The following is a 922,746-nucleotide window of genomic DNA, read 5'->3' on the forward strand; positions in this document are numbered from 1 at the left end:
CAGCGCCTCGCCGAGGTCGAGCAGGAGACCGCCGAAGCCGTCCGGGCGGGCTGGCTCGACGACACCGCACCGAACGCGGACCCCGCCCGCGCGGCCCTCGCGGCGAACGACGCGGAACAGTCCGCGGTGGCCGCCTGGGACACCGCGCGTGAGGCCGCCGGGTCGGCGGCGGACCGGTCGCGACAGGCAGCGGCCGCCGAGAGCCGCGCCGAACTCGCCGCGGCGCGAGCCGCCGACGGCGCGCGGGCCGCCGAACAGGCCTACGAGGCCGAGCTCAGGGCCGCCGAGTCGATCGCCGCCGAGCACCGCCTCGCCGACCTCCTCGGCCTGCCCACGGCACAGGGCAGCGGCGTACCCCGGCCACGACAGAGCGCGACCGGACCCGAATCCGCAACGGAGGCCGTCGCCGGGGACCAGGGCCCGCAGCAGGAAGCCCCGGACGTCGAGGGGACTGCCGGCACCGACGGAACCGAACCGTCCGCGCACGGCGCCCACACCGTCACGGCCCGGCAGTCCCGCCCGGCCGGACAAGCCCTCACCGCAGCCGAGTTCGACCGCAACGCCGACGAGCTGCGCGAGCTCCTCGACCAGGGCGTCAGCTCCGCCGAACGTCGCCTCTTCGAGCTGCGCACCGCGGCCGCCGACGACTCCCGCATCCTGGGCGCGCTCGGCGACGGCGGACTGCTGCCGCCCGGCCCCGACGTCCTCGCCACCGTCGAGTACCTCGGCGAGCACGGCATCCCCGCCCTGCCCGGCTGGCGCTACCTCGCCCAGGCCGTCGACCCCGCCGACCACGCGGCCGTGCTCGCGGCCCGGCCGGAACTCGTCGACGGCGTCGTGATCACCGACCCGGACGCGCACGTCCGTGCCCGTGACGTCCTCGGTTCCGCCGCTCTGCTGCCGCGCTCGGCCGTGGCCGTCGGTACCGCCGCCGCGCTGCTCGCCCCCGTCCCGGCCCCGGGTACCGGATCCGCCGCGAGTGGCGGAGCCGATTCCGGGGTGTTCCTCGTCCCGCCGAACCCGGCCATGCACGACGAACACGCCGCCGACGAGGAGCGGCACGCGCTCAGGAGCCGCACCGCCGCTCGCGACGAGGACATCCGCACACTCGCGGCCCGGCTCGCCGCGGACCGCGCGCTCGCCGCCCGGATCGGTTCCTGGCGGGTGGACTGCCCGCCCGGCACGCTCGCCGAACTGGCGGAAGCGGCCGGCACCGCCCGTACGGCCGCCGGGACGGCCGAGGCCGCGCTCGCCGAGGCCCGTACCGTGCGCGCCGAGGCCGACGAGGCCGCCGCGGACACCGCGCGCGTCCGCGACGAGCGCCAGGAGGCCGCCCAGCGCGCCCGCCGGGCCGCCGACGCACTCGCGGGACTCGCCTTCCGCCTCCGCGAACGGGCGGGCTGGCAGGCGAAGCTGCGCGAACTGGTCGACGAGGCGGCGGAGTCCGAGGCCCGCGCCACCGTCTGCCTGGACCGCGCCAGAGCCGCCGACGAGGACCGCAGGGCCGCCCAGCGCGCCGCCGACGACGCCCGCCGCACCGCCCGCGCCCTGCGCGCCGAACGGGCCGAGATCGCCGGCGCACCCGAGCACCTCCCCGAGCCCGCGCCGGACGCCCCGCGCCATGCGCTGCCCGCCCTGCGCGAGGCCTACCGCGCGGCGTCCCAGCTCTACGAGAAGGTGGGCGTCGGCGCCGACCTGCGGGCCGAACAAGCGCGGGCGGAGAGCGACGAGAGCGCCGCCCTGGCCGAGTTGGACCGGCTCACCAACAAGGTCCGCACCCGGGCCGCCCAGCTCCTGGAAGGAACGGACGGCGCCGACGGCCCGTCCCGGCAGGCGGCCGCCGCCCGCGCCGAGTCCCTGGTCCAGCTCCTGGAGACCCGCGCTTCGACCGCCAGCGAGCAGTTGGGCAGGCTGCGCGGCGAGGCCGAGCGGCTGGCCCCCGCCGACGGCGAGACCCGCCACACCGAACTCCCCGACGAACAGGTCCCCGCCGACGCCGAACAGGCCCAGGCCCTCCTGCGCACCGCCACGGGCGAACTCACCTCCGCCACCGCATCCCTGGACACCGCCAGGGCCGCCCATGCCGAGCTGCTGCACGCCCATCGCACCGCCGAGGACTCGGCAGGCGGGTTCGACGAGACCGCGGCCCTCCTGCGCGACCTCCTCAGGGACCACGGCGACGACGAGCCCGAGACCCCTGAGCCGTACCCCGGCAGCCTCGAAGAGGCCCGGCAGTCCGCCGCCGAGGCCCGCCGTTCACTGCGCGGCTGCGCCGCCGACCTGTCCACCGCGGAAGCGGCCGTCCGGGAGGCGAGCGATGTGCTGGTCCGGCACGCCAACTCCACCCGCTACGAACAGGTCCGCACCCCGGCCCGCCAGCAGATCCGTGAACTCCCGGCCGCCGCACTGCCCGAGCACGCGGAGAAGTGGGCCTTCGCCTTCGCCCCCAGGCTGCGGGTCCTCACCGACGAACTGACCCAGCTGGAACGCAACCGGGACTCCATCGTCGACCGGTTGCGGGGCCTCGTGGATTCCGCGCTCACCACGCTCCGCTCCGCCCAGCGGCTCTCCCGGCTCCCCGAGGGCCTGGGGGAGTGGTCCGGTCAGGAGTTCCTCCGGATCCGCTTCGAGGAACCCGACCAGGCCACCCTGACCGAACGGCTCGGCGAGGTCGTCGACGAGGCCACCAAGGCGGCCCTGAAGAAGAACTCCGACCTGCGCCGGGACGGCATGTCCCTGCTGCTGCGAGGCGTGCAGGCGGCACTGGAGCCCAAGGGCATCGCCGTGGAGATCCTCAAGCCGGACGCGGTGCTGCGCGCCGAGCGCGTGCCCGTCGGGCAGATGGGCGACGTCTTCTCCGGCGGCCAGCTGCTGACCGCCGCCATCGCGCTGTACTGCACGATGGCCGCACTGCGCAGCAACGACCGGGGTCGCGACCGGCACCAGCACCAGCACGCGGGCACGCTTTTCCTCGACAACCCCATCGGCCGCGCCAACGCCACCTATCTGCTGGAGCTCCAGCGCGCGGTGTCGGACGCGCTCGGCGTACAACTGCTGTACACCACAGGGCTGTTCGACACGACGGCGCTCGCCGAATTCCCGCTGGTGATCAGGTTGCGCAATGACGCGGACCTGCGGGCCGGGCTGAAGTACATCAGCGTCGAGGAGCATCTGCGCCCCGGACTGCCGCAGCAGGACCCCGGCGTCGAGACGGTGCACGGAGAGATCACCGCCACCCGCATGTTCAAGCGCACCGCACTGACGCCCGACGCGGCCCCGCAGCCAGGCACGGAGCCACGCACCGACTGAGCCACGCACCGACTGAGCCGGGGCATGATCCGGCGGGCGCGATCGAGTGGGTGCGATCCGGTACTCGCCCGGGGCGGCCGCCCCAGCGGGTTCAGGCCCGGGACAGCTTGCGGCTCTCGGAGCGGCGGCGTATCCGCGCACCGTCTCGCTGTTCGGTCCGGGCGGCCCGCCTCGCCCTGCGCCTCTCACGGCGCAGCTGCCGGGCGGAGCTGCTCGGCATCGACACCACGCCGTTGCGCTGATTCCACACCTGCCGGGTGACCCACACATCCAGCACCGACCAGGTCGCGCCCACCGTGCTGGCCACACCGCTCAGCACCATCGGGAAGGCCAGCCAGGACCCTGTCACCGTGGACAGGAAGGCCACCATCGCCTGGATGACCGTCAGCGACAGGATCAGAACGGCCCGTACGGCCGCCTTGCGCACCGGGTCCGGCATCCGCCGCCGCAGCGCCGGTTCCTCGACCCAGAGCGGCTGCCGCGGAATCACCGGCCTGCCGCGCGCCACCGCGGACGCGGGCGCCGCACCCTTCACCGCCCGGACCGGCGCCGACTCCGCAGCGCCATGACGCTCTTCCGTGTCCAAGGACTTTCAACTCCCCACTGCTGTCCGACTTCAGGGTTGCTGCCCGGCATGAGTGGTTTCTACGCGGACGGGCCACCCCATCCTGCCGAACGTGCCCCCGCAGTCCCCCTACCCCCGTACAGACAGACGAGTGCCGGGCTGTGAAGATTCCCCCGAACCGTCACGGAGGGAAGAATTCCAGCCAACTGGCGCGGGGAGGAATGTGTGGCTCTGGCTGGTCTCTTCTGTCGCTTTCACGAATTTCATCTCCTGGAATACCGGGACAACTCATGGTCAACTCCCAGTAAGGAGGCCGAAAATCGTCCGGATGTGCCTTCGAGTTGTCTGTGCGTCGGTAGTAGGCTCGCGCCGTTTGTTGACGGAACACCATCACCGCCCTGCGGGGCCGAGCTGGGGGAGGCCATGCGCTTTCGCGGAAAGTCCATCCGCAGGAAGATCGTGGCGTTGCTTCTGGTGCCGCTCGTCTCCCTCACCGCACTATGGGGCTTCGCCACTTATCTGACCGGCCGCGAGGCCGGCCAGCTGATGAGCGCGAGCACGGTGGTGGAGAAGATCGGCCACCCCCTGGAGGACACCGTCCGGGTCGTCCAGAACGAGCGCCGGCAGACTCTCGTCTTCCTCGCTGACCCGCGTGCCTCCGACGCCCTGCCGGTCCTGCGCCGCCAGCGCGCCGCCACCGACCGGGTCGTGGACCAGGTCAACAGGAGCGCGCGGCACAAGGACATCCGCGACGCGCTGCGTCCCGACGCCGAGGCCCAGCTCAGCTCGATCCTGGGCGCCGTCGAGGGCCTGCAGTCGCTGCGCGACTCCGTCGACAAGCGCACCATCGGCCGGGCCAAGGCGATGGAGTACTACAACGGCCTCATCGACCCCTGCTACCGCTTTCTGACCGGCCTCCACGTCATGGAGAACGTGTCGATGGACAAGCAGGTCCGTGCCCTGGCGGGGATCTCGCGCGCCCGTGAAATGCTCTCCCAGGAAGACGCACTCGTCGTGTCCGGGCTCCTCGCGGGACGGCTGACGGCCCCCGAACTCCGGCAGATCTCCGACCTGATCGCCAAGCGCGGGCTGCTGTACGAGATCAACCTCGAAGCGCTCCCCGCCTCGGAGCGCCGCCGTGGCCAGCAGTACTGGGCGAGCCCGGACAGCGAGCCCCTGCGCTCCGCCGAGGACAAGCTCATGGCGCAGGGGCCCACGCACGACCCCCGCGAGATGGACGCCGCACGCTGGCAGGAGGTGGCCCCGCCGGTCCTGGACCGGCTGGCCAACGATTCGACCGAGATGAACAACCGCTTCCAGGACCGAGGCAGGCCCGCCGGCTACGGCGTTCTGATCAAGGCGGGTGTCGCCGGCGTACTGGGATTCCTGGCCCTGCTCGTCTCGGTCTTCGTCTCCGTGCGCATCGGCCGCGAACTCGTCCGCGACCTCTCGCGTCTGCGCAAGGACGCCCACGAGGTCTCCGGGGTGCGCCTGCCGAGTGTGATGCGCCGTCTCGCCGCGGGCGAACACATCGACGTCGAGACCGAGTCCCCGCATCTCAACTACGAACGTGACGAGATCGGCCAGGTCGGGCAGGCCCTCAACATTCTGCAACGGGCCGCGGTCGAGGCCGCCGTCAGACAGGCCGACATGCGCCGCGGGGTGTCCGAGGTGTTCGTCAACCTCGCCCGCCGCAACCAGGTGCTGCTGCACCGCCAGCTCACGCTCCTGGACACCATGGAGCGCCGCACCGAGAACACCGAGGAACTCGCCGACCTGTTCCGTCTCGACCACCTCACCACCCGTATGCGGCGCCACGCCGAGGGCCTGGTGATCCTCTCGGGAGCCGCACCGTCACGGCAGTGGCGCAAGCCCATCCAGCTGATGGACGTGGTGCGTGCCGCGGTCGCCGAGGTGGAGGACTACGAGCGGATCGAGGTCCGCAGGCTGCCGAGGATCGGTGTGGGCGGCCCGGCCGTCGCCGACCTCACCCACCTGATCGCCGAACTCCTGGAGAACGCCACGGTGTTCTCGCCCCCGCACACCGCGGTCCAGGTGCACGGCGAACGCGTAGCCAACGGGTTCACCCTCGAAATCCACGACCGCGGGCTCGGCATGCCCCCGGAACTCCTCCTGGACGCCAACCTCCGACTCGCCGAGACACCCGAGTTCGAGCTGTCCGACACCGACCGGCTCGGCCTCTTCGTGGTCAGCCGGCTGGCCCAGCGGCAGAACGTCAGGGTGTCGCTGCAGACCTCCCCCTACGGCGGTACCACGGCGGTCGTCTTCATCCCGGCGGCGCTGCTCACCGATGCCCCGGAGGCGCACGGCACCGGATTCCGCCTCGACCGCAGGTCCGAGAAGGCGATCGCCAGCAGCAGGCCGCGCGGCGACGCGGCGGGCAGCGGCAAGGACGGCGGCGAGGCGTTCGACCGCCCCGACGGAGGCCGTCCGCAGGGCAGCAGACCCGCCGGACTCTCACCGGTGCCCACCGGTCTGGCGGACCCGGCGCTGCTGGACGGGCCGGTCGAGCTCGAAGGCCCGGTCGGTCCACTGGACTTCACCCGCGACCCGGTACTCGAAGCCGTCGCCGGATCAGGGCTGGACCCGGTACTCGACGGGGTGTCCGACCTGGAGGACACCGAGAGCGAACGCGGCGGCATCTTCCGGGCCCGTGAGCTCCGGCGCGACGGCGACCGCGATCAGCACCAGCAGGCCGCCGACCAGATCGAGGACCATGACGGTGTCCGCGAACTGCGCCCGGACGGCATCAGGCCGCTGCCCCGCCGCAAGCCGCCGACCCTGGTCACCGACCGGGGCCGCCGGATCGACGAGTCGGGCCGGGCCCATCCCACGGCCACCGACCCGGAGGGCGCCCGACCGGCCCCGGGACCGGTCCGGGCCGCGGACCGCGGCCGGCCCACCGGACCCCGGCAGTCCAACGGCTTCCGGAACCGCACCGAGCACGCCACGTCCCCGGCGGCCACGCCCTCGGTGCCGGCGCCCCGCCCGTCGTCGGCCGCGCGGACCCCGGCGCCCGCTCCCGAGACCGTCGGCGGGCTGCCCCGCAGGATCCGGCAGGCCAGTCTGGCCCCGCAGCTCCGCGAGGGATCCGTCGGCCGTACCGCCGAGCCGGACCCGGTGGAGGGCGTGGAGGACATCGAGCGCGACGCCGACGAGGTACGCAGCCGCATGGCGTCGCTCCAGCGCGGCTGGCAGCGCGGCCGCCTCCAGAACGCCGAGGACGTGACCGGCCCCGGTGACACAGCACAAGGAACCACTCCGGGAGGGGACGGTCCATGACCGCACCGAACGCCGCAGCACTCAACTCAGCACGCCAGGGGTCCGGCGAACTCAACTGGCTCCTCGATGAACTCGTCGAGCGCGTCGCCAGCATCCGCAAGGCGCTGGTGCTCTCCAGCGACGGCCTCCCCACCGGCGCGTCCAAGGACCTGACCAGGGAGGACGGTGAACACCTGGCGGCCGTGGCCTCCGGGTTCCACAGCCTCGCGAAGGGAGTGGGGCGGCATTTCGAGGCCGGCCGGGTCCGCCAGACCGTCGTCGAACTCGACGAGGCGTTCCTGTTCGTCACGGCGGCCGGTGACGGCAGCTGTCTGGCCGTGCTCGCCGACTCAGACTCGGACGTCGGGCAGGTGGCGTACGAGATGACGCTGATGGTCAAACGTGTGGGTGCCCACCTGGCCAGCTCCCCCCGGACGACCGGTCAGACCTCCGGAGGGTGAGTGGATGGCATGAGCGCCGACTCCTCCCGTTCCCCGGCCGCCCCCGGCGGCCCGCAGTCCTCGCGCTGGTACGACGCCGACGCGGGGCCGGTCGTCCGTCCGTACGCGATGACGCGGGGACGTACCAGCAGCGCGTCCCGTCATCGTCTCGACCTGATCGCGATCGTCGTCCCCGAACCCGCGGCCGACGATCCCGGCCGGGACCAGATGCTCTCCCCGGAACACGTGGAGATCGTCGAACTGTGCAGCGGCATGCCCCAGTCGATCGCCGAGCTCGCGGCCGGTCTGGACCTCCCCGTCGGGGTGGTCCGGGTGCTGGTCGGTGATCTCGTCGAGGACGAGCTGGTGCATGTGACCCGTCCCGTTCCGCCGGCCGAGCTGCCGGACGTGAACATTCTTCGCGAGGTGATCAATGGCCTTCGGGCGCTCTAGCCGCAACAGGCGGCCCGTGGAGCCCGTTACCCTGAAAATCCTGGTGGCGGGCGGCTTCGGAGTGGGCAAGACGACCATGGTGGGAGCGGTCAGTGAGATCAGGCCGCTGCGTACGGAGGAGAGGCTGACCGAGGCAGGACGTCCCGTGGACGACCTGGAGGGTGTCGAGGCGAAGACCACCACGACGGTGGCCATGGACTTCGGGCGGATCACGCTCCGCGAGGACCTGGTGCTGTACCTCTTCGGCACTCCGGGGCAGGACCGGTTCTGGTTCCTCTGGGACGAACTCGCCCAGGGCGCACTGGGGGCGGTCGTCCTCGCGGACACCCGGCGTCTGGAGGACTGCTTCGCGGCGGTCGACTACTTCGAACGCCGGTCGATCCCCTTCGCCGTCGCAGTCAACTGCTTCGAGGGCGCCGACCGGTTCCCCACCGCGACGGTGCAGGCGGCGCTGGACCTGGATCCGGAGGTACCGGTGCTCCTGTGCGACGCGCGGGACCGCTCGTCCGTACGGGACGTACTGGTGGCCGTCGTCGAACACGCGCTGGCCCGCGCGGACGCACTGCGCGAACCGGCCACGACGTAGCCCCGGCCCGGAGCCGACGGGCGGCACCGGCAGCGAAACGCGGCACGTACCCCCGCACACAGGGGGTACGTGCCGTGCTTCGTGCGTCCGGCAGCAGCCGCGGGCCCGCCTGTCAGCGGACCGCGACGATTGCCGAGCCGTGGCCGAACAGCCCCTGGTTCGCGGTGATTCCGGTGCGCGCTCCCGGAATCTGGCGTTCCCCCGCCGTGCCGCGCAACTGCCAGGTCAGCTCGCATACCTGGGCGATCGCCTGCGCGGGCACGGCCTCGCCGAAGGACGCCAGCCCGCCGCTCGGGTTCACCGGGATGCGCCCGCCGAGTGCGGTCGCCCCCTGGCGGACGAGCGCCGCGCCCTCGCCCGCCGGGCACAGCCCGATGTCCTCGTACCACTCCAGCTCCAGCGCCGTGGAGAGGTCGTACACCTCGGCCAGGGAGAGGTCCGAGGGCCCGATCCCCGCCTCCTCGTACGCCGCACGGGCGATCGAGGCGCGGAAACTCCCGGCCGCCGGTTCCACGGCGACCGCCGAATCGGTGGCGATGTCCGGCAGATCGAGCACCGCCTTCGGATACGTCGGCGTCACGGTCGACACGGCCCGGATGCGGACCGGGTCCGCGGCCCCGTGACGCCGGGCGAACTCCATGCTCGACAGCACCAGCGCCGCCGCGCCGTCGGAGGTGGCGCAGATGTCGAGCAGCCGCAGCGGATCGGCGACCACCGCGGAGGCCGCGACCTGCTCGGTGCTCACGGGCGCCCGGTAGCGGGCGTTGCGGTTCAACGCGCCGGCCGCCGCGTTCTTCACCTTGACCAGCGCGAAGTCCGCCAGGGTGTCACCGTGCAAGGCCATCCGGCGACGGGCGTAGAGGGCGAAGTACGCGGGGTTCGTCGCGCCGAGCACCCGGAACCGCAGCCAGTCCGGATCGTCGGGCCGGTCGCCGCCCGCAGGGGCGAAGAACCCCTTGGGCGCCGCGTCCGCCCCCACCACGAGCACCACATCCGCCATACCGGCCAGGATCTGCGCCCTGGCGGTGTTCACGGCCTGGGCGCCCGACGCGCAGGCCGCGTACACGCTGGTGACCCGGGCGCCCTGCCAGCCCAGCGCCTGCGCGAACGTCGCCCCGGCCACGTACCCCGGATATCCGCCGCGCACGGTGTCCGCGCCGACCACGGACTGCACGTCCGGCCAGTCGACGCCCGCGTCGGCGAGTGCGTTGCGGGCCGCCACCCTGCCGTACTCCACGAAGCTGCGCCCCCACTTGCCCCAGGGGTGCATCCCGGCCCCGAGGACTGCCACGTCGCCGGCCATCACGCACCGCCCTCGCTTCCGGAGCCGGTGTCCACGGGCCGCCAGTGCCAGGTCGTCCACACCGTGCGCTCGTCCGTGCCGTCGCCGGACTCCGGACCGAGCACCCCCGGCACGACCTCGACCGTCATCCCGACCGCGAGATCCGCGACGCCGACCCCCGGCGCGGCCTGCCCGAGCACCACCATCCGCTCCGCCGCGAGCTCCACGGCCACCAGCGTGTACGGCTCCCAGGGCACATCCGGGTCGGAGGGGTAGGGGGCGGGCGGCCGGTAGCGGCCGTCGGTGTACGACCAGACCGTGCCCCGCCGGGACAGCGGGACCTCGACCGGTTCGCCGCCGGTACAGCCCGGATTGCGGCAGAAGCCGTCCTGGCGGGGGAAGAAGACCGACGAGCAGAGCGGACAGCGGGTGCCCAGCAGCCGGAAGTCCTCCTCGGGGCCGTCCTCGGTGAACCACCCGGCCACCACGGGTATGCGCTTGCGCGGCAAAGTTCCTCCCCAGCACTGAATCTGACGGAACGTCAGAAGTGTGCCACGGTCAGCTGTTGTCGGCGAGCCACTTGGCAGCGGTCTCCGCCAGCTCCCGGTCGCGGCCGGCCAGCATCATCCGGATCATCCGGACATCGCCGCGCAGCGACCAGGCCGGATGGCCGAAGGAGGCCGGGTTGTTCCCCTCGATCAGGAAATGGGCGGGCCAGGCGGTCCCGTACCCGATCAGCGGCAGCGCCGCCGCATACCGCTTGCGGCCGCGCGCCAGGCCGTAGGTGGTGATCGCGAGGCCGGTCAGGGTGCCGGTCAGATGGACCCAGCGGGTCGCGGCCCTGGAGTGCATCGCGACGTAATAGGGCCAGAATTCCTCGTACGAATCGAACGTCTGCTGTGGCATACGGGCACCGTAATGGCTGGAACGGCAACCGGATACGGCCGATCCGCGTCCGAGAGGAAGAACGGGTGGCCGGTACCCACGGGGGTGGTCCCAGTCACCCGTTCCGCTCCCGCGGTGTCAGTGACCGGCGACTGACCCGCGGGCCACCGGGAAGTCGAAATAGGTGTCGGGGAACAGCTCCGGCGTGAAGGTGTAGTGCCACCACTCCTCGGCCAGATTGACGAACCCGGCGTCGGTGAGCGTCTTCTTCAGGAACTGCCGGTTGGTGCGCTGCACTCCCTGGATCCGCGGATCGTCCGTGTGCGACAGCGTGTCGAAGCAGTCGAACCCGGTGCCCATGTCGATCGAGTTGTCCGGAAAGCGCTCGGCCTGCGGCGCGTAGCAGGGCACCAGCTCCTGACCCGGCCGGTACGGCGGGGCCGGCCGGGCCGGCAGCCTCATCAGCGTCAGGTCCACGGTGCTGCCCCGGCTGTGCCCGGACTTCTCCGCGATGTAACCGTCGGCGAACAGCCGGGTCTTGTCGACCCGCGGGTAGAACTCGCCCTTCATGGTCTCGTCGTCGAGATCCTTCGCCCACCGTACGAAGTGGTCGACCGCCCGCTGGGGCCGGTAGCAGTCGTACACCTTCAGTGAGTAGCCCTGACGCAGCAGCCGGAGCTGGGCCCGGTGCAGGGCCTGGGCGGCGGGCCGGGTCAGGATGCAGAGAGACTCGCGGTAACCGTCCACCGGCTCGCCCATGAAGTCGTGCCGGGTGGGATAGCGCATCTCCTGAATGATCGTGGGATCCACCGCACGCAGCGCGACGAACCCGGCGGGAGCCCTGGGCTCGGGCTTCGCCTGCGCCACCGGGGCGGCGGCGGTGACGGCGAGCAGGGCAGCGGCAGCGGCTGCCAGGACACGGAGAGCGGAAGCGAAGCCTGTCATGAGCACATCGTCCATCAGTCCGGCGGTGCCGGGCAGGAGATCGGATACAGTCCGCGCGTGTCCGCGACGACGAGTAGACCGGAGAAGCCCGTGAAGGACTCCCACTGCGGCAGCTGCGGAGCCCCGTACACCGCCCTCGCGTCCCCGGACACCTGGCCCCGCACCTGCACCGTCTGCGGCGCCACCGCTTACCGCAACCCGCTGCCGGTCGCCGTCGCCCTGCTCCCCGTCACCGACCGGGACGGCACCGGACTGGTCGTCATCACCCGCACCATCGAACCCTGCCTCGGCGGACGCGCACTTCCCGGCGGCTTCGTCGACCACGCCGAGGACTGGAAACACGCGGTCGTACGTGAACTCCACGAGGAGACCGGCATCGAGGCCCACCGCGACGACGTGCGGCTCGCCGACGCCCTCAGCTCACCGGACGGCCACCTGCTCCTGTTCGGCCTGCTCCCGACCCGGCCGGCCGCCACCCTCCCGCCGTCCGCGCCCACCCAGGAGACCTCCGGACACGAAGTGCTGCGCGCCCCCGAAGCGCTGGCGTTCCCCCTCCATACGGAGGCCGTCCGCCGCTGGTTCGCCGGCCGCTACCGCTGAGCACGCTCACAGCCCCCGGACCCGCACCGGGCAGTCCACCAGCCCCTCCTCACCGTCCCGCTCCACCACGACCCGCCCGCCCACCAGCCGCGTCGTGTACCGCTCGACCACCGCCGGCTCCCAGCCGTCCCCCGTGTCACGGACCACCCAACCGCCACCGCTGCGCCCCTCCGCCGGAGCCCAGACCTCCAGCTCCAGCCCCCCGTCCGCACCCCGCACCGGAATCACCGACCCGGCCCGCGCCAGCACCGGCACCCGCGACAACGGCGCCTCGACCACCACCTGACCGGGCCCCTCGTGCACCGCGCCGCTCACCGTGTCGTACCAGCGCCCCGCCGGCAGCCGCACCGCCCGCTCACCCACCCCCGGCCCCAGCACCGGTGCCACCAGCAGCGCATCCCCCAGCAGGAACGCGTCCTCGCACTCCCGCAGCGCCCGGTCGCCCGGCGCGCCCCACCACAACGGACGCACATACGGCGCACCCGTCAGCCGGGCCAGCTGCGCCAGCGTCACCCAGTACGGGCGCAGCCGCTCCCGCTCCAGCAGCACCTCCCGCGCCGCGTCGAGCACCCGCGGCCCGAACTCCCACGGCTCCCGGCGCCCCGCGTCGATCGCCGCATGAGTACGGAACAACGGCAGATACGCACCCAGCTGGAACCACCTCAGATACATCTCCGGCGAGGGCGATCCGTCGAACCCGCCCACGTCCGGCCCCGAGTACGGCACCCCGCACAGCCCGAGACCCAGCACCAGCGCCAGCGAGGCCCGCAGTCCGGGCCAGCCGGTCGACACATCACCGGACCAGGTACCCCCGTACCGCTGCATCCCCGCCCAGCCGGAACGCGAGAACAGGAACGGCCGCTCGTCCGGACGCAGCCGGCACAGCCCCTCGTACCCGGCGCGCGCCATGGCGAGGCCGTACACGTTGTGCGCCTCCCGGTGATCACCGCCGCGCCCGTCCAGTGAGTGGCGCGCGGAGCGGGGCAGCGTCGTGTCGCCGAACGCCGCGAACGACACCGGCTCGTTCATGTCGTGCCAGACGCCGGAGAACCCCTGCGCCAGCCGCTCCGCGTACAGCCCGCCCCACCACTCGCGCACCCGCGGATCGGTGAAGTCCGGATACACGCACTCACCCGGCCACACCTCCCCGCGCACGATCCCGCCCCGGGCATCCCGCACGAACGCACCCGAGGCCCCCACCGCCGTACCCGCGTCGAACACCGCGTTGCCCGGCGCCGCGGGCACCGCAGGGTCCACGATCGACACCAGCCGCACCCCTTCCCCGCGCAGTTCCTCGGCCAGCCCCGGCAGATCGGGGAACCGCTCGCGATCGACCGTGAACACCCGGTGCGCGTCGTAGTGGTCCACGTCCAGATGCAGCACGGACAACGGCAGCCCCCGCTCCCGGTAACCCGACACGATCCGCCGCACCTCCCGCCCGCTCCCGAACCCCCAGCGGGCGTGCTGCGGACCCAGCGCCCAGGACGGCGGCAGCGCCGGCGCGCCCGTCAGAGCCGTCCAGCCCTGCAGCACCCGGGCCGGCGTGCCCGCGACCACCCAGCAGCGCAGCGGCCCGCCGTCCATCCGCACCTCGGACATCCCCGGACGGTCATGACCGGAACCGGCGCCCTCCTCTCCCTCGCGCAGCGTCACCCGCCCCGCCCAGGAGTTGTCGTGGAACGCCAGATGCGTCCCCGCGTCCGAGACCACCAGCTGCACCGGCATCGTCAGGTACAGCGGATCGTCACCGGGCCCGAACCGGCCACCGGGATCGGTGTTCCACAGCCCGTAGACGCCGTCTCTGAGCCGCGGACCCGCCGCCCGCCCGCCGAGCCCGAAGAACCGCGCGTCCGCGGGGACCTCGGACCGCTGAACCCAGCGGGCGGACCCGCCCGCCACCGGCTCCCACCACCGGGGCGGCTGCTCACGGCGGAGCACCACGCCGCCCGGAGTGCGCAGCTCCACCGCCCCGTGCCGGGACACCGCGACGGTCAGCCGCTCCGAGACCACCTGCCACCCGCCGTCCTTGTCCGGCTCCAGAACAGCCCGCGGATCGGCGTCGGGAGCCGGACCGGGCAGCGCGTAAGAAGGAAGCGGCTCCGCCCCGTCCCACCCCCAGAAGACCGCACCCCCCACAGCCACCCGGACGCTCAGCTCCGAACGCGCGAACCGCACCACGCCACCGCCCGGCCCCGGCTCCGCACCCACCACCGGCCCCGGCACCCTCGCCCGCTCCGGGCCGCGCGACGGCAGCGCCCGCGCATCGGCCCGCGAGCGCCGCCACGCCGAGCGCACCGTACGGAGCCCCTGCCTCGAACCGACCGACTTCACCGAGCGCACCAGGTCACGACCGTTCATGCGGCTCACCCTGCCATCCGGCGAGGCGGGAGAGGGTTCTGTTCAACTTCCGTTCACCCACGGGCCGGACAGGACCGGACGCGGCCGGACGCGGCCGGACGTGGCCGGACCACATATCCGGACACGCGGTCATGGGCGGGCGGCCCTGGTGCGAAAGACGATCACATGGCATCGTCCGTGAAAGCCGCCTCACGCGCACACCCCAGCACGTGCGCGCGACCCACGCAGACCCGCGTACCCGTACAGCCAGGAGCCGACTCATGACCTCAGCAGCCGACGAAGCCCCCCTCTGGCAGCCCGGCCCGGACCGCATCGCGACCGCCGCCGTCACCCGCTTCCAGAAGTGGGCGGCCGAGCGCCACGGAGCACCGGCCGGGGGCGGATACGCAGCCCTGCACCGCTGGTCGGTCGACGAGCTGGACACCTTCTGGCAGGCCGTCGCCGAATGGTTCGACGTACGGTTCTCCACCCCGTACGAGACCGTCCTCGGCGACCGCACCATGCCCGGCGCCCAGTGGTTCCCGGGCGCCACGCTCAACTACGCCGAACACGCGCTGCGTACCGCCGAGGACCCCCTGCGCGCCGACGCGCCCGCACTGCTCCACGTCGACGAGACCCACACCCAGACCGCCACCTCCTGGTCCGAGCTCCGCCGCCGGGTCGGCTCACTCGCCGCCGAACTCCGCGCCCTCGGCGTCACCCCCGGCGACCGTGTCAGCGGCTACCTCCCCAACATCCCGGAGGCGGTCGTCGCCTTCCTCGCCACCGCCGCCGTCGGAGCCGTCTGGACCTCCTGCGCCCCCGACTTCGGCGCCCGCAGCGTCCTCGACCGCTTCCAGCAGGTGGAACCCGTCGTCCTGTTCACCGTCGACGGCTACCGCTACGGCGGCAAGGAACACCACCGCGCCGACACCGTCGCCGAGCTGCGCCGCGAACTCCCCACCCTGCGCGCCGTCGTCCACATCCCGCTGCTGGGCACCGACGCCCCGGAAGGCGCCCTCGACTGGTCCGCCCTCACGGCGGCGGACACCGAACCCGTCTTCGAGCAGGTCCCCTTCGCTCATCCGCTGTGGGTGCTGTACTCCTCCGGCACCACCGGCCTCCCCAAGGCCATCGTCCAGTCCCAGGGCGGCATCCTGCTCGAACACTTCAAGCAGATCGGCCTCCACTGCGACCTCGGCCCCGAGGACCGCTTCTTCTGGTACACCTCCACCGGCTGGATGATGTGGAACTTCCTCGTCTCCGGCCTCCTCACCGGTACCGCACTCGTGCTGTACGACGGAAGCCCCGGCTACCCCGACGTCAGCGCCCAATGGCGCGTCGCCGAACAGACGGGCGCCACACTGTTCGGCACCTCCGCCGCCTACGTCATGGCCTGCCGCAAGGCCGGCGTCCACCCGGGACGCGACTTCGACCTCTCCCGCGTCCAGTGCGTCGCCACCACCGGCTCCCCGCTCCCGCCCGACGGGTTCCGCTGGCTCCACGACGAAGTCGCCGACGACCTGTGGATCGCGTCCGTCAGCGGCGGCACCGACGTCTGCAGCTGCTTCGCCGGAGCGGTCCCCACCCTCCCCGTGCACATCGGCGAGCTCCAGGCCCCCGCTCTCGGCACGGACCTCCAGTCCTGGGACCAGGCGGGCAACCCGCTGACCGGCGAGGTCGGCGAACTCGTCGTCACCAAGCCCATGCCGTCCATGCCGATCCACTTCTGGAACGACCCCGACGGCAGCCGGTACCACGACAGCTACTTCGACATGTACCCCGGAGTCTGGCGCCACGGGGACTGGATCACGATCACCGACCGCGGCTCCGTCGTCATCCATGGCCGCTCCGACTCCACCCTCAACCGTCAGGGTGTACGCATGGGTTCCGCCGACATCTACGAAGCGGTGGAGCGCCTGCCGCAAATCCGCGAATCGCTCGTCATCGGACTGGAGGAGCCCGACGGCGGCTACTGGATGCCGCTCTTCGTCCACCTCGCCGAGGGCGCCGCGCTCGACGACGAACTGCGCGACAGCATCAAGCGCACCATCCGCGAGAACCTCTCCCCGCGCCACGTCCCGGACGAGGTCATCGAGGTCCCCGGCATTCCGCACACCCTCACCGGCAAGCGCATCGAGGTTCCGGTCAAGCGCCTGCTCCAGGGAACAGCCCTGGCCAAGGCCGTTAACCCCGGCTCGATCGACAACCTGGAACTCCTCCACTTCTACGAGGAGCTGGCGCGCAAGCGCCGCTGACGAACCCGCTGTCAGTCCCCATGATTACTCTGAGTGAGCAATGATCGACAGCGCACTGGGGGAATCATGGCGCAGACCAGGAACAAGCAGACCAGGAACAAGCGGGCCACGATCCACGGCCGGACCGGCACCACCATGCGACGCACGCTGCGCCGCGAAGCACCGACCACCATCGGCCTCCTGACCGATGAACAGGACTTCGCGGCGATGCGGCACTACCGCACCTTCACCTTCGACGACCACTCCGTCTACCTCCAGCAGGTGGAAGGCCTGCTCAAAGCCCTCGCCGCACAGGGCATGCACACAACGGTCGCCCTCTTCGACCCGGAGGAGTACGCGGAGTTCTGCGCCGAGTCGGACATCGCGGCCGATTCCCCGGCCGGCCGTAGCCGCTTCACCGCGGAGATCGCGGCGGCCGGCGCCACCGTCGCCTACACCGGACAGCCACTCGCCACGCTGATCCCGCTCCTCGTCTCCCGGGCGGTCCGCCGGGCCACCTGGGAGTACGCCACGATGCTCCTGGCCGGCCTGGGGGAGTGCGCCGACTGCGGCCAGGACGTCGGCCGCGCGGCATTCGACCGGGCCTCCCACCTCCTGCTGCGCACCCTGGAGACCGCGGGCCCCGGCACCCACCACCTGGTCTGCAGCACCCCCACGGACAACGAGCAACTGCTCGCCGCCCTGCACACCGAACGCGACATGACCGGCCCGGCCCGCCTCGACTCGGCGGAAGGAGCCGAATTCGTGACCGTGCTCGCCGTGGGCATCGCCCTCGAACGCCGCGGGGGAGTCGTCCTGCGGACGAGCGCACCCGGCGCCCCGGACCGGGTGCACGGCTGGCGGCTGACCCGCGGCAGCCTCGCCCCGCTCACCGCGGGTGAGGTCTTCAGCGCCTACTGCACCGATGCCGACACCGGAGAACCGGTCTCCCCGGAGTCCGGAGTGGAGTACTGCGCAGGCTTCGACATCGGCGCCGACGAACCGGAACCCCACCACTGACAAGCCGAAGGGGCTTCCCGCCACCATCGGCGGGAAGCCCCTTCTCCTCATCGTCCGGGCGCTGCGGACCTACTCGCCCGAAAGCACCGCCTGCGCGGCAACCCGCGCCTCCTCGGCGGAGTCCGCCGCACGCGCGGCGGACGCGGCCCGCTCGCACTGCGCGAGCGTGTACTTCGCCAGCGTGGTGCGCACATAGGGAATGGACGCGGCGCCCATCGAAAGCGACGTCACTCCCAAGCCGGTCAGGACACAGGCGAGCAGCGGATCGGCGGCAGCCTCACCACAGACACCACAGCTCTTGCCCTCGGCCCTGGCCGCATCGGCCGACATCGCCACCAGATCCAGCAGCGCGGGCTGCCACGGATCCTGCAACCGGGACACCGCACCCACCTGGCGGTCGGCCGCGAAGGTGTACTGCGCCAGATCGTTGGTGCCCAGCGACAGGAACTCCACCTCCTGAAGCACCGAACGCGCGCGCAGCGCGGCCGACGGAATCTCGACCATCGCACCGAACTTCGCGTTCAGCCCGGCCTCGCGGCACGCGTCGGCGAACGCCTTGGCGTCCGCACGGTCCGCGACCATGGGCGCCATGACCTCGAGATAGACGGGCAGCCCCTCGGCCGCCTTCGACAGAGCGGTCAACTGGGTCCGCAGTACATCGGGGTGATCCAGCAGGCTGCGCAGCCCGCGCACACCCAGCGCCGGGTTCGGCTCGTCCGCCGGCGTCAGGAAGTCCAGCGGCTTGTCCGCCCCGGCATCCAGCACCCGCACCACGACACGTCCCTCGGGGAACGCCTCGAGCACGGCGCGGTACGCCACGATCTGCTTCTCCTGCGACGGTGCCTGCTTGCTGTCGTCAAGGAAGAGGAACTCGGTGCGGAACAGACCCACACCCTCGGCCCCCGCCTCGACGGCCGCCGGCACATCGCCGGGCCCACCGATATTGGCGAGCAGCGGCACCTTGTGGCCGTCGGACGTCGCACCGGGACCGGTCGACGTGGACAACGCGGCCTTCCGGGCGGCCGCGGCGCTCTCCATCTCCGCGCGCTTCTCGGCGCTCGGCTCGACGAAGATCTCGCCGGTGCTGCCGTCCACCGCGATCACGGTGCCCTCGGCGAGCTCGCCGGCGCCGGGGAGCGCCACCACGGCGGGCACACCGAGCGCCCGCGCCAGAATGGCGCTGTGGCTGGTCGGTCCGCCCTCCTCGGTGACGAAGCCGAGCACCAGCGTGGGGTCGAGCAGCGCCGTGTCGGCAGGAGCCAGGTCCCGCGCGATCAGCACATACGGCTCGTCGCTGTCCGGCACACCAGGCATCGGCACACCGAGCAGCCGGGCCACGATCCGGTTGCGCACATCGTCGAGGTCGGCGACACGGCCCGCGAGGTACTCCCCGGCACCGGCCAGCAGCGCCCGGTAGGAAGCGAACGCGTCGTACACGCCGCGCTCGGCGGTGCTGCCGACAGCGATACGCCGGTCGACATCAGCCATGAGCTCGGGGTCCTGGGCCATCATGGCCTGGGCCTCCAGCACGTGCTGGGCCTCGCCACCGGCCAGGTTGCCGCGCGCGATGAGGTCGGCCGCCACAGCCTCCACGGCCTGCCGCGCCCGCCCCTGCTCGCGCTCCGCCTCCTCGGCCGGGATCTGCTTGGCCGGCGGTTCGAGCACTGCCGTGCCCATGTGCCGTACCTCGCCGATCGCCACACCATGGCTCACGCCTACGCCCCGCAGCGTTGTCTCCATTTCACCTGTCTCCGATTGTGCGGTGGGCGATGCCTCCGCGATGGATATCCGGTCCGCTGTCACTGCGCCGAACGTATTACTGCCAGCCGAACAGTGCGTCGCCGATCTTCACGTCGCCGTCCTCGACGACGGCGGAGAGGGAATCGGCGGTTGCCTCCAGCGCCACGACGGGGCAGATCGGGGACTTGCCGGCCGCTTCCACAGCGGCCGGGTCCCAACGCACGATGCTCTGGCCGCGTGTGACGGTGTCACCCTTGTTCACCAGGAGCTCGAAGCCCTCACCATTGAGCTGGACGGTGTCGATACCGAGGTGGGTCAGAACCCCGTGTCCCTCGCCGTCCACGACCACGAAGGCGTGCGGGTGAAGGGAGACGACGATTCCGTCGACCGGCGACACGGCCTCCGACGGCTCGCGTACGGGGTCGATGGCGGTACCGGGACCGACCATCGCACCGGAGAAGACCGGGTCGGGTACCGCAGCGAGCCCGATGGCGCGTCCGGCAAGCGGGGACGTCACAGTGGTCATGGGGAGCCTCCCAGAGTGGAGCTTCATTGGCGCCGCCGCATGTAGGAGGGCGGCGTACTGCTCAGCAGGGTAAGTCATAAGAAGTCCCGGTTCCGCCTGAGTCCTGGCGGTTCGAGGACCTAGGGGTGCACCGGAAACGATTTGCCTCGTCTCCCGGCAGCCTGTACTGTCGTACTCCTGCCTGACCCCAACGCGACATTGAGTCGGGGGTCGGCGGCGACTATTAAGCCCAAACCCTAACCCGACATCGGCACCGGCATGTCTGCTGGGGCTGGTCAATCGGACCGGAAAGGCCTGATAGAGTCGGACTCGCCGAAAGGGAAAAACGCGAAAGCGAAATTCCCCGAAGGTAATCCAGCAAGAATCCCGCTTCGACCGGGAATCGGACACGAAAGAGTCTGATAGAGTCGGAAACGCAAGACCGAAGGGAAGTGCTCGGAGGAAAGCCCCAGAAAATGTTCTGGTGGTGAGTACAAAGGAAGCGTCCGTTCCTTGAGAACTCAACAGCGTGCCAAAAGTCAACGCCAGATACGTTGATACCCCGACCTGCTTCGGCAGGTTCGAGGTTCCTTTGAAAGTCCTGGCAGACCACACTAGTGGTTCTACCAGGCAATGCACATAGCGAGGACATAGTGAACGATCGGTCTTATTCCGACTCGATTGTTCCGCTCTCGTGTGTGTGATCCCGATTACGGGAAAACATTCACGGAGAGTTTGATCCTGGCTCAGGACGAACGCTGGCGGCGTGCTTAACACATGCAAGTCGAACGATGAAGCCCTTCGGGGTGGATTAGTGGCGAACGGGTGAGTAACACGTGGGCAATCTGCCCTTCACTCTGGGACAAGCCCTGGAAACGGGGTCTAATACCGGATAATACTTTCCCTCTCATGGGGGAAGGTTAAAAGCTCCGGCGGTGAAGGATGAGCCCGCGGCCTATCAGCTAGTTGGTGGGGTAATGGCCTACCAAGGCGACGACGGGTAGCCGGCCTGAGAGGGCGACCGGCCACACTGGGACTGAGACACGGCCCAGACTCCTACGGGAGGCAGCAGTGGGGAATATTGCACAATGGGCGAAAGCCTGATGCAGCGACGCCGCGTGAGGGATGACGGCCTTCGGGTTGTAAACCTCTTTCAGCAGGGAAGAAGCGAAAGTGACGGTACCTGCAGAAGAAGCGCCGGCTAACTACGTGCCAGCAGCCGCGGTAATACGTAGGGCGCAAGCGTTGTCCGGAATTATTGGGCGTAAAGAGCTCGTAGGCGGCTTGTTGCGTCGGTTGTGAAAGCCCGGGGCTTAACCCCGGGTCTGCAGTCGATACGGGCAGGCTAGAGTGTGGTAGGGGAGATCGGAATTCCTGGTGTAGCGGTGAAATGCGCAGATATCAGGAGGAACACCGGTGGCGAAGGCGGATCTCTGGGCCATTACTGACGCTGAGGAGCGAAAGCGTGGGGAGCGAACAGGATTAGATACCCTGGTAGTCCACGCCGTAAACGTTGGGAACTAGGTGTTGGCGACATTCCACGTCGTCGGTGCCGCAGCTAACGCATTAAGTTCCCCGCCTGGGGAGTACGGCCGCAAGGCTAAAACTCAAAGGAATTGACGGGGGCCCGCACAAGCAGCGGAGCATGTGGCTTAATTCGACGCAACGCGAAGAACCTTACCAAGGCTTGACATACACCGGAAAGCATCAGAGATGGTGCCCCCCTTGTGGTCGGTGTACAGGTGGTGCATGGCTGTCGTCAGCTCGTGTCGTGAGATGTTGGGTTAAGTCCCGCAACGAGCGCAACCCTTGTTCTGTGTTGCCAGCATGCCCTTCGGGGTGATGGGGACTCACAGGAGACTGCCGGGGTCAACTCGGAGGAAGGTGGGGACGACGTCAAGTCATCATGCCCCTTATGTCTTGGGCTGCACACGTGCTACAATGGCCGGTACAATGAGCTGCGATGCCGCGAGGCGGAGCGAATCTCAAAAAGCCGGTCTCAGTTCGGATTGGGGTCTGCAACTCGACCCCATGAAGTCGGAGTTGCTAGTAATCGCAGATCAGCATTGCTGCGGTGAATACGTTCCCGGGCCTTGTACACACCGCCCGTCACGTCACGAAAGTCGGTAACACCCGAAGCCGGTGGCCCAACCCCTTGTGGGAGGGAGCTGTCGAAGGTGGGACTGGCGATTGGGACGAAGTCGTAACAAGGTAGCCGTACCGGAAGGTGCGGCTGGATCACCTCCTTTCTAAGGAGCATCTAGATTCCGCAAGGAATCCAGAGCCACTACGTCGGCAAATGATCGACGGTGGTTAGCTCATGGGTGGAACGTTGACTATTCGGCACGACAGGTTGTTTTTCACTAGTACTGCTTCGGCGTGGAATGTGGGGAGTGATCGGTCGGGTCGGGCACGCTGTTGGGTATCTGAAGGTACGGCCGTCATGGTCGTCCTTCGGTTGCCGGCCCCAGTGAACTCGCCCGGTAAGGGTGGGGTGGTGGGTGGCTGGTCGTTGTTTGAGAACTGCACAGTGGACGCGAGCATCTGTGGCCAAGTTTTTAAGGGCGCACGGTGGATGCCTTGGCACCAGGAACCGATGAAGGACGTGGGAGGCCACGATAGGCCCCGGGGAGCTGTCAACCAAGCTTTGATCCGGGGGTGTCCGAATGGGGAAACCCGGCAGTCGTCATGGGCTGTCACCCGCTGCTGAACACATAGGCAGTGTGGAGGGAACGAGGGGAAGTGAAACATCTCAGTACCCTCAGGAAGAGAAAACAACCGTGATTCCGGGAGTAGTGGCGAGCGAAACTGGATCAGGCCAAACCGTATGCGTGTGATACCCGGCAGGGGTTGCGCATGTGGGGTTGTGGGATCTCTTTTTCACGGTCTGCCGGCTGTGAGACGAGTCAGAAACCGTTGATGTAGGCGAAGGACATGCGAAAGGTCCGGCGTAGAGGGTAAGACCCCCGTAGCTGAAACATTAACGGCTCGTTTAAGAGACACCCAAGTAGCACGGGGCCCGAGAAATCCCGTGTGAATCTGGCGGGACCACCCGTTAAGCCTAAATATTCCCTGGTGACCGATAGCGGATAGTACCGTGAGGGAATGGTGAAAAGTACCGCGGGAGCGGAGTGAAATAGTACCTGAAACCGTGTGCCTACAAGCCGTGGGAGCGTCGCTGTGTGTGCTTGCACATGCAGTCGTGACTGCGTGCCTTTTGAAGAATGAGCCTGCGAGTTTGCGGTGTGTTGCGAGGTTAACCCGTGTGGGGAAGCCGTAGCGAAAGCGAGTCCGAATAGGGCGATTTAGTAGCGCGCTCAAGACCCGAAGCGGAGTGATCTAGCCATGGGCAGGTTGAAGCGGAGGTAAGACTTCGTGGAGGACCGAACCCACCAGGGTTGAAAACCTGGGGGATGACCTGTGGTTAGGGGTGAAAGGCCAATCAAACTCCGTGATAGCTGGTTCTCCCCGAAATGCATTTAGGTGCAGCGTCGTGTGTTTCTTGCCGGAGGTAGAGCACTGGATAGGCGATGGGCCCTACCGGGTTACTGACCTTAGCCAAACTCCGAATGCCGGTAAGTGAGAGCACGGCAGTGAGACTGTGGGGGATAAGCTCCATGGTCGAGAGGGAAACAGCCCAGAGCATCGACTAAGGCCCCTAAGCGTACGCTAAGTGGGAAAGGATGTGGAGTCGCAGAGACAACCAGGAGGTTGGCTTAGAAGCAGCCACCCTTGAAAGAGTGCGTAATAGCTCACTGGTCAAGTGATTCCGCGCCGACAATGTAGCGGGGCTCAAGCGTACCGCCGAAGTCGTGTCATTCATACACATATCCCCAACGGGAGTATGGATGGGTAGGGGAGCGTCGTGTGCCGGGTGAAGCAGCCGCGGAAGCGAGTTGTGGACGGTTCACGAGTGAGAATGCAGGCATGAGTAGCGATACACACGTGAGAAACGTGTGCGCCGATTGACTAAGGGTTCCTGGGTCAAGCTGATCTGCCCAGGGTAAGTCGGGACCTAAGGCGAGGCCGACAGGCGTAGTCGATGGACAACCGGTTGATATTCCGGTACCCGCTTTGAAACGCCCAATACTGAATCAGGCGATGCTAAGTCCGTGAAGCCGGCCCGATCTCTTCGGAGTTGAGGGTAGTGGTGGAGCCGACGAACCAGACTTGTACTAGGTAAGCGATGGGGTGACGCAGGAAGGTAGTCCAGCCCGGGCGGTGGTAGTCCCGGGGTAAGGGTGTAGGCCGTGTGGTAGGTAAATCCGTCACACATTAAGGCTGAGACCTGATGCCGAGCCGATTGTGGTGAAGTGGATGATCCTATGCTGTCGAGAAAAGCCTCTAGCGAGTTTCATGGCGGCCCGTACCCTAAACCGACTCAGGTAGTCAGGTAGAGAATACCGAGGCGTTCGGGTGAACTATGGTTAAGGAACTCGGCAAAATGCCCCCGTAACTTCGGGAGAAGGGGGGCCATCACTGGTGATTGGATTTACTCCATGAGCTGGGGGTGGCCGCAGAGACCAGCGAGAAGCGACTGTTTACTAAAAACACAGGTCCGTGCGAAGCCGTAAGGCGATGTATACGGACTGACGCCTGCCCGGTGCTGGAACGTTAAGGGGACCGGTTAGCTGACTTTCGGGTCGGCGAAGCTGAGAACTTAAGCGCCAGTAAACGGCGGTGGTAACTATAACCATCCTAAGGTAGCGAAATTCCTTGTCGGGTAAGTTCCGACCTGCACGAATGGCGTAACGACTTCTCGACTGTCTCAACCATAGGCCCGGTGAAATTGCACTACGAGTAAAGATGCTCGTTTCGCGCAGCAGGACGGAAAGACCCCGGGACCTTTACTATAGTTTGATATTGGTGTTCGGTTCGGCTTGTGTAGGATAGGTGGGAGACTTTGAAGCGGCCACGCCAGTGGTTGTGGAGTCGTCGTTGAAATACCACTCTGGTCGTGCTGGATGTCTAACCTGGGTCCGTGATCCGGATCAGGGACAGTGTCTGATGGGTAGTTTAACTGGGGCGGTTGCCTCCTAAAGAGTAACGGAGGCGCCCAAAGGTTCCCTCAGCCTGGTTGGCAATCAGGTGTTGAGTGTAAGTGCACAAGGGAGCTTGACTGTGAGACCGACGGGTCGAGCAGGGACGAAAGTCGGGACTAGTGATCCGGCAGTGGCTTGTGGAAGCGCTGTCGCTCAACGGATAAAAGGTACCCCGGGGATAACAGGCTGATCTTCCCCAAGAGTCCATATCGACGGGATGGTTTGGCACCTCGATGTCGGCTCGTCGCATCCTGGGGCTGGAGTCGGTCCCAAGGGTTGGGCTGTTCGCCCATTAAAGCGGTACGCGAGCTGGGTTTAGAACGTCGTGAGACAGTTCGGTCCCTATCCGCTGTGCGCGTAGGAATATTGAGAAGGGCTGTCCCTAGTACGAGAGGACCGGGACGGACGAACCTCTGGTGTGCCAGTTGTCCTGCCAAGGGCATGGCTGGTTGGCTACGTTCGGAAAGGATAACCGCTGAAAGCATCTAAGCGGGAAGCCTGCTTCGAGATGAGTATTCCCACCCTCTTGAAGGGTTAAGGCTCCCAGTAGACGACTGGGTTGATAGGCCAGATGTGGAAGCCCGGTAACGGGTGGAGCTGACTGGTACTAATAGGCCGAGGGCTTGTCCTCAGTTGCTCGCGTCCACTGTGTTAGTTCTGAAATAACGAACGGCCGTGTTTTGTTCCGGTGTTGGTTAATTTCATAGTGTTTCGGTGGTCATTGCGTTAGGGAAACGCCCGGTTACATTCCGAACCCGGAAGCTAAGCCTTTCAGCGCCGATGGTACTGCAGGGGGGACCCTGTGGGAGAGTAGGACGCCGCCGAACTCCTTTTGATAGTAGTTGAGCCCCGTGCCCTTGTGGCACGGGGCTTTTCTGCGTTCCGGGGCGTTCTCGGTACCCCTGTGCGCCTGCCGGCCACGGCTGAGGGTAGGGTCAGGGGGCATCATTGGCACGTTCTTTCACAGGAGGCCCCCGGGTGGAGGTCCAGGAGACCCGCGTTCAGACGAACCGGGTACTCACCATCCCCAACATCCTCAGCATGGCTCGCCTTGTCGGCGTGCCTGTCTTCCTGTGGCTGATTCTCCGCCCTGAGTTCGGCGGGCCCAAGAGCGATGGCTGGGCGTTGCTGGTACTGATGTTCAGCGGTGTCAGCGACTACCTCGATGGAAAGCTCGCGCGTCGTTGGAACCAGATCAGCAGCCTCGGACGACTGCTCGACCCGGCCGCCGACCGTCTCTACATTCTTTCGACGCTTGTCGGGCTGACCTGGCGGGAGATCCTTCCGCTCTGGCTCACCGCAGCGCTTCTCGCCCGCGAGCTGATGCTTCTCGTGATGGTGGGAATCCTGCGCCGTCATGGCTATCCGCCGCCCCAGGTGAACTTCCTGGGCAAGGCGGCTACGTTCAATCTCATGTACGCGTTCCCCTTGTTGCTGCTCAGTGACGGAGGTGGTTGGCTGGCATCGCTGGCCACTGTTTTCGGATGGGCGTTCGCAGTATGGGGTACAACGCTCTACTGGTGGGCAGGGATCCTCTACGTGGTTCAGGTCCGCCGGCTTGTCAAGGTGGATGCAGTAGCCGATTGAGCCTGTTGATGCGGTGCCGCGCAGCGTGGCCGGCCCGCGGCTGATGACACACATGCCGCTCTGACGGGTGAAGTCGGCTAGACCGTCGTCTCTTCGAGGAGGACGTTTCCGACATGAAGGCCGTCGTGATGGCAGGTGGTGAAGGCACTCGCCTTCGCCCCATGACCTCAAGCATGCCCAAGCCGCTCCTGCCCGTAGCCAATCGGCCGATCATGGAGCATGTGCTTCGGCTGCTCAAGAGGCACGGGCTCAATGAGACGGTGGTGACCGTCCAGTTTCTCGCGTCGCTGGTGAAGAACTACTTCGGGGACGGCGAAGAGCTCGGAATGGAGCTCAGCTATGCCAACGAGGAGAAGCCGCTCGGCACCGCGGGCAGCGTGAAGAATGCCGAAGAGGCATTGAAGGACGACACTTTCCTCGTCATTTCCGGTGACGCGCTCACCGACTTCGATCTCACCGACCTCATCGCCTTCCACAAGGAAAAGGGCGGCCTGGTCACGGTCTGCCTCACTCGTGTACCGAATCCCCTGGAATTCGGGATCACGATTGTGGACGAAGCGGGCCAGGTCGAGCGGTTCCTGGAGAAGCCCACCTGGGGACAGGTCTTCTCGGACACCGTCAACACGGGCATTTACGTGATGGAGCCCGAGGTCTTCAACTACGTCGAGGCCGATGTCTCCGTGGACTGGTCCGGAGACGTCTTCCCGCAGCTCATGAAGGAAGGCAAGCCCATCTACGGCTATGTCGCCGAGGGCTACTGGGAGGACGTGGGTACGCACGAGAGCTACGTCAAGGCCCAGGCCGACGTTCTCGAGCGCAAGGTCGACGTGGAGATCGACGGTTTCGAGATCTCGCCCGGTGTATGGGTGGCCGAAGGCGCGGAGGTACATCCCGACGCGGTACTCCGGGGACCCCTGTACATCGGCGACTACGCCAAGGTCGAGGCCGGGGTCGAGATCCGTGAGCACACGGTCATCGGATCGAACGTCGTCGTGAAGAGCGGGGCGTTCCTGCACAAGACCGTGGTGCACGACAACGTGTACATCGGCGATCACAGTAATCTGCGGGGCTGCGTGATCGGCAAGAACACCGACATCATGCGTGCGGCCCGGATCGAGGACGGCGCCGTCATCGGCGACGAATGCCTCGTCGGCGAGGAATCGATCATTCAGGGCAACGTCCGCGTCTATCCCTTCAAGACGATTGAGGCCGGCGCCTTCGTCAATACCTCGGTGATCTGGGAGTCGCGCGGACAGGCCCACCTCTTCGGGGCGCGCGGTGTCTCCGGGATCCTGAACGTCGAGATCACGCCGGAACTCGCTGTCAGGCTGGCCGGTGCGTATGCCACGACCCTGAAGAAGGGCTCGACGGTCACCACCGCACGTGACCACTCCCGTGGTGCCCGAGCGCTGAAACGTGCGGTGATCTCCGCGCTCCAGGCCAGTGCCATCGATGTCCGCGACCTGGAGAACGTACCGCTGCCCGTGGCGCGCCAGCAGACCGCACGCGGGAGCGCCGGCGGAATCATGATCCGGACATCGCCGGGCGTCCCCGACTCCGTCGACATCATGTTCTTCGACGCAAGCGGTTCGGACCTCTCCCAGGCTCAGCAGCGAAAGCTGGACCGCGTCTACGCCCGGCAGGAATACCGCCGTGCCTTCCCCGGGGAGATCGGGGACCTGCACTTCCCGTCCAGCGTCTTCGACTCGTACACCGGGTCACTGCTGCGCAACGTGGACACCGCCGGAATCGCCGACGCCGGGCTCAAGATCGTCGTCGACGCCTCCAACGGCAGCGCGGGGCTTGTTCTGCCCAGCCTGCTGGGACGGCTCGGTGTGGACGCGCTGACCATCAACCCCGGCCTGGACGAGTCACGTCCGACCGAGTCCGCCGAGACCCGGCGGTCCGGACTGGTGCGACTCGGGGAGATCGTCTCCTCGGCGAGGGCAGCCTTCGGTATCCGGTTCGACCCGGTCGGCGAACGGCTCTCCCTGGTCGACGAGCGGGGGCGGATCATTGAGGACGACCGGGCACTGCTGGTCATGCTCGACCTCGTCGCCGCCGAGCGGCGCAGCGGGCGGGTGGCGCTGCCGGTGACCACTACCCGCGTTGCCGAGCAGGTGGCCGCGTACCACGGCACCCAGGTCGAGTGGACGACGACGTCTCCCGACGATCTGACCCGGGTGGGGCGCGAGGAAGGCACCATCTTCGGTGGAGACGGGCGGGGCGGCTTCATCGTTCCGGAATTCAGCAGCGTCTTCGACGGCTCTGCCGCGTTCGTACGGCTGATCGGGCTGGTGGCCAGGACGCAGCTCACGCTCAGCCAGATCGATGCGCGCATCCCGCGTGCCCACGTCCTGCGCCATGATCTGGCGACACCGTGGGCCGTGAAGGGGCTGGTGATGCGCCGGGTCGTCGAGGCCGCCGGAGACCGTGATGTCGACACGACGGACGGTGTGCGGGTCGTCGAGGCGGACGGTCGCTGGGTGATGGTGCTGCCGGACCGGGCCGAAGCGGTCACCCATCTCTGGGCGGAAGGGCCGGACGACGCCTCGGCGCAGGCCCTCCTGGACGAGTGGTCGGCGATCGTGGACAGCGCAGGTAACTGAGGGGGTCGGGCCACCGCGGCGGCGGACGAACGCCGTCGCGGTGGCCGGACGGTCCGCGGTTCCCGCGGGCGGGCCGCAGCGCGCCGGCCCGAGCTCTCCACGCATCGGTGCGGGGCCATTCGGCGGTAGCACCTGCGACGTGCGACGATGTGCGGCATGTCGCAGCAGCCCCCCGATCGGAGTACGGCCTCGCCGCCCGCGCGCCCCGACGCGTCCATGTCGCTGCTGACCAATGTGATGGACCACAGCCTGGACGACGGATACGCCGAGGCATCGGCTCGTCGCAAGGCCGACGGCCGTGCGGGCATGCCCCGGACCCTCAAGGCGAAGCTGGGATTCGCGGCATGCCTGGTGCTGGCCGCGCTCGTTGTCACGCTGGGAGCCGCGCAGGCGCGGGTGTCGGCACCGGTCCTCGCCAAGGAACGCGAGGAGCTGATCGACCGCATCGACGCGGAGACCGCTGCGGCCGACACTCTTGAGGCACAGGTCGAAAAGGTCCGCGACGATGTCGGCAGGCGTCAGCGCAAGGCGCTGGAGAAGCACGGCGGGGACCAGACGGAACTGGTGGCTCTGCTCTCCGGCGCGACGCCCGTGTACGGTCCCGGCGTGAAGCTGGTCGTCGATGATGCGAAGGACACCGACCAGGGCGGCGGCGGGCCGCGCGAGACCAGCGGCTTCTCCGACACCGGACGGGTCCGGGACCGGGACTTGCAACGGGTCGTGAACGGTCTGTGGCAGTCCGGTGCCGAAGCGATCGCCATCAACGGGCAGCGTCTGACCGCCCTGTCGGCGATCCGCGCCGCGGGCGACGCCATACTGGTCGACAACAAGCCGCTCGTGCCGCCGTACTCGGTGCTCGCGGTGGGGGACGGGAAAGAGCTCAGCGCCGCCTTCCGCGACAGTGCCGACGGCCAGTATCTGCAAGCGCTGAAGGACACCTTCGACATCAGGACCAGCATCTCCGTCCAGGAGAAGGTGAATCTTCCGGCCGCCCCGAGCCTGATCGTACGCACAGCAGAGCCATACAAGGCCGCAGACACCGGCAGTGGTGCGGCAGACACAGGGAAGGGCACATCGTGATCGCCGTACTGGGCCTCGTCGTGGGAGTCGTGGTCGGACTGTTGGTCCGGCCCGAAGTGCCGGCGGTGGTCGAGCCCTATCTCCCGATCGCCGTCGTGGCCGCCCTCGATGCCGTCTTCGGTGGCCTGCGGGCCATGCTCGACGGCATCTTCGTCGACAAGGTGTTCGTGGTCTCGTTCCTCTCGAACGTGGTCGTGGCCGCCCTGATCGTCTTCCTGGGTGACAAGCTGGGCGTCGGCGCCCAGCTCTCCACCGGTGTGGTGGTCGTCCTCGGCATCCGGATCTTCTCCAACGCCGCCGCCATCCGTCGGCACGTCTTCCGGGCCTGAGGCCGATGAGCAACGACGAAGAATTCACCGGCGACCGGGAACAGCCCGGTGAGCGGCCAGTGGACGCTCCCAAGGAGCTCAACGGACGCCGGCGGCTGATCGCCGCACTCTGGCCGCCACGGGTCACCCGCGCCCAACTCATCGTCGCGGTGCTGCTGTTCGTCCTCGGCCTGGGGCTCGCCATTCAGGTGAGGTCCAACAGTGACAACAGCGCTCTGCGCGGCGCGCGCCAGGAGGACCTGGTCCGCATCCTCGACGAGGTGGACGACCGTTCACAGCGGCTGGAGGACGAGAAGCAGCGCCTGGAGGACCAGCGCACGGAGCTGGAGAACAGTTCCGACCAGGCGGAGGAGGCCCGCAAGCAGACGGTCGAGAAGGAGCGTCAACTCGGCATCCTCGCGGGCACCGTGGCGGCGCACGGCCCCGGGATCACCCTCACGATCAGCGACCCGGGTGACGCGGTGGAGGCGGACAAGCTGCTCGACGCGCTCCAGGAGCTTCGGGCAGCCGGCGCGGAGGCGATCGAGGTCAATGGCGTGCGAGTCGTGGCCAATACATACTTCTCCGGCGAAGGCGGTGCCATCAAGGTTGACGGGCGGAAAATCTCGGCTCCGTACGTCTTCAAGGTCATCGGCAAGCCGCAGGATCTGGAACCGGCGCTGAACATCCCGGGCGGCGTGGTGCAGACACTGGAGAAGGAGCAGGCCACCGTGCATGTGTCGCAGGCCGACGACATTGTCGTGGACGCCTTGCGACCGGCCGAGCGGCCTGACTACGCTCGGTCGTCGACCCAGTGAACCCGGGACGCGTGGGCGTCGGGGGACACAGGCAGAAGGTTGCGGGGGGTCGCCGCATCGTAATCGTGGTGCGTGGTGGAAACTGTCGAGTGGATACGGACGTTGTGAAGATGTCCGGGTCGGCAGGTGTGTTCATTCAGGGTTCGTCCTGCCCCACGGGCGGGTCTGTTTCGGTCAAGGGGAATCGCCCGTGAAGTTGTTTGGGAAGTTGTTCGGCAAGAGCGCACGCGATGAGGCTGCCCGCCATCGCGCGCCGCGCCATGGTCAAGCCGACGAGCAGGGCTCCGAGCGCCCGCTCTTCCGCGATCAGGTGACAGGTTCGGGGGGTGACAATTCGGGCGCGTCGTCTGTTGACCCTGCCGGTCCCGGCCGCATAGGTTTCGGAGAACCGTCAACCTCTAGTGCGGGTGGAGGGTTCGCCCCGAGGCAGGAGGGTTCGTCCATGCCGGTCTGTACGAGGTGCGGGCACCGCAATGCCGAAGCCAGTCGGTTCTGCTCCAACTGCGGCGCGCCGCTGAGGGGCGGGGTTCCCGAGCGGGCCTCGGAGACGACGTCGACCATCTCCATCTCGGGCCTTGAGGCCTACGAGGCGGAGGCGACCGGTCAGACGTCCGCGCCGTCGCTCTCGCCCGAGGCCCAGGCCGCTGTGGACGCCCTGCCGCTCGGCTCGGCGCTCCTGGTGGTGCGGCGCGGTCCGAATTCGGGCAGCCGCTTCCTGCTGGACGGCGAGCTGACCACGGCCGGCCGCCACCCGCAGAGCGATATCTTCCTCGACGACGTGACGGTCTCGCGCCGCCACGTGGAGTTCCGCCGGAGTCCCGACGGCAGCTTCACGGTCGGGGACGTGGGCAGCCTCAACGGCACGTACGTCAATCGTGAGCGCATCGACTCCGTCGCGCTGTCCAACGGCGACGAAGTGCAGATCGGCAAGTACCGGCTGGTCTTCTACGCAAGCCAGCGGGCCATCTGACCCGTCAGGGAAGGTCCATGCTGAGAACACCGACGGGCGGTGCCGGAAACGGCACCGCCACCGCCGACGACCGCCCGATGAGCATCGGCACGGTGCTCCTGCAACTGCGGGACCAGTTTCCCGAAGTCACCATCTCCAAGATCCGCTTCCTGGAGGCGGAGGGCCTCGTGGAACCGCAGCGGACGCCCTCCGGCTACCGGAAGTTCCGCCCCGCCGACGTCGAGCGGCTCGCTCAGGTGCTGCGGATGCAGCGGGACCACTATCTTCCGCTGAAGGTCATCCGCGAGCACTTGGACGCCGTCGCCCGGGGCGAGCAGGTGGCCCTGCCGGCTCCGGAAGGCGAGCGCCAACTCACCGACGGCAGCTGGACCGGCGGGCCGGGCCGGGCCACGGCCGCCCGTATCGGCCGGGCCGAGCTTCTCGCTGCCGCGGAGGTCAGCGAGAGCGACCTCGACGCGTGGGAGTCCTACGGCCTGGTCGTTCCGACGGCCGACGGCGGGTACGACGCCGAGACGGTCACCGTCGCCAGGCTTGTGGCGGATCTGGGCCGATTCGGTCTGGAACCGCGGCATCTGCGTGCCATGCGAGCGGCCGCGGACCGGGAGGCCGGACTGATCGAACAGGTCGTCGCACCACTGCGCCGGCACCGGAATCCGCAGACCAGAGCCCATGCCGAGGCTACTGCGAAGGAGCTCGCGGAGCTCTCTGTACGGCTGCACTCGGCCCTCGTGCAGACCGCGCTCCAGATCAGGCTCCACTGATCCCTGTGGGCCCCGACTACCCAAACCTGCCGAGCACGTCCTAGGGTTGCTGTGTGAACGAGCTCGACGTTGTGGGTGTCCGGGTGGAAATGCCCTCCAACCAACCGATCGTGCTCCTGCGTGAAGTGGGAGGCGACCGGTACCTCCCCATTTGGATCGGTCCTGGTGAGGCGACCGCGATCGCCTTCGCTCAGCAGGGCATGGCTCCGGCCAGGCCGCTGACCCATGACCTCTTCAAGGATGTGCTCGAGGCCGTGGGCCAGGAGCTCACCGAGGTCCGGATCACGGACCTCCGAGAAGGGGTCTTCTACGCGGAGCTGGTCTTCGCGAGCGGAGTCGAGGTGAGTGCGCGGCCGTCCGACGCCATAGCACTCGCCCTGCGCACCGGAACGCCGATCTACGGCAGTGACGGCGTGCTCGACGACGCGGGAATCGCGATTCCCGACGAGCAGGAGGACGAGGTGGAGAAGTTCCGCGAATTCCTCGATCAGATCTCGCCGGAGGACTTCGGCACGAACAGCCAGTGACGTCCCGAGGGGGCTCGCCGTCAGCGCATCCGACAAGCCTTTCCCCGCCGAGGGGCACGGGAAACCACCCTCAGGGTGATTATCACTCGGCGTGCCGAGTGTGGCGATCGTTGACGCACCCCGGGTGACTGCCTACCTTCGAGTGGGCAGGTCAAGGACGGAGGTCGGCGTGAGAAGCAGCGGCGACGGTGCGGCAGTGGGTGGGTCGTATCCGCAGCAGGGGAGTACAGCCGACCAGACCATCAGGCAGCCGGCTGTGCCGGCTGCGGTGGCGGGGGACGGCGTGGCATCGGCCAAGGGCATCGGCTATCGCGGGCCGACGGCGTGCGCGGCGGCGGGGATCACCTATCGGCAGCTCGACTACTGGGCTCGCACGGGCCTCGTCGAGCCGAGCGTCCGCCCGGCCTATGGATCGGGCACACAACGGCTCTACAGCTTCCGGGACGTCGTCCTGCTGAAGATCGTGAAGCGCTTCCTCGACACCGGGGTGGCCCTCCAGAACATCCGCACCACGGTCCAGCACCTCCGGGACCGCGGTTTCCAGGACCTGGAACGCATGACGCTGATGAGCGACGGAGCGACCGTCTACGAGTGCTCCTCGCCCGCCGAGGTCGTGGAGCTGCTCCAAGGGGGCCAGGGCGTCTTCGGAATCGCCGTGGGGGTGGTCTGGCGGGACGTCGACGCCGCGCTGTCGCAGCTGCACGGGGAGCGGGTGGACACCGGCGAGACGCTGGTCGGGAACAACCCCGCCGACGAGCTCGCCCGACGGCGCAACCGGGCCGGCTGAGCGGGTGCGAGGCCGGCCGGGCCCGGGGTTCCCCGGGCCCGAGGGCGGTTGCCGCCCGGCGATTGTCAGTGCCGTAGGGCAGCATCGGTTGATGTGAGAGCCGCGCCGACCATCCTGCATCTGGACATGGATGCCTTCTACGCCTCTGCGGAGCAGGCGGCGAAGCCGAGTCTGCGTGGCAAGCCGGTCGTGGTGGGCGGGCTGGGGCCCCGCGGGGTCGTCGCCACCGCCTCGTACGAGGCCCGGCGTTTCGGGGTCCACTCGGCGATGCCGATGGCGCAGGCCCGACGGCTGGCGCCGAACGCCGCCTACCTGGTGCCGCGCTTCTCCCTGTACCGGTCCGTGAGCGACCAGGTCATGGAGCTGCTGGGCCGGCTGTCGCCGCTGGTGGAGCCACTGAGCCTGGACGAGGCCTTCGTCGACCTGGAGGCAGGCGGCACCGCGGACGACACGGCCTCCGCGCTGGCGATCGGTGAGCAGCTGCGCGAGGCGATCGAGGCGGTCACCGGACTCAGCGGCTCCGTCGGCCTCGCGGGCTCCAAGATGCTGGCCAAGATCGCCTCGGAGGAGGCGAAGCCCGACGGGATCCTGCTGATAGCACCGGGCACCGAGCGGGATCTGCTCGCACCCATGCCGGTCCGCACGCTGCCCGGCGTCGGGCCGGCCACCGCGGACCATCTGCGCCGCGCCGGGATGACCACGGTGAACGACCTGGCCGAGGCGGGCGAGGCGGAGCTCGTACGGCTGCTGGGCAAGGCGCACGGCGGCTCACTGCACCGGATGGCGTCCGGCCGGGACGACCGGCCGGTCGTCGCCGAGCGCGACGCGAAATCGGTCTCGGTCGAGGACACCTTCGACACGGACCTGCACGACCGTGTCCGGGTCAGGAGCGAGGTGGAGCGGCTCGCCGACCGGTGCGTCCAGCGGCTGCGGGCGGCGGAGCGCTCGGGCAGGACCGTGGTGCTGAAGGTGCGGCGGTACGACTTCTCGACCCTGACCCGCTCCGAGACGCTGCGCGGGCCCACCGACGACCCCACGGTGGTCCGGGAGGCCGCGGCGCGACTCCTGGAGTCCGTGGACACCACCGGGGGAGTGCGGCTGCTGGGCGTGGGCGTCACCGGGCTCGCGGACTACACCCAGGAGGACCTGTTCGCGCAGGCGGCCGACGAGCGCACCGCGGCCGGGCTCGCCGCCGCCGGGCTGGCCGACCGTGCGGAGGCCGGAGCGGACGCCGGTACGGACGACGGTCGGCCGGAGCCGGGCCCGGAGAGCGCCGAGCAGCTCGCCGCCCGGCGCTGGCCGGCCGGACACGACGTACGGCACGACACCCATGGCCACGGCTGGGTGCAGGGCAGCGGCGTCGGCCGGGTGACAGTGCGCTTCGAGGAGCCGGAATCGGCGCCCGGCCGGGTGCGTACGTTCCGTATCGACGATCCGGCACTCCGGCCGGCCGATCCGCTGCCGCTCGTGCGGGACCCGGTCGACTACTCGTCCTGGCCGGCCAGCCTGCCGAAGTCCCGGTCCGGGCCGGTCTCCTCGGGCGGGGAGTCCAGACCGTAGTGCCGGTAGAGCTGGAGCTCCTGTTCCGGCGAGAGATGCCGGCCGACCCCGAAGTCGGGCGCGTCCTTGATCAGCGCACGGTCGAAGGGGATGCGCAGCGTGTCCTCGACGAATTCGCTGGGTTCCAGCGGGACGAAGGCGTCCCGGCTGAACAGTCCGGTGCGTACGGCCGCCCACTCCGGCACGCCGGTCGCGTCGTCGAGGTACACCTCGTCCACGGTTCCGATCTTGGTACCCTCGCGGTCGAATGCCTTGCGGCCGATCAGGCTGCGCGGATCGATATCGGTCTGCACGGTCCCTCCCACTGGTCGCGGCTACCCCACAGGAACCACAGAAGTGCAGATCCGTGGGGTTGGCCACTCGAGAATTCAGCCGGGAACCCCGCTGGTAGGCTGGGAGACGGCTGCTTACCCCGTGCGGGAGAGTCCTCCGGAGCGAATCCGGAGGCGCCGAAGGAGCAAATCCTCCCCGGAATCTCTCAGGCCCCCGTACCGCACGGACGAGGTCACTCTGGAAAGCAGGGCGGGTTCCGCACGGCCGTGTGCCGAGGTGGATCCCTCCCTCACCGACGGTGAAAGCCGGTGCGCGCAGTGGGCACCGGTGAAGCTCTCAGGTTGAGATGACAGAGGGGGAGGCCGTTCGGGCACCCCGCGCCGTGGTGCCCCTCGTAGGTCGTGACAGACCAGGAGGCCTCCACCATGACCCCCCGTCGCACTTCGCTCTCCCAGCTGGAACAGGGAATCCCGTTCGAGCAGCGTCATATCGGTCCTGACGCCGCGGCGCAGGCGAAGATGCTCGCCCAGGTCGGTTACGGCTCGCTCGACGAGCTCACCGCGGCCGCGGTGCCCGATGTCATCCGGAGCGCCGAGGCGCTCCAGCTGCCGACGGCCCGTACCGAGGCCGAGGTGCTGGCCGAGCTGCGTGCGCTCGCCGACCGCAACCAGGTGCTGGCCCCGATGATCGGGCTCGGCTACTACGGCACGTTCACCCCGCCGGTGATCCTGCGCAACGTGATGGAGAACCCCGCCTGGTACACGGCCTACACGCCGTACCAGCCGGAGATCTCCCAGGGCCGCCTCGAAGCCCTCCTGAACTTCCAGACGATGGTCGCCGACCTGACCGGGCTGCCCACCTCCGGTGCCTCGCTGCTCGACGAGGGCACCGCCGCCGCTGAGGCGATGGCGCTGGCACGGCGCGTCGGCAAGGTCAAGAACGGCGTCTTCCTGGTCGACGAGGACGCCCTCCCGCAGACCGTCGCCGTGATCCGGACCCGCGCCGAACCGACCGGTGTCGAGGTCGTCGTCGCCGACCTCACCGACGGCATCCCGGCCCAGATCGCCGAGCGCGGCGTCTTCGGTGTGCTGCTGCAGTACCCGGGCGCCTCCGGAGCCGTGCGCGACCTCAGGCCCGTCATCGAGCAGGCCCACGAGCTCGGCGCGATCGTCACCGTGGCCGCCGACCTGCTGGCGCTCACCCTGCTCACCTCGCCCGGCGAGCTGGGCGCGGACATCGCGGTGGGCACCACACAGCGCTTCGGTGTGCCGATGGGCTTCGGCGGACCGCACGCCGGCTTCATGGCCGTGCGCGAGAAGTTCGCCCGCAGCCTGCCGGGCCGCCTGGTCGGCGTGTCCGTGGACGCGGACGGCAACAAGGCCTACCGGCTGGCCCTCCAGACCCGCGAGCAGCACATCCGCCGCGAGAAGGCCACCAGCAACATCTGCACCGCTCAGGTGCTGCTCGCCGTGATGGCCGGCATGTACGCCGTCTACCACGGTCCGGACGGGCTGCGGACGATCGCGCGGCGCACCCACCGCTACGCCGCGATCCTCGCCGAGGGCCTGCGCGCCGCCGGCGCCGACGTCGTGACCGGCTCCCACTTCGACACGCTCACCGTCCGGGTCCCCGGCCGGGCCGCGGAGGTCGTCGCCGACGCCCGCGAGCGCGGCGTGAACCTGCGGCTCGTCGACGCCGACCTCGTCTCGCTCGCCTGCGACGAGACCACCACCCGTACGGAGATCGCGTCCGTGTGGGGGGCCTTCGGCGTGAGCGGTGACATCGAGGCACTGGACGCCACGACCGCCGACGCGCTGCCCGAGCAGCTGCTGCGGACGGACGCCGTACTGACCCACCCGGTCTTCCACCAGCACCGTTCCGAGACCGCGATGCTGCGCTACCTGCGCCGGCTCGCCGACCGCGACTACGCGCTGGACCGCGGCATGATCCCGCTCGGCTCCTGCACCATGAAGCTGAACGCGACCGCCGAGATGGAGTCGATCACCTGGCCCGAGTTCGGCGCGCTGCACCCCTTCGCACCGGCCGAGCAGGCCCAGGGCTTCCTGACGCTCATCCGCGAGCTGGAGGAGCGTCTCGCCGAGGTCACCGGCTACGACGCGGTCTCCATCCAGCCGAACGCCGGCTCGCAGGGCGAGTTCGCGGGGCTGCTGGCCGTCCGGGCGTACCACCGTGCCAACGGCGACGAGGGGCGGACCGTCTGCCTGATCCCGTCCTCCGCGCACGGCACCAACGCAGCCAGTGCCGTGATGGCCGGTATGAAGGTCGTCGTGGTGAAGACCGCCGACGACGGTGAGGTCGACATCCAGGACCTCCGCGCCAAGATCGAGCAGTACCGCGACGAGCTCGCCGTGCTCATGATCACCTACCCGTCGACGCACGGTGTCTTCGAGGAGCACGTCGCCGACATCTGCGCCGAGGTGCACGACGCGGGCGGTCAGGTGTACGTCGACGGCGCCAACCTCAACGCGCTGGTCGGTCTCGCCAAGCCGGGCCACTTCGGCGGCGACGTCTCGCACCTGAACCTGCACAAGACCTTCTGCATCCCGCACGGCGGCGGCGGCCCCGGCGTCGGCCCGGTCGGTGTGCGCGCGCACCTGGCGCCGTACCTCCCGAACCACCCGCTGCAGCCCGCCGCCGGTCCGGAGACCGGGGTCGGCCCGATCTCGGCGGCTCCGTGGGGCTCGGCAGGCATCCTGCCGATCTCCTGGGCGTACGTACGCCTGATGGGCGGGGAAGGCCTGAAGCGTGCGACGCAGGTCGCCGTACTCGCAGCCAACTACGTCGCCAAGCGGCTGGAGCCGCACTACCCGATCCTGTACAACGGCCCTGCCGGACTGGTCGCGCACGAGTGCATCGTGGATCTGCGGCCGATCTCCAGGGCGACCGGCGTCAGCATCGACGACGTGGCCAAGCGGCTCATCGACTACGGCTTCCACTCGCCGACCATGTCGTTCCCGGTCGCGGGCACGCTGATGATCGAACCGACCGAGAGCGAGGACCTCGCGGAGCTGGACCGCTTCTGCGACACGATGATCGCCATTCGGGGCGAGATCGAGAAGGTGGCCTCCGGCGAGTGGGGCGCGGACGACAACCCGCTGGGCAACGCCCCGCACACGGCTGCCGCGCTGGGCGGCGACTGGGCACACGGCTACAGCCGTGAGGTGGCGGTCTTCCCGGCCGGAGTCACCGCCGCAGACAAGTACTGGCCGCCGGTGCGCCGGATCGACGGTGCGTTCGGTGACCGCAACCTCGTCTGCTCCTGCCCGCCGCTGGACGAGTACGACAACTGACGACACCGACGACATGGTCGTCGTCGTGTGAGGCGGAACTGCGTCGGGGCCGGTTCGGAGATCTCTCCGGGCCGGCCCCCGTTCGTACCTGCCGCGGTCAGGCGGCGTTCATCACCCGGCCCGTTCCCAGCGGCCGGTGCGGCGCGATGATCTGGCCGTCCGGGAGCAGCTCACCGGTGTCCTCGAAGAGCAGGACGCCGTTGCACAGCAGGCTCCAGCCCTGTTCCGGATGGTGCGCCACCAGGCGGGCGGCTTCCCTGTCGGCTGAGTCGGCTGTGGGGCAGGGTGGCTGGTGCTGACACATGGCTGGGTTCTTTCGCTGCGTTGAGTTGAGTGTCCTGCGGCTTGAAGAGGTGTTCATGGCCGCCCCCCGTATCGATCGGTCCGGTCCCAGTGTTGCCCCACGGGCGTCAATCCGCAGGGATTTCGCGGCAGCGCTTCATCTCCTCTCATGACGCATCACCCAGCCGGACGGTTCAACGCAACTGCCCTGTCAATTCGGGTGGTTCGGGGTGGCCGGATGGGGCTAGTCCGGATGGGGCGCGAATGCGCCCCCGCAGTGCTGTGCCCCGCCACCGGAATCGGCGGCGGGGCACAGTGAAGTGGGGGGCGGCCGGGGCTCAGGCGGGGGAGCCGAGCAGGGGGCCGGGGCCGGGCGTGATGCGGGTGGTGATCACGGGAAGCAGATCGGCGACCCGGTGCGGACGGTGTGCCGCGATGCCCGGTGGGGCGGGAGCCAGCGGTACCAGCAGATCGGCCGGGGCGGGGGACCCGCCGGACGCGTCGGCCTCGGTGTCCTCGTGCAGCCACAGTGCCAGCATGTAGAGCTCGGGGATGGACAGCAGCCTCGGCTGGTAGTGCGTGCTTGCCGCCTCCGCCTGGCGCAGGGCGAGTTCGGTCGAGGCGATGTAGGGGCCCTCGAAGAAGTGCGAGAAGGTCCAGCCGTCAGGGGTGAGCATGGTGTCCGCCGCGGCGACCGCCCGGTCCGCTCCGCGGATCTGGAAGCGCCAGGCGGCGAGCCGGGTGGTGGGCGTGAGCCCGCCCGGTCCGATGCGGTCCAGCAGATGGACGGGGAGCGGGTGCTCGGGGCTCAGCGGTCCCTGGGCAGACCGCAGGGCAGGGGTGCGGGCCTCGCGGACCGCGGTGGGTGAACCGAGCGCCGCGAGTACGCTTCTCAGCGCGGGCGCGGGAGCCGGGGGAACATGCAGCGGCATAGTGGGTCGCCTCTCACTTCGGAGACACGGTGGAGCGTGGGCGGGTGCAGACGGCGCTGTCGGCGTGTGGGGCCAGAGGAGGCCGGTGACTGAGCCGGTGCGTCAACTCTCTGCCTCGTCCGCGGAGTTTATACGACAGGTGTTCACGCGGTGATTCCACTAGCCGCCACGACTATTGCCGGCAAGACGGTATCCGGACTTTATTATGCGGAGATTATGCTGATTCGGTGCGAGCGGCGCAGCCGTCGCCTCGGGTTTTTCCTGTGACGCGGTAGGCCGAAACGTGTCGGTGCATTCCTCGCGTGCCGAAGGTGGAAACTGTGCACTGCTTCATGCCGAGTGAATGTGCCCGGGGCTGCGGTCATCAGATTAGCGGGTGCGCACCGTCCGCGGGGCGTTATGGATCACCTCGTCTGGGCATTATCGATCGTGACGCGAGCGGCCTGGGCCGCGGGCTGCCCACTCGAGGAGGGACACTTCGATGGGGGAGAAGGTCGTGGCGGGCGCCTTTGACCTGTCCGATCGGCAGAGGTACCGGCGGAAGCTCCACCAGTGCCTGGAGGGGCTGGTGAGGCTCCTGGCGGAGCGGAGATTCGACCGGCCGCGCAACCTCATGGGCATGGAGATCGAGCTGAATCTGGCGGGCTCCGACGGCATGCCGAAGATGTTGAATGGACAGGTGCTGGAGCGCATCGCGAGCCGGGATTTCCAGACAGAACTCGGGATGTTCAATCTGGAAGTGAACATTGTTCCCCATCATCTGGAAGGACGCGTTCTCGATCAGCTGGCCGAAGAGCTGCGGACCGGCCTCGGATATGCCGACCGGAAGGCCGGCGAGGTCGATGCCGGGATCATGATGATCGGAATACTGCCCACGGTCGGCAGCGCGGACATGGTCCCCGCGAACCTCTCCGACGTGGACCGCTACGCGCTGCTGAACGACCAAATGGTGGCGGCGCGCGGCGAGGATTTCTCCCTTGATATCGAAGGTGTGGAGCGTTTGGTCTGCACCTCCGGGTCGATCACGCCGGAGGCGGCCTGCACCTCGGTCCAGCTGCATCTGCAGGTGACCCCGGAACGGTTCGCGGATGTGTGGAACGCCGCCCAGGCCGTTGCCGCGGTCCAGGTGGCCCTGGGAGCCAATTCGCCCTTCCTGTTCGGCCGCGAGCTGTGGCGGGAGTCGCGTCCGCCGCTCTTCCAGCAGGCCACGGACACCAGGCCGCCCGAACTGCAGAACCAAGGGGTGCGTCCCAGAACCTGGTTCGGGGAGCGGTGGATCGGTTCGGCGTACGAACTCTTCGAGGAGAACGTGCGCTACTTCCCCCCGCTCCTGCCCATCTGCGACGAGGAGGACCCACTGCGGGTCCTCGACGAGGGCGGGGTGCCCCGGCTCCAGGAACTCGTCCTGCACAACGGCACGGTCTACCGCTGGAACCGGCCGGTGTACGGGTTGTCGGACGGCGTCCCCCACCTCCGGGTGGAGAACCGGGTGCTGCCCGCAGGGCCGACCGTCGCCGACGTGATCGCCAACGCCGCGCTCTACTACGGGCTCGTGCGGGCCCTTGCCGAGGAGTCTCGTCCGGTGTGGACCAGAATGCCGTTCGCCGCCGCGGCCGAGAACTTCGACACCGCCTGCCGCCGGGGCATCGACGCCGAACTGCTCTGGCCCCGGCCCGGCCGCTCCGGCGGGCTGACCAGGGTTCCGGCCGTCAAACTCGTACGGGACGAACTACTGCCGCTGGCCGCCGCCGGGCTCGACGCGTGGAACATCGAGCCCGCCGACCGCGACCGCTACCTCGGGATCATCGAGGAGCGCTGCAAGCGGCGGACGAACGGGGCGTCCTGGCAGGCGGACGCCTATCACCGGGCGCGGGACGCCGGACTGGGGCGGGACGCGGCGCTCGCCGCCATGACCCGCCGGTACGGCGAACTGATGCAGGGAGGCGAGCCCGTGCACAGCTGGCCGGTGGGAGTCCCCGGAACGTGAGCGTCGGCGGGGCCGGGCCCGGTCCGGGATGCCCCCGCCGGCCGCACACGCTCCCACAGGAAGCACAGGCTCACTCATGGCGCGCCCGCTCCGGCGCGCGGCGCGGGCGACAGGGGCTTTCGTTCGGATCAGGCCGGATCGGGGCACGCGAGCCCGGCCTGATCCGGACGAGAGGCCCTACTCCTGGGCGGCGCGGCCGCTCTGTCCGGCGGTCATGACGGCCTGCAGGATCACCGCTTGGATCTCGGCCGGGTCGTTGACCTGGTAGCCGCCGCCACCGGTCACCTTGGCTATCTCGTTCACCTCTTCGCGGTCGGCGTCGGGGCCGACCGCGATGGCGAGCAGCGGAACCGGGCGCTCCGGGTCGGCGATCCGCCTGAGTTCGGCGATCAGGGCGCTGCGCGAGATGGAACGGTCGTCCTCGTTCGAGCCGTCGGTGAGGATCACCACGGCGTTGAACTTGCCCTTCACATAGGTGCGCTGCGCCTCCTTGTAGGCGGCCAGTGCGGTGTCGTACAGACCGGTCGCACCGTCCGGCACGGGCTGCAGGGCCGAGAACGCGGCGGCGAGCTTCTCGCGGTGGGTACCGCCGCCCTTCGCCCGCTCCCCGAGCCGGCTGGTCGCCATCAGCCGCCGGTAGTCCTTGTCGCCGTCGAGCCTGGTGGCGAACTCCCAGAGGCCGATCTCGTCGTTCGGGGTGAACTGGTTGAGAGCCTCGATCAGGGACGCCTTGGTGACGTCCATCCGGGACTGGTTGCGGCCCGGCACGATCGTGGCCATCGAACCCGAGGCATCGACGACCGTGGTGAGCCGCGCGCTCTGCACGGTGATCGTCCACATGCCGAGCGTTTTCTGAAGCGTGTCGTCGGACGGTGCGGTGGCGGGTGAGGTGGCGTACGGCTGAGGCGACTTGCCGCCCGCCGACGCGACGAGCCGCTCGCCCGCCGTGCCGTCGGTGGTCCGGAAGCCGTGCTCCTCCAGCGTGTGCTGGGCGCTCTCCTCGGACAGCAGCGTCATGAACCGCAGCGCCGCCCGGCTCTCGCCGGTACTCAGCTTGTCCTCGTTGACCAGGGTGAACGGGTAGTCGAGCAGCGGGGTGCCGTCCGTGGGGTAGAAGAGGTCCAGCTTTCCGGCCCCGGTCGACTCGGCGTTGTGGGCGAACGCGGCCTGTTCGGAGAGCAGCACCGCCTGGTTGCGGGCAGGACCGTCCTCCTCGGAGCCCGAGCCGTCCCCGGCCAGTGTCCCGAGCACCTGGCCGTCGCCGTCGGACATCCGCTGGGCGAGGAGTTTGGCGGTGGCGGCGACCCTGGTGTCGCTGTCCCCGCCCTGCTTGTCGGAGGACGCGCCGATGCTGGTGAGCGCCAGCAGGCCGGTGGCGCTGCGCGCCGGGTCGGCCGAGCCGAGCCGCACTTTGCCGGCTTCCGTCGCCGAGGCCATCAACTCGGCCCAGGTGTACTTCTTCTTCGGCCAGCCGAGGGTCTTGGCGGCGGAGGGCACCATGGCCAGGGTCACGGGTGAGGAGGCCACCGAGTCGCCCGGTGTGAGCGGCACGGCGTCGCCGGTCCCCTTCGCGCGGCTCAGCCAGAGATCGGAATCCGGCAGCCACATCTGGTAGTCCGGCGTGCGGGTGCCGTCGGCGAGCGCATCGGCGACCTTGTACGAGTCACGGGCCACCACCTCCACGTCGACGCAGCGGCCGTCGGATCTCAGATCGTCCTTGCGCGTCTTGTCGGCGATGGCACGCACGGCGGGAGCGATGTCGGGGGAGGCCACCATGGACAGATGCACCGCGGAGTCCTCGCAGGACTTCGAGAGCGACAGCAAGCCGCCCTGGGCCGCTACCGCGGTTCCCGCCGCCACGGCGAGAACGAGCGTGGTGGCGATGGCTACGGTGCGACGGCGGCTCGATGGACGGTCCCCGCTTCCGTCCGTCGTGTCGTCGTCGGGCAAGCTGTGACGTCCCATGTCGGTGGTGCCCCTCCTTGAGGATGAACAAGGAAAAGGGGGACCACACCATCGGCAATGGTGCTCGTCCCCCGGCCTGTCGCGCATGATCTTCGTACCTGTATTCGAGACCCTAGCGGGGCGGGGAGTGGTACGGGACGTGAATGCACAACTCAGGGCAGGTGTACAGGTGGAGGCGGGGCGCGTGGCTGATTCTTATCCTCAGGAGGCCGTGTCACGACGGATCTTGCGGTCCGAGACGGTGTTGGTGCTGGCTCTCTCGCTGGGGGCCAGCGGGGTGTCTGCCCTGATCAGTTTTGTCGGATCACTGACGAAACCGGGGGGTTTGAAGGAACAGGCGGCGACGCTCAACAGCTCGTACGCGCCGGGGCGTCCCTGGCTGGATCTCGCCTGGCAACTCTTCGGCATCGCGACGGCGCTCGTGCCCGTCGCCCTGGTGGCCCATCTCCTGATCCGGGAGGGTACGGGCCTGCGGGCGATCGGTTTCGACCGGACCAGGCCGGGACCGGACCTGGGGCGCGGCGCGCTGGTGGCGGCGGGCATCGGCAGCGCCGGGCTGGCCTTCTACCTGGTGGTCCGGGCCGTCGGATTCAACCTCACGGTCGTTCCCGAGTCGCTGCCGGACGTGTGGTGGAAGTTCCCGGTCCTGATCCTGTCGGCGATCCAGAACTCCGTGGTGGAGGAAGTGATCGTCGTCGGTTATCTGCTGCGTCGGCTGGGGCAGTTGGGGTGGACCCCGATGGCTGCCCTGGTGGCCAGTTCGGTGCTGCGCGGTTCGTACCACCTGTACCAGGGGATCGGTGGATTCATCGGGAACATGGTGATGGGGGTCGTCTTCGTACTGCTGTACCGCCGCTGGCAGCGGGTGGGGCCGCTGGTCGCGGCCCATGCCCTGCTCGACATCGGGGCGTTCGTCGGATACGCGCTGCTCGCCGGGAAGGTGGGCTGGCTGCCCACCCCGTGAGAGGCCGCGGGGCCGGGATGCCGGGAAGGGGTGTGCGGGGTGATCCGCACACCCCCTCCCGGCGTTCGTGCCCGCCTCCTCACAGAGCGACGAGCAGTTCCCCGTCCAGGACCGTCACCGCGCGCCCGGTCAGCAGGGTCCGGTCGCCCCGCAGTGAGGTGCGGACCAGCCCGGACCGGGCGGACGCCTGCAGGCCGGTCAGATCGTCCCGGCCGAGCCGGGCCGACCAGAACGGCGCCAGGGCCGTGTGTGCGCTCCCCGTCACGGGGTCCTCGTCGATGCCCACGGCGGGGAAGAAGCCGCGGGAGACGAAGTCGTAGCCGCAGCCGGGACCGGTGGCCGCGGCCGTGGCGATGACGCCGCGCCGCGAATGGGCGGTCAGCGCCGCGAAATCCGGGGCCAGCCCTCGTACGGCCGCCTCGTCGGCCAGTTCCACGAGCAGATCGCCGGTGTGCGGGCCCGTGTCGTGCACGGACACGGGCTCCGCGCCCAGCGCGGCGGCCAGCCCCTGCGGCGTGGCCTCGGGGGTCAGCGGCGCGGTGGGGAAGTCGAGGGTGACCGAGCCGTCCGGCTGCGCGGTCGAGGTGAGGATGCCGCACCGCGCGGCGAACCGCACCGTGCCGCTCGCGGTCGCGGTGGTGTGCAGGACGTGGGCGGTGGCGAGGGTGGCGTGGCCGCACATGTCGACCTCGGTGGCCGGGGTGAACCAGCGCAGCGCCCAGTCGGCGGCGCCGCCCGGCGGCAGCGGGTGCGCGAACGCGGTTTCCGACAGGTTCAGCTCCGCCGCGATCTGCTGGAGCCGGCTGTCGTCGGGGAAGCCGTCCGGGCCGAACAGCAGGACGCCTGCGGGATTGCCGGTGAAGGGGCGGTCGGTGAACGCATCGACGATTCGAATCCTCATGCCCCGACCGTAGGCGCGCCGCGAAGCCGCAGACCAAGGCCAATTCAGGATCGGTGGACCGCACATGTGTCCTGTGCCATCGAACCTGGATCGTTTGCCAGTGAAGTTGGACGATCGGCGGTTCGTGACAGCGAAGTTGGACCGGACCGGAATCCGCTGTTCGGGGCTCCGCCTCGATGGCGGGTGGATCGGACTGTTGGGCGACCTCGGTGTTCGCCCGGCCTGGAGGCCCGGAATGATCGGGGTATGGACATCGCGGATCAACTGGTGAGGTCGGCGGGCGACGGCGACGTGATCGGGGTATCCCGGCTGCTGGGGCAGGGTGCCGTGGTGGATGCGCCGAACGGTGACGGGCGTACGGCGCTGGACCGGGCGGTAGAACAGGGGTATGCCGATGTCGTCCGCCGACTTGTCGGAGCGGGGGCCGATCTGGAGCAGCAGGCGGGTGAGTACCAGGAGTCGACACCGCTGTGCCTGGCTGCGAGCCAGGGGCACACGACGATTGTCGGGGTTCTTCTCGATGCCGGTGCCCGTACCGGAGCCCAAGGCCGGCTGGGCTACGTACCACTGGTGCTGGCAGCCACGACCGGCGACGAGGGGTACCCGGAAACGGTAGACCTGCTGCTGGACCGCGGGGCGGACATCAACGCGGTGATGAAGCACAAGACCGCCCTTGACTGGGCGGTCTGGTTCGGGCAGGAAGAGATGGTGCACCGCCTGCTCGGCCGCGGTGCCGTCCCCTCGGCCGAGACCCTGGCCGCCGCGCGTGAACATCTCGGATGTCATCCGGAGCGTCGGCGGAAGACCGAGCGCATCGCCGTCGCCCTCCTTGCTGTGGATGTCGCGCCCGCCACGGACCAGGAGCCCGAGACGGAAGCCGGGAATCTGGCATAGCGATCGTTCAGCATCGCAACGGCGCTCTTCAGGAGGCTTCAGCCCGGTCCAGGGACTATAAAACGTTCGGCTCTGACGAGATTTTCGTAGCCGTTGATCGTCTTCTCAGTTCCGGCCTTGGTGGGTGGCCTGTTGGGGCAGGCTGGTGGCGTGTGATGTCGAGTTGACGGCCCTGCTTCCTCACCTGGCTTCGGTGCTGGTCGAGGGGGTAGAGACAGGCGACGGCCTGGTCAGGATCACGGTGCGGACCGCCGCAGGGGTCTCGGTGGTCTGCCCGGGCTGCGGGCAGGAATCGATGTGGGAGCACAGCCGGTACGTGCGGCATGTCGCCGACGAGGCGATCGGCGGGAGACCGGTGGTGATCGATGTGTCGGTGCGCCGCTTGTACTGCGAGAACCCGGACTGCTCCAAGACCACGTTCGTCGAACAAGTCCCCGGGTTGACGGTGCGCTACCAGCGGCGTACCCCGGCCCTGCAGAAAGTGATCGCGGCGGTCGCGACGGCCCTGGCCGGGAGAGCCGGGGCCCGACTGCTGCTCCATCTGCACCAGACCTTGTCGTGGGCGAGCATGCTGACCTGCTTGTTACGCATCCCCCTGCCCGCAGTGGCGGTGCCCACGGTGCTCGGTGTGGACGACTTCGCACTGCGGCGCGGCCACCGCTACGCCACGATCCTGATCGACGCCGAAACCCGCGAGCGCGTCGAGGTCCTGCCCGACCGCAAGGCCGAGACCCTGACGGCCTGGCTGCGTGGCCGTCCCGGTATCGAGGCGGTCTGCCGGGACGGCGCGGCCGGCTACGCGCAGGCCGTCACCGACGCACTGCCCGAGGTGCCGCAGGTCGCCGACCGCTGGCACCTGTGGCACAACCTCGGCGAGGCCGTCCTCAAGGAGGTCCACGCGCACGCCGGCTGCTGGGCGAAATACGGGCCGCCCTCCCAGGCCCGCGTCCGCGAGGAGACCACCCGCGAGCGCTGGCATCAGGTCCACACCCTGCTCGACCAGGGCGTCGGCCTGCTGGAATGCGCCCGCCGCCTGCAACTGGCGCTGAACACCGTCAAGCGCTATGCCCGCGTCCCCGAGCCCGAGCAGCTGAAGAAGGCCCCGCAGTACCGGCCCACCCTGGTCGACCCCTACCGCGACCACCTGCGACGGCGTCGCGAGGAGGATCCTGCCGTGAGTGTCAGGCAGCTCCTGAAGGAGATCAAGGACCTCGGCTACCGAGGCAGCTCGAACCTCCTCTACCGCTACATCAACCAAGGCCGTGTCGAGTCCGACCGCCCCGCCGTCTCGCCCCGCCGCTTCAAGAGCCTGCTCTGCACCGCCCCCGATCAGCTGAAGGACAAAGACCGCGAGCTCCTCACGGCCCTGACCGGGTCCTGCCCCGAGATGACCGCCCTGACCGGACACATCCGCACCTTCGCGGACCTCCTCAAACCCGCCGCGGACAACGGCCGTCGCCTCCACGAGTGGATCTCCCGTGTCCGCGAGGACGACCTCCCCCACCTGCACGCCTTCACCCGCGGCTTGGAACGCGACCACGACGCCGTCGCCAACGGGCTCACACTCCCGTTCCGCAACGGCGGGGCCGAAGGCGTCAACACCAAGACGAAACTGATCAAGCGCCAGATGTACGGCCGGGCCGGCTTCCGTCTCCTCCGCCACCGCATCCTGCTCAACTGATGCATCCTGGCGAGCGATCAACGGCTACGAAAATCTTGTCAGAGCCGCTCGTTTGACAGACCCGACGTGCTCGCAAAGCTGCAGGCAGAAGGCGTATCGCCACCGTCGGTCAAACTCTGGTGACGGCGGGGGAGTCGACGGCCTTCCGGCTCAGATGGGCAGGCCGGTCAGATGAGGTAGTCCGCGCGCCCCTCGTCATCGAGTTCGAAGGGGCCTTCGGGGATGATGCAGAACTCATTGCCCTCGGGATCCGCCATCACCAGGAACCCGCCGGCGTCGTACTCCTCCAGCCGGCGCCCGCCGAGCGCCTCGACACGCTGCTGCTCTGCGGACGGGTTGGGTGAGGTGACATCGAAGTGCATACGGTTCTTCACAGACTTGGGCTTGTCGCTTCGCTGGAAGCCCAGGCCCAGGCCGTTCTCGCGCTGCAGCCATACATAGGGTCCCATGCGCCCCACGACTGGCCGGCCAAGCAACTCGGACCAGAACGCGGCAAGCCGTTCCGGGTCAGTGCTATCGACGATGAGGGCATTGATCTGCATAGGTGAGTCCGCCATCCCTTGATTCTCTCAGGGCTCACAGGGCCGCTCAGCGCCGGTCGCCACCCGAGCGGTGCGCGGCTGGCGAACCAATCTGATCGGTGACACAGAACAGCGGCGGTCAAACTCCGGTGAGACGAACCTGCCAGTGGTCAATCTTCAGTGAGACCATGTCCCGTCCCATTCGACCTTCTCGCCAGGCACGTCGGTGACCAGGGGATAGACAAATCACGGTGAACACGGCAGCTCACGAAATCCCAGGAGACGTTGTCGTCCAGGTTGACGCGTGTGCAGACGTCCCAGCCTTCGTTGTCGGCGGTTTCCGTTCGTGAGTGTCTGGGAGGGCGGGCACCTTCGATGGAGGTCCAGACGGCCCGGCAAGGGCGAGTCACCGACGGATCAACGAGCTTCGGCCTGGGAAGCCGCCGCAGGCGGCTTCCCAGGCCGTGGTGGGAGCTCAGCCCGACCTCGCAACTATTTCCGGAACGTTGGTGCTGTTCGGAGGATTGAATACGCAGAACTCGTTGCCCTCCGGGTCGGCAACGACGATCCAGCGAAAGCCGTGTTCACTGAGTTCTTCGGAGAGCTGCGCAGCGCCGAGTCGTTCGAGGCGACTGACCTCGGACGCTAAGTCCGCTGTGCCAAAGTCGAGGTCAAGGTGCATGCAGTTCTTGCCCTGTTTGAGTTCTGGCACGTGCTGTAGGAGAAGGGTTGGTGCAGGAGCGGGCGCGACCAGGCTCAGGTAGGGCGGTCCATGGAAGCCGCGCCGGTAGTCCAGTGGGGCGAGCGCGGCGAGCCAGAAGGCCGCTTGCGCTTCGGTGTCGACACAGTCCAGCGTCACAACGATCTGCATGGCGGAACGGTAGGCGGCCTGGTCCGCCCTGACGATCAATTTTCCGGCAGCACCCGAGGTGGCGCTGACGCTGTCCAGGCCCAAGCATCTACGAGTCCCATTGTCCCGTCCGGTTCCAGGTTGTCGATGCGGTGTGTCGTTGACCTGTGAATACGCAAGATGCAGCGAACGGCGTGACCTCGGAGGTCCGGGAAGACGTTGTCGCTCAGGGGGGTTGAGGGCGACTGTCCGGCTCTATGTTGCCGATTGGCTGCGAATTTCTCCTGCGGAGGGAGGAGCGAAGGCCAGCAGATCGAATCCGGGCATGTAGTTGTTCAGCTCCCACATCGGGAGGCAGAGGTGCTCGGCGACATCGTGCGGGGTGAGCCCTTGTGCCTGAAGGGCCTTGAACACATTCGGCAGTAGAGCGCTTGTCTCCGACGTGGCGTGATCGCGACGGCTGAGCGAAGTCTGTTTGACCTGGGCGAGAGCTCGGCGGAAGTTCCACTCTTGTGTCAGGCCCAGCCCATGCAGGCGATGGGCCAGCGCCGTGGCGGGGACACCCCAGAGGCCTTTGGCCGTTGCGATTCTCTCGGGGGTTGCGTTGCGGAGCATGTGGGCCAAGAGCCCCGTGCGGGGCATCAGAAAGGCAGCGGCGAACCTATCGGTCTCTGTCTCAAAGGCGCGCCAGTCGATCTGACCAGTTGAGGGGCGGAGAACAAGGTGTCCAAGCGCGCGTGCGGCATCGAGCCGGTTGTCTGCGTCGGGCTGCTGAGATGTGAGGAAGATGAATGGTGTGCCGCTGTGGACAGCTGAGAATGAGCCGACGTCCGTGAATTCCAGAGGCAGTGAGAAGACGCGGATCCCGTTGGCTTCGAGGAGCGGGACCAGGCCCTGGATGGGGGCGTCCGCGAGGTACCAATGCGTGCGAACAGCCTCTGCGGCCTCCTCAGGGCTGCCCCCTTGAAGGCGGGGGACATTCGGCTGGGGGAGATGGAATCGGCTCTCCAGCCAGGGGTTGAGCGACGCGGCCAGCGTTGCGGAACTGAGTGCGCCGTCGCGCTGGCGGGATGCGAGCTTGGACGGCCTGCGCAGGTTCGCCCAGCCCTGTTGAATGGGGGCGGGCGCTGGGGCAGAGAAGAACGATACGGGGAAGCCGAGCGCAGCAGATAGAGAGGAGATCGAGCCCCGGGAGGGTGGCTGACGCTCGTTCTCGTAGGCGTTGAGCGAGGTGCTCGTGATCTTGCTGAGGCTGGCTACTGAACTTGAATGTGTGATGTCGGCCTGATCGTGTCAGCTGGTCAGGGTCAGGCCGACATCACCAATTCAAGTTCAGTAGTGGCGCGGGTGCGGGCGGCTGCCCGCTCGGAGCGTCGGCTGCGGGGCCGATTGCGAACTGGCGGGGCCTCGTTCTCCTCGACGGGGCCGGTGCCCGCCCGTTCCAGCAGATCCCCCACCGCCTCGGAGATCGCCTCCTCGGTCACTGTGGCGCTCTGCTTTTCGCGCAGGTCTCTGGAGGAGTGGTCCCAGGCCATTTCCCCGAACGGGACCGGCTGGGAAGACAACAGCCGCCAGGGGACCGTGATCCACGTGTCCTCGCGGTGATCGTGAAGCCAGACCACACGGACGTCGTAAGGGTCGTGACGTACTTCCCACCGGTCCTTGTGATCGGTCAGCCCGGACCTCTCCCGCCGCAGCGTGTTGAGCCCGTCGCAGTCGTAGAGCCGGTGCTTGATCTTGATTCCGTAGGAGTTGACCGCCTGCCAGCCTGTCGGCTGCAACTTCAGGTAGTCCTCGGCCGACAGCGCCAGCGGCAGGTAGCCGGCCGTCTCCACGAGCGCAGCGTACTTCTCGTTCGGCGAGAACGTCCGCCCCGGGGCCAGCGGGTCTCGCAAGCCGTCATGCGGCCGGTTCTGCCACTTGGCGGTGATCCACTCCTCCAGCAGTTCCTGTAACTGCGGCAGTGACCATAGCGGCTCGTCTTCGACCCGGCGCCCGCGGTGCTCGGCCGAACGGCCGGTGTGCCCCGAGACGAATTGCGCGAACATAGTGGATACCGACCCCAGCGTGCGTTCGATGTGCGGCTTGTGCGTCGGCGTCCTGGGCGGCGCATGGATCACCTCGGTGCCGAACGCGTCGCAGGCCATGTGGAAGTTCTTCGACAAGAACGCCTTGCCACCGTCCACCACGATTGCCTCGGGAATGATCAGCGGGACTGCCGCCGCGTGCCGCAGCCGCTCGTCCAGTGCGAGCAACCGCTGGTAGGGCAGCACCGACCGCTCCATGCGCAGCGCTTTCGTCCAGCCCGGACGCATCGGCGCCGGCGTCACCGAGCGAGCCAGCAGCAAGGTAGCGTCCACCGACTTCGTCGTCGGCCGCAGCACTGCCGCGGTGACCGTGCGCGTGGCGACATCGACCAGCCCGGTCAACTCGACTCTGCCGACCACGCCCCGGTCCAGGCGTACCAACGCGTCGAACGGGGTGGAGTCGATCTCCATCAACTCGCCCGGTCGGCAGACCGTCACCTGATCGAAGACGCCCTCGGGCTGGTTCGCCAGGGACCGGCGCGTCCGCGCCGACCCGGTGGTGTGACGGCCACGTTCCAGCCGTTGGAACAGCCGGTAGAACGCCGACCGCTTCGGCACCGCCTCCTGGCCGTACTTGTCCTTGACCGTCTTGCTGACACGCTCGAAGTAGTAGCTGACCGTCCGGGTGGAACCGCCCGTGGCCTGGCTCATCAACTGCTGCAACTCGTCCACGACTTCCGGCCTGAGCTTTCCGTGCACCGGCCGACGCGGCGCGTGCCGCCCATCGACCATGCCCGCGATGCCCCGTTCCTGATGGCGGCGTCGCCGCCAGCGCATCGTGTGCGCGCTGACCGGCCGACCCAACTCCACCGACAACTCGGCGGCCTTGGACGCCTCGCGCTCGGCCAACGTCCGCGTGGCCGGGTCGTACTCAGGCCGCGGCAAGGCCCCCTGCGGGGCGTCCGGCAGCAGCCCCGTCCGCAGCTCGACCATGTGCCGGTGCCACCACAAGGCTTCCTCGGCCTGGCCGGGAGGGACGTGGTCCAGCAACCCCGTGGGCATCACCCTCCGGCTGCCGGAGCCGAGCACCTCGAAGCCGGGCGACATCATCAGCGTCGGCAGATGCATCGTGCTCGTCCCGCCCGCCTCGTCCGCGAGACGGACCAACATGCCCGACAGCCCGGCCACCGTCTGCACTGTGCCGTCGAACCGCACCCGGTCGCCAGGCCGGACCACCAACGGATTGCGCATCACCACGGCTCCACCCCCGTCCCTGACCGCCGGACCATGCAGTTGGGCCCCATGACCTGCGACTCCACCTCTGTAACCAGCGCCCCTCGCCAGAGCAGGTGGTAAAGCACCGGCAGCACCGCGACCCGGTCCCCGGCCGCCTCCGCCCCGGCGAACAGCGGTCTCGGCTCGCCGAACGCCTCCAGCAGCCGTCCCGCGGTCTCCTGCCGCCAACACCTGGGATGGCCGTAGCCCCGTAGCCAGCGCACGTTCGCCAGCAGAACCGGGCTGATCATCCCCACCCGCCTAAACGACCAGCCAGCCAATTCACAGACCCGCTCGGTCGCTGCGAACGCCTCGGCGTCGTCCAGCTCAATCCGGTCATCCGGACGGACATCGACCACCGTCCCGGTGCCGTCAGCAAGACGGAAGAAGAAGTCCGGGACGTGCCCCAGGCGCCCTCGGCGCGTAGGCCAAAACAGCCGGAACGGCTGCGACACCAGCCCCGTCACCTGCGGATCGAAGTCCATCAGCATCGCGTGATCACGCTCCAGCCGCGACTCACACGCGAGAGCCCTGCGCATGGTCGTCGACCAGTAATCCCGGGTCACCGACCGCTGCCCGCCGTACGCACGCACCTTCCGCACCGGCGGCAGCGTCTCGAATCTTTCCGTTCACACCGCCGACAGCGGCTCACGACGGCGAACGCGGTCCGCATCGACGTACTCGACCTCGAAAACGCCGTGCCCTACATCGGCGAACGCCTCGACAGTCATCCGGCCCCCTCACCAGAGCGAACGCACAAGCCCTGATCACGAGAAAGCCACACAGCCCGCCAGCCAGCAACGAATCAGCGTCCAAACCGCCCCTGAGAGCGAAAACGAAGCGGGACAGACAGCAGCGAGCGACAAAACATGCCGGGACACCGAGCCCGGGTGCATGCGGCGGGCGGCAACATGCCCCGGGACGGACGGTGAACTGAACAACCTCACCCGGGACAGCGACAAGAAAGCGAGGGACAGGACAGACCAGTCGAACTTCGTTGACACAGGTCACACAGGTCACTCGGGAAGGGGTTTGTCAAGCGACCGGTTCCGATATATCGTTGACGCATCGCGACAGATCAACGATAGAAGGAGTGCAGTGATGCGTTCACACGGACATGAGCACGGACATGGACATGGGCACGGCCCCTGTGGGCCCGGAGAGCACGGACGGGGTGACTTCGAGGGGCGCCGGGCGGCCTTCGGGCAGTTCGGTCCGCCGTTCGGCGGCGGACCCTTCGGCGGTGGCCCCTTCGGAGGCGGACGCGGCCGGGGCGGCGGCCGGGGAAGGGCGCGCCGCGGTGACGTACGTGCCTCGATCCTGGCCCTGCTGAAGGACCGGCCGATGCACGGCTACGAAATGATCCAGGAGATCGGCGAGCGCAGCGGCGGGGCCTGGCGGCCCAGTCCCGGCTCGGTGTACCCGACCCTTCAGCTCCTGGAGGACGAGAGTCTGATCGTCAGCGCCAGCGAGGGCGGCAAGAAGCTGTTCACGCTGACCGACGCCGGCCGCACCGAGGTCGAGTCGGGCCCCGAGGCGCCCTGGGAAGAGGTCGGCCGCGGCGTCGACTGGGAGGGCGTGAATGAGGTCCGGCAGGCCGGTTTCGGTCTGATGGAGGCGTTCGGCCAGGTCTGGAAGACCGGTTCGGCCGACCAGCGAGAGAAGGCGCTCACGGTCATCAACGACGCCCGTAAGAAGCTCTATCTGATTCTCGCCGGCGAGCACTGAGCCGCCCGGTGCGAAGGTTGAGGAGCTGTACGTCGAAGGGCCCCGCGGATGTCCCGCGGGGCCTTTTCGATGCCGGTGCGCGGGCGGCCGGTCCGGGCGGCCGGACCGCCGGCTGTCAGGCGACGATGAGTCCGTCGAGTTTGCGCAGTGACTCGATCAGGGCGGCGGTGGCCGAGTCCTTGAGCTTGCCGGCCATCAGGGAGACCGCCGCTCCCGTGAATTCGCCGTCGATGCGGACCGTGGTGGCGTCCCCGTCCGGTGTCAGGGCGTAGCGCATCTTCAGGTTGACGCCCATCGGGCCCTTCCCGGTGGTCGTGAGCAGGCGGCCGTCCTCCAGTTCGGAGACCGTCCAGGTCACCTCGGCCGGGAACCCCATGAGCTTCATGTTCTCCTCGTAGGTGCCCGCGAGTTCCAGCGTGGCCGGTCCGCCTTTGGGGAAGCTGGTGTGGGTGGCGTTCCACTCCCCGTACGTGCTGAAGTCGGTCAGCTGGGCCCAGACCTTCTCGGCCGGTGCCTCGATGCGCGCCTCTGCACTGACTTCGGCCATGGGGCCACCCCTTCTCGACGGGTTACGGTGTCGCGGAACGTAGCCTCAGTGGCCCGAACATTCAATACTGATGAACTGTCAGATCTGCGGGTCACTTTCCGGTCCGCCAGATCCGCGCCGAGTCGAAGCGGTCGGAGGCGCGCGGGTGCGGCCCGTCGTCGTGGCAGTGGAACGCCGCCCAGAAGAGGTCCGCGGGCAGCGCGTCGCGGGGCGCGTGGACCCGGTAGACGTAATCACGCCCGTCGAGTGCGGGCAGGGCGACCAGCCAGCTCACCTCCGGCGCTCCTTCCGCCGCCGCCACAGCGCTCCGGGCCGTGGGACGTGTACGGGCAGGCTTCCGGTTGCTCCGGGAGCGCATGGCAAGGCGGCGCGCGCCGATTTTCTGGATCGGATTCCAGAACGGCGCGATCTCATCCGTAAGGAGGAGGAGCCGCGCTTCTGTGCCCAACTCGGGTGGGATGCGTCAATGGGCCTCTCCGGGGACGTTCCGGGCCGTCAGGGCTGATGAGGTGGGAGAGTGCAGAACCGGACACCGCGGATTCCCCAGCAACCCGCACTGAACCACCGTGCCGAAACCGATTCCGAGCTCACCGCGGAGCTGGCCGCCGTGGTGACGGGTGCGCGCAGGCGCGCGCTCCGCGACGGCGACCAGCAGATCGACACGGCTCATCTGCTGCACTCCCTGATCGAGTCGGACCCTGAGGTCCGCACCGCCTTCGCCGGCGGACCGCAGCTGGCCAGGGTGCTCGGCTATCTCGTCCAGCGCAGTATCGGCTACGGGCTCCGCTGGCAGGGTGCGATCGAGGACTCCGGAGCGATTCCGGTGGTGTCGGGCGCGCCGGACGCGGGAGTGGAGGGCTGGTCGCCCTGCGCCGCCCTTGCGATGGACGACGCGCACCGGCGCGCCCGGCTCCGGGGCCGGGAACGGGCAGGCGGCCTCGATCTGCTCGCCGCGCTGGCCGCGGACCGCCAGTGCCGGGCCGTCGAGGTGCTGGAGCGGGCGGGCGTGGATGCGGCGCTGCTCGCGGACCGGATCGTGGAGGCCTCCGGCCGGGGATGACCGCCGGGCTCAGTCCGGCGGCTCCGTGAGGGCGGCGATGGCCGGACGCAGCAGGGTGCCGATGCGCTCGGCAGGGGCGTCCCGCAAGACATCGAGCCCGAGCAGCTGACGGCCGATGGTCACACCCAGCATCGTGGTGATGATCAGCGCCGCACGCAGCTCCCCGTCCGCGCCGTCCTCGCTGGCAGGCAGTGCGCCGCCGATGCCGCTGATCTGCCGGCCGAGCGCCTCGCGGGCGTGGTCGGCCGAGGCCGGGTCGGTGAGCAGGGAGCGCAGCATGGCCAGAGTGCCGTCGGGCATGCCGCCGAGCTTGACGCCCAGGGTGGCCGGCAGCTGATCGAGGAGCGCCGCACCGTCCCCCGGCGCCCCCGGCGCGGGGGCCGTCTGCAGGGCCCGGGTGAAGAGTCCGCGCTTGGAGCCGAAGTACTGCATGACCAGCGCCGGGTCCGCATCGGCCCCGGGTGGCCGGGATCAGGGACGTGGTCGTCCATGGGGGCACCGAGCCCGGCACGGTCATCGCCGAGCACGTCGTCGAGATGGAATCGGCCGGGGGCGGGCGTGCCCGCATCCCCGGGCTGCTGATCATCGACGTCAGGGACGGTCTCATCACGCGGGTCCGCGACTGCATGGACGGGCTGGGCGTGGCCCGCGCGGCCGGCAGGTAGGGCTGCTCGGGCCGCGTTCCTACGCCACCGGCTCGTACGTGTCAGGGGTGACAGCGACATCGGAGTGTTACCCGCGTCAGGTGTCTCCGGGATGACGCTCCTGTCGGCAGCTGTCATGATGTGCCGATGCACGCGTCTCACGGGAGAAGCGCCGGCCTGGGACTCGCCCTCGCCTCGGCCTTCGCATTCGGCGGTTCCGGAGTGGCGGCCAAGCCGCTGATCGAGGCGGGGCTCGACCCGCTTCATGTGGTGTGGCTCCGGGTGGCGGGCGCCGCGCTCGTCATGCTGCCCGTGGCCTGGCGCCACCGCGCTCTGGTACGCAGCCGGCCCGTGCTGCTGCTGGGATTCGGCCTGCTCGCCGTCGCGGGCGTCCAGGCCTGCTACTTCGCGGCGATCTCCCGTATCCCGGTCGGTGTCGCGCTGCTGGTCGAATACCTCGCGCCGGCGCTCGTCCTCGGCTGGGTGCGCTTCGTCCAGCGCCGCCCGGTGACCCGGGCGGCCGCCGTCGGCGTGGTCCTGGCCGTGGGCGGTCTGGCGTGTGTGGTCGAGGTGTGGTCCGGGCTGAGCTTCGACGTCGTCGGTCTGCTGCTCGCACTCGGCGCCGCCTGCTGCCAGGTCGGCTACTTCGTCCTCTCCGCCCAGGGCAGCGGCGAGCAGGCGGCGGGCGCCGAACCGCCGCACCCGGTCGGGGTCATCGCCTACGGGCTGCTGATCGGCGCCGTCGTTCTCACCGTGGTGGCCCGGCCGTGGGGCATGGACTGGTCGCTGCTCGGCGCAGACACCGCCATGAACGGCACGGACGTGCCCGCCTGGCTGCTGCTCGTCTGGATCGTGCTGCTCGCCACCGTGATCGCGTACGTCACCGGCGTGATCTCGGTGCGGCTGCTGTCCCCGGCGGTCGCGGGTGTCGTCGCCTGTCTGGAAGCGGTCATCGCGACCGTGCTCGCCTGGGTGCTGCTCGGGGAACATCTGGCCGCCCCGCAGCTCATCGGCGGTTCGCTGGTGCTGTTCGGCGCCTTCATCGCACAGTCCTCGACACCGAAGCCGCCCTCCGGCCCCGTCGCTTCGGGGCCGGGCGGTGAGCCGGTCGCGACCGAGGGGGAGTTGTCCGCCGGCCGCGCCGCCACATAGGGTGACGATCATGCATTCGACCGTACTTCCGCCTCCCGCCGCTTAGCGCGGGCGGCCACATCTGACGAAGACCGGGCTCGGGCAGTCCCCGAGCGGTTCGTCGCTGCCCGCGTGCGGAGCCGAGCGACCACCTTCCCGTCTTCCTTGGAGAAGTACCCGTGTCGAATCCTGCTTCCGGCCTGTCCACCGGGCGGAGCCTCTGCTATCTGATCATCGCCGGAGTGGCCTGGGGTACGGCCGGTGCCGCCGCCTCGCTGATCTTCGAGGCCAGTGATCTCGGCCCCCTCGCGCTGTCGTTCTGGCGCTGCGCGGGCGGCCTCGTACTCCTGCTCGCCGCGCTGGCGCTGCGGCCCGCGAAGGTCGCGGCCGCCGACGGGCCCCGTCGTCGCCGGCTGCTGCGCATCGTCGGTACCGGCGTGGGGCTCACCGTCTTCCAGACCGCGTACTTCGCCGCGGTCCAGGTCACCGGCCTCGCGGTCGGGACCGTCGTCACACTCGGAGCGGGCCCCGTCCTCATCGCCGTCGGCGCGCGACTGACCATGGGCGAGCGGCTGGGCGGCGGCGGGCTCGCCGCGGTGGCGGGCGCGCTGACCGGGCTCGCCGTGCTGGTGCTCGGTGGCGACGCGGGGACGGTGCGGCCCGCCGGTATCGCGCTGGCACTGCTCTCCGCGGCCGGCTACGCCGCGATCACCCTGCTGACCCGTTGGCTCGGCCGTGACGGTGGCGGTACGGACGCGCTCGCCACCAGCGCCTGGGCGTTCGCCATCGCGGCGGTCCTGCTGCTGCCGATGGCGGCCGGCGAGGGCATCGTGCCGCAGACCGCGCACCCGGCGCAGGTGGTGACCCTGCTGGTGTACGTGGCCGCGATCCCGACCGCGCTCGCCTACGCGCTCTACTTCGCGGGAGCCGCGGTGGTGCGCGCCGCCACCGTCTCGGTGATCATGCTCCTCGAACCGGTGAGTGCGGCGGCCATCGCCGTCGTCGTGCTCCGCGAGGAGCTCACCGCGGCCACCGTCGCCGGGACCCTGCTGCTGCTCACCGCGGTGGCCGGGCTGGCGGTGGCCGAGACCCGCGGCGCCGCGAACGCCCGCCGGGAGGCGGCCGCCCACGCCTGACCGACAGGCGGCGGGCCGCTCCTTTTTCGATGAGGGCCCGCCGCCCCGGGGTGGTTCAGAGCGCCTTCAGATAGTCCGGAACCGCGATGGCGGGGTCGAGGTCGGCCGCCGGAACGGGGGCGGCGAAGCCGCGTGTGAGCGGGACGACGCCTGTCCAGTGGGGCAGTTCGAGGTCTTCGGGGTCGTCGTTCGGGCCGCCGGTGCGGACCTTGGCGGACACCTCCCGCAGATCCAGCCGGAGCACGGCGGTTGCCGCCAGCTCCTTCTCGTCGGCCGGCCGCGAGTCCTGCGAGCGCCCCGGAACGACCTGCTCGACGATCGCGTCGAGCGCGGTGCGCCGCTCCTCGGGGTCGGTCACCGCGTGCGCGATGCCGTGGACCACCACGGAGCGGTAGTTGAGCGAGTGGTGGAAGGCGGAGCGGGCCAGTACCAGCCCGTCGACATGCGTCACCGTCAGGCACACGGCGAGGCCGTCGGAGCTCCCGCCCGCCGTCCGCAGCGGGCGGGAGCCGGTGGATCCGTGTACGTAGAGCCGCTCGCCGACCCGGCCGAAGAGCGTCGGCAGGACGACGGGGGCCCCGTCGCGCACGAAGCCGAGATGACACACGTAGGCCTCGTCGAGTATCGAGTGGATCTGTTCGCGGTCGTACGCGGCCCGTTCGCGGGAGCGGGTCGGGACCGTACGCCCGGTCGGTTCGTAAGCGGCTGCGGCGTCCGGGCCCGTGGTCTGCGGCGGTTGGGTGTCCGGCATTGCGTACTCCATTGCACTAGTGCATACTCTTGTTTGTGCTAGGAGAGTATCGGATCACCGGACGGCGCGCATCGGAAATTGCCGCCAATGTGGAGCAGGCGGTCGGCTCGGGGGAGCTGGCCCCCGGCCAAGTGCTGCCACCCATGAGGGAGTTGGCGGCACGGCTGGAGGTGAATCCCAATACGGTGGCGGCCGCCTATCGCACCCTGCGTGAGCGCGGGGTGATCGAGACGGCCGGGCGCAGGGGCAGCCGGATCCGGCCGCGGCCCGCGAGCACCGCACGTGGATCGCTGCGGATCGAGGCACCGCCCGGGGTGCGGGACCTGGGGAAGGGGAACCCGGACCCGGCGCTGCTGCCCGCCCTGGGTGAGGCGTTCGCGGCGGTCACCGAGGCATACGCGCAGGCGCCCGGGATGTATGCGCAGGCACCCGTGGACCCGGAGTTCGCCGCGCTCGCGCGAAGGGGGTTCGACGCCGACGGCGTTCCGGCCGGGCCGGTGATCGCCACCTCGGGGTCGCTCGACGCGATCGAACGGGTGCTGACGGCCCACCTCAGACCCGGCGACGCGGTCGCCGTCGAGGACCCGGGCTGGGGCAGCCTGCTGGATCTCGTGCCCGCACTGGGGATGCGTCCCGTGCCCGTCGCGCTCGACGACGACGGGCCGCTGCCGGACGCTCTCGAAGCGGCGCTGAAGGGCGGCGCCCGTGCGGTCGTCGTCACCGGCCGGGCGCAGAACCCCACCGGGGCCGCGATCGGCGCCGCGCGCGCCGCAGAACTGCGGGCGGTTCTCGCCGGCCACCGGGGCGTGCTGCTGATCGAGGACGACCACGGGCACGCCATCGTCGATCTGCCGCTGCACACGCTGGCGGGTGCCACGGACCGCTGGGCGTTCGTGCGGTCGGTGGCCAAGGCGTACGGACCGGATCTGCGGGTCGCCGTGCTGACGGGCGACGCGGTCACGGCGGACCGGGTGTCGGGGCGGCAGCGGCTGGGCCCCGGCTGGGTCAGCAGGCTGCTGCAACGGGCGATGGTGCACCTGTGGACCTCCGGCGCCGTGGACTCACGGGCGGTGGCCCAGTCGTACGCGCATCGCCGGGACGCCCTTGTGCGGGCGCTGGAGGCCCGAGGTGTCGAGGCGCACGGCCGCAGCGGTATGAACGTATGGGTTCCGGTGAGCGATGAGACCGGCGCCGTGGCGCGGTTGCTGCACGCGGGCTGGGCGGTGGCGCCCGGAGCCCGGTTCCGGATGTCCGCGCCCCAGGGAATCCGGATCACCGTGTCGCCGCTCGACGACGCGGACATCGGGCCCCTGGCGGACGCGGTGGCGGCAGCGGCGGGGCCCGCCAAGCCCCTGAGCTACGGCTGAGCTACCGCCGGGCAGGGGCGGGTTCCGCCAGGGCGGCCGCCCCGGCGGCCCGGGGCCTGGTCTGGGTCAGTGCGGCCCCCGCCAGGACCACGAGGGCGCCGACCGGGGTGTTCCAGCTCAGCTGTTCGCCGAGCACGGTGACTCCGGCGGCGGTGGCGATCACCGGGATGAAATAGGTGACCATCTGTGCGGTCGTCGGGCCGACCTCGGTGACCAGCCTGTACTGGAGGAGTACCGCGAGTCCCGTGCCGAGGGCTCCCAGGGCGATCACGGCCAGGGTGGGCAGCAGCGGGAACCCCGCCGGGGCCGAGGTGAACAGCGGAGTGACCACGGCGAGTTGCACGGTGCCCAGGAAGAGCTGGCTGCCCGTGAGCGCGAGGGTCGACGAGCCGCTGCCCGCCAGCGTCCGGCGGACGTAGATCCAGCCGACCGGATAGCTGAGGGAGGCCAGGAGCGCCATCGCCGTACCGGTGAAGTCCAGGCCGGAGAAGCCCTGCCAGGCACCCAGCACGGTCAGCACCCCGAGGAAGCCGAGCCCGAGGCCGGCGACCCGGCGGCGGGTCGGCCGGTCCTCCGAGAGCGCGACCAGCGACAGCGCCATGCCCCACAGCGGTGAGGTCGCGTTGCAGATGCCGGCCAGCGTCGAGGGGATGGTCAGTTCGGCGTACGCGAAGAGCGAGAACGGCAGCGCGTTGAGGAAGAAGGCGGCGACGGCCAGATGGCCCCAGGTGCGGGCGGTGCGCGGCAGCCGCTCCCGCTTCACCGCCATGGCCACGGCCAGCACCGCCGTGCCCGACAGCAGCCGGCCGAGAGTGACCTGGAACGGTGCGTACCCGTCGGTGCCGACCTTGATCAGGAGAAAGCTGAATCCCCAGATGAGCGAGAGCGCCGCGAAGCGCAGCCGCCAGTCCAGAGCCGGCCGGAGGGCTGCGCCGACGGGGTCGGCAGGGGAGGCGGGTCCGGCGGACGAGGCGGGGTCGGTCAAGGAGGAGGCCGGTGCGTCGGCGGCCCCGGCCGGCGGCTGGGCTGTTGGTACGGGCGGTGCGGGCGGTGCGCTCATGGGCTCCACGATGACCAATTCAATCTCGTAGCACAAGTGAGACTTTGTGTGACAGTCCGCGTAGCATTGCTTACATGTTGAATCTGGAGCGCCTGCGCACCCTGGATGCCCTCGCCCGGCTCGGTTCGGTCAGTGGCGCCGCCGAGGGTCTGCACGTCACGACGTCGGCCGTCTCGCAGCAGATGGCCAAGCTGGAGCGTGAGGTGGGTCAGCAACTGCTCGCCAAGAACGGCCGCGGGGTCCGGCTCACCGATGCGGGACAGCTGCTCGCCGACCACGCGGCCCGGATCCTCTCCCAGGTCGAGCTCGCCCAGTCCGACATCGAGGCGCAGCGGGGCGAGGTGGTGGGCGAGATCCGGCTCGGCGCGTTCCCCACCGCGGCACGCGGTCTCTTCCCGTCCACCCTGCTCGCCCTGCGCGCGGATCACCCCGAACTCCGGGTGCGTACCAGTGAGCTGGAGCCCGAGGCCGGAGTTCGCGCGGTGTTCCGGGGCGACATCGACCTTGCGGTGGTGCTGGACTGGAGCAACAAGCGGCTGCCGGTGCCGGGCGGTCTGGCCACGGCTCAACTGCTCGACGACGTCCCGGACGTCGCGATGCCGACCGGGCATCCGCTCGCGGACCGGGCCGAGGTGGATCTGGAGGACTTCGCCGACGACGACTGGGTGTCCTGGCCCGAGGGCGAGTTCTGTTACGAGTGGCTGATGTTCACCCTCCGCTCCAAGGGCATCGAACCGCGAATCGCCCACCTTGCGGGTGAGCACCACACCCAGCTCGCCCTGATCGCAGCCGGTATGGGGGTGTGTGTGGCGCCCAGGCTCGGTCGCGGACCGGTGCCGGAGGGGGTTCGGCTGGTGCCCGTCCGGCAGAGGATGCGGCGGCATGTCCATGCCGTCTGGCGGGCGGACGCGGACCGGCGGCCGTCGATCAGGGCGGCGGTCGCGGCGCTGCGGGAGGCGGGCCGTGAGCTGGACGAACCGATGGAGGACAGATAGGTCCCGCGGCGGGCGGCGGGGCGGTGTGCCGCCCTGCCGCCGCACCCGGGTGCGGCGGTCCTGGTGGGTTCTCAGACGCCGCTCGGACCGGCGAGTTTGCTGAAGTCCCAGGAGGTGACGGCTTCAGGGGTGAGGCGCAGCCACGCGTGCCGGCCGTCGTGCGGCATCACCTCCATGCCGAAGTACTTCGCCGCGAACAGCTGCTCGGGGACAGTGAGTTCCGGGCAGGGCTCGCCGGTACGCGGTGCCTCGCCGACGAACACCGCGTCGCCCGAGAGCTCGATGCCGCGCAGCTCCCCGTACTCCACTCCGTCGTCGACGACCACGGCGATCTTCGGGTCGTGGCCGAGTTGCGTCCAGCGCAGGCTCCGGGTGATCGAGTAGAGCCACAGCGAGGCGCCGTCCCAGCAGAACCAGAGCGCCCCGACGTGCGGGCGGCCGTCCGGGCCGACGGTGGCGACCCGGCAGGTGCGCTGTTCGGCGAGGTAGGTGTCGCGTTCCTCGTCCGTCATCATGATCCGGCGGCCCCGTCGCTGAATGACGGCCATGGGGAGCCCCCTCCTGTTAGCTGACTGTGTGTCAGGAATCATGGAGCCTCTTCCCTCATCGCGCAATGGAGGTTAGCCTCGCGCGCCCGTTCCGTCGCCGAGAGGGGCAGCCGTGCCGTCCAGGGAACAGCTCGCCGAACAGATCGTTCCGGCCTCCACCGTCCTGCTGACGGTGGAGTGCCAGCAGGGGGTGGTGGGGCCGGGCAGCGCACTGCCCGAACTCGCCAAGGAGGCCAGGTCCTCCGGGGCGCTGCACAACGTGGCCCGGCTGGTCGCCGCCGCTCACGAGAGCGGTGTCCAGGTGCTGCACGCCGTGGCCGAACGCCGTCCCGACGGCCGCGGTGCCAACCACAACGCCCGGCTCTTCCGCGCCGCCGGGCGACTGCCCGTGCAGCAGCACTCGGGCACCACGGCGGTCCGGATCGCCGAGCCGATCGAGGTGGCGGACGAGGACCTCGTCGTCCGCAGACTCCACGGGCTCTCGCCCATCGCGGGCACGGATGTGGACGCGCTGCTCCGCAACCTGGGCTGCCGCACGCTCGTCGTCACCGGGGTGTCGGCCAACGTGGCCATCCCCAACGCGGTGTTCGACGCCGTGAACCTCGGCTACACGGCGGTGGTGCCGTCCGACGCCATCGCGGGGGTGCCTGCCGACTACACCCCCGCGATGATCCGCAACACCCTCGCCCTGGTCGCCACCGTCGCCGCCACGGACGATGTGCTCGGCTGTTGGCTGGGGGGCCGTTCTAGGACGCGAGGCTGATCGAGTCGCCCTGGACCTTGATCGGGGTGGCCGGCAGTGGCTCGGTTGCGGGACCCGTCTTCACGCTGCCCGTCGCCACGTCGAACTTGCTCCCGTGACAGGGGCAGTTGATGGTGCCGTTTGCGACGCTCGACACCGTGCAGCCCGTGTGCGTGCACTTCGACGAGAACGCCTTGAACTCACCGGCCGCGGGCTGCGTCACCACGACCCCCTGTTCCGTGAAGATCTTCCCGCCGCCCTCCGGGATGTCGGTGGTCTTCGCGAGCACGCCGCCCCCGGCGCCGGCCCCGCTCTCACCGGCATGCTCGACGGCGCCGGAACCGGCCGCCTCCTTCGAGCCGCCGCACGCGGTGAGTACGGCGGCCACGGAGACGGCGCCCGCCGCTGTGACGACGGTCCGGCGCCCGGGACGGCCCTCGTGGTCCTGCGATGTGCTCATGCTGGCTTTCCCTTCCACGGTGTACTTGGCTCCGATGCTTCGTCCAGGGGTACGCGCAGCCGGCACCCCGTGTTCAAAGCCCCAGGGACTTCCTCAGGAAATCCCGCTCCAGCAGCAACAGACCGCTCGCCGTCCGCTCCTGGCCGACCAGATGGCCGGCGCCCGACAGCGGCAGCACCGTATGCGGCCGGCCGGCGGCCAGCAGCGCTGCGGAGAACCGCAGCGTGTGAGCCACGGCCACATTGTCATCGGCAAGACCGTGCACCAGCATGAGCGGCCGGATCAGGGCCCCGGCCTCGTCCAGGAGGGAATTGCGGGTGTAGTCCTGCGGAAACACATCCGGGTGGCCCAGGAACCGTTCCTCCCAATGGGTGTCGTAGAGCCGCCGGTCGATCGACGCCGCACCCGCGATCGCGGCATGGAAGACCTCCGGATGACGCAGCACGGCGGCCGCCGCCAGATAGCCGCTGAACGACCAGCCGCGCATCGCCACCCGTGTCAGGTCCAGGTCGGGGTGGAGCGCGGCCGCCGCGTGCAACGCGTCGATCTGGTCCTCCAGCACGGCGGTGAGACGGTCGCCGTGCACCGCCTTCTCCCAGGCCTCGCCGCGCCCCGGCGTACCCCGCCCGTCCGTCACCAGGACCGCGAAGCCCTGCTCGGCGAACCACTGGGCGACCGCGACCCACCAGGTACGCACCTTCAGCACGACCTGCATGCCGTGGCCCGCGTAGGGGCTGAGCAGCACCGGCAGCGGACCGTCGCCCGGCCGGTGCCACGACGGCAGGTAGAGCCTGCTGCGCAGTTCCCGTTCACCGAGGCTCAGGGCCAGCGGCCTCGGGGTGACGAGCGGTTCCTCCGCCAGGACCGCGATCCGGCCCACCGGAACGCCGGTGCGCAGCACCGTCACGGTATGGCCGTCCGGAGTCCTGCTGTCGAGCACCACCGTCGGCCCGCCGACCGACGCCGTATGCACACCGGGTGCGTCGCTGACCCGTACGAAACCCTCCTCGGGTGCGTCGGTCGCGTACGACCAGACATGCGTCTCGGTCGGCTCCTCGCCCGCGGTGAAGTACACCCGCCCGCCCGCCGCGCCGACCACCTCGCGGACCTCCAGACCCGGCGGTGTCGCGGTGCCGCCGATGTCCAGACCCTGGGTGTCGCCGCCCGGCCGGGCGGCGACGGCGAGCGCACCCGAGGCGAGCCGCAGCGGTGTGCCCGGCCGCAGCGCCACCCAGGCGGGATCGTGCGCCCGGCTCACCGTCCGGGTCCCGCCCGACCGCTCGTCCACCGCCAGGACATGGACGGACCGCTGGTCACGCGTCTGCACGGAGACCAGCGGCCCCCGGCCGTCCCAGCCCGCCGACACGACGTATTCGAAGGCCCGGTCCGTCCAGGCGCCTTCGGGGTGGTCCTCGCCGGCGGCCGCGGGCAGCCGGACACCGGTCCGTTCCCCGGACACCCGGAGCAGATGCAGCGACACCTTCGCGTTCGGCGTGCCGGCGGCCGGATACGGCACCACGCGCGGCGGCCGCTCCGGATTCGCCGGATCACTGATGTAGCGGCGCCGGACCCCGGCGGTGTCCACTCGGGCCACCAGCAGCGCATCGCTGTGCGGCGACCACCAGTAACCTCGCGAACGCCCTATCGACTCCTGCGACACGTGGTCGGACAGCCCGTACGTCACCTGCTCGCCCTCCGGTCCGGCGAGCAGGCGCTCAGCCGTCCCGTCGGCCCGCACGGTGTGCAGCGCGCCGCCGGACACGTACGCGATCAGGGAACCGTCGGGAGAGGGGCGCGGGTCCACGACCGGCCCGGCCGTGGCGATCCGGCGAGGCCCCCCGCCGTCCGTGCGCACCACCCAGAGCCTGCCCTGAAGCGCGAAGGCCACCAGCCGCGCGGTCTCGTCCGCGGCGTAGGAGACCACGCCCGAGGAGGTCTCCCGGGCCCGTTCCCGCCGCGCCAGCTCCTCCGGAGGCACCTCGCCCGGCGCCTCGTCCGTGAAGTCGGGCCCGGCGGGACCGGCGAGCATCCGCTCCGCGCCGTTCTCGTACAGCCAGAGCCGGCTCACCGGGTCGGTGCCCGACGTCCCGCGCACGAACAGCACGCGCTCGCCGTCCGGGGAGACGGTGAACTGCCTGGGCACGCCGAGCGAGAAGCGCCGGGTACGGGCGAACTGGAGAGGGAACCGCTCAGCGGCGGTCGCGAGGGCATCGGCCGGTGCGTCGAAGGGGGCAGTCATGGCGACACCATGGCAGGCGGAATCCGCTGGATCCATCGACTTCCGGCCGTCCATGACCGGGAGTTCTCCTCCGGTGTGCGGCTGAAGGATCCGGCCTCAGCCGTGCAGCCGTACCGGCAGCCGCCGCACGCTGTTGCCCACGAAGGACGCGTGTCGCTGCAGTTCGGGCTCGGGGACGGCGAGATCGAGGCCGGGGAAGCGCGTGAAGAGCTGCTCCAGCGCGGCAACGCCTTCCATCCGGGCCAGCGGGGCGCCCATGCAGTAGTGCGCGCCATGGCCCAGTGAGAGGTGCCGGGCCCCGCTGTCGCGGGTGATGTCGAAGCGGCCGGCATCGAGGCCGTGGGCCGATGTGTCGCGGCCCGCCGCGGAGTAGCCGGCGAGCACCGGGGTCCCCGCGGGGATCACGGTGCCGCCGATCTCCAGGTCGCGGGTCGGGTAGCGGAACGGGAAGTAGCTGACCGGGCTGTCCCAGCGCAGCGTCTCCTCGACCACGTCCGCCCAGCTCGCCCCGCCCGACCGCACCAGGGCGAGCTGGTCACGGTGGGTGCACAGGGCCCGGACGGCGTTGGTGATCAGATTGAGCGTCGTCTCGTGGCCGGCGATGATCGTGAGCATCAGGGTGCCGATCAGCTCGTGCGGGCCGAGCCGGTCGCCGTTCTCCTCGCGGGCCGCGATCAGCGCGCTGGTGAGATCGTCCCCCGGACTCTCCGTCCGGGCGGCGGCGACCGCGCTCAGCACCTCCACCATCTCCCGGTTGGCCGCCTTCACCTCTTCCGGGCCGATGTCCGTGGCGACGATCTGGTTGGACAGGTGGTGCAGCCGGTCGTGGTGTGCGGCATCCACGCCCAGCAGTTCGCAGATGACGCCCATCGGCAAGGGCAACGCGAAATGCGTACGCAGATCGGCGACACCGCCGCCGGTGGCGGCCGCCGCTTCGAGGCTGTCCAGGAGCGAGGCTGTCAACGCCTCGATGCGCGCACGCAGTTCCTCGACCCGGCGCCCGGTGAACGCCTTGCTCATCAGGGACCGCAGCCGCCGGTGGTCCGCGCCGTCGGCGGTGGTCATCCCCTGCACCGTGGCGAATGTCCTCAGCGGCCAGCCGTCGGCGATCTCGCCGGCCCGGAGCGCCGCGAAGTGCCGCGCGTTCTTGGCGACATCGGGGTGCGAGAGGAACTCCTTGAGCGCGTCGTGCCCCAGTACCGCCATGCCCTCCACCTCGCCGGGGAGGATCACCGGCGTGACGGCTCCCCGGGCCAGCAGCCGGGCGTTGGCCGCGTGCGGACAGCCGCCCGCCGGGTCCATGCGGTGCGGGCGGTCGGCTGCGGAGCTCACCGGGGACGTGTTCAACAGGGCTCTCCAGACTGAGGGATGCGATGAGCGGAAGTGCGGAGCACACACCGCGCCCGGACCCGTGCCCGCTTCGACCCGGCGACCGTGCGGACCACAGCCCCGGCCACGAACAATGACCCTTCCAGGCACGTCGAACTCCCTTGCGGCACCGGAATCATGCCGATTCGAGGGTCCTTCGTTTGTACCAGGCCGGACCGGGGTGCGTGCCCGATCCCGCGAGCCCGGCATGACCCGGACGAGTGGCGATGGGCCAACAGGGCCGATGTGAAGGGCAACCGGGGAAGGCCGTGCCGGGAACCGCGCCGCCGAAGATGCCGCCGTAACTGCCGATCGCGGCCGGCTGCGGAATCTACCGTCAACTCCTGTAAGTGATAACCGACTTCTTGGAGGACAGGGATGAACAACAGCATGCGCACCGCGGCCGCTGCCGCCGCTCTTGTCGCCGGTCTCGTCACGGTGAGCGGTACCGCCAATGCCGCCGAGCGTCCGGACCGGATCACCAGCCAGGAGCAGCTCGCCAAGAGCATCGCGCAGGCGGTGGCCGTCGAGCAGCAGAACGGCGCCGTCACTGATGGGGTCATCGGCGGCATAGTGATCAACACACTTGCTGCGCGTTCCTGCTGACGAATAGGAGGTGAGCACCGTGGACAGCACCGCGGACCTTGCCCAGGACGGGCAGCAGAGTCCCCTGAGATGGTGTCCGAGTGGCGATGCGAGCCGCCCGGAGTCCGTTGTCCTCGGCGTTCGGTCCGGGGATCGCGGCCAGGTCGTCTATCTGGCCGAACCCGTACCCGCCGCCGATGTGCTCGGCGCCATCCCGGAGGGGATCGCCCCCAACCGGGTGCTCCGGTTCGCCTCGCACTGCGTGTCGGACTGCGCGAACCGGGTCGGCGAGGCCTGCGGGCTGATCGAACGCATCAAGACCGTTCCGGCCGAGACCGGACCGGTCGCCGTGCCACGGTGCCACCTCCGCCCGCACTGCAAGTGGTGGAACCAGGCCGGCGTCGAGGCCTGTCACCGCTGCCCCGCCCTCACGACGCTGGAACCCCGCGACGACGAACTCGCCGTTCTCGTCGCGGACCCGGCGACCACTCGTGAACAATTGGAGGACTGGATCGCCGCCGCACCGTGAGCGGGGATCGTTCGCGGAGCCGGTCACGGACCGGACCGAGTACGAGAGAAGGGATGTCGTGAACAACTGGATACGGTGCTTCCGCCCGGCCCCCGACGCCGGAGCCCAACTGCTGTGCTTCCCGCACGCGGGTGGTTCGGCCAGTGGCTACCATCCGCTGTCGGCCCAGGTCGCGGGGAGGGCGGAGACACTGGTCGTGCAGTACCCCGGGCGCCACGACCGCATCGCCGAACCGTTCGCCGAACGGTTCGGCGATGTCGTGGACGCGGTGCTGGCCTCGCTCCCCGCGAGCGGGGGCCGGCCGCTCATGCTGTTCGGCCACAGCATGGGCGCGCTGCTGGCGTTCGAGACAGCGCGGCGGCTCGCGGCCGAAGGGCGGGCGCCCGCGGCACTGTTCGTCTCGGGAAGCGAGGCCCCGTCGCTGCCGCGACAGGCACGGGTGCCCAACCCGCCCAGCGACGAGGACCTGATCGGGGAGATGCGGCTGCTGTCCGGTACGGACGAGGAACTGCTGGCCGATCCCGAGATCCTGCGGCTCGCGCTGCCGCCGCTGCGCGCCGACTACGCCATGCTCTTCTCCCGTATCCATGTTCCCGGGCCGCCGCTGCGCTGCCCGGTCGTCGCGCTGACCGGTGACAGCGACCCCCGGGTCTCCGTCGAGGGCGTGCAGGCCTGGGAGCAGGAGACCGAGGGTCCCTTCGAGCGGCATGTGCTGCCCGGCGGTCACTTCTTCCTGGGCGACCACCTGGACCGTGTGGCGGAACTCGTCGCCGCGAACGTGCCCGGCCGGGCGGCCCGTGCCACCGGCTGACACCGCACATCGCTCATCGCGCAGGGCTTGGGCCCGACCCGGAGGGGTCGGGCCCAAGCCCTGTGCGATGTGGTCACTCACTCCGCCTCGAACTCCGCGAGCAGGGCGTCGAGGGAGTCGTCACCCTCCCGGACCGCGATGATCTGCCGGGCCATCTCGTGCAGCGTCAGCTGTTCCAGGAACAGCGTGATCGGGACGTCGAGGTCGAAGTCGTCCCGCAGGCAGCCGACCAGGTGGACGGCGGTCAGGGAGTCGCCGCCGGCCGCGAAGTACGTCATCTCCGCGTCGTCGGCGTCCGCCAGGCCCAGCGCCTCGGCGAGCAGCGCGCGGATGTCCTGTTCCAGGTCCGCCGAGCGGCCTTCCGGCTCCCGCTCCGGCTGCTCCCCGGCCGGGGCGACCGGGAAGAGGCGGTAGGCGCCGTGGCTCGGGCCGGAGAAGGGATAGGACGGCAGAGCGGTCCGCCGGCCGCCGCCCTCCGCCGGCACCGGCTCGCCCGCCAGCCAGGCCTCGCCGAGCGGGTCGGGCCCAGCGGGGCTCACCGCGCCGCCCGAGGCCAGTGCGGCGAGCAGGTCCGCCGCGCCCGCACGGTCCGTTGCCCGCACATAGCCGCGCACGGCCATCGGGGCACGGCCCACGCGCAGCGTGTGCGCGGTGTCGGCGAGCGACGGGGCGCCCGGCGCCCGCAGTGCCGCGGCCAGCCGGCCGGCCAGCGCGTCGAGGTCCTCCCGGGTGCGGGCGGACAGCAGCAGCACCTCCGGGCCGTCCGGCGACTCGGCGCCGTCGCGCGGGGGAGCCTGCTCCAGGACCACGTGCACGTTCGTGCCGCCGATGCCGACCGAGCTCACCCCGGCGCGCCGGGGGCCGAGTTCGGGCTCCGGCCAGGAGGCCGCCCGCTCGATCAGGTGGAAGGGCGAGTCGTCGAAGCCCAGTTCGGGGTGCGCGCGGCCGGCGTCGGCGTTCGGCACCAGCGTGGCGTGCTCCAGCATGAGCACCGACTTGATCAGCGCGGCCACGCCCGCCGCCGCGTCCAGGTGGCCGATGTTCGACTTCACCGAGCCGATCCCGATCCGCCCGGTGCCGAGCGCCCCCTTGAACGCGGCGGTCGCCGCCGCCGCCTCGATGCGGTCCCCGAGCGCGGTGGCCGTGCCGTGCGCCTCCAGGTACTGGGCGTCGGCCGGGTCGAGACCGGCGGCCGCCCAGGCCTCCACGATCGCGGCGGTCTGCTGGTCGACGCCGGGCGCGGTGAACCCGACCTTGGTGGCACCGTCGTTGGTGACGGCGCTGCCCCGGATGACCGCCCTGACCGGGTCGTTGTCGGCGAGCGCGTCGGACAGCCGGCGCAGCACGACCACACCCACCCCGTTGCCGGGCACGGTGCCGCCGGCCCGCTCGTCGAAGGGCCGGCAGCGGCCGTCCGGGGAGAAGATGCCGCCCTGGTGGTGGACGTATCCCCGCTTGTGCACCGTGTCCACGGCGACACCGCCGGCCAGCGCGGTGTCGCACTCGCCGAGCAGCAGCGACTGCACCGCGAGGTGCACCGCCGTCAGCGAGGTCGAGCAGGCCGTCTGCACCGTCAGGCTCGGCCCCTCCAGGCCCAGCCGGTAGGAGATCCAGGGGGCGAGGAACTCGCGGTCGGTGAGGATGCGCACCTGGAGCGCCCCGATGGACGCGGCGAGCTTCGGATCGGTCTGCGCCGCCAGCATGTGCTCGGTGGAGCCGCCGCCCACGTACACGCCGGTACGCGCGGAGCCGCCCAGCGGGTTGCGGCCGGCGTCCTCCAGCGCGGACCAGGCCGTCTGCAGGAGCAGCCGGTGCTGGGGGTCCAGGGCCGCCGCCTCGGTGCGGTTGAAGCCGAACACCTCCGCGTCGAAGCGGTCCGCGTCCGCGAGGTGGCCCTTGGCCGGTATGTAGTCGCGGCCCCGGACCTCCTGCGGGTCGGCGCCGTCGGCGATCAGCTCCTCCTCGGTGAAATCGGTCACCGAGCAGAGCCCGCCGAGCAGATTGCGCCAGTAGGTGTCCAGGTCGGGGGCGCCGGGGAAGCGGCCGCTCATTCCGACGACCGCGATCGCGGAGTCGGCTGCGAGGGGCTCGGCGGCGCTTGCGTTCTCGGTCATCGTGTGGAGCCTTTCCGGTAGCTGAGTCGTTGGGCGGCGGCGGTGCGCCGTGCGTGCCGGTCACCGCCGCGCGCGGCGGCCGTTTCGGTGGTGGGGGAGGTGCCGGGGGCCCCGGTGGCGGGCCCGGGGGCCGACCGGTCGAGGTGGGCGGCGAGGGAGGTGACGGTGGGGTGGCGGAACAGGTCGACGAGGCTCAGTTCGCCGTACGTCCCCAGCTCGCGCAGGGCGGACAGGACGCTGAGCAGCCGGATCGAGTTGCCGCCCAGATCGAAGAAGTGGTCGGTGACGGCGACCAGTTCGAGGTTGAGGACGCGGGCCCACAGACCGGCCACCAACTGCTCGGTCGCGGTGCCCGCGACGGTGGCCGAGCCGTCCGGCCGGCACCGCACGGTGACGGGTTCCGGGAGCCGGGCCCGGTCGAGCTTGCCGTTGCCGCTGATCGGCATCTCGTCCAGGCGCACGAACACCTCGGGCACCATCGACCCGGGCAGCCGCTTCGCGAGATGGGCGCGCAGTTCCGCGTCCGGGGGCGCTTCCCCGTCCCGGCCCACCACGTACGCCACGAGCCGCTGCGCGGTGCCCTTGCCGCGCACGGTGGCCGCCGCCAGGGCGACGCCCGGCGCACCGGCCAGCAGGGTCTCGATCTCGCCGAGTTCGATGCGCACGCCGCGCAGCTTGACCTGGAGGTCGGTGCGTCCGAGGTAGTGGATGAGGCCGTGCGCGTCGATCCGGCCGAGGTCGCCGGTGCGGTACATCCGGGTGCCCGGTGCGCCGTGCGGGTCGGCGACGAACCGTTGCGCGGTCAGGCCCGGCCGGCCGATGTAACCCCGTCCCAGCGAGGCGCCGGCCACGTAGATCTCACCGGCGACCCCGGCGGGGACCGGCCGGAGCAGCTCGTCCAGGACGTAGACACGGGCCCCGGGCACGGTGCCGCCGAGCGCCACCGGCTCACCGGGGGTGAGGTCCCCGGTGGTCGCGTAGACGGTCACCTCGCTGGGCCCGTACGCGTTCACGATTCGCCGGCCGGGCGCGCTGAGCCGTCCGACCAGCTCGGCCGGGCACGCCTCGCCGCCGACCGCGACGGTCCGCAGGTCGGGCAGCTGCCCGGTCAGGTCGGGCAGCAGCATCGCGGCGGACGGCGGCAGGAACACGTACGTGATGCGGGAGTCCCGCAGCCGCTCCAGCAGCGCCTCGCCGATCCGCTCGTCCTCCCGCGGGATGTGCAGCTCGGCTCCGGCCACCCAGGGGAAGAACAGGTCGGAGACGGCCACGTCGAAGCCGAACGAGACGAATTGCAGCACCCGGTCGTCGGCGTTCACGGGGAAGGAGTGCCGGACCGCCCGGGTGAGGTTGACCAGCGCCCGGTGCTCGACGGCGACGCCCTTGGGCACCCCGGTGGAGCCCGAGGTGAACAGGACGTAGGCGAGATCCCCGGGCGCCGGTGCGGCTGCGGTCGTGGCGGGCGCCGGCACGATGGGGTCCGTGACGGCCGGGCGGTCGACCCGGATGCACGGCACCTCCAGGCCCGCCCCCTTCTCCGCGGTCTCCCGGGCGGTCAGCAGGAGACCCGTGCCCGAACTCTCCAGCATGTGGCGGAGCCTGGCCTCCGGTTGCGCGTGGTCCAGCGGTACGTAGGCGCCGCCCGCGCGCAGGACGGCGAGGGCCGCGATGCCCTGGTCGGCCGAGCGCGGCAGGAGCAGGCCGACCCGGAAGCCGGGCCGGACCCCGGCGGCGCGCAGCCGGGCGGCCAGCGCGTCCGCCCGGCCGAGCAGTTCGGCGTAGCTCAGCCGGAGGCCGCCGCAGACCAGGGCCGTGGCGTCGGGGCGTTCGGCCGCCCGGTCGGCGATGAGGTCCGGCACCAGACGGTCCAGCGGCGCGGCCTCGGCGAGCCGGTCGGCGCCGTCGATGATCCGGCGGCGCTCGTCGGCCCCCACCAGCTCCACCGTGGACAGCGGCGCGGACGGGTCCGCGAGGAGCCCGGCCAGCAGGGTGCGGAAGTTGTCCGTCCAGCGGCGGACCGTAGCGGCCTCGAACAGGTCGCTGCGGTAGATGAACTGGGCGGCGAGCAGATCGTCCCACCGCTCCACGAACAGGTGGAAGTCGAACTTGGCGGTGTCCAGCGTCAGGGCGAGCCGCTCGGTCGTGGCCCCGGCCAGCCGCAGACCGGGCGCGGCCTCGTCCTCGTAGCTGAGCGCCACCTGCACCACCGGGTCGTGGCTGGTCTCACGGACCGGGGCGAGGGTGTCGACCACCGCCTCGAACGGTGCGTCCTGGTGCGGCCGGGCCGCCAGCAGGGAGGCCCGGACGCGGCGGGTGAGCTCGTCGAGCGACGGGTCGCCGGACACGTCCACGCGCAGCGCCAGGGTGTTGGTCAGCATCCCGACCATCTCCTGGAGTTCGGGCCGCTCGCGCCCCGATGCCGGGTAGCCGACGACCAGGTCCTCGCCGCCCGAGAGACGGGAGAGGAACGCGGTGTACACCGCGAACACCGTCATGAACGGGGTGGCGCCCTGGGCCGCGGCCACTTCGGCCAGGCGTTCCCTGACCTCGGCGCCGAGCAGGAAGCGCTCGGTGCCCCCCGCGGCGGTGCGGACCGGCGGTCGCGGACGGTCCAGCGGCAGCTCCATGGCGGTGGGCGCGCCGCGCAGCCGGTCGACCCAGTGCTCCACGGACGCCTCGAACGCGCCGTCGGCGGTGCGCTCCCGCTGCCAGGCCGCGTAGTCGGGGAACTGGAGCGGGAGTTCGGCCGGCCGGTATGCCGAGCCCCGGGTCTCGTGCCGGTATCCCTCGGACAGCCCGTCCAGCATCAGTCCGAGCGACCAGCCGTCGCAGACCAGGTGATGGGCGACCAGGAGCACCCGGTGGCTGCCGTCGTCCACCGCGTACACGGCGCAGCGCAGCAGCGGCCCCGCGGCGGTGTCGAAGGGGCGGGCGGCCTCGGCGCGGATCAGGGCGTCCGCGCGGTCCACGGGCACGTCCCGGTGGATCACGGGCCGCACCCGCCCGACGGCCGAGACACGCTGCGCCGGGGTGCCGTCCTCGGCGGTCCGGAAGACCGTCCGCAGCGCCTCGTGGCGGGCGACGAGCGCGTCCAGCGCCCGGCCGAACGCGAAGGTGTCGAACGGCCCGTGCACGGCGAAGGCGACCGGCACGTTGTACTGGGCGGAGCCCGGATTCAGCTGGTCCAGGACCAGCAGGCGGCTCTGGGCGTCGGATGCGGGGAACTCGTACTCCTCGTTCCCGCCTCCCTCCCCGGCGTAGAGGTCGATGAGATCGACGGTGTCGACGGTCATGGGATTCAGTCCCCTCGGAGGGCGGATTCGAGGGCCGCGGCGATCTCGGCCGCCGGGCCCGGATTGAGTACGTCGCTGTGACCGCAGTCCAGTTCGTGCACATCGAGCGAGGCGGTCACGCGCCGCCAGGCCCCGGTCTTCTCGGCCGTGGTCGGCCAGGCGTCGCGCGTCGCGGAGAAGAGGGTGAGCCCGCCCCCGTAGTCGGACGGCCGCCATGTGCGTACGAGCGCGCTGTGGTGCGCCCCGATGTCGACCAGGGTGTGCAGACGGGCCTCGGACAGGCCGTCGAAGGCCCCTTCGTGGGTGGTGGAGAACACCGTGGCCCGGTCCAGCGGCCCGTCCGGCACCGGCGCACCGGGGGCGTGGGAGTGGAGCAGGATGCGCAGCATCTCGTCCTCGACGGCGGCGGGGTCCAGCGGGGTGCCGAGGATCTCGTCCGGCATCGGCATGGCGTCCACCACGGCGAGCATCCGCACCTCCTCGCCGGCCCGGCGCAGCCGCACCGCCAGCTCGTGGGCGAGGGGCCCGCCGAAGGACCGGCCGAGGAGCAGATACGGTCCCCGTGGCTGGAGTTCACGGATGCGCGGCAGATACAGGTCCGCCATCTCACCCATGGTCGGCGGGAGCCGGTCCACGCCGGTGAGCAGCGCCGGGCTCTGGAGGGTGTGCACGGGGCGGGCCGGATCGAGGTGCGGCAGCAGGTTCACGTACGACCAGCCGAGACCGAGCCCCGGGTGCACGCAGATGAGGGGGGTGAGGTTTCCGCCGGCCCGCAGGGTGAGTACGGGCGCCAGGCTGTTGTGCTGCGGATCGGCCGTCGCCGTCGCCGTCGCCGTCGCCGTCGCCGTCGCCGTCGCGGGGCGGCTGAGGCCGGGGCGCAGCGCGGTCCGCGGCGCCGGGCCCTTCCCGGACGGCGGTGCGTCGAGCCGGGCGGCGAGAGCGGCCGGCGTCGGTGCGTCGAACAGCGCGGAGAGCGGGATCCGGACGCCGAGCACCGTCTCGATCTTCGACTTCAGGCGCAGCGCGGTCAGTGAATGGCCGCCCGCCAGGAAGAAGTCGGTGTCGGGCCCGACCGCGGGGATGCCGAGCACCGTGCCGAACAGGGCGCACAGCTCGCGCTCGCGCGGGGTGCGCGGAGTCCGGTGCCCCGGTGCCCCGGTGCGCCCGGGGTCGGGGAGTGCGGCCCGGTCGACCTTCCCGTGGCGGGTGAGCGGCACCTCGTCGATACGGGCCCACAGGGACGGCACCAGGTGCGCGGGCAACCGCTCCGCGGCGTGCGCCCGTGCCCGGTCGAGGGTGCGCTGCCACCGCTGCGCCTCGTCCGCGGGGGTGCCGGAAGCGTCCTCCGCGTCCCTGGCCGGCACCAGCCAGGCGGCCAGCAGCTTGCCGCCCGCCGCGTCGAGCCGGGCGCCGGCCACGGCGCGTGCCACGCCGGGGCAGTCCGCCAGCACGGTCTCTACCTCGGCGGGTTCCACCCGGAAACCACGCACCTTGACCTGGTCGTCGGCCCGGCCCGCGAACTCCAGGGCGCCGTCGGACCTCCGCCGGGCCAGGTCACCGGTGCGGTACATACGGCTGCCCGGCGGCCCGTACGGATCGGCGACGAACCGCTCCGAGGTGGGCACCGGCCGCCCGAGGTAGCCCTGGGCGAGCCCGGTGCCGCCGATGTACAGCTCACCGGTGGCGCCCGCCGGGACGGGGCGCAGCCGGTCGTCCAGGACATGGGCCCGGGTGTTGTCCAGGGGCCGCCCGACGGGGATGCCGCCCGGCTGACCCGCCGGCTCCTCGGTGGCGGTGTGCGCGGTGGCGAACACCGTCGTCTCGGTGGGCCCGTACCCGTTGACGACCACCGTCCCCGGGCAGTGCTCGTGGAGACGGCGCACGGTGTCGGGCGCGAGGACGTCGCCGCCGGACCACACCTCGCGGAGTCCGGACAGCGCGTCGGGCGCGATCTCCGCGACGGTGCGCAGCAGTTCGGGTGTGAGCATGAGGGCGGTGACCCGCCGGTCGGGGACCACCCGCTTGAGCAGGTCGGGAGTGATCGCCTCGGCGGGGGCGACGACCACGGTCCCGCCGTTCAGGAGCGGCACCCACACCTCGTAGGTCGACGCGTCGAACGTGTACGGGTTGTGCAGCAGCACCCGGTGGTGGGCACCGCCCGCGAAGCGGCCGTCGGCGGCGAGTTCGGTGATCGCCCGCTGCGGGACCACCACCCCCTTGGGCTCTCCGGTGGAGCCGGAGGTGTAGATCACGCAGGCGGCGGCCCCGGGATGGGCGGGGACCCCGTGGAAGGGCTCGGGACCGGACTCCTCGGTGACGTCCAGCACCGCGGTTCCGGCGGGCAGCCGGATCGCGGTGGAACCTGCCCCCGCCGTGAGGACGAGGGTGGGAGCCGCCGCGGCCAGCAGCCGGGCCAGCCGCTCCGGCGGATGCGCCGGGTCGAGGGGGAGCCAGCAGGCGCCCGCCTTGAGGACGGCGAGCTGGGCGACGACCACGGACGCCGAGCGGGGGAGCAGGAGGCCCACGGTCTGCCCCGGCGCCACGCCGGCCCGGACGAGCCGGCCGGCCAGCCGGTCCGAAGCGGCGTCGAGCCGGGCGTAGCTGAGGGTCTCGCCGTCCGCGTCGAGGGCCGGCGCGTCCGGGGTCCGGGCCACCTGGGCGGCGAACCGCCCGGTCACGGTGGCAGGCGCGGCGGGCGCCCGGGAGGGGCCGTCGGCCAGGGCCAGCAGCTCGTGCCGCTCCGCCACGGGCAGCGCGTCGATGTCGTCCACGGGTGTGTGCGGGGAACGGGCCAACTGCTCCAGTACGTGGGCCAGGCGCCCGGAGACCGCGGTCGCCGAGATGCCCCGGCGACAGCTCACCGAGAGCAGCAGCCGGTCCTCCGCGACCGCCGCGATCGTGACCGGGTAGTGCGTCGCGTCCGTCACCTTCGCCAGCCGCACGGCGCCGGGGGCGTCCTCGCTCCCTTCGGTTCGCGGGAAGTTCTCGAAGGCGATGATGGAATCGAAGAGTTCACCGACCCCGGCGGCACGCTGCACCTCGGCGGCGCGGGCGTGGTGGTGGGCCAGCAGCCGGGACTGCTCGTCCTGGACCCGGCGCAGCAGCTCGTCCACCCGCTCGCCGTCCTGCAGCCGGACTCGTACCGGCAGGGTGTTGATGAACAGGCCCACCATGGACTCGACGCCGGGCAGGTCGTGCGGGCGGCCCGAGACGACCGCGCCGAAGACCAGGTCGCGGGAGCCGGTCAGCCTGGCCAGCACCAGGGCCCAGGAGACCTGCACCAGGGTGTTCAGGGTGACGCCCGCCGCGGCGGCCCGCCGGACCAGCATCCCGGTGAGACCGGTGGTCAGCCACACCTGGGAACGGTCGGGTGCCGTGTCCGGCCCGGTGGGCGCCAGCAGCGCGGGCCGTTCCAGTCCCTCCAGCGCCTCGCACCACGCGGCCTCGGCCTTGTTCCGGTCCTGACCGCCCAGCCACACCAGATAGTCCCGGTAGGGCGCGGCGGGCGGCAGCGGCCGCCCTGCCACCAGGGCCGCGAGATCCCGTTCGACGACCGGCATCGACCAGCCGTCCAGGAGGATGTGGTGGAACGACACGATCAGTTCGCCGCCGGTGTCGTTCCGCAGGAACGTGGCACGCACCAGCGGCGGGCGGGCCAGGTCGAAGCGGAGCGCCGCGTCCTCGCGCAGCGCCTCCTCGGTCCGCACCCGCACCTCGTCCGGGGTGAGACCCGTCAGGTCCACGTCGGCCCACGGCACCGCGACCGCATTCGGTACGACCTGGACCGGCCGGTCCAGGCGCTCGTGCCGGAAGCAGGACCGCAGATTGGGGTGCCGGTCCAGGAGCGCGGTGACCGAGGCCCGTACCGTCTCCTCGGCGGTTTCGGGGCCGGTCAGGAACCGGGCCTGCACCAGATAGGGGTCGGGTCCCGCGGTCTCCCGGGCGGTGTGGAAGAGCAGGCCCTCCTGGAGCGGGGAGAGCGGCAGTACGTCCGCGATGCGCGCGTTCATCGTCGTTCCCCTTCGTCTTCGTTTTCGTCCTCGTGCTCGTCCTCGTGCCGGGCGGGGCCGATGCCGTCGAGGCCGTCGTCCGGATCGTCGAAGTCCATGTCCTGCGCCAGCAGTTCGAGCTGGTCCCCGGTGAGGTCGACGAGCGGGAAGTCGGACGGGGCGTGGACGGCTCCGCCGTCCGGCCCGCAGTGGTCCGCGAGGACTCCGAGCGCCTGTGACCACGCCGCGGCCAGTGCGCCCACCTCGTCCTCGGTGAACACCCCCGACGGGTAGGAGAAGCTCGCCTCCAGCAGGGGCTCGCCGTTCTCCTCGCGGGCCAGCACGTCCACCTCCAGGGTGTGCGCCAGCGGGACGGCGTCCGGCCCGAGGTCGAGCAGCCGCCCGCCCGCCGCGTCGGTCGCGGTGAACCGGCCCAGATAGTTGAAGCGGACATCGGGTGCCGGCAGTGCGGCGAGTGCCGGGCCGGTCTCCGGGTGGAGATAGCGCAGGAGCCCCCAGCCGAGCCCGCCGGAAGGCACCGCCCGCAACTGCTCCTTGACGCACTTCAGGGCCTCGCCCGGGTGGCCGCCGGGCTCCATCGAGGCGGCGCCGATGTCCAGCCGGACCGGGTACTGCGTGGTGAACCAGCCGACGGTGCCCGACACATCGACCTGAGTGGAGACGACCTCGCGCCCATGGCCCTCCAGATGGACGAGCAGAGCGGATCCGGTTCCCCGCCGCTGTACGGCCGCCGCGGTCAGCGCGGTCAGCATCACCGCGTCGGGACGGCAGTTGAAGTCGGCCGGCAGGGTGACGAGCACACTCCGGGTGAGCTCGGGGCCCAGCTCGAAGGTGAGGGTCTCCCGGCGCCCGCCCGCCTCCCGGTCCCCGGTGAGGCGGGCGGCGCTGTCCGCCAGCTGCCTTTCCCACCAGGGGAGTTCATCGATGCGCAGTCCTGCTTCCCGGGACAGCAGCCGGGACCACCGGGTGAACGAGGCGGTCCCCGCGGGCGCCGCTTCGTCCTCGGGGCGGGGGTCGAGCGCCGCGGCCAGTTCCTGGCCGAGCACCCGCCAGGAGAACCCGTCGACGGCCAGGTGGTGCACGGTCAGGACCAGGGCGCCGGGCCGGGCTGGACCGGGGTCCAGCCACACCGCCCGCACCATCTCGCCGTCCTCGGGCCGCAGGGTGGCGGTGCGCGCCAGTTCCGTCGCCCGGGAGTGCAGGTCGGCGTCCGCCGCCACGGCCAGCCGGACGGCTCGCGCCCCGGCCGGCGCGCGCTCGGCGGGCACCTCCAGCTCCCAGCCGGTGTCGCCGTCGCGCACCAGCCGCATCCGCAGCGCGGCGTGCCGCTCGGTCAGGGCGGCGACGGCCTCCTCGATCGCCGCGAGTCCGGTGCCGGGCGCCAGCGGGAACAGCATGGACTGGGTGAACGCCGAGGTGTCCCGGACCTGTTCGCGCCACCAGTGCATCACCGGGGTGAGCGGCAGCCGCCCGGACCCGGTGTCCTCCTCGGCCGGGGCGTCGGTGTCGGGCGTCCGCGCCAGCACGGCGAGCCGGGCGGGGGTGCGTACGGTGAACACGTCGTGAGGCGAGAGCACCAGACCGGCCGCCCGTGCCCGGGCGGCGAGCTGGATCGCCATGATGCTGTCACCGCCGAGACGGAAGAAGTCGTCGTCGGCACCGGCCTGTTCGACATCCAGAAGCTCGGCGAAGAGTCCGCACAGGACCGCCTCGCGCGCCGACCCGGGGAGCCGGACGGTGTCCCCGGTCCGTTCGGCCGGTGCCGGCAGCGCGGCCCGGTCGAGCTTGCCGTGGGACGACAGCGGCAGCGCGTCCAGAGCCACCACGGCCGCCGGGACCATCGCCGCGGGGAGACGCTCGGCGGCGTGCAGGAGCAGCGCGTCCTCGTCGGTCTCCACACCCTGCGCGGGCACCACGTACGCGACGAGCTGCGCGGTACCCCGGTCGTGCCGTACGACGGCCACCGCCCGCTCCACACCGGGGTGTTCCACCAGCGCGGCGGCGATCTCGCCGGGCTCGATCCGCAGCCCGCGCAGCTTCACCTGCTCGTCGCCGCGCCCGAGGTAGTACGTGATGCCGCTGTCGTCCCGGTGGACGAGGTCGCCGGTGCGGTACATGCGGCTGCCGGGCGGACCGTAGGGGTCGGCGACGAACCGTTCGGCGGTGAGCGCGGCACGCCCCAGATAGCCGCGGGCCAGTGCGGCGCCCGCCAGGTAGAGCTCGCCCCCGGTCCCGGCCGGGACCGGCCGCAGCCGCTCGTCGAGGACGTAGGCCGTGGTGCCCCGCACCGCTGTGCCGATGGGCGGCACCGTTCCGTCGGCGTCCAGTGGCCCGGAGACGGTGGCGACGACGGTGGATTCGGTGGGCCCGTAGGCGTTGTGGAAGCGCCGTCCCGCGACGGCCCAGCGGGCCACCAGGTCCGGCGGGCAGGCCTCCGCGCCGACGACGAGCGCGCGCAGTTGCGGGTGCGGTCCGTCCGGCACCGTCGCGAGCACGGACGGCGGGACGAACGCGCAGGTGATCCGCCGCTCCGTCAGCACCGTCCCGAGCTCCGCGCCCACGAGCGGCCCGGGGGGCGGCAGTACCAGGGTTCCGCCCGAGCCGAAGGCCAGGCACAGTTCGCCGACGGAGATGTCGAAGGTGGGCGGTCCGAGCTGGAGCACCCGGCTGTCGGCGTCCAGCGCGACGCAGTCCACCAGGCTCCTGGTGAGCGCGGCCACACCGGCATGGGTGACCAGCACGCCCTTGGGGGTGCCGGTGGAGCCGGAGGTGTGGATGACCTGGGCGACATCGTGGGGCTCCGGGCCACCGGGCGACAGCGGTGCCCCGGCCCAGGCATCCTCGTCGAGGACCAGCGTCGCAACGTCCGTCCCCAGGGGCGCGGCGCCGGGCTCGGTGATCAGGAGCACGGGCGCGGCCTCGTCGAGGACCCGGCGGATGCGCCCGGCCGGGTGGGCGGGGTCGACGGGCAGATACGCGGCACCGGTGCGCTGCACGGCCAGCGCCGCCACCGGCCAGTCGCTGCCGCGGGCGAGGGCGAGCGCCACGATCCGCCCGGGACCGGCACCGAGGCGCACCAGCCGGCCCGCCAGCCGGGCGACCCGGTCGTCCAGCTGGGCATAGGTCAGGGTGCGCCCCGCGGACTCGACGGCCGGTGCGTCCGGTGTGCGGGCCGCGTGCCGGGTCACCAGACCGGGCAGCGACACGGGGCCGGGGGCGGCGGACCCGGCGGAAGCGGCGAGCAGTTCGGCGCGCATGACCGCGGGCACCAGGTCGATGTCCCCGACGAGCGCCGTGGGGTCGGCGGTGATCTGCCGCAGCAGTTCGACGTAGCACTGCGTCCAGCGGGCCACCGTCGCGGGGCTGAAGACGTCGGTGCGCAGACCGAAGCTGCCCTCCATGCCGTCGCCGCTGTCCTTCACCACACCGACGAGGTCGTGCTCGCCCCCGGTGTGGATGCGCTCGGGCTCCGCGAACTCCTTCATCACCGTGACGCTCGGCTGCTGCGTCAGATGCATGAACACCCACTGGTACAGCGGGGCCCGGCCCGCGCTGCGTTCGGGTGCGGCGGCCGACACGATCCGGCCGACGGGCACGTCCGCGTTGGCCATCAGATCCGGGAAGTCGACGGCGAACCCGGCGAGCACATCGGCGAACGACCGGTCGGGGCGCACCTGCCAGCGGGTCGGCACGGCGTTCATGACGTACCCGATGACCTGGTCGAGGCCCTTGGCCGCACGGTTGGCGATCGGGGTGCCGATCACCAGGTCGTCGGCGCCGCTGACCCGGTGCGCCAGGACGGCGAAGGCCGCCATGAGGACGACGTAGACGGAGGAGCCGCGCTCCCGGGCCAGCGCCCGGACAGCGGCGGTGGTCGCCGCGTCGATGTGGAAGGGGACGTTCGCGATGCCGTCGCCCTCGGCGGCGGTGCCGGTGCCGGCGCCCGGCACGGTCAGCGGACCGGGCGGGTCGGCGAGATAGCGGCGCCAGAAGTCGAGCCGGCTCCCGAAGACCCCGGCCTCCACCAGCTCGTCCTGCCAGGACGAGAAGTCGGCGTACTGGACGTCGGGCCGGGTGAGGGGCGGCTCCAGACCATCGCGCAGGGCGCCGTACGCCTGGGCGAACTCGTTCTGCAGCACATCGAACGACCACCAGTCGCTGATGGTGTGGTGCAGGCTCAGCATCAGGGTGGAGCGCTGTCCGCCGACCCGGACGAACCGGGCCCGGATCAGCTTGTCCCGGCTCAGGTCGAAGGGGCGGTTGCGGAAGGCCTCGAAGGCCTCGTCGATCGTCCCGCCGGTGCCCCGCAGATCCTCGTGCTCCAGGCCGAAGGTCCCGTCGTCGGGGAACTCGACGTGCAGCTCGCCCGACGGATCCGTCACGATCCGGGTCCGCAGGATGTCGTGGTGACGCTGGATCAGCGTCAGCGCCGCCTCCAGATGCGCCGGGTCGACGGGCCGCTCGAAGTGGTAGGCGGCGCACAGATTGAGCGCGGGGGTGCCCGGATACAGCGAGTCGTACACCCACAGGTCGTGCTGCGCCGGGCTGAGAGGCACCCGGCGGGCCGGGTCGCGCGGCGGTATGACGGCGGGTATCTCGCGGGCCCGCCCCGCCTCCAGCAGTCGGCGCATCAGCCGGACCCGCTGCTCCCGGCCGAGTGCGCCGAACCGGTCGGCCATGGAGGGGGACGCCGCGCCCGGAACGGGGCGCGAAACGGTGGGGGCGCTCATCACAGGTTCTCTTTCAGTTCGGCCAGCCGGTGCAGCCCGGCCAGTACGTCGTCCCGCCCGATGCCGAAGTCGATGAAGCAGGCGACCTCGTCGACGCCCAGCTCGGCCAGATCGGCGAGCATCTTGGCGCAGTGGCCCGGGGAGCCGAGCAGACTGCCCCAGCTCAGATAGCGCTCGAAGGCGAAGTCGGCGAGCATCGCGGTCTGCTGCTCGGTGAGCTGTGCGGTCGTGGGGTCCGCGGACCGGTTGGCCGCCGTCTGGCGGACGTACGAGGCGAGATAGGTCTTGAGGGGCGCACCCGCCATCCGGCGGACCTCCGCGTCGTCGGCGCCGACGTAGGTGTGGGCCATGAGCGTGACCCGGCCGTGTGCGTCGGTGCCCCGCTGGTCGGGGGCCGCGGCGCAGGCGGCGCGGTAGAGGGCGATCTTCTCGGCCAGTTCCTCCCGGCTCTGCCCGACGGTCGCGCCGAGCACTCCGGCGCGCAGCCCGCCGGCCGCCGCCCAGGTCTCCGGGTTGCCGGACGTGGTGACCCACAGCGGCAGGGTGTCCTGTACGGGCCGGGGCTGGGGTGTCACGGAGACCGGAGTGCCGGTGCCGTCGGGGTACTCGGCGGCCTCGCCCGCCCAGAGCGACCGCAGCCGCGGAATGGTCTCCAGAGCGGTCCGCCGCCGGTCCGCGTACTGCTCGGGGGCCAGCGTGAAGTCCTTGGAGTGCCAGCCGGTGGCGACGGAGAGGCCGACCCGCCCGTGCGAGAGGTTGTCCACGACGGCCCAGTCCTCCGCCACCCGCAGCGGGTGGTGGAGCGGCAGGACGACGCTGCCCGCGCGGATCCCGATCCGCTCGGTGGCGACGGCGAGTGCCGCGCTGAGCACCGGAGGGCTGGGGAAGACCTGCCCCACCTGCTGGAAGTGGCGTTCGGGGGTCCAGACGGCGTGGAACCCGAGCCGGTCGGCCGTACGGGCCACGGCGAGGATGTCCTCGTACGTCTCGGTGTGCCGGGCCTCGCCGGCGGTGGTGCTGTCCGCACCGAAGAACATCACACTGAGGTCCACTGCCGCTCCTCCTGCTTCCTGCTGGGCTGGGTCTGGGTCTGGGTCTGGGTCTCCGGGCGCCGCGGCACCCGGGGGCGGCGCGGGATGGCGGTGGGCGCTACCGGTCCGGGAAGGGCGGCCGCCCGTTCCAGCTCGGCCGCGAAGGCCGCGACCGTGGGCGCGGCGAACAGCTGGGCCACGGTCACCGGCCGGCCGGCGCCGAGCCGGGCCACGACGCGTACCGCGCGCAGGGAGTTGCCGCCGAGGGCGAAGAAGTCGTCGTGCGGACCGGCGCTCGGCACGCCGAGGACCTCGCACCAGACGGCGGCGGTCTCCCGCTCCAGAGCGGTCATCGGGCGTTCGGCCGTGCCGCGGTGCCGGGTCGGTGCGGTGATCCGGTCGCCCTGGCCGGCCCGCCGGGGCGGCGCGGTGAGGCCCAGCCGCGACAGGGGCGTTTCGGGGTCGGCCGCGGATGCCTCCAGGGCCTGGGGGAGGGCCTGGGCGAGCCACTGGACGAAGTCCGCCTCCAGCGCCTCCCCGCGGTACTCGAAGGTCAGGGTCAGTCCGTCCGGCGCACCGTCCGCCGTGCTGGAGTCCGTGACGTCCACCAGGAGTTCGAACCGGGCGGCGCCGGTGCGCACGACCTCGACGCCGTGTTCGGCACCGGGCAGGGTGACCTCGGCCCGTGCGTTGTTCTGGAGCGCGAGGACCACGTCGGTGAACGGCTGACGGCCCGGGGAGCGCGCCGGGTTGAGGGCCCCGACCACGTCCTCGAACGGCACGTCCTGGTGGCTGAACGCGGCCAGGTCCGTCTCCCGCACCCGGGCGAGCAGCTCCGCCGCCGTGGGGTCGCCGGACAGATCGGTGCGCAGCACCAGCATGTTGACGAAGAACCCGACGACGTCCTCGACGCTGCCGTCCCCGGCCCGGCCTGCCACCGGTGCGCCGACCGCCAGGTCCTCGTCCGCGCCGGCCCGCACCAGCACGGTGGCCAGCGCGGCGTGCAGGGCCATGAAGAGCGTGGCGCCCCGGGCGCGGGCCGACTCGACCACCCGGGCGTGGGCCGCCGCGTCCAGCCGGCACACCACGACCTCCGCGGCCGGACCGGGTACGGCGGGCCGCCCGGCGCGACGGGGCAGCAGCGGGCCGCCGTCCGGCAGCCCGTCCAGCTCCTTGCGCCAGTACGTGAGCTGACGGGCGGCGAGCGCGTGCGGATCGGCCGGTGAGCCGAGCCGGCCGAGCTGCTGCCGGGCGTGCTCCCCGTACGGGACGGCGAGCGGCACGAGTACGGCGTCCGCGCCGGCGACCCGTGCCGCGTAGGCGCGGGACAGATCGCGGAAGAGCGGCGGCAGGGACCACCCGTCCCCGGCGATGTGATGGACCAGCACCAGGAACGCGTGTTCGTCCGGCCGTTCCTGGGAGGTGAACAGGGTTGCGCGGAAGGGGAGTTCGGTCCGCAGGTCGAAGCAGTGGCGGGCCTCCCGCTCGATCTCCCGGTCCGTCGAATCCGCGGTGGTGCGCAGGACGCGCAGGGGCGGCCGCGCGGCCGCCCCGCTCAGCACCCGCCGTACGGGGGCGCCGTCGGCCTCCTCGAAGACGGTGCGGAGCACCTCGTGCCGGTCGGCGACCTCGGCCAGCGCGTCACCCAGCGCGGCCGCGTCGACCGCGCCCCGCAGGCGCACCAGCATCGGCAGGTTGTACGCGGCGCCGGACCCGATCCGGTCCAGGAACCACAGCCGGTGCTGCGCGTGCGAGACCGGGAGCGCACCGGAAGCGGTGCCGGGCGCGGGAGCGGCGGGGGGCGCCGGGGGAGCGGTGTCGACGAACGGGGCGAGCAGCGCCGGGGTGGGCGCCTCGAAGAGCCCGCGGATATCGATCTCGGCGCCGAGCGCGGTGCGGATCCGGCCCAGCAGCCGTGCGGCCAGCAGGGAGTGGCCGCCGAGGGAGAAGAAGTCGTCGTCCGGGCCGACCGCCTCCGCGCGGAGCACCTGGGCGAAGAGGTCGCACAGTGCGGCCACGGTCCCGCTCGCCGCCGCCCGTCCGGCCGGGGCCACCCCGGCTCCGGGCTCCGGCAGGGCGGCCCGGTCCAGCTTTCCGCTGGGGGTCAGCGGCAGCGCGTCCAGCGGTACGAAGACCGCCGGCACCAGGTAGTCGGCCAGCACGCTGCGGGCGTACTCGCGCAACTCCGCCTCCCGGAAGCCCTGTCGGGCGCCGCCGCGCGGCACCACGTACGCGGTCAGCTGGCGGTCGCCCGCCGGGTGCTCATGGGCGAGAACCGCCGCCCGGTCGATGCCGGGATGCCTGGCCAGTACGCTCTCGACCTCGCCCGGCTCCACCCGGAAGCCCCGGATCTTCACCTGGCTGTCGGCCCGTCCCAGGTATTCGAGGACTCCGTCCGCGCGCCGCCGTCCGAGGTCACCGGTGCGGTAGACGCGCTCGCCGGACGGGGCCGCGACGAAGCGTTCGGCCGTCAGCGCGGGCCGCCCCCGGTACTCACGGGCCACGCCCGCCCCGGCGGCGTAGATCTCGCCGGTCGCGCCGTCCGGTACCGGGCGCAGCTCCTCGTCGAGGATGAACAGCCGCTTCCCCAGCAGCGGACGGCCGATCGGCACCGGGCCGTCGCCGAGTTCGGCAAGGGCCACCGGGTGGACGGTCAGGAAGACCATGCACTCGACGGGGCCGTAGCCGTTGCTCAGCCGCAGGCCCGGGCTGTGCTCCAGGGCGCGCGCCGCATGCGGCGCGGACAGTGCCTCGCCGCCCACCACGAGTTCCCGCAGCCCCTCCAGTACCTGCGGGTACTCGTCGACGACGACGTTGAAGAGGGAGGCGGAGAGGTACATGGAGGTGATGCCGTGCTCGGCGACGAGCCGTGCCATCAGGAAGGGTTCGGGCCGCCGCCCCGGATGCAGGACGCAGGTCCCCCCGTTCATGAGCGGCCCCCACAGTTCCAGGGCGAACGCGTCCCAGGACAGCGGCGCGCACTGGAGCCAGACGGCGCCGGGGCCGAACGAGGCGAAGTCCTGTCCGGTGAGGGTGGAGGTGAGCGCGTGGTGCGACGCGGCGATGCCCTTCGGCCGCCCGGTCGATCCGGAGGTGAACATCACGCAGGCGATGTCGTCCGGCCGGACCCGGACGGTGCCGCGCGGCAGCGGCCGCGCCCCCGGGGCGTCCTCGATGTGCACCTGCGTCACGCCGAGCCCGTCGGGCGCGGTGCCGCGCGCCGACACGACCACGGCCGTCCGCGCGTCCTCGGCCATCGCGCGCAGCCGTTCGGCGGGGAAGCCGGGGTCGAGCATCACATAGCCGGCTCCGGCCTTGAGGATGCCGAGCACCGTCACGACGAGCGCGGTGGAGCGCTCCAGGTACACCCCGACCGTGTCACCGGCCCGGATGCCCCTCGCAGCCAGCAGACCGGCCAACCGGTCCGCCCGTACGTCGAGTTCGGCGTAGTCGATCCGCTCGTCGGCGTCGATCAGCGCGGTCGCGCCGGGCGCCAGGACCACCTGCTCCTCGAACAGTTCATGCGCGCACCTCATCGCGTTCACCTCCCTGGCGGTCGCTCTGCTCGACCGGCTCCCGCGGGGCGTCGAGATCGGGCAGCAGGATGTCGATGTCCCTGATCGAACGGCTGGCGAGGCCCCAGAGGGCGACAGCGGTCCCGCCGATGCCGGCCAGGAACAACATGGCCGCCATGCCGCTGCCCGGAGAGTCGCCGACGAGGGGCCCGAGCACGGTGAAGACGCCGGAGCCCTGGGCGGCCTGAGGTTCGAAGACGTGGTCGGCGAGCGGTCCGGAGACCGCCATGGCCAGGGGTACGGAGATCTGTGACAGGAACATCACCGCGCCGAAGACCCGGCCCTGCCATTCGTGCGGGACCTTGGTCTGCACGATCGTCTGCATCGAGGCGTTGACCATGGTCATGAGCAGTGCGCCGACCAGGATGGCCAGGCACCAGCCGGTCACACCGCCCACCAGGCCCATCACCACCAGGCCGGAGAGAGACATGCCGACCACGCCGAGCATCATGCCCCGGCCCCGGTTCCTGGGACCGCCCCAGGCCGCCATGAGCAGCGCGCCGGCCACTCCGCCGACACCCACCGAGGTGTTGACCGCGGCAAGCGCTCCGTTCCCGGCCCGGAGCAGCACCATCGGCGAGATGAGGGCGAAGCCGAACACCATGACCAGGTTGACGACACAGAAGTTGATGATCAGGTCACGCAGACTGGGCACCCGGAACAGATAGCGCAGCCCCTCGACGGAGTCGGCGGTGATCCGCTGCCGCGGTGCGTCGGGCTTCTTCGTCACCCGGTCACCGGCGAAGCGCACGATCCGGACACCGATGAGGGCGAACGCGTAGCTCGCCACGTCGACCAGCAGCGTCGGGCCGATCCCGAAGAGCGCGAGCAGGAGACCGCCCAGCGCCGGGCCGCCGATTCCGGCAGCACTCTTCGCGCCCGCCAACAGGCCGTTGGTGCGGTCAAGTTGGTCCTTGCGGACCAGCAGGGGAACGGCCGATGACAGGGCCGGGAACTGGAAGGCGGCACAGACGCCGAGCAGTACCGCGGCCGGATAGACCTGCCAGGACTGGAACGCGCCGAGGTAGTGGAGCAGGGCCAGTGAACCCACGACGAGGAGCCCGCCGGCATCGGCTATCTGAAGCGCGGCGCGCTTGGGTATCCGGTCGACGATTGCGCCCGCAATGGGACTGAATACGGCCTGCGGAAGCATGGCGCACAGCGAGAGAATGGTGACCGCGGTCGCCCTCTCACCGGACGACCACACCTCGACGATGAAGGCGAACCGGACCGCCGCGCTGCCTGCCAGGGATACCGCCTGACCCGACCAGACGAGGAGAAAGGGGCCCATTCCCGAGAAACGACCAGGAATGTCCGGTGATATCCGGGCGCCCATCAGGATTCGGGTCCGTTGCGTACCGGCGTTCGGCCCATCGTGCCGCCGCCGTCGAATGGTCTGGTTACCACGCCTCAATCTCCCGGATGTCGCATCACCTGCGGATCACCACGGATCCCTGTCTGAATCGAACAGGGTCATCATGCGGCCACCGATTACCGCTGCGTTCCCTTAGCGAACGAGGGAACGGGAAGAAAGCGGGAACGGATCGGGAGGGAACCGGGAGCCGGGACGGCAAGGGTCGTTGTGTAGTTGTCTGCAGTAAGGAGTACTCAAGTGAAGGACCCCAGGGATCGCTCCCCCGACGGGACGGAGCTGCGCCAGGCCTTCCAAGACCTGTCCACCGTGGAACGGTGGGCCGAGCATGTCGCGTCCGGTGGTCATTCCCACCCGTACGCCGCACCGGAGTCCTGGGAGGGCCCCCAGCTCAGCGTCGAGACCAGAACCGAGGACGGCATGCACACGGTGGCCGGGATCGCGGCGTGGCCGCCCGGTGGCGACGGTGGGGTGGCCGTCCTGGACGAGGCGGAGCGTGCGGTGCTCCGCTCCCTCGTGAGATCGCTGCTCGACCTGGCCGGCCATGAACACGGAACAGCCCGTACCCGCGTGGTGCTCACGCCCGTCGGCCCCCGCGTCGCCGCCTGCCAGCTCGACGTCGAATAAGACCGTCTCCGGTCCGTTCCCGCGGCAGTTCCCAGCGGCGGTATCAGGGCAGGAACGGACCGGGAACGCCTGTCAGCAACATCAGTGGTGTCGGGAAGCGGAACACCGCAAAAACCCACAAACACTACTTAGGGGCGGGACCATGGGACACAAGCTTGCTGGGCTCTTCGGGATCATCGCGGCGACGCTGGCCTTCGGCATCGGCGTGACGGTCGAGGCGGGGCAGTCGCACAGCCCCCGGAGCACGCAGCAGGTTGTGGCCGACGACAAGGGCCCGACGGTGATCGGTACCCGCATACTCGCCGACGACAAGGGCCCCACGGTCATCGTCGCCACCCCCAACGACGACAAGGGGCCCACGGTCATCGTCGCCACCCCCAACGACGACAAGGGCCCCACCGCCATCACCGACACGACCAACGACGACAAGGGCCCGACATCCCCCCTCGTGTGATCCCGCGCCTCGACAAGCACGCCCCGCACCGGAGTCACGGTGTGGGGCGCGGTGCTGTCCGGGCCGGTGCGGGGAACCCGGCGGGCGGCTGCCGTGCGGTGCTGTTCAGCGGTGCTGCGACGACGTGCCGTGACGGGGTGCTGCGGCGGCCGGCCGTCAGCCGCGACGGTGCCCCTTCAGCACACCCATCTCGCCGAAGAGCTTCTCGGCCTCGGCCCGGTACCGGACGGCGTCCGGTGTGTCACCTAGGGCGTCGGCCATGCCCGCGAGGGCGTAGGCCTCCTCGATGCGATAGCTGAGGGACGAGGAGAGTTCATGGGCGTGGGTGTGCAGCGCGAGAGCCGCCGCCGTGTCGCCCTGGCGCCGGCGCAGTCGGCCCACCATGTTCTCCACCTTGGCGCGGCGCAGGGGAGAGGAGTTGGTCCGCATCAGGTTGAGGGCCAGTTCCGCCTGGTCCGGATCCCGGGGAGGCCGGCCCAGCAGGTTCTCCACATCGGCGGACAGCGCCAGGGTCAGGGCGAGGTTCACCTCGTTGCCGGCGTCCCCGTACAGTCCGCGGGCCTCGGCCAGGCAGCGGTCGGCCTCTTCGTAGGCACCCAGGCCGACATGGGCGAAGGCGAGGTCGGTGATGGCTCCGGGCAGTCCCTCGTGCTGCCCCAGCTGCCGGCTCAGTTCGGCCGACCGCAGGGCCGCGTCCCGCGCCTCCTCGTACCGTCCCCACTGTTCGTAGAGCGTGCTCAGGATGGTCAGGCTCTCGGCCTCCGCGCGCGGCATGTCCAGGTCGCGCTCGTGCGCGATCGCCGTCTCCATGTGGCCCAGGGCCGCGGAGAAGTCGCCGAGCAGGCTGTTGAACTGGCCGAGGATGCTCTCACTGTGGGCCTTGGTGTGCAGGTCGCCGAGACGGATCGCGACGTCCCGGCTCTCCCGGGCGGCTTCGAGCCCCTCGGTGAGACGGCCGAGTTTCCAGCAGGCGACGCCCAGGTTGGAAAGGCTCACGCCCAGCAGCGCCAGATCCTGCAGCCGTCCGGCGGCGGCGACCGCGACCCGGCTCAGCTCGCCGAAGTCCTCCAGGAGGCCGAGGTCGTTGAGCTGGAAGACGAGATTGCGGGACAGGCACACCACATACCGGTCGTGGCCCTTGCGTTCGGCGAGCGTGACGGCCGCGAGGAGCGCCGTCTGCTCGCGCAGGAACCACTTGCGCGCCCGCTCGGCGGTGCCGAGGTCGGGCAGTTCGGCCGTGGAGGGCGGGATACCGGTGCTGCGCCGGCGCCGCCCGGAATAGAGGAGATCGCACGCCTCCTCGGTGGCGGTCAGGTAGTAGCCCAGCAGCCGTTCCACCGCACCGGAGTCCTCGGCGGCCTCGATGAGCAGGCTCTGCGCGAAACTGCGGACCAGGTCGTGGAAGGTGTAGAGGCCGATCTCCGGCTGCTGCACGAGGTGGACGTCCAGCAGCATCTCCAGCAGGTCCTCCGCGTCCCGGGCGCCCGTGCCGAGCAGCGCACCGGCGGCGTGGATGTCCATGTCGCTGCCCGGGTGCAGGGCCAGTGTCGAGAACGCGTTGCGGCACTCCTCGTCCAGGGCCTGGTAGGACAGGCGCAGGGTGGCGGAGACGCTGCGGGCGCCCGAGCTGAGCTCGTCGAGTCTTCGGGTCTCGTCGCGCAACCGTTCGGCCAGGTACTGGAGGGTCCAGCGCGGGCGGTTGCGCAGCCGCGCGGTGGCGATCCGCAGGGCGAGGGGGAGATGGCCGCAGAGCTGGGCGAGCTCGGCAGCCGCCTCGGGCTCGGCGGCGACGCGCTGGGCGCCGAGCGTCTCGGCCACCAGCATCGCGCTGTCCTGGGGCGGCATCACGCCGATGGAGATCCATCGCGCGCCGTCCAGATCGACCAGGCGGGCCCGGCTGGTGACCATGATCAGGCTGCCGGGGGAGGCGGGCAGCAGCGGGCGGATGGCGGCGGCGTCCGCCGCGTTGTCGAAGAGGATCAGCAGCCGCTTGCCGACCAGGGTGGCGCGCCACAGGGCGGTACGCGCCGGCACGTCGTCGGGGATGAGGCTGCCGGGGACGCCGAGGGCCCGCAGCAGACTGTCGAGCGCCATGCCCGCGGTCACCGGCTGGTCGCCGGGCGTGTACCCGCGCAGGTCTATGTGGAGTTGCCCGTCCGGGTACTCCGGTGCGAGCCGGTGGGCCGCCCGCACCGCGAGCGAGGTCTTGCCGCAGCCCCCCATGCCGTCGATGGCCACGATCTGAGGGCCCTGCTCGCAGCCGTCCTTGGCGGCACGCATGATCTCGGCCAGTTCCCGGTCCCGTCCGGTGAAGTCCGCGAGGTCGTAGGGGAGGGTGCTGGGGGGTTCGGCGGGCAGCGCCACGGCCATGACCGGGGCGGGCGCCGGCTCGGGTCCGGCCAGCTCGGGGCTCTCCCGGAGGATTCCCTCGTACAGCTTGGTCAGATTGGGGCCGGGGTCTATGCCGAGCTCCTCGACGAGGAGTTCGCGCACCTTGCCGTACTCCTCAAGGGCCTCGGCCTGCCGCCCGGACCGGTACAGGGCGATCATCAACTGGCCGCGCAGGGACTCGCGCAAGGGGTTCTGCTGGACCAGTTCCCTCAGTTCGACGACGAGTTCGGAGGCCTCGCCGAGTCCCAGGTGGAGTTCGAAGAGCTGTTCCGCCGCGGTCAGCCGGCGCTCCTCGATGGAGGTCGACGCCGCCTCGATGACCGGGCCGCCGCCGCCCGACAGAACAGGCCCCCGCCACAGGGCGAGGGCGCCGCGCAATATCTCGGCGGCTTCGGCCGTACGGCCCTCGGCCGCGGTCAGCTTTGCTTTCCGGATCAGTAGGCCAAATTCAGCCAAGTCGATATCGCATTGTTCATCGGCGACGCGATAGCCGGGCCCATCGGTGAGCAGGACGTGGGCACCCCCCGGTATCCGCCTCCGGAGATCCGCGACCGCCTTACGTACTTGGTGTGGCGCCGTCGGCGGCGGGTCTTCGTCCCAGGCCGCCTCGACCAGCCGGGAAACCGGTAGCACCTTTCCGGGCTCCAGAAGCAGAGTGGCCAGAACTCGCTCCTGGATGACTCCCCCCAGCCGGAGCCGTGTCCCGTTCGACCACCCCTCTATCGGGCCAAGAATGTTGAAGCGCAGCCGAACCTCTTCCGCTGTTGACACGCATCCTCCCCCTATAGCTCTGCCCACCCGCAGCTCTACCCAGGCGCGAGGAGATCGTAGCCCCTGGCACAAGGAAGTCGCGGTACTGCACCGGGAAGACTTCGGGAATGGCTCGATGGAAGCTGTTCATCGATGGCAGGCCTTCGCTGCCACGGAGAGTACGGAGCGTGAGCGGGCCGGAAAGATCCCGGTCCGGGGCGCGCGTTCCGGACAGTCCGGGGAGGCCGGGCAACCGGCTATTGCATTTTCTGAGCATGTGGAGACCGAGGAGACAATGATGAATTCCCAGCCTGCACCCGGGCTTGACGCTCTGCTGCAGAATGCGCGCAGGCGTGCGGGGCTCACTCAGGAACAGCTCGCGGGGCTTTCCACGGTGAGCGTACGGGCCATTCGAGACCTGGAGCTGGGGAGGGTCCAGCACCCACGCAGGGAAACGCTGAAGCTCCTCGCCAATGCCATGAGACTAAGTGACACGCGACGCGTCGAGCTCGAACTCGCCGTCGATGCGAAGGCGGTGGGCCGCGTCTTCCAGGACATCTACGGGGCGGACCTCGCCACACCGCCCCCTCCGCTGCGTCCGCTGGTCGGACGGCGCGCGGAACTGGAGGCGCTCACGGCCCGGTTGAGCACAGATCATGAGCGGCTGCTGACGCTGGTGGGCCTGCCGGGAGTGGGGAAGTCGCGGCTCGCCCAGGAGGCCGCCTCCGTCATCCACGCCCGGGACCGCGTTCCGGTGCTGTGGGTCTGCCTGGACGACACGGCCGAGACCGCGGAAGCGGCCCCCAGCAGCCCGCAGTCGACCGTGGCCGGCTGGGTGCGCGCACTCGTCCGCGACGGTGAGGAATTCGAGGAGCTGGCCACACTCATCGGTTCCAAGGCCACCCTGATCGTACTGGACGGTCACGATGCGTCACCAACTGTCACCCCTCGGCTGCTGAGTCTGCTGCGTGCCTGCGAGCGCCTGAAAATACTCACCACCACCGACCGGCCGGTGCAACTGCCCGGTGGACGGCTGCTGCCACTGGCGCCGCTCGCGGTGCCGTCCGCCGCCGATCTGACCGTCGAGGTGGCCGGCGACACCCTCGTCGCGGACCGGGACGCCGTCGAGCTGACGCTCTCCCATGTCAGTTACATGCGACCCGACTTCCTCCCCACGGACGCCGTCGTCACCACCGTGGCCCACATCTGCCGGGCGCTGGACGGGATGCCGCAGGCGCTGGAGGCCGCGGCCTCGTGGCTGCTGCTGTACTCCCCCCAGCAACTTCTGGACATCGCCCTCACCGCACCGCTGGTCCTGCTCGACGGCGTCACGCCCACCGATCCCGCCGCCGGCCCCACCCTGAGCGAGCGGCTCACCGACGCCGTGACCGGGCTCGCCCCCCAGGCGGCCGCGCTGCTGCGCACCCTGGCCACCCTGGAGGACCCGTGGACGGTGGACGGCGCCGCGCGCGCCTGCGGAACCTCGCTGGCCGGGACGGCCCGTGACGTGCACGCCCTGCTGGTCCGCGGCCTGATCCGCCGCCTGCCCGCCACGTCGGGCGACTCGGTGGGCTTCACGGTGCTCAACCTGGTCCGGGCGGTGCTCGCGGCGGAGCGGGAGACGGCGCCCGCCGCTCTCACCGCGGTGCTGGTCGACTGAGGGCTTCCCGCCCATGAGCGCGGGAAGCCCCTCGCGCTCGCCACCGCTCGCCCGAAGAACCCTCGTGTCCCCTCGCGCTCCACTCTCGTACTGCCAGATCACCTTGCTCCCTTACCTGCCCCCCGAAATGCCGTCCGGACCTGCTTCCGCTCTCGCGTTCGCCCTCTTCCTCTTCCTCGCCCTCGTGAAAGGCACCTCACCCATGCGCAACCTGATCTCGCTCGCCGACCTCACGCCCGCCGAGCTGGACCACCTCGTGCGGCGCGCCGTCTCGTTCGGCCGCGACGGCATCGTGCCGAAGCCGCTGGCCGGACGGCAGATCGGCCTCTACTTCCGCAAGTCCTCGACCCGGACCCGTACGTCCTTCTGGAGCGGGGCGACCCGGCTCGGCGCCGATGCGATCACCTTCGGCCCGAACGAACTCCAGCTCACCACCGGCGAGACGGTGGAGGACACCGCCCGGGTGCTCGGGCAGTACCTCGACGCGCTCGTCGTACGCACCAACGGGGACGTGGAGGAGATCCGCCGGCTCGGCAGCAGCGAGGACCTGGCCGTCGTCAACGCCCTGAGCCTGGACGAGCACCCGACCCAGGCGATCGCCGATCTCGCCACGCTCACCGAGCAGTTCGGCTCGCTCGACGGTCTGCACCTGCTCGCCGTCGGCGAGGGAAACAGCTCGGGCGCTGCCCTCGCGCTCGCCGCCGCTCTCACCCCCGGCCTGCGCCTCACGCTGCTGTGCCCGCAGGGATACGAGGTGCCCAAGGACACCCTGGACCTGGCGGCCGAACTCAGCGACGGCAAGGCCCTGGTGACCCAGATCGTGACGCCCGGCGAGGTCGAGGGCCCGGTGGACGCGGTGTACACCAGCCGCTGGCAGACCATGGGGGTGACGAAGGAGAACCCCGACTGGCTCAGCGACTTCGACGGCTTCCAGATCAACCGCGGCTTCCTGGAGCGCTTCGGCGGCCCGCAGACCGTCTTCCTGCACGACCTGCCCGCGGTCCGGGGCGAGGAGGTCACCGACGAGGTGCTCGACGGCCCGGCGAGCCTGGCCTGGCGCCAGGCCCATCACAAGATGACCGCCGCCGCGGCGGTCCTGGAGTGGTGCGTCGCCGGCGCCCAGGACTGACCGCCCGGCCCGCGTTCCGCGGGCCGGGCCGACGGCGAAGCTCCCGGCAGCCATGGGTGCACCATCGAGACCCCATGGCTGCCGGGAGCTTCCCGCGTAAGCCCGCCCTTCCCGCGCGCACACGCGGGAAGGGCGGGTGCGAGACGCGATACGCGCCGCACCCGCCCTTCCCGGGCGGGAGAAACAGTGGGTTCAGCCACTCATCGCCGCGACGACCGAACGCGGCCGCATATCGGTCCAGTTCGCCTCGATGTATTCGCCGCACTCCTGCTTGCTGCCCTCGTCCTTCACCAGTTCCCAGCCCGCCGGCTGCTGGATCCGGGCCGGCCACAGCGAATACTGGCCCTCTTCGTTGGCCAGCACCACATAGCGGCCCTGAGAGTCCTCGAACGGGTTGGTTGCCATGATTTCCACCTCGGTTGGACGAAGGTATGCATTCGGTCGTCGGGTCTGACTGAGTTCTTTTCGCCTGCATCAAAGGCTAGGAGCCGCGGACCGGTTCGCCGGGCAGAAGCCCAGGCAGATCGGCGGCACCACGGAACGCGGGATCAGGCGAGCACGCGGGCGGTCTGATGCGCGTAGGTGAGGGCGACCCCGGTGGCCACGGTCGCCGCGCGCACCGCGCCGAGGGCCTCGCGCACCAGCTCCGAGCGCTCCGCCGGCATCACGTCGAACCCGGTCTGACCGGCACGGACGATGTTCACCGCGGCTTCGAGCACGGCGATCTGCGCCTCGCCGAGCGCTTCCCTCCGGTCTACCCTCTCCCGCACCTGTGCCAGGACGTCCGCGAGCACGTCCGCCGCACGGACGCTGTGGCCGGTCTCTGCCATGTCATGACTCCTCGGTCGTTCGCCGGCGGTGAGCACAGGGCCGGGCGGTGAATTCTGCGGGCGCAGTCCGGCCAGTCTCACGCCCCGCCGCCCGCCCGGCACAGGGCTGTCGGTCAACTGCTCCTGTCCTGCCGCCCAGTTGCCGCCGGTCACGCCGGAATCGGCTCCGCGGCGAATCTACGGTGGTGGCCGAAAGGAAGTTCAGGTCAAGCCTGGACCTCTTTCTCCCCCTGTCATCCAATGATGTGGACGAAGCGAACAATGAAGCCTGCGGAATGGGCGGCTCGTCATCGATCCGGGCCGCTGGATGTTGTTGTCACCGGACTGCAATCCGATGCGCACACCTGGAATCTCATCTACATCCAATTGCTGCTCGAAGACCTCGGGCACAAGGTCGTCAATCTGGGTTCCTGCGTGCCCGAGGACGAGATCGTCGAGTCCTGCTGCAAGTACCAGCCCGACCTACTGGTCGTCAGCAGCGTCAACGGACACGGCTTCAACGATGCCCAGCCGCTGATCGGAGCCATCCGGTCGCGCTGGGAGCTGTCCGGGCTGCCCGCCGTCATCGGCGGCAAGCTCGGTGTCTCCGGCGGCGGGGAGGAAGAGGCCGATGTCCTCAGGAGCGCCGGGTTCGACGCGGTCTTCCAGGACGGCGTCGATCTCAGCGCCTTCGAGTCCTACGTCGGCTCACTGCCCAGGGAGGTGGAACGATGACCCCGCCGGTCCTCGCGGCAGCCCCGGAGAGCCGCACCACCGTGCACCGGCGCCCGCTCTCCTTCGGCCGCTTCGTCGCCGAGGCCCAGGACCGCGGCACTCTCGTGGTGCAGCCCCGCATGGGCTTCTCCGACCCCGCGCTGATGCGAGCCGGCCTGCTGGCCACCAAGAGTGCCGCCGACGCGGTCGTCGGCACCATGACCATCGACAGCTACACCCGGGTGAGCGACGAGGCGTCCGCGGTACGCGCACTGAACAACGGCGTCCCGCTCAACGGGTTCCCCATCACCTCCTACAGCCCCCACACCTCACACTGGGTCCTGGACGGTGTGCGGGACGCCGGCTTCCCCGTCCAGATCCGGCACGGGTCGGCACGCCCCCAGCGCATCGTCACCGCACTGGCCCGGCTCGGCCTGGACGCGACGGAGGGCGGCCCGGTCTCCTACTGCCTGCCCTACGGGCGCACCCCGCTCCTGGACTCCGTACGCAACTGGCAGGAGAGCTGCGAGTTCCTCGCCGGGCTGCGCGGTACCGGGGCGGAACCGCACCTGGAGACCTTCGGCGGCTGCATGCTCGGCCAGCTCTGCCCGCCCGGACTCCTCGTCGCGATCAGCGCGCTGGAGGCGCTCTTCTTCCACCGGGCCGGGCTGCGCAGCATCTCGCTCAGCTACGCCCAGCAGACCAACGAGGCGCAGGACCGCGACGCGGTGCACGCGCTGCGCAGGCTGGCCGGTGAATTCCTGCCGGACACCGACTGGCACATCGTCCTCTACACCTACATGGGCCTCTACCCGCAGACCCGGCGCGGTTCCCTGGACCTCCTGGAGCGCTCGGCCGAGCTGGCCGTGGACACCGGGGCGGCCCGGCTGATCGTGAAGACGGCGGCCGAGGCACACCGCATCCCGACCGTGACGGAGAACGTCGAGGCCCTGCGGGTCGCCGCGCGGGCCGCGTCCCGGCACCGGGCGGCGACCGGGGACCGGCCCGGGACCGTGCCGGTCCCGCACACCGACCCGTCGGACAACGCGGTCTACGCCGAGGCGCGCGCCCTGGTGGACGCCGTGCTGAACCTCGACGACGACCTGGGCCAGGCCCTGCTGAAGGCCTTCGCCCGCGGATACCTCGACGTCCCCTTCTGCCTGCACCCCGACAACGCGGGCCGCTCCCGGAGTCTCATCGACGGGTCCGGCCGCCTCACCTGGTCCGAGATCGGGGCGATGCCGCTGGGGCCCGTCCGCGACCGCGGCCGGCGGCTCACCGCCGCCGGGCTGTTCGACGCCCTGTCGTTCGTCCAGCGCCGGCACGACCGCACCCTTCCCTCGTCCGTTTCCCGCCCCCCGCTTCCCTCGGCGGCCCGACGCCCGGCAGCCCATCGGCAGCACACCCAGGAGGTAGCACCATGACCAGCACGATCGCCGAGCCCTACGGCCGCATCGCACCCGCGTTCCCGGCCTCTCCCGATCAGCACCTGATGGCCGAGCCGACCCGCGCCACGCTGCGGGTGCAGAGCCGGATGCTCGCGGCCACCCGCTCCTTCCTGACCGCGCAGGGGTTCCAGGAACTGCTGCCGCCCGTCATCGGACCGGTCACCGACCCCGGCATCCGCGGTTCCAAGCAGGTGGACATCGACTTCTACGGCCACAAGTACAAGCTGATGACGAGCGCGATCCTCTACAAGCAGGCCTCGCTGATGGCCTTCGAGAAGATCTTCTACATCGCGCCCAACGTGCGCCTGGAACCGCTGGAGACGGCCGTCACGCACCGCCATCTCGCCGAGTTCCACCAGATAGACGTGGAGATCCGCGACGCCGGCCGCGAGGACGCGATGGAGCTCGCCGAGCGGCTCGTCGCGCACGTCGTCGACGAGGTGGTCCGTGAGATGCCGGGTGACCTGGAGCTCCTGGGCCGGGACCGGGACGCCTTCCGGGAAGTGGTCCAGGGGGCGTTCGCCCGCACCACGCACCGGGAGGCCACCGCGGACCTGGTGGCGCTCGGCCACCCGCAGGACCCGGGCGCCGAGATCGACTGGGAGGGGGAGGAGATCCTCTCCGCGAAGACCAGCCGCCCGTTCTTCGTCGTCGACTACCCCAAGGGATCGCGGGGCTTCTACGACCAGGAGGACTCCGAGCGCCCCGGCATCCTCCGCAACTTCGACCTGATCGCCCCCGAGGGCTACGGTGAGCTGGCCAGCGGCAGCGAGCGCGAGCACGACTACGCGGCCCTGGTCACCCGGATGCGCGAGACCGGCGAGAACCCCGCGAAGTACGGCTGGTACCTCGACCTGGCCCGCCGCGGCATCCCCGCCAGCTCCGGCTTCGGCATCGGCCTGGAGCGATTCACCCGGTACGTCACCGGCCGCACCGCCGCCTGGGAGGCCAGCGCCTACCCGAAGCTCCCCGGAGTGGTGTCGGCATGAGCGTCCTGAGCGCCGAAGGCTTCCCCGAGGAACAGGTACGGCACCGGGCCAGGGCCGGTGCGGCGGCGGCCTTCCCCGCCCTGGAGTCCTACGGCAGCAGCCTGCTGGGTGCGATCCCGGCCGGCCACGACCCGTACGATCTGCTGGAGCGCGCCAGGATCGTGCCCCCGGTGTTCATGCCGGAGCGGCTGAAGAAGCTCATCGACCTGGCCCGGGAACCGCTGTACACCGATGTCGAACTGGGCACGTCGGTCGGCGGGTTCGCCTCCCGGCTGCCGCTGTACGTGTCCGCGTTCGGCTCGACCCAGGTCGCCAGCCACGACCTGGGCGAGGCGGCCGGACGGCAGGCCGGACAGCTCGGCATCCCGATGGTCATCGGGGAGAACGTGGTGCCGGTCAACGGCTACCGCGCCGCCTCGGACTCCGGGTCCTCCCCGCTGCTCGGCCGGATCGCCGCCTACACCGCCGCCGCCGACGACGAGCACGGCGGGGTGGTGGTCCAGCAGTCCACCGAGGACGCGGACGCCGAGGTGTGGAACCAGGTCTACAGCGACCCGGTCTCCGAACCGCTGCTGGCCACCGGCCGGCTCGCCTTCGAACTGAAGGTCGGCCAGGGTGCCAAGCCGGGGCTCGGCGGCCTCACCGTCCTGGGCCGCGAGGCCGGCGGCAGGGTCGCCGAACAGTACGCCATGGACGAGGTGTTCGGCGCGGACAGCGACTCGGTCCTGCGGATCAGCAGCCCCGGCACCTTCACCGAGGAGATCCTGCGCCAGCAGATCCGGCTGATGCGGAACAACTTCCCCCGCGTGAAGGTGTGGGTGAAGCTGCACCCCGGCCGCGACATCGCCCTCGCCGCGGCCACCGCCTGGGCGGCCGGCGCCGACTCCGTCACGGTGGACGGAGCGGAGGGCGGCACCGCCTGGGCGCCGACCGGCTTCCTCGGCCAGGTGGGACTCCCGCTCGGCGAGTGCCTCACCCGCATCGGGCCCACCGACCACTGCCTGCTCGCCAGCGGGCGGATCTGGGAAGGCGGCCGGGCCGCGAAGGCACTGGCGCTCGGCGCCCGCGCCGTCGGCCTCGGCCGGGCCGCGCTCCTCGCCGTGGACGAGGACGCCGACGCCGGCCTGGTCCGGCTGGTCGAGAGCATCGCCCTGGAACTCCGGCTGCTGATCAGCTCCGTCGGCAAGTACCACGCGAACGCCCTGGAAGCGGACGACATCCTGCTGCCGGCTGACCCCGCGACGGCCTCCCGCACCGGCTGACTCCCTTCCGAACAGCACGACTTCGCACCATCCGCACGTCATCCACCGTGGCTCCGTCGGTCTCCCGGCACGCCGCGAGACCACGAGATCCGAGCTACCAAGAAGGTGTCGAGATGTCCCAGCCGCAAGCAGACCCAGCCCTCACCGCCGGCGTCGGCGTTCCCGCGCACGTCGCCACGTACAACGACACGGCAGAGGACCTTCCCGAGGGTGCGCTGCACGCTCTCTTCGCCGCCCAGGCCGCCCGTACCCCGGAGGCCGTCGCGCTCGTCCGCGAGGACCGCAGTCTCACCTACCGGGAGCTGGACGGAGCGGCCAACGCCCTCGCACACCGGCTCGTCACCGAGGGCGTACGGCCCGGCGACGCCGTCGGCCTCCTCTTCGACCGCTCGTTCGCCTACGTCATCACGGTCCTCGCCGTGCTGAAGAGCGGCGGCGTGTACGTACCCCTGGACCCCCGCCAGCCCGAGGAGCGTCTCAGCTGGATCCTCGGCAACACCGAGGCCACCCTGCTGGTGACCGACCGTGCGGCCCGGGAGACGGACTTCGCCGCGGACCTGTCCGTCCTGCGGCTCGACGACCGGAGCGCCACGGCCGGCAGCGCGACCACGGCACCCGGCATCACGGTCCACCCCGACCAGCCGCTGTACATCATGTTCACCTCCGGCTCCAGCGGCACCCCCAAGGGCGTCGTCAACACCCACCGCAACGTCGTCGAACTGGCCCTGGACCCGGGCTTCGGCGCCGCGGCCCACGAGCGGGTGCTCGCCTACTCGCCGCTGCCCTTCGACTCCTCCACCTACGAGCTGTGGGTTCCCCTGCTGCGCGGCGGACTGGCCGTCGTGCTGTCCGCCCCGAAGATCGACATCGGCGAACTGGCCGAGGCCATCACCCGCCACGAGGTGACCGCCGCCTACTTCACGACCGCCCTCTTCGACGCCATGGCCGGCGAGGCGCTCGACGGGCTGGGGCAGCTGCGCGAGATCTGGACCGGCGGCGACGTCCTGTCCGGCGTCGCCCTCCAACGGGCCCTGGACCACTGCCCGGACACCACGTTCGTGCACGTCTACGGTCCCACCGAGGCGACCGTCTTCTGCAGCTACCAGGCCTTCACCCCCGAGGTGCGCACCCTCGACCGGCTCCACCTCGGCATCCCGATGGCGAACACCGCCATGTACGTCCTGGACGCCGAACTGCGCCACACCGCCCCCGGCGAAGCCGGTGAGCTCTACGTCGCTGGACCGCACCTCGCCCAGGGCTACGGCCGGCTGCCGGCCCTGACGGCCGAGCGGTTCACCGCCGACCCGTACGGACCGGCCGGCAGCCGCATGTACCGCACCGGCGACCTGGCCGCCTGGAACGAGCACGGCGAGGTCGTCTTCCTGGGCCGCGCGGACCAGCAGGTCAAGCTCCGCGGCAACCGCATCGAACTCGGCGAGATCGAGACCGTGCTGGTCCGCCACCCCTCCGTCGCCCAGGCCGCGGTCATCGTCCGCGAGGACCGGCCCGGCGACAAGCGCCTGGTGGCCTACGCCGTACCCGCCGAGCCGGGGGTCCTGGACGGAGCCGAACTGCTCCGCCACGTGGGCGAACACCTCGTCGAGTACATGGTGCCCTCCGCGGTCGTCCCACTCGGCACCCTGCCGCTGACCCCGAACGGCAAGCTGGACCGGCGCGCGCTGCCCGCCCCCCGCATCGGCGCGACCCCCAACGGCCGGGCCCCGCGCAACCCCGTCGAGGAGGTCCTCTGCGGGCTGTTCGCCCACTCCCTCGGCCTGCCGTCGATCGGCATCGACGACGACTTCTTCGCCGCCGGCGGCCACTCACTGCTCGCCACCCGGCTGGTGAGCCGGGTGCGCACCGTCCTCGACGTCCAGCTGACACTGCGGCAGTTCTTCGAGTACCCGACCGTGGCCCTGCTCGCGGAGTACGTCGCCACCGGCGGCGGCGAGTCCGCCCGCCCGGCCCTGACGGCCCAGGAGCGGCCCGAACCGCTGCCGCTCTCGGCGGCCCAGCAGCGGCTCTGGTTCCTCGACCAACTGGAGGGCCCGTCGGCGACGTACAACATCCCGCTCGCCGTCCGGGTACGTGGCGAACTCGACGTAGCGGCCCTGGAATCGGCCTTCACCGATGTCGCGGGACGGCACGAGAGCCTGCGCACCGTGTTCGGCCAGGCCGAGGGTCAGAGCTACCAGCGGATCCTGCCGGCCGACAGCGTCCGGGTCGAGCTCCCCCTCACCCCGGCCACCGAGGACACCGTCGCCGCGCTGCTCACCGCCGAGTCCGAGCGCATCTTCGACCTGGCGGCCGATCTGCCCTTCCGCGCACGGCTGTTCAGCCTCGGTGAGCACGAGTACGTCCTCCTGGTGGTCATGCACCACATCGTCTCCGACGGCTGGTCCTACCAGCCGCTCATGCGCGACCTGAGCACCGCGTACGCGACCCGCTCGCGCGGCGAGCGCCCCGCCTGGGAGCCGCTGCCCGCCCAGTACGCGGACTACGCACTCTGGCACCGCGGCGTACTCGGTGACCCCGCGGACCGGGAGAGCGTCGCCGCACGCCAACTCGACTACTGGCAGAAGCAATTGGCCGACCTCCCGGAGGAAGTCACCCTGCCTGCCACCCGGCAGCGGCCGGCCGTCGCCTCCTACCGCGGTGCCACGCACACCGTGCACTGCTCCGAGGCCGTCCACGCCTCGCTCGCGGAGCTGGCGAGCGAGTCGGGCGCCTCGGTGTTCATGGTGGCCCAGGCGGCGGTGTCGACCCTGCTGTCGCGGTCCGGTGCCGGGCACGACATCCCGCTCGGCTCACCGATCGCCGGCCGGACGGATCAGGCGCTCGACGATCTCGTCGGGTTCTTCGTGAACACGCTGGTGCTGCGGACCGACACCAGTGGTGACCCGAGTTTCCGGGAGCTGCTGACCCGGGCCCGGGAGGCCGACCTGGCGGCCTGGAGCCACCAGGACCTGCCCTTCGACCGGCTGGTGGAGGCCCTCAACCCGGACCGCTCGGCAGCCCGGCACCCCCTGTTCCAGGTCATGCTGACGCTGACCGACGCTGCCACACCGACACTCGTCGCCGGGAACCTGGACACCGAGTCGGAGTTCACCTGGCTGCGATTCGCCAAGTTCGACGTGACGTTCTCGTTCGCGGAGCGTCGTGGGGCGGACGGGCGGCCGGGTGGGTTGGACATCACGATCGAGTATGCGACGGATTTGTATGACGCGCGGTCGGTGGAGTTGGCGGGTGAGCGGTTGGTGCGGTTGCTGGGTGCTGCGGCGTCGGCTCCGGATGTGCCGGTGGGTGATTTGGAGCTGTTGTCGGGGGGTGAGCGTGGGTTGTTGTTGGGGGAGTGGTCGGGTGCGGTGACCGGTTCTCCTGTGGGGGGTCTTGGGTCGTTGTTCGCGGCGCAGGTGGCGCGGACGCCGGATGCGGTGGCGGTGGTGGGGGAGGGGTGTGAGCTTTCCTACCGTGAGGTGGATGCGTTGGCGAACCGTGCGGCGCGGGTGCTGATGGGTGAGGGTGTGCGGCCGGGTGGTCGGGTGGCGTTGTTCCTGGAGCGCTCGGTGAGTGCTGTGGTGATGACGTTGGCGGTGGTGAAGGCGGGTGGGGTGTATGTGCCGTTGGATACCCGGTATCCGGCTGAGCGGGTGGAGTTGATTGTTGGTCAGTCGGGTGTGTCGCATGTGGTGACGGATCGGGATGCGGGTTCGTTGGTGGTGCCGGCGGGTGTGCGGGTGCTGGGTCCGGTGGTGGGTGGTGAGGGTGATGCCTCGGATCCTTCGGTTGCGGTGCATGCGGATCAGCCGGTGTATGCGATGTTCACGTCGGGTTCGACGGGCGTGCCGAAGGGTGTCGCGGTCACGCATCGCAATGTCGCCGACTTGGCCGGGCAGACGATGTACGCGAACGGTCATCACGGGCGGGTGCTGTTCCACTCGGCGATGGCGTTCGACGCCTCCACGTACGAGATGTGGGTGCCGTGGCTGAACGGCGGCACACTTGTCATCGCTCCCGCAGGACACCTCGACGCAGTGGCGTACGAGGGGCTGATCGCCGAACACGGGATCACCGCTCTCTGGTTGACGGCCGGGTTGTTCCGGGTGATGGCGGAGGAGGTTCCGGAGGCGTTCGCCGGGGTGCGTGAGGTGTGGGCCGGTGGTGATGTGGTGCCGCCGGAGGCGGTACGCCGTGTGATGGACCGGTGCCCGGAGCTCACGGTGGTCAACGGCTACGGTCCGACGGAGACCACCACCTTCGCCACCACGCACCGTATTCACCGTCCCTTGGACTACGCGGGTGCCATTCCCATCGGGGAGCCCCTGGACAATCACCGGGTCTACGTTCTGGACGAGGGGCTGCGGCTGGTTGCTCCGGGTGTTCCCGGTGAGTTGTACATCGCGGGGGCCGGCCTGGCGCAGGGGTATCTGGACCGCCCCTCGCTGACCGCGGACCGCTTCGTCGCGGACCCGTTCGGTCCCTCCGGGACGCGGATGTATCGCACCGGTGACCTCGTCCGGTGGAACCACGAAGGGTCCCTCGAGTACCTCGGCCGCGCCGACCAGCAGGTCAAACTCCGCGGCTTCCGCATCGAACTCGGCGAGATCGAGACGGCGTTGACCGCCCACGAGAGTGTGGGTCAGGCGACTGTCGTGGTCCGGGAGGACCGGCCCGGCGACAAGCGCCTCGTCGCCTACCTCGTCGCCGCCGACAGCGTCCGGATCGACACCGAGTCCGTGCGCCGCGCCATGGCCGGCACGCTCCCCGACTACATGGTCCCCTCCGCCTTCGTCGTCCTCGACGAGATCCCGCTCACCGTCAACGGCAAGGTCGACCGACGCGCCCTGCCCGCACCGGAGCTGGGTAACGACGCCACCGGGCGCGCACCCCGTGGGCCGGGCGAGGAGGTCCTGTGCGGTCTCTTCGCGGAGGTCCTCGGACTGACCTCGGTCACCATCGACGACCACTTCTTCCACCTCGGCGGGCACTCCCTGCTCGCCACCCGCCTCATCAGCCGCATCCGGCAGACCTTCGGCGTCCAGATCACGGTCAGGGACCTCTTCCAGGGCCCGACAGTGGCCGCACTGGCCGAGTACGTCGAAGCGGGCGGCGAGGAGGCCGTGCAACGCCCGGCTCTGCGGGAGGCAGTGCGGCCGGATCGGGTGCCGCTCTCCTCGGCCCAGCAGCGCCTCTGGTTCCTCCACCACCTGGAGGGGCCGTCGGCGACGTACAACATTCCGCTGTCCCTGCGCCTCACGGGCGCACTCGACACGCAAGCCCTCCAGCTCTCCCTCACCGACCTGGTCGTGCGGCACGAGTCGCTGCGCACCCTCTTCGGGATGGCGGACGACACCGCCTACCAGTGGCAGCTCCCGGGCGCCGAGGTCCGGGTGGAACTGCCCGTCATCGCGGCGGACGAGGACACGCTGGAGGCGGAACTCGGCCGGCACGCCGCGCGAAGCTTCGATCTCGAATCCGAACTGCCCTTCCGGGCCGCCCTCTTCACACTCGGGGCCGAGGAACACGTCCTGCTGGTGGTGATGCACCACATCGCCTCCGACGGCTGGTCCACCACCCCGCTGCTGCGGGACCTCACGGCCGCCTACACGGCGCGCACCCGGGGTGGCGCCCCCGCGTGGGAGCCGCTGCCGGTCCAGTACGCCGACTACACCCTCTGGCAGCAGGAACTGCTCGCGGCGGACGGTGAGCGGCAGGCGGAGTTCTGGCGCACCACGCTGGACGGGCTGCCCGACGAGGCCACCCTGCCGGCCGACCGCCCCCGCCCCGCGGTGGCCACCTACCGCGGCACCACCCACGGCGCCCACGTTCCCGCGGCGTTGCACGACGCGCTGACACGGCTGGCCCGGGAGACCGGCAGCACGCTGTTCATGGTGGCCCAGGCCGCCGTCGCCACCGCGCTGTCCCGCTCCGGCGCCGGGGAGGACATCCCGATCGGCGCCCCGATCGCGGGCCGCTCGGAGCAGTCCCTCGACGACCTGGTCGGCTTCTTCGTCAACACCCTGGTGCTGCGTACGGATCTCACGGGCGACCCGAGCTTCCGTGAACTGCTGACCCGGGTCCGGGAAGCCGATCTCGCGGCCTGGGCCCACCAGGACCTGCCCTTCGACCGGTTGGTGGAGGCCCTCAACCCCGAGCGATCCACCGCCCGGCACCCGCTCTTCCAGGTGGTCCTCACCCTTCAGGAAGCCGTCACCCCCTCCGTCGAACTCGCGGGAATCTCGGCCGAGTCGGGCTTCACGTCGTTGGACATCTCCAAGTTCGACCTGACCTTCTCCTTCCACGAGCACCGCACGGCGGACGGCAGCCCGGACGGGCTGGACATCAGGGTCGAGTACGCCACCGACCTGTACGAAGCCGGCACCGTCGAGGCAGTCACCGACCGGCTGGTCCGGCTGCTGGGCGACGCCGTCGAACGCCCCGAGATCCCGGTCGGTGAGCTGGAGTTCATCGGACCGGACGAGCGACACCAGCTGCTGGAGGGATGGAACGGCGCGGTCACCGGCTCCTGCGACGACGGGCTCGCGGAGCTGTTCACCGCGCAGGCCGCCCGCACCCCGGACGCGATCGCCCTGGTCGACGGCGACCTGGAACTGACCTATGCGGAACTGGACGCGGACGCCAACCGGCTGGCCCGCCACCTGGTGGGCCTCGGCGTCCGGCCGGAGAGCGTCGTCGCCGTCCTGATGGAGCGGTCGGCGGACCTGCTCACCGGGCTCCTCGCGGTCGTCAAGGCCGGAGGTGTCTACGCCCCGCTCAACACCGCGGACCCCGACACCCGCTTGTCGCGGATCCTCGCCGAGACCGGGGCGACGGTCCTGCTCACCGACAAGGCGCTGGCCGATCACCCGGTCGTCGCCCGGACCGCCGCCGAGACCGTCGTGCTCGACGGAACCGCGGACTTCGCCCACCTCCCGTCGACGCCCCCGGCACTGCCGGCCCATCCCGACCAGTGGCTGTACGTGATGTTCACGTCGGGCTCGACGGGCGTCCCGAAGGGCGTCGCGGTCACCCACCGCAATGTCGCGGATCTGGCCGCGCAGACGATGTACGCGAACGGCGGCCACACCCGGGTGCTCTTCCACTCGCCGCACACCTTCGACGCCTCGACGCACGAGATCTGGGTGCCGTGGCTGAACGGGGGCGCGGTCGTGGTCGCACCCCCGGGCTACCTCGACCCCGGGACCCTGGGCGGGCTGCTGACCGAGCGCGGAATCAGCTCACTCTGGTTGACGGCCGGGTTGTTCCGGGTGATGGCGGAGGAGGTTCCGGAGGCGTTCGCCGGGGTGCGTGAGGTGTGGGCCGGTGGTGACGTGGTTCCGCCCGAGGCGGTACGCCGCGTCATGGACCGCTGCCCGGAGCTCACGGTCGTCAACGGCTACGGTCCGACGGAGACCACCACCTTCGCCACCACCCACCGCATCCACCGCCCCCTCGACTACCCGGGCGCCATCCCCATCGGCGAGCCACTCGACAACCACCGGGTCTACGTGGTGGACGAGGGACTGCGGCTCGTGCCCCCGGGTACCCCCGGCGAGCTGTACATCGCCGGTGCCGGCCTCGCCCGTGGCTACCTCGGCCGGCCGGGCATGACGGCGGAGCGCTTCGTCGCGGACCCGTTCGGTGCGCCCGGGACGCGGATGTACCGGACGGGCGACCTCGTCCGCTGGAACAATGAGGGATCAGTCGAGTACCTCGGCCGCGCCGACCAGCAGGTCAAGCTCCGCGGCTTCCGCATCGAACTCGGCGAGGTCGAGACGGCGTTGGCCGCCCACGAGAGTGTGGGGCAGGCGACCGTCGTGGTCCGGGAGGACCGGCCCGGCGACAAGCGCCTGGTCGCCTACCTCGTCGCCACCGAAGGCGCCAGGATCGATGTGGCCGAACTGCGGGGGAACGTCGCGGCAGCCCTGCCCGAGTACATGGTCCCGTCCGCCTTCGTCGTCCTCGACGAAATCCCCCTCACCACCAACGGCAAGGTGGACCGACGCGCCCTGCCCGCGCCCCAGGTCGCCCACGCCACCAACGGGCGCGCGCCGCGCACACCGCAGGAAGAAGTGCTCTGCGGTCTCTTCGCGGCCGTTCTCGGACTGCCGTCGGTCACCATCGACGACCACTTCTTCCACCGGGGCGGCCACTCGGTGCTGGGCACCCGGCTGATCAGCCGCATCCGGCGGGCGTTCGGCGTCCAGCTCGGCGTGAAGGACCTGTTCCGCAACCCGACGGTGCTCGCCCTCTCGGAGTGCGTCACCGCGGGCAGCGGCGAACTGCCCCGGCCGGCCCTGATGCCCGAGGAGCGGCCGGAGATCATTCCGCTCTCCTCGGCCCAGCAGCGGCTGTGGTTCCTCGACCAGATGGAAGGCCCGTCCGCCACCTACAACATCCCCCTCGCCCTGCGCCTCAAGGGCGCCCTCGATCACCGGGCCCTCGAACTGGCCCTCACCGACCTCACCACCCGACACGAAGGCCTGCGCACCGTCTTCCCCACCCACGAGGGCACCCCCCACCAGCACGTCCTGCCCCCGGCCACCACCGATCTCCCGTTGATCGACACCACCGAGGAGACGCTCACCGCGCGACTGGCCGACCTCTCGGCGGCCACCTTCGACCTGGCCGTCCAGCCCCCCATCCGCACCCATCTGCTCTCGCTCGGCGAGCAGGAGCACATCCTGCTGGTGGTCATCCACCACATCGCCTCCGACGGCTGGTCCAACGGACCGCTCTTCCGCGACCTGGCCACCGCCTACGAGGCCCGCACCGAGGGCGCCGCCCCGGCGTGGGAGCCGCTGCCGGTCCAGTACGCCGACTACTCCCTCTGGCAGCAACGGCTCCTGGGCAGTGACAAGGAGCGCCAACTCGACTACTGGCGCACCGTATTGGCCGAACTGCCGGAGGAGGCCACGCTCCCGGCCGACCGGCCCAGGCCGGCCACCGCGTCCAACCGGGGCACCACCCACACCGTGCACTGCCCGGCCGGCCTGCACAGCTCACTCACCTCGCTGGCCCAGGACACCGGCAGCACCCTGTTCATGGTGGCCCAGGCGGCGGTGTCGACCCTGCTGTCGCGGTCCGGTGCCGGGCACGACATCCCGCTCGGCTCACCCGTCGCCGGACGCACCGACCCGGCCCTCGACGACCTCGTCGGGTTCTTCGTGAACACGCTGGTGCTGCGGACCGACACCAGCGGTGACCCGAGCTTCCGGGAGCTGCTGACCCGGGTCCGGGAGGCCGACCTGGCGGCCTGGAGCCACCAGGACCTGCCCTTCGACCGGCTGGTGGAGGCCCTCAACCCCGAGCGCACCACCGCCCGGCACCCCCTCTTCCAGGTCATGCTCACCGTCGGCGACATGTCGGCCGAGGCCCCCGAACTCCCGGGGCTGGAAGCGGCGTACGAGTTCTCCAAGGTGGAGATCGCCAAGTTCGACCTGACCTTCGGCTTCGCGGAGCGTCGTGGGGCGGACGGGCGGCCGGGTGGGTTGGACATCACGATCGAGTATGCGACGGATTTGTATGACGCGCGGTCGGTGGAGTTGGCGGGTGAGCGGTTGGTGCGGTTGCTGGGTGCTGCGGCGTCGGCTCCGGATGTGCCGGTGGGTGATTTGGAGCTGTTGTCGGGGGGTGAGCGTGGGTTGTTGTTGGGGGAGTGGTCGGGTGCGGTGACCGGTTCTCCTGTGGGGGGTCTTGGGTCGTTGTTCGCGGCGCAGGTGGCGCGGACGCCGGATGCGGTGGCGGTGGTGGGGGAGGGGTGTGAGCTTTCCTACCGTGAGGTGGATGCGTTGGCGAACCGTGCGGCGCGGGTGCTGATGGGTGAGGGTGTGCGGCCGGGTGGTCGGGTGGCGTTGTTCCTGGAGCGCTCGGTGAGTGCTGTGGTGATGACGTTGGCGGTGGTGAAGGCGGGTGGGGTGTATGTGCCGTTGGATACCCGGTATCCGGCTGAGCGGGTGGAGTTGATTGTTGGTCAGTCGGGTGTGTCGCATGTGGTGACGGATCGGGATGCGGGTTCGTTGGTGGTGCCGGCGGGTGTGCGGGTGCTGGGTCCGGTGGTGGGTGGTGAGGGTGATGCCTCGGATCCTTCGGTTGCGGTGCATGCGGATCAGCCGGTGTATGCGATGTTCACGTCGGGTTCGACGGGCGTGCCGAAGGGTGTCGCGGTCACGCATCGCAATGTCGCCGACTTGGCCGGGCAGACGATGTACGCGAACGGTCATCACGGGCGGGTGCTGTTCCACTCGGCGATGGCGTTCGACGCCTCCACGTACGAGATGTGGGTGCCGTGGCTGAACGGCGGCACACTTGTCATCGCTCCCGCAGGACACCTCGACGCAGTGGCGTACGAGGGGCTGATCGCCGAACACGGGATCACCGCTCTCTGGTTGACGGCCGGGTTGTTCCGCGTCATGGCGGAGGAGGTTCCGGAGGCGTTCGCCGGGGTGCGTGAGGTGTGGGCCGGTGGTGATGTGGTGCCGCCGGAGGCGGTACGCCGTGTCATGGACCGCTGCCCGGAGCTCACCGTGGTCAACGGCTACGGTCCGACGGAGACCACCACCTTCGCCACCACCCACCGCATCCACCGCCCCCTCGACTACCCGGGTGCCATTCCCATCGGGGAGCCCCTGGACAACCACCGGGTCTACGTTCTGGACGAGGGGCTGCGGCTGGTTGCTCCGGGTGTTCCCGGTGAGTTGTACATCGCGGGGGCCGGCCTGGCGCAGGGGTATCTGGACCGCCCCTCGCTGACCGCGGACCGCTTCGTCGCGGACCCGTTCGGTTCCTCCGGGACGCGGATGTATCGCACCGGTGACCTCGTCCGGTGGAACCACGAAGGGTCCCTCGAGTACCTCGGCCGTGCCGACCAGCAGGTCAAACTCCGCGGCTTCCGCATCGAACCGGGCGAGATCGAGACCGTCCTCGTCGGGCAGCCGGGGGTGGCCCAGGCGACTGTCGTGGTCCGGGAGGACCGGCCCGGCGACAAGCGCCTCGTCGCCTACCTCACCGCGGCGGACGGCGAACGGGTGGAGCCCGGGGACGTACAGCGGCAGGTGTCCGGGCTGCTGCCCGACTACATGGTCCCCTCCGCCTTCGTCGTCCTCGACGAGATCCCGCTCACCGTCAACGGCAAGGTCGACCGACGCGCCCTGCCCGCACCGCAGATCGTCAACGATGCCACCGGGCGCGCACCGCGCACCGCCAAGGAAGAAGTCCTGTGCGGTCTCTTCGCGGAGGTCCTCGGACTGACCTCGGTCACCATTGACGACCACTTCTTCCACCTCGGCGGGCACTCGCTCCTCGCCACCCGGCTCGCGGGCCGGATCCGCACCGTACTCGGGGTCGAGCTCTCCGTGGCGACCCTCTTCGAAAACCCGATCGTGGCCACGCTCGTCGAGAAGCTCGACGGCGCCGCGGCCGCGCGGCCCAAACTTCGGCCGATGCGCCGGATGGGAGTGACCAAGTGATTCCCTTGTCCTTCGCCCAGCAGCGGCTGTGGTTCATCGCCCAGATGGAAGGGCCCTCGACCACCTACAACATCCCGCTCGCCGTGCGGCTGAACGGTGAACTCGACCGCCCGGCGCTCCAGTCGGCGCTCCTGGACCTGGTCGGCAGACACGAGAGCCTGCGCACCCTCTTCCCCGACCAGGACGGCACCCCGTATCAGCGCATCCTCGCCGAGGACGAGGTGGAGCTCGCACTGGAGGTAGTCCCGGCCGACGCCGCGACGTTGCCGGCCGTCCTCGCACAGGAGTCCGCCCAGGTCTTCCACCTCGCGGTCGATCTGCCGGTCCGGGCGCGCCTGATCGCACTCGGCGAGCAGGAGCACGTCCTGCTCATCGTGATGCACCACATCGTGTCGGACGGCGGCTCGACCGCGCCCCTGCTCCAGGACCTCGCCACCGCCTACGAGGCACGGGTCCGGGGCGCTGCCCCCGACTGGGAGCCGCTGCCGGTCCAGTACGCCGACTACACCCTGTGGCAGCAGGAACTGCTCGGCGAGGGCGACGACCCGGAGAGCGCCGGATCACGGCAACTGGACTTCTGGCAGCAGGCGCTGGCGGACCTGCCGGAGGAGGGGACGCTGCCGGCCGACCGTCCGCGCCCGGCCTCGGCCTCGTACGTGGGAGCCACCTGCGACGCCCGCCTGCCCGCCGACGTCCATACCGGGCTGACGCACCTCGCACGGGAGTCCGGCGCCACGCTGTTCATGGCGGTGCAGGCCGCCGTCGCGACCGCCCTCTCGCGCTCCGGCGCCGGCCTCGACATAGCGATCGGCTCCCCGGTGTCGGGGCGCATCGACGAAGCACTCGACGGACTGGTCGGCTTCTTCGTCAACACCCTGGTGCTGCGTACGGACGTCACGGGCGACCCCAGCTTCCGTGAACTGCTGTCCAGGGTCCGCAGAACGGATCTGGCCGCCTGGGACAACCAGGACCTGCCCTTCGACCGGCTGGTCGAGGTGCTGAACCCCGAGCGCTCCGCCTCCCGCCACCCGCTCTTCCAGGTGATGCTCACCATGGGCGAAGCCGGTTCGGACGTCATCGGGTTCCCGGGGCTCGACGCCCGTACCGAGTACAGCGCCCTGCAGATCGCCAAGTTCGACCTGACGTTCGGCTTCGCCGAGCACCGCACCCGCGACGGCCGGCCGGACGGCCTGGACATCACCATCGAGTACGCCACCGATCTCTACGACGCCCGGACGATCGAGGCGCTCATGGCGCGGCTGAACCGGCTGCTGGAGGCCGTGGTCACCTCGCCCGACACCCCGCTGTCCGTCCTCGACCTGCTCGGCGAGCACGAGCGGCGGCTGCTCCTGGAGGAGCGGAGCGGCGCCGCCACCGGCTCGTCCGGGAAGAGCCTGGCGGAGCTGTTCGCCGCGCAGGCCGCCCGCACCCCGGACGCCATAGCCCTGGTGGACGAGGACCACGACCTGACGTTCGCCGAACTCGACGAGGTCACCAACCGGCTGGCCCACCACCTCATCAACCTCGGGATCCGGCAGCACGACGTGGTCGCCGTCCTGATGGAGCGCTCGACCGACCTGCTCACCGCTCTGCTCTCCGTGGTCAAGGCCGGGGCCGTGTACGCCCCGCTGAACACCACCGACCCCGACAGCCGGCTCGTCCAGATCCTCGCCGACACCCGGGCACCGGTCCTGCTCACCGACCAGGCCCTGTCGGACCACCAGGTCGTCCTGGACGCCGACGCGCAGGTCGTCGTCCTGGGCGCCGCCACCGACCTCGGCCACCTTCCCGCCACCGCTCCGGCGTACGCCATCCACCCCGACCAGCCCGTCTACGCGATGTTCACGTCGGGTTCGACGGGGGTACCGAAGGGCGTCGCGGTCACCCACCGCAATGTCGCGGACCTGGCCGCCCAGACCATGTACGCGAACGACAGCCACCGGCGCGTGCTGTTCCACTCACCGGCCGCCTTCGACGCCTCCACGTACGAGATCTGGGTGCCGTGGCTGAACGGCCGCACGGTCGTGGTGGCACCGCGCGGCCATCTCGCCCCGGCCGACTACCAGCGGCTGCTGGCCGAACACCGGATCACCGCGCTCTGGCTGACGGCCGGGCTGTTCCGGGTGATGGCGGAGGAGGCGCCCGAGGCGTTCGCCGGGGTGCGTGAGGTGTGGGCCGGTGGTGATGTGGTGCCGCCGGAGGCGGTACGCCGTGTCATGGACCGCTGCCCGGATCTGACGGTCGTCAACGGCTACGGTCCGACGGAGACCACCACCTTCGCCACCACCCACCGCATCCACCGCCCCCTCGACTACCCGGGTGCCATTCCCATCGGGGAGCCCCTGGACAACCACCGCGTCTACGTCCTCGACGCCGCCCTGCAACTCGCCGCTCCCGGCGCACCCGGCGAGCTGTACATCGCGGGCGCCGGCCTGGCACAGGGATACCTCAACCGCGCCTCGCTGACGGCGGAGCGCTTCGTCGCCGACCCGTTCGGTGCGCCCGGGACGCGGATGTACCGGACGGGCGACCTCGTCCGCTGGAACATCGAGGGATCAGTCGAGTACCTCGGCCGTGCCGACCAGCAGGTCAAGCTCCGCGGCTTCCGCATCGAACTCGGCGAGATCGAGACGGCGTTGGCCGCCCACGAGACGGTGGGGCAGGCGACCGTCGTCGTACGGGAGGACCGGCCCGGCGACAAACGGCTCGCCGCCTACCTCGTCGCCGCCGACGGCGCCCGGATCGACGCCGACGCCGTGCACCGCGAGATCTCCGGCGCGCTCCCGGAGTACATGGTCCCGTCCGCCTTCGTGGTCCTCGACGAGATTCCCCTCACCACCAACGGCAAGGTCGACCGACGCGCCCTGCCCGCACCCCTGTTGAGCGCCGACGCGGGGGGCCGCCCGCCCAGGACGCCCGCCGAGGAAGTCCTGTGCGGTCTCTTCGCGGCCGTTCTCGGACTGCCGTCGGTCACCATCGACGACCACTTCTTCCGGCGCGGCGGGCACTCCCTGCTCGCCACCCGCCTCGTCAGCCGCATCCGCGCCGTGTGGGACACCGAGATCACCATCCGGGACCTGTTCCAGTACGCGACGGTCGCGCAGCTGGCCGAGCGGATCGCGGCCGAGGGCAGCGGGGAGCGGCGGCCGGCGCTGATGCCCCAGGAGCGGCCGGAGCGCGTCCCGCTCTCCTCCGCCCAGCAGCGGCTGTGGTTCCTCGACCAGATGGAAGGCCCGTCCGCCACCTACAACATCCCCCTCGCCCTGCGCCTCAAGGGCCCCCTCGACCACCCGGCACTCCAGCTGGCCCTCACCGACCTCACCACCCGCCACGAAGGCCTGCGCACCGTCTTCCCCACCCACCAGAGCGCCCCGCACCAGCACGTCCTGCCCCCGGCCACCACCGACCTCCCCCTGATCAACACCACCGAGGAGGCACTCCCGGAGCAACTGGCCGCCGAGGCCGGCCGGACCTTCGACCTGGCGGCCGAACTTCCCTACCGGGCGCGGCTGCTGAAGCTCGGGGCCGAGGACCACGTACTCCTGCTCGTGATCCACCACATCGCCTCCGACGGCTGGTCCAACGGACCGCTCTTCCGCGACCTGGCCACCGCCTACGAGGCCCGCACCGAGGGCGCCGTCCCCGGATGGGAGCCGCTGCCGGTCCAGTACGCCGACTACTCCCTCTGGCAGCAACGGCTCCTGGAGCGCGACGAGAACCGTCAGCTCGACCACTGGCGCGGGGTGCTCGCCGACCTGCCGGAGGAGGCCACGCTCCCCACCGACCACGCCCGCCCCGCCGTCGCCTCCAACCGGGGCCGCACCCACGCCGTGCACTGCCCCGCCGAACTGCACACCGCCCTGATGTCGCTGGCCCAGGACACCGGGACCACGTTCTTCATGGTCGCCCAGGCGGCCGTCGCGACACTGCTGGCGCGGTCCGGCGCGGGGCACGACATCCCGCTCGGCTCACCCGTCGCCGGACGCACCGACCAGAAGCTCGACGACCTCGTCGGCTTCTTCGTCAACACCCTCGTACTGCGCACGGACACCAGCGGTGACCCGACCTTCCGGGAGCTGCTGACCCGGGTCAGGGAGACCGACCTCGCCGCGTGGGCCCACCAGGACCTGCCCTTCGACCGGCTCGTCGAAGCACTCAACCCCGAGCGCACCACCGCCCGGCATCCCCTCTTCCAGATCATGCTCACCGTCGGCGACACCAGCAACGAGGCCCCCCGGCTCGCCGGGCTGGAGAGCGAGTTCGCCGCCCCGCCGGTCTCCGTGGCGAAGTTCGACCTCACCTTCGCCTTCGCCGAGAACCGCACCGCGGACGGCCGCCCCGATGGCCTCGACATCCTGATCGAATACACCACCGACCTCTACGAGGCACGCACCATCGAGGCCACGGCGGACCGCCTGGTCCGGCTCCTCACCGGGGCCGTGGCAAGCCCCGATCTGCCGCTCGCGGAGCTGGAGACGGTCTCCGCGGACGAGCGGGCCAGGCTGCGGGAGTGGAGCGGCGCGCAGTCGCCCGCGCCGGGCCTCGGACTCGACGGACTGTTCACCCGACAGGCCGCCCGCACACCGCACTCGGTGGCGCTGGTCCACGAGGAGCAGCAGGTCACGTACCAGGAGCTGGACATCTGGTCCAACCGGCTGGCCCGCCACCTGACCGCGCGCGGGGTCACCCCGGGCAGCATCGTCGCCATCCACCTGGAGCGTTCCCCGCAGCTCATCGCGTCGCTGCTCGCCGCCCTCAAGGCCGGGGCCGGATACACCCTGCTCGACCCGCAGTTCCCGGCCGACCGGCTGAACACCGTGCTCGGGCAGACCGGTCCGGCGGCGCTGGTCACCCAGGCCCACCTGACGGCCCTGTCGACCCCGGCCACCGTCGTCGACCTGACCGCGGAGATCCCCGCGATCAGCGGACTGCCCGGGACACCGGTGGAGACGGGCGGGCACCCCGAGTCCATCGCCTGCGTGATGTTCACCTCCGGGTCGACCGGACTCCCCAAGGGCGTCGCGGCCTCGCACCGGGCACTGGCCGCCACCTTCATCGGCCCCGACTACCTGGACTTCGGACCGGAGCAGACCTATCTGCAGAGCTCGCCGGTGTCCTGGGACGCCTTCGCCCTGGAGGTCTTCGGACCGCTCCTGCACGGCGGCGTCTGCGTCCTGCAGCCCGGCCAGCACACCGACCCGCACCAGATCGCGGAGCTCGTCGAGCGGCACGGGGTCACCACCCTGCAGATGTCGGCGAGCCTGTTCAACCACATGCTCGACGAGCACCCGGTGGTGTTCGCCCGGATCAAGGAGGCGATGACCGCCGGTGAGGCGGCCTCGCCCGCCCACACCGCCAAGGCCTTGGCCGACCACCCCCACCTCCACCTGGTCAACGGCTACGGGCCGGCCGAGAGCATGGGCTTCACCACCGCCCACACCCTCACCCGGCCGGCACCCGCCATCCCGATCGGACGGCCGATCACCGGCAAGCACGCCTACGTGCTGGACGAGAACCTCCGGCTGCTGCCGCCGGGTGTCCCCGGGGAGCTCTACGTCGCCGGACACGGCCTCGCCCACGGCTACATCGGACAGCCCGCACTGAGCGCGGAACGCTTCGTCGCCGACCCGCACGGTGCACCCGGATCGCGGATGTACCGGACCGGCGACCTGGCCCGCTGGAGCCAGGACGGTGCGCTGGAGTATTTCGGCCGGGCCGACCAGCAGATCAAGTTGCGGGGTTTCCGCATCGAGCCGGGTGAGATCGAATCGGCACTGGTGCGGCACCCCTCCCTCGCGCAGGTGGCGGTGCTGATCCGGGAGGACCGGCCCGGTGACAAGCGCCTGGTGGCGTACGTGGTGCCCACCGAGGGCAGTCGGCCCGACGTCGCCGAGCTGCGCCGGCACGCGGTCGCGGCGCTGCCCGAGTACATGGTGCCGGCGACCATCGTGCCGCTGGACGCGCTGCCCCTGACGGTCAACGGCAAGCTCGACCGCCGCGCCCTGCCCGAACCGCCGCAGGCCGACACCGGCGGCGGCCGGGCACCGCGCACCCCCGCGGAGGAAGTCCTGTGCGGCCTCTTCGCGGCCACCCTCGGAGTGCAGTCGGTCACCATCGACGACCACTTCTTCCAACTGGGTGGCCACTCACTGCTCGCCACCCGGCTGATCGGCCGGATCCGCGGTATCTGGGAGACCCGGGTCACCATCCGGGACCTGTTCCAGTACCCGACGCCCGCGCTGCTCGCCGAACACATCGCCTCGAACACGAGCGGCGACCCGATGGAGACGCTGCTGCCGATCCGGGCCGCGTCCCCCGCCGCCCCCGAGGCCCCGCTGTTCTGCGTCCACGCGATCTCCGGGATGAGCTGGTCGTACGCCGGACTGCTCAAGCACATCGGCGGGCGGCGGCCGCTGATCGGCCTGCAGGCGAAGGAGCTGACGAGCCCGACGGACCGGCCGGCCGGTATCGAGGAGATGGCCGACGGCTATGTGACCGAGATCCGCTCGGTCCAGGCCCACGGCCCCTACCACCTGCTCGGCTGGTCGTTCGGTGGTCTCGTGGCACACGCGATCGCGGCCCGGCTGGAGGAACAGGGTGAGGAGGTGGCCCTCCTGGCGCTGCTCGACTCCTACCCGCTGCCCGACGGCTTCCGGCCGCCCGCCATCACCGGCCGCGAGGTGCTGACCGCCCTGCTCGGGGGCCGTGGCGCCGAACTCGACGTGCGGTGCGCCCGGAGCGCCCCGGACACGGAGGAGCTGGCCGCCGTACTGCGCGCCGAGGACGCGATCCTGGGCGCACTGGAGCCGGCCCAGGCCGCCGCGGTCGTCGCCGCCACGGCCGGGAACCTGGAGATGCGCTACCGGTACGTTCCGCAGCGGCGGTTCGGCGGCGACACGGTGTTCTTCAACGCCGCCCGCACACCGGCCGCGGCGACCGGTGCCGACTCCTGGGCACCCCATGTCCTGGGCCGGGTCGAGGAGCACGACATCGACTGCGCGCACTGGGACATGACCACCGCCGAGCCCCTGCGCGAGATCGGAAAGGTGCTGGCCGAGGAGTTGCGCGGAGTGCGTCACTGATCGAGGCCGGCCGTTCGCACGAAAGACCCTGACCACACCACCCCACAGGTGCCCGGGACCGCTACGACGGCGGACCCGGGCACCTGTCCGTGCGCGGCCGTCAGCGGCCCCCAAGTTGCCCGCGGGCTGCCGCTCATGCCGCCGGGCGGCAGGTTCCGGCCTGCATAGCGTGAAGCCATCCGCAGGCCACGGCTCCCGGCAACAGAAAGTCAAGGAAATGGTTGATCATTCCGGCTGGCGTGTCGGGGTAGCTTCAGCCCCCGTCCACCACGGTGAGATCCTGCAAGGCGTGTTCACCGGTGACAGCGGGCTCACCCGAGGTCTCGTCACTCTTCCCTGCACCATTCACGCGACCCGTGCGACGTTCATCCCCGCTCCCGGCGACGAGGTCACCGTCACGCCGGCCTGGAAGGGCAAGGCCCGGCGCGCGGCCGAACTCGCGGTCCGCGCCGTGACACCGCCGGGCGCCGAGCCGGCGGGCGGTCACCTCGACCTCACCGGTGACGTACCGCTGTGCCGGGGCTTCGGCTCGTCCACGAGCGATGTGCTCGCGGCCATCTGGGCGGTCAAGGACGCCTTCGTCAGCCCGCTGCCGCCGCAGGAGGTCGCCAGGATCGCGGTGCGCGCCGAGACCGCGTCCGACTCCCTGATGTTCGAGGAGTCCACCGTCCTGTTCGCCCAGCGCGAGGGCAGGGTGATCGAGGACTTCGGCTACCGGATGCCGGCCCTGCGGATCCTCGGCTTCGGCTCGCGGCCCGAGGGCGGCGGGCGGGGCGTGGACACGCTGGCCTTCTCGCCGGCCCGCTACGGGCAGGACGAGATCGACCTCTTCACCCGGCTGCAGTCGATGCTCCGGGAGGCCATCCAGATGAAGGACGTGGCCCTGCTGGGATCGGTGGCCACAGCCAGCACGGAGATCAACCAGCGCCATCTGCCGATCCCGGAGCTCGACCGCATCCGTGACATCGCGCGGACCACCGGAGCCGTCGGGATACAGGCGGCGCACAGCGGGGACATCGCCGGACTCCTCTTCGACCGGGACGACCCCGAGGTCGAGGCGCGGACCGACACGGCCCAGGACCTCCTGCAAGAGCTCGGAATTCACGAGCAGTGGAACTACACAACGGGTGACTGACATGACGACGACGACTCTGCCCAAGGCTCACTCCTCGATCGTGGAGGCGACGGAGCTGCCACGCATCATCAAGGTGAGCGACAACCTCTACGCGGCCGCCTTCAGCCTGATGAAGCTGCTGCCCGCCCGCTACATACTCGACCGCGCCGAGGCCGCCGGCCTGATCTCCCCCGGCACCCGGATCATCGAGACCTCCTCCGGCACCTTCGCCCTGGGCCTGGCCATGGTCTGCCGTCTGCGCGGCTACCCGCTGACCATCGTCGGCGACTCGGCGATCGACCGCGATCTGCGCACCAGGCTCGAAATGCTCGGTACGACGGTGGAGATCGTCGAGCACACCGGCCAGGCCGGCGGCATCCAGGGCGCACGGCTCGCCCGTGTGGAGGAGCTGCGCCGGCAGGACCCGGAGGCCTTCGTCCCCGGCCAGTACGACAACCCCGACAACCCCGGCGCGTACGGCGTCGTCGCCGACCTGATCGGGGACACCGTCGGCGCCGTGGACTGCCTGGTGGGCCCGGTGGGTTCGGGCGGCTCCACCGGCGGACTCGCCGCCGCGCTGCGCCAGACCGGCCCCGCAATGCACCTGGTCGGCGTGGACACCCAGGGCAGCATCATCTTCGGCAGCCCGGACGGGCCGCGCACGCTGCGCGGACTCGGCAGCAGCATCCACCCGGGCAACGTCAGCCACACCGCCTACGACGAGGTCCACTGGGTGACCGCCCCCGAGGCGTTCCACGCGACCCACGAGCTCTACCGCGCACACGGCCTGTTCATGGGCCCGACCAGCGGCGCTTCCTTCCAGGTGGCGTCCTGGTGGGCCGAGCAGAACCCGGAAAGCACCGTCGTGATGGTGCTCCCGGACGAGGGCTACCGCTACCAGTCCACGGTCTACAACGACACCTGGCTGAGCGAGCAGGGGATCGTCCCCGCCCCCGCCGCCGGCGGCCCCCGCACCGTCGAACACCCGCTGGACGCCACCGCCGCCTGGTCCCGGCTGCTGTGGGCCCGCCGCGGCTTCGACGACGTGGTGATGCCGGTGGTCGGCTCATGAGCGAGCGCCTGCTGCTCCTGGTGGAGAGCAACACCACCGGTACGGGACGGCTGTTCGCGCGGCGCGCGGCCGAGCTGGGTGTGGTGCCGGTGCTGCTCTGCGCCGACCCGGGCCGCTACCCGTACGCCGCCGAGGACCGGCTGCGGACGGTCGTCGTGGACACCTCCGACGAGTCCGCGCTGTGGGCGGCCGTCCGGGCGCTGGAGGCCGAGGCCACCGTCGCGGGCGTCCTGACCAGCTCCGAGTACTACGTACCCACCGCCGCCGCACTGGCGTACCGGCTCGGGCTGCCCGGCCCGTCGGCCGAGGCCGTGCGGGCCTGCCGCGACAAGGCCGAGCAGCGCCGGGCCCTGACCGGCGCGGGCGTCGGCTCGGCGGACTTCGCCGTCGTCTCCGAGGTGGCAGGCGCGATCGACGCGGCCCGCGGCATCGGACTGCCCGTGGTGGTCAAACCGGTGCAGGGGTCGGGGAGTCTGGGCGTACGGCTCTGCGCGGACCTCGACGAGGTCGCCGAGCACGCCGGGACGCTGCTGGCGGCCACCGTCAACGAGCGCGGCATCACCGCACCGGGCCGGATCCTGGTCGAGCAGTACCTGACAGGTCCGGAGTTCTCCGTCGAGGTGTTCGGCACCGAAGCCGTCGTCACCGTCGCCAAACACGTCGGGCCGCTCCCGGTGTTCGTCGAGACCGGCCACGACGTACCGGCCGCGCTCCCCGGCGAGCAGGAGATCGCGCTGCGCGAGACCGCGGTACGCGCGGTGCGGGCGCTCGGCCTCGGCTGGGGCGCCGCCCATGTGGAACTGCGGCTGACCGGGACCCGGACCGCCCAGGTCATCGAGGTCAACCCCCGGCTGGCCGGCGGCATGATCCCCGAACTGGTCCGCAGGGCCTGCGGGATCGACCTCGTACGGGCCCAGGTGCTCGCCGCGCTCGGCGCCGCTCCCGAACTGGAGCGCGGCGGATACGCCCGCGCCTCGATCCGGTTCCTCACCTGCGCACAGGACGGCATCCTGGCGCCGTCCGCCGCACTGGACGACGCCGTGCACCGGGCCCGCACCGTACCGGGCACCGTCGAGGCGCTGCTCTACCGCGTCCCCGGTGAACCGGTCGGCCCCGCCGAGGACTTCCGGGGCCGCGTCGGCCACGTCATCGCCGTCGCCGACCGCTCGGGACGGGCGGCCGAAGCAGCCGACCGGGCCGTGGCCCTGCTCGGTGAGGCCGTGTCCTACGCGGATCTGCACACAGAGGAGGCATACGCATGACCACAGCTCCGGCACTCGGCGTCGACACCGGCCGGCTCAAGGCCGCGCTCGACGCCGAGGCGCACCGCATCGTCTACGACCAGTACCTGCCGGACACCGCCGACGGGCTCGGCGAGGAGCTGCGCTGCATCAGCGAGGTCGACCGCGCCCACCTGATCATGCTCACCGAGCGCGGGATCGTCGACGCCGACCGGGCCGCCGCCCTGCTGCGCGCCATCGAGGAGCTGCGCGGGCAGGACTTCGCACCGGTCCGCTCCCGGCCGATGCCGCGTGGCGTCTATCTGGCGTACGAGGGGCACCTCATCGAGCAGCTGGGCGACCGGACCGGTGGCATCCTGCACACCGGCCGCTCGCGCAACGACCTCAACGCCACCACCACCCGGCTGAAGACCCGCGGCCCCTTCCTGGCGCTGCTCGACGCGGTCGACCGGCTGGCGGGGGTGCTCCTGGCGAAGGCCGAGGAGTACCGGGACGTGGTCATGCCCGCCTACACCCACGGCCAGCCCGCGGTGCCGATCAGCTACGGCCACTACCTCGCCGGCGTCGCCGGCGCCGTACTGCGCGCGTACGAGTCGCTGCTGGACGCCGGACGCCAGATCGACGTCAACCCGCTGGGAGCCGGCGCGATCGGCGGGACCTCCGTCCCCATCGACCCCCGGCGCACCGCCGAGCTCCTCGGCTTCAGCTCCGCCGCGCCCAACTCGGTCGACGCGGTGGCCTCCCGCGACTTCGTCCTGGACCTGCTGTCCGCGTCCGCCGTCCTCGGGGTAGCACTGGCCAGGGCGGGCCGGGACCTGAGCACCTGGACTTCGGAGGAGTTCGGGCTGCTGCGGGTGGGCGACACCCTCGTCGGGTCCAGCTCGATGATGCCGCAGAAGCGCAACCCGTTCCTGCTCGAACACATCCAGGGCCGGTCCAGCGCGAGCCTCGGCGCCTTCGTCGGCGCGGCGACCGCCATGACCACCGGCGGCTACACCAACGCCATCGCGGTCGGCACCGAGGCCGTGCGGCACCTGTGGCCCGGACTGAGCGGCACCACCGACGCGGTGACGCTGCTGAGCCTGGTGGTCGCGGGCACCGAACCGGAGCGCGAACGCATGACGGACCGGGCCGTGGACGGCTTCACCTCGGCCACCTACCTGGCGGAACGGCTCGTGCTGGACGGGATGCCGTTCCGGGCCGCGCACCACCTGGTGGGCGAGACCGTGCTCGGCGCCCTGGACTCCGGCCGGTCGCTGGAGGACGCGGCCCGCTTCACCGCCGTCGACGACGGCGGACTGGCCCCCGACCGGGTGGCCGAGGCGTGCGCCCACGGCGGCGGACCCGGCTCCACGGCCGACGGGATACGCGCTCTGGCGACCGGGCGGGACGTACTGAAGGCCGAGCTGACCGAGCGGCGCACCCGCTGGTCGGACGGGAGCGCGCTGCTGACGCAGGCCGTACTCAAGGCGGTGACGTCATGAGCGCCCGGCTGACCGAACGCGAGGCCGGCACGGACCGGACACCGCCGCCGCGCGGCGGACTGCGCGGCAACCGCGACTTCCGGCTGCTGTGGACAGGCGAGACGACCAACCGCGTCGGCATCAACATCACTGCCGTCGCCATGCCGATGGTCGCCACGGTGACCCTCCACGAGAGCGTCTTCTCGGTGAGTCTGCTGGCCGCCGCCCCCTGGCTGCCCTGGCTGCTGATCGGCCTGCCGGCCGGCGCCTGGGTGGACCGGATGCGACGACGGCCGATCATGCAGATCTGCAACCTGGTCCCGCTCGTGCTCCTGGCGAGCGTCCCGGTCGCGGGCTGGCTCGGGATCCTGACGATGACCCAACTGCTGGCCGTGGCGTTGGTCAACGGGTTCGCCGCGGTCTTCTTCGGGATCTCCTACAAGGTCTACGTGCCCTCCATCGTCGAGCCCGAGGACCTCCAGGAGGCCAACGCCAAGCTTCAGGGCAGTGAGTCGGTCGCCCAGGTCGCGGGGCTGGGCGGGGGCGGCCTGCTCGCCCAGGCCTTCGGCGCCACCTCCGGTCTCCTCGCCAACTCGGCGACGTTCCTCGTCTCGGCGCTCTGCCTGTCCGGCATCCGAAGCAAGGAGCCGGTCCCGGAGAAACCCGCCGAACGGCCGGCCCTGGTGCAGGACATCAAGGAGGGGCTCCGGTTCGCCTTCAAGGACCCCTACCTGCGGGTGCTCACCCTGTACGGCACCGCCACCAACCTGGTGCTCACGGCCGAGGCGGCGGTCCTGCCGTACTTCATCCTCCGCGGACTCGGGATACCCGAAGGCGCCACCGGATGGCTCCTCGCGTCGAGCAGCATCGGCGGCATCCTCGGGGCCACCACCGCGAAACGCGTGATCGCACGGTTCGGCTCGGCCCGCGGACTGCTGGTCGCCACGGTCCTCAGCGCCCCGTTCGCCCTGCTCATCCCGCTGACCAACAAGGACTGGAGACTGTCCGCCCTGGTGGTCGGGAGCGCCGTGCTCTCGCTCGGCGTGGTGCTCGCCAACGTGATCCAGGGAGCGTTCCGCCAGCGCTACTGTCCGCCCCAGCTGCTCGGCCGTGTCTCGGCCAGCATCTCGGTCGCGAACTTCGGCGTCATTCCCATCGGTTCAGTGCTCGGCGGAGGCCTCGGCACCGTCCTCGGTCTGCGGCCCGCCCTGTGGGTCCTCACCGCCGGCCTCGCCCTGACCCCGCTGCTCCTCCTGATCGGGCCGCTGCGCGGAAGGCGGGACCTGCCGGTCGCGCCGGCCGCGCGGTGAGACCCGGCTCGCCTGCCACTCTCGTACGAACAGGAGAGACCCCGTGGAACAAACCCTGCCGTGGGTCGTTCGTGAGCTGCCACCCCCCGGCTCACTGGACCTCTGGCTCCTGAGGGTCTCGGATGTCCCCCTGGGCATCCTGGACGAACGGGTACTCGACGCGACCGAGCGTCAACGTGCCGCCACCCTCATGCACGCCGCGGACCGAACCCGGTTCACGGCCGCGCATGTCGCCCTTCGACGGCTGCTCGGCTCGTACCTGAGCCTGCGCCCCGAGGACGTCCACCTCGGCCGGGACACCTGTCCCTGCTGCGGCGGACCGCACGGCCGGCCCACCGTGCTCGACGCCGACGACCGGCTGTTCTTCTCACTGTCCCACCGCGGCGATCTCGCCGTCGTCGGTACCGCGGCGGCCCCCATAGGGGTCGACGTGGAGCTGGTGGGGGACGAGGACGGCGCCGCCGAACTCGCCTCGATGCTGCACGTGGACGAGCAGGCCGAACTGGCCGCGCTCAGCCCCCCGGAGCGGCCTCGGGCACTGGCCCGGCTGTGGACCCGCAAGGAGGCCTACCTCAAGGGCCTCGGCACGGGCCTGGGCCGCGATCCCGCCCTCGACTACGTCGGCTCGGGCCGCCCCGAGGGCCCGTACCCGCCGTCCGGCTGGACCCTGCTCGACGTCCCGGTGGACCGGGGCTACGCGGCGGCGGTGGCGGTGCGCGGCGAGCTGAGCGTGGACGGGCCGCTCGTCAAGAGGCTCTCCGGCCTCGAAGTCGTACGCCATGCCTGCGACGCCCTGCAGACGGCGGGGGCCCCGCCCTGACCCGTCCCGAGGTCCGCCGGGTGCACCGTTGCGGTGATCACCCGGCGGCGGGCCCGTACCACCCGGCCGCTCCCGCGGCCGCCGATCACCGAAACGTCCTCGACAACACTCCTACGGACTTTTGGAACTGACGATGTCAAACGCTGTGCAGCAGGCCCCCGCGGCCCTCCTCCCGCAAGTGCGGACCCGCACCACCGGGCAGCCGGACACCGGCGCCGAGCAGGTGACGGGCGCCCAGTCCCTCATCCGCTCACTCGAAGAGGCCGGCGCGGACACCGTGTTCGGTATCCCGGGCGGCTGCATCCTTCCGGCGTACGACCCCTTGATGGACTCCACCCGGGTCCGTCATGTGCTGGTCCGCCACGAGCAGGGCGCCGGGCACGCGGCCACCGGATACGCCCAGGCCACCGGCAAGGTGGGGGTGTGCATGGCGACCTCGGGTCCGGGCGCGACCAATCTGGTGACCCCGATCGCGGACGCGCACATGGACTCCGTGCCACTGGTCGCGATCACCGGCCAGGTCCCCTCCAAGTCGATCGGTACGGACGCCTTCCAGGAGGCGGACATCGTCGGCATCACCATGCCGATCACCAAGCACAACTTCCTGGTCACCAACGCCGACGACATCCCGCGGACGATCGCCGAGGCCTTCCACATCGCCTCCACCGGCCGCCCCGGACCGGTGCTCATCGACATCACCAAGGATGCCCTCCAGGCGGCCACCACCTTCCAGTGGCCGCCGGTGCTGGAGCTGTCCGGCTACCGCCCGGTCACCAAGCCGCACGCCAAGCAGATCCGGGAGGCCGCCCGGCTCATCGCCGCGGCCCGCCGGCCGGTCCTGTACGTCGGCGGCGGGGTGCTCAAGGCACGTGCCACCGCCGAGCTGCGCACCTTGGCCGAGCTGACCGGGGCGCCCGTCACCACCACCCTGATGGCGCTCGGCGCCTTCCCCGGCAGCCACCCCCAGCACGTGGGAATGCCCGGTATGCACGGGGACGTCGCGGCGGTCGCCGCGCTGCAGAAGGCCGATCTGATCGTCGCCCTGGGGGCCCGGTTCGACGACCGGGTCACCGGCAGGCTGGACAGCTTCGCCCCGTACGCCAAGATCGTGCACGCCGACATCGACCCGGCGGAGATCTCCAAGAACCGGCTCGCGGACGTCCCCATCGTCGGCGACGCCCGCGAGGTGCTCGTCGCCCTGACCGACGCCGTGCGCGGTGAGCGGGAGGAGGGGCGCGTCGGCGACTACGCCGACTGGTGGCGGGACCTGGACCAATGGCGGGCCACCTACCGGCGCGGCTACGAACTCCCCGCCGACCCGGGGCTGCTCTCCCCGCAGCAGGTCATCGAACGGATCGGTCAACTCGCCCCGGAAGGAACACTGTTCGCATCCGGTGTGGGTCAGCACCAGATGTGGGCGGCGCAGTTCCTCCCGCACGAGGAGCCCGGCACCTGGTTCAACTCGGGCGGTGCCGGGACGATGGGGTACGCGGTGCCGGCCGCGATGGGTGCCAAGGCCGGTATGCCGGACCGCACGGTCTGGGCGATCGACGGTGACGGCTGCTTCCAGATGACCAATCAGGAGCTCACCACCTGCGCGCTCAACAACATCCCGATCAAGGTCGCGATCATCAACAACGGCGCGCTCGGGATGGTCCGCCAGTGGCAGACCCTCTTCTACGGCGCGCGGTTCTCCAACACGGTGCTGCACGACGGCGCCACCAACGCGACCACCGGCTCGACCCGCGGAGTGGGATCCACCACCAACCGCGGCACCCGGGTCCCTGACTTCGTACAGCTCTCCGAGGCGATGGGCTGTGTGGGCCTGCGCTGCGAGAACCCGTACGAGCTCGACGCGATCATCGACAAGGCCAACGCGATCAACGACCGCCCCGTCGTGGTGGACTTCATCGTCCACGAGGACGCGATGGTGTGGCCGATGGTCCCTGCCGGCACCTCCAACGACGACATCATGGCCGCACGCGACGTACGCCCCGACTTCGGCGACTCCGCGGACGACTGAGAGGACCTCCCGACATGTCCCAGCACACGCTCTCCGTCCTGGTCGAGAACACACCCGGCATCCTCGCCCGTGTCGCCGCCCTGTTCTCGCGCCGCGGCTTCAACATCGACTCGCTCGCGGTCGGCACCACCGAACACCCCGATCTCTCCCGCATCACCATCGTCGTCAGGGTCGACCACGAACTCGCCCTGGAGCAGGTGACCAAGCAGCTCAACAAGCTGGTCAACGTCCTGAAGATCGTCGAGCTGGAGGCCGACTCCGCCGTCCAGCGCGAGCTGGTCCTGGTGAAGGTGAGCGCCGACAACGGCTCCCGTGCCCAGATCGTCCAGATCGCCGAGCTGTTCCGGGCCAGAACCGTGGACGTCTCGCCCGATGCCGTCACCCTCGAAGCGACCGGCTCCGGCGACAAACTCGACGCGATGCTCAGGATGCTCGCGGCCTTCGGTATCAAGGAGCTCGTCCAGTCCGGCGCGATCGCGATCGGCCGCGGCTCCCGGGCCCTGGCCGACCGCACCGCGCGAGAGGCCCGGCCGATCCGCCTGACCCCGGCCGGCACCGCCACGGCGGCACGCGCTCAGAGCGCCTAAGAGCTGCTTTCCTTTCCGCTATTCCGCCCGCACACCCTCATGTCCCAGGAACCAAGGAGAACTCCCCATGCCCGCCGAGCTGTTCTACGACGACGATGCCGACCTGTCCATCATCCAGGGCCGCAAGGTCGCGGTCCTCGGTTACGGCAGCCAGGGCCATGCCCATGCGCTGTCGCTGCGTGACTCGGGTGTCGACGTCCGTGTCGGTCTGCACGAGGGTTCCAAGTCCAAGGCGAAGGCCGAGGAGCAGGGCCTGCGTGTGGTGTCCCCGGCCGAGGCGTCCGCCGAGGCCGACGTCATCATGATCCTGGTCCCGGACCCGATCCAGGCGCAGGTCTACGAGGAGTCCGTGAAGGACAACCTCAAGGACGGCGACGCGCTGTTCTTCGGCCACGGTCTGAACATCCGTTTCGACTTCATCAAGCCGCCGGCCAATGTCGATGTCTGCATGGTCGCCCCGAAGGGGCCGGGTCACCTGGTGCGCCGCCAGTACGAGGAGGGCCGCGGTGTTCCGTGCATCGTGGCCGTCGAGCAGGACGCCACGGGCAAGGGCCTGGAGCTGGCGCTGTCGTACGCCAAGGGCATCGGCGGTACCCGGGCGGGCGTCATCAAGACGACGTTCACCGAGGAGACCGAGACCGACCTCTTCGGTGAGCAGGCCGTTCTCTGCGGTGGTACCGCCGCCCTGGTGAAGGCCGGGTTCGAGACGCTGACCGAGGCCGGCTACCAGCCGGAGATCGCGTACTTCGAGTGCCTCCACGAGCTGAAGCTCATCGTGGACCTCATGTACGAGGGCGGTCTGGACAAGATGCGCTGGTCGATCTCGGAGACCGCCGAGTGGGGCGACTACGTCACCGGCCCGCGCATCATCACCGACGCCACCAAGGCCGAGATGAAGAAGGTCCTCGCCGAGATCCAGGACGGCACCTTCGCCAAGGCCTGGATGGCCGAGTACCACAACGGTCTGCCCAAGTACAACGAGTACAAGAAGGCCGACAGCGACCACCTGCTGGAGACCACCGGCCGCGAGCTGCGCAAGCTCATGAGCTGGGTCAACGACGACGACGCGTAACAGCACCCCGGCCGCCGGACGTCCGGCCCCCGGTGCGCGAACGCGCCCGCGGGGACCGGACGCCGCGCTGTCCGGGGCCGGAGTCCGGTCCGGTGCCTCAGGCGATCTCGATGAGCAGGTCGCCCGCCTCGACCTGCTGGACCCTGCCGATCGCGAGGCGTCGCACCACTCCGGCGGTCTGGGCGGTGATCGAGGCCTCCATCTTCATCGCCTCGATGGTGGCGACGGTCTGGCCGGCCGACACCGACGTGCCCTCCTCGACCTGGAGGGTGACGACCCCGGCGAACGGCGCCGCGACATGGCCCTCGTTGCCGCGGTCCGCCTTCTCGGCGGCCTTGACCTCGGTGGCGACGGACCTGTCCCGCACCGACACAGGCCGCAACTGCCCGTTGAGGGTGGCCAGTACGCTGCGGAACCCGCGTTCGTCGGCCTCGGAGATGGCCTCCAGCTCGATCAGCAGGGTGACACCGGGATCGAGCGTGACCGTGTGCTCGGTCTCCGGCTCCAGCCCGTACAGGAAGTCCTGGGTGGGCAGGACGGAGGTGTCCCCGTACGCCTCGCGGTGGGCGTCGAACTCCTTGGTCGGGCCGGGGAACAGCAGCCGGTTCAGTGTCGCGCGCGGCGATTGCTTCAGGCCCTCGCGGTCCTCGTCCGACAACTGCGGCGTCTGCGCCTTCGCCGGGCGGCCCTTGAGCGCGCGGGTCCGGAACGGCTCGGGCCAGCCGCCGGGCGGGTCGCCCAGCTCGCCGCGCAGGAACCCGATCACGGAGTCAGGAACGTCGAACTTGCCGGGGTCGGACTCAAAGTCCGCCGCCTCGACCCCCGCGCCCACCAGATGCAGTGCCAGATCGCCGACCACCTTGGACGACGGCGTCACCTTCACCAGCCGCCCGAGCATCCGGTCGGCCGCGGCGTAGCAGTCCTCGATGAGTTCGAAGCGGTCGCCCAGACCCAGGGCGATGGCCTGCTGGCGCAGGTTGGACAGCTGCCCGCCGGGGATCTCGTGGTGGTAGATCCGGCCGGTCGGCGAGGCCAGCCCGGACTCGAAGGGGGCGTAGACCTTGCGGGTCGCCTCCCAGTAGGGCTCCAGGTCGCCCACGGCCTGGAGGGAGAGGCCCGTCGCGCGCTCGGTGTGATCGGTGGCGGCCACCAGCGCGGACAGCGGGGGCTGGCTGGTCGTACCGGCCATGGAGGCGACCGCCGCGTCCACCGCGTCCACGCCCGCGTCGATGGCGGCGATCAGTGTGCCGAGCTGCCCGCCGGCCGTGTCATGGGTGTGCAGATGGACCGGCAGGTCGAACCGCTCGCGCAGCGCGGTGACGAGGGTGCGGGCGGCCGGCGGGCGCAGCAGCCCGGCCATGTCCTTGATGGCGAGCACATGGGCGCCCGCGTCCACGATCTGTTCGGCCAGACGCAGGTAGTAGTCCAGCGTGTACAGGGTCTCGCCGGGGTCGGAGAGGTCCGCGGTGTAGCAGAGCGCCACTTCGGCGACCGAGGTGCCGGTGGCGCGTACGGCGTCGATCGCCGGGCGCATCTGGGACACGTCGTTGAGGGCGTCGAAGATCCGGAAGATGTCCATTCCGGCGGTCGCCGCCTCGGCGACGAACGCCTCGGTGACCTCGGTGGGGTAGGGCGTGTAGCCGACCGTGTTGCGCCCGCGCAGCAGCATCTGGGTACAGATGTTGGGCACGGCCTCCCGGATCTTCACCAGCCGCTCCCACGGGTCCTCGGCGAGGAAGCGCAGCGCCACGTCGTAGGTGGCGCCTCCCCAGCATTCGAGGCTCAGCAGCTGCGGTGCGGTACGGGCGACGTGCGGGGCGACGGTCAGCAGGTCACGGGTCCGGACCCGGGTGGCCAGCAGCGACTGATGGGCGTCGCGGAACGTGGTGTCGGTGACGGCGACGGCCGACTGGGCGCGCAGCTCGGCGGCGAAGGCCTCCGGACCGAGAGCCGCGAGGCGCTGGCGCGAACCGGCCGGCGGTGTCCCGGCAGGCAGGGCCGGCAGCTTGTCCGCCGGGTCGATGACGGAGGGGCGGGGCCCGTAGGGCCGGTTGACGGTGGTCTCGGCGAGATAGCCGAGCATGCGGCTGCCGCGGTCGGCCGAGGGACGGGCCCGGATCAGCTCCGGGTGTTCCTCGATGAAGCTCGTCGTGACGTGTCCCGCCCGGAAGTCGGGCTGGTCCAGCACGGCGCCCAGGAACGGCAGGTTGGTCGCCACACCCCGGATGCGGAACTCCGCGATGGCCCGGCGCGCCCTGCGGGCCGCGTTGGTGAAGTCGTGCCCGTGGCAGGTGAGTTTGACGAGCATCGAGTCGAAGTGGGCGGACACCTCGGCACCGGTGTGGACGGTGCCGCCGTCCAGCCGCACCCCGGGCCCGCCGGGGGAGCGGTAGGCGGAGATGGTGCCGGTGTCCGGCCGGAAGCCGTTGGCCGGGTCCTCGGTGGTGATGCGGCACTGCATCGCGGTGCCGTTGAGGGTGATGTCGTCCTGGGTGAGGTGCAGTTCGGGCAGCGTCATGCCCGCCGCGATGCGCAGCTGGGCGATCACCAGGTCGCGCCCGGTGACCTGTTCGGTCACGGTGTGCTCGACCTGGATGCGCGGGTTCATCTCGATGAAGACGTGGTTGCCGCGTTCGTCGACGAGGAACTCGACCGTGCCCGCGTTCACGTAGCCGATGTGGTGGGCGAAGGCGACGGCGTCGGCGCAGATCCGGTCGCGCAGCGCCGGGTCGAGGTTCGGGGCGGGCGCGATCTCGACGACCTTCTGGTGGCGGCGCTGGAGCGAGCAGTCCCGCTCGAACAGGTGCACGACGTTGCCCTCGGCGTCGGCGAGGATCTGCACCTCGATGTGGCGGGGATTGATCACCGCCTGCTCCAGGAAGACCGTCGCGTCGCCGAACGAGGAGCGCGCCTCGCGCATGGCCGCGTCGATCGACTCGCGCAGTTCGCCGGCCTCGGCGACCCGGCGCATGCCGCGTCCGCCGCCGCCCGCGACGGCCTTGACGAACACGGGGAAGCCGATCTCGTCGGCGGCGGCGACGAGCGCGTCGACGTCCTCGGACGGTTCGGAGGACTTCAGTACCGGTACGCCGGCCTCCCGGGCGGCGGCGACCGCCCGGGACTTGTTCCCGGTCAGGTTCAGCACCGAGGCCGGCGGTCCGACGAACGTGATGCCGGCCTCGGAGCACGCGGCCGCGAGGTCCGGGTTCTCCGACAGGAAGCCGTAGCCCGGGTAGATCGCGTCGGCGCCCGCCTTCCGGGCGGCCTTGATGACCTCGTCGACCGAGAGGTAGGCGCGCACGGGATGGCCGGGCTCACCGATCCGGTAGGCCTCGTCGGCCTTGGCCCGGTGCAGGGAGTTGCGGTCCTCGTGGGGATACACGGCCACCGTGGAGATCCCGAGCTCGAACGCCGCGCGAAACGCGCGGATCGCGATCTCTCCGCGGTTGGCGACCAATACCTTGTCGAACATCAAACTCCCCAGTCGTGTCACGAGCGCGTGGCGTCAGGACGGGCGATGTCGCACGGATACGCCGGTCGGCGTCCCGTGGTCACTCGGCGGCGGCGAACCGCTTTGTGGTTTGTCAGGTCCGAAGCGTTCGACACCGTACCGGAGACCTACCCAGAGATCGCGGACACAGAGAATGGCCTGCGTCACGTGCGAAGGTCCCGGAGATTTCCCGGAGGGCGCGGAGGGCGGCGGTGCCACGCGCGGCGAAAAGAGGGTGCGCGCATGTCTTCACTGAGCTCGGGGGCGCTGCTGTACGGCCGGGGGGGGCCTTCGGGCTGACGGTCCAGGACAACCTGGGCCGGCACGCGGACGGTCCCGGCCCCGGGAGAGGGCCGGGCCCGCTTCCTGTCGTCCTCAGCCGCTTTGGCCGGCCGTCCTCGCGGCGAGGTAGCGGGCGGGGTACTCGCCGCCGCCGTGCACCGCCAGGTCCGCCCCGTTGATGTATCCGGACAGGTCGCTCGCGAGGAACAGGCAGGCACGGGCGACGTCCTCGGGCACGGCCATCCGGCCCATCGGGATGACGCCCGCCACCGAAGCCCCGCCGTCCGCGCCGTAGACCGACTCCGCGCTCCGCGTGCGGATCAGCCCCGTGGTGATGTGGTTGACCCGGACCGCGGGCGCCCACTCCAGGGCCAGCGCCTTGGTGAGCGCCAGGAGCCCGGCCTTGGCGGCGGTGTACGCGGCGGTGCCGGGCTGCGGGTCATGGGCGGACACACTGCCGATGTTGACGACCGAACCGCCCCCGTCCTGGGCGTGCATGGCGCGGTGGGCCGCCTGCGCCACATAGAACGGTGCGAGCAGATTGAGCGCGACGATCCGCTCCACGAACCGCGGCGAGACGGTGGCCGCGTCGGCGTCCGGGGAGCCGCCCGCGTTGTTGACGAGTACGTCGAGCCGGCCGAAGCGTTCCACGGCGGTGTCCACCAACGCGGCCGCCGCCGCCGGATCACGCACATCGGCCGCCACGAAGACGGCCTCCCGGCCCCCGGCCGCGGGCAGGGTGTCCGGAGTGGTGCGGCCGCAGACCACCACGTCCGCCCCGGCGCCGAGGAACGCCCCGGCGATGGCGGCCCCGATGCCCTTGGTGCCGCCGGTGACCAGCACCACGTGCCCCGTGAAGTCCAACGGGCTGTCGGTGTCCATGATGTGAGGCCTCTCATTCTGGTGGACGGGCCGGGCCGGCCGAACCGCCCCTCGGTGTGCGGTCAGCCGGCCAGTACACGGGCCCGGCACGCGGCCGGGGTGCCCCAGGCGTCGCGCAGCGGACGGGCCTTGCGGATCCACAGGGACAGGTCGAACTCGTCGGTGTAGCCCACGGCCCCGTGCAGTTGGAGGGCCGTGCGCGCCGCTGCGTACGCGGCCTCGCCCGCCGTGACCTTGGCCGCCGCGATGTCGCACCCCGCCCCGTCGTCGCCGGCGGCGAGCGCGAGCGCGGCGCCGTGCACCAGCGGTTCGGCGAACTCCAGGGCCAGCAGGGTGTCCGCCAGCCGGTGCTTGACCGCCTGGAAGGAGCCGATCGCCACTGCGAACTGGGTGCGCTGCGTGACGTAGGCGACGGTACGGGCGAGCAGGGTCCGGCCGGCCCCGAGTGCCTGGGCCGCCGTGGCGAGCGCGGCGACATCGGCCGCGTACCCGGCCGCGGCGCTCACCGCCGGGCCCCGGGCGATCACCGTTCCGCCCGTCGGCTTCGACAGCCGCCGCCCCGGATCGGCCGACGGCTGTACGGGACCCGCACCGGTGGCGACGCGCAGGATGTCGCCGTCCACCACGAACACCGCGTCGGCCACATCGGCGTCCAGGGCGTACGGGCCGAGAGCGGTCAGGCAGAGCGAGACGAGGGACTTGCCCGAGGCGATGCCGGGCAGCCGGGCGGCGGCCATGTGCCGGTCGCCGAGCCGGTCCAGCAGGGCCGCGGCGGCCACCGTCTCGACCAGCGGTCCCGGGACGGCGTGGCGCCCCAGCGCCTCGAAGGCGACGGTCAGTTCGAGGGGCAGCGGGCCGAAACCGTCGTGCTCCTGAGGGACCGCGAGTGCGAACACCCCGGCCTCGGCGAGCCGGGCCCAGACGGCCCGCCCCGGCCCGTGGCCGCCGACGGCCCAGGCCCGGATCGCGGCCGGGGTGTCGCAGGAGGTGAGCAGACCGTCGAGGGAGCGGGCGAACTCCCGCTGCTCGGCGTCGAGGAAGAAGCGCATCACCGGCGTCCCTTCGGCAGGCCGAGCAGCCGCTCGGCGATGATGTCGCGCTGGATCTCGTTGGTGCCCGCGTACACGGGGCCGGCCAGCGAGAAGGTGTAGCCCTCCGCCCAGCCCCCGCCGGCGGGCGCTTCGCCCGCGTGGTCGGCGAGTTCGCCGTACGGGCCGAGCAGGTCGAGCGCCGTCTCGTGCAGGGCGATGTCCAGTTCGGACCAGTAGATCTTGTTGAGGCTGGAGGCGGCCCCGGCGGGCCCGCCCTCGTCGTGCAGTACGTGGGAGGCGCCCCGGTAGGAGAACAGCCGGTAGGCGCGGGCACCGATCACCGCATCGGCCACCCGGTCGCGCAGCGCCGTGTCGGCCGGGTCGCCGTGTTCGCGCCACAGGGCGGTCAGCCGGTCCGCCGCGGCCGTGAACCGGCCCGGACTGCGCAGGGTGAGTCCGCGTTCGTTCCCGGTGGTGCTCATCGCGACCCGCCAGCCCTGTCCGGGCTCGCCGATGACGTCCTCGTCCGGCACGAACACCTCGTCCAGGAAGAGCTCGGCGAAGGCGGGTTTGCCGTCGAGCCGTCCGATGGGCCGCACCGTGACACCCTCGGCGTCCAGCGGGAACATCAGATACGTCAGTCCCCGGTGCGGCCGGTCCGCGTCCGGGTCGCTGCGGAACAGGCCGAAGGCCCGGTCGGCGAAGGCGGCCCGGGAGGACCAGGTCTTCTGGCCGCTGAGCAGCCAGCCGCCCCCGGTCCGTACGGCCGTCGACCTCAGCGAGGCCAGGTCGGAGCCGGACTCCGGCTCCGACCAGGCCTGCGCCCAGATGACCTCACCGCGCGCCATCGCCGGCAGGATCCGGGCGCGCTGCTCGGCGGTGCCGTTCTCGAAGAGGGTGGGGGCCAGCAGATTGATGCCGTTCTGGCTGACCCGGCCGGGCGCCCCGGCGGCGTAGTACTCCTCTTCGAAGACCAGCCAGCGCAGCAGGGAGCCGCCGCGCCCGCCGAACTCCTCGGGCCAGGACACCACCGACCAGCGGTCGGCGGCCAGCGTGGCCTCCCACTCCCGGTGCGCGGCGAATCCCCCGGCGGTCTCCAGGGACGGCAGGGGAGCGGCCGGGACGTGGGCGGCCAGCCAGTCGCGCACCTCGGTACGGAACGCCTCGTCGGCCGCGTCGAAATCGAGGTCCATCAGGCGCCCGCCTCCTTCATCGCCCGGATGTCCATGCCGCCGAGCGCGTCGGGCGCGGTCTCGGCGTTGTGGGCGTGCGCCAGGTGGTGCAGGCCGAACACCGAGTCCATGCCGGTGTGCATTCCCTGCAGGTCCTCGGCCTGGTTGACGGCGCGCTTGGTCAGGGCGAGGCCCAGACGCGGCATCTCGGAGATCCGCAGCGCCAGCTCCCGGGTGCGCTCGGCCAGTTCCTCCCCGGGCACGACCCGGTTGACCATGCCGACCTCGTACGCGCGCTGTGCGCTCATCCGGTCGCCGGTGTAGAGGAACTCCTTGGCGATCCGCGGTGGCATCACCCAGGGGTGCGCGAAGTACTCGACGCCGGGGATGCCCATGCGGACCACCGGATCGGCGAAGAAGGCGTCCTGCGAAGCCACGATCAGGTCGCACACCCAGGCCAGCATCAGTCCGCCCGCCACGCACGCGCCCTGCACGGACGCGATGACCGGTTTGGGCAGCTCCCGCCACCGGCGGCACATGCCCAGATACACCTCGGACTCGCGGGCGAAGCGGCTCTCCGCGCCCTCCTTGTCCGAGTGGTCCCACCAGAGTCCCGCCCGGCGTTCGAACGGCAGATGGGCGTCCCGCTCCGGGGTGCCGATGTCATGGCCCGCGGAGAAGTGCTCGCCCGCTCCGGCCAGTACGACGGTCTTCACCTCGCTGTCGTCGGCCGCGCGGTAGAACGCCCGGTCCAGGGCGTAGGTCATCGCGGAGTTCTGCGCGTTGCGGTAGTCGGGCCGGTTCATGGTCACCGTCGCGACCGGGCCCCGCTTCTCGTAGCGCACCGGTTCGTCGTGGGCAGCGGACATCGGCGCCTCCTTCCCTAACAAGTGTTTGGTAGATTAACGTACCCCCATGAGCAGCGTCGAGGAGTCCCGCACCGAGATCCGCGGCCGGCCACCGGCCGCACCGGATCCTTCGCGGGCCTCCGAGGCTGCGGCGGACCCGGCCGCGAGCACGAGGGCGCGGTCGTCGGGCAACAGGTCGCCTTCCGCGAGGAGTACGTCCTCGCCGACGCCCCCGCACGGGTCAGCCGCATCGGGGAACAGCCGCTCGGCCCGACGCCGGCGGCCTTCGGCGCCCCTGAGCGGCGGGCCCGCTTCCTGCCGCCGATCGTCGCCGTCCAGGTACGAACTCGACGACCGGCAGCGGCTGTTCCTCGTCACCCGCTCCGACACCAGCTACGCCGGATCCGACGAGATCCAGCGCGACATCATCGCCGAGCGCGTCCTCGGCCTGCCCAAGGAGATCCGCCCGTGACCACCCAGCCGCCCTATGTAGCAGGGCACTCCCTCCTGGCCGGACGCACCGCCGTGATCACCGCCGCCGCGGGCGCCGGGATCGGCGGTGCGACGGCCCGCAAATTCCTGGAGGAGGGTGCCCGGATCGTCATCGGCGACGCCCACGAACGCCGGCTGGGGGAGACCGCCGCCGCCCTCGCCGAGGAGTTCGGCGCGGACAGCGTCGCCGCCCTGCCCTGCGACGTCACCGATCAGGAGCAGGTCGACGCCCTGTTCGCATGCGCCGCCGAGCGGCACGGCGGCCTCGACATCGTCGTCAACAACGCGGGCCTCGGCGGCACCGCCGACCTCGTCGAGATGACCGACGACCAGTGGTCGAAGGTCCTCGACGTCACCCTGAACGGCACCTTCCGCTGCACCCGCGCCGCCCTGCGCCACTTCAAGGACCGCGACACCGGCGGCATCGTCGTCAACAACGCCTCCGTCATCGGCTGGCGCGCCCAGCGCGGCCAGGCCCACTACGCCGCAGCCAAGGCCGGCGTCATGGCCCTCACCCGGTGCGCCGCCCTGGAGGCCGCCGACTTCGGGGTACGCGTCAACGCCGTCGCCCCGAGCCTGGCCATGCACCCGCACCTGGTGAAGGTCACCACCCCGGACCTCCTCGCCGAACTCACCGAACGCGAGGCTTTCGGCCGGTACGCCGAGCCCTGGGAGATCGCCAACGTCATCGTCTTCCTGGCCAGCGGCTACTCCTCGTACATGACCGGGGAGACCGTCTCCGTCAGCAGCCAGAGGGCGTGACCGCGATCGCCGGGAACGCCAACGCCGAACGACGCGCCGAACTCCTGGCGACCGCCGCCGAGGTGTTCGCCGCCCTGGGCTACAACGCCACCACCGTCCGCCGCATCGCGGACGAGGCGGGGCTGCTCGCGGGCAGCCTCTATTACCACTTCGACTCCAAGGAGTCGATGCTGGACGAGATCCTCTCGGCCTTCCTGGACGAGCTGTGGGCGGGCTACGGCACCGTCCTGGCCGCCGGACTCGGACCCGGGGCGACCATCGAGGCGCTGGTCACCCAGTCCTTCCGGCAGATCGACCGGCACGGACCCGCGGTCGCCATCTACCAGAAGGAGTCCAGGCACCTCTCCGCCCAGCCGCGCTTCACCTACCTCACCGACTCCCGGGCGAAGTTCGAGGACGCCTGGCTGCGCACCCTGGAACGCGGCGTCGCCGAACAGGCCTTCCGCGGCGACCTGGACGTCCGGCTCGTCTACCGCTTCGTCCGCGACACCGTCTGGGTGGCCGCCTCCTGGTACCGCCCCGGCGGTACCCACAGCCCGGAGGAGATCGCCCGCCAGTACCTGTCCATGGTCCTCGAAGGAATCACCCCGAGGACCTGACCGCCACCCCGCAGACCCAAGGAGCAGTCATGGCCGAGGCCTACATCGTCGAAGCGGTACGCACCCCGGTCGGCCGGCGCAAGGGCGGGCTGTCCGCAGTCCACCCCGCCGACCTCGGGGCCCATGTCCTCAAGGCGCTGGTCGAGCGCAGCGGAGTCGACCCGGGCGCCGTGGACGACGTCGTCTTCGGCTGCCTGGACACCGTCGGTCCGCAGGCCGGGGACATCGCCCGCACCGCGTGGCTCGCCGCGGGCCTTCCCGAGGAGGTGCCCGGCACCACCGTCGACCGGCAGTGCGGCTCCTCCCAGCAGGCACTCCACTTCGCCGCCCAGGGCGTGCTGTCCGGCACCCAGGACCTGGTCGTCGCGGGTGGCACCCAGAACATGTCGATGATCCCCATCGCCTTCGCCAGCCGTCAGGCCGCCGAACCGCTGGGGCTGACCGACGGCCCGTACGCGGGCTCCGTCGGCTGGCGCGCCCGCTACGGCGACGCGCCCGTCAACCAGTTCCACGGCGCCGAACTCATCGCCGAGAAATGGGGGATCAGCCGCCAGGACATGGAGGAGTTCGCCCTGCGCTCGCACCGGCGGGCGCTGCACGCCATCGACGAGGGTCGCTTCGACCGCGAGACCGTCGCCTACGGAGACGTCCGGGTCGACGAGGGCCCGCGCCGCGACACCTCGCTGGAGAAGATGGCCGGCCTCAAGCCGGTCGTCGAGGGCGGCCGGCTGACCGCCGGTGTCTCCTCGCAGGTCTCCGACGGCGCCTCGGCGCTGCTCATCGCCTCCGAGCGGGCCGTCGCCGAGCACGGCCTCACCCCCCGCGCCCGCGTCCACCACCTCTCGGTGCGCGGAGAGGACCCGATCCGGATGCTCTCGGCACCGATCCCGGCGACGGCGTACGCGCTGAAGAAGGCCGGGATGTCCATCGGCGACATCGACCTCGTCGAGATCAACGAGGCGTTCGCCCCGGTCGTCCTGGCGTGGCTGAAGGAGACCGGCGCCGACCCGGACAAGGTCAACGTCAACGGCGGCGCCATCGCGCTCGGCCACCCGCTCGGCGCCACCGGCACCAAGCTGATGACGACGCTGCTGCACGAACTGGAGCGCACCGGCGGCCGCTACGGCCTGCAGACCATGTGCGAGGGCGGCGGCCAGGCCAACGTCACCATCATCGAGCGCCTCTGAGCCGACCGGCAGCCGTCCGGACCGGCTCCGCCCGCTGAGCCGGTCCGGTGGGGCACTAGGTCCTGTTTCTCGGATCATGTACGGAGCCAGATCATGAGTGCAGCGAGTGTGACGGTGCCGAGGTAGATGTAGGCGCGTTTCTCGTAGCGGGTCGCGACGGCGCGGAAGCCTTTGAGGCGGTTGATGGTGCGTTCGACGGTGTTGCGCTTCTTGTAGAGCTCGCCGTCGAACCCGGTAGGCCGACCGCCGCGTGAACCTCGGTTCTTGCGGTGTCTCTGCTGGTCGAGACGTTCGGGGATGGTGTGCCGGATTCCGCGTCGTCGCAGGTAGCGGCGGTTCTTCCGGGACGTGTAGGCCTTGTCCGCCAAGACATGGTCGGGCCGGGTGCGTGGCCGGCCGACTCCGGCTCGCGGCACCAGAACCTGTTCCAGCACCCGCTCGAGCTGGGGTCCGTCTCCGTAGTGTCCGGGTGTCAGGACGAAGGCGAGGGGCCGGCATCGTCCCTCGGCAACGAGGTGGATCTTGGTGGTGAATCCTCCGCGGGAACGTCCCAGACATTCGCCGACCTGACCACCTCCTCCAGGCGGATGGTCAGTCTCCGCAGTACCGGATCGACCTGGTTCGTCCCCCACTTGGCCCCCCTTTGAGGGACGGCGGCCGGGGGCGCTTTCCTCGCACCGGCGGCGTGCTGGTGGGCTCGCACGGCTGTCGAGTCCACCGACACGTCCCAGTCGATGCCGCCCTCGGCGTCCTCGGCTACCTGGATGCGAGACAGCAGCATCTGCCAGGTTCCATCGGCTGACCAGCGACGATGTCGTTTATAGACCGTCTCCCATGGCCCGAATCGCTCCGGCAGATCCCGCCACTGCACGCCGGTCCGCACCCGGTAGAGAACCCCGTTGATCACCCGGCGGTGATCGCTCCACCGACCTCCACGCGCACCACCAGGAGGTAGGAACGACTCCAGCCGATCCCACTCCGCATTCGTCAGATCCCCACGGCCCATGTACCCAGCCTGGCCCCAACACCCCTCGCAGGTCAGGAGATCCGAGAAACAGGACCTAGTACTCCAGCCGGACTTCTTCATTGGCGCTGGTCAACGGCTTGGGCGTGGGGAGTGTAGCGGGCTGGAACGGGAGTGGGGCGGTTCTTTGCCGGGCCGTCCCACGAACGTGTGGCCGCGCCGCTTGTAGTGGCAGTGGCGGGCGCGTGCTTGATGTCGGCGACGCCAGTGGGACCACCTCATCGCGTGGTCGCGGTCCGGAGTACGGCGGCTGGGTTCAACTGCCAGCAGACGTCGAATTTCGGCCGGTGTGAGGTCCACGAGGTCGGGTGTGTCCCGCTCGGTGCCCCCTTTTCTCGTTCCTGGCCGGCCAGGACTGCGAGGAAGGCATGCGCGAGCATCGCGAGTGTGATGTGCCGGTACCAGCCCACGTAGCGGCGGACTTCGTACTGGTCCAGGCCGCATTCGTTCTTCGCGCTCTGGAAGCATTCCTCGACCTTCCAGCGGCAGCCGGCGACGCGTACGAGGTCGGCGACGGTGGCTTCCAGGGGTGCGCTGGCGAGGTAGTAGGCGAGTTCGTCGGGCTTGGCGATGCTGCGGCGGGCCAGCATCCAGCGCTGCCGGGTCGGTTCGTCGCCGTCGAATTCCCACACAGCGGGCAGGCGGGCTGCGGCCCAGTCGTAGAAACGCTCGCCCTTCGCGCCGCTTCCTGCTGACAGCCGCTGCCAGGCTTCGGGCGGGGCGTGGCCGATGAGGTGGTCGATGCGCGGACCGTGGACCTGCTGGGACTTGGGCACGGCCACGACGTAGGAGAGCTGGTGGTCTTCGAGGAAGCGGCGGAAGTGGGAGTCCTGGCCGTAGGCGGAGTCCGCGGTGACCCAGCCGACGGGCAGGGGCGAGGCGAGGGCACGCAGGATGATGGCCCGCGCCAGCTCTCCCTTGGTGGCGAAGACGCGGTCGTCGGGGACACGGGCAGCCCGACAGCGTTCACGGTCCTCGGTCCAGGACTTGGGCAGGTAGAGCTCGCGGTCGACCAGGGTGTGGCCGCGGAAGGTGGCGTAGGCGGCGAAGACCCCGATCTGGCAATTCTCGGTGCGGCCTGCGGTGCCGGAATACTGGCGTTGGACGCCGGCGGAGGTGGTGCCCTTCTTCACGAAGCCGGTGTCGTCGATGATCAGCACGCCGTTGTCCGCACCGAGGTACTCGGCGACGTAGGTGTGCAGGTCATCGCGGACCTCGTCGGCCTCCCAGCGACTCCGGGAAAGCAGGTGCTGCAGCCCGTCGGGGGTGGCGTGGCCAGCGTATTCGGCGAGCTGCCAGCCGTTCTTGCGGCCCACAGGGCCAAGAAGCCCACGAACGTAGTCCCGCATCCGACGCCGGGATTCCACGCGGGAAAAACGTCCTCCGATCCGCAAGAGCAGCTCAGCAAGTCCCTCTTCCCACAGGCCCGTTGGTGAATCACTCATGCGAGCGGGCTGCCCGGAACGTTGCCACTCCAAGCAGCGCGGCCACACGTTCGTGGGACGGCCCGGCAAAGAACCGCCCCACTCCCGTTCCAGCCCGCTACACTCCCCACGCCCAAGCCGTTGACCAGCGCCAATGAAGAAGTCCGGCTGGAGTACTAGGGCCTGTCCCGGGCGGAGGCTCGGGCGGCGACGGTCGGGGTCGGGCCCGGGAAGGTGGCCTCAGTGGTGCTGGTGGGCCTTGTGGCCGGATGCCTTGACCGTCCAGGTCATGCTCTCGGTGGCCTCGGCGCGGACCTTGGGGTCGCGGATCGACCGGGTACGGTCGGCGGACTCGACCGTGACGGTGTGGGTCCTGCCGTCCGCGGCAACGCCCAGCGCGGCGGGGGCGACGGTGGTGAGACCCTGCGCACGCTTGACGCGTTTGCCGTCGACGTACCAGCGCAGCTCGGGCGAGGCCAGGCCGGTGAGCTCGGCCTGGGAGACCTTGATGCTGCTGGTCCTGAGGACCGCGCTGCTCGTGCCGACCTTGCTGCTCAGTGCGTTGGCCTCGCGGTAGAAGCCGGCGATCATGGCCTCACGTCCGGGGAGGTTGAAGTCGCTGATGTCCAGGGCCCGCATGAGGGAGTTGGCGGTCGGGCGGTAGAGCCCGAAGGGGTAGTAGCTGCTGCCCTCGTACGTGCCGACGGTGCCGCCTGTCGGGTCGGTCTCACCGAGCCAGCGGTACCACTTGGTCCGGTTGGCGGCCAGTTGCTCCGCGGTGAAGGAGCTGGAGTTGATGTCGGCGACCTCGCCGCCGGTCCAGGTGCCGTAACTGTCGTACGTGTACTCGTCCGCCAGGAGGCCAACCGAGTGGGCGATCTCGTGGGCGGCGATCATGCTCGACTGCGCGTTGTCCGAGGAGAGGGTCGACACGCCGCCGAACGGGTAGCCCTCCGCCTCCAGCCCCGAGTAGCCGGCGCCGCCGTACTTGGTGGAGTTGGAGACGACGACGACCAGGTCGGCCTCGGGGGCCTTGGCGGCGTAGGAGGCTACCTTGTCGATGTCGGCGCAGATCAGGCGCTCGGTCTCCGAGCACCAGAAGTAGCTGCCGAGCGCGGTGTCCTTGGTGACGTCGGCGGTCGGGTCGCCGGTGATGCCGGATTCGGCGGACACCGCGTCGACGGTCCACACGTTCATCAGGCCCTGATAGCTGGAGTAGGGCTCGATATTGGTGATGTCAGCCCACTTCGTGGCCGCCGCGGTGTGAAACGCGTCCTGCTGGTCGGCGGTGTAGCCGTCGCCGACGATCACCACGTCGAGCCGGTCGGCCGAGGAGCCGGTCACGGACAGTTCTCCCACCTGCCCGTCCGTCGTCCCGGCGCCGGGTGTCGCGCTGCGGGCGGCGGAACGACCGGTCACCGTATCCGTGTTGAGCGGGACATCGGTCCGCCGTCCTTCGCCGCCGGGCTCGGGGAAGTACTCGACGCTGACACGCGGTTCCTGGGAGGGCTTCGGTTCCACGGCAGCCGCGGGCGAGGCGATGACCGCTCCCATGAGGGCCGTGAGTGCGACGCTCACGGATATAGCGGCAGTTCTCTTCGTGTTCATGTCAGTCCTCGTCGTGGTGTTCGTCTCGGCGGGGGAGCGCAGTGATGGTGCCGGGGCTTCCGGGCATCCGTGCCGCTGGCGCGGCCGGCTTTCGTCACGGCGATGTGTTCGCGGAAGAGCCCGGCCGCTCAGGTCGGCGAGGCAGTCGGCGGGGAGCCGGCGAGCCCTTGGTCGCAGGACCGGCCGGTGGCCGGGAGGGCGACGTCCTCCCATGCCTGCGCCATGTTAATTCCCCTGTTGAGTGCGTTTGAGTTGACGTTTAACTTAGGCTGCGGGGAAGACGCGCACAACGGGTGCGAGGACAGGAGTCTTGTTGGTTTCGGGTAACTGAGTTCTCCGTAAGCGGATGAATCCGTGTATCACGCCAGTGTTCGGGCGGTGTCGGAGTACGTGGGAACATGCCGGGACGTCACACCGGCGCGTCGGAGCACCGCACCGGTGACCACTGGCGGACACGGGACGAGGGGACTGCCATGGCCGCAACCAGCAGGGCGACGACGGACGGCGACGAGGCTCCCGGCCGGACGGACCCGGAACGGGAAGAGGCGCAGGGGGCACCGGCCGCGATCGGCCGCCGGGTGAGACGGCTCCGCAAGGAACGCGAGCTGACTCAGCGGCAGCTTGCCGAGCCCGCCTACACCGCCGCCTACGTGTCCACCCTGGAGGCCGGCAAGGTGCGGCCCTCCGAAGCCGCCCTACGGCACATCGCCGAACGGCTCGGTGTCGCCCACGAGGAACTCGCCACGGGCCGGCCCACCCACATCGCCACCGCCCTGCGGATGGAACTGGCCGACGCCCAGCGGACACTGGCCGTCGAGGACGCGGCCGACGCGCGGGCCGCCTATGAGCAGGTCCTCGGCCGGGCCGAGGAGTACGGGCTCACCCAGGAACGGGCGGCAGCGCTCGTAGGGCTCGGGGAGTGCGCGTTGGAGACGGGCGACCTGGCCGAGGCCCTGGCCCGTTTCGAGGCGGCCGAACACGCACTGGCCGACGAGCCGCTCCCCGTCCGTGCTCGGGCGGTCCGGGGCAGGGCGGTCGCCCACTTCCTGGCCGGTGAACTGCGCTACTCCTGCTACCTGTTGGAAAGCGCGATCGATGAACTGAACATGTCGGGGCTGCACGACCCGGGCGCGCTGCTCCAGCTCTACACGGCCTCGATCGCCCCGTACATGGACATGGGCGCCCACGCCCGCGCCGCACAAGCCGCTGAACTCGCCCTGGCCCTGGTCCCACAGGTGTCCGACCCCGCCCTGGTCGCCACGATGCACCGGGCTGTGGCCCGCACACTGCTCGCCGAAGGCCGTGTCGACGCCGCCCAGGCATCGCTGGCGCGGGCCGCCGAGCTCTACCAGCAGCTCCAGATCCGCACCGAACTCGCTCACTGCCACTGGATGCGGGGCTACGTCTGGGCCCAGCACGACGACCTCGTGCGGGCGGAGACGGAACTGCGCACCGCGCACTCGATGCTGGTGTCCAAGCGGGCGGCACTGTACGTCTCACAGGTGGAGGTCGAGCTCGCCGACGTCCTGCGCAGGAGGGGAAAACCGGCGGAGGCCGCAGAGCTGCTGGAAAGCCTGCTGGCCGGACTCCAGCCCGGCCGCGGCGCGGTGCACGCCGGCGGCGCCCACCGGCTCCTCGGACTGATCGCCGAGACGGCCGGGGACGCCGAGGCGGCTGAACTGCACTACGCCACCGCGCTCTCCCTGCTCGAACAGACGGGAGCTGCCGGAGACCTCGCCGACATCTGCCGCCTGCTCGGAGACCTGCTGCGCAGCGAGGGCCGGACGGAAGCGGCGCTGAACGCCTACCGAACCGGCCTCGGCCACCGCGCCGAACCGGGCACCACCACCCTCGGCCCCGCCCCCGCCCGGCCGCCGTTCGGCCCCTGGGCCTGATGCCGCCGGCCGAATACCTCTGAGCGGACACGGACACGGACACGGCCTCGGCCCCGGACCGGGCCGCGAGGCCTACCTGCCTCGCCCGGACGGGCCGGGCGACTGGGGTGCCGGGACGGCGGCCGGCCGTATCAGCCGGTTCAGACCGTGGTCCGCGCACACCAGGGGCGTCAGTCCGCACCCGGCAGCGATTTCAGCGTCAGCCGGGCCTCCTCCATGATCCGCTCGACCAGCTCCGCGCAGGACGGCAGATCGTCGATCAGGCCCGCCACCTGCCCCGAGGCCATCACCCCGATGTCGGTACGCCCCTCGACCAGCGAGGCCTTGAGCAGCATCGGTGTGTTGGCGGCCAGCAGCACCTGGCTCCAGTTCAGCTCCTTGCCGTGCTTCATCGCCAGCCCGTCACGGATCAGCTGGGGCCAGCTCGCACCGGACTCCTTCCGGAAGGCCGAGGCGTGCCGCACCGACCTCAGCAGCGAGGCCGCACGGCCGGAACGCTCCAGGGAGTCGATCATCTCGGTGCGCAGCATGCGGTGCGGCAGGCCGTCGACCCGGTCGGTGACCGTGACGTCCTTGACGGTGGCGGCCAGGTACTTCGCCTTCACGGCCGCCGGGACGGTGCTGTCGGAAGTGAGCAGGAAGCGCGTACCCATCCCGATTCCGGCCGCCCCGTAGGCGAGCGCGGCGACCAGACCGCGGCCGTCGTGGAAGCCGCCCGCCGCGATGACCGGGATGTCGACGGCGTCCACGACCTGGGGGAGCAGCACGCTGGTGGCCACGTTGCCCGTGTGGCCGCCGCCCTCGCCGCCCTGCACCATCACCGCGTCGGCGCCCCACGCGGCGACCTTCTCCGCGTGCCGCCGGGCACCCACGGACGGGATGACGACGATGCCCGCGTCCTTGAGCCGTGCGATCAGCTCCTTCGACGGGGCGAGCGCGAACGACGCCACCCGCACGCCCTCGTCGATCATGATGCCCACCCGCTCGCCCGCGTCGCCCGCGTCCGCGCGCAGGTTGACACCGAACGGCGCGTCCGTACGGGACTTGACCTCGCGGACCGCCGCGCGCAAATGCTCGACGGTCATCGTCGCGGAGGCCAGGATGCCGAGCGCCCCGGCGTTCGCGGAGGCGGACACCAGCCGGGGACCGGCCACCCAGCCCATTCCGGTCTGCACGATCGGGTACCGCACCCCGGTCAGCTCGGTGAGCGGGGTCGGCAGCGGCAGGGGCCCGGTCATGCCGGGACCTCGCGCTCGCGCAGCCCCTTCGGGTCGATGACCTCGCGGATCAGCCGGAGTTCGGCCTCCGACGGGTCCCGGGTGAACGGCACCTCGTCGGGGATCGTGAGGGCGAAGCCGGTAGCCGCGGTGACCTCCTCGACGCCCACCCCGGGGTGCAGGGAGCGCAGCCGCATGGTGCGGTCGGGGGTCTCGAAGTCGAAGACGCCCAGATTGCTGACGACTTCGGGGATGCGGTGGTAGCGGGTCGCGGAAGGGCCGGCCGCCGCCGCCCGGTCGTACCCGACCCCGCTGACCATGTCGACGTGCTCCACGAACACCCGCGCCGAGTGCTTGGGAACCCAGTAACTCGTCGGGTTGTTCAGGGTGTTGACCGGAGCTCCGCGCACCCCGAGCAGCTGCCGGGCGGGCCTGGCCCACTCGCCGATGCAGGAGATGTTCTGGTTGCCGTGCCGGTCGATCTGGCTGGCGCCCATCATCACGTGCCGGCGGCCGGTGGCGGTGAGCGTCAGGTGCTGACGGAACGGCAGCCAGCCCTCGGTGCTCCCCGGCCTCGCCCCCAGCGCGGGAGTGTCGCCCATCAGCAGGGCCTCCCCGTCGGTCAGCAGCAGATCGGGTGAGAAGGTGAGCCTCGCCAGGCGCGCCCCGATGGCCGGGACGGTGCCCATCGGGCTGGCGAGGATCTCGCCCGCGTCCCGCCACGCCTCGGCGCAGGCCACCACGCAGTACTCCGCGCGGCTCGCCGTCGCGATGCCGGTGGTCTCGGTGCCGCTCATGCTTCCTCCTGGTGGAACGCGGTGACCGCGGCCTGGTAGGCGGCTTCGTCACCGGACAGGAACCGTTCGACGAAGGCGGGCCACGCCTCGGGGTCGCGGGCGGCCCGGACGTAGGCGCGCTGGAAGCTCTCGTCCCGGTCGTGGTCGGGCACGCAGGAGGTGAAGTGCGCGCCGTTCGGCGTCTCGACGACCCCGTCCACGAACAGCCGCTTGACCAGCAGCGTCTGCGGTCCGTGCTCCTTGAGCAGGTCCGCCGTCTCCACGATCCGCTCGCAGGAGAGGTAACTGTGGTCGGCGGCCTCGCAGAACAGGTCGTCGAAGTACGGGTCGGGGCCCAGGTACTGGCCGTTGCCCTGAACGTCCGCGCGGTTGAGGTGGACCAGCGCGGCGTCCAGGCGCAGGGCCGGTGCCGCGACCAGCTTCTCCCCGTCCTCGTACGGCGAAGTGACGGTACGCAGAGCCGGGTTGACCTCCATCAGGTCCGAGCCGAGACCGGCCCGCACCGGCATGAACGGCAGCCGTTGCGCGCCTGCCGTCAGCCCCCACATCATCATCGCCTCGTCGAGCTCGACCATCTCGAACGCGCCGCGCTGCCGGGCGGCGGTGAAGTGCGGCTCCAGCGGTATCGAGTCGAGGGTCCCGAACGCCGCCACCAGCTTGCGGATCCGGCCCGCGGCGGCGAGCAGGCCGACGTCCGGGCCGCCGTACGACACCACGGTCAGATCGGTGACGTCCGAGCGCAGCAGCGCCCGGACCAGGGCCATCGGCTTACGGCGCGAACCCCAGCCGCCGATGCCGACCGTCATGCCGCTCTCCAGCCGGCCGACGACGTCGTCGGCCGTCATCGTCTTGTCGTGTGTCACGCCTGCTGCTCCTTGTCCGTGCCGAAGGTGTCGCGCACGCGGCCGGCGACGCCACTGAGATTGGCCTCGAAGGTGAAGCCCTGCTCGAAGCGGTAGCTGCGGCGTACGTCGACCGGGTCGATGCCGTTGATGGCGGCCTTGGCCAGCCGGATCAGATATCCGTCCTTGGCGGCGATCTCCCGGGCCAGTCCCAGGGCGGCCCCGGGCAGTTCGTCACGCGGTACGACGCTCCACACCGAGCCGTGCCGGTGCAGTTCCTGTGCCGTCACGGTGCGCGAGGTGTAGTACAGGGTCCGCATCAGATGCTGCGGTACCAGCCGGGCCAGATGCGTGGCCGCACCGAGCGCGCCCCGGTCCAGCTCCGGCAGTCCGAAGGACGCGTCGTCACTGGCCACGATCGCGTCCGCGTTGCCCACCAGGCCGATGCCGCCGCCCAGGCAGAAGCCGTGCACGGCGGCGACCACCGGGACCTCGCACTCGTAGACCGCTGCGAACGCCTCGAAACAGCCCCGGTTGGCGCCGATCAGTGCCTCGGGCCCGTCCGTGCGCTGCATCTCCTTGATGTCCACGCCCGCGTTGAATCCGCGGCCTTCTGCGGTGAGTACCACACAGCGGACGCCCGGGTCGGCCCCGGCGGTGCGCACCGCGGCGGCGAGGTCGTACCAGCCCTGTACGGGCAGGGCGTTGACCGGGGGGAAGTCCACGGTGACGACGGCGACGCCCTCTTCGGGGGCGGAGGTGGAGACACCCATGAGCAGATCAGCTACCTTTCCACCAAACGTTTGTTAGATTCAACGTAGCAGTGATATGGACGCCGCGGGAGAGCGTCAGGCCACCCAGTGGTCCCGGCGCCCCGTTCGCCGCTCGTCGCCCCTCGAAAGGACACCCGTCATGACCTCATCGACAGCCCTGTGCGCCGGACGCGTCGCCGTCGTCACCGGCGCCGGCCGCGGACTCGGCCGCGCCCACGCCCTGGCCTTCGCCGCCGAGGGCGCGAAAGTCGTCGTCAACGACCTCGGTGTGGGCCTCGACGGATCCGGGACGGCCACCGGGCCCGCCCAGCGGGTCGTCGAGGAGATCCGCGCGGCCGGCGGCGAGGCCGTCGCGCACAACGCGGACATAGCCACCGCCGACGGCGCGGCCTCCCTCGTCGCGACCGCGCTCGACTCCTTCGGCCGCCTCGACACCCTGGTCAACAACGCCGGATTCCTCCGCGACCGGATGCTGGTGAACCTGGACGAGGACGACTGGGACGCGGTGACCCGCGTCCATCTCAGGGGCCACTTCCTGCCGCTCAAGCACGCGGCGGCGCACTGGCGCGCCGAGGCGAAGGCCGGCCGGGCGCCCGGGGCGAGGGTCGTCAACACCGGTTCCGGAGCCGGGCTGCTGGGCAGCGTCGGTCAGGGCAGCTACTCCGCCGCCAAGGCCGGGATCATCGCCCTGACCCTGGTGGCCGCCGCCGAGATGGGGCGCTACGGGGTCCAGGTCAACGCGATCGCCCCGGCCGCCCGCACCCGGATGACCGAGGAGACCTTCGCCGAGACCATGGCGGCGCCCGCCGAGGGGGAGTTCGACGCGATGGCCCCGGAGAACGTCTCGCCGCTCGTCGTATGGCTGGGTTCCGCGGCCTGTGCCGGGGTCAGCGGCCGGGTCTTCGAGGCCGAGGCCGGGCGAATCACGGTGATGGAGGGCTGGCGGCCCGGCCCCACCGCGGACAAGGGCGCCCGCTGGAGCCCGGCCGAGGCCGGGGCGGCCGCGTCCGGACTGCTCGCGGCGGCCGAGACGCCACAGCCGGTGTACGGGGCGCGCTGACTGCGTACCCGCGACAACGTGACCGGGACGCCCGTCATGGCCGTCCCCTTCGGCCGCGACGGCCAAGGGCTGGCGCTCGGCGTCCAGTTGGCCGCGCCCCTCGGCGGCGAGGGGGCGCTGCTCGCCTTGGCGGCGCGGCTGGAGGCGGGGCACCCCGGGGCGCCCCGCCCGCGCCCTGACGGCGGAGGCGCTCGACGGCAGTTCTGTCCTTCACGGCCGCCGTGTCGCGCCTGCCACGGCGGCAACCGCCATCCGTACCGCCCGCTCCGTCACGGCCCGGTCGTCGTCACCCGACTCGATCGCGGTCGTGGCGGCGTTGACGATCCCCTGAAGCAGCAGCGCCGTGCGCCTGGGATCGTCGTCGCCCAGTTCGGTCAGCGCGCCGATCAGCGGCGTGAGCAGTTCCCGGTGGGCGTGTGCCGCGCTCTCCTTCACCACGGCCGCGTCACGGACCCCGGCCAGCGCCTGGGCGATCCGGTGCTCCCCGCTGCGCACCAGATCCAGCTGCGACGACACGTACGCGGCGATCTTCGCCTCCGCCGTGCCGGCCGCGGACATGCCGGCCCGGATGGCGTCCGTCCACCGCGGCATCGCGTCCTCGACGACCGCGGCGAGCAGTTCCGGGCGGCCGGGGAAGTACTTGTACACGCTGTTGCGGGCGAGCCCCGTGGACCTGGCGACCGCGGTGAAGGTCACGGCCCCGGCGTCGCCGCCCTCCAGGAGTGCGCGGGCCGCACGCACCAGGGCGAGCCGCTGCTGGGCGTGGTGCTCGGCGACCGTAGCGGCTCTGATCTTGGGCACGGGCCCAGTCTAGGAGGCGGACCGGCCGGAAGGGGACCCACTTGGCGACGGTGCGTCCCCATCATCTATGTTGGCGACGCACTGTCCCTAACATCGCTTCACCGAAGGGAGCCGTTGTGTTCCTCGCTCTGCTGGAGCTGCGCGCCGCCCGTGGGCGCTTTCTGCTCATGGGGTCCGTCGTGGTGCTCGTCGCGGCACTCGTCGGCATCGTGTCCGGTTTCACCACCGGCCTCGGCGACGACACCATCTCCGCGCTGCGCCGCCTTCCGGCCTCGCACCTTGTCTTCTCCTCCGACGCCAGGTCCGACCAGTTCGCGCGCAGCCTCCTCGACGCGAAGACGGCCTCGGCCTGGCGCGAGGACGCGGACACCGACACCACGCCGCTGGGAATCTCCATCACCCGCGGCACGACGGACCGGGGCACCGAAGTCGATCTCGCCGCCTTCGGAATCGACCCCGCCGCCTTCCTGAACCCCTCCGTCACCAGCGGCAAGGGCCTCACCACCGACGCGGCCGACACCGTCGTGATCTCCGCCAAGCTCGCCGACGAGGGCGTGCGGATCGGCGACACCCTCGTCATCGACCGGCTCGGCATCCGGCTGCGCGTCGTCGGACTGACCGAACGCTCCAGCTACGGCCATGTGCCGGCCGCCTACGTCCCATTGGCGACCTGGCAGCGCATCCGCTTCAGCACCCCCGGCGCCCCGGCCTCCGCCGCCGCCGCCGAGCTCCCCGACCAGTTCAGCGCCCTCGCGCTGCGCACCCCGGCGGGCACTCCGGTCGCCGACCTGGACAAACGGCACTCCACCAGCACCGTCACCAAGGAGAAGGCGTACGAGGCGGCCCCCGGGTACACCGGCGAGCGCCTCACCATGAACTCGATCCAGGTCTTCCTCTACCTGATCGCACCCCTGGTGGTCGGCGCCTTCTTCGCCGTCTGGACCGTGCAGCGGCAGCCCGAACTGGCCCTGCTGCGCGCGCTCGGCGCCTCCCGCCGGCGGCTGCTCGTCCACACCGTGCTCCAGGCCGCCCTGGTCGTCGTCCTCGGCACGGCCGCGGGCGCCGTGCTCGCCGGAGCGGTCGGACTGCTGGTCGGTGAACAGGTGCCGTTCAGCCTGCCCGCCCTCACCCTCACCACCACCATGTGCACCGTCGCAGCCGTCGGTCTGCTGGGCAGCGCCCTGACCCTGCGCCGCGTCACCTCCGTCGACCCGCTGACCATGCTGGGAGCCAACCGATGACCCTCGAACTGATCGGTGTCACCGTCGCGTTCGGCCGGACAGAAGCCCGCACCACGGTTCTGGACGACCTCGACGCCACCTTCGAGCCCGGCCGGATGACCGCCCTCGTCGGCCCGTCGGGCTCCGGCAAGTCCACACTGCTCGCCGTCGCGGGCGCCCTCCTGCGTCCCACCGCCGGGCAGGTCCTGCTGGACGGCGAGGACCTGACGGAAGGCACCGACGCGCAGCGTTCGGCGGTGCGCCGCGAACGCATCGGATACATGTTCCAGAGCGGCAACCTGCTCTCCGGGCTGCCCGCTGTCGAACAGCTCCTGGCCGCCGTGTACATCAACGGAGAGCACCCCCGCTCGCACCGTTCCCGCGCCGAGGCGGCCCTGTCCGAGGTCGGCCTCGGTCATCGCCTGCGCCACCGCCCCGAACAGCTCTCCGGCGGCGAACGCCAGCGCGTCGCCCTCGCCCGCGCGCTGTTCCTCTCCCCGCAGCTCCTCCTGGTCGACGAACCGACCGCGGCCGTCGACCGCTCCCAGGCCGGCGAACTCGCCGAGCTCCTCGCCGCACGCACCCGCAGGGACCAGTGCGTCACCGTCGTCGCGACGCACGACCCGGCCGTGGCGGAGGCCGCGGACCGGGTCGTCGACATGGCGCGGACGCCCCGTCCCACCGGGCCCGGGAGCTCCCGTCGCGGAAGCTGAGGCGCGGGCCGGCCGGCCGTCGCCAGGCCCGGGTCCCAGCCGCGACGCGGTACGGAGTCGAGGAGCAGCCGGGTGTACGGATGCTCCGGGCCGTCCAGTACGCGTGCCACCGGGCCCGCCTCGACGACTCGGCCCGACCTGAGCACCATGACGTCGTCGGCGACGTGCCGGACCACGGAGAGGTCATGGGTGACGAAGAGGTAGCCGATGCCCGACTCGCGCCGGATCGTGGCGAGCAGGTCGAGGATCTGCGCCTGGATGGACACGTCCGGCGCCGCGACCGCCTCGTCGAGGATGAGGACGCGGGGTCCGACCGCCAGGGCCCGGGCGATGGCGACGCGCTGGCGCTGTCCGCCGGAGAGCCGCCGGGGCAGCGCTCCGGCCTCCCGTTCGCCGAGGCCCACCTGGTCCAGGAGCGCGGCGACCCGCGAACCACGGGCGGCCGCGTCGAGCCGGGTGTGGAGGCGCAGTACCTCATCTCGCGGGCGCGCGCGAGCCGTTCGGCCCGGCTCCGGGCGCGGGCGGAGCGGTCCCGGCCGTCCAGGCGGACAGTGCCGCCGTCCGGCCGCGCCAGGCCCACCAGCATCCGGGCCACGGCCATGGCGATCACCGGAGCGGTCATGCCGGGGCCGACCACGGACACCGGGAGGATCGCCAGGAGCAGCCCGGGGATGGCGAACGCCATGTCCATCGACCGGGACAGGATCGTGTCCGCCCAGCTGCCCCGCCAGGCGGCGACCACGCCGAGCAGGATGCCGAGGAGGATGGAGACGCCGACGACGAGCAGCGGTCCGAGCAGACCGGTCCGCGCGCCGTGGATCAGCCGGGACAGGATGTCGCGCCCGGACTGGTCCGTACCGGGCAGATGGTCTCCCGTGGTCCCGGTCAGGCTCGACGAGAGGTCGAGGGACTCGGGGTCGTGCGGGGCGAGGACCGGAGCCAGGAGGGCGATCAGGACGAGCGCGAACATGACCGCGACGGCCGCCGCGAACAGTGGTCCCTGGCCGAGGATCCGGAGGCCGCCCAGACCGGGGCGGCGGCGCAGCACGCCGGGTGCGGCGGCCTGCCCTTTGAGGCACAGGGTGCCCGGCGGCCCGCGCTCGTGCTCCCCGACAGTCCGACACGGTTCTACGCGGGAGTGCTCGCCGCCTACGGCGACTGGTGCGCCGAGCACGGACGGCCCGAGCATGTCGTGTTCGCCCCCGAGGCGGGCAACGGCCCCGTCGTGGAAGCCGTCGAGGTGGCCCTGAGCGGGACCTGCCGGCCCGACGCGCTGTGCGTCGTCCCCGAGGCGAGCCCGCCTCTCGTTCTGGAGGCGGCGCGCCGCCACGGATACGACGTGCCCGGCGACCTGCTCGTGGTGTGCGTCAGCGAGGACGCGACGGCCACCCACACCCGGCCCGCGCTGTCGACCCTGAGCCTGCGGCCCCAGGAGGTCGCGGAGGCCGGGATCGACCTGCTCGTCGCGGCACTGGAGCAGGGAGGTGCCCCGTCTGCCGGGGTGCTGGTGCAGACCCGGCTAGAGGTACGGGCGTCCTCGCTGCGCACGGACACGGGCGCGGGCACGGACTGAGGACGTACGGGTGCCGGGCCGCTCAGCCGGAGTGGACGAGTGAGCCTGCGACATAGGTCCGCAGGACCCGCGCCTCGGAGATCTCCTCCGGCGGCGCGGTGAAGATGTCGCGGTCCAGGACCACCAGGTCGGCCAGGTTTCCGACGAGCAGACTGCCGGCGTCGTCCAGGCCGTTCACATGGGCGCTGCCGGCGGTGTACGCGGCGACGGCCGTCGCCGGGTCCAGGCGCTGCTCGGGGAGGAAGACCGGGCTGTCGGCGGCCCCGGGCTCCCTGCGGTTGACCGCGACGTGGATGCCCTGGATCGGGTCCGGACTGCTGACCGGCCAGTCGCTGCCCGCGGCGAGGGTGGCGCCCGCGCGCAGCAGGTCGCCGAACGGGTACTGCCAGGCGGCGCGTTCGGGCCCGAGGAACGGGATGGTCAGCTCGTCCATCTGGGGTTCGTGGGCCGCCCACAGCGGCTGGATGTTGGCGATGGCGCCGAGGCGGGCGAAGCGCCTGATGTCGTCGGGGTGGACGACCTGGAGGTGGGCCAGGTGGTGGCGGTTTCCGCGCCGGCCGTTGGCCTCGACGGCGGCCTCTACCGCGTCGAGTGCCTCGCGGACGGCCCGGTCGCCGAGTGCGTGGAAGTGGACCTGGAAGTCGAGGGCGTCGAGCCGGGTGACATGGCCGCGCAGGGCGTCCGGGTCGACGAAGCTCAGACCGCTGTTGGTGGTGGCGCAGCCGCAGCCGTCGAGGTACGGGGAGGTCATCGCGGCGGTGAAGTTCTCGGCGATGCCGTCCTGCATGATCTTCACCGAGCCGGCCCGGAACCGTCCGTGGCTCAGCTTCTCGCGGTTCGCGACCAGTTCGTCGATCTGCTCGGCCCCACGCTCGCGGTCCCACCACATCGCGCCGGTGACCCGGGCGGTGAGTGAGCCGTCGCGGGCCGCGGTCAGATAGGCAACCGATGGATCGGTAACGCCGTTGAACCCGCCGAGCAGGGCGTCCTGCCAGCCGGTGATGCCGAGGGAGTGCAGCAGTTCCTGCGCACGCAGCAGACCCGCGAGTCGGTCCGCCGGGGTGGTCGCCGGCACCAGCCGGGAGACCAGCGCCTGGGCGCCTTCCTGGAGCATTCCGCTGGGCGAGCCGCCCGGCTCGCGCTCGATGCGGCCGTCGGCGGGATCGGGGGTGGCGGCGGTGATCCCGGCCAGTTCGAGGGCCCGGGTGTTGGCCCAGGCGCCGTGGTGGTCACGGTTGGCCAGCAGGACCGGGCGGTCGGGGACCACGGAGTCGAGCAACTGCCGGGTGGGCAGTCCGCCGTCGAAGCTCTCCAGCGACCACCCGCCGCCGGTGATCCACGCACGGTCGGGATGAGCATCCGCGTAGGCCCGGATCAGGGTCAGGTACTCCTCGGCGCCGACGGTGCCGCTCAGGTCGCACTCGGCCAGCTCCACCCCGGCGGACACCGGGTGGATGTGGGCGTCCTGGAAGCCGGGGAGCAGCAACTTCCCCGTGAGGTCGACGACTTCGGTGCCTGGGCCGATGAGCTCACGGACCTCGTCGTGCCCGACCGCGGTGATGCGGTCGCCGACGACGGCGAGCGAGGTGGCCCGGGTGCGGGCCGGATCGGCGGTGAAGACGGGGCCGCGTGTGAAGACCAGATCGGCCGTGGTCATACGGTGCTCCAGAACGTGAGAGAACGTGGCGGGGTGTCATGCAAGCGGCTCGGACATCCATGCGTCAATGCCGTTGTCATAAAGTTCGGCGCGGTCGGCCGCGTGGATTCGGCAACCGGATGGCGGCGTCCTTATGTCAACCCCATTGACCTTGTGGCCCCCGGGGCGGTCTCATGGCGGCACTTCGGAGGCCCGTACCTCCGAGATCCGAAGGAGCCCCACCCCATGAACCACCTCGACTCGCTCCGGGACGTCTCGCCGGTCCCGTTCTGGCTCGACGACCCCGACCGGCCGCAGGCCACTCCCGCGCTCGTCGGCGACACCGCCTGCGACCTCCTCGTGGTCGGCGGCGGATACACCGGTCTGTGGACCGCCCTCGTCGCCAAGGAGCGCGATCCGTCCATGGATGTGGTGCTCATCGAGGCGGACGAGGCCGGCGGCGCCGCCTCCGGCCGCAACGGCGGATTCTGCGAGTCCAGCCTCACCCACGGCCTGGCCAACGGACTCCAGCGCTGGCCCGAGGAGATCGGCCTCCTGGAACGCCTCGGCCGCGAGAACCTCCAGGCCATCGAGGACACGATCGAACGGCACGGCATCGACTGCTCCTGGGAGCGCACCGGCTCCCTGGTGGTGGCCACCGAGCCGTACCAGGTCGAGGGACTGAAGGAGGAGGCCGAGACTCTGGCCAGGTTCGGTGCCAACCCGGTTCTGCTCGACGCCGAGGCGGTCCGTGCCGAGATCGACTCCCCGACGTTCCTCGGCGGCGTGTGGAACAAGGACGACGTGGCCATGGTCAACCCGGCCCGGCTCGCCTGGGGGCTCAAGCGCGCCTGCCTCGACCTCGGCGTCCGCGTCCACGAGCGCACACCCGCCACCTCGCTCCGCGAGCAGGGCGACGTGATCGTGGTCCGCACCGCCTACGGGCGGATCACCGCCCGGCGCACCGCCCTCGCCACCAACGCCTATCCCTCCCTGCTGCGCCGCCACCGCCCGTACACCGTCCCCGTGTACGACTACGCGCTCATGACGGAGCCGCTGACCGAGCAGCAGCTCGCCGCGGTCGGCTGGCGGAACCGGCAGGGCTTCGCGGACTGCTCCAACGAGTTCCACTACGTCAGGCTCTCCGCGGACAACCGCATTCTGTGGGGCGGTTACGACGCCGTCTACCACCGCGACGGCGAGGTCAGCGCCGAACACGACCAGCGGCCCGAGACCTTCGCCACGCTCGCCCGGCACTTCTTCACGTCGTTCCCGCAGCTGGAAGGTATCCGGTTCACCCACGCCTGGGGCGGTGCCATCGACACCTCCACCCGTTTCTGCGTGTTCTTCGACACGAGTCATCACGGGAAGGTCGCCTACGCGGCCGGGTTCACCGGCCTCGGCGTCGGCGCCACGCGCTTCGGTGCCGAGGTCATGCTCGACCTCCTGGCGGGCGAACGCACCGAGCGGACCCGGCTGGAGCTCGTCCGCCGCAAACCGCTCCCGTTCCCGCCCGACCCGATCCGTTCGGCCGGCATCGGCATCACCAAGTGGTCGATGAGGCGCGCCGACCGGAACGAGGGACGGCGCAACCTCTGGCTCAGGACGCTCGACCGCTTCGGCCTGGGCTTCGACAGCTGACGACACCTGACGACACCTGACGACGGGTGGCCGGGTGACGAGAACACGTGGGTGACACGACACCCGCCCGGCGCGAAAGCCGGTGGCACTGCCCGTAGGAGGGGTCCTGTCGCCGGAAAGGGCCTCCGACCCGGGTCGGAGGCCCTTTCCGGTCCCGCGCCGGACTGTTGCCTCGGCCGCTGCCCCGGTTCCGGTCGCACGGCGCCCTTGGTGCGGGACGGCGGCACGGTCTCGGCGCGCCCGCGTCCCGCACCGCGGGGCGCAGGCCGGTTCAGAGAGCCGGAACACTGTTCCAGGGGCGGACGGCCTCGATCGCCGCCGCGGCGCGGAACACCGTGGCGTCGTCGTAGGTGCGGCCGACGACCTGCACTCCCGTGGGCACTCCGGTCGAGGCGAAACCGGACGGCACACTCAGCACCGGGCAGCGGCTGGCGATGTTGAACACCGTGGTCATCGCGGACTCCAGATAGAAGTCCAGCTCGACGCCGTTGACCACTACCTTGGTCGAGAGGTAGTCGTCGTCCGCCTTGAGCGCCGGAATGGCGGTCGTCGGGCACAGCAGGACGTCGTAGCGGTCCAACAGTGCGCCGAGCGTCGCCTGTATCGCGGCCTCGATCTCAAGGCCCTGCAGGAGGCTGCCGGGCTCACGCACGGCCTCGGTGCCCCGCCGGGCGAAGTCGAGCGCGTAAGGGGTGAGCAGGTCGCCGTGCTCGGCGGCGACCGACGCGATGTAGGGGCCGAAGATGGAGCCGAAGTGGATCATCGATGCCCGCATCACGTCCGCCCGCATGATGGGGACCTCCACCTCCTCGACGACGGCTCCGGCCGCGCGCAGGGCCTCCGCGACCGCGCGGGTGTTGGCCTCGACCTCGGGATCGACGGGCCAGTCCCCGAGGGTGACCGAGAGCGCCACCCGCAGGCCCTTGACGCCCTCGAACCGCTCGGGCAGCACGAACTTGGGGCGCAGCGAGACCGCGTCCGAGGGGTGGGGCCCGGCAATGACGTTCTGCAGCAGGGCGCAGTCCCCGACGGTGCGCGCCATCGGACCGTCGTGGCAGTACGTGTCGAGGTTGAACGGTGCCATCGCCGGCACGCGCCCGTACGGCGGCTTGTAGCCGACCGTGCCCGTGTACGAAGCGGGGATGCGGATCGATCCGCCGATGTCCGAGCCGGTCGCGAGCGTCGTCTCACCCGCCGCGAGCGCGGCGCCCGCGCCGCCCGAGGAGCCGCCCGGGGTGAACTCCTGGTTCCACGGGTTGCGGGTGATGCCCCACAGCCGTGACTGCGTGTAGCCCGCGCAGCTGAACTCCGGGGTCGTGGTCCGGGCGTGCACGATGCCGCCGGCCTCCTGGACCCGCTCGATCACCGGGTGCGTCTGGTCGGAGATCTCGTCGCGGAAGGCCAGGGAGCCGTCCGTGATGCGGCGGCCCGCGATGGGCTGTTCCTCCTTCGTCGCGACGGCGAGGCCCTCCAGCGCGCGCGGCGCCTCGCCCTTGCCCGCGTACCGCGCCTCGGCCTCGCGGGCGGTGGCGAGCGCCTCGTCGAAGGTCCGCTCGGCAAGGGCGTTGACCTTCGGCTCGACGGCTTCGGCGCGGGCGATGACCGCGGTCATCAGCTCGACCGGTGACAGGGAGCGGTCATGGAAACGGCGCAGGGCCTCGGTCGCGGGCAGATAGGCGATGTCGGTGAGGTCGGTCATGTGATGGTCCTTTGCGATGCGTCGGAGGAGTCGGCCGGGTATGCGGCGGCCTTCGGGGGCGCGGGTCGGATCGCGTCCGTGCCGCGGGCACCGGGTCGGGTACCGCGAGCCCGTCGCCGGCGCGGAGGAGGGCGAAGCCCTCGTCGCGCCGGATGCCGGCGGGTGCGTGGGGAAGCGCATGGGCGGAGCGTTGCTTCGGGGGCGCGCCGATCACGACGGGGAGTGCAGCGGCCCCCGGTCTGCGGAACCCTCCCCTCCGGTAGCCGTGCGCGGGCTGCCGGAGGGGACGCTGTGCGGCGGTCTGTGATTCGGTCCGAGCGGCGGTCTGTGATGCGGTCCGTGGCGCGCGTCAGCAGCGGTGTGCCGGTCAGCCGGTGCCGGTCGGTTCGCCGGCATCTACGGCGCCGGGAGTGCGGGTGCCGGTGAAATAGGGCGACCGGCGGTGCCAGCGGGCCCACGCGGCCGCCACCAGGCCGGAACCGATCATCAGGACCGGGACGAGCAGCGCGAACCAGCCGTTGTCCGCGGAGACTTCGAAATGATCGGCGGAGGTGTAGAAGGTCCAGGCGAGGTAGCCGCCGGTGGCGAGCAGCACCAGCGCGCCCAGCGACGGTCCGACGACAGCGCGCAGTGCCTCCAGCGGCGACGTGCGCAGCAGTTGGCGGAACCGCACCGCGGCGGCCAGGGCGGTGAGCGCGTAGTAGAGGGCGACGACGATGCCGATCGCGTTGACGGCGGCGAAGATCAAGTCGTTGACGGTGGGGATGACCAGCGCCATCGCGGCGAGAACCAGGGCGATCGCGGTGATCAGCAGGGTGCCGACGGCGGGGGTCCCGTGCTTGGGGTGCAGGCGCGTCCAGACGGAGCCGAGGACACCGTCGCGGCCCATCGCGTACATCCCGCGGGCGGTGGGGATGACCGAGGCCTGGAGCGAGGCCACCGCGGAGAACATGAGAGCGATGAGCGGCAGCGCGGCCAGCGGCTGCTCGGCGAGTTTCATGCCGAAGTAGGAGAGCCCCTGCGCGCCGTTGTCGGCCAGTTCGTCCAGCGGCAGGACCCGCTGGAAAGCGGTGCCGGCCAGCAGGAAGAGGAGGAGCATGACGGCCAGGGCGATGAACCCGCCGCGGGAGGCGTCGCGCGGGTCGCTGACCTCTTCACCGACGCTGAAGACGGACTCGAAGCCCCAGTAGCAGAAGACCGCGAGCATCATGCCCTGGGCGAGTGCTTCGGCCGAGGGGATGTCGAAGGGGTTGTACCACGTGAGCGAGAACGGCTGGTCCCCGGCGAACAGGCCGTAGGTGCAGAACGCGATCAGCACGCCGTACTCGAAGATCAGCAGGTATTTCTGCAGACGCGCGGCGAGGTCCAGTCCGCGGACGGCGACCAGCGAGGCGGCGACCAGCACGGCCATGCCGAGGAGCGTGGACTGCAGGGTCGAGTCCGGGTCGAGGGAGAGGCCCGCGACGCTGTGGACGGTGGCCTGCCCCAGGAGCTGGATGATCGCCGAGCCGGTCACCGTGGTGGTGTAGGCCATGAACACGACGGTGCCGACGACGTTGACCCACCCGGTCAGGAAGCCCAGCCAGGGGCTGAAGATCCCGCCGACCCACTTGTAGCTGCTGCCGGCGTTGGGATCGATGCGGTTGAGCCGCCCGTATCCGCCGGCTATGCCGAGCACGGGCAGGAAGGCCAGCAGCATGATCGCCGGCAGGTGCAGGCCGACGATGCCGGCCATCAGACCGAGTCCGATGCCGATACTGCTCGTGGCGGCTGTGCTCGAAGCGGCGAGAACGATGCCGTCGACGACACCTATGGACTTCCGCATCGCGGTCCGGGGCGCCTCGGCGCCACTGCTCGGCCCGGTGTTCACATTTTTCACTGGTACTGCCAACGGATCGTCGCCTTGCTTGGGAAGAGAGCTGGAGAGTCTGGATGGCAGGTCATGAAACCCTCCATCTCCTTCACAGGTCAATGGTGTTGTCGTAAGCTCCGGACATGGGTGAACGTGTGGTTCCGGAGCCGCAGCGGCGGCGCAGACGGCCGACGAAGCAGGGCACCGTGCTGTCCGAACAGGTCATCGTGGAGACGGCCCTGCGCCTGGTCGGCCAGCACGGTGCGGACGCCTTGACGGTCCGGCGGCTGGGCGGGGCACTGGGCGCCGACCCCAGTGCGCTCTACCGGTACTTCCGCAACACCGACGACCTGTTGCTGGCTGTCGCCGACGAGCTCATCGGCCGTGCGCAGCTCGGCTGGAGGCCCACCGGCGAGTGGCGTTTCGACCTGTGCGAGCTGGGTTTGCGCGTCCACGCCTCGTACCAGGCGCATCCGCAGGCCGCGTTGCTGGCCGCGCACCGGACGACCGGGCGGGACAATGAGCTGCGGGCCGTCGAGATGATCCTCGGCGTGCTGCGGTCGGCAGGCTTCGGCGACCGGGAAGCGGTCCGGATCTACCACGCCTTCGTGGACCAGGCGCTCGCCTTCGCGGCCCTGGACGCGGCCGCGCTCGCGCTGCCGGCTCCCGCGCAGGCGGCCGATCTCCAGGTGTGGCAGGACCGCTACGGCCGACTGGATGCGAGCGCCTACCCGCACATCGTGGCCACCGTGCGCCTGCTGGCTCACGAGATGAAGTTCAGCGGCTATCCGTTCGCGCTGGAACTGCTGCTCGACGCCGTCGAGGCCAGGCTGCCGCCGGCGGGTGGGGAGCCCGGCTGAGCCCCGGAGCGGGCGCTCCCGGGGTCGGCCCTGCGCCCACCACTCCGTGCCCCGCGTCTCCTGCGGTCGGGCCGGGCGCGGGCCGGGCCCGCGCCCGAGGTACCCGTCACGGCCTGCTGTCTGCGCTCCCGTCCTCCTGGTCGGAGGGGGAGTCCTCGCAGGTGGCATCGCGGAGCCATCCGACGGCCTGACGGAGTTCGTCGAAGGCCCGCTGTTCCTCCCGGGGAGTGACCCGGGAGGCCGGCAGGATGCTGTCGCGCGTCCCGCGGACCCGGGCATAGGCATCGAAGCAGGCGAGCACCTGCTGGATCACTGGCTCCTGAGGCGCGGAAGGAGGCGGCGAGGAAGGGCGCTGCAGGGACATCTCTGAACTCTCATCCAGTCGGAAGCTACTGGTCAGACCGGAGCGCGGCGTCCATGAGGTGCTGAGGACCCCGGCTCGCGCACCACGCGGGGCGTGGCTCGGTCGATGACAGGACGCCCGCCGGTTCGGCGGGCAGCGGCCGCGGCAGCCGGAAGCGGGGCACCGGCCTCCGGAGCGAGGAAGGCGACCCCGCCGAGATCCGTCCCGGCAACGTCAGGGACGGATGCGACGGCTCGGGAAGCCTTCCTGCGGGCATGGTGCTTTGCCACTGGTCAGCTCACCGCGCAGCCGGACGAGTTCACGGGCACGGGGGGCGGACACGAAGAGCAAGAGGCACGGCAAGCCTTTCCGGGCGCACGACTGTTACGTCGCCGACCAGGCTTCCCGGCACACCACCCGCTCCTCAACAACAACAACGAGGCGGGATGCGGCCATGCTATCCGCCTCGGCATCAGTTCCGTTTCGCAGGGGAGTGCACTCGCCGCCCGGGCGAGGGCCCGCGGCGTGCCTGCGACTGGCCGACGCGGTAGACGAATCAAGGCCCTCACCACCGAGCCCATGCCTCCCGCCTCCAGCCGCAGCTGACCAACTGGAGCTTCGCTCACACGGGTGGAGTCGCTCGGCGGGCGCAGACTGGGGCACTACGGCGACGGGGGGTTCTTGGTGATGGTGGACCCTGAGGGCAATGAGTTCCGCATCATCCCTGAGGGCGCTTTCGAGTTCGACGACGAGGGATGCGCGACCTGCCTCGGCTGAGGGCTTCGCAGTCGTGGATGAACGGCTACGGCAAGATCTGCAGGTGTTTCGAACGCGGCGGCATCGACGGCTTGTTCGGGGAGCGGGCCGCCGGTCAAAACTCCCCAGATTCTCTGTTCGCATTCCTGCCGTGCTCTCAGCTTGGCGTTCAACTTCGCAGCTCACTCGACCTGCAATCGCCACCGCGGGCACACCGTACCGACAGGCTCACCACCCGCCGGCCGCGTCTCCGACCTCACGAGTCAGTACAGCTATGGAGACCGGTGACCCGAGGATCCGTTCGGCCGCGCGGTGCCCTGACTGCAGCGCCCCGTCGACGCAGGCCGGCGCGGCTCCCCAGGTTGCCTCTCCCGCGAAGTGGACAACGCCGTCAACCGGGCCCGCCAGCGCTTCGTGATCCTCGTGGGAGGAGCCGACGGCGATGTAGGAGTACGAGCCGAGGGCGAGCGGGTCCATGCCCCAGCGCGTGATCCAGTGGGCGGCGGGTTCGGGAACGCGGTCGCCGTAGATGTTGCGCAGGGGCCTGAGCACCGACGCGACCACCTCTTCGTCGGTCATCTGCTCGATTTCCCGGCCCCAAGCACCGCCGGCGAAGGTCAGCAGCATCGGCTTGCCGCTCACCGCGGAGATGTCGTACCAGGAGTGCCAGGGGACGCCGGCCTGGCCGTGCTGCCGGATCACGGAGACGCCGTCTTGCCAGAACCGGTCCGGGAACTGCAGGAAGACCTTGTTGAACACGCCCATTCCCAGCCGCTCGATCGGTCCCGCGACGGCCTCGGGCAGGGCGGGCGTGAACCGGATCGCCCCGGCTTTGAGTACGCCCAACGGCACCGTGACGATCACCTGGGCGGCCTGGAAGGACTCCTCGCGCGTGTCGACCCGCACTCCCGCAGCCGACCTGGTGATGGCGGTCACGGCGGTTCCAAAGCGCACGTCGAGCCCTTCGGCCAGCCTCCGGGGGATCTCGTCGTAGCCACCAGGGAAGACCACTTCGTCACCGTCGATGGTGTCCTCGTCGAGTCCGTGAGCGGCGACCTGCTCGACCTCCGCACCGCACTGCTCCTCGGTGCGATGGCGATAGAACGCGCGGACCCGCTCGACTCGCCCGGGTTCCCAGCCGGTCGCGGCAAGGGCCCGCTCGGCCGCGGCGGCGTAACTCTCATCGTGGCCCATCGACGCGGCAGCCAGCTGCAAAAGGCCGTCCGCCGCGTCGACGTCGACGGTCCACTCTCGTGCCGCGTCATCGCCCAGCAGGCACGAAGACTCGTCATAGTTGGCGATCGGCCGACCACCGGCCTGAAAACTCCCCACCGTGAACTCGTAGGTGTCGATCCCGAGCGCGGAAACGAGTTCGGCGAGCGGGTTGTCGGTGACACCGTGAATCCACGAGGCGCCACGATCAACGCAGAACCCCGCCGTCCGGTCCGTCCACATCCGCCCACCAACGCGGTCTCGCGCCTCGAGCACGACGACACGCTGCCCTGCAGCGCGAAGCAGACGTGCCGCCGTGAGGCCGGCGATTCCCGCACCGACGACGATCGTGTCCATCATCTTCGCTGTTCTCCATGGTATCGACGGGGTGTGCAGCGGATTCTCCGCAGTCGTCATGATCCAACCGGCTGGACACCATTAAGGTCAATGTTGTTGGCATAAGCGGTGGATCGACAGCGGATTCGGGATCGGATCAGGTCGGCGAGTTGGTCGATGGTGCGCGGGCGAGGTTGGCGATGCTGCGCTTGTCGTCCCGGCCATACCGAGCCCGCTACAGTCTGGGATCGCCGCGCCCCTTCGCGCGAACGACCAACCCCGCACAACATCGCCCGTCTCAGCGTGGTGAATCGCCCGGGTTTGATGGAGACATCGAAGACCCGGAAGGATCCCGATCATGGCTGCTCCCCGGAAGTATTCCAACGAACTGCGTGAGCGCGCGACGCGCCTGGCGGTGGAGGCCCGCAAGGAAGTTCCCCCAAGGCCGTGATCGTCACGGTGCCCCCGGTGGATCGCGAAAAACACAAGGAGGGCTGCCTGTCCTGCGCTATCCGGTGCCGACGGTGCGCAGAACCGCGAGGACAAGGGCGTGAATCTCAGCGGAGTACTGCGGTGGCCGCAGGTTGTCCTTGGCCGTCGTCCTCCACCTCGGGTAGCTGTCGGGACCACATCCGGGCCGGTGCTGACGAGCGCGACCGTGGTCGTCTGTCGTTCCCGAGCGTCGGGAAAGTGGAGACGCCTTGCCTTCGCGAACCTCCGAAGGTCCAACTGATGCATGGGTGCAGCTGTTCTCAGCGCACGGCGGTGCCCCGCAGCAGCACCACACACCGGTGCGCCGTTATGTGTGGTCCGCCGGCCCGATTCCGGCGGGCCGGCGTACCACGTCACGTCGCGCGGGCGATCCGGTCAGTAGTCGTAGTGGTCGTTCTCGATCACTCGGAAGCTGCCCCCTACTCCGTTGCTGACGAGCACACCCCCTTCGACGCGGTTCGGGAACACGCCTTCAGTGGAACCGTGGGGGCCGACGGTGGCGACGGGGGCGCCGTTGTCGCAGGTCGCCCCGCTGAAGACCTCGACGGTTCGCCGGCTGTCGTTGAAGATGTTGAAGCTGGTGGAGCCCAGGCCGCTGGCCACGCTGACGCAGCCGCCGGGGGAGGCGGAGTACGTGCGCTCGTTGAGGTGAATCCTGCCCTCGTCGTCGTCCCGGCCTCCGTGACCCCGGTCCTGGTCGCCTCCGCGCTCGCCGCCGCCTTCGTCGTTGCCTCGGCCCCGATTGCCGCGGTCCTCGTCGTTGCCGCCTCGGCCTTCGTTGTCGCTCCGGCCTTCGTTGCTCCTTCCGGCGTCACCTCTGTCCTTGGGAGCCCTAGCGGGGGCTGGGGCTGGGGCTGCGGCCTTTTGGACGACCGGGGCGGCTTGGGGCGGCTCGTTCGTGGCGGCCGAGGTGAAGGTGCTGCCGGTGGCGGTCAGGGCCGCGGCGGCGGTGATGGCGGCAGTGAGGACGGTGGAACGTGCGGTCATGTCGTTTCTCCTGTCTCGGAGTGAGGTCGGCTGAGCAGCGGACCCGTGATTGAACGTACGTAGGGACTCCATAGCTGTCATATCGGGGCATAACGAAACGCCGGTGCCGGAGCATCGGCTGGGACGGCAGTCACCCGTATGTCATTCGGGTGCAACGTGGCGCATCTGTCCGGGCTCGCGGAGCACCGGATCGCGCTGTCCTTCTACCTGAGGGTCCACCAGCGGCATCTACGCGAATACGGCGAGGACGCCCTGGCGGCACTCGACGTGGCGGAGAACATCGCCTTCACCCTCCAGGAACTCGGGGACCGCGAGGCGGCGCGCGCTGTCGACGCGGACCTACTGCCGAGGTTCGAGCGCGCGGCGGGCAAGGGCTGCCTGGGGTTCGAAACACACGCGCAAGCGTCTGGTGAAAGCCCTCAGGGCCCTTGGCTGCGATGCCGAAGCGGACGAAATCTGGAGAGAATCCCGAAGTTCTGACGGGGTGCCGGCAGCCGGACACCCGTTCGATGCGGTGTCCGTATCGCGGTGAGGGGCGTGGGCGGCCGTGGGGGTCGGGTGTACGCGGGGTGTGTCGATGGGTTCGGATGTTTGGGCGTGCGGAATAGAAACGGGCAGGATGCCGGCAGATACGAGGACGGCACGGAAGTAGTCCACGGCCATGTCCTGCTGTCCGGCCATGCGGGCATCGAGGGCTTCGTGGGTGAGCTCGCAGGTCCCGGAGGCGAGGTCGGTGACCAGCTGGGAGGCGGACGCCTACTCCCGCAGAGGTCGTAAGCTCACCCGGGCCGAGCGCAAGGCAGTCGAACAGCGCGTGGAGCGCGGCGAGTTCCACGGCGAGTGGAACTACACCATCGCCGCGCACGACCCTGTCCAGGACCCGCCGACCTCACCAGAACAGAAGCTGGCAGCCCCCATCCCACCCGAGGCCACCTTCCTGCCCACTCACCCCGCCTTGACCGGCATGTCCCGCGACCAGTTCGACCAGCTCGAACCCTGCCGCCAGATCCTGACAGATGCCGAGCGGCGGGACGATGACAGTGACGGACGCGGACGCACCACGGCTTCGGGATCCTCGATCACCGCCATCGGGTCCTCGCCGCAAGCCTCAACTGCCGCAACACCGTCACCCTGACGCTGGCAGGCCAACTGATCGGCAGGGACCGCAACGTGCTGAGCTATCACGCCCACAGGACCAGGCCGCTACTGTCGAGCGACTGATGCGCCTGTCCGGCATCGTCGGGGTACACCTGCGCAAGAAGGTCCGCACCACGATTCCCGCACCCGACGCGACGCCGGTGCCGGACCTGCTCCAGCGGGACTTCAACGCCGCCACACCGAATCAGAAGTACGTCGGCGACATCACCTACCTCCCCATCGGCGACGGACAATTCCTATACCTCGCAACGGTGTTGGACCTGCACTCCAAGCGATTGGTGGGCTGGTCCATCGCCGACCACATGCGCACCGGACTCATCGCCGACGCGCTGCGGGCCGCCGTCGGCACGCGGGGCGGGAACCTGCGCGGAGCGATCTTCCACAGCGACAACGGAGCCCAATACGCGTCCAGGCATCAAGGGGATGGTCCCGGGTGCCGCCCGGCGGGCCCGTCAGCCGGCGCCCCCCGCCGCCAGCGGATCGAGTTCCCTGCGCCGCCGGCTGATGGAGTCCGGATCCCAGTCCGGCCGGGGAACGGATGCCAGCAGTAGCTGCGTGTACGGGTGTCCGGGGTCGGAGAGCAGTTCCGCGACAGGGCGGTGTTCCATGGTGCGGCCTCGGAACAGGACGAGCGCCTCGTCGCACACGTACCGCACGACGGCCAGGTCGTGGCTGACGAAGACCAGGCCGATGCCGGTGTCGCGGCGGATGTCCGACAGGAGGTTGAGCACCTGGGCCTGGACCGAGACATCGAGCGCGGACACCGCTTCGTCCAGTACGAGCACCGCAGGTTCGACCGCCAGCGCACGTGCGATGGCGGCGCGTTGCCGCTGACCGCCGGAGAGTTTGCGCGGCAGGGCCGCCGCCTCCCGCTCCCCGAGGCCCACCTGGGCGAGGAGTTCCCGGATCCTGGCGGCCCGGGCGGCGGGGTCGGCGAGACCGTGCAGGCGCAGCGCCCCGTCGATGGTGGCGCCGATGGTGATCCGTGCGTCCAACGAGAGGTACGGGTCCTGAAAGACGATCTGCACCGCCTTGGCACGGGCGAGTCGGGCCGCCCTGCCGCGTACGGTCGGGGCCAGTGGTTCACCCTGGACGAGGATCTCGCCGGCGTCGGGGCGTTCGAGGCCGATCAGCATCCGGGCCGTGGTCGTCTTGCCGGAGCCCGACTCACCCACGATGCCGAGGGCGCCGCCGGCCCGCAGTGAGAACGACAGGCCGTCGACGGCGATGACCTCCGCCTTTCCCGTCCGGTAGGTCTTGCGCAGCCCGCTGACCTGGAGCAGTGTGCGGGCGCTGTTCTCGGCCATCAGCTGCCCTCCCTTGTAGCGGTGTTTTCCATAGAGGTGAGTGACTCTTCCGTGATGTGGCAGGCGACCAACGCCTCGCCGTGGCGCTCCAGCCGCGGCGCTGTCCGGTCGCAGACCCCGGGCTGGGCCAAGCGGCAGCGCGCCGCGAAGGAGCAGCCGGGCGCCGAGTCAAGCAGTCCCATGGGGGAACCCGGGATCGGGGTGAGCCGGGCGGGCGGTCCGTCCGGGGCCTGGAGGGGCGGCGACGAGCCGAGCAGGCCCGTGGTGTAGGGGTGGCGGGGTGTTTCGAAGAGCTGTGCGGTGGGAGCGGTCTCGACGATCCGGCCGGCGTACATCACGTAGATGCGGTCGCAGACCGCGGCCGCGAGTTCGATGTCGTGCGTGATGAGGAGCATGCCCAGGTCGCGTTCGCGCTGCAGCCGCCCGAGGATGGCCATGATCTCGGCCTGGGTGGAGACGTCGAGCGCGGTGGTGGGTTCGTCGCAGAGCAGCAGCCTGGGCCCGGCGGTGAGCGCTCCGGCGATCATGACGCGTTGCAGCATGCCGCCGGAGAGCTCGTACGGGTACTGGCGCAAGTGCCGCTCCGGGTCCGGGAGTCCGACCGCGGCGAGCAGTTCGGCGGCGCGGGCGTTGGCGCGGCCCTTGTCCCAGCCGTTGTTGACACGCAGCGACTCGGTGAGGAAGTCGCCGATGCGGCGGACCGGGTTGATGCCTGCCCGGGGGTCCTGGAATATCATCGACGCCGTGCCGGTACGGATCGACCGTAGGGCTGCCGGGCCGGCGCCCACCACCTCCGTTCCGTCGACGCGCACGTGGCCGTCGATGTCGGCCCCGGTGGGGAACAGCCCGAGGGCCGACCGTGCGGTGACCGACTTCCCGGAGCCGGATTCGCCCACCAGCGCGACGATTTCACCCGCCGACACGGTCAGGTCGATGCCGTCGAGTACCGGCCGGGCCATGCCGGGCAGGGCGATGCTCAGGTTCTCGTACTCCAGCAGCGCCATCAGGTCTTCCTCCCTGCGAGCCGGTCGCCGACGTTCTCCCCGACGATGTTGAAGGCGACGACGACCACCACGACGGCGACGGCGGGCACGACCGCGGACAGCGGCTGGCCGCGCAGAACGGCGGCCTGGGACTGGTTGATCATGGCGCCCCAGTCCGGAGTCGGCGCCTGCACGCCCAGGCCCAGGAAGGACAGGGCGGCGAGGTCGAGCAGCGCGTAGCCGAAGTTGACGGTGGACTGGGCGAGCACGGTCGGGCCGATGTTCGGCAGCAGCCTGCGGACGGCGACGTACAGGGCGGAGTGCCCCTGCACACGGTAGGCCGCGATGTACGGCCTGGCCCGCTCCTGCATCGCGAGGCCGCGCACCAGACGTGCGGTGTACGGCATGTAGGCCACGGACATAGCGATCACCGGCGCCGTCATCCCCTTGCCGAAGACCGCCACCGCGAGAATCGCGACGAGCAGCGCCGGGAAGGCGAAGACGACATCGAGCAGCCGCCCGATCACGGTGTCGGCCCAGCCGCCCCGCCACGCGGAGAACAGCCCGATGGCGATGCCGACGACGGTCGAGACCAGTACCACCAGCAGCGGTCCGACCAGACTCGTACGGCTTCCTTCTACGAGGGCCGAGAAGGTGTCGTGCCCACCCTGGTCGGTGCCCAGCCAGTGGTCGGCGCTCGGGCCCACGAGCCCCGTGCCCAGCTCTCCGTACGTCGGGTCCTGCGGTGACAGCCACGGTGCGAACACCGCGACCAGCACGAACAGGACGAGAAGGCCCAGGCACAGCTTCTCCAGCCGGCTACCCCCCATGGAGCGCAGCTTGGCGACCGGCCTGCGGGTCAGTCCCGCCATCGGGGCGCTCATCGTGCACCCCCCGCTGCCGCCACCCGCGGATCGATCAGCGGATGCACCAGGTCCACCAGGAAGTTGACCACGACGAACGCGGCAACCACGAGCAGCACGATCGCCTGCACCACCTGGAAGTCCATCTGGTTGACCGAGGTCACCAGCAGGGATCCCACGCCCGACATGCCGAACGCGGTCTCCACGATCGAGGTGCTCACCAGCATTCCGGAGATGAGGAGCGCGGAGACGGTGACGATCGGGCCGAGGGCGTTGCGCAGTACGTGCCGCCGGATCACGGTCCACCGCGGGGTGCCGCGGCTGACCGCGACCTCGACGTGCTCACGGCCCAGTTCCTCCAGCATGGACGAGCGGGTCACCCGAGTGACCATCGCCATGAACGTGACGGACAGGGCGATCGCCGGCAGTACGACGTGGTGCAGCCGGTCGAGAACGCCGGTGCCGTTGCCGATGGTCGGGAACCAGCCCAGCTTCACGCCGAACAGCGACCGCAGCAGCAGCGCGGCGACGAAGGCGGGGGCTGCGGCCCCCACCGTCACCAGCAGCATCAGCATCGAGTCGGTGCGGGTGCCGCGGCGCAGCGCGCCGACGATGCCGGCCGCGAGACCGACCACCGCGATCAGCAGGGCGGAGGCGGCGATCAGCAGCAGGGTGGCCGGCAGCCGCGACCAGATGACCGAACTGACGTCCTGGTGGAAGACGTAGGAGCGGCCGAAGTCGCCGTGCAGTACGCCGCCCAGCCAGTCCCAGTACCGGACGAAGAACGGCTCGTCGAAGCCGTACCTGTGGCGGATCCGGGCGAGTTCGTCGGGGCCGGCGCTGCGCCCGCGCACCAGGAAGCTCGCCGGGTCGCCGGGCGCCAGGTACAGCGAGGAGAACACCAGGAAGGAGGTGACCAGCAAGGTCGCCGCCATCCCGGCCAGACGGCTCACGACCCCGAGCGCCCGGGTGGTCGTACGGCTCACTTCTTGGCCCCGATCTCAGCAGCCCACGGGTAGTAGAGGTAGGCGACCGACGGCTGGACGCCGGTGATCCGGTTGCCGAGGAAGACGCTCGTGGGCTGCGTGTACAGAGGCAGCCAGGGCAGTTCCCGCAGGGCGATCTTCTGCGCCCTCGCGCTCGCCCCGGCCCGCGCGGCCGGGTCATAGGTGCCTGCGGCGTCCTCGACCGCCTGGTCGAACTCCTTGTTCGACCAGCCGCCGTAGTTGGTGAACATGCCGGTCTCCAGGGAGCCGTACACATCCAGCGGGTCGGTGATCGACGTGTACCAGAAGGTCAGGAAGAGATCGACTCCCTTGCGGGCGGCGGCGTCGGTGAAGAGCGTCGAGTACTTCTCCGGCGACAGCGTCTCGATCTTGGGGTCGAGGCCGATGGCCTTGGCGGCCTGCTCGACGGCCTGCGCGACGATCGTGGTCTGCGAGTCGAGGGGGCTGGTCGCGATGACGATCCGCTCCCCCTTCACCCCGGCCTTCTCCGCGATCTCCTTGGCCTTCGCCGGGTCGTACGGGTAGTGCGGCACGCCCTCGATGATGGCCCTGCGGTCCGCAGGGGGCGCCTGGCCCCACATGTTGTCGGAGACGAGGGAGTCGGCGACCTCGCCCATCCCGCCGGCGCCGGCCTTGACGATGCCCTTGCGGTCGATGGCCATGAGCAGGGCCTTGCGCACCTCGGTGTCACCGAGCGGGCCCTTGAGGTTGCTGACGATCTCCTCGGCGACGGTGCTGTTGACGCCGTAGTAGAGCTTGCCGGCGCTGGACGAGCCGAGCTGCTCGTAGGCGTCGGCCGGGACCATCCAGCCACCGTCCACCTCACCGCTCTGGAAGGCGTTGACGCGGGTCGTCGCGTCGCTCAGGAACACGAACTTGACCTGGCCCGCCTTGGGCTTCAGCTCGGTGTTCCAATAACCGTCGAACTTCTTCAGGGTGAGCGACTGGCCCGACGCCCAGGACCCGAACGAGAACGGGCCCGTGCAGTTCACCCCGCTCTTGGGACTGCCGTAGTCCTTGCCCGCCTCGGCGAGCGTCGCGGCCGACTCGACGGTTCCCGAGCTGGTGGCCATCTCCTGGTTGAAGACCGCGTCCGGCTTCGTCAGCTTGACGGTGACTTCCAGCGGCCCGGTCATGTCGATCGACTTCACGTTGCGGAACGTGTTCTCCCACGCGCTGCCCACGGCGGGGTCCATGTGGCGGCGCAGGGAGGCGACGACGTCCTTCGCAGTGAGGACCGTCCCGTCGTGGAAGCGCACGCCCGGACGGATCTTGTAGACCCACGTGGTGGGAGTCGGATTGGTGAACGAGGACGCCAGGTTCGGCGACGTCGTCAGATCCGGGTTCCAGCGCAGCAGGCTCTCGCAGACGTTGGCGAGGATCTGGTTCGGCGGGTAGTCGTAGGCGTAGGCGTAGTCGAGCGAGGAGGGCTCGGCGTAGATCGACCAGGTGAAGGAGTCGATGTCGCCCGCAGCGGCGGGCGTCTGCTTGGTCAGCTTGTACGACGTGCCGGCGTCGGCGCCCTTGTCCGGGTTCGCCGTGCCACTGCACGCACTGGTGATGAGAACGGCGCTCGCCGCGAGGAGGGTCCCCGCCACGCGGCGCACCGCCCGCATCCGTGTTGGCCGTCTGGATCCTGCACTCTGCGTCGGCACTGTCTGTCTCCGTCCGGGGTGGGCTCGATGAAGTGCGTGGGGGCTGCGTCAGTCGGTCGACGCGGTGGGCGCGGTCATGTTCGCGTCGAACACGAGGCGGCCTTCGACGTACGTCCGGCGTACCCGGACGTCGCCTATCTCGTCGGCGGGGCGCGTGAACGGGTCACGGTCGAGGGCGACGAGGTCCGCGTACTTGCCCACCTCGACCGTGCCGGTCACGTCGTCGAGGTGGTTCACCCAGGCGGTGCCCGCTGTGTACGCGGTGAGCGCCTCGGCCAGGGTCAGTGCCTGTTCGGGGTAGAACGGCGGATACGTCTCGCCCTCGGGGAGTTCCCGGGCGGGGGCGGCACGGTTGACCGCGACGTGGATGGCCCACAGCGGGTTGGGGCTGCTCACCGACCAGTCGCTGCCGGCGGCGAGGTGGGCGCCGGCACGGCGCAGATCCCCGAAGGGGTACTGCTGGGCGGCGCGTTCGGGCCCGAGGAACGGGATGGTCAGCTCGTCCATCTGGGGTTCGTGGGCGGCCCACAGCGGCTGGATGTTCGCGGCGACGCCGAGTTCCGCGAAACGCGCGATGTCATCGGGGTGGACGACCTGGAGGTGGGCCAGGTGGTGCCGGTGGTCGTTGGCGCCGTTGGCGGCACGGGCCGCGCCGAGCGCGTCGAGTGCCTCGCGCACGGCGCGGTCGCCGAGCGCGTGGAAGTGGACCTGGAAGCCGGAGCGGTCCAGCGCGCACACCGCTTCCCTCAGTAGTCCGGGCTCGACGAAGCTCAGGCCGGAGTTGCCGGTTGAGCAGCCGCAGCTGTCCAGATAGGGCTCCAGCATCCCGGCGGTGAAGTTCTCCGCGACGCCGTCCTGCATGATCTTGATGCTGGTGGCCGCGAAACGGCCCGCCTGCCCGATGCGGCGGCGCTCCTCCAGCTCCGGAAGCTGCTCCATTCCGCGGTTGCGGTCCCACCACAGGGCGCCGACGACCCGGGCGAGCAGCGAACCTTCGCGGGCCGCACGCAGGTAGACGGGCAGGTTGTCCGGGTAGCCGTGGAAGGAACCGATCATGGCGTCCTGCCAGCCGGTCACCCCGAGTGAGAACAGGTACTCCTGCGCGGCGAGCAGCCCGGCGTACGTCTCGTCCTCGGTCGCGACCGGAACGTGCTGGGCCACCAGTTCCACCGCGCCCTCGTGCAGGGTGCCGGCCGGGGTGCCGTCCGCCTCCCGCTCGATACGGCCGTCGGCCGGGTCGGAGGTGTGCCGGTCGACACCGGCGATCTCCAGCGCGCGGGTGTTGACCCAGGCGCCGTGGCCGTCGCAGTTCACAAGCAGCACAGGCCGGTCGGGCACCACCGCGTCGAGCATGGAGCGCGTCGGCGTGCCGCCCGGGAAGCAGTCCATCGACCAGCCGCCGCCACGGATCCAGGCCACGTCCGGGTGGTCCTCGGCGTACCGGGCCACCACGTCGAGACAGCCCTCGGCGGTGGTCTGCTCGCTCTGGTCGCAGCCGAGCATCTGGGTGCCACCCATCACGGGGTGGATGTGCGCGTCCTGGAATCCGGGTACGAGCAGGCCGCCCTCCAGGTCGACGACCTCCGTACCGGCACCGGCCAGCGCGCGCACCGTACCCACGTCGGCGACGGCGATGATCCGGCCGCCCGCGACGGCGACGGCGGCGTCCACCGGGACGGGGCCCGCTCCGGTGAAGACCCGGCCCCCGACGAAGACGGTGTCGGCCCATTCGCTGCTGTGCGCCATCGATTCAACCTCCAGCAGGGCGGAATGACCCGCCCGACGTGTTCGTTGAGGAGGAGTGAACGACAGCGCAACAGTGCTGTCAACAGTGTTGCGCACACTGGATCCCGAACCGATACACTGGCCGCACCATGCCGAAGTCACCCGCCGCCAAGGCCCGCAGCAAGCGCGCCGGCAGTCAGCTCACGCCCGGTGCGATCATCGACGCGAGCCTGCGCATTGCCGCCCGCGGAAGCGAGGACGCCTTCACCGTCCGGCGCCTGGGCGAGGAACTCGGGGCGGATCCGACCGCGATCTACCGGCACTTCCGTGACAAGGACGAGCTGTTGCTGTCGGTCGCCGACCACATGCTCGGGGAGGCGCTCGACGCCATCCCCGACGGCCTCGGCTGGAAGGCCCGCATCCGGGCACTCGCCGACGCCTCTCTCGCGGTCGCCCTCAAGTACCCGGTGGTGGGCTCCGCCATGGCGAGCCGGACCACGCGCCGCTCCAACGAGTTCCGGGTCGTCGAACTCATCCTCGGCGCCGTCCGGGAGGCCGGTCTGGAGGGATCCGAGGCCGCCGTCCACTACCGCATGATCGGGGACACCCTCCTCGCGTACGTGGGCCAGCAGGCCGCCTTCCTGCTGTTCGACGCGGACGCCCGCGCGGCCGACGACTCCGCGTGGAACCGCGAGTACCGGCTGGTCGACGCGCAGCGCTTCCCCTGCATCGCCGGCCTCAGTGGCGAACTCGCCGAGGTGACGGACGAACAGATCTTCGACGCTACGGTCGAGGCCCTGATCTCGACCGTCGAGAAGCGCGCCGCGACTCCTCGGGGCGCGTGACCCGGCTCAGCCCAACGCCAGGCGGTCCGGCTCGGCCGTCCGTCGGTCCGTGGAGCGTGGGCGGAGCCATCCCCGGACGCCGCTCTCCGGGGAGGCCGAGCCCGGGCTGATCCGTGGCACGGGCCTGCCGGAGGGGTTCCGGCAGGCCCGTCGGCCTCCGCTGCACGAGGCCGAGGTCCGTGAGGATCTCGTCGGCCGCGCGATGACCGGACTCAGCTCCGTCCTCCATGTAGCCCTGCGGCCGCCGTCGGTGGCCGTCCGGTGCGGGAGCCGCCCGCCCCGTCTACTGTCGCCTGACCTGTGCATCTACCGCAGCGTCTACCGGCATCTACCCATGATCTTCCGGCCGATCTACCGCCGGTCTAACTCCACCGCCGGGAAGGAACCCCAGCGAGCTGAGCGGCGTTGACCCTCGCACGTCAGGCTCTGCTCGCCGCCCGGGAGGCAGCGAAGAAGCGGAAGCGGCACACCGGCACGTCTTTGCGCCGTGATGGCCGCAAGCCGTTCGGGCTCGGCAGCGCGATTACCGGATGACGTGAAGGACCAGTAGGCCGTCGGTCACGGCGCACACCCTGCAGCCGGTGTCGAACGGCCTGAGAAGTCCCTTCGGGTGTGATGTGCTGGCGAGGCACACCGGGTTGAAAGGGCGATGGACATGGCTTGGCTGGTGAGCAGACAGCAGGGTGCGGCTGAAGTGGAGTTCTTCGGCTTCTGCCTGCAGGAGCGCGACGAGAGTGCCGTGCCGGTGCGTTTCCCGAGAGCTGGGACACCGAGAGCGGCTTCTTGACGGCGCACGCGGGACGGCTCGATGTGTCGAGCGCGGGGCATACGAATACAGCTGATCTCGCGGTGGAGGTCTGGGATGGCCAACCGCCTGTGGACGGCGAGGAGGGGGAGTGCTGGGAGGCGGACGGACAGGCCGTGATCGTCTCCCTTCAGGGGTGCTGGATGTCTGGGGGGTCACCGGGGGAGAGGCTGGCGACCCGGTGGTCCTGAGCCATCCTGGGTCGTGGCGGGTCCGGCTCCGGTCCAAGGGGCGTGTCGGGATGGCTCAGCACGGTGTGCCGGAAGGAGTCGAGAAGTACCTGGCCCAGTTCTGGCCCTCGCCGTGACGAGCAAGTGGGGCCGGCAGCAGGACTGCCGGCCCGTGGATCATTTGATCTTGACGATGAAGCCGTCGTCCTTGCCGTCGATGATCCGGTTCTTCGTCATGAACTGACCCAGCAGAATTCCCGCGTCTCGGTTGTCCGCGGTGACCAGCGGCATGGCCGAGAAGTTGTTCTTCGGGGCTGCCGGTTCGTATTGGGACTGTGCAGCGCCCTGGTAGGTCGTCGCGAACGGGAACTCATCGCACCGATACTTGTTGTTCTGCGAGTACTTCTTGCCCCAGTACTGCTCGCATACCTTGATCGCCTGGGACCGGTTCTTCTTGCGACGGGCGGTGTCCCGGAAGAGCTGGTTGAGCGGTTTCGATGCGCTCTGCCCGGGCAGCTTCTTGGCCGAGTTCGCCGGCTTGGTCGATGCGGGAGTGGAGTACGCCTTCTTTATGTGACCGGCAACGGCTTTCTCCGGAGCGCCGGTCTTGCTGCTGTAGGTGAGGGTGGACAGGTAGCTGAACGCTGCGGCACCGTCGTCGCGGCTGACATAGGTCGCCTTGTCCCAGCGCGGTGCGAGCATGAACAGCTTTCCGCCGGTGCCCTGGAGGGTGTATCCGGGCGGGGGTGTGATGCTGATCATCGGCTCGTACACCGCAAAGACCGTGTCGTCGGGCTCGCTGCCCTGCTTGTATGCGGCCTTCACGGTGTGCTTGAACGTCTTCAGCTTGGCCAGCTGGTCGAAGCTTTTCGAGCCCGGCACATTCCCGCCCTCAGTGACCTTCGCGGCGGCGGGCCATTTCTGAGTGATCTTCGGGGATGTCTTGATGAACAGAGCGGCGGTCTTGACGCTGCCCGTCTTGGCCATATAGGTGAAGTGGTACTCGAAGGAGATCTCACGGCTCTTGGCAGCGATCGTCCCGACCGACAGCACCACGAACTGGGTCTGACCCACGGGGCGTTTGTTCTGCAGCCAGGTCTGGGGAACACCTTCGTGACGCGAATTACTGAGGTTGAACTCGTAATGTTGTGTTGCTGATCAGGCGGGTCGGATGGTCAGGCCGGTCTCGGTGAGGCAGCCGTCGATGAGGTGGCTGCGGTACTGGATGTGCCTCAGGCCGCTCCGGACGGTCTGGACGAGGTGTTCTGGGCTGCTGAAGGCGACGTTGGAGAGCCAGCCGCGCCGGAGGAGGGACCAGATGCCTTCGACGGGGTTGAGGTCGGGTGCATAGGGCGGCAGGTAGTAGATGGTCAGCCAGTCCCGGGCTTCGGCGAACTCCCTCAGTCCGGCGGCCTTGTGGACGTTGAGGTTGTCCCAGACGAGGACGATGGGGCCGCCGAGCTGCTGGTGGGCGGCGATGAGCAGGTCGCGGTAGTCGCGCCAGGAGAAGCTCTTGCGCCCGTCACGGTTGCCGTCGTCGCGGCGGGGCCGGTAGATCAGCCGCGACCGGTGGCCAGGTTTGTAGCAGGTCAGCGCGGCTATGTATATGCGTCTGCGGGAACGTCCGCGGACCCGTACCACCGGGGTCCGGCCGCGTGGCGACCATGTCCTCGCGTGCGGCGGCGTCATGGAGAAGCCGGCTTCGTCCTCGAAGACGAGCCAGGCTCCACGGGCCGCCGCGAGCCTTCCGCGCAGGGCCACACCTCCTTGACCCACCCCGCGACCGCGTCGTCGTCCCGCTCCATCGCTCTACGGGCCGGCACCTGACAGGACCAGCCGTTGCGTACCAACAGCTTCCGCACGCCCTGGATCGTGTACGTCAGGTGGAAGCGTCGGCCCGATCACCGTCCTGACCCGGGCCAGCGTCCAGCGCTGGTCCTCCCAGCCATGCGCGGCCGGCCCCTTGGCCAGCTCCGCCTCCAGCTGAGTGAACTGCTGATCGCTCAGCCTTGGCAGGGACGCCGGCCCCTGCGACCGCAAGCACCGCGGGCCGCCCTCGGCCCACGCGTGACGCCATCGCTGGACCGAGCGGACACTGACCCGCAGATCTCTGGCGATCGCGGTACTGCCCTCGCCCAGGGCGAACCGCTCGGCCGCCTGGAGCCGTAACTCTTCGCGGAACTGCTGCCGTTCGGCGGTCAGCCCGCCCCCTTGTGGATACCGCATGACTCCGGTGATACCGCAGCCAACGGTCAGCCGTCACCCCCTACGACACCACGAGTTCAGCCTCAGTAAGGGCCTGCGGAGAATCAAGTCGTTGCTTCCCGCCTTGAGCCTCGTTGATGTGGTATGGGGAGTTCGGAGGAGATCGAGGAGGCGTTGGCCGCGAAGTTTCAGGCGCTGTTCCCGCACCTGGACGAGCGTCAGCGTCGGCTGGCCATAGGAGCGGAGGCTCGCTCGCTGGGCCATGGCGGGATCCGGCTGGTGGCCCGGGCCGCTGACGTCCGTGAGGGCACCGTGTCGCGTGGGGTGGCTGAACTGGAGTCGGGCGAAGCCCCGTTGGGACGGGTGCGCCGGGAGGGCGGCGGCCGCAAGCGTGCGGTGGACCTAGACCCGGGCCTGCGGCCCGCGCTGCTGGCCCTGGTCGAACCGGACATGCGGGGTGATCCGATGTCGCCGCTGCGCTGGACGACGAAGTCGACCCGTCACCTGGCCGCCGAGCTGACCGGGCAGGGACACCGTGTCTCGGCGGAGACTGTGGCCGACCTGCTGCGGGAGGAGGGCTTCAGTCTGCAGGGCAACGCCAAGACCATCGAGGGCAGGCAACACCCGGACCGAGACGCCCAGTTCCGTTACATCAACGAACGCGCCAAGGACTACCAGGCTGGCGGGGACCCGGTGGTCAGCGTGGACACCAAGAAGAAGGAGCTGGTCGGTAACTACAAGAACGCCGGCCACGAGTGGCAGCGCGAGGGCGAACCGACCCGGGTGCACACTCACGACTTCCCGGACCGCGAGCTGGGCAAGGCGATCCCGTACGGAATCTACGACCTGACCGCAAACACCGGCTGGGTCAGCGTGGGCACCGACCACGACACCGCCGCCTTCGCCGTCGAATCCGTCCGCCGCTGGTGGAACAGCCAAGGACGCGGCGCCTATCCGCACTCCCGGCGGCTTCTGATCACCGCGGACGCGGGCGGCTCGAACGGCTACCGCACCCGCGCCTGGAAGAGCGAACTCGCCGCCCTGGCCGTGGAAACCGGCCTGGAAATCACCGTCTGTCACTTTCCGCCAGGTACTTCAAAATGGAACAGAATCGAGCACCGGCTGTTCTCCCACATCACGATGAACTGGCGCGGCAGGCCGCTGACCAGCCACGAAGTCATCGTGAACAGTATCGCCGCGACCACCACGCGCACCGGGCTTACCGTGCACGCTGAACTCGACACCGGCGCCTACGAGACCGGAGTCCGCATCGGTGACCGGCAGATGGACGCGCTGCCCCTGCACAGCCACGACTGGCACGGCGACTGGAACTACACGCTGCAGCCCCAGGAGCACTGCCGGGACGGGATCCCGCCGCTCCCGCCCCAGAACCAGCCCGGCCACGGCCGGGAGTGGCTCGCTCATCCGGCCCTGACCGGCATCCAGCCGGATCAGTGGGACCAGCTGATCGCCGAACTCGCAGCGGCCCGCGAGACCCAGCGGGAGGAAGTCCTGCAGCAGCGACGCGGCGGCGACCGGCAGAAGGTGCCCGCAGCCGGCCTCTATACCGGCCGGCGCCCCGGCCTCAGCCTCGTCGACCGGCTTCTGGCCACCCTCCTCTACGAACGTCACGGGCTCCCGCAAGTGACGATCGCCCCGCTCTTCGGAGTAGTACCCCAGAGCCTCAACCGGGTCATCAGCCAGACCCGACATCTTCTCCACGAAGTCGACTACACCATCGAACCCACCGAGACACAGCTGGCCACCCTCGACGATCTCACCGACCTCGCCGCACACCTCGACATCCCCACCCCAGAGATCAACACGGCGAGTTATTGATCCGCAGGCCCTAACTACCCGGCCTTGGGTCAAGGCCCATCCACTTTCGAAACAGGTCAATGGCGGCTACTGGCTCAGTTTGGGGTAGTAGGTCAGCTGGTACGGCGACAACTGGGAGACGTCCAACTGACCCCCGCCCCGGCAGATGGGGCAGACTCGTTGCCTGCCGCACTGGCGGCAGTTACTGCGCCCATGGCGCTCGCTGGGCACCCAGCCGCGTCCACCGCAGCCGCGGCAGGCGCCGAGGCCGTCGCACTCGTAGCAGAGCACGTAGCCGGGCGTGAGGGTCTCGGGCGTCCGGACCGGCTCCGGCCACTGGAACTCCTCCGACTCGTGCTGGGCTAGGGCGGGGGTCTGCCCGCTGTAGAGCACGGCCGAGTTGTAGTCGCCTGTGCGGACTTCGATGCGGGTGCCGTCGGGGCGGCGGGCAGTGAGGACGTACGTGCGTTTCGTGCCGTCGATCTCCTCCTGAGGCCCCGCGATGTCCCAGTCGGCCGGGCTGAGCAGGCCGGCCGCCCGAGAGGCGACGTCGGCAGCGCCGACCCCTTCGGGGCGTTCCCCACGGAACACGGCCGAGTAGCTGTAGCGCAGCGGCTCGTGCCAGTCGGCGACGTTCGGCTCGTCGAGGAAGAGGAGGCCGAGGTCGGCGCCGGGGGTCAGGTCGTCGATCAGCTCGACGAGCTGTGCACGCAGGGCACGCCCGAGCCGGTCCAACTCCTCACGCACACCGGGTATTTCTCCCACTGGAGCCCCCTCTCTCTCGCTTGATCGCGGGCATCCTATGCGGGTGAGAACGGTGAGAACACAGGCAGAGGCCCGTACCCAGCTACTACGGCACTTCACGGAGACGCTCCGTGCGCTGCCCCCGGAACTGTCGCTGGCGCTACGGCATCCGGACCTGCCCCACGCGGGCCTGCACCGCGGGGTTGTCCTGTCCGAGGACCTGAACCATCCCGATGACGGCTGGGCGACCTTCGACGTCCGGTACTGGGTGTGGGGAACCGCGCCGGACACCCGCGACCGGTATTTCGACCTGGTGACGGAGGTGTGGCGCGAGTGGGGCTGGGCGACCAGGGACGGAGGGGCTGCCCGTACGCGCACGGGTTGGGCGGACACCCCCGACGGCTACGGCCTCGCCCTCACACGGAGTGTGAACGGCTACCTGAGCATGGCCGGCTCGACACCGCTGTTCCTACGGGACTCGGTGGTGGGGGAGCCGATGCCGACGCGGATCGCTTGGCGGGACGGGGAGGCGGTGTCCTCCTTGTAGTCAGGCTCGCGGAGTGAGTGAGCCTTCGCCAACTTGACTGCGCAGGTCAAAGGGCTGGTGTGACGGCCTTCCGGGGTACTCACGCTGGTCGTGGGCGGGAGCCTACGGAGAAGATTGCGATGTCCTCCAGGACCGAGGCGAGGACGTCCGCCTTGGCGCGCTCTGCGGCCGCGTACGCGCGGGCCGATTCGGCGGCATGCTCATAGAGGGGCTGGCGGGCGGGCGCGGGGGCCTGCTGCTGGCTCATCCGGGACTCCTGGCTGTCATCTGGCGTGTGTCACCACGGTATCGCCGGAACGTGCCGCCGGACCCCGGTACGGACGATCCCCCGTCCGGCGGAGGCCCGTGGCGGGCCATAATCTGAAAGGCTGCGGGTGAGGTTGATGACGGCTTCCGAGCCGACGATCTGCTTCGTGAAGGTGTAGTCCTGGCATCGTTCTCGTCACTGGGCGTGTAGGTGGCGGTCAGGGAGCCGAACAGGACTGGATCGGCTGAGTGTCAAGCCCCGGGTTTCATGGAGAGCGAGTTACTGAGATTGAACTCGTGAAGTCATAGGGGCTGACGGTTGGTGCCTTCCTGCGGTATCGCTGGAGGATGAGGTATCCACAGGGTGGCGGGTTGACCGCTGAACGGCAGTGCAAACGCGAGGAGTTACGGCTTCAGGCGGCTGAGCGGTTCGCTCGTGGCGAGGGCAGTTCAGCGATTGCCAGGGATCTGCGGGTCAGTGTCCGATCGGTGCAGCGGTGGCGTCACGCGTGGGCCGAGGGCGGCCCGCGGTCCTTGCGGTCGCAGGGGCCCGCATCGCTGCCGCGGCTGAGTGAGAAGCAGTTCGCTCAGCTGGAGTCGGAGCTGGCCAGGGGGCCGGCCTCGCACGGCTGGGAGGACCAACGCTGGACTCTGAGCCGTGTGAAGACGGTGATCGGACGGCGCTTCCACCTCACTTACACGATCCAGGGCGTACGCAAGCTGTTGGTGCGTAACGGCTGGTCCTGCCAGGTCCCGGCCCGTCGTGCCCTGGAGCGCGATGACGATGCGGTGGCCGGGTGGGTCAAGGAGGTGTGGCCCCGCGCGGAAGGCTGGCGGCGGCCCGTGGAGCATGGCTGGTCTTCGAGGACGAAGCGGGCTTCTCCATGACGCCGTCGCACACCAGGACCTGGTCCCAGCGAGGCCGGACCCCAGTAGTGCGGGTCCGTGGCCGCTCTCGTAGACGGATATCGATCGCCGCGCTGACCTGCTACAAACCCGGCCACCGATCCCGGCTGATCTGCCGACCGCGACGGGACGACGGCCGGCGCGACGGGCGCAAGAGCTTCTCCTGGCGCGACTACCGGGACCTTCTGATCGCAGCCCACCAACAGCTCGGCGGCCCGATCGTACTCATCTGGGACAACCTCAACGTGCACAAAGCCGCAGGTCTACGGGAGTTCGCCGACTCCCGCGACTGGCTGACCATCCTCTACCTGCCGCCTTACGCCCCCGACCTCAACCCCGTCGAAGGCATCTGGTCCCTGCTGCGGCGCGGCTGGCTCTCCCATGTCGCCTTCTCCACGCCAGAACATCTCATCCGCACTGTCCGGAGCGGCGTACGGCACATCCAGTACCGCAGCAACCTCATCGACGGCTGCCTCACCGAGACCGGCCTGACCATCAGATCCGCATGACGACACCACGAGTTAAATCTCAATAATTGGTTGAACCTGTCGTGTGACCTGGCGCAGGCGGCCCCATGCGCGCTCTCGGACTCGGGCCAGCCGGCAGGGGCGCCCCGGCGCGGTCACCGGGCGGCAGTCGCGCCCTGGGCCTCAACCTCGCGGTCATCATCGTGTCCATGCTGCCGTTCGGCGGCTGGCAGGACATCGTGAGCGTGATGGGAGACATATACCTGATCGTCTACCCTGCCTCGGCGGTGGCCGTGGCGGCTTTCCGGGCGCATGACCGGGAGCGCGGACTGCCTCTCGCCGGACGGCTGCATGCCGGGGGTGCGCTGGATCGCACCGGTCAGTTTCGCCGTGGCGAGCGAGTTCGTCTACTGGTCGGGATGGGAAGACCTGCGGCCTCCCGAAGGACTGCCGATCTGCCTCAAAGCTCATGCCGGTATGGATCTGGATGCGCCAACTCCTTTTTTCAGTGGCTGAGTTGTGACGCGAGCTGAGTGGAATTCGTGAAGAGTCCGAACATGGCTCCTGGAATCCGGTCACGGGAGCGGAAAGCTCGAAGGATTGCTTGGTGCTTCCGAGCAAGTAACGGGAACGTTCAGCGCGTCCTTGACGACGCCGCCACGGAGATACGACCGTTGCAGCAGAAGGGCATCAAGGTCGTCCTCTCCGTCCTGGGGAACCACCAGGGTGCGGGTTTCGCCAACTTGCCTTCCCAGCAGGAGGCTTCGGTGTTCGCGAAGCAACTGTCGGACACAGTGGCCAAGTACGGTCTCGACGGCATCGACTTCGACGACGAGTACGCCGAATACGGCAACAATGGCACTGGCCAGCCCAACGACAGCTCGTTCGTTTACCTGGTGACGGCGCTGCGCCTGAATATGCCGGACAAGATCATCAGCCTCTACCACATCGGCCTGGCCGCGTCGCGCCTCTCCTACGGAGGCGTCGACATCTCGACCACGTTTGACTATGCCTGGAACCCGTACTACGGCTCCTGGCAGGTTCCCGGCATCGCACTGCCCAAGTCGAAGCTGTCGCCGGCGGCCGTCGAAATCGGCCGGACCTCGCAGAGCACGGCCGCCGACTTCGCCCGACGGACCGTCAGTGAAGGCTACGGGGTCTATCTGACGTACGACCTCGACGGTGCCGACCGCAGCGCCGATGTCTCCGCCTTCACTCGAGAGTTGTACGGCAGCGATGCCGATTTCACGCCGTAGGGCGGGCTCGCGCCGCCGTGGCGCGCCGTGCTGCTTGGGGTTCGGCGACAAGGTGTGGGCAGACGCGGATCATTCGACCCCGCTGTCCCTGTCCTCCCAGCGCAGCAGGTCGCCCGGCTGGCACTCCAGCGCCTCGCACAGCGCGGCATGCGTCGTGAAGCGCACCGCCTTGGCGCGGCCGTTCTTGAGCACCGCCAGGTTGGCAGGGGTGATCCCTATGCGGTCCGCGAGTTCGCCCACGGATCTTCCGCCTGGCCGGCATCACGTCGATGTCTACGGCGATCGGCATCAGATCACCTCGTCGAGCTCGCCCTGCGTCTGCGCCGCTTCTGCGTCGCGCGTAACGGCTTGGGCGAGGAGCATCCGCAGCACGAGCACGATGAGCGCGACTCCCAGGATGGCCAGCCGACCCCGCCTGCTGCAAGGCCGGCGCGATGTGACGCAGCGCCCGCCGCCGGCGGGGCACCAGGCGCTCCAGCCGGTGTGGCATGTAACAACCGGCCCTGTTTCTGCCCAGCTGGTCGAACCACGCCGCGCACTCTAATCTCCGCTTCCAGGACCGTCGCGTTGCCGATCTCGAAGCCACATCGAAGCGTTCCCGCCGGTAGAGGTGGAGCTGCCGTGGGGGAAGCCGGAGAGTCTGTCGTGACCTTGGCGCGGTGGCTTGGGCACTCCTCGCCCGCGATCACCCTCGGTTACTATGCTCACTTCATGCAGGAGGCCGGCAGCAGGGGGCGCGGCACCATCGACGGTCTGCTTGGGGAGCGGGGGGACCGGCTCGCCAGCCGAAACTCCCCAGATTCTCCCCAGCGCCGTTGACCGGTGATTCCCGTCTACGCACCGAAGAAGCCGTCCGTGGGTTGTAAGGCTGAAGAGATAGGTGGCCTGGGAAAGTGCTGGAAGAGGTCGTAGCGACCCGCTATGTCACGCCTTTGCGTGAGGGTGGCTCGCTTCCCGGGATCGTCGAGGCCGACGACCTGGGCACGTACGTCATGAAATTCACCGGCGCCGGACAAGGCCGCAAGACGCTGGTCGCGGAGGTGATCTGCGGACAACTCGGCCGACGGCTCGGGCTGCGTGTCCCCGACCTCGTGCAGATGCAGCTGGACCCGGTCATCGGTCTCGCCGAGCCCGACCAGGAGGTGCAGGAGCTCCTGAAGGGGAGCGGTGGCCTCAACCTAGGGATGGACTTCCTCCCCGGTTCCCTCGGCTTCGACGCACTCGCCTATCAGGTGGATCCGCGCGAGGCCGGACGCGTCGTCTGGTTCGACGCGCTGATCAACAACGTCGACCGGTCCTGGCGCAATCCGAACATGCTGATCTGGCACGGCGACCTCTGGCTCATCGACCACGGCGCCACCATGATCTGGCACCACAACTGGCCGGGCGCCCAGGCCTCCGCCGCCAAGCCGTACAACGCCTCGGACCACGCGCTGGCCCCCTTCGCCCCCGATGTCGCCGCGGCCGCCGCGGAACTGGCCCCGCTGGTCACGGAGGAACTGCTCACCGAGGTCGCGGCCGACGTCCCCGACGAGTGGCTGGTGGACGAGCCCGGATTCGACTCGACCGATCAGCTCAGGCGCGCCTATGTCGAGGCGCTGCTGCCGCGAGCGGCCACCATCCACGAGCGGATCAGCCTGGACGCGCCCACCGCCGCCAAGCCGTCCCAGGCCCCGGGCTGGCTCGCCGAGCGCCTCGCCCCGCGGCATGACCACGAGAACAGCGACGAGAGCGGCCGGCCGTGAGTGAACGCGTTGTCTTCGAGTACGCCCTGCTGCGCGTGGTGCCCCGGGTCCAGCGCGGCGAGTTCTTCAACGCCGGCGTGGTGGTCTACTGCCGCGCCAAGGGGTTCGTCGCCGCCCGCACCGAACTCGACGAGGGGAAGCTCAAGGCGCTGGACCCCGCCGCCGACGTGACCGGGGTGCGCGCCGCACTGCGCGCCGTCGAGGGGATCTGCCGCGGCGGTACGGCCGCGGGCCAGGCCGAGGGCGACGACCCGGGCCGGCGCTTCCGCTGGCTGATCGCCCCGCGCTCGACCGTCATCCAGCCGAGCCCCGTGCACAGTGGTCTCACCACCGACCCCGCCGCCGAGCTGGATCGCCTGCTCGACCTGCTGGTGCGCTGATCCCCACCCGTACGGCGCTGCCGCCGCGCTCTGCGGCGGCAGCGCCGTCCGGTGTGACATGCGCCGCTGCGTCCGTGGGCCGTTGACACCGGGTGCCAGGCCTTCTAGCGTCTCGACTGCTGAAGGTACTAAGCGGTTGCTCAGTTATCGGGAAGCATTTCGCAGGGAATGTGCCTGACGTCCGCTGAGCCGCGATCCAAGGGCGAGGAGAACCAAGCATGTCCACCACCGAGCAGCGCGTAGCCATCGTGACGGGAGCGGCACGGGGCATCGGTGCCGCCACCGCGGTACGCCTGGCGGCCGAGGGCCGCGCCGTCGCCGTACTCGACCTGGACGAGGCGGCCTGCAAGGACACCGTCGAGAAGATCACCGCCGCCGGGGGCAGGGCCCTCGCCGTCGGCTGCGACGTGTCGGACAGCGCCCAGGTGGAGGCCGCCGTCGCGCGGGTCGCCGCCGAGCTCGGCGCCCCGACGATTCTCGTCAACAACGCGGGCGTGCTCCGTGACAACCTGCTGTTCAAGATGAGCGAGTCCGACTGGGACACCGTGATGAACGTGCACCTCAAGGGCGCGTTCCTGATGGCCAAGGCCGTCCAGAAGCACATGGTGGAGCAGAAGTTCGGCCGTATCGTGTCGCTGTCCTCCTCCTCCGCCCTGGGCAACCGCGGCCAGGCCAACTACGCCGCGGTCAAGGCCGGTCTGCAGGGCTTCACGAAGACCCTCGCCAAGGAGCTCGGCAAGTTCGGCATCACCGCCAACGCGGTCGCCCCCGGCTTCATCGTCACCGAGATGACCGCGCAGACCGCGGCCCGCGTCGGCATGGGCTTCGAGGAGTTCCAGGCCGCGGCCGCCACCCAGATCCCGGTGCAGCGCGTCGGCTTCCCCGAGGACATCGCCAACGCCATCGCCTTCTTCTCGGGTGATGACGCGGGCTTCGTCTCCGGCCAGGTCATGTACGTCGCCGGCGGACCGCTCAACTGACCCGAAGGGCTGCGGACATCATGACTGTGCAGGACAGCGGCAAGGTCGCGCTGGTCACCGGCGCGAGCCGGGGTATCGGCTACGGAATCGCCCAGGCGCTCGTCGCCCGCGGTGACCGGGTGTGCATCACCGGACGCGGCGAGGACGCGCTGAAGGAGGCCGTCGAGGCGCTCGGCTCCGACCGCGTCATCGGCGTGGCGGGCAAGGCGCACGACGAGGCGCACCAGGCGGTGGCCGTCGAGCGCACCATGGAGGCGTTCGGCCGGGTCGACTTCCTGGTCAACAACGCCGGTACGAACCCGGTCTTCGGCCCGATCGCCGAGCTCGACCTCAACGTCGCCCGCAAGGTCTTCGAGACGAACGTGGTCTCGGCGCTCGGCTTCGCGCAGCAGACCTGGAAGGCCTGGCAGAAGGAGAACGGCGGGGCGATCGTCAACATCGCCTCCGTCGCGGGCGTCTCCGCCTCGCCCTTCATCGGCGCGTACGGCATGAGCAAGGCCGCGATGATCAACCTGACCCTTCAGCTGGCGCACGAGTTCGCGCCGGTCGTGCGGGTCAACGCGATCGCCCCCGCGGTCGTGAAGACCAGGTTCGCCCAGGCGCTGTACGAGGGCCGTGAGGCGGAGGCGGCCGCGTCCTACCCGCTCGGACGGCTCGGTGTTCCCGAGGACATCGGCGGCGCCGCCGCCTTCCTCACGTCGAACCAGTCCGACTGGATCACCGGACAGACCCTGGTGGTCGACGGCGGGATTTTCCTGAATGCGGGCGTGGGCTGAGAACGGCCTGAGCCGGTTTGGCCCTGATTGACTCAAGTGCCCTGTCGGGCCTCTGGATTGACCCGGCGGGGCGCTGCGGTATGGTCTGCCGACCCATGGCTGATCGAGGAGCGTGCGCGTGTTCTACCGGGCCAGTCTGCAGGCTGCTGCAGCCCTTGCTTCCCTGTCTCTGCTGGCCGGCTGCGGTCTGTTGTCCGACAGTGGTTCGGATGTGGAGCAGAAGCTAGCTGTCGGGACGACCAGCGAACCCTCCACCCTCGACCCGGCGGCGGCGTGGGACGGCTCCTGGGAACTGATACGCAACGTGTTCCAGACCCTGGTCAGCTTCCCCACCGGGAGTACGAGCCCCGAGCCCGACGCCGCGGACCACTGCAAGTTCACCGACACCACCAGCACCGCCTACCGCTGCACGCTCCGCGAGGGCCTGAAGTTCTCCAACGGCGACAAGCTCGACGCCGAGGCCGTGAAGTACTCCATCGACCGGATCAGGACGATCGCGGTCAAGGGCGGACCCAACGGAATGCTCGGCTCGCTCGACCGGGTGGAGACCAAGGGCGACTACGAGGTCATCTTCCATCTGACCAAGCCGGACGCCACCTTCCCGTTCATCCTGGCCACGCCCGCCATGTCGCTCGTCGCGCCGAGCGACTACTCGGCACACAAGATCCGCAACGACGGCAAGGTCACCGGGTCCGGACCCTACCTGCTGGACGCGTACAAGCCGGGTGACCGCTCCGAGCTGGTGAAGAACCCCGACTACAAGGGTTTCGCCGACCGCAAGAACGACGCCGTGACCATCCGGTACTTCAAGGAGTCCGGCGCCATGGTGACGGCGCTCAAGAAGAACAAGATCGACGCCACCTACCGCGGGCTGTCCGCCGAGGAGGTCGTCAGCCTGGAGGACAACGAGGACAAGCAGAGCGACCTCCAGCTCGTCGAGACGGTCGGCGCCGACATTCGCTTCCTGGTCTTCAACCCGAAGGACCCGGCCGCCGGGAAACCGGCCGTGCGGCGCGCGATCGCCCAGCTCGTGGACCGGGACGCGCTGGTGGCCAAGGTCTACCGGGGCACCGCCGAGCCGCTCTACTCCATGGTGCCCAAGGGCATCGCGGGGCACACGACCAGCTTCTTCGACACCTTCGGCGACCCGGACCGGAAGAAGGCCAGGAAGATCCTCACGGACGCCGGTATCACCGAGCCCGTCGCGATGACCTTCTGGTTCACCACCGACCGCTACGGCTCCTCGACGGCCCCCGAGTTCGCTGAGATCAAGCGCCAGCTGGAGGCTTCCGGGCTCTTCAAGATCACCCTGAAGAGCCAGCCCTGGAAGAAGTTCCAGGAGGGTTTCACCAAGGGCGAGTACCCCGTCTTCGGCCGAGGCTGGTTCCCGGACTTCCCGGACCCGGACAACTTCATCGCCCCCTTCCTGGGCAAGGACAGCGTCACGGGGATGCCGTACACGAAGGACGAGATCACCAAGCAGCTGCTGCCCCAGACCCGCAAGGAGAGCGACCGGGGCGCGGTCAGCCAGCAGTTCGAGCGGGCCCAGAAGATCCTGGTCGACGACGTCCGGCTGCTGCCGCTGTGGCAGGGCAAGCTGTACGTGGCGGCGGGCGAGGACATCGGCGGCGGCGAGCGCGCCCTGGACCCGCAGACGGTCATGCAGATGTGGGAGCTGTACCGCAAGGCCAGCTGGTAGCCCACCGGGCCGCTCGCGGTCCTTCCCGGGAGCCTCCAGGGAGGCTCCCGGCTCCGTTGTCAGTGGTCGCCGGTAGGTTCTGAGATCAAGAACTGATTGCTTACCGGAGGTTGTTGACGTGACCGACACCGACCAGCTGCCCGAGTCCTGGCGCGGCGTACTCGGCGAAGAGCTGCAGAAGCCGTACTTCAAGGAGCTCACCGAGTTCGTCGAGGAGGAGCGGGCCGCGGGACCGGTCTACCCGCCCCGGGGCCAGGTGTTCGCCGCGCTCGACGCGACCCCGTACGACAAGGTGAAGGTCCTGGTCCTGGGCCAGGACCCCTACCACGGCGAGGGCCAGGGGCACGGTCTGTGCTTCTCCGTGCGGCCCGGCGTGAAGACCCCGCCCTCCCTGCGGAACATCTACAAGGAGATGAAGGAGGAGCTCGGCCTGCCGGTCCCGGACAACGGGTATCTGATGCCGTGGGCCGAACAGGGCGTGCTGCTCCTCAACGCCGTGCTGACGGTGCGCGCGGGCGAGGCCAACTCGCACAAGGGCAAGGGCTGGGAGAAGGTCACGGACGCGGTGATCCGCGCGGTCGCGTCCCGGCCCGACCCGGCGGTCTTCGTGCTCTGGGGCAACTACGCGCAGAAGAAGCTCCCGCTGATCGACGAGGAGCGCCATGTGGTGGTGAAGGGTGCGCACCCCTCGCCGCTCTCGGCCAAGAAGTTCTTCGGGTCCCGCCCGTTCACCCAGATCAACGAGGCAGTCGCGGCGCAGGGGCACCAGCCCATCGACTGGCGCATCCCCGACCTGGGCTGATGGCGCGCCGGAGCCTGAGTGCGATTGCGCGTCGCTGCGGTTAGCGTCGAACCGGCCGGAACCATCCGGAACCGTCCGGAACCACATGGATTCGGCCGGGCGCAGGCGGACGGGTGCGAGGGAGACCGCAGTGACGGAGCAGCAGGAGGCGTCGCGGGACGTCGTCATGACCAGAATCGGCCAGGCGATCATGCTGCTGCACGGCGGTGACCGCGAGGAGGCCCGCAACCGCTTCGGCCTCCTCTGGGCGGAGATCGGTGCGGACGGTGACGCCCTGGACCGGTGCACCCTCGCGCACTACATGGCGGACACCCAGGACGATCCCCGTGACGAGCTGGCGTGGGACCTGCGGGCGCTGGCCGCCGCCCATGCGTTGACCGGCGACCGGGTCGCGGAACACCGTGACGCGCTCGCGGTGCGGGCCTTCTACCCGTCGCTCCACCTCAACCTGGCCGCGGACTACGTGAAGCTCCGGCGTCCGGCGGCGGCCCGGATCCACCTGGACCGGGCCCGGGACGCCTCCCGCGTCCTCGCGGACGACGGCGCCGACGACGGCTACGGGGGCGGGGTCCGGGCGGCCATCGGGCGGCTGGAGCGGCGGCTGCGGGAGCTGTGAGGGGGAGCGGGCCGCCCGTGCCGGCGGGGAGGGGCGGGCAGCCCGGCCGGCCTCCCGCCGGCCGGCCCGGTCAGTGTCCGTAGGTGTGGTCGCAGATCCGCGACTGCGCGCTGCCCGCCGGCCAGTGCCCGTATCCCCGTCCGAGCGCGCAGACATCCTTCCCGGTGACCGGAGCCGGCAGGACCGGTACGGGGACGGCGGGCACGGCCCGGCGCGGCCGCGGGTGAGCCGGGCCGTGGTGGTGTCGTGGCCGCGGGGCACGGGGTACGGCTTGGGGCACGGCAGCGCGCGCGGCCGGAGGGGTGGCGGACGCCGTGCCGGGGGTGGCGGGGGACGGCTCCGGGGCGGGTACGGCTTCCAGGGTGTCGCGGACCGGGGGCCGGCCGATCTGCGGGGCCAGGTCCTGGGCAGGCCGGTCGGCCGCCGGAGTGGGCGGGGCGCTCGGCCGCGGCTGCACGGACACACACCCGGACAGGGCCGTGACCGCCACGGCGACCAGGAGCTTCACGGTGGTTCTGGTTCGATGCACCTGACCAACTCTGCTGGGCGGAAGGTCCATTGAGTGAGCCGGAATCCTCGGATTGGTCCGCACGAGTGACCCCGGTCAGCGCGGCGCCCGCGTGCCGCGGCCTCGCGGCGGCGGTGCCCGAGCGTCAGTGCCCGAGCATCCCGCGCAGCAACTCGCCGAAGCCGGTGCGCAGCTCCGCCTCGGACGGCACGGAACGGGGGGAGGAACCGGCCGCGCACGAGAACATCAGCCCCTCGCACCAGGCCACCAGGGACAGGGCGTGCCGTTCGGGCTCGGGCGATCCGGCCGCCGTCATCAGCGCCACCAGCGGTTCGCGGAACTGCCGGCCCGTCGCGTCGAAGAAGGCCCGCAGCTCGGGGCGGCGCGTGGCCTCCAGGGCGAGTTCGTACCGGCAGATGAGCAGTTCGGGGTGGTGAGTGAGATAGCGGTGCAGTGACAGCGCCAGACCGGCGATCAACGCGTCCTGCCCGGGAGGCCCGGACGGGGCGGGAGGCCCGGACGGGTTGGCGGTGGTGCCGGCGTCGGCCGCGCCGGGGGCGGGCGCCGAGGCGGCCGTGCCGGTCTTGTCGGCTGTCCCGCCCGGCGCCGGGAGCTCTCCGGGTGCCAGCACCCGGGACTCGCGCTCCGCCAGGCGGCGCACCGTCGCCTCCAGCAGGGACTGCCGGGTGCGGGCGTAGTTGGACGTCGACCCCTGGGGGAGGCCGGCCCGTTCGTCCACCGCTCGGTGGGTCAGCCCCCGCATGCCGCGCTCGGCCAGCAGGGCGAGTGCGGCGTCGGTGATCAGTTCGGCCCGGGCGGAACCGGTGGTGCGTGTGGCCATGCGCTCAACCTACCGCTGAAACTACAGCTGTAGTACCGTGATTCCACTACAGGTGTAGTCCTGAAGGCCGGGATCGAGGAGGAGTCATGGACACGCCCCGTGCGGTCATCATCGGCGGAGGAGTCGGCGGTCTCACCGCGGCGGTGGCCCTGCACCGGTCCGGCTGGCAGGTCACCGTGCTGGAGCGGGCCGATTCGATGGAGCCCGTCGGCGCCGGAATCAGCCTCGCTCCCAACGCTCAGCGCGCCCTGGACGTCATCGGGCTCGGCGACGAGATCAGGTCCCTGGCCGCCTGGCAGGGCGAGGGCGGCATGCGCTCACCCGACGGCCGCTGGCTCTCCAGGACGGACAGCGCCGCCGCGGCCGAGCGGTTCGGCGGCCCGCTCGTCCTGCTGCACCGGGCCACCCTCATCGACCGCGTCGCGGCCGGGCTTCCCGCGTCCGCCGTCCGCACCGGCTGCCCGGCCCACCTCGTGGACCCGGGCACCGCGGGCGGACGCCCTGCCGTGATCGGGACTCCGGACGGGCCCGTCGAGGCCGATCTCGTGATCGGCGCCGACGGCATCCACTCGGCCGTACGGGGCGTCCTCTTCCCGGACCACCCCGGTCCGTCGTACGCGGGCTTCACCGCCTGGCGCGTCCTGGTCCCCGCGCCCGCCGAGCCCTTCGCCCCGCACGAGACCTGGGGCCGTGGCGCGCTCTGGGGCAGCCAGCCGTTCAAGGACGGCCGGATCTACGCCTACGCGGCGGCCGTCGCCCCGGCGGGTGCGCGGGCCGACGACGACGAGCGGGCGGAACTGCTGCGCCGGTTCGGTGACTGGCACCAGCCGGTTCCCGGGATCATCGCCGCCGCCGAACCCGGAGGCGTCCTCCGTGACGACGTCCACCAGATGACCGACCCGCTCCCCGCCTTCCACCGGGGCCGCACGGTGCTCGTCGGGGACGCCGCCCACGCCATGGCTCCCACCCTGGGCCAGGGCGGCAACCAGGCCATCGAGGACGCGATCGTGCTCGCCCACCACGTTGCACCGGGCACGGACCTGGGCGCGGGCCTCGCCGCGTACACCGCAGACCGGCTGCCCCGGACCACCGCGGTAGTCCGCAAGGCGGCGCAGGTCTCACGGCTGATGCGGCTGTCCGGGCCCGTCTCCGTCGCGGTGCGCGACTTCGTGATGTCCACGGCCTCCCGGCTCGGACCGGGCCTGGTCCTGCGCACCTTCGACGGCATCGCCGACTGGCGGCCGCCGGGGCCCACGTATGCTGCCGGGACGAACGACGCGCCGGTACGACCGCGGTGGACCATCACGGACGAGAACCGCGACGCACGGCGCTGAACAGCAAGAGGGGGACCCTGTGAAGGTCGGCTGCATCGGGCTCGGCGACATCGCGCAGAAGGCGTATCTGCCAGTACTCACCACCCTGCCGGGGATCGAACTGCATCTGCAGACCCGCACCCCCGCCACCCTGGCGGCGGTCGCCGAGACCCACCGGATTCCGGCCGCGCAGTGCCACACCGACCTCGAATCGCTGCTCGCCCAGGGGCTGGACGCGGCGTTCGTGCACGCCCCGACCGCCGTACATCCGGAGATCGCCGGCCGGCTGATCGAGGCGGGCGTTCCCACCTACGTCGACAAGCCGCTCGCGTACGGACTCGCGGAGTCCGAGCGACTGGTGGAGCTGGCCGAGGCGCGCGGTGTCGGTCTCGCCGTCGGCTTCAACCGCCGCGTGGCGCCCGGCTACGCCCAGTGCGCCGAGCACCCGCGCGAGCTGATCCTCATGCAGAAGAACCGGGTCGGGCTGCCGGAGGCGCCGCGGACCATGGTCCTGGACGACTTCATCCACGTGGTCGACACCCTGCGCTTCCTGGTACCCGGGCCGGTCGAGCACACCGTCGTACGGGCCAGGATCCGCGACGGCCTGATGCACCACGTCGTGCTCCAGCTGTCCGGCGACGGCTTCACCGCCATCGGTGCGATGAACCGGCTGAGCGGCTCGACCGAGGAACGGCTGGAGGTCTCCGGCCAGGACTCCAAGCGTGAGGTCGTCAACCTCGCCGAGGTGATCGACCACAAGGGGCAGCCCAGCGTACGGCGGCGCGGCGACTGGGTGCCGGTGGCCCGCCAGCGCGGCATCGAGCAGAGCGTGCTGTCGTTCCTGGACGCCGTGCGGGCCGGAAAGCCGCTGAGCGCCCGGGACGCCCTGGAGACGCACGAGCTCTGCGAGCGCATCCTGCGTGATCTCGACTGCGCGTAGGGCCTTGCGCAGGGCCGCTCGTGGGGGGCAGCTCGTCCGGGGCGGGGACGGGGCGGCCCCTGCCCCGCCCGCCGTTCCTCCGGATGCGTGCGGACCGGGGCCGATGCAGGCTGAGGAGATGGACCGCCGGCCCGTGGAGGTGACCTCGTGAAGCCCCGCCGCGAGCCCCAGAGCTGGAGTGCGCTCCAGCCCCCGCCCGGCTACTACTCGGCAGACGGACGTCCGCCCGACGCCATGCAGCGCGCCCTGATCCTCGACTGGGCGGTCAGCCAGCGGATCGCGAGCGGCTGGCGCGTGGAGTCCCGCTCCAAGACCCAGGTCGTCATGGTCCGGGGCCGTCCCCTGAACCATGTGCTGCACGCCGTCCTGACGGTTTTCAGCTGCTTCGTGTGGGGCGTGGTGTGGCTGGTGCTGGGCGTGACCAACAAGGTCGAACGGATCGCGCTCACCGTTGACGCCATGGGCGACATCGTCTCCGTGAACGGTCCGGGCCGGAACACGTTCTGAACGCACACCACTCATGAGCCGGACGTGCACGACCCGTGGGTCACTGCGTGGGCTCCGTCCGGGACTCGGACTCCGTCCGGGACTCCGCTGCCGGGCGGGTGGGCTGTACGGATGCCGCCCCGCCGTCCGTGGCGACCACATCCGCCGGAACGGACCGGCTGGGCCTGCCGCGCACGGACCGTATCCCTTCGAAGGCGCAGAACGCGGCCAGGATGCCCAGTGCGCCGTACAACGGCCAGTCACCCAGCCGGACGTACAGCGTGGTGCCGCCGGCCAGGGGTACGCCGAACACCGCGGCCCCGCTCGTGTCCGTACCGAGCGGAGCACCGACCCGCTCACCCTGCGGGCCGTACACCGTGCTGACGCCCGTCAGCGTGGCATGCACCATCGGGCGGCCGTTCTCGGCGGCCCGCAGCGCTCCGAGCGAGGCGTGCTGGGCGGGCGCCCAGCCGTGCTGGAAGGACGAGGTGGAGGACTGGGCGATCAGCAGCTGTGCACCGTCACGGGTCAGCCGCCGGCTCATGTCGGGAAACGCGGACTCGAAACAGACCAGCGGGCCGATGCGCAGCGCGCTCGCGCCGGGCAGCGTCATCGTCACCTGCCGTGTGCCGCGCAGCCGGTCCTCGCCGGCCGCCCTGCCCATCGAGGTGGCCCAGCCGAGTGCCGAACGGGCCGGGACGTACTCGCCGAAGGGAACCAGCCGCATCTTGTCGTAACGGTCCCCGGTCAGTCCCTGCGGACCCACCAGCACCGCGCTCTTGAAGATGCCGGTCCGGCCCGACGCATCGGTCTGTTTGGCGTCCACGTTCACCAGCACATCCGCGCCCACCAGCCGCGACAGCGCCGCGATCCGGGCCGCGACATCGGGCCGCCGGACCGGATCGACCCCGACGCTGCTCTCGCCCCACACGACCAGGTCGAGGTCCCGGCCCGCCAGCGAGCGCGTCAGCTCCTCACTGCGGGCGAAACGGCGCTGCACACTGCCGGGCCCCTCGATGACACCGGGCTGCACGACGGCGATCCGCGCCACCCCCGAACGCTCCGGCTGCGGCGCCCACATCCACACCGTGCCCACCGCCACGGCGCCCGCCACGAGCGAGACGACGGCCGCCGTACGGGCGGCCGAGGCCACCAGCAGCACGGTGAACGCGGTGTTCACCGCCACCACCAGCAGGCTCACCAGCCAGACCCCGCCCACCGAAGCCAGCCGGAGCGCGGGTGTCACCTGCCACTGGCTCGCGCCCAGCAGCCCCCAGGGGCCGCCGAGCGCCTCCCAGGAGCGGGCCAGTTCGATCATCAGCCAGCCGCACGGGACCACGATCACGGCCGCCACCACCGCGGCGGCGGACAGCGGCCCGCGCAGCAGGCGGGAGACCAGCAGACCCCACGGGGCCCACAGCAGACCGAGCAGGGCCGCCAGCACCACGATGAACACATGGAGACTCGGCATCAGCCAGTGGTGCACGGCCAGCATGTAACCGGTACCGCCGAGCCATCCGTCGAGCGCCGCCCGGCGGCCGCTGCCGGCGGACCGGATCAGCAGCAGCAGCGGGACCAGGGCGACGTAGGCGAACCACCACAGCGAAGGAGCGGGGAACGCGAGCGCCGGCAGCGCACCGGCGAGGAGCGCGACGATGCCACGCCACAGGGTGGATCCGAGTATCCGTTCGCCCCACTCGCGCCGCTGCCCGGCCCTGGTCCACATGCCGCGCCTCCTCGTCCTGCCCGCATCGCCGATTCCGTCGGGGGCCCGCTCCGGTGTTCTCCCCCAGTGTGGGGCAGCGGAAGCGGACCGGCGCGGATCAGCCGGCGGCGAGGGCGCCCGACAGGCTCCGCCACTTCTCCTGGACGGTCACACCCCGGATCTGCCAGCCGCTGTCCGTGCGGACCAGGTCGAAGGCGTACCGCCCGCCGGAGACGAAGTTCGGTGCGGTCGCACGGGATTCGTCCCCGCCGTTCCCGGCGGCTTCGGCGTCGTTCCCGAGCCGCATCGGGTTCAGGTAGTCGGCCTGCACCAGGGCGCCGTCGCCCGGGTAGCCCCCGAGATCCTGGAGGTCGAGGCGGCGGTTGACGATCAGATGCTGCCGTACGGGAAAGAGGAGCATGGTCTGCGAGAGCCATTGCGCGACCTCGGATGCGGGCCCTTCGATGCCGCCCGCGGTGCGGTAGTCGGCGCGGCCGTCCGAGGTGAACAGTGCTCGGTAGTCCGCCCATTCGCCGTCGTCCACCGCCACCGCGTAGCCGGTGATCACTGCATCGATGGAGATCCGGTCCATCACGGTCGAGAGATCCACACGCTGCGTCATCGGGTCAGTCTGTGCCCACGGGAGTCAGGGGCCAAGTGCCGTGCACAGAAGGCCGGCCGGGACCCGCCGCGCGGGGGGCGGCGCCGGAGGCGCGGAAGCACGGCGTCACCCGGGCACCACGGCCACCGGGCCCCGCGCGTGCGTGAGCGTGGTCTGCGCCACCGGCGAGAGGCCGAGCCCCAGGGACTCGCCGCCCCTGCGCCGCCCGATCACCGTCAGGGCCGCGGTCGCCGACGCCGCGACGAGCGTGTGTGACGCGGAGCCGTTGACGGGCTCCCGCACGACCTCGACCCCCGGGTACTGCTCCCGCCGCCCCGCGGTCAGCTCGGCGAGGGTGCGCTCGGCCGAGTCGGCCGCCGCGTCCCGGTCGAACACCGGTCCGCCGGACAGCATCGAGGAGAACATCGTCCAGCCGTGCACGATCCGCAACCGTGCACCGGGGCGCGACGCGGCCGCCTCGAAGGCGAACTCCAGCACCGACTCACTGCTCTCGTCGGCGGCCACGCCCGCGACGACGTCCTGGAAGACCTCCGCCGCCTCCTGCGGGTCGTCCTCCCGCTGCCCGCCGTGGACGACGACCACGGGGCACCGGGCCATGGACGCGGTCGCCAGGCTGTTGGAACCCAGCATCAGGGAGCGGAAGCCGCCGAGCCCGCGCGAGCCGACCACCACCATCGACGCGGCGCGGCTGAGCGCGGTCAGTGCCGCCGCCGGGAAGTCGAGCGGCGCGAGGGTCGTGGGATGCAGCCCCGGCGCGATCTCCTTCACCCGGCGGACGGACTCCGTGAGCAGTTCCTCCGCCTCGCGCTGCTGCGCCTCCTGGCCGGCCCGCCGGGTGTGCTGGAGCGCGTGCACGACCACCAGCGCACGTCCCCGGCGGAGCGCCTCGCGGGCCGCCCAGTCCAGTGCCTCGCGGCCGGGCGACGAACCGTCGACCCCGGCGATCACGGGAAGCTCGGTGCTGGTCATGGCTGTCTCCGCTGTCCGATGGCAGGTGTCCCGTCCGGCACGTGCGCGCCGGGGACGTACCTCGTACGCTACGGTCGGCCGCTGCCTGTTGCCGAGGCGAGGACGGCCGGCCGGGTCCGGCACGACGGTGCGCCGAACGCTGTTGTCCTCGTCGGCTGCCGCGCCTGCACCTATGCTCGCGGGATGGAGCAGAGCGAAGTCGTGAAGCGTGTGATCGGCATCCTCACGGAGGCGGGCGAAATGCGCAGGCTCTTGGAGGAGAGCCCGGACCGAGGTGACCCGAGCAACGACTCGACCGTGGTGACCGCCCTCCTGAACGAGACGATGCCGCGGATCGCGATCCCCGAGGACGCCACCATCGAGGACGTGGTGGGGCTGGTCGGCCGCGAGGTCGGTGGAGCGGTGGAGCAGTTGGTCGGCGCGTTCACCCTGGCGTTCGCGATGCTGGCGCAGGTGCACGACTCGGGCCAGACGGATGTGTCGTCCGCCGACGTGCTGCAGGACCTCGCGCTGCGGGCCGAGCAGTTCGGCACCGAGGGCCCGGGGGAAACGGAAGCGTAGGGCCGTCCGGGACGGGCGGCATACTCGTCGGCATGCGCATCGACTTCGACCCCCAGTGCACGGACCGGGGCACGTTCTACCGGCTGCTCACCGCCGTGGTCGTTCCCCGGCCCATCGCCTGGATCTCCACCGTCACCCCGGACGGCGAAACGGCCAACCTCGCACCGCACTCCTTCTTCACGATCGCCTGTGTGAGCCCGCCCGTCATCCAGTTCACCTCGGTCGGGCGCAAGGACTCGCTGCGCAACATCGAGGAGACCGGCTCCTTCGTGGTCAACTTCGCCCCGGAGCACCTCTTCGAGCAGATCAACGCGACCGCGACCGACTTTCCCCGGGGCGTCAGCGAGTTCACGGCCGTGGGCGTCGAGCCGGAACCCAGCCTGAAGGTGAAGCCGCCACGGGTGGCGGGATCGCCGGTCGCCCTCGAATGCGAGCTGCACAGCACGGTCCTGCTCGGCGACTCCACAGTCGTCTTCGGCCGTGTGGTGCACGCCGTGGTCGACGAGGACGTCATGACGGACGGGCATCCGGAAGCCGCCAGACTGCGCCCGCTGACCCGGCTCGGCAAGGACGAGTGGGGCACCTTCGGAGGCGTACGGGAGATCTCCCGTGTCCCGTACGCCCAGTGGCAGGAGGACCGCGGCGCCCGGTGAGGCGGTGCGTGGGCCCGAGAGCCGCGCCGCTGCTCCACGGGGCGCTCCCCGGCTCCGGGAGCCGCAACTACTCCACCCGGCGTACGGTCACTGCCTTCCGGCGTACGACGACGCCGGGGCGCGTGTCGGGGGATCCTGCGCACCATGGAGAACCGGATGACAGCGACAGCCCCGGCCGGCCGGGCGGGCAACCATGCCCCCGGCCTGTCCACGCCCTTGCGCGGCCTGCGGGACGCACGTCCGGTCGAGGGGCTCTGCTACGCGACGGGGGCCGTGCTCATCGCGTCGGGACTGGCGCATCTCGTCGTCCTCCTCGTCGACGGCGGGTCCTGGGACGGCCCGGTGTCCTGGCGCAAGCCCATCACCTTCGGCCTCTCCTTCGGCCTGACGCTCATCGCGATCGCATGGGTCTCCGCGTACCTGCGGATCGGTGTCCGCACCCGGACCGCGCTGCTGGGGCTGTTCGCCGCGGACTGCGTGCTGGAGGTCGCCGGAATCACCGTGCAGGCATGGCGGCACGTGCCGTCCCACTTCAACATGGAGACCCCGTTCGACACAGGGGTGTCCATGACGCTCGCCGTCGGCGGGGCTGCGCTCGTCGTCATCCTCTGCACGCTCTCGGCCGCAGCCTTCCTCCGGCGGCCCGGCGGACCGCCCGGCATGGCGCTCGCGCTGCGTGCGGGCTGCGCGATTCTCGTCATCGGACTGCTGTCGGGTGCGGCCATGATCGCGCGCGGCGTGTATCTCACCCGCACCGGGCATCAGTTGGCCGGGTACGCCTCCACGGCATCGCTCAAGCCTCTGCACGGCGTCAGTCTCCACGCCGTCCTGGTGCTCCCGGTACTGGTACGCCTCCTGGCCATGACATCGTGGAGCCCACACACCCGCGTGTCCGTCGTGCGGGCCGCCGTCGGCTGCTACGCGGCGGCTGTCGCGGCAGCGCTGGTGTGGGCGGTCGTCGCTTACTGATGCGACCGTGAAGGCGAACACGGGGCGCACCGGCGACGGTGCCGACGGCCGGACCGGCGGCAACGGATAGTCTCTGCAAGCCTCGTCGGATACCGGTGCCCTGGTGGGTGTGGGACCGGGACGATGCCATACCCCCGTCGTCGCCGCTGTCCACGGACCGGCCGGCCACGGGGCTCTCACACTAACTGCGATGTACAGGAGACCCGATGGCTGATACCCCGCCCCGCCAGGTTCAGCGGCGCTCGGACGAGAGCGCGGCGGGCTCGGCGGCCGAGGCCCCGGGCCGTGTCGAGGCCGTACCGACACCCCGCTACCAGGGGCTGTTCGTCGAACCCGATCTTCCGCCCTTCGTCGAGACCGAGTGACGGAATCCCGGCCGAGGTCCGGACTGCCCCCGTTCCCGCTCCGGCGGGCACGGGGGCAGTCCGGTACCGGGGCGCCCGCCCTGTGGCCTCCAGCCGCCCCGCGCGGACCTCGGCTGTGCGTGCGCGGCGCATCAGGGAAGCTGTCGGCATGAACATCTCTGGCGACGAGGGCTCACCGCAACGAGCGGGCTACCGGCGATCGGCGGGGTCGCCACGCGGTGAGGCCCGGCGCCGGGAACTGCTCGACCGGGTCACCGAGGACCTCGCGGCCAACGGAATCGTGGACTTCTCGCTGCGGCGCGCCGCACGCGCGGCCGGCGCCACGCACAAGGTGCTCCTCTACCACTTCGACGGAGCCGACGACCTGCTCGTGCAGGCCGTCGTCCAACTGCGCCGACGCCGCATCGCGAAGGCGCTGGCTGCCGCGACCGAGGGAGAGGTCCGCCGGTCACTGGGGGACTGGGTGCGCGCGATCTGGCCCATCCTGGTGGGCGAGGAGGCGGCGGTGCTCGATCAGGCCATCGGCCTGGCGATGTACGACTCCGAACGCTATGCCGCACTCGGCCGCGAGGCCTCCCAGCAGTACCTGCCCACTCTGCTGTCGGTCTGCCCGGAGCACTGGTCCGCGCGGCGCCGGCTGGAGGTCGCCGAGATGGTCCTCGCGACGCTCCGCGGCTTCCTGGTGGACGCCCGGACCAGCGGCGACACCGCCGGGGTCGCCGCCGGGTTCGAGGCCCTGGTGCGCGCGCTGGAGCGCGAGGAGGCCGCCGAGGAGTGACCGCGCTCGCCAGGCGGGCCGCAGGGCGGGGCCGGGCGAGCGATGGACACGATGTGAACCACGTGGTTCACTTTTGGGAGGGATGAATCCCGCCCAGCCGGAGGTCGTCATGCGCACGTCCGCAGAACGCCAGAAGGTCCGATTCGCCGCCGGCGGCACCGAATGCGCGGCCTGGCATCACCCGGGAACGAACGGCGGCTGCGTGATCATGGCCGCCGGCGGCGGGGTGACCAAGGAGCCAGCCACCTCCCGCAACGCGACGCGCCACCAGAGCCCGCTTGCGATGCTGCGGCTCACCGGCACCGTCTTGCGGGACGCGGCAGGCGCTCTCCTGGGCCGCCGCCCCGTGCTGGCGCCGCTCGCGGGCGAGTTGTCCTTCCTGCGCCGGCAGCTGCCCGACACGGCATCCGCGAAACGGCCCGCCGCCGAGGACGCATCATCGGTACGACGGCCATGAAGGAAATCGAACTGTCGGCCGGGACGGTCGCCTACGAGGACACCGGCGGCGACGGCCCGACGGTGGTCCTGCTCCACGGGCTGATGATGGACGCGTCCTTGTGGGACGGGACGGTCGCCGGGCTGTCCGCCGGCCACCGCTGCCTGGCGCCGACGCTGCCCCTGGGCGCGCATCTGCACGCGATGCGCGCGGACGCCGACCTCTCGCTCCTCGGGGCGGCCCGGCTGGTCGCCGAATTCCTCGACCGCCTGGACCTGCGGGACGTCACGCTCGTCGGCAACGACACCGGCGGGGCCCTCGTCCAACTGCTCATCGGCGACGGCGACCGCGCCGCCCGGGTGGGGCGGGTGGTGCTGGTCTCCTGCGAGGCGTTCGACAACTACCCGGCACGGGTGACGGGTACGACTCTCGCGCTCGCCGGCCGGCTGTCGCCGCGTCTCTTCGGGCTGTTCATGCAGCAGATGCGGTTGCGGGCGGTCCGCCGCCTCCCGATCGCGTTCGGGTGGCTGACCAAGCGGGGCGACGCGGCCACCCGGCGGTGGACGCGGCCCGTCATGACCCGGCAGGGCATCCGCCGCGATGCGGTCCGGACGCTGCGAGCGGCGGACGCGGATGCCCGCAGGCTGGCCGAGGCGGCCGGGACGCTGCCGTCCTTCGACCGGCCCGCACTCGTCGTCTGGGCGGCCGGGGACCGCGTGATGCCGCCCGAACACGGCCGACGCCTCGCGGCGCTCCTCCCGCAGGGGCGGCCGGCCGAGATCGCCGACAGTCGCACGCTCGTCCCGCTGGACCAGCCGGAGCGGCTGGCCCTGGCGATCCGGGAGTTCGTGCCCGCGCGCAGCCGGTGACGCACGCGCCGATGACGGTGTCACCCGCCCGTCGCGGGCGGAACGCCTACTCGCAGGCGACCCCGTCCCCGTCGCGGTCGAGATGCCGCCCGTAGCCGGGTTCCCCGGCGTGAATGGGTCCCCCAAGTGATGCGTCGGGCATGACCGTAGCGAGGACGTGAGGGCCGGTGTGAGCCATACATTCCACTGGTGATGAACTTGTGACCAAATGGTGGATGAGAGGTGTGTGCGTCACTGTACGGACGCGACGCCCGCGTGGGACGGCCTCGCGAACTCGACGCCGAACGGGCGTCCGCGGCCTACCCTCAACGGGGCGACAGCGGCCCAGGACCACCAGCGACAACAACCGAACATGAGAGGTGATTGATCACTCCAGCACCGCCCCGGCGCCCGTGCCCCCGCTACAGCGCCGACGGCACTCCCTGCTCCAACACCACCACCCGTGCGGACGGATGGTGCGGCCGGTGCGACGGCTACACGACCGTGACGCCCGCCGTGACCCGCAACGCCACCCGGCCGCGCCGCTCCGAGTGGCGGTGGGGGCCCGACACCTGGACGCCCGGTGCTCTCGGCATGGACTCCGACGAGGCGTACGAGATCGACGTCACCCCCGGTGCCGTCGCGACGTACGGCAGAGTGCACGCGGTCACGCCACAGATCGCCGAGACGCAGATCCGCTCCCTCCTCGAAGACCTCATCTCCGAGCAGGCCGTTACCGAACGAAGCAGCACCGGGACGTGGCGGATCTACTACCGCAAGCACGGGTACGGCCTGGTCATCAGCGCGGACCGCAGTCACGTCCTGCGATATTGCACCCGTCACGCGGAACGCACCTGGGCCCAGTACCGGACGGGTGTCACCTCGCGCATCAGCGGCTCCGGCGGTACGGCGGCGTGGAAGCGTGAAGCCCTGTCCAAGCACATCCCGGTGCCCATCGGCGGGAAGGCCCTCAACCTGTACGCCCGGCACACCCTCGGTCTGAAGGTCACGCGCGACAACATCGACGACATCGCGCAGCGACTCGCGACTCACCTGAGCGACAACGTCCTTCCGCACTGGCACCGCACGGCGGAGGCGGCCATCGAGGACGGCCACGGGAACACGTGGATCCTGCTGCGCAATGAGCGGTTCACCGACGGCATCATCGCCACGGTGCACGCCACCGGCAGCGATCCCCACAGCCGTCACGAGGAGCGGCAGCGATGAGCGCCGGGCAGGAGGCCGGTGGAGCGGCAGGAGGGCCCCACTCGCCGAAACGGTGTCATGCCGGCCGGAGCATGTAGCTGCGGCGAGCTCGTCCGCGGACAATCATGGCTGCCATGGAGCGACCGAGGCCCCTCATCGAGTTCGGAGACGTCGCCCTGCGACGCTGGCGGGGACAGGACGACTTCGCTGCGGCCCACGAGCTGATTGAGGAGTCACTCGACCACCTGCGCCCCTGGGAACCCTGGGTGGCCGGTCACAGCGAGGAACACACCCGGGACTTCCTCGCCAAGTCCGCGTCGACGTGGGCCAACGGTGACGTGTACAACTACGCCATCACCAAGGACGGCACGCTCGTCGGCATGTGCCAGACCTACCGCGGGGCCGAACCGAACGGCCGGCTCATGGGGTATTGGCTGCACCCTGCCGCCACCGGCCAGGGCATCGCGACAAGAGCGACGGCGGCCTTGGCCGCCGAGATGTTCACCCTGCCGGCTGTGCGGTATCTGGAAATCGCGCACGACTCGGCCAACACCTCCAGCGCCGCTGTACCGCGCCGGCTGGGCTTCACCGAAGTCCGGCGCGAACGAGCGACACCGCCCGCGGCCCCCGCAGGCAGCGGGATCGAAGTGGTCTGGCGGCTGAACCGTCCGGTGCCGTCCGCTCACGGCACCCCCCGGCCCTGATCGCCCGGTGGTGTGGCACCGGGCAACCCTTCCCGCAGTCCACGGCCTGCCGACGCCCGGGATCCCCGGTGAACGCCCTCGTCCTCGTCAACTGGGCGAGCGTCACCGCGTGTACGGCGCCGGCGCCCGGGCACCTGGCGGATATTGGATTCTCAGCGGTCCCGCAGTGTGCGCCCGCCCTGATCAGGAGGTATCCGCCGTGACAACCCCCGCCGCATCGGAGGAGCCCGAAGACACGGAGCAGGGTGCGGGTGGAGGCGGGCCGGGTGGCAGCCGGGGCCCGGGGAAAGACCGTGACGGCGAGGTCGCGGCGCCGGGTGATTCTGGGCTTGGCCTCATCACGACGGCCGTACCGGCCCGGCTGGACCGGCTGCCGTGGTCGCGCTGGCACTGGATGATCGTCGTGGGCCTCGGCACGGTGTGGATCCTGGACGGCCTCGAAGTGACGACGGTCGGCAACATCGCGGGCCGTCTGTCGGAGGAGGGTTCAGGGCTGGCCATCACGTCTGCGCAGGTCACGGGCCTTGCCGCAGCCCTCTACGTGGCGGGGGCCTGCTTGGGCGCGCTGTTCTTCGGCTGGCTCACCGACCGGTTCGGCCGCAAGAAGCTGTTCATGGTGACGCTCGCGGTCTACCTCGCCGCGACCGCGATGACGGGTCTGTCCTTCAGCGCGTGGTGGTTCTTCCTCTTCCGCTTCCTCACGGGTTTCGGTATCGGCGGGGAGTACGCGGCCATCAACTCGGCGATCGACGAGCTGATCCCATCGAAGTACCGGGGCCGGGTCGACCTCATCATCAACGGCAGCTACTGGCTGGGCGCCGTCGGCGGGGCGCTGCTGTCGGTCGTCATGCTGAACACGAACTACTTCCCCAAGGACCTCGGCTGGCGGCTCACCTTCGCTCTCGGTGTCGTCCTGGGCCTCGTGATCCTGCTCGTACGGAGGCACGTGCCGGAGAGCCCGCGGTGGCAGTTCATCCACGGCCACGGCGAGGACGCCGACAAGCTCGTCGGCTCCGTCGAGCGGGAGATCGAGAAGGAGAAACACGAGAAGCTGCCGCCCCCGGCCGGTGAGATCACGATCCACGAGCGCAAGAGCATCGGCTTCGGTCTCATCGCGAAGACCGTTTTCCACAGCTATCGCAAGCGCGCGGTGCTCGGACTGTCCCTCTTCATCGGCCAGGCCTTCCTCTACAACGCGATCACCTTCGGCTTCGGCGCGATCCTCACCACCTTCTACGGCGTCAAGAGTGGCCACACCGGCTACTACTTCGCGGTGATCGCGGCCGGCAACTTCATCGGCCCGCTCGCGCTCGGCAAGCTGTTCGACACGATCGGGCGGCGCGTCATGATCGCCGGAACGTACATCGTGCCGGGCATCCTGCTGTTCGTCACCGCCTGGCTCTTCGACCGGGGCTCGCTCACGGCCAACACCCTCACCGCGTGCTGGTGTGTCGTGCTGTTCTTCGCCTCGGCCGGGGCAAGCAGCGCCTATCTGACGGTCTCTGAGGTCTTCCCCATGGAGACCAGGGCCATGGCCATCGCCTTCTTCTACGCGATCGGTACGGCGGTCGGCGGGATCAGCGGCCCGCTCATCTTCGCCCAACTCACCGAATCGGGCGTCCCCGGCGATACGGCCCTCGCCTTCTGCATCGGCGCGGGACTGATGTGCGCGGCAGGCGTCGTCGCTGCCTTTCTCGCGGTCAACGCCGAGCAGCGCTCCTTGGAGGACATCGCCAGGCCCCTCTCCCAGACGGAGAAGAGCGGCGGGGAGCGGCCCGGCAGCGGCGGCGGCCAGACCTCCGTGGGCGGCACGGCGGGTTGAGCGACCGAGGGGCCCTGGCGTGATCACGCTCGGCGAGCCAGGCGACCGTGCCCATGTTCGACGAACCGATCATCGGGCACGGCGTCCGCTCGTTGGACGAGATGCGGCCTGGGTTGCGGTGCGTACACAGCGCCCTGGTGATGTGACTGTGGCTGAGTCGACCACCGCGTTGGCGGCTCTGCGTGTCAGGGGGAAGCTGTGATTGGCATCGGCCGTGGCACGGGCAAGCGCCGGATGCTGCCCGGCCGGCACCCGCGCGGGAGTGCGTGACCTCGGGCGCGCCCGCTCAGCCGGCGTCGCCCGGGCGGTGCGGAGGAATCGAGGCGATGTCGAGGAAGAAGGAATCGATGCTCTGGACGGACTCGATGAATTCGTCCAGGTTGACGGGCTTGGTGACGTAGGCGTTGGCGTGCTGGCGGTAGGCGGCGTCGATGTCGTCCGGCGCGGCGGACGTGGTCAGCACGACGATGGGGATGCTCGACAGCTCGGTGTCGGTCTTGAGGACGTTCAGCAACTCGCGGCCGTTCATGCGGGGCATGTTCAGATCGAGCACGATGAGATCCGGCCGGTCGGTCCGCGGGTCGCGGAGGTACTCCAGCGCCGCGACGCCGTCGTCGGCCCGTTCGATACCGCGCGCCATGCCGCGCTCGGTCAGGGCCTCCTCGATCAGCATGGCGTCGGCCATGTCGTCCTCGACGAGCAGGACGGTGTACGCGCGGGGGGCGAGGCCGTTCATGGTTGAGCTCCGGGTCTGGTGGTCGGGAAGCGGGTGTGATGCGGGGCGGGCGGCGAAAACGAGTCCGGGCCAGCGTTTGCGGGCACCCTGGCGGCTGACGCCCCAGGCTCTGCCCAACTGCGGGTAACCGGCGCCCTCCTGCGCGGCGGCCCGGGCGGCCAGCGCCGCGCACTCCTCCACCGCCCGGCCGAGGTAGGCCAGGGCACGCAATGAGGCCAGCGCGTCGCTCCGGAACACGTTCGGGTCCTGCCCGTCGGCATCCGCCACCGCCGTAGGGAGCGAGAGCTGCCGGGCGGCTTCGGCGACGGCACATCGTGCCCGCTCGGCCAGTTCCTCCTGCTCGGGGCTCAGCCGCGTCTCAACTGCCATGGGTGCACCGTAGACGCCCAGCCACCCCGGGGACAACCATGGTTGTCCTCGCCGGTAGGGTGACGCCGCCCCGGCGCGCCGCGGGGGACCAGGGAGGACGGATCCGACGTGCAGATCGACGCTGTTCAGCAGGACCTGGTAACACCGCCGCGGCGGTCGCCCGGGGGCTGGACCACCCGCGGCTGGCTGGGTGCCGGCTCAGCGGCAGCGCTGGTTGTCCTCCTGGTCCTGACCGGGTGCGGAGTCTGGGTCCTGGCCCACGCCACCGACGTCAACAAGCGGCTCACCGATCGCTGGTCGCCGGCTTTGATCGCCTCCGTCCGGATGGAGAGTGCCCTGATCAATCAGGAGACGGGCATCCGTGGGTACGGCATGACGGGGAAGCGTGAATTCCTCAAGCCGTACCAGGACGGCATCGCCCAGCAGAGAGCCGCGGCCGGGGCACTGGAGGGACTGGCCGAGGGTGACGGGCGGGCAACGGCCGACCTGGCCCGGGTGCGCGAGCGCGCCGAGCGATGGCAGGCCACTACCGGCCGCCCCGTCAGCGAAGCGGCCGACCCCGTCGGCTCCGCCCAGCAGCGGACGGAGTCGGGCAAGGCCGCCTTCGACGCTCTCCGCGCCTCGCTGGCCGAACAGCAGACTCACATCGAGGCCGAGCGGCAGCGGGCACGCCACGACCTGCAGCGCGCCCGCACTCTGCGCAACACGGTCTTCACCGCCATCGCCTGCGTGGTCCTCGCCCTCATCGCGCTCGCCTTCGCCGGGCTGCGCAGGGGTGTCCAAGTGCCGCTGGAACGGTTGCGCGCGGACGTCCGGAGGATCGCGGACGGCCGCTTCGAGCACTCCATCGCCCCCTCCGGCCCCGCAGACCTGAAAGCACTGGCGAGGGACGTGGACGGGATGCGCCGACGCCTTGCCAGGGAGCTGGAGTTCAGCGACCGCGCGCGGGCCCAGCTCGACGAACGGGCGACGGAGTTGCGCCGCTCCAACGAGGAACTCGAACAATTCGCCTATGTGGCCTCCCACGATCTGCAGGAGCCGCTGCGAAAGGTCGCCAGTTTCTGCCAGCTCCTGGAACGCCGCTACGCGGATCAGCTCGATGACCGTGCCAAGCAGTACATCGCCTTCGCGGTCGACGGTGCCAACCGGATGCAGACCCTCATCAACGACCTCCTCACCTTCTCCCGCGTTGGACGCCTGCACGCCGAGGACGCCGACGTCAGCCTCGCGACCGTGCTGCGGCGCACCACCAACTCCCTGGGCATGGCCATCGAGGAGACCGGGGCGATCCTCACTCATGACCCCCTTCCCTCGGTGCACGGAGACCCGACTCAGCTCGGTGTCCTGTTGCAGAACCTGATCTCCAACGCCATCAAGTTCCGCGCCCCGGGCGTCGTGCCCCGGGTCCATATCAGCGCCCGGCGACCCGCGGACGGTGCGGAGGGCGCCGACCGCCGCTGGGAATTCGCGGTGAGCGACAACGGCATCGGCATCGGTCCGGAATACGCCGAGAGGATCTTCGTGATCTTCCAGCGCCTCCACACCCGTGACACGTATCCGGGTAACGGCATCGGCCTCGCGCTCTGTAAGAAGATCGTCGAATACCACGGCGGCACCATCACCCTCGACACCGGCCACACTCCCGGTACCCGCTTCGTCTTCACCCTCCCCCTGGCCCACGCAGACGCGCCCGCCGCCGATCCGGAGGGTTGCTGAGCCCGAAGCCAGGAGCAGGACGCTGTCAGCTGTCTCCCCGGTGCTCAGGACACCCGGATGCCCGTCGGACCACCGTGCCGGAGCGCGGCCGGATCGTGGAGCACGGTTCTCTTGTCACTGAGGCGTTGCTCGTCGGCGACCACACGTCGCTAGTGGGAGACGATCATGACGCACGGATGCACAGCAGTGCTGGAAAGCGCCAGATCCAGACAGCAGTGGAGAGCGGGTCACCCCGCGGATTCGCCAGCATGGGGGCTCAGGGATCCGGCGCCGACCAGGATGAACAGCAGAATGCCCAGGACGATCCGGTAGATCACGAAAGGCATGAAGCTCTTGGTCGTGATGAACTTCATGAACCAGGCGATGACCACGTACCCCACACCGAACGCAATGAACGTGGCGAAGATCGTCGGCCCCCAGGCCACATGTCCCTCGCCCGCGTCCTTCAGCTCGAAGACGCCCGAGGCGAGGACCGCCGGGACCGCAAGCAGGAAGGAGTAACGTGCCGCCGCCTCGCGGGTGTAGCCCATCAGCAGACCGCCGCTGATCGTGGCGCCGGAGCGGGAGACGCCCGGGATCAGGGCCATCGCCTGGCAGAAGCCGAAGATCAGGCCGTCCTTGATGCCCAGTTCCTTGAGGGACTTGCGCTCCCTGATCGCCCGGTGCTTGCCGCCGGTCTCGTCACGGGCGGCCAGGCGGTCGGCGATGCCGAGCACGATGCCCATCACGATCAGCGTGGTGGCGATCAGCCGCAGGTCGCGGAACGGGCCCTCGATCTGGTCCTTGAACGTCACGCCCAGCACACCGATCGGAATGGAGCCGACGATGACCAGCCAGCCCATCTGGGCGTCGTGGTCACTGCGCATCGAGCGGTTCGTCAGCGACTTGAACCATGCGCCGACGATCCGGACGATGTCCTTGCGGAAGTAGATGAGGACTGCGGCTTCCGTGCCGATCTGGGTGATGGCGGTGAACGCCGCTCCCGGATCGTGCCAGCCGGCGAACGCCGCGGTGAGCCGCAGATGCGCGCTGGAGGAGATCGGCAGGAACTCGGTCAGTCCCTGAACGAGGCCGAGGACGAAGGATTCGAACCAGCTCATGGGGCTTGGGCCATCCTGAAGTGATCATGCATCGTCCGACGGGCATCGGAGCCCGTCGGCAGCGTGCGGATTGCGGTCGTGTGAGGGCAGGGCCGCAGGGGCCCGGAGATCGTCTGTCGGACGCGGGAAGCGTATCGCCCCCAGGTGAACAGAAATACGACAACCCCCGGCGCTACCGCCGCGTCACTCGCCACCCAGCCGGTGACGCCTGCGCCAGGCGACGACGGCCGCGCCGATTCCGGTCAGCACGATGAAGCCCATCGCGGCCAGGAACGCGGGCGACGTCGGCGACGAGGCCTCGCTCCCCGCCACGACGTACGCGGCCGTGTTCGGGATCGAGCCCAGCCCGGTCGCCACCAGGAACGGGGGATACCCCATGCGCGACACGGCGGCGCAGTAGTTGGCCGCGGCGAAGGGCACTCCGGGGAAGAGCCGCAGCGCCAGCATGGAGCGGAATCCGTGCCTGCTCAGCTGGCCGTCCGCCGCCCGCATCCAGCGCCCGCGCAGCAGCGTACGGAGCGCGTCCTGCCCCAGTACCCTGCCGAGCCCGAACGAGATGCCCGCGCCGAGCACCGTGCCCGCCAGCGCCGCCGTCAGACCCGCCTGCGTGCCGAACAGCGCCCCGGCTGCGAGATTGAGCAGCGGCCGCGGCACGAAGGCCACCGTGCACACGCCGTACGCGAGGCCGAAGAGCACGACCGCGGCTGCCCCGCCGCTCAGTTGGGCCGGCCAGCCGGAGGCGAGCAGCCGCTGGGGTTCGAGGAGCAGCATCGTCGTCGCGGCGGCCAGCAGCACCGCCACGAGCAGCGAGAGCCGGGACCAGGGCGAGAACAGCACCCTCGTGCAGCGCGCGGCGAGACCGACGGCGGGCCGGGTGGCGGGGACGGGGTCGAGCATTCGGGGAGAGTATCCGACACCAGGCGTGATCGTCGTAATGTGACCGTTATGAGCGACGGAGCCGAAGCCGCCCGCGATACGTCCGAAGCCGCCCCCGGGCTCCCCGGCAGCGCCCTTGCCGACACCGTGCTGGAGCGCCTCACCGCGCTGTATCCCACGGCCGCCGACCCCGCACGCGCCCGGTCCGCTGCCGCGTACATGAAGCACGTCGCGCCGTTCCTGGGCATTCCGACGCCCCGGCGCCGGGCTCTGTCCCGCACCGTCCTGGAAGGCGCCGCACGTCCCGGTGAGGCGGACTGCGCCGCCATCGCGCTGCGCTGCTGGGTGTTGCCCGAGCGCGAGTACCAGTACTTCGCCGCCGACTACCTCCGCCGCCACGTCGCGCGCTGCTCGTCCGGATTCCTGCCGGTCCTGCGCCATCTGGTGTCCACCGTGCCCTGGTGGGACACGGTGGACGTGCTGGCCGCCCATGTCGCGGGTCCGCTGGTCGCCGCCGACCCGGAGCTCCGGAAGGACATGGACGCGTGGATCGAGGACGACGACCTCTGGATCGTCCGCACCGCGCTGTTGCACCAGTTGCGCTTCAAGGAAGCCACCGACACCGGACGGCTCTTCGGATACTGCCTGCGCCGGGCAGGCCACCCGGACTTCTTCATCCGCAAGGCGATCGGCTGGTGCCTGCGCGAGTACGCGAAGACCGACCCGCAGTCCGTACGGGGCTTCGTCGACGGCGCCCGGGGGCAACTGTCGCCGCTGTCCGTCCGAGAGGCCACCAAGCACCTCTGAGGGGCCCGAGGAGCGCCGCTCCCCACTCCCTTGCCGCCCGCCGTAAATCGCTCGACGGGCCCGCGGCTGTCGGACATGATCGGAGCATGTTCCGGTACGCCTTCCCCGCAGCGCAGTCCGCAGTCGCGGACGCGCCGAAGGCTGCCGTGAACGTCGCGGTCACCACGGCAACAGCAGCCGCAGCAGCTTTTACCGCTGCCGCGGCGCCCATCGGCGGCGCCCGAAGCTGACCCTCCCCCGACAGTCCGGCGGACCCCGTAAGGGGAGGGTCGGCCGGGCCCTGGGGTCTTCTCTCTCAGCTTCGGAATCCAAGGAATGAGCCATGCCCAAGACGGCATACGTGCGCACAAAGCCGCACCTCAACATCGGCACCATGGGCCACGTCGACCACGGCAAGACCACCCTGACCGCCGCCATCACCAAGGTCCTCAGTGACCGCGGGACCGGCACGTTCGTCCCGTTCGACCGCATCGACCGGGCGCCGGAGGAGGCGCAGCGCGGCATCACCATCAACATCGCGCACGTCGAGTACGAGACCGGCACCCGGCACTACGCGCACGTCGACATGCCCGGACACGCCGACTACATCAAGAACATGGTGACCGGCGCCGCCCAGCTCGACGGGGCGATCCTCGTCGTGTCCGCGCTCGAAGGGATCATGCCGCAGACCGCCGAGCACGTGCTGCTCGCCCGCCAGGTGGGCGTCGACCACATCGTCGTCGCCCTCAACAAGGCCGACGCCGGCGACCCCGAGCTGACCGACCTGGTCGAGCTGGAGGTGCGTGAGCTGCTGTCCGCGCACGGCTACGGCGGCGACACCGTGCCCGTCGTGCGGGTGTCGGGCCTGCGGGCCCTGGAGGGTGACCCACGCTGGACGGGGGCGGTGGAGGCGTTGCTCGACGCCGTCGACACCTATGTACCGATGCCGGTGCGCTACATCGACGCGCCGTTCCTGCTGCCGGTGGAGAACGTCCTGACCATCACCGGCCGGGGCACGGTCGTCACCGGCGCCGTGGAGCGAGGCACCGTGCGCGTCGGCGACCGGGTGGCGGTGCTCGGAGCCGACACCGAGACGGTCGTCACCGGTCTGGAGACCTTCGGCAAGCCGATGGAGTCCGCCGAGGCCGGCGACAACGTCGCGCTGCTCCTGCGCGGGGTCGAGCGGGACCGGGTACGCCGCGGCCATGTCGTGGCGGCGCCGGGCAGCGTGACACCGAGCCGGCGCTTCACCGCGCAGGTGTACGTCCTGTCGGGGCGGGAGGGGGGCCGGACCACCCCGGTCGCCACCGGCTACCGGCCGCAGTTCTACATCCGCACCGCGGACGTCGTCGGTGACGTCGACCTCGGCGCGGCGGCGGTGGCGCGCCCCGGCACGACGGTCACCATGACCGTCGAACTGGGCCGGGACGTACCGCTGGAGACCGGCCTCGGCTTCGCCATCCGCGAGGGCGGCCGCACGATCGGCGCGGGCACGGTCACCGGGCTGCTCTGAGCCCGGAGCCGCAAGGGCACAGCCGGGTCCGCCTCCCGAACCCCACGGGAGGCGGACCCGGGGCCGTGGCGTGAAGTGCGACTCCGGCACCGCACAATGGGGGAGTGAACGAGTCGATACCGGTCGTCCGCGACGTGGACCGGGGCACCGCCAGACTGCTCCCCGACGTGGACCGGGAGCGGGCCTGGCTGCTGACCGTCGACGGGGCACCCCAGTCGTACGTCGACCTGGACGCGCCGCAGCACCTTGAGTTCGAGTACGCGAGACGGCTCGGCCACGTGGTGGACTGCGCGGCCGAACCGGGCGCACCGCTCGACGTGCTGCACCTCGGCGGCGGCGCCCTGACCCTGCCCCGCTACGTCGCAGCGACGCGCCCCGGATCCCGGCAGGACGTCGCCGAGGCCGACCGGGGGCTGCTCGCGCTCGTCGCCGAACACCTTCCGCTGCCGGACCGCAGTGGGATCGCCGTGCACGGCACGGACGCCCGCGCGCACCTGGAGGCGACCGCACCCGGCTCCGTGGACGTCCTGGTCGCGGATGTCTTCGGCGGCTCGCGGGTGCCCGCCCACCTGACCACCGTGCCCTACGCACGGGCCGCGGCACGGGCGCTGCGCGCCGACGGGGTCTACGCCGCCAACCTCGCGGACGGGGCGCCCTTCGACTTCCTGCGCCCGCAGCTGGCCACCTTCGCGGCCGTCTTCGCGGAGCTCGCGGTGATCGCGGAACCGGCGGTACTGCGCGGCCGGCGCTTCGGCAACGTCATCCTCGTCGCGTCCCACACCCCCTTCGACACGGCCGCGCTGATCCGCCGTTGCGCCGCCGACGCGTTTCCGGCCCGCGTCGAGCACGGCGCCGCCGTGGCCGGGCTCGTCAAGGGCGCCAGGCCGGTCGGTGACGCCGAGGCGGTCGACTCACCCGAGCCGCCCGACGGCGCCTTCGGCATCGGCTGACGCGGGCGCACCCCCGGCCACCACCTCGGTGGGGCTGGTCCGGCGCGTCAGATTGCGAACGTCCGGCACGAACAGCACCGCCCCGGTGACCAGGACGACCAGCGCGGCGCAGCCCCACAGCGCCTGGCTGCGCCCGACCATCGACTCCACCGGACCGGCGAGCGCGGTGGCGAGCGGCACCATGGCCACCGAGCCGAACCAGTCGTACGCCGAGACCCGCGACAGCTTCTCCTCCGGAATCTCCTGATGCAGGGCCGTCATCCAGGACACGCCGAACACCTCGATGGCGGCCCCGCTGACGAACATCACCGCGCAGAGCCCGGCCACCGGCAGCGGCACGGCGAGCCCCGCGGAGGGCAGTGCCAGCGGGAAGACGCAGAGCGTCCCGGCCAGCAGCAGCCGCCGCGGCTTCCACCGCATCATCAGCACCGCCCCGCCCAGGGTGCCGACGCCGAACGCGGCGAGCGCGAGGCCCCAGGGGCGGGCACCGCCGAGCTCGTCCCTGGCGACCAGCGGCCCGTAGACCGCCTCGGCGGCCCCGACCGCGGCGACCACCACGGAGAACTGCGCCACGACCGCCCAGAGCCAGGTGCGGCCGACGAACTCCTGCCAGCCCTCCCGAAGATCGGCGAGCAGGCCGCCACCGGGCGCGCGCGAGGGGATGTGGCTGACGTCGAGGAAGGAGCGCAGCGCTCCGGCCACCGCGAAGGCGGCCGCGTCGATCGCCAGTACCCAGCCCGGGTCCATCGCCGCGATCATGGCCCCGCCGAGCGCCGCTCCGCCGATGGCGGCGCCCTGTATGGACATCCGGAAGAGGGCGAAGGCGCGGCTCGCCTGTTCGCCGCTGACGGTGGACATCAGCATGCCCTCGGCCGCCGGGCTGAAGAAGGCCTGCCCGGTGCCGCAGAGAGCGGTGAGCACCATCATCTGCCACAGCTGGGCGTCACCGGCCAGCACCAGCCAGGCGAAGGCGGCCTGCGAGAGGCAGTTGAGGGTGTTCGCCGCGACCATCACCCGGTGGCGCGGCAGCCGGTCCGCGACCGCCCCGCCGATCAGCAGGAAGAGCACCAGCGGCGCCGTCCTGGCGGCGGCCACCAGCCCGACGTCGCCGGCGTCGCCGCCCGACTCCAGAACCGCGAACGCCGCCGCGATCAGCGCGCCGTTGGTGCCCAGGCCCGTGATGATCGCGGCGGCGGTCAGCAGCCGGTAATTGCGGACCGCCCGGGAGGGGAGGTCCGATGGGGGTGCGAGGTCGGCGGCAGTCACTCAGGGACTATCGCTGGCTTGGCCCCGTGGCGCCAAATGGTTTGCCGCGGACCGTCAGGACTCGGTGATCTTCACCAGCCGTACCGTGCTCAGAATCTTCTGGATCGTCGCGTCCGGCAGCTCGTCCGGGACGGAGGCGGCACCGTACAGAACCCAGGAGGAGAACTCCCCCTTGCTGTTCTTGAAGGTGAAGGCGATGGACTTGCCGTCGGTGTCGCACTTCTTCTTCTTGGTGACATTGGGCGCCTTGGCGGTCACCAGGCTGCCGGTCAGACCCGACTTGGTGGTGTACTGCTTGGCCTTGCTGATCTTGATGGTGCTCTTCGGCATGTGCTGCGCGTAGGCGGCCCACGCCCAGGTGCCCGCCTCGTTCCTGGCGTTCACATCGGCGTCGGTGGCACCTTCCGCGCCGCGGGTGCCGGTGCCGGCCAGGCTGCTGTTCTCCTTGATGCCGTCGTGGTCGGAGTCGTCGACGCACCACTTGCTCTTGAGGTCGGCGGGCGCCGAGAAGCCGATGAGTGGCGTGTCGTCACCCTTCTTGTCGTCCACGAAGTACGAGGAGACGCTGGGACGCGAGACCTCCCAGTCGCCGGGCACGTCGAACTGTGTGCCCCACTTCGGGTTGGTCACCACCTTCCAGCCGGCGATGAGCGGCTTGGCGTCCCCGCCGTCACCGCGCGGGTTGGCGTCCGGCGAGGACGCGGACCCGGAGGGCTTGGCGGGCGCGGACGACTTCTTGTCGTCGGCGACGTTCTTGCCGTCCTTGTCGTCGTCCTTGTTCATCACGACGACGCCGGTGACCACTGCGGCCGCGACGACCGCGACCGCCGCGACGATGGCGACGACGGTCGTCTTCTTCTTGTCGTTGCCGGGTCGAGGCGGTTCGGGCGGGCCGGGAACCGCGTACTGCGGAACGGTCGGCTGCTGGTACGGGTTGGGCTGCTGGTAGCCCTGCTGTCCCTGCTGCGGGTAGCCGTAACCGGGCTGCTGCCCGGGCGTGCCGGGCTGCTGGTGTCCCGGCTGCTGATAGGGATTCGGCTGCTGGTAACCCGGCTGCTGATACGGGTTCTGGTTCTGGTCCTGCGGGTTTTGCTCGCCCCCGGGCGGCTGCTGTCCTGGCCACATGGCGAGTAACGATAGAGGTGCGCCGTCCGGTCGGCTACGGCCGCCCCTGTGAGCGGACGGTGAAGGACGCGACCAGGTGCGGACCGGGTGGTTCCCGGGGCATGGCCAAACCTGCCTACCGGTGAGTAACATCAAGTTCATGAGCGCTGAACAGATGACCGCGGGCGAGCTGGTCGCCGCGACGGTTCCGATGGTCCGGACCCTCAACCTCGAATTCCTGGAGTCCACCGCCGAACGCGCGGTGGTCCGTCTGCCGGACCAGGCGGACTTCCACAACCATGTCGGCGGACCGCACGCCGGCGCGATGTTCACGCTGGCGGAATCGGCGAGCGGCGCCATCGTCATCGCCGCGTTCGGGGACCAGCTGACGCGCGCCGTCCCGCTCGCGGTGAAGGCCGAGATCGGTTACACGAAGCTGGCCATGGGCGATGTCACCGCGACCGCCACGCTCGGCAGGCCGGTGGCCGACGTCGTCGCCGAACTCGACGAGGGAAAGCGCCCCGAGTTCCCTGTGGCCATCCGGATCCAGCGTGCCGACGGCGCGGTGACCGGCGAGATGACGGTCGTCTGGACACTTCGCCCGAACGCCTGATCAACGCCTGATTCCGGACGGCACCGCAAGGGCCGCCGCCCACCCGGCAGGGGTGCGGGGCGGCCCTTCGCGCTGTCCCGGCCGGTGACGCGACCGGTAGGCTTGCCGCTGTGCGCCGAGGAGTTGTCCGGCGGGCCCCAGGACATCACTACGGAGGAACCGGCGTTGCACATCCAGGAGTGGCTGGAGACCGTCCCCGCGATCAGCGTCTACCTCCTGGTGGGCATCGTCATCGGTGTGGAGAGCCTCGGCATCCCGCTGCCGGGAGAGATCGTCCTGATCAGCGCGGCTCTGCTGGCCGCGGGACACGACGGCATCAACCCGTGGATCCTGGGTGCCTGCGCAACGGCCGGGGCGGTGATCGGTGACTCGATCGGCTATGCCATAGGCCGTAAGGGCGGACGTCCGCTGCTCGCCTGGCTCGGCGGGAAATTCCCCCGGCACTTCGGCGAGGGCCAGATCGCCATGGCGGAACGCTCGTTCCACAAGTGGGGCATGTGGGCGGTCTTCTTCGGCCGCTTCGTCGCACTGCTGCGCATCTTCGCGGGACCGCTCGCCGGAGTCCTGCACATGCGGTACTGGAAATTCCTGACCGCCAACCTGCTCGGCGGGATCGCCTGGGCCGGCGGGACCACGGCCGTCATCTACTCGGTGGGTGTCGTCGCCGAGGCCTGGCTCAAGCGGTTCTCGTACCTGGGGCTGGCGATCGCGGTCCTGATCGGACTCGCCTCGATGCTGGTCATCAAGAACCGGGCCAAGAAGGCGGCCGCACGGTCCGAGGCGGACTCCACGCCCGGGCCGGCGACCGTACCGGTGGGCGACTGACCCGTGCGGACTCCGCGCCGGCGGCCGCCGTACCCCGTGCTCAGTCCTCGTACGCCTGACGGTGTGCCTTGGCCAGCTCCGTATAGCCGACCGCGTTGAACTTCACGCCGTCGAGCTCCTCCTCGGTCAGCTGCCGCTTGACCTTGGCGGGCACGCCCGCGACCAGCGAGCCCGGCGGCACCCGCATCCCCTGCGGGACCAGGGCCTGGGCGGCGACGAGCGAGCCGGTTCCGATGTGCGCACCGTTCAGGACGGTGGCCCCCATGCCGATCAGGACGTCGTCCTCGATGGTGCAGCCGTGGAGCACCGCGTTGTGCCCGACCGAGACGCGCTCGCCGACCGTGACGGCGAAGCCCGGATCGACATGGACGCTGCAGTTGTCCTGGATGTTGGAACCGGCACCGATGACGATGGGACCGCAGTCCGCACGCAGCACCGCGTGGTACCAGACACTGGATCCGGCTGCCATGGTGACCTCGCCGATCACGACCGACGTCGGTGCGGTGAAGGCGGACGCATCGATTTCCGGTTCCTTGCCGCCCATCGCGGTGATCAACGCCTGCTCTGCCATCGCGCGTTCCTCCGTGCTCCGGTGCTGTGGGTCGTGGTCGTCCGATCGTGGCCGACCGGTTCCGCGGGGGAAACGTTATGCGACGGGCGCGGGGCCCGGGACCCGGTGGGGTGAAGATCACAGGCCGGTGCGGATACCGGTCCCGGGCGTGCCGACTACCGTGTGCGAGTGCCGAAGAACAGAGACACAGTCTCCGCCCTGACCGCCTGGCGGCGGCGCGCCCTGTCGGGGGCCGTCCACCGCTGCTGGCGCTGGGTGCGGGAGACGGGCGCGGTCACGCCGGCGCACCCCGGCGGGCTGCGGTTCGGCCGGATCGGCGAGGGCACCCGGCTCGCCTTCCCGCAGGGCACGGTCTTCGGGGAGCGGTGGATCGAGCTCGGCGACCACTGCATCATCGGCGAACAGGTCACCCTCACGGCAGGCCTCATGCCCGATCTGGACCTGGGCGCCGAGCCGATCCTGACCCTGGGCGACGGAGTGGTGCTCGGCCGCGGCAGCCATGTGGTCGCCGACACCACGGTGACGATCGGCTCGGACACCTACTGCGGGCCGTACGTCTACATCACCTCGACCAATCACAGCTATGACGATCCGCAGCAGCCGGTCGGCCGGCAGTGGCCGCGGATGGAGCCGGTCGCCATCGGCCCCGGCTGCTGGATCGGCACCGGAGCGGTGATCCTCCCGGGCGCCCGGCTCGGGCGCAACGTCGTGGTGGCGGCGGGTGCGGTGGTACGCGGAGAGGTGCCCGACCACGCGGTGGTGGCAGGCGCCCCCGCCCGGGTCGTCCGCAGCTGGGACCCGGAGGAGGGCTGGCAACCGCCCCTGCGCACACCGGCCCCGGTGCCGATCCCGGAGGGTGTGACCCCCGAGCAGCTGCTGGCCCTGGCGGAACTCGACGAGGGCTGACGGCGGAGCCGGGGCCGTCGGGTCCCGTCACCCGGTCGCGAGCAGGACCGTGCCCACCAGTGCGAGCCCGGCGCCCGCCGCCTGCACGCCGCGCAGCCGTTCCCCCAGGAAGCCGCGTGCGGCCAGGGCCGTGACCACCGGGTAGAGCGAGGCCAGTACGGCGGCGACGGTGACCGGTCCGTGCTGGGCGGCGATCGAGTACGTCCCGTTGGCCGCGACGTCCGCGAGACCCACGAACGCCAGGGCGGGCAGCGCGGCCCGCACCACGACGGCCCCGCCCTCCTCCGGAAGCGCACGGGCCCCACGGCGCACCGAGACGTACAGTGCCGTGCCGCCCACCGCGATGTTGGTGATCCGCTGCACGAAGAGGGCCAGGAAGAGGCCGGTGACCGTGGTCGACGCCTCGGCGATCAGGGACATCACGGCCCCGAAGCCGAACGCCGCCACCAGGGTCAGCAGCACCGCCCGGCGCTGCACGGGGGCGCCCCGCAGCTGTGGGCCGCCGGCCAGCACGATGCCCACCACCGCGACGGCGACCCCGGCGAACTGCAGCAGCCCCGGACGCTCGCCGGCGATCAGCCCGACGCTCACCGGCACGGCGACCCCCAGTGAACCGAGCGGGGACACCACCCCCATCGGGCCGAGTGCCAGGGCCTTGTAGAAGCTCAGCATCGCGACCGGCCCCACCACGCCCGCCGCGACGGCGAACCACAGCTGCCCGCCCGCCTCGCTCCAGGCGCCCGTGACGGTCACGATCACCGCGAGCACGGCCGCCGCGGCGGTCTGCGAGACGACCACGACGGTGAGCGCGGGCATGCGCCGGGTCAGCAGCCCGCCGCCGAAGTCGGCCAGCCCCCACAGCAGGCTGGTGGCGAGGGCGAACAGTGCGGACATGACGGAGCCTCGCAGTACAGTGCGGTGAACGGTTGGGTACACCACACCGTAGTGCAGTATTTTCGACCCTGTCATCCAAAATATTGGACGGAATGTGACTGACCTCGACCAGCTGACCCAGTCCCTCGCGCGCAACCTCAAGCGCTGGCGCGGGGAGCGGGGCTTCACTCTGGACGCTCTCGCCACCCGTGCCGGGGTCAGTCGCGGCATGATCATCCAGATTGAGCAGGCGCGCACCAACCCGAGTGTGGGCACCACGGTCAAGCTCGCCGACGCGCTGGGCGTCAGCATCACCACGCTGCTCGACTACGACCAGGGCTCCCCGGTCCGCCTGGTGCCCGCCAGCCAGGCGGTACGCATGTGGTCCACGGAAGCGGGGAGCTCCACCACCCTGCTGGTCGGTACGGAGGCCCGGGGCCCGCTGGAACTCTGGTCCTGGCGGCTGGTGCCGGGCGACAGCAGCGCGTCCGATCCGCACCCCGAGGGCACCGTCGAACTGCTCCACGTCACCGCGGGCGATCTCACCCTGGTCGTCGACGGCACCCCCTACACCGTGCCCGCCGGTACCTCGGCCACCTTTGAGGCGCACCATCCGCACGCCTACCGGAACGAGGGCTCCCGGCCCGTCGAACTCACCATGGCCGTGTCCATCCCGCCCGTCAGATGAGACGCCCAACCGGGCCGGTGCACGGGGCTGTTAGCGTGGCGCGCATGCGCGCACCCATCGGCTCCTTCGAGGATGCCCGTCCCGCGGCCGAACGCCTCGAACTGCTCACCGCGCCCGTGGCCGCAGCGGTCCGCGAAGGCTGGGGCGGTTTCCCCGCCGAGCAGATCATCCACGTCGACACGGACCCGGAGATCGCCGACACGGCGGCCTTCGTCGAGCACCACGGGGCCGGTCTGCTGAGCCGGTCGGCCAACTGCGTCGTCGTGGCCGGCAAACGCGGGGGAGACGTCACCCTGGCCGCCTGCCTGGTGCTGTCCCACTCCCGCGTCGATGTGAACGGTGCCGTCCGCAAGCACCTCGGCGCCCGCAAGGTGCGGTTCGCCCCGATGGACACGGCGATCGGCGACACGGGCATGGAGTACGGCGGCATCACGCCCGTCGGACTCCCGGAAAGCTGGCCCCTGTTGATCGACCCCGCCGTCGTGGACCAGGACTGGGTCCTGATCGGAAGCGGCAGCCGCCGGGGCAAACTGATCACGCCGGGCAAGGCGCTGGCGGCGCTGCCCGGCGCGGTCGTGGTCGAAGGCCTCGGCATCACGAGCTGACGTCGCCGCCCGCGCCGCCGTGACGGTGCGCGGGCAGCCACCGCGTGGCGAAGCCGACCGCTTCGGGGAAGCGGAACAGCCGGCTCGGGGCCGAGCCGACCGAGGTGGCGGCGACGGCCGGGGGCCGGGCCGACCGCTCGAAGTCCGCGCCCAGGGCCGCGAAGTCGCTGTCGTCCAGGGCCACGTCCTCGTACTCCCACCACCGCCGCCCACCGCCGTCCCGCACCACGCAACGGTAGGTGCGCCGGGGTGCGGACGGGACGCGGTACTCGGCGAGATGGAACGCGGTGCAGGAAGCGAAGCCGGTCCCCAGCAGCAGGATCTGCGCCCGCAGGTCGTACAGCCGGGCCAGCGGGGAGGCCTCGCCGAGGTGGCAGTCGGGGCGGTGTCCGGCCACCACATGGCCGGCCAGCGGTCCCACGGCCGCGAACGAGGTCTGCGGATGTGCGCTGCGTACGGAGCCGGGGGACCGGCGCACCGTTTCGGCCAGGCGGCCCATCGACGGGGCGGCCGTGGTGGCCGGATCGAACGCGGGCATGGCCGCGCGCACCGCGTCCCGGTCCCGCTCGCTGAGACCGCGTACCCGGGCGCGGTAGTGCGGGGAGGTGTCGGAGTTCTCCGGAGTGAAGGCCGGGACGACCAGCGTGCCTTGCGGTCCCAGTACATCCCGCAGGGCGCCCGCCACGGCCCGGACCCCGCCGTCAACCACTCCCACCGCACGCAGCGAGGCATGCACCATCAGGACGCCGCCCCGCTCCACACCGAGCCGGGCCAGATGTCCGGCCAGGCGGGCGCGGTTGTGGGAGGCGCTCAGCACACTGAGGGCAGGAGCAGTACTCACAGCGGGTCATTGTTCCAGTCCGGAGCGGAGTGTGACACCACGCACATCCGGCCGAGAGCCCTCAGCGGTCCAGTGCGGGGATCTCGATGGCGGGGCACCGGTCCATGACCATGTCGAGCCCGGCCGCCCGGGTGCGTTCCCAGGCCTTCTCGTCGATCACCCCGAGCTGGAACCAGACCGCGGAGGCGCCGATCGAGACCGCCTCGTCCGCCACCGCGCCGGCCAGTTCGCTGTTGACGAAGACGTCCACCACATCGACCGGGAACGGGATGTCGGCCAGCGAGGCGTAGCCGTCCTCGCCGTGCACCCGCTCCGCCTTGGGATGCACCGGGACCACTCGCTTTCCGAAGCGCTGAAGGACCTCGGCCACCCCGTAGGCCGCACGGGAGCGGTTGTTGGAGAGCCCCACCACCGCCCAGGTGTCGCCTGTCCCGGTCAGAATCCTGCGGATCGTCTCCGTGTCTGCGTCCATGATCCGCACAACGGACAGCCGCCCCGGACCATTCCCGCGCCTGCGCATAGGCTGGCCGGATGCAGGAGCAGTACCGGACAGTCGCCCGAGCGGGCGTGCACGAGACCGAGATCAACCGATCGCGTTTCATCTGTGCGCTCGCCCCCGCCGCCACCGAACAGGAGGCGCAGGAATTCGTCGCCCGCGTCCGCAGGGAACACCCGGCCGCCGGCCACAACTGCTTCGCGTACGTGATCGGCGCCGACGCCTCCGTACAGAAGGCCAGTGACGACGGAGAGCCGGGAGGCACCGCCGGGGTACCCATGCTCCAGATGCTGACCCGCCGCGAGATGCGGTACGTCGTCGCGGTCGTCACCCGCTACTTCGGCGGAGTGAAGCTCGGTGCGGGCGGGCTCATCAGGGCTTACGGGGGAGTGGTCGGTGAGGCCCTCGACGCGGTCGGCACGCTCACCCGGCAGCGGTTCCGGCTGGCCACCGTGACCGTGGACCATCAGCGGGCGGGCAGGCTGGAGAACGAACTGCGGGCCACCGGACGGACCGTGCGCGAGGTCCGCTACGCGGAGGCGGTGACCATCGAGATCGGGCTGCCGGACGCCGATGTCGCCGAATTCCGGCGCTGGCTGGCCGACGCGACGGCGGGCGAGGCGGGCCTGGAGCTGGGCGGCGAGTCCTACGGGGACGCCTGAGTACTGTGGTGCGCGGGGGCACAGGGGCAGGCCGCGCGGGTGTGACGATCACCGGCCGCCGGGTCCGGGCCGCTCCGGAGCACAGGGGGTGCGGCCCCACGGGTGGAGGAAGCGAAACATGCAGGTCGGAGCCGGGTCTTGAAGATTTTGCACACATCGGACTGGCACCTGGGGCGGTCGTTCCACCGGGTCTCGCTGCTCGATGCCCAGGCCGCCTACCTCGACCACCTGGTGGCGACGGTCCATGACCACGAGGTCGATGTCGTGCTCGTGTCGGGTGATGTGTACGACAGGGCGGTGCCGCCGCTGTCCGCCGTCCAGCTCTTCGACGACGCGCTGCACCGGCTCGCCGCGGCCGGCGTACCCACCGTGATGATCTCCGGGAACCACGACTCGGCCCGCCGGCTCGGCGTCGGCGCCGGACTCATCGGGCGGGCCGGCATCCACCTGCGCACCGATCCCGCGCACTGCGCCACCCCGGTCGTGCTCGGCGACGCGTACGGCGACGTGGCGTTCTACGGGCTCCCGTATCTGGAACCCGCCCTCGTCAAGGACATGTTCAAGGCCGAGCGGGCCGGGCACGAGGCCGTGCTGACCGCCGCCATGGAGCGGGTCCGCGCCGACCTCGCAACGCGGGCGGACACCACCCGCTCCGTCGTCCTCGCCCATGCCTTCGTCGCGGGCGGCGAGCCGAGCGACAGCGAACGCGACATCACCGTCGGCGGCGTGGCAGCGGTCCCCGCCGGGGTCTTCGACGGCGTCGACTACGTGGCGCTGGGACATCTGCACGGCTGCCAGACCGTCACCGAGCGCGTCCGGTACTCCGGGTCCCCGCTCGCCTACTCCTTCTCCGAGGCCGGCCACCGCAAGACGATGTGGCTGATCGACCTGGACGCCACGGGCGCGATCGCCGCCGAACGGATCGACTGCCCGGTGCCCCGCCCGCTCGCCAGGCTCCGCGGCCGGCTCGACACGCTCCTCGACGACCCCGCCCTGTCCCGGCACGAGCCCTCCTGGGTGGAGGCCACCCTCACCGACCCGGTGCGCCCGGCCGAGCCGATGGCCCGCCTCGTCGAGCGGTTCCCGCACACACTCAGCCTCGCCTTCGAACCGGAGCGGGCCCCCGACGACCCGCAGACCTCCTACGCCGAGCGGCTGCGCGGACGCGACGACCAGAGCATCGCGGAGGACTTCGTGGCCCATGTCCGCGGCGGGTACGGCACCGACGAGCCGGAGCGGACCGTGCTGCGCGGCGCCTTCGACCACGTACGCGTCGACGACGGTGTGCGGGAGGTGAACCGATGAGGCTCCACCGACTCGGCATCACCGCCTTCGGACCGTTCGGCGCCACTCAGGAGATCGACTTCGACGCGCTCTGCGCGGCCGGGATCTTCCTGTTGCACGGACCGACCGGCGCCGGCAAGACCTCGGTCCTCGACGCCGTCTGCTACGGACTGTACGGCGCCGTGCCCGGTGCCCGGCAGAGCCCGGGAACCTCACTGCGCAGCGACCACGCCCCGGTCGACCTGCTGACCGAGATCCGGCTCGAACTCACCGTCGGCGGGCGCCGGCTGGAGATCACCCGGAGCCCCGCCCAGCCCCGCCCCAAGAAGAAGGGCGACGGCTACACCACGGAGAAGGCGCAGAGCCGGCTGCGCGAGTACGTCCCCGACGAGGGGTGGCGGGCGCTGAGCCGCTCGAACCAGGAGATCGGCGAGGAGATCACCCAGCTCATCGGGATGAGCCGGGACCAGTTCTGCCAGGTGGTCCTCCTGCCGCAGGGCGATTTCGCCCGCTTCCTGCGCGCCGACGCCGAGGCGCGCGGCAAACTGCTCGGCAGGCTCTTCGACACCCGTCGCTTCGCCGCGGTCGAGGAGCACCTCGCCGAGCTGCGCCGGGCCGCCGGGACACAGGTGAGGTCCGGGGACGAACGGATCCTTGCCCTCGCCCAGCGGATCGCCCAGGCGGCCGGCCCCGCCGCGAGCGAAGGCCCGTTGCCCGGCATCCAGCCGGGCGAGCCGGGGCTCGCGGACGCCGTACTGGAATGGGCCGCCACAGCGCGCAGCTGCGCCCGGGAACGGCTCGACATCGCGGCGTCGGCGCTGACCGAGGCCGAGAGCCGCCAGGCGGTCGCCCGCCTGGCCCTGGACGCCGAACGCGAACTGGCCGGACTCCAGCAGAGGTACGAGGAGACCCGGCGGCGCGCGACCGCGGTGGAAGCCGGCCGGGACGAGCACGATCAGGCGCAGGAGCAGCTGAGGCGCGCCCGCAAGGCGGACCTCGTCGCCCCCGCGCTGGAGCTCCGAGAGGAGGCCGGGCGGGCGCACCGGCGGGCGGGCGCGGCCCGCGACCGCTCCCGGGCAGGACTGCCCGGCGACCTGGCCGACGCGGGTGCCGAACAGCTGACGGCGCTGGAACGCAGACTCCGTGAGGAGCTCGGCACTCTGGACGCCGCACGTCGCGCCGAGCGGCGCAGCGCCGAGATCGACAGCGAACGCACCGCGCTGGAACGGCAGGCCCGGGCGGACGACGAACTCATCCGGGACGCCGAGAGCTGGCTGGCCGGCTGGGAAGCCACCCGGCACCGTCTGCACACCCGCATCGAGGCGGCCCAGGAAGCGGCGACCCGCGCCGAACTGCTGGCCGGCCGGCTGGAACCGGCCCGCCGACGTCTCGACGCGGCCCGGCGCCGGGACGCGCTGGCCGGACAGGTGGCGGACGGCGACGGCCGCCTCGGTGCGGCCCGGGAGCAGGCCCTGGCCACCGGCGAGACCTGGCTCCGCCTGCGCGAACGACGGCTGCGCGATATCGCGGCGGAGCTTGCCCGGGAGCTGGTCGAGGGCGAGGCCTGCGCGGTCTGCGGTTCGGCCGACCACCCGGAGCCCGCCCGTGCCGGGGACGGACACGTGGACCAGGCCACGGAGGAGGCCGCCGAGGCCGCCCACCGGCGCGCGGAGCAGGCGCGCGCCGAGGCGGAGCACTCGCTCGGAGCCGTACGCGAGCGGTATGCGGCGGCTCGGGCGGAGGCCGCGGACACCGGGGAGGGGCAGGACGCGGAGGCGGCCGACAGCGCCGGGAAGGGTGCCCGGGACCGGGCGGCCGAGCCGACGGTCGGAGCGCTCACCGGACTCGTGGACGCACTGACCCGGGAGCACACCGAGGCCTACCGGACCGCCACCGGGACGCACGCGGCGCGCGAAGGACTCGCGGCCGCCGAACGCGAGCAGGAGCAGCGGGCCGAGGGCCGGCGGCAGGCCGAACGCCGGGCCGCCGCCCGCACCTCCAGGCGTGAGGGACTCGACGCCGAGCAGGCAGCCCTGGAAGAGGTGCTGGCACAGGCCCGCGGCGCGTCGGGCAGCGTCACCGAGCACGCCGCCCTGCTTCAGCGCCGGGTCGCCCTGCTCGTCGAGGCGGCCGCGACGCTCCGCGAGGAGGAGAACGCGGCGGCGCGGCTGAAGGAGGCCGATGACCGGCTCGCCGACGCGGCGTTCCGGGCCGGCTTCGACACCCCGCAGGACGCCGCCGCAACGGTGCTCCCCGACGCCCGGCAGCGAGCGCTCCAGCACCGGAACGACGCCTGGCAGGCCGAGGCCGCGGCCGTCGCCGACCGGCTCGCCGAGACGGATGCCCGCGCCGCCGCCGGCCGGCCCCCGGCCGCCCCCGGCGCCGCGCAGTCGGTGTACGACACGGCCGAGCGGCTGCTGCGGGACGTGACGGGCGCCCACGCGGCGGCCCGGGAGCGCTGCACCGAACTCGGCAGGCTGTCCCGGCGCGCGGCGGACGAGGTACGTGGCCTGGGGCCGGTGCGCGAGGAGTACGAGCGGATCGCACGGCTCGCCGGCCTGACCGCCGGCACCTCGGCGGACAACGAACGCAAGATGCGCCTGGAGTCCTACGTCCTTGCGGCCCGCCTGGAACAGGTGGCGGCGGCCGCCACCGCCCGGCTGCGGCGGATGTCGTCCGGCCGTTACACCCTGGTCCACTCCGACGCCCGTACCGGCGGCCGCAGGGCCGGGCTCGGGCTGCATGTCATCGACGCCTGGACCGGCCGTGAACGCGACACGGCCACGCTCTCCGGCGGCGAGACGTTCTTCGCCTCGCTCGCCCTGGCACTCGGCCTCGCCGATGTGGTCACCGACGAGGCCGGCGGCGTACGCCTGGACACCCTCTTCATCGACGAGGGTTTCGGCAGTCTGGACGACCAGACCCTCGACGAGGTGCTCGACGTGCTGGACTCGCTGCGGGAGCGGGACCGCAGCGTCGGCATCGTCAGCCATGTCGCCGATCTGCGCCGACGCATCCCGGCCCAGCTCGAAGTGGTGAAGGAACGCCACGGATCCGCGGTACGCCAGCGGGCCGCGGACGGAGTCAGCGGCTGACCGCCCGCCGCGGCAGCGGCGAGGAGTAGACGACGCTCGTGGTGACGGACCCCAGCGAACCGATCTTTCCGGACACCGCCTCCAGATGGCTCATGGAGCGGGCCGTCACCTTCAGCACGAAGCAGTCGTCGCCGGTGACATGGTGGGCCTCCACGATCTCCGGCGTGGTGTCGAGGAGATCGTGGAACGGCTTGTAGTTGCCGTTCGGGTAGCGCAGCCGGACGAAGGCGAGAATCGGCAGCCCGAGCCGCTCGGGGTCGACCACCGCCGCGTACCCGCTGATGATTCCGGCCTCCTCCAGCCTGCGCACCCGCTCCGTCACGGCGCTCGACGACATCGCCACGGCCCGCGCGAGCTCGGCGAATGGGGCGCGGCCCTCGCCCTGAAGGACATCGAGGATGCGCCAGTCGGTATCATCCGGGGAATAGTCGGTCATGCGCAGAGAAAACAGGGAAATGCCCGGCGGATCAAGTCCTCTGCAGGGGATCTCATCTTCCGGCAGGGCGCAGCCGGCCATAGATTTTCGGCCATGACTTCGCAGCCCGCCCGCACCACCGGCCACCCCGTGCTCCAGGTGCCGCCCGCCGCCCCGGCCGCGGCCGCCGCCCACTTCGGGGCCTCGCTCGCCTTTCACACCGATGTCTCCGACGTCGCCGCCGCGCTGGCGGCAGGCGGTGATCCCGGCTTCGTACTCCTCGACTCCCGCTCCACCGCCGCCTGGGACCAGGGACACATCCCCGGTGCGCTGCACCTGCCGACAGCTCTCATCGCCGGGCAGGCGCACGAACTGCTCGACCCGGCCGTGCCCGTGGTCACCTACTGCTGGGGGCCCGGCTGCAACGGCGCCGCCCGTGCCGCGTTCGCCCTCGCCGGACTCGGCTACCGGGTCAAGGAGATGCTCGGCGGCTTCGAGTACTGGGCGCGCGAAGGCTTCGGGTTCGCGACCCGGCAGGGGGCCGGGCGGCGCGCCCCCGACCCGCTCACCGCACCGGCCGGCTCCGAGGACTGCGGCTGCTGACAGCGGCGGGCCGGGCCCGGGGCGAACCCGGACCCGGCCCGCCGGCCCGGTCAGAGCTTCGACAGCTCGTCGACCAGGTCGTCCAGACCCAGTGGCCCCTGGGACAGGGCGGCCATGTGCCAGGCCTTGAGGTCGAAGGCGTCCCCGTGCGCTGCGCGGGCGTTCTCCCGGCCGAGCAGCCAGGCGCGTTCACCCAGCTTGTAGCCGATGGCCTGCCCCGGCATCGAGAGGTAGCGGGTCAGCTCGCTCTCCACGAAGTCGGCGGGCCGGCCGCTGTGGTTGCCGAAGAACTCCTGGGCCAGCTCGGGCGTCCACCGCTCACCCGGGTGGAACGGGGAGTCGGCCGGGATCTCCAGCTCCAGGTGCATCCCGATGTCCACGATCACCCGGCAGGCGCGCATCATCTGCGCGTCCAGGTATCCCAGGCGGCGCTCGGCGTCGGGCAGGAAGCCCAGCTCGTCCATCAGCCGCTCCGCGTACAGCGCCCAGCCCTCGGCGTTGGCGCTGACGATGCCGATGGACGCCTGGTAGCGAGAGAGGCTCTCGGCGACGTGGGCCCACTGGGCAAGCTGGAGGTGATGACCGGGAACACCCTCGTGGTACCAGGTGGAGACCAGGTCGTACACCGGGAACCGGGTCTCACCCATGGTCGGGAGCCAGGTGCGGCCGGGGCGGGAGAAGTCCTCGGACGGACCCGTGTAGTACGGCGCCGCGGCGCCGCCGGGCGGGGCGATCCGGGACTCCACCTTGCGCACCCGCTCGGCGAGTTCGAAATGCGTTCCGTCCAGGGCCTCGATGGCCTCGTCCATCAGGCCCTGCAGCCACGTCTGGACCTCGTCGACCCCCTCGATGTGCTTGCCGTGCACATCGAGATGGGCCAGCGCCTCCCAGGGGTCGGCCCCGGGCAGCACCTTCTCGGCCTCGGTCCGCATCTCGGCGAGCAGCCGGTGGTACTCGGACCAGCCGTACGCGTAAGCCTCGTCGAGATCGAGGTCGGTGCCGTTGAAGTAGCGCGACCAGCGGGCGTACCGTTCACGGCCCACCACGTCGGGTGCGCCCTCGACGGCGGGTGCGTACACCTCGACCATCCACTGCCGCAGCTCCTTGAGCGCCTGTGTGGCCTGCCGGGCGCCGTCGTCGAGACCGGTGCGAAGAGCGGCCGGGCCCGCGGCGGCGAAGTCCTGGAAGAACCCCGTCGTACCGTTGCCGACCCACTCGTCGAGCTGCCCGATGAAGGTGGCGGTTGCGCGCGGACCGCCGTAGAGCTTGCGCTCCAGGCCGAGCGCGAGCGACTCGCGGTAGCCGGCGAGCGCGGCCGGAACCGCACGGAGCCGGTCGACGACCGCCGCCCAGTCCTCGTCCGACCCGGTGGGCGTCACGGTGAACACCTCACGGACCGAGTGTGCCGGGGAGTGCAGGTTGGAGACGGCGCGCAGCGCCTCATCGGCCTCGTGGACGGTGAGTTCGGCCGTCAGCCGCTCGCGCAGGAGGCGGCCGCAACGGCGCTCGGCGTCATTGGCCGCACCGGGCAGTTGTTCCGCACGGTCGAGCCGGGCGAGTGTGGCGCGGGCCAGCCCGGCCAGCTCTTCCTGGCCGGCGGGGGAGAAGTCGGGAAGACGGCGCGAGCTTTCCGCGACACCCAGAAAGGTGCCGGAAATCGGGTCGAGTTGGACGAACGCGTCGACGTAGGCGTCGGCGACCTGGCGGGGCAGCGCGCTGCTGGGAGAGTCTGACATGTGGACATCCTCATACGGAGAGGGGCTCCCCGTCATTATCAATCGGGCTCTGAGGCCTGACATGTGCCCGGCCCGGCCGTTGTGGCGGAGGGCGGCAGCAGCGGTCCGCACTCCCACTGCTGGAAGATCAGCCTGGTCTCCACCCGGGCCACTTCGCGGCGCGAGGTGAACTCGTCCAGCACCAGCCGCTGCAGGTCGGCGGTATCGGCTACGGCCACATGGACCAGATAGTCGTCGGGACCGGTCAGATGAAAGAGCGCCCGGGACTCCGGCAGCGTCCTGATCCGTTCCACGAACGGGCCGATGAGTTCTCTGCGGTGCGGCCGGACCTGCACGGACAGCAGCGCCTCCAGCCCGCGTCCCATTCTGGCCGGATCCAGTCGCAACTGATGACCGAGGATGACGCCCGTGCGGCGCATCCGGGTGACGCGGTCCAGGCACGTCGAAGGGGCGACCCCGACCTCGGCTGCGAGATCGCGGTAGGTGGTCCGGGCATCGTTCTGCAGCAGGCGCAGAATGTGCAGATCCACCGTGTCCAGGGCGATGGAATCGGTCATTTACCGAACGTAGCACGGGTCCTGGTGTCAATATCCGGACGTGTGTTCAGAGTGGTGACATGGACACCGAAGCCCCGATGGCGCCCTCGACGACAACCCGGTCCAGGGCGCTGGCCACCGAAGCAGTGCACGCCGGACGCGACGACCTCGCGGCTCTCGGCCTGCACGCCCCGCCGATCGACCTGTCCACCACCTACCCCTCGTACGACTCCAGGGGGGAGGCGGAGCGGATCGACTCCTTCGCCACCACCGGCGCCCGGCTCGACGGGCCGCCGGTCTACGCCCGGCTCGACAACCCGACCACCGCCCGGTTCGAGACGGCGCTGGCCCGGCTCGAAGGGACCGCGAGCGCCGTGGCGTTCGCCAGCGGCATGGCGGCGCTCACCGCCGTCCTGCTGGCCCGCGCGAGCATCGGTCTGCGCCATGTGGTCGCCGTCCGCCCGCTGTACGGCTGCAGCGACCATCTGCTCGGCGCCGGGCTGCTGGGCACCGAGGTGACCTGGACCGATCCGGCGGGCATCTCCGACGCGATCCGGCCCGACACGGGTCTGGTGATCGTCGAGACCCCCGCCAATCCGACGCTCGCCGAGGTGGACATCCGGTCGGTCGCGCACTCCTGCGGCTCCGTGCCGCTGCTCGTCGACAACACCTTCGCGACACCGGTGCTCCAGCGGCCCGTCGAGCACGGCGCGCGGATCGTGCTGCACAGTGCGACGAAGTACCTGGGGGGTCACGGGGACGTGATGGGCGGAGTCGTCGCCTGCGACGAGGAGTTCGCCGCCCGGCTGCGCCAGGTGCGCTTCGCCACCGGCGGCGTGCTGCATCCGATGGCCGGATACCTGCTGCTGCGCGGCCTCGCCACGCTGCCGGTACGGGTACGGGCCGCGTCCGCCAGCGCGGCGGAACTCTCCCGAAGGCTCGCCGCGGACCCGCGGATCGCCCGCGTCCACTACCCGGAAGTGGGCGGCGCGATGGTTTCCTTCGAGGTCTTCGGCGACCCGCACCGGGTGATCGCCGCGGTGCGGCTCATCACGCCGGCCGTCAGTCTCGGCAGCGTGGACAGCCTGATCCAGCACCCCGCCTCCATCAGCCACCGCATTGTGGACGAAGGAGACCGGCAGGCATCGGGGGTCGGCGACCGGCTGCTGCGCATGTCGGTCGGCCTGGAGGATGTCGAGGACCTCTGGGCCGATCTCTGTCAGGCGCTGAGCAGCGAGGAGCCCCTGCGGCAGGGCTTCAGTGACTTGCCTGCTCGTACGGGGGCAGGGACCGTGCCGCAGTCGCGGCCGGCCGGGCGGTGATCACCAGCGTGCCTTCCTCGATCTGGTAGTCGAGCGGCAGCGAGAGGGCGCGCATGGCGGCGACCATGCCGGTGTTGGACGCCTGGGTGACGGCGTAGACGCTCTCGCAGCCGGCCTCGACGGCGAGCGCCACCAGGCGGGCGAGGAGCTCGGAGCCGATGCCCCGGCGCTGCCAGTCGTCCTCGACGAGCAGGGCGACCTCGGTCTCGTCGCCGTCCCAGAGCAGGTGGCCCAGGGCGACCAGCCGGCCGGAGGCCGTCTGGACGGCGAGGGTGCGGCCGAAGCGCGGGCCCAGCAGGTGGTCGAGATAGCGGTCGGCGTCGCGGACCGGGCCGTGGTAGCGCAGCCGCAGTGTCTGCTCCGAGCAGCGGTCGTGCATGGCGCGGGCCGCTTCGAGGTCGGCGATGTCCGCCCGGCGCACGGTGATCTCGTTGCCCTCGGGCAGAGTCAGCACGTGTTCGCTGCGCGGGACACGGGGGCCGAGCCGGGCGTCGAGCTCGACCAGGGCGCGCGCCCTGGCGAATTCCGTCGGAGTGAACGGGAGATAGGGCCGCTCCACGGTGATCACACCGCCCGACGGGTCACGCAACCGCATCACCGTCTCCTCCAGCACCCCTTCGACGGGCGCGGTCTCACCGGTGGCGCGTCCGGTGACCGAGACGGCGGGCAGCGAGTGGATGGTGCACCGGCCGAGCAGCTGGCGCAGGGCGAGGGGGAGTTCGGCGGCATCCAGCGCGGTGCGGGTGGCGAGGCCGAGCACCCTGGTCGGAGCGTCCACCAGGTCATGGGCGTCGGCGCGCTCGATCCAGGTGGAGCTGCCGCCCGCGGCGGAGATCGCCCGGGTCAGCTGCGGTGCCGGAAGTGTGGCGGGGGCGCGCAGCAGGAACTCGTCGACCGTGCCGTGTGCCAGTGGGTGCGTCTGCAGGGTGAGAATGTCGATCCGGTGCTGGGCCAGCACGATGCAGAGCGCCGCCAGGCTGCCGGGAGCGTCCCTGACCGTGGTGCGCATCCGCCACAGCGTCGTCTCCCCGTCCCCGTCCCCGGTACCCGGTGCCGGGGAGACGGCCGCCGCGGCTGTCTGCACGCCGGAGCCGTCCGGGCCGGACGCCCCGCCGGCTTCCGGCGGTGGCGCGTGGCTGTGCCGTCGTGCCCACCAGGTGTGGAACGCGGCGGTCGCGGTCAGCGCCAGGGCCGAGGCGATGAGCAGATACGGCCCGTCCGGCTGGTGCCCGATCAGGTTGGCGATCGCGTCGGCAACGGCGACCGCGGTGAACAGGGCGGCGAGTTCGATGAGATCCCGTCGCCAGTGGTGGGGGCGACGGGCACTCTTCGCGGATGTCACATCAGTCATGCCTTCACTGTGACGGAGCGGTGTTGCCTGATCACGAACGCCTTGTGACCGATGGGTTAAGTGTGCATCTAGCCGCCAATCGTCTGTTTTCGGCCGGTTGGCCAGGGTGTTCGAGCCAGGGTCCGGTCAGGTTCACGCGACCGCCTGGCCCCAGGCGGCCTCCAGTCGCGCCGCCTGCCGCACCAGCTGCGTGGACCCGCCGCGCGCGGCGGCTGCGCCGAGGCCGGCTATCGGCCCGGCCTTTTGCGGACCACCGCGCTCCGCGCACTCCGCGGCCACCGCGAGCAGGTCGCTCAGTCCCCGGGGAGCCCGCTCGTGGGACAGCAGCGCGGGCAGCACCGGGACCAGAACGGAGAGCACGGTCCGGTACGCGCCGGTGGCGGCGGCGGTAGCCGCCGAGCTCGCCAGCCGTCCGGGTTTCACCAGGCCCCGGCCGATGAGCACGGTCAGCTCTCTGCCGAGGAGCGCCGCATCCAGCCGGCCCCGGGCGGCGAGGATCAGCAGGGCGTCCACCGCCGACAGCCGGTCCTCCGGATAGCGGGCGCCGAGCCCGTACCCCAGCGCGAGATGTATGGCGCCGGCAGCGGGCCCTTCGGTCTCGACGAGAGCCGGCAGGGGCCACGCACCCCCGCGCTCGTCCTCGACGCACGTGGTGACGGAAGGCAGCAGCCACGCCGCCAGCGTCTCGCTGTCCTCCGGCAGTGCGGCCATCCAATGCGGCGCGCTGTGGCCCCAGTGGTAACAGCGCTGCTGTCCGGGGGCGTGCGGGCGGCCGAGCCAGTGGAAGGCGCGGGGGAACTCCCGCTGGATGACCGGGCGTTCCTCGGTGGCCAGCAGGATACGCCGCGCTCCCGCCGCCGACCGCTGGAACCAGCCCCGGGCCACGGGTACTTCGGCCTCCACATGGTTGCGCAGGACCGGCGCCAACGGTTCGTCCGCCCGGATCCAGGCGGCCAGCCGGTCGCCCTCCACGGTGCCGAGTCCGGCGGCCTGTGCGGCGGCCTCGTGGCCGCCGCCGCGCCGGACGCGCAGCAGGGCCTGCGCGAAGTCGCAGGACTCCGGTTCGAGCCCCAGCTCCTGATAGCGGCGCAGCCGGCCGACCAGCTCCACCGGGTCCAGGGACCCGGTGTGCCAGGTGGGCGTCGCCAGCAGGAAGGGCAGCTTCCCGGTCCGGATCGCGGCAGCGGCCTCCCACAGCCGCGCGTACATCACGCCGTTGACGGCGGCGTGGAAGCAGGCGTCCGTCCGCGTCCGTCCGGCCCGGCCGTCCGCGACGGCCCGCGCCGAGACCCGTCCGAGCAGCGACGCCGCGACGAGTTGCAGACCGTCGTGGTTCCTGGCGAACCGCCGGTCGGTCTCGTCCTGCTCACCGGACCCGGCCCACCACTGCCCGGCGAGCGCCGGACGCAGGGCGTCGGCCAGGGCCGTCCGGCCTGTGTGGGCGCACCGGATCAGTCCGTCCAGAGCCCGCTCGAAGTGGGTGACCTCCCACGACCCGGACCGCACCAGTGCCACCACATCCTCGACGAGCTCGGCCGTGTTCTGCGGGGCCGGGGCGAGACGCCGTGGGACGGGGGCCTGCGGCAGGATCTCCTCGTAGGCGTCGTCGGCCGGCTTCGCGTCGAGCAGATCACCGAACACCACGAGGGCCGCTGAGTAGTGCACCGGCCCCAACTGTGAAGCCATGTCCGCCAGCTCCTGGTGAACGGCGGACGGGGCCGAGGGGAGGTGGCGGGCGGTGAGCTTGAGTGCGCGCTCCTGGATACCGATGTCCGGGTGTCCGAACGCCTCGCCGACCACGGGCAGCAGTTGCCCGGCCGCCGACGGGTCCCGGCGCAGCACCTTTCCCAGCAGCGCCAGTTGGGAACGGACCAGCTTCTTCTCCGTACGGAAGAGCACCGGACCCGAGACGTCGGCCAGCTGAGCGACGGACAGCCTGTCGAGGCCGTCCAGCCGGGCGAGCACCTCCTGCGCGTGTCCGGCCACGGGCGACGGGCCGTCCGCGGCCATGGCGATCCAGTCGGCGACCCGCTCGGCCTCCTCCTGAGCAGTGGGTTCGAGACCACGCAGCAGTTGCAGACAGAAGCGCAGGTCGGCGGGTTTCCCGCCGCGCAGCAGGCGGGTGGTGCAGCGGTCCAGGAGGAGGGCCCGGTCCAGCAGGCCTTCTGCGGCGAGGGCGGTCAGCGCGGACGGCCAGTGGCCGTCCGGGCCCGGATCACCGACCCAGGCCACCGGCCCGGGCAGCGTCGGCATGTCCAGGAGGTGCGGCGCCAGCACGTCGAGGTGCGGTTCGGCGCGCAGGACTTCGGTCAGTGGAGGGTGCGGCCGCTGCTGCCACCGCGCGTTGCTGATCCGCTCGACCCAAGCACGGACGATGCCGTCGGAGGCGGGCAGCGGGCAGTCCGCCATCCGGACCAGTTCGAGGACGAGTCGGTACTCCGCCTCGGACTCGACGGAGCGGGCGGCCAGCCGGCGGGCGAGATCGGCGAGCCAGGCCGGATCGCGGTCGGCCAGCACTTCCAGCACCCACGGGTAGGGTGAACGCTCCCACTCACGCAGTTCCCGGGCGCCGATCCAGGTCGCGCAGCCCGCGGCCCCGGTGTGGCAGCCCGCGCCGGCCACCAGCACGGCCTTGTGGACCCTGGTGCGCTCGCGCCATTCCCGCTCCCGCACCTCCTTGCGTATCGTCTTCAACTCGGCCAGCGCCAGCCTGCGTTCGGCCCGGTCGAGCGGGGCGAGCAGGGCGGGGACGTCTCGATGGCGGCCTTCGCGCACCGCAGTGATCAGGTCCTTCATCGCGCACCTGCGGTGACCGTCGCGCCCTGTCGGGTCATCCGGACCGCCAGCGCGTGTTTGCACGGGCCGCGTCGGCCCCGGTAGTCGGCCCGCCACTGGCAGGTGCAGCTCAGGGCCCCGGCCCTCTCGCGTACCTGGTAGCTGTGATCGCCCGAGGCCACGGCCGCCAGGTCGCCGTCCAGGACGACCGAGCCGCACTCGGCGAGCTGCCGCGCGGCGACCAGCCGCGGGTTGTGCCGTTCGGCCCGGTCCGCGTCGTACGGCAGCTCGCGATGGAAGTAGGCCGCGTCCGCGAGGTCGTAGCCCACGCGTCCCGCCGTTCCCAGCCGGACGAGCGCCGCCCGCACGCGTTCCACCGGCAGGCCCGACTGCTCGGCCAGGTCGGCCGGCTCGATCCGGGGCTCCCAGGCCAGCAGCACGGAGATCAGCTCGGCGTCGGCCGCGGCGTCATCGGTGACGAGCGCCTCCAGCACACCGCCCTCGCCCGAGAAGCCGCGGGAGGCCTCGGGCGACAGCGTCAGGGTGAGCCGCATTCCCGGAAGCACCACCTCCCAGGCACTGGCAGTGTCGGCGCCGTCGGCCACCGGGCCGTACACCCGCAGTGCCGTCGCGTGCCGAAGGACGCGCTGAAGCGAGACCAGCCGCTGCGGCCCCGGCAGACAGACGGCCCCCGCCGTCGGCCTCGTCGTCGGCCGCAGGGTCTTTCCGGCGGGAAGCACCCACTGAGCGCCTCGCGATGCGCTGCCGGAGGAGCGGGGCAGTGACCGCAGGAACCGGACGGCCTCGGCCGCCGGGAGCTCGGCCCGCAGATCGAAGGCGGCGGAGGCCACCTGCGCCTCGGCGAAGCCCCGCAGCCACCGGTCCGGCAGCGGAACCTTCTTCTCCACGACGGGACCGTCCAGCGTGGTCACCGCCATCTCCTGCGGCCCCACCCGAAGATGCAGCGGGTCGTCGCCCGCTATCCGCGAAAGTGCCTCACGCAGCGAATTGTTCACATCGACATTGGTCGTGCCGTGCCCGGTCTCCGCCCCGTCCAGACCCTCCCGCAGTACGTCCAGGCGGGCGTACACACCGCAGCAGCCGGAGAACGACTCGAAGCGCAGCCTGTCGCCGTTTCCCGTCACCACCGGGTCGAGCGAGGACAGCAGCGTCCGCTGGTAGTAGCGCGCGGCCGCCACGTCCGCCACCGCGAGCAGTCCGCGGGCCGCGATCCGGGGCGAGGTGAGAAAGCCTTCGAAGAACCGGGGATGGGGCTCGGCGCCCCGCGGCGTGAGACCGCCCGCCGTCTCCAGGCCGAGCAACTGCCCGGCCTGCGAGGACTTCAGAACGGACGGACGTGAGTAGGCCAGCGCCTGTACGGATCGGGTCATGAAGAAAACGCTAGAACCCACCACTGACAATCGGCCCGGGGAGCGGTCGGCAGTACGGGGGTGCGGAACTCCCGCTCCGCCCCGCCGTCCGCCCCTCCCCGGAGCCGTTCAGACCCTTCCGGTCACTGCCCCACTCGCCCCGGTTGCAGCACCTTGCTGAACAGGACGGAGCCGCCCTGCGCCCGCAGCCGGACGGTCAGTTCGCCGCTGTCCCCGTCGATGTCCACCTCACCGAAGAGGGCAGGCGACTCCATCGGCGACACATTCGCTCGATCAGGCGCCTGGACGAACACTTGATCGGGTCCGAATGTTCCGTCGAGTGGGTTGGCGGGAAACTGGCCAGCGGCCAGTGGGCCCGTGACGAACTCCCAGAACGGTGCGAAATCCTGGAACGCCGCCCGCTCGGGGGCATAGTGCTGGGCCGATGTGTAGTGCACATCGGCCGTCAGCCAGACCGTGCCGGTGATCCGGTGGTGCTTGATGTACCGCAGCAGTTCGGCGATCTGCAGTTCGCGGCCGAGAGGTGTGCCGGGATCGCCCTGCGCCACCGCCTCGAAGTCCGTCGCACCGTCCGCCACGACCAGGCCGAGCGGCATGTCCGCGGCGATCACCTTCCACACGGCCCGGGACCGGGAGAGTTCGCGCTCAAGCCAGGCCAACTGCTCGGAGCCGAGGATTCCGGTGGTGTCGTCGGGCTGCCGGCCGGGGGAGTTGGCGTTGCGGAACGACCGCATGTCCAGGACGAAGACATCGAGCAGTGGACCGTGCCGCACCACCCGGTGCACCCTTTCGGTGCCCGACGGCCGGTGCGCGGTGGACACCGGGAAGTACTCGCGGAAGGCGCGCATCGAGCGGGCGGCGAGCACGTCCACGTTCTTCTCGGTGTACCGGTCGTCGTCGAGGATCTGCCCGGGGTACCAGTTGTTGCGCACCTCGTGGTCGTCCCACTGGATGATGGAGGGCACCTGCGCGTTGAACTCCCGGAGGTTGTCGTCCAGGAGGTTGTAGCGGAAGTTGCCCCGGTACTCGGCCAGGCTCTCGGCGACTTTCGCCTTCTCCTCGGTGGTGATGTTGTGCCAGACACGGCCGTCGGGCAGCGGCACACGGGGCTCGATCACCCCGTCCGCGTAGATGTTGTCGCCGCTGCAGAGGAAGAAGTCCGGGTCGAGGCGGCGCATTTCGTCGTACACCCGGTATCCGCCGATGTCCGGGTTGATGCCCCAGCCCTGTCCCGCGATATCCCCGGACCACAGGAAACGCACACTGTCCCGGCGTCGCGCCGGCGCGGTGCGGAAGGTCCCGTACACCGGCTCACCGGTGCGGCGGGGGTCGTCCGGGGCGGCGAGCGTCACCCGGTAGTGCACCTGCTCGCCCGGCGGCAGACCGTACAGCGGTGTCGTCCCGGTGAAGTCCGTACCGGGACCGAGCAGGGGACCGTGCCACCTGCGTGGACGCCGGAACGACTCTGTCGCCGAAGTCTCCACCACCATCCGGGCCGGACGGTCGGACCGCACCCACACGAGCGCGGAGGATGCCGTGACATCGCCCACCTGCACACCCCAGGCCGCATCCGGCCGGCCCGACCGCGCGAAGGCGGGGGCAGCCGCACCCACCACGGGAAGGGTGAACGCGGCCGAGGCGGCGAGTGAACCGCGCAGCAGAGCACGGCGGTCGGGGGACGGAACACGCGGACGGTACGGCATCGAAGCGCCTCCGGGGCAGCGGGTGGGGCGAACGGTCTGCTGATCGACCGGGCCACCCTCGCGTCCGACGGAGGCGGGCACACCAACGCGAGGTGAATACCCGGTCTCCTGCGCCATCGAAGCCGCTCAGCGAAGGCCCCGCTGGGCCTCGGCCAGCAGACGCACACCACGTGCGATGTCCACCGGCGCCAGTTGCGCGTATCCCAGCACCAGGCTCACACAACGGTCCGCGGGACGCACGGTTCCGCAGTCGCTCAGCAGCCGCAGTGCGATACCGGCACCGGCGGCGCGGGCGGCGAAACCGGTCTCGGGACCGTACCGTTCGGGCAGCCGGGCGATGATGTGAAGTCCTGCGGCGATGCCGCTGACCTCGGTGCCGGGGAAGTGCTCGGCCAGCGCCGCGGTCAGGGTGTCGCGGCGTTCCCGGTAGGCGCGCTGGCAGCGCCGCAGCTGACGGTCATAGCCTCCCCGGGCGATGAAATCGGCGAGTACCGCCTGGTCGACAGCGGGATTGCCGAGATCCATCGTGCGCTTGCGGGCGACGATCTCGTCCGTCATGGACGCCGGCGCCAGCAGCCATCCCAGCCGCAGACCGGGTGCCAGCGACTTGCTCACCGACCCGGTGTACGCGACGTGCTCCGGATCCAGGCCCTGCAGGGCGCCGACGGGCGCCCGGTCGTAGCGGAAGTCACCGTCGTAGTCGTCCTCCACGATCACCCCGTCGACGCTCCTCGCCCAGTCCAGGAGCAGACTGCGGCGAGCGGCGGAGTACGCGATTCCGGTGGGGTACTGATGGGCCGGGGTGGTCATCACGGCACGGACCCCGGAGCGCACGAGCGGCTCGGCGGCCAGGCCTTCGTCATCGAGCGGCAGCCGGGACGTGGCGAGCCCCGTCGAGGCGAAGAGGGAGGCGTGTTCGGGGCTCCCGGGATCCTCGACACCGACCGTGCGCATCCCGCGTCCGTGCAGCACGAAGCCGAGCAGGGTGGTGGCCTGCGCCACGCCCGAACAGACCAGCAGGCGCTCCGGATCGGCCACCACCCCGCGACGCCTCGTCAGCAGGGCCGCGAGGGCGACCCGCAGCTCGGGCAGTCCCCGCGGATCGGGATAGCCCAGCGCGCTGTGCGGCAGCCTGCCGAGCACCGAACGGTGAGTGGCGGCCCAGGCGCTGCGCGGAAAGAGCGAGAGATCCGGAGTACCTGGCCGGAAGTCGACGAGCGTGCCGGGGGCGCGCGGGGCGAGATCGCGCGCCCGGTCCGCCGCTGCCCGCACCGATCCGCTCACCCACGTTCCCGCCCCGCGCCCGCTGTGCAGATAGCTCTCGGCGGTCAGCTGCTCGTACGCCTCGGTGACCAGACCGCGTGAGACACCGAGATCGGTGGCGAGTTCACGACTGGACGGAAGCCGTGTCCCCGGCGTCAGCCGGCCGGAGCGGACCGCTTCGCGCAATGCCGACTGGAGGGCGCGACCGCGCCCGCGGGTTGGAGCGGACGCTGCCGGAAGCAGCAGTTCCCAGGCGGCGGAGACCGATTCCCGGTCGCTGCCACCGCCGGCCGAACCTGGATTGGTCCCCGAAGATGTCATGGAAGTGGACCTTAAACCGGACCGCCGGGCTGCCTAGCGTCGGTGCCATGAACCTGACTTACCTGCGCGGGGCCCTTCTCGCCACCATCGCCTGCATCCTCGTGGGTGCCTCCTTCACCGCCAACAGCGTCCTGGGCGACTACCCCTACGCGGGTGGCCAGGCACTGCGCTACGGCCTGGCCGGCCTGCTGCTCCTGCCGCTTCTGCGGCGGGGCGGAGCGCCCCCGCCCGCCGCCACACTGCGCACGCTCGGCGCCCGGCAGTGGGCGCGGCTCGCGCTGCTCGCGGCTGTCGGAATGGTCGGCTTCAATCTGGCCGTCCTGGTCGCCGAGCGGACTGCGGAACCTGCCGTTCCGGGCGTTTTCGTCGGGTGCGCCCCGATCATCGTCGCGGTGCTTGTGCCGCTGCTGGACGGGCGCCGGCCGGCACGCGCCGTGCTCTACGCCGCCGCGCTGGTCGCCGCGGGTGCCTTCACGGTCCAGGGCTGGGGCCGCACGGACACGGCGGGCATCCTCTGTTCCGTCGGCGCGCTGGCCGGTGAGGTGGGCTTCGCCGTGATCGCCGTACCCGTCCTGCGTCCACTCGGCCCGAAACTGCTGTCCGCCACGGTCTGTGTGATCGCCGCCGCGGAGTCGGCGGCACTGGGGCTGCTGCTGGACGGCGGCGGCTTCCTGCGGGTGCCCTCACCCGCTGAGACGGCGGCGCTGGTGTGGCAGGCCGCCGTGGTCACGGTCGTCGGATTCGTCTGCTGGTACATGGGCATGCAGCGCATCGGCGCCGAGCGCGCCACGCTCTTCTCCGGTCTGATCCCGGTCTCCGCCGCGCTCACCGCCCCACTGGTCGGCGCCGGTTCGTACGGTGTCGCGCAGGCCGCAGGCAGCTGTCTGGTCGCGCTGGGGGTCGCGCTCGGGTCGGGCGTCCTGCACCGGCGCGGGCCCGTGCCCGGGACGGACTCAGCGGCTGGTGTCGAGAATCACCCGCGCCACGAGAGCCGGGTCGTCGTTCATCGGGACATGGCCGCAGCCGGGCAGCCGGACCAGCCGGGCGCCGGGGACGGTGTGCTTGGCCCGGATTCCCTGGCGGCGCAGGAGCAGCCGGTCGCTGCTGCCCCAGGCGATGGTCACCGGTAGTTCCGGCACATCGTCGGTGAACAGGACATCGCGTCCGGCGGCCAGCGTCTGGTGGAATCCGGTCGCCTCGCGCAGGGCGACCGTCTCCAGGACCGCGGCCTGTGGTGAACGGCGCCCGGGCCGGGCATAGATGGTACTGGTCAGGACCGTCCGGCCGGCCCGGGTGCGGGAGAGCCGTTCGACGAGCGGCAGCGGCATCGAACCGGCCGCCAGCCGCATGGCGCGCAGCGTGCCGAACGCGTAGCGCCGCTCGCGCTCGGTCCAGAACCCGGCGGGCGAGAGCGCCGTCACCGAGCGCACGAGCTTCTCGCGCCCCAACTCCAGTGCCAGCAGCCCACCGAGCGAGTTCCCCGCGACATGGGGGCGGTCCAGGCCCAGCGCCTCGCAGAAGGTCCCGAGCAGCGGTGCCACGGTGGCCAGGTCGTACGGGACGCCGTCGGGCAGCGCGGGGGAGGCGCCGAAGCCGGGCAGGTCGACGGCGATGACGTCCCGTTCCACTGCGAGCACGGGGATCACCGGGTCCCAGGCCTGGCGGTGGTGGCCGATGCCGTGGAGCAGCAGCAGCGGCTCGCCGGCCCCCGTCCGCTGGTACGCGACGGACACGGTCCGCGGTCCGCGGGGTGACTCGACGGTGAACGAGACCGTGGCTGCCATGGAATTGCTCCCGGATGTTGCGGCGCGGAGGGCCGTGCCCGCAGGCGACTTAGACAATGCGTCAACAACAATTACCGCCAGGTAGACCGGAGTTCAAGAGGTCCGGGCGATTCGAACTGGACACCGTGCGGCACGTCGGCTGGGATGGGACGGTGACAACCGACACCGTGACCGACGTCTTCGAAGAGCACCGGCCCGTACTCACCGGGGTGGCCTACCGCATGCTCGGCCGGATCGCCGACGCGGAGGACGTGGTCCAGGAGGCGTGGCTCCGGTGGTCGTCCGCGGCGCGGGAAGATGTGCGCGAACCGCGTGCCTTCCTCGTCAGGATCGTCACCCGCCTCGCCATAGACCGGCTGCGTCAGCTCCGGACGCGGCGTGAGGCGTACGTCGGGCCCTGGCTGCCGGAACCCCTCGTCACCGACTTCGGGCCCGCCGTGCCCGACACGGCGGAGCAGGCCCTGCTCGCCGACTCCGTCTCCGTAGCGGTGCTCGTCGTCCTCGAATCGCTGTCCCCACTGGAGCGCGCCGTCTTCGTCCTGCGCGAGGCCTTCGGCTTTCCGTACGGAGAGATCGCCACGGCGCTCGACCGGACCGAGGCCGCCGTCCGCCAGCTCGCCGGGCGCGCCCGGCGTCATGTGGAGGAGCGCAAGCCGCGCTACGACGTCGATCCCGTCCACCGTCGTGACCTCACGGAGCGCTTTCTCGCGGCGGCGGCGGGCGGCGACATCGAGGAGCTGCTCGCGCTCCTCGCGCCGGACGTGCGGCTCGTCGGCGACAGCGGCGGGAAGTCGAAGGCTCCGCTGCGGATCCTGGAGAGCGCGGACAAGGTCAGCCGCTTCCTTCACGCCGTCGCCCACGAGCCGATCCCGGATCTGGAGGTCCGGAGCCTGGAGCTGAACGGCGGGCCGGCGCTGCTCGTCCTCATCGCCGGAAAGCCCGATTCCGTCATGCAGGTCGATGTGCGGGATGGGCTCATCCAGTGTGTATATATCATGCGGAATCCTGACAAACTCACCACTTTCGTCGGCGCGTAGCCGACCGGATCCACTGGCCGCTTCAACCGGTGTGCCACCTTCCGGTTGCCTCCGGCCGGCAGCGCCCACATCGCTCCCGGAGCCCCACGGACCTGCCCGGACGTGGGGCTTTGTGCTGCGCGAGGCGAACCGGTGCACGAACGTCCTGTGAACGCTCTGCGGCAGAGCCCCGTTTCGCAGCGTTACCGGCTAAGGATTGGTCTTGACCAAGGGGATGCGCCGTCCTATGGTCGCAACGTTAAGACAGGAACCTTTAATAAATAACGTCGCGGAAAAGCCGCTGGGCGATTGCGGAGGACAAGGGTGGGGACCACGCAGCTGGAATCGGTACCGGAGCCGAAGTACTGGCACCTCAAGACCGTGCTCAGTGAGGCACTCGACTCGGACTTTGCGGTGGGGGAGATCCTTCCCAACGAGCGGGAGCTCGCCGCCCGGTTCGGCGTCGCCCGGGCCACGCTCCGGCAGGCACTGGAGCAGCTCGAACTCGAAGGCAGGCTGCAGCGCCGCCGGGGTGTCGGGACCACGGTCGCGCCGCCGCGCGTGGGCGTGGCCGTTTCCACCGCTCAGCACGACTGGAGCGGAGGCGGCGCGGGCGAGGCGTGGCAGCCGGTGGACTGCCGGACCGCGGCCGCACCCGCGGCGGTGGCCGGTGCGCTCGACGTGGGGGGCGAGGAGCCCGTCCACATCGTGCGTCGGATCAGGGTCTCCCACGGGCAGGCCGTCGCGGCGGAGCTGCTGTACGTGCCGTCGTCCTCGGTTCCCGAACTCTCCTCCATAGACGCTTCGTCCGGTACTGCCAGGGCCCGCAGCGTCGTACGTGAACTGCACCGGCTCGGGCTCGACGGCCAGGACCGTTCGGTGGAACTCGGTTCGGCCCGCGCGGACGATGCCAAGGAGCTCGACCGGCTTCCCGGGGCTCCTGTCCTCGTCGTCACCACCCGGTACCTCGCCGCAGGCGGCACGGCTGCCGTGTCCGTTGCCACCTACCGGGCCGACACCTGCCGGCTCACCTTCGGTGACTCGGGCGACGTGGAGATCAGCCACCACGACCAGGAGCGCCAGGCGTCCTGACCGCGTGCCTCCCGGTCGCCCGCCGGGACCCGCACCGCACCGTACGGCCCGTCGCGCTCAGCGGCGGGCCGTCACTGTTCCCTCCACCGCGAAGAGCTGCTCCTCGACGTGGTCGAGCGCCAGCCGCAGGGCACCCGTGGCCACAGCGGCCTCGCCGAGCAGCGACAGCGCCACCCGTGGGGGCCGAAGACAGTAGCGGGCCAGCTCACCGCGGAGCGGGTCGAGTACCCCGTCCAGCCCGGCTGCCCAGCCCCCGACGACCACCAGCTCGGGATCGAGCGCCAGCACCAGCGCCGCCACATCGTGGACCAGCCGCTGAATGAACCGCTCGACCGCCGCCTGCGCCTGCTTGTCGCCGTGCCGCGCCTTCGCGAACACGGCGGCCACCGCATGCTCGTCAAGCGGGTCCAGCGGGGTGTCCGTCGTGGACAGCAGCCTCTCCGGTGTGACGTCACGGCCGAGGAGGTGCAGCGCACCGATCTCGCCGGCTGCACCGCCGAAGCCGCGGTGCAGCCGTCCGCCGATCAGAGAACCCGCTCCCGGACTCAGCCCCGCCAGCACGAACACGATGTCGTCGGACTCCGTGGCCGCGCCCTTCCAGTGCTCGGCGACGGCAGCGGCGTTCGCATCGTTCTCCACGAGCACAGGGCAGCGGAAGGAGCGCCGCAGCCGCTCACCTAGGGCCAGGCCGGTCCAGTCCGGCAGCGCGGTGCCCAGCCGGACGGTGCCGTCGGCCTCCACGATGCCCGGGCTGCCGACCCCGACCGCCCGCAGGCTGCTGCGGGCCACGCCGGTCCGCCGCAGGACTTCGGCGACCACGGTCCGCACCTTGTCGAGGCGGTCGTCGGCGCAGGCGGTCTCCGACACGTCACGCGAGCCGGCGCCGATGATCCGGCCGTCCAGGCCCGACAGCAGCGCCGAGACCCGGTGCGGGCCGATCTCGATGCCCAGCAGATGTCCGGCCTCGGCACGGAACCGGAACCTGCGGGCCGGACGGCCCTGCCGTCGTGCCTCGGCACCGTCGGGCGCCGACTCGACGACCAGGCCGGCCTCGAAGAGCCCCTCCACCACGCCCTCGACCGTCGGCCGCGACAGACCGGTGATCCGGGTCAGGTCCGTGAGGGTCGGGGAACCGGCACCCCTGAGAGCGTGCAGCACCACCGCGGAATTGATTCGACGCAGCAGCGACGGGTCCCCACCGGTCAGCCGGCCCACGGTGTGTCCTCCCAGCTCGTGCGCATGTCAGGCGGATCGTACTCGTTGCTCCGGGGCAGGGCGACCGCGGGACGCAACGCCGTCCGGGACGAGCCGGGATCAGCCGGGGGCGACGAATCCGGACTCATAGGCGGCGATGACCGCCTGGGTGCGGTCCCGGGCGCCCAACTTCGCCAGCACGGCGCTGACATGGGTCTTCACCGTCTCTACACCCACTACGAGCCTGGCGGCGATCTCGGCGTTGGACAGGCCCCGGGCCATCAGCCGCAGCACAGCAGCCTCGCGCTCGGTGAGCGAAGCCCGGTCCATGGTCTCCCGCGCCTTGCTCGTGCCGTATTCGGCGGCGAGCTGCCGGACGGCCGCCGGGAACAACAGGGACTCGCCCTCCGCCACCAGCCGCACCGCGTGCACGATCTCGGCCGGCCGGGCCCGCTTGAGGAGGAAACCGTCCGCCCCCGCGCGCAACGCCTCGTAGACGTACTCGTCGTTCTCGAACGTCGTCACCACCAGGATCTTCGGCGGATCGGGCACCGTGCGCAGCACCACCCGAGTCGCCTCGATGCCGTCCATCAGTGGCATACGGACGTCCATCGCCACCACGTCGGGGCGCAGCTGACGCACCAGCGGGATCACCGCGGCTCCGTCCCCCGCCTCACCGACGACCTCGATATCGGGCTGGGCCTCCAGGACCGCACGCAGACCTGCGCGGACCAGGGGTTCGTCATCGACCAGGAGAACGGTAACCGGCATCCGGTCAGCGTATGCGCCCCAGCGGAAGGCTCGCGTGCACCATCCACTCCTCTCCGTACAGGCCGGTCTTGGCATTTCCGCCCAGCAGGGCGGCTCTCTCTCGGATACCGCGCAGCCCGCTTCCATCTCCCGGCGTACCGGTCGAACCCGTGAACGGGTTGGTTACCTCCAGCTCCAGCCGTCCCTCCGCGACGGTGATACGTACCCGCACGGGGACGGCCCCCGAGTGCCGCAGGACATTGGTGAGGGATTCCTGAAGGATGCGGTACCCCTCACGGGACACCGACCCAGGTACCTGCTCCAGCGGACCGGACACCTCGGCATCGACCTTGGCCCCGGCCCCGCGGGCGGAGTCCAGCAATCGGTCCGCTTCGCTCAGCGACGGCCGTTGCCCGGGAGTCGGACCTGACTCGCGCAGCACCCTCAGCACCCGGTCCAGATCTTCGAGCGCGTTACGGCCGGTCTCCTCGATCGCCGCCAGAGCCCGTTCGGTGAACTCCGGGTCGCGCGCCGCCCTTGCGGCACCCGCCTGCACCACGGCCACCGTCAGAGCATGCCCGATCGAGTCGTGCAGCTCTCGCGCGATCCGATTTCGTTCGAGGAGCTGCTCGGTGCGTTCCTCCAGCGCAGTCAGCCGCTGGACCGGCGTCGGGCCCAGCAGCCAACGCGCGGCCGCAGTGATCAGCTCCCCGCAGCCCACGACCACGGAGAGCATGACCAGCAGCGGAACAGGAGCCAGAACCGCAGCCCACCAGTGCGTTCCCAGACCGGCGGCAAGCCATTGGTCGCTCGGTTTCGTGCCGAACGCCGAGCGGACGAGGTCGACCGTTGTGGCCGGCAGCCACACCGTGGCGAGGCCGGCGAGCGTCGCGCACAGCAGCCGCACCTCCAGCCAGAGCGCGGTCCGCCAGCGTTCGGACCAAGAGGTGGACGGTGCCACCGAGATGGTCGCGTCAGGGTCTCCGCGCTCCGCGGGCGTGAGCAGCAGCTGCCCCTGGATCCCCTCGGCGAGCCGCGTGCCGGGTATCAGCCCGACCAGTGCCGCGAGGACGACGGGTACCCACGGCGTATCCATCGAGATGAACAGCCACACGCTCACGACGGCCTGCGGCATGAGCAGATGCAGCCAACGGGTATAGGTGACCGGCGTGATCAGTGGGTGGAGGAAGCGGAGCATGCAGCTCATCGTGCCAGCGTGCTCGGGTGCAGCGGCTCCCCCGAGCGAGGGAGATGATCCACACCTGCGGGGGAGGAGTGTCGTCGGCGGGGCCGCCAGGCTGAGGACATGACCAGCATCGATGTCCACGAGCTCACCAAGGACTACGGCGCGACCCGCGCCGTGGACCACCTCACCTTCAGCGTGCGGCCAGGCCGGGTCACCGGATTCCTCGGGCCCAACGGGGCAGGCAAGTCCACCACCATGCGGCTGGTCCTCGGGCTCGACCGGCCCACGGGGGGCACCGCCGCCATCGGCGGGCAGGCGTACGCGGCTCTGGACGATCCGCTGCGCCACGTCGGGGTGCTCCTCGATCCGCAGGCCGCTCACGGTTCGCGGACGGCCCGCAACCACCTTCTGGCGCTCGCGACGAGCAACGGCATGGGCCGCGGCAGGGTCGAGGAGGTGCTGGAAGAGGCAGGCCTCGCCAAGGTCGGCGGACGCCGGATCAAGACGTTCTCTCTCGGGATGCGCCAGCGGCTGGGCATAGCGGCGGCGCTGCTCGGTGACCCGGAGGTGGTCATGCTGGACGAGCCGTCGAACGGGCTGGATCCGGAGGGCATCGTCTGGATCCGGGAACTGATGAAGCGGCTTGCCCGGGAGGGCCGCACGGTGCTCGTCTCCAGTCACCTTATGAACGAGACGTCGTCGTTCGCCGACCATTTGATCGTGCTCGGTAGAGGGCGGCTCCTCATCGATCTGCCGATGCAGGAATTCCTCGACTCCCGCAGCCGGCCCAGGGTGCGGATGCGCACGACTGAATCCTCCCGGCTCGGTGAGGTTCTGAAACGCAAGGGATACCGGGCCGCGCAGGGCGAGGGCGGCCGTTGGACCGTCGAGGACGTGAAGGCGGAGGAGATCGGAGCGATGGCAGCCAGAGAGGGCATTGCGGTCCTTGAGCTCGTCGACGAGCAGGCCACGCTGGAACAGGCCTACCTGGACCTCACCGCCGATGCCGCGGAATTCGCTTCCGCCGCTGTCCCGCCCACCACCACCCGTCAGGAGGCCTGACCATGTCGACAACCGCAATCCTGCGCTCCGAGTGGATCAAGATCAGATCGGTGCGCTCCATCTCGGGATCCCTGATCGCCGTCTTCCTCGTCACCATGGTCGTCACGGTGCTCACTTTCGCCACCGTCGGTCAGGCCGAGGCGGACAACGCGGACGCCGAACTCGTCTTCGGCGCCTTCTACGCGCTGAACTTCGGTCAGATCGCGGCCATCAGCTTCGGTGCGACGGCGATTTCGTCCGAGTACCTCAATGGCGCGCTGCGCATGTCGCTCGCGGCCGTTCCGCGCCGCATCCACTTCTACACGGTCAAGATGTCACTCGTCGGGGGAGCGGCTCTGGCGGTCGGCCTCGTCACCGCCTTCAGCACGTTTCTGCTGGGGCAACTGTTCATGGGTGAGTACGCCATCGGCCTGGGGGAACCAGGCGCCCTGCGGGCGGCGTTCGGAGGCGGGATATATCTGGCTCTGATGGCACTCCTCGCGGCGGGGCTGACGGTCCTGCTGCGCAGCGCGGTTGCCGTGCTCAGTCTGCTCATCCCCTTCATCCTGATCGTCTCGTTCGTGGTCGGGGACGTCGCGGGCAGTGCGGCCGACTATCTGCCGGACCGGGCCGGACAGTTGGTGCTGCACCAGCACCCGGAGGGCAGCCTGGGGCCCTGGGCAGGGCTGGCCGTCACCGCGGCCTGGGCCGCGGCGGCACTGTTGGCCGGATGGTGGGCGCTGCGACGCCGCGACGCCTAGGTCCTGTTTCTCGGATCATGTACGGAGCCAGATCATGAGTGCTGCGAGTGTGACGGTGCCGAGGTAGATGTAGGCGCGTTTCTCGTAGCGGGTCGCGACGGCGCGGAAGCCTTTGAGGCGGTTGATGGTGCGTTCGACGGTGTTGCGCTTCTTGTAGAGCTCGCTGTCGAAACCGGTAGGCCGACCGCCGCGTGAACCTCGGTTCTTGCGGTGTCTCTGCTGGTCGAGACGTTCGGGGATGGTGTGCCGGATTCCGCGTCGTCGCAGGTAGCGGCGGTTCTTCCGGGACGTGTAGGCCTTGTCCGCCAAGACATGGTCGGGCCGGGTGCGTGGCCGGCCGACTCCGGCTCGCGGCACCAGAACCTGTTCCAGCACCCGCTCGAGCTGGGGTCCGTCTCCGTAGTGTCCGGGTGTCAGGACGAAGGCGAGGGGCCGGCATCGTCCCTCGGCAACGAGGTGGATCTTGGTGGTGAATCCTCCGCGGGAACGTCCCAGACATTCGCCGACCTGACCACCTCCTCCAGGCGGATGGTCAGTCTCCGCAGTACCGGATCGACCTGGTTCGTCCCCCACTTGGCCCCCCTTTGAGGGACGGCGGCCGGGGGCGCTTTCCTCGCACCGGCGGCGTGCTGGTGGGCTCGCACGGCTGTCGAGTCCACCGACACGTCCCAGTCGATGCCGCCCTCGGCGTCCTCGGCTACCTGGATGCGAGACAGCAGCATCTGCCAGGTTCCATCGGCTGACCAGCGACGATGTCGTTTATAGACCGTCTCCCATGGCCCGAATCGCTCCGGCAGATCCCGCCACTGCACGCCGGTCCGCACCCGGTAGAGAACCCCGTTGATCACCCGGCGGTGATCGCTCCACCGACCTCCACGCGTACCACCAGGAGGTAGGAACGACTCCAGCCGATCCCACTCCGCATTCGTCAGATCCCCACGGCCCATGAACCCAGCCTGGCCCCAACACCCCTCGCAGGTCAGGAGATCCGAGAAACAGGACCTAATACTCCAGCCGGACTTCTTCATTGGCGCTGGTCAACGGCTTGGGCGTGGGGAGTGTAGCGGGCTGGAACGGGAGTGGGGCGGTTCTTTGCCGGGCCGTCCCACGAACGTGTGGCCGCGCTGCTTGGAGTGGCAACGTTCCGGGCAGCCCGCTCGCATGAGTGATTCACCAACGGGCCTGTGGGAAGAGGGACTTGCTGAGCTGCTCTTGCGGATCGGAGGACGTTTTTCCCGCGTGGAATCCCGGCGTCGGATGCGGGACTACGTTCGTGGGCTTCTTGGCCCTGTGGGCCGCAAGAACGGCTGGCAGCTCGCCGAATACGCTGGCCACGCCACCCCCGACGGGCTGCAGCACCTGCTTTCCCGGAGTCGCTGGGAGGCCGACGAGGTCCGCGATGACCTGCACACCTACGTCGCCGAGTACCTCGGTGCGGACAACGGCGTGCTGATCATCGACGACACCGGCTTCGTGAAGAAGGGCACCACCTCCGCCGGCGTCCAACGCCAGTATTCCGGCACCGCAGGCCGCACCGAGAATTGCCAGATCGGGGTCTTCGCCGCCTACGCCACCTTCCGCGGCCACACCCTGGTCGACCGCGAGCTCTACCTGCCCAAGTCCTGGACCGAGGACCGTGAACGCTGTCGGGCTGCCCGTGTCCCCGACGACCGCGTCTTCGCCACCAAGGGAGAGCTGGCGCGGGCCATCATCCTGCGTGCCCTCGCCTCGCCCCTGCCCGTCGGCTGGGTCACCGCGGACTCCGCCTACGGCCAGGACTCCCACTTCCGCCGCTTCCTCGAAGACCACCAGCTCTCCTACGTCGTGGCCGTGCCCAAGTCCCAGCAGGTCCACGGTCCGCGCATCGACCACCTCATCGGCCACGCCCCGCCCGAAGCCTGGCAGCGGCTGTCAGCAGGAAGCGGCGCGAAGGGCGAGCGTTTCTACGACTGGGCCGCAGCCCGCCTGCCCGCTGTGTGGGAATTCGACGGCGACGAACCGACCCGGCAGCGCTGGATGCTGGCCCGCCGCAGCATCGCCAAGCCCGACGAACTCGCCTACTACCTCGCCAGCGCACCCCTGGAAGCCACCGTCGCCGACCTCGTACGCGTCGCCGGCTGCCGCTGGAAGGTCGAGGAATGCTTCCAGAGCGCGAAGAACGAATGCGGCCTGGACCAGTACGAAGTCCGCCGCTACGTGGGCTGGTACCGGCACATCACACTCGCGATGCTCGCGCATGCCTTCCTCGCAGTCCTGGCCGGCCAGGAACGAGAAAAGGGGGCACCGAGCGGGACACACCCGACCTCGTGGACCTCACACCGGCCGAAATTCGACGTCTGCTGGCAGTTGAACCCAGCCGCCGTACTCCGGACCGCGACCACGCGATGAGGTGGTCCCACTGGCGTCGCCGACATCAAGCACGCGCCCGCCACTGCCACTACAAGCGGCGCGGCCACACGTTCGTGGGACGGCCCGGCAAAGAACCGCCCCACTCCCGTTCCAGCCCGCTACACTCCCCACGCCCAAGCCGTTGACCAGCGCCAATGAAGAAGTCCGGCTGGAGTACTAAGCCTGTCCGGCTGATCATGCCGGGGTGACGGCGTCTGGCACGGCACCTCGCAGCGTTCCCGAAACGACCGAACCCCTTCGATGTCAGCTCTGGCGCCTTGCGGTGCACCGCGCCGGACGCCGCGCCTTACCCGGCCCTGATCCGTCGGACAGCCGCTGGTGCTGCTCCGCGCAAGTTCGTGGAGGGCTGTCGGCAGGCGCGCTGGACACGTCGGAGGTGTCAGGCGAAGGAGAACTGTGCGGCGGCTTCGGCGGGCGTGGTTGCCTGGCGGCGTCCGGGGACATCGTGGACGGTGGTTGCGCCCTCGGAGCGGAGCTGCTCGGCGCCGGCGTCCCGGATCATGATCGTGGCGTAGGCACGGACGTCTTCGGCGGTGAGGTCCGTGCGGCGTCGCTCCGTGTACTGCTGAACGAGGTCGGTGACGGCCGGGTTGAATCGCAGCATGGTTACCGGGGCGTTGAAGCGCCTGGCGATGGCGATGAGCCGTGCGCGCGCCTGCGGTGTGACGTTCGTTGACTCGGCGACAGCGCTGCGTCCGGTAGCGAGCCTGGCGACGATCCTGCGGTCACGTTCGTCGAAGATCCGTGCGTCCGCCTCGTCGGATTCCGCTTCTGCGGGGGAGGTGCCGAAAAGCTCCGCGCGGATCTCGTCGCTGGATACCACGGCTTCCGCGTCGATCTGCCGGCGCGCGATCAGTGCCCGAACGAAGCTGGTCTTGCCCGAGGCTGGTGGGCCGACGAGGACGACGAGTCCTGCCGGCACCTGGATGGCCGGTGCGAGGGCATTGAGGTAGAGGTCGCCCGCGCAGTCGAGGGCTTCTTTTGGGGAGCCTGTGGGCAGTCCGCTGGGCAGGGTGTTGTCCCGGTAGCTGTGGTTGCTGGCCAGGTAGAGGGCGAAGCCCCAGGTGTGCAGCACGCCGGTGAAGCGCAGGCGGCACAGCGGGACGCTCTTCGCGCTGGGCAATTCGGCTGCGACGTAGGCGAATCCGGCGCGGAAGCGGACTGCGATGGCGTCCACGTACGGCCAGCGCTCGTGGGCGTGGCGGTTCAGGCGCTGGCGCAGATGGTGCTGCATCGATTCCGGGGGGTTCTTCGGCACGTGCCCATCCTGCCGGGTGCGACGGGCCGCCCGCCACGGTCATTGGCCGTGCGTGGTGAGCGAGGGGCGGGGACGGCGGTTGCGGTGTCGATCGACCGGCGAGTCCGCGAGCGGCTGTTGAGGACGGTGGCGTCGGTGAAAGTCAGATGACGAGGACGGTGGCGTTGGCGAAGTCGGAGGTGCGGGTGGTGTTGCGGGCCTGGATCGTGCTCGCGGCGGCGGACGGGCTCGCCAACGGCGCGATTGCCCGGGAACTGGAGATCAGCGTGAATATCGTGCGCAAGTGGGGCGGGCGGTTCGCCGCCCTGGGCCCGGACGGCCTGCGGGATGCCGAACGGTCGGGGCGGCCGAAGTCCTACGGATACGGACCCGACGTGCGCGTGGCGATCGAGGCCTCGATCAGCGCGCCGCCGCATCCGGGGGTGACCTGGTCACACCGGGCCATCGCCCAGCGGGTGGCAGGCACATGCTTCGCGCCACTCTCCGCCTCTCAGGTCGGCCGGATCCTGGCCGGTCTGGATCTGAAGCCGCACAAGGTCCGTGGCTGGCTCACTCGCAGGGACACCCCGATTTCTGGCAGCGAGCTGCTGGGGTGTGCGCTCTCTGTCCCGGTCCGCCCGAGGGGCGGCGTTGCTCTCGATCGACGAGAAGACCGCGATCGCCGCCCGTTTACGTCGCCTTACGTCGCCGTCCCGGCCGTCCAGCGCGCCGAGGTGAACCCGACCGGCAGGAGTTGCAGTACCGGCGCCACGGCACGGCCTCCCTCGTCGCCGCGTGCGACGTCCGCACCGGCGAGGTACTCACGGAGACGATCGTCGGCAACGACGCGGCGACCTGCACCGACTTCCTGGACCGACTCGACCGGGCGATCGCCCTCGGCGGGGAGATCCGTGTCGTGCTCGGCGACGGTTCCTCGCACACCGCCAGGCACACCAGGACATGCCTGGTGACGCATCCAACGAGACCGCCGACCCTTACCGATGGACCCACCGAAGGCACACCGCTCAAGGCCGCCTGGTCCACACCCTCCACGAACTTCCGCGGAGCAGCCCCAGGACGGCGGTGCGACGCACGACGCGCGACACCGAAGTGCTGCTGTCCCGCCGGGTCGCCGGGTCGCCGGGTCGCCGGGTCGCCGGGAACCCGGGACGCCGGGGCACTGCGGTGCGGGGCGAGGTGGCTGAAATCGGCTCAAAGTATGGAGGGAGGCTTCGGTTGTCAGTGCAGGAGGGTTTACTGACGGCATGACGAGCGCACATCAGCTCCGCCTCATCGACGGGATGCGCACCCGGGAGTTTCCAGTGGAGCGCATCCGGTCGGGCACGGGAGTCAGCGGGCCCGGCTACCACACCGCCTTCCTGCACGTGGACGACGATGGCTGGGACGAGGACGCGGCGGCGCGGCTGGAGCACCGGGCGCAGTGTCTCGCGGAGCACGATGCGCTGGTCACCTTGCTCGGTGCGCGCTGGGGGGAGCCGCAGACGATCAGTCTGTGGAGCGCGCAGGAGCGCATGATGTCCGGCGAGGTGATACCCGACCCCTGGGCCGAGACGGTTGCGGGTTGTGAATTCTTCCGGCTCTGGCACATCGAGGAACGCTGGATCGCCCTGGGTCTCTGCCTGGAGGATGACGGGCCCGGGTGCGAGCTGACCGTCGTGGTGACGGAGATAGACCCGCCGTGAGGCGCGTGGATCGCTTCAGGCGTGTGAGCGGAGGGCAGCGTCGTCCCTGCTGACCGAGGGGCACCGGGACAACTGTTTCGGCGGCCGGGCCGGTTCGGGGCGGCCGCCGGGCGCCGTACCGGTAGCAGCGCCTCGGCAGTCAGGCCCCGGCGGTGTCGGTGAGGTGGCCCGTGGCGACGGCCGTGCGGAGCCGTCCGTACTCCTCGGCCATCGTCTGAGCGGTCCAGTGGGCGTTGAGGCCGCTGGGGTTGGGCAGGGCCCAGACGTGCGCTCCGCCGATCGTCCGTTCCTGTGGTCCGATTTGGGCCCGCCGTTCACCGAAGGCCGTCCGGTAGGCCGTGATGCCGACCACCGCCAGCCACTGCGGCCGTAGCCGTTCCACCTTCGCGGTGAGGATCTCTCCCCCCGCGCGGAACTCCTCGGCGGACAGTTCGTCGGCCCGGGCCGTGGCTCTGGCGACCACATTGGTGATGCCGAGCCCGTACTGGAGCAGCTCGGACTGTTCGCAGGGCCTCAACTGCCGTGATGTGAAACCCGACCGATGGAGGACCGGCCAGAAGCGATTGCCGGGGAAGGCGAAATGGTGGCCCGTGGCACCAGTCATCAGGCTCGGATTGATTCCGCAGAACAGCACACGCAGGCCGCCCGCGACCACATCAGGAACAGTGCGGTCACGGGCGGCCTGGAGCTCATCAGGTGTCATCGTCCGTTGGCGCGGGCCATCAGAGGATGGAGCCCGGCGTGTATCCGGCGGCCTCCGGGTGCTGCTTGGTGATCTCCTCGATGCGGGAGACGAGTGCTGTGACCTGGTCGCCCGCGGCGCCCGTGAACAAGAGCTTGTCGGCCATGAGTTCGTCCAGCTGGGCACGGTCCAGCGGAATGCGCTCGTCGGCGGCCAGCTTGTCCAGCAGTTCGTTGCGCTCGGTGCCCTGCTCGCGCATGGCCAGGGCGGAAGCGACCGCGTTCTCCTTGATGGCCTCGTGGGCGACCTCACGCCCGACACCCGCGCGGACGGCACCCATCAGCACCTTCGTCGTGGCGAGGAACGGCAGGTAGCGATCCAGCTCACGGGCGACGACGGCCGGGAAGGCGCCGAACTCGTCGAGCACCGTAAGGAAGGTCTCCACCAGACCGTCGAACGCGAAGAAGGCGTCCGGCAGCGCCACCCGGCGGACCACGGAGCAGGACACATCGCCCTCGTTCCACTGGTCACCCGCCAGCTCGCCGGTCATCGACGCGTATCCGCGCAGGATCACCATCAGGCCGTTGACACGCTCGCAGGAGCGGGTGTTCATCTTGTGCGGCATCGCGGACGAGCCGACCTGGCCGGGCTTGAAGCCCTCGGTCACCAGCTCATGGCCGGCCATCAGCCGGATGGTCTTCGCGACCGAGGACGGCGCGGCGGCCAGTTGCACCAGTGCGGTTACCACGTCGTAGTCGAGCGAGCGCGGATAGACCTGGCCGACCGAGGTGAAGGCCTGCGCGAAGCCGAGGTGGCCGGCGATGCGCTGTTCCAGGTCGGCCAGCTTCCTGGCGTCGCCGCCCAGGAGGTCGAGCATGTCCTGGGCCGTGCCGACGGGCCCCTTGATGCCGCGGAGCGGATAGCGGCCCAGCAGGTCCTCAAGGCGGCCGTAGGCCACCAGCAGCTCGTCAGCCGCCGTCGCAAAGCGCTTGCCGAGCGTCGTGGCCTGCGCAGCGACATTGTGGGAGCGTCCGGCGATGACCAGTTCGCGGTACTCTCCCGCGAGCCTGCCGAGCCGGGCCAGCACGGCCACGGTGCGGTCGCGCATCAGTTCCAGGGAGAGCCGGATCTGGAGCTGTTCGACATTCTCGGTGAGGTCCCGGGACGTCATGCCCTTGTGGACCTGCTCATGGCCGGCGAGAGCGTTGAATTCCTCGATGCGGGCCTTGACGTCATGCCGGGTGACCTTCTCGCGCTCGGCGATCGAGGCCAGGTCGACCTGGTCAAGGACGCGCTCGTAATCAGCGAGAGCGGCGTCGGGTACCTCGATCCCGAGGTCCTTCTGGGCGCGCAGCACCGCCAGCCACAGCTGACGTTCCAGCTTCACCTTCTGCTCGGGGGACCAAAGGACGGCCAGCTCCGTGGAGGCGTAGCGGCCGGCCAGGACATTGGGGATGCGAGGCTTCGCAGACACAGCAGTCACGTGTCGTGATTCTACTGGCGGTTTGTGCAGGTCGGCGCCGCGGCCCGGTTTGTGGGTTGCTACGAGTGTCCGTCCGCGAGTGCCGCCCCTGGCCGCGTGGTGATGGCCGCGTGGTGATGGCCGCGTGGTGATGGCCGCGGTGGGCGCATCGCGACGCCGCGCGACTTCGGTGTCCGTTTGGCTGATCGGGCCGAAGCCCGGCTCCATGCGGTCTAGCCCGTCCGCGAAGGCCGCCATGATCTTCTTGGCCGCGAGACGTACGGCACAGCACCCCCACTGGCGTGCCCCCTCGGACCCCGCCTGGCTCTCCGGCGTCTCGATGGTGTCGCACGGCACCGGACAGCTGCCCGCCGGCGATGCGTCCAGGCAGTTGCGGAGCGGCGCCGCAGCCTCGGCCGAGTCCGCCACGCGCCCGATTACCGAGAGCACCACCACCACCGCCACCGGACGGTCAGGTCCAGCGTCCGGGCGGCCGCGCACCACATCGTCTTCGCGTCCGTCGGGCCAAGTGCACATGGCCCGTAGCCCTGGGAGCAACTCCCTTACGAGGCCAGGAGGCAGAGCCGGACCAGAGCCGGGCTCGGTTGCACGGAGGCAGAGCCGGGCGCAGTGACCCGGCGGGGGGCGGGTGGCTATTCGCCCGCGTGCACCCGTCGCCACGCGGCAACCGGGCCCGGGGCGCCGGCATCGTCAGGTGTCACCCAGAAGGCCCGGCCCTGCTCGGCGCTGAACTGCGCTCCCGTACGTCCGTCCCCCGATGAGCGGCCGGTCAGGCGTCGTCCTATCCAGGGGAACAGGTGCTCACGGGCGAAGCGCAGATCGTCGACGCGCCGGGTGGCCCAGGGCGGTAGGTCAGCCAGGGGCAGCCGCGACTGCCAGTCGTTCTCCGGGGGCAGACCCAGCGTCTGCCACACCGCCTCGGCCACCCTGCGATGTCCCTCGGCGGTCAGATGCAGCCGGTCGACATCCCACATCCGGGGGTCGCTCAGCACCTGTGCGCCGTACAGATCGACGACCTCCGCGCCATGCCGGGCAGCCAGATCGTCAACGAGGAGGAACAACTCCTCCATCCGCGGCCGGAACCGTTCCATCACGGGTCCATTGCGCCCGGGGCTGCGCATGAGCACCAGTTTCTTGCATGACGGTGCGAGGCGCTCCACGGCCTCTTCCAGCCGCTCGCGGACCATACCCATGTCGCACTTGGGGCGCAGGGTGTCGTTGAGCCCGCCGACCAGCGTCACGACATCCGCCCGCAGGCCCGCGGCGACGTCCACCTGTTCGTCGACGATCTGGCCGATGAGCTTCCCGCGCACGGCGAGGTTGGCGTAACGGAATCCGGGAGTCCGGGCTGCGAGCCGGGTGGCGAGCAGGTCGGCCCAGCCCCGGTACGAACCGTCGGGCAGCCGGTCCGACATGCCCTCGGTGAACGAGTCGCCGATCGCGACGAGACTGGTGTAGGTGGCATTCATTTCCATGGCGATGCGATCGTATCGCGGGGCCGCCCGGCCTCTCCCTGACGGCCGGGGCGGAAGGGGCATGGCCCGGGCCCGAACCCGGGTACAGCGGGCCCGACCCTGAACCACGGCCCAGGGCCGGAAGGTCCGGGTCCAGACCGGGACGCAGCCCCAGCCCTGGACCCGGACCCCTCGGGGATCAGCGAGCCTGCGGCCGTCCCACGAGTTCCCGGAGCACGTCCTCCATGGTCACCATTCCGGCCAGCCGGTTTTCCTCGTCGACGACCGCCGCAAGGTGCGTACGGCTGCGCCGCAGCGCGGTCAGTACGTCGTCGAGCGGCGTGGACGCCCGTACTCGAGCGATCGGCCGCATCGCCGTCACCGGGAACGGCACATCGCGGGGCGTGACATCGAGGGCGTCCTTCACATGGAGGTAGCCCAGGATCCGCTGTTCACTGTCCATCACCGGGAAACGCGAGAACCCGGTCTCGGAGGAGAGCCGCTCCAGCTCCTCGGGGGTCGTTCCGACCCTCGTGTACATCACCCGGTCCACCGGCAGCACCACATCGCGCACGGGCCGGCGGCCCAGCTCCAGCGCGTGGTGCAGCCGCTCCGCCGCCCGGTCGTCGACCAGTCCGGCATCCCCCGCGTCCTTGACCAGACGGGCGAGCTCGTCGTCCGAGAAGGTGGCCGAGACCTCGTCCTTGGTCTCCACCCGCAGCAGTTTCAGCAGAGCGTTGGCGAAGGCGTTGATCGCGAAGATCACCGGACGCAGTGCCCGGGCCAGCGTCACCAGCGGCGGACCGAGCAGGAGCGCGGTCCGCACGGGCTCGGCGAGCGCGATGTTCTTCGGCACCATCTCGCCCAGCAGCATGTGCAGATAGGTCGCCACGGACAGCGCGATCACGAACGAGATCGGATGGATCAGCCCGTGCGGCATGCCCACGGCGTTGAAGACCGGCTCCAGCAGATGGGCGATGGCCGGTTCCGCGACGATACCGAGGACCAGGGTGCACAGTGTGATGCCCAGCTGCGCCGCGGCGAGCAGCGCGGAGACGTGTTCCAGTCCCCAGATGACGCTGCGCGCACGCCGGTTCCCGTCCTCCGCCTGCGGCTCGATCTGACTGCGCCGTACGGAGATGAGGGCGAACTCCGCACCGACGAAGAAGGCGTTCACGACCAGAGTCATCAGGCCGATGAAGAGCTGTACGGCGGTCATCGATCGTCCTCCGCGGGCTCGTCGGAGCCGGGCAGCGGCGCGTGCAGCAGTGCCCGTGCGGCGCGGCGCCCGGAGGCGTCCACCACGTCGAGCCGCCAGCCGGCGAACTCGACCGAATCACCCACGGTGGGGATCCGGCCCACCTCCGAGGCAATCAGCCCGGCAAGGGTCTCGTACGGTCCGTCCGGCACTCTCAGTCCGATCCTCTTCAGCTGATCGGTCCGGGCCGCGCCGTCGGCCGACCACAGGGTGCGTCCGTCGGCGTCCTCACCGGCCGGTGCGAGATCCGGCGTCTCGTGCGGGTCGTGCTCGTCCCGCACCTCGCCGACGACTTCCTCGACGATGTCCTCCAGTGTCACGACGCCGGCCGTGCCGCCGTACTCGTCGATGACGACCGCCATGGCGAGCTTGCCGGAGAGCCGGTCCAGCAACCGGTCCACGGTCAGCGTCTCCGGTACGAGCAGCGGCTCGCGCAGCATGTCGGCGATCCGCTTACGGGGTCGCTGTTCGGCGGGGATCGCCAGCACGTCCTTGATGTGGGCGACGCCGACGACGGTGTCGAGGCTGCCCCGGTACACGGGGAACCGGGACAGCCCGGTCGCCCGGGTGGCGTTGGCGACGTCCTCCGCCGTGGCCCGGAGTTCCAGTGCGGTGACCTGGACCCGCGGGGTCATCACGTTTTCCGCGGTGAGCTCCGACAGATTGAGGGTGCGAACGAAGAGTTCGGCGGTGTCCGCCTCCAGAGCGCCGGCCTTGGCGGAGTGCCGGGCCAGGGCCACCAGCTCCTGGGGGCTGCGGGCCGTTGCCAGCTCCTCGGCGGGCTCGAGCCCGAAACGGCGCACTATCCGGTTGGCCGTGTTGTTGAGGTGGCTGATGAAGGGCCGGAAAACGGCGGTGAAGGCCCGCTGCGGGGTCGCCACGGTCTTCGCGACCGCGAGCGGCGAGGAGATCGCCCAGTTCTTCGGGACGAGCTCGCCGACGACCATCAGGAACACGGTGGACAGGGCGGTACCGATGACCAGTGCCACGGACGACGACACGCTGGATGACAGCCCGACGGCCTCGAGCGGTCCCCGGATCAGTTTCGCGATCGAGGATTCGGAGAGCATGCCGACCACAAGGTTGGTGACGGTGATGCCGAGCTGGGCCCCGGAGAGCTGGAAGGTGAGGCTGCGCACCGCCTTCATGGCGCTCGATGCGCCACGTTCACCCTGCTCCACGGCCCGTTCGAGCTGGCCGCGGTCGACCGTGGTCAGGGAGAACTCCGCGGCGACGAAGGCGCCGCAGGCAAGGGAGAGCAGTACCGCCACGAGCAGCAGAAGCACTTCGATCATCGGTTCACCTCCGTCCCATGATCGGACAGGGGCAGGGGGATCGCTCGGTATCGGCGATGTCGGCTACGGCTACTGGGAGGCTCGCCCATGGACGGACGCTCACACCTTTCGTAAGGATCGGCAGGGGAGCACCTATGGTAAAGGATCGGCAAAGTTGCTCGCAGCTCCCCGGCCGGTACCTCGGCTCCCCGTCCATTTCACCAGGTGCGCGCAACCCCGCAGGGCCGGGCAGCGTGCCGGAGCCGGAGCCGGAGCCGGAGCCGGAGCCGGAGCCGGAGCGGTTGCCGTCGCCGACGGCCCACGTACGTCACGCAGGCCTCGCCCCTCACCCCCGCAGTGGCTTCACCCAGCGTCGCCAGTGGTCCTCGCGGTGGTAGCCGGCCGCGTCCCAGGTGTGGTGGGCGGACTCGTTGGCCTCCAGGACCATGGCGTCGACACGTCGTCCGCCGAGCGCGGCGAACCGCTGTTCCGCCGCTTCCATCAGAGCGGTGGCGATGCCTTGCCGGCGGCAGTCCGGGGCAACGGCCAGCCGGTAGGCGGAGCACCGCCACCCGTCGAAACCGGCAATGACGGTTCCGACCAGGACCCCGTCACGCTCCGCGAGGAGCAGGGCTTCGGGGTCTCGTGCGACGAGCCGTCCCACCCCGTCGCGGTCGTCGCTGATGCTCGTTCCCTCTGCCGCCGCGCGCCAGAATCGCAGCACGGAGTCGATGTCCGTGGAGGTGGCGTGACGGATGTGGATATCACTCATCGGGTGAGCCAAGCAGAATGCCACTCCGTACAGCGAGCGAATTCCGACCCGGTCACGCCCCACGGATGTGCACCCGCACCGGCCTCAGCTCAGGTGTACCGGCAGCGACTCGATGCCGTAGACGATCGACAGCTTGCGGAAGGCGAGATCCTGCGGCGGCACAGCGAGCCGCATACCGGGAAACCGCCGGACCAGAGCCGGGTAGGCCGAGCGCAGTTCCATCCGCGCCAGTTCGGCGCCGATGCAGCGGTGGATGCCGTGGCCGAAGGCGAGATGTCCTGCCGGGGTGGTGCGGTCCGGGTCGAAGCGGCCGTCGTCCATGACGTACGACTCGTCCCGGTTGGCGCCGCTCAGGGAGCAGAGCACCATGTCCCCGCGCGGAATGACGGCCCCGGCTATCTCGATGTCCTCACGGGCGAACCGGGGGAAGGCGAGCTGTACGGCGGAGAGGTAGCGCAGCACCTCTTCGACGAACGGCGCGGTCATGGTGTCGTCCGTACGCAGCCGAGTGAGGACGTCCTCGTTCTGCAGCAGTACGAGGGAGCCGAGCGCGATCGTGCTGGCCGTCGTCTCGAACCCGCCGGTGAGCACGCCGTCGGCGAGGCCCGCGAGTTCCTCGTCGTCGACGCTGTCGCCGTGCTCCCGCACGATCATGCCGAGCAGACCGTCACCCGGCTTCGCTCGCTGCGCCCTGACGACCTCCCTGAAGTAGTCCAGTGATGCGGACATGGCGCCGAAGGGCGCGGTGGTTCCGCCGAAGAGGTCGAAGCGGTCCATGGCCAGCTGCTGGAAGTCGTCGCGGTCCTTGTAGGGCACGCCGAGCAGTTCGCAGATGGTGAGGGAGGGTATGGGCAGCGCGAACTCGTGCACCAGGTCGACCGGGCCCCGCACCGCCTCCATCGCGTCGAGGCGCTCCTCGACGATGGCATCGATCCTGGGAGTCAGGCGGCGGAGCCGGCGCATCGTGAACTCAGGGGTGAGGATGCGGCGCAGCCGCGTGTGCACGGGCGGATCGCTGAACCCGAGTCCGCCGGGGCTCTGAGTGGCGGCGATCCCGGCATTCGTGGCGAGATGGGCGAAGTCCGTGCTGAAACCTTCGGCGGAGCCGAGTACGGCCTTCGATTCCTCGTACCCGGTGACCACCCAGGCGTCCATGCCGAACGGCAGCGAGACCTTGGACACCGGAGCGGCCGCTCGGGCGCCGGCCAGTTGCCGGACCGGGTCCAGGCCGTCCCTGCGCAGCAGCATCAGTAGATCCTCGGGCAGCAGCCTGATCGTGGAGGACCCGATTCCGTGCTTCTGAATCCTGGCCAGGTAGCTACGGCCGAACCTGGCGGTGATACGAGAACGGAACGTCGTACTCAATGTGCACTCCATGAGTCGTCGCGGGATCTGGACGGTTGGCACGCACTTCGGCGCCGGGCCTTGCCCAACCGCGCAGACGTCGCCTGCCTGACCTGGAATTATGACTACTTGTTCGGACGAGGGGGTGATCGGGTGGGGTATCCGTCGGTCACCTTCCGACCGTAGGCGTGCGACGGCGCCGACGCCTGTGCCCGGCCGGCCTGCGGGGATGAGCGCGGCGGCCTGCCGAGATGCGCCGGGCGGCCGGGACGCGGCGCGCCGCTGCACGGTCCGACGGCGTGCGATCCGTCGTCGGGCCGCGGTCGTCCGCGCCGGTTCCCCTTGCCGATGCTAGCGATCTCGCGCTAGCTTGATGGGGTGCCCAAGACTCAGCTGAACGTACGAGTGGACGAGGCCACCGCCGAGGCCGCGCGGCAACGCGCGCTCCAGAGGGGGATGAGCGTGAACCGTTACATAGAGGAGCTCGTCAAACAGGATGCGGGCGAGGTGGGACACACCTTCGTCGAAGCAGCCGCCGACTTCATGAAGCAGTACGAATCGGTGTTCGCCGAGGAGTTCGGCCCGGAGCGCGAAGGCACCCGTTGAATCTCCGGATCCATCTTTCCTGGCTGCTCATGGTCGCCGAGCACAAGACCCCCGGCGACCCTCAGGTCACCGATTGGGGCGCACTCGTCGCCGCCGTCGCCCGGCACGAGGCGGAGATCTTCGGCAGCCCCGTCTACAGCGATCCGCACTCCAGGGCGGCGTCACTGCTGCAGTTGCTGCTGCACGTGCCCGCGCTGGAACGGTCCAACGCGATGTTTGCCTCCGCCGTGGCCTATAGCTATCTCGTCGCGTCGGGACTGAAGGTCATCACCTCACCCGAGCAGGTGCGCGACCTGGCGCTGCTGGTCAAGGAGGGCAAGGCGGACGTTCGCGCCATCGCCGACGAGCTACGCCAGTGGAGCCTGTGAGCGGCTGACCGCCCCCGGCGGCAGGGGGCCGGGTCCGCGGAGGCCTGGGGCTCGTGACCCGGTACGGACACGGCGTCCGAGGCCTCGCGCGGTCAGCGGGGCGCGGAACGCCCCTGCTCCTGCGCTGCGGGCCGTCGGGCCACGCCCAGCACGCAGGCGGACGTGGGGAGCCGGACACCGGCCTCGGGAATGCGGATGCCCCGATGGGTCTCCACCACGAATCCGGCCGCCTCGATCGCGGCCAGCGCGTCGCGTGACGTGTGACAGCCACCGGTCAGCAGCGGCCAGACGGTCCGGTCCAGGACCCGCTGGGTGGCGGCCATGGCCCTGTCGTCGGCCCGCACGTGTTCGAAGAAGCGCAGCTCACCGCCCGGCCGCAGGACCCGCCGGAGCTCCGCGAGCGACCGCCGCACGTCCCGTACGGTGCACAGCACCAGCGAGGCGACGGCAGCGTCGAACGTCTCGTCCCGCACCGGCAGCGCCTCCGCCGTACCCGGTACGACATTCACCGGGATTCCGGCGCCGAGCGCGGACCGTACCGCCAACTGCCGCAGTGTGCGCTCCGGTTCGACCGCCACCACCTCGGAGACCGTGGGCGGGTAATGGGCGAAGTTGAGGCCGTTGCCCGCCCCGATCTCGATGACCCGCCCCGAGAGCCCGGACAGCAGCTCCGCCCGCACCCCGGCGATGCCCGCGCTGGTCTCCGCGGCCACGCTCATCCGGGCGTAGCAGCGGGCGAAGACGGGATGGTGCACCGTGTCCTCAGGAGTCTTCGTGCTCCGCAACCGCATGACGGACCTCCTCGGCATGGCAGAACTCCTCGACGGGACGGACTTCCCCGACATGGCCGGCGAGCGGGAACCGGGGCGACTGGTGCGCGCCGGCCCGGTTCGCTCGACCGGTCAGGTTCGCCTGCCCCGATTCTGCCCCGTTTCGATCCGTCCCACTTCGATCCGTCCGGCCGATCCGCCCGCTCTGTCAGTCGTCGGACGGACGGACCCCGCCCAGCTGTGCGGCCAGCCAGCTCCCGGCCCGTGCACGGAACTCCGCGGGCCGCAGCGATCCCGCACCCGCCGGGACCACGCCCAGCAGAGGTGCCCCCGCGGCCACCGGGAGATCCGTCAGATTGCAGCGCTCCGCCAGATCCGGTTCGGCGGGCATGCTGCCGACCACCACTCCGAGGCAGTCGAGTCCCCGGGCGCGCAGTGCCTCCGCGGTCAGGGCCGTGGAGTTGAGTGTGCCGAGCCCGGCCGGCGCCACCACGAGGACCGGCGCCGACAGCAGCCGGGCCGCATCCGCCAGCGTGGCCCCGTCGTCGTCGAACCGTACGAGCAGCCCGCCCGCGCCCTCGACCAGGACGAGATCGTGCTCGGCCGCCAGTTTCTCGGCCGCCTCGGCCACCTCGTACGGGCGCACTGGCGCGAGCCCGGCCCGTCTGGCGGCCGTGGCGGGCGCCAACGGTTCGGGGAAACGGGCCAGTTCGACTGCCGTCACGTGGCCGCCCGCCAGTCGCGCGACCTCGGCGGCGTCGCCCGGCTCACCCGGCGCCAGACCCGTCTGGGCCGGTTTGAGCACGGCCACCCGACGGCCCGCCGAGGCCGCCGCCACGGCCGCGGTCACGATCGTCTTGCCGATCTCCGTGCCGGTTCCCGTCACCACCAGAACGTTCATCTCAGCCCTCCCGCGCCGCAGCGCACACCGCGCGGCAGATCCGTGCCACATCGTCGTCGCCGGTCACATACGGCGGCATGGTGTAGACGAGATCGCGGAACGGCCGCAGCCACACGCCCTCGCGCACCGCCGCCCGGGTAGCGGCAGCCATGTCCACCTCGTGATCGAGCTGTACGACGCCGATGGCACCGAGCACCCGCACGTCCCGGACGCCGGGCAGTCCGGCCGCGGCGGACAGTCCGTCGCGCAGCCCGGCTCCGATCCGCTTGACCTCCTGCTCCCAGTCCTGGCCGAGCAACAGGTCGATGGAGGCGCAGGCCACCGCCGAGGCGAGCGGATTGCCCATGAACGTCGGGCCGTGGGCGAGCACCGGCACCTCACCGCGTGAGATGCCCTCGGCCACCGCTGTCGTGCACAGCGTCGCGGCCATCGTCAGATAGCCGCCGGTCAGGGCCTTGCCCACGCACATCACATCGGGTGAGACCCCGGCGTGTTCCGCGGCGAAGAGCTTCCCCGTACGGCCGAATCCGGTGGCGATCTCGTCGAACACCAGCAGCACACCGTGCGCGTCGCACGCCTCGCGCAGTACGCGCAGATAGGCCGGCGAGTGGAACCGCATCCCGCCGGCCCCTTGCACCACCGGCTCCACGATCACCGCGGCCAGTTCATCGGCGTGGTGCGCGATCAGTTCCCGCAGATGCGTCGCGTACGCGGCATCCGGCTCCGCGTCGAAGCCGGCGGGGGGCTCGTCCGCGAAGACCTGCCTCGGCAGCGCCCCCGACCACAGCTCGTGCATGCCGCCCTCGGGGTCACACACCGACATGGGCTGCCAGGTGTCCCCGTGGTAGCCCCCGCGCCAGGTCAGCAGCCGTTGCTTGGCGGGCCGGCCGGCCGAACGCCAGTACTGCAGGCACATCTTCACGGCGACCTCGACCGAGACCGAGCCGGAGTCGGCGAGGAAGACGTGCCGCAACGGTTCCGGGGTGATCTCGACCAGCCGGGCCGCCAGCCGCACGGCGGGCTCATGGGTGAGCCCGCCGAACATCACATGGCTCATCCGGTCCAGCTGGCCGCGCGCCGCCTCGTTGAGCACCGGATGGTTGTAGCCGTGCACGGCCGACCACCAGGACGACATGCCGTCGACCAACTCGTGCTGCCCGTGGGCCGGTTCGGCGAGCCGGAGCCGTACCCCGGACGCGGACTCCACGACCAGCGGCTCCTGCCGGCCCGGCATCGGGCCGTACGGGTGCCAGACGTGGGCCCGGTCCAGTGCGCGCAGATCGGCGGGGGAGAGCGGCTCAGGCATTGGGTGCGAGATCCGTCCCCGCGCCGCGACGGCGGACCGCCACCAGATCCGTGCGTGCCGCGGAGGCCTGCGCGGGTTCCGCGGGAGCGGCCTCCGCTTCCGGCCCGTCGCCGCAGGGCGCGCACCCGCCGGAGTGCGAACCGCAGCCGCCGCCCGTCTCCGCGCGGTGCCGGGGGAGCGTGGTCGTACCCGCTCCCTCGACCTCGAAACCGGCGTCCGCGATCATGTCGAGGTCGGCCTGCCCGGCCTGGCCCTCGCTCGTCAGATAGTCGCCCAGGAAGATCGAGTTGACCAGGTGCAGGGCGAGCGGCTGCATCGAGCGCAGATGCACCTCGCGCCCGCCCGCGAGCCGTACCTCCACATCCGGGCAGACGAACCGCACCATCGCCAGGATCCGCAGGCAGCGCTGCGGCGTCAGGTTCCACTCCTTGGCGAGCGGGGTCCCCTCGAACGGGATCAGGAAGTTGACCGGCACCGAGTCGGGGTCCAGTTCGCGCAGCGCGAAGACGACATCGACCAGATCGGAGTCGCTCTCACCCATTCCGGCGATCAGCCCCGAGCAGGCGGAGAGACCGGCCGCCTGCGCCTGGTGCACCGTCTCCACCCGGTCCGCGTAGGTGTGGGTGGTCGTGATCTCCCCGTACGTCCCCTCGGACGTGTTGAGGTTGTGGTTGTACGCGTCGGCCCCGGCGGACCGCAGCCGGCCGGCCTGCCCGTCGGAGAGCAGACCGAGGCAGGCGCAGACCTCGACGCCCTCGTTCTGTTCCTTGATCGCCTCGATGGTCTGCGACACCCGGTCGACATCGCGGTCGGTCGGACCCCGGCCGCTGGCCACCAGACAGACGCGCTTGGCGCCGCCCGCCACCCCGGCGGCGGCCGCCTTCGACGCCTCGTCGGGCTTCAGCCAGGTGTACTTGAGGATCTCGGCCTTGGAGCCCAGCCGCTGCGAACAGTACGAGCAGTCCTCGGGGCAGAGCCCCGACTTCAGATTGACCAGATAGTTCAGCTTCACGCGCCGCCCGAACCACTGGCGGCGCACCTTTCCGGCTGCGGCCACCACATCAAGCAGATCGTCGTCCGGGGTGGCCAGTACGGCGAGCGCTTCTTCACGGGTCGGCAGCTCGCGCCGCAGACCCTTGTCCGCCAGCGTGTTCAGGAGGTCCATGGCGACGATCCTGACGCACGGCACGCCTCCGAGCCAAGGAAGAACCTAACAACAGTGAGGCCTGAGGGTGTGTGCATGGCCACACCCTGTCCGGCTTCGCCCCCGGTTAAGGTCTGTGAGTTGCCTACAAATGGGACCGCACATGCCCTTCGCCCCGTTCGACTGGATCGATGACGAGGCCCGCCGTCGCGCGGACACCGGACTCGTCCGGACGCTCCGGCCCCGGCCCGCCGAAACGGAACTGCTGGATCTCGCGAGCAACGACTACCTCGGCCTGACCAGACACCCTGAGGTGACCGCGGCAGCGGCCGACGCGGCGCGCCGCTGGGGTGCGGGGGCCACCGGGTCCCGGCTGGTCACCGGTTCCACCGCACTGCACGCCGAGCTCGAACAGGAACTGGCCGATTTCTGCGGATTCCAGGCGGCCCTCGTGCTGTCCTCCGGCTACGCGGCCAACCTCGCCGCCCTCACCGCCCTCACCGGCCGGGGCTCCCTGATCGTGTCGGACGCGGGCAACCACGCCTCGATCGTCGACGGCTGCCGGCTCTCCCGGGCCGAGACCGCCGTCGTGCCGCACGCCGACCCGGCGGCCGTGCGCAAGACGCTGCACGCGCACGACGGCAGGGCGCTGGCGGTCACCGACTCGGTCTTCTCCGTCGACGGCGACGCCGCGCCACTGGCCGCACTGGCCGAGGTCTGCCGCGACGAGGGCGCCGCGCTGCTCGTCGACGACGCGCACGGCCTGGGGGTGCTCGGGGAAGGCGGGCGCGGCGCGCTCGCGGCCGCCGGCCTCGCGGGCGGCGACGGCGTCGTCGCCACGCTCACCCTCTCCAAGTCCCTGGGCAGCCAGGGCGGCGCGGTCCTCGGCCCCGCCCGGGTCATCGACCACCTGGTCAACACGGCCCGTACGTTCATCTTCGACACCGGGCTCGCCCCGGCCGCCGCCGGCGCCGCACTGGGCAGCCTCCGGCTGCTGCGCCGCGAACCGGAACGAGCGGGCCGGGCCCGTACGGTCGCCACCGCGCTGTACGAGCAGCTGACGGCCGCCGGTCTGACCGCCGTACGGCCGGACGCGGCCGTGGTCTCGGTACGCGCGCCGTCGGCCGACGCCGCGGTCCGCTGGGCGGCCGACTGCCGTACGGCCGGTATGGCGGTCGGGTGCTTCCGGCCGCCCTCGGTACCGGACGGCGTCTCCCGGCTGCGGCTGACGGCGCGCGCGGACCTGACGGACGAGCAGATCACGACCGCGGTCGCGATCGTACGGCGGACCGCTCCGGACGCCTGAGACGGCATGGCCGTCGTCCGGCGCCGTGACCGGTCCGCCGTCGCGTCAGCGGACCGAGCGGAGGCTCAGACCGGAGACGAAGGAGGTCCAGGCCGCGGCCGAGAACTGCAACGGTGGCCTGGACACATCCTTGGAGTCGCGCACGGCCAGCCGCCTGCCGTCGAACGGCGCGGCTTCCACGCAGTTGTTCATTCCCGTGCTGCGGCTGCTGCGCCGCCACCGTAACGCGTGCTGTGCGAGGCAATCCGACATGACGCCCCCCTCGGGCAGTCCGTAGTTACTGACCGGCGCGGTCGATCGCGGCGATCAGGTCCAACGAGTGCTCCGGCGACAGCGCGTGCGCCTGCAGAGTGCGGAATGCCGAGCTGTACGCCTCGAGGTCTTCTTTCCGCTCCAGGTAGAGGCTACTCGTCAAATGGTCAAGAACGACCACATCTAGATCAGAAATGCTCGGAAAGGAGAAGATAACGAAAGGTCCGGTGAGGCCGACATAGCCGCCGACCGAGAAGGGCAGCAACTGAAGATTCACATGCGGTAGTTGGGCCAGCCGGACGAGATGGCGCAACTGCTCCCTCATCACCCGCCGGCCGCCGACCGCGCGCCTCAGCACCGCCTCGTCGAGCACCGCGCTCAGCCGCAGCGGCGGATCGCTCCGGAGCACCCCCTGCCGGGCGAGCCGCACCTCCACCAGCGAGTCCAGCTGGCCGGCCGGCAGCCCGTCGAGCGCGGCCCGGGTCACCGCCCGTGCGTAGTCGGCGGTCTGCAACAGGCCGGGCACCACCGAGGTCTCCAGCGTGCGGGCGGTGCGCGCCTGGGACTCCAGGCTGATGAAGTCGCGGTACTGGGGCGGGATGAGGCCGCGGTAGGCGTGCCACCAGCCCGCGCCGCCACCGCCCGCCGAACCGGCGAGCGCCTTCAGGACCTTCCGCAACTGCGGGTCGTCCACGGCGTACGTGTCCAGCAGCCGGGTGACATCGCCGGCCCGCACCCCACTGACACCCGTCTCGATCCGGCTCACCTTCGACTGGTGCCAGCCGAGCAGCTGCGCGGCGTCCCGGCTGGTGAGTCCTGATGCATGGCGCAGACTCCGCAGCTCCTCCCCGAGCTTGCGGCGCCGCACCGCAGGGCCGTGCTGCATGTGGTGCCTCCCTCCCTCTCCCTGCCGAGCGGACAGTGTGCCGCTCCCGCACGGCATCGGGGGAAGAGTTCACCGCTTTGAGCGACAGATATATGCATATCTTGGTGGATCGTCGTTACAGAGGGCAGCATCAATGGCAATCTGGCGCGAAGCACAGCGGACCGATCGCGGGTCGTTCCGGGTGGGAAAGGGGCGGCCGGCCATGGCGGACCATCAAGAGGCAAGCGTCACTCTGCCGAGCGAGGCGGTCTCGGTCTCCGCGGCCCGGAGGTATGTGGCCCGGGTACTGGCCGAATGGGGACTGTCCGACGGGAGCGAGTCCGCGGACACCATCCGGCTGATCGTCTCGGAGCTCGCGACCAACGCGGTCCAGCACACGTTCGGCCAGTCGCCCACCTTCACCGTGGACCTCCGGCTGGAGCGCGAGGAACAGCTGCACCTCGGGGTGACGGACAGTCACCCCCGCTGGCCCCAGCGGCTGCCCGCCGCCGTCCAGCAGGACAACGGGCGCGGCATGGTGATCATCCGTTCCCTGGCCAAGGAGTACGGTGGCCGGCTGACCGTCACACCCACCGCCGACGGCGGCAAGACCGTCTGGATCGTCCTCCCCTGGAACGTCCCCGTCCAGAGCTGACCGGACCCGCGCATCGCCGCCCGGGTCACTGCGGTGCGGCGGCCCGTCCGAACCCGCTCCGCAACAGGGCCCGCAGAGTCGCCGCCGCGGCGCTCGACCGGTCACCGCGGTGCACCACCGAGATCGTCCGGCGGAACGCGGCGGGATCCAGCCTCCGTACGGACAGCGGCGTCGGCGACATCGCCGCGACCATCTCGGGAACCACCGCGATCCCGATGCCCGCGCTGACCAGGGCGCACACCAGCGCATAACCGGGCGACTCGCAGACCACCGCGGGCAGTGCGCCCGCCTCGGCCAGGGCACTCTCCACGCCGCGCCGCGGCGGATGCGTGGGCGCGCTGCTGATCAGCGGCCGGCCCGCGAGGTCCGTCACCGGAAGCCGCCCGCTGCCGTCGGCCAGGACCTGCCCGACGGCGGTGATCAGCACCAGTTCCTCGACCAGCAGGGGCTCGGCACTGACGCCCGAGGGCAGCGGCGTCGCGGCGGCCGGTTCGTACGCGTGCGTCAGCGCGAGATCGACCTCGCCCGCCGCCACCGCCGCCACCCCGCCCGGCGGCTCGTACTCCGTGACGACCAGCTCCACATCCGGGTGCGCCCGGCGGAAGGCGCTCAGCACGGGAGGCAGCAGATGGATGCCGGCCGTGGTGAAGGTGCCGACTCGCAGGCGTCCTCCGGAGAGTCCGGCGAGACGGGCCAGCTCGTGGCGGGCCTGGTCCATCTCGTCCAGGACCCGCCGAGCCCGGCCGGCGAGCAGCTCGCCCGCGGCGGTGAGACGGGCGCCCCGGTGGTGCCGGACCAGCAGCGCGGCACCGGCCTCCCGCTCCAGCTTGGCGAGCTGCTGGGAGAGCGCGGGGGCCGTGTAGCCCAGGCGGGCGGCGGCCCGGGTGATCGAACCGGCCTCGGCGACCGCCACCAGCGCCGCGAGCCGTGTCGGGTCGTACATTAAGCATTCCTTTTGGCAGACCCATAAGATTGCAAGTACATGCTAAAGGCTGTTCGGGTCCAGGGTGGAGCCATGGACGCCCAACTGACTGCCTTCCTCGGAGTCGCCGCCGCCATGGTCGCGCTGCCCGGAGCGGACTTCGCCGTCGTCGTACGCAACGCTCTCGCCTCGCGGTCGGCGGGGGTGGCCACCGCGCTCGGCGTCGCCGGGGGGCTGCTCGTCCACACCGCGCTCGCCGTCGCCGGGCTGGCCGCCGTGCTGGTGGCGGTGCCGGTGCTGTTCCGCACGGTTCAGTTCCTCGGCGGGGTGTACGTGCTCTACCTGGGCGTCAGCGCGCTGCGCTCGGCCCGGCGCCGCGACGGGCGGGCGCACGCCCCCGAAACCGCGGCGGACCGGCCGGACGGCGGGCAGGCCGCAGTCGGGGCCCGGCGCGCACTGCGCCAGGGCTTCCTGACCAACGCGCTGAACCCCAAGGCGCCGGTGCTCTTCCTCAGCCTGCTGCCGCAGTTCGTCCCTGCCGGGGCCGACCCGCTGCCCAGGACGCTGCTGCTCGCCGTGATCGTCGTGCTGCTCGCACTGATCTGGTTCCCGGCCGTGGCGCTCCTGGTGGACCGCCTGGGCCGGTGGCTGCGCCGGCCGCGTACCGCCCGGGCGATCGAGGGCGGCAGCGGCGCGGCACTCACCGCACTCGGTGCGGTGCTGGTGACCGGCACCCTGCTGCACTGATCCCAGGTGCGGATCATCCGGTGGCGGGGCACAGGCGTCAGCGGACCCGCCCGTAGAAGACGCTCTTCGTCCAGATCCTCTCCAGCCGCACCACGGCGCCGGTCTTCGGCGAGTGCCAGATTCTTCCGCTGCCCGCGTAGATGCCCACGTGGAAGATGCTGCGGCCGGAGTGGAAGAAGACCAGATCGCCACGTTGCCGCTTCGAGGCCGGGATGTGGCGGGTCTTGTTGTACTGCTGCTGCGCCGTACGAGGAAGCTTCTTGCCCACTCTTTTGAACGAGTAGAGCGTCAGCCCCGAACAGTCGAAACGGCTGGGGCCGGTGGCGCCCCACCGGTACGGCGATCCCTTCTTCGACGCGGCGATGTCGAGCGCCTTCAACGAATGAGTCGCGGCCTGGGCGTCGGTCACGGCGCCGGGGACGAACAGCGTGCCGCCGACGGCGGCGAGAGTCATGACCGAGGCCGTTGTGGCCCTGGCAAGCAGATACGGGACATGAACCTGCGCACTCATGCGCAACCCTTCGTCAGCCGCCTGTGAAGGATGACCTGTCGGGTTCGGGCTGGCGAAGTTGCCCGGCCGCACAAGGCGGCTTCACCCCGAGGGACAACCGGAGGTCCGGTCGGCCCGTTGTGCTCGGGTCCTCCACTCCTGCCGATCCACTCCTGTCGACCAGGCATCCGGGCGGCGGCAGGACTCGGCGTCCGCCCGGACCGCCCCGCCGCGGTGGCGGGGGCTTGTCGTCCCAGGGATCTTGACTCACCGACCGCCGGATTTCCGAGGTGAAACGGTGACATGTGAGGCTCATCACGACTGATCTGATCGGGTGGACAGGGGGTTTTACGGGGAGTTGCCGGGCCTCCCCTGCCCGTGCCGTACCAGCGGCGAAACGGGAGATTTCACCCATGGGCCACCTCGAAAGCGCAAGTTGAGCTGTCCCTCCTGCGAGGTGACACCTACGCCGAACGAGCGAGATAATTCGGTCCACCCGTCGGGCGTGTCGGCGCAATGGAGTTGATCAACTCGTCGGGGCCGGCGGCACGGTGACCCGCCCGGCGCGGCGCTCGCCGTCCAGTACCCGTAGCGCCCGCGTCAACGTGGCGGAGTGGATCCGGGCTTCACCCCGCTCGTGCATCAGTGCGAGCGCGTCCCGCAGCGCCGCGGCGTGCGAGGCGAGTGCCTGTGCGGCGCGCAGGGCCCGGTAGGTGTCGTCGGCGCGGGCCGGGTTGATCCGGCCCAACTGGTCGACTACCTCCAGATAGCGGTCGATGAACTCGCCCTCCGCGCGGGTCAGGGCGGGCAGCGGCGGGAACTCCGGTGGCTGCATCGGGGCTTCACCGCGCGACGGGCGGTGGCAGTGCGGGCCCGCGGCTCTGCACGATGTGGTCGATCAGCCCATAGGCCTTGGCGCCCTCGGCGTCGAGGATGAGATCGCGCTCGGTGTCGGCGGTGATCTGCTCGGCGGAGCGTCCGGTGTGGCGGACCAGCATGCCCGTCAGCGTCTCGCGCATCCGGGCCAGTTCCCGGGCCTCGATCTCCAGGTCGGACGGCTGCCCCTGCAACGGTTCGGCGAGTTCCGGCTGTTGCATCACGACCCGTGCGCCGGGCAGCGCGTGCCGTCGGCCGGGGGCTCCCGCGGCCAGCAGTACGGCCGCGCCGGCGCCCGCCTGGCCGAGGCAGAAGGTCTCCACCTCGCAGGTGAGGAACGCCATCGTGTCGTAGACCGCGGTCATGGCTCCGAACGAGCCGCCGGGGGAGTTGATGTAGAGCTGGATGGGCCGGTCGGGTGCGTCGTGCTCCAGGTACATGAACTGCGCGACCAGGTCGTTGGCCGCAGTGTCGTCGACCGGGGTGCCGAGGAAGACGACCCGTTCGGCCAGCAGTTTGGAGTACGGGTCGAGCGTGCGGGTCCCCTGGGACGTGCGCTCGGTGAACTCGGGCAGTACGTAGCGGGCGGCGGGGCGGTGCATGGCGAAGACCTCTCCTCCGGGGCGCGCAGGGGCCCGTGGGGGTGCCTGCGCGCGCTTCTGTGGAAAATGTACAGGACGTACAGAAGATTATGGTGAGGAGCGTGCCCTAGTGATCCAAGGGAAACAACAGATCAGACGCGGTTTCGCTCTTGGCTTGAGAGACGAAATCTGACAATCTCTCACACAGCAGGTCGAGAGGGCCCGTCCTTGAAGCCCAGCAGGGCCTCCAACTGCGCGGACGCCGACCGCATGTCATCGGCCGTCGGATGTACGTACACCCGCTTGGTGAAGCCGACGTTCGTGTGCGCTGCCCACGCCGCCAGAACCGTGTCCGGCACACCGTTCATCGCCAGGAACGTGAGACAGCTGTGGCGGGCTTCGTGCAGGCGTGTCAGCCTTCCGGGCCTTGCGCGGGACGGTGATGTACTCGGCGACGTTCCGGGCCACCACGCGGCGCCTGACGGCCAGCCGGAGGGCTGCGCACAGGCGGCCCAGCCCCGTCGGCCGTCGTCGTGCGCAGGCCGGTGCCGGCCCTTCCTCCGCGGCGCCGCGCCGACACCAGCAGCCAGGCGACCATCGACTTGACGTGCTCTTCCGTGCGCTCCTGCAGGCGCAGGTGGCCCGGGCGCATGCGTGGAGGCGGGGGTCGCCGCTCGGGCCGGCTTGGAACGGCAAGCGCATGCGGCGCTCGGTCTGGCCTGGTACGACATCGAGGAGCGGGCCGCCGGCGACCCGTCGGGCAGCAGCTTCGGGTCGGGGCACCTACGGGGCTTCGAAGGCGTGTGTGAGCTATACGTCGGTGATCCGGGGCGGGCGCACGACCGGTTCGAGGCGTCGGCGTCGGAGCTGGTCGCACCTCGGGAACGGGTGCAACGGGCGATCGTGACGACGGACCAGGCGCCGGCCCGTATCCGGATGGGTGACCCTCGGTCGGCCGCTGATCTCCTGCACGGGTGCGTTCTTGCCGCGAGGGGGCGCGCCCGCAGGACCGTCATCGGCAGTGCTCCGCCCGCGGCAGCAGGAGTCAGGCGAAGGTTCGGCGCAGATGCGCCGTCAGGCGTTCCGGTACGGCCGGGTGGAAGCGTCCGGAGAGGTAGCCGTCCGGGCGGATCAGGAGGGCCTCGCCGTCACGCGGCGCATAGGCGTCGCGGAACTCGCCCGCCGCGTCGCGCACCCGCGGCGGGCGCAGGCCGACCGGGCGGGCGTCCTCCGGCACCTCTGCGGCGGTGATCAGATAGGCGTCGAGCAGGCCGTGGGCAGCGCGATGCGCCGCGGCGGCGCAGGCCTCGAGCTGGGCGGCGCCGTCGCCCGAGGCGTGCTCCGAGTCCGCGAACAGCAGCAGCACGTGCCGCGGGGTGCGCAGCAGGTCGAACAGCCGTCGCGGGTAGGAGGCGAGGTCGCTCAGCAGGCCGCGGCAGTCCGGTGCCCGGTCGCCGGGGGCAGGACCGGCCGCGGGTGTGCCGTCCGCCGCCTGCTGCTGGACCAACGGGCTGTCCGGGTAGGCGACCAGCAGTTGGGCCTGGCGCCGCAGCAGCATCTCGGCGTCGTCCCCGTCGCTGCTGAGGCCGGTGCCGGCATGGCGGACGGTGCGGGCATGGTGGACGGTGCGGCCGACCACCTCCTGCGCGACCGGGTGGCGTTCGGCGTGATAGCTCTCCAGCACGTCGTCCGTGGCCAGACCGCGGACGGTCAGGGCCAGCTTCCAGGCGAGGTTGTAGGCGTCCTGCACGCCGGTGTTCAGACCCTGCCCGCCGATAGGCGGGTGGATGTGCGCGGCGTCCCCGGCGACGAAGAGGCGGCCGTTCCGGTAGCGGTCCACCATGCGGTGGCTGGTCCGGAAGGCGGACGACCAGCGCAGCGTGGAGGCGGTCGTCGGCTCCGGGGCCAGCCGGTCGAGCACGGCCTGGATCTGGCCGAGGTCCGGTCCGTGGCCCCCCAGGCCGAGGCCGATCCCATCCGGCGCGCTCGAGCCGCCTTCGCCCCCCGCTTGGGAGCCGGGGCGCAGCATCGACAGCCAGTACCGCCGAACGCCCGGCATCGGAATGCAGACGAGCATGTCGTCCATCGCACCGTTCGCGTCCCGGTTCACGGCCCGCATGCTGTAGCCGGCGGGCAGTTCCCAGTCGACCTCGACGTCGCCGATCATGTACTGCTCGGGGAAGGCGTCGCCCTCGAAGGTCAGCCCGGCCGCCTTGCGGACCAGGCTGTGCGCGCCGTCGCAGCCCACGACGTAGCGGGCGTGCAGACGCTCGATCCGGCCGTCCGCGTGCGCGAGGACGGCCTCGACCTCGTCCGGGCGCATCTCCACCGAGCGGAGCTCGGTCGCCCGCTCCACCTCCGTGCCGAAGCCGGCAAGATGCTCGGCGAGCAGCCGCTCGGTCGCGGACTGGGGCAGCGTGGCGAAGGGATAGGGGATCTCGGGCGACAGAGTCAGCTCGACCCGGGGGGCCGGCTTGCCGTCGATGAAGACCAGCTGGCCCAGGTGCGGCACCGCGTGGTCCAGCACCCCGCGGACCAGGCCCATGGTGTCCCACACCTCCAGCGTGCGGGGCAGGACGCCGATGGCCTTGGCATAGGGTTTCGGGACGGCCAGCCGATCGACGATGCGGCAGCCCACGCCGTGTCGCCGCAGCTCGGCCGCCGCCGTCAGGCCCACCGGGCCTGCGCCCACCACGAGTACGTCGACATCGGCCATGATCAGGCTCCCTCGTCGTCCGGCTTGCTTTCCGAGCCGTGTGCTGCACCAGGTTGCGCCGACCCGAAAGGGTTGAGGTTCCCCCGCAGTGCGGAACCGGAGAAATCAAAACCCTTTCTTTGCCAATAGCTTACCGAGCCACATGAGACGGCGTCTTGAACCGTGTCCTATGTGGGGTCGGCCCGTTGGCCTGTGTAGAGCGCCGCGGCGATACGGCGCCCCCCGGTCGGGCCGAGCTCCAACGTTCCGTCGTCCGTCTTGATTTCAGGCGGATGTCGCCCGAGTCGAGGGTGGTGACGGTGGTGGTGCCGTTCGCGTTCTTACGCGGCTGAGGGGCCACGATGGGCCGGTCCTGGCTCATGTCTGGTCCTCGACGATCGGCACGAGCAGCTTCCGCACGACACTCGCCCGAGCCGACTGCGGCAGGGACCGCAGCAGCACGATGACGGGGTCCGGGCGCATCTCCCCCGTGCGGTCCAGGACCCCCTGAATGCCGTAAGGGGATCGACTCGACCTCGACCACGGTCGGACCGAACGCCTTCAGTAGCACCGGAACCGGCAGCATCTTCACGTGGACGGTCAGATCGGCTGCGTCCAGGCCGCGCTGCTCCAGGTGGTCGGCCCGCGCCGCGGCCAGCCGCTCGTTCATCTGCCGCAGCGCGTGCAGGTGGGTTTCAGTCCGGCGAATCTCCGCCTCGACGTCCGTGGGCGTGGAGTAGCCCATCGCCTCGCCGTAGTTCGCGTTCGCCCGGTACGCCATGTACGGGACCTACGAGCCGTCCCTGTCGGTGGTGTGGGGCCACTGGCACCAGCTGGGGCACTCCTCAACGAGGACGCCGCCGTCCTTGAGCTGGTAGGTGGTGGTGCGGTCCTCGACCGGCGCGGCAATGAACGCGGGGGTGACGATGCCGCCGCACGGCTTGAACGTGGCGGGGGCGGAAGTGGAAGTACGCACGGTGATCTCCTCGAAGCAGAGCAGGTTTCGTGGGGCCCCGTCCGGCGGGCATGGACACACAGGCCGGGGCCGTCCCGAGACGGCGGGACACCGGGGTGGAGCAGGAGCAGGGAGGTCAGGCGGCTCTACCGTCTTGATCGGGTTGATCGAGCCGTTCGCAGGGTTGGGTAGCCCAGGGGTGCTGGGTGTGGCTATCAGGCGGCTGCCGTCTCGTGGCTCTCCTCGCTTCGCCGCCCGGCGCCCCACGACGACTCGGCCGCCGATTAAGGGCTTGCAGATCATTAACACGGTGTCTTGATCTTGATGCTGGTGTCGCCGGTCAGTGCGAGGACCCTGGCTTGGAGGACTGTGAGGGACGCGGGTGGGGTCTTCGCGGGCGGGATAGTGATGCCCTGGGCCTCGAGCAGTCTTCTGTTCTTGAGGAGAGTGCGGTGCATGGCCGTGCGGCTGCTGGCGAACAGTACGGCGAGTGGTTCCGCGGCCAGGGCGACCCGCAGGTGGAGCACGGTGGCCAGGACCTGTTCAGGGAAGGTAAGTCGGGGTGGGCGACCTCGCTGAGTATCCCCGTCGGGAGCCAACATTGTCGTGAGGTTGTCCAGTTGCTGGCGGGGCATCCCGGTCAGGGAAGGATCGGTCAGTAGGGCCTGGTCCCACTGTGTGTCAGCGGCCTGCGGGGCTCGTGCCGCCGGGATGGCAGGGCGTGTCTGGGGGTGCAGTGCATAGTTCCAGTCGGCGTGGAAGGCATGCCGGGTCAGCGGCAGGGCAGCCATCTCTGCGTCGCCGATCTTCACCCCGATGGGATAGCTGTTGGTGTCAAGCGCGGCTTTCACGCGCAGTCCGGTGCGGGTGGTGGTCGCTGCGATGCTGTTCACGATGACTTCGTGGCTGGTCAGCGGGCGGCCGCGCCAGTTCATGGTGATGTGCGAGAAGAGCCGGTGCTCGATCTTGTTCCACTTTGACGTGCCCGGCGGTAGGTGGCACACGGTGATGGTCAGTCCCGTTTCGGCGGCGAGCCGTGCGAGTTCGAGTTTCCAGGCCCGGGTGCGGTAACCGTTCGAGCCGCCCGCGTCGGCGGTGACGAGCAGTCGCGTCGCTTGCGGGTAGGCGGCCCGACCCTGGCCGCACCACCAGCGGCGGATCGATTCCACTGCGAATGCGGCGGTGTCGTGATCGGTGCCCACGTTGACCCAGCCGGTGTTCGCCGCGAGGTCGTAGATCCCGTACGGGACGGCCTTGCCCAGCCGGGGGTCGGCGAAGTCATGGACGTTCACCGGCGCCGGATCAGCCGCAGGCCGCCACTGGAGACCGTTGTTCTTGAACTCGCCGACGAGTTCCTTCTTCTTGGTGTCCACGCTGATCACCGGCTGGCCAGCGTCCCGGTGATCACGGGCCTGCTCGTTGAGATAGCGGAACTGGGCATCTCGGTCGGGATGTTGGCTTCCCTCGATGGTCTTGGCGTTGGCCTGCAGACTGAAGCCTTCCTCTCGCAGCAGGTCCGCGACGGTGTCCGCACTGACTTTGTGTCCGGTTCGGGCGAGTTCCCGCGCCAGAGTGCGGGTCGACTTCACCGTCCACCGCAGCGGCGACATCGGATCGCCTCGCTCGTCTGGCTCGACAAGCGTCAGGAGAGCCGGCCGCAGCCCCGGATCGAGATCTGCGACCCTCTTGCGGCCTCCGCCCGGCCGCCGCACTCTCCCCAGAGGCTCCTCGCCGGCCTCCAACTCGGACACGCCCTTGCGGACCGTGGTCTCACTCATCGAGGCCGCCCGCGCGACGGCCCGAACGCCACCGTGTCCCAGAGCACGGGCCTCTGCGGCCATCAGCAGCCGTCGTTGCCGCTCATCCAGATGAGGGAACAACACCTCGAACTTCATGGTGAGTTGGGCACAGGCCTCTTCCAGGATGCGCATACCACATCAACGAGCCAAGGGACGGGAAGCAACACCTTGATGATCTGCAAGCCCTAAGGGCTGTCCCGCAATTCCCGGCGGGCGCGCGACGACAGCTACGGCACCTCGCCGCGTTGTCGGAACGTCCACATACATCCAGTATGCGGACGCCCCTCCGCCTTGCGATGCACCGCATCTGACGCCGCGCGCTGATCCGCCAGGAATTGCGGGACAGCCCTTAGGGCGTGCCGGTAAACAACTTGCTGTCGAACACCCTGCTTGAGCAGCGGTGTCAAGGGCTACAACACGCAAGTTAATGCTCTGCACGCCCTTAGGAAGTGCGAACAAGTCGCTGAGTAGAGCAATGCCGGCGAGGTCGTCCGTGGCACGAACAGAACGAACACGCACGTCAGGAGCACGATGAGCCGCATATGGGCGGGGATCGACAGCGGCAAGGGCCACCACCACGGCCTCGCACTGGACCAGATGGCAAGACCCTGTTGTCGCGGCGGGTCGCCAACGACGAGCCGGAGCTGCTGCAGGTCCTGTCCTTGGTGACGGTGAACTGTCTGATGCGGACCCCGCTGCCACGGCGTCCGACCCCTACGGTGGCCGGAATTGACGAGTTCGCCCTGCTCAGAGGCCAGCGCTACGCGACGATCATCATCGATGCCGATACCGGACAGAGCGTTGAGGTCCTGCCCGACCACAAGAGGGCCACGGTCACCACCTGGCTGCGTGAACACCCCGGCATTCGCCTCATGTGCCGGGACGGTTCCGGCGGTTTCGCCCGGGCCACCACCGACGCCAACCCGGGAATCGTCCAGGTCGGCGACCGGTGGCAGTGCGCCATGAGGCGCCTTTTCGTATCCCCGACTCAGTCGGGAAGAATTCGGAAGGAAATTCTTGGGTCTGATGGCTTACCTAATCCGGAAACGGTGAGGGGACCGCAGCATGCCAGGAAAGTGACGGCCGGGCTCAGGCATTGGAGACGGGGCGTCGTGGGACCCGCGTGATATGGCGAAAGCTAGATTGCCTGAATCCCAATCCCCAGAAGATTGAAGGTCGAATCCACTGGAAAATGCCTGAAACCGGTGCCGCGCCCTGCGACGGCTTTGTGCCATGGTCGACGCAACCTCCGGAGCGCGGAGCGATGCCCAGTGAGGGCATTCAAGGGGATGAATGGGGCGCCTACCTCACGCTATTACGTACGACAAGGGCGAACATGGGATCGCCTAAGGGGTGAGATCTTCCTATGGCGACGGAAGTCCCGTAGTAGTCGCCGGAGTCACGACCGGCCAAGGAGGACGGGAAAGCCGTCCGCATCGAGCGAAGGGGGCCAGGTGATCGGACACTCAAGGATCGGGAGGTATGCGTAATGCAGAGCGTCGAAACGGTGCTGGGTGTCCTCCGTGAACGCGGCAGGCGTGGCCTGCCGTGCAGCGAATTGTATCGACAGCTCTTCAATCCGCAGTTGTATCTGCTGGCCTACGGCCGTCTGTACTCCAACAAGGGGTCAATGACACCGGGGGTCAACGGGGAGACCGTGGACGGCATGTCGCTGGGCAAAATCGAGCACGTCATCGACGCGCTGCGTCACGAACGCTACCGGTGGAGCCCAGCCAGAAGGGTCTATATCCCAAAGGGGCGGGGCAGCACGAAGCTGCGCCCGCTCGGCCTGCCGCCCTGGAGTGACAAACTCGTCGGCGAGGTGATCCGTCTGCTGCTTGAGGCGTATTACGAGCCGACGTTCTCCAACTCCTCGCACGGTTTCCGTCCCCGCCGGGGCTGTCACACCGCACTACGTGATGCGGCCAATACCTGGACGGGCACAGTTTGGTTTGTCGAGGGCGGCATCGCCCAGTGCTTCGATCGCCTTGACCATTCGGTCATGCTCCGAATCCTGGGTGAAAGAATCCAAGACAACCGGTTCCTGCGGCTGATGGGCAACCTGCTCAAGGCCGGATACATGGAGGACTGGGTCTGGAACGCTACGCACAGCGGGAGTCCGCAAGGCGGTGCAGTTTCACCGATCCTGTCAAATATCTATCTGCACAAGATGGATGAGTACGTCGAGAATATTCTGATCCCGGAATACACCCGGGGAAGAGTCAGGCAGCCGAACCGTGCCTTTCATCGGGTGTGGGCGGCCATAAGACGCGCAGGCAAGCGCGATGACCGCACCGAGGTGCGGGAGCTGCGCAAGCAACTTCGCAGTGTGCCCAGCATGGATACTCATGATCCTGGCTACCGGCGACTGCGATATACGCGTTACGCCGACGACACCCTCCTCGGGTTCGCCGGACCGAAGGCAGAAGCCGAGGAAATCAAAGAGCGGCTGGCACAATTCATCCGTGACGAACTCAGGTTGGAACTGTCGCCGGAGAAGACCCTCATCACGCACGCCCGCACCCAGGCGGCGAGGTTCCTCGGCTACGAAATCACCGTGCACCACAACGACCGCAAGATCACCGGCGGACGTCGTTCCGTCAATGGGGTCATCAGATTGCGCGTCCCTCGTTCGGTGGTATCTGCCAAGCAAGCCCAGTACATGAAGCGCGGCAAACCCGCGCGTCGGCCGGAACTGCTGAACCAGGACGATCACGTCATCCTCAGCACCTACGGGTCGGAGTACCGCGGCATCGTCCAGTACTACCTGCTGGCCGGCGACGTCTTTTCGACTCGCCCGGCTGCAACGGGTCATGGAGACCTCGATGCTGATGACGCTCGCCAACAAGCACCGCTCGCCGGTGTCGAAGATGGCCCGCAAGTACGCGGCCACCATCGAGACCCCGCACGGACTGCGCAAGTGCTTCGAAGCCCGGGTCGAACGCACCGGCAGGAAGCCACTGGTCGGACGGTTCGGAGGGATCCCGCTGCGACGGGACAAGAAGACGGTGATCAATGACCGTCGGCTGGCCCCGGTCAACACCAAACGCAAGGAGCTGGTCACCCGGCTCCTCGCCGGACGGTGCGAGTCCTGCGGGCAGATCAACGAGGTGGAAGTCCACCACGTCGCCAAGCTCGCAGACCTCGGACGATCAGGAACCCGGCCACCGTGGGCAGATCTCATGGCCGCACGACATCGCAAAGCCCTTGTGGTCTGCGGAAGTCGTCACGCGGACATCCACGGCAAGAAGCCCGCCCCAGCACTCACGGAGTAGTCACTGGAAAGCGACGTGCGGTGAAAGTCGCATGCGTCGTTTGGGCTGGGGGCCGTGGGAAAAGGACCTGCTCAGCAGGCACCTCGCCGACGGCCCACCAGTACCCTCTGGCACGGCCTGGCACGAAGCAGCACTGAAGGAGGTTGGCGGGCACGCCTCATGCTGGAGCAAGTACGGCCCACCACTGCCGCAGGGCAAGCGCGCGGATACCACAATGGAGCGCTGGCGGCAGATCCACGACCTCCTTGATCAGGGCGTCGGTCTGCTCGCCTGCGCCCGACGCCTGGACGTCTCGCTGAACACCGTCAACCGCTACGCACGCGCCGCCGAACCGGACCGCATGGTCCGCGCCCCCGTCTACCGGTCCAGTTGAAGCGGCGGGCGGACTCGGCATAGGCGATGGGGTCGCCGGCGGCCGCCGCGGTGACGACCTCCTCGGCGTCCTGGCGGATTCCCGTGCACCTCCTGTACGTCGTCACGAGTCGCTCAGCAGCGGCTGACGTCGATCCGGATCAGGTTGCGATTGCGGATGGCGTAGAACCTGCCGCGCTCGTCCACGGCGGCTCGCGGGATGCCGTACCAGTCGGCGTCGAGCGCGACCAGGTCGGTACGCGCGAATGTCTTCCGGTCGTAGCGGACGAAGTCTGAGCTGGACGCCCCGTATACATACCCCCGGTCGGCGAGCAGCGTCCCGTAGTTCGGCACCACCGGGCCGTGGTTGGCGGAGTGGATCACCTTTCGGGTGTGCAGGTCGATCACGAAGAAATCGCCCCTGAAGCACATGACGTACAGGTTCTGGCCGAGCACGGTGAGGCCAGTGATCCCGGTGGGCTTGGACTGCGGCGTCATCCGCCACAGCTCTCGCTTCCGGATCGGGTCCCACGCGACCAGGGTGCCGGCGGTGGCGGCGACGTTCTGGCCGCCGAGATAGGCCACGCCGTCGTGCGCCACGACGGCACGGATCATCTGGTCGTCATCGATCGGGTTGACGGCGACCGTGGTGGCGCCGTTTTTCGGGTCGAACGTCATCAGCGATCCGCCCAACTCGTAGTCGGACTGCAGCCCGATCATCATCAGTCGGTGACGATCGTCCCAGACGATCTGGTGCGGGCGGTTCTGCTCCGCCGGCAGATCGGCCAACTTGCGGGCCCATTCGTCGTCGATGTGCGGGTTGTACGCCAGGAGGCCGACCGCGTTGTACTGGGCGAGGTGGGCAGTGCCCCGGTGCAGCAGGATGTCCTTGGCTTCGCTCGTCGCCAGCACCCTGCTCTGTTTCCCGGTGCGCAGATCATGCCGTGCGACCGAGTTCGTCCCGCCGACGTACACGTTGTGCGTGTCGGCGGCTATCGACATCGCCAACTGGGGCCCGATCGGGGCGCCTGCCGCGATCAGGTCCCATGAGGTGTCCGAGCCCGTGCTCGGATCGACCTCGAAGATCAGGCCGAAGGCCGAGACGACGATTACCTTGTCGTCGCGGATCCACAGGCCCCAGATCTCGCCGAATTCCCCGTCCTCGGGCTTGATCTCGCGGAACGTACCGGTGCTCAACGTCAACTCGATCAGCGCGGCACCATTGAAGTACATCGTGTCGCCGAGCTTGCGCGGCAGCCTGAGGAAGTGCTGCTCACTCTGCACGAGTGTGTACTGGGTTGGGTCGTCGGCGTCCATGATGGCGACCGCTGCGCCGTCGTCGGTGGTCGAGCACACGTACAGCGTGCCGTCGTAGAGACCGATGTCGCGAACCTCTACTTGCCCCGTGAACTCCTTCGGCAGGATCGATGTGATCTTCTTCGTGGCGCGGTCCATGACAAAGAGTCCGGCCTTGGTGCTGGTCGGAGTGGCGCCGAGCGACGCGCCGGTGCCGATGTAGATCTTGTCCTGCGTGGCCAGCAGGCAGCGGATCATCGGTACGTTCGGATCGGGGATCGCGATCTCGGTGAGCTCACCGGTGGCCGGGTCGTACTGGCGCAGCTTGGGCTGGGGCTCTCGGCCGCCGAAGAAGATCTTGTTGTCCGGCGACGCACTGATCGCGTACGGATCGAGGCCGGGGATCGAGTGGAGATCCTCCTTGGGTGCGCCGGCCGCGGAGAGATCGAGCCGGATGAAGCCCGGGCCCGGGGCGGAGTCGTACTCCCGGATCGCTGAGTACAGATACCGCCCGTCCGGGTCGACGGCGAGCAGCTGTGTGCTGATCCCGGGCCCCTCGGTGACACTGGTGACCTTCTCGGTGTCGAAGTCGAAGCCGATGATCCGCATCGGATCGATGTTGCGCGAGGCGATGTACGCCTTGTTTCCCACCGGAATGGCAGCCGCGAGAGAGAAGTTGTTCACCCCCGGACCGAGGTCCGTGACCCGCACCCCTGACCTCGGCGTCGCCCTGGCGTCGGTCGCGGGGAGGCCGGCGACGGCCAGTGCACCCGCACCGACGGCCCCCCACTGCATCATCTGACGTCGTGTGATCGGTACGTCCTGCATGGTTGTGTGCTCCTTCGTCGGGTTCTGAGGATGCGCACGGGGAATTCATGGCCTTCCCCGTGGCCGGAGGGATCAGCCCGCAGTCCAGCGCAGGCCGCCCAGAAGGTGGCCGCGGAAGGCCGGGTCGGTGTAGGCGTCAACCGCGTGGCCCAGCGATGTGTAGAACGAGCGGCCGGCGCCTGACTCCTTGCACCACACCAGGGGGTGATCGGCGCCCATGCCGCCTCCCTCGTAGCCGGCTTCGTCGATGGTGGCGAGGACCTGCACGCCGGGGCGCCGCGGATTGCTCCGGAAGTCGTACCACTCGTCGTTCCAGTCCCACCGCGGCGGAAGATGGCGCATCGATGGATGGCTCCGGTCCTCGACCAGCACGGTGCCGGACTGGAAGTCCGGGTGGCCGGCGAAGCGTGCGCCGAGCAACTCCCCGTAGTACGGCCAGTCGTACTCGGTGCACGCAGCGGAATGGATGCCCATGAAACCGCCACCGCCCGAGGTCCAGCGCCGCAGCGCCAGCTGCCCGTCCGGGGTGAGCACCTCGCCCATGACCACACCGCGCGCCATGCCTTCGAGGTGAACCGATGTGAGCAGCACGACGGCGTCGATCGGATTGGCCCGGATCTGCTCCTCGATCTCCATGGCGGCGGTCCTGAGCTCGCCTGCCCCGTCCACACGGGCGGGCGCGGGGGCGTGCAGCGAGACGATGTCGGAGACGGCCAGCAGCTCGTCGGTGCTCGCGGTAGAGCCCGCCGATCTCCAGGACGCGCTTGTTGCGCACGAGGGCGGGGCGGAGTGGATGACATGGGGATCCTCAGGACGATGGCCTAGCGTTGGTGAAGACCGAGGGGTCCTCGGAGGTCTCCACGGTGAAGCCGTGCTCCTCGCCCAGCTCACGCAGAGCCGCCTGCCCGGCGGGGATCGAGTCGTGGCGGTAGGCCGTGGTGCGGGTGAAGACGAGAACGTCCGACAGGCGGTCGGTCTGGGACATCTGGCACTCCGGGTTCTGACGCGCAGGGCGGTCGCGGTGATTGGCACTCTCGTGTGGCGGGGACGGCAGTTGGGCGAGGCCCTTGTAGGCGGCGAGACCGGCTGGAAGACCCCGGGGTGCGTGACTACTGGGGCCACAGCATCGCGAAGCTGGCCGCCAAGTTCCGTGCCACGGACGGGGTCGTGGGCGGCGCCATCTGGGCTGCCATCGACGAGGTGTTCCATCTGCCGGACGGGCCGGTGGGATATGGCGAATGGGGCATCATCGACCTCTGGCGGCGCCGCAAGCCCGAGTTCTGGCTCACCAAGAAGGCCTACTCTCCGGTCCAGATCGCGGACGGGGTACTCACCGGTCTGACCCGCGGAAGGCCGATACGGGTCCCCGTCATGAACTGGCACGACCACAGCAACCTCGGCGAACTGACGGTGAGCTGGCGGGTCGGCAACCGGTCGGGCACCCTCCGCGGGGTCGACATCGCGCCCCGGAAGAGCGGCACGCTGACCGTTCCGGCCGGTGCCTGGTCCCCGGGCGACACCCTGCGGCTCACCTTCCGGCGCGGCACGGCGCTCGTGGACGACTACCGCTTCTCGCTCAACGCCCGGGCGAAGCCGTCGTTCCCGTCCGACCACGGCACAGTGCCCACGGTCGGGGAGAGCGCGGACACGATCACGGTCACGGGTGTCGACGCTCCGTTCACGGTGGTGTTCGACAAGCACACCGCACGGCTCACCGAAGCGACCGCTGACGGAACCGTGGTCCTCACCGGGGGGCCGGAGCTGGTGATCTCCCGTACGGTACCCGGTCAGTGGGTGGGGGAGTCGGCGAGCGTGGCCACCGCCGACGGTCAGGTGACCGTCACCCTGACGGGGAGGTTCGGCACCATCAGCACCACGATCAGGATGGCCGTGAGCCCCCGTGGCCTGCTGACCACGACCTACACGATCGCCAACCCGCCCTCCGGTCAGGTCAGCGACGTCGGCGTACGGTACGTCCTCGCCGACGGCACGGACACCCTCAGCTGGCAGCGGGACGCCCAGTGGACGGTGTACCCCGATGACCACATCGGCCGGGCCTCCGGCACCGCGACCCGCGGCCGGCCCGCCGGTGCCGACGGATACCGCACGAAGCCGGACTGGTCGTGGTCCCAGGACACGCACAGCTACTTCCTGTTCGGCAAGGACGGCGCCGCACACTGGACCAATGACTTCCGCAGCACCAAGGCGCAGGTCAGGGTAGCCAGGGCCACCACGGGGCAGGCAGGCCCGGGAGTGCAGGTCGAGTCGGACGGCGACGACTCGGTCCGGCTCGCACCGATGGAGCCGGCCCTGATCGACGACGCCTCCACGGACATCGTCTACACCGGCGCCTGGACCCATGCGGACGCGAGCGCGGGCTACACCGCCGGAGACCTGTTCGGCACGGAGTCCTTCACCGATGCGGCGGGAGCGACGGCGGAACTGACGTTCACGGGTACCGCGGTCGGCCTCTACTCCGCCCGGGCCGACAACCTCGGCATCGTGAAGATCTCGGTGGACGGTGGGCCCGCGGAGACCGTCGACCTCTACGGACCGGGCAAGGTTCCGGCCCAGCTCGCCTTCCGGAGCGCATCATTGGCGTACGGTCGGCACACCGTCAAGGTGGAGTGCACCGGCACCAAGAACGCCTCGTCGAAGGGGGCCTTCGCGCTCATTGACGCGTTCCAGGTGGTGGAACCGGTCATCGACAACGCTTCGGAGAAGGTCGTCTACAAGGGGTCATGGACCCATGCGGACTCGACCGGGACAGGGTCGGACGGCGACCTCGGCAGCACCGAATCCTTCAGCAGAAGCGCGGGTGACACGGCGACCGTCAGGTTCTGGGGCACGGGCGTCCGCGTCGTCTGTCCCAAGGGACCGAACCAGGGCATCGCGGAGATCTCCGTCGACGGCGGTCCCGCCACCGAGGTGGACCTCTACGCACCGGGCAAGCGGTTCCAGCAACGGGCGTTCGAGCGCACCGGTCTGACCGAGGGCGAGCACATCGTCCGCGTGCGGGTGACCGGCCGCAGGAACGCCGCTGCCACGGATGCCCATGTGGTCCTCGACGCGTTCGAGACGCTGACGAGCGACCTGTTCCCGCACCGGGCTCCCGGAGTCGCCCTGATCGTCAGCGCCCGCATCAACTACCCGGACCTGGCCTGGGGCAACTACATCGATCCCGCGATCACGCTGCCGGCCGGCTGGAGCGGCACGGCACGGGTGCGACTGCTGCCCTGACAGCTGTCCGGGCGGCGCCAACCGTCCCGGACCGCTCACCCGGGTCGCAACCGACCCGGGTGAGCGGTCCGGGACGCCTCACAGTCCGAGGTCGTGACCGGTCTCCGCGAGGTGGGCGGTCATGGCCTCGGCCGCACGGTCCCCCTCGCCGGCGGCGATCGCGTCGGCGATGCGCCGGTGCGCCTCGACCGTGGCCTCCTGCCCCGCGCCCCGGCGCTCCCGGCCGTGGTAGCTCGCCCTGCGGGAGTCGAGCAGGATCCCGTTCATCGCCGTGAGGACGAAGGAGAAGAGGCCGGATGCCGCCAGTTCCGCCACGGCCTGATGGAAGGCGAGGTCCGCGGCGATGAACGCCTCCCGGTCACCGGCCGCGCCACCCATCGCGTCCAGTGCGCGAACTACGTCCGTCATGGAGCCCTCACCCGTGGCGACCCGCACCGCGGCGCGCCGTGCGAGCTCCGCCTCGATCACGCGCCGGGTGTCGAGCAGGTCCACCATGTCCATCGAGTTCTGGCTGAGGCGGAAGTCGATGATCTGCTCCAGGACAGCGGGAGCGGGGACCGCCACACGTGCACGCCTGCCCTGGCTGGAGACGAGGACACCGCGGGCGACCAGGGTGCGGATCGCCTCACGCACGGCAAGACGGTTGACGCTGTGCCGCTCGGCGAGTTCACCCTCGGCCGGGATCTCGTCACCCGCGCGCAGACCGCGCAGCGTGATCTCGCCGATGATCTCCTGCGCCACGTGGTGGCTCAGTGTCGTCCGCCCGATCGTCATGCGCTCACTCTCTCACCTTCCGGAAACACGGTCCGGGCCGTCTTCCGATTCCGAACCCCTGATCTCTTGGCAGCTTAGCTGCTAAATTCGGTCGTGCCCGCATCCGAGCGACACGCCGAACGAGGCCCCGCGGCGCGGAATCGCCCGGCCGCCCTGCGGGCTTCGTGACCCACCTCGACGGCACCCCGCGCCACGCGCGGAACGGAGGACCGACATGACTGATCTGACCGGCGAAGTAGTACTGGTGACCGGTGCTGCCCGAGGCATCGGTGCGGCCGTCGCCACCATGGCGGCGGCGGCCGGCGCACGGGTGGGAGTGCTGGACATCGACGGCGGGGGCGCGCGGGAGACCGCGGCCCTCATCGGTCCGGCAGCGGCCTGGGCGGCATGCGACATCACCTGCGAGGACCAGGTCCATGACGCGGTGACCGCCTTGCGTGAGGAACTCGGCCCGGCTACCGGACTGGTCAACAACGCGGGGCGGAACTCCTACGCCGACGTGGTCACCATGACCACCCAGCAGTGGGACGAGGTGTTCGGGGTCGACCTCAAAGGGGCGTGGCTCATGGCAAGGGCCGTCCTGCCGGCCATGACGGCCCAGGGGCGGGGCGCGATCGTGAACATCGCCTCGATGCACGCCACGATGACCTGTCCCGGCATGTTCCCCTACGCCTCGGCCAAGGCTGGCCTGGTCGGCCTGACCCGCAGCATGGCCCTCGAGGTGGGACCGAAGGGAGTCCGGGTCAACGCGGTCAGCCCCGGCTACATCGAGACCGATCTCCTGGCCGAGTACTTCGACCAGGAGAAGCCCGAGGTGCGCCGGGAGGCGGTGGCCAAACATATCCTCGGCCGGCTCGGCACCCCCGACCAGGTCGCCTCCGTGGTCGCCTTCCTCCTGTCCGACGCCGCAGGCTTCGTCACCGGTGCCGACTGGGCCGTCGACGGAGGCGTGTCCGCCCGGTTCGCCTGAGAAGCGGAAGCCGGATCCCGCCGCGGTGCGGCGGCGCTCAGAGCATGGCGGTGCGGGAGCTACGGGTGTTGGTGACCGTCACGGTCGCGGTGTCCGAGCGGTAGCGATCCTCGGACCATTCGACAGGGGTGCCGCGCTTTCCGAGGACCGGTTCGAAGTCCTTCCGAGCCCGTGCGGTCTCGGCCCGATCGCGTCATGTGAGGCGTCGATCCCCGCTGAGACCCGCCAGGATCCAGGGCGACCAGAAAACTCTTCGTCTCGCCTCGTCTCACACATCTCTCACAAACGAGAGCGCACGGGAGCACGCGAGAGCCTGTGACCTGGATAATCGCTGCCGCTACGGACCAGGGCGAACCAGGTGGACATTACATAGGCTAGGGAGCATGGCCTACGAGATTCCGGTGACGCAAGCCCGAGCTGAGCTCGCCGAACTGATCAACCGTGTCGTTTACGGCGGTGAGCGAGTGGTGGTGACGCGGCACGGCAAGCCGCTCGTGGCGTTCGTATCGGCCGCTGACCTGGAGCGACTTGAGGACGAGGAGGCGGCGGAGCAGGAGCAGGTGATCAGCTCGGTCTCCTCGATCAGCTCCTTGTCGTCCGCTCCGGGTGAACGCCATCGCTTCGGTATCGCCGCGGAGCACCGGGGGCAGCAGAGTCCGGGGGACTGATACGGAAATGCCGTGCACCCCCGCCCGTGGAGGGCGGCGGGGCACGGCTCTTCCGTGCGGTGTGTCAGCCGGCCAGTGCGGGGTGACGCTCGGGTGCGGCGGCGGAGTCCGCCTTCCTGGCCCTGCGCCGGCCGCCGATGACCACCGCGGTCAGTCCCAGCACGGTCCACAGGGTGAGGGTCAGGAGTGCTCGGCCCGCCGCGTTGCCGTCGAAGAACGCGACGGACCGCAGCAGCGATCCGCCCGCACCCGGCGGCAGCCACTGGCCGATCGTGCCGACCGGCCGGGGGAGGAGCTCGGGAGCGCTGGTGACGCCCGAGAAGGGGTTGCCCACCAGCACCATCAGCAGCGACCCCAGCCCGACGCCCGCTGTTCCGATCAGCGCGGCGAGCCCGGCCACCGTCGCGCCGATCGCGAGCACGGTGAGTCCGAACGCGCCCGCCTCACTCCACCAGTCGCCGGTCAGGACCCCGAGCCAGCTGTCCGTGAGCGCGGCGGACACCATCCCCACGAGGGCGGCGACCCCGAGCAGGGCCGCGGCCGCCCGGCCGCCGCGCAGGCCCAGCATGGTCACCGCGGCTCCGGCGGCCACGCCCGCGATAGCCAGGGGCAGGATGCTCGCGCCGAGGACGCTGCCGCGCGGATCCGTGGCCGGCGCCGCCACCGCGTCCGTGACCGGGACCGGGGCGCCGTCCGGGGCCTGGGCGGTGACCGCGTCGTGCAGCAGTTGGGCGACCACCGGGCTCGCCGCGGACGCGGTCAGTAGCGCGGGGCCTTTCGCGGTGACCGCCACCGCCCCGTATACGGACCGGTGCTCGATCGCGGTGCGGGCGGCGGCCTCGGAGTCGTACCGGTGGATCTCGAAGGCGCCGTCACGCTCTTCGAGCCGTCCTTGGAGCTGGTCGGCGGCCGGACCGGAGCCGACGACGCCGACGGGCAGCTCGCGCGGGGCCATCCGGGCGGCGGGCCAGGCGAAGGCCCAGAGGGCGAGGGCCACCACGGCGGGGACCAGGAGGACGACCGCCACCAGGCGGCGGTTGGGGGCAGTGGGCATGGCGGAGGGCTCGATTCAAAGAGAATGATCGTTCGTTTTAAATGAGGGCCTCACTGTCCCGCCATGGCTGGGGCTTGTCAAGAAGGAACGTTCGTTTTAGATTGAGGGCATGGCCCGTGTATCCCAGGAACACCTCGATGCCCGCCGCCGGCAGATCCTCGACGGCGCCGCGCGCTGCTTCGCCCGCGACGGGTTCCACGGCACCTCGATGCAGGACGTGCTGAAGGAGGTCGGGCTGTCGGCAGGTGCGGTGTACCGCTACTTCAGCGGCAAGGAGGATCTGATCGCGGCCATCGCGGGGGAGGCGGTCGCCGGCGTCCGGCAGGCGTTCGAACGGGCCACCCAGGTCAGCCCGCCGCCCACGCCCGATGTTCTGATCGGCCGCGTGGTGCGCACCCTGTTCGCCGAAGGTGTGGACGGGGGGCGCGGGCTGGACCGGCAGGCGTACGCCGGGCTGATCGTGCAGGTGTGGTCCGAGGCCCTGCGCAGCGACCGGCTGGCGGCCACTCTCATCGAGGCGTACGAGGGGCTGCGGGCGTCCTGGTCCGAGCTGGTCAGGGCGTACCGGGAGCAGGGCGTGCTCGCCGCCGATGTGCCGGACGAGCGGGTCGCCCGCACACTGATCGCCGCCGCTCAGGGGTTCATCGTCCAGATGGCCATGTTCGGTGACCCCGGGCCCGAGACCATGGAGGACGGTCTGCGGGGGCTCATGGCCATGGATGTGCAAAAGATCAGTTAACGCGCCGGAAAAACTTCGGCTCTAACGTGCAATACCTCGCCGCGCGGCACCGGTTCGGCATTCAACAGTCTGTTGAGGGCGGCTAGTGTCGCGCTGCGCCCAGGGCCGGTACTGGGCGGACGACTGTGAGGTGGACACGTGCAACTGACCCCGCACGAGCAGGAACGTCTGCTCATTCACGTAGCCGCGGATGTGGCGGAGAAGCGCCGCGCCCGCGGACTGCGGCTCAACCACCCGGAGGCGGTGGCCCTCATCACCTCCCATCTGATGGAGGGTGCCCGCGACGGCCGTACGGTCACGGAGCTGATGGCATCCGGGCGCAAGGTGCTCAGCCGTGACGACGTCATGGACGGCATAGCCGAGATGATCCATGACGTGCAGGTCGAGGCGACCTTCCCGGACGGCACCAAGCTCGTCACCGTCCACGATCCGATCGTCTGACGGGCCGCCGATGATTCCGGGCGAGATCCTGTACGCGGACGGACCGGTGCCGCTCAACGCGGGCCGGACCGTCACCCGCCTCATCGTGCTCAACGCGGCCGACCGGCCTGTCCAGGTCGGCTCGCACTACCACTTCGCCGAGGCCAACCCCGGCCTGGAGTTCGACCGTACGGCAGCCCGCGGGCTGCGGCTGAACATCGCCGCCGGCACGGCCGTCCGCTTCGAGCCCGGCATACCCGTCGACATCGAACTCGTCCCCCTGGCCGGACGGCGGATCGTCCCGGGCCTGCGCGGCGAGACCGGAGGTGCTCTCGATGGCTGAACTCCATCGCGCCGTGTACGCGGACCTGTTCGGTCCCACCACCGGCGACCGGATCCGTCTCGCCGACACCGATCTGCTCGTGGAGATCGAGGAGGACCGCTGCGGCGGCCCCGGACTCGCGGGCGACGAGGCGGTGTTCGGCGGCGGCAAGGTGATCCGCGAGTCCATGGGCCAGGCGCGCACCACCCGCGCCGAAGGCGCCCCCGACACGGTCGTCACCGGCGCCGTCATCATCGACCACTGGGGCATCGTCAAGGCGGACATCGGCATCCGCGACGGCCGGATCACCGGGATCGGCAAGGCAGGCAACCCGGACACCATGGACGGCGTCCATCCGGAGCTGGTCATCGGTCCGGAGACCGAAATCGTCGCGGGCAACGGGAAGTTCATCACCGCGGGCGCCATCGACGCGCATGTGCACTTCATCTCGCCGACCCTCATGGACCAGGCACTCTCGTCCGGCATCACCACGCTCGTCGGCGGCGGTACCGGTCCGGCTGAGGGCACCAAGGCCACCACCATCACCCCGGGCCCCTGGCACCTCGCCCGGATGTTCGCGGCACTGGAGGCGTACCCCGTCAACATCGGTCTGCTCGGCAAGGGCAACACGATGTCCCGCGAGGCCATGCACTCCCAGCTGCGGGCAGGGGCGCTCGGGTTCAAGATCCACGAGGACTGGGGGGCGACACCCGCCGTCATCGACGCCTGCCTCGGCGTCTGCGAGGAGACCGGTGCCCAGCTGGCCATCCACACGGACACGCTCAACGAGGCCGGGTTCGTCGCCGACACCCTGGCCGCCATCGCCGGGCGCTCCATCCACGCGTACCACACCGAAGGGGCGGGAGGCGGGCACGCGCCCGACATCATCAGTGTCGTCTCGGAGCCGTACGTCCTGCCCAGCTCCACCAACCCCACCCGGCCGCACACCGTCAACACCATCGAGGAACACCTCGACATGCTGATGGTCTGTCATCACCTCAACCCCGCCGTGCCGGAGGACCTGGCCTTCGCCGAATCACGGATCCGGCCCTCCACCATCGCGGCGGAGGACATCCTCCACGACCTCGGCGCCATCTCGATCATCTCGTCCGACTCCCAGGCGATGGGCCGCATCGGGGAGGTCGTCCTGCGCACCTGGCAGACCGCGCACGTGATGAAGAGGCGTCGCGGCGCGCTGCCGGGCGACGGGCGTGCGGACAACCGCCGAGTCCGTCGCTATGTCGCCAAATACACCATCAACCCCGCGGTGGCCCAGGGCCTCGACCAGGAGATCGGCTCGGTCGAGATCGGCAAGCTCGCCGATCTGGTGCTGTGGGAACCGGCGTTCTTCGGCGTGAAACCGCAGACCGTCATCAAGGGCGGCCAGATCGCGTACGCGCAGATGGGCGACGCCAACGCCTCCATACCCACCCCGCAGCCCGTCCTGCCCCGGCCCATGTTCGGCGCCGTCGGCCGGGCCCCGGCCGCCAACTCGTTCAACTTCGTGGCAGCGGCGGCGATCGAGGACGGGCTGCCGGAGCGGCTCGCACTCGGGAAGCGGTTCGTCCCGATCACCAGCACCCGGGGGGTCGGCAAGGCCGACATGCGGGAGAACGACGCGCTGCCACGGGTCGACGTCGACCCCGACAGCTTCGCCGTGACCATCGACGGCGAACCGGTCGAACCGGCACCCGCTGCCGAACTCCCCATGGCCCAGCGCTACTTCCTCTTCTGAGAACGGTCCCCTGATGAGCCGTGCAGCCCTGCTCGTCCTGGCCGACGGCCGGTTCCCCGCCGGCGGCCATGCCCATTCCGGTGGCGCGGAACCGGCCGTCGGGGCGGGACGCATCCGCAACGCCGAGGACCTCGCCGACTTCTGCCGGGGCCGCCTCCACACCACCGGGCTCACCGCCGCCGCGCTCGCCGCGGCGGCCGCCCACGGGCACGACCCGCTCGCCCTCGACGAGGCCGCCGACGCCCGCACCCCCTCGCCCGCGCTGCGCGCGGTGGCGCGCAGGCTAGGCCGCCAGCTGATGCGGGCGGCCCGCGCGACCTGGCCCAGCGGCGAACTCGACGCGCTCGCGCAGGCCCGTCCGCGAGGCGTCCACCAGCCCGTCGTGCTGGGTCTCACCGCCCGCGCGGCAGGGCTCGGGCCGGAGGACGCCGCGCACTGCGCCGCGTACGAAGCGGTGAGCGGACCGGCCACGGCGGTGGTCCGGCTGCTCTCCCTCAACCCGTTCGACGCCACCGCCGTCCTCGCCCGGCTCGCCCCCGAACTCGACCACGTCGCCGAACTGGCTGCCGCCGCAGCCTGCGGAAGCATCGACGAACTGCCCGCCGCGTCGGCCCCGTTGCTCGACATCACCGCCGAGGCCCACGCCGGATGGCCGGTCCGGCTGTTCGCCTCGTAACCCCGCCCGCAGAAGAACTCGTTGACCCGAAACAGCACAGGAGCCGCACCATGCACCTCGATCACTCCCATCCCGGCCCGGCCGCTGTCGGCGCCGACGCCGCACGCCCCGACGGCACCCGGCGGGCCCTGCGCATCGGGCTCGGCGGACCGGTCGGCTCCGGCAAGACCGCGACCGTGGCCGCGCTCTGCCGCACCCTGCGCGACCAGCTGTCCCTCGCGGTCGTCACCAACGACATCTACACCCGCGAGGACGCGGCGTTCCTGCTGCGCAACGCGGTACTGCCGCCCGAGCGGATCCAGGCCGTCGAGACCGGCGCCTGCCCGCACACCGCCATCCGCGACGACATATCCGCCAACCTCGAAGCCGTCGAGGACCTGGAGGACGCGGTGGGGCCGCTCGACCTCATCCTCGTCGAGTCCGGCGGCGACAACCTCACGGCCACCTTCTCCAAGGGGCTCGTCGACGCCCAGATCTTCATCATCGACGTGGCGGGGGGCGACGACATCCCGCGCAAGGGCGGGCCCGGTGTCACCACCTCCGACCTGCTCGTGATCAACAAGACCGACCTGGCTCCCTACGTCGGCTCCGACCTCGGCCGGATGGCCCGCGACGCCGCACAACAGCGGGGCGAACTGCCCGTCCTGTTCACCTCGCTCACCTCCGGCGAAGGCGTCGCACCCGTCGCCGACTGGGTGCGGGGGCAGCTCGCCTCCTGGACCGCATGAGCGTCCGGGCCACCGCCCGCATCACCGCCGTACGCGACAGCCGCGGCGCGACCTCGCTCCCCGTCCTGGAGAGCGAGGGGCCGCTCGCCCTGCGTCGGACCAGGGCCGTGTCACCCGGCTCGGCCCGCGTCACCGTGGTCGGCGCGATGAGCGCGCCGCTCGGCGGTGACCGGCTCGCCATCGAGGTGCGCGCCGATCCCGGCGCCCGGCTCGCCGTCGACTCGGCCGCGGCCACACTCGCCCTGCCCGGCCCCGGGCCGGGGACCGGGGCCGCCCGCTACGAGGTGCGGCTGAGCGCGGGGGAGGGGGCCGAGCTCAGCTGGCTGCCGGAACAGCTCATCTCCGCGCACGGCAGCGAACTGATCACGCGGACCACCGCCGAACTCGCGCCCACCGCACGGCTGGTGCTGCGCGAGGAGCAGATCCTCGGCCGCCACGGAGAGAGCCCCGGCACCCTCCTCAGCAGGCTCACCGTCCGCCGTGCCGGGCGCCCGCTCCTCGACCAGCAGGTGGCCTACGGGCCCGGGGCCCCCGGCGGCTGGAACGGCCCGGCCGTGCTCGGCGGCCACCGCGCCGTCGGGCAACTGCTCGTCGTGGAGCCGTCGTTCGACGACCGGAGCCCGGAAGGCAGGCTGCTGGGACCGACCGCCGTGCTCACCCGCCTCGCCGGCCCCGCCGTGCTGGTGACCGCGGTGGCCGCCGACGCGAGGGAGCTGCGGGCCGTGCTGGACCGTGCGCACGACGAGCTGACGGCCGCCGTGGCCGGCTGAACACCGCTGAGCGCGGCCACCCTTCTGGCGCGCCACGACGACGCGACATGACGGGCGGCCCGGCAGCGCTCCACGGACCGTGAGCGCTCACCCCGTACGGTCGTACCGCTCCAGCCAGGCGTCCTCCGCCGCGTAGTCGAAGAGCCCCGCGCCGTACGCCCGCGCCATGGCGGGGTAGGCGTCCGTCCAGTCGCGCCCCGCCAACCGCGCGGTGATCCACTCGACGGACTCCGGGAGCGACTCTGCATAGCCCGTCACCGGCCGGTAGCCGAGCTCTCGTTCGGCGGCCGTCAGGTCGTACACGATGGGGTGCGGGGCGCCCCAGGGCGACAGGCCGACCCCGTCGGGCGCGGCGGCGCCCGGCATCAGCACGGTCTCGGTCTGCCGTCCCAGCACCGCGTCGACCGCTTCGCCGATCTCCGCGACCGTAGGCGCCTGCGGATCGGCGGCGTTGAGCACCCGGGAGCCGGGCCGCAGGGCGGCCAGCCGGATCAGCTCGGCGGCGTTGGCGGCATGGAGCGGATGGAAGCGCGACCTTCCCCCGTAAGCCAGCACGCGCCGGGCGCGGCCGTCCAGAGCGCGTTTCACGAAGTAGAGCTCGCGCGGTGAGCGGCAGTACGGACCATGGACCGCACCCGCCCGCAACAGCGTGACGGGCAGCGCGTCACCGGCCGCGAGGAGATCCTGTTCCAGCCGGATCTTCCGGGTCCCGTACGTGGTCTCGCCCGGTGGGACGGTGGGCTGCGACTCAGGGATCGGCACCGGGTAGCACGGCGACCCGTCGGGTTCGCCCTGCGTATCGAAACTGCGGCCGCGGTCGTCCTCGTACACCGCACCGCTGGAGACGACCACGGCCGACCCGATCCGGTCCGCGAGGTCCGTCAGCTGCCGGGCGTGCTGCCGCCCGTACGCCACCATGTCGACCAGTACGTCGCAGCCGTCGCCGAGCGCCGCCGCGAGCGCGCCCTCCTCGTCGCGGTCCAGTGCCGCCGTGCGTACCCCCTCGTCCCAGCGCTCGTCACGGCCGCCGCCGCGCGAGGCCGCGGTCACCGTCCAGCCGTCCTCGACGAGTGAGCGCACCGCGGCCCGTCCGATCTGGCCCGTCGCTCCCAGCACCCATGCGTGTCCCTTGCTCATGAACCGCACGCTAGGGGGAGTGCGGAGCCCGGACCAGCGGGGTTCACCGACCGCGAATCCGCCGTCAGCGTCGCAGTTTCGGGAACTTTCCCGGGCGTTGTGCCTGCTCGGCGGCCTTCACCTTGGCCGCGTACTCGTCGACGTACTCCTGGCCGGAGAGGCCGAGGATCGCGTACATGATCTCGTCGGTGACCGCCCGGACCGCCGCCTTCTCGTTCTCCAGCCCGGCGTAGCGGGAGAAGTCCAGCGGCTCACCGAAGCGGATGGTGACCTGCTTGATCCGCGGGACGACCTTGCCGGGTGGCTGGATCTCGAACGTGCCGACCATGGCGCACGGCACCACCGGCACCTGTGCCCTGATCGCCATGACCGCGACCCCGACCTTGCCCTTGTAGAGCCGTCCGTCGTGCGAACGGGTGCCCTCCGGGTAGATGCCCAGCAGCTCGCCCCTGCTCAGCACCCCGAGCCCCTCGCGGATCGCCGCCTGCCCCGCCTCCTTTCCGGACCGGTCGACCGGGATCTGGCCGGCGCTCCGGAAGAACGCGGCGGTCAGCCTGCCCTTCACACCGGGGCCGGTGAAGTACTCCGCCTTCGCGAGGAAGGTGATACGCCGTTTGATGATCGCGGGCATCAGGAAGTGGTCGGAGAACGACAGATGATTACCGGCCACGATCGCCGCACCGTCCGCCGGAATGTGCTCCGTGCCCTCGATGACGGGGCGGAAGAACAGCCGCAGCAGCGGCCCCAGGACGACGTACTTGAGCAGGTAATAGAACACGGGGCGGCTCCCAGTTCGGCCGGATCGGCTCCACAGCTGCGTTTTGCCAGGTCAGCGGAGACCTCAGCAGAGGACACCTTATGTGCAGCCGTCGTCCCGTCTACCCGTACTCGGGCGGGTCGATGCCGCAAGTGCCTCGTCCGGCGCGATGGATTCGAGGCGGCGGACACCGCGGGGCGGGGCGCCCACCCGGGGCCGTACCGGCGGTCAGGCGGAGCGGCGCTGTTCGTGGACGGCCTTCATGAGGTCCTCGATGGCGGACCGGGCCTCGACGTCGCGCTCTTCGTCGATCGCTTCGAGCGCGGCGGCCGCGGCCTCGCGGATGTGGTGCGGGAGGTTGTCGGCGGCCGTGAGCCGGTACGCGGCCTGGCGGCGCGCCGTGCGCTCGGCGGGGTGCACCGCGTCGGGGCCGGAGAGAGGGAAGACGGAGACCCCGTAGGCGGATATCCCCAGCACCACCATCTCCCCGATCGCGTCGGCGTACCCGCGCGCGACGGCCTTCCCCCGGTCCTCCTTGATGGTCGTGATCATTCGGCGGCGCGACAGGACCGTGCCGAGCGCTGCGCCGCCTCCCAGCGAGAGGCCGCAGGTGACGGCGAGGAACGGTCCGTCCCAGACGAAGCCGGTGAGTGCTCCCAGTCCCGCGAGGGCGACGGTCCACGCGGCCGCCACCCGATGGCCTGTCGTCTCCGGTGCGGTGTCCATGGGGGGAGTGTGCCATCCGATGACGACAGAACCGGGGCCGGGTGGCCTGCCGTCGCGGCGCGACGCGCGGCCCAGGAAGAGCGCCACACGGCCGAGCGGACCGCGGCGGCCCTCGCGGAGACGAAGGCGGCGGCCGCCGAGGGCATCGATCCGGTGCTGGTGGCGGCGACCCTGCGCACCCTCCTCGCCGTCCTGGACGCCGACCGGGCCCCCGGACCGGTGGCCCTCACCGCCGCCGGGACGAGGCCGTGAGCCGCGCGAAGGAGAACAGCATCGCCACCGTGGCCGTGCGCCGCACCGTCCACACCGGCGCCATCGGCCACTCCGTGTCGAGGATCGCCGGGCAGGGCCTGATCGGCATCGGCTTCGTCTCCGGGATGCCCAACACGGTCTACACCGGGGTCAAGGGTGCCGCCGTGGCCACCAGCCCCCTCGCCATCGCCGTTCCCGCCGGGCACCGGGACCCGCTGCTCCTCGACATGGCCACCGTCACCATCGCCCTCGGCAGGATCCGCCGGGCGAGGGCGAGCGGGACGCCACTGCCCGAGGGGGCCGCGGCCACCGCGGACGGCACCCCCACCACCGACCCGGCCGAAGCCGTCATGCCGCTGCCGCTGGGCGGTGCCAAGGGCTCCGGGATGTCGCTCGCCTTCGAGCTGATCACCAGTGTGCTCGTCGGCGCGCCGATCTTCTCCGCCTTCCACTCGGACGGTCCCCAGGGCCGCAAGCACCGGCAGAACGCGCTGCTGGTCGCGATCGACCCGGCGGCCTTCGGCGACCCGGACACCTTCGTCGCCTCCGTGGACACCACCCTGGACACCCTCAAGCGGCTGCCTCCGGCGGAGGCAGCGGACGGGGTCTTCTACCCGGGCGAACGCAGCGCCGCCACGGCCGTGGCCCGTGGCGCGAGCGGAATCGCGGTGGCGCCCAAGGTCTGGCAGCAGCTGACCGCTGCCGCCGCCGAGGCGGGTGTCACCGTCCCGGACGTGATCTGAACGCGGCTGCGCCCGCCCCGCGGGCATGACACCGCCCCCTGCCGGATGTCCGGCAGGGGGCGGGCCGTTGGGTGACCTCCTCGCCCGGTCGGTTACCCGAGCGGGCGGAAAGGTCAGGGGGCGGTGCCCCAGGAGAGCGCGCCGGTCACGTACACGCCGATCTTCGGCGCGTCGGCGTAGCTCGTGGTCGTCGAACGGCTGTAGTCGTCCGCCTCGTTGAAGTTGGACCAGTCGCTCTTGTTCAGCCGCAGCTGCATCTCGCCCGTGGAGGCGCCCGCGGCGAGCGTGCCGCTGCCGAAACCGACCTCCAGGTAGTGGCTGGCACCGGCCGCCGAGCTGCCGGAGGACTTCACGCCGAGGGACAGGTTTCCACAGCCGATCACCGCGTAGTCGCACGCCGTGCCGAAGGTGGAGGCCCCGGCCTCGGGGGTGAACCAGTAGCGCACCTTCACCGTGGACAGATCCACCGCGGTGCTGCCGGTGTTGACCAGTTGCAGACCCATCCGGATCTGGTTGTCGGTGGGGGAGGAGTCGGTGTTCTTGTACTGGACCTTGAGCGAGCCCGTGCCGGTGCCGCCGCCCGCGGACGTGGTGGCCGATACGGCGGCGGAGGCCGCCGACACATTCCCGGCCGCGTCCTTGGCCTTGACCGTGTAGCTGTAGGCGGTCGAGGCCGTCAGACCGGTGTCCGTGTACGAGGTCGTGGTGGTGGAGCCCACCCGCACGCCGCCGCGGAACACGTCGTAGCCGCTCACCCCGACGTTGTCGGTCGACGCGGTCCAGGACAGCGAGACGCTGCCGCTGGTCTTCGCCGTGACGGTCACACCGGTGGGCGCGGTCGGCGCCTGGGTGTCACTGCCGCCGCCGTTGCCGCCGCCGAGCGCCGGGTAGGCGTTGCGCACGAGCTCCTGGAACTGCGCGGAGAACCAGTGACCCGCGAGCGGGGAGTTCGGCAGGGCGCCGGTCAGGCTGTTGCCGTTGCGGCCGTTACCGGTGTACGTGGGGTCGCACATCCGGTCGAAACCCTTGCCCTCGTCGTTCGCGATGGGGGCGCTGTTGCCGTCCGACTCACCCGGGGGCTTGGCCCAGACGTAAGCGTCGATGCCGGCCGCGGGGGCCGTGGTGGGACGCTCGCCGATACCGGCGCCGCTCTGGTTGCACCAGTTGCCCGCGTGGATGCGCCGGTCGACCCGGCCACCGTCCACATAGGCGTCCACACTGGTCTGCGGACCGGGGCCGGCGGGCCGCTGGGTGCCGCCCCAGCCGTTGCGGGCCGTGTCGATCAGCATGCCGATGTTCGAGGCGAAGCCCTGGTTCACCAGCTCGGTGCGCAGCGCCTGGGCGAACGACAGCTCATCGACGTAGTAGTTCCAGTCGACCCACTTGGACTGACGGACCTGGGTGCCGTTCACCGTGTCGGTGACCTTGAAGTTCGGCTCCTTGAGAGCCGAGTAGTTGGCGGTGTTCACGATGAAGCCGGTGACGTCGGCGACCGTGGCGCCCTCCGACGTGGCGGCCTTCTTGAACTCCTGCGCCGCCGGGACGAAGTTGGAGTCCCAGCCCAGCCAGCCGTGGTGGGCGGCGTCGACGTAGTTGTAGACGTTGGGGATGGCACCGAGAGTGTGCAGGGCGTAGCCGACACCCTTCTCGTAGTTGCCGTTCGCCTTCATGGTCGCGCAGGCGTCGGTGGAGCCGGCCGAACCGCCCGCGTTGGTGACCAGGTTGGGCAGCGAGTCGGGCTCGATGATCGTGACGATGCGCAGGTTCGCGTACGCCGGGTCGGCGAGAATGACGGAGATCGGGTCGATGTACTCGCTCTTGTACCGGCCCAGCTCGGTGGGCCCGAGCTCACCGTTGGACGCCAGCGCGGCGCAGTCGCGTCCCGGCAGGTCGTAGATGACGACCTGGAACAGGTTGGCGCCCTGGCGCAGTGCCGTGTTGAGGTGCTCGCGCAGGCTCATCGCCTGGGCCGAGCCCTGGATGGCCGCGATGCGGTCCATCCAGACGAATCCCGGTTCGTTGGCGATGACACTGCCGCCCGGTTCGGCCGCCGCCTTGGCGGACCAGTCGGGGTTCACGTATGCCTTGGCGCCCACATAGGGGTTGTCGACCCGTGCCGCCGCCGATGCGGTGGTGGGGATGGCGACCGCCAGTGCCGCGCCCATGGCCAGGGCGGAGAGTGCGGCCAGTCTTCGGCGTAGCCCGTGCATGATGGTGCCTCTGGTACTCATTGCGGCTCCATGCTCCTCTCGTACGTCCGCGGAAGCTCCCCGCGGACGGGTTCGTGGGGGTGTTGCCCGGGGGCGGGCCCGGCCGGGTCCGCCCCCGCCAGGCCGCCGTCGGCGGGGACGGCGGTCTGCGGTGCGTCGGTGAGGTTGTTGGGTGGCGCCCCGATGGCGGGTACAGCGGGGCGGATGGGCGACCCGCCATCGGGAGTGCGGTGCGGTGGCCGGCCGCGGTCAGCGGCCGGTCACGGTGCGGTGCCCGAGACCAGGGCGCCGTTGATGTACACGGCGACCTTCGAGGCGTCGGCGAAGACCGTGTTGGCGGCCCTGCTGTAGTCGTCGGACTCGTCGAAGGCGGACCAGTCGGTCTTGTTGAGCCGTAGCTGGATCTCGCCGGTGGAGGCGCCCGCGGCCAGGCTGCCGCCGGTGAAGCCGACCTCCAGGTAGTGGTCCGCGCCCGGCGCGGCGGAGCCGGACGGCTGCACCCGGTGGGTGACGGTGCCGCAGCCGATCACCGCGTAGTCGCACGCGGTGCCGTACGAGGCCGCGCCGGACTCACCGCTGAACCAGTAGCGCAGGGTGACCTTGCTCAGATCGACCGCTGTGGTGCCGGTGTTCACCAGCTGGAGGCCGGGCCTGATCTGGTTGTCGCGGGGTGAGGAGTCGTTGTTCTTGTACTGCGCCTTGAGCGCGCCGGTCGTCCCGCCACCGCCTGCCGCGGTGGTCGCGGTGACCTCTGCCGAGTCCGCCGAGGTGTTCCCGGCCGCGTCCCTGGCACGCACGGTGTAGCGGTGTGTGGACGAGGCGGCGAGTCCGGTGTCGGTGAACGTGGCCGCTGCGGTGGTGCCCGCCTTCACCCCGTCGCGGTAGACGTCGTATCCGCTGACGGCGGTGTTGTCCGTCGCCGGCGTCCAGGACAACGAGACCGAGCTGGCGGTCGTGCCGGTCACCGCCACATTCGTCGGCACCGTCGGTGCCTGGGTGTCGCCCCCGCCGCTGTCCGGATTCGTGCTCGCGGTGAAGGAGAACTTGTTCATCCCGAGGCCCTGACCGCCCTGCCAGATCTCGAATCCGGCCTCCGCGTCGATCAGATAGTGCGCCCGGCTGATCGAGCCGCGGCCGACACCGTCGTCGATCAGGCCCTTCACATTGAAGTCGGTGAGCTCGGTGGCGCCGTTCTGCAGCACGTAGGAGATCACCTTCCAGCCCGAGGCGCCCGGCCCGGTCCAGACGTCCCAGGTCCGGCCGTCGAGCTGGACCGTCGCGGTACGGGACCCGATGGGCTGGACACCGCCGCGATGGTTCATCCAGATCATCAACTCGGTCCCGTCCGGCTGGTCGTCGGTGACCGGCGCCGAGTTGAACCAGATGTCCATCGACACGTTGTACGCGCCGGAGCCGACCTGGGTGGTCGACCAGTCGGTGCGTACGCTGCCCAGCTCGTCCACTCGCAGCGGCAGCCCGCTGTCCGCCGTGCACAGACCCCAGTGGCAGCCCTTGTAGCTGGAGGGGTACGTGGCCGGGGCGCCGTTCGTCGGCAGCGAGAACGAGGACCTGGTGACGCTCCAGGCTCCCGTCTGCGGGTCCACGGTGACGCACTGCTCGGTCTTGGAGTTCCACTCGTTCTGCTGGTACAGGTACTCCCCGCCCCGCAGTTCGGTGGTTCCCCACGGCGTGCAGTCGGTGACCGGGGCGGCCGAGGCGGGGGAGGCGCCGGTGAGCATCGAGGCCGCGGCCAGCACGATGGCTGCCAAAGCCCCTGCCAGGGACGGGAATCGGGGGCCGGTGCGTCGGGCCGCTGTGCTTGTCACGCGGTGGTCGCTCATGGCTCGATCCCCCAGGCGAGCGTGGTGCCCACATACGCCGTGACCTTCGACGTGTCGCTGTACGTGGTGTTGGCGGCGTGGCTGTAGTCGTCGTTCTCGTTGAAGTTGGACCAGTCGCTCTTGTTGAGGCGCAGTTGAAGCTCGCCCGTCGAGGCGCCGCCGGCCAGGGTGCCCGCGCCGCCGGTGAAGCCGACCTGCAGATACCGGTCGGCACCGGTCTTCGGGCCGGCGACGGCGACCACCTTGTGGGTGATGTTCGCCGAGCCGAGCGCGGCGTAGTCGCAGTATGTGCCGAAGGTGCTCGAGCCGCCGTCGGAGGTGAACCAGTACCGGACCGTCACCGTGGACAGGTCGATCGGCGCGCTGCCCGTGTTCAGGAGCTGGAGGCCCAGCCTTATCTGGTTGTCGGTCGCGGAGGAGTCGGCGTTCTTGTACTGGACCTTCACCGCACCGGTGCCGGTCGAGCCGCCGGACTTCGTGGTCGCGGTGACCGCGGCAGACAGCGCCGAGGTGTTGCCGCCCGCGTCCCGTGCCGCGACGGTGTAGCTGTACGCGGTGGCCGCGGCGAGATTCGTGTCGGTGAACGTCCGCGTGGTCGCGTTGCCCGCCAGCACCCCGTTGCGGTACACGTCGTAGCCGGTCACCGCGACGTTGTCGGTGGAGGCCGACCAGGACAGCGACACACTGTTGCTGGTCGTCGCGGTCACGGTGAGCCCTGCCGGTGCCGTCGGTGCCTCGGTGTCCCCGCCGGTTCCGCCGCCCTCCACCAGCAGCTCCGCGTAGATCGCGAAGGCCAGTGCGAGTGCCGCCTGCGCCCAGAAGCGGTGATACGTGAACGTGGGCGCCGCGCCGCCGTCCAGGTAGGCCTGCACCTTCGGCCAGTCCGGGTCGTCCTTGTACCAGCTGCGGATGTCGATGAAGGTCGCACCCGGTTCGACGGTGTCGCCGTTCGGCATCGTGCCCGACCACCCGGCCGGGATGTACACCTCGTCCTTGAACCGGTTGTAGTCCTTTCTGGTCTCCGGCACCGAGATGCCCTTGGTGGTGGTGTTCAGCGCCATCGCGTCCAGCAGCGCCTTGGCCAGCGCCGCGGCGTCCTTGTCGCCCGACTTGGCGGCGTAGTAGGTGAGTGTCTTGACGTATGCGGCGCCCACGCCGACGTCGTTGGCGTAGTCCACGACCGAGACGTGCAGGCCCGCGTTCTTCCCGGGGGACGCCGCGTTCCAGGTGTCGGGCCGGCCCGTCCAGCTCAGGGTGGAGGGGAAACGGAAGGTGCCGTCGGCGCCCACCGTCGTCTCACCGGAGGCCCAGGCGACCCACTTGGACAGCACCGCCTTCGCGGACGCGTTGCCGGTGACGTAGTAGTACGCGGCGACGCGCTCCATGCCCCACGCCTGGAAGCCGAACCAGTTGTTGCTCGGCGGGTCGTGGTAGACCGGCTGCCAGTCGTAGGCCATGCCGTAGAACGTGGGCGTACCGGCCGGCGGCTTGCCGTACGCGCCCTCCCAGCTGTTGGTGCAGCCGCCCGCGAAGGCGCCCTCGCTGGACTGCAGCCAGGTCAGGAACTCCAGCTGCCGGGTCAGGCTCTTGGACCAGTCGCCCCTGGCCGTCGCCGACTTGGGGGTCAGCGCCGGTACGTTGGAAAGCGCCCAGGCCGAGAGCGGGTTCTGGTATCCCTGGTGGGAGGCGCCGTCACCGATGCGCCACGCCCAGCCGCCGCCGCTGCCCGCGGCGGCGCCGCCCCAGGCGTAGTACCAGGACAGCAGGTAGTGCTGGGAGTCCCGGCCCGACGCGGCGGGGCAGGAGCCCGGGTCGGTGCACTGGCCGATCCGCTTGAAGTACTTGTCGAACATGGCGTAGCGGAGGTAGTCGCCCATCTTGGCGGCCTTCGCCACCGAGGCCGCCACCTCGCTCCCCTTGCCCTGGTCCGAGGCCCAGCGGAACGCCCAGTAGGCAGCCTGCACCGCGCGGGCGTCGGCGTCCGGCGCGTTGGTGTACTTCCACTGCTTGGCGTAGCTCGCGTCGCCGACGAAGAGGTCCAGGTATCCGTTGGGGCCGCCGTAGTTGAAGAGGTCGGTGGTGGGCTGCGGGACCGTCTCCCACACCGACTCCTGCGCACCGCGCTGGTAGGTGTTGATGTACGAGGCGCCGGCGCCCGGACCGGACTCGCCGCCGGTGCCCGGCTTGTTGCCGTAGCCGTAGATGTTGTCCAGGTCCATCAGCCAGTGCATGCCGTAGACGTCCATCGTCCCGTAGGACGAGGCGAGTTCGGTGGCGAGCGGGTCGGTGCCGACCGGGACCGTGCCGTCGAGGGCGGAGGGGTAGCCGTTTGGCAGCGGGTGCTCGGGGGCGTAGGTCGCGGGGGCCCCGGGGTTGTACGAGTCACTGGTCGACTGGTCGGCGTGCTGCGGGATGATCGTCTTCTCCGCCACCGCCCAGGCCGCGTTGAACGGGTCCCAGTCACCGGTCACCCGCCCGTACGCCGCCTCCAGCCACATCCAGAAGCTGACGGCCTCCGACGTGGTCTCGTGGCCGTGGTCCGGCGCCTCGACCATCAGGGTCTCGACCGAGTGGTACGGGAGGCCCTCCGGGCTGAAGTAGCCGTTGGCGGCGGCCTTGATCTTCCCGTACTGGGTCAGGAAGGCCTGGGTGTAGGGGTCGTCGGCCGCCGCGGCGCGGGCGCCGCCGGCGGCTGCGGGGGTGGCGGGCTTGGCCACGGCGGTGCCCTGCACCAGACCCATGGCGAGCAGGCTGCCGCCCAGGGCACTGCTGAATGTTCTACGTGATACCGACACAAATCCTCCATTGGCGGGTGTCGTTGAGGAGGGAGCGGGAGGGAGGGGACGGAGAAGGGGAAGGGGGGAACGGGCGGGGAGGGAGCGGGAGGTGACTGCGGTGGGTGCCGGCGCGGCCGGCGGTCAGGGCTCGATGCCCCAGACGGGCGCGTCGCCGACGTAGACGGCGATCTTCGCGGCGTCCGCGTACGAGGTGCCGGTGCCGTGGCTGTAGTCGTCCGACTCGTCGAAGTTCGACCAGTCCGCCTTGTTCAGACGCAGCTGGATCTCGCCCGTGGAGGCGCCCGGGGCCAGAGTGCCGCCGGTGAAGCCCACTTCGAGGTAGTGGTCGGCGCCTGTCACCGGGGTGGCCACGGAGACGACCCGGTGGGTGACGGTGGAGCAGTCGAGCGGGGACCAGTCGCACCAACTGCTGTATGCAGAAGCCCCGTTGTCGCCGGTGAACCAGTACCGGACCGTCACCGGCGCGAGGCTGACCGCCGTACCACCGGTGTTCACGAGTTGGAGGCCCGGCTTGATCTGGTTGTCGGTCGCCGAGCTGTCGCTGTTGCGGTACTGGATCTTCAGGGCGCCCGGGCCGCCGCCCTCCCCGCCGCCGTCGTCCCCGCCCAGTGCGGCCCGTACCGCGTCGTAGGCCGGCTTCGGCGCGAGGTTCTCGTCGTAGAGACTGGCCGCGCCCTCACCGGGGAACGTGCCCGGGACCCAGGAGTACTTGTCCGTGTAGTCCCACACGGTGATGCCGACGCAGCGCCCGACCGCCAGGCAGGCCTCGACGACCTGCTGGTAGGAGGAGGCCTGCGTGGCCGCCTTCGCCGCGTCGGCGGGCAGCCGCATCCGCACGTCGAGCTCGGTCACGGCGACATCGAGACCGAGATCGGCGAACCTCTGCATGTTCTCCCGCATCCCGTACGGGAAGCCGTACTGAACGGCCAGATGCGCCTGCATCCCGACGCCGTCCAGCGGTACGCCCTCGTCGATCAGCTCGCTCGCCAGGGCGTACATGGCGTCGCTCTTCGCGCCGAGCCCCTCGATGTTGTAGTCGTTGAGGTACAGCTTGGCGTCCGGGTCCGCGGCGTGCGCGGCGCGCAGCGCGGTGGCGATGTAGCCGCTGCCCATGGCGGTGTAGAAGGGGCTCGTGCGGAAGGTCCCGTCCTCGTTGAACGGCTCGTTGACCACGTCCCAGGCGGCGACCGCACCGCGGTAGTGCGTGGCCTCCTCGGTGATGTGGCCCGTCATCGCCGCCCCCACCCGCGCCGTCGGCAGCGCGGCGACCCAGCCGGGCAGCTGGCTGTGCCAGACGAGGGTGTGGCCGCGAACGGTCTGGCCGTGCTGCCGGGCGAAGCCGGTGACCACGTCGCCCTTGGCGAAGTCGAACCGGCCCTGGGCCGGCTCGGTGGTGTCCCACTTCATGGAGTTGCCCGGGGTGATCTGCCCGAACTCGGAGCCCAGGGTGGCCGCATAGGCGGCGTCGGGCAGCTCGGGGTTGTCGGTGGCGGAGCCGAAGTACCTGCCCTGGGCGGCGGCGAGGTCATGCAGAGTGCCCTGTCGGGCCGCGGTCGCCGGTCCGCCCGTCAGGGTGGTGGCGAGGGCGAGGGTGCCGACCAGGAGGGTCGGGAGCCCTCTGGCGTGGCCGTGCCTGCAGCGCTTCACCAAGCTCATGACAAACGCCTTCCTCGGCCGGGCAGCACGGAGCGGTACGGGGAGCGCGGCTGCGCCCCGCACCGCCCGTCTCGTCACCCGGCATTGGGGGAGAGGGGAGGGGAGTGGAGTGTGCAAGTCTTGATTGTGGGAGCGCTCCCAAAGTGGCGTGGTGATAGGCACCTGTCAAGACTTAAATCACAACTGCCTTAAGAGCGCGTTAACTCGGCCACACGTCGAACAGGCCCTCCATGACGTCCGGTTACCGGCCCCCGGAGAGTCGCATGCGCGTCCGGGCAGCTTTGCGGAGCCCTCGTCGGCGCGCGGCCCGTGGCGTCCGGAGTGGATACGTTCGGTGACGGAAGGAGTGCCTCGCGGCGGGGCGCTCCGGCGCCGGATTTCCCCGGGGGCGGCCCGGGGTGCCCGCGGGCCGTGCGGTGGCCGTGCCGCTCGGCACGCAGGGTGCGGGTGGAGGAAGTGCCTGGCGGGAGCCGTCGAAACACGGGCGACGGTGTGGTGACTCACGAGCGGCGGGAGTGCCCGTGTCCGGCTGACCGGGTGCATGACACGAACATGCCGCAGGTGTACCGGTCTCGACAGAGAGTGACCTACGGGTGATTCGGTGCGGGCGGGGCGGGTGGGCCGCGACGTGCCGCTGGGCATCCCGTTCCCCGTAGGCGAGGGTGTGCACGGCGGTCGTGGGCGGTGCGGGCGGGAAACCCGGTCACCCGTACTCCGGCCGGACCTGCCCGGCCACCCGGAGGCGGTGCGCCCGGCGCGGCTGCTTGTCACGGCGGTGGCGCCGGGATGATCTGGCCTCCGCAGCCCCGAGCCACCGATCCCCGGAGCCCTCCATGCGCGTGCGCGCCGTCCTTGCCACCGCCGCCCTGCTGCCCCTCGGCGCAGCCGCGCCCGCGGTGGCCGCCCCGCCCCCGGCACCGGACCGGGGAATCCTCCTGACCGTTTCCGGCAGCGAGAACACCTGGATCCGCGGGGTCGTCCTGCACTGCCCCCCACGTCCCGACGGCTGGCACCCCGACGCGGCCGGAGCCTGCGCGGCGCTCGACGAGGCGGAGGGCGATTTCGACGCCCTCGCCGGTGATCCGCATCCGTGCACCTACGCATACGCCCCGGTGACCGTCACCGCCGAGGGTGCCCGACAGGGCGACGCCGTCACCTGGCGGCACACGTTCCCCAACGCCTGCGTGCTGGACGCGGCCACCGGCCCGGTGTTCCGCTTCTGAGCCGGCCCGGCGAGAGAGCCGGTCCCCACCCGGCTCAGGTCTCGCGGGTGGCCACCATACCGATCGTGATCAGCCCCAGCACCACCCAGCCGAACCAGAGCCAGCCGTTGCTCCCCAGCGCCACGGTGTAGCCGGTGACCGCCACCAGCGCCCCTACGGTGAGCACTCCCATGGTCTTCGTGGATCCGGACATGCGCGCACGCTCCTCGTCGGCCGCGCGGCCGTGACTGCCATCGTCACCCCGAAGGCATGTCCACCGCTACTGTCCGCGCGCCTGCAACGAGGCGAGATAGGCGTTGTACGCGTGAAGCTCCTGGTCCCCGTCGCGGTCCGCGGCCCGGTCCGAGCGCTTCGCGGTCCGCTGATCCGAGCGGTACCACTGGAAAACCAGGGCGAGCAGCACCAGCACCGAGGGGATCTCGCTGAACGCCCAGGCGATCCCGCCCGCCGCGTTCTGGTCGGACAGGGCGTCGATGCCGAGGGAGGCCGACGGGTTCTTGTAGACCTCGACCATGGGCTGCGAGGCCATCATCAGCGCGATACCGAAGAACGCGTGGAACGGCATCCCGGCGAACAGCTCCAGCATCCGCAGCAGGTATCCCGGGCGGTGCGGCCCCGGGTCGATGCCCATGATCGGCCAGAAGAAGACCAGGCCGACCCCGAGGAAGTGCAGCATCATCGCGAGGTGCCCGGCCGTCGAGCCCATCAGGTAGTCGAAGAGCGGGGTGAAGTACAGGCCGTACAGGCTGGCGATGAAGAGCGGGATGGTGAACACCGGATGCGTGATGATCTTCATGTACCGGCTGTGCAGCAGCATCAGCAGCAGCTCGCGCGGCCCCTTGCTGCCACGCGCCGCGACCGGCAGCGCACGCAGCGCGAGCGTCACGGGTGCGCCCAGCAGCAGCAGGATCGGTGACAGCATGCTGATCACCATGTGCTGCACCATGTGCACGCTGAACATGACCATGCCGTAGTCGTTGAGCTTGGTACACATCACCAGGGCGATGCTCAGCACGCCGATGACGAAGAAGACGGTCCGGTTGACCGGCCACCCGTCCCCGCGCCTGCGCAGCCGCACCACCGCGTATCCGTACAGGGCCACGGCGAGCACACAGCCGATCAGGAAGATCGGGTCCGCGGAGAACTGCAGCCCGCGTCCCAGCGTGAACGGCGGCAGATCCATGTTCATGCCGTGCCCGCTGTGATCCATCTGTTCACTCCTGATGGGAACGCCGGGACGTCCCCGATTCGTGCCGGTTGTCCCGACCAGAGTAGAACTGCCCCCGGCCGCGGTTGCGGCCGGGGGCAGTCCTCAGGTGGTGGTGTCGCTCAGAGCACGCATTCGGCCTCTGCGTACCGCTCGGCCGGGACCGTCTTCAGGGTCTCCACCGCGTCCGCGAGCGGGACCATGGTGATGTCCGTGCCGCGCAGCGCCGTCATCATGCCGAACTCGCCGCGGTGTGCCGCCTCCACCGCGTGCCAGCCGAAGCGGGTCGCGAGGACCCGGTCGTACGCGGTCGGCGTTCCACCGCGCTGCACATGGCCGAGGATCACCGGGCGGGCCTCCTTGCCGAGGCGCTGCTCCAGCTCGATCGAGAGCTGGGTGGCCACGCCCGCGAAGCGCTCGTGACCGTAGACGTCCTTGACGCCCGACTCGAACTCCATGGAGCCCGCACGCGGCTTCGCGCCCTCGGCCACCACGACGATCGCGAACTTCTTGCCGGCCGAGAAGCGCCGGCCGACCAGCTCGGTCAGCTCGTCGATGTCGAAGGGGCGCTCGGGGACGACGATGGCGTGCGCGCCGGCCGCCATGCCCGAGTGCAGGGCGATCCAGCCGGTGTGACGGCCCATGACCTCGACGATCATGACCCGCTGGTGGGACTCGGCGGTGGTCTTCAGCCGGTCGAGGGCCTCGGTGGCCACGCCCACGGCGGTGTCGAAGCCGAAGGTCACGTCGGTGGAGGCGATGTCGTTGTCGATCGTCTTCGGTACGCCGACGATCGGCAGCCCCGCCTCGGACAGCAGGCTGGCCGCCTTGAGGGTGCCCTCGCCGCCGATCGGGATGATCGCGTCGAGACCGAGGTCGGCCACGTGGCCCCTGGCCTGTTCCACGCCACCGCGCAGGTGCGCGGGCTGGACCCGGGAGGAGCCGAGGATCGTGCCGCCGCGGGCGAGGATGCCGCCGACCGCGTCGAGGTCGAGCTTGCGGTAGTCGCACTCCAGGAGGCCCCGCCACCCGTCGTGGAAGCCGATGACCTCGTCACCGTGGTCGACCACCGCACGGTGGACGACGGAACGGATGACCGCATTGAGGCCGGGGCAGTCGCCGCCGGAGGTGAGCACACCAATTCGCATTGCCCGGGAAACCTTTGCAACGTGGGCCGACGACCGGACCACGTCGTCCGGCTGGAATCCCGCCACCCTACCGGCGCAGGGTGGCGGGACCGAACCGGGCGTCCGCCTGCTGGACTTCGCTCAGCTGAGCGAATTTCCCCTCATCAGACGGGCTGCGTGGCCGACGCGATCCGCTCGGCGCGCAGCGCCTCGTACCAGCGGTCGTCGGTCGGCGGCAACGCGTTCACATCGAGCGCCAGCTTCAGCAGCAGGTCCGCGATCAGCGGGTTGCGCGCCATCACGGGCCCGTGCATGTACGTACCGAAAACGGTGTCGTTGTACGCGCCCTCGGTGCCGTCACCGGTGCCGTTGCCCCGGCCGAACTGCACCCGGGCGAACGGGCGTGCCGTCGGGCCGAGATGGGTGACGCCCTGGTGGTTCTCGAAACCGGTCAGCGGCGGCAGCCCGAGGTGCGGGTCGATGTCCCCGAGCACGTCGCCCACGCACCGGTCGCCCTCGCCGCGGGTGGAGACCACGTCGAGCAGCCCGAGACCCTGCTCGCGCTCACCGAGGTCGTTGACGAACTCGTGCCCGAGGATCTGGTAGCCGGCGCAGACCGAGAAGATGATCGCGCCGTTGGACGCGGCCCGGCTGAGACCGCCGTCGCGGCGCAGCCGCTCCGCGGCGAGCCGCTGCGGACGGTCCTCACCGCCGCCGATCAGATAGATGTCGCCCGACGTGGGAACCGGCTGGTCGCTGCGCACGTCGACGCGCGACACGTCGAGACCGCGCTGACGGGCCCGGCGCTCCACCACCAGCGCGTTGCCCTGGTCGCCGTAGGTGCTCAGCAGGTCCGGGTAGACCCACACCAGCCGCAGGCTGTTGTTGCTCATGCTTCGTCCTCTCCGGAGGGGGCCGGGGCCGGGGTCAGTTGCCGACACGACGGCGCAGATCCTGGAAGGCGGTGTAGTTGGCGATGACCTCGATGCGGCCGGGCGGTGACTGCTGCACGGCCTCGTCGAGGTTCTCGCAGACCCGGAAGTCGAGACCGGCCACTTCGAGCCGGACCGCGAGGTCCAGCTTGCGGTCGCCGAGCACGAAGATCGGGTGACCCGCGAGCTGGGTGTAGTCCACGTCCCACAGCCAGGAGGTGTCCGTGCCGTCGGCGCCACGGGCGTTGACGGAGAGGATCACCGGGGTGGGCGGCGGGTCGATCAGCGAGAAGGTCTCCAGCCAGCCCGCCGGGTTCTTCGCCAGCAGGAGCCGCAGCTCACGGTTGAGGAAGGTGACCACGTCGTAGCGGCCGGCGACGGCCTGCACGTGGTACATCCGCTCCAGGGCGACCTGGGGCGGCACACCGAAGACGGCTGCCACGGCGGCCGAACTGGTGGCGTTGGCCTTGTTGGCGCGGCCGGGCAGCTGGAGGTGGATCGGCCAGGCCGAACCGTGCGGGTCCAGCACGTAGTCACCGTGCAGCACCCAGCTGGGCGGCGGGCGGCGGAAACCGCACTCGCCGCAGAACCAGTCGTCGCCGGGGCGCTGCATCACACCGCCGCAGGACGGGCAGGACCAGGCGTCGTCCTTCCATGCCTGTCCGGCCGCGACCCACACCACGTTGGGGGAGGAGGAAGCGGCCCAGACGATCAGCGGGTCGTCGGCGTTGGCGATGATCACGGCCTTCGAGCCGGACAGCCCCTCGCGCCACTTCTCGGCGAGCATCCGGGTCTCCGCGGCCCGGTCCAGCTGGTCGCGGGAGAGGTTGAGCAGCGCGATCACCTTGGGCGTCGTGTCGCGGGCGACCCCGGCGAGGTACTTCTCGTCCACCTCGATCACGCCGTACTGCGCGTCCGAGCCGCCGGCCAGGGCCGAGGTGATGCCCGCGGGCATGTTGGCGCCGAGCGCGTTCGACACGACCGGGCCCGCGGCCCGCAGTGCCTCGGCGATCAGCCGGGTCGTGGTCGTCTTGCCGTTCGTCGCCGACACCAGGATCACGTCCAGGTGCTGTGCCAGCCGCCCGAGCAGGTCGGGGTCGAGCTTGAGCGCCACCCGGCCGCCGATCACCGATCCGCTGCCCCGCCCGGCTACCCGCGACACCGCCGCAGCGGCCTTGCCCGCCGTCACGGCCAGCTTGGCCCGCGGCGACAACGGCTCCGTGTTGCCTGCCATCGTCCTAGATCCTCCTTGCATCGGTCCGCGCCCAGCCTATCGATGTCCGGCGCGGCGGAGGCACGGCGGCACCGCTCGGGACGTGGAGTTCCGGTGGAATGTGGGGCGGGTGAAGTGCCACCATGCCGAAAATCGCGCGGACACACAGCTCAAGAGGGGAGTGGCCCTTCGCCGCCGGGCCCTCGTTCATGTCCGGTGCCGGCATGATGCCGGACAGTGTCTCAGGCGCCGGGGACCTGACTGCTCGTCATCTCTCACCGCCCGTGCCCGCCCCCTGCCGCGCGGGGTTCGCGCCGGGAGGCCGGTGGGGCTCGTTCGCCGCCAGCGGGGCACCCGGCACGACGGCGTGACCGAGGTCACCCGCTTCCGGCCGTTGTCGATGCGGACAGGCGGCGCCCGTGGCCGTCGTTCGTCGGCTCGCCGGTGGAGCCGGAGGTGAAGAAGACGTGGGCCGGATCGCCGGCGCCGACCGGGACGCCGCTGCCTGAGAGCTCGCACCGGACATCCCCGGTGGGCCGGGCGGTTGCGCCTCGGTGCGATCCGCGTGCGGCGGCTGCGCCTCGCTCGGGAGGCGCTCCAGCGGCCCGGGAGCCAGGAAGGAGCCGCCCGGGCCCATCGCGGCGGCTGTGCGTTCGACGCTTTTGCGGACCGTACGATGGCGGCCATGCGAAACCGCCCGATCCCCGGCAGTTCCGGACGTGTCCGGGCCATGAGCCTGCTCGGCGACCCCGTGCTGCACGGGGCCTGCGACCCGGTCACGGACTTCGGGCCCTCGCTCGCCCGGCTGGTCGAGGACATGTACGCCACGATGTACGCGGCGCAGGGTGTCGGGCTGGCCGCCAACCAGGTCGGCGTGCCGCTGCGGGTGTTCGTCTACGACTGCCCCGACGACGAGGACGTCCGCCACCTGGGACACCTCGTCAACCCCACGCTCGTCGAGGCCGACGGCATCACCGTGCGGGGTCCGGAGGGCTGCCTCTCGCTGCCGGGCATCGAGGCCGGCACGCCCCGCTTCGACCACGCGGTCGTCGAGGGGGTCACGGTCGGGGGCGAGCCGGTGCGGGTCAGCGGAACCGGCTTCTTCGCCCGCTGCCTCCAGCACGAGTGCGACCACCTCGACGGCGCCGTCTACACCGACCGGCTGACCGGGCTGCGCCGGGCACGCGCCCTGCGCGCGGCCCGCCGGGCGCCCTGGGGGCGGCCCGGCTGACCGGGCAGCGGCGTCCGGGGGTTCAGAACCCGGGGCCGCCGGGGCGGTCGCCCGCCTCGGAGAGCCGGCCCCACAGCAGATCCGCCAGGCTGCTCACCAGCTGGGCCCGTGTGCAGGGGCGTTCGCCCAGCCACCAGTCGCCCGCCGCGTGCATCATGCCGACGATGCCGTGGCCCCAGATCCGGGCCATGACCTCACCGTCCGGCCCCAGGTCCACCCGCTCGGCGATGACCGTGGCGAGCTCCTCGCCGAGGCGGCGCAGCAGCGGGGCCGAGTGGCGTCCCACGTCGAAGCCCTGCTCGGGGGAGGGCGTCGCGTCGTCGGACGGGTGCATCAGGAACCGGTAGACCTGTGGGCGGGCCTCGATCGCGGCGAGGTAGGTGTCGAGTGTCGCCTCGACCCGGGCGCGGCGCTCGGCGGGGGCGTCGAGCGCCGCCCGCAGTGCGCTGAGCAGCGCGTCGGTGTGCCGCTTGGCCAGGGCGCGGTAGAGGCCGCCCTTGTCGCCGAAGTGCCGGTAGAGAATGGGCTTGGTGATCCCGGCCTCCGCCGCGATGGCGTTCATCGAGGCCCCGGGGCCGTCCCTGAGCACCACGCGGTCGGCGGCCTCGAGCAGCTCGCGGCGGCGGTGCTCGGCCGCGGTCCGATGCCGCTCGGCCTGTCGTGTGGTCTCCATGCTGTTTCTCCCACCCCTGGCCGTGCTTGTCCGTCCTGCCTGCGCAACGTAACACCCTGCCCAGCGGTGCGCGGATCTGCCGTTGACCGGTTGACAGAGGCTACTTGCCGGTAACAGACTGTTGTTACCGCAAGTAACGAATGGTTTTTTCACGGCAGTACGTGGAGGGGAAAATGGCCGAGTTCACGCTCGAGCTCAACGACGACCAGAAGCAGGTCCGTGACTGGCTTCACGGCTTCGCCGCGGATGTGATCCGTCCGGCCGCTTCGGAGTGGGACGAGCGTGAGGAAACGCCCTGGCCCGTCATTCAGGAGGCGGCCAAGGTCGGCATCTACTCCCTGGACTTCTACGCCCAGCAGTTCTTCGACCCGACCGGCCTCGGCATCCCGGTGGCGATGGAGGAGCTGTTCTGGGGCGACGCGGGCATCGCCCTGTCGATCGTCGGCACGGGCCTGGCGGCCGTCGGCGTCCTCGCCAACGGCACCGAGGAGCAGATCGGCACCTGGATCCCGCAGATGTACGGCGACGCGAACGATGTGAAGGTCGCCGCCTTCTGCTCCTCCGAGCCCGACGCCGGCTCCGACGTCGCCTCGATGCGCACCCGTGCGGTGTACGACCAGGCCAAGGACGAGTGGGTGCTCAACGGCACAAAGACCTGGGCGACCAACGGCGGCATCGCCAACGTCCATGTCGTGGTCGCGGTCGTCGACGCGGAGGTCGGCTCGAAGGGGCACGCCTCCTTCATCGTGCCGCCGGGCACCCCCGGGCTCTCCCAGGGGCAGAAGTTCAAGAAGCACGGCATCCGGGCCTCGCACACCGCCGAGGTCGTCCTGGAGGACGTGCGCGTCCCGGGCCACTGCCTGCTTGGCGGCAAGGAGAAGCTCGACCAGCGCCTCGCGCGGGCCCGCGAGCGTGCCGCCTCCGGCGGTGGCGAGCGGGTGAAGAACGCCGCGATGGCCACGTTCGAGGCGTCCCGCCCGGCCGTCGGTGCGATGGCGGTCGGCACCGCCCGTGCCGCGTACGAGGTCGCGCTCGACTACGCGAGGACCCGGACCCAGTTCGGGCGCCCGATCATCGACAACCAGGGCATCGCCTTCCAGCTCGCCGACATGCGCACGCAGATCGACGCGGCCCGGCTGCTGGTCTGGCGCGCGTCCTGGATGGCGGCCGCCGGCAAGCCGTTCGAGTCCGCCGAGGGCTCCATGTCCAAGCTGTACGCGAGCGAGACCGCCAAGACGGTCACCGCGCAGGCCATCCAGATCCTCGGCGGCAACGGCTTCACCCGTGAGTACCCGGTGGAGCGGATGCACCGGGACGCCGCGATCTACACGATCTTCGAGGGCACGAGCGAGATCCAGCGACTGGTGATCGCCCGCACGCTGTCCGGGATGCCCATCCGCTGACACCCGGCCCGGCCCGCACGGCCCCGGCCCCTGTTCCTGCCGCACCGGCAGGAACAGGGGCCGGCCCGTTGTCCGGGCGGATGGTGTGCACCTGCCATTCCCCTGTAGATTCCCCGTGAAGATCGTGGCCGGTAGATGAAGGGGAACGAGCGATGCTGAAGTTCACCGCGGGGCGCGTCGTTGGCGCTGCCGCCGCCGCGTTCGGGCTCGTCATCGCCGCGCAGGGCACGGCCGCGGCCGCGCCGAAGACGATCGAGGCGACCTTCGGCGGATACGGCGAATGGAACCCTGACCCCTACGACGGCATCCCGGGCGACTCGATCCGCGCCTGCGACACGACCGCGGACGGCTGGGGCATCGAGGTGAAGATCGACATCGGCCGCAACGGAACCTGGGACCGGATCGCGAACACGCGCGGTCACAACTCCCCCTACTGCAGCCCGTGGAAGAGCGGCAACATCAAGGAAGGCACACCGGTGAGCATTCAGGTGGCGAATGTGAACGGCGGAGTCACCTACCCCAAGGGCTCGCTCCTGCTCAGCCACGCCTGAGCGCCGCCGGGTGACCGGCGACGGTCCGTCGCAGACCACCCGGCGGCCCCTGTTCAGGCGGGGAGCTGGGCCTCGATGGCCGCGACGAGCTCCGGGGACTCCGGGTCGGTAGCGGGACGGAGCCGGGCGACCGGCTCGCCCGCCGGGGAGACCAGGAACTTCTCGAAGTTCCACTTGACGTCGCCGGCTTCGCCGTCCGCGTCCGCGAGCCGGGTCAGTTCCGCATAGAGCGGGTGCCGGCCCGCGCCGTTGACGTCCGTCTTCTCCAGCAGCGGGAAACTCACCCCGTACGTCGCGGAGCAGAACGCCTGGATCTCCTCCGAGCTCCCGGGCTCCTGTCCGGCGAACTGGTTGCACGGCACGCCGAGCACGGTGAACCCCCGGTCCCCGTAGGTCTTCTGGAGCCGCTCCAGTCCGGCGTACTGCGGGGTCAGCCCGCACTTGGAGGCAACGTTGACCAGCAGGACGGCCTGGCCCCGGTAGGCGCCCAGCGTGGTCGGCTCGCCGGTCAGGGTGTGGAGCGGGATGTCGTACAGCGTCATGAGGGTCTCCTCGTAAATGGCTTCCACAGCCATTCTTACGCCCACAGGTCCCCACTTATGCCCACAGGTTCATCGGGACGAAGCCGATCGCACGGCCGTCCGGATCCAGCAGCCTGCCCATCAGCTTGACGGCGCGCAGCGCGACCGCCCGGTCGGCGATCCGCAGATGGGGGAGGGACGAGGCGAGTCGTACCTCCAGGTCCTGGGCATCCACCAGCGACGACACCCAGACCGTCGCGATCAGATTCTGCGGACCGGCCAGGCCGAGGCACTGCCGGATCTCCGGCAGCTTCGCCAACTCCCTTGCGGTGGAGTCGAGATGCTCGGGCGAGACAGTGCCGAAGAAGGTCACGGCGACCGGTGAGCCGGACAGTGAGCGGGTCAGGTCGCAGCGCAGCACCAGCCGGCCCGATTCCAGCAGCCGGTTCAGCCGGCGGCTCGCGGTGTTCACCGAGACGCCCAGCGCCTCGGCCAGTTCACTGAGTGACATCCGCCCGTTCTCGCCGATCGCCGTGACCAGCTCGGCGTACTCGGGCAGGTGCTGGGAGCCGCCCAGCGCCGAACGCCGGGACGCCGCCAGCGCCTCCTGCTGGGAACGGTTCAGGCTCGTCAGCCGCCAGACACTGCCCTCCGTGTAACTGCGGGTGACCAGATGGGCCCGGGTCGCCGTGATGCCGGGGATCGTGCCGAGCCGGTCCACGATGTAGCGCGAGAGCGCGCCGAAGCTGGTGGCCATGGCCGTGATCAGCAGGTCGCGGCCGCCCGCCGCGTGCTCCACGGTCACCGCGTGCGGGTCCGCCGACAGCAGCTCGGCCACGGCCCCCGCCTGTCCCGGCGCGCAGTCGATCTCGATCAGGGCACCGGCCCCCGAGCCGCCGAACGGATAGGCGGTCACCCAGGCATGGCCCGCCGTCCGCAGCCGCTCCCAGCGCCGGGCGACGGTCGCGGCGTCGATGTCCAGCGCCTTCGCCAGCTCCGTCCAGGGTGCCCGGGGGTTGATCTGCAAGGCGTTGACCAGGGCCAGGTCGAGCTCACTGAGTGAGGGCAGGTTTTCGGTCATCGGGGATCCGTATCGGTAAGCGCTGTGGGAAAAAACTGCATTGGATCGCGATTTATGACAGGGATAAGCAATTCGGGGCCACGTCTTGATCGGAGATTAGCATCGCCCTACCTCATCAGATCCAGCCAGTTTCCCGCCCCGGAGGCGCCTCGTGCAGCAGCCGTTCGCTACCCTCGCCGAGGCCGCCTCCGCCCTCCGATCGGGCGCCGTCGGCAGTCGGGAGCTCGTCGCCGCCGCGCTCGCCGATGCCGACGTACTCGATCCGCTGCTCGGTGTGTATGTGACCCGCTTCCCGGAACAGGCACTCGCCGCCGCCCGCGCGGCCGACTCCCGCCCGGCCGCCGAACGCGGCCCGCTGCACGGGCTGCCGCTCGCCGTGAAGGACAACCTCGCCACCGTCGAGGGCCCGGCCACCGCGCAGAGCCCCGCCCATGACCCGCACTGGTGGCGCGGGCTCGACGCGCCCGCCGTCGCCCGGCTGCGCCGAGCCGGGGCCGTCGTCCTCGGCAAGACCACCATGGCCGAGTACGCCATGGGCCGCCCCGATCCCGCCCACCCCTTCCCAGTGCCCCGCAACCCCTGGGACCCCGAGCGGTGGACCGGCGGGTCGAGCACCGGCAACGGAGCGGGCATCGCCTCCGGACTCTTCCTCGGCGCCCTCGGCAGCGACACCTCCGGCAGCGTCCGGCTGCCCGCCGCCCTGTGCGGCACCACCGGCCTGAAGACCACCTTCGGACTGCTGCCCACCGACGGCTGCCTGCCGCTCAGCCCCTCGCAGGACGTCCTCGGACCGATGGCCGTCAGCGCCCGGGACTGCGGGCTCCTCCTCGACGCGCTGACCGGGCAGCCGGGCCGGGCGCCCGCTCCCGTCGGTATACGAGGACTGCGCATCGGCGTCCCGTACGGACTCCTCGACACACCGGGCATCACCGGTCCGTGCCGCGCGGCCTTCCAGGAGGCGCTGCGGACCCTGCGCGAACTCGGTTGCGAGATAAGGGAGTTCGAACTCCCGGAGTTCGGTGCGCTGCTGGCCGTCAATGCCGTCACCATGCTCGCCGAGGCCTTCTCCGAGCACGGCGAACGGCTCGCAGCCGACTGGACCGGGCACGGGCGGGGCTTTCGCCGGCTGGCCGCCGCGGGCGGACTGGTTCCCGCGCACCTCTACCTCCGCGCCCAGCGCACCCGCGAACGGCTCACCGCCGCGCTGCTGGAGCGGATGGACGGCCCCGCCGGGGCCGACCTGATCGCCACCCCGACCTGGCCCGCGCCCGCCCGCCCGTACGCCCAGGAAACCGCCCCCGGCGACGAGCTCAACCTCACCGCCGTCTGGAACCCCACCGGCTTCCCGGCCCTCGCGCTGCCCATGGGCGCCGACCCGGCCGGACTGCCGCTCTCCCTCCAACTGGCCGGCCGGCCCCGCAGCGAGCACACCCTGCTCCGTGCGGGCGAGGCCTTCCAGTCCGTCACCACCTGGCATCTGCGCCGGGCCGCGCCCGACCCCCGGCACCGGCCCGCCCCGCTCCGCGACCCGGACCGCGAAGATCCGGCGCCCGCCTCCCCGACACCCTCCACACCCGGCCCCGGCCGTGTCCCGGCCGACGTGGAGGAGGCCCTGGCGGCCGTCGGCATCACCCCGGGCCCGGCCGATCTGGCCGTCGTCCGGGCCGTGGCCCGCGCGCTCCTCGCAGCCGGCCGGCAGCCGGCCGCCTGATCCGCCCCGGACCCAGCCGTACCCGTACCCGCTCTCCGAAGTGCCCTTGCCGCGAACCCTTCCTGCCCCACCACCACCCGCCGCGCCCGTGTGCGCGGCCGTGCCCAAGTGGAGATCCCCATGTCGCGTATCCAGCCCACCGCGGGCGCCGGCGCGCCTGGCCTCGGCGGCGCCCGCGTCGCCGCGGTCGTCGGATTCCTGGTCTTCGTCGAACTGACCAGCGGCATCATCCAGGGGATGATGCCGACCCTGCTGCCCGAACTCGGCGCCGTTCTCCACGTCGGAGCGGGCGACCTCAACTGGGTCAACGCCGCACAGCTCCTCGCCGCCGCCGTCTCCGTACCGCTGTTCGGCCGGCTCGGGGACATGTACGGCCACCGGCGGCTGCTGCGGATCGCGGTCCTGTGCCTGGTCGCCGGATCGGTCCTGGTCGCCTGGTCGCCCTCCTTCGAGGTACTGCTGGTGGGACGTGTCCTCCAGGGGCCGCTCGCCGCGCTGCTGCCCCTGGAGATCGGGCTGGTCCGCGACCGCCTCGACGCCGCGGGTGCCCGTAGCGCCATAGCCCTGCTCGTCGGCGCACTCACCTTCGGCGCCAGCGCCGGAATGGTCATCGCCGGTCTGCTGCGCGAAGTCATCTCCTCCGTGCACGGCGTGCTCTGGATCCCGGCCGGCACGACCGTGCTGTGCGCCGGAGTCGTCTTCTTCCTGGTGCCCGAGTCGAAGAACCGCGCCCCGGGCAGGGTCGACTGGGCCGGAGCCGGACTCCTCAGCGTCGGACTCGCCACGCTGCTGCTCGGCATCTCCCAGGGACCCAAGTGGGGCTGGAGCGACGGCTGGACGCTGACGCTCCTCGCGGTCGCCGCCTGCACGCTCGTCGTCTGGGTCCTGGTCGAACTCCGCGTCGCCGAGCCCATCGTCGACATCCGCCTCACCGTGCGGCGCACCCTGCTCCCCGTGTACGCGGCCAGCTTCCTGCTGGGCACCGCGCTCTTCGGCGCCCAGACCGCCGCCGTCCTCTTCGTCTCCTCGCCCGCCGGCGAACTCGGTTACGGATTCGGCTACGACGCCCTCGGAATCGCGTGGCTGATGCTGCCGTCCGGCGTGATGGCGTTCGCCGCCTCGCTGGTCGCCTCCCGGCTCTTCCGGCTGATCGGCGGACGCGGCGCCCTCGCGCTCAGCGGGCTCCTCATGGCCGCCGGCTATGTGTTCCTGATCGTGGCGCACGACGAGCCCTGGCAGTTCGTCGTGGTCAACGCCGTCGTCGGTTCGGGTGTCGGCCTGGCCCTCAGCGCCATGCCCGTCCTCATCGTCGACGCCAGCCCGCACGAGCGCACCGCGATCGCCACCGGCATCTACAACACCGCCAAGACAGTGGGGGGTTCGGTCGCCGGAGCCGTCTTCGCGGCCATCCTCACCGCGATCACCTTCAAGGGCACGAAGATCCCCACGATCGACGCCTACACCACCGTGTGGTGGTGCTGCGCGGGCGTGTCGGTCCTGGTCGCCGTCGCTGCGGCCGTCGTCGCCCGGCCGCGTACCGCCCTCAACTGACCTGCCACCCACCCGAATCCGCACACTCCAGGGAAGGAACAGCGCCATGCCCGCGCCCACCACCCCCGTACTCCTGCACAACGGCCTGCTCATCGACGGCACCGGCGCCGACCCCGTCCGTGACGGCTCGCTGCTCATCGAGGACGGACGCGTCCGCTGGGCGGGCCCGTCCGCCGACTGTCCGGTACCCGCCGAGGGGACCCGGCGCATCGACGTCCGCGGCGGCACGATCCTGCCGGGCTTCATCGACTGCCACGTCCACATGGCGGCTCCCGGCACCGCACTGAGCCATGCCGAGATCGCCACCATGCCGCGCAGCCTGCTCACCTTCCTGGCCGCACCCCGGATGCGGCAGACACTCGAAGCCGGTGTCACCACGGCCCGGGACCTGGGTGGGGCGGATGCCGGACACCGGCGGGCCGTCGAGTCCGGACTGCTGGTCGGCCCCCGGCTGCTGGTGGCCGTCGCCATGCTCAGCCCGACCGGCGGGCACGGCGACTTCCGGGCCGGGAACGACGACCGCGCCAACGACAACACCATGGGGCGGCTGGCCGACGGCACCTCCGAATGCCGCAGGGCGGTGCGCGGTGTGCTGCGCCAGGGCGCCGACTGCGTCAAGATCGCCGCGACCGGCGGCGTGTGGAGCCCCACCGACCAGCCCGACGACGACGGATTCCTGGAGGACGAGATCCGCACGATCACGAAGATCGCCGCCGGGCACCGGGGCAAGAAGGTCGCCGCCCACGCCCAGGGCAGGGGCGGCATCCTCAACGCCGTACGGGGCGGGGTCGCCAGCGTCGAGCACGGCTACGAGATCGACGACGAGGCCATCGACCTGATGCTGGAGCGCGGCACGTTCCTCGTACCGACGCTCACCACCGCCCACACCGATCCGGACCCGAAGAAGGCGGCGCCCTGGGCGTACGCGAAGAAGAAGCACTGGCAGGAGGTCGCCCGCCGGCACATCCCGCACGCCATCGAGCGCGGGGTGCGGGTCGCCATGGGAACCGACTGCGGCATCGCCGAGCACGGTACCAACCTGCGTGAGCTGGGGCACCTCGTGGACTGCGGCATGACCCCGATGGGCGCGCTGCGCGCCGGAACCGCGGAGGCCGCCGAGCTCCTCGGTATCGCCCACGAGACCGGCACCCTGGAGCCCGGCAAGCGCGCCGATGTCGTCATAGCCCGCGGCAACCCGCTCGACGACATCCACGCCCTCGGCGATCCCGGGAACATCCTGGTGGTGATGAAGGACGGCGTCGTCTACAAGGACGCCGACGGGCTCGCCGCCTGAGCCGGTGCGGGTCCGGCCGGGCCGACCGCCTTGTAGTAGTAGGTGGTCGGCCTGAGGACGCCCGCCGGGTCGGCGGCGTAGTCCGGGACGGACCCGCACTCGGTCCAGCCCGCCGAGCGGTAGAGCCGCTCCGCGGCGCTGCCGCTCTCGGTGTCCAGGACGAGCAGCCTGACGCCGTCCCCGGCCGCCGAGCGCTCGACCGCGTCCAGCAGTGACCGTCCGAGGCCCCGGCCCTGCGCCGACGGACGGACCATCAGCTTGGCGACCTCCGCGCGATGGCGGGCGTTCGGCAGCGGCGCCCGGACCAGAGCGATGGTCCCGGCGATCCGCTCACCGTCCCGGGCGATCCAGATCTGCTGGTGCCCGGCCGCCAGGGACGCGGCGCGCTCCCGCCACCAGCAGGCGGCCGAGCCCCGGTCCAGCGGCGCGAGGAACCCCACGGAGGATCCGCCGTCGACGGTCTCCACCAGGAGCGCGGCCAGCTCATCGGCGTACGTGACCAGTTCGGGTGCGGACACCGGGACGATCTCGGTCATACGACAGGTCCTTTCACGGCAGAACGATCATCAGTGCGTAACGGACCCTTGCCGGGCCCGGACAGTGGAAACGCGAGGGGCCGCGGAGCCGGAAGCGCAGGCAGTCGCCGGTGCGGACGGTGTGCACGGTGTCGTCCACGGTGATCTCGACCGTCCCCTCCAGGACCCAGATGTGCTGCTCCAGGCCGGGGACGGGCGGGTTCTCGTACGCGATCGCGGCGCCCGCGTCGAGCACCCCCTCGACCACCTCCGCGCGCAGTCCGGCATGAGGTGGCGAGACCGACCGGCGCACGAACCCGGACTCCTCGTCCCGCCACACCGGCTGGCGCCCGGCGGGCACCAGCCGCGGTGGCTCCGCCTCCACCTCCAGCAGCAGCCGCGACATGGTCCGCCCGTGGACGGTGCACAGCCGGCCGAGCAGGGCGGCGGTCGGACTCAGCTCGCCGCGCTCCAGCCGCGAGAGCGTCGAGCGGCTCACCCCCGCACGGTGCGCCAGCTCCTCCAGCGACCAGCCGCGCTCGGCGCGGAGTTCGGCCAGCCGCGCCGCGAGCCTGGCATCGACGGTGTCGGGTCCGGCGCTCTCCATCTCTCTCACACAAGAGATCATATCTCCATTTCGAGAAATCCCGGCTCGGGATCCCGTCCGCGGATCCGCCGTGCTGCCGGTCGGGTGCTGTCGTGCCACGCTTGGGTCTGGGGGAGGTCCGGCCGGGCCCGCATGGCCCTGCCGAGTGGCTCTGCTACCCGAGGAGGCCGATATGGCCGGCACCGGCAGCCAACCGCGAGCGGCGCACAGCACCGCTCCGCACTCACGACGTCCCTTCGTGGAGGGATGGACCGTCTTCGCCGCGGTCCTGATGATCTTCGGCGGGATCATGGCGATCTTCCAGGGCATCTCTGCCATCGCCAAGGACGACGTCTTCGTCGCCACCCGCAACTACGTCTTCCAGTTCAACCTGACCAGCTGGGGCTGGATCCACCTCATCCTGGGCATCGTCATCATCCTCGCCGGCCTCGCGCTGTTCACCGGAGCCGCGTGGGCGCGCGCAGTCGGCATCGTCGTGGCGGGACTGGGCGCGCTCGCCAACTTCATGTGGCTGCCCCACTATCCGCTGTGGTCCATCGTGCTCATCGCCATCGACATCTTCATCATCTGGGCGCTCTGCGCAGGACCCTGGACGCGGGCCGACGCCTGACGGCACCGCCGCGCGTCCGTCCGGCAAGAAGCGGGCCGGACGGACGCGGGGTGGCCGGGGAGCAGTGGGCGTTGGGCAACTCTTCCGCAGGGGCGCCCGGTACGGCGGCCCTCAGCCCGTACGGACTCCGCCTGGCGGGCTCAGCAGGACGAGGGTGTCGCCGCGGGCCGGTGCGGGTGTGCGGGTGCCGGTCACCGGGGTGAGCCGGCCGTCGGGGCGCACCACGAACAGCAGTTCGTGCCCGGCCGGGACCACGCCGTCGGAGAGCCGGGTCACCACCCGCGCCCCGGCCTCGTATCTGCGGGTCAGTTCGGGGCCGGTGAGCCCGGGACCGAACAGCGACTCACCACCCGTGTACGGGGCCACCACCCCGTGGCTCCCCGACGGGGGCCGGAGACGGTGGACCTGGCCCTCGACGCTCTCCCGGAGCGTCATCGACGCGAGCGCGTTGAAGTCGTCCTCGCCGGTCAGCAGCAGTACTCCGGTGATCCCTTCGAGCTCCGCTCCGGCGCCGGTGGCCGATGCGAGCAGCTCACCGGGTACCAGCTTCAGCCCCGCCTCCTCGATCCGCTCCCGCTCCCGGTCGGCGCCCGCCCACATCAGGACGTCCGGCCCCGCCGAGCGCAGTGCGCACGCCAGGTTGACCGTCCAGGGAGCGCCGCCCACCAGCAACGGCCTGGACCTCGCCGGGCGCAGCACCCCCAGCCTCCGGGCCACCGGGAACGCCGTCAGCCCGTACAGCATGACCGTGGCGACGATCACCACGAAGGTGGCCGGGAGAATACGCTCGGCGCCGCCGATGCCCTTGTCGACCAGGGTGGCGGAGAACGTGGAGGCGGTGGCCGCGGCGACGATGCCCCGGGGCGCCATCCAGCCGATGAACCACCGCTCCTCGCGCGGCACATCGGTCCGCAGTGTCGCGAGGTGTGCGACCACGGGTCTGGTCACCAGGACGAGCAGTGCGACCAGGGCCAGCGACGGCAGCACCACGTGCCGCAGCGACGCGGGCGTGACCGTGGCCGAGATGGAGATGAAGAGCAGGCCGATGGTGAGCGAGACCAGCGTGTCGAAGAAAGGCCGCCGCGCCGGGATGTCCAGGCCCGGCAGATTGGCCATGGCCATCCCCATGACGACTGCGGAGATCAGCCCCGTGTCGTCGCGCAGTGCGTCGCAGGCCGCCGCCACGCCGATCACGGCGGCGAACTGCACCGACGTCCCCAGCTCCTCGCCCAGCCGCACCCGGCTCAGCACCAGCCACAGCAGAACGGCCCCGGCCGCCCCGCCGGCCACGCCCACCGCCGCACTGGCCGCGAACTGCCCGAGCTGACGGGCGAACCCCGGCCGCTCGCCCGCGAGGACCCCGTGGAAGACCAGCGCCCCCAGGATCCCGCCGACCGGATCGATCAGGGAGCCCTCCCAGATCAGGACGCGCTGCAACCGCTCGCTGGGACGGACGAAGCTGAGCAGCGGCCCGACGACCGTCGGACCGGAGACGACCAGGATCGACGCGAGCATCACGGCCGCGGGCATCGACATGTCCAGTACCGGTACGGCGAACAGCGCGGCGGACACCACGGTGAGCACGGTCCCGATCCAGAGCAGCCGGACCACGACGCGGCGGGTGTGGCCCTTGAGCCTGCCGAGATCCAGCCCGAGCCCGGCGTCGTAGAGGATCACCGCCACCGCCAGCGACACCAGAGGGGAGAAGGCCGCGCCCAGCAGCCGCTCGGGATCGACGTCGTCCGTCAGCGCTCCGGCGCCGAAGCCGACCGGCAGCAGGACCAGCAGCGCCGGAACCCGCAGCCGGCCGGCCAGCAACTGCGAACCGACCGCGAGCACCACGATCAGTCCCAGGCCGGCGAGCACCTGATCGGTCGACATGGCCGCGCCTCCTTTGGCGGCGTCCGGACAGCGGCCGCCGCCCGCGCAACACCGCGCGCGACCACCTTCCGCGGCGGTGCGCGGCGTGACGGGCAGGGCTCGCGCCGACCGGGCGCCGGACGCGGCGGGATCCCTCGTACGGGCTAACGGCGCGAGTGCCGGGGATCCTGAGAGGATCGGGGGGTGGAGTCCCTCGAACCGCTGCCCGCGACCGACGCCGAACCGCTGCCCGGCACCACCGCAGCCACCGGCCGCCGCCAGGTGCGCTGCCGCCTGTGCGGGCGCCCGCTCACCGGTACGGCCTCGCGCCGCACCGGCCTCGGCCCCGCCTGCGACGCCAAACTGCACCCGGCGCCGCCCGATATCCGCACCCGCCGGCACGACGTCGAGCAGGACCCGCTGCCCGGCACCTGAGCCGTCAGGCGGGCTCCGGTGCCTGAGCGGTCAGGAGGGCTGCTCCTCCAGCCGCCGGAACAAGCCCTCCTGCACCACGGACACCAGCAGATTGCCGCCGCGGTCGTAGATCCGGCCGCGCGCCAGCCCCCGCCCGCCCGTCGCCACCGGCGACTCCTGGTCGTACAGGAACCACTCGTCGGCCCGGAACGGACGGTGGAACCACATCGCGTGGTCCAGCGAGGCCATGTCGAAGCCCCGCGGCCCCCACAGCGGCTCCACCGGGATCCGCACCGCGTCCAGTAGCGTCATGTCGCTCGCGTACGTCAGCGCACAGGTATGGACGAGCGGATCGTCGCCGAGCGGGCCGACCGCACGCATCCAGACCGCGCTGCGCGGGTCCGCGTCCCTGATCTCCTCCCGCGTCCAGCGCAGCCGGTCGACGTAGCGGATGTCGAACGGCTGGCGCCGCGCCATCCGCTCCAGTGCCTCGGGAAGCGCGCCGAGATGGTCGCGGACCTCCTCGGCGACCGTCGGCAGCTCCTCCGGGTCCGGGACCACGCGGGCCGGCGGCAACTGGTGCTCGATGCCCGCCGCCTCGGGCCGGTGGAAGGACGCCGTCAGATTGAAGATGGTCCGGCCCTGCTGGACGGCCGTCACCCGCCGGGTGGTGAAGGACCGGCCGTCCCTGACCCGCTCGACCTCGTAGACGATCGGCACCCCGGGACGGCCCGGACGCAGGAAGTAGGCGTGCAGCGAATGGACCGGCCGGTCCCCGTCGGTGGTGCGGCCGGCCGCCACCAGGGCCTGCCCGGCCACCTGCCCGCCGAAGACCCGTTGCAGGGACTCCTGCGGGCTGCGGCCGCGGAAGATGTTGACCTCGATCCGCTCCAGGTCGAGCAGGTCGACCAGGCGCTCGGCGGGGTTCGTCATGCTGTTCGTCTCCACTCTCGCGGCGGCGCCGTCGGTACGGACGCGCTCACAACTGGCCCACGGAGGTGACCCGGAGCACCGCCCGGCCCTCCTCGTCGGACGCGGCGAGATCGACCTCGGCGCTGATGCCCCAGTCGTGGTCGCCGTTCGGGTCGGCGAACGTCTGCCGGACCCGCCACAGACCGTGCTCGGCGTCCTCGTCGATCTTCAGCAGCTTCGGCCCGCGGGCGTCCGGACCGGTGCCCAGCTCCTCGTACTCGTCCCAGTACGCGTCCATCGCCTCGCCCCACGCGTCCTCGTCCCAGCCCGTGCCACCGTCCAGCTCGCCGAGGTCGCGGACCCGGTCCAGCGCGGCCAGCTCGACGCGGCGGAACATCGCGTTGCGGACCAGCACCCGGAAGGCGCGGGCGTTGGCCGTGACCGGCTTGACCTCGTCGGCCCGCTCCTGCGCCTGCTCGGCCGTCTCCACCTCGGGATTGGCGAGCTGCTCCCACTCGTCGAGGAGGCTGGAGTCGACCTGGCGGACCATCTCGCCGAGCCAGGCGATGAGGTCCTCCAGGTCCTCGGACTTGATGTCGTCCGGGATGGTGTGCTCCAGCGCCTTGTACGCGCCCGCGAGGTACCGCAGCACGATGCCCTCGGTCCGGGCCAGCTCGTAGTTCGAGGTGAACTCCGTGAACGTCATGGCGCGTTCGTACATGTCGCGGACCACCGTCTTCGGTGATACCGGGTGGTCACCCACCCACGGGTGGCTCTGGCGGTAGACGTCGTACGCGTGCCACAGCAGCTCGCTCAGCGGTTTCGGGTACGTGACGTCCTGCAGGAGCTCCATCCGCTCCTCGTACTCGATGCCGTCGGCCTTCATCTGCCCGACCGCCTCACCGCGCGCCTTGTTCTGCTGGGCGGCGAGGATCTGACGCGGGTCGTCGAGCGTCGACTCCACCACCGAGACCATGTCCAGCGCGTACGAGGGCGAGTCGGCGTCCAGCAGCTCGAACGCGGCGAGCGCGAACGTGGACAGCGGCTGGTTCAGCGCGAAGTTCTGCTGGAGGTCGACGGTGAGCCGCACGATGCGGCCCTCCGCGTCCGGGGTTTCGAGCCGCTCCACCACGCCGCCGTCCAGCAGCGAACGGTAGATGGCGATCGCCCGGCGGATGTGGCGCAGCTGGGCCCTGCGCGGCTCGTGGTTGTCCTCCAGGAGGTGCCGCATCGCCTCGAAGGCGTTGCCGGGACGCGCGATGACCGACAGCAGCATGGTGTGCGTGACCCGGAAGCGGGAGGTCAGCGGCTCCGGATCGGACTGGATCAGCTTGTCGAACGTGCTCTCCGACCAGGAAACGAAGCCCTCGGGAGCCTTCTTGCGGACGACCTTGCGCTTCTTCTTCGGGTCGTCGCCGGCCTTCTTGACCGCCTTCTCGTTCTCGACGACGTGCTCGGGGGCCTGCGCGACGACGAAGCCCGCCGTGTCGAAGCCCGCCCGCCCGGCCCGGCCCGCGATCTGGTGGAACTCACGGGCGCGCAGCGTACGTACCCGGGTGCCGTCGTACTTGGTGAGCGCGGTGAAAAGCACGGTGCGGATGGGGACGTTGACGCCGACGCCGAGCGTGTCCGTACCGCAGATCACCTTCAGCAGACCCGCCTGTGCGAGCTTCTCCACGAGCCGGCGATACTTCGGCAGCATGCCCGCGTGGTGCACACCGATGCCGTGCCGCACATAGCGGGACAGGTTCTGGCCGAACTTGGTGGTGAAGCGGAAGTTGCCGATGAGATCGGCGATCTTCTCCTTCTCCTCCTTGGTGCACATGTTGATGCTCATCAGCGACTGCGCCCGCTCGACGGCCGCAGCCTGCGTGAAGTGCACGATGTAGACGGGCGACTGCCGGGTGTCCAGGAGTTCGGTGATGGTCTCGGTGATCGGCGTCAGCCGGTACTCGTAACTGAGCGGGACCGGACGCGTGGCCGAGCGCACCACCGAGGTGGGGCGGCCGGTGCGGCGGGTCAGGTCCTCCTCGAACATCCTGACGTCGCCGAGGGTGGCCGACATCAGGATGAACTGGGCCTGCGGCAGCTCCAGGATCGGGATCTGCCAGGCCCAGCCGCGGTCCTGCTCCGCGTAGAAGTGGAACTCGTCCATCACGACCTGGCCGATGTCCGCGTACTTCCCGTCACGCAGCGCGATGGAGGCCAGCACCTCGGCCGTGCAGCAGATCACCGGGGCGTCGGCGTTGACCGAGGCGTCGCCGGTGAGCATGCCGACGTTCTCCGTGCCGAACAGCTTGCACAGGTCGAAGAACTTCTCCGAGACCAGCGCCTTGATCGGCGCGGTGTAGAAGGTGACCTTGTCCTGGGCCAGAGCCGTGAAGTGCGCACCGGCCGCGACCAGACTCTTACCGGAGCCGGTGGGGGTGGAAAGGATCACGTTGGCCCCGGAGACCACCTCGATCAGCGCCTCCTCCTGAGCGGGATAGAGGGTGATGCCCTGCGTCTCGGTCCATGACGAGAATGCCTCGAAGAGGGCGTCGGGGTCGTCGGTCGGGGGCAGCTGATCGATTAGGGTCACGCCCCCATCTTGCCTGCCTTCCGCCCGGATGAGGGAACCGGACGACCGCACGAAGATCACGGACGATACGCTTCCCTCTCAACTCGGCCACACCACAACGACGGTGGCCCGAGCCCGGACACAGCGACAGCTGTCAACACTTTGTCAATACCTGGTCACTATCTACGGGGGCGGAAACAGTCATGATGGGACCGGCACACTCTCTGTCAGGGGCTGCGGCCTGGCTGGGGGTGGGCGCGGCCGCGGCAGCCGCGGGACACACCATGCCGTGGCCCGTCCTGGTCGTCGGCGCGCTGATCACCGCGGGCGCCGCACTGGCACCGGATCTCGACCACAAGTCGGCGACCATCTCGCGCGCCTTCGGGCCGGTCTCCCGAGGCCTCTGCGAAATAGTCGACACGCTCTCGCACGCCGTCTACAAGGCCACCAAGATGCGGGGCGACTCGAACCGCAACGGTGGCCACCGGACCCTTACCCACACCTGGCTGTGGGCGGTCCTGATCGGTGCCGGGGCCTCCGCCGCGGCGATCACCGGCGGCCGGTGGGCGGTGCTGGGGATTCTCTTCGTCCACCTGGTGCTCGCCGTCGAGGGTCTGCTCTGGCGGGCCGCCCGGGTGTCCAGCGATGTCCTGGTGTGGCTGCTCGGCGCGACCAGCGCGTGGATTCTCGCGGGCGTCCTGGACAAGCCGGGCAACGGCTCGGACTGGCTCTTCAACGCCCCCGGCCAGGAGTACCTCTGGCTCGGGCTGCCGATCGTGCTGGGCGCTCTCGTCCATGACATCGGCGATGCGCTGACCGTTTCCGGCTGCCCGATCCTCTGGCCGATCCCGGTGGGCCGCAAGCGCTGGTACCCGATAGGCCCGCCGAAGGCCATGCGGTTCCGGGCCGGCAGCTGGGTGGAACTCAAGGTGCTGATGCCGGTGTTCATGGTGCTCGGGGGAGTGGGCGGCGCGGCCGCGATGAACCTCATCTGACGCGGCCCGCAGCCGGCTCCCGGTCTAGCCGGGCACCGGATGCACGAGGCGGCCGTGGGCGATGAGGGAGGCCGCCTGCTTGAGGCGGCGGACCCGGATGCTGACCCCGTAGGCGTCGACACCGGGCACGGCCGCGAGGCGGGTGGTCAGATAGCGGTAGAAGGCCTCGGCGTCCCGGCAGGTGACGATGGCCAGCACGTTGTGGTCGCCGCTGGTGGCGCCGGCGAACGCGACCTCCTCGTGCCGGGCGATCTCCTGTCCGGTGCGCTCCAGGTGGGCGGGGGCGACGCGCAGCCAGAGAGTCGCGTTGAGGTGATAGCCGAGGCGCTCGGGCAGCAGGTCGATGTCGTACGAGAGAGTGCCGGACGATTCCAGGGCCTCCAGCCGGCGGGCGACGCGGCCCTTGGACCAGCCGGTGAGTCCGGCGAGCTGCGTGTGCGAGGCACGGCCGTCCTCGGCAAGGGCGTCGAGGAGCGGGACATCCTGGGCGGTCGGGGGCAGGAGAGGGCCGGCCGGGGCGGGGGACGGGCCCCCGGTCAGCACTTGTTCCTGTTCGGGGGTGAGGTGCCCGCCGTAGCCGGTCCACCCGGCCGCGCCGGGGCTGCCGAAGGGGTGGATGAGCAGATCGATGCTCATGTCGAGCACCGCGGCGGACCTGGGCAGCTGCTGGAGCAGCATGTCCTCGCGCTCGGCGGCCAGCGGTGAGCGGATGACGCAGATGATCTCCGAGCCGCCGGAGGCGATGCTCGCGTAGGCGATGTCGGGGCGCCGGGTGAGGGCGTCGGCGAGCGGGCCGACCCGGTCGGGGCGGCAGCGAATGCGCGCGACCCACTGCGCCTCACCGTGCACGGCGGGATCGACCAGGCCCACCACGCGCATCACACCGCTGCGGCGCAGGGCGTGATAGCGGCGGGCCGCAGTCTGCTCCGACACCCCGTTCACTTCGCCGATGAGCCGGAACGGGGCGCGTGGCGCGCACTGGAGCGTGCGGAGGATTTGCATGTCCAGAGCGTCGATCACGGTGGAAGTGTGCCATGGAGGGCCGCGTCCATAGTGGTTTGTGATCAATTCGAGCAGGCTCTTTGTTGATTCTGCCTGGTTTCGCTGATGCTGGCGTGCGGGTCTGTCCGATGAGGCCTGGCTTCCACCGGAACGGGCTCTCACCTGCGACTCGGTGCCTCCGGCGCCGTCCGGGAGGCCGCTGCGGCCGTGAACCGGCGCTCGGGCGGACGCAACCCCTGCTGGATATCAACCGCGGCGCGCCGCGCCGCAAAGGAGTGCATCCGTGAACGTCACACCCTCGGCGAGCGGGCCGGCCGACCGGCGGGCGGCCACGCTCGCCATGGCCTGCCTGGGCGTATTCGTCGCCTACTTGCCGGTGACCACCGTCTCCGTGAGCCTGCCTGCCATCCAGGCGGCACTGGGCGCGTCGACGGCCCAGCTGTCATGGGTCCAGGACGCGTTCGTCCTGCCCATGGCCGCGTTCATCCTGACCGCCGGAGTGTTCGGTGAGGTCCACGGGCGCAAGAAGGTGTTCCAGGCGGGCCTGCTGTCCTGCGCGGTCGGTGCCGCCGTCGCCCTGACCGCCCCGTCGATCCAGCTGCTGTGGGCCGGCCAGGCCCTCGCCGGACTCGGTGCGGCCGCGCTGCTGCCCACCACGCTGGCCCTGATCAGCCACGCGGTGCCCGACCCCCGCGAGCGCGGCAAGTTCATCGGTGTCTGGGCCACCTCGCTCCTGCTGGCACTGGCCGTCGGTCCGCTGATCGCCGGAGCCATCCTGGAGCACGCCGCCTGGCGGTGGATCTACCTCCTGGTCATTCCCGTCTCGCTCCTCGCGATGGTGGTCGCCGCGCGGCTGCTGACCGACTCGCGCGCCCCGCACGGGCGGCGGCTGGACTGGCCGGGCCAGCTCACCGCCGCGTCCGCGATCACCGCGCTGGTGTACGGCGTGATCGAGGGCGGTGCCGGTTCGTTCACCGACGCCCGGGTCCTGGTGGCGCTGTTCATCGCCGTGGCCGGCGCCGTCGCCTTCGTCCTGGCCGAGCGGCGCAGCGACAGCCCGATGCTGGATCTGACCCTGTTCCGCAGCCCGGCGTTCACCGCCACCACGCTCGTCGCGATGATCACCTTCCTGGCGCTGATCGGCTTCTTCTTCCTCCTGAGCCTCTACTTCGGCCTGGTGCAGCAGCTCGACACCCTCCAGGCGGGCTGGCGTCTTCTCGTGGTCACCGGCGCCGCCATCGTCGTCGGCGCTCCCGTCGGGCGGCTGATGCACCGGGTGTCCGCCCGTATCCTGATCACCGCCGGACTGCTCGTCGTCTCCGGCGCACTGCTCTCGCTGACCACCGTCGACGCGGACACCTCGTTCGCCTCCATCGCCTGGCGGCTGGCACTGCTGGGCGTGGGGATGGGCGGCGTCCTGACACCCATGACAGCCACCGCGGTCGCCGCCGTGCCTCCCCATCTGGCGGGTATGGCCGCGGCAGGCAACAACGCCTTCCGGCAGGTCGGCGCGGCACTCGGCCCGGCCGTCCTGGGGGCCCTCCTCACCGCCCGCGCCCTCGATACCTTCCCCGCGCACCTCGCCGACGCCGGGATCACGGGAGCGGCCGGACAGAGCATGGCCGAGACCGCACGGGCGGGCGGTCTCGGCGCGGTCGCCCAGATGAACCTGGGCGCCGGCACCGGTCAGGCCCTGGGCGCCGTGGGCGATGCCTTCCTCGACGGCCTCCGCCTCTGCCTGATCGTCGCCGCCGCTCTCACGCTGTTCGCCGCCCTGGTCTCCGCGATACTCCTGCGCCGCCCGCGCGGGACGTCCACCTCCACCGTCACCGCCTCCTCCAGTGGTGAGCCCGCCGCCGCGCAGGCCCACGCGAGCTGACGGACGGCTGCCCGTGACTGGGCACAGCGCCGGGAAGCAGCTCCCGTGCACCGGCCCACGGCCGGTGCACGGGACCGCTGCGTCCTGTCCCCGCCCCTACCGGCAGACTGGAGCCAAGGGAGAACCGCACGAACAAGGAGCACCATGGATTCCCTCTCCACGGCCTCTGCCCCAGCCGTCGGCCCGCTGCTGGAGGACTTCTCCCTGGAGATGACGGGCAAGGACGTCCCCCGGCTCGAAGAGGCCCGCGACCGCATCCCGGCCGGCACCCGGATCAATATCACCTTCCTCGGCAACGAGGACCTGGGTGTGCGGCTGGCCGCGGCCCGCGCCGTCCGGCAGCTCGGATACACCCCGGTCCCGCACATATCGGCCCGCCGCCTGCGCTCCCGGGCGGAACTGGAGGAACTCCTCGCCGCGTTCCGCGCCGACGGCACAGCCGACAACGTCCTCGTCATCGGCGGTGACCCCGCCACACCTCACGGCCCCTACGACGACTCCCTCGCGCTCATCCGCTCCGGGCTCCTCCAGTCGTACGGTGTGCGTCACGTCGGCATCGGCGGCTACCCCGAGGGGCACCCTTCCATCGCCGGACCGGTGCTCTGGTCGGCGATCGAGGACAAGACCACCGCCCTTGCCGGGCAGGGGCTGTCCGGCGATGTCATCACCCAGTTCGGCTTCGACGCGGACCCGGTCCTCGCCTGGGTCGAGTCGCTGCGGAAACGGGGCATCGACGCACCGGTGCGCGTCGGGGTCCCCGGCCCCGCCGGGATCAAGCGGCTGATGACGTACGCCGCGCGCTTCGGCGTCGGCACGAGCGCGTCCATCGCGAAGAAGTACGGATTCTCGCTCACCAACCTGATGGGCACGGCCGGCCCCGACCGCTTCATCCGTGCCCTGGCCGACGGCTACGACGCCCGCCGCCACGGCGTTCTCAAGCTGCACTTCTACACCTTCGGCGGGATCGGGGCCACGTCGCGGTGGGTCACCGAGTTCCTCGCCGTGGAGGGGAACTGACGCGTCGCCCGCCCCGGTCGGGCCGGTTCAGGAGGAGGCCTGGCGCTCGCCGTGCCATGAGCTCCAGAGCGCGGCGTACGCGCCCCCGGCCGCCACGAGATCGTCGTGGGCGCCGAGTTCGGTGATCCGGCCGTCCTCCATCACGGCCACCCGGTCGGCATCGTGCGCCGACTGCAGACGGTGCGCGATGGCGATGACGGTCCGGCCTTCGAGGACGGCGGCCAGCGCGCGCTCCGTGTGCCGGGCCGTTCTCGGGTCAAGGAGCGCGGTGGCCTCGTCGAGTATCAGCGTGTGCGGGTCGGCCAGTACCACGCGCGCCAGGGCGAGCTGCTGTGCCCGGGCCCCGTCCGGCCGGTGCCCGCCATGGCCCAGATCGGTGTCCAGGCCGTCCGGCAGCTCATCGGCCCACTCGGCGCCGACGGCCGCGAGTGCCGCGTGCAGTTCGGCGTCGGTGGCGCCCGCCGAGGCGATCCGCAGATTCTCCCGGACCGTGCCCAGGAACACGTGGTGCTCCTGGGTGACGAGGACGACGTGCCGACGCAGCCGGTCAGGGTCCAGGCCGGCGACCGGGACCCCGCCCACCGTCACCGAGCCGGTGCGCGGTGTGTCCATGCCTGCCAGCAGTCTGCCCACCGTGGTCTTGCCCGCGCCTGACGGGCCGACGATCACCAGTCGCTCGCCGGGCCGGACCGTCAGGTCGACACCGTGCAGGACGTCGCCCCCGCCGTCGTAGGCGTAGCGCACCCCGGCCACTTCGATCCGGTCGTCGGCCGGTGCGCGAGAGGCGGCCTGTGGTGCCTGCGCCGCCGTGCCGAGACCCTCCACTCTCGCGAAGGAGGCGCTGCTGCTCTGGAGTTGCTCCATCTGCTGGAGGATGACGTCCAGGGGCTGGGACAACTGCCGCAGGTACAGGGCCGAGGCGACGACCGCGCCGACACTCATCGCGCCCTGGTCGTGCAGCACGCCGCCGATCAGCAGGACACCGGCCACGGGGATGACGTAGGAGATGTCCACGGCCGGGAAGAGCACACTGCGCAGGAACAGCGTCCTGGTCCGGGCGCTCCGGCACTTCTCGATACCCTCCCGGCACGCCGCGACGCGGCGCTGCTGCAGCCCCAGGGCCTCGACGGTGCGGGCACCCGCGGCGGTGGCCGCGAGCTGCTCCGCGAGCTCCGAGTTGGCGGCTCCCTCGGCGAGGTACGCGGTGAGCGCCCGGCGCAGGTACCAGCGGGCGGCGAACCAGATGCCGAGCAGACCCAGCACCCCGCACGTACCGAGCAACGGGTTGAGCAAGAAGACCGCTCCGAGGATGAACAGCGCCTGGACCCCGGCGACGAGGACCTCGGGCCCGGCATCCCGGAGGGTCGCGCCGACCGCGGCGACATCGGTGGTGCCGCGGGTCATCAGGTCGCCCGTGCCCGCCCGCTCGACGGCCGCTGCGGGCAGCGCGAGCGCCCGGTCGGCGAACTGCTCCCGGATGCGCGCCAGGGTCCGCTCGCCGAAGCGGTGTCCGATGTAACCGGCGTAGCGGACCAGCAGGAGCTGCGCCACGGCGAAGCCGAGGATGGTGAGTGCGAGGCGGTCCACCGCGGCCACCCCGCCGCCCGCCCGGACCTCGTCGATGATGCGGCCGAGCAGCCACGGGCCGACGAGTCCGGCACCGGCGGCGAGCGCGTTGAGGCCGATCATCGCGGCGAAGGCGCGGCCGTCCAGCCGGATCAGCCGGAGCGCGGCCCGGCGTATCCGGAACGGTTCGGCGACGGGCAGGGACCGGTCTGTCGCCCGGGAGTCCGCGGTCATCGCACGGCCTCCCGGGACGGCGGGACGGTACCTTCGGCCGAGCCGCCGAGGGCGTCGTCGTCCACACCGCGGGACACCAGCCGGCGGTACCCGGGCTGCCCGTCCAGGAGCTCACGATGGCTGCCGACGGCCGCGACGGAGCCGTCGACCAGGTAGTACACGGTGTCCGCCCGGTCCAGCAGGAGCGGTGACGTGCTGGTGACGACCGTCGTGCGGCCGGACCGTGCGGCGTGCAGCCGGGCCGCGACGGCCGCCTCGGTGTGTGCGTCGACCGCCGAGGTGGGCTCGACCGCCAGGAGTATCTCGGGATCGGCCAGCAGGGCCCGGACCAGCCGGACGCGCTGCCGCTGTCCTCCGGAGAGGTTGCGGCCCTGCGCGTCGACCGGCGAGTCGAGTCCGTCCGGCAGACCGCGGACGATGTCCTGCGCCATGGCCGCGTGGACGCCGCGGCCGATGGTCTCCTCGTCCCGGTCCCGCGCGCCGCAGATCACCTCGCGCAGCGGTCCGGCGAACAGATCGGCCTCGTTGTCCGCGACCAGGATCCGCCGGCGAACCCGCGTCAGGTCGATCTCGTCGAGGCGTATCCCGCCCCAGGTCGCGGCCGACTCCACGAACCGGCCGAGACGGTCGACCACCGCGGCGGAGTCCGACGGCCGGGCGCTGACGAGTGCGGTCAGCCCGCCCGGCACCACCTCGACGCCGGATTCCGGATCACGGAGCGTGGACGGCGCCGCGGGCCCCTGCGAAGTCGCCTCCCCGCCCGCGGAATCGGGCTCCATGGCCAGGAACCGGATGACCCTGCGGGCGGCGACCAGCCCGCGACTGAGGTCGTAGCCGCCCTCGATGAAGAACGAGACCGGCACCACCAGCACCGCCGTGTATCCGTAGACAGCGACCAACTCGCCCACGGTGATGGCCCCTTGGGCGGCCATCCGGGCCGCGAGCCAGGTCACGACACCGAGGAACAGGGTGGGGAGGCCGACACCGAGGGCCTGGATCCAGCTGGTCACCCCGCCGACGTGGTACCCCTGCGCCTGCAACTCCCGCGAACCGCGCCGGTAGCGCTCGGCGTACGCCTCCTTGCCGCCGATGCCGTTGAGGACGCGCAGGCCCCCGACGATGTCCTCGAAACGGGCGGCGAGCCCGCCCTGCTGCTCCCGGTACGCCGACTCGACGCCCTGCAACCGCCACAGCAGTGGGCCGACCAGCACCGCGAGCAGCGGCACCCCGAGCAGCACCACCACGGCGAGCAGCGGCGAAACGGTCAGCAGCAGCGCGGCCACGACGACATAGGCGAGGACCGCGCCGACCCCGGGGCCGGTGATGGTCAGCGTGCCGGAGATCACCGCGACATCGCGGAACCCGATCGTGACGATCTCCCCGGCCGTGACCCGGCGCGGCAGCGCCCCGCCGAGCACGGTCGCCTGCCTGACCACGACCGCCACGGACCGGAAGGCGGCGTCCATCCGCACCCTGGTCATCGTGCGGTGCCGCATGATCGCCAGCCACGCGTTCAGCACCCCCACGCCCAGCAACGCCGCGACCCAGCCCACCAGCGCGGACCACTGCCCCGGCTCCAGCCCGTCGTCGATGGCGCGCGACAGCAGGTAGGGAGGCAGCGTCAGGCAGACCATCCAGACACTGCCGAGCAGCGCACCGGCGGCGATCCGGCGGCGCTGACTGGTGATCAGCCACCACAGGTACCGCAGCGCGCTGCGACAGTCAGGGGTCCCCGGATCCACATAGGAATCTGTCATGTACCGACCCTAATGATCCCGGAGAGCCGGTGGACCGGGGGACCGCCCCGCCTCCGTCAGCCGTGCCAGGACCGCCACAGCGCCGCGTACGCGCCGTCCGCCGCCACCAGTTCGTCATGGCTGCCCAGCTCGCTGATCCGGCCCTGCTCGACGACCGCGATCACATCCGCGTCGTGCGCCGTGTGCAGCCGGTGCGCGATCGCCACGACCGTGCGGCCGTCCAGCACCCGGGCCAGTGAGCGCTCCAGATGACGGGCCGCGCGCGGGTCGAGCAGCGATGTCGCCTCGTCCAGCACCAGCGTGTGCGGATCGGCCAGCACCAGCCGGGCCAGCGCGATCTGCTGGGCCTGCGCGGGAGTGAGTACCGTACCGCCCGAGCCGACCTCGCAGTCCAGCCCCTCGTCCAGTGCCCGGGCCCAGCCGTCCGCGTCGACCGCGGCCAGCGACGCCCACAGCTCCGCGTCACCGGCACCGGCACGGGCCAGCAACAGGTTGTCCCGCAGCGAACCCACGAAGACATGGTGCTCCTGGTTGACCAGCGCCACATGCGTACGCACGCGCTCCGCGGTCATCCGCGACAACTGCGCACCGCCCAGCGAGACCTCACCGGTGCGTGGGGCGTAGATTCCGGCCAGCAGCCGGCCCAGCGTGGACTTGCCCGCACCGGACGGGCCGACCAGCGCCAGCCGGGTACCCGGAGCGACGTCCAGCGACACCTTGTGCAGGACGTCGAGACCGGCCCGGTAACCGAAGCGCACCTCGTCGGCGCGTACGTCCCGGCCGTCCGGCGCCACCGCCGCGTCGCCCGCGTCCGGCTCGATCTCGCGGACACCCACGAGGCGCGCCAGCGACACCTGGGCGACCTGCAACTCGTCGTACCAGCGCAGGATCAGGCCGATCGGGTCGACCATCATCTGCGCGAGCAGCGCACCCGTCGTCAGCTGCCCGACGGTGAGCCAGCCCTCGATCACGAACCAGCCCCCGAGCATCAGGACCGCGCCGAGGATCGTCACGTACGTGGCGTTGATGACGGGAAAGAGCACGGATCGCAGGAAGAGCGTGTACCGCTCCCAGGCCGTCCACTCCTTGACCCGCTGGTCCGACAGCGCGACCCGGCGCGCACCCAGCCGGTGCGCCTCCACGGTCCGCCCGGCATCCACCGTCTCCGCGAGCACGGCCGCGACCGCCGCGTAACCGGCGGCCTCCGAGCGGTACGCGGACGGCGCCCGGCGGAAGTACCAGCGGCAGCCGACGATCAGCACCGGAAGCGCGATGAGCACCGAGAGCGCCAGCGGGGGAGCGGTGACGGTGAGCGCGGCGAGCAGCAGCCCCGCCCACACCACACCGATGGCCAGCTGAGGCACCGCCTCGCGCATGGCGTTGGCGAGCCGGTCGATGTCCGTGGTGATCCGGGAGAGCAGATCACCCGTCCCGGCCCGCTCCAGGACACCGGGCGGCAGCCGGACCGACCGCACGAGGAAGTCCTCGCGCAGATCGGCCAGCATCTCCTCGCCGAGCATCGCGCTGCGCAGCCGCATCATCCGGGTGACCACGGTCTGCACGATCAGCGCGACGGCGAACACCGCGGCGGTGCGCTCCAGATGGAGGTCGGTGACCCCGTCGGACAGGTCCTCGACGAGCCCGCCCAGCAGGTAGGGGCCGGCGATCGAGGCGACCACCGCGACCGTGTTGAGCAGGGTGACCACGGTGAACGGCCGCCGGTGGCGCCTGATCAGTTCCCTGGCATACGTCCGTACGGTCGTAGGGGTGCCGACCGGCAGGGTTGCGGCCGACTCGGGCGCGGCCGGGTCGTAGGCCGGTGGTGCGACGCCGGTCATGCCCTCTCCTCGATTTCCTCGATGGTGTCGATCGCCTGGATCGCTTCGTCCTTGCCCGGCGGGGCCGGTGCCGGGATCTCGTCGCCGGTCTCGCGGGTGACGACGGCCCGGTAGCGCGGTTCGCCGCGCAGCAGTTCACGGTGGGTACCGACGGCCACCACCGTGCCCCGGTGGACCAGCGCCACCCGGTCCGCCAGGTCGAGCAGCAGCGGGGAGGAGGCGAAGGCCACCGTCGTACGGTCCTTGCGCAGCGCCTTGATACCCGCGGCGACCCGCGCCTCCGTGTGCGAGTCGACCGCGGACGTCGGCTCGTCGAGCACCAGCGCCTCCGGGTCGGTCACCAGCGACCGGGCCAGGGCGAGGCGTTGGCGCTGGCCGCCGGAGAGCGACCGGCCGCGTTCGGTGATCCGGGTGTTCATCGGATCGCCGCCGGAGTCCACGGACGCCTGTGCCAGCGCGTTCAGGACGTCGTCGCACTGTGCGGCCGACAGCGCCTCCTCGGGGCTCACCCGGCCGGACGACGGCACGTCCAGCAGTTCGCGCAGGGTGCCGGAGAGCAGCACCGGGTCCTTGTCCTGGACCAGAACGGCGGTGCGCGCCGCGTCCAGTTCCAGTTCGTCCAGGGGTACGCCACCGAGCAGCACGGACGGCGCCTCGTGGTCCGCCGTCCCGTCCTCGACGGCGCCGTCCTTCGCCACCTCCGGCTGGGCGTGGCCGCCGAGCCGGTCCGCGAGCCGGCCGGCCTCGTCCGGATCGCCGCAGACCACCGCGGTGAACAGGCCCTCGGGCGCCATCAGTCCGGTGGCCGGGTCGTACAGGTCGCCGGCCGGAGCGGCGTCGACCGTCGACGGCCGGGCGACCCGGCTCAGCGAGAGCACCCGGACCGCGCGCTGCGCGGACGGCCGCGAGAAGGAGTACGCCATCGCGATCTCCTCGAAGTGGCGCAGAGGAAACAGCAACAGCGTCGCCGCGCTGTACACGGTCACCAGCTGACCGACGTCGATCTTCCCGTCGCGGGCCAGCGCGGCCCCGTAGGTGACCAGGGAGATCAGCAGGATGCCCGGCAGCAGGACCTGGATCGCGGAGATCAGCGACCACATCCGCGCACTGCGCACCGCGGCCTTGCGGACCTCCTGCGAGGCCCGCCGGTAGCGGCCCAGGAACAGTTCCTCGCCGCCGATGCCGCGCAGCACGCGCAGTCCGGCCACGGTGTCCGAGGCCAGCTCGGTGGCCTTGCCGGCCTTCTCGCGCTGGAAGTCGGCGCGGCGGGTGGCGCGGGGGAGGAGCGGCAGGACACCCAGGGCGAGCAGCGGCATGGCGAGTGCCACGAGCACGCCCAGCGAGGGAAGGTAGAGGACGAGCCCGACACAGATGATGACGAGGGCGGCAGCGGCGGCGGCGAAGCGGGAGAGCGCCTCGACGAACCAGCCGATCTTCTCCACATCACCTGTCGAGACCGCGACGACCTCGCCCGCGGCGACCCGGCGGGTCAGTGCCGAGCCGAGCTCCGCGGTCTTGCGGGCCAGCAGTTGCTGGACCCGCGCGGCCGCGGTGATCCAGTTGGTGACGGCGGTCCGGTGCAGCATGGTGTCGCCCACGGCGATCAGCACGCCGAGAACCGCGATCAGAGCGCCGGCCAGTGCGAGCCGCCCGCCCGACCGGTCGACGACCGCCTGGACGGCGAACCCGACGGCGAGCGGCAGTCCGGCGATGGAGCACTGGTGAAGCAGGCCCCACGACATGGACTTGAGCTGTCCGCGGATCTGGTTGCGGCCGAGCCAGATCAGAAAGCGAGGGCCCGACCGGACATCGGGATCGCCGGGATCCGGGTACGGAAGATCGCGAATTTGCATGACGTCCCAAAGATCGGAAGGAGCTGAGGTCCGCGAGGGACCTCCAGAATCACGTGGGGAGAAGCATGTGGGGGGACCAAACCGTCCAATCCTCGCGTCTCGTCGGTGGTGCGGCAAACCCTTTTACGCGCCGGGAGACGGCCCGAGCGCAGACCCGCTCAGGCCGAGCGGCAGATACCGGTGGGTGCGGGGGGTAAAGATTCGGCACGCATTCGCCGCGGTCCGCACGGGTGGGCGGGGCCGAACGCCACGGAGTGCGACCATGTCCGGATGCATATAGCCGGTGCGGTACGAATGGTGGTCTCGGCGGCCGCCTGCGGTGTCCTGATCACGACCCTGACGTCGTGCGGTGGACAGGACGCGGACAAGGACGGAGCGCGGTCGGCCGATGCCGGGAAGTCGAAGGACAAGGACAAGGCGCAGACCGTCGACCTGAAGCGCATTCCGGATGTCGGCGACCGGTTGCAGTCGCAGATCCCGGCCAACTCCCGTCAGGTCGTCGCCGTCTACGGCGCGGGCAAGGACTCCGCCGACTCCACGGTCGTGTTCTACACCAGAACCGGAACCACCTGGGACAAGGTCGCCGGCTGGAAGGCCCACAACGGCAAGAAGGGCTGGGCCGCCGACCATCACGAGGACGACAAGCGCAGCCCGGTCGGTGTCTTCAGCCTCACCGACGCGGGCGGGGTGCTGCCCGATCCCGGTGCGCTGCTCCCGTACACGGAGTCGGCGTCCATCCAGGCCCCGCACTACTGGGCCAAGTCGCACTGGCACGACTTCGACTACGTCATCGCCATCGACTACAACCGCGTCAAGGGCACCGCTCCCAACGATCCGACGCGGCCCGAGGGCCAGTCCAAGGGCGGCAGTATCTGGCTGCACATGGACCACGGCAGCGGCACATCGGCCTGTGTGAGCCTGCCGAAGGCGGGCATGGAGAAGCTGTTGCGCACCCTGGACCCGAAGCAGCATCCGGTCATCGTGATGGGTGACCGCGCAGGCCTTCAGACCTGACCGGGACCGGGCCGGGTCGCCCGCTCCAGCTCCATCAGCACCGAGTAGTACGAATGGCCCGTCGCCCGGTCCATGCCGATCTCGCACATCCGGTTGGCCGAGAGATAGGTGTCGTACTCCCGGGTGTTCACCTCGGCGGCCTCCTTTGCGGTCGCCGAGGCCGTCAGCTCCTCGTGCAGCATGCCGCGGTCGCCCGCGAATCCGCAGCACGCGGCGTCGTCCGGGATCACGACCTCCCGCGCGCAGGCCTCAGCTACCGCGCGCAGGTGCTCCACATCGCCCAGATGCTCCATCGAGCAGGTCGGGTGCAGGACCGCGGAGCCGGCTCGGCGCAGCACCGTCAGCTCCGGCAGGAGTTCGTCGGCGGCCCAGACCAGGGAGTCGACGACGGTCAGTTCGCTGTGCAAGGCCCGGTTGTCCTCGGTCAGATACGGCACCACCTCATGGGCGATGCCCAGCGTGCACGAGGAGGCGTCGACGACCAACGGCAGTCTTCCGCCCGCTGTCCAGCCCCAGGCCGCCGCCACGATCCGGTTGGCCATCACGGCGTTCGCGGCGTCGTACCCCTTCGAGTGCCAGATCGTCGCGCAGCACGTCCCGGCGACGTCCGGTGGGATCCAGACCGGCTTTCCGGCGCGCGCCGACACGGCGACCACGGCCTGCGGCAGGGACGGGACGTGGTGTCCCTCGGGGCCGGCGAAGATGCGGTTGACGCAGGCCGGGTAGTAGACGGCGCTCGCTCCCGTCCTGGAGGTGCGCGGCAGCTTCCGGGCGGCGGCACCGGGGATCTCCGGCAGCCAGGCGGGCATCAGGTCGGGGCGCACGGCCCGGCGGGCGAGACCGGTGACGCCTGCGAGCAGCCGGTCGTCGATCCGGCTCGCCGCGGCGACCGCGAGCCGGGCCGCCGCCTCCACGGCGCGGAAGTTCTTCGCGGTGAGCGCGGCGACCCGTTCCTCGCGCGGGGAGTGCCGCTGATGGCGGAAGGCCTTCATCATGGCGCCGGTGTCGATCCCGACCGGACAGGCGAGTTTGCAGGTGGAGTCGCCCGCGCAGGTGTCGACGGCATCGTAGCCGTACGCGTCGAGCAACCCGGTCTCCACCGGCGAACCGGCCGGCTGCCGCATCATCTCCCGGCGCAGCACGATGCGTTGGCGCGGTGACGTGGTCAGGTCGTGGCTGGGGCACGTCGGTTCGCAGAATCCGCACTCGATGCACGGGTCGGCCACCGGCTCGACCCGGGGGATGGTCTTCAGGCCGCGCAGATGGGCCTTCGGGTCGCGGTCCAGGACGATCCGGGGTGCCAGCACCCCGTCGGGGTCGATGAGCTGCTTGGTCCGCCACATCAGTTCGGTCGCCCGCGGTCCCCACTCCAGCTCCAGGAAGGGCGCGATATTGCGGCCGGTGGCGTGTTCCGCCTTGAGCGATCCGTCGAACCGCTCCACGGTCAGCCGGCAGAAGTCCGCCATGAACGCGGCGTACCGGTCGACGTCGGAGGGCTTCGCCGCGTCGAAGGCGAGCAGGAAGTGCAGGTTGCCGTGGGCCGCGTGGCCCGCGACGGCGGCGTCGAAACCGTGCTCGGCCTGGAGTGCCAGCAGCGCCTCGCACGCGTCGGCCAGCCGGGAGGGCGGGACGGCGAAGTCCTCCGTGATCAGTGTCGTACCGGACGGCCGGGAGCCGCCGACCGCGGTGACGAAGGCCTTGCGCGCCTTCCAGTAGCCGGAGATGGTCCCGGCGTCCCGGGTGAACTCGTTGGTCACCGAGGTGACGGGCCGGACCAGCTCCAGCCGGCGCACGACACCGGCCGCCGCCCGCTCGTACGCCTCCTGGCCCTCCTCGTCCGGGGCGCGGAACTCCACCAGCAGCGCCGCGGTCTCCTTCGGCAGCCCGGCCCAGTCGGCGGGCACCCCCTGGACGCTGACGGAGGCCCGCAGGGTGTTCCCGTCCATCAGCTCCACGGCGATGGCACCCGCTTCGTTGAACAGCGGGACGGCGGCCGCCGCCGCGGTCAGGGACGGGAAGAAGAGCAGCGCGGTGGAGACGCGGCGGTCCAGCGGCAGCGTGTCGAAGACGACCTCGGAGATGAAACCGAAGGTCCCCTCCGAGCCGACCATGAGCCCGCGCAGGATCTCCACGGGTGTCGTGCCGTCCAGGAAGGCGTCGAGCCGGTACCCGTTGGTGTTCTTGATCTCGTACTTGGCCCGGATCCGGGCGGTGAGCCCGGCATCGGCCTCGATCTCCGCCTTCAGCGCGAGGAGCCCCGCGCAGAGCTGCGGCTCCGCGTGCGCCAGGTCCTCGTCCGCCGAGGGATCGCCGGTGTCCACCACCGTGCCGCCGGGCAGTACGAAGGTGAGCGACGAGACGGTCCGGTACGAATTGCGGCTGGTGCCCGCGGTCATACCGGAGGCGTTGTTGGCGACGACCCCGCCGATCGTGCAGGCGATCGCGCTCGCCGGGTCGGGGCCGAGCAGCCGGCCGTGCCGGGCGAGGGTGGCGTTGGCCCGCATGATCGTCGTCCCCGGCCGGATGCGGGCCCGCGCACCGCCGTCCAGGACCTCGATGCCGGCCCAGTGGTGCCGTACGTCGACGAGGATGTCCTCGCCCTGTGCCTGGCCGTTCAGACTGGTGCCCGCGGCTCGGAAGACGATGTTGCGGCCCTTGCCGTGCGCGTACGACAGGATCGCCGAGACGTCGTCGATGTTCTCGGGTACGACGACGACCTGGGGCACGAACCGATAGGGGCTGGCATCGGAGGCGTACCGCACCAGGTCGGAGATCTTCCACAGCACCTTCTGCGGCCCCAGCAGGTCGGTCAGCTCGCTCCGCAGCGGCTCAGGTGTGCCCGGCGCCTGCTCGTCGGGCACCCGGTCGTGGGTGGGGCTGCGCATCGCACCGGGGCGCAGGGCTTCCGGCTTCGGCTCCAGCAGCGGCATTCGAGATCCCCTCGGCGGCTCGGCGCGGTGCTCCGCACCCGGTCAGCAGCGGCGCTCCGGCATTCCGTTGACCAGAGCGGTCAGCAGCCCGCCGAGCACTTCGCGCTGATCGGCGGTCAATGGAGCCAGGATCTCCTCTGCGGCCGCGCGGCGCCCGTTGCGCAGCGACCGGAGAGTGGCGATGCCCTCGTCGGTGATCTCGATCCGGACCACCCGGCGGCTGTCCGGATCGGGGGCCCGGCGCACCCGGCCGCTGGCCTCCAGGCCGTCCACCAGAGTGGTCACGGCGCGCGGGACCACATCGAGGCGCTGTGCGAGATCCGCCATCCGCGGTGCGCCGTCGTAGTGCGCGACGGTGCGCAGCAGCCGGAACTGCGCGGGGGTGATACCGACCGGCTCCAGCTGACGGCTCTGGATGCGCTGGAGCCTGCGGGTCAGCCGCAGCAGCTGTTCGGCGAGCAGGCCGTCGGGGTCGGGGGAATCCATACGAGGAACAATATCAGGACCTGGTTCATTGTGAGTACAGGTAACAATGAGCTATGCTCTTATCCGCTCGACTGTTACGGACCGTGGATCCCGACGGGCCGACGATCCGGACCGTCGCGGACCGCTGACGCGCAGGTCGTCGCAGGCGGTCGCGGCCTTCCCTCCCTGTTGTCGCACGCCTGACGAAGGAGCCCATGAAACCCGACGAACCTACGTGGACGCCCCCGCCGAAGGACGCCGAGCAGCCGCCCGCCGAGCTGCGCCGCATCCTGCGCCTCTTCCATCCCTACCGTGGCCGCCTCGCGGTGGTCGGACTGCTCGTCGGCGCCTCGTCGCTGGTGTCGGTCGCCTCGCCGTTCCTGCTGCGCGAAATCCTCGACACCGCCATCCCGCAGGGGCGGACCGGGCTGCTCTCGCTGCTCGCTCTCGGCATGATCCTCACCGCCGTGATGAACAGTGTCTTCGGCGTGCTCCAGACCCTCATCTCGACCACCGTCGGCCAGCGCGTGATGCACGACCTGCGCACCGCGGTCTACACCCAGCTCCAGCGGATGCCGCTCGCCTTCTTCACCAGGACCCGCACGGGCGAGGTCCAGTCCCGGATCGCCAACGACATCGGAGGCATGCAGGCCACCGTCACCTCGACGGCTACCTCGCTGGTCTCCAACCTCACCGCGGTCATCGCCACCGTCGTCGCCATGCTCGCGCTCGACTGGCGGCTCACCGTCGTCTCGCTGCTCCTGCTGCCGGTCTTCGTCTGGATCAGCCGCCGGGTCGGCCGGGAGCGCAAGAAGATCACCACCCAGCGGCAGAAGCAGATGGCCGCCATGGCGGCCACGGTCACCGAGTCGCTCTCCGTCAGCGGCATCCTGCTCGGCCGCACCATGGGCCGGTCGGACTCGCTCACCAAGGGCTTCACCGAGGAGTCCGAGCGGCTGGTCGACCTCGAAGTGCGCTCCAGCATGGCCGGACGCTGGCGGATGTCGACGATCGGCATCGTCATGGCCGCCATGCCGGCCGTCATCTACTGGGCCGCGGGCATGACCCTGCAGTCCAGCGGACCCGCCGTCTCCATCGGTACGCTCGTCGCCTTCGTCTCGCTCCAGCAGGGCCTCTTCCGGCCCGCCGTGAGCCTGCTCTCCACAGGCGTGCAGATGCAGACCTCCCTCGCCCTCTTCCAGCGGATCTTCGAATACCTCGACCTCACGGTGGACATCACCGAACCGGAGAACCCGGTCCGGCTGGAGAAGATCCGCGGCGAGATCCGCTTCGAGAACGTCGACTTCAGCTACGACGAGAAGAGCGGCCCCACCCTCAGCGGCGTCGACGTGGCCGTGCCCGCCGGCGGCAGCCTGGCCGTCGTGGGTCCCACCGGCTCCGGAAAGTCCACCCTCAGCTATCTGGTGCCGCGGCTGTACGACGTCTCCGGCGGACGGGTCACGCTCGACGGCGTCGATGTGCGTGATCTGGACTTCGACACCCTTGCCAGGGCCATCGGGGTGGTCTCCCAGGAGACGTACCTCTTCCATGCCTCCGTCGCCGAGAACCTGCGCTTCGCCAAGCCGGAGGCCACCGACGAGGAGATCGAGGCAGCGGCCCGCGCGGCACAGATCCACGACCACATCGCCTCGCTGCCCGACGGCTACGACACCCTGGTCGGTGAACGCGGCTACCGGTTCTCGGGCGGTGAGAAGCAGCGCCTGGCCATCGCCCGCACGATCCTGCGCGACCCGCCGGTGCTGATCCTCGACGAGGCGACGAGCGCCCTCGACACCCGTACCGAATTCGCCGTGCAGGAAGCGATCGACGCGCTCTCCGCCGGACGCACCACTCTCACCATCGCTCACCGGCTGTCCACCGTGCGTGACGCGGATCAGATCGTCGTCCTGGACGGCGGGCGGGCAGCGGAGCGCGGCAGTCACGAGGAACTGCTCGACCAGGACGGGCGCTATGCCGCCCTGGTCCGCAGGGACACCCAGCTGGCCCCCGCAACAGGCTGAACGACCGGGTCGGACGCACCTCATGCCCAGGAGCGAACTTGTTCGTGACGAACGTGTTCGTTATGGTGAGTGTGTGCCCCTCGCTCTTCCGTTGCCGCCGAGGGGATGGGCCCGCAGTGAATCCTGGGCCGGCATTCCGCACGAGCTGGAGGCGCCACCATGAGCACCGCACACCATCCCGTCGCGATCATCGGCGCCGGCCTCGGCGGCCTCACTCTCGCCCGCGTACTGCATGTGAACGGGATCGAGGCAGCCGTCTTCGACCTGGAGGCCGACCGGAACGCCCGCACTCAGGGCGGCATGCTCGACATCCATGAGGAAACCGGCCAGGCCGCCCTGCGCGCCGCCGAGTTGCACGAGCGGTTCCGGGAGAAGGTCCATCCCGGTGGCCAAGCCGTGCGGATCCTCGACAAGCGGGCCCGGGTACTGCATGAGCAGCCGGACGACGGTCAGGGTGGGCGTCCCGAGATCGACCGCGGAGACCTGCGCGACCTGCTGCTCGACTCGCTGCCCGAGGGCACCGTGCGCTGGGGCAGCAAGGTCACCAATGCCGAGCCGACCGGTGCCGAGCCGACCGGTGCCGGGCCGACCGGCGCAGGACGGCACGAGGTCACGCTCGCCGACGGCACCGCCTTCACGGCCGGACTGCTCGTCGGGGCGGATGGCGCCTGGTCCCGTATCCGTCCGCTGCTCTCCGACGCCGTCCCTGCCTACACCGGCATCTCCTTCGTGGAACTGGACTTCCTCGATGCCGACACCCGCCACCCCGAGTGCGCCGAACTCATCGGCGGCGGGATGTTCTTCGCGCTCGGCGACAACCAAGGATTCCTCGCGCACCGCGAGTCCGACGGCAGTCTCCATGTCTACGCCGCGCTGCGCGCGGCCGAGGGCCGGCTGTCGACGATCGACTTCACCGACGCCGAGGCGTCCAGGGCCGAACTGGCCGAGCACTTCGCGGACTGGGCGCCCGGCCTCCGGCGGCTGATCACCGACTGCGACGGCCTGCCGGTGCCGCGCCTCATTCACGCGCTGCCCGCGGGGCACTGCTGGAAGCGCACCCCGGGCATCACCCTGCTCGGCGACGCGGCCCACCTGATGTCCCCCTTCGCGGGCGAAGGCGCCAACCTCGCGATGACCGACGGCGCCGACCTGGGCCGGGCGCTCGTCGCTCACCCGGGTGACCTCGAATCCGCGCTGGCCGACTACGAGGCACCCCTCTTCGCGCGGAGCGGGAAGAGCGCTCAGGAGTCCGCCGAAGGCCTGGAGGTGATCTTCAACGACCGGGCACCGCAGCCGCTCATCGACATGTTCTCCTCGTTCGCGGCGCAGTGAACCCCCAACGGCCCCCGCACGGAGTGGACGGCGCACGCGACGGCGCCGCCGCTCCCGTGGGACGGGGAGCGACGGCGCCTGATCGAGCAATGGTCAGATGAGCCAACCCACGAAGTGGACGACGCCGGCAAGCAGGTTGGTGAGGAAGTTCATCTGGTGATTCTCCTTGTACACGGTGCATCTCTGGGACAGCACAGTCGCGGTCTGCAGCCCGTCGCTTGCGCACTGTAATCATCATGTACCGCACAGCAGTTGAGCAACGAATGCCAATACGACCACACGTTCCAGCGAACATCCGATCCCCTGTTCGCGTGTTCCCCTCTCTCGTGCGGGGCGCGTGTCGCCCGAAGGCGGGGTGCCGACGAGGGGATCGGTGCGGGATAGCGTGCCCGCATGGTGAACGAGTCCCCGGACGCCCCACCCCGTCGCACGTTTCGCCGGACCCGGCGCGGCCGGCCGGCGCTGCTCATCGCCGCCGTGCTCGTCCCCGTGGTGGCCGCCGCCGTACCCGTACCGAGTTGAGCGGCCCGGTACTCAGGCCGCTGAAGCCGCCCGTTCCGCGGCCGGCTCGGCCCGGTCCAGCAGCCGTCCGATCGCCCGCACGGCGGCCCGCCCCGCCCGGTTGGCGCCGATCGTGCTGGCGGACGGTCCGTACCCGACGAGATGGACGCGCGCGTCGCGTACCGCCTGGGTCCCCTCGACCCGGATGCCGCCACCCGGCTCGCGCAGTCTCAGCGGGGCGAGGTGGTCGACGGCGGGCCGGAATCCGGTCGCCCAGAGGATGACATCGGCCTCGACGGTGCGACCGTCGTCCCAGGCGATGCCGGTCGGTGTGATCCGGTCGAACATCGGCAGGCGGTCGAGCACCCCCGACTCGCGGGCGCGCCGGACGGCGTCGGTGACCGGCAGCCCGGTCACGCTCACCACGCTCTGCGGCGGCAGCCCGCGTCGCACCCGGTCCGCCACCATCGCGACGGCGGCTCGCCCCTGGTCGGCGCCGAACGGGCCCTCGCGGAAGACCGGCGGCCGGCGCGTGACCCAGTGGGTGTCCGCGGCCACCTCGGCGATCTCCATCAGGTGCTGGGTGCCGGAGGCCCCGCCGCCCACCACGACCACGCGCTGCCCGGCGAACTCGGCGGGCCCCGGATAGTTCGCCGTGTGCAGCTGGCGGCCCCGGAAGGTGTCCTGGCCCGGGTAGCGCGGCCAGAACGGCCGGTCCCAGGTCCCCGTCGCGCTGATCAGGGCCCGCGTCGCGTACGTACCCTCGGATGTCTCCACGAGCAGCAGCCCGCCGCCGCCCTCGCGCACCGCGCTCACCTCGACCGGCCGGTGCACCCGAAGGCCGAAGGCGCGCTCGTACGAGTCGAAGTACTCGCCGATCACCTCGGAGGAGGGCCTGCTGTCATCGGCGCCGGTCAGCTCCATGCCGGGCAGGGCGTGCATCCCGTGCACCTTGCCGTACGTCAGCGACGGCCAGCGGAACTGCCAGGCGCCACCGGCGCGCGGGGCGTGGTCGAGCACCACGAAATCGCGGTCCGGCTCCAGGCCGGTACGGCGCAGATGGTAGGCGCCGGACAGACCCGCCTGCCCGGCGCCGATCACCACGACATCCACTGAGTGCACCCCGACGTTGTTCACGTTTCTACCAACTGTGGCGGGGCCGTGGATCTTCCCGCGGCTCCCGGGAGGCTCAGCGCCCCCCGGCGAACAGCAGCGGAGCCCCGCCCGGCGCGGAGGCCGGGCGGCCGTTCGCCGCGGGGACCGCCAGCAGCGGGGAGGCCGGCACGGTCGACAGCAGTCCCCGGGCCGCCAGCTCCGGAGTGACGCCCTCACCGAACCAGTACGCCTCCTCCAGATGCGGATATCCGGACAGCACGAAGTGCTCCACACCCAGGGAGTGGTACTCCTCGATCCGGTCCGCGACCTCCGCGTGGCTGCCGACCAGCGCGGTGCCGGCACCACCCCGCACCAGACCCACGCCGGCCCACAGATTGGGCGCGATCTCCAGTTCGTCGCGGGAGCCTCCGTGCAACGCCAGCATCCGCTGCTGCCCGACAGACTCGCTCCGCCCGAGCGCCTGCTGGGCCGCGGCGACCGTGTCGGCGTCGAGATCGCCGAGCAGCCGGTCGGCGGTCGCCCACGCCTCACGCGACGAGTCGCGCGAAATGGTGTGCAGCCGGATGCCGAACCGGACCGTGCGGCCCTGCTCCTCGGCCAGCCCCCGGATCCAGCCGATCTTCTTCTTCACATCGGCGGGAGGCTCGCCCCAGGTCAGATAGACATCGGCGTGCTTCGCCGCGACCGGCCCGGCCGCGGCCGACGAGCCGCCGAAGAAGACCTCCGGCAGCGGGTCCGGCGGCAGCGCCGTCAGCCCGCCCTCCACCTGGTAGTGCTCGCCGTCGAAGTCGAACGGCTGACCGCTCCACGCGCCTCGCACCACCGACAGGAACTCCGCGGTCCTGGCATAGCGCCGGTCGTGGTCCAGATGGTCGCCGAACCGCCGCTGCTCCGTGGAGTCACCGCCCGTCACGACATTGAGCAGCAGCCGCCCCCGGGTGATCCGCTGATACGTCGCGGCCATCTGGGCGGCGAGCACCGGCGAGATCACGCCCGGACGGAACGCCACCAGGAACTTCAGCCGCTCGGTGTGCTGGGCAAGCGCCACCGTCGTCAGCCAGGCATCCTCGCACCAGGTCCCGGTCGGCGTCAGCACGGCCTCGAACCCCAGCTGCTCGGCGGCCTTGGCGATCTGCGCCAGATACTCGATGTCGGGTGCGCGCACCCCGCTGACCGGGGTGATCCGGTCCCGCTTGATCCCGCCGTCGGTGTAGGCGTGCCGGTCGACGAGCGTGCGCCCGTCGCCGCCCGTGGGCAGGAACCAGTGGAGGTGCACATTCATGAGGAGGCCTTTCCGTACGAGCGGGGAGTTGCCGAGGACGCGGGGAGATCGCGGTTGAAGCGGGTGTCGACGTAGTCCTTGAAGGCGAAGCGGTGCGGGATGAGCTTCAGGCCGGCGAAGGTGTCCGCGATCTCCTGCTCGGAGGCGATCGCGGCCGGATCGACGGCGACGGGGACCCGGGTGCCGTACGTCAGCTTCACCGCGTCCAGCGCCACCTCGTAGGGCAGCCCGGTCTCCTTCGCCCAGACCTTCGCCCACGCCTCGGGGTGCTTGAAGACCCAGTTCTGAGCCCGGTTCAGTCGGACCAGCAGATCGCCGATGGCCCTGGACTTCCCGGACTCCTTGAGCGCGGCGGGCGAGGTGACCTGGAACCCGAGGCCGTTGACGACCCCTTCACCCGTGGTCAGCACCCGGGCCCTGCCGCCGCGCAGCACCTGCGAGGTGTACGGGTCCCAGACCGCCCACGCGTCGACCTTGCCCCGGCTGAACGCGGCCAGCGCGTCAGCCGGCTGAAGGTACTTCAGCTTCACGTCGGAGATGCCGAGCCCCGCCTTCCTCAGCGAGCTGATCAGCTGGAAATGGGCGGAGCTGCCCTGGGCGACAGCGATCGACGCGCCCTTGAGCTGGGCCGGTTTCCGCAGCGGCGAGTCCTTGGGGACCACGATCGCCTCGCCGGCCGACGAACCGTGTGTGGCACCCACCACCACGACCTTGGAACCGGCGCCGGCGGCGAACACCGGCGGGGTGTTGCCGACCCCGCCGATGTCCACGGCCCCGGCGTTGACCGCTTCGAGAAGAGGCGGGCCGGAGGTGAAGGTGGACCATGTGATGCGGTAGTCGAGGTCGTCCAGCTCGCCGGAGGCGCGCAGGATGGCTTCGTAACCACCTTTCTGGTCACCGATGTTGAGCGTGACGCTGCCCTTTCCGTCGGTGCCGCTCGCCGTGGAGGCGGAGGTCGTGCCGCCGCAGGCGGTGAGCAGCAGGGCCAAGGGCAGCAGCAGGGAGGGCAGGGTGCGGCGATTCATGTCGTCTCTCTCCGGTCCGGACAGGGGAGGTTCAGGAGGTTTCGGCGGGCGTGGGGACTGTCTCCACGCCGAGTTCCGTGAGCAGCCGGGTACGCAGTGCGGCGAACTCCGGAGTGCCGGGGCTGCGGGGGCGGTCCAGGGCGACCGGCGTCTCGTACGCGATGGCGCCGTCCCGCATCACCAGCGCACGGTCGGCGAGGAGCAGCGCCTCGTCCACATCGTGCGTGACGAGCAGCACGGCGCAGCCGCGGCGCTGCCAGAGCTCGGCGACCAGCTGCTGGGCCTTGATCCTGGTCAGCGCGTCGAGCGCGCCGAACGGCTCGTCGAGCAGCAGCAGATCGGGCTCGCGGACCAGCGCGCGGGCGAGCGAGGCACGCTGCGCCTCACCGCCCGAGAGCGTCCTGGGCCAGGCCCCGGACCGCTCGGAGAGCCCCACCTCCGCCAACGCCGCCTCGGCCACGGCGCGTTCGGGATTCCCGGGCAGTCCGAGCAGTACGTTGCGCCAGACCCGCTTCCACGGCATCAGCCGCGGCGCCTGGAACGCGACCGCGCGGCGCCGGGGAACCAGTACCGTGCCCCGGATCTCCCGGTCCAGGCCGGCGAGCACCCGCAGCAGGGTCGACTTCCCGCATCCGCTGCGCCCGAGCAGCACGGTGAACTCCCCCGCGCGCAGGGTCAGATCGAGCCCGTCGACGACCGCCCGGCCGTCGAAGGAGCGGGTCAGCCCCTCGACCCGGACGGCTGCCTCCGGCAGTGCGCCGGTGGGGGCGGGCGAGCGGGTGGTCACTGGCCCGTGAAGGTCGGTCGCCATTGCAGCAGCAGCCTTTCGAGAACGCGGACGATGACATCGGCGGCGAGGCCGAGGAAGGCGTAGACGACCAGGCAGACGACGATGACGTCGGTACGGAAGAACTCCCGGGCCTGGTTCATCAGGAAGCCGATTCCGGCATCGGCATTGACCGACTCGCCGAACACCAGCGCCAGCCAGGCGGTCGCCAGCGAGTAGCGCAGCCCCGTCATGGCTCCGGGCAGCGCCCCCGGCAGCACCACATGCCGCACCAGGCCCCAGCGCCCGAGCCCCAACGACTGTCCTGCTTCGACGAGTTGGGGGTCCACGCCGCGAATGCCCGCGTAGACGTTGAGATACAGATGAAAGGCGACCCCGAGCGCGATCAGCGCCACCTTCGGGGCCTCGCCAATTCCCAGCCAGATGATGAACAGGGGAATCAGCCCGACCCAGGGAACGGTGCGCAGCATCTGGACGCTCGCGTCGACCAGATCCTCGCCCAGCCGGGAGAGCCCCGAAACCAGTGCGAGCGCGGTCCCGACAGCGCCTCCGAGCACCAGCCCCACGGCGACCCGCTGGAGCGAGACGGCCATCGCCGAGGACAGGGTCCCGTCGGCGATCAGGCCGGATCCCGCGCGGGCGATGGTGCCGGGCGAGGCCAGCACGTCCGGATGCAGCACACCGGTGGCGCTGAACACCTGCCACAGGGTCAGCAGCAGCAGCGGCCCGACGGCGCGCCGAAGCCACCGAGGCACGTTCCGGAGCCGCGTTCCGCGGGCGGCGGCCGGAGTCACGGGCTCCAGGTCGAGCGGACGGTGGCCGACCGAACCCTCCGGCGAACCGGATTTCATTACTTCAGGGGATATTCCGGGTGGGGTGAGAGCATGGTCGAGAGTCATGAGGGCTCCACGAGCGGTTCATGGGGAGGGGTGTGCCCAGGCACCCGGGCAGGCGACAGCCACGCCGTACCCGCTGAGATCACGGAGGATCCACCGCGGGCGTTCGGCGCGGCTGAGCGTCACGGGAGAGGCAGGGCGGGACGCGTACGACGTCAGGAGCAGGCGGGCGTCTCGGGCCCGGTCACTGACGGGAAACGAGCTGAGGGAACGTCAGCAGCCGTGACAACACGCGGCGGAGGCCACTCGCAGCAGGTCGATATGACCGCGCGTAGTGAGCAGAGCTGATCGGAACATGGCGCTGAAGGTAGCGATCCCTTAAGGAAACGGTCAATGGTGTCTCGGCACGTGGACGCGCGATCTTGCCGTACGGGCTGGAGAATGAAGCCATGCCCACCGCCTTCACCACCAGCGTCCTGCACATCACCACGGGAACCACGGAGACCGTCACCGACCTGACGTCCGACTGCGAACAGTTCCTCACCCGGACGGCCGCAGGCCGGGACGGCCTGCTCAACATCTTCGTACCGCACGCGACAGCCGGAATCGCGGTCCTGGAAACCGGTGCGGGCAGCGACGACGACCTCCTCTCCGCCCTGCACACACTGCTCCCCGCCGACGACCGCTGGCAGCACCGCCACGGCAGCCCCGGCCACGGCCGCGACCACGTGCTCCCGGCCTTCGTACCGCCGCACGCGACGCTGCCGGTGATCGCGGGACGGCTGGAGCTGGGGACGTGGCAGTCGGTGTGCCTGGTCGACACGAACATCTCTAATGCCAACCGTCAGGTTCGTCTGAGCTTCCTGGGTTGACCAAGATCGCTCCCAGAGGTCGTGCCGCCGATTCTCCGTACCATGCGTGCGCGAACGGAGAGAGACGTGCACGGTACGGACCTACATGCGATCGAGCGTCCCTATGACGGATGCGGTAAATGCCTGCTCGGAGTGCGGCGACTTTCGCGCGTGAAGCTGGCGACGTCATCCCCCGAACGCCAGCGGGAGAACGTGCTCACCGCCGCCGCGTCCGTGGGCGCGCACATCATCGGCTGGGCCGACGACTGGGAGGTCTCGGGCGCCACGGACCCCGTGACTCGTCCGAAGCTGGGCCCCTGGCTCCGCGATGAGAGGGGTCCTCACGACGGCCTGGTCGCGGCCGCCGTGGACCGGCTGGGTCGCAACGTCGTCGACTGCCTGAACACCGGTTACAAGATGCGGGACGAGAACTCGACGCCGGTGAACGCCCCGTCCACGACAGGGCCGGCGGCAGGCTTCAGTCCGCGCTCTCGGAGATCATTTCCAAGAGCGCGGAGGCTTTTCCCATCACCTCGGGTGCGGCCTTGTTCCGTGCCAGGTCCTTCTGCAACCGCTCCACCTGCTGCCGCAGCTTTTCGTTCTCCACCTCCGCGGCGGACTTCTTCGCACGGGCCGGGCTGGTCCGGCGGTCGACCAGGTTTTCCAGGGCCCCGGCATCCCGGGCGGCCCGCCACTCCTTGACATGCGAGTGGTAGAGCCGTTCCCGGCGTAGGACCGCACCCTTCTCGTTCCTGGGCGCGGCGTCGTACTCGGCGACGATCCGCAGCTTGTACTCCGAGGTGAAAGGGCGGCGCTTCGGCCTCGGTGCCGGGGGCGGACCCGGCCGGTTCGGTGCTGGCCATGAAGGGTGATTCTCCTGTCGTGCCCTCTCAGGCTAATCCGACGAAGCGGGATGTCTCACCCAAGGCTGACAGAGAGGGAGGAGATACTCAGATTCGAGTGACGGGTCCAAGGCACCTTGCGGTTGAGTATCACCTTCTTCAATGCCTCATGAGTCGCTCGGTCCCATAGCCCCTCGCAAAGCCTTACGGGGTTCCGTCCTTGCCGAGCACAGGCTTCTTCTGGTGCATCAGGTAGCCGAGTGTGGCCTCCGACAGGAGGATGGTCTTCAGGCTCTGCGGGGCCCATGGCCGACCTCCGGCCGGCTTGCCGGACATCGCGGCCAAGTGGTCCGCAGGCGACGCCTCTCCCGCACGGTTAAGGCGGCCCGCCTCACTACTGGTCGTGACATTCTCGGGATGCTGGCGTTCAGGGGAGGGCGTCGCCAACTTCACGCGGGACAGCCGCCGCACTCCGAGCAGGCATTTACCGCATCCGTCATAGGGACGCTCGATCGCATGTTAAGGCAACTCCCAGGCCATACGGTTGTTACGCAGGCTGGCCGACTTCTACACCCCGAACAGCGGGCCCAGTCGTCGCATGGTGAGGTTGGTCCGCCAGTACGCGGCGGACCAGCACGTCGGCACCGCCGTCATCGACCACACTCTCCGGCGTACTCCTCACCGGCCATCCGACCGTCCTGTCGGCTGGACCGCGGGTTCCCCACTGCCCGTTCGAGCGCGACCTCAAGGATGCGGTGGCGCAGGGAGCGCGGCAGGGAGAAAAGCCGGGTCGGGCGTCATAACCGACCTGGGTCCTTCTCGTTTCCCCTGTGGATGCCAGCAAGCCTTTGGCATCGATCATCCAGTTGAATGGGAAGTTCACACGTGAGGCCTCAGGCCACCGACACGCGTCAAATCTCCGAACAGCGTCGGACGGCCGACCGTAGCAGCACCGGCCACCGCACCCTGACAGCGTCGGCCGCCGTGCACGCGCCCGCCGCCTGCCACCCCGGCCGGTACGGCCGCCTCGGGCGGCACGACCGTCCTGCCCTGCGCGCCGCCCTCGCCGCCGCAGCCGAGGACGCCATCATCTACGACCTTGACGGCATCGGTCGTCAATACAGCGCCCTGTGCGCCGAACTGCCAGGTGTCGCCATCCGGTTCGCGATGAAGGCCTGCCCCGTTGGCGAGGTGCTCGACCACCTCGCGCACCTCGGTTCCGGCTTCGACGCGGCCAGCCCGCAGGAGATCGTCGAGGCGCTGCGCACCGGGGCGGCCCCCGAATCGATCCACTACGGCAACACCGTCAAGTCCGACCGCAACATCGCGGAGGCCTACCGGCTGGGCGTGCGTGACTTCGCCACCGACAGCGTGGAGGACGTCGCCGCGATCGCCGAACATGCCTCCGAATCACGGGTGTTCTGCCGGATCGTGACCACCGGCGATGGTGCTTTGTGGGGCCTGAGCCATAAGTTCGGCTGTTCGCCCGATGACGCTTTGCGAGTGCTCGGTGCCGCCCGGGCCGCAGGGCTGGTGCCCTCCGGTCTGTCTGTGCACGTCGGCTCCCAGCAGATGACAGCCGAGGCCTGGGGTGAGGCGATCGAGACACTGGCCGCCTTGGTGGAGACACTCAACCGGCACGGCATCGTTCCGGACCGGATCAACCTCGGGGGTGGGCTGCCCGCCCTCGGTGTCCTCGACCGGCACGGCAGGCCACTGGAACCGCCGCTGGACAAGATGTTCACGGTGATCCGCGAAGGGATGGAACGGCTGCGCGACGTCAACGCCGCCCCTCTGGCCTTCCTGTTGGAGCCCGGCCGCCACCTGGTCGCCGATCACGGCGCGATCCGTGCCCATGTCGCCCGGCTCACCTCCCGCCATCGGCTCGACGGCACCCGTGAGGACTGGCTCTACCTCAGCTGCGGAAAGTTCAACGGCCTCTACGAGATGGACCAGTTGCAGTACCGCCTGGAGTTCCCGACCCACCCCGACGGGCAGTTCGTCAACGCCGTGGTGGCCGGTCCGACCTGTGACAGTGACGACGCCTACGCTCAGGACGGCATGGTGCGGGTCCCACGCACGATCACCTCCGGCGACCCGGTCTGGGTCCACTCCTGCGGTGCGTACGCCGCCGCCTACGCCACCCAGGGGTTCAACGGCTTCTCGCCACTGCCGTACACCTGCATCGGCGGCCCGGCGCCGGACGGTGAAGGCGCATGAGCGACACGCGGATCCGGCTGCTCCAGGAGGAGGACTGGGGCGAGTTGGTGACTCTGGAGGAACGCACCTATGCGGCGAGCGGGCTGTCCGAGGGAGAGACGGCGCTGCGCTCCCGCCACCGTGCCTCACCCTCCACCTGCTTCGTGCTGGAGCACGCGGGCGGCTTCGGAGGCTACCTGCTCGCACTGTCCTACCCGCTCTTCCGCTGCCCGGACCTGAGCCTGGCCGAGGAAGGCGAGGCGCAGGGGAGCAACCTGCACCTCCATGACCTGGTGATCGCCGAGCGGGCACGCGGCCGGGGCCTGGCTCACCGGATGCACCAGCACTTGGAGGAGGCCGGACGGGCGGCCTCCTACCAGACGCTCTCCCTGGTCGCCGTGCACGGCTCGCAAGCGCTGTGGACCGCGCTGGGCTACCGCGCCCGGCCCCACATCGGGCTGCCCACGAGCTACGGCGCCGAGGCGGTCTACATGGCGAGGCCCCTGGAAATCGCTGTCCCGAGTCGGCTCTCGGCACCTCTTCCGAAGCCGAAGCCGGGCTGACGCGAACGTGTCCGCCCCCACCGTGTTCCGCCGTTCCCGACCAGCCACCGGCGCACTGCCCTTTCTCCTCGGATTCCACTACGCCACTAGCCTCTCTGTTTCGGTTGGGGTGTTGAGGCGTCGTTGATCGTCAACTGTCGGCTGGCCGAGGTGTTTTCTCAGTTCGGGCATGGTGAGGTCCCGGCGCGATGGTCGGGTTCTCCGGGGTCCTTCGGGTTGTGGGCGGACAGGGGTTCACCGGTCAGCTGGCGGGACGGGGCAGTGCGGCGGGGCGGTGGAAGGCCATGGCCAGCTCGTGTCTCCAGGGCCAGGTCGCCGAGATCCGCAAGCGCAGGCGTCGGCCGCCGCGGGTGAGGCGGGCAGCGACGTGCAGCAGTTGGTAGCGGAGCTTCTTCGGCTCGGCCGTGGCAAGTTCGCCGTCCAGTAGCGGGACACGGGTCCAGGCCAGCAGATCGACGCCACGAGGCTGAGTTCGAACCAGACGGCGTTGACGCCGAAGTCGCGAGAGGGGAAGCGGCCGAATCCGGTGCTCTTGCCGCACCGGATGTGGTCCTCGACGGTGGCGTGCCCGCGGTGGCGGGCCTCCAGGAACTGGGCGGAGCCGCTGCCGGAGTACGGGGTGTCGGTGAGGAACACCTGGTGTCGCAGGCCCTCGACGTGATCGAAGAGGGACAGCTGTGCTCCGGGGTGCGGCCGCTCTCGGCGCACGATGATGCGGGTGCCGGCCGGATAGCCGTCCAGATCGACCATGCCGGTCAGCTCGGCGGTCGCGGCGCCGTCACGCATCGTCCCGTCCTGGCCCAGGGTGGGATGCCAGAGGTGGTCGGGCATGGCGCGGACAGCGCGGCGGACCGGCTCGGTGATGGCGTAGCCGACCGAGAAGAAGGTACGGATTCCTCGTCTCCGCACGTCACGGACGTGGGCGAGGAAGGCTTTCGCGCTTCCGCGTAGCCGTCGCACACATCGAACGCTCAGAGCGCACCACGGGCAACCGGGTGCGCCGGGCCGCCGGTCGGTCCGAAGCGGAACGGAGCGTGCGGCAGGCCCGGCGCGTCTGGGCGATCCTCTGCCGAGCCGTCGGGCCATCCAGCCGTCGGGCCCGGGGGCGTTGCGTGACTCGCGCGTCAATACCGCCAGCGGACCGCCTCGATGAGGTCCGCGTCGGTATGCGTCGCGAACAGCTCCGACTCCGCCCGCCGGACGGCCAGTACGGCTTCGTACAATTCGGCGCCGAGTGCCCGTCGAAGCAGAGCGGACTTCTCGTATGCGTCGGTCGTCTCCGGCAGGCTCGCCGGGAGGCGTTCGACGCTGTCGAGGGCGGCGGGGTCGCTCCGGGTCTCGGGAGGCAGGGGCAGGCCGGCGTCGAGACCGGCGAGTCCGGCGGACAGCACGCCTCCGATCTCCAGGTACGGATTGGCGGTTGCGTCGAAGCACTTGAACTCGGCGTTGGCCTGCCCGGCGGTGGAGCCGGCGATCAGGCGCAGCGCCGCCTCACGGTTCTCCAGGCCCCAGCAGCGGTAGGCCCCGGCAAAGCGGGAGGGGACCAGGCGCAGGTAGGACGCGACGCTGGGCGCGCCGAGGGCGAGCAGGGCGGGCAACTCGGCCAGTACGCCGGCGAAGAAGTGCTCGGCATCGGGGTGCAGCCCGTGACGGCCGGGGCCGCCGTGTCCGAGGTTTCGGCCCTGTCGCCAGAGGCTGAGGTGCAGGTGTCCGCCGTTGCCGATCTCACCCTCGGTGAAGACGGGCGCGTACGAGACACGCAGACCGTGCCGGACGGATACGGCCCGGATGGTGTGGCGCACCAACATCGTGGTGTCGGCAGCCTCCAGCGGCCCCTCTGCGGCGACCGAGACCTCGAATTGTCCGGCGGCGTACTCGGGATGGAGCTGCAGCACGTCCAGTCCTTGCGCGGTGAGGGCGCGCAGCACCTCCCGCAGGTAGTCGGTGTGCTCGATGAAACGGGTCATCCCGTACCCGGGCCCGACCGCTGCGGGGTCTCCGGCGGCGTCGGCCACCACCCACTCGATCTCGATGCCGGCTCGCACCGAGAGCCCGCGCCGCTCGACGGCCTCGGTGGCCCGGCGGGCGAAGTCGCGCTGGCAGCCGGGGTGCGGGGTGCCGTCCTGGGTGTAGCGGTTGGCCGGGGCCCAGGCCCAGCCGGGCTGTGCGGCGAGCGGGGTGAGCCGGTCGAGGTCGGGGACGAGCCGCAGGTCGCCCATCGGGCCGGTGCTCGAAGGCGTGGTGGTGAAGGAGTCGTCCACCAGGGAGACATCGAAGCAGGGCAGGGCGCCGACACCATACTGGGCAGCGTGTTCGAGTTGAGCGAGCGGGACGGATTTCACCCGGGTGAGCCCGGCGTTGTCGACCCAGCCGAACACCACCCCGTCGATTCCGTCGGCGGTGAGCTGAACTTCGGCTGCCCGGGCCTGGGCGGCCCGTTCAGCCCGGGAGCGTGTGGTGGCCATGCAGTCCATGCTGGTGCTCGCGGCAGCGGGTGCACCAGCGATTGTTGGGAGTTCACTCGTCCGTGAACGGGCGGAGCAGAGACGCGAGACAGGACGGGCAGCAACCGTGAAACACGACGCGTTGCCTGTGCCCGGATGTTCGCATCACTGACACTCGTGTCGTCCGGGGTTCGACGGGTTCGGCAACCCGCCGAGTCATCTCGGTTCTGTCAGTCGGTCAGGCGTGCCGGAGGCAGAGGGTTCCCCACTGGAAGCCTGCGCCGATCCCGGACAGCACGTAGGTGTCTCCCGGCAGGAGGGAGCCCTCGGTGACAGTGGTGTGCAGTGCCGTGAACAGGCCGGCTGATCCGGTGTTGCCCAGCCGGTCGATTGTGATGGGTGCACGCTCACGGGGAACGCCCAGGGCGGCCATGGCCTCCGTGAGGATGTTCAGGTTGGCCTGGTGCAGGAAGAAGTGCCGGACCTGGTCGATCGGCACGCCGGCGCGGTCGGCGGCGCTGGTGATGCTCTCGGGCAGGCGTGTGGTCGCGGCGTTCCAGACGGCGCGGCCGTCCATGGACAAGTAGTGCTCTCCGGCGGCGACGGTGGCGGTGCTGGCGGGCAGCCTGGAGCCTCCGGCCGGGATCTGGACATCGTAGGAAAGCCGCGAGCCCAGGTCGTAGGAGAGCAGGCCCGCGCCGGGGGTGTCGGCACGGGTGAGGACCACTGCTGCCGCGGCGTCCCCGAAGAAGACACCGGTGGTGCGGTCGGTGGGATCGGTGATCCTGGAAGCGCAGTCGGCCGCGAGGAGAAGGATGGTGGCGATGGAGGGGTTCTGCAGGAAGTGGGCGGCGATCAGCATGGCCTGGATTCCGGAGGCGCAGGCGGCTTGGGTGACGTCCAGGGACAGAGCACGGTGGGCGCCGAGGGCGTCTTTGACGATCAGCGCGGTCGACAGGAGCGGCTGGTCCCCGGTGTACGTGGCGACGATGACCGCGTCCAGTTGCGCGGGCTCGATGCCCGCGGCGTCCAAAGCCGGGTGGGCGGCGGCGACGCACATGTCGGAGGTCGCCAGAAGCGGGTCCAGACGGCGGCGTTCGCGGATACCGGTGCGGCTGGTGATCCATTCGTCGCTGGTGTCCAGAGTGCGGGTGAGCTCCTGATTACTGACGACCGTCGGTGGCAGGTGCATCCCGGTTCCGGCGATGGCGAAGGGCACGGACAGGCCGGCACCGGTCTGGTGGAAAACGGCCTGGTCCAGGGCGACGGTCACAGGGCGGCCCTCCGCTCGGGCGCGTTCGGCGTTCCTCGAAGAATTGCCATATTCGATTCCTTTCCCTATTCGTTCACGAATGCCCAACACTTCCAAGTCCATCGCATTTCAACGCCGCCGCATCATCTCACGGAAATCTGATCTGAAGTTCACCCTTTAATCAATGAGAGTGAGAAAAGATTCGACTGCTTGACTTCGCATAACTGGAAGGCCTTTGTCGCGCTGAGAGTGCGCGGAGGGCGGATACTGGCGGTTATCGGTTGTCGAATACCTTTACGGAGGGGCCGATGCGACGGGGCCGGCGGGACGGACGAGTTGCGGATTCCTTGCTCGCGCTGTTGAGCCGGGACTGGATCGGGGTGCCGGTCGCGGTGCTGGTAGCGGGGGCGGGCGGAGGGCTGGCCGGGGCGGGCACGGTCGGGGCGACGGCGCTCGGTGCACTGGCGATGGCTGTCGGTGTGCTGTTGGCGGTGGGAGCCGTGCGCCACTTGGTCCTGCTGGCCCGCGAGCGGCGGGAGAACCCCCCGCCGGGGCGGCTGGTCGGTGTGGGCGGCCACCGGATGCACGTCCTCGCCGAGGGAGAGGCCGGGAGCGGGCCGACGGTGGTCTGGATGGCCGGCGGGCACGCACCCGGTGAGGCCTTCCGGGAACTGCACACCATGCTGTCGGCCCGGGCCCGGTCGGTGTTGGTCGACCGGTTCGGTTCGGGCTGGAGCGATGTCGGGACCTTTCCGAGAACGACGGCGGGCGAGGCGGAGGAGCTGTGGGCGGCGCTGGAGGGAGCAAGGGAGCGGGGACCCTTCGTGCTCGTCGGTCATTCCTTCGGAGGTTTGCTGGTCGCGAACGCGGCCAGGCGTCGGCCCGATCTGGTGGCAGGTCTCGTGCTGCTCGATCCGACACCCCCGGAGGTGGTCGCCTTCGCACCGCGCAGCCGACAGATCGCGCGGATGCGTCGCGGTCTCCTGCTGACGGCGGTGCGGCAGCTGTTCGGTGCCCACCGCGGCCCGGGGAACCGGGCGGGTCAAGGCTGCGCAGCAGCGTCAGTCTTCGCCGAGTTGTCGCCGTCCGGCTTGGCGAGAGTCGGATGGGAGACCGTGGTGTACGACGGGGATCTCGGGGACCTGCCTCTGGTGCTGGTCATACCCCGGGGTCTCATCGGCGGTGAGGCGGTGTTGGCCGGCGCCCGGGACGCTGCCGAGGCCGAGCGGATCAGCCGCTTCTACCTCCGGAGCAGGGTCCGGTATCTGTCTACATCGACGTCGTCACGACTGGTGTACACGCCGGAGGGAACGGGACACGACTTTCCGCACGAGGTTCCCTCGTTCGTGGTCGGTGTGGTCGGGGACCTGGTGCGGGAGCTTCGCGCAACCGGCCCCTGACTGTCACGCGGAGGCGGTCCCGACCGGTGTCGGCGGGAGGAGAAGCCCAGGTTCATGACGGTGCCGACGTGCGTGCGGCGGCGGTACAGCGGCTGCCGAGGGCGAGGGCGGTGCCGCTCACCCCGGCGCCGCCGGACACCGTGTCCGTGCGCCCCACCGGTCATGACGTCCGTTCCTCGAACGGGGACGTTCCCAGGGACGGCACGGAGGCGAGCAGCGTGCGGGTGTAGGGGTGTCGCGGTGTGCGCAGGATCGTCTCGGTGGGGGCGCTCTCGACGATCCGGCCGTGCCGCATGACCGCCACGGTGTCGGAGACGTGGCAGACCGCCGGCAGGTTGTGACCGATGAAGAGCACCGAGAGTCCGAGCCGTCGCTGGAGTTCGCGGATCGTGTTGAGGACGGAGGCCTGCACCGAGACGTCGAGCGCCGAAGTGATCTCGTCGGCGATCAGCAGGCCGGGGTCGACGGCCAGGGCGCGGGCGAGGGAAACCCGCTGGCGCTGGCCGCCGGACAGCTGCCGCGGCAGGCGGTCGGCGAGCCGGGGGTCCAGACCGACGAGGCCGAGCAGCTCGGTGACGCGCTCGGCGCGGGCGGCCCGGTCGAGTCGGCGGAAGACGGTGGCGGCCTCGACGAGCGCCTGGCGGGCCGTCATCCGGGGGTCGAGCGCGGTGTCCGGATCCTGGAGGACGACCTGGACCAGGCGGCCGAGCCGACGCCGGTCCCTGACCGTGCGGGTTCGGACCTCCCGGCCGTCGATCATGACCCGGCCACCGTGCACGGGGACGAGGCCGACGATCGCGCCGGCCAGGCTGGACTTCCCGGAGCCGGACTCGCCCACGAGCCCGAGCGTGGTGCCGGACGGGATCTCCAGCGAGACACCGTCCACGGCGGCGAGGGAGATGCGGGAGCCGGGATGGCGGACGGTGAGGTCGGTCACCTGAAGGTGGGTCATGAGCGGGCCACCGTCTTCAGGACCGCTGTCACCGGTTCCGGATGCCAGCAGGCGACGCGGTGGGTGGCGTCGAAGTCCTGCCACGGTGGAGCCTGCTCGGCGCAGTGGTCCTGGCGGCGCGGACAGCGGGGCTCGAACGGGCAGCCCGGTGCAGGCACGAGCGGGTCGGGCGGTGAGCCCCCGATCGTCGGCAGCGGTCGGCCGCGGTCGGCGGCGAGGTCCGGCACCGAGGCGACCAGGGCCCGGGTGTAGGGGTGCCGGGCGCCGTCGGCGAGGCGGTCGGCGGGCACGGCCTCGACGATGGCGCCCGCGTACATCACCAGGACTCGTTCGCAGAACTCTCCCACGAGTGCGATGTCGTGACTGATGAACAGAAGCGCGGCGGAGGTGTCCCGCCGGATGTCGGTGAGCAGCCGGGTGATCTGCCGCTGCACGGTGACGTCGAGCGCGGTGGTCGGTTCGTCAGCGATGATCAGCCCCGGTCGCGTCATCAGCCCCGCCGCGATCATCACGCGCTGGCGCTGGCCGCCGGAGAGCTGGTACGGACGTGAGCGCAGCAGCGCCGGGGACAGAGCGACCCGGCGCAGGGCGTCGGCAGCCTCCGCAGCGGCCTGCGCACGGCTCGTCCCGCGGTGGGCCCGGACGGCCTCGGTGAGCTGGGTGCCGATCCGCAGGGACGGGTTGAGCGCGGAGGCCGGGTTCTGGAAGATCACCGACAGGCCCGTCGCGAGGTGCCGGTCCCGCTCCTTCGGCGTCAGGCCGGCGAGGTCGGCTCCGAGCAGGCGCAGGGTGCGCCGGGACACCCGGGCACCGTAAGGGAGCAGGTCGGCGACGGCGAGCGCGGTGAGCGACTTGCCGGATCCCGACTCACCGACGAGCCCGACGGCCTCGCCCGGCCGCAGCGAAAGGCTCACACCGCGCACCGGCTGGATCGTGCCGCCCGGGGTGGGGAGTTCGACGGTGAGGTCCTCGACCTGGAGGACCAGCCCGTCCTCGGCGGGGCCGCTCGGCGCGGGCGTCGGTGCGGGGGCGCGTGGCGCCCGGCCGCGGCGGGCGACGCTCCCGGCCAGGGCCTCGCCGAGCAGTTGGAAGGTCAGGGCCGCGTAGAGGACGGCCAGGCCCGGGGCCAACGCGGGCAGCGGCTCGGCGTAGATCCGGTCGAGCCCCTGACTGAGCAGCAGTCCCCAGTCGTAACCGGGCGGTTGGACGCCCAGGCCGAGGAAGCTCAGCCCGGAGAGTGCGACCAGGGTGGTGCCTGCCGCCGTGGTGGTGCTCAGGAGCAGCGGCTCCGCGATGTTGGGCAGGACGTGCCGCCACAGCAGCCGGTGGCGGCGCAGGCCGAGGACCCGGGCCGCGGCCAGGTGGTCGGTGCCCGCGACCCCCGCGGCGAGGGTCTGGGCGAGCCGGGCGAATCCGGGGACGCCCGCCGCTGCGAGGGCCAGCACCGCCCCGGCGGTGCCCGCGCCGAACACGACCGCGAGGAACATCGCGACGAGGAGTGCCGGGAAGGCGAGCAGGAGGTTGATCAGCCCGGCGGTCAGTCGGCGGCCGCGCCGGCCGAGGACTGCGGTACAGGCCCCGACAAGGATTCCCGAGCCTGCGCCCAGCAGGACTGCCGCCAGCGCGAGCAGCAGGGATGGCCGGGTGGCGGTCAGGACCCGGGCGAGCAGGTCCCGGCCGAGGCCGTCGGTGCCGAAGGGGTGGGCAGCGGAGGGGCCCCGGAGCACGGCCGAGGGGTCCGGGCGGTCGGCCGCCGCGCCCCAGACCATCGGACCGACCACGGCGAGCGCGACGAGTGACACCAGCATGAACGCGGTGGCCCAGGCGATGGGTGAGCGCCGGAAGCCGGAGGGTAGGCACATGGGTCACATCTCCCGGATGGCCGAACGGGGATCGAGTACGGCGAGCAGAACGTCGACGAGGAGGCCGGCGAGCAGCACGGTGGTGCCCAGTACCAGCACCATCGCCTGGACCACCGGGAAGTCCTGTGCGACCGCGGACTGAGCCATGGCGGAGCCGATGCCGGGCCAGGCGAAGACCTTCTCGACCAGTACGGTGCCCGCGATCAGGGCGGGCAGCAGACTGCCGGCGACCGTGAGTGCGGCTGTGGCCGTGTTGGGTGCAGCGTGCCGGAGGTAGCGCCGTGCGGGAGACAGCCGTTTGCTCCGGGCGGTGCGCAGGTAGTCCTCGTTCAGCACCTTCAGCGCTTCCACCCGGACGATGCGGAGCAGGACGGCGGTGGGGGCGAGCGAGAGCGCGAGGACGGGCAGGACGAAGGACCCGACGCCCGCCGCCCCGGCCACCGGAAGCAGTTGGAGGCCGACGGCGAGCAGCGCGGTGAGTCCGGCGGCCAGGACGAAGTCCGGCACTCCGGCCAGACCGGCGGTGACCGCGGTGAACGCCAGCTCGGTGCGCGGACGGCGGCCGTCGCGGGTGCGGACGGCGGCGAGCAGGCCGCCGGGCAGGGCGACGACGAGGGTGACCACGAAGGCGAGGCCGGCGATCCCCAAGGTGGAGGGCAGCCGGGTGCGGATCATCTCCGCGACCGATGTGCCGGTGACCAGGGAGGTGCCGAGGTCTCCGTGCAGGAGGCCGCCGAGGTAGTGCCAGTACTGGGTCAGGAAGGGTGCGTCGAGCCCGAGGGCGTGCCTGCGGGCGGCCACCAGATCGGGGGCGGCGTCGACGCCGAGCGCGGCCCGGACCGGATCGCCCGGGACGAGCCGGATCATCGCGAAGGAAGCGGTGAGCACGAACCCGAGGGAAAGGATCAGCCGGAGGGTGCGGCGGCCGAGGAACACTGTCCAGGGGTGCCGCAGCAACGGGGGTACGTACATGCTGGGCCCTCGGTCACTGAGGTGGGCGGTCACTGGTGGAGTCGGATGCTGGTGGGAACGAGCCGGCCGCCGAAAGTGGTGGCGAAGGTGGTGCGGTAGCCGTATACGCTGCTCCGGCCTTCGGCGATCGGCAGCGCGTCGGCCGAGCGGAAGAGCGCGGCGGCTGCCCGGTTCCAGGTGCCGCATCCGGTGGTGTCGGTCTCCCGGAGTGCCTGGGCGACCAGGGCGTCGTACTCGGGATTGGTCACTCCCGCGAAGTTGAGGCCCTGGGCGGGGGCGGATCCGGAGAAGAAGGGGATGAAGCCGGCCGGCAGGGCGAAACCGGGGGTACTGCCAACCACGACGTCGAAGTCGGCGCTCCGGTACATGGCGTTGACGAGGGCGGGCAGGCTCTCGGTCACCAGGTCGACCTCGGCGCCGAGCTCCGTCCACTCCCGGGCCATCAGCTCGGCGACGGAGGGCAGGGTCGGGCCGAGGTCGGGGCTGGTGATCAGGCGGAGCCGGAGCTTCCGGCCGTCCTTGGTCAGCGGGCCGTCGGCGGAGCGGGTCCAGCCGGCGTCACGCAGGGCCTCGACGGCGTTCCGCGCGGGCAGGTTGGCATCGGCGAGGCCGGCGTGGCAGACGGCGCCCTCGGCGCCGAAGTCGGTGGCCGGGCTCCCGGTGCCGCCGACGGCGACGTTGGCCAGGCCCCGGCGGTCGAGGGCGGAGACCAGGGCGCGGCGCAGCTCCCGGTCGGCGAGTACCCGGCCCGGGCGCTGGTTGAAGAACGTGAGCCCGACCACGGTCGCCACGTCGGCGGTGGTCAGGCCGTGGCCGGTGAGCCGGGCGCGGTCCGGCCCGCTCACGCTCGCAATGCCGACGCCTCCGGTGAGCAGCAGGTTCGCCGCGGTTGAGGACTGCGGCACCACCGAGATGACGATGTGCTCGGGGAGGCCGGGGGGCGTAGTCGTCGCCCCGTCGGGTCCCCAGGAGTAGTCGTCGCGGACGGTGAACTCGTACGGTCCGCCGGGGGTGTAGTGGGTCAGCACGTAGGGGCCGGTTCCCTGGGTGGCGCGGTCCAGCGAACCGGGCCGGTCGAGGCCGGCGGGGCAGACGATCGGCAGCAGACCGATGGTGCGGGTGAGGAAGGGGAAGGGGGCGGCGGCGGCCACCGACACCCTGCCTGTGCCGTCGTCGGCGCTCGCGGTGAACGGGACGTTCGGCAGGACGGTCCGGGCGCCGGCGAGCTGGTTGGCCGGGTCCGCCGCGTAGGTGAGCGCCCTGGCCACCGCCGAGGCGGTGAGGGGAGTTCCGTCGGAGCAGGTGACGCCTGGGCGGAGGGTGAAGGTGGCCGTGGTGGTAGTTGCCTGCCAGGAGGAGGCGAGGCCGGTGACCAGGGTGCCGTCGGGGGCGAGGTTGACCAGGGAGTCGTAGGCGTAGCGGGCCTGGGCGGCGCCGAAGGCGGAGTACGGGTCGAAGCTCGGTGTCTCACTGGACTCGGCGATCCGGACGGTGCCTCGGTCCACCAGGGGGGTGTTCGTCGAGGAGGTGGCGACGCCGCCGCAGCCGCCCAGCGCGACGGCCGAGGCCGTGAGAGCGGCCGCCAGGGCGACCGGCGGAGTGCGTCGGAACATGACGTCATGGTCGCACCGGGCTTGGTCATGGTGATTCAACTGACCTGCGCGGAAGGCGTGTTCGAACATCCCGAATCGCCAGGCGGCTTGGCCGGGGGCCGTCGGAGACGACTGGGGCGGCGATTCTTGATTCACCCTTACGAGGGGCGTCGGGCCCGCCGCGTCACGTACCCACGGCTCCGGAGGCTGCGGCAGCGGGTGTCCGTCGGACACGACATCTCTTCGTGAACTTAATCAGTTAATCGTTCTGGATGGCTTTGGGTGTGTCGCGATTTAGGTTACGCGGGAAGATCATCACCACTCGCATGAGTGAATTAGTAGGGGGTCATTTGGCTGAGTCGGGCGTGGCTCGACTACCGTGATCACGGGATCGGACGGCGCATTCCGGTGTCCGGGAGAATCGATTCGTTGGATGAGTCCGGATTTCGAGATGGAATGCTTCGTATCCGCCCGGATGTGCACTGCTTCGGTGTTCGCCGCTCCCGGGTTCCCTGTCATACGTATACGTAGAGAGGACGGAGCATCATGCCGCCTGTAGTACCGCCCTTCCTGATCGGCCTCATCGTCGCGCCACTGGCCAAACGCCTGCTCAAGCCCCTGGTGGGTGGAGTCGTCAAAGCGTCCGTCGGCATCGCAATGGAGGTGAAGAAGGCAGCTCAGGAGGCCGGGGAGAACATCCATGACCTCGCGGCCGAAGTGGCCGCCGACGTGGTGGCCGCCCAGATCGCCGCAGGTGAGACCGAAGGCCCCTCCAGTGACGGCCAGCACGGCGCCAAGGGGGAACCGAGGGCCCCGAAGATCCGTGCGACCGCCGGCAGCGCCGCCGGAAAGACGCACTGACGGCCCGTAAGGAATATCGGCCGCCGCCAGGCGCGCATGTCGATCGATTTCGACGGAATGCGCCCGGCGGCGGCCGTTGACAGGCCGTTCAGGCATCGAGATTTGCCGTCCATCAATTCCCGCTCCGTCGCCGTAATCCGTCGTGTCCGTGGCGTATTTCCGCGACCTCCGCAAACAGGTGATCGTACACATGCCATCGCTACTGGGTGCCGCCACCGAATTCCGCTCCGTGGAATTGGGTGCGAGCCCGCGCTCGGTCACACCGGGCCGTCAGCGCTGGGACGTCAAGCTGGTCCTCGGACGCCCCCGGACGGCCGAGATCCTCGCCGCTGCGCTGCGCCACATCCCCGGGATCACCGAGGCCCAGGCCAACCCCGTCACCGGCGGGGTGCTCGTCCGGCATGATGCGCGGCTGCGCGCCACGGACATCGGCCGGATCATCCGCAGGGTCGTCACCCGGGTCGCGGAGGAACCGGCCGCAGCGGGGCGTCCGGCACCGGTCCGCCCCGCCCCCACAGCGGCGCCTCGGGCGGACCGCGGCCTGGTCGTACGCCCGGTGCTCGCCGTCGGCGGCGGGGTCGCGGCCGGAGTCGCGCTGGTCAAGGGCTCGGCACTGAGCAGGCAACTGGTCGCCGCGAGCGGGGTTGCCGTGGCCACCGCGGTCGTCCTGCGGAAGGCGTGGCGCGGAACGGCCGACACATCCCGGAACGGGACCGGGCTGGGTGCCGAACGTCACCCCTTGCTGGAGATCGTCGGTCCGCACCGGCGCCGCCTCTACCGGGCTGCCGCCCTGTCCGTCGCCTGCCAGGCCACTGAGATCGCGCTCGGCACCTTCCTCGGATGGACCGGACTGGTCCTCATCAAGGGCGAGGCAGCTCCGCTGGTGAGCCTCGGCCTGACCACGGCATCCGCTCAACTCTGGGGCTTGGCAGGACTGGTGGCCGTCGCCTGTGCTGCGGTGGCGGGCCTCTCGTACGCCTCGAACCTCCAGTGGCGCCGACTCGGCCAGGACATCGAGCACGAGTGGCGGAGCCGCACGTACCGACACGTACAGCACCTCGAACTGGGGCACTTGGAGGGGGAGCGGACGAGCAGGGTCGCCGGCGCGCTCACCAACGACGTCGGCCAGCTGGGCGCCTTCTTCGCCGGCCCGGCGAACGACGTGCTGCAACTCGGCACCAGCCTGGCCGTCCTGGTACCGGCGTTCCTCCTGCTGGCACCGCAGATCGCCTGGATCGCGTTCCTGCCGGTCCCGGTCATCGCCTGGCTGTCGCTGCACCACCAGAAGGAGGCCGCGGCAGACTACGCCGTCACCGGCGAGTGTCGGTCCAGGCTGGGCAGCCAGGTGATCAACTCGCTCGAAGCCGGTGCGACCGTCAAGAGCTTCTGCACCGAGGACTACGAGGCAGAACGCATCGACGAGCTGAGCGAGTCGGTCCAGGAGCGCAGCCGGCAGACCGACCGGAGCACGATCCGCCACGCCGAGACCGTCCGGTCCTGCACCACCGCATCGATGGCGGCAACCCTGCTGATCGGCGGACGTTCGGTACTCAACGGCACCCTGCGCTTCGAGGTGTTCAGCCCGCTGATCGGGCTCCCCCAGATGCTGCTGATGCGGATGAGCCGGCTCGGCGGCATCACCGACCAGTACCAGCGCACCCTCGCCTCATACAACCGGGTCCAGCGGCTGCGCGCCCTGCCCGTCGAGGCCGACGGCGGCGACGGGACGCTCGACCTCGCCGAGGTGCGGGGCGAGGTCGTCCTCGACGGGGTCACCTTCGCCTACCCCGGCCGGCCGACGGCATTGAAGGACCTCTCGCTCACCATCCCGGCCGGGCAGGTGACCGCACTGGTGGGCGCCACCGGCTCCGGCAAGACGACGATCGCCAGACTGTTGATGCGATTCCAGGACGCCCAGTCCGGAAGGGTACTGATCGACGGACAGGACATTCGGGACCTGCGGCGGCACAGCCTGCGCCACGCCATCGGCTTCGTCGCCCAGGACCCGTTCCTCTTCGACGGCAGCATCGCCGACAACATCCGCTACGGCAGCTTCGGAGCCTCGGACGAGGCAGTGCTCCGGGCCGCCGCCATGGCCGAGGCCCACACCTTCATCGCGGCACTGCCGGACGGCTACGACACCTTGATCGGTGAACGCGGTGCCGCGCTCTCCGGCGGACAGCGGCAGCGGATCGCTCTGGCCCGCGCGATCCTCAAGGACTCGCCGGTCGTGATCCTCGACGAGGCCACCTCCGCCGTGGACAACGAGACCGAGGCCGCCATCCAGCGCACACTGCGCGGCTTCGCCGCCGACCGCACGATGGTCGTCATCGCCCACCGCCTCTCCACGGTCCGCCACGCCGACCGCATCTACGTCATGGACAAGGGCGGCATCGTCGCCGAACAGGGCACCCACAACGAACTCCTCGCCCAGCACGGGCTCTACGCATCTCTCTGGCAGCTGCAGGCCGGCGAACTCGCCGCCTGACCGCAGATAAAAAAAGTCGTCCGCCCGCCGATCGCGTGACACCACCGCACTCGGCGCGGCCCGGCACGCCCTGCGCGCATGCCCGCCCATACTTCTGGAGGTACCCCCATGTCCCGTCGCGACGGAGACGTCCTTCCCCTGACCGCGGCCCAGCGGGAGATCTGGCTCGCCGAGCAGAGCTCCCGGACACCGATCCCGGGCTACCGCGTCGGTGAATGCCTGGAGATCCACGGGCCGGTCGCCCCGGAGCTGTTCGAAGCCGCGCTGCGCCGGGTGGTCGACGAGGTCGACGCCCTGCACGTGACCTTCGTCGACGACGGTGAAGGCCCGCGCCAGATCCTCCGCGAGACCTGGGACTGGGCGCCGGTCCACCTCGACCTCGGCACCGAGCCGGATCCCCGGGCGGCGGCCATGGACTGGATGAAGCAGGACCTGGCCCGTCCATTGGACCTCGGCCGTGATCCGCTGTTCGGCCATGCCCTGATCCGGCTGTCGGCGACGGAGTTCCTCTGGTACCTGAACTACCACCATGTGGTGCTGGACGCGATCAGCAGCTCCATGGTCCGGCAGCGGGTCGGCGAGGTGTACTCGGCGCTGGCCGACGACGGTGTTGTCCCGCCCTGCCCGTTCGGCTCGCTGCGGGATCTGGTCGACAACGACGCCGCCTACCGCTCATCCGTGGACTTCGCCGCCGACCGCTCCTACTGGACCGAGCGCTTCGCCGACCTGCCCTCCCCGACCCGGCTCACCGACACGTCCGCGACCGACCCGCACCGGTCTCTGCGCGTGGCCGGGGAAGTGGAACTGCGGAGCCCCGAGGCACTGCGGGCCGCGGCGGGCCGGGCCGGTGTCCGGTGGTCCCGGATGGTGGTCGCGGCGACAGCGCTTTACGCCCACCGGCTGAGCGGCGCTCAGGACGTGGTGCTCGCTCTCCCCGTCACCGCCCGTCGAGGCTCCGGCTCCGACCTGATGTCCGTACCCGGCACCCTGTCCAACGTGGTGCCCCTGCGCCTGACCGTGCGACCGGAGATGCCGTGGGGCGATCTCGTCGCCCAAGCGGCCCGGGAGGTCGAGTCGGCCGTCGCGCACGAGCGCTACCGCAGCGAGGACCTGCTGCGCGACCTCGGCGCGCCCGGCAGCATCGGAACCGCGTTCCCGCTGATCGTCAACATCATGGCCTTCAACGCCAGGCCGAGCTTCGCCGGGCATCCCGCCTCGGTTCACCACTTCGTGTCTGGGTCCACCACCGACCTGGCCGTCTGGGTCTTCGACTACCGGGACGGCAACCCCCCGCTTCTCCGGCTGCACGGCGCCCCGGAGGCGTACGGCGACGACGACCTCGCCGCGCACCAGCAGCGGCTGCTCGCCCTGCTCGACGCCGTCGCCGACTGTGACCCGGACGAGACGGTCGGCCGGATCGACCTGCTCACGGAGCAGGAGCACCGCGAGGTACTGTCCCTCGGCACCGGACCGACGGCGGCAGCATCGACCGGGAGCCTCCCGGAACTGTTCCGGGAGCACGTCCGGGCGACTCCGGACCTTGTCGCGCTGGTGTGCGGCGATGTCTCACTGACGTACGCGGAACTGGACGCGCGGGCGAACCGGCTGGCGCACGCGCTGATCGCGCGGGGCGCGGGGCCCGAGCGGCTGGTGGCGGTGTCACTGCCGAGGTCGGCCGAGCTCGTGGTGGCGATCCTCGCAGTGCTGAAGACCGGAGCGGCGTACGTCCCGGTCGACCCCGAGTACCCGGCCGCCCGGATCGCGTACCTGCTCGACGACGCCGGCCCGGCTCTGGTGGTGACCGACGCCCGCAGCGGTGCGCGTCTGCCCGACGCGGGCACGGTCGACCGGCTGGTGCTCGACGAGCCCGGAACAGCCGCCCTGGTGGCGGGCTGCCCCGTCTCGGACCCGATGCCGGCCGTCGATCCGAGCCACGCGGCGTACGTGATCTACACCTCGGGTTCCACCGGCAGGCCCAAGGGTGTGGTGGCGACGCACGGCGGTCTGCTCGACGTGCTCACCGACCACCGGCTCGTGCAGTTCGCACACCTGCTGGAGGACCGGCGGCGGCTGCGCGTGGCGCTGACCACCTCGGTGTCCTTCGACGCTTCCTGGAACCAGCTCATGGCCCTCTTCGCCGGCCACGAGCTGCACGTCCTGGATCATGCGACCTGGACCGCCCCCGAAGCCTTCGTGGACTACGCGGCGTGCCGCGGGCTGGACTACGTCGAGGCCACCCCTTCCTACCTCGACGTGCTCGTCGCCCATGGGCTGCTGGACCATCCGCAGGGCCGCCCAGCGCTGATCGCGGCGGGCGGCGAGGCCGTCCCCGAGCAGCTCTGGAAAAGGTTGCGGGCCGCCGACGGACTCTCCTGCCTCAACCTGTATGGACCCTCGGAGTGCACCGTCAACTCGGTGACCGCTCCCACGGCATCGAGCCCGCGCCCGGTCATCGGCCGACCCGTCACCAACGCCCGGCTGTACGTGCTCGACTCCGCGTTGCGGCCGGCGCCCGCGGGTGTGGCGGGTGAGCTGTACATCGCAGGTGCGGGCCTGGCGCGCGGCTATCTGAACCGGCCGGGTCTGACCTCGGGGCGGTTCGTGGTGGACCCGTTCGGTCCGAGCGGCTCGCGCATGTACCGCACGGGTGACCTGGTGCGGTGGAACCCGGACGGAAACCTGGAGTTCCTCGGCCGCACCGACGACCAGGTCAAGATCCGCGGCTTCCGGATCGAACTCGGCGAGATCGAGGCGGTCCTCGCCGAACATCGGGGAATCGCGCGGGCCGCCGTCACGGTGCGCACCGACGAGGAACCCCTGCTGGTCGCCTACGTCGTCCCCGCCGCGGGACAGGACGTCCGGGCGGACGCGCTGCGGGACCGGCTGCGGAAGCTGCTGCCCGAGCACATGGTGCCGTCGGCGTTCGTCGTGCTGGACGCGCTGCCACTGACCCCGAACGGCAAGCTCGACCGGCACGCCCTCCCGGCGCCCGGGCGGCAGCCCGTCGCACCGGGCCGAGCTCCGCGCACCGCTGTCGAGCACCTGCTCTCCAGGCTGTTCGCCGAGGTGCTGGGCCTGCCCCAGGCCGGTGTCGACGACAACTTCTTTGACCTCGGCGGACACTCCCTGCTGGCCACCCGGCTGATTGCCAGAGCGCGGTCCGTGCTGGGCGTGGAGCTGAGGCTGCGCGACCTGTTCGACGCGCCGACGGTGGCGGAGCTGGCGGCCGCGGTGGACGTCGCGGGCCGGGCGCGCCCTGCTCTGGGGCGGTGCGAGCGGCCCGAGACGGTCCCGCTGTCCTTCGCGCAGCGCCGACTGTGGTTCCTGCACCGTATGGAGGGCCCGAGTGCCACTTACAACATCCCGCTGACTCTGCGGCTGTCCGGCACCCTGGACCAGCCCGCCCTGCAAGCCGCCCTGTCGGACGTGGTCGAGCGGCACGAGAGCCTGCGCACCGTCTTTCCGGTGGTCGACGGCGTGCCGTGCCAGCGGGTGCTCGACGTCGACGCGGCACAGCCGCGGCTGCGGGTGACGGAGCTCGGCGAGCGCGACCTGCCGGACCGGCTGGCGGAAGCGGCGCGGTACGGCTTCGAGCTCTCCGAGGAGCCGCCGTTGCGTGCCGAACTGTTCCGGCTCGGTACCGAGGAGCACGTGCTGCTCCTGGTGGTGCACCACATCGCCGGTGACGGCTGGTCGACGGGGCCGCTCTCGCGGGACTTGGCGACCGCCTACGCAGCGCGGAGCGAGAAGGCGAAGCCGGAGTGGTCACCGCTGCCGGTCCAGTACGCCGACTACGCCCTCTGGCAGCAGGAGCTGCTGGGAGACGGCACTGCCCCCGACAGCCTGCTCAGCAGCCAACTCGCATACTGGCGGGACGCGTTGGCGAACCTCCCCGAGCAGGTCGAGCTGCCCTTCGACCGACCCCGGCCTGCGGCGATGTCCTACCGGGGCGCTCACCTGCCGGTCCGGATCGACGCCGATCTGCACCGGGAGCTGCGCGAAGTCGGCCGCGACGGCGGAGCCAGCCTCTTCATGGTGCTCCAGGCCGGTCTGGCCGCTCTGATGGGCAAGCTCGGCGCCGGTACCGACATCCCGATCGGCACGCCGATCGCGGGTCGCACCGACGAGGCCCTCGACGACTTGGTCGGCTTCTTCGTCAACACCCTGGTGCTGCGCACCGATCTGTCCGGCGACCCGTCGTTCGCCGACCTGCTGGGCCGGGTTCGTTCCGACGCGCTGGCCGCGTACGCGCACCAAGAGGTGCCGTTCGAGCACCTCGTGGAGGCGTTGAACCCGTCCCGGACGCTTGCGCACCACCCCCTGTTCCAGACCATGCTCACCCTGCAGAACGCACCGTCCGGCACCTTCGACCTGCCGCGGCTGCGGGTAGCGACCGACCTGGTCCACACCGGGACGGCCAAGTGTGACCTGAACTTCGTCCTGGCCGAACAGCCTGGCGAGGACGGGTTGTCGGGCGTGGTGGAGTACAGCACCGACCTGTTCGACGCGGCCACCGTCACCGAAATCGTCGAACGGTGGCTGCGGCTGCTGCGCGCCGTCGTCGCCGACCCCGGCCGAAGGATCGGCCAGGTGGACGTGCTGTCCGCCGACGAGCTCCGGGCACTGCTGCCGGCCGGCGCCGACCGGAACGGGGAACTGCCGGAGAACAGCCTGCCCGCACTGTTCGAGCGGCAGGTGCGGGCGAACCCGGACGCGACCGCCCTCACGGACGGCGAAGCCACTCTGACGTACGGCCAGGTGAACGCCCGCGCCAACCGGCTGGCGCATGTCCTGATCGACCGCGGAGTGCGGCCGGAGGACCTGGTGGCGCTGGCCCTGCCGCGTTCGGCGGAGCTGGTCGTCGCGGTGCTCGCGGTCCTCAAGGCCGGCGCCGCGTACGTACCGGTGGACCCGGAGTACCCGGCTGCCCGAATCGCCTATCTGCTCCAGGACACCCAGCCCTCGCTGCTCGTGACGACGAGCCGGATCGGAGAGCTGCCGGGGGCGGAGCACGTGGACCGGCTGCTGCTGGACACCGCCGTCCTGGACGGGCTGCCGGACACGGACCCGGGGGTCGCCGTCGACCCGGGCCAGGCCGCCTACGTCATTCACACCTCCGGTTCCACCGGCAACCCCAAAGGCGTGGTGGTCCCGCACCGCAACGTGGTGCGCCTGTTCGACACCACGCGGGACCTGTTCGGCTTCTCCGCCGAGGACGTGTGGACCCTCTTCCACTCCTACGCCTTCGACTTCTCGGTGTGGGAGCTGTGGGGCCCGCTGCTGCACGGCGGCCGCCTGGTGGTCGTGGACCACGACACCAGCCGCTCGCCCGGCCGGTTCCTGGAACTGCTCGCCCGCGAGCGGGTGACGGTGCTCAACCAGACGCCGTCCGCCTTCTACCAGCTGATGCAGGCGGACGCGGAGTCCCGGGAGACCGGCTGCCGACTCGCCCTGCGCACGGTGGTGTTCGGCGGTGAGGCGCTGGAGCACGCCCGGCTGGCGAGCTGGTACGACAGGCACCCGGAGAACGCGCCGCGGCTGGTCAACATGTACGGCATCACCGAGACCACGGTGCACGTCACGTACACGGCGCTCGACGGGACCGGCACCACCGCCGGCCAGATCGGCGCGGCCCTCCCGGACCTGCGGACGTACGTGCTCGACGACGGCCTGCGGCCGGTGGCCCCGGGCGTACCCGGCGAGCTGTACGTCGCGGGCGCGGGCCTGGCGCGCGGCTACCTGAACCGGCCGGGCCTGACTGCCGGGCGGTTCGTGGCAGACCCGTTCGGGCCGCCGGGGTCGCGGATGTACCGCAGCGGTGACCTGGTGCGCCGCGCGGCGGACGGCAGCCTGCGCTACGTCGGCCGGGCCGACCAGCAGGTGAAGGTGCGCGGCTTCCGGATCGAGCTCGGCGAGATCGAGGCAGCGCTGGCCGCGTATCCGGAGATCGCCCAGGTCGCCGTACTGGCGCGGCAGGACCGGGCCGACGACACCCGGCTGACCGCGTACCTGGTGCCGTCCGTGGGCGCCGCACCGAGCTCCGCCGACCTGCGGGAGCACCTGCGCGAGCGGTTGCCGGAGTACATGGTGCCGTCGGCGTTCCTCGTCCTGGACGCGCTGCCGCTGACCGCCAACGGCAAGCTGGACCATCGGGCCCTGCCCGCTCCCGACCTCACCCCGGCGGCCCCCGCCCGGGCGCCGCGCACTCCGCAGGAGCAGATCCTCTGCGAGCTGTTCGCGGAGGTTCTGGGGGTGGCGTCGGCCGGCGTCGAGGACGGGTTCTTCGAGCTGGGCGGGCACTCGCTGCTGGCCACCCGCCTCGTCGCCCGGATCCGCGCGACACTCGGCGTGGAGATGCCGCTGCGCACCCTGTTCGAGGCGCCGACCCCGGCGGGCCTGGCCGCCGCTCTGGCGGCGGCCGGGCCGGCGCAGGCCGCCCTTGTCCGGCGCGAGCGCCCCGACGTGATCCCGCTGTCGTTCGCGCAGCGACGGCTGTGGTTCCTCCACCAGTTGGAGGGCGTCGGTGCCAACTACCACATCTCCCTGGCATGGCGGCTGTCCGGGGAGCTGGACCGGCGGGCCCTGGAGGCCGCCGTGGCGGACGTGGTGGCCCGGCACGAGAGCCTGCGCACCGTCTTCCCGGCAGTGGACGGCGTGCCGCACCAGCAGGTGCTGGAGGTGGAGGCAGCCCGCCCGCGGCTGCTCGTGAGCGGGACCACCGAGGCCGATCTGCCCGCTCTGATGGCGGCGGCCAAGGACCGCCTGTTCGACCTGGCGGTCGATGTGCCGCTGCGGGTCGAACTGTTCGAGCTGGCGCCGGACGAGCACGTCTTCCAGATGGTGCTCCACCACATCGCGGGTGACGGCTGGTCGCTGGGCCCGCTCGCGCAGGGCCTGACCGCCGCCTACGCGGCGCGCCGCCGCGGCGAGGAGCCGCAGTGGTCGCCGCTGCCGGTCCAGTACGCCGACTACGCACTGTGGCAGCACGAACTGCTCGGCGACTCCGCAGACGAGGACAGCCTGCTCGCCGGCCAGGCGGACTACTGGACCCGGCAGCTGGCCGGTCTCCCGGAGCTGATCCAGCTGCCCACCGACCGGTCCCGCCCGGCGGTCGCCTCACACCGGGGCGGTGCCGTACTCGCCGGTCTCGACGCCGAACTGCACCGCGGCCTTCGCGAGCTCGCCCGCGTGCACGGGACCAGTCTGTTCATGGTGCTCCAGGCAGGGCTGGCGGCGCTGCTGAGCAAGCTCGGCGCGGGCGACGACATTCCGGTCGGCAGCCCGGTCGCCGGTCGGACCGACCAGGCGCAGGACGAGCTGGTCGGCTACTTCGTCAACACCCTGGTGTTCCGTACCGACACCTCGGGCGATCCGACGTTCGCCGAGCTGCTGAGCCAGGTCCGGGACACCGCACTGGCCGGATACGCCCATCAGGACCTTCCGTTCGAGCACTTGGTCGAGGTCCTGAACCCGTCCCGGTCGCTGGCGCACCACCCGCTGTTCCAGGTGATGCTGGTGCTGCAGAACGCGCCCAGGGCCGATTTCGCGCCGCCCGGGCTGCGCGTCGACGACATGCCGTCGACGTCCACCACGGCCAAGCTCGACCTGATCTTCACCCTGTCCGAGCGGCACGCGGAGGACGGCTCCCCGGAGGGGATCGACGGGTCCGTCGAGTACGCCCGCGACCTGTACGACCCGGCCGCCGTGGAGACGATGATCGGGCGGTGGGAGCGGCTGCTCCGCGCGGCGGTCGCCGATCCGCGGCAGCGGCTCAGCCGGTTCGACCTGCTCAGCGCCGACGAGCACCGTGAGCTGACGGAGCTGGGCACCGGGCCTGCGGTGGCCGCGGCGCCGGCCGAGGGCGTGCTGGACCTGTTCCGGGCTCAGGTGCGGGCGATTCCTGACGCCCTCGCGGTGGTGGGGCCGCAAGCGTCGCTGACGTACGCGGAGTTGGATGCGCGGGCGAACCGGCTGGCGCACGCGCTTCTCGCGCGGGGCGCCGGACCGGAGCAGCTGGTGGCGGTGTCACTGCCGAGGTCGACCGAGCTGGTGGTGGCAATTCTGGCGGTGCTGAAGACAGGCGCCGCCTATGTTCCGGTCGACCCCGAGTATCCGGCTGCCCGGATCGCGTACCTGCTCGATGACGCCCAACCGGTCCTGACGGTGACCGACGCCCGCACCCTGGGCCGGCTTCCGGACGGTGCTGCCGGCCGGCTGGTGCTCGACGAGCCGGAGACGGCCGCCGTGGTGGCGAGCTGCCCGACGGCCGATCCGATGGTGGCCGTCGACCCGAGCCACCCGGCCTACGTGATCTATACCTCGGGTTCCACCGGCAGGCCCAAGGGTGTGGTGGCGACGCACGGCGGTCTGGTCAACCTGTTCGCCAACCAGCGGCCGCTGATTTCCAGGGCCGGGGAGCGGGTGCGGATGGGACTGACCACCTCCGTGTCGTTCGACGGCTCCTGCGACCAGTTGTTCGCCCTGTTCGCGGGCCATGAGCTGCACGTCCTGGACGAGGCGACCTGGTCCGACCCGGACGCCTACCTCGAGTACGCCGTGCGAGCGGACCTGGACACGGTCGGCGGCACCCCTTCCTATCTGCAGGTCCTGATCGAACACGGTCTGCTGGACGACCCGCGGTGGCGTCCTTCGGTGGTCGCGCTGGGCGGCGAGGTCGTGCCGGAGCAGATGTGGGAGCGGCTCCGGGCGGCCGACGGAGTGTTCTCCCTGAACTACTACGGGCCGTCCGAGTGCACGGTGGACTCGGTCGTCGCGCCGCTGGAGTCGAGTTCACGCCAGGTGATCGGCCGGCCGTTCGGCGGTGTCCGGCTGCATGTGCTCGACGCCGCGTTGCGGCCCGTGCCCGCGGATGTGCCGGGTGAGCTGTACATCACGGGTGCGGGCCTGGCGCGCGGCTATCTGAACCGGCCGGGCCTGACCTCGGGACGGTTCGTGGCCGACCCGTTCGGTCCGGGCGGCTCGCGGATGTACCGCACGGGCGACCTGGTGCGGTGGAACCCGGACGGGAACCTGGAGTTCCTCGGCCGCACCGACGACCAGGTCAAGATCCGCGGCTTCCGGATCGAACTCGGGGAAGTCGAGGCGGTCCTCGCCGAGCACCCGGGGATCGCGCGGGCCGCCGTGATCGTCCGGCAGGACCGGGCGCAGGGCCCCCGCCTGGTCGCCTATCTGCAGGCCGCCACCGGGGCTGAGCTCCGGCCGGAGGACCTGCGGGCTCATCTGCGCGAGCGGCTGCCGGAGTACATGGTGCCGGGCGCGTTCGTCTCCCTCGACGCGCTGCCGCTGACCCCGAACGGCAAGCTGGACCGGCGCGCCCTGCCCGAGCCGGAGTCCACCGAGACATCGGCCGGCCGGGCACCGCGCTCTCCCCACGAACACGTGCTGGCCGGCCTGTTCGCCGAGGTGCTGGGCCTGCCTCAGGTCGGTGTCGACGACAACTTCTTCGACCTCGGCGGGCACTCCCTGCTCGCTACGCGGCTGGTGGCGCGCGTCCGTGCGACGCTGGGCGTGGAACTGGCCCTGTCCGCCCTGTTCCGAACCCCGACCGTGGCCGGGCTGGCTACCGGGCTGGGCGACGCGGACCGGGCCCGGCTCACCCTCGGGCGGTCGAAGCGGCCCGAGTTGGTGCCGCTGTCGTCCGCTCAGCGCAGGCTCTGGTTCCTGCGCCAGCTGGAGGGCGCCGAATCGGTCTACAACATGCCGCTCGCGTGGCGGCTTTCCGGACCGCTGGACCTGGCGGCTCTTGAAGCGGCGCTGAGCGACCTCGCCGGCCGGCACGAAACCCTGCGCACGGTCTTCCCGGCCACCGACGGCGTGCCCTACCAGCGAGTACTCCCCATGGAAGAGGCGCACCCGCAACTGTCGGTCACCCCGGCCGACGGGCCGGTGCCGGCGGAACTGCTGGCGGAGGCCGCTGCGCGCGGTTTCGACCTCGCCACCGAACCACCGCTGCGTGCCGAGGTCTTCGAGGTCTCGGCGGACGAGCACGTCCTGCTCCTTGTGATGCACCACATCGCCGGTGACGGCTGGTCGCTGGGCCCGTTGGCCGCCGACCTGGCCACCGCGTACGCGGCACGCCGCCAGGGCGGGACGCCGCAGTGGGCGTCGCTGCCCGTGCAGTACGCCGACTACACCCTGTGGCAGCACCGGCTGCTCGGCGATGCGGCCGACCCCGACAGCCTGTCCGCCCGTCAGACCGACTACTGGACGCGGACACTCGCGGACCTGCCGGAGCAGATCCGGCTTCCCGCCGACCGCCATCGCCCCGCGACACCTTCCTCCTCCGGCGGCCACCTGGCCATCGAGCTGGACGCGGAACTTCACGCCGGCTTGGTCCGGCTGGGCCGGGAGCACGGCGCCAGCGTGTACATGGTGCTGCAGGCCGGCCTGACATCGCTGCTGGACAAGCTCGGTGCGGGTACGGACATCCCGGTCGGCAGCCTGATCGCGGGCCGGACCGACCAGGCGCTGGACGACCTCATCGGGTTCTTCGTCAACACCCTGGTGCTCCGCACGGACACCAGCGGCGATCCGTCCTTCGCCGAGCTGCTGGTCCGGGTCCGGGAGGGGGCTCTCGGCGCGTACGCACACCAGGACCTGCCGTTCGAGCATGTCGTCGAGGCCCTCAATCCGTCCCGGTCGCTCACCCGACAGCCGCTGTTCCAGGTACTGCTCGCGCTGCAGAACGTGCCCCGCACCGAGTTCGAGCTGAGCGGTCTGACCACCGAGATCGTGCTGGTTCGGACGCCGACGGCGATGTTCGACCTCGGCTTGCACCTGCTGGAGCGCGGCGGCACCGGGGGGTCGGCCGAGGGCATCATCGGGCGGGTCGAGTACAGCACCGACCTGTTCGACGCTGCCACGGTGGAGGCACTGGTCGCCCGGTGGCTGCGGCTGCTGGCGGCAGTGGTCGCCGACCCGGAACGTCCGCTGAGCCGGGTCGACGTCCTCACCGCCGAGGAGCGCCACGAGCTGCTGGTCGCCCGCAACGACACGGCCGGCCCAGCGCCCGACGCCACCCTGCCCGCGCTCTTCGAGGCGCGGGCCCGGTCGACGCCCCAGGCCCCGGCCGTGGTGTTCGAGAACACCGTGCTGACCTACCGCGAGCTGAACCGCCGGGCCAACCGCCTGGCCCACGCACTGATCGCCCGAGGCGTGGGCCCGGAGCAGGTCGTCGCCCTGCGACTGCCGCGTTCGGCCGAGCTGGTGATTGCCGTCCTCGCGGTACTCAAGACGGGCGCGGCGTATCTGCCGATCGACCCGGACTACCCGGCCGCCCGCATCACGTACATGCTGGAGGACGCCCGCCCGGCCGTCGTGCTCGACGACCTCGCGGCCGTCACACCGGCCGGCGAGCTGCCGGAGCACGATCCGGCCGTCCCCGTGGACGCCCGGCACCCGGCCTACGTCATCTACACCTCCGGTTCCACCGGCCGGCCCAAGGCCATCGCGATGCCCGCCGCCGGACTGCTGAATCTGCTGGAGTGGCACCACCGGACCGTCGGTGGCGAACCCGGCACGCGCACGGCTCAGTTCACCGCGATCAGCTTCGACGTCTCGGTGCAGGAGGTGCTGTCCGCGCTGCTGTACGGGAAGACCCTCGTGGTGCCGACCGAGGAGCAGCGCCGCAGCGCGGAGCTGCTCGCCCACTGGCTGGACCGGCACCGGGTCGAGGAGTTGTTCGCGCCGAATCTGGTGGTCGAGGCGCTGGCCGAGGCAGCCGAGGAGGCCGGTCTTGACCTGCCGCACCTGCGGCTGGTCGCCCAGGCCGGAGAGGCCATGCGGCTGGGTGGTGCCATGCGCCGCTTCCAGGCCCGCCGGCCGGGCCGGGTGCTGCACAACCACTACGGGCCCGCCGAAACCCATGTGATCACCGCCTACCCGCTTCCGGCCGACCCGGCCGACTGCCCGCTGCCGGTGCCGATCGGCCGTCCCATCGCCAACTGCCAGGCGTACGTGCTGGATTCGGCGCTGCGACCGGTGGCTCCCGGTGTGCTGGGCGAGCTGTACCTGGCCGGATCGGGGCTGGCGCGCGGCTACCTGAACCAGCCCGGTCTGACTGCCGGGCGCTTCGTCGCCAATCCGTTCGGGCCGGCGGGCGCGCGGATGTACCGCACCGGTGACCTGGTGCGCTGGCGTGCCGACGGCGAGCTGGATTTCGCCGGCCGGGTGGACCACCAGGTCAAGGTGCGCGGGTTCCGGATCGAGCCCGGTGAGATCGAGGCCGAGCTGACCGCGCACCCGGGCGTGTCCCAGGTCGTGGTACTCGCCCGGGAGGACCGGATCGTCGCGTACGTCGTCCCCTCGGACGCGAACGGGGTAATCGCGTCGGCGCTGGCGGTGTTCCTGCGTGACCGGGTGCCGGATTACATGGTTCCGTCCGCGTTCGTGCTGCTCGACGCGCTGCCGCTGACGCCGAACGGCAAGCTCGACCGGGCGGCGCTGCCCGCGCCGGATCCGGGCCCGGCCGCCGGCGGCCGGGCGCCGCGCACGCCGCAGGAGCAGATCCTGTGCGAGGTGTTCGCAGAGGTGCTGGGTCTCGCCGCTGTCGGGGTCGACGAGGACTTCTTCGAGCTGGGCGGGCACTCCTTGCTCGCCACCCGGCTGGTCTCGCGGCTCCGGGCGACCCTGGGGGTCGAACTGGAGCTGCGCGCGCTGTTCCGGACGCCGACCGCCGCCGGACTGGCGGCCGGGCTGCACGGCGCCGGAACCGCGCGGCAGGCTCTGGTGCCCCGGCCCCGCCGCGAACTGATGCCGCTGTCGTTCGCCCAGCGCCGGCTCTGGTTCCTCCAGCAGTTCGGCGCGCCGAGCGCCACCTATCACATGCCGCTGGCCCTGCGGCTGTCCGGAGACCTCGACCGGGCCGCACTGAGCGCCGCGCTCGTGGACGTGGTGGCCCGGCACGAGACCCTGCGCACGGTCTTCCCGCACACCGGCGGAATTCCGTACCAGCGAGTGCTCGACACAGCCGAGGTCGCCGTCCCCCTGGCCGTGCGCACGGCCGGCGAAAGGGAGGTGTCCGCACTGCTGCGCGAGGCGGCGGTGCGCGGCTTCGACCTGACCTCGGAGGTGCCGCTTCGGGCGGAGCTGTTCGCTCTCGCACCGGACGAGCATGTGCTGCTGCTGGTCATGCACCACATCGTCGGGGACGGCTGGTCCATGGGTCCGCTCGCCCGTGACCTGGCCGCCGCCTACACCACCCGGCAGGGTGGCGGGGCACCTGCATGGCCACCGCTGCCCGTGACCTACGGCGACTACACCCTGTGGCAGCACGAGATCCTGGGCGACGAGGACGACGCCGACAGCCTGTTCGCCCGCCAGGTCGCCTACTGGACGCAGACGCTGGCCGGTTTGCCCGAGCAGCTGCAGCTGCCTGCCGACCGGCCGCGCCCGGCCGCCATGTCGTACAGCGGTGACGTGCTGGAACTCCGGGTCGATGCCGAGCTGCATGCGGCGCTCGTGGAGTTGGCACGACGATCGGGGGCGACTCTGTTCATGGTGCTGCAGGCCGCGTTGGCGGCGCTGTACACACGGCTGGGTGCGGGTACGGACATCGCGATCGGGAGTCCGGTCGCGGGGCGCACGGACGAGGCACTGGACGATCTGGTCGGGTTCTTCGTCAACACGCTGGTGCTGCGCACCGACACGAGTGGTGATCCGAGCTTCGCTGAGCTGCTGGGCCGGGTGAGGGAGACCGCGCTGTCGGCGTACGCGCACCAGGACGTGCCGTTCGAGCACCTCGTGGAGGCGCTGAACCCGTCCCGCTCCCTGTCCCACCACCCGCTGTTCCAGACCGGTCTGGTCGTGCAGAACGCGCCGGGCGGCGCCTTCGAGCTGCCGGGCCTCCAGGTCTCCGGAATGGCCGTGCTCACCGGGACCGCGCGGCTCGACCTGACCTTCGGGTTCGCGGAGGAGTACGGCCCCGACGGCGAGCCGGCCGGACTCAGCGGCGCTGTCGAGTACAGCACCGACTTGTTCGACCGTGCGACGGTCGAGACCCTGGCCGCCAGGTGGACCAGGCTGCTGGCCGCGGTCGCCGCCGCACCCGACCGGCCGCTCGGCGGGATCGACCTGCTGGCCGCCGAGGAACGCGACGAGCTGCTGCCCGCAGTCGAGGAGGGAGCGGCCGGGGAGAGCCTGCCCGTGTTGTTCGCGGCGCGGGTGGCGGCTGCACCGGACGCGGTCGCGCTGGTCAGCGGTGACGTAGAGCTGACGTACGGGCAACTGAACGCGGGGGCGAACCGGTTCGCCCATGCACTGATCGCCCAGGGGGTCGGCCCGGAACAGGTGGTGGCGGTCTCCCTGCCGCGTTCGGTGGAATCAGTGGTAGCGGTCCTGGGCGTCCTGAAGGCAGGCGCCGCCTACCTGCCCGTGGACCCGGCCTACCCGCAGTCACGGATCGCCTACATGCTGGACGACGCCCACCCGGCCGTGGTCATCGACAACCCCGCCATGGTGACCGAAGGCAACTGGCCGGACACCGACCCGGACATCGCACTCGACATCCGCCACCCCGCCTACGTCATCTACACCTCGGGCTCGACCGGCCGCCCCAAGGGCGTCGTCGTGAGCCACGCCGGCGTGTCGGGCCTGGTGGCGGCGCAGGTCGACCGGCTCGGTGTGGCGCGGGGCAGCCGGGTGCTCCAGTTCGCCTCGCCCAGCTTCGACGCGTCCTTCTGGGAACTGTGCAGCGCGCTGCTCACCGGTGCCGCCCTCGTACTGGCCCCCGCCGAGGCTCCGCTGGAGGCCCTGACGGACCGCCGGTGCTCTGTCACCCACGTGACGCTGCCGCCCTCCGCCCTGGCCGCGCTGGACGGTACCGAACTGACGGCGACCACCCTGGTGGTGGCGGGTGAGGCGTGCCCGCCGGAACTGGTACAGCGGTGGGCACCCGGACGCCGGATGATCAACGCGTACGGACCCACCGAGACCACGGTGTGCGCGACCATGAGCGACCCGCTGACCCCGGGGCCCGGCGTGCCGCCCATCGGGCGACCGGTCGCGGGCTTCCGGACGTACGTACTGGACGAGCGGCTGCGCATCGTCCCGCCGGGCGTGCCCGGGGAGTTGTACGTCGCCGGCCCCGGTCTGGCACGCGGCTACCTGGACCGGCCGGGTCTGACCGCGGGACGGTTCACGGCCTGCCCGTTCGGGCCTGCGGGCGCGCGGATGTACCGCACCGGCGACCTGGTGCGGCGGCGTGCCGGCGGCGAGCTGGAGTACGTCGGCCGGGCCGACCAGCAGGTGAAGGTCCGCGGCTTCCGCGTCGAACTCGGCGAGGTCGAGGCCGCGCTGGCCGAGCACCCCGCCGTCGCCCAGGCCGCCGTCGCGGCCGTGGACGACCGGCTCGTCGGCTACGTGGTGGCCCACCCGGACGTGGCTGCCTCTCCTGCGAAGCTGGCGGTGCACTTGCGCGAGCGGCTGCCGGACTACCTGGTGCCGACCGTCTTCATGATGTTGGACGCGTTGCCGCTGACGCCCAACGGGAAGCTGGACCGAGCGGCACTGCCCGTGCCCGAAGCCGCTCCGGCGGGAAGCGGGCGGGTGCCGCGCACGCCGCAGGAGCAGATTCTCGCGGAGTTGTTCGCGGAGGTGCTCGGCGTGCAGCGGGTCTCGGTCGACGACGACTTCTTCGAGTTGGGCGGGCACTCTCTGCTTGCCACCCGGCTGGCCGCCCGGGTGCGCTCGGTGCTCGGCGTGGAACTCGAACTGCGCGCGCTTTTCCAGGCGCCCACCGTGGCGGGCCTGGCCGAGGCGCTGGCCCGCGCCGGCCGCGCCCGCCCGGCGCTGGCCCCGTACGAGCGGCCCGAGGCGGTGCCGCTCTCCTTCGCCCAGCGCCGGCTCTGGTTCCTGCACCGTATGGACGCCGCCGCGACGTACCACATCCCCCTGGCGCTGCGGCTGGCCGGAACACTCGACCGCCCCGCGCTCAATCAAGCCCTGGCCGACGTGGTGGCCCGGCACGAGAGCCTGCGGACGGTGTTCCCGGAGGTCGCCGGCGTACCCTGCCAGCGCGTGCTGGACGCGGCCACGGTCCGCCTCCGGGCCCGGCCGACCGAGGTGACACAGGACGAACTGCCGGAGCGGCTCGCCGAGTCCGCCCGGCAGCCCTTCGAACTCGCGACAGAGCCGCCGCTGCGGGCCGAGCTGTTCGCTCTCGCGCCGGACGAGCACGTGCTGCTGCTGGTCATGCACCACATCGCCGCTGACGGCTGGTCCACCGGGCCGCTGGCCCGCGACCTGGCCGAGGCGTACGCGGCCCGTTGCGAGGGCCGGACGCACACCCGGCCGGTCCTGCCCGTGCAGTACTCCGACTACACGCTGTGGCAGCGCGAGCTGCTCGGCGACACCGCCGACCCGCAGAGCCGGTTCGCCGAGCAGCTCGACTACTGGAAGCGGCAGCTGTCCGACCTGCCGGAACTGCTCCCCCTGCCCGCCGACCGGCACCGTCCTGCTGTCGCAGGGCGGCACGGAGACCACGTCGGCCTGGAACTCGACCCCGAACTGCACACCGCGCTGACGGAATTGGCGCGGAACACCGGAACGAGTCTGTTCATGGTGCTGCAGGCCGCGTTGGCGGCGCTGTACACACGACTGGGCGCGGGCACGGACATCGCGATCGGAAGTCCGATCGCGGGGCGCACGGACGAGGCACTGGACGATCTGGTCGGGTTCTTCGTCAACACGCTGGTGCTGCGCACCGACACGAGTGGTGATCCGAGCTTCGCTGAGCTGCTGGGCCGGGTGAGGGAGACCGCGCTGTCGGCGTACGCGCACCAGGACGTGCCGTTCGAGCACCTCGTGGAGGCGCTGAACCCGTCCCGCTCCCTGTCCCACCACCCACTGTTCCAGACCATCCTTGCCGTGCAGAACGCGCCGATGGGCCGGTTCTCGCTGCCCGGCCTGGACGTCACCACCTACGCGGTCGCGACCGGCACCGCCAAGTTCGACCTCGGCGTGAGCATGGCCGAACAGTTCGGTCCCGACGGGAGCCCGGCAGGAATCGCCGGCGCGGTCGAGTACGCCACCGACCTGTTCGACCGCTCGACGGTTGCCGCTCTGGTCCGGCGTTGGACGCTCCTGCTGGAGGCCGTCACCGCCGACCCCGAGCTGCCGATCGGGGAGATCGACCTCCTCGGCGCCGACGAGCGGCACCTGCTGCTGGAACGCGACAACGCCACCGCCCGGGACGTGGACACCGTCCCGCTGCCGCAGGCCTTCGCGGCGCGGGTGGCGGCTGCACCGGACGCGGTCGCGCTGGTCAGCGGTGACGTAGAGCTGACGTACGGGCAACTGAACGCGGGGGCGAACCGGTTCGCCCATGCACTGATCGCCCAGGGGGTCGGCCCGGAGCAAGTGGTGGCGGTCTCCCTGCCGCGTTCGGTGGAATCAGTGGTAGCGGTCCTGGGTGTCCTGAAGGCAGGCGCCGCCTACCTGCCCGTGGACCCGGCCTACCCGCAGTCACGGATCGGCTACATGCTGGACGACGCCCACCCGGCCGTGGTCATCGACAACCCCGCCATGGTGACCGAAGGCACCTGGCCGGACACCGAACCGGACATCGCACTCGACATCCGCCACCCCGCCTACGTCATCTACACCTCGGGCTCGACCGGCCGCCCCAAGGGCGTCGTGGTCGGCCACGGGGGTGTCGCGAGTCTGGTCGCAGGACAGATCGAGCGCTTCGCGATCGAACCCGGCAGCCGGGTGCTCCAGTTCGCCTCCCCCAGCTTCGACGCCTCGGTGTCGGAGATCTTCACCGCCCTGCTGGGCGGCGCCACCCTGGTGCTGCCCCCCGCCGCCGATCCGGTCGCCGCCCTGACCGATCCGGGCCTCGGCGCCACCCACGTGACGGTGCCCCCGTCCGTCCTCGCCGCAGTGCCGGACGGCACGGTGACCGTGTCGACGCTGGTGGTGGCGGGAGAGGCGTGCCCGCCGGAACTGGTACAGCGGTGGGCACCCGGACGCCGGATGATCAACGCGTACGGACCCACCGAGACCACGGTGTGCGCGACCATGAGCGACCCGCTGACCCCGGGATCCGGCGTGCCGCCCATCGGCCGGCCGATCGCCAACGCCCGTGTGTACGTGCTCGACGACCGTCTGCGGCCGGTGCCGCCGGGCGTAACAGGAGAGCTGTACGTCGCGGGCGCGGGCCTGGCGCGCGGATACCTCCACCGGCCCGGCCTGACGGCGGGGAGGTTCGTCGCCTGCCCGTTCGGACTCGGTGAGCGCATGTACCGCACCGGCGACCTGGTGCGCCGGCTGGCCGACGGCCAGCTGGAATACGCCGGTCGCGCCGACGACCAGCTGAAGGTCCGCGGCTTCCGCATCGAGCCCGGCGAGGTCGAGGCCGTCCTGACCGAGCACCCCGCCGTCGCCCAGGCCGCCGTCGCGGCACAGGACGACTCGCTCGTCGGCTACATCGTCCCGCGCCAGGACACGGCCCGGGACAGCGGCCTGGAAGCGGACCACGTGGGCGAGTGGCAGGACGTCTACGACGCCCTGCCCATCGCCCCCGACACAGCGGCCTTCGGACACAACTTCGTCGGCTGGAAGAGCAGTTACGACGGCGGCCCGATCCCTGTCGAGCAGATGCGGGAATGGCGGGACGCGACCGTGACCCGCATCCTGGCCCTGAAGCCGCGCCGGGTGCTGGAGATCGGAGTCGGTACCGGCCTGTTGCTCTCACAGATCGCACCCCGGTGCGAGACCTACTGGGCGACCGACTTCTCCGCCACCGCGATCGACGCCCTGACCGCCCAGGTCGCGAAGGAGGAGGGGCTGAACGGGCGCGTGGTGCTGGAGACCCGTCCGGCGCACGACACCGACGGGCTGCCGGCCGATGAGTTCGACACCATCGTGATCAACTCGGTGGTGCAGTACTTCCCGACCGCCGAGTACCTCGCGGACGTGATCGGGAAGCTGATGAAGCTGCTCGCCCCCGGGGGTGCGCTCTTCGTCGGCGACGTCCGCAACCTGCGGCTGCTGCGCCCGCTGGCCACCGCTGTCGAGCTGCACCGGGCCGACGACGGCTCCGACCGCGCGGCCGTGCGCCGTGCAGTGGAGCAGGCTCTCAGGGTGGAGAAGGAACTCCTCGTCGATCCGGATTTCTTCACCGTCCTGCGCGAGCAAGGCACGGACATCGGCGCGATGGCCGTGGAGGTCAAGCGCGGCCGCCACCACAACGAACTGACTCGCTACCGCTACGACGTGACGCTGCGCAAACCGCTCGTCGCCCCGCAGAGCCCGACCGCTTCCGTCGAGCTGGCCTGGGGGCGGCAGATCACCGGGACGGCCGGGTTGCGCGAGCTGCTCGCCCAGCCGCCCGCCGAGGTGCTGCGGATCACCGGGGTGCCGAACCGCCGTGTGGTGGGGGAAGCCGCCCTTGCCCGGGCGGTACAGGACGAGGACGGACCGCTCGCGGAACTGCTGGAGCGGTTGCACACCCCAAAGGAGAGCGACCTCCCCGACCCGGAGGAGTTCCACGCCCTCGGCGGGGAGTTCGGCCGCACGGTGTCCGTCACCTGGTCGGCCACCGCGGCCGACGCCGTGGATGTCGTCCTCACCGGTGCACTCCACGGCTCGACGTTCGAGCCGTGCCGGCCGGCCGGGGCCTCCGGCCGGTCGCTGTCCTCGCTGACCAACCGCCCGGCCGGCAGCCGTGGCACCGGCGCCCTCCTCGGCGAACTCCGGGACTGGCTGCGAGGGCAGCTGCCCGACTACCTCGTCCCGTCGGCGTTCGTCGCGATGGACGCGCTGCCGCTGACGGCCAGCGGCAAGCTCGACCGCCGCGCACTGCCTGCCCCCGACCTCGGCACGGCCGCTGTCGGGCGGGCGCCGCGCACCCCCCAGGAGCAGGTCCTCGCCGAGCTGTTCGCCGAGGTGCTGGGGCTGGCACAGGTCGGGGTCGACGACAGTTTCTTCGACCTCGGCGGACACTCGCTGCTGGCCACCCGCCTGGCCTCCAGGGTCCGGGCGACCCTCGGCGCGGAGCTGGAGGTCCGCACCCTGTTCGAGACCCCGACCGTGGCCGGGCTGGCAGCCCACCTGGACGGTTCCGGAGCAGCGCGGCCCGCGCTGACCGCCCGGCCCCGCGAGGAGCGCCTGGAACTGTCCTTCGCCCAGCGCCGCTTGTGGTTCCTGCACCGGATGGACGGACCGAGCGCCACCTACAACATGCCGCTCGCGCTGAGCCTGACCGGCAGCCTCGACCGGTCGGCCCTGCACGCCGCACTCGCGGACGTGATCGCCCGGCACGAGAGCCTGCGGACGGTCTTCCACGAGACCGACGGCGTTCCGTACCAGATCGTGCTGAGCACCGCGCAGGCACATCCGGCGCTGCCGGTGGTCGAAGTCAGCGAGAGCCGGCTGGCCGAGCGCCTGGCGAACACGGCCCGGCGCGGCTTCGACCTGGCCGCGGAGCCGCCGATCCGGGCCGAGCTGTACGCGCTCGCCCCCGACCGGCACGTGCTGCTGGTCGTGGTGCACCACATCGCCGCCGACGGCTGGTCGATGGGACCGCTCTCCGGCGACCTCGCGACGGCCTACGCGGCGCGCTGCCGGGGCGAGGAGCCGCAGTGGTCCCCGTTGCCGGTGCAGTACGCCGACTACACCCGCTGGCAACGCGACCTGCTCGGTGACGCCGCCGATCTTCCAGATCATGCTGGCCCTGCAGAACGCGCCGCTCGGTGAGTTCGCCCTGCCAGGGCTGGAGACGGGCCACCTGGAGGCGCCGACCGGGACTTCCCGGGTCGACCTGACGTTCAGCCTCGCCGAGCAGTTCCGCCCTGACGGAGGTGCCGACGGTCTGGTCGGTGCGGTGGAGTACGCCACCGACCTGTTCGACGCGTCCACGGTGGAGCTGCTGTTCGAGCGCTGGGCCCGTCTGCTGCGCGCGGCGGTCGCCGACCCCGGCCTGCCGATCAGCCGGATCGACCTCATGTCCGACGCCGAACGCCACCGGCTGCTGTACGGCTTCAACGACACGGCCGCGGAGCTGCCGTCGGCCTCGGTGCCGGAGCTGTTCGCCCGTCAGGTGCGGGCCAACCCGAACGCCGTCGCGGTCGTGGCGGGCGGCACCGAGCTGACCTACGCGGAGCTCGACCTGCGGGCCGACCGCCTGGCGAGGGCGCTGATCCGCCAGGGCGTACGGCCGGAGACGCCGGTCGCGGTTCTGATGGACCGCTCGGCGGAGCTGGTCGTGGCGATCCTGGCTATCGTCAAGGCGGGTGGCGCCTACGTACCGCTGGACTCCCGCTTCCCGTCCTCCCGGATCGACCTGATCATGCGGGAGAGCGGGGCCGCCCTGGTCCTCACACCGGAGGTGCTCTCCGCACTCATGCGGTCCGCGGCCGCCGACCCGTACGACGTCGACGTCTCCTGTGAACCGGGGCAGGTGGCGTACATCATGTACACCTCCGGCTCGACCGGACGGCCGAAGGGCGTGGCCGTGACCCACGGGGACGTGGCGGGCCTGGCGCTGACGCCCGAATGGCGTGGTGGCGGACATGAGCGGGTGCTGATGCATTCTCCGACGGCCTTCGACCTGTCGACCTACGAGTTGTGGGTTCCCCTGCTCAACGGTGGCCGGGTCGTGGTCGCACCGCCCGAGCAGCTCGACCTCGACCTGCTGCAGCACACGATCACCACGCACGGGGTGACCGGACTGTGGCTGACCGCCGGTCTGTTCCGTCTGGTCGCCGAGGAGCGACCGGGCGCGCTCGCCGGGGTCCGCGAGGTGTGGACGGGCGGCGACGTGGTCTCCCCCGCTGCCGCCGCGCGGGTGCTCACGGCATGCCCCGGCATCGAGGTGGTCAACGGCTACGGGCCCACCGAGGCCACCACCCTGGCCACCTGTCACCCTGTGCGCGACCTCGCCGAGAACGCCGCGACCGTGCCGATCGGCGGGCCGATGGCGAACATGCGCGCCTACGTGCTCGACGACCGGCTGCGGCCGGTGCCGGCGGGCATGGTGGGTGAGCTGTACCTCGCGGGGACGGGCGTGGCCCGCGGCTACTTCGGCCGCCCCGGCCTGACGGCTGAGCGCTTCACCGCCGACCCGTACGGGCCGGCCGGAAGCCGGATGTACCGCACCGGCGACCTCGCCTGGTGGCGCCCGGACGGGCGCCGCCAGGCGGAGGCCGGGGGTGGCACTCTGGAGTTCGCCGGACGCGTCGACCACCAGGTCAAGCTGCGCGGTCAGCGGATCGAGCCCGGGGAGATCGAGGCGGTCCTGACGGGCTGCCCGGGCGTCGCCCAGGCGGCTGTGGTCGCCCGTGAGGACCGGCCGGGAGACAAGCGGCTGGTCGCCTACCTGGTACCCACGCCCGAGGGTGCGCCCGGGACGGCCGAGCTGGCCGGCCGGCTGCGCCGCGAACTGCCCGACTACATGGTGCCGGCGGCGTTCGTCACCCTGGACACGCTGCCGCTGACCGCCAACGGCAAGCTCGACCGAGCCGCGCTGCCGGCCCCCGACTACGGGGCATCGGATGCCGGGCGTGGCCCCCGGACGCCGCAGGAACAACTGCTGTGCGGCCTGTTCGCCGAGGTCCTCGGCCGGGAGCAGGTGGGCATCGACGACGGCTTCTTCGATCTGGGCGGGCACTCGCTGCTGGCCGCCCGGCTGGCCTCCCGGGTCCGCGAGACCCTCGGCCTGGAGCTGGGGCTTCGCCTGTTGTTCGAGGCGCCGACCGTGGCCGGGCTCAGCGAACGCCTCTCCATGAACGGTCCGGACGACGCGCTGGACGTGCTGTTGCCGCTGCGTTCGACCGGGACGGGCACTCCGCTGTTCTGCGTTCACCCCGGCGGCGGCATCAGCTGGTCCTACAGCGGGCTGCTGAACCACCTCGGCCCGCAGCACCCGGTGTACGCGATCCAGGCGCGCGGCCTAGGCCGCCCCGAGCCCCTTCCGGCGTCCTACGAGGAGATGGCGGCGGACTACGCCGACCACGTGCAGAAGATCCAGCCGGAGGGCCCGTACCTGCTGCTCGGCTGGTCCGCGGGCGGACTCATCGCCCACGCACTGGCCTGCGAACTGCAGGCCCGAGGCGAGCGGACCGCACTGCTGGCGATCCTCGACGCCTACCCGGTGAAGGACGTGCGGTTCGAGGAGGAGCCGGTGCCCACTGTGCGGGACGTGCTCGTCGGGGTGCTCGACGTCGACCCGGACGAGCTGGACGACCAGGAGATCACCTACGCCGAGGTCGCCGAGGTACTGAACCGGCGGGGCAGCGCGCTGGCCGGCCTGAACGAACGTCAGGTCGAGGTGATCGTCCAGATCATGATCAACAACGCGAAGCTCGCGGTCGACTTCGTCCCCGGCAGGTACGACGGGGATCTGCTGCTGTTCAACTCCACGATCGACCGAGGCCACGACGACGCCGGGCCGGAGGTCTGGCGCCCGTACATCACGGGCCGGATCGAATCCCACGAGATCACCACCCGGCACGACCAGATGACCCAGGCGGGATCGCTGGCCCAGATCGGGCCGGTCCTGGCCGCCAGGATCGCCGAGGCCACCGGTGACGCCGGTGACACCACCCATTCCCCTCAGGAGGACTGACCCATGACCAACCCCTTCGACGACCAGGACGGCACCTTCCTCGTCCTCGTCAACGACGAGAACCAGCACTCGCTCTGGCCGCAGTTCGCGGACGTCCCGGCCGGCTGGACCGTCGTCCACGGCCCCGACTCCCACGCCGCCTGCCTGGAACACGTCGAGCAGTCCTGGACCGACATGCGGCCCAAGAGCCTGGCCGACGCCATGAACGCCCAGCGGTAGCAAGGCCGACATGACCTCCGCCGACACACTGGGCGGGGCCCGCGAAAGCGCGGGCCCCGCCCGGCCCGACGACCTCGCCGCGGCCCTGTTCACCTCCGGGGCGCGGCGGGATCCGTACCCGCTCTACGCCCGCATGCGGAGCGAGGACCCGGTCCACCGAAGCCCCCAGGGCATCTGGTACCTCACCCGGTACGCGGACGTCGAGGCAGCCCTGGGCGACCTGCGGCTGTCAAACGACCGGGACCGGATGACCCGCGCCTACAGCGCGCTCGGCGGCGACCTCAAAGCCCTCAGCCGGCTCACCGAGCGACTAGGCCGGGTGATGACCAACACCGACCCGCCGGACCACGCCCGGCTGCGCAAACTGGCCAACAGAGCCTTCACCGCCCGGCGGGTGGAGGCACTGCGCGACGGCGTCCAGCGGATCGTCGACCGGCTCATCGACGAGGCGGTCGCGGCCGGGCCGGCCATGGACCTGATCGAGGCCGTCGCCTCCCCGCTGCCGATGTCCGTGGTCTGCGAACTCTTCGGCATTCCGGAAGAGGACCGACCGCAGGTCAAGAGCTGGTTCCGCCGCTTCGGCCGACTCAGCGAGGACATCGACAAGTCCGAGGCTGCGATCGACCAGTACGAGGAGTACCTGTTCGGGCTCATCCGGCAGCGCAGGCATGCACCGGGCGACGACCTGATCAGCGCCCTGGTCGCCACCCAGGCGCAGGACGACCGGCTCACCGACTCCGAACTGCTGTCCACCTGCTTCGTCCTGATCACCGCCGGCGACGAGACCACCACCCACCTGATCGGCAACGGCGTGCTTGCGCTGCTGCGCCACCCGGACCAGCTGGACCGGCTGCGCGCGGACCCGGACCTGATCCGAGGCGCCGTCGAGGAACTGGCCCGCTACGACACGGTGACCCAGGCGATCGTCCGGGTCGTCGCGCAGGACCTGGAGATCGGCGGACGGACGCTGCGGGAGGGTGAGTTGGTCTACCTGTTCCTCGGCGCGACCAACCGCGATCCCGAACGTTTCGAGGACCCCGACCGGCTCGATCTGTCCCGCCCGGGCAACCGGCACCTGAGCTTCGGCCACGGCCCGCACTTCTGCCTCGGCGGCCCACTGGCCAAGCTCCAGGCGGAGGTGGCCGTCGGCACCCTGGTGCGCAGGCTTCCCGAGCTGCGGCTGGCCGACGCGTCAACCCTGGACTGGCGGGACAACCCGCTGCAGCGGCGGCTGACCGCTCTCCCGCTCGCCTACTGACACTGAACGACGAAGGAGTACTGACCATGGCCCGAGAGTTCGAGGTCTGCCGGGAGCAGTACCTGCCCGTCCCGCCCGACCAGGTCTGGAACGCCGTCGCCACCGGCCCCGGCAACCTCGGCTGGCTCTATCCGATGGAAATCGAGCCGCGCGTCGGCGGAAAGGTCACCCGGGGAGATGCCACCGTCGTGGCGTGGGAGCCGCCGCATCACTTCGCTGTCCGGGCAACCCAGGAAGGCGGGTTCTCCAACACGCTCAGCTACCGCATCGAGTCGTCCGACGGCGTCGCGAGCCATCTGCGTATGGGAATCCACTGGGTGCACACGGGTGTCGTCGACGATGCCTGGAACTGGGACGCCAAGACGGACGTGGCCGAGAAGTACGTCGACTTCCACCAGCACGCCCTCGCCGAGTATCTCCGGCACTTCGCCGGCCGGCCCGCCGTCTACATCAGGTCCCAGCGCCCCGAACCCACTGCCGACCCGGCCGACTTCGCCGCCCTGCGCCGGCGCCTCGGCCTCGCCGACGACGCGGCCGTCGGCGACCGCTCCACGCTCCTGGCCCCCGGCCCCGAGCATGAACCCGTGGAGGTGGTCGTCGACTGGATCAGCACCGACTTCATCGGCCTGCGAGGCCCGGACGCCCTGTACCGGTTCTTCAACGGCAGCACCTGGAACGTACCGATCTGGCTCGGCCACCACCTGTTCGCCGCGAACAGCGACGAGGAGCAGACCACCAAGGCGTGGACCGCCTGGCTCGACGACACGCACGCCCAGGAGTTCTGATGGAAACCTCCACGCAGACTTTGCTCTTTGCCGCCGAACTCATCGAGGAGAACGGCACCCATACCCTCGTCGTCCAGGACGTGAGAAGAGATACCGTCCAGTCCACTCCAGTCCCCAAAGCCATGGTCGACAAGCTCCCTGTCTTCCTCTCGGCGCTCGTCGCCAAACTCCACCCGGCGCCGTCGCGACACCGCTGGTAGCCCGCTTCGGAAGCCGGCCCGGGCGCGGAGCGGGAGCGCCGGGGCCGGTTGGCCGCGACGGGGGCGCGACTGCACCGAACGACGGTCTCGCCTCGGCGCGGGGCCGTCGGCCCCGCGCCGAGGCGAGACGCGGCCGGTCGGCCGGGCTCACCATCGGCTTTGACTTCCACAACCGGGCCGCCCTGCGGGACCTCTTCCTAGAGCCTGACTGATGGTCGTGCTGCGGTTGGTGAGCCTGAGGTCAATGCAGGTCTACCTGGAAGGCGTGACCGGGGTCGGCGGGGCAGGTGAAGATGAACCGTTCCGGGTTCGGTAGAGACTCGATTCCGTGAAAGGACTGAGTCATGGCACGCCCTTCCTCCTACCCCCCCTGAGCTGCGCAAACGAGCGGTCCGTATGGTCGCCGAGGTCCGCGGTGACTACCCGAACGAGTCGGCAGCTCTGCGGGCGGTCGCCCAGAAGCTCGGCATCGGCTCGGCCGAGACCCTGCGGAACTGGGTCAAGCGCGAGGAGATCGACTCCGGGCAGCGGCCGGGGACGACCACGGAGGAGTCCGCGCAGATCAAGGCGATGAAGAAGGAGATCGTCGAGTTGAAACGGGCCAACGACATCCTGAAGGCGGCGGCCTTAGATTTATTGGTGTTCTTGTTGGTGCCACGTTGCCAGGGGCTGCGTGGCGCCGCGAAGAACACGTCGATGCCGGTGTCGGCACTGAGTCGCTTATGAGCTGCCAGTTCCATGCCGCGATCCCAGGTCGGCGTGCCGCGTAGGCGGGAATCCATGCGTGTGCAGGTCTCGGCCAGAGCGGGAACGACCACGGCGGTGTGACGGCTGGCGAGCTTCACGACGTGGAGAAACCGGGTCTTCCGGTCGACGAGTGTCGCGACCTGGCTGTTGTTCGAGCCGATCACCAGATCCCCTTCCAGGTGCCCGGACTCGCTGCGGTCCTCCGCGGCCTGGGGCCGATCCTCGATCGGCCGGGCATCGCGGATCTGTGAACGCCACTGTCCCTTCACCGTGTGACGCTTGTTCTTCCGGATCGGACGGCCGGTCCGTAGGCGTTTGCAGAGCTCGCGGGGCACCACTTTCCATCGGGTGATGTAGACCGACCGGTAGATCGTCTCGTGGCTGATCTGCATACCCGGGTCGTCACCGTGACGCAGACGCAGATGCCCGACGATCTGCTCCGGTGACCACTCCTCGCTCAGCAGGTCCAGCACCGTCTGCCTCAGTACGGGCTCGCGCGCGAGCAGGCACTCTTTCGGGCGCCGGCCGCGATCAAGTGCACGTTCCTGCGCGGCGACTGCCCGGTAGACGTCGCGTCCGCCGTTGTTGTTGACTTCACGGCCGACCGTGGAGACGGCACGCCCAAGCAGACCCGCGATCGACTGGTAGGAATCACCGGCGCACAGCCTTCGGGAGATCTCCTCCCGCTCCACCGGGGTCAGACTTCCGACGCGCTTCTTGCGGGGCGGCGGAGCGATTCCTCCATGGTGCTTGAGGACGGTGAACACCGAGCCGGGCGGCTTGCCGATTCCCCTCGAGATGACGCTGATCGACTCCCCGGACCTCCACCGCCGCCACAGATCAGCCTTCATCTCATCCGACATCCCCGGCCGCCCCAGTCTCGCCACATCTACCGCCCTCGACCTGCGCTGTTGCGCTGACCCCTTGAATCCAAGGCCGCCAACTTCCGCCAACTCCCGCGAACTTCTGTGAACTTAACCCACCCGCCAGTAGCATCCGACCGGCCAGTAGCACGCCGGCCCAAGCCGCCACCCTCGAAAGGGTCTCCCGAATGCGCTTGACCTCCCGCGTCGCCCCCGCCGCCCTTGCCGTGGCCGCCCTCCTGCTCGGCGTCCTCCCCGCGCAGGCCCAGGCCCACCCCGACCGTGCCCCCGGCCGTGCCCCCGACCGGGTCACGGTCGGTGACCGCACCTTCATCGCCGACGGCCAGGGCCGCGCGCTCCAGTGGCGCGGCTTCAACCTCGCCGACAAGAGCAGCCGAGGCACCAACGCGTTCGCCGACATCCACAAGAGCGACCTCAAAGACATGGCCGCCCGGGGCTTCAACCTCGCGCGCCTCGCGTTTCTCTGGGACGACCTCGAACCCACCCCCGGGCACTACGACCGCGGCTACCTCACCAAGATGCGCCGCATCCTCGACTGGGCCGACGACTACCACATCAAAGTCATCCTCGACGCCCACCAGGACGTATACGGTCCCCACTTCGGCTCCCGCGGCGTCCCCGACTGGGCCACCCGCGACGAGGGGCTGCCGTTCACGCCGATACCCGGCGACTGGTTCTCCCAGTACTTCGAGCCATCCGTACAGACCGCCTTCGACCACCTGTACAAGGACGCCGACCTCCGCGCCGCGCACGCCCGCATGTGGATGACGGTCGCCTCCGCCCTGGGCGGGCACCCGGCGCTGCTCGGCTACGACCTGATGAATGAGCCGTTCGCGAAGTTCCTCGAAGGCGAGGATCTCCCCGCCGCCGCAGCCCGCTTCGAGGCCACCGAGCTCACCGAGCTGTGGAACCGGCTTGCCAGGGCGATCCGCATGGTCGACCACAGGTCGTGGGTATTCGTCGAACCAACCGTCATCGTCGGTGTCGGCGTCCCAACCCAGATGGGCCACATCGACGACCCGCACACCGGCTACGCGCCGCACTTCTACGAGACCGCGATGGAAACCGGCGCCGACTACGACCCCAACGGCACCTTCATTCCCGCCTACGAGGCTGCGATCAGCGACTACCCGACCCGCAACCGCATGCCAGTGATTGTGGGGGAGTGGGGCGGCAACCCCGACGTTCCGCACGCAAGCCAGTTCGTCACCGACATGACGGCCTCCCTGGACCGCTTCTCCAGTGGCTGGACGTGGTGGCAGTGGTGCCGGGGCGGCGGCTACTGCTTCCTGGACCAGACGGGCGCTGCGAAGCCCAACGCCCAGCTGCTCGTCCAGCCGTACGCGCGGGCCGTCGCGGGCGACCCGCTCAAGTTCGCGTACGACCCGGCTGCACGCACCTACTCGCTCACCTTCCGCACCCGCGACAACGCGGAGGGGCCCACTCGGATCACCGTGCCCAGGGACACCTACCCAGCCGGATATCGCGTCGATGTCCAAGGCAGCCGGGCCAGTTGGGACGATCACGGACAGACCGTCACCGTGAGCACGCACGGCAGGGCCGGAGCCACCTACAGGGTCACGATCAGCCCGAGGTAGCCCACCCGATTCGATCAGGGCCGCGGCCCGCGGCCCCGCATCAACTGAAGAGATGCCTTCTCCACGTCACTGCGGGCAAGCACCAGCCTCCGGTGCCGGTGACACCACCTCCCCCGGGCCATGCGCTCGACTCCGTCATCTCGGGCTCCGGCACGCCCTTCAGAACCGCCCCTTGAGCAGGCCTTTCTCCCCGACCGGATTCAGGCCCTCGAGCCGGGCCCGTCTGGCCAACCGCTCGGCTCGTTCGAGAGGGCCTTGTCGGTCAGTGGAGCTGACGAGGCATCAAACAGGTCACCCGTCCCGGACTCTTGACTGTTTGTCAGGTGCGCGCCATTCTCGACGAGACCTACGCGCGAGTAAGTTAGCGCGTTCCCATCCCGGACAGTGAAGGTAGCCCGGATGACCCTTCTCCGCAGACGCGGACTGTTTGCCGTCGTCGTCACCCTCCTGCTGGCTCTCGGCGTGGGCTCCCCGTCCGCCGTCGGCGCCGACGCACCCTGGTGGGAGCCCACGGCGCGGCCCGCCGCCGATTCACAGATCAACGTCACCGGCGAACCCTTCCACGGCACCGACAGTCAGGGCCGGGTCAGTGGCTTCATCGACGCGCACAATCACGTGATGTCCAACGAGGGCTTCGGCGGCCGCATAATCTGCGGCAAGCCGTTCTCCGAAGCGGGTGTCGCCGACGCCCTCAAGGACTGCCCCGAGCACTATCCCGACGGCTCGCTCGCCCTCTTCGAGAACGTCACCGGCGGTTCGAACGGGCACCACGACCCGGTGGGCTGGCCGACGTTCAAGTCCTGGCCCGCCCACAACTCCCTCAGCCACCAGCAGAACTACTACGCCTGGCTGGAGCGGGCCTGGCGCGGCGGCCAGCGGATCCTGGTCAACGACCTGGTCACCAACGGCCTGTTGTGCTCGATCTACGTCAGGGACCGCGGCTGCAACGAGATGGACGCCATCCGCCTCGAAGCCCGTAAGACCTACGAGATGCAGGACTACATCGACAAGATCTACGGCGGAACGGGCAAGGGCTTCTTCCGTATCGTCACCGACTCCACCCAGGCCCGCCAGGTCGTCGCGGAGGGCAAGCTCGCCGTGGTGCTCGGCGTCGAGACCTCGGAGCCCTTCGGCTGCCGGCAGATCCTCGACGCCCCCCAGTGCAGCCAGGCCGACATCGACAGCGGTCTGGACGAGCTGTACAAGCTGGGTGTGCGCAGCATGTTCCTGTGCCACAAGTTCGACAACGCCCTGTGCGGGGTGCGGATGGACTCCGGCACCATCGGAACGGCCGTGAACATCGGCCAGTTCCTCTCCACCGGCACCTTCTGGAAGACGGAGAAGTGCAGCGGTCCGCAGCACGACAACCCCGCCGGTAACGTGGCCGCCCCGGCCGAGGTGACCAAGCTGCTGCCCGCCGGCGTCAAGGTGCCCGCGTACGACAGCGGCGCGCAGTGCAACACCCGGGGGCTGACCCGCCTCGGCGAGTACGCGGTCAAGGGGCTGATGAAGCGCAACATGATGGTCGAGGCCGACCACATGAGCGTCAAGGCGGCCGCCCGTACCCTGGACCTGGTGGAGTCGGCGAACTACCCCGGCGTGCTCTCCAGTCACAGCTGGATGGACGACGGCTGGCTGGAGCGCGTCTACCGCCTCGGCGGCTTCAAGGCCTCGTACATGTCCAGCGCCGACAGCTTCGACAAGGAGTCCGCCGCCACCAGGGCGCTGCGCCAGAAGTACGGCGTCGGACTCGGCTACGGCACCGACATGAACGGCGTCGGCGGCTGGCCGGGACCGGTCGGACCGGATGCCCCCAACGCGGTCAAGTACCCCTTCCGCAGCGCCGACGGCGGCTCCGTCATCGACCGTCAGCAAACCGGCGAACGCACCTGGGACTTCAACACCGACGGTGCGGCCCAAGTCGGCATGGTGCCCGACTGGATCGAGCAGATCCGGCTCAGCGGCGGCAAGGACACGGTGCAGGACCTGCTCGGCGGCGCGGAGTCCTACCTCCGCACCTGGAAGGCGACCGAACTTCACAAGCCCGCACCCAACCTCGCCGCCGGCGCCGCGGCGAGCGCGAGCGCCACGGAGTGGAACCCGATCACCAGCTACGCCGCCGGGAAGGCCGTGGACGGCGACACCAGCACGAGATGGGCGAGCGGCTGGTCGGACGACCAGTGGCTGCGGCTCGATCTGGGCGGTTCCCGTACGGTCGGCAAGGTCTTCCTGGACTGGGAACAGGCCTATGCGCGGGCCTACCGGATCGAGGTCTCGGACGACGGGACCACGTGGCGGACCGTGTGGTCCACGGACGCCGGGGACGGAGGCCTGGACAACGCGGTGTTCAGCCCGGTGCAGGCGCGGTACGTCCGTATCCACGGCGTGACGCGGGCCACCAAGTACGGCTACTCGATCAACGAGGCAGCGGTCTACAGCCGCTGAGCTACTCCCGCACCAACGTCAGGATCTGGTCCGCGACGATGTCCAGCACGGCGCCCGCCTTCTCCTCGTCACCCAGCACGAGGAAGTTCAGGGTGAGCCCGTCGGTCAGCGCGGCCAGATACCTGACGGCCTCGGGCTCGGGCACCGTCAACTCCACGCCGAGGACCGAGGGGAGTTGCCGGATCGCTTTCGTGTGTGCCGCGAGATAGCCCTCGTACTGCCGCCGGGCGAGATGCTCGTAGCCGGGCTCCCGCAGGGCGTACTGGGTGAGTTCGTACGTCAGCATGTGCTCGCCGGGATTGGCCAGCACATGATCCCAGTACGCCTGGAGCCCGGCGCGGACCGTCTCGCGCAGGGTGGGTCTGCGGATGAGCGTGGTGAGGACGTCCGACTCGGAGTGCTCGGAGATGGCGTCCACCACCGCTTCGAGCAACTCCTTCTTGGAGTCGAAGCAGTAGTGGAAAACGCTCAGCGAAACACCCGCCTCCGCCACGACGGACCGCGTCGTGGTCTTCGCGACACCGTCGCGGGCCATCACCCGGATCGCCGCCTCGACCAGTTGCCTGCGCCGCTGCGCCGACGGCATCCGCCCCATGGCGCCTCCTCCCCTGACCGGCGTAAGCATACGCCGCGAGGTGTGCGGGGGAGCGGCTGCTGTGACGGCCCCGCGGTCTCCTGGCCCCCTGACCGTGCAGGCCCGCCAGGGCGCCCCGCTGCCGACCGGGGGACTGGCTCAGCCGCCGCGGCTGTCCTGTGAAGTGAGGCCACGGCACCGGACTGGATCGTGCCGCCATCCGGTTGGGTTGACATTGTCCTCACGGAGGCCGGCCGACACAGTTGTCGACCAGGTGAACCGTCAGGTGCGGTTGAGCTTCATGGGCCGGCCGGTCGCTCCGGTGGGACTGGGGAGGGGGAGTCCGGCCGCGCCGGATGCGCGGTGTGCGTCGCTGCCGCATGGCGGGCGAGGGTGTCCGGCAGGTTCTTTCGTCACCCGCTTTGCCCTGGCGTACCGCCCTGCCGCTAGTTTGTGTCCAGGACAGGTACGCAGGCCCGTGGCGGCGCGAGTGCACGGGAGACAGGAGGTCGGGAAGAGTGTCGCTGCGCGGAGGTGATCCAGCGGAGATCGGCGGCTATCCGCTTGAGGCGCGGCTCGGCTCGGGTGGCATGGGCACGGTCTTTCTGGCCCGTACGAGTTCGGGGCGGCCTGTCGCGATCAAGCTGATCCACCAGCAGTTCGCGGGGGACGATGAGTTCCGCATCCGTTTCCGGCAGGAGGTGGCGGCGGCGAGGCGGGTGAGCGGCGCGTTCACCGCCGCCGTGGTCGACGCTGCCCCCGAGGCCGAGCAGCCGTGGATGGCGACGACCTATATCGAGGGACACACCCTCGCCCAGCGCATCGCCGCGAAGGGCCCGCTGAACGGGGCGGAGCTGAGGAGGCTCGCCATCGGGCTGGCCGAGGCGCTGCGCGACATCCACCGGGTGGGGGTCGTCCACCGTGACCTCAAGCCCTCGAACGTCGTGCTCTCGCCCGAGGGGCCGCGCGTCATCGACTTCGGCATTTCGCGCGCCGCGGACCAGCAGACGCTGACGATGACAGGGCGGGTCATCGGTACGCCGCCCTTCATGTCGCCGGAGCAGTTGCAGGCGCCGCGTGGTGTGGGGCCGCGGTCCGATGTCTTCTCGCTGGGGACGCTGCTGGTGTACTCCGCGACGGGCCGAGGGCCCTTCGACGCGGACAGCCCCTACATGACGGCATATCAGGTGGTGCACGAGGAGCCGTCGCTGGGTGCCGTGCCGCTGGCTCTGCGCGCGGTCGTCGAGTCGTGCCTGGACAAGGAGCCCGAGGGGCGCCCCTCGGCGGACGAACTCCTTGTGCTGCTGCGGGACCTGCCCGCCGACCTCGGTGGGACCGACACGAACGGGGCCGGCGCGGGCCGCACCCGCGACATGATCACCCAGCCCCACTTGGGGACGCGTGCCACCCCGGCGCCGACTGCCCCGGCCGGCCCCGACACGGGGAGCACCGGCACCCCCATCGGCCGCCGTCTGCGTCGCCGATGGCGTCCTGTGCTCGCGGCCGCGGTCGCGGTGGCAGCGATCGGCGGGGGAGCCGCCGCGCTGAAGGCCGGCGGCTTCGGCGGCAACAGCGAGGGCGACAAGGGCAACAGCGTCGCGGCGCCGGGTGCCGCCCTTCCGAACGGCTTCGAGCCGTGGCGCAAGACCGTGCGGGGTGGTCGCGAGGACATCCCCGACGAGCTGCGTTGCGTCGCGCGCGGTGACGCGCTGTTCTGCGGGGGCGGCAGTGTTGTCGCGACCCGAATCAGGGCCCTGGACGGCTCGCGGGTGTGGACGGCGAAGAGCCCGGGCGTCCCCGTCCAGGGCATGCACCTGGTGGGCGCCACCGACGACACGGTGCTCGGATACCGCTTCGCCGCCGAGGATGCCCCGCAGGACCCGCCCAGCGAGGTGGTGGCCATCGACGCGAACAGTGGCCGTGAGCTGTGGTCCGTGCCCTCCGGCGCCCAGTCGACGGCCGTCACGGGCCGGACCCAGGACGCCGTCGTGGTCGGCTCCGCCGTCGTGACGGTCGACGCCTACAACTCCCGCTTCGAGGCCCGGGACGCGCACCGCGGTGACGTCACCTGGACGACGCCGTTCCCCGCGGGTACCCAGTGCGCTCCCGTCTCGGAGGGCCCGCAACTCTTCGCGATGTGCGCGACGAATACGGAGGTGGATGCCCTGGAGGTGCGCCACCCCACCCTGTACACGGTCGACCGCGCCTCGGGGAAACTGGGCAGGCCCATCGCGGTTGACGGCCCCGCCGTGCCGATGGGCTTCGCCAACGGCAGGCTCGTCCTCCTTCAGGGGCATATGGAAGGCACGGCGCTGGCAGGCTACGACGGGGTGGCGCGGGTCGACCCGGCCTCGCGGAAGGTCACGTACTCCCGACTGGCCGAGACATACGCGGGCACGCCCGGCATGGCGGGCGGCACCGTCTACGTGAGCAGGCAGACCGGTCTCGTCACAGCGCTCGACCCCGCGACCGGCCGGAAGAAGTGGTCGCGGCAGACGGGCGTGGAGGGCGCGTCGGGTCCCGTCGCGGGAGCCGAAGCGCTGTATTTCAGCTCGGCCACCGGCCGGGTGGTCGCGCTCTCGCCGCACGACGGCAAACCCCTGTGGACAACAGACCCGCAGGCCGATGGTCTGACGGGCGAGGAGGGCGCAAGCCCGCGCGTGACCGTTGCCGGGCGTGCGGTCATCGTGGCCGCGGCCAAGAACACTCTCTTCGCCTTCGACGCGCAGAACCCGCCGAAGTCGGGCTGACGTCGGCGGCACCGGCCGCCTTCCTCGCCGTGCGGACACCGCGGCGGCTCACTCGGCGCCGCCCACGCGGCTAGGCCGCATCGGTGCGAGTGCGCCGCGCCCGTGGCGAGGGACGCTCGGCCTCGCAGCACGCAAGGGATCCCCTGAAGCCGTCGCGGGCCATCGAACGTGCCTGCCGCATCGAGCGGTTGAGGCTGCGCGGGTGCGAAGAGTCCTGCGGGCGGCGTTGCGGAGCCGGTGGTGGCCTTTGGCGGCTGCGCGCCGGGCGCCTTGCCGCGCCGGTCTCCTCCGGCTCCAAGCGGCTGGAGACCTTCGGCGCAGGGTTCGCTCGGCACAGGAATGTGATCCGTACGGTCGAACGATGTGATCACTCGATCGTGAGTTGTTCCGCCCTCGGGCCGGGTACGGCGCGATGCTCGCAAGGACGGCGCGCGACCGGCGCCGCCTGGATGTGCACGGGGTGGGGGACACGGGATGACGCGGGAAACGGACCGGTGGAAGGGCCTGGACGGCCAGGCGGTACTGCTGATGGCAGGGCTGACCGATCTGGCCGTGAGCACGCTGGGTTCTGCCCTGGGGACGGTGCGGGGACTGCTGCGCCGCTCGGATGCCGCGGAGCTGGCTGCGGAGGCCGAGCGCGACCTCACGGCGCGCGGGCGTCTGGTGCTGGACCGGTACACGGCCGTGCCCCCGGCGCACCTGGAGATTCTGGCCCGGCGCGCCCTGGCTCGGCAGGTCGGACGATGACGTCCGACCAGTGGGAGCCGGCCGCGTTCAAAACCCGCGTCGACGAGATCCTGCACCGCTTCGTCGCCGAGGAGGCAGACCGGTTCGCGGCGATCGATCCGCTCCTGGACCCGGTCGCCGAGCAACTGGAGGCGGTGGTCGCGGACGGCAAGCGGCTGCGTGCGGCTTTCTGCTACTGGGGCTGGCGGGCGGTGGGGCAGCCGGACAACGACGCGCTGGTGCGGGCGGCGGCCTCCCTGGAGCTGGTGCATGCCGCTGCGGTCGTGCACGACGACCTCATCGACGACAGCCCGTTGCGGCACGGGCGGCCCACCGCGCACATCGCCCTGCGCGGTGCCGTACGCCGTCGCCCGCGCGCCGACGCCGCGGCCAGGTCGCTGGCGATGCTGGTGGGAGACCTGCTCATGGCGCTGGCCGGGCAGCTCTTCGCCACCAGCGGTCTTCCCGCCGCGTATCTGGCCCGGGCCCGCCCGTTGTGGTCGGTGATGGCCCGCGAGCTGATCGCGGGCGAGTGCCTGGAGATCCTCCGTACCGGAGCCGGTCCGGACACCGCGGCGTCGCTGAAGGTGATCCGCTACAAGACAGCCAAGTACACCGTGGAACAGCCCCTGCTCATCGGCGGGGCCCTGGCAGGGGCCGGGACGCGGCTGCGCGAGGGCTACAGCGCGTACGGACTGCCGCTGGGCGAGGCGTTCCAGCTGCGGGACGACCTGCTCGGCCTGTTCGGAGACCCGGAGCTGACCGGCAAGGCCGGCGCCGACGACGTGCGCGGACACCGGCCCACGGCCTTGCTGGCAGAGACCTGGCGCCTCGCCGCCGACGACGAGCGGGAGCGGCTGCGTGCCCTCATGGGCCGACGCAACCCGGGCGCAGCGGAGTTGGAGGCGGTCCGCGAGGTGATGCGCGGGCTCAGGGCGCCCACCCGCATCGAGGACATGATCAACGCACGGGTCGGGGAAGCGCTCGATGCCCTGAACGAGTTCGATGTGCCGACGCACGCCGTCGCCGCCCTGACCGCACTGACGCAGTCTGCGGCGCTCCGCCTGTCCTGACGCTCGCACCGGGGTGGCGCAAAGCCCGTGCCTCCCTCCGCCACCGGCGCTCGCGCCGGTCGTGGACGATCCCGTGGAAAGCAAGGAACCCTGCCATGACCTACACCGAGGCATCGATGGACGTCCTGCGCCAGGGCGGTGACGAACTCGCCGACGCCACCGTCGCCGCACTCTTCGAACGCGGGGAGGTGGGCACGTTCAACACCTTGATGCGCTACGTCTCCACCGCCGGTGCTCCTCTGCCGGACAGGTTGCCCGACGTCGCGCGCGAGTACCTGGAGGCCACCCGTGTCCCACCGGCCTGGGTGGACTGGGAGGAGATGGAGAAGGCCCGGCTGTTCTTCATCGACAACAACGTGCACATCTCCACCGCACTGTCCTTCGCCTCCATGCCCGCCTGCTACGTCGTCCCCCATGTGGCGAAGCTGCTGTCGACCACGCACGGGCTGAAGTACCCCTCCAAACGGATGGCGGAGACCGGGCAGTTCACCGTCTACCTGATGCAGCCCGACGCCTTCGAGGCCGGCGGCCGCTTCGTCCCGGCAGCCCAGAAGGTCCGCCTCCTGCACGCCTCCATCCGTCATCACCTCACACGCGAGAACCGGTGGGACACCGAGGTGCTCGGAACTCCGATCTGTCAGGAGGACATGATCGGCGGGCAGATGTTCTTCTCGATGCTCGTGCTGGACAGCCTGCACCGGCTGGGCATCCACATGTCGGTGGAAGGCGCGGAAGCCTACTACTACGCCTGGCGTGTTGTCGGTGCCATGCTCGGCGTCGACCAGGACGCCGTCCCCGAGACCCTGGACGAGGCCCGCCAGTATCTCGACCTGTACATGGTCCGGCACATGGGGCCTTCCGAGGAGGGCGTGCTCCTGACCGGGCAGCTCATTGACCTCTACGAGGAGGTGGTGCCCGGGACCCTTCTCGATCCGATCGTCTCCGCTCTCATCCGCTACCTCGTCGGCGACACCTGCGCCGACTGGCTCGCGGTGCCCCGCACCCCGTGGGGCACCGTAGTCAAGACCCTGCCCCATCTCCTCGGCGTGCTGGAGACCATCGAGGACCGCTCCCCGCTCGGCGCCTGGGCGCTGGACCGCCTCGGTCACCTCACCTCCGTCCTCGAGCTGTCCTCCCTCACCCGCGGACGTGTCATGCACTACGCCATCCCGGAGCAGCTCAAGAAGGAGTACGGCATCTCCGGCACGGTGCCCCGTACTCGCCGGTGGACCCCGCCGGCCGCCACAGTCAGTTCCTGACCGACGGCCGGCCCGAGCAGTGCCCGGGTGATGTCCGGCAGGAGAGAGCCGTCCCCGGCTGCCCGCTCTGCACGCCTCGGTCCACACCCAAGAGTCCGGGCCCCGGGCGAGCGTGACCAGAGCTGCTCCGAACCGTTCCGATGTGAGCCGTTCCGCTTTGAACCTTCTCGCGCATACGCCGCGTACGGAGCCGGGCGTCCTGCCGGAACGCGTCTGGCGGGACGGCGCACGGCGCCGGAAAGCGCATCCGGGGTGGCTCGAGCCACCCCGGATGTGTCGGCGGGTCCTCAGGTCTGGGGACGCTTGCCGTGGTTTGCGCCGTTCTTGCGGCGGGCCTTCTTCTTGCGACGTCGCTTCGAGGACATCAAACCCTCCTTGGTCTGCTGTTCCATCCAGTATCTGCTGGAATGTCGCCTGCTGCGATCGCTGTGCCCCTACCCACCGATGTGGCGGCAAACGCCTGAGGCGGATACATGTAGGTGGCATGTGCCACGGCCCGGCGACAGCTCTTTGCCCTGTGCCGTCGAATCCTGGTGGCGAACACATTGAACAGGGCGAACGCCTCGGCCCTGCGCTCGGCCGACTCCCGCGTGATGCGGGTGCGCACGGCGGGGTTGCGCAGCGCCCCGAAGACGGCCGCCGACATGCCCTGGTTCTCGCCGAGGTGCGTAGTGAGGCAGGGATGAGGAGGCGGAAGCCGTTCTGACGCCGAGCTGGTTGAGCAGCAGGGCTGTACCGCGAGCGGGGAACTGCGCATCTCACGCCACGTCCTCATACGGCACCACCTCCTGAACCCCCAGGCCGGGAAGGCCGCTTGTGCGTACGACGCCGTCCTCGCCGCCGATGCCGGTCCACGGGTCGCGGGCGAGCAGCAGGTGTCCGTCGAGGTCGGTCCAGCGGGCCCTGCCGGCCAGGTGCACGGCAGGCGCGAGGCCCAGGCTGCTGGCGGTGAGGCAGCCCAGCATCAGCTCCGTGCCGCTGCCGTCGATCGCCTCGGCGATGCGCAGGGCGGCACGCACCCCGCCGCACTTGGCGAGCTTGACGTTGACGCCCTGGACGCGTCCGGCCAGGCGGCGCACGTCCTCCAGGCCGACGGCGTCCTCGTCGGCGATGACCGGCAGCGGTGAGCGCTCCGCCAGTGCGCCCAGCGCCTCGGGGTCACCGGGCGCGAGGGGTTGTTCGACGGCCTCGACGCCGAGGTCGGCGAACCGGGGCAGCAGCGCCTCGGCCTGTGACGTAGTCCAGGCGCCGTTGGGGTCCAGCAGGATCCGGGCCCGGGGAGCGATGTCGCGGATGACGCGTACGCGCTCCACGTCGTCCTCCGGGTCGGCGCTGCCCGCCTTGACCTTGATGACCTCGAATCCGCTCGACGCCAGACGGCGGGCCTGAGCCGCCGCGTGGGTGAGGGAGGTGATGCCGATGGTGCGGGCGGTGGCCGCGAGCGGAGGGCGCCCGGCGCCGAGCAGACGGTGGACGGGGCTGCCCGCCCGTTTGCCGACGAGGTCGAGCAGCGCGGCCTCGGTGGCGGCGGTCACGGCCGGGGGAGCGCCGTCACCGGCCGGCTCGCCCGCCCACAGCGCCTCCAGGGCGCTCTCGGGATCGGCGAAGCGGCCGAGGTCCCTGCCGACGGCGGTGAGGAGCCGCTCCAGCGTCTCGGTGTCGAGCCGGTAGAAGGCGCTGGTGACGGCCTCGCCGTGGCCGACGGCGCCGTCGTGTTCGACGGCCAGCCACAGGGCGTCACGGGCGGACATGGTGGAGCGGGAGATGCGCAGCGGCTCGGCGAGTTCGAGGCGTACGGTGCGCAGGACGGTCTTCACGGGGTCCTTTCGGGACGGGGTGCGGCCCTCAGCGGATCGGAAACGCGGGTGCAGCGCACCCAGCCGGTGGCCTCGGCCGCTCGGGCGTGCGGGATCTGAACGGGGTGGGCGGCCGCCGTGGCGGGGTCGAGGCCGTGGGCCACGGTGAAGTCGTCGTCGTAGACCGTGCCGAGGTAGCGGTGCGGGCCGTCGGGGAAGACGGTGGCGACGACCGCGCCGGGGTCGACACGGGCGGCCCAGGCGGCGACGCGGGCGGCGGCCCCCGTGCTCCAGCCGCCGCTGACGAAGCTGCCGCGGGCCAGCCGGCGGCAACTGTCCACGGCCTCGGCCGGGCCGACCCAGTGGACCTCGTCGAAGGCGTCGTAGGCGACGTTGCGCGGGTGGATGCTGCTGCCCAGGCCGCGCATCAGCCTCGGCCGAACGGGCTGGCCGAAGATGGTGGAACCGGTTGCGTCGACCCCGATCAGCCGCAGCGCGGGCCAGCGCCGGCGCAGCGGACCGATGATGCCGGCGCTGTGGCCGCCGGTACCGACGCTGCACACCAGGACGTCCAGGTGGTCGAGACGGGCGATGAGCTCGGCGGCCAGGGAGGCGTAACCGGCTTGGTTGTCGGGGTTGTTGTACTGGTCCGGCCAGTACGCACCGGGCAGGACGGTGAGCAGCTCCCGCACCCGGTCCAGCCGTGCGGCCTGCCAGCCGCCCCGGGACGCCGGACGGTCCACGATCTCCAGCCGCACCCCGTGAGCGCGTAGCAACTGCCTTATGCAAGGCTCCAGTTCGCTGTCGCCGACCAGTGCGACGGGATGGCCGAGGGCTTGGCCCGCGAACGCGAGCCCGATGCCGAGCGTGCCGGAGGTGGACTCCACCACCGGTGCGCCGGGGAGCAGTTCACCACGCTCATGGGCGCCCAGCAGCATCGACACGGCGGCCCGTGCCTTCATGCCGCCCGCCGCGAGCCCTTCGAGCTTGGCCCAGAAGCCGGGGTGCGGGCCGGGCAGGTCGGCGGTGACGCGGACCAGGGGGGTGCGGCCGAGCAGGGTGAGCAGTTCCGGGCGGGCCGTGGAGCGCACAGCCGTCGTGGTCATCGGCCGTCCTTCGGGCGCGGACCATAGCGGTGCACGGTGCCGAGACCGCCGTCGAGCCAGAAGAAGGGGTACGGCTCGGCGCACACCGCGCTCACCCCGTGACCCAGGAAGCGGGGCAGGACGGCGCTGCCGGTCTGGGCGAACATCACCAACTGCTTGCCGTACGCCGACGCGTGCTGCCGCAGCGGCTCGAAGGTTCCGTTGCCCAGTGTCATCCCGGACACGAGCAGGGCGTCACAGCGGCCGGCCTCGGCGAGCGCATCGGTGGCGACCGCATCGTCCCACTCGGTCAGCCCGCCCTTGAGATCGCAGGGAGCATAGCTCAGACCGCGCGAACGCAGCTCCTCCAGAAGGGAGTTGACGACGCCGACGACCAGTACGGTCGCCCCGGGCGGCAGGTCGAGCAGCTCGACGACGGCGTTCGCCCGGTCCCGGGACTTCTCCAGCGACGTCCCGGCGGGCAGCGGAACGGGCCGCGCCCCGTTCTCCTGAGTGTGCGGAGTGACGTGCATCAGATAGGCGTCCAGCGCGGCCACGCGCACCGGGAGCAGCGGATGCTCCAGCAGTCGGGCCACGTCCGCGCCCACGCAGTCCTCGACCGCACCGTCGGGCAGCGCCCCGGGCTCGACCGCGCACGAACCGACGGCCCCGGCCAGCCGCAGGCTGAGCACCTCGTTGCGGTAGCCGGTGCCCCGCCCGGCGTGCCGTACGGCCTGCCGTGTGGTGAAGGCGACGGCGATCCGCTCCGAGGCGGGATCCGGACCCAGCTCACCGGCGCGGACGCACGCCACGAGCTCGTCGTACGTCGTGTACGTCGAGACCGCCGCGGTGCGCGTCGCGCCGGTCATCGGATCACCATCGCGGAGCGCAGCTCACCGAGCAGAACCTCGGCGCGGTCGCGGGCGCCCAGCCCCTCGGCATCGCCCGTCATGATGTGTCCGAGGTACTCGTTGTTGCTGCCCGCCGCCTTCACCTGCGTTCCCGGCTCGGCGAGTCGCACCTCCAGCACACCCGGCGCGTCCCGGAGTCCGTCACCGTCCAGTGACGTGAGCGTGCCCGAGGTCTCCGGCACGAGGAAGCCGATGGCCGCGCTGCGCAGCGCGGTGCGGCCGCCCCGTACATCGGGCTCGCGGCCGAGGGACACCTGAACGAAGGACGCGGTCAGGTCGACGCCGGTCACGTGACGGACCAGTTCGGTGATGCGGTTCCCGGCGGGCCGGGGATTCACCTCGACCACCCGCGGACCGGTGGAGGTCAGCTTGATCTCGGTGTGCGCCACGACGCCGTCGGTGAGGTCGAGTGCCTTGACCGCGGCAAGGGCGGTCTGCTCGGCGGCCTCGGTGTCCGCGGCCGACAGGGCGGCCGGGAACATGTGTCCGGTCTCGATGAACGCGGGCGACCCGCCGATGCTCTTGTCGGTCACCCCCACCACATGGACCGTGCCCCCGTGCGACACCGTCTCGACGCTCACCTCCGGGCCGTCCAGCATCTCCTCCAGCAGGACGGCGGAATCCCGCAGCTGCCCGCGGGCGTTGACCGGGAACGCGGTCAGCGCCCCCACGGCGGCGGCCAGTTGCGCCTCGTCATCCACGCGTCGCACGTACATCCCCGCGCACAGGTCGACAGGCTTGACGACCAGCGGGTAGCCGATCTCCCGCGCGGCCCGCGCGAGGTGGGCCCACTCCTCGTGCACGGCGAAGCGCGGCCCCGGCACTCCGGCGTCGGCGAGGACCCGGCGGGTGCCGTCCTTGCGGCAGGCGTTGCGGACCGCCTCCGGGTCCGGGCCCGGCAGGCCCAGACGCCCGGCGATCCGGGCCGCCGTGGGCAGGTAGTAGTCGCAGGACGTGAGGACGCCGTCGAAGCGCAGTACCTCGTGCAGCCGGTCGATCAGCGGCAGCAGGGCGTCGGTGTCGTTGGTGTCGGCGGTGATGACGTTGCGGGCGCCGAGCAGCGGGTGCGCGGCCCCGTCGGGCGCCGAGCGGAGGTAGTGGTGCAGGTCGCGGGTGAGCAACGTGAACGCGTGCCCACCCTCCCGGATCGCCCGTGGCAGCAGTCTGCTCATCGACCCGACCCAGCTCTCGACCATCAGCAGATGACCCACAACTCCCCTTTTCACGCTCTTGTTTCAGACGTCAGACGGCAGGCGGCAGGTTGGAGCACCCTCGGACGGGAGGGGGCGGAGGCTGCGCACCGCATACGGTATCGATAATCATTTTCAGTTACCAGTCTCGCCTTGTCCACCCTGGCGCGGTTTCGGTGACTCACTGCGCGCACGGCGTGATCGGATACCTTGGCGGTTGTCCTCGCGGAGGTCGGCGGACTCCGGCCAGGACGATCCCGATCGCCGGGCCCGGATACCGCGCGATGCCGTACACGCGGCAACCGCGACACCTGAGTCGAGATCGGAGCATGATGAAGGCAGTCCGATTCAGCCGGTTCGGAGGCCCGGAGGTCCTTGAGATCGTGGATCTCCCCGATCCGCATCCCGGTCCCGGCCAGGTCCGCATCGCGGTGCGCGCGGCCGGCGTCAACCCGAGCGACTGGAAGAAGCGCGAGGGCCTGATGGACCGGGAGCTCCCGCAGACCATGGGGTACGAGGCGGCGGGCTTCGTCGATGAGCTCGGCGAGGGCGTCGCGGATGTGGCCGTCGGCGATCGCGTGTTCGGCTTCTGTGCCGAGGGGGTGGCCCAGGCCGAGCTGGCGGTGCTGTCCTCCTATGCGCCGGTCCCGCCGTCGCTCGGCTTCCCCGGCGCTGCCGCCCTGCCGGCCGCCATTGAGACGGCCACGCGCGCGCTCGACCAGCTGGGCGTCGGGGGCGGCGGCACGCTGCTCATCAGCGGCGCCTCCGGAAGCGTCGGCAGCGCCGCGGTTCAGCTCGCCGTCGTGCGCGGTGCGCGTGTGATCGGCACCGCCGGTCCGGCGAACCACGCCGGCCTCCGCTTGCTGGGGGCCGAGCCCGTCGCCTACGGCGAGGGTCTCGTCGAGCGGGTTCGCGCGCTCGCTCCCGACGGCGTCGACCTCGCGCTCGACGTCGCCGGGAGCGGTGTACTGCCCGAGCTCATCGAGCTCGCGGGCGGCCCAGGGCACGTCGTGACGATCGCCGACTTCGCCGGTGCGCGGGAGCACGGGGTGCGGTTCAGCAGCGGGGACGCCGGCCGTGCGCTCCACGCGCTCGGCGCAGTCGGCGAGTTGATCGAGTCCGGGCGCTTCTCGCTCCCGGTCGCGCGTACCTTTCCGCTCGCCGGGGTCGCACAGGCGCACCGGGCCGGCGAGGGCGGTCACGTGCGCGGGAAGCTCGTACTGGTGGTCGGCGATCCGGCACCCGGGGCCGAGTGACGCACCCGGACAGGACGAAGGAGCGTTCCACGGCGTGGTGTCCGTCCCCTGCGTGCCCGGACGTCCGGCCGCGGAGATGAGCGCTCCGAGCCGCGCAGGCAGCTGCCGACGTCGCCGGGCCGGGCGGCGACGTTGGCGCGCAGCCGCTCAGGGACTCACGGCCGCCGCCGGGTCAGCTCCCTTCGAAGACGGCTCGGGCGCTGGTGACGACGGCGCACTTGCCGGCGGCCCAGCGCAGTGCCATCGCATGGTCCTTGGCGCAGAAGCCGGCCACCGCGTCGGCCACCACGAAGGCCTGGATGTCCTGCATCCAGGCGTCGCACGCCGTCATGAGGACGCCGATGTGGGCGTAGACGCCGGTGATGACGATCTGGTCCCGGCCCTGTTCGCGCAGCCGCTCCAGAAGGTCGGTGCGCACGAAGCCGCTGTACTTCCACTTGGTGAGCACCGTGTAGCCCTCGTCGGGCGCGACGTCACCCGCGATGGCGACGGCGTACGGGTCGTCCGGCAGGCCCGGACCCCAGAAGTCCTGCTGCAGTCCGCGCTCGTCGGGAATCTGGCCGCCGGGCTGCGCGGTATAGATCACCGGTATGCCGATTCGCGTCGCCTCTTTCTTCAACTCAGCCACGTGCGACAGCAGTTCGGGAATGGGTGCGGACCGCCGGTCGTAGGCCGACAGGAAGTAGTTCTGCAGATCGTGGACGAGGAGTACCGCACGCGCGGGGTCCACGGTCCACTCGACCCGGTTGGCGGGGAGCTCGTCGGCGCTCGGCATGGGGTACGGGGCAATGGCGGGCAGGGCCATGGTGCTGGGATTCCGTTCAGGGGTTGGGGAATGCCGGGCCGGGGCGGCGGGCCCGGGAGGGTTCAGGCGGTCGGGGAGGCGGCTGCGCCGCGGTCCGCGGCGGCCCGCAGGTCCTTCTTGGAGATCTTCCCGACACCGGTCTGCGGGAAGGTCTCCACGAACTCGACCCGGTCCGGCACCTTGTACGCGGCCAGACCCCGTTCCCGTACGAACCGCTTGATGTCCACCGGCTTCAGCGGACCCGCGCCCGGGTGCGGGATCACGTAGGCGCAGACGCGTTCGCCCAGATACGGGTCGGGCTCGGCCACCACATTGGCGTCGTGCACGGACGGGTGGGCGAGGATGTGGTTCTCCACCTCCTCGGCCGCGATCTTCTCGCCGCCCCGGTTTGATCTGGTCCTTGGCGCGCCCCTCGACGACGATGTGCCCGCTCCCGGTGACGCGGACGACATCGCCCTGCTCGCCCGCCGCTATGTGCCCGCGGTGCCCCCGTCGACGCGGCGGACCACGTTCGATCTGCGGGGGCCCTGCTGCTCTCTCCCGGACTAGCCGTACTGGTGTTCGATCTGGCCGAGGTCGCCCACGGCCGCACCGTCCCGGCCACGGCCGGTGTGTGCCTGGGGCTGGCGATGCTCGCCGGCTTCACCGTGCACGGCCTGGGGCCCGCCGCACGCCGCTGGTCGACCCCTGGCTGTTCACCCGGCCGCCCTTCGGCGCCGTCGCCGTCGCCCTGCTCGTCCTGGGCGCGTCGGTGTCCGGGACGACGTTCCTGCTGCCGCTGTACTTCCAGACCGGCCGCGGGGAGGCCGGGTTGCTGCTCGCCCCCCAGGGGCTCGGCGCGGCGGCCGGGTCGGTGCTGGTCAACCGCACCATCAGCAAGGTCGCGCCGAGGACCCTGGTGGTCACCGGCATCGTGCTGATCCTCGCCGGCACGGCCCCGTTCACCCAGCTCGGCCACGACCTCCCGGATGCCGTGATTGCCGCGGCACTCGCGGTCCGCGGCGTCGGGATGGCCATGGTCGGCGCGCCCGTGATGAACATCGTCTGCAGCCGCATCGAGCCCGGGCATCTCCCGAAGTCGGCGTACGCGTCGAACTCACCGGCCCGGCGGTTCCAGTCGTTGACCTCGCTGCTGACCCGCGCCTCGCGTGGTGCGGGCGATCGTCGCGACGGCGATCCTCGGCGGTGAGGTGTCGTACGCGTTGGAGAGGCGGATCCTGGCCAGGTCGCCGCCTTCGGTGACGCGGACGACCTGGCGTACGGACTGGGAATGGTGTTCATGACCGACGTCTAATGGGATAGCGGCGCCGTTAAGGTGTCCGAATCGTAGCAGGGTGAATGCCTTTAGTGGAACCGTGGACCTGTTAGTGAGTGGCTCCGGAGGTTGCTCCGTGGGGTCGTGGATCGGTTCGCAACATTGAGTAAGTCTTTGCCCGTGGCCGGAATGTGCCGCTCTGTCTCGCCCTCGGCCTCCGCTCGGGCGGGTGGGGTGCGGTGCGGACCGTGGCGACGTGGGCCCGCGCCGCGCGGTAGGCGGCCGAAAGCGCGTGGGTGGCGGTCCTTGCGGCGTTACGGTCACATTGACCGTATGCAAGGGCAGGACGCACCCTCGATACGTAGCTGCGCAGTACATCTAGTTCGGCCGGGAGTGGCGCAGACCTCGAATCCGCTGTTCGGCTGTGGTTCCCGGGCCCCGGCCGACGACAGCACGCAGGAGGTAGCGCATGTGTGGCATCACCGGCTGGGTCTCCTTCGAACGCGACTTGCACAGTGCGTCCGCGACCTTGGACGCGATGACGGAGACGATGTCCTGCCGCGGCCCCGACGACCGCGGCACATGGATCAACGGTCCGGCCGCCCTGGGGCACCGTCGACTGGCCATCATCGACCTGCCCGGCGGGCGGCAGCCGATGACGGCCGACACGCCGCAGGGCACGGTCGCTCTCGTCTACTCGGGGGAGACGTACAACTTCACCGAGCTGCGCCGTGAACTGAAGGGGCGCGGTCACCGGTTCACCACGGACTCCGACACCGAGGTCGTGCTGCGCGGGTATCTGGAGTGGGGCGAAGCGGTTGCCGAGCGGCTCAACGGCATGTACGCGTTCGCCGTGTGGGACGGCCGCCACGACAAGCTCGTCATGATCCGCGACCGGATGGGCATCAAGCCCTTCTACTACTACGAGACCCCGGACGGTGTGCTGTTCGGCTCCGAACCCAAGGCGATCCTGGCCAACCCGCTGGCCCGTGCCCGAGTCGGACTCGGCGGGCTGAGGGAACTCTTCGCGTTCGTCAAGACGCCCGGCCACGCCGTGTGGGAGGGGATGCACGAGGTCGAGCCCGGCACGGTCGTCACGGTCGACCGCAACGGACTGCGCCGGCACGTCTACTGGCAGCTGGAGACCCGCCCGCACCCGGACGGCAAGGACGACTCCATCACCCATGTGCGGTCGCTCCTCGACGACATCGTGCGGCGTCAGATGGTCTCGGACGTACCGCGCTGCACACTGCTCTCCGGTGGCCTCGACTCCTCCGCCATGACGGCGATCGCCGCCCGTCAGCTGGCCGAGAACGGCGAGACGGTGCGCAGCTTCGCGGTCGACTTCCTCGGTCAGGCTGACAACTTCGTCGCCGACGAGCTGCGAACCACCCCGGACACGCCGTACGTGCACGACGTCGCACGCGCGGCGGGCACCGATCACCGTGACATCGTGCTGGATTCGCACGCACTGGCCGACCCCGAGGTGCGGGCCCAGGTGATCCGTGCCCGGGACATCCCGATGGGCTTCGGCGACATGGACGCCTCGCTGTACCTCCTGTTCCGGTCCATCCGCGAGCACTCGACCGTCGCGCTGTCGGGGGAGTCGGCCGACGAGGTCTTCGGCGGCTATCTGCAGTTCTTCGACGAGGAGGCGCGGCGCGCGAACACCTTCCCGTGGCTGGTGCGCTTCGCCCAGCACTTCGGGGACGACTCCGATGTACTGAGGCCCGATCTGACGGCCGCCCTCGATCTCCCGTCGTACATCCAGGACAGCTACGACACCGCGGTCGCCGGTATCCAACGCCTGAACGGCGAGAGCGACTTCGAGTTCAGGATGCGCAAGATCTGCCATCTGCACCTGACGCGCTTCGTGCGCGTCCTGCTCGACCGCAAGGACCGGGCGAGCATGGCGGTCGGGCTCGAAGTGCGCGTGCCCTTCTGCGACCACCGCCTCGTCGAGTACGTGTACAACACGCCCTGGTCGCTGAAGTCCTTCGACGGCCGGGAGAAGTCCCTGCTGCGCGAGGCGACGGCGGACGTGCTGCCGAAGTCGGTCTACGACCGGGTCAAGAGCCCCTATCCGTCCACCCAGGACCCCAAGTACGCGCTCGCCCTGCAGGGGCACGCCAAGGACCTGCTGGCGCGGCCCTCGCATCCGGTCTTCGACCTCGTCGACCGTGACCGCGTCACGCGCGCGGCGCAGCACGACGCACCGCAGATCACCCAGGTCTCCCGGCGCGGCCTGGAGCGCACGCTGGACCTGGCGCTGTGGCTCGATCTCTACAAGCCGGACATCACGCTCTCCTGAGCGGCTGCGTACGGCCGGTGTGCCGGTGAACGTATCGAGGAACCTCCGGAGCGCGAGCGCTCCGGAGGTTCCCGGCTGTCGAGGTCATCCGCCGGCGCAGTCGGGGCACAGGCCCCGGTAGGTCACCTCGACCTCGGAGACGGTGAAGCCGAACCGTTCGGAGGGCGGCAGCCCGGCCAGCGGGTCGGCGTCGGGGTGGACGTCCCGGATGGTGCCGCAGTCGGAGCACACCAGGTGCTGGTGGGGGTGGTGCGCGTTCGGGTCGTAGCGCCTGGCCCGGCCGTCCGTGCCCACCTCGATCACCTCGCCCAGCGAGACCAGTTCGCCGAGGGTGTTGTAGACGGTGGCGCGAGAAATCTCCGGCAACAGGGCGGCGGCGCGTTCGAGTACCTCGTCCGCCGTGAAGTGGACGTGCTCGCCCGCGAGGACCTCGGCGACCACCCGGCGCTGAGCGGTCATTCGCCAGCCACGTCCACGAAGCCGTTCCAGCAGGTCACTCATGCCCACCAGCCTAACTGTGCGTTGTCCGACGAATGACGCGTACAGACCCGTCTGCCGTATTGACTTGGACTAGGTCCATCGTAGGATCGGTTCCGGCTGACAGCCAAGGGACCGGTCAACAGCAGGGGAAATTGCGTGGCTTCAGGAGACGGGTGCGCTCACGCCGGCATCCGGACCGGGACCGCCTCGGTACCGAGGCGGTCGCCTCCGGGACGCGGGTACGCACAGGGCGCCGTCGTCTCCCTCGGAACCGTCGCCTCAGAATCATCACCCTCAGTTCCACCACCCTCAGTTCCAAGGCAATGTGATCCGCCCCGTCCGGAAGGATTTTCATGACTGAGAACCACGACGCGATCGTCACCGACCCGAAGACGGAGGAGGTCTCCGGCTGCCCGGTCGTGCACGGTCGCGCGCCGCACCCGACCCAGGGCGGCGGAAACCGTCAGTGGTGGCCGGAGCGGCTCAACCTGAAGATCCTCGCCAAGAACCCCGCCGTGGCCAATCCCCTCGGCGAGGAGTTCGACTACGCCGAGGCCTTCAAGAGCCTCGACCTGCCGGCCGTGAAGCGGGACATCGCCGAGGTGCTCACCACCTCGCAGGACTGGTGGCCCGCCGACTTCGGCAACTACGGCCCCTTCATGGTCAGGATGGCCTGGCACAGCGCCGGGACCTACCGGATCAGCGACGGCCGCGGCGGCGCGGGAGCCGGACAGCAGCGCTTCGCCCCGCTCAACAGCTGGCCGGACAACGCGAGCCTCGACAAGGCCCGCCGGCTGCTGTGGCCGGTCAAGAAGAAGTACGGCAAGAACCTCTCGTGGGCCGACCTCATCGTCCTCACCGGCAACGTCGCCCTGGAGTCGATGGGCTTCAAGACCTTCGGCTTCGGCGGCGGCCGCGCGGACGTGTGGGAGCCCGACGAGGACGTCTACTGGGGCCCCGAGACCACCTGGCTCGGCGACGACCGCTACACCGGTGACCGAGAGCTGGAGAACCCCCTCGGCGCGGTCCAGATGGGTCTCATCTACGTCAACCCCGAAGGCCCCAATGGAACCCCGGACCCGATCGCCGCGGCCCGCGACATTCGCGAGACGTTCCGCCGGATGGCGATGAACGACGAGGAGACGGTCGCCCTGATCGCGGGCGGCCACACCTTCGGCAAGACCCACGGAGCGGGCCCGGCGGACAGCGTCGGCGCCGACCCGGAGGCCGCCCCGATGGAGCAGCAGGGCCTCGGCTGGCAGAGCACGCACGGCACCGGCAAGGGCGCCGACGCGATCACCAGCGGGCTCGAGGGCATCTGGACGGACACCCCGACCACGTGGGACAACAGCTTCTTCGACATCCTCTTCGGGTACGAGTGGGAGCTGTTCAAGAGCCCCGCCGGCGCTCACCAGTGGCGGCCGAAGGACGGCGCCGGTGCGGACACCGTCCCCGACGCGTTCGACGCGTCGAAGACCCACGCACCGACGATGCTGACGACCGACCTCTCGCTCCGGTTCGACCCGGCCTACGAGGAGATCTCGCGGCGCTTCCACGAGAGCCCGGACGCGTTCGCCGACGCCTTCGCCCGCGCCTGGTTCAAGCTGACCCACCGCGACATGGGCCCGGTCGTGCGCTACCTCGGCCCTGAGGTCCCGGCCCAGACGCTGGTGTGGCAGGACCCGCTCCCGGAGCGGACGTACGAGACGGTCGACGCCTCGGACGTCGCCGCCCTCAAGGCCCGGATCCTCGACTCGGGCCTTGAGGTGTCCGAGCTCGTCTCCACCGCCTGGGCGTCGGCCTCCTCCTTCCGCGGCAGCGACAAGCGCGGCGGTGCCAACGGCGCGCGCATCCGTCTGGAGCCGCAGAACGGGTGGGAGGTCAACGGCCCGGACCAGCTGGCCACGGTGCTGCGTACCCTCCAGGGGATCCAGGAGTCCTTCAACTCCGCCCAGTCCGGCGGCAAGCAGGTCTCGCTCGCGGACCTCATCGTGCTCGCCGGAGCCGCAGGCGTCGAGAAGGCGGCCAAGAACGCCGGTTTCGACATCGACGTCCCCTTCGTGGCGGGACGCGTCGACGCGTCGCAGGAGCAGACCGATGTCGAGTCGTTCGTCGAGCTGGAGCCGGCCGCCGACGGGTTCCGCAACTACCTCGGCAAGGCCAACCGGCTGCCTGCCGAGTACCTGCTGCTCGACCGGGCGAACCTGCTGACGCTGAGCGCCCCTGAGCTGACGGTCCTCGTCGGCGGGCTGAGGGTGCTCGGCGCGAACCACCAGCAGTCCTCGCTCGGTGTCCTCACCGAGACCCCGGGGGCGCTGACCAACGACTTCTTCGTCAACCTGCTCGACCTGGGTACGACGTGGCAGGCGACGTCCGAGGACGCCACCACCTTCGAGGGCCGCGATGGCTCCGGCAAGGTGAAGTGGACCGGCAGCCGCGCCGACCTCGTCTTCGGGTCGAACTCCGAGCTGCGCGCGGTCGCGGAGGTCTACGCGAGCGATGACGCGAAGGAGAAGTTCGTGAACGACTTCGTCGCGGCGTGGGACAAGGTCATGAACCTGGACCGGTTCGACCTGGTCTGAGCAGGGCGCTGACGGGCCGTCGCGGCAAGGGAACTCCTTTGCCGCGACGGCCCGTTCCGGTGTGGCGGACGCCGGGCGTCAGGCCGTGGCCACCGCGAAGATGTGGATCACACCGCCGTCCGTGGTGGACGGCAGGGTCACATGCGCGAGCTGCTTCCCCGACTGGAGCGCGATCGGGGCGGTGGCGAAGACCTCGGTGCCCACCGGGTCCGTACCGCCGCCCTGGACGTCGCGGTACGCGGTGTGCACCGCGACCGTATTGCCGAACGACGGCTTCTGGGTGCCACCGCCCAGCGTCCAGTCGCTGAAGCCGATCTCCACCTGCTGCGTGGTGCCGTCGGTGTACGTCAGTGTTGCCTGCCCGGAGGCCGAGTCCTCGGCCGCGCTGCCCAGCAGGCTGAGCTCGGTGTCCCCGGAAGCGGACGGAACCCTCAGCACCTGCGGTTCGGCGCCGGCCACCTCGATGTTGTCCGGATCGCCCGTTCCCACCTCGGGCCAGCCGAAGTCGAAGCCGCCGGACGAGACGGTTCCGCCCGGTGTCGCGCCCGCCGCGGCGAGCGCCTTGGCCGAGTAGCTCCAACCCTCACCGTCGAAGTCGGCCTGTGGGTTGTCGTCGTCGGTGGAGACGGCGGTGCTGTTGCGGTTCCACAGCATGCTGTTCCGCTCGGCGACGGTCACCGCGGCCGACGTCCTCGGGAGCTCCTCGCCCGTGGACGACTTCAGTGTCACCGGGACCGTGTAGTGGCCCTCGGCGGTGTCCGCCCCGGCCGACACCGTGAGCTTCGCGCTCGCCGAACCGCGTGCCGGGACCGTGAAGTCGCCTTCCGCGGGCGCCACGGTGACGCCGGACGGCGCCTTCGCCGTCCAGTGGACGGTGGTGGCCTCTGTCCGAAGGCTCTGCACCTTGACGGTCGTCTCCGCGGCGCCCGACCCGGGCTCGGCCTTCAGCTTGTCCGGAGTCGCGCCGGTGAAGTACTTCAGGCCGCCGCCGGGGAAGGACGGCGGTGCGTCGGCCTTCGCGGTGCCCCAGGAGGTGTCCGCAGTCGAACCGAGGGTGTAGTCCAGCGTGCCGCCCCGGGTGACGAGCGAGGCGGGGACCCACGGCTTCGTGGACGTACGGCCGTTGACCTTCATGCCGTGGATGTAGGTGTTGTCCGCCGAAGCGGCAGGTGCGTCGACCGTGATCGTCTTCCCGTGCCCGGTGTGCACCACCGCGTGCGGGAACAGCGGTGCGGAGAGGGTCAGATCGGCCCTGCTCGGGTTCTGCGGGTACATGCCCAGCGCCGAGAAGACGTACCAGGACGACATGGTCCCCGCGTCGTCGTTGCCGGGGATGCCGCCCGGGGTGTCCGTCCACAGCTGGTCCAGCTCCGCGCGGACCGTCTCCTGCGTCTTGTGCGGGGCCCCCAGGTAGTCGTACAGGTAAGGGGCGTTGATGTCCGGCTCGTTGGTCGCGTCGTAGCGGGTGCCGTCCTTCGCCGAGAAGTCGAACTTCCCGTCCGGCGTACGGAAGAAGGCGTCCAGCCGCTTCACCGCCTGGTCGTCACCGCCCATCGCACCCGCGAGGCCCGCCACGTCCGAGTAGACCATCCAGGTGTACCGCGCGCTGGTGCCCTCGACGAAGCCGCTGCCGGTGGCCGGTGTGAAGGTGCCCGCCCAGGTGCCGTCGGCCTTGCGGTCGCGTATGTACCCGCCCTGCGGGGTGGCGTTGGCGTCGAAGACGTTCGTCCAGTTCCCCGAGCGGTCCAGGAACCTCTTCGCGTCGGCGGTCCTCCCGGTCTGCCGGGACAGCTCGGACAGGCCGTAGTCGGCCGCCGCGTCCTCCAGGGTCTCGGCCGCGCCTCCCCAGCAGTGGCAGTTGTCCGCCGGTACGTATCCGAGCTCCAGATACGTACCGAGCGCGGGCCGCTGGCCCACGCACTCGACGTTGCAGCCGGAGCTGTCCGAGTCGTTCGCGGTGGGCACCGTCGCCGCCCGGACCAGGGACTTCAGTGCTCCCTTGACATCGAAGTCATGGCCGCCGAAGGCGTAGATCCCGGCGAGGGCCGCATCCGACGGATCGCCCGACATCACGCTCGTCCTGCCGTTCTCCAGCAGCCAGCGGTCCCACTCGCCGCCGCGCTGACCCGCATAGTTGTAGAGCGACTGCGCGTAGTCGCTGCCCGCCCTCGGATTGAGCAGTGTCATGAGCTGCACCTGTGCGCGGTACTGGTCCCATCCGGAGAAGGTGCCGTACTGGGCCTTCTGCCCCTTGGCGAGCCGGTGCGGCTTGCGGTCGGCGCCGAGATAGCGGCCGTCCACGTCGCTGGTCAGGGTGGGCTCCAGCATGGAGTGGTAGAGCGCGGTGTAGAAGGTGGAGCGCTGGGCGTCGGTGCCGCCGCCCACCTCGACCGACTTCAGCGTCCTGTTCCAGACCTCCGCGGCCCGGGTCCTGACGGAGTCGAAGCTCTCGTGGGGCCCGTTCTCCGCACGGAGGTTGGCCTCGGCGTTCTGCGGGCTGACGTAGGAGACGGCGACCCTGGCCCCGGCCTCGGTGGTCCCGTCGGCGAAGGTGATGTACGCGCCGGAGCCCTTGCCCTCCACGGCGTTGCCGGACGAGCTGTACCCCGTCCCGCCCGAGGCGGTGGTGGAGCCGGACTTCACCGTGCCGTCCGTCCAGGTTCCGGTCTTTGCGAACGCTTTGTCGAAGTGGGCGGTGAAGTAGAGCGTGTAGAGGTCCTTGCGGTTGTTCGCGCTTTGCGGACCACAGAAGTTGCCCGCGGTGACGGAGCCCGTCACGGTCCGGGCCGCCTTGTCGATCTTCACGGTGGCGCCGGTGCTGCCGCTCTCCGAGTTCGAGGTGCGAAAGAGCATACTCGCGGGCTTGCCCGCCGGGAAGCCGAACTTCCCCGAACCGGTCCGGGCGGTGGTGGTGAGGGCCGCGGACGCGCCGCTTGCCAGGCCGACCTTGTAGTAGCCGGGCGATGTGGTCTCGTCGGCGTGCGAGAAGGTGCTGGCGTACTTCGCGTCGGTGGTGTCCGAGCTGGGCGAGGAGTCGACGTCGCCCACGTACGGCATGATCGGGATGTCACCGTTGGCACCGGAGCATCCGACGCCGTTGAGATGGGTGAGGCTGAAGCCGCGTATCTTCGTCGCGTCGTACTGGTAGCCGCCGGGAGCCGGGGTCGAGATCTGCTTCCCCTTCGAGTTCTGCGGACTCCAGGCCAGCATGCCGAACGGCTGCACCGCGCCCGGATAGGTGTTGCCCGCGTTGGACGTGCCGATCAGCGGGTTGACGTACGACACGGGGTTCTTGACGGTGCCGTGCGGAGAGGCCGCCGAGGCGGGTGCGGCCACGGTGGCCATCCCCAGCGCGGCCAGGGCGGTGACCGTGACGGAGCTGATGACTCCGAGCCCGGCGTGCGCCCGGTGGTTGTGCGTGTCTGACACCGTTCCTGCCCTTCGTGTATGACGAACGGTCAACGCGGTGGGAGCAGGTGCGCCGTGGCCACTCCGGAACGGCGGTGCTCCGACAACGTTGTCAACGACGTGAGGATGCTCCTCCTGCCGCTCCGAGGTGTCAAGGATTCCCGGAATCCCGCGGTCCGGACCGCGCGGCGGCGGTGCTGCCCGGCCCGCGGGACGCGTTCTTCGACAACGCCAAGTACCTGGCGATCGTGCTGGTCGCGAGGGGACACGTGTGGGAGCGGCTGCGGGGGACAGCCGAGCCGCGGCCGCCCTGTACCTCACGGTCTACGCGGGCACCGTTGGCCGCTCAGTCGCGTTCCGCCGGGGCGTTCGCGCTGCCGAGGCCCGGACCCGCGAAGTCCGGACTCCCGAAGCCGGGGCTGGAGAAGTCCGGCCGGCCGTATCGGGGGCCGGCTTCCCTGCCCCCGGCCGCGGCAGGCGCGTCGGGTTCGCGGAGCTGATCGCGCAGAAACGGAAGGACGGCCCGGTCCCGAAGGCTCACCAGCCAGGCCTCCCGTGCCCGATCCACCGCGGGCGGCCGAGCGGCGGGCGGAGCCGGCGCGGACGCCGTGTGTGCGGCGGCCGTGCGGTACAGCGAGAAGAGGCCGGCCGAGGCGCTCACCGCGCAGATCCCGAAGCTGGTCCAGCCCGCGGTGATCAGCGTGCCGGCTGTCGGCGTCCGGCTTCCGGCCAGGCCCAGTCCGTAGCCGATGAGCAGGAACGCGGCTGCGGCGACACCCGCGAGGAGAGGGGTGAGGACGGCCAGCACCGGCAGCACACCCACCCCGTGCTCCTCCTGGTCTCCGGGGCCGGACAGGGGCTCGACCCGCTCTGCTCGGCCGGCGACCCGCGTCTGCTGCCGCAGGGAGGCGTACGTCCGGTACTCGGTGTCGGCGGCGCCGGTTATCCGCCGGGCTGCGCCGAGCCCCCGGTTGCGCAGCTGCCCCGGGCTGACGGCGGAGTGCGCCAGCAGGCCCCGTATCTCGGGGGTCCGCAGCGCCTCGTCCAGCACCAGCGCGTAGTCGGGTCTGTCCTCGTCCTGAAGTCCGTACGTCCTGCTCACGCCGTCCCCGTCGCATGCGGCTTCCCCCGTGAATCGCCGTGTCGAGGGAAAAGTCGAGTGGGCGTGCCGCGTGTGGACGGCACGCCCGGGATCCTGATGACCTACAGGTCGAATTCGTTCGGCGTGATGCCGGCCGCGAAGCAGGCTTCGCGGACCACGGCGCGCTCGGTGTTGTCGAAGTTGCCGTCGGCGCCGCCGATCACGATGCCGATCTGGATGACGGCCCGGGCCTCGGTGGGCTTTTTGCCGACCTTGCCGATGGTCTGGAGGATGCTGACCTTCCCGAACTCGAAGTCGGAGGTCAGCTGCTGGCAGTAGTCGTTGAACCGGCGCTGCAGATCTTCGGCGGGGAAGTTCCGCAGGACTTCATTCCCTGCGATCAGGGAGGACACCCGCTGCCGCTCGGCGGGGTCGATGGAGCCGTCGGCCGCGGCCACGAGGGCGCACATGGCCATGCTCGCATCGCGGAAGGCCCCGCTCTTGAGGTCGTTCTTCTTGGCGTTGAGCTGCGTCTGCATCGTCGAGGCCGATTCCTTGATGCGGTCCCACAGTGCCATTCGAAATACTCCAGGGTCGGTCGAAGTGGTGTGTGCCGGCAGATGTGCGGAAGAGAGAGCCGGCGGGAAGGGCCTAGAGGTGCGCGGTGACGGCCGGCATCAGGTCCTGGAAGGTGCGTCCCTCGGCCGGGGTGCCGATGGCTGTCATCTGCCATCCCGCACCGGACCGTTGGACCTTGGCCATGATCTGCGCGGTGTGGCGACCGCCGCCGGTCAGCGTGTAGCGCGCCAGTTCCTGGCCCGTGGTCTCGTCGACCAGGCGGCAGAAGGCGTTGTCGACCTCCTCGAAGGTCTGGCCGGTGAACGAGTTCACGGTGAAGACGATCTGATCGACATGGGCCGGGACGCGCTGCAGGTCGACGACGATCGACTCGTCGTCGCCGCCCTGGCCCGCGCCGCCGACCCGGTTGTCGCCGGTGTGCCGGACCGAACCGTCGTCGCTGGTCAGGTGCTGGAAGAAGACGACGTCCTGCGGGGTCGTGCCGGCGAAGAGGACGGCGGAGGCGTCGAGGTCGATCTCACGGGCGGTCAGCCGGGCGAGGAACCCCCTGCGGGGTGCGGACTTCCAGCCCAGGCCCATGCGAACGACGGTGAGTTCCCCGCCGCCCGTCTTGGTGAGGCTGATCTGCTGGCCCTTGGTCAGATTGACGGTCATGGCTCCACTTTCGGCAGGGGGCGGTACGACGGGGACCCGGACCGGGTCAGAGGCTGACTCCGAAGTCGGCGACGATGCCGCTGAGTCCGGCGGCGTAGCCCTGCCCGACGGCACGGAACTTCCACTCGGCGCCGTTGCGGTACAGCTCGCCGAAGACCATCGCGGTCTCGGTGGAGGCGTCCTCGCTGAGGTCGTAACGGGCGATCTCGGCTCCGCCCGCCTGGTTGACCACGCGGATGTAGGCGTTGCGGACCTGACCGAAGCTCTGGCCCCGACCCTCCGCATCGTGGATCGAGACGGGGAACACGATCTTGGCGACCTCGGCCGGCACGGCGGCGAGGTCGACCTTGACGATCTCGTCGTCACCCTCGCCCTCGCCGGTGAGGTTGTCGCCGGTGTGCTCGACCGAACCGTCGGGGCTCTTCAGGTTGTTGTAGAAGACGAACTGCTCGTTGGAACGAACCTTCCCGGACTCGTCGCACAGCAGGGCACTGGCGTCCAGGTCGTAGTCCGTGCCGGTGGTCGTGCGGACGTCCCAGCCCAGTCCGACGAGGACCGCAGTAAGGCCGGGGGCCTCCTTGGTCAGTGAGACGTTTCCGCCCTTGGCGAGGCTCACACCCATGGTTCTCTCCTTCTACGCATCGTTGCGCCCACGCGTGACCGTGCGGGCACCGAGTGACAGCACCTGAAATCTACAGCACTGTAGAGTTTGCGTACGGGAGCGCGGCCCCGGGCTTCGCCGAGCTCACCAGGCGTCCGTGCGGCTGGGTACTATGCCTCGGCGTCCGGCAGTTGAACGAGCGGTCGGGCAGTCGCATGGAAGGGGCCGCGTCGTGGGCGGAGAGAAGGACGGCCGGTCGCAGGAGCCGCGGGCCCGCCGGCGCGGGCAGGGCGAACTGGAGTCCCAGGTGCTGACCGTGCTGGGCGGGGCGAGCGAGCCCGTCACCGCGGCATGGGTGCAGGAGCGTCTCGACGGTGGTCTGTCGTACAGCACGGTCATCACGATCCTGACCCGGCTGCTCGACAAGCAGGCCGTCACCCGCACGGGTTCGGGACGCCCGGTTCTGTGGCAGTCGACGGCGAACGGGGCAGGCCTCACCGCCTTTCGTATGCGCCGGCTCCTTGACCAGCGGGACGACCGGGACGCCGTGCTGTCCAGCTTCGTCTCCGCGCTGTCGCCCGACGACGAGGATCTGCTGCGGTCGCTGCTCGGCGAGAACGGCCCCGGCCCGGCCGGCCGGCCCACGGACGAATCGGAGAGCTGACCGATGGGCGTCTTCGTCTATCTGCCCCTGGTCCTGCCTCTCACGGCGCTGCCCATCGCGCGCCTGGCGGAGCAGCACCTGCACCCGCGAAGCGCCGCCCGTCTGCTCGCGACCATCGCCGTGATCCTGGCGTCGTGCAGCACCCTGTGCCTCGGTCTTCTGGTCGTGGTCGGCACGGCCCAGCTGCCCGGCAACCCGCTCCCTGACGGCTGGTCCGACGACGAGGTCAGGAAGGCTGTCCCGCACGACAGGTTCGCGGGCAAGACGGCGATCGCCGCGCTCACGGCCGTGGCCGTGGCCTGCGCGTCCAGCGTATGGCGCCACTACCGTTTCCGATCCCGTGCGCACCGGACGCTGGCCGGGCTGTCGACGACGGGCCAAGTCGCCGTTCTGCCCGACGGCGTGCCGTATGCGTACGCCTTACCGGGTTCGCCCGGCAGGATCATGGTGTCCTCCGCGATGCTGGACTCTCTGACGGCGGCCGAGCAGCGAGCGCTCCTCGCGCACGAGCGGGCCCATCTCGCCGGCCGGCACCACCGTCTGCTGCTCGCCGTTCAGCTGGCGGGCTGCGCGAACCCGCTGCTGCGGCCGCTGCGTGCGGCCATCACGTACAGCACGGAGCGCTGGGCCGACGAGGAGGCCGCCGTCGACACCGGGGACCGGCGGCTCACCGCCCGCGCTGTCGGCAAGGCGGCGATCATCTCGCACCGGGCCGCCACCGAGACCGTCGCGGCCTTCGCCGCGGCCGGTCCCGTCCCCCGGCGGGTCGCCGCCCTGCTGGGCCCCGTACCGCCGGAGCAGGGCTGGCCACCGGTTCACACCCCGACGGGGATCGCGGCGTCCGTCGCCGCGGTGGGAACAGCCCTGTCCACCCTGTCCTCGCTGAACGCGGCCTTCGCGCTCTTCGTCGCACTGGAAGCGGCGACGCCGCTGTAGCTCGCGTGGCACCCGGTTCACCGGACCCGGCGGCCAGGGACCGGGTCCGGAGCCACGACTACCGTTCCCGGGGCCGACCGGGCCGACCGGGCCGGCTGCCCGGCGACCGGCCGCCGCCGGGGCCACAGGGCCCGGTTCGCTCCCCACCTGCCCCGTCAGCGCAGGGAGTCGGGCAGTTTCTCCCGGTGGATGATGCCCAGGCGCTGCGTGGCACGGGTCAGCGCCACGTACAGGTCGCTGGTCCCGAACCGGGCGGGCTCCACGACCAGAACATGGTCGAATTCGAGCCCCTTGGCCTGCCGCGGGTCGAGCAGCACCACCGGACGGGCCAGATCGGGCTCGGCACCGGCCGTGACTCCTTCCAGCGGAGCCGCGATCTCCTCGTGGAGCGCCGCCGGCGCGATCACCGCGAGGCGCCCCTCCTCGGGCGTCAACTCAGCGACCGCCAGCGCCACCGCGCCCGCCAGGTCCTCCCCGGCGTCCCGTGTCCACGGCACCTCGCCGGTGGACCGCACCGAGCCCGGCGGCTCGAAGGAAGGGTCCTCGGCCCGTACGACCCCGGCGGCCAGCTCCATGATCTCGGCAGGCGTGCGGTAGTTGACCTTGAGGGTGGCGTGCTCGAAGCGGTCACCGACGTACGGCTCCAGGATCTTCTCCCACGAGCCGACGCCGGCCTCCTCGGAGGTCTGGGCGGGGTCACCGACCAGCGTCATCGCGCGGGTCGGCGAACGGCGCATCAGCAGCCGCCACGCCATCGGCGACAACTCCTGTGCCTCGTCGACGATGATGTGCCCGAACGCCCAGGTCCGGTCGGCGGCGGCGCGCTCCGCCGCACTGCGGTGGTCGGCCTCCTCCTGCCGCTCCGCCATCCGTTCGGCGTCGATGATGTCGTGCGCGGCGAGCGTCTCGGACTCCTCGTCCTCGAACTCGTAGGACTCCGAACCCCTCGACAGCTCCAGAACGCCCTGCGCGTACGCGATCCGCTCCTGGCGCTCGGCCTCGGCGGCGGCCCGCTCGGCGCTGTCGTCGACCCCGAGGAGCTCCGCCACCTCGTCGAGCAGCGGAACGTCGGCAGGGGTCCAGGTCCCTTCGCCGGGGGCGCGCCGGATGGCTTCGGCGTCCTCGGCCGGTACGTACAGGGGGCCGGCCAGGTAGTCGGAGAGGAACCGCTCCGGGGTGAGGGGCGGCCACAGCTCGTCGGCGGCGGAGTGCACCTCCTTGCTGACGGCGACGTTGCTGCCGAGCTGGGCGATGTCGTCGGGACCGAGGAAGTTGGGACCGCCGTGCGGGTCGGCGCCGATGCGCTCGGTGAGCTGCGAGGTCAGGGCGTCGATGATCCGGAACGCGAAGTGCGGGCGGGCGAGGTTGTGGGGCAGGAGGGTGTCGCGGGCCGCCTGCCGGGCCTCGTACGCGATCTCCCAGTCGAGGACGAGGTCGCCGTCATCGTGCGCGATGACCAGCGGGGCGCCGGGCTCGGGCAGCTGCTGCCGGTCGCGGACGGCGAGGGCGAGTGCCTCCGCCATCGCCGCGCCGCCCTTGACTGCGGCGGCGCGGCGGGTGTCGGTGCCGTCGGCGTGGACCCCGGGGAAGAGCTCGGCCTGGGTGGCGAGCAGGACACCGGTCTCGCCGAGCGCGGGCAGCACCTCGCCGATGTAGCGCAGGAAGGCCGGGTTGGGGCCCACGATCAGGACGGCGCGCTTGGCGAGCAGCTCGCGGTGCTCGTACAGCAGGAAGGCGGCCCGATGCAGCGCCACCGCTGTCTTGCCGGTGCCGGGACCGCCCTCGACGACGAGAACACCGCGGTGCGGCGCGCGGATGATGCGGTCCTGCTCCGCCTGGATGGTCCGCACGATGTCGCCCATGCGGCCGGTGCGGGCGGAGTTCACGGCGGCGAGCAGTACGGCGTCGCCGCTCGGGTCCTCGAAGCCGGTGCGCTCCCGGTCCCCGACGTCGAGGATCTCGTCGTGCAGTTCGGTGACGACCCGGCCCTCGGTGGTGATGTGCCGGCGCCGGCGCAGCCCCATGGTGGTGTGACCGGTGGCGAGATAGAAGGGGCGGGCCACCGGCGCGCGCCAGTCGATCAGCAGAGGTGTGTGCGCGGTGTCGTCCTCGCGGATTCCGACCCGGCCGATGTGGTGGGCCGCGCCGCTGGAGAGATCGATGCGGCCGAAACACAGCGAGCCGTCCACGGCATTCAGGGCAGCGAGCAGACCTGAGCGTTCAGCGACGAGCACATCGCGCTCGTGACGGGCCTGTAGACCCGTTCCGACCGGCGTCAGCGCGTCCTGGACCTGCTGGGCGGCTACTCCGCGCAGCGCGTCGACACGGTCGTAGAGCCGGTCGATGAATGCCTGCTCCTTCTGCAATTCGGAGCTTTCCCGAGTTGACAAAATGGCTCCCTGCCGGATATGGTTTTGCTTAGTGGCCCCCAGTGAGGGGCCTTTTCTGTGGGCGCACAGAAACACTCAATATACTCGGGAAAATCCCCGGTCCGCAATTGCGGACCGGGGATTTCTTGCGTCTCCGGACGGTCGGTCCCCCTGCCCCGGACAGCTCCGCGGGGGCTGCGGCTCGGGTCAGTTCCAGCGGTCCTGGTTGATGAAGTGGCTGAAGCCGCGCCAGGAGTTGGGGCCCATCACGCCGTCGACGGGGCCGGTGTAGCCGTTCTGGGCGGCGAGTCGCTGGAGGGCTGCCCAGGTGTTGGTACCGGGTACGCCGTCGATGGGTCCGGTGTAGCCCCAGTTACGCATGTTCTGCTGGAGCGCGGCATACGTGTGGGGCCCGGGGACCCCGTCGATCGGGCCGGTGTAACCGGACTCGATCCGCAGCCAGTTCTGCGTCCGCTGCCACATCACCGGACCGGGAACACCATCCTGCTCCGTCGACGTCTTCGGCAGCGAGTCCCCTCCGGACGGCGGGTCGGTCGCCTCGGTGAGGTCGAACGCCCAGGAGCGGGCGCGGCTGAGGTCGACGGGGGACGCGCCGCCGGCGCCGCCGGAGGAGGTGTACTGATGGGCTGCCCAGTCGGGGTAGTGGCCGCCGAGGTCGGGCGCGCCGGGCCAGGTGCCGTCGTTGGCTCCCCAGGAGGCCGCCCACAGGTGGGCGCCGGCGGCGACGGTGGCGGTCCAGGTGCCCGCGCGCAGTGCGCCGGTGCTGATGTAGAACCAGGGCACATAGCTTCCGACGCGTTCGCGTACCCGGTTGAACCAGGTGGACACATCGGCGTCGTTCCACAGGCGGGTGGAGTCGTCGAGCACCTCCACGTCGAGCGCGAGCACGTCGCCGACGCGGTAGTCGTGCAGATGGTCCACGAAGTAGTCGGCCGCTGCGGCGGGGCCGAGGAAGTCTCCCGACAACCAGTAGTGACCCACTCGCAGGCCCGCGGCGCGGGCGCCGTCGACATGGCCGGGATACGAGGACGAGGTGTAGGGGCCCTCGGTGAGCTGGCATCCGCCGGCCTTGACGATGACGAACTGCCGGCCTTCCGCGGCGGCGCGGGCGTAGTCGATGCCCAGCTGGTTGTTCGAGACGTCCAGGCCCTCCAGGTCTGCTGCCTGGGCGCGGGGCGGGCCGGCCGCGGTTGCGGCACCGGCGGCCGTGAGTATCCCGGCCGGGGTCAGGGCCGTTGCCGCGGCGGCGCGAATCAGGGTTCTCCTGCGCATGCTTCCTCCGGTGAGGTGTGGGGCTCCCCGCAGTGGACGGGCCATGTGCCTATCGAGGATGTGTCATGTGCTTATCAAAATCTATGCGCGTAGGTTACCGTGACTCCGCCTCGCTCTGGCAAGTCAAGTCGCCGTAGTATCAAGGGAGTTGCCGTGCAGAAGAACCATGGGTCCGACGACGGCCAGGGGGGTCGGCCGCGGATCGAGATGAGCCGGCGCACGCTGCTGAGGGGCTCGGTCACCACGCTCGGTCTGGCGGCCGGCGGCGTGCTGTTCTCGGGGAATGCCGCCCAGGCGCTGGACATCTACAACCCGTTCAGCGGATACCGGATCACCGGTACCTGGCAGGACCACCTCAACGACGGCTCGTTGGGTGGAATCGACTACGGGATGGGCGTCGGCACCGCGCTGCCGGCCGCGGGTGCCGGTGTCATCACCAATATCCCGGACAACGGTACCGGTGGACACACGGTGACCATCACCCACAGCGACGGGTACCGGACGCAGTACATGCACCTGTCCCAGTTCCTGCTGGCCAACGGCGCCTCGGTCGGAAAGGGAGGGGTCGTCGGGTACTCCGGCGGTGCCGTCGGAGCCCCCGGCTCGGGAAGCTCCACCGGACCGCACGTGCACTGGCATCTGATCACGCCGGGCGGTACCCGGGTCAACCCGCTGGACTACCTGCGGGGAGGAGGCGGTGGTGGGCTGCCGAAGACGTCGACGGAGCAGGATGGTGTTCCCGGTCCGGTGATGTGGCAGCGGACGCAGAACTGGCTGCGGATCGAGTCCGGTTACACCGGCCCGATCGACGGGGTCCCCGGGCCCCACACGTATGCCGCGCTCCAGCAGAACATGCGTAACTGGGGCTACACCGGACCCATCGACGGCGTACCCGGTACCAACACCTGGGCAGCCCTCCAGCGACTCGCCACCCAGAACGGCTACACCGGCCCCGTCGACGGCGTGATGGGCCCCAACTCCTGGCGCGGCTTCAGCCACTTCATCAACCAGGACCGCTGGAACTGACCCGAGCCCCCGCAGGGCATCGGCGGGCCGCGGTTGTCCTGCGGGACTCGGGACAGCCCTTAGGCTTCTGGTCATGAACACGGCTTCGACCGGCGGCAGGACCCCCGGGCCCGTCATCCTGGACGCGATGGAGCTGACGTCCGATCGGGGCCTCGGCGCCCGGTTCGCGGCGTCGGCCCATCGCATCCTGGCGGACCTGGTCCGTGAAGGCGCCGCACTGGGGTGGGTCGATCCCCCCTCGCCCGACGAGGTGGCGGAACTCCTCGACCACGTCTTCTCCGCGGTGCACGCGGGCGATGCCGCCCTGCGCGCCGCCTACCTGGACCGTCAGCTCGTCGGGCTTGGGTACTGGCTGCGCCACACGCGGCCCACCCATCGTCCGCACGCCGATCTCGAAAAGATCGCGGTGGCTGCCACTGCCCACGGTCGCGGCATCGGCCGGGCGCTGACCGCCGCGCTGATCGCCGACGCCGGGCGGGCGGGGATCGAGGTCCTCACGCTGGACGCCCGCGGCGACAACAGCGCCGCCCTGCACCTCTACCGGTCGCTGGGCTTCACCGAGTACGGGCGTCTGCCCGGCTTCGTCGCCGTCGGTGAACTCCGCTACGACAAGGTCTTCTGCATGATGGACTTCCGCCACGAGGGGTGACTCCCGTGCTGAGGAGGGAGTATGACGGCACGGATGCGTGAGGGCATGGACGCGGCCCGCTCGCGTGCCGTGGGCCTAAGCTGCCGGCTGACACCGGTACCATCCCCGACTCAGGAGCGCGCAAGATGTTCGACCCCGTCCAGAAGCACCCGTATCCCGACGCGTTCCGGCCGGACGAAGCGCCTGCACCGCACGCACTGCTCGCACCGCTGACCGGGTTCCTGGGCACCTGGGCCGGGCGGGGCCGCGGTGAGTACCCGACGCTCGCCGAGGAGTTCCGGTACGCGCAGGAGGTGACCTTCAGTCATGACGGACGGCCCTTCCTCCACTACGAGGCGCGCGCCTGGCTGCTGGACGCGGACGGTGCCCCGCTGCGGCCGTCGGCCCGGGAGAGCGGCTGGTGGCGGATGCAGCCGGACGGGCGCGTGGAGGCGCTGATCACCCAGCCCACCGGTATCGCGGAGATCCTGACCGGCCGCGCGGCCGACGGCGCTGCCGACCTCGCCACCCATCAGGTCGCTCTCGCTCCCACAGCGAAGGAAGTCAGCGCCACCCGCCGCCGCTACACCCTGACGGACGACGGCACGCTCGAATTCGTCCATGACCTCGCGGCGGTCGGTCAGCCGCTCCAGCACCACCTTTCGGCGCAGCTCCGACGCGAGGGCGGGAGCTGAGCCCTCAGGGGCGGTGCACCGGGGCGGTGCCGACTTCCTTGCCGGTGTGGTGACTTCCGTGCCGGTGTGGTCACTTGGGCTCCGCCCTGCCTGACCGCCCGCGTTCACGCCTTTGTCAGGACGTCCCGCAGCCGGGCCGCGTACGCCCGCGGATGCGTGCTGTTGCCGTTGTGTCCGCCGGGGAACGTGACGACTTCCCGGCCGACCGGCTCGGCGGGGCTCTGCGCGCACTGTCCGACGAAACCCGAAGGCGCCGTGGCGCTGCCGCTCGCGGGCACGATGTGTACGGGAGTCGCCCGCAGCGCTTCCTGGTCGAGCTCGGCGTCGATGACCGCGGTGCAGCGGTCCACGAGCAGGCCGAGCAGATCGGTGCTGCGGTCCGCGTCGCCCTCACCGCTCTGGGAGACGAGCGCAGCGGGCCGGAGTCGCGGACTTCGCAGTGGAGCGTGGCGCCGTCTGTCGTGAGTCTCTGCATGGGTCCATCCGCGACCCCTGTTCGACCGCGCCCGGGGCGCTGCTTCCGGGGTGCCCAAATGTCCTGATTGCGCAACTAGTCAGAATTGCAGCTAATTAACCCTCAGGGCACCTTTTCTGTGGCTCAAAGGTTATTAATATCCAGCAAATCGCCCGTTTCGGGCGCAGTGGTCAGCATCACTTTTCTGGCCCCGGGACGCGGGGTGTCCGCCTTCGGTTCCCTGTTGCGCCAAGAAAATTGACTTCCCCGGGGAGGTCTGATGGTGAGTATTTCCTTTAATTGATCTTGCGATTCAATTGAGATCCAGAATTCAGGGCTTGTTTCGCTCGGCGTTTCTCGCTTACGGTCACCGTCAATCCGGATGGAACGCCGAATCCTGCCGCCGTCCGGAAACCCGACCCACTCACGTACGGCAGGAGCGGGGGACCCAGGTTTGCCGCCGGTCCGGTATCCGGAGCGGCTAGGGGTGAAGTCGCCATCACGGGCGGCCGGACATCTCCAGTCCGAACCCGACAGCTCACCTCGCAGGCGGCGGAGAGGAAATGCGCCATGCCCATCATGGGTAAGAACCGTCGTTCCAAGTCCACCTCCCTGACCCGCGGTTTCATCGCCGTGAGCACGGGCGGAGTCGTTCTCGCGCTCCCCCTGATCGGGGCCGGATCGGCTTCTGCCGCACCGGCACACTCTGTCGTCGCAGAAAAGTCGGCGGCCTCGACTTCCGTTGCTGCCAAGGAAATTGCCGTCCGCAAGGCGGAGTCCACCGTCTATTCCGTGGTCTCCGGTGATTCGCTTTCCAAGATCGCCCAGGGACATTCCCTCAGTGGCGGCTGGGAGCGGCTCTACCAGGACAACCGGAGTGCGATCGGTGGAAACCCCGATCTGATTTACCCGGGGCTCAAGCTGACCATCGGTGCCAAGTCCGCGGCTGTCGCGCCCAAGGCGGCCCCCGCGGCCGAATCGAAGGCAAAGCCCGCGACCGAGTCCAAGCCCACGGCCGATGCCTCGCAGTCGTCCGACCGGGCCGCTGGCACCGACCGTGCCGACCGGTCCCAGCGGACGGCCACGCCCCTCGCTGAGGAGACCGCAGCCACCGCTCCGGCGCAGGCTGCGACGGCGTACACCGACGACCTCGACGGCTGGATCAAGGAGTCGCTGGCCGTGATGGCCCAGCACGGCATCCCCGGCAGCTACGACGGCATCTACCGCAACGTCATCCGCGAGTCCTCGGGCAACCCGCAGATCGTCAACAACTGGGACTCGAACGCCGCCGCCGGCACCCCCTCGAAGGGCCTCCTCCAGGTCATCCAGCCCACCTTCGAGGCCTACCACGTGGCCGGTACGTCGATGGACATCCTCGACCCCGTCGCCAACATCACCGCCGCGTGCAACTACGCCGCCGCCACGTACGGCTCGATCGACAACGTGTTCGGGGCCTACTGACATAGCGCGGATCCGCCTTCGGGAGAAGCCGGGCGCAGGGGTGGGAAGGAGCCGATCGGCTCCTTCCCACCCCTTTTTCGTGTGTCGTACAACCCTTCCGCCTCATAGGAGGTCGAACGGGGCGCCAGGAAGGTAACGGGCCTTTCCTGGCGTCCCCCCGGACTCGCCCGGTCATCCTTGAACCGAGGAGCCGCTCGTGCGCACCAACCGTTCGGCCGCCGTTGTCGCGGCCGCATTTCTCCTGATGGCAGGGGCCGGCATCGCCGCGCCCTCCGCCTACGCCGGCACTCCTGGCGGAACGCACGCGAACGACCGCAACACAGATTTCAACGGCGACGGATACGAGGACGTGCTCACCGGCGCGTCCGGCGGGACCGTCGGCGGGAAGAAGGGCGCGGGCTACGTGACCGTGCAGTACGGCGCGAAGACGGGCATCGGGACCTACAACCCCGTGGTGCTCAGCCAGAACACCGCCGGGGTGCCGGGGGCCGCCGAGGCGGGTGACGGCTTCGGCAGCGCGCTCGCCACCGGCGACCTCGACGGGGACGGCTACGACGACGCGATCGTCGGCCTGCCCGGCGAGGACATCGAGCCGGTGACCGACGCGGGCGGCATCGTCGTGCTGTGGGGCTCCCCGAAGGGGCTCTCGGGCGCCGACAGCGACTGGCTTCAGGCCGATCAGCTCGTGGTCGGCGCCCGGTTCGGCAGTGCTCTCGCGGCGGCACACTTCAGCCCCGGCATCCCGGGTGACCAGCTGGCCGTGACCGACCGCGACAACCTCACCCTGTACCAGTACGACGCGGCGCCGCAGGGCAGGTCCGCGCAGTTGGTGCCCGCGTCGCGAAACCGCCTGACCCCCGGCACCCCGGGCCGCCCGATCGCGCCCAGGGCCATGACCACCGGCGACTACGACGGCAACGGCCTCGCCGATCTCGTCGTCGCCGGAGTGACCACGGGCAAGGAATCGGGCCACGGCTGGTCGTCGCTGTTCCTCGGCGATGTCCAGGGACTCCGCTACGAGGGCGATCTGCGCGGCGGCCCGGCCGTCGCATCCGGTGACATCAACAACGACGGCTACGACGACCTCGTCACCGGGGAGCCGAACAGTCCCGACGACGGCGGCGCGGCCGTGACCGGTGGAGTCGTCGGCGTGTACTACGGCAGCGCCGGTGACGGGCCGGCCGGCGCCGAGGGCCCGGGCACCCCGCCGGTGTGGTGGACGCAGGACACCCCGGGCATCCCGGGCAAGGCCGAGGCCGGCGACGGCTGGGGAAGCGACCTCTCCGTGGCGGACGTCAACGGCGACGGGTACGCGGACGTGGCGATCGGCGCACCGGGCGAGGACATTTACGACGTCGCGGACGCAGGCGCCGTGTGGGTGCTGCGCGGCTCGGCCGACGGGCTGACCGCCGCCGACGCGGCCTCCTGGGACCAGAACTCGGGGTTCGTCCTGGGCGTGGCGGAGAAGGGCGACCACTGGGGAGGCCAGGTCCGGCTGAGCGACCCGGACAGGAACGGCCGCCTCGGCCTGCTGGCCGCAGCGCCGGGTGAGGACGGGGGCAACGGCGTCATCTGGGCGTTCCGGGCGAACACGAGCGGTGTGACGATCCGCGAGGGGTGGACCTTCGACGGCGGATCGCTCGGCGGCCCGGCGGCCGGCGCCGCGTTCGGATCCGCGATCGACGAGTAACGGCGGGCCGGGTGACCGGGGCGGAGCCTGCGGGCCCGCCCCGGTCACCCTCCCCAACCGGGTGGGCGAAGGCACTATGAACCTTTCATCCCGCGCGCTACCCTCCGCCGCATGATTTCCACGGTGGTCTGGGGTACCGGCAATGTCGGCCGCGCGGCCATCCGCGCCGTCGAGGCCCATCCGGCCCTGAAACTGGCGCATGTGCTCGTCCATGATCCCGGCAAGGTGGGCCGCGACGCGGGCGGCCTCGGCGGGCTCGGCCGCGATCTGGGCGTCGCGGCGACCGACGACATCGACGCGGTGCTGGCCGCCGCTCCCGGCGCGGTGGTGTACGCGGCATCCGGGGACATCCGCCCCGACGAGGCGCTGGCCGACATCACCAGGGCGGTCCGGACGGGCGCGGTGGTCGTCACCCCCGCCCTGTACGCGCTCTATGACCAGCGGGGCGCCCCGCCGGAGCTGCGCGAACCGGTCCTGGCCGCCGTCGCCGACGGCGGTGGCTCGCTGTTCGTCTCCGGCGTCGACCCCGGCTGGGGCAACGACGTGCTGCCCCTGCTGATCAGCGGCCTCGGGACCACGGTCGACGTGATCCGCTGCCAGGAGATCTTCGACTACTCCACCTACGACCAGCCCGACTCGGTCCGCCACCTGATCGGCATGGGACACCCCATGGAGTACGAGCCGCTGATGCTCGCGGCCTCCGTCCCGACGATGGTGTGGGGCGGGCAGATACGCCTGATGGCCAGAGCCCTGGGCGTGGAGCTCGACGACATCCGCGAGACCATGGCCCGGCGGCCGCTGGAGACGACGGTGAGCACCCGGACGATGGGCGAGTTCGAGGCGGGCACCCAGGGCGCGGTGCGCTTCGAGGTTCAGGGCATCGTCGAGGGCGAGCCCCGCATCGTCATTGAGCACATCACCCGCATCCACCCGTCTTGCGCCCCGGACTGGCCGGCACCGCCCGACGGCGCCGGTGCCCACCGCGTGATCATCGAGGGCCGTCCGCGCATCGAGGTCACCGTCGAGGCCACCGACGAGGGCGAGAACCGCTCGGCGGGCGGCAACGCCACCGCGGTCGGCCGGCTGGTGAACGCCATCGACTGGCTGGTGGACGCGGAACCCGGACTCTACGACGCACTCGACGTCCCCCTGCGCCCCGCAGCCGGCAGACTCGGAAGGAAACAGCCATGATCATCGACATACCCGAGGGCCAGGAACCGATCGGATACGTGTGGGGTGACATGGTCCCGGGCATCGGGATGGCCGCCGCGAACTTCTCCCTGTCGGTGTACGAGCACACCTCGCTGGGCCTGCGTGAGTTCGAGGCCGCCCGGCTGCGGATCGCGCAGATCAACGGGTGCCTGTTCTGCCTCGACTGGCGCACCGAACGGGACGGCGAAAAGGTCGAGGAGGAGTTCGCCGACGCGGTGAACGAGTGGCGTACCGCCGGGGACTTCGACGACCGGACCCGGCTGGCCGCCGAGTACGCGGAGCGCTACGCCCTGGACCACCACGGTCTGGACGAGGAGTTCTGGAGCCGGATGACCGCGCACTACAGCCAGCGCGAGATCGTCGAGCTGAGCATGAGCATCGGCTCCTGGCTGGCGTTCGGCCGGCTCAACCACGTACTGGGACTCGACGCGGTGTGTGTGCTGCCCGGCCACTGAGAGGCTGCCGGGTGCCCTCCGATCGGAGGTCACCCGGCAGCCTCTGAGCCGGACGCCCCGGGCCCGTCTGTTCCCGCCGGTGCCCGGGGCGTACTCAGTAGGAGGTCAGCCCCGCCGCCTGAGGCCGGCCGCGTTGGGCCGGTGTCACAGATCGGCGGCGATGATCTTCTCGATGTTCCGTTCGGCGAGTGCCGTGATGGTGACGAACGGGTTGACGCTGGTGTTGCCGGGGATCAGCGAGCCGTCGATCACGTACAGGCCCGAATACCCGTGCAGGCGACCGTAGTTGTCGGTCGCGCGGTCCAGCACCGCACCGCCGAGCGGGTGGTAGGTGAGGTGGTCGCCCCAGATCTTGTACACCCCGAAGAGGTCGGTCCGGTAGATCGTCCCCTCCTTCGCGTTGATCTTGTCGAAGATCGTTTTGGCCATGTCGATGGACGGCTGCTTCCACGAGGCCTGCCAGTTCAGGTCGACCTTGCCCGTCGCGGCGTTCCAGGAGAACTGGGCCCGGTTCGGGTTCTTCGTGATCGACAGATAGAACGAGGCGAACGTCTCGATCCCGGTCGGCAGCGGCGCGACCTCGGCGAACGCCCCGCCGGCCGCCCAGTTGTCGATGCCGCCGCAGGGGATGCTCGACTGGACCGCGCCGGTCGGGTCCCACAGGTGGTTGGCGCGGCCGCACATGACGTTGCCGTTGTCGCCCCAGCCCTTGCCGATCTCATCGTTGAGGCCGGGCAGTCTGCCGGTGGCCTTGAATTCGGTCAGCAGTTTGCTCGTGCCGACGCTGCCGGCCGCGAAGAACACCTTGTCCGCGGTCACCGTCTTGGTGGCCTCGGTGCTCCCGTCGGTGCGGAGCTGGTCGATGACGACCGTGTAGCCCCCGGCCGACGCCGGGGCCACCGAAGTCACCTTGTGCAGAGGCGAGATGGTGACGTTGCCGGTCGCCGCGGCCTGGGCGAGATAGGTCTTCTGCAGCGACTTCTTGCCGTAGTTGTTCCCGTAGAGGATCTCGCCGGCCAGTGCCGACTTGGGTACGGTGCCGGCCGCCTCCTTCTCCATGTAGTCCCAGTCGTACACGTCGGGCACGAAGACGAACGGGAAGCCGGAGCGCTGGGCCTGCTTGCGGCCGACCCTCGCGTACTGGTAGCAGTCGGCGCTGTCGAACCACGCCGGGTCGACGGTGCCGACGCCCAGGCCCGCGTTGGCGCGTGGGTAGTAGGTGGAGTACATCTCGTCGGCGTTGACCGTGGGGAGGACGGCGCCGAAGTTCTCCCGCCTGGGGGTGACCGCCATGCCGCCGTTGACCAGTGAGCCGCCGCCGACGCCTCGCCCCTGGTAGACCGTGATGCCGCTGAAGTCCTCGGCGTCCAGGATTCCGGTGTAGCGGGGGATCGACCTGTCGATGGGGAAGCCGAAGAAGTTGCTGAGGGGCTGCTTGGTCTTGGTGCGGAGCCAGTACGAGCGGGCGTCGGGGCTCGTCGTGTTGGCGAAGATCTTGCCGTCCGACCCGGGGGTGTCCCAGGACATGCCCATCTCGACCATGTGGACGTGGACGCCCGCGCGGGCGAGTCGTAGGGCGGCCACGGAACCGCCGTACCCGGTGCCGATCACCAGGACCGGGACGTGCTCCCCGCTGCCGATCACCGTGGCTGTGGTGCGGCTCGCCGCCTGGGCGGCGGTGGCGTGACCGGAGAGGGCCGCAGCCCCCAGGATGAAACCTGTTCTAGCCATGAATCCGCGACGCGAGACACCGCTCGATCCCTTGTCGGATAAGCTTGAGTCCGTCATGTGACGTCCCTCACTCTCGATCGAATGGGAACGAGTTCTACTGGCGCTCGCGCAAGAAGTCACTACATACCTGTGAGTAATTTGCCTGGAGCCCGGCCGTTCGCCACCCGCCGCGGCCCCCTCCGCCCCGGGGTGCGGCACCGGGGCATCGCATGGATGCTGGGAATGTCAGCGTTCCATGAGGAGGACATTCATGAGCATGCTCGACAAGATCAAGGACCTGATCAAGGGGCACCCCGACCAGGCCCGCCAGGGAGTCGAGAAGGGCGGCGACGCCATCGACAAGAAGACGCACGGCAAGCACAGCGGTCAAGTCGATTCCGCCCAGCAGAAGCTCAATGACCAGCTCGGTGACCACCGGCCGCCCTCCGACGACCGATAGGGCCGTCGGGCGTCCGACGGCCCTATCGGTCGTCGCGACGGAGCGGCAGCCGCCATCTCGGATGGCGGCTGCCGCTCCGTCGCGATGGCGGCGGTGGTGGCGGTCAGTTGTGGCCGAACTTCCGCTCGCGCTTGTGCGAGACGTGCTCCGAGATTGCCTCCACCCCTTCGGGTGTGGGTGCGGTGCTCGTCTGTTCCTTGGGCTCCGTGGTCGTGGCCGCCGAGTGCTCATGGCCGCCGCTGCGGGCGCCACGGTTGTGCCGGCTCTGCTTCTTGCCCATGATCGTGCCTCCTGTGCGGATGTCGGACGATGGGCTGCCTTTCAGACTCGCATACAAGTATAAAGGGTGCATTTTGGGTCATGCGTCTCTCTGTCTGAAGTGCGGAGCGCAGTTGCTCGGGAGCATGCTGAGTGTGTGACCTGGTACGGAGCTGCCCGGGGTACTCCGCTCAGCGCGAGCGGCAAAGCGCCCGCGCGGCTGAAGGACGGCCGTGCACCGGACGAACTGTCCCTGGTGCTCGCCCAGGCCGTCGTGAGCGGGGTGGAGTCCGTGGGCGGAGAGGCGGGCGGCGTCTTTCTGCGCTCCCTCACACCGGGACTGCTGCGGCTGGCGGTACTGGCCGGGCTGCCGGGACCGCTCTTCCGCCCCTGGTGGCGGATGCATGTGAACCGCCCGTTCCCCGTGGCCGAGGTCTTCCGCACGGGCCGCGCGGTGCACCTCGCCGACGCCGAGGAGGCCATGCGCCGCTTCCCGCAGCTGATGGCGGGCCTGCCGTTCCCGTTCGGCTCCTTGTACGTGCCGGTCCTCAGTGCCGGCGAGCGGGTCGGGGTCCTGACGGTGATGCGCCCGGCGACCCCCGGCAGGCCAGTGGGAACCGTCGAACGGCGCAGGCTGCGGAGCGTCGCCGAACGGCTCGGCGCCGCACTGACGGAGCTGGAGTCCAGCGGCACGAAACCGCGGTGGGACGAGGAACCGCTCCCCGTGCAACTGCCCGCCGGCAGCTCGCCGCCGGTACGGATCGGCCGCTTCGACTGGGACCTTGCCAGCGGCGCCGTCGGCGCCGACGCCGAGCTGTGCGGGATCCTCGGCACCGAACCCGCCGAGTTCCCGGGCACGATCGACGCACTGGCCGCGCAACTGGCGCCGGAGGACGTGTACGGCCTGTGGGCCCTGGCCCGTCAGGCGGCGGGGTCGGGCGGTCCCGTCGTACGCAGGATGCGGCTGCGCGGCCCCGACGGCCGCTCGCACTTGCTGGAGGTCTCGGGCCGCCGGGACGACGGGGCCGGCGCCGGTACGGCGAGTCACCTGACCGGCTTCCTGGTGGACCTCGGCATCGGCCCGGTCGTCCCCGAGGCGGCCGACCGGCTGCCGCGGGGGATCTTCTCGCTGGACCGCTTCGGCCGGATCACCTACCTCAACGACCTGGCCGAGCAGTTCCTCGGCCATGCCAGGTCCGAGCTGGTCGGGCGGGTGCTCTGGGAGGTACTCCCGTGGTCCGCGAACCCGGCGTACGAAGACCATTACCGGGCCGCGATGATCTCCGACGACCCGGTCCACTTCCTCGCCCGGCGTACCCCTCCCCCCTGGCTCGCGGTCTCCCTGTACCCGGGGCACGAAGGGCTGACGGCTGTGCTCACCCCCACCGAGGAGCCCTCCTACACTCCGGGGCCGGTCTCCTCACCGAGGCTGGGGCTCGGTTCCCCTGCCGACCGTTCCGCCGCGCTCTACCGGCCGGTCGCGCTGGCCATCGCGCTGACCGAGGCCGTCACGGCCCGCCAGGTGTCCGCCGTGGTCACCGAGGAACTGCTGCCCGCATTCGGCGGCAGACAGCTCGCGATCTACCTGCTCAAGGAGGGCCGCCTCTACCTGGAATGGGAGACCGGCTTCCCCAAGGGCTTCCTGGACGGGTTCGACGGCGTCGGCCTGGACGCCCGCATCCCCGGCGTGGAGACACTCACCTCCGGCCGCCCCATCTTCTTCGAGTCCATGCAGCATCTGAGCGCCGCCTACCCCGGCATCCCCATGGACGCCGACGTCGGCGCCCGCGCCTTCCTGCCGCTGATCGCCTCCGGACAGCACGTCGGCTCGTGCATCCTCGGCTTCGACCAGCCGCGCGGTTTCAGCCCCGAGGAGCGCACGATCCTGACCGCGCTGGCCGGCCTCATCGCCCAGGCACTGCAACGGGCCCAGCGGTACGACAGCGAGGCCGCCCTCGCCCGCGGACTCCAGGATGTCCTGCTGCCGCACCGGCTGCCCGTCGTCGACCACGTCGACACCGCCGGCCGCTACCTCGCGGGCACCCAGGGCATGGACGTCGGAGGCGACTGGTACGACGTCATCGAGACGGGCGAGAGGCTGTCCCTGGTCATCGGGGACGTCCAGGGACACGGCGTCGCGGCCGCCGCGACCATGGGCCAGCTGCGCAGCGCGGTAAGGGCCTTCGCACTCAGCGGACACGATCCGCAGGAGGTGATGAGCGGCACCAACCGGCTCCTCATCGACCTCGACCCCGGCCAGATCGCCAGCTGCTGCTACATCGTCCTGGACCCGGCCACCGGCATCGCGCAGGCTGTGCGGGCCGGACACCCGCAGCCCGTACTCCGTCACCCGGACGGCACTGCCGAGGTCATGGACCTGTCGGGCGGAGTCGTGCTGGGTGTCGACCCTGACGCGTCCTACCCCGTCAGGGAACTGCACCTCGCCCCGGGCGCGATGCTCGCCCTGTACACCGACGGCATGGTCGAGCAGTCGGGAACGGACATCGACGTCGGCATCGAGCGGCTGCGCCGCACGATCGCCGACTTCGGCCCGGCCCCGATGGCCGACACGGCGGACCATGTGATCGGGCGGGCCAGACAGGCCCCGGACCGGCCCGACGACATCGCCCTGCTGCTCGCCGCCCGCTGGTACGACATCGACGGCGGGACGGCCCGGAGCCGGTGAGCGGCACGCCGTACCCTCCGGGGAGCCAGGACGCGTGTCCTGGGTGCCGCTCGCGGCAGCCCGCCCTCAGCGCCGGCGTGCGTTCGGGGCGGGAACGAGACGCACCGCGGTGTTGAGGACATGGTCGATCACATCGCGCGAGGGGTTGTCCGTCAGATTGCTGAGCAGTCGGGCCAGCGTGTTGAGCAGGAAGGGCGAGCCCATCACGTACCGGTTCAGGATCGGCTGGAACCCCGACCGGCTGAAGACGAGATCGGCGGCCGTGTTGCCGAGCCGGTAGTAGCGCCCCCAGCGCCGGTTCATCTCGACCGGGTAGTGGTGCAGCGCCCGTTCCCGCCGCGGGCCCGGGGGCACGGCCAGGCCCAGCGCGGCACTCTGCGCCGCGACCTCCCCGGCCTCCAGCGCCTGACCGATGCCCTCACCGTTCCACGGACTGATCATGCCCCCGGAGTCGCCGACCAGGAGGAGGCCCCGGGTGTACAGCGGATGACGGTTGAGGCCCAGTGGCAGCGCCGCGCTGCGGACGGGCCCCTCGGCATTGTCCTCACGGAGCCCCCACTCGGGAGGTGTACGGGCCAGCCACTGGTCCAGCGTGGCCCGTAGATCGGGCTTGCCGTGCCGGCGGTGCGGGATCGCGCCGAGTCCCACGTTGACGCGCCCGTCACCCATCGGGAAGATCCAGCCGTACCCCGGCAGGAAGCGGTCGCTCCCGGGGAAGCGGAGGTCGGCCCAGAGCTCCAGGAACTCCTCCCGGGAACGCTCGGGGCTGCGGTAGTAGCGGCGGGCCGCCGTGGCGATCTGGCGCTTCGTGTCCCGCTGCAGCCCCATCGCGAGGGCGAGCCGGGCGGAGGCGCCGTCGGCGGCGATGACGACCGGCGCCCGGTGCACCACCGGCGGCGCCTTCCCGGACACCGCGCTCACGCCGGTGATCCGTCCGGCCCGGTCGGTCACCGGCTCGGTCACCTTCACGCCGGTGCGCAGCCGGGCCCCGGCGGCAACGGCATGGCGGGCCAGGATGTCGTCGAAGTCGTGACGGCTGCGGGTGAGACCGAAGTCCGGGTAGCCGCCCAGCGCGGGCCAGTCGATCTGCACCTGCCGGTCCCCGGTCACCCAGCGCATCCCGCGCGACCGCGTCCAGCCCGGTGCGTCGATGTCGATGCCCATCCGGATGAGCTGGTGCACCGCACGCGGCGTGAGGCCGTCCCCGCACACCTTCTCCCGGGGGAAGCCGGACTTCTCCAGAAGCAGCACGTCCACGCCCGCTCGGGCGAGGTGGAAGGCGGCGGACGAGCCGGCCGGTCCCGCCCCCACCACGATCACCTGGGCCTCCTCGGACCGGCCGGCGGGCTGTTCGTCCGGCAGGGACTGGTCTGCGTGCGCTTCCCGCATCGGGAACCCTTTCCTGGGACGGCCGGAGCCGCCGGGGAAGGCGGCCCTGTACACCGACATCCTGCCGGTTCGCGCCGCTCCGCGGCAGGGTGATCATGAGTGCGAGGTGTGTGGGCTCTCGGCCCGTTCGGCGTAGCCGCCGCAACACAGATCGGGGCCGCACGGAGTGCGGCCCCGAGGACGACGGAAGGACGACGACGGAGTCAGTACGGCAGCGGACGCCCGGACGGAGTACGCAGATCGAGCGGCGGCGGCCGTGACGGAAGCTGGGGACGTCTGACAACCCTGATGCGGCCCACTGCCACCACCTCCTGTCGGTCACCCGACCTATGCCCGGCGGTAGGCCGTTCACACCCCCGCGGGCCGGTGATCGCTTTCCGTAACCGCTGCCGGCCTGCTCCGGCGGCCCGTGGCCCGCGTCGGCGAACCCCGCGCCCGTCACCACGACGGCGACGATCCGGTCATGCCCGGCGGTTGCCGCGCCGGTGGACGGGTGCGCACCGGGCGGGGGCCGCATCACCCGGTCGGAACGCCTCCACCGGCTCCCGGGCGGGGAGCCCGGTCCCACACGGTAGGACCCGCTCCGCGTTCCGACCCCGGCAATCCGTGTTAAACCTGAAGATGTGTGTGGTACAGGTCGGTTCCGGGCGTGGTTTCACCGCTCCGCCCGGCGGCCGCATCGACACGATGGCGGACGCCCGGGCGGTGACGAGCATGCCACCTCCGAACCGGACGTGAAGCGGTCCTCACCGGTCCGGAGGCTGCGTCCCCTCTTCGGCGCCCGCACCGTGGCCGGTCAGGTCTTCTTCATGACGCTGGGGATCGTGGTGCTGATCGTGTCGAGCGCGGTCCTCGCACTGGTGCTCCAGGGGAGACGCGACAGCACGCACGAGGCCGAGGCCCGTTCGCTGAGCGTGGCGGAGGCCTTCGCCCACGCACCCGGCACCGCGGTGGCGCTGGACAGCAGGAACCCCACGGCCGTACTGCAGCCGCTCACGGAGGCCATCCGGGAGCGAACCGGAGTGGGGTCCATCGTGGTGGCCGGGACCAACGGGATCCGCTACACCCACCCCGACCCCGCACTGATCGGCAAGCACATAATCGGCCCGTACAAGGAGGCCCTGGCCGGTCACAGCTTCACCCGGACCTCCACCACGAGCCGCGGCCCAGCGGTCGTCTCGGCGGTTCCCGTCACGCGGCCCAACGGCTCGGTCGCCGGACTGGTGTCCGTGGGCATCACTGTCGAGACCGTGAACGCCGTGGCCGAACCGAGCGTCCCGTTCGCCATCGTTACCGCGGTGGCCGCGGTGGCCCTCACGACGGGTGCCGCGGCACTGGTGAGCCGTCGCCTGGGCCGCCAGACCCGCGGCCTCGGCCCGGCCGAGATGACACGGATGTACGAGCACCACGACGCGGTGCTGCACGCGGTCCGCGAAGGGGTCCTCATCATCAGTGGCGACCACCGGCTGCTGCTGGCCAACGACGAGGCCCGAAGGCTCCTCGGACTGCCCGCCGACGCCGAAGGCCGCGCGGTGACGGACCTGGGACTGGAGCCCCGGACGGCCGAACTGCTGGCCTCCGGCCGGGTCGCCACGGACGAGGTGCGGCCGGCGGGCAACCGGCTGCTGGCCATCAACCTCCGCCCCACGGGTGAGCGCGGCGGACCACCCGGCGTCGTCGCGACCCTGCGGGACACCACGGAGCTGCAGGTCGTCACCGGCCGGGCGGAGACCGTACGGGGGCGCCTGACGCTCCTCTACCGGGCAGGTGCGCGGATCGGCACCACGCTCGATGTCACGACGACGGCGCGTGAGCTCGCGGAGGTCGCCGCACCGGGATTCGCCGACTGCGTGACGGTGGATCTCGCCGACTCCGTACTGCGCGGGGAGGAACCGGAGCCACCTTCCGGCGAGGTCATGAACATGCGCCGCACAGCCGTCTGCTGCGCCGACACCGATCACCCCCTGTACCCGCTCGGCCGCGTCATCGGATTCGTGCCCACCGGCCCCGAGGTCATCGGCACCAGCGGCGGTCACACCTGGATGGTGCCGGACCTGACCGCGTCCTCGCAGTGGCGGCAGCCCGACCCCGAGCAGGCCGCGAGAATCCTGGAGTACGGATTCCACTCGCTGCTCTCCGTACCGCTGCACGCGCGTGGTGTCATCCTCGGCATGGCCAACTTCTGGCGCGCGCAGAACGAGGAACCCTTCACCGCCGAGGACCTGTCGTTCGCCGAGGAGCTGGTGGCCCGGGCGGCCGTCAGCGTCGACAACGCCCGGCGCTACACGCGCGAGCACGAGATGGCGGTGACCCTGCAACGCAGCCTTCTCCCGCGCGGTGTTCCCGAGCAGAACGCCCTGGACGTCGCCTTCCGCTACCTGCCGGCGCAGGCCGGGGTGGGCGGGGACTGGTTCGATGTGATCCCGCTGTCCGGCGCGCGGGTCGCCCTGGTCGTCGGCGATGTGGTCGGGCACGGTCTGCACGCCGCGGCGACCATGGGCCGGCTGCGCACCACGGTGCACAACTTCTCCACGCTGGACCTGCCGCCCGACGAGCTCCTCGGCCACCTCGACGAGCTCGTCGCCCGGATCGACCAGGACGAGCAGGCCGACGGCGGCGTCGCGGTCACCGGGGCCACCTGTCTGTACGCGATCTACGACGCGGTCACCGGGCGCTGCTCGATCGCCCGGGCCGGCCACCCCGGGCCCGCCCTGGTACTGCCCGACGGCACCGTCGAGTTTCCCGAGATTCCGGCCGGCCTGCCACTGGGGATCGGCGGAATGCCCTTCGAGACGGTCGAACTGGAGGTGCCCGAGGGAAGTCGTCTGGTCCTGTACACGGATGGTCTGACCGAGCGCCGCGACCGCGACGTCGATGACAGTCTGGAGCAGCTGCGCCGGGCTCTGGCCAACCGCGACCGGACCCCCGAGGAGACCTGCGACGACGTGCTGGAGACCATGCTGCCCACCCGTCCGGGCGACGACGTCGCTCTGCTGGTGGCCCGCACCCGCACCCTGGACCCGGCCCGGCGCGTGCAGTGGGAGGTGGCCCCCGATGCCTCGGCCGTCTCGGGCGTCCGCAAGGAGGCCACCCAGTGGCTCGCCGACCAGGGGCTCGACGAGGAGGGGTTCGTCACCGAGCTGATCCTCAGCGAGCTGGTCACCAACGCCATCCGCTACGGCTCCGAGCCGATCACCGTGCGGTTGCTGTACGACCGGGCCCTGATCTGCGAGGTGTCGGACTGCAGCAGCACCTCGCCGCATCTGCGCTACGCCGAGACGACCGACGAGGGCGGGCGGGGGCTGTTCCTCGTCGCCCAGTTCGCCGAGCGCTGGGGGACCCGCTACACCGCGCGCGGCAAGGTGATCTGGTCCGAACAGACACTTGACGAGCCGGAGCCACCACCTGAATAGGGCCGCACCGGCGGCGACGCGGGGTCCGGCAGCAGCTGCCGGACCCCGCGCCGTTCGTTCATCTCATGAGGGGCGTCACGGGAAGGACACCACGTTCGACGGGACGGTGGAGGTCCCGGATGTGGGTGATCCGGTGTTGTTGATGACGTGTTCGTACTGGCCCTGGCCGCCGAGGGAGACGACGAGCAGGTCGTGGAACTTCACTCCGGGCTTCACCGGTGCCTCGAAGCCGTGGTCCTGGCGGATCGTCGGGTCCACGTTGAAGTAGCAGTAGCTGCCCAGCCCCCAGCCCTCGTGGGTGGTCACGGAGTCGTCGACCTTGTAGGCCGCGAACCCCTTGGTGCTGCCGTTCTGGACGGCGGCCTGGTTGGGGGCGTCGTACGCCTTCTCGTTCTGGAAGAAGATCGTCTTGCCCCTCTCGCCGGACCAGCGCACGTCGTACTTGTTGAAGTGTTCGACGAACAGGCCGGTCGCCAGGACGTCGTCGCCGTTGACCTGGAGGCCGTAGTCGGCCCGGTTGGTCTCCCAGCCGATGCCCTCGCCGTGGTCCGCGCGCCACAGCCAGGTGTGGTCGACGATCGTGTCGTCGTTGTTGATCACCATGCCGGTGGTGGCCTTGCCCGCTCCCGCGCCGCCGACCCGGATGAACACGTCCTGGACGGTGGTCGGGTTGGCCGCGTGGTCGGCCGAGGCGCCGTCGGGGCCGACCTGGACCAGTACCTGGGAGTTGGCCGGACCGGCGTCGACGAGCAGGCCGGCGAGTTTCACCCCGTCCACGTCAGCGACCTTGATGGCCGTGACCCCGTTGTCCGGGATGATCGTGGCCAGACCCAGGCCCAGTACGACCGTGTTGGCGCGGTCGATGTTGATCGTCTGGTTCACGTGGTAGATGCCCGGCGTGAACAGCAGGTGCAGGCCCTGCTGCACGGCCGCGTTGATGGTGGCGGCCGAGGCTCCGGGCTTGACCACGTAGAACTGGCTCAGCGGGATGGACTCGCCCTGCGGCGTGCCGTTCCACGAGACGCCGCGTGCGTTGGTGCGCTTGGCGGGGACGAACACCTTGTAACTGTTGCCGTCCAGGTAGAGGAACGGCTTCTCGCGGGAGACCGGGGTGTTGCCGAGTGTGGTGTACGGGGGGTTGGGGAAGCTCTGGGCGGGGGCGCCCTCGACGCCGGAGAACGTCATGTTCCAGACGCCGTTGCCCCAGCTGCCGACCGAGCTGTCGCGGGTGTACCACTGTTGCTGCGAATACGGGCCGACCTGACCGTCGATCTTGCTGTCGGCGATGTACCCTCCGCTGGCCCAGCCGTAGCCGTTCGGCGCGAGGTTGAGCCCGCCCTTGACGTGCATCCGGCGGAACGGGGCGGCCTGCGAGACGGCCCAGCGGTCGGTGCCGCTGACCGGGTTGAGTGCCAGGTTCTCCGCGGAGCGCCAGAAGTTCTGCGTGGCGTTCCCGTTGAACCAGCCCGCGTCGACGGTCACGTCACCGTTGAACGTGGTGTCGTCGGGCTTGAGACCGAGACCGGCGATCGAGGTGTAGAACCCGATCTGCGCGTTGAGGTTGTTGTACGTGCCCGGCTTGAACATCAGCGCGTAGCGGCCGGTGCCGAACTGCGCCGACTCCTGCTGCTTGAAGATCTCGTCGACCTTGGCCTGGATGTTGGGCGTCGAGGGGTCGAAGACCAGGACGTTGGGGCCGAGGTCGCCGCCGCCGGGAATCTGCGGGCCGCCTCCGCCGCCGGTGGTGCCGAAGACCTGGAACTCCCAGAGCGAGTAGCCGTACTGGGTGGCCCGCGCGGTGCCGGTCAGCCGGACGTAGCGGGCGGTGCCGGAGACGTTCAGGGTCTCGTTTCCGCCGGGACCCGTGGTGGTCGAGTAGGCGGTGCTCCAGGTGCTGTTGTCCGTGGAGAACTCGACCTTGTAGCTCTTGGCGTAGGCGGCCTCCCACCTCAGTGCGATCTGGCTGACCGAGGCGGCGGAGCCCAGGTCGACCTCGATCCACTGGGGGTCGGCGGCGGCGCTCGACCAGCGGGTGCCGTTGTCGCCGTCCACGGCGGAGGTGGCGGGGGTGCCGTAGTTCTCCTGGCTGGAGGCGGTCACCGTCTTGCCCTGGGAGAGCAGCGAGGGTGCGGCGCTCGCCGGGGCCGACGGGACGAAGGCCAGGAGTGAGATGACGAGACCGGCGACGGCGGTCAGTACGCCGGTGCGTCTTCTTCCGGTCGAGGGCACGGGTCTGTGGAACACGGGGGGTGCGTACATGGGGAAGTCTCCTGAGTCGCGGTACGGGTGCACGACACGAAGTCGGAGAGCGCTCTCTCCGGCCGATGGGGATACTTCTCCCTTGGTTCCCCACGCGTCAATAGGTGTGCAACACCCGCTTCGCCGGGCGACATTGAGAACAAGAGTTGATGACGGATAGCTCACGATTGACCGAGTTCCGCACGCCTTAAAAGCACCGCGGCCGCAGATCTGGAGCGGCGTCGATTCAGGTGATGATGGTGCGTACGCAGGGAGTGACCGAGGTGAAGCGTGCCGTTGCCACCGCAATCCGACGCTGCCCGGCGGCACCCGTGGCGGGCCGGAGGATCTGGGCACCGGAGGCCACCGCGCCTGTTACCGGACATCTTGCCGCCGTCCCGGGACAGCGGGTGCGCGTGCTCGCTATCCTCCGGGACATGAGCCGTGAGCGTGACACGCGCGGCGCCCTTGACCAGGCGCGACGGTGGTACCGGTGACCGCGGACATGGGCCCCGCGCCGTCGGGCCCCGGTGGCGCGGAGGCATGGAGATCCTTCGGGGTCCGGTTGCGCCAGTGGCGCAGGCGGGCCGGGCTGACCCAGGCCCAGGTGGGCGCCCGGGTCGGCTACGACCACACCGCCATCAGCAAACTCGAGCACGGCAGCCGCCGGACGCCGCTGCCCCTGGCCCGCAGGCTGGACGACCTGCTGACGGCGGGCGGCGACCTGCTCGCCGCCTGCGAGGCGGCCGAGGCCCGGGAAGGCGCGGCAGCCACGGGCGGGGCGGGCGGCGCTCCGCATCCCGCGGACACCCCGGCCCGCCGCGGACCGCTGCCCGGCGAGCCCGCGGGCGGCGCGCTGCTCGCGATGCTGCCACCCGGAACCGAGCTGCCCGCCGGCCTTCCCGCATACGGACTCGTCTGCCCGGCGCACGGCCGGGACGGCTGCGCCGTACCCCCGCTGACCGACGTCGTCGAACTGCACGCCGCCTTCTGCGCACTGGGCCCGGACACCTCGTCCCACCCCGCACTGGACACCGAGACCGTGCACGCGCTGACCGCCCTGCTCGCCGTCTGCCTGCGCGCCGACGAGGAGCGTGCCTGGCCGGGCGCGACGGCCGTCGTGGAACGCACGCTGCACGCCATGCTCCGGTGGATGGCGCTGCCCGCGGCCCCCTACCAGCGCCAACTCGCCCCGCTGGCGGCCGAGTACGCGCAGTCGGCCGGCTGCCTGCGGCTGTTGTGGGGCCGTAACGGCACCGCGATGGCCTGGCTCGACCGGTCGCTGCTCTGGTCCGCCATGGCCGGTCACGTGGGGACCGAGGTCGCGGCACTGAGCGATATGAGCACCCTGGCCCGGCTGGAGGGCGACGGGCCTTCGGCGCTGGCGTACGGCGGGGCCATCCGGCAGGCCGCGGCGGGCCGGCCGTGGGCGGGTGCCATGAGCGATCTGTACCAGGCGCGCGGTCATGCGGTGAGGGGGGACGCCCAGCAGACCCTGAGGCACATCGACCGCGCCCGGTCCCAGCTGGACCGGGTCGAGGAGCGGGACGAGACGGAGGCGCCCTGGCTCTCCGTGGCCTCGGTGCGCCTGCGGGTGGAGTCGGGCGCGGCGGGCGCGCTGCGCGATCTCGCGGCGGCCACCGGGGACCGCCGGTTCGCCCTGCGCGCGGTCGCGGCGGCCGGCACCGCGCTCGGACTGCTGCCTGCCGGGATGCACTCGGCCCGGATGCTGTTCCTGGCGCGGATGGCCGACGCCCATGCCTGCGCGGGCGACCTGCCGGCGGCACAGGCCGTGGCCGGTCCGGTGCTCGACACCACCGAAGTGACGCCGTCGACACTGCTCGGCCAGGAACTGCGCGGGCTGCACGGCAGACTGGCCGCCCGCGGCGGCGGCCGGTCCGAGACCGACGACTTCGTCCGCAGACTGGCCGCGGTGGTCCGCTGAAACGCCGGGGGCGGGGCGTGTGGATCACGCCCCGCCCCTGCCCCCTGATGAGAAATCAGCTCACGTCGAGCGCGACATCGTCCACGACGAAGCTGGTCTGGAGGTAGGCGTCCTCCTTACTGGTGAACCCCAGCGTCACCGTCTGCCCCGCGGCGGAGCCGACGTCGAAGCTCTGCTGGACGTAACCGCTGCTCGCGTCGAGATTCGAGTACGTGGCCAGCGTCCGCGACCCCAGCTTCACGGTGAACGTGTCGTAGGCGGTCGCGTCGCCCGCGGACTCGGCGGTGTCGGTGCGCACGAAGAACGACAGCTTGTACGTCGAGCAGCCCGCCGGAACGGTCAGTGACTGCGAGGCGCTGTCGCTGTGGGTGCTGCCCCAGCCGCCGAACCAGGCCTGGTAGGTGCCGGTGTGCGCGGGCTTCTCCGAGGTCCGGTTGTTGATGACCCCGTCCGTCTGGGTCCACGGCGCCGTGCCGTTCTCGAAGCCGCCGTTGGCGACGACCTGCCGTGCCTGGCAGTTGCCGCCGCCACCGACGACCAGCGAGTAGGTGGTGGTGTGGGTGGCGGTGCCCGTTGCGGTCACCGTGAGTGTGTAGGTGCCCGCGGCGGTCTGCGCCCCCGCCGAGACGGTCATCGTCGAGGAGGACCCCGACGGCACGGTCGCCGGCGCGAAGGAGACGGTGACCCCGCTCGGCGCACCGGAGGCCGTCAGCCGGACGCTCTGTCCGGAACCGCTGGTGGTGGCCGTCGACACGGTCGCGGTGGCCGAGGCACCCGGCTGGACGTTTCCGGAGACCGGGTTCACCGAGACGGAGAAGTCATCGGCCGGCGCCGTGGTGCCGACGGCCGTCTTCCACAGCGTGTAGGCGACTCCGTCGGCGCTGCGGTCGAGAGCGGTCGCGTTGATGTTGCTGGTGGTGTCGCACGACTGGTGGTAGCACGGGTCGTACGAACGGCCAGCGGTACCGCCCCACTTGGCTGCCTGGGCCGAGGTCTTGGTGTCGCTCGCGCCGGTCGCGTAACCCGAGGTGGCGATGCCGCCCTGCTGGAAGGAGTAGTCGTCGGAGCGCCCCTGGCCCTCCACGTTCTCCTCCGGAGCCAGGCCGAGCGAGGCCCAGTACTCCTTCATCGGGGCCGAGGCGGCCGAGTTGAGGTTGTTGATGAAGTAGCCGCCGTTGGTGGAGGCGACCATGTCGAAGTTGTAGTACGCGCTGATGGCGCTGCGCTGGGCGGAGCTGAGCTGCCCGACGTAGTACGCGGAGCCCTGCAGGCCCTGCTCCTCGCCGTTCCACCAGGCGAAGCGCACATGCTTGGTCATCGTCGGGTTCTGCTGGGCCAGCGTGAGGGCGTTCTCCAGCAGGGTGGCCGAGCCGGAGCCGTTGTCATTGATCCCGGGCCCGGCGCTGACGCTGTCCAGGTGGGCGCCGAACATCACGGTCCGGTCCGTCGGACCGCCCGGCCAGTCCGCGATCAGGTTCTTGCCCGCGTAGGTGCAGCTGCTGCAGGTCTGCTCGCTGACGGTGTAGCCGGCCGCCTGCAGCTTGCCCTTCACATAGGCGAGCGAGGCGGTGTAACCGGCGCTGCCGGCCCGCCGGTTGCCGCCGTTCTGTGAGGCGACGGTGCTGAGCTGCGACAGATGGGACTGCACATTGGCGACGCTGATGTCCGGAGGCGTGCCGCCCGGAGTGCCGCCGCCGTCATTGACGGTCAGGGTGTACTGCGCGGTGTGGTCCTGGGTGCCGGTGCCCTTCACGGTGAGCGTGTAGGTCCCGGGCGCCGCGGCCGACGTCGTCGAGACGGTCATGGCCGAGGTCGCACCGGACTGCACGGCGGAGGGGCTGAAGGAGACGCTCACACCGCTCGGCTGACCGGTCGCGGACAGGTTCACCGTCTGCGCGTTTCCGGAGCTGACGGTCGTCCTGACCGTGGCCGTCACCGAGTTGCCCGGCTTCACCGAGCCGGCGGACGGGTCCAGGGACATCGAGAAGTCGTTGTTGCCGCTCGGGGTGCAGGTCGGGTCACCGCTCTGGGCGGGGACACTGACGGCGTCCCAGGCCGCCTTCGCCCGGTTGAACAGCACGCAGGTGGCGTCGAGGGTCTTGGCCGAGGTGAGCGTGGCCGTGCGGTAGCGCTTGTACGTCATGCCGCTGGTCTTGAGCAGCATGCCGCCGTAGAAGACCTTGCCGGCACTCTGGATGCCCACGCCGGTGACCGAGGAACTGTTGCACGTCGGGCTGGACGGCTTGCCGCCGCCGGGACTGGAGCCCTCGGCCAGCAGGTAGAACCAGTGGTTCAGCGGACCGGCCGCCGCGTGCTCCTCGGTGCTGGGTATGGAGGAGCTGTAGCAGTTCGGGTCGCCGATCTGCCCCGGGTTGTACATGATCCGGATCGGCCCGTTGCCCACGAGGTTGATCTTCTCGCCGACGGTGTAGTCCGGGTCGTCGTACGGGGCCGGCTCGTTGGTGTACGCCTCGGTGAGCGCCCCCATGATGTCGCCGGTGGCCTCGCCGAGACCGGACTCGTTGTTGGCCCCGCCGGGCGTGTACTGGTCGATGCCGTGGCCGAACTCGTGGCCCACGACGTCCATGGCCCCGATCCACTGGTTGGCGTTGTTGTGGCCTATGGAGATGGTGGATCCGTCCCAGTAGGCGTTCACGTCGTTCAGCCCGACCTTGACCGGCCAGCTGCGGCCGTTGCCGTCGTGACCGTTGCGGCCCAGCCAGTCGCGCAGCATGTCCCACTCGTGCTGCGCCGCCCACATGACATCGACGCAGCCGGTCTCCTTGCTGGAGGCACTGCCGGTGCCCCAGGAGTCGGAGGACTTGGTGAACACGCTGCCCGTGCTGTAGTCGGCGCAGCTCAGCCCCGGCCTGGCGGGGTCACGAAGTGAGTAACTGCCTCCCGAGGACGTGGTGTTGATGGACAGCGGGGAGGGCCCGTTCCACTGGCTGTTGCCGGTTCCGGCCTTGACATCGTCATAGCTGTCGAGCACCGCGCCGGTGCCCGCGTCGACGAAGACGTGCAGATGGCTGGGCGCCTTCGCGGTGCGGCCGGTCAGCACGGTCTCCCAGGCCAGCCGGGACTTCTTTCCGGTGGCCCGGACGACCAGTCGGTGACTGTCCACCCGCTCCACGGATTTCAGCTTCTTGCGCGCGGCAGCCTCGGCCTTCCCGGCCGAAACGGTCGCGGTGGTGGGTACGTTGATGCGTCGGGAGACCGCCGACTGCGCGCCGCGGACCCGTCCCTTGGAGTCCGCCACCACGACGGCGTCGCCGCCGACCACCGGCAGGCCGCGGTAGGTGCGTTGGTAGGCGATCGAGTAGAGCCCGTTGACCCAGGGGGTCACGTTCTGCCGTTCGTAGCGCTCCTCGGGCCCCTTCGCCAGGGCGTCGAGGCCGCTGGCGGCTGCCCGGTCGGCGGCCGACACAGCAACCGCGAGCGGGGTGGGGGCGGGGGGAGACGGTTCCGCGGAAGCTGACTGACCACTCGTGGCGACCAGCATTCCGGCGAGGACGGCCAGGGTTGTCCCGGCCGTCATCGGTCTGCGTTTCATCGAGGCTCCTCGGTTCGTGGGGACCTCGATCACGGGCGGCGGCGTGGGGAGACGCACCCGCCCACGCGGCGGCCGTCGGCCGTCCGCCCAGGTGGTGTCCGTGATCGAGCGACCGAACACTCACACGTCGCCATGACCTCGTCAACGAACTGCGGCCGCCTCGAGGGGAGTTGGCAAGTCTGGTCAAGTCGCCCTGGTGGGATCGCACAGCGAGCACACAGGAACGCCGGGGGGCGGTGCGGTGGTTGGGCGGCTCGCGAAAGACCGGCGCCGTGGAGTGCCGGACGCCGGAGGGCTGCGAGAGGGGTGGACGGATCCGTCGAGCGGGGTTAGTATGCACCCGCGTTGCATGATCATGCAACGAAAACATCCACCGTAACTGTATCACCTGTCAGCCAATTACGCAAGCCGTCCTGATGTTCCGTCACGTGGCCGACTCCGGCCCGCCACCAACGAGGAAGACGACAGCCATGACTTCGGGAACAACCACCGCAGCGGCCGCCGGTACCTGGCAGCTGGGCGACCTGACCGTCAACCGCATGGGCTTCGGCACCATGCGTCTGACCCAGAACGGTGCGGCGCTCACCACCGACCGCACCCCGCACGACCGGGACCGGGCCATCGCCGTGCTGCGCCGCGCCGTTGACCTCGGTGTGAACCACCTCGACACCGCGGCCTTCTACTTCTCACCGATGCGCTCGGCCAATGAGCTGATCAACCGGGCGCTGGGCCCGTACCCCGACGACCTGGTCATCACCACCAAGGTCGGCCCCGGCCGGGGTCCGTCGGGCGACTGGCTGGACTGGGCCCGGCCGGAGGACCTGCGCGGCCAGGTCGAGGAGAACCTCCGTCAGCTCGGCCGCGACCATCTCGACGTGGTGAACCTGCGCATGAACGGGCCCGCCCCGATCGCCGACAGGTTCGGCGCACTGGCCGAGCTGCGGAAGGAGGGGCTCATCCGCCACCTGGGGCTCTCCAACGTCGGGGCCGACCAGATCGCCGAGGCCCTGCCCATCGCGCCGGTCGTCTGTGTGCAGAACCGGTACGGCATAGCCACCCGCCGTGCGGACTCCGACGAAGTGCTCCGGATCTGCGGGGAGCAGGGCATCGCGTTCGTGCCGTTCTATGCCATCGCCGGCGAGGGCCGCGAGACCGGGGCGGCCGCGGCCGCCGAGAGCGAGGCGGTGTCGGCCGTCGCCGGCGCCCACGACGCCTCGCCCGCCCAGGTCCGGCTGGCCTGGACGCTCCAGCGCGGCCCGCACGTACTGGCCATCCCGGGCACCGGTAACCCCGATCACCTCACCGAGAACGTGGCGGCGGCGGCCCTGCGGCTCACCGAGGCCGAGCTGCGGCTGCTCACGGAACTCGGGCAGGACGCCGGCTGATCCACGCCGTCGGCCGCCGTGGCGGACGGGAGCCACCAGGCCGTCACCGGCTTCCGGACCCGGATGCCGTCCGGGGCCCCGGGTGAGGCCGCGTCGAACGATCCCCGGCCGGCCCGCGTACCGACGTAGCATGATTCTCATGGAGCAGCGCGAACTGGGCAGGACCGGACGTGGCGTATCGGTCGTCGGACAGGGCACATGGCAGCTCGGCGGGGACTGGGGCGAGGTGCGGGAGGCCGATGCCTTCGGCGTGCTCGACGCGGCCGTCGAGTCGGGCGTCACCTTCTTCGATACCGCGGATGTGTACGGGGACGGCCGCAGTGAACAGCTCATCGGCCGCTATCTGAAGGAACGTCCGGACGCGCGGGTCCTCGCCGCGACGAAGATGGGCCGGCGCGCCGAGCAGGTGCCGGAGAACTACGTCCTGGACAACTTCCGCGCCTGGAACGACCGCTCGCGGTCCAACCTCGGCGTCGACACCCTCGACCTCGTGCAACTGCACTGCCCGCCCACCGCCGTCTACTCCTCGGACGCGGTCTACGACGCCCTCGACACGCTGGTCGCCGAGAAGCGGATCGCCGCCTACGGGGTGAGTGTCGAGACGTGCGCCGAGGCGCTGACGGCCATCGCCCGCCCCGGTGTCGCGAGCGTCCAGATCATCCTCAACCCGTTCCGCCTCAAGCCGCTGGACGAGGTGCTTCCGGCCGCGCGTGCCGCCGGTGTCGGCATCGTCGCGCGCGTGCCGCTCGCCTCCGGGCTGCTCTCCGGCAAGTACACCGAGGACACCGTCTTCGCCCCGGAGGACCACCGCACGTACAACCGGCACGGGGAGGCGTTCGACCAGGGCGAGACCTTCTCCGGTATCGAGTACACGACCGGGGTGGCCGCGGCGGCCGAATTCGCCGCACTCGCTTCTCAGGGGGCGACTCCGGCGCAGACCGCACTGCGCTGGATCATCCAGCAGCCGGGCGTCACCAGTGTGATCCCCGGTGCGCGTTCGGTGGAGCAGGCCCGCGCCAACGCGTCCGCGGCCGCGTCGGCGCCGCTGCCGCAGCAGACGCTCGACGCGGTACGTGACCTCTACGACCGCAGGATCCGCGCGGCGGTTCACGGCCGCTGGTAACGGACGGGGCTACCGGCCCTCTTCGGGCGCCGGTGACTCCGCACCGCTCGTCGAGGTGAGGTCGTCCGGGGTGGTGGCAGAACTGGAATCGGGGGAGAACAGGCTCATCCCCAGGTACACGGCGGCGAGGAAGGCGACCGTGCCCGCGATGGCGCTGGCCACTCTCGGGCGGCGTCTTATCGCCTCGCGGGTGGTACGCCGCCGGGCGTTCCTGGACCGGCCCGCCGCGCGCCGTCCGTGACCGCCGGCCGCCTGGGGCAGCCGGTAGGTCGTCGGAGCCCCGGAGTCCTCACCGGGCCCGGAGCGGTGCGGGGCCGGTGAGGGCGGCGGCGCGTAGGGCGCGGCCGGTGCGCGCGGGGGAGCGGGCCGGTGCATCGGCAGCGGCTCCGCCTGCCCCCGCCAGGCCTCGCTGTTGAACCAGTCGGCGACCTGCTGGGCCGTCGGCCGGTCCTCGGGCTGCTTCGCGAGCAGTCCCAGCAGGTACGAGTCGAAGGCGGCGGACATCTCGACCCCGCGCCGGCGCAGTGGCACGGGAGGTGTGTCCACGTGCTGGTAGAGGGTGGCGGTCGGGGTGTCCGAGCGGAACGGCGGCTGACCGAGCAGCAGTTGGTAGATCACGCAGCCGAGGGAGTACATGTCGGACGCGGCGTCGGCCGTACGGCCCAGGGCCCGCTCCGGTGCGAGGTACAGGCTCGTGCCGACGATGTGGCCCGTGGTGGTGAGCGCGGCGGAGGGATCGTCGACGAACTGGGCGATGCCGAAGTCACCGATCTTGACGGCGCCCTCCGCGTCCAGCATCAGGTTTCCGGGCTTGATGTCCCGGTGGACTATGCCCTGCCGGTGGGCCGCGGCCAGCCCGGCGGCGGCCTGGCCCGCGATGCGGGCGACCTGTTCCGGGTCCAGCCGTTCCTGAGCCAGCAGCAGATCGGCGAGGCTCCTGCCCTCGACGAGCTCCATCACGAGGAAGAGCCGGTCCTCCCAGGACCCGAAGTCGAACACCGCCACCAGATGCGGATGGCTCAGCCGGGCGGCGGTCTGGGCCTCCAGCCGGAAGCGAGCGGTGGCCGACTCGTCGGCGTGCTCCCCCAGCAGCAGCTTCACGGCGACGGCCCTGCCGAGGACCTCGTCCGTGGCGCGCCAGACCTCGCCCATCCCGCCACGACCGATGGCGGATATCAATCGGTACCGACCAGCAACCAGCACCTGCGCACACCTATCCAATGTCTCGGGCCGAGGACCGCTTCGACTGCCGCGGCTGCGACCTCATCGGGAACAGACGGGGTGGGGGACACGCAGCAAGATCAGGATATCCGGCGCGCGGCCTCCGGACGACCGTCGGCCGGCGTCGGAGCGGATCAGGGCAGCAGCCATGCGCAAGCGGCCTGCGCGCTGAACTCGCCCTGGCCGCCGGGGAAGAGCAGATCCGCCGCCGCGAACGCCGGATCGCCGGCCGTCGCCGGGACGTAGGGGACCGCGATGCAGCGCATGCCCGCCGCCCGAGCCGCCGCGGCGCCCGGCGCGGCATCCTCCACCACCACACAGCCGGCCGGTGGGACGCCGAGGCGCCGGGCCGCCTCCAGGAAGACGTCCGGTGCCGGTTTCCCGTGCGCCACCTCCTCGGCGGACACGTACTCGGTGAGATACGCGCCGAGGCCGGTGCCCTTCAGCACGGTCTCTATCGCGGCCCGTGGCGAGCCCGACGCCACCGCCATGGCGACGCCGCGCGCGTGCAGCATCTCCACGAACTCCCGCATCTCGGGGAAGGCCTCGGTCGAGGTGCGCGCCAGCTCCAGATAGATGGCGTCCTGACCCGTCAGCAGCTCGTCGACGGAGGCCGCGATGCCGTACTCGGTGCGCAGCACGGTCAGCGCCTCGCGGTTGCTGATTCCGAGAAACCGGGCGTTCTGCTCCCAGGTGAAGTCCGGTACTCCGTACCGCTCCAGCAGCAGCCGCGCCGACTCGTAGGCGTTCGGCTCGCTGTCCACCAGCGTGCCGTCCAGGTCGAAGAGGACCGAAGGGGGCTGTGCGCGTGATGAGTTCATGGCGGCCATGCTCTCAGCCGCTGATCACTCCGGGCCACCCGCCGCCGCCCGGCCCACCGATTCGACCAGGGGCAGCAGCCGGTGCGGCACCCGCTCGCGCAGGGCCACCTCGGTCCGGGTCCTGACCACGCCCGGCAGCTGGATCAGCTGCTGGATCACGTCTTCCAGATGGCCGTTGTCCCGGGCCACCACCCGGGTCAGCAGGTCGCCGCCACCCGTGGTCGAGAAGGCTTCGACGATCTCCGGCACGGCGGCGAGCGCCTCGCCCACATCGTCGAGATGCCCCTGCGTGACCTCCAGGTGCACAAAGGCGAGCACCGGGTGGCCGAGCGCGGCGGGCGAGAGGGACGGTCCGCTGCCGGTGATCACACCGTCCCGTTCCAGCCGGTCGATGCGGGCCTGGAGGGTGCCCCGGGCGATGGAGAGGATCCGTGCGTACTCGCGCACGGAGGTGTGCGGCTGTTCGATCAGCAGCCGCAGAATCCGGGTGTCGAGCGCGTCCACCGCCATGGTCCGCCGGCCTCCTCCTGGTACGTCGGTCGGGGCAGCGACTGTACCAATGGCGCACCGGCGGGCCGCCGTCCCGTACTGGCCCGGGGCGGCGGCGGGACGTCAGAACTGCACGTCGGAGCAGGCGTAGAAGGCGTTCCCGGTGTCGGAGATCGTCCAGACGCCGAGGATCAGGTGCTTGCCGGACTTCTGTGGCAGCACGCCCGAGTGGCTCACGGTCGAGCCGGGCAGCCGGCCGCCGAAGGGGACGGTGAGGAACGGCTGCGGGTCCAGGTCGGCCCGGGTGAGCGGCTTGGCCGGGTCGTAGCCGTCCTTGGTGATGTAGTAGCGGAAGTCGGTCGTGGCGTGCCGGGCCTCGATCCGCCAGTTGAACGTGTAGTTCTGACCGGCGGTGACCTGGGTGGCGGGCCAGGCGCCGCCCCGCGGGTCGTCGAGTTCGGAGAACCGGCCGATGCCGCCCGAGCAGATGTGGCCGTCGGCCGGTCCGCGGGTGGGGAAGCCCTTGGGGCCCTCGACGCTCGGGGGCTCCCACTGGATCTGCCCGCAGTGCTTGACGGTGCCGATCCCGCAGAGCTGCTGGCGGCTGATGGGGGAGTCGGTGTAGCCGTGGCTCTGGGCGCTGCCGGAGGTGGCGAACAGTGCCGCACCGGCCAGGCCGAGCCCGGCCAGTAAGGAGGTGATCCTTCTGCGCATACGTAGCTCCTGGAGATGTGGGGTGATGTCCGGAGAGTTCTGCGGTCTAGACCAAGGGTGAGCGTAGTCATGTCAACCAGGCGTGTCCATACCGTCCTGAGCGGGCTGCTGCGGGGTCCCGCCGAGGGGTGGTCCGTGGAGGCCCCATGTGCGGTGGGCGCGACATCGGGTGGTCCGTTGGTCGGCTAGTGGTGTCTCGAAGGAGCGATATGGCGAGCCAATGGCTCAGCGTCTGGAGCTCAATTTGAGCCAACAGGCCGATGGATGCTCTGATGTACCTGTCGATGGCGCTGCGGACCTCCGCGGCGCCTTTTTCATGCCGGAACACCGAGCCGGCGGCAGAGGCGGGGAGCATTCGTGCTGAAGAGAGCGTTCGTGGCCCGGGACCCGGGGCGGCTGCGGCTGCGCAGCGCCGTCCGGGCCGTCCTCGGCATCGGCCTCGCGGTGGCCGTGTGCGGACTCGCCGGCCACTCGCTCGTCGCCGCCGTCACCGGTGGCCTGGCCGCGCTGCTCGCCCTGTTCACGGTCACCGACACCACGGTCCGCGGCCAGGCCGTCACCACCGCACTGCTGCCCGCCGTCGGCTTTCCGGTGCTCGCGCTCGCCGCCGTGCTGCACGGCCAACCGGTGGCGCGCGGCGCGGCCTTCCTCGCCGTCATGGGGGCGGGCGTGTACGCCCGGCGGTGGGGGCCGCGCGGACACGCACTCGGTGTGTTCGCGTTCATGGCCTTCTTCACCTCGCAGTTCCTCCACACGTTGCCCGGACAACTGCCCGAGCTGTACTCGGCGGTCGCCCTCTCGCTGCTCGCCTCCTCGGCCGTCCGCTTCGGGCTCTGGTGCTACGAACGCCGGCTGACCCCGGCCGCCGTGCCCGCGCCGGTCAGCGGCACCGGTCTGGCGAGGATCACCACCCGCCAGGCGATCCAGGCGGCCGCCGGCGGAACCGTCGCGCTCATGGCGGGGCAGCTCCTCTCCGACCAGCGCTGGTACTGGGCCGTGGGGGCGACCTGGTGGGTCTTCGTGAACACCGCCTCGCGCGGCGAAACCCTGGTACGCGGCTTCCGCCGGGTCCTGGGGACGCTGATCGGCATCCCCGTCGGCCTGTGCGTCGTCGTGCCGCTGCACGGGGCTCCGGTGCCCACCGCCCTCCTGGTGGCGGTCGGGGTGTTCGGGATCTTCTACACCGCCGCGGTCTCGTACACCTGGATGATGTTCTCCGTGACGGTGATGGCCGGGGCGCTCTACGGGGCGCTCGGAGTGCTCGACCCGGCCCTGCTGGCCCTGCGGCTCGGTGAGACGGCCGTCGGTGCGCTCGGCGCGGTGCTCGCGGTGCTGCTCGTGCTGCCGGTCACCACGCATGCCACCACCGACGCCTGGATCCAGCGGGCCCTGCGCTGCGTGCACGCCTGCACCGAGGAGGCCGCCGCCCGGCTCTCCGGTTCGGCGACGGCCGACCCGGCGCCGCGGGTCGCCGAGCTGGAGGCGCTCCTGGGGCGCGTCCGGCTGTCGCTCGCCCCGCTGGTGCACCCGCTGAGTCCGTTGCGCGCCCGCAGGGCGAGGGCCGCACACGTGCTCGCCCTGCTGGACGAGTGCGCCCGGGAAGTACGTGGACTGGCCTCCGTGGCGGCCGACCCGGAAGCCTCTCACGACGCCCGGCTCGCCGCTGCCTGCTGGCGCGTCGAGAGCGCGGTGGAAGCGCTGACCGCCCCCGAGCGGCCGGCCCGCACCCCGATCGCCGTCGGTCTTCCGGCGCACGCCGCCCCGGCGGAACCCGCCCTCGCCCACCTGCACGGCCTGGAACGCGCGCTCGCCGAACTGGCCACGCCCCTGCACAGCCCGCCACGGTCGCCGCTCGTCGCAGCCTGACCCCGTACCCTTTGGTCCAGACCACCTGGGCGCACTGCTACCGTCGCCGCGGAAGATCGCGACGGTCGCCACTGTCGTGATCAGTCGGCGGAGAAAGGCAGTGCGGTGGACAGCAGAAACGGTGCCGGACGGGCATTCATCGGGTCGTTCACCTCGGCGGGCGGGCGGGGAGTCACCGCCGCCGCCGTGGACCAGGAGACCGGGGCGCTCACCGTCCTCGGCGCGACGGATGCCGTTCCGGATCCCTCGTACCTGGTACTGGGCCGGGGCAGGGGCCCCGGCGGCACGGTCCTGTACGCGGTCAGCGAGACCGAGCAGGGCGCGGCCGCGGCTTTTGACATCACCCACGACGTTCCGCGGCCGATCGGCGCCGCCCAGCCGGTGGACGGCGCCGGCCCCACGCACCTGGCACTCGCGGGCGGCCGGCTGGTCACCGCCAACTACGGTTCCGGCAGCGTCACCGTGCTGCCCGTACTCGCGGACGGCTCACTCGGCGCCGCGGCCGGCGTGCTCCGGCACGAGGGGAGCGGGCCGGACACCGGCCGCCAGGAGGGCCCGCACGCCCACCAGGTCCTCCCCGACCCCTCGGGTAACTGGGTGCTCAGCGTCGACCTCGGAACAGATTCGGTACGGATCTGCGCGCTCGACCCGCACACCGGGGTGCTGCGCCTGCACGGTGAGACCGCGCTGCGGCCCGGCACCGGACCGCGCCATCTCGCGTTCCACCCCGGGGGCGCTCACGCCTATGTGCTGAACGAGCTCGAACCCACGGTCACGGTGTGCCGCTGGGACGCCGCCGCCGGGGTCCTCGAACCGCTCGGCGAGACGTCCGTACTGCCCGGCGAGGCGACCGGGGACAGCGCCGGGGCGAGCTACCCGTCCGAGGTCGTCGTCGCGCACGACGGCCGTTTCCTGTGGGTGGCCAACCGAGGGCACGACAGCATTTCCGTGCTCGGTCTCGACGCCACGGGCGAGAAGGTTTCCCTGGTCACCACGGTGAGCTGCGGCGGGCACTGGCCGCGCGACCTCGCCCTCGACCCCACCGGACGACGGCTGTACGCGGCCAATGAGCGGTCCGGGAACGTCGCCTGGTTCACCGTGGACCCGGAGACCGGGATTCCGGGACAGGGAGGCTCCCTGGAGGCTCCTGCGGCCTCCTGCGTGATCTTCGCCTGAGGTCCGTGACCCGCGGGTGGCGGACCGACCGGGTCACCGCCCGCGTCCGCGTCACAGGGGCGGGGCCCGGGTCGCCCCCGGCCCCGCCCCTGTGACGCGGAACGCACCCTGCCGCCGGGCCACCCGGCGGAACGGATCAGTGGACCTGTGCCCCCTGCGCCACCGGGGGAGCGATGCCGAGCGCCGTGGTGTACATCGACATCACCAGCTTGCCGATCGCCGGGTAGGCGCCGAGCGGCTCGGCCGCCGCGCAGCCGGCCTCCTTGACGGCGGAGTCCAGCAGCCCCTCGGCCACCTCGGGACCCACCAGGTACGGGGCGACCGCCAGCTGGAGCGAGCCGGCGTCCTTCAGCTGCGCGGCGACCGACGCGACCGAACCCTCGACATCGAGTGCGGCGGCCATCACGGGCACCGCGAGCCGCGCGGCCAGCAGCATGCCGGTGATCCCGGCGGCCTGCACGGCCTCCTCGCCGCCCACCGTGGCCAGCACGATGCCGTCGGCGGCCGTGGCCACCGTGAACAGCCGCGCACGGTCCGCGCGGGCGAGACCGGCCTCGGAGAGGCGCACGTGCAGCGCCTCGGCGAGGAGCGGGTGCGGGCCGAGCACATCGGTCAGCTCGGCCGGTGCCTGGCTGTCCGTGATCGCTTGGCGTATCCGCCGCACAAGGGTGCTGTCCGGTCCCGCGAGCAGCGGCACCACGACGGCGGCCGGACCCTCGGGCGGAGCGACCTCACGGCCGGCGGCCGTCGCCTGCTCGAAGCGCGCGATGCGCTCGGCGGCGGAGTGTGCGAGCGCGGAGGCAAGAGTGGGGTACTCGGCATCGTCACCGTCGAGGTAACCGATCAGGGCGTTCAGACCGGGCAGCTCGGAGCGGGCAATGCTGATCACCTCTTCGGCCAGACTGCGGCTGGCCGAAGAGGGGGTACCGGGAACGGCGAGAACGAGCGCGGCAGCGCCCTCAGGTGCGACCACGGGCTCCGGGCGGCGGTGCCGTCCGGACTGGCGAGGTCGCGGCATTCGTACAGGCAGGCCGGAAGCGGGCCCAGTGGGGGTGCTCATGGCGCCGCATGCTACTGGTTTTGGGTACCCCACTGCGCGGGGAGGGTCCGGTCGAGCGTTGTCTGTCCGCATTTATCCGATGGGCGGCTTACCGGTCAACTGCCCTGCTCTGTCACCCCTCCGTCGCGCCGTTGATCCGGTCCGGACAACGGAATGCTGAGCAGCCTCGGATGGTGCGGCAGGAGCAGACCACCGGTGGCCAGCGCCTGCGCGATGCGCAGGGAGCCGATCAGGGGATCACCCGAACCGGGGACCGCCCGTGCCTGCGGCAGCTGTCGGGCCAGCTCCTCGCGCAGCGGTACGAGCAACGGGTCGCCCATCCGGAACAAGCCACCCGTCAGCGCCACTTCGCATTCCTCGTCGTCCGCCCCGGCCTTCGGGCACACGGCGGCGGCCGCCTCCGCGATGTGTCCGGCGGCGTCGCGGAGAATGCCTTCGGCGACGGGGTCGTGCGCCGCGCAGGCGGCCACCTCGGGAGCGAACGAGGCCAGGACCGCGGGCCGGTCGGTACGCGGATAGAGCAGGCCCGGCAGTTCTGGCGCCGGGCCGAACACCGCCTCCAGCCGGGCCAGCAGCGCCGGTGACCCGCCGCGCCGCCCGTCGTGGGCGCGCATCGCCGCATCGAGACCGGCCCGGCCGATCCAGGCACCGCCACCGCTGTCGCCCAGCAGATGACCCCAGCCGTCGGCCCGCCGCCACTGCGTCAGATCCGTGCCGAGGGCGATCAATCCGGTGCCGCCCGCGACGACCGCGCCGGGCCGCTGCCCGACCGCTCCGGCGTACGCGGTCACAGCGTCGGCGGCGAGCGCCAGCCGTCGCACACCGAGCGCGTCCGCCAGGGCGACGGGCAGCTCGGCCCGCAGCTGGTCGCCGAGGGTGGCCATACCGGCCGCTCCGATCGCCGCGGCGGCGATCCGGCTTCCGCCGCCGTGCCGGGCCAGCAGCTCCCGGACGGTGGGCAGCAGCTGTTCCAGCAGATGGGCGGCGTCGATACCGGCGGGCCCGGTCCGCACCGGTCCGGCGCAGGCCGCCGTGGCCAGGGGGGCGTCCGAGCCCGCGGTGCCCAGAGCCACCCGCAGCCCGGAACCACCCGAGTCCACCCCGAGGACGTACTCCCCGGCGTCACCCCGTTGTCCGGGGCCGCCGGCCGCAGCCGTCACGGCAGCCGCCGGTCGACCGGCTCGGCGCCCCGGCGCTCCAGCAGCTCATTGGTCCGGCTGACCGGCCGTGAACCGAAGAACCCGCGGTCCGCCGACACGGGGGAGGGGTGCGAGGACTCGATCGCCGGGAAATCCCCCAGCGACGGACCCAGATTGCGGTCGCCGAGCAGCAGTACGCCCTGCTCGGCCCACGGCGTCAGATCGCCGTTGGAGGGACGCGGAAGCCCCAGGTCCAGGTGGAGCTCATGGAAGATGTTCTCCAGGCTGCCGGGCGCCGGGCGGAAGCCGGGTGCCACGGAGGAGCTCAGCCCCACCGCGTGTGCGGGAGTTCCGAGATGTGGGCATTCGGGACGAGAGGTCGGCCTGGCGTGATGACGGTGAGTGAGTGGCTTGATCACTGGACGCAACGTGCCCCCTCGTTCCTGCTGAGTGGCTGCGAGCTCTACTCGAATGGCTTGATGATCTCGATGACGAAGGGTAGCGCCTTGGAGGTGGCTGCCCTGCAAGGGGGCTTCTCCGGTACGTGGTTGAGTAAGCTGACCAGTCATGGCACCACGACCCTTGAACGAGCTTGTCGAACCCGGATGGGCGAAGGCTCTCGAACCCGTAGCCGAACGTGTCGGCGCTATGGGTAACTTCCTCCGCGCCGAGATCGCGGCCGGCCGAACGTATCTGCCGGCCGGCCCGAACGTGCTCCGCGCGTTCCAGCAGCCCTTCGATGATGTCCGAGTCTTGATCGTCGGACAGGATCCATACCCCACCCCGGGAATGCCCATCGGACTCAGCTTCGCCGTGGCCCCCGAGGTGCGAAACGTCCCGGGCAGTCTGGAGAACATATTCCTCGAGATGTGTCGCGACGTCGGTACGCCAAGGCCCTCCAACGGTGATCTGACGCCCTGGACGCAGCAAGGTGTTCTCCTCTTGAACAGAGTTCTTACGACGGCGCCCCGCCAGCCAGGGGCGCACCGGGGCAAAGGCTGGGAGGCGGTGACGGAGCAGGCGATTCACGCCCTCGCGGCGCGGGACAAGCCGCTCGTGTCGATCCTCTGGGGCAACGACGCCCGCAGCCTGCGCTCACACCTCGGCCGGTACCCGGTCGTCGAGTCGGCGCATCCCTCGCCTCGATCGGCGGACCGCGGGTTCTTCGGCTCACGGCCTTTCAGCAGGGCGAACGATCTGCTCACGCAACAGGGGGCCCAGCCGGTCGACTGGCAACTTCCGTAACGGCTGTTCATCCCGTCCTTCCCCTATGGGGTGCCCCTGCACCCCATACCCCACCATTGGGGTAGAAGACGGCGAGCACAGACGCAGACGCCTCTCAACGGATCCAAGACGGAGACATGTCGAGCGTTGCGGGTAGGGACATTGGCTCCGGGCTCCCTGCGTGGATGCGTCTTTCAGTGTCTTTCAGCGGCGTGGGCACCGTTGCACTCCGGTTCCCCCTGTCAAGCACGTGTAGCAAGGATGCGGAGGGGGAGACATGAAGACGAGTGTGCAGGGGTCAAGTTTCTCGCGACCGAGTACGTTGTCGGCGGTCGAGTCCGGTGATCGTCTCGGCTAGGCATTGCTCCTGATTCTCGGGCCGCGTCCGGATGGACGTCGGTCACGGGAGGAGCTTGATGGCACTCTGCCAGTTCAGTTCGAGGGGCTGCTGGATGGCGATGTGCAGGAATCCCATGGCCTCCAGTTCGCGGGCGCGCCGCAATGTTCCGACGTCCAGCGGGCGTCGCGATCAGCCGGCCCTTCCGCCGGCCGGGCATCGCCGCCCGGGCCCGCCGAGGCGCCGCGGCACCTCCATCCTGAGGAGGAAGCCGTTGCCGCGCGTGGCAACGGAATGGAGGGACGTGAAAATGGGTCCGCTTGCGGTGCTGTTCGACATCGATGAAACGTTGGTCCACACCGGCGGTTCGGGGGCTCGCAGCTGGGCGTGGGCGTTCGAGCAACTGCACGGTGTGGCGGCCGATATCGGTCAGCACACCTCGGCTGGTGAGACCGATCCGCAGGTCGGCCGGAAGACATTCCGCGGGGTGCTCGGCAGGGACGCCAGCGCTGACGAGATGGACCGGTTGTTCGCCGCCTACCTCTCGCACCTGGCGGACGACGTCTGGCGGTCCGATGGATACCGGGTCCTGGACGGTGCCGAGGAGGTGCTGCGCCGGATCGCGGACGCCGGGGTCATCCTGGGGCTGACGTCGGGGGCCATGTAGGGCGCGGCCAGGACGAAGTTGGAACCGGGCAAGCTCGGCCGCTACTTCCTGTTCGGCGCCCATGGCTCGGATTCCCCGGACCGGGGCGAGGTGACCAGGACGGCCGTCGCAAAGGCTGCCCGGCTGCATGGACGGGCTCTCGGCCGGGACGAGGTGTACGTAGTGGGCGACACGCCGCTGGACATTGAGGCGGCGCATGCGGCGAACGCGACGGCGATCGGGGTCGCAAGCGGCCATTACGGTGCGAAAGAGCTGCACGCCGCGAAGGCCGACCACGTGCTCCATTCCCTGGCGGACCCGTTCCCGGGCCTGTGACCGGGGGTTGCGGCCGCTGTCATGGAGTGGTGTCCCGCTCCGGGCTCTCCGGGTGGGAACCGGCGGCATTCGACCGCAGCAATGTCTCGATCGTCGTGAGCCGCTCCTCCAGTCTGTCGATGTCACCACGGCTCGCCTGTGTCTTGGACGGTTTGAGCACGATGACCAGATGGCCATCCGGTTCCAGGCTCCCTAGGGCGACATCGTCGACCGTCTCGCCATTCTGCAGCCGCACAGCGTGTTCGAGCTCCGACGGGCGTAGTGCCAGGCGCTTGGACGCGCTCTTGGAGATCGAGCCGTCCTTGATGACGGTCGTCGAGGCGCCCTCCGCGATGAGAGCCACGCGCGAGTCAGCCGCCAGCCAGCGGTTCAGCAGGGCATTCAAGGCGACCAGCGTGACGGCGCCGATCACACCGCCCAGCAGGCTGTTATCACTTCCGATGATGGCGTTCTGCACGACATTGGCGAGGAGGAAGATCACGACGAAGTCGAACGTGTTCAGATTGGCCAGGCCGCGTTTGCCGCTGAAGCGGAAGAGAGCCACGATGATCACGTAGACGAGGACAGTGCGCAGCACCTTTTCCGCGATCGGGACTTGAACCACAAACATGTCATGCCACATGGAGACTCCTCGGCGACGCGGATACTGCGACCGCAACGGGTGACCCATCGTGCCTTGTCCGGGCGGCGATCCGTTGTCTCTACGGCACCTGTCGATGTGGCGGATGTGGCGGATGCGTATGGACGTCGTCGAGGAGACGACACACAGGGGGCCGACCGGCCGGACAGCGCATGACCACGAGGACCGGCGGGGGCGGCCCGCGGGGAACCGCTCGCCTTCGCATATGCGCCGTGCGCAGGATCGGCCGGCGGCCGATGACATCGCGACGGGTGGGCCTCCCTGTAGCCCATCGGAATGACCCGGGGCCGAACGAGGCGCGGCCCCGTCCTCCGGGAGTGCCGGTCCGGCCTAGCGTGAGGGGCTCACTCCCGCGCGACCCGATGGAGCACCCTGTGACCGCGCCTGCCCTTACCGACCTGACCGGAACGTATCTGCTCGACCCCGCGCACACCCGGATCGGCTTCGTAGCCCGGCACGCCATGATCACCAAGGTGCGTGGATCGTTCCACGAGTTCGAGGGCACACTTCACCTCGACGGGTCCGACCCGGCCAAGTCGAGAGCGTCGGTCTCCATCCAGGCCGACAGCATCGACACCGGTAACGGCGACCGCGATGGCCACCTGCGTACGAACGACTTCCTGGACGCCCCCAATCATCCCAAGATCACCTTCACCTCCACCAAGGCCGAGCAGGTGGACGACACGCACTTCCGGCTGACCGGAGACCTGGAGATCAAGGGCACCAGTAAGCCGATCAGTATCGACTTCGAATTCACCGGCGCTGCCCAGGACCCTTTCGGCAACCAGCGGGTGGGCTTCGAGGGCGGCATCACCGTCAGCCGCAAGGAGTACGGCCTGACATGGAACGCCGCTCTTGAAGGCGGCGGTGTCCTGGTAGGGGACAAGGTGGTACTGGAGTTCGATGTTTCCGCGATCAAGCAGGTCTGACGGTACGGACTACGGCGAGGCTTCGAGGGTGTCCCGGCCGGCTTGGCCGCAGAGGGGGGTAGACCCTGGACGTCGGCATGCTGGAGCCCCGTCGGTTACTGATCCTTCCTCATTGACCACGCCGGGCCGCGATCGTCGCAGTGGCCACAGCCATCTGGACGAGCCGCCCCATCGCCGTCCCGAGGCCCTGCTGATGGTCGCCTCGCGGGCCCGGGGTGGAGCCTGCTGCCCGGTGGCTCTTCGTCGGAGCGGCCGCCGCCGCGCCACTGACGCCGGCCGCCAGGTGCGCCGGCCCGCTCATCGAACGGCTCAGCGACGCCAGGCTGCGCTCCCTCCTCATGGCCCGCAGACGAACGGCCCTGCCTCGATCGAATCCCGAGGCAGGCGGTGCGCTCCCGGCTGTGATTTCTTTCGCCCAAAGGATGGCTCGTCGATGCGGTGCAGGGAGCCAGGGACTGATGGACCTCTGTCAGAGATTCCCGCGGATGGTGTGCGGAAGATTCGCCTCTGGGCGCTTTTCACTCCACCTCAATTCCTTCGAGCAGAGCAGCATCGTCAGCGTGCTGCTCATCGGCGTCATGATCGGAGCCATGGGGGCGGGGCGGGCGGCGCGGCGGAGTACCGGCCCGGGGCCGTCATCTGGGCCCGTTCGGATTCCTGGCGATCGGCATCGTCTCCGGTCCGGGAGGCGGGGCCATCCGCGACCGGCAGCCGAGGCTCTCCCGGCGCAGGGGAACATGACCCATCAGAACCAAGCCCCATCCGTTGGGAGTTGGCAGGGCAATGGTGATCAACGAATCCATGGGCATGAAGGCCCACGCGGACGACGTCCTGGCCGGACTGGCGGGTATCCGTTCCGAGCTGGAGGATTTCTACAAGGACCTGCACGCCCATCCAGAGCTGGGCCACCGGGAACACCGGACCGCGGCCCGGGTGGCACAGTGCCTGACGGGCTGGGGCTACCAGGTACACAAGGGCGTCGGCGGCACCGGCGTGGTCGGCGTGCTGGCCAACGGCGACGGGCCGGTCGTCCTCCTGCGGGCTGACATGGATGCTCTGCCGATCCGAGAGGAAACCGGTCTACCGTATGCCAGCGCGGTTACCGCGGCAGGCGCGTCCGGTCGGGAAGTGCCCGTGGCACACGCCTGCGGCCACGATATGCACGTCACCTGCCTGCTGGGCGCGGCGCGGCTGATGTCGGGCTCCCCTGAAGCGTGGCAGGGCACACTCGTCACGTTGTTCCAGCCCGCGGAAGAACCGGGGGACGGCGCCGACCGCATGGTCGCCGACGGTCTCGCTGACCGTATCCCCCGCCCGGACCTCGCATTCGCCCAGCATGTACTGCCCTATCCCGCCGGGCTCCTGGGTACCCGCTCCGGATCTTTTCTCTCGGCGGCGGACAACTTGAAGATCACCGTCTACGGGAGGGGTGCCCACGGCTCCGCGCCCCAGGCCGCGATCGACCCTGTAGTCATGGCTTCGATGATCGTGGTCCGCCTCCAGACGATCATCTCCCGTGAGCTGGCTGCCACTCAGCCCGCAGTCCTGACTGTGGGTTCCGTTCACGCGGGTACGACCGGCAACGTGATCCCGGATTCGGCCGAGATTCAGCTCAACGTGCGCACCTACGACGAGGCCACCCGTAAAGACGTCCTGGCGGCTGTGCGGCGCATCGTCAAAGCCGAGTGCGACGCGTCCCGCGCGACCCGGGACCCGGACTACGAAGAGGGCGGCCGTTTCCCGCCGACCGTCAACGACGAGGCCATCACCGGCGAAGTCTCCGAAGCGTTCACCGCGTACTTCGGGGAGCGTGCCCACACCAGTGAACTGCAGAGCGCCAGCGAGGACTTCAGCCGGATCCCGGACGCATTCGGTATCCCGTACACCTACTGGGGCATCGGCTGCGTCGACCCCGAGACCTACCGGGCGGCCGAGCAGCGCGGCACAGTCGCCCAGGACATTCCGGTCAACCACAGCGCCCGCTTCGCACCGGTCCTCCAGCCCACCCTGGACACCGGCGTGCAGGCCCTGGTTGTCGCCTCCCTGACCCGCCTCGCCAACCCCGACGACGAAAGCTCCTGAAGCGGCGCACCCGGCGACGCCTCAGACGCCCGATCCCCAGGTATGGACGATGCTCCCGCCCTCACCTCAGGCGGTGGATCCACCGCAGCCCTGGTTGGACTGGCAGTCCGCCGTGACCGGGGGCATCCCCTATACAGGGAGACACTCAGCACGTTTGGAGGCGGAGATGGCTGAGGGGCTTCGGGAAAGGCTCATCGGTGCCTGGAATCTAGTGTCCTACCAGGAGATTCCGGTGGACGGGTCGGAGCCTTTCGAGCCGCTCGGCCACTCACCACGGGGCATCATCATGTACACCCCCGACGGGTACATGTCCGCGCAGCTCGCCAAGCCCGACCGCCCGGGGTTTGCCTCCGGTGACTGGTTCGCCGGCACTCCGCAGGAGTACGAGGACGAGGCATCCTCCTACATCGCCTACACCGGGCCGTTCCACGTCGACGAGGACGCTCGGACGCTCTCCCACTCGATGTTCATCTCACTGTTTCCCGACTGGACCGGCCAGACGCAGCCGCGTGTGGTGAGCATCGAGGGCAATGTGCTGCACCTGGGCACGGCCTCCCCGATCCAGTCCGGCGGCAAGACCGTCAACTCGGCGCTGCGCTGGCGCCGGGCCGAGCCTCACGGTGGGGGCCGCTCATGAGTACGGGCCGGCGGGTGGTAGTAACGGCCGGAGCCGGCGGCATCGGACTGGTGATCGCCAAGACGTTCGCCGGTAACGGGGATCGCGTACACATCTGTGACGTCAACGAGGGGGCACTGGCGAAGATCGACGATGAGAACGAATCGATCACGACCACGGTCTGTGATGTCTCCGACCGGTCCTCGGTCGAGGCGTTCGTCCGGATCGCTGCGGACACCCTCGGCGGTATCGACGTACTCGTCAACAATGCCGGCATCTCCGGCCCCACGGCTTCGGTCGAGGAGATGGATCCCGATCAGTGGGACGCGGTCCTTGCGGTCAACCTCACCGGAACGTTTAACGTCACGCGACTGTCCATCCCGTTTCTGAGACAGTCCGGCTCCGGGTCATCATCAACATGTCTTCGGTGGGCGGACGCTTCGGCTACCCGAGCCGGAGTCCCTACGCCACCACCAAACGCGGACTCCTCGGGCTCACCGAGACACTGGCCCTGGAACTCGGAGAGGCCGGTATCCGCGTCAACGCGATCGCCCCCGGCGCGGTCGACGGCGAGCGCATCCAGCGGGTACTGCGAAACAGGGCAGAGACCACCGGACGCAGTCTGGAAGAGGTCACCGTCGACGCCCTGAGCATCCAGGCGCTGAAGCGCTTCGTCGACCCTGCGGACATCGCCGCGCCCGCTCTGTTCCTGGCATCGGACAGCGCCCGGTCGATCACCGGCCAGACCATTCCGATTGACGGCGGCTCCAAGTCCGCGCAGTGACCCCACAGCCAGAGACGCGGGCCTCGCCGCAGAGATCAGGGAGTGGTATGACGGACCAACCTCCGAGCCGGCACACCGAGCCGAGGGTCGCGGTAGTCACCGGCGCGGCCAGGGGCATCGGCCGGCAGGCAGCGCTCGCCCTCGCGCGCCAGGGCATCTGGATCGCGGGAATCGACATCGCCGGGCCGGTCAGCCCGATCCTGGACTATCCTCCCGCCACCGCCCACGATCTTGCACACACCGGCGACTTGGTGCGCCAGGCCGGCGGCAGGTGGCTCGCCGTCGAAGCGGACCAGCGCGACATCGACACGATCCGCGCCGTCGCCGACCAGATCGAGCACGAGTTCGGCGGCGTGGACATCGTCTTCGCCAATGCCGGAATTCAGGCGTTCAAGCCGCTCCTGGAGATGAACGACGCAGACTGGCATGATCAGATCGACGTAAATCTCAACGGCACCGCGAACATCCTGCGGATCTTTGCGCCCCGGCTGGTGCGCCGTGGCGCGGGGCGGATCATCGTCACCTCTTCGACCCAGGGCCAGCACGGCACGCTGAACGGATCCGCCTACTCGGCCTCCAAGTGGGCGCTGATCGGGCTGGTGAAGTCCGCCGCCATCGAGCTCGGCCCGTATGGAATCACCGTCAACGCCCTCATTCCCGGATTGATCGACACGCCTTTGACCAGGCATGAGGACCGCTACGCCCAAGCGATCAGCAACGCCGGGGGCCAACCGAACGGAGACCCCCACCAGGACGAGGCGACTGCCAAGCAGCTGCTCACGACCAAGAGCGCACTTGGGGTGCCGTGGATCGAACCGGCTGACGTCGCACCGGTCGTCGTGTTCCTCGCTTCGGAGGACGCACGGATGGTCAGCGGCGCCTCATTCGCCGTTACCGCAGGCGACAGCGCAACCATCACGGCCTGACACCCCCGAACCCGCATCGCAATGGTTGCGCCGAATCGCGTTGTACAGCCTGGTCTTTGACATCTGCGGCATGAGGAGTGCCGTGGCGAGGAACGCCGACGTGCGGGCCATGACGGCCGCCGGCGAATGGCCCTCGTCGGCGTAGGCGCGCAGCGCGATCCGCAGCTGGCCCATCACAGCGGCGGATCGTCACGATGGCGTCGTACCAGTCGCCGCCGACGTCTGCCGGAGGGTGTGCGGGACGGTAGCGGGTCGTCAGTTCCAGCCCGGAAATGCTCGGCATGGACTGGGGAAGCATGGCCGCCTGCAGCCCATTGGCGATTTCGTGTTCCCTGTCGTAGAGCAGTGCACGCTGGAGCGACTGCGCGATGGCGCTGCTCACGGCGGTCAGGACGGTCCGTTCGCCCTGTGTGAAGTGCGACTTGCCGTTGTAAGGACATCGCTGAGGTGGCGGTTTGGCGGCGGCGGTCCATCCGGGCCCTGCGCACTTCCTCCGTCTGCTCGACGGCCAGTAGCTCCTGGCTGGCATCACTGATGATGCCGATGACCCGGACCGGACGGTCGTCGTCGGAGACCACGTTGCCCTGCGTGTGCGTCCAGCGCGGAGAACCCTCGCGAAGGAGTACACGGAAGTAGAGGCTGAAACTCGTCCGCTCCCTCAGGGCGCTCGGTAGCAGCGTTCCGCAGCTGGGTGCTGATGCTTCCATGACGCGACGCGTGGGGCCGTCATGCCTTCCAGGCCGAATACCGTGGGGAGCGGTCAGGTATCGGCTTTGCGCTCGCGGGTCTCCGGTGGTTCGGGTGCGTTGAGGCTGAAACGGATGCCGATCATCCGGATCAAGAAACAGGTCAATGCGGCTCCCAGCGCGGCCGGCAGGCCATAGACACCCCATTCGATGGTGGCGACGGTCACCGAGGCGCCCACCAGGGCGGGGATGGCGTACAGGCCGCTGCGCAGCACCGACGGGACCTGACCGACGAGCGTGTCGCGGATCGTCCCTCCGCCCACCGCGGTGATCACCCCCAGCAGGACCGCGGGCGCTACGCCCAACCCGGACTGCAATGCCTTGCTTGCGCCGATCACTGCGAAAGTGCTCAATCCGACCGCGTCGAGCACGGTGATCGCCGTCCCGATCCGGCGCAGGTGCTTGCTGAGAGCGAAGGCGATCAGCCCCCCGGCGGCGGCGAGCGTGTAAAAGTGCCAGTCCACGAGGGTGGCAGGGGGCAGCGAGTCGATGAGGACGTCCCGGATGAAGCCGCCACCCAGTGCGGTGATCATGCCGAGAACGACCACACCGACCACGTCCAGCCGTGCGGCCCGCACCGCCGTCAGAGCCCCGTTCAGTCCGAAGGCGAACGTGCCGGTCAGGTCCAGGGCGAGCAACGGCGCAGGTTCGGAACTCATACCAACCTGCATACCCCCATGAGACGCTCCGGCTTCGCAGATGCGCCGGGCTCACCCGCACAAGGCACGATCGTTGCACCGGGCCGGCGCTCTGTCAGGCAGACCACGGCGTTACGGTCGGGCCGTCGGCGTCTCTTGTCGGTGCCGGGGGCGCTCGCCGATCCTGGTCTGCGGGAATGGGCGGCATAGGGATGCCTCGCCGCAGGGCTGGTGGGCGGCCAGGGGCGGCCAGAGTACACGCCGCGTACCCTGCGGGACTTCTTCGCCTCGACGGAACTCGCCAACGGCATCCCCATTCACGAGGTCTCCCGCGGGCTTGGGACATCTGTCCATCAAGGTCACCGTCGACACCTATGGACACCTCGTGTCCCGGGGGCCTGGAGCCAGGCCGGGAGATCCTACGGAGCGCCATGCGGTGGGTGCCCCAGGCCCTGTCGGCGCAAGACCATGTTGCTTGTGGTGCTGGATGTGCTGAATGAGGCCCGACGGTGCTGGATCGGTGCTGGATGGGGCCACGCGGAAGGTCGTTTTCGCGGGTGGGAGCGCTGCATTGAACTCTCCGCTTCAACGTGCAGCGGGCGACTTGGGCCATGGAGGACACGGCCTTGCTCCAGAGGATTCAACCGTCCACCGACCTCGGCGTTCTGATCGCCGGCAGAGACCGTGAACGACAGTTCGACCGCGGCCGATTCGGCGATCCAGCTCCGGCCGGCACGGATTCCGGCGGGATTCCCAGAGGTTCATGGCCTGCGCTCCGGATGGGGGCCGCTTTCTCCGCCGGGGGAATGGGCGTCGCCGAACGCCGAAGGCCCCTTCCGGGCTCTGCCACGGCAGGGGGCGAACCGTCTTTCGGAAGTCCCTCGCGCACCGCCGGAAGTCCCTGAGCGATCCCTCGGCGACGAGGCCGGGAGCCGTCTCGGAGAGGTGGGCGCAGGGCCTGCCGGGGCGCGTGCTTCCCGCGCCCGACTGGCCGACGCTGCCGCTGCGTTGTGCGGACGTGGATCGGTTGGCAGGTGGTACACGGGGCAAGAGCGGAAGGAGCACTGTTGTTCGACTGATCGGAACGGAGAACACCCATGCGTGAAGCCACGCAGACGGAGGTACGCCGCGCCTTCGACAGCGGGATGCCGGGTCTACGGCCCCCGCGGTCCGTGATCGTCATCGGGGCCGGCCTCGCCGGGCTGGCCGTGGCCTACGAACTCGCCGCGCGCGACTGCGAGGTGACCGTCCTCGAAGCGGACACCCGGCCCGGCGGGCGCGCCTACACGTTACGGGCCCCGTTCGCCGACGGGCTGCACGCGGAGGCGGGTGCGATGACGCTGACGCCGCACTGTCACTACGCGATGCACTACCTGCGCGAGCTCGGAGTGGAGACGGAGACCGCCGATCTCCTCGACACCACCTTCTCCTACTTCGCCCGGGGCCGGTTCTTCACCCCCGGCCCGGAGGCGGTGGCGGCAGCGGGACTGGCACTCCACCCGCACGAGGAGAAGCTCGGCGTCGCGGGCATGATCGAGCGGTACGTGACCGCAGTCAGCGACAGCCTCCAGCCGGACCTCAGCGCCCCCGACTGGGAGGCCACCGAGCTGCTCGCCCCCTACGACCGGCGATCGGTGCACCAGGTCCTCACGGACCGCGGCGCCTCCCAGGCGGCCATCGATCTCATGGAGCCCATGTTCCTGGAGATGCGCGGAGGCGACCTGAAGACTGCGTCCGCGCTTTCCTGGCTGCGCCACGAGGCGAGCCCGCACTCGCTCGGCAATGCCGACCCCCGCTGGGCGAAGGTGAAGGGCGGCACCGACCGGTTCCCGCAGGCGTTCGCGGAACGGCTCAAGAGCAGGATCCGCTACCGTCGTCCCGTTGTCCGCGTCGAACAGGACGAGGAGCGGGCCCGGGTCACCTACCTCGACCACGGCAGCCTGCAGACCATGGAAGCTGAACGGGTCATCGTCACCGTCCCGTTCAGCGCGATCCGGCACATCGACTTCACCGATGCGGGTCTCTCCGACGCGAAGCACGACGCGATGCGCCGGGTGAAGTACTCGTCCGTCGTCCGGGTGTACCTCCAGATGCGCCGCCAGTTCTGGCCGCAGCGGAACGCGAGCTTCTCCACCGACCTGGCCATACGCTGGATACGCGACGCGACGCCCCAGCTGCCGGGACCCAGGAAGATCATGGAGTGCCTGATGACGGGGTGGCGTGCCAGGGCGGTCTCCGTCATGACGGAGGAGGAGCGCCAGAACTTCGTGCTCACCGAACTCGACCGGATGCTCCCCGGCGCCCGCGACCACTTCGAGACCGGCGCGTCCGTCTGCTGGGACGAACGGCCTTACGCGGAAGGGGCGTACATCCTTCCCGAGCGCGGACACAGCGCCCTGCTGCCAGTGATCCGCAGGCCGGAGGGGCGCGTCCACTTCGCCGGGGACCACGCCGGGTTCGAGCCCAACGGCGGCTCGATGACCTTCGCTCTGGAGTCCGCGGCCCGCACCGTCCTGGAGCTCGGCCTGACCGGTACCCCCTGAGGACGGTCCGGCGGGGCCCGGCCGGGTTCAGCGCAGGAGCGAGCGCAGCACGTCGGCCCCGCCGGTGGTCATGACCGACTCCGGGCGGAACTGCACGCCCCGGACGGCCGCGCCGTGCATCGCGACCAGCTCCCGCCCGTCCGGGCCCAGGCACAGGGCGGGCGGATCGTGGCGGCGCGCAGGCGCTGCGCCGGCCGGGCCGGACGTGAGCGCATAGGTGTTGCGGAAGGCCGCCGTGACCAGTCGGCCGAAGACCTCGACGTCCCTGCCGAGTCCGGTGCCGGTCCTGGCCGTGACCCGCGCGTCCGGCAGGGCGGCGAGCGCGAGCAACTGGAAGCCGAGCCCCACCCCGGCCACCGGGGCGCCCCCGGGCGGCCGCCCCCGCACGAGGGACGCGCTGATCTGCCGGAGCACCGCCATCCGGGGGCTGCCGGGGTCGTCGGGCCGGCCCGGTCCGGAGGCCAGCAGCACGGGCCCCCGGTGCCGCGACAGGGTGGCGCCCGCGTCGGGATCCTCGTACCGGACCACCTCTGCCGGGCCGTGCACCGAGGTCACCATATGGACCAGGGCGGTCAGGTCCTCCCCGCCCGGGTCGAGCACGAGCACCCGGTCGGCACGCGCCGTCGGCGCGCTCATGCCCTTCGTCCAGAACGACGAGAGCGCCGCGTGCCGCCGGACCAAGAGGTCATGAACGGGCCCGTGGGCCTCCGTACCGTCGCCGCCCGGCCCGCCGGCGTCGGGGACGGTGCCGGCAGGCCCGCGGCGCAGGAGGGAGGCCACCGGGGGCGGCTGCGTCGTGAGAGCCGTCAGCAGGGCAGCTGCCTTGGTCCGCGTCTCGGCCGCCTCCGACTCCGGCGACGACCGGCTGCCGATGGTCGCCCCCACCGACAGCCGTGCACGGCCCAGGTGATCGATGTCCAGGGTGCGTATCACCGCCGCGGAGTCCAGCTCCTCGTCGCCCCGGTCGTCGCGGCCCATCAGTGCGAGGAGCCCGCCGTAGTAGCCCCGGCCGGTCGTCTCGTAACGGTGGATGGCCCGGCACGCCTCGGCGAACGGGCTTCCCACCGCCGTGGAGGCGAACAGTGCCCGCGAGAGGGTCTCGCGGGCACTCGCCACCGAGGGGCCGCTGATCCGGCACTGCGTGTGCAGCAGATGGGCCATCCTCCGCAGGAACGGCCCCTCCACCCGTACACCCGGGCCGGCCAGCGCGCACAGTACCGTCAGCTCCGCGTCCACCGTGGTCGCCAGCTCCTCGGACTCCTTGCGGTCGGCGAGGAAGGCGAGCAGTTCCCCGGTGCGCGGCCCGTGGGGCGGATAGCGGTACGTACCGCACAGGGGGTTCATCACCACTCGGCGGTCCTCGATGGCCACGTGGCCCTGCGGGGTCGCCCCCACCAGCGTGGTGGGCCGCTCGCCCCCGGTGTGCACGAGGAACGTCCAGTACGCTCCCGACTCGGTGGCCAGCAACCGCCGGAACAGCTCCACCGCGACCGCCGGGCGGAAGCCGGGCAGCCGGGCGGTGCAGTCGCGCCGGAGCAGGACGTTCAGCCCCCCGCGGGCCGCGTCCGAGGCGGCGAACTCACGTACCAGCCCCTCGTAGTGGGCGTCGTCCGTGGTGAAACCCGCCTCCTGCCACCGCACCGGCGCGCCGCGGCGGCGCGTGAGCGCCTCCTCCGGCAGCACGTGGTGCTCGGAGATCCGCAGGACGCGCAGTGGGGTGTGGTCGTCGTGGCATCGCAGGCCATGCTCGGCCACCTGCCGGAAGGGCAGCAGGGCCAGGGCGCCGGGGCCCCGCGAGGCGTCGGCCGGTCCGGCCTCGTCCAGCGAGCGGACGGTCTCCATCTCCCCGAACAACACCTCCACCGGGCCCGGTCCGTGCCCACCGGCGCGCTGTCTGCGCAGCAGGGCGAAGGGCGGCGGGGCCGTCCCGTACAGACGGTCCAGTACGCGAACGCCGCTCATGCCGGTGACGTCGAAGTGCGTTGGTCCCATGTCCGGTCCCCTTCTCGGCCCGCCGGACGCCGGCCGATCGGTCTGATTCAACTGGTGCCCCAGCGGACAGGAGTTATGGCCTGACGGGCTTCAAGTCGTCCATCAGCAGGGCCACTTGCGGCGGCTGGTCTGATTGCGCGGGCCGGCCGCCAGGTCTGCCCGCGCGCCACCGAGTCACTCGACCGAGTCCCAGTGAGGTGTCATGCGTATCGCGATCATCGGAGCCGGCCCCGGCGGCCTCTACACGGCCGCACTCGTCAAGCGGCTCCGGCCCGCATGCGAGATCGACGTCTGGGAGGCCAACGCCCCCGACGAGACCTTCGGTTTCGGTGTGGTCTTCTCCGAGGGGGCGCTCGGCGGTATCGAGGCGGCCGACCCCCGGCTGTTCGCCCGCCTCGCCGCCGCATGCGAGCAGTGGTCCAGGATCGACGTCCACCACCGCGGCCGGATCGTGCGCAACGGGGGCTACCGCTTCTCGGCGATCGGCCGGCGCGTCCTGCTGAGCATGCTGCGCACGCGCTGCACGGAACTGGGCGTGACCATCCGCTACGGCACGCCCGCCCCCGAAGCGGCCCTGCTGGCCGGGACGTACGACCTGGTGGTGGCGGCCGACGGCGTCAACTCCTCGACGCGCGAAGCCCACCGCGAGGAGTTCGGTACCGAAGGGGGCGAGCGCGGATCGCGGTACCTGTGGCTCGGCACCGACCGGACCTTCACCGCCCTGACCTTCGCCGTCGCCGACACGGAGTTCGGCTCGATGCACGCACACGCCTACCCCTACGCCCCCGGGCTCAGCACGTTCATCGCCGAGGTCGACGACCACGTCTGGGAGGCCGCCGGGTTCACCGGGCGAGGAGCCGGCACGCCGGGCGGCGGCCGGGCCGACGCCGACCGGATCGCCGGATTCTTCGTCGACGTACTGGAGGGCCACCGGCTGCGGACGAACAAGTCGCGGTGGGGGCGCTTCGCCGTCGTCCGCAACCGGCGCTGGAGCCACGGCACCGTCGCCCTCCTCGGGGACAGCGCGCACACCACGCACTTCTCCATCGGATCGGGGACCAGGCTGGCCATGGAGGACGGCCTGGCCCTCGCCCTGGCGGTGGACGAACACGGGGCGGTGCCCGAGGCACTCATCGCCTACGAGGCGGAGCGCAGGCCGGACACGGAGTCCATGCAGCGCACCGCACGGATCAGCCAGGAGTGGTTCGGGGAACTGGACCGGTACACGGACCTCGGCCTGGAGGCGTTCAACGCCCACCTGATCACCCGCAGCGGGCGGCTCACCCAGGACGACCTGCCGTCATGGTCCCCGGACCGCGTCGAGCTGATCCGCGACCGCTTCGCCCGCGCCGACAGCCGGCTGCGCGGGACCGCCGCCCGCTGACCCGGCGCTCACCGCGACGGGCCCCTCGGCCGAAGTGGCCGAGGGGCCCGTCGCACTCTTCACCGGCACCGGGTCACGAGGGGGCGGAGCGCCGTTCGGCCACCGACCTGCCGCCCACGAACCAGTGCGTCGGCGACGCCTCCTCCACGATCACCCGCACGGCGTCCACCGGGGTGCCGAGGGTCTCGTGCACCGCGGCGGTGAGCGCCCGGCCCAGGGACGCCACCTCCTGCGGCGACCGTCCGTCCAGCAGAGTGACGTGGATGAGAGGCATGCCGAACTCCTTCCGATGGGTGCGTGCTGCGGATGAGACGTGCTTCAGGACGACGCGTCCTTCCGGTCGCGCAGGTCCGCGGCGAGACTGCGGCCCGTGTGCGAGTCCTTCGTCCGGGCCAGGTCGGCGGGCGTGCCCTCGAACACCACACGCCCCCCGTGGGCGCCGGCCTCCGGACCGAGATCGACGACCCAGTCGGCGTGCTTGACCACGTCGAGGTCGTGCTCGATCACGATCACGGTGTTGTCGCTGTCCACGAGCCGGTCGAAGAGCTCCAGCAGCCGGCCGATGTCGCTCATGTGCAGGCCGGTGGTCGGCTCGTCGAAGACGTAGACGCTGCCTGTCTCCTTGAGGCGGTGCGCCAGCTTGAGGCGTTGCCGCTCGCCGCCGGAGAGCGTGGACAGCGGCTGGCCCAGGGTCAGGTAGCCGAGCCCGACCTCGGTGAGCAGGGCCAGCCTCCGCAGGGCGGGCGCGTCGTCGAAGAAGCCCGCCGCCTCCTCGGCCGTCATGTCCAGGACGTCGACCACGGTCTTGCCGTCCACGGTGTGGCGCAGGGCCTCGTCGTTGAACCGCCGGCCGTCGCAGCGCTCGCACACGGTGGTGACGGGGTCCATGAAGGCCAGGTCCGTCTCGATGACGCCCTTGCCCTTGCACTCCGGGCAGGCGCCTTCCGAGTTGAAGCTGAACAGGCCCGGCTTCTCGCCGGAGGCACGGGCGAACCGCCGCCGCAGGATGTCCATGATGTCGGTGTACGTGGCCGGGTTGGAGCGCAGGGAGATGCCGACCGACGACTGGTCGATCACGATGGCCCCGGGGTACTGCGCGGTGAACACCTTGGAGATGAGGGTGCTCTTGCCGGAACCGGCCACACCGGTCACCGCGGTCAGCACCCCGGTGGGGATGTCGACCGTGACATCGCGCAGATTGTGCAGGTCGGCGTCGCGAACAGTCAGGGCGCCGGTGGGGGAGCGGTACTCCTTCCTGAGCCCGGGAATGCTCCTCAGCTGCTTGCCGGTAACGGTGCGGGACCTGCGCAGACCGGCCGGGGTGCCCTCGAACGTCACCTCGCCGCCGTCGCGGCCGGCCCCGGGGCCCATGTCGATGACGTGGTCGGCGATCGCGATGACGTCCCGGTCGTGCTCCACGACCAGTACGGTGTTCCCCTTGTCGCGCAGCGCGAGCAGGATCTCGTTCATGCGGCGCACGTCGCGCGGGTGGAGGCCGACACTGGGCTCGTCGAAGATGTACGTCAGACCGGTCAGGCTGCTGCTCAGGTGCCGCACCATCTTGAGCCGTTGGGCCTCGCCGCCGGACAGGGACGTGGTCTGCCGCCCGAGGGACAGATAGCCGAGCCCGACGGACGTGATGCGCTCCAGCGCGGCCCGGGCGCCGGCCACCACCGGCTTGACGGCCGGCGTGTCCACACGGGCGAGCCGCTCGGTCAGCTCGGTGATCTCCAGCGCGGCGAAGTCCGCGATGTTGTCCCCGTCGATGCGCGAGGCGAGGGCCGCCTTGTTGAGCCGGCCGCCGTGGCAGACGGCGCAGGGGCCCCGGGTCACCACCCGTTCGATCGCCTCGCGTTCCTTGCCCTTCGCGTGGTCCGGTCCGGGTTTGACATACCGGCGGGTGAAGCGCTTGACGATCCCCTCGTACTCGTTCTTGTACACACCGTTGCGGCCGGCCCGGTCGACGGTGAACCCCTGGCCGTACAGCAGCAGTTCGCGGTCCTTCGCGGAGAAGTCGCGTAACGGCAGGTCCGGGTCGAAGAGCCCGGACTCGCCGTAGAGCTGCCACTGGAAGGTGCCGACCGCGAACGACGGGAAGCCGATGGCCCCCTCGTTGAGGCTCCTGCTCTCGTCGAGCAACCGGTCGAGTTCCAGCCGCACCGTCGTGCCGAGCCCCTGGCACGCCTCGCACATACCGCGCGGGTCGTTGTAGGAGTACAGGTGGGAGGGGCCCGCACCGGGGCTGCCCGCGCGGGAGAAGAGCACCCGCAGCATGGGCAGGATCTCGGTCATCGTGCCGACCGTCGAGCGGGCGTTGCCGCCGACCTGCCGCTGGTCGATGACGATCGCCGTGGAGAGGTTCTTCATCACCTCGGCGTCCGGCCGCTCGTACTTGGGCATCCGGTTGCGGACGAAAGCCGGCAGGGTTTCGTTGAGCTGCCGCTGGGACTCGATCGCGATGGTGTCGAACACCACCGAGGACTTCCCCGATCCGGAGACCCCGGTGAAGACGGTCAGCTTCCTCTTCGGAATGCGCAGGTCGATGCCCTTGAGATTGTTCTGCCTGGCCTCGCCCAGAACGATGAAGTCTTCGGGGTCGGTCTTCCGGTGAGCCGCCATGTCAGCCCCTTCCATAGCTGGACGGGTGGTTTCCCTGTGGAAATCATTTCATGTGCTCCCCTCCTACCCGGCGACCGCGTAGGCCTGCGCGCCGCGTGGGCTGGCCGCTCCGAGCACCAGGCCGTCGCCCGTCAGGCCGGTGGCGCACACCTTGCTCAGCGAGTAGTCGGGCGCCAGCTCCACCTCGTGGCCCCGCCGCCGCAGCAGCTCCAGCTCCTCAGCCGGCCAGCCGCTCTCCAGCACCACGGTTCCGGGGCGGAACCGGCGCGGGGCGAACGACGTGGGTACGTGGTCGGTGTGGAAGGTCCGCGCCTCGACGGCCGCCTGCGGGCCCATGCCGTGGTCCACGTGGTTGAGGAAGAAGCCCAGGGTCCACTGGTCCTGCTGGTCGCCGCCGGGTGTGCCGAACGCCAGGTACGGCTGCCCGTCCCGCAGGACCATGGTCGGGCTGAGCGTGGTCCGCGGGCGCTTCCCCGGCGCCAGTGTGTTGCTGTGACCAGGCATCAGCGTCGCCATCTGGCCGCGGGTACCGAGGGGGAAGCCCAGCCCCGGTATCACCGGAGAGCTCTTGAGCCAGCCGCCGCTGGGCGTCGCCACCACCATGTTGCCCGCGGCGTCGGTGGCGGTGACGCAGCAGGTGTCGCCGGTGGCGGCGGTCAGCTTCATGATGGCCGGAATGCCCTGCTCCAGCTCACCCAGCCAGGCCGGGTCCGCCGGTGCGGCACTCTCGTCGTGCAGCGGCGGGAGCAGGGGCTCGCGCCGGTCGGGCCGGCCGGGCCGCAGCTCGACGGAGGCCTCGGACCCGATGAGCGCGCGCCGTTCGGCGGTGTACGCGGGGTCCAGCAGGGCTCGTAGCGGCACGTCAGCGTGGGCCGGGTCGCCGTACCACGCCTCGCGGTCGGCGAACGCGAGCTTGGCGGCCTCGACCACCGTGTGCACGTACGCGGCGCTGCCCGGCCCCATCCCGGCCAGGTCGAAGCCCTCCAGCAGTGCCAGTTGCTGGAGGAAGACCGGGCCCTGCGACCACGGGCCCGCCTTGTGCACCGTATGGCCCCGGTACTCCAGGCTCAGTGACCGCTCCAGCCCCGGCCGCCAGGCGGCCAGGTCCGCGCCGGTCAGTAATCCGCCGTTGCGCCGTCCGGTGGAGTCCATCTCCTCGGCCTTGGCCAGATAGGTGTCGATCGCCTCCGCCACGAAGCCGGTGTGGAACGCCTCCGTCGCCGCGTCTATCCGGCCTTCGCGGTCCCGCCCCGACGCCTGCGCCTCGCTGACGACACGCCGGAAGGTCCGGGCCAGTACGGGATTGGTGACCCGCTCCCCGGCCCGCGGGGCGACGCCCCGCCTCAGGTACGTGCGGCCCGACTCAGTCCAGGTGTCGCGGAAGAGTTCCGACAGTGCGCCGATCATGGCCGCCGCCTTGGGCAGCAGGGGGTAGCCCCGTTCCGCGTACCCGATGGCGGGCTCCAGCACGACCTCCAGGGGAAGCGTGCCGTACTCCTTCAGCAGCCGGAGCCAGGCGCCGAAGGCCCCCGGGACGACGGCCGGCAGCAGTCCGGAACCGGGGACCACGGCCAGGCCTCGCTCGGTGAAGGCGTCCACGGTCGCCGCTGCGGGCATCGGTCCCTGACCGCAGATGACGTCGACCCGGCCGGACCCGGAACGGTGGGCGAGGATGGGCACGTCACCGCCCGGCCCGTTGAGGTGCGGTTCCACCACCTGGATGACGAAGGCGGCCGCGGCCGCGGCGTCGAAGGCGTTGCCGCCGCGATCGAACATAGACATGCCGGCGGTGGAGGCCAGCCAGTGAGTGGACGCCACGGCACCACGGGTGCCGTGCAGTTCCGGTCGGAAGAGCACGTGGGAAGTCCCTTTCTCTTCGTACGAGATCTCGGGCGAGTCCGGCGGTCAGGGCCGTCTCGGTGCGTTCATCAGGCCGGACGCGGTGGCGGTGACCCGGCCGTGGACCGTGGCGGCCGTGGCCCGGCCCTCCCGTACGTCCACGGTGCACGAGAGGGTGGCCGGCCGGCCCAGGCCCTCGCCCTGGAGGACCCGGTAGGTGTGGTGGCCGTCGGTGCCGGGCAACGCCTTCTCCCGGGCCAGCCAGGCGCCGAGCCCCAGGGCGGCGGAGGCGCAGGCCGGGTCTTCGGGCATGCCGTATCCGGGTGCGAACACCCGGACACGGGCGGTCCGGCTCTCGTGGTCGTACGCGACGAGCACCGCGTCGGGGCAGTCCTCCCAGACCAAGTCGGTCAGGTCGGCCCTTGCCCCGGCCAGCGCCTCCTCGCGTACCGGCAGGAAGTGGAAGGCCGGTCCGAAGCCGGTCAGGTGCGGTGTCGCGGAGAGGTCGGAGCCGGACAGGCCGCACGCCGCCAGGAGCGGGCGTGGATCCCACTCGGGCCGCAGCAGCGGCGCACCCTCGACGGCCAGGGCGGAGCCGTCGGCCCCGGCCGTCACGGTGAGCTGCCGGCCGCCGCACTCCTGCACCGCCTCGCCGGGCGCCAGCCGTCCGGTACGGACCAGCACACTGGCCGTGCCCACCGCGCTGTGGCCCCCGAACGGCGACTCCCCGGCCGGCGTCATCACCCGGACCCGGTAGGCGGATCCCGGTAGGCCGGGCGGCAGGACGAACGCCGTCTCGGTCAGGGCGATCTCCCGGGCGACGGCGAGCATGTCCCCCTCCGAGAGCCCCTGCGCGTCGGGTACGACACCGAGGGCACAGCCGTCGAACGGGTTGCCGGTGAACATGTCGACGATCTCGTATCCGATCATCGTCCGCCTCCTGCGGTGTTCTGCCGTGCGGTGGCGCCCGTGGTCTGCGGGCGAGGGAGAAGCACCTCCTCCGCGACGGCCTCCAGCACGCGCGGATCGCCCTGGTACGGGAAGGACGCGCGCGGCCAGTGCACGACCAGGTCGGTGATGCCCAGCTCGCCGAACCGGCCCACCGCGTCCCGGTAGGACTCGACGGAGTCGAGCACTCCGCCGACCAGGGCACCGGTCAGCAGGAGCCGGTTCAGCGTGGCCGGGTCGCGTCCGACCGCGGCGCAGGCGGTGTCCAGGCGGTCCAGTTGGCGAGCGATGTCGGGCAGTGCCTTCTCGTAGGGCAGGGCGTCGAAGCGGCCCGGTGGTCCCGCGGTGACCCAGGTGTCCGCCTGCCGGGCCGCCAGCCGCATGCCGCGCGGCCCGGTCGCGGCGACGGCGAACGGCGCCCTGGGGCGCGTCAGGCACCCCGGGTTCACGGGTACGTCGCGGAAGTCGTAGTGGGTGCCCGCGTACGAGGAGACCCGGCCGGTGAGCAGCCGGTCCAGCGCCTCGACGAACTCGGCGAAGCGGTCGGCGCGTTGCCGCGGGGTGCGTTCGGTGGGGTCCACCACCCGGTCGTCCAGGCCGCCCGCCCCGGCACCCAGGCCGCAGACGAACCGGCCCCCGGCGATGTCCTCCAGCGACATCAGTTCCTTCGCCAGCGTCACCGGATGGCGGTAGGTGGGGGTGGCTACCATCGTGCCCAGCGTGATCCGCGAGGTGACGGCGGCAGCGGCGGCCAGTGTGGGCACGCAGGCGAACCAGGGCTCGTCACGCAGCCACCGCCACATCAACTGGTCGTACGTCCAGGCATGGTCGAAGCCGAGGTGCTCGGCCAGGACCCACTGTTCGCGGGCCTGCGACCAGCGCCGTTCGGGCAGGATCACCACTCCGTGACGCATTCGTTCCTCACTCCCTTCCGTGTCGGGCGTCTCCGTGCGGCGACGGCCGGTCAGGGTGCCGTGCTGTGCAGCACCTTCGGTTTGAGCTGCCGGGCCGCGACGTCGATCCGGCTCAGGGCCGCGTGGAAGCCCCTCTCGTAGCGCCGCACCTCCGCGCTCCGCAGTTCGTCGGGGAAGGCCGCGTCCTCCTCCGGCGTGAGGCCCGGGTAGAGCCCGTTGGTCGCGACGTCGAGCGAGATCGCGCGCAGCCGACTCCGTAACTGGTCGACCAGCTCCACCGCGCCGACCGGCGTCCGCAGGGTCAGGAAGTAGTGGTCGTAGAGCAGCGCCTGCGTCTCGGGGCGCGTCGGCGTGGTCTCCGTGGCGGACTCCTGCAGCAGGGACCGGCCACCGGGCACCAGCTTGGCCGCCACCCCCGCGTGCACCGTGTGGTACATCTGGACGGCGTGCTTGAACGCCTGGCCCTCGGGCGTGCCGCCCCACTCCGTCTTCTTGCCCCTCAGCAGTCCCCGTACGGGCACGAAGTCCGGGGCCCAGGTGCCGCTGAAGCTTCGGTGCTGGAGGTACATGCTGGGCCGGATGACCGTGCCGTAGACGTCGGCCGGGCACGAGCTGGTGTAGAGCAGCATCGAGGTGTAGGCGTCGGTGAGGTCCGTCATCACGCGCAGGGACGGGGTGGGATCGGTCCGGGTGCGGGCCTGGTACAAGGCGTGCGCGGTCAGCTGCCAGACGGCGAAGGTGGCCTGGTGCCCCGTGATCCAGCGGAACCAGAAGAGCTGGTGGGAGAAGTCGGTCGTGGACAGGGGCGCACCCGTCCGCCGGCAGACCGTGCTCCGGTCCACGAGGGACTCGTCGGCCGGCAGCACGTCGGGTATGTCGTGCCCGGCCTCGGACGTCGGCGGTTCGGGCAGGGTCAGCGGTTCCAGGCCGTACGGGAAGTCCCCGAAGTCCCAGCCGTCGGGTACGGGCAGTTCGGTCACGGTGCGGTGGACACCCCTGTTCATCGGTCTCCTCCCGGCGGGACGTAGGTGAACTCGAGTTCCAGCCCGTTGACGTCCAGGACGTAGCAGCTCTGCACGCCGTCCGCGTCGGTGACGATGTCGGTGGGCCGTTCCTCGCCGGCGAAGGTGTAGCGGCCGGACTCGTACAGGTGGAACCAGCGGTCACGCCAGGCTCGGAGCTCTTCGGCCGATCCGGTGGACAGGCAGATGTGCTGGAACTGGCGGGTGTTGCCGCCGGGGACGGCGTCGTCGTGCCCGGCGCGTTCGAAGAGGTGGAAGCGCAGCCCGGCCACCGCCAGCTCGGTCAGCCGGGTGATGCCGGGCAGACGGCTCAGAGTGAGCTCGGAGAAGGTGTCAAGGGTCCAGTTCGGCCGGCAGCCGAAGAACTCCTGGTACCAGGCGACGGAGTTGTCGAGGTCGCCCGTCTGCACCCCCACGTGGTGAAGCTCCGGTACGAGGTCGAGGCCCGTCGGTTGCTCTGTCGCGGTCTGGGTTCGAGGCAAGGTACTGCGCTCCTTTCGTTCCGAGAGAGATCGAATCTTCTTCTTTTTCTCATTCAGGCTAGCGATTGCCCAGAAATCCGGTCAGGTAACGAAGGGGAATTCCTGGATTTTTCTGATGTGGTGGCCGGGATGTTATGGGAAGAATTATCAGGGCAGCCCAAAGCAGCAGGTCAGACATCGGTGAAGCGTCGTCAATTCTTGTGAAATTTCCTTGATTGCTTGCCCGGTACCATCCTTTCCGGGGAATACTGGTGTCATGACACAGAATCAGTGGAGCTCAGTGGACGACTACTTCGATTCGGTTCTCGGCAACGAGGACCCCGCACTGGCGGCCGCCGCCCAGGCGCACGTCGCATTCGATCTCCCCGATATCGGGGTCTCCCGGCCCCAGGGGAAACTGCTGCACCTGCTGGCCCGTATCCAGGGTGCCGAGCGCATTCTCGAGATAGGCACCTTCGGCGGGTACAGCACCATCTGGCTCGCCCGGGCGCTGCCCCCCGGCGGGCGGCTGGTCACCATCGAGTGGGAGCGCACGTTCGCCGAGGCCGCCGCCGGCCACCTGGAACAGGCCGGCGTCGCCGACGTCGTCGACCAGCACGTGGGCAGGGCGCTCGATATCCTGCCCACCCTCGCGGAAGCCGGCGGCCCGCCGTTCGACCTGGTCTTCATCGACGCCAACAAGCCCGACACCGCGGAGTACTTCACCTGGGCGCTCGAACTCTCCCGCCCGGGCGGAGTGATCGTCGTCGACAACGTCGTGCTCGGCGGAGCGGTCGGCGAAGCCGGCAACCCGGACGGAGGCGTCCGGGGAATGCGGCGGTTCCACGAGATGCTGGCCGCCGAGCCCCGGGTCAGCGCCACCTCGATCCAGACGGTGGGAGGCAAGGGGTACGACGGGTTCACCCTGGCGCTGATCCTGTCCTGACGCGCCGCAGGGCCTTCGGGGGCGGCGGACCGGACACCGGCCGCAAGCCGCCCCCGAAGGCGGTCCGCCCTGGTACTCATGCCTGGTCGGGTCCGATCAGGTCGGGAGCGGTCCAGCCGTCCAGGTCGTACTCCGCCATGCACTCCTCCGCGAAACCCCGGTAGCCGTCGACCAGGCCGGAGGCCGTCTGGGCCATCAGGAGCTCGATGCGCACGTTCTCGTGGTTGCCCGAGTAGTTGCGCTCGTACAGTTCGTGCCGCCCCGCGAACTCCGTGCCCACCGAATCCCAGATCAGCTTCATCAGCTTGACCCGCTCCACCGAGTCGTATCCGTTCGAACCGCGCATGTACCGGTCCAGATGCGGCCGCAGCTCGGGGTTCTGGAAATCCTTGGCGTGCGAGTTCAGATAGATGAGACCACTGCTGAGATCCTGCAAAATGATCTCGCGCACGCGCGGATATCCGATGGTCATGAACCAGCGGTACGCCATGCCGTAGTCCAGGTTCGGGAGCAGCCCGCCGTCGTGCCACGCATTCGGGTTGTGCGCCATCGCGTCACTGAGGCCCCAGAACATGTTGCGCCAGGCGAGTACCTCGCCGACCCGCGTCTGAATTCCCCGGAAATCCTTCGTCCCGGTCACGTCCAGTCCCTTGAGCAGCAGACCGGCCAGGAAGTCCAGCTTGACTGCGAGCCGGGTGACACCGTGGAACGTCAGCCGGTGCGTGAACCCGGACGTGTTCAGGAAGGTGCCGGCCTTCGCCGTGTCCCCGTAGATGAAGACGTTCTCCCAGGGGATCTTCACCTTGTCCAGGATGAAGACGGTGTCGTTCTCGTCCAGCCGGCTCGACAGCGGATAGTCGAACGGGCTGCCCATGCGGCTGGCGGCCAGCTCGTACGACTGACGGCAGATCAGTTTCACCCCCGGCGCTCCCATCGGCAGCGTGGCCACCAGGGCGAACTCCTTCTTCTTCACCGGCAGGCCGTAGTGCGCGACGAAGTTGAAGTGGGTCAGGGCCGACCCCGTGGCCACCACCTTCGCCCCACTGACCACGAGACCGTCGTCGCACTCCTTCTCGACGTGCACGAACACGTCGTCGACCTCGTCCGGCGCCCGGTGGCGGTCCACCGGCGGATTGATCACCGCGTGGTTCCAGAACAGCACCCGCTCCTGCGCCTCGGCGTACCAGCGCCGGGCGTTGTCGGCGAACTCCCCGTAGTACTCCGGGTTCGCACCCAGCGTCACCAGGAAGCTCGCCTTGTAGTCCGGGCTCCGCCCCATCCAGCCGTAGGTGAGCCGGGCCCACCGGGCGATCGCGTCCCGGTCCCCGACCAGGTCCTCCACACTGCGCGGCACCCGGTAGAACTTGTGCGTGAAGCCGTCGCTGCCCGTGTCGGTGGGCGTGGTCAGCGTGTCGTGGTGCTCCGGGTCGTGCAGGGCGTCGTACAGGCGCGCCGTCATCCGCGCCGTGTTGCGGAACGCCGGGTGCTTGGTGACGTCGTCGACCCGCTCCCCGTACGCCCAGACCTCCCGGCCGTCCCGGATGCTCTCCAGATATTCGTCACCGGTCATCGGCCGGGTCACGCGGCGCGGTGCCGCGTCCGTCCGGTCGCCGGAGTCCGCCGTGCCGCTCACATCGTCCCTCTGCGTCATGTGCGTCAGTCCCTTGTCTCGTCTGTCTCGTCGCGGGCGTGGAAGTGCTCCACCGGGTCCATGCCGTCCAGGCACAGCGACCAGGCGCCGGCGGAATCGTCCGGTGCCAGTTCCGGAAAGGCGCCGCGGTGGAACAGCAGCGGCCGTCCCGGACGGCTCTCGAACTCCTCGACGCTGCCGATGTGCAGCGTGTGGTCGCCTGCGTCGTGCACCTGCCAGGGGCGGCAGACGAGGTGGGCCACCGTGCCGGCCAGCCGCGGATGCGGTCCGCTCTCGTCCACCCACGGCACCGGGCCCGGCATCGGGCGGCCGGCGAAGTGCATGGCGAGGTCGCGCTGCGTCTCGTCGAGGATGTTGACGACGTACCCGCCGTCCTCCAGCAGCAGCACACCCGCACGGCTGCGCCGGTCCAGGGCCACCAGGGCCAGGGGCGGGTCCAGCGACACCGAGGTGAATGCGTTGACCGTCGTGCCGTGGACGATGTCACCCCGCCGGCAGGTGATCACCGTGACCCCGGTGGCGAACTGGCCCATGCAACTGCGCAGGGCGCGCGGGTCGATCGGGCGGGGCGCGGTACGCACACCTCCGTCAGGCATGTTCATGGGTCCCCCTGCTCTCGTGGACGGCCGCCCGGTCCGCGCCGGCCGGTGCCAGCGCACCGGTCAGCAGATCGGCCAGGATGCCGGGGCCGTCCTCGGTCAGGAACGACTCCGCGTGGAACTGGATGGTGGCCAGGGCCGGTCCGCGCAGGGCGATGACCTCGTCACCGAGGCGCTGCACCTGGACGGCCGAGTCGGAAAGGGGCGGACGCAGCCAGTCGTCGTCCGCGCGCGCGGTGAAGCTGTTGTAGAAGCCGGCCATGCGTGGCCGGCCCCACAGCGGGACCCGCAGCCGTCTGCCCTGCGCCGGGTCGGGCAGCCCGGCGACGGGCAGTCCCAGAAGGGTGCACACCACCTGATGCCCCAGGCAGACCGCGGCGAGCGGCAGACCGCCCGCGAGCCGTTCGGCGGCCACCGCCCGCAGGGCGAGCACCCGCGCGTTCGCGGAGTCCCGGGGGTCGCCGGGCCCCGGGCCGAGCAGGACGACGCCCCGGGCGCCGAAGGCGCCACCGGACCCGGCGGGTTCCTCCGCGCGGTACCACGGCACCAGGCGCACCGCGCACCCCAGCGACCGCAACTGGTAGGCGAGCATGGAGGTGAAGCCGTCCTCGGCGTCGACGATCGTGACCTCGGCGCCCACGGCTTTTGCCGGACCGGTGCCGCCGAGCCAGAAGGCCGCCAGCCCGTCGTTGCGCGCGGCCAGCGCGCCGTGCACCGGAGGGACGTCGGCCAGCCCGGCGGCGGGGGCCCGGACGGGAACCTTCGCCGTCCGTCCGCCGGACAGCGCGTCGAGCAGGCCGGACAGCTTGGCGGTGGTCTCCGCCGTCTCATGTGCGGGCACCGATTCCCGCACCACCGTGGAACCCGCCGTCAGCCGGATCGCGCCGTCCGTACCGATGTCCGCCGTGCGCAGCATGATGGCGGCGTCCAGCCGGCGCTGCCCGCTCTCGTGGCCGAGCAGCGCGATGACCCCGCTGTAGTAGCCGCGTCCCTGTGGTTCGTACCGCTCGATCACCCGGCAGGCGTTCTCCACCGGGCTGCCCGTCACGGTCGGCGCCGGCATGGTGGTGCGCAGGATTTCGGTGAGCGGGCGCTCCGAGCGGCCCGAAAGGTAGTACTCGGTGTGCGCGAGCCGGGACATCCACTTCAGGGACGGGCCGCTGACCCGCACGTCCCGGTCGCACAGGGACGTCATCATCTTGAGCTCTTCGTCCACGACCATGTAGAGCTCGTCGGTCTCCTTGGGGTCCCGCAGGAAACGCAGCAGCCCCGGCAGATCCGCACCCGTTCGCGGGTACCGGTAGGTCCCGCTGATCGGGTTCATGTCCACCTGGTCACCGCGGACGCGCACCTGCTGCTCCGGGGTGCTGCCGATCAGGTACCGGTCCCCGGTGAAGACCAGGAACGTCCAGTACGCGCCGGTCTCCGCCGTCACCAGCCCGCGCAGCACCGAGAGCGCGGCAGCCCGGTCGAAGTCGCGGATCCGGCCGTGCAGACTGCGGGCCAGCACGAAGTTGGAGCCCTCGCCGCCGTGGATCTCGCGGTCGACGATGGTGTCCACCGCGGCCGCGTACCCGTCGTCGTCGACGTCGTAGCGGGGGTCCTCCACCCGCGGCGCCCGGTCCGGCAGGCAGTCCAGCAGCCGGTCCAGCGGTACCCGCCGGTGCTCCCGCACCTCCATGGCCAGCAGTGGCTCGCGGTCGTCGGGGTACGCGAAGCCGCGCTCGCGGATCTGCCGGTAGGGGGTCAGCACCAGGGTGCCCGCCCCGCCCGCTTCCCCCGCCGCCGGGCCGGGGTGGTCCAGGCCCAGGGCGTCGAGGTCGTCCGCGCGGCGGACCGGACCGCTCAGGATCTCGACGGGCGCCGCGCGGTCGGCCCCGGGCCGGTGCAGCACCGCGAACGGCCGGCCCGGCGGCGGCAGCAGCGCGTCGGGGGCCCAGACCCGTTCGGCGGGCCCGGGGTCCGCGCTCATGCCGCCGCTCCCACGGGAAGACGCCAGTGAGCCGCGGCGGCCACGGCCTGGACGAGGCTGAGCCGGGGGTCGCACAGGCTCCGGTAGCCGGGGCCCGGCGCCGGGGAACGGCCCGCTCCGTCGCACTCGGAGATGTCGTCGGGGGACGCCTCCAGATGGAGCCCGGCGCACCGCCCGGAGTTCTCCGACACCACATCTATGCACTGCCGGATCTCGGACATGATCGCGTCGAGCTTGCGCGTCTTGAGTCCGTCGGGCGTCTTGACGGTGTTCCCGTGCATCGGGTCGCACATCCACAGCACGGGGTGCCCGGCCTGCTTCACCGCCCGTACCAGCGGCGCCACCCGGGCGACCTGCCCCGCGCCGAACCGGGCGATGAGGGTGAGCCTGCCGGGCGTGCGGTCCGGGTCGAGCACCGCGCACACGGCCAGTACCTCGTCCACCGTGGCTTCCGGGCCGATCTTGCACGCCACCGGGTTGTCCAGTTCGGCCATCAGCCGCACGTGCGCGTTGTCCGCCTGGCGGGTGCGCTCGCCGATCCAGGGCCAGTGCGCGGAAGCCAGGTAGCTGCCGCCCTCCCCGTGCCGCCGGACCTGGGGCAGTTCGTAGTCCAGCAGGAGTGCCTCGTGGCTGGTCCACACCCGGTCCTGCGGCGGCGCGTCCTCGCCGCGCCCGAGCTGGTCGATGGCGGTGACGGCGCGGCGGGCGGCCTTCATCCCCGCGAGGATGCGGGAGGGGTCGGGGGTGCGGGCCGTCCGCTGCGGGTCCGGTGCGTTGACGACCGGGCCCCGGAACACCGGGAGCCTGTCCTCGCACACGGTTTCCCAGTCCTGGGAGCGGGGCTTCGAGAACTGGCCGGCTATCCGTCCGACGCGCAGGACGGGCAGCCCGGAACTCGTGCACATGATGTCCCCGAGCACGTCGAGCATCTCCACCTTGCGGGCGATGTCGCGAGGTCCGCACTCGGTGGTCAACTCCACGCAGTCGCCGGCCTGGAGCAGGCAGAACTCGCCTTCCGAGGCCCGGGCGAGCAGGGCGCCGAGGGTCTTGACGCTGTCGTACGAGACCAGTGGCGGCTCACCGGCCAGGCGTTCGCGCACCTGGGGGAGGAGGGAGGGGTCGGGCCACTGGGGCTGTTGACGGGCGGGCAGCCCGGCCACCATCGAGGCGATCAACGGATCGTGTTCGGCGCCCGGCAAGGGGTTTCGAGACATGCTGTCGGCCTTCGCTATGAGGCGCCCCGTGGGGTGGACGCCTGCGGATGTCTGGAACGGGAGAGCCGCTGACCGGCTGTCCTACGCGGTCTGCCGCGCTTGGTGCGGGCCGGTCAGCTGCCCGGTCAGCTGCCCGGTCGAGCCGAAGTAGCGGATCATGCGGGAGAGGGAGCGGCGGTCGATGTCGGGGTAGTGCAGCCCCAGGCGTTCGAGCAGCCGCGACGTCTTCTCGTTGCCGTAGGTGTTCTCGCCGAGTTCCAGCGCACCTTCCCGGAACAGCGGGACGGCTGCCGCGAGGGCGTTGCTCCCGGGAAGACGGGCCGATTCCTCCAGGCGCGTCAGCCACTCGTCGGCCGGCACCGTGTCCAGCGTGTAGCCGCACTCGCGGACGGCGGCGTGCACCGGGGTGAAGTCGGAGCCACGCGGGTGGAAGAGGTGGAACGTCGCGCCGTCGGCGGAGGGATCGCGGGAGAGGGCGACGACGGCCCGGCTGACGAAGTCCACCGGCAGCAGGTCCGTCGTCAGCTCCTCGGCGGGCGGGGCCGAACCGAGTTCGATGAAGCTCTTGATCTGGCGCCACAGGAAGTCGTCGGCCTGGCAGGCACCGCTGACGCTGTCGCCGGAGATCCGGCCGATACGGTAGACGGTCACCGGCATGCCGCGTTCACGCGCCAGCCGTGCGATCCCCTCGGCCACCCACTTGCTCCGGGTGTAACCGATGCCGAGCCCCTCGCAGGTTTCGGGCACCGCCTCCTCGGTGATCGGTCCGGCGCCCTGGCCAGGGGCGAACACCGCGATGGTCGACATGTAGTGCACCGGCTTGAGCCGCCCCGTGGCGGCGAACTCCAGCACGGACCGCAGACCGTCGACGTTGGCCGGTTTCACCGAGGCGTACGGGAGGACGAAGTTGATGTGCGCCGCCGCGTGGTAGACCACCTGGACCGAACCGGTCAGTTCCGCGTGGTCCGCGTCGGACAGTCCCATGCGCGCGCGGGTGAGGTCTCCGGGCACGGCGCGCACGCGTTCCCAGGCGATGTCGTCCGCGATGCCGTACAGGGCGGCCGTGGCGCGCAGTCGTTGCAGGGCGGCGTGCGAATCGGCGGCGCGTACCAGGCAGTTGACCGTACTGCCTGGTACGGCTGCCAGGTCCCGCAGGAGGTAGCTGCCGAGGAAGCCGGTCGCGCCGGTCAGCAGGACCGCGGTCGCGGCGGCCACCGGGGCCGATTCACGGTCGCCGGCCCGTACCGTGTCCGGCAGGGTCACATCGCCGCGCAGGTCGGCCGCGGGCGCCGTGAACGCCGTGGTGTCGCCGGCGCGCCGTTCCTCGATCCGCGCGGCCATGCCGGAGACGGTGGGGTTGTCGAACAGGGTCCGCAGCGGTATGTCGATGTCGAACAGCCGCCGCAGGCGGTAGACCAGTTCGGTGGCGATGATGCTGTTGCCGCCCAGCGTGAAGAAGTCGTCGTCCCGCCCCATGGACCCGGTTCCCAGCACGTCCGACCACTGGTCGGCTATCTCGTGCTCGGTTCCGGCCCTGGGCTGTTCCGCCGCTCCTGCGCGGTCGTCCGCGCGCCGGTCGCGCAGTTCGCCGGCCAGCCTGGCGGCCAGTCCACCGCGGTCGGTCTTCCCGCTCGGGGTGGTGGGGAGCCGGTCCAGGCGGACGATGTGTGCGGGCAGCATGTAGTCCGGCAGACGTGTGGCCAGCGCGGCCCGCAGCCGCCCGTCGTCATCGGCGCCGTCCCCCGTGACCGCGGCGACCAGCCGCCGGTCGCCCGCTCCGAACCCGACCGCCACCACCGCCGAGCTCTTCACCCCGTCGAGGGCGTCGAGGGCGGCCTCGACCTCGGTGGGTTCGATGCGGTAGCCGCGGATCTTGATCTGGTCGTCGGCGCGGCCCAGGTACTCCAGGTCACCGCGCCCGTTCCACCGTACGAGGTCGCCGGTGCGGTAGAGGAGGTCGCCGCCCCGGCCGAACGGATCGGCGACGAAGCGCAGCGCCGTCTCCTCGGGCCTGGCGTGGTAGCCGGGCGAGAGGTGCGGACCGCCGATGTACAGCTCGCCCGTGACGCCGGGAGGGAGGAGTTCACGGTCGGGGCCGAGGACGAGCAGTCGCATGCCGTCGACCGGACGGCCGATGGCCGGTGCCTCGGGCCACTCGCCGGGGTCACCGGACAGCTCGTGCCAGGTGGCCAGATGGGTCTCGGAGGGGCCGTACATGTTGAGCAGCCGGGCCCGGGGGTGCCGGTCGAAGAACTCCCGGATCTGCGGGGAGACGACCAGGGCCTCGCCCACGGAGGTGACCTCGCGCAGCCCCTCGCACCGCAGGCCCTCCGCGACCGCTATCGCGGCGAACCGCTGGAGCGCGACATAGGGCAGGTACAGGCGCGTGACACCGTGCTCCGCGACGAACGCGGCCAACCGGTGCAGGTCCTTCTGAAGCTCCCCGGGTATCAGGGTGAGCGTGCCCCCGACGCAGAGCGTCCCCAGGATCTCCATCACGGAGACGTCGAAGGAGAGCGTCATGTACTGCAGAGTGGTGCCCTCGGCTCCACAGGGAGAGATCCGGTGCTGGGCGCGGATGAGATTGCCCACCGTGCGGTCCCGGATGACCACGCCCTTCGGGGCACCGGTCGACCCGGAGGTGTAGACCACGTAGGCCTCGTCGTCGGGCGTCCTGGTTCGGCCCGGCGTCGTGAGGTCGGCCGCAGCCGTCCGGTCCGCTTCCCGGTCGATCTCGAACAACCGCGTTCCGGAGGGGAGCTCCGCGTCGAACGTGCTGTCGGTGAGCACGAGGAAGACACCGGCGTCGTCGAGCATGTACGCCACCCGCTCCGGCGGGTACGACGGGTCCATCGGGACGTAGGAGGCACCCGACTTCACGACGCCGAGCAGCCCGACGATCATGTCGAACGAGCGGGGCAGGCTGATGCCCACCCGGCGGCCCGCCCCCGCCCCCTCCTCGCGCAGGACGTGGGCGAGCCGGTTGGCCCGTTCGTCCAGTTCCCGGTACGTCCACGAGCGGCCGCCGTCCGTCACCGCGACGGCGTCCGGTGTGGCCGCCACCTGCCGCTCGAACAGCTCGCCCACCGGCACGGGGCGCGCGGACCGGTCCACCAGGTCGTTGCGGGCCAGCAGATCCCGCTCCTCGCCGTCGGCCAGCAGGCCGAGATCGCGGACGAGGGCGTCCGGCCCGGCCGCCGCGAACCGGTCCACCAGCCGGCCCAGACGCTCGCTCATGCTCCTCGCCGTGGCCTGGTCGAAGAGGTGCGAGTCGTACTCGAGCGTGCCGTGCAGTCCGTCCTCCTCGCGGGCGAACACCACGGAGAGGTCGTACTTCGCGCCGTGCGCCATGTCGCGCCGGACGGTCAGCGGGGTGCCGTCGTGGACGCACTGCGCGGAGGCCGGATCGGTCAGCACGAGCATCGTCTGGAGGACGGGGGTGTGAGCGCTGTTGCGCTCAGGCTTCAGACGCTCGACGACCTTGTCGAAGGGGGCCCACTTCAGCCGCAGCGCGTCGGCGACCTCCTCGCGCGCCTGCCGCAGGACCTCGCGCACGCTCATCGAGCCCGTGACGTCCTGGCGCAGGACGACCATGTTGACGAAGTAGCCGATGAGGTCCCGGGTCTGCGCGTCGTCGCGCAGCGAGACCGGCGAACCGATGAGCACGCGTTCCTGACGTGTCAGCTTGCCGAGGAACACGCCGTACACCGCGAGCAGGGCCATGAACAGCGTCACGCCCTCGCGTTCCGCCAGCCGCTCCAGCCGCTCGGTCACTTCGGCCGGAACACGCAGGGGCACGGTGGCTCCCCGGTGTTCCTGCGCCGCGGGCCGGGGGCGGTCCGCCGGCAGATCGAGCACGGGCAGTTCTCCGGCCAGCCGGTCGGCCCACTCGTCGAGCAGTTCCGCGGTCCTCCTCGGCGTCAGGTGCTCGCGGTGCCAGTGCGCGAAGTCCGCGTAGTCCGGACGGCCGGGCACCGCCTCCACGGGCAGACCCCGCCCGTTCCGGTCGTAGGCGTCGAGGAGTTCCCGCAGGAACACACCGGCCGAGGCGGCGTCCGAGGCGATGTGGTGGATGTTGCAGACGATCGCGCTCTCCTCGCCCGGCCCGAGCGCACAGGTCACCGAGGTCACCGGCCCGTGCTCCAGGTCGAAGCGGACGTTCGCCACCCGCTGGGCGATGGCGTCCAGTTCCTTCTCGCCGCCGTAGTGCTCGACGCGGTAGTGGAAGGCCGTGTCGTCGTCGGAGACGATCTGGAGGAGCCGGGCGTCGCGCAACGTGTAGGTGGTGCGCAGCACTTCCTGTCGGCGCAGCACCCCGGCAACGGAGCGGCGCAGCCGTTCCCCGTCGAGCCGGAACGGCAGGCGGACCAGGAACGGCCCGTTGTACGCCTCCGGTGTGGGGAGGTACTGGTCGATGAGCCAGATACCGCTCTGGCCGAACGAGGCCTCCGTCGCGTTGCCGGTCCGCGGCGCGGAGCCGGCTTCCACCTCGTGCCCGCGGGTACGAGGGCGCCCACGCGCGGTGCGCTCGGCCACTGCTGCCGCGGTGCCCTCGCGGCCGAGTTCCGCGGACGTCAGGTCGACGGCGAACACGGCCCGCAGGACCGCGCTCAGTTCGTCCAGCCGCCCGGGATCGTCGCAGCACTCGGAGAATTTCTGGTCCGGCCCGAGACCGGGCGCCTGGAGCGTTCTCCGCGCCAATTGCAGTATTGCTGAGGTAAGGGGGTTGTTCACGGTTCCGTCGCCCTCCGGAGACGTAACGCGACCGGCGCAGCGCGTGTGCCGGTCGCTGTCGGGAACTCCGTCAGCCGTTGGACGTCGAGGTGCTCCGCGCCTGATCACGGGTCTCTTCGATGAAACGCGCCAGCTGTTCTACCGTGCCGTGCCGGAAAACCGACTCGGTGGTGATTTCGATCCCGAATATCTTCTGTAGACGGGAGGCCAGTTGCACGAAATGGAGGGAATTCCCGCCATGGCCCAGGAAGGAGTCGGTGGTCGAGAAGTCGTCCATTCCAGAAATCTCGATCCAGGACTGCAGGACGACTGCTTCGAGCGGGTTCTGCATAACTGTTCCGCCTTTCTCTTCGGTGGACTTCTGCTTCGGGGTACCGGATGGCCCGGGAAGGATGAGCGCGGTGCGGTCGATCTTTCCGTTCACGTTCGTCGGCATCTTCTCGAGATGACGGAAGGAGGAGGGGACCATGTAGGAGGGCAACTGCTCCGAGAGCCGGCGGACCAGGTCCGAGGGGTCGGCCGGTGTGCCGTCACGGGTGGTGTAGAAGGCGACGAGACGCTTTTCGCGGGTGTCGTCCTCGAACGCCTTCACCGCCGCGTCCCCGATCCCGTCGAGGGCGCGCACCGCCAGGGTGACGGCACTGGTCTCCACCCGGAACCCGCGGATCTTCACCATGCTGTCGGACCGTCCGACCAGCACCACGTCGCCGTCCGCGGTCCGCCGTGCCAGATCGCCCGTGTGGTAGAGCAGCCCGCCGTCGGGTGCCGGGGTGAACTTCTCGGCGGTCAGCTCCGGCCGGCCGGCGTACCCCTGGGCCACGCCGGTCCCGCCCACGCACAGTTCCCCCACCTCGTCGATGCCGCAGGGGCGCATCGCCGGGTCGTACACGTCCAGCGTGACCGCCGGGAGCGGCTTGCCGATCGGCACCAAGGCCCGGCCGTCCACCTCGTCGGCCGACGTCAGCGGGTACAGGGCGGTGATCGAGGAGTTCTCCGTGCAGCCGTAGCCGTTGTAGAGGGTCGCGTCGGTGTGCGCCATGGCTCTGCGCAGGTGGGCGGGGGAGGGGAAGTCGCCGCTGAGCAGCACGATCCGCACGTTCCTCAGACACTCCGGTTCGTGGTCGACCAGGGCGTTGAACAGGCCGCACGGAAGACTGAGCACGGTCGCGCCCCGTTCCTCCACGGCCTCGCGCAGCGCGGGGAGCGACGGCAGTCCGGGCGGCATCGGCAGCAGCGTGGCGCCGTGCAGCAGGGCGAGCCAGATCTCGATGGTCGAGGCGGCGAAGGAGAACGCGGCCGACTGGGTCAGGCCGTCCTGCGGGGTGATGTCGAGGGCGCCGTTGTGGAGGCCCAGCCGCGCCAGTCCGCGGTGCGCGATCCGGACGCCCTTGGGCTTGCCCGTGGAACCGGAGGTGTACATGAGGAACGCGGTGTCCTCCGGCCCGATGCCGCGGTCCGCGTCGCCGTCGTCCAGGTCCTCGCTGCGCCGCACCAGGTCGTGCAGTGCGAGTGCGCCCTCGCGAGCGCCGTGGGGAAGGCCACCCGGGTCGTCGCAGACCACCAGCGACGCGCCGGCTTCGTGCAGGATGCGGCCGACGTACTCCGTGGGATGCGCGGGGTCGAGCGGCACCACGCACCCGCCGGCCTTGAGGGCCGCGAGTACGACGGCGTAGAGATCCGGGGACCGGCCCATGTGCACACCGATGCGGTCGCCTCTCGTCACCCCCTGGGCGACGAGATGACGTGCCATGCGGTTGGCTCGCCGGTTGAGCTGGTCATACGTGACGCGTAGCGTGCCTTGCGCCAGAGCTACGGCCTCGCTGTTGTCGCGCACCGCTTCTTCGAACAGAGCGGTAAGGACAAGAGGAGGGCCCGGTGGTAAATGGGAGGAATTATTTTCCATTATCGCTGATCTCCTCGGCGTGCTGTCCGAAGGAATGGCTTCAGCGATCTCACTGGTGCGTTATGCGAGAAACGCGAGCCGGGGCAGTGGATTCTTCAGCGTGCAGTGCGAAAATATGGTTTCCGCATGGAAATTGATGTTAACCACAGGTCGGTATCAGTGTCAAATGCCTCTGGTGAGGGGCGGTTTGGGCAAACAATTCCGGTACGTCGCACGCGGTCCCGGCCGGAAGGAATCGAGGCAGGAAGCGCTTTCCGGCCCGTGGCGCAGGCCGGACCGATGCAATTACTTGGTACGACGGCTCCCGCGCGGAAGCCGATTAGCTGCTCCTGAAGCGTTACGCTCGGCCGGTTCCGCACCGGCCCATGGACTCCGGTACCCCGGGTTCGGAGCGCCACGCCCCCCGATGGTGTCCTCAGGGCAACCATTTTTCTTCGGCCCCCGCCGCCGACCGTGAGCACGGCTGCGGCACCGGGGCCGGCCGGTGCACCGTCCGGCGGCGCGGCCCGCAGGCGTGAGGCCGTGTCATCGGCGTCGCCCCTTGATATCGTTCAACCTCTCAGCACCGGTAATGCCCCCGTACCGGAAAGCACCCATGACTCCACGAGACGGCTCGATGTCCCCCTGGTCCCCGGAACCCAGCGGTCTGGAGGCGGCCCTGACCCACCTGCAGTGTCTTCTGGTCGCACGCCGGTCACGCGCCAACCCCGAGGGCGTCAACTGGCACCAGTACGACGTCCTGGAACTGCTGCGGGTACGGAGCTCCATGAGGCCCTCCGAACTGAGCGACGCGCTCGACGTCTCCCGGCAGACCACGTCGAAGGCCCTGCGCGTGCTCAAGGACCTGAACCTGGTGACCCAGAGGGCCTTGGGGGAGGACCGGCGCGAACTGAGCACCTCCCTCACCCCCGAGGGGGAGGCGTTCCTTGCCCGGATCGCCCGGGGCCGCCAGGACATCGGGCAGCTCGCCGCCTCCGTTCTGACCGAGGGCGAGGGCGCCCTGTTCGCGGAGTTCTGCGAGAAGGTGGCCGCAGCCATGGAGGCCGAACCCGTACGGTGACTCCCGCCCGGCGCGCCGTTGCCGCCCGGCGGGTCCCTCGTTGCGCCGGGTAGGTGACGGGACCCGATGCCCTGTCCTTCGCGGACGCTCTGGCCGCCATCGGGCGCGCCACCGGGCTGCCCCAGGTCTTCCGCGGTGACAAGGACACCTACCGCGCCGGCCAACTGGCACGGGGCAGGCCGGCCGAGACCGTGGAGCGCGAGACCGGCGCGTACACGTCCCTGGCCGCGCTGGGCGACGCCCGGCCGTCGGACACGGTCCGCCGGGTCACCGGCCGGCATCCGAAGACGTTCGAGATCTACGTGAGGGAGGCCGCCGCGTCGGGCGCCTGGGCCCCGCGTACCCCGTGAGGCGCGGCGCTTTCGGCGAGGCTCCGGCCGCGGGGCGACCGGGTGGCAGAACCCGGTGGTCGCCGCGCGGGAAGTCGCCCATCGCCGCGACGCGTTCGGCAACGGGCGGGCACTCTCCTGCTGATGACGACGGTATGGATCAACCGCCGACGGCCGCCGCGCGGACGCACAGGACATCCGGCAGGTGCGTGATGAGCTGCTGCCAGCTGTCGCCGTCGTCCGCGCTCGCGTACACCTCGCCGTTGCGGTTGCCGAAGTAGACCCCCGCCGGATCGGCGTCGTCCGTGCAGAGCGCGTCGCGCAGCACCGTGCCGTAATGAGCTCCCTCCGGGAGTCCCGCGGACAGGGGCTCCCAGCTGTCGCCGGCGTCGCGGGTGCGAAAGACCCGGCAGCGGTGCTCGGCCGGTACCCGGTCGGCGTCGGCGTTGATCGGGAAGACGTACGCCGTGTCCGCCCGGTGCGGATGCGCGGCCACGGCGAAGCCGAAGTCGGAGGGCAGCCCCTCGCCGATGTCCGTCCAGTTGCTCCCGGCGTCGTCGCTGCGGAACACGCCCCAGTGGTTCTGGAGGTAGAGCCGGTCGGGATCGACCGCGTCCCGGCTGACCTTGTGCACGCACTGGCCGAACTCCGGGTTCGGGTCCGGCAGGAAGACGGCCGACACCCCCTTGTTGGCCGGGGTCCAGCTCTCCCCGCCGTCCGCGGTCCTGAACACCCCCGCGGTGGAGACCGCGACCGTCACCGCCTGTGCGTCCCGCTCGTCGGTCAGGACCGTGTGCAGCCCCTCGCCGCCCCCGCCCGGCACCCATTTCGAACGCGTCGGATGCTCCCAGAGCGGGCGGACCAGCTCGAACGACTCGCCGCTGTCCCGCGACCGGAACAGCGCGGCCGGCTCGGTGCCCGCGTACACGACGTCGGGGGCCTCCGGGCCCGCCGGATGCAGCTGCCAGACCCGCTCCAGCGACGTCCCGGTGAACTCCGGGAATTTCACGGCCGGCCGCTTGGGCTCGATCCAGGTGGCGCCCAGGTCGTCGGAGTGGAAGACGGAGGGGCCCCAGTGCGCGCTGTCGCCGCCGACCAGCAGCCGGGGCACCTCCCGGCGGGTGTCGATGGCGACCGAGTAGATCGCCTGCGCATTGAAGTGCGGACCGTCGAACTTCCACGCGCCGTCGTGCCTGCGGCCGATGAAGAGTCCTTTGCGGGTACCCACGGTGAGCAGAACATCGGTCATGACCGAACCTCCCGAAACGCCGTTGTGCCGGATACCGGCCAGTCTGCACCCGGCCACTGACAGCGCCGCGCAGGACAGTCCGGGGCGCCGCCGCTTCCGCGGCCGTGCCCGGTGCGGAGCGCGAGGGGAAGCGCTCGCCGGCGCGTCGTTGCCGTCGGCGGCGGTGGCGCGCTTCGGCCGGGCCGGGCGGGTCGAAGCCGACGGCCCCCGTCCCGCGACGGCCTCGGTCAGCGGCAGGGTGCGGCCGTGCTGCTGCGCACCACCAGATTGGTGGCCAGGTCGACCCGGGTCGTCGCCGGCTGCCGGCCCCGGCCCAGGTCGAGGACCAGGCGGGCCGCGGTCTCGGCCATCTCTATGAGCGGCTGGCGCACCGTGGTCAGCGGCGGTCCGATCCACCGGGTGAGCGGCAGGTCGTCGAAGCCGACGACGCTGAGGTCCTCGGGGATGCGCAGGCCCAGCTCCCTCGCCGCCTCGTACACGCCGAGCGCCTGCAGGTCGTTGCCGGCGAAGACCGCGGTCGGCCGGTCGGCCTGCCGCAGCAGCTCCAGGCCCGCGGTGTAGCCCGCCTCGTGCTGGAACTCGCCCTCGCGGACCAGCGCGGGATCGATCGGCAGGCCCGCGGTCTCCAGGGCGGCGCGGTAGCCGTCCACCCGGGCCCGGCTGCACATCATCCGGGACGGGCCGCTGATGACCCCGATCCGGCGGTGCCCGAGCGCGGTGAGATGCCGGGTGGCGGCCAGGCCGCCCTGCCAGTTCGTCGTCCCGACCGAGGGGACGTCGTCGCCGGGATCGCCCGCCGGGTCGACGACCGCGTAGGGGATGCTGCGGCTGGTCAGCTGGGCGCGCTGGGCGGCGGTGAGGTCCGAGAGCACCAGGATCACCCCGACCGGCCGGCGGGCCAGCACCCCGTCCACCCAGGTCTGCCCCGGGGTGAGCCGGCCCGCGCTCTCCGAGAGGACCAGGCTCAGCCCTTCCTCCCTGGCGACGTTCTCCACCCCGCGGACGACCTCCATGGCCCAGGCGCTGTCCAGCTCGTGGAAGACCAGGTCGATGAGCTGGGACTGGGTGGTGGAGCCGCGTCTGCGGCGGTAGCCGTGCACCAGCAGCAGCTCCTCCACCTTGGTGCGGGTACCCGGGGCGACATCGGCGCGCCCGTTCAGCACCTTCGAAACTGTCGGAGTCGAGACTCCGGCCGCTCGGGCGATTTCCGCCAGGGTGGCGGTGCCTTCCGACGGTTCGCCGGCAGGCGCATTCTCCTGATGTGACTGGACGTTTGCGGGGCTCATAAAGGGATCGTAGCTTCCCGCGGCCCCGGCCGACGCCTGGGTCAGGCCGGAGTAAATACCGTTCCCCGACCCCTTGACGCACCCGAAACCCGACCGTACCGTTCCGGCAACATTCGGAAGTCACACCGAAACATTCGACAGAGGTGCGGTCATGCGGTCGGGTATTTTCACTCAGGGCACACGTACGGCGAGATGGACCGCGGCCGGCGCCGCCATGGTCATGGCCGGCCTGCTGGCCGGATGCGGCTCCGACAGCGACAGCGGCGGGAGCGCGACCCTCACCGCCTACGTGTACGGGGACGACGCCGTGAAGATCCAGGAAGCGGCGGTGAAGGAGTTCAACAAGACCTCCGACGTCAAGGTCAAGCTCGTCCCCGTCCCCGGCACCGACTACGTCAACAAGCTCCGCAGCGCCATGGGCTCCCCGAGCGCCCCCGACATCTTCTACAACTGGGGCGGCGGCTCCATCAAGCCGTACGTCGATGCCAAGCAGGTGGTCGACCTCACATCGACGATCAAGAACGACCCCACGCTCAAGGACGGCTTCCTTCCGTCGATCGTCGCCGCGGGCAGCCTCGACGGGAAGATGTACGGCATCCCGATGCGCGGCATGCAGCCCGTGATGCTCTTCTACAACAAGACCCTCTTCGCGCAGAACAAGCTCCAGCCCCCCACGACCTGGGAGGACATGCAGAAGGCCATCACCGTCTTCAAGGGCAAGGGCATCACGCCGTTCGCCCTCGGCGGCTCCGACAAGTGGCCCGAGCTGATGTGGATGGAGTACCTCCTCGACCGGATCGGCGGGCCCGAGGTCTTCGGCAGGATCCAGGGCGGCGACAGCTCCGGCTGGGGCGACCCCGCCGTCCTCAAGGCGGCGCGGACGGTCAGGGAACTCGTCGACGGCGGTGCGTTCGGCAAGAACTTCAACTCAGTCGACTACGGCAACGGAGGCGCCCCCACCCTGCTCAACAAGGGCAAGGCCGCCATGCACCTGATGGGCTCGTGGGAGTACTCGACCCAGCTCGGCAAGGCGCCCGCGTTCGCCAGGAAGGACCTCGGCTGGACCGCCTTCCCGACGGTGGCCGGTGGCGTCGGTGACCCGGCGGACGTGGTCGGCAACCCCACCAACTACTGGTCCGTCAACACCCGGACCAAGCACAAGGACGCGGCCATAGCGTTCCTGAAGACCATGGCCGCCGAGTCCTACAGCAAGGCCCTGGTCGACAACGGCGACATCCCGACCACGTCGAACGCCGCCTCGACGCTGGACTCCTCACCCAACCCGCAGTTCGCGCACGACCAGTACACGATGGTCCAGAAGGCACCGAGCTTCACGCTCTCCTGGGACCAGGCGCTGGAGTCGCAGATCGCCACCCCGCTGCTCACCGAGATCAGCAAGCTGTTCGCCGGCAAGTCGACCCCCGAGCAGTTCGTCACCGCGATGAAGGCCGTCAAGTAGCGATGCCCCACGTCTCTCCGTACGCCAAGGTGCGTGGAGGAAGGAAGGCGGCCGTCGGCAACGTCGGCCGCCCGCCGGTCGGCTGGGCCCTGCCCGGCATCCTCTTCTTCGCCGTCTTCGCGATCGTCCCGCTGGCGATCGCCGTCTATCTGTCCTTCTGCCACTGGGACGGGCTGAACTCCCCGACCCCGGTCGGCACGGACAACTGGACCCGGCTGTTCAAGGACCCCGAATTCCGTCAGGCCGCCTGGCTGAGCCTGCTGCTCACCGCTGTCAGCTGGGCCTTCCAGACCCCGGTGGCGCTGCTGCTGGGCGTCTGGGCCGCGGGCAGGCAGCGCAGCCGGACCTTCCTCTCCGCGGTCTTCTTCATCCCGCTGCTGCTCTCCACCACCGCCATCGCCATGCTCTTCCACGCCCTGCTGGACCCCAACTTCGGCGTGATCAAGCAGATCGGCCCCTGGTTCGGCATCGATCCCAACATCATGGGCTCCTCCACCGGCGCCCTGCTCACCGTGGCCTTCGTCGGCGGCTGGCAGTTCATGCCGTTCCACACCCTGATCTACCAGGGCGGCGCCCGGCAGATCCCGGAGGTCCTCTACCAGGCGGCCGCCATCGACGGCGCCGGGATGCTGCGGCAGTTCTTCCACATCACCCTGCCGCAGCTGCGCAACACCATCACGACCTCGTCCGTCCTGATGATCGTCGGCTCGCTGACGTACTTCGACACCGTGCTGATCATGACCAAGGGTGGTCCGGGCACGGACACCACGATCCTGCCCTACCTGATGTACCGCACCGGCTTCCAGACCTACGACCTCGGCTACGCCGCGGCCATCGCCACGGCCCTCGTCGTCGTCGCCACCGGTCTGTCACTGATTCTGGTGCGCTTCAGCGGATTCGGATCCATGCGTTCGACGCGGGAAGGTATGTGACGCCATGTCAGTGGACACCCGTCGTGCGGCGCCGCCCACGACACCCGCGTTCCGGGCCCGGGGCGCCGTCGCCCGCCGACGGAGGTGGGGAAACCCGCTGGCCGGCCTCGGTTCGCTGGTCTGGCTCGTCATCGTCGTCGTACCGCTCTACACACTGGTCTCCTCGTCGCTGATGCACCAGGACGAGGCGCTCAGCGGCGATCCGCTGGCGTTCCCGACCCACCCCACCCTGGACAACTACAACACCGTTCTGCACAGCGGCTTCTTCACACTGCTGGGTAACACCGCGATCGTGGCCGCCTCCACGGTGGCCATCGTGCTGGTCCTCTCGGTGCCCGTCGCCTATGTCGCGGTGCGCACCCGCAGCCGGCTCTCCTCGCTGGCCTTCCGGACCTTCCTGCTCGGCGTGGCCATCCCCGCGCAGGCCGTGGTCGTGCCGCTCTACCTGCTGATCGGCAAGATGGGCCTGTACGACACCCTGCCCGCGATCATCCTGCCGACCGCGGCCTTCGCGATGCCGGTGGCCGTGCTGGTCCTGAGCGGCACCATGCGCGACGTCTCCGAGGAGATGTACGAGGCGATGGCGCTCGACGGCGCCACGCCCCTGCGGATGCTGTGGCAGCTCGCCGTCCCGATGTCCAAGGCCGGCATCAGCACCGTGGCCATCTTCTCGGCGCTGCAGGCATGGAACGGATTCCTCTTCCCGCTGATCCTCACGCAGTCGCAGGAGAAGCGCGTCCTGACGCTCGGTCTCTTCAACTTCATGTCCCAGTTCGGAGTGAACATCCCCGCCGTACTGGCGGCGATCGTGCTCTCCGTCGTGCCCATCTTCGCCGTGTACCTCGTGGCGCGCCGGGCGCTGGTCAACGGACTGATGGGGGTGGGCGGCAAGTAACGCACCCACGCCGCCCCGCACCACCGCACTCATGAGAGGAACCCCTGCCCCCATGGCAATCCCCGCTGTCCCGCACGCCCGCCGCACCGAGGCGGCCCCGGCCACCGACGGTCCCTGGCGCGACCCCTCGCTCACCCCGCAGGCACGGGTGGCCGACCTGGTCCCCCGGATGACCCTGGAGGAGAAGGCCGCCCAGCTCTACGGAATCTGGGTGGGCGCCGACGCCGACGGCGACGGGGTCGCCCCGCACCAGAACGACATGGTCGACCCCGTCGACTGGGACGACCTCACCATCCGCGGCCTCGGCCAGCTCACCCGGCCGTTCGGCACCGCCCCCGTCGACCCCGGGCTCGGGGCGCTCGCCCTGGCCCGGGCCCAGCGCCGGATCGCCGGGGCCGGCCGGTTCGGTATCCCGGCCCTCGCGCACGAGGAGTGCCTGGCCGGCTTCACCGCCTGGGGCGCCACCGCCTACCCCGTGCCGCTGTCGTGGGGAGCGGCGTGGAACCCGGAACTGGTCACCGAGATGGCCCACCGGATCGGCCGCGACATGCGCGCGGTCGGAGTCCACCAGGGGCTGGCGCCCGTCCTGGACGTGGTGCGCGACCTGCGCTGGGGGCGCGTCGAGGAGACCATCGGCGAGGACCCCTACCTCGTCGGGACCATCGGCGCGGCGTACGTCCGCGGACTGGAGTCCGCCGGCATCGTCGCCACCCTCAAGCACTTCGCCGGGTACGCGGCGTCGGCGGGCGCCCGCAATCTCGCGCCGGTCCGGGCCGGGGCCCGCGAAATGGCCGATGTGACCCTCCCGCCCTTCGAGATGGCGCTGCGCGAGGGCGGCGCGCGCTCGGTGATGTCCTCCTACGCGGAGGTCGACGGAGTGCCCTCGGCGGCCGACCCGGTCCTGCTCACCGAACTGCTCCGGGACACCTGGGGGTTCACCGGGACCGTCGTCGCCGACTACTTCGGCATCGGCTTCCTGGAGACCCTCCACAAGGTCGCCGCCGACCGCGCGGACGCCGCCCGGCTCGCCCTGGGCGCCGGGGTCGACGTGGAACTGCCCACCGTCCGCAGCTACGGCGACGCCCTCGTCGCCGCCGTACGGGACGGCGCCGTGGCCGAGGAACTGGTCGACCGGGCCCTGCACCGCGTACTGCTGCAGAAATGCGAACTCGGCCTGCTCGACCCCGACTGGTCGCCGCTGCCCACCGCCCTGCGGCACGCGGACCCCGCCCTGGCCCGGGACACCGTCGACCTCGACCCGCCGGAGAACCGGGCACTGGCCCGGGAACTCGCCGAGCAGGCCTGTGTGCTGCTCGCCAACCCCGGTGGCGCGCTGCCGCTGCGCTCCACCGGCCGGATCGCGGTGGTCGGACCGCGCGCCGACGACGCGCTGGCCATGCTCGGCTGCTACTCCTTCCCCAGCCACGTCGGCGTCTCGCACCCCGAGACCGCGATGGGGATCGACGTGCCGACCGTGCTGGAGTCGCTGCGCGGCGAATTCCCCGGCGCAGGCGTCGAGTTCGCCGCCGGCTGCGAGGTGGACGGTACCGACACCTCCGGGATTCCGGATGCCGTCCGGCTGGCCGGGGGTGCCGATGTGTGTGTCGCCGTCCTCGGCGACCGGGCCGGCCTCTTCGGCCGCGGTACCTCCGGTGAGGGCTGCGACGCGGCCGACCTCTCGCTGCCGGGCGTCCAGGGCGAGCTGCTGGACGCCCTGCTGGCCGGCGGTACCCCGGTGATCCTGGTGCTGCTGACCGGCCGCCCCTACGCGCTGGGGCGATGGGCGGACCGGGCGGCCGCCGTCGTGCAGGCCTTCTTCCCCGGCGAGGAGGGCGGTCCGGCGCTGGCCGGGGTGCTCTCCGGCCGGGTCAACCCCTCCGGCCGGCTGCCGGCCGGCGTGCCGAAGGGTCCGGGCGGTCAGCCGTGGACGTATCTGCAGCCGCCGCTGGGGCTGGTGAGCGGGGTCAGCAACCTGGACCCGACGCCGCTCTACCCCTTCGGGCACGGCATGTCCTACACCTCCTTCGCCTGGGAGCCGGGCGATCCGGTCCCGGCCGAGATCCCCACCGACGGCTCGGCCGACCTCGAACTCACGGTCCGCAACACCGGTGACCGCGAGGGCGCCGAAGTGGTGCAGCTGTACCTCCACGACCCGGTCGCCCAGACGACCCGCCCCCAGGCGCGGCTGATCGGCTACGCGCGGGTGCCGCTCGCCGCCGGTGCGGCAGCCACGGTCCGGTTCCGCTTCCACGCGGATCTGGCGTCCTTCACCGGTATCGGAGGCCGCCGCGTCGTCGAACCCGGCGAGCTCGAACTGCGGCTCGCCACGTCCAGCGCCGCCACCGGCGTCCGCCGCACGGTACGGCTGCGGCTCACCGGTCCCGAGCGGACCGTCGACCACCGGCGGCGGCTCGTCTGCGGCACCTCGGTCGAGCCCGTGGCGGAGCCCGCCGCGCACTGACCGGCGCCGCCCGCGGCCGCGCACCACCCCCGCCCGTGAACCTCCCCGCCGGACGTGCGGGGAGGTTCACGAAACTTTCGACATGTCTCCGGGTGCAGATCAGTCCAATCAGTCATGAGTGCGAACAAAAATGGGAGACGCCGGTTTCTACGCCAGGATCTTCGAGGTCATGCTCCGGCTCAAGGCCAACTACCTGTGGCCGGCCGTCTGGGGCCGCGCCTTCGCCGAGGACGACCCGCTCAACCACGCCACCGCGAAGGCGTACGGCATCGTCATGGGCACTTCGCACGAGGCGCCCATGATGCGCGGCATCGAGGAGTGGAACCGGCACGCGGTGGCGGCGGTGCGCGACGGTGCGGGCAACATCACCACCCCCGGGCACGACCCCTACGGCGGCACCGGCGAGTGGTCGTTCCGCCGCAACGCCGAGGCGCTCAAGGCCTACTGGTCCGACGGCATCCGCCGGATGAGGGAGGAGAACTTCGAGGGCGTCGTCACCCTCGGCATGCGCGGCAACGGTGACGTCAGCCTCCCCGACGGCGACGGCATCGAGCTGATGACCGAGATCATCGCCACCCAGCGGCAGATCCTGGCCGAGGTGTCCGGCAGGGATGTCACCACGATTCCGCAGGTCTGGACGCTCTACAAGGAGGTCCAGCACTACTGGGACCGCGGACTGCGGGTGCCCGACGACGTCACGGTGGTCCTCACCGACGACAACTGGGCCAACATCCGCAAGCTGCCCGACCTGAAGAACGACGCCCGCGAGGGCGGTTACGGCCTCTACTGCCACCTCGACTACGTCGGGGCCGGCCGCAACTACAAGGGGGTGGACACCGCCCCCCCTGCCGAACATGTGGGACCAGCTCAACCAGTGCGTCGCGTACGGGAACCGAAGTCTGTGGGTCACCAACGCCGGCGACCTGAAGGGGAACGAGCTGCCCGCGCAGTTCTTCCTGAAGTACGCCTGGGACCCCGGGCGATGGACCCCGGACCGGCTGCCGGAGTGGGAGGAGCGGTACGCCGGGCAGAACTCCGGCGAGAAGGAGGCCGCCGCTGTGGCCTCCGTACTGCGCACCTACGCACGGCTCCAGTCGCGGCGCAAGCCCGAACTGCTCAACCGGAAGATCACCCTCGACCTGGCCAAGGACCCCGCCGAGGACGGCTCGGCGATCGTCCACGACGACCGGGCGACGCCGTTCAGCATCGTCGACTACCGCGAACCGGAACGGTACGAACTCGTCGCGCAGTGGGCCCGTCACACCTCCGACAACGTCAACATCACCAGTACGGTGCACCGCATCGCCGCCGCCGGTGTGCATGTGCTCAAATTCTGGATGGTCGACCCGACGGTGGTGCTCCAGAACCTGGTGGTCGACACCGGCGGCCTCAAGCCCAGCTACCTGGGCCCGCCGGAGAGCCTCCGGCTGCACTGAGGACCCGGAGGCCCGGGCAAGGGAGAGCAGAGCCAATGAACAGTGCGAACGAGGACAGCGGTGTGCCGGCCGAACACCTGGAGGTGACCCCGGTCGGCGCGGGAGTCGAGATCAGGCTCGGAACACCGTCGGGAGAGCTCTCGCTGGTCTGCACCCCTGACCGGGCCCGCGAACTGGCCGCCGCGCTCGGCCTCGCGGCGGACGAGGCCGAGAGCGTGCGCACGGCGGACCCCGTCACGGTCAGGGCGGACGAGCTGCGCCGCGGAGACGTGCGGGACGGCGACCGGGCCATGACGGTGGACGGGGTCAGGACCGACGGGGCCACCGTCCACGTCACCTGGAAGTCGGGCGCCGGACGCAGCTGGAACCAGCTGTACGACGCGGACGCCCGCATCACCCTGCGCCGCCGCGGGCGCCGGGTTCACTGATCCCCCCGCGCATCGTCGCGGGAAGAGGCGCACCCTGGAGGCAGAAGCTCCGGAGGTGAGCACCATGACGCAGACCACTGTTGGATGGCACATCGAGCTGGAATTCGAGGAGGACACCCACCGCACCCGCGCCGCCGCTCTGGTGCGGCTCTCCGACGGGAGCGAGGTACGCGCCCACGGCTATGCCAGCCGGCACCCCTCGGACTCCGAGCAGCCCCGGGTGGGCGAGGAGATCGCGGGCGCCCGTGCGCTCAATGAGCTGGCGATGAAGCTGTTGACCAAGGCCCACGACGAGATCGACGCGGAGTCCGGCCGTACGTCCTACCCGCTCGTCTGAGGGGCGTGGGCCCGGGGCCGTTGTACGGGAGGCATCGTAATTTGACGGACGTCGTAGTACGGAATGTATCGTACTAGCGATCCTTCCGTACCCGGCGAAACGGAGTCCGTCGTGAGTGCCCTTTTCGAGCCCTTCACCCTGAGGTCGCTTGTCGTGCCCAACCGGGTGTGGATGGCGCCGATGTGCCAGTACAGCGCCGAACCGGTGGGGCCCGACGCGGGCGTTCCCACCGACTGGCACTTCGCCCATCTCGCGGCTCGCGCCACCGGCGGCACCGGGCTCATCCTCACCGAGGCGACGGCCGTCAGCCCCGAGGGCCGGATCAGCCCGGCCGACCTCGGCATCTGGAACGACACCCAGGTGGCGGCGTTCCGCCGGATCACCGATTTCGTCAAGGCGCAGGGCTCGGCCGTCGGAATCCAGCTGGCACACGCGGGGCGCAAGGCGTCGACGGCCGCACCCTGGACCGGCGGCGGACCCGTCGGCCCCGAGGCGCACGGCTGGACGCCCGTCGCGCCCAGCCCGCTGCCGTTCGACACCGGCCACCCCGTGCCGCACGAGCTGACCGCCCACGAGATCCAGGGCGTCGTCGCCGACTTCCGCGAGGCCGCACGCCGCGCGCTCGACGCCGGCTTCGAGGTCGCCGAGGTGCACGGTGCGCACGGCTACCTCATCGGGCAGTTCCTCTCGCCGCACAGCAACAAGCGCACCGACGAGTACGGCGGGAGCTACGAGAACCGCGTCCGGTTCGCCCTCCAGGTGGTCGACGCCGTGCGGGAGGTGTGGCCCGAGGACCTGCCCGTCCTCTTCCGCATCTCCGCGACGGACTGGCTCACCGAGAACGCCGAGGACGAGCGCGAGGGCTGGACCGCCGACGAGACCGTGCGGCTGGCCGGGGAGCTCCGGGCCCACGGAGTCGACCTGCTGGACGTCTCCACCGGCGGGAACGCTCCCCGCGCGCGCATCGCGGCCGGGCCCGGCTACCAGGTCCCCTTCGCCGAGCGCGTGAAGCGGGAGACGGGTCTGCCCGTCGCGGCCGTGGGCCTGATCACCGATCCCCAGCAGGCCGAGAAGATCCTCACCGAGGGCCGCGCGGACGCCGTTCTCCTGGGCCGCGAACTGCTGCGCAGCCCGTCGTGGGCGCAGTACGCGGCGCGCGAGCTGAGCGGCACGGTGCGCGCTCCCGACCAGTACGGCTACGCGATCTGACCGCACCCGCGGCCATCCGCCCTCTTCGTACGCCCAGGCCCGCCGTCTCCCGACGGCACGTCCGGGGCGCGCGGGGAGGGCGGCCGCGTGCCGTGCGGGCAGCGGCATCCGTTCACCGCACATTCACCAGGGGTGACGGCTGCGGCATTCCCTCCTGCGCCGGGGCGATCTACGCTCGGCCGCGAATCGATCATCGTTGTCACCGGCTGGAGCCCAGACGAAGACAACGTTGTCTGAACTCCTCGGAAGGTACCGCTGCATGCCTACCACCAGACCCTTGCCCGCCGCCCGGCGCCTCGCCGCGAGAACGGCCGCCGTGCTCGTCACCGGCGCACTCGCCGCCGCGGTCCTGCCCCCGGCCACGGGGGCCGCGGCCCCCGCCGCCCGCCCCACCGCCTATGTGGACCCGCTGATCGGCAGCTCCAACGGCGGCAACACCTTTCCCGGCGCCACCCTCCCGTACGGCATGATCGCCTGGTCGCCGACGAGCACGAGGGGCGACCAGACGAGCACCGGCGCCGCGAACGGTTACGAGTACGGCGCCACCCGGCTGCGCGGACTGAGCCTCACGCACGTCAACGGCGCGGGGTGCAACCCCGGCGCAGCCGGTGACATCCCGATCATGCCGTTCGTCGGGGACGTCACCTCGTCGCCGTCGGCCGACACCAAGGACGCCGTCTACGCCGCGAACTTCTCGCACGACGACGAGCGCGCCGTGCCCGGCCGCTACACCGTCGGTCTCGACTCCGGAGCCACCGCGGACCTCGCGGTGAGCCGCCGCGCGGGCGTGGCCGACTTCGCCTTCCCGGCCGGGAAGCCCGCCAGTCTCCTCTTCCGGGTCTCGAACTCGCTCAACGGCAGCGAGGACGCCCAGGTCGAGATCGACACCGCGCACCGCAAGGTCACCGGCTCGGTGCTCACCGGCGCGTTCTGCGGACGGCGGGCCAACGGAGGTACCAACAACCGCAAGAGCTACTACCGGCTCTACTTCAGCGCTTCGTTCGACCGCGCCTTCTCCACCACCGGCACCTGGAAGGACGGCACGCTCGCCCCGGGCTCGACCGCCGGCAGCGGCGGCGAGGGCTATGCCACCGGAGCGGACCGGGCCGGACGCGGATCGGGCGGCTGGGTCGGCTTCGACACCGCCTCCGGCACAGATGTCCACATGCGGATCGGCATCTCCTACGTCAGCCAGGCCGGCGCCGAGGCCAACCTGCGCACCGAGATAGCCCCGCACGCCGGGGTGGACGACGTGGCGGCCGCCGCGAGCCGGACCTGGGACCGGGAGCTGAACTCCGTACGCACGGGCGGCGGCACCGAGGCGCAGCGCACCACGTTCTACACCGCGCTGTACCACTCCCTGATGCAGCCCAACGTGATCAGCGACACCGACGGCCGCTACCCGGGCATGGACGGCGCACCGCACCGGGTGGAGCGCGGACAGGGGGCGCAGTACAGCAACTTCTCCGGCTGGGACCAGTACCGGGCGCAGATACAGCTGCTCGCCCTGCTCAAACCGGAGATCGCCGGGGACTTCGCCCAGTCGCTCCACAACTTCGCCCGGCAGAACGGCGGCGTGTGGGACCGCTGGGTGCACATCAACGGCGCCACCCATGTCATGACCGGTGACCCCACCGCGGCCACCCTCGCCACGTTCTACGCCATGGGGGTACGGAACTTCGACTACGAGGGCGCCTACGAGTCGCTGGCGCGCCAGGCGACCGTCCCCGTCGACGACGGACTCTCGGACGCCGGCTGTCCGGGCCAGTGCACCGGCCAGCGGCCCAACCTGGCTCAGTACCTGGAGTCCCACTACGCACCGCAGGACGTCTGCCACTGCTGGGGCGGCGCCGCCGAGACCCTGGAGGACGCGGTCGCCGACGACGCGCTCGGCCGCTGGGCTGCTCTGCTCGGCCGCGACAGGGAGGCCAAGGCGTTCAAGGAGCGCGGTGGCTGGTGGCGCAACGTGTTCAACGCCCAAGCCACCGACGGGGCAGGCACCGACGGCTACATCCAGGCCCGCAACCTCGACGGCTCCTGGGTCTCCCCGTTCGCTCCGGGCAGCGAGCTCGGCTTCGCTCAGGGCACCAGCGCCACGTACACCTGGATGGTGCCGCAGGACGTCCAGGGGCTGGCCGAGGCGATGGGCGGCCGGGACATCGCGGCGCAGCGCCTCGACGGCTTCTTCCACAAGGCGGACGGCTCGTGGTCGGTGAAGGGCGGCGACTCCGTGCGCTACGACCCGACCAACGAGCCCGGTATCCACGCCCCTTGGCTCTACAACGCGCTCGGTCAGCCGTGGAAGACCCAGGCGACCGTCCGCGAGATCCTGAACACGGTCTACGGCACGGGCCCGCGCGGTCTGCCCGGTAACGACGACCTGGGCACCATGTCCGCCTGGTACGTCTTCTCCGCGCTGGGGCTGTACCCGCAGTCCCCGGGCGGCGGCGCGATGCTGCTGGGTGCCCCGCTCTTCCCGAGGGCCGTCATCGACCGCCCGCACGGCAGGGACATCACGATCACCGCCCCGGCCGCCGACGCCACGCACGCCTACATCGACGCGGTGACGGTCAACGGCAGGCGGAGCGACCGCTCGTGGACGGACGCGAGCCTGCTCGCCAGGGGCGGCACGCTGGCCTACCGCCTCTCCGAGAAGGCGAACACCTCCTGGGCCACGAATCCTTCGGGGCTGCCGCGGTAATCGCGCGAGCACTCGGCGGCGGGCCCCCGCGACCGATCGCGGGGGCCCGCCGCCACCCAGGGCGGCCGGTGGCCACCCCTTTTTTCTATCGTTGAAAATTTCCTGTGCACGACTGTTGTTCTGCGTTTGACGTTGTGGCTCAATGTTCGATTATGTGCTGTGCCTCACAGGTTTGAGGCACTTCAGCTCTCTCGACAGGACGACGCCTTGAGACGACAAACGCCCCGACCCCGCGCTCTGTTCAGAACGGTGGCCTGCGCCGCCGCGCTGCTGATTCCCGTCGGGGCCACTCTGGTCCCCGCCGCCGCCGCTGCCGCCCCGGCCCCTGCCGCCACCGTCGCCTCCGTGACGGGGGCAGACAATCCGGCCACCGCCGTGCACGGGCTGAAGGGCGAGTACTTCAGCATGTCGGCGCCCGGCGCGAGGGACTTCGACAAGCTCGGTGGAGTCGCCCTCGACCCGGAGATCAACTTCCCGGGCCTCACCGGCACGTTCGAGTCCACGACCGGCCGGACCGAGAACACCACCGCACGCTGGACCGGCAGCATCCAGGCGCCCGAGACCGGCGACTACACCTTCTCCGCGAGCGGCGACAACGGCTTCCGGCTGTTCATCGACGGCAAGGTGGTCATCGACCACTGGGAGCCCGACTGGGACAACGAGCAGACCAGCGAGCCGGTCGCGCTGAAGGCCGGTGAGCCGCACGAGTTCAAGCTGGAGATGTTCCAGGACACCGGCGGCGCCAACATGTTCCTGCGCTGGTCCGGCGCGAAGCTCCCGAAGCAGATCGTGCCCGAGTCGGCCTTCACCCCGCCGGCCGACTTCGAGGTCTACCCGGTCGGGCTGGGCGTCGCGAGTGACGGGCAGAAGCTCCAGGCGACGTTCGACGACAAGGTCGGCAACCTCTCCCAGATGAAGGACCACCTCAGGATCGAGGCCGACACCTCACCGATCCCGGTGAAGTCCGTCGCCCGCGCGTCCGGCAACGCCAAGGCGCTGACCGTCACCCTGGCAGCGCCCGTCCAGAAGGGCCAGCAGGTCCGCGTCGCGTACGACGGCAAGGGCGGCCTCACGGCAGGCGGCAAGGCCGTCCCCGAGATCAGCCGCACGGCCAGGAACCTCTCCACGCACCGGCTGACCACGGCCTGGGGCGACAAGCTCGACCGCAACCACCCGCTGCCCGAGTACCCCCGGCCGCAGCAGGTCCGCGACCAGTGGCAGAACCTCAACGGCCCATGGGAGTTCGCCGGAGCCGCGGCGGGTGAGCAGCCCGTGTTCGGGAAGAAGCTCGGCGAGCGCATCACCGTGCCGTTCCCCGTCGAGTCTCAGCTCTCCGGTCTTGAGCGCCATGAAGACCACATGTTCTACCGCAAGCTCGTCACCGTGCCGAAGAAGTGGTCCGTGGACCAGGGCAAGGGCAAGGACGGCAACCGGCTGAAGCTCAACTTCGGCGCCGTCGACTACCAGGCCCGCGTATGGGTCAACGGCAAGCAGGTCGCCGAGCACACCGGCGGCTACACCTCCTTCAGCGCCGACATCACCGACGCGGTCAAGGGCAGCGGCCCGCAGGAGATCGTCGTCGCGGTCACCGACACCACCGGTGACGACCAGCCGAAGGGCAAGCAGTCCCGCAACCCCGGCGGCATCGTCTACACACCGTCCTCCGGTATCTGGCAGACCGTCTGGATGGAGCCGGTCGCCCCCGCCGGGGTGGACACCCTGACGACCACCCCCGACATCGACAAGGGCCGCTTGGCCCTGACGGTCAACTCCGCCGAGGCCTCGGCCGGTGCGCGGATCACGGCCGTCGCCCGGGACAAGAAGGGCAAGGTCGTCGGCACGGTCACCGGCCCGGCCAACAGCGCGCTGAGCCTGCCGGTCAAGAAGCAGCACCTCTGGACCCCGGACGACCCCTACCTGTACGACCTCGAGGTCACCCTCACCGACGGCCGTTCCAAGGACACCGTCGACAGCTACTTCGGTATGCGTTCCCTCGGCATCCAGAAGGTCGGCGGCTACCAGAAGCTGGTGCTCAACGGGAAGCCGTTCTTCTCCCTCGCCATGCTGGACCAGGGCTTCTGGCCCGACGGCCTCTACACCCAGCCGAGCGACGCCGCACTGACCTTCGACCTGAAGGCGCAGAAGGAGCTCGGCTTCAACGCGGTGCGCAAGCACATCAAGGTGGAGTCGGCGCGCTGGTACTACCACGCGGACCGGCTCGGCCTGCTGGTCTGGCAGGACTTCGTCTCCTCCGACATCACCGGCGAGAAGGGACAGCAGGCCTTCCTCTCGCAGGGCAAGCAGATGATGGAGCAGCTGCACAACTCGCCCTCGATCGGCGGCTGGATCGTCTTCAACGAGGGCTGGGGCGAGTGGGACCGCACCGAGACCGGCAAGATCACCGAGGCGGTCAAGGCCGCCGACCCCTCCCGTGTCGTCAACGCGCACAGCGGTGTCAACTGCTGCTCGTCGAAGGGTGACTCGGGCAAGGGCGACATCATCGACCACCACGACTACGTCAACAACGACGCACCGTTCCCGGACGACCGGGCGGCGATGGACGGTGAGCACGGCGGCTTCACGCTCCGTACCGCAGGCCACATGTGGCCGGGTGCCCCCGCGGCGATCTACAGCGGGGTCGCGGACAAGGCCGCCCTCACGGCCAAGTACGTCGACAACACGCGTACGTACTACCTGGCGGCCGCCGGAGCCGAACTGTCCGGCTCGGTGTACACCCAGGTCAGCGACCTGGAGAACGAGCTGAACGGCCTTTACACCTACGACCGGCGCGAGATCAAGGTCGATCCCAGGAAGGTCCGGCAGATCAACGAACAGGTCATCGCGGCCGGTGCGGCCGCCGGCCACCGCGACGAGGTGAAGGGCGGCGCCGCCTGGAACCTCGACGAGGGCAAGGGCACCAAGGCGAGCGACCAGGGCCCCAACCGCATCCCGCTCACCCTCTCCACCGGCACCACCTGGACGCCCGGCGTCCAGGGCTCGGCGCTGAAGTTCAACGGCGAGGGCCAGTACGCCCAGACGGAGGGCCCGGTCATCGACACCACCGGCGACTACACCGTCTCGGCCTGGGCCTCGCTCGACGCGCTGCCCGGCAACTACGCGACGGTGGTCAGCCAGGACGGCCGCCGTACGGAGAATCCGTTCTATCTCCAGTACGGACAGGGCGCGTTCGCCTTCAGTACCCCGGGCGGGAAGCGGGCGCGGGCGGAGATGACGCCCGAAACCGGCAAGTGGTACCACCTGGTGGGCGTGCGCGACGGCGACGAGCTGAAGCTGTACGTCGACGGCAGCCTCGCGGCCACGGCCCCGGCCGGCTCCGCGGACGTCAGCACCGGCCCGCTCTCCGTGGGCCGCGCGCAGTACGCGGGCGAGAAGGGCGACTTCTGGAACGGCTCCATCGACCAGGTCAAGGTGTACGACAAGGCCCTGACCGCCGACGAGGTGAGCGCGCTGAACGGTGCCGAACAGCCGTAGCGGGTCCGCCACGGTGACCCGCTGCCTGCCGTCGCACAGGTGCGACGGCAGGCAGCGGCATGCCCCCGGCAGCCGGTCCGGGCCCGGGGGCGTGTGAGGATCAAGGGATGGAAGAGCCAGGGATCCGTCGCCGCCGCGACGACGACATGACGGCGTGCGTCGAGGCGCTGGCCACCGTGCACGAGATGGACCGCTACCCGGCGCGGTGGCCGGTTGACCCGGGCAGCTGGCTGACGCCCGACGGTCTGCTCGACGCCTGGGTGGCCATGGACGGCACGGACGTCCTGGGGCATGTCGCCCTCACCCGGACCGGCCATGCGATGGCCGCGGAGGTGGGGCTTCCCCCGGACGAACTGGCCTCGGTGGCACGGCTGTTCGCCACGGCGTCGGCCCGGCGGCGCGGCGTGGCGAGTGCGCTGCTCGCGACGGCGACGGCAGCTGCGGCAGCCGGGGGTCTGCGGCTGGTCCTGGAGGTGGAGGACGGTGGCGGGCCCGCTGTCGCGCTCTACGAGGGCGCCGGCTGGCGTCTTGTCTCCAGCCGCTCGGGCGACTGGACGACGGCCGACGGACGGACGGCGCTGCTGCACACGTACCTCGCACCGGGCACTACGGCGCGGTAGCGCGGGGGCCGTGACGGACCTACGGCCCGGACGTGACGCCTGCGCGTCGCTTCCGGGCCGTAGGGCGCAGTGCTCGGGGGGCCAGGGCGCCCAGGGGGGCCTCCACCGCACATGTGGTGTCCTCGGTGAACGTGACCGGGTTGTCCCAGGCGTGCGTGCCGCCCGGTGTGGCCGGCCACACCTCCGAGTCGATGTGCCCGGCTCCGTCATGGGGAAGTTCCCCTCGCCGGGCGGCGCGGGGAGCGGTACGGGGAGTACGGGGAACGCCGCGGGTCAGGCGAGCTGCCAGAGGTGGTCGTCGGTGCCGTTGTCGTCGAACTGGGCGACGTGGGCGCTGTCGGCGGTGGACATGTTGTCGATGCCGAGGACCTTGCCCGAGTGCCGGTTGCGGATGCGGTACCACCCGTCGCCGTCGGGGACGAGCTGCCAGAGGTGGTCGTCGGTGCCGTTGTCGTCGAACTGGACGACGTGGGCGCTGTCGGCGGTGGACATGTTGTCGATGCCGAGGACCTTGCCCGAGTGCCGGTTGCGGATGCGGTACCACCCGTCGCCGTCGGGGACGAGCTGCCAGTCGTGGTCGTCGGTGCCGTTGTCGTCGAACTGGACGACGTGGGCGCTGTTGGCCGTGGACATGTTGTCGACGCCCAGCACCTTGCCGGAATGCCGGTTGCGGACGCGGTACCAGCCTCCGGTCAGCCAGGGCGAGCCGCCCGGTCCGGCCGTCGGGAACGAGGTGATGCGCAGCCGTGCTGCCCCCATGGGGACGAGCGTGACCTCCTCCACCGGCTCCGTACTGCGGGCCGGACTGTCCTGGAGCGGGGTGACGACGTGCTCGCCGTCCGCGGTCCACTCCGGGATCCGGCGGGCCCGCGCGGTCATGGTCAGTGGGGTGCCGTCCAGCGTGAACGGGTTGGCGTCCTTGACGTGGCGGACCGTGTGGTGGTGCAGCGAACCGGCCGGCTTCTTCCCGTCCAGGACGAGCCCGTAGTTCCACGGACCGGTGGCATGCACCTCGTACTCCGGGAACTGATCGGTGCCGCCGATGCGCCGGTACTCCTCCCCGATCCGCAGGGAGTACGTGAGCGGGCCGCGGTCCACGCTGACGGAGCCGTGGTTCTGCTCCCAGGTGCGGACGGTCGTCGTCTGTGGGAAGCGCAGGGTGACCTTGTCGCCGTCGGACCAGGTGCGCTCGACGCGAGTGAAGGCAGGACCGGCAGGGGCGTCCACGCGGCGCCCGTTCACCTTGATGTCCGGGGCGTCGCACCAGGCGGGCACCCGCAGCACCAGCGGGAAGCGCAGCCGCCCGGGCGCCTTCAGACTCAGCGTGACCGTGTCCGTGAACGGATAGCCGGTCTCCTCGGTGAAGGTGACCTCGGTGCCGTCGGCGACCTTCGCGGTGACCTCGCAGGCGGCGTACATCGCGGCCACGAGCCCTCCGTCGGGGGTGGCGAGCCAGAGCTCCTCGGTGAAGTAGGGCCAGCCCATACCGTAGTTGTGCGGGCAGCAGCGGTACTGGTCGACGCCCGGCAGGAACGCCTGCATGGCGAAGCCGTTCTGGAACTGCCGGTCCCTCTTGGGCGCGTTGTCCAGATCGACGCTGTTGGCGCTGGTGATGTAGTGGACCGCCTTGCCCGAGGGGTCGAGCGAGGCGGGCAGTGAGTTGAAGGCCAGCTCCTCGCAGCGGTCGGCCCACAGCGGATCGCCGGTGATCCGGGTGAGCAGCTGGTGGCTGGCCATGAACTCGACGATCCCGCAGGTCTCGAAGCCCTGCCGGGGGTCGCCGTGACCGGGGCGCGCGTTCTCGTCCCCGGCGAAGCCGCCGCCCGGGAACCGGCCGTACTGGTCCATGGCCTTGCCGTACGTCCCGTACGTGTTGCGGGTGTCCTCGGCCGAACCGCTGCGCAGTGCGTACTGGGCGGGCTCACGGAAGCCCTGCGCGATGTTGACGTTGTGCGGGTTGACCAGGTTGTCGCCCCAGTCGGCGCCGTTCGCGTGGATCTTGTCGGCGAGGTCCAGCAGGAAGGTGTCGCCGGTGCGGTTGAAGAGCCAGAACACGCTGTCCAGGCCGTCGCCCCAGCGCAGCGCGATCCAACTGGTGTTGAAGGCGCCCGGTCCCTGGGCGTTCATGTAGCGGAAGAACCTGCTGAGGAACGGGATGACGCGGGTGTCGCCGGAGTACTCCTGCCAGGAGCGCAGCGCCTGGACCAGCGGCAGGAAGGGCCAGAAGTCCGGGCCGCCGTTCAGCGACGTACGCAGCGACTTCGGGCCGAAGAGGCCGTCCGGCTGCTGGGTGGCGAGAATCGCGTCGAACCAGCGGCGGACGGCCGCCAGCGCCTTGGTGTCACCGGTGACGATCGCCAGGTCGGTGTACCCGCGCAGCCAGTACGGGACCTCCTCCCAGCCGCCCAGGTCGGGGCGGACCCAGCCGGTGGACGTGAAGTCCAGGAAGTGCGAGAACTCCTCGTACCGGCCGCACAGCCCGTCCAGCTGGAGCCTCAGCTGTCCGGCCAGCCAGCCGCGTGCGGTGACCCGGCCCGGCGGGAGTTTCAGGAACGCCGTCGGGTGCAGGGGCGCGGCGTTGGGGGAGTAGTGGCCGCCACGGGCTGGTTTCGCCCGGTGCTCCGCCGCGGTCGCGGTGGTGGCCCAGCGGCCGGTCGCCGCCGTCGTGGCGGCAGCCGTGGCCAGCGCGCCGGCCATGAGTTGTCTGCGGTTCAGGGGCATGGAGGGGTCTCCTGCTCTCTGCCGGCCGTGGGGGGACTCCGGCTCGGGGAAGGCACATGACACGTGCGGGCTGCCATGACGCACCGGTCCGGGGATGCCGGAGCGCGCGCACGGCAAGGGGCGCCGTAGCGACCGGAGGGGCTGCATGGCAAGGTTTCTTGCAACGTTGGAAAATTGCTGTCGGCGGTATGACAGCACGACGTCAAGCGGCTGTCCAGGGCTGCGGCGGTAACCGGCGGGCCAGGGGCCGCCGTTCGGCCACGGGTATCTCCGACACATTTTGGAAACGCATCGACAACGCTCTTGCCGCCCGTGCCGCGCCGCCTATATAACGTTGTAAACCGAGCCGCCGAGAGGCCGCGCAAGCTCTCACGACCGCAGTTCGTGCAGCTGGGGCCCACCCCCGTGAAGCACTGGCGGGGGTCGTGAGGAATGCAGTGGCATCAGCCGCCGAGCGGCCGATGCGTCGTCCAGCCATGCCCGACCGCACGCCCGCCGGTGTGCCGTCAACCCGCCAAGGAGCTCCCGCGCATGATGATCCAGCGCCGAACCCGTACCCTCGCCGTGGCCTGCCTCCTCGCCGCCACCGCCACGCTGGCCGCCTCCGGCTGCTCCAAGTCGGAGGGCTCGGACAATGCGAGCGCTGACAGCAGCCAGGGCGCCCAGGCGGCCAAGTCCCCCGAGACCTCGTCCGGTTCCGGCTGCTCGCTGCAGACCTACGGGTCGCCGAAGCTGGACCTGAAGAACGCGGTGGTCGGCTTCTCCCAGTCGGAGAAGGAGGCCAACCCGTTCCGGATCGCCGAGACCCAGTCCATCAAGGACGAGGCCAAGAAGGTCGGAGTCAAGAAGCTGCTCACCACCAACGCCCAGTCGCAGCTGTCCAAGCAGATCAGCGACATCCAGGACATGCTTTCCCAGGGCGCCCAGTTCCTCATCGTCGCCCCGCTGAACTCCGACGGCCTGGAGCCGGCGCTGAAGGCCGCCGCCGCCAAGAAGGTCCCGGTCCTCACTGTCGACCGCAAGCTCAACTCCACCGCGTGCAAGGACTACGTGGCCTTCCTCGGCTCCGACTTCGTCGAGCAGGGCAAGCGCGCGGCGGACGCGATGATCAAGACGACCGGCGGCAAGGGCAAGGTCGCCATCCTCCTCGGCGCCTCGGGCAACAACGTCACCACCGACCGCACCAAGGGCTTCGTCGACCAGCTCAAGGCCAAGGCGCCCGGCCTGAAGATCGTCGCCCAGCAGACCGGCGAGTTCGCCCGCGACAAGGGCCAGCAGGTCATGGAGCAGCTCATCCAGTCCAAGCCCGACATCACCGCGGTCTACGCGGAGAACGACGAGATGGGTCTCGGCGCCGTCACCGCGCTGAAGGCCGCAGGCAAGAAGCCCGGCAGGGACGTCAAGATCGTCTCCGTCGACGGCACCCGCAACGCCGTCCAGGCCCTGGTCAACGGCGAGTACAACGCAGTCATCGAGTCGAACCCGCGCTTCGGCCCGCTGGCCTTCGCGACCGCCCAGAAGTTCTACGGCGGCGAGGAGATCCCGGAGAACGTCATCATCTCCGACCGTGCCTACGACGAGTCCAACGCCAAGGCCTCGCTCGGCGGCGCGTTCTGACCATGACCGGCCACACCTGCCCGTAGTACCCGCGGGGGAGCCGCCTGCCGGGTTCGGACGCGTACCGATCCGCGCCCGAGCCCGGCCCGCACCGGCCCCCGACGGCGGACCGCCGCCGAGACGCTCCCACCCGTCACGGCGGCGACCGGGCCCACACCCTTGGAAGAGCGGAAGGCCAAGACCAGCCATGGCACCACCCGAAGCAGTACCGCAGCCGCCGGAGCCGGCCGCCGACGCGAAGGAGGCAACCGCGCCGTCGGCCGCCGACGCCCAGGAATCCACCGCGCCGGCCTCCTTCGTGAAGGAGACCGCCGAGGCGGAGCAGGCCCCCGCGCCGGCCGGGGCCGTCCTCGAAGCGCGCTCGGTGAGCAAGCGGTTCCCGGGCGTCGTCGCCCTCGACGACGTCTCCTTCTCCCTGCGCGCCGGGGAGACCCACGCACTGGTGGGGGAGAACGGAGCCGGCAAGTCCACCCTGATCAAGGTGCTGACCGGCGTCTACCAGCCCGACGAGGGCGAGCTGCGGCTGACCGGGCAACAGATCGCCTTCGCCCGGCCGTTCGAGGCGCAGCAGGCCGGTATCTCCACGATCTACCAGGAGGTGAACCTCGTCCCGCTGATGAGCGTGGCGCGCAACATCTTCCTCGGGCGTGAGCCTAAGAACCGTTTCGGCCTGATCGACTTCGGTCGTATGCACCGTGAGACCACCGAACTGCTCGACGGTTTCGGCGTACGCGTCGACCCGAAGCGGCCCTTGCACACCCTGGGCATCGGCACCCAGCAGATGGTCGCCCTCGCCCGCGCCGTCTCGGTCAACGCCCAGGTCGTCATCATGGACGAACCCACCTCCTCGCTGGAGCCGCGCGAGGTCGAGACCCTCTTCCGGGTCATCGAGGACCTGCGCGCACGCGGGATCGCGGTGCTCTACGTCAGCCACCGCATGGATGAGCTCTACCGGATCTGCGACCGCGTCACCGTGCTCCGCGACGGCCGCCACATCCACACCGGCGACCTCGCCGACCTCGACCGCATGCAGCTCGTCTCGATGATGCTCGGCCGCGACATGGCCGAGGTCCGCCGCTCCGGCCTCACCAGCTTCGGCTCCGAGGGCCACGACGCCTCGCGCACCCCGGTGCTCACCGCGACCGGACTCTCCCGCAACCACCAACTCCACGACATATCCCTGTCGTTGTACGCCGGTGAGGTGCTCGGTCTCGGTGGGCTCCTCGGCTCCGGCCGCAGCGAGACCGCGAAGGCCCTGGCCGGTGCGCTGAGCCTGGACTCCGGTGAGATCGGGGTCGGCGGACGCACCCTGCGCAGGCTCACCTCCGCCGGTGCCATCCGGGCCGGCATCAGCCTGCTGCCCGAGGACCGCAAGGCCGAAGGCATCGTCCCCGGCCTCTCGGTGCGCGAGAACATCGTGCTGGCCGCGATGCCGCGCCTCTCCCGCGCCGGTGTCGTCTCCCGCGCCAAGCAGGACCGCATCGTCGAGATCTTCATGAAGCGGCTGCGGATCAAGGCGGCGAGCCCCGAACAGAAGGTCGGCGAGCTCTCCGGCGGCAACCAGCAGAAGGTCCTGCTGGCCCGCTGGCTCTGCCTGGAGCCCAAGGTCCTGCTGCTCGACGAACCCACCCGCGGCATCGACGTCGGCGCCAAGGCCGAGGTCCAGAGCCTCATCGACGACCTCGCCCGCGAGGGCCTCGCCGTCCTGCTCATCTCCTCCGACATCGAGGAACTCATCGAGGGCGCCGACCGCATCGTCGTCCTGCGCGGCGGCGCGGTCGCGGGCGAACTGGCGGGCGACGAGGTGGCCGAGAGCCATCTGCTCGAAGTGCTCGCCGACCACTCACCGGCGCCCGCAGGGAAGGCCCCGGCCGCTCAGGAGGACCCCCGATGACCCAGGCCACGCTCTCCACACCTGCCGCCCGCCCGCTGGCGCGGCTGCGCGACCCCGCCTGGTACCAGGAGTACGGCGTGTACGTCGCCGTCGCGGTAGTGCTCCTCTTCAACGCCCTGTTCACCGAGCACTTCATGACCGCGGACAACCTCCGCACCCAGCTCGTCCAGGTCGCGCCCATCGTCATCGTCGCCCTGGGCATGGCCCTGGTGATCGGCACCGAGGGGGTCGACCTCTCCGTCGGCTCGACCATGGCGGTTGCCGCGGCCCTCCTGCCGCTCTACCTCGGCTACGGGCTGGTGCCCGCGCTCGTCATGGCGCTGCTGGCCGGTGCGCTCGTCGGAGCGGTCAACGGCACGCTGGTCTCCCTCGTCGGGCTCCAGCCGATCGTCGCCACACTCGCCCTGTTCGTCGGCGGCCGCGGTCTGGCCCTGGTCATGGCGGACGGTCAGCTCAAGCAGATCGTCAACCCCGACCTGCTCTCCCTCGGCACCGGATCCTTCCTCGGCATCCCGCTGGTCGTCCTCATCGCCGCGGTCCTCGCGGTCGCCGTCGCCTTCCTGGTCCAGCGCACCACCTTCGGCCGCCAGGTCGTCGCCATCGGCGGCAACCGGTCCGCGGCCTCCCTCGCCGGACTGCCCGTGCGCCGGGTGCTCATCGGTGTGTACGTGCTCTGCGGGGCGTTCGCCGCACTGGCCGGCATCCTCGCCACCGCCAGGCTCACCGCCAGCGACCCCTCCTCGCTCGGCACCCTCATGGAACTCTCCGCCATCACGGCGGTCGTGGTCGGCGGCACCCCGCTCAACGGCGGTTCCATCCGGGTGCTCGGCACGGTCGCGGGCGCCCTGCTGATGCAGCTGCTGCGCGCCACCCTCGTCAAGCACGACCTGCCCGACTCCACCGCACAGATCGCCCAGGCGGCCATCATCATCGCCGCCGTCTACGTCGCCCGGGAGCGTCGGTCCCGATGAACGAAACCTCACCCGCACCGGTGGCCCAGGCCCCGGCACCGCGCAAGACCCCGGCAGCGGCAGGCGGCGGTGCGCCCCGCCCCGTGACCGGGACACCACCCCCGCTCGGGCAACGGCTCGCCGAGCTCCTCCAGCGTCAGGGCGTGCTCGCGGTCCTGCTCACGGTCGTGATCGTCGCGTCGTTCATCTACCCGACGTTCGCCACCCTGGACAACGCGCGCGGCGTGACCGTACAGGCGTCGTTCCTCGCCGTGGTGGCCCTCGGCATGACCATGGTCATCATCACCGGCGGCATCGACCTGTCCGTCGGATCCGTCTTCGCGCTGGGCGGCGTGCTCGCCGCCTGGGCATCCACATGGGGCTTCCTGGCCGCGCTGTTCGTGCCACTCGTGGTGTGCGGTGCGATCGGACTGCTCAACGGCTTCCTGGTCGCCCGCGCCGGGATGGCGCCGTTCATCGTCACGCTCGCCACCCTGCTGGGGGCCCGCGGCATACTCCTCGCCTTCACCGACGAGGGCGCCACCACCTACCTGGTGCCCAAGGGATCGGCCTTCGCCGAGCTCGGGCAGGGGAGCGTGTGGGGCTTCGGCTACCCGATCCTGATCGCCCTCGTACTGTTCGGCATCGGCGGACTGCTGCTGCAGCGCACCTCGTTCGGACAGACGCTCTTCGCCGTCGGCGGCAGCAGTGACGCGGCCACCCTGATGGGCCTGCCCGTGGCCCGTACCAAGATGCTGGTCTACACGCTCAGCGGACTGCTGGCCGGACTCGCCGGGGCGCTCAACGCGGCCAGGCTGTCGTCCGGGGTCACCATCGTCGGCGTGGGCATGGAGCTCGACGCGATCTCCGCCGTCGTCATCGGCGGCACACTCCTGATCGGTGGCGCCGGGTCGATCAGCGGAACGCTCTGGGGCGTCCTGCTGCTCGCCGTCATCCAGAATCTGATCAACCAGATCGGCTCGCTGAACTCCTCGTACCAGTCGGTGGTCAGCGGAGGCTTCCTTATCGTTGTCGTCGTGGCCCAGCGCTATCTGGCGCGCAGCCGCAGAACCACCTGAACCTGTGCCGGGGCCGCGGCCCCGGCACAGGCCGAGCCGTACCGGCGGAGCCGGGCCACTGCGCTTCAACGCGCGTCAAGTCGATTCAGGGAGTGCCGTGGGCGTCAGCCTCAAGGACGTTGCGCAACGGGCGGGCGTATCCATCAAGACCGTGTCGAACGTGGTGAACAACTATCAGCACGTCACACCGAAGATGCGCGCCAAGGTGCAGCAGGCCATCGACGAGCTCGGCTACCGGCCGAACCTCACCGCCCGGCATCTGCGCAAGGGCCGCACGGGCATCATCGCCCTCGCCGTCCCCGAGTTCGGCAACCCGTACTTCGCGGAGCTGGCCGGCGAGGTCGTCGACGCGGCCGCCCGGCACGACTACACCGTGCTGGTCGACCACACCGGCGGGCTGCGGGAGAAGGAGCTCCTGGTCAGCCAGGGTTTCCGGTCCCATGTGATCGACGGCCTCATCCTCAGTCCCATCCATCTGGAGACCGAGGACCTGATGGCGCGCACCGAGACGGCCCCACTGGTGCTGCTGGGCGAGCGCGAGTACGAGGCGCCGTACGACCACATCGCCATCGACAACGTGGAGGCCTCCCGTGAGGCCGTACGCCACCTTATCGATCAGGGGAACCGGCGCATCGCCTTCCTCGGCTCGCGCACCGGCCGTGAGCGGCAGCCGGCCCATCTGAGGCTGCGCGGATGGCGGGAGGAGCTCGCCGCCGAGGGCATCGCCCCCGACGAGTCGCTGGTCGTAGTCACCGACGGCTACGGCCGCGAGGACGGGGCCACCGCGATGGCCGCCCTCCTGGACCGCGGGGAGCAGCCCGACGCCGTGTTCGCGTACAACGACCTCATCGCCATCGGCGCGATGCGCACCCTGTCCGAACGCGGTCTGCGCATCCCCGAGGACGTCGCCGTCGTCGGGTTCGACAACATCGAGGAGAGCCTCTACGGAGCCACCACGCTCACCACGGTCGCCCCGGACAAGGAGGCCATCGCCCGGCTCGCCGTCGACAGCCTCGTCGAACGACTCTCCGGCGACGAGGCACCGGCACCCCGGCGGCCCCGGCCCGGCTACCGGCTGATCGTCCGGGAATCGACCGTCCCCCGCTCTTCCGGAGTGTCCGGCGGATCCTGACCGGGGCCGCGGCGCCCGGCACACCCGCCCGAGCCGTCCCCGCCCCGCCCGGCCGTCCGCTCGTCCCAAGGATCTCTGATGCCTCGCCCCACCGTGAACCGCAAACCGTTCGGCGCCCATGGGAACACGGACGTCGATGTCTGGACGCTCGACTCCGGCACCGGAGTCCGGGCCGAGATCCTCACCTACGGCGGCATCCTGCACCGGCTCACCGTGCCGGACACCGGAGGAGCCCCCGCGTCGGTCGTCCGGTCGCTGGCGGGCCTGGACGACTACACGGGCAGCAACCCGTTCTTCGGCGCTCTCATCGGCCGCTTCGCCAACCGCATCGCGCACGGCCGCTTCACCCTCGACGAGGCCGAGTACCAGGTCCCCGCCAACGACCGGGGACACGCCCTGCACGGCGGGCCCGACGGCTTCCACACCCGTGTCTGGCAGGCCGCCGGGGAGGCCACCGACACGGCCGCGACGCTCCGCCTCACGCTGCGCAGCCCCGACGGCGACATGGGATTCCCCGGGGCACTGGACGTCACTGTCACCTACGCCCTCGACGCGGCGGGCACACTCGCCCTCGACTACACCGCGACCACGGACCGCCCCACCGTCGTCAACCTCACCAACCACGCCTACTTCGACCTCGCCGCACAGGGAGACATCCTCGGCCACACGCTCCAGGTGGACGCCGACAGCTATCTCCCCGTCGACGAGGACGGCATTCCCGAGGGCCCGGCCACGGCGGTGCACGCCACCCCGTTCGACCTCACCACCCCGTGCACCGTCGGGGAACGGATCGCGCTCCCCGACGAACAACTGCGCAGGGCGGGCGGCTTCGACCACTGCTGGATCCTCCGGGGGCCCGGCACGGGTCTGCGCCGGGCCGCCCGGCTCACCGCTCCCGGGGCCGGGCGCATCCTGGAGGTGTGGACCACCGAACCCGGCATCCAGGTCTACACCGCCAACCAGCTCGACGGCACCCTGGCCGCCCCCGGCGGCGGCCGCCACGGCCGCCACGGCGCAGTCTGCCTGGAGACCCAGCACCTGCCCGACTCGCCCAACCGGCCGGACCACCCCGGCACCGTGCTGCGCCCGGACGAATCCTTCCGCAGCCGGACCGAGTTCAGGTTCCCGCACCTCGCCGCCGTCACGGCCTGAACCTCCGGGCACCCCCATGAAACGGCCCGGCCCGCGGATGTATCGCACTCCGCGGGCCGGGCCTCCTTGCGTGCCGCGCTACTTCAGGTACGGACCCGCCGCCCCGACCTTCCCCGGTGCGGCGTTGCGGCCGCCGAGGTCCAGGACGTAGACCCGCATGTTGCCCTTGCCGGGGGCTGCCACGCTCAGCTTTCCGTCCGCAACCACCTTGGTGTCACCGGTGACGGCGTCCCGGTAGGTGCCGTTGGGAATCCCGGTGTACGTGGCCGCGCCGGTGACCGTCACCAGGGCGAAGCTGTCGACTCCGCTCGCGGCGTCGGTGTAGCGCCGCTTGTACGCCATCTCCCCGGTGATGCCCTCGGTGGAGTACTGGCCCATCTGCAGGGCCGGCACCGCACGGCGGATCTCGTTGAGCCGCTGGACGTGCTTGACCAGCGGCTTGCTCAGTGTGTTCGCGACCTCGCCGGTGGCCGACGAGACCTTGCCGAAGTCGGAAGCCTCGACCGTGCCCGCGACGTGGTCGCCGTAGTAGGCGCGGCCGGTGGTCGCCAGCGGGCAGCTGGGCCCGCAGTCGATCTTCTTGCCGGCCTGGAACTCGATCTCCGATCCGTAGTACAGGGTCGGGATGCCGCGGAACGTCCACATCAGGGCCATGTTCTCGGCCCAGGCGTCGGTGCCGCCCGGATAGCGCTCACTGCTCTTGTTGGGGCCGTAGTCGTGACTGTCCACGTAGACGACGTTGTACGTGGCGTCGTTGTAGCTGTCGTCCGAGTCCCTGCCGTTGTTGTACGCGTTGTTGGCGTCCCCGAAGTTCATGTGCATCCGCATGTCGATGACGTTCATGCCGGAGAACTTGCTGTGGTCGGGTGTGTGATATGCGTTCCCGTCGAGGAAGGCGTTGGCGGACGTCGGCTGCGCCCCGGTGCCCAGCTTCTCCTCGTAGTCGTACATCTCCAGTGCGGCCTTGGTGTCGTCGGCGTTGTACTCCTTGCGCTCCTTCCAGGTGAAGAACTGCGCGGAGTGGTTGACCGAGCCGCGGTTCCACTTGTCGTTGACGAACGCGCCCACCTCACCGAAGACGAAGAAGTTCTTCGCCGCCTCCACGCCGAACTGCTGGGTGACGCGCTCCTGGATCGCCGGCAGGAACCGGCGGTTCCAGGTGGTGCGTGGAATGTGGACGGCGCTGTCGATCCGGAAGCCGTCGACGCCCATGTCGATGTACTTGTTGTACGCCCCGATCAGGTAGTTCTGGACGGGTGCCGACTCGGTGTTGAAGTCGGCCAGGTCGTCGTGCAGCCAGCAGGAGCGCGAGTCCTCGCCCTCCCAGTTCCCCAGCCAGCAGTTGTGGTAGTACACCTTCGGGAACATGCCCGAAGTCGGGTTCGACCACTGGCAGTTGTAGATCCGGTAGCCCTCCGGGGAGGTGTACTGAGTGGGCTTCCCCCAGTCCACGCAGGTGTTGCCGGCCGGCTCCGCGGTCGACCACAGGTCGCCGTTGTAGTACGACTTGCCGGTCTTGGGGTCGATGGTCAGACCGTCGTACTCGAAGCCCTCCTGCTTCTCGTCGTAGTACCAGCTCCACTGGTCGTCCCGCACCCCGTAGACGGTCGGCGTGTACAGGCCCTTGGCGCCCCAGCGTGAGGAGTGGTTGTAGACGACGTCCTGGTAGATCTTCATGCCCTTGGCGTGCGCGGCGTTGATCAGGTCCTGGTACGAGGCACCCGCCGATTCGAGCCGGGGGTCGACCTTGTAGAAGTCGTAGCCGTGATAGCCGTGGTAGTCGTAGTCGGACCGGTTCAGGACCACCGGAGTGATCCAGATCGCGGAGAACCCGAGGCCCTTGACGTAGTCGAGCTTGTTGACCAGGCCCTTGAAGTCCCCCCGGAACATGGGGTCGTTATTGGCGGCGTTTCCGGACTTCACGTCCTGGTTGCCGCCTCTGTTGTTGCTCGTGTCCCCGTCGTTGAAGCGGGCGGTGAGGACGAAGTAGATCGGGTCCTTGCGCGGGTCGGTGCCCAGCGGCTTGCCGGCTGCCGGAGTCGCGGGCCTGGTTCCCGTCGTCGCCTTGGCGGCGGCCGAGGGCGCCGAGGTGTTGCCCGCCGCGTCGACCGCCCTGACGGTGTAGCTGTATGCCGTCCTCTCCTCAAGGTTGGCGTCCGAGAAGACGGTCGAGCCGACGTCGCTCACCATCGTGCCCTTGCTGCCGCCGGTGCGGGTGACCTGATACTTCGTCACCCCTCGGTTGTCGCGTGACGGTTCCCAGGTGAGGACGACGGATACGCCGTCCGCGTCGGCCTTCACGGCGGCCGGGACGGTGGGTGCCTCGGTGTCCGGCGGTTCGGCGACGCACGGGTCCGCGGCGTCCTTGGTGACCTTCCGGTCCTTGACCGTGGTGACACCTGCCGGGATGCGGTAGTCGCTGCCGTTGTTGTTGTCCCAGACCCCGTTGCCGTTGTTGAACGCGGCCTGCATCTCCGTTGCGGCGCCGAGGTCGACCGACCGCTTGACCCAGCCGGTGCAGGCGGCTTCCATACCGACGCCCGGCACGGTGGTCCAGGAGCCGCCGGCGGGCCGGTAGTGCAGGTTGGTGGTGCTCCAGCCGACGGTCGTGGTCGAGTAGTAGACCGTCGAGTCGTTCCCCGTACCCGTCCCGGGGTCCGGGCCGGGTACGGCGCACGGGTCGCTGTGCGCCACCACGCCGTCCTTGACGGTGATGGTGCCGGTCCCCAGCGCGTAGTTCTTCCCGGAGTTGTTGTCCCAGACGCCCGATCCGTTGTTGAAGGTGGCGGCCAGCCCCGATGAACTGCCCAGCGGAACGGTCTTCTTGACCCAGTCCGTGCAGGCGGCCTCCATGCGCACACCGGGCACGGCCGTCCAGGAGCCGCCGTCGGGCGCGTAGTGAAGGTTGTACGCGGACCAGTCACGGGTCTTGGTGTAGTAGAAGACCGTGGCCGTGTTCTCGCCGGCCGCCACGGGTACGGCTGACGACGCCTCCGCGGGGTCGGGTACGGCGGTGAACAGGCTCAGCAGCCCGACAGCGGTCGCCGCCGCGGCCAGGGGGCGTCTGAGCCGCAGGTGGGGGGAGCGTTTCATTCGTCTCTCCAGGGGAGTGCGACGGCCTCCCGGGCCGCCGCAGCCAACAGCGGGGTGCCCATCGAGCACCCGCGGGTCCCGCCGGAGAACCCGGACGCGCCTCGGGGTTCGGGCGAGCAGTGCATCCGACAGCAAGGGCTGTCTGAATTTTGCTGCAATATCTTGCGGTCAGGAAGTTACCTGCGCATGACAGGTGCGTAAAGGGCCCGGACGGCGCAGGTTGTCCGGGCTCCCGCGGCGACCGGTGACACCCCGTCCGGGAATGACGGAGTGCGCCGGGCCGTTTCGGTGTTCATGACCTTCTTTGTGGACGTGACCGTGCGGGGCTACGAACTCGACACGCAGGGCCATCTGAACCAGGCCGTCTATCTCCAGTACGCGGAGCACGCGCGCTGGGAGTTGCTGCGGGCCGCCGGGCTGCCCCAGGAGAAGCTGCTGGCCGACGGCGTGGGGCCCGTCGCGCTCGAGGTCACGGTGAAGTTCCTGAAGGAGCTGCGGGGTGGTGAACGGGTGCGGGTGTCCTGCCGGTTCGACTACGGGAAGGGCAAGACCTTCACGGTCGCGCAGCAGATCCTCAAGGAGGACGGCACAGTGGCGGCGGACGTCACGGGTGTCGCGGGCATCCTCGACCTGTCGACCCGCAGGCTGATCCCTGATCCGGGCGGCCGTCTCGCCTCGCTGGCCAAGGACCCGGAGCTGCTGAGCGGCTGACGGGGGTTCGGCATCCGAGTACCGGGCCCTGCCGGGGCCGCAATCCCTTGACCTCTTTTCCTTGACCTCGTACTTGCCCGGATCTCTTCACCGGGTGTGGCCCGGGTGCGTAAAGTGCGAGCGGCTTCGGCGCCGTGCGCGCCTGGCAGCCCCGGCCGCGCGGATGGCGCGACCGGGGGGCCCCGCTGCTCGCCCGGCTCTCGCTGTCGTTGTTCGGCGTCTCGGAGGCGGGTCTGCGACTGTGGCCCGCGCTGGCTGCCGCCGGCACGGTGGTCGTGGGCGGGCTGACCGCGCGGGAGTTCGGCGGCGCACGGCGGGCGCAGCTGCTCGCCGCGATCGCGACGGGCACCATGCCCGTGCTGCTGAGTAGCGGGCACGTCGCCAACACGACGTCGTACGAAGTGCTGGCGTGGGCGGCGATCGCGTTCACGGTCACGCGGATCGGCCGTACCGGCGACACCCGGTGGTGGCTCGCCGGGGGAGCGCTGGTCGGCATCGGCGCGGAATTCAATCACCTCGCGGCGATCTTCGGGGCCGTCCTGCTGGCCGTTGCCCTGCTCGGTCCGGCCCGCCGGACCGTGGCCGACCGCCGGCTGCTCGCGGGCGCGGCGATCGCCGTGCTGCTCGTGCTGCCCGATCTGTGGTGGCAGGCGCGGCACGGCTGGGCCATGTTCGAGATGACGCGGGCACTGAACGCGGAGCACGGCGGCCCGGGAAACATCGTCACCTGGATCGTGGGGCAGCTCAGCATGTCCTGTCTGGTGATGACGTTGTTGTGGGTGGCAGGCCTGAGGTTCCTGTGGCGGTCCGGCCGACCGCTGTGGCGATGCCTGGCGATCACGTACGCCGTGCTGTTCGTGTTGTTCGCCGTGACGACCGGAGCCCAGGTGTACTACCTGGGCGGGCTGTACGTGTGCCTGCTGGCGGCCGGGGCGGTGGGCCTCGACGACTGGCTGTACTCCCGCCCCGAACGGCTGCGCGCCCTGCTGGCCGGAACGGCCGTCTCGGCCACGCTGTCCGCCGTGATCGTGCTGCCGGTGCTGCCGTCCTAAGGCGTGGCCTGGACGTACGGCATCAGCGCGACGTCGGGGGAGACCCTGGGCTGGCCCCAACTGGTCGGCACCGTACAGCAGGTATGGACCGGGCTCCCGTCCGATCAGCGTGCGAACACGGTGATCTTCGCGGCGGACTACAGCGAGGCCGGCGCCATCAACGAACTGGGCCGGAGCGCCGGACTGCCCACCGCTGCGGGTGCGCAGAACACCGACTGGTGGTGGGGCGCCGGCAACCCGGACGCCACGACCGTGGTGGCCGTCGCCCCCGGCCCCGCATACGCCCCCGGGTACACCGCCCACCTGCGCCGGTACTTCCGGCACGTCCGCGTGGCCGCCACCCTCTCCACCCCCGGCGGCGTGCACAACATCGAATCGGGAGGGCACGTCTACATCTGCACCGGCCCCCGCCGTCCCTGGGGCGCGATGTGGCCCGAGCTGCGCAACTACGCGTGACGGCTCACCGCCGCCTCGTGTGCCCGTCTCCTGGTGTGACCGGCGTCAAGCTACGACGGATCTCGTATTATGGGGACTCCGGACGAAGCGACGATGCGGAGCCACCGTGACCCCTGCCAGTGCCACAGAAGCGGCCGTCGGCGCCCGCACGCTGGCCCACCCGGCACGTGACGAGATCAGGATCGAGTCGGTGCTGCACGCGCTCTCCGACCCGGTGCGGCTGTGCGTGGTGCGTGAACTGGCCGCCGCGGACGAGGAACTCACCTGTTCCCGGTTCGATCTGCCGGTGACCAAGTCGACCACCACGCACCACTTCCGGGTGCTGCGCGAGAGCGGCATCGTCCAGCAGATCTACCGGGGCACCGCCAAGATGAACGGGCTGCGCCGCGAGGACCTGGAGGCGCTGTTCCCCGGACTGCTGGATCGCGTGCTCGAAGCCGCGAACCGGCAGGCGGACCGGCTCGGCGAGGGCTGACCGCTCCGGCGAGGGCTGACCGGTTCGTGTGAGGCGGCCGGCCGCGCCACCGCCGGGTGGGCCCCTACGCGAGGCCGTCGCCCCGGGCCGCGTCCATCAGTCCCGGCCAGTCCGGGATCTTCACCGGCCCGCGGCCGAGCGACCGTCCCAGGGCCGCCTCCGCCCGTTCGATCGACAGCCAGCCGTCCCACTCCACCGGCCGCAGCCCGTACGCCCGCAGCGCGGCCACCGGATCCGGTGCCGACGGGCGTCCGGCGAGCAGCGGGGCGTCCTCGGCCAAGGAGGCGACCGTCTCCTTGGCGCACGACCGGTTCGACCCGATGACCCCGGTCGGGCCCCGCTTGATCCACCCCGCGACGTACTGCCCGGGCGACGGGGCCGCGCCCCGCAGCACCCGGCCGGCCAGGTGGGGCACCGTCCCGCGCACCGGGTCGAAGGGCAGACCGGGCAAGGGCATCCCTCGGTAGCCGACCGCCCGCAGTACGAGCTGCGCGTCGATCTCCTCGAACGTACCGGTGTCCCGCACGCCGCCGGTGCCGTCCGGTGCCGTACGGGCGAACCGCACACCGGCCACCCGCCCCCGGCGCTCAAGGAGCGCGACCGGGCGCAGGTAGAACCGCAGCCCGATGGTTCGGGCCGGTGTCCGTCCGTCGGCAGAGACGTCCGCGGCCCACCCGCGCAGCACGTCGAGGTTCCGCCGCACCATCGCGGGGAGCGCCGGGGAGCCCGGTGCCGTACCGGCGTACGCCGGGTCCAGGACGAGCTCCGCCGGGTCCACGGTGATCCGTGCCCCGGGAAGCGCGCCGAGTTCCCGGAGCTCCTTGGTGGTGAACCTGGCCTGCGAGGGTCCCCGTCTGCCCGCCATGTGAATCTCACGCACCCGGCTGCCGGCCAGGGCGCCGAGCGCGGGCTCCGGCACATCGGTGGGCCGCAGTTCATCGGCGCCCCGCGCGAGGATCCGCGCCACGTCGACGGCGACATTGCCGATCCCGATCACCACGACGGAACGGGCCTGGAGCGCGAAACGGCCGGCGGCCGCATCGGGGTGAGCGCTGTACCAGGAGACGAAGTCGGTCGCCGAGTGGCTGCCGGGCAGCTCCTCCCCGGGGATGCCCAGCGGGCGGTCCGTGGCCGCCCCGACGCAGTAGACCACCGCCTGGTACAGCCCGCCGAGCTGCTCCGGCGACACCCCGTCCCCGCCCACCGGGACATTGCCGACGAAGGTGACCCGGTCGTGCTCCAGGACGGCCCGCAGGCTCTGCTGGAGCGATTTGATCTTCTCGTGGTCCGGGGCGACGCCGTACCGCACCAGGCCGTACGGACAGGGCAGCCGGTCCAGGACGTGCACCCGCACACCGGGCAGCAGGGGGTGGGCGACCAGTGCCTGGGCGGCGTAGATCCCGCTGGGGCCGGAGCCGACGACGGCGACGCGTTGCACGGCGCACCTCTTCCCTGAGGGTGCCTCCAGCATCGCACCGGCGGCGCCCGGCGGGGGAGAGGTGCGCCGGGTGTTTCGTCAGGAGGGGAGAGAGCGCATCCGGCTGATCTCGGTGGTCTGCTGGGCGACGACGTCGTCGGCCATCTCCTCGACCTGGACGTTGTTCCCCTCCGAGAGCACCTCGGTTGCCATGCTGACCGCACCCTGGTGGTGGGTGATCATGCGCTTGAGGAACAGCTGGTCGAAGGCCTTGCCCTTCGCGGCCCGGAGCTGTTCCAGCTGGGCGGCGGTGGCCATGCCGGGCATGGCGCCGTGGTCATGGCCGTCGGCCTGCTCCGTCCGGCCGTGGCGGCTGAGCCAGCCCTTCATCGCGCCGATCTCGGGCTGCTGGGCCGCGGTGATGCGCTCGGCGAGCCGCTTGACCGCGGCCGAGCCGGAGCGGGAGGGGACCAGACGGGTCAGTACCAGTGCCTGGGCATGGTGCTGGATCATCATCCGGACGTAGCGGACGTCCGCCGAGTTGGGGGTGTCCACCCCGGCGGCGGCCTTCGCGGCCTCCGAGGCCGAGAGCGTACGTGCCGGCTCCCCCGGCTTTCCGGGGGCCACGACCGAACTGCCCCCGCCCGCCCGGTCCTCCGGGCCGTTGTCACCGCCGCTCCCGTCGCATCCGCCCGAGGTGAGCACGGCTGCGGTGACGGCGGCGGCGAGGGCGGTTCCGCGGAACCGCCGGGACTGACGACGAATCAACAAAGCGACCTCCGTTGATACATGGGTGGTTGCGCTCTGTCCTAGCACGTCAACGCACAGCTGTGATCAGAAACTTTCATTACGTCTCTGTTGCCATCTGTTGAGATGCCCATGGCAAGGACGATACTGCCGGAGTCCGTGAACCGGTCAACCACATTCGGATCCATGGGAGGACGCAGTGACCTCGTTGCACACCACCCCGGTGCGGCGCAGACGTCTGGGCGTGGCGGCTGCCGCCGCCGGGCTCTTCGCCACTCTGCTGATGGCCGGACCCGCGGCCGCGACACCCGACCCGGGTGACTCGGCCGCGACCCGAACCGAAGTCTCCACGCGCCAGGAGGCGGAGGCGACCGCCGCGATCAAGAGCGGTGAGGTACCCGGCGTGGACGAGATCGTCCACAGCCCCAACATCACCCATCTCGCCAACGTCCCGAAGGACGCGCTCCAGGGGCTGAACACGGACCTGGCCTTCCAGGGGAAGTACGCCTACGCCGGGAACTACGACGGCTTCAGGATCTTCGACATCAGCAATCCGAAGTCGCCGAAGACGGTCGCCCAGGTCCTGTGCCCCGGATCGCAGAACGACATCTCCGTCTCCGGGAACCTGCTCTTCCTGTCGACCGACTCCTCGCGCAGCGACAACTCGTGTGCCAGCACCACCCAGCCCGCCACGGAGAAGTCCTCCTGGGAGGGCATGAAAGTCTTCGACATCAGCGACAAGCGCAATCCGAAGTACGTCGCCGCCGTCGAGACCGCGTGCGGATCGCACACCCACACGCTCGTCCCCGAGCGCAAGAACGTGTATGTGTACGTCTCCTCGTACTCGCCGAGTGAGGCGTTCCCGGACTGCCGGCCGCCGCATGACGGCATCTCCGTCATCAAGGTGCCGCGCCAGGCACCCGAGAAGGCCCGCGTCGTGAACTTCCCGGTGCTCTTCCCCGACGGCGGGAACCCGGGCGCGCCCACGAACCCGGGCGTGTCCAAGACCACCGGCTGCCACGACATCACCGTGCTGCCCTCCAAGGACCTGGCCGCCGGTGCGTGCATGGGAGACGGTCTGCTGTTCTCCATCAAGGACCCGGAGAACCCGAAGATCATCGACCGGGTGCAGGACAACGTGAACTTCGCGTTCTGGCACTCGGCGACGTTCAACCAGCGCGCGGACAAGGTCGTCTTCACCGATGAGCTGGGCGGTGGCAGCGCGGCCACCTGCAACGAGGAGATCGGCCCGAAGCGCGGTGCCGACGGCATCTACGACATCGTCGGCAGGGGCGACCACCGTAAGCTGGTCTTCCGCAGCTACTTCAAGATCGACCGCCCGCAGGCCGACACCGAGGTCTGCGTCGCCCACAACGGTTCGATCATTCCGGTCAAGGGCCGTGACCTGATGGTCCAGGCCTGGTACCAGGGCGGAGTCTCGGTCTGGGACTTCACCGACTCGTCGAAGCCGAAGGAGATCGGCTTCTTCGAGCGCGGTCCCGTCAGCACGGATGAGGTCACCACGGCCGGTCCCTGGTCGGCGTACTACTACAACGGCTACATCTACTCCAACGACATCGCCAAGGGCTTCGACGTCCTGAGGATCGACGACCGGCGCACTGATCCGGCGAAGCGGGTGCGCACGGACGAGCTCAATGTCCAGACGCAGCCGGACTACTTCGACCGCTGATCCGACGGCTGGACCGCCGCAGGGCGGGACGGCCTGCCCGCCCCGACCGTCACACGGTCCCGCCGGGGGTTCCTCACCCGGCGGGACCGGCGTGCCCCGCGAAGCCCGGCCCGCCGGGGGTGACCGCTGGTTCCGGCGACGCGGAGGACCGCCGGAGCCAGACGTCTCAGGCCGCCTCGTACAGGTGCGCCCGACCGCCCCGCCACTCGACCCACTCGGGGCTGTCCAGAATCCGCTCGGGGTCGTCCAGCCCCGCGCCCTCCAGGAACACGATCACATCGTGATCGGAGTGCGCGAGGCCGAGTATCTGGACCCGCCCGTCGCGCTGCACGGTGACGCGTCGCCCGCCTGAGGGGGACGGACGGAAGATCACGATCGGGGGAGAAGTCATGCCTCCAGGGTGCGACGCGCCGAAGGCCGCCGCACAGCGAACCGGAAACCCGGCCCCGGAGCCGATCAGCCAGGCGTGCGGAGGGCGAGCGCGGCCGCCCCGCCGGACAGCGGTCAGGCTGCGGACCGGGAGCCGCCGCCCGTGGCCGCGGCCCATTCGACCAGCAAGCGCTGGTACTCCTCCTCGTCCTCCGGGGACAGGCGTCCGCCCGAGCGCTGCCACAGATGGCGAATGTCTTCATTCACCGCTGAGGCGGAACGCACGGAACCGGACGGGTACGGAGTCGGGGCCATACCTACCAGGCTAAGGCCCCCATGTGACAATCAGACCCATTGGGCGCAAGGGACATCTCTCACATGTTCCTCAGGCAACCCCGGGCACCAATCCGAGCTCCCGTAGCCCGTACGGCCGCTCGGCCAGCGGTGCGTGCTCCACGAACCGCACCTCGCAGCCCAGTGCGGCGGCTCCGGCGTCCGCGTGCCGGTCGTCGCCGACCATCACCACATCCGTCGGATGCTGTCCCAGAAGTGTGCAGGCCGTGTGGAAGAGCTGTGCGTCCGGCTTCTGGATGCCGTGCTCGAAGGACAGCACGTACGCGTCCACGAAGGCGTCCAGGCCGTGCGCCCGGAAGACCGGCCGCAGATCCCAGCCGATGTTGCTGACCACGCCGATCCGGACACCACTGCCGGCCAGCGCGCCCAGCACCTCGGCCGCGTCCGGATACGGACACCAGGCTTCCGGGGTCCGGTGCCGTTCGTACAGCGCGTCGTACAGCCCGGGATCAGGCAGCGCGACCTGGCGGGCCAGACCGGTGTACGCGGCCCGGTGCCGGTGCACGCTCTCGTCACGGCAGGCCCAGTCCTCCGCCAGGGCTTCCGGCACCCGCTGCGGACTGGGTCCGCCCGGCAGCGCGCAGGCGGCCTCCAGCTCCCGTGCGTACCGGTCGAAGTCGGCCTCTTCCACGCTCACCCCCCGCACGGCGCAGGCCGCGGCGAGCCAGGACCGGACGGACTCGATCCGGAACAGCGTCCCGGAGAAGTCGAAGAGCACACCCTTGATCGGCATGGCCAGATCCTCGCCGATGTGCTGACAACGCCGCAAGGATGCCTGTTCAGACGTCGCGCGAACGCTGTTCACGCGACTCGTACCGTTCGAATCCCGCGACCGCGAACGCGACCAGCGCGGCCCCCAGCAGCCACCCGCCCAGCACATCGGACGGCCAGTGCACGCCCAGGTAGAGCCGGGTGACACCCACCCCGAGCACCGAGACCCACGCCGCCACCAGGGCCGCCCGCCACATCCGGGGTCCGGCGCCGTGCCGGCGCAGCAGCCACAGCAGCAGTCCGCAGCTCACCATGGCCGTCAGCGCGTGCCCGGACGGGAACGCCGCGTAGTGGGCGGAGTCCACCGGGTCCGGCCACTGGGGACGCTCCCGGCCGACCGCGGCCTTGATCCCCTGCTGCAAGAGGCTGGAGAACAGGCTCGTCGCCGCCACCCAGCCCGCGAGCGGCCGGGCGCCGCGCCACCACAGGGCCACCACGGCGACGGCGATCAGAGCGCGCATCGTCCAGGGGTCCCACAGCCAGTCCGTCAGCACCCGGTTGACGTGGACGAGGCCGGGCTCCGTCACCGCCCGCCGGTGCAACGCGTCGGCGACCGTACGGTCCAGGCTCATCAGCGGTGACCACCGCGCGGCGACCAGGACCAGCAGCGTCAGGGAGAGGGCCGCACAGACGGTCCCGGTCCGCAGGGCCTGCCGGGAGGTGCGGATACGGTCCGGACGGGAGAGGAGCTGGGAGTGGTGCATGGAGAGATCCTCTCCGACGCGAGGTGCGTGGGGCCATCCCCGTGCTCCGGTCCCGGAGGGTGTGTTCCGCCGGCCGGGGGCGCTGTCCCGCTAACCCAGGGCGCTGATCGCCGGAACGAGCGCGACCAGCAGCGGAACCGCCGGTACGAGCGCGGCCGCCGCGGTCAGCCGCAGCCGGCGGCCCGCGGTGAGCCGCCCCGCAGGCGCCAGCAGCCGGTCGACCCGAAGCGGCACCTGCGCGTCCGGTGTCGGGGACGGGCCGAACACGCCCCGGTCCTCGTTGAGTTCGACCAGCGCCAGGGCGATCGTCAGCCGGCCGAAGCGGCGTGACGCCACATCGTCGGCGGCCAGCTCGACGAGCCGGTACATCTCGCCGCGAAACGCCGCGAACACCGGCACCTGCGGAAACCCGGACGCCAGCGCGGCGGAGCAGTTCAGCAGCCAGTCGTGGCGCGCCTTCGCGTGCCCCTGCTCATGCGCGAGCACCGCATTCAGCTGACGGCCCTTCAGCCTGCCCAGCGCGGCGGTGGTGATGACCAGTTGAGGTGCCGCGCCCGGCAGCCACCAGGCATCGGGCCGTTCCCCCTCCAGTACCACCAGCCGTTCGCTGCCGGGCTCCTCGCCGGGCATCAGCGGGGAGCGCACCAGGAGTTCGGCCCGCCGCCGCCTGCGACGCAGCTGCGCCCGGTGGATCTCCCGGGTCAGCATCGCGGCCGTCCACACACCGCCCAGTGCCAGCAGCACGGCCATCACGGCCGACCAGGGCCCGTATGCCGCAAGGGCGTAAGCCTCGACGACGGCGTGCGGCGCGGGCGCGAAGACATGGCCGCGCACCGCCTGCCAGGCCGCGGCCGCGCTGAACGTCATGGACAGTGCGAAGGAGAGCAGCACACCGGCCACCACGCACTGCCACACCCACAGCGCCACGACGGGCTCGCGCTCCGGCCATTCGGCCCGCGCCATCAGCCGCGGGGTCACGACGGCGGCCAGTGCACCGAGCAGCAGCAGCGCGAGGGAGACCAACATGGCGTCACCTTATGAGGGGCACGGCACGCACGGGTATGGCTGTGCTCGCCAAGTGACGTACGCCACGGTTTGCCGGGTCAGCTGTCTCACAGAGTGAGCAGCATCGCGAACATCGATATCCCCATGGTCAGACGGCAGGCCAGCGCCAGCTCCGGCCGGCCGGCCCAGCCGGCCGACGGCGGTCCGCCCGCCACGGCCCCGCCGCCGCTCGTCATCGCGGCCACCGGGATCAGCCGGGCGCCCGAGTGCAGTACATAGGCGGCGTAGTAGGCGAGGAGCAGTCCGGTCAGCAGTGGTACGCCCCCGGCCGCCGCCATGGTGTGCGATCCGTGCCCGCCGTGCGCCGCCCCGCCGGGACCCGCCATCACGACGGCCATGTAGACCATCGCCGACGAGCCGACCAGATGGTGCAGATGGTGACCGCTGCGGCGGGAGAACCACAGGGCGCGCAACGCGGCGACGCCGAACAGCGCCGCGTACACGGCCCATCCCCACGCGGGCGGGGCGAGGACGGCCGCGGGCACCGCCATCGCGGCCATCCCGAAGCCCATCACGGCCTCCGCACGCGCCGTCCTGCGCTCCTCCCCGGTCCCGCTGCGGGTACGCAGCAGGCAGTACGCGCCTGTCAGAGCGCACAACGCCATCAGCAGCCAGCCGGACATCGCCGGACCATGCACAGCGGACCTCCCCCGGGCGAACGACATCGCCGTCGCCTAGTCGATGCCCGGGGCCGGACGCCTGTACGCGGCGCACTGGAGTACTGGGGGAGCGCGCGGCGGGGGTGTATTGCGAAACGGCTGGTGCGAGCGGCTCCGGATGTCAGGGCCGGAAGCGCAGCGGATGGTCCTCGGGCACCTCGACGACGGCGATGCGGACCCCGTCCGGATCGGAGATCCACATCTCGTCGAGTCCCCAGGGCTCACGCCTCGGCGCCCGCAGCACCTCAACACCGTGGGCCGACAACTCCTCGTATGCCGCCCGCACATCGGCCACCTGGAGCCACAGCAGCAGCCCGGGGGCCGGTGGCGCGTCACCGCGTCCGGACACTTCCAGGAAGCCGCCGCCCAGGAAGTAGACCGTCCCCCGCTCGGGACCGGTGCCGAACTCCCGGTGGACGGGCAGGCCGAGGGACTCCCCGTAGAAGGCGCGTGACCGTTCGGGGTCCGTGGGGCGCAACAGGATCCGGCTGCTCAGCACATGAACCATGATCCCGAGCCTAACGGCCCCACCCGCGATCCCTGGCGGGCGCGCAGCGGTCTGCTCGGTCCTGACGCGAGGCCGTGGCTCCCGGCCGGGGGGTTACGCTGCTGCGGCACGGCCACAGCAGAGAAACGGAGAGCCCCCTCATGAACACCGCCCCGCCCCGGGACTCGGGAGAGCTGACCTTCCGCGACGCGACCGACGCGGATGTGCCCGCACTCGTGGAGCTCATCCAGTCCGCGTACCGCGGTGACTCCAGCCGCACCGGATGGACCACTGAGGCGGACATCCTCCAGGGGCAGCGGATCGACCCGCAGGGGGTCCGCGCGGTGGTGGAGAACCCCGGCAGCAGGCTGCTCGTGGTGGAGCGCGACGGCGGGCCGGTCGCCTGCTGCCAGCTCGAGCACCGGGGTGAGGCCGCCTACTTCGGAATGTTCGCGGTCCGCCCCTCGCTCCAGGGCGGAGGCCTCGGCAAGGTGATCATCGCCGAGGCCGAGCGCACCGCCCGGGAGAGCTGGGGGGTGCGTGAGATGCACATGACCGTGATCTCGGTCCGGGACGATCTGATCGCCTGGTACGAGCGCCGCGGTTACCGCCGTACGGGAGAGATGAGCCCGTTCCCGTACGGCGATGAGCGCTTCGGTATCCCGCAGCGCGACGATCTCGCCTTCGAACTGCTGGTCAAGGACCTCCCGACGGACTGAGAGGCGGCTATGCGGTGAAGCGGCCCGCGCGGCGGATCTCCGGGAAGTCGGTGGTCGCGCCGTCGAGCCCGAGCCCGCGGGCAAGCCGCAGGTGGTCCTGGGTGTTGACCACCCAGCCCACCACCGTCAGCCCCTCGGCGTGCGCCTTCTCGACCAGCTCCAGGGTGATGCGCCGGACGTTGAGCACCAGCCGGGTGGCGCCCACCGCCTTCGCGCGGTCCACCACGTCCTCGCCCCAGCGACTGGCGACGAGTGCCGTGCGCACACCGGGCACCAGTTGCGCGATCTCGGCGATCGCCTCGTCGTGGAACGAGATCACCTCGACCCGGTCGACGAGATCGCGCCGCCGCATCACCTCCGCCAGCGTGCGGGCGGCGGCCACGTCCTTGATCTCCGCCTGCAGCGGAGATCCCACGGCGTCGAGAACCTCTTCGAAGACCGGTACCCGCTCGCCCCGGCCGGCGTCGAGTTCACGCAGCTCGGTCAGGGTCTTCTCCGCGATGGGGCCCTTGCCGTCGGTCGTACGGTCCACCTCGGCGTCGTGCATGACAGCGAGGGCGCCGTCCTTGCTCAGGTGAAGGTCCAGTTCGATGAGGTCCATCCCGGCCTGCTCGGCGTGGACGAACGAACGCAGGGTGTTCTCCGGCTCGACACCCATCACCCCGCGATGACCGATGGTGAGAAAAGACAAGGCACTCTCGCTTCCGTCGACGGCGTCTCCCCGCGTGTTGCTCCTACCCACGCGGCACTACGGCATGACCGCAATTCGGCACCCTAAGGGCTGTCCGGCAATCCCTGGTGGATCAGCGCGCGGCGAGCGGGGCGGCCGGGCGGGGGAGCGGGGCGCCGTGCCCCTGGACATCGGCTGCGCCGAGCAGGAACCCGGTGATGACGGCGGCGACCAGGACTGCACGAATGCTCACGCGGCGGTTCTCCGGAGTGGTGCGGAAAGAGCTGACGCGGTCCGTCCTATCGGTCGAGGCGCACGCCCCGCGAGCTGTGTCGCTCATGCGTGGGCGTGTCCCGCACGGGTTTGCCGGGCAGGCGTGCGACGGCGGGGGACCTCGCCCCTCCGGGCGGTCCCTCCGGACAGCCCCTCATCGTCACCCGCCCAAGGAAGCGGCTGTCACAACGCTGCAGCGCAGGAAAAAACGCGGTGACCATGGGGTTGGGCAGGATAATTTCCAGATCCCCACTTGTCTTGGAGAACTGCGCACATATACGGTTACTTGACGCGAGGTTCTCCCGTGGAGGAAGTGTTATGACGGAAATTCTTGTGCACGACGTTGCAGCCGACGGCATAACTGCCGCCCAGCGGGTGATCGAGCACCCGGCCTGGCCCGCGCTCAAGAATGCTGTGGAGGAGATCCGTCCGTGGCAGTCGAAGGACGGGTCCATCGACTTCGACGCCGAGGGCGCGCCTTCCCTGGCGGTCGCCGGGGCAACGCTGGACCGGGTGACCGCCGCGGTCGAGGAGCTCTCCCCGCTGCTCCCGCACGACGCCGCGTACCACCGAGCCCTTGTCGCGGACCTGCACCGCTGGGCCGCCGACGGCTTCGGCGTCCCGGACTTCCTCGACTCGCTGCTCGCCTTCCAGCCGGCCAAGGAGCGCGCCGACGGGCTGCAGCACCTGGTCGTCTTCGCGATGTACACGCAGAACGGCAACCCCGACCGCAACCTCGAAGCGGTCGTGCTCCGGATGGTCTGGCCCGAGTGGCTCGCCGACCTGGAGGCGACCCGTTACGACAACCCGCTGTTCTGCGGGATCACCTTCGAGGACTTCACCTCCGGGTACGACACCAACTCCGCGGTGCTCTTCCCGGAGACCATCGCCGTGCGCGAGGCCCCCGAGCGCTTCAGCTGGGGCGGCATCTTCTGCGACCGCGAGGCCGCCCGCTTCCGCCGGGTCACCGAGGCGTCCGTCGAGCTCCTCGGCATCGAGCTGCCCGAGGACATCCGTGACATGGTCGGCGACCAGCAGCGCTGCGAGCAGGCCTTCGTGCTCTGGGACATGGTTCACGACCGCACCCACAGCCACGGTGACCTGCCGTTCGACCCGTTCATGATCAAGCAGCGCCAGCCGTTCTGGATGTACGGCCTCGAAGAGCTGCGCTGCGACCTCACCGCCTTCCGGGAGGCCGTGAAGCTGGAGGCCGACGGCTTCGGCCAGGGCCGCGACGTGCAGTACGCCGTGCTGTTCGACCGGATGTTCCGCTTCCCGGTCACCGGCGAGCGCGTCCGTAACTATGACGGTCTCGGCGGCCAGCTGCTCTTCGCGTACCTCCACAAGCACGATGTCGTGCGCTGGACCGACAACACGCTGAAGATCGACTGGGAACTGGCCCCGCAGATCACCAACCAGCTCTGCGACGAGATCGAGAAGCTCTACCGCGACGGCATCGACCGCCCCAAGCTCGTCCACTGGTTCGCCGCGTACGACCTGGTCGCCACCTATCTGGCACCCCATCCCGGCTCCCGCTGGGCCAAGGGTCCCGACGCCCTGGACCTCTCCCAGCCGCCCCGCAAACTCGTCGACGACGTGCTTCCGGACGAGTTTCCCCTGAGCATGTTCTATGAGGCGCTCTCCAAGAAGCTGAAGAACGTGATCGCCTCCACCAAGGGGATCACCGCCGCGGACGCCGGGCAGGCGGCCGCGTGAGCGCACGGAGCGAGGAGGCGGTGGCCATGAACGGAAACGGCAAGGGCAGCGGGAGCGGTGCGCTCGAAGGCGCTGTGGTCGCCGTGGCAGGGGCGGCCGGACCGGCCGGCCGGGCCGCGGTGCTCAGGCTCGCCGAGGCGGGCGCGGTCGTCGTCGCCTCGGACGCGAACGCCACCCGGCTCGCCGAGGCGGTGGACGCCGCCCGCTACGCCCACGGCGGCGCCACCGTCACCGGGGACACCGTGGATCTGCTCGACCTCGGTGCCGTCCATGAGTGGGCCGACAGGACGGAGAAGGAGTTCGGCCGGATCGACGGGCTCGTCCACCTCGTGGGCGGCTGGCGCGGAAGCTCCGGCTTCGCCGAGACGGACCTCGCCGACTGGACGCTGCTGGAGAAGCTGCTGATCCGTACCGTTCAGCACACCTCGCTGGCCTTCCAGGGCGGTCTGCAGCGCAGCGACCGCGGCCGCTACGTGCTGATCAGCGCGGCCGGCGCGAGCAGCCCCACCGCGGGCAACGCCGCGTACGCCGCGTCGAAGGCGGCAGCCGAGGCCTGGACCCTCGCGCTCGCGGACGCCTTCCGCAAGGCGGGGGGCGAGGAAGCGCCCCGGAGCGCGGCTGCGATCCTGGTCGTGAAGGCACTGGTGCACGACGCGATGCGCGCCGAGCGCCCGAATGCGAAGTTCGCGGGCTTCACCGACGTCAAGGAGCTGGCCGATGCCATCGCCGGCGTCTGGGACCGGCCTGCCCCGGAAGTGAACGGAAAGCGCCTGTGGCTGACCCCGCAACCGTAAGGACCGACGCGCGTCGTCATCACGACCCGCAGGTACGCGGCTTCGCCAGTGACAACTACGCGGGAACCCACCCGGAGATCCTGCACGCCCTCGCCCTCGCCAACGGCGGACATCAGATCGCCTACGGCGAGGACGAGTACACCGGTCATCTCCAGCGGGTGATGCACAGCCACTTCGGCCCCACCGCCGAAGCCTTTCCGGTGTTCAACGGAACGGGCGCCAACGTGGTCTCGCTCCAGGCGATGACCGACCGCTGGGGTGCGGTCATCTGCGCGGAATCCGCCCACATCAACGTGGACGAGGGCGGCGCCCCGGAGCGGGTCGGCGGCCTCAAGCTGCTCACGGTGCCCACCGAGGACGGCAAGCTCACGCCCGAGCTCATCGACCGGCAGGCGTACGGATGGGACGACGAGCACCGCGCCATGCCGCAGGTCGTCTCGATCACCCAGAACACCGAGCTCGGCACGGTCTACACACCCGGCGAGATCCGCGCCATCTGCGAGCACGCCCACGGGCACGGCATGAAGGTCCACCTCGACGGGGCCCGGATCGCCAATGCCGCGGCCTCCCTGGACGTACCGATGCGTACCTTCACCAACACCGTCGGTGTCGATGTGCTCTCCTTCGGCGGCACGAAGAACGGGGCGATCTTCGGCGAGGCGGTCGTGGTCCTGAACCCCGACGCCGTCCGCGCGATGAAGCATCTGCGCAAGCTGTCGATGCAGCTCGCCTCCAAGATGCGATTCGTCTCGGTGCAACTGGAGGCGCTGCTCGCCGGCGACCTCTGGCTGCGCAATGCCCGGCAGGCCAACGCCATGGCCCAGCGGCTCGCCGAGGGGGTCCGTGCGGTGGACGGCGTGGAGATCCTCCACCCCGTCCAGGCCAACGCCGTCTTCGCGCGGCTGCCGCACGCGGTGAGCGAGCGGCTGCAGAAGCGCTTCCGCTTCTACTTCTGGGACGAGAAGGCCGGGGACGTGCGCTGGATGTGCGCCTTCGACACCACGGAGGACGATGTCGACACGTTCGTCCTCGCGCTGAAGGAAGAGATGGCGGCCTGACGATATCTGCATAACCATGCGGTCGACTGGAAAATGATTGACTTCCGGTCGGCCGCATACCTACGCTCGGCGACCATGGAGCTGATTCAGCAGGTCCCCGAAATCTCCGCCTACCTCGCGGCGGACGAGGCGATCGACCACGGACATCCGCTGGTCCGGGAGACGGCAGCGCACCTGCGTTCCGCAACCGGCGACGCATACGCATACGCGTCTGCCGCCTTCGGCTTCGTGCGCGACGGCGTCGCGCACTCCGCCGACTCGGGCGACACACGGGTCACCTGGCGCGCCTCGGACGTCCTGGCGGCCCGCAACGGCATCTGCCACGCCAAATCCCACGCCCTGGCCGCTCTGCTGCGCGCGGAGGGTATTGAGGCGGCCCTTTGCTACCAGCGGCTCGCGGACGACGACGGGAACCCCGGGCCGGTGCACGGGCTGATCGCGCTGCGGCTTCCCGGCCGGGACCGCTGGGACCGTCAGGACCCGCGGGGCAACCGGCCGGGCGTCGACGCGCGCTTTTCGCTGGATGAGGAACGACTGGCCTGGTCCGTGCGGCCGAAGTTCAACGAAGAGGACTATCCGCACTTGTATGCGGCGCCGCATCCGCTGGTTCTGCGCAGCCTGCGGGCTGCTGCCGATCGCACTCAGCTCTGGAGCACGCTTCCGGTGGCGCTCTGATGCGTGACGAGACCGCCCGCCGCCTCGTCCGGCGACTCGCCGGCCGGCTCCCCCCCCGCACGAGGACCCGCACCTGGCTGCCTGGCGCGGCACGTACACCGGAGTGACGTTTCAGCCGCGGCCGCCGACCGGTCGGCGTCAGCCCCGCTCGCGGACCTCGGCGGGTGTCGGGGCCGTACCGCCCAGATGCGTGGGAACCCACCAGGTGTCGCTCGCGTCCCTCGGGCGCACCGGATAGGCGCGCTGCGCGGCTTCGAGGAGTTCCTGCACGCGCTCCCGCAGCCGGCGGGTGATCGCGCCCGCGTACTGATCGGTGGGGGCCTCCACCGGCTCGCCGACGCGGATCGTCACCGGGATGTGACTGCGCCTGAAGTTGCGCGGGCGGCCCTTGGTCCACAGCCGCTGGGTTCCCCACAGCGCCATCGGGATCAGCGGCACCCCGGCCTCCTGGGCCAGCCGCGCGGCACCCGACTTGAAGTTCTTCAGCGTGAAGGACTCCGAGATCGTCGCCTCGGGGAACACACCGACGATCTCGCCCGAGCGCAGCGAGGCGAGGGCGTGCGCGTACGCGTCCTCGCCCTGCTTGCGGTCGACGGGGATGTGCTTCATGCCGCGCATCAGCGGTCCGGAGAACTTGTGCCGGAACACCGATTCCTTCGCCATGAAGCGGACGAGCCGCTTCTGCGGCAGCGTCGCGAGCCCGGTGAAGATGAAGTCCAGATAGCTGATGTGGTTGCTGACCAGAACCGCGCCACCAGTCTTCGGGATGTGCTCCGAACCCTGGGTGTCGATCTTCAGGTCGAGCGCCTTGAAAAACGTACGAGCGGCGCCGATGACCGGCCGATAGACGAGTTCTGCCATCTGGGGGAGACCCTTCTTCAGCGCCTGGGGAGGGTTCTCCCGGCGGAAGTTACGCAGCCGTAGGTTTTCGGCATTGGGCCGATCGTGCCCCATGCGCGTCGTGGTGGCCAGTCTCGGCGGGCGCGGGGCGCGAGATTCTCGTCACGTGCGACGGCCGGGAATGTCCAGGCGGACGCGGGTGCTGACTCTTTGGGCAGAGCTCTGACAGGAGGCCGGAGATGGACGGGCAGGCGCAGGTGAACAGGCTGGATATCGCCCAACTCGGCGTGGAACTGGGGGAGCGGGCGACTCTCGTCCAGTTCTCCAGCGCCTTCTGCCAGCCCTGCCGGGCCACCCGGCGCACGCTCGCCGAAGTGGTGGCAATGGTCGACGGCGTCGTCCACGTGGAGATCGATGCCGAGGCACATCTCACTCTGGTGCGTGCGCTCGACATCAGCGCAACCCCGACCGTTCTGGTGCTCGACGCCTCCGGCCGGATCGTCCGACGGGCCGTCGGACAGCCACGCACCGTCGATGTCGTGGCCGCACTGGGGCAGGCGATATGACGGGCCGTGATGCATCTCCCACCTTGTGGGACGGTCTTGACTGCACCCGCCACACATCGTCAGTCTGACGCTATGCCGCCAGTACTCCTTCTCTACGGCCGGGTCCATGTCGACCTCGCCCGCAACGCGAGCGCGCGCTGTCCGGATGCCTGAGCATCCACGGCCCCGTACCCCCGACGCGCAGAAGGACGACATCTCCATGACGGCATCACCCGAGCTCGGCAACGCCCGGACCGCATCCCCCGACCTCCTTCGCTCCGTGTTCCGGCAGCACGCCGCCGGAGTCGCCGTGATCACCGCCGCCGGTGACCGGCCGGTCGGCTTCACGGCCACCTCCCTCAACTCCGTGGCCGCCGAGCCACCGCTCATCTCCTTCGGTGTGGGCACCTCGTCCTCCAGCTGGCCGGTCGTTGCGGAGGCGGAGCACATCGGAGTCCACATACTCGGCGAGCATCAGCAGGAGCTGGCCGCCACCTTCGCGCGCAGCGGTGCCGACCGGTTCGGTCCGTCCACCTATTGGCGCAGTGGCCCGGAAGGCGTTCCGGTCCTGGACGGTGTGCTGGCGTGGCTGGTCTGCCGGGTCGTGGCGCGGATCCCGGCGGGGGACCATCGGATCGTGATCGCCCAGGCGGTTGTCGGGGACCCGGCCGGGTCCGGGCGGCCGCTGGTCTATCACCAGGGCCGGTTCACGGCTCTGCGAGACTGAGAACCCCTTGGTGGCACCCGGGCGCCGAGCGTTGGGCAGATCACAGTTCAAAGCGCTTGCCCATGGGGCAGGCACTGGGTGTACTGGCGAGTAATATTACGGTCGGAGCGTCGGTCGCCCCGACCGGAAATCGCCCCATCAGGCGCCTATGCTGCGTGCAACAAGGCAGCCCGGAAATGACGATGCAGTAGGAGAGCCGGCGTGAGCTTGAGGATCGTTGTCTGTGTGAAGTACGTGCCCGACGCGACCGGTGACCGGCATTTCGCCGATGACCTGACGTTGGATCGTGAGGATGTCGACGGTCTGTTGTCGGAGCTGGATGAGTATGCGGTCGAGCAGGCGTTGCAGATCGCGGACGGGGTGGATGATGCGGAGGTCACCGTGTTGACGGTGGGTCCGCAGGATGCCAAGGACGCGTTGCGCAAGGCGTTGTCGATGGGTGCGGACAAGGCTGTTCACGTCGAGGACGACGGTCTGCACGGTTCGGATGCGGTGGGTACGTCGTTGGTGCTGGCGAAGGCGGTCGAGAAGACGGGTTATGACCTGGTGATCTCGGGGATGGCGTCGACGGACGGCACGATGGGTGTGGTTCCGGCGTTGCTGGCGGAGCGGCTGGGTGTGCCGCAGGTGACGTTGTTGTCCGAGGTGAGGGTCGAGGGTGGTGTGGTGACCGGGCGTCGGGACGGTGACACGGCGTCGGAGCGGCTGGAGGCGTCGTTGCCCGCGGTGGTGTCGGTGACTGATCAGTCGGGTGAGGCGCGTTACCCGTCGTTCAAGGGGATCATGGCGGCGAAGAAGAAGCCGGTGGAGTCGCTGGATCTGGGTGATCTGGGGATCGAGGCGGGCGAGGTGGGTCTGGCGGGTGCGTGGTCGGTGGTGGATTCGGCGGTGCAGCGTCCGGCGCGTACGGCGGGCACGATCGTGAAGGACGAGGGTGAGGGTGGCAGGCAGCTGGCCGAGTTCCTGGCGGGTCAGAAGTTCATCTAGGGCTTGGTGCCCGTTCGTTGTCCTCGTTGTTTCTTCGCTGATGTGCAGGAGAGGGAAGTTCCATGGCTGAGGTTGTTGTTTTTGTCGATCACGTGGATGGTGCGGTCCGTAAGCCCACGCTGGAGTTGTTGACGCTGGCGCGGCGGATCGGTGAGCCGGTCGCGGTGGCGTTGGGTGCGGGTGCGGGTGAGACGGCTGGTGTGCTGGCCGGGCATGGTGCGGTGAGGGTGTTGACGTCGGAGGCGTCGCAGTACGCGGACTATCTGGTGGTGCCGAAGGTGGATGCGCTGCAGGCGGCGTGTGCGGTGGTGTCGCCGGTGGCGGTGCTGGTGCCTTCGTCGGCGGAGGGCAAGGAGATCGCTGCGCGGCTGGCGTTGCGGATCGGTTCGGGTGTCATTACGGATGCGACTGATGTGGAGGCCGGTGAGCTGGGTCCGGTGGCGACGCAGTCGGCTTTCGCGGCGTCGTTCACGACGCGGTCGCGTGTGTCGCGGGGTGTTGCGGTGATCACGGTGAAGCCGAACTCGGCTCCGGTGGAGCCGGTGGCGGGCGCGGGTGTGGTGGAGGAGCTGGAGGTGTCGTTCTCGGCGCTGGCGACGGGTACGAAGGTGCTGTCGCGTACGCCGCGTGAGTCGACGGGGCGTCCGGAGCTGACGGAGGCGGCGATCGTGGTGTCGGGTGGGCGGGGTGTCAATGGTGCGGAGAACTTCCGTGTCATCGAGGCGCTCGCGGACTCGCTGGGTGCGGCGGTGGGTGCCTCGCGTGCGGCGGTGGACGCGGGCTGGTATCCGCATTCCAGCCAGGTCGGGCAGACCGGTAAGTCGGTCTCGCCGCAGTTGTACATCGCTTCGGGTATCTCGGGTGCGATCCAGCACCGGGCGGGGATGCAGACGTCCAAGACGATCGTCGCGATCAACAAGGACGCCGAGGCCCCGATCTTCGACCTCGTCGACTACGGCGTCGTCGGTGACCTCTTCAACGTCGTGCCCCAGCTCACCGACGAGGTCACCAGCCGCAAGGGCTGACCCGCCACCCAGCACACGGCACATGGCACGACCCGCAGTCCGGGGCCGCACGGTGAACACACCGCGCGGCCCCGCACCGTTTCCGATCACCATTGACGCAGGTACGGCAGCCTTATAACTTCACTATACGGATTGTTGATTCCGGGAAGCGGAAACAGCGAGAGCGTGGAGGGTGCGGAAATGGGTCAGCAGGAGAAGGTGGCGACGAGCCTCGCCGGAGCGGTCAGCGACGGGATCAGCGCCTCCCTCACGGAGGTGGACGCCGAACTCGCCCGCCGTTACCCCGGCGATCCCGGGACCCGTCAGCCCGTCCACACGGTCTACGTACCGGGGGACACCTTCACGGCCGGCACCATCCGCTCCTGGGGCGACCAGGCGCTGGAGGCACTCGACGAGCACGCCCCCGACGCGGCCTCCCTCGCGGCGGTCCTCGGCATCCCGGACGAGCTCGCCGGGGCCGTCCACGACCGGGTGCGCGCCAAGCTGGAGCGGGAGCCCGTCGAGGATCTGCGGATCGACTTCGAGGACGGCTACGGCCCCCGCTCCGACGCCGAGGAGGACGAGGCCGCGGCCCGTGCGGCCCGGCTGGTCCGCGACGCGTACGGGAACGGCACGGCCGCCCCGTACATGGGCATCCGGATGAAGTGCTTGGAAGCAGCCGTGCGGGACCGGGGCATCCGCACCACGGATGTCTTCCTCACCGGCCTGATGCAGGCGGGCGGGCTTCCCGACGGGCTGGTGCTCACCCTGCCGAAGGTGACGTACCCCGAACAGGTCACCGCCTTCGTCCAGCTTCTCGAAGCCTTCGAGAAGGCGCACGGCCTGCCCTCGGGGCGGCTCGGCTTCGAGATCCAGATCGAGACCAGCCAGTCCATCCTGGCCGCCGACGGCACCGCCGCCGTCGCCCGGATGATCGATGCCGCGCAGGGCCGCGCGACCGGTCTGCACTACGGCACGTTCGACTACAGCGCCTGTGTCGGCGTCAGCGCCGCCTATCAGGCGAGCGACCACCCGGCGGCCGACCACGCCAAGGCCGTCATGCAGGTGGCCGCCGCGGGCACCGGCGTACGTGTCTGCGACGGCTCGACCAATGTCCTCCCCGTCGGCCCGACCCCGCAGGTCCACGAAGCCTGGCGGCTGCACTACGGTCTCACGCGGCGCGCCCTGGCCCGCGCCTATTACCAGGGCTGGGACATGCACCCGGGTCATCTGCCGACCCGATACGCGGCCGTCTACACCTTCTACCGCGAGGGCCTGGAACAGGCCGCGGCCCGGCTTGCCGCGTACGTGGCCAAGGCGGGCGGCGACGTGATGGACGAACCCGCCACCGCCAAGGCGCTCAGCGGCTATCTGCTGCGCGGCATCGACTGCGGCGCGCTGGACACCGCGGAGGTGGCCCGGCTGACCGGGCTGACCCGCGCGGACCTGGACGCCTTCGCCTCACCGCGGCGCGGCGGGCTGACGGTCACGGCGCCGTAGCCGCTGCCGCCGGACCTCGGGGTTCGCCGCTCAGGACGGGCGCAGTTCGCCCGAACCGCGCGGAATGAGCCTGGTGGGGAGCTCCACCCGGGCCGGGGCGTGGTCGGCGCCGTCGAGGCGGCGGAAAAGGTGTTCGGCCGCGGTGCGGCCGACGGCCGCGGCGTCCTGGGAGATGACGGTGATACCGAGCAGATCCGCGAGCTCTATGTCGTCGAAACCGACCAGGGCGACCGGCCGTTCACGGCCGGCCAGCACACGTACCACGGTCACCGTCACCCGGTTGTTGCCGGAGAAGAGCGCGGTGACCGGTTCGGGGGCGGAGAGCATCGTCTCGGCGGCCCGGCGGACCCGGTCGGGGTCCGTGGAGCCCAGGGAGACCCAGGAGTCCTCCACGGTTATACCGGCGTCCGTCATGGCGGCGTGATAGCCGCGCAGCCGCTCGGTGGCGGTGTGGATGCGCGGCTGGTCGCCGATGAACCCGATCCGGCGGTGGCCGTGCGCGATCAGGTGGGCGACGCCCTGGCGGGCGCCGCCGAAGCTGTCCGAGAGCACCATGTCGGCATCGATCCGGCCGGCCGGCCGGTCCACGAAGACGGTCGCGATGCCGGCCTTTATCTCCTGTTCCAGATAACGGTGGTCGTCGCCGGCCGGAATCACGATGAGCCCGTCGACCCGGCGCGCGCACAGCGCCAGCACGAGCTCCTGCTCGCGCTCCGGGTCCTCGGCGCTCGAACCGTTGATGAGCAGGGCGCCGTGCGCGCGGGCGACCTCCTCCACGGCGCGGCTCAGCGGCCCGTAGAAGGGGTCGGCGAGGTCCTCCAGGACGAGTCCGATGGAGGCGGTACGGCCCTTGCGCAGCACGCGCGCACTGTCGTTGCGGCGGAAGCCCAGCGCGTCGATGGCCTCCTGGACCCGGCGCTCGGTGTCGGGCGTGACGCCCGGCTCGCTGTTGACCACGCGGGAGACCGTCTTGAGCCCCACTCCGGCACGCGCGGCCACATCCTTCATGGTCGGCCGGTTGCCGTAACGGGGCTCGGGGTGACGGGCGGTCTCGGCCACGGTGCGCTGTCCTGTCGTCGGGTGCGAGGGGCTGTCCGGCGGGGCCGCGGAGAGTACCGCGGAGGGGGCCGGAGGCTGTGGCGTCGAGCATAGGCCCTGGACAACGTTGTCAGCTGAATGGAGACTATGCAGACTATTTACTGAAGCCGCAGGTCCCACCCCCTCACCATCCGGAGCCCACACCGATGCATACCGACCTCGTAGCCGCGCTGGACATCGGCGGCACCAAGATCGCCGGGGCGTTGGTGGACGGCAGCGGCACGCTCCTCGTACGCGCGCAGCGGCCGACGCCCGCCCGGGAGAGCGGGGAGAGGGTGATGGGGGCGGTCGGCGAGGTGCTGGCCGAGCTGACCGCCTCGCCGCTGTGGGGGCGGGCATCGGTCGTCGGGATCGGCAGCGCGGGCCCGGTGGACGCGTCCGCCGGGACGGTCAGCCCGGTCAACGTTCCCGGCTGGCGGGACTTCCCGCTGGTGGAGCGGGTGAGCAAGGCGGCCGGTGGGCTGCCCGTCGAGCTGGTCGGCGACGGGGTCGCGATGACCGCGGCCGAGCACTGGCTGGGCGCGGCCCGCGGCTACGACAACGCGCTGTGCATGGTCGTGTCGACCGGTGTCGGCGGTGGGCTCGTCCTCGGCGGTACCCTCCGGCCCGGCCCGAGCGGCAACGCGGGGCACATCGGGCACATCAGTGTCGACCTGGACGGCGATCCCTGTCCGTGCGGTTCGCGCGGCTGCGTCGAGCGCATCGCCAGCGGGCCCAACATCGCCCGCCGGGCACTGGAGGGCGGCTGGCGGCCCGGCCCGGACGGGGACGCGTCGGCCGCGGCTGTCGCCGCCGCGGCGAGGGCGGGGGACGCGGTCGCCGCGGCCTCCTTCGAGCGGGCCGCGCAGGCGCTGGCCGCGGGTATCGCCGCGACGGCCACGCTCGTCGAGATCGACATCGCGGTGATCGGCGGGGGAGTGGCCGGTGCGGGCGACGTCCTGTTCGCCCCGCTGCGCAGCGCACTGCGCCGCTACGCCACGCTCTCGTTCGTCCAGCAGCTGACGGTGGCGCCCGCGGTCATGGGCAACGACGCGGGGCTGGTGGGTGCGGCTGCGGCGGCGTTCGCGGTGCGGGCGGGCGTGGACGGGGTGGTCCCGGTCTGAGGTGTGTCCCGCGGTCGCCAGGGACTACGGGACGGCCCGCGGGCGTGTTCTGAAGCTCCGTCCGCGGGAAGGGCGGGTCCGAGGTGTCGGGCCCGCCCTCCGCACGTGCGCGCGGGGGTTCTCGGTCAGCAGGTGATGCGGAGGTCCCCCCAGTCCGCGTGGTCGGAGTCGTCGCCGTCCCCTCCGTCGGTGACGATCAGGCGGACGACCTGGGCGCCGCTCACATCCGCCGTGACGGGCTGCGCCGGCATCGCGTTGGTCAGCACCCCGGTCGAGGCCGCCTTGGTGCCGTCCGCCCGGATCTCGAAGGCCACACTCCCCTTGGCGCCCTTCTCGTCGTCCACACCGACCCGGGCCGTCACGGTGGTGCACGCACCGCCCGCGTAGTACTCGACGGTGCTGTCCGCGTGCACGCCCAGCCCCTTCGCGTACACCTCGCCGCCGATGGTGAGCGGATTACCGTCGCCCGCCGCGCTCTCACCGTTGCTGGTGTCCTTCTCGACCGGCCCGTAGCCGTTGGACGCGGAGAGCTGCGGCAGATCGCTCACATAGCCGCCGCCGGCCGGTGGTGCCACCACCACATGGGCCTGGAACGGCACCGAGGACCGTACGCGTTTCCCGGCGGGCGAGCGGTACTGCGCGGTGAGCGTCAGGTCGTACGTGCCGGTGGCCGTGCCGGCCGGGGCCGTCACCCGCCAGCGCGTGGTCAGCGCCCGTCCGGTGGGCAGCGCGGCGGCAGTCGTCGCCGAGCCGGCCCTGACCTGCCAGCCCGACGGTCCGGTGAGGGCCGCCGAGACCTTCAGGGCGGGCGTACGGCCCAGATCGGTGACCGTCGTCGTCAGCGGCGCGGTGCGTCCGGCCTCGACCAGCGGACTGCCGTCCAGGCCGAGTTCGGCGGCCGGCGGATGCGAGGCCCACTCGCGGTCGGCGGCGACGCGCAGCAGCACGGTTCCGTGCGCCGGAACGGTCGCCGAGATGTCGCCCGCGGTGTTGTAGTCCGTGTGTTCCCACAGGTCGCGCATCGTGTACGCGGCGGCCCGCGGCAGCCCCGCCGCCGAGGCCGTCGTCGAGATCCGCTGCGCGCTCCCGGTCTCGTTGAACAGCGCCACCGCGCGGCTGCCGTCCCGCAGCTCCTTGGAGACGACCCAGCGCCCCTCGTCGGAGGAGAGCACGGTTCCCTGCTTGCCCAGCGGGTCCTGGTCAACCGCGATGACCTCGTGGTTGGAGAGGATGTCGAACGTCTCGGGTGTCGCCTTGCGCAGATCGGAGCCGATGAGGAGCGGGGCGGCCATCACCGACCACATGGAGAAGTGGGTGCGGTACTCCGTGTCCGTCATGCCGCCGTTCCCGACCTCCAGCATGTCGGGGTCGTTCCAGTGTCCCGGTCCGGCGGCCGCGGCGAGCGGCAGATTCTGCTTCATGATCGACAGCATGCTGCTCCAGCTGTCGTTGATGTCGCCCGTCGTGCGCCAGAGATTGCCGAGTTCCGCGGCCCACTCCCAGGGCTTGTTCTGTCCCCATTCGCAAATGCTGTAGACGATGGGCCGGCCGGTGGCGGCGAGCGCGTCCCGCATCGTCGTATAGCGCTTTTTCGCGTCGATGCCCTGGTTGTTGCAGTTGTCGTACTTGAGGTAGTCGACGCCCCAGTCGGCGAACTGCTGCGCGTCGCTGTACTCATGGCCGAGTGCGCCGGGAAGCCCGACACTGTCGCAGGTCTTGGTACCCGCGCTGGTGTAAATGCCGAGCTTGAGCCCCTTCGAGTGGACGTAGTCCGCCACAGCCTTGATGCCGTTCGGGAATCGCGCCGGATCGGCCTCCAGCTTGCCGTCCGCATTGCGCTGCGGCTTGGCCCAGCAGTCGTCCAGATTGACGAACTGATAGCCGGCGTCCTTGAGGCCCTTCTCGACGAATATATCCGCGATGCCCTTGACCATCGACTCGTTGAACTCGGCCCGGCAATGGGTCGAGTTCCAGTTGTTGAATCCCATGGGGGGTGTGAGGGCGAGCCCGCTGCCGGCCGGCGCGCCGGCGGCGGATGCCTGGGCGGGGGCGGGGGCGGGGGCGGGGGCGGGTTCCGGGGAGTCCGCGGAGGCGGGGAAGGCGATCCCCGCCGCGCACAGGAGGCCTGCGGTCAGCGCTCCGATGACTCTGCGGGGGCCTGTGCGGGTTGTTCGGGTTGGAAGATGACGCATCATTACGTTCCTCCAGACTCGTGCCGAATCATGTGACGACATGTGCACGCCAAGACGAGCGATTACGTTAGAGCGTGTTGGAGTCTGTTGGAAGAGGGGTGGTGTCGGTTGTTCGGTATCTCGTCAAAACCCTTGACGGGGCCCCTGGTTGGGAGTGTGATCCAAGCGCACGTTCGGTTGTGTTGGGTTGTCTTCCGGAGGAGGGGGTCATGGCGCACTCGTACGGCAGGTCAGATGTGCCCGGCAGTGTCGCAGGACATCGGATGTCCCGGCGAAGTCTCTTACGTGGCGCGGCAGTCGGTGCGGGGGCGGTCACGCTTCCCGCACTGCTCACCGCGTGCGGCGGCGGTCCCGGTGGGGACGGCAAGACGATCACCCTGGGCTCGAATTCATCCGACCCCATTCCGAAGAAGGCGTTCGCCGAGGCCTTCAACGCCTACGCGGCTCAGTCCGACGGCCGGAAGGTCAAGGTCAACACGGTTGACCACAACACCTTTCAGGAGAACATCAACCGGTATCTGCAGGGCAAGCCCGACGACGTCTTCATGTGGTTCGCCGGAAACCGTATGCAGTTCTTCGCCGAGAAGGGCCTGTTGCACGACATCAGTGACAACTGGCAGGGTTACAAGGGCTTCTCCGCCGCGCTGAAGGCCCAGTCCACCGGAGCGGACGGCAAGCAGTACCTCACTCCGTACTACTACTATCCATGGGCCGTCTTCCACCGCAAGAGCCTGTTCACCGAACGCGGCTACCAGGTGCCGAAGACGCTGGACGAGTACGTGGCCCTCGCCAAGCAGATGAAGAAGGACAAGCTGGACCCCATCGCGTTCTGCGACAAGGACGGCTGGCCCGCGATGGGTACCTTCGACTACATCAACATGCGGACCAACGGCTACGAATTCCACAAGAGCCTGATGGCCGGCGAGGAAGCCTGGACGGACAAGCGGGTCAGGGAAGTCTTCGACACCTGGCGGCGCCTCCTCCCGTACTGCCAGCAGGGCGCCAACGGCCGTACCTGGCAGGAGGCAGCGACCAGCCTCCAGAAGCGCGACGCGGGAATGGCGGTCTTCGGCCTGCCGCACCCCGGGGCCCAGTTCCCCAAGACCGAACAGGACGACCTCGACTTCTTCCCCTTCCCCGTCATCAACCCGGAACACGGCCAGGACGCCGTCGAAGCGCCCATTGACGGGTTCCTGCTGGCGAAGAAGTCGAAGAACCTCAAGAACAAGAAGTCCCTGGAGAGCGCCAAGGACCTGCTGAAGTGGCTCGCCACCGGCAAGGCCGAGGACATCTACCTGAAGAGCGACCCGAACAACATCGCGGTCAACGACCAGGCGGACACCTCTCACTACTCCGCGATCCAGAAGAAGGCCGTCGACCTGGTCGCCGGGGCGAAGCAGATCTCCCAGTTCATGGACCGGGACACCCGCCCGGACTTCTCCTCCACGGTCATGATCCCGGCGATCCAGAAGTTCATCAGCAGCCCGAACGACGTGGACGGCCTGGTCAACGACATCGAACGGCAGAAGAAGAGCATCTTCACCTCGGACTGAACCTGGAGCACCGACCGTGTCGTTCATCTCGGGGCGGCGCACCGGACAACGGGGAGCGCGGCGGTTCACCCGCCGCGATCTCGTCGTGCTCGGCGTGCTGCTCGGCATACCAGTCCTGCTCGACATCGCCATCGTCTGGGGGCCGACCCTCGCCTCGGTCGCCCTCTCCTTCACCAGCTGGGACGGCATCGGCGACATCAAGTGGGTCGGTACGCGCAACTACGCGAACCTGTTCACCAACTACCCGCAGTTCTGGCCGGCCGCCCGCCACAACCTGCTCTGGCTCGGCTTCCTCGGCCTGGTCGCCGCACCGTTCGGGCTGCTCCTCGCCGTACTCATCGACAAGGGCGTGCGCTTCAGCCGCTTCTACCAGTCGACCCTGTACATGCCCGTCGTGCTGTCGCTCGCGGTGGTCGGCTTCATCGCCCAGCTGATCTTCTCCCGCGACCAGGGCGCCCTCAACGCGATCGTCGGCGACACCCGGACGCCGACCGACTGGCTGGGCGACCCCGACCTCAACATCTGGATGATCCTGCTGGCCGCCGCCTGGCGCCACACCGGCTACGTGATGATCCTCTACCTCGCCGGGCTCAAGGCCGTCGACCCCTCGCTGAAGGAGGCCGCCGCGATCGACGGGGCGAGCGAGACCCAGACCTTCTTCCGCGTCGTCTTCCCCACGCTCCGGCCGGTCAACGTCATCGTCGGGGTCATCACCGTCATCGAGTCGCTGCGCGCATTCGACATCGTGTACGCGGTCAATCACGGCCGCAACGGCCTCGAACTGCTCTCGGTTCTCGTCACCGACAACATCATCGGCGAGGCCAGCCGGATCGGATTCGGCTCCGCCATCGCCGTCGTCCTGCTCGCCGTCTCGCTGGGATTCGTCGCGACGTATCTGGTCCAGGAGCTCCGAGGGGAGAAGAACCGATGACCACTCAGATCTCCGCCGTCCGGCCGGCACCCCCTGGCCCCACCACGGCCCGACGCAGACTCCGCCCCGGCCGGCTCGGCGTGCACGCCTTCCTGATGACGGTCTCGCTCGCCTTCCTCGCACCGCTCGTCCTCGCCGTGTACGCGTCGCTGCGGCCGTACGACGAGACCTCCGAGCACGGCTACTTCTCGCTTCCGCGCCATCTCTCCCTGGACTACTACCGGCAGGCGTTCAGCGACTCCGGCATGACGAAGTACTTCATCAACACCATGATCATCGCGGTGCCGGGGGTGCTCATCACCCTCTTCCTCGCCTCGTTCGTGGCCTTCGCGCTCGCACGGCTGAAGATGCGCGGCGGGCTCGTCCTGCTGATGCTTTTCACCGCCGGGAACCTGCTCCCGCAGCAGGTGATCGTCACGCCCCTGTACGTCGTCTTCAACCGCATCCCGCTGCCGTACTGGATGTCCGACTCGATGACGATGTTCGACTCGTACTGGGCCGTCGTCCTCGTCCAGATCGGCTTCCAGCTCGGTTTCTGCGTCTTCGTACTGGCCAACTTCATGCGTACCCTCCCGCAGGAGATCCTGGAGGCGGCCGTCGTGGACGGAGCGGGGGTCTGGACCCAGTTCTGGCGGATCACCCTGCCGTTGTGCCGCCCCGCACTCGCCGCGCTCGGCACGCTCCAGTTCACCTGGATGTACAACGACTTCCTCTGGGCCCTGGTCTTCATCTCCGACGGTGACAAACTCCCGATCACCTCGGCACTGAACAATCTGCGCGGGCAGTTCTTCACCGACTACAACCTGCTCGCCGCCGGCTCGGTGATCGTGGCGCTCCCGACCATCGTGGTCTTCCTGCTGCTGCAACGGCACTTCATCGCCGGGCTCACCCTGGGATCCAGCAAGTGACGTGCTGACCTGGCGAGACGGGGATGCCAAGAGTTCTCGTCGCCGAGCGGCAGGCGCGCACGCGCCCGTCTGCCGCTCGGCGTGAGTCCGCTCGTATCCCTTCGGGAAACGGGCTGGAGGATGACAGCGGTCTCGGATTCACGCACCTCCCGGTGCGCGGGCGACGGATACGTCTCCTGCCAGGAGAGGATCCGGGTCCGAATCCCGGCCACCGGTACAGAGCGGTCAGCGCGGTGCATCCCGTGCGGCCAGGGCGATCATGCGGTGCATGGCCGCTGTCGGAATCGCCGGGTTCCGGGCGGCGTCCTCGGCGGTGTCGTCATCGAGGAGCAGGGAGACCAGGTCCTCCGCCGGCAGGGCCGGGTTCTGCCGGGCCTGTCGCCGGACACCGTGGTCGGCGTCGCCGAGCAGCCTGACGGCGGAATCGGGGGACAGCCGGACGTCACCGGCAGCGCTGCCGCGCACCCGGGGATCGGGATCGCGGCTGAACCGTTCGACGAGGGCAGCGCACGACCCGGGATCGTCGAGCGCCAGAAGACGCATCCGGGGTTCCGGGGCCTCGGCGAAGCGGAGCAGGTTGTGACGGGGGAAGTTGGGGTGGTTGCGGGGGCGCCCGGGGAACGAGAGGCTGCCGGGCCACCAGCTCCACACCTCCAGGAGTAGCTCCGCCGGGGCGTCGTCGCAGGACTCGGTGAGGAAGAGGCGCACGACGCGGTCCTCGTCGTGGGCGAGGAGGTCCACGACATCGGACGGAAGGCGCGGGGCGCGGGCCACGCTGCGGCGGATCCGAAGGTTCGGTGACATGGCGAGTTGACGCATCGCGGCGGAGTCGGCGTGGAGGGCGGCGATCCACCACACCGCGTAGGTGCGGTCATCGACGCCGATGTCAGCGACGGTGGCGGCCATCGACGCGACCTCGGCCGGGTCCGAAGGCGGCCGGGGCCCGGAGCCGGGCGCCGGCTCGACACCGGCCCGGCGTCCTGACTCCGGGTACGCGGCCTGTTCCGCCGCCAGCTCCGCCAGAGCGCTGCGGAACGGCGAATCCGGCGAGGCGGTCAGGAGCCGGTCCCACTGGGCGGGCGAGAGCCTCCCCGATTCGGCGGCCATTGCGCGAACGCGCCTGGAGGGGTGGATGACCGCGGCGTCGAGGACACCGGCCGGGAGGTCGTCGCGGTACAGGAAGTACACGATCGGGTGCCGCCCCACGTCGAAGAGGCTGATCAGCACCTCCGCAGGCGCGGCCCGGTTGAGTCCCAGACCGCTCAACCACGCCCCGGCCAGCTGCTCGCAGGGCCGAAAGTCCTCGGACAGTGCGGCCCAGGCCTCCCGGCCGGCATCGGTCTCGGTCATCCGTCGATTGAACAGGTGCGGAATTGAATGATCAATGCTTCCTCACGTCCCGGAGCTGCGGGCACACTCGGCCCGGACGGGCGGACATGCCTCCGATCGAGTCACACGGACCCGCTGACCGAGGAAGTTGTCAGTGGTCGGTGCGATCCTGCTGGTATGGACGAGATCATGCGGCGACGGGTGTACGGCGCCGATCACGACGACCCCGACCCGGGGCCCCGGCCGGGGCGTGTCTACCGGGAGCTGGTGGGTGGCCCGCTCGACGGGCTGCTGCTGGACGTGACCGGCTGGACGGCGGTCGCCCTCGCGGACGGCTCCGCCCTGATCACCGAGATCGGCTCCTACGGGGCCGGCGGCAGGGCCGAGTACGGACCGAGGGTGAATGAGCCGTACAAGTGGGACTGGCGGGGCGACACCCCCTGAGCGCCAGGGTTTGTTCCGTGTGTTCTCCGGAACCCTGCCCGCCCCGCGGCGGCCGGCGCTCCGGGGCGGCACCGGTCAGGCGGGCTGCCCCGTGGCACCGGCCGTTCACTCGTGTGCCCCGTCAGTGCTCAGCGGCCCCGGTCCGCGTACTGCTGCGGCACGACCACCAGGAACGCGTCCTGTTCCAGGTCCATCACGACCTCGGCCGCGACACCCTCGCCCCGGCGGGCCGCCGCGAACTCCTCGGCCGGCCAGCTGCCCCGCGGGCCTCCTGCGGGGAACTGCTCAAGCACGGTGCGAAGCACGGTCCACCCCCTGTCGTTCCTTCTGCTGTCCGCTCCAACGACGTCCGGCCCGTCCCCGTTACGGCTCCGTGGGCGCCGCTCCCCGTGCCCCGGGCCGCCCGCGACGGCCGCCCGTGATTGCGCTCGTGCAACGGCATCGCCTCAAACGGGTTTTCGCGGGAGGGTGTTGCGGGCAAGCCACAGGGGGCTACGGAAGAGGGGGAACCGTGATCGTCTGGATCAACGGTCGGGTCGACAAAGAGCCTGCTCGGCGGCCTACCTGCTTCTATTCGCTCCGAAACTTAGCCCTACTCAGCTTTAGCTAGCCGTAGTCAGCCTTGATTGGGAAGATCTTTCTCCCATCCGTCTCCCATGGGAGACGGATGGGAGAGGGCTGCGATGGAGTCCCAGATCCGGGACCATTCGGTCAACCACGGGGCGCCGTGAGCTATCGCCGCCGAGGGGACTCGGGCCCGCCGGGCTACCCCAGGGGGCCGCCGCCATCCGGCTCCCGGCCGCCGGTCAGATGCTTGCCCGCCGGGCGTGCGCCCGGCGGGCAAGCAAGGTGAAGTCCCATGCATGGCCGGGTCCGGGGCCGGGCCCGTGGTCCGTCGGCGGCGGTAGACCTTCTGCCGGCAGGCGGCGTCGCAGTACGCATAATCCGCGCGCCCAGCAGAAACGGGCGTGCCGCAGGCGCCGCAGGGGCGGCCCGATCCCCAGCATCGGCTAAGCGTGCGCGTGCGGGATGTTTCGGCATACCCGGGAGCAGGTCACCCCCTCATCAGCACTTCCGTCCTGAGGACGACGGTCAGGCCGCACCCGGCGGCACACGCCTGGGGCGGGAGAGCAGCTGGGCCCGCAGGCGCTGGTCGCCATGCAGGCGGGCCGCGACGCGGATACCCGATCCTCGCCGACCACCTGCGTGACCAGCTGTACGTTCTGGTGCCGCCCGCCACCAGGCTGTCACTTGGTTGCGGGCTCCACGTCCGCGCGAGCCGCATCGACCTCGTTCCGCATCTGCCGCTCGATCACCTCGACGGGCTCAGCGAGCCATTCGGCAACCTCGTCAACGGCGGCTTTCTCCTCAAGCCACTGGACCAATGGTCGGGTCGCCCGGGGGTGAGATCCCCCCGGGCGACCCGACCACTGTGATTGCATCGCCCCGCCGAACTATCGCCCCGCCGAACTGTTCGGCGGGGCAGCGTTACTACGCTCCTGGTGACCGTGAGTGGTCGCCAGGAGCGTAGTAACGCCAGGCCGGGTCGTTGATCCAGGCTGTCTGGGGTATTGCGGGTGGTTGGGGACGGCGGCCGAAGCGTTCGGGGTGACGAGTGTATGCCTGGGCGAGGACCTGCTCACAGGTCAGGTCCTCGAGGACGAGCTCCTGCTTCTGGTCGTCGCCGTCGACCGGGTCGGGCGCGGCGAGCGGACGCGGCGCGGGCAGCACGACCGGCGCCATCGGCGCGGCCGGGACGTCGTCGGCCGGCTGCGCGGCGGCTGCTGCGGCGCGGGCTGCCTTCGCTTCGGCCTGCCGGGCGCGGTACTGCTCCCACTCGTACGCCTTCGCCCATGCCCTGGCCGTCACGGTCTCGTGCAGTTGCTGCTCGGTGGCCGCCCGCCGCTCGGTTCGACGGCATCGTTGTTCCATGCCCCGCCGGATCGGGCTTGGCTCCGGATAGCCGTCCAGAGGACCGTAGCTACGGCGGGGACACTGTGGCGCAGGTGTTCAGTTGGTCGTGGTGAGGTTCTTCTCCAGCGCGGTGATGTAGTTGGGCAGGTGGTGGTCTTTGATGGCGTCGGTCTCGGGGGCGAACAGGTCGGCGCCCAGGCCCTTGGCCCGGTCCTGCAGCATCGCGACCATGGGCATGGCCTGGTGGAGCCGGCCGCTGGCGTCGAAGTAGCGCAGCGCGTCAACGTGGGTGTAGGCGGGCTCGGGCGGGAGGTGCGGAACGATGTCGTTGTTGTTGACGAAGCGGTAGCAGCGGTTGGTGAACGCCTTGTTGTGCGCGCCGGCGAGCAGCCGGTCGCAGGTGCGGGGCTGGCCGAAGGTGTAGACGCCGTCCGCGAGCAGCCGCGGCTCCTCGAAGTAGAGGCGGGCGCCGGCCAGCATCGCCAGCGCCGCGCCGAGGCTGTGGCCGGTGAACCAGACGCTCTGCCCCTGGGTACGTAGTTCCAGGACGGTGTCGCGGACCTGCGGGTAGACGGATTGCAGGGCCTGGTGGAAGCCGTAGTGGACGAAGCCTTTGTTCCCCGGTCCCAGAACGGGCGGTGTGTCGACGTCGGTGAGCCAGTCACGGATCTTGGCGACCTCGGTGCCCCGGAAGCCCGTGATGATCATGCGGTCGCTGGCCATGACGTATGCCTGGGTGTCCTCGATCGGGAACGGCATCTTGTGCGTCGACTCGAAGTACCGCATCTCGTCGAATCCCCATGCGCGGGCCTGGGCCTCGATGCCGTCCCGGTCCAGCGAGGCCAGTCCGGCCGCCCTGCCCATCCAATAGGCATGCGTGGGGCTGTAGCCGGTCGTCGAATGGTCCAGGTCGGGAATAGTCATCGGTGTCCTTCGCGAAAGTCGGCTGCGGTCGCCCAGCAACCTAGCTCTGCGGCTGAACACCGGGGGTCGGCCGCGCCTGCGACCACCCGAACGGACGCAACACCGCCGGGGCGGGTCGGGCGGCTTGCGGATCGCCGTCCGATTTTCGAGCTGCGCGAGCGGCTCGCCACCACCGCAGCCCAGCTGGCCGGTCCGGACCAGTCACCGCCGCTGATCGAGGTCTGGTTGTCGCTCTTCTTACCCCTGGGCGCCCGTGACTTCGCGTACAGCACCACCGCCGCCAACTTCGGCCCATCCTTCAGCCCGGCGATCGACGGGTCCGCCAGCAGCGCCTGGACCGTGGCAAGCAGCCGCATCCTCCGACCAAGGCGCAGCGGATCGTCGTCGCTGTTGGCCCCGCTCACGTGCGAAGTGACCGCGAGGCCAACCCAGAGAATGCCGTCCTGTCAGGGCACCCCTCCCGACCGTACGGTCAACCGTCCCTGACTGCGTGGTCACGTTGGTGGGATGTTGATCGGTTGAGGGCGCGTCAGGGCGTGGTAGGGGTCGGGCGGGGGCCTGGGTCACGCGGCGGTGGGCAGGGCGGTAGCACCGGTGATCTGGTTCCAGATGGCGAAGCGGATGGTCATCTCGGCTCGGTGGTCGGGGGCGGTCATGTGGTGGCGGTCGGGTCGGAAGTGGGGTGAGATCCCGGTGAACGCGGACAGGAACCGCTGCGCCCCGCCAATGCTGCTTTCATCGGCCCTGTTCTCGTATAGCTGCCGCCAGGTGGCGAGTAACGCTGAGTGACTACACGGGGCTGCGGTCGCGCTGCTGGAGGGCGGCGAAGTCGGCTTGGGCCGCTTCTGTGGCCTCGGGGTACGCCTGCTGTTTCTCGTGCTCGGCCAGCGCCCGGTAGATGCTGGCCACGCTGGGGTTGTGTCCCTTGCGTTTACCGGTGGGGATGATCAGGGCGGGCTGGATCTGCTCGACGGACTCGCCGTTCGCCTTGCGCCGCAGCACGGTGTGCAGCATGTCGTCGGTGATGACCGGGGGCCGGCCGCCGTACTTGCCCTTGCGGGCCGCGGTCTCCAGCCCTTCCAGCATCGACTCACGGATGGCCTCTCGCTCGGTCTCGGCCATCGCGGCGAAGAAGCCGAACAGCAGCTTTCCTGGTCCGGTGGGGTCGTAGATCCCGGCGAGGGGGCCGACGAGCATCTCCAGGACCAGGCCGTGCTCGGTCAGATGGTCGGCGAGGGCGGTCAGCTCTGCGGCGTCGCGACCCAGTCGCTTCATCTCGTTCACCGTGAAGATCACGCGGCAGTGAGGGGCGTGTGCCTTGATCTCCCGGGCGGTCTTCAGCGCCTCCTCGAAGGCGGGGCGGACCTTGATCCGGGTGCTGATCTTCTCGCTGAAGATCTTGTCCCTGCCGATGCCGTGCCTGGCGAGCGCGTCCAACTGCGAGTCGAGCTCCTGGCTGAGGTGCGAGCACCGGGCGTAACCGATCCGGATGTCCGCGCTCGGCAGGTCGGGGTCGACGGCCGCGGGCAGCGGCTTGCCGGGCCGCCACGGCTGCCCCGGACCCCGGGTGGCCGGGGTCGGCACCCGCAGCTCCTTCGCCAGCTTGGGCACCTTGGTGAAGCGGCCGGTGTGGTACGCGCTCGTGACCGCGCCGGAGCGCGAGCGGCACGGCGAGCCGGGGGCGGCCTTGCACTTGGGGCACGGATGGCGCTCGACGTGATCGGCTTCGGACTCTGGTTCGGGGGAAGATTCTTGAGGGTCCGTCATGACCCCGGATTTTCGCACAACGCAAGTCTCAGAACCCCACCCTTGCCGCTTTTGAGCGCGAACGGGTTCTGAGAGTCGATCCGTCTCTTGGTGATCTTCGTCCGGCTCTATTTGATCTTGCTCGGGCAAAAGGGTCGTTTCTGGGAATCGCAGGTAACAGCTGCAGACGGTGACACCGGTTTCTCCAATCCATTCTCAGTCGGTCGGGTGGCCAGCGATGTCGAACACCGAGTTGAGTTGGTGGAGTTCGTCGGCGGCTTTGATCTGACGGGGGTTGTTCAACCGGACGAGGGCATCGTGGGCCGTGGTCAGGGTCGTATGGGCTTCGTGGTGGCGGTTGAGGTGGCGCAGGACGATGCCGAGGTCGAGGCGGGCGGGTTCGCTCCAGGCGGGCATCTGTGCTGCCTCAAAGTGGGTGAGCGCGTAGCGCAGGGGTTCTTCGGCCTCGTTCCATCGGTGCAGGGCCGCGAGGTCGTTGCCGAGGTGCTGGCGGGTCACCGCCAGATAGAGGCCGATGAGTTCGGGTAACTGTCCGGGGACGCCGGCGCGGCAGATGGCTTCGCTGCGCCGGTGGACGGTCAGGGCTTCGTGGGGGCGGCCGACCTGGCGCAGGTGGTGGCCGAGGCTGTTGAGGACGGTGAGTTCGGCGAGGCGGCTGGGTACGCCGGTCTGCTGGCGGAGATGCTCGGTGGCTTCGTGCAGTCGGGTGATGGACTCCTCGGTGCGGCCGAGGCGGTGGAGGGCTCCGGCGGTGTAGCCCAGGGCCCAGCCGATCTGGAGCTGATCACCGCATTCGCGGGCCGCGGCCAGGGCGTGCTGGGCGGCGGTCAGGGCGGCGGTGTGGTCGTAGAGGCACATGTTGTAGGCCCAGGAGAGGTAATTGAGGTGGACGGCCTCGTCGCGCCTGCTGCCCAGGGCGCGGGCCGAGCCGACGGCGCACCGGAAGACCTGCGCCCACAGTTCCCAGTGCGGGGTGCGGTCGGAGAACCAGTGCATCGCCTGCGCGGTGTCGATCACCTGCTGGTGGTGGCCGGCGGTGTGGGCGCGGTGCAGGGCTGCGAGCCACTGGGGCCGCTCGGCCTCCAGCCAGATCCGGGCCCGGTCCCGGTCGGCGACCGCGGTGGCCGGGTCCGGCGGGGTTTCGGGGTGGGGTTCGGTGTCGAAGAGCCGGGCTGCGGCGGTGGCCCGGCGCAGTGCCCACCGGTCGGCCCGGTCCCGGGCGGCGGTGATGTGCGCGGGCTCGTCCTCTTCGGCGAGCTGTTCGGCGGCGAACAGGCGCAGGAGGTCGTGGAAGCGGTAGCGGTCGGCGGTGGGGTGTGGCTGGAGCAGTCCGGCGTCGGTGAGGTGCTGGGTGCATCGGGCGGCCTGGCGCAGGGGCAGGTCAGCGAGCAGGGCTGCGGTGGTGGGGCTGAAGTCGGGGCCGTCCGCGAGGCAGGCGCGGCGAAAGACGGTGCGTGCGGACGGGGGCAGCTGCTGGTAGGACAGGGCGAAGGCGGCCCGCACCCGCAGGGACCCGGCCTCGAGGTGGTCCAGGCGTGTTTCGTGTTCGGCGAGTTGGGCGACGAGTTTGGTGAGGGTCTCGCCGGGGCGGGAGGCCAGGCGTTGTGCGGCAATGCGCACGGCTAGGGGCAGGTGCCCGCACAGCTCCGCGAGGTCGCGGGAGGCCTGGCTCTCGCGGTGCACGCGGTCGGGGCCGATGACGCGGGTGAGGAGTTCGACCGCCTCCTCCCGGCGCAGCAGCGCCAGCTCGGTGCGGTGGACGGATTCGAGTCCGGCCAGAGAGCGTCGGCTGGTGACCAGGGTCAGGGAGGGGCCGTGGCCGGGCAGCAGGGGGCGGACCTGGCCCTCGTCGGCGGCATTGTCCAGCAGGAGCAGTACCCGGCGCTCGCGCAGCACCGAGCGCAGCAGGCCGGAACGGTCGTCGGTGGCGGCCGGGACGGCGGCCTCGGCCACGCCGAACGCGTGCAGGAGCCGGGCGAGCGCCTCGCGCGGCGCGGTGGGCTTGGGGTCCATGCCGCGCAGGTCGACAGCGAACTGCCCGTCGGGGAAACCGGGCGCCAGAACGTGGGAGGCGTGGACGGCGAAGGCAGTCTTCCCCAGCCCCGGCTGCCCGCACACCACCACCACGGCAGGATGCGCGGGATCACCCCGCTCCACCAGCACGCGCAGATCCTCCAGAGCACGCCCGCGCGCGGTGAAGTCACGGAGATCACGCGGCAGCGCCAGCGGATGCTCACCGATAGCCCCCGACCCCGGCCCCGTTCCGGCGGACGATTTGGGCCCCGTCCCGCCGACGGCGCGCGGACGACCCAACCGGGCGGCGTCCTCCAACTCCTGGCCCACGACGCCGTCCAGTCCCAACGCCGCCACCAAGGCCTCCACCGTGCGCAGCCGCGGCCCCCGCGCGCGCCCGCGCTCCATGTTCGACAACGCCCGCACACTGATCCCCGCCCGCTGCGCCAGCTGCTCCTGGCTGATGCCCGCTCCCGTGCGCAGTGCGTGCAGCCGCTCGCCGAACCCGTTGTCGCTCACAGCCGTGGTCCCCCTGGTCGGAGTGGTCCGGCCGGAACGGCGTACCTACCGGCAGCACTCACCGGTAGAAGTATGCGGGCCGCTTTAACTACCGGTCGAACTTCCTGGTCCACCGGGGCTGTATCGGGTTGAGTGAGGGGTGTCGGGCACGGTCCTGTGCGCTCTTCCGCAGACAAAAGATGCCAGCGCGCGGATCAGTATGTGCTGAAACGCGCCTCTCGTTGCGCACCGAGCCGCGCCGGTCACCCGATAGCGGACGTCTGGTTCGCCAGCGAACCCGGACCAGCTCGGTAACCCCATGAATGCCACAAGAAAAGGTCTTGCTGTGCCGCTTGCCGAAATTCTGCGCGCTCGAACGCGCATACCCGCCATATTGATGGCATTGGTCACTTTCATCAGCATCCTGACGGGCCTGTCGGCTCCCGAAGCCCACGCCGCCCAACCCAACCAGCACACCGTCGCGACGTACAACTCACAAGGCGCCAAATGGAACGATGTCAGAGCCGTCAGTAACGACAACGACATTGTCGCCGTCCAGGAAGCGGGCCCCGACCCGTCGGCCTACGGCATGACCTTGCTGCAGACGTACACCACTTCCGGCTACACCATCAACGAGTACCAGTGGGGCACACGCTACGTCTACTGGATGAGTCCGACGGGCAGCTGCCGGGTCAACCAGGCCACAGTCACCCATAGCAGGGCAAGCGGCCTCGGGGTCGCCCCGCCGGGCAGGACTGGCGGCCGGCCAGCCTTGGGGGTGTCGTTCGGCGACACAATGTATTACAACGTGCACGCGGGTGCCTGTGGCACGCAGAACGAAGCCCTGGAACTGCTCACCAACATCCGCAATCACGCGGCTACGTATGGCCACTTGTGGGCTGCCCTGGGCGACTTCAACCGCGACCCGGACTCCGGGGTCCACGCCTGGGCCGCCACCAACAACGCCTACGTCTACCACACCGGCCAGTCAACCCAGCAAAGCGGCGGCGAGCTCGACTACATGGTCTCAAACCTCAGCATGGCCAATTATGACGCGATAAGGAGAGACGGCCGCAGCTCTGATCACTATCCAATCTACTTTCGCACGCGGAACCTCGCTGCCGAAGACGTGGTTTCTCTGATCAGCGACAGCAACCACGACCAGTATCTCGGATTCGAGGGGGGGAGCAGCGCCAACGGCACCCGTGTCGTCGCGGAGAAGAACCTGACCAAGCGGAGCCAGTGGACCATGCGGCAGGCCCCCGGCGGCGGGAATAGCGAATACATCTTCGTCAACAATTCCACCGGCAACTGCATGGACCTTTACTACGGCACGCTGTCGAAGGCCGGCGATCTCGTCAGCGAGTACCCGTGCAAGGGGCTCCCCTCCCAGACCTTCAAAATCTACTACTGGGGCGAGGAGCCAGGCACCTGGAAGATCCAGAACAAGTACACCCAACTGTGCGTGGACACCATGGGCTCAGGAATTAGATACCTCGCACTGTGGGCCTGCACAAAGGGTGCCGTGAACCAGCACTTCTCGCCGAGATACATCTGAGCAGAACTCGCATCCCCACCGGTTCACAGGAACGGGCCACGGTCCATGACCGGACAAGACGCCTGGCCGGGACCTGACCGGGCGGGTGCACGAAGGAAGGACTTCCGGGCAGCTCGGCGATGCGAGTCACGCCGCGCTCCCGGAGGCCCGGTGGCCGCAGACCCTGCCCGCACTCAGCTGCCGACAGTGCACGCCGAGCACTTGAAGGCCGGCCCAGCTGCCTTGCTCAGGACTGTAAAACGTTCGGTGTAACTCCCGATCATGGAAGATGCATCGATGACCAGCGACAACGTGACCGAGATTGAGACCGCCGAGCCATCCGAGGCCGTGCTGCCGAAGTCTGTGGACGATCGGCTGATTGATGAACTGGTGGGCCGGGCTCAGGCCGAGGGCCTTCAGCTGACCGGCGAGGGAGGGCTGCTGCAGCAGCTGACCAAGCGGCTCCTGGAGTCCGCCCTCGAGGGCGAGATCACCGACCACCTCGGCTATGACAAGCACGATCCCGCCGGGAAGAACGGCGGGAACAGTCGCAACGGGACCCGTGGCAAAACCGTGCTGACCGACGTCGGCCCGGTCGAGATAGCCGTGCCCCGGGACCGCGAGGGTTCCTTCGAGCCGAAGATCGTCAAGAAGCGCCAGAAGCGCCAGAAGCGCCTGTCGGGCGTCGACGAGATGGTCATCTCGCTCGCCGCGAAGGGGTTGACGACCGGTGAGGTCCAGGCCCACCTGTCCGAGGTCTATGGCGCCGAGGTGTCCCGTCAGACGATCTCCACGATCACCGACAAGGTCCTCGAGGGCATGGCCGAATGGCAGAACCGGCCCCGCCAGGACTGGGACAAGATCGCGAAGGTCCTCAAGCCCGTCTACACCGCGGCGACCGAGGAAGCCGCACTCGAGCGGTTCGCGGAGTTCGCCGACGCGTGGGGCAAGAAGTGTCCGGCGATCGTCCGGCTCTGGGAGAACGCCTGGGAGGAATTCACTCCCTTCCTCCGCTTCGACACCGAGATCCGCAGCATCGTCTGCACCACGAACGCGATCGAGTCCGTGAACGCGCGGATCCGACGGGCGGTGAAAGCCCGCGGCCACTTCCCGAACGAACAGGCCGCCTTGAAGTGCGTCTACATGGCGATCATGTCGCTGGACCCGACCGGCAAGGGCCAGGCCCGCTGGGCCATGCGCTGGAAGACAGCCTTGAACGCCTTCGACATCACCTTCGACGGCCGACTCTCCGCAGCCCGCCAGTAACCCTCAACAACCCGAGTTACACCGCTCGTTTGACAGACCCGACTGACAGTGCATACCGGGCAGCTCATGGACTTGATGCAGCCACAGGGATGGCCGAAGTACATCCAAAGCGGTCCAGGATATGGGCACCGATACCGGTCACGCAGGCTGGCGGACACAACCCACCTCCCAACGTTATGACCGATCCCCGCACGCGACACCACCCCGGCCCGCACGCCCACCCGCAGGCCCGAGACCGTATCCGCGCCGCTTTCGCCGAAGCCGGGGTCACCGGCTGGCTGCACGCCGTGGACATCGATTCCGGCGCCCAGATCGACGCGGGAGCGGACCGGCTGGTCGTCACGGCCAGCGTCCACAAGCTCTGCCTGCTCGTCGCGCTCCACCAGCAGGCGGAGGCCGGGCGGCTGGTTCTGACCGAGCAGACCGAGTGCCCGCGGGACGGCCGTACGGCGGGGCCCACCGGTCTCGCCGCGATGCTCGACGCGGCCCGGGTCTCCCTGCGCGACGCGGCGTACCTGATGGTGGCCGTCAGCGACAACACGGCGGCCGACCTCCTGCTGGAACGCGTCGGCCTGGACGCCGTCAACGACAGCACACGGCGGCTGGGCCTCACCCGTACCCACGCCACCCAGACCTTCCGGGAGTTCCTCGCGACCATCAGGGAGGACGCCGGAAACGGCGGTCCGCAGGCCCTGGCCGACCCCCAGGTCGTCGCCCGCCTGCGCGCCGTGGACCCCGCGCGCACCAACCGCAGCACCCCGCGCGACATGACCCGCCTGCTCGGCGCGATCTGGCGCGACGAGGCATGCACCCCCGAGCACGGCGCCGCCATCCGCCGTCTGCTCGGCCTTCAGGTGTGGCCCCACCGCCTGGCGTCGGGCTTCCCCTTCGACGACGTACTGGTCGCCGGAAAGACCGGCAGCGCGCCCACCGTCCGCAACGAGGTCGGCGTCGTCGAGTACCCCGACGGGGGCCGCTACGCCGTCGCGGTCTTCACCCGCGCCGCCAGCCCCGCCGCCACCCTCCCGGCGGCCGACGCCGTCATCGGCACAGCGGCCCGCATCGCCGTGGACGCCCTGCGCACCCCCGGCCCGCGCGCCACCGGCCGGGGCACCATCGACTGAGGCCCCCATGCCACCGACGCCGACGACCGGGGCACCGTATGGGGAGCCGACGCCCCGCAGGCCGGAGGGACCGGACTGCGACGCCGGACCTACGACACGGGCCTACGACGCCGGACCGGCCGCGTCCAGCAGGGCGTCGAGCGCCGCCGCCACCTGTCGGCGGAGCTCCGGATCGGTGCTGATCCCGTCCGCGCCGACGGTGTTCCGGTCGAGCGCGCCCCGTACGCAGGCGGCGTCCACGATGGCCGCGCCGGTGTAGCCGAGCACGGTGCGGAGCGTCGCCGAGGCGCCCTCCCCGCGACCGGGCGCGGCGGCGTTCAGCCAGGCGGCGGGCTTGTCGCCGATCTCGGTGCCGCCGACGGTCCAGTCCAGCAGGTTCTTGAACGACCCGGGGAGCGTCCCCGCGTACTCCGGGGAGCAGATCAGCAGGGCGTCGGCGGCGGCGATCGCGGCCCGGAGTTCGGCCACCGGCTTCGGCAGCGGGTCGGTGTCGTCGTCGGGGTTGAAGTGCGGCAGATCCCCGAGTCCGTCGTAGAGGACGGTACGTACGGTGGCGGGCGCCACGTCCTGGGCGGTGCGCAGCACGGTCTCGTTGGAGGACCCGGCCCGCACGCTTCCGGACAGCAGGAGAATCACGCGTGGTGTTGGCATAACCGCTCAACTCCGAGCGGCACCGGACTGTTCCGCTCCGCCTCGACAGGTGCGTGCCGTCAGGGGGCCGCGCGAACGGCAGCGTGAGAGGCGGCCACCTCCCCGGACTGCGGGGTCCGCCGTCCGGCACGGTCCAGGCTCAGCCGGACCAGCATGACGACCAGCGCGGCGATGGCGAACCCGGCTCCGACCCACGGCAGCCGGCGGGCTCCCGCGGCGGACAGGACCCACCCGCCGGCCGCAGTGCCGAGGGTGATGCCGAGATTGGAGAAGGAGATGAAGAGGCTGTTGCCGAACTCGGGTGCGTCCCGTGCATCCCTGCCCAGCCAGCTCTGGGTGACGATGAGCCCGCCGGAGTGCACGGCTCCCCAGACCAGGACGCCCAGGACCATCGGGACGAACCGTGGCCCGATCGCGTACACGAGTACGTAGACCAGCAGGCAGAGGGCCGGATAGGCGAGGGCGGTGCGGACGAGGTTCCGCTGGAGCAGGCTGCCGAAGGCGAAGTTGCCGAGGATCATCATGATGCCGAACGCCATCAGCATGGCGCTGACCCAGGAGCCGTCCATGTCGGTGACCTGGCCCAGGTACTCGGCGAAGTAGCCGTAGACGGAGAACATCGCCGCGAAGATCAGGACGACGGACGTGATGGTCAGCCACATCCGGGGCTGCCTGAGCACGCTCAACTGGGCTCCGTACGAGACGCGTTGTCCGACCGGCAGGCTCGGGAGCAGGCGCAGGATGCCCAGGAACGCGATCAGATTGACGAGCGCGCCGAACCAGAACGCGGCAGGGAGCGAGAGGTGTTCGGCGAGGTACGAGGTCAGCGGCACCCCGAAGGCGAACCCGACGGTGACACCGGCGAAGACGGTCGTCGTCGCCCGGGTGGCGGCCTTCGCGTCCTCGCCGTCCTTCGTCACGACCATGCGCGCGGCCGTGGCCAGCGCGACCGAGAAGAACACCGGGTGGAAGACGGCAGGAATGATGCGGAAGGCGAGCATCACCTCGTACTGGGTGGTGAGCGCGTAGACGGCGTTGGAGAGGGCGAACACCGCGATCGAGGCGGCGAGGACCTTCTTGCGGTCGATCCCGGAGGCGAGCAGTGTGGTGAAGGGCCCGGTCACGGCGATCACCAGGGCGAACGCCCCGACGAGCCAGCCGGCGGTGGAGGGCGGGACGCCGAGTTCGGCGGAGAGCTGGGGGAGTACCCCGACGATGCCCATCTCGGTGGTGATGATCCCGAACACGCCCAGGGCGAGCACCAGGACGGCGGCGGAGGTTTTTCTCATGGTGATCTTTCTTTAAATCTAGAAAAGTAGATACGTTGAGTCATGGGTGCGCCGTGCGGGGCGCGGGGCTCAGCTCTCTGCGGTCACGCCTGGAGGACGGGGCGGCTACAGCTCGTCGCGCACATGGGCGGCGAACTCGGCGATCACCGGCTCGTTGCGGCGGTAGTACGTCCACTTGCCGACGCGCTCCGAGGTGAGGAGGCCCGCGTCCCTGAGGGTCTGGAGGTAGCCGGACACGACGGACTGCGCGAGCCCGGCCCGCTTCTGGATGTCACCCACGCATACGCCGATGTGGAAGCCCAGCCCCTGCTGCGTGTACGAGTCCTCGTCGAAGTACTTCTCGGGGTCGCGCAGCCACTGCATGAACTGCAGACGGGCGGGGTTGGCGAGGGCCTTGTGCACGGCCAGCGGGTCCATGGGGGCCTCTCTGTGAATCCTTGGGGGCTGCCTTCGGGCCTCTTGCCCTCCCGGGTACGCATCTAGCTTTCTGGATATGTAGGGGCAAGTCAAATCGCCGGCTCCGGCGACGGTGGCGGGCGGGTGCAGCGGGGGCGGGCCGCTGTGGGCCGCCGTCGGGGCAGAGGGCCTTCGCGGCCCGCGGTGGCTATCCCATGACCGCTCGGGCCGCGTCGAGAAAGGCCAGCCTGTTGTCCTCCAGGTGGTCGCGCAAGCTCTCTCCGTCGGGCAGGCCCTCCCACACGGTCCGGTTGAGGTCGAGGGAGTACGCGCGTGGGCGCTGTCACGTTGTTGGGTGTGTGAGTGCCTGATGGTGTGTCGGGTGTGGTGGGGTCGGGTTCCGGCTCCGTGCTCAGGCCGCGGCGGGCAGGTCGGCGACGCCGGTGACCTGGTCCCAGATGGCGAAGCGGGTGGTCATCTCGGTGCGGTATTCGGGGGCGGTCATCAGGTGGCGGCGTGGTCGGAAGTGGGGTGAGATGCCGCTGAACGCGGACAGGAACTGCTGGGCTCCGCCGACGCTACGGAAGCCTTTCATGGCGCGTTCGCGCTGCCGGGTGGGCTGGTGGCTGTTCTCGGCCCGGTTGTTGAGGCCCTTGTGGGCGCGGTGCTCGACGGAGGGCGTGACCTCGCGGTGGGCCGCGCCGTAGGAGCGGAGCTTGTCGGTGACGATCACCCTCGGCACCGAGCAGGTTCTCTTGAGCAGTTTGCGGAAGAAGCGCCGGGCCGCGGCCTTGTCCCGGCGGGACTGGACCAGGATGTCGAGCACGTTGCCGTCGGCGTCAACGGCCCGCCACAGGTACTTCTGCTCTCCGTTGATCTTCACGAAGACCTCGCCCAGGTGCCACTTGTCCCCGGGCCGGGGCCGCCTCCGGCGCAGGCCGTTGGCGTGGGCCTGCCCGAACTTCGCACACCAGCGGCGGACCGTCTCGTGGGAGACGACCACGCCACGCTCGAGCATCAACTCCTCGACCTCGCGGAACGACAGCGGGAAGCGGTGGTACAGCCACACACAGTGGGCAATGACCTCGACCGGGTACCGGTGCCCCTTGTACGACGGCGATGCGCTGTCCACGGACGCCCCCTCCCAGCATGACCAACCAGAAGATCATCCCACCCGGTCAGTCAACGTGACAGTGCCCAGCCGACGCCTCCGCCCTCCTGGCCCGGAGCATCACACCGGAGACGATGCGGCCGGGCTGGCCACAGGCAGTGCGGATGTCCCGGTCGGTCCTGCCGCACCGGCGACTGCTAGGCCGTGTCTGACAAATGATCACTCCGCCGGGTTGTGGCTGGCTTCAATTGCCTTGCTCCTATGGCTCTGACCAGGGATTCTGAGCCGGTGCCAGGGCAGTGGAAGAGAAAGCGGCGACAAGAGGCCGAGAGGCAGCGGCTTGCCGCTCGCACGGCGCCGGGCGTGGGACGATGGGAAGTGATCTTCGAGACTGTGGACAGTGCGGAGCTGGGCGTCCACCTGCGTCGCCTGCAGGAGGCAGGAACCGACGCGTCGATGATCCGGATCGAGACGCTGTGTGGCCGCCTGAAGTACCCGTCTGGGTATCGCCTGAGCCGGTTCGTGACGGACCCCGAGTGTGAGTCCGACAACGAGCACGCGGATGATTGATCTTGTGGCAGGTCGAGGTGAGTTGACGGACACGGCGTGGGAGCGGATAGCGCCCCTGCTGCCACAGGTGGATGGGCGTGGCCGGCCGTGGCGTAATCACCGGCAGGTGGTTAACGGAGTGCTATGGCGGCTTCGGACCGGTGCTCCGTGGCGTGATCTGCCCGAGCGTTACGGGCCGTGGCAGACGGTCTACGAGCGGTTCGCCCGCTGGGAGGCGGACGGGACCTGGGCGAAGCTGCTGGAGCACGTCCAGGTCCGCGACGACGCGGTGGGCCGGGTGGAATGGACCGTCGCCGTCGACCAACCGCGCTCATCAGCACGCGGCCGGCGCCCGCAAAAAGGGGACGCAGATGGGGACGAACTGGAAGACCCGGGCAGCTCACAGACGCGCCAAGCCCTCGGCCGGTCCCGAGGCGGGCTGACCACCAAGGTCCATCTTGCCGTCGACGGCCGCGGCCTGCCGCTGTCCATTGCGCTCACGCCTGGCAACGTCAACGACGCCACCACGTTCGTCCAGGTTCTCGACGGGATCCGCATCCCGCGCGCCATGACAGGCCGGCCGCGCACGACACCGGATCGCGTGCTGGGCGACAAGGCCTACTCCAGCAGGGCGATCCGCCACCTGCTACGGCGCCGGGGCATCGTCGCCACGATCCCCGAACGCCGAGACCAGGCCGCCAACCGCCGACGACGCGGAACCTCCGGCGGCCGGCCACCCGCCTTCGACCGGAACGCCTACCGCGACCGCAACGTGGTCGAACGATGCTTCGCCCGCCTGAAGCAGTTCCGCGCAATTGCCACCAGATTCGACAAACTCGCCGCTCGCTACCGGGCCGGACTCGTCCTGGCCTCCCTTGTCCTCTGGCTCCGCGAACCCACCAGGTGATCATTTGTGAGACACGGCCCAACCTCGGGCTTTCGTGAGTGAGCCTGTCCGGGTCTTGATCAAATAAGCGGAGAGTGCTTCTGACCTGCAACGATGGGACTTGTCTAGGGTCCTGTTGGCTGCACGGAAAGAAGCACTCTCCAGGTGAGTAAGCGTATCGGGTTGTACCCGCGTGTCCGTGTCGAGGGCGGTGGCAGCGGGACGGTCTCGCAGGCCGGCGCGGTGCTGTTGGTCGAGACGGTCCGCAAGTTGGGTCTGGACACCGCGATATCGACGGCGTTGGAGCCGTGGCGCGAACCGCGGACGGTGCATGATCCAGGCAAGATCCTTCTGGATGTCGCGCTCGGAGTCGCTCTGGGCGGGGACTGCCTCGCCGATGTCGCCATGCTGCGGGCCGAGCCCGACGTGTTCGGACCAGTGGCATCCGACCCGACGGTTTCACGGCTCATTGACGCCCTTGCCGCTGCCGGACCGAAGTCGCTCACCGCGATCCGGTCGGCTCGGGCGGAAGTACGCTCGCATGTCTGGGAACTGGCCGGGGCGAACGGTCCCGCCGCCGACGGCTCGGCGATCGTGGACATCGACGGCGTGCTCGTCCTTGCGCACTCCGAGAAGCAGGACGCCACCGCGACCTGGAAGAAGACCTTCGGTCATCATCCGCTCGTCGCGTCCGTCGACCACGGCCAGAGCGGGTCCGGGGAACCGGTGGCCGCGCTGCTGCGGCCCGGCAACGCCGGGTCCAACACCGCGAGCGATCACATCGAGACCACCCGCCTCGCCGTGGCTCAACTTCCCAAGCACCTGCGGCGGGGACGGCAGACGCTGATCCGCACCGACTCCGCCGGCGGGACCCATGCCTTCCTCGACTGGCTCTCCAAACCGGGCCGGTGGCTGTCGTATTCCGTCGGAATGACCATCACCGACGCCATCCACCAGGCCGTCCTGAAGATCCCGAAGAAGGCATGGACACCGGCCTACGACGCCGACGGCACCGAGCGGCCCGGCGCCTGGGTCGCAGAGATCACCGACATGCCCGACCTGACCACCTGGCCGAAAGGGATGCGGCTGATCGTCCGCAAAGAACGCCCGCACCCCGGAGCCCAGTTGCGCTTCACCGACCTCGACGGACTCCAGCTCACCTGCTTCGCGACGAACACCAAGGGCGGCCAGCTCGCCGACCTGGAACTACGTCATCGACGGCGGGCCCGCTGCGAGGACCGGATCCGAAACGCCCGCGACACCGGCCTGCGCAACCTGCCGCTGCACGACACCGCACAGAACCAGATCTGGCTGGAGATCGTCTCCCTCGCACTCGACCTCCTCGCCTGGATGCCGATGCTCGCCCTGACCAGCAAAACCCGCCGCTGGGAACCCAAGCGGCTCCGCCTTCGGCTGTTCTCCGCTGCTGCCCAGCTGGTCACCACCGGCCGCCGCCGCTGGCTCCGCTTCACCGCCCGATGGCCCTGGACGGATGTAATCACCCGCGCGATCCAGCGACTCGCAGCCCTGCCGAACCCCGGCTGACCAACCACTTCAACCGTCCCGACGAACCAGCAACATCCCGGAGCAGTGGAACCCGGCGCCCACCCGACGCGACAGCCGGGCCGCCAACCTGCCCCAGCCCACGAAATTCCGCACCTCGCAAGCACAGAGTCCCCATCAGCGAACCGACGAGGACCCATGAACGATCGAGGCTAAGGGTGCGGAGAGTTCCCGGTTTGGCCAACTGGGGATCTGCCGCTGCCTTTCGCCGCATGGCGTAGGGTTCGGGCGGTTGAGGGCCTTACTCCTTCGGCTGGCCCACCGTTGGCGGTCTGCGCTATGCCTTGAGCGCCTGGCGGAGAGTTCCTCGGCGATCCGGCCTTTCCTTCGGCCAGATCGCTTGCCCCGTCCACTCATTCGCCGCACGCTTGAAGCATGGCTTTTTCTGCGTCCGTGCCCGCCACACACAGTGGCTGGGCTGTAGGCATGCCGGGGCCGTTCGATACCGGTCCGCTGGAGCGAGTCCGGCGGGAGACGTCGGCTCCTGGCCCGGGGGAGCTGTTGTTGCGGGTGGAGGCGTGCGGTGTGTGCCGTACGGATCTGCATCTGGCCGAAGGGGACCTCGTACCGCACCGCCCGTCCATGATTCCCGGTCATGAGATTGTCGGCCGGGTCGAGGCCGTCGGCGAAGGGGTCGGCCTGTTCCGCGTCGGGGACCGGGTCGGCGGGGCGTGGCTTCGCGGCACCTGTGGGAGTTGTCGGTATTGCCGGGCCGGACGGGAAAACCTCTGCCCGCGGTCCGTCTACACGGGATGGGACGCGGACGGTGGTTTCGCCGAGACGGCCGTGGTTCCGGAGGCGTTCGCCTACTGGCTGCCGGAGGACCGGGAGGCGGAGCTGCTCGCCCCCCTGTTGTGCGGCGGCATCATCGGCTTCCGGGCGCTTCGGCGCAGCGCACTGCCCGAAGGCGGGCGGCTGGGGATCTACGGTTTCGGCGCTTCGGCGCATCTGGCCGCCCAGGTGGCTCTTGCCGAGGGCGCCACGGTTCATGTGCTGACCCGGTCGGAGCGGGCGCGGGCCCTCGCCCTGGAACTCGGTGCGGCTTCGGCGGGCGGCGCCTACGACCGGCCGCCCGAGCCGTTGGACTCGGCGATCCTCTTCGCCCCGGTGGGCGACCTCGTGCCGGTGGCGCTGGAGGCGCTGGACTGTTCGGGCACCCTCGCCGTCGCCGGTATCCATCTCTCCGACATTCCGGTGCTGAACTATCAGCGCCATCTGTTCCAGGAGAAGAATCTGCGCAGCGTCACCTCCAACACCCGGCAGGACGGGCGGGACTTCCTGGCGCTGGCCGAACGCGTCGGCATCCACGTCACGGTGAGCCCCTACCCGCTGAGCCGCGCCGACCAGGCACTCGCCGATCTGGCGGCCGACCGGGTGAACGGTGCCGCCGTTCTCCTGCCCGGCTGACAGCGCCTGTACCAAGCTCTGGGGGCGGTCTCCAACGGCTACCGCCGCGCAGGGTCACAGGTCTTCGCTGCCCATGCCGTCCGCTTCCTGGCCGCACCACCTCCGGTAGGCGGCCACGGCGGTCGGCAGCGTCGGGAAGATCAGCTCGGGGCCGACCGACTCGGTCAGCCCGTAGGCGTCCAGCGGGTCGCGCAGATCCTGCTTGACCCAGGCCATGGCGAACACGATGCCCCGCTCGGTCAGCTCCCGCCGCAGTTCCTCCACCGAGTCCAGCGCGGTGATGTCCACCTCCACATTCGCCTCGGTGTTGAGGACGAACCAGCACACGGGTTCGTCCTGCTCGTCCACGGCGGCCAGGGCCCGGTGCTTGAAATCCTCGGCGTTGGCGAAGAAGAGCGGGGAGTCGTAGCGGTAGACCAGCAGACCGGGGATGGTGCGCGCCTTCGGTGCGGCGCGCCCTGGTCAGATTTAAGAGTGGGATTTTGGAAGCCCTGTCGGGAGGGCTGGCTCGGCGAATGGTGGCGGCGAGCTAACTGGCGTCCGCGTAATCGTTAACGACGGAAAAGTCGTGACGGCATTTCCGTACTAGGTGAGCAACGAGTGAGGAAAAGCGTGATTCATCTCTCTTTCTATCTCCCGGAGTCGGGTTCAGCCTGGCGTAAGACCTGGGACGCCGCCAAGCAGGGCGATCCAGCTGCCGCCACAGAGATGGACCTCCGCTACAAGTACTTCGGGGCGAACTTCGAACTGGCAGTTGATGACACCGAGGTCGTCTCAAGGACGAGATTTGTGACGCTCGTCGACCTGGCCTTGTCCCTTTCTGGCGCGGCGAAGCGAATCTCGGTGGGTGAGGATGCTGCGTTCGGGTTTACGGAAAGCGATGAGGTTATTCAACTGCGCCAGGATGGCGATCTCATCGCGGTGAGCTCATCGAAACGTCCTGTGCAGGCATTCGTGGGGCGCGAGGAACTCGTACGAGAGATTCTCATTTTCCTGAGAGAGACACATTCTCGGCTGATCACTGAAATTCCTGGATTGTCTGCAAATCCAGTTATTCAGCGAATCCATCCGGAATGGGCCGCCTGTCTCGGAAGGAGTGAAGAATGAAATGCAGAGGCCCCGCTGGAGTGCTTGAGTTCTAGTGGTCGTCGCAACACCCCAGTTCAGGGGATGCAATGGACTTCAGGATTCGGGAGAGCCGGAAGCCTCAGGGGCGCGGGAGCCTGGTCCGTGAGCGGGAGGAATACTTCCGGCTCATGGACCAGGGCCTGACCAACACGGCAGCGTGTGAGCGCGTAGGCATCAATCGCAGGACCGGCAAGCGGTGGCGGCATGGTCGTGCCGCGTCCGGGGGGAACAAGGCCGCCAAGCCCGTGCGGCCGCCCCTGGTGCCCCAGGGCCCGTCTCGCTACCTGCGGGAGTCCGACCGCATCCACATCGCCGATCGGCTGCGGGAGAAGGCGTCCATCCGCGCCATCGCCGCCGAGCTGGACCGCAGTCCCTCAACGATCAGCCGGGAAATACGCCGCAACGGGACCCGGCCGCCAGGCTCCTCCCGCATCGCCTACCGGCCTCACGCCGCCCAGGCCCGCGCGAACGACCGCCGGCCCCGTCCGAAACCGGGAAAGATCGGCCAGAGCCACGAGCTGCGGAACTTCATCCAGGACCGTCTGGACCTACGGTGGAGCCCTGAGCAGATCTGCCAGGCCCTGCGCGCAGGCTTCCCCGACAGGCCGGAGATGCACGTGGTGCACGAGACCGTCTACCAGGCCCTCTACGTCCAGGGCCGCGGCGAACTGCGCCGTGAACTGGCACGGGCCCTGCGCACCGGACGTGTCCGGCGCAAGCACCGCCGTCAGGCCCAACAACGCCAGCCCCGTTTCCGCGACCCGATGGTGATGATCAGCGAACGTCCCGCCGAGGTTGCCGACCGCGCGGTGCCCGGACACTGGGAGGGCGACCTCATCATCGGCAAGGACAACGGCTCCGCCATCGGCACGCTCGTCGAACGCTCCACCCGATACGTGATGCTCCTGCACCTGCCCAACGGCCGGGGCACCGAAGCCGTCCGCGACGCGCTCGTCGCAACCGCACAGACCTTGCCGGCACACCTGAAACGGTCTCTCACCTGGGACCAGGGCAGCGAGATGGGCCGCCACCGAGAGTTCACCCTCGCCACCGACGTCCCGGTCTACTTCTGCGACCCGGCCAGTCCCTGGCAACGAGGCTCGAACGAGAACACCAACGGCTTGCTCCGCCAGTACTTTCCCAAGGGCACCGACCTGGCCTCCCACACGCGCGAATACCTCGACGCCGTCGCCGCTGAACTCAACGGCCGCCCACGCAAAACGCTCGACTGGGAAACCCCAGCCGAGCGCCTGCATAAACTACTCGCGGCCTGACCAACACGACCACGTGTTGCAACGACCCCTGGAATTCGCCGTGTTCCAGCGGGGCCTCTGTGGTCGTTTGACGGCAACGCCGACGGCAACGTCAGAGGACGATGGCTGCGGTGGGCGGGTCGTCCGGGGTGTCGGTCGGGCTGAGGATGCTGCCGAGGGTGTCAATGGCCTGGCGTTGGAGGCGAAGTCGGACGTGGGCGTAGACGCCGGCGGTGACGCCGATGTGGGCGTGGCCGAGGAGTTCTTTGATGACGACGAGGTCGACGCCCTGTTCCAGGAGCAGGGTGGCGGTCGAGTGGCGGAGGTCGTGGAAGCGGATGGTCCGGAGCCCGGCGCTGTGGAGGAGGCGGCGGAAGCGGCGAGTGAGGTTGGTGGGGTCGAGTGGTTTGCCCTTCGTGGTGGTGAAGACGAGTTTGTTGTCCGTCCAGCTCGTTCCGGCCACTCGGCGCTCTTCCCGCTGCTGTTCCTGGTGGATCTTTAGGGAGCTGAGGTACTCGGTGGGGAGGGCGATGCGGCGTTCGGAGGCGAGGGTCTTGGTGTTCAGGACGGTCAGGCCCTGGGTGCAGGTGCGCTGGAGGGAGCGGTGGATGGTGGCGGTGCCGCCGGTGAGGTCGAGGTCTTCCCAGTGGAGGCCGAGGAGTTCGCCTTTGCGGAGTCCGGTGCGCAGGGCGAGTTCGTACAGGGCGTTCAGCCGGTCATCGTGGGCCGCGTACAGGAGCTGCCGGGCTTCGGTGGCGGTGAGGGGCTGGAAGCGTCGGGGGCGGCGTGTGGTCGTCTTGACGTTGCGGGCGACGTTGCGGGGAAGTTCGTCTTCGCGGACGGCGTGTTTCAGGGCCGACTTGAGGACTGCGTGGACGTAGGTGACGGTCAGCGGGGAGAGTCGCTTGCCGCAGCACTGGCCGATGGCGCAGCAGGATCGCCGGACGGAGTCCCGGTTCTGGGCGCAGCACTGGCAGGTGGTGCGGAGTCCGTCGAGGAAGGTGCGGACGTCGCGGGTGGTGAGCCGGGCGAGCTTCTTGGTGCCGAGGCCGAGGCCGGGGTTGAGGTGGAGGCGGATGGAGGCGGCGTAGCGGGTGTGGGTGTTTTCCCGCAGGTGGTGAACGGCGACGCCGTCCAGCCAGTACGCGAGATAGGCGCTCACGGTGCTGTCGGCTGCGGCGATGGGGAGACCGCGGTTGCTGGCGGCGATCTTCTCGGTGAGCTTGGACAGGGCCTCCTTGCGGGTGGTGCCGTAGACGCGGACGCGCTTGCGGGTGTTGCCGGGCGCGAGGACGTATCCGGCGGCTTCCCAGCGTCCGTCCTTGCGCTGGTAGACGGTTCCGTCGCCGTTCGCACGGGCGCGGGAGCGGCGGGGAGGGGCGTGGTCATCAGGCGGCTTCCTGTTCCAGGCGGGTGCGGATGAAGTCGGTGAGGGCGTGCGTGGGGATGCGGCGGGCACGGCCGAGGGTGATCGAGGCGAGCTGGCCGGTGCGGAGCAGGTCGTAGACGGCGGAGCGGCCGAGCTGGAGGCGGGCCATGACCTGGGGCACCGTGAGCAGCTCCAGCGCCGGGGCCCTCTCCGTGTGGAGGACGGCGAGCGGGAGCGAGGTCATCAACAGCCCTCTTCGGCGGCGAACTGCCGTTCCAATTCCTTGCGGTGCCAGACGCCGGCGGCGAGGAGGGCGGCGCCGGGGCTGTAGCCCGAGCCGAGGTAGTCCCAGTGGCCGACGACGAGCGTGGTTTCCGGGTCGTGCTCGGGGAGGCCGGCGTGGGTGCGGGCCTGTTCGGTGCGCCAGCTGCGGCGGGCCTCGCGCAGCGCGCCGAGGGTGGTGGAGTAGCGGCGGGACTTGGTGGAGAAGTGGCCCCGGAAGCCGAGCATGTGCGCCCACTTCCAGAGCTTGAGGCCGGTGAATTCCGGCAGCCTGCCCAGGTCCCAGCAGGTGCGGATCATCTGCCGGACGTGGCGGGCGACGGCGAGGCGGGGCAGGGGGCGGGCCTGTCCGGTGCCGTAGCAGGCGGTGCAGGGGAGCGGGGTGCCGTGGGGCAGAAGGGTGGCGCCGCGTCCCTGGCAGGGGCGGTAGAACAGGGAGTGGTCGAGGGTGCCGGAGGCGTCGGCGGACTTGGTGGCGTACTTGGCCACGTAGGCGGCGATCTCGCGCACGTCGAGCTGTGTGCCCCAGGTGAGTTCGCGCTCGCCGATCGCGTCCGACGCGACGGCCACTCGGACCCGGAGGGCTGCGGCCCGGATGGCGTCGGTGAGCACGGCGGCGGTGGCAGACGGGGGATGAGGTGACTCCCGTGGTGTGGACACTCTGACAATGGATCTTGTAGGTCCGAGGAAGGGTGTCCTGGTGGGACGGAAGTCTCCATATCCGGTGGAGTTCAGGAACGACGCGGTGGCTTTGTACCGCGCGGGGGGCGGGAAGCGGGCGTGTGCGGCTGTCGCCGCGGACGTCGGGGTGACCGGCGAGACGCTGCGCAGTTGGGTCCGGCAGGCCGACGAGGTCGCCGGCCGTGGGCAACAACCAGGCAGTGGGAGCACAGCCAGGCCGTGGGAACGTACGGCTGGCGCGGGTGGGGCAGGACCAGCAGGGCCTGACGGCCCGGCGTGATGCGCTGCCATCGGGCGCCGATCTCGCGACGGCGAGCAGCCATGCGCGGATGTGCCCGCGCACTGAATCACCCGAGCGGGCCAGTGAGCGGACGGAGTTGCGTGTCCGAGTCACGGGAACGCGCGCCGCTGCCTGATCTTGTGTTCCTCTCGTATGACCGGTCGGCCCTATCCGTAGCCGGAAAGTCGCTTTTCAGTGCATCCGAACGTCTCCCAGCACGGAATGAGGAGTGGGCGTGCGCCGAACCCGCCGACCGGAGGACGTTGTGATGCTGCGAAGCCGGGCCAAGGGGCAGTCCTTTTCCCAAGACCACCCGCGTTCGGAGACAGAGGCGATGGACGGTGCCGCTCACGCCGGTCGGGGCCGCTACCCGGTGCACGACGGTGCCGGGCCACCGCACGGTGCCATTGGCTTGGTGGACCAGGACGTAGCTGGAGCTGTCCTGCGCACAGCACGGGCTGTCCTGTGCGAGAAGCTCGATCAGGCCTACGCGATCGACGCCGTCTTCTCCCGGGACGTCGCCGAACGCCTCGCCGGCTTCACCCTCGGCGGGGGGAGTCGCATGCGCTCCCAGTTCATCTGGTGGGGCATGCGTGCGACCACTGCGGGCTCACAGGCCGTGGACGTCGAGCCCGCGCTGCGCCTGGGGGTGGCGGTCGAACTCGTCCAGACGTGTGCGCTGGTCCAGGACGACGTGATGGACGGTTCGTCGTTGCGCCGGGGCCGCCCCGCCGTGCATGTCGACTTCGCGGAGAGCCCCGGCCTTTCATGCGGCCCGAAGCTGCGGGAATCATTCGGTAGATCCGCTGCCGTGCTCCTCGGTGACTTGGCTCTCGCCTGGGCAGACGACACCGTCGCGGAGACGACAATGCGCCCAGCGACCAGGCAGCGCGTGTCAGCGGTCTGGCAGGCGATGAGAACCGAGATGGTGGCCGGGCAGTACCTCGACCTGCACGGGCAGGTCACCGGCACACGGTCCGAGGCCCGCGCCCTGCGAACGGCATACCTGAAGAGCGCCCTGTATTCGGTTGCCCGTCCACTGGCGTTGGGAGCTGCTCTGGCCGGTGCTGCGGCGGACGCCACTCGTGCGTTGTCGGCGGCCGGCCGTTGCGCCGGCCTCGCCTTTCAGATCCGCGACGATCTGCTGGGTGTCTTCGGTGACCCCGGCAAGACCGGTAAGCCTTCGGGTGGCGACATCCGCGAGGGCAAGCCGACCTGCCTGATGGCTGTGGCCCGGTCGCGAGCCGGAACCAGCAGAGCGCGTGCCGTTCTCGACGACGCCCTGGGCCGGGCCGATCTCTCGGACGAAACCCTGACCGACGTGCGCGACGTACTCGTGACCACCGGGGCCTGCGCCGAGATGGAGGACAGAGCCGATCGGCTCATGAAGCACGCAGCACGCCATCTGGCCGAGGCCGCCGTGGAGCCGTACGCCGGAAACCGCCTGCTCGGCCTGTTCGAAAGCGTCACCGGAGCCGGCACGACGCCATCGGCAGAAGCGAGGGCCGAGCCCGGCCCGGCCCTGCCGACGGGCCCCTCCTCGCGATCTGGCGCAACCGGCCCGGCAGAAGGGGGCACAGCCCGGTGATGACTGTGAAGGGCCCCGTCAACCACGTGGTGGTGGTCGGTGCCGGGCTGGCGGGCCTGTCCGCCGCTCTTCATCTGCTCGGTGCCGGACGGCAGGTCACCGTGGTGGAGCGAGACTCCTTGCCCGGCGGAAGAGCCGGGCTGCTGGAGCGCGGCGGCTACCGCATGGACACCGGACCGACCGTGCTGACCATGCGGGATCTGGTCGAGGAGGCATTTGCGGCCGTCGGCCACACTCTGGCTGGCCGACTGGAGCTGATCCCTCTGCACCCCGCCTACCGGGCACGGTTCGCCGACGGGACGCAACTGGACGTGCACACGGAAGCGGCGGCCATGGAAGCCGCGGTCGAGCAGTTCGCGGGCGCCAGGGAAGCGGTTGGCTACCGCAGACTGCGGGCCTGGCTGACGCGCCTCTACGCGGTACAGATGCGCCGGTTCATCGACACGAACTTCGACTCCCCGCTCCAGCTCCTCCACCCCGACCTGGCCCGGCTCGCCGCCCTCGGAGGCTTCGGACGGCTCGACGCGCGCGTCGGACACTTCATCAAGGACGAGCGGCTGCGCCGGGTCTTCACCTTCCAGGCCCTGTACGCGGGTGTGCCCCCGGCCCGCGCGCTGGCCGCCTACGCCGTCATCGCCTACATGGACACCATCGCAGGGGCCTATTTCCCGCGAGGCGGCATGCACGCACTGCCGAGGGCGATGGCCCGCTCGGCGACCGAGGCGGGCGCCGCATTCCACTACGGGCACACCGTCACCCGTTTGGAGCGTTCCGGAGAACGGATCACCGCCGTCGTCACCGACCAGCAGCGCATCGCCTGCGACGCCGTCGTCCTGACGCCGGATCTGCCCGTCAGCTACCGATTGCTCGGCCGCAGCCCCCGCCGCCCCCTTGCTCTGCGCCACTCGCCGTCCGCGGTAATCCTGCACGCGGGAACCGACCGCACCTGGCCCAGCCTCGCCCACCACACCATCTCGTTCGGTGCGGCCTGGAAAGAGACCTTCCGTGAACTCACCCACGGATCCCTGATGTCGGACCCCTCCCTGCTCATCACCCGTCCCACCGCAACGGACCCGGATCTCGCTCCGCCCGGCAAACACCTCCACTACATCCTGGCGCCGTGCCCGAACACGGACGTCGGACCAGGCACCCGCGAGTGGCGGCAACTGGCACCCCACTACCGCGACACCTTGCTCACCACGCTCGAACAGCGCGGAATGGCTGGGCTGGGCTCCGCGATCGAGGAGGAGGGCCTGGTCACCCCCATCGACTGGACCGCCCAGGGACATGCGGCCGGCACACCCTTCTCCGCCGCCCACACCTTTCCCCAGACGGGGCCCTTCCGCCCGCGCAACCTCGTACGGGGCACCGAGAACGCCGTGCTCGCCGGCTCCGGCACCACGCCGGGCGTCGGCGTGCCCACCGTACTCATCTCGGGAAAGCTGGCCGCAGAGAGGATCACCGGTCCGCGCTCCGGCCGACCTTGTCCACGTCCCCCCTCTCGAAGGGCAGGCCCGCATGACGCCTCGTGAACTCGACGCGGCAGGCATCCACGAGCCCGCCCTGCGCGCCGCGTACACGGCGTGCCGCCGGCTCAACGCACGGCACGGCAAGACGTACTTCCTCGCGACCCGGCTGCTCCCGGTCGAAAAGCGCCCAGCAGTCCATGCCTTGTACGGCTTCGCCCGGTGGGCCGACGACATCGTGGACGATCTTGACAACGCTGCCACCCCCGATGAACGCGCCCACGCGCTGCGCCGTCTCCAGGAACTCCTCGACGACGGCCTGCGCGGCGGCACCTCCACAGAGCCCGTCATCCGGTCACTGATCCACACAGCTGCCGTCCACGACATCGACCACCGTCACTTCGTCGCCTTCATGGCCTCGATGCGCAGCGACCTGACGGTGACCGGGTACGCCTCCTACAAGGAACTGGGCCGCTACATGTACGGGTCGGCCGCCGTGATCGGTCTTCAGATGCTGCCGGTGCTGGGTACCGTCGGTCCGCGGGACGAGGCGGCCCCGTACGCGGCCGCCCTGGGCGTAGCCTTCCAGCTCACCAACTTCCTCCGGGACGTGGGGGAAGATCTCGACCGCGGCCGGCTCTATCTGCCGACCGATCTGCTGGCCGCGCACGGAGTGGACCGGGACTACCTCGAATGGAGCAGGGCCACCGGCCGGCGCGACGCCCGCATCACCCGGGTCATGCAAGCGGCCGCCGCTCACAACCGCGGTGTCTATCGCGACGCGCTCCCCGGCCTCGCCCTGCTCGCGCCCCGCTCACGCCCGTGCATCCGTACCGCGTTCATCCTCTACAGCCGCATCCTCGACGCGATCGAGGACGACGGCTACGCCGTCCTGCACCGACGGGCAGTGGTCCCTCGCCTGAACCGGGCGGCCGTGGCCCTCGACGGACTGGTACGGGCCCTGGCCACCAGGGCCGGAGCGGGTGTCGGCCGCACCTCGCCGGCCCGCCCCGCGACGACCGCCGCGTCGGCGCCCGAGACCCTGGCCCGACACGTCCGCGAGGAGGTGGCATGACCCGCAGCCGCCGTACCGCACGGAACCGGATCCCCCTGCGGCTGCGCCGCGCGGCCGTCACGTGGGACCGGCAACCGCCGACCTGGCGCGACGCCAGGCCCGGTGTCATCGCGGACGCGCTGAAGCGTGCACTGGGCCGGCCTTCCGGTAACTGGTACGTCCTCGGGGCGTCCCGTGCCGTCACGGCCGAGCGGTCGATCGGACGGACCGTCGGTGGCAGCGAAGTGGTGGCCTGGCGCGATTCCTCGGGCCGTCTGCGCGCCGGACCGGGCGCGTGCCCGCACCTCGGGGCACCGTTGCGCGACAGCCCCGTCCGGTGCGGCACCCTGGTCTGTCACTGGCACGGACTCGCCCTGAGCGGTGAGCCGTTCGCCGGCTGGGAGCCCTATCCGGCCTTCGACGACGGAGTTCTCGCCTGGGTGCGTCTCGACCACGTCGGCGGTGAGACCCCGCTGGAGCGGCCGGTCGTCCCACCCCGCCCGGAGGCGGGGGACACCGTCGACTCCGTGTATGAAGGTGTCGGCGTCTGCGAGCCGGAAGACGTGGTGGCCAATCGCCTCGACCCGTGGCACGGCGCCTGGTTCCATCCGTACTCATTCGTCGACCTGACGGTGACCAGTACGCCTTCCGGTGGGGACGAGGGGGAGGAGGACGGGTTCGCCGTCGACGTGTCCTTCAAGATCGTGGGGCGCGTCGTGGTACCGGTGCGTGCACTCTTCACCGCGCCGGAACCACGCACCGTCGTTATGCACATCACGGAGGGCGAGGGCCGGGGTTCCGTGGTCGAATCCCATGCCACGCCGCTGGGGCCCGACCTCATGGACAGGCCCCGGACCGCGGTGACGGAGGCGCTCCTGGCCGCCTCCGACCGTCGCGGTTTCGCCGTTGCCCGCGCGGCAGCCCCGCTGCTCCGCCCGCTCATACGGGCCTCCGCCGGACGGCTGTGGCGGGACGACCTCGCGTACGCCGAGCGGCGTTGGGAATTGCGCAGCAGCGGCCGCTTCCCGGGCTGACCGTGCTACCCGCCCGTTCCGTCGGCCTATGGGACGGCGCGGGACGGGACTGCGGCCGGACGAGGCCCAGCCTCCGCCGTACGCCTCACCAGGTGCCGAGTCCGGCCAGCCCGCGCAGCACCGCGGAGCGGCCGGCCTGCGGCACCGTCCACAGCGTCTGACCGCGCACTCCCCAGCGCTCCAACAGCGCGTTGGCCGCGAGGAATCCGCTTGTCGCGGCACGCTCCATCAGCGCCACCGGAAGCTCCGTGCGGACCAGGTCCCCGGCCACCGTCACGGTGGGGTCGGGCGTGCGGACGCCAGGCCGGTGCGGGTAACCGCCGACCGTGAAGAGCGGGCAGTCCGCGCGCCATTCGTGCCGTACGTCCACCACCCGGGCGCTGCGCGTCTCCGGGTAGACCCGGTGGAGCTGTTCGATCGCCGCCGTCTGCACCCCGGCACGGTCCGCGTCCGGGAAGACCGCGTAGGCGTGCAGTTCGAGCACCGAGCCCCGGTGACGGCGCGCCCAACGGGCAGCCTCGCCCTCCCATCGGTCCAGCACACTGACGTTGTCGAGCGGGGGATAGCCGCTGGTACCGAGGAAGCCTGGGCGGTCCGGCGCCACCGGACGGTCCAGCCAGAGCCGCGAGACGAGGAACGGTGGTGCTGTCCTGAGACCGTCCACCTTCGCACGCCAGGAGGCGTCGCCCAGTCCGGGCGATGCTGCCACGGCCTTCCGTAGTCCGTCGGTGTCGAGGGCCAGGACCAATGTGTCGTGGCGCCTCGTCCGGCCGTCGGCGGTGACATCGTGCCCACCGCCCACCAGGGGTGTGACGTTCTCCACCGTCGATCCCGTGCGTACCTGCGCGCCGTGCCCCTCCAGATACCGCCGCAACGGTTCCCACAACGCCTGCGGGAACGGCTCGTCCGGCACATCGAAGAGGAGTCCCTCGCTGGAACCGAGAAAATAGATGTGAAACATCAACACCAGCTCCGCGGCCGACAGTTCTCGCGGATCGGCGAAGAAGCTACGGGAGAACACCTCGAAGGCCAGATGATGGGCGGCCTCCGGAAACCGGATGCGCATCAGGAAGTCATGCGCGCTGACCTCGTCGAGCTGCTCGTACACCTCGGGCACGCGCACGTCCAACAGGGGCAGCGCGGCCCGCGGCCTCATCCGGACCAGGTCGCGCCGGCCGAAGGTGGGGCTGAGCGCGACGAAACCCAGGACGCTGAACGGCGGAGTGCGCGGCACCCGCGCGAAGCTGTCGTACAGACCCGCGCTGTGCCGCAGCGGATAGTCGGGCAGCCCGGTCAGCGTGCGCAGTCCCGGGTCAACCCGGCGCAACAAGCCGCGCAGGTTGTAGTACTGACGGAAGAAGGCGTGAAAGCCACGGCTCATGGTGACCGTGGTCCCGTCGGCGATTTCGGTGGGCCAGCCCGCAAGCCGCCCGCCGAGACCCAGCTCACGCTCGTACAGCGTCACCTGCGCACCGCGCTCGGCCAGCACCGTCGCTGCGGAGAGTCCCGCGATGCCACCGCCGATCACGGCCACCGAGGGTGCGTCACTGGTGAAACGGTCACGACCGCCGGGTCCGCGGAGTATGACGGCCTTCCGGTCGCGGCCGCGGCGGTGGCCGTCCGTAGCGGACCTTGCGTACCTCATGTCCGCTCCCGTACGGCGCTCGGTGCCTGGGCGACGATCGTATGGGTGATGCCCGTCTGCCAACCGGGCAGCGGCAGGACCCGCACGTGACCGAATGCGCGGCGTCGTACCCGGGCGGCGAAATCGGCGGCCGAGTCGAACTCCAGCACGCTGCGGCACAGGTGACGGTAGAGGGCCGCGTCTCCGGTGAGCCGCCCGGCCGGGATCACCACCGCGCCGCAGACCGCCGACCACACCGCCCGGTGCATACGGCCGGAGCCGAGCGTGTACTCGTGCACGGCCAGCCGCCCGGCCGGGACGAGCAGCTCACGGACCACATCGAGCACCTGGTCCGGGTCGCTCACATTTCGGAAGAGGTATGCGGCGAACACGGCGTCGAAGCGGCCGTTCACCTGCGAGGGGTGCATGGCCTCCGCCGATGCGTGCACGAAGGTGACGTTCGCCGGCCAGCGCTTGGCCGAGGCACGCTTGAGCATGCCCGCCGACGCGTCCACCGCGACGATCTCCGCATCCGGCGCCGCCGTCAGGAGCGCGGCGGTCGACGTTCCCGTTCCGCAGCCGAGATCCAGCAGGCGCAGGCCCCGGCCGCCGCCCGTCAGCCCGAGTCTGCGCGCGGAGCGCCGCAGGTCGCGGCGGTAGCCGGGATTGACCGCGGTGAGCCGGTCGTAGGCGAGGGAGCCGTGGTCGAATGCGGCGGACAGGTCGTCGTCACGCAGCAGTATCATGGGTCGCTCGTTTCCTGATCAGGAGGCGTACGGGTAGGAGCGCTGGGAATTGGCCACGGCAGCGCTCCGGTCGGCGCCTGCCGCTTCGGCCTGAAAGGGAGTTCGACGACGGTGCGAAGCATCGGGGCGACCGGCGTGCGCAGTCCGACCAGGACGTCCTCGTATCTGCGCGACGTACCGTCCAGGAACCGCAGCAGCCGTTCTCCCGGGACTGTGCGGAAGAGGCCGGAGAAGAACTCGCCACCATCCACCCGGCCGCTGTCCACCGCCCGCAGCATCACTGCGTCCATGGCGCGCGGCCACACTCCGTAAGGCGATGCCACCCGCAGCCGGCTTCCGCTGCGTACCTGCGCGGCGATGGTCCGGCTCTGGCGCTGGACAGCGGCGAACGTATACCCGGTCGACGGACGGGTGGCCCCGCCCGCCGTCCCGATGCGGAAGACCGACCGGCCGACCCGCACCGGGAAACGTCCGTCGGTCATCGGAATGACGCCCCGCTCCACAGCGGTCACCCGATGGGCTCCGATGCCCAGCACATCGTGGGTGTAGTGACGTAACGCCCGCTCATATCCCTGCGCGTCCAGGACTGCACGCGAAAACTGCGTGTACTCGACCAGGGCGCTGCGCTGTCCCATCGGGAGCACGTAACCGAATGACAGGCCCTGCGGCGGCTGCGGAGTGCGGAAGTCCATCAGATCCGCCGTAGCTGGATCGAACACCGGCCGGTCGGCCTCGACGAACCAGCCCGTGAAGTGCTGCAGCAGTGTGGTGCGCGCCGCCGGCAGCCGGCTGGGCGGCCTCGAATCGAAGACGTATCTCCCGTGCAGCAGGATCCGCTCGCCCCGGGCGTCGCGTGCGACGACCCGGCCACCGCCCCCGGGCGCGTCCCCGACCTCGGTCACCGTCGCCTCCAACCGGCGAAAGCCTGCTGCGTGCGACAGCCGCCGCTGGACCAGCGACTCGAAGGCGTTCGAGCAAAGCATCTTGTAGCGGAACGGATCGGGGCACATCACGGTTTCCACCCCGTCTGGGCCTGTCACGCGCAACCGCTCCCAGGAAGCGGACAACACGTCGTCGTACGCGCCACCGGCGGCCTCCCAGAAGCACCACGTGCGAGGCGGCGGTCGCAACGGTCCTGCGGGCGCGTCGACGAGGACAACCGACACGGGGGCACCATCCGTCGGCGCGCACAGCTGATGGGCCAGCGTCAGCCCGGCCGCCCCGGCGCCCACGATGACGACGTCCGGCTGAAGCACGCGGCGCCTTTCTCTCGAACGGGTGTCGGTACAGCAATCCTGCGGTCCAGGGAGAGCCGCCTGTCTGATGGAGATACTTCCGCAGGGGACAGCACGGCGGATGCGTGCGACGCGCGCACGACGTGCAATCGTGCCTACCGATCGCGAGCACTGCCTCTCCTCGTTGCTGCATCCGAGGTGGCCGTGGGGACGAAGTGTCAAAAGGCATCACCGCACCAGCGGAACCCAGCCCCTACCTGAGAGACATCACGCGTGCACGCACTGACTGGCTCGTCATCCGGCACCGCTTCCTGGTACTCGGAGTCTGGCTGCTCCTGGCCGCGGTGGGCGGCTACGCCGCACCGAAGGCGACCGCTGCCCTGAGCTTCGAGTTCGGACTGCCGGACCAGCCCGGCTACGAGGCGAACGAGCAGTTGGTGGAGCACTTCGGTTCCGGCGGATCGAACGCACCCGTCCTGCTGGTCGTCGGTGACGGAGATGCCCGTGTCCAGCGGTCGGTGGCGGCACCTCTGGTCGCGGATGTGCGGCGCACGGTGCCCGGCGCACGTGTGGCCTCGTTCGGCGACGAATCTGCGCTGCTGTCCCGCGACGAGCGCACCGGCATCATCCTGGTCTACCCCCGACCGCTGCCCGGCCAGGACCCCTATGCCCGCGCCCTGCCGGCCTTGGCGAAAGTCGCTGCGCGGTCCGGTGAGACGGTGCGGGTGACCGGGCGGGACGCCTTGCAGGCAGACGGCGGCGGTGGCGGTGCCGGGGTGCTCGCCGTGACGCTGTTCGGCGGCGTGGGCGCACTGATCGTCCTGCTGGTGGTGTTCGGATCTGCCCTCGCGCTGATGCCGCTGCTCATAGCCGCCGCGTCCATCCTCACCACGTTCCTGATCGTGTGGGGCCTGACGGGTGTCACCGACACCTCGTTCATCGTCCAGTACCTGCTCGCCCTGAGGGTGGCAACCGCAACGACGTCACCCAGCTCCTGCCCCTGATCCACGCTGTGCCGCCGATCCGCGGCAAGCGCGGACGACCCCGTCAGCGCCCCGACGTCCTCTACGCCGAGCGCGGTTACGACCACAACGTCTACCGCCGCCAGGTCCGTGAGCTGGGCATCCGCCCGCTCATCGCCCGGCGCGGCACCGAGCACGGAAGCGGCCTGGGCAAGAACCGCTGGGTCGTCGAAGCGGCCTTCGCACTTCTGCACTGGTTCCGCCGACTGCGTATCCGCTGGGAAATCCGCGCCGACACCAGGCCTTCCTCCCCCTCGGCTGCGCAATCATCTGCTGGCGGCGCCTCAAAAAACAGTGCTGATCTGAGCCCTCAGCCCGAACCGCCGACCAGTGCCTCGCCGAGCGGAGTACGCCGGTAGAGCACCGACCGTCCGGACCGGGCGCGGACCAGCAGCCCCGCACCCCGAGGATGGCGAGGTGGTCTCCTACCGCGCCGGGTGCCATGGCGAGGCTTCGGGCGAGGTGGCTGGTACTGGCCGGGGCGTCCAGCGCCAACAGCAGCCGGGCCCGGGCCCGGCCGACCAGAACGGTCAGCGCGTCCGGTTGGGGGACGGTCTCCTGTTCGCCCCACAGGGCGGCGGTGCCGCGGGCACGATAGACCAAGGTCCTGGGCCAGGGGTCTTCCAGGTGGGCGGCGACATTCCCAACGAAGACCGAAGGGATCAGCAGGAGCCCGTCGCCGGCGAGGCGGACTGTTCCGCCTCGGAAGAAGCCGACCTCGATACCGCCGGCGCGCCAGGCGATGCCCGGGTGCAGGCTCTCGATGGTCGTGGCCCAGCCGTGTTCGCCGATCACACCCACCCGGTGCACGACATCGCGCTCACAGATCGCGCGCAGTTGCGGCCAGTCCGCGGCAAGCAGTTCGTGCCACGCCTGGTCCATCGCCTCGGCGATCCTGGAGACGGCGTCCGGTGAGTCCAGCACTGCGATACTGCGATGTGTGCACGGTGCCCGAGTGGAACGCGGACGGGACCGTACTGAGCACCATTGATCTCGATCTCGATGTTGTGCGGGCTCATGGCGGAGAAGCCTGTGTCCAGGACGAGGACGAGTTCGACGAACACCGAGTGCTTTACGGCTACCCCGACGACCTCATCAACAAGGCCCGACGGACCTGCGAGTGGTTGATGGAGGCGGGCCGTCGCAGTGGAGATGGCGTCGAACCTTTCGCCTCGGTGTACCGCCGCTGGCTCGGTCTCATCGGGTAGTCGGTGCCAGCGCCGGATGGCCTTCCCCGAGCAGTACAGCAACCCAGCGCCAGAGGTTAAATAACAAGCTCAGGGGCCGAAGAACCCGGCACTGTGGCCTCGGGCGAGTTCGCATAATGCGAGGTCGGTCATCTGCGCCCCTGCTCGTGGGTGCTATGGCCTGGCTGAGATGCGCCGGAGCTCGAGGGCACTACGGTCGGATGGACTGAACCGATGGGCGGTTCGCCGTGCCGGGCAAGCCCTGCTGATTCGGAGTGCGTTTCGTGATCCCCCTTTCGCTCGAAGCCGTCGCGACCGCCGTCGGCGGTCGCCTGTGCGACGTGCCGGACCCGTCCGTGCTGATGACCGCGTCCGCCGTCGTCGACTCGCGCACGGTCGAGCCCGGTGGTCTGTTCGCTGCGCTTCCCGGTGAGCACACCGACGGGCACGCCTTCGCCGCGAACGCCGTGAAAGCCGGTGCGGTGGAGGTTCTGGCCGCTCGCCCCGTCGGTGTCCCGGCCGTGGTCGTCGACGACGTGCTGGACGCGCTCGGCGCACTGGCGCGCACCGTGCGGCGACGGTGTTCGGACTGACCGGATCGTCGGGCAAGACCAGCACGAACGATCTGATCGCCCAGGTCCTCCCCGAGCTCGGCCCGACGATCGCCACGGTCAAGTCGTTCAACGGCGAGATCGGCATGCCGCTGGCGGTGACCCACCTGGACCAGGGGGTGCGCTACATCGTGCTCGAGATGGGCGCCCGCGGCATCGGCCACATCACCCACCTGACCCGTATCGCCCCGCCGTCGGTCGGCCTGGTCCTCAACGTGGGAACCGCCCACGTCGGCGAGTTCGGCGGCCGAGAGCAGATCGCCCAGGTCAAAGGCGAGCTCGTCGAGGCGCTCCCGGCGGACGGCCTGGCGATCCTCAACGCGGACGATCTGCTGGTCGCCGCCATGGCTTCGCGTACCTCCGCCCGCGTGCTCACCTTCGGTGTCGACAACGATGCCGACGTACGGGCCTTGGCCGTCGCCGTCGACGCCTCCGGCCGGGCGTCGTTCACCCTCGCGGCCGCTGGCACCAAGGCGAAGGTCGCTCTGTCCCTTCACGGCGTGCATCACGTGTCGAACGCGCTGGCTGCCGCCGCTGTCGCGATCGGGCTGGGCGCCGGCGTGGAGAAGACGGCGGCCGCGCTGTCCCGCGCGGTCCTGGTCGCTGAGCAACTCGGCAACGGTGCCCTGTCCCGGACCTGGTTGACCAAAGCGAGGCGCAGACATCGGCGCCTCGCTTTGGTCAACCAGGTCAGTGGCCTGGCCGCACGGAGACGACGATGTCCTTGTCCGTGTTGCGGGTAATGAAGAGGCCGGAACCGTCCGGTGTGGTCAGGTAGGGGACCTCGGTGCCGACGCTGAGAACCTTCGGGTCCCCGGTCACCGTCCGGAGGTTGAGCTGGGCCGGGACGGGTTCGGTGTCGCTGCCGATCGAGTCGTCGCGGACGGCGCCGTACGCGGTGCCGTCGTCGCGGATGGAGGCAAGGACGATGGTCTTGCGGTTCCCGTCGCCCTGGAGGCAGATGCCCCGCTTGCTCTGCAGGTCGAACGCGAGCGGGCCGGCGGCCAGGTAGCGTCCGTCGGGTGAGGTGACGACGGGGAAGTCGCGGCTGGAGCTGGTCTCATCGGGGATGTCGTAGTCGCAGACGACCTGGGCGGTGAGCGTGCCGGTACGCAGATCGTGCACGGACCACACGGCGTCGTCGTCCCGGCCGTACCTGCCGCCGGTGTTCCAGCCCGCCAGCACGTGGCCTCGGGCGGCTGCGTAGACGGTGCCGTTCCACGAGTCGACGATGCCGGTGGTGGCGTTTACCTGCTTGGGCCGGATGGAGTCGCTGAACCACTTCCCTGGGATGCCGAAGCCCCCGCCGCCCATGCCCACCAGCGGCCCCTCGGGGGTGGCGGCCATGACGCGGCTGCTGTTGCACGCGGCCGCCTGCTCGCACTGCGGCAGCAGCTTGTTGGCGTCCTCGTAGACGGTCGTCTTGCCTGTGGCGGCATCCACTGCGGCCGAGGTGCGCGGGAACGCACCGCTCTCGCCCCAGGCCACGAGCAGCCTGCCGCCCGCTGCCTGCACGCGGATCTTGCCGGGGCCAGCGGAGACGGGGACGTCGATCTCCCGCACCGGCTTGACCGAGGACCCGGAAGCATCCGCCGGGTAGAGGGCCAGGCGTACCACCTCGACACCCTCGTGGAGATCGTCCTTCCCGCGCATGCCGTGGGCGTAGGCGACGATGTAGCGCTGGCCGTCCTGCTCGAAGCCCATCACATCAGGGATCTCGGCGGCCTCGCCAGTCGTGCTGTCGCCCTGGGCGCCCTCGACTGGGGTGGGCGGGTTCCACGGCGCTGACCTCCAGGCGGCCTTGTCGCTGCTGCCCGACCGCGCGGTGACCGTGTAGCCGTTGGAGGCCACCTGCATCACCGCGACCGTCTGCGTGCCCGGAACGGTCGTCACCGGCAGCGTCGTCACCGACCCTGGAACCCACGCCAGCTTCTCGTCCCAGCCCTTCGCCGCGTCGTAGGCCGACGGTACGCTCAGCTTGACCAGCGGCTCGGAACGATCAAGTGGGCCCGGACCGCCATCCTTGGACGAGCCGGCATCCGACGCGGAGCCCGAGCAGCCCGTCAACACCGTCAGCATCAGTGCCCCGGCCACTGCCGTACGCGATCGCATGATCCCCCACTCGTCCTTGCCATGATCCGGTCAGCACCGAACCTCAACAACGCGCCTCGAGCGCTCCGGCCCCGTGAGACGCATGATCAGGCCAGCTTCTGTGGACACTGGCCGAATCGGCCACACGCGCCTCCCGGCGATTCGGCGAACCTACGGAAGGGAGCCCGCCAGGCGCCCCAGGTACGCGGCGGCGGCCTGCTCGCCGACGTGGCGGCGGATCGCGTCTCCGGGCTCGAAGGCGAGGGGACCGTTCGCCTCGTGGCGGCGGCGCGCCTCGGCGACGACGTCGGCGAGGGAGAACTTGTGCGTGAAGCGGTGTCCGATCCGCTGCTCGACGTCGACGTACGCGGCCGGGGTGTCCAGCTTCCACAGCCAGCACAGGCGGGTGGCCTCGAAGAGGACCTCGAACGGCGCCAGGATGCAGTACGTGCAGCTCAGACGGGGGATGGAGGTCTCGTAGACGGGGTGGTACTCCAGGGTCCGGGAGGCGATGTGCTCCTAGATGTCCGCCTCGGAGAGCAAACACGGCGTGCCAGGTCAGGACGAGCCGGCGCTGGGTGCTGGCCCGCGTGTCGATGGCCAGGTGCCGCTTGGGGCGGCGGGCCGGGGACTCGGCGGCCCGAATCCCCAGGCAGTTGAGGATGACGGCCTGCCCGTCCAGGCCGAGGGCTCGGGCGATCTCGGTGAACAGCTTCGCTGCCTCGTCCCTCTTCAACGTCGCTGTGCTTCTCTGCACTTCACTCGGACGGGTGTAGGTCTGACGCGCTGACAGCTCAGTCTGAGGGTGGCTGCAACCGGGTTGCCCGGGGGCCGAGCGTCCGTCCCATGATCGGTACATGGTGACTTTCGAATCGAGCGTGCTCGCGTACTACACCCAGGGCAAGGAGGACGCCCGGTTGTGTGTGGGTGAGGGGCGCCTGGAGTTCTGGCGTACTCAGGACGTGCTGCGGCGCGCACTGCCGGCCGCTCCCGCACGCGTCCTGGATGGCGCGCAGGACTTCGGCGAGCTCGGCGAGGAATCCGGTGATGGCTTCGCCGGCGTACGCCGCGGTGATGTTGGGGGCGGCGGCCGCGGCCGGTGGCACGGTGTCGGCGCCGGTGAGGTCCTGCCCCACCTTTCGGGCGGTGGCGATGGCAGTCTGCTAGGGCGTGTATCGAGTCGTGATCAATCTGTGTGTTTCGCCCTCGTCGAGCGGGCGGGTCCGGTAGTCCGTAATGCATGACACGGGCGCAACTGACGGACTTGGAGTGGGAGTACGTTGAGCCGTACCTGCCGATCGGCGAGTACGGCCCGTATCCCGCGTGGCTGCGGAAGCAGTTCGAGGGCGTGATCTGGAAGTTCCGCTCGGGAGCGCAGTGGCGTGAGATGCCGGCCGAGTTCGGTGCGTGGTCCACCGTGCACAACCGCTTCCGCCAGTGGCGGGACGCCGGAGTTTTCGAGGCCCTGCTGGAAGGGCTGATCGCGCAGGCGGCCGCGCGGGGTGAGGTGGATATCTCTCTGGTCAGCGTGGACTCCACCACCACCCGTGCCCACCATGACGCGGCCGGCATGCGTCTGGGCCCCGGAGTGCTCGACGCCCTGGAGAGGGCTGCGGAGGAGGAGAAGGCCCGTTCAAAGGGGGCACCGAAGATGAACAAACCGGGCCGGGAGCCGATGGTGCTGCCGGGCGAAGACGTCTCCGGCGGCGCCGCAAGCTCCGGCTGAAGGCTGCCTTGCTCGGGCGCTCGCGTGGCGGGCAGACCAGCAAGGTCCACATCGCCTGCGACCGTCAGTGCCGACCGCTCGTGCTGACTCTGAGCGCGGGACAGGCCGCCGACAGCCCGCAGTTCATCCCCGTTCTCGACAAGCTGCGGATCCGTGGCCCGGCCGGCAGGCCCCGCACCCGGCCCGACGCAGTCGCCGGCGACAAGGCGTACTCCTCGCGCGGCAATCGCGCCTACCTGCGCAGACGCAGCATCAAGGCCGTCATCCCGGAGAAGAAGGACCAGACCGCCAACCGGAAGAAGAAAGGCCGCCGGGGCGGCCGGCCTCTCACTCACGACACCGCCCTGTACAAGGAACGGAACACGGTCGAGCGCTCGATCAACAAGCTCAAGGCGTGGCGCGGCATCGCCACCCGCTACGACAAGACGCCCGAGAGCTACCAAGCCGGACTCCACCTCCGGGCCTCCATGATCTGGATCAAGGACCTCACGCGAACCGCTCAGTGATCACAACCCAATACAGGCCCTAGGCGCGAGCGGCCGGTCTCGGGCGAAAGGGGGGCTGTTGCGGTCGTCACCGTCCCTCCGGATCACTGAGGGGTTGACGTAAAGATCAACCCCTTTCACTGTCCAAACGTCAACGGCGCGGTTCTGTTACACCTTGTCGGCTGATCACTCAGGACGTCCGTCTCCGTGAAGGTGGCGAGCGTTCCACTGATCATGGGGACGCTCGCCACCTTCACGACACCGGTCAGGCGCGGTAGAACGGCTCGGTCGGGCTCCAGGGCTCGGGCCTCGTGGGCAGTTTGCTGAACGAGGGGAGAGGAACCCGCTCGGCGGCCCGGGATGCCGCATCGTCTCCGGTTTCGCCGGCAGCGGCCGCAAGGTCTTCAGCTACTCCGACAGGGACCCATCGGTGTCCGTCCCACTCCTGCACCCCGCGCGGGGCGTCAGGGTGCACGTGAGCACCGCGGGCCGGTTGCTCATCGAGTGGGGCGGCGCGCCGTTCGCCCTGTTCGGGGCGACGTTGTTCACGCCGCTTCGCCCATTCCTCAAGGGGCTCGGCCATGCGGATTGTCCTTCCTCGCGAGTGTTACAGCGTGGCGGTCCATCCGCCGCGCGACAGCGTGGTCTCGCCGTCCGGTGTGATGGTGACCCGGGCACCGTAGACGGGCAGCTCCCCGTGTTCCAGCCAGCGCCGCCGGATTGCTTCGAGGAGGTCGTACAGGCGGCGCGGGCCGCCTTGGTGGACGGTAGTGGTGCGGTCGCCGATGTCTGTGCGGGCGCGGGCCCATGAGCCGTCGTGATGCAGCATCCACGTCATGCGGCTGCCGTCGTCTCCGGCTCCGGTGCGGTGTTCGATTCCGGGGGCGGTCAGGGAGAGCATCGACCAGACCTCCCATGCCTGCATCACGTCGAGGACGGGGAACGGGGAGCTGGTCACCTGCCCGGTGTCTTGTGCTGCGATGGCGAAGAGGTCGTTGAGTGCGGCCGGGTAGTCGTCACTCGCGCGGGCGGCCATGAATGAGGCCCGGTCCCACTCGACTCGTCCTGTCGCGCCACCGGCGTGGTCCTTTTCCGCAGTGATGATCAAACCGGTGTCCCGATCGGCACCCCGGCCTACATGGCACCCGAAGCACTCGCCGGCACCTTCGACCACCGCTCCGACCTGTACTCGCTCGGCTGCGTGCTCTACGAGATGGTCACCGGCTGCCGACCCTTCACCGGCACCTCCTGGCACGTGGTCAACCAGCACCTCGACGAGCAGCCCGCACCGCTGCGCACCCTGCGTCCGGACACCCCCGTGGAACTGGAGCGGCTGGTCAGTCAGCTCCTGGCCAAGGACCCTGCCCAGCGCCCAGACAGCGCCGACGGGGTCTGCGAACTTCTCGAAGAGATCAACGACCGCCACTTCGGAGATGCACCACCCAGTCGTGGCTCCGACATCACCAGCGAGGTGGTCATCAGCCACGCGGAGGCCGCAGAAGGCGCGGTCATCCCCTTGCGCTTCACCACCCACCGGTCGTGCCCCGCGTGTGCCACCAGAGAAGACGAGCAGGCGGCGCGGGCCTGCCCCACGTGCAGGGGGAAGGACGGGTTATCCACAAGCAGCACACCCGCAAGGTCCGCATCCCCGCCGGCATCAGGAACCAGCAGCAGATCCGGGTCCGCGAGTTCGGCGGTCCTGGGAAGCATGGTGGCGCACCGGGGGACCTTTACGTCACCGTGCATGTCCAGGACTGGACTGCCGCCCGGTATTCAGCCAGGCCCGATGGCTTTGTGCCATTCGTCAGCGATCCGCCTCCAACATCACTGTGGCCCGGCTACACAGAAGGCTGCAGGTAGCGCCTTGCTTACCCTGTGTGGTGATGGCCGGTTGTGGGGGAGGTCTGAGGGTTGCTGACCATCAACGTGGCAGTGCTGCTCGCTGTCATCGTCGTCATCCGGTTGCGTCGGCGTACGCATGCCCGGAGCCGGCTCGATGAGAAGTTCACCGTCGTCATCGTCCTGGCGCTCGGGGTGGTCATCGCCCCGACACCGCTGGGCCACGGAATCATGGACTTCCTCGGCCAACTTGCGAGCGGCGTCACTCAGGCGGGCCGATGAGTCCCCGCGCACGCAAAGGCCGCACGGCAGTCGGCAGGCGCCGCCCACCGGTACGGCGGCGGACCCGCAGGCCCAGCAAGCGGCGGACGGATGACCGTCTGACCGGATTCCTCGTAGCCGCGGTCCTGGCCGTCGCCCTGGCCGTGGCCGTCGTCCACTGGCTGCTGGTCCATTGGTGGGTTCTGATCGTCCTCGGTGCGCTCGCGGTACTCGCCGGCGGTGGCTGGCTCTACCAGAAGCAACAGCAGGCACGGTGGGAAGCGGTCCGCGCGCAGGGACTGCGCTACGAGCTTCCCCAGCTGGACGCCCTGCACCACTCCCAGTTCGAAGACGCGGTGCGAGACCTGATGCACCGCGACGGCTGCCAGAACGCGGTCCGCGTCGGGGGCGGCGGAGACCTGGGCGCGGACGTGAAGGCCACCGACCCCTACGGGCGCCACTGGGTGATCCAGTGCAAACACAGGCGCAACGGCCTCGCCGGGTCCGCCGTCGGCACACCCGACCTCCAGGTACTCAACGGCACAGCCCGCCAGGTCCACGGCGCCGACATCGCGGTGATCGTGACGAACGGCCGGGTGACCGCGCCGGCCGTGGCCTTCGCGAAACAGCAGCGCCTCCACGTGATCGACCGCCACACCCTCGGAGCGTGGGCGTCCGGCTCACGCCCTCTGTGGGAGCTGCTGCGGGCAGTCCCGCCACCCCGCAAGCCGACCGCTTTCTCCTGACACTGTCCCTTGACAGAGCGGGCGCGGCAGTACGTCAGGTCGCGGCGCTTCGAGGCTGATGCTGCTGCTGGGCGTTTTCGACGTGGCGTCCGAGGAAGAGGGCCGTGTACTCGATCTCCTGCTCAGTGGTGGTGGAGTAGTCGATGCGGCCGGTGCGGTGGCCGGGCTCCCGGTACACGCAGCGGGCCAGGCCCCGGCACACGAGATGACGACGTCGGGGGACCGTTGCCTGCACCCGCTTCACGAGCTTGCGCTGTGTGTTCCACCGCACCGCCGCCACCTCTTCCCGTCCCGTCCACCTTCAGCCCAGTGCGGCGGGTCTGACCACCGGAGGGATCGGTGGGACTGCGCGAAGCTCGGACGCACGTTCAGGGGCGGCGGGCGCAGCATGGCGGCGATTTCGGGGTCGGTGCCCTTGCGTGCGGCGAGGGAGCGCAGGTACGGCTCCGCTCCCTGGAGCAGGCCGGAGCGGGGACTGTCCCCCGCAGCTCGCGCGGGTGCTGTTGGGTACGGGTACGTACCCGTACCCTTGCGGGATGGGAAGGAGCTCGATGATGTCTGATGCCAATGTCCGTATCCCCGAGGAAGCCAAGGACCGGCTCGCCGCGATCGCGGCCGCGGAGGGGCTGTCGCTGCGCGCCTATCTGGCGCGTCTGGCCGAGACCCTGCTGACTCCGGCCGAGCGGGCTGAGCGGGCCGAGAAGACCCGGGCTGTGCTGAAGGAGTGGAACGGCTACGCTCCGACCGCTGCCGAGCAGGACGACCTGGACAGTGAGCTGGACCGTCGCCTGGCACAGGTGACCGCCCGGTGAGCGACGCCATGCACATCGTTCTGGACGACACGGCGATGGCTGCAGCGGGAGGGGGCAATGTTCTGGCCTCCCGGCTGATCCACCGGGCCCATGCCGAACCGGGTTGGTTTCTGTACGTCCCGGCATGCGCGCTCGTGGAAGCGGACCGGGCCCGGCCCCGCACGGCCGAACATCTGGCTTCCCTGCCCGGTATTACCGTCCTGGACCTGGACCTGCCCGCCGCGCTGGCCGTCGCGCAGCAGGAGACGTGGGCTGCGGCTCACAGCCAGTACGCGGCGCAGCCCACTGCGGACCGTCCTGATGGGGCGGTTATCGCGACCACCGCACCCGAGCGGTGGGCTGGGGAGCCCGTCCGTGTTCTGGACCTCACACCCTGACCCCACCACGATGTCGCCACCGACTCGTACAGCGGCAGGCCCACCGCCTCATGTGAGGCGGTGGCCCTGCCGCTGTACGGCTTGAGTGCCCCTAGACGTTCAGGTGCGGGAATGCGGTGTCAGGTCCGGCCCCGTGCCCGAGCCGGGATCACGGCTGGTCGCGCAGACGGGTACGCCGGTCGGTGACGAGTTGGTGCCATCGGTCGCGGGTCGCCTGTTCGCCGTCGAGCCAGACGGGCCGGCTGTGGCTGGTCGGCCATGAAGTGGGCGATGTCGACGAAGTAGGCGTGATCTTCGTGGGTCGTCTGTTCTTGCAGCCGGGCGATCGTCTCGGTCAGTGCGCTGTGGTCGTCAAGGACAGCCTGGTGGAACGCGGCGTCGCGGATGAGTTCGGCCCGCCGGACGTTGATCGTGGAGGCGCGCAGGGCCTGGCAGTGGGCGGCCTCGCCGGCCTTTCCGTGCTGGTCGGCTTCGCCGCGTCCGGCGAGGTAGGCCGCGGCGGCGCGTTCGGGTTGGCCTTGGAGCCAGTACAGGTCGCCCAGTACACGCTGGTGGCGGCCTTCCCAGCCGAGGTTCTGTGCGGCGGCGAGGGCGGTGGGGAAGTCGCCGGCCAGGCGGGCGGCATGGGCAAGGCCGCGGCGGGCGGCCGGGGCCAGGCGTCCGTCCTGATCGGCGACGTGCTGGTAGTCGCACCGGGATTCGGCGGCCCGTCCGGTGTCGCGCAGGGAATTGGGCCGCCGGAGCCCGTCCAGCAGGATGTCGGTATGACAAACCGATAAGGCGAGCCCATACGTGGCTTTGTTCACGAGTTCCGGCGAAACCGACTACACCAGGGCTCAAGGATGGGCTCGGTTCATGACCGTGATCGCATTGGTCTGCTCGCTGGGAGTCATTGCACTTGGAGTCGTCACCGTCTTCGGCCTGAAGTTCTTCCTTTACATCGTGGAAGCGCTCAGCGGATAGCCCGATGCTGACCGCTCCGGCTAGAGCTACGGATCAGAAGTGTCCGTGCCACTGCCGTGCCCGATCGGCCGGGAACCAGCGGGGAACCACTGAAACCGACGGGCAGGACGCACGAGAACGGCCCCCGACCGATTCACCTGGTCAGGGGCCGTTCATCTGCGGTGGGTGTGGGATTTGAACCCACGGTGACATCGCTGCCACGACGGTTTTCAAGATCGCTGCCGAGTTGAGTCGGCCCTTGTTTTCACGGAGGCGATCACGGCGGTAGCGACGCCGGTCACGATGAGGCTCCCCACCATGATCATCCCCACGCCGACCATGAATAGGCCGCTGGAGTCGTCCGACCAGTCGTAATAGGCGGCAACGGTCAGGCCGACTGGGACACCGAGCGCGGCGCCTGCGATGTAGCGCCGGGATGCCGTCCAGTACACCGGCGCCAGCAGAGTCAGCACCAGCCCGATCACCTGCCACGCCTCGTACGGGCCGGTCACCGAACCATCAGGGTGCACGTCACGTTTCTGGTCCCAGCCCAGCCAGGCAGCCCACACCGCTAGCGTCAACACAACCAGCACGAGGATCGCCATAAGCTGGGGCACGAGTTTCAGAGGTCGTTGTGGCATGGCTCAAGCGTTCCGGCTCACCCTGGAACCGACCAGAGTCCAAGTACTCATCTCCGCTTGAGTAATTCGGCCACGGATCACAAGTTCCCCGTGCCACAACCGCGCTAAATCGGTCGGGGGCTCACAGGGAACGACCTCACCGTGCGCACCGCCCGTCACGCAAACCACCTCGCCGGCGTCACGGTCCAGTACACCGGGGCCGAGGAGTGGTACACCCTCACCGGCAGTCCCACCAACATCCCCAACAAGGGTCTGGAGGACTTCTACGCAGCCGTACTGGCCGCCATCGCACACGGTGCCGAAGCACAAGTCCCGCAGTAGAGGCCCAGGCTGGTGCGGAGCCGCGCCCCCACCAAGGGGCGCCGCTCCGCACCGCCGTGGGCCGAGCCGCGCAGAGACACCGAGGTCCGAGGTCGAGCCCGCTCTCTCTCCCCCACGACGATGCAAGCACCACGACGAGCCGCCCGAACTTGCGACCGTCACCGCGCTCCTCGCCCCGGCGTCCGCCGGACTCGTCCACCACCACGACATCGCCACCGCCGTACAGCTCGCACTCACCGGCGCACTCGGCGGCCACACCGCCAACGTCGTCGACGAACCCCACTACCATCTACGAGCCCTTGCCGAATCCTGAATGGTCGCGCCGATGGCACTCTCCTGCGCAGCCTCGGCTTCACCGCCACCGTCCCCACCCTCTCCAGGCCAACCCGACGGCTTGCTGTAGTGGAGACCGCCATACGGCGACTTGGGACCCGGTACTCGGGCCCTGCCAGGGCACGTCGGTCTCAGGTGGCACCGTTCGGGTGCAGCACGACCTTCGTCCAGCCGTCGTCGCGGGCATCGAAGTGGTCGTACGCCGTTGCGGCCTCGTCGAGGTTCAGCTCGTGCGAGACCAGGAAGCTCGGCTCTGCCTTGCCGCCCGCGATGAGGTCGCGCAGCGCCCGGTTGTACCGCTTCACCGGCGCCTGCCCCGTGCCGACCTTCTGGCCCTTGAACCACATCATGCCGAAATCGATCGGCACCTTGCCCTTGGCCTCGAGTTCTCCCTGTGCTTCGGCTCCGCCCGGATCCTCGGGGAGGAAGACGCCCACGACACCGAGAGCGCCGGTGAACCGGACCGCGTCGATCAGCTGGTTCATCGTCAACGTTGCGTCCTCGTGCCCCTGCGGATCGTGTGCCTGGTAGCCGACGCACTCACAGCCGTTGTCGGCGCCCAGCCCCAGCGTCGCTTCCTTGACGACCTCGGACGGGTCCTGGTCGTTGGTGTTGATCGGGATCGCACCGATCTCCTCCGCGAGCCGCAGCCGGTCCGGGTGGTGATCGGCCACCCACACCCGGCCGGCGCCCTTGAGTATCGCGGAGTAGGCCGCCATCAGGCCGACTGGGCCGGCGCCGAAGACGACGGTCTGGTCGCCGGGCTTGACGCCGGCCATCTCGGTGGCGTGATAGCCAGTGGGGAAGATGTCGGACAGCATCACGTAGTCCAGCTGGCGCTCGGCGGCGTCCTCGCCCAGCCGCAGGGCGTTGAAGTCGCCGTAAGGTACGCGCAGCAGCTCGGCCTGGCCGCCCTGGTACGGGCCCATCTCGGCGAAGCCGTAGGCGGCGCCGGCGAGGGCGGGCTCCGGCTGCATCGTCAGGCAGTAGTTCGTGAGGCCCTGCTCGCACTGCTTGCAGAAACCGCACGCGATGTTGAACGGCAGGCACACGTACTCGCCGACCTTGACCTTGGTGACCGCCGAGCCGACTTCGACGACCTGCCCCAGGTTCTCGTGGCCCAGCGTGCGGCCGGTCTCGAACGAAGTGCGGCCTTCGTACATGTGCAGGTCGGAGCCGCAGATGTTGGTGCTGGTGATCTTCACGAGGATGTCGCTGGGGTGCTCGATCTTCGCGTCCGGTACGTCCTTCACCGCAATGGTGCGGGGTCCTTCGTACACCGCTGCCTTCATGATCAACCCCTCTCGCCGCTACGCGCGAGCGCCATCGCTGCATGCGCTTGGCGGCGGGTAGTCGACGGCGCCGGAGGCGCCGTGCTCTGTCGTCCGTCATGTTTCAAGGGAGGCACGTCGGCGCGCCCTCTTCTCTCCCTCCACCGTCCCACTCGTCCTGGCCGGGCGCGACTCTCCGGGAGGCGGGTGACTTGATACCGCCCGGGCAGCGGGCGCCGTGGTCAGCGAGGTCATGATCGCTCCGGAGGAGCAAGTCCTGCCGACGCGCGAGCTGGCACACCAGACTCCGTGTCGTATGTGTGCACGTGGTTGGCCTGTCTGGCCAACCACGCCGCCTAGTCACACGAGTGCGACCGAGCACGACAGATGACCCGGATGCACAGCTCCGGTCGGGCCGGTCAGGTTGCCCATGGCAGCCGTACGGCTTCAAGCTCCTCGTCGTCGAGGAGGGCTTCGATGAGGGCGGCGGGGCCGGCCACCTTCGCAGCCCACAGGTCGTAGTCGGTGCACAGGACCCAGGACTGGTCCCGGGACCAGAGGTTTGACGGGCTCCAGTTGTCTTCTCCAGGGTGGTCGTACAGCACCTGGGCGTCCGCGAGCCTGCCGGTTCGGACGTGCAGGTTGTCGAACCCTCGGCCCCGTGACTCCCTTGGGTTCAGCAATTCCGGGGGTTCTTCGGCGGGAACTCGGGGCTGTTACCGGCTTTCGTGGGCGGCTGTGGTCTTGGGTTCTCGTCCTGCGCACGGTAGATGTCGGTGGGATGCGCAAGGCATGTCAGAGCGTTCGCAGAGTCAGTGTCAGTAGTCACTGACGGCAGGCGTGGTGTCGGCGGATGTCCGGGAGCGTAGAGCTGCCGCGCCGGTCAACGCGCCGGCGTGCCGTTCTTCTAAGCTGTCGGTTCTTCTCGGCCAGCAACTCATATGCCACCGCGATCTCGCTGGAGGAACTCCGGCCCAGCAACTGTCCAAATGACGTCGGAGGATACGTCCGAGCAGGTCCGTTGTCAGAGCAGTGCGCTTCACTGTCCGCCATGAAGCTCACGCAGACGACCGTCGACGATCTGCTGGCTCAGCTCGGCCTGGCAGACGGCTACATGAACCTGCCCGGCGACCTGGACCCGCAAGCTCTGACCGACCTGCTCGCCAGCAGGTACGGAGCCCCACGCACCCTCGTCCTCGACGGCTTCGCCGATCCGACGGTCGATGATTCCAGGGGCGCGGCTCTCCTCGTCCCATTCGAGGACCGGGCGGTGACGATACGGGCGTGGGCGTACGGGAATCAGTGGGTTGGCACGGGTACGGCGCGGGACGACGAAGGCGTCGAGTGGCCGGTGCTTGTAGTCGCTCAGAGGCAGATGCCCGAACCCCTGGCGGTCGCTCCGAACGAGGGCGAGGACATCGACTGGATGGAGCGGCTCATACGGATCACCGGCTGGACGCAGCCCGCCCAGCGGCCGGACGTGCACTGGGCGGAGGTGGAGTCGCGCCTGGGCACTGCGCTCCCGACCGACTACAAGCGCATGGTTGAAACGTTCGGCGAGGGTGCCTTCGACGCATATCTGAGCCTGAACCAGGAGCCGTGGACGTCGCTCAAGGAGGACGGGCTACTCATCTGGGCGGGCACAGAGCACGAGGACCTGTACTGCTGGCGGGTGGACGGTGACGAGCCCGACCGTTGGCCCGTCGTTGTCCGGTCCTTCGATGGCGAGGATCTCTCCTTCGGCTACCAGGCTGCGCAGTTCGTCTGTCGCATCCTCATCGACCCCCACCATCCGTTCACGATGGCCCGCTATTTCGACACCCACTGGTTCATGAACTACCAGGAGGACTGACCGAACTCCGCTGCCACGGGTATCCGGAGCCCAGTTCGCGGACGCTTGGGACAGTTCCGCCGGACGGCGCGAGTCGGTAGCGAGGACACGCGGCTGTCACTGCCGTCAACTAGGTTCTGTCCGTTCGGCCCGACAGGCGGGCCGCCGAGCTGGGGAACTCGTCGTAGTGAGCATCTACCTACACTTTCGCGCCGTGGATGAGTCCGAGATCCGGGACGACCACACCTGGCTAGCTGCGTTCATGTCTGAGGGTTGGGACAGCCACCTCAACGAGTGCGAAGCGGGTATCGCCACTTCGATCAACAAGGCCTGGGACTCTGTCAACGACTTCTACGCCGCAGCCGATATCCCGGATACAGGCGCCGACGAGCCCTCGACACTGCCGATCTACGGCGGCCGCCCGGTGCCACACGGCGCCGACGCCGACCCCTCCAACCCCCCGCTGATGCTTCTGGAGCCGCCTGGGGTGTCTCAGGCCGCGCATTTCCTTGCGACTGTCTCTTTCGACGAGCTGTGGAACGTTGTCGGCGCCAGGTTCAGGGCCCTCGGCTGGACCAGGCAGATACTCCTCGACCACCACATGGACCTCCAAGGGTTCTACGGGCGGGCGGCTTCGGCAGGCCACGCCGTGGTCAAAGCGGTGTGGGCCTGAAACGTGGCCATGAGCTGGTCACAGCCGTCCGTTGATACTTGCGGAGAACCTGTGGATCGTCGGCGTCCACCTACGCGCGTTCACAACCAAATGCGCGCCCTGGCCAACCACTCCCGCGCAGCGGGGAACCTCACCAGGCGCGGACCTGTAAGCTCCGCGCCCGTGGACGACATACGGCAGACAACCATCACCTTCAGCGGAATCCTGACGCGGGAGGAGTTCGACGAGGCCCTCGCAGCAACTGGATGGCTCCGACGCCTGCGCTGGCTCATTGTCGTGGCCGCGGCCGTGATGGCGGCGCTGAGCCTGAAGCCCTCCGCTGACGGCAACTCGATCAACGCGGGACTGCTGATGCTCGCTCTTGTCTACGGTGCACTCGGCATGTTCCTGCCCCCGATGCTTGCTGGCCGTATGTTCCGTGCCGACCAGGCCACGGGGGAGAAGCAGGCTGTCATCGACGACGCCGGCTTCGTCCTCTCCCGCGGCTCCGACGAACTCATGCGGGTGCCGTGGCGCACCATGTCCCGCTATTACGAGACGGAGCGGGTCTACGTGGTGACCGGCCGCCTCGGCTGGAAGCGCGGCCTGTTGATGGTGCCCAAGCGGCTACTTACCAGGACCGGCGAGACCGAACTGGTGGGCGTCCTGCTGGAGGCCTCGCTCCGCCGCTCCACGAGCGTGCGGACACACGGCCGTTAGCCTCTCCTCGCCAGGGCCGGGTTGCCGCGTACGGGAGAAGGGGTGTTGCCCGGCTGGCCGCAGGTGACAACCGGGATGAGGTCCTCAGAATTTTCTCGTCGCTGTGGATCATGGCTGACGAGGCCGGAGAGCTGTGTTGCGGTGGCTGAAGGCGCCGAGCCAGTCCTTGTTGGCTCCCCCGGCGGCGAGTCGGCATCGACCGGGGCGAGGCTAAGCGTGGATGTCGTCCGCGAAGCTGTGTTCGAGGCTGCGAGGAAGACGATGCCGAACGTAGCGATCGGGGAGCTTGACGCTTTCAGTGAGAAGTTCGTGGAGGCGCTGCGGAGGTCGGGTGATGTGTCGGAATGAACAGGATTCGCTTCAATCCCCGTACAACCTTTTCCGCGTTGCCGCGGCCCAAGTAGCAGGAGAGACGGTGTGCGTCCTGCCGTCCGGGATTGCCGAAGATCGCATAGTCCGAAAGCGCGTGAGGCGGTTCATGGAAGCCCAGGGCCTTGATTGCCTGTCATGTCGTGGATGCCCGACAGGGCATCCACGGTAGGACGGGTGGCGGAGGGGATGAGCGGATGGAGTGTCCGCCGGTACCGCGCACCGATCATCGAAGTGGGAGATGACGGGTGCCATTCACAGAAGTTCGCGGAAACAGCATTCGCGTGAAGTGGTGGACCGGGCAGTGCAGGCTGGACGACGACGGCAAGCCGACGACCACGAAACTGTACGGGTCCGCGTCCAAGAATCTGGACGGTGTGCCGTTCGCGGATGAGGACGAGGCGTTCACTTTCGGTCTCGACCGGGAGTCCGACGTGCGGAACCGTCGGGGACAGAGGGGCGCCGCCCCGATCAACATGGCGGACTACTGCGACCTCTGGTTCAAAGGGGTCAGTCTGCGCAGCAATTCCATGTCGTCGTACAAGTCCCGGCTGTCGGCTGTGATCCGCCCCTATTGGGCGCAGAGCACTGTGGACGAGATCACGCCCATCCAGTACGACACGTTCAGGAAATTCGTGCAGGCCAAATACTCGCACAACTACGCGAAGGCAGTCCTGGGCACATTCAAGATGCTCATGGACGATGCGGTAGTGAAGTACAAATACCGCGAGGAGTCGCCCATCGTGGAGCAGAAGCGGCGGGGCCTGTATAAGAAGAAGCAGGTGCGCCGAGTCAAGCGGCGGCTGTCGACCCGGTCCGTGCACCAGCCGGCCCACAACGCCTACCACGTCTGGGGGTTCGCCGGATGGGCCTATGTCTGGACGATCGCCTTCACGGGGATGCGGTCGCCCGGCGAGAGTTTCGGGCTGCAGCGTGGCTACGCCTCGGCATACTGGCCTGCCGCCGAGCCGGACGACGGGCTGCGCGAGGAGGCCCTCCAGCGGTACGAGTCCCTGCACGCTCTCCGAGTCCAGTACCAGACCTACCGGGCCGAGGGCCAGGCGGTGCTGGCCGCACCGAAGTACGACAGCGCCAGGACCACTGTCCTCCCGCCGTTCCTGCACGAGATGCACCAGGCCCTCCTTGCGTCCCATGACCAGCCGTGGGTCTTCCTGTCGCTGCAGGGCAAGCCGCTGCTCTCCACCGACTTCGACAACACCTACTGGTTCCCGATCCGGGACGGCGCCGACGAGCGGACATCCCGGCCGCGATACGAACGGTGGGCGCGGCCTGCGCTGCCGGCGGTCGAGGAGATGTCCGGAGAGGACATCTACCGGCTTCGGCACTGGCACAAGGCCAAGCTGGATGAGTCGGGTGACATTCCGCGCGTGGCGGTGGAGGCCCGAATGGGGCATGAGCTTCCGGGTGTGGAGGGTGTGTACAGCGAGGTGACGATCGCAATGGAGGAGCGGATCGTTGGGTATCTCCAGGAGGTGTGGGAGACGGAAGTGGTGGGAGCCGTGCTGTGGACACCGCCTTTTCCCATCCGTCTCCCAGACGATCCCGCGAAATCCACTCCGCCGCTGTTCAGCGGCCTTCCCACCCTGGAGTACTAGTGATTGTTGTTTGGATCAACGGTGCGTTCAGCGCGGGGAAGACCAGCGCCGCGCGCGAACTGATCGATCTGATCCCGAACAGCACCTTCTACGACCCTGAACTGACCGGCGCGGGGCTGCGGTATCTGCTGCCCCAGAAGAAGCTCGCCGAGGTGACCGACTTCCAGGACCTGCCGATCTGGCGGCGTCTGGTGGTGGACACCGCGGCAGCCCTGCTCGCCGAGGTCGGTGGGGTACTGGTGGTGCCGATGACGCTGCTGCGACAGGAGTATCGCGACGAGATCTTCGGAGGGCTCGCCTCCCGGCGCATTCCGGTGCGCCATGTGCTGCTCTCACCCGAGGAAACGATCCTGCGGAAACGGATCGCCGACCGAGTGGAAGACGACGATGATCCCGAGCGCAGCGAACAGGTCCGGCAGTGGGCGTACGAGCATATCGGACCCTACCGGTCGGCGCTCGACTGGATCACCGGGGACGCCCACACCATCGACAACAGCGCGCTCACCCCGCAGGAGACCGCCGAACTGATAGCCGAGGCCCTGCACACGGGGGCGGCGCCGGCCTGCGAGATCGTGCAGACACCCGACCCGACCGCGGAGACGGTCGCGGCCGGAGTGCTGCTCTTCGACGAGGACGGCCGGGTCCTGCTCGTCGACCCCACCTACAAACCCGGCTGGGAGTTCCCCGGCGGCGTCGTGGAGTCCGGTGAGGCCCCGGCGCAGGCCGGGATCAGGGAGGTCGCCGAGGAGATAGGGATACAGCTCGAACAGGTGCCGAAACTGCTCGTCATCGACTGGGAGGCGCCCGAGCCGCCCGGATACGGTGGGCTGCGGCTGATCTTCGATGGCGGCCTGCTGCCGGGCCGGGACGCCGAGCGGCTGATGCTGCCCGGCTCCGAACTGCGCGGCTGGCGGTTCGTCACCGAGGCGGAGGCGGCCACCATGCTGCCCCCCGCGCGGTACGAACGGCTGCGCTGGGCGCTGCGGGCCCGCGAACAGTCAGCCGTGTTCAATCTGGAGGCCGGAGTCCCGGTCGGCTGAGGCGCGCAGTACCGCGGCGGTGCCGGCGGTGACGGGATCGCCGTGTCCGAAGCAGACCGTGGCCGGCTCCAGCGCCGCCAGCCGCCGGAACGAGGCCACGGCCTGCTCGCGGTCGATGTTGAACACGCCCAGCATGACCCGGCCCACGCCGGCCACGCAGTCCCCGGTGAACAGCACCCCGTGCGCGGGAAGATGGAGACCGATGGAGCCCGGGGTGTGGCCGGGGGAGTGGATCACCGTCGCACCGCCGCCGAAGTCGATCATCGAACCGTCACAGAGCTCGCGGTCGACCCGGGTCGGAGGGGCCACGGGTACGGTCAGCCCGTGCTCGTACAACGGAACCTCCCAGTCGAGCAGCACCGGGTCGCCGATCTCCTCCTCGCCCCGGATCACCGGCGCGTCGAGCCGGTGCGCCAGAATCTCGGCGCCGTGGCGGTCGGCGAGCTCCTGGGCGGCGCCGTAGTGGTCGCGATGGCCGTGCGTGATGACGATGCGGGAGATCCGGGCGGGGTCCAGACCGAGGCCGCGCACCGCGTTCTCGATGGCGGGCGCGGCGTTGATGTCGCCCGCGTCGATCAGGGTCAGCTCCGTCCCGTCACGCCAGAGGTAGGCCTGACCGATCGGGAAACGGAACATGTGCAGCTGGGGAAGTACTTCGACGAGATCCATGCGGCGAACGTACGCAGCGGCGGGCGTCCGCCGCACGGATCTACGCTCTGGGCGTGCTTCGCTCAACGCGTAGCGGCGACGGGCCGCTACGCGTTGAGCAGGCCCGGTCCGCCAGGACACGGGCCGTGCTGCTCAGGCCTTCCCGGAGGCGGCGTAGTTCTGCAGGAACAGCGCCTCGGCCACCGACATCCGCTCCAGCTCCTGGGGCGACACGCTCTCGTTCACCGCGTGGATCTGCGCCTCGGGCTCGCTCAGCCCGATCAGCAGGATCTCGGCCTCCGGGTACAGCACGGAGAGCGCGTTGCAGAGCGGGATCGAGCCGCCCATCCCGGAGGACTGCATCTCCTCGCCGGGGTACGCGACCCGCATGGCATCCGCCATCGCCGTGTACGCCGGGCTGGAGACGTCGGCGCGGAACGGCTGCCCCTGGCCCACCTGCTCGACCGAGACCCTGGCGCCCCACGGGGCGTGCGACCGCAGATGCGCGGTGAGCAGCTTCGTCGCCTCGTCGGCGTCGCTGCCCGGCGGCACCCGAAGGCTGATCTGTGCCCGCGCGCCGGCCTGCACCGAGGGCGTCGCGCCGACGACCGGCGGGCAGTCGATGCCGATCACGGTGACGGCCGGTCGCGCCCAGATCCGGTCCGCGACCGTACCCGTGCCGATCAGTCCGACACCGTTGAGCACCTTCGCGTCCTGGCGGAACTCGGCCTCGGGGTACTGGAGACCGTCCCACTTCGCATCGGCGGTGAGGCCGTCGATGGTCGTCGTGCCGTCCGCGGCGCGCAGCGACGCGAGCAACTGGATCATCGCAGCCAGCGCGTCGGGCGCGGCGCCGCCGAACTGCCCGGAGTGCAGGTTCCCTTCGAGGGTGTCGAGCTGCACCCGCAGCATCGTCATCCCGCGCAGGGTCGAGGTGACCGTGGGCAGACCGGCCCGGAAGTTGCCGGTGTCGCCGATCACGACGGTATCGGCGGCGAGCAGCTCCGGATGCGCCTGCGCGTACTGCTCCAGACCTCCGGTGCCCTGCTCCTCCGAGCCCTCGGCGATCACCTTCACGGAGACCGGCACCCCGCCGTTCGCCTTGAGGGCGCGCAGCGCGAGGAGGTGCATGATGAAGCCGCCCTTGCAGTCGGCCGAGCCCCGGCCGAACCAGCGGCCGTCACGTTCCGTCAGCTCGAACGGCGGGGACAGCCAGGCGGACTCGTCGAGCGGCGGCTGCACGTCGTAGTGCGCGTAGAGCAGCACGGTGGGTGCCCCGGCCGGACCGGGCAGGTAGCCGTAGACGGAGCGGCTGCCGTCCGGGGTGTCGAGCAGGGCGACGTCCTGGAAGTCCTCGTCGCGCAGCGCCCCGGCGACCCACTCGGCGGCGGCGTCGCATTCGCTCCTCGGATACACCGCGGGATCCGCCACCGACTGGAAGGCCACCAGCTCGGTGAGCTCCGCCTTGGCGCGAGGCATCAGCGAGGCGATGGTTTCGGAAATCGGATGGGCGGTCATGGGCACGCTCCTAGCAGGTGCGACGTTATGTCTACGAATCCGTGTACTTGAACGCCGCGAATGCGGCGTTGTGGTTACGACGAAGGCACGGCCGATCCTCCCACAGCAGGGGTTGGCCTGAACGAGCCGTAGGATGCCGTGAGCAGCTTGGGCCACTGGTCGGATCGGGAGCAGAAGCACATCGTGAGCAGCGAGAACGCAGACGCCGGACATGAGCACGAAGAGTCGTCCGTGTGGGATGTCGTCGTAGTCGGCGCCGGACCGGCGGGAGCCTCCGCGGCATACGCGGCGGCGGTAGCCGGCCGTCGGGTGCTGCTGCTGGAGAAGGCGGAACTGCCCCGCTACAAAACATGCGGCGGCGGCATCATCGGGTATTCGCGTGATTCGCTGCCGCCCGGATTCGAACTTCCGTTGAGGGACCGGATTCACGCGGTCACGTTCTCGCTGAACGGCAGGCTTGCGCGGACCCGCCGCTCCAAGCGCATGCTCTTCGGGCTGATCAACCGCCCCGAGTTCGACGCGGGCCTGGTCGAGGAGGCGCAGAAGGCCGGAGCCGAACTGCGCACCGGAGCGACGGTGTCCCGGGTGGAACAGCACGGCGCCGCGGTGCCCGACCGGCGCACGGTCGCGGTCGTGCTGTCCGGCGGCGAGACCGTCCTGGCCCGTGCGGTCGTGGGCGCGGACGGCAGTGCCGGGCGGATAGGAGCGCACGTCGGGGTGAAGCTCGACCAGGTGGACCTGGGCCTGGAGGCCGAGATCCCCGTTCCGCAGACGGTCGCGGAGGACTGGGCCGGCCGGGTCCTGATCGACTGGGGCCCCATGCCGGGGAGTTACGGCTGGGTCTTCCCCAAGGGCGACACCCTGACGGTCGGCGTGATCTCGGCGCGCGGCGACGGTGGTGGTACCAAGCGGTACCTGGAGGACTTCGTCGCGCGGCTCGGTCTGGCCGGCTTCGAACCGAAGATCTCCTCCGGCCATCTGACGCGCTGCCGCAGCGACGACTCGCCGCTGTCGCGCGGCCGGGTGCTCGTGTGCGGTGACGCGGCCGGTCTGCTGGAGCCGTGGACCCGCGAGGGCATCTCGTTCGCGCTGCGTTCGGGGCGGCTCGCCGGTGAGTGGGCGGTCCGGGTCGCGGAGTCGCACGACGCGGTGGACGCCCGCCGTCAGGCGCTCAACTACGCCTTCGCCATCAAGGCCGGGCTGGGCGTCGAGATGAGCGTGGGGCGGCGGATGCTGAAGCTCTTCGAGCGCCGTCCGGGTGTGCTGCACGCGGTGCTGACGGGATTCCGTCCGGCGTGGAACGCGTTCGCGGGGATCACCCGGGGAACGACTTCGCTGGCCGAGCTGGTCCGTTCGCATCCGCTGGCGCAGCGGGCTCTGTCCACGATGGACCGCAAGTAACGACCGCCGCTCCTCGCGGGTACGGCAGCGATTCGGCCGGATCGGGCAGTCGCCGGGTCCGGCCGAGGCGGTGCGGGGGGAGGGCCGTCAAGGCCGGCTGTTCAGTCCTCGACGGTGATCCGGAAGACGGGGTGGTCGGGGCAGGCCGCGAGGAGTTCGGCGTCCGTGGACTTGGCCGTGATGCCCTTGAAGTACTGGTTGACCTCCCAGCCCCAGCGCTTCAGGTAGGCGCGGACGACGATCACCTTGTGCGCGTCGTCCGCGATCTCCACGGCGGTGAAGGCGCGGTTGCTGCGGCCCTTGCGCAGTTCGCCGCCGCCCGCGGCCCGCATGTTGCGCACCCACTGCGAGTGGCCACGGGCCGAGACCAGGTACTGCGCGCCCTCGTGGGTGTGGGGGTTTACGGGGATGCGCTGCATCTGACCGCTCTTGCGTCCGCGGACCGACAGCTCCTGTGTGCCGAGCAGGCTGATGCCGTGCCGGGCGAGCCTGCCGACGAAGCTGTTCAGGCGGACGGTGAGCGGGCTTCCCTGAAGGTAGTAAGCCTGCGACATGATGACCCCCACTGCTTGGGAGAGCGGTGCTCTCGCTTGAGATCAGTGTGCACGAGATTGGCGCTCGAAAGCAAGAGCATTGCTCTCGTTGTTGGTCGTTGCTCTCGTCGCATGGCAGACTGCGGCCCATGAGCACTGTCCGAGGAGCCAGGGAACGGGCCCGTATCGAGGTCACCGCCGCCATCAAGGACGAGGCGCGCAGGCAGCTCGCGGCCGAGGGGGCGGCGAAGCTCTCGCTGCGCGCGGTGGCGCGCGAGCTCGGCATGGTCTCCTCCGCCCTCTACCGCTATTTCCCCAGCCGCGACGAACTGCTCACGGCCCTGATCGTCGATGCGTACGACTCAGTGGGGGAGGCCGCCGAGAGCGCCCACCGGACGGCCGATCCGGGCCCTTCCACTCCCGCCGCCCATCTGGCCCGCTGGGTCGCGGTCGCCTGTGCCGTACGCAGCTGGGCGCTGGAGCACCCCCATGAGTACGCCCTGATCTACGGTTCGCCGGTGCCCGGTTACACGGCGCCGCAGGCCACCATCGGCCCCGCGTCGCGCGTCGGCCGCGTCCTCATCGCCGTTGTGGAGGACGCTCATCGCGAGGCGGGGCTCGCGCTGCCGCCGCTGGGCGAGGAACTGCGTCCCGAGGCCGAGAGGCTCGCCGCCGACCTGGCCCTCGAACTGCCCCCCGCGGTCGCCGTATCGATCGTCGCCGCCTGGTCTCAGCTGTTCGGGCTGCTGTCGTTCGAGATCTTCGGCCAGTTCAACCGGCTTGTGGAGGACAGGGACATCTTCTTCCGCCATGCCGTCGAGGAGCTGGCCCGCACGGTCGGGCTGCTCGGCACCGCAGGCCGCGGCGGAACCGGCACGGCGGGCCGGGCGCGGCGCTGAGAACGCCTGATCCGCGGGCGCGCCTGCTTCCGGGCACCTGATCCCGGGCGCACCTGATCCAGGGCGTCCGCCGGGCCGGCCGCCCTGGCCATCCTCTTACCGGGCTTCCGCGCCCCCGCCTTCCCCGTTCGCCGTACTCCACAGGGAGTACGGGTGATCACCACGCCCGGCGGACGCCCGCGCGGTGGTCCGCGGTCTAGCGTGGCCGGCATGGAAGAGCAGCGCTCACAGGCAAGCGGCGGTCCCCCTGGTACCCAGGGCGGACCGCAGCGGCGACGGCCCTGGGCGTACGGGGAACCGGACGGCAGGATGGCAGGCTCGCACGGATCGGGTTCGCACTGGAGTCAGGGCGAGCCGCCGCGCTGGCTGACCGGAGTGCGGGGGCGGTCCTCCGCCCGTCTGCCCTGGCTGTCGACTCTGCTGCTCGGCGTCGTCGTCATGGTGGGATCGAGTATCGCGGCCCACGGCCAGCTCGGGGAGAAGGCCCCGCTGGACCTCTTCGCCCGGCTTCTGCTCCTCGTCTCCGTGGCTGTGCTGCTGCTGCGCCACCGGCACCCCATCGTGGCCGTCTTCGTGAGTTCGGCCGCGGCGATGGTGTATCTCGGTGCCGGTTACCCGTTCGGACCGGTCTTCCTGGCCGTCGCCGTGGGCTGCTTCAGTGCCGTCGTCGCCGGACACCGCAGGGCCGCGTGGTCGGCGGTCGGCATGGTGTGGCTGGGGCATCTGCTGGTCGCCCACTGGCTCTACCGCTGGCTGCCTCCCTCCGGCGACGCGGCCCCGCCCTGGGGGCAGGAAGTGGGGGTCGCCGCCTGGGTGGTGGCCATCGTCGCCGCCGCGGAGTTCGTCCGGGTACGCCGCGAGCAGTGGGCCGCCCAGCGGATGGAACGGGCGGCCGCGGAGAAGCGCCGGGCCGATGAGGAGCGCCTGCGGATGGCGCGGGAGCTCCACGACGTCCTCGCGCACAGCATCTCCGTCATCAACGTCCAGGCCGGGGTCGGCCTCGCCCTGCTCGACTCCGATCCCGAACAGGCCCGCACGGCGCTCACCACCATCAAGGCCGCCAGCAAGGAGGCGCTCGGCGAGGTCAGACAGGTCCTCGACACGCTTCGTACCCCCGGGGACGCGCCCAGGGCGCCGGCGCCCGGACTCGACCGGCTGCCCGAACTGGTGGAGCAGGCCGCGAGCACCGGCCTGACCGTCACCGTCACGACCGACGGCGCACGCGGCGCGGTGCCGCCGGGTGCGGACCTGGCCGCGTTCCGGATCGTGCAGGAGGCGTTGACCAATGTGGTGCGGCACTCCGGTTCGCGTACCGCGGAGGTCGGAATCGGTTACGAGCCCGGCCGCATCCGGCTCCGTATCGACGACCGGGGACCGGCCACCGGCACGGACGCAGGGGGCAGCGGCAACGGACTGGCGGGGATGCGGGAGCGGGCCGGGGCACTGGGTGGCACGATCGAGGCGGGGACCCGCTCCGACGGCGGCTTCCGGGTCCGTGCCGAACTCCCGCTGCCGGCCGGCGGAACCGACGGGGCGCCGCACCAGAAGGAGACACCGTGATTCGCGTACTGCTCGCCGATGACCAGTTGCTGGTCCGGGCGGGATTCCGGGCGCTCCTGGACGCCCAGCCGGACATCGAGGTGGCGGGCGAGGCGGCCGACGGCGGGGAGGCCGTCCGCCTGGTGCGCGAACTGCGGCCGGACACCGTACTGATGGACATCCGGATGCCGCATCTCGACGGCCTCGCAGCGACCCGCGCCATCACCGAGGACCCCGCGCTGAACGAGGTGAAGGTGGTCATGCTCACCACCTTCGAACTCGACGAGTACGTCTTCGAGGCGATCCGTTCCGGAGCCTCCGGTTTCCTGGTGAAGGACACCGAACCGGAAGAGCTGCTGCGGGCCGTCCGGGCGGTGGTCGCCGGTGACGCGCTGCTGTCCCCGGGCGTCACCCGCCGGCTGATCGCCGAGTTCGCGGCCCGCTCCAAGGAACCCGCGGCGGCGACGGGCCTGAGCGAACTGACGGAACGGGAACGGGAAGTGATGGCCCTGGTCGGCATAGGGCTCTCCAACGAGGAGATCGCCCGCCGGCTCGTTGTCAGCCCACTCACGGCCAAGACCCATGTGAGCCGCACCATGGTGAAGCTCCGCGTCCGCGACCGAGCCCAACTGGTCGTGCTCGCCTACGAGTCGGGACTCGTCCGCCCAGGGTGGCTGGGCTGAACCGGCGGTACCGGACCACCCGCCGACCCAGCCTTGGCGCCGCGGCGGCCGGACCGCGCAGCACGTCCCCGACGCGCCCCATGGCCCCCCGCGTCGGGGAGAGGTGGTGCATCCCACGGCACCGCGAGGCGCCGGACCGTCAGTGGTGCCAGGGCAGCCGGACCGGCTCGGCGGGGATGCGCCCGGCGATGAGTTCGGCGGTCAGCTCCACGAGACCGAGGGGATGGACGGTGTCGTCGGAGGCGGCGAGCTCATCCAGCGCCCACCACCGGTGCCCCGCGTGGTGGGCGCGCTCGTGCGCCTCCTGCCCGCTGATATCGACGTGGTGGGACGTGACCCGGTGGTGAAAGAAGTTGTCCTGGAACATACCCTCGGCCCAGCCGAGGTCCGCATACCCGGAGGTCTCCGCGACCTTCGGCCCGAGGTCCTTCACGTCGACGGACAGCCCCGTCTCCTCACGCAGTTCCCGGGCTGCGGCCTCGGCCAGGCTCTCGCCCTCTTCCACGCCCCCGCCGGGGGTGCACCAGCTGTGGTCGCTCCCCGGGTCGGCCGGATCGGCATGGGACTTCAGCAGGAGCACCGGGTCCGTGTCGTCGACCAGCACCACACGGGCGGAGCGGCGGCAGTAGCCTTCTTGATCAGACATTCCGGCAGGGTAGCCGGGACGGCGCGCGTGCGCCGCCGCGATATCCCGGCCCCTGACGCGGAGCAGGGCCCCCGTCCGCCGAAGGGGGCGTCGGCTCAGGCCCAGGTGACCGCGGAGTTCTCGCGCCACAGCCGGGCGAGATCAGGGTCGCCGGTCACGGTGAGGGCGGTGAGCGGAAGCCGGTTCCAGAGCGAGAGACAGAGCTCCTGGGCCGTGGCGCTCAACTCGCAGTCCGTGGCCCGGTCCGCGGGCACCCCGGTCTCGCGCACGGTCCGCGGCGGCTGCGCCGAGAGCCGTACGGTCCACACCGTGCCGGTGTCCGTGGCCCGCACCCGCAGCGTGCGGGGCACCTCGGTGCGCATCCTGCTCTTCGGACGGGTGTGGAACCCGCGGAGCAGTTCATCGACGCCGTCCACGGCGTGAGGGGCCGCCACGGGCGACAGCGCGCCGCCGCGTGCGGACTCCGCGTCGACCCGGTGGATCGTGGTCTCGTGCGCCTGCCGCCGCGCCCAGAAGGCGAGCGGCGACGGCGCGGCGAAGAAGGTCCAGCACTTCACGTCCGGCGATGCGCCGGCCAGGGTGTCCACCAGTCGGCGGTGCCCCTCGCGAAACCGGTCGAGCAGCTCGGGCCCGTCCAGGTCGGGCTCCCCGGCGTCGGGGACGTACGAGGTGTGTCCCTCGGCGACGAAGGCGGCCGCCCAGGTGTGGACCATCGCGGTGTGCCGGAGCAGATCCCGCACCTGCCAGCTCGGGCACGTCGGCACGGGAGCCCCGGTTCCGGCCTCCTGTGCGGCTTCGGCCAGCAAGCGGCCCTCGGCGGCCAGGGTGTTGATGTGCTCCGCGATCTCCATGGCAGGGATTGTGCCAGTGCTCAGGCGCCCTTGGGGTGGGCGGAATGCGTCCGGCCGGCACCGCCGCGCAGCAGGCGTACGAACCAGCCGAGGACGAACGACTGCACCAGCACGGACACGACCAGGGCCAGGTACAGGTACCAGTCGGGCCCGGCCGCCTCCGCTCCCCACGTCGAACTGCCGAGAAGGAAGACGAAAACGGTGGGCGCCGCCAGGAAGAAGAGCCAGACCCCGGCGAACGAGCCGTCCTCGTGGGAGACGAACAGGGTGTCCACGGTGACGAACACGGCGGTGGCCGCCACTACTCCCAGATAGATCAGTGAGGCGGCGTTGCCGAAGGTCAGGCGTGCGACTGCGCGAAGGTGCTGCTTGGTCGTGACCGGCTTGTTCATCGTTGCTCCCCGTTGGTGGCTGACCTCTCCATGGTGCGTTCGGGGAATCGTTTCTGCCTGAGTACGGCTACTCACTTGCTCAGGTGTGCGCCACATTGCGGGCGCCGTACCCCAGCGCCGCCGCCGCTGCCGCCAGCAGGGCCACCGTGGTGAGAGCAGCCGGCAGCGAGAACCAGTCGGTCAGGAAGCCGATCGCGGGCGGTCCGAGCAGCATTCCGCCGTAACCGAGCGTAGAGGCCGCGGCCACTCCGCCGGGGCCCGCCAGCTCGCCGGCCCTGCTGATCGCCACCGGGAAGATATTGGCCAGGCCGAGCCCGGTGACGGCGAAGCCGAGGAGCGCGAGCCAGGTGGTCGGGGCGAGCGAGCCGAGCAGCATGCCTGCCGCCGCGGTGCCGCCGCCCGCGACCAGGGTCCGGGTCTGGCCGAGCTGTTCGAGCAGTGCCGTGCCAGTGAGCCGGCCCGCCGTCATGGCCAGGGCGAACAGTGAGTAACCGGCCGCCGCGACCCCGGGGTGGGCGTGCAGGTCCTGTTCCAGGTGGAGTGCGCCCCAGTCGGCCAGAGCGCCCTCACCGTACGCCGTGCAGAGCGCGATCATGCCGAACAGCAGCACCACGCGGCGTGCCCGTCCGTCCAGGCGCTTGGGGCGCTCGCCGCTCGCGGCCGCCTCCGTCGCAGGCTTCGCAACGGTGTGCCGCAGCAGCACCGGGCCCGCGACGGCGGTCACGAGCAGTCCGAATCCGGTCAGGACGAGGAGATGGGTCGAGGGCGGGAGCCCGCCGGCGACCAGTCCGCCGAGCCCGGCACCGATCATGCCGCCGAGGCTGAAAGCGGCGTGGAAACCGGGCATCACGGGGCGCCGCAGGGCGGCGACGAGATCCACTGCCGCACTGTTCATCGCCACGTTCATCCCGCCGTACGCGGCGCCGAACACCAGCAGCACCAGGCCGAGCGAGAGTGCCGAATGGGTCTGTGCGGGCAGCGCGATGCTGAGCGAGAGCAGGACTCCGCACACCACGGTCACCGCGTGGCTGCCGAAGCGGTTGCAGAGCCTGCCGGTGAGCATCATGGTGATCACGGCACCGGCGGATACGCCGAGGAGTGCGAGGCCGAGGGTGGCGGCCGAGGCGCCGGTCTGCTGCTTGATGGCCGGGATGCGGACCACCCAGCCGGCGAAGAGGAACCCGTCGAGGGCGAAGAACACGGTCAGCGCGGTACGGAGACGGGAGGACGAGGGTGTGGCGGGGTTGCCGCCCGGTCCCCCCGGCAGTGCCGTCCGCAGTTTGTTTAGTTGCGGCACAAACTCAGCATAGAGGCCTGCGGACAACGGGCGCAAGGTGGCCGACGGCCGGGGCCGCGCAAGGGGGGAACCCGGCCACCACGGCGTCGGCAACACCTCCGGATCATGGGAGACTCGCCCCCATGAACGGCAAGGTGACCACCACCCGGACGAAGTTGGAGAGGGGCCGCAGCGCGCTCGGGCCCGCACTGGAACTGGTCCATACCGGACGCGCGCCCACCCGTGCGGTCCTCACCTCCGAGCTCGGTGTCACCCGCGCCACGGCAGGCGCGGTCGCCGCGGAGCTGGAGGCGCTCGGCCTGATCAGGGTGGACTCCAGCCCCGGTTCGGCCGCGGGCTCGCAGGGCCGTCCCTCGCACCGGCTGGCGGTGCGGGAGTCCGGGCCGGTGGCCGTCGCGGCCCAGGTCCACGCGGACGGCTTCCGGGCCGCGCTGGTCGGACTGGGCGGCCGGCTCGTCGCGACCGCCCCGGGGTGCGTCACCATCACGGCGGACCCGGCGCAGGTCATCGGTGAAGTCGTGGACGACTGCGCCCGGTTGCTGCGGGACAGCGGGCTGAGGTGCGTGGGGGCGGGGCTCGCCGTGCCGTCCGCGGTCGCCGAGCCGGAGGGCACCGCCCTCAACCCGCTCCACATCGCCTGGCCCGCGGGCGCCCCGGTCCGCGAGATCTTCGCCACATGTGTCCGCGAAGCGGGCATCGCGGGACCGGCGTTCACCGGGAACGACGTCAACCTCGCCGCGCTCGCCGAGCACCGGCACGGGGCCGGGCGCGGTGCCCAGCATCTGCTCTGCGTGGCCACCGGCCACCGCGGCGTCGGCGGGGCGCTCGTCCTGGACGGCCGCCTGCACAGCGGGAGTTCGGGGCTGGCCCTGGAGGTCGGTCACCTCACGGTGAACCCGGAGGGCCGGCCCTGCCACTGCGGCGGCCGAGGCTGCCTCGACGTCGAGACCGACCCGCTCGCCTTCCTCACGGCGGCCGGGCGCGCACCCGGCCCCGAGGAGTCGCTCCTCAAGCAGTCCGGGGACCTGCTGCGCAACGAGTACGACGACACGGCGGTGCGGGTCGCCGCCGAGGAGCTCATCGACCGTCTGGGCCTTGGTCTCGCCGGGCTGGTCAACATCCTCAACCCGGACCGGATCATCCTCGGCGGACTGCACCGCGCGCTGCTCGACGCCGACCCGGAACGGCTGCGGGCGGTGGTCGCCGACCGCAGTCTGTGGGGGCGCAGCGGCAGTGTGCCGATCCTGCCCTGCACCCTTGACCACAACAGCCTGGTCGGTGCGGCGGAGCTGGCCTGGCAGCCGGTGCTGGACGACCCGCTGGGCGCGCTCGCCTGAGGGGCGGGCCGACGGCTGCGAGCGGGTGGGACCGCGACCGCGCCGGAAGCGCAACCGCCCGCGCTCGTGCGCCCGGCGCCCGCTCAGGGCCACGCGTCCCGCACCGGCCGAACCTCACGCGTCCCGCACCGGTCCGAGCGCGAACGCCCGTGCCGGGTTGCGCGACGAAGAGCGAGGCGAGAGTGTCCCGGATCAGGTCGAGCCGTGCGGGCGGACAGTGCGCCGCCTGGTGCAGCCCGGTCGCCGCCACCACGTGCACGCCCGTCGAACGGGACAGCCCGGCCAGCGATCCGGCCCCGCGCCCAGCCCGTGAGGCGTCCACTGCACCACCGTGCCGCCGCCGAACCCCCTGAAGGAACGCAGCCGTTGGGCTGCTTCCTCCCGGTCGGCCAGTTCCTGGCCCGGCAGCAGCGGGCTGCGCAGGAAGAGAGGGTCGTGGGCGTCGCACACCCCCAGGTCCCCGGCGGGGACGTCCCCGAGAACGGTGCGGACCGTGGCTACCACTGGCGCCCCTGCCGCAGATCTCCGCGCCCCGGCTGGCTGAGGTGGAGCACTTCGAAGCGCTCGCCCGGCTCCTTCGGCGCTGGATGGTCCCAGAGCGTGAAGTGGACCAGCTCCCAGCGGCGGGGGTCGACGGCGAGCGCCGTGGCGACCGCACCGGGAGCCTTCGCGAGCCGGCTGTTCTCCTCCAGCGCGGCGTCGACCGCGTCCGCCGGAGCGGCCGACGCCGGAACGGGTGCGCGGCGGCGGGTGGCCGTGCGGGGGAGCGCGGCAGACGAGGGGCCCTCCTCGTACGCCAGCCCGGCCCAGTGCTGCACCTCGGGCCGCCCGAAGTCCCGCACGATGCCCTGGAATCCGGGGCCCCAGAGGAAGGAGTTCATGCCCTCGGGTGCCGACCACAGGTAGAACGGCGCGTACTGGTTGACCGGCGAGTCCTCACCGCGTTCCCGGATCAGGTACGCCTTGACGCCGAGTCCGGGGAAGTCGTCCAGGAGGTGGCCCTTGGCCGTCACCCGGTCGCGGATGATGCCCATGTCGTAGTCGGCCGGCAACGTGATCTCGTACTGCATGGCGTGCATCGCGTACTCCTCAGACCGTCGGGTAGTCGCCGACGCCGGCGTCGGTGTGCCCGTGGATGGCGGCGCCGTCCTCGGCCGCTTCGACGAGGGCCGGATGGGACGGTGGTTCGGGCGCCGCGATCTCGTCGAGCCAGACGGTGCCGTTGAAGTGTTCGGCGGGTCCGGCCTGCGTGTCGAGGCGGTTCCTGGTGATGCGCATGTGCGAGGTGCTCCTTGAGCGATCGGTCGCGTGCGGCAGGGGATCAGGTGGCATCCGTACGGGGGGCGAGCAGCGTGAGCAGTCCGCGGACGGCCGCGTCGAAGGCGTCCGCCGAACCGGAGGCGCGGGCCAGCACATAGCCGCCCTGCACCGTCGCGACGATCGTCGCCGCGATGTCGTCCGGCACCAGGGGGTGGGCGAACTCGCCGCGTTCCAGGCCCTCCCGGACGATCGCGGCCAGCCTGCCGCGGAGCCACGCGATCGTCTCGTCGACGGGGGCCCGCAGCTCGTCGCTCGCGATGACCTCCGGGTCCATCGTCAGCCGCCCCACCGGGCAGCCCCGCAGTACATCGCGCTCACGCAACAGGTAGCGCGAGATCCGCTCGTACGCCGACCCGGGGGAGTCGAAGGTGCGGCCGGCCGTCACGCGCATCTCGGCGGCCGTGCGCCGGATGGCGGTGAGCGCCAGATCGGGCTTGCCGCTGAAGTGGTGGTACATGCTGCCCTGACCGGCGCCCGCGTGCTGCTGGATGGCCTTGGGGCTCGTACCCACGTAACCGCGCTCCCACAGGAGGTCCTGGGTGGCTTCGATCAGACGGTCCGGAGTGCTCATGGATTCACTGTACATACCAGTAGGTACAGAATCCGACGACAGTGATTCAGCGGCAGTGGTAGACGGGCAGGAGCAGTCGCCCGCCCGCCGTCTACTCCCGAGGGGGTACGTGCACTGCCGCTGGCCGTACGACGACGCGGACCCCTCCCCGGAGACAGGCTCGGAAGCGACAGAAGAACGTGAACGAGACCCCTCAACCGAGGAGCTGAGCGAGATGAACACCCTGGCCTTCAGTGGCGGACCCGGACCCTGGGTCCTCCTTTTCCCGCTCATCTGGGCGACCGTCGTCATCGGCGTCGTCACGACTTTGCGCCGCACTGTCTGGCGTGGCCGGCGCGGCCCGTGGCAGGTCCGAGCCGCACTGGGCGGCCCCGCCGAACCCTCACCGATCGCGATGCTCGGGCGCCGCTTCGCCGCCGGGGAGATCGACGAGGAGGAGTACTGGCGCCGCCTCTCCGTCCTCGACGAGCAGTTCGGCATCCGTGGCAAGGGCGGTGCGGCATGACCGCCACCGTCGCGGCCACCGGCACCGCGACCGCCGCCCGGGTCGTCGAGGCCGTGAAGCTCTACGGCACGGGCGACACCGAAGTCAGGGCCCTGGACGGGGTGAGCGTCGACTTCCCGGCCGGCCGCTTCACCGCGATCATGGGGCCCTCCGGCTCCGGCAAGTCCACCCTGATGCACTGCGCCGCCGGACTCGACACCCTCACCGCGGGTGCGGCCTACATCGGCGACACCGAACTCGGCGCCCTCGACGACCGCCGGCTCACCCTGTTGCGCCGCCGGCGCATCGGATTCGTCTTCCAGGCCTTCAACCTCCTGCCGACGCTGACGGTCGCCGAGAACATCACGCTCCCCATGGACCTGGCGGGTGAGCGCCCCGACCAGGCGCGGCTGGACGCGCTCATCGACACCGTCGGGCTGCGGGACCGTCTGCACCACCGGCCCAGCGAGCTCTCCGGAGGCCAGCAGCAGCGGGTCGCCGTGGCCCGTGCCTTCGCGGGCGGCCCCGAAGTCGTCTTCGCCGACGAACCGACCGGCAACCTCGACTCGCGCTCCGGCCAGGAGGTGCTGCGGCTGCTCGGCCGCACCGTCCGGCAGACCGGCCGCACCGTCGTCATGGTCACCCACGACCCGGTCGCCGCCGCCCACGCGGACGAAGTCGTCTTCCTGGCCGACGGCAGGCTCGTCGACCGGATGCCGGACCCCACCGCCGAACGCGTACTCGACCGCCTCAAGGCATTCGACCCCGCGCCGGACGCCCGGGGCACGCGATGAACAGCACCGGCGCCTCCGTGCGCCTCAGCCTCTCCTCGCTCCGCGCCCACCGGCGCCGCTTCGTCGGCACCCTGACCGCCGTACTGCTCGGCGTCGCTTTCCTCACCGGAACGCTCGTGATGGGGGACACCCTGCGCGCGAGCTTCGACACGATGTTCGCCAATGCCGCGAGCGGCACCGACGCGGTCGTCCGCAGCACCAACGTCGTCACCGTCTCCGGCGACTCCGAGGGCACCCGGCAGCCAGTGAGCACCGGCCTCGCACGGCGCATCGCGAAGCTTCCCCAGGTCGCCGCGGTCGCCCCCGACATCCAGGGCGCCGGCCAGCTGATCGGCTCCGACGGCAAGCCCATCGGCGGCCAGGGACCGCCCACTCTCGCGGGCAACTGGATCGACGACCCGAAGCTCAACCCCTACCGGCTCGCCGAGGGACGGGCCCCGGCCGCGCCCGGCGAGGTCGTCGTCAACCGAGGGACCGCCGACAAGGGCGGGCTGAAGATCGGCGACACGACCGTGCTGCGCACCCCCGACCCGGTGCGCGTCACCGTCGTCGGCCTGGCCACCTTCGGCGGCGAGGACGGCATGGCGCAGGTCACGTACACCGCGATGACGCTCGCCGACGCGGAGAAGCACCTCGCGCCCAAGCCCGGCCAGGCGTCGGGCATCCAGGTGCGCGCGGGCCCCGGCACCAGTCAGCGGGAACTGGTGGACGCACTGCGCCCCGTGCTGCCCCCGCACACCGAGGCCATCACCGGGCAGGCCTCGGCAGCCGAGAGCCAGGACAGGATCTCCGGCGCCTTCCTCAGCCTGTTCACCACCCTGCTGCTGGTGTTCTCCGGCATCGTGCTGCTGGTCGCGACCTTCTCCATCCACAACACCTTCGCCATCGTCGTCGCCCAGCGCACCCGGGAGAACGCCCTGCTGCGCGCCCTGGGGGCCTCCCGGCGGCAGATCCTCGGCTCGACCCTCGTGGAGGCGACGGTGGTCGGCGTGATCGCCTCCGCGGCGGGTCTGGCCGGCGGCATCGGTATCGCCGCCGGGCTCCAGGCGCTCTTCCCGGCGATCGGATTCCCGTTCCCCGAGGGATCCCTCGTCCTCAGCGGAGTGTCCATGCTGCTGCCGCTCGCCGTCGGTGTCATCGTCTGCGCCGGCTCCGCCCTGGTGCCCGCCGTCCACGCCGGACGCACCGCGCCGCTCGCTGCCCTGCGGGAAACCGCCGTCGACGGCTCGGCGGCCTCCCGGACCCGTACCGTCACCGGGCTCGGGCTGCTGCTCGCGGCGCTCGCCGTGATCCTGACCGGAGCGGCGGCCGCCCCGTCCGTCTGGCTGTCGGCCGCCGGCGCGGTACTGGCGCTCGCCGCGTTCGTCGTCCTCGGGCCGGCCGCCTCCTCGTACGCCGTCCGCCTCCTCGGGGCGCCGCTCGGCCGGCTGCGCGGCGCCACCGGCCACCTTGCCCGGCGCAACGCGCTGCGCAGTCCCGGGCGGACCGCGTCGACGGCCACCGCCCTGATGATCGGCGTCGCGGTGGTCTCGCTCTTCACGGTGTTCGGAGCCTCGCTGAAGGCCACCATGAACCGGACGGTCGACCGTTCCTTCGCAGGTGACGTCGCCATCAGCGCACCCGCGTTCGGGGCCGGCGGCAGCGGTCTCAGCCCGCGGCTGGCCCCGGCCGTCGACCGGCTGGGGGACGTGGACACCGCGGTCGGGCTCGGCAAGGGCGTCGCGGAGGTCAACGGCTCCGGGCGAGCCCTCACCGTCACCGACCCGGCCGCGCTCGCCAGGGTCTTCGACCTCGGCAAGGTCGAGGGATCCATGAAGTCGCTGGGCACGAACGGCATCGCCGTCTCCGACACCGAGGCGGGCAAGCGCCACCTGCGCACCGGCTCCACCGCACGGCTCACCTTCACCGACGGGAAGGTGCGGACGTTCACCGTCCGCGCCGTCTTCGGGCAGTCGGAACTGGCCGGGGACTATGTGATCACCCGGCAGGCCTGGGCACCTCACCGCGCCCAGGACTCCGACTCGCTGATCGCCGTGTCCTTCAAGGACGGGGTGTCCACCGCCGAAGGAAAGGCGGCGGTCGCGAAGACCGCGGCCGCGTACGGGAACCCGGATGTGCAGACCCGCGGCGAGTACGCACAGTCTTCGGCCGGCGGCATCGACATGATGCTGACCCTGGTCTACGCGCTGCTGGCACTCGCCGTGCTCATCGCCCTGCTCGGCATCGCCAACACCCTCACCCTGGCCATCCACGAACGCACCAGGGAACTGGGTCTGCTGCGGGCCGTCGGGCAGACCAGGCGGCAGCTGCGGGCCATGGTCCGCTGGGAGTCCGTCCTGGTCGCCGCGTTCGGCACGGCGGGCGGTCTACTGCTGGGCGGCGGCCTCGGCTGGGTGCTGGTCAAGGCATCCGAAGGGGCGGGCGACACGGCGTTCGCCTTCGCCCTTCCGCCGCTCAGGCTCCTGCTGATCGCCCTGGTGGGCGTCACCGCGGGCGCCCTGGCCGGCTGGCGGCCGGCCAGGCGGGCGGCGCGGCTCGATGTGCTCCGGGCCATCGCCGCCGACTAGGACCTGTGTCCGGCTGATCACGTTCGGAGCAGATGACCAGGGCTGCTGTTGCAGTGCCAAGGAACACCTGGCCGCGCTTGTCGTATCTGGTGGCGACGGCCCGGTGTTGCTTGATCCGGTTGATTGCTCGTTCGACGGTGTTCCGCTCCTTGTAGCGGTCTTCGTCGAAGCTGGGCGGCCGTCCGCGCGTGAGTCTTCGTGTTGGCGGGCGGCCTGGCTGTCTGCCTTCTCCGGGGTGGCGTGGCGGATGCCCCGCTTCCGCGGGTATGGGCGGCAGGCGCCGTTGGTGTAAGCCTTGTCTGCGGCGATGCTGTCAGGTTCTGGCCGGGCCGGCCCGATCCGATCCGCAGGACGCGGATCTTCTCCAGGACAGGCTTCGACGGTCTTCCAAGGCCCGAACTGTCCGGGCAGGTCACGCCACTGAACTCCGGTTCCTGCCCGGTGCGGAATCCCGTCGATCACCTGCTGGCAGTTTCGTCATCTGCCACAACGCCCCCTGCTGACCGGCAGGAACAGCTGCAGCCGTTCCCACTCCGCGTCACTCGGATCCCCCGCCCCATGACAGGCAGAAAGAGCCGGAGACGCGCGAGTCACGAAATCATACGAACTCTGATCCTCAGCCCGCGATGAAGGGTGCGTATCCGACCGGGACCTCACTCACCTGAATGTCCGAGAAGAGCATGGTCAGGTCGTGCACGTTGGTCTCAATGTGAACCTCATGGAAGTTGATCCCGACAGCCTTCGTCCAGCGGCGGGCAGCCTCCGACGCGGGACGAAGCTCAGCTCCGTACAGCTCATGAAACTTTATGCCCACACGTAACCGCCGAGATCGGGGTCAGCGGTTTCGTGGTCGAGGAGACGGTCGTCCAAGGAAGCCCGCCAGGTCTCCGCGGGCAGGAAGGTCTCGCATCGAGCCTCGACGCAGTACCGGAAGAGATAGCGCAGATAGGTCGGCGCCACGCTGTCATGGGAGCCACACCCCACATCGACGATGACCTCGTAGTCGCGCATGTAGCTGGAGTGCCGACACGCGACGGCGGGAGCGGGACGCCTGACGAGGCGCCCCGCTCCCGCCGTGTCAGCCGACCGACACGGACCGTGCCACCGAGGGCTGCACACCCTCCGGCGACATGATGCCGCTCAGGTCGAACGGTCCGTCGGTCGTCGCCCCGTACACCGAATGCGGTGGCTGGACGGCGAACAGGCAAGGGGTCGGAAGGGTGAACCAGACGATCTTTCCGGCTTCGCCCCGGGGGCGGACGCCCCAGCTCTCGCTGACCGCGGCAATCAGTGCGAGTCCGCGCCCCGACGTACTGGAGTCGTCTGCCTCGCGCACGGTCGGCAGCCGTGGGTCGTGGTCATGGACGGACACCGTCAGGCGTTCGAGCAGCAACTCGATCTCGACAGTGCATGATTTGTCCGGCTGTGCATGCCGGTGGACATTGGTCAGCAGTTCCGTGACGCCTAGCGCTGCATGGTCGATCAGGGGATCGAGATGCCAGTAGCGCAACTGCGCCGAGATGATTCTGCGGACCTGACCGATCCGCGACGGCAGGGCCTGGAGCTCCACCGTGCAGTGCCTGCTGGGCTCGCTGATCACGGCTGCGACTCCCCGAAATAGGTCCGGAAGAAGACGAAGGGACGGATCCAGCAGATGGCCGGCTGCTGATTCCGGGCCGGCGGCCTGGATCACAGTGTCACCGCCGGTAAACCATGAGTGACGTGTCTCCAATGTCGCTCAGAGGGTACGGCTCCGCAACTCGCGGTGCCCCCGCGGCGCCGCCCCGTCAGCCGCGCCCGCCGCCCGCGCCGCGCAGCGCGTCGAGGAACCGGCGTGCGGGGCCGGCCTCGTCGGGCTTCCCCGGGCGCCGCGGCATCGTCAGCCGGTACCGCGTCCCGTTGACCCGCGCCACCGTGGCGTCCCCGCCCGCGAACCATGCCCTGCCCGTGCTCACGGTCCCCACCGGTGCGCTGTCGATCTCCCGGCCGTAACTGGTCAGCAGGGCCAGCCGGCCGTCCTTGACGGTCACCTGCCCGGCCCGCGAGAGCGAGCGCGCCCACCGGTCGATCCGTACGCCCGTCTCGCTGAACTCCGTTTCGGACATGGCCCCTTCGCCCCCTTCGTCACGCCCCCGAGAGAAAGTGTGCACAACGCGGCCCCGGTGCACCAGACCGGGGCGGGGCGCAAGGACGCATTTGCGCCGCGTCCGCCCCCGCAGGCGCCCCGCCCGCAACACCAAGGCAGGGCTATGGAGTATCAAAGTCAATGTTTGTGCAGGTGGGGGGCATATCGTGGGGCGCGCCGAGACCGGTCGTAGGAGGAGAAGCGCGCTGATGGACACGAGTGAGCACAGACACGAAGGCGAAGCCGTGGCGACCGTCGACATCGACCGGACCGACCTGGCGTACCGGGCCTGGCTCAAGGAGGCCGTACGCAAGGTCCAGGCCGATGCCAACCGCTCGGCCGACACCCATCTGCTGCGCTTCCCGCTGCCCGAGAGCTGGGGCATCGACCTCTACCTCAAGGACGAGTCGACGCACCCCACCGGCAGTCTCAAGCACCGGCTGGCGCGCTCGCTCTTCCTCTACGGGCTCTGCAACGGCTGGATCCGCCCCGGAAAGCCGGTGATCGAGGCGTCGTCCGGCTCGACCGCCGTCTCGGAGGCGTACTTCGCCAAGCTGATCGGGGTGCCGTTCATCGCCGTGATGCCCCGCACCACCAGCCCGGAGAAGTGCCGGCTCATCGAATTCCATGGCGGCCGCTGCCACTTCGTCGACGACTCCCGCAGGCTGTACGAGGAGTCCGCCACGCTCGCGGCGGAGTCCGGCGGCCACTACATGGACCAGTTCACCTATGCCGAGCGGGCCACGGACTGGCGCGGAAACAACAACATCGCTGAATCGATCTATCAGCAGCTGAGGCTGGAGCGGTACCCCGAGCCCGCCTGGATCGTCGCCACCGCGGGCACCGGCGGCACCTCGGCGACCATCGCGCGGTACGTGCACTACATGCAGCACGACACCCGGATCTGTGTGCCCGACCCGGAGAACTCCTGTTTCTTCGAGGGCTGGACCCACCACAACCCCCTCGCCACCAGCGACTGCGGATCCCGCATCGAGGGCATCGGCAGACCGCGGATGGAACCGAGCTTCGTCCCGGGCGCCATCGACCGGATGATGAAGGTCCCGGACGCGGCCACCGTCGCGGCCGTGCGTGCCCTTGAACGGTCCATCGGCCGCAAGGCGGGTGGTTCCACCGGGACGGGACTGTGGAGCGCGTTCAAGCTGGTCGCCGAGATGCTCGCACAGGGCAGTACCGGCAGCATCGTCACCCTGATCTGCGACCCCGGTGACCGCTACCTCGACAAGTACTACTCCGACTCCTGGCTGGCCGCACAGGGCCTGGACATCGCGCCGTACACCCGGACCATCGACGCCTTCCTCGCCACCGGGAACTGGCCCGGTCAGCAGGGGAGTACGGCCTGATCCCACCAGGGGCGCGCGGCGCACCACAGGTGGCACGCCGCGCGCCCCCGGCCGCGGCACACCTCAGGCCCCGGCCGCCGAGAGCCGACGGCCGAGGTTGCGCACCGCGTCCCGGAACGACCTGCCCACCGCCGCCCGCCCCCGCCGCATCGTGAACCGGAACAGCGCCGACCCGTCGGCGGCGAACGTCCACTGCACCCGGGTGCCGGTGCCGGCCGGGGTCAGCAGCCACTCCTCCACCAGGGCATGCAACCCGGGGGCGTTGGAGTCGTCGACCCGGTAGGCGTACCGCCGGCCGGGCTCCGCGGCCACGACCGTCTCCCGGAACGCGATCCCGCCCCGGAGCCGCACCTCGCGGCCCGCGCCCGCACCGACCGGCCGCGCCGCCGTCAGCTGGGTGAACCAGCCGGGCCAGCCCTCGACATCATCGGCCAGGGCCCGGTACACGGCATCGGGTGGCGCGGCCACCTCGGCGGCGAAGACAAGCCTCAGCGGAGCGGCCTCGACGAAGTCGAGGCCCACGGAGCGGAGTCGGCGTGCCATGGAACGCACCTCCCGTGCGGTCGGCGGCGGACGGGCCGGGCTCACCATATCTGGCGCACCGTCAGATGTCGTCGGCACCAACGGCGTCGGGCCGTGCGCGCGGCAGGCACCCCGCGTCAGCGCACCGCTGTGAGTGAGCCGCCCTCCCGCAGCCGGGCCGTCAGCTCCACCGACGCGTTCCGCGGCGCCCGCACCGCGAGCGTCGTCCCGGCCGCCGTCTCGCGGACCGCCCCGGTGGCCTCGATACGGCTCACCGCACGGCTACCCGCGGCCAGCACGTACCACCGTCCCGAAGGCGCCCTCCAGTGCGTGCCCCCCAGGACGTGCTGACCGAACCGGCTGCACAACGCCGTGTCGCGCGCGTTGCCCACCACGGTCCCCGGTGCGGTGAGCGACGGGTCGGGCCCCAGGAACTGCACCAGAACGCGTCCGGGGCCCTGCCAGGTGTCCGCCCTGGTGCAGACCCACTGGGCCGGGGCACCGCCCTCCGGGAGGCGCTGCTCGGCGAAGTCCCAGTTGTTGACCGCGCGGACACCGGTGCCGCGCAGCGCTTGCAGTGAGCACGCCGTGCGCGCCCAGCTCAGCAGCGCGGGGCCACCCGTCGCCTCCCTCGGCTGCCGTGCGGGTGCGCCGCCGCCCGGCTTCGGCGTGAACGTGAGATGCACCGGGGCGGGATCGCCCAGGTCGGTGACGAGGAAGGCGTGCTTCTCCACGATGCGTTCGGAGGAACGCAGTTGCATCACCGGCCAGGAGTCACAACTGCCGCCGGGCGACGGACGCGCAACGGCGGCGGTGACGCCGTCCGCCCTTACCATCAGCGCACGTGCCGCAGTGTTCGGCCTCAGCAGATCGCGTGTCGTGGTCTGCGAGATCCAGGGCGCCAGCAGAAAGCGGGCACGGTCCCCGCTGCGGCTGACGACCACGGCCGCGCCCGTCGTCACATCCGCGTCATCGGTGCGGACGAAGTCCAGCGCGGGGGTGCCGGACCCGGACAGCGGCTCCGCGTAGCGCACCACCCGGACCCCGCCGTCGTGGAACAGCACCACGGCGGCACCGTCCACGTCCCCCGCGTACAGCAGTCGCGGCGGCTGGGCGGGGGGCACCGGGAGCGCCCCGGGCGTGGTCGAGACAGGAGTGCCCCGCGGGGTACGGCCCCAGATCCGCAGCGCCCGGCCGAGCAGTTGCCGGTCCTCGGTGCGGTCGCCGCGGGCCGGCCACGCGGTGAAGTCGACGCGTGAGGTGTCCGCCCACTCCTCGGCGGCGGTACGCAGCAGCGCCGCCGGATCGAGGGCGGGTGCGAACACGCTCCGGCCGGCGGGGAGACGGACCGCCGAGCCCTCCTCGGCCAGCGCGACCACGCCGCCCGCCACCACACACAGCGCGGCGACGCCCGCCACGGCCCGCATCCGGTGTCGGCGCCGCAGCAGATCGCTCGGGCGCGTCCGCAGCGCGCACGGGTCGAACTCCCCGGAGCGCAGCAGCGTCTCGGCGCCCGCCCGGTCGCCGGCCCCGAGCCGCCTGGCCGCCCGTACCGCCCTCGCCGGGTCCCGGGCACCCGCCCGCGCGAGCAGGGCCTGCGCCTCGGGCTCGTCGAGCTCCTCCAGCAGCCGCAGCGCGAACGCCGCCCGAACGGCTGCGGGAACCGCCGACAGCTCCTGGTCCAGAGCCAGTTCGGCCGCTCCACCGGCACGCGGGAAGAGCCGCAGGCCCCAGACGGCCGGGAGCGACGGGCGCAGCGCGGCAGGTGCCGGCAGCCGCCCCGGCCACCAGCGCGGCCGCCGCTCGTGGGCCAGCGCGGTGCGCAGCACCCGCAACCGCATCCAGGCGTACGCGCAGGTCACGCCGTCATCCGGAGCAGGCGGTCGCGCCGCGCCGCGGGTCTGCGCCGGAACCCGGGCGCGCGCCGGTGCCTCGGGCGTCGTACGCACCCCGGGCAGCGCACGCTGCACGGAGGCGTGGGCGGCGAGCACCCTGCGGTGCCGGCCGAGGGCGGGCGGCAGCACCAGATAGGCGAGCCGCACGAGACGCGGATAGTGCTCCACGAGCGCGGCCTCGGCCTGCGGGACGCCAGGGCGTTCGCTGCTGCCGGAGGACCGCTGCTGCGGTTGGTGGATCGGCATGAATTCGGGTGCCTTCCGAGCCGTAGGCAAAAACCGTCACACCGACAAACGACTCGATCGTGTGACGGTCACATCACCTGCTCAAGGCACCCGTCGGCGGCCGCAGACGTGCCGGCCGAACGAGGTGCCCGCACCCGCGTGCCCACCGGTCAGCGATACCCCTGCGCCGGCCGGTCGAGCATGGAGTCGAGCACCCGGCCGAAGACCCGCCGCCCCGCGCCCGAGAGCAACGGATCACCCCACCTCGGCAGCAGCCGGACACTCAGCTCCTCCACCCACACCACATGGGAGCCGGCATGGGTGGGATACACGTCGATCGATGCCCGGCCCAGCACCACCCGGCCACGCTTCTCCAGGCGGCACATCCCCGCCCGGCTGCCGGACGGCGGTGACCACCGGACCACTTCCATCGGATCGTCGAACGCCAGCGGACCGACTCCGGTGCGTGCCACGAAGACCGTCCCGGCCCGGGTCGGCAGCCCGGCGGGCACCCTGATCGTCGTCAGCGGGACATGCGCGGCGTGCCGTTCCCAGTCCGTCACCCGGCGCCAGGACTCGGCTGCGGGCAGAGGGGTGAAGCGCTCGATGCGGAAGACGGCCACAGCACAATCCTAGGCCGTGGCGTCTCCGCCGCGAGCGGAGCGGAATCCGGGCCCCACCGCAGGCGGGGCGGAACCCGCCGGTCAGCCCCGCGCGGGCTCGCTGCCCGCGTCCCGGCCCGCGACCACCAGACCGGGCAGATGCTCCTCGATCTCCTCGCGGGCCTCATCCGACAGCCCCGCGTCCGTGACGAACGTGTTCACCTGTTCCAGTGTGGCGAACGAACTCAGCCCCACGGTGCCCCACTTGGTGTGGTCGGCGACCACCACCACACGTCGCGCCGACTGGACGAAACGGCGGTTGGTCTCGGCCTCCGCCAGGTTCGGCGTGGACAGGCCCGCCTCGACCGAGATGCCGTGCACACCGAGGAAGAGCATGTCGAAGTGGAGTGAGACGATCGCCTGGTCGGCGACCGGGCCGACCAGCGAGTCGGACGGCGTCCGCACCCCACCGGTGAGCACCACGGTCGCGGCACCCGGCCGGGCGCCCGGCGATCCCGGACGCTGCGCCGCATGGAACACATCGGCGACCCGCACCGAGTTGGTCACCACCGTCAGGTCCGGTACATCCAGCAGGTGCTGGGCGAGCGCATACGTCGTGGTGCCGCCCGAGAGGGCGATCGCACTGCCGGGCACGGCCATCGCGGCGGCCACCCGCGCGATGTCCTCCTTGGCGGTCAGCTCCAGCGTCGACTTCGCCTCGAAACCGGGCTCGTGGGTACTCGCCTCGACCACCGGAACGGCGCCGCCGTGCACCTTCTCGATGACACCCTGCCGGGCCAGCGCGTCCAGGTCCCGGCGGACGGTCATGTCGGAGACGCTCAGCTTGCGGGTCAGCTCATTGACCCTGACCCCGCCGCGCCTGCGTACCTCGTCGAGGATCAGCGCACGCCGCTGCTCCGCGAGCAGATTCTGATTCTCGCCCAACGCCGGGTCCGGTCCTTCCCTCTGGTCGTGCTGGAGTCTGTTCGGACGGGCTTATCCTGCCACGCGGTGTCGTGGGCCGCTGCACTGGGGAGATTCCGTAAGAGCGCCACGGACACCCTCGCTCAGCCGCGATTCCGGTGACCGGCCGTCAGCCGCATTTCCCCCTCCGAGAGCGAGTCACCCCAGTGCCACCTCCCACCCAGGCCCCGCAGAGCACCGGGCCAGCGCTGGAACTGCTGGTCCACGGCGTGGGGGGAGCCACGCCCCAGGAGATGCTCGTCGACCCGCGCACGGTCCGGGTCACCGGTGACGCCACCGCCGCCATTTACCGGCGTTCCGGTGACATCGACGCGGAGCAGCACCCCGAGCGGTACCGGGACCGGCCCATCCCCGAGGCCTACTGCTGGTCCAACCTCACGTCCGGCAACGGCTCCCGCGCGCTGTGGCTCCTGCTGCTCCCGTTCATGGTGATCAACCTCGCCCACTGGATGCGCCCGGCCGCCACCGGCCGCCCCCGCACCATCCGGCTCTACGGGGCGCTCGTCCGGCTCGTCGCGCTGAGCCTCACCGTCCTGCTGACGGCAGCGGCCTGCGAGGTCGCGCTCGATCTGACGGCCTGGCAGTGCGCCGGTGTGCCGGACTGTTCCGACCAGCGGTCGTGGCTGGGCTTCCTGTCCTCTGCGCAGGGCGGCTGGTGGTCCCAGCCGGGCCGCCGGCTCGCGCTCGCCGCGCTGGTGCCGACCGCGCTGGTGGGACTGCTCTGGTACCTGTCCAACCGCACCTGGAGCGCCTACGAGTCCCAGCGTCCGCTGACCGGCACCGTCCCGGACGACGGCGAGCCGGGTTCCGCCCCCGAGGCCGGAGCGGCGCCCGCCGCGCCCCTGCGGCCCGCGCTCGGACGCCCCGGATTCTGGTTCGGGCGCCGGCTGGTCGCCCGGCTGCGCGCCGCCCACACCGCCGCCGGGTTCCTGACCGTCACCGCCTCGGTCGCGGGCGCCACGGCCCGGCACGACCGTGCCGCCGAGGGCCCGGTCCCCGCGGTGTACGGCCGGCTGATCGAGGCGCTGCTCGTCCTGGGGATGCTCGTGGTGCTCTGGGTCGTCTGCCGGCGCGGCCGGAGCGAACGACGCCTCGACAACCGGCTCGACCGCGCCGTCATCACCTACCTGCCCGGGGCCGCGCTGATCCTGCTCGTCCTCGCCTCGGTGCACGCCGCCTGGTCCCGTCCCGGCTGGGCCTCAGCGGGCACGCTCCCCGGTGACATCACGTTCCGCGTCGTCACCCTCGCCCAGGGGGCCCTCGTCGTCGTCCTCGCCGCGGTGGCGTGGAGCCTGTACCGGCGCAGCCCCGAACCGCGCACCGTGATGCACGGACTCGGCGGCCCCGCGGTCGCGATGCTCGCCTGCGCGCTCGGCGGCGTGATGACCGGCGGGGTGGCCCAGCGGGTCGCCGACTGGCTCGACGGTCCCGGCAGCCCCGGCATGGGCCGCAGCGCCGTCATCGACGGCCCGCCGGTGCTGCTCAGCTGGCAGGCCTCCGTCATCCCCGTGCTGCTGGTGCTGCTCCTGGTTCCCGGCATCGCGCTCGGCGTACGGACCTACCTCACCGCCCGCCGGCTGGAGCCCGTGGTCGACGCGGAGTACGAGGAGGTACGGCCCGACCCCGCCCGTACCAAGCAGATCGCCCGGACCCGCGCCACGGCCGCGCTCACCGACTCCGCGCCCGGCATGGTCGGCCTGGTCTCCGGCGCCGCCCTGCTGCTCGGCGCCGCGGCGGTCGGCGGGGCCTGGGCGAGCGGACAGGTTCCCGGACTCGCGATGGACGGCAGCAGCCCCTTCGTCGAATCGGTGGCCGAGGCCGCGCAGTCGACCGGCTCCTGGATGATCGGCTTCGGATTCCTGGTCTTCGTCGCCTGCGGCCGGCGCGCCTACCGGGACGCCTCCGCCCGGCGCACCATCGGCATCCTCTGGGACGTCGGTACCTTCTGGCCGCGCGCCGCACACCCCTTCGCGCCGCCCTGCTACGCCGAGCGCGCCGTCCCCGACCTGGCCTCACGCATGTCCGGCTGGACCGCACGGACCCGCGGCAGGCTCGTCATCTCCGGCCACTCCCAGGGCAGCGTCCTCGCCGCGTCCGCGGTCTGGCAACTGCCCGCAGAGACCCGTCGCAGGGTCGCCCTGCTGACCTACGGCTCACCGATCGAGCGGCTCTACGGGCGCTGGTTCCCGGCCTACTTCGGCCCCGCCCAGCTGCACGGACTGCACCGCTCGGTGCACTGCTGGCGCAATCTGTGGCGGGCCACCGACCCGATCGGCGGCGAGGTCCGGCTCGGCGAGGAGTCCGGGCCCGAGGTGGACCGGGGCCCGCTGAAGGACCCGCTGGTATACGGGCGCACCCCCGAACACCCGCTGCCCGAGCCGGTGCTGGGCCACTCCGACTACCAGGCCGACCCGGTCTTCGCCCAGGAGCGGGCCGCGCTCCTGGAGCGGCTGGCCCCGCTCCTGCCCCATCAGGCCGAGGCCGATGAGCGCCGCCGGGAGCTCAAGGGAGTTCCGGGAGGTCCTCCGGATACAGCAGCGTGAGGTCGTCCGTGCTCGTCTCGGCGAGCTGGGCGACCCGGCTCGCATGCCGCTCCACCATCGACTCGAAGGTCTGACGGGCCGTACGGCCGTTGCCGAAGGCGGGCCCCTTGGGGAGCTCGGTGAAGTACTTCAGCAGCGCCTCGTCGGTCCCGGAGGCCAGGCTGTACTCCTGCTCCTCGGTCTGCTGCTCGACGATCCGCAGCAACTCCTGCGGCTCGTAGTCGCTGAAGGTGATGGTCCGTGAGAAACGCGACGCCACACCAGGGTTGACGGTGAGGAACCGCTCCATCTCGTGGGTGTACCCGGCGACGATGACGACCACCGCGTCCCGGTGGTCCTCCATCAGCTTCACGAGCGTGTCGATCGCCTCGCGGCCGAAGTCCCGGCCGGAGTCCTCGGGGGACAGGGCGTACGCCTCGTCGACGAACAGCACCCCGCCGCGCGCCCGGTCGAAGGCCTCCTGGGTACGGATGGCGGTCGAGCCGATGTGCTCGCCGACCAGATCGACCCGGGACACCTCGACCAGATGGCCCCGCTCCAGCACGCCGAGGGAGGCCAGGATCTCGCCGTACAGTCTGGCCACCGTGGTCTTGCCGGTGCCGGGGGAGCCGGTGAAGACGAGGTGGCGGCGGACCGAGGCGGCCTTGAGCCCGGCCTCCTGGCGCCGCCGGCCCACCTCGATCATGTCGGTGAGGGCGCGCACCTCGCGCTTGACGCTGTCGAGGCCGACCAGGGTGTCCAGTTCACCCAGTACCGCCCCGGACGTGCGCGCGGGCTCGGCCGGCTCCGCCACGGCGACGGGCTCGACCGTACGCGGCGCCGGGACCCCGCCGAGCAGCCCCGGTGTCGTCTGGGTCGCCGTCAGGACCGTGGGCGGCGGGGGAGTGGCGGTGCGCAGCGCACTCTCGTCACTGGTGCAGTCCTCCACGACCGGACCGACACCGGACCCGTCACCGTGCGAACCGCCTTCCGCGAACTCGTAGCCGCCGCGGGCGCATCGCTCGGTCCGGCAGCGGGTGAGCGTCGTGCGGCAGCCGTCCATCACATGGAAGCCATAGCCCTCGCTCCCGGTGACCCGGCAGCCGTGGAAGGTGCCGCGGCCCTCGGCCGACACATAGAAACCGGCCTCGGCGGGCGAGGTGACCGTGCAGCGCTCGATCGTCGGATCGGCGCCCTTGGTGACGATCACGCCCGTCTGGGCGGAGTCGATGGTGCAGTTGTTCAGGGTGCCGCCGCTCCCGTGGTCGCGGAACCAGGCACCGGTGGACGCCTCCCGGATCCGGCAGTCGTCGAGCTGCGCCGTCGCCCCGTCGCTGACCGACACCGCCGTGTTGCGGATCTGGGACAGATCGCTGTCCACGACGTCGGCGCGCGAGCCCCGGTCGAGCACGAAGATGGCGTCCGGCACGTCGTGGACGCGGCAGGAGTCCAGTATCACGGTCGCCCCGTCGCTGACCCAGACCGCCGGGTAGTCACCCGTACTGTCGTGGATCTCGCACTGGTTGGCATCGACACGGGTGCCCGGGTCCCAGACCGAGAGCCCGTTGCGGCCGAACCGGCGCACCGTGGAGCGGGTCAGGGTGAGGACCGAGCGCGAACGCAGGTCCACGGCGTTCTCCGGGATGTCGTGGATGTCGCAGTCGGCCAGTGTCAGCACCGCGTCGGTGTCGAGGGTGACGCCGTCCGCGGACGTGCGGTGCACCGTGCAGTTGGTGAGGTGGGCGGAGGCGCGGGCGGCCACCTGTATTCCGCTGCCCTTGATCTCGTAGATCTCGCAGCCGACCGCCTCGAGACCGCTGCCCTCACCCGTGACGGAAAGACCGGCTCCCGCGGAGTGGTGGATGCGGCAGCGCTCCAGCCGGGGATGTGCGCCGTCGCGCACCGAGACACCGGACTGTCCGGCCGAGACGATCTCGCACTCCTCGAACACACCGCCCGCGCCGTCGAGTACGGCGATGCCGACGCCGGCCGGATTGTCGACGGTACAGCGGCGCACGGTCGGCCGGGCCGCACCACGCACCTCGATACCGGCGGCCGAGCGGGTCACGATCCGCAGGTCCGCGAGTTCCGGAGCGCCTTCCTCGATCAGCAGGGCCGGGGCCGCCGAGTCCTGGCCCTCCACATGGAGGTCCTGGACGACGGCGGAGGCGCGCAGGGTCAGCGGTACGCCGTCGACGGGGGCGATCCGGACGGATCCGAGGGAGCCCTCCGGCCCGCGCAGCGTCACCGCGCGGGCTATGACCAGATTCTCCCGGTAGGTGCCCGGCGCGACGGTGAGCACATCACCGTCCGCCGCTGCCTCCAGCGCCGCGGTGAGGGAGGCGTATTCGCCAGTGCGGCGTCGCCACCGCGATGTGCCGGTGTGCGTCACCTGGACCGTGCCCTGTGCCATGGCGCTGTCGTGCCCCCGCCTCGTGCGTGTGTGATGCCCGGGTCACCGCCTCGCGGCAGTGACCATCCAGGGTCCGCCTGCCGAAGTGACGGGCGGGCCGGTCCACCGTAGCGCGCATGGAGGGCGGGAGTTGACCCGATCAGCACGACCCTAGCTGCCGGTGCCCGTCCTGCCCCAGTCCGGACCGGCCCTGGCCCATGCCCGGTCGAGCCGTTCGTACCGCTGTTGCACCATGCGCCATACGATCAGACGCCGTCCGGTCTCGATCAGCAGGGCGGCCAGCATCGTGGCGCCGAACCCGGCGAGTGCGGCATGGGTGTGCGCCGTCGGCGCGTCCATGGGGCGCAGCGCGGGATGCCCTTCCCGGTCGGTCCAGATCCGCACCCGGGCCCCGGGTGCGGTGTTGCGCGAGGCGGTCGTCACCGTGGCGCTGCGGACCGTGCCGTCCGGTGCGTGCCAGCGTGCCAGCACCGTGGTCAGGGCCGTCCGGTCCGCGGAGATCTCGGGGTCGGCGACGAAGTGCTGTGAACCGGCCGCGCGGCGCACCACGACGGCGGTGGTGGGACGGCTCCGGGCCTGCTGGGCCCGCACGGATTCCTGCAACGCGTCGTCGGCGCGCGATCCGAAGAACCAGCCGAACGCCGGCGCCGCCAGCACGAGCAGCACGAACGCGGCCAGGGCGACCCATGCCTCGCGCCGGTCCGTGGCGCGGCGCAGGGGGTTGTGCCGCCAACGCCAGACTCCCGAAAGTGCCCGCACAGTCTGCACCCCCTTCCGTATCCGATTTAACCCGATACGGTGCGGTCCGCGCGCCGGAGAAGCGAGGAGAGAGCAACCCCACCCCGTCCAACGCGGCAACCGTCCCCGGGAGTTCCCGTCCACGAGGGGCCGTTCGGCCGGGGTTCGCACCGGGTCCCCGAACCGGACGGCGCCACGACGGCCGTGCGCCGCGCCCCCGGGACCTCCACGGCCGGAACCGTGCTCCCCGGCGCGGACGAACCGGCCCCGCCGCCCGGCGGGCAGGCGGCGGGCACCGTTGGCATGATCCGCTGCTGACGTCGCGTCACAGCCCTGCCGCCGGCATCGGCAGGCATCCGGCGAGGGCCGCCGTCGAGTCCCCATGGCTCGACTGCGGTTTCGCCGGTCGCTCGTGCCGCCGGCACTCCAAATGGATGGATGTGGACGGCACTCGGTATGGCAGGACGCATGCGGCCATTCTGCCAGTCACCGCGGAAAGCCCGCCGCCTGCGCGGCAGTACCCGCTCGCTCGGAACTCCTCAGTACCCCCGGCCCTGGTACGGACGGTTGTACGGGTCCTCGTACGGGGACTGCGCGGGAGCCGGCCGCGGTGACGCCGGACGCATCGACTCGTAGCCGGTACCCGGCGCGGGCCGCTGCTGCTGTTGCGGCGGCGACTGGTAGCCGCCGCGGCCGGCGGCCGGCTGCTGCGGGATGTAGGGCGCCGGGGCGTGCTGCAGATGCGCCGGCTGCATCGGCGCGTAGCTCTGCTGCGGCGTCGGCTGCGGGTAGCCGTACGACGGAGCGGGCTGGGAAGGCGCCGCCGGGAGAGCCGGCAGGGCCGCCGGGAGCGCCGGCAGATAGCTGTTGCCCGTGTCGTAGGCGGCAGGCACTCGGATCGGCGCGATCTGAGGGGTGCCCCGCTCCGCGACCAGCGAGTCGTAGATCGGAGTGTCGGGGAACGACGGTGCGGCGTAGTAGCCGCCGCCGTAGGTGGAGCGAGGGGAGGTCATGCCACCTAAGTTAAGCCCACGATGTGCCGATTGGGGAGCCCCAATCTTGGGGTTATCCGTTTTACGCTGATTCTGCCCTCCTGACCTGCCAAGACATTGTTAAAGGCTCCGTTAAGAGAGGGGATTTTCTGCTGGACGGGCCGGTGGCCAACGAGAAGTGACGGACCAGCCACTAAGGGGTGACGCCCGTGTGGCACTTGTCAGGACGGACGACTTTGCCTCCGGAGTGACTGGACCTTACGATCATCATGATTCACCGATGGCAACCGTGGACTGCCAGTCGCCGCCGGCTGTGGGAGCACATCCGCCCCTGGCGCGGCCTGCTCCCGTCCGCACCTCACTCCCAACGCCGGAACGGGGAAGTTCGTTCCGGCCCACGAACAAGGGTGCACGCACCTTCTTCGGTCGGCTCCGTACCACCGCAGCCTCCGACAGTGAACCGGAACAACACCGAGGAACTCGGGCAGGACGCGAATAGCGCTTGGCCAAAGCGAGATGAGTGCCGCGCGTACGGCAGGGTGCCGCACACGCGGTCCGCCGGGTGTGACTCGCGTTTGCCGGGAAAGCCTTTCGGAGGACTGCGCGAGCCTCTGGGCCGATGACTCGTCTCGGCTACGCGTGTTGCTTTCACTACGATGAGCACTCCAACGGACGGGGGATTCGTGGAGGACGCGCGTCATAGCGAGTTGGCTGCTCGTGTGCGGGAGTTCGGTGGCGGTGGGGACCCCCGAGTCGTGCTCGAAAGCGATGCCCTGGCTGTCGCGGCGGAACTCTTCGCTTCGGTGGACAGGCGCCCCGAAGCGGCCGACCCCGATGTGCTGCACACCATTGCCGCGTTCTACTGGGCCCGGTCCTTGGCGCACAGACGTGCCCTCGCCGCCGACGCCCTTGCCGCCGAGGACCTCGCCGCCCGGGACCTGGAGACAGCGATCGGCGTATTCGGACTCCTCTACCTGGTCGATCACCGGCGAGTGCCCCGCGAGTTGTGGCCCCGGCTCGCCGATGAGACCGCATACCACCCGTGGAGCGACCCGCTGGAACATGCGGCAGATCTGATCATCGACGGTGAGGAGAACGGCGACATCGCCGCCCTGGACCAGGCCATCAGCGTGATCCGGACCGTCGCCGACAGCAGTGACAACGCGTACCGGGACACCCTCCGCGGTCTCGCGCACCATCAACGCGCGGCTTTCCCCGGCCGCCCCGCGGCGGAACGGAGTGCGGACGCAGACGCCGCGGTGGAGCTGCTGGGCCGCGTCGCGGCTCTCCCGGAGCCGTCCGCTGCGCGCCGCGCGGGACGCGGACGCTCCTTCGCCGAGGCCCTCGTGCGACGCTTCGATGCCGCGGGCGACAACGCGGATCTCACCCGCGCCGAGAGGGCCTATCGGGATGCTCTCGCGGACGCTGCCGATGACCCGCCCACGTATGCGAGTGCGGCGGCCGGACTCGGTTCCGCTCTCGGTCGTCGCGTGGAAGCAGCGGAAGAGACCGAGGGTGACGGGGAGAGCCTCATACCGGTGCTGAGGGAAGCGGTCAGTTGGCTGCGCCGCGCGGTTGACCTCACCCAGGGTGCTGATCGCGAGCCACACCTGGCCAACCTGAGCAGAGTCATGAAACTCCTTCTCGAGCGGACGTCCCGCGTCAGCAGGGCCACCATGGTCCCGCTGGTCAAGAACGCCCATGCGGCCGAGGGCGAGCGGGCGGACCGTCCGGACGATGCCGGGGTACGCCGCCAGGCCGAATTCCTGGTCCATCTCGCTGCGCGGCTCTCGGCGCGTGTGGTCTCCGAGAACGAGGCCGTACGCCGGGTGAAGGACCCGTCCCTCGAACTCTCGGAGGCCGCCATGGGCTCCGTGGTGTCCGGGGCCATGCGTCTCGTGGCGGCCGGCGCGCCGCACGATGCGGTGTCGGCGCTGACCCTGGCTCTGGAGGCTGCGCGCTTCCGTTGGGGTCCCGGACACGGCACGCCGTGGTGGTGGGCGGCCGATGCCTACGTCGAAGCAGGACGGCTTGCGCTGATCGAGGAGGCCGACGGGCTGCTCTTCCGCCGCGCCTGTGCGGTGGCGGACGAGCAGATCTCCGTTCTGCGCGGCAGCGACCGCGCGGAGGACATCGCCGAACTCGCGGAGACGCTGTTCGCCGCGGGGCTGCTGCGCGTCAGCCCCTATGTGGGACAGATGTCGGGACTCTCCTTCGAGTCGGCCCATGATCTGTGGCGCGAGCGCCGGGCTCGGCACCGCTCGGTCCACCTCGACGATTCCCTTGCAGCGGAATCCGCGGAGATGCCTCCCCCGCTGGCCGCGGCCGAGGAGGCACTCACGTATCTGCGCGAGGCGGCTGACCTGTCGCGCGAGCACAACCGGGCGCGTGTACTCAAAGCGCTGGCCGAAGCGCTGTCCTTGGTCGCCGGTCTGAAGCAGGAGTCGTACGACGAGGAGATCAGGGCGGCTGCCCGTGAGGCGTTCGACCTGTTGGACCCGGTCCGAGATCCCCTCACCCAGCTGTACCTGCTGAGAATCCTGCGGTTGGTGGGCGAGCTCGCGCTGCCGGGCGACCTTCAGGACGTGCTGCCTCTGCCGCTGGCCGCCGTCCGGGAACGGCAGGGGGTGCATGAGGCCGCGAGCGTCCTGGCCGAGGCGCTCACGCTTGCCGAGGAGGCCCGCCGGCCCGACCTGGAGTTCCAGCTGCTCAAGGCCACTGACCGCGAACTGCCGGACCTGCCCAGGGATTCCTACCGACGGCGCCGATGGGCCAGTGAAGTGCACTGTCTGGCGGAGAATCGCCTCGGCTGCTTCGAAGGGCTCATTCGAGTAGCAGAGGCCACGGAGCATCTGCGTACACGCGCGGACGAAGAAGGCTGGTCGCCCCAGGAGCGGGCGGCGACCCTCATCCATCTCGCGGCGCACGCCCGGGGAGGCGACGAGGAGGACATCGGCCGCACGCTGATCGAGGAGGCGCGGGAGCTGGCTCCGGAGCTGTGCAACCGGTGCGGTCCGGCGCTGGCGTATCTCAACGGCACGCTCTCTTACGACACGGCGCTGCGCCTGTCAGGGACGGGGCAGGAGGCCCTCGCCGCGCGTCACTTCGCCGACGCAACTGCCGCCCACGCCGTGTGCGGCCAGACCGATATGGCGCTGAACAGCCTCGATGCCGCGTTGCGCAGTGCACTGGCGGCTGACGAGAGCAGTGCCGACGCAGCCGTGGCGGCACTGATCCCCGCCTCTGTATGGCTGCGGGGTGGCGTCGACGAGGTCGTCGGCTGGAAGCTTCGCGATCTGTACCAACAGCTGGTCCTCAAAATGAGCGGCCCCACCATCTCCTACGGCCTGATGCTGGCGATTCACCAAGCTGCCAAGGGCCTTGACTTCACGGTCATCACCACGCGGCCCGGTCCGTTCGAGCCGTCCACCAGGCTCTCGCGACTACTGGCCCGCATCAGGGCGGCAGAGCCGCAGTTGTCCGGACCACTGAGCGAGCCCGAACTGCCGAGCGCCGAGGACGCCATGCTCTTCTACGTGGGCACCGGTGAGTCCGAACCCGGAGGTGACGCCGCAGCAGAGCACCGCAACATGCAGCGCGCCGCGGACCGCTGGATCAGTCAGGAACTCCTCGCCACCGGCTCGATCGACCGGATGCCGATGATGTTCCCTGACGAGTTGCAGGCACTCCTGACCGAGGACACGGTGCTGCTCTCGCTGTATCTCGGCCATGCCCACCGGGACGGTTCCGAGGCGCCGGTGACTTCGCTGTCCGCACTGGCGATGACCCGGGACGAGATGGAGCACCACACCGTGCTCCTGTCGAATTTCGAAGCCGGACTCATCCGCTTCACGCGCGCGGCGCACACTCTTTCCGCCCACCCCGTGGCATTTCATGTCGCGGCCCTGCGGCACGCCGTCGTCGCGGACCCGTTGCACCGGCCGGCCGGCCGTGAGGCACAGAGGCAGCTCAGGGAGGACAGCGTCCCGCATCTGGGGGGCTTCGCCGCTTCCCTGGATCGCTGGCGGGCCCAGGGGAAGCGGCACGTGTGCATCTGGCCCAACGGTCCGTTGCACTACCTCCCGTACCACCTGTTGGAGGTCAACGGAGCTCCCCTCGCCGAGGACTGGACCGTCACGCAGGTGCTGAGCCTGGGCTTCCTGCGCACTCCGGTGCCCGGCCGTCACCGTCCGCCCGGGCGTGGACTCGTCGCCTTCGCAGCCGCGGCCGGGGGAGCCCGGCACGGCCTGCTCGCTCAGGACGACCTCGAAACGCATGCCGCCCAGGTCGCGGAGGCCATGGGCGGTCAGGCCGTGCTGGGTGCCGCGGCGACACCGCGGCGCCTGCTCACCGAACTCGCCGACGCACGTCACGTCCACGTGGCAGCGCACGGGGCGCACAACGAGTGGGCGTCGTGGTACCAGTGCCTGTTCCTGTCACCGGATCCCGACAACGACGGTCGCGTCTTCGCCCACGACGTTCTCCGGGCCGACCTGCGGGGCGTCGAACTCGTGACGATGAGTTCCTGTGAGTCTGCTCTGGGCCGCTTCGACGTCAATGACAACCTGCGCGGTCTGCCCGCCGCGTTCCTGTCCGCCGGCGCCTCGGCCGTCATCGGGTGCCTGTGGCCGGTCCACCCTCAAGTGGCCACGGAGTTCTTCGGGACGCTCTACGAGCGCCTCGCGCGCACACCGGACCGCCGGGCCGCCTTCCGCGCCGCCCAGTCGGCTGTCCGCGCCCGCCACCCGGCGTTCCGGGACTGGGGCTCGTTCTGCTTCATCGGCGACTGGCGCCCTTCGGATTCGAACCACGGAGCTGCCGCGTGACCCAGCTGGAACTGCCCCCGGCCCCGCTCCACGAGATCGACCTGGTGGAGGTGCCCCGGCTGCAATCGCCTGCCCCACGGCACCGCGTCGCGGGCCGGGTATCCCTCAGTACCGCCGTCGCCCACCCCCTGACGGCCCAGGAAGCAGCCGCAGGCGAGGCCGAGTGGCTCAGCTTTCTGACCGCGGAGGCCTCGTACAGCGACTATCTCCTCCTCAGCCTCACGTGTGCCTTCCGCCCACCGGCGAACGGCGACCCTTTCACCGACGCTGCCGTCGGCGTTCTCCTGGAGTCCCCCGACGAGCCCGCCGACCGGCAGCCGATCGCCTGGTCGATCTCTCCCAAGAAGCGCTCCCACCCGGTGGAGCGAGCGACCACCATCGCGCTCAGCGCCAAGCTCGCGATCGTCGAGTCCAGCCTCGAACTCACCCCCGGACAAGGCCGGGAGGACCTCTGCGTCATCGGAATGGGCGAAAGGGACAGCGACCCGGAATGGCGCATCCGGCCGACCAGCCGGCACCCCCTGATCGGCGACGAGGCCTTCACGGTGATTGTCAAGGCCGTCGCCGGCGCTCCCGTGCAGGCCCGCGTGACGGTTGCAGCCACCATCAGGCATCGGCGTTTCGGCCTGATTCCCTATCGGGCCGATCTCCCCGCCGCGTTGCGGACCATCGATCTGCGCCGGCAGACCGATCAGTGAGATCACGGCACGACGGCCGGACCGGCCATCGGCCTGAGGGCGGCGGAAGCGGCCCTCAGGCCGCGTCGTGCCCACCCCGACCGTCTTCTCGATCATCGAAGCGTCCGTGAACCGAACCTCGGAAGGAGGGGGCCGGGGCCCTCGCACGACGGCCCCGGCCCCCTCCTTCGCTCAGCACCTGCCGGTCCGCGGCAGGTGGCCCGGCTTCAGGCGGCCGGGTCGCGCCGCAACGCCACCACGTCGATCTCCACGAGGATGTTCATCAGGGCCGAGCCGACAGTGGTGCGCACCGGGCGCGGGTCGCCGAAGTGCTCCCGGTAGACCTCGTCGTACGCCGCGAAGTCCCGGTGCAGATGGTGGAGGTGGACCGTCGACTTCACCACGTCGTCCAGGTCCAGGCCGTCCGCCCGCAGCAGCGCACGGAGGTTCGCCAGGACCTGGCGGGTCTGCTCCTCCACCGTGTCGGCCACCGCTCCGGTGTCCGGGTCCTGCGGACCCAGGCCCGAGGTGAACAGGTACGGCCCGGCGGCGATCGCCTTGCTGTAGCCGCCGGCCGGCGGAGGCGTGCGGTCGCTGTGCACGGCACGCTTGACGGGGGCCGCGGCGGAGCGGGGAGCTGTGCTCATCGGGTCAGATCCCCCTCGCGCGCGTTGACGTCGGCGTAGTGGCGCAGCTTGTCCTCGTCCACGGTGACGCCCAGACCGGGTCCGTCCGGCACCCGCAGCCGTCCGTTCTCCAGCGTCAGCGGCTCGATGATGTCGTCCGCGTGCAGGTAGTACATGGAGTCGATGGCGCGCGACAGCACCGGCGTCGAGGCCACCACCGCGAGGTGCGCGGCCGTCGCGATGCCGAGTTCGCCACCGCTGTGCAGGTTCATGCCGAGCCCGAACGTCTCGCAGTGCGCGGCCAGCGCCTTCGTCGGGGCGATGCCGCCCCACTTGTAGACGTCACCGTGGATCACGTCGACCGCGCCGAGCCGCACCGCGGGTGCGAAGTCCTCGAAGCGCACCACGCACATGTTGGTGCACAGCGGGATACGGACCTTCTGGCGGACCTGGCTCATGCCCTCGATCCCGACGCACGGGTCCTCCAGGTACTCCAGGTCCAGCTCCTCCAGGGCGATACCGGCGCGCACCGAGTCCGGCACCGACCAGGCCGCGTTCGGGTCGACGCGCAGGTTCACCGCGGGCAGCGCCTCGCGCACCGCGCGCAGGATCGCGACATCGCCCCGCACGTCCGTGGTGCCCTTGAGCTTCACGGCGGTGAAGCCGCCCTCGGCCACCACCTTCCCGGCGTGCTCGGCGAGGGCCCCCGGCAGGTCCGCGGCGCGGGCGCCGGGCGCGTCGGCGCGGGTGATCAGCGCGGTCAGCGGCACCTCGTCGCGGATCCGGCCGCCCAGCAGGTCGGTCACCGACTGGCCGGTGGCCTTGCCCATGACGTCCCAGCAGGCGACGTCGAGCGCGGCGAGCGCCGCGTAGCCGAGGTAGCCGTAGAAGAAGGGCACCATGTGGTGGCGGCGGTGGAAGGACTCCAGGGCGAACGGGCTCGTCCCGATCAGGTCCTCGGCGAGGTCGCGGACGATCGCGGCGACCGGGCGGCCCCACATCGTCTCGCCCCAGCCCTCGATGCCGGAGTCGGTCCTGACGTGCACCACGGTGCGCGTCTCCCCGGTCTTCGTCTCGAAGGAACTGGTGAACGGGTTGACCAGGGGCAGGTTGACGACGTGGACGTCGACCTCGGTGATCTTCATGGGGTGCGGGTTCCTCTCGGTGGGGGCAGGGCGGGCGCGGGTCACGCGCCGGGGCGGGTGGCGGCGTCGAAGGCGAGCACCGCGCGCGCCAGGCCGCGGGCGCGGCGGTCGAGCAGGCGGGTTCCGCTCTCGGCGTCGGCGCCGGACGCGTCGTCGGTGGAGCCGCCCACCCGCTCCCACTCGCCGTGCCGCTCCACGGTCAGACCGGGGTGGGGCGGCTTGTCGAACAGCGGCGGCGGGTCCACGGGCTCGCGTTCGGCCCGCTCGGCCCGCACCAGCTCAGGACGGGCGGCCAGCATCAGCGACGTCTCGAACCAGCCGGCGTGCCCGGGGACCAGCCCGGCGTGCCTGTCGTCCTCGGGGGCCGCCTCGGGCTCCCCGGTGTCGGTCAGTGTCCAGTACGAGCAGGCCGCCGCGGTCACGTCGGCGCGCAGCGCGAACCGCTTGACCGCGAGGCGCATGATCTCGTCGTTGCCACCGTGGCCGTTGACGACGAGGACCCGCCGGTAGCCGCAGGCGGCCAGGGAGTCCAGCAGCTCGTCCAGGACCGTGCCGAGCACCGGCGCCGACAGGGTCAGTGCGGCGGCGAACAGATGGTGCGGGCTGTGCCCGTACGGCAGGGTCGGCAGCCGGACCAGGTCGGGCACGTCCGCACCGGCGGCGGCCCGCTCCTCCAGGACGGCCAGCGCGCGGGAGACCACCGCGTCCGCGAGCATCGTGTCCGTGCCCATCGGCAGGTGCTCGGCGTGCTGCTCCTGCGAGCCGATCGGCAGGACCGCGATCGCGTCGGGGGCCGCGGCGCGCGTCTCGCGCCAGGTGCTCTCGGTCAGATTCCGATGGGTCATGCCGCTGTCTCCCCGGATCGGGGGCATGACAGAGTCGGCGCATGGCGCATGAACGTATTCCTTTGCGGTTGGTACCCGATCCGCGGCCGGACGATCCGGCCGGGCGGGGCGTCGGTGTGCTGGGCGCCGTCGAGGTGCTGCCCGGTCTGGTGCGCTCCGCGCTGCTGGAGCGCACCGGAGTCGTACGGGAACGCGCGCAGGCCCGCTTCGACGCGCGCAGCGCCGACCCGGGCGTGGTCGACGCGGCGCTGCGGGAGGCGGCGGCGGTGTTCGCCGGCCGCGCCCCGCTGGGCGTCGGCGTGGCCGCGGCCGGGGTGGTCGACCCGGTGGCGGGCCGGATCGTCGAGGTCAACGACGCGCCCGCGCTGCGCGGCTACCCGGTCGCGGACCGATTGAGGGAGCTGGCGGGTGCGCCCGTCCAGGTCGAGCACCGGGCCCGCGTCCAGGTCCTCGGGGACCGCTGGTTCGGCGCGGGCCGCGGCCGGCGCTCCTTCGCGTCCGTCGCGACCGGCGAGGTGCTCGGCGTCGGCATCCTCTACGACGGTCAGGTGCTCGCCCCGGTCGGCGGCCGCAGCGGCGCCCACATGACGGTCACCGCCAGCGGAGATGCCTGCACCTGCGGACGCCGCGGCTGCTGGAAGACCGTGGCGACGACCCGCTGGCTGCGCGCCCGCGCCGCCCGGCTCGGCGTGGACCCGCGGGGTGTCTCGCCGGGCACGCTGCTCGCCTCGCCCGACCCGGCCGCCCGAGACCTCGTCGTGCGGTACGCGGAGAACCTGGTGCTCGGCCTCGCCACCGTCCAGCAGCTCTTCGCCTGCGGCCTGTTCGTGCTGCACGGCGAGGCCCTCGACGGCGGTGAGCCGTTCCGGGAGCTGGTCGAGACCCTGCTGCGCGCCGATGTGCTCGGCGGCGGCGAGCCGCCCACCGTGGTGCTGGGCGAGGCGGCGGACACCGGCGCGCTGCTCGGCGCGGCCGGTCTGGTCCTGTCGGGGCGCTAGGGTCCCGACAGGCAGTGCCCGCCGGGGCGCCGGGGTGCGCGAGGTCATGCCGGGACGTCCTGTGACGCCGCCCGGATGCGGCGGCCCCGCGACGGATCGGGGACCGGCACGGCGTCCAGGAGCCGTCGGGTGTAGGAATCCTGCGGGTCGGTGAAGACCTGCCGGACGGTGCCGCTCTCCACGATGCGGCCCTGGCGCATCACGGCGACCCGGTCGGCGATCTGTCCGACGACGGCCAGGTTGTGGGAGATGAAGAAGTACGTCAGACCCAGGCGTTCCTGGAGCTCGGCGAGCAGGTCCAGGACGCGGGCCTGCACGGACACGTCGAGCGCGCTCGTCGGCTCGTCGAGGACGACCAGGCGCGGCTCCAGGGCGAGGGCCCGGGCGATGGAGATGCGCTGGCGCTGCCCGCCGGAGAACTCGTGCGGATAGCGGTCCAGGATGCTCGCGTCCAGGCCGACGGCGTCGAGGAGTTCACCTGCCCGGTCGCGTACCGCCGCCCGCCCGCGCCGCCCGCGCGCCCACTCCTCGTGCGTGACGAGCGGCTCCCCGACGATGTCGGCGATCCGCATGCGCGGGTTCATGCTGGAGTACGGGTCCTGCAGGACGACCTGCATCTGCCGTCGCAGCGGCCGCAGTTCGGTGCCGGTCAGCGACAGCAGCTCCGTCCCGTCGAACCGCACACTGCCCGCCGTGGGTTCCAGCAGACGCAGCAGCAGCCGGGTCAGGGTCGTCTTTCCGCAGCCGGACTCGCCGACCAGGGCGAGGGTCTCTCCCTTGCGGACCGTGAGGGAGACGTCGTCGACGGCGACGCTCGGTGGCCGGCCGGGGAACTCCTTGCGCAGTCCGCTGATTTCCAGAAGGTCGCTGGTGGTCATGCGGCGGGCTCCAGTCGGGGGGTGGCGGCCAGCAGGCTGCGGGTGTATTCCGCGGCGGGACGGGCGAAGACCTGGTCCACGTCCCCGGTCTCGACGATCTCGCCGTGCCGCATGACGGCGACGCGGTCGGCGGTCTCCGCGACGACCCCCAGGTCATGGGTGATGAGCAGGACGGCCATGCCGTGCCGGCGTTGCAGCCGCACGAGGAGTTCGAGGATCTGCCGCTGCACGGTCACGTCGAGCGCCGTCGTCGGCTCGTCGGCGATCAGCACGCGGGGCCGGGCCACGAGCGCGGAGGCGATCATGACGCGCTGGCGCAGTCCGCCGGACAGTTCGTGCGGGTACTGCCGGTAGCGGTGTTCCGGGTCGGGGATGCCGACCTCGTCGAGCGCGGTCAGCGCCGCCTGCCGCGCCGCGGCGCGGGTGTGACCGCCGTGCAGCCGCAGGACCTCGGTGACCTGGGCGCCGACTCGCTGCAGCGGGTCGAGGCTGGTCATCGGGTCCTGGAACACCATGGAGATCCCGGCGCCGCGCACTTTGCGCAACTCCCGCTCCCGCAGGGCCAGTACGTCCATTCCGTCGAGCAGGACCTGGCCACCCGCGTACACACACGGCGGTTCCGGGTTGAGGCGCAGCGCGGACAGGGCGGTGGCGGACTTGCCGCTGCCGGACTCGCCGACGACGGCGAGGGTCTCACCGGCGGCGACGGACAGGTTCACACCGCGCACCGCGTGCACGGTGGAGGAGGCGAGCTCGAAGTCGACGCGCAGGTCCCGGAATTCGAGGACGGGTACGGCGTCCGGGGCATCGGGGGAGTGGGTCATCGGCGGTACGCCTTCGGGTCAGCGACGTCGCGCAGCGCGTCGCCCAGGATGTTGATGGCCAGGGAGGTGAGCATCAGCGCCACACCGGGGAAAACGGCGATCCACCAGGACGTGCCGAGGTACAGCTGTCCGTCGGCGAGCATGCCGCCCCAGGTCACCGTCTCCTTCGGCACGCCCAGGCCCAGGTAGCTGAGCGAGGCCTCGGCGACGATCGCGGCCGCGATGTGCAGGGTGGCGATGGTGGCGAGCGGTGCCATGACGTTGGGCAGCAGGTGCCGTCGCATGATCGTCAGGTCGTTGACGCCGATGGCCCGGGCCTCGGTGATGAAGTCGCGGGTGCGCAGCGACAGCACCTCGGAGCGCACCACGCGGGCGTACGACACCCAGCCGGTGATGCCGAGGACGAGGATCACGTAGCCCAGTCCCGAACCGACGAAGCCGACGACGGCGAGCGCCAGCAGGATCGCGGGGAAGGCGAGCTGGACATCGGCGATCCGCATCACGACGCGGTCCGTCCAGCCGCCGAGGTAGCCGGTGGCGAGGCCCGCGACAGTGCCGATGACGCCCGCGAGCAGGGCGGCGCCGGCGCCGACGAGCAGCGAGACGCGGGTTCCGTAGACGATGCGGGAGAGCAGGTCGCGGCCGAGCTGGTCGGTGCCGAGCAGATGGGCGGTGCTGCCGCCGGACTGCCAGGCGGGCGGCTGGAGGCGGGCGAGGAGGTTCTGGGCGTTCGGTTCGGCGGGCGCGATCAGGGGTGCGCACAGCGCGCACACGATGATCAGTGCGAGGAAGCCGAGCGCGACCGCGGCGAGCCGGCTGCGCAGCAGGGAGCGCCACACGGACGGCTGTTTCGCGGCCGCAGGGGCGACGGCGGCGGTGGGTGCGGGGGCGGTGGTGGTCATCGGGAGTTCCTCACCCTCGGGTCGAGGAGGCCGTAGGACAGGTCCACGAGCAGGTTGACCACGACGAACGTGGCGGCGAACAGCAGCACCGTGCCCTGGACCAGAGGGAAGTCGCGGTTGGCGATGGCCTGCACGGTCAGCTGGCCGACGCCGGGCCAGGAGAAGACCTGCTCGGTGAGGATCGCGCCGCCGAGCAGGCTGCCGACCTCCAGGCCGACGACGGTCACCACGGGCAGCGACGCGTTGCGCATGCCGTGCCGCAGCACGGTGCGCACGGGGCCCAGGCCGCGGGCGCGGGCCGTACGGATGTGGTCGGAGCCGAGCACGTCGATCAGGGACGAGCGCAACAGCCGTGCGACGACGGCGACCGAGTAGACGGAGAGCGTGACCGAGGGCAGGACGAGGTGGGCGAATGTGCCGTACCCGGAGGCGGGCAGCGCGTGCAGGCCGACGGCGAACACCAGGATCAGCAGGATGCCGATCCAGAAGGGCGGGGTGGACTGGCCGAGGAGCACGGCGGTGATGACGCCCCGGTCGGCGGGCTTGCCCCGGCGCATGGCCGCGATCGTCCCGGCGGGCAGCGCGATCAGCAGGGTCACCACGAAGGCGCCCGCCGCGAGCAGCAGGGTGGCCGGGATGCGGTCGGCCAGCACCTCGCGGACCGGCTGACTGTAGAAGAGGGAGTTGCCGAAGTCGAAGCGTGGCAGGCCCCACAGGTAGTCGAGGTACTGGCTGAGCAGCGGCTTGTCCAGGCCCAGGCTGTGCCGCAGCACGCTCTCCTGCTGGGCGCTGGCGTCGGGCGGCAGCATCACCTTCACCGGGTCGCCGGACAGGCGCACCAGGAAGAAGACGACGGTCGCGGTGCACAGCAGCACCAGGACCGCGGTCCCCAGGCGGGTGGCGGCCGGGCGCAGCACCGCCAGGACGCGGCTGCCCGGCGCTTCGGCCGGACCGGCGGACTTGGTGGACACGGTCAGGGACTGGCTCATCACACGGCCACCTTCGCGCTCGCCATGTCGAGGACTCCGGCGGCGCCGGGCGTCCAGCTCGGCCGGGTGTTGTGCACGTAGATGTTGTCGATCTGGTAGAGGGGCACGAAGGGCGCCTCGTCCTTGATCAGGTGCTGCAGGCCGGAGAAGGCGCGGCGTCGCACGGCGGGCTCCACCGACAGTTCCTCGGCGTCCACGAGCCGGTCGGCGCGCTTGTTGTGCCAGCGGCTCTGGCGCCGGTCGCTGCGCACGTTGGACTGGAGCATGCTCTCGCCGTCCAGGGTCCACACGGTCGACGCGGCCAGGTACATGGGGCCGAGTGCGCCGCGGTTGTCCGAGGTCAGGCGCTGGGCGTAGGTGCCCGGGTCGAGCAGGTCCACCTTGGCGCGCACCCCGGCATGGGCGAGCAGGCCGGAGATGGCCTCGGCGACGTTGGCGTCGATGTTGGAGGCGGTGAGCGAGGTGCTGATGCCGTCGGGGTGCCCGGCCTCGGCGAGCAGCGCGCGGGCCTTGGCGGCGGAACGGACGTAGGGCTTCACCGACTCGTCGAAGCCGAACGCTCCGCGCGGGATCATCGCGGGGACCTCGGTGGCGTTGCCGCCGAGCACCGCCTTGATCAGCAGCGGTACGTCGACGGCGTGGTTGATCGCCTGACGGACCCGGCGGTCGCGCAACGGCCCGGCGGACAGGGTGTCGAGCGACAGGTAGGAGGTGCGGATGCCGGTGTGGTGGTCGATCCGCACCCCCGGGTATCCGGCCAGTTGCTGTGCGGCGTCCGGGGTCATGCCCGCCACGATGTCCACGCCGCCGCTCTGCAGCGCGGCCAGCGCCGACGACGAGTTGGGGGCGGGGACGAAGACGAGCTCGTCGACGTGCGGGCGGCCCTGCCAGTGGCCGGCGTGGGCGCGCAGCCGCAGTTCGTGGTCGCGCTGCCAGCGCCGGAACACGAAGGGGCCGGTGCCCACCGGGTGCGCGGCGAAGCCCTCGTCGCCGACCTTGTCCAGGTAGCGCGGGGGTACCACGACACCGCCGAACAGGGACAGCTTCGCGGGCAGGATCGGGTCGTGCACCGAGGTGTGGAGGTCCACCGTGTAGCGGTCGACGACGCTGACGTCCTCGACGTAACGCAGCTCCACGATCGGCGACTTGGTCGCGGGGTCGAGCAGCCGCTTGATGCTGAACCGGACGGCTTCGGCGTCGCACGGCTCGCCGTTGTGGAATGCGACGCCGCGCCGCAGCTCGAACCGCCAGACCTTGGGCCCGACGGCCTTCCAGGAGAGCGCGAGCCGCGGCTGCAGGGTGTTGTCGCGGCCCCGGGTGGTGAGCGTGTCGAAGATGTTGATCAGGGCGTTCATCGACGTCATGTCACCCTGTTTGTGCGGGTCCATCGTCTTGGGGTCCCCGGTCTGGGAGACCCGCAGGACGTTGCCGGCGGCGTCCGCGGGCGGAGCGCCGCACCCGGTCAGCAGGGCGGGGGCGGCGAGGGCTGGGGCGGCCAGAGCGCCCGCACGCAGTACCGAGCGGCGGGAGCAGCCGGCGCGAGGGCCGCCTTCTCCTCCACGTATTCGTTCCATTGGACAACACACCCGTTCCGGTGAATGGAATGCAGTGCGGGTAAGGTAATCCCCATGGGGAAACCGGTCAACAGTCGTTCGCAGCAGCAGACGTCCGCCACCGCTCTCGATGAGGCGGCCGTGACAGCCCTTCCACCCGCACCAGGCCCGGTGGACAAGGCCATGGAAGTGCTCTCCGCCCTCGCCGAAACCGGAGCACCACACCGCCTCGCAGATCTCGCCCGCCACACGGGCCTCGCCAAACCCACCGTGCACCGCCTGTTGCGCGCCCTCGCGGCCGGCGGCTACGCCGAACCGGCCGCCGGCGGGAGCTACCGCCCGGGCCCCCGCCTCCTCGGCCTTGCCGCGAGCGTCCTCGCCGACGACGCGGCGATGCGCCAAGCCGGCCCCGTCCTCGATGAACTGCGCATCCGCACCGGCCTGTTCGCCTCGTACGCCGTGCGCGACGACAGGACCCTGATCCACCTGTACGTGCACGCACCCACCCAGGGCCCCGCCCTCGACCTGCGCCCCGGCACGCGTGAGGCCGTCACCGCGGGCGCCGCGGGCCTCGCCCTGCTGGCGGCCCTGCCCGCCGAGGACGCCGACACTCTGCTGACCGGCCCGGACGGCGCCCCCGCCGACGAGGCGACGCGCACCGCGCTGGCCGCCGCCGCCCACGACGGCTACGCCTTCGACAGCGCCGACGCCTGGCGGGACCGCCGCGCGCTCGCCGCCCCGGTACGCGACGCCGCGGGCCACCCGGCGGGCGTGCTGGTCCTCACCGGACTCGCCTTCACCCTCGACGAAGCGGCCGCGCACCTGTACGGGCCGATGGTGCGCTCCGCCGCGGCCGCGCTCTCCACGAGCCTGGCCGCACAAGCGGGAGCACGGCTCGGCGTCGTCGGCGCCCCGGACCACGGGGCAGGCCGGAAGCGATGAGCGCGCACCCCACCCGGGCGCCCCGCACCGGCACCCCGCAGCCGCCCACGGCGCCGACCGCCTCCGGGCAGCACGCGGCCGCGCGCCGGGGAATCCTCGAACAGGGACGGGCGCGCGGCCTGTACTCGGGTGCGGCCTGGTCCCTGGGCGACGCGAGCGGCCCCTACGACCGTGGCTGGACCGGGACCCGCGCCCACGACGGGACACCGCTGGACGGCACCGACCTGTGGGACCTCGCGTCGGTGACCAAGCCGATCGTGGGCCTCGTCGTCATGGCCCTCGTCGAGCGGCACGTACTCACCCTCGACGACACCGTGGGCCACCACCTTCACCGGTACCGCGACAGCCCGCACGCCGCCCGCACCCTCGCCCAACTCCTCGACCACACCTCGGGACTGCCCGGAGGCGTCCCCCTCTACCGCGACCACCCCACCCGCGAGTCCCTGCTCACCGCGCTGGGCGCCCTGCCGCGCACCGCCGAACCCGGCACCCGCGTCACGTACTCGTCGCAGGGATTCATGCTGCTCGGCCTGATCGCCGAACAGGCCACGGGCCGGAGCCTGGACGCCCTGCTGACGGACCTCGTCAGCACACCCCTCGGACTCACCGGCACATGCTTCGGGCCCGCCCCCGGACAACGGGCCCGCGCGGTGGCCACCGAGGACTGCCCCTGGCGCGGCCGCACCGTCACCGGCGAGGTGCACGACGAGAACGCCGTCGTACTCGGTGGCGTCGCAGGCCACGCCGGCCTCTTCGCCACCCTCACCGACATGGAACGGCTCGCGCGCTCCCTCCTCGGCGGCGGCCCGCAGCTCCTCGCGCCGGACACCCTCGCGCGGATGACCGCACCCCGCACCGACCACCTGAACCTGCGCCGCGCCCTGGCCTGGCAGGGAACCGACCCGCACGCCTCGCCGGTGGGCGACACCTTCGGCCCCGCCTCGTACGGCCACACCGGCTTCACCGGCACCAGCCTGTGGATCGACCCGGAGGCGGCCCGCTACGCGATCCTGCTGACGAACCGCGTCCACCCGCACCGCGAGGAACGCGGATTCACCTCCCTGCGAAGGGAGTTCCACACCGTCCCGGCAGGCCGGGACCCGCAGAGGCGAGGGGCACCGTCCGGTACCTGACTCGCGTCCGGCGCGACCTGCCCGCCCGCCCTCGCACGGGCAGGCTTCTCCGTACCCAGGGCGTCCGCCGGGTTCATCGCCCTGGCCGGCGCCGTCATCACGGTCCGCTGCCTCATCCGGGGAGCCCGGACCCTCTGCCGCTGGGACGCCCCCCCCGGAGCCCCCGTATCCGATGACCTGCTGATGGGCGCCCTGACGGCCGAGAGTCCAAAAAAAGCCAAAGAGTACGTTGGTATTCCCATGCGTCAACGTACCCTTTGACATGTGCGACTGAGTGATCCGAAGGCGATCCGCGCCCTGGCCCATCCGAGCCGGCTCGACCTGCTGGAGACTCTCGGCGAGATCGGCCCCGCGACGGCTGCGAGCTGCGGGCGGACGCTGGGCGTGTCCCAGGCCAGTTGCTCCTTCCGCCTGCGTCCGTCGAGCGCGAGGCCGCCCGTGCGCTCGACTGCGCGGGCCGCACGCTCGGCGAGAGCGCCCAGTGGCGGGACGTGGCCCGGGGCATGGCCGCCACCGTTCGGGTGACAGCCGCCGAGGCCGGCCGAGGGCAAGGCCGCAGTGGCGCGCGATCCTGGCCCCGTGCCTGGCGAGGGACGTCGCCGAGGTCCAGGGCGTCGCCCCGGACACACACGCCGACGACCGGCGACACGTCCGCTGCTTCATGGCGGCCTCGCCGCTTGCCGACACTGACCTGGGGGACAGCACCGATGACCACTGACAACACGGTCGACCCGATCGACTTCACCCGCAACGCACCGGTGACCGGCAGCCTCGACGTGCGCTGGAACCACGGCGCGCGCTCCAAGGCCGACGGCGCCGAGCCGCTCCTTCAAGTGCACGCCTACGACGAGCACACCTTCGTCCTGCGCCAGAGCAAGACCGTCAACTACGAGGCGCCCTTCATCTACCTGCTCCTCGGCAACGAGCGGGCTTTGCTGCTGGACACCGGGGCCACCGCCGACCCGGCCCGCTTCCCGCTGCGGGCCACCGTCGACGAGTTGGTGGACGCCTGGCTGTGCGAGCACCCGCGCCCGGGCTACGAGCTGGTCGTGGCCCACACGCACGGGCACGGCGATCACGTTGCCGCCGACGCCCAGTTCGCCGACCGGCCCCGGACCACGGTGGTGGCCCGGGAACTGGAGGCGGTCCAGGAGTTCTTCGGCTTCACCTCCTGGCCGCGGGAGACCATCGACTTCGACCTCGGCGGCCGAGTCCTGGAGGTGATCGGTTCGCCGGGCCACCACCGGGCGGCCGTGACGATCCATGACCCGTGGACGGGCGTACTGCTCACCGGCGACACCGTCTACCCGGGCCGGCTCTACGCCTTCGACTTCGCGGAGTTCACCGCGACCCTTGAGCGACTGGTGGACTTCACGCAGACCCGGCCGGTGACTCACGTCCTGGGCTGCCACATCGAGCTCACCGCCCGTCCGGGCGTGGACTTCCCGCTCGGCGCGCGCTATCAACCGGACGAGCGTGAGCTGCAGATGACGGTGAATCAGCTGGTCGCGGTGCGGGACGCGGCACACGCGGTCGCCGACCGGCCCGGGGTGCACACCTTCGACGACTTCATCATCTTCAACGGGCCGTGCGCCGGTGCGCAGCTCCGTCTGGCGGCCCGCGGCCTGGTCCACAAGGCGCACCGCGCCCTCTCGGGGGCCTTCCGTCGGTGACGGCGAGTCAACGTTCCCGCGTCCACGAGGCGTCACTGGGTGCCATGAGGCGCCCGCGGAAGGGCCCAGCGGCAGGGGGGCGAGTGAAGGAGCTGCGTCCAGGCGGGCGTCGTGCCGCCGCGACGCGGGCGGACCCTCTCGGTGTGCACCCAGGGCGCGGGTTCGATCGTCACTGAGCCCGATCCTGCCGACGGCAGAGGGAAGTTGATCCGCAGGGCACCCGACGTGTCCGCTGGGGTCCGGTGACGCCGCATGGCGTGCCGTACCGGAGCATGACCCTGGACGTCACCCTCACCGGCTCTGGCCGCCGGATCGCCCCGTCCACCATCGACGGACACCATCGCACCACGTGCCCGGTGCCGGCCTCCGGGGCCGGCACCGGGCACGCACCGAACTGCGCTGACGTCGCCGCCTTCAACGTCGGACGACTTCACCCGGCAGCGGCTGCACCGCCGCCGCTGTCACCCGAGGGACGGGCCGGCCCGCTCAGGCCCGGGTACGGTGGCGGCGCAGGGTGGTGAAGCCCAGCGCGCCCGCTCCGGCCGTGACGAGGCCTGCCGCGGACACAGCGGTTGCCGAGACGCCGCCGCTCCCGGTCTCGGCCAGTTGCGTGGTCATTCCGGAGGCAGTCGCGGTGGCGGCCGGAACTGTGGTGGTCGCCGAGGGCGTGGCCGACGCCGTCGGGGTGGCCGACGCGGTCGGGGTGGCGGTGCCGGAGGCGGCCGCCTTCAGCGTGAGCGACGCCGATGCGCCGCAGAAGGTGCTGCCTGTGAACGGAATCGACCCCTCGTTGACGAACACGCAGGGGTGCACGGTGGTCTTCCCGCCCGCAGCGCCCTTGCGGTAGGTCACTCGGACCTTGACGCTCGTGCTGCTGTGCGGAGCCATGGCGGCGTCCTTGCCGATGACGTCGAAGCCGTACACGTCCGGTTCGGCGCTGTCGGTGATCGGCTTCAGCGTCTTCCAGGTCCCGGAGCGCAGCTTCTGCACGGTGGCGTCCCGGCTGGTGAACAGTACGTCCGTCACGTTCTCGTACGCCGAGGCCGTGGGGTTGGACACGGTGGCCTGGAAGCTCACGCCGGGCCCGCCCGCGGTGGCGGTGGCGGGCACACCGGACAGACGGGTGCTGAGCGCGCCGACCTCGACGGTGTCCTCGTCGGTGTCGTTGGCCGCGCCCGAGGCGCCGTAGGAGACCAGGGTGGTCAGCTTCAGCTGATCGGTCCCGCCGTTGCTGTCGCCGTTGTGAGGGGTGCCCATGGGCAGGCCGAGTCGCAGTTGCACGGTTCGCGCCTGGCCGGCGGCCAGCGGGAAGGTCTCGGGAAGTTCGCCGGAGAACTGCGTGCCGGTCAGTGTCAGCGACACCGTCTTCCACGCCGTTCCACTGAGCCTGTACTGCAGGCTGACGGCGTTCGAGGGCAGGCCCTCGCCCCCGTCGACGTGGTAGATCAGCCGTGCCGACGAGGTGTCGTGCGTGCCGATGTTGGATGCTGTGGTGGTGAAGCCGACCGGCTGGCCGGCCAGTCCGATCTCCGCCGGCGCCGCGGTGGAGACGGCCAGTGCCGGCGGCTCCGAGTCCGCCGGTGCGGCCGTGGCCCCCGGTGCCAGGACGGCTCCGGTGGCGGCCAGGAGCAGGCCTGCCCCCGTGGCTGTGGCGAACGAACGCAGCGTGTGTGCAGTGGTGTTCAACGTATCCCCCCGGAATGCGTGTACGACGCGGCTGGTTGCCGCGCCCGATGGCGGCGAACGGATTCGCTTGCCATCTCGCACAGTTGGACTCGCCACCCCGGCATCCGGTTGTGACGTCCTTTGCGACGGTTCTGTAACCGGACGGATGTGGATTCAGGCGGCCGCACCCCGCCCTTCGGAGCCCGCCCGCCCCCTTGGACCCAGACCTCCACGCCGTAGTGGCCCGGCGCAGGGGTCTCGTTGTCACGGCTGGACTTGGCACCGTACCGCGCGGGGCCGGACGACCTCCCGCCCGGCCCGGAGCGGTCGTCGGCCCCGGGCCGGGCGGCGTGACGGTCAGGCGCCCGGGGGTTTCGGGGGAGTGATCAGGATGTCCCGCTTGAGGATCTTGCCGGTTGCCCCCTTCGGCAGCGCGTCGACGAACCTCACGATCCGCGGGTACTTGTACGCCGCCACCCGCTCCCGTACGTAGTCGCGCACGTCGTCCGTCGTGGCGCGGGCGCCGGGCCGGAGAACGACCGCGGCGGCGATCTCCTCACCGTGCACCGGATCGGACACACCGAGGACCGCGGCCTCGGTGACATCGGGGTGCCGGTACAGCACCTCCTCGATCTCACGCGGGTAGACGTTGTAGCCGCCGCGGATGACGAGGTCCTTCTTGCGGTCGACGACGAAGTAGTAGCCGTCCTCGTCGACGCGGGCGAGATCGCCGCTGTGGAACCACCCGTCCCGGAAGGCGCCCGCGGTGTCGTCCGGGCGGTTCCAGTACCCCTTCATGACGTTCTCGCCCCGGATCGCCAGCTCTCCTACCTCGCCGGGGCCGACCACCCCGCCGTCGGTCCCGACGAGCCGGAGCTCGACACCAAGAACGGGAAGACCGATGGAGCCGGGTTTGCGGGGGCGATCGGGTGGATTGAAGCAGGCCACAGGGGACGTCTCGGAGAGGCCGTAGCCCTCCAGGACGGTGACACCCAGTTCCCGCTCGGCGGCGTGCAACAGCTCGACGGGCAGCGACGCGCCCCCCGAGACCGCCAGACGCAACCGCGGCAGGGCCTGACCGACTCCGTTCCGGAGCAGTGCGCTGTACATCGTGGGCACGCCCAGGAAGACGGTCACCTCCTCCCGGCGCAGCGTCTCCAGCGCATCTGCCGCGCGGAACCGCGGCAGCAGGGACAGGCAGGCCCCCGACGCGATCGCGGCGTTCAGGGCGCAGGTCTGCCCGAAAGCGTGGAACAACGGGAGCCCGCCGAAGAGGACGTCGTCCGGGCCCAGGCACAGCAGCGTCCGTGCCGTGGTAAGGGCGTTGCTCACCAGGTTGCGGTGCGTGAGCTCCGCGCCCTTCGGAGTTCCGGTGGTACCGGATGTGTACAGGACCACCGCGGTGTCGTCGGCCGCGTTGCCGGCCGCGCCGGCCATCGGTGGGACCGAGCCCAGCAGGGCTGCGAACGTCACCGGGTCCGCGACCAGACACTCTGCTCCGGCCCGAGCCGCTGCCGGTTCGGCCTCGGCGGAGCAGGAGGGCGAGGCCACCAGGAGCCGGGCACCGCAGTCGCGGAGCACGAACGCCATCTCGCCCGACTTCAGCAGCGGATTCATCGGGACCACGACCCCGCCGGCGCGCAGCACGCCGTAGTACACGACGGGAAAGTGGACGACGTTGGGCAGGGCGACCGCCACGCGGTCGCCCGCGCGCACCCCGTGGTTCCGCAGCAACGCCGCGAACCTGGCCGTCATGTCGTCGAGTTGTGCGTAGGTGACAGTGGTCCCGCCCTGCCGCACGGCCGTCCGGTCAGCGTGGGACCGGACGGATCGGGCCAGGAGTGCGAACAGCTCGGTCATGCGGCTTCCTTGTCGTAGGTGTCTGCGGGGTGATCACGTCCAGGGGCGGGACCCCTCCGCGGCCGCCGGCAGCGGAGGGCGCATCGCCCCAGAAGTCCCGCGGCAGTGTGCGGGGCCGATGCGGTGTCAGCCACAGCCGGAGTGCCTGAGGCCCCGGTGCGCGTGCGGGGACGGGGGCGGGGGCCGTGAGGGAGTGCAGGACCGCGTGGCTGTTGAGCAGCAGCAGGTCCCCTGGGGCGAGGTCCAGGTCGAGCCGGAGGTCCGGGGAGTGGGCCGCGGCGTCGATGAGGTCGAACAGTTCCACCTCGGCCGGGGACAGGCGCGGCACGTCGGCCCGGTGCTGCGCCGACTCCAGACGGCGACGGTCGTAGCGCAGGCTGAATCTCTCCCCGTCACGGTGGGCGAGGGGCACGGCCCGGCAGGGGACCTGAGGGGGATCCGGCTCCTCGCGGACGAGGAAATGGGTGCGGTACAGAGAGTCGAGCAGGTCGGGCCGGTGTGCCCGCACCGCGTTGTGGACCGCCGCCGAACTGGCCAGTGCCGTACGGATCTTACGCAGACACAACAGAGCGACCGCGTCGGCCTCGTCGGTGTGGAATGCCTGCGCCGCGAGGTCCTCCCGGCCGTCCTCCGCGGTGCCAGTGCGGCCGAGCATGTGCCCCGTGGTGTTCTGCGAGACCGGAATGCCGAGATGCCGGCCCAGGCCCCAGAGGAGGACGCCGAGCGCCGCCGGGCCGTAGTCCTCCACCGGGATGCCACGTACGAGTACGAAGCCCCGGCCGTTCTCCAGCTCATCCGCGGCGCGGGCCAGGTCCTCGGCCAGGCCCGGCAGCGGGAAATGCTCGGCGGTCACCTTCAGGAGCGGGGTTCCCCGTGTGCGCACCGCCCGCACGGCCGCATCCAGCTCGTCGAGCCGGGACGGCGTGAGGTACTGGGCCCAGTCGCGGGAGCGCGTCAGATCCGGGCCGCGCCATACGGCCGGACCCATACAGGGCCGGCGTGGAGTCCCGGTCGATCGACCACGCACGATACGTCTCCCTTCCGCTTAGGTTCTCTGTCGGTGAATCTCACGAAACCGCGAGTTCGAGCCTCTCGATTCATCCGCGAATTCAGACCGGCAATGAGGGCTGTTCAAGAAGCAAGGACTTTGCCAAAGTGTCCTCCGCCGGAATTCAATGGGGCCGCGCGGTGGTGCCACGCTAGGTCACGTCAGAACACAACGCTTGACCTGGCGGGGCAGGTGACTTATCAATTGGGGACAAAGCCCTGGAGTGCCCGATGAAACCATTGGTCCGCAATGCCGCCCTGAGCAGCTACGTAGAGCTCAGCCAGTCCCTCGGTGTCGACCCGCGCGCGCTCATGAAACGCGTGGGCCTCGATCCGGTCGGTCTCGCAGTCCAGGACCGGTGGATCTCCGGCGTCGCCGTCACCGAACTTCTCGAACTTTCCGCCTCGGCGTCCCGATGTGAGGATTTCGGCCTGCTCCTCGCCGAGCGCCGTCGCTTCTCGAACCTCGGGCCCATCAGCCTGGTGCTGCGCGAGGAGCCCGATGTGCGCAGCGCCCTCGCCCTCCTGGTGCGCCACGAGCGCATGTACAACGAACTGCTCCGCAGCCGGCTGACCGAGGCGAACGGGATCGCCACCGTGAAGCTGGGCCTGGAACTCGGCGAGGTGCGCGAGGCGCGACAGGCCGTCGAGCTGGCCATGGGGACCTTCGTCGGCTTTCTGCGGGTGTTCCTAGGCGCCCGCTGGCAGCCGGTGTCCGTGTGCTTCACGCACGGCGCACCCAGTGAGCCGGCGGCCCACCGTCGCTACTTCGGGCCCGTGGTGGAATTCGACCGGGAATTCAACGGAATCGTCCTCTGCACCACCGAACTCGACACCCCCAACAAAATGGCGGACCCCCTGCTGCGCGGCTATGCCCGCCAGTACTTCGAGTCCCTCGCGGTGACCGCGGACGCCACCGAGCTGGACCGGGTGCGGGAGCTGATCGAGGTCCTGCTGCCGACCGGGCGCTGTTCGATCGAGCAGGTCGCGGGCAGTCTCGGCGTCGACCGCAGGACCGTTCACCGGCATCTGACCGCATCCGGCGAGACGTTCTCCTCGCTCGTCAACGCCACACGCACCCAGCTCGCCGAGCAGCTGGTGGCGAACCCGCGCCGCTCCCTGACGGAGATCTCCGGCCTGCTCGGCTTCTCGGCCCCCAGTGCCTTCTCCCGATGGTTCCGCGACCGGTTCGGCACCAGTGCGCGCGAGTGGCGCGCCTGCCGGGCGGCCGAGGCGCCTGTCCCCAACTGACAAGTCTCCTGTCACCTCGGGTAAAGCGCGGCGCGTAACCCGCTCCTAACGTGGCGGTAACGCAAGGGACACCACGGCTTCGCCCGGTAACACCCTTGCGGAGCACGCGAGTCGGGTCCGTTGGAGTTCGGTTTCCAGCGGCCTGTCCGCCGCATCCGCCTACCAGGAGATGACCCCATGCACTTCCTCGATGACTCCCTGCTGCCCGAGAACCAGGAGAAGCTGGTCATCCAGGCCGCTCCCTACGGCCCGGAGTGGCTGCCCGGTGACGCCGACGACCTCCCCCTGACCATGGACGAGCACGTGCAGGCGGCGGTCGACTGCTACAACGCCGGAGCCACCGTGCTCCACATCCACGCACGTGAACTGGACGGCCACGGCTCCAAGCGCATGTCCATGTTCAACGAACTGCTCGGGCGGCTGCGCGAGGCCGTACCGGACATGGTCCTCCAGATCGGGGGTTCCATCTCGTTCGCCCCCGAGGACGAGGGCGCCGACGCGAAGTGGCTGAGCTACGACACGCGCCACCTGCTCGCCGAGCTCACCCCGCGCCCCGACCAGGTGACGATCGCCATCAACACCAGCCAGATGAACATCGTCGAGATCATGTCGGAGGAAGACCTGGCCGGCACCTCCATCGCCAAGCCCGACTACTACCAGGCCTACCGCGAGATGGTCGTCGAGGCGGGACCCGACTTCTACCTCGAACACCTGAAGCGCCTGCACGCGAACGACATCCAGCCGCACTTCCAGCTCGCCACCCTGGCACAGCTGGAGACCGTCGAGCGGCTGATCCGCAGCGGTGTGTACACCGGCCCGCTGGTCCTCAACTACGTAGCGATCGGCGGCGGGTTCGCCGGGCGCCACCCCGCCGACCTGATCGAGTTCGTCCGCCGCGTCCCCGACGGCGCGGTCCTCACGATCGAGTCCTCGATGCGCGCGGTCGCCCCGATGAACGCCGTTGCCATCGCCCTCGGGGTGCACGTCCGCGTGGGCAACGAGGACAACCTGTGGGCCCGCAAGGGCGAGCCCATGAGCTCCGTGCGGCAGGTAGAGCAGATGGTACGGATCGCCGACGCCCTCGGCCGCGACATCGCGAGCGGCGCGGAGGCCAAGAAGATCTACCACCTGGGCGAGTACTACGAGGACAGCGACCAGACCCTGGCCCGGCTCGGCATGGTGCCCAACCGGCGTCCCGGACAGCGTGGCTTCATGCTCCGCGAAACCGCCCGCTGACCACCGCCGAACGAAGAGAGCATCCCGTGGCACACGCCATCCGCTTCCACGAGACCGGCGGCCCCGACGTCCTGCGCCAGGAGCGCGTCACCGTCGGCGATCCGGGCCCCGGCGAGGTCCGCGTCCGGCACGAGGCCGTCGGACTCAACTTCGCCGACACCTACTTCCGCACCGGCCTGTACCCGGCCCCGCTGCCCGCGGGCCTCGGAGTCGAGGCAGCCGGTGTCGTCGAGGCCGTCGGCGGGGGAGTCACCCACGTCACCGAGGGCGACCGCGTCACGTACACCGGCAGCCCGCTCGGCGCGTACAGCACCGAACGGATCATGCCCGCCGACTCGCTCATCCGGCTGCCGGACGGCATCGACTGCGAGACCGCGGCCGCGATGACGATGCGTGGCCTCACCGCCGCGTATCTGCTGCGCCGGATCCATCCGCTGAAGCCCGGTGACACGATCCTGCTGCACGCCGCCGCGGGCGGCGTCGGCCTGATCGTCAGCCAGTGGGCGAAGCTGCTCGGCCTCACCGTGATCGGCACGGTCTCCACCGAGGAGAAGGCCGAACTCGCCCGGGCCCACGGCTGCGACCACACCATCCTGTACCGCCGTGAGGACGTCGCCGAGCGGGTGCGGGAGCTGACCGACGGGGTCGGTGTCCCCCTGGTCCTGGACAGCATCGGCAAGGACACCGTCGCCGCGTCCATGGCCGCGCTGCGCCCCCGCGGCCTGCTGGTCTGCTTCGGCACGGCGTCCGGCGTGCCGCCGCTGGACGCGATGCAACTCGCCATCCACGGATCGCTGTTCGTGACCCGCCCCGCGCTGGCCGACTACATCGCCGACCCTGCGGAGCGCGACGTGCTGGCCGGCGAGCTGTTCGGCCACGTCGCCGCCGGACGGATCCGGATCCGTATCAACCAGCGCTACGTGCTCGGCGACGCCGTGGCCGCGCACCGCGCACTGGAATCGGGCCGCACCACGGGTTCGTCCGTGCTCATTCCCTGATCCAGCGAGTTCGCTGCCGCCCCCGAACTCCCTGATCCCGCGAGGATCCCGCGAGTTCCTGGCCCCCGAACTCCCTGATCCCGCCGAGTTCCCTGACTTCCTCCACTTCTCCGACGAGTCCCGCTGAGTTGCCCCAGGAGAGCGCACATGACGCACACCTCCGCCCGAACCCGCATCCACGCCGAACCGCTGACCTGCACCCTCGGAGCCGAGCTGCACGGTGTCCAACTCGGCGACGCCGCCCGGGACGACGCCCTCTTCGCCGAGATCAAACAACTCCTGCTCCGGCACAAGGTGCTGTTCCTGCGCGACCAGGACATGACCCGCGCCGAGCACGTCGCGTTCGCCTCCCGCCTCGGCCCGCTGGAGGACCACCCGGTTCTGGGCAGCGACCCCGACCATCCCGGCCTCGTTCGCATCTACAAGGACCTGGACAGCAAGCCGGAACACTACGAGAACGCCCTGCACTGCGACGCGACCTGGCGCGAGCACCCTCCCATGGGCGCGGTACTGCGCTGCGTCGAGACGCCCGAGGTGGGCGGCGACACGATCTGGGTCGACATGGCAGAGGCCTACCGCAGGCTCCCCGACCACATCCGCGCGCAGATCGCGGACCTGCGCGCCCGGCACAGCATCGAGGCGAGCTTCGGCGCGGTCATGACGACGGACCAGCGCCACCGGCTCAAGGCCCGATACCCGGACCCCGAGCACCCGGTGGTCCGCACCCACCCGGAGACCGGGGAGAAGATCCTGTTCGTCAACGCCTTCACCACCCACCTCGTCAACCACCACACCCCGCAGAACGTGCGGTTCGGCCAGGACCACGCCCCCGGCGCGAGCCTCCTGCTGAACTACCTGATCAGCCAGGCGGCGATCCCCGAGTACCAGGTGCGCTGGCGCTGGACGCCGAACAGCGTGGCCATCTGGGACAACCGCTCCACCCAGCACTACGCCGTCCAGGACTACTGGCCGGCCGTCCGCAGGATGGAACGAGCCGGCGTCGCCGGTGACCGGCCCTGCTGAGCCGATGAACCGGAACCGCGGTTACGCGTGGCTGGTGTTCGCCCTCAGCTTCGGGCTGCTTCTGTCCGACTACATGTCACGGCAGGTCCTGAACGCCGTGTTCCCTCTGCTGAAGGCCGAATGGGTGCTCTCCGACGCCCAGTTGGGCTCCCTGAGCGGCATCGTCGCCCTGATGGTCGGCCTGCTGACCTTCCCGCTGTCGCTGCTGGCGGACCGCTGGGGCCGGGTCAGGAGCCTGGTCCTGGCCGCGGGGGTGTGGAGCCTGGCGACCCTGGGCTGCGCCTTCGCCGCGAGCTACGGTCAGATGTTCCTGGGCCGCTTCATGGTCGGCGTGGGCGAGGCGGCGTACGGGAGCGTCGGCATCGCGGTGGTGCTGAGCGTGTTCCCGGTGGGCCTGCGGGCCACGCTCTCCGGGGCGTTCATCGCGGGCGGCGCCTTCGGATCCGTACTCGGAGTGTCGATCGGCGGGGTGGTCGCCCAACACCTCGGATGGCGCTGGACATTCGGCGTCATGGGCCTGTTCGGCCTGGTCCTGGCCGCGGTGTACGGCGTCGTCGTGACCGAGCGGAAACTGGCATCCGCCGGCGTCGGCCCCAGCACCGCACCGGGTGCGCGGGACCCGGTGCGCAAGCTGCTGCCGCGGCTGTTCTCCTCCGTCTCCGTGCTGTGCGCCTACGTGGGCAGCGGGCTGCAGATGTTCCTCGCGATGGCGCTGATGGCCTGGATGCCCAGCTACCTCGACCGCTACTACGGCCTGCCACCCGACAAGGCCGGGCTCGCCGCGGGGGTCTTCGCGCTCATCACCGGGATCGGCATGGTGGGCGGCGGCCTGGTCTGCGACCGGCTCGGCCGCAGGAACCGGCACCTGAAGTGGACCGTCGCCGTCTTCTGCAGCGTCGGGTCACTGGTCCTGCTCACGGGAGGATTCCAGCTCCCGCCCAGTGCGGCGCAACTCCTCCTCATCGGTGCGGGAACGCTGTTGTCCAACGCCACCGCGGGACCGGCGGCCGCCATGGTGATGAGCCTGACCCCCGCCGCCGTCGCGGCGACGGCCCTGGCCACGCTCACCCTCGCCAACAGTCTGCTGGGCCTGGCACCGGGCCCGGCGGTGACCGGCATGCTCGCCGACCGCATGGGCCTGCACGCCGCACTCCAGGTGATCCCGCTCGTCTCGGTCGTGGCGGGCCTGGCCTTCGCCCTCGGCAGACGTCACTACGACAAGGGCCTCGTCCCGATCACGGCCGAGGCCGTGGCCCTCAGGAAAACGGAGCTCCAGACATGAACCCCGCCCCCGCGCCCACGGTCGTGATCGTGCCCGGCCTGCGCGACCACGTCTCCGGTCACTGGCAGACGGCACTCGCCGCCCGGCTCCCCGGCGCCGTGACCGTGCCGCCCCTGACAGAGGCCAGGCTCAGCCGCGACGCGCAGGTCGCCACACTCGACGGCGTACTGTCCGGCATCGCCGGACCGGTGGTGCTCGTCGCGCACAGCGCCGGAGTGCTCACCACCGTCCACTGGGCGGCCCGGCACCACCGGCAGGTGCGATTCGCGCTGCTCGCCACTCCACCGGACTTCGACACCCCACTGCCCGACGGCCATCCCGGACCGGAGACCCTGCGCGAGAACGGCTGGCTCCCGACACCCCGGACCCCGCTGCCGTTCCCCAGCATGGTCGCGGCGAGCACGAACGACCCCCTGGCCCGCTTCGAGCGGGTCGCCGAACTGGCCCGCGCCTGGGGCAGCCGGCTGGTCGACCTCGGCCCGGTCGGACACCTCAACCCCGTATCCGGCTATGAGGACTGGCCGCAGGCGATGGACTTCCTCGACGCCGTCGGCTGCCGTACGGCTTCGGAACCCGAGGCGTCGGCATGAGCGCGCCGGCCGGCAACATCGCAGGCTTCCTGCGGTGGCTGGAGACAGAGCGCGGCCTGTCGTTCACCGGCTACGAGGCACTGTGGCGGTGGAGCACCGACGACCTCGCGGCCTTCTGGTCGGCGGTGTGGGAGTACTACGGCCTGGACGCCGTCAGCCACTACGACGAGGTGCTCGCCGACGCGGCGATGCCCGGCGCGACCTGGTTCACCGGAGCACGGCTGAACTTCGCGCGGCAGTGCCTCGCTCACGCCACCGACGCACGTCCCGCACTCATCGCCGTGTCCGAGACCGGCGAGCCCGTGGAGACCTCGTGGGACCGGCTCGCCGACGAAGTGGCGGGCGTGGCCGCCGCCCTGCGCGAGATGGGAGTGGGCCCCGGGGACTGCGTCGCCGGTTATCTGCCGAACATCCCGCAGGCCGTGGTGGCCCTCCTGGCCACGGCCGCCGTCGGCGCCACCTGGACGGTCTGCTCGCCCGACTTCGGCACGCCGAGCGTCATCGCCCGGCTGCGGCAGGCGCGGCCGACGGTCCTGGTGGCAGCGGACGGCTACCGCTACGGGGGGAAGGAGTACGACCGGCGCCCGCACGTCGCGGAGATCCTGGACGGCCTGCCCACGGTCCGCCATCTGGTCGCCGTCGACCGCCTGTACGTGTCCGGGGCCGGTCCGGCCTGGCCGGGGCGGACGGATGCGACCCGGCACGGGTGGACCGAACTGGCCGACCGCAGGGCCCGGCCGGTCTTCGCCGACGTCCCGTTCGACCACCCGCTGTGGATCCTGTGGTCCTCGGGGACCACCGGCGTGCCGAAGGGCATCGTGCACGGCCACGGCGGCATAGTCGTCGAACTGCTCAAGGCGCTCGGGCTCGGCGTCGACCTGCGCGCGGACGACCGCTACCTCTTCCACACCTCCACCAGCTGGATGGTGTGGAACTTCATGGTCGGGGGGCTGCTGCACGGAAGCACGCTCGTCCTGTACGACGGCAGCCCAGCCCATCCCGACATCAACGGGGTCTGGCGGACCGCCGAACGCACTGGCGCCACGGTGGTCGGCGTCGGCGCCGCCTATCTGACAGCGGCGGAGAAGGCGGGCGCCCGCCCGGCGGCCGGGACGGACCTCGGTGCGGTGCGGACCATCCTGCAGACCGGCTCGGCGATGCCCGACAGCACCTGGCACTGGGCCCGCGACCGCCTCGCCCCCGGTGCCCGGCTCCAGTCGATCTGCGGCGGCACCGACATCTGCTCCGTCCTGGCCGGCGGCTCCCCGCTGCTGCCGGTGCGCACGGGCCGGATCTCGGGGCCCGCTCTGGGCGTCGCCCTCGCCTCCTGGGACGCCACGGGGCAGCCGCGTGTGGGGCAACAGGGCGAACTGGTGGTCACGGCCCCCCTGCCGTCGATGCCGCTGCACTTCGTCGACGACCCCGACGGTGAGCGCTACAAGCGCAGTTACTTCGACGTCTATCCGGGCGTCTGGCGGCACGGCGACTGGGTCACCGTCGATGCCGACCTCTCCGTCGCGGTGGCGGGACGCTCCGACTCCACGCTCAACCGCATGGGCGTACGGATGGGCTCGGCCGACCTCTACGCCGTCGTCGAGCGGTTGCCGCGAGTCGCGGACAGCCTCGTCATCGGCGCCGAACTTCCCGACGGCCGCTACTACATGCCGCTCTTCGTGGTGCCCGCGGCAGGGGAGCGGTTCGACGACTCCCTGCGCGACGAGATCGTCGGCGCCATCAGACAGAGTCTGTCGCCCCGGCACGTCCCGGACGCCGTCGTCCCCGTCGAGGCCGTGCCCCGCACCCTCACGGGCAAGAAGCTGGAGGTCCCGGTGAAACGCATCCTCCAGGGCGCCCGCGTCACCGAGGTCAGTGCGGAAGGCGCCGTGACCCGGCCCGACATGCTGGCCTGGTTCGCCGGATTCGCCGACCGGCTGGCCTCGGGCCGGGGCGAGGGGCGGTAGGGATCCCACCCTGACGGCAGGACCCTCCGGCGGGGCCATGGGTTTCGTCAAGGCAATGGGCTGCGCTCCGGTGGGGTTCGGGGCGACGCCGGCCGGTCGCGGTTCTGGGTCCCGGCCCGCCGGCACCGCCTCGTCCCGAGTCGCCGCAGTTCTGACACTCGGTCACGGACATGGCCCCTGAGCTGCGGTTGGTGTGATCCAATGCCGTTTCTTGGAACCGAAGTTGCTGAGACAGAACCTGGACATTTACAGGATCATTTCAGGATCGACTCGGCCCTAGTGTTGTCGGTGTCAGCAGGAAACACCGCAACTCAAAGCCGCTGGAGATCATAATGCGTTCGCGTCTCGCCGCCCGTTCCGCCCGTCTCGTCCTGGCCGCCGCGGCGGTGACGGCCCTCGCCGCCACCGCCACCGCCTGCGGCCCCGAGGACACCACGGACACCGGCAGCTCCGCGGCCCCCTCCACCGTCGCCTCCGACGGCAGCGGCGGGAGTGACAGCTCCTCCAGCGACAGCCCCTCCGCCGGCGACTCCTCCACCGGCGGCTCCAGCTCCACCGGCGGTTCCAAGTCCACCGGCGGTTCCACCGGCAAGACCGGCTCCGACGACGGCGAGAAGAGCGGCTACGGGCAGGCCTGCGGCACCAACGACCTGGATCTCACGCTCACCTCGGAGTCCCAGGCCGGCGGCTACTACCTCGTCACCGCCAAGGCCAAGTCGGGGATCACCTGCTACCTGGACGTCAACACCCCCAGCGTCTCCTTCGGCTCCGGTGCCGACGGCGTCGCCTCCCCCGTCGGACAGGGGGGCGAAGACCCCATCAAGCTCACCGGCTCCAACGTCGCGTACGCCGGCATCAGCCCCAAGACCACCAACAACAATGACGGCAAGGAATTCGAGAACGTCATCATCGCCACCACCGACGACGACCCCAACCCCGCCGAGCTCAAGCTCCCCGAGGCCGCCAACGTCGACAAGCCCATCGTCACCAACTGGGCCACCAACAGCTCCGAGGCCATTCCCCGCATTGTCTGACGGACCGGACCGGCATTGTCGTCAACAGCGGGGGAGCGCCACGCCGGCCCCGAAGGCTGCAGGCCCGTTCCGGAGCCACGGAGAAGACGGCGGCGGGGGCTACCGGGGAGGCACGAGGGCGTACCGCGTCTCCTGCGGGACGTGTGAGGTGTCGCGGCGGGCCAGCAACCAGTACAGGATCGCGGGCACCGCCAGACCCACCATCCAGGAGATGTCCGCGCCGCCCAGCGGATCCACCAGCGGGCCCGTGCAGAAGTGCGTCGCGAGGAACGGGAGCTGGGCGAGGATGCCCACCCCGTAGACCGTGAGGGCGTCCCGGCGCCAGGCGCCGTAGCGTCCCCCCGGGTCGGACAGCGCCGGGATGTCGTACCGCTCCCGTGAGATCAGGTAGTAGTCGACCAGGTTGATCGCCGACCACGGCGTGAAGAACGTCAGCAGGAACAGCAGGAAGTCCTTGAAGGACGTCAGGAAGCTGTCCTTGCCCAGGAGCGCCACCATTGTTCCCGCCACCATGATCACCGCGATGTACGCGGCACTGCCGCGCGGCGACAGTGTCTTCTGGCCGCGGAATCCGCTGATGCCGGTCACCATCGACATGAAGCCGCCGTAGGTGTTGAGCACGTTGATGGTCAGCTTGCCGAACGCGATCACGAAGTACAGGAACGACGCGATCAGGCCCGCACCGCCCAGGCCGACCACGTATCCGACCTGGTTGGCGAGGAACGCGTCCCCCGCGCTCGCCGCCACGAGCACCCCGAACGTCATCGACCACTGCGAGCCGATGGCCGACCCGGACAGGGTCCACCAGAAGGTGGCCCGGCCCGACGTCGTACGCGGCAGACAGCGCGAGTAGTCCGCGACGTACGGCCCGAAGGCGAGCTGCCAGGTTGCCGAGAGCGACACCGCGAGCAGGAACACCGGCAGATCGAAGTGCGCGTCGCCGAGCAGCGCCGACAGGTCCACGCGGTCCAGGAGGCGGATGCTCAGGTAGATGAAGGCCGGCGCGCAGACCACGCTCGCTGGATCATCTGGGGCAGGCCGAGCCTCGGGCCCTGCGCGGAGTGCAGGGCCATGACGGCGCCGCCGAGCAGATTGCCCAGCAGGAGGCCGGCCACCGACCACACCACGTCGCCGCCGAAGACGACGGCGAGCGCGCCGGTGACGACTGCGGTGATCTGCAGGTTCGCGCCGAGCCAGAGGGTGAACTGACTGAACGCGGTCCCGTGCCGTTCGCCGTCCGGGACGACGTCGATGGAGCGCCGCTCCACCAGGTCTTCAGCTGCCATGACTTGGTTACCCGGCCTCTCGTTGGTGTGCCCTGCGGTGCGGCAGTGGCCGCTACTTGATCCCGTGCCGCGCCGCCCAGTCGCTCGCGACGTCCTCCGGGTCCTTCTTGTCCTTGTCCACCAGGCGGTTGAGCTCGGTGAGGTCCTCGGTCGTCAGCGCGCTGCCGAGCCGGGCGAGCGCCTTACGGACCGTCGAGTCGGCCTTGCGGTCGGCGATGAGCGGGACGATGTGCTGGCCGGGGACCAGGTTCTTGGGGTCGGTGAGGACGACCCAGTGCTCGGCGGCGATGTCGGTGTCCGTGGTGAAAAGGTTCGCGACGTCCACGTCACCCTTCTTCAGGGCGCCCTGGACCAGCGGTCCCGAGGAGTCCAGGGACTTGAACTCCTTGAACTCCACGCCGTACACGTCCTTGAGGCCCACTGCTCCCACCGTGCGCTTCTTGACCTCGGGGGCCGCGCCGATGACGAGCTTCCCGTTGTGCCGGGCGAGATCGGCGAGGGACGTGAGACCGTACGTGTCGGCGGTTTCCCGGGTGACGACGAACGCGTCGGAGTCCTCGGCCCGGCCGTGGGGCAGGATCTGCAGGCCGTTCGGCAGGGCCATGGCGAGGGCGTTCTGCATGTCGCGGCTGTCCGGGCGTTGCGTCAGCGGGACATGCGGCTCGACCCGGCGTTGCCCGTCGGCCGGGCCTTCGGGCTGGCGGATGCGGTGCTCGACGCGGAGCTGGCCGACCGGCCGCTGACGGACGATGTGACAGCTGCGGCCGGGCTGCTCGACCGGTTCGCCGAACTGTGGCTGGAGCTCGGGTCGGGGAGCGGAAAGGCCCCCGGTGGCCGGGGTGTTGTGCGGCGGACGTCATGAGTGACAGTCCTCCGGCATCCGGGGCGCGATCGCGGCGAAGAGGCTGACGGGCGGTCCGCTGTACGACGACGGCCCGGCCGCGGGGAGCCCGTGAGGCGCACCGGTTCCCATGGCCTGTGAATGAAAGTGGTTGCTCCTGAGTTTCGGCGTGTCCAGCGGATTCCGGGCGGTTGGCTCACCGGCCGAAGAGCGGCTCGGGATGCCTTCGCGGCCGGGCGACTGCTGCATGTCCTCGTTGAACAGTTCCGTGCGACGCGACGCGGAGCGGCACGTTGAGCTTGCGGTCGTTGACGGTTCGAAGGGGGATACCTTCTACGCTGCCGACCGGGCAGATTTTCTTAGGGGCCTGGCGGGTCGTCAACGGCGAGACCGGCACCGTGCTGACCTCCGGCAGCGGTGCGGGAGCCATCACCTTCCCCCGGACCTCCCTGCGCAAGATCACGTTCGAGATCACCGGCTCGACCGGCACCCCGAAGATCGCCGAGTACGAGACCTACGCCGGGCAGCGGCATCGGCGCCGCGGCCGTCAGCCGCTTGCACCCGGTGCCAGGAAGGGCGCCGAGCCCCGTCACCTGCTGTTGATCACCCGGAGTCGGAGGCCGTCGGATGTGGCGGCCCCCGGCCCCGGGCGGGCGAGGCCCGGCCGGGGCCCATATCGCCCCCGCGTCGACGGCCCGCTGGGCAGGCTCACGTGGTGAGTGGATCACGATCCCCGATGCGCGCGAACTTGGGAGAAAGGGCTCCCGGACGCGTCTTGACCGTGTAGAGAGCGAGTTCACGGGGGGTTACCGGCGGATGCCGGGACGCCTCCCGGTGCCGCTGTGGGTTCTGCGGTGGGAGGGCATTAGGTTGACCGGGAAAGGTCTCGGCAGCCGGACTCGTGATGGGGGCGAGCATGACCATGCTAAAAGGAACCAATGTTCCAGTGGCGGCCCAGGCCGTGCGCGTCGAACTGGGGTGGCGCACCGCCCCCGGGACACCGGACGTGGACGCCTCGGCGCTCCTTCTCCTCGGTTCGGGAAAGGTACGCAGCGACGCGGACTTCGTCTTCTACAACCAGCCGGGCCACGCGTCCGGTGCGGTGAGCCACGAGGGCAAGCGGGTCGCCGGCGGTGCGACCACCGACACCCTGGCCGTCGATCTGGCACGGGTGGAGCCCGTCGTCGACCGTATCGTGCTGGCCGCCTCGTCGGACGGCGGCACGTTCGGCCGGGTGACAGGGCTGTACGTACGGATCATGGACACGGCGAACGGCTCCGAGCTGGCCCGGTTCGACAGCGCCGACGCCACGGTCGAGACCGCCTTCATCCTCGGTGAGCTCTACCGGCGCCAGGGCTCCTGGAAGTTCCGGGCCGTGGGCCAGGGATACGGGACCGGACTCGAAGGCCTTGCCACGGACTTCGGGATTTCCGTCGATGAACCACAGCAGCCGCGAACAGCCCCTCAGCCCCAAACGCCTCCGCAACCCCAACAGCCCAACCCGGCGACACGGGTTGCCTCCATGCCGCCACCGCAGCCGGCCGCCGCCCCGATGACGCCTCCCGCCCCTCCCGTACCCCCCGCACCTCCTGTCACCCAGCCCGTCCGGCTCACCAAGGTGACGCTGACCAAGGAAGCGCCGTCGGTCTCGCTCGCGAAGCAGGGCGGCACTTCGGGATCCATGCGCGTCAATCTCAACTGGGAGGTGCGCAAGCAGTTCAAGGGGTGGGGCAGCAAACTCGGCCGGGCCGTGGCGAACCACGCGGATCTCGACCTTGACCTCTGTGCTCTCTACGAACTGACCGACGGACGCAAGGGAGTGGTCCAGGCGCTCGGAAACGCCTTCGGCGCCCTTCAGCAGCCGCCGTACATCCACCTCGACGGCGACGACCGGACCGGCGCCGTCGCCTCCGGCGAGAACCTGACCATCAACCTCGACCAGAAGGCCAGGATCCGCCGGATCCTGATCTTCGTCACCATCTACGAAGGGGCCCGGAGCTTCGCCGATCTGCACGCGACGGTGACCCTTCAGCCCCAGCACGGCGCCGCGATCGACTTCTCGCTCGACGAGTGCACCGTCCCGTCCACGGTCTGCGCACTCGCCCTCATCAGCAACAACGGGGGCGACTTCACCGTGCAGCGAGAAGCCCGCTACCTCGTGCCGCAGCGCGGAGTGAGCCCGCAGCGCACCATCGACCAGGCCTACGGCTGGGGCATGAACTGGACCCCCGGCCGCAAGTGAGCCTGCCGTTCACCGGTCCGGTGCGGCCTCGGGACGGGCGTACGTACGCCCCTTCCAGGCCGCACCGCGGCCCCGGTAGTGCTGCACCGCCGAATCGACCGTCATCAGCAGGTACAGCAGTGCGGTGAACGGCAGCAGCGGTGCCAGCCACAGGGACTGCCGGTAGTAACCCAGCACCGGCATGTACGTCCCGGCCATCACGCCCCAGGCGACGCCACCCGCCCAGGCGGCCGCCGGATCGCCGCCCAGCAGTCCCGCCACGAGCGTCACGGGCGGCGCGAGGTAGACGAGCGCGAGCCCCAGCACCGTGCCGAGCAGCAGCAGCGGGCTGTGCCGCAGCTGGGCGTACGCGCTCCGGGAGATCATCTGCCACAGGTCGGCCAGGCACGGATACGGCCGCACACTGTCCACCCGGTCCGCGAGCCCCAGCCAGATCCGGCCGCCGCTGCGCTGCACCGCACGGGCCAGCGACACATCGTCGATCACCGCCTGCCGGATCGACTCCGGCACCCGCGCCCGTACCGCGGCCTCGGTCCGCACCAGTACGCAGCCGCCCGCGGCCGCCGCCGTCCGCGCCCCCGCCCGGTTCACCCACCGGAACGGGTAGAGCTGCGAGAAGAAGTAGACGAAGGCCGGTACGACGAGCCGTTCCCAGGTGCTCTCCACCCGCAGCCGCGCCATCTGCGAGACCAGATCGAACCCGCCCGACCCGGCGGCCGCCACCAGTTCCCGCAGGCTGTCCGGCTCGTGCGCGATATCGGCATCCGTGAGCAGCAGGTACTCCGGGTCCCGGGCCCGTGCCAGCGCCATGCCGTGCCGCACGGCCCAGAGCTTGCCCGTCCAGCCGGGCCGGGGCTCCCCGGGCGACGTGACGGTCACCGGCAGTCCTCCGTACCGGACGGACAGCGCACGGGCGAGATCCCCGGTGCCGTCCGTGCTGCAGTCGTCGACCAGGAAGATCTCGGCCCTTCCCGGATAGTCCTGCGCCAGCAGCGACGGCAGGCTCACCGGGAGCATGTCCGCCTCGTCCCGTGCGGGGACGACGATCGCGACGGACGGCCAGTGCGCGGGGGCCGGGCGGTCCGGCAGCCGCTGGTCCGTCCGCCAGAAGAACCCCTGCCCCAGCAGCAGCCACACCCACGCGGCGAGTGAACCCACGGCGATCCAGACAATGGCGGTCATTGGCCGAAGTCTGCCCCACTGAGTGGGGACCGCAAGGGTGGTCGACTATGGTGACCGGGTGAAGATCGCGCTCATGGACTCCGGAATCGGCCTGCTCGCCGCCGCCGCCGCAGTACGCCGGCTGAGGCCGGACGCCGATCTGGTGCTCTCCTCCGACCCCGACAGCATGCCCTGGGGTCCGCGCACCCCCGAAGACGTGACGACCCACGCGCTCGCGGTGGCACGCGCGGCCGCCGCCCACCGGCCCGACGCACTGATCGTGGCCTGCAACACCGCCTCCGTGCACGCGCTGGCGGCCCTGAGGGCGGAGCTCGAACCCGCCCTGCCGGTCATCGGCACCGTCCCCGCGATCAAGCCGGCCGCGGCAGCCGGCGGCCCGTTCGCGATCTGGGCCACGCCGGCGACCACGGGCAGCCCGTACCAGCGCGCACTCATCAGGGACTTCGCCGGCTCCGCGGCCGTCACCGAGGTCCCCTGCCCCGGTCTCGCCGACGGCGTGCAGTACGCGGACGAAGCGGGGATCGACCGGGCCCTCGCCGCGGCCGCCGCACTCACCCCGCCCGACGTACAGGCCGTCGTGCTGGGCTGCACCCACTACGAACTGGTCGCCGAGCGCATCCGCGACGCCGTGCGGCAGCCGGGCCGGCCCCCCGTGGTCCTGCACGGCTCCGCCGGAGCCGTCGCGGCCCAGGCACTGCGCCGGATCGGGGCCGTACCCGCTCCGTCGGCCGAACCGGGCGCCGGACTCGTCGTGCTCCTCGGCGGCGGCGAGTCCGAGATGCCCGAAGCCGCTCTGGCCTACCCGGAAGGGCTTCGGCTCGCGGTGGTCAGCCCCGCCCGCTGACCGTCCGACGACCCGACGGGAGCCGTTGGACCCGTTCCGCCGCGCGGTTTCTTCAGTACGCTGCTTGGCATGAGGGACCATCCCCGAGAACCGAGGCCCACCGGAGCCGACTCCCACTCGGCGGTCTGGACCGGCCGGGCCACCAACCGGACCCAGTGGGTGCTCGCCGCGGCAGGCGCCGCCTGTCTGGCGCTCGGCATCCAGCTCGCCGTGAGCTCCACCTGGACCTCCGGCATCGTGCCGCTGCTGATGTCGGTGATCGGCTGCATGGCGGCCGGACTGCTGATGCTCTTCGGCACGCTCGCCTTCGTGAACGTGGCCGTGCGGGTCGATGGCGACGCCCTCGAAGTGCGCTGCGGCCACATGGGACTGCCGCGCCGCCGGATCCTGCTCACCCATGTGGTGGGCGCGGAGTTCGTGCCCCGGGTCACGCCGCGTCAGTGGGGCGGGTGGGGCTACCGCTGGCGCCCCGATCAGGGCACCGCGGTGGTCGTGCGACGGGGCGAGGGCCTGGTGCTCCGGCTCGGCGACGGCAGGACCTTCACGGTGACGGTGGATGACGCGGAGGCGGGCGTCCGGTTCATCCGTGAGCGGCTGCACCTGCCGGCCACCGGCGCACCGGCCGGAGCCTGAGACCCCGCACCGATGCCCCGGCCGGAGCCTCAGGCACCGTCCCCGACCTGTTGCAACCGTTCCGTCCCGAGGTCGCGAGTCGGCCCGCCGTCCCCGATCGGCCGTCTGGCTGACGCCAGCCCGGCGAGCAGACCGGCCCCGGCCGTCACCGGCGTGAAGCTCAGCGCGTTTCCGACACCGGACAGCGCGGCCAGTGCGGTGAGCGCGGCACCGGCGGTCAGGACGACCGGGGTGCCGCGCGGCGAGCGATACAGCACGTACAGCAGCCAGCCGAACGCGGCCCCCAGCAGCAGTACCCCCACCACCCCCTGCTCCGCTGCCTGCTGCAGCGGCGCCGAGTGCGGTTTGCCGTCGGAGTGGAGAGTCTGCTGCGCGGTGGGGCTCAGCTCGGCGAAGCGGTCGGGGCCGATGCCGCGTACCGGGTGCTGCCCGGCCAGTCGCGCGGCGTCCTGCCAGAGCTGCACCCGGTTCCGGGTGAGCTGGCCCTCCAGGGAGACCGTGAGCCCGTCGGGCAGCACGTCCTCGGCCACTGCCCAGGAGACACCGACGACCAGACCGGTGGCCAGGGCGAGCCCGGCGAGAGCGGGCAGCCGACGGCGCATCCTGGCCGAGGCCAGTGAGCACAGCAGCACTCCCAGCGCCGCCGCGCACCCCGCCACCGAGCCGAGGGCGAGGGAGGCGCAGGCCGCCCCCAGGGCCAGCAGCCGCAGAGTGAACCGCAGGGAGTCCCGGCGGGCCGCGGCCGCCGCGCAGCAGGCGGCCCCGGCCGCGAGTACCAGCAGCCCGGCGCCCGCCCCGGTGTGTCCGGGCGCGGTGTCCATCGTGGCCGTGGCGCCGGGCACACCGTCGCGCCAGAGCAGCGCCATGACGAGGGCGGCCAGCGCGGCGACCGTCGCGGCGGCCACCGGCAGCAGCGTTCCGCAGATGCGCCCGCAGGCGAAACCCGCCGCCACGGCGAGGAGAGCCAGCAGCACGCCCTCCGGCCGGGTCTCCCGGCCCGCCGCACTGATCAGGGACCAGATCGCGCAGGCGGCGAGAATCACCGCTCCGGCAGCGTCGGACGCGGTGCCGCCCGCCGGCCCTCGTTCTGTGGATGAAGTCATCACGTCCGCCCCCGGCCTGTGACGGTCCCGTGCGCGACGGCCGGATCCGGCCGGTCGGCGGGGGACTGGCGCACAGATTAACGGCCCCGGCGGGCATATGTGCAGAAGATGCGGAGAAACGATCCGGCGGTGAGGATTCCGCCACCAGGACAGGGCTGCCGGGCGCACAGCCGGCCACCGTAGACTCCGCCTGGTGAGCACCACCATCGCCCCGGTCGGCGACCCGCAGCAGCCTGCCTCCGTCCCCCGAGCGAGGCGCCTGCTGCCTCGGCTCGCCCGCCCCTGCGCAGCCGTGCTCTCCGGGCTGATGCTGTACGCGAGCTTCCCGCCCAGGCCCCTGTGGTGGCTGGTTCTGCCCGGGTTCGCGCTGCTCGGCTGGGTGCTGTTCGAGCGCAGGCTCCGCGCCGCGTTCGGGCTCGGTCTGCTCGCCGGACTGGGCTTCATGCTGCCGTTGCTGCACTGGACCGGCGAAGAGGTCGGCCCGGTGCCGTGGCTGGCCCTGGCAGCCGCCGAGGCACTCTTCATCGCGGTGGGCTGCATCGGCATCTCCGCCGTGTCCCGGCTCGCCGGCTGGCCGTTCTGGGCGGCCGCGGTCTGGGCACTGGACGAGGCGGTACGGGCCAGGGTGCCGTTCGGCGGCTTCCCCTGGGGCAGGATCGCCTTCGGCCAGGCCGACAGCGTGTTCCTGCCGCTCGCGGCGCTCGGCGGCACACCGCTGCTCTCCTTCGCCGTGGTGCTGTGCGGCTTCGGGCTCTTCGAGGCGGTGCGCCGGTTCCGAATCCACCGTGCCACCGGTGAACTGCCTCGCCTGGCCGCCGCGGCGACCGCGGCTGCCGTGCTGGTGCCGGTCGCGGCGGCGCTCGCGTCGCTGCCGCTGGTGGACGACTCGGCCGAGGACGGCACCGCGACCGTCGCCGCGATCCAGGGCAACGTGCCGCGGCTCGGCCTCGACTTCAACTCCCAGCGCCGCGCCGTCCTGGACAACCACGCGAACCGTACGGAGCAGCTCGCCCGGGACGTGAAGGCGGGCAAGGTGCCGCAGCCCGACTTCGTCCTGTGGCCGGAGAACTCCTCCGACCTCGACCCCTACCGCAACGCCGACGCGAGGATCGTGATCGACGACGCGGTGAAGGCGATCGGGGTGCCGACCGTCGTCGGCGCGGTCGTCGAGCCCGACACCGGGAACCTGCGCAACACCCTCATCCAGTGGGACCCGGACAAGGGCCCGGTGGCCACGTACGACAAGCGCCATATCCAGCCGTTCGGCGAGTACATGCCGATGCGTTCCTTCGTGCGCGTCTTCAGCTCGGACGTGGACCGGGTGCAGCGTGACTTCGGACCGGGCAAGAAGGTCGGCGTCTTCGACCTCTCCGGCACCTACGTCGGGCTCGTCACCTGCTACGAGGCCGCGTTCGACGACGCCGTACGCGACACGGTCGAGCACGGGGCCCAGCTGATCGCGGTCCCCAGCAACAACGCGACCTTCGGCCGCAGCGAGATGACCTACCAGCAGCTGGCCATGTCCCGGGTACGCGCGGTGGAGCACAGCCGGTCCGTCGTCGTCCCGGTCACCAGCGGCGTCAGCGCGGTCATCCGCCCCGACGGCACCGTCGTCCAGAAGACGAAGATGTTCACCCCGGACGCACTGGTGGACGAGGTGCCGCTGCGGTCCTCGCTGACCCCCGCGACCCGGATGGGACCGCTGCCCGAAGGGGTGCTGTCCCTGCTCGCCGTCATCGGCCTCGGCTGGGTGGCCGCGCGGGCGGTACGGGTGCGCCGCGGCCGCTGAGCGGCTCCGCGCGCCACGTAGGGTCGGCTCATGGCAATTCCTGACTTCATCCGCGAGATCCGCGCCACAGCGGGTCAACAGTTGCTCCTGCTGCCCGGCGTCACCGCCGTCGTTTTCGACGACGAGGGCAGAGTGCTGCTCGGACGGCGTGCGGACACCGGTAAGTGGTCGGTCATCGGAGGCATTTGCGAGCCGGGGGAGCAGCCGGCGACGACGGCGGAGCGCGAGGTGTACGAGGAGACGGCGGTGCACTGCGTGGCGGAGCGCGTGGTGCTGACCCAGGCACTGCCGCCCATGCAGTACGAGAACGGCGACCGGTGCCAGTACCTGGACGTCACCTTCCGCTGCCGGGCCACCGGCGGCGAGGCCCGGGTCAATGACGACGAGTCGCTGGAGGTGGGCTGGTTCGGTGTCGACGCCCTGCCGCCGCTGGAGGAGTTCGCGCTCCTGCGCATCAAGCAGTCGCTGACGGACGGACCCACCTGGTTCGAGGCCACCGACTCGCACTGAACGCGACGGACCGAACCGGGACGGGGCCGAGAACGGCTTCCGTCCCGGTCCGGAACACCGGCCGGATCAACGGGGTCGCGGCTCGGATGCGTGGACCCCGGATGTTCGGGCGGGAGTTGTGGCCCGGCGTGTGCGGTTGTGGCACAGTCGGGCCGTGGACGCACTGAGGCCCCAGGACCCCGCGCGCATAGGCGCCTACCAACTGCTCGCCCGCCTCGGCGCGGGCGGTATGGGGCAGGTGTATCTCGGCCGGTCGCCCGGTGGACGACTGGTGGCAGTCAAGGTCATCCGTGACGAGATAAGCGATCACCCCGACGCGCTGGCCCGGTTCCGGCGCGAGGCCGCGACCGTCGAGACCGTGCGCAGCGCGTACACCGCCCAGTTGATCGAGGCGTCGCTCGACACGTCCCCCTACTGGCTGGCCACCGAGTACGTGGCAGGGCCGACGCTGCGCGGCGCCGTCGGCGCGAGCGGCCCCTTCCCGCCGGACAGTGCCCTGCGGCTGCTGGCCGCGCTCGCCGAGGGACTGGCCGCGGTCCACGTACACGGCGTCACGCACCGGGACCTGAAACCGCACAACGTCATCCTCTCGCCGCAGGGACCGCAGCTGATCGACTTCGGGATCGCACGAGGGCTCGAACAGTCGGTTCTCACCCGGGACGGGATGGTGTCGGGGACGCCCGGTTACGCGGCTCCCGAGGTCCTGCTGCGCAACGAGGTGGGCCCGGCGGCGGACGTCTTCGCCCTCGGTGCGACGCTCGCGTACACGGCGACGGGCCGGCCGCCGTACGGCACGGGCGACGCCGCGTCGGTCAGTTACCGGACCGTGTACGAGGAGATCGACCTGGCGGGAGTGCGGACGGACCTGGCCGCGCTGATCCGGATGTGCGTCGACAAGGATCCGGCGGAGCGGCCGAAGCCGGCCGCCGTGATCGCGCTGTGCGGGGTGGACTCACCGCTGGCGTCGGACGCCCATTACCACGCGCTGGTGCGCGCCGCCGAACCCGTCCTCGTACCAGGGGACTCGAACACGCCGCTCATGCCGTCCGGTTCACACGCGGAGCCGGAATCGGTGCTCGCCGTGACACGACGGGCGGGGAGTGAGCCTGCCGACCAGCCGGTGGAGAGACCCGCGACGGACGTTCCCGCGCAGCCGTCCGGCAGCACCCCGTACGCCGCCCCGGACCAGCAGCGGCGCCCACGGCGGGGAAGGACCTGGGCCGCCCTGTGCGCGGTGGCGCTCGCGGTGCCGGTCACGGTCTGGCTGCTCCCGGAGACGGACGGCAAGGGCACCGACGCGGCACCCGGGCCCGGGGCCACCACGTCCGGCCGTCCGGCCGCGAGCCGTTCGGCGACCGCCGACAGGACGGCCCGCCCGCCGGACCACATCGTCAACGACCGCGTCTCGAAGGACCGCTGGAAGTCGGACCGTTCGAAGAATGCCGCTCTGGGCGGCGGCCGCTGCGATCCGGACCATTTTCCCGAGTCCTTTCCACCGTCGGGTCTGATCTCCTCGGTCTCGCACACCACCGGCTCCGGCACCGCCTCGGTCTCGTTGCGGTTCGAGGACGCGGGGGAGGGCAAGAGACCCGCGCCCTACTACGTCTCCGTGGGGGTGCGGCCCCCGCACGAGACCGACCGCGCCACCGGACGGCCGCTCCGGTCCGAAGCCAAGGGCATCGGTTTCACCAGCAAGCCCGTCGACATCTACTCCCACTGGTCCTCCGGCGGAGCCGTCGAGCTCACGTACCCGGACGCGTTCCGGGCCCACTTCAGTGAAAAGACCCTCGACGCGATCCCGGTGGGGGATGACCGGGGCGACTGGACCGTGGTGATCTACCACGTCGAAGGCGGCCCCACGAAGTACACCTCCGTCTCGTGCAACGGCTTCCACGCCTGAGACAGCCGTCTCCGCAACCCTGTACGGGGTCGCCCGCCTCGTATAGCGTCGCCGTGACGTTTGGTATTGAAACGATTCATGTACGCCTGGGTGATGCGCGGCTACGGAAGGACGTCGGGACGTGACGAGTGTGGGCAAGAAGGAGCAGGGGCCGACGCGGCGCACCGTACTCGAAGCGGGCGTCGGCGGCGCGGCGTCGCTCGCGGCCGGGCTGCCGCTCGTCGCAGCCGGCACGACGGCCGCCGCAGGGGCCGCGCCGGAGCGCGGGGGCTCGTGGCACCGCTATGTCCAGGGGCCGTCGCACCGGACCGTGCGGCCGGTGGGGATCGTGCGGACGGCGGGGGACGTGTCCGAACCCGGGGCGCTGCTCGCACCCGGAGGCCGGGTCACCGTACTGCGGCGCGCCCGGCCGCCCGCCGCCCCCCGCTGGCCGCAGGGCACCACGGCCGAGGCGTCGTCCACGCACGCGGGCAACAACGGGAGCGACGGCCGCCCGCGTACCTACGCCGCGGACAACGCCATCGACGGCGACCCCGACACCTTCTGGAACGACGACACCGAGGGCGCGTTCCCCGACACGCTGACCATCACCCTGCCCGGGCAACAGCGGCTGCCCGGTGTGACGGTGGTGTCCAACGCCGACGGCGTGCCCGCGGACTTCACCGTCGAGGCATGGGCGGACACCGCCTGGCTGACCGTCGCCGCGGTCACCGGAAACACCGACGTGCAGCGCGCCGTGCGCTTCGACGCGCCGGTCGCGACCGACCGGGTGCGCATCGCCGTCACGGCCGTTCAGGACGCCGGGCAGGGGGTGTTCACCCGTGTCAACGAGGTCTGGCCGGACGCGGTGGACCCGGTCACCGCTCCCAGCGTGACCATCGACTTCGGCAAGGTCGTCGTGGGCTACCCGGAGGTGGATTTCACCCGGGCCTCCGACAACAGCCCCGGAGTGCGCCTGGCGTTCTCCGAGACGCTCCAGTACCTGACCGAACGCTCCGACTTCACCCGCGGCGACCAGGCGGGCGGCGCGGGCCGGGGCACCGACCAGTACGCCGTACCGGCCGGCGGTGCCAAGTGGAAGGACACCAAGGGCTTCGGCTCGGGCGATGACAAGCTGTACGCCGACGGGCTGCACGGCTTCCGCTACCTGAAGATCACGCTGGACGCGCTGCCGTCCGATGCGCCGGCCGCCCAGCCGTGGGGCGAAGTGGCCATCGACGCCGTGTCATTGGACTTCACCGCCTATCTCGGCACGCCGGATTCCTACCGGGGATGGTTCCTGTGCTCCGACGAGGAGCTCAACCGCTACTGGTACGGCGCCTCGTACACCAACGAACTGGTCGTCGACACCTTCCGCCGCGACGACGTGGACCCGCGCAACGCCTTCAGCCCGTCGCTGGACGGAAAGCTGGTGCTGCACGACGGCCCCAAGCGGGACCGGGACCCGTACGTCGGGGACGTGGCGGTGGCGGGGCGGACCCTCTACCTCACCCATGACGACGCGGCCGAGGCCGCCCGCAATGTGCTGGCCGACCTCGCCGACCACCAGCGCGACGACGGGTGGATCCCACCGGCGTCCATCAACAACTACTCCCTCCCGCTGTTCGACTATCCGCTCTGGTGGGTGACGTGCAGCTGGGACTACGTGCTGTACACGGGCGACCAGGAATACGCCGCGCGCTACTACCCGCAGTTGGTGAAGGTGCTCGACACCTGGTACCCGAGCGTGACGGACGAGGCGGGGCTGCTCAGCAAGGGGCTGAACGGTACGTCCGGCTACGGCGACTACGCGTTCCTCGGCCGCACCGGCCGCGTCACCTACTACAACGCCAACTACGTGCAGGCGCTGCGCGACGCGGCACGTATCGCCGGGCTCCTGGACCACGACACGGACGCACAGCGTTGGTCGAAGCGGGCAGACAAGGTGGCCGGGGCCATCAACGACCATCTGTGGGACCCGGCTGCGGGCGCCTATCTGGACTCCGCCACCGGCCCCGTCAGGCACGCCCAGGACGGCAACGCCATCGCCATCACCGCGGGTGTCGCCGACGAGGAGCGGGCGGCCTCGGCGCTGGCCCACCTCGACGCGACGACGAGGCTCAGGTACGGCAACGCCTTCATGGACAACGACACGCTGTTCGGCGGCGCCTCCCAGCGCGTGTACGCCTTCACGTCCTATCCGGAGCTGGTGGCGCGCTTCGAGACCGGTCGGCCGGACTCGGCGATCGACCAGATCAGACGGACCTACGGCTGGATGGACAGTCACGACCCCGGCATCACGCAGTGGGAGGGCATAGGCCCCGACGGTTCGCTGTACGAACAGGGCTACACGAGCATGGCGCACGGCTGGTCGACGGGTGTGCTGCCCGCCCTCACCCACCAACTGCTCGGCGCGAAGCCGACCTCACCCGGCTACGCCACCTGGGAGGTGCGGCCGAACCCCGGTGGGGTCCGCTGGGCGCAGGGCCGGCTTCCCACGCCGCACGGGCCGCTCGGCGTGGAGTGGAACCAGGACGGCGGGACCTTCGCCCTGACCGTGCGGGTCCCACCGGGTACGCGCGGCTCGGTGGCCCTGCCCACGGACGGACGGCACGTCACGGTGCGCTCCGGACGGAGGATCCTGTGGAAGGACGACCGGGCGTACGGACCCGGGGTGCACGGCGACAGCCGGCGTGTGACGGTCACCGGTCTCACCCACGGCACGCATCACCTCACCCTCGTGCACACGCGCTGAGCCGCACCGGGGCCGTGCGGTCAAGGGTCCGGGGGACCGGTACCCGGCCCCCGGGAGCAGCCGGTCGTCCGTCTGCCGGTACTCGTCGGCCGGTCGCCCTCCCGCCCGTCGCGTTCGGCGATCCTGCTCCTGCCCGGCCCTGTCAGGCGGCGTAAGCGGACATCGTCAGGGTCTCGGAAAGGACGCGCCACAGAGCCCAGGCACCCGCACGGCTCGCCGCACTGCACAGCGTCCTCTCCGTGCACCGGGTCGGTCTGTTCTGCCAGGCGCTGACCACCAGGCAGTGCAGACCGAGGCTGCGGGTGAACGCGAAACGGATGTGGAGGCCCTCGCCCAGGTCATGGCCGGGAAGCGTCGCGATCTGAAGGCTGTCGTACCCGATCGCCTCCACCCGGACCGGGTTTCCGCCCAGCAGTTCGCATTCGTCCGCCGGACGGATCACGGCCGGGCAGTCACCGCTCACCGGGAACAGCCAGAAGTTGTCGGTGAGCTGTCCGCGCACGTCGTGGGGGCTGGTGAACGGATGGAAGCCCAGCGAGTAGCCGTACCGGTACAGTTGGTCCGGACCGGTGGGCTGTGCCCCGGCGTAGGACGGGGACGGCAGCACCGCGAGCAGGAGCGCGGCCACGAGCAGGCCGGCCGGTGCGGCACGGGCCGGCGCCCTGCCCGCCCTCACGGCGGAGCCGCGGAACGCCCGGCGCCGCGTGCGGCCGTCCTTCCGCATCAGCACCTCCCGAAGTGCAAACATGAGCCAAGTGGAAGGTATGCGCTGATGTGGGCGTCGGCATCTCGGCACCCGTCTGTACCCGTCAGGGGTGGCGGGCGGGGAACGGGCGGTGCGGGGCCCGGAACGGTGGTTACCTGCCCGCTGTCACGGCCTTGAGCTCGTCGAGCGACTCACGGATGAGCTGTGGCATGTCCGGCCGGCCGGTTCCGCCGATCCAACGCTCGAACGTCACCTTGAAGACCGCGATCCCCGCCTCGGCGGCCAGGCTCGCGGCCGGGTCCGCGACGCCTCGCCGACGCAGCGTGTCAGCGATTGCCGCGGACAGCCTCGCGAGCTTGATCAGCTCGCGTTCCTGCAGCTCGGCGTTAGCGGCGATGATCTTTTGGCGCTGCGTGGCGTACTCGTGACGGTCCTGGAAGACGGCCGCGGCAGCATCGAGTGCCGCGGCGACGGCGTCGATCGGCGCCGCGGACCCGGGCACGCCCGCGAGCGTGTCCACGAAGAGGTCCTGCAGGCTGGACGCGCCCGCGAACAGGACCTCTCGCTTGTCGGCGAAGTGCCTGAAGAACGTCCGCTCCGTGAGCCCCGCACGCCTGGCGATCTCGGTCACGGTCGTCTGTTCGAACCCGCGCTCGCTGTAGAGATCCATCGCGGCCTGTTCCAGCCTGCCGCGTGCGTTCGGCTCCCATCGACTCATGGTGGCGATTCTATGTGATGACAGTGACTGGCATCAGGTGTACGTTGATGACAGTCGCTGACATCGGCTGTCCGCCGCGCCCGTCGCGGCGTGGACGGCCGGCTACCCGGGAGGTTTCCCATGCGTGTGTTCATCACCGGAGCGTCCGGCTGGATCGGTTCCGCCGTCGTTCCCGAGCTCATCGGCGCGGGCCATCAGGTCGTCGGACTCGCTCGCTCGGACGCCTCGGCCGCCGCGCTCGACGCGGCCGGGGCCGAGGTGCGGCGTGGTGATCTCGACGATCTCGACGGCCTGCGGAGCGCGGCTGACGCCTCGGACGGCGTGATCCACCTCGCGTTCAAGCACGACATCGCCTTCTCGGGGAACTTCCAGGGTGCCGCCGATGCGGACCGTGCGGCCATCGAGGTATTCGGCGAGGTGCTCGCGGGTTCCGACCGGCCCTTCGTCATCGCCTCCGGGACGATGGGGCTCGCGCCGGGGCGGGTCGGGACCGAGCGGGACGGGCGGAGTTCCGATGCCGCTGTGCCGTTCGAGGGGGCACGGGCCCGTTTGGCCAATGCGCAGTTGACGCTCTCCCTCGCTTCCCGCGGTGTCCGCTCATCCGTGGTGCGGCTGCCCCCGACGGTGCACGGAGCGCTTCGCCACGGCCGTGGTCATGCTGATCGACACCGCTCTCCTCTTCGCCGTCTGACACCGGGGTCCGTCCCCACAACGGAATTGACCGTTCTTCAGGCAAGCAGTCACAGATGTCGCTGATCGTGCCGGACTTCGACGAGTCCGTACTCGTCCGCTCCGCCGACGCCGAAGTGATCGGCCGGGCACCCACCACCATCAGGCTGCTGGCCGACAGCAGTTCGACCGGCGGCGCGCTGTCCACCCAGCGGGTCAGTCTGACCAACGGCGCGGACGGCGCCAAGCCGCACCACCACTCGCGGTCGGCCGAGCTGTTCTACGTACTGGACGGCACGGCCCAACTGCTCTCCGGCGAGCAGCTCGTGACCGCCGAACGCGGCGACCTCGTCATCGTCCCGCCCGGCCTCGCGCACGCCTTCGCCGCCGCGCCCGGAGAGGACGCCGACATCCTCATCGTCATCACCCCGGGCGTCGAACGCTTCGAGTACTTCCGCCACCTGGAGTGCATCGCCTACGGCAAGGTGCCGCCGGAGAGCCTGCTGGAGGTCCAGGAGCTGTACGACACCCACTTCCTCAACAGCGAGGCCTGGAGCAAAGCCCGGGGGTGACACGGGATCCGGCGGGCGGTGGGGGAGCGGGCCCGACCGGTGGCCGGCCGCGCTGCCACGCGGCACCGGGCGGCCACCGGCGCGGAAGGCCGACCTTCACACACGATCTCCTCGCCGGCGCGAAGCGGCGTGGACCCTCTAGACGATCGATTCCAAGGGGTCAGTGGTCGTAGGCGGTCAGTGAGCGTAGGACGGGCTGGCTGGTGTGCCGCTGTGCCAGATCGCGGCCGTCAGCGCGAGGATGCGTTGCATGACGCGGACGACCACGCCGCCCGGTGTGCGGCCTCGGTGCTGTTCGAGGTCAAGCTGGCCCTTGAAGGTCTCGATGACCTACCGCAATGGCTTGAACAGGGGTGCCCCGGCCCGCTCCGGCTCGCCCTTGCGGGCCGGCCTCAGCAGCCGGATGTCCTGCTCGGCCAACTCTGGTGCTCGAAGGCGCGGCCGAAGTAGTTCTTGTCGCCGATCAGCGTCTGCCCGGCCCGCGCGGCGACCAGTTCCGGTTCGGCGGCGAGCAGGTCCAGCAGGGTCTCGTGTTCGTCGGCCTTGGCCCCGGTCAGCGCGAAGGCGATGGGCAGGCCCTGCAGGGTGCACACCAGGTGCGGCGCAGGCCCCAGAAGAAGCGGCTGTGGCTGGCGCAGTACCCGTACTCGGCCCATCCGGCCAGGTCGGAGCGCTTGACGGTCTCGCGGGAGCGTCCGCACTCCACCGGCGTGGAGTCCACGATCCACACGTCATCACTCCATACAGAGGTGTCGGTTGCCAGCACCCGGGTCACCCGCCGCAGCAGCTCGGTCGCCTTGCGCAGGCGCTTGTTGTAGCCGGGCTGCTTGGGCAGATAGGGGAAGAGATGCCGCAGGTGGGCGCGGGCGTGGCGGAGCCACTTGGCCTCGGAGGTGAAGCCCAGCATGGCCTGCATCATCGCGAGCGTGACCAGCTCGGCATCGGTCAGTTGCGGGGCGATCCCGACCGCAGGACGCCAGGGCGCCAGGTGCGGTGAGTCCTTCAGCAGGTCGTCGGTCTTCACATAGAGTGCGGTGGCGAGGGAGTCCAACTCTGTCTTCACACACTGACGTTGGACTCCCTCCTTCCAACCCCGCGGGCGATTCTCTGGAACGGATCAGCATCTGGAGATCGATGGCTCCCGCGGCCTCAGGCGCCCACGGTCCCGTCGACACCTTCACGCAGAAAGTCCGCGTGCCCGTTGTGGCGGCCGTACTCCAGAAGCACGTGCACCATCACCATCCGCAGCGACACCTCCTCGCCCCATCGTGGCTGATACCCGGCCTGGTCCAGGGACTCAGCCTCCCGCTCGATACGGCGCGAGTTCTCCACCTCGGCATCCCAGGCCACGAACGCCTCGTCCCTGGTCGACGCACTCGCGTCGTACGCTGCCTGAAAGTCGGTCTTGTCGGACCAGACCATGGGCGCGTCGTTGTCCTCGAACACTCGACGGAACCAAGCACGCTCCACCTCCGCCATGTGCCGCACCAGACCGAGCAGCGAAAGCGTGGACGGCGGCATCGACTGCTGCCGCAGCTCCTCGTCGGTGAGCCCTTCGCACTTCATGGCGAGGGTTGCGCGGTGGTAGTCGAGGAAAGCCCGCAGCACGTCGCGTTCGCTGCCAAAACTGGGCGGTCCTATGCGATTGTCGCTGGTCATTGGTCGTGCTCCTCATCCGTGCCTGCGTTGAGGTCCAGTATCTGATCCCGTCGACCGTCCCCGTACGAGTGGCCGTCAACCGGACCTGAAGGCTCATTGGACCCCGCAGCCGCAACTACCCCTTGGAATCAACCATCTAGACGTTCCGGACCAGCTGCAGTGCCTCGTTGAGGTTGTGTTCGGCGATCCTCCGCATGAACTCCCGGTCGGGGAAGTCCCCGTCGAGCAGCCGCAGCGGACCCGCCGTCAGCGACAGCCGCTGGGCGAGCATGTAGAGCGCGAGCCGGTCCTCGTCCAGTCCGTCCACCGCCAGCCGCCGGTACTCGTCGTGGAGGCGGATCCGCAGGAAGACGTGCTCCCACTCGACGTCGAAGTACATCAGGTCCTCGATGTCGATCAGAACAGGGTGGCCGTCGCTGTCCACCAGCACGTGGTCCAGACCCAGTTCGCCGTGGACGACGGAGTACTCGGCGCGGGGCCGGACAGCCCCGGCGAGGACGCGCAGCCGTTCCTCCAGCCGGTCGCGGGCGCCCGCGATCCGCTGATCGCGTGAGGCCGCCTCGGCGAGGCACGCCAGCGCGAAGTCAAGGACCTGCCCCTCGCACGACGTCCCCCGCGACGACCCTCCCCCGTCGATCAGCGCCACCTTGCCGTAGGCCGGCGCGCGGTGGCCCCGCATGGCCTCCAAGCCCTCGGCCAGGCGCGCCATCGCCGGCTCTGCGGCGTGCGGGTCACGGTCGAGGAGGTCCATCAGATTCTCGCCGGGGAAGTCCTCCACGATGGCGAGTTCGGCCGGGCAGTGAGTGCGCTCGCGGTCGATCAGGTGGACCGTCGGGACTCGGAGGCCGAGGCTGTCCAGCCGTGCGTGCGAGGCCTCGAACAGGTCCAGCCCGACACCGGGCAGCCCGACACCGGGCGAGAACGGATCGGTGAGGTCGTCGTCCCCCTCGGCCGCAGGCCAGTAGTTCTCGGACTCCTCCCACAGATAGGCGACCGCCGTCGTCGCGTCGTCCATCGTCAGGCGGTACACGCCCTTCCTGGTGCCGCCCGCGAGGCGTTCGGCCCCTTCCAATTGCCGTCCGCCGCCCAGCGCGGCCCGTGCCGCGCCCGCCAGCTGATTCTGCGTCACTCTCTTCGGTGCCACGTCCCTACCCGACTCCCCGTTTTGACAACCGTGGCACCCTACGCGAGACGCGGCTCAACCGCGACGGATCGGTGCCGCATCCGCGCTCCGTCAGAGTCCGGGCGGCCTGCGCGGTTCCTGGCCCGTGGGCGGCAGCAGGGACACGAGGGCCGAGACGGCAACGGCCAGCGCCAGGCAGAGGACCAGGGAGGCGGTCAGGGCGTGTCCGTACGCGGAGGCGTCCCGGTGACCGCCACGGCCCAGCGTGCCGTAGAAGATCACGCCCACGACGGCCACCCCGCCCGAACCGCCGATCTGCTGGCCCGTGGAGAGCACGCCCGAGGCCATGCCGGTCTCCGCCGGACGGACGCGCGAGAGTACGGCGTTGAGCAGCGGGGTGACCAGTACGCCGTTGCCGGCCCCGACCACGAGCAGCGGCCCGGCCAGGAACCACGGCGTCAGCGAGTCCCCGGAGCAGGCCACGACGGCGAGGGCGGCCGCGTGGCCGAGAGCGAGGATCAACGCTCCCGCCTGCAGCAGCCGCAGCCCGTACCGCGCCGAGCGCCCGGCGGTGAGGCTCCCCGCGAGGAAGGCGGCGGCGAACGGCAGGTAGAACAAGCCCGCGCTCAGCGGGTCCAGCCCCAGGCCGTCCTGCAGGGTCACGGACAGCACCAGGAAGAAGGAATTGATGCCGCAATAGGTGAGGAGGATCAGGAGCATGCCGACGGCGAACGCGCGGGTGCGCAACAGGCCGAGCCGCAGCAACGGGGAGCCACCTCGCGCCTCGACCCGGCGCTCCACGGCGGCGAAGGCGATCAGCGCGAGCGCTCCGGCGGCCGGGCTGATCCGGGACCACACGGGCCAGCCGGCCTCGCGGCCCGCGATGACGGGGACGATGAGCAGGGTGAGCGCGAGGGTCAGCACGGCCATGCCGGCGAGATCCAGCCGGTGATCGTCGGGATGCCGTGACTCGGGCACCAGCACAGCCGTCAGCGCCAGCGTGATCAGGCCGATGGGAACGTTGACCCAGAAGACCGGGCGCCAGGACGCCCCGAAGAGGTCGGCAGAGAGCAGCAGGCCACCCAGAATCTGCCCGCAGACCCCCGCGGCACCGATGACCGCACCCAGCATGCCGAAGGCGCGCGGTCGCTGCTCGGGCGGCAGCAGAGTCTGGATCGTGGCGAACACCTGCGGGAACATCATGGCGGCGCCGAGCCCCTGGACGAGCCTGGCCGCGATCAGGGCGCCGGGTCCGGGTGCGACGGCACAGGCCGCCGATGCCAGCGTGAACACGCTCACTCCGATGATGAAGCACCGCCGGCGGCCGAACCGGTCACCCAGCCGGGCGCCTGTGATCAACGCGACGGCATAGGTGAGCTGGTAGCCCGCCAGGACCAGCTGGACATCGGAATCGGATGCCCCCAGGTCGTCCTGGACGGCCGGAGCCGCGACGACCACGATGAATGTGTCGAGCACGGCCATGAACACGCCGACGTGGAGGACGGCGAGTGCGCGCCGGGGCGGGGCGGGCGAGCGGGGGCGTCGCGCGGCACCGGTGGCCGGGGCGGAGCGAGGGGGACCGGCGGGCTGCCAGGTGCGATTCATGGTCATGACTCTGGTCCGGGCCCGGACGGTTCAACAGGGAGAGAACATGCTGGTGGCCGCAGTACCACCCTGGGCGCCCACGGTGGCCGAGGGCCCGGCCGGCGCCGGCGTCGCCACCACCGTCGCCGGCGACACCGCGACCGGGCGGAGCTCCTTGCCCGTATCGGCATCGTCCGCACCGGAATCACCGCTCGCGGGAGGCTCCCCGGGCAGTATCGTCCGGGGCGCACAGTGTGCGCTGGATCGGGGGTTTTCGATGAGTGACGGTGAACGGCGCAGGGTCCTGGCGGAGTTCCTCCACACCCGCAGAGGACGCGTGCAGCCGGGCGACGTCGGCATCGAGGCCGGGCTCCGTCGGCGTACTCCCGGACTGCGCCGCGAGGAACTGGCCCTTCTGTCAGGGGTCAGCGTCACCTGGTACACCTGGCTCGAACAGGCCAGGGACATCAGCGTGAGCCGTCAGGTGCTGCTCAGCCTGGCACGGGTGCTGCGGCTCTCTCCGGCCGAGATCCGGCACCTCTTCGCGCTGGCCGGCCAGGCGTCGCCTCCGGCGGCCGCCGCGCGGGGCGTTACCCGGGCGTTGCAGCGCCTGGTGGACGCACTCGATCCGAATCCGGCGTACCTGCTCGCCCCCAACTGGGACCTGCTGGCCCGCAACCGGTCCGAGGCCGGTCTGGTGGGGCCCTCGGGCGCCGGGGACGGGTGCGAACCCAATCTGATCAGGATGGTGTTCACCCTGCCGAGGATCCGCACGCTCCTGGTGGACTGGCCGGGGCAGGCACGGGCCCTGCTGGAGCAGTACCGGGCCAGTGCGGACCGGAACACCGGAGACGAGTCGTTCGAGCGGCTGACGGCCGCCCTGCGCAGGGACAGCGAGGAGTTCCGGAGCTGGTGGGACACCCATGATGTCGCGGAGTTCGAGCCGGCCCGCAGGGCGTTCGACCACCCCGGACTGGGCCGGCTGACGTTCGACTACGTGAAGCTGGCTGCCGTGGACACGCCCGGCGTCACACTGGTCTCGTGCCTGCCGTCCGATGAGGAGACGGCCGGAAAGCTCCCGGGGCTGGGCGAGTACGCAGAGCGGGGCGGTCCCGACGGCGGCTCCGGCGGCTGAGCGGAAGCCACCGGACCCCGCGCGAACGGGCACCGGATGACCGCCCCCGCGACGGACCGGCGCTCAGGCGGCGAACCCCGGCACCAGGGCCCCGGCCACCGGGGGGAACGGGATGTGCGAGGGCCGGTGTGCCCGGATCACCGTGACGACCGCCGCGCCAGCAGGAACAGGTGCGGTTCGGGCGCTCCCGCCGGATGGGCCGGTGTGAACACGCTGCTCTGTTGCGACAGGACCGTGAATCCGGCCCCGGCCACCAGCGCGGTGAATTCCGCGGGCCCGAAGCTGGTCACCCGCACCGGCCGTCCCATGAACTCACCGCTCACTCCCTCCAGGTCCAACGGCACCGTCGCGACGGCCAGATGACCGCCGGGCCGCAGCGACCGTCCGAGCAGACGCAGCACCTCCGACTGGTCGGCGCGCGACATCTGCAGGAGCGAGAAGTACACGCATACGGCGTCGAAACTCTCGTCCTCCAGAGGCAGTTCCCGGATGTCGGCACAGCGGAAGGCGGCCCGGGGCACCTGCCGGGACGCGATGTCCACCATGACCGGAGAGACATCGACACCGAGCACCTCATGACCGGCGTCGGTCAGGGCCTGCGCGGTCGGCCGCCCGGTGCCGCTGCCGACATCCAGCACCCGGCTGTGCGGTCCGAGCTGCTCCAGCAGCAGCTCCAACGAGGCCTGGTGCGCGGCCGATCCGGCGAACGCCTGCTCGTACTCGACGCCCAGCGCGTCGAACACCTCTGCGGCAGTGGGCTGTTGACCTGAGTCCATCGAGAATCCACTCCTTCTCGGGCTGATGTCCCCGGCCCGCCGGGCTGAGGGCCGCGGGCCACGGCCACGTACAGGCCGCTGTGCTCGGGCTGTGCGGCGGGATGAGGTGAAACCGCTCCTTCGGCGCAGTCTGCCACAGCAACTTAGCGATGAGCATGCCGTGTTGAACGCAACGAGCGCGTCGCCCGCGTCGCCCGGGTGAGGTCGTCCCGGTCCTCGCCCCGGCCTGTCTCCCGGTGTCCGTCCACCGGGAGGCAGGCCGGGGCCGTGACTACTGCAGCGCGTGCACGGCCGCGCCGAAGACGGCCGGTGCGCGGTATGCCGCGGGAACGATCAGGCGGGCGGTCGCCGGATGCCGTGCCACCGCCAGCAACCCTTCGGTGAGCAGACGGTGACGCCTGGTCAGTCGCGTCCACCGGGGCGGGTAGTCCTGCGGGCGGCCGGCGGCCAGTGAGTCCACCGCGGCCGCGGCCGTCGCCAGGGCCAGTGCCACCCCCTCACCGGTCAGCGCGTCCACATAGCCCGCGGCGTCACCGGCCAGCAGGACACGTCCGGCCCTCCGGCCCAGCGCCCGCCGGCGCAGCGGCCCGGCGCCTCGCACGGGACCCGCGTCCCGGCCGGAGAGCGAGGCGGCCAGCCGGGGGAACGCCGTCAGATGCTCCTCGTAGGAGCGGCGCTCCCCGCTGAGTACGGCCACACCCACCAGGCCGTCCCCGAGCGGCGTCACGTACGCCTCGCCGTGCCGGGACCAGTGGACCTCCACGAACTCCGTCCACGGGGCGATCCGGTAGTGGCGGCGCTGCCCGTACCGGCGCACCGCCGTGCCCGGACCGTCCAGCCCCAGCTCGCGCCGGAGCGGCGAGTGCAGCCCGTCCGCCGCGATCATCCAACGGGCCGTCAGCCCGCCCGCACTGACCCGGTCCTCGCTCTGTCGGACATCCGCGACCTTGCCCGGGACGATCCGGACGCCGAGCTCCACCGCCCGGCCGTGCAGAGCGGAGTGCAGCTCGGTCCGCCGCACGCCGAGCCCCGTCCGCCCCCGGAACGCCGCTTCGGCGCTGCGTGCGCCTTCCACGTACCGGATGCCGCGCAGCCGGTGCCCGGTCACCTCGACGCCCAGGGCGCGCAGCGCGGCGACCCCGCTGGGCATGATGCCCTCGCCGCAGGCCTTGTCGATGGGCGAGGCGCGGGGTTCGACGACGACCGTCTCAAGGCCCAGCCGGGCCGCCCGGATCGCCGCCGCCAGACCGGCCGGGCCGCCGCCCGCCACCAGGAGGTCGATCACGCCGCAACGTCCGCCGTCGGCGCGGCAGTGAGTGCCGCCTCCTCGCACCGGACGCGTACGGTCATGAGCGCCGCGTTGAGAACGGTGAAGAGCACCGCGGTCACCCACGCGCCGTGGACGAGCGGCAGGGCGAGTCCCTCGGCGGCGACGGCGACGTAGTTGGGGTGGCGCAGCAGCCCGTACGGGCCGCCGGTCACCAGCGGCAGCCCCGGAACGACGATGACGCGGGTGTTCCACCGGGGTCCGAGCGTGCGGATGCACCACCAGCGCAAGCCCTGCGCGGCCAGTACCGCGGCCACCATCGCCCAGCCGAACAGCGGCATGAACGGCCGCTCCGCCAGCCGGACCTCGACGAGACAGCCCACCAGCAGAGCCGTGTGCAGGGCGACCATCGCCGGGTAATGGGCGCGGCCGGTCTCGACGCCGCCCCTGGCCAGTGCCCAGCGGGAGTTGCGGAGCGCGACGACGAGTTCGGCGAGCCGTTCGCCCGCCACGGCCAGCACCAGTGCCGTGTACCAGATCATGTGTCCTCCGACCTACCAGCGCAGCAGTACGAGTTCGCAGCAGAATCCGGGCCCCATGGCCATCAGCAGCCCCGGCGACCCCGGCTCGGGCCGCCGCTGCTCCAGGGTGTCCCGCAGGACGTGGAGCACCGAGGAGGAGGACAGGTTCCCCACCTCGGCCAGCGAGCGCCAGGTGACGTCGAGAGCTCCGTCGGGGAGTGAGAGGACGTCGGAGACGGCCTCCAGGACCTTGGGGCCGCCCGGGTGGCACACCCAGTGCGCCACGTCCTTCGGCTTGAGCCCGTGCTCCGCCAGGAAGTCGCGCACGTCGTCGGCGAGATACCGGCGCACGACGTCGGGGACGGCCGGATCGAGGCGCACCTTGAAGCCGGAACTGCGGATGTCCCAGCCCATCACGTGCTCGGTGTCCGGATACATGCGGCTGCGGGTCGCCACCACCTCGGGTCCCGCCCCGGACGCCCGGCCCTGGCCGAGCGCCACCACGGCAGCCGCCCCGTCACCGAACAGCGCGGTCGCCACCAGGTTGGCGGTCGACGCGTCGTGGCGCTGGAAGGTGAGGGAGCAGAGCTCTACCGACAGCAGCACCGCCACGTCGTCGGGACGCCCGAGCAGATAGTCGTGCAGCCGGGCCACTCCGGCGGCCCCGGCCACGCAGCCGAGCCCGAACACCGGCAGCCGCTTCACATCGGAGCGCAGGCCGAGCCGCCCCACCAGCCGGGCGTCGACCGAGGGAGCGGCCACCCCGGTGACGGACGTGAACATCAGGAGGTCCACATCGGCGGGCCGCAGCCCCGCGGTCCGCAGCGCCCCCCGCAGCGCCTCGGCGCCCATGTCCACGGCCGCGCCGATGAACACGTCGTTGGCGTCGCCGAACCCGTCCAGCTCCGCGTAGCGCTCCAGGGGCAGCACCATGTTCCGGGTGCGCACCCGGGCGTTCTCGTGCAGCCGGTCCAGCACCCGCCGGTCGGCCCCCGGAGGCAGACAGGTACGGGCCACCATGTCGGTGACCTCGCGCTGGGTGTGGCGGTACGGAGCCGGGGTGCCGTGAACGGCTGCGATCCGGGTCATCCCGGGTCCTGATTCGGAGGCGTCATGGCCCATCTCTGCCCCGCATCATGGACGAAACACCGCAAACAACCCGTGCGGCTGTCATGCCCGTCCGGCACGCAGTACTTACGATCACGTGATGGGCACCCCTGACCCGTCACGCGTCTACGCCACGACCGCGTGGCCGCTGCGCCGCACCGCGGCACTGGCCCGGTCCTGCCATCCGGGGCCGGTGGTCGCGGTGAGCGCGCTGGCCGGGGCGCTGGGCGTCGGCGTCGGCCTCGACGGGGCCCGCTGCGCCCTCCTCGTCGCCGCTGTGCTGAGTGGTCAGCTCTCGGTCGGCTGGTGCAACGACGCCTTCGACGCCCGGCGGGACGCCTCGGCCGGCCGTCGCGGCAAACCGGTGGCCGACGGGTCCGTGAGCCGTCCGGCGGTGTGGACGGCGGCGTTCGCCGCCGCGCTGCTGTGCGTTCCGCTCTCCCTTGCCTGCGGCTTGCTCGCCGGTACGGTGCACCTGGCCGCGGTGGCGGCGGCGTGGGCGTACAACCTGAGGCTGAAGGCGACGGCGCTGTCCTGGCTCCCGTACGTGATCGGGTTCGCCACCCTGCCGGCGGTGGCCGCCCTGACCCTGCCCGGAAGTCCGGGTCCTGCCTGGTGGGCCGTCACGGCCGGTGCGCTGCTGGGCCTGGCGGCCCATCTGGGCGATGTGCTCCCCGATATCGAGGACGACCTGCGCAACGGGGTGTACGGACTGCCCCACCGGCTGGGTGTCACCGGCACCGCACTGCTGCTGCCGGTGCCGCTGGTGGCGGCCTCAGCCGTGCTGGCGCTCGGCCCGGCCGGGCCGCCGGGCTGGTGGGGGGCGGTGACCCTGGCGGTGGCGGCGCCGACGGCACTGGCCGGGCTCGTGCTCGGCCGGTACTGGCGCAAGGCCGCGCTCGCCGCCGCCGTGGTCGTGGCGGCGGCCGATGTGGCACTGCTGCTGGTGCGCGGCGCCGCCCCGCTGTGACCCGGGCAGCGGGTGTACCGGCGGCCTCACATCGTGCGCAGCCAGGCGTCGAGCAGCCGGAAGTCGTCGTCGGTGAGACCGCGCCCGGGATCGACGCGGTGGAGCAGCGCCCGCTCACCGTGGTGTGCGGCCACCCATCTCCGGTCCGCCTCACCGATCTCGTCGTCCACCCAGGCGAACGCCCGCCCGCCGGCCCACTCGACGAGTGTGCGGGTCTTCCAGTGCAGCCCCGCCCGTGCGTCCCGCGCGTCCTCGGACGACATGCCGGGCCACAGCACCACGGGGAGCGCCGGCAGCCCGAGCCGCGGCGCGACGACCTCGTTCGCCTCGTGCGTCCATGTCGTCGCCCACACCAGCTCGCAGTCGAGCGCGGCCAGCCGGGGCCCGAGTCCCGGATCGATCCTGGCGAGCAGCGGGTGTGCCCCGGCTCCGGGCGGAACCGGCCCGGTCGAGTACGTCGGGTGGCTGCCGCTCGGGCCGGTCGCCGGGCCGAACGGGAGGAGCGGGCCGTCGACATCGAGAAAGAGCAGCGGAAGCCCGCCTGAACCGGTCACCGCTGCACGGTACAGCCGGAGGTCGGCGCCCGCCCGTATCGTCCGCCCTGTCGCCGTCTCGGCGCGCGGGCCGACGCGCTGCCGGATCAGGCCAGGAGGACCGGATTGCTGAGCGCCGCCATGTGCCCCTCGCGATGCCGTACCTCGATCCGGAGGAACGCCGAATCCGCCGCGCTGAACTGCCACCTCGCGGCGCCCGTTCCCGAGTCGGGAAGGGACACGCGGTGCGCCTCTCCCCGTTCGGTGCGAAAGCTGACCGTGCCCGACGGCACACCGCGTACGTCCGCCCTTGCCACGGCCGCCTCACCACCCGTTTCCAGCAGCTCGCCGATCCCGGCGCGCCGCTCGCCTGCCGAGACCGTGAACGACAGCTCGACCGCGGCCGATCCGGCGATCCAGCTCCGGCCGGCGCGGATGCCGGCGAGTATCGCGTCGGCACGCAGCCCGTCGGCCAGTACGACGGTGTGCGGGGTGCCGATCTGGCCCTCGAGGTGAGCGTCACTGTTCCCGACGGCAGGCCGCCACCGTCCCCGGTGGATGTCCGCGGCCAGGCCGCGCCCCCATTCGGCCAGGGCCGCCTCGTTGTCCGCCTGCCAGGGGACGTCCGAACTCCACTGCCCGTTCCACACCTCGACCACGTCGAAGCCCCGGTACGGGTACATGAAGGTGCCCGAGGGATACGGCGCGTGCGGGTGGGCCGCGACGCAGAGTCCGCCGGCTCGGTGAACCTCGTCCAGCTGCCGGTCGATCAGGTCGTCCCGCACGCCGTAGCGCCCGTCGACCGCTCGCCCCGGGGGGATGCCCAGAGCGAGCCAGTGCCCGGTCAGGGTGGTGACCTCCTGGCCCAGGATCACCAGCAGTTCGTCGTCGGCCTGCCGGGCCCAGACAGCATGTGTCTCGACGGTGTTGTGCTCGGTGGCGGCGAGGAAGGCAAGTCCTGCCGCACGTGCGTCGGCCACCAGCCGCTCCGGCGTCAGCTCGGCGCCGTTCGAGACCGCCGAATGCACATGGCAGTCGCCCCGGTACCAGCCGCGCCCCCGGCCGGCCACCGGCGGTGGCTGAGATCCGGGCTCCGGCATCAGTGCGACGCCTGCCGGAACCGGGCACCGCGCAACGCCACGTCAGCGCCCGCCCGCCACGCGCAGAATCGCCCCGGTGGCGTACGAGGCGTCGTCCGAGAGCAGCCAGGCGACGGCTCCGGCGACCTCCTCCGGCTGACCGGGCCGGCCCAGCGGGATGCCGGCGGCGGCCCTGTCGGGGCGCTCGGGGTCCTCGTGGAACCCGGTCCGGATGATGCCGGGCGACACCGCGTTGACCCGGATGCCGGCTGCGGCGACCTCCTTGGACAGGCCGATGGTCATCGTGTCCACCGCTGCCTTGGCGGCGGCGTAGTGGACGTACTCGCCGGGGCTGCCGAGGGTGGCGGCAGCCGAGGACATGTTCACGATGGCCCCGCCGCCGGTCCGGCTCATATCGCGCACGGCCCGCCGCGCACAGAGCAGGTACCCGATGACATTGACGTCCAGGGCGCGTCGGAGTCCGGCCGCGTCGGCGTCCGCGAGCGGGCCCGTCGGACCGCCGACGCCCGCGTTGTTGACCAGCCCGGTGACCGGCCCGAACTCGGCGGCCGCGGACTCGAAGAGCCGGTCGACACCTGCCTCGTCGGTCGTGTCCAGCCGTACCGTGACACAGCGTCGGCCCGTCCCCCGCACGTTCCGGGCGACAGCCTCGGCCGCCGCCGCGTCGGAGCGGTAGCCCAGTGCGATGTCGTGCCCGTCGCCCGCCAGACGTACACAGACCGCCGCGCCGATTCCGCGGCTGCCGCCGGTGACCACGGTGACCGGATGACGGCTCATGAATGCCCCTGACTCCCGTGCGAGGACCCGATGCCCCCGGCGGATGGGACCATCGTAGGGAGTGATGACCGAACTCCTCCGGGCAGGTCCGGGCCTCAGCTCCGGCGGGGAGCGGGCTCGCGGGACAGCCCTCAGGTATGCGCTTTGGACCGGCGTGTCCTGCGGCGGTCCGGTAAACGACTGGATGGACTGCCACCCCCTCATGGAAGGGTGGCAGTCCATCGGCCGTACCTGTGACGCGGTGCTACTGAGGGAGGTCGCTGCCGCCCCGGCCGGCCTGCTGCTCGCTCTGCTCGTGCAGCTTGCGGGCCTTCTCCTGGAGCCGTCGGCGCTGCTCCGGGTCGTTGGTGCGCTCCGCGGCCTCGGTCATGTGCCTGGCCTTCTCGCGCATCTGATCGGCTCGGCCGGTTTCTCCTGCAACGCTCATCGTCGCTCCTTGAACGGTAGGGAAGAGCGGGCTCACTCAGAGAACCAGCGCTCCGGGTCCGTCGCACTCCGAACCGCTACGTACCGTGAAGGTGCCAGGTGGGGCGGGTGCCGGGAGCGGTCTGTTGCGGCGGTGCGGGCGCCGGCTCCCGCACCGGCGGGACTCGTGGCCCCCCGGCGCTGGCATGATCAGGGGTATGAACGAGCGCATGATCGCCGCGTGTGACGGGGCATCGAAGGGTAATCCGGGGCCTGCGGCCTGGGCGTATGTGGTGGCCGACGCGGAGGGCAGGCCGTTTCGGTGGGAGGCGGGACCGCTGGGCACCGCCACCAACAACGTCGCCGAGCTGACCGCGCTGCAGGAGCTGCTGGAGTCCGTCGACCCCGGTGTGCCGCTCGAGGTCCGGATGGATTCGCAGTACGCGATGAACGCCGTCACCAAGTGGCTGCGGGGCTGGAAGCGCAACGGCTGGAAGACCTCGGCCGGCAAACCCGTCGCCAACCGCGATCTGGTGGCCCGCATCGACGCCCTGCTGACCGGCCGGGCCGTGGACTTCGTCTACGTGCCCGCCCACCAGGTGGACGGTGACCCGCTGAACGCGCTCGCCGACCAGGCGGCCAGTGAGGTGGCCGTGGCGCAGCGAGCGGCAGGCACCTCGCAGGGTTCCGCGGACCTGCCGGTGCCCGCGGCCGCCCGCGCCTCCGAAGGGCGTCGGGCCGGCGGCGCGGCCAGGAGCACGGGTGGTGCGGCGAAGAGCACGGGCGGCGCGGCCCGCTCCGGCGCCACCATCCGCGCCAGGTTCGCGGGGCGCTGCCACTGCGGGAAGCCGTACGCGGCCAAGGACACGATCGCGAAGAACGACCAGGGCTGGGGCCACCCGGAGTGCCGCACCGCCTCCGTCTGACCCGTGCGCTCCCCGGCCCACCGCCTGCCGCCCGGCCGGCCCGGCTTCGCCGACGGGCCCGGATCTGCCGGCCGGGCCGGGGCGATCCGGCCCCCGCGACGGGTTCCGCGTGCCATGATGCGGCTCCGGCGGAGCGGTCGATGCGCCGCCGGAGCTGTGGACAACGGCGACACGCTGGGGGGCGTATGGAAAGCACGGGAACGGTGCTGCGTGAGCTGCGCGGGGCGCAGAAGTCGGCCAAGGGGGTTTCGCTCTACTCGCGGTACGTGAACCGGCCGGCCGGCCGGGTCTTCGCGGCCGTCGCGTTCCGGCTGGGCATGACACCCAATCAAGTCACCGCGGTGAGCGCGGCGTTCACCTTCGCCGCCCTCGCGTCCGTGGCCCTGGCCAGGCCCACGTGGGGGCTGGCCCTCCTGGTCTACGCGGGGCTGGCCGTGGGATTCGCCCTCGACTCGGCCGACGGGCAGCTCGCCCGGCTCACCGGCCGGGGAGGCCCCGACGGCGAATGGCTCGACCACGTCGTCGACTGCGCCAAGATGATCCTGGTCCACACCGTCGTACTGATCTCGTTCCACCGCTATTTCGCACTGCCGGCCGACGGCTGGCTGCTCCTGCCGCTCGGCTTCCTGTTCGTGGCCGTGCTGACCTTCTGCGCGGGGCTGCTGCGTGAACAACTGGGCAGGGCCGCCGCCCGTCCTGGGCCGGCCGGTGACGCCGGGCCCGGGCAGGGGGTCTCGAAGCTGCGGGCCGTGGTGCTGCTGCCGGCCGACTACGGGGTGTTCTGCCTGGTGTTCCTGCTGCTCGGCGACGAGACGGTGTTCCGGATCGGCTATGCCGTGCTCGCCGCCGTGCACGCGCTGTTCCTGGTGGCGTTCCTCATCAAGTGGTTCAGGGAGCTGAAAGCGCTCCGGGCAGGCTGACCAGCGAGTCCAGCGCCCGGCGCAGCTGGGTGCTGGACGTGTGCACGGTGTACGGGAAGTAGACGACCTCCACGCCGACCTCGGCGAAGTCGCGTTCGAGCCGTTTTCCCTTCTCCGTGTCCCGCCAGTCGTCCCCCTTGAAGATGACGTCGAACCTGACCTGCTGCCAGGTCTCCACCTTGTCGGGGACGGTCTCGACGAACGCGGCGTCCACGTACCGGACGCTCCGGACGATCTCCAGCCGCTCCGGCAGCGGAATGACCGGTCTGTGGCCCTTCGCGAGCACGGCCATCTCGTCCGAGACGACCCCCGCGACCAGGTAGTCGCACTGGCTGCGGGCATGCCGCAGGATGTTGAGGTGACCTATGTGGAACAGGTCGTAGACCCCCGGCGCGTAGCCGACCCTGTGCACCATCCGTTCTCTCCCCCCACGGTGAACGTGATCTCCGTGTCCCACCGGCAGGTTTCCGGACATCGCATCCGGTCCGGTGGGATATCGGTATCGGTGTTGATCGTGCAACGACCTTACTGTGAAGACCACTTGCTCATCTCGTGAACGGATAAGCTCACTTTTGGGGCTGTTCCTTGGGGGGAACACAGGTGGCCCCGGGGGAAGGCGACCGTCCGATGCCAGACGCAGATCAGCACAAGCCGTTCCAGCACCGCCGACTGCTGGTGGTCTCGACCAACTACGCACCGGAGCTGACCGGTATCGGCCCGTACGCCGCGCAACTCGCCGAGCACTGGGCCGCGTCCGGCGCCGAGACCCATGTGCTGACCGGGATGCCGCACTATCCGTCCTGGCGGACCGAGCCGGAGTACCGGGGTGTGTGGCGGGCCGAGGAGCAACGCTCGGGGGTGACGGTCCACCGGCGAAGACACTATGTGCCGCCTCGTCAGAGCGCCCTGCGCAGAGCCGCGTTCGAGGCATCCGTCCTCGCGCACGGGCTGGTCTCACCGCCCGCGGTGCGGGCGGACGCGGTGATCTCCCAGATGCCGAGCCTCGCGGGCGGCATTCTGGGCGCCCGGCTGGCCCGTCGCCACCGGGTCCCGTACATACCCGTCGTGCAGGACCTGATGGGCGCCGCCGCCGCGCAGAGCGGTATCCGCGGCGGCGGCCGGGCGGCGGCGGTGGCGTCCCGGGCCGAGGAGTACGCGCTGCGCGCCGCCTCGCTCGTCGGCGTCATCCACGAGAGCTTCGTCCCCCGGGTCACCGCCTACGGAGTCGACCCGGGACGCATCCGGCTGGTGCCCAACTGGAGCCACGTACAGGCCCCTTCGGCCGACCGTGCCATGACCAGGGCGCGCCTGGGCTGGCGCGAGGACACCCCGGTGGTTCTGCACTCGGGCAACATGGGACTCAAACAGGGCCTGGAGGTCCTCGTCGACGCGGCCCGGCTCGCCCCCGGGATACGCATCGTGCTGATGGGCGACGGCAACCAACGCGAGGCGCTGCTGGCCCGCGCGGCCGGGCTGCCCAACCTCGACTTCCTGCCGGCGGCGGGGGCGGAGGAGTTCACCGACGTCCTGGCCGCCGCCGACGTCCTCGCCGTGACCCAGCGCGCATCCGTACTCGACATGAGCGTGCCCTCCAAGCTGACCTCGTACTTCGTCTCGGGCCGCCCCGTCGTCGCCTCGGTGGCTGACGAGGGGGGCACCGCCCAGGAGGTGCAGCGCTCCGGCGCCGGGCTCCTCGTCGCCCCCGAGGACCCGGCCGCGGTGCTGGCGGCCGTCCGCAAACTCGTCGAGCAGCCGGCCGCCGCCGACGAGCTCGGCGCCCACGGACCCAGGTACGTGGCACGTCACCTCGGCCGGGAGGCCGGTCTCGCCCGCTTCGACGCACTGCTCACCGAGGTCCTTCAGGACGCCCAAGGGAGACCACGCCGATGACCCAGCCGATCCGCGCCCTGGAGGATCAGGACGAACCCGCGCTGCTGCGGGACCAGTTCCGCCAGCTCCTGCGCTACCGCGCGCTGCTCGCGTGCGGCGTGGTCGTCGGACTGCTCGGCGGCGGCTGGCTCGCCCTGAGCGGCGAGGACACCTACACCTCCACCGGCGAGGTGTCGGTGCGCTCGGCCACCTCGGACCCGTTCGCCGCGGGCGCCTCGGCCGACAAGGGCATCAACATCGGCTCCGAACGCCAGACCGCCGTCAGTGACGCCGTGGGTACCGTGGCCGTCGGCTCGCTGGTCAAGCACGGCGACACGGTGGAGGTCGGAAAGCTGCTGACCGGCCTCCAGGTCACCAACCCGCCCAACACCCTGGTGCTCAGGTTCTCCTACACCGCCCGCGACCCCGAACAGGCCAGGGCACGGGCCCAGGCACTGGCCGAGGCCTACCTGGAGATCCGCCGGGAGCGCACCGAGAACAGCATCGACAACATGGTCGACGGCTACCGCGCCCAGTTGAAGCCGCTCACCGAGCAGCGCGACCGGCTGGCCGAGCAGGAGACCGGCACCGTCGGCAGCGACGTCACCAGCGCCCGCGCCAACCTGATCGTCGCCATCTCCGGACTCAGCCAGAAGATCTCGGAGTTGCGCGCCCTCGACACCACACCGGGCTATCTGAACAAGAAGCCGGTCGCACCGGAGCGGCCCACCGGCGCGGGGCTTCCCCTGCTCCTCGGGCTCGGCGGCGTCGTCGGGCTCGCCCTCGGCCTGCTGCTCTCCTGGGTACGGCTCGTCTTCGACCCGGCGGTCCGCTCCACCAGGGAACTCGTCCGCTCGCTCGGCGCCCCGCTGCTCGGCACCCTGCCCAGGGACCGCGCCGCGGTGGGCCAGCTGCTCGCCATCGGACGCAGCGGCAGCCGGCTGGCCGAGGAGTACCGGGCGGTGGCCTTCCGGCTCGCTTACGACCCCTCGTTCGCCGAGCGCCGACGGCTCCTGGTCACGGCGCCCCGCGGGGACAACGACATGGCCGCCGCCGCCGCGGTCAACCTGGCGGCCGCCTTCGCCGAGATGGGCCGTGACGTTCTGCTCGTCGAAGCGGATCTGCGCACCCCGTCCCTGGCCAGGGACCTCGGCGCCGCGACCCGGGGCGGCCGGCCCCGCTGGGCCGCGGAGCGCGACGAACGGGGCTGGCCCTCGGACAGCCGCACCAACGTGGACGTGCCCGGATCGGGGGCCTTCACCCTGATCGCGGGCCGCCGGATGGACAATGTGCCCCGCGCCCTGACCTCCGAGCCCGTCGGCCGGATCGTCGCCGAGGGCGGCCGGCCCGGAGCCGTCGTCATCGTGCTGGCCCCGCCCGTACTCTCGTACGCCGACGCCGTCGCGCTCATCGACCGCGTGGAGGGCGTCGTGGTGGTCTGCGACCCGCGCGAGGTGCACCGCAGCGACCTGGAGCGGATCCGCGAGATCATCGGCGCCGCGGGCGGGTCCGTACTCGGCGCCCTGCTGCACCCCGGTCAGGGACGACTGGAGCGCCGGGCACGGGGGAAGGCGGCCAATCGCCGCGCCCGCAACCGGCGGACACAAGGACAGGGACGTGACGGGCAGGACGGCCACGGACAGCCGGACGGATCCGACCGGGCCGACGGCGGCAGCGCGGGCGACCCCACCGAGACGATGGGGCTGCGCACCCTGGACGGCGGCACCCGGTACAGCGGCAACGGCGGCAGCGACCACAGCAGCACCGCGGGACGCAGATGAAGGCACGCACCGCGATCGTCTGCTCGGTCGCGGACCAGGGGGTGGCGGCGCTCACCAACATCCTGGTCCTGGTGGTGGCGGCCCGGCTCTCCACCGTCGCCGACTTCGCACGGTTCTCCGGCGTGTACCTGGTCTTCACCGTGCTGCTCGGTGTCTTCGGCGCCTATACCGGACAGCCGCTGGTGCTGCGCCGCGGCGCGGGCGAGGAGACCCGCGGCGCCTGCCGGTCCGCGGTCGGCTTCACCCTGCTCGTCTCGGCGCTCCTCGGCGCCCTGCTCGCTGCCGTCTGCGCGGTACTTCCGGGAGACACGGCACGGGCCCTGATGATGCTGGGACTCGTCCTGCCCGTCGTCCTCGGGCAGGACACGGCCCGCTACGCCTTCGCCACGCTCCAGGCACAGCACCTGGCCCTGGCCGCGGACACGCTCCGGCTGATCTGCGTGCTCGGCGCGCTGACCGTACAGCCGCACGGCACCTCGGCCGCCCGGCTCGTCACCGTCTGGGGCCTCTCCGCACTGCCCGCGCTCCTGCTGTCCGGCACCGTGCTGCACCGCCGGACCGCCGGCAGCCCCGTGCGGCTTCGGCCCCTGCTGCGGCGCGGCCACCTCGGCCGGCGGTTCGTCGTAGAGTTCGGGGTGGGCAACGCCACCAGCCAGCTCTCCGTGCTCGGCCTGGGCGTGGTCGGCAACCCGCTCGTGGTCGGCGCGCTGCGCGGCGCGACCACCCTCTTCGGCCCGCTGAACGTGCTGTTCACCTCCGCCACCGGTTTCGGCCCGCCGCTGCTCGGACGGCTCGCCACCGACCGGCTCAGGGTCCGGGCCACCGCGGTCCTGGCCGCGGTCCTGGCGGCGACCGCCGCGGGCTGGGCCACCGTTCTCGCCCTGCTGCCCGCGACGGTGGGCCGCCATCTGCTCGGCGACACCTGGCCCACGGCGGCGGCGCTGCTCCCCGCGACCGGCAGCCAGTACGCGGCGATGGCCGTCGGCACCTGCGGACTGCTGGCGCTGAGACTGCTCGATCCGCGCACCACGCTCTCCATCCAGGTGGTCTTCTCACTCGCCGCGGTGGCCTTCCTGACCGGGGGATACCTGCTCGGCGGGGTACCGGGCGCCGCCTGGGGCCTGTGTCTGGGCTCCGTCTGCAAGGCGATCGCCACCTGGACCCGGGTGGCGCGGCTGACCCGTCGCGGCGCCGCGGAACCAGCCGCGGTCAGTGCGACCGCTGTTCGTTCCGGTCCCTGAAACTCGTGACCAGCGCCAGGCACAGTGCGGCGATGGCCAGCTTCCCGGCCGCCTGCAACAGCGGGCCGCGCAGCAGGATGAAGGTGTACCCGGCGATCAGCGGAGCCGCGATGGCAAGGACACTGCCGGGCCCCGGACCGTCCCGGGAGACCGCCCGCGCGTACCGGCGGTCGGTGCGCGCGGCCGCGTACCCGATCACGGCGAAGCCGCCGATCATGCCGGGGGCGCCGAAGTCGACCCACAGCTCGGTCCACAGCGGCGCCGAGAGGTTGGTCATGTTCATCCCCATCCACTGCCCGACCCGCACCCCGGTGTCCTCCGGCTTTCCGCTCCACGCGGCCCGCGGCACGAAGAAGAAGGCGGAGCCCGCCAGTTGGCGCCCGTAGGTGTGGCCCCGGGTGTCGACCCAGGAGATGGTGTTGGCGAACATGACGCTCTGGTCGTAGTCCTTGGTGGCAAGCGGCTCGAAGACCGAGGACGACTGCACCGGCCGGTACCCGGAGTCGTCGTAGCGGAACCGGTCGGCGTACGGGAACAGCACCAGGGCCCCGATCACGCCCATGGCCAGCACCGAGCGGTACATCGCCGCACTGGCCGGGAACGCGGTGAACAGCAGTGAGACCAGCACCGTCAGGAACCAGTAACGGGCGTTGGAGACGGGGTTGTTCACGACCAGGTTCACCAGCACCAGCGCGCACCAGACCAGCACGGTGGACGGCGAGCGCCGGGCCCGGCGCGAGGTCACCAGCCGCCGGGTGAGGAAGAGGAACGCGAGCAGGGCCGGAACCGTACCGAACCCCTTGAGGAACGCCGACCCCACATTGGACCCGCTGGACACGACCCCGCTCTCCGCGACCGAGGCGCTGATCTCCTGCCTGCTGGAGAAGAAGACCGCGGGCCCGCCGAGCTTCAGCACGTAGTAGCCGCTCGCCGCGAAAGCCAGCAGCACCAGCAGCCGCAGCCGGACCGGGTGCGCGGTGGCCCGGCCACCGCTCCCGCGCGCGGTGGTGCGCCTGCGCAGCGGACGCCGGGACGCCAGCAGGGCCCCGAGGTCGAACGCGGCGCAGCCCACCAGGACGAGCGCGATCGCGGTCACCAGGTCGGAGCGCGGCCCGACCATCGGCGTCGGGGTCTGCCCGATGACGGCCTGGGCGAACGGGGCCACCCCCATCGCGATGTACACGAACATCCAGAAGACGCCCTGCAGCAGCCGGCGCCGGGTGGAGAGGATCATGGTCGCCAGCCGCGCCCCCGAGTAGCACGTCAGCACCAGCTGCAGCCAGTACGCGGTGTCCCGGACCCCGCTCCCGGGCTGCGCGGCGATCAGCGCGGGCAGGAAGCAGACGAGGCCGAGGATGAGCGGCACGGCCATCGCGCGCGACAGCATCGCCCAGGACATGGGTTTGGCGGGCGGCTCGACCGGACGCCCCGGTCCGCTCTCCAGGACGGGAGCGGACGGCGTCACCCCGTGCACGGACGTCATCTGTTCCCCGTTCCGTGATCCTGTGAACACTCTAACGAATCAACCCACTTGGGGGGATGTGATGACTAGTCTGTGAACTGCTGCCGAGGTCGAGGGGAACCCTGGTGAAGATCCTGCACGTCGTCACACTGCACACTCCGGACCACGCCTTCGGGGGTCCGACCCGGGTGGCCCTGAATCTCTCGAAGGTACAGCGCGCCGAGGGGGACGACGCCCGGATCATGGCACTGGGCGACGGTTTCGACGGCCCGCTGCCGTCCCAGGTGGAGGGGGTGCCCGCGCACCTCTACCAGGCCCGCCACCTGCTGCCGCGGTTCGAGGTCAGCGGCATCACCTCGGGGCCGCTGCTGCTTGCCGCGCGTCGCATGATGCACGGCGCCGACGTCGTCCATGTGCATCTGATGCGCGATCTGGTGACGCTGCCCGCCGCGCTGCTGGCACTGGCCTCCGGCACCCCGCTGGTCGTCCAGACGCACGGCATGGTGGACCCGACCGAGAAACGGGTGGCGCAGCTGACCGACCTGCTGGGCGTACGGAGGGTCCTGCGCGGCGCGGACGCGGTGCTGCACCTCACCGAGAGCGAGCGGATCGATGTGAACGCCGTCGCGGCCCCGGTGCGGCTCACCCGGACGGTGCGCCTGGTCAACGGCGTTCGGCCGCAGGAGCGCAAGCCCGACCGGGACCCCGCGCGGCCGCCGACGGTGCTCTTCCTCGCCCGGATACAGGAGCGCAAGCGCCCGGAGGACTTCGTCGCCGCGATGCCCGCGGTACTGGCCGAGTACCCGGACGCCAGGTTCGTGCTGGCGGGACCGGACACCGGCGCACTTCCCGGCACGCTCCGGCTGGCCCGTGAACTGGGCGTGCTGGACTCGCTCGACCACGTCGGACCGCTCGGCCACGAGGAGGTGCTGGCGGCGGGACGGCAGGCCGATGTGTACGTCCTGCCGTCGATCGAGGAACCCCTCGGCGTCTCGGTTCTCGAAGCGATGTCCGTCGGCACCCCCGTGGTCATCACCCGCACCTGCGGCCTCGGCCCCGACGTGGCCGAGGCCGGTGCGGGCCGGGTGATCGACAGCCGGGTCGGCGACGACGCGGCCAACGCGGGCAAGGTCGCGCGGGCGGTCCTGGAACTGCTGGAGCCGAAGGCCAACGCCGAGGCCGGGCAGGCCGCCTGGGAGCTGGTCGGTGAGCACTTCACCATCGACGTCGTGACCCGGACGCTCCGGCGGACCTACGAGAGCGTGGTCCGCCGGAAGCGCCGGTGACTCAAGAAGCAGGTACCCCACGCGACTTCAGGGCGATCTGCCACCGGTAGAAGCTCATCGCCAGGGCGAAGTCGAGGCCCGCCCGCCCGTCCAGGAAGCCCCGCCGGTACACGTACATGTACGCGAAGGACACCAGCGGCTTGAACGGCGCCTTGTGGAACAGCTGCCCCTGGCGGGACTTGACCCGGCGCACCTGCTCCTTGACCTCGGGATGGTGCTCCAGCCACGCCTCCCAGTCCGAGTACCGGTTGTGCCGCTCGAACCAGGCGGTCACCGGGTCGAGGTCCTGGTGCTCGATCGGATTGCGGAGGGACCCGGCGGTCTCCGCGACCGGCTGGTAGTGGCCCTCGACCTCGCCGATGCCGGGCGCGTCGAGATCCCCCACCTCCGGGTACCGGCTGCGGGTGCGGTCGGTCAGCGACCGCTTGCGGATGGTGTAGCCGTGCCGCAGCCGCTTCCCGGAGAACCAGTACCCCAGCGGAATGTCGTACGCGGCGGGCCTCGGCGCGTCCGGATCGGCGAAGACCTGCCGCAGCTCGGCCAGCAGACCGGGGCTCAGCCGCTCGTCGCCGTCGAGCAGCAGGATCCAGTCCAGGTCCGTGCGGACCTGATCCAGGCACCACTGCTTCTTCCGGGGATGTCCACCGTCCCAGGTGTACATGACGACCTCGGCCCCGCACTCCGCGGCGATCTTCGCGGTGTCGTCCGTACTGTGCGAGTCGACCACGACGACCGCCTCGAAGTGGCCGAGGACCGACTTCACCGCCTCGGCGATGTTGAGCCCCTCGTTCTTCGTGGGGATGGCCACGGCTATCGGCAGCTTGTTCATCCGTTGTCTCCTTCGGGCAGCCAGGCGTAGCAGCCTGTGGAGGTGAAGGTGCGGGCCGCCTTCGGGATCGTGATGCCGGTCCGCTTCCCGTCGTCGGACGAACCCGACGCGAGGTTCTTGCCGTTCGCCCCGGTGATCTCCCAACTGCAGTTCTTCGTGGGTGTGACGTCGCGGTAGCGGCCCGGCCGGAGCTGTGCGCCCTTGTACATGCCGTCGGCGTACGCCCGCGAGGCCCGCTCCACGACCTCCTCGTGCCGCGGGCACAGGTGCCCGACGGCGGGCCCGGCGTCCGCGATCTCGCCCGTGGCCACGGCCCCGACCGCGGTGTCCCGGTCGACCTTGACCAGGTACGTCAGCCGGTCGCAGGTCTCCTGTCCGGTCTGGAGGACCGCCGCCGGGTCCATGCCCTTGGGTACCCGGTCGACCAGGTACTCCTTCTGCTTCTTCGTGAACGTACCGGTGGCCGGGGTGAGTTCGTCGGTGGGGGTCTTCGGTGGCTCACTGGAGCGTGAGGCCCGCGGGCCCTTTGAGGCGGAGCCGTCCGGCTCCGCGGGTGCGCCGGCCACCGGCCCCGCCGAGGCCGCGGCGGGGGCGCCGGCCGTCTTCTCCCCGGCTCCGCCGGAGGAGGAGCCGCAGGCGGCCAGCGCCGCCGTCGTGATGATGACGACGGCGCCGGCCAGGAACGGATGTCTCATCCACCTGTCCTCAAGGCGTAGTGGGCACTGACCTGGGCAGCGGTCAGCGCGGTCGGGTACACGGCGGTCTCGTCGATCTGTCCGGCGAAGAAGTCGCTCGTCGGACGGTTCGGCCAGCTCGCCAGGTTGTCCCCGCCCACCCGCCAGTAGCCGGTGTAGTTCTCGTTCGTGGTGTACTGCGCGTTCGAGGCACGGAGCTGTCCGTCCACGTACAGGGCCATGCCGCCTGAACCCTGGGTCGCGACGACATGGTGCCAGGCACCGTCGTTGTAGGCCGCGGTTGTGCTGACGGTCCGGCCGCCGCCGTTGTGGGTGCCGAAGGTGAGGCGCCCGTTGTTGAGCATGTACACATGCTTGTCGTACTGGCCGCTGACTTCCATGGTCTTGTTCCCGAAGCCGATGATCTTCCCTCCCCGGGTCGTCGTCGTCTTGATCCAGGTCTCCACGGAGAACTTCGTGGCCTGGGCATGACTCCGGTTGCTGTACGCGTACTGAGTGGTCCCGTTGAACCCGATGGCGGTCGAGGGCCCGGCCACGGCGGCCGGGGTCTGCCGGTAGGAGGGCGCGTTGCGCAGGAAGCCGTTGTCCAGGCCCGCTCCCGTGTCGGCGGCGAAGGTGGACGTGCCCTCGTCGTAGCGCCAGTACAGGGTGGCGCCGTCGGACAGCACCCTGGCCGGGTAGCTCTCGGCCTTCGACGCCACGGTCGCGGTCACCGCGGGTGACTTGGCGCTGGTGTTGATGCCGTCGCTCGCACTGATCCGGTAGGTGTGCGTCTCACCCGGTGCGACATCGGTGTCGGTCCACCGCAGCTGCGGGCGGTCCCAGAACACGGAGAAGCCTGTCGTGGTGTACACGGGGGTGCTCGCGCCGTCCCGGTAGACGCGGTACGTCAGCTCCCCGTCGTCCGTGTCGAAGCTCGTCTGCCAGTTCACGTCCACCTTGTTCGGGGCGACCGTGGAGACGCTCACGTTGGGCACCCAGGGCGCCCCGGTGTCGGGGCCGTCGGCGAAGCGGGTCAGCCCCTGCTGCGGTGAGCTGTTGACGGTGGTGAACTCGCCGCCCACCCAGAGGTAGTGATGCCCGCCCTTGTCGGTCTGCGCCATCACCCGGGGGCCGACCGGCTCCCCGATCCCGTCGTTGGTGTCCGGGAACCACGGAAGCAGCTTGGGATCATCGACGGACTGCGCCAGCAGATGCTTGCGCGGCTGGTCCGGGAACTCACCCATCGAGGCGCAGTCATGAGCGTGACTGCCGCTGTAGAGCACCCCCTTGTGCACCAGGACGGCCTGTGTGGCACCGAGACAGGTGTCCCGCCACACCTGCTGGAAGGTGGTCAGGTCCACGGCGATCCGGCCGTCGAAGACACCACCCCCGGTGCCCTCGTTGGCGGTGTAGAACTTGGTGGCGTCCGCGGTGAGGTCCTGCACCGTCGAGGTATTCGGGATGAAGCCCGGGTAACTCTTGTCCAGGGCACCCGTCGTCGCGTTCACCACCGCGAGGGCGTGCGACGCGGTGCCGTTGACGGTGAAGAAGTCGCCTCCGATCACGACGTGCTGTCCATCGGGAGTGACCTCGACGGCCCGGCCGACCTCGTCCGTGTTGGCCGTCCACGGCTTCAGCGCCGCGCCCGTGGTGACGGCGGCGAACTTGTTCCGGGTCTGTCCCGCGACACTGTTGAAGTCACCGCCCAGATAGACCGTGTCGTCGGTGACGGCGAGGGCCCGGACGGTCGCGGAGACGGCGACCTTGAAGTTCGTGCGCGGGGTGCAGGTCGCCGTGTCGATGGCCGCGATATTGCTCACGCCGACCCCGTTCACCGAACCGAACTGGCCCCCGGCGTAAAGGGTTTTGCCGTCGGGGGAGAGGGTGAGGGCCCGGACGGTCGCGGTTCCCGAGGAGAGCGTGAACGACAGGCTGCAGCCGGTCGGCGCACCGGTCGCGGCGTCGAAGGCGGCGAAGTTCACCGCGGGCTGTTCGGACGTCCCGGCAGGCGCGTTCGGCGGCCGTACGGTGGAGAACGTGCCGCCCGTGTAGACGACCCCGTCGTCCGTCGCGGCCATCGACCAGACGATGCCGTTGGTCTGCCAGGTGGAGAGGTCGTCGGCGGTCAGCGAGACCGGTGGGGTGAGCGCCGTGGCCGGGGAGCCCCCGGCGGCGGCGCTCAGGGCCCCGGTGAGCAGGCAGAGCGCGGCGGCCGCGGCCCGTACCCGGCCGCTTCCACGGGATCTGCGCCCCGTACTTTCGTTCATCATTCAGCTCCGAAGGTGAGAACGAGCTGCGGCCGGTGGGCCGCGGTTGCGACCTCGCCCGACCAGATGCGGAGCGAATCCGTTCCGCCGCTGGTGAGGGCGAGTGAGTAGGCGGAGCCCAGGGCTCCGCCCAGCGCCGGCGCGTCCAGCTCCACCGAGTAGTCGGTGGAGACGGCGGTCGCGCCGGAGATGGTCCCCAGCACCGTCGTGGCGAGCGAAGGCCGGGAGTTGTAGGTGACCGCCGACTCGGTCCACGCGCCGGAGACCGGCACGAGGGTGTGGCTGTCGGCCGAGCCCGCCGTGGGGTCCGACGAGGTACGGAAGGTGAGCCGGGCACTCCTGAGCTCCTGCCCGGCCGGGGCGGTGGGCAGCGTGTACCGGAGGTAGCTCAGATAGGCCGTGGTACCCCGCGAGGCGAGCTGGTCGTTGTTGTACGTGGTGTTCGCGGCGACGCTGTTGACGTACGCGTCCTCGGTCGGTGTCAGCGTGAGCGTGGTGTCCCCGGGGCCCGGCGGGGTGTCCGCCAGATCGTGGTGCGCGGCCACCTGCGCCGCGCTCAGCGCCGACGGATAGAACGCCGTCTCGTCGACCTGCCCCGCGAAATAGGTGCTGGTGGGGCGGCTGGGCCAGCCGTTGGCCATGGCGTCGCCGCCGACTCGCCAGTACCCGTTGTACGAGCGGTTGCCGGCCGTGGCGTTGGAGCCGACGGACGCGCCGTCCACGTACAGCCTCATGCCGGACGGTCCCTGGGTGGCCACCGCGTGGTGCCAGGCGTTGTCGTTGTACGAGGCGGCCGAGGTGACGGTGGGACGACTGCTGGTGCTGCCGACCTGTACGCCGAACGCGAGGCGCCCGTTGTCGGTGAGGTAGAGGAGCTTGTCGGAGATCCCGCTGGTGTGCCCCTGCGCGCTGCCGATGTTGTTGCCGTAGCCGACGATCCGGCCGCCCCGGCCCGTGTCCGTACGGAACCAGGTCTCGATGGAGTACGGGGTCGGTGACGTGTAGTGGTGCAGCCGGTCGCTGTACACGTACTCGTCGGCGCCGTTGAGGGCGAGCGTCGACGAACCGGCCACGGCGGACGGTGCCGATCGGTACGAGGGGGCGTTCACGTACACGCCGCCGTCGTCATTGTCCGAGGCGTCGGCGGCGAACGCGCCGCCCGCCTCGTCGTAGCGCCAGTACAGATCCGCCCCGTCGGCGAGCACCCGCTGCGCGTACGGACTCGACGAACCGGCCGCCGTGACCGTGGCGTTGGCGGAGAGCGCACTGGTGTTGGTGCCGTCGCTCGCCGTGATCCGGTACGAGTAGCTCCGGCCCGCCACGACATCGGTGTCGGTGAAGGTGAGCTGGGGCCTGCTGAAGAAGAGCGAGGAGCCGGTCGTGGTGTGGACGGGCGTCGAGCCGCCGTTGCGGTACACCCGGTAGGTCAGCAGGCTGTCGTCCAGGTCCAGGCCCGAACGCCAGCTGACCCGCACCGCACCGGCCCGCGGCGCCGAGAGGCTCACCACGGGTACGGAGGGCGCCCCGGTGTCCGGCGTGGTGGCGAACCGGGTCAGCGCCTGCTGCGCCACCCCGTTGACCGTGGTGAACTCGCCGCCCACCCAGAGGAAGTCGCGGCCGCCCCGCGACGAGACGGTCAGGGCGCGCGGCCCCACCGGTTCACCAATGCCGTCATTGGTGTCCGGGAGCCAGCCCAGCATGGCCGGATCGCCGACCGACTGGGCGGTGAGGTGCTTGCGCACCTGGTTGGGGAACCCTCCCATGGTCGAGCAGTCGTGGACGTGGCTGCCCGCGTAGAGCACTCCCCGGTAGACCCGCAGGGCCTGCGTGGCGCCCTGACAGGTGTCCCGCCAGCGCTGGTCGAAGGTGTCGAGCCCCATGGCCAGACGTCCGTCGAAGGAGGCACCGCCGGCGCCCTCGCCGCCGGCGTACCAGCCGTTGGACGCGGTGTCGGTGACGATGTCCTTGATCACGGCGGACGACGGGATGAAGTTTCCGGTGTAGGCACGGGTCAGCGCACCCGAAGCGGCGCTGGTCACCGCGAGGGCGTGCGAGTTCGCGCCGCCCACGGTGAAGAAGTCGCCGCCGATGAGCACGTTCTGCCCGTCCGGGGTGACCTTCAGGGTCCTGCCCGGATCGTCGGCGTCCGGGTTCCACGCGGTCACCGCACCGGCGGCGGTGACCGCGCCGAAGAAGCGGCGGGTCCGGCTGTCTAGGCTCTGGAAGTCGCCGCCGGCGTAGACGGTTCCGTCCCCCGCCACGTCCAGCGCCCGCACGGTCGCCCCGAAGTTCGGTGCGAACCCCGCACGTAGCGTGCAGTCGGCGGTGTTGACGGCCACCAGGCCGTTGGCGCCCTTCCCGTTGACCGCGTTGAAGTAACCGCCCGCGTACAGGGTGGACTTGTCGGGTGAGACGGCGAGCGCCCGCACGGGCGCCGTGCCGCTGCTCCGGGTGAAGGAGAGCGAGCAGCCGGTGGGCGCCCCGGTGGCGGCGTCGAACGCGGCGAAGTTGACCGCCGAGGTGGTGTTGCTGCCCGCCGGGGAGCCGGCCGGGCGCACGTTGGTGAACGTGCCGCCCGCGTAGACGACGCCGTTCGTCTCGGCGAGCGACCAGACGATGCCGTTCGTCTGGTACGTGGCGAGGTTGTCGGCGGTGAAACCGACGGGCGGGGTCAGCGCCGCGGCCGGGCGAGCGGTGGCCGCGGACGCGGTGAGCGCCCCGGCGGTGAGTGCGAGGACGGCGGCGAACACCTCGCCGGGCGTACGTCTGAGACGTCCGGGGCGGCTCACCGGTCCACCCGCACCGCGGCCCCGGTGAGCTGGTCGGCCAGTTGCCGGACATCGGCGTCGACCATGATCCGGGCCAGCTCACGCGACTTCACGGCCGGTTTCCAGCCGAGCAGTTCCGCCGCCTTGGACGCGTCCCCGATCAGCGCGTCGACCTCGCTGGGGCGCTCGTACTTCGCGTCGTACCGGACGTGCTCGCGCCAGTCCAGACCGGCGTGCTCGAAGGCGTACTCAAGGAACTGCCGGACGCTGACCCCCTCGCCGGTGGCCACCACGTAGTCGTCCGGGGCGTCGCACTGGAGCATCCGCCACATCGCGTCGACGTACTCGGGGGCGTAACCCCAGTCGCGCACCGCGTCCAGGTTTCCCAGATGCAGCCGCGTCTGCAGGCCCGCCTTGATCCGGGCCACCCCGCGGGTGATCTTCCGGGTCACGAAGGTCTCGCCGCGGCGCGGGGACTCGTGGTTGAAGAGGATCCCGTTGACCGCGAACATGCCATAGGCCTCACGGTAGTTGACCGTCGACCAGTACGAGTAGACCTTCGCGACGCTGTACGGGCTGCGCGGATGGAACGGCGTCCGCTCGTTCTGCGGCGGCGGGTTGGCGCCGAACATCTCCGAGGACGACGCCTGGTAGACGCGGGTGTCGATGCCGCTGGCGCGCACGGCCTCCAGGAGACGGATCGTGCCGAGCCCGGTGATGTCCCCCGTGTACAGCGGGGCGTCGAAGGAGACCCGGACGTGCGACTGCGCGCCGAGGTTGTAGACCTCGTCGGGCCGGATGTCGCGCAGCAGGTTCACCAGGGCGACACCGTCGGCGAGATCGGCGTGATGCAGGACGAAGGAGCGGTCCTCCTCCTCCGGGCCCTGGTAGATGTGGTCGATCCGCTCGGTGTTGAAGCTCGACGAACGGCGGATGAGTCCATGGACCGTGTATCCCTTTTGCAGCAGCAGCTCGGACAGGTACGAACCGTCCTGTCCGGTCACGCCGGTGATGAGCGCGGTCTTCGCCACGTCTCCCCCTTCTGTGGTCGCCCGAGAGGCTGTTGGTCGCCGAAATTTCAGAGTTTGAGCGATCTGCGGTAAAACGTCACCGCGTGAGGGAGCTGCTGGCACAATCCGAGCCATGACGACTGATCTCCCCGGCCCTCCCCAGGAATCCGTCCCGTCCCTGCTACGGCCCGGCGCCCGTGTGTTCGTCGCGGGCCACCGCGGTCTGGTGGGCTCGGCGGTGGTGCGCCGCCTCACCGCCGAAGGCCACGAGGTGATAACGCGCGGCCGCGACCAGCTGGACCTGCGTGACGCCGAGCGGACCGCGGCCTTTCTGCGGGACGCACGTCCGGACGCCGTGGTACTGGCCGCCGCCAAGGTCGGCGGGATCATGGCCAACAGCACGTACCCGGTGCAGTTCCTGGAGGACAATCTGCGGATCCAGCTGAGCGTGATCGCCGGGGCGCACGCGGCGGGCGTCGAACGGCTGCTCTTCCTCGGCTCGTCCTGCATCTACCCCAGGCGCACCCCGCAGCCCATCCCCGAGAGCGCCCTGCTCACCGGCCCGCTGGAGCCGACCAACGAGGCGTACGCGCTCGCGAAGATCGCCGGGATCGTGCAGACCCAGTCCTACCGCCGGCAGTACGGCGCCTCGTACATCAGCGCCATGCCCACCAACCTCTACGGACCGGGCGACAACTTCGACCTGGAGACCTCGCACGTCCTGCCCGCACTGATCCGCCGCTTCCACGAGGCGCGGCTGAGCGGGGCGCCGGCCGTCACGCTCTGGGGCTCCGGAAGCCCCCGGCGCGAATTCCTGCACGTCGATGACCTGGCCGCCGCCTGCGTGCTGCTGCTGGAGCGTTACGACGGTGACGCACCCGTCAACGTCGGCTCCGGCGAAGACCTGACGATTCGTGAACTCGCTTCGACAGTAGCTGATGTGACGTCCTATCAGGGATTGGTCGAATGGGACACGGCCAAGCCCGACGGCACCCCGCGCAAGCTGCTGGACGTGTCCCGGCTGGCTTCCCTCGGCTTCGCACCGCGGATCGAGCTGCGTGACGGAATCGCCGGCACCTACGCATGGTGGCTCCAGCAGCAGGGCACCCGGGTCTGACCGGCAGCCGGGACCGGCCCTCCCGGCCGGGTGGGCGGAGGCCGTCGCACTGCCGTCCACCCGGCCCCTCCCCGTTCCTCGCATCCCCTGCCGCCGCTCTCAGTAGGCCCCGCGGCCGTCGGTGACGGCGCGCAGGGTACGGGCCATGAGTCCCATGTCCGTGGCCACGGACCAGTTGTCCACGTACCAGAGGTCGAGCGACACGGTCTCCTGCCAGGACAGGTCGGAGCGCCCGCTGACCTGCCACAGGCCGGTCAGCCCCGGTTTGACCGCGAGCCGTCTCAGCTCGCGCTCGTCGTAGCGGGACACCTCGTCCGGCAGCGGCGGGCGTGGTCCGACCAGGGACATGTCACCCCGTAGGACATTGAAGAGCTGGGGCAGCTCGTCGAGGGACGAGCGGCGCAGCAGCCGGCCGACGCGGGTGACCCGGGGGTCGCGGCGCATCTTGAACATCGGGCCGTCGATCTCGTTGGAGGCGGCGAGGTGCGCCCGGTGCCGTTCGGCGTCCGCGATCATCGTGCGGAACTTCCACATGGTGAACGGCCGGTTGTGCTGCCCGTGGCGGATCTGCCGGTGGAAGACCGGTCCGCGGGAAGTGAGCCGGACCGCCGCCGCGACCAGCAGCAGCAGTGGGGCCAGTGCGAGCAGTCCGAGGGCGGCGCCGGTCCGGTCCACCGCGGCCTTGAGCGCGGGCTGCGCTCCCCGCCGCAGCGGCGGCACGATGTGCAGCAGGGTCAGTCCGGCCGCCGACGCCGGGCGGACCCGGCCCGCCGCGATCTCCGAGAGGTGCGACAGCACGGACAGTTCGAGCCCGCCGTCGTGAAGCCCCCAGGACAGCCGCCGTAATCGTTCCTCGGTGAGCTCCGGCCCCGGCACCACCAGCGCCAGGTCGGCCTCGTGCGCGAAGGCCGCGCCCAGCACCGTCGAGGCGTCGTCGTCGGCGGGTGTGGGCGCGAGCCGCCCCGGGACCGGGGCGTCGCAGTTCAGCGCCGCCGTTCCCACGGGTACGGCGGCCACCACGACGTAGCCGTGGTCCGAACGGGAGCCGAGCAGCCGCACTGCCCGGTCCACCCCCGCGGTCTCGCCGACCACCAGTACCCGGCGGGCCGTCCGCCGCTTCCCCCACCGCGGCAGCTGACGGACTCCGGACACCGCCGTGGCCGCCAGCAGGCCCGGGATCAGTGCCACGACCGCCGCCGCCGGATCGATGGACCCGTCGGCCACCGTCCAGAGCACCGCCAGTACGCCGATGAGCAGCAGCCAGTCCCCGGATACGGTCAGCGCTCCGGCCGGGCGGCCGGGCGCCCGGAGCGAGTACCGGCCACGCGCGGCCCGCACGGCGGACCACACCAGGGCCGCCGCGGACGCGCCGGCCAGAGCCCCGGGCTCGCCGTCGGTGCGCAGGACGAGCCAGCCGGGAAGCCCGAGCCCGAGCAGGTCCAGGCAGATGACCAGAGGCAGGTACCGGCCGGGTCCTGGCTTCGGCCCGGGCCGGGCGGAACGTTCGCGCTGTACGGTCGGGCCCTGCGGCAGCCGGTCGAACTTCTGGCTGCGGGGCCGGTTCGAAGTGGTCCGTGGGCGAGGTGCCCCCGCCAGTCCCACGGGTCCTGATCTATCGGATTCGGGTAGCTCGACATGCCCCATGAACCCCCCAGTCACAGTTGCATCTCCACAAACGGGGCGCATCCGCCGATCCTGTGGACTGACGGATGCGCCCTCGCTCGGTGCACGATATCCACACACGTGCCATTTCGCTGGAGTTCCAGTGAAGTTCAGACATGCGGTGTGAGCCGGAACTCGTCCCGTTCCGCGCTGGATCACAGGTTCTGTGCGCTGGTGTTGGTATTTGGGCGGCACCACAATCGGGCGGTGTGTGGATATGTACCTCCTCTTCGACAACTACCCTACGTGGCCGCTCGGTTGGTCTGCGCTGCCTGTTCGTGGGGTGGCTCCGCGGGGCTGTCTGGGAGAATGCACCGTCGGGAGACTGCGCCCGGCCTCGAGTGAAAGAGGACGCACGGTGACTCCCGCGGAGAAGAACTGGGCCGGCAACGTCACGTTCGGCGCGAGGCGACTGTGCGTACCCCGCTCGGAGGCCGAGCTGCGGGAGACGGTGGCCGCTTCCACCGCGGTACGCGCCCTGGGTACCCGGCACTCCTTCAACGCCGTCGCGGACACCGCCGGGGACCTCGTGTCGGTGGCCGGTCTGCCGCGCGTGGTCGAGATCGACCCGGCGGCCGGTGCGGTGACGGTGAGCGCGGGGCTGCGCTTCGGCGAGTTCGCCGGCGAGCTGAACGAGAGCGGCTTCGCCCTGCACAACCTGGGTTCCCTCCCGCACATCTCGGTGGCCGGCGCCTGTGCGACCGGAACCCATGGCTCGGGTGTCGGGAACCGGTCGCTCGCGGGAGCCGTCCGGGCACTGGACATGGTCACGGCGGACGGCGGGACCCTCTCCCTGCGGCGGGGCGACGCGGACTTCCCCGGAGCGGTGGTCTCCCTGGGCGCGCTGGGCGTGGTGACCCGGCTGACGCTGGACATGGTCCCGGCCTTCGACGTACAGCAGTGGGTCTACGAGGATCTTCCCGAGTCCCGGCTGACCGGGGCCTTCGACGAGGTGATGTCGGCCGCGTACAGCGTCAGCGTCTTCACCGACTGGTGCCCCGGACCGGTCGGCCAGGTGTGGCTCAAGCAGCGGGTGGGGAGCGGGGGAGCGCGGCAGGCGCCCGGCGACTGGCTGGGCGCACGGCTCGCCGACGGTCCGCGCCACCCGATCGCCGGTGTGCCGGCCGGCAACTGCACCCGGCAGCAGGGCGCCGCAGGAGCCTGGCACCGCAGGCTGCCGCACTTCCGGCGGGAGTTCACCCCCAGCAACGGGGACGAGCTGCAGTCGGAGTACTTCGTGGCCCGGGAGGACGCCGCCGCCGCCTACGAGGCGGTGGGCCGGCTCCGGGACCGGATCACCCCGCTGCTGCAGATCTCCGAGATCCGTACCGTCGCGGGGGACGACCTGTGGCTGAGCCCGGCGTCCGGCAGGGACTCGGTGGCCTTCCACTTCACCTGGATACCGGACACCGAGGCGGTGGCACCGGTCCTCCGGGAGATCGAGGAGGCGCTGGCGCCGTTCGCCGCGCGGCCGCACTGGGGCAAGGTGTTCGCCACCGCCCCCGACGTCCTGCGCACGCTGTACGGGCGGTATGCCGACTTCGAGAAGCTGATGGCCCGGTACGACCCGGCCGCCACCTTCCGCAACGACTTCCTGGACCGGCACTTCCCGCGGTGACCCCCGGGCGCGGTGGGGGTCAGCGGCCCTCGCGCTCGTCCCTCGCCCGGGACGGCCAGGCGGCCGCCGACTTGCCCGGCGCGAGGTGGTCCACCACATCGGCCAGTTCCTCGCAGGCGCGCTCGATCCGACGGCGGATGTTCTGCTGCTCCGCGACGATGGCGGCCAGCAGGAGCGACGTGAGTGCAACGGCCCCGTTGAGGACCGTGAGGTTGATCATCACCTCGACCATGCCGTGGCCGGCGAACGGACCGACTTGTTCCGTCCCCGCGACCACCGCCAGGACCGACACCAGCAGCGCGCACGGCGCGCTGCCCGCGAGCTGGAACCGCAGCGCCGCCCAGATGAGGATCGGGAACACCAGATAGAGCTCGACAGCGGACCACGGGTGGCCAGCAACGAGCCCGCGACCGTGACGGTCAGCAGCGCGCCGGCCTCGATCCACCGGTCGGTCACCCGGGGCATCCGCAACTTGCGCAGCACGACGAGGACCAGCGGGGTGACCACGAGCACCCCCATGGCGTCTCCGGCCCACCATGCCACCCAGACAGTCCAGAACCCGCTCGTGGGCAGTTTGTCGTCGAGCGCCAGCATGGCGGTGCCCACGGTCGCACTGACGGCCATCCCGGCCAACGCACCCAGGAAGACCAGCATGACGCCGTCGCGCAGCCGGTCCAGCTCCGGACGGAAGCCGACCCGGCGCAGTATCAGGCAGGCGCAGACGGGTGCGAGCGTGTTGCCCGCCACGACCGCGGCCGTCGACGGCGTCACCGAGGTGCTGAGCGTGGCGATGACGAGCAGCGAGCCCAGAGCGATCCCGGGCCAGATGTGCGGTCCCAGAATCAGCAGGCAGCCCAGGGCGATCCCGGTCGGCGGCCAGAGCGGTGTGACCACCGCGCCGTTGACGGTCACCTGCCTCAGAAGTCCCAGCCCCCCGGACACGTAGTAGGCGGCGGCGACTGCCGGCATGCGCAGTGATAATGCCGTGGCCCTGCGCCGGTACTCCTCGCTGCGGATCACGGTTCTCATCAGACACCGGCCCCCGCGGGAGGCGGCCGCGTGACACGCACCGGCCCTGATCGCTGCGTCATCCGGGGGCGGCGGGGAACGCGTCGTGGCGCAGGACGAGCACGGCGGCGTCGTCCTTGTGCCCGGTGCGCTCCGCCGTCTCCAGGATCGCGTCGGCCAGTTCGTCCGCGTCGTCGCCGACCCGGGAGCGCACCAGGCGGACCACCGCGTCCAGCCCCTCGTCGATCGAGTAGGACGGCCCCTCGATCACTCCGTCGGTGAGCAGCACGAAGGTGCCGGCGGTCGTGAGCCGCCGGGCGGTGACCGGGTACTCCTCGCCGGTCTGGATGCCGAGCGGCAGACCGCCCTCGTCCTCGGTGGTGCCCGACCGCCCGTCCGCCGTGGCCCACACCGCGGCGACATGCCCCGCGCGGGCACTCCGGAGTTCCCGGGTGAACGGGTCCATCCGGACGAAGGTGCAGGTGGCGAGGAGGCCGGAGTCCACGGACAGCAGCAGGTCATTGGTCCGCCGCACCACTTCGCCCGGATCGGCCGCGATGACGGCCAGGGCGCGCATCGCGATCCGGATCTGGCCCATGAAGGCCGCCGCCTCGACATCGTGTCCCTGCACGTCCCCGATGGCGAACGCGAGCGAACCGTCCGGCAGCTGGAAGCCGTCGTACCAGTCGCCCCCGATGTCCAGACCGCTGCGCGCGGGCGTGTAGCGGGCAGCGGTCTGCAGCCCCGGCAGGGCGGGCAGGGACGAGGGGAGCATCTCGCGCTGAAGCGCCTCGGCCAGCTCTACCCGCGCCTGATGAAGCTCCACCTCGCGGCGTGCCCGGGAGGTGAGGTGCTGGAGCGTGGTCAGCAATTCCTCGGCACTGGCCGAGCGGGGAGGACGACGCCGGTTCATGGGCCGCTCCGCAGCGCGTGTGGTGGCGAGCCGCACCACAGAGTCTGTCGTGGCGGGACGATCCGGCGATCAGCGCTTCGGATCCGGGACAGGGCCGCGCGCTGCTTCGGACGCGGCTCACGTCATCCTATTTCGGTGCGGTGATCCGCGCAGTCCGAGCGGACAGCGGCTGCCCGGAACGCGCGTGGCCCGCCGGTTGGGTGGATGCTGGGAGTGAGCCCGTATGGCGGCGTCGCCTGGCGGCCGGCGCGGGCCGGGAGGTGTGCGATGAGCCGGACGTTGGAATGGACGGTCCACGTGGACCTGTCCGAGGAGGACGGCGCGACGAAGGCGGAGGCGGTGCTCGACACCGGCACGGCGAAACTCACCGGCCACGGCGTCGCCCGCTGCAGCCCACAGGACCCGGACGTCCCCACCATCGGTGACGAACTCGCGGCGAGCCGTGCGATGCGCGATGTCGCGGCCCAGCTGATGAGCGTGGCCGACCGCGAACTCGGAGAGGCCGGCGCGGGGCCCGCGGACGGGCCGGTGCCGCCGCCGTACGCCTGGTCGGACGCGACGGCCTGAGCCTGCCGCACGGCCCGTGTAACGGCCCGTGCCCACGGGAGGGGCCGTAGCGTGACCGGGGAGGAGACCGGTTCACGCGAACGAGAGACCCCCGGGTGACGCCATGTGCTGGAGCGCGACCGCCGATCTTGTCGCGGGCACCGCAGTGGCCGCGATCGGCGTGGCCTGCGTCCTGCGGACGCGCCGGACCCGGGACCTGCCGCTCGCCGCGCTCCCGCTGCTGCTGGGCGCCCATCAGATCATCGAGTCCGCGGTCTGGCGCGCGGACGGCGGCACCGGCCCGGCGACCGTGGCCTGGGCCGTCATCGCACTGCCGCTGCTGGCGCTGTGGGTACCGGTGGGTGTGCTGTGCGCGGCGCCGCCGAACGCCCGGCGTCGTCTGCTGGTGCCCCTGGCGGCCGGAGCCGCGACGTCCGCCGCCCTCGGGTACAGCCTGGCCGTCCGGCCCGTGACCGCGCAGATCCGGGGGCACACCCTGGGCTATGTGCTCGATCTGCCGCGTCCGGGGCTGCTCATCGCGGGCTACCTCCTGGCCACCGTCGGATCGCTGCTGCTGTCCGGCGACCGGTGGCTGCGGTGGCTCGGGGCGCTGGCCGGGACCGGGGCCGCGGTCTGCGCCGCCCTGTGGCGGCTGGAGTTCATCTCGACCTGGTGCGCGTTCGCCGCCGTGTGCTCGGTGGTCCTGCTCGGCTGGTCCGGGAGGCGCCGCCCCGCCGAGGCGGCCGTACCTGCCGGGCCGTGAACCTCGATTCATCGCAGCCCTGCCACTCGGCCACGCGCGGTCCACACTGGCGCGATCACACGCCTCGCCCGTTGTTCGAGAGAACTTCTGTGCGCTCTTTCCGGGGGTAACGGAACGGACGTTCAGGTCCGATCGTGCGGTGGCTGTTACAGGTTCCGGGACCCGATCCATGTGCCCTGTACGGCCTGCGGTGTTGGGGGAGCCAGGGTGTCCGCCCGCGTCAACCCGGCGCCGTACGGCTGGATGCAGCGGACAGGGATTGACAGGTACCCGGAGGGTCCGGTGGGTGGCGCCTGCAGCCGTGTGTGACGGAAATGTCCGCACTTCGTAACACGTACCGGGGTGGTGTCCATTGAACGGGCAACAGGGTCAAAGTGTGCCTTCTCGGCATCACGCCGGGACCGAAAAACGCCCGGACCGCACGGTCCGGGCCTGCATCTGAGGGGTCTTCATGTCCCGTTCCGCACGGCGGATCACCGCCACCGTTCTCGCTTCCGGCGCACTCCTGGCCGCCGCCGCTCTTCCGGCGACCGCAGACGGCCACGGCCACGGCCACGACCACGGTCACGACCACGGCCGAGGCCACAGCAAGCCGGCCCCGCGCTCGGCCGTCGTCCTGGGCAAGATCCAGCACGACAGCCCCGGCCGCGACAACCGCTCGAACCGGAGCCTGAACGGTGAATGGGTCACCGTCACCAACACCGGCCGCAGCTCGGTCAACCTGCGCGGCTGGACCCTCAGTGACGAGAGCCACCGCACCTACCGCTTCGATCTGCGTCTGGCCGGCCGCTCCTCGGTGCGCGTGCACACCGGTGTCGGCCGCGACGACAGCCGTGATGTCTACCAGGACCTCCGCCGCCACGTCTGGGACAGCAGCGACACGGCGACCCTCAGGGACGAACACGGTCACAAGATCGACTCGAAGTCCTGGGGCCGCCACCACCACGGGGGCCGCCGCTGACCGCTGACCGCCGCCCCCTGAACCCGGGGCCGCTGCCGGCTTCCTGACCGCGGCGCACCACGGCCCACCCGGCCGCGGTGCGCCGCACCTGTGTCCGCTGACCCGGGCAGGTCCGGGCCGAGGGCCGGCCCCGGCACCCATCGGCTGCCGGCCCGTCAGGAGCCGCCGTCGGGGGCCGGGATCTCCTGTTCGGTCCACAGGGCCTTGCCGTCGGGGCCGTACCGGGTGCCCCAGTGCGTGGCGAGCTGCGACACGATGAACAGGCCGCGGCCGCCCTCGTCCACGGTCCGCGCGTGGCGCAGGTTGGGCGCCACCGGACTGGTGTCGTGGACCTCGCAGGTCAGGGTGCGGTCCAGCAGGAGACGCAGATGCAGCGGCGGGGTCCCGTAGCGGACCGCGTTGGTGATCAGCTCGCTCACGATCAGTTCGGTCGCCTCGATCGTCTCCTCGTCGAGGTTCCACCCTTCGAGCCGGTCCCGGACGAGCGTACGGGCGATGGCCGGCGTGGTCCGGTCGTGAGCCAGTTCCCAGGTCGCGACCCGGTCGGGCGGGACCACGCCGGTCCGGGCGAGAAGCAGCGCGGCACCGTCGGGATGGGCGTCGGCGGGCAGGCCGTAGATGATGGCGTCGCACAGCTGCCGCAGGCGGCGGTCCGGATAGGCGAGCGCGTCCTGCACCCTGGCCACGGCCCGGGTGTCCGGCAGCAGCGAACCGGTGAGGAACGCCAGCACACTGCCCTCGTCGAGCTCGATCGTCGCCGTGGCGAAGGGGGCGCTGTCCTCGGAGAAGAGCGGTGGACCCTCCGGTACGTCGAGGACGATCGGGCTGCCGTCGGGCGCCACGACGACCGGCGCCGGATGTCCCGCCCGCGCCACGGTGCAGGTCCGGGCGAACGGGTCGTAGACCGCGTACATGCAGGTCGCAGTCAGGGACTGATTGTGCAGCGAGTCGCCGGGCGGCAGCGACCTGCGCTCCTCGGCCAGCCGGTCCGCCGTGTCGTTGAGCCGGGCCAGCACCTCGTCGGGTTCCAGGTCGAGGCCGGACAGCGCGTGGATGACCGTGCGCAACTGCCCCATGGTGATGGCCGTCTGCAGCCCGTGCCCCTCGACATTGCCGATGATCAGCGCGGTACGCGCACCGGACAGCCCGATGGTGTCGAACCAGCAGCCGCTGTTGCGCCCCGGAAGCAGCGCGTGCGCGGTCTCGACGGCGACCCGGGCACCGTTGTGCTGGGGGAGCAGCCGGCGCTGGACGGTCGACGCGATCACGTGGTCGCGCTCGTAGCGCCGCGCGTTCTCGATGCTCAGCGCGGCATGGGCGGCCGCCGTCAGAGCGAGGGCGAGGTCGGCCTCGTCGTACGGCTCGACGCCACGGAACCGGTAGAGACTCACCAGGCCGAGCACGGCGCCGTGAAGTTTCAGCGGGACCACGATCAGGGAGTGGGCCCCGGACACCTCGATCATCTGCGCGCTGTCCGGATCCGCGGCCAGCCACGGGGTGTCCGGGCCGAGCGTGGACAGCCGGGGGCGCAGATCCGTGACGGCGAGCGCGAACGGCGTACGGCCGGGCAGCCGCCGCATGTCTCCGGCCATGCTGTCGCCGCCGGACCCCCGCTGTGCCGCGCGGCGCAGCGGGACATCGCGCCCCAGCGGACTGAGCGGAGGGGGTGAACCCCGCAGGATCTCGTCCACCACCTCGACCACGGCGAAGTCGGCGAACCGCGGCACCAGCGCCGTCACCAGGCCCTCGCAGGTCGCCGCCACATCGAGGGAGTGGCCCACTTCTCTGCGTACGGCCGTCAGGCACTCCGCCCGGGAACGCGCCTTCTCCCGCTCGTTGATGTCGACGACCGCCGCGAGCAGCCCGAGCGGCCGCCCCCGCGGGTCGTCCAGGCGGTGGAGGGTGACCATCAGGCTGCGGCTGGGGCCGGGCGCCCGCATCAGCCGCCCGCGGAAGACCCGGTTGAGCACGGGCAAGCCGCTCTCCAGCACCTGGTGCAGCAGCCGTTGCGCTTCTTCCGGATCATCGAGCCGGTAGGCCTCGGTGAAGTGCAGTCCCACCAGCTGGTCGGCGCCGACCGCGTCGGACAGGGCGTGGACGCGCTCCACCCGCAGTTCCGTGTCCAGGACGTGCAGTCCCACCGCGGGCTGGCTGAACAGGGCGTCCAGGAGTGCCACCGCCATGACATCGCCCGTGGGCGTCCCAGGGACCGGTCCACCGGCGTCCGACACGTCGCACCCCCTTCAGGCTCCGCCACCCCAGCGAATCGGCAGCTTTCGGGACAGCCTGCGCAGCTCCCGTCCGGCCCCGCCACCGTGCGGGGCCGAACGGGTGAAGCGGCTGCCGCGCGCACCGCCGCGTTCCGGCTCCGGACGGACGGCAACCTTTCCGGGTCCGGCGGTCACTGACGTTACGTAACCCGCCCCCACCCCCGGAAGGCATCCACCGTGGCTCCTGAGCACCCCCCGATCCTCCCGCAGACGCCGCACCACCCGGACCCGCACGCTGCCCGGCGCGGTGGCGGCGGGCCTGCTGGCCGCCGCCGGGCTACTCAGAGTCGGGGATCTGGGCAGTCACATCAACTTCGCTCGCCGCGGTCGCGCTCTCGGTCAGGAAGCGCCCAATCGCCGCCCGGCCTCGATTGCCTGACTTCGGCATGAAGTGCACATAGGCGCGGAGCGTGAACGCCGGGTCGGCACGACCGAGCCAGGCGGCCAGTTGAGTAATGGTCTCGCCCTCGGTCAGCACAACGCCGGCGAACGTATGCCGCAAGGCGTGGAAGCCGAACTTGCGCGGCATGTCCCACTTCCCCCGCCACGGGTTCTTCCCCGCCTTCGGATCCAGGTAGGTCACCACGGCCGTCGGGATGAGACCGGCTCCCGCAAGCGCCGCCTTCCAGCACTTGTCGTTGAACGTGTCCCTGTTGACGGCTCCGCCGTTCACACCGCTCCTGAACTGCGTGGTCACGAGCAGCCGCACGGTTCTCTTCGGGCGGTCCTGCCACGCCGGACTGGGCCGGTCCGGGGCGACCGAGGGCAGGGTGACCTCAACGGTTGGGAATCGGTTCGCGTACTCCTTGACGGCCTTGACGGCCTTGGCGAGCTCGGGTGCGCACGGCGCAGCCCGTTCCTTGTTGCCCTTCGGTGGGCCGAACCCGAAGTGGCCGTTGACCTTCACGATCTGCCGGACGACGTTGATGTCTTCCCCGTCGATATCGTCCGGGGAGAAGCCGAGCGCTTCCCCCTGACGTAGCCCGGCACCAGCGGCGAGGCTCACGAGAACGCAATCGAGCTCGACGAAGCCGACGGCCACCCGCGCCAGTCCGACACCCCCACCCCGCGCACCTGCGACGACGAGAACACGCTCGTGACCGTCGACATGAGCCCCGAAGGCGGCGGCGCCGTCGACATGTGCACCAGCTGCTACGACGCCATGCAGCACGAGATCGACGAGGACGTGCAGCGATGACCGACCGCCCCACTGCCGCTGTCGCCCGCTGGAACGCTGCGCACCCGATCGGTACCCCGGTCGTCGCCTACCCCGGCTTCCGCCCCGAGGTCGACAAGAACGGCATGCGCCTCGTCACCCGCACCCGCAGTGCCGCGTCCGTGCTCGGCTGGCACACCGCGGTCGTCTGGGTGGAGGGGCACGGCGCGTGCATCGCGCTCTCCCACGTCGACCCGAGCCCGACCACCGCATGACCGTCGTGTGCCCGACCGGCGGCTATCCGGTCGGGCACCCCGTCAGCATCCCACCCACCCCGCACACCAGGAGACCCCCAGTGACCGAGCAGCCCGCCGTCTGGTCCGACACCGATCCGCTGATGACCGCCATCGCCGCTGCCGTGTACGAGCAGTGCGCCTCGCATCCCGAGCGGAGCCTGACCGTTGATGACCCGCGCAACATCGCGGCCGTCGCCGCCACGGTGGCCCGGCAGGTCCTCGGCACCACCACCGAGACGGACACCACCCCGGCCGCCGCCGAGCAGAAGCCTGAGGACCACCCCGGCGCCGAGCTGTTCGCCCAGCTCCGCAGGGCCGGGCTCGACCCGGACACGGCGCACAAGCGGATCTACGCCTACGCCGCGATGGTGCTGCGCCAGGACAAGGCGATCGCCCCCGAGCCCGCACCCGCCGACCGGGCCGCCGGGCTGCGGGAAGCCGTCGAGGTGGCCGTGCGAGCCGCACGAGCGTGCGGTGACAGCGAGACCGGGCAGTACGCCGCATCCATCGCGGCGGGTATCGGTCGAGAGCTCCGCCGCATGGCCGACGAGGCGCAGCAGCCCACCCCCACCGAGGCCGCGGCGCACCCGGCCGAGCACACCTGGGCCGCCGAGCTGCACGACCCGCTCGCCACCGAGTGGATCCCCAGCAGGCGGTACGTCACCCGCGATCGGGCGGTGGCCGACCTGCAGCACGGGAGAGCGATTGGTCCGACGTGGAAGGACGGCACCCCGACCCAGCGCCGACTTGTTCGCGCGACGACCACGTACACCGTCGAGCCCACCCCCGCCTCGACCGAGGACGCGCCCGTGGCGGCCTACCGCGAGCCCCACAACCCCCGCGTGCTGCTCTGCCGGGAACACGGCGAGCAGTGGCGCGGCCTCGTCCCCGTCACGTCCGACGACCTGCCCGACGGAGGGACCTGCACATTCGGGCAGCTGTCCAGCCTGACGTGCGGCCGAGACGTCCTGATCACCCCCGCCTCGACCGAGGAGCCGGCCGGGGGCATGTCGTGCTGAGCGCGATCCTTCACCGCCTCCGGAACCACCACCGGTCCGACCGGGCCCGCCGACGCAGGCCGGTCTGCCGGTGCGGCCGAGCCCACCCCGGACCACGGGACGAGACGCCCGCCGCACCGCCGCCCTCCGCGCCCTCGCCCAACGCCCAACCACCCGACCGCCCCGATTCCCCGGCGAAACCCCGCCCGGCGGCGACCTCCCCGACGACCCGGACCTAGCCGCCGCATCCCTCAACGCCCGCTACGACGGGCTGCCGTTCCCAGGGGAGCCGACCCGATGAGCGCCGCATCCCCCTCGACGACCTCACCAGCGACGCCCTCGACCAGCTCTACGACGACCGGGACGCCGCACGCGACCGCCTCGACTTCCACGACCGGTACACGATGCCGGACCTGCGCCGCCGCACCGAGGCCGACGCCGCAGCGATCCGCCGGTGGCGCGCCCGCGCAGAGCAGGCCGAGGCCGCCAACGAACGCGTGCGGGAACTGCACCGCACGCCAGCCACGGCGACACCTGCGTCTACTGCGCACCCGGCCAACGCACCGGCTACGACACCACCTGGCCCTGCGACACCATCCGAGCCCTCGACGCGCAGCAGCCCACCACCTGACCCACCCGCGGCCGGCCGGGACCCCACCCCGGCCGGCACACCACCCGTGCCCGTCCGCCAGTTGACCGTTCGTCTCGACCCCGACACGTCCCGGCTGCTGCGTTGCTACCCGTGCCAGTCCCCGACCGTTGTCCTCCGCCGCGCCATGCTCATGCTCACTACCGCCGACGGGCATGTAGACACCGCTGGCTGGTTTGTGCCTCTTGAGTAGCCGTCAACAACCACAGAGCATCACCCAGACGCCAACTTAAAACGTGGGGGACAAATGAAGATCGGCCGCAAGATCGCCACAACCGTCGGCGCACTCGCACTCATGGTCGGCGGGGGACTCGTCATGGCGCCCTCCGCGAGCGCCGCAGTCGCCTACAACGGAGCCTGCGGATCCGGCTACAACGTCATACGAAGCCTCACGATGAGCGCCTTCGGTACCGGATACCTCACCTACAGCTCCGCCACCGGCAAGAACTGCGTCGTCATCATGAACGGCACCGGCGGAAGCACCTACATGAACGCGATCATCGTCGCCAGCAGCGGCGGCACTGTGGAAGAGGACTACGGGTACTTCAGCTCATACGCCGGCCCGGTCTACTACTACGCACCCGGGCAGTGCGTCGACTGGGGCGGCCTGATCGACCAGTACTACCGAATGGAAAGAAACGTCGCGTGTAGCTGAGGCCATGCCAGACGGGTGCACACGCCCGCGACTGCGCCCCCGCACCGGAAACCGGGCGGCGGCGCAGCACTTGCGAGTATCAGCGGCCTGCCTGACGCGTATGTCCCGTGCCAGCGCGAGTCAGCCAGCATGTCTGCTTGTTCTCGTCATTCAGGTACCAGACGCGTCCGCCGCCTGTGATCCGGGCTTCCTCGTCCAGTTGTGGCCACGTGTCCGTGTGCGGCTTGAGGCCACCGAGTTGGCGGCTGAGGCTCATCCACCCGTCCACGGCCGCGTCAGTGCCCTCCAGGGGGCGCCGGGCCGTATCTCGGAAGGATTCCGCGGCCGGGAGCTCACCGGGACCCAGACGGTGCGCGTACAACTGCCGCAGCCGAGTCCACCGCAGCACCACCCGGATCCAGGTGCGCCTTCAAGTCCTGCTCCTCCCAGCCGGCGGCGAGAGCAGCAGCGACGAGGGCGAGCAGCCGTGACAACGGCTGCACCACCGTTCGGCTTCACAGCCTGGCGGGGGTGCAGATGTGTGGGCGTCACGCGTTCAGGGAATCTCTTCGAGCAGCCGGATGAGGGCGTGCAACTGCGGCGTGAGTTCGTCCTCATCCAGCCCGTCGGGCATCGGCGGCCGCTCCACGGGCTCGCTGTACGGGCGGGGGACGTAGAAGGCCCGCCAGGCGATGGCCACCGCGCGGAGGTCGCCGCCGGCCAGGTCCGCGCGCAGGGGCAGCAGCTCCTCCAGCCACGGACCCGGGTCGGCGTACAGGTAGGAGAGCTCACCGTCTGCCTCGTCGCGGTGGAGCTCCAGCACGAGATCGTCGTCAACGATCGTGCTCGCGACGCGGAGCAGGCTTTCGTAGGGGGCTATCTGTGGGGCCAGCGTGCCCGGGAGCCGCAGCCACAGAGTGCGCGTTCCTTCCTGACTGAAGCGGAGACCGGCGTCGAAGTACTTGCAGACGATCTCGGCCGCAGACCCGGCGACCGGGTGCTCGGCCCAGTCGGACCACTGGTCGAGCACGACCGACTCGGACGTGACCTCCGCCCAGGGCAGCGCTGCCCGCAGTTCGAGCATCTGCTGATCATTGAGATGGCGCTCGATGGTCCGGAACTCGTAGTACCAGTGCCTCCCCCGCCTGGACGGAACGTCTTGCAGCAGCGGCTGCGGCACCTCACGGCGAAGGTCGTTCCCGTACCACTGCCATTTCCGCACCGCTCTTGACGCGTGCCTTGCTCTGCCCACGGCACCGTCAATTCCGAGATCGCGTTCAGCCTGCTCGTAATCGTCCTGGTCGTCGCTGTAGGCACCGTCCAGGTACCAGCCGAGGAACGCTGTACGCCGTGCGGCCTGCTGTGTGTCGCCTGCCCGCCCGATCTGAGCGTGGATCGCCCTCACGAGTCCGGGACGGTCCGCATGCTCGGTCCGCATCCGTGCCAGCTGCACACGAAATAGCTGGACGAGGGCGCCGATATCCCGGTCGATCTCGGGCCGGGCCCGGTAACTGTCCGCGGGGCTGGCCAGGCGTGCCAGCACCGCGGCCATCAGCCTGGTCAGCACCCGGGTACAGGATGCGGACCGCAGCGGAATCTGATGCAACTCCACCCCGCCGGCCGCGCCGTTGCCGGGCACCGTGTGCTCCAGGAACAGCAGCACACCCGCCGGCTCGTCCAGCCATATCCGGTGCCGGACCTCGGCAGGTGCCGCGTGCGCCGCGGCCATCCTGTCCAGCTCCCGCGCGCCGGGATTCTCCTCTCGCACACGCCGCGCAAGGGCGTCGGCGTCACCGGCCGCACCGGTGGCGATGAGCTGCTCCTGGTCCATGAATGACATCCCCCTGGCTCGCGAGGTCACCATGGTGCCAACCGGTCCGGAATTTGGCAGCGCAACGGCAGGACGGGCCCCAGTGGCGTTCGGGCCGGGGTCCACCGCGGCCGCACTCCACGGGACCTGGACTGGCTGAGCGGCCGCCAGCGAAATACCAGCTTCGGCCCGCATTGTCAGTGCCTCATGCCACTGTGAACACAAACCCGGTGACACCCTGTTGCCTCGAAGTCAGAAGTCGATGCCGTCACCGGGTGAACCCAACGAGCTCAGCACTGACGCAAGGACACCCTTCCCATGAGCACCCTGAACTGGCGCACCGCAACTCACGTTGTCCTGAACGACACCCTGATCCCCGACCCGAACGCCGGCCACAACCTCCTCGGCCAACTCCGGAACGTGCGCGTCGCAGTCGAGGGAAGCTTCCTCCACATCGACCCCAGACAGCCCCAGGACGCCGACACCTCAGCCGGGGAGGAGTTCGACGTGCACATCGTGCCAGCGTCCGCTGTCAACACCATCACCTACCGGGACGCTGAGCGGCGTACCGGACGGCTCGCAGGCTTCTGATAGCCACCACCGTGGCAACGACTGCACCCCGCCCGGCCGTGAAGCCGAACGGGGGTGCATCTACGTGCGGGGGTCACACCGCGGTCTTGCCGGTGCGGGCTCCACGGCCAGGCGCAGCAGCCTGGGCCGCCTCGCCAGAAACCGTCCAATGCGCGCCGCAACAACATCCACCCGAGCGCACCTCTCTGCCACACTGAACCCGGCCCCGCTGTCACCCCCGTTGACGCGGCCACCCCGGAGGGCAACCCATGAACTGCGGAAACTGCGGCGCAGCAGCCAGCCAAGGCCCCGACGGGTCCTGGACCTGCTCCAACCAATGCGGCTGGTCCTCCAACGCACCCGCACCCACCATCACCCCCGAGATCACCACCACCCGGTGCCGCGGCTGCGACGCCGAAGTCCACGGCCTCGACGGCCGATACGCGTGCGGGCTGTGCGGCTGGTCAAACCACTGGGCGGAAGGCCACCGGCCACTCCCCACCGCGGAAAATCGGCGCTGAGCCCAGCCGCGCCGACCCTGTCAGCCTGCCGCAGCAGAACCGTTGCACGGCAAAGCCCCCACCCAGACGTGCAGCGAGGGCTCGGAGTGATCAACCCGGCTGCTAGCCGCCGAGGTCCGACCATTCGCCTTCGGTCTTCACGCTATGCAGCGGCTTGTCGTCGTGCTCGTAGTGCGCCAGCGCCAGCCCCAGCGTGAAGAAAGTGGGTGCCCACTCGCCGACGAAGATTCCCACACGGTCAGCGCGCGCCACGCCCGCCGGCTCGACTCTCATCGACCCGAACCACGAGGTGACGGACAAGCCGATCGAGATGAAAGCGGCGGTGTAGGCGTGCTCGGACTTCAGGCCTTTGTCATGCAGCATCTTGACGATCATGGCTCTCCAGGGGAGCAGGGGCAAACCATCACGTCCAGCCTCACCCCGGACAGCTGGTGTCGCATCTCGTCAGAACCGCAACGCCGGATGACACGCCCCGCACATCTGCAGCGACGGCAGCCCCTGCTCGCCGCGGATCTCGTGCGTGCGGGTGACCTCGTCGCAGTCCGGGCCCCGCAGTGCGGCACCCGCTCCCACCCTGCCGGTCTGACGCCGTTCCGGGCTTCCTCGCCGAGTTGCCGCCACGTGTCCGTGTGCGGCTTGTGCGCACCGATCTGACGGCTGAGGTTCATCCACCCGTCCACAGCCACATAGGTACCCTCCAGCGGGCGCTGGGCGGCCTCCCGGAAGGCTTCCGCGGCCGGGAAGCTCGCGCGGGTCCAGGCGGTGCGCGTACACGGCCGCAGAGCGCGGTGCCTACGCCTGCCGCCCCTGTCCCGACCGCATCGACCTCAACCTCCGCGCCCTCGTCGGCCCCGACGGCCTGTACGGCCAGCTCGGCAGTCGGCTCGCACCCGGATCCGGCAGCAGCGGCCCCGCCGTGTCCGGCAGCCGCACCGCGCCGCTTCCCGTCCGGCTGGAGCCGCTGGCACACCGAGGCGCTGCAGCTGTCCATGGCCGCCCGACGGATCGCGGCGTAATTCGCTGTCCGCAGCCACCAGACCTCACCCACGATCTGCGCACCGAAAGGAATCCGGCATGCAGAAGATCCCGACACTGTTCGTCCGCGACTTCAACGCCCGCCCGGCGCACGTGATCCCGCAGATCACCCCCGGCTGCGAGTGGGTCACCGCAGGGGACGGCGAGGCCACCCGGAAGTACGACGGCACGTGCGTCATGCTCGACGAAGCCGGGGAGTGGTGGGCACGGCGCGAGGTCAAGGCCGGCAGGACGCCCCCGGCCGGGTACGTGACCATCTCGGTCGACGACGGACAGGGAAGACGTGATGGCCCGCCGCTCCGAACGTTCCGGCCTCCACATCGAGGACGTGAAGGAAGACGACGAAGGCGACCTCACCATCCTGATCCGATCCTCCAAGACCGACCAGGAAGGCGATGGCGCAGAAGTCATCGTGCCGCGCGGCGTCCACAACGAGACCGACCCCGTCCGCGTCGTCCGCGCATACAGGGAGGCCCTCGTCGAGCGTGGCGTCACGACAGGACGGCTCCTGCGGGCCATCAACCAGTGGGACCAGATCACTCACGACACGATGTCCGGGGACGCGATCAACGAGATGGTGCAGCGGCGAGCGGCGCGCGTCCTCCCCGACGACAACCTGGTCTGCACCGCGCACGGCTTCCGGGCTGGCGGCGCTGGAGAGGCGTACAAGAACAAGGCCCCACTTTCCGCCATTCGCAACCAGGGGCGGTGGGCCGAGGGTTCGCCGCAGATCCTGGAGTACATCCGCGTCGTCGATGCTCGTGCGGAGAACCCGGTGAGGGGAATCGGCCTGTGACCATGACCATTTCGGAAGCGCTGAAGGAAGCGCGGCGGAGAGACGCTGTCGAGCTGGAGTGGCTGGGAACCACGACCCAGGGGCGTCCTGACTTTGCTGCGGCCGAGCTCCTCGACCGGCAAGGCATCCCGTCCTGCCACGTCTGGCGCGTCCCTGAGGGTGACGTGGCGCCCTATCTGTCCGCCACGCAGGCCCTACGGCGGTGGCAGGACGGTGCGTGTGCCATGTGTAGCGCGCGCCCGAACCGGCTGCTCGTCGACCACTGTCACCGGAGCGGACTCATTCGGGGACTGTTGTGCACCAGCTGCAACACGGCCGAGGGAAGCTCTCTTCATGGGCATCACCAACCGCTTCGGGCTGGGGGAGAAATGACCGTTCACGAGGACGCCGCTCGCCTGCTACTCGAAGATCTGCACGACGACCCGGACGGTGCTGCGATGCTCGCTCGCATGACCGCATCTCTGTACGAGGGTTCGTACAGTAGGCAGCTCATCGCTTGGGTGGGACAGACGCAGCGCGAGCCGGATTACTGGCCGTCTCATCAGGTAGCTGCCCTCATGCACGTCCTTGAGGGCTTGGCCTTTGGACGCATCGTTCGCCGACGCATCCCAGTTGGGGCGGCTCCTGGCCCTGATGCGGACCGCCATGGAAACGCAGCGAAGCTGGATGCCGTCACACATCCGTTCCGAGTCGATCTCGCCATGACACAGAACGGTGCGGACTGTGATGGCACGCTCTCGTGGAACGAGCCGGTTGCCTTTTGGCGGGCGCTCGGCGCTCGCGTGCTTCATCAGAAGGGCGTCTATGGTTCCCTGCACGTCCCCTTCGAGGTTCGCCCGTGGTCCGTACCGCTGGAGGTCGGGTACACACTGCCCAGCCGTACTGCCGCCCATCTGCTGACAGAAGGTGCGGTAGCGCGGTGGGCCTACGACGACGAGGAGATCTGCGTCCTGCTTGACCTGCCTCGTCTTGGCGCGATGGCGGGCACTCGGCCGTTGCCCGCAGGCGTGAAGCCGTTCGATCCCGGCCTGTAGTTGCTCACGGGACCCGGGATAGCGATCGTGCCCGCTGCGGGTACATTCACGTGGCTGAACAAGTGGACTGACGCCGCATCGGAGGACATCGGACCGTGAGACGCTGGGGCCGCATCCCCGGCGGACTTCATGCCGGGGATGCGGCCTCTCGCTGTGCCGCTCGCTCCGGGTCAGGCGTCCAGGGCGGCCGAGACGACGGCCTTGGCCTCCTCCTGGACCCGGCCGAGGTGCTCGGCACCGAGGAAGGACTCGGCATAGATCTTGTAGACGTCCTCGGTGCCCGAGGGCCGGGCGGCGAACCAGGCGTTCTGCGTCGTCACCTTGATACCGCCGATCGTCTCCCCGTTGCCCGGCGCCGAGGTGAGCACGGCCGTGACCGGTTCGCCCGCGAGGGTGTCGGCGCTGACCTGCTCGGGGGAGAGCCGCGCCAGCACCGCCTTCTGCTCGGGGTCCGCCGGGGCGTCGATCCGGGCGTACGCCGGCTCACCGAACCGGGAGGTCAGCGCGGCGTAGTGCGCGGACGGCGAATCGCCCGTCACCGCGAGGATCTCGGAGGCGAGCAGCGCGAGAAGGATGCCGTCCTTGTCCGTCGTCCAGACCGATCCGTCACGGCGCAGGAAGGACGCCCCGGCCGACTCCTCGCCGCCGAACCCCAGCGTCCCGTCGGCCAGACCGTCCACGAACCACTTGAATCCGACCGGCACCTCGACCAGTTCCCTGCCGAGGCCGGCGGCGACCCGGTCGATCATTCCGGACGACACCAGGGTCTTGCCGATGCCGGCTCCGGCGGGCCACTGGTCCCGGTGCGTGTACAGGTAGTTGATGGCGACGGCGAGGTAGTGGTTCGGGTTCATCAGGCCCGCGTCGGGGGTGACGATGCCGTGCCGGTCCGCGTCGGCGTCGTTGCCGGTGGCGATGTCGTAGCGGTCGCGCTGCCCGATCAGCGAGGCCATCGCGTACGGCGACGAGCAGTCCATCCGGATCCTGCCGTCCCAGTCCAGCGTCATGAACCGCCAGGTGGGGTCGGTGAGCGGATTGACCACGGTCAGGTCGAGCCGGTGCTGCTCGGCGATGCGGCCCCAGTACGCGACCGACGCCCCGCCCAGCGGGTCGGCGCCGATCCGTACCCCGGCCGCACGTACCGCGTCGAGGTCGAGGACGGACGGAAGGTCCGCCACGTAGCTGCCGAGAAAGTCGTACGTTCCGGTCGACGGCGCCGCCAGCGCGCGGACGTAGGGCATCCGGCGCACGTCCTTGAGACCGCTCGCGATGATCTCGTTGGCCCGTTCCTGGATCCAGCCGGTCGCCCCGGACCCGGCCGGACCGCCGTTCGGCGGATTGTACTTGAACCCGCCGTCACCGGGCGGGTTGTGGGAGGGGGTGACCACCACACCGTCGGCGAGATGCGACGTACGGCCGCGGTTGTACGTGAGAACGGCGTGCGAGACCGCGGGCGTCGGGGTGTAGCCGTCGGCCGGGTCGATGAGCACGGCCACGTCGTTCGCCGCGAACACTTCGAGGGCGGTGACCCGCGCGGGCTCCGACAGCGCGTGGGTGTCGGCCCCGAGGAAGAGCGGCCCGTCCGCGCCCTGTCGGGCCCGGTACTCGCTGATGGCCTGGCTCGTCGCGGCGATGTGGTCCTCGTTGAACGCGGTGGCCGTCGACGACCCCCGGTGCCCCGAGGTGCCGAAGGCCACCCGCTGGCCGGCCTCGGCCGGATCGGGGTGCAGCGTGTAGTACGCCGTCACCAGCCGTGCCACATCGGTCAGGTCCTCGGGGCGCGCCTGCTGTCCGGCTCGTGTGTGCGGCATCTGCCACTCCTCCGTATCGGTCGGTCGGTGCGATCTGCCCGCCCGGTCATTTTCGCCGGTCGTCGCCGTGGGCGGGCGGCCGCCCCGCCGTGCGGACGGCCACCGCCGCCGCGTATCCGGCGGGGACCGCCACGTCGGTGACGGTCCAGCCCGCCGGGCCCGGCTCCGGACGGGGGCCGGTGCCCATGTGGTCGTGCGAGAGACCGCCGGCCAGGCCGATCCCCTTGCCCTTCAGATAGGCCTCCTTGCGGGTCCACGCCCGGACGAAGGCGGCCGGCCGCTGTTCCTCGGGCAGCTCCGCCAGCTCCCGGCGTTCCGCCGGATGCAGCTGGTCCCCGATCTCCGACACGGTCCTGGCCTTCGGGGTGCGCTCCACATCCACCCCCACCGGCTCGTCCGCGAACGCCAGCAGGGCGACGCCCCGGGTGTGCGACAGGGAGAAGTGCACGCCGCCGCCGGTCGCGGGACGGCCGTGCGGCCCGCCGCAGGACGGACACGGTTCCCGCGTCAGCCGGACGGCCTCCGGGGCGATGCCGAGCCGGGCGCCCAGCAGCAGCCGCAGCGCCACGTGCGAGGCGACGAAGCAGAGGCGGTCGGCCTCGACGACCAGACTCCCGGCCCGCCCGAGCTCCTGCGCGTCGAGGATCCCCGGGGCGAGCCGCTGCGCCGCCTCGCCCTCCCGCTGCGGGTCCACGATCCACAGTGCCGGGATGCCGGGGGCCCAGGAGGGCGCCGGGCTCCGGTGGCCGGTCTCGGTGAGTGCGAACTCGTCGGGCTGGTACACCGTTGCGTCTTCCCTCGGCCGGGGCGGGTGCCGTGAGCGGTCGTCAACGGCGGAGCGGTCACTCATATTCTATGGAGATCCGGTCCGGTGCAGACGTACGTTCGATCACAGGTGACCAGGTCGCCGTGCCGAACGAGGCACGGCGGACTTTTCGGCCACCGCGCCTTCGAGCAGGAGACACCGGATGCCATCGGACGACCGCACCAGTCTCGGCACGGTACGGCTGCGGGACGCCCGCGCCGACGACGCCGACCCTCTCACCCGGCTCTTTCTCGCCTCCCGGGCCGCCGCCATGCCGTACCTGCCCAGAGTGCACAGCGACGAGGCCACGCTCGGCTGGATGACCCACGTCGTGCTGCCCGACACGGAGGTCTGGGTGGCCGAACTCCACGAGGAGGAGGGCGCGTCGGAGATCGTCGGCTTCGTCTCGCTCGACGGCGAGGAGCTCGAACACCTCTATCTGAGCCCCGGTGCACGGCGCCGGGGCATCGGTACCATGCTGCTGGCGAAGGCCAAGGAGCGCAGCCCCGAGGGTCTCGCTCTCCACACCTTCCAGCGCAACGCCGGTGCGCGGGCCTTCTACGAGCGGCACGGCTTCACCGCGGTCGGGTTCAGCGACGGCGGCCGCAACGAGGAGGGGGAGCCGGACGTCAGATACCGCTGGACCGCGTCCGGGTGAGGCGTGGCGGCGAAGGGCGGCCGAGCGTGCGGTCGAAGACGGTCAGCAGGAGGCAGAGCACGCCCGCGCCGAGCATGATCCAGGCAAGGTGGTGCATGCCTCCGGTGCCCGCGCGCTGCCCGAAGGAGGCGGCCGCGGTGGAGGAGGCGACCATCGAGCCGACATAGGCGAAGGTGCGCAGCAGTCCGGCCGAGGAGGCGATGCGCTCGGGATCGGCCTGGAAGTAGACCGAGTTCTGCAGCGCCAGGCTGTTCAGCCCCTGCGGGAGGCCGAATATCAGCGCGACGAGAACCAGCGTCCACACGGGGCTGTCGCCGGTGAGCGTCAGCATCACCGCACAGGCGGCAATCTGGCCGAGCCCGCCGACGACCAGTTTGCCGCGCACCCCCTTGCGCCGCCCGGTGACGATCGAGACACCGATGGCCACCAGGAACATCGGGATCTGTACCAGCCCGGCGTGGAAGGGCGAGAGGCCGAAGCCCTCCTCCGTCCACTGGGTGAACCCGTAGAGGAAAGCGTAGGAGACGACGTAGGCGACCAGTGCCCGCCCGTAGGTGGCCAGCAGCGGTGTGTTGCCGCCCAGCACCCGCAGGTTGATGAAGGGGACGGGCGCCCGTAGCTCCCGCAGCGCGAACGCGGCGCTCGCGGCGGCGGCGATCACCAGCAGGTACCAGTCGCGCAGATGCAGGTTCATCAGGAACAGCAGCAGGGAGATCAGCATCGCGGCGAACAGTGCCATCCCGGGCAGGTCGAGCTGGGCGGCGAGGCGCCCACGCTGCGGGGACTCCCCGGTGCCGGCCTCCTTGGGCAGCCGGAGCAGCCCCAGCAGCACGGCCACGGCGGCGAGTGGCACGTTCAGCGCGAAGGTGGTGCGCCAGCCGCCCAGCCCGATCAGCAGCCCGCCCAGCAGTGGGCCGAGCACCGCGATGGTCTGGTTGGCGACGGCCAGGGCGGTCAGCACCCCGCCGGGACTGTCCTGCCCGGTGCGCTCGGCCTCGCTGCGCACCAGCGCCATCGCGGCGGGATAACCGGCGCAGGTGCCGAACCCGAGCAGGACGCGCGAGGCGATCAGTACCCCCAGGTTCGGCGCCAGGGTGCCGACGACACCGGCTACCCCGACCAGGCTCGTGCTGACGAGGAAGAGCCTGCGCGGCCCGAAGATGTCGATGAGCCGGCCCATGACGGGCTGTCCGAGAGCCGTGGCCAGGTAGAGGGCCGAGACCAGCCACGCGGTCCGGGAGGGCGGCGCGCCCAGCGCGTCGCCGATGGGTATGAGTGTGACGGCGATGATCGTGGAGTTGACCGGGTTCAGGACCGAGCCCAGCATCATCGGCGGCAGCAGCCGCCGGTCGAAGCCCGGTGCCGTCCCGATTCGCCCCGCTGCTGTCCGGTCAGTCACGGGTGAGGCGCTCCAGTACGGCCATGGCGGCGATCACGGCCCGCCGCTCCTCCTCCGTGCACTTCTCCTGGAACTCACCGGCGAGCCATTCCTGTCGGGTCTGCCGCCCCTCCGCCACCCGCTGGTGTCCCTGCGCGGTCAGCACGATCAGCAGACGGCGCCCGTCATCGGGGTCCGGCCGCCGTTCCACCAGCCCCAGAGCGGTCAGCGACGCGACCGTCGCCGTCATCGACTGGTGGCGCACGCCCTCGGCCGAGGCGAGCTGACTGGCCGTGACGCCCTGCTCGCCGGACAGGCGAGTCAGAACGGACTCCTGCCCGAAGGTGATGTCCTCGGCTTCGGCGGCGTTCAGGATGCGGCGGCGCAGCCGGCCGATGACCGTACGGACCTCTCGCGAAGCCTGAACCGCTGAGGGCGACGTGCGCGGGCTCTCATTCATGCGCCCCACCCTAGAACCCACAGTTTGAGCTGTACAGCTTTACCTGTACAACCTGAACCGCCACCTGGCCTGGCCTCCCCGTCCGAGCTGGCACCTTTCAGCGCCTTTCACTTTTACGCAAATCTGTTGCGTAAATTGCAGGCTGCTTGCGAATTCGTCGATGAGCCATCTATTGCCTTATTTGTCACGGCAGTTGAGGCGGTGCCGGGGAGTCCGTTTACGTTGCGGGTTCTGCCGCGACAGTGGACTCTCCGTCAATTCTCTGCAACTCTCTGACCGCAATACGCAAAAGTCCATCCTGTGGGTGCAGGAAATCATGCCCCAGCAGGTACGCAGAAAGAGCCGCGCCTTGGACGCGCCCTGCGCCGAGGCCGAAGATCGGGGACATATGAGACCGCAACGCTGGAGATGGCGGGTCCTCTCCGCCACTGTCACCACCAGCCTGCTGATGATCGGCTGGCCGGCACTCAACGCCTCGGCGGCCGGCGGCCCGAACATCGCCGCCGACCAGAAGACGGCCGCGAGCAGTGCCGGCAGCGGGAAAGCCGCGGGGAACATCGCCGACGGACAGCAGTCGACGTACTGGGAGGGGGCGAGCAGCGCCCTGCCCCAGTGGGTGCAGAGCGACCTGGGCAAGGCCGCCCGCATCGACCAGGTCACCCTGAAGCTTCCCGCCGACTGGAAGAGCCGCCGGCAGACCCTGTCGCTCCAGGGCAGCGCCGACGGCACCAGCTTCTCGACGCTGAAGACCTCGGCCGCCTACACCTTCGCACCGGGCAGCTCCAACAAGGTGACCATCAGCTTCCCGGCCACCAAGGCCCGGTTCGTACGGGCGAACATCACCGCGAACACCGAGGCGAGGAACGGCCAGCTCGCCGAGCTGGAGGTCCGCGCTGCGGCCGAGTCGTCGGTGAACCTCGCCGCCGGCCGTACGCTCACGGCCAGCAGCTACACGCAGAACTACATCCCGGCCCAGGCCAACGACGGCAACGCGGCCAGCTACTGGGAGAGCCGCAACGGCGACCTGCCACAGTGGATCCAGGCCGACCTCGGCTCCTCGGTGCGGGTCGACCGTGTGGTGCTGCGCCTGCCGGACGGCTGGGAGACCCGCACCCAGACGCTGAAGATCCAGGGCAGCACCAACGGCTCCGACTTCACCGACCTGACGCAGTCCAGGGCGTACACCTTCAGCCCGACGGCCGGCGAGTCCGCGACGATCACCTTCGACGCCACGACCACCCGCTATGTGCGCGTCCTGGTCAGCGCCAACTCCGTCCAGCCCGGCGCCCAGGTCTCCGAGCTGGAGGTCTACGGCCCCGACTCCGGTGACACCCAGGCGCCGACCGCGCCGACGCAACTGGCCTACACCGAACCGGCCACCGGGCAGATCAAGCTGACCTGGAAGGCGTCGACGGACAACGTCGCCGTCACCGGCTATGACATCTACGCCAACAACACGCTGCTGACGAGTGTGGCCGGCAGCGTCACCACGTTCACCGACACCCGTCCGGGCGATGCCACCGTCTCGTACTACGTCCGCGCCAAGGACGCGGCGGGCAACGCCTCGGCGAACAGCAACACCGTCACTCGTACGGGGAGTTCGGGCGACACCCAGGCGCCGACCGCGCCGACCGGCCTGAGCTTCACCGAGCAGACGGCCGGGCAGATCAAGCTGACCTGGCAGGCCTCCACCGACAACAAGGGCGTCACCGGGTACGACATCTACGCCAACAACGTGCTGCGCAAGAGCGTGGCGGGCGATGTCACCACCTACACCGACGCTCAGTCCACCGCCATCACGGTGTCCTACACCGTCCGGGCGAGGGACGCGGCGGGCAACGTGTCGGGCGACAGCAACACCGTCACCCGCAACGGCAGCACGAGCGCGGCGTCCAACCTCGCGATCGGCAAGCCCATCACCGCCTCGTCCGTCGTCCACACGTTCGTCGCGGAGAACGCCAACGACAACAGCCTGACCACCTACTGGGAGGGCGCCGGGGGCAGCTACCCGAACACCCTGACCGTGAAGCTGGGGGCCAACGCCGACACGGAGAACGTCGTCGTGAAGCTCAACCCGGACAGCAGCTGGGGAGCCAGGACGCAGAACATCCAGGTGCTCGGCCGTGAGCAGAGTGCCACGTCCTTCACCAGCCTGGTCGCGGCGAAGGACTACGCGTTCAGTCCGGGCAGCGGCAACGCGGTGACCATTCCGGTCAGCGGCCGGGTCGCCGACGTCCAGTTGAAGTTCAACTCCAACACCGGCTCCGGCGCCGGTCAGGTCGCGGAGTTCCAGGTCCTGGGCGCTCCGGCACCCAACCCGAACCTCCAGGTCAGCTCGGTGACCGCGGCTCCCGCCGCACCCGTCGAGTCGGACCCGGTCACCCTGACCGCGACGGTCCGCAACAGCGGCCCGGTCGCGGCGCCGGCGAGCAAGCTCGAATTCCGGCTCGGCGGCTCAAAGGTCGCCACCGTGGCCGTGGGCGCGCTGGCCGCAGGGGCCTCCACCCAGGTCAGCGCCGACATAGGGCCGCGGGACGCGGGTACGTACGAACTCAGTGCCGTCGCCGACCCGGCGAACGAGGTCATCGAGCAGAACGAGACCGACAACACCTGGACGAGCCCGACCGGCCTGGTCGTCAAGCCGGTGGCCAGCTCGGACCTGGTCTCCGCCGGGGTCAGCACCTCCCCGTCCGCCCCGTCCAACGGCCAGAACGTCACCTTCTCCGTCGCCATCAAGAACCAGGGCACGGTGGCGTCCGCGGCGGGCGGCCACGCCATCACGCTGACCCTGCTGGACTCCAAGGGCGCCACGGTGAAGACCCTCACCGGCACCTACACCGGGGCCATCGCCGCGGGCGCGACCAGCGCCCCGGTGAACCTGGGCAGCTGGACGGCGGCCAACGGCTCGTACTCCGTGAGGACGGTGATCGCGGACGACGCCAACGAACTCCCGGTGAAGCGCGAGAACAACACCTCCACCAGCTCGCTCTTCGTCGGCCGCGGCGCCAACATGCCGTACGACATGTACGAGGCCGAGGACGGCGTCACCGGTGGCGGCGCTCAGGTCGTCGGTCCGAACCGGACCGTCGGCGACATCGCGGGCGAGGCTTCCGGCCGCAAGGCAGTGACCCTCAACAACACCGGCAACTATGTGGAGTTCACCACCAGGGCGAGCACCAACACCCTGGTGACCCGGTTCTCCATCCCCGACTCCGCGGGCGGCGGAGGCATCGACTCCAAGCTGAACCTCTATGTGGACGGCGTCTTCCTCAAGGCGATCGACCTCACCTCGAAGTACGCCTGGTTGTACGGCGCCGAGACCGGTCCCGGGAACTCCCCGGGCTCGGGTTCGCCGCGGCACATCTACGACGAGGCGAACGTGATGCTGGGCAAGACCGTCCCGGCGGGCAGCAAGATCCGGCTGCAGAAGGACGCCGCGAACACCTCCACCTACGCGATCGACTTCGTCAGTCTGGAGCAGGCCACCCAGATCGCCAACCCGGACCCGGCCGCCTACGCCGTGCCCGCCGGATTCACCCACCAGGACGTCCAGAACGCACTGGACAAGGTGCGGATGGACACCACGGGCAAGCTGGTCGGCGTCTACCTGCCGGCCGGTGACTACCAGACCGCGAGCAAGTTCCAGGTCTACGGAAAGGCCGTGAAGGTCGTCGGCGCCGGTCCCTGGTACACCAGGTTCTTCGCACCTTCGGGCCAGGAGAACACCGACAACGGATTCCGTGCCGAGGCCAGCGCGAAGGGCTCGTCGTTCGCGAACTTCGCGTACTTCGGGAACTACACCTCGCGCATCGACGGCCCCGGCAAGGTGTTCGACTTCTCCAACGTCTCGGACATCACCATCGACAATGTCTGGAACGAGCACACGGTGTGCCTCTACTGGGGGGCGAACACCGACAGCATCACCATCAAGAACTCCCGGATCCGTGACACGTTCGCCGACGGCATCAACATGACGAACGGCTCGACGGACAACCACGTCGTCAACAACGAGTCCCGGGCCACGGGCGACGACAGCTTCGCCCTGTTCTCGGCGATCGACTCCGGTGGCTCGGACATGAAGAACAACGTGTACGAGAACCTCACCTCGATCCTGACCTGGCGCGCGGCGGGTGTCGCCGTCTACGGCGGCTTCGACAACACCTTCCGCAACATCCTGATCGCGGACACCCTGGTCTACTCGGGCGTCACGGTGAGCTCACTGGACTTCGGCTACCCGATGAACGGATTCGGGACCGGACCGACGACGATCGAGAACGTGTCGGTCGTCCGCTCCGGCGGCCACTTCTGGGGAACGCAGACCTTCCCCGGGATCTGGCTGTTCTCCGCCTCCAAGGTGTTCCAGGGCATCCGGATCAACCACGTCGACATCGTCGACCCGACGTACAGCGGCATCATGTTCCAGACCAACTACGTGGGAGGACAGCCACAGTTCCCGATCAAGGACACCGTACTGACCGACATCTCGATCTCCGGCGCCCGCAAGAGCGGGGACGCCTTCGACGCCAAGTCCGGCTTCGGGCTGTGGGCCAACGAGATGCCGGAGGCCGGCCAGGGGCCCGCCGTCGGTGAGGTCACCTTCAACGGTCTGAAGCTCAGCGGCAACGCGCAGGACGTAAAGAACACGACCTCCACCATGAAGATCAACATCAACCCGTAGCGGCCGTCGCACACAGGAGCGCCGTCCGGCCTGTCGGGCGGCGCTCCGTGGTGCGCAAATTCCTTGCGTCCGCACGTGCGAACTTTGCGGGAGCGGAACTGCCGAGCAGTCACGAACCGTGCGGAACCACCCCCGGCGTGCCGTCTCGGCTCCGTGGAGCCGGGCGGCACGCCTCTGTCATGAGTCACATGAAGCGCGCAACGGACTGTCAAACTTTTACGAAAACTGCGCGAGATATTGCGTTCACATGTCGGCGCTGGTTGAGTGTGCCTCGCCCCGGCAGAGAGCCGGCCGAGGGCCTTCCATGCTCATGCCCGAAGGGGACCATCGATGAGAAGTGCTGGGTTCAGCCGCACACGCCGTACAAGCCGTGCCTCAGCGGCCGCCCTCGTCACCGCACTCGCCCTGACCGCTCTCGCCTCCTGCGGCACGAGCAGCAGCAGCGACAACGGTGACAAGGACAGTGGATCCAAGGGTTCGTCCGACCCGTCGGCCCCGCTCGACCCGAAGGCGAAGGTGACGATCTCGATCGACTGCATGCCGCCGGCGGCCAAGGCCGCGGAGCTGCGTGAGTGGAACGAGGACATCAAGACGTTCAACAAGACCTACCCGAACGTCACGATCAACGGAAAGTCCACCCCCGGGCAGTGCCTGGAGCCTCCCCGCTTCACGGCCATGCTGAAGGGGAAGTCGCAGCCGGACGTCTTCTACGCGTACTTCACCGACCTTCAGCAGGTGCTGGACAACGACGGGGCCGAGGACATCTCCGCCTACGTCAACGACAAGTCCGTGCCCGCGCTGAAGGAGATCCAGCCCCAGGTCATCGATGTGGCCCGCAAGGACGGCAAGCTCTACGCACTGCCGACCAGCAACTACACCATGGGTCTGATGATCAACCGGAAGCTGTTCACACAGGCCGGTCTCGACCCGAACACCCCGCCCGCCACCTGGGACGAGGTCCGCACCGCGGCGAAGAAGATCGCGGCCCTGGGCAAGGGCGTCGCCGGCTTCGGCGAGTACAGCGCCGGCAACAACGGCGGCTGGCACTTCGCGGCCACCCAGTACGGCCTCGGCGGGGACGTCGTGGACGCCTCCGGCAAGAAGGCGGCCTTCAACGACGCCTCCGGGAAGCAGGTCCTCCAGCAGCTGCACGACATGCGCTGGGAGGACGACAGCATGGGCAAGACCCAGCTGCTGAAGTGGGGCGATCTGCAGAAGCAGATATCCACCGACAAGCTCGGCATGTTCCTCGCCGCCCCCGACGACATCGCGTACATGGTGCAGCAGCTCGGCGCCAAGTACGAGACCTTCGGCCTGGGCCCGATCCCCGGCGCCAAGGGCACCCTCTTCGGCGGCAACAACTACATGATCAAGAAGGGCAGCTCGCCCGACCAGATCAAGGCCGCTGTCGCCTGGCTGAACTTCAAGAACCTCACCCCGGGCAAGGGCCAGTTCGACTGGGCCCGTACCAAGGCCGACAAGCTGCCCGTCGGGCTGCCGCAGCCGAACTTCTTCCTGGGTGACAGCAAGGCCAAGGACGACGCGTCACGCACCACCAACGCGTCGATGCCCATCGAGAACTTCAAGGCCTTCATGGACAACCCCGTCCAGGGCAAGGCCGAGCCGCCGAAGGCGCAGGAGATCTACAAGATCCTCGACAACGCCATGTCCGGTGTCCTGACCAACAAGGGCGCCGACATCGACAAGCTGCTCTCCACCGCCGAGCAGCAGGTCAACCAGGTTCTGGCGAACCAGTAACGGACGCGCGGGGCCGGGTCACGCGGACCCGGCCCCGCATCCGGACCCGTCCGACTGCGCTTCAGTTCACCGGCACCGAGGAGACACCATGTCGGCCCCTACTCTGTCCACCGGCAAGGCGACCGGGCCACGCCAGGGACACGCAGGACCCACCCGCCCGAACTCCGCCCGCGACGAGTTCCTGCGCACCCTGCGCCGCAACATCTCAGCGCACGGCTTCCTGATCGGAGCGGTGCTCTGCTTCTCGTTCTTCTCCTGGTATCCGATGGTCCGGGAATTCATCCTGGCCTTCCAGAAGACCGAGAACGGCAAGACCACCTGGGCCGGCTGGTCCAACCTGTCCTACGTCGTCAACGACCCGGCGTTCTGGCAGGCCTGGCGCAACACCCTGCTGTTCACCGTGCTCGCGCTGGTGTTCGGCTTCGCCGTCCCGTTCGTCGTCGCCGTCGTGCTCAACGAGTTCCGGCACGGACAGGGATATCTGAGACTGCTGGTCTATCTGCCGGTGATGCTGCCGCCGGTCGCCTCCGTACTGCTGTTCAAGTACTTCTACGACCCCGGCTACGGACTCTTCAACCGCATCCTGGAGATCTTCCATCTGCCCGCACAGCAATGGCTCCAGGACACCGACACCGCCATGCTCTCGGTCGTCATCGCGGCGACCTGGATGAACATGGGCGGCGCGACACTGATCTACCTGGCCGCACTCCAGGGAATCCCCGGCGAGCTGTACGAGGCGGCCGAACTGGACGGCGCCGGACTGCTGCGCAAGGTCTGGCACGTCACCATCCCGCAGACCCGGCTCATCCTCTCGCTGCTCCTGCTCATGCAGATCATCGCGACGATGCAGGTCTTCACCGAGCCGTTCCTGCTCACCAACGGCGCCGGCCCCGAGGGCTCCACCACCACCGTCGTCTACCTCATCTACCAATACGCCTTCAACTTCAACAACTACGGCAGCGCGGCGGCACTCGGCCTCGTCCTGCTCGTCGTCCTCGCGGGAGTCTCCGCGGTGTACGTACGGCTGAGCCGCAGCAGCGAAGACTAGGACGGGAGCACGACCATGGCATCGAACACGCTTGTCTCCCGGCGCGGGAGCGACGGACGCAAGGCCGCACGGCGCAAGGACCGGCGCACCGCCGACGTCGCGCGCCAGCGCACCCTGATCTCGCCGGCCCAGCTCGGCAGGGGCCGCGGCAAGGCCGTCTACTGGATCATCTTCGCCGCAGTGATCCTCCTGTTCACGATGGTCTTCCTCGGACCGCTGTACTGGATGGTCACCGGCGGCCTCAAGACCACGCAGGAAGTGGTGCAGAGCCCGCCCACCGCGTTCCCCAGCTCGATCCACACGGAGAACTACCGCCGGGCCTGGACCGTGATGGACCTGTCCAAGCTGCTCTTCAACACCCTGTACTACGCCTTCGGCGCGCTCGCCTTCCAGCTGGTCCTCGACGTCGCCGCCGCCTACTCGCTGTCCAAGCTGCGGCCCGTGTTCGGCAAGGTCATCCTCGGCATGATGCTGGCCACCCTGATGATCCCGGCCACCGTCCTGGTCGTACCCCAGTACCTGACCGTCCTGGACGTGCCGATCTTCCAGCGCAACCTGCTGAACTCGCCGTGGGCGATCTGGCTCCCGTCCGTCACCAACGCCTTCAACATCTTCCTGCTGAAGCGGTTCTTCGACTCCATCCCGAGAGAACTCCTGGACGCCGCGGCCATCGACGGAGCATCACCCCTGCGCACCCTGCGCTCGGTGGTCCTGCCGATCTCCCGGCCGATCCTCGGCGTCGTCTCCATCTTCGCCGTCGTCGGGGTGTGGAAGGACTTCCTCTGGCCCATGCTCACCCTGCCCGACCCGAGCAAGCAGACCCTGAACGTGGGCATCTACTCGCTGGCCAACGGAGTACCGGAAAACGTACTCATCGCCGCGCTCACCATCGCGTCCATCCCGACGCTGCTCATCTTCCTGATCTTCCAGCGCAACATCATGAGCGGTCTGACCGCGGGCGGCCTCAAGGGCTGAGTGGTTCCTCCGGGACCGAGCCCGCCCCCGCCCGGGGGACACCCCGCACAGCCGCCCTCCCCTCAGCACTCCGCCGTCGGCTCGACCGTCCTGCCCCGCATGCGGGCCGGCGGCGGAGTACCACCTGCCCGAAAGGAACGCCACGTGGCAGCCAACCGCCCGTCCGAGGCCACCGCGAACTGGTGGCGCGACGCCGCCATCTACCAGATCTATGTACGCAGCTTCGCCGATGGCGACGGTGACGGCACCGGCGACCTCGCGGGAGTCCGGGCCAGGCTGCCCTACCTCGTCGAACTCGGCGTGGACGCACTCTGGTTCACCCCGTGGTACCTCTCGCCGCTCGCCGACGGCGGCTACGACGTGGCCGACTACCGCACCATCGACCCCGCGTTCGGCACCCTGGCGGAGGCGGAGAAGCTGATCGCCGAGGCCCGCGAACTCGGCATCCGCACCATCATCGACATCGTGCCCAACCACGTCTCCGACCAGCACGCCTGGTTCCGGGCAGCCCTCGAAGCCGGCTCCGGCAGCCCGGAACGCGACCTCTTCCACTTCCGCAAGGGGCGCGGCCCGGACGGCGCGACACCGCCCAACGACTGGGTCTCCGAATTCGGCGGCACCCCCTGGACCCGGCTGGACGACGGCGAGTGGTACCTCCACCTCTTCGCCACTCAGCAGCCCGACCTCAACTGGGCGCACCCGGCCGTCCGCCAGGAGCACGAGGAGGTGCTGCGCTTCTGGTTCGAACGCGGCGTCTCGGGCGTACGGATCGACTCCGCGGCCCTGCTCGCCAAGGACCCCGCGCTGCCCGACTTCGTCGAGGGCAGCGACCCGCACCCCTTCGTCGACCGCGACGAACTGCACGCCATCTACCGCTCCTGGCGCGCCATCGCCGACGAGTACGGCGGTGTCTTCGTCGGCGAGGTCTGGCTCCCCGACACCGAACGGTTCGCCCGCTACCTGCGCCCCGACGAGCTGCACACCGCCTTCAACTTCAACTTCCTGGCATGTGCCTGGGACGCCGGACTGCTGCGGACCGCCATCGAGGACACGCTCGCCGAGCACGCCTCGGTCGGCGCCCCCGCCACCTGGGTCCTGTGCAACCACGACGTCACCCGCACCGTCACCCGCTACGGCCGCACCGAGACCGGCTTCGACTTCGACGCGAAGACCTTCGGCACCCCGACGGACCTGGCCCTCGGCACCCGCCGCGCCCGCGCCGCCGCCCTGCTCTCGCTGGCCCTGCCCGGCGCGGCCTACCTCTACCAGGGCGAGGAACTCGGACTCCCGGAGGCGGACATCCCGCTGGACCGCATCCAGGACCCGATGCACTTCCGCAAGGGTGGCACCGACCCCGGACGCGACGGCTGCCGGGTGCCGCTGCCCTGGTCGGCGCAGGGGCCGTACGCGGGATTCGGCGCCACCGCCGAACCCTGGCTCCCGCAGCCGGCCGACTGGTCCTCCTACGCCGCCGACCTGCAGAGCGAGGATCCGGAATCGATGCTCACCCTGTACCGCGAGGCGCTGCGGCTGCGCCGCGGCGAGCCGGGGTTCGGGACGGCGGGGGAGCCCGGCATCCGCAGGCTGACCTGGCTGGACGCGGCGCCCGGAGTGCTCTCCTTCACCCGGACCGACGGACTCATCTGCGTGGTCAACCTGGCCGCCGAGGCGGCCGAGCTCCCCCGTCACACCGCGGTGCTGCTGGCCAGCGGCCCGCTCGACGCGGCGGGCAGGCTCCCGCAGGACACCGCGGTGTGGCTGCGAGCCTGACCTCCGTACGCAGGACGCACCTGCCCATGGGCCCGGCCGGGCCCATGGGCAGGATCGCGGGGGAACGAGGGCTGCGGCACAGTAGGGCATATGGACGCTCCGAATGATCTGAATGCCCTCGCCGACGAGCACCTGGCCGCGGCCCGCACCTCCGCGCACGGCCGCAGCGCCCACCTCCTGCTGCACGAGGAGCCGCTGCGGCAGACCGTCATCGCCCTGACCTCGGGCTCCGCGCTCGACGAGCACAACGCCCCGCCCGCCGCCTCCCTCCAGGTCCTGCGCGGCACGGTCCGGCTCACGGCCGCGTCCGGCGACGTGGAACTGGCACCCGGACGGCTGCACCCCATCCCGCAGGAGCGGCACGGACTGCTCGCGCTGGAGGACGCCGTGGTGCTGCTGACGGCGGTCAACGGCTGACGGCCCCGGTCAGCCGTCGGGCAGCGCCCGGCGGCGGCGCCGCAGGAAGTCCCGCTCGGCCGTGTTCTGCGTGAGGTCCGCCGCAGTGTCGTAGGCGGACGCGGCCTCCCGGGTGCGGCCCAGGCGGCGCAGCAGATCGGCCCGCACGGCATGGAACACGTGGTAGCCCTCCAGCTCCAGCTGGTCGACCAGGGCGAGGGCCGCTTGCGGACCGGCCACCTCCGCCAGGGCGACCGCACGGTTCAGAGCCACCACCGGGGTCGGGGCGGCCGCGAGCAACTGGTCGTAGAGCCGCAGGATCTGGCTCCAGTCGGTGGCGGACGCGGTCGCCGCGTCGCTGTGCACGGCGTTGACCGCCGCCTGGATCTGGTACGGACCCGGCCGGTCCCGCCGCAGGCACTGCCGTACGAGCGACTGCCCCTCGGCGATCAGCGCTCCGTCCCACAGATCGCGCCGCTGCTCATCCAGCGGCACCAGCTCGCCGGCGGGCCCCGAGCGCGCGGGACGCCGCGACTCGGTGAGCAGCATGAGGGCGAGGAGCCCCACCGCCTCCGGTTCGTCGGGCATCAGCGCGGTCAGCAGCCGGCCCAGGCGAATGGCCTCCGCGCAGAGGTCCTCGCGCACCAGCCGTTCGCCCGAACTCGCCGTGTATCCCTCGTTGAAGACGAGGTACACCACGGCGAGCACCGAGCGGAGCCGCTCGGGCAGATCGGCGTCGCGGGGCACCCGGTAGGGGATCCGGGCGTCACGGATCTTGGCCTTCGCGCGCACCAGCCGCTGCGCCATGGCCGGCTCCGGCACGAGGAAGGCGTGTGCCAGCTCCGCGGTGGTGAGGCCGCCGAGCAGCCGCAGGGTCAGGGCGATCTGCGCGGCGGTGGAGAGCGAGGGATGGCAGCAGGTGAATATCAGGCGGAGCCGGTCGTCGCGCACGGGTCCCTCCTCGGCCGGTTCGGTCCCGGCATGCAGCAGTGCGGCCTGGGCGTGCCGGTCGGCGCGGGAGGCCTCCCGGCGCAGCCGGTCGACGGCCCGGTTGCGCGCGGTGGTGATGATCCAGCCGGCCGGTGCGGGCGGCAGCCCGGTCACCGGCCACCGGTCGAGCGCGGTGGTGAACGCCTCCTGGACCGCCTCCTCGGCGATACCGATGTCACCGAACGCGCCGACGAGCACGGCGACGCACCGGCCGTACTCGGCACGGAAGAGACGCTCGATCTCCCGGGCGGGCACGGCCGGCTCGTCCGGTGCGCCGTCCGGGGCGGACCGGCCGGGCGAGCCCGTCATCAGCCCTCCAGTTCACCCTCGAACGGGCGGACCTCGATGGGGAGCCCGATCGCCAGCGCGGCCTTGCGGCCCCAGTCGAGCCCGGCGTCCAGATCGGGGGCCTTGATGATGCTGAGCCCGCCGAGGTACTCCTTCCCCTCGATGTACGGCCCGTCGGTGAGCACCGTGCCGCCGTCCTTCGCCCGCACGACGGTGGCCGTGCTCGGCGCACTCAGCCCGCCGTCGAAGACCCAGGCCCCGGCCTGCTGGAGCTCCCGGTGGAAGCCCTCGACGTTCCGCATGATCCGTTCCATCTCCGCGGGGCCGGGCGGCACGCCGTCGGCCGGTGTGACGACGCTGAGCAGGTAGTGCTTCATGGGGTGCCTCCTCGGGTAGTACGCCGGCGCCGTGCCGGCCTCTCACCCTCTATACGAACGGCTGCCGTCCGGATCGACACGGAACACGGCCGTGTTCGAGGAATTTCTCGCCCGCACCTTTTGGGAGCGCTCCCAGCGCGGCAGGATGAGGCAATGACTCCGCGAACCGGCCTGCGCGCGTACCATCCGGACGACCGTGCGGACCTTGCCGGCATCTGTGTCCGGACGGCCGACAACGGCGGCGACTCCCGGCACCTGTACCCGGACCAGGAGCTGGTGCCGTCGATCTTCGCCGCTCCGTACGCGTACCTCGAACCCGATCTGGCCTTCGTGATCGACGACGGAACGGGCCGGGCGGTCGGATACATCCTCGGGACGGCGGACACACCGCGGTTCGTGACGGAGTTCCGCAAGCGCTGGCTGCCTCTGGTCGAGGACCGTTACCCGCGACCGGACGGCGAGCCGACCTGTCCCGGCGACGAGATGATCGCGCTCCTGCACAACCCGGAGCGGATGATCCTGCCCGAACTGGCCGCCCACCCGGCCCACTTGCACATCGATCTGCTTCCGGAGTGGCAGCGCAGGGGGTACGGGAGAGAGCTGATGCGTACGTTCCTGGCAGCCCTGCGCGCCAAGGGGGTCGAGAGCGTGCATCTGTCCATGCTCACGGCCAACACCCCGGCCAGGGCCTTCTACGACCGGCTCGGCTTCGCCGAGATCCCGGTACCGGACCCAGGGCCCGTCAGCTACCTGGTGCGCGGCACCGAGGCGGACCTGTAGAACGACGCCGCGGCGGGGGTGCCGCGCCGGATCGCTGGGCAGGTACTGGTGTACGACCCCGAAACGGGGCGAAGCGGCCGGTGGCGAGAGGCGTGTGACGTGAGCGAGCAGACCGTGTGGCAATTCTCCGACGACCGCGGACAGCGGTCGTCCGCCGAGCGGCGCCCGACGCGGGTGCTCGCGTACGTCCAGGCCGGAGCGACCTTGTGGGACCACGGGATACGGCCGGTCGGAATATTCGGCTCCGGCCATGACGACCCGGCCGTGCCCGACACCGCGAAGACCGGATCGCTGCCCCTGACCGAGGTCGCCTATGCGGGCGCGGGCACCACCCTGGACGTGGAAACACTGCTGAGCGGCGAGCCCGACCTCGTGGTGGCCGTCAGCTACGGCGGCGGCCAGGTCTACGGCCTCGCCCCGGAGACGGCCAAGCACTTGGAGGAGCACGTCCCGGTCGTCGTCATCGACGTGGGCCAGGCGCGCACCCTCGCGGAGACCGGTGACCGGTTCACCCGGCTGGCCCGTTCGCTGGGCGCCGAGGAGCCCGCGGTGGCCGCGCAGGAACTGGACGCCGCCCGGGACCGGCTGCGCACGTTCGCCGCGCGACCGGACCGGACCAGGGTCCTCGCCCTGTCCCCGGCCGGGCAGCAGCAGGCGCACCTGGCCCGCCCTCGCATGTGGCCCGAACTGCGGGCGCTGGCAGAGCTCGGCGTCGACCTGGTGGAACCGGCCGACGGGCCCGGTGCGAACTGGTCCACGGCCGACTGGGCGGAGGCCGGGGCGCTGCGTCCCGCCGTCGTGCTCGCCGACATCCGGGTCAACGCCACCCCCCTCGAAGAGCTCCGGACGAACGCGGCGTGGGCGGCGATCGAACGCACCGCCCGGGTCGTGCCCTGGAACCCGGAGCCGGTGTGCAGCGCGCGGGCCCACGCCCGGTTCCTGGCCCTGGTGGCCGACGCGCTTGGGGCCTGAAGGCTGTCCCGTGGGGCCTCTCGTGCGCCGCGCGCCGATGCCCCGTACGGACGCCTGCGATCGCGCGGGACGCCGTGGTTCGCGAGGCTGGCCGGGAGTGTCCCGTGCCGGTACCCGCACGTCCCCAGGAGCAGGCCATGCAGCAGGACAAGCACCCTTCCTACCGTCCCGTCGTCTTCCGTGACCGTTCGGCGGGCTATGCCTTTCTGACCCGGTCCACCGCGTCGAGTGGGCAGACCATCGACTGGGACGACGGCAACAGCTACCCCGTCATCGACGTGGAGATCTCCGCCGAGAGCCACCCGTTCTTCACCGGGAAGGCCCGGGTGGTCGACTCCGAGGGCCAGGTCGCCAAATTCGAGCGCAGGTACGGCGACGACGGGGGCGCCGGCGCCTCCTGACCCGTTCGGGACCCGAGCCCCCGGCCTTCTCCACCGGGCCGGGGACCTCGTACGTCGTGACCGCACCCACCCCGCGCACGGGGAAGTGACCCGTTCGGCCCAGTGGGCGCATCCTCGGCCGGGGCCCGGCCGTTCGACCGGCGGCGGGGGCGAACGATGACGGGAGGGCCGCGGCATGGCGTGGGACGGGGCAGCAACTGTGGTGACGGGCCTGGGGCTTGTGACCCCGGCCGGCGCTGACGAGCACGCCTTCTGGGCGGGGCTGTGCGCCGGGACCGGTGTGGCCCGGCACTGCGAGGAACTGGCCGGCCTGCCGGTCGACTTCGCCTGCCGGGCCGACGCGGGGGACCTGGACGAGGCGGTGGGCGGACGCGCCGTGTTCCGGATGGCGCGGTTCGTGAAGATGGCGCTCGTCGCCGCCCGCCGTGCCGTGGCGGACGCCGGGCTCCGACCGGACCGCTGGGACGGCAGCCGGGTGGGCGTCGTGCTGGGCGTCGGCGTGGGCGGTGTTTCCGTTCTCGTCGACAACGTCCGCAGGCTGGACGCGGACGGACCGCTCGCGGTCTCCCCGCTCCTTGTGCCGATGATGATGCCGAACGCGGCCGCCGGGGAGGTCGCCATCGACCTGCGCGCCCACGGGCCGAGTCTGGCCCCGGCCACCGCCTGCGCGTCGGGCGCCACCGCGCTCGCTCTCGCCCGCGACCTGCTGACGAGCGGTCAGTGCGACGTTGTGGTGGCCGGCGGTGCGGAGTCCGTGGTGACTCCGCTGGTGGTGACCGCGTTCGCGGGGATGGGCGCACTCTCGGTGCGCACCGGCGAGCCGGCGGCCGCGTCGAGGCCGTTCGCCGCGGACCGCGACGGGTTCGTCCTGGGCGAGGGCGCCGCCGTCCTCGTACTGGAACGCGCCGGGGACGTCCGGGCCCGTGGCGGACGGGCGCGGGCGGTGCTGGCCGGTGCGGGCGCTGCCACGGACGCCCACCACCCCACCGCCCCCGACCCGGGCGGCCGAGGCGCTCAGCGGGCGGTCGAGGCGGCACTGGACCGGGCGGGCTGGGCTGCCCGCGACGTGGACCACATCAACGCACATGGCACCTCCACCCCGCTGAACGACGCCATGGAATCCGCGCTGATCGCCCGGCTCTTCCCGCACCGGCCCTCGGTGACCGCACCGAAGGGCGTCATCGGGCACACCCTTGCGGCGGGCGGTGCGATCGAGGCGGTGGCCACCGTACTGACCCTGGAACACGGCCTCGTCCCGCCGATCGCCAACCTCGACGCCCCGCCGGCGGAGTCCGGCCTCGACTGTGTGACCAAGGAACCCCGCAGGCAGCGCGTCGAGCGGGCCCTCAGCCACTCCTTCGGATTCGGCGGCCACAATGTCGCCCTCGCCTTCCAGCGGGCCCCGGCACCCCGCTGAACAGGAAGTAAAGGGCTGCGAATGCCAGAATTCGGGTGTCCTGGCTGATTCCTGATCGTTCCTGTCGTATGACCATTACGATGGATAGCCCCATGGTGACCGGAGCCGGCACGGAGCGGGTCGCGGACCGGCTCACCGCAGTGCTCCTCGGCGCGGACGCCCGCCGGGAGCACGGCTTCTGGCAGCGCATCATCGCCACCGAGCCGTTCCGCAGGCCGGTAGTCCCCCTGCCCGGTCCCACCCCCGACGAGCGGCTCGCGCTCGCCCACGCCCGGCTGCGCACGCTCAACAACGCGCTGGACAGCGGCGCGAGGCTGGCAGCCGACCCGCGCGCCCTGGCCGCACTGCACGAATGGCTCGCCCCGGTGGACCCGACTCTCGCCACCGTCGCGGGAATCCACTACAACCTCTTCCTCGGCAGTCTGCTGGACCACGACGCCGACCGGTCCCGCGATCTGTCGGACTTCCTCGCGATGCGGCGCATCGGGACCTTCCTCTGTACGGAGGTGGCGCACGGCAATGACGCCGCCGCGGTCGAGACGACGGCCACCTACGACCGTGCCCGGGACGGATTCGTGCTGCACACGCCGCACCTGGGCGCGCAGAAGTTCATGCCCAACACCAGCCGGGCCGGCGGCCCCAAGTCGGGACTCGTCGCCGCCCGGCTCCTCGTCGAGGGAGCCGACCACGGGGTCTTCCTGCTGCTGGTGCCGCTCACCGACTCGTCGCAGGCCCTGCCCGGGGTACGGATCCGCAGGCTTCCGGCACGGCTGGGCAGTCCCGTGGACCACTGTCTGACCTCCTTCGACCAGGTATTCGTGGGGCGCGAGGCACTGCTCGGCGGCCAGCAGGGGCGGGTCGGCGACGACGGGGTGTTCCGCAGCGGCACCGCCGGCCGCAGACGCCGATTCCTCGCCTCCATCGGCCGCGTCACCACGGGCCGCATCTGCATGAGCGCCAGTGCGGTCGGCTCCGCCCGGGCCACCCTTGCCATCGCGGTCCGCTACTCCGGCCACCGGTATGTCTCCGGGGGCCGTGCGCTGCCGCCGTTGCCGGTGATGGCCCACCGCAGCCACCACGGCCCGCTGGCCGGGGCCATGGCCACCGTCTTCGCGATGAGCCTGCTGCACCGACGGGTCCTCGACCGCTGGGAGGCCGCGGTGCGCGGCCCGGCGGCGGAGCGCGCGGCGGCCGGGCAGCTGGTCGACATCGCCAAGGGCTGGATCACCTGGCAGGCCCGGTCCGTGATCGTCGAATGCCGGGAACGGTGCGGAGCCCAGGGACTGCTGGAGAACAACGGAATGACCGAACTCGTCACCGCGGTGGAGGGCGCCATCACCGCCGAGGGCGACAACCTGGCCATCCACGCCAAGGCGGCGGCCGAGATGGTCATCTCAGCGATGCCCGAGGCATTGGACGCGTGGGGCACCGCGTCCGGCCGGCCGGACGGCGACCTGAACGATCTGCGCTACCTCGGCCGGCTCCTGGCCCAGGTGGAGCGGATCCAGTTCGCCCGCTCCCGCGCACGCATGGCACGGGCCCCGCACGGTGGCCCGCTGAAGCGGTGGAACACGGGGTCCGGGCCCGCGCTGCGAGGCGTCGAGGCGCACGCCTACCGGCAGGCGGCCGACGCGTACGCGGACGCGGTCGAGGGCCTGCCCGAGGGGCCTGCCCGCGAGCGGCTGACCGAACTGGCCCGGCTGTTCGCGCTGCGCTGGGTCGAACGCAACAGCGGGGACCTGCTCGTCGCCGGTCACCTCACGGCCGACCAGGTCGAAGGGCTGACGGAGGCCACCGAGCAGCTCGTCGCCGCCGTCGCGGTCCACCTGCCGGAACTCGCCGGCTCCTTCGCGCTGCCGGCGGAACTGCTCGCCGACTGGCCCATCGCGGGAGCCCGCTACGCGGAGGCGTACGACGACCTGGAGGCGTCCTGGCACACGGGCGAGAGGCAGGTACCCGCGGGGGATCGATGACGGCCGGGACGGAGCAGGGAACACCCGTGCGGCTGCGCCGTGCGGCCGCGGCGGCACAGGGCCTCGGAGTCGGTGTCGTACTCCTGGCCTTCTGGGGCACCGCGGCCGTGTTGTCGCGGTGGTGCCCGGGGGAGCGGCCCCGCGGAGGCGAATCGGTTCGCCGCAAGGCGTAACTGGACGGACGCTGCTCAGTTACTTCGGCGTCGGGGCGTGAGAGGCAGCGCTCCGGACACCCCCGCCGGACGGGCATGATGGAGAGGAAGACCATGAGCGCGATTCACCCCACGATCACCGAGGTACTCAGCCGTACCTTCAGGGTGCCCGTGGCCGAGATTCTCCCGGAATCCACGATGGACAGCCTGGACATGGACTCCCTGGCAGTCGCCGAGTTCGCCGTCGTCATGAGGGAGGCCGTCGGCGTCGAGCTGGACCCGGGCACCCTGCACAGGGACACCAGCCTCGCCGGGCTCACGGAGTTCCTCCGGGCGTCGGCCGGCGGCCAGGCACCGGTGGGCAACGCCCGATGACGACGCCGGCCATCGCCGTCACCGGTCTGGGAATGATCACCCCGGTCGGCAACGACACCGAGTCCACCTGGGACGGTGTGTGCGCCGGGGTCAGCCCGGCCCGCACCGTCCCCGCACTCGCAGGGTGCGCGATCGACTTCGCCTGCACGGTCGACGGCATCGACCTGGACGCCGCGATCGGCCGCCGCACGGCCTACCGCATGGGCAGGTACGCCAAATTCGCCGTACTCGCCGCACGGGAGGCGGTCGCCGACGCGGGAGTCGACCCGGGAGGCTGGGACGGCAGCCGGGTCGCGGTCGTCGTCGGTACCAGCAGCGGCGGCTCCGCCGGTCTCACCGATCAGGCACTGGTGCTGGAACGGCGCGGGCCCGAGGCGACCTCGCCGTCCGGGATCCTGCTCACCATCCCGAACATGCCCGCGGCCGAGATCGCGATCGAGATGGGCGCCACGGGCCCCAGCCTGGCGCCCTGCACCGCCTGCTCGTCCGGGATCACCGCACTGTCCGTGGCCCGGGACCTGCTCGTCACCGGGCAGTGCGACCTGGCGATCGCGGGAGCCACCGAATCGACCCTCTTCCCGATCGCCATGACCGGATTCGCCAGATCCGGCGCGGCCGCCCGCGCGGACGGGGACCTGTCCCGGCTCAGCCGGCCCTTCTCGGCCGACCGGGCCGGGCTCGTCATGGGCGAGGGCGCCGCCGTCATGGTGCTGGAGCGCGCCGCCGACGCCGAGGCCCGGGGCGCCGAGCCGCGCGCGCTGCTCGCGGGCACCGGCGCCACCACCGACGCCCACCACCCCACCAGCCCGCACCCCGACGGCCGGGTCGCCCAGGCCGCCGTCGAGGCCGCGCTGCGCGACGCGGGCTGGCACGCCGCGGACGTCGAACACATCAACGCGCACGGTACGGCCACCCCGCGCAACGACGCGGCCGAAGCCGCCCTCATCGGCCGGGTCTTCCCGCACCGGCCGCCCGTCACCGCGCCCAAGGGCGTACTGGGCCACTGCATGGGCGCGGCCGGAGCGATCGAGGCGGGGCTGACGATCCTCACACTCCAGCGCGGAATCATCCCGCCGGTCGCCAACCTGGACGCGCCCGCGCCCGGGTTCGACATCGACTGCGTCATCAAGCAGCCGCTGGCGCTGCCCGTCCGGCGTGCCGTCAGCCACTCGTTCGGATTCGGTGGACACAACGCCGTGGTCGCGCTCCTGCGCCCATAGCGACCGGGCCGGTGGAACAGGCGGGGGCCCGCCCATTCCACCGGCCGCACCGCCGCTGAGCTGCGCAGAGGCTCGTGGTAGCGTGCCTGGGCCAGTCGAACTCCACGTAGGGGTCAGGGAATCCGGTGCGAATCCGGAACTGACGCGCAGCGGTGAGGGGGACGGGCGGGGCCAACAGCCACTGGGAGACCCATGGGTTCCCGGGAAGGCGTCCCGACCGTACGAACCCGAGTCCGAAGACCTGCTGGCACCCGCGGTCCGGCACCGGGTCGCGGAACTCCGTACACCGGGCCCCGCGCATGGGCCCAGAGACGCCGAGGTACTTCGTGCCGCCCATAGCCGGCCACGCCCGCTCCGCCGCCCTGCTCATGGCGGGGACAGTCCTGCTGACAGCCTGTGGTGGTGGCGGGGACAGCTCCGCAGCCAAGTCCACCGGGGCCGACGGCTATCCGGTGACCCTGAAGAACTGCGGGCGCACCGTCACCGTGGAGGCGGCCCCGCGCCGTGCCGTCCCGGTCGACCAGGGGTCCACCGAGATCCTGCTCTCGCTCGGCCTCGCCGACCGGCTGGCCGCCACCGCCACCTGGACCGACCCGGTGATGAAGGGCCTGGAGAAGGCCAACGCCGGCGTCCCGAGGATCTCCGAGAACCGTCCCTCCTCGGAGAAGGTCCTGGACCAGGAGCCCGACTTCGTCAGCGCGTCCTTCGAGTCGACGCTCGCCAAGGGCGGCGTCGCCCCACGCGAGCAGTTCGAGAAGCTGGGCGTCCCCACCTACGTCTCGCCCGCCGACTGCACCGCCAAGGACAACAGCAAGGACGGCGACGGGGTCCGGACCGGAGCGCTGACCATGGACAGCGTCTACCGTGAAGTACGCGACCTTGCCCAGGTGTTCGGTGTCCCGGAGCGGGGCGAGAAGCTCGTGGCGGAGCTGCGTGCCCGGGTGCGCAAGGCCACCGACGGCGTCGACGCCTCCGGCGCCACCCTGATGTACTGGTTCGCCAACTCCGAGTCCCCGTACCTGGCGGGCTGTTGCGGAGCACCCGGCGTCATCACCGGTGAGCTCGGCGCGAAGAACGTCTTCGACGACACCCATGAGGAATGGCCGCAGATCAACTGGGAGACGGTCGCCGACCGCAACCCGGACGTGCTGGTCATCGGCGATCTGACCCGCAAGTCGGAGACCGCCGAGAGCGCCTCGCGGAAGATCGCGTTCCTGGAGTCCAACCCCGCCACGAAGAACATGGACGCCGTACGGCACAAGCGCTACGTGCTGCTCAGCGGCCAGGCCATGAACCCGTCGATCCGTACGGTCGAGGGCGTGGAGCGCGTCGCCGCCGGGCTGCGTACGTTCGGGCTCGCGGGGTGACGGACACCGAACAGGCCGCGAAGGTGAGTGAGCGCGCGCTCACCCATGCCGGTGAGGGCGGGCGTCCCGGCATCCGGGGCATCCGCAGCGGACTCCTGTGGGCCGGCGGGCTCCTGCTGCTCGTCCTGTCCGTCGCGGTGGCCGTCACCATCGGTCCGGCCAGGATCTCCGTCAACGACGTCCGGGACACGGTCGCGGCCCACCTCGGGCTCGGGGAGTCGCCGCTCAGCCCGATCCGGGACGGCATCATCTGGAACCTGCGCATGCCCAGGACGCTGCTCGCCGCCGTCTGCGGTGCCGGGCTCGCGGTCTGCGGCACCGTCATGCAGTCGCTGCTGCGCAACCCGCTCGCCGACCCGTTCGTCCTCGGTGTCTCCTCCGGGGCGTCGACCGGCGCGGTCGTGGTCGTCGTCCTCGGGGTCGGCGGGGGAGCGGTGTCCCTGTCGGCCGGTGCGTTCATCGGGGCGCTGTGCTCCTTCGCGCTGGTCCTGCTGCTCAGCCACACCCTCGGCGGCAGCACCGACCGGGTGGTCCTGTCCGGGGTCGCGGCCATGCAGCTGTTCTCCGCGCTCACCTCCTTCGTCGTGATGACCGCCGCCGACGCCGAGCAGACCCGCGGGGTGCTGTTCTGGCTTCTGGGTTCACTCGGCGGCGTCGGCTGGACCGATGTGTGGACCTGCTCCGCCGTGCTGGCCGTGACGCTGCTGATCTGCCTGGGCCATGCCCGTACGCTCGATGCCTTCGCCTTCGGCCAGGACGCGGCCGCCACCCTGGGTGTCCATGTCGGGCGCACCCGGATCGTGCTGCTCTGCACAACCGCGCTGCTGACCGCCGCACTGGTCAGCTCGGCCGGTGCCATCGGCTTCGTCGGCCTGGTGCTGCCGCACGCGGCCCGTGCGCTCACCGGTTCCGGGCATCGCAGACTGCTGCCGGTCACCGCGCTGGCCGGGGCCGTTTTCCTGGTCTGGGTCGACACCCTCGCGCGCACCGTCCTCGATCCGCAGGAGGTTCCGGTGGGCGTCGTCACCGCCCTGATCGGGGTGCCGGCCTTCGTCCTCGTCCTCTACCGCACCCGGCGGTCCGCGTGACCCCGCCCGCCCGCAGCGGGCTGCGGGCCGACAGAGTCAGCCGGGAGGCGGGCGGCCGTCTCATCCTGGACGGGGTCTCACTGACTTCGCCGCCCGGTGCCACCGTCGGGCTGATCGGCCCGAACGGCTCGGGCAAGTCGACCCTGCTGCGGATACTGGCCGGAGTACTCGCCCCGGACGCCGGCACGGTCACCCTCGACGACGACCCGCTGGCCAGGATCGGCCGCCGCACGGTGGCCCGGAGGGTCGCGGTGGTGGACCAGCACTCCCTCACCCAGGTCGAGCTGAGCGTCGTGGACGTCGTACGCCTCGGCCGCATCCCGCACCGACGCGCCTGGTCGGCGGCGACAGCGGCGGACGAGGCCGCGGTGGGCGAGGCGCTGGAGCGGACCGGTCTCACCGGCCGCCGGGACCAGTCCTGGCACACCCTCTCGGGCGGCGAGCGCCAGCGGGTCCAGATCGCCCGCGCGCTGGCCCAGCAGCCGCGCGAACTGCTGCTGGACGAACCGACGAACCACCTGGACGTCCAGCACCAGCTGGAACTGCTGTCCCTGGTCACCTCGCTGCCGCTGACGGCTGTCATCGCGCTGCACGACCTCAATCTGGCCGCGATGTTCTGCGACCGGATCGTGGTGATGAACGGGGGCCGGGTGGTCGCGGGCGGGTCCCCGGCCGAGGTGATCACCCAGGAGCTCATCGCCGAGGTCTACCGGGTCAGGGCCGTCGTGACACCCGACGGCCCCCAGGGGCGGCCCTCGGTGCGTTTTTGTCCGGGGCGGCCCTGACCCGAGGGGTCAGGCAGCGGCACGAGAGGGCGGACCCCGTGGTGCGGGTCCGCCCCTCGCTCCTGTCCGGTACGGCTGGTCCGGCGCGGTGCGCGGGGTTCAGCGGCGCCGTCCCTGACCGAACTCGCCGCCCATGTCCTTGCCGCCTATGTCCTTGCCGTCCTTGGTCAGGCCGTCCGCGTAGTCGATCTGCTCCTTGCGCAGTTCCGCGGAGACTTCCTTCTGTTCGGTCACCTTCTTCGTTTCCATCCGCACCCGCTCGACCGGCACGGTCTCCTTCCGCATCGTGGCGCGCTCGGCATGCAGGGTGACCTCCACATCCTGCTCGTTGATGTTCCCGTGCCCTGCCGCCTTGTCGCCGGGCTGGAGCGGCTCGCGCACCACGCGTACCTCTTCGTGCATCACCGGCACGGTCCTGGTGACGTTCTCGGTGACGACGTACTTGTGCAGGCGCGCCCTGCCGCTCTCGTACTCCTCGGTGCCGATGCGCAGCTGCTCCTCGGAGCGGATGAGTTCCTCCTTGCCGCCCAGGTCGGTGGACGCGGACCGTTCGGAGCCCGCTCCGGCTCCGACCAGCGGCCGGGCCGTGCCGGAGGTCTCGGTGTCCCGGTGTTTGCCCGTGCCGGCGCCCGCTGCGGCGCCGGTGGTGCCGGCCGTCGCCTTGCGCGTGGCGGAGGCGTTGGCGCCCATGGCCCCGGCTCCTGCCCCGGCGGCCGCGCCCGCTCCGGCCGCGCCCATGGTGCCGGTCCCGGACGTGGTCGGCGCACCGGCCGTGCCGGCGGTCCCGGTACGCCCGGTGAGCTTGCCGCCGGTGTTCTTGCTCAGGCCGTAGTGCCGGTAGAGCTCCTCTTCCTCGGAGACGGAGAGGTGAGCGTCCGCGTCCACCCGGGGCGCTTCCTTGACGCGGTCCTTCGGATGAGAGATGTGCAGGTCGGAGCCCACGCGACGGGCTCCGGCGAGAGGCACGAAGCTCTCCTTCATACCGAACAGGCCGGTCTTCACCGTGATCCAGTCCGGTCGGCCGGTGTTGTCGTCGACATACACCCGCCCCACGTTGCCGATCTTCTCGCCCGCGGTGTCGTACACCGTCAGGCCGTCGAGCTCTCCGGAATCCGTGAAACCGTCAGCGGCTCCCATGACCGATTCCTCCTAGCCCGGGCGCGTCCTGTGGGTGGGTCCAGCAGGTGAGGCGCGTCCGGATTCCATCGCGCCTCACCCGGATGGACGCTGCAACTTCCCGGCCGGGGGGGTGGGGTGCCGTACACCCGCCGTGTGGGCGCAGGCCCCGTGCGATGCCGATGCGGGCCGTACAGCCGGGTTAGGCCAATCGGGTGACCGCCGAGCGGTTGTGGCCCGCCCGGCGTGCCACCGGTGTGCCGCCTTCCGTAACCGCCCCTGAGCAGGCCGTTCCCGCGGCGCGGCGAATTTCCGGCAAACCCTTGACACCCGCTGGGCGTGGCAGCATCCTTTCGCCAGAAATCGCAACGTCGTTGCGATTTCCGCACCGACAGATGGACGAAGTGGACGAAGGAGGCCCGGCCCATGGCTGAGCGCGGCACGGACACCACCACCCCGGCCCTCGACGGACAGCAGGCCCCGGGAGTGCTGCAGACCGTCGACCGGGCCCTGCTCGTCCTGCTGACGTTCACCGAACAGCGGCCCGAATGGGGCGTCAGTGAACTGGCCCGCCACCACGGCTGGGACAAGGCCGTCGTCCAGCGACTGCTCACCACCCTGAGCGCGCGCGGCTTCCTGCTCTGCGACGAGAACAGCCGCCGCTACCGCCCCGGACCGGCGCTGTCCCGGCTGGCCAGGGTCAGCGAACACAGCGGAGTGCTGTCCTCGATCTCCAGGCCGATACTCGCCCGGCTGCTCCGCGAGACCGGCGAGAGCATCGTCCTCAACGTCCCGCACGGCGGCAGCTACCGTTGCGAAGCCGCCGTCGACGGCACCGGACCCGTCCGTTACACGGCGATCATCGGCGCCGTCATGCCCGGTCACGCCGGAGCGTCCGGTCACACCATCTTCGCGTACCACCCCGAACGCGAGATCCGGCAGATGTTCGGCGCCAACGGGCTGACGCGCTTCAATGACCGCACCATCACCGACCTGGACGCCCTGCTCACCTGCTACGCACAGGTCCGTGCCGACGGTTACTCCATCACCCACGGAGAGTACGACGAGGCCGTCACCGCGGTCTCCGCCCCCGTCTTCCAGGGCGACGGCGTCCCCGCCTCCCTCACCGTCATCGGCCCGTCCCACCGCGTGGACCGGGCCGCCGACACCCTCGTGACGCTGGTACGCGCCGGAGCGGCGGAGATCACCGCGGCCCTCGGCGGCTGAACCAGCCCCGGCACCACCCGGGCCGCGGCCTCCCGTACCGCCGCGCGCCCCCGGCTCCGCCCTGCCGCGGAGATCCGAACATCCCTCCCAGCCCTGCAAACCGAAGGGGGTGCCCCATGGCGCACCACGTCTTTGCGCCGCACCCTGCCCCGCCGTCGTCCGCCCCCGACGAGCCCCGGTCGCACCCCAGGGTCATGGAACCCGTGCTGCTGGTGATCCTGGTGGTGCTCTCCGCCGTGGGAGCCGTCATCGGCATCGACCTGGTCTCCAAGCTGGGCATCTCCGCCAACACCTCGGTCGTCGGCGCACTCGTCGCCATGCTCATCGGCCGCATCCCTCTGGGCTTCCTGCGCCGGATGCGGTCCGTGCACCGGCAGAACCTCGCCCAGAGCGCGATCTCCGCCGCGACCTTCGCCTCCGCGAACGCCCTGCTGACATCCGTCGCCGTGCCGTACGTCTTCGGGCGCACGGACCTGGTCTGGCCGATGCTCGCGGGCGCGTTCATCGGGCTCGTCGTGGACGCCTGGGTGCTCTACCGCGCCTTCGGCTCCCGGCTGCTGCCCGCCGACGCCGCCTGGCCGCCCGGCACCGCGGCCGCCGAGACCATCAAGGCCGGCGACCGGGGAGGACGCCGGGCCCTGATCCTCGCGGGCGGCACCGCGGTCGGCCTCGCCGGAACACTCTTCAGCCTGCCGCTCTCCGCCGCCGGGGTCGCCTTCCTGGGCAACGTCTGGGCGCTGATGATGTTCGGCATCGGACTGATGCTGCGCCAGTACGGCCCGGACCTCTTCCACACCGATCTGGGCGCCGGCTACATCCCGCACGGCGTCATGGTCGGAGCAGGCATCGTGGCACTCGGCCAGGCCGTGCACCTGCTGCTCAGCCGTCGCGACCGCAAACGAACCGCGGCCGCCGCAGACCGCAAACGAACCGCGGCCGCCGCGGACTCCCCGAGCACCGCACCCGTCGAGCAGACGGACCCGAGCACCGCGTACACCGTCGACGAACGCGCACTGCGGCTCTCCCTGATCCGCGGCTACGCGCTCTTCACCGGGGGCGCCGTGGTCCTCGCCGTGCTCGGCGGGCTGATCGGCGAAATGAGCCCGCTCGGCATCGTCGGCTGGGTACTGTTCGCCGCCTTCGCCGCGCTGGTGCACGAACTGATCGTCGGCCTCGCCGCCATGCAGTCCGGCTGGTTCCCGTCCTTCGCCGTCACGCTGATCTTCCTCATCCTCGGCCTCGCCATAGGAATCCCGTCGGTGCCGCTCGCCCTCCTGGTGGGGTACGTCTCCGCCACCGGCCCGGCCTTCGCCGACATGGGCTACGACCTCAAGGCCGGCTGGCTGCTGCGGCGCGAGCACCGCCCCTGGGATCCCTTCGAGCGGGAGGGCCGCCGCCAGCAGTTCCTGGCCGCCCTCATCGGTTTCGCGGTCGCCCTCGCCGTCGTCGCCCTCGCCTGGCGCTCGTACTTCGGGCAGGGCCTCATCCCGCCCGTCGCCAAGGTGTACGCCGACACCATCAAGAGCGGGCTCAGCGACCCGGACGCGGTCCGCACCATGCTGCTCTGGGCCATCCCCGGCGCCGCCATCCAGCTGATAGGCGGCACCCGCCGGCAGATGGGCGTCATGCTCGCCACCGGCCTGCTCATCCTCACCCCGCAGGCCTGCTGGCTGGTCCTCGGCGCCCTCGTCATCAGGGTCGGCTACCGCAAGCTGCGCGGCCCCGCGGCCGACGAGGAACTCAACCTGGTGGGCGCCGGACTGATCGCCGGCAGCTCGCTCGGCGACTCGGCCCAGATCCTCAAGACCTGACGCCCCGCCACCCCCTCAGCCACTTCCCGTACCACCGCACCACTCAGCACCACCCGCACGGCAAGGAGACCCCCATGGACATGTACAGCAGGCTCGAACCGCGTCCCGAGTACCTCAGCTTCGAACTCGCCCTGGCCGCCCGCAAGCTCGTCGAGGAGGTCATGCTCGTCAAGCGCGGCGAGCACGTCGTCCTCACCGGCGACACCAGCAGCGACCGCCGGGTCATCGAGGCCACCGCGCAGGCCGTCGCCGCCGCCGGTGCGCACCCCGTCGTCGTCTGGTACGAGACGCTGCCCGGCGCCTCGATGGAACCGCCCCGGCCCGTCGCCGGAGCCATCGCCGACGCCGATGTGTGGATCGAGTTCGCCGTCTCCTACCTGATGCACTCCAACGCCTTCCGCGCCGCCATGGCGAACGGCTGCCGCTACACCAACCTCACCGCGATGGACGTCCAGATGCTGGTCGCCACCGTCGGCCGCCCCGACTTCCAGGGCGTCATACGCCTCGGCAAGGCGCTCGTCGCCCTCCTGGAGGCCGCCGACGAGGTCCGGATCACCTCCGCCAACGGCACCGACCTGGTGGGCCGCAACGGCGACCGGCCGATCAACCTGCGCGGCAAGCCCGCCGAGAAGCCCGGCGAGACCGTCATGCTGTCCGGCCAGATCTCCTGGAACCCCCTCGAAGAGACCCAGGACGGCGTGCTCGTCTTCGACGGAGCCCTGTGGCCGCCGGACGAGATCGGCCTGCTGCGCAACCCGGTCCGCTGCACCGTCGAGAAGGGCGTCGTCACCAAGATCGAGGGCGACGCCGACGCGGACACCTTCCGCCGCTGGATGGAGTCCTTCGACGACCCGAACATGTTCCGCGTCGCGCACTGGTCGCTCGGCTTCAACCCCGGCGTCCTCGCGCCGACCGGACGCATCGTCGAGGACGAGCGCGTCTTCGGCTGCGTCGAACTCGGCATCGGAACCAAGGGTGCCTGGATCGGCGGCGAACCGTGGGTCGCCGCCGCCCACACCGACGGCAGCGTCCTCGGCCCGTCCATCTACCTCGACGGCGTCGCCATCGAGGAGAACGGGCGCTACGTGCACCCGGACCTCGTCGCGATCTGCCGCGACCTGGGCGTCGCAGGCTACTGATCTCCGGGCGGGCCCGCACCCCCGGTGCGGGCCCGCCCGTCACCCGTGAAACCGTTCCGCGACGCGAGTTACGCGACGTGAGAGGAGCGCCATGCCCACCCCACCCCCCGTCACCTACCGCCACGGCGGTCTGGTCTGTACCGACCACGCCATCGACGTGCCGCTCGACCACCGCACACCCGAGGGCCCCGCCATCGCCCTCTTCGCCCGCGAAGTCGTCGCCGAGGGACGCGAACACGAGGACCTGCCCCGTCTCCTCTGGCTCCAGGGCGGCCCCGGCGGCCGTGCCGAGCGCCCCAACGCCGCGGGGGCCTGGCTGCGCCGCGCCCTCACCGAGTACCGCGTCGTCCTGCTCGACCAGCGCGGCACCGGCCGCTCGACCCCCGCCGACCGGCGCACCCTCGCCCGATTCGGTACGGACTCCGAGGCCGCCGCCGGATACCTCGCGCACTTCCGCGCCGACTCGATCGTCTGCGACGCCGAACTCCTGCGCCGCCGGCTCCAGGGCGAACAGCCGTGGAGCGTGCTCGGCCAGAGCTTCGGCGGCTTCACCACGCTCACCTATCTCAGCCTCGCCCCCGAAGGGCTCACCCGGGCCTACATCACCGGCGGACTGCCGACCCTCACCGGCCACGCCGACGACGTGTACCGCGCCGCCTACGCCCGCACCCTCACCCAGAACGAGCGCTACTTCGCCCGCTACCCCGGCGACCAGGCCCTCGCCGACGCCGTCGCCGCGCACCTGGACACCCACGACGTCCGGATGCCGACCGGCGAACGCCTCACCGTGCGCCGCTTCCAGACCCTCGGCATCACGTTCGGCACCGCGTCCAAATCCGAATCGCTCCACTACCTCCTGGAGACCGCCTTCACCGACGGCGTCGACGGGCCGGAGCTCACCGACACCTTCCTGCGCGGTGTCGACGCCGCCGTGTCGTTCGCCGAACGCCCCCTGTACGCCGCACTCCACGAGCCGATCTACGCTCAGGGCGGCCGTGCCACCGACTGGTCCGCGCACCGCGTCCGCCAGGAGTTCCCCGCCTTCGACGCCACCGCCGGGGGCCCTCTGCGGTTCACCGGTGAGATGGTCTACCCCTGGCAGTTCGAGGAGGACCCCGCGCTCGTCCCGCTGCGCGGCGCCGCCGAGGAACTCGCCGCCCGCACCGACTGGCCGGCCCTCTACGACCTGGACCGGCTCGCCGCCAACGAGGTCCCCGTCGTCGCCGCCGTCTACCACGACGACATGTTCGTCGACCGGGAGCACGCCCTGGCCACCGCCGACGCCGTACACGGCCTGCGCGCCTGGGTCACCGACGCCTACGCCCACGACGGGGTCAGGGCCGACGCCGCCGTGCTGGACCGGCTGATCGCGATGGGCCGCGGCGAGGTCTGACACGGGCACCGGGGGCAGGGCACCTCTCGGGAGTGCCCCGCCCCCGACGCATATGATCTACGGGTCCGCAGGCCGACCGCCGTCCTGCCACGCCACCGAGGGGTGCCCCATCCGTTCCGTACGCGTCCGGCTGCCCGAACAGCGCGGTGAACTGCTGGCCCGGCACGAGGACGGCGTGGACCTGCACCATCTGGTGTGGCGGCTGGGGCCCGGGTGGCGGGTGTGCAGCAGCGCCGTGCTCGGCGGCGGCATCGGCCCGCGGGACTGGATCCTCAACGCCCAGGTGCCCGGCGGCTATCCGCGGATGGACCCCGACCGCCACCTCGCCGAGATCGCCGCGGCCGAACACCTCAGCGGGCCCGGCGCCGGTCTGATGACGGCCGCCGATGTCACCGCGTACACGGTCGCCGCGGACGAGGGCGTCACGGCCACCGCCACCTGCGGCCTCGGAGTACGCGGCTGGGCGGCGGCCCCGGCCGAGGACGCCGGGGCACCGCCGCGGCCCGGCACGGTCAACATCGTCGTCATCCTCCCCGCGCCGCTCTCCGACGCCGCACTCGTCAACGCCGTCGCCACCGCCACCGAGGCCAAGGTCCAGGCTCTCCTCGACGCAGGGCTCGACTGCTCCGGCACCCCCACCGACTCCGTCTGCATCGCCGCCCCCGCCCCCGAGGCCGGACCGGGCGAACCGTTCGCCGGGCCGCGCTCGCTCTGGGGTGCGCGACTCGCCAGGGCGGTGCACGCTGCGGTACTCGAAGGCGCGCTGCCGTAATCCTGAGCATCCGTAACGCCGCGAGCCGACCCGGGCGCGGCCGACGAAGGGAATCGCCCTCATGAGCGCAGCAACAGCCGACGTCACCCCGCAGCGGCCGGTCGTCGCCGTCCTCGGTACCGGAATCATGGGGTCGGGAATGGCCCGGAGCCTGCTCCGGGCCGGGCTGGAGGTCCGCGCCTGGAACCGTACGCAGGCCAAGGCGCAGCCCCTCGCCGCGGACGGCGCCACCGTTACCGGCACGGCCGCGGAAGCCGTACGCGGCGCCGACGTCATTCTCACCGTGCTCAACGACAAGACCTCCGTCGCCGCCGCGCTCACCGCCGCGTCCGACGGGGTGCGCCGCGGCCAGGTCCTGCTGCAGAGCTCCACCGTCGGACCGGATGCCTCGGTCGAGTTGGCTCAACGCGCCGCGGACCTGGGCCTCGTCTACCTCGACGCCCCGGTCTCCGGAACCAGGCAGCCCGCGGAACAGGGCGCGCTGACCGTCTTCGTCTCCGGACCGTCCGCCGCCCGCGAAGTGGCCGCACCCGTGCTCGACGCGATCGGACAGCGCACGGTCTGGGTCGCCGAGGAACCGGGGGCCGCCTCCAGGCTGAAGCTCGTGGTCAACACCTGGGTGATCAACATGGTGGGCGGCGTGGCGGAGTGCCTCAACCTCGCTGAGGGGCTGGGCGTGGACCCACAGCTGTTCCTCGACGCCGTGAGGGGCGGCCCGCTCGACTCCGGGTATCTGCACGGCAAGTCCGCCGCGGTCCTGTCCGGCGATCTCACCCCGAGCTTCGCCCTGAGCACGGCACTCAAGGACACCCGTCTCATCCTCGAAGCCGCCGAACAGACCGGGCTACGGCTGGATCTGACCGCCGCCTCGGCGGCCCGCTTCGAGCGCGCCGAGGCGACCGGGCACGGCGGCGAGGACATGATCGCCACCTACTACGCGGGCCGGCCGGCAGAGAAGGACGCCGGCTGAGCCGGGCCGCCACGGGTGGTGCCGGGCGAGCCGCTCGGCACCACCCGTGGCGGCCCGGCTCAGACGACCCGCACCTCGTGCCGGACCACGGCATCGAACAGGTACCCCTGCGTGTTGTGCACAGCAACCTCCGGCTGGGTACGGCCCGTCCGGTCAGTCGCCCGCGCCAGCAGGACGGCGGGGCCACGGTCTTCCGGCAGCCAGTCTGCCGACCAGCGGACCCAACTGCTGCTCCTCGACTCGTCGCGCAGCCGCGCGCGGCGCCACCGGGCGCCCCCGTCGGTGCTGACCTCGACCGTACGCACGGGTGCTCCGCCCGACCACGAGCGGCCCGTCAGCACGTGGCGCCGACGGGCGGCAAACGACGCACCCGGAGTCAGCTCGAAGGCGCTCTTCAGCGTCTGCCGGGTCAGCGGGGCACTGCCCTCCGGCGGATAGCCGGGGCCGAACAGCCGGTACAGCCCGGTGTTCCACGGGGAGACCAGGGGCGCCGCGCTCACCTCGATGTCGCCGACCCACTTGACGTTCGCGACACCGATCCAGGACGGCACGATCAGCCGCACCGGATGGCCGTGGTCGGGCGGCAGCGGTTCGCCGTTCATCTCGAAGGCGAGCAGTACGTCGTCCAGCGCCTTCGAGACCGGCAGCGGCCGGCGGACCCGTCCCAGATTGATGCCGTCGCTGATCACCTCGTCGTCCAGGCCACGCGGCAGTACGTCGACCGCATCCCCCGTGATGCCCGCACGGCGCAGCACATCGGCGAGCCGGACCCCGCGCCAGCGGGCCGTCCCGATTGCGCCCAGGGTCCAGGCCGTCCCGCTGACCTGCTGGCTCTGCTGCGTCGTGTAGTAGCTGCGGGCGTTGCCCGCGCACTCGACGAACGAGGTGCGCGTGAACGACGGCAGAGCGCGCAGCTCGTCGTACGTGAACTCCACCGCCGGGCCGCTGAGCGCGTCGCCCCAAACCCGCAGCTTCCAGGCGGCCGAGTCGATCCGCGGGGTGCTGGTGTGATTGCGCACGAAGAAGCGGTCGGCCGGAGTGAGCAGCCCGGTCGGGCGCAGTGCCGCGAAGTTCGTCTCGGCGTTGGTGCCCCGCACGGTGAACACCTCGGGCGGCAGCGGCTTCACGATCCCGGGCGCGGGGGAGGGGGCGCCGGGCGCGGCATGCGCGGGGGCGGCGAGATCGGCAAGCGGGCCGGCCACCGAGGCGGCCGCCACCAGCCTGAGCAGATCACGGCGCTCGATACCTGCGGAACGGGCGGCGCCACGCGCCCACTGGCGCAACCGCATCCCGTCGTACGTGGCCTCGGGCGGAGGAACGGACCTCATGAACATCTCCAGGGTGCGGGGAAATGGGCCAGCGGCGGTGAATCAGCGGCCAGGACCAGGCCGGTCCGACAGCAACTCCCTCACCAGAGCGCCCACCTGGACCGTCTCGATCAGGAACCCGTCGTGGCCGTACGGGGACTCGACGATTCGGGCCCGGTCGGCGCCGGGCAGCAGCGTGGCCAGCTCCGCCTGCTGGGTGGGCGGATAGAGCCGGTCGGAGTCGATGCCCGCGACCAGCGCGGGCATCCGCGCGCGGCGCAGCGCCTGCGCGGTGCCGCCCCGTCCGCGTCCGACGTCGTGCCCGTTCATCGCCTCGGTCAGCGTGACGTAACTCCCCGCGTCGAAGCGGTGCACCAGTTTGGCCGCGTGATGGTCGAGATACGACTCCACCCGGTACCGCCCGCCCTGCCGGGGATGTTCACCCGGCTGTGCCTCGCCACCGAACCGGGAGCCGAGCTCCGGCTCGCTGCGGTAGGTGACGTGGGCGATCCTGCGGGCCAGACCGAGGCCCCGGTGCGGGCCCTCGCCCGGTGCCGCGTCGTGGTAGTGGCCACCGCGCCACGCGGGGTCGGAGCGGATCGCGGAGATCTGCACGGAGCCCCAGGCTATCTGCTCCGCCGAGGCCGCCGCGGGCGCCGCGAGCACCAGCAGCGATCCGGTGCGCTCCGGCCGGCCGACGGCCCATTCGAGCGCCCGCATACCGCCCATCGATCCGCCGATCACCGCCGCCCACCGGCCGATGCCCAGCGCGTCGGCCAGCGCCGCCTCGGCCGTGACCTGGTCGCGGACCGTCAGATACGGGAAGCCGCCGCCCCAGTGCGCCCGGTCCGGGTGCCTGGACGACGGACCGGTGCTGCCCTGGCAGCCGCCGAGTACATTCGGCGCGACGACGAACCAGCGCTCGGTGTCCAGCGCCTTGCCGGGACCGACCAGCGCGTCCCACCAGCCTTCTGAGGGATGGCCGGACCCCGCGGGCCCGGCCACATGGCTGTCCCCGGTCAGGGCGTGCAGCACCAGGACCGCGTTGGAGCCGTCGGCCGCCGGGCGTCCCCATGTCTCGTACGCCAGTTGCACACCGGGCAGTGCCCCGCCCGACTCCAGCGGCAGCGGCCGGTCCAGGCGCACCCAGGAGCGACGGCCCGGCGGGTCCCCCTCCCGCCGGCCTCCGGTGGCCGGCGGGAGGGGGAGTGCGGTCGAGGGGGCCGTCCGGTTCAGGACGCCGCCTTCGCGGCCCGGAGTCCGGCCTCCAGATCGGCCTTGAGGTCATCCACGTTCTCCAGCCCGACCGAGAGGCGGACCAGCCCGGCGGTCGCCCCGGTGGCGGCCAGCTGCTCCTCGGTCAGCTGGCTGTGCGTGGTCGACGCCGGATGGATGATCAGGCTCCGGACGTCACCGATGTTGGCGAGGTGGCTGAACAGTTCGACCGCCTCCACGAACCGCTTGCCCGCCTCCACCCCGTCCCGCAGCTCGAAGGCGAGCACAGCCCCGGCGCCCCGGGGCAGATAACGGCGCCCCGCCTCGTACCACTTGCTCGATTCGAGCCCGGCGTAGTGGACGGCCGACACCTCGTCCCGACGCTCCAGCCATTGGGCCAGCGCCAAGGCGTTCGCGGTGTGCCGCTCCAGCCGGAGGCTCAGCGTCTCCACGCCCTGCAGCAGCAGGAAGGCGGAGTGCGGGGAGAGCGCGGGGCCGAGATCGCGCAGCAGCTGCACCCGGAGCTTGACCGCGAAGGCGCTGGGGCCGAGGTCCGGCCAGTAGCGCAGACCGTGGTAGCTCGGGTCGGGAGAGTTGAAGTCGGGGAACCGCTCGGCGTGCGCCCCGAAGTCGAACGTACCGCCGTCCACCACCACACCGCCGATGGTGGTGCCGTGCCCGCCGAGGAACTTCGTCGCCGAGTGGATGACGACGTCCGCGCCGTGCTCGATCGGGCGCAGCAGGAACGGCGTGGGCACGGTGTTGTCGACGATCAGCGGCACCCCGGCCGCGTGTGCGGCGTCGGCGACCGCCCGGATGTCGAGGACGTCACCGCGCGGATTGCCCAGCGTCTCCGCGAACAGCGCCTTGGTGTTCGGCCGGATCGCCGCCGACCACGCCTCGATGTCGTCCGGGTCGTCGACGAACGACACCTCGATGCCGAACCGGGGGAGCGTATGGCGCAGCAGGTTGTAAGTGCCGCCGTACAGCGAGGTGGACGAGACGATGTGGTCCCCGGCGCCGGCCAGCGTCAGCAGGGCGAGGGTCTCGGCGGCCTGTCCGGAAGCGAGCGCCACCGCGGCGACGCCGCCTTCCAGCGCGGCGATCCGCTGCTCCAGGACGTCCTGGGTGGGGTTGTGGATCCGGGTGTAGATATTGCCGGGTTCGGCGAGCGAGAACAGGTCCGCGGCGTGCTGGGTGTCCCGGAAGACGAACGACGTCGTCTGGTAGATCGGCACGGCGCGGGCGCCGGTCGCCGGATCGGGGACGGCCCCGGAGTGGATCTGCTTGGTCTCGAACGACCACGCGGCACCTGGGTCCTGACGGTCCTGGTCCTTGGGGGTGTGCCCTGCGGTGACGGAGTCGACGGGCTGGCTCATGGTGTTCCTCTGCGGTTCTCGGTGCGGGCGTGGTCAGGCACCGGTGCCGGTACCCCGGCGGGGCCGGTCAGGACGGGGTGACGGCCGTCCGTGCCGAGGGGGGCGCGGGCGGTGGCGCGGCGGGCCGCGGGCGTGCCGAAGCCGGGGCGGTGCCTGAAGGGGGAATCGACGCCTCGGTGGCGTCCGTGCCGGTCAGCTGCTCAACGGAGCGGGGGCGCGGCGGATGCGGCGGCTACACGCCGAGGATGCGAGGCGACCCAGATCGACGTGGCGCCGCGAGACGAGTGTCACGGTCGCGGGCATGCGGCGAGCGTGTCAGCGGGCCTCGTGTGCGTCAACCGCCCGGTGCCGCGGCCGAGCCGTCCGCGGGTGCTGTTCGAGGCGTACGGAACAGTGGGCGCCGGGCAGTGGCGCGCTGCTCCCGCACCATGCCTGATCTGCGCGGACGCCCATGGAACAGCACTGTGCCCGGACGACCGGGGGAACCAGTGGTCCGGGCAGGGGGCGGGGCACGATTTCATCCGGCCGCAACAACAGGGGCCGGCCGGACCCCGTCGTTCAGTGCGCGGCGGGGACCTCGGCGATCGAGCGGCCCGCCCAGGAGGGCGCCGCCTCCGTGAGAGCGACGAGGGCTTCGCGTACCTGGTCCGGGAACGGAACGGTGCGGCCGGCCCGCTGATCCACGTGGAGGGCGAGCAGTTCGGTGGTGGCCACGGGCTCGGCGTCCGGGCCCGGTTCGGCGTCGTCCTGCGTGTCCGGTCCGAGCACGTACAGCTCATGGGCGATTCGGGTCTTCTTCGCGTCGGCGCCCAGCACCCGGGTCCGGACGGCGAGCCGGTCGCCCTCCGACACATCGCGCAGATACCGGATATGGGACTCGACCGTGTACAGCGAACAGCCGGTGCGCTCCCGGTACTCGGAGTGCAGACCGGTCTCGATCATCATCCGGTCGGTCGCGAAACCGAAGACGAGTACGTAGAACGCCTCGCTCATATGGCCGTTGTAGTCGATCCACTCCGGGCGCACGGTCTCCCGGTGCAGGGGCAGCGCACTCACTTGGCCGCTCCCTCGGTGGGCCGCTCGGCGAGCCGGCCGGTCGCGCGCAGGACATTGATCACGCCGCGGTCGCGTTCGGCGACGAGGTCGGCGATGCTGCGGCCGTCCGCCGCCTCGTCGCAGCCGCGTACGACCGCGTCGTACAGCTCCCGGTCCAGTTCGGGCGCTTCGAGCCGTGTCCACGGGGCCTTCAGCGAAGGGCCGAAGTGGTCGAGCATGTGCGCCATGCCGCCTTCGCCGCCCGCGAGCGCGAAGGTGAGCATCGGCCCCATGCACGCCCAGCGCAGCCCGGGGCCCTCGGTGATGGAGGCGTCGATCTCCGCCACGGTCGCCTCACCGTTGGCGACCATGTGCAGCGCCTCGCGCCAGAGCGCCTCCTGGAGGCGGTTCGCGATGAAGCCGGGGACCTCGCGATTCATCGTGATGACGGACTTGCCGGCGACCTCGTAGAAGCGGGACGCCCAGCCCACCGCGGACGGTGCGGTCAGCTCGCCGCCCACCACCTCGACCAGCGGGATCAGATACGGCGGGTTGAACGGGTGCCCCACGACCAGCCGTCCGGCGCCCGCGGCCCGCGTCTGCATATCGCTCATCGGGTAGCCGGACGTCGAGGACGCGATCACGACCCCCTCGGGTGCGGCCGCGTCGAGGCGGGCCAGCAGATCGCGCTTGAGCTCCAGCTTCTCCGGAGCGCTCTCCTGGACGAACTGGGCGTCGGACACCGCCTCTTCGAGCGTCGCCATGACCGTGAGCCGGTCCGGCGAGGCCCCTTCGGCGAGGCCGAGCTGCTCCAGCGCCGGCCAGGCGGCGGCCACCAGCCGGCGCAGTTTCTGCTCGGCGTCGGGGGCCGGGTCCCAGGCGGTGACGTCGTAGCCACGGGCCAGGAAGTGTGCGACCCAGCCACCACCGATCACTCCGGCGCCCACGCACGCCACCCGGCGTACGTCCTCCGGCGCGCAGGGAGCCGGGGCGGTCGGTGCGGGCTCAACGGCTTGCGTGGAATGTGCGGTTGGTGCGGGCTGTGCGGCGTTCATCGTGCGGTTCTCCAGAACGAGTGGGGGGCGGGCTGCGGGTGAGGGGCGCGGCCTCAGCCGCGGGGCTTGAGTCCGAGCCGCTGCCGGGCCTCGTCCGGGGTGGCGACCCGGGAGCCCAGCGCCTCGGTGATCTGCACGGCACGCTCCACCAACTGGGCGTTGGTGGCCTTGACACCCTTGCCGAGATACAGGTTGTCCTCGAGTCCGACCCGTACATGGCCGCCGAGGAGGATGGACTGCGCCACCCACGGCATCTGCATCCGGCCCAGCGCGAAGCTCGCCCACTGGGCGCCCTCGGGCAGCATGTTCACCATCGACTGGAGCACGCCGGGGTCCGCGGGCGCGCCCCACGGGACACCCATGCAGAGCTGGAAGACGGTCGGGGCGTCCAGCAGCCCCTCGGCGAGGAGCTGCTTGGCGAACCACAGCTGCCCGGTGTCGAAGATCTCCAGCTCCGGCCGCACTCCCAGCTCCTGGATGCGGCGGGCGCCGGCCCGGAGCATGTCGGGGGTGGAGACGTACAGATTGCTGCCGTCGCCGAAGTTCAGGGAGCCGCAGTCGAGTGTGCAGATGTCCGGCAGCAGGTCCTCGACGTGGGGGAGGCGTTCGAGCCCGCCGACCAGGTCGGTGCCCGGCAGCTGCCGCAGCGGGGCGTCGGGGTCGATCACCAGGTCGCCGCCCATTCCGGCGGTCAGATTGATGACGACATCGGTCCCGGTCTCCTTGATCCGCTCGACGACCTCCCGGTACAGGCGGGGGTCGCGGGACGGGGCGCCGGTCTCCGGCTCACGGACATGGATGTGCACGACAGCGGCCCCCGCGTCGGCTGCCTCGACGGCGGAGCGGGCGATCTGCTCGGGGGTGACGGGCACATGAGGGCTCTTGCGGACCGTGTCACCGGCCCCGGTGAGGGCACACGTGATGATGACGTCCTGGTTCACGGGCATGCGGAAGCGGCTCCTGAATCGAAGGGGATCTGATGAATCGAATGAATCGAAGGGGAAAGGAGGCGGAAGTGGGTGGGGAGATGAGGGCAGGGGTCAGCCGGCGGTCAGGGTCGCGTCCACATAGCGGAGCAGCGCACCGTGCATGTCCTCGGCGCTGGTGCCCGGTTCCCCCGGCGTCGTCGCGAGCACCTGGGAGGCCAGCCCGTCGATGAGGGCGGTGAGACTCAGGGCGGCCGCCTCCGGATCGACCGGCCGGAAGACCCCCTGGGCGACGCCGCGCCCGATCACCTCGGCGACCGTGGCACGCCATTGCCGGTAGTACTCGACATGGAGTTCACCGACCGCGGTGGAGCGTGCCGCCTCGGCCCAGAGATCGAGCCAGACGCTCCACTGGCGCCGCTGCTGGGCGGTGTACGGGGTCTGGAGCTCGATCAGCAGGCGGAGTTCGTCGCCGGCGTGGTCCGTGTCGGCGGTCCCGGCCGCCCGCCTGGCGGTGTCCTCGTCCATGCACCAGCGGGCCGCCGCCTCCAGTAGTTCGTCCCGCCCGGGGAAGTGGTAGTGGATGGCGGCGGTACTGGTCCCGCAGGCCTCGGCGATGTCCGAGACCCGTACGGAGTGGAATCCGTGCTCCGCGATCAGCTGGACGGTCTGCCGGACGATCTGGAGCGGTCTGCCGCTGTCCGCGGCCGGCCGCCCGGCCACGGCGTCGCGGGCGCGCCGGGGGCGGGCGGCCGACGGCGGGGCCTCGGCCTGCTGCGAGGACGCCGAGCCGTGCTCCGCGTGCGCGCCGAGCAGCCAGCCGGCGTCGACCTCCGCGATGTCGGCGACCCGGGCCAGCTCGGCCGTGGTGAAGCGACGGGTGCCGCCGAGTGAGCGCGAGAGCTTCGACGGATCGATGACCATCCGTCGCGCGAACTCGCGCTGACTCACTCCGGCATCCCGGATCACCTGTCGGACCCGCTCGGCCACCTCATCGTGCTGCATGGTCAGCCACGCTACCCACGTGTTGAGAAGATCTCAACATCAGATGGGAAGAATGTCGTGTGTGGATGCGCATTGAGGTGCTGACTGATGCATCAGTCAGTTCATTCCTCGACCAGCATCCCGTTCCGGAGCTTGCTGAGGATCCGGCTGATCAGACGCGAGACGTGCATCTGCGAGATGCCCAGCTCGGCGCCGATCTGCGACTGCGTCAGCTCCTGGCCGAATCGCATCTCGATGATGCGGTGCTCGCGTGCGTCCAGATCGCCGAGCAGTGGCGCCAGCGCCTGGAGGTTCTCCACCGTCTCCATGGCGGGGTCCGCCTCGCCGAGCGCGTCGGCGAAGGTGCGTCCCGGAGTGCCGATCCGGCCCGTGTCCGTCGCGTCGGCCGGCATGTCCAGGGACCCCGCCGTGTATCCGTTGGCCGCGACGATCCCCTCGGACACCTCGTCCTCGGTGATCCCGAGGTGCCCGGCCAGCTCCTGGACCGTGGGGTCGCGGTCGAGGTCCGTGGCCAGGAACTCCTTCGCCTTGGCGATGTCGACGCGCAGTTCCTGGAGCCGGCGCGGCACATGGACCGCCCAGGTCGTGTCGCGGAAGAACCGCTTGATCTCTCCGACGATGTACGGCACCGCGAAAGAGGTGAACTCGACCTCGCGTGACAGATCGAACCGGTCGATCGCCTTGATCAGCCCGATCGTGCCGACCTGGACGATGTCCTCCATGTCGCCGCTGCCGCGGTTGCGGAACCGGCCCGCGGCGAACCGGACCAGTGAAAGATTCATCTCGATGAGGGTGTTGCGCGCGTACTGGTGGGCGGCGGTGCCCTCCTCCAGTACCTGGAGCCGGTCGAAGAACAGCTTCGACAGCGCCCGCGCGTCCTTCGGCGCGATCTTGCCGGCGTCCTCGATCCACGGGAGTTCGTCCGTAGCCCCCGAGATGTCCGCTGCGCTCGTACTGCCGGTCACACCTGTCATGTCTGTGGTGTCCACCATGACCGCCGCCTCTGCTGAGGCGGTCGCGACAGGAACTCCTGTCGCCGTCGGCCGTGCACTTTCCGCTCGCTCCGTAATGGCGGTCTGTGCAGTGTGCGCCGTCATCTCGTCACGCTCCCCTGGTGGTAGGCCATGAGGTGTAGGCGTATGCCCGCAGAGAGCTTGCTCATGCGGGTAAGTGAGAGTTGATCAGGTCACAACGCGTCAATGGCCGAGAATCGACGTGATCCCTCGTCGTATCTGTGCAGGGCCGCGGGTTCGGCAGCAGAACCGCCCCACCGGTACGGGGGAGCCCGGTGGGGCGGTCGTCACCAGAGTGCCACAGCCTCGGGCGCAATGGGCACCGACCGGCGCATATCCAACGGTAGTTGAGTTGAAATCGATGGTGCACCGGCTTGCGGCTTCCGGCCGAAGGTTTCTGTCGCGTGGGTGGCCGGCGGCCGTGTGTGTGACCGTGGGTGAGCCCTGGTGGTGCGGAAGTGGCCGCTGAGCCAAGGACTTCCGTGCTCCGGCCGATCCGAGCCGACCCGTCTTCGACGCCGACGGGGGAGGGCGGGCGGTCTCTGCCTCGACTGGCGCGAATCGTTCAGCACGAACTCGTTCAGCGGGAATCGATCAGTGGGTGACGATCCGCCGGACCGGTCCGGGGTTCCACTCGACGTACTCGGTCCCGGGCCCGCGCGCCTGCCGGGCGCGGACGGCGGCATCTCGGCTCCTGTCCTCAGGTGGACCGAACCGCCCTGCCTGCAGGAAGCGCAAGGAAGGCGCCGGCGGCCCTGGGCCGCGTGCATTGCGGCCCGGTGAACCCGGCACCTCCCGGGAATACCTGCACGCGGAAGCGGCTTCCTGCTGCTGTAGGGCACCGTTCGGGCGGCCGGTGCCATGGGAAGCAGGAGAGAGGGAGCTCATGCCGAAGGCGTACGTGTTCACCCGCAACGGCGGGCCGGAAGTGGAGGCCCTCGTCGAGCAGGACGCTCCGGTGCCGGGCCCCGGGGAGCTGCTCGTCGCCGTACGGGCGGCGGGCGTCAACCCGGTCGACTGGAAGCTGCGCACGGGGTACACCAGGCCCGGCAGTGAACCGCAGCCGTTCCCCACCGTCCTCGGCAGCGAGGCCGCAGGAGTGGTCGAGGCGGTCGGCCCGGACGTCGAAGGATTCGCGGTCGGCGACGAGGTCTTCGGCAATCCGGTGACCGGCGGGTACGCCCAGTACACCCTGCTCCCCGTTGCCGTGACCGCGCACAAGCCGCCCGGGCTGTCGTTCACCGACGCGGCGGCGCTGCCGGTCGCGGCGGCCACCGCGTACGACGGGGTGCGCCAGCTCGCTCCCGCCCCCGGTTCGACGCTGCTGGTCACCGGCGCCGGGGGCGGTGTCGGAACCGCCGCGGTCCAGCTCGCACACCACGCGGGCGTCAAGGTCATCGGGGTGGCGGGCGCGGCCAAGAAGGACTTCGTCGAGTCGCTCGGCGCGGTGCACGTCGCATCAGGCGCCGGACTCGCCCGCCGGGTACGGGCGGCCGCCCCCGACGGCATCGACGCGGTCTTCGACCTGGTCGGCGGCGACACGCTGCGGGAAGTGGCTCCGCTGCTCGCCGATCCCGCCGCACTCATCAGCGCCGCGGGCAAGCCGCTGGCGGTGGAGCTGGGCGGGGCGCCGGTGGCCCGGGCCCGTACCGCGGCGGGTCTCGGTGAAGTCGCGGACCTCGTCGTCACCGGAGCCCTGCGCACGCACGTCACCCGGACCTACCCGCTGACCGCGGCGGGCGAGGCGCTGCGCGCCGTGGAGAGCGGACATGCCCGCGGGAAGATCGTGATCGAGGTGACCGCATGAGCGCGCCGCAGTACCTTGCCGGTGGCGCGCACCCGCTGGACGACCCGGTCGGCGCCTCACTGACCGGCCCGCACGCCCATTTCGCCGAACGCCGCGGCCGCATCCTGCGCTACCCGGCCGACGTCACCCCCTGGGCCGCGGTTCCGGACCGGCCGGGCGTCGCGGACTGGGCCGACGCCGCAGCGCTGGCCGGGCCCGGGGGAGCGATCACCATCACCGCGTTCCGCGAGCCGCCGCCGGAGGACTGGGAGACGGTCTTCCGCGCCGAGGGCGTCCAGCTCGTCGACGCGGGCGTCGCGGCGGCCCCGGACCCGGAGGCGGTACGGCTCGGACCCGCCGACGTGCCCGAGATGCTCGACCTGGTGGCACGCACCCAGCCGGGACCGTTCCTGCCCCGGACCATCGAGCTCGGCACCTATCTCGGCATCCGGCGCGAGGGGGTGCTCGTGGCGATGGCGGGGGAACGGCTGCACCCGCCCGGCTGGAGCGAGATCAGTGGCGTCTGCACCGACGAGTCCGTACGGGGGCAGGGGCTCGCCACCCGGCTGCTGCTCGCCGTCTCCCACGAGATCAGGGAACGCGGCGAAACGCCGTTCATGCATGCCGCGGCGGCCAACACCCGGGCCGTGGGGCTCTACGAATCCCTCGGATTCCGGCTCCGTCGGCGGACGTCGTTCCTGGCGGCGCTCGCGCCGGACGGTGACCGGGCGCGGCAGGCACGGGGGGAGGCGGCCGACGCGGCGGCCCGTAGCTGATCCCCGGCAGCTCGCACGGAGGCGGACCGGGCGCCACCTGCGGGACGTCCGTCCGGGACTTCCGGCCCGCAGAGCACGGCTCCGCGGTGACCGGTGACCTTCGGCGTGATTCAAAAGGCCGAAAGCCCCGTGTGCCGACGCCCCGGTCCGGGTGGACTGGAGATGACTGCCGGGACAGGCCCGGCGACTGAGGAAGGAGCCGGCCGTGACGATCGGGGTGCCGCGTCCGTCGATGGCGCGCATCGTGGAGCCGCCGATGACCGACGCAGGGGAGCGGGAGCGGGCCGCCGTCGCGGCCCGGATCAGCACCCCGGTTCTGATCTGCGGGCTGGCCCTGCTCTCCCTGATCGTGGTGGGCCTCGATGTCCTCACTGGTGAGGACCTGCGGCTCATCCCCCTGCTGGTCGTGGTGCCCGCACTCGTCTCGGTCTTCTGCACAGTCCGGCAGACCGTCGCCGCAGCGGTCTGGATCATGCCCATCGTCGTCATCTCCCGGCTGGTGTCCGGAGGCTCGTTCTGGGACATCGCGAGCGGCGTCGGCTTCACCGTGCTGGCCTGTGCGCTGGGCGTCGGCGTCTGTGCGCTGAGGATCCGGCACGTCAGCGAGATCGCCAGGCTGCGGTCCGCGGCCGTCGCCCTGCAGCGGCAGATCCTGCGCCCGCTGCCCGTGCTGACCGACCAGGCCCTCGTGGACGGCATCTACGCGCCGATCGAGGAGGACCACTTGGTCGGCGGCGACATCTACGAGGTCGTCCAGTCGCCGTACGGTACCCGCGTCATCATCGGTGACGTGCAGGGCAAGGGTCTTGCCGCCATAGGGGTGGGCTTCGCCGCGCTCGGCGCCTTCCGGGAGGCGGCCATCCGTGAGCCCGTCCTGACCGGTGTGGTGGACGCGGTCGAGGACGCGGTCGCCCGGCACAACGCCTTCTCCGCCCAGACCGGCGAGATCGAGCGCTTCGTCACCGCACTGGTGCTCAGCCTCGACGGGGACGGCCGGGTGCAGGCCGTCAACTGTGGCCACCTGCCGCCCCGGCTGCTGCACGAGGGGGTGGCGACCGCCGTTGCGCTGCGCCGTACGTCGGTGCCGCTGGGCATGGCGGAGCTCAGCAACGAGCCGCGGGTCGTGGAATGGCTGGACTTCCCGCCCGGCGCGACGCTCCTGATGTTCACCGACGGAGTGACCGAGGCCCGTGACGCCTCAGGAGCCTTCTATCCGCTGGACGCACGCCTGAGCGGCTGGACCCGGCTCGGTCACCGCGAGCTGCTGGACACGCTCCACGCGGACCTGGAGGCCTTCTCCGGCGGTGTGCGGCGTGACGACATCGCAGTGCTCACGCTGCGCGGCTCGTCGTCCGGCAGCCGCCGCAGTCCCGCGACGGCTGGCTCCGACGCACGGCGGGCCGCAGAGGCGTTCAGCGGACGGTAGGCCCGGCTCCGAAGCCGCGGGCCCGGGAGCCGCGAGGCGCCGAACTCACTCCGGATGTCCCGTCGCGGCATTTGTCGCAGCGGGACATTATTGGGTGTACGGTGCAGTTATGAACCGGGAGCGGAAGACCCCGGAGAGGCGGAGCCGCAAGGCCCGCCGGACCCGGGACACACTGGCCCAGGCCGCGTTCGAGCTGGTGCTCGACCGGGGACTGAGGGACGTGACGGTCGAGGAGATCGCGGAACACGCGGATGTCGACCGCCGCACCTTCAGCCGGTACTTCACCAGCAAGGAAGCCGCCGTCCTGGACTCGGTCCGGGGCGACGGGGACCGGATCAACGACGCCCTGCGGGCCCGTCCCGCCGACGAACCACCCCTCACCGCGTACCGCAGGGCCGTCCTGGACTGGCTGGCGGACCCGGAGGCGGGGGCCTGGCACCGCCGCCCGAGGATCTTCGACCTGCTGGTCCTCGCCGAGCAGGAACCGACCCTCTACGCGGCGTTCCACCACATCCGGGTGGATGCCCAGGAGGACTCGGTCGCCATCGTCGCGCAGCGGCTGGGGACCGACCCGCGGCAGGACATCCGTCCCGCCGTCACGGTCGCCGCGGGAGCGGGAGCGCTCCTCGCCGCCCAGGCCGCCTGGGTGCGCGGAGGCTGCCCCGAGCAGCTGCCCCGGCTCGTCGGGCAGGCATTCGACGCCCTTTCGGGAGAACTGCTCGCGCAGTTCCCCGCCGGGCCGGCGTCACACAGCACCACGGAAGGAAACGGAACATCATGAGCACCACCCCCACCACCACCACCGACCAGGAATTCGCCGGACGCACGGCCCTCGTCACCGGAGGGGCCTCCGGCATCGGACTGGCCCTCGCCCACCGGCTGGCCGCCGCCGGCGCGTCCGTGGTCGTGGCCGACTACGACGAGGAGAGCGCCCGCAAGGCGGTCGCCGCACTGGAGAGCACCGGGGCCAAGGCCGCGGCGGTCGCCATGGACGTCACCGACCCCGCCTCCGTCGAGGCGGGCGTGCGGTTCGCCGTCGACACCTTCGGAGCCCTGCACCTCGCGGTCAACAACGCGGGCATCGGCGGCCCGAGCAGCCCGACCGGCGAGTACGCCGTCGAGGACTGGAACCGGGTCGTCGCCACCAACCTCAGCGGCGTCTTCTACTCGATGCGCTACGAGCTTCCCGCGATCGTCGCCGCGGGCGGTGGCGCCATCGTCAACATGTCGTCGATCCTCGGCACCAACGGCTTCGCCGGGTCGCCCGCGTATGTCGCTGCCAAGCACGGCGTCGTCGGCCTCACCAAGACGGCCGCACTCGAGTACGCGGCACAGAACGTCCGCGTCAACGCGGTGGGCCCGGGCTTCATCGACACCCCGCTGCTGCGCAACACGGAGGGCCCCGCCCGCGACCACCTCATCTCGCTGCACCCGGCCGGACGCCTCGGTACCGCGGAGGAGGTGGCGGAACTCGCCGCGTTCCTGCTCTCCGACCGCGCCTCGTTCATCCACGGCAGCTACCACCTGGTGGACGGCGGCTACTCCGCCTCCTGAGTGGCGCACGGGGGATCCGGGGGCGAGAAATCGAACAGCAGAGGTCAAGGAGGACCCCATGAAAGCCGTCCAGTACCGCACCGTCGGCGCCGCACCCGAGGTCGTCACCGTGCCCGACCCGGAACCCGGCCCCGGACAGGTGCTGCTGAAGGTCACCGCCGCAGGTGTCTGCCACTCCGACATCGCGGTGATGAGCCTGCCCGCGGATCAGCTCGCCTACGGCCTCCCGCTCACCCTCGGCCACGAGGGTGTGGGCACCGTCGCCGCACTCGGTGACGGGGTCGGCGGTCTCACGGTGGGCGAGTCCGTAGCGGTCTACGGCCCCTGGGGGTGCGGTACGTGCGTCAAGTGCGCCGAGGGCAAGGAGAACTACTGCCTGCGCGCCAGTGAGCTCGGCATCCACCCGCCCGGGCTGGGCTCGCCCGGCGCCATGGCCGAGTACATGATCGTCGACGACCCGCGTCACCTGGTGCCGCTGGGAGACCTCGACCCGGTCCAGGCCGTGCCGCTCACCGACGCCGGCCTCACCCCGTACCACGCGATCAAGCGCTCCCTGCCGAAGCTGGTGCCCGGCGCGAGCGCCGTCGTCATCGGCACCGGCGGACTCGGCCACGTCGCCATCCAGCTGCTGCGCGCCATGACGGCCGTCCGGGTCATCGCCCTGGACGTCACGGAGGACAAGCTCGCCCTCGCCCGCACCGTCGGGGCGCACGAGACGGTCCTGTCCGACGAGCATGCGGCGGCGAGGATCCGTGAGCTCACCGGCGGCATCGGCGCGCAGGTCGTCCTCGACTTCGTCGGAGCACCGCCCACCGTGGCCACCGCGGGCGCCGCGGCCGCCATCGACTCCGACGTCACGATCGTGGGCATCGGAGGCGGGGCGCTGCCGGTGGGCTTCGGCTTCCTGCCGCTCAACACGACGGTGAGCGCACCGTACTGGGGATCGCGCTCAGAGCTGGCCGAGGTGCTCGATCTCGCCCGTGCCGGTTCGGTCGACGTGCACGTCGAGACGTACTCGCTGGACGAGGCGCCGCTGGCGTACGAGCGACTGCACGACGGCAGGATCAGCGGCCGGGCCGTCATCCTCCCCAACGGCTGACCGTCCGAGCCCTTCCTCATGACCCTGCGGGCCGTCGCACTGTGCGACGGCCCGCAGGGTCGTATCCGCGACCGGTGTACGCCGCGCCGCACGGGATGGATACTGCACGCATGGAATTCGCCGCGATGATGACGCTGCCCGGACTGGTCATCGGCCTGACCGTCGTCGCCTTCCTCGATCAGCTGATGCTTCGCGCGGGCCGGGCCGGTCTGCTGCCGTGGCGCAACAGCGCCCGACGGGGCCAGGTGTCGGCGACCGGGTTCGAGCAGTTGCACGCGACCTTCTCGCCCGGCAAGCAGAGCGAGCTCAAGGAGCGACAGAGTGCCCTGCTGCTGCGCGACGACGAGGAGGACGGTGCCCCGCCGCACCGCTCCACCGTGGACCTCGACGGCGGCCTCGCCGTCATCCGCCTGCCCGGCCACGAGGGCTAGCAACTCTCGTCCGGTTCAAGCCGCGACGGGCGCGGTGCCCAGGCATTGCGATCTCACCGCACCGCCACCAGCGGACGCAGCCGGCTGTCACGCAGCCGGACCACCGCCGGGGCACAGCGACGCGCCGCGACGGTCAACGGCCAGGCGACGAGTGCGCCGATCAGCAGCCCGACGAGCACATCGTGCGGATAGTGCGCCCCGATCCACACCCGGGACGCCGCCATCAGCAGCGCGGCCGGCACCGCGATGGCTCCCAGCCGCCGGTCGGTCAGCCAGATCGCCATGGCCGCGGCCGCCGCGATGGCGGCGTGATTGCTGGGGAACGACCAGTCGCCGAGTGCCGGGCACGCCTCCACCGTCACGACATGCAGCGTCTGGCAGGGCCGTTGCTCGTGAAAGCCGGACTTCACCAGGTCGTTGACGAGATAGGTGGCGACCACGACGAGCGGGGCGCAGAGCGCCATGGCGGTACGCGCGGGATCCGTGGAACGGGAGCGCCACCAGGACGCGAGCATGAGCACCGCGAACAGGGCGAGCCCGTAGTCCGACCACACGCGGACGGCGGAATCCAGGGCGGCGGGGGAGCGCTGGGCCAACTCGGTGACCCAGGTGTACAGCCCACCGTCGATCGAGGTGGCCGCGGAGGCGAGCGGCATCAGTTGTTGTCTCCTTCGGCAGTGCGCCGGCTGCGGGAGCGGAGCAGTTCGGCGGCGAGCGGGATGAGGGAGACCACGACCACGACAGCGACGATCGGCAGCAGATAGCGGTCGACATTCGGTACCGAGGACCCCAGCGCGTATCCGGCGAGGACCAGCCCGGCCGTCCAGACCACGCCGCCGACGACCTGCCACAGGGCGAACACCCTGGCCGGGACGTCGAGTGCCCCGGCCAGCGGGTTGAGCACCGTGCGCACGACGGGGACGAAGCGGGCCAGCACGATCGCGCGGGCGTAGCCGTATCTGGCGAGCAGCTCCGCCGCGCGGTCGGCGCCCTCGTGCAGTCGTTTGGAGCGGCTGCGGGCGAGCAGTGCCTGGCCGCCCCGGCGGCCGAGCCAGTAGCCCGTCTGCGCACCGAGCAGCGCTCCGGCCACCGCGGCGATCAGCACCTGCGGCAACGACAGCTCGACCGGACCGTGGGTGCCGGAGACGCTGAGCAGGCCCGCCGTGAACAGCAGCGAATCGCCGGGGAGGAAGAAGCCGACGAGCAGCCCCGTCTCGGCGAAGAGCACGATGGCGACGCCGAGCGCGCCGAACGTTCCGAGCAGCGAACCGGCGTCCAGCAGGTTCACCGCTTGTGGCATGGTCGCCAGTGAGAGTACGGACACGGTGGAGGGTCTCCCATAATGGTGAGCGGGTGACCCTGAGGAACACCCGGACTGACTACAGTGATGTAGACGGTCGACATCACTGTAGACGCCCGAAGGGGGAGAAGAGTTCCCATGCCACAGGTGAACGGCATATCCGGCGGAGAATTCGTCCCCCGGCCGTACGGCGGACCGGGCACCGGGCAGACACTCCCGGCCGGGCAGGAGCCCGCCCCGCAAGCCGCCGCGGCCGGTCCCGTCCCCGTGGAGCGGCGCCCCTCCGGTGAACTGGAGTCCACGGTCCTGGCGGCCCTCTGGGCGGCCGGCACCCCGCTCACCGCCGGTCAGGTACAGGAGGCGATCGGGGCGGAACTCGCGCGGACGACCGTCACCACCATCCTGTCGCGCCTCCTCGAGAAGGGCACGGTCGCCCGCACCAGGTCGGGACGCGGATTCGCCTACACCCCCACCGAGGACGCGGCCGGACTGACCGCCCGCCGCATGCACAGCGAACTGCGCAAGGACGAGGACCGCAGCACGGTGCTGGCGAGGTTCGTGTCGCAGCTCAGCGACGAGGACGAGCGGCTGCTCCGTGATCTGCTCGACGGGGACGCCAGATGATCTACGCCGTCTGGATTCCGCTGCTGGTGCCGTTCCTGGTGGTTCCCGCGGCCAGTCGGCTCGCGGATGCCCTGTCGCCCGTGCGGGCCGTGCGGCTGCTCGCCGCGACGGGCGCCGGCCTGGCCCTCTGCACCGTCTTCGCACTCGCGCTGCTGGTGGTCCCCGGCGCCGGCCGGCTGTCCGCCGTCGCCGCCGTCGGAGAGTTCGTGCGCCCGCTCGCCGCAGTCGAACCGGCCGTCGCCGTACCGCTCTCGGCCGCCGCGCTGGCGTTGCTGCTGGGCTGCGCCGTGGCCGTCACCGGCGCGGCCCGCAGGCACTGGGGCCAGCTCCACCGGGCCGCCCGCCCCGAGCGGAGCGACGGGAGCGAGCTCGCCGTGCTGCGGGACACCCGCCCCGACGCCTACGCGCTGCCCGGACGGCCCGGCAGCCCCGGCCGGATCGTCGTCACCACCGGCATGCTGCACGCCCTGGAACCCGCCGAGCGGGACGCGCTCCTGGCCCACGAGCGCGCGCATCTCACCGGGCGCCACCACCTGTACCTCGTTGCCGCCGAGCTGTCCGCCCGCTGCCACCCGGCGCTGCGCGCCCTGCGCGCACCCATGGGATACGCGCTGGAGCGCTGTGCGGACGAGGCCGCCGCGCATGCCGTCGGAGACCGCAGGGTCGCCGCCCGCGCGATCGGGCGCGCCGCGCTGGCCGCCCGGACGGCCGGAGGGGGCTCTGCGCCCCGCCCCGCCCCGGCGCTCGCCGCGGCGGCCGGGCCCGTACCGCGCCGGGTCGCCGCCCTGCTGGGCCGGACCGCCGTGCGCCCGCGCATCGGCCGCGCCGCCGCCGTGACCCTGATCGCCTGCCTGGCCGTCTCGGGAGCGGCCGCCCTCGATGCGACGCACGACCTGCACAGCAGCATCGAGGTCGCCCAGGGAGAAAACCCCTAGGACCGACCCGGCTTCCGCGCGATCGGCCCCCTCTGCGCCGTGCGGGCGAACCGTCCCTGCGGGAACCGCCCCGGCGCAGCCGGGATGACGCGGGCCCCGGCCGTCGACTCGCCGACCGGAGAGAAAACGGCCTGACAGCCCCCGCACCGCCGTGCTTAGCTGGCCCCATGGGTTCGTACTACTTCTTCCGCTGACTCCGGACAGGGACGCCACCGCGCGACGCCGGGCGTCGATGTGTGACCCACAGGGTCACCCCGCGTGGCGCAGTGCCCTCCGCCCGTTCGGCATCCCCGCCCGCCGCGCCCCGTCATGGGCCGCCGAGGCATGTCACCCGAGGGAAAGCTACCCATGTCCCCCAAGCACGACCGCGCCCAGCTGGCCATGAAGGACGTCTCCAAGACGTACGGAGTGCGCACCGTCCTCGACCAGGTGTCGCTCACCGTCCGCCCCGGCGACCGCGTCGGAGTGATCGGCGAGAACGGCTCCGGGAAGTCCACTCTCCTGCGGCTGCTGGCCGGTGCCGAGACGCCGGACAGCGGAGAGATCACCGTCCGCTTCCCCGGCGGCACCGGCTACCTCTCCCAGACACTCGCCCTGGTCCCCACCGACACGGTTCAGGACGCCGTCGACACCGCCCTGGCGGGACTCCGCGCGCTGGAGCAGCGGATCCGTACCGCCGAATCCGCACTTGCCGTGCCCGGAGGTCCGGACGACGCGCAACTCGCCCTGTACGGGGATCTGCTGACGGAGTACGAGGAGCGCGGCGGCTATCTGGCCGATGCCCGCGCCGATGCCGCGCTGCACGGCCTCGGGCTCGGTCACCTCACCAGGGAGCGCCCGCTCGGCACGCTCTCCGGCGGGGAGCAGTCCAGGCTCGCGCTCGCCTGTGTGCTGGCATCCGGTCCCGAACTGCTGCTGCTCGACGAGCCGACCAACCACCTCGACCTCAGGGCCACCACCTGGCTGGAGGACCAGCTGCGCGCCCACCGCGGCACCGCCGTCGTGATCACCCACGACCGGGCGTTCCTGGAACGGACCACCACCGTCATCGTCGAGGTGGACCGCGATCTGCGCAGCGTCGTCACCTACGGCGACGGCTGGGACGGCTACCGTACGGCGAAGGCGGCCGCCCGGCGCCGCTGGGCGCAGGACCATCAGGAGTGGCTGGACGAGCTGGCCCGCACCGAGGAGCTCGTGAATACGGCGGGCCGGCGGCTCGCCGGGGCCGGGAAGGACCCCGGGGAGGGCTTCGGCAAGCACCGCCGTTCGCACGAGGCCAAGTTGTCCGGCCAGGTCAGAGCTGCCAGGACCCGGCTGGAGGCGCTGCACAGGGCGCCGGTTCCCGCGCCGCCGAGCCCGCTGCGGTTCTCCGCCGGCCTGGTGCTCTCCGCCGACGGCGGACTGCCGCCGGGCCCAGTGGTGGAGCTCGATTCCGTCACGGTCGGCGACCGGCTGCGCATGTCCGGACTGCGGGTGGCGGCCGGGCAGCGCCTGCTGGTCACCGGTCCCAACGGCGCCGGCAAGTCGACCCTTCTGAGGGTCCTGGCAGGAGACCTCGCCCCCGAGACCGGCACGGTGCGCCGACGGGCCCGGATCGGGTACCTCCCGCAGGAGCTCCCCGCCCGGCCCACCCGGCGCACGCTCCTGGCGACCTTCGCGGCCGGCCGGCCCGGTCACGCCGACGAGTACACCGACATGCTTCTCGCGCTCGGGCTGTTCCGCCCCGAGGACCTGAGCGTTCCGGTCGCCGACCTCTCCACCGGCCAGCAGCGGAGGCTGGCGCTGGCCCGGCTGGTCACCCGGCCGGCCGATCTGCTGGTGCTCGACGAGCCGACGAACCACATCGCCCTCGGCCTGGTGGAGGAACTGGAGGCGGCGCTGGCGGCGTACGCGGGAGCCGTCGTGGTCGTCTCGCACGACCGCAGCTTCCGCGGCCGCTTCACCGGCGACCGGCTCGAACTCCACGAGGGCGCACCGGCCGACGGTTCCTGACCCGCCGGCCGTACGACAGCACAGCCCGCCCCAAGCCTCAGAGCCTCAGGGCCCGTCGTGCGCGGACGGCCCCCGCCCGTCCGCGACAAGGGCGCACAGCCGCTCCACGAAGACCCGCTGACCCTTGACGAGGCGTTCGACGGCAACCTCCGGCGTGCACCAGGCGAACCGGTCGATCTCCGGGAACTCCTGCTGCACGCCGGAACCTCGTGGCCACTCCATCGCGAACGTCCCCGGTAGGGCCGCCGCCGGATCGAGGCCGCCCTCCATCGCCCACACCGTCACGATCTTGCCGCCGGACTGACGGGACTCGCCCAGCGCCACCCACGCACCGTCCGGGGCCGGGTGGCCGAACTCCTCCTCGAACTCCCGCCGTGCCGCGGCCGCCGCTTCCTCCTCGGGGCCGTACTCACCCTTCGGCACCGACCACGCCGCGCTCTCCCGGCCCGCCCAGAACGGCCCGCCCATATGCCCGATGAGGACTTCGAGACCGGATTCCCCGGTCGTACGGAACAGGAGAAGCCCGGCGCTGCGCCGCTCGTTCGGTGACATGCCGTCAAGTGTGAGTGAACGGCTCAGGAGCCGCGGCCGCCGACACGGCAGCCCCTACACCTTGCGGTAGTCGTACGCCTCCGACGCGGCGGCCGCCACGGCCGCTAGGTCGCCGCCCGCTGAAGCGGTGACCACCGCGGCCACCGCACCCTCCACGAAGGGGGCATCCACCAGCCGAGCCCCGGCCGGGAGTTCGTCGCCCTCGGCCAGCATCGCCTTGACCGTGAGCACCGCACTGCCCAGGTCGACCAGGACGGCGACACCCGCGCCGCCGTCCACCTGCCTGGCCGCCTCCGCGATCAGCTCCGCACTCGTCCCGAGGCCGCCCGCGGGCGTCCCGCCGGCGGCGGCCACCGGCGCTGTCGCGCCACCGGCAGCGAGCCCCCTGGCCAGCGCGGCAACCGCCTCGGCCACCGGCCCGCTGTGCGAGACCAGCACGATCCCGACCTGCTTGTCCGCGCTCACGCGGCACCCCCGGCCGCACCGTCGGCCTCGGCGAGCGCGGTGATCAGCAAGGCTGAGGACGCGGCCCCCGGATCCAGATGCCCGATGCTCCGTTCACCCAGATAGCTGGCCCGTCCCTTGCGCGCCTGCAAGGGCACGGTCGCCAGCGCGCCCGCCTGCGCCGCGTCCCGCGCCGCCTCGAACGACGTCCCCAACGCCTCGGCCGCCGGCAGCAGGGCATCGAGCATCGTCTTGTCCCCGGCCTGGGCCCCGCCCAGCTGAGCCACCGCCGTCACGCCCGTCCCGAGCGCCTGCGCCAGATCCCCGACGGTCACGGTGGGCGCGTCACCCAACGCCTTGCCCGTACGCCGAAGCAGCGTCCCGTACAGCGGGCCGGACGCTCCGCCGACGGTCGAGATCAGCTGCCTCCCGGCCAGCATCAGTACGGCCCCCGGCGTCTGTGGCGGTTCCTTTTCCAGGGCAGCCACCACCGCGGTGAATCCGCGCTGCAGATTGCTTCCGTGATCGGCGTCCCCGATCGCCGAGTCGAGTTCGGTCAGGTGCGCCGCCTCGCGGTCCACGGCGGCGGCGGTCGTGGTCATCCAGCGGCGGAAGAAGTCGGCGTCGAGCACATGATCTCCTTGGGTCCATCGAGTGTGGCGGCGTGCACTGCAAGGGGGACACGGAGGGTCAACGGCCCCAGCGCAGTGCGGGCGTCTCCACCGGCGCGTCCCAGAGCCGTACCAGCTCCTCGTCCACCTGGCAGAGGGTCACCGAACAGCCCGCCATGTCGAGCGAGGTCACATAGTTCCCCACGAGCGTACGAGCGACGACCACGCCCCGCTCGGACAGCGCCCGCTGCACCTCGGCATTGAACCCGTACAGCTCCAGCAGCGGTGTCGCGCCCATCCCGTTGACCAGCGCGATCACGGGCCCGTGCGGACGCAGGTCCTCCAGTACCGCGTCGACCGTGAAGTCGGCGATCTCCCGCGACGTCATCATCGGACGCCGCTCACGGCCCGGCTCGCCGTGGATCCCCACCCCGAGTTCGAGTTCACCCGCGGGGAGATCGAAGGTGGGTGAGCCCTTGGCGGGTGTGGTCACGGAGCTCAGCGCCACCCCGAAACTGCGCGACGACTCATTCACCTGCCGCGCGATCGCCGCCACCCGGTCCAGCGGAGCGCCCTCCTCGGCCGCCGCCCCGGCGATCTTCTCGACGAACAGCGTCGCCCCCGTGCCCCGTCGCCCCGCCGTGAACAGACTGTCGGTGACCGCGACATCGTCGTTGACGAGTACCTGGGCGACCTGGACCCCTTCCTCGTCGGCGAGCTCGGCGGCCATCTCGAAGTTGAGCACGTCACCGGTGTAGTTCTTGACGACGAAGAGCACACCCGCGCCGCTGTCGACGGCGACAGCGGCCCGCACCATCTGATCCGGCACCGGAGAGGTGAACACCTCGCCGGCGCAGGCGGCCGACAGCATCCCGGGCCCGACGAACCCGGCGTGCAGCGGCTCATGCCCGGACCCGCCGCCGGATACCAGGGCGGCCTTTCCGGCCACGGGCGCGTCACGCCGTACGACGACACGGTTCTCGACGTCCACGGTCAGTTCCGGATGGGCGGCGGCCATCCCGCGCAGAGCATCCGCGACCACGGTTTCGGGGACGTTGATCAGCATTTTCAACGGTAACCTCCCAGTTGAGCCATCGGGTGGCGCCCTGATCAGGTTCTCGCAGCTCAGGGGCCGCTTCGTGAGTCGTTGGTCCCGGCGGTGGACGGCCTTCGGCGATCGGGGCCGGTGGGACCGGGGGCGACTCGCCGCCGAGTCTACTGACGGCCTGTCATCGCTGGGGTGAGGTGCGTCCTGGCGGCTCGGCGCCCCGGCCTGGGCGCCACACTGAGGGGCGTGACGCGGGCGCGTCAACACCTCTGCACGTGATTCCTGTCCATGTACCTGAACGGATCGTGTTTAGGTCGGGCCCTGTTGCGTCCCGTGCGGACCGGGGCCGTCAGGCAGCCGGGTCCGATGCCGGCAGCCGGCGGTCGGCCGCCCACGAGGTGAGGATGCGGAGCCCGTCGTGGGAGGGCGAAGCGGGTTCGGCCGTCCAGACGACGAGTTGCTGGTCGGGGTCGGTGCTGGCGGTGAGCGTGTCCCAGTCGAGCGTCAGAAGGCCGGCCACGGGATGGTTGAGGGTCTTGGTGCCCACGGTGCGGGCCTCGACATGGTGAGCGGCCCACCACTGCCGAAAGTGCGGATCCTGTACGGAGAGTTCCCCGACGAGCGACGCCAGCCGGGAGTCGTCCGGGTACTTCGCGGCCTCCATGCGCAGCTGGGCGACCGCCGTGCGGGCGACGTACTCCCAGTCCTGGTACAACGACCTCATCGCGGGATCGGTGAAGAGAATGCGAGTGTAATTCCGCTTCTTCTCCGGAACTGCCGAGAAATCGGTGACGAGCGCGGCGGCCGGCGAATTCCAGGCGAGGACGTCCATGCGGCGGCCCATGACCAGGGCGGGAGTGGTGCTGAGGTCGTCGAGGAGCCGCTGAAGCTGCGGCTGGACCTTCTGCCTCACGCGACGGCGGGGCCGGGCGCGGTCCTTGCCCGCAAGTTCGAACAGGTAGTCGTGCTGGTCGTCATTCAGGTGGAGTACCTGCGCCAGCATCGACAGGACCGGGCCCGAGCCCTGGATGCGGCCCTGCTCGAGCCGGGTGTAGTAGTCCGTGCTGATGGCGGTGAGCTGCGCGACTTCCTCACGGCGCAGCCCCGTGACCCGCCGCGGGCCGCCGGTGTCGGGAAGGCCGACAGCGCGCGGGCTCAGTTCGGCCCGGCGGGTCCTGAGGAACTCGCCCAGCTCGTTGAGATGTGCGCTGCGGGTCATGGTGGCCAGTGTGGCACCGAACGCACCCGGTGTGAGGGGGAGAGTTCTGTCCCTGGATGTTCTTGGTGCGGAAAGTCTGCGTGCTCGGCGCTCTTGTCCCGGAAAGGGATGCCCTCCCATTTCCGTGTCATTTCCGCGGCCGGGTCAGGTGCGGTCGATGTGCACGCTGGTCGATTTCACCCGGGCGGTGGCCTGCATGCCCACCTCGAGGCCGAGCTCCTCGACCGCCTCCCGGGTCAGCAGCGACACGAGCCGGTGCGGACCGGCCTGGATCTCCACCTGCGCGGCCACATCCCCGAGCTTCACGGCGGTGACGATGCCGGGAAAGGCGTTGCGGGCCGAGGTGTAGGACGCGTCGTCCTCGCCGGCGCCGCCCTGGGCGACCTCGACGGAGAACGCGGCCAGGTCGCGGCCGTCGATGAGGCGGCGCCCGCCGTCCTCGCGGTGGGTCGCCACGCGGCCGGCATCCGCCCAGCGGCGCGCGGTGTCCGGGCTGACGCCCAGCAGACGGGCGGCCTGCCCAATGGTGTAGGACTGCATATGCCGCATCTTAGGGGTGTATCGCTCGCATGTGCAAGCTTATTCTGTGTATTTCATGGCGGACGCGAATACTCGGCGGCCGCCCTCGCCGCCGCCCGCACACTGCGGTCGGCCGTCCCGGTCCGTCTTCCGTCCGCATACCGGCAACCGCGCCAATGTAGCGCGCGGTACACGGCCGGGTGGCCCTGCCGGGATGAGGAATCGGGGCGTGCGACCTAGTGTGCGAGCCATGGCAGAAAGCGCGGCGTACCGGGGTTCTGGGCGGGGTGCGGAGTCCGCCGCCGGGCCGGACACGCCCGACCCCCGGCGGTGGCGGGCACTAGCGGTGTGCCTGGTCGCAGGCTTCATGACGTTGCTGGACGTGTCGATCGTCAACGTCGCACTGCCGTCCATCCGGGAGGGGCTGCACACCCCGGAGTCCGACCTGCAGTGGGTGCTGTCCGGGTACGCCCTTGCCTTCGGGCTGTTCCTGATTCCCGCCGGGCGGCTCGGCGACGCGCGCGGGCGCCGCGAGGTCTTCATGGCCGGACTGGTGCTCTTCACACTGGCGTCGGCCGCCTGCGGAGCCGCCCAGTCCAGCCTCTGGCTGGTCATCGCCCGACTGGTCCAGGGCCTGGCCGGGGGGCTGCTGTCGCCCCAGATCTCCGCACTCATCCAGCAGATGTTCTCGGGGCGTGAACGGGGCCGGGCCTTCGGCATGTTCGGCACGGTGGTCGGCATCTCCACCGCCGTCGGCCCGCTGCTGGGCGGACTCCTGATCCAGGCGGCCGGCGCCGAGGAGGGCTGGCGCTGGGTGTTCTACGTCAACCTGCCGCTCGGAGCCGTCTGCCTCCTGCTGGCCCGCCGGCTGCTGCCGGACACCCCGTGCGCGGGCCCGGTGCGGCTGCGGGACCTCGATCCGCTCGGGGTCCTGCTGCTGGGCGCGGGGGTGCTGGCACTGCTGCTGCCCTTCGTCCAGGCGCATCAGTGGCCGGGCGACGGGAAATGGCTGCTCCTGCTGGTGGCCGCGGTGCTGCTCGCCGCCTTCGTCGGCTGGGAGTCGCGGTGCGGCCGCCGCGGCACCCAGCCCGTGGTGAACCTCTCCCTGTTCCGAGTCCGCTCCTACTGGCTGGGCTGTCTGCTGATCCTGCTGTACTTCGCCGGATTCACCTCGATCTTCTTCATCACCACGCTCTACCTGCAGAGCGGACTGCACTACACCGCCCTGCAGGCAGGTCTCTCGATCACGCCGTTCGCCCTGGGGTCCGCCGTCGCGGCGGGCCCCGGCGGCAGGCTGGTCGGACGGTACGGGCGCCCCCTCGTCGTCATCGGCATGGCGACAGTGGCCGTCGGACTGGGGGCCACCGCGCTCGCCGTCCACCTCGTGCCCGGCCGGGGCGCCGGATGGGCGATGGCCGCCCCGCTGCTGCTGGCCGGACTGGGCAGCGGCCTGGTCATCGCGCCCAACCAGACCCTCACCCTGTCCCAGGTGCCGGTGGCCAGCGCGGGGAGCGCCGGCGGCACCCTCCAGACCGGTCAGCGCGTCGGTTCCGCGATCGGGATCGCCGCGGTCGGCTCGGTCTTCTTCGCTCAGGTGAGTTCCGCCGGCTGGTCCAGCGCGTACGACCGCGGGCTGGTCGTCTCCGTCGCCTTCGTGGTGGCCGGACTGATCGTGGCGCTGGCCGACGTGGGCGGGGCACGGCGGGGCAGGAGTCCAACACGGCAGTCCCGTTCTAAGGTCCCGTCGTAGGGAGAAACGCGATGAACGACCCCGCCCGCACCGAACCGGACGGCAACACGGAATACGGCCACAAGCCCTTCAAGCGGTCCAGGAGCCACTTCGCCGACCGGATCACGGCCGACGGCCGCGACGGCTGGCCCGTCGAGGCAGGCCGCTACCGCCTCGTCGTCAGCCGCGCCTGCCCCTGGGCGAGCCGCGCACTGGTCTCCCGCCGTCTGCTCGGTCTGGAGAGCGCGCTCTCGCTCGCCGTCGCCGACCCGCTGCAGGACGATCGCAGCTGGCGCTTCACGCTGGACGAGGGCGGCCGGGACCCGGTGCTCGGCATCAAATACCTCGGGGAGGCGTACGACGCGCGGGAACGCGGATACCCCGGCGGAGTCAGCGTCCCCGCCGTCGTCGACATCCCCAGCGGCAAGCTCGTCACCAACGACTACCAGCGGATCACCCTGGACCTCGCCACCGAATGGACGGCGCTGCACCGGCCCGGGGCGCCCGACCTCTACCCCGAGCCGCTGCGCGCGGAGATCGACGACGTCATGGAGGGCATCTACCGGGACGTCAACAACGGCGTGTACCGGGCCGGGTTCGCGACCGGGCAGAACGAGTACGAGGCCGCGTACGGGGATCTGTTCCGCCGCCTGGACCTGGTGTCGGAACGGCTCGCTGACCGGCGCTACCTCGTCGGCGACACGATCACCGAGGCCGACATCCGGCTCTTCACCACGCTCGTGCGCTTCGACGCCGTGTACCACGGACACTTCAAGTGCAACCGTTCGAAACTGGCCGAGGACCCGGTTCTGTGGGGCTACAGCCGGGACCTCTACCAGACCCCCGGCTTCGGTGACACGGTCGACTTCCACCACATCAAGCAGCACTACTACCGGGTCCACACCGGCATCAACCCCACCGGCATCGTCCCCGTCGGCCCCGACCTGTCGGGCTGGCTGACCCCGCACCACCGGGAGCAGCTGGGTGGCCGGCCCTTCGGCGACGGCACCCCGCCGGGACCGGTGCCGGCGGGCGAGGAGGTCCCGGCGGAGGGGCGGCCCTGAGGGGGCCTATTCCGTCTCGTCCAGGTGGTCGGCGTAGTACTCGATCGCGGGACGGTAGGCCTGGACCTGGTGGTCGGCACTGGTGGCCGCCGTGACCTTGAGGAGTGTCCGTACGGCTTCGCGGGAGTCGCCGAGGTTGTACAGCGTCATCGCCAGGAAGGTCAGCAACGAGGCGTCGTGCGCGAACTCCTCCAGACCGCGGCGGAGCACCCCGCGCGCCGCCTCGTAACGGCCCAGCACCCTGAGCGTGCTGCCGAGGCCGACGAAGGCCCCGTGGCGGTACTCGGCCGGGAGCCCCGGACCCTCCAGCGCACGCTCGTAGAACGGCACGGCCTGTGCCTCCAGACCGAGGGAATCGTGCGACCAGGCGGTCTGATAGGCGATCGCGGCGTCCTGCGGATACCGCGTCGCCAGGGCCAGCAGCTGCTCGTGCGCCTGCGCGTTCTTCTGCTCGCGCAGCCGTATCGCCTGCGTCAGCGGCTCGTCGTGTTCGATTTCCGCGCTCATGACGCAGCACGCTGCCAGGACCGCGGCGATACGGCAAATCAATGGCAAAGTGCGGCGGCCCGGGCGCCTGCCCACCGGGCCGCGGGGCGGTAGGGCGGGTTCCGGCCCGTGCGGGGCAGGGCCCTGTCGAGACAGCGGCGGTCACGAGATATCTTGATGTCAAGCAATGTTGCAGACGTGGAGCGGAGCACAGGGTGACTGACTCGACCATCATCTATACACACACCGACGAGGCCCCGGCCCTGGCGACGTATTCGTTCCTGCCGGTGATCGAGGCCTACGCCTCGAAGGCCGGGGTCACCGTGGAGAGCCGTGACATCTCCCTGGCGGGCCGGATCATCGCCAGCTTCCCCGACCACCTCCAGGAGAACCAGCGCATCGAGGACGCGCTCGCCGAGCTCGGCGCGCTGGCCACGACTCCCGGGGCCAACATCATCAAGCTGCCCAACGTCTCGGCCTCGATCCCGCAGCTGAAGGCCGCGGTCGCCGAGCTCCAGGCACAGGGCTACGCGCTGCCGGACTACCCGGACGACCCGAAGTCCGACGAGGAGAAGGACGCCCGCGCGCGTTACGACAAGATCAAGGGCAGTGCGGTCAACCCCGTCCTGCGCGAGGGCAACTCCGACCGCCGCGCCCCCGCGTCGGTCAAGAACTACGCCAAGGCGCACCCGCACCGCATGGGCGCCTGGACGGCCGACTCGAAGACGAACGTCGCGACCATGGGCGCCGACGACTTCCGCTCCACCGAGAAGACCGTGGTGATCGCCGACGCGGGCTCGCTGCGCATCGAGCTGGTGGGCGACGACGGCACCACCACCGTGCTCCGTGAGTCCGTACCGGTGCTCGCGGGCGAGGTCGTGGACGCCGCCGTCATGCGCGTCGCCGCGCTGCGCGAGTTCTTCACCGCACAGGTCGCGCGCGCCAAGGCCGAGGACGTCCTGTTCTCGGTGCACCTCAAGGCAACCATGATGAAGGTCTCCGACCCGATCATCTTCGGCCACGTCGTCCGCGCCTTCTTCCCGAACACGTTCGCCAAGTACGGCGAGGCGCTCATCGCCGCCGGCCTGTCCCCGAACGACGGCCTCGGCGGGATCCTCAAGGGCCTGGACTCGGTGCCTCACATCGGCGCCGAGATCAAGGCCTCGTTCGAGGCCGAGCTCGCCGAGGGCCCCGCCCTGGCGATGGTCGACTCCGACAAGGGCATCACCAACCTGCACGTCCCAAGTGACGTCATCGTGGACGCCTCGATGCCGGCCATGATCCGTACCTCCGGTCACATGTGGGGCCCGGACGGCGAAGAGGCCGACACCCTCGCCGTGCTGCCCGACAGCAGCTACTCGGGCGTCTACCAGGTCGTCATCGACGACTGCCGTGCCAACGGCGCCTACGACCCGGCCACGATGGGCTCGGTGTCCAACGTCGGCCTGATGGCGCAGAAGGCCGAGGAGTACGGAAGCCACGACAAGACCTTCGAGATCCCCACCACCGGCACGGTGCGGGTCGTCGACGGCAACGGCAACGCCGTCCTGGAGCAGGTCGTCGGCGCGGGTGACATCTTCCGCATGTGCCAGGCCAAGGACCTGCCCATCCAGGACTGGGTGAAGCTCGCCGTCACCCGCGCCCGCGCGACCGGCAACCCGGCCGTGTTCTGGCTCGACGAGGACCGGGCGCACGACGCCAAGCTCATCGAGAAGGTCAAGACCTACCTGGCCGAGCACGACACCGACGGTCTCCGGATCGAGATCATGTCCCCGGTGAAGGCCACCGCGTTCTCCCTGGAGCGCATCCGCCGCGGCGAGGACACCATCTCGGTCACCGGCAACGTGCTGCGTGACTACCTGACCGACCTGTTCCCCATTCTTGAGCTGGGCACCAGCGCGAAGATGCTCTCCGTCGTCCCGCTGATGAACGGTGGCGGTCTGTTCGAGACGGGCGCCGGCGGCTCCGCGCCGAAGCACGTGCAGCAGCTCGTCAAGGAGAACTACCTGCGCTGGGACAGCCTGGGTGAGTTCCTCGCCCTCGCCGTCAGCTTCGAGCACCTCGCGCAGACCACGGACAACGCCGGTGCGCAGGTCCTCGCGGACACGCTGGACCGTGCGACCGCCACGTTCCTCAACGAGGACAAGTCGCCCAGCCGCAGGCTCGGCGGCATCGACAACCGCGGCAGCCACTTCTACCTGGCCCTGTACTGGGCCCAGGAGCTGGCGCAGCAGACCGCCGACGCACAGCTCGCCGAGGCCTTCGCGCCGCTCGCCAAGACGCTGGCCGAGCAGGAGCAGACCATCGTCGACGAGCTCGTCGCGGTCCAGGGCAAGCCGGTGGACATCGGCGGCTACTACCAGCCCGACCCGGCCAAGGCCTCGGCCGTCATGCGCCCGTCGGCGACGTTCAACCAGGCGATCGCGAGCCTCGTCTGATCCGATCCGGTGGACGGGGGAACAGGCCCTGGCTCTTCCCCCACCCGCACCGCTTCTGACCGTTCCGCCCCGGCCGACACACCGTCGAGCCGGGGCGGCGCTGTTTCCAGGACCGGACCGGTGCTGCGGAGTTGCCCCGGGTCCGCACTGAACAGCTCCTTCAGCAAAGCGAGTTGCCCACCTCGCGGGCCCCGCTCGCGCGCCGGCTGCGCGGGACCGGCCGGCCGATGAGCGCGCGCCGCCCCGGGCATCCGGCCCAGTCCGCAAGCGCGGATCGACTCGTCCGGGGACGCCCTGACGGGTGAATGTCGCGCCACGGCGGGCGCAGGGCCACCCCAGGCGGCCACCCGGCTGGTTTGCTGCAACCGGAAACTCGCGCGACGCGCGGGGAGGGCCGTTCGGCCGACCCCGGTGGAGGCGGCGCCACGCCAGGTGCGCAGTCCACCCGCGGAAGACAATCGAAGGAGCGTCCCAGTGACGACGACGGGCACAACAGGGACGGCGGAGGACGACGAGTCGTACGCCAACGAGCTTCCGGTACACAGCAAGGAACCGGGAAACGTCGTCATCAAGTGGATGACCACCACAGACCACAAGACCATCGGCACGATGTACCTGGTCACCTCGTTCGCGTTCTTCCTCATCGGCGGTCTGCTCGCGCTCTTCATGCGCGCCGAACTGGCTCGTCCGGGCACTCAGATCATGTCGAACGAGCAGTTCAACCAGGCGTTCACGATGCACGGCACGATCATGCTGCTGATGTTCGCGACACCGCTGTTCGCCGGATTCACCAACTGGATGATGCCGCTTCAGATCGGCGCGCCCGACGTGGCGTTCCCCCGGCTGAACATGTTCGCGTACTGGCTCTACCTCTTCGGCTCGGTCCTCGCGGTGGCCGGCTTCCTCACCCCGGACGGAGCGGCCGACTTCGGCTGGTTCGCCTACTCCCCGCTGACGGACGCGGTCCACTCGCCGGGCATCGGCCCCGATATGTGGATCATGGGTCTGGCCTTCTCCGGATTCGGCACGATCCTCGGTTCGGTCAACTTCATCACCACGATCATCTGCCTGCGCGCACCCGGCATGACGATGTTCCGCATGCCGATCTTCGTCTGGAACGTCCTGCTGACAGCTGTACTGGTCCTGCTGGCCTTCCCGGTCCTCGCCGGGGCGCTCCTGGCACTGGAGGCGGACCGCAAGTTCGGCGCTCACGTCTTCGACGCGGCCAACGGCGGCGCGCTGCTCTGGCAGCACCTCTTCTGGTTCTTCGGCCATCCCGAGGTCTACATCATCGCGCTCCCGTTCTTCGGGATCGTCACCGAGATCCTTCCGGTCTTCAGCCGGAAACCGATCTTCGGCTACATCGGTCTGGTCGGCGCGACGATCGCCATCGCGGGTCTGTCCGCGACCGTGTGGGCCCACCACATGTTCGTCACCGGCGCTGTGCTGCTGCCGTTCTTCTCCTTCATGACGTTCCTCATCGCGGTACCCACCGGGGTGAAGTTCTTCAACTGGATCGGCACGATGTGGAAGGGCTCACTGTCCTTCGAGACACCGATGCTCTGGTCCATCGGCTTTCTCGTCACGTTCCTCTTCGGCGGTCTGACCGGTGTCATCCTCGCGTCGCCGCCGATGGACTTCCACGTCTCGGACTCGTACTTCGTCGTGGCGCACTTCCACTACGTGGTCTTCGGTACCGTGGTCTTCGCGATGTTCGCCGGATTCCACTTCTGGTGGCCGAAGTTCACCGGCAAGATGCTGGACGAGCGGCTCGGCAAGATCACCTTCTGGACGCTGTTCGTGGGCTTCCACGGCACGTTCCTGGTGCAGCACTGGCTGGGCGCCGAGGGCATGCCGCGCCGTTACGCGGACTACCTCGCGGCGGACGGCTTCACCACGCTGAACACGATCTCGTCGATCGCCTCGTTCCTGCTCGGCCTGTCGATGCTGCCGTTCTTCTACAACGTGTGGAAGACGGCCAAGTACGGCAAGAACGTCGGGGTCGACGATCCGTGGGGCTACGGCCGCTCGCTGGAGTGGGCGACGTCCTGCCCGCCGCCGCGGCACAACTTCGTCACGCTGCCGCGGATCCGTTCCGAGTCCCCGGCGTTCGACCTCCACCACCCGTCCGTGCGTGAGCTCGACGAGGTCAAAGGCCACGGCGGACGCTCAACGACGGTGGCCCCGGGGGACAGGCGGGCGTGAGCGGAGTGGCCGGCGGAGAGGAGGACCGGGTGGGCACCGACCCCGACCAGGACAGCGCCCGCGGGCTGGCCCAGATGGAGGGCTATCTGCTGTGGAACGCCGAGATCGAGGAGGCGCGACGGCTCGCCCGTCGCTTCACCGGCGAACTGCCCTGGCTCACCACCGCCCAGCGCGAGGACGTGGAACGGGTCTACGCGGCCGACCGCGCCGAGGCCTCGCGGGTGATGCTGGTCCGCATCTGCGCCCGCGCCACCGAACTGCGCGGCGAGTACAGCCGACGGTACCGCACGCTCAGGGCACGCTGCGTCGCCGCCGTCGTGGTCTGCCTGGGCACGGCCGGCGGCGCCTGCGCCCTGGTGACGTACCTGGTCAGGTGACCGCCGGTCGTCCGTTCTGCCGTCCCAGCAGGCGAAGTCGCATCTGCCTCGTAAAGATGAGGGGTGACGGACGCGTGCGACGGGGCAGGCGAACGGACGACCGTGCAGACCCCGAGAAGGGACGAACACTGTGGCACGACCCAGGATCCTCGTTGTCGGAGCCGGATTCGCCGGGGTCGAGTGCGTACGCCGTCTCGAACGCCGGCTCCGTCCCGGTGAAGCGGACATCGCACTCGTGGCCCCGTACTCGTACCAGCTCTACCTGCCCCTGCTGCCTCAGGTGGCCTCGGGCGTCCTCACCCCGCAGTCGGTGGCGGTGTCACTGCGCCGCAGCAGCCGGCACCGCACCAGGATCATTCCCGGCGGGGCCGTCGGAGTGGACCCCATGGCGAAGATCTGCGTCATCCGCAAGATCACCGACGAGGTCGTCGACGAGCCGTACGACTACATCGTGCTCAGTCCGGGCAGCGTCACCCGCACCTTCGACATCCCCGGGCTGCTCGACAACGCCCGGGGCATGAAGACCCTGGCGGAAGCCGCCTTCGTGCGCGATCACGTCATCGCGCAGCTCGATCTCGCGGACGCCAGCCACGACGAGGAGGAGCGGGCCTCGCGGCTGCAGTTCGTGGTGGTCGGCGGCGGGTACGCGGGCACCGAGACCGCGGCCTGTCTGCAGCGGCTCACCACCAACGCGGTGCGGCACTACCCCCGGCTCGACCCGAAGCTGATCAAGTGGCATCTGATCGACATCGCCCCGAAGCTCATGCCCGAACTGGGCGACAAGCTCGGTGAGAGCGCACTGAAGGTGCTGCGCGACCGCGGGATCGAGGTGTCGCTCGGCGTTTCGATCGCCGAGGCGGGCCCCGACAAGGTGACCTTCACCGACGGCCGGGTGGTGCCCTGCCGGACCCTGATCTGGACGGCGGGCGTCACCGCCAGCCCGCTGGTCACCACCTTCGACGCGGAGACGGTACGCGGCCGGCTGGCGGTCACCCCCGACATGAGCCTGCCCGGCCACGACGGTATGTTCGCCCTCGGTGACGCGGCGGCCGTACCCGATCTGGCCAAGGGCGACGGCGCGGTCTGCCCGCCCACCGCACAGCACGCCATGCGGCAGGGCCGCAGGCTCGCCGACAACCTCCTGGCCACCCTCCGCAACCAGCCTCTGCGGCCCTACGTCCACAAGGACCTCGGGCTCGTCGTGGACCTCGGTGGCAGGGACGCCGTCTCCAAGCCGCTCGGCATCGAGATGCACGGGATCGGTGCCCAGGCCGTGGCCCGCGGTTACCACTGGACGGCGCTGCGGACCAATGTGGCCAAGGCGAGGGTCATGACCAACTGGCTGATCAACGCCGCCGCGGGCGACGACTTCGTCCGCACCGGATTCCAGTCCCGCAAGCCCGCCACATTGCGCGACTTCGAGCACACGGACAGCTACCTCACTCCTGAGCAGGTCCGCGAGCACACCGCCTCGCTGAACACCCGGATGTGACCCGCGACAGCAAAGGGCCCGGCCGGATCCTTTGCTGTCGCGGGTCAGCTGTGGCCCTTGTGGCCCACGGTGAGACCGGGGTCCCGCTTCGCCACCGGGTCCAGGGCCTGGTCGACGGCCTTCAGCAGGTCCGCGTCCAGCCGCACACCGGCGGCCACGGCGTTCTCCGTCACCTGCTCGGGACGGGAGGCGCCGATGATGGCGGCGGAGACATTGGAGTTCTGCAGCACCCAGGCGACCGCGAGCTGCGCCATGCTCAGGCCGGCCTGCTCGGCGAGCGGACGCAGCAGCTGCACCCGCTCCAGCACCTCGTCGCGCAGCCAGTCGGCGACCATGTCGGCCCCGCCCTTGTCGTCCGTCGCACGCGAGCCCGCCGGCAGGGGCGCGCCGGGCCGGTACTTGCCGGTGAGCGCGCCCTGCGCGATCGGCGACCAGACGATCTGACCGATGCCGAGCTCCTCGGACGCGGGCACCACCTCGTCCTCGATGACCCGCCACAGCGCCGAGTACTGCGGCTGGTTGGAGATCAGCGGCACCCGCAGCTCACGGGCCAGCGCATGTCCGGCGCGCAGCTGCTCGGCAGTCCACTCCGAGACGCCGATGTAGAGGGCCTTGCCGGAGCGGACGACGTCGGCGAACGCCTCCATCGTCTCTTCCAGCGGCGTGGTGTGGTCGTAGCGGTGGGCCTGGTAGAGGTCGACGTGGTCGGTCTGCAGCCGGCGCAGTGAGTTGTCGATCGACTCCAGGATGTGCTTGCGGCCGAGCCCCCGGTCGTTCTGCCCGGGGCCGGTCGGGAAGTAGACCTTGGTGAAGATCTCCAGCCCTTCCCGGCGCTCGTCCTTGAGCGCCCGTCCGAGGACCGCCTCGGCACGCGTCTGGGCGTAGACGTCCGCGGTGTCGAATGTGGTGATGCCGGCGTCCAGGGCGGCACGGATGCAGGCGAACGCCGCGTCCTCCTCCACCTGGGAACCGTGGGTGAGCCAGTTCCCGTAAGCGATCTCGCTGATCGTCAGACCGCTGCGGCCGAGTCGGCGGAATTCCATGTGGCTGCTCTCCCTCTGCTGGTCAGTGCCGCTCCATGGTAGGACGCCTGACGGGCATTCAGGCGGCCGGAACGGTATTACGGATCAGCTTGAGGAAGGCGGCGTTGTCCGGGGTGCGCCGGATCCGGTCCAGCAGCGTTTCCAGCGAGGTCTGCGCGTCCCTGGAGTGCAGGGCGCGCCGCAGGCCGCGTACGGCGGTCAGTTCGTCGGCCGGTACGAGGAGTTCGTCGCGGCGGGTCCCGGAGGCCGCGACGTTCACGGCCGGATGGATCCGCTTCTCGGCCAGGGTGCGGTCGAGCCGCAGTTCCATGTTGCCGGTCCCCTTCAGCTCCTCGAAGAAGTACTCGTCGGCGCGGGAGCCGGTGTCCACGAGAGCCGTGGCCAGAATGGTCAGGGAGCCGCCCTCCTCGGTGAGCCGCGCGGCCCCGAAGAGGCGCTTTGGTCCGAGCAGGGCCGCCGCGTCGACACCGCCGCTGAGGGTGCGGCCACCGGCCGCGGCCGCGTTGTTGTGGGCCCGGCACAGCCGGGTGAGGGAGTCCAGCAGGATGACGACGTCCCGGCCCTGCTCGACCAGTCGCTTGGCGCGTTCGAGCGCGAGCTCCGCCAGTGCGATGTGCTCCTTGGCGGGCCGGTCGAAGGTCGAGGCGTAGACCTCGCCCCGTACCGAGCGTCGCATGTCGGTGACCTCCTCGGGACGCTCGTCGAGCAGCACCACCATCAGGTGGCACTCGGGGTGGTTCTCGGCGACCGAGGCCGCGATCTGCTGGAGCAGGACCGTCTTGCCGGTCCTGGGCGGGGCCACGATGAGCCCGCGCTGTCCCTTGCCGACCGGGGCGACGAGGTCGACGACGCGCGTCGAGGGACTGCCCGAGGGCGTTTCCAGACGCAGTCGCTGCCGGGGGTGGAGCGGGGTGAGGTCACGGAAGTGCGGCCGGGCCCGAAGTGCTTGCGGGGGAAGGCCGTTGACACGTTCGACGGTGCTCAGGGCGCGGGGCCGGTCGCAGGTCCCCTCGACGGCATCGCCCTTGCGCAGGCCGTGCCGGCGGATGAGCGTGGCGGGGACCTGGACGTCGCGGGGGGTGGCGTGACCGTCGGCGGGGCGCAGGGCGCCGTGCCCCTGGTGGGTGATGTCGAGGACACCGGCTGCGGCCGTGGCGGCAGCGGGCTTGGTGGTAACGGGGTGTTCGAGTGTGGTGGTCATGCGGGGTGGTCCTTTCGCGGACATGCGAATGAAGGGGCCCGGCAGAAACGGGGGCGGAGATATCACGCCCCGGACGACGGGCAGGAAAAGCCCGGTGGCAGAGCCCGTACCGGACTGAGGAAAGTCATGCGGTGAAGCTGGATCGCCGGTCGGAATGAACGGCGCATCAGCGTGATGAAAAACGTACCGGCACCGGCGCCCGAATGTCTGGGCGTACACAAGTACCAATGGCAATGTACCACGACTGCCGGACGCGCATGGCAGTCGTGGCGCGGATCGCCCCGTCGTCGCGGGGGAGCGGGAAGTGTTCGCGCGCTCCGGGGCCCCGGCTCCGGAGCGTCCTGCTTCAGCTCGGGAGCCGGGACCCGCGGTCAGACCGTCGGCCCCGGCCCCCGGAAGGTCTCCAGGATCTGCTCGGCGGCCAGCGTGGCCGGCAGGGTGCCTTCCCGTACCCGCAGTTCGAGTTCCGGTGCGAGCGCACGCACCCCGGGATGGCCGCGCAGGCTCTCCAGCAGCTCTTCGCGCACCATCGTCCACGTCCAGTCGACCTGCTGCTCGCGTCGTTTGGCCGCCAGCCGGCCGGTCGATTCGAGCAGTGTCCGGTGCTGCTCCAGCCGCTCCCAGAGGGTGTCGAGGCCGCTTCCCTCGCGGGCGCTGCACGTCAGCACCGGTGGGGTCCAGGCCGCGTCCGCCGCGTGCATCAGCCGCAGCGCGCCCGCCAGTTCGCGTGCGGCGGAGCGGGCGTCGCGCTCGTGCGGTCCGTCGGCCTTGTTGACCGCGATGGCGTCGGCCAGCTCCAGCACGCCCTTCTTGATGCCCTGCAACTGGTCGCCGGTGCGGGCCAGTGTCAGCAGCAGGAACGTGTCGACCATATTGGCGACCGCCGTCTCCGACTGGCCGACCCCGACCGTCTCCACCAGCACCACGTCGTACCCGGCCGCCTCCATCACCACGATGGACTCCCGGGTCGCCTTCGCGACCCCGCCCAGCGTCCCGGCGGTGGGGGAGGGGCGCACGAACGCCGCCGGGTCCACCGCGAGCCGCTCCATCCGGGTCTTGTCGCCCAGGATGGAGCCGCCGGTACGGCTGGACGACGGATCGACGGCCAGCACCGCGACCCGGTGCCCCAGCCCGGTGAGCATCGTGCCGAGGGCGTCGATGAAGGTGGACTTGCCGACCCCGGGCACGCCGCTGATGCCGATGCGGCGGGCGCTGCCGGAGTGCGGCAGAAGTTCGCGCAGCAGCTGCTGGGCGAGTGCCCGGTGGTCGGGCCGGGTGGACTCGACGAGCGTGATGGCGCGCGCGATGTGCGCCCGCCTCCCGTCGAGTGCCCCCTTCACATAGCTGTCGAGATCGATCTTCGGGGCCATGGGTTCAGCGGCTCACAGCTCGTGGCCGAGCGAGGCGCCGAGCCGCGTGACCAGGTCGTGAGCCGCCTCCGGGATCACTGTCCCGGGTGGGAAGACAGCCGCCGCGCCCGCCTCGTGCAGCGCCTCGATGTCCTGCGGCGGAATCACCCCGCCCACCACGATCATGATGTCCTCGCGGCCCTCGGCAGCCAGCTCCTCGCGAAGCGCCGGCACGAGGGTGAGATGACCGGCGGCCAGCGACGAGACGCCCACGATGTGCACGTCGGCCTCGACCGCCTGCCGGGCGACCTCGCCCGGCGTCTGGAACAGCGGGCCGACATCCACGTCGAAGCCCAGGTCGGCGAAGGCGGTCGCGATCACCTTCTGCCCGCGGTCGTGCCCGTCCTGGCCCATCTTGGCGACCAGGATGCGCGGGCGCCGCCCCTCCGCCTCCTCGAACGCGTCGACCAGCGCGCGGGTGCGGTCCACGGACGGCGACTCCCCTGCCTCGTTGCGGTACACACCGGAGATCGTACGGATCTGGCCCGAATGCCGGCCGTACACCTTCTCCAGCGCGTCCGAGATCTCGCCCACGGTGGCCATCGCGCGCGCCGCGTCGACGGCCAGCGCCAGCAGATTGCCTTCGAGTCCGGGCCCCGGCTCCCGGCCCGCCGCGTCCGTCAGCGCACGCAGCGCGTCCTGGCAGGTCTGCTCGTCGCGCTCCTCGCGCAGCCGCCGCAGCTTCTCGATCTGCTGGGTGCGCACCGAGGAGTTGTCGACCTTGAGCACGTCGATCTTCTCGTCGGTCTCGACCCGGTACTTGTTGACGCCGATGACCGGCTGGCGCCCGGAGTCGATGCGCGCCTGGGTGCGGGCCGCGGCCTCCTCGATGCGCAGCTTGGGGATTCCGGCGTCGATGGCCTTGGCCATGCCGCCCGCCGCCTCGACCTCCTCGATGTGCTGCCAGGCCCGCCGCGCCAGGTCGTACGTCAGCTTCTCCACGTACGCGCTGCCGCCCCACGGGTCGATCACCCGGCCCGTGCCTGACTCCTGCTGGAGCAGCAGCTGGGTGTTGCGGGCGATGCGCGCGGAGAAGTCCGTCGGCAGGGCGAGCGCCTCGTCGAGCGCGTTCGTGTGCAGCGACTGGGTGTGCCCCTGGGTGGCGGCCATCGCCTCCACGCAGGTCCTGGTGACGTTGTTGAAGACGTCCTGCGCGGTCAGCGACCAGCCGGAGGTCTGCGAATGAGTGCGCAACGAAAGGGACTTGGGATTCTTCGGCTCGAACTCCCGGACCAGCTTGGCCCACAGCAGCCGGGCCGCCCGCAGCTTCGCGATCTCCATGAAGAAGTTCATGCCGATCGCCCAGAAGAACGACAGCCGGGGCGCGAACGCGTCCACGTCCAGCCCGGTGTCCCGCCCGGCGCGCAGATACTCCACCCCGTCCGCCAGGGTGTACGCCAGCTCCAGATCGGCCGTCGCCCCGGCCTCCTGGATGTGATAGCCGGAGATGGAGATCGAGTTGTAGCGCGGCATCTTCTGCGAGGTGAACGCGAAGATGTCGGAGATGATCCGCATCGAGGGCTTCGGCGGATAGATGTAGGTGTTGCGGACCATGAACTCCTTCAGAATGTCGTTCTGAATGGTCCCGGCCAGCTTCTCGGGCGGCACGCCCTGCTCCTCGGCGGCCACGATGTACAGCGCGAGTACGGGGAGCACCGCGCCGTTCATCGTCATCGACACCGACATCCTGTCCAGCGGGATGCCCTCGAACAGCTGACGCATGTCGTAGATCGAGTCGATCGCCACCCCCGCCATGCCGACATCGCCGGTCACCCGCGGGTGATCGCTGTCGTAACCCCGGTGGGTCGGCAGGTCGAAGGCGACGGAGAGCCCCTTCTGCCCGGCCGCGAGGTTACGGCGGTAGAAGGCGTTGGACTCCTCGGCGGTGGAGAACCCCGCGTACTGCCGGATGGTCCAGGGCTGGTTGACGTACATCGTCGGGTAGGGGCCGCGCAGATACGGCGCGACGCCCGGGTACGTTCCGAGGAAGTCGAGTCCCTCCAGGTCCTGGCCGGTGTACAGCGGCTTGACCGCGATGCCTTCCGGGGTCTCCCACAGGAGGTCGCCGTCGGAGCTCCCGGAGGACTCCTTCACCGCCGCACGCCACTGATCCTCGGTCACCTCGGCGCCGCTGCCCGGCCCGAGCTCGATGTCGGAGAAGTCGGGGATCCGCATTACGCCACACCCATACGGTCGAGAACGGAGGAGAGCACGGCCACCACATCGCAGCCGGCGTGGACGTACTCGTCGACACCGGCGAAATCGCCCGGCCGCCCTGCCAGGTACACCCGCTGCGCACCCGCCGACACGAGCGCCCCGGCGACCTCGCCGGCCTGCTCGGCGTAGAGCGCGTCACTGGAGCACAGACACGCCACGTCCGTCCCGGCGGCCGCGAACGCGGCGCCGGCCGACGAGGCGTCCACCTCCACCGGTTCGTGGACCGGCTCGATGCCGCCCGCCTGGAAGAGGTTCGCGGCGAACGAGGCCCGAGCGGTGTGCGCCGCGGCGGGGCCGAGTGCGGCGATGAACACGCGCGGCCGGCGACCGGTCGCCGCCAGATGGGCGTCCGAGCGGGCCCGCAGCGCCTCGAACGCCTCGTCGCGACGGACCACCGGCAGACCGCCCGGCGCGACGGCCGACGGCGCGGCCTCGCGCTCCACCGCACGCTCGGCGAGCTGCGGGAACTCGCTGACGCCGGTAATCGGCTCCTTGCGGCGCGCCAGGTTCTTCTTGCGCGCCGCCCAGGTGGCCGCCAGCCGCTCCGCGATCATCGCGGAGTCCAGCGCGGCCGCCTGGCCGCCCGCCCGCTCGATCTCCTGGAAGAACGCCCAAGCGGCGTCCGCGAGTTCGTCGGTGAGCCGCTCCACGTACCAGGAGCCGCCGGCCGGGTCGATGACCCGGGCCAGATGCGACTCCTCCACCAGGATCGTCGACGTGTTGCGGGCGATGCGCCGCGCGAACGCGTCCGGCAGGCCCAGCGCGTGATCGAACGGCAGCACGGTCACCGCATCGGCCCCGCCGACGCCCGCGCCCAGACAGGCCAGCGTGGTGCGGAGCATGTTCACCCACGGATCGCGCCGGGTCATCATCACCGGCGACGTCACGGCGTGCTGACGCTGCGCCCCGGCCTCCGCGGCGCCGCAGACCTCGGCGACCCGCGCCCACAGCCGGCGCGCGGCCCGCAGTTTGGCGATCGTCAGGAACTGGTCGGCGGTGGCCGCGTACCGGAACTCCAGCTGCGCGCAGGCCTCCTCGACACCGAGCCCCGACTCGGTCAGCGCCCGCAGGTAGGCGACCCCCGTGGCCAGCGAACTGCCCAGCTCCTGGGCGGCCGAGCCGCCGGCCTCGTGGTAGGGCATCGCGTCCACGGTCAGCGCCCGCAGCCCGGGATACTCGCGGGCGCAGCGCTGTGCCCAGTGGACCGCGGCCGTCAGGTCCGGTGCGGCGCCGCTGCGGGCCGCCTGACCCAACGGGTCCGCGCCGAGACTGCCGCGCGCCGACTGCGGTGATACGCCCCGCTCCGCGTAGAGGCGCAGCAACTCCGTCGCCGCGGCGTCGAGTTCGTCCCCCGCGTCGAGCACGACCGGAGCCAGGTCGAGATGGACGCCGGCCAGCGCCCGTGCGAGACCGGAGACCGGCACGCCACCGCCGGCGTCCCCCACGGTCAGCCACAACGAGGTGACGCCGTTCTCCAGATCCGCGAGCACGGCCTCGTTGAGGCGGGCGGGATCAGGTGTGCCGTGGCGTTGGCGAACACCCCAGCCGCCCGCCGTGCTTCCCTCGGGCTTACCGCCGCGGGTGAAAGGGGCGAAGCCCGGGAGACCGGCATCGGGCGCGTCGTCGCGCGAGGTGTAGAGAGGACGGGTGATGAGCCCGTCCTCCACCGTGGTGGACAGTGCTTCCTCGGCGGCCGAACCCGAAACGTCCTTGCCCGACTTGCGCAGCACACCCTCGACGAGGCTCTGCCACTGCTCATGGGCGGGGTCAGGGAATTCGGCGGCCAACGAAAGCCCGTCAGCAGGCAGGACCGTCATGCCCAGATGCTAGGGCAGGTCTCAGATGAGCAGCAGAGGCGCTGGCTGTGACCTTGCACTCTCCCAGCGCGCTTGATCCTTTACGTACTGTCGAGTAGCACCCGGGAGGGTGATTCGCTCGACATCTCCACCTTGGGTGTCGTCGGGTGATTTGCCACAGTGCGACACCAAATGACCGAAGTTATGCTGCTGGCAATCCATCCCTCCGGAGAGGACACCCCGTGGCTGTGGGACCTGTGGAGTACCTCGTCGTCGCCTTCCCCGGCAGCCGGTTCACCGGTGCGATCGCCCCGGCGCTGGCCGACGCGGTCGCGTCGAAGGCGGTACGCATCATCGACCTGGCGTTTGTGTACCGGGCCGACGACGGCACGCTCGAGACCGTCGAGCTGGACGACCTCGACCCCGAGGACCTCGTCTCGTTCGAGCCGGTCGAGGGCGAGGTCACCGGGATGCTGAACACCGAAGACATCCGGAAGCTGGGCGAGAGAGTGCCGCCGGGCAGCTCCGCGGCGCTGATCGTGTGGGAGGACCTCTGGGCGGTACCGCTCACCGAGGCCGTCCGCGCGTCGGGCGGACAGCTCGTCGCGCACGAGCGGATCCCCGCCGACGTCGCGGAGGCGGCCGTGTCCGCCGCCCGCTCCGCCCGCTGACACCGCACCCGCACCGGAAAGGCGTACGACATGCCGATTTTTCGAGGAGCCGGAATGAACCGCCGCGGGCCGGGCCTGCTCGGCGCGGTGGCGCGCACGGCCGTCGTCGCGGGCACCGCCTCGGCGGTCAGCGGCCGGGTCCAGCAGCACCAGCAGGCGAAGTTCAGCGAACGGGACGCGGAGCAGGCTGCCGAGCCTCAGGCGCAGCAGCAGGCCGCCGAGCCGTCTCCGGATGATCTGATCGGTCAGCTGGAGCGACTGGGCGCGCTGAAGAAGCAGGGCGTCCTCACGGATGCCGAGTTCGTGGCGCAGAAGAACAGGCTTCTGGCGGAATGAGCGCGGCCGTCCGGGCGGGACCGGTTTATGTGTTTCCCGTCCGCCACTCGCGGGTGTATGCGGCGTATTGATCAATGGCGGTCCCGGAAGGTGTATCCGACCGGCTTGCCGGGGCGGTGCATACGGCACCGTGCGGAGCCCGGCCGCGACGTCGCTCCCGCCCCTTTCCCGCTCCCGCGCATCCCCGTGGAGCCGCAGGCCGACGGGGATGCGGTGACGCGTCATCCCTTCTGCCCCGTGTACCTGAGTCCCCGATCGATCATCCCCGGCGTTCGGCTCTGTCGAATTCCCGGCCTCATGCGACTTTTGATCCGGCCAAGCCGAAATCAATTCGAATACGTGTTGGGAAAAGAGGAAGTTCATCGTGGAAACCGTCAGGGCCGTCCCGGAAGTATCCGGTCTCAATCTGCGTGACCTGGGCGGCATCGCCCTGGAATGCGGCCGCCAGGTCCGGCTGGGCCGGGTGATGCGCTCCGGACAGCTCGGTGGGCTGGGTCCGGCGGACGACGCCGCGGTGGCGGCACTCGGTATCCGCACGGTCGTCGATCTGCGGACCGCGGACGAGCGCGCGTCGGCCCCCGACCGCCTGCCGCCCGGGGCCCGGCTGTTCGTCGCCGATGTGCTCGGGGACAACCCGGGCGTGGCACCCGCCCGGCTCAGGGCCCTGCTCGCCGACGCGGTCGAGGCGGAGCGGCTGCTCGGGGACGGAAAGGCCGAGGAGATGTTCGCGGAGACCTACCGGCAGATGGTGCTCTCGCCGCGCGCCGGGGCCGCGTACCGGGCCTTCGTCGACACGGTCGCCGACGGTGCCGCGGGCCCGGTGCTCTTCCACTGCACCGCGGGCAAGGACCGGACGGGCTGGGCGGCGGCCCTGCTGCTGCTCCTGCTGGGCGCCTCGCGGGATGTCGTGAGGATCGAGTACCTCGCGGTGAACCCGGTGGTGCGGGTCGCCTTCCGGCCGTACGTGCAGAACTTTCTCGACGCCGGCGGTGACCCGGAGATCGCCTCCGCGATCATCGAGGTCCGCCCCCGCTACCTCGACACGGCGCTGGACGCCATGGACGAGCGGTGGGGAGGGCTCGACGGCTATGTGCGCGACGGGCTGCGCATCCCCGAAGCGGTCCTGCGGCGTCTGCGCACCGAACTCGTGTCTCCCGTCTGAGGGCTGTCCTGCGACCCGTGATTGATCACGGGACAGCCCTTGGGCTTCGGTTCCGCTGCCTCCGCCTCCCGGCGGCCGCGCCCCGTTCTCCGCCCGCCTCCGGGTTGACTTGATACCCCTAGGGGGTATGTTGTGGGTGCATTCGAAGCGGCCGTTTCCCGGAGGAGAGCGCCATGAACAACGGATTGAAGATCACCGCCTATGCCGCCGCGCTCGCCGCGACCTTCGGCGTCGCCTACGGCGTGGGCAACGGCGTCGACCCGCTGGTGGCCGCCGAGGTGCGACCCGCGCCGGAGCACGGCGGGCACGGCACGCAGCAGGAGGAAGCCGCCGGGGCGGCGGGCCCGGCGGGCGGGCTGGGGGTATCCGAGGGGGGCTACACGCTGGAGCTGCAGACGCCTGAGGTCGGTGCCGGTGCCCGCACCGGGATACGGTTCGCCGTCGTCGAGGACGCCACCGGTCGCAAGGTCACCGCCTACCAGCGCGAACACGGCAAGGAACTGCACTTCATCCTGGCCTCGCGCGACCTCGGCACCTACCGGCATCTGCACCCCGTGCGCGCGGCCGACGGCACCTGGTCCGTCCCGGTGGACCTGCCCGCCGCCGGTGACTACCGGGCGTTCGCCGATTTCACCCCGGCGGCCGAAGGCGCGCGCAACCTCGTCCTCGGCGCCGACCTCGCGGTCTCGGGCGACTACCGGCCGAAGGCCTTGCCCGCCGCGCGCGCCACCGCCGTGACCGACGGCTACCGCGTGGACCTGGACGGCGGGCTGAAGGCCGGCCGGGAAAGCGATCTCAAGCTCACCGTCAGCAGGAACGGCAGGCCCGTCACCGACCTCCAGCCCTATCTCGGCGCGTACGGGCATCTCGTCGCCCTGCGCTCCGGCGACCTCGCCTACCTGCATGTGCATCCCGCCGAGGGCGGCCCGGGCCCGGCTGTCTCCTTCGCGGCGACGGCGCCCAGCGGCGGCGCCTACCGGCTGTTCCTGGACTTCCGGCACGGCGGCAAGGTGCACACAGCCGCGTTCACGGTCGAGGCCGGGAAGCCGGACGCGGGCCGGACGCAGTCCCCGGACTCCGGCGAGCACGAGCACTGACCCGGGCGCGTCCGGCCCTCCCGTGCCTGCTGCCGGCACCGCACCAGCACGCCGGGATGGGCATCCGGATCCAGCTCCTCGTCGCCGGGAACGGCCGGGTACCGTGGGTGCTGGTGCGGAACGCGCCGGCGGCTTCGGGCTGTGACCGCTCGCCTCAGACGTTCAGCAGCCGTTCGGTGAGATCGCGGTATTGCTGGAGGGTGATCCGCAGTTCCTCGGTCCGGGTCCCGGACTCCTCGCCCTGTTGCTGGGTGCCCATCTCGCGCCGACGCTCCTTGAGGGCGCTCGCGAGGCCGTCGACGGCTGCGTCGAAGGCGCTTTCGGCTTCCCCGACCGCTCGCAGGGGGCTCTCGACGAATTCGGTCACCGCATGCTGGAGCCGCAGGATCAGCTTCTCCTGATCGCCCTCCGGGAAGAGCGGCCGATCAGCTGCGGGGACGGCTCCGGCACCCCGGTCAGGGGCTGCCGGCGGCTGTTCGGTGGCCCGGTCGGGGGCTGCCGGCGGCTGTTCGGTGGCCCGGTCGGAGGCTACGGGCGGCTGTTCGGCGGCCTCGGGGGATTCTGTGGGGATCAGGGGTGCGCGTTCGGTGTCGTATGTCATGACGTGCCACTTCCTTCCGCATGGTGCCGGTCCCGGCGGGCCGGGCTCTGCGTACCGTTGGAGACCAGGACGTCGAAGAGACCGCGGGCCTCGATCATGGCCGCTCGCATCTCCTCCGTGCCGCCCTCGCCCCGCTTGACGGCGTGCACCCGGCGGTAGCCGTTGATGTGCTCGGCGTGGTGGACGGAGAGGGCGGCGGTCTGCTCCTCGAAGTCGCTGCCGTCGGGGAATCCCATGTCCTGGGCCAGCTCCGCGAGGAGGGTGTCGGCCTCGGCGACGGCCTCCTGCGGCGCATCGACGAACCTGCTCTGTGTCTGGGTCCAGCGCTCGGTGTACCGGGCACGGGCCTCGGGCGACAGCGGACGCTCATCGAGGGAACGGTGACGCTTCACCCGCTCGCTCAGTTCGTGCCGGGCGGCTTTGGCGTCGCCGTCGTGACGGGCGAGCGTCCGGTCGTACTCGGGCCCGAAGCGGCGCTGCAGGCCGCGCCCGCCCGGCTGTTGACCGAACACGAAGAAGAGTCCGGCGGCCACCACCAGGACGACCGCGACGATGATCACGACAGTGGTCACGCTCACCACTCCTGTCGGTTCTCGGTCCGCTCCCTGCTGTGTTCCATGCTCACCATCCCTTTCGGTCCGTGCCCGGACGAGGGTCCGTCCGGGCGTGCTGCTCGTGTACCCAGCCGCACGAATTCATTCCCGGCAGGTCGAGTTGCTCGCCGTGCGAGGCGTGCGCGGATGTGTCATCGGCGTCTTTTGGAGCGGATCCGCCCGATGCGCCTCGGTATCGTGGAGGGGGCGAATCACGAGTCCTCCGAGAGGGGCGTCACGGTGACCGAACGCAAACCCGCCGGCATCAGCTTCGAGTCCTGGGTCGACAAACAGATCCGCGAATCCGAACAGCGTGGTGACTTCTCCCAGCTGCCGGGGTTCGGCAAGCCGCTCGACGGCCTCGACCGCCCGTACGACGAGACGTGGTGGATCAAGGCGAAGATGCAGCGCGAGGGGGTTTCGGTGCTCCCGCCGACGCTCGCCCTGCGCAAGGAGGCGGAGGACATCCTCGCCGCCCTGCCCGAGGTCCGGACGGAGGCCGAGGTGCGGCGGATGCTGACAGAGGTGAACGAGAAGATCGCCGAGGCCATCAGGCGGCCGCCACCGGGACCGCTCCTGAACCTCAAGCCGTTCGACGTCGATGCCCTGACCGGGGAGTGGCGCGCGGCGCGCGACTCCTCCTGAGGCGGCAGCCGGCGGACCACCGGCCGTCCCCGGGCCCCGGATGCGTAATACTCGGTGCATGAGAACGAGTGTTACGCGGCCAGGGCGCCAGGCGCCCGGCGAAGGCGTACGGATCCGGCGGGCGATCGCCCGGGACGCCAGGCGGCTGACCCGGCTGGTCCAGGCCTCGCGGGCCTATCAGGGGCCGTACGCCCCGATGGTCGCCGGATACCGGGTGGGCCCCGACTACATCGAGGCGCACAGGGTCTTCGCGGCCGTCGAGGAGGCCACCGGGCGGCTGCTCGGCTTCTACTCCCTCGTCCTGGATCCGCCCGAGCTCGACCTCATGTTCGTCGCCGACGACGCGCAGGGCGCCGGCATCGGGCGGCTGCTCGTCGGACACCTGCTGGACGAGGCGCGGGATGCCGGGCTCACGGGCGTGCGCATCGTCTCGCACCCACCGTCCGAGGGCTTCTACCTGAGCGTGGGAGCCACGCGGACCGGCACCGAGCGGGCCGCTCCGCCCGCGGTGATGTGGGACCGGCCCGAACTGCTGCTCCCGGTCACCTGAGGACGGGGAAGGGCCCGGCCGGACCCGCGTGCGGCGGATTCGGCCGAGCCCCTGAACCGGCGCCCGCCGTCAGGAGGCGAAGCCCCCGTACGGACGTGTGATGATCTCCATCGCATGACCTGCGGGGTCGATGAAGTAGACGCCCCGGCCGCCGTCGTTGTGGTTGATCTCGCCCGGGTGCTTACGGTGCGGATCGGCGTAGTAGGTGGCCCCGAGCTCCTGGATGCGGGCGTACGCCGTATCGAACTCCGCCTCCGAGACGAGGAAGGCGTAGTGCTGGAGTGTGATGGATTCGGCGGGAGTGGTCGCGAAATCCAGGGTGACCCCGTTGGCCGTGGTGACGGGGATGAACGGGCCCCACTCCGCGCCGGTCTCCAGCCCCAGGATGCCGGCCAGGAACTCTGCGGATTCCCGGTTGTCCCGGGCGTGAACGATGGTGTGATTCAACTCGACTGACACGGTGGAATGCCTCCAACAGGCATCTCACGGGCACCTCCACGCCTCACCCGACCGGTGACCGACGCGCGATGCCGTACCAAAGATTCTAGGCGCACTGCCCCGGATCGTCGAGGTCCTCCGGTGCTGCCCAGCGGCTGTGACCGCGTCCGGGACGACGACGCAGGACGCCCCGTTGGTCAGGCCGGGACGCCCGCGGTGGGGTTGTGGACGTCCGTGAGGGTGAAGAGTCCGCCGTCCGGATCGAGCAGTGTCGCCTCCCGTGCGTCGCGCCGCGACAACTCCTCGACGAGCGAACCGCCGTGCTTCTGCGCCGACGCGACGGCGGCGGCCACGTCGGGGACGGGGAAGTTGACCTGCCAGTGCGGCCGGATCAGCGGATCGGGGGCCGCCTCGACCGCGCCCGAGCTGATCCGGGCCAGCTGGCGGCCGCCGCAGCTGACGATCACCTCGTCCTTCGCGTACGACACCTCGCAGCAGCCGGGCCGCCCGCTCGCCCAGTCCAGCACCTCGCCGTAGAAGATCGCGGCGTCGAACGCGCTCCTGGTGTGCAGCCGCAGCCAGGCATGTGAATGGCCGTCCGGCGCGGGCGGCGAGGTCGCGGGCTCGGTCCGTTCCCAGATGCCGAACCCCGCGCCCTCGCGGTCGGCGGCCAGCGCGCCGCGCCCCTTGCCCAGGGCCAGCGGACCCACCGCCACCGTGCCGCTGCGCTCGCGGATCCGGGAGGCGGTCACATCGGCGTCCTGGACGGCGAAGTAGGGCGTCCACGCCACCGCGACACGGAACGTGGTCGCCACCGCACCGATACCGGCGACCGGTACGTCGCCGCGGCGGGCGACCGAGAACTCCTGGCCGAGCTTGCCCGGCCGGAAGGTCCAGCCCATCACCGGGCCGTAGAACTCCTGCGCCGACTCCAGGTCCCGGGTCATGAGATTGACCCAGCAGGGCGCCGCGGGCCCGGTCAGAGGCGCGGGCGCGGATGCCGAACCAGAGGTGCTTGCGGTCATGGTCCTACTGCCTTCATGGGGTGTGCGGCGGATGTACGCCGGTGGCCTGCGGGCCCTCACCAGCCTCACCGGGGGCGGCCGCTCCCGCAACACGCGGCGCCGCCGCCCGCCGCGCACATGCCCCGGGGCAGCACGGAACCAGGGCCCGCCGGGCCCCCGCGCCGCACCGCTCAGTCGCGCTTCTCGTCGTTCTCGGGGTGGTCGCTCTCGTACCCGTGCTCACCGAGCTCGTAGGGGGAGAGTCCGCGGCCGTCGGCAGGGAAGCTGTCGTCGGCGTGGACGTCGCGCTCCTCGAGGTGGGCGCGGTGGTCCGGCGCCACCGGCTGCTCCTCGGGCCGGGGCGCGGGCGGGTCCTGGGCGCGCCGTCGCTTGCCCAGCCACACGGCACCGATCAGCAGAGCCACCAGGATCACTCCGACAACGGCCATCACCACCCCGGCCGCGCCCCGTCCGTCCGCGAGGGTGAGGGCCAGGGAATTCAGGGCTCCATGCGATACGTCCATGCATGCGGGATACCCCGGGACCGGGCCGTCACTCGGTAGCAAGGTCGAATTCATGTTTTAAGTGGATATACAGGTAAAAAGCGTTTCGATCGGTACGGGCCCGGCCGTGGCCCGCATACGGGCCACGGCGCCCCTCGTGTCGCAGACACCCGGCCACGGGGAGAGCCTGGAGGTAACCCTCAGGAAGGAACCGCGGTGAACAGCACACGGGAAGCGCAGGCGGAGGAGAACCGGCAGGGCGGGGAGGTGTCGGTCGTTCTCAGCGGGTGCGCGAAGGGCGACGCGGGCACGGTCTTCGACGTGCTGCGGGCCGCATTCGCCACCGACCGGGCCTCGGTCGATGTGCCGCAGGACGTCACGGGCAAGCGGCCCACGGCCTGGGTCGCGACCGTCGATGTGGCCGAGAAGCGGGTGGTGTCGGGGTCCGTGGAGCTCGGCGCGCCCGTCACGGTCGATGTCCAGGGTGGCTACTGGGCGGTCGAACGGCTCAGGCAGGGTCTGGCCGGAGCCTTCGCGGTGCGGGTCGTGGGCACCGTCTCCGGGGACCAGGAGGAGGAAGTGCGGCTGCGGCTGGCGAGCAAGTAGGCCACCCGTGCCGTGCCGAGTCCGTAGCGAGGCACGGACCCTCTGGTGCAAATCTGGTAGAAAGCGGATAAAGCGACCCTGAGTGAGAGGCCTCGGCACGTGGATCCCACCACCCAGCGGGAGGACGTCGGGGGAGACCCACGGCCGACCGCCGGCCGTTCCACCCTGACCCTGAACGTCAACGGAACCGAGCGGACACTGATGCTCGACCACCGCACCACCCTCCTGGACACGCTGCGTCAGCACCTGGCCCTGACCGGTGCGAAGAAGGGCTGCGACCACGGCCAGTGCGGTGCCTGCACCGTCCTGGTGGACGGTCGGCGGGCGAACAGCTGCCTGCTCCTGGCCGTCGCGTACGACGGCTCCCGCATCACCACGATCGAGGGCCTGGCCGACGGCGACCGGCTGCACCCCCTCCAGGAGGCCTTCCTGGACCGTGACGCGCTCCAGTGCGGCTACTGCACGCCCGGCCAGATCTGTTCCGCCGTCGGAGTGCTGGGCGAGGCCGCCGACGGCTTCCCCTCCCACGCCACCGGGCACACCGCACCCGTCACCGCCCCGGCACACCTGGACGCCGCCGAGATCCGCGAGCGGATGAGCGGCAATCTGTGCCGCTGCGGCGCGTACCCCCGCATCGTCGAGGCGATCGGGGACGTGGCGCCGTGAAGCCCTTCAGCTATCTGCGCGCCGGATCCGTCGCCGAAGCGGTCCGGGAGAGCGCGGCCAGTCCCGGAGCCCGGTTCCTCGGCGGCGGCACCAACCTCGTCGACCTGATGAAGCTGGGGGTGGAGAGCCCCGGTCTGCTCATCGACGTGAGCAGGCTCCCGCTGGACCGGGTGACGGACACCGCCGACGGCGGACTGCGCATCGGCGCGACGGTACGCAACAGCGACCTGGCCGCCCATCACACGGTGCGCACCCGCTATCCGGCCCTCTCCCAGGCACTGCTGGCCGGCGCCTCCGGGCAACTGCGCAACACCGCCACCACCGGCGGCAACCTCCTCCAGCGCACCCGCTGCCCGTACTTCCAGGACACGTCCAAGCCCTGCAACAAACGCGAGCCCGGCAGTGGCTGCCCGGCCCGCGAGGGCGCCCACCGCGACCTCGCCGTCCTCGGCCACTCCTCCGAATGCGTCGCCACCCACCCCTCGGACATGGCGGTCGCCCTGGCCGCCCTCGACGCCACGGTCCTGCTGCACGGACCGGACGGCGAACGCGCCGTGCCCGTCACCGGTTTTCACCGGCTGCCCGGGGACAGCCCGGACACGGACACCGTGATCCGGCCGGACGAACTCATCACCGAGGTACTTCTGCCGCCGCTCCCCGACGGCACGGTCTGCCTCTACCGCAAGGCCCGCGACCGCGCGTCGTTCGCCTTCGCCCTGGCCTCCGTCGCCGCGGTGCTGCACGTCCGCGGCGGCCGGATCGAGCACGCGGCCCTCGCGTTCGGCGGCCTCGCCCATCGCCCCTGGCGGGCCCGTGCCGCCGAGGAGATCCTCCGCGGCGCACCCGCCACCGACGAGACGTACGAAACAGCGGTGGACGCCGAACTCGCCGCGGCCCGCCCGCTGCGCGACAACGCGTTCAAGGTCACCCTGGCCCGCCGGCTGGCCGTCGACGCCCTGGCCGAACTCGCCGCCCGCCCCTGAAGAGCCGAGGACTCCCACCATGAGCCACGCCCCCCAGCCACTGGGTGCTCCCGTCGTCCGCCGCGAGGGCCGGGACAAGGTGACCGGCGCCGCGCGCTACTCCGCCGAACGCGACCTGCCCGGCTGCCTGTACGCCTGGCCCGTGCCCGCCACCGTCCCGCGCGGCCGCGTCACCGCGATCCGCACCGCCGGGGCGATGGCCCTCCCGGGCGTCCGTGCCGTCCTCACCCACGAGAACGCGCCGCGCACCGAGGAACCGGACGACCCGATCCTCGCCGTCCTCCAGGACGACCACGTGCCGCACCGCGGCTGGCAGATCGCCCTCGTCGTGGCCGACACCCTCGAAGACGCACGGGCGGGTGCCGAGGCGCTGCACATCACCTACGAGACCGCCCCGCACGACGTCCTCCTGACTGAGGACCACCCCGGCCTGTACACCCCGCAGACCGTCAACGGCGGCTACCCGGCTGTACGCGAACGCGGCGACTTCGACCAGGCCTTCGCCGCCGCACCCGTACGGATCGACGCCACGTACACACTCGGCGCCCTGCACAACCACCCGATGGAGCCGCACGCCTCGACCGCCCACTGGTCGCCGGACGGGCATCTCACCGTGTACGACAGCGGCCAGGGCGCCACCAAGGTGCGCGACAGTCTCGCCACCGTGTTCAAGCTGCGGCCGGACCAGGTCACCGTCGTCTCGGAGCACGTGGGCGGCGGCTTCGGCTGCAAGGGCACCCCGCGCCCCCAGGCCGTGCTCGCCGCCATGGCCGCCCTCCACACCGGCCATCCCGTCGAACTCGCCATGCCCCGGCGCCACATGGCCGCGGTCGTCGGTCACCGAGCGCCCACCGTCCAGCGTGTCCGGCTCGGCGCCGAGGCCGACGGCACACTCACCTCGCTCGCCCACGAGATCATCTCCCACACCTCCACCGTCAAGGAGTTCGTGGAGCAGGCCGCCGTACCGGCCCGGGTGATGTACGGCTCCGCACACAGCCGCACCGGCCACCGGGTCGCCGCCCTCGACGTCCCGAGCCCGTCGTGGATGCGTGCCCCGGGCGAGGCCTCCGGCATGTACGCGCTCGAATCGGCCCTCGACGAACTCGCCTCGGCCCTCGGTATCGACCCCGTCGAACTGCGCCTGCGCAACGATCCGGCCGGCGAACCGGACTCCGGGAAGCCCTTCAGCAGTCGCGGTCTGGCCGGCTGTCTGCGGGAGGGCGCCGCCCGCTTCGGCTGGCACGGGCGCGATCCCCGCCCCGCGATCCGCCGGGAAGGGGTGCTGCTGCTCGGTACAGGCGTCGCCTCCGCCACGTACCCCGTCTACATCGCTGCCTCCCACGCCTCGGCCCACGCCGCCGCCGACGGCTCGTACCGCATCGCGGTCAACGCCACCGACATCGGTACCGGCGCCCGCACCGTCCTCGCCCAGATCGCCGCGAGCGTGCTGGCGACCCCGGTGGAGAACGTGACGGTCGACATCGGCAACAGCGAACTGCCGGATGCCCCGCTGGCCGGTGGCTCCTCCGGCACCGCCTCCTGGGGCTGGTCGGTGCACAAGGCGGCGGCCGGCCTCGTGCGGCAGCTCGGTGAGCGCACCGGACCGCTGGCCGACGGGGGAGTGACGGTCACCGCCGACACCGGGAGCGAGACGGCAGTCGAGTCCCCGTACGCCCGGCACGCCTTCGGGGCGCACTTCGCCGAGGTCGCCGTCGACAGCCGGACCGGCGAGGTCCGGGTACGCCGGATGCTCGGGGTCTTCGCCGCCGGACGCATCCTCAACTCCCGTACCGCACGCTCCCAGTTCATCGGCGGGATGACCATGGGCCTGGGCATGGCGCTGACCGAGTCCAGCACCATGGACCCGGTCTTCGGGGACTACACCGAGAGTGACCTCGCCTCCTACCATGTGCCGGCCTGCGCGGACGCGGTCGGCATCGAGGCGCACTGGATCGACGAGGAGGACCCGCATCTGAACCCGATGGGCAGCAAGGGCATCGGCGAGATCGGCATCGTCGGCGCGGCGGCGGCGATCGGCAACGCTGTCCGGCACGCCACCGGCGCCCGGCTGCGCACCCTCCCGCTCGCCCCGGACCGGCTGCTGCCGCACCTGCCCTGACGGCGGGCGCCGCCCGGCACCGCCGCCAGGGGCAAATGCGCAGGTCATCAGGGGTGCACGGCCGGATGTGTTGCGCAACCGGCTCTACCGGGTCACCCTATGGAGTGACCCAGAAGTGACATCCGCTCACTCTTTGCATTCGGGGGCCGTTCGTTCAACGGGGCGAAGCATGTGGGCCTCGATGTGAGGAGCCTCGACGATGACCGTTCCACTCGACCGGCACTATCTGGTCGAACTCCAGGTTTCGGCAGAGCGTGTGTCCCAGCTGCGGCGGATCATCGCCGCGCATCTCCGCCACTGGAGTCTCGAACTTCACATCCGGCCCGTGTGCCGTGCTGTGGAGGAGCTGCTGACCAATGTCCAGCGGCACGTCGGCGACGACAGCACCTGTGTCCTCCAACTCCGCTGGTCCGGACGGCACCTCACGGTCTCCGTCGCCGACAACGGTGCCGAAATGCCGAGGCTGCTCCACGAGGGCGGCGGCCTCAGCCGGGTGATGGCCCTCAGCGACAGCTGGGGCACCTGCCGGACAGCCGAGGGCAAGGTCGTCTGGTTCACCCGGTACGCGCAGGAGCCGCAGCACATCGCACTGGTGCCGCTCCCGCCGCTGCCCGGAGTCCGCGAATTCCGCCGTCCGCCCGCCGTGGTCACGGACTTCCCCGTGGCCGCACCCGCCCGGACCGACGCCCCCGCCCCCGCCCTCGTCTGAGACGCGCGGCACGGAGCGGTGCCGTGCGGCCGCCCGGCCGCTGCCCCGCACTCCGTACCGCAGCACCTCGCAGTCCTCCCGCCCGGCGCGGACCATGCGCACCGCACGTATGGTCCGCGCCGGGCGGGTACACGTGCGCCGGGCCCGCGTTGCGCCACCGCGCGCGACGCGGCACGGTCGGAGTACCGAGGCAAGGAGGCCACAGTCATGCCCATCGCGACGGTCAACCCCGCGAACGGCGAGACCCTCAGGACGTTCGACGCCCTGGGAGCGGACGAGATCGAGCGGCGGCTCGCCGCGGCGGACACCGCCTTCCGGGAGTACCGCACCACCGGGTTCGGCGAACGGTCCCGTCTGATGAACCGGGCCGCGGACCTCCTCGACGAGGACCAGCAGGACATCGCCCGCACCATGACCCTGGAGATGGGCAAGCCGGTCGGGGCGGCCCGCGCGGAGGCCGCGAAATGCGCGAAGGCCATGCGCTGGTACGCGTCCCACGCCCAGGGACTCCTCGCCGACGAGCACCCCGCACCCGCCGACGTCGAGGACTCCGGCGCCTCCCGCGCCTACGTCCACTACCGCCCGCTGGGCACCGTGCTCGCCGTGATGCCATGGAACTTCCCGCTCTGGCAGGTCGTACGGTTCGCGGCCCCCGCCCTCATGGCGGGCAACACCGGGCTGCTGAAGCACGCGTCCAACGTGCCGCAGACCGCGCTCTACCTGGGCGACCTGTTCCGCCGGGCCGGATTCCCGGAAGGCTGCTTCCAGACCCTGCTGGTGGGATCCGCAGCGGTCGAGGCGATCCTGCGCGACCGCCGGGTGGCCGCGGCCACCCTGACCGGCAGCGAACCGGCCGGCCGCGCGGTCGCGGCCGTCGCGGGCGACGAGGTGAAGCGGACCGTCCTGGAACTGGGCGGCAGCGACCCGTATCTCGTCCTGCCCTCGGCCGACGTCGCCAGGGCGGCCCGCACCGCCGTCACCGCCCGGGTCCAGAACAACGGACAGTCCTGCATCGCCGCCAAGCGGTTCATCGTGCACACCGAGGTGTACGAGGAGTTCGCCGAACGCTTCACCGTGGGCATGCGCGACCTGACCGTCGGCGACCCGCTCCAGGAGTCCACCGACGTCGGCCCGCTCGCCAGCGAGCAGGGCCGCACCGACCTGGAGGAACTCGTCGACGACGCCGTACGGCAGGGCGCGAGCGCCCTGTGCGGCGGCGGCCGGCCCGAGGGGCTGGAGGGCGGTCTGGAACACGGCTGGTTCTACGCCCCCACCGTCCTTGCCGGCATCACACCCGCCATGCGGATCCACCACGAGGAGACCTTCGGCCCCGTCGCCTCGCTCTACCGGGTGAACAGCCTCGACGAGGCGGTGGACCTCGCCAACGACACCCCCTTCGGGCTCAGCTCCAACGTATGGACCCGCGACCCCGAGGAGAGCCGACGCTGCATCCGCGATCTGGAGGCGGGCGGGGTCTTCTTCAACGGGATGACGGCCTCGCACCCCGCGCTGCCGTTCGGCGGGGTGAAGCGCTCCGGCTACGGACGTGAGCTGGCCGGACACGGCATCCGAGAGTTCTGCAACGCCACGACCGTCTGGTACAGCCCCGAGCTGCGGTGACCGCGTCCCCAGCCCCCGGCCCTGTCCCGCCCGCTGAGAGGTGACCATGAGCGACGCCCCACCGACCCCACCGACCACCTGCCCGTCCGACGAAGAGATCTCCGCGCTCGACGCCCACTGGCGGGCGGCCAACTACCTGGCCGTCGGCCAGATCTACCTGATGGCCAACCCGTTGCTGACCCGGCCGCTCGCCCCCGAGCACATCAAGCCCAGGCTGCTCGGCCACTGGGGCACCTCGCCGGGGCTCAACCTCGTGTACACGCACCTCAACCGCGTCATCGCCGCGCGCGGTATCCCCGCGCTGTGCGTCTGGGGCCCCGGCCACGGCGGCCCCGCCGTACTCGCCAACTCCTGGCTCGAGGGCAGCTACTCGGAGACGTACCCCGATGTGAGCAGGGACGCGGCGGGCATGGGGGCACTGTTCAAGCAGTTCTCCTTCCCCGGCGGCGTGCCCAGCCACGTCGCACCCGAGACCCCCGGCTCCATCCACGAGGGCGGCGAACTCGGCTACTCCCTCGCCCACGCCTACGGCGCCGCCCTCGACCACCCGGACCTGCTCGTCACCTGCGTCATCGGCGACGGCGAGGCGGAGACCGGACCGCTCGCCGGCTCCTGGCACGCCAACAAGTTCCTCGATCCGGTCCACGACGGAGCCGTCCTGCCGGTCCTCCACCTCAACGGCTACAAGATCGCCAACCCGACGGTGCTCGCGCGCCTCCCCGAGGGCGAGCTCGACGCCCTGCTGCGCGGCTACGGGCACGAACCGCTGTACGTGCAGGGCGACGACCCCCTCACCGTGCACCGGGCGATGGCCGCCGCGATGGACCGGGCCGTCGACCGCATCGGCGAGCTCCAGGTGGCCGCCCGGACCGGTGGCGACACCGCACGCCCGCTCTGGCCCATGATCGTGCTGCGCACCCCGAAGGGGTGGACCGGCCCCGCCGAGGTGGACGGAGTGCCCGTCGAGGACACCTGGCGCGCCCACCAGGTCCCGCTGCCCGGGGTCCGCGAGAATCCGGCCCACCTGCGTCAGCTGGAGGAGTGGCTGCGCTCCTACCGGCCCGAGGAACTCTTCGACGCCGAAGGGCGCCCCTCGGCCCAGGTCCTCGCCTGTGTGCCCGGGGGCACGGCCCGGCTCGGCTCCAGCCCGTACGCCAACGGCGGGCTGCTCCTGCGCGACCTGCCCGTTCCGCCGCTCGACGGCCACGGGGTCCGGGTGGACCGGCCGGGCACCGTCCTGCACGAACCGACCCGGGTGCTCGGCGGTCTGCTGGAGGCCGTCATGGCGGCCACCGCGGACCGCAGGGACTTCCGGGTCGTCGGCCCCGACGAGACGGCCTCGAACCGGCTCGACGCCCTCTACGAGGCCACCGGAAAGGCCTGGCAGGCCCGGACGCTGCCCACCGACGAGCATCTCTCCCGCGACGGCCGCGTCATGGAGGTCCTCTCCGAGCACCTGTGCCAGGGATGGCTGGAGGGCTATCTGCTCACCGGCCGGCACGGACTGTTCTCCTGCTACGAGGCGTTCGCCCACATCGTCGACTCGATGGTCAACCAGCACATCAAATGGCTGCGGACCTCGCGCCGGCTGCCGTGGCGCCGCCCCATCGCCTCCCTCAACTACCTCCTCACCTCGCACGTCTGGCGCCAGGACCACAACGGCTTCTCGCACCAGGACCCGGGCTTCGTCGACCACATCCTCAACAAGAGCCCCGAGGTCGTCCGCGTCTATCTGCCCCCGGACACGAACACCCTGCTGTCCGTGGCCGACCACGCGCTGCGCAGCCGCGACTACGTCAACGTGATCGTGGCCGGCAAGCAGCCGAGCCTCGACTGGCTCACCCTCGACCAGGCCCGTGCGCACTGCGCGCGAGGTGCCGGGGTCTGGGAGTGGGCGGGTACGGAGGACGGCAGCCGCGAGCCCGATGTGGTGCTCGCCTGCGCCGGGGACGTACCCACCCTGGAGATCCTGGCCGCGGCCGGTCTGCTGCGGCGCCACCTGCCCGAGCTGGCGGTGCGGGTGGTGAACGTCGTCGACATGGCCCGGCTCATGCCGCACGGCGAGCATCCGCACGGGATGCCGGACTCCGAGTACGACGCCCTCTTCACCCGCGACAAGCCGGTGATCTTCGCGTACCACGGCTATCCCTGGCTGATCCACCGGCTGGCCTACCGCCGCACCGGCCACGCCCAGCTGCACGTCCGGGGCTACAAGGAGGAGGGCACGACCACCACGCCCTTCGACATGGTGGTCCGCAACGACCTCGACCGCTACCGGCTGGTCATGGACGTCATCGACCGGGTCCCGGGCCTCGGCGTGCGTGCCGTGGCGGTGCGTCAGGCGATGTCCGACACCCGCACCCGCCACCACGCCTGGATCCGCGAGCACGGCACGGATCTGCCCGAGGTGGCCGACTGGACCTGGGAGGGCTGAGGCCCGCGCAGCGCGCGGCAGGGCCGGGACGGATGCGCCGTCCGGGCCCTGCCGTACGCAAGGGGTCAGCGGCCGACGGCTCGGGCCAGCTGGGCCTTCGTCATCGATGAACGCCCCTTGACGTTCTTGTGCTTCGCCTCTTCGTAGAGCTGGTCGCGGGTGGGGCCCTGCGCGCCGCTGTGCGAGCGCAGACCGCCGCGCCGGGAGGGCGAGATGTCCTCGGTCGACGTACGGCTCGCGGTCCTGGACTCGCCGGAACGGGCGCGCTCCTTGTTGACCGTCCGGGCCGCGATCTCCTCGGCCCGGTCCTCACCGACCCCGCGCTCCTGGGCGGACTCCTTGATGTGCTCGTACTGCCGTGCCCGCTTGGGACTCGATCCGCGTGGCATCGTGTGCTCTCCTCTCACCCGGGCTCCGTCCCGGACTCTGCGTGCGGGGCCTTCAGTAGCGCAGCGCCGCCGCGATCCGCCCGTGCTCCTTGAGCGAGTCGTCCGCGAGGAACACCACGTCCGCGCCGCTGTCCAGCGCCGCCTCGACCAGCTCGTCGACGATGTCCTCGCGGACCTTCTCGTCCGCCGGGTCAGCGGCGTCCCCGCTCACCGGCTCAAGGTGCTCCTCAGTGACCCGGACCGTCTGCTGGTAGTGCTCCTCCACCGCCACCAGACCGGCGCGCGCCTCCCGTACGGCGGCCCAGACCTCGTCGAGACCGCCGGCGAAGGCGCGACGGCCGCGCGCCTCGTCCAGCTTGCCGTCGATCTCGGCGGCGAACCGCTTCTGGCGGGCCTCCAGCGCCGGCTGCAGTTCGCTGAGCAGATCACTGGGCGTCGTATCGGCGGGCGCGCCCTTGGTGACCCGCCCGGCCGCCGCCCCGGTGCTCTCGCCGACCTCGTCCAGCAGCGCGAGGGCGGGGGCGAGGCCGACCAGGTACAGCGGGCGCGGATCCGTGGCCAGGACCCCGCGCAGCTTCTCGTCCACCGTGCGCAGGAACTGACGGGTCTCCTCGTCGCTGAAGGTGCTCGGGGTGTCGCCGATCCGCTCCTCGCGCTGTGGGTTGGGCGCTTCGCGCGGAGCCGTCAGCGGGAAGCCGCCGATGTGCTCCTCGTGCGCGGCGTCCGCCGTGCCGCTGAACAGCGACGCGTGGTCGGCGGAGACGGTGAGCGCCCAGAACGGCCGGGCCTGGGCCTTCGCGGCGACCAGGTTGCGGGTGAGGTAGGTGTCGCTCAGCACCACTCGTTCGGGCGCGGTGCGGGGAAGCTGCCAGATCTGGTACTCGTCCGCCGTCGCCAGGACGACCAGCGAATCCAGGGCCCGGCGCGGATCGATCTCGGCGACCGCCCGGTCGAGCTGCTGCTTGATGGCGGTCCGGAGTTCCCGGTCGACCTGAGGGTCGGCGTCGAGCCGGTTTCCCGCCGCGGCGACCAGATTGCGCAGCCGGACGGCGTCCTGCGCGTTCTCGGGTGCGCGACGGTGCGTCGGCATGGTCAGGGACAGGGCGGGATAGGGCTTGGCCGCCCGGAGCTCCTGCAAGAGGCCGGCGGTCAGGGCATCCGTGTCCATCTGTTCCCTCCCGGGGACTTGGCGTGCTGCCGTGCGAAGCGGGTGATTCGACGAGTCAATTCATACCTTTTCATCCTAATATGGGCGAGTTGGTGCTCCCGGCTCCAGGAGGTAGGTGCGATGTCCACGCTCACCGTGTGGAAGTTCCAGTCCGCCGAAGGCGCGGAGGCCGTGGAGGCGACGCTGATCTCCCTTCAGAAGGAGGGGCTGATCAAGATCCTGGACGCGGCGGTGGTGAGCTGGCCCTCGGACCGGTCGAAGCCGCGGACGAAGCAGCTGCACAACCTGGTCGGCGCGAGTGCGCTCAGCGGCACGTTCTGGGGAATGCTCTTCGGGCTGATCTTCCTGATGCCGCTGCTGGGTGCCGCCATCGGCGCGGCCGCCGGGGCGCTCGGCGGAAAGCTGGCCGATGTCGGCATCGACGACGATTTCATCGCCGAGGTCAAGGAGAAGGTCACGCCGGGGACTTCGGCGCTGTTCCTCCTCACGATGAACGAGGTGCCCGAGCGCATCAGTCGAGCGCTCCCGGACGGCGGCGCCGAGCTGCTCCACAGCAATCTGGACAGCGGGAGCGAGGCCCGGCTCCGCGACGTCTTCGGGGACGACGCGGTATGACCCCGGGGAGGCTCCCGTCCTCCCGCCACCTGCCGGCCCTTTGCCTTCGTACCCCTTCCTCAGTTCCCCCTTCCTTTCGTGCCCCTCCCTTCGTACTTCCGAGCAGACGGAGCGTCCGTGAACCAGACCAGCCCCGTGCGGCGCGCCCTCGGCGGCCGTGCAGCCCGCAGCCTGACCCCGGCCCTCCTGGCCGCGTTGATCGTCGCCGGGACCGCCGCCTGCGGCAGCTCCGACACCTCCTCGCAGGGCACGGCCCAGAGCACCCGTACGGTCTCCGCGGCACCGGCCGCGTCCCCGAAGGCCACGGAGAGCCAACGCACCCAGCGGGAGTTCGCGGCCTCGGTGTCCGCCGAGACGGAGCGCAACCGGCAAAAGGCCGTCGCCATGCTCAAGGGTGTGAAGGGGAAGGGCAACGCGGTCAAGGACGTCTCCGTCAGAGGCCTCGCGGTCGAGCCCTCCGAACAGTTCCGCAGCGCCCTCGTCCGGGTGACCAACCCCACCGACAAGGCGGCCTTCTACGCGGTCAAGGTGGAGTTCGTCGACTCCTCCGACAAGGTCCTGGACTCCGTGGTGCTCGGCTTCGCCGACGCCCCGTCCGGCCGTCCGGTCAGCCAGCACGCCAACAGTCGCAAGGCCGCGGGCGTCAAGACGTTCCCGCGGATCGCCCAGGCCGAGCGCGGCTGACGGCCGGTCGGTGAACGCCGCCGACGCGGTCACGGACGCCCTGCGCGAACTGCACACCCGGTTCGCCGGCCTTCGCGACGGCCGGCTCGCCGACTACATCCCCCAGCTGGCTCTGGCCGACCCCGACGCGTTCGGGCTGGCCCTGATCAGCATGGACGGCCACCGCTACAGCGCGGGTGACGTCGAGGTGCCTTTCACCGTGCAGTCCGTGTCGAAGCCGTTCGTCTACGCCCTGTCCCTGTCCGTGGTCGGACTCGACGAGGTGGGCCGCTGGGTCGGCGCCGAGCCCAGCGGCGAGGCGTTCAACGCCATCAGCCTGGAACCGGGCACCGGACGTCCCGCCAACGCCATGGTCAACGCCGGCGCCATCGTCACCACCGCTCTGGTCCCCGACACCCGGGACGTCCCGAGATTCGACCGGATCCTCGACTACCTGAGCCGCTTCGCCGGCCGGCAGCTGGACGTCGACGAGCAGGTGTACGCCTCCGAGGCGCTCACCGGTGACCGCAACCGCGCCCTGGCGTATCTGATCCGCAGCGCGGGGCCGCTGCCCGTGGACCCGGTGGCGGCCGTGGAGACGTACTTCCGTCAGTGCGCGGTACGGGTCACGGCGCTGGACCTCGCCGCGATGGCGGCGACCCTGGCCAACGGCGGAGTCAACCCGGTCACCGGGGACGCGGTGGTGCCGGAGCCCGTTGCCGCCCACGTCCTCGCCGTGATGGCGACATGCGGGATGTACGACGCCTCGGGCGACTGGCTGCTCCGGGTGGGGCTGCCGGCCAAGAGCGGGGTGTCCGGCGGTCTGATCGCCGCCGGACCCGCCCGGTTCGGCCTGGCGACGTACAGCCCGCTCCTCGACCCGGCCGGGACCTCCGTGCGGGGGCACCTCGCGCTCGGCGCGCTGTCGGAGCGGTTCGGGCTGCACCTCATGCACAATCCGGCCCTGGCGGGCTCCACCGTCACCCTGGTCACCACGGCCGACGATCTGCCCTCCGCGCCGACGGGGGAGCGGGAACGCGCCCGCCGTGAGCGGGTGGCGGTGGTCGCGGCCCAGGGTGCGCTGGACTTCACCGCGGCCGAGCGGGTGCTGTACGCCCTGGATGAGTCGGGCCCGCAGGAGACGGCCGCCGTGGTGCTGGATCTGCGCCGGGTGACGGACATCGACACGGCGGCCCGGGCGATGCTGAACAGCGGACTGGCCCGGCTCACGGGCAGCGGCCGCCGCACCGCCGTCGCCGACCCGGCGGACCGCCTCGTGGAACAGGGAGCCGCCGCCGCCGGGGCTCCGCGGTACTTCGCCTCCCGCGAGGAAGCCGTGAACTGGTGCGCGACGCGGCGGACCGGCTGAGGCACGCTGCGCAGCCGGGTGCTCACCCGGCGGCGCAACGCAGTCCGTCTACCAGATGGCGTCCACCCATTCGGGGTGGTCGACGAACGGATTCCGGTTGTGCTGGTACTGGTCGAATATGACGTCGTTGCGCCGCTTCTCGAAGGTGTCCGGCGGGTCCTCCTGGCTCCACGCCTTCAGCACGGAGAGCCGGCCGATGTTCGGGGCGGAGCCGTTCGACACCTGGTCGTTGGGTTCGAGATCGGCGAAGGAGTCGTCGCCCTCGTACCGCACCGCCATGTAGAGGATCATGCGCGCGACGTCGCCCTTGACGGCATCGCGCGGTTCGAAGGAGTCGCTGTCGGTGTAGTTGCCGGGCGCCCCGCTCACCTCGCTGCCGCCGTTGTCGAAGTCCTTGTTGCCGCGAATGGAGTTGACCGACACGTCCGCCGGGCGCAGATGGTGGATGTCGGTGCCCGGTCCGGTGGCCGTGCCGAAGTCGCCGTGCGACTTGGCCCAGACGTGCTCCCGGTTCCACTGGTCGGTGCCGCCGCCGTTGTCGCTCTTGGGCTCGGAGCGGCCGGAGTAGAGAAGGATCACGTTCGAGGAGTTCGACGGGTCCTCGTCCGTGTCCTTGAGCGCGTCCCAGACCTGGCTGTAGGTGAGTGTGGACTGGTCGCTGATGATCATGTGCAGGGCGCCCTTGAGCGCGGTGCCGGTCTTGCCGAGCGCGTCCTGGTAGTACGTGTCGTCCAGCGCACCGAGCGGGGTGGCGGCGGCCGCCGGGGCCCTCGGGGTGTCTGCAGGTGCGGCGGCCGCGGTGCCGGTGAGCACCGCGAAGGCGGCGAGAGTGGCCAGCAGCGGGCGCCGGCAGGGAAGATGACGACGGGACATGTGGGGTGTCCTCTCCGGAAATACGGGCACCGCGGCGCCGACTCAGGGTGGGGGGAGCGGCTCCGCGGTGGTCGTGTGATACGTGGTCAGCGGGAGCCTTCCACACGCACCGTGACCCGGGTGTGAACGCTGCGTACCTATCATGTGCAGGTCAAGTGAGGGCCGGTTCCGGGCCGGGCGGACGATTCTGCCGGGTATCGGATGCGCCCCCGTCGGCGCGGGGCGAGAATTGCCGCAAGGACGAGGAGGCGGCATGAGTGACGAGCCCGAATCCGTATCCGCATCGCGGGGCGTGACCCCCGACGGCCTCTTGCACACCGGCGCGAGCGACGATCCGTCGCCCGAGGACCTGGTGCTCGCCTCCGGGCGGGACCTGACCCCACAGACCCTTGAGTGGGCGCGCCTCAGACTGGCCAGGGAGGGGCGGGCGGCCATCGACAAGCAACTGCCGTAGCCGCCGTCGGGCGCCGGGCCAGGGGGAGTACGGACGCTCCTCGCCGTCACCGCGGCCGGAAGTGTTCGGGTGTCTCCCGCTGCTCGGTTAGCCTGAACGCACAATGAACCGTTTGACGACGTCAGGGGCCGGTTACGAACTCGCCCGATTCCCCGAGGACCCCCGCGACCCTTTCCGTGCCTGGGACGCGGCCGACGAATACCTGCTGCGGCACCTGGAAGGGGCCGACGGAGCCGACCCGGTCGACCTGTCCGGCAGTGTCGTCGTGGTCGGCGACCGCTGGGGCGCGCTGAGCACGGTGCTGGCCGGCCACCGTCCCGTACAGATCACCGACTCCTACCTCGCGCAGCGGGCGACAGCGGCGAATCTGGAACGCAACGGGGCCGACGCGGACGCCGTACGTTTGCTGTCCGTGCGCGACACCCCGCCGGAACGGATCGACGTCCTGCTCGTACGGGTGCCCAAGAGCCTCGCGCTCCTGGAGGACCAGCTGTACCGGCTCGCGCCCGCCGTCCACCCCGGCACCGTCGTCATCGGCACCGGGATGGTGAAGGAGATCCACACCTCCACCCTCAAACTGTTCGAGCGCATCATCGGTCCCACCCGCACCTCGCTCGCGGTCAAGAAGGCCCGGCTCATCCACTGCACACCTGACCCCGCCCCCGTCCGCGCGCCCAGCCCCTGGCCCCACCGCTACGAGCTGCCCGACGACGTCGGGGCCGTCGCGGGGCGGACCGTCACCAACCACGCCGGGATCTTCTGCGCGGAGCGGCTCGACATCGGCACCCGCTTCTTCCTGAAGCACCTGCCGGCGCGCAGTGGCCCCGAGCGGGTCGTCGACCTCGGCTGCGGGAACGGGGTACTCGGGCTGTCCGCCGCACTCGCCAACCCCGAGGCCGCGGTCACCTTCATCGACGAGTCGTACCAGGCGGTCGCCTCGGCCGAGGCGACCTTCCGGGACAACACCGACGCCGGTGCCGAGGCCCGTTTCGTGGTCGGCGACGGCCTGGCCGGCACCGCGCCCGCGAGCGTCGACCTGGTCCTCAACAATCCGCCCTTCCACTCGCACCAGGCCACCACGGACGCGACCGCCCGGAACATGTTCCACGGCGCACGCGCCGCACTGCGCCAGGGCGGCGAGCTGTGGGTCGTGGGCAACAGGCATCTCGGCTACCACACCCAGCTGCGCCGGACGTTCGGCAACTGCACCACGGTGGCGGGCGACCCCAAGTTCGTGGTGCTGCGCGCCGTCAAACGCTGACTTCCGACTGCCGGGGTTCCGTGCCCCTTCCGGATTCTTGCAACACGTTCTACTGTGTGCGCCGCCGCACACGGGCGACGCGACCGCGAGACTCCTGGAGGGGCCGTGCACCTCGAATACACGCCTGAGCAGCAGCAGTTGCGCACCGAACTGCGCACATACTTCGCCGCCCTGGTCCCCGACAACGCCTACGCGCGCTACGCCGACCCCATGGCGCAGAAGCGCTTCTACCGGGAGACCATCCGGCGCCTGGGCGCCGTCGGCTGGCTCGGCGTCGGCTGGCCCACGGAGTACGGCGGGCGCGGCCTGTCACCGATGGAGCAGTTCATCTTCTTCGACGAGGCCGCGCAGGCCGGCGTACCGCTGCCGCTGATGGCCCTCAACACCGTCGGCCCGACGATCATGCAGTTCGGCACCGACGAACAGAAGGCCTACTTCCTGCCCAAGGTCCTCGCCGGGGAGATCGACTTCGCGATCGGCTACAGCGAACCCGACGCGGGCACCGACCTCGCCGCCCTGAAGACCCGGGCGGTACGAGACGGCGACACGTACGTGGTCAACGGACAGAAGATCTGGACGACCAACGGCGACACCGCCGACTGGGTCTGGCTCGCCGCCCGTACCGACCCAAAGGCCCCGCCGCACAAGGGCATCACCATGCTCCTGGTCCCGACCTCCGACCCCGGCTACTCCTGCACCCTGATCAACACCCTCGCCTCGCACGACACCACCGCCAGCTACTACGAGAACATCCGCGTCCCGGTCTCCCGCCGGGTCGGCGAGGAGAACAAGGGCTGGCGGCTCATCACCAACCAGCTCAACCACGAACGCGTCACCCTCGCCGCCCACGGCACCATGGCTATCCGCGCCCTGCACAACGTCCGCCGCTGGGCCGCCGACACCAAACTCGCCGACGGCCGCCGCGTCATCGACCTCGGCTGGGTCCGCGCCCGCCTCGCCCGCACCCACACCCGGCTAGACGCCATGAAACTCCTCAACTGGCAGATGGTGTCGGCCGTCCAGCGCAACACCCTCACGCCGCAGGACGCCTCCGCCGTCAAGGTCTACGGCTCCGAGGCGCGCCGCGACGCCTACGCCTGGCTCATGGAGGTCGTCGGCTCGGCCGGACCGCTCAAGGAGGGCTCGGCCGGCGCTGTGCTGCACGGCGAACTCGAACGCGGATACCGGTCCGCCGTCATCTTCACGTTCGGCGGGGGGAACAACGAGATCCAGCGGGAAATCATCTCGTGGATCGGCCTCGGAATGCCGCGCGTACGGCGCTGACCGCGTGTGACGAGGATTTTCGGCCGGCACGGAGGATGGGCAGCTGGCACCGGGCAGAACGCGCCGTACTGACAGGTCTGCATCCACTCCCGGCTCAAGTCCTGTCCGGCCTCCGAGGTCGCCTCGATGATCAAGGGCGTGCCGCGGCACTGCACCGGCACGGAAGTGCACCGGACCTGTCCATCAGGGCGACGGTGCCCGGCCCGCGCACCTTGCCGGGAGAGGCAGCCGTAACCCCGGCGTGACACCCGGGCTCCGGGCCTCGCCGGTGCCGACGGGCCGTGGGTGCGGCAGCCGTCGGACTTCCGGGCCGCCCACCGGCGGGAGAGCGAACGGCGGGCGGCCCGGTCGGGTGCGGTCAGGGAGCGAGCACGACCGTCTTTCCGGGCAGCCGCCCGGCCCCGGCGTCCTCATGCACGGCGGCCAGTTCGGACACCGGGCGGTGGGCGGCGACATGGACCCGGAGCTTGCCGGCATCCACCTTGGCGACCAGCTCGGTGAGCTGGGCCCCGTCGCTGCGGACCCACAGGCTTGCGCTGCGCACCCCCCGGGCGGGGTCCTCCGGAATCGGGCCGGCTGTGCTGGCGGCGACCCCGCCGTCGGCAACGTAGTTCGTCAGCTGCGCGAGCTCCTCCGGGGAGACGCGCACATGGTTCACCACGGCCTGGAACGGACCGCCCACGGCGGCCGGGCCCGCGGCGAGGGAGAGGGGGCCGACGACCCGGTCCGCGCCGTAGCCCTCAAGGCGGGCGGCGTGCTGCGGCGCGTCCACAGCGGTGACGTGCGCTCCCGCGTCGACGGCGAGCTGCACCACGAGGCTGCCCACCGCGCCCCCCGCCCCGTTGACCAGGACGGTCTGACCGGGTTTCAGTTGGGCGAGTTCGAACGCCGTCTGCCAGGCCGCCAGGCCGGTCAGCGGCAGCGCCGCGGCGTCGGCCAGCTGGGTCGTCCGGGGCGCCGGGGCCAGGGACTCGGCCGGGGCGAGCACGTACTCGGCGGCGCCACCGGCGGAGTCGAGGGGCAGCATCGCCACGACCCGGTCGCCGACCTCCAGGCCCTCTATGTCCGCGCCGAGTTCAGCGACGGTGCCCGCCAGGTCGATCCCCGGCACGTACGGGAGAGTGATCGGGATCATCTCGGCCAGGACACCGGCCCGGATGTGGTCGTCGACCGGGTTGAACGATGTGGCCGCCACCCGCACCAGCACCTGCCCGGTGCCGGGGACCGGACGGTCGACGTCCTCGTAGCGCAGGACCTCGCTGCTGCCGAACTCATGGAAACGCATTGCCTTCATGGCACTTTCCTCCAGGGTGATTGATGTCGTCGCCGACGGATGAGGCGATCAGGCGGGAAGGTGAAGCACCTCGGGGCGCTCAGGTCAGCCGCACCGACCGGGTGGAGTTGCCCATCACCATGCGGTTGATGGCACTCACGGCGCTGCCGGGGTCATCGGCGGCGCCGACGGCGAGCAGCAGCGGGACGAAGTGGTCAGCCGTCGGATGGGCGACCGTGGCACCGGGCGCCTTGTTGCGGTAGTCGGTGAGGGCGTCGGCGTCGCCCCGGGTGAGGGCGTCAACAGCCCATTCGTCGAAGGCCGTGGTGTCGGCGGCGAGCTCCGGCCGGCGGAAGACGGCGAAGCTGTGCGTCATGAAGCCCGAGCCGAGAACGAGGATGCCCTCTTCGCGCAGGGGCCGCAGGCGTGTCCCGAGCTGGAGCAGAGCGCTGGGGTCGAGGCTGGGCATCGACAGCTGCACGACCGGGACATCGGCCGCGGGGTACATGGCCATGAGCGGGATGAAGGCGCCGTGGTCGAGGCCGCGGTCGGCGAACTCGTGCACCGGCGTCCGGCCCAGCAGGCCCGTGAGTCGCCGAGCCAGGTCGCCGGCGTCCGGGGTCGCGTAGGGAAGGGTCTTGTAACGGGGGTGGAAGCCGCTGAAATCGTAGTGGAGCGGGGCGCCGGCCGAGGCTCGGGACATCGCGGCCGGTGCCCGTTCCCAGTGGGCCGAGACGACGACGGCGGCCCGGGGTTTGGGCATCGACCGGGCCCAGTCGAAGAGGTCGTTGAGCCACTGCGGATCGTCGAGGGTGAACGGGGCACCGTGGCTGACGAAGAGGCTGGGCAGGGAACCGTCGGAGGGGTTCCACACCCGATGCTCGCGCGCCTGTGGCAGGACCCGGGCAAGGAGGTCGTCATATGCCGCGGCTGGTGTGCGCGACGGGAAGGGGGAAGTCAGGCCGTCAGGGGAGGTCCGGCTGCTCGTGGTGGTCGTCGAAATCAGCTCCTTCACTTGCCCCGGCAAGTATTTTTACTTGCCGGGGCAAGTCGAAAGGTAGCCCGCCAAGGGTTGCCTGGGCAAGTGACGTGAGTTGCCCGGGCAAGTATGATGGGGCTTATGGACACCCAGTCACCCTGGCTCGACGACGACCAGCAGGACCTGTGGCAGGCGCTGCTCACGGTCGTCATCGCCCTCCCGGCGGCCCTCGACCGCCAGCTGCAGCGAGACGCCGGCATCTCCAACTTCGAGTACGGGGTGCTGGCCCAGCTGTCCATGGCCGACGAGGCCACGATGCGGCTCAGCGAACTGGCCAGGGTCTGCGACAGCACCCAGCCCCGCCTGTCGAAGGTGATGGACCGCTTCGAAGCCCGCGACTGGGTCGCCCGCCGACCCGACCCCAGCGACGGTCGATACACCCTCGCTGCCCTGACCGACGCCGGTCGGCAGAAGCTCGTCGAGAGCGCACCGGAGCACGTCGCGCAGGTGAAGCGGCTCGTGTTCGATCCGCTCAGCGCCGCCCAGCGCCGCCACCTCGGGGCCGCACTCACCCACATCGCCGCTACCGTGCGCCGGGAAGCCGAAGGAGGCTGAGCGCCGACCTCGGGAGGGGGCTTCCGGTCAGCTCCGCGACGCCAGTGATGCGGTGCATGGCGAAGGTGTGGACCTCGTCGGAGGTGGCGGTACGCCGTGGCGAAACCGCGCTCCACCCGGATCGGGGCGGTGGCACGCCGGCCGGCGTTGCCCTCGGTGCCGACGAAGCCGATCCTCACCGCGCCGTCGGCGCCGAGGGCATCCGTCCGGGGCAGGGTGAGGGCCTCGGCCGCGGGGGAGCAGCCCGTCTCGACCGCGAGCTGTTCAACGTCACCAAGCTGGTCGAGTGCGGCTACGACGACGCGCACCGCCCCGCCGTTCCCTTGATCGCGACCTACTCGGGCGCGCCGGGCAAGGCCGGCAAGGCGCTCGAGGAGGCGGCGCCTGCCACGCCATTGTCAAGGATCCCGGATCGTGCCGTCCGGAGCCGTTGACCTTCCTCCGGTACGACCTGGACCTGGGGCTGGACAACACGGCACAGATCCTCGGCCTGTCGCTGACCGGCCTCACCGACCACGCGATCGCCACCCTGCCGCGCACTTCGCTGCGAACGGTGCAGCGCCGGATCCGGCACCTGATGGACACAGCAGAAGTGCGGAATCGCATACAGCCGGGCTTCCATGCGGCACGGCTGGGCTGGCTCGAAGCTCCGTCGTCGTCGGACCAGCGGACCGAAGCGGTCGGCCGCGCCTGCGCGGACATCATCTGACAGTCGCCGAAATCCACCACGGTGGTCCTCCGGCCGCCCGATCCGCCGCCGGACCTGCTCACACACGAAGCCGGAGGTGATCCCGGACGGCCGGTCCGCTGCGCACCACATCCGTCGATCCCGCACCAGAGGAACGTACTTTCAGGGAGACGTCGCGGCCCGATCGGACTCGCTACGTTCTGTGCTACCGAGACCATGCAGGTCAGCCTGCCTGAGCACCGCTCAGTCCGGCACCAGAACCGCGTCCGGGCCCTCACGGACAATCGTGCCCATTTCATCTGTTACCAACTGCGGACAAGAATTGGGTGAACAACTCCGGCCCGAGTGCCGTCTCACGGGGTGCACTGAACAGCAGATCCGGCCGGACGTCCTGCGGGAGCAGTCCCAGGCGCAGGTGCCGCATCCCGATATCCCATGGAGGCTTCGATCATGACCACTCGCCGTGCCGCCCGTGCCGCCCGTGCCGCCCGTACCGCCGGTCTGGTGGCCGTCGCCGCCGCTGCGGCACTCTCGCTGACCGCCTGCCAGAGCGGGGGCAACGCCGCAGCCGCCGGCTCGGGGCAGAACGTCTCCGGCTCCGCCTCCCTCTCCACCGGCAACGGTGGCGCGCCCAGCGGCGCCGAGACCGGCTCGGGCAAGGCCAGGACCAGCGCCGAACAGGTCCGCAGCAGCGTGCATACCGGGACGCCCGCCGCACATCGCGCCAGCGCACCGGCCGTGACGGTCAAGGCGGCGTCCCCGGTTCGAACCCAGACCCTGGCCGACGGCAGCAAGGCCGAGATCTACGAGCTCGGTGAACAGCACTACCGCCTCAAGATCGTCAGCCGGGGTTCGGTTCTGGCCACGCTGGAGACGAAGGGGCACGACGCCGGGCTCGACGCCAACGACATGTTCGTCGTACTCACGCTGGGTGGCGAGGTCCATTCCTGGATGGGAGGTGGACACTCCGGACCGGGGACCTTCAAGCTCGCGGGCGGTTGGACGGCGAAGGTCACCAAGATCGGCGAACTGAGGTACCGCGCGCAGATCCTCGGCAACGAGGGCGCGGTGGAGGCCACGCTGGAGACGAAGGGGCACGATGTCGGGCTCGACGCCAACGCCGTATACATCGTGCTCAGCGCCGGCGGTGTGATCAGCTCCCACGGGTAGGCGCCTGCCCGGCCGCGCAGCGGCCTCACCCCGGGCCGGGCCGGACCGAGACCGGCTCAGGCGATCCAGTACAGCGAGGGCCCGCTGATCCGGCGTGGTCGGCAGACACTCCCACCGCCCTGCGAAAAGGCTTCGGCCGCGTGGGCGGGGGGCGATACTGGTCGTGACAGTCGTCCGCCGCCGGGACGGCCCCCGATGCGGGCCCGGCCGGCGGGGGCGCACCTTTGTCGATGTCTCCGAGGGGAGCCGTTCATGACCACGGCGAAAGACCTGTTCACCATCGCCATGGACCCTGGGCTGAAGCATTCCGTGGGACAGGGTGACCTGTCGCTCGCACTCGCGGGAGCCGAGCTGATCGATCTCATCGGTGCGGGAGCGGTCGCCGTGGACGGCGACCGCATCGTGCCGGGTGCACCGGTGGCGCCGGACGATCGGCTCATGGGCGAGGCTGCGGAAGGGCTCACCCGGCAGGCGCCCTACGAGCGGATCGAGGACTGGCTGTGGCGCCGGGGCCGAGACCTCTCGGCCGCGTACCAGGCCGCCCTGGAGGAGGACGGTGAGCTGACGCACAAGCGAAGCGGCCGGCTGTCCTTCGGTCCGGAACGGATGGAAGCGACCGACACACCCGCGCGCCGCCGGGCAGTCGACCGCTGGGAGGAGCAGGAACCCGTCCTGACCGCCCTCGCCTCGGTCGTGGGCATCGACGGCGAACGATCCGACGATGAGCCCGGCTTCGATGACGAGCCCGGCTTCGATGACGAGGCGGTGACGACCGTGGTGGCGATCGTCCATGACGCGGTGATGGAGCTGGAGGCCGTACGCCAGAGGCGGTCCATCGAGAACGCGGCCTTCGCCAATCTCTGGCGTGGACCGTGAGCCGGGTGCGGGTGCGCGGTCGAGTCCGACAGTGGAGGTGAACGGCCGCCCGGCTGCCGGAGATGGCGGAGTTCCGGTTCGCCGTGGTCGCAGCGTGTGGAAGCCGGTGCTGCGGTACGGGAGAGGGAGGCGCGACTGCATGGCGGAAGCCGACCCGGGGCTCTTCGGGCCCGAATCGGTCACCTGGCAGATGCACGGCGACCCGATGATGTGGGTGGCAGGGGTGCGCGCCCTGTACCTCCAGGCGCTGCACCCGCGCGCGGTGCGCGGCGTCATGCAGGTTTCCGACTTCCGTAAGGACGCCTGGGGCCGGCTGATGCGCACGGCCGGCTTCGTCGGAACCATCACCTACGGCACCACCGAAGCCGCCGAGAAGGCGGGCGCCCGGGTCCGCAGGATCCACCGGCTCCTCAAGGTCACCGACCCGCGCACCGGCGAGACATACGGCGTCGACGACCCCGCGCTGCTGCTGTGGGTCCACTGCGCCGAGGCCGACTCCTACCTCCAGGTCGAACGGCGCTCCGGCTTCCCGCTCACCGACGCGCAGGCGGACCGGTACATCGACGAACACCGCCGCAGTGCCCGGCTCGTCGGCCTCGATCCGGCCGGCGTACCCGCGACCACCGCACAGCTGGCCGCCTACTTCGAGCGGATACGGCCCCAACTGGCCTCCTCGCCCGATGCGCTGGACGTCGACGACTTCCTGCGGAAGCCACCGGTCCACCCCCTGCTGGTGCCTGCGCGCGCCCTGCTGTGGCGGCGCGTCGCGACGCTCGCCTACGAGTCGCTGCCCCCGTACGCCCACGAGCTGTACGGCAGGCCCGCACCGCCGGCCGCCACCGTCGACCGCCGTCTGCGCACCACGGGAACCCTCCTGCGGGGCATTCCGTCGCGGCTGCGCTGGCAGCTGCCGCCGGGTCATATCCTGAAGGCGATGGCGCGTCTGGGGCCCGGCAGCCGCCCCGACCCGTACAAACTGAAGAGGCAGGCGGCCATACTGGACGGGCCGGGGAGGGCGCAGCAACAGTAGGCGGAATGACGGGGGCGACAGCAGGGATGGCGGAAACCAGGCTGATCCAGAGCCGGTACCGACTGCTCGATCTGATCGGGCGCGGCGGCATGGGCGAGGTGTGGCGTGCCCGCGACGAATCGCTCGGCCGCCAGGTCGCCGTCAAATGCCTCAAGCCGATGGGCCCCCAGCACGACCAGGACTTCACCCGCATCCTGCGCGAACGCTTCCGCCGGGAGGCCCGGGTCGCCGCCGCGCTCCAGCACCGGGGCGTCACCGTCGTCCACGACTTCGGCGAGCACGAGGGCGTGCTCTACCTGGTGATGGAGCTCCTGGACGGCCGCAACCTCAGCCAGCTCCTGGAGGACAACGAGCAGCATCCGCTGCCGGTCGACGACGTCGTCGACATCGCCGAACAGGTCGCCGACGCCCTCGGCTACACCCACCAGCAGGGCATCGTCCACCGCGACCTCAAGCCCGCCAACATCATGAGGCTGGCCGACGGGACGGTGAAGATCTGCGACTTCGGCATCGCCAGGCTCGGCCACGACATCAGCGTCACCTCACGCCTCACCGGCGTCGGCATCGCCATGGGCACCCCCCACTACATGTCGCCCGAGCAGATCAGCGGCGGCCAGATCGACCACCGCAGCGACCTCTACTCGCTGGGCTGCGTGCTGTACGAGATCGCTACCGGAGCCCCGCCGTTCGACCTCGACGACGCCTGGGGCGTCCTGGTCGGACACCGGGACACCCAGCCGGAGCCCCTGCGCAGCCACCGGGCCGAACTCCCCGGCTTCTTCGACCGTGTCGTCCTGGAACTGCTCGCCAAGACCCCGGAGCAGCGGCCCGCCGACGCCGGTGACCTGCGCCGCCGCATCGCCGTCGGCCGCACCGGCGAACAGCCGCACCTGGAGCCGACCGGTCGGGTGCTGCTGGCGCCGCCCGTCCCGGTCGAGCGTCCCGGCGGACACGCCGGCCCCGGCAGGCTGCCCGGCTGGACCCGCGGCATGACGAGCGGAATCAAGGCGACGGGCACCACGTCGCCGGGACTTGCGCCGCCCGACCACTCGGCGGGCCTGACCGGCGAGTGGACCACCGGCGAGTGGACCACCGCCGCCGGCCCGCGGACCGGCACCGGATCCGCACCGCCGGCCGGGGCCGAGCGGCCCACGCCCTCGCCGGAACTCCTCGCGATACTCGCCAGTCGCCACAGCGCCGGCCTCAACCTGGGCCGACTCGGCCACTGGGACGAGGCGGGTGCGGTCCACCGGGCGGTCGCCGCCGAACGCGAGCACGCGCTGGGCCCCGACCACCCCGACACGCTCTCCAGCCGCTACGAGGTCGGGTTCACCCTCAGCCGCACCGGGCGCGCGGCGGACGCGCTGCGGGAGTTCGGCCGGGTCGCCCAGGGCCGCGAAAGGACCCTCGGCCCCGACCACGCCGAGACCCTCGCGGCCCGCCAGGAGGTGGCGTACGTACTGGGCCAGCTCGGCCGCCACTTCGAGGCCCACCAGGTCTACGCCGCCGTCCTGGCGTCCCGGGAACGCTCGATGGGCCCCGACCACCCCGACACCCTGCGCTGCCGCCACAACCTGGCGTTCAACCTCAGCCGGCTCGGGCGGCTGGAGGACTCGTACCGCATGGCCCGCGATGTGGCGGCGGCCCGCTCCCGGCTGCTCGGCGCCACCCACCCCGACACTCTGGTCACCCGCTACGAGGTCGGCTACACACTCGGCCGGCTCGGCCGGTGGACGGAGGCCCTGCAGACCTACCGGGAGGTCGTCCAGGTCCGCTCGCACGTACTGGGCGCCGACCACCCCGACACCCTCGCGGCCCGCTACGAGGTCGGCATCAGCCTCGGCCGGCTGGGCCGCAGCACCGAGGCGCTGGAGCTGTACCGGGTGCTCGTCGAGGACCGGACCCGGGTCAGCGGCCCCGCCGACCCCGAGACCCTCCGCGCCCGCCACGGACTGGGCGTCAACCTGGGCCGGCTGGCCCGCTGGGAGGAGGCGCTCGCCGAATCGCGCGAGGTGTGCGCGACCCGCGAACGCGTCCTGGGCGCCGACCACCGCGACACCCTCGTCAGCCGCCGCGAGGTCGCCGTCGGTCTCGGCTGGCTCGGCCGCTGGGCCGAGGCGCTCACCGCCTACCGGCAGGTCGCCGAGGTGCGCACCCGGCTGCTCGGCGCCGACCACCCCGACGCACTCGCGAGCCGCAACGACGAGGCGCACTGCCTCGAACAGCTCGGCCGGGGGACGGAAGCGGTCGAGCTGTACCGGCAGGTCGCGGCGCTGCGACAGCAACGGGGCATTGCGTCGTCCTGACCGGCGCACCCCGGCACCGGCTCTGGCCAGGGGCCGTCGTCCGTGTTACCAAGAGCCATGCCCGTACCCGACAGCTATGACGCAGTCATCGTGGGCGGCGGCCACAACGGTCTCGTCGCCGCTGCCTACCTCGCCCGTGCCGGACAGTCCGTCCTGGTCCTGGAGCGCCTGGGCACCACCGGGGGAGCGGCCGTCTCGACCCGGCCCTTCGAGGGCGTCGACGCGCGGCTGTCGCGCTACTCGTACCTGGTGTCCCTGCTGCCGCGGAAGATCGTCCGGGAGCTCGGCCTCGACTTCGCCGTACGCAAGCGGACCGTCTCCTCGTACACCCCGGCGGTACGCGGCGGGCGCGCCACCGGGCTGCTCGTCGGCGGCGACGGCACCCGCGGCTCCTTCGCCGCGCTCACCGGCTCGGACCGGGAGTACGAGGCCTGGCAGCGCTTCTACCGCCGCACCGGACAGGTCGCCGAGCGGGTCTTCCCCACCCTCACCGAACCGCTGCCCACCCGCGACGCACTGCGTGAGCGGATCGACGACGCGGACGCCTGGCGGATGCTCTTCGAGGAGCCCATCGGCGTCGCCGTCGAGGAGAACTTCGACGACGACCTCGTGCGCGGCGTCGTGCTCACCGACGCGCTGATCGGCACCTTCGCCGACGCGCACGATCCCTCGCTGCTCCAGAACCGCTGTTTCCTCTACCACGTCATCGGCGGCGGCACCGGCGACTGGGACGTGCCGGTCGGCGGCATGGGCGCGCTCACCGACGCCCTCGCCGGGGCCGCCCGCGCTGCCGGTGCGCACATCCGCACCGGGCACGAGGCGATCCGCATCGACACCGACGGGACGCATGCCGAGGTGACGGTACGGGCGGACGGCGGGGAGCGGACCATCGGCGCGCGGCGCGTCCTGGTCAACGCCTCGCCCCAGGCACTCGCCGAGCTTCTCGGGGACGAACCGCCGGCACCCGCCGAGGGGGCCCAGCTGAAGGTGAACATGCTGCTCACCCGGCTGCCCCGGCTGCGCGACCGCTCCGTGGACCCGCGCGAGGCGTTCGCCGGTACCTTCCACATCGCCGAGGGATACGGGCAGCTGGCCGATGCCTACCGGGACGCGGCGGCGGGCCGGCTGCCCGCCGCCCCGCCGTCCGAGATCTACTGCCACTCGCTGACGGACCCCTCGATCCTGGGCGCGGATCTCGCCGCCCGCGGCTACCAGACCCTGACCCTCTTCGGCCTGCACGCCCCGGCCCGGCTCTTCGCCGCGGACAACGAGGCGACGCGCACGGCCCTGCTCAGGGCGACGCTCGCCGAGCTCGACTCCCACCTGGAGGAGCCGATCGCGCACTGCCTGGCCCTCGACGGGAACGGCGAGCCCTGTATCGAGGCGAAGACGCCACTGGACCTGGAGCACGATCTGCGGCTGCCCGGCGGCCACATCTTCCACCGGGACCTCGCCTTCCCGTACGCCACCGCGACGACCGGCCGCTGGGGCGTGGAGACCGCACACCCCAACATCCTGCTGTGCGGGGCCGGTGCGGTGCGCGGCGGTGGTGTCAGCGGGGTCCCCGGCCACAACGCCGCGATGGCGGCGCTGGGCCGGTGACCGGTGCCCGCTACCGCCCGAACGCGCCGCGCAGGGCTTCGATCTTGCGCGGCAGGTCGTACTCCGCGCCGCCCTCGTGGCCGTTGTACGTGAACACCTCGATCTGCGCCGGGCCCGCATAGCGGTGGTAGGCGGCGAACACCGTGGACGACGGGCAGACCTTGTCCATCAGCCCCACCGAGAACCAGGCCGGAGCGGTGGCCCGCGCCGCGAAGTTCACCCCGTCGAAGTAGGACAGGGTCTCCATCGCCTCGTCGATCCGGAACCGGTGCCCGGACAGCCAGCGGGCGATCTCCGCGTACGGCCCCGCGTCCGTGATCTGCGAGGCACGCCGGTAGTGGCAGAGGAACGGCACATCGGCGACCGTCGCCACGACGTCGTCACGCAGCCCGGCCACTGCGAGCGCGAGGCCGCCGCCCTGGCTGCCGCCGAGCACCGCCACCCGTGAGGCGTCCACCGCGTCGTGCGCCCGCACCGCGTCGACGGCCCGCACCGCGTCCGTGATCAACCGGCGGTAGTAGTGCCGGTACGGGTCCTCGATGCCCCGGGTCAGGAAGCCGGGGGAGGAGGAGCCGTTCCCGTCGGGGCCGATGTCCACGGTGTCAGCGGTGTTCTTGCCGCCGCCGCCCTGACCGCGGTTGTCCATGATCAGGTGCGCGTAGCCCAGGGCGCTCCAGGTGAGCCAGGCGTACGGGATGCCCCGGCCGCCGTTGTACCCGATGTACTGCACGACGGCGGGCAGCGGACCCGAGCGGGCCCGGGGCAGCATCAGCCACGCCTTCACCGCCTGTCCGCCCCAGCCGCGGAACGTCACGTCGAAGACGTCGACGGTGGCGAATCCGGCGTCGTACGGGACGAATTCGGCGTCCAGCTCGTGGCGGGCCGTCTCGGCGAGGGTCTTCTCCCAGAAGGCGTCGAAGTCGGCCGGCTCCTCCGGCTCCGGCCGGTAGTCGCGCAGCCGGTCCAGCGGCATGTCGAACAGCAAGGGTCTAGCTCCTCTTCAGGGTGAGGTGGAGGGTTGCGCCGTGGCGTGCACGGGTGTCGGCGGTGATACGGATGCCGCTGCCGGCCGGTGCGGCGCTCACACCCGGGTCCGCGGAGACGACGGTCAGCCCCCGCAGTGCCAGGTCGAGCACGACGGAGGACCGCAGCTGGGTCGGGTCCGACAGCGACACGGTCACCGTCTTTCCCTCGGGCCTCACCAGGACCGAGGCCGGTCCGTCCGCGGTGAGTTCCTGCGCGGTCCCCGCGGCCCAGAAGTTCGCGGCGAGCAGTCCGTCCGCGCAGCGGCGTACCGCGTGCACGGCGGTGGAGTCCGCGATCAGCTTCACCGGCGGCGCGGACGACCACTGCCTGGTGCGCTCGGCGGACGCGGCCGGGGCCTGCAGCCAGAAGTAGCCCGCCCCGCTCGGTGCGGTTCCGTGGTCCTGCCACAGCGTCAGATAGGGGCGGGTGACGGAGGTGTCTGTGCCGTACTTGAGGTTGATCTCGCGCCAGGTCGCGGTCCGGTCCTCGCGCAGTCCGTGCAGCGTGACGGGCTCGGGGAAGACGTAGCCGCCTGTCCCGGCGACATGCAGCCACCGCACCTCGTCCAGCTGCGCCGACCAGCCGGTGTCCGCCGGGGCGGCGTCGCCGTTGACGAGCAGCGCGGCCTTCGGGTCCCGCAGCTTCCGGTTCTCCACGACGGTCTCGGCCGTACCGGCGTCGGCGGTGATGCCCGAACCGACGCAGGCGATGACGTCGTCCAGGCAGAACCAGCTCTTCAGACCGTGCAGCGAACTGCCGTACGCCCGGAGCTCCATGCCGTACGCGCCGAGCGTCGTCCCCGGCAGCGCGGCGCCGCCCGCCCAGTCGGCGGTGCTGGTGGTGCGCTGCCCCGCGGCGTCGGCGGGCCGGCCGGTGATGACCGTGGTGCCGGGCAGCCGCGTCGGGTCGATTGTCGGCCAGTAGTCCTCGCTGTAGTGGCCGAGGTCGTCCGTGTAGAGGAGCACCATGCCGTCGGAGAGGTGCCAGGCGTGCAGGTTCTCGTTCTGGATCGACTCGTAGTTGTAGATCCGGGACGAGTACGCGGAGATGCCGAGCGCGAACGAGGGCCGGTGGTGGGCAGCCTTGTCCATCCTGGGGTGCTGCTTGTGGGTGACCAGCGGGCCGCGCGCCGGTACGGGCGAGGCGATGACCTGCCGGGCGGCGACGAGCGAGGCGAGGTCGGTGACGGCGAGGAAGTCCCGGTAGGTGTCCTCGGCGATCCACTGCTTGACCAGGGCGGTGAACCGGTCGGCGGTCTCGCCGGGGAAGCCCGGGATCAGCCGGACCACCGCCTCGATGACCGTCTGCGCCGAGACGTGGCCCTGCTTGCTCGGGCGGGCGATCTCGCGCCCGCACACCGACGCCATCACGTCGCCGCGTGCCAGCAGCGGGTCGAAGCCCTCGTCGACCCAGCCGCGGACGTTGTCGAGGTCGGGATCGGTGACCGTCCACGCCGTACCCGCGAGGAGGTTCAGCAGCCGCGAGAGGTTGTTGAGCAGCTCCTTGCCGTAGCCGCCGTTGTACGGGTGCTTGTAGTGCTGGAGGAACGAGCCGTCGGAGTAGAAGCCCTCGCCGGTGCCCTCGGCCGCCGCGCTCGCGTCGTTGAAGGCGAGGACGCTGTTGGCGCCCGAACCCTCGACGTCCGAAAGAGCGTCACGGACACGGGCCAGGTCCTCGCCGCTGTCGCGGAGCACGGCGTTCACGGCGACGACGGTGGAGATCCACACCCGGTTGGCGCCGGTCGCGATCTGCCGGTCGGCCCGCCACAGGTTCGGGTCGGGGGTGTAGTGCAGGACAGCCGCGGTGATCCGGGCGAGCCGCTCGGCGCCGAGTGCGTCGTGGAGCAGCACCGTCGCGTCGTTGAGCGCGAGGGCGGAGCCGATCTCCCAGTCCCAGTCGTTGTCGAAGCGGGTGTGGCCGGGGCCGTAGCGGTTGGTCAGCATCCAGTCGACGCCGGCCAGCAGCAGATCGCGCAACGCGGTGTCGCCGTACTGCGGGGTGCCGGGCACGGCCCACGCGGTCGCGACCGTGGCGAGCCGCTTGAACGACGTCGTGACGTGGTTGGAGAGCGTGGTGCTGGTGAGATCCGGGAACAGCCCGTCGGTACGCGACGGGTCCAGGCCCTTGGCGGAGGTCGTCGCGGCCTGGCCGATCCTGGCCACGGCCGCGGCGATCTGCGGGTCCGTGAGGTCGAGACCGGGGCCGCCGGTGAGCAGGGTGTGCCACCGGGTGAGGAGGGAGGCGGCGTCATCGACGACGGTGTCCCCGGCGGCGGCCTGTGCGGTGCCGGCCGGGAGTACGAGCGGCAGGGCGGCGGCCGCGCCGAGCGCCGCCGCACCGGCCAGGACGGTGCGGCGGGTGGTGGTGCCGTTGGTGCCCCGGGTGGTGCCTGGGTTCATGGCGCTGCCCTCACAGAAGGTGTCGGCGGTCGACGGCCGCGGCGAGCGCCGCATGGCCGGAAGGGTTGGGGTGGAGCCCGTCGCCGCTGTCGTACGCGGGCCGCAGCCGCTCCGGGTGGTCCGGGTCGCGCAGGGCCGCGTCGAAGTCGGCCACGGCGTCGAAGACCCGGCCGGTGCGCACCGCGGCGTTGATCCGCAGCCGCACCGTTTCCAGGTCGGGCGTCCAGCGGGTCCAGCCCCCGAACGGGGCGATGGTTGCCCCGACCGCCCGCAGCCCGGAGTCACGGGCGCGCAGCACCAGTTGCCGGTAGCCGGCCAGGACGAGCGCGGGGTCGGTCTGGCTCGGCGGCTGCTGGAGGTCGTTGACGCCGAGGTGGACCAGGACGGTCCGCAGCCCGGGGAGGGACAGCACGTCGCGGTCGAAGCGGGCCTGTCCGCCGGGACCGAACCGGGCGTCGTTCAGCAGCACCCGGTTGCCGCTGATCCCGAGATCGGCGACCGCCGCACCGGGAAGCCGCCGGGCCAGCTGGTCGGGCCAGCGCAGATCGGAGTCGTCGGGTGTGCCGACGCCCTCGGCGATGGAGTCGCCGAGCACCGCGATCACCGGCCCGTGCGCGCCCGTCACCTCGACGCCCGTCAGCAGGTACACCGAAGTGGTGCGCTCCCCATTGACGTCGTGCGAGGCATGGGTGTTGCGGTGGAAGGACAACGGCCCGGTGGGGCCGGGCAGTTCGGTCCGTACGGTCAGCAGGGACGCCTCGGCGGCCCGCGGGCCGGCGACCGCGTCACTGGTCAGCGAGGCGCCGGCGGCGAGCCACGCCTGCCGCTGCCCGCCGAATGTCACGGGCCTGCCGCCCGCGGTCACCGGGCCGATCAGCACGGGCGCCGTTCCGAAGGCGTGCCCGTACCGCAGCCGGATCTGTCCGCCGGCCGACAGCCGGACGTTCGCGGTGAACGTGGCGTCCGTCAGCCCGGCGCTCGCCACCGGGTCGGTGTCGGTCGGCGCGGTCTGCGCGGTCGCCCAGGAGGTCGTCCAGCGCGAGCGGCGCGCACCGCTGCCCGGTCCGTCGGCGGCCCGGGCGCCGGGCGCCGCCACCGCGACGGCTGCCAGTCCGGCCGCCGCCGTCAGTACCCCGCGTCTCGCGGGCCCCCGCCCGGTCACTGCGGGCACGCACCGGTCGGGGTGTACTCGCTGCCGTAGGTGCCCACCGCGTCGCCGCCGGTGTTCCCGCTCATCGTGTTGGTGCAGACGGGGCCCTGCGGGGTGCGCATGAACTTGATGCCGCCGCCCGCGTTGCCCGTGATGGTGTTGCCGTAGACGCTGGTGGCGGTGCCGTCGGTGGCGGTGTCACCGCCGAGCCGGATGCCCGCGCCGACGTTGTCGTGAATGGTGTTGTAGCGGAAGATGTTGCCGCTGCCCCGCGCGTCGAGCCCGCCGGAGCTGGAGTCCTGCTGGCCGCTGCAGTCGTTGTACTCGACGTAGTTGTCGGTCGAGTTCTCCTTCACGTCGACGCACTCGTTGCCCTGGGTGGCGATCGTGTTGTGGTGGATGCGGTTGTTGCGACTGATGTCGGGGGCCGCGTCCGGGGCGCCGTTCGCGCCCTGCTGCTCGGGGGCCGTGCCGAGGTAGATGCCCTCGCCGTTCTTGCCGCCGCCGCCGAACTTGAAGTCCGCGACGCCGCAGTTGGTGATGGTGTTGCCGGAGATGTCGGCGCCGGTCACCAGGTAGCGCACCCGCAGACATTCGTCCGCCGCGTTCTTCAGGGTCATATCGGTGATGTGCAGACCGCCCACACCGTTGCCGGGGGTCGTGCTCATGACATATATGAGCTTGAGGCGGTACCCGGACACATCGGCGGACGACCCGTGCAGCCCGTCCACGGTGAATCCGCTCAGCGTGGTCGAGTCGTGCTGCACCTGAATGATCCGGGCGTCACCGGCGCCCTTCAGCACGGCGTTCGACGGGCCCGTGACGGTGACTCCGGCGCGCTTGGTCACGACATCCTGCTTGTACGTACCGGCGGCGAGGTTCACCACCGCGCCCGTCGGCGCCAGATCGACCGCCTTCTGGATCGTGGCGAACGGGGACCCCGCCGACGTACCGGAGTTGGTGTCGCTGCCGGACGGCGACACGTAGTACGCGGTGGCGGCGGCAGCGGCCACCGACGGCGGGGGGAAGACGAGCGGGGCGCCGGCGGCGAGCGCGGCGACGAGGGTGGTGCGCAGTGCGTGGCTCATGGGGTGTGCCTCCTGGGATCAGCGAAGGACAGAGCGAGCAGTACGGGAATGCTCGGGCCGAGAAGCAGTGGCCCCAGCGGTACGACGAGAGAGAGCAGTACGGCGGAGACCACCGCACCGAGCAGGGCGGTGCCCCGGGCGGCCGAGCCGAAGCCGAGCGCCAGAGCGCCGCGGGTCCAGCTCCGGACGGTGGCTCCGGGCGCCCGGCCGGCCTCGGCGGCGAGCGCCACATGGTGGATGACCAGGGTGGCCGCTATGCCCGCCTGGGCGGCGAGCAGCACGAAGGTCCAGGGCTCCGAACGGCCGAGCAGATGAACGATGTTGGCGGTCAGGACGGCCGCGGCCGCCGTGGAGGCGAGCCCGTGCCGCCACAGGGAGCGCCAGTACCGGGGGAAGGACGCGAAGGTGTTGGTGAAGCAACCGCTGTCGCCCTCGGCCCGCCACCGCTGGAGACCGTGCGCCATCGCGGCGAGCGCGGGCAGCCAGGTCACCACTCCGAGCGACAGCACGACGAACGCGGCCCCGGCGGCGGCCGGGTAGGCCACGAACTCCAGCCGCCGCAGCAGCGTCGGCCAGTTGGACGAGAGGGTTGCCTGCATGGTCAGCCGACCTTTCCTGTGTACGGTTCCGGCACATCGAGAAGCACCGTGCCGTCCCGTTCGAGCCGGGTGGCCGCCACCACGTACGGGGCCCCGCCCGAGGTGAGCAGTACGGCCGCGGCGTCGGCGCTGACGCCTTCGGTACGGATCCGGCGGGCGACGGGGGAGAGCAGCACGGTCTCCGTACCGAAGGTCACCCCCTGGCCTTCCGCGCAGGGGACCCGTGCCGCGTCCGCCTGTGTGCCCGGCCCGATCGCCGTGAGGAACAGACCCGCCGCGGAGCGGGCGGTCGTCGAACGCAACGTGTGCAGGGTGCGGGTGAGGCTCAGCTCCGGCGTGCTGGACGTCGGATTGGCCACCACCTCGGTGACCTCGCAGACGACACGGCCGTCGGTGGGCGCGAACTGACGCACCCGCGCCGTGGCCGCCCCGGACCTGATCAGCCGGCTGCCGTCGGGCAGGGCCTCGGTGGGCCGGTCGGTCTGGAGCAGGAACGTCCACTCAACGGCCGCTTCCGCCTCGGCGACGTCGAGCAGCACCAGCCGCCCCGACGGGGTGAACACCAGCGTCCGGTCCAGCCGCCGCACGCCGAGCGCGGGGTCGTACATCGCGGCGATCTCCGCCGTGGCGTGCGCCCATCCGCAGTCGGGGGAGACCAGCACATCGCGCTGCCGGGCCTGCCGCTCGAACGGGATGTCCCGGTACACGTGGTACCGGTCCTCGTCCGCGTACCCCTGCCCGTCCACCAGCAGCAGATTGTGGTGGGCGGCCCGCTTGCGATTGCTGTAGCCCTCGTCCACCGCCAGGAACGCACCCTGCGAGACCAGCACGAAGGAACCCGAATCGGGGTGGTGGTGACCCTGGTTCAGGGTCTCCCATCCCTGTTCGGCCCGGTGCTTCGCGGCCGTCTCCCAGGCCCGGTGGCCACCGCCCGGGCTGGCCTTGAACGACACCAGGGTGGCGTCGTCGTCCCACCCGGTACGCGCGGCCAGCAGCCCCAGGTCCGGGAAGAACGCCCGGGTCTCGGTGGGCCGGGCGGCCGGCACCGACGGGTCGTACCAGAGGTATTCGAGGTAGGCCTCCGGCAGGATCCCCGGCCGCACCCCGCTCTCGGCCGCCTCCTTCCACAACAGCTCGCCCGATGCCAGATCACCCATCCACTGGGCCTCCGGGAGCGCGTACTGCGCGCCGAGGCGGTAGTAGAGACCGGCGCTGTGGCCGCTGCGCCGGTCGTGGCAGTCGCCGTGGTCGACGTTGAACGCGAAACCGGGCGCCGTCTGGTGCAGCCGGTAGCGGAAGGTGTGGGACATGAATCCGCCCCGGTCCCACCAGTCGATGCCCTCGGCCTCCTGGAGGAGGTCCAGGTGGATGGCGAGGAAGGGCACGCCGTAGCGCCAGTACACGACCCCCTCCGCGTGCGAGCCGTCCTGCGGCATCAGATCGAGGACGGTGCCGAGATTGTCCTTGGCGCGCTCGGTCCACTCCTCCTTGCCCAGCACGTACCCGGCCGTCGCCAGACCCGCGTAACAGATCCAGTTGTGGTTCTGCCAGTACGACGAGGACCACCAGCGGCCCTCGCTCGCCACCGCGAACTCGTACATCCGCCGCCCCTGGAGCAGCAGCTTGTACCGCAGCAGCGCCCGGACCCCGTCCGGCAGGTCGTCGCCGATCCACTTGTACGCCAGGGCCAGATGGTGCAGCAGCCAGCCGGCGTCCAGGTCGTGGTCCGGCATATGGGCCTTGCCCCAGTGGGGCAGCCGCACCGCGGCCTCGATCCAGCGCCGGCTCTCCGCGAGATGGGCCGGATCGCCGCCGACCCGGTAGGCCAGCGCCGGGTTGGAGGCCGCGGGGCCCAGCCAGGTGATGCTGGCCAGGGGGTGCGTACGCGGCGGGGTCAGCCCGCGGTGACGGGTGGCCTCCTCGTACAGCCGCACCTCCTGTGCGGGGCGCGGTCCGGGCGGCGGGGTCGCCGAGAGCAACAAGGGTCAGTCCTCCGATCGGAACCGTGCGGTGCTGCCGTCGGCCAGGCGGACCGCCAGCCCGTCGTCCTCCAGCCGGACGTCCGTGACGGCGGGCCCGGCCGACCCGGCCTGGTACACCGAGGCGAAGGTGACCCGGTCGGTGACGGCGGTGAAGTCGACCCGGGTCCGCACCCGCTGGGGGTCGTCGGCCGGGCCGGGACCCGGGGTGCTCACCGGGCGCACCGGGACCCCGGCACGGTGCGTGTGCCAGCCGTGCAGGGTCTCGTCGCCGTACCAGGTGGTGCGCACCGGGCCCGTGGCCTGCAACTGGACGTCCAGGGCGGTGCCCGGACGCAGCTGCGCGGTGATCCGCCGGGCCTCCCCGGCGGTCACGGTCAGCAGGTCCACCAGGAAGCCTTCGCCCGCCACGATCCGCCGGACCGCGCGCACCCCCTCGTACGCCGTGGTCACCTCGGCGGTCACCGAGCGGCTGTCCGAACCGAGCAGCGCCCCGGTGCACTCGGCCTGCTCGGCGCCGTCCACCCGGAACGCCGGATGCGCCTGGGTCGACGCGTACAGATCACGGAACTCGGCGTGGGCGTAGGGCACCTGTCCGGGATCGGGCTGCCAGGCGGTCGTATCGCCGTAGAGATAGAGGGACAACTTGTCCCGATGGCCGTGCGAACCGCCGTGCGGACCGAAGTCCAGCACCGCGTGGATGCCCGCGACGCGCAGCACCGCGTAGCCCGCCGCGGTGAACACCGTGAGCGCGCCGGGTGCCGGCCGGGCCGGCAGCGCCGGGCCGGCGAACCAGCCGCCCAGCTCCCGGTCGAGACCGTCGTCCCCCGCACCCAGCTCGGCCCGAGCCCGTCCCGCCACCGCTTCCAGCGCGGCGGACGGGACCAACTGCTGTGCCAGCGAGACCAGTTCGAGCCACTCCAGAGCCAGCGGGCCGCGCAGATACGGACCGTCGTGCAGCGCGGGCAGTATGCCGCCCGGCGTCGCGATCGTCGCCAGCACGTCCGTCATCCCGGCCAGCACACCCACCACATCGGCCGGAACGGCCGCCGGGTCGGTGCCCCGCAGCGCCAGCAGCGCCGCCCGCAGGACGAACCCGTGGTAATAGGTGCTGCCCTCCCACTCCCAGCCGTCCTCGGCGACCGCGACCCGCAGATGCGCGTACAGGCCGTGCTCGCCCTCCAGCCACTCCTTGCCGCCGTCCCACTCCTGCCCGCGCGCCGCGGCGGCGCCGCGGCCGGCGGCCACTCCCGCCGCATTGAGCCACGCGGTGTAGTTCGAGGCGAGTTGCCCCTTCCCGGTCAGCACGTCCCGGGCGTCCAGAGCCGCGCGCTCCAGCGCGTCCAGGAGCGGCAGCACCCCGGCCAGATCATCCGTGCCGCGCTCGGCGAGCGTGATGACGGCATGGCCGATGTTCACCGCCCAGATCGCGTCGGTGAGCGCCTGGTGGAAGAGCCGGCCGCGCAGCATCCAGCCCTGTGCCTCGCCGTGCTGCGCGGTGGCGAGTTCCTCGTACAGACCCGCGTACTCGACGAGCCGCGACACCGCCTCGGCGCGCTCGCCGCGATGGGCGAGCACCCGCAGGTGCCGCGCCCACGCCTGGTGCGACAGCACCAGCCAGGCCCCGCGCACCGCCTCGTTGTCCACCCGGCAGCCGTACGCACAGCGCGCTCCGCCCTCGGGAAACACCCCGGCGAGCACATCGCCGTGATCCAGCTCCACACCGTGCGCCGGGCACACGTACGCATGCCACCAGCCGCCCCGCTCCCGGGCGATCCGCCTCAACGCGGCCACACGCCACCGTCGATGTCCACCGTGGTGGCGGTCAGGAAGCCGGACGCGGGCGACGCCAGATGGACGACGGCCGAGGCGACGTCCTGCGGAGTGCCGGCCCGGCCCACCGGAATGCCCGCCTCCATCGCCTGCTGCGCCTGAGGCGCGGTGAACGTGTCGTGGAAGGCGGTGCCCTTGATGAAGCCGGGTGCCACGGTGTTCACCGTGATGCCGCTGCCGCCCAGCTCCTTGGCGAGACCCTTGGTGAATCCCCGGATGCCGGCCTTGGCGGCCGCGTAGGCGACCGAGCCGGGGCCGCCGCCGTTGTGCGCGGCCAGCGAGGACATGGTGATGATGCGCCCGGCCGACGACTTGGCCAGATGCGGCAGGGCGGCCCGCACGGTGCGGAACGTCGAGGTCAGATTGGTCGAGATGACCTGGTCGAAGTGGTCGTCCGACATCTCGGCGATCTTCGCCCGGCCGATCAGATGGCCCGCGTTGCAGACCAGGACGTCCAGGCCGCCCAGGAATCCGGTCGCCTCCTCGACGAAGCGGTCCACCTCGGCCGTCACCGTCACATCGGCCTGGAACGCCTTGGCCCGCCGGCCCAGCGCCTCGATCTCGGAGACCGTCTTCGCGGCCTCGTCGGCGGAGGAGTGGTAGTGGACGGCGACATCGGCGCCGGCCTCGGCAAGGGCGACGGCGATGGCACGGCCGATGCCGTGGCCCGCTCCGGTCACCAGCGCGCGGGAACCTTGGAGATCAGCAGACATGGGGGGTAAACCTTTCGATATCCGGTCGCTCAGGACCGGGACCGGTCACTTGAGACCGGCGGTTGCGAAGCCCTGCACGAAATAGCGCTGGCCGATGAGGAAGAGAACGACCATGGGCAGGGTGGCGAGCGTGGTGCCCGCCATCAGGAAGTGCCACTGGGTGCCGTTCTCGGTCTTGAAGACGGAGAGCCCGACCTGGATCACCCGGAGGTTGTCCGAATGGGTCACCAGCAGCGGCCAGAGGAAGTTGTTCCACGAGGACTCGAAGGTCAGCAGCGCCACCGTGATGAACGCCGGCTTGACCTGCGGAGACATGATCCTGGAGTAGATCCGGAACTCCCCGAGCCCGTCGAGGCGGGCAGCCTCCTCCAGCTCCACCGGCAGGTCCAGATAGAACTGCCGGAAGAGGAAGACCGCGAACGGGGTGACCGCGCCGGGCACGATGAGCGCCCACCAGGAGTCCAGCCAGCCGCTGCCGCCCTGGCCGAAGAGGTCGTTCCCGCCGGCCAGCGGCATGAAGCGGACGATCAGGAACTCCGGCAGCACCTTGGTGTACGTCGGGATCATCAGCGCCGCGATGAAGAGGTAGAAGATGACGTCGCTGCCCCGGAACCTGATCCGGGCCAGTGCGTACCCCGCCATCGACGCCACCAGGACGTTGATGAGGGTGTGGCTGAACGCGATGATGAAGCTGTTGCGGGCGTACGTGGCGAAGGGCGCTTCCTTCAGCGCTTCGACGTAGTTGCCGAACTCCCAGTGCTTTGGCAGCAGTCCGGCGTCCTGCGACGCGATCTCCACCGGGGTCTTGAGTGAGGTCAGCACCATCCAGACGAACGGCACCACCATCAGCAGCGAGACGACGCAGAGCGTCAGGAAGAGCGCGATCCGGCCGGCGGAGCGGCGCCTGCCCTTCGCGGCGGGCCGGGGCGGACGTACGGCCCCGGACTTGTGCAGCTCAGCTGTGGCCACGGGTGCCTCCCATGATCCGCCGGTTGACCAGGGTGAAGCCCATCAGCAGGACGAACAGCACCAGGGACTGGGCGCAGGCGTAGCCGACGCGGAACTCCCGGAAGGCGGACTTGTAGATCTCATACGTCATCATCGTGGTGCTGTTGGCGGGTCCGCCGTCGGTGAGGATGTAGATCTGGTCGAACGACTGGAACGCGTTGATCATCGAGGTGATGAGCACGAAGAACGTCGCCGGCTTCAGCAGCGGCAGCGTGATCGAGAAGAACTGCCGCACCTTCGAGGCGCCGTCCACCGAGGCCGCCTCGTACAGCTCCTTCGGCAGGGACTGCAACGCGGCCAAATAGATCAGCATCTTCATGCCGATGCCCTGCCAGATGCCGACCAGGATCACTGACGGCATCGCCCATGAGGTCGAGGCGAGCCAGGCCGGACCGTTGATGCCGACGAATGACAGCAGGGTGTTGAACAGCCCGTTGCCCGGGTTGTAGATCCACAGCCAGACCAGGGCGATGGCCACCGTCGCGGTGACCTGCGGCAGGAAGATCGCGGTGCGGAAGATGCCCCGCGCCTTCAGGCCCGTGTGCAGGGCGAGCGCCATCAGCAGCCCCAGCATCATGCCGAACGGCACGGTGAAGAAGGTGTAGATGATGGTGTTGACGATGGACTTGCGGAAGACCGCGTCGCCCATCATGTCCCGGAAGTTGTCGAACCCCACGAACTGCGGCGGCGTCAGCACGTCGTACTTCGTGAAGGCCAGGACGACCGAGGCGATGACCGGCAGCCCGATCCAGAGGCAGGCGTGCAGCAGGGCGGGTGCCACCATGAGCATGCCGGCCCGTTGCCTGCGACGCCCGGGACCCGTAGGGGTCCTGCGAGATCGCCGCGTCGCCGGTGCGCTGTTCTCAGGCGGGGAAGGCGGACCCTTGGGCCGTGCCTTCAGTACGGATACAGCTCCCACAGTGACGCCTCACATCCGGCCGATGGCGGCCTCGGCGAGACGGCCGAGTTCCGCGATGGCGTCCTTCGCGGACTGACCGCCCACGATCGCGGGCTCCAGCGTCGGCTTGATCTTCTCGCGGATCTCCATCCAGGCCGCGGTGCCGCCCTCCGAGAAGGCGTGGCCCATGTTCTGAAGGGAGAGGTCGACGAACTTGTTCTCCTTCACGTAGCCGGTGTCGCTGAGGTCCTTGACCCCCGGTACGGAACCGCGCTGCTTGGCCGCGCCCAGGATCGACTCCGGGCTCGCGAGGTACTCGACCAGCGCACGGGCCGCCGCGGGGTGCTTGGAACTCGCCGACTGGGTGACCAGCGTGCCGCCCTGGAGCATCGCCGGCCGGCGGTTGGCCAGCACGAAGGCGCCGAGCTTGTCCTCCTTCAGCAGCTCCGGGTTCTGCTCGCCGGCCTGCACCCACAGGGCGCTGGACGTCATCATCATCGACGCCTTGCCCGTCTGGACGTTCGTCGGGGCACCCAGGTCCGTCTTCTTCGCGTAGGAGGCGGAGCCGTCCTTGATCAGGTCCTTGAAGAACTGGAGCGCCTCGACACCGCGGTTGTCGGTGAAGAGCACCTTCTTGCCGTCCGCGCTGAAGAGCTGACCGCCGTTGGCGAAGAGGAAGGTCTCCCAGCACTGGCGCAGTTCGATGGAGAACGGGTCGAACCCGACCCGCCCGTCCCTCGTCAGCTGCTTTGCCGCGGCACGCAACTCGGCCCAGTTGGCGGGGGTCTTCTTGATCCCCGCCTCGGCGAAGTGGTCCTTGCGGTAGACGACGATGCGGGTGTCGAGGACCACTGGCAGCGCGTACAGCTTGCCGTCGTAGCGCGACGGCTCCAGCACCCGCTTCTCGTAGTCGTGCGCGGTGGCGAACTTCTCCGGGAGCGGCGCGATCGCCTTCTTGGCCGCGAACGGCGGGATCCAGCCGACCCCGATCATCAGCACGTCGGGCAGCAGGCCACCCGCGAGACCCGTGGTGATCTTCTCGTTGAGCTGCGTGTACGTGGTGTAGTCCACGTTCACCTTGACGTCCGGATACTTCTTCCGGAAGCCGCCGAGGATCTGCTTCTCCAACAGCGTCTTGCCGTTGGCCTTTTCGTAGATCGGGGTGAGCAGCGTGATCTCGCCCTCGGCGGGACCGTCGGCGGAGCCGGCGGCCGAGGAGCCGGTGTCGCAGCCGGAGAGTGCGGCCGCGGCAGTACCGGCGCCGATGGCAGCGAGCAGCGACCGTCGTTTGAGTTCCATGGGCACCCCTTTTGAGGTGGAGGCAGTGGATCGATCCAGCGATGGCAACCCAGCCATGGCTGGGAAGCGCTGGTAAATCGATGCACTGAGACTAGGAACGCTCTGAGAGGCGCGTCAACAGCTGATGCACAACAATTTTCAGGGAAGTTAACGGGTGTACCGGTGAAGAGAGTTCAGTAAATCGGTACACTAGTCTGGCTGAACACGTTCCGAACCGGAGGTGGCATGAGCGGGGTAACGATCCATCAGGTCGCGGAGGCCGCGGGTGTATCCGCGAGCACCGTGTCGAACGTCCTCAACGGGCGTACGGACCGTATGCAGGCGGCCACCCTGGCCCGCGTGGAGCGGGTGATCGAGCAGCTCAGCTACCGGCCCAACCGCGCGGCGCGGATGCTGCGCACCGGCCGGATCAAGGTCATCGGCCTGATCGTGCCGTCCGTCGCCAACCCCTTCTGGGGGGCGCTCGCCCGGGAGCTGGAGGCCATCGCGCTCGCCGAGGGGTACCACGTGCTGCTCTGCAACAGTGAGCGCGACCCGGCCCGCGAGCTCAAGTACGGCGAGGAGCTGCTGGCCGACGGAGTGAGTGGAGTGGTGCTCTGTTCATCGCTGCCCTCGCTCGACCATGTCGCGCCGCTGCTCGGCCGCGGCTTGAAGATGGTCGCCTTCGACCGCACCGCCCAGGCGGGTGACCCGCCGTCGCTGGCCTCCATCAGCGTCGACAACGCGATGGGCGCCGAGCTCGCCACCCGCCACCTGCTTGAACTGGGTCACCGCAGGCTGGCGTTCGTCTCGGGCTCGGTCAACAGTGTCAACCGCCGCGAGCGGCTGCGCGGCTTCCGGGCCGCCCTGGAGTCGGCGGGCCTCGACCCGGCCGACGCGATCGTCTGGCCCGGCGCCGACACCGCCGAGTTCGGTGACAAGGACGCCGCCGAGCTGGGGCGCAACGCCGCCCGCGAACTCCTCGGCCGGCCTCGCCCGCCCACCGCGTTCGTCGCCATAAACGACATGTGCGCGATCGGGATCTGCCGGGGCGCGAAGGACGCCGGGCGCAGCGCCGGACAGGACGTCTCCGTGGTCGGGTTCGACGACATCCTGCTCGCCGACCTCTTCGAGCCACCCCTCACCACGGTCCGCCAGCCGCTGCCGGAGATGGCCGCCGAGACGTTTCAGCAGCTGCGCGCCCGTATCGACTCGGCCCCGGTCGCGGGGCGCTCGCTCCTGATCAGGCCGAGGCTCGTCGTACGGCAGTCGACCGCGCCCGCACCCACCGGGGCGACGGTGCCGGTGAGCCGCGCGCGCATCGCCGAGCAGGCGGCCCCGACGGGGGCACGCGGGTGACCGGGGTACGGCAGGCGCGAGGGCGCCGCCACTGGGGCGTGCCCTCGCGCCGGTGACCGGGCGGGCTGTCGGGGCGCGGCCACCCAGTGGCCGCCGCGCCCCGGCCGCGCGGTTCAGGAGGCGGTGCAGGCACCGATGGCGGGTGCCGCGGTATTGCCGTTCGTCATGACGGTGAACCCGAACGACACCGAGGCCCCGGCGGCAAGATTTCCGTTGCCGTTGGGCCCCATGGTCATCACATTGCCGCTGCTGTCCCAGGACGGGGTGCCGTTCCAGGTGGTGGACACCTTCTGCGGAGACGTCACCGTGACCGGAACCGTCCAGCCGCTGATCGCGGAACTCCCCGCCCTCACCGTCACCTGCCCGTTGAACCGGTCGCCCCAGGTGTCCGTCCTGGCGTACGTGGCCGTGCAGGTGGCGCCACCGGTGCCGCCGTCGCCACCGCCGGAACCGCCCAGCGCCGCCAGTACCGCGGTGTACGCCGGCTTCTTGCGGTAGTCGCCGTCGAACAGCAGGGGAGTTCCGCTGCTGCGCCACGAGTACTTGTCGGTGACGCCCCAGACGGTCAGTCCCGCGCAGCGCGACACGGCCAGGCACGCGTTCACGACCTTGGTGTAACTGGCGGCCTGCGCCGAACCCGAGCCCTCGATGTCCAGCTCCGTGATCTGGACGTCCACGCCGAGATCGGCGAAGCGCTGCAGATTGGCCTGGTAGTCGCCGGGAACGGGCGAATTGCTGTTGAAGTGCGACTGGAAGCCGACGCAGTCGATGGGCACACCGCGCTGCTTGAAGTCCTTGACCATGGCGTAGACCGCGTTGCTCTTCGCGTTCTGCCCGTCGGTGTTGTAGTCGTTGTAACAGAGCTTGGCGCCCGGGTCGGCGGTACGGGCGGTGCGGAAGGCCTCCTCGATGTAGCCGCTGCCGAGCTTGTCCTGGAAGGGCGAGCTGCGCCGGGCTCCGCTGCTGCCGTCCTGGTACGCCTCGTTGACGACGTCCCAGGCGTAGATCTTGCCCTTGTAGTGGTCCATCACCTTGGTGATGTGGTTGTTCATCGCGGAGCGCAGATCGTCGGCGCCGAGTCCGCCGGCCCAGCCGGGCAGCTGGGAGTGCCAGACCAGGGTGTGGCCGCGGACCCTCATGCCCTTGCCCTGCGCGTGGCTGACGATCTGGTCCGCCGAACCGAAGCTGAACGAGTTGCGGGTGCCCTCGACGGCGTCCCACTTCATCTCGTTCTCGGGCGTCACCATGTTGAACTCGGTGTCCAGCGTCGAGGCGTACGCGGACTCGCCCAGGTGGCCCGCGGCGACGGCGGTGCCGAAGTACCGGCCCTTGGCGGCGGCCGAGGCGCCGAGCGTGGTCGCGGCGTCGGCGGTGCCCGCCAGTGACAGGACTCCGGCGGCGGTGAGAACTCCCGCCGTGGCGAGGGCGAATGCCCTTCGTGCCCGGGAGCGCAGCGCCCGGCGTGCGGGTTCTCCACCCGGTGGGGAATTGACGGTCACTTTCCAACACCTTCTTCCGGTCGATCGGATGGTGCGGGGAGCGAGGGAGAGTATGCGCGCGCCGGAAAGACTCGTCAACGCCACATTTCCGAAATATTTCGATGAGGTGAACTGCTCAAGTGTCCCGCTCGATCGCGCTGACCAGGCAGTATCTCTGCCCATTGATCTTATGGCCGACTGGATGAAGGGACGGATGCGTACATTCGCATCTGAGAGTTACGAAAGTACGCCGAAAGCTCGCGCGGTTGAAGCGATGGGGATCGATCGCAATTGCAGAACGTGTTCATGGGTTTCGTGGCCGACCTGGGTGTTCCCCCTCGGCTTTGTCGCTGTGGGTGATTTGCGGCCCGAAATTAGAGCAATCCCGCGTCGAAATATTTCTATGCAGAAAACCTTCTGGACTCGGCTCGGGCGTTTACGCCCAGGGCCCGAACCGCAGAGCGCCGGACGTGGTGGGCGTGGCGCGATCGCGTTGCGGGCGCCGGCCCTGGGCTACGCGGAAAAGCCGCCGCCGACGGGCCTCGGCGGCGGGGCGAGTGGTCCGCGCGCTGTGAGGCGCCCGAGGCGCAACGGGGCGACGGAGCCTGCTCGGTGGACCTGGATGGCGCGGGTGCCCTGCTCCGGGCCCGCCGTTCGACTGCGATGCGGCGGATGTGACTCGTGGAACCGCCCCTGGCCCCGGGGCGCTCGGTCAGTGGGTTCCCTGGGGCCGGGCGCCGTATCGGAGGCCGTCGACGAGCAGCGCGACCATGCGTCGCGTATGGCCGTTCTCGTCGTCCTGGGCGGGCATGGTCAGGTTGCCCGTGGCGCGCAGCAGGTCGTCCGGGTCCACGTCGGAGCGGATCTCACCGGCTTTCGCCGCGGTGTCCAGGAGTAGGGCGAGGACGGGCACGAAGCGCTGCTGGAAGTAGGCGGGCAGGGTGTCGTAGGCCCGGTCCCCCGAGTGCAGGGCGGCGCTGAGCCCGCGTTTCGTGGCGATGAAGACCGCGAAGCGCTGCAGCCATCTGGCGAGCGCTTCCGCGGGCTCGTACTGCGCCGCGAGGGGCGCCGCCGCGTCGGCGCAGGCGTCGACTTCGTGGCGGAAGACCGCGGCGATGAGGTCGGAGCGTTGCGGGAAGTGCCGGTAGAGGGTGCCGGCTCCCACGCCCGCCCTGGCGGTGATCTGACGTACGGGTGCGTCCACCCCTGAAGTGGCGAACACCTCCGCGGCCGCCGCGAGCAGGGCGTCAGTGCTGCGCTGCGCGTCGGCGCGCACGCGCTTTCGGGGCTGCGCCCCGGTCGTGCCGGCGCCGGTCTCCCGGTCCGCGTCCTCGTGCACGATGCTCCCCCTTGCTAAGCGGAACACTGTTCCGTATCGTCTAGATCGAACGCTGTTCCGTTTGTGCCAGCGTAGCGCTTGGGCGCGTTGTGCCGGGCACCGGTCAAGGCACGAGGAGATTCATGAAATACCGCACGCTGGGCCGAACCGGCATCAAGGTCAGCCCGTACTGCCTCGGCGCGATGATGTTCGGCGCCGCGGGCAACCGCGATCACGACGACTCCGTCCGGATCATCCACAAGGCACTGGACGCGGGGATCAACTTCGTGGACACCGCCGACGCCTACTCGCGCGGTGAGTCCGAGGAGATCGTCGGAAAGGCGCTCAAGGGCCGCCGGGACACGGTGGTGCTGGCCACCAAGGCCCACCTCCCGATGGGGGACGACCCCAACCAGCAGGGCAATTCGAGGCGTTGGCTGGTCCGTGCGCTGGACGACTCCCTGCGCAGGCTGGGCACTGACCACGTCGATCTGTTCCAGATCCACCGGCCCGCGCCGGACACCGACGTGGAGGAAACCCTCTCCGCCCTCACCGACCTGGTGAGGGCGGGGAAGGTCCGGGCCATCGGCGCCTCCACTTTCCCCGCCTCGGACATCGTCGAGGCGCAGTGGGCAGCCGAGCGGCGCGGCCTGGAGCGGTTCCGCACCGAGCAGCCGCCGTACTCGATCCTCAACCGGGGGATCGAGCGCGAGGTACTGCCCGTCTGCGAGCGCTACGGCATGGGAGCCATGGTCTGGAGCCCGCTGGCACAGGGTCTGCTCACCGGCCGCTTCCGCAAGGGAAGGGCCACCGACAGCGTCCGGGCGGGCCGCGGCTACAGGCATCTCACCGACGAGCGCCGGCTCGACACGGTCGAACAGCTCATCCCCGTCGCCCAGGGCGCCGGGATGTCGCTGACCCACCTGGCGATGGCCTTCGCCATCGCCCACCCCGGCGTCACCTCGGCGATCATCGGCCCCCGCACCATGGAGCATCTCGACGACCTCCTCGCGGGCGCGGGGGCCGTGCTGAGCGACGAGGTCTTCGACCGGATCGACGCCATCGTGCCTCCCGGCACCGACGTCGGGATGCTGGACATGGCCTACGACCCGCCCGCCGTCGGGCAGGCCGGACTGCGCCGCCGCCTGCCCGACGAGCGCTCCGCCGCCTGATCCGGCCCGCCCGCGGACCGTCCCCGGGCCGCAGCGGCGCCGGCCCAGGTCAGTTCGCCGAGGGGGACCATCCGTTCGCCTCGATGCGGCGGGCGTCGCCCGGTCTGCCCTCGTCGAAGACGGTGCGGCCGCCGTCCTCGACGCGGATCGCGTCGACGTAGGCCCCGCGGCCGACGTACAGCTGGTCCGTGGCGTACCGCCATCGCAGCCGCACCTCGGTGCCGTGCCAGGCCGACAGGTCCGCATCGAGCCGGTGCCAGACCCGGCCCGACCAGCCGGAGACGGAGCCGGCCGGATGGGGTTCGGGCTGCGGCCGTTGGTCCTGCGGCGTCGGTACGGTGCTGAAGGGCACCGGCCGCCAGCTTGTCCCGGCGTCCGCCGAGCCCTCCAGGAGAAGGAAGTCGGAGTCCGGTTCGGTGTCCCACCACAGGGCGCAGCACAGCCGGGCGCGCGACGACGCGAGAGCCAGCGGGGGGAGCGTCAGCGTGGCCGAGGACGCACTGGCGAGGCCGGAGAACCATGCCGTACGGCCCCGGGCGGGCGGGACCGCGACGGCGCGCGCCATCTGGTTGGCGGTGGCGACGCGCGGCGCACTGCCGGAACGCCAGTTGCGCACCGGGTGCACCGAGTTGCCCAGTACGATCAGGAACGAGTCGGTCGTCGGGTCCAGGACCAGGCTGGTGCCGGTGAACCCGGTGTGGCCCGCGGTGCGCGGGGTGGCCATCGCCCCCATGTACCAGTGCTGGTAGAGCTCGAAGCCCAGGCCGTGCGCGTCACCGGGGAACGCCGTGTTGAAGTCGGTGAACAGCAGGTCCACCGAGTGGGCGGAGAGGATCCTCGCGCGCCCGTAGACCCCGCCGTTGAGGAGCGTGCGGGCGAGGATCGCCAGGTCCCAGGCGCACGAGAAGACGCCGGCGTGACCGGCGACGCCGTCGAGGCTGTACGCGTTCTCGTCGTGCACCTCGCCCCAGACCAGCCCGCGGTCCAGTCCGGACCACGGCAGCCGCGCGTCCTCGGTCGCGGCGATCTTCGGCCGCCAGGAAGCCGGCGGGTTGTAGCGGGTGCGGTGCATCCCGAGCGGAGCGGTGATCTGCTCGCGGAGCAGTACATCCTCGGTGCGGCCGGTGATCTTCTCCAGCACCAGCTGGAGCGAGATCAGATTGAGGTCGGAGTAGAGGTATGCCGTGCCGGGCGGGCTCGCCGGCACCTCGTTCCAGATCAGCGCCAGCTTCCCCTCCCGGGTCGGCGCCGAGTAGAGCGGAATCCAGGCGCGGAAGCCCGAGGTGTGCGTGAGCAGCTGACGGATCGTGATGTCCTGCTTGCCGCCGCCGGCGAAGTCGGGGAGGTACGAGGCGACGGTCGCCTCCAGCTCCAGCCTGCCGCGCTCGATCTGCTGCACGGCCAGGATCGAGGTGAACAGCTTCGACACCGACGCCAGGTCGAAGACGGTGTCCTCGGCCATGGCGATCTGCTGCTCCGGCGGGAACTCCACACCGGTGTCGGTCTTCTCGTCGTACGCCGCGTAGCGCAGCGCCTTGCCGATCGGCTCGTGCAGCGCGACCGTCCCGCCCCGCCCGGCGAGCAGCACCGCACCCGCGTACCAAGGGTGCTTGGGGGAGTCGGCGAGATATCTCCGCGCCTGAACGACCAACTGGTCCAGCGGCTCCTGAAGCAGCCCCGCACGGGCGGCGGACCCGCGCCGCAGTGTCGGCCGGTTCTGCCCGGACGGCGACCCCGCCGCGGTTCCTGCGCGCATACCCGACGACCCCGCCCCCGACTCCGTGGCAGACGCCCGCTCCGCGAACGGAATCGGCGCCAGGGCGAGTGCTCCGCCCAGGGCCAGCATCCCACCGCCCAGCCTCCGCCGGCTGATGCCCCCGCCCGCCGTGTCCTCGGTCATCCGGAACCCCTTCCCACTGCGTGAAAGTAACTTTCGAAATCTTTTCCGACCCTGAAACTTCCTGCCGGACCAGAGGGTACTGGCACCCTCCGCCGCCCCGGAGGCCCCTGGAGCCACAAAGAATCTGACACTGCATCAGAAAATCTCTTCCTTCGGCTGTCCGACTGCGGCATCCTGCCGCCCATGGAGACGGAGCTGAGCAAGAAACTGGGGATCGAGCACGCCATCTTCGGCTTCACGCCGTTCCCCGCGGTGGCCGCGGCCATCACCCGGGCCGGCGGATTCGGCGTGCTCGGAGCGGTCCGCTACACCGCCCCCGACGACCTCGCGCGCGACCTCGACTGGATGCAGGAACACACCGACGGCAAGCCCTACGGCCTCGATGTCGTCATGCCCGCGAAGAAGGTGGAGGGCGTGAGCGAGGCCGATGTCGAGGCGATGATCCCGGCCGGACACCGGCAGTTCGTCCAGGACACCCTCGCCAAGCACGGCGTCCCCGAACTCGCAGCGGGCGAGGCCTCCGGCTGGCGCATCACCGGCTGGATGGAGGAGGTCGCCCGCAATCAGCTCGATGTGGCGTTCGGCTACCCGATCAAGCTGCTCGCCAACGCGCTGGGTTCACCGCCCGCCGACGTCATCGCCCGCGCCCACGACCAGGACGTGCTGGTCGCCGCCCTCGCCGGAAGTGCCCGGCACGCCCGGCACCACGCGGACGCGGGCATCGACGTCGTCGTCGCCCAGGGCTACGAAGCGGGCGGCCACACCGGGGAGATCGCCTCCATGGTGCTGGTCCCGGACGTCGTCGACGCCGTCGGCCCGCTCCCCGTCCTCGCCGCGGGCGGCATCGGCAGCGGCGAACAGGTCGCCGCCGGGCTGGCCCTCGGCGCCCAGGGCGTGTGGCTCGGCTCCCTCTGGCTCACCACCGAGGAAGCCGACATGCACTCCCGCGCCCTGACCGCCAAACTCCTCGCCGCGGGCTCCGGCGACACCGTCCGCTCCCGCGCCCTCACCGGTAAACCCGCACGCCAGCTGCGTACCGAATGGACCGATGCCTGGGACGACCCGGCGGGCCCCGGCACACTGCCCATGCCGCTCCAGGGGCTCCTGGTCGCCGAAGCCGTCTCCCGTATCCAGAAGTACGAGACGGGCGCCCTGCTCGGCACCCCCGTCGGCCAGATCGTCGGCCGGATGAACACCGAACGCAGCGTGCAGGCCGTATTCGACGACCTGACCCGCGGCTTCGAACGCGCCGTGGACCGGATCAACCGCATCGCCGGACGGAGCACCGCATGAACCAGCCGCCCAACGGCTTCTGGGCCCAGGCCACCGCCGACCCCGACCGTACGGTCCTGATCGCACCCGACGGCGAGAACTGGACGGCCGGACGGCTGCACGCCGACGCCAACCGGATGGTCCACGCACTGCGCGCGGCCGGTCTGGAGGAGGGCGACGCGTTCGCCGTCGTCCTGCCCAACGGGGTCGAGTTCCTCACCGCCTACCTGGCCGCCTCGCAGGCCGGGTTCTACCTCGTCCCGGTCAACCACCACCTCGTCGGCCCCGAGATCGCCTGGATCGTCTCCGACTCCGGTGCCAAGGTGCTCATCGCCCACGAACGCTTCACGGCCGCCGCGACCGCCGCCGCCGAAGAGGCGAAACTGCCGGCGAGCCACCGCTACGGCGTCGGCAGGGTCGAAGGCTTCCGCCCGTACGCCGACCTGCTGGAGAACCGGCCGGTCTCACCCCCCGAGGGGCGCACCCTCGGCTGGGTCATGAACTACACCTCCGGCACCACGGGCCGGCCGCGCGGCATCCGGCGCCCGCTGCCCGGAAAGCTCCCCGAGGAGACCTACCTCGGCGGCTTCCTCGGCATCTTCGGCATCAAACCGTTCGACGGCAACGTCCATCTGGTCTGCTCACCGCTCTACCACACCGCGGTCCTCCAGTTCGCGGGAGCCGCCCTGCACATCGGCCACCCGCTGGTCCTGATGGACAAGTGGTCGCCCGAGGAGATGCTGCGGGCGATGGACACCCACCGCTGCACCCACACGCACATGGTCCCCACTCAGTTCCACCGCCTCCTCGCCCTCCCCGACGAGGTGAAGCGGGGGTACGACGTCACGGCGATGCGCCATGCCATCCACGGGGCGGCTCCCTGTCCCGACCACGTCAAACGGGCCATGATCGACTGGTGGGGCGAGTGCGTCGAGGAGTACTACGCGGCCAGCGAGGGCGGCGGTGCCTTCGCCACCGCCGAGGACTGGCTGCGCAAACCCGGCACCGTCGGCCGGGCCTGGCCGATCAGTGAACTCGCGGTCTTCGACGACGACGGCAACCGCCTCGCGCCCGGCGAGCTGGGCACCGTCTACATGAAGATGAGCACCGGCGGCTTCAGCTACCACAAGGACGAGGGCAAGACGAGGAAGAACCGCATCGGGGACTTCTTCACGGTGGGCGACCTCGGCGTCCTCGACGAGGAAGGCTTCCTCTTCCTCCGCGACCGCAAGATCGACATGATCATCTCGGGCGGGGTCAACATCTACCCCGCCGAGATCGAGAGCGCGCTGCTCACCCACCCCGCGGTCGCCGACGCCGCCGTCTTCGGCATCCCGCACGCCGACTGGGGCGAAGAGGTCAGAGCGGTTGTCGAAGCCGCGGAGGGGCACGAGGCGAGTGACGCGCTCGCCGCCGAGATCCTCGGCCACTGCGACGGGCAGCTCGCCGGGTACAAACGCCCCAAGACCCTCGGCTTCATCACGACGATGCCCCGCGACCCCAACGGCAAGCTGTACAAACGGCGTTTGCGCGAGCCCTACTGGGAGGGCCACGCCTGACGCCGCTCACGGGCCCGCGCACCCGCGCGGGCCCGTCGCGATCAGCCCCTGACCCTTCGGCGGGCCCGCCCGACATCCCGGCCGGTATCCAGACCCTTGACCGCCGGGCCCCGCCCGCACAGGATCACGCCATGACAGGTGTACGAAGCAGCACAGTGGACGGCGTCGTGACCCGCAGCGCACGGCGCACCCCCGAGCGCACCGCCCTGCGGTACGCCGACCGGACCTGGACCTACCGCGGGCTCGACGAGGCGGTCGGTACCGCGGCCGCCGTCCTCATGGACGGGCACGGGCTGCGCCCGGGGGACCGGGTGGCCGCCTACGCCCACAACTCCGACGCGTATCTGATCGGGTTCCTCGCCTGCGCCCGCGCCGGACTGGTCCACGTCCCGGTCAACCAGAACCTCACGGGCGAGGACCTCGCGTACGTCCTGGGCCAGTCCGGCAGCTCCCTGGTCCTCACCGACCCGGACCTCGCCGGCCGCGTCCCGGACGGATACGCCGTACGGGCGCTGCGCGACGCCCCGGACTCCCTCCTGGCCGAACTGGCCACGCCGCGCGCCTTCACACCCGGCCACGAACCGGGAGCGGACGACCTGGTCCAGCTGCTGTACACCTCGGGGACCACCGCGCTCCCCAAGGGCGCGATGATGACGCACGGCGCGCTCGTCCATGAGTACGTCAGCGCCGTCACCGCCCTCGACCTCCGCGCCGGCGACCGGCCCGTCCACGCCCTGCCGCTCTACCACTCCGCGCAGATGCATGTGTTCCTGCTGCCCTACCTCGCGGTCGGGGCCGAGAACACGGTCCTGGACTCCCCGGACGCGGGCCGCATCTTCGACCTCGTCGAGTCCGGACAGGCCGACAGTCTCTTCGCCCCGCCCACCGTCTGGATCGGCCTGGCCAACCACCCGGACTTCGCGCGGCGCGACCTCGCCGGGCTGCGCAAGGCGTACTACGGCGCGTCGATCATGCCCGTACCCGTACTGGAACGGCTCCGCGGCCGGCTGCCCGCACTGGCCTTCTACAACTGCTTCGGGCAGAGCGAGATCGGCCCGCTCGCCACCGTCCTGGGACCCGACGAGCACGAGGGCCGGATGGACTCCTGCGGCCGGCCCGTCCTCTTCGTGGAGGCCAAGGTGGTCGACGAGAACGGCAAGGACGTCCCCGACGGCACCGCGGGCGAAGTGGTCTTCCGCTCACCCCAGTTGTGCAGTGGCTACTGGGACAAGCCGCAGGAGAGCGCCGAGGCGTTCCGCGACGGCTGGTTCCACTCCGGCGACCTCGCCGTACGCGACCCGGAGGGCTACTTCACCGTCGTCGACCGGGTGAAGGACGTGATCAACTCCGGCGGGGTCCTCGTCGCCTCCCGTCAGGTCGAGGACGCCCTCTACACCCACCCCGCGGTCGCCGAGGCGGCCGTCGTCGGACTGCCCGACGAGCGCTGGATCGAGGCCGTCACCGCCGTTGTCGTGCTGCGGGACGAGGCGACGGAGGCCGAACTGATCGGCCACGCCCGCGAGAGGCTCGCCCACTTCAAGGCCCCGAAGAAGATCCTTTTCGTGGACGAACTCCCGCGCAACGCCAGCGGCAAGATCCTGAAGAGGGAGCTGCGCGACCGCTTCGCCTGAACACCGCGCGCCGCCGGTGCTATCGCAGGACGCGGGCGACCCCGACGTGGAAGCTGTCGATGGCGACGCTGCTCTCCGGGAGCGGTGTGTCCTGGTGCCACAGCGGGGCCGTGACCAGGCCCGGATCGACGAGGTCGAGTCCGTCGAAGAACCGTGCGACCTCGGAGCGCGTCCGGGGCCGCAGGCTGATGCCGCTCGACCGGTACGTCTCGGTCTTGTCCTGCTCGGCGGGGAGGAATTCGTTGGTGAAGTGCGAGAGCACCAGACAACTGCCGGAGGGCAGTGCGTCGACGAGGGTGCGGGTGATGCCGTAGGGGTCGTCCTCGTCGGGAACGAAATGCATGAGAGCGATGAGGGAGAGTGCGATGGGCCGGTCGAAGTCCAGCAGGTTCCGCGCGTGGCCGAGGATCTTCTCCGGCTCGCGCACGTCGGCGTCGAGGTAGTCGGTGGCGCCCTCGGGGGTGCTGATGAGCAGCGCCTCGGCGTGACGCAGGACGATCGGGTCGTTGTCCGTGTAGAGGACCCTGGCCGCCGGGTTGATCTCCTGGGCTATCTGATGGAGGTTCGGCCGGGTCGGGATCCCCGTCCCGATGTCGAGGAACTGGTCGATGCCCGTGCGCGCGGCCCAGCCGACCGCACGGTGCATGAACGCCCGGTTCTGCGCGACACCGGCTTTCGCCACGGGCGGCATCTGCGCGCCGAGTTCCTGGTCCACCGGGTAGTTGTCCTTGCCGCCCAGAAGATAGTCGTAGACGCGCGCCGGGTGCGGCCTGCTGGTGTCGATCGGGGAGTCGGCCGGGCCTGGCGTCATGGAGAGCTCCAGAGTTCTTCGGCGCGCAGCGTGCGAGGAGTACGCAGCGTGCGCGGAACAGGCGGGACGGGGCGACGCGGGCCAGGCTGTCCCCCTACGGGCCGTCGCCACATCGACGCATACTGCCACAGCAACCACGGGGAACCCATGGAACGTTGAGCCGGGACCTCCGTGGCCCCCGGTCAACTGCCCGGCCGGTCCCGCTCGTCCACGATCCGCCTGAACTTGCCGACCGACCTCTCCAGCGTCTCCGGGTCGAGGATCTCCACCCCGACCGAGACCCCGATCCCGTCCTTGACGGCCGCCGCGACCGATGCGGCGGCGGCCGCGCGCTGCTCCGGTGTCGCCTCCGCCCGGGCCTCCGCGCGCACCGTCAGCACATCCAGCCGGCCCTCGCGGGTCAGCCGCAGCTGGAAGTGCGGCGACACCGCCGGCGTACGCAGCACGATCTCCTCGATCTGGGTCGGGAAGAGGTTCACCCCGCGCAGGATCACCAGGTCGTCGCTCCGCCCGGTGACCTTCTCCATGCGCCGGAAGACCCGTGCCGTCCCCGGCAGCAGCCGGGTCAGATCCCGGGTCCGGTAGCGGATCACCGGCATGGCCTCCTTGGTGAGCGAAGTGAACACCAGCTCACCCTCGGAGCCCTCGGGCAGCACCTCGCCGGTGAACGGGTCGACCACCTCCGGATAGAAGTGGTCCTCCCAGATGTGCAGCCCGTCCTTCGTCTCCACGCACTCCTGGGCGACGCCCGGGCCCATCACCTCGGACAGCCCGTAGATGTCGACCGCGTCGATCGCGAACCGTTCCTCGATCTCGCGCCGCATCTCCTGCGTCCACGGCTCGGCGCCGAAGATCCCCACCTTCAGCGAGGTCGAGCGCGGGTCGACGCCCTGCCGCTCGAACTCGTCCAGGAGCGTCAGCATGTACGACGGCGTCACCATGATGATCTCGGGCCGGAAGTCCTGGATCAGCTGGACCTGCCGGGCCGTCATGCCGCCGGACGCGGGAATGACCGTGCAGCCGAGCCGTTCCGCCCCGTAGTGCGCGCCGAGCCCACCGGTGAACAGCCCGTATCCGTAAGCGACATGGACCTTCTGCCCCGGGCGGCCGCCCGCTGCCCGGATCGAGCGGGCGACCACGTCCGCCCAGGTGTCCAGATCACCCTGGGTGTAGCCGACGACGGTCGGGCGGCCAGTCGTTCCGCTGGAGGCGTGGATCCGGCGCACCTGTTCCTCGGGCACCGCGAACATCCCGAACGGATAGTTGTCCCGCAGATCGGCCTTGGTGGTGAACGGGAACCGGGCGAGATCGGCGAGCGAGCGGCAGTCGTCCGGGTGCAGCCCCGCCCGGTCGAACGCCGCTCTGTAGTGGTCGACGTGGGCGTAGGCGTGGTGCAGTGTCGCCCGCAGCCGTTCGAGCTGGAGCGCCCGCAGCTCCTCGCGGTCCATCCGTTCCGCCGCGTCCAGCAGAGCCGTCATGCCGATCTCCCTCTTCCCTGCGCACCGTGCAGACGACCGATCATTCGGTCGTTTCTCCCGGGAGCAGTAATTCAGGATCTTCCGCCCGCTGGCAAGAGGTGGGACACGACGCATGTCGCGGGACAGGACCGGATGCGGCCGGCCCACCGCGCACGCATACTCCCCGGCCGGCGGCCGACCCGGCACAACTCACCGGCCAGGGACCGTTCTGCGCACCGCGGATACGCTCGTACCGAACAGGGCTGCATCACCCGGTCGGCCCTGTTTGGATGGTTCCATGCCGACTTTCCACACGTACGACGGAACCGAACTCGCGTATCACCTCGTAGGACAGGGCGCCCCGCTGATCTGTCTGCCGGGCGGGGCCATGCGGGCAAGCGCCTACCTCGGCGGCCTGGGCGGGCTCGGCGGCCACAGGCAACTGGTGCTGCTCGATCTGCGGGGCACCGGGGACTCCGCCGTACCGGACGACACCACCACCTACCGCTGCGACCGGCTGGTCGATGACGTCGAGGCACTGCGCGAACACCTGGGACTGGAGCACATCGATCTGCTCGCCCACTCGGCGGCCGGGGACCTTGCCGCGCTCTACGCCGCGCGATACCCGCAGGCGCTGCGCAATCTGCTCCTCATCGCACCCGGAACGCGGGCTGCCGGATTGGGGTTCGCCGAACGCGAGGCCCGCGAGGCCGCCGGGCTGCGTCGCACGGAACCGTGGTACGAGGACGCGCTCCCGGCTCTGGAGCAGATCTGGGCGGGACGACTCACGGACGAACTGCGCGCCGCCGCAAGGCCGTTCCTCTACGGCCGTTGGGACGCCGCCGCGCAGGACCACGCCGCGTCGTCCGCAGCGCAGATCAACGCCGTTGCCGCCCAGGGCTATTACGGGCAGGGGGCATTCGATCCGGCCACGACGGTGGCCGCACTGCGCGAGCTGCCGGCCCCGGTACTCGTCCTCACCGGAGAGTACGACGGCGTGACGACCCCCGACCGCGCCGCCGAACTGGCCGCGCTCTTCCCGAAAGCCGAATTCGCCGTACAGCGCGGCGCCGGACACTTCCCGTGGCTCGACGACCCGGGGGCCTTCGTCCGCACCGTCACCGCCTTCCTGGACCCGGATGTGCACAGCGTGCAGGCCGGCGGGATACGGCTCGCCTACCGGGTGTGGGGAGACCCGGCCGCGCCGCCGGTCGTCCTGGCCCACGGACGCGGCGGGGACAGCCGCACCTGGACAGGGATCGCCGGACAGCTGGCGGCCCGGCACCGCGTGTACGCGATCGACTTCCGCGGCCACGGCCTCAGCGACTGGCCCGGCCGCTACTCCTTCGAACTGTTCCGCGACGATCTGCACGCGTTCCTGGAGGCCCGCAACCTCTCCGGCGCCACCGTCATCGGGCACTCCATGGGCGGCGCGGCGGCCTATCTGCTCGCCGAGCGGCAGCCCGGACTCATCGGCCGGCTCGTCCTGGAGGAGGCCCCGCCGCCCTTCCCGCTCGATCCGCCACGCGGCCCCGCCGAACGCCCCGACGGGGAACCCGACTTCGACTGGCCCGTGGTGCCGTCCATCAACGCCCAGCTCAATGAACCCGATCCGGCCGGCCGCGAACGCCTCGGCGAGATCACCGCGCCCACCCTGGTCATCGGGGGCGGTCCCAGCAGCCAGATCGACCAGGAGGACCTCGCCTGGATGGCCCGGCGCATCCCCGACTGCCGGCTCGTCACCATCGACGCCGGCCATCTCGTGCACACCGAACGGCCGGAGGAATACCTCGCGGCCCTCCGGTCGTTCGGTGTGGCCTGACGGAGCGGCACAGGTCGCCCGCCGCTCAGTCCCGGTGCAGCAGCGCCACCATGACGTCCAGCAGCGTCGCCTCGGCGTCCGCAACACCCGTCTCCGAGCGCCAGGCGACGAACCCGTCGGGGCGGACCAGCACGGCGCCCCCGATGCTCGTCCCGTGCGCCTCGGCCCAGTCGGCACCGGCCTCCGGCTCCAGATCGCCGCCGGGACCGGTGCCGATGCCGAACGCGTCGAGCCGCACGGCCAGCCGGTCACCGACCCGCGCCGCCGCCCGCCGCCACGCCACGTCCGCGCCATCGGCGAGCAGCACGAACGAGCGCTCGTAGAGATCCAGGGTGGAGATCCGCTCACCCGCCCGCCGGACCCACAGGTGCGGCGCCCGGCTGCCCGGTTCACCCGTCAGCTGCATCCCCTGGGGCACCACCGGCTGATCCGCGGCCACGCCCAGCACCGCGCCGTCCACATAGCGGTAGCCCAGCGCCACGTTCAGCATTCCGCCGCGCTTGCCGCCGCCCACGGTGGGCGGCGGAGCGTACCCGGGGTGGCTGTGTTCGTCGGAACGTGCTGAGGCCCGCTCGCTCGTCGCCCGCGCCACCGGCAGCCGCTCCGCCCCGTACGTGTCCAGCAGACCCGGCCCCGCCTCACCGCGCAGCACGGCGGCGAGCTTCCACGCCAGGTTGTGCGCGTCCTGGATACCGGTGTTGGAGCCGAACGCCCCGGTGGGCGACATCTCGTGCGCCGAGTCACCGGCGAGGAACACCCGGCCCCGGGAGTAGCGGTCCGCCACCCGCTCCGCCGCGTGCCACGGCGCCTTGCCGGTGATCTCCACGTCGATGTCCGGGGCGCCGACCGCCCTGCGGATGTGCGCGGCGCACCGCTCGTCCGTGAAGTCCTCCAGCGTCTCGCCCAGACCGGGCTGCCAGGGCGCGTGGAACACCCACTGCTCCTCGTTGTCCACCGGCAGCAGGGCGCCGTCCGCATCCGGGTTCGTCAGGTAGCAGACGATGAAGCGCCGGTCACCGAGCACATCGGCGAGCCGACGGGAGCGGAAGGTGATACTCACGTTGTGGAACAGGTCACCGGCCCCCGAACGGCCGATCCGCAGCTGCTCGCGTACCGGGCTGCGCGGGCCGTCGGCGGCGATGAGATAGTCCGCCCGCACCGAGGTGTGCTCGCCGGTCTCCCGGTTCTTCAGGGCCGCGCCGACACCTGAGCCGTCAGGGTCGAACGAGAGCAGTTCGGTGGAGAACCGCAGATCGCCGCCCTGCTCCCGGGCCCGGTCCAGCAGCACCGGCTCCAGGTCGTTCTGGCTGCACAGGCACCAGCCCGCCGGGCTGAAGCGGGCGAGCGCGCCACCCGGATCGATCTCCTTGAACAGCCACTCCTGGTCGTCACCGGTCAGCGAACCGGCCTGCAGAATGCCGTGATTCTCCGCCAGCACCGAAGCGGCCGCCCGGATCTGCGGCTCCACCCCCGCCTTGCGGAAGATCTCCATCGTGCGCACGTTGTTGCCTCGGCCGCGTGGATGCGTCGAGGTGGCGGAGTGCTTCTCGACCAGCAGATGCTCGACCCCGAGCCTACCGAGGAAAAGGGACGCGGACAGGCCTACCAGGGAGCCGCCCACGATGAGGACCGGTACGTGGAGGTCGACGTTCTCGTTCATCAGTTGCTCCAGCTCGGACGCCGTACAGATGCAGTGTTCATGCCCTCGCCGGAGCGGTTCGGACGCCCGCTCACCTGAACGGTTCATAAATCTCGCGTCAGGCGGACCAGCGTTTCACGATCGGTGACGGAGACGACGCCCGCAGTCCGGGGCGAACCGTGCGTAACCGCCGGGAGACTCCCCGCTCCGATTCCACTCGACAGCCGCCGGTTACCCAGCTAACCGGAAGGCCGGCCGCCCCAACGTCTCTAAGGAGTTCGCAAGATGACCACCACCCTCTCGGAACGGACCTCCCAGTCCGCCTTCGACGGATCAAGGCTGCGGGTCATCCTGCTGCTTGACCTGCACGACGGCGCCCAGACGCAGTTCCTGGAGGCCTACGAACACATGCGTAACCAGGTGGCTTCCATCCCCGGACACATCAGCGACCAGCTGTGCCAGTCCATCGAGAACCCGTCCCAATGGCTCATCACCAGCGAGTGGGAGAGCGCGCCGCCCTTCCTCGCCTGGGTCAACAGCGAGGAGCACGTCGCCACCGTCCAGCCCCTGCACAGCTGCGTGCGCGACACCCGGTCGCTGCGCTTCAGCGTCCTGCGGGAGACCGGCGCCGCCTTCGAGGAGAGCTTCGAGCCCCTCAAGGGCGGCCTCCAGGCCGCGCCCCGCCTGGGGGACGGAGTGGTGCGCCACGCACTCACCTTCACGGTCAGGCCGGGCACCGAGGAGATCGTCGCGAAGATCCTCTCCGACTACGACGCCCCGGAGGCACGGGTCGACGAGCACACCCGGCTGCGCCGCACCTCGCTCTTCATGCACGGCAATCGCGTCGTGCGCGCGGTCGAGGTCGAGGGCGACCTCCTCGCGGCCCTGCGCCACGTCTCCCGGCAGCCGGAGGTCCGGGCCGTCGAGGAAGCGCTCAACCCGTACCTGGAGCAGGACCGCGACCTGGCCGATCCCGACTCCGCCCGGATGTTCTTCACCCGGGCGGCGCTGCCCACCGTCCACCACGTGACGACGGGCCGCCACGCCGATGGGGACCTCAAGCGCCACGCGTTGTTCTACCAGGCCAAGGAGGGCTGCGGGATGGCCCTGGCCCGGCTCCTGGCGGAGCACGACGAGGAGGAGGCCGACGACGCCGGCAGCCCCATCGACAGCAGCACGATCTTCCAGCGCGACGACGTCGTCGTCCGGCTCCTGGAGATGGACGGCCCCCTTGACGCACAGCCCGCGGTGTCGCTCGGCATCCACGGCCCCGACAAGGCGGCCAGGCTCGCCCGCCTCCTCGACGGGGAAGCGAACTCCGTACCGACCAGCGACCAGGACGCCGCGCGCTTCCTCACTCGCGCCGGGATGCACCTGATCACCGACCGGCGGGCCGCGCATTCCTGAACCGCGTATCAGCACCCTGGGGGGTTCTCGCCCGACCCGTCGATACAACGCACAACGCGCCAGGAGGAAAACAGTCATGACCATGCACCGGCCACGCATCGTGGACCTCAGTGAGACCCAGCCCAACCGCAGGCGCGGAGGTGACCTGCGCGCTCTGCTCACCCCGACGGCGGTGGGTGCCACCAGCGGCTTCATGGGACTGGCCATTGTTCAGCCCGGAGACCGCATCGGCGAGCACTACCACCCGTACTCGGAGGAGTTCGTGTACGTCGTGAACGGGCTCCTGGAGGTCGACCTGGACGGTGAACCGCACGCGATGCGGCCCGACCAGGGGCTGCTCATCCCTCCGAACGTCCGGCACCGCTTCCGCAACGTGGGCGACATCGAGGCGCGCATGGTCTTCCACCTGGGGCCGCTCGCCCCCCGCCCGGAGCTCGGCCACGTCGACACCGAGCACACCGAATCCGCCGAGCGGGGCGCGCCGCCAGAACGAACCGAGGCCGCTTCATGACCCGGCGCGTGGCGGTCACCGGTGTCGGAGTCGTCGCGCCGGGCGGGATCGGCACACCGGCCTTCTGGGACCTCCTCGCCAACGGCCGTACGGCGACACGCGGCATCACGCTCTTCGACCCGGCCGGCTTCCGGTCCCGGATCGCGGCCGAGTGCGACTTCGACCCGGCGGCGTACGGACTGGACGAGGACGAGGTCGCCCGCTCGGACCGGTACGTCCAGTTCGCGATGGTGGCCGCCCGCGAGGCACTCGCCGACGCGGGCCTCGACCAGGAGCGCACCGACCCCTGGCGCATGGGCGTCTCGCTCGGCACCGCGGTCGGCGGAACCACCCGGCTGGAGCACGACTACGTCGCCGTCAGCGACAGCGGCGCACGCTGGGACGTCGACCACCGCCTCGCCGGGGCCCATCTGGAGCGGGCCTTCTCACCCAGTTCGCTGGCCTCCGCCGTCGCTGAGCAGGTCGGAGCGCACGGTCCGGTGCAGACCGTCTCGACCGGCTGCACCTCCGGCCTCGACGCGATCGGCTACGCCTTCCACTCCATCGAGGAAGGCCGCGTCGATGTCTGCATCGCCGGGGCGTCGGACTCCCCGATCACCCCGATCACGGTGGCGTGCTTCGACGCGATCAAGGCGACCTCGGCCAACAACGAGGACCCGGAACACGCCTCCCGGCCCTTCGACTCCCGCCGGGACGGCTTCGTGATGGGCGAGGGCGGAGCCGTGCTCGTCCTGGAGGAGCTGGAGCACGCCCGCGCCCGCGGGGCGACGGTGTACTGCGAGATCGCCGGCTACGCGACCTTCGGCAACGCGTACCACATGACCGGGCTGACACCGGAGGGTCTCGAGATGGCCGAGGCCATCAACCGGGCGCTCGGCCACGCCGGGATCGCCGCCTCGGACATCGACTACGTCAACGCACACGGCTCGGGCACCAAGCAGAACGACCGGCACGAGACCGCAGCCGTGAAGCGGGCCCTCGGTGCGCACGCCCACGACGTGCCGATGAGCTCCATCAAGTCGATGGTCGGCCACTCGCTCGGGGCGATCGGGGCGATAGAGATCGCGGCCTGCGTACTCGCCCTGGTCCACCAGACGGTTCCGCCGACGGCGAACTACGAGTCCCCGGACCCCGAGTGCGACCTCGACTACGTGCCGCGCACCGCGCGTTCGCTGAAGCTGCGCAGCGTCCTCTCGGTCGGCAGCGGCTTCGGTGGCTTCCAGTCCGCGGTGGCCCTGACCAGAACCGGTGGGAGGACACCATGAGCATCCGAGAGGACCGGCGCACCGTCGTCACCGGAATCGGCGTCGTCGCCCCCAACGGCACGACCACCGAGACCTTCTGGAAGCAGACGCAGGAGGGCATGAGCGTCCTGGACCGGGTCACCCGCGAAGGGTGCGAGGAGCTCCCGCTGCACGTGGCGGGAGAGGTCAGGGGCTTCGACCCGGTCAGCCTGATCGAGGAGCGCTACCTCGTCCAGACCGACCGGTTCACGCACTTCGCGATGGCCGCGGCCGACATGGCCCTGGACGACGCAAGGCTGGGCCGCGCCGACTACGAGGACAAGCCGTTCAGCGTGGGAGTGGTGACCGCCGCCGGTTCCGGCGGGGGCGAGTTCGGCCAGCGCGAGCTGCAACGGCTGTGGGGCCAGGGTTCCAAGTACGTCGGCCCCTATCAGTCGATCGCCTGGTTCTACGCCGCGAGCACCGGCCAGATCTCCATCCGTGGCGGCTTCAAGGGGCCGTGCGCGGTGGTGGCCAGCGACGAGGCCGGCGGCCTGGACGCACTGGCCCACGCCGCCCGGTCGGTCCGGCGCGGCACCGACGCGGTGGTGGTCGGCGCGGCCGAGGCCCCGCTCGCGCCCTACTCGGTCGTCTGCCAGCTCGGCTACCGGGACCTGAGCGCCTGCGAGGACCCGACGCGGGCCTACCGCCCGTTCACCGCGGCCGCCTGCGGATTCGTGCCCGCCGAGGGCGGCGCGATGTTCGTGCTCGAGGAGGAGGGCGCGGCCCGGGAGCGCGGCGCCCGGGTCAGGGCCGAGATCGCCGGTCATGCCGCCACCTTCACCACCGCGATGCGCTGGGAGGAGTCCCGAGAGGGCCTCGCCCACGCCATCGAGGGGGCGCTGCGGGAGGCCGGCTGCGCGCCCGAGGAGATCGACGTGGTCTTCGCGGACGCCCTCGGAGTCCCCGAGGCCGATCGCGCCGAGGCACTCGCGCTGGCCGACGCGCTCGGTGCGCACGGCCGGCGCGTCCCGGTCACGGCGCCCAAGACCGGCATCGGGCGGGCGTACTGCGGTGCCCCCGTACTGGACGCGGCCGCCGCCGTGCTCGCCATGGAGAACGGTCAGATCCCGCCCACGCCCAACGTCTTCGAGGTGTGCCACGACCTCGACGTCGTCACCGGACGGGCCCGCGCCGCCGAACTGCGGACGGCGCTCGTGCTCAGCCGCGGCCTCATGGGCTCGAACGCGGCGATGGTGCTGCGCCGCCCCGACGGCCGCGGCGAGTGAGTGCCCCACCGACACCCCTCGTGAGAAGGAGAAGCCCCTCATGACCGATCCACTGACCTACGACGAACTCGCCGCCCTGATGAAGAAGGGCGCCGGGCTGACCGTCGACCCCCGGGAGATGGAGGACCGCCCCGGCACCGCCTTCGACGCGTTCGGCCTCGACTCGCTGGGCCTCCTCGGCATCGTCGGCGTACTGGAGAACCGGCACGGACAGCCGTTGCCGGCCGAGGCCGACCGGTGCAGGACGCCCGGCGAGTTCCTCGACCTCGTCAACAACACCCTCATGACAGGAGCCTGATGTGTCCGGACACACCGAGAACGAGATCGTCATCGCCGCCCCCCTGGACCTCGTCTGGGACATGACCAACGACCTCGCGAACTGGCCCGACCTGTTCAGCGAGTACGCCGCGGTCGAGATCATCGAGCGCGACGGCGAGCGGACCACCTTCCGCCTGACCATGCACCCCGACGACAACGACAAGGTGTGGAGCTGGGTCTCGGAGCGCACCACGGACCGGCCCGGCCGCTCCGTCTCGGCCCGCCGCGTCGAGCCGGGCCCGTTCCAGCACATGGACATCCACTGGGAGTACTCCGAGGTCCCCGGCGGCACCCGCATGCACTGGGCGCAGGACTTCGCGATGCGCCCCGACGCCCCGGTCGACGACGCCTGGATGACCGACAACATCAACCGCAACTCGCGCGTCCAGATGGAGCTCATCCGGGACAAGATCGAGCAGCGCGACCGCGAGCGCCGTTCGGCGTCCGTCACGGCCGGCTGACGTCCCGTTCGCCGACGGTCCGGCCACCCGGCCTCCCGGCCGGGTCCCGGCCCGGGTACAGAAAGGCACCACCCGATGCACCACGCCCTGATCGTCGCCCGGATGGCCCCGGAGTCGGCGCCGGACATCGCCGAACTGTTCGCCGCCTCCGACAGCAGTGAGCTGCCGCACCTGGTCGGCGTCACCCGGCGCAAGCTGTTCCAGTTCGGCGACGTCTATCTGCACCTGATCGAGTCCGACCGCCCGCCGGGCCCGGAGATCGCCAAGGTGACCGCTCACCCCGC

Annotated in this window: 752 protein-coding genes, 3 rRNA genes, 44 pseudogenes and 4 riboswitches (2 of these 803 running past the window's edge); of the genes and pseudogenes, 418 read left to right on the forward strand and 381 right to left on the reverse strand. The window is 70.8% G+C overall.

Annotated elements, in window-relative coordinates:
• Window positions 1–3,309, forward strand: partial view of a hypothetical protein gene (locus OG322_RS32695; RefSeq protein ID WP_329307338.1) — the 3' portion only. The gene continues 1,509 nt to the left of window position 1, outside the view; 3,309 of the gene's 4,818 nt are visible here — the last part of the coding sequence; its start codon lies beyond the left edge, outside the window; it ends in the stop codon at window positions 3,307–3,309.
• Window positions 3,310–3,400: 91 nt separating this feature from the next.
• Here the strand turns inward: OG322_RS32695 and OG322_RS32700 are convergent, their stop codons facing one another.
• Window positions 3,401–3,895 carry a hypothetical protein gene (locus OG322_RS32700; protein WP_405702048.1) on the reverse strand — a complete coding sequence of 165 codons (495 nt, stop codon included), beginning with the start codon at window positions 3,893–3,895 and terminating at the stop codon, window positions 3,401–3,403.
• A 402-nt stretch (window positions 3,896–4,297) separates the two neighbouring features.
• Between OG322_RS32700 and OG322_RS32705 the strand changes: the two genes are divergently transcribed.
• Genes OG322_RS32705 through OG322_RS32720 form a run of 4 tightly spaced genes read left to right on the forward strand, consistent with a single transcriptional unit; the run spans window position 4,298 to window position 8,635 of the window.
• The gene (locus OG322_RS32705; RefSeq protein WP_329307339.1) at window positions 4,298–7,177 is read left to right on the forward strand and encodes a sensor histidine kinase; all 2,880 of its coding nucleotides are present in this window, start codon (window positions 4,298–4,300) and stop codon (window positions 7,175–7,177) included.
• A complete protein-coding gene (locus tag OG322_RS32710; RefSeq protein ID WP_123468211.1) occupies window positions 7,174–7,617 on the forward strand; it encodes a roadblock/LC7 domain-containing protein in 444 nt (147 codons plus the stop codon). The genes OG322_RS32705 and OG322_RS32710 overlap by 4 nt, the downstream gene beginning before the upstream one ends.
• Before the next feature lie 9 nt (window positions 7,618–7,626).
• Window positions 7,627–8,049 carry a DUF742 domain-containing protein gene (locus OG322_RS32715; protein ID WP_123469697.1) on the forward strand — a complete coding sequence of 141 codons (423 nt, stop codon included), beginning with the start codon at window positions 7,627–7,629 and terminating at the stop codon, window positions 8,047–8,049.
• Entirely contained in the window at window positions 8,030–8,635 is a 606-nt protein-coding gene (locus tag OG322_RS32720) for a GTP-binding protein (protein WP_123468209.1), read from the forward strand. The genes OG322_RS32715 and OG322_RS32720 overlap by 20 nt, the downstream gene beginning before the upstream one ends.
• Before the next feature lie 112 nt (window positions 8,636–8,747).
• Here OG322_RS32720 and OG322_RS32725 read toward each other — a convergent pair whose 3' ends face one another.
• The 4 genes from OG322_RS32725 to OG322_RS32740 all read right to left on the reverse strand — a co-directional run bounded on the left by OG322_RS32725 (window position 8,748) and on the right by OG322_RS32740 (window position 11,747).
• The gene (locus tag OG322_RS32725; protein WP_329307340.1) at window positions 8,748–9,938 is read right to left on the reverse strand and encodes a lipid-transfer protein; all 1,191 of its coding nucleotides are present in this window, start codon (window positions 9,936–9,938) and stop codon (window positions 8,748–8,750) included.
• On the reverse strand, window positions 9,938–10,426 hold the full coding sequence (locus OG322_RS32730; RefSeq protein ID WP_185095642.1) for a Zn-ribbon domain-containing OB-fold protein: 489 nt from the start codon (window positions 10,424–10,426) through the stop codon (window positions 9,938–9,940). Before OG322_RS32730 ends, OG322_RS32725 begins: the two co-directional genes overlap by 1 nt.
• A gap of 49 nt (window positions 10,427–10,475) precedes the next feature.
• Entirely contained in the window at window positions 10,476–10,823 is a 348-nt protein-coding gene (locus OG322_RS32735; protein ID WP_123468205.1) for a DUF962 domain-containing protein, read from the reverse strand.
• Window positions 10,824–10,940: 117 nt separating this feature from the next.
• Complete coding sequence (locus tag OG322_RS32740) at window positions 10,941–11,747, reverse strand: M15 family metallopeptidase (RefSeq protein WP_123469691.1); 807 nt, start codon at window positions 11,745–11,747, stop codon at window positions 10,941–10,943.
• A 57-nt stretch (window positions 11,748–11,804) separates the two neighbouring features.
• Between OG322_RS32740 and OG322_RS32745 the strand changes: the two genes are divergently transcribed.
• The gene (locus OG322_RS32745; RefSeq protein ID WP_241200524.1) at window positions 11,805–12,347 is read left to right on the forward strand and encodes an NUDIX domain-containing protein; all 543 of its coding nucleotides are present in this window, start codon (window positions 11,805–11,807) and stop codon (window positions 12,345–12,347) included.
• Between the two features lie 6 nt (window positions 12,348–12,353).
• Here OG322_RS32745 and OG322_RS32750 read toward each other — a convergent pair whose 3' ends face one another.
• The gene (locus tag OG322_RS32750) at window positions 12,354–14,705 is read right to left on the reverse strand and encodes a glycoside hydrolase family 31 protein (RefSeq protein WP_123468201.1); all 2,352 of its coding nucleotides are present in this window, start codon (window positions 14,703–14,705) and stop codon (window positions 12,354–12,356) included.
• 260 nt (window positions 14,706–14,965) lie between these two features.
• On the opposite strand from OG322_RS32750, the gene OG322_RS32755 reads away from it, so the two are divergent.
• Window positions 14,966–16,942, forward strand: a complete 1,977-nt coding sequence (locus OG322_RS32755; protein ID WP_123468199.1) for an acetoacetate--CoA ligase — start codon at window positions 14,966–14,968, stop codon at window positions 16,940–16,942.
• Between the two features lie 66 nt (window positions 16,943–17,008).
• Window positions 17,009–17,941: a hypothetical protein gene (locus OG322_RS32760; RefSeq protein ID WP_123468197.1), complete on the forward strand. Its 933-nt coding sequence runs from the start codon at window positions 17,009–17,011 to the stop codon at window positions 17,939–17,941.
• Between the two features lie 69 nt (window positions 17,942–18,010).
• On the opposite strand, the gene ptsP is transcribed toward OG322_RS32760, so the two are convergent.
• Together ptsP and OG322_RS32770 are read right to left on the reverse strand one after the other, a co-directional pair.
• Window positions 18,011–19,681, reverse strand: a complete 1,671-nt coding sequence (gene ptsP, locus OG322_RS32765) for a phosphoenolpyruvate--protein phosphotransferase (protein ID WP_123468195.1) — start codon at window positions 19,679–19,681, stop codon at window positions 18,011–18,013.
• A gap of 76 nt (window positions 19,682–19,757) precedes the next feature.
• A complete protein-coding gene (locus OG322_RS32770; RefSeq protein ID WP_123468193.1) occupies window positions 19,758–20,207 on the reverse strand; it encodes a PTS sugar transporter subunit IIA in 450 nt (149 codons plus the stop codon).
• 702 nt (window positions 20,208–20,909) lie between these two features.
• Here OG322_RS32770 and OG322_RS32775 point away from each other — a divergent pair.
• The 13 genes from OG322_RS32775 to OG322_RS32835 all read left to right on the forward strand — a co-directional run bounded on the left by OG322_RS32775 (window position 20,910) and on the right by OG322_RS32835 (window position 36,235).
• Window positions 20,910–22,435: ribosomal RNA gene (locus OG322_RS32775) — 16S ribosomal RNA — on the forward strand.
• A gap of 299 nt (window positions 22,436–22,734) precedes the next feature.
• A 23S ribosomal RNA gene (locus tag OG322_RS32780) occupies window positions 22,735–25,859 on the forward strand.
• 79 nt (window positions 25,860–25,938) lie between these two features.
• A 5S ribosomal RNA gene (gene rrf / locus OG322_RS32785) occupies window positions 25,939–26,055 on the forward strand.
• The 16S, 23S and 5S rRNA genes sit together here, the layout of an rRNA operon.
• 151 nt (window positions 26,056–26,206) lie before the next feature.
• Window positions 26,207–26,815: a CDP-alcohol phosphatidyltransferase family protein gene (locus tag OG322_RS32790; protein WP_123468191.1), complete on the forward strand. Its 609-nt coding sequence runs from the start codon at window positions 26,207–26,209 to the stop codon at window positions 26,813–26,815.
• A 113-nt stretch (window positions 26,816–26,928) separates the two neighbouring features.
• On the forward strand, window positions 26,929–29,424 hold the full coding sequence (locus OG322_RS32795) for a mannose-1-phosphate guanyltransferase (RefSeq protein WP_123468189.1): 2,496 nt from the start codon (window positions 26,929–26,931) through the stop codon (window positions 29,422–29,424).
• Window positions 29,425–29,580: 156 nt separating this feature from the next.
• On the forward strand, window positions 29,581–30,504 hold the full coding sequence (locus OG322_RS32800; protein WP_123468187.1) for a DUF881 domain-containing protein: 924 nt from the start codon (window positions 29,581–29,583) through the stop codon (window positions 30,502–30,504).
• Entirely contained in the window at window positions 30,501–30,833 is a 333-nt protein-coding gene (locus OG322_RS32805) for a small basic family protein (RefSeq protein WP_003970459.1), read from the forward strand. The genes OG322_RS32800 and OG322_RS32805 overlap by 4 nt, the downstream gene beginning before the upstream one ends.
• Window positions 30,834–30,838: 5 nt before the next feature.
• Window positions 30,839–31,630, forward strand: a complete 792-nt coding sequence (locus OG322_RS32810) for a DUF881 domain-containing protein (RefSeq protein WP_123468185.1) — start codon at window positions 30,839–30,841, stop codon at window positions 31,628–31,630.
• A 190-nt stretch (window positions 31,631–31,820) separates the two neighbouring features.
• The gene (locus OG322_RS32815; protein ID WP_123468183.1) at window positions 31,821–32,600 is read left to right on the forward strand and encodes an FHA domain-containing protein; all 780 of its coding nucleotides are present in this window, start codon (window positions 31,821–31,823) and stop codon (window positions 32,598–32,600) included.
• 17 nt (window positions 32,601–32,617) lie between these two features.
• Entirely contained in the window at window positions 32,618–33,361 is a 744-nt protein-coding gene (gene ftsR, locus OG322_RS32820; RefSeq protein ID WP_329307341.1) for a transcriptional regulator FtsR, read from the forward strand.
• Between the two features lie 53 nt (window positions 33,362–33,414).
• Window positions 33,415–33,888 (forward strand): bifunctional nuclease family protein, encoded by a 474-nt coding sequence (locus OG322_RS32825; RefSeq protein ID WP_006123076.1) that lies wholly within the window; start codon window positions 33,415–33,417, stop codon window positions 33,886–33,888.
• Between the two features lie 169 nt (window positions 33,889–34,057).
• Window positions 34,058–34,675, forward strand: coding sequence for a MerR family transcriptional regulator (locus tag OG322_RS32830; RefSeq protein ID WP_123468179.1), 618 nt, complete (start codon window positions 34,058–34,060; stop codon window positions 34,673–34,675).
• A 93-nt stretch (window positions 34,676–34,768) separates the two neighbouring features.
• The gene (locus OG322_RS32835) at window positions 34,769–36,235 is read left to right on the forward strand and encodes a DNA polymerase IV (protein ID WP_329307342.1); all 1,467 of its coding nucleotides are present in this window, start codon (window positions 34,769–34,771) and stop codon (window positions 36,233–36,235) included.
• Here the strand turns inward: OG322_RS32835 and OG322_RS32840 are convergent.
• A complete protein-coding gene (locus OG322_RS32840; protein WP_123468175.1) occupies window positions 36,160–36,528 on the reverse strand; it encodes a PRC-barrel domain-containing protein in 369 nt (122 codons plus the stop codon). The two genes, OG322_RS32835 and OG322_RS32840, sit on opposite strands and share 76 nt — an antisense overlap.
• A gap of 114 nt (window positions 36,529–36,642) precedes the next feature.
• A riboswitch (glycine riboswitch) is annotated at window positions 36,643–36,739 on the forward strand.
• A 194-nt stretch (window positions 36,740–36,933) separates the two neighbouring features.
• Here OG322_RS32840 and gcvP point away from each other — a divergent pair.
• Window positions 36,934–39,819 (forward strand): aminomethyl-transferring glycine dehydrogenase, encoded by a 2,886-nt coding sequence (gene gcvP, locus OG322_RS32845; protein WP_123468173.1) that lies wholly within the window; start codon window positions 36,934–36,936, stop codon window positions 39,817–39,819.
• A 97-nt stretch (window positions 39,820–39,916) separates the two neighbouring features.
• Here the strand turns inward: gcvP and OG322_RS32850 are convergent, their stop codons facing one another.
• Together OG322_RS32850 and OG322_RS32855 are read right to left on the reverse strand one after the other, a co-directional pair.
• Entirely contained in the window at window positions 39,917–40,123 is a 207-nt protein-coding gene (locus OG322_RS32850; protein WP_123468171.1) for a DUF5999 family protein, read from the reverse strand.
• Between the two features lie 316 nt (window positions 40,124–40,439).
• Window positions 40,440–41,033: a hypothetical protein gene (locus OG322_RS32855; protein ID WP_329307343.1), complete on the reverse strand. Its 594-nt coding sequence runs from the start codon at window positions 41,031–41,033 to the stop codon at window positions 40,440–40,442.
• A 481-nt stretch (window positions 41,034–41,514) separates the two neighbouring features.
• Here OG322_RS32855 and OG322_RS32860 point away from each other — a divergent pair, with 481 nt between their 5' ends.
• On the forward strand, window positions 41,515–43,020 hold the full coding sequence (locus OG322_RS32860) for a glutamate-cysteine ligase family protein (RefSeq protein ID WP_123468167.1): 1,506 nt from the start codon (window positions 41,515–41,517) through the stop codon (window positions 43,018–43,020).
• Between the two features lie 177 nt (window positions 43,021–43,197).
• Here the strand turns inward: OG322_RS32860 and OG322_RS32865 are convergent, their stop codons facing one another.
• On the reverse strand, window positions 43,198–44,985 hold the full coding sequence (locus OG322_RS32865) for a substrate-binding and VWA domain-containing protein (protein WP_123468165.1): 1,788 nt from the start codon (window positions 44,983–44,985) through the stop codon (window positions 43,198–43,200).
• Window positions 44,986–45,169: 184 nt separating this feature from the next.
• Between OG322_RS32865 and OG322_RS32870 the strand changes: the two genes are divergently transcribed.
• On the forward strand, window positions 45,170–45,949 hold the full coding sequence (locus OG322_RS32870; protein ID WP_123468163.1) for a CPBP family intramembrane glutamic endopeptidase: 780 nt from the start codon (window positions 45,170–45,172) through the stop codon (window positions 45,947–45,949).
• A gap of 79 nt (window positions 45,950–46,028) precedes the next feature.
• Here OG322_RS32870 and OG322_RS32875 read toward each other — a convergent pair whose 3' ends face one another.
• Window positions 46,029–46,850 (reverse strand): PhzF family phenazine biosynthesis protein, encoded by an 822-nt coding sequence (locus tag OG322_RS32875; RefSeq protein ID WP_123468161.1) that lies wholly within the window; start codon window positions 46,848–46,850, stop codon window positions 46,029–46,031.
• 246 nt (window positions 46,851–47,096) lie between these two features.
• On the opposite strand from OG322_RS32875, the gene OG322_RS32880 reads away from it, so the two are divergent.
• Together OG322_RS32880 and OG322_RS32885 are read left to right on the forward strand one after the other, a co-directional pair.
• Window positions 47,097–47,744 (forward strand): ankyrin repeat domain-containing protein, encoded by a 648-nt coding sequence (locus OG322_RS32880; RefSeq protein ID WP_123468159.1) that lies wholly within the window; start codon window positions 47,097–47,099, stop codon window positions 47,742–47,744.
• Window positions 47,745–47,889: 145 nt separating this feature from the next.
• Window positions 47,890–49,425 (forward strand): ISL3 family transposase, encoded by a 1,536-nt coding sequence (locus OG322_RS32885; RefSeq protein ID WP_329307344.1) that lies wholly within the window; start codon window positions 47,890–47,892, stop codon window positions 49,423–49,425.
• A gap of 167 nt (window positions 49,426–49,592) precedes the next feature.
• Here OG322_RS32885 and OG322_RS32890 read toward each other — a convergent pair whose 3' ends face one another.
• The 5 genes from OG322_RS32890 to OG322_RS32910 all read right to left on the reverse strand — a co-directional run bounded on the left by OG322_RS32890 (window position 49,593) and on the right by OG322_RS32910 (window position 54,700).
• The gene (locus OG322_RS32890) at window positions 49,593–49,982 is read right to left on the reverse strand and encodes a VOC family protein (RefSeq protein WP_123468157.1); all 390 of its coding nucleotides are present in this window, start codon (window positions 49,980–49,982) and stop codon (window positions 49,593–49,595) included.
• A gap of 439 nt (window positions 49,983–50,421) precedes the next feature.
• Window positions 50,422–50,901 carry a VOC family protein gene (locus OG322_RS32895; protein WP_329307345.1) on the reverse strand — a complete coding sequence of 160 codons (480 nt, stop codon included), beginning with the start codon at window positions 50,899–50,901 and terminating at the stop codon, window positions 50,422–50,424.
• A 150-nt stretch (window positions 50,902–51,051) separates the two neighbouring features.
• On the reverse strand, window positions 51,052–52,074 hold the full coding sequence (locus tag OG322_RS32900; protein ID WP_329307791.1) for an ImmA/IrrE family metallo-endopeptidase: 1,023 nt from the start codon (window positions 52,072–52,074) through the stop codon (window positions 51,052–51,054).
• 29 nt (window positions 52,075–52,103) lie between these two features.
• Window positions 52,104–54,038: an integrase gene (locus tag OG322_RS32905; RefSeq protein WP_329307346.1), complete on the reverse strand. Its 1,935-nt coding sequence runs from the start codon at window positions 54,036–54,038 to the stop codon at window positions 52,104–52,106.
• A gap of 35 nt (window positions 54,039–54,073) precedes the next feature.
• On the reverse strand, window positions 54,074–54,700 hold the full coding sequence (locus tag OG322_RS32910; protein ID WP_260147356.1) for a TnsA-like heteromeric transposase endonuclease subunit: 627 nt from the start codon (window positions 54,698–54,700) through the stop codon (window positions 54,074–54,076).
• Window positions 54,701–55,199: 499 nt separating this feature from the next.
• Between OG322_RS32910 and OG322_RS32915 the strand changes: the two genes are divergently transcribed.
• A complete protein-coding gene (locus OG322_RS32915) occupies window positions 55,200–55,826 on the forward strand; it encodes a PadR family transcriptional regulator (protein ID WP_123468151.1) in 627 nt (208 codons plus the stop codon).
• Between the two features lie 115 nt (window positions 55,827–55,941).
• Here OG322_RS32915 and OG322_RS32920 read toward each other — a convergent pair whose 3' ends face one another.
• Both OG322_RS32920 and OG322_RS32925 read right to left on the reverse strand, forming a co-directional pair.
• Window positions 55,942–56,373 carry a type II toxin-antitoxin system Rv0910 family toxin gene (locus OG322_RS32920; RefSeq protein WP_124286908.1) on the reverse strand — a complete coding sequence of 144 codons (432 nt, stop codon included), beginning with the start codon at window positions 56,371–56,373 and terminating at the stop codon, window positions 55,942–55,944.
• A 91-nt stretch (window positions 56,374–56,464) separates the two neighbouring features.
• Window positions 56,465–56,647: a hypothetical protein gene (locus OG322_RS32925; protein ID WP_123468148.1), complete on the reverse strand. Its 183-nt coding sequence runs from the start codon at window positions 56,645–56,647 to the stop codon at window positions 56,465–56,467.
• A gap of 243 nt (window positions 56,648–56,890) precedes the next feature.
• Here OG322_RS32925 and OG322_RS32930 point away from each other — a divergent pair, with 243 nt between their 5' ends.
• Window positions 56,891–57,433 (forward strand): Clp protease N-terminal domain-containing protein, encoded by a 543-nt coding sequence (locus OG322_RS32930; RefSeq protein WP_206432537.1) that lies wholly within the window; start codon window positions 56,891–56,893, stop codon window positions 57,431–57,433.
• A 9-nt stretch (window positions 57,434–57,442) separates the two neighbouring features.
• Here OG322_RS32930 and OG322_RS32935 read toward each other — a convergent pair whose 3' ends face one another.
• Window positions 57,443–57,865 carry a TetR/AcrR family transcriptional regulator gene (locus tag OG322_RS32935; protein WP_329307347.1) on the reverse strand — a complete coding sequence of 141 codons (423 nt, stop codon included), beginning with the start codon at window positions 57,863–57,865 and terminating at the stop codon, window positions 57,443–57,445.
• Window positions 57,866–57,894: 29 nt separating this feature from the next.
• Between OG322_RS32935 and OG322_RS32940 the strand changes: the two genes are divergently transcribed.
• The 3 genes from OG322_RS32940 (at window position 57,895) to OG322_RS32950 (ending at window position 60,344) form a co-directional block, all read left to right on the forward strand.
• Window positions 57,895–58,098 carry a hypothetical protein gene (locus tag OG322_RS32940; RefSeq protein ID WP_329307348.1) on the forward strand — a complete coding sequence of 68 codons (204 nt, stop codon included), beginning with the start codon at window positions 57,895–57,897 and terminating at the stop codon, window positions 58,096–58,098.
• Window positions 58,099–58,224: 126 nt separating this feature from the next.
• Window positions 58,225–59,229 (forward strand): EamA family transporter, encoded by a 1,005-nt coding sequence (locus tag OG322_RS32945; protein ID WP_329307349.1) that lies wholly within the window; start codon window positions 58,225–58,227, stop codon window positions 59,227–59,229.
• 158 nt (window positions 59,230–59,387) lie between these two features.
• Entirely contained in the window at window positions 59,388–60,344 is a 957-nt protein-coding gene (locus tag OG322_RS32950) for a DMT family transporter (protein ID WP_124286904.1), read from the forward strand.
• Between the two features lie 55 nt (window positions 60,345–60,399).
• On the opposite strand, the gene OG322_RS32955 is transcribed toward OG322_RS32950, so the two are convergent.
• Window positions 60,400–61,095, reverse strand: coding sequence for a pyridoxamine 5'-phosphate oxidase family protein (locus OG322_RS32955; RefSeq protein WP_123468137.1), 696 nt, complete (start codon window positions 61,093–61,095; stop codon window positions 60,400–60,402).
• A 35-nt stretch (window positions 61,096–61,130) separates the two neighbouring features.
• On the opposite strand from OG322_RS32955, the gene OG322_RS32960 reads away from it, so the two are divergent.
• Complete coding sequence (locus tag OG322_RS32960; protein WP_123468136.1) at window positions 61,131–62,462, forward strand: aminotransferase class I/II-fold pyridoxal phosphate-dependent enzyme; 1,332 nt, start codon at window positions 61,131–61,133, stop codon at window positions 62,460–62,462.
• A 1-nt stretch (window position 62,463) separates the two neighbouring features.
• On the opposite strand, the gene OG322_RS32965 is transcribed toward OG322_RS32960, so the two are convergent.
• A complete protein-coding gene (locus tag OG322_RS32965; protein ID WP_123468135.1) occupies window positions 62,464–63,558 on the reverse strand; it encodes a DMT family transporter in 1,095 nt (364 codons plus the stop codon).
• 38 nt (window positions 63,559–63,596) lie between these two features.
• On the opposite strand from OG322_RS32965, the gene OG322_RS32970 reads away from it, so the two are divergent.
• Window positions 63,597–64,517: a LysR family transcriptional regulator gene (locus OG322_RS32970; protein WP_123468134.1), complete on the forward strand. Its 921-nt coding sequence runs from the start codon at window positions 63,597–63,599 to the stop codon at window positions 64,515–64,517.
• Window positions 64,518–64,588: 71 nt separating this feature from the next.
• On the opposite strand, the gene OG322_RS32975 is transcribed toward OG322_RS32970, so the two are convergent.
• Window positions 64,589–65,065, reverse strand: a complete 477-nt coding sequence (locus tag OG322_RS32975; RefSeq protein ID WP_329307350.1) for a pyridoxamine 5'-phosphate oxidase family protein — start codon at window positions 65,063–65,065, stop codon at window positions 64,589–64,591.
• Between the two features lie 112 nt (window positions 65,066–65,177).
• Here OG322_RS32975 and OG322_RS32980 point away from each other — a divergent pair, with 112 nt between their 5' ends.
• Window positions 65,178–65,828, forward strand: a complete 651-nt coding sequence (locus OG322_RS32980) for a cysteine hydrolase (protein ID WP_124286899.1) — start codon at window positions 65,178–65,180, stop codon at window positions 65,826–65,828.
• Here OG322_RS32980 and OG322_RS32985 read toward each other — a convergent pair.
• The 3 genes from OG322_RS32985 to OG322_RS32995 all read right to left on the reverse strand — a co-directional run bounded on the left by OG322_RS32985 (window position 65,812) and on the right by OG322_RS32995 (window position 69,808).
• Window positions 65,812–66,267 (reverse strand): Rieske (2Fe-2S) protein, encoded by a 456-nt coding sequence (locus OG322_RS32985; protein ID WP_329307351.1) that lies wholly within the window; start codon window positions 66,265–66,267, stop codon window positions 65,812–65,814. The genes OG322_RS32980 and OG322_RS32985 overlap by 17 nt on opposite strands.
• Window positions 66,268–66,340: 73 nt before the next feature.
• Window positions 66,341–68,506, reverse strand: a complete 2,166-nt coding sequence (locus OG322_RS32990; RefSeq protein WP_329307352.1) for a prolyl oligopeptidase family serine peptidase — start codon at window positions 68,504–68,506, stop codon at window positions 66,341–66,343.
• Between the two features lie 96 nt (window positions 68,507–68,602).
• A complete protein-coding gene (locus OG322_RS32995) occupies window positions 68,603–69,808 on the reverse strand; it encodes a cytochrome P450 family protein (protein ID WP_329307792.1) in 1,206 nt (401 codons plus the stop codon).
• Window positions 69,809–70,252: 444 nt separating this feature from the next.
• On the opposite strand from OG322_RS32995, the gene OG322_RS33000 reads away from it, so the two are divergent.
• From OG322_RS33000 to OG322_RS33010, 3 genes are read left to right on the forward strand one after another with little or no spacing between them, the layout of a single operon-like run.
• Window positions 70,253–70,480, forward strand: coding sequence for a hypothetical protein (locus tag OG322_RS33000; RefSeq protein ID WP_123468127.1), 228 nt, complete (start codon window positions 70,253–70,255; stop codon window positions 70,478–70,480).
• A gap of 19 nt (window positions 70,481–70,499) precedes the next feature.
• Window positions 70,500–70,988 carry a hypothetical protein gene (locus OG322_RS33005; protein ID WP_123469674.1) on the forward strand — a complete coding sequence of 163 codons (489 nt, stop codon included), beginning with the start codon at window positions 70,500–70,502 and terminating at the stop codon, window positions 70,986–70,988.
• A 58-nt stretch (window positions 70,989–71,046) separates the two neighbouring features.
• The gene (locus OG322_RS33010) at window positions 71,047–71,799 is read left to right on the forward strand and encodes a thioesterase II family protein (RefSeq protein WP_123468125.1); all 753 of its coding nucleotides are present in this window, start codon (window positions 71,047–71,049) and stop codon (window positions 71,797–71,799) included.
• Window positions 71,800–71,876: 77 nt separating this feature from the next.
• Here OG322_RS33010 and OG322_RS33015 read toward each other — a convergent pair whose 3' ends face one another.
• The 7 genes from OG322_RS33015 to OG322_RS33045 are packed head-to-tail and all read right to left on the reverse strand — an operon-like array spanning window position 71,877 to window position 91,843.
• Complete coding sequence (locus OG322_RS33015) at window positions 71,877–73,913, reverse strand: type I polyketide synthase (RefSeq protein WP_123468123.1); 2,037 nt, start codon at window positions 73,911–73,913, stop codon at window positions 71,877–71,879.
• On the reverse strand, window positions 73,910–77,206 hold the full coding sequence (locus OG322_RS33020; protein ID WP_329307353.1) for a non-ribosomal peptide synthetase: 3,297 nt from the start codon (window positions 77,204–77,206) through the stop codon (window positions 73,910–73,912). Before OG322_RS33020 ends, OG322_RS33015 begins: the two co-directional genes overlap by 4 nt.
• A 5-nt stretch (window positions 77,207–77,211) precedes the next feature.
• Window positions 77,212–81,216: a non-ribosomal peptide synthetase gene (locus OG322_RS33025; RefSeq protein ID WP_329307354.1), complete on the reverse strand. Its 4,005-nt coding sequence runs from the start codon at window positions 81,214–81,216 to the stop codon at window positions 77,212–77,214.
• The gene (locus OG322_RS33030) at window positions 81,213–85,946 is read right to left on the reverse strand and encodes a non-ribosomal peptide synthetase (RefSeq protein WP_329307355.1); all 4,734 of its coding nucleotides are present in this window, start codon (window positions 85,944–85,946) and stop codon (window positions 81,213–81,215) included. The genes OG322_RS33025 and OG322_RS33030 overlap by 4 nt, the downstream gene beginning before the upstream one ends.
• Entirely contained in the window at window positions 85,946–86,998 is a 1,053-nt protein-coding gene (locus tag OG322_RS33035) for a MupA/Atu3671 family FMN-dependent luciferase-like monooxygenase (protein WP_123468117.1), read from the reverse strand. The genes OG322_RS33030 and OG322_RS33035 overlap by 1 nt, the downstream gene beginning before the upstream one ends.
• Window positions 86,983–90,513, reverse strand: a complete 3,531-nt coding sequence (locus OG322_RS33040) for an amino acid adenylation domain-containing protein (protein WP_329307356.1) — start codon at window positions 90,511–90,513, stop codon at window positions 86,983–86,985. The genes OG322_RS33035 and OG322_RS33040 overlap by 16 nt, the downstream gene beginning before the upstream one ends.
• Window positions 90,497–91,843, reverse strand: coding sequence for an MFS transporter (locus OG322_RS33045; RefSeq protein WP_164494651.1), 1,347 nt, complete (start codon window positions 91,841–91,843; stop codon window positions 90,497–90,499). Before OG322_RS33045 ends, OG322_RS33040 begins: the two co-directional genes overlap by 17 nt.
• Window positions 91,844–92,164: 321 nt before the next feature.
• Here OG322_RS33045 and OG322_RS33050 point away from each other — a divergent pair, with 321 nt between their 5' ends.
• Entirely contained in the window at window positions 92,165–92,551 is a 387-nt protein-coding gene (locus OG322_RS33050) for a hypothetical protein (protein WP_123468111.1), read from the forward strand.
• A gap of 142 nt (window positions 92,552–92,693) precedes the next feature.
• A complete protein-coding gene (locus tag OG322_RS33055) occupies window positions 92,694–93,005 on the forward strand; it encodes a hypothetical protein (RefSeq protein WP_124286894.1) in 312 nt (103 codons plus the stop codon).
• A 156-nt stretch (window positions 93,006–93,161) separates the two neighbouring features.
• Here the strand turns inward: OG322_RS33055 and OG322_RS33060 are convergent, their stop codons facing one another.
• On the reverse strand, window positions 93,162–95,852 hold the full coding sequence (locus OG322_RS33060; protein ID WP_311316999.1) for a BTAD domain-containing putative transcriptional regulator: 2,691 nt from the start codon (window positions 95,850–95,852) through the stop codon (window positions 93,162–93,164).
• Window positions 95,853–96,444: 592 nt separating this feature from the next.
• Between OG322_RS33060 and OG322_RS33065 the strand changes: the two genes are divergently transcribed.
• Together OG322_RS33065 and OG322_RS33070 are read left to right on the forward strand one after the other, a co-directional pair.
• A complete protein-coding gene (locus OG322_RS33065; RefSeq protein ID WP_164494649.1) occupies window positions 96,445–97,806 on the forward strand; it encodes a helix-turn-helix domain-containing protein in 1,362 nt (453 codons plus the stop codon).
• Between the two features lie 127 nt (window positions 97,807–97,933).
• Window positions 97,934–98,935: an ornithine carbamoyltransferase gene (locus OG322_RS33070; RefSeq protein ID WP_329307357.1), complete on the forward strand. Its 1,002-nt coding sequence runs from the start codon at window positions 97,934–97,936 to the stop codon at window positions 98,933–98,935.
• Between the two features lie 192 nt (window positions 98,936–99,127).
• On the opposite strand, the gene OG322_RS33075 is transcribed toward OG322_RS33070, so the two are convergent.
• Both OG322_RS33075 and OG322_RS33080 read right to left on the reverse strand, forming a co-directional pair.
• Window positions 99,128–99,340, reverse strand: coding sequence for an MbtH family protein (locus tag OG322_RS33075; RefSeq protein ID WP_123468105.1), 213 nt, complete (start codon window positions 99,338–99,340; stop codon window positions 99,128–99,130).
• Window positions 99,341–99,483: 143 nt separating this feature from the next.
• Entirely contained in the window at window positions 99,484–99,765 is a 282-nt protein-coding gene (locus OG322_RS33080; protein WP_123468103.1) for a hypothetical protein, read from the reverse strand.
• A 261-nt stretch (window positions 99,766–100,026) separates the two neighbouring features.
• Between OG322_RS33080 and OG322_RS33085 the strand changes: the two genes are divergently transcribed.
• The 15 genes from OG322_RS33085 to ilvC all read left to right on the forward strand — a co-directional run bounded on the left by OG322_RS33085 (window position 100,027) and on the right by ilvC (window position 133,409).
• On the forward strand, window positions 100,027–100,479 hold the full coding sequence (locus tag OG322_RS33085) for a cobalamin B12-binding domain-containing protein (RefSeq protein ID WP_123468101.1): 453 nt from the start codon (window positions 100,027–100,029) through the stop codon (window positions 100,477–100,479).
• Complete coding sequence (locus tag OG322_RS33090) at window positions 100,476–101,882, forward strand: methylaspartate mutase (protein WP_329307358.1); 1,407 nt, start codon at window positions 100,476–100,478, stop codon at window positions 101,880–101,882. Before OG322_RS33085 ends, OG322_RS33090 begins: the two co-directional genes overlap by 4 nt.
• Complete coding sequence (locus tag OG322_RS33095) at window positions 101,879–102,895, forward strand: asparagine synthetase A (protein ID WP_123468096.1); 1,017 nt, start codon at window positions 101,879–101,881, stop codon at window positions 102,893–102,895. The genes OG322_RS33090 and OG322_RS33095 overlap by 4 nt, the downstream gene beginning before the upstream one ends.
• Window positions 102,892–104,157, forward strand: coding sequence for a glutamate synthase-related protein (locus OG322_RS33100; protein ID WP_123468094.1), 1,266 nt, complete (start codon window positions 102,892–102,894; stop codon window positions 104,155–104,157). Before OG322_RS33095 ends, OG322_RS33100 begins: the two co-directional genes overlap by 4 nt.
• A gap of 113 nt (window positions 104,158–104,270) precedes the next feature.
• Window positions 104,271–115,625: a non-ribosomal peptide synthetase gene (locus OG322_RS33105; protein WP_329307359.1), complete on the forward strand. Its 11,355-nt coding sequence runs from the start codon at window positions 104,271–104,273 to the stop codon at window positions 115,623–115,625.
• Window positions 115,622–122,707 (forward strand): non-ribosomal peptide synthetase, encoded by a 7,086-nt coding sequence (locus tag OG322_RS33110; protein ID WP_329307360.1) that lies wholly within the window; start codon window positions 115,622–115,624, stop codon window positions 122,705–122,707. The genes OG322_RS33105 and OG322_RS33110 overlap by 4 nt, the downstream gene beginning before the upstream one ends.
• A gap of 289 nt (window positions 122,708–122,996) precedes the next feature.
• On the forward strand, window positions 122,997–123,842 hold the full coding sequence (locus tag OG322_RS33115) for a GHMP family kinase ATP-binding protein (RefSeq protein WP_241200607.1): 846 nt from the start codon (window positions 122,997–122,999) through the stop codon (window positions 123,840–123,842).
• A gap of 1 nt (window position 123,843) precedes the next feature.
• Window positions 123,844–124,893 (forward strand): PLP-dependent cysteine synthase family protein, encoded by a 1,050-nt coding sequence (locus OG322_RS33120; RefSeq protein WP_185095638.1) that lies wholly within the window; start codon window positions 123,844–123,846, stop codon window positions 124,891–124,893.
• On the forward strand, window positions 124,890–126,155 hold the full coding sequence (locus tag OG322_RS33125) for an ATP-grasp domain-containing protein (protein ID WP_124286889.1): 1,266 nt from the start codon (window positions 124,890–124,892) through the stop codon (window positions 126,153–126,155). The genes OG322_RS33120 and OG322_RS33125 overlap by 4 nt, the downstream gene beginning before the upstream one ends.
• Window positions 126,152–127,618 (forward strand): argininosuccinate lyase, encoded by a 1,467-nt coding sequence (gene argH / locus OG322_RS33130; RefSeq protein WP_123468084.1) that lies wholly within the window; start codon window positions 126,152–126,154, stop codon window positions 127,616–127,618. The genes OG322_RS33125 and argH overlap by 4 nt, the downstream gene beginning before the upstream one ends.
• Window positions 127,615–128,907 (forward strand): MFS transporter, encoded by a 1,293-nt coding sequence (locus OG322_RS33135; RefSeq protein ID WP_123468081.1) that lies wholly within the window; start codon window positions 127,615–127,617, stop codon window positions 128,905–128,907. Before argH ends, OG322_RS33135 begins: the two co-directional genes overlap by 4 nt.
• 43 nt (window positions 128,908–128,950) lie before the next feature.
• Window positions 128,951–129,727, forward strand: a complete 777-nt coding sequence (locus tag OG322_RS33140; protein WP_241200606.1) for a 4'-phosphopantetheinyl transferase family protein — start codon at window positions 128,951–128,953, stop codon at window positions 129,725–129,727.
• A 133-nt stretch (window positions 129,728–129,860) separates the two neighbouring features.
• Window positions 129,861–131,750: an acetolactate synthase large subunit gene (locus OG322_RS33145; protein WP_123468079.1), complete on the forward strand. Its 1,890-nt coding sequence runs from the start codon at window positions 129,861–129,863 to the stop codon at window positions 131,748–131,750.
• Between the two features lie 14 nt (window positions 131,751–131,764).
• Entirely contained in the window at window positions 131,765–132,337 is a 573-nt protein-coding gene (ilvN, locus tag OG322_RS33150) for an acetolactate synthase small subunit (protein ID WP_123468077.1), read from the forward strand.
• Between the two features lie 67 nt (window positions 132,338–132,404).
• Window positions 132,405–133,409 (forward strand): ketol-acid reductoisomerase, encoded by a 1,005-nt coding sequence (ilvC, locus tag OG322_RS33155; RefSeq protein ID WP_123468075.1) that lies wholly within the window; start codon window positions 132,405–132,407, stop codon window positions 133,407–133,409.
• A gap of 97 nt (window positions 133,410–133,506) precedes the next feature.
• On the opposite strand, the gene OG322_RS33160 is transcribed toward ilvC, so the two are convergent.
• The 5 genes from OG322_RS33160 to OG322_RS33180 all read right to left on the reverse strand — a co-directional run bounded on the left by OG322_RS33160 (window position 133,507) and on the right by OG322_RS33180 (window position 141,135).
• Window positions 133,507–136,881 (reverse strand): pyruvate carboxylase, encoded by a 3,375-nt coding sequence (locus OG322_RS33160; protein ID WP_329307361.1) that lies wholly within the window; start codon window positions 136,879–136,881, stop codon window positions 133,507–133,509.
• A gap of 393 nt (window positions 136,882–137,274) precedes the next feature.
• Window positions 137,275–138,063, reverse strand: a complete 789-nt coding sequence (locus OG322_RS33165; RefSeq protein WP_123468071.1) for an SDR family oxidoreductase — start codon at window positions 138,061–138,063, stop codon at window positions 137,275–137,277.
• Between the two features lie 62 nt (window positions 138,064–138,125).
• Window positions 138,126–139,112, reverse strand: coding sequence for an acyl-CoA dehydrogenase family protein (locus tag OG322_RS33170; protein WP_124286887.1), 987 nt, complete (start codon window positions 139,110–139,112; stop codon window positions 138,126–138,128).
• Window positions 139,112–140,287, reverse strand: a complete 1,176-nt coding sequence (locus tag OG322_RS33175) for an acyl-CoA dehydrogenase family protein (RefSeq protein WP_123468067.1) — start codon at window positions 140,285–140,287, stop codon at window positions 139,112–139,114. The genes OG322_RS33170 and OG322_RS33175 overlap by 1 nt, the downstream gene beginning before the upstream one ends.
• Window positions 140,287–141,135 carry an enoyl-CoA hydratase gene (locus OG322_RS33180; protein ID WP_207317645.1) on the reverse strand — a complete coding sequence of 283 codons (849 nt, stop codon included), beginning with the start codon at window positions 141,133–141,135 and terminating at the stop codon, window positions 140,287–140,289. Before OG322_RS33180 ends, OG322_RS33175 begins: the two co-directional genes overlap by 1 nt.
• 319 nt (window positions 141,136–141,454) lie before the next feature.
• Here OG322_RS33180 and OG322_RS33185 point away from each other — a divergent pair.
• The 4 genes and pseudogenes from OG322_RS33185 to OG322_RS33200 form a co-directional block, all read left to right on the forward strand.
• Window positions 141,455–141,586: pseudogene (locus tag OG322_RS33185) on the forward strand (acyl-CoA dehydrogenase family protein); the annotation flags it as partial.
• A complete protein-coding gene (locus OG322_RS33190; protein WP_123469659.1) occupies window positions 141,583–142,368 on the forward strand; it encodes an SDR family oxidoreductase in 786 nt (261 codons plus the stop codon). The pseudogene OG322_RS33185 and the gene OG322_RS33190, both read left to right, overlap by 4 nt.
• Complete coding sequence (locus tag OG322_RS33195) at window positions 142,365–142,967, forward strand: TetR/AcrR family transcriptional regulator (protein WP_123468063.1); 603 nt, start codon at window positions 142,365–142,367, stop codon at window positions 142,965–142,967. The genes OG322_RS33190 and OG322_RS33195 overlap by 4 nt, the downstream gene beginning before the upstream one ends.
• A 29-nt stretch (window positions 142,968–142,996) precedes the next feature.
• Window positions 142,997–144,154, forward strand: a complete 1,158-nt coding sequence (locus OG322_RS33200) for an acetyl-CoA C-acetyltransferase (protein ID WP_123468061.1) — start codon at window positions 142,997–142,999, stop codon at window positions 144,152–144,154.
• Between the two features lie 74 nt (window positions 144,155–144,228).
• On the opposite strand, the gene OG322_RS33205 is transcribed toward OG322_RS33200, so the two are convergent.
• From OG322_RS33205 to OG322_RS33215, 3 genes are all read right to left on the reverse strand, one after another.
• A protein-coding gene (locus OG322_RS33205) for an IS5 family transposase (protein WP_123469625.1) occupies window positions 144,229–145,160 on the reverse strand; the annotation gives its coding sequence in 2 pieces (ribosomal slippage) (window positions 144,229–144,810 and window positions 144,813–145,160; 930 coding nt in all).
• Between the two features lie 236 nt (window positions 145,161–145,396).
• Window positions 145,397–146,623 (reverse strand): IS701 family transposase, encoded by a 1,227-nt coding sequence (locus tag OG322_RS33210; RefSeq protein WP_123466689.1) that lies wholly within the window; start codon window positions 146,621–146,623, stop codon window positions 145,397–145,399.
• Between the two features lie 219 nt (window positions 146,624–146,842).
• On the reverse strand, window positions 146,843–148,180 hold the full coding sequence (locus OG322_RS33215; RefSeq protein ID WP_260147346.1) for a M64 family metallopeptidase: 1,338 nt from the start codon (window positions 148,178–148,180) through the stop codon (window positions 146,843–146,845).
• Between the two features lie 503 nt (window positions 148,181–148,683).
• Between OG322_RS33215 and OG322_RS33220 the strand changes: the two genes are divergently transcribed.
• Complete coding sequence (locus tag OG322_RS33220; RefSeq protein WP_123468054.1) at window positions 148,684–150,105, forward strand: helix-turn-helix domain-containing protein; 1,422 nt, start codon at window positions 148,684–148,686, stop codon at window positions 150,103–150,105.
• A 170-nt stretch (window positions 150,106–150,275) separates the two neighbouring features.
• Here OG322_RS33220 and OG322_RS33225 read toward each other — a convergent pair whose 3' ends face one another.
• The 4 genes from OG322_RS33225 to OG322_RS33240 are packed head-to-tail and all read right to left on the reverse strand — an operon-like array spanning window position 150,276 to window position 153,734.
• Window positions 150,276–151,343: an NAD(P)H-dependent flavin oxidoreductase gene (locus OG322_RS33225; RefSeq protein WP_329307362.1), complete on the reverse strand. Its 1,068-nt coding sequence runs from the start codon at window positions 151,341–151,343 to the stop codon at window positions 150,276–150,278.
• On the reverse strand, window positions 151,340–152,119 hold the full coding sequence (locus OG322_RS33230) for a CoA-transferase subunit beta (protein ID WP_123468050.1): 780 nt from the start codon (window positions 152,117–152,119) through the stop codon (window positions 151,340–151,342). Before OG322_RS33230 ends, OG322_RS33225 begins: the two co-directional genes overlap by 4 nt.
• Window positions 152,116–152,964: a CoA transferase subunit A gene (locus OG322_RS33235; RefSeq protein ID WP_266413230.1), complete on the reverse strand. Its 849-nt coding sequence runs from the start codon at window positions 152,962–152,964 to the stop codon at window positions 152,116–152,118. The genes OG322_RS33230 and OG322_RS33235 overlap by 4 nt, the downstream gene beginning before the upstream one ends.
• Before the next feature lie 14 nt (window positions 152,965–152,978).
• On the reverse strand, window positions 152,979–153,734 hold the full coding sequence (locus tag OG322_RS33240; protein WP_123468048.1) for an enoyl-CoA hydratase family protein: 756 nt from the start codon (window positions 153,732–153,734) through the stop codon (window positions 152,979–152,981).
• Between the two features lie 139 nt (window positions 153,735–153,873).
• Here OG322_RS33240 and OG322_RS33245 point away from each other — a divergent pair, with 139 nt between their 5' ends.
• The gene (locus tag OG322_RS33245; RefSeq protein ID WP_123468046.1) at window positions 153,874–154,794 is read left to right on the forward strand and encodes an SDR family oxidoreductase; all 921 of its coding nucleotides are present in this window, start codon (window positions 153,874–153,876) and stop codon (window positions 154,792–154,794) included.
• A gap of 210 nt (window positions 154,795–155,004) precedes the next feature.
• On the opposite strand, the gene OG322_RS33250 is transcribed toward OG322_RS33245, so the two are convergent.
• Complete coding sequence (locus tag OG322_RS33250) at window positions 155,005–155,595, reverse strand: TetR/AcrR family transcriptional regulator (protein WP_124286883.1); 591 nt, start codon at window positions 155,593–155,595, stop codon at window positions 155,005–155,007.
• Between the two features lie 116 nt (window positions 155,596–155,711).
• Here OG322_RS33250 and OG322_RS33255 point away from each other — a divergent pair, with 116 nt between their 5' ends.
• Together OG322_RS33255 and OG322_RS33260 are read left to right on the forward strand one after the other, a co-directional pair.
• Window positions 155,712–156,836, forward strand: a complete 1,125-nt coding sequence (locus tag OG322_RS33255; protein ID WP_329307363.1) for an ABC transporter permease — start codon at window positions 155,712–155,714, stop codon at window positions 156,834–156,836.
• Window positions 156,833–157,528: an ABC transporter ATP-binding protein gene (locus OG322_RS33260; protein ID WP_329307364.1), complete on the forward strand. Its 696-nt coding sequence runs from the start codon at window positions 156,833–156,835 to the stop codon at window positions 157,526–157,528. Before OG322_RS33255 ends, OG322_RS33260 begins: the two co-directional genes overlap by 4 nt.
• A gap of 2 nt (window positions 157,529–157,530) precedes the next feature.
• Here the strand turns inward: OG322_RS33260 and OG322_RS33265 are convergent.
• Window positions 157,531–158,219: pseudogene (locus OG322_RS33265) on the reverse strand (ATP-binding cassette domain-containing protein); the annotation flags it as partial.
• Window positions 158,220–158,342: 123 nt separating this feature from the next.
• Here OG322_RS33265 and OG322_RS33270 point away from each other — a divergent pair.
• Window positions 158,343–159,101: a substrate-binding domain-containing protein gene (locus OG322_RS33270; protein WP_241200602.1), complete on the forward strand. Its 759-nt coding sequence runs from the start codon at window positions 158,343–158,345 to the stop codon at window positions 159,099–159,101.
• A gap of 22 nt (window positions 159,102–159,123) precedes the next feature.
• Here OG322_RS33270 and OG322_RS33275 read toward each other — a convergent pair whose 3' ends face one another.
• Complete coding sequence (locus OG322_RS33275; protein WP_123468037.1) at window positions 159,124–160,758, reverse strand: amidohydrolase; 1,635 nt, start codon at window positions 160,756–160,758, stop codon at window positions 159,124–159,126.
• A 225-nt stretch (window positions 160,759–160,983) separates the two neighbouring features.
• On the opposite strand from OG322_RS33275, the gene OG322_RS33280 reads away from it, so the two are divergent.
• On the forward strand, window positions 160,984–162,378 hold the full coding sequence (locus OG322_RS33280; RefSeq protein ID WP_123468035.1) for an NAD(P)/FAD-dependent oxidoreductase: 1,395 nt from the start codon (window positions 160,984–160,986) through the stop codon (window positions 162,376–162,378).
• 271 nt (window positions 162,379–162,649) lie between these two features.
• On the opposite strand, the gene OG322_RS33285 is transcribed toward OG322_RS33280, so the two are convergent.
• Both OG322_RS33285 and OG322_RS33290 read right to left on the reverse strand, forming a co-directional pair.
• The gene (locus OG322_RS33285; RefSeq protein ID WP_123468033.1) at window positions 162,650–164,077 is read right to left on the reverse strand and encodes an amidase; all 1,428 of its coding nucleotides are present in this window, start codon (window positions 164,075–164,077) and stop codon (window positions 162,650–162,652) included.
• A 367-nt stretch (window positions 164,078–164,444) separates the two neighbouring features.
• Window positions 164,445–165,902: an APC family permease gene (locus OG322_RS33290; RefSeq protein ID WP_123469653.1), complete on the reverse strand. Its 1,458-nt coding sequence runs from the start codon at window positions 165,900–165,902 to the stop codon at window positions 164,445–164,447.
• 170 nt (window positions 165,903–166,072) lie between these two features.
• On the opposite strand from OG322_RS33290, the gene OG322_RS33295 reads away from it, so the two are divergent.
• Window positions 166,073–166,789 carry a TetR/AcrR family transcriptional regulator gene (locus OG322_RS33295; protein WP_329307365.1) on the forward strand — a complete coding sequence of 239 codons (717 nt, stop codon included), beginning with the start codon at window positions 166,073–166,075 and terminating at the stop codon, window positions 166,787–166,789.
• 106 nt (window positions 166,790–166,895) lie between these two features.
• Here OG322_RS33295 and OG322_RS33300 read toward each other — a convergent pair whose 3' ends face one another.
• On the reverse strand, window positions 166,896–167,102 hold the full coding sequence (locus tag OG322_RS33300) for a hypothetical protein (protein WP_241200601.1): 207 nt from the start codon (window positions 167,100–167,102) through the stop codon (window positions 166,896–166,898).
• Window positions 167,103–167,759: 657 nt separating this feature from the next.
• Between OG322_RS33300 and OG322_RS33305 the strand changes: the two are divergent.
• Window positions 167,760–167,909, forward strand: a pseudogene (locus OG322_RS33305) (VOC family protein); the annotation flags it as partial.
• 207 nt (window positions 167,910–168,116) lie between these two features.
• Here OG322_RS33305 and OG322_RS33310 read toward each other — a convergent pair.
• On the reverse strand, window positions 168,117–169,460 hold the full coding sequence (locus tag OG322_RS33310) for a flavin monoamine oxidase family protein (protein ID WP_207315905.1): 1,344 nt from the start codon (window positions 169,458–169,460) through the stop codon (window positions 168,117–168,119).
• 843 nt (window positions 169,461–170,303) lie between these two features.
• Window positions 170,304–170,915, reverse strand: a complete 612-nt coding sequence (locus OG322_RS33315) for a hypothetical protein (RefSeq protein ID WP_329307366.1) — start codon at window positions 170,913–170,915, stop codon at window positions 170,304–170,306.
• 156 nt (window positions 170,916–171,071) lie between these two features.
• Here OG322_RS33315 and OG322_RS33320 point away from each other — a divergent pair, with 156 nt between their 5' ends.
• The 3 genes and pseudogenes from OG322_RS33320 to OG322_RS33330 form a co-directional block, all read left to right on the forward strand.
• Window positions 171,072–171,395 (forward strand): hypothetical protein, encoded by a 324-nt coding sequence (locus OG322_RS33320; RefSeq protein ID WP_329307367.1) that lies wholly within the window; start codon window positions 171,072–171,074, stop codon window positions 171,393–171,395.
• A gap of 289 nt (window positions 171,396–171,684) precedes the next feature.
• Window positions 171,685–172,127, forward strand: a pseudogene (locus OG322_RS33325) (ISAzo13 family transposase); the annotation flags it as partial.
• Window positions 172,124–172,522, forward strand: a pseudogene (locus OG322_RS33330) (DDE-type integrase/transposase/recombinase); the annotation flags it as partial. The pseudogenes OG322_RS33325 and OG322_RS33330, both read left to right, overlap by 4 nt.
• A 3-nt stretch (window positions 172,523–172,525) precedes the next feature.
• Here OG322_RS33330 and OG322_RS33335 read toward each other — a convergent pair.
• From OG322_RS33335 to OG322_RS33360, 6 genes are all read right to left on the reverse strand, one after another.
• Window positions 172,526–173,380: an ATP-binding cassette domain-containing protein gene (locus OG322_RS33335; protein ID WP_123468023.1), complete on the reverse strand. Its 855-nt coding sequence runs from the start codon at window positions 173,378–173,380 to the stop codon at window positions 172,526–172,528.
• Entirely contained in the window at window positions 173,380–174,384 is a 1,005-nt protein-coding gene (locus OG322_RS33340; protein WP_123468021.1) for an ABC transporter ATP-binding protein, read from the reverse strand. Before OG322_RS33340 ends, OG322_RS33335 begins: the two co-directional genes overlap by 1 nt.
• On the reverse strand, window positions 174,384–175,247 hold the full coding sequence (locus tag OG322_RS33345) for an ABC transporter permease (RefSeq protein ID WP_123468019.1): 864 nt from the start codon (window positions 175,245–175,247) through the stop codon (window positions 174,384–174,386). Before OG322_RS33345 ends, OG322_RS33340 begins: the two co-directional genes overlap by 1 nt.
• Entirely contained in the window at window positions 175,244–176,212 is a 969-nt protein-coding gene (locus tag OG322_RS33350) for an ABC transporter permease (protein WP_260147340.1), read from the reverse strand. Before OG322_RS33350 ends, OG322_RS33345 begins: the two co-directional genes overlap by 4 nt.
• Complete coding sequence (locus OG322_RS33355) at window positions 176,209–177,831, reverse strand: ABC transporter substrate-binding protein (protein WP_241200600.1); 1,623 nt, start codon at window positions 177,829–177,831, stop codon at window positions 176,209–176,211. The genes OG322_RS33350 and OG322_RS33355 overlap by 4 nt, the downstream gene beginning before the upstream one ends.
• A 105-nt stretch (window positions 177,832–177,936) precedes the next feature.
• On the reverse strand, window positions 177,937–179,634 hold the full coding sequence (locus tag OG322_RS33360; protein ID WP_123468015.1) for an amidohydrolase: 1,698 nt from the start codon (window positions 179,632–179,634) through the stop codon (window positions 177,937–177,939).
• A 128-nt stretch (window positions 179,635–179,762) separates the two neighbouring features.
• Here OG322_RS33360 and OG322_RS33365 point away from each other — a divergent pair, with 128 nt between their 5' ends.
• Window positions 179,763–180,458 carry a TetR/AcrR family transcriptional regulator gene (locus tag OG322_RS33365; protein WP_124286873.1) on the forward strand — a complete coding sequence of 232 codons (696 nt, stop codon included), beginning with the start codon at window positions 179,763–179,765 and terminating at the stop codon, window positions 180,456–180,458.
• A gap of 1,152 nt (window positions 180,459–181,610) precedes the next feature.
• Here the strand turns inward: OG322_RS33365 and OG322_RS33370 are convergent.
• Together OG322_RS33370 and OG322_RS41700 are read right to left on the reverse strand one after the other, a co-directional pair.
• On the reverse strand, window positions 181,611–182,507 hold the full coding sequence (locus tag OG322_RS33370) for a NucA/NucB deoxyribonuclease domain-containing protein (protein ID WP_329307369.1): 897 nt from the start codon (window positions 182,505–182,507) through the stop codon (window positions 181,611–181,613).
• A gap of 84 nt (window positions 182,508–182,591) precedes the next feature.
• Window positions 182,592–183,659, reverse strand: a pseudogene (locus OG322_RS41700) (IS630 family transposase).
• A 123-nt stretch (window positions 183,660–183,782) separates the two neighbouring features.
• On the opposite strand from OG322_RS41700, the gene OG322_RS33385 reads away from it, so the two are divergent.
• A complete protein-coding gene (locus OG322_RS33385; protein WP_329306080.1) occupies window positions 183,783–185,477 on the forward strand; it encodes an ISAzo13 family transposase in 1,695 nt (564 codons plus the stop codon).
• Between the two features lie 66 nt (window positions 185,478–185,543).
• Here the strand turns inward: OG322_RS33385 and OG322_RS33390 are convergent, their stop codons facing one another.
• Window positions 185,544–186,221, reverse strand: a complete 678-nt coding sequence (locus OG322_RS33390) for a hypothetical protein (protein ID WP_266412639.1) — start codon at window positions 186,219–186,221, stop codon at window positions 185,544–185,546.
• A 52-nt stretch (window positions 186,222–186,273) separates the two neighbouring features.
• Here OG322_RS33390 and OG322_RS33395 point away from each other — a divergent pair, with 52 nt between their 5' ends.
• A complete protein-coding gene (locus OG322_RS33395) occupies window positions 186,274–186,747 on the forward strand; it encodes a hypothetical protein (protein WP_124286184.1) in 474 nt (157 codons plus the stop codon).
• 79 nt (window positions 186,748–186,826) lie between these two features.
• Here OG322_RS33395 and OG322_RS33400 read toward each other — a convergent pair whose 3' ends face one another.
• The gene (locus OG322_RS33400; RefSeq protein WP_185095686.1) at window positions 186,827–186,994 is read right to left on the reverse strand and encodes a hypothetical protein; all 168 of its coding nucleotides are present in this window, start codon (window positions 186,992–186,994) and stop codon (window positions 186,827–186,829) included.
• 347 nt (window positions 186,995–187,341) lie between these two features.
• On the opposite strand from OG322_RS33400, the gene OG322_RS41705 reads away from it, so the two are divergent.
• Together OG322_RS41705 and OG322_RS33415 are read left to right on the forward strand one after the other, a co-directional pair.
• A protein-coding gene (locus OG322_RS41705) for an IS630 family transposase (RefSeq protein ID WP_443066570.1) occupies window positions 187,342–188,408 on the forward strand; the annotation gives its coding sequence in 2 pieces (ribosomal slippage) (window positions 187,342–187,785 and window positions 187,788–188,408; 1,065 coding nt in all).
• Window positions 188,409–188,989: 581 nt separating this feature from the next.
• Window positions 188,990–189,622: pseudogene (locus tag OG322_RS33415) on the forward strand (endo-beta-N-acetylglucosaminidase H); the annotation flags it as partial.
• Window positions 189,623–189,691: 69 nt separating this feature from the next.
• Here the strand turns inward: OG322_RS33415 and OG322_RS33420 are convergent.
• Window positions 189,692–189,911 (reverse strand): annotated as a pseudogene (locus OG322_RS33420) (helix-turn-helix domain-containing protein).
• Window positions 189,911–190,027: pseudogene (locus tag OG322_RS33425) on the reverse strand (DUF2975 domain-containing protein); the annotation flags it as partial. The pseudogenes OG322_RS33420 and OG322_RS33425, both read right to left, overlap by 1 nt.
• Window positions 190,028–190,249: 222 nt before the next feature.
• Here OG322_RS33425 and OG322_RS33430 point away from each other — a divergent pair.
• From OG322_RS33430 to OG322_RS33465, 8 genes and pseudogenes are all read left to right on the forward strand, one after another.
• Window positions 190,250–190,441: pseudogene (locus OG322_RS33430) on the forward strand (site-specific integrase); the annotation flags it as partial.
• Between the two features lie 74 nt (window positions 190,442–190,515).
• On the forward strand, window positions 190,516–191,367 hold the full coding sequence (locus tag OG322_RS33435) for a HipA family kinase (protein WP_206432477.1): 852 nt from the start codon (window positions 190,516–190,518) through the stop codon (window positions 191,365–191,367).
• Window positions 191,364–191,747, forward strand: a complete 384-nt coding sequence (locus OG322_RS33440) for a DUF3037 domain-containing protein (RefSeq protein WP_123468002.1) — start codon at window positions 191,364–191,366, stop codon at window positions 191,745–191,747. Before OG322_RS33435 ends, OG322_RS33440 begins: the two co-directional genes overlap by 4 nt.
• A 218-nt stretch (window positions 191,748–191,965) precedes the next feature.
• Window positions 191,966–192,727, forward strand: coding sequence for a 3-oxoacyl-ACP reductase FabG (gene fabG, locus OG322_RS33445; RefSeq protein ID WP_123468000.1), 762 nt, complete (start codon window positions 191,966–191,968; stop codon window positions 192,725–192,727).
• 20 nt (window positions 192,728–192,747) lie between these two features.
• Window positions 192,748–193,503 (forward strand): SDR family oxidoreductase, encoded by a 756-nt coding sequence (locus OG322_RS33450; protein ID WP_123467998.1) that lies wholly within the window; start codon window positions 192,748–192,750, stop codon window positions 193,501–193,503.
• Between the two features lie 118 nt (window positions 193,504–193,621).
• Window positions 193,622–195,202 carry an ABC transporter substrate-binding protein gene (locus OG322_RS33455; protein WP_123467996.1) on the forward strand — a complete coding sequence of 527 codons (1,581 nt, stop codon included), beginning with the start codon at window positions 193,622–193,624 and terminating at the stop codon, window positions 195,200–195,202.
• A 118-nt stretch (window positions 195,203–195,320) separates the two neighbouring features.
• Entirely contained in the window at window positions 195,321–196,004 is a 684-nt protein-coding gene (locus tag OG322_RS33460) for a uracil-DNA glycosylase (RefSeq protein WP_024492348.1), read from the forward strand.
• A gap of 130 nt (window positions 196,005–196,134) precedes the next feature.
• A complete protein-coding gene (locus tag OG322_RS33465; protein ID WP_123467994.1) occupies window positions 196,135–196,620 on the forward strand; it encodes a hypothetical protein in 486 nt (161 codons plus the stop codon).
• Window positions 196,621–196,690: 70 nt separating this feature from the next.
• Here OG322_RS33465 and OG322_RS33470 read toward each other — a convergent pair whose 3' ends face one another.
• Together OG322_RS33470 and OG322_RS33475 are read right to left on the reverse strand one after the other, a co-directional pair.
• Complete coding sequence (locus tag OG322_RS33470) at window positions 196,691–197,149, reverse strand: hypothetical protein (protein WP_329307370.1); 459 nt, start codon at window positions 197,147–197,149, stop codon at window positions 196,691–196,693.
• Between the two features lie 124 nt (window positions 197,150–197,273).
• On the reverse strand, window positions 197,274–197,969 hold the full coding sequence (locus OG322_RS33475) for a TetR/AcrR family transcriptional regulator (protein ID WP_329307371.1): 696 nt from the start codon (window positions 197,967–197,969) through the stop codon (window positions 197,274–197,276).
• A gap of 86 nt (window positions 197,970–198,055) precedes the next feature.
• On the opposite strand from OG322_RS33475, the gene OG322_RS33480 reads away from it, so the two are divergent.
• The 3 genes from OG322_RS33480 to OG322_RS33490 all read left to right on the forward strand — a co-directional run bounded on the left by OG322_RS33480 (window position 198,056) and on the right by OG322_RS33490 (window position 200,729).
• Entirely contained in the window at window positions 198,056–199,303 is a 1,248-nt protein-coding gene (locus OG322_RS33480) for an FAD-dependent monooxygenase (RefSeq protein WP_329307372.1), read from the forward strand.
• 19 nt (window positions 199,304–199,322) lie between these two features.
• Window positions 199,323–200,222 (forward strand): Gfo/Idh/MocA family protein, encoded by a 900-nt coding sequence (locus OG322_RS33485; protein ID WP_123467986.1) that lies wholly within the window; start codon window positions 199,323–199,325, stop codon window positions 200,220–200,222.
• Between the two features lie 147 nt (window positions 200,223–200,369).
• Window positions 200,370–200,729: a hypothetical protein gene (locus OG322_RS33490; protein ID WP_329307373.1), complete on the forward strand. Its 360-nt coding sequence runs from the start codon at window positions 200,370–200,372 to the stop codon at window positions 200,727–200,729.
• Between the two features lie 40 nt (window positions 200,730–200,769).
• Here OG322_RS33490 and lnt (OG322_RS33495) read toward each other — a convergent pair whose 3' ends face one another.
• The 3 genes from lnt (OG322_RS33495) to OG322_RS33505 all read right to left on the reverse strand — a co-directional run bounded on the left by lnt (OG322_RS33495) (window position 200,770) and on the right by OG322_RS33505 (window position 204,004).
• Complete coding sequence (gene lnt, locus OG322_RS33495) at window positions 200,770–202,434, reverse strand: apolipoprotein N-acyltransferase (protein WP_329307374.1); 1,665 nt, start codon at window positions 202,432–202,434, stop codon at window positions 200,770–200,772.
• Window positions 202,435–202,531: 97 nt separating this feature from the next.
• Complete coding sequence (locus OG322_RS33500) at window positions 202,532–203,035, reverse strand: nuclear transport factor 2 family protein (protein ID WP_124286188.1); 504 nt, start codon at window positions 203,033–203,035, stop codon at window positions 202,532–202,534.
• Between the two features lie 105 nt (window positions 203,036–203,140).
• Window positions 203,141–204,004: a universal stress protein gene (locus OG322_RS33505; RefSeq protein ID WP_329307375.1), complete on the reverse strand. Its 864-nt coding sequence runs from the start codon at window positions 204,002–204,004 to the stop codon at window positions 203,141–203,143.
• Between the two features lie 183 nt (window positions 204,005–204,187).
• On the opposite strand from OG322_RS33505, the gene OG322_RS33510 reads away from it, so the two are divergent.
• The 7 genes from OG322_RS33510 to OG322_RS33540 all read left to right on the forward strand — a co-directional run bounded on the left by OG322_RS33510 (window position 204,188) and on the right by OG322_RS33540 (window position 208,635).
• The gene (locus tag OG322_RS33510; RefSeq protein WP_123469641.1) at window positions 204,188–204,565 is read left to right on the forward strand and encodes a hypothetical protein; all 378 of its coding nucleotides are present in this window, start codon (window positions 204,188–204,190) and stop codon (window positions 204,563–204,565) included.
• 32 nt (window positions 204,566–204,597) lie between these two features.
• Window positions 204,598–205,218 (forward strand): flavin reductase family protein, encoded by a 621-nt coding sequence (locus tag OG322_RS33515; RefSeq protein ID WP_123467976.1) that lies wholly within the window; start codon window positions 204,598–204,600, stop codon window positions 205,216–205,218.
• Between the two features lie 156 nt (window positions 205,219–205,374).
• Complete coding sequence (locus tag OG322_RS33520; protein ID WP_329307376.1) at window positions 205,375–206,187, forward strand: hypothetical protein; 813 nt, start codon at window positions 205,375–205,377, stop codon at window positions 206,185–206,187.
• A 206-nt stretch (window positions 206,188–206,393) separates the two neighbouring features.
• Window positions 206,394–206,552, forward strand: a complete 159-nt coding sequence (locus tag OG322_RS33525; RefSeq protein WP_164494545.1) for a hypothetical protein — start codon at window positions 206,394–206,396, stop codon at window positions 206,550–206,552.
• A gap of 148 nt (window positions 206,553–206,700) precedes the next feature.
• The gene (locus tag OG322_RS33530; protein ID WP_123467974.1) at window positions 206,701–207,330 is read left to right on the forward strand and encodes a TetR/AcrR family transcriptional regulator; all 630 of its coding nucleotides are present in this window, start codon (window positions 206,701–206,703) and stop codon (window positions 207,328–207,330) included.
• A 109-nt stretch (window positions 207,331–207,439) separates the two neighbouring features.
• Window positions 207,440–207,787 carry a hypothetical protein gene (locus OG322_RS33535; protein WP_124286190.1) on the forward strand — a complete coding sequence of 116 codons (348 nt, stop codon included), beginning with the start codon at window positions 207,440–207,442 and terminating at the stop codon, window positions 207,785–207,787.
• Window positions 207,784–208,635 carry an alpha/beta fold hydrolase gene (locus OG322_RS33540; RefSeq protein ID WP_123467970.1) on the forward strand — a complete coding sequence of 284 codons (852 nt, stop codon included), beginning with the start codon at window positions 207,784–207,786 and terminating at the stop codon, window positions 208,633–208,635. The genes OG322_RS33535 and OG322_RS33540 overlap by 4 nt, the downstream gene beginning before the upstream one ends.
• A gap of 46 nt (window positions 208,636–208,681) precedes the next feature.
• Here the strand turns inward: OG322_RS33540 and OG322_RS41710 are convergent, their stop codons facing one another.
• Window positions 208,682–208,813 carry an excalibur calcium-binding domain-containing protein gene (locus OG322_RS41710; RefSeq protein WP_353962133.1) on the reverse strand — a complete coding sequence of 44 codons (132 nt, stop codon included), beginning with the start codon at window positions 208,811–208,813 and terminating at the stop codon, window positions 208,682–208,684.
• A gap of 185 nt (window positions 208,814–208,998) precedes the next feature.
• Between OG322_RS41710 and OG322_RS33545 the strand changes: the two genes are divergently transcribed.
• The 3 genes from OG322_RS33545 to OG322_RS33555 all read left to right on the forward strand — a co-directional run bounded on the left by OG322_RS33545 (window position 208,999) and on the right by OG322_RS33555 (window position 212,346).
• Window positions 208,999–209,841 carry a hypothetical protein gene (locus OG322_RS33545; RefSeq protein ID WP_266412654.1) on the forward strand — a complete coding sequence of 281 codons (843 nt, stop codon included), beginning with the start codon at window positions 208,999–209,001 and terminating at the stop codon, window positions 209,839–209,841.
• 113 nt (window positions 209,842–209,954) lie between these two features.
• A complete protein-coding gene (locus tag OG322_RS33550; RefSeq protein ID WP_241200435.1) occupies window positions 209,955–210,524 on the forward strand; it encodes a GNAT family N-acetyltransferase in 570 nt (189 codons plus the stop codon).
• Window positions 210,525–210,723: 199 nt separating this feature from the next.
• On the forward strand, window positions 210,724–212,346 hold the full coding sequence (locus OG322_RS33555) for an MFS transporter (protein ID WP_443066571.1): 1,623 nt from the start codon (window positions 210,724–210,726) through the stop codon (window positions 212,344–212,346).
• Between the two features lie 286 nt (window positions 212,347–212,632).
• Here OG322_RS33555 and OG322_RS33560 read toward each other — a convergent pair whose 3' ends face one another.
• Window positions 212,633–213,451 (reverse strand): response regulator, encoded by an 819-nt coding sequence (locus tag OG322_RS33560; RefSeq protein WP_185095633.1) that lies wholly within the window; start codon window positions 213,449–213,451, stop codon window positions 212,633–212,635.
• 108 nt (window positions 213,452–213,559) lie between these two features.
• Between OG322_RS33560 and OG322_RS33565 the strand changes: the two genes are divergently transcribed.
• Window positions 213,560–215,167, forward strand: coding sequence for a sensor histidine kinase (locus OG322_RS33565; RefSeq protein WP_329307377.1), 1,608 nt, complete (start codon window positions 213,560–213,562; stop codon window positions 215,165–215,167).
• 227 nt (window positions 215,168–215,394) lie between these two features.
• Here OG322_RS33565 and OG322_RS33570 read toward each other — a convergent pair whose 3' ends face one another.
• Window positions 215,395–216,267: an undecaprenyl-diphosphate phosphatase gene (locus OG322_RS33570; protein ID WP_123467960.1), complete on the reverse strand. Its 873-nt coding sequence runs from the start codon at window positions 216,265–216,267 to the stop codon at window positions 215,395–215,397.
• A 183-nt stretch (window positions 216,268–216,450) separates the two neighbouring features.
• Complete coding sequence (locus OG322_RS33575; RefSeq protein WP_123467958.1) at window positions 216,451–217,164, reverse strand: TVP38/TMEM64 family protein; 714 nt, start codon at window positions 217,162–217,164, stop codon at window positions 216,451–216,453.
• Window positions 217,165–217,212: 48 nt separating this feature from the next.
• On the opposite strand from OG322_RS33575, the gene OG322_RS33580 reads away from it, so the two are divergent.
• The 3 genes from OG322_RS33580 to OG322_RS33590 all read left to right on the forward strand — a co-directional run bounded on the left by OG322_RS33580 (window position 217,213) and on the right by OG322_RS33590 (window position 220,392).
• On the forward strand, window positions 217,213–217,950 hold the full coding sequence (locus tag OG322_RS33580) for a DNA alkylation repair protein (protein WP_329307378.1): 738 nt from the start codon (window positions 217,213–217,215) through the stop codon (window positions 217,948–217,950).
• Between the two features lie 322 nt (window positions 217,951–218,272).
• Entirely contained in the window at window positions 218,273–219,442 is a 1,170-nt protein-coding gene (tuf, locus tag OG322_RS33585) for an elongation factor Tu (protein ID WP_123467954.1), read from the forward strand.
• Between the two features lie 104 nt (window positions 219,443–219,546).
• Window positions 219,547–220,392, forward strand: a complete 846-nt coding sequence (locus OG322_RS33590) for a spermidine synthase (RefSeq protein WP_123467952.1) — start codon at window positions 219,547–219,549, stop codon at window positions 220,390–220,392.
• On the opposite strand, the gene OG322_RS33595 is transcribed toward OG322_RS33590, so the two are convergent.
• Entirely contained in the window at window positions 220,354–221,658 is a 1,305-nt protein-coding gene (locus OG322_RS33595) for an MFS transporter (protein ID WP_329307379.1), read from the reverse strand. The two genes, OG322_RS33590 and OG322_RS33595, sit on opposite strands and share 39 nt — an antisense overlap.
• A 54-nt stretch (window positions 221,659–221,712) precedes the next feature.
• Window positions 221,713–222,783 (reverse strand): hypothetical protein, encoded by a 1,071-nt coding sequence (locus OG322_RS33600; protein WP_266412661.1) that lies wholly within the window; start codon window positions 222,781–222,783, stop codon window positions 221,713–221,715.
• Between the two features lie 154 nt (window positions 222,784–222,937).
• Between OG322_RS33600 and OG322_RS33605 the strand changes: the two genes are divergently transcribed.
• Both OG322_RS33605 and OG322_RS33610 read left to right on the forward strand, forming a co-directional pair.
• The gene (locus OG322_RS33605) at window positions 222,938–223,375 is read left to right on the forward strand and encodes a DUF4442 domain-containing protein (protein ID WP_123467946.1); all 438 of its coding nucleotides are present in this window, start codon (window positions 222,938–222,940) and stop codon (window positions 223,373–223,375) included.
• Between the two features lie 165 nt (window positions 223,376–223,540).
• Window positions 223,541–224,200, forward strand: coding sequence for a DedA family protein (locus OG322_RS33610; protein ID WP_123467944.1), 660 nt, complete (start codon window positions 223,541–223,543; stop codon window positions 224,198–224,200).
• 40 nt (window positions 224,201–224,240) lie between these two features.
• Here the strand turns inward: OG322_RS33610 and OG322_RS33615 are convergent, their stop codons facing one another.
• Window positions 224,241–224,771 carry a gamma carbonic anhydrase family protein gene (locus OG322_RS33615; protein WP_266412662.1) on the reverse strand — a complete coding sequence of 177 codons (531 nt, stop codon included), beginning with the start codon at window positions 224,769–224,771 and terminating at the stop codon, window positions 224,241–224,243.
• Between the two features lie 168 nt (window positions 224,772–224,939).
• On the opposite strand from OG322_RS33615, the gene OG322_RS33620 reads away from it, so the two are divergent.
• The gene (locus tag OG322_RS33620) at window positions 224,940–225,677 is read left to right on the forward strand and encodes an acyltransferase (RefSeq protein WP_266412663.1); all 738 of its coding nucleotides are present in this window, start codon (window positions 224,940–224,942) and stop codon (window positions 225,675–225,677) included.
• A 27-nt stretch (window positions 225,678–225,704) separates the two neighbouring features.
• Here OG322_RS33620 and OG322_RS33625 read toward each other — a convergent pair whose 3' ends face one another.
• Window positions 225,705–226,571, reverse strand: coding sequence for a DMT family transporter (locus OG322_RS33625; RefSeq protein WP_123467938.1), 867 nt, complete (start codon window positions 226,569–226,571; stop codon window positions 225,705–225,707).
• A gap of 94 nt (window positions 226,572–226,665) precedes the next feature.
• On the opposite strand from OG322_RS33625, the gene OG322_RS33630 reads away from it, so the two are divergent.
• Both OG322_RS33630 and OG322_RS33635 read left to right on the forward strand, forming a co-directional pair.
• Window positions 226,666–227,238 carry a helix-turn-helix domain-containing protein gene (locus OG322_RS33630; protein WP_123467936.1) on the forward strand — a complete coding sequence of 191 codons (573 nt, stop codon included), beginning with the start codon at window positions 226,666–226,668 and terminating at the stop codon, window positions 227,236–227,238.
• Window positions 227,239–227,282: 44 nt separating this feature from the next.
• Window positions 227,283–227,843 (forward strand): YbaK/EbsC family protein, encoded by a 561-nt coding sequence (locus OG322_RS33635; protein ID WP_123469633.1) that lies wholly within the window; start codon window positions 227,283–227,285, stop codon window positions 227,841–227,843.
• Here OG322_RS33635 and OG322_RS33640 read toward each other — a convergent pair.
• The gene (locus tag OG322_RS33640; RefSeq protein WP_398912898.1) at window positions 227,833–228,684 is read right to left on the reverse strand and encodes an aminoglycoside N(3)-acetyltransferase; all 852 of its coding nucleotides are present in this window, start codon (window positions 228,682–228,684) and stop codon (window positions 227,833–227,835) included. The genes OG322_RS33635 and OG322_RS33640 overlap by 11 nt on opposite strands.
• Window positions 228,685–228,745: 61 nt before the next feature.
• Entirely contained in the window at window positions 228,746–229,156 is a 411-nt protein-coding gene (locus tag OG322_RS33645) for a CoA-binding protein (protein WP_329307380.1), read from the reverse strand.
• Window positions 229,157–229,215: 59 nt separating this feature from the next.
• Here OG322_RS33645 and OG322_RS33650 point away from each other — a divergent pair, with 59 nt between their 5' ends.
• From OG322_RS33650 to OG322_RS33660, 3 genes are all read left to right on the forward strand, one after another.
• Window positions 229,216–229,842 carry a YigZ family protein gene (locus OG322_RS33650; RefSeq protein WP_123467934.1) on the forward strand — a complete coding sequence of 209 codons (627 nt, stop codon included), beginning with the start codon at window positions 229,216–229,218 and terminating at the stop codon, window positions 229,840–229,842.
• Window positions 229,843–229,980: 138 nt separating this feature from the next.
• Window positions 229,981–231,147, forward strand: a complete 1,167-nt coding sequence (locus tag OG322_RS33655) for an exonuclease SbcCD subunit D (protein WP_124286195.1) — start codon at window positions 229,981–229,983, stop codon at window positions 231,145–231,147.
• Window positions 231,144–234,221: an SMC family ATPase gene (locus tag OG322_RS33660; RefSeq protein WP_329307381.1), complete on the forward strand. Its 3,078-nt coding sequence runs from the start codon at window positions 231,144–231,146 to the stop codon at window positions 234,219–234,221. The genes OG322_RS33655 and OG322_RS33660 overlap by 4 nt, the downstream gene beginning before the upstream one ends.
• Here the strand turns inward: OG322_RS33660 and OG322_RS33665 are convergent.
• Window positions 234,211–234,657 carry an Lrp/AsnC family transcriptional regulator gene (locus OG322_RS33665; RefSeq protein ID WP_123467928.1) on the reverse strand — a complete coding sequence of 149 codons (447 nt, stop codon included), beginning with the start codon at window positions 234,655–234,657 and terminating at the stop codon, window positions 234,211–234,213. The genes OG322_RS33660 and OG322_RS33665 overlap by 11 nt on opposite strands.
• Window positions 234,658–234,750: 93 nt before the next feature.
• On the opposite strand from OG322_RS33665, the gene OG322_RS33670 reads away from it, so the two are divergent.
• Window positions 234,751–235,239 carry a rhodanese-like domain-containing protein gene (locus tag OG322_RS33670; RefSeq protein ID WP_123467926.1) on the forward strand — a complete coding sequence of 163 codons (489 nt, stop codon included), beginning with the start codon at window positions 234,751–234,753 and terminating at the stop codon, window positions 235,237–235,239.
• A 50-nt stretch (window positions 235,240–235,289) separates the two neighbouring features.
• On the opposite strand, the gene OG322_RS33675 is transcribed toward OG322_RS33670, so the two are convergent.
• Both OG322_RS33675 and OG322_RS33680 read right to left on the reverse strand, forming a co-directional pair.
• Window positions 235,290–236,975: a DUF885 domain-containing protein gene (locus tag OG322_RS33675; protein WP_123467924.1), complete on the reverse strand. Its 1,686-nt coding sequence runs from the start codon at window positions 236,973–236,975 to the stop codon at window positions 235,290–235,292.
• Window positions 236,976–237,013: 38 nt separating this feature from the next.
• A complete protein-coding gene (locus tag OG322_RS33680) occupies window positions 237,014–237,532 on the reverse strand; it encodes an Lrp/AsnC family transcriptional regulator (RefSeq protein ID WP_123467922.1) in 519 nt (172 codons plus the stop codon).
• Between the two features lie 59 nt (window positions 237,533–237,591).
• Here OG322_RS33680 and OG322_RS33685 point away from each other — a divergent pair, with 59 nt between their 5' ends.
• Complete coding sequence (locus tag OG322_RS33685) at window positions 237,592–238,833, forward strand: trans-sulfuration enzyme family protein (RefSeq protein WP_123467920.1); 1,242 nt, start codon at window positions 237,592–237,594, stop codon at window positions 238,831–238,833.
• Here the strand turns inward: OG322_RS33685 and OG322_RS33690 are convergent.
• The 5 genes from OG322_RS33690 to pdxR form a co-directional block, all read right to left on the reverse strand.
• A complete protein-coding gene (locus OG322_RS33690) occupies window positions 238,769–240,175 on the reverse strand; it encodes a GNAT family N-acetyltransferase (protein WP_329307794.1) in 1,407 nt (468 codons plus the stop codon). The two genes, OG322_RS33685 and OG322_RS33690, sit on opposite strands and share 65 nt — an antisense overlap.
• 141 nt (window positions 240,176–240,316) lie before the next feature.
• Window positions 240,317–242,980: a DUF7824 domain-containing protein gene (locus OG322_RS33695; protein WP_329307382.1), complete on the reverse strand. Its 2,664-nt coding sequence runs from the start codon at window positions 242,978–242,980 to the stop codon at window positions 240,317–240,319.
• On the reverse strand, window positions 242,977–244,350 hold the full coding sequence (locus OG322_RS33700) for an SWIM zinc finger family protein (RefSeq protein ID WP_329307383.1): 1,374 nt from the start codon (window positions 244,348–244,350) through the stop codon (window positions 242,977–242,979). The genes OG322_RS33695 and OG322_RS33700 overlap by 4 nt, the downstream gene beginning before the upstream one ends.
• A 122-nt stretch (window positions 244,351–244,472) precedes the next feature.
• Window positions 244,473–246,053, reverse strand: a complete 1,581-nt coding sequence (locus OG322_RS33705) for an alkaline phosphatase D family protein (RefSeq protein WP_329307384.1) — start codon at window positions 246,051–246,053, stop codon at window positions 244,473–244,475.
• Window positions 246,054–246,179: 126 nt separating this feature from the next.
• Complete coding sequence (pdxR, locus tag OG322_RS33710) at window positions 246,180–247,637, reverse strand: MocR-like pyridoxine biosynthesis transcription factor PdxR (protein ID WP_123467909.1); 1,458 nt, start codon at window positions 247,635–247,637, stop codon at window positions 246,180–246,182.
• A gap of 47 nt (window positions 247,638–247,684) precedes the next feature.
• On the opposite strand from pdxR, the pseudogene OG322_RS33715 reads away from it, so the two are divergent.
• Window positions 247,685–248,533, forward strand: a pseudogene (locus tag OG322_RS33715) (EamA family transporter); the annotation flags it as partial.
• A gap of 57 nt (window positions 248,534–248,590) precedes the next feature.
• On the opposite strand, the gene OG322_RS33720 reads toward OG322_RS33715, so the two are convergent.
• Window positions 248,591–249,421: an alpha/beta fold hydrolase gene (locus OG322_RS33720; RefSeq protein ID WP_123467907.1), complete on the reverse strand. Its 831-nt coding sequence runs from the start codon at window positions 249,419–249,421 to the stop codon at window positions 248,591–248,593.
• Between the two features lie 152 nt (window positions 249,422–249,573).
• Between OG322_RS33720 and OG322_RS33725 the strand changes: the two genes are divergently transcribed.
• Both OG322_RS33725 and OG322_RS33730 read left to right on the forward strand, forming a co-directional pair.
• Window positions 249,574–250,458 (forward strand): RNA polymerase sigma-70 factor, encoded by an 885-nt coding sequence (locus tag OG322_RS33725; protein ID WP_123469627.1) that lies wholly within the window; start codon window positions 249,574–249,576, stop codon window positions 250,456–250,458.
• Window positions 250,459–250,761: 303 nt separating this feature from the next.
• The gene (locus OG322_RS33730; RefSeq protein WP_124286203.1) at window positions 250,762–251,529 is read left to right on the forward strand and encodes a GntR family transcriptional regulator; all 768 of its coding nucleotides are present in this window, start codon (window positions 250,762–250,764) and stop codon (window positions 251,527–251,529) included.
• Between the two features lie 57 nt (window positions 251,530–251,586).
• On the opposite strand, the gene OG322_RS33735 is transcribed toward OG322_RS33730, so the two are convergent.
• The 3 genes from OG322_RS33735 to OG322_RS33745 form a co-directional block, all read right to left on the reverse strand.
• Entirely contained in the window at window positions 251,587–252,744 is a 1,158-nt protein-coding gene (locus OG322_RS33735; protein WP_123467903.1) for an ROK family transcriptional regulator, read from the reverse strand.
• Window positions 252,745–252,843: 99 nt separating this feature from the next.
• Complete coding sequence (locus tag OG322_RS33740; RefSeq protein WP_124286204.1) at window positions 252,844–253,494, reverse strand: response regulator; 651 nt, start codon at window positions 253,492–253,494, stop codon at window positions 252,844–252,846.
• Window positions 253,495–253,498: 4 nt separating this feature from the next.
• Window positions 253,499–254,671: a sensor histidine kinase gene (locus OG322_RS33745; RefSeq protein ID WP_329307795.1), complete on the reverse strand. Its 1,173-nt coding sequence runs from the start codon at window positions 254,669–254,671 to the stop codon at window positions 253,499–253,501.
• Window positions 254,672–254,779: 108 nt separating this feature from the next.
• Between OG322_RS33745 and OG322_RS33750 the strand changes: the two genes are divergently transcribed.
• On the forward strand, window positions 254,780–255,721 hold the full coding sequence (locus tag OG322_RS33750; protein ID WP_123467897.1) for an ABC transporter ATP-binding protein: 942 nt from the start codon (window positions 254,780–254,782) through the stop codon (window positions 255,719–255,721).
• Between the two features lie 2 nt (window positions 255,722–255,723).
• Complete coding sequence (locus OG322_RS33755) at window positions 255,724–256,461, forward strand: ABC transporter permease (protein ID WP_124286205.1); 738 nt, start codon at window positions 255,724–255,726, stop codon at window positions 256,459–256,461.
• A 15-nt stretch (window positions 256,462–256,476) separates the two neighbouring features.
• Here OG322_RS33755 and OG322_RS33760 read toward each other — a convergent pair.
• Window positions 256,477–257,408 (reverse strand): IS5 family transposase gene (locus OG322_RS33760; protein ID WP_266411293.1). Its coding sequence is split into 2 segments (ribosomal slippage): window positions 256,477–257,058 and window positions 257,061–257,408, totalling 930 coding nucleotides; the frame shifts between segments, so codons are not numbered across the junction.
• Between the two features lie 214 nt (window positions 257,409–257,622).
• Here OG322_RS33760 and OG322_RS33765 point away from each other — a divergent pair.
• Window positions 257,623–258,849: an IS701 family transposase gene (locus tag OG322_RS33765; protein WP_123466689.1), complete on the forward strand. Its 1,227-nt coding sequence runs from the start codon at window positions 257,623–257,625 to the stop codon at window positions 258,847–258,849.
• Window positions 258,850–259,249: 400 nt separating this feature from the next.
• On the opposite strand, the gene OG322_RS33770 is transcribed toward OG322_RS33765, so the two are convergent.
• Complete coding sequence (locus OG322_RS33770; protein ID WP_123467894.1) at window positions 259,250–260,128, reverse strand: ATP-binding protein; 879 nt, start codon at window positions 260,126–260,128, stop codon at window positions 259,250–259,252.
• Window positions 260,129–260,334: 206 nt separating this feature from the next.
• Here OG322_RS33770 and OG322_RS41715 point away from each other — a divergent pair.
• Window positions 260,335–260,625, forward strand: a pseudogene (locus tag OG322_RS41715) (helix-turn-helix domain-containing protein); the annotation flags it as partial.
• Window positions 260,626–260,807: 182 nt separating this feature from the next.
• Here the strand turns inward: OG322_RS41715 and OG322_RS33775 are convergent.
• Window positions 260,808–261,047 carry a hypothetical protein gene (locus tag OG322_RS33775; RefSeq protein ID WP_241200437.1) on the reverse strand — a complete coding sequence of 80 codons (240 nt, stop codon included), beginning with the start codon at window positions 261,045–261,047 and terminating at the stop codon, window positions 260,808–260,810.
• Between the two features lie 325 nt (window positions 261,048–261,372).
• Here OG322_RS33775 and OG322_RS33780 point away from each other — a divergent pair, with 325 nt between their 5' ends.
• Window positions 261,373–261,810, forward strand: coding sequence for a hypothetical protein (locus tag OG322_RS33780; protein ID WP_123467890.1), 438 nt, complete (start codon window positions 261,373–261,375; stop codon window positions 261,808–261,810).
• A 139-nt stretch (window positions 261,811–261,949) separates the two neighbouring features.
• On the opposite strand, the gene mug is transcribed toward OG322_RS33780, so the two are convergent.
• The 7 genes from mug to OG322_RS33815 form a co-directional block, all read right to left on the reverse strand.
• Window positions 261,950–262,513, reverse strand: a complete 564-nt coding sequence (gene mug, locus OG322_RS33785) for a G/U mismatch-specific DNA glycosylase (RefSeq protein WP_123467888.1) — start codon at window positions 262,511–262,513, stop codon at window positions 261,950–261,952.
• A gap of 19 nt (window positions 262,514–262,532) precedes the next feature.
• Complete coding sequence (purB, locus tag OG322_RS33790; protein ID WP_329307385.1) at window positions 262,533–263,975, reverse strand: adenylosuccinate lyase; 1,443 nt, start codon at window positions 263,973–263,975, stop codon at window positions 262,533–262,535.
• 632 nt (window positions 263,976–264,607) lie between these two features.
• Window positions 264,608–265,450 carry an SGNH/GDSL hydrolase family protein gene (locus tag OG322_RS33795; protein WP_123467884.1) on the reverse strand — a complete coding sequence of 281 codons (843 nt, stop codon included), beginning with the start codon at window positions 265,448–265,450 and terminating at the stop codon, window positions 264,608–264,610.
• Between the two features lie 178 nt (window positions 265,451–265,628).
• Window positions 265,629–266,648, reverse strand: coding sequence for a hemolysin family protein (locus OG322_RS33800; RefSeq protein WP_329307386.1), 1,020 nt, complete (start codon window positions 266,646–266,648; stop codon window positions 265,629–265,631).
• Window positions 266,645–267,982 carry a hemolysin family protein gene (locus OG322_RS33805; protein WP_123467880.1) on the reverse strand — a complete coding sequence of 446 codons (1,338 nt, stop codon included), beginning with the start codon at window positions 267,980–267,982 and terminating at the stop codon, window positions 266,645–266,647. Before OG322_RS33805 ends, OG322_RS33800 begins: the two co-directional genes overlap by 4 nt.
• Window positions 267,983–268,307: 325 nt before the next feature.
• Window positions 268,308–268,733: a GNAT family N-acetyltransferase gene (locus tag OG322_RS33810; protein WP_123467878.1), complete on the reverse strand. Its 426-nt coding sequence runs from the start codon at window positions 268,731–268,733 to the stop codon at window positions 268,308–268,310.
• 84 nt (window positions 268,734–268,817) lie between these two features.
• Entirely contained in the window at window positions 268,818–270,098 is a 1,281-nt protein-coding gene (locus tag OG322_RS33815) for a cytochrome P450 (RefSeq protein ID WP_241200438.1), read from the reverse strand.
• 357 nt (window positions 270,099–270,455) lie between these two features.
• Between OG322_RS33815 and OG322_RS33820 the strand changes: the two genes are divergently transcribed.
• Entirely contained in the window at window positions 270,456–270,683 is a 228-nt protein-coding gene (locus OG322_RS33820; RefSeq protein WP_014157595.1) for a hypothetical protein, read from the forward strand.
• On the forward strand, window positions 270,680–271,051 hold the full coding sequence (locus tag OG322_RS33825; protein ID WP_123467874.1) for a fic family toxin-antitoxin system, toxin component: 372 nt from the start codon (window positions 270,680–270,682) through the stop codon (window positions 271,049–271,051). Before OG322_RS33820 ends, OG322_RS33825 begins: the two co-directional genes overlap by 4 nt.
• 92 nt (window positions 271,052–271,143) lie before the next feature.
• Here the strand turns inward: OG322_RS33825 and OG322_RS33830 are convergent, their stop codons facing one another.
• The 4 genes from OG322_RS33830 to bioB form a co-directional block, all read right to left on the reverse strand.
• Window positions 271,144–271,842 carry a class I SAM-dependent methyltransferase gene (locus OG322_RS33830; protein ID WP_123467872.1) on the reverse strand — a complete coding sequence of 233 codons (699 nt, stop codon included), beginning with the start codon at window positions 271,840–271,842 and terminating at the stop codon, window positions 271,144–271,146.
• A gap of 187 nt (window positions 271,843–272,029) precedes the next feature.
• On the reverse strand, window positions 272,030–272,722 hold the full coding sequence (gene bioD, locus OG322_RS33835) for a dethiobiotin synthase (RefSeq protein WP_123467870.1): 693 nt from the start codon (window positions 272,720–272,722) through the stop codon (window positions 272,030–272,032).
• A 1-nt stretch (window position 272,723) separates the two neighbouring features.
• On the reverse strand, window positions 272,724–274,028 hold the full coding sequence (locus tag OG322_RS33840; RefSeq protein ID WP_123467868.1) for an adenosylmethionine--8-amino-7-oxononanoate transaminase: 1,305 nt from the start codon (window positions 274,026–274,028) through the stop codon (window positions 272,724–272,726).
• Window positions 274,021–275,193, reverse strand: a complete 1,173-nt coding sequence (bioB, locus tag OG322_RS33845) for a biotin synthase BioB (RefSeq protein WP_123467866.1) — start codon at window positions 275,191–275,193, stop codon at window positions 274,021–274,023. The genes OG322_RS33840 and bioB overlap by 8 nt, the downstream gene beginning before the upstream one ends.
• 142 nt (window positions 275,194–275,335) lie before the next feature.
• On the opposite strand from bioB, the gene OG322_RS33850 reads away from it, so the two are divergent.
• Window positions 275,336–276,478, forward strand: coding sequence for an 8-amino-7-oxononanoate synthase (locus OG322_RS33850; protein ID WP_124286212.1), 1,143 nt, complete (start codon window positions 275,336–275,338; stop codon window positions 276,476–276,478).
• A 45-nt stretch (window positions 276,479–276,523) separates the two neighbouring features.
• On the opposite strand, the gene OG322_RS33855 is transcribed toward OG322_RS33850, so the two are convergent.
• Together OG322_RS33855 and OG322_RS33860 are read right to left on the reverse strand one after the other, a co-directional pair.
• Window positions 276,524–276,730 (reverse strand): DUF397 domain-containing protein, encoded by a 207-nt coding sequence (locus tag OG322_RS33855; RefSeq protein WP_123467862.1) that lies wholly within the window; start codon window positions 276,728–276,730, stop codon window positions 276,524–276,526.
• 25 nt (window positions 276,731–276,755) lie between these two features.
• The gene (locus OG322_RS33860; RefSeq protein ID WP_123467860.1) at window positions 276,756–277,616 is read right to left on the reverse strand and encodes a helix-turn-helix domain-containing protein; all 861 of its coding nucleotides are present in this window, start codon (window positions 277,614–277,616) and stop codon (window positions 276,756–276,758) included.
• Window positions 277,617–277,818: 202 nt separating this feature from the next.
• On the opposite strand from OG322_RS33860, the gene OG322_RS33865 reads away from it, so the two are divergent.
• Window positions 277,819–278,250: an ATP-binding protein gene (locus OG322_RS33865; protein WP_123467858.1), complete on the forward strand. Its 432-nt coding sequence runs from the start codon at window positions 277,819–277,821 to the stop codon at window positions 278,248–278,250.
• A gap of 25 nt (window positions 278,251–278,275) precedes the next feature.
• Here the strand turns inward: OG322_RS33865 and OG322_RS33870 are convergent, their stop codons facing one another.
• Window positions 278,276–279,193 (reverse strand): LysR family transcriptional regulator, encoded by a 918-nt coding sequence (locus tag OG322_RS33870; RefSeq protein WP_123467856.1) that lies wholly within the window; start codon window positions 279,191–279,193, stop codon window positions 278,276–278,278.
• Window positions 279,194–279,265: 72 nt separating this feature from the next.
• On the opposite strand from OG322_RS33870, the gene OG322_RS33875 reads away from it, so the two are divergent.
• Window positions 279,266–279,919 (forward strand): LysE family translocator, encoded by a 654-nt coding sequence (locus tag OG322_RS33875; RefSeq protein ID WP_123467854.1) that lies wholly within the window; start codon window positions 279,266–279,268, stop codon window positions 279,917–279,919.
• Between the two features lie 37 nt (window positions 279,920–279,956).
• On the opposite strand, the gene OG322_RS33880 is transcribed toward OG322_RS33875, so the two are convergent.
• The 7 genes from OG322_RS33880 to OG322_RS33910 all read right to left on the reverse strand — a co-directional run bounded on the left by OG322_RS33880 (window position 279,957) and on the right by OG322_RS33910 (window position 287,447).
• A complete protein-coding gene (locus tag OG322_RS33880) occupies window positions 279,957–280,430 on the reverse strand; it encodes a C40 family peptidase (RefSeq protein WP_123467852.1) in 474 nt (157 codons plus the stop codon).
• Between the two features lie 3 nt (window positions 280,431–280,433).
• Window positions 280,434–280,606, reverse strand: a riboswitch (cyclic di-AMP (ydaO/yuaA leader).
• 329 nt (window positions 280,607–280,935) lie between these two features.
• Window positions 280,936–281,244 carry a hypothetical protein gene (locus OG322_RS33885; protein WP_123467850.1) on the reverse strand — a complete coding sequence of 103 codons (309 nt, stop codon included), beginning with the start codon at window positions 281,242–281,244 and terminating at the stop codon, window positions 280,936–280,938.
• A gap of 7 nt (window positions 281,245–281,251) precedes the next feature.
• A complete protein-coding gene (locus OG322_RS33890) occupies window positions 281,252–281,887 on the reverse strand; it encodes an ATP-dependent Clp protease proteolytic subunit (RefSeq protein ID WP_123467848.1) in 636 nt (211 codons plus the stop codon).
• A gap of 179 nt (window positions 281,888–282,066) precedes the next feature.
• The gene (locus OG322_RS33895) at window positions 282,067–282,234 is read right to left on the reverse strand and encodes a hypothetical protein (protein ID WP_164494548.1); all 168 of its coding nucleotides are present in this window, start codon (window positions 282,232–282,234) and stop codon (window positions 282,067–282,069) included.
• A 677-nt stretch (window positions 282,235–282,911) separates the two neighbouring features.
• Window positions 282,912–284,582 (reverse strand): FAD-dependent monooxygenase, encoded by a 1,671-nt coding sequence (locus tag OG322_RS33900; protein WP_123467844.1) that lies wholly within the window; start codon window positions 284,580–284,582, stop codon window positions 282,912–282,914.
• A gap of 769 nt (window positions 284,583–285,351) precedes the next feature.
• Window positions 285,352–285,537 (reverse strand): hypothetical protein, encoded by a 186-nt coding sequence (locus OG322_RS33905; protein ID WP_329307387.1) that lies wholly within the window; start codon window positions 285,535–285,537, stop codon window positions 285,352–285,354.
• Between the two features lie 281 nt (window positions 285,538–285,818).
• Window positions 285,819–287,447, reverse strand: a complete 1,629-nt coding sequence (locus tag OG322_RS33910) for an ISAzo13 family transposase (protein WP_329305897.1) — start codon at window positions 287,445–287,447, stop codon at window positions 285,819–285,821.
• A gap of 399 nt (window positions 287,448–287,846) precedes the next feature.
• On the opposite strand from OG322_RS33910, the pseudogene OG322_RS33915 reads away from it, so the two are divergent.
• The 4 genes and pseudogenes from OG322_RS33915 to OG322_RS33930 form a co-directional block, all read left to right on the forward strand.
• Window positions 287,847–287,974 (forward strand): annotated as a pseudogene (locus OG322_RS33915) (IS110 family transposase); the annotation flags it as partial.
• A gap of 60 nt (window positions 287,975–288,034) precedes the next feature.
• On the forward strand, window positions 288,035–288,442 hold the full coding sequence (locus OG322_RS33920; protein WP_329307388.1) for a transposase: 408 nt from the start codon (window positions 288,035–288,037) through the stop codon (window positions 288,440–288,442).
• Between the two features lie 362 nt (window positions 288,443–288,804).
• Window positions 288,805–290,590, forward strand: a pseudogene (locus OG322_RS33925) (reverse transcriptase domain-containing protein).
• Window positions 290,591–290,804: 214 nt separating this feature from the next.
• Window positions 290,805–290,963, forward strand: coding sequence for a hypothetical protein (locus tag OG322_RS33930; protein WP_185095631.1), 159 nt, complete (start codon window positions 290,805–290,807; stop codon window positions 290,961–290,963).
• 113 nt (window positions 290,964–291,076) lie between these two features.
• Here the strand turns inward: OG322_RS33930 and OG322_RS33935 are convergent, their stop codons facing one another.
• From OG322_RS33935 to OG322_RS33945, 3 genes are all read right to left on the reverse strand, one after another.
• Window positions 291,077–293,065, reverse strand: a complete 1,989-nt coding sequence (locus OG322_RS33935) for a hypothetical protein (protein WP_329307389.1) — start codon at window positions 293,063–293,065, stop codon at window positions 291,077–291,079.
• A gap of 72 nt (window positions 293,066–293,137) precedes the next feature.
• Window positions 293,138–293,701 carry a ThuA domain-containing protein gene (locus OG322_RS33940; RefSeq protein ID WP_123467834.1) on the reverse strand — a complete coding sequence of 188 codons (564 nt, stop codon included), beginning with the start codon at window positions 293,699–293,701 and terminating at the stop codon, window positions 293,138–293,140.
• Window positions 293,702–293,873: 172 nt separating this feature from the next.
• Window positions 293,874–294,050 carry a ThuA domain-containing protein gene (locus OG322_RS33945; RefSeq protein WP_260147328.1) on the reverse strand — a complete coding sequence of 59 codons (177 nt, stop codon included), beginning with the start codon at window positions 294,048–294,050 and terminating at the stop codon, window positions 293,874–293,876.
• Window positions 294,051–294,166: 116 nt separating this feature from the next.
• On the opposite strand from OG322_RS33945, the gene OG322_RS33950 reads away from it, so the two are divergent.
• Window positions 294,167–296,305, forward strand: a complete 2,139-nt coding sequence (locus tag OG322_RS33950; RefSeq protein ID WP_329307390.1) for a hypothetical protein — start codon at window positions 294,167–294,169, stop codon at window positions 296,303–296,305.
• 78 nt (window positions 296,306–296,383) lie between these two features.
• Here OG322_RS33950 and OG322_RS33955 read toward each other — a convergent pair whose 3' ends face one another.
• Window positions 296,384–297,079, reverse strand: a complete 696-nt coding sequence (locus OG322_RS33955) for a FadR/GntR family transcriptional regulator (protein ID WP_123467830.1) — start codon at window positions 297,077–297,079, stop codon at window positions 296,384–296,386.
• Between the two features lie 214 nt (window positions 297,080–297,293).
• On the opposite strand from OG322_RS33955, the gene OG322_RS33960 reads away from it, so the two are divergent.
• Complete coding sequence (locus tag OG322_RS33960; protein WP_123467828.1) at window positions 297,294–298,049, forward strand: SDR family NAD(P)-dependent oxidoreductase; 756 nt, start codon at window positions 297,294–297,296, stop codon at window positions 298,047–298,049.
• A 383-nt stretch (window positions 298,050–298,432) separates the two neighbouring features.
• Window positions 298,433–298,717: a type II toxin-antitoxin system Phd/YefM family antitoxin gene (locus OG322_RS33965; protein ID WP_123467826.1), complete on the forward strand. Its 285-nt coding sequence runs from the start codon at window positions 298,433–298,435 to the stop codon at window positions 298,715–298,717.
• 64 nt (window positions 298,718–298,781) lie between these two features.
• Here the strand turns inward: OG322_RS33965 and OG322_RS33970 are convergent, their stop codons facing one another.
• Window positions 298,782–299,771, reverse strand: a complete 990-nt coding sequence (locus OG322_RS33970) for an ABC transporter permease (protein WP_123467824.1) — start codon at window positions 299,769–299,771, stop codon at window positions 298,782–298,784.
• Between the two features lie 109 nt (window positions 299,772–299,880).
• Here OG322_RS33970 and OG322_RS33975 point away from each other — a divergent pair, with 109 nt between their 5' ends.
• The 7 genes from OG322_RS33975 to OG322_RS34005 all read left to right on the forward strand — a co-directional run bounded on the left by OG322_RS33975 (window position 299,881) and on the right by OG322_RS34005 (window position 305,161).
• Window positions 299,881–300,510 carry a TetR/AcrR family transcriptional regulator gene (locus OG322_RS33975; protein WP_124286216.1) on the forward strand — a complete coding sequence of 210 codons (630 nt, stop codon included), beginning with the start codon at window positions 299,881–299,883 and terminating at the stop codon, window positions 300,508–300,510.
• 138 nt (window positions 300,511–300,648) lie between these two features.
• Window positions 300,649–300,951, forward strand: coding sequence for an urease subunit gamma (locus OG322_RS33980; protein ID WP_123467820.1), 303 nt, complete (start codon window positions 300,649–300,651; stop codon window positions 300,949–300,951).
• Window positions 300,952–300,961: 10 nt separating this feature from the next.
• Complete coding sequence (locus OG322_RS33985; protein WP_123467818.1) at window positions 300,962–301,273, forward strand: urease subunit beta; 312 nt, start codon at window positions 300,962–300,964, stop codon at window positions 301,271–301,273.
• Window positions 301,266–302,987: an urease subunit alpha gene (locus OG322_RS33990; protein ID WP_123467816.1), complete on the forward strand. Its 1,722-nt coding sequence runs from the start codon at window positions 301,266–301,268 to the stop codon at window positions 302,985–302,987. The genes OG322_RS33985 and OG322_RS33990 overlap by 8 nt, the downstream gene beginning before the upstream one ends.
• A 13-nt stretch (window positions 302,988–303,000) precedes the next feature.
• Window positions 303,001–303,663 (forward strand): urease accessory protein UreF, encoded by a 663-nt coding sequence (locus OG322_RS33995; RefSeq protein WP_123467814.1) that lies wholly within the window; start codon window positions 303,001–303,003, stop codon window positions 303,661–303,663.
• A 50-nt stretch (window positions 303,664–303,713) separates the two neighbouring features.
• Window positions 303,714–304,391: an urease accessory protein UreG gene (gene ureG, locus OG322_RS34000; RefSeq protein WP_123467812.1), complete on the forward strand. Its 678-nt coding sequence runs from the start codon at window positions 303,714–303,716 to the stop codon at window positions 304,389–304,391.
• Window positions 304,388–305,161, forward strand: coding sequence for an urease accessory protein UreD (locus tag OG322_RS34005; protein WP_329307391.1), 774 nt, complete (start codon window positions 304,388–304,390; stop codon window positions 305,159–305,161). Before ureG ends, OG322_RS34005 begins: the two co-directional genes overlap by 4 nt.
• An 87-nt stretch (window positions 305,162–305,248) precedes the next feature.
• Here the strand turns inward: OG322_RS34005 and OG322_RS34010 are convergent, their stop codons facing one another.
• The 3 genes from OG322_RS34010 to OG322_RS34020 all read right to left on the reverse strand — a co-directional run bounded on the left by OG322_RS34010 (window position 305,249) and on the right by OG322_RS34020 (window position 307,781).
• Window positions 305,249–306,298 (reverse strand): NAD-dependent epimerase/dehydratase family protein, encoded by a 1,050-nt coding sequence (locus OG322_RS34010; protein WP_123469623.1) that lies wholly within the window; start codon window positions 306,296–306,298, stop codon window positions 305,249–305,251.
• Window positions 306,299–306,362: 64 nt separating this feature from the next.
• Window positions 306,363–307,076, reverse strand: coding sequence for a lysophospholipid acyltransferase family protein (locus OG322_RS34015; RefSeq protein WP_123467808.1), 714 nt, complete (start codon window positions 307,074–307,076; stop codon window positions 306,363–306,365).
• 207 nt (window positions 307,077–307,283) lie between these two features.
• Entirely contained in the window at window positions 307,284–307,781 is a 498-nt protein-coding gene (locus OG322_RS34020) for a hypothetical protein (protein ID WP_123467806.1), read from the reverse strand.
• A gap of 9 nt (window positions 307,782–307,790) precedes the next feature.
• On the opposite strand from OG322_RS34020, the gene OG322_RS34025 reads away from it, so the two are divergent.
• A complete protein-coding gene (locus OG322_RS34025) occupies window positions 307,791–308,033 on the forward strand; it encodes a hypothetical protein (RefSeq protein ID WP_241200440.1) in 243 nt (80 codons plus the stop codon).
• On the forward strand, window positions 308,030–308,776 hold the full coding sequence (locus OG322_RS34030; RefSeq protein ID WP_260147327.1) for an Ldh family oxidoreductase: 747 nt from the start codon (window positions 308,030–308,032) through the stop codon (window positions 308,774–308,776). The genes OG322_RS34025 and OG322_RS34030 overlap by 4 nt, the downstream gene beginning before the upstream one ends.
• 113 nt (window positions 308,777–308,889) lie before the next feature.
• Here the strand turns inward: OG322_RS34030 and OG322_RS34035 are convergent, their stop codons facing one another.
• The 5 genes and pseudogenes from OG322_RS34035 to OG322_RS34055 all read right to left on the reverse strand — a co-directional run bounded on the left by OG322_RS34035 (window position 308,890) and on the right by OG322_RS34055 (window position 317,281).
• Window positions 308,890–311,007 (reverse strand): glycoside hydrolase family 6 protein, encoded by a 2,118-nt coding sequence (locus tag OG322_RS34035; protein ID WP_124286220.1) that lies wholly within the window; start codon window positions 311,005–311,007, stop codon window positions 308,890–308,892.
• Between the two features lie 239 nt (window positions 311,008–311,246).
• Window positions 311,247–311,993 (reverse strand): annotated as a pseudogene (locus OG322_RS34040) (cellulose binding domain-containing protein); the annotation flags it as partial.
• A 39-nt stretch (window positions 311,994–312,032) separates the two neighbouring features.
• Window positions 312,033–312,827, reverse strand: a pseudogene (locus OG322_RS34045) (GH12 family glycosyl hydrolase domain-containing protein); the annotation flags it as partial.
• Complete coding sequence (locus OG322_RS34050; RefSeq protein WP_329307796.1) at window positions 312,824–315,577, reverse strand: glycoside hydrolase family 48 protein; 2,754 nt, start codon at window positions 315,575–315,577, stop codon at window positions 312,824–312,826. The pseudogene OG322_RS34045 and the gene OG322_RS34050, both read right to left, overlap by 4 nt.
• A gap of 168 nt (window positions 315,578–315,745) precedes the next feature.
• Window positions 315,746–317,281 (reverse strand): endo-1,4-beta-xylanase, encoded by a 1,536-nt coding sequence (locus tag OG322_RS34055; RefSeq protein ID WP_329307392.1) that lies wholly within the window; start codon window positions 317,279–317,281, stop codon window positions 315,746–315,748.
• An 833-nt stretch (window positions 317,282–318,114) separates the two neighbouring features.
• Between OG322_RS34055 and OG322_RS34060 the strand changes: the two genes are divergently transcribed.
• Window positions 318,115–318,504, forward strand: a complete 390-nt coding sequence (locus OG322_RS34060) for an SSI family serine proteinase inhibitor (protein ID WP_123467802.1) — start codon at window positions 318,115–318,117, stop codon at window positions 318,502–318,504.
• 34 nt (window positions 318,505–318,538) lie between these two features.
• On the opposite strand, the gene OG322_RS34065 is transcribed toward OG322_RS34060, so the two are convergent.
• From OG322_RS34065 to OG322_RS34085, 5 genes are all read right to left on the reverse strand, one after another.
• On the reverse strand, window positions 318,539–318,697 hold the full coding sequence (locus OG322_RS34065) for a hypothetical protein (RefSeq protein ID WP_164494550.1): 159 nt from the start codon (window positions 318,695–318,697) through the stop codon (window positions 318,539–318,541).
• A 66-nt stretch (window positions 318,698–318,763) separates the two neighbouring features.
• A complete protein-coding gene (locus OG322_RS34070) occupies window positions 318,764–319,714 on the reverse strand; it encodes a cytochrome c oxidase assembly protein (RefSeq protein ID WP_124286221.1) in 951 nt (316 codons plus the stop codon).
• 119 nt (window positions 319,715–319,833) lie between these two features.
• Window positions 319,834–320,859: a 6-phosphofructokinase gene (locus OG322_RS34075; RefSeq protein WP_123467798.1), complete on the reverse strand. Its 1,026-nt coding sequence runs from the start codon at window positions 320,857–320,859 to the stop codon at window positions 319,834–319,836.
• A 143-nt stretch (window positions 320,860–321,002) separates the two neighbouring features.
• Complete coding sequence (locus OG322_RS34080) at window positions 321,003–321,731, reverse strand: type 1 glutamine amidotransferase (RefSeq protein ID WP_024493336.1); 729 nt, start codon at window positions 321,729–321,731, stop codon at window positions 321,003–321,005.
• A gap of 34 nt (window positions 321,732–321,765) precedes the next feature.
• Window positions 321,766–323,004, reverse strand: coding sequence for a Mur ligase family protein (locus tag OG322_RS34085; protein WP_123467796.1), 1,239 nt, complete (start codon window positions 323,002–323,004; stop codon window positions 321,766–321,768).
• Between the two features lie 655 nt (window positions 323,005–323,659).
• On the opposite strand from OG322_RS34085, the gene def reads away from it, so the two are divergent.
• Window positions 323,660–324,214, forward strand: coding sequence for a peptide deformylase (gene def, locus OG322_RS34090; RefSeq protein WP_123467794.1), 555 nt, complete (start codon window positions 323,660–323,662; stop codon window positions 324,212–324,214).
• A 22-nt stretch (window positions 324,215–324,236) separates the two neighbouring features.
• Here the strand turns inward: def and OG322_RS34095 are convergent, their stop codons facing one another.
• Window positions 324,237–324,887 carry a TetR family transcriptional regulator gene (locus OG322_RS34095; RefSeq protein WP_124286222.1) on the reverse strand — a complete coding sequence of 217 codons (651 nt, stop codon included), beginning with the start codon at window positions 324,885–324,887 and terminating at the stop codon, window positions 324,237–324,239.
• A 173-nt stretch (window positions 324,888–325,060) separates the two neighbouring features.
• Here OG322_RS34095 and OG322_RS34100 point away from each other — a divergent pair, with 173 nt between their 5' ends.
• Window positions 325,061–326,290 carry an acyl-CoA dehydrogenase family protein gene (locus tag OG322_RS34100; protein WP_123467790.1) on the forward strand — a complete coding sequence of 410 codons (1,230 nt, stop codon included), beginning with the start codon at window positions 325,061–325,063 and terminating at the stop codon, window positions 326,288–326,290.
• Window positions 326,291–326,442: 152 nt separating this feature from the next.
• Entirely contained in the window at window positions 326,443–326,841 is a 399-nt protein-coding gene (locus OG322_RS34105; RefSeq protein ID WP_329307393.1) for a hypothetical protein, read from the forward strand.
• Between the two features lie 53 nt (window positions 326,842–326,894).
• Here OG322_RS34105 and OG322_RS34110 read toward each other — a convergent pair whose 3' ends face one another.
• A complete protein-coding gene (locus OG322_RS34110; protein WP_123467786.1) occupies window positions 326,895–327,383 on the reverse strand; it encodes a glutathione peroxidase in 489 nt (162 codons plus the stop codon).
• Window positions 327,384–327,438: 55 nt separating this feature from the next.
• Window positions 327,439–328,443 carry an Lrp/AsnC family transcriptional regulator gene (locus OG322_RS34115; protein ID WP_123467784.1) on the reverse strand — a complete coding sequence of 335 codons (1,005 nt, stop codon included), beginning with the start codon at window positions 328,441–328,443 and terminating at the stop codon, window positions 327,439–327,441.
• 151 nt (window positions 328,444–328,594) lie between these two features.
• Here OG322_RS34115 and OG322_RS34120 point away from each other — a divergent pair, with 151 nt between their 5' ends.
• The 3 genes from OG322_RS34120 (at window position 328,595) to OG322_RS34130 (ending at window position 332,999) form a co-directional block, all read left to right on the forward strand.
• The gene (locus tag OG322_RS34120; protein ID WP_123467782.1) at window positions 328,595–330,154 is read left to right on the forward strand and encodes an amidase; all 1,560 of its coding nucleotides are present in this window, start codon (window positions 328,595–328,597) and stop codon (window positions 330,152–330,154) included.
• Between the two features lie 120 nt (window positions 330,155–330,274).
• On the forward strand, window positions 330,275–331,705 hold the full coding sequence (locus OG322_RS34125) for an MFS transporter (protein WP_123467780.1): 1,431 nt from the start codon (window positions 330,275–330,277) through the stop codon (window positions 331,703–331,705).
• Window positions 331,706–331,751: 46 nt separating this feature from the next.
• The gene (locus OG322_RS34130) at window positions 331,752–332,999 is read left to right on the forward strand and encodes a metal-dependent hydrolase family protein (protein ID WP_123467778.1); all 1,248 of its coding nucleotides are present in this window, start codon (window positions 331,752–331,754) and stop codon (window positions 332,997–332,999) included.
• Here OG322_RS34130 and OG322_RS34135 read toward each other — a convergent pair.
• Together OG322_RS34135 and OG322_RS34140 are read right to left on the reverse strand one after the other, a co-directional pair.
• Window positions 332,969–333,535, reverse strand: coding sequence for a GNAT family N-acetyltransferase (locus OG322_RS34135; protein WP_123467776.1), 567 nt, complete (start codon window positions 333,533–333,535; stop codon window positions 332,969–332,971). The genes OG322_RS34130 and OG322_RS34135 overlap by 31 nt on opposite strands.
• A gap of 13 nt (window positions 333,536–333,548) precedes the next feature.
• Entirely contained in the window at window positions 333,549–334,121 is a 573-nt protein-coding gene (locus OG322_RS34140) for a helix-turn-helix domain-containing protein (protein WP_123467774.1), read from the reverse strand.
• A gap of 172 nt (window positions 334,122–334,293) precedes the next feature.
• Here OG322_RS34140 and OG322_RS34145 point away from each other — a divergent pair, with 172 nt between their 5' ends.
• Entirely contained in the window at window positions 334,294–334,731 is a 438-nt protein-coding gene (locus OG322_RS34145; RefSeq protein WP_123467772.1) for a DUF7144 family membrane protein, read from the forward strand.
• 111 nt (window positions 334,732–334,842) lie between these two features.
• Here OG322_RS34145 and OG322_RS34150 read toward each other — a convergent pair whose 3' ends face one another.
• Window positions 334,843–336,612, reverse strand: coding sequence for a cation:proton antiporter (locus tag OG322_RS34150; protein ID WP_329307394.1), 1,770 nt, complete (start codon window positions 336,610–336,612; stop codon window positions 334,843–334,845).
• Between the two features lie 183 nt (window positions 336,613–336,795).
• Here OG322_RS34150 and OG322_RS34155 point away from each other — a divergent pair, with 183 nt between their 5' ends.
• On the forward strand, window positions 336,796–337,026 hold the full coding sequence (locus OG322_RS34155) for a DUF6011 domain-containing protein (RefSeq protein ID WP_185095629.1): 231 nt from the start codon (window positions 336,796–336,798) through the stop codon (window positions 337,024–337,026).
• 30 nt (window positions 337,027–337,056) lie between these two features.
• Here OG322_RS34155 and OG322_RS34160 read toward each other — a convergent pair whose 3' ends face one another.
• Window positions 337,057–337,938: an acyl-CoA thioesterase gene (locus tag OG322_RS34160; protein WP_123467768.1), complete on the reverse strand. Its 882-nt coding sequence runs from the start codon at window positions 337,936–337,938 to the stop codon at window positions 337,057–337,059.
• A gap of 46 nt (window positions 337,939–337,984) precedes the next feature.
• Window positions 337,985–340,498, reverse strand: a complete 2,514-nt coding sequence (locus tag OG322_RS34165; protein ID WP_123467766.1) for a DEAD/DEAH box helicase — start codon at window positions 340,496–340,498, stop codon at window positions 337,985–337,987.
• A 182-nt stretch (window positions 340,499–340,680) separates the two neighbouring features.
• On the opposite strand from OG322_RS34165, the gene OG322_RS34170 reads away from it, so the two are divergent.
• Complete coding sequence (locus OG322_RS34170) at window positions 340,681–341,472, forward strand: metal-dependent hydrolase (protein WP_123467764.1); 792 nt, start codon at window positions 340,681–340,683, stop codon at window positions 341,470–341,472.
• Window positions 341,473–341,496: 24 nt separating this feature from the next.
• On the opposite strand, the gene OG322_RS34175 is transcribed toward OG322_RS34170, so the two are convergent.
• Window positions 341,497–342,492, reverse strand: a complete 996-nt coding sequence (locus OG322_RS34175) for an Lrp/AsnC family transcriptional regulator (protein ID WP_329307395.1) — start codon at window positions 342,490–342,492, stop codon at window positions 341,497–341,499.
• A 265-nt stretch (window positions 342,493–342,757) separates the two neighbouring features.
• Between OG322_RS34175 and OG322_RS34180 the strand changes: the two genes are divergently transcribed.
• The gene (locus OG322_RS34180; protein ID WP_241200442.1) at window positions 342,758–344,353 is read left to right on the forward strand and encodes a DHA2 family efflux MFS transporter permease subunit; all 1,596 of its coding nucleotides are present in this window, start codon (window positions 342,758–342,760) and stop codon (window positions 344,351–344,353) included.
• A 144-nt stretch (window positions 344,354–344,497) separates the two neighbouring features.
• Window positions 344,498–345,370 (forward strand): methylenetetrahydrofolate reductase, encoded by an 873-nt coding sequence (locus OG322_RS34185; RefSeq protein WP_123467760.1) that lies wholly within the window; start codon window positions 344,498–344,500, stop codon window positions 345,368–345,370.
• Window positions 345,371–345,397: 27 nt separating this feature from the next.
• Here the strand turns inward: OG322_RS34185 and OG322_RS34190 are convergent, their stop codons facing one another.
• From OG322_RS34190 to OG322_RS34205, 4 genes are read right to left on the reverse strand one after another with little or no spacing between them, the layout of a single operon-like run.
• Window positions 345,398–347,170, reverse strand: a complete 1,773-nt coding sequence (locus OG322_RS34190) for an ABC transporter ATP-binding protein (RefSeq protein WP_329307396.1) — start codon at window positions 347,168–347,170, stop codon at window positions 345,398–345,400.
• Complete coding sequence (locus tag OG322_RS34195; protein ID WP_123467756.1) at window positions 347,167–348,927, reverse strand: ABC transporter transmembrane domain-containing protein; 1,761 nt, start codon at window positions 348,925–348,927, stop codon at window positions 347,167–347,169. Before OG322_RS34195 ends, OG322_RS34190 begins: the two co-directional genes overlap by 4 nt.
• A 56-nt stretch (window positions 348,928–348,983) precedes the next feature.
• Window positions 348,984–350,765, reverse strand: coding sequence for an ABC transporter ATP-binding protein (locus tag OG322_RS34200; RefSeq protein WP_124286230.1), 1,782 nt, complete (start codon window positions 350,763–350,765; stop codon window positions 348,984–348,986).
• Window positions 350,762–352,618 (reverse strand): ABC transporter transmembrane domain-containing protein, encoded by a 1,857-nt coding sequence (locus OG322_RS34205; protein ID WP_123467752.1) that lies wholly within the window; start codon window positions 352,616–352,618, stop codon window positions 350,762–350,764. The genes OG322_RS34200 and OG322_RS34205 overlap by 4 nt, the downstream gene beginning before the upstream one ends.
• 294 nt (window positions 352,619–352,912) lie before the next feature.
• Here OG322_RS34205 and OG322_RS34210 point away from each other — a divergent pair, with 294 nt between their 5' ends.
• Complete coding sequence (locus tag OG322_RS34210) at window positions 352,913–353,632, forward strand: hypothetical protein (RefSeq protein WP_123467750.1); 720 nt, start codon at window positions 352,913–352,915, stop codon at window positions 353,630–353,632.
• On the opposite strand, the gene OG322_RS34215 is transcribed toward OG322_RS34210, so the two are convergent.
• Both OG322_RS34215 and OG322_RS34220 read right to left on the reverse strand, forming a co-directional pair.
• Complete coding sequence (locus tag OG322_RS34215) at window positions 353,623–356,562, reverse strand: FAD-binding and (Fe-S)-binding domain-containing protein (RefSeq protein ID WP_329307397.1); 2,940 nt, start codon at window positions 356,560–356,562, stop codon at window positions 353,623–353,625. The genes OG322_RS34210 and OG322_RS34215 overlap by 10 nt on opposite strands.
• Window positions 356,563–356,604: 42 nt before the next feature.
• The gene (locus OG322_RS34220; RefSeq protein WP_123467746.1) at window positions 356,605–357,048 is read right to left on the reverse strand and encodes a MarR family winged helix-turn-helix transcriptional regulator; all 444 of its coding nucleotides are present in this window, start codon (window positions 357,046–357,048) and stop codon (window positions 356,605–356,607) included.
• Between the two features lie 194 nt (window positions 357,049–357,242).
• Here OG322_RS34220 and OG322_RS34225 point away from each other — a divergent pair, with 194 nt between their 5' ends.
• The 3 genes from OG322_RS34225 to OG322_RS34235 all read left to right on the forward strand — a co-directional run bounded on the left by OG322_RS34225 (window position 357,243) and on the right by OG322_RS34235 (window position 360,902).
• The gene (locus OG322_RS34225; protein WP_124286232.1) at window positions 357,243–359,048 is read left to right on the forward strand and encodes an ABC transporter ATP-binding protein; all 1,806 of its coding nucleotides are present in this window, start codon (window positions 357,243–357,245) and stop codon (window positions 359,046–359,048) included.
• 159 nt (window positions 359,049–359,207) lie between these two features.
• On the forward strand, window positions 359,208–360,380 hold the full coding sequence (locus tag OG322_RS34230) for an FAD-dependent oxidoreductase (protein WP_329307398.1): 1,173 nt from the start codon (window positions 359,208–359,210) through the stop codon (window positions 360,378–360,380).
• A gap of 393 nt (window positions 360,381–360,773) precedes the next feature.
• Window positions 360,774–360,902, forward strand: coding sequence for a hypothetical protein (locus OG322_RS34235; RefSeq protein ID WP_329307399.1), 129 nt, complete (start codon window positions 360,774–360,776; stop codon window positions 360,900–360,902).
• A gap of 12 nt (window positions 360,903–360,914) precedes the next feature.
• On the opposite strand, the gene OG322_RS34240 is transcribed toward OG322_RS34235, so the two are convergent.
• The 6 genes from OG322_RS34240 to OG322_RS34265 all read right to left on the reverse strand — a co-directional run bounded on the left by OG322_RS34240 (window position 360,915) and on the right by OG322_RS34265 (window position 366,284).
• Window positions 360,915–362,003 carry an NAD(P)-binding domain-containing protein gene (locus OG322_RS34240; RefSeq protein ID WP_329307797.1) on the reverse strand — a complete coding sequence of 363 codons (1,089 nt, stop codon included), beginning with the start codon at window positions 362,001–362,003 and terminating at the stop codon, window positions 360,915–360,917.
• Window positions 362,004–362,070: 67 nt separating this feature from the next.
• Window positions 362,071–363,279: an LLM class flavin-dependent oxidoreductase gene (locus OG322_RS34245; protein ID WP_123467740.1), complete on the reverse strand. Its 1,209-nt coding sequence runs from the start codon at window positions 363,277–363,279 to the stop codon at window positions 362,071–362,073.
• Window positions 363,276–364,304: an ABC transporter substrate-binding protein gene (locus OG322_RS34250; protein WP_123467738.1), complete on the reverse strand. Its 1,029-nt coding sequence runs from the start codon at window positions 364,302–364,304 to the stop codon at window positions 363,276–363,278. The genes OG322_RS34245 and OG322_RS34250 overlap by 4 nt, the downstream gene beginning before the upstream one ends.
• Window positions 364,305–364,335: 31 nt before the next feature.
• Window positions 364,336–365,115 carry an ABC transporter ATP-binding protein gene (locus OG322_RS34255; protein ID WP_123467736.1) on the reverse strand — a complete coding sequence of 260 codons (780 nt, stop codon included), beginning with the start codon at window positions 365,113–365,115 and terminating at the stop codon, window positions 364,336–364,338.
• The gene (locus OG322_RS34260) at window positions 365,088–365,990 is read right to left on the reverse strand and encodes an ABC transporter permease (protein WP_329307400.1); all 903 of its coding nucleotides are present in this window, start codon (window positions 365,988–365,990) and stop codon (window positions 365,088–365,090) included. Before OG322_RS34260 ends, OG322_RS34255 begins: the two co-directional genes overlap by 28 nt.
• Before the next feature lie 210 nt (window positions 365,991–366,200).
• Complete coding sequence (locus OG322_RS34265; RefSeq protein WP_311317005.1) at window positions 366,201–366,284, reverse strand: putative leader peptide; 84 nt, start codon at window positions 366,282–366,284, stop codon at window positions 366,201–366,203.
• A gap of 92 nt (window positions 366,285–366,376) precedes the next feature.
• Between OG322_RS34265 and OG322_RS34270 the strand changes: the two genes are divergently transcribed.
• Both OG322_RS34270 and OG322_RS34275 read left to right on the forward strand, forming a co-directional pair.
• Window positions 366,377–366,799 carry a YjbQ family protein gene (locus tag OG322_RS34270; protein WP_123467732.1) on the forward strand — a complete coding sequence of 141 codons (423 nt, stop codon included), beginning with the start codon at window positions 366,377–366,379 and terminating at the stop codon, window positions 366,797–366,799.
• Window positions 366,800–366,841: 42 nt separating this feature from the next.
• Window positions 366,842–367,189: pseudogene (locus tag OG322_RS34275) on the forward strand (recombinase family protein); the annotation flags it as partial.
• Window positions 367,190–367,256: 67 nt separating this feature from the next.
• On the opposite strand, the gene OG322_RS34280 reads toward OG322_RS34275, so the two are convergent.
• From OG322_RS34280 to OG322_RS41720, 3 genes and pseudogenes are all read right to left on the reverse strand, one after another.
• Window positions 367,257–367,385 carry a hypothetical protein gene (locus OG322_RS34280; protein ID WP_329307819.1) on the reverse strand — a complete coding sequence of 43 codons (129 nt, stop codon included), beginning with the start codon at window positions 367,383–367,385 and terminating at the stop codon, window positions 367,257–367,259.
• A 439-nt stretch (window positions 367,386–367,824) separates the two neighbouring features.
• A complete protein-coding gene (locus OG322_RS34285; protein WP_260147325.1) occupies window positions 367,825–367,956 on the reverse strand; it encodes a hypothetical protein in 132 nt (43 codons plus the stop codon).
• A 234-nt stretch (window positions 367,957–368,190) separates the two neighbouring features.
• A pseudogene (locus tag OG322_RS41720) lies at window positions 368,191–368,292 on the reverse strand (IS5/IS1182 family transposase); the annotation flags it as partial.
• 378 nt (window positions 368,293–368,670) lie between these two features.
• On the opposite strand from OG322_RS41720, the gene OG322_RS34290 reads away from it, so the two are divergent.
• Together OG322_RS34290 and OG322_RS34295 are read left to right on the forward strand one after the other, a co-directional pair.
• Window positions 368,671–369,840: a type III PLP-dependent enzyme gene (locus tag OG322_RS34290; protein ID WP_241200488.1), complete on the forward strand. Its 1,170-nt coding sequence runs from the start codon at window positions 368,671–368,673 to the stop codon at window positions 369,838–369,840.
• A complete protein-coding gene (locus OG322_RS34295) occupies window positions 369,837–370,382 on the forward strand; it encodes a GNAT family N-acetyltransferase (protein WP_124286242.1) in 546 nt (181 codons plus the stop codon). The genes OG322_RS34290 and OG322_RS34295 overlap by 4 nt, the downstream gene beginning before the upstream one ends.
• A gap of 241 nt (window positions 370,383–370,623) precedes the next feature.
• Here OG322_RS34295 and OG322_RS34300 read toward each other — a convergent pair.
• The 3 genes and pseudogenes from OG322_RS34300 to OG322_RS34310 all read right to left on the reverse strand — a co-directional run.
• Window positions 370,624–371,327: pseudogene (locus OG322_RS34300) on the reverse strand (transposase); the annotation flags it as partial.
• A gap of 179 nt (window positions 371,328–371,506) precedes the next feature.
• On the reverse strand, window positions 371,507–372,847 hold the full coding sequence (locus OG322_RS34305; protein WP_123469611.1) for a glutamine synthetase family protein: 1,341 nt from the start codon (window positions 372,845–372,847) through the stop codon (window positions 371,507–371,509).
• 217 nt (window positions 372,848–373,064) lie between these two features.
• Window positions 373,065–374,099, reverse strand: a complete 1,035-nt coding sequence (locus OG322_RS34310) for a 3-oxoacyl-ACP synthase III family protein (RefSeq protein ID WP_185095627.1) — start codon at window positions 374,097–374,099, stop codon at window positions 373,065–373,067.
• Between the two features lie 326 nt (window positions 374,100–374,425).
• Here OG322_RS34310 and OG322_RS34315 point away from each other — a divergent pair, with 326 nt between their 5' ends.
• On the forward strand, window positions 374,426–375,478 hold the full coding sequence (locus OG322_RS34315; RefSeq protein ID WP_164494553.1) for an alpha/beta fold hydrolase: 1,053 nt from the start codon (window positions 374,426–374,428) through the stop codon (window positions 375,476–375,478).
• Between the two features lie 160 nt (window positions 375,479–375,638).
• Here the strand turns inward: OG322_RS34315 and OG322_RS34320 are convergent, their stop codons facing one another.
• From OG322_RS34320 to OG322_RS34335, 4 genes are read right to left on the reverse strand one after another with little or no spacing between them, the layout of a single operon-like run.
• Entirely contained in the window at window positions 375,639–376,430 is a 792-nt protein-coding gene (locus OG322_RS34320) for an ABC transporter ATP-binding protein (RefSeq protein ID WP_124286243.1), read from the reverse strand.
• Entirely contained in the window at window positions 376,427–378,292 is a 1,866-nt protein-coding gene (locus OG322_RS34325; RefSeq protein ID WP_241200443.1) for a dipeptide/oligopeptide/nickel ABC transporter permease/ATP-binding protein, read from the reverse strand. Before OG322_RS34325 ends, OG322_RS34320 begins: the two co-directional genes overlap by 4 nt.
• A 3-nt stretch (window positions 378,293–378,295) precedes the next feature.
• Window positions 378,296–379,264, reverse strand: coding sequence for an ABC transporter permease (locus OG322_RS34330; RefSeq protein ID WP_124286244.1), 969 nt, complete (start codon window positions 379,262–379,264; stop codon window positions 378,296–378,298).
• Between the two features lie 29 nt (window positions 379,265–379,293).
• A complete protein-coding gene (locus OG322_RS34335) occupies window positions 379,294–380,877 on the reverse strand; it encodes an ABC transporter substrate-binding protein (protein ID WP_123467718.1) in 1,584 nt (527 codons plus the stop codon).
• 525 nt (window positions 380,878–381,402) lie between these two features.
• Between OG322_RS34335 and OG322_RS34340 the strand changes: the two genes are divergently transcribed.
• The 9 genes from OG322_RS34340 (at window position 381,403) to OG322_RS41725 (ending at window position 410,977) form a co-directional block, all read left to right on the forward strand.
• A complete protein-coding gene (locus tag OG322_RS34340; RefSeq protein ID WP_123467716.1) occupies window positions 381,403–381,717 on the forward strand; it encodes a DUF5132 domain-containing protein in 315 nt (104 codons plus the stop codon).
• A 190-nt stretch (window positions 381,718–381,907) separates the two neighbouring features.
• Complete coding sequence (locus tag OG322_RS34345) at window positions 381,908–384,205, forward strand: ABC transporter ATP-binding protein/permease (RefSeq protein WP_241200444.1); 2,298 nt, start codon at window positions 381,908–381,910, stop codon at window positions 384,203–384,205.
• Window positions 384,206–384,313: 108 nt separating this feature from the next.
• Window positions 384,314–404,920 (forward strand): non-ribosomal peptide synthase/polyketide synthase, encoded by a 20,607-nt coding sequence (locus OG322_RS34350; RefSeq protein WP_329307401.1) that lies wholly within the window; start codon window positions 384,314–384,316, stop codon window positions 404,918–404,920.
• Window positions 404,889–407,789: a non-ribosomal peptide synthetase gene (locus OG322_RS34355; RefSeq protein WP_329307402.1), complete on the forward strand. Its 2,901-nt coding sequence runs from the start codon at window positions 404,889–404,891 to the stop codon at window positions 407,787–407,789. Before OG322_RS34350 ends, OG322_RS34355 begins: the two co-directional genes overlap by 32 nt.
• A gap of 3 nt (window positions 407,790–407,792) precedes the next feature.
• Window positions 407,793–408,008, forward strand: a complete 216-nt coding sequence (locus OG322_RS34360) for an MbtH family protein (protein WP_123467710.1) — start codon at window positions 407,793–407,795, stop codon at window positions 408,006–408,008.
• Window positions 408,009–408,018: 10 nt separating this feature from the next.
• Window positions 408,019–409,266 (forward strand): cytochrome P450, encoded by a 1,248-nt coding sequence (locus tag OG322_RS34365; protein WP_124286245.1) that lies wholly within the window; start codon window positions 408,019–408,021, stop codon window positions 409,264–409,266.
• Window positions 409,267–409,292: 26 nt separating this feature from the next.
• Window positions 409,293–410,051 carry an SRPBCC domain-containing protein gene (locus OG322_RS34370; RefSeq protein WP_123467706.1) on the forward strand — a complete coding sequence of 253 codons (759 nt, stop codon included), beginning with the start codon at window positions 409,293–409,295 and terminating at the stop codon, window positions 410,049–410,051.
• The gene (locus OG322_RS34375; RefSeq protein WP_123467704.1) at window positions 410,051–410,251 is read left to right on the forward strand and encodes a hypothetical protein; all 201 of its coding nucleotides are present in this window, start codon (window positions 410,051–410,053) and stop codon (window positions 410,249–410,251) included. Before OG322_RS34370 ends, OG322_RS34375 begins: the two co-directional genes overlap by 1 nt.
• A gap of 396 nt (window positions 410,252–410,647) precedes the next feature.
• Window positions 410,648–410,977 (forward strand): transposase, encoded by a 330-nt coding sequence (locus OG322_RS41725; RefSeq protein ID WP_123469605.1) that lies wholly within the window; start codon window positions 410,648–410,650, stop codon window positions 410,975–410,977.
• On the opposite strand, the pseudogene OG322_RS34380 reads toward OG322_RS41725, so the two are convergent.
• Window positions 410,896–411,861, reverse strand: a pseudogene (locus OG322_RS34380) (IS30 family transposase); the annotation flags it as partial. The gene OG322_RS41725 and the pseudogene OG322_RS34380 sit on opposite strands and share 82 nt — an antisense overlap.
• A gap of 188 nt (window positions 411,862–412,049) precedes the next feature.
• Here OG322_RS34380 and OG322_RS34385 point away from each other — a divergent pair.
• Together OG322_RS34385 and OG322_RS34390 are read left to right on the forward strand one after the other, a co-directional pair.
• The gene (locus OG322_RS34385) at window positions 412,050–413,480 is read left to right on the forward strand and encodes a cellulase family glycosylhydrolase (RefSeq protein ID WP_124286247.1); all 1,431 of its coding nucleotides are present in this window, start codon (window positions 412,050–412,052) and stop codon (window positions 413,478–413,480) included.
• A 399-nt stretch (window positions 413,481–413,879) separates the two neighbouring features.
• Entirely contained in the window at window positions 413,880–415,925 is a 2,046-nt protein-coding gene (locus OG322_RS34390) for a galactose-binding domain-containing protein (RefSeq protein WP_329307404.1), read from the forward strand.
• A 1-nt stretch (window position 415,926) separates the two neighbouring features.
• Here OG322_RS34390 and OG322_RS34395 read toward each other — a convergent pair whose 3' ends face one another.
• Entirely contained in the window at window positions 415,927–416,520 is a 594-nt protein-coding gene (locus OG322_RS34395) for a TetR/AcrR family transcriptional regulator (protein WP_329307405.1), read from the reverse strand.
• Window positions 416,521–417,017: 497 nt separating this feature from the next.
• Here OG322_RS34395 and OG322_RS34400 point away from each other — a divergent pair, with 497 nt between their 5' ends.
• The 4 genes from OG322_RS34400 to OG322_RS34415 all read left to right on the forward strand — a co-directional run bounded on the left by OG322_RS34400 (window position 417,018) and on the right by OG322_RS34415 (window position 422,307).
• A complete protein-coding gene (locus OG322_RS34400; protein ID WP_124286249.1) occupies window positions 417,018–419,249 on the forward strand; it encodes a serine/threonine-protein kinase in 2,232 nt (743 codons plus the stop codon).
• A gap of 474 nt (window positions 419,250–419,723) precedes the next feature.
• A complete protein-coding gene (locus tag OG322_RS34405) occupies window positions 419,724–419,996 on the forward strand; it encodes a polyprenyl synthetase (protein WP_124286250.1) in 273 nt (90 codons plus the stop codon).
• Entirely contained in the window at window positions 419,993–421,048 is a 1,056-nt protein-coding gene (locus tag OG322_RS34410) for a polyprenyl synthetase family protein (RefSeq protein ID WP_123467692.1), read from the forward strand. The genes OG322_RS34405 and OG322_RS34410 overlap by 4 nt, the downstream gene beginning before the upstream one ends.
• Before the next feature lie 95 nt (window positions 421,049–421,143).
• Window positions 421,144–422,307 (forward strand): oxygenase MpaB family protein, encoded by a 1,164-nt coding sequence (locus tag OG322_RS34415; protein WP_266412718.1) that lies wholly within the window; start codon window positions 421,144–421,146, stop codon window positions 422,305–422,307.
• A 287-nt stretch (window positions 422,308–422,594) separates the two neighbouring features.
• On the opposite strand, the gene OG322_RS41730 is transcribed toward OG322_RS34415, so the two are convergent.
• The 6 genes and pseudogenes from OG322_RS41730 to OG322_RS34435 all read right to left on the reverse strand — a co-directional run bounded on the left by OG322_RS41730 (window position 422,595) and on the right by OG322_RS34435 (window position 427,310).
• The gene (locus OG322_RS41730; RefSeq protein WP_370375332.1) at window positions 422,595–422,672 is read right to left on the reverse strand and encodes a 50S ribosomal protein bL37; all 78 of its coding nucleotides are present in this window, start codon (window positions 422,670–422,672) and stop codon (window positions 422,595–422,597) included.
• A gap of 167 nt (window positions 422,673–422,839) precedes the next feature.
• Window positions 422,840–423,082 (reverse strand): annotated as a pseudogene (locus OG322_RS41735) (hypothetical protein); the annotation flags it as partial.
• Complete coding sequence (locus OG322_RS34420) at window positions 423,066–424,124, reverse strand: dipeptide epimerase (RefSeq protein ID WP_124286254.1); 1,059 nt, start codon at window positions 424,122–424,124, stop codon at window positions 423,066–423,068. The pseudogene OG322_RS41735 and the gene OG322_RS34420, both read right to left, overlap by 17 nt.
• The gene (locus OG322_RS34425; protein ID WP_329307406.1) at window positions 424,121–425,209 is read right to left on the reverse strand and encodes a PLP-dependent cysteine synthase family protein; all 1,089 of its coding nucleotides are present in this window, start codon (window positions 425,207–425,209) and stop codon (window positions 424,121–424,123) included. Before OG322_RS34425 ends, OG322_RS34420 begins: the two co-directional genes overlap by 4 nt.
• Window positions 425,206–426,057, reverse strand: a complete 852-nt coding sequence (locus OG322_RS34430) for a Rossmann-like domain-containing protein (RefSeq protein ID WP_123467682.1) — start codon at window positions 426,055–426,057, stop codon at window positions 425,206–425,208. The genes OG322_RS34425 and OG322_RS34430 overlap by 4 nt, the downstream gene beginning before the upstream one ends.
• Window positions 426,054–427,310 (reverse strand): ATP-grasp domain-containing protein, encoded by a 1,257-nt coding sequence (locus OG322_RS34435; RefSeq protein ID WP_329307407.1) that lies wholly within the window; start codon window positions 427,308–427,310, stop codon window positions 426,054–426,056. Before OG322_RS34435 ends, OG322_RS34430 begins: the two co-directional genes overlap by 4 nt.
• A gap of 311 nt (window positions 427,311–427,621) precedes the next feature.
• Here OG322_RS34435 and OG322_RS34440 point away from each other — a divergent pair, with 311 nt between their 5' ends.
• Complete coding sequence (locus tag OG322_RS34440) at window positions 427,622–428,545, forward strand: NADP-dependent oxidoreductase (RefSeq protein WP_123469599.1); 924 nt, start codon at window positions 427,622–427,624, stop codon at window positions 428,543–428,545.
• 172 nt (window positions 428,546–428,717) lie between these two features.
• On the opposite strand, the gene OG322_RS34445 is transcribed toward OG322_RS34440, so the two are convergent.
• Both OG322_RS34445 and OG322_RS34450 read right to left on the reverse strand, forming a co-directional pair.
• Window positions 428,718–429,350, reverse strand: coding sequence for an isochorismatase family protein (locus OG322_RS34445; protein ID WP_329307408.1), 633 nt, complete (start codon window positions 429,348–429,350; stop codon window positions 428,718–428,720).
• A 62-nt stretch (window positions 429,351–429,412) separates the two neighbouring features.
• Window positions 429,413–429,806, reverse strand: a pseudogene (locus OG322_RS34450) (AMP-binding enzyme); the annotation flags it as partial.
• Here OG322_RS34450 and OG322_RS34455 point away from each other — a divergent pair.
• Window positions 429,807–430,446 (forward strand): annotated as a pseudogene (locus tag OG322_RS34455) (MFS transporter); the annotation flags it as partial.
• Window positions 430,447–431,074: 628 nt separating this feature from the next.
• Window positions 431,075–432,916 (forward strand): asparagine synthase (glutamine-hydrolyzing), encoded by a 1,842-nt coding sequence (gene asnB / locus OG322_RS34460; RefSeq protein WP_123467678.1) that lies wholly within the window; start codon window positions 431,075–431,077, stop codon window positions 432,914–432,916.
• Window positions 432,917–433,000: 84 nt separating this feature from the next.
• On the opposite strand, the gene OG322_RS34465 is transcribed toward asnB, so the two are convergent.
• Complete coding sequence (locus OG322_RS34465) at window positions 433,001–433,417, reverse strand: Fur family transcriptional regulator (RefSeq protein ID WP_123467676.1); 417 nt, start codon at window positions 433,415–433,417, stop codon at window positions 433,001–433,003.
• Window positions 433,418–433,749: 332 nt separating this feature from the next.
• Between OG322_RS34465 and katG the strand changes: the two genes are divergently transcribed.
• Complete coding sequence (katG, locus tag OG322_RS34470; RefSeq protein WP_329307409.1) at window positions 433,750–435,978, forward strand: catalase/peroxidase HPI; 2,229 nt, start codon at window positions 433,750–433,752, stop codon at window positions 435,976–435,978.
• A 78-nt stretch (window positions 435,979–436,056) separates the two neighbouring features.
• Here katG and OG322_RS34475 read toward each other — a convergent pair whose 3' ends face one another.
• The 5 genes from OG322_RS34475 to OG322_RS34500 form a co-directional block, all read right to left on the reverse strand.
• The gene (locus OG322_RS34475; RefSeq protein WP_329307798.1) at window positions 436,057–439,323 is read right to left on the reverse strand and encodes a GH92 family glycosyl hydrolase; all 3,267 of its coding nucleotides are present in this window, start codon (window positions 439,321–439,323) and stop codon (window positions 436,057–436,059) included.
• Window positions 439,324–439,732: 409 nt separating this feature from the next.
• Entirely contained in the window at window positions 439,733–440,488 is a 756-nt protein-coding gene (locus OG322_RS34485) for a hypothetical protein (RefSeq protein WP_124286259.1), read from the reverse strand.
• Window positions 440,489–440,589: 101 nt separating this feature from the next.
• Complete coding sequence (locus tag OG322_RS34490; protein WP_123467670.1) at window positions 440,590–441,045, reverse strand: tellurite resistance TerB family protein; 456 nt, start codon at window positions 441,043–441,045, stop codon at window positions 440,590–440,592.
• Between the two features lie 73 nt (window positions 441,046–441,118).
• Window positions 441,119–441,700: a TerD family protein gene (locus OG322_RS34495; RefSeq protein WP_124286260.1), complete on the reverse strand. Its 582-nt coding sequence runs from the start codon at window positions 441,698–441,700 to the stop codon at window positions 441,119–441,121.
• 46 nt (window positions 441,701–441,746) lie between these two features.
• On the reverse strand, window positions 441,747–442,322 hold the full coding sequence (locus OG322_RS34500; protein ID WP_123467666.1) for a TerD family protein: 576 nt from the start codon (window positions 442,320–442,322) through the stop codon (window positions 441,747–441,749).
• Between the two features lie 211 nt (window positions 442,323–442,533).
• On the opposite strand from OG322_RS34500, the gene OG322_RS34505 reads away from it, so the two are divergent.
• On the forward strand, window positions 442,534–442,965 hold the full coding sequence (locus OG322_RS34505) for a BlaI/MecI/CopY family transcriptional regulator (RefSeq protein WP_329307410.1): 432 nt from the start codon (window positions 442,534–442,536) through the stop codon (window positions 442,963–442,965).
• Between the two features lie 3 nt (window positions 442,966–442,968).
• Window positions 442,969–443,901: a M56 family metallopeptidase gene (locus OG322_RS34510; protein ID WP_207316550.1), complete on the forward strand. Its 933-nt coding sequence runs from the start codon at window positions 442,969–442,971 to the stop codon at window positions 443,899–443,901.
• 155 nt (window positions 443,902–444,056) lie between these two features.
• Here the strand turns inward: OG322_RS34510 and OG322_RS34515 are convergent, their stop codons facing one another.
• Together OG322_RS34515 and OG322_RS34520 are read right to left on the reverse strand one after the other, a co-directional pair.
• Window positions 444,057–446,267, reverse strand: coding sequence for a HelD family protein (locus OG322_RS34515; RefSeq protein ID WP_329307799.1), 2,211 nt, complete (start codon window positions 446,265–446,267; stop codon window positions 444,057–444,059).
• 210 nt (window positions 446,268–446,477) lie between these two features.
• Window positions 446,478–447,563 (reverse strand): GH25 family lysozyme, encoded by a 1,086-nt coding sequence (locus OG322_RS34520; RefSeq protein WP_123467657.1) that lies wholly within the window; start codon window positions 447,561–447,563, stop codon window positions 446,478–446,480.
• A 153-nt stretch (window positions 447,564–447,716) separates the two neighbouring features.
• Here OG322_RS34520 and OG322_RS34525 point away from each other — a divergent pair, with 153 nt between their 5' ends.
• The 3 genes from OG322_RS34525 to OG322_RS34535 all read left to right on the forward strand — a co-directional run bounded on the left by OG322_RS34525 (window position 447,717) and on the right by OG322_RS34535 (window position 449,912).
• On the forward strand, window positions 447,717–448,589 hold the full coding sequence (locus tag OG322_RS34525; protein ID WP_329307411.1) for a peptidoglycan DD-metalloendopeptidase family protein: 873 nt from the start codon (window positions 447,717–447,719) through the stop codon (window positions 448,587–448,589).
• A 73-nt stretch (window positions 448,590–448,662) separates the two neighbouring features.
• Window positions 448,663–449,238: a GNAT family N-acetyltransferase gene (locus OG322_RS34530; protein ID WP_329307412.1), complete on the forward strand. Its 576-nt coding sequence runs from the start codon at window positions 448,663–448,665 to the stop codon at window positions 449,236–449,238.
• Window positions 449,239–449,363: 125 nt separating this feature from the next.
• Window positions 449,364–449,912, forward strand: a complete 549-nt coding sequence (locus tag OG322_RS34535) for an FABP family protein (RefSeq protein ID WP_207316571.1) — start codon at window positions 449,364–449,366, stop codon at window positions 449,910–449,912.
• 104 nt (window positions 449,913–450,016) lie between these two features.
• Here the strand turns inward: OG322_RS34535 and OG322_RS34540 are convergent, their stop codons facing one another.
• On the reverse strand, window positions 450,017–450,262 hold the full coding sequence (locus tag OG322_RS34540; protein ID WP_329307413.1) for a hypothetical protein: 246 nt from the start codon (window positions 450,260–450,262) through the stop codon (window positions 450,017–450,019).
• A 485-nt stretch (window positions 450,263–450,747) separates the two neighbouring features.
• A riboswitch (cyclic di-AMP (ydaO/yuaA leader) is annotated at window positions 450,748–450,933 on the forward strand.
• A 3-nt stretch (window positions 450,934–450,936) separates the two neighbouring features.
• Here OG322_RS34540 and OG322_RS34545 point away from each other — a divergent pair.
• From OG322_RS34545 to OG322_RS34560, 4 genes are all read left to right on the forward strand, one after another.
• Complete coding sequence (locus OG322_RS34545; RefSeq protein ID WP_123467651.1) at window positions 450,937–451,827, forward strand: LysM peptidoglycan-binding domain-containing protein; 891 nt, start codon at window positions 450,937–450,939, stop codon at window positions 451,825–451,827.
• 196 nt (window positions 451,828–452,023) lie between these two features.
• Window positions 452,024–453,517 (forward strand): FG-GAP repeat protein, encoded by a 1,494-nt coding sequence (locus OG322_RS34550; protein ID WP_123467649.1) that lies wholly within the window; start codon window positions 452,024–452,026, stop codon window positions 453,515–453,517.
• A 111-nt stretch (window positions 453,518–453,628) separates the two neighbouring features.
• Entirely contained in the window at window positions 453,629–454,708 is a 1,080-nt protein-coding gene (locus OG322_RS34555; RefSeq protein WP_123467647.1) for an NAD(P)H-dependent amine dehydrogenase family protein, read from the forward strand.
• Complete coding sequence (locus tag OG322_RS34560; RefSeq protein WP_123467645.1) at window positions 454,705–455,184, forward strand: carboxymuconolactone decarboxylase family protein; 480 nt, start codon at window positions 454,705–454,707, stop codon at window positions 455,182–455,184. Before OG322_RS34555 ends, OG322_RS34560 begins: the two co-directional genes overlap by 4 nt.
• A 144-nt stretch (window positions 455,185–455,328) precedes the next feature.
• Here the strand turns inward: OG322_RS34560 and OG322_RS34565 are convergent, their stop codons facing one another.
• Window positions 455,329–456,915, reverse strand: a complete 1,587-nt coding sequence (locus tag OG322_RS34565) for a GMC oxidoreductase (protein WP_398912801.1) — start codon at window positions 456,913–456,915, stop codon at window positions 455,329–455,331.
• A 250-nt stretch (window positions 456,916–457,165) separates the two neighbouring features.
• Between OG322_RS34565 and OG322_RS34570 the strand changes: the two genes are divergently transcribed.
• Window positions 457,166–457,354 carry an antitoxin gene (locus tag OG322_RS34570; RefSeq protein ID WP_123467640.1) on the forward strand — a complete coding sequence of 63 codons (189 nt, stop codon included), beginning with the start codon at window positions 457,166–457,168 and terminating at the stop codon, window positions 457,352–457,354.
• A gap of 103 nt (window positions 457,355–457,457) precedes the next feature.
• On the opposite strand, the gene OG322_RS34575 is transcribed toward OG322_RS34570, so the two are convergent.
• Window positions 457,458–457,634 (reverse strand): hypothetical protein, encoded by a 177-nt coding sequence (locus OG322_RS34575; RefSeq protein WP_164494555.1) that lies wholly within the window; start codon window positions 457,632–457,634, stop codon window positions 457,458–457,460.
• A gap of 135 nt (window positions 457,635–457,769) precedes the next feature.
• Here OG322_RS34575 and OG322_RS34580 point away from each other — a divergent pair, with 135 nt between their 5' ends.
• Complete coding sequence (locus OG322_RS34580; RefSeq protein WP_405702378.1) at window positions 457,770–460,298, forward strand: SpoIIE family protein phosphatase; 2,529 nt, start codon at window positions 457,770–457,772, stop codon at window positions 460,296–460,298.
• A gap of 66 nt (window positions 460,299–460,364) precedes the next feature.
• Here OG322_RS34580 and OG322_RS34585 read toward each other — a convergent pair whose 3' ends face one another.
• Window positions 460,365–461,687 (reverse strand): geranylgeranyl reductase family protein, encoded by a 1,323-nt coding sequence (locus tag OG322_RS34585; protein ID WP_241200449.1) that lies wholly within the window; start codon window positions 461,685–461,687, stop codon window positions 460,365–460,367.
• 809 nt (window positions 461,688–462,496) lie between these two features.
• Here OG322_RS34585 and OG322_RS34590 point away from each other — a divergent pair.
• Window positions 462,497–465,100, forward strand: a complete 2,604-nt coding sequence (locus tag OG322_RS34590; protein ID WP_123469590.1) for a SpoIIE family protein phosphatase/ATP-binding protein — start codon at window positions 462,497–462,499, stop codon at window positions 465,098–465,100.
• Between the two features lie 75 nt (window positions 465,101–465,175).
• On the opposite strand, the gene OG322_RS34595 is transcribed toward OG322_RS34590, so the two are convergent.
• On the reverse strand, window positions 465,176–467,359 hold the full coding sequence (locus tag OG322_RS34595) for a discoidin domain-containing protein (RefSeq protein WP_123467636.1): 2,184 nt from the start codon (window positions 467,357–467,359) through the stop codon (window positions 465,176–465,178).
• A gap of 472 nt (window positions 467,360–467,831) precedes the next feature.
• Here OG322_RS34595 and OG322_RS34600 point away from each other — a divergent pair, with 472 nt between their 5' ends.
• Window positions 467,832–469,283: a helix-turn-helix domain-containing protein gene (locus tag OG322_RS34600; RefSeq protein ID WP_241200450.1), complete on the forward strand. Its 1,452-nt coding sequence runs from the start codon at window positions 467,832–467,834 to the stop codon at window positions 469,281–469,283.
• 55 nt (window positions 469,284–469,338) lie between these two features.
• Here the strand turns inward: OG322_RS34600 and OG322_RS34605 are convergent, their stop codons facing one another.
• Window positions 469,339–472,821, reverse strand: coding sequence for a M28 family peptidase (locus OG322_RS34605; protein WP_329307800.1), 3,483 nt, complete (start codon window positions 472,819–472,821; stop codon window positions 469,339–469,341).
• Between the two features lie 485 nt (window positions 472,822–473,306).
• On the opposite strand from OG322_RS34605, the gene OG322_RS34610 reads away from it, so the two are divergent.
• Together OG322_RS34610 and OG322_RS34615 are read left to right on the forward strand one after the other, a co-directional pair.
• Window positions 473,307–474,221, forward strand: coding sequence for an aldo/keto reductase (locus OG322_RS34610; RefSeq protein WP_329307414.1), 915 nt, complete (start codon window positions 473,307–473,309; stop codon window positions 474,219–474,221).
• Window positions 474,222–474,351: 130 nt separating this feature from the next.
• Complete coding sequence (locus OG322_RS34615; protein ID WP_329307415.1) at window positions 474,352–475,344, forward strand: aldo/keto reductase; 993 nt, start codon at window positions 474,352–474,354, stop codon at window positions 475,342–475,344.
• Between the two features lie 9 nt (window positions 475,345–475,353).
• Here the strand turns inward: OG322_RS34615 and OG322_RS34620 are convergent, their stop codons facing one another.
• The 4 genes from OG322_RS34620 to OG322_RS34635 all read right to left on the reverse strand — a co-directional run bounded on the left by OG322_RS34620 (window position 475,354) and on the right by OG322_RS34635 (window position 478,589).
• The gene (locus tag OG322_RS34620; protein ID WP_241200492.1) at window positions 475,354–476,496 is read right to left on the reverse strand and encodes a serine/threonine-protein kinase; all 1,143 of its coding nucleotides are present in this window, start codon (window positions 476,494–476,496) and stop codon (window positions 475,354–475,356) included.
• 203 nt (window positions 476,497–476,699) lie between these two features.
• The gene (locus tag OG322_RS34625; RefSeq protein ID WP_123469586.1) at window positions 476,700–477,386 is read right to left on the reverse strand and encodes an HAD family hydrolase; all 687 of its coding nucleotides are present in this window, start codon (window positions 477,384–477,386) and stop codon (window positions 476,700–476,702) included.
• 24 nt (window positions 477,387–477,410) lie between these two features.
• The gene (locus OG322_RS34630) at window positions 477,411–477,896 is read right to left on the reverse strand and encodes an Lrp/AsnC family transcriptional regulator (RefSeq protein ID WP_123467626.1); all 486 of its coding nucleotides are present in this window, start codon (window positions 477,894–477,896) and stop codon (window positions 477,411–477,413) included.
• A 102-nt stretch (window positions 477,897–477,998) separates the two neighbouring features.
• Entirely contained in the window at window positions 477,999–478,589 is a 591-nt protein-coding gene (locus tag OG322_RS34635; RefSeq protein ID WP_123467624.1) for a lytic polysaccharide monooxygenase auxiliary activity family 9 protein, read from the reverse strand.
• Window positions 478,590–478,946: 357 nt separating this feature from the next.
• Between OG322_RS34635 and OG322_RS34640 the strand changes: the two genes are divergently transcribed.
• Both OG322_RS34640 and OG322_RS34645 read left to right on the forward strand, forming a co-directional pair.
• Window positions 478,947–480,455, forward strand: a complete 1,509-nt coding sequence (locus tag OG322_RS34640) for an FUSC family protein (protein ID WP_329307416.1) — start codon at window positions 478,947–478,949, stop codon at window positions 480,453–480,455.
• Window positions 480,456–480,560: 105 nt separating this feature from the next.
• Window positions 480,561–481,631, forward strand: a complete 1,071-nt coding sequence (locus OG322_RS34645; RefSeq protein WP_123467620.1) for a lactonase family protein — start codon at window positions 480,561–480,563, stop codon at window positions 481,629–481,631.
• Window positions 481,632–481,767: 136 nt separating this feature from the next.
• Here OG322_RS34645 and OG322_RS34650 read toward each other — a convergent pair whose 3' ends face one another.
• The 3 genes and pseudogenes from OG322_RS34650 to OG322_RS34660 all read right to left on the reverse strand — a co-directional run.
• A complete protein-coding gene (locus OG322_RS34650; protein ID WP_123467618.1) occupies window positions 481,768–482,691 on the reverse strand; it encodes a sirohydrochlorin chelatase in 924 nt (307 codons plus the stop codon).
• A gap of 95 nt (window positions 482,692–482,786) precedes the next feature.
• Complete coding sequence (locus OG322_RS34655; protein ID WP_260147316.1) at window positions 482,787–483,851, reverse strand: N-acetylglucosamine kinase; 1,065 nt, start codon at window positions 483,849–483,851, stop codon at window positions 482,787–482,789.
• A pseudogene (locus tag OG322_RS34660) lies at window positions 483,848–484,180 on the reverse strand (uracil-DNA glycosylase); the annotation flags it as partial. The pseudogene OG322_RS34660 and the gene OG322_RS34655, both read right to left, overlap by 4 nt.
• Window positions 484,181–484,397: 217 nt before the next feature.
• Here OG322_RS34660 and OG322_RS34665 point away from each other — a divergent pair.
• The 3 genes from OG322_RS34665 (at window position 484,398) to OG322_RS34675 (ending at window position 486,373) form a co-directional block, all read left to right on the forward strand.
• Entirely contained in the window at window positions 484,398–485,075 is a 678-nt protein-coding gene (locus OG322_RS34665; RefSeq protein WP_123467614.1) for a uracil-DNA glycosylase, read from the forward strand.
• Between the two features lie 626 nt (window positions 485,076–485,701).
• Entirely contained in the window at window positions 485,702–486,058 is a 357-nt protein-coding gene (locus OG322_RS34670; RefSeq protein WP_206432484.1) for an HAD family hydrolase, read from the forward strand.
• 18 nt (window positions 486,059–486,076) lie between these two features.
• Entirely contained in the window at window positions 486,077–486,373 is a 297-nt protein-coding gene (locus OG322_RS34675) for an HAD hydrolase-like protein (RefSeq protein ID WP_206432485.1), read from the forward strand.
• Between the two features lie 19 nt (window positions 486,374–486,392).
• Here the strand turns inward: OG322_RS34675 and OG322_RS34680 are convergent, their stop codons facing one another.
• A complete protein-coding gene (locus OG322_RS34680) occupies window positions 486,393–486,995 on the reverse strand; it encodes a DUF421 domain-containing protein (protein WP_123467612.1) in 603 nt (200 codons plus the stop codon).
• Window positions 486,996–487,375: 380 nt separating this feature from the next.
• Between OG322_RS34680 and OG322_RS34685 the strand changes: the two genes are divergently transcribed.
• From OG322_RS34685 to OG322_RS34705, 6 genes and pseudogenes are all read left to right on the forward strand, one after another.
• On the forward strand, window positions 487,376–487,942 hold the full coding sequence (locus OG322_RS34685; RefSeq protein ID WP_123467610.1) for a YceI family protein: 567 nt from the start codon (window positions 487,376–487,378) through the stop codon (window positions 487,940–487,942).
• Between the two features lie 783 nt (window positions 487,943–488,725).
• Window positions 488,726–490,024: an amidohydrolase gene (locus OG322_RS34690; RefSeq protein ID WP_241200453.1), complete on the forward strand. Its 1,299-nt coding sequence runs from the start codon at window positions 488,726–488,728 to the stop codon at window positions 490,022–490,024.
• Between the two features lie 166 nt (window positions 490,025–490,190).
• Window positions 490,191–490,661 carry a lipocalin-like domain-containing protein gene (locus OG322_RS34695; protein WP_123469582.1) on the forward strand — a complete coding sequence of 157 codons (471 nt, stop codon included), beginning with the start codon at window positions 490,191–490,193 and terminating at the stop codon, window positions 490,659–490,661.
• Window positions 490,658–490,987: pseudogene (locus OG322_RS41740) on the forward strand (SDR family NAD(P)-dependent oxidoreductase); the annotation flags it as partial. The gene OG322_RS34695 and the pseudogene OG322_RS41740, both read left to right, overlap by 4 nt.
• An 80-nt stretch (window positions 490,988–491,067) precedes the next feature.
• Window positions 491,068–491,424 carry an SDR family oxidoreductase gene (locus OG322_RS34700; protein ID WP_329307417.1) on the forward strand — a complete coding sequence of 119 codons (357 nt, stop codon included), beginning with the start codon at window positions 491,068–491,070 and terminating at the stop codon, window positions 491,422–491,424.
• 47 nt (window positions 491,425–491,471) lie between these two features.
• The gene (locus OG322_RS34705) at window positions 491,472–492,350 is read left to right on the forward strand and encodes an SDR family NAD(P)-dependent oxidoreductase (protein ID WP_266412735.1); all 879 of its coding nucleotides are present in this window, start codon (window positions 491,472–491,474) and stop codon (window positions 492,348–492,350) included.
• Window positions 492,351–492,446: 96 nt separating this feature from the next.
• Here the strand turns inward: OG322_RS34705 and OG322_RS34710 are convergent.
• Window positions 492,447–493,015: pseudogene (locus OG322_RS34710) on the reverse strand (PP2C family protein-serine/threonine phosphatase); the annotation flags it as partial.
• A 95-nt stretch (window positions 493,016–493,110) separates the two neighbouring features.
• Window positions 493,111–493,755, reverse strand: a complete 645-nt coding sequence (locus tag OG322_RS34715; protein WP_123467602.1) for a trimeric intracellular cation channel family protein — start codon at window positions 493,753–493,755, stop codon at window positions 493,111–493,113.
• Window positions 493,756–494,831: 1,076 nt separating this feature from the next.
• Here OG322_RS34715 and OG322_RS34720 point away from each other — a divergent pair.
• Window positions 494,832–496,277 (forward strand): flavin monoamine oxidase family protein, encoded by a 1,446-nt coding sequence (locus tag OG322_RS34720; RefSeq protein WP_123467600.1) that lies wholly within the window; start codon window positions 494,832–494,834, stop codon window positions 496,275–496,277.
• A 27-nt stretch (window positions 496,278–496,304) separates the two neighbouring features.
• On the opposite strand, the gene OG322_RS34725 is transcribed toward OG322_RS34720, so the two are convergent.
• A complete protein-coding gene (locus OG322_RS34725) occupies window positions 496,305–498,269 on the reverse strand; it encodes a chorismate-binding protein (protein WP_329307419.1) in 1,965 nt (654 codons plus the stop codon).
• A gap of 202 nt (window positions 498,270–498,471) precedes the next feature.
• Between OG322_RS34725 and OG322_RS34730 the strand changes: the two genes are divergently transcribed.
• On the forward strand, window positions 498,472–499,653 hold the full coding sequence (locus OG322_RS34730) for an FAD-dependent monooxygenase (RefSeq protein WP_329307420.1): 1,182 nt from the start codon (window positions 498,472–498,474) through the stop codon (window positions 499,651–499,653).
• Window positions 499,654–499,726: 73 nt separating this feature from the next.
• Here OG322_RS34730 and OG322_RS34735 read toward each other — a convergent pair whose 3' ends face one another.
• The 7 genes from OG322_RS34735 to OG322_RS34765 all read right to left on the reverse strand — a co-directional run bounded on the left by OG322_RS34735 (window position 499,727) and on the right by OG322_RS34765 (window position 507,477).
• Window positions 499,727–499,927: a tautomerase family protein gene (locus tag OG322_RS34735; RefSeq protein ID WP_123467593.1), complete on the reverse strand. Its 201-nt coding sequence runs from the start codon at window positions 499,925–499,927 to the stop codon at window positions 499,727–499,729.
• A gap of 44 nt (window positions 499,928–499,971) precedes the next feature.
• Window positions 499,972–502,272 carry an excinuclease ABC subunit UvrA gene (locus OG322_RS34740; RefSeq protein WP_329307421.1) on the reverse strand — a complete coding sequence of 767 codons (2,301 nt, stop codon included), beginning with the start codon at window positions 502,270–502,272 and terminating at the stop codon, window positions 499,972–499,974.
• 63 nt (window positions 502,273–502,335) lie between these two features.
• Window positions 502,336–504,129 (reverse strand): gamma-glutamyltransferase family protein, encoded by a 1,794-nt coding sequence (locus tag OG322_RS34745; protein ID WP_123467589.1) that lies wholly within the window; start codon window positions 504,127–504,129, stop codon window positions 502,336–502,338.
• Between the two features lie 48 nt (window positions 504,130–504,177).
• The gene (locus OG322_RS34750) at window positions 504,178–505,041 is read right to left on the reverse strand and encodes a PhzF family phenazine biosynthesis protein (protein WP_123467587.1); all 864 of its coding nucleotides are present in this window, start codon (window positions 505,039–505,041) and stop codon (window positions 504,178–504,180) included.
• Entirely contained in the window at window positions 505,038–505,973 is a 936-nt protein-coding gene (locus OG322_RS34755; RefSeq protein WP_266412739.1) for an LLM class flavin-dependent oxidoreductase, read from the reverse strand. Before OG322_RS34755 ends, OG322_RS34750 begins: the two co-directional genes overlap by 4 nt.
• Window positions 505,974–506,023: 50 nt before the next feature.
• Complete coding sequence (locus tag OG322_RS34760) at window positions 506,024–506,977, reverse strand: hypothetical protein (RefSeq protein WP_123467583.1); 954 nt, start codon at window positions 506,975–506,977, stop codon at window positions 506,024–506,026.
• On the reverse strand, window positions 506,974–507,477 hold the full coding sequence (locus OG322_RS34765; protein WP_241200455.1) for a VOC family protein: 504 nt from the start codon (window positions 507,475–507,477) through the stop codon (window positions 506,974–506,976). Before OG322_RS34765 ends, OG322_RS34760 begins: the two co-directional genes overlap by 4 nt.
• A 256-nt stretch (window positions 507,478–507,733) precedes the next feature.
• Between OG322_RS34765 and OG322_RS34770 the strand changes: the two genes are divergently transcribed.
• A complete protein-coding gene (locus tag OG322_RS34770) occupies window positions 507,734–508,402 on the forward strand; it encodes an O-methyltransferase (protein ID WP_329307422.1) in 669 nt (222 codons plus the stop codon).
• Between the two features lie 76 nt (window positions 508,403–508,478).
• Here the strand turns inward: OG322_RS34770 and OG322_RS34775 are convergent, their stop codons facing one another.
• From OG322_RS34775 to OG322_RS34800, 6 genes are all read right to left on the reverse strand, one after another.
• Complete coding sequence (locus OG322_RS34775; RefSeq protein ID WP_206432486.1) at window positions 508,479–510,053, reverse strand: 4-hydroxyphenylacetate 3-hydroxylase family protein; 1,575 nt, start codon at window positions 510,051–510,053, stop codon at window positions 508,479–508,481.
• 5 nt (window positions 510,054–510,058) lie between these two features.
• A complete protein-coding gene (locus tag OG322_RS34780; protein ID WP_241200456.1) occupies window positions 510,059–510,655 on the reverse strand; it encodes a flavin reductase family protein in 597 nt (198 codons plus the stop codon).
• The gene (locus OG322_RS34785; protein WP_329307423.1) at window positions 510,642–512,624 is read right to left on the reverse strand and encodes an anthranilate synthase family protein; all 1,983 of its coding nucleotides are present in this window, start codon (window positions 512,622–512,624) and stop codon (window positions 510,642–510,644) included. The genes OG322_RS34780 and OG322_RS34785 overlap by 14 nt, the downstream gene beginning before the upstream one ends.
• Window positions 512,621–513,838, reverse strand: coding sequence for a 3-deoxy-7-phosphoheptulonate synthase (locus OG322_RS34790; protein ID WP_123467573.1), 1,218 nt, complete (start codon window positions 513,836–513,838; stop codon window positions 512,621–512,623). Before OG322_RS34790 ends, OG322_RS34785 begins: the two co-directional genes overlap by 4 nt.
• Before the next feature lie 81 nt (window positions 513,839–513,919).
• Entirely contained in the window at window positions 513,920–518,539 is a 4,620-nt protein-coding gene (locus OG322_RS34795; protein ID WP_329307424.1) for a non-ribosomal peptide synthetase, read from the reverse strand.
• Window positions 518,540–518,642: 103 nt separating this feature from the next.
• Window positions 518,643–520,406 (reverse strand): non-ribosomal peptide synthetase, encoded by a 1,764-nt coding sequence (locus tag OG322_RS34800; protein ID WP_329307425.1) that lies wholly within the window; start codon window positions 520,404–520,406, stop codon window positions 518,643–518,645.
• 664 nt (window positions 520,407–521,070) lie between these two features.
• Here OG322_RS34800 and OG322_RS34805 point away from each other — a divergent pair.
• Together OG322_RS34805 and OG322_RS34810 are read left to right on the forward strand one after the other, a co-directional pair.
• Entirely contained in the window at window positions 521,071–521,535 is a 465-nt protein-coding gene (locus OG322_RS34805) for a MarR family winged helix-turn-helix transcriptional regulator (protein WP_241200457.1), read from the forward strand.
• A 53-nt stretch (window positions 521,536–521,588) separates the two neighbouring features.
• Window positions 521,589–521,885 (forward strand): hypothetical protein, encoded by a 297-nt coding sequence (locus OG322_RS34810; protein ID WP_123467565.1) that lies wholly within the window; start codon window positions 521,589–521,591, stop codon window positions 521,883–521,885.
• Between the two features lie 139 nt (window positions 521,886–522,024).
• Here OG322_RS34810 and OG322_RS34815 read toward each other — a convergent pair whose 3' ends face one another.
• Together OG322_RS34815 and OG322_RS34820 are read right to left on the reverse strand one after the other, a co-directional pair.
• A complete protein-coding gene (locus tag OG322_RS34815) occupies window positions 522,025–523,113 on the reverse strand; it encodes a WD40/YVTN/BNR-like repeat-containing protein (protein ID WP_266412743.1) in 1,089 nt (362 codons plus the stop codon).
• Window positions 523,114–523,340: 227 nt separating this feature from the next.
• Window positions 523,341–524,399: a LacI family DNA-binding transcriptional regulator gene (locus OG322_RS34820; RefSeq protein WP_123467561.1), complete on the reverse strand. Its 1,059-nt coding sequence runs from the start codon at window positions 524,397–524,399 to the stop codon at window positions 523,341–523,343.
• 214 nt (window positions 524,400–524,613) lie between these two features.
• On the opposite strand from OG322_RS34820, the gene OG322_RS34825 reads away from it, so the two are divergent.
• The 11 genes and pseudogenes from OG322_RS34825 to OG322_RS34880 all read left to right on the forward strand — a co-directional run bounded on the left by OG322_RS34825 (window position 524,614) and on the right by OG322_RS34880 (window position 540,369).
• Window positions 524,614–525,858 carry an extracellular solute-binding protein gene (locus OG322_RS34825; RefSeq protein ID WP_329307801.1) on the forward strand — a complete coding sequence of 415 codons (1,245 nt, stop codon included), beginning with the start codon at window positions 524,614–524,616 and terminating at the stop codon, window positions 525,856–525,858.
• 2 nt (window positions 525,859–525,860) lie between these two features.
• Window positions 525,861–526,790, forward strand: a complete 930-nt coding sequence (locus OG322_RS34830) for a carbohydrate ABC transporter permease (RefSeq protein WP_123467557.1) — start codon at window positions 525,861–525,863, stop codon at window positions 526,788–526,790.
• 4 nt (window positions 526,791–526,794) lie between these two features.
• On the forward strand, window positions 526,795–527,685 hold the full coding sequence (locus OG322_RS34835; RefSeq protein ID WP_329307426.1) for a carbohydrate ABC transporter permease: 891 nt from the start codon (window positions 526,795–526,797) through the stop codon (window positions 527,683–527,685).
• A 52-nt stretch (window positions 527,686–527,737) separates the two neighbouring features.
• On the forward strand, window positions 527,738–530,146 hold the full coding sequence (locus tag OG322_RS34840; protein ID WP_329307427.1) for a glycoside hydrolase family 3 N-terminal domain-containing protein: 2,409 nt from the start codon (window positions 527,738–527,740) through the stop codon (window positions 530,144–530,146).
• A gap of 136 nt (window positions 530,147–530,282) precedes the next feature.
• Window positions 530,283–531,582: pseudogene (locus OG322_RS34845) on the forward strand (glycosyl hydrolase 115 family protein); the annotation flags it as partial.
• Window positions 531,583–531,617: 35 nt separating this feature from the next.
• Window positions 531,618–532,010: a hypothetical protein gene (locus OG322_RS34855; protein WP_123467551.1), complete on the forward strand. Its 393-nt coding sequence runs from the start codon at window positions 531,618–531,620 to the stop codon at window positions 532,008–532,010.
• A gap of 64 nt (window positions 532,011–532,074) precedes the next feature.
• Complete coding sequence (locus OG322_RS34860) at window positions 532,075–532,347, forward strand: DUF1876 domain-containing protein (protein WP_123467549.1); 273 nt, start codon at window positions 532,075–532,077, stop codon at window positions 532,345–532,347.
• 111 nt (window positions 532,348–532,458) lie between these two features.
• A complete protein-coding gene (locus OG322_RS34865) occupies window positions 532,459–533,556 on the forward strand; it encodes an NADH:flavin oxidoreductase/NADH oxidase (RefSeq protein ID WP_123467547.1) in 1,098 nt (365 codons plus the stop codon).
• Between the two features lie 259 nt (window positions 533,557–533,815).
• Window positions 533,816–536,257, forward strand: a complete 2,442-nt coding sequence (locus OG322_RS34870; protein WP_123467545.1) for a GH92 family glycosyl hydrolase — start codon at window positions 533,816–533,818, stop codon at window positions 536,255–536,257.
• Between the two features lie 207 nt (window positions 536,258–536,464).
• Window positions 536,465–539,749 (forward strand): LamG-like jellyroll fold domain-containing protein, encoded by a 3,285-nt coding sequence (locus OG322_RS34875; RefSeq protein ID WP_329307428.1) that lies wholly within the window; start codon window positions 536,465–536,467, stop codon window positions 539,747–539,749.
• Window positions 539,750–539,856: 107 nt separating this feature from the next.
• Window positions 539,857–540,369 (forward strand): GNAT family N-acetyltransferase, encoded by a 513-nt coding sequence (locus OG322_RS34880; protein WP_329307429.1) that lies wholly within the window; start codon window positions 539,857–539,859, stop codon window positions 540,367–540,369.
• 273 nt (window positions 540,370–540,642) lie between these two features.
• Here OG322_RS34880 and OG322_RS34885 read toward each other — a convergent pair whose 3' ends face one another.
• A complete protein-coding gene (locus OG322_RS34885; RefSeq protein WP_329307430.1) occupies window positions 540,643–543,090 on the reverse strand; it encodes an RICIN domain-containing protein in 2,448 nt (815 codons plus the stop codon).
• A 531-nt stretch (window positions 543,091–543,621) separates the two neighbouring features.
• Between OG322_RS34885 and OG322_RS34890 the strand changes: the two genes are divergently transcribed.
• The 6 genes from OG322_RS34890 (at window position 543,622) to OG322_RS34915 (ending at window position 550,914) form a co-directional block, all read left to right on the forward strand.
• Window positions 543,622–544,707 (forward strand): ABC transporter substrate-binding protein, encoded by a 1,086-nt coding sequence (locus OG322_RS34890; protein WP_329307431.1) that lies wholly within the window; start codon window positions 543,622–543,624, stop codon window positions 544,705–544,707.
• 187 nt (window positions 544,708–544,894) lie between these two features.
• A complete protein-coding gene (locus OG322_RS34895) occupies window positions 544,895–546,601 on the forward strand; it encodes a sugar ABC transporter ATP-binding protein (RefSeq protein ID WP_124286274.1) in 1,707 nt (568 codons plus the stop codon).
• Complete coding sequence (locus OG322_RS34900) at window positions 546,598–547,572, forward strand: ABC transporter permease (protein WP_329307432.1); 975 nt, start codon at window positions 546,598–546,600, stop codon at window positions 547,570–547,572. The genes OG322_RS34895 and OG322_RS34900 overlap by 4 nt, the downstream gene beginning before the upstream one ends.
• Window positions 547,569–548,630: an ABC transporter permease gene (locus tag OG322_RS34905; protein WP_124286275.1), complete on the forward strand. Its 1,062-nt coding sequence runs from the start codon at window positions 547,569–547,571 to the stop codon at window positions 548,628–548,630. The genes OG322_RS34900 and OG322_RS34905 overlap by 4 nt, the downstream gene beginning before the upstream one ends.
• A 97-nt stretch (window positions 548,631–548,727) precedes the next feature.
• Window positions 548,728–549,762, forward strand: a complete 1,035-nt coding sequence (locus OG322_RS34910) for a LacI family DNA-binding transcriptional regulator (protein ID WP_123467529.1) — start codon at window positions 548,728–548,730, stop codon at window positions 549,760–549,762.
• Window positions 549,763–549,840: 78 nt separating this feature from the next.
• The gene (locus tag OG322_RS34915) at window positions 549,841–550,914 is read left to right on the forward strand and encodes an aldose epimerase family protein (RefSeq protein ID WP_123467527.1); all 1,074 of its coding nucleotides are present in this window, start codon (window positions 549,841–549,843) and stop codon (window positions 550,912–550,914) included.
• A 78-nt stretch (window positions 550,915–550,992) separates the two neighbouring features.
• Here OG322_RS34915 and OG322_RS34920 read toward each other — a convergent pair whose 3' ends face one another.
• The gene (locus tag OG322_RS34920; RefSeq protein ID WP_329307433.1) at window positions 550,993–554,007 is read right to left on the reverse strand and encodes a carbohydrate binding domain-containing protein; all 3,015 of its coding nucleotides are present in this window, start codon (window positions 554,005–554,007) and stop codon (window positions 550,993–550,995) included.
• 294 nt (window positions 554,008–554,301) lie between these two features.
• Here OG322_RS34920 and OG322_RS34925 point away from each other — a divergent pair, with 294 nt between their 5' ends.
• The 4 genes from OG322_RS34925 (at window position 554,302) to OG322_RS34940 (ending at window position 556,701) form a co-directional block, all read left to right on the forward strand.
• Window positions 554,302–554,718 carry an acyl-CoA thioesterase gene (locus OG322_RS34925; RefSeq protein ID WP_123467523.1) on the forward strand — a complete coding sequence of 139 codons (417 nt, stop codon included), beginning with the start codon at window positions 554,302–554,304 and terminating at the stop codon, window positions 554,716–554,718.
• 134 nt (window positions 554,719–554,852) lie between these two features.
• A complete protein-coding gene (locus OG322_RS34930; RefSeq protein ID WP_329307434.1) occupies window positions 554,853–555,770 on the forward strand; it encodes a glycosyltransferase family 39 protein in 918 nt (305 codons plus the stop codon).
• A 3-nt stretch (window positions 555,771–555,773) separates the two neighbouring features.
• Window positions 555,774–556,226, forward strand: coding sequence for a hypothetical protein (locus tag OG322_RS34935; RefSeq protein ID WP_329307435.1), 453 nt, complete (start codon window positions 555,774–555,776; stop codon window positions 556,224–556,226).
• Window positions 556,227–556,332: 106 nt separating this feature from the next.
• The gene (locus tag OG322_RS34940) at window positions 556,333–556,701 is read left to right on the forward strand and encodes an ArsR/SmtB family transcription factor (RefSeq protein WP_123467519.1); all 369 of its coding nucleotides are present in this window, start codon (window positions 556,333–556,335) and stop codon (window positions 556,699–556,701) included.
• Between the two features lie 64 nt (window positions 556,702–556,765).
• On the opposite strand, the gene OG322_RS34945 is transcribed toward OG322_RS34940, so the two are convergent.
• Together OG322_RS34945 and OG322_RS34950 are read right to left on the reverse strand one after the other, a co-directional pair.
• Window positions 556,766–558,139 carry an FAD-dependent oxidoreductase gene (locus OG322_RS34945; RefSeq protein WP_123467517.1) on the reverse strand — a complete coding sequence of 458 codons (1,374 nt, stop codon included), beginning with the start codon at window positions 558,137–558,139 and terminating at the stop codon, window positions 556,766–556,768.
• Between the two features lie 78 nt (window positions 558,140–558,217).
• Window positions 558,218–558,889 carry a DUF305 domain-containing protein gene (locus tag OG322_RS34950; protein WP_123467515.1) on the reverse strand — a complete coding sequence of 224 codons (672 nt, stop codon included), beginning with the start codon at window positions 558,887–558,889 and terminating at the stop codon, window positions 558,218–558,220.
• 175 nt (window positions 558,890–559,064) lie between these two features.
• Here OG322_RS34950 and OG322_RS34955 point away from each other — a divergent pair, with 175 nt between their 5' ends.
• Window positions 559,065–560,555, forward strand: coding sequence for an LVIVD repeat-containing protein (locus tag OG322_RS34955; protein WP_123467513.1), 1,491 nt, complete (start codon window positions 559,065–559,067; stop codon window positions 560,553–560,555).
• 166 nt (window positions 560,556–560,721) lie between these two features.
• On the opposite strand, the gene OG322_RS34960 is transcribed toward OG322_RS34955, so the two are convergent.
• The 7 genes from OG322_RS34960 to OG322_RS34990 all read right to left on the reverse strand — a co-directional run bounded on the left by OG322_RS34960 (window position 560,722) and on the right by OG322_RS34990 (window position 564,985).
• Window positions 560,722–560,946, reverse strand: a complete 225-nt coding sequence (locus OG322_RS34960; protein ID WP_123467511.1) for a hypothetical protein — start codon at window positions 560,944–560,946, stop codon at window positions 560,722–560,724.
• A 113-nt stretch (window positions 560,947–561,059) separates the two neighbouring features.
• A complete protein-coding gene (locus tag OG322_RS34965; RefSeq protein WP_123467509.1) occupies window positions 561,060–561,239 on the reverse strand; it encodes a hypothetical protein in 180 nt (59 codons plus the stop codon).
• 70 nt (window positions 561,240–561,309) lie between these two features.
• Window positions 561,310–562,011, reverse strand: coding sequence for an HAD family hydrolase (locus OG322_RS34970; RefSeq protein ID WP_123467507.1), 702 nt, complete (start codon window positions 562,009–562,011; stop codon window positions 561,310–561,312).
• A gap of 46 nt (window positions 562,012–562,057) precedes the next feature.
• Window positions 562,058–562,753, reverse strand: coding sequence for a phosphatase PAP2 family protein (locus OG322_RS34975; RefSeq protein ID WP_123467505.1), 696 nt, complete (start codon window positions 562,751–562,753; stop codon window positions 562,058–562,060).
• Between the two features lie 90 nt (window positions 562,754–562,843).
• On the reverse strand, window positions 562,844–563,779 hold the full coding sequence (locus tag OG322_RS34980) for a M56 family metallopeptidase (RefSeq protein WP_329307436.1): 936 nt from the start codon (window positions 563,777–563,779) through the stop codon (window positions 562,844–562,846).
• A gap of 86 nt (window positions 563,780–563,865) precedes the next feature.
• Window positions 563,866–564,456, reverse strand: coding sequence for a DUF5134 domain-containing protein (locus OG322_RS34985; RefSeq protein ID WP_123467501.1), 591 nt, complete (start codon window positions 564,454–564,456; stop codon window positions 563,866–563,868).
• A 142-nt stretch (window positions 564,457–564,598) separates the two neighbouring features.
• Entirely contained in the window at window positions 564,599–564,985 is a 387-nt protein-coding gene (locus OG322_RS34990; RefSeq protein WP_123467499.1) for a VOC family protein, read from the reverse strand.
• Between the two features lie 140 nt (window positions 564,986–565,125).
• Between OG322_RS34990 and OG322_RS34995 the strand changes: the two genes are divergently transcribed.
• The gene (locus OG322_RS34995) at window positions 565,126–565,683 is read left to right on the forward strand and encodes a GNAT family N-acetyltransferase (protein ID WP_123467497.1); all 558 of its coding nucleotides are present in this window, start codon (window positions 565,126–565,128) and stop codon (window positions 565,681–565,683) included.
• A 7-nt stretch (window positions 565,684–565,690) separates the two neighbouring features.
• Here OG322_RS34995 and OG322_RS35000 read toward each other — a convergent pair whose 3' ends face one another.
• Complete coding sequence (locus OG322_RS35000) at window positions 565,691–566,374, reverse strand: glycerophosphodiester phosphodiesterase (protein ID WP_123467495.1); 684 nt, start codon at window positions 566,372–566,374, stop codon at window positions 565,691–565,693.
• Window positions 566,375–566,944: 570 nt separating this feature from the next.
• On the opposite strand from OG322_RS35000, the gene OG322_RS35005 reads away from it, so the two are divergent.
• The 4 genes from OG322_RS35005 (at window position 566,945) to OG322_RS35020 (ending at window position 570,869) form a co-directional block, all read left to right on the forward strand.
• Window positions 566,945–568,342 (forward strand): DUF6421 family protein, encoded by a 1,398-nt coding sequence (locus tag OG322_RS35005; RefSeq protein ID WP_123467493.1) that lies wholly within the window; start codon window positions 566,945–566,947, stop codon window positions 568,340–568,342.
• Between the two features lie 26 nt (window positions 568,343–568,368).
• Window positions 568,369–569,136: an SDR family NAD(P)-dependent oxidoreductase gene (locus tag OG322_RS35010; RefSeq protein ID WP_123467491.1), complete on the forward strand. Its 768-nt coding sequence runs from the start codon at window positions 568,369–568,371 to the stop codon at window positions 569,134–569,136.
• Window positions 569,115–570,194: a threonine aldolase family protein gene (locus tag OG322_RS35015; protein ID WP_123467489.1), complete on the forward strand. Its 1,080-nt coding sequence runs from the start codon at window positions 569,115–569,117 to the stop codon at window positions 570,192–570,194. The genes OG322_RS35010 and OG322_RS35015 overlap by 22 nt, the downstream gene beginning before the upstream one ends.
• A 75-nt stretch (window positions 570,195–570,269) precedes the next feature.
• Entirely contained in the window at window positions 570,270–570,869 is a 600-nt protein-coding gene (locus OG322_RS35020) for a transglutaminase-like domain-containing protein (protein ID WP_266412755.1), read from the forward strand.
• Between the two features lie 138 nt (window positions 570,870–571,007).
• Here OG322_RS35020 and OG322_RS35025 read toward each other — a convergent pair whose 3' ends face one another.
• Entirely contained in the window at window positions 571,008–571,730 is a 723-nt protein-coding gene (locus OG322_RS35025) for a lysophospholipid acyltransferase family protein (RefSeq protein WP_123467485.1), read from the reverse strand.
• A 218-nt stretch (window positions 571,731–571,948) separates the two neighbouring features.
• Here OG322_RS35025 and OG322_RS35030 point away from each other — a divergent pair, with 218 nt between their 5' ends.
• The 5 genes from OG322_RS35030 (at window position 571,949) to OG322_RS35050 (ending at window position 576,472) form a co-directional block, all read left to right on the forward strand.
• Window positions 571,949–572,275 carry a TlpA family protein disulfide reductase gene (locus OG322_RS35030; protein WP_123467483.1) on the forward strand — a complete coding sequence of 109 codons (327 nt, stop codon included), beginning with the start codon at window positions 571,949–571,951 and terminating at the stop codon, window positions 572,273–572,275.
• A gap of 199 nt (window positions 572,276–572,474) precedes the next feature.
• Window positions 572,475–572,981 carry a flavin reductase family protein gene (locus OG322_RS35035; RefSeq protein ID WP_123467481.1) on the forward strand — a complete coding sequence of 169 codons (507 nt, stop codon included), beginning with the start codon at window positions 572,475–572,477 and terminating at the stop codon, window positions 572,979–572,981.
• 201 nt (window positions 572,982–573,182) lie between these two features.
• A complete protein-coding gene (locus tag OG322_RS35040; RefSeq protein ID WP_123467479.1) occupies window positions 573,183–573,968 on the forward strand; it encodes an electron transfer flavoprotein subunit beta/FixA family protein in 786 nt (261 codons plus the stop codon).
• Window positions 573,969–574,030: 62 nt separating this feature from the next.
• Window positions 574,031–574,993 (forward strand): electron transfer flavoprotein subunit alpha/FixB family protein, encoded by a 963-nt coding sequence (locus OG322_RS35045; protein ID WP_123467477.1) that lies wholly within the window; start codon window positions 574,031–574,033, stop codon window positions 574,991–574,993.
• Between the two features lie 180 nt (window positions 574,994–575,173).
• Window positions 575,174–576,472: a DUF6986 family protein gene (locus OG322_RS35050; RefSeq protein ID WP_123467475.1), complete on the forward strand. Its 1,299-nt coding sequence runs from the start codon at window positions 575,174–575,176 to the stop codon at window positions 576,470–576,472.
• Window positions 576,473–576,502: 30 nt separating this feature from the next.
• On the opposite strand, the gene OG322_RS35055 is transcribed toward OG322_RS35050, so the two are convergent.
• Entirely contained in the window at window positions 576,503–577,531 is a 1,029-nt protein-coding gene (locus OG322_RS35055) for a LacI family DNA-binding transcriptional regulator (RefSeq protein ID WP_123467473.1), read from the reverse strand.
• A gap of 185 nt (window positions 577,532–577,716) precedes the next feature.
• On the opposite strand from OG322_RS35055, the gene OG322_RS35060 reads away from it, so the two are divergent.
• Window positions 577,717–578,673 carry an ROK family protein gene (locus OG322_RS35060; RefSeq protein WP_123467471.1) on the forward strand — a complete coding sequence of 319 codons (957 nt, stop codon included), beginning with the start codon at window positions 577,717–577,719 and terminating at the stop codon, window positions 578,671–578,673.
• 125 nt (window positions 578,674–578,798) lie between these two features.
• Here OG322_RS35060 and OG322_RS35065 read toward each other — a convergent pair whose 3' ends face one another.
• Window positions 578,799–580,865: an NPCBM/NEW2 domain-containing protein gene (locus tag OG322_RS35065; RefSeq protein WP_329307437.1), complete on the reverse strand. Its 2,067-nt coding sequence runs from the start codon at window positions 580,863–580,865 to the stop codon at window positions 578,799–578,801.
• 263 nt (window positions 580,866–581,128) lie between these two features.
• Between OG322_RS35065 and OG322_RS35070 the strand changes: the two genes are divergently transcribed.
• The 3 genes from OG322_RS35070 to OG322_RS35080 are packed head-to-tail and all read left to right on the forward strand — an operon-like array spanning window position 581,129 to window position 584,257.
• Window positions 581,129–582,418, forward strand: coding sequence for an ABC transporter substrate-binding protein (locus tag OG322_RS35070; RefSeq protein WP_329307438.1), 1,290 nt, complete (start codon window positions 581,129–581,131; stop codon window positions 582,416–582,418).
• Window positions 582,419–582,434: 16 nt separating this feature from the next.
• Window positions 582,435–583,349, forward strand: a complete 915-nt coding sequence (locus OG322_RS35075; RefSeq protein WP_123467468.1) for a carbohydrate ABC transporter permease — start codon at window positions 582,435–582,437, stop codon at window positions 583,347–583,349.
• Window positions 583,346–584,257, forward strand: coding sequence for a carbohydrate ABC transporter permease (locus OG322_RS35080; RefSeq protein ID WP_123467466.1), 912 nt, complete (start codon window positions 583,346–583,348; stop codon window positions 584,255–584,257). Before OG322_RS35075 ends, OG322_RS35080 begins: the two co-directional genes overlap by 4 nt.
• 225 nt (window positions 584,258–584,482) lie before the next feature.
• Here the strand turns inward: OG322_RS35080 and OG322_RS35085 are convergent, their stop codons facing one another.
• Entirely contained in the window at window positions 584,483–585,607 is a 1,125-nt protein-coding gene (locus OG322_RS35085; RefSeq protein WP_266412760.1) for a hypothetical protein, read from the reverse strand.
• A 156-nt stretch (window positions 585,608–585,763) separates the two neighbouring features.
• On the opposite strand from OG322_RS35085, the gene OG322_RS35090 reads away from it, so the two are divergent.
• The gene (locus tag OG322_RS35090; RefSeq protein WP_123467462.1) at window positions 585,764–586,030 is read left to right on the forward strand and encodes a hypothetical protein; all 267 of its coding nucleotides are present in this window, start codon (window positions 585,764–585,766) and stop codon (window positions 586,028–586,030) included.
• A 128-nt stretch (window positions 586,031–586,158) separates the two neighbouring features.
• Here OG322_RS35090 and OG322_RS35095 read toward each other — a convergent pair whose 3' ends face one another.
• The 7 genes and pseudogenes from OG322_RS35095 to OG322_RS35125 all read right to left on the reverse strand — a co-directional run bounded on the left by OG322_RS35095 (window position 586,159) and on the right by OG322_RS35125 (window position 593,167).
• The gene (locus OG322_RS35095; protein WP_207315030.1) at window positions 586,159–586,335 is read right to left on the reverse strand and encodes a hypothetical protein; all 177 of its coding nucleotides are present in this window, start codon (window positions 586,333–586,335) and stop codon (window positions 586,159–586,161) included.
• Between the two features lie 1,186 nt (window positions 586,336–587,521).
• Window positions 587,522–587,962, reverse strand: coding sequence for a hypothetical protein (locus OG322_RS35100; protein WP_329307439.1), 441 nt, complete (start codon window positions 587,960–587,962; stop codon window positions 587,522–587,524).
• A gap of 78 nt (window positions 587,963–588,040) precedes the next feature.
• Entirely contained in the window at window positions 588,041–588,868 is an 828-nt protein-coding gene (locus tag OG322_RS35105; protein WP_266412765.1) for a lipase family protein, read from the reverse strand.
• On the reverse strand, window positions 588,865–589,272 hold the full coding sequence (locus tag OG322_RS35110) for a hypothetical protein (RefSeq protein ID WP_329307440.1): 408 nt from the start codon (window positions 589,270–589,272) through the stop codon (window positions 588,865–588,867). Before OG322_RS35110 ends, OG322_RS35105 begins: the two co-directional genes overlap by 4 nt.
• A gap of 159 nt (window positions 589,273–589,431) precedes the next feature.
• Window positions 589,432–589,599, reverse strand: a pseudogene (locus tag OG322_RS35115) (IS6 family transposase); the annotation flags it as partial.
• Between the two features lie 58 nt (window positions 589,600–589,657).
• Window positions 589,658–590,635, reverse strand: a complete 978-nt coding sequence (locus tag OG322_RS35120; protein WP_123467453.1) for a recombinase family protein — start codon at window positions 590,633–590,635, stop codon at window positions 589,658–589,660.
• 195 nt (window positions 590,636–590,830) lie between these two features.
• Entirely contained in the window at window positions 590,831–593,167 is a 2,337-nt protein-coding gene (locus OG322_RS35125) for a helix-turn-helix domain-containing protein (protein ID WP_329307441.1), read from the reverse strand.
• 298 nt (window positions 593,168–593,465) lie between these two features.
• Between OG322_RS35125 and OG322_RS35130 the strand changes: the two genes are divergently transcribed.
• The 3 genes from OG322_RS35130 (at window position 593,466) to OG322_RS35140 (ending at window position 597,073) form a co-directional block, all read left to right on the forward strand.
• Entirely contained in the window at window positions 593,466–594,704 is a 1,239-nt protein-coding gene (locus OG322_RS35130; protein ID WP_123467450.1) for an RICIN domain-containing protein, read from the forward strand.
• A gap of 276 nt (window positions 594,705–594,980) precedes the next feature.
• Window positions 594,981–595,949, forward strand: a complete 969-nt coding sequence (locus tag OG322_RS35135) for a transposase (protein WP_443066572.1) — start codon at window positions 594,981–594,983, stop codon at window positions 595,947–595,949.
• A gap of 176 nt (window positions 595,950–596,125) precedes the next feature.
• Complete coding sequence (locus tag OG322_RS35140) at window positions 596,126–597,073, forward strand: serine hydrolase (RefSeq protein ID WP_329307443.1); 948 nt, start codon at window positions 596,126–596,128, stop codon at window positions 597,071–597,073.
• 102 nt (window positions 597,074–597,175) lie between these two features.
• On the opposite strand, the gene OG322_RS35145 is transcribed toward OG322_RS35140, so the two are convergent.
• The 4 genes from OG322_RS35145 to OG322_RS35160 form a co-directional block, all read right to left on the reverse strand.
• A complete protein-coding gene (locus OG322_RS35145) occupies window positions 597,176–597,724 on the reverse strand; it encodes an NADPH-dependent FMN reductase (protein WP_266412769.1) in 549 nt (182 codons plus the stop codon).
• 59 nt (window positions 597,725–597,783) lie between these two features.
• Window positions 597,784–599,013, reverse strand: coding sequence for an MFS transporter (locus OG322_RS35150; RefSeq protein WP_123467448.1), 1,230 nt, complete (start codon window positions 599,011–599,013; stop codon window positions 597,784–597,786).
• A 105-nt stretch (window positions 599,014–599,118) separates the two neighbouring features.
• Window positions 599,119–599,430, reverse strand: a complete 312-nt coding sequence (locus OG322_RS35155) for an ArsR/SmtB family transcription factor (protein ID WP_073723648.1) — start codon at window positions 599,428–599,430, stop codon at window positions 599,119–599,121.
• A gap of 391 nt (window positions 599,431–599,821) precedes the next feature.
• The gene (locus OG322_RS35160) at window positions 599,822–600,541 is read right to left on the reverse strand and encodes an IS6 family transposase (protein ID WP_329307444.1); all 720 of its coding nucleotides are present in this window, start codon (window positions 600,539–600,541) and stop codon (window positions 599,822–599,824) included.
• A gap of 357 nt (window positions 600,542–600,898) precedes the next feature.
• Between OG322_RS35160 and OG322_RS35165 the strand changes: the two genes are divergently transcribed.
• From OG322_RS35165 to OG322_RS35180, 4 genes are all read left to right on the forward strand, one after another.
• Window positions 600,899–601,090: a hypothetical protein gene (locus OG322_RS35165; RefSeq protein ID WP_260147308.1), complete on the forward strand. Its 192-nt coding sequence runs from the start codon at window positions 600,899–600,901 to the stop codon at window positions 601,088–601,090.
• Window positions 601,083–601,976, forward strand: coding sequence for an IS5 family transposase (locus OG322_RS35170; protein ID WP_329307445.1), 894 nt, complete (start codon window positions 601,083–601,085; stop codon window positions 601,974–601,976). Before OG322_RS35165 ends, OG322_RS35170 begins: the two co-directional genes overlap by 8 nt.
• Before the next feature lie 144 nt (window positions 601,977–602,120).
• Entirely contained in the window at window positions 602,121–603,500 is a 1,380-nt protein-coding gene (locus OG322_RS35175; RefSeq protein ID WP_329307446.1) for an IS1380 family transposase, read from the forward strand.
• A gap of 444 nt (window positions 603,501–603,944) precedes the next feature.
• The gene (locus tag OG322_RS35180) at window positions 603,945–604,925 is read left to right on the forward strand and encodes a zinc-binding alcohol dehydrogenase family protein (RefSeq protein ID WP_241200461.1); all 981 of its coding nucleotides are present in this window, start codon (window positions 603,945–603,947) and stop codon (window positions 604,923–604,925) included.
• A 54-nt stretch (window positions 604,926–604,979) separates the two neighbouring features.
• Here the strand turns inward: OG322_RS35180 and OG322_RS35185 are convergent.
• Window positions 604,980–605,372: pseudogene (locus OG322_RS35185) on the reverse strand (STAS domain-containing protein); the annotation flags it as partial.
• A 165-nt stretch (window positions 605,373–605,537) separates the two neighbouring features.
• Between OG322_RS35185 and OG322_RS35190 the strand changes: the two are divergent.
• Together OG322_RS35190 and OG322_RS35195 are read left to right on the forward strand one after the other, a co-directional pair.
• Window positions 605,538–606,032 (forward strand): hypothetical protein, encoded by a 495-nt coding sequence (locus OG322_RS35190; protein ID WP_329307447.1) that lies wholly within the window; start codon window positions 605,538–605,540, stop codon window positions 606,030–606,032.
• A 68-nt stretch (window positions 606,033–606,100) separates the two neighbouring features.
• Window positions 606,101–607,327 (forward strand): IS30 family transposase, encoded by a 1,227-nt coding sequence (locus OG322_RS35195; RefSeq protein WP_329307448.1) that lies wholly within the window; start codon window positions 606,101–606,103, stop codon window positions 607,325–607,327.
• Between the two features lie 91 nt (window positions 607,328–607,418).
• Here OG322_RS35195 and OG322_RS35200 read toward each other — a convergent pair whose 3' ends face one another.
• The 3 genes from OG322_RS35200 to OG322_RS35210 are packed head-to-tail and all read right to left on the reverse strand — an operon-like array spanning window position 607,419 to window position 609,617.
• Window positions 607,419–608,765 (reverse strand): tyrosine-type recombinase/integrase, encoded by a 1,347-nt coding sequence (locus OG322_RS35200; protein ID WP_329307449.1) that lies wholly within the window; start codon window positions 608,763–608,765, stop codon window positions 607,419–607,421.
• Window positions 608,695–608,919 carry a helix-turn-helix domain-containing protein gene (locus tag OG322_RS35205; protein WP_124287031.1) on the reverse strand — a complete coding sequence of 75 codons (225 nt, stop codon included), beginning with the start codon at window positions 608,917–608,919 and terminating at the stop codon, window positions 608,695–608,697. Before OG322_RS35205 ends, OG322_RS35200 begins: the two co-directional genes overlap by 71 nt.
• On the reverse strand, window positions 608,919–609,617 hold the full coding sequence (locus OG322_RS35210; protein WP_443066573.1) for a replication initiator: 699 nt from the start codon (window positions 609,615–609,617) through the stop codon (window positions 608,919–608,921). The genes OG322_RS35205 and OG322_RS35210 overlap by 1 nt, the downstream gene beginning before the upstream one ends.
• Before the next feature lie 40 nt (window positions 609,618–609,657).
• Between OG322_RS35210 and OG322_RS35215 the strand changes: the two are divergent.
• From OG322_RS35215 to OG322_RS35235, 5 genes and pseudogenes are all read left to right on the forward strand, one after another.
• Window positions 609,658–609,885 (forward strand): annotated as a pseudogene (locus OG322_RS35215) (transposase); the annotation flags it as partial.
• A gap of 448 nt (window positions 609,886–610,333) precedes the next feature.
• Window positions 610,334–611,506, forward strand: a complete 1,173-nt coding sequence (locus OG322_RS35220) for a polyprenyl synthetase family protein (protein ID WP_329307450.1) — start codon at window positions 610,334–610,336, stop codon at window positions 611,504–611,506.
• Complete coding sequence (locus tag OG322_RS35225; protein ID WP_123467382.1) at window positions 611,503–613,038, forward strand: phytoene desaturase; 1,536 nt, start codon at window positions 611,503–611,505, stop codon at window positions 613,036–613,038. Before OG322_RS35220 ends, OG322_RS35225 begins: the two co-directional genes overlap by 4 nt.
• On the forward strand, window positions 613,025–614,047 hold the full coding sequence (locus tag OG322_RS35230) for a phytoene/squalene synthase family protein (protein WP_123467380.1): 1,023 nt from the start codon (window positions 613,025–613,027) through the stop codon (window positions 614,045–614,047). Before OG322_RS35225 ends, OG322_RS35230 begins: the two co-directional genes overlap by 14 nt.
• Window positions 614,044–615,060: a DUF5914 domain-containing protein gene (locus OG322_RS35235; protein WP_123467378.1), complete on the forward strand. Its 1,017-nt coding sequence runs from the start codon at window positions 614,044–614,046 to the stop codon at window positions 615,058–615,060. The genes OG322_RS35230 and OG322_RS35235 overlap by 4 nt, the downstream gene beginning before the upstream one ends.
• A gap of 85 nt (window positions 615,061–615,145) precedes the next feature.
• Here OG322_RS35235 and OG322_RS35240 read toward each other — a convergent pair whose 3' ends face one another.
• The 3 genes from OG322_RS35240 to OG322_RS35250 are packed head-to-tail and all read right to left on the reverse strand — an operon-like array spanning window position 615,146 to window position 618,686.
• On the reverse strand, window positions 615,146–616,705 hold the full coding sequence (locus tag OG322_RS35240) for an NAD(P)/FAD-dependent oxidoreductase (protein WP_124286287.1): 1,560 nt from the start codon (window positions 616,703–616,705) through the stop codon (window positions 615,146–615,148).
• Window positions 616,702–617,430, reverse strand: coding sequence for a methyltransferase domain-containing protein (locus tag OG322_RS35245; RefSeq protein ID WP_124286288.1), 729 nt, complete (start codon window positions 617,428–617,430; stop codon window positions 616,702–616,704). Before OG322_RS35245 ends, OG322_RS35240 begins: the two co-directional genes overlap by 4 nt.
• Window positions 617,427–618,686, reverse strand: a complete 1,260-nt coding sequence (locus tag OG322_RS35250) for a lycopene cyclase family protein (RefSeq protein WP_123467372.1) — start codon at window positions 618,684–618,686, stop codon at window positions 617,427–617,429. Before OG322_RS35250 ends, OG322_RS35245 begins: the two co-directional genes overlap by 4 nt.
• Before the next feature lie 416 nt (window positions 618,687–619,102).
• Here OG322_RS35250 and OG322_RS35255 point away from each other — a divergent pair, with 416 nt between their 5' ends.
• Both OG322_RS35255 and OG322_RS35260 read left to right on the forward strand, forming a co-directional pair.
• Window positions 619,103–619,669: an MMPL family transporter gene (locus OG322_RS35255; RefSeq protein WP_241200494.1), complete on the forward strand. Its 567-nt coding sequence runs from the start codon at window positions 619,103–619,105 to the stop codon at window positions 619,667–619,669.
• Window positions 619,564–619,988, forward strand: a pseudogene (locus OG322_RS35260) (transposase); the annotation flags it as partial. The gene OG322_RS35255 and the pseudogene OG322_RS35260, both read left to right, overlap by 106 nt.
• A 9-nt stretch (window positions 619,989–619,997) precedes the next feature.
• Here the strand turns inward: OG322_RS35260 and OG322_RS35265 are convergent.
• A pseudogene (locus OG322_RS35265) lies at window positions 619,998–620,632 on the reverse strand (winged helix-turn-helix domain-containing protein); the annotation flags it as partial.
• Between the two features lie 2 nt (window positions 620,633–620,634).
• On the opposite strand from OG322_RS35265, the gene OG322_RS35270 reads away from it, so the two are divergent.
• The 3 genes from OG322_RS35270 (at window position 620,635) to OG322_RS41750 (ending at window position 622,228) form a co-directional block, all read left to right on the forward strand.
• Window positions 620,635–620,895 carry a DUF402 domain-containing protein gene (locus OG322_RS35270; protein ID WP_164494561.1) on the forward strand — a complete coding sequence of 87 codons (261 nt, stop codon included), beginning with the start codon at window positions 620,635–620,637 and terminating at the stop codon, window positions 620,893–620,895.
• A gap of 263 nt (window positions 620,896–621,158) precedes the next feature.
• A complete protein-coding gene (locus OG322_RS41745; RefSeq protein ID WP_443066574.1) occupies window positions 621,159–621,467 on the forward strand; it encodes a Mur ligase domain-containing protein in 309 nt (102 codons plus the stop codon).
• Window positions 621,455–622,228 carry a Mur ligase family protein gene (locus OG322_RS41750; protein ID WP_443066575.1) on the forward strand — a complete coding sequence of 258 codons (774 nt, stop codon included), beginning with the start codon at window positions 621,455–621,457 and terminating at the stop codon, window positions 622,226–622,228. Before OG322_RS41745 ends, OG322_RS41750 begins: the two co-directional genes overlap by 13 nt.
• On the opposite strand, the gene OG322_RS35280 is transcribed toward OG322_RS41750, so the two are convergent.
• A complete protein-coding gene (locus OG322_RS35280; RefSeq protein WP_124286290.1) occupies window positions 622,176–623,597 on the reverse strand; it encodes a hypothetical protein in 1,422 nt (473 codons plus the stop codon). The genes OG322_RS41750 and OG322_RS35280 overlap by 53 nt on opposite strands.
• A gap of 836 nt (window positions 623,598–624,433) precedes the next feature.
• Between OG322_RS35280 and OG322_RS35285 the strand changes: the two are divergent.
• Window positions 624,434–624,583, forward strand: a pseudogene (locus OG322_RS35285) (class I SAM-dependent methyltransferase); the annotation flags it as partial.
• 233 nt (window positions 624,584–624,816) lie between these two features.
• Window positions 624,817–625,808, forward strand: a pseudogene (locus tag OG322_RS35290) (IS5 family transposase).
• Window positions 625,809–626,052: 244 nt separating this feature from the next.
• Here the strand turns inward: OG322_RS35290 and OG322_RS41755 are convergent.
• Together OG322_RS41755 and OG322_RS35295 are read right to left on the reverse strand one after the other, a co-directional pair.
• Window positions 626,053–626,370 (reverse strand): DUF6087 family protein, encoded by a 318-nt coding sequence (locus OG322_RS41755; protein WP_353962135.1) that lies wholly within the window; start codon window positions 626,368–626,370, stop codon window positions 626,053–626,055.
• Window positions 626,371–626,394: 24 nt separating this feature from the next.
• A complete protein-coding gene (locus OG322_RS35295) occupies window positions 626,395–626,823 on the reverse strand; it encodes a hypothetical protein (RefSeq protein ID WP_206432489.1) in 429 nt (142 codons plus the stop codon).
• Between the two features lie 102 nt (window positions 626,824–626,925).
• Here OG322_RS35295 and OG322_RS35300 point away from each other — a divergent pair.
• From OG322_RS35300 to OG322_RS35315, 4 genes and pseudogenes are all read left to right on the forward strand, one after another.
• A pseudogene (locus tag OG322_RS35300) lies at window positions 626,926–627,108 on the forward strand (protein kinase domain-containing protein); the annotation flags it as partial.
• A 272-nt stretch (window positions 627,109–627,380) separates the two neighbouring features.
• A complete protein-coding gene (locus OG322_RS35305; RefSeq protein WP_241200495.1) occupies window positions 627,381–627,647 on the forward strand; it encodes a DnaJ C-terminal domain-containing protein in 267 nt (88 codons plus the stop codon).
• 51 nt (window positions 627,648–627,698) lie between these two features.
• Complete coding sequence (locus OG322_RS35310; RefSeq protein WP_123467360.1) at window positions 627,699–627,908, forward strand: hypothetical protein; 210 nt, start codon at window positions 627,699–627,701, stop codon at window positions 627,906–627,908.
• Entirely contained in the window at window positions 627,905–628,633 is a 729-nt protein-coding gene (locus OG322_RS35315) for a restriction endonuclease (RefSeq protein WP_266412784.1), read from the forward strand. The genes OG322_RS35310 and OG322_RS35315 overlap by 4 nt, the downstream gene beginning before the upstream one ends.
• A gap of 34 nt (window positions 628,634–628,667) precedes the next feature.
• Here the strand turns inward: OG322_RS35315 and OG322_RS35320 are convergent, their stop codons facing one another.
• Window positions 628,668–628,904 carry a hypothetical protein gene (locus tag OG322_RS35320; RefSeq protein ID WP_124286292.1) on the reverse strand — a complete coding sequence of 79 codons (237 nt, stop codon included), beginning with the start codon at window positions 628,902–628,904 and terminating at the stop codon, window positions 628,668–628,670.
• A gap of 283 nt (window positions 628,905–629,187) precedes the next feature.
• Between OG322_RS35320 and OG322_RS35325 the strand changes: the two genes are divergently transcribed.
• The 3 genes from OG322_RS35325 (at window position 629,188) to OG322_RS35335 (ending at window position 630,601) form a co-directional block, all read left to right on the forward strand.
• A complete protein-coding gene (locus OG322_RS35325) occupies window positions 629,188–629,445 on the forward strand; it encodes a hypothetical protein (protein WP_123467355.1) in 258 nt (85 codons plus the stop codon).
• Between the two features lie 8 nt (window positions 629,446–629,453).
• On the forward strand, window positions 629,454–629,822 hold the full coding sequence (locus OG322_RS35330; RefSeq protein ID WP_123469562.1) for a hypothetical protein: 369 nt from the start codon (window positions 629,454–629,456) through the stop codon (window positions 629,820–629,822).
• 263 nt (window positions 629,823–630,085) lie between these two features.
• A complete protein-coding gene (locus OG322_RS35335; protein WP_123467353.1) occupies window positions 630,086–630,601 on the forward strand; it encodes a hypothetical protein in 516 nt (171 codons plus the stop codon).
• Window positions 630,602–630,994: 393 nt separating this feature from the next.
• Here OG322_RS35335 and OG322_RS35340 read toward each other — a convergent pair whose 3' ends face one another.
• Window positions 630,995–631,405, reverse strand: coding sequence for a hypothetical protein (locus OG322_RS35340; protein ID WP_123467351.1), 411 nt, complete (start codon window positions 631,403–631,405; stop codon window positions 630,995–630,997).
• 141 nt (window positions 631,406–631,546) lie between these two features.
• Here OG322_RS35340 and OG322_RS35345 point away from each other — a divergent pair, with 141 nt between their 5' ends.
• Both OG322_RS35345 and OG322_RS35350 read left to right on the forward strand, forming a co-directional pair.
• Window positions 631,547–631,726: a hypothetical protein gene (locus OG322_RS35345; protein ID WP_124286293.1), complete on the forward strand. Its 180-nt coding sequence runs from the start codon at window positions 631,547–631,549 to the stop codon at window positions 631,724–631,726.
• A complete protein-coding gene (locus OG322_RS35350; protein WP_185095611.1) occupies window positions 631,701–632,039 on the forward strand; it encodes a hypothetical protein in 339 nt (112 codons plus the stop codon). The genes OG322_RS35345 and OG322_RS35350 overlap by 26 nt, the downstream gene beginning before the upstream one ends.
• Window positions 632,040–632,190: 151 nt before the next feature.
• Here the strand turns inward: OG322_RS35350 and OG322_RS35355 are convergent, their stop codons facing one another.
• Together OG322_RS35355 and OG322_RS35360 are read right to left on the reverse strand one after the other, a co-directional pair.
• Window positions 632,191–633,351 (reverse strand): glutathione-independent formaldehyde dehydrogenase, encoded by a 1,161-nt coding sequence (locus tag OG322_RS35355; RefSeq protein WP_329307451.1) that lies wholly within the window; start codon window positions 633,349–633,351, stop codon window positions 632,191–632,193.
• A gap of 398 nt (window positions 633,352–633,749) precedes the next feature.
• Window positions 633,750–634,013 carry a hypothetical protein gene (locus OG322_RS35360; RefSeq protein WP_260147294.1) on the reverse strand — a complete coding sequence of 88 codons (264 nt, stop codon included), beginning with the start codon at window positions 634,011–634,013 and terminating at the stop codon, window positions 633,750–633,752.
• 368 nt (window positions 634,014–634,381) lie between these two features.
• On the opposite strand from OG322_RS35360, the gene OG322_RS35365 reads away from it, so the two are divergent.
• From OG322_RS35365 to OG322_RS35390, 6 genes are all read left to right on the forward strand, one after another.
• Window positions 634,382–635,182, forward strand: coding sequence for a hypothetical protein (locus tag OG322_RS35365; protein WP_123467345.1), 801 nt, complete (start codon window positions 634,382–634,384; stop codon window positions 635,180–635,182).
• A 193-nt stretch (window positions 635,183–635,375) separates the two neighbouring features.
• A complete protein-coding gene (locus OG322_RS35370; protein ID WP_241200465.1) occupies window positions 635,376–635,834 on the forward strand; it encodes a DUF1877 family protein in 459 nt (152 codons plus the stop codon).
• Window positions 635,835–635,996: 162 nt separating this feature from the next.
• Window positions 635,997–636,533, forward strand: a complete 537-nt coding sequence (locus OG322_RS35375; protein WP_123467341.1) for a YcxB family protein — start codon at window positions 635,997–635,999, stop codon at window positions 636,531–636,533.
• A gap of 141 nt (window positions 636,534–636,674) precedes the next feature.
• The gene (locus OG322_RS35380) at window positions 636,675–636,881 is read left to right on the forward strand and encodes a hypothetical protein (protein WP_123467340.1); all 207 of its coding nucleotides are present in this window, start codon (window positions 636,675–636,677) and stop codon (window positions 636,879–636,881) included.
• Window positions 636,882–637,186: 305 nt separating this feature from the next.
• Window positions 637,187–638,518, forward strand: coding sequence for an integrase (locus OG322_RS35385; RefSeq protein ID WP_329307452.1), 1,332 nt, complete (start codon window positions 637,187–637,189; stop codon window positions 638,516–638,518).
• Window positions 638,519–638,520: 2 nt separating this feature from the next.
• The gene (locus OG322_RS35390) at window positions 638,521–639,558 is read left to right on the forward strand and encodes an NUDIX hydrolase (protein ID WP_123469560.1); all 1,038 of its coding nucleotides are present in this window, start codon (window positions 638,521–638,523) and stop codon (window positions 639,556–639,558) included.
• Here the strand turns inward: OG322_RS35390 and OG322_RS35395 are convergent.
• On the reverse strand, window positions 639,517–640,227 hold the full coding sequence (locus OG322_RS35395) for an MBL fold metallo-hydrolase (protein ID WP_124286296.1): 711 nt from the start codon (window positions 640,225–640,227) through the stop codon (window positions 639,517–639,519). The genes OG322_RS35390 and OG322_RS35395 overlap by 42 nt on opposite strands.
• Before the next feature lie 132 nt (window positions 640,228–640,359).
• Entirely contained in the window at window positions 640,360–641,724 is a 1,365-nt protein-coding gene (locus tag OG322_RS35400; protein ID WP_329307453.1) for a dipeptidase, read from the reverse strand.
• Window positions 641,725–641,907: 183 nt separating this feature from the next.
• Between OG322_RS35400 and OG322_RS35405 the strand changes: the two genes are divergently transcribed.
• Window positions 641,908–643,125, forward strand: coding sequence for a geranylgeranyl reductase family protein (locus tag OG322_RS35405; RefSeq protein WP_123469558.1), 1,218 nt, complete (start codon window positions 641,908–641,910; stop codon window positions 643,123–643,125).
• 101 nt (window positions 643,126–643,226) lie between these two features.
• Here OG322_RS35405 and OG322_RS35410 read toward each other — a convergent pair whose 3' ends face one another.
• Window positions 643,227–643,679, reverse strand: coding sequence for a nitroreductase family deazaflavin-dependent oxidoreductase (locus OG322_RS35410; RefSeq protein WP_124286297.1), 453 nt, complete (start codon window positions 643,677–643,679; stop codon window positions 643,227–643,229).
• Window positions 643,680–643,807: 128 nt separating this feature from the next.
• Between OG322_RS35410 and OG322_RS35415 the strand changes: the two genes are divergently transcribed.
• The 3 genes from OG322_RS35415 to OG322_RS35425 all read left to right on the forward strand — a co-directional run bounded on the left by OG322_RS35415 (window position 643,808) and on the right by OG322_RS35425 (window position 646,779).
• Window positions 643,808–644,557, forward strand: a complete 750-nt coding sequence (locus OG322_RS35415) for a TetR/AcrR family transcriptional regulator (protein ID WP_124286298.1) — start codon at window positions 643,808–643,810, stop codon at window positions 644,555–644,557.
• Window positions 644,558–644,767: 210 nt separating this feature from the next.
• Window positions 644,768–646,117 (forward strand): sensor histidine kinase, encoded by a 1,350-nt coding sequence (locus tag OG322_RS35420; protein WP_329307454.1) that lies wholly within the window; start codon window positions 644,768–644,770, stop codon window positions 646,115–646,117.
• Entirely contained in the window at window positions 646,114–646,779 is a 666-nt protein-coding gene (locus OG322_RS35425; RefSeq protein WP_329307455.1) for a response regulator transcription factor, read from the forward strand. The genes OG322_RS35420 and OG322_RS35425 overlap by 4 nt, the downstream gene beginning before the upstream one ends.
• A 139-nt stretch (window positions 646,780–646,918) precedes the next feature.
• Here the strand turns inward: OG322_RS35425 and OG322_RS35430 are convergent, their stop codons facing one another.
• The 4 genes from OG322_RS35430 to OG322_RS35445 all read right to left on the reverse strand — a co-directional run bounded on the left by OG322_RS35430 (window position 646,919) and on the right by OG322_RS35445 (window position 649,965).
• Window positions 646,919–647,425 carry an NUDIX hydrolase gene (locus tag OG322_RS35430; protein ID WP_329307456.1) on the reverse strand — a complete coding sequence of 169 codons (507 nt, stop codon included), beginning with the start codon at window positions 647,423–647,425 and terminating at the stop codon, window positions 646,919–646,921.
• 95 nt (window positions 647,426–647,520) lie between these two features.
• On the reverse strand, window positions 647,521–648,276 hold the full coding sequence (locus OG322_RS35435; RefSeq protein WP_123467328.1) for a maleylpyruvate isomerase family mycothiol-dependent enzyme: 756 nt from the start codon (window positions 648,274–648,276) through the stop codon (window positions 647,521–647,523).
• 20 nt (window positions 648,277–648,296) lie between these two features.
• Window positions 648,297–648,668 carry an SCO4225 family membrane protein gene (locus OG322_RS35440; protein ID WP_123467327.1) on the reverse strand — a complete coding sequence of 124 codons (372 nt, stop codon included), beginning with the start codon at window positions 648,666–648,668 and terminating at the stop codon, window positions 648,297–648,299.
• A 79-nt stretch (window positions 648,669–648,747) separates the two neighbouring features.
• On the reverse strand, window positions 648,748–649,965 hold the full coding sequence (locus OG322_RS35445; RefSeq protein ID WP_329307457.1) for an MFS transporter: 1,218 nt from the start codon (window positions 649,963–649,965) through the stop codon (window positions 648,748–648,750).
• 122 nt (window positions 649,966–650,087) lie between these two features.
• On the opposite strand from OG322_RS35445, the gene OG322_RS35450 reads away from it, so the two are divergent.
• Window positions 650,088–651,302, forward strand: a complete 1,215-nt coding sequence (locus OG322_RS35450; protein WP_123467325.1) for an ROK family protein — start codon at window positions 650,088–650,090, stop codon at window positions 651,300–651,302.
• Window positions 651,303–651,799: 497 nt separating this feature from the next.
• Here OG322_RS35450 and OG322_RS35460 read toward each other — a convergent pair whose 3' ends face one another.
• From OG322_RS35460 to OG322_RS35470, 3 genes are read right to left on the reverse strand one after another with little or no spacing between them, the layout of a single operon-like run.
• The gene (locus OG322_RS35460) at window positions 651,800–652,381 is read right to left on the reverse strand and encodes a DUF4865 family protein (RefSeq protein WP_124286301.1); all 582 of its coding nucleotides are present in this window, start codon (window positions 652,379–652,381) and stop codon (window positions 651,800–651,802) included.
• 10 nt (window positions 652,382–652,391) lie between these two features.
• The gene (locus OG322_RS35465; protein ID WP_124286302.1) at window positions 652,392–652,580 is read right to left on the reverse strand and encodes a hypothetical protein; all 189 of its coding nucleotides are present in this window, start codon (window positions 652,578–652,580) and stop codon (window positions 652,392–652,394) included.
• Between the two features lie 43 nt (window positions 652,581–652,623).
• Window positions 652,624–653,208, reverse strand: coding sequence for a TetR/AcrR family transcriptional regulator (locus OG322_RS35470; protein WP_124286303.1), 585 nt, complete (start codon window positions 653,206–653,208; stop codon window positions 652,624–652,626).
• 199 nt (window positions 653,209–653,407) lie between these two features.
• On the opposite strand from OG322_RS35470, the gene OG322_RS35475 reads away from it, so the two are divergent.
• Genes OG322_RS35475 through OG322_RS35485 form a run of 3 tightly spaced genes read left to right on the forward strand, consistent with a single transcriptional unit; the run spans window position 653,408 to window position 657,038 of the window.
• Window positions 653,408–653,698, forward strand: coding sequence for an SHOCT domain-containing protein (locus OG322_RS35475; protein ID WP_123467317.1), 291 nt, complete (start codon window positions 653,408–653,410; stop codon window positions 653,696–653,698).
• Window positions 653,695–654,471, forward strand: coding sequence for an ABC transporter ATP-binding protein (locus tag OG322_RS35480; RefSeq protein WP_123467315.1), 777 nt, complete (start codon window positions 653,695–653,697; stop codon window positions 654,469–654,471). The genes OG322_RS35475 and OG322_RS35480 overlap by 4 nt, the downstream gene beginning before the upstream one ends.
• On the forward strand, window positions 654,468–657,038 hold the full coding sequence (locus OG322_RS35485) for an ABC transporter permease (protein ID WP_124286305.1): 2,571 nt from the start codon (window positions 654,468–654,470) through the stop codon (window positions 657,036–657,038). Before OG322_RS35480 ends, OG322_RS35485 begins: the two co-directional genes overlap by 4 nt.
• 616 nt (window positions 657,039–657,654) lie before the next feature.
• On the opposite strand, the pseudogene OG322_RS41760 reads toward OG322_RS35485, so the two are convergent.
• The 3 genes and pseudogenes from OG322_RS41760 to OG322_RS35505 all read right to left on the reverse strand — a co-directional run bounded on the left by OG322_RS41760 (window position 657,655) and on the right by OG322_RS35505 (window position 659,143).
• Window positions 657,655–658,157: pseudogene (locus tag OG322_RS41760) on the reverse strand (YxiG-like protein).
• Window positions 658,117–658,638: an ATP-binding protein gene (locus tag OG322_RS35500; RefSeq protein WP_185095609.1), complete on the reverse strand. Its 522-nt coding sequence runs from the start codon at window positions 658,636–658,638 to the stop codon at window positions 658,117–658,119. Before OG322_RS35500 ends, OG322_RS41760 begins: the two are co-directional and overlap by 41 nt.
• 187 nt (window positions 658,639–658,825) lie before the next feature.
• Window positions 658,826–659,143: a hypothetical protein gene (locus OG322_RS35505; protein WP_123467311.1), complete on the reverse strand. Its 318-nt coding sequence runs from the start codon at window positions 659,141–659,143 to the stop codon at window positions 658,826–658,828.
• Window positions 659,144–659,372: 229 nt separating this feature from the next.
• On the opposite strand from OG322_RS35505, the gene OG322_RS35510 reads away from it, so the two are divergent.
• Window positions 659,373–660,524: a PLP-dependent cysteine synthase family protein gene (locus tag OG322_RS35510; RefSeq protein WP_329307458.1), complete on the forward strand. Its 1,152-nt coding sequence runs from the start codon at window positions 659,373–659,375 to the stop codon at window positions 660,522–660,524.
• 63 nt (window positions 660,525–660,587) lie between these two features.
• Here OG322_RS35510 and OG322_RS35515 read toward each other — a convergent pair whose 3' ends face one another.
• The 4 genes from OG322_RS35515 to OG322_RS35530 form a co-directional block, all read right to left on the reverse strand.
• Entirely contained in the window at window positions 660,588–661,067 is a 480-nt protein-coding gene (locus OG322_RS35515) for an SRPBCC family protein (protein WP_123467307.1), read from the reverse strand.
• A 116-nt stretch (window positions 661,068–661,183) separates the two neighbouring features.
• Window positions 661,184–663,187, reverse strand: a complete 2,004-nt coding sequence (locus tag OG322_RS35520) for a hypothetical protein (RefSeq protein WP_329307459.1) — start codon at window positions 663,185–663,187, stop codon at window positions 661,184–661,186.
• A 149-nt stretch (window positions 663,188–663,336) separates the two neighbouring features.
• The gene (locus OG322_RS35525) at window positions 663,337–663,789 is read right to left on the reverse strand and encodes an SRPBCC family protein (RefSeq protein ID WP_123467303.1); all 453 of its coding nucleotides are present in this window, start codon (window positions 663,787–663,789) and stop codon (window positions 663,337–663,339) included.
• An 81-nt stretch (window positions 663,790–663,870) separates the two neighbouring features.
• Window positions 663,871–664,713 carry a DeoR/GlpR family DNA-binding transcription regulator gene (locus OG322_RS35530; protein ID WP_329307460.1) on the reverse strand — a complete coding sequence of 281 codons (843 nt, stop codon included), beginning with the start codon at window positions 664,711–664,713 and terminating at the stop codon, window positions 663,871–663,873.
• A gap of 185 nt (window positions 664,714–664,898) precedes the next feature.
• Between OG322_RS35530 and OG322_RS35535 the strand changes: the two genes are divergently transcribed.
• Entirely contained in the window at window positions 664,899–667,295 is a 2,397-nt protein-coding gene (locus OG322_RS35535) for a hypothetical protein (protein ID WP_241200468.1), read from the forward strand.
• Here OG322_RS35535 and OG322_RS35540 read toward each other — a convergent pair.
• From OG322_RS35540 to OG322_RS35550, 3 genes are all read right to left on the reverse strand, one after another.
• On the reverse strand, window positions 667,255–669,687 hold the full coding sequence (locus OG322_RS35540; RefSeq protein WP_329307461.1) for a right-handed parallel beta-helix repeat-containing protein: 2,433 nt from the start codon (window positions 669,685–669,687) through the stop codon (window positions 667,255–667,257). The genes OG322_RS35535 and OG322_RS35540 overlap by 41 nt on opposite strands.
• Before the next feature lie 150 nt (window positions 669,688–669,837).
• Window positions 669,838–670,446: an Rv1733c family protein gene (locus OG322_RS35545; RefSeq protein WP_123469550.1), complete on the reverse strand. Its 609-nt coding sequence runs from the start codon at window positions 670,444–670,446 to the stop codon at window positions 669,838–669,840.
• Window positions 670,447–670,964: 518 nt separating this feature from the next.
• Complete coding sequence (locus OG322_RS35550; protein WP_123467297.1) at window positions 670,965–671,438, reverse strand: DUF6643 family protein; 474 nt, start codon at window positions 671,436–671,438, stop codon at window positions 670,965–670,967.
• 734 nt (window positions 671,439–672,172) lie between these two features.
• On the opposite strand from OG322_RS35550, the gene OG322_RS35555 reads away from it, so the two are divergent.
• A complete protein-coding gene (locus tag OG322_RS35555) occupies window positions 672,173–676,243 on the forward strand; it encodes a CHAT domain-containing protein (protein ID WP_329307462.1) in 4,071 nt (1,356 codons plus the stop codon).
• On the forward strand, window positions 676,240–676,941 hold the full coding sequence (locus tag OG322_RS35560; protein ID WP_329307463.1) for a hypothetical protein: 702 nt from the start codon (window positions 676,240–676,242) through the stop codon (window positions 676,939–676,941). The genes OG322_RS35555 and OG322_RS35560 overlap by 4 nt, the downstream gene beginning before the upstream one ends.
• 206 nt (window positions 676,942–677,147) lie before the next feature.
• Here the strand turns inward: OG322_RS35560 and OG322_RS35565 are convergent, their stop codons facing one another.
• From OG322_RS35565 to OG322_RS35575, 3 genes are read right to left on the reverse strand one after another with little or no spacing between them, the layout of a single operon-like run.
• Window positions 677,148–677,567: a RidA family protein gene (locus tag OG322_RS35565; protein WP_329307464.1), complete on the reverse strand. Its 420-nt coding sequence runs from the start codon at window positions 677,565–677,567 to the stop codon at window positions 677,148–677,150.
• Window positions 677,564–678,691, reverse strand: a complete 1,128-nt coding sequence (locus tag OG322_RS35570) for a mandelate racemase/muconate lactonizing enzyme family protein (RefSeq protein ID WP_123467289.1) — start codon at window positions 678,689–678,691, stop codon at window positions 677,564–677,566. Before OG322_RS35570 ends, OG322_RS35565 begins: the two co-directional genes overlap by 4 nt.
• A gap of 41 nt (window positions 678,692–678,732) precedes the next feature.
• Complete coding sequence (locus OG322_RS35575; RefSeq protein WP_329307465.1) at window positions 678,733–679,536, reverse strand: creatininase family protein; 804 nt, start codon at window positions 679,534–679,536, stop codon at window positions 678,733–678,735.
• A gap of 41 nt (window positions 679,537–679,577) precedes the next feature.
• Between OG322_RS35575 and OG322_RS35580 the strand changes: the two genes are divergently transcribed.
• A complete protein-coding gene (locus OG322_RS35580; protein WP_329307466.1) occupies window positions 679,578–680,534 on the forward strand; it encodes an ROK family protein in 957 nt (318 codons plus the stop codon).
• A gap of 44 nt (window positions 680,535–680,578) precedes the next feature.
• Here OG322_RS35580 and OG322_RS35585 read toward each other — a convergent pair whose 3' ends face one another.
• The 5 genes from OG322_RS35585 to OG322_RS35605 are packed head-to-tail and all read right to left on the reverse strand — an operon-like array spanning window position 680,579 to window position 685,701.
• The gene (locus OG322_RS35585) at window positions 680,579–681,412 is read right to left on the reverse strand and encodes an ATP-binding cassette domain-containing protein (protein WP_123467283.1); all 834 of its coding nucleotides are present in this window, start codon (window positions 681,410–681,412) and stop codon (window positions 680,579–680,581) included.
• Window positions 681,409–682,236, reverse strand: a complete 828-nt coding sequence (locus tag OG322_RS35590) for an ATP-binding cassette domain-containing protein (protein WP_123467281.1) — start codon at window positions 682,234–682,236, stop codon at window positions 681,409–681,411. Before OG322_RS35590 ends, OG322_RS35585 begins: the two co-directional genes overlap by 4 nt.
• Window positions 682,233–683,138: an ABC transporter permease gene (locus tag OG322_RS35595; protein ID WP_123467279.1), complete on the reverse strand. Its 906-nt coding sequence runs from the start codon at window positions 683,136–683,138 to the stop codon at window positions 682,233–682,235. The genes OG322_RS35590 and OG322_RS35595 overlap by 4 nt, the downstream gene beginning before the upstream one ends.
• A complete protein-coding gene (locus OG322_RS35600) occupies window positions 683,135–684,127 on the reverse strand; it encodes an ABC transporter permease (RefSeq protein WP_123467277.1) in 993 nt (330 codons plus the stop codon). The genes OG322_RS35595 and OG322_RS35600 overlap by 4 nt, the downstream gene beginning before the upstream one ends.
• Entirely contained in the window at window positions 684,127–685,701 is a 1,575-nt protein-coding gene (locus OG322_RS35605) for an ABC transporter substrate-binding protein (protein ID WP_329307467.1), read from the reverse strand. The genes OG322_RS35600 and OG322_RS35605 overlap by 1 nt, the downstream gene beginning before the upstream one ends.
• A gap of 54 nt (window positions 685,702–685,755) precedes the next feature.
• Here OG322_RS35605 and OG322_RS35610 point away from each other — a divergent pair, with 54 nt between their 5' ends.
• The 3 genes from OG322_RS35610 to OG322_RS35620 all read left to right on the forward strand — a co-directional run bounded on the left by OG322_RS35610 (window position 685,756) and on the right by OG322_RS35620 (window position 689,428).
• The gene (locus OG322_RS35610) at window positions 685,756–686,622 is read left to right on the forward strand and encodes an IclR family transcriptional regulator (protein WP_123467273.1); all 867 of its coding nucleotides are present in this window, start codon (window positions 685,756–685,758) and stop codon (window positions 686,620–686,622) included.
• Window positions 686,619–687,755, forward strand: a complete 1,137-nt coding sequence (locus tag OG322_RS35615) for a serine hydrolase domain-containing protein (RefSeq protein WP_124286311.1) — start codon at window positions 686,619–686,621, stop codon at window positions 687,753–687,755. Before OG322_RS35610 ends, OG322_RS35615 begins: the two co-directional genes overlap by 4 nt.
• A gap of 707 nt (window positions 687,756–688,462) precedes the next feature.
• Window positions 688,463–689,428 carry an MBL fold metallo-hydrolase gene (locus OG322_RS35620; protein WP_124286312.1) on the forward strand — a complete coding sequence of 322 codons (966 nt, stop codon included), beginning with the start codon at window positions 688,463–688,465 and terminating at the stop codon, window positions 689,426–689,428.
• Window positions 689,429–689,914: 486 nt separating this feature from the next.
• Here the strand turns inward: OG322_RS35620 and OG322_RS35625 are convergent, their stop codons facing one another.
• The 3 genes from OG322_RS35625 to OG322_RS35635 form a co-directional block, all read right to left on the reverse strand.
• Window positions 689,915–691,114, reverse strand: a complete 1,200-nt coding sequence (locus OG322_RS35625) for a hypothetical protein (protein WP_266412803.1) — start codon at window positions 691,112–691,114, stop codon at window positions 689,915–689,917.
• Window positions 691,115–691,450: 336 nt separating this feature from the next.
• The gene (locus tag OG322_RS35630) at window positions 691,451–692,953 is read right to left on the reverse strand and encodes a long-chain-fatty-acid--CoA ligase (RefSeq protein WP_123467263.1); all 1,503 of its coding nucleotides are present in this window, start codon (window positions 692,951–692,953) and stop codon (window positions 691,451–691,453) included.
• The gene (locus tag OG322_RS35635; RefSeq protein ID WP_123467261.1) at window positions 692,904–693,941 is read right to left on the reverse strand and encodes a TauD/TfdA family dioxygenase; all 1,038 of its coding nucleotides are present in this window, start codon (window positions 693,939–693,941) and stop codon (window positions 692,904–692,906) included. The genes OG322_RS35630 and OG322_RS35635 overlap by 50 nt, the downstream gene beginning before the upstream one ends.
• 290 nt (window positions 693,942–694,231) lie before the next feature.
• Between OG322_RS35635 and OG322_RS35640 the strand changes: the two genes are divergently transcribed.
• The 8 genes from OG322_RS35640 (at window position 694,232) to OG322_RS35675 (ending at window position 703,375) form a co-directional block, all read left to right on the forward strand.
• On the forward strand, window positions 694,232–695,251 hold the full coding sequence (locus OG322_RS35640; RefSeq protein ID WP_123467259.1) for an AraC family transcriptional regulator: 1,020 nt from the start codon (window positions 694,232–694,234) through the stop codon (window positions 695,249–695,251).
• A 177-nt stretch (window positions 695,252–695,428) separates the two neighbouring features.
• On the forward strand, window positions 695,429–696,487 hold the full coding sequence (locus OG322_RS35645; RefSeq protein WP_124286313.1) for a 3-keto-5-aminohexanoate cleavage protein: 1,059 nt from the start codon (window positions 695,429–695,431) through the stop codon (window positions 696,485–696,487).
• A 26-nt stretch (window positions 696,488–696,513) separates the two neighbouring features.
• Complete coding sequence (locus OG322_RS35650; protein WP_124286314.1) at window positions 696,514–697,485, forward strand: quinone oxidoreductase family protein; 972 nt, start codon at window positions 696,514–696,516, stop codon at window positions 697,483–697,485.
• A 147-nt stretch (window positions 697,486–697,632) separates the two neighbouring features.
• The gene (locus OG322_RS35655; RefSeq protein ID WP_124286315.1) at window positions 697,633–698,508 is read left to right on the forward strand and encodes a TauD/TfdA dioxygenase family protein; all 876 of its coding nucleotides are present in this window, start codon (window positions 697,633–697,635) and stop codon (window positions 698,506–698,508) included.
• A gap of 4 nt (window positions 698,509–698,512) precedes the next feature.
• Window positions 698,513–699,790 (forward strand): MFS transporter, encoded by a 1,278-nt coding sequence (locus tag OG322_RS35660; RefSeq protein ID WP_123467251.1) that lies wholly within the window; start codon window positions 698,513–698,515, stop codon window positions 699,788–699,790.
• The gene (locus OG322_RS35665) at window positions 699,787–700,380 is read left to right on the forward strand and encodes an RBBP9/YdeN family alpha/beta hydrolase (RefSeq protein ID WP_124286316.1); all 594 of its coding nucleotides are present in this window, start codon (window positions 699,787–699,789) and stop codon (window positions 700,378–700,380) included. The genes OG322_RS35660 and OG322_RS35665 overlap by 4 nt, the downstream gene beginning before the upstream one ends.
• A complete protein-coding gene (locus OG322_RS35670; protein ID WP_329307468.1) occupies window positions 700,377–702,341 on the forward strand; it encodes an acetoacetate--CoA ligase in 1,965 nt (654 codons plus the stop codon). Before OG322_RS35665 ends, OG322_RS35670 begins: the two co-directional genes overlap by 4 nt.
• A 332-nt stretch (window positions 702,342–702,673) precedes the next feature.
• The gene (locus OG322_RS35675; protein ID WP_266412815.1) at window positions 702,674–703,375 is read left to right on the forward strand and encodes a DUF4232 domain-containing protein; all 702 of its coding nucleotides are present in this window, start codon (window positions 702,674–702,676) and stop codon (window positions 703,373–703,375) included.
• Between the two features lie 99 nt (window positions 703,376–703,474).
• Here the strand turns inward: OG322_RS35675 and OG322_RS35680 are convergent.
• Window positions 703,475–704,661 (reverse strand): annotated as a pseudogene (locus OG322_RS35680) (purine-cytosine permease family protein).
• A gap of 52 nt (window positions 704,662–704,713) precedes the next feature.
• Window positions 704,714–705,283: pseudogene (locus OG322_RS35685) on the reverse strand (ABC transporter substrate-binding protein); the annotation flags it as partial.
• Between OG322_RS35685 and OG322_RS35690 the strand changes: the two are divergent.
• The 3 genes and pseudogenes from OG322_RS35690 to OG322_RS35700 form a co-directional block, all read left to right on the forward strand.
• A pseudogene (locus OG322_RS35690) lies at window positions 705,284–705,523 on the forward strand (histidine ammonia-lyase); the annotation flags it as partial.
• Window positions 705,524–705,864: 341 nt separating this feature from the next.
• A pseudogene (locus tag OG322_RS35695) lies at window positions 705,865–706,026 on the forward strand (pectate lyase); the annotation flags it as partial.
• A 380-nt stretch (window positions 706,027–706,406) separates the two neighbouring features.
• Entirely contained in the window at window positions 706,407–707,744 is a 1,338-nt protein-coding gene (locus tag OG322_RS35700) for a TerD family protein (protein WP_123467242.1), read from the forward strand.
• Between the two features lie 9 nt (window positions 707,745–707,753).
• Here the strand turns inward: OG322_RS35700 and OG322_RS35705 are convergent, their stop codons facing one another.
• A complete protein-coding gene (locus tag OG322_RS35705) occupies window positions 707,754–708,926 on the reverse strand; it encodes a glycosyltransferase (protein ID WP_266412817.1) in 1,173 nt (390 codons plus the stop codon).
• A 58-nt stretch (window positions 708,927–708,984) separates the two neighbouring features.
• Here OG322_RS35705 and OG322_RS35710 point away from each other — a divergent pair, with 58 nt between their 5' ends.
• Complete coding sequence (locus OG322_RS35710) at window positions 708,985–709,770, forward strand: glutamate racemase (RefSeq protein ID WP_266412818.1); 786 nt, start codon at window positions 708,985–708,987, stop codon at window positions 709,768–709,770.
• 69 nt (window positions 709,771–709,839) lie between these two features.
• Window positions 709,840–710,403, forward strand: a complete 564-nt coding sequence (locus OG322_RS35715) for a hypothetical protein (protein ID WP_123467236.1) — start codon at window positions 709,840–709,842, stop codon at window positions 710,401–710,403.
• 29 nt (window positions 710,404–710,432) lie between these two features.
• Here OG322_RS35715 and OG322_RS35720 read toward each other — a convergent pair whose 3' ends face one another.
• Window positions 710,433–711,506: an O-antigen ligase family protein gene (locus tag OG322_RS35720; protein ID WP_123467234.1), complete on the reverse strand. Its 1,074-nt coding sequence runs from the start codon at window positions 711,504–711,506 to the stop codon at window positions 710,433–710,435.
• A 193-nt stretch (window positions 711,507–711,699) separates the two neighbouring features.
• On the opposite strand from OG322_RS35720, the gene lnt (OG322_RS35725) reads away from it, so the two are divergent.
• The 4 genes from lnt (OG322_RS35725) (at window position 711,700) to OG322_RS35740 (ending at window position 718,439) form a co-directional block, all read left to right on the forward strand.
• Window positions 711,700–713,295 (forward strand): apolipoprotein N-acyltransferase, encoded by a 1,596-nt coding sequence (lnt, locus tag OG322_RS35725; RefSeq protein ID WP_266412819.1) that lies wholly within the window; start codon window positions 711,700–711,702, stop codon window positions 713,293–713,295.
• A 30-nt stretch (window positions 713,296–713,325) separates the two neighbouring features.
• The gene (locus OG322_RS35730; RefSeq protein WP_123467231.1) at window positions 713,326–713,805 is read left to right on the forward strand and encodes an NUDIX hydrolase; all 480 of its coding nucleotides are present in this window, start codon (window positions 713,326–713,328) and stop codon (window positions 713,803–713,805) included.
• Window positions 713,806–713,959: 154 nt separating this feature from the next.
• Window positions 713,960–715,705 carry a serine/threonine-protein kinase gene (locus tag OG322_RS35735; RefSeq protein WP_123469547.1) on the forward strand — a complete coding sequence of 582 codons (1,746 nt, stop codon included), beginning with the start codon at window positions 713,960–713,962 and terminating at the stop codon, window positions 715,703–715,705.
• 121 nt (window positions 715,706–715,826) lie between these two features.
• Window positions 715,827–718,439: an alpha-L-rhamnosidase-related protein gene (locus OG322_RS35740; RefSeq protein WP_124286319.1), complete on the forward strand. Its 2,613-nt coding sequence runs from the start codon at window positions 715,827–715,829 to the stop codon at window positions 718,437–718,439.
• A gap of 142 nt (window positions 718,440–718,581) precedes the next feature.
• Here the strand turns inward: OG322_RS35740 and OG322_RS35745 are convergent, their stop codons facing one another.
• Window positions 718,582–719,187: a hypothetical protein gene (locus OG322_RS35745; RefSeq protein ID WP_241200470.1), complete on the reverse strand. Its 606-nt coding sequence runs from the start codon at window positions 719,185–719,187 to the stop codon at window positions 718,582–718,584.
• Between the two features lie 109 nt (window positions 719,188–719,296).
• Window positions 719,297–719,863: a TetR family transcriptional regulator gene (locus OG322_RS35750; RefSeq protein WP_123467227.1), complete on the reverse strand. Its 567-nt coding sequence runs from the start codon at window positions 719,861–719,863 to the stop codon at window positions 719,297–719,299.
• A 120-nt stretch (window positions 719,864–719,983) separates the two neighbouring features.
• On the opposite strand from OG322_RS35750, the pseudogene OG322_RS35755 reads away from it, so the two are divergent.
• Together OG322_RS35755 and OG322_RS35760 are read left to right on the forward strand one after the other, a co-directional pair.
• Window positions 719,984–720,496 (forward strand): annotated as a pseudogene (locus OG322_RS35755) (NAD-dependent epimerase/dehydratase family protein); the annotation flags it as partial.
• Window positions 720,497–720,609: 113 nt separating this feature from the next.
• Window positions 720,610–721,104 carry a cupin domain-containing protein gene (locus OG322_RS35760; protein WP_124286322.1) on the forward strand — a complete coding sequence of 165 codons (495 nt, stop codon included), beginning with the start codon at window positions 720,610–720,612 and terminating at the stop codon, window positions 721,102–721,104.
• Window positions 721,105–721,264: 160 nt separating this feature from the next.
• On the opposite strand, the pseudogene OG322_RS35765 reads toward OG322_RS35760, so the two are convergent.
• The 4 genes and pseudogenes from OG322_RS35765 to OG322_RS35780 all read right to left on the reverse strand — a co-directional run bounded on the left by OG322_RS35765 (window position 721,265) and on the right by OG322_RS35780 (window position 725,491).
• A pseudogene (locus OG322_RS35765) lies at window positions 721,265–722,167 on the reverse strand (IS982 family transposase).
• Between the two features lie 86 nt (window positions 722,168–722,253).
• The gene (locus OG322_RS35770) at window positions 722,254–722,763 is read right to left on the reverse strand and encodes a DinB family protein (protein WP_329307469.1); all 510 of its coding nucleotides are present in this window, start codon (window positions 722,761–722,763) and stop codon (window positions 722,254–722,256) included.
• Between the two features lie 136 nt (window positions 722,764–722,899).
• Entirely contained in the window at window positions 722,900–723,892 is a 993-nt protein-coding gene (locus tag OG322_RS35775) for a phosphotransferase family protein (protein ID WP_124286441.1), read from the reverse strand.
• 105 nt (window positions 723,893–723,997) lie between these two features.
• Window positions 723,998–725,491 carry an MFS transporter gene (locus tag OG322_RS35780; protein ID WP_123469543.1) on the reverse strand — a complete coding sequence of 498 codons (1,494 nt, stop codon included), beginning with the start codon at window positions 725,489–725,491 and terminating at the stop codon, window positions 723,998–724,000.
• A 256-nt stretch (window positions 725,492–725,747) separates the two neighbouring features.
• Here OG322_RS35780 and OG322_RS35785 point away from each other — a divergent pair, with 256 nt between their 5' ends.
• Window positions 725,748–726,605, forward strand: a complete 858-nt coding sequence (locus OG322_RS35785) for a helix-turn-helix transcriptional regulator (protein WP_123469542.1) — start codon at window positions 725,748–725,750, stop codon at window positions 726,603–726,605.
• A 137-nt stretch (window positions 726,606–726,742) separates the two neighbouring features.
• Here OG322_RS35785 and OG322_RS35790 read toward each other — a convergent pair whose 3' ends face one another.
• From OG322_RS35790 to OG322_RS35805, 4 genes are all read right to left on the reverse strand, one after another.
• Complete coding sequence (locus tag OG322_RS35790) at window positions 726,743–727,381, reverse strand: class I SAM-dependent methyltransferase (RefSeq protein WP_164494565.1); 639 nt, start codon at window positions 727,379–727,381, stop codon at window positions 726,743–726,745.
• Between the two features lie 271 nt (window positions 727,382–727,652).
• A complete protein-coding gene (locus OG322_RS35795; RefSeq protein WP_123467212.1) occupies window positions 727,653–728,666 on the reverse strand; it encodes an NAD(P)/FAD-dependent oxidoreductase in 1,014 nt (337 codons plus the stop codon).
• Window positions 728,663–729,190: an isoprenylcysteine carboxyl methyltransferase family protein gene (locus OG322_RS35800; RefSeq protein ID WP_329307470.1), complete on the reverse strand. Its 528-nt coding sequence runs from the start codon at window positions 729,188–729,190 to the stop codon at window positions 728,663–728,665. Before OG322_RS35800 ends, OG322_RS35795 begins: the two co-directional genes overlap by 4 nt.
• Window positions 729,191–729,202: 12 nt before the next feature.
• The gene (locus OG322_RS35805; protein WP_123467208.1) at window positions 729,203–730,258 is read right to left on the reverse strand and encodes a type III polyketide synthase; all 1,056 of its coding nucleotides are present in this window, start codon (window positions 730,256–730,258) and stop codon (window positions 729,203–729,205) included.
• A gap of 118 nt (window positions 730,259–730,376) precedes the next feature.
• Here OG322_RS35805 and OG322_RS35810 point away from each other — a divergent pair, with 118 nt between their 5' ends.
• On the forward strand, window positions 730,377–731,246 hold the full coding sequence (locus OG322_RS35810) for a UbiA family prenyltransferase (protein WP_123467206.1): 870 nt from the start codon (window positions 730,377–730,379) through the stop codon (window positions 731,244–731,246).
• Window positions 731,247–731,272: 26 nt separating this feature from the next.
• On the opposite strand, the gene OG322_RS35815 is transcribed toward OG322_RS35810, so the two are convergent.
• The 4 genes from OG322_RS35815 to OG322_RS35830 all read right to left on the reverse strand — a co-directional run bounded on the left by OG322_RS35815 (window position 731,273) and on the right by OG322_RS35830 (window position 734,083).
• The gene (locus tag OG322_RS35815) at window positions 731,273–731,800 is read right to left on the reverse strand and encodes an HAD domain-containing protein (RefSeq protein WP_123467204.1); all 528 of its coding nucleotides are present in this window, start codon (window positions 731,798–731,800) and stop codon (window positions 731,273–731,275) included.
• Window positions 731,801–731,886: 86 nt separating this feature from the next.
• A complete protein-coding gene (locus OG322_RS35820) occupies window positions 731,887–732,879 on the reverse strand; it encodes a CehA/McbA family metallohydrolase (RefSeq protein ID WP_123467203.1) in 993 nt (330 codons plus the stop codon).
• A gap of 42 nt (window positions 732,880–732,921) precedes the next feature.
• Window positions 732,922–733,656, reverse strand: a complete 735-nt coding sequence (locus tag OG322_RS35825; RefSeq protein ID WP_329307471.1) for an SDR family NAD(P)-dependent oxidoreductase — start codon at window positions 733,654–733,656, stop codon at window positions 732,922–732,924.
• A 244-nt stretch (window positions 733,657–733,900) separates the two neighbouring features.
• Window positions 733,901–734,083, reverse strand: a complete 183-nt coding sequence (locus tag OG322_RS35830) for a DUF6381 family protein (RefSeq protein ID WP_124286326.1) — start codon at window positions 734,081–734,083, stop codon at window positions 733,901–733,903.
• Between the two features lie 196 nt (window positions 734,084–734,279).
• Here OG322_RS35830 and OG322_RS35835 point away from each other — a divergent pair, with 196 nt between their 5' ends.
• Together OG322_RS35835 and OG322_RS35840 are read left to right on the forward strand one after the other, a co-directional pair.
• The gene (locus OG322_RS35835; RefSeq protein WP_266412828.1) at window positions 734,280–734,987 is read left to right on the forward strand and encodes a ribonuclease H family protein; all 708 of its coding nucleotides are present in this window, start codon (window positions 734,280–734,282) and stop codon (window positions 734,985–734,987) included.
• Window positions 734,988–735,172: 185 nt separating this feature from the next.
• Window positions 735,173–735,907 (forward strand): CDP-alcohol phosphatidyltransferase family protein, encoded by a 735-nt coding sequence (locus tag OG322_RS35840; protein WP_123467197.1) that lies wholly within the window; start codon window positions 735,173–735,175, stop codon window positions 735,905–735,907.
• On the opposite strand, the gene OG322_RS35845 is transcribed toward OG322_RS35840, so the two are convergent.
• Window positions 735,876–736,322: an adenylyltransferase/cytidyltransferase family protein gene (locus OG322_RS35845; RefSeq protein ID WP_123467195.1), complete on the reverse strand. Its 447-nt coding sequence runs from the start codon at window positions 736,320–736,322 to the stop codon at window positions 735,876–735,878. The genes OG322_RS35840 and OG322_RS35845 overlap by 32 nt on opposite strands.
• Window positions 736,323–736,534: 212 nt before the next feature.
• Here OG322_RS35845 and OG322_RS35850 point away from each other — a divergent pair, with 212 nt between their 5' ends.
• Genes OG322_RS35850 through OG322_RS35860 form a run of 3 tightly spaced genes read left to right on the forward strand, consistent with a single transcriptional unit; the run spans window position 736,535 to window position 740,798 of the window.
• Window positions 736,535–737,797, forward strand: coding sequence for a glycosyltransferase (locus tag OG322_RS35850; protein ID WP_329307472.1), 1,263 nt, complete (start codon window positions 736,535–736,537; stop codon window positions 737,795–737,797).
• Entirely contained in the window at window positions 737,794–739,557 is a 1,764-nt protein-coding gene (locus OG322_RS35855) for a lipopolysaccharide biosynthesis protein (RefSeq protein ID WP_123467190.1), read from the forward strand. The genes OG322_RS35850 and OG322_RS35855 overlap by 4 nt, the downstream gene beginning before the upstream one ends.
• A complete protein-coding gene (locus OG322_RS35860) occupies window positions 739,554–740,798 on the forward strand; it encodes a hypothetical protein (protein ID WP_123467188.1) in 1,245 nt (414 codons plus the stop codon). Before OG322_RS35855 ends, OG322_RS35860 begins: the two co-directional genes overlap by 4 nt.
• Here OG322_RS35860 and OG322_RS35865 read toward each other — a convergent pair.
• A complete protein-coding gene (locus tag OG322_RS35865) occupies window positions 740,767–742,281 on the reverse strand; it encodes a hypothetical protein (protein WP_443066576.1) in 1,515 nt (504 codons plus the stop codon). The two genes, OG322_RS35860 and OG322_RS35865, sit on opposite strands and share 32 nt — an antisense overlap.
• Window positions 742,282–742,385: 104 nt before the next feature.
• Between OG322_RS35865 and OG322_RS35870 the strand changes: the two genes are divergently transcribed.
• Entirely contained in the window at window positions 742,386–743,546 is a 1,161-nt protein-coding gene (locus OG322_RS35870) for a glycosyltransferase (RefSeq protein WP_329307473.1), read from the forward strand.
• Between the two features lies 1 nt (window position 743,547).
• On the opposite strand, the gene OG322_RS35875 is transcribed toward OG322_RS35870, so the two are convergent.
• The 5 genes from OG322_RS35875 to gmd are packed head-to-tail and all read right to left on the reverse strand — an operon-like array spanning window position 743,548 to window position 751,118.
• Complete coding sequence (locus tag OG322_RS35875) at window positions 743,548–744,375, reverse strand: glycosyltransferase family 2 protein (protein ID WP_123467184.1); 828 nt, start codon at window positions 744,373–744,375, stop codon at window positions 743,548–743,550.
• Entirely contained in the window at window positions 744,372–745,070 is a 699-nt protein-coding gene (locus OG322_RS35880; protein ID WP_124286332.1) for a hypothetical protein, read from the reverse strand. Before OG322_RS35880 ends, OG322_RS35875 begins: the two co-directional genes overlap by 4 nt.
• On the reverse strand, window positions 745,067–747,319 hold the full coding sequence (locus OG322_RS35885) for a LamG domain-containing protein (RefSeq protein ID WP_123467180.1): 2,253 nt from the start codon (window positions 747,317–747,319) through the stop codon (window positions 745,067–745,069). Before OG322_RS35885 ends, OG322_RS35880 begins: the two co-directional genes overlap by 4 nt.
• Entirely contained in the window at window positions 747,319–750,108 is a 2,790-nt protein-coding gene (locus OG322_RS35890) for a LamG-like jellyroll fold domain-containing protein (protein ID WP_329307474.1), read from the reverse strand. The genes OG322_RS35885 and OG322_RS35890 overlap by 1 nt, the downstream gene beginning before the upstream one ends.
• Window positions 750,105–751,118: a GDP-mannose 4,6-dehydratase gene (gmd, locus tag OG322_RS35895; protein WP_124286333.1), complete on the reverse strand. Its 1,014-nt coding sequence runs from the start codon at window positions 751,116–751,118 to the stop codon at window positions 750,105–750,107. The genes OG322_RS35890 and gmd overlap by 4 nt, the downstream gene beginning before the upstream one ends.
• A gap of 112 nt (window positions 751,119–751,230) precedes the next feature.
• On the opposite strand from gmd, the gene OG322_RS35900 reads away from it, so the two are divergent.
• A complete protein-coding gene (locus tag OG322_RS35900; RefSeq protein ID WP_329307475.1) occupies window positions 751,231–752,214 on the forward strand; it encodes a GDP-L-fucose synthase family protein in 984 nt (327 codons plus the stop codon).
• 99 nt (window positions 752,215–752,313) lie between these two features.
• Here OG322_RS35900 and OG322_RS35905 read toward each other — a convergent pair whose 3' ends face one another.
• A complete protein-coding gene (locus OG322_RS35905) occupies window positions 752,314–753,816 on the reverse strand; it encodes an exopolysaccharide biosynthesis polyprenyl glycosylphosphotransferase (RefSeq protein WP_123467172.1) in 1,503 nt (500 codons plus the stop codon).
• 418 nt (window positions 753,817–754,234) lie between these two features.
• Between OG322_RS35905 and OG322_RS35910 the strand changes: the two genes are divergently transcribed.
• Window positions 754,235–755,494: an FAD-binding protein gene (locus OG322_RS35910; protein WP_329307476.1), complete on the forward strand. Its 1,260-nt coding sequence runs from the start codon at window positions 754,235–754,237 to the stop codon at window positions 755,492–755,494.
• Window positions 755,495–755,513: 19 nt separating this feature from the next.
• On the opposite strand, the pseudogene OG322_RS35915 reads toward OG322_RS35910, so the two are convergent.
• Window positions 755,514–756,514, reverse strand: a pseudogene (locus OG322_RS35915) (MASE1 domain-containing protein).
• A gap of 67 nt (window positions 756,515–756,581) precedes the next feature.
• Complete coding sequence (locus OG322_RS35920; protein ID WP_124286335.1) at window positions 756,582–757,415, reverse strand: PP2C family protein-serine/threonine phosphatase; 834 nt, start codon at window positions 757,413–757,415, stop codon at window positions 756,582–756,584.
• 267 nt (window positions 757,416–757,682) lie between these two features.
• Between OG322_RS35920 and OG322_RS35925 the strand changes: the two genes are divergently transcribed.
• The 3 genes from OG322_RS35925 (at window position 757,683) to OG322_RS35935 (ending at window position 759,685) form a co-directional block, all read left to right on the forward strand.
• Window positions 757,683–757,982: a DUF1876 domain-containing protein gene (locus tag OG322_RS35925; RefSeq protein ID WP_123467166.1), complete on the forward strand. Its 300-nt coding sequence runs from the start codon at window positions 757,683–757,685 to the stop codon at window positions 757,980–757,982.
• A 103-nt stretch (window positions 757,983–758,085) separates the two neighbouring features.
• Window positions 758,086–758,724, forward strand: a complete 639-nt coding sequence (locus OG322_RS35930) for a DUF6629 family protein (protein WP_124286336.1) — start codon at window positions 758,086–758,088, stop codon at window positions 758,722–758,724.
• Window positions 758,725–759,175: 451 nt separating this feature from the next.
• Entirely contained in the window at window positions 759,176–759,685 is a 510-nt protein-coding gene (locus tag OG322_RS35935; protein WP_329307477.1) for a lamin tail domain-containing protein, read from the forward strand.
• A gap of 155 nt (window positions 759,686–759,840) precedes the next feature.
• Here OG322_RS35935 and OG322_RS35940 read toward each other — a convergent pair whose 3' ends face one another.
• Together OG322_RS35940 and OG322_RS35945 are read right to left on the reverse strand one after the other, a co-directional pair.
• Window positions 759,841–761,916 (reverse strand): SpoIIE family protein phosphatase, encoded by a 2,076-nt coding sequence (locus OG322_RS35940; protein ID WP_443066577.1) that lies wholly within the window; start codon window positions 761,914–761,916, stop codon window positions 759,841–759,843.
• A 316-nt stretch (window positions 761,917–762,232) separates the two neighbouring features.
• Window positions 762,233–762,997: a tyrosine-type recombinase/integrase gene (locus OG322_RS35945; protein WP_329307478.1), complete on the reverse strand. Its 765-nt coding sequence runs from the start codon at window positions 762,995–762,997 to the stop codon at window positions 762,233–762,235.
• Between the two features lie 152 nt (window positions 762,998–763,149).
• Here OG322_RS35945 and OG322_RS35950 point away from each other — a divergent pair, with 152 nt between their 5' ends.
• From OG322_RS35950 to OG322_RS35960, 3 genes are all read left to right on the forward strand, one after another.
• Window positions 763,150–763,386: a hypothetical protein gene (locus tag OG322_RS35950; protein ID WP_123467155.1), complete on the forward strand. Its 237-nt coding sequence runs from the start codon at window positions 763,150–763,152 to the stop codon at window positions 763,384–763,386.
• Window positions 763,387–763,466: 80 nt separating this feature from the next.
• Window positions 763,467–764,426 carry a hypothetical protein gene (locus OG322_RS35955; RefSeq protein ID WP_329307479.1) on the forward strand — a complete coding sequence of 320 codons (960 nt, stop codon included), beginning with the start codon at window positions 763,467–763,469 and terminating at the stop codon, window positions 764,424–764,426.
• 875 nt (window positions 764,427–765,301) lie between these two features.
• Complete coding sequence (locus OG322_RS35960; protein WP_123467147.1) at window positions 765,302–765,709, forward strand: spore-associated protein A; 408 nt, start codon at window positions 765,302–765,304, stop codon at window positions 765,707–765,709.
• 535 nt (window positions 765,710–766,244) lie between these two features.
• Here OG322_RS35960 and OG322_RS35965 read toward each other — a convergent pair.
• Window positions 766,245–767,519, reverse strand: coding sequence for a hypothetical protein (locus tag OG322_RS35965; RefSeq protein ID WP_123467145.1), 1,275 nt, complete (start codon window positions 767,517–767,519; stop codon window positions 766,245–766,247).
• Between the two features lie 297 nt (window positions 767,520–767,816).
• On the opposite strand from OG322_RS35965, the gene OG322_RS35970 reads away from it, so the two are divergent.
• The gene (locus OG322_RS35970; RefSeq protein WP_123467143.1) at window positions 767,817–768,089 is read left to right on the forward strand and encodes a hypothetical protein; all 273 of its coding nucleotides are present in this window, start codon (window positions 767,817–767,819) and stop codon (window positions 768,087–768,089) included.
• 602 nt (window positions 768,090–768,691) lie between these two features.
• Here the strand turns inward: OG322_RS35970 and OG322_RS35975 are convergent.
• Entirely contained in the window at window positions 768,692–768,964 is a 273-nt protein-coding gene (locus OG322_RS35975; RefSeq protein ID WP_123467139.1) for a hypothetical protein, read from the reverse strand.
• Between the two features lie 946 nt (window positions 768,965–769,910).
• Here OG322_RS35975 and OG322_RS35980 point away from each other — a divergent pair.
• The 3 genes and pseudogenes from OG322_RS35980 to OG322_RS35990 all read left to right on the forward strand — a co-directional run bounded on the left by OG322_RS35980 (window position 769,911) and on the right by OG322_RS35990 (window position 771,454).
• The gene (locus OG322_RS35980) at window positions 769,911–770,420 is read left to right on the forward strand and encodes an integrase (protein ID WP_124286342.1); all 510 of its coding nucleotides are present in this window, start codon (window positions 769,911–769,913) and stop codon (window positions 770,418–770,420) included.
• A gap of 2 nt (window positions 770,421–770,422) precedes the next feature.
• Window positions 770,423–770,737, forward strand: a pseudogene (locus tag OG322_RS35985) (endonuclease domain-containing protein); the annotation flags it as partial.
• A gap of 51 nt (window positions 770,738–770,788) precedes the next feature.
• Window positions 770,789–771,454: a hypothetical protein gene (locus OG322_RS35990; protein WP_241200502.1), complete on the forward strand. Its 666-nt coding sequence runs from the start codon at window positions 770,789–770,791 to the stop codon at window positions 771,452–771,454.
• A 170-nt stretch (window positions 771,455–771,624) separates the two neighbouring features.
• On the opposite strand, the gene pgm is transcribed toward OG322_RS35990, so the two are convergent.
• Both pgm and OG322_RS36000 read right to left on the reverse strand, forming a co-directional pair.
• Window positions 771,625–773,265: a phosphoglucomutase (alpha-D-glucose-1,6-bisphosphate-dependent) gene (gene pgm, locus OG322_RS35995; protein WP_123467133.1), complete on the reverse strand. Its 1,641-nt coding sequence runs from the start codon at window positions 773,263–773,265 to the stop codon at window positions 771,625–771,627.
• Window positions 773,266–773,311: 46 nt separating this feature from the next.
• Window positions 773,312–774,049 carry a 4'-phosphopantetheinyl transferase family protein gene (locus tag OG322_RS36000; RefSeq protein WP_123467131.1) on the reverse strand — a complete coding sequence of 246 codons (738 nt, stop codon included), beginning with the start codon at window positions 774,047–774,049 and terminating at the stop codon, window positions 773,312–773,314.
• Window positions 774,050–774,233: 184 nt separating this feature from the next.
• Between OG322_RS36000 and OG322_RS36005 the strand changes: the two genes are divergently transcribed.
• Entirely contained in the window at window positions 774,234–774,728 is a 495-nt protein-coding gene (locus OG322_RS36005) for a GNAT family N-acetyltransferase (protein WP_123467129.1), read from the forward strand.
• Here the strand turns inward: OG322_RS36005 and OG322_RS36010 are convergent.
• Both OG322_RS36010 and OG322_RS36015 read right to left on the reverse strand, forming a co-directional pair.
• Window positions 774,700–776,058 (reverse strand): MFS transporter, encoded by a 1,359-nt coding sequence (locus OG322_RS36010; RefSeq protein ID WP_329307804.1) that lies wholly within the window; start codon window positions 776,056–776,058, stop codon window positions 774,700–774,702. The genes OG322_RS36005 and OG322_RS36010 overlap by 29 nt on opposite strands.
• 61 nt (window positions 776,059–776,119) lie before the next feature.
• A complete protein-coding gene (locus tag OG322_RS36015) occupies window positions 776,120–776,566 on the reverse strand; it encodes a MarR family winged helix-turn-helix transcriptional regulator (RefSeq protein ID WP_123467127.1) in 447 nt (148 codons plus the stop codon).
• A 388-nt stretch (window positions 776,567–776,954) separates the two neighbouring features.
• On the opposite strand from OG322_RS36015, the gene OG322_RS36020 reads away from it, so the two are divergent.
• The 6 genes from OG322_RS36020 to OG322_RS36045 all read left to right on the forward strand — a co-directional run bounded on the left by OG322_RS36020 (window position 776,955) and on the right by OG322_RS36045 (window position 787,212).
• A complete protein-coding gene (locus OG322_RS36020; protein ID WP_329307480.1) occupies window positions 776,955–781,244 on the forward strand; it encodes a discoidin domain-containing protein in 4,290 nt (1,429 codons plus the stop codon).
• A gap of 330 nt (window positions 781,245–781,574) precedes the next feature.
• The gene (locus OG322_RS36025) at window positions 781,575–783,002 is read left to right on the forward strand and encodes an extracellular solute-binding protein (RefSeq protein ID WP_123467123.1); all 1,428 of its coding nucleotides are present in this window, start codon (window positions 781,575–781,577) and stop codon (window positions 783,000–783,002) included.
• An 88-nt stretch (window positions 783,003–783,090) separates the two neighbouring features.
• Window positions 783,091–784,050 (forward strand): carbohydrate ABC transporter permease, encoded by a 960-nt coding sequence (locus tag OG322_RS36030; protein WP_123467121.1) that lies wholly within the window; start codon window positions 783,091–783,093, stop codon window positions 784,048–784,050.
• A gap of 15 nt (window positions 784,051–784,065) precedes the next feature.
• Window positions 784,066–785,025, forward strand: a complete 960-nt coding sequence (locus OG322_RS36035) for a carbohydrate ABC transporter permease (protein WP_185095604.1) — start codon at window positions 784,066–784,068, stop codon at window positions 785,023–785,025.
• 144 nt (window positions 785,026–785,169) lie between these two features.
• On the forward strand, window positions 785,170–786,795 hold the full coding sequence (locus tag OG322_RS36040; RefSeq protein ID WP_123467119.1) for a glycoside hydrolase family 13 protein: 1,626 nt from the start codon (window positions 785,170–785,172) through the stop codon (window positions 786,793–786,795).
• Between the two features lie 90 nt (window positions 786,796–786,885).
• Window positions 786,886–787,212, forward strand: a complete 327-nt coding sequence (locus OG322_RS36045; RefSeq protein ID WP_123467117.1) for a cupin — start codon at window positions 786,886–786,888, stop codon at window positions 787,210–787,212.
• Window positions 787,213–787,221: 9 nt separating this feature from the next.
• On the opposite strand, the gene OG322_RS36050 is transcribed toward OG322_RS36045, so the two are convergent.
• Together OG322_RS36050 and OG322_RS36055 are read right to left on the reverse strand one after the other, a co-directional pair.
• The gene (locus OG322_RS36050; RefSeq protein WP_123467115.1) at window positions 787,222–788,490 is read right to left on the reverse strand and encodes an RNA polymerase sigma factor; all 1,269 of its coding nucleotides are present in this window, start codon (window positions 788,488–788,490) and stop codon (window positions 787,222–787,224) included.
• A complete protein-coding gene (locus OG322_RS36055; RefSeq protein ID WP_123467113.1) occupies window positions 788,490–788,846 on the reverse strand; it encodes a YciI family protein in 357 nt (118 codons plus the stop codon). Before OG322_RS36055 ends, OG322_RS36050 begins: the two co-directional genes overlap by 1 nt.
• Before the next feature lie 153 nt (window positions 788,847–788,999).
• On the opposite strand from OG322_RS36055, the gene OG322_RS36060 reads away from it, so the two are divergent.
• From OG322_RS36060 to OG322_RS36105, 10 genes are all read left to right on the forward strand, one after another.
• Window positions 789,000–789,626, forward strand: coding sequence for a GNAT family N-acetyltransferase (locus OG322_RS36060; protein ID WP_124286346.1), 627 nt, complete (start codon window positions 789,000–789,002; stop codon window positions 789,624–789,626).
• Between the two features lie 99 nt (window positions 789,627–789,725).
• A complete protein-coding gene (locus OG322_RS36065; protein WP_266412842.1) occupies window positions 789,726–790,598 on the forward strand; it encodes an ABC transporter substrate-binding protein in 873 nt (290 codons plus the stop codon).
• Between the two features lie 137 nt (window positions 790,599–790,735).
• Window positions 790,736–790,999, forward strand: coding sequence for a type B 50S ribosomal protein L31 (locus tag OG322_RS36070; RefSeq protein WP_123467107.1), 264 nt, complete (start codon window positions 790,736–790,738; stop codon window positions 790,997–790,999).
• Window positions 791,000–791,174: 175 nt separating this feature from the next.
• On the forward strand, window positions 791,175–792,416 hold the full coding sequence (locus OG322_RS36075; RefSeq protein WP_124286348.1) for a beta-ketoacyl-[acyl-carrier-protein] synthase family protein: 1,242 nt from the start codon (window positions 791,175–791,177) through the stop codon (window positions 792,414–792,416).
• Between the two features lie 92 nt (window positions 792,417–792,508).
• Window positions 792,509–794,389, forward strand: a complete 1,881-nt coding sequence (locus OG322_RS36080) for an acyl-CoA dehydrogenase family protein (protein WP_260147280.1) — start codon at window positions 792,509–792,511, stop codon at window positions 794,387–794,389.
• A 266-nt stretch (window positions 794,390–794,655) separates the two neighbouring features.
• On the forward strand, window positions 794,656–794,916 hold the full coding sequence (locus tag OG322_RS36085) for an acyl carrier protein (RefSeq protein ID WP_123467102.1): 261 nt from the start codon (window positions 794,656–794,658) through the stop codon (window positions 794,914–794,916).
• Window positions 794,913–796,136, forward strand: a complete 1,224-nt coding sequence (locus OG322_RS36090; RefSeq protein WP_123467100.1) for a beta-ketoacyl-[acyl-carrier-protein] synthase family protein — start codon at window positions 794,913–794,915, stop codon at window positions 796,134–796,136. The genes OG322_RS36085 and OG322_RS36090 overlap by 4 nt, the downstream gene beginning before the upstream one ends.
• 75 nt (window positions 796,137–796,211) lie before the next feature.
• Window positions 796,212–796,399: riboswitch (cobalamin riboswitch) on the forward strand.
• A gap of 36 nt (window positions 796,400–796,435) precedes the next feature.
• Window positions 796,436–797,503: an ABC transporter substrate-binding protein gene (locus tag OG322_RS36095; protein WP_185095603.1), complete on the forward strand. Its 1,068-nt coding sequence runs from the start codon at window positions 796,436–796,438 to the stop codon at window positions 797,501–797,503.
• Window positions 797,500–798,591, forward strand: a complete 1,092-nt coding sequence (locus OG322_RS36100) for a FecCD family ABC transporter permease (protein ID WP_398912623.1) — start codon at window positions 797,500–797,502, stop codon at window positions 798,589–798,591. The genes OG322_RS36095 and OG322_RS36100 overlap by 4 nt, the downstream gene beginning before the upstream one ends.
• Window positions 798,588–799,376 carry an ABC transporter ATP-binding protein gene (locus tag OG322_RS36105; protein ID WP_124286351.1) on the forward strand — a complete coding sequence of 263 codons (789 nt, stop codon included), beginning with the start codon at window positions 798,588–798,590 and terminating at the stop codon, window positions 799,374–799,376. The genes OG322_RS36100 and OG322_RS36105 overlap by 4 nt, the downstream gene beginning before the upstream one ends.
• A 99-nt stretch (window positions 799,377–799,475) precedes the next feature.
• On the opposite strand, the gene OG322_RS36110 is transcribed toward OG322_RS36105, so the two are convergent.
• Window positions 799,476–800,513: a PRC and DUF2382 domain-containing protein gene (locus tag OG322_RS36110; RefSeq protein ID WP_123467097.1), complete on the reverse strand. Its 1,038-nt coding sequence runs from the start codon at window positions 800,511–800,513 to the stop codon at window positions 799,476–799,478.
• A gap of 405 nt (window positions 800,514–800,918) precedes the next feature.
• On the opposite strand from OG322_RS36110, the gene OG322_RS36115 reads away from it, so the two are divergent.
• The 6 genes from OG322_RS36115 (at window position 800,919) to OG322_RS36140 (ending at window position 807,804) form a co-directional block, all read left to right on the forward strand.
• Complete coding sequence (locus OG322_RS36115) at window positions 800,919–801,719, forward strand: IclR family transcriptional regulator (protein WP_123467094.1); 801 nt, start codon at window positions 800,919–800,921, stop codon at window positions 801,717–801,719.
• Between the two features lie 116 nt (window positions 801,720–801,835).
• On the forward strand, window positions 801,836–803,530 hold the full coding sequence (locus OG322_RS36120; protein ID WP_185095602.1) for an OPT/YSL family transporter: 1,695 nt from the start codon (window positions 801,836–801,838) through the stop codon (window positions 803,528–803,530).
• Window positions 803,531–803,604: 74 nt separating this feature from the next.
• Window positions 803,605–804,669, forward strand: a complete 1,065-nt coding sequence (locus OG322_RS36125; protein WP_329307481.1) for a hypothetical protein — start codon at window positions 803,605–803,607, stop codon at window positions 804,667–804,669.
• A gap of 91 nt (window positions 804,670–804,760) precedes the next feature.
• On the forward strand, window positions 804,761–806,062 hold the full coding sequence (locus OG322_RS36130) for an alpha/beta fold hydrolase (RefSeq protein WP_329307482.1): 1,302 nt from the start codon (window positions 804,761–804,763) through the stop codon (window positions 806,060–806,062).
• A 52-nt stretch (window positions 806,063–806,114) separates the two neighbouring features.
• Window positions 806,115–806,834, forward strand: coding sequence for an adenosylcobinamide amidohydrolase (locus OG322_RS36135; protein ID WP_123467088.1), 720 nt, complete (start codon window positions 806,115–806,117; stop codon window positions 806,832–806,834).
• Between the two features lie 61 nt (window positions 806,835–806,895).
• Window positions 806,896–807,804: an NAD(P)-dependent oxidoreductase gene (locus OG322_RS36140; protein ID WP_123467086.1), complete on the forward strand. Its 909-nt coding sequence runs from the start codon at window positions 806,896–806,898 to the stop codon at window positions 807,802–807,804.
• 59 nt (window positions 807,805–807,863) lie between these two features.
• Here OG322_RS36140 and OG322_RS36145 read toward each other — a convergent pair whose 3' ends face one another.
• The 9 genes from OG322_RS36145 to OG322_RS36180 all read right to left on the reverse strand — a co-directional run bounded on the left by OG322_RS36145 (window position 807,864) and on the right by OG322_RS36180 (window position 816,700).
• The gene (locus OG322_RS36145; RefSeq protein WP_329307483.1) at window positions 807,864–809,132 is read right to left on the reverse strand and encodes a sulfite oxidase; all 1,269 of its coding nucleotides are present in this window, start codon (window positions 809,130–809,132) and stop codon (window positions 807,864–807,866) included.
• 42 nt (window positions 809,133–809,174) lie between these two features.
• Window positions 809,175–810,347 (reverse strand): homoserine O-acetyltransferase MetX, encoded by a 1,173-nt coding sequence (metX, locus tag OG322_RS36150; RefSeq protein ID WP_329307805.1) that lies wholly within the window; start codon window positions 810,345–810,347, stop codon window positions 809,175–809,177.
• Complete coding sequence (locus tag OG322_RS36155) at window positions 810,344–811,705, reverse strand: bifunctional o-acetylhomoserine/o-acetylserine sulfhydrylase (RefSeq protein ID WP_124286355.1); 1,362 nt, start codon at window positions 811,703–811,705, stop codon at window positions 810,344–810,346. The genes metX and OG322_RS36155 overlap by 4 nt, the downstream gene beginning before the upstream one ends.
• A gap of 192 nt (window positions 811,706–811,897) precedes the next feature.
• Window positions 811,898–812,008 (reverse strand): putative leader peptide, encoded by a 111-nt coding sequence (locus OG322_RS41765; protein WP_353962136.1) that lies wholly within the window; start codon window positions 812,006–812,008, stop codon window positions 811,898–811,900.
• Between the two features lie 255 nt (window positions 812,009–812,263).
• Window positions 812,264–812,761: a thioesterase family protein gene (locus OG322_RS36160; protein WP_123467080.1), complete on the reverse strand. Its 498-nt coding sequence runs from the start codon at window positions 812,759–812,761 to the stop codon at window positions 812,264–812,266.
• The gene (locus tag OG322_RS36165) at window positions 812,758–813,795 is read right to left on the reverse strand and encodes a 3-hydroxyacyl-CoA dehydrogenase NAD-binding domain-containing protein (RefSeq protein WP_123467078.1); all 1,038 of its coding nucleotides are present in this window, start codon (window positions 813,793–813,795) and stop codon (window positions 812,758–812,760) included. Before OG322_RS36165 ends, OG322_RS36160 begins: the two co-directional genes overlap by 4 nt.
• Window positions 813,796–813,848: 53 nt before the next feature.
• The gene (locus OG322_RS36170) at window positions 813,849–814,742 is read right to left on the reverse strand and encodes a 3-keto-5-aminohexanoate cleavage protein (protein WP_124286356.1); all 894 of its coding nucleotides are present in this window, start codon (window positions 814,740–814,742) and stop codon (window positions 813,849–813,851) included.
• A 93-nt stretch (window positions 814,743–814,835) separates the two neighbouring features.
• Window positions 814,836–815,726 (reverse strand): TetR/AcrR family transcriptional regulator, encoded by an 891-nt coding sequence (locus OG322_RS36175; protein ID WP_123467074.1) that lies wholly within the window; start codon window positions 815,724–815,726, stop codon window positions 814,836–814,838.
• Window positions 815,727–815,827: 101 nt separating this feature from the next.
• Complete coding sequence (locus tag OG322_RS36180; protein WP_329307806.1) at window positions 815,828–816,700, reverse strand: RNA polymerase sigma factor SigF; 873 nt, start codon at window positions 816,698–816,700, stop codon at window positions 815,828–815,830.
• A 925-nt stretch (window positions 816,701–817,625) separates the two neighbouring features.
• On the opposite strand from OG322_RS36180, the gene OG322_RS36185 reads away from it, so the two are divergent.
• The 7 genes from OG322_RS36185 to OG322_RS36215 all read left to right on the forward strand — a co-directional run bounded on the left by OG322_RS36185 (window position 817,626) and on the right by OG322_RS36215 (window position 823,811).
• A complete protein-coding gene (locus tag OG322_RS36185; RefSeq protein WP_329307484.1) occupies window positions 817,626–818,546 on the forward strand; it encodes an NADP-dependent oxidoreductase in 921 nt (306 codons plus the stop codon).
• Window positions 818,543–819,301, forward strand: a complete 759-nt coding sequence (locus OG322_RS36190) for a GNAT family N-acetyltransferase (RefSeq protein WP_123467070.1) — start codon at window positions 818,543–818,545, stop codon at window positions 819,299–819,301. Before OG322_RS36185 ends, OG322_RS36190 begins: the two co-directional genes overlap by 4 nt.
• A gap of 205 nt (window positions 819,302–819,506) precedes the next feature.
• Window positions 819,507–820,727 carry a PP2C family protein-serine/threonine phosphatase gene (locus OG322_RS36195; protein ID WP_398912610.1) on the forward strand — a complete coding sequence of 407 codons (1,221 nt, stop codon included), beginning with the start codon at window positions 819,507–819,509 and terminating at the stop codon, window positions 820,725–820,727.
• Window positions 820,728–820,836: 109 nt separating this feature from the next.
• Window positions 820,837–821,508: a TetR family transcriptional regulator gene (locus OG322_RS36200; protein WP_123467068.1), complete on the forward strand. Its 672-nt coding sequence runs from the start codon at window positions 820,837–820,839 to the stop codon at window positions 821,506–821,508.
• On the forward strand, window positions 821,505–822,281 hold the full coding sequence (locus tag OG322_RS36205) for an SDR family NAD(P)-dependent oxidoreductase (protein WP_329307485.1): 777 nt from the start codon (window positions 821,505–821,507) through the stop codon (window positions 822,279–822,281). Before OG322_RS36200 ends, OG322_RS36205 begins: the two co-directional genes overlap by 4 nt.
• Before the next feature lie 58 nt (window positions 822,282–822,339).
• Complete coding sequence (locus OG322_RS36210; RefSeq protein WP_329307486.1) at window positions 822,340–823,380, forward strand: NAD(P)-dependent alcohol dehydrogenase; 1,041 nt, start codon at window positions 822,340–822,342, stop codon at window positions 823,378–823,380.
• A 110-nt stretch (window positions 823,381–823,490) separates the two neighbouring features.
• Complete coding sequence (locus OG322_RS36215) at window positions 823,491–823,811, forward strand: DUF6191 domain-containing protein (RefSeq protein WP_123467062.1); 321 nt, start codon at window positions 823,491–823,493, stop codon at window positions 823,809–823,811.
• A gap of 53 nt (window positions 823,812–823,864) precedes the next feature.
• Here the strand turns inward: OG322_RS36215 and OG322_RS36220 are convergent, their stop codons facing one another.
• Window positions 823,865–824,467, reverse strand: a complete 603-nt coding sequence (locus OG322_RS36220) for a phosphatase PAP2 family protein (RefSeq protein WP_124286357.1) — start codon at window positions 824,465–824,467, stop codon at window positions 823,865–823,867.
• Window positions 824,467–825,111, reverse strand: a complete 645-nt coding sequence (locus OG322_RS36225) for a DedA family protein (RefSeq protein WP_124286450.1) — start codon at window positions 825,109–825,111, stop codon at window positions 824,467–824,469. Before OG322_RS36225 ends, OG322_RS36220 begins: the two co-directional genes overlap by 1 nt.
• Before the next feature lie 267 nt (window positions 825,112–825,378).
• Between OG322_RS36225 and OG322_RS36230 the strand changes: the two genes are divergently transcribed.
• The 3 genes from OG322_RS36230 to abc-f all read left to right on the forward strand — a co-directional run bounded on the left by OG322_RS36230 (window position 825,379) and on the right by abc-f (window position 828,662).
• Window positions 825,379–825,735, forward strand: coding sequence for a BlaI/MecI/CopY family transcriptional regulator (locus OG322_RS36230; protein WP_241200500.1), 357 nt, complete (start codon window positions 825,379–825,381; stop codon window positions 825,733–825,735).
• Window positions 825,732–826,670, forward strand: a complete 939-nt coding sequence (locus OG322_RS36235) for a M56 family metallopeptidase (RefSeq protein ID WP_329307487.1) — start codon at window positions 825,732–825,734, stop codon at window positions 826,668–826,670. Before OG322_RS36230 ends, OG322_RS36235 begins: the two co-directional genes overlap by 4 nt.
• Window positions 826,671–827,018: 348 nt before the next feature.
• The gene (gene abc-f / locus OG322_RS36240) at window positions 827,019–828,662 is read left to right on the forward strand and encodes a ribosomal protection-like ABC-F family protein (protein ID WP_329307488.1); all 1,644 of its coding nucleotides are present in this window, start codon (window positions 827,019–827,021) and stop codon (window positions 828,660–828,662) included.
• A 45-nt stretch (window positions 828,663–828,707) separates the two neighbouring features.
• Here abc-f and OG322_RS36245 read toward each other — a convergent pair whose 3' ends face one another.
• The 6 genes from OG322_RS36245 to OG322_RS36270 form a co-directional block, all read right to left on the reverse strand.
• Entirely contained in the window at window positions 828,708–829,214 is a 507-nt protein-coding gene (locus OG322_RS36245; protein ID WP_329307489.1) for an NUDIX domain-containing protein, read from the reverse strand.
• A gap of 54 nt (window positions 829,215–829,268) precedes the next feature.
• Entirely contained in the window at window positions 829,269–829,679 is a 411-nt protein-coding gene (locus tag OG322_RS36250) for a PTS fructose transporter subunit IIA (protein ID WP_123467049.1), read from the reverse strand.
• Complete coding sequence (gene dhaL / locus OG322_RS36255) at window positions 829,676–830,290, reverse strand: dihydroxyacetone kinase subunit DhaL (RefSeq protein ID WP_123467047.1); 615 nt, start codon at window positions 830,288–830,290, stop codon at window positions 829,676–829,678. The genes OG322_RS36250 and dhaL overlap by 4 nt, the downstream gene beginning before the upstream one ends.
• Window positions 830,291–830,348: 58 nt before the next feature.
• A complete protein-coding gene (gene dhaK, locus OG322_RS36260) occupies window positions 830,349–831,335 on the reverse strand; it encodes a dihydroxyacetone kinase subunit DhaK (protein ID WP_185095601.1) in 987 nt (328 codons plus the stop codon).
• Window positions 831,336–831,666: 331 nt separating this feature from the next.
• Complete coding sequence (locus tag OG322_RS36265) at window positions 831,667–832,536, reverse strand: helix-turn-helix transcriptional regulator (protein WP_123467043.1); 870 nt, start codon at window positions 832,534–832,536, stop codon at window positions 831,667–831,669.
• 144 nt (window positions 832,537–832,680) lie between these two features.
• A complete protein-coding gene (locus OG322_RS36270; protein WP_123467041.1) occupies window positions 832,681–833,076 on the reverse strand; it encodes a TOBE domain-containing protein in 396 nt (131 codons plus the stop codon).
• Between the two features lie 229 nt (window positions 833,077–833,305).
• Here OG322_RS36270 and OG322_RS36275 point away from each other — a divergent pair, with 229 nt between their 5' ends.
• Both OG322_RS36275 and OG322_RS36280 read left to right on the forward strand, forming a co-directional pair.
• Window positions 833,306–834,805, forward strand: coding sequence for an MFS transporter (locus OG322_RS36275; RefSeq protein ID WP_123467039.1), 1,500 nt, complete (start codon window positions 833,306–833,308; stop codon window positions 834,803–834,805).
• An 11-nt stretch (window positions 834,806–834,816) separates the two neighbouring features.
• Window positions 834,817–835,848, forward strand: a complete 1,032-nt coding sequence (locus tag OG322_RS36280; RefSeq protein ID WP_123467037.1) for a glutathione S-transferase family protein — start codon at window positions 834,817–834,819, stop codon at window positions 835,846–835,848.
• A 6-nt stretch (window positions 835,849–835,854) separates the two neighbouring features.
• Here the strand turns inward: OG322_RS36280 and OG322_RS36285 are convergent, their stop codons facing one another.
• The gene (locus tag OG322_RS36285; protein ID WP_123467035.1) at window positions 835,855–836,355 is read right to left on the reverse strand and encodes a tetratricopeptide repeat protein; all 501 of its coding nucleotides are present in this window, start codon (window positions 836,353–836,355) and stop codon (window positions 835,855–835,857) included.
• 194 nt (window positions 836,356–836,549) lie between these two features.
• Here OG322_RS36285 and OG322_RS36290 point away from each other — a divergent pair, with 194 nt between their 5' ends.
• From OG322_RS36290 to OG322_RS36305, 4 genes are all read left to right on the forward strand, one after another.
• Complete coding sequence (locus OG322_RS36290) at window positions 836,550–838,772, forward strand: NADP-dependent isocitrate dehydrogenase (protein WP_123467033.1); 2,223 nt, start codon at window positions 836,550–836,552, stop codon at window positions 838,770–838,772.
• A 474-nt stretch (window positions 838,773–839,246) separates the two neighbouring features.
• Window positions 839,247–840,977 carry an aa3-type cytochrome oxidase subunit I gene (gene ctaD / locus OG322_RS36295; protein ID WP_123467031.1) on the forward strand — a complete coding sequence of 577 codons (1,731 nt, stop codon included), beginning with the start codon at window positions 839,247–839,249 and terminating at the stop codon, window positions 840,975–840,977.
• A 74-nt stretch (window positions 840,978–841,051) separates the two neighbouring features.
• Window positions 841,052–841,354, forward strand: a complete 303-nt coding sequence (locus OG322_RS36300) for a hypothetical protein (RefSeq protein ID WP_164494585.1) — start codon at window positions 841,052–841,054, stop codon at window positions 841,352–841,354.
• Between the two features lie 130 nt (window positions 841,355–841,484).
• Window positions 841,485–842,846 (forward strand): NAD(P)/FAD-dependent oxidoreductase, encoded by a 1,362-nt coding sequence (locus OG322_RS36305; RefSeq protein WP_123467029.1) that lies wholly within the window; start codon window positions 841,485–841,487, stop codon window positions 842,844–842,846.
• A gap of 44 nt (window positions 842,847–842,890) precedes the next feature.
• Here OG322_RS36305 and OG322_RS36310 read toward each other — a convergent pair whose 3' ends face one another.
• The 5 genes from OG322_RS36310 to mutA form a co-directional block, all read right to left on the reverse strand.
• A complete protein-coding gene (locus OG322_RS36310; RefSeq protein ID WP_123467027.1) occupies window positions 842,891–843,889 on the reverse strand; it encodes an aldo/keto reductase family protein in 999 nt (332 codons plus the stop codon).
• Between the two features lie 58 nt (window positions 843,890–843,947).
• Window positions 843,948–845,090, reverse strand: a complete 1,143-nt coding sequence (rho, locus tag OG322_RS36315; RefSeq protein ID WP_123467025.1) for a transcription termination factor Rho — start codon at window positions 845,088–845,090, stop codon at window positions 843,948–843,950.
• 371 nt (window positions 845,091–845,461) lie between these two features.
• Window positions 845,462–846,460 carry a methylmalonyl Co-A mutase-associated GTPase MeaB gene (gene meaB, locus OG322_RS36320; RefSeq protein WP_329307490.1) on the reverse strand — a complete coding sequence of 333 codons (999 nt, stop codon included), beginning with the start codon at window positions 846,458–846,460 and terminating at the stop codon, window positions 845,462–845,464.
• A 12-nt stretch (window positions 846,461–846,472) separates the two neighbouring features.
• A complete protein-coding gene (scpA, locus tag OG322_RS36325) occupies window positions 846,473–848,674 on the reverse strand; it encodes a methylmalonyl-CoA mutase (RefSeq protein WP_123467021.1) in 2,202 nt (733 codons plus the stop codon).
• Entirely contained in the window at window positions 848,674–850,533 is a 1,860-nt protein-coding gene (gene mutA, locus OG322_RS36330) for a methylmalonyl-CoA mutase small subunit (RefSeq protein WP_123467019.1), read from the reverse strand. The genes scpA and mutA overlap by 1 nt, the downstream gene beginning before the upstream one ends.
• A 221-nt stretch (window positions 850,534–850,754) precedes the next feature.
• Between mutA and OG322_RS36335 the strand changes: the two genes are divergently transcribed.
• The 4 genes from OG322_RS36335 (at window position 850,755) to OG322_RS36350 (ending at window position 853,778) form a co-directional block, all read left to right on the forward strand.
• Complete coding sequence (locus tag OG322_RS36335) at window positions 850,755–851,183, forward strand: DUF6325 family protein (protein ID WP_241200475.1); 429 nt, start codon at window positions 850,755–850,757, stop codon at window positions 851,181–851,183.
• A gap of 54 nt (window positions 851,184–851,237) precedes the next feature.
• Complete coding sequence (locus tag OG322_RS36340) at window positions 851,238–851,519, forward strand: SHOCT domain-containing protein (protein WP_123467014.1); 282 nt, start codon at window positions 851,238–851,240, stop codon at window positions 851,517–851,519.
• A gap of 364 nt (window positions 851,520–851,883) precedes the next feature.
• Entirely contained in the window at window positions 851,884–852,681 is a 798-nt protein-coding gene (locus OG322_RS36345) for a tyrosine-protein phosphatase (RefSeq protein WP_329307491.1), read from the forward strand.
• A gap of 173 nt (window positions 852,682–852,854) precedes the next feature.
• Window positions 852,855–853,778, forward strand: a complete 924-nt coding sequence (locus OG322_RS36350; RefSeq protein WP_329307492.1) for a hypothetical protein — start codon at window positions 852,855–852,857, stop codon at window positions 853,776–853,778.
• A gap of 154 nt (window positions 853,779–853,932) precedes the next feature.
• Here the strand turns inward: OG322_RS36350 and OG322_RS36355 are convergent, their stop codons facing one another.
• Both OG322_RS36355 and OG322_RS36360 read right to left on the reverse strand, forming a co-directional pair.
• Window positions 853,933–854,379: a hypothetical protein gene (locus OG322_RS36355; protein WP_124286363.1), complete on the reverse strand. Its 447-nt coding sequence runs from the start codon at window positions 854,377–854,379 to the stop codon at window positions 853,933–853,935.
• The gene (locus OG322_RS36360) at window positions 854,376–854,960 is read right to left on the reverse strand and encodes a hypothetical protein (protein ID WP_123467007.1); all 585 of its coding nucleotides are present in this window, start codon (window positions 854,958–854,960) and stop codon (window positions 854,376–854,378) included. The genes OG322_RS36355 and OG322_RS36360 overlap by 4 nt, the downstream gene beginning before the upstream one ends.
• A gap of 252 nt (window positions 854,961–855,212) precedes the next feature.
• Between OG322_RS36360 and OG322_RS36365 the strand changes: the two genes are divergently transcribed.
• On the forward strand, window positions 855,213–855,617 hold the full coding sequence (locus OG322_RS36365; RefSeq protein ID WP_124286364.1) for a J-domain-containing protein: 405 nt from the start codon (window positions 855,213–855,215) through the stop codon (window positions 855,615–855,617).
• A gap of 58 nt (window positions 855,618–855,675) precedes the next feature.
• Window positions 855,676–856,167 carry a GNAT family N-acetyltransferase gene (locus OG322_RS36370; protein ID WP_241200476.1) on the forward strand — a complete coding sequence of 164 codons (492 nt, stop codon included), beginning with the start codon at window positions 855,676–855,678 and terminating at the stop codon, window positions 856,165–856,167.
• 69 nt (window positions 856,168–856,236) lie between these two features.
• Here OG322_RS36370 and OG322_RS36375 read toward each other — a convergent pair whose 3' ends face one another.
• The 3 genes from OG322_RS36375 to OG322_RS36385 form a co-directional block, all read right to left on the reverse strand.
• Entirely contained in the window at window positions 856,237–856,626 is a 390-nt protein-coding gene (locus tag OG322_RS36375; protein ID WP_123467003.1) for a VOC family protein, read from the reverse strand.
• 176 nt (window positions 856,627–856,802) lie between these two features.
• Complete coding sequence (locus OG322_RS36380) at window positions 856,803–857,630, reverse strand: VOC family protein (protein ID WP_123467001.1); 828 nt, start codon at window positions 857,628–857,630, stop codon at window positions 856,803–856,805.
• 170 nt (window positions 857,631–857,800) lie between these two features.
• A complete protein-coding gene (locus tag OG322_RS36385) occupies window positions 857,801–858,133 on the reverse strand; it encodes a DUF6479 family protein (protein ID WP_123466999.1) in 333 nt (110 codons plus the stop codon).
• 195 nt (window positions 858,134–858,328) lie between these two features.
• Here OG322_RS36385 and OG322_RS36390 point away from each other — a divergent pair, with 195 nt between their 5' ends.
• From OG322_RS36390 to OG322_RS36420, 7 genes are all read left to right on the forward strand, one after another.
• A complete protein-coding gene (locus OG322_RS36390; protein ID WP_123466997.1) occupies window positions 858,329–858,718 on the forward strand; it encodes a hypothetical protein in 390 nt (129 codons plus the stop codon).
• Between the two features lie 99 nt (window positions 858,719–858,817).
• Window positions 858,818–859,384, forward strand: coding sequence for a 2Fe-2S iron-sulfur cluster-binding protein (locus OG322_RS36395; RefSeq protein ID WP_124286365.1), 567 nt, complete (start codon window positions 858,818–858,820; stop codon window positions 859,382–859,384).
• Window positions 859,381–860,367: an FAD binding domain-containing protein gene (locus OG322_RS36400; RefSeq protein ID WP_266412866.1), complete on the forward strand. Its 987-nt coding sequence runs from the start codon at window positions 859,381–859,383 to the stop codon at window positions 860,365–860,367. Before OG322_RS36395 ends, OG322_RS36400 begins: the two co-directional genes overlap by 4 nt.
• 19 nt (window positions 860,368–860,386) lie before the next feature.
• Window positions 860,387–862,486, forward strand: a complete 2,100-nt coding sequence (locus tag OG322_RS36405) for a xanthine dehydrogenase family protein molybdopterin-binding subunit (RefSeq protein ID WP_124286366.1) — start codon at window positions 860,387–860,389, stop codon at window positions 862,484–862,486.
• 199 nt (window positions 862,487–862,685) lie between these two features.
• Window positions 862,686–863,195 carry an ATP-binding protein gene (locus OG322_RS36410; RefSeq protein ID WP_123466989.1) on the forward strand — a complete coding sequence of 170 codons (510 nt, stop codon included), beginning with the start codon at window positions 862,686–862,688 and terminating at the stop codon, window positions 863,193–863,195.
• Between the two features lie 207 nt (window positions 863,196–863,402).
• Window positions 863,403–864,815, forward strand: coding sequence for an NADP-dependent succinic semialdehyde dehydrogenase (locus tag OG322_RS36415; protein ID WP_329307493.1), 1,413 nt, complete (start codon window positions 863,403–863,405; stop codon window positions 864,813–864,815).
• Between the two features lie 46 nt (window positions 864,816–864,861).
• The gene (locus OG322_RS36420) at window positions 864,862–867,249 is read left to right on the forward strand and encodes a phosphoketolase family protein (protein ID WP_266412868.1); all 2,388 of its coding nucleotides are present in this window, start codon (window positions 864,862–864,864) and stop codon (window positions 867,247–867,249) included.
• A gap of 65 nt (window positions 867,250–867,314) precedes the next feature.
• Here the strand turns inward: OG322_RS36420 and OG322_RS36425 are convergent, their stop codons facing one another.
• Entirely contained in the window at window positions 867,315–867,638 is a 324-nt protein-coding gene (locus OG322_RS36425) for a plasmid stabilization protein (RefSeq protein ID WP_123466983.1), read from the reverse strand.
• 52 nt (window positions 867,639–867,690) lie between these two features.
• A complete protein-coding gene (locus tag OG322_RS36430; protein ID WP_123466982.1) occupies window positions 867,691–868,806 on the reverse strand; it encodes a baeRF3 domain-containing protein in 1,116 nt (371 codons plus the stop codon).
• A 120-nt stretch (window positions 868,807–868,926) separates the two neighbouring features.
• On the opposite strand from OG322_RS36430, the gene OG322_RS36435 reads away from it, so the two are divergent.
• The 3 genes from OG322_RS36435 (at window position 868,927) to glsA (ending at window position 871,453) form a co-directional block, all read left to right on the forward strand.
• Window positions 868,927–869,421, forward strand: a complete 495-nt coding sequence (locus OG322_RS36435) for a DUF1269 domain-containing protein (RefSeq protein WP_329307494.1) — start codon at window positions 868,927–868,929, stop codon at window positions 869,419–869,421.
• Between the two features lie 117 nt (window positions 869,422–869,538).
• Entirely contained in the window at window positions 869,539–870,105 is a 567-nt protein-coding gene (locus tag OG322_RS36440) for a hypothetical protein (protein WP_329307495.1), read from the forward strand.
• Window positions 870,106–870,115: 10 nt separating this feature from the next.
• Window positions 870,116–871,453, forward strand: a complete 1,338-nt coding sequence (glsA, locus tag OG322_RS36445; protein ID WP_123466976.1) for a glutaminase A — start codon at window positions 870,116–870,118, stop codon at window positions 871,451–871,453.
• 48 nt (window positions 871,454–871,501) lie between these two features.
• On the opposite strand, the gene OG322_RS36450 is transcribed toward glsA, so the two are convergent.
• Entirely contained in the window at window positions 871,502–872,326 is an 825-nt protein-coding gene (locus OG322_RS36450) for an endonuclease I family protein (protein ID WP_329307496.1), read from the reverse strand.
• A 253-nt stretch (window positions 872,327–872,579) separates the two neighbouring features.
• Here OG322_RS36450 and OG322_RS36455 point away from each other — a divergent pair, with 253 nt between their 5' ends.
• The 3 genes from OG322_RS36455 (at window position 872,580) to OG322_RS36465 (ending at window position 875,325) form a co-directional block, all read left to right on the forward strand.
• Complete coding sequence (locus OG322_RS36455; protein ID WP_123466972.1) at window positions 872,580–872,780, forward strand: hypothetical protein; 201 nt, start codon at window positions 872,580–872,582, stop codon at window positions 872,778–872,780.
• 103 nt (window positions 872,781–872,883) lie between these two features.
• On the forward strand, window positions 872,884–874,041 hold the full coding sequence (locus OG322_RS36460) for a methyltransferase (protein WP_123466970.1): 1,158 nt from the start codon (window positions 872,884–872,886) through the stop codon (window positions 874,039–874,041).
• Between the two features lie 105 nt (window positions 874,042–874,146).
• Window positions 874,147–875,325, forward strand: coding sequence for an acyl-CoA dehydrogenase family protein (locus OG322_RS36465; protein WP_329307497.1), 1,179 nt, complete (start codon window positions 874,147–874,149; stop codon window positions 875,323–875,325).
• A gap of 358 nt (window positions 875,326–875,683) precedes the next feature.
• On the opposite strand, the gene OG322_RS36470 is transcribed toward OG322_RS36465, so the two are convergent.
• Window positions 875,684–876,619, reverse strand: a complete 936-nt coding sequence (locus tag OG322_RS36470) for an NADP-dependent oxidoreductase (protein ID WP_329307498.1) — start codon at window positions 876,617–876,619, stop codon at window positions 875,684–875,686.
• A 79-nt stretch (window positions 876,620–876,698) separates the two neighbouring features.
• Window positions 876,699–877,613 (reverse strand): DODA-type extradiol aromatic ring-opening family dioxygenase, encoded by a 915-nt coding sequence (locus tag OG322_RS36475; protein ID WP_329307499.1) that lies wholly within the window; start codon window positions 877,611–877,613, stop codon window positions 876,699–876,701.
• A 105-nt stretch (window positions 877,614–877,718) separates the two neighbouring features.
• On the opposite strand from OG322_RS36475, the gene OG322_RS36480 reads away from it, so the two are divergent.
• The 8 genes from OG322_RS36480 (at window position 877,719) to OG322_RS36515 (ending at window position 885,864) form a co-directional block, all read left to right on the forward strand.
• Window positions 877,719–878,192 (forward strand): MarR family winged helix-turn-helix transcriptional regulator, encoded by a 474-nt coding sequence (locus OG322_RS36480; protein WP_123466964.1) that lies wholly within the window; start codon window positions 877,719–877,721, stop codon window positions 878,190–878,192.
• Between the two features lie 56 nt (window positions 878,193–878,248).
• Window positions 878,249–878,626: a hypothetical protein gene (locus OG322_RS41770; RefSeq protein WP_405702704.1), complete on the forward strand. Its 378-nt coding sequence runs from the start codon at window positions 878,249–878,251 to the stop codon at window positions 878,624–878,626.
• Window positions 878,623–878,901 carry a hypothetical protein gene (locus OG322_RS36490; RefSeq protein WP_329307500.1) on the forward strand — a complete coding sequence of 93 codons (279 nt, stop codon included), beginning with the start codon at window positions 878,623–878,625 and terminating at the stop codon, window positions 878,899–878,901. The genes OG322_RS41770 and OG322_RS36490 overlap by 4 nt, the downstream gene beginning before the upstream one ends.
• A gap of 429 nt (window positions 878,902–879,330) precedes the next feature.
• Window positions 879,331–880,050 carry a hypothetical protein gene (locus tag OG322_RS36495; protein ID WP_329307501.1) on the forward strand — a complete coding sequence of 240 codons (720 nt, stop codon included), beginning with the start codon at window positions 879,331–879,333 and terminating at the stop codon, window positions 880,048–880,050.
• A 252-nt stretch (window positions 880,051–880,302) separates the two neighbouring features.
• Window positions 880,303–880,926 carry a GOLPH3/VPS74 family protein gene (locus OG322_RS36500; RefSeq protein WP_329307502.1) on the forward strand — a complete coding sequence of 208 codons (624 nt, stop codon included), beginning with the start codon at window positions 880,303–880,305 and terminating at the stop codon, window positions 880,924–880,926.
• Between the two features lie 139 nt (window positions 880,927–881,065).
• On the forward strand, window positions 881,066–881,956 hold the full coding sequence (locus OG322_RS36505; protein WP_124286376.1) for an oxygenase MpaB family protein: 891 nt from the start codon (window positions 881,066–881,068) through the stop codon (window positions 881,954–881,956).
• A 26-nt stretch (window positions 881,957–881,982) separates the two neighbouring features.
• Entirely contained in the window at window positions 881,983–884,262 is a 2,280-nt protein-coding gene (locus tag OG322_RS36510; RefSeq protein ID WP_329307503.1) for a serine/threonine-protein kinase, read from the forward strand.
• Between the two features lie 57 nt (window positions 884,263–884,319).
• Window positions 884,320–885,864: a phytoene desaturase family protein gene (locus OG322_RS36515; RefSeq protein WP_266412877.1), complete on the forward strand. Its 1,545-nt coding sequence runs from the start codon at window positions 884,320–884,322 to the stop codon at window positions 885,862–885,864.
• Between the two features lie 10 nt (window positions 885,865–885,874).
• Here the strand turns inward: OG322_RS36515 and OG322_RS36520 are convergent, their stop codons facing one another.
• The 11 genes from OG322_RS36520 to OG322_RS36570 form a co-directional block, all read right to left on the reverse strand.
• Window positions 885,875–886,849, reverse strand: a complete 975-nt coding sequence (locus OG322_RS36520) for an acetylxylan esterase (protein ID WP_123466949.1) — start codon at window positions 886,847–886,849, stop codon at window positions 885,875–885,877.
• Window positions 886,850–886,853: 4 nt separating this feature from the next.
• Entirely contained in the window at window positions 886,854–889,343 is a 2,490-nt protein-coding gene (locus tag OG322_RS36525) for a polysaccharide lyase 8 family protein (RefSeq protein WP_260147274.1), read from the reverse strand.
• Window positions 889,300–890,460 (reverse strand): GDSL-type esterase/lipase family protein, encoded by a 1,161-nt coding sequence (locus tag OG322_RS36530; RefSeq protein ID WP_329307504.1) that lies wholly within the window; start codon window positions 890,458–890,460, stop codon window positions 889,300–889,302. Before OG322_RS36530 ends, OG322_RS36525 begins: the two co-directional genes overlap by 44 nt.
• Window positions 890,448–891,527: a right-handed parallel beta-helix repeat-containing protein gene (locus OG322_RS36535; RefSeq protein ID WP_266412879.1), complete on the reverse strand. Its 1,080-nt coding sequence runs from the start codon at window positions 891,525–891,527 to the stop codon at window positions 890,448–890,450. The genes OG322_RS36530 and OG322_RS36535 overlap by 13 nt, the downstream gene beginning before the upstream one ends.
• Entirely contained in the window at window positions 891,524–892,126 is a 603-nt protein-coding gene (locus OG322_RS36540) for a DUF624 domain-containing protein (RefSeq protein ID WP_123466943.1), read from the reverse strand. The genes OG322_RS36535 and OG322_RS36540 overlap by 4 nt, the downstream gene beginning before the upstream one ends.
• A 2-nt stretch (window positions 892,127–892,128) precedes the next feature.
• Window positions 892,129–894,108, reverse strand: coding sequence for a hypothetical protein (locus OG322_RS36545; RefSeq protein ID WP_329307505.1), 1,980 nt, complete (start codon window positions 894,106–894,108; stop codon window positions 892,129–892,131).
• A 3-nt stretch (window positions 894,109–894,111) separates the two neighbouring features.
• Complete coding sequence (locus tag OG322_RS36550) at window positions 894,112–895,899, reverse strand: heparinase II/III domain-containing protein (protein WP_329307506.1); 1,788 nt, start codon at window positions 895,897–895,899, stop codon at window positions 894,112–894,114.
• A complete protein-coding gene (locus OG322_RS36555; RefSeq protein ID WP_123466939.1) occupies window positions 895,887–896,651 on the reverse strand; it encodes an SDR family NAD(P)-dependent oxidoreductase in 765 nt (254 codons plus the stop codon). Before OG322_RS36555 ends, OG322_RS36550 begins: the two co-directional genes overlap by 13 nt.
• Before the next feature lie 45 nt (window positions 896,652–896,696).
• The gene (locus tag OG322_RS36560; RefSeq protein ID WP_241200480.1) at window positions 896,697–897,620 is read right to left on the reverse strand and encodes a carbohydrate ABC transporter permease; all 924 of its coding nucleotides are present in this window, start codon (window positions 897,618–897,620) and stop codon (window positions 896,697–896,699) included.
• Entirely contained in the window at window positions 897,607–898,449 is an 843-nt protein-coding gene (locus tag OG322_RS36565) for a carbohydrate ABC transporter permease (RefSeq protein WP_123466937.1), read from the reverse strand. The genes OG322_RS36560 and OG322_RS36565 overlap by 14 nt, the downstream gene beginning before the upstream one ends.
• A gap of 138 nt (window positions 898,450–898,587) precedes the next feature.
• Entirely contained in the window at window positions 898,588–899,856 is a 1,269-nt protein-coding gene (locus OG322_RS36570) for an ABC transporter substrate-binding protein (protein ID WP_329307507.1), read from the reverse strand.
• A 225-nt stretch (window positions 899,857–900,081) separates the two neighbouring features.
• Here OG322_RS36570 and OG322_RS36575 point away from each other — a divergent pair, with 225 nt between their 5' ends.
• Complete coding sequence (locus OG322_RS36575) at window positions 900,082–901,194, forward strand: LacI family DNA-binding transcriptional regulator (protein WP_123466932.1); 1,113 nt, start codon at window positions 900,082–900,084, stop codon at window positions 901,192–901,194.
• A 113-nt stretch (window positions 901,195–901,307) separates the two neighbouring features.
• Here the strand turns inward: OG322_RS36575 and OG322_RS36580 are convergent, their stop codons facing one another.
• Both OG322_RS36580 and OG322_RS36585 read right to left on the reverse strand, forming a co-directional pair.
• Window positions 901,308–902,693: an endo-1,4-beta-xylanase gene (locus OG322_RS36580; protein ID WP_124286379.1), complete on the reverse strand. Its 1,386-nt coding sequence runs from the start codon at window positions 902,691–902,693 to the stop codon at window positions 901,308–901,310.
• A 691-nt stretch (window positions 902,694–903,384) separates the two neighbouring features.
• A complete protein-coding gene (locus OG322_RS36585; protein WP_123466929.1) occupies window positions 903,385–904,011 on the reverse strand; it encodes a TetR/AcrR family transcriptional regulator in 627 nt (208 codons plus the stop codon).
• A 122-nt stretch (window positions 904,012–904,133) separates the two neighbouring features.
• Here OG322_RS36585 and OG322_RS36590 point away from each other — a divergent pair, with 122 nt between their 5' ends.
• A complete protein-coding gene (locus tag OG322_RS36590; protein ID WP_123466927.1) occupies window positions 904,134–905,162 on the forward strand; it encodes an aldo/keto reductase in 1,029 nt (342 codons plus the stop codon).
• A gap of 49 nt (window positions 905,163–905,211) precedes the next feature.
• Here OG322_RS36590 and OG322_RS36595 read toward each other — a convergent pair whose 3' ends face one another.
• On the reverse strand, window positions 905,212–907,062 hold the full coding sequence (locus OG322_RS36595) for a serine hydrolase domain-containing protein (RefSeq protein ID WP_123466925.1): 1,851 nt from the start codon (window positions 907,060–907,062) through the stop codon (window positions 905,212–905,214).
• A 183-nt stretch (window positions 907,063–907,245) separates the two neighbouring features.
• On the opposite strand from OG322_RS36595, the gene OG322_RS36600 reads away from it, so the two are divergent.
• From OG322_RS36600 to OG322_RS36610, 3 genes are all read left to right on the forward strand, one after another.
• A complete protein-coding gene (locus OG322_RS36600; RefSeq protein ID WP_123466923.1) occupies window positions 907,246–908,355 on the forward strand; it encodes an NAD(P)H-dependent flavin oxidoreductase in 1,110 nt (369 codons plus the stop codon).
• Window positions 908,352–909,893, forward strand: a complete 1,542-nt coding sequence (locus OG322_RS36605) for an acyl-CoA synthetase (protein ID WP_123466920.1) — start codon at window positions 908,352–908,354, stop codon at window positions 909,891–909,893. The genes OG322_RS36600 and OG322_RS36605 overlap by 4 nt, the downstream gene beginning before the upstream one ends.
• Before the next feature lie 131 nt (window positions 909,894–910,024).
• The gene (locus tag OG322_RS36610; RefSeq protein ID WP_123466918.1) at window positions 910,025–911,524 is read left to right on the forward strand and encodes an acyl-CoA synthetase; all 1,500 of its coding nucleotides are present in this window, start codon (window positions 910,025–910,027) and stop codon (window positions 911,522–911,524) included.
• A 19-nt stretch (window positions 911,525–911,543) separates the two neighbouring features.
• On the opposite strand, the gene OG322_RS36615 is transcribed toward OG322_RS36610, so the two are convergent.
• Entirely contained in the window at window positions 911,544–912,335 is a 792-nt protein-coding gene (locus OG322_RS36615) for an SAM-dependent methyltransferase (protein ID WP_124286381.1), read from the reverse strand.
• A 182-nt stretch (window positions 912,336–912,517) separates the two neighbouring features.
• On the reverse strand, window positions 912,518–913,813 hold the full coding sequence (gene paaK, locus OG322_RS36620; RefSeq protein WP_123466915.1) for a phenylacetate--CoA ligase PaaK: 1,296 nt from the start codon (window positions 913,811–913,813) through the stop codon (window positions 912,518–912,520).
• 277 nt (window positions 913,814–914,090) lie between these two features.
• Here paaK and OG322_RS36625 point away from each other — a divergent pair, with 277 nt between their 5' ends.
• A complete protein-coding gene (locus OG322_RS36625; RefSeq protein ID WP_123466913.1) occupies window positions 914,091–915,614 on the forward strand; it encodes an alpha/beta fold hydrolase in 1,524 nt (507 codons plus the stop codon).
• Window positions 915,615–915,639: 25 nt separating this feature from the next.
• On the opposite strand, the gene OG322_RS36630 is transcribed toward OG322_RS36625, so the two are convergent.
• Entirely contained in the window at window positions 915,640–917,274 is a 1,635-nt protein-coding gene (locus OG322_RS36630; RefSeq protein WP_123466911.1) for an FAD-dependent oxidoreductase, read from the reverse strand.
• Window positions 917,275–917,538: 264 nt separating this feature from the next.
• On the opposite strand from OG322_RS36630, the gene OG322_RS36635 reads away from it, so the two are divergent.
• The 7 genes from OG322_RS36635 to OG322_RS36665 form a co-directional block, all read left to right on the forward strand.
• A complete protein-coding gene (locus OG322_RS36635; protein WP_123466909.1) occupies window positions 917,539–918,660 on the forward strand; it encodes a SchA/CurD-like domain-containing protein in 1,122 nt (373 codons plus the stop codon).
• 76 nt (window positions 918,661–918,736) lie between these two features.
• Complete coding sequence (locus OG322_RS36640) at window positions 918,737–919,171, forward strand: cupin domain-containing protein (RefSeq protein WP_123466907.1); 435 nt, start codon at window positions 918,737–918,739, stop codon at window positions 919,169–919,171.
• Complete coding sequence (locus OG322_RS36645) at window positions 919,168–920,436, forward strand: beta-ketoacyl-[acyl-carrier-protein] synthase family protein (RefSeq protein ID WP_123466905.1); 1,269 nt, start codon at window positions 919,168–919,170, stop codon at window positions 920,434–920,436. The genes OG322_RS36640 and OG322_RS36645 overlap by 4 nt, the downstream gene beginning before the upstream one ends.
• Window positions 920,433–921,683, forward strand: a complete 1,251-nt coding sequence (locus OG322_RS36650; RefSeq protein ID WP_123466903.1) for a beta-ketoacyl synthase N-terminal-like domain-containing protein — start codon at window positions 920,433–920,435, stop codon at window positions 921,681–921,683. The genes OG322_RS36645 and OG322_RS36650 overlap by 4 nt, the downstream gene beginning before the upstream one ends.
• 40 nt (window positions 921,684–921,723) lie before the next feature.
• Window positions 921,724–921,981, forward strand: a complete 258-nt coding sequence (locus OG322_RS36655) for an acyl carrier protein (RefSeq protein ID WP_123466901.1) — start codon at window positions 921,724–921,726, stop codon at window positions 921,979–921,981.
• A gap of 1 nt (window position 921,982) precedes the next feature.
• A complete protein-coding gene (locus OG322_RS36660) occupies window positions 921,983–922,462 on the forward strand; it encodes an SRPBCC family protein (protein WP_123466899.1) in 480 nt (159 codons plus the stop codon).
• A gap of 75 nt (window positions 922,463–922,537) precedes the next feature.
• On the forward strand, window positions 922,538–922,746 hold the 5' portion of the coding sequence (locus tag OG322_RS36665; RefSeq protein ID WP_123466897.1) for a TcmI family type II polyketide cyclase. Its footprint extends 124 nt past the window's final position; only the first 209 of its 333 coding nucleotides appear in the window; its start codon is at window positions 922,538–922,540; its stop codon lies off the right edge, out of view.

This window comes from Streptomyces sp. NBC_01260 (genome assembly GCF_036226405.1).
GTDB classification, from domain to species: Bacteria; Actinomycetota; Actinomycetes; order Streptomycetales; family Streptomycetaceae; genus Streptomyces; species Streptomyces laculatispora.

Excerpts from the sequence above, each read along its gene's own strand:
- OG322_RS34900 (WP_329307432.1), top strand. The coding sequence starts at position 546,598 with ATGACCCAGGCCACGCTCTCCACACCTGCCGCCCGCCCGCTGGCGCGG.
- OG322_RS34785 (WP_329307423.1), bottom strand. The coding sequence starts at position 512,624 with ATGAGCGCGGACCCCGGGCCCGCCGAACGGGTCTGGGCCCCCGACGCG.
- OG322_RS34295 (WP_124286242.1), top strand. The coding sequence starts at position 369,837 with ATGAGCGACACGCGGATCCGGCTGCTCCAGGAGGAGGACTGGGGCGAG.
- OG322_RS35080 (WP_123467466.1), top strand. The coding sequence starts at position 583,346 with ATGACCACTCAGATCTCCGCCGTCCGGCCGGCACCCCCTGGCCCCACC.
- OG322_RS36180 (WP_329307806.1), bottom strand. The coding sequence starts at position 816,700 with ATGACAGGTGTGACCGGCAGTACGAGCGCAGCGGACATCTCGGGGGCT.
- OG322_RS33025 (WP_329307354.1), bottom strand. The coding sequence starts at position 81,216 with ATGAACGCGCGCATCGCGGACGTACTGCCGCTCTCCCCGCTCCAGGAG.
- OG322_RS36435 (WP_329307494.1), top strand. The coding sequence starts at position 868,927 with ATGTCCACGCTCACCGTGTGGAAGTTCCAGTCCGCCGAAGGCGCGGAG.
- OG322_RS33855 (WP_123467862.1), bottom strand. The coding sequence starts at position 276,730 with ATGTCGGATTGCCTCGCACAGCACGCGTTACGGTGGCGGCGCAGCAGC.
- OG322_RS33700 (WP_329307383.1), bottom strand. The coding sequence starts at position 244,350 with ATGACCCGATCCGTACAGGCGCTGGCCTACTCACGTCCGTCCGTTCTG.
- OG322_RS32750 (WP_123468201.1), bottom strand. The coding sequence starts at position 14,705 with ATGAACGGTCGTGACCTGGTGCGCTCGGTGAAGTCGGTCGGTTCGAGG.
- OG322_RS41710 (WP_353962133.1), bottom strand. The coding sequence starts at position 208,813 with ATGGCTCACACCGGCCCTCACGTCCTCGCTACGGTCATGCCCGACGCA.
- OG322_RS36340 (WP_123467014.1), top strand. The coding sequence starts at position 851,238 with ATGAACCGCCGCGGGCCGGGCCTGCTCGGCGCGGTGGCGCGCACGGCC.
- OG322_RS35830 (WP_124286326.1), bottom strand. The coding sequence starts at position 734,083 with ATGAGCGTTGCAGGAGAAACCGGCCGAGCCGATCAGATGCGCGAGAAG.
- OG322_RS36055 (WP_123467113.1), bottom strand. The coding sequence starts at position 788,846 with ATGAAGCACTACCTGCTCAGCGTCGTCACACCGGCCGACGGCGTGCCG.
- meaB (WP_329307490.1), bottom strand. The coding sequence starts at position 846,460 with ATGGCCCCGAAGATCGATCTCGACAGCTATGTGAAGGGGGCACTCGAC.
- OG322_RS36455 (WP_123466972.1), top strand. The coding sequence starts at position 872,580 with ATGAGTGACGAGCCCGAATCCGTATCCGCATCGCGGGGCGTGACCCCC.
- OG322_RS35410 (WP_124286297.1), bottom strand. The coding sequence starts at position 643,679 with ATGTCGCAGGCTTACTACCTTCAGGGAAGCCCGCTCACCGTCCGCCTG.
- OG322_RS36355 (WP_124286363.1), bottom strand. The coding sequence starts at position 854,379 with ATGACATACGACACCGAACGCGCACCCCTGATCCCCACAGAATCCCCC.
- OG322_RS34615 (WP_329307415.1), top strand. The coding sequence starts at position 474,352 with ATGATTCTCATGGAGCAGCGCGAACTGGGCAGGACCGGACGTGGCGTA.
- OG322_RS35810 (WP_123467206.1), top strand. The coding sequence starts at position 730,377 with ATGGGCACCCCTGACCCGTCACGCGTCTACGCCACGACCGCGTGGCCG.
- OG322_RS41730 (WP_370375332.1), bottom strand. The coding sequence starts at position 422,672 with ATGTCCTCGAAGCGACGTCGCAAGAAGAAGGCCCGCCGCAAGAACGGC.
- ilvC (WP_123468075.1), top strand. The coding sequence starts at position 132,405 with ATGCCCGCCGAGCTGTTCTACGACGACGATGCCGACCTGTCCATCATC.
- OG322_RS32945 (WP_329307349.1), top strand. The coding sequence starts at position 58,225 with ATGCACGCGTCTCACGGGAGAAGCGCCGGCCTGGGACTCGCCCTCGCC.
- OG322_RS35615 (WP_124286311.1), top strand. The coding sequence starts at position 686,619 with ATGAGCGCGCACCCCACCCGGGCGCCCCGCACCGGCACCCCGCAGCCG.
- OG322_RS34895 (WP_124286274.1), top strand. The coding sequence starts at position 544,895 with ATGGCACCACCCGAAGCAGTACCGCAGCCGCCGGAGCCGGCCGCCGAC.
- OG322_RS34130 (WP_123467778.1), top strand. The coding sequence starts at position 331,752 with ATGCCCGCGCCCACCACCCCCGTACTCCTGCACAACGGCCTGCTCATC.
- OG322_RS36015 (WP_123467127.1), bottom strand. The coding sequence starts at position 776,566 with ATGAATGAGAGCCCGCGCACGTCGCCCTCAGCGGTTCAGGCTTCGCGA.
- OG322_RS33705 (WP_329307384.1), bottom strand. The coding sequence starts at position 246,053 with ATGCCGTACCGTCCGCGTGTTCCGTCCCCCGACCGCCGTGCTCTGCTG.
- OG322_RS34105 (WP_329307393.1), top strand. The coding sequence starts at position 326,443 with ATGCTGAAGTTCACCGCGGGGCGCGTCGTTGGCGCTGCCGCCGCCGCG.
- OG322_RS35465 (WP_124286302.1), bottom strand. The coding sequence starts at position 652,580 with ATGCGCATCACCAGGAACCGCCTCGACACGCAGGCCGGACCCGCCGAA.
- OG322_RS32735 (WP_123468205.1), bottom strand. The coding sequence starts at position 10,823 with ATGCCACAGCAGACGTTCGATTCGTACGAGGAATTCTGGCCCTATTAC.
- OG322_RS35875 (WP_123467184.1), bottom strand. The coding sequence starts at position 744,375 with ATGAACAAGCTGCCGATAGCCGTGGCCATCCCCACGAAGAACGAGGGG.
- OG322_RS34670 (WP_206432484.1), top strand. The coding sequence starts at position 485,702 with ATGGGTCCGCTTGCGGTGCTGTTCGACATCGATGAAACGTTGGTCCAC.
- OG322_RS33665 (WP_123467928.1), bottom strand. The coding sequence starts at position 234,657 with ATGACCGACTATTCCCCGGATGATACCGACTGGCGCATCCTCGATGTC.
- OG322_RS33170 (WP_124286887.1), bottom strand. The coding sequence starts at position 139,112 with ATGCGCTTCTTCCTCGACGCCGAGCAGCGGGAGTTCGCCCGCTCCCTC.
- asnB (WP_123467678.1), top strand. The coding sequence starts at position 431,075 with ATGTGTGGCATCACCGGCTGGGTCTCCTTCGAACGCGACTTGCACAGT.
- OG322_RS34510 (WP_207316550.1), top strand. The coding sequence starts at position 442,969 with ATGGGCGTCTTCGTCTATCTGCCCCTGGTCCTGCCTCTCACGGCGCTG.
- OG322_RS35180 (WP_241200461.1), top strand. The coding sequence starts at position 603,945 with ATGCCGGGGCCGTTCGATACCGGTCCGCTGGAGCGAGTCCGGCGGGAG.
- OG322_RS34925 (WP_123467523.1), top strand. The coding sequence starts at position 554,302 with ATGACCTTCTTTGTGGACGTGACCGTGCGGGGCTACGAACTCGACACG.
- OG322_RS33675 (WP_123467924.1), bottom strand. The coding sequence starts at position 236,975 with ATGTCAGACTCTCCCAGCAGCGCGCTGCCCCGCCAGGTCGCCGACGCC.
- OG322_RS35340 (WP_123467351.1), bottom strand. The coding sequence starts at position 631,405 with ATGCCACAACGACCTCTGAAACTCGTGCCCCAGCTTATGGCGATCCTC.
- OG322_RS35515 (WP_123467307.1), bottom strand. The coding sequence starts at position 661,067 with ATGGCACGCCGACTCCGCTCCGTGGGCCTCGACTTCGTCGAGGCCGCT.
- OG322_RS36605 (WP_123466920.1), top strand. The coding sequence starts at position 908,352 with ATGAACCAGCCGCCCAACGGCTTCTGGGCCCAGGCCACCGCCGACCCC.
- OG322_RS35315 (WP_266412784.1), top strand. The coding sequence starts at position 627,905 with ATGAGTCCCCGCGCACGCAAAGGCCGCACGGCAGTCGGCAGGCGCCGC.
- OG322_RS36050 (WP_123467115.1), bottom strand. The coding sequence starts at position 788,490 with ATGACGGGCTCGCCCGGCCGGTCCGCCCCGGACGGCGCACCGGACGAG.
- OG322_RS34160 (WP_123467768.1), bottom strand. The coding sequence starts at position 337,938 with ATGACGAACCCCGCCGAGCGCCTGGTCGACCTGCTCGACCTGGAGCGG.
- OG322_RS33795 (WP_123467884.1), bottom strand. The coding sequence starts at position 265,450 with ATGGAAATGAATGCCACCTACACCAGTCTCGTCGCGATCGGCGACTCG.
- OG322_RS34595 (WP_123467636.1), bottom strand. The coding sequence starts at position 467,359 with ATGTACGCACCCCCCGTGTTCCACAGACCCGTGCCCTCGACCGGAAGA.
- OG322_RS34075 (WP_123467798.1), bottom strand. The coding sequence starts at position 320,859 with ATGCGAATTGGTGTGCTCACCTCCGGCGGCGACTGCCCCGGCCTCAAT.
- OG322_RS34665 (WP_123467614.1), top strand. The coding sequence starts at position 484,398 with ATGGCACCACGACCCTTGAACGAGCTTGTCGAACCCGGATGGGCGAAG.
- OG322_RS35700 (WP_123467242.1), top strand. The coding sequence starts at position 706,407 with ATGGGGGCGAGCATGACCATGCTAAAAGGAACCAATGTTCCAGTGGCG.
- OG322_RS36370 (WP_241200476.1), top strand. The coding sequence starts at position 855,676 with ATGAGAACGAGTGTTACGCGGCCAGGGCGCCAGGCGCCCGGCGAAGGC.
- OG322_RS34820 (WP_123467561.1), bottom strand. The coding sequence starts at position 524,399 with ATGAGCCCCGCAAACGTCCAGTCACATCAGGAGAATGCGCCTGCCGGC.
- OG322_RS35720 (WP_123467234.1), bottom strand. The coding sequence starts at position 711,506 with ATGACTTCATCCACAGAACGAGGGCCGGCGGGCGGCACCGCGTCCGAC.
- OG322_RS35640 (WP_123467259.1), top strand. The coding sequence starts at position 694,232 with ATGAAACCATTGGTCCGCAATGCCGCCCTGAGCAGCTACGTAGAGCTC.
- OG322_RS35005 (WP_123467493.1), top strand. The coding sequence starts at position 566,945 with ATGACGGAAATTCTTGTGCACGACGTTGCAGCCGACGGCATAACTGCC.
- OG322_RS33875 (WP_123467854.1), top strand. The coding sequence starts at position 279,266 with ATGGACGCCCAACTGACTGCCTTCCTCGGAGTCGCCGCCGCCATGGTC.
- OG322_RS34305 (WP_123469611.1), bottom strand. The coding sequence starts at position 372,847 with ATGGCCACCACACGCTCCCGGGCTGAACGGGCCGCCCAGGCCCGGGCA.
- OG322_RS34890 (WP_329307431.1), top strand. The coding sequence starts at position 543,622 with ATGATGATCCAGCGCCGAACCCGTACCCTCGCCGTGGCCTGCCTCCTC.
- OG322_RS35120 (WP_123467453.1), bottom strand. The coding sequence starts at position 590,635 with ATGACGGACCCTCAAGAATCTTCCCCCGAACCAGAGTCCGAAGCCGAT.
- OG322_RS36410 (WP_123466989.1), top strand. The coding sequence starts at position 862,686 with ATGACCGTTCCACTCGACCGGCACTATCTGGTCGAACTCCAGGTTTCG.
- OG322_RS34325 (WP_241200443.1), bottom strand. The coding sequence starts at position 378,292 with ATGTGCCTACCCTCCGGCTTCCGGCGCTCACCCATCGCCTGGGCCACC.
- OG322_RS33575 (WP_123467958.1), bottom strand. The coding sequence starts at position 217,164 with ATGCTCGACCCCGTCCCCGCCACCCGGCCCGCCGTCGGTCTCGCCGCG.
- OG322_RS35010 (WP_123467491.1), top strand. The coding sequence starts at position 568,369 with ATGAACGGAAACGGCAAGGGCAGCGGGAGCGGTGCGCTCGAAGGCGCT.
- OG322_RS35760 (WP_124286322.1), top strand. The coding sequence starts at position 720,610 with ATGTCGCTGATCGTGCCGGACTTCGACGAGTCCGTACTCGTCCGCTCC.
- OG322_RS35930 (WP_124286336.1), top strand. The coding sequence starts at position 758,086 with ATGTGCTGGAGCGCGACCGCCGATCTTGTCGCGGGCACCGCAGTGGCC.
- OG322_RS36235 (WP_329307487.1), top strand. The coding sequence starts at position 825,732 with ATGATCTACGCCGTCTGGATTCCGCTGCTGGTGCCGTTCCTGGTGGTT.
- OG322_RS33525 (WP_164494545.1), top strand. The coding sequence starts at position 206,394 with ATGGCTGATACCCCGCCCCGCCAGGTTCAGCGGCGCTCGGACGAGAGC.
- OG322_RS35145 (WP_266412769.1), bottom strand. The coding sequence starts at position 597,724 with ATGCCAACACCACGCGTGATTCTCCTGCTGTCCGGAAGCGTGCGGGCC.
- ftsR (WP_329307341.1), top strand. The coding sequence starts at position 32,618 with ATGCTGAGAACACCGACGGGCGGTGCCGGAAACGGCACCGCCACCGCC.
- OG322_RS34680 (WP_123467612.1), bottom strand. The coding sequence starts at position 486,995 with ATGTGGCATGACATGTTTGTGGTTCAAGTCCCGATCGCGGAAAAGGTG.
- OG322_RS33240 (WP_123468048.1), bottom strand. The coding sequence starts at position 153,734 with ATGGGTGTCTCCACCTCCGCCCCCGAAGAGGGCGTCGCCGTCGTCACC.
- OG322_RS33145 (WP_123468079.1), top strand. The coding sequence starts at position 129,861 with ATGTCAAACGCTGTGCAGCAGGCCCCCGCGGCCCTCCTCCCGCAAGTG.
- OG322_RS33615 (WP_266412662.1), bottom strand. The coding sequence starts at position 224,771 with ATGGCAGAGCAGGCGTTGATCACCGCGATGGGCGGCAAGGAACCGGAA.
- OG322_RS35750 (WP_123467227.1), bottom strand. The coding sequence starts at position 719,863 with ATGAGTCGATGGGAGCCGAACGCACGCGGCAGGCTGGAACAGGCCGCG.
- OG322_RS36575 (WP_123466932.1), top strand. The coding sequence starts at position 900,082 with ATGAGCGGGGTAACGATCCATCAGGTCGCGGAGGCCGCGGGTGTATCC.
- OG322_RS32875 (WP_123468161.1), bottom strand. The coding sequence starts at position 46,850 with ATGAGGATTCGAATCGTCGATGCGTTCACCGACCGCCCCTTCACCGGC.
- OG322_RS34970 (WP_123467507.1), bottom strand. The coding sequence starts at position 562,011 with ATGCCGATCAAGGGTGTGCTCTTCGACTTCTCCGGGACGCTGTTCCGG.
- OG322_RS33040 (WP_329307356.1), bottom strand. The coding sequence starts at position 90,513 with ATGAGGTGCGCGCATGAACTGTTCGAGGAGCAGGTGGTCCTGGCGCCC.
- OG322_RS36140 (WP_123467086.1), top strand. The coding sequence starts at position 806,896 with ATGAGCGCAGCAACAGCCGACGTCACCCCGCAGCGGCCGGTCGTCGCC.
- OG322_RS36270 (WP_123467041.1), bottom strand. The coding sequence starts at position 833,076 with ATGCAGTCCTACACCATTGGGCAGGCCGCCCGTCTGCTGGGCGTCAGC.
- OG322_RS34375 (WP_123467704.1), top strand. The coding sequence starts at position 410,051 with ATGGAAACCTCCACGCAGACTTTGCTCTTTGCCGCCGAACTCATCGAG.
- OG322_RS35035 (WP_123467481.1), top strand. The coding sequence starts at position 572,475 with ATGACGGCATCACCCGAGCTCGGCAACGCCCGGACCGCATCCCCCGAC.
- OG322_RS34575 (WP_164494555.1), bottom strand. The coding sequence starts at position 457,634 with ATGGGCAAGAAGCAGAGCCGGCACAACCGTGGCGCCCGCAGCGGCGGC.
- OG322_RS34125 (WP_123467780.1), top strand. The coding sequence starts at position 330,275 with ATGTCGCGTATCCAGCCCACCGCGGGCGCCGGCGCGCCTGGCCTCGGC.
- OG322_RS33740 (WP_124286204.1), bottom strand. The coding sequence starts at position 253,494 with ATGCCGGTTACCGTTCTCCTGGTCGATGACGAACCCCTGGTCCGCGCA.
- OG322_RS36635 (WP_123466909.1), top strand. The coding sequence starts at position 917,539 with ATGACCACCACCCTCTCGGAACGGACCTCCCAGTCCGCCTTCGACGGA.
- OG322_RS34005 (WP_329307391.1), top strand. The coding sequence starts at position 304,388 with ATGAGCGTCCGGGCCACCGCCCGCATCACCGCCGTACGCGACAGCCGC.
- OG322_RS34335 (WP_123467718.1), bottom strand. The coding sequence starts at position 380,877 with ATGTTCCGACGCACTCCGCCGGTCGCCCTGGCGGCCGCTCTCACGGCC.
- OG322_RS35355 (WP_329307451.1), bottom strand. The coding sequence starts at position 633,351 with ATGAAGGCAGCGGTGTACGAAGGACCCCGCACCATTGCGGTGAAGGAC.
- OG322_RS35090 (WP_123467462.1), top strand. The coding sequence starts at position 585,764 with ATGGACGAGATCATGCGGCGACGGGTGTACGGCGCCGATCACGACGAC.
- OG322_RS33160 (WP_329307361.1), bottom strand. The coding sequence starts at position 136,881 with ATGTTCGACAAGGTATTGGTCGCCAACCGCGGAGAGATCGCGATCCGC.
- ureG (WP_123467812.1), top strand. The coding sequence starts at position 303,714 with ATGCACCTCGATCACTCCCATCCCGGCCCGGCCGCTGTCGGCGCCGAC.
- OG322_RS35605 (WP_329307467.1), bottom strand. The coding sequence starts at position 685,701 with ATGGAACGAATACGTGGAGGAGAAGGCGGCCCTCGCGCCGGCTGCTCC.
- OG322_RS33540 (WP_123467970.1), top strand. The coding sequence starts at position 207,784 with ATGAAGGAAATCGAACTGTCGGCCGGGACGGTCGCCTACGAGGACACC.
- OG322_RS33020 (WP_329307353.1), bottom strand. The coding sequence starts at position 77,206 with ATGACCGTCGACACCGTCGATCTCATCGACCTCTACGCCGGGGAGGGA.
- OG322_RS33560 (WP_185095633.1), bottom strand. The coding sequence starts at position 213,451 with ATGGCAGTTGAGACGCGGCTGAGCCCCGAGCAGGAGGAACTGGCCGAG.
- OG322_RS33315 (WP_329307366.1), bottom strand. The coding sequence starts at position 170,915 with ATGACCGCACGTTCCACCGTCCTCACTGCCGCCATCACCGCCGCCGCG.
- OG322_RS36135 (WP_123467088.1), top strand. The coding sequence starts at position 806,115 with ATGATCTACGGGTCCGCAGGCCGACCGCCGTCCTGCCACGCCACCGAG.
- OG322_RS36625 (WP_123466913.1), top strand. The coding sequence starts at position 914,091 with ATGCCGACTTTCCACACGTACGACGGAACCGAACTCGCGTATCACCTC.
- OG322_RS36265 (WP_123467043.1), bottom strand. The coding sequence starts at position 832,536 with ATGACCCGCAGCGCACATCTCAACGAGCTGGGCGAGTTCCTCAGGACC.
- OG322_RS35070 (WP_329307438.1), top strand. The coding sequence starts at position 581,129 with ATGTCCCGGCGAAGTCTCTTACGTGGCGCGGCAGTCGGTGCGGGGGCG.
- OG322_RS35045 (WP_123467477.1), top strand. The coding sequence starts at position 574,031 with ATGGCTGAGGTTGTTGTTTTTGTCGATCACGTGGATGGTGCGGTCCGT.
- OG322_RS34100 (WP_123467790.1), top strand. The coding sequence starts at position 325,061 with ATGGCCGAGTTCACGCTCGAGCTCAACGACGACCAGAAGCAGGTCCGT.
- OG322_RS33095 (WP_123468096.1), top strand. The coding sequence starts at position 101,879 with ATGACCAGCACGATCGCCGAGCCCTACGGCCGCATCGCACCCGCGTTC.
- OG322_RS35470 (WP_124286303.1), bottom strand. The coding sequence starts at position 653,208 with ATGTACAGTGAATCCATGAGCACTCCGGACCGTCTGATCGAAGCCACC.
- OG322_RS36385 (WP_123466999.1), bottom strand. The coding sequence starts at position 858,133 with ATGGACGTATCGCATGGAGCCCTGAATTCCCTGGCCCTCACCCTCGCG.
- OG322_RS35395 (WP_124286296.1), bottom strand. The coding sequence starts at position 640,227 with ATGGATCTCGTCGAAGTACTTCCCCAGCTGCACATGTTCCGTTTCCCG.
- OG322_RS35660 (WP_123467251.1), top strand. The coding sequence starts at position 698,513 with ATGAACCGGAACCGCGGTTACGCGTGGCTGGTGTTCGCCCTCAGCTTC.
- OG322_RS33070 (WP_329307357.1), top strand. The coding sequence starts at position 97,934 with ATGCCGTCCGGACCTGCTTCCGCTCTCGCGTTCGCCCTCTTCCTCTTC.
- OG322_RS35400 (WP_329307453.1), bottom strand. The coding sequence starts at position 641,724 with ATGACCGCCCATCCGATTTCCGAAACCATCGCCTCGCTGATGCCTCGC.
- OG322_RS35140 (WP_329307443.1), top strand. The coding sequence starts at position 596,126 with ATGACCGATCCCCGCACGCGACACCACCCCGGCCCGCACGCCCACCCG.
- mutA (WP_123467019.1), bottom strand. The coding sequence starts at position 850,533 with ATGACGGTCCTGCCTGCTGACGGGCTTTCGTTGGCCGCCGAATTCCCT.
- OG322_RS34685 (WP_123467610.1), top strand. The coding sequence starts at position 487,376 with ATGGAGCACCCTGTGACCGCGCCTGCCCTTACCGACCTGACCGGAACG.
- OG322_RS35590 (WP_123467281.1), bottom strand. The coding sequence starts at position 682,236 with ATGACCCACTCCCCCGATGCCCCGGACGCCGTACCCGTCCTCGAATTC.
- OG322_RS33990 (WP_123467816.1), top strand. The coding sequence starts at position 301,266 with ATGGCTGAACTCCATCGCGCCGTGTACGCGGACCTGTTCGGTCCCACC.
- OG322_RS32920 (WP_124286908.1), bottom strand. The coding sequence starts at position 56,373 with ATGGCCGAAGTCAGTGCAGAGGCGCGCATCGAGGCACCGGCCGAGAAG.
- OG322_RS34570 (WP_123467640.1), top strand. The coding sequence starts at position 457,166 with ATGAGCATGCTCGACAAGATCAAGGACCTGATCAAGGGGCACCCCGAC.
- lnt (WP_329307374.1), bottom strand. The coding sequence starts at position 202,434 with ATGTGGACCAGGGCCGGGCAGCGGCGCGAGTGGGGCGAACGGATACTC.
- OG322_RS34490 (WP_123467670.1), bottom strand. The coding sequence starts at position 441,045 with ATGGCACTGTGGGACCGCATCAAGGAATCGGCCTCGACGATGCAGACG.
- OG322_RS35785 (WP_123469542.1), top strand. The coding sequence starts at position 725,748 with ATGAGTGACGGTGAACGGCGCAGGGTCCTGGCGGAGTTCCTCCACACC.
- OG322_RS33755 (WP_124286205.1), top strand. The coding sequence starts at position 255,724 with ATGTCGACAACCGCAATCCTGCGCTCCGAGTGGATCAAGATCAGATCG.
- OG322_RS35235 (WP_123467378.1), top strand. The coding sequence starts at position 614,044 with ATGACCCGCAGCCGCCGTACCGCACGGAACCGGATCCCCCTGCGGCTG.
- OG322_RS34395 (WP_329307405.1), bottom strand. The coding sequence starts at position 416,520 with ATGGGGCGGATGCCGTCGGCGCAGCGGCGCAGGCAACTGGTCGAGGCG.
- OG322_RS34445 (WP_329307408.1), bottom strand. The coding sequence starts at position 429,350 with ATGGCCCTGCCCGCCATTGCCCCGTACCCCATGCCGAGCGCCGACGAG.
- OG322_RS34135 (WP_123467776.1), bottom strand. The coding sequence starts at position 333,535 with ATGACCGAGATCGTCCCGGTGTCCGCACCCGAACTGGTCACGTACGCC.
- OG322_RS34475 (WP_329307798.1), bottom strand. The coding sequence starts at position 439,323 with ATGGCCACCGTGGCCGCACCCGCCTCGGCGGCCTCTCCGCACGGCACC.
- OG322_RS34385 (WP_124286247.1), top strand. The coding sequence starts at position 412,050 with ATGCGCTTGACCTCCCGCGTCGCCCCCGCCGCCCTTGCCGTGGCCGCC.
- OG322_RS33890 (WP_123467848.1), bottom strand. The coding sequence starts at position 281,887 with ATGCACCGCCCCGCCGCCCGCTACGTACTGCCCGAGTTCACCGAGCGC.
- OG322_RS33480 (WP_329307372.1), top strand. The coding sequence starts at position 198,056 with ATGGACACGCCCCGTGCGGTCATCATCGGCGGAGGAGTCGGCGGTCTC.
- OG322_RS34170 (WP_123467764.1), top strand. The coding sequence starts at position 340,681 with ATGATGGGACCGGCACACTCTCTGTCAGGGGCTGCGGCCTGGCTGGGG.
- OG322_RS34980 (WP_329307436.1), bottom strand. The coding sequence starts at position 563,779 with ATGTTGGTCTCCCTCGCGCTGCTGCTGCTCGGTGCACTGGCCGCCGTC.
- OG322_RS33660 (WP_329307381.1), top strand. The coding sequence starts at position 231,144 with ATGAGGCTCCACCGACTCGGCATCACCGCCTTCGGACCGTTCGGCGCC.
- OG322_RS35965 (WP_123467145.1), bottom strand. The coding sequence starts at position 767,519 with ATGGACCAGGAGCAGCTCATCGCCACCGGTGCGGCCGGTGACGCCGAC.
- OG322_RS32760 (WP_123468197.1), top strand. The coding sequence starts at position 17,009 with ATGGCGCAGACCAGGAACAAGCAGACCAGGAACAAGCGGGCCACGATC.
- OG322_RS34650 (WP_123467618.1), bottom strand. The coding sequence starts at position 482,691 with ATGAGCACCCCCACTGGGCCCGCTTCCGGCCTGCCTGTACGAATGCCG.
- OG322_RS36080 (WP_260147280.1), top strand. The coding sequence starts at position 792,509 with ATGGTGACCGGAGCCGGCACGGAGCGGGTCGCGGACCGGCTCACCGCA.
- ilvN (WP_123468077.1), top strand. The coding sequence starts at position 131,765 with ATGTCCCAGCACACGCTCTCCGTCCTGGTCGAGAACACACCCGGCATC.
- OG322_RS33235 (WP_266413230.1), bottom strand. The coding sequence starts at position 152,964 with ATGACGGCCGACGACGTCGTCGGCCGGCTGGAGAGCGGCATGACGGTC.
- OG322_RS35195 (WP_329307448.1), top strand. The coding sequence starts at position 606,101 with ATGGACTTCAGGATTCGGGAGAGCCGGAAGCCTCAGGGGCGCGGGAGC.
- OG322_RS34920 (WP_329307433.1), bottom strand. The coding sequence starts at position 554,007 with ATGAAACGCTCCCCCCACCTGCGGCTCAGACGCCCCCTGGCCGCGGCG.
- OG322_RS36085 (WP_123467102.1), top strand. The coding sequence starts at position 794,656 with ATGAGCGCGATTCACCCCACGATCACCGAGGTACTCAGCCGTACCTTC.
- OG322_RS33180 (WP_207317645.1), bottom strand. The coding sequence starts at position 141,135 with ATGTCCGCTGCCCACGACGAACCGGTGCGCTACGAGAAGCGGGGCCCG.
- OG322_RS33365 (WP_124286873.1), top strand. The coding sequence starts at position 179,763 with ATGCCGAAGTCACCCGCCGCCAAGGCCCGCAGCAAGCGCGCCGGCAGT.
- OG322_RS34990 (WP_123467499.1), bottom strand. The coding sequence starts at position 564,985 with ATGGTTCATGTGCTGAGCAGCCGGATCCTGTTGCGCCCCACGGACCCC.
- OG322_RS34705 (WP_266412735.1), top strand. The coding sequence starts at position 491,472 with ATGACGGACCAACCTCCGAGCCGGCACACCGAGCCGAGGGTCGCGGTA.
- OG322_RS36425 (WP_123466983.1), bottom strand. The coding sequence starts at position 867,638 with ATGCCACGCGGATCGAGTCCCAAGCGGGCACGGCAGTACGAGCACATC.
- OG322_RS36070 (WP_123467107.1), top strand. The coding sequence starts at position 790,736 with ATGCAGCAGGACAAGCACCCTTCCTACCGTCCCGTCGTCTTCCGTGAC.
- OG322_RS36115 (WP_123467094.1), top strand. The coding sequence starts at position 800,919 with ATGGCTGAGCGCGGCACGGACACCACCACCCCGGCCCTCGACGGACAG.
- OG322_RS34730 (WP_329307420.1), top strand. The coding sequence starts at position 498,472 with ATGCGTATCGCGATCATCGGAGCCGGCCCCGGCGGCCTCTACACGGCC.
- OG322_RS36595 (WP_123466925.1), bottom strand. The coding sequence starts at position 907,062 with ATGACCGAGGACACGGCGGGCGGGGGCATCAGCCGGCGGAGGCTGGGC.
- OG322_RS36125 (WP_329307481.1), top strand. The coding sequence starts at position 803,605 with ATGGACATGTACAGCAGGCTCGAACCGCGTCCCGAGTACCTCAGCTTC.
- OG322_RS33090 (WP_329307358.1), top strand. The coding sequence starts at position 100,476 with ATGACCCCGCCGGTCCTCGCGGCAGCCCCGGAGAGCCGCACCACCGTG.
- OG322_RS36535 (WP_266412879.1), bottom strand. The coding sequence starts at position 891,527 with ATGAGCCACGCACTGCGCACCACCCTCGTCGCCGCGCTCGCCGCCGGC.
- OG322_RS36555 (WP_123466939.1), bottom strand. The coding sequence starts at position 896,651 with ATGTCTGCTGATCTCCAAGGTTCCCGCGCGCTGGTGACCGGAGCGGGC.
- OG322_RS34855 (WP_123467551.1), top strand. The coding sequence starts at position 531,618 with ATGAACAGTGCGAACGAGGACAGCGGTGTGCCGGCCGAACACCTGGAG.
- OG322_RS41770 (WP_405702704.1), top strand. The coding sequence starts at position 878,249 with ATGGCGAAGGTGTGGACCTCGTCGGAGGTGGCGGTACGCCGTGGCGAA.
- OG322_RS33475 (WP_329307371.1), bottom strand. The coding sequence starts at position 197,969 with ATGGCCACACGCACCACCGGTTCCGCCCGGGCCGAACTGATCACCGAC.
- OG322_RS35030 (WP_123467483.1), top strand. The coding sequence starts at position 571,949 with ATGGACGGGCAGGCGCAGGTGAACAGGCTGGATATCGCCCAACTCGGC.
- OG322_RS33065 (WP_164494649.1), top strand. The coding sequence starts at position 96,445 with ATGAATTCCCAGCCTGCACCCGGGCTTGACGCTCTGCTGCAGAATGCG.
- OG322_RS32770 (WP_123468193.1), bottom strand. The coding sequence starts at position 20,207 with ATGACCACTGTGACGTCCCCGCTTGCCGGACGCGCCATCGGGCTCGCT.
- OG322_RS36565 (WP_123466937.1), bottom strand. The coding sequence starts at position 898,449 with ATGCTCATGGTGGCACCCGCCCTGCTGCACGCCTGCCTCTGGATCGGG.
- OG322_RS32935 (WP_329307347.1), bottom strand. The coding sequence starts at position 57,865 with ATGCAGTACTTCGGCTCCAAGCGCGGACTCTTCACCCGGGCCCTGCAG.
- OG322_RS33510 (WP_123469641.1), top strand. The coding sequence starts at position 204,188 with ATGGAGCAGAGCGAAGTCGTGAAGCGTGTGATCGGCATCCTCACGGAG.
- OG322_RS33720 (WP_123467907.1), bottom strand. The coding sequence starts at position 249,421 with ATGGCAGCCACGGTCTCGTTCACCGTCGAGTCACCCCGCGGACCGCGG.
- OG322_RS32800 (WP_123468187.1), top strand. The coding sequence starts at position 29,581 with ATGTCGCAGCAGCCCCCCGATCGGAGTACGGCCTCGCCGCCCGCGCGC.
- OG322_RS33860 (WP_123467860.1), bottom strand. The coding sequence starts at position 277,616 with ATGCAGCACGGCCCTGCGGTGCGGCGCCGCAAGCTCGGGGAGGAGCTG.
- OG322_RS35570 (WP_123467289.1), bottom strand. The coding sequence starts at position 678,691 with ATGAAGATCACCGAGGTCGACGTCCACGTCGTCAACCTGCCCCTGGTC.
- OG322_RS34770 (WP_329307422.1), top strand. The coding sequence starts at position 507,734 with ATGACACAGAATCAGTGGAGCTCAGTGGACGACTACTTCGATTCGGTT.
- OG322_RS34115 (WP_123467784.1), bottom strand. The coding sequence starts at position 328,443 with ATGACCGAAAACCTGCCCTCACTCAGTGAGCTCGACCTGGCCCTGGTC.
- OG322_RS33910 (WP_329305897.1), bottom strand. The coding sequence starts at position 287,447 with ATGCGCATCCTGGAAGAGGCCTGTGCCCAACTCACCATGAAGTTCGAG.
- OG322_RS34190 (WP_329307396.1), bottom strand. The coding sequence starts at position 347,170 with ATGACCGCGGACTCCCGGGCGACAGACCGGTCCCTGCCCGTCGCCGAA.
- OG322_RS36525 (WP_260147274.1), bottom strand. The coding sequence starts at position 889,343 with ATGCGGCGCTCGCCGCGGCCGTCGACCGCCGACACCTTCTGTGAGGGC.
- OG322_RS34725 (WP_329307419.1), bottom strand. The coding sequence starts at position 498,269 with ATGGGACCAACGCACTTCGACGTCACCGGCATGAGCGGCGTTCGCGTA.
- OG322_RS35960 (WP_123467147.1), top strand. The coding sequence starts at position 765,302 with ATGAAGATCGGCCGCAAGATCGCCACAACCGTCGGCGCACTCGCACTC.
- OG322_RS35630 (WP_123467263.1), bottom strand. The coding sequence starts at position 692,953 with ATGACCGAGCTGTTCGCACTCCTGGCCCGATCCGTCCGGTCCCACGCT.
- OG322_RS33280 (WP_123468035.1), top strand. The coding sequence starts at position 160,984 with ATGAACCACCTCGACTCGCTCCGGGACGTCTCGCCGGTCCCGTTCTGG.
- OG322_RS35730 (WP_123467231.1), top strand. The coding sequence starts at position 713,326 with ATGGCAATTCCTGACTTCATCCGCGAGATCCGCGCCACAGCGGGTCAA.
- OG322_RS34035 (WP_124286220.1), bottom strand. The coding sequence starts at position 311,007 with ATGAGTACCAGAGGCACCATCATGCACGGGCTACGCCGAAGACTGGCC.
- OG322_RS34960 (WP_123467511.1), bottom strand. The coding sequence starts at position 560,946 with ATGACTTCTCCCCCGATCGTGATCTTCCGTCCGTCCCCCTCAGGCGGG.
- OG322_RS33100 (WP_123468094.1), top strand. The coding sequence starts at position 102,892 with ATGAGCGTCCTGAGCGCCGAAGGCTTCCCCGAGGAACAGGTACGGCAC.
- OG322_RS35805 (WP_123467208.1), bottom strand. The coding sequence starts at position 730,258 with ATGACCCGGATCGCAGCCGTTCACGGCACCCCGGCTCCGTACCGCCAC.
- OG322_RS36310 (WP_123467027.1), bottom strand. The coding sequence starts at position 843,889 with ATGGAATTCCGCCGACTCGGCCGCAGCGGTCTGACGATCAGCGAGATC.
- OG322_RS34065 (WP_164494550.1), bottom strand. The coding sequence starts at position 318,697 with ATGTCCGGATCCACGAAGACCATGGGAGTGCTCACCGTAGGGGCGCTG.
- OG322_RS35245 (WP_124286288.1), bottom strand. The coding sequence starts at position 617,430 with ATGATACTGCTGCGTGACGACGACCTGTCCGCCGCATTCGACCACGGC.
- dhaK (WP_185095601.1), bottom strand. The coding sequence starts at position 831,335 with ATGCTGATCAACGTCCCCGAAACCGTGGTCGCGGATGCTCTGCGCGGG.
- OG322_RS34775 (WP_206432486.1), bottom strand. The coding sequence starts at position 510,053 with ATGACGCAGAGGGACGATGTGAGCGGCACGGCGGACTCCGGCGACCGG.
- tuf (WP_123467954.1), top strand. The coding sequence starts at position 218,273 with ATGCCCAAGACGGCATACGTGCGCACAAAGCCGCACCTCAACATCGGC.
- OG322_RS34825 (WP_329307801.1), top strand. The coding sequence starts at position 524,614 with ATGGTCATGGCCGGCCTGCTGGCCGGATGCGGCTCCGACAGCGACAGC.
- OG322_RS32755 (WP_123468199.1), top strand. The coding sequence starts at position 14,966 with ATGACCTCAGCAGCCGACGAAGCCCCCCTCTGGCAGCCCGGCCCGGAC.
- OG322_RS35480 (WP_123467315.1), top strand. The coding sequence starts at position 653,695 with ATGACCGCCACCGTCGCGGCCACCGGCACCGCGACCGCCGCCCGGGTC.
- OG322_RS32975 (WP_329307350.1), bottom strand. The coding sequence starts at position 65,065 with ATGGCCGTCATTCAGCGACGGGGCCGCCGGATCATGATGACGGACGAG.
- OG322_RS36095 (WP_185095603.1), top strand. The coding sequence starts at position 796,436 with ATGGGCCCAGAGACGCCGAGGTACTTCGTGCCGCCCATAGCCGGCCAC.
- OG322_RS35820 (WP_123467203.1), bottom strand. The coding sequence starts at position 732,879 with ATGCCGGAGCCCGGATCTCAGCCACCGCCGGTGGCCGGCCGGGGGCGC.
- OG322_RS36640 (WP_123466907.1), top strand. The coding sequence starts at position 918,737 with ATGACCATGCACCGGCCACGCATCGTGGACCTCAGTGAGACCCAGCCC.
- OG322_RS35840 (WP_123467197.1), top strand. The coding sequence starts at position 735,173 with ATGGAAAGCACGGGAACGGTGCTGCGTGAGCTGCGCGGGGCGCAGAAG.
- OG322_RS33935 (WP_329307389.1), bottom strand. The coding sequence starts at position 293,065 with ATGCAGGACGTACCGATCACACGACGTCAGATGATGCAGTGGGGGGCC.
- OG322_RS36285 (WP_123467035.1), bottom strand. The coding sequence starts at position 836,355 with ATGAGCGCGGAAATCGAACACGACGAGCCGCTGACGCAGGCGATACGG.
- OG322_RS33600 (WP_266412661.1), bottom strand. The coding sequence starts at position 222,783 with ATGTGGCCAGGACAGCAGCCGCCCGGGGGCGAGCAAAACCCGCAGGAC.
- OG322_RS36380 (WP_123467001.1), bottom strand. The coding sequence starts at position 857,630 with ATGACCGCAAGCACCTCTGGTTCGGCATCCGCGCCCGCGCCTCTGACC.
- OG322_RS34545 (WP_123467651.1), top strand. The coding sequence starts at position 450,937 with ATGCCCATCATGGGTAAGAACCGTCGTTCCAAGTCCACCTCCCTGACC.
- OG322_RS36175 (WP_123467074.1), bottom strand. The coding sequence starts at position 815,726 with ATGCAGCACGATGAGGTGGCCGAGCGGGTCCGACAGGTGATCCGGGAT.
- OG322_RS34915 (WP_123467527.1), top strand. The coding sequence starts at position 549,841 with ATGCCTCGCCCCACCGTGAACCGCAAACCGTTCGGCGCCCATGGGAAC.
- OG322_RS33105 (WP_329307359.1), top strand. The coding sequence starts at position 104,271 with ATGTCCCAGCCGCAAGCAGACCCAGCCCTCACCGCCGGCGTCGGCGTT.
- OG322_RS36045 (WP_123467117.1), top strand. The coding sequence starts at position 786,886 with ATGGACGCTCCGAATGATCTGAATGCCCTCGCCGACGAGCACCTGGCC.
- OG322_RS35595 (WP_123467279.1), bottom strand. The coding sequence starts at position 683,138 with ATGACCACCACCGCCCCCGCACCCACCGCCGCCGTCGCCCCTGCGGCC.
- OG322_RS35885 (WP_123467180.1), bottom strand. The coding sequence starts at position 747,319 with ATGAACGAAAGTACGGGGCGCAGATCCCGTGGAAGCGGCCGGGTACGG.
- OG322_RS36610 (WP_123466918.1), top strand. The coding sequence starts at position 910,025 with ATGACAGGTGTACGAAGCAGCACAGTGGACGGCGTCGTGACCCGCAGC.
- OG322_RS34565 (WP_398912801.1), bottom strand. The coding sequence starts at position 456,915 with ATGGCTAGAACAGGTTTCATCCTGGGGGCTGCGGCCCTCTCCGGTCAC.
- OG322_RS36570 (WP_329307507.1), bottom strand. The coding sequence starts at position 899,856 with ATGGAACTCAAACGACGGTCGCTGCTCGCTGCCATCGGCGCCGGTACT.
- OG322_RS36600 (WP_123466923.1), top strand. The coding sequence starts at position 907,246 with ATGGAGACGGAGCTGAGCAAGAAACTGGGGATCGAGCACGCCATCTTC.
- OG322_RS34715 (WP_123467602.1), bottom strand. The coding sequence starts at position 493,755 with ATGAGTTCCGAACCTGCGCCGTTGCTCGCCCTGGACCTGACCGGCACG.
- OG322_RS41725 (WP_123469605.1), top strand. The coding sequence starts at position 410,648 with ATGGTCGCCGAGGTCCGCGGTGACTACCCGAACGAGTCGGCAGCTCTG.
- OG322_RS35975 (WP_123467139.1), bottom strand. The coding sequence starts at position 768,964 with ATGATCGTCAAGATGCTGCATGACAAAGGCCTGAAGTCCGAGCACGCC.
- OG322_RS35600 (WP_123467277.1), bottom strand. The coding sequence starts at position 684,127 with ATGAGCCAGTCCCTGACCGTGTCCACCAAGTCCGCCGGTCCGGCCGAA.
- OG322_RS33605 (WP_123467946.1), top strand. The coding sequence starts at position 222,938 with ATGACCGCGGGCGAGCTGGTCGCCGCGACGGTTCCGATGGTCCGGACC.
- OG322_RS35935 (WP_329307477.1), top strand. The coding sequence starts at position 759,176 with ATGTCCCGTTCCGCACGGCGGATCACCGCCACCGTTCTCGCTTCCGGC.
- def (WP_123467794.1), top strand. The coding sequence starts at position 323,660 with ATGGCGGCCATGCGAAACCGCCCGATCCCCGGCAGTTCCGGACGTGTC.
- OG322_RS34230 (WP_329307398.1), top strand. The coding sequence starts at position 359,208 with ATGAGCACCGCACACCATCCCGTCGCGATCATCGGCGCCGGCCTCGGC.
- OG322_RS35705 (WP_266412817.1), bottom strand. The coding sequence starts at position 708,926 with ATGACCGCCATTGTCTGGATCGCCGTGGGTTCACTCGCCGCGTGGGTG.
- OG322_RS35100 (WP_329307439.1), bottom strand. The coding sequence starts at position 587,962 with ATGGAACAACGATGCCGTCGAACCGAGCGGCGGGCGGCCACCGAGCAG.
- OG322_RS35430 (WP_329307456.1), bottom strand. The coding sequence starts at position 647,425 with ATGTCTGATCAAGAAGGCTACTGCCGCCGCTCCGCCCGTGTGGTGCTG.
- OG322_RS35770 (WP_329307469.1), bottom strand. The coding sequence starts at position 722,763 with ATGACCAGCGACAATCGCATAGGACCGCCCAGTTTTGGCAGCGAACGC.
- OG322_RS34250 (WP_123467738.1), bottom strand. The coding sequence starts at position 364,304 with ATGAATCGCCGCACCCTGCCCTCCCTGCTGCTGCCCTTGGCCCTGCTG.
- OG322_RS33645 (WP_329307380.1), bottom strand. The coding sequence starts at position 229,156 with ATGGACGCAGACACGGAGACGATCCGCAGGATTCTGACCGGGACAGGC.
- OG322_RS33200 (WP_123468061.1), top strand. The coding sequence starts at position 142,997 with ATGGCCGAGGCCTACATCGTCGAAGCGGTACGCACCCCGGTCGGCCGG.
- OG322_RS35635 (WP_123467261.1), bottom strand. The coding sequence starts at position 693,941 with ATGGGTCCGGCCGTATGGCGCGGCCCGGATCTGACGCGCTCCCGCGAC.
- OG322_RS36210 (WP_329307486.1), top strand. The coding sequence starts at position 822,340 with ATGAAAGCCGTCCAGTACCGCACCGTCGGCGCCGCACCCGAGGTCGTC.
- OG322_RS33830 (WP_123467872.1), bottom strand. The coding sequence starts at position 271,842 with ATGCGGTTGCGGAGCACGAAGACTCCTGAGGACACGGTGCACCATCCC.
- OG322_RS33310 (WP_207315905.1), bottom strand. The coding sequence starts at position 169,460 with ATGATGGACACGATCGTCGTCGGTGCGGGAATCGCCGGCCTCACGGCG.
- OG322_RS34225 (WP_124286232.1), top strand. The coding sequence starts at position 357,243 with ATGAAACCCGACGAACCTACGTGGACGCCCCCGCCGAAGGACGCCGAG.
- OG322_RS34690 (WP_241200453.1), top strand. The coding sequence starts at position 488,726 with ATGGTGATCAACGAATCCATGGGCATGAAGGCCCACGCGGACGACGTC.
- argH (WP_123468084.1), top strand. The coding sequence starts at position 126,152 with ATGACCACAGCTCCGGCACTCGGCGTCGACACCGGCCGGCTCAAGGCC.
- OG322_RS33245 (WP_123468046.1), top strand. The coding sequence starts at position 153,874 with ATGACCTCATCGACAGCCCTGTGCGCCGGACGCGTCGCCGTCGTCACC.
- OG322_RS32880 (WP_123468159.1), top strand. The coding sequence starts at position 47,097 with ATGGACATCGCGGATCAACTGGTGAGGTCGGCGGGCGACGGCGACGTG.
- OG322_RS34520 (WP_123467657.1), bottom strand. The coding sequence starts at position 447,563 with ATGCGCAGGAGAACCCTGATTCGCGCCGCCGCGGCAACGGCCCTGACC.
- OG322_RS35925 (WP_123467166.1), top strand. The coding sequence starts at position 757,683 with ATGAGCCGGACGTTGGAATGGACGGTCCACGTGGACCTGTCCGAGGAG.
- OG322_RS34740 (WP_329307421.1), bottom strand. The coding sequence starts at position 502,272 with ATGGCGGCTCACCGGAAGACCGACCCCGAAGACTTCATCGTTCTGGGC.
- OG322_RS34695 (WP_123469582.1), top strand. The coding sequence starts at position 490,191 with ATGGCTGAGGGGCTTCGGGAAAGGCTCATCGGTGCCTGGAATCTAGTG.
- OG322_RS34370 (WP_123467706.1), top strand. The coding sequence starts at position 409,293 with ATGGCCCGAGAGTTCGAGGTCTGCCGGGAGCAGTACCTGCCCGTCCCG.
- OG322_RS32855 (WP_329307343.1), bottom strand. The coding sequence starts at position 41,033 with ATGCCGCTGCATGTTCCCCCGGCTCCCGCGCCCGCGCTGAGAAGCGTA.
- OG322_RS35565 (WP_329307464.1), bottom strand. The coding sequence starts at position 677,567 with ATGAGCACAGCTCCCCGCTCCGCCGCGGCCCCCGTCAAGCGTGCCGTG.
- OG322_RS34235 (WP_329307399.1), top strand. The coding sequence starts at position 360,774 with ATGGTGAACGAGTCCCCGGACGCCCCACCCCGTCGCACGTTTCGCCGG.
- OG322_RS36460 (WP_123466970.1), top strand. The coding sequence starts at position 872,884 with ATGAACCGTTTGACGACGTCAGGGGCCGGTTACGAACTCGCCCGATTC.
- OG322_RS34205 (WP_123467752.1), bottom strand. The coding sequence starts at position 352,618 with ATGCAAATTCGCGATCTTCCGTACCCGGATCCCGGCGATCCCGATGTC.
- OG322_RS32720 (WP_123468209.1), top strand. The coding sequence starts at position 8,030 with ATGGCCTTCGGGCGCTCTAGCCGCAACAGGCGGCCCGTGGAGCCCGTT.
- OG322_RS35620 (WP_124286312.1), top strand. The coding sequence starts at position 688,463 with ATGACCACTGACAACACGGTCGACCCGATCGACTTCACCCGCAACGCA.
- OG322_RS34735 (WP_123467593.1), bottom strand. The coding sequence starts at position 499,927 with ATGCCTCTCATCCACGTCACTCTGCTGGACGGACGGTCGCCGCAGGAG.
- OG322_RS36350 (WP_329307492.1), top strand. The coding sequence starts at position 852,855 with ATGAACAACGGATTGAAGATCACCGCCTATGCCGCCGCGCTCGCCGCG.
- OG322_RS34390 (WP_329307404.1), top strand. The coding sequence starts at position 413,880 with ATGACCCTTCTCCGCAGACGCGGACTGTTTGCCGTCGTCGTCACCCTC.
- OG322_RS33955 (WP_123467830.1), bottom strand. The coding sequence starts at position 297,079 with ATGACGATCGGGCGGACGACACTGAGCCACCACGTGGCGCAGGAGATC.
- OG322_RS33970 (WP_123467824.1), bottom strand. The coding sequence starts at position 299,771 with ATGCCCACTGCCCCCAACCGCCGCCTGGTGGCGGTCGTCCTCCTGGTC.
- OG322_RS33360 (WP_123468015.1), bottom strand. The coding sequence starts at position 179,634 with ATGGCGCACAGCAGCGAATGGGCCGACACCGTCTTCGTCGGGGGCCGG.
- OG322_RS36540 (WP_123466943.1), bottom strand. The coding sequence starts at position 892,126 with ATGCAGGCAACCCTCTCGTCCAACTGGCCGACGCTGCTGCGGCGGCTG.
- OG322_RS36190 (WP_123467070.1), top strand. The coding sequence starts at position 818,543 with ATGAGCGCGCCGCAGTACCTTGCCGGTGGCGCGCACCCGCTGGACGAC.
- OG322_RS33865 (WP_123467858.1), top strand. The coding sequence starts at position 277,819 with ATGGCGGACCATCAAGAGGCAAGCGTCACTCTGCCGAGCGAGGCGGTC.
- OG322_RS35980 (WP_124286342.1), top strand. The coding sequence starts at position 769,911 with ATGGCCCGCCGCTCCGAACGTTCCGGCCTCCACATCGAGGACGTGAAG.
- OG322_RS36480 (WP_123466964.1), top strand. The coding sequence starts at position 877,719 with ATGGACACCCAGTCACCCTGGCTCGACGACGACCAGCAGGACCTGTGG.
- OG322_RS35835 (WP_266412828.1), top strand. The coding sequence starts at position 734,280 with ATGAACGAGCGCATGATCGCCGCGTGTGACGGGGCATCGAAGGGTAAT.
- OG322_RS33500 (WP_124286188.1), bottom strand. The coding sequence starts at position 203,035 with ATGACGCAGCGTGTGGATCTCTCGACCGTGATGGACCGGATCTCCATC.
- OG322_RS33880 (WP_123467852.1), bottom strand. The coding sequence starts at position 280,430 with ATGAGTGCGCAGGTTCATGTCCCGTATCTGCTTGCCAGGGCCACAACG.
- OG322_RS35170 (WP_329307445.1), top strand. The coding sequence starts at position 601,083 with ATGATTGATCTTGTGGCAGGTCGAGGTGAGTTGACGGACACGGCGTGG.
- OG322_RS33220 (WP_123468054.1), top strand. The coding sequence starts at position 148,684 with ATGGCCGCAACCAGCAGGGCGACGACGGACGGCGACGAGGCTCCCGGC.
- OG322_RS34060 (WP_123467802.1), top strand. The coding sequence starts at position 318,115 with ATGCGCGTGCGCGCCGTCCTTGCCACCGCCGCCCTGCTGCCCCTCGGC.
- OG322_RS36075 (WP_124286348.1), top strand. The coding sequence starts at position 791,175 with ATGGCGTGGGACGGGGCAGCAACTGTGGTGACGGGCCTGGGGCTTGTG.
- OG322_RS34010 (WP_123469623.1), bottom strand. The coding sequence starts at position 306,298 with ATGAGCAAGGGACACGCATGGGTGCTGGGAGCGACGGGCCAGATCGGA.
- OG322_RS34440 (WP_123469599.1), top strand. The coding sequence starts at position 427,622 with ATGAAGGCAGTCCGATTCAGCCGGTTCGGAGGCCCGGAGGTCCTTGAG.
- OG322_RS35230 (WP_123467380.1), top strand. The coding sequence starts at position 613,025 with ATGACGCCTCGTGAACTCGACGCGGCAGGCATCCACGAGCCCGCCCTG.
- OG322_RS36025 (WP_123467123.1), top strand. The coding sequence starts at position 781,575 with ATGAGAAGTGCTGGGTTCAGCCGCACACGCCGTACAAGCCGTGCCTCA.
- OG322_RS32985 (WP_329307351.1), bottom strand. The coding sequence starts at position 66,267 with ATGAGCACATCGCAGGACCACGAGGGCCGTCCCGGGCGCCGGACCGTC.
- OG322_RS34055 (WP_329307392.1), bottom strand. The coding sequence starts at position 317,281 with ATGAGCTTGGTGAAGCGCTGCAGGCACGGCCACGCCAGAGGGCTCCCG.
- OG322_RS32865 (WP_123468165.1), bottom strand. The coding sequence starts at position 44,985 with ATGGGACGTCACAGCTTGCCCGACGACGACACGACGGACGGAAGCGGG.
- OG322_RS34590 (WP_123469590.1), top strand. The coding sequence starts at position 462,497 with ATGACGCTGGGGATCGTGGTGCTGATCGTGTCGAGCGCGGTCCTCGCA.
- OG322_RS34605 (WP_329307800.1), bottom strand. The coding sequence starts at position 472,821 with ATGACGGCCGGGACAACCCTGGCCGTCCTCGCCGGAATGCTGGTCGCC.
- OG322_RS32710 (WP_123468211.1), top strand. The coding sequence starts at position 7,174 with ATGACCGCACCGAACGCCGCAGCACTCAACTCAGCACGCCAGGGGTCC.
- OG322_RS35990 (WP_241200502.1), top strand. The coding sequence starts at position 770,789 with ATGACCGTTCACGAGGACGCCGCTCGCCTGCTACTCGAAGATCTGCAC.
- OG322_RS33750 (WP_123467897.1), top strand. The coding sequence starts at position 254,780 with ATGACCAGCATCGATGTCCACGAGCTCACCAAGGACTACGGCGCGACC.
- OG322_RS34720 (WP_123467600.1), top strand. The coding sequence starts at position 494,832 with ATGCGTGAAGCCACGCAGACGGAGGTACGCCGCGCCTTCGACAGCGGG.
- OG322_RS34285 (WP_260147325.1), bottom strand. The coding sequence starts at position 367,956 with ATGTCCGGCAAGCCGGCCGGAGGTCGGCCATGGGCCCCGCAGAGCCTG.
- OG322_RS33810 (WP_123467878.1), bottom strand. The coding sequence starts at position 268,733 with ATGAGTGATATCCACATCCGTCACGCCACCTCCACGGACATCGACTCC.
- OG322_RS35135 (WP_443066572.1), top strand. The coding sequence starts at position 594,981 with ATGACCAGCGACAACGTGACCGAGATTGAGACCGCCGAGCCATCCGAG.
- OG322_RS36415 (WP_329307493.1), top strand. The coding sequence starts at position 863,403 with ATGCCCATCGCGACGGTCAACCCCGCGAACGGCGAGACCCTCAGGACG.
- OG322_RS35505 (WP_123467311.1), bottom strand. The coding sequence starts at position 659,143 with ATGTCCGAAACGGAGTTCAGCGAGACGGGCGTACGGATCGACCGGTGG.
- OG322_RS34070 (WP_124286221.1), bottom strand. The coding sequence starts at position 319,714 with ATGGATCACAGCGGGCACGGCATGAACATGGATCTGCCGCCGTTCACG.
- OG322_RS33210 (WP_123466689.1), bottom strand. The coding sequence starts at position 146,623 with ATGAGTGATTCACCAACGGGCCTGTGGGAAGAGGGACTTGCTGAGCTG.
- OG322_RS33535 (WP_124286190.1), top strand. The coding sequence starts at position 207,440 with ATGCGCACGTCCGCAGAACGCCAGAAGGTCCGATTCGCCGCCGGCGGC.
- OG322_RS35665 (WP_124286316.1), top strand. The coding sequence starts at position 699,787 with ATGAACCCCGCCCCCGCGCCCACGGTCGTGATCGTGCCCGGCCTGCGC.
- OG322_RS35460 (WP_124286301.1), bottom strand. The coding sequence starts at position 652,381 with ATGCACGCCATGCAGTACGAGATCACGTTGCCGGCCGACTACGACATG.
- OG322_RS33765 (WP_123466689.1), top strand. The coding sequence starts at position 257,623 with ATGAGTGATTCACCAACGGGCCTGTGGGAAGAGGGACTTGCTGAGCTG.
- OG322_RS34815 (WP_266412743.1), bottom strand. The coding sequence starts at position 523,113 with ATGACCGATGTTCTGCTCACCGTGGGTACCCGCAAAGGACTCTTCATC.
- OG322_RS35745 (WP_241200470.1), bottom strand. The coding sequence starts at position 719,187 with ATGTTTGCACTTCGGGAGGTGCTGATGCGGAAGGACGGCCGCACGCGG.
- OG322_RS34340 (WP_123467716.1), top strand. The coding sequence starts at position 381,403 with ATGCCGCCTGTAGTACCGCCCTTCCTGATCGGCCTCATCGTCGCGCCA.
- OG322_RS35825 (WP_329307471.1), bottom strand. The coding sequence starts at position 733,656 with ATGAGCCGTCATCCGGTCACCGTGGTCACCGGCGGCAGCCGCGGAATC.
- OG322_RS33285 (WP_123468033.1), bottom strand. The coding sequence starts at position 164,077 with ATGACCGACCTCACCGACATCGCCTATCTGCCCGCGACCGAGGCCCTG.
- OG322_RS32990 (WP_329307352.1), bottom strand. The coding sequence starts at position 68,506 with ATGACTGCCCCCTTCGACGCACCGGCCGATGCCCTCGCGACCGCCGCT.
- OG322_RS34270 (WP_123467732.1), top strand. The coding sequence starts at position 366,377 with ATGCCCACCGCCTTCACCACCAGCGTCCTGCACATCACCACGGGAACC.
- OG322_RS32970 (WP_123468134.1), top strand. The coding sequence starts at position 63,597 with ATGTTGAATCTGGAGCGCCTGCGCACCCTGGATGCCCTCGCCCGGCTC.
- OG322_RS33945 (WP_260147328.1), bottom strand. The coding sequence starts at position 294,050 with ATGTCCCAGACCGACCGCCTGTCGGACGTTCTCGTCTTCACCCGCACC.
- OG322_RS34365 (WP_124286245.1), top strand. The coding sequence starts at position 408,019 with ATGACCTCCGCCGACACACTGGGCGGGGCCCGCGAAAGCGCGGGCCCC.
- OG322_RS36470 (WP_329307498.1), bottom strand. The coding sequence starts at position 876,619 with ATGAAGGCAATGCGTTTCCATGAGTTCGGCAGCAGCGAGGTCCTGCGC.
- pgm (WP_123467133.1), bottom strand. The coding sequence starts at position 773,265 with ATGCCGCACACACGAGCCGGACAGCAGGCGCGCCCCGAGGACCTGACC.
- OG322_RS33580 (WP_329307378.1), top strand. The coding sequence starts at position 217,213 with ATGAGCGACGGAGCCGAAGCCGCCCGCGATACGTCCGAAGCCGCCCCC.
- OG322_RS33885 (WP_123467850.1), bottom strand. The coding sequence starts at position 281,244 with ATGCAGCCACCGGAGTTCCCGCCGCTGCCCGCCCTGACCCGCGCGGAG.
- OG322_RS34975 (WP_123467505.1), bottom strand. The coding sequence starts at position 562,753 with ATGCACCACTCCCAGCTCCTCTCCCGTCCGGACCGTATCCGCACCTCC.
- OG322_RS36650 (WP_123466903.1), top strand. The coding sequence starts at position 920,433 with ATGAGCATCCGAGAGGACCGGCGCACCGTCGTCACCGGAATCGGCGTC.
- OG322_RS33335 (WP_123468023.1), bottom strand. The coding sequence starts at position 173,380 with ATGGCCGAGAACAGCGCCCGCACACTGCTCCAGGTCAGCGGGCTGCGC.
- OG322_RS33120 (WP_185095638.1), top strand. The coding sequence starts at position 123,844 with ATGACGACGACGACTCTGCCCAAGGCTCACTCCTCGATCGTGGAGGCG.
- ptsP (WP_123468195.1), bottom strand. The coding sequence starts at position 19,681 with ATGGAGACAACGCTGCGGGGCGTAGGCGTGAGCCATGGTGTGGCGATC.
- OG322_RS36300 (WP_164494585.1), top strand. The coding sequence starts at position 841,052 with ATGGAGGGCTATCTGCTGTGGAACGCCGAGATCGAGGAGGCGCGACGG.
- katG (WP_329307409.1), top strand. The coding sequence starts at position 433,750 with ATGACTGAGAACCACGACGCGATCGTCACCGACCCGAAGACGGAGGAG.
- OG322_RS33985 (WP_123467818.1), top strand. The coding sequence starts at position 300,962 with ATGATTCCGGGCGAGATCCTGTACGCGGACGGACCGGTGCCGCTCAAC.
- OG322_RS34405 (WP_124286250.1), top strand. The coding sequence starts at position 419,724 with ATGACGCGGGAAACGGACCGGTGGAAGGGCCTGGACGGCCAGGCGGTA.
- OG322_RS33960 (WP_123467828.1), top strand. The coding sequence starts at position 297,294 with ATGACTGATCTGACCGGCGAAGTAGTACTGGTGACCGGTGCTGCCCGA.
- OG322_RS36120 (WP_185095602.1), top strand. The coding sequence starts at position 801,836 with ATGGCGCACCACGTCTTTGCGCCGCACCCTGCCCCGCCGTCGTCCGCC.
- OG322_RS35435 (WP_123467328.1), bottom strand. The coding sequence starts at position 648,276 with ATGGAGATCGCGGAGCACATCAACACCCTGGCCGCCGAGGGCCGCTTG.
- OG322_RS36145 (WP_329307483.1), bottom strand. The coding sequence starts at position 809,132 with ATGAGGTCCGTTCCTCCGCCCGAGGCCACGTACGACGGGATGCGGTTG.
- OG322_RS33625 (WP_123467938.1), bottom strand. The coding sequence starts at position 226,571 with ATGTCCGCACTGTTCGCCCTCGCCACCAGCCTGCTGTGGGGGCTGGCC.
- OG322_RS35475 (WP_123467317.1), top strand. The coding sequence starts at position 653,408 with ATGAACACCCTGGCCTTCAGTGGCGGACCCGGACCCTGGGTCCTCCTT.
- OG322_RS34220 (WP_123467746.1), bottom strand. The coding sequence starts at position 357,048 with ATGGATTCCCCCGACCCCGACGGCCTGCTCGCCGAACAGCTGCTGCGG.
- OG322_RS33780 (WP_123467890.1), top strand. The coding sequence starts at position 261,373 with ATGACGAGCGCACATCAGCTCCGCCTCATCGACGGGATGCGCACCCGG.
- OG322_RS33175 (WP_123468067.1), bottom strand. The coding sequence starts at position 140,287 with ATGGACCTCGATTTCGACGCGGCCGACGAGGCGTTCCGTACCGAGGTG.
- OG322_RS34585 (WP_241200449.1), bottom strand. The coding sequence starts at position 461,687 with ATGCGGGAAGCGCACGCAGACCAGTCCCTGCCGGACGAACAGCCCGCC.
- OG322_RS34830 (WP_123467557.1), top strand. The coding sequence starts at position 525,861 with ATGCCCCACGTCTCTCCGTACGCCAAGGTGCGTGGAGGAAGGAAGGCG.
- OG322_RS36215 (WP_123467062.1), top strand. The coding sequence starts at position 823,491 with ATGGAATTCGCCGCGATGATGACGCTGCCCGGACTGGTCATCGGCCTG.
- OG322_RS35280 (WP_124286290.1), bottom strand. The coding sequence starts at position 623,597 with ATGCGATCGCGTACGGCAGTGGCCGGGGCACTGATGCTGACGGTGTTG.
- OG322_RS33805 (WP_123467880.1), bottom strand. The coding sequence starts at position 267,982 with ATGATCGAAGTGCTTCTGCTGCTCGTGGCGGTACTGCTCTCCCTTGCC.
- OG322_RS34760 (WP_123467583.1), bottom strand. The coding sequence starts at position 506,977 with ATGAACAGGGGTGTCCACCGCACCGTGACCGAACTGCCCGTACCCGAC.
- OG322_RS35550 (WP_123467297.1), bottom strand. The coding sequence starts at position 671,438 with ATGACCTCCCCTCGCTCCACCTACGGCGGCGGCTACTACGCCGCACCG.
- OG322_RS34885 (WP_329307430.1), bottom strand. The coding sequence starts at position 543,090 with ATGCCCCTGAACCGCAGACAACTCATGGCCGGCGCGCTGGCCACGGCT.
- OG322_RS33530 (WP_123467974.1), top strand. The coding sequence starts at position 206,701 with ATGAACATCTCTGGCGACGAGGGCTCACCGCAACGAGCGGGCTACCGG.
- OG322_RS35850 (WP_329307472.1), top strand. The coding sequence starts at position 736,535 with ATGCCAGACGCAGATCAGCACAAGCCGTTCCAGCACCGCCGACTGCTG.
- OG322_RS33045 (WP_164494651.1), bottom strand. The coding sequence starts at position 91,843 with ATGGGCCCCTTTCTCCTCGTCTGGTCGGGTCAGGCGGTATCCCTGGCA.
- OG322_RS36005 (WP_123467129.1), top strand. The coding sequence starts at position 774,234 with ATGCCATCGGACGACCGCACCAGTCTCGGCACGGTACGGCTGCGGGAC.
- fabG (WP_123468000.1), top strand. The coding sequence starts at position 191,966 with ATGTCCACCACCGAGCAGCGCGTAGCCATCGTGACGGGAGCGGCACGG.
- OG322_RS35520 (WP_329307459.1), bottom strand. The coding sequence starts at position 663,187 with ATGCCGATCCACCAACCGCAGCAGCGGTCCTCCGGCAGCAGCGAACGC.
- OG322_RS34530 (WP_329307412.1), top strand. The coding sequence starts at position 448,663 with ATGAACACGGCTTCGACCGGCGGCAGGACCCCCGGGCCCGTCATCCTG.
- OG322_RS33940 (WP_123467834.1), bottom strand. The coding sequence starts at position 293,701 with ATGGAGATCGAGGAGCAGATCCGGGCCAATCCGATCGACGCCGTCGTG.
- OG322_RS36495 (WP_329307501.1), top strand. The coding sequence starts at position 879,331 with ATGACCACTCGCCGTGCCGCCCGTGCCGCCCGTGCCGCCCGTACCGCC.
- OG322_RS36170 (WP_124286356.1), bottom strand. The coding sequence starts at position 814,742 with ATGCCCGTGAACCAGGACGTCATCATCACGTGTGCCCTCACCGGGGCC.
- OG322_RS34260 (WP_329307400.1), bottom strand. The coding sequence starts at position 365,990 with ATGACTCTCGACCATGCTCTCACCCCACCCGGAATATCCCCTGAAGTA.
- OG322_RS36030 (WP_123467121.1), top strand. The coding sequence starts at position 783,091 with ATGTCGGCCCCTACTCTGTCCACCGGCAAGGCGACCGGGCCACGCCAG.
- OG322_RS32995 (WP_329307792.1), bottom strand. The coding sequence starts at position 69,808 with ATGGACCCGGCGGGCGGCTGTCCGCACGCGGCCAACGCCCGGCTGCTG.
- OG322_RS35715 (WP_123467236.1), top strand. The coding sequence starts at position 709,840 with ATGAGGGACCATCCCCGAGAACCGAGGCCCACCGGAGCCGACTCCCAC.
- OG322_RS33385 (WP_329306080.1), top strand. The coding sequence starts at position 183,783 with ATGGGGAGTTCGGAGGAGATCGAGGAGGCGTTGGCCGCGAAGTTTCAG.
- OG322_RS32740 (WP_123469691.1), bottom strand. The coding sequence starts at position 11,747 with ATGACAGGCTTCGCTTCCGCTCTCCGTGTCCTGGCAGCCGCTGCCGCT.
- OG322_RS34495 (WP_124286260.1), bottom strand. The coding sequence starts at position 441,700 with ATGACCGTCAATCTGACCAAGGGCCAGCAGATCAGCCTCACCAAGACG.
- OG322_RS35655 (WP_124286315.1), top strand. The coding sequence starts at position 697,633 with ATGACGCACACCTCCGCCCGAACCCGCATCCACGCCGAACCGCTGACC.
- OG322_RS35580 (WP_329307466.1), top strand. The coding sequence starts at position 679,578 with ATGGCGCATGAACGTATTCCTTTGCGGTTGGTACCCGATCCGCGGCCG.
- OG322_RS33450 (WP_123467998.1), top strand. The coding sequence starts at position 192,748 with ATGACTGTGCAGGACAGCGGCAAGGTCGCGCTGGTCACCGGCGCGAGC.
- OG322_RS34095 (WP_124286222.1), bottom strand. The coding sequence starts at position 324,887 with ATGGAGACCACACGACAGGCCGAGCGGCATCGGACCGCGGCCGAGCAC.
- OG322_RS35575 (WP_329307465.1), bottom strand. The coding sequence starts at position 679,536 with ATGACCCATCGGAATCTGACCGAGAGCACCTGGCGCGAGACGCGCGCC.
- OG322_RS36615 (WP_124286381.1), bottom strand. The coding sequence starts at position 912,335 with ATGACGCCAGGCCCGGCCGACTCCCCGATCGACACCAGCAGGCCGCAC.
- OG322_RS34630 (WP_123467626.1), bottom strand. The coding sequence starts at position 477,896 with ATGGCGGTGGACGCGCTCGACACCCGGATTCTGCGGCTGCTGATCGAA.
- OG322_RS35365 (WP_123467345.1), top strand. The coding sequence starts at position 634,382 with ATGAAGCTCACGCAGACGACCGTCGACGATCTGCTGGCTCAGCTCGGC.
- OG322_RS35800 (WP_329307470.1), bottom strand. The coding sequence starts at position 729,190 with ATGATCTGGTACACGGCACTGGTGCTGGCCGTGGCGGGCGAACGGCTC.
- OG322_RS33030 (WP_329307355.1), bottom strand. The coding sequence starts at position 85,946 with ATGAGCGCCCCCACCGTTTCGCGCCCCGTTCCGGGCGCGGCGTCCCCC.
- OG322_RS35450 (WP_123467325.1), top strand. The coding sequence starts at position 650,088 with ATGAACGGCAAGGTGACCACCACCCGGACGAAGTTGGAGAGGGGCCGC.
- OG322_RS35540 (WP_329307461.1), bottom strand. The coding sequence starts at position 669,687 with ATGGCACAGGGCACGGTCCAGGTGACGCACACCGGCACATCGCGGTGG.
- OG322_RS36510 (WP_329307503.1), top strand. The coding sequence starts at position 881,983 with ATGGCGGAAACCAGGCTGATCCAGAGCCGGTACCGACTGCTCGATCTG.
- OG322_RS34110 (WP_123467786.1), bottom strand. The coding sequence starts at position 327,383 with ATGACGCTGTACGACATCCCGCTCCACACCCTGACCGGCGAGCCGACC.
- OG322_RS32860 (WP_123468167.1), top strand. The coding sequence starts at position 41,515 with ATGGGGGAGAAGGTCGTGGCGGGCGCCTTTGACCTGTCCGATCGGCAG.
- OG322_RS34880 (WP_329307429.1), top strand. The coding sequence starts at position 539,857 with ATGGAAGAGCCAGGGATCCGTCGCCGCCGCGACGACGACATGACGGCG.
- OG322_RS35900 (WP_329307475.1), top strand. The coding sequence starts at position 751,231 with ATGACGACTGATCTCCCCGGCCCTCCCCAGGAATCCGTCCCGTCCCTG.
- OG322_RS35510 (WP_329307458.1), top strand. The coding sequence starts at position 659,373 with ATGGACACGAGTGAGCACAGACACGAAGGCGAAGCCGTGGCGACCGTC.
- OG322_RS33975 (WP_124286216.1), top strand. The coding sequence starts at position 299,881 with ATGGCCCGTGTATCCCAGGAACACCTCGATGCCCGCCGCCGGCAGATC.
- OG322_RS33000 (WP_123468127.1), top strand. The coding sequence starts at position 70,253 with ATGAACAACAGCATGCGCACCGCGGCCGCTGCCGCCGCTCTTGTCGCC.
- OG322_RS34860 (WP_123467549.1), top strand. The coding sequence starts at position 532,075 with ATGACGCAGACCACTGTTGGATGGCACATCGAGCTGGAATTCGAGGAG.
- OG322_RS35845 (WP_123467195.1), bottom strand. The coding sequence starts at position 736,322 with ATGGTGCACAGGGTCGGCTACGCGCCGGGGGTCTACGACCTGTTCCAC.
- OG322_RS33225 (WP_329307362.1), bottom strand. The coding sequence starts at position 151,343 with ATGACCGGGCCCCTGCCGCTGCCGACCCCGCTCACCGAGCTGACCGGG.
- OG322_RS34200 (WP_124286230.1), bottom strand. The coding sequence starts at position 350,765 with ATGACCGGCGTCGCACCACCGGCCTACGACCCGGCCGCGCCCGAGTCG.
- OG322_RS34150 (WP_329307394.1), bottom strand. The coding sequence starts at position 336,612 with ATGTCGACCGATCAGGTGCTCGCCGGCCTGGGACTGATCGTGGTGCTC.
- OG322_RS33670 (WP_123467926.1), top strand. The coding sequence starts at position 234,751 with ATGACTTCGCAGCCCGCCCGCACCACCGGCCACCCCGTGCTCCAGGTG.
- OG322_RS35050 (WP_123467475.1), top strand. The coding sequence starts at position 575,174 with ATGGGTCAGCAGGAGAAGGTGGCGACGAGCCTCGCCGGAGCGGTCAGC.
- OG322_RS35860 (WP_123467188.1), top strand. The coding sequence starts at position 739,554 with ATGAAGGCACGCACCGCGATCGTCTGCTCGGTCGCGGACCAGGGGGTG.
- OG322_RS32715 (WP_123469697.1), top strand. The coding sequence starts at position 7,627 with ATGAGCGCCGACTCCTCCCGTTCCCCGGCCGCCCCCGGCGGCCCGCAG.
- OG322_RS36220 (WP_124286357.1), bottom strand. The coding sequence starts at position 824,467 with ATGCCGCTCGCCTCCGCGGCCACCTCGATCGACGGTGGGCTGTACACC.
- OG322_RS32890 (WP_123468157.1), bottom strand. The coding sequence starts at position 49,982 with ATGGCGGACTCACCTATGCAGATCAATGCCCTCATCGTCGATAGCACT.
- OG322_RS34085 (WP_123467796.1), bottom strand. The coding sequence starts at position 323,004 with ATGGCAGGCAACACGGAGCCGTTGTCGCCGCGGGCCAAGCTGGCCGTG.
- OG322_RS33345 (WP_123468019.1), bottom strand. The coding sequence starts at position 175,247 with ATGAGCGCCCCGATGGCGGGACTGACCCGCAGGCCGGTCGCCAAGCTG.
- OG322_RS36010 (WP_329307804.1), bottom strand. The coding sequence starts at position 776,058 with ATGATGCTGGGCTCGGTCCTGAACCCGGTCAACTCCACGATCATCGCC.
- OG322_RS35790 (WP_164494565.1), bottom strand. The coding sequence starts at position 727,381 with ATGGACTCAGGTCAACAGCCCACTGCCGCAGAGGTGTTCGACGCGCTG.
- OG322_RS33840 (WP_123467868.1), bottom strand. The coding sequence starts at position 274,028 with ATGCCTGAGCCGCTCTCCCCCGCCGATCTGCGCGCACTGGACCGGGCC.
- OG322_RS33125 (WP_124286889.1), top strand. The coding sequence starts at position 124,890 with ATGAGCGAGCGCCTGCTGCTCCTGGTGGAGAGCAACACCACCGGTACG.
- OG322_RS35880 (WP_124286332.1), bottom strand. The coding sequence starts at position 745,070 with ATGAGACATCCGTTCCTGGCCGGCGCCGTCGTCATCATCACGACGGCG.
- OG322_RS33135 (WP_123468081.1), top strand. The coding sequence starts at position 127,615 with ATGAGCGCCCGGCTGACCGAACGCGAGGCCGGCACGGACCGGACACCG.
- OG322_RS35130 (WP_123467450.1), top strand. The coding sequence starts at position 593,466 with ATGAATGCCACAAGAAAAGGTCTTGCTGTGCCGCTTGCCGAAATTCTG.
- OG322_RS33650 (WP_123467934.1), top strand. The coding sequence starts at position 229,216 with ATGCAGGAGCAGTACCGGACAGTCGCCCGAGCGGGCGTGCACGAGACC.
- OG322_RS36060 (WP_124286346.1), top strand. The coding sequence starts at position 789,000 with ATGACTCCGCGAACCGGCCTGCGCGCGTACCATCCGGACGACCGTGCG.
- scpA (WP_123467021.1), bottom strand. The coding sequence starts at position 848,674 with ATGCGGATCCCCGACTTCTCCGACATCGAGCTCGGGCCGGGCAGCGGC.
- OG322_RS36110 (WP_123467097.1), bottom strand. The coding sequence starts at position 800,513 with ATGGGAGCCGCTGACGGTTTCACGGATTCCGGAGAGCTCGACGGCCTG.
- OG322_RS32795 (WP_123468189.1), top strand. The coding sequence starts at position 26,929 with ATGAAGGCCGTCGTGATGGCAGGTGGTGAAGGCACTCGCCTTCGCCCC.
- OG322_RS34255 (WP_123467736.1), bottom strand. The coding sequence starts at position 365,115 with ATGGCGACCGACCTTCACGGGCCAGTGACCACCCGCTCGCCCGCCCCC.
- OG322_RS35950 (WP_123467155.1), top strand. The coding sequence starts at position 763,150 with ATGACCGACCGCCCCACTGCCGCTGTCGCCCGCTGGAACGCTGCGCAC.
- OG322_RS35645 (WP_124286313.1), top strand. The coding sequence starts at position 695,429 with ATGCACTTCCTCGATGACTCCCTGCTGCCCGAGAACCAGGAGAAGCTG.
- OG322_RS35485 (WP_124286305.1), top strand. The coding sequence starts at position 654,468 with ATGAACAGCACCGGCGCCTCCGTGCGCCTCAGCCTCTCCTCGCTCCGC.
- OG322_RS34610 (WP_329307414.1), top strand. The coding sequence starts at position 473,307 with ATGACTTCGGGAACAACCACCGCAGCGGCCGCCGGTACCTGGCAGCTG.
- OG322_RS33965 (WP_123467826.1), top strand. The coding sequence starts at position 298,433 with ATGGCCTACGAGATTCCGGTGACGCAAGCCCGAGCTGAGCTCGCCGAA.
- OG322_RS36130 (WP_329307482.1), top strand. The coding sequence starts at position 804,761 with ATGCCCACCCCACCCCCCGTCACCTACCGCCACGGCGGTCTGGTCTGT.
- OG322_RS34080 (WP_024493336.1), bottom strand. The coding sequence starts at position 321,731 with ATGAGCAACAACAGCCTGCGGCTGGTGTGGGTCTACCCGGACCTGCTG.
- OG322_RS36645 (WP_123466905.1), top strand. The coding sequence starts at position 919,168 with ATGACCCGGCGCGTGGCGGTCACCGGTGTCGGAGTCGTCGCGCCGGGC.
- OG322_RS35440 (WP_123467327.1), bottom strand. The coding sequence starts at position 648,668 with ATGAACAAGCCGGTCACGACCAAGCAGCACCTTCGCGCAGTCGCACGC.
- OG322_RS41755 (WP_353962135.1), bottom strand. The coding sequence starts at position 626,370 with ATGGCCGAGCCCCTTGAGGAATGGGCGAAGCGGCGTGAACAACGTCGC.
- OG322_RS32955 (WP_123468137.1), bottom strand. The coding sequence starts at position 61,095 with ATGCCGGACACCCAACCGCCGCAGACCACGGGCCCGGACGCCGCAGCC.
- OG322_RS35240 (WP_124286287.1), bottom strand. The coding sequence starts at position 616,705 with ATGAGGTACGCAAGGTCCGCTACGGACGGCCACCGCCGCGGCCGCGAC.
- OG322_RS35065 (WP_329307437.1), bottom strand. The coding sequence starts at position 580,865 with ATGCGTCATCTTCCAACCCGAACAACCCGCACAGGCCCCCGCAGAGTC.
- OG322_RS35330 (WP_123469562.1), top strand. The coding sequence starts at position 629,454 with ATGCACATCGTTCTGGACGACACGGCGATGGCTGCAGCGGGAGGGGGC.
- OG322_RS34265 (WP_311317005.1), bottom strand. The coding sequence starts at position 366,284 with ATGTTCCGATCAGCTCTGCTCACTACGCGCGGTCATATCGACCTGCTG.
- OG322_RS34555 (WP_123467647.1), top strand. The coding sequence starts at position 453,629 with ATGATTTCCACGGTGGTCTGGGGTACCGGCAATGTCGGCCGCGCGGCC.
- OG322_RS32915 (WP_123468151.1), top strand. The coding sequence starts at position 55,200 with ATGCGTTCACACGGACATGAGCACGGACATGGACATGGGCACGGCCCC.
- OG322_RS36505 (WP_124286376.1), top strand. The coding sequence starts at position 881,066 with ATGGCGGAAGCCGACCCGGGGCTCTTCGGGCCCGAATCGGTCACCTGG.
- OG322_RS33275 (WP_123468037.1), bottom strand. The coding sequence starts at position 160,758 with ATGACCACGGCCGATCTGGTCTTCACACGCGGCCCCGTCTTCACCGCC.
- OG322_RS36155 (WP_124286355.1), bottom strand. The coding sequence starts at position 811,705 with ATGAGCCAGCCCGTCGACTCCGTCACCGCAGGGCACACCCCCAAGGAC.
- OG322_RS36165 (WP_123467078.1), bottom strand. The coding sequence starts at position 813,795 with ATGAACGCCGCACAGCCCGCACCAACCGCACATTCCACGCAAGCCGTT.
- OG322_RS32810 (WP_123468185.1), top strand. The coding sequence starts at position 30,839 with ATGAGCAACGACGAAGAATTCACCGGCGACCGGGAACAGCCCGGTGAG.
- OG322_RS33295 (WP_329307365.1), top strand. The coding sequence starts at position 166,073 with ATGGGTGAACGTGTGGTTCCGGAGCCGCAGCGGCGGCGCAGACGGCCG.
- OG322_RS35865 (WP_443066576.1), bottom strand. The coding sequence starts at position 742,281 with ATGACGTCCGTGCACGGGGTGACGCCGTCCGCTCCCGTCCTGGAGAGC.
- OG322_RS35675 (WP_266412815.1), top strand. The coding sequence starts at position 702,674 with ATGCGTTCGCGTCTCGCCGCCCGTTCCGCCCGTCTCGTCCTGGCCGCC.
- paaK (WP_123466915.1), bottom strand. The coding sequence starts at position 913,813 with ATGACGGCTCTGCTGGACGCGGCGGAACGGATGGACCGCGAGGAGCTG.
- rho (WP_123467025.1), bottom strand. The coding sequence starts at position 845,090 with ATGACCACCACACTCGAACACCCCGTTACCACCAAGCCCGCTGCCGCC.
- OG322_RS34195 (WP_123467756.1), bottom strand. The coding sequence starts at position 348,927 with ATGACAGATTCCTATGTGGATCCGGGGACCCCTGACTGTCGCAGCGCG.
- OG322_RS33550 (WP_241200435.1), top strand. The coding sequence starts at position 209,955 with ATGGAGCGACCGAGGCCCCTCATCGAGTTCGGAGACGTCGCCCTGCGA.
- OG322_RS32705 (WP_329307339.1), top strand. The coding sequence starts at position 4,298 with ATGCGCTTTCGCGGAAAGTCCATCCGCAGGAAGATCGTGGCGTTGCTT.
- OG322_RS34995 (WP_123467497.1), top strand. The coding sequence starts at position 565,126 with ATGAACACCGCCCCGCCCCGGGACTCGGGAGAGCTGACCTTCCGCGAC.
- OG322_RS35325 (WP_123467355.1), top strand. The coding sequence starts at position 629,188 with ATGTCTGATGCCAATGTCCGTATCCCCGAGGAAGCCAAGGACCGGCTC.
- OG322_RS34215 (WP_329307397.1), bottom strand. The coding sequence starts at position 356,562 with ATGCCGCTGCTGGAGCCGAAGCCGGAAGCCCTGCGCCCCGGTGCGATG.
- gcvP (WP_123468173.1), top strand. The coding sequence starts at position 36,934 with ATGACCCCCCGTCGCACTTCGCTCTCCCAGCTGGAACAGGGAATCCCG.
- OG322_RS34755 (WP_266412739.1), bottom strand. The coding sequence starts at position 505,973 with ATGCGTCACGGAGTGGTGATCCTGCCCGAACGGCGCTGGTCGCAGGCC.
- OG322_RS33165 (WP_123468071.1), bottom strand. The coding sequence starts at position 138,063 with ATGGACACCGACAGCCCGTTGGACTTCACGGGGCACGTGGTGCTGGTC.
- OG322_RS35105 (WP_266412765.1), bottom strand. The coding sequence starts at position 588,868 with ATGACTATTCCCGACCTGGACCATTCGACGACCGGCTACAGCCCCACG.
- OG322_RS34345 (WP_241200444.1), top strand. The coding sequence starts at position 381,908 with ATGCCATCGCTACTGGGTGCCGCCACCGAATTCCGCTCCGTGGAATTG.
- OG322_RS34535 (WP_207316571.1), top strand. The coding sequence starts at position 449,364 with ATGTTCGACCCCGTCCAGAAGCACCCGTATCCCGACGCGTTCCGGCCG.
- OG322_RS41765 (WP_353962136.1), bottom strand. The coding sequence starts at position 812,008 with ATGCCCGCGACCGTGACACTCGTCTCGCGGCGCCACGTCGATCTGGGT.
- OG322_RS35420 (WP_329307454.1), top strand. The coding sequence starts at position 644,768 with ATGGAAGAGCAGCGCTCACAGGCAAGCGGCGGTCCCCCTGGTACCCAG.
- OG322_RS33995 (WP_123467814.1), top strand. The coding sequence starts at position 303,001 with ATGAGCCGTGCAGCCCTGCTCGTCCTGGCCGACGGCCGGTTCCCCGCC.
- OG322_RS34185 (WP_123467760.1), top strand. The coding sequence starts at position 344,498 with ATGGATTCCCTCTCCACGGCCTCTGCCCCAGCCGTCGGCCCGCTGCTG.
- OG322_RS36035 (WP_185095604.1), top strand. The coding sequence starts at position 784,066 with ATGGCATCGAACACGCTTGTCTCCCGGCGCGGGAGCGACGGACGCAAG.
- OG322_RS35205 (WP_124287031.1), bottom strand. The coding sequence starts at position 608,919 with ATGACCTCGCTCCCGCTCGCCGTCCTCCACACGGAGAGGGCCCCGGCG.
- OG322_RS34330 (WP_124286244.1), bottom strand. The coding sequence starts at position 379,264 with ATGTACGTACCCCCGTTGCTGCGGCACCCCTGGACAGTGTTCCTCGGC.
- OG322_RS35670 (WP_329307468.1), top strand. The coding sequence starts at position 700,377 with ATGAGCGCGCCGGCCGGCAACATCGCAGGCTTCCTGCGGTGGCTGGAG.
- OG322_RS36185 (WP_329307484.1), top strand. The coding sequence starts at position 817,626 with ATGCCGAAGGCGTACGTGTTCACCCGCAACGGCGGGCCGGAAGTGGAG.
- OG322_RS35295 (WP_206432489.1), bottom strand. The coding sequence starts at position 626,823 with ATGGCCGCCCGCGCGAGTGACGACTACCCGGCCGCACTCAACGACCTC.
- OG322_RS36405 (WP_124286366.1), top strand. The coding sequence starts at position 860,387 with ATGAGCCACGCCCCCCAGCCACTGGGTGCTCCCGTCGTCCGCCGCGAG.
- OG322_RS36430 (WP_123466982.1), bottom strand. The coding sequence starts at position 868,806 with ATGGACACGGATGCCCTGACCGCCGGCCTCTTGCAGGAGCTCCGGGCG.
- OG322_RS36630 (WP_123466911.1), bottom strand. The coding sequence starts at position 917,274 with ATGAACGAGAACGTCGACCTCCACGTACCGGTCCTCATCGTGGGCGGC.
- OG322_RS33680 (WP_123467922.1), bottom strand. The coding sequence starts at position 237,532 with ATGACCGATTCCATCGCCCTGGACACGGTGGATCTGCACATTCTGCGC.
- OG322_RS34350 (WP_329307401.1), top strand. The coding sequence starts at position 384,314 with ATGTCCCGTCGCGACGGAGACGTCCTTCCCCTGACCGCGGCCCAGCGG.
- OG322_RS36225 (WP_124286450.1), bottom strand. The coding sequence starts at position 825,111 with ATGCCACAAGCGGTGAACCTGCTGGACGCCGGTTCGCTGCTCGGAACG.
- OG322_RS34870 (WP_123467545.1), top strand. The coding sequence starts at position 533,816 with ATGCCTACCACCAGACCCTTGCCCGCCGCCCGGCGCCTCGCCGCGAGA.
- OG322_RS35780 (WP_123469543.1), bottom strand. The coding sequence starts at position 725,491 with ATGAATCGCACCTGGCAGCCCGCCGGTCCCCCTCGCTCCGCCCCGGCC.
- OG322_RS34780 (WP_241200456.1), bottom strand. The coding sequence starts at position 510,655 with ATGAACATGCCTGACGGAGGTGTGCGTACCGCGCCCCGCCCGATCGAC.
- bioD (WP_123467870.1), bottom strand. The coding sequence starts at position 272,722 with ATGAACGTTCTGGTGGTGACGGGAACCGGCACGGAGATCGGCAAGACG.
- OG322_RS34835 (WP_329307426.1), top strand. The coding sequence starts at position 526,795 with ATGTCAGTGGACACCCGTCGTGCGGCGCCGCCCACGACACCCGCGTTC.
- OG322_RS34425 (WP_329307406.1), bottom strand. The coding sequence starts at position 425,209 with ATGACCACGACGGCTGTGCGCTCCACGGCCCGCCCGGAACTGCTCACC.
- OG322_RS33515 (WP_123467976.1), top strand. The coding sequence starts at position 204,598 with ATGCGCATCGACTTCGACCCCCAGTGCACGGACCGGGGCACGTTCTAC.
- OG322_RS33930 (WP_185095631.1), top strand. The coding sequence starts at position 290,805 with ATGGAGCGCTGGCGGCAGATCCACGACCTCCTTGATCAGGGCGTCGGT.
- OG322_RS36420 (WP_266412868.1), top strand. The coding sequence starts at position 864,862 with ATGAGCGACGCCCCACCGACCCCACCGACCACCTGCCCGTCCGACGAA.
- OG322_RS33635 (WP_123469633.1), top strand. The coding sequence starts at position 227,283 with ATGCGCGCACCCATCGGCTCCTTCGAGGATGCCCGTCCCGCGGCCGAA.
- OG322_RS34620 (WP_241200492.1), bottom strand. The coding sequence starts at position 476,496 with ATGGGCGAGGTCTGGCGCGCCACGGACGAGGTCCTCGGCAGGGCCGTC.
- OG322_RS33800 (WP_329307386.1), bottom strand. The coding sequence starts at position 266,648 with ATGACCGCCGTACAGCTCTTCATCGGCCTGATGACTCTGGTCGTGAAC.
- OG322_RS32850 (WP_123468171.1), bottom strand. The coding sequence starts at position 40,123 with ATGTGTCAGCACCAGCCACCCTGCCCCACAGCCGACTCAGCCGACAGG.
- OG322_RS34145 (WP_123467772.1), top strand. The coding sequence starts at position 334,294 with ATGGCCGGCACCGGCAGCCAACCGCGAGCGGCGCACAGCACCGCTCCG.
- OG322_RS34360 (WP_123467710.1), top strand. The coding sequence starts at position 407,793 with ATGACCAACCCCTTCGACGACCAGGACGGCACCTTCCTCGTCCTCGTC.
- OG322_RS34965 (WP_123467509.1), bottom strand. The coding sequence starts at position 561,239 with ATGGCCCCGACTCCGTACCCGTCCGGTTCCGTGCGTTCCGCCTCAGCG.
- OG322_RS34415 (WP_266412718.1), top strand. The coding sequence starts at position 421,144 with ATGACCTACACCGAGGCATCGATGGACGTCCTGCGCCAGGGCGGTGAC.
- OG322_RS36205 (WP_329307485.1), top strand. The coding sequence starts at position 821,505 with ATGAGCACCACCCCCACCACCACCACCGACCAGGAATTCGCCGGACGC.
- OG322_RS34635 (WP_123467624.1), bottom strand. The coding sequence starts at position 478,589 with ATGCGCAGAAGGATCACCTCCTTACTGGCCGGGCTCGGCCTGGCCGGT.
- OG322_RS36515 (WP_266412877.1), top strand. The coding sequence starts at position 884,320 with ATGCCCGTACCCGACAGCTATGACGCAGTCATCGTGGGCGGCGGCCAC.
- OG322_RS34465 (WP_123467676.1), bottom strand. The coding sequence starts at position 433,417 with ATGAGTGACCTGCTGGAACGGCTTCGTGGACGTGGCTGGCGAATGACC.
- OG322_RS34560 (WP_123467645.1), top strand. The coding sequence starts at position 454,705 with ATGATCATCGACATACCCGAGGGCCAGGAACCGATCGGATACGTGTGG.
- OG322_RS34140 (WP_123467774.1), bottom strand. The coding sequence starts at position 334,121 with ATGGAGAGCGCCGGACCCGACACCGTCGATGCCAGGCTCGCGGCGCGG.
- OG322_RS35610 (WP_123467273.1), top strand. The coding sequence starts at position 685,756 with ATGGGGAAACCGGTCAACAGTCGTTCGCAGCAGCAGACGTCCGCCACC.
- OG322_RS35150 (WP_123467448.1), bottom strand. The coding sequence starts at position 599,013 with ATGAGAAAAACCTCCGCCGCCGTCCTGGTGCTCGCCCTGGGCGTGTTC.
- OG322_RS33850 (WP_124286212.1), top strand. The coding sequence starts at position 275,336 with ATGCCCTTCGCCCCGTTCGACTGGATCGATGACGAGGCCCGCCGTCGC.
- OG322_RS34355 (WP_329307402.1), top strand. The coding sequence starts at position 404,889 with ATGCTGGCCCTGCAGAACGCGCCGCTCGGTGAGTTCGCCCTGCCAGGG.
- OG322_RS35060 (WP_123467471.1), top strand. The coding sequence starts at position 577,717 with ATGCATACCGACCTCGTAGCCGCGCTGGACATCGGCGGCACCAAGATC.
- OG322_RS34625 (WP_123469586.1), bottom strand. The coding sequence starts at position 477,386 with ATGAACTCATCACGCGCACAGCCCCCTTCGGTCCTCTTCGACCTGGAC.
- OG322_RS33400 (WP_185095686.1), bottom strand. The coding sequence starts at position 186,994 with ATGAGCCAGCAGCAGGCCCCCGCGCCCGCCCGCCAGCCCCTCTATGAG.
- OG322_RS33520 (WP_329307376.1), top strand. The coding sequence starts at position 205,375 with ATGACAGCGACAGCCCCGGCCGGCCGGGCGGGCAACCATGCCCCCGGC.
- OG322_RS35585 (WP_123467283.1), bottom strand. The coding sequence starts at position 681,412 with ATGACCACCAGCGACCTTCTGGAAATCAGCGGACTGCGCAAGGAGTTC.
- OG322_RS33075 (WP_123468105.1), bottom strand. The coding sequence starts at position 99,340 with ATGGCAACCAACCCGTTCGAGGACTCTCAGGGCCGCTATGTGGTGCTG.
- OG322_RS36280 (WP_123467037.1), top strand. The coding sequence starts at position 834,817 with ATGAACGACCCCGCCCGCACCGAACCGGACGGCAACACGGAATACGGC.
- OG322_RS35025 (WP_123467485.1), bottom strand. The coding sequence starts at position 571,730 with ATGGCAGAACTCGTCTATCGGCCGGTCATCGGCGCCGCTCGTACGTTT.
- OG322_RS33695 (WP_329307382.1), bottom strand. The coding sequence starts at position 242,980 with ATGAAGGACCTGATCACTGCGGTGCGCGAAGGCCGCCATCGAGACGTC.
- OG322_RS33895 (WP_164494548.1), bottom strand. The coding sequence starts at position 282,234 with ATGAACGGTGTGCCGGACACGGTTCTGGCGGCGTGGGCAGCGCACACG.
- OG322_RS33340 (WP_123468021.1), bottom strand. The coding sequence starts at position 174,384 with ATGGCGCTGCTGGAGTACGAGAACCTGAGCATCGCCCTGCCCGGCATG.
- OG322_RS34410 (WP_123467692.1), top strand. The coding sequence starts at position 419,993 with ATGACGTCCGACCAGTGGGAGCCGGCCGCGTTCAAAACCCGCGTCGAC.
- OG322_RS33505 (WP_329307375.1), bottom strand. The coding sequence starts at position 204,004 with ATGACCAGCACCGAGCTTCCCGTGATCGCCGGGGTCGACGGTTCGTCG.
- OG322_RS33260 (WP_329307364.1), top strand. The coding sequence starts at position 156,833 with ATGACCCTCGAACTGATCGGTGTCACCGTCGCGTTCGGCCGGACAGAA.
- OG322_RS35970 (WP_123467143.1), top strand. The coding sequence starts at position 767,817 with ATGAGCACCCTGAACTGGCGCACCGCAACTCACGTTGTCCTGAACGAC.
- OG322_RS34905 (WP_124286275.1), top strand. The coding sequence starts at position 547,569 with ATGAACGAAACCTCACCCGCACCGGTGGCCCAGGCCCCGGCACCGCGC.
- mug (WP_123467888.1), bottom strand. The coding sequence starts at position 262,513 with ATGACACCTGATGAGCTCCAGGCCGCCCGTGACCGCACTGTTCCTGAT.
- OG322_RS35415 (WP_124286298.1), top strand. The coding sequence starts at position 643,808 with ATGAGCACTGTCCGAGGAGCCAGGGAACGGGCCCGTATCGAGGTCACC.
- OG322_RS34805 (WP_241200457.1), top strand. The coding sequence starts at position 521,071 with ATGACTCCACGAGACGGCTCGATGTCCCCCTGGTCCCCGGAACCCAGC.
- OG322_RS33745 (WP_329307795.1), bottom strand. The coding sequence starts at position 254,671 with ATGCTCCGCTTCCTCCACCCACTGATCACGCCGGTCACCTATACCCGT.
- OG322_RS33015 (WP_123468123.1), bottom strand. The coding sequence starts at position 73,913 with ATGACCGAGAACGCAAGCGCCGCCGAGCCCCTCGCAGCCGACTCCGCG.
- OG322_RS34210 (WP_123467750.1), top strand. The coding sequence starts at position 352,913 with ATGGTGGTCTCGGCGGCCGCCTGCGGTGTCCTGATCACGACCCTGACG.
- OG322_RS33055 (WP_124286894.1), top strand. The coding sequence starts at position 92,694 with ATGGGACACAAGCTTGCTGGGCTCTTCGGGATCATCGCGGCGACGCTG.
- pdxR (WP_123467909.1), bottom strand. The coding sequence starts at position 247,637 with ATGACATCTTCGGGGACCAATCCAGGTTCGGCCGGCGGTGGCAGCGAC.
- bioB (WP_123467866.1), bottom strand. The coding sequence starts at position 275,193 with ATGGACCTCCTGAACACGCTGGCGGACAAGGGTCTGCGGCGCGAGCTG.
- OG322_RS33900 (WP_123467844.1), bottom strand. The coding sequence starts at position 284,582 with ATGGCCGATGTCGACGTACTCGTGGTGGGCGCAGGCCCGGTGGGCCTG.
- OG322_RS34840 (WP_329307427.1), top strand. The coding sequence starts at position 527,738 with ATGGCAATCCCCGCTGTCCCGCACGCCCGCCGCACCGAGGCGGCCCCG.
- OG322_RS36500 (WP_329307502.1), top strand. The coding sequence starts at position 880,303 with ATGACCACGGCGAAAGACCTGTTCACCATCGCCATGGACCCTGGGCTG.
- OG322_RS34020 (WP_123467806.1), bottom strand. The coding sequence starts at position 307,781 with ATGGACACCGCACCGGAGACGACAGGCCATCGGGTGGCGGCCGCGTGG.
- OG322_RS36245 (WP_329307489.1), bottom strand. The coding sequence starts at position 829,214 with ATGTCACCGAACGAGCGGCGCAGCGCCGGGCTTCTCCTGTTCCGTACG.
- OG322_RS33870 (WP_123467856.1), bottom strand. The coding sequence starts at position 279,193 with ATGTACGACCCGACACGGCTCGCGGCGCTGGTGGCGGTCGCCGAGGCC.
- OG322_RS35085 (WP_266412760.1), bottom strand. The coding sequence starts at position 585,607 with ATGACCGAGACCGATGCCGGCCGGGAGGCCTGGGCCGCACTGTCCGAG.
- OG322_RS34750 (WP_123467587.1), bottom strand. The coding sequence starts at position 505,041 with ATGATCGGATACGAGATCGTCGACATGTTCACCGGCAACCCGTTCGAC.
- OG322_RS33685 (WP_123467920.1), top strand. The coding sequence starts at position 237,592 with ATGGACACCGAAGCCCCGATGGCGCCCTCGACGACAACCCGGTCCAGG.
- OG322_RS36020 (WP_329307480.1), top strand. The coding sequence starts at position 776,955 with ATGAGACCGCAACGCTGGAGATGGCGGGTCCTCTCCGCCACTGTCACC.
- OG322_RS32725 (WP_329307340.1), bottom strand. The coding sequence starts at position 9,938 with ATGGCCGGCGACGTGGCAGTCCTCGGGGCCGGGATGCACCCCTGGGGC.
- OG322_RS34320 (WP_124286243.1), bottom strand. The coding sequence starts at position 376,430 with ATGACCCACCTTCAGGTGACCGACCTCACCGTCCGCCATCCCGGCTCC.
- OG322_RS34245 (WP_123467740.1), bottom strand. The coding sequence starts at position 363,279 with ATGAATGTGCACCTCCACTGGTTCCTGCCCACGGGCGGCGACGGGCGC.
- OG322_RS35020 (WP_266412755.1), top strand. The coding sequence starts at position 570,270 with ATGGAGCTGATTCAGCAGGTCCCCGAAATCTCCGCCTACCTCGCGGCG.
- OG322_RS36655 (WP_123466901.1), top strand. The coding sequence starts at position 921,724 with ATGACCGATCCACTGACCTACGACGAACTCGCCGCCCTGATGAAGAAG.
- OG322_RS36090 (WP_123467100.1), top strand. The coding sequence starts at position 794,913 with ATGACGACGCCGGCCATCGCCGTCACCGGTCTGGGAATGATCACCCCG.
- OG322_RS33290 (WP_123469653.1), bottom strand. The coding sequence starts at position 165,902 with ATGCGGAAGTCCATAGGTGTCGTCGACGGCATCGTTCTCGCCGCTTCG.
- OG322_RS36200 (WP_123467068.1), top strand. The coding sequence starts at position 820,837 with ATGAACCGGGAGCGGAAGACCCCGGAGAGGCGGAGCCGCAAGGCCCGC.
- OG322_RS34790 (WP_123467573.1), bottom strand. The coding sequence starts at position 513,838 with ATGTCTCGAAACCCCTTGCCGGGCGCCGAACACGATCCGTTGATCGCC.
- OG322_RS33230 (WP_123468050.1), bottom strand. The coding sequence starts at position 152,119 with ATGAGCGGCACCGAGACCACCGGCATCGCGACGGCGAGCCGCGCGGAG.
- OG322_RS36590 (WP_123466927.1), top strand. The coding sequence starts at position 904,134 with ATGAAATACCGCACGCTGGGCCGAACCGGCATCAAGGTCAGCCCGTAC.
- OG322_RS35920 (WP_124286335.1), bottom strand. The coding sequence starts at position 757,415 with ATGAACCGGCGTCGTCCTCCCCGCTCGGCCAGTGCCGAGGAATTGCTG.
- OG322_RS33570 (WP_123467960.1), bottom strand. The coding sequence starts at position 216,267 with ATGAGCTGGTTCGAATCCTTCGTCCTCGGCCTCGTTCAGGGACTGACC.
- OG322_RS34500 (WP_123467666.1), bottom strand. The coding sequence starts at position 442,322 with ATGGGTGTGAGCCTCGCCAAGGGCGGAAACGTCTCACTGACCAAGGAG.
- OG322_RS33080 (WP_123468103.1), bottom strand. The coding sequence starts at position 99,765 with ATGGCAGAGACCGGCCACAGCGTCCGTGCGGCGGACGTGCTCGCGGAC.
- abc-f (WP_329307488.1), top strand. The coding sequence starts at position 827,019 with ATGTCCCCCAAGCACGACCGCGCCCAGCTGGCCATGAAGGACGTCTCC.
- OG322_RS33085 (WP_123468101.1), top strand. The coding sequence starts at position 100,027 with ATGAAGCCTGCGGAATGGGCGGCTCGTCATCGATCCGGGCCGCTGGAT.
- OG322_RS36450 (WP_329307496.1), bottom strand. The coding sequence starts at position 872,326 with ATGTCCCGTCGTCATCTTCCCTGCCGGCGCCCGCTGCTGGCCACTCTC.
- OG322_RS35155 (WP_073723648.1), bottom strand. The coding sequence starts at position 599,430 with ATGGACCCGCTGGCCGTGCACAAGGCCCTCGCCAACCCCGCCCGTCTG.
- OG322_RS35855 (WP_123467190.1), top strand. The coding sequence starts at position 737,794 with ATGACCCAGCCGATCCGCGCCCTGGAGGATCAGGACGAACCCGCGCTG.
- OG322_RS36275 (WP_123467039.1), top strand. The coding sequence starts at position 833,306 with ATGGCAGAAAGCGCGGCGTACCGGGGTTCTGGGCGGGGTGCGGAGTCC.
- OG322_RS34430 (WP_123467682.1), bottom strand. The coding sequence starts at position 426,057 with ATGACCGGCGCGACGCGCACCGCGGCGGTCTCGACGTACACGACGTAC.